The organism is Flavobacterium sp. MDT1-60, from assembly GCF_014844035.1.
Taxonomy (GTDB): Bacteria; Bacteroidota; Bacteroidia; order Flavobacteriales; family Flavobacteriaceae; genus Flavobacterium.
The window spans coordinates 634,387-1,557,132 of record NZ_CP062159.1 but is presented as its reverse complement, the minus strand read 5'-3'; the positions used below and the strand labels follow the sequence as shown (position 1 = coordinate 1,557,132).

The window sequence follows — 922,746 nt, the reverse complement described above, 5'->3', positions numbered from 1 at the left end:
CAAAAATAAAAATGCACAAATTCCAGTTGGAAATCCCAAAAATGAACAAAAGCTCAATGAATATGCTCTGAAAATTCTTGATAATTTGACCCGTTTATCAAATGGCATACAACATGAAATCTCAAAAGAAATTGCGATGCTGATGTTTTCAAATATGAAATCAATTGACATCCGGGAAATCACTTCATCCTTAATAAAAAGTGATTTAGTTAATTATAAAATCGATTGGGTTAATTCCGTTAGTAAAAAATTGCCGATTTATGTCCTATTAAAAAGTTTTGGCTTTGAAGAAAATGATTGTGAATTTATTTCAGAGAAAATAGAATCTCTTGTCAAAATTATGCTTCCGCAGAAAACGGAAGAACAAGTACTATTCATTAATAGGAACTCGGAAAAATTCTATTCTTTAGTTGAAAAACATCTTTCTTCCTTATCATTTTACAATTCTTTATTAATTAAAATTTCTAATCAATATAATCTTTCATCAAAAGAAATTGTTCCGATTGTAGTTAGTAATTTTATTGGTTTGTGTATTCAAAGTTATGATGCCGGTCGTGGAATTCTGAGTAATTCCTTATTACAAATTATTCAACACGAAACATTTTCGAATAGAACTGAAATAGAAAAATCGGTTATTGAAACCTTACGCTTTGATCCTCCAATTCATAATACAAGGCGAATTGCAACTGAAGATTTTTACATCGGCGAAAGCCTTATTAAAAAAGGAGATTCGATATTAATTGTGCTGGCTTCCGCTAATTATGATTCTGAAAAGTTTGAAGATGCAATGAATTTTGACATTGAAAGAATAAACAATAATGAAAATCTCACTTTCGGAATTGGTGGTCATATGTGCCTGGCAAAATATTTTTCGATTCATTTGGCAACTGAAGCTTTGTGGTTTTTATTTCAAAGCAATAAATCCATTTCATTATTGGAAAATCAAATTCAATATGAACCACTAATAAATGCCAGATTACCAAAAGAAATCTGGATTTCAATCCAATAATTAAAATATAAAACTATGATAGCTGTAATTTTTGAAGTCATTCCGAACGAAGGAAAAAAAGAAGAATATCTGGATATCGCTGCAAGCCTGCGACCAGAATTAGATCACATTGAAGGATTTATTTCGATAGAACGTTTTCAGAGTTTTAGCAATCCCGAAAAGGTTTTGTCTTTGTCTTTTTGGAAAGATGAAGAAAGTATTCAACAATGGAGAAATCTGGAAATGCATCGTCATGCTCAGGCAAAAGGACGAAATGAAGTCTTTAAAGATTATCATTTGAGAATTGCTCACGTTGTTCGGGATTATGGAATGTTTGACAGGAAAGAGACACCTGTTGATAGCTCTGAGTTTCATTCTTAAAAAAAGGTGCAAAGGCTCAAAGATGCAAAGAGACAAAAAAATTTTTCTTTGAGGCTTAACCAAAATATTGTAAAAAATCTAAAATCTAAAGTCTGAAATCTAAAATTACAGGACTCCAACAATCTAAAATCTTAAATCTAAACTCTAAAATTTAAATTTTACCTACTTTTGCAGTATGGAAGAGAATTTAAAACGTCTGAATAAATTTATTGGAGAAACTGGCTATTGTTCACGTCGTGAGGCCGATAAATTAATTGAAGAAGGACGCGTAACGATAAATGGAGTTGTACCGGAAATGGGGACCAAAGTTTCGCCAGATGATGAAATACGCATAGACGGAAAATTAATCGTGGAGAAGCACGAAAAATTAGTGTATTTGGCTTTCAACAAACCAGTTGGAATTGAATGTACTACCAACTTAGAAGTTCGAAATAATATTGTTGATTATATTAATTACCCAAAACGTATTTTTCCGATTGGAAGATTGGATAAAGCCAGTGAGGGATTAATTTTTATGACCAATGATGGTGATATTGTAAACAAGATTTTACGCGCCAGAAACAATCACGAAAAAGAATATACGGTGACGGTTAATAAACCAATCACGGATCGTTTTATACAAAGAATGGGAAATGGTGTTCCGATTTTGGATACCGTTACCAGAAAATGTAAAGTAGAACAAATTAGTAAACACACATTCAAAATTATTTTGACACAAGGTTTAAATCGCCAGATTCGTAGAATGTGTGAATATTTGGGTTATGATGTAACGGCGTTGAAACGTATCCGAATTATAAATATTTCTTTGGATATTCCTGTTGGGCGCTATCGCGATTTGACGGATGATGAAATCAAAGAGTTAAATCATTTGATTGAGCCGTCAAGCAAAACAGAAGAAGCAAGTTTACCAAAAGCGGAAGCCCCAAAACGAAGAACAGAATTTATTTCAGAACACGATCCCAGATTTAAGAAAAAAGGAGATTATTAAATACAAAACGGCCGCTTAAAATTTTAGAGTGGCCGTTTTTTTTTAATTGAATGTACAATAAAAGTATTATTTTAATACCCGAAACTTACTCACAAAGTCTTTATACTTTTCACTTAAAGTAACTTTAAAATTTCCTTTCAGCACAACCAGATTATCACTCAAAACAATTTCAATGATTTTATTTGAGTTCACAATATAATTACGATGTGTTCTTATAAATTTTACCGGATCTAAAAGTTCCAGTATCTTGGTTAACGATATGAGAATTACAAATTTTTCAGTTTCTGTAATTATATTACAATATCTGTCTTCGACTTCGACATATGAAATATCTTCCGTTCTTACTTTTTTAAGCGCTTTATTTTTCTTTATAAAAAGATACTTATCACTCATTACGGCATTTTGATTTTTGCCCGTAAAAACGTTATTCTGTCCGTAGAATTTCTCAATCGCCATTTCCAGCGCGTACAAAAGTTCTAATTCATTGTAAGGTTTTAATAAAAAACTAAAAGGCCGAGTGAGTTTTGCCCTGTCAAAAATTTCGCGTTCTCTTGAGTTTGTTAAAAAAACAAAAGGTCTCAGCGCATCGGGAACCGTATTAAGCGTTTCTGCGAATGATATGCCGTCTGGCTTGCCATCTAAGTAAACATCTATTACAACGAGATCGACTACATTATTATAAAACAATAAAAGTGCTTCATTATAGGTAGTGGCAACACCAACAACAGTATAGTTATTCTCAATAAGTACTTTTATCAGCCTGTCACTTTCTGAAAAAGTATCTTCGATAATGAGTATATTAATATTATCCATGATTTTTAAACTTTGGTACTATTATAATAATTTTAGTTCCAACATTTTCTTCACTTTCTATCTCTAGTTTTCCTTCATTTTTACGAATCAGACTCTTACACAACTGCATTCCCAATCCGGTTCCTATTGTGTCATCATTTTTCTTTTTAGAAAGTAAAATAGTTTCCTTCAAGAGTTCTTCCTGCACCGACTTATTCATCCCAATTCCAGTATCTTCAATAACCAAATAACAAAACTCTTCTGATGGAGTGCGGCTATAAATTGAAATTTTGCCGTTTTCTTTTGAAAATTTAATCGCATTGTCTAACAGATTTCTGATAATAATTTTTATCGAATCCAAATCTGCAAACACATAATCTTCAGCCGAGACATTGTTTTCAAAATTAATATTCTTGTTCAGCATCAATGGTTTATAATTGTATTCTACGTGCTGCACAATGGTCGCCAAATGAAGTGATTCCTGAAAAAAGTAAGCTTTTTTAGTTTGTAATAATGCCCAATTCAGTAAATTATCTAATAAGTTATAAGCTCCATTAGCAATTGTACTATTATTATGTAGCAGGACATCAAGCTCAGTAAAATTTTTATTTTTGAGATTTTCTATTAATTTATTATTGCTCATTTTCAGTGCATTTACCGAAGATCGTAAATCATGGCTCACAATAGAGAATAATTTATCCTTTGTAGCATTCAGTTCATCCAGTTCATTTCGCTGTGCCAGGATAATTCTATTATTTTTAGTTTTTTGTCGGTAAAAATAAACTCCTGTTCCAAACAATACAAAAAGCAAAACCGAAGAAATGATAAAACCATTTCTTTCGGCTACTTTTACTTTATTTTCTGCTGCAAGTACATCAACTTCTTTTTGCTTTTGTTTTACGGCAAGTTTCTTTTCAAGATCTGCTATTGCCCAAACTTTATTTTGATCGTTTAAAGAATCTTTCCAGGTTTCGTATTCTTTTCTGTAAACTAAAGCTAAGGGGAAATTTTTTCTATTTTCTTCTACGGCTGCCATATTTTTTGCAGCCATTCTTTTAATATCAAATGATTTTACCTTTTTAGAAAGATTGTAGGCTTTCTCAAAGTAAGGTATTGCCTGATCATCTTTATATTGGACATAATACAAATTAGCAAGAAGTAGATAAGATTCTACAAGTAACAAAGTATCGTTTTGAACCTCTTGTGATTTAGAATTTTTAATTAAATACGTTTCAGCTTTTTGAAATTTATTAAGATGTAAGTAACATGAGCCAATATTCTGTAAAACAACGCTTTTTTTAAAATCATAAGTGCTTTCAGCTAATTTTTCAATGCTATTAAAATATCGTAAAGCAATTTCAAATTCATTTTGCTGTAATGCTATTTCTCCTAAAAAAAAAGTTACATTATGATAAAAAATAAATTTTCCTGAAACCAGTTTTAATTCATTTTTAGCTTCGTCAAAAAGATTTTTCCTTAAAAAACTAACAGCTCTAAAATAATGACAATAGTCATTTAATTCCAGAGCATTGCTCTTGCTAAGTTGTTTCATAGAATAAACTAAAGTTGAATCCCATTCCATCTCAAAAAAGAATTTTTGGGCTTTGTCAAAATCAATCTCTTCTTTATATTTAATTATCTCTTTTTTTATTTGGGTCTTTAATAAACCTTCGTTATGCCTCTGTTGAGAGCAAAGGATAAAAGGAAAACAAATTAATAATAAAACAACTAAAAAATTTATTCCTAATTTTTTTTCTTTTAGCATTATAAATCAATTATATTGATCTAACAGGAGTTTCCGTCCCTCTTGAAGTTTCAGGGTCAGAGTCCCAAAGAAAAGTCTGAATTTTTTCCAGATTTGAGAATCCTCCAATAAAGCTATCGTTAGCATTAAAAACTATTTCATAAATAAATAAATCCGCTGATAATTCTTCTGGCATATTGTATACTATAAAAAACTGTAATTGCGGATTTCCTTCAATATCGATATAAGTATTTTGAATTATTTTATAATGGAGAATTTCATTTTCGACAAGAGGCGAATCAACATAAACAACAGCCTGTATAAGAAGAGCATTTGAATGTGAATCATAATATGCCTCAACATATGGTGATAAAACCTCTGCAGATTTCGTTTTTTTAAATGTCACTGTTCCTATAGAATGAACAGCATCCTTATCCTTGGGAGTAATATCTATCCCAGGAGGAGTAATACCTGCATCAATAGCTGTATCATCGTCATTATTGTCAATAGTAGTAGTAATAGTGGTAGTAGTAGTTTTTGTCATGGTATTGTTTTTAGGTTAAACGTTATTGAATTATTTATATTTTTAAAAAATATTCTAAACAAGTAAAAGCAAAAACAAACAAAAAAATGTTTTCGGGGAATCAAATATAGTAAACATTTTCCTAATAACTTTTAACAATTTGTAATAACTATATTAATTAACAATCTGTTATTTATTTTTTTCCGTCCAAAACCATAATAACAATATTTCATAAAAAAAATCCCATTAGCTTTGACTAATGGGATTTTCTACAAACTATTTCTTCTTATTTAAAAACTCATAATATAAAGCTTTTGACAAAAACGTCGTGTTTTGATATTCATCAATTATCTCTTCTCTTCTAATTTCAGTTGATTTTCCGTCTAAATTATTTTTTAAAAAATATTCGCGGCGGGCATCGTCATTAAAATTCAGGTCACTTAAAAATCTTGGCTCTACGGTTTTATTTACTGAAATATTGTAATTCGTAATTAAATTACCCCAGTTTACATAACTACATAAAAGAACTGTTGCATAAAAATACCATACCATTTGATTGATGAGATAAGCATTTGTTTTTTGCTTTGTAATTTTAAAAAAAACATACACTAAACCTATAATGGCCAAAATTAAAAAAGCGTAAACGCCTAATCGTTTATAAGTTAATCCGAAATATGACACATATTCTGAATTTTTAATAAAGGCACTTACAATTAAAAGACCATTTAAGACAATCCAAATTTTAGCCAGTGTTTTAAGGTGAACTGCTTTTTTATCAAAATTGAATCCGCCTTTAAAATAAAACATAATTACTCCCACCGCCATAAGAATTGAAAAGATTACTGAATTTACTCTTTGATGTGTATCAGCACTTAAATTTGATTTTTCTACGACCTCAAAAAACTGTTCGTAATTGTAGGTTACAATAAATACCAAAAGCATTAAATTTAATAGTATTAAAGTGATCACACCACTTTTTCTCTCGAAGTCCAGATCAAGAAACGAAAATGTATTTTGATTTTTGACTTCGGCTATATTGCTGAATTCATTATCCAAAAGTTCATTTTTTTCATAACAAACTTCAGGAACCCAATAATTCCAGAAACTAAATGAAATATAGAAACCCAGAATTCCAATTATTATAAGATTTCCAAGATTGATATCTAAAGTGTAATCTGTAAATAAAGAAGAGAAATGGTTACTTCCGAAAGAATACACTATAAAAAATAGTACAAGAAAAATAGCCGGAATAACAAAGAAAGCAACTAATTTCTTGGCAAAATTATTATGGATTTTCTTTTCCGGAAGCCATTGTTTAAACATTAAAACGCGTCCCAGTGAAGTAATTCCGTTTAGAAATACGAGTGGGAAAATCTGAACTATTTTCAGTTTTGGATCCTGCGTTTTAAACTGTAAAAAAAGAACAGACATTGCCAATGCTAAAAAAGAAGCAAAGTCTCCGTACCAGGCAAAAGCCAAACAAGATAGAACCGATGTGACGACTAAGATCAAATGTGATCTTTCAGAAAAACGGTCCTGGAAGAAGTAACAAACAAAACCGGTTAAAACAAGCCCAAAAATTGACAGGTTAACGCCTAGATCTTCTTTGTAAAAAAGCAGCAAGAAAATCAAACTGCAAGCAAAAATAATGTGATGTTTTTTCATGATTATAAAATTAAAAGTACTTTGTATTTCAAAGTAATTAGACAAAAAATTTTGGTTATTAGGATTTCATTAATTTTTCAAGGTACGATAAGTGTTCTTTAAAGGCCAAACGACCTCTTTCGGTAACACTATAAGACGTTTTTGGCTTTTTACCAACAAACTCTTTCTTCACTACAATATATTCTGATTTTTCAAGCGCTGAAGCATGACTGGCCAAATTACCATCTGTTATATTCAATAAGGTTTTCATTTCGGTAAAATCTACCCATTCATTCACCATCAGAATGGACATAATTCCCAATCTGACACGGCTTTCAAAATCTTTATTTAATTTATCAATAATTCCCATTGCGTGGATTATTTATACTTTTTGAACATTATTAATCCGTACAAGATATGCAAAATACCAAATCCAATGATCCAAAAAACTAAACCATATCCAATTAAAAAAAGAGAAATAAAGCCTAAAATCAATTCACAAAAACCTAAATATTTAATATCCGAAAAAGTATATTTCTCAGCATTAATAAGTGCTAAACCGTAAAAAATTAAAGTTGCCGGCGCTACTAAACCATAGTTTTGATGGTATAAAAGCGACAAACAAAATACACCACCAGACAGTAATGGAACTGCCAAATTAAACAACATTTTTTTTGTTGCTGAGGTCCAAATTGGCAAATTGTATTTTTTACTTTTTCTGATTGTAAAAGCAGCTCCAAAAACAAATGCACATATTAAAATAACGATTCCAGTTACAACCAGTTCTGAAACTAATTTATAGGGAATAGTATAAGCTCCATCGTCATAAGCTCCATCGTCAAAATAATTTACTCCATTAACTCTAAACAACTGATAAACATATAGACCGCCAATTAAAGCAGAAAGTCCGGCAAAAACTCCTGAAAGTCCGCTTAGGGATATAAATCTTGAAGAGCGCTCCATCATGGAACGAATATGTGCTAAATCTTCTTGGTGTTTCTGATTCATAAATAAAGTACTTTGTAATGCAAAGTTATATTTTATTTTGAAATGACAAGCAAAAAAGAATATTTTTATTTAATGAATAAAATTGTACCCAAATGGTTTTGAAAACCTTGCGAAATGAAAGCTTCTTATTAACGGGGATCTGCGTGAGGGACAGGAATAAGCTACCGAAGTAGCATGGATAGCCCGACCATATTTGCGAAAGGCGCACATAAGCGGTCTGTTAAATAGCGCCTTTTGTAAATACGGTCACGCCCAGATTATAAAATAACAAAGCCTATTCAAACGAATAGGCCTTTATATTTTTAAATTTTAAATTTTGATTAAAACCATCTTCTTCGTTTGAACAAGAACACTCCAAAAGCAGATAAAACGACCGAAATTAAAAGAAGAATCCAAATGCCATATTTACTTTCTTCAAGACCATTTGGGACGTTCATTCCATATAAACTGGCGATTAATGTCGGAATCATCAAAATAATAGAAATTGAAGTCATCTGTTTCATAATATTATTCATGTTGTTAGAAATTACCGAAGCATACGCGTCCATCATTCCGGTCAAAATATTGCTGTAAATATTTGCCGTGTCCTGCGCCTGGCTTAATTCTATCTCAACATCTTCCAGCAAATCAGAATCATAGTTTGCTTTGTACGCTTTTAAGTTTTTAATTCGATGAAATAAAACATCGTTTGCTTTTAATGATGTGATAAAGAATACTAAACATTTTTCGATTTGTAGCAATGCTTGCAATTCTTCATTTTTAATAGATTTCTCTAAATTATCTTCGGCTAATTTTATTTTCTGATTTATTTGTTTCAAATATTTTAAATACCAGACACTTGACGAAAGCAGTAATCGCAAAACTAAATCAGCATTATCTTTGACTTCAATATTTTTACGCTGTGAATAAAGTGCAAAATCGGAGATAACTTCTGTTCTGTAAAATGTTATTATAACACATATTTCATCTTTAAAAATTACACCCAGAGGAATGGTTTGAAAAGGAAGTTTTATGTCTTCACTTTTTATAGGAACGCGCATTATAATTAATGTCCAGCCATCTTCTATCTCAATACGAGGTCTTTCGTCAATATCCTCAATGTCATTGTAAAATGCTTCGGGAATCTGCAGTTCTTCCAGTAAATATTTTTTTTCTGCTTCTGTTGGTGCTTCAATGTTAATCCAACTGTTTGGATTCCATTTAGGTATTTCTTTAAATCCGTTATTGTTTGTGTAAAAGGCTTTCATTTCAAAATACAGGGTTTTAGCATAGCATTTTGAAAAAATCAAAAGCTGTTTTTAATTAAATACTAACGAATCATAATCGTCCATTGGAGAAGTTTTTTTTAAAGTGTGGCAAAAGTATCCTTTATTTTTAAGACAAAAAACTTTAAAGTATTAATTATATATTAAAACAACAAAGCCTATTCGTTTGAATAGGCTTTGTTTATAGGTGTTTTTATGAAATTTTATTTTCTTGCGCTTCTCATTTTACGCGCTAGAAGCGTATTTTTAAGTAACATCGCGATGGTCATTGGTCCTACTCCACCCGGAACTGGTGTAATGAAAGATGCTTTTTTGCTTACTTCGTCAAAATCAACGTCACCTTTTATTACATAACCTTTTGCGTTTGATGCATCATCTACACGAGTAATTCCAACATCAACAATTACAACTCCGTCTTTCACCATATCTCCCTTTAAAAATTCAGGAACTCCTAAAGCTGTAATAATAATATCAGCATTTTTAGTAAATTCTGCCAAGTTTTTAGTACGGCTATGTGTCAGCGTAACTGTTGAATCTCCAGGATTTCCTTTACGGCTCATTAAAATACTCATTGGTCGGCCTACGATATGGCTTCTTCCAATTACTACAGTATGTTTTCCAGAAGTTTCTACTTTGTAACGCTCCAACAATTCCATAATTCCGAATGGTGTTGCCGGGATAAAGCTTTCCATTTCCAATGCCATTCTTCCGAAGTTTGTTGGGTGAAAACCGTCTACATCTTTGTCAGGATCGATGGCTAAAAGAATTTTTTGTTCGTCAATATGTTTTGGCAAAGGCAACTGAACGATATATCCGTCAAGATTATCATCTTCATTTAACTCCTTAATTTTAGCTAATAAATCTGCTTCGGTAATATCTTGAGGCAAAGCTACCAGAGTTGAATCGAAACCAATTTGCTGGCAAGATTTTACTTTACTTCCTACGTAAGTTAAACTTGCTCCATTACTCCCAACAATAACCGCTGCTAAATGAGGGACTTTTCCTCCCGCTGCTTTTATGGATTGAACTTCGGCTGCGATTTCGTTTTTAATGTCTTCTGCTGTTTTTTTACCGTCTAGTAGTTGCATTGTGTTTTGTTATTTTTGTTTCAGGTTTAAAGTTTGCTGCGCCAATTCGGCTTTAGCCTCGAGTCAAGTTAAACGAAACTCATATTTTTTATATTAAAAAAGTTTCAAATTTCAGTCTCTAACCTGAAACCTGAAACTTGAAACTTTTAATTTTATTATCTCGGCATTCCGCCTGGCATTCCTTTCATGCCTCCCATCATTTTCATCAGGTTTTTTCCGCCCGGACCTTGCATCATCTTCATCATTTTGCTCATTTGGTCGAATTGCTTCATTAACTGATTTACTTGCTCGACTTTAGTTCCGGAACCTTTAGCGATTCTGGCCTTCCTTTTTACATCGATAATGGCAGGTTTGCTTCTTTCGATTGGCGTCATCGAGTGAATGATTGCCTCAATATGTTTGAAAGCATCATCTTCGATTTCTACATCTTTCATGGCTTTTGAAGCACCTGGTATCATTCCTACCAGGTCTTTCATATTACCCATTTTCTTTACTTGCTGAATTTGTGTTAAGAAATCATCAAAACCAAATTCGTTTTTAGCGATTTTCTTTTGAAGTTTTCTTGCTTCTTCTTCATCAAATTGTTCCTGCGCTCTTTCTACAAGCGACACAACGTCACCCATACCCAAAATACGCTCAGCCATACGATCCGGATAGAAAACATCAATTGCTTCCATCTTCTCGCCTGTACCCACAAATTTGATTGGTTTGTTTACAACAGATTTAATTGAGATTGCTGCTCCACCACGAGTATCACCATCTAATTTCGTTAAAATAACTCCATCAAAATTCAGGATATCATTGAAAGCTTTTGCTGTATTTACCGCATCTTGTCCTGTCATGGCATCTACAACAAACAAAGTTTCCTGAGGCTGAATTGCTTTATGAACACGAGCAATTTCATCCATCATTTCTTTGTCTACTGCTAAACGACCAGCTGTATCGACAATAACGACATTAAAACCGTTTGCTTTTGCATGTTTGATTGCGTTTTGAGCAATTTCAACAGGATTTTTATTTTCCGGTTCTGAGTAAACCTCAACATCTATTTGGTCTCCCACAACATGCAACTGATTAATCGCCGCCGGACGGTAGATATCACACGCTACAAGAAGTGGTTTTTTATTTTTCTTAGTTTTTAAAAAGTTGGCTAATTTTCCTGAGAAAGTCGTTTTACCAGAACCTTGCAATCCCGACATTAAGATCACAGATGGAGTTCCTGAAAGATTAATTCCGGCAACATCGCCACCCATTAATTCAGTCAACTCATCTTTTACCAACTTCACCAATAATTGTCCTGGCTGAAGTGTTGTTAAAACGTCCTGACCAATTGCTTTTTCTTTTACTTTAGTTGTAAAGTCTTTGGCAATTTTAAAGTTAACATCGGCGTCTAATAAGGCACGACGAACTTCTTTTAAGGTATCGGCAACGTTTACTTCTGTAATTTTACCGTGTCCTTTTAATATATGGAACGCTTTATCTAACTTATCACTTAAATTATCAAACATACTATTTTCTTTATTTGAAGTGCAAAGATAATCTAATTAGATATTTCAGGCAATTTTTATTTAAGGGCATTTAACCGCAAAGAGCGCAAAGATTTTACGCAAAGTTCGCTATGTTTTTTTGCTCGCAAAGTCGCAAAGTTTTTTGTTTCACGCAGATTTAAAAGATTTAAGCAGATATTAAAAATCTTTTTAATCCTTTAATCCATGGCTATAAATTAAAAAGCGCAAAGGATATAAACCTTTGCGCCTCTGCAACCTTGTTCCTTTGAACCTTCCTAACTAGAATTGAAAGTAGATAAATGGTTGTGAGCCTGCTACTGCTGTCGCGTATACGATCCAGTAGACGAAGCCCAGAATTACGGCTTTTAACAATAACGGTGTATTATCAAAAACCCATTTCATTTTGTCTGTGATAACTTCTGGTAAGAAATGCCAAACGTAACCGAACAGCATCAATAAAAATACATTTTTGTAACCTAAAACTATGGCTTTCCAATTTTCTGGTTCGAAAGTTAACTGGCCAATATTGTTGATGACCTGCAGCGCTGTTTCGAAATCTCGGGCACGGAAAAAGATCCAGCAGAAAACTACAAAATGGAATGTGATTACTATTGAAAAGAAGCTCCATAAAAAGTTTGGACCTTTTCCATCTTTTTTAGATGGAAAAAATTCAGTAAAAATTTTATGAACAGCCAAAGCTAATCCGTGTAATGCCCCCCAAACAATAAACTGTGCTCCGGCTCCGTGCCACAAACCGCCTAAAAGCATTGTAGTAAAGAGATTGAAATTAGTTACCAAAGTTTGTTTTCTTTTGCTTGAAAGCAGAAATGACAAACAGAAAAGTCCAATTCCGCTTAATGCTATTATTAACGGAATTATACTGGTGTTATAACTTGTAATTCCCCAAAGTAATAATCCGAAAAAGAATAAACTTGGGAATAAAAATCCGGCGAAGGAACCTTCTCTGTTTCCTCCAATAGAAATATATAAGAAATCTTTTAGCCAGGTGGATAATGAAATGTGCCATCTTCTCCAGAAATCGGTTATCGAAGTTGATTTATAAGGCGTTCTAAAGTTGGCCGGTAATTTAAATCCTAACAATAAAGCGATTCCGATTGCCATATCCGAATATCCTGAGAAATCACAATAAATCTGAATGGCGTACCCGTAAGAGGCCATTAAATTTTCGAATGATGTATAACTCATCGGTGTATCAAAAACACGATCTACAAAGTTTATTGATATATAATTTGATATTACTGTTTTCTTGATCAATCCACCAATAATCAAAAACAAAGCGTTGTTTACATCTTGTTTTGTCAGGTTTAATTTTTGATAAATCTGCGGAAGAAAATCTTTTGCGCGCACAATTGGTCCTGCGACTAACTGCGGGAAAAATGAAACGAAAAACAAATATTCAATATAGTTTTTTGTTGGTTTGATTTCTTCACGATAAATCTCGATTATATAACTCATCGACTGAAAAGTGTAAAACGAAATTCCGACCGGAAGAAAAATATTATGAAGAGCAAAGTGACCATTGAACATATCATTGTACGTCACAATCATGAAGTTCATGTACTTGAAATACCCAAGTAATCCCAAATTCAGAATAACGCTTATTACCAAATATAATTTCTTCGTACTATCTTTAGTGGTCTTGTAGATAATTTGGCTCAGACCATAATCAACTACGGAAGAAAGTAATAATAGTAAAAAGTAAATTCCGCTTGATTTATAATAAAAGAAAAGCGAGAATAGAATAACGTACGTTAATCTCAGGTAAAATGTCTTGCGTAAAAAACCATACACAAAATAAAAAACCAGAAATAAACCCAGAAATAAACCGGTATTAAATAATAATTTTTCGTCGGGATTATAAATAAACCAGCTTTTAGCCTGTTCTAAAGTAACTTCCCCAAAGTTTTGAACAAACCAATTATTTATGCTATCAATTGTAATCAACTTAATTTTTTAGTTTAAAATTATCGTATGCTTTTAAAAACGCCTGTGTAAACAAGTTTCCTTGTTTTTCGTATCCTTTTTTCGAATAGTGAACATAATCCGGGCCAATTAATTTTTCTACTTTTAATTTCCGGACACCTTCCATCCCGCCAAATTCATCATATAAATCCCAAACTGCAAAACCATCTTCTTTTGCAATTCCGAGGATACTTTTTGCATAATCATGAACGTAAATATTAGGTCTTCTTGCTTTAAGCAAAGAAGGCGGCGGCGTCATCACAATTATTGGAACATTGATATTTTGATCCTTTATGTTTTTTATAAACTGGCGCAATTCTTTGATATAAGCCGAAGCTTCCATGTGATCGTAGCTTTCATTTGTTCCTAGTGAAAAAACAAGTAAGTCCGGATGCAAAGTTTTTAATTGCTCAAAGAATAACGGATATTTATTATAATCTGAAAATTTTGCTCCATTTACGCCAATACTGCTATAAAGTAATCCTGGTGCATCTTTTTCTAAAACAATTCCGTTTAGTTCAAATTTTGAAGCGTCTTTATTCGGAATCAAAAATATTTTATCTAATGCCTTTTCAGAATTATAATAATGTGAAAAAGAATCCGATTCGACATTTAAAGAAACAAACGCTGAACTTTTGATCGTTTTTGGTTTTGTTTCATTCGTCGGAATTTTCAATGTTCTTCCAGCGCGAATGTTATTCGATTTCAAACCATTTGCTTGTTTAATTTCAGCAACCGAAATATTATATTTATCTGCAATTGTTGAAATTGCTTCACCCTTTTTTATTTTATGTTTAATTACTTTTCGCTCTGTCGACTGAATAATATTGGTTTGTGATGATGTTGCCAAATCAAACATATTCTGATTTTGAGGTGTGATAATCTTAATTGTATTGAATTTGTAAGCAGGATCTTTTACATTCAATTCAACTGCAAAACCCCCATTGTCTCTCCAAAGTCCAATTCCGCTTAAACCAACCGGATAATTTTTATGCGGATGAATGTTTCGATAACTTTCCCATGTTCTGTTTGAACGAAAACGCTCATTGTAAGATCCGTTTGTTTTCGCTAACTGATACGGAAAAACCAAACCGCGGCCGGCATTTCCAAATCGTTGCTGTAGGTTTTTTCTAATTTCGTTGGTCATTAAATCACTCTGAATGTGAGAATCTCCAATATGAACAATGTTGATTTTTTGACTTTGATGTACATCATTTTCATTTAATTTCTGAAAAATACTTTCTAAAACTTTTGCGTTATAAATCCTATCATCAGAAAAAGAATCAATTGCGGTTGTATCAGTTTTAGTACTCATAGGTTTGGATGTTGGAAGTGAGACCGTCTTTTCTATTTTATCATTTGGAGATAAAAAAAGACAACAGAAGAAAATAATAAGTTTATTCATTTAGACTATCTTTTTTTACAGAAACAGAATCTGTGTTTGTTTTTCGCGCTGCCCTTTGCTGGCGAGAAGTTGCATCACGTTTCTCTCGTAAGATTTTATATTCTTCGTAACCTTTATTCAACTGATCGTATAATAATCTGCCGATTGCTTTTGCACCACGCTGATTAAAATGGGTGTAATCTTTATTGGCTCTTGCCGGAGTTTCATCAACCCATTTTACCATAGACCCATCTCCGCCCATTAAAGTATACAAATTCACAAATCCGGATTCTGATTCTAAAGCATATCTTTTTTGTGCTTTCATTAAAGGAACAACAGCCGAATCCGTTTTCATTTCCAAATCATATTTGGTTGCTTTATCAGCAGTCGAAACAATCAGAATAGAAACTCCCGGAAAAGACTCTTTTATTTTATTCACGGCTTTTTTCATTCCTTTTTCGTACCAATGGTAATTTTTGGTACCATAATTCAAGACGTTAGTTCCGTAATGCAACACAACCAAATCATATTTTAGACTGTTATTGAACGCCCTCATTACATCGGCATCAAACATCGAAATTGGCAATCCTGAGTTTCCTCTCTGCGAAAAATTATCAACATGTACACCACTTCCATTATCAAAATTGAAACCGTAAATAGGAATAGAATCGGCATGGACAAAATTAGCTTTGAATGCTTTTATACTTCCAGAAACCACTTTTAAGCTGTTAACTAAATTATTTGGAACAAGATTTTTTCGAAGTGTATCTTTACCTATGATAAAGTTCACATTTCCTCTTTTCGTTGATTTTCCATAAAACAATACTGGATTATCTAAAGTCGTCGAATATTTATTGGTTCCTACTTCATATTGAACCCAGGTTGCATTGACTTTATCATTTGCAAAAAATACGTGACCGTTTACCCCAAAAGGGCTTATTGGTCTCTTTACATTTAAATACGATTGCGTTTTCCAGTTTTTAGAATAAACTGATTTTACCGAACCTCTCGAAGCAGCAGATTCTGAAGTAATGGATACAAACCCAACTCCATTTCCGCCAAAACGTTCCTGATAATTTGTTCTTACGTCCTGAACAATTAAATCGCCATCCGTCATAGAATCGCCATAATACGCGATACGGACTTTAGATTGTGGATTTTTTTCTAATTGATATAGCTTTTCATAAAACGAGACCAAATATTGATATCCTTTATAGTTTTCAAACGTTTCTGATGGAAATTCGATTCCTTCGGTATTTTCAAAAACAATTTCTTGCTGCGCTTCTTGTTGTTCAGCTTCAGCAATACTATCACTTTCCAAAGACAAGGAGTCATTCGCAACCGACTCTAAAAGCATACTATCAATTAATACATTTTTAGAATCTATTTTACTATCCGAAAAGATTTTATCCGGTAAAACTTGTTTGAATCCAATAAAGGCGATGAATGCCAGTGCGACAATTGCGAAAGACTGAAAAAAATAGGACTTTGTATTCACTTATTATTTATAATTTGAAGAATGGCTTCGACTGAAAAATATTAAAATTTCCTGGTAATTGTTCATTAAAAAAACAGGCACAAATATAGGGTTAAACATTAATTTATAACCCTATTTAACATTAAAATAAAAAACAAAAAAAGAGGTTAGATAAAAACTAACCTCTCTCAAAAAAAATAAAAAAAACAAAGCTAATGATTAACTAATTTTTAATTCGGATTCTTTCAGAGTTTGAAATATCCCTGTAATTTTTTAATGCTATTTTGATATATTTTTAGTTTAAGATAGCATACTCCAAAGTAGTATTTCCTCTTACACCGGCGTCATTTGTCATAGTAAGGAATTTAACTTTGTAGTAATTTCCAGCAGCATCTTTAACAACATAAAAACGATCAGTTCTAATACTTGGCAATGAAGTTGGTCCTCCACCATTTCTCCAGTTAGCTCCAATTATTCTTTGATCAGTTGCAGAAACAGTAAAGTTTGCCTCAACTACATCTGCTTTTACAAAAGCCTCATAAGTTTTAGCAGAAGTTAATACTTGGTATACTTGCGTTCCTCCTTTTGAGTTTGTAGTAATAAAATCAGCATAACCATAAGTAACTTCACCTTGACCCATATTTAAGTAATTAGTAAAGGTTGTGAAATTCAAATCCCATTTTGTTTTTTCAGGCTCAACTGAAACAGTATTTCCTGAAGTCAAACTAAAGAATGAAAAATTAAAATTTGAGTCTTTTGAAATGGTTTTCTCCGTAAAAGTTGCAGAAGTTAAGTCTGCATATTGAATTTTATATCCATTTCCACTTCTTAAGATTCTCACTTTTTTCCATCCTCTTGCTTCTCCATCAACACTCACGGAACCGACAGCGGGTTGTGTGGTAGAAACAGCTAATCCTAAATTTACTAAGTATACTTTATTATCAGCATCTGTAACTGAAATTTCAGCAATTGCAGTTCCGATCCCTGCTCCTGCACCAGCTAAAACCCCTGTCGGGTTATCAACAAATCCATTGTTAGAAAGAGTTGTACCTGCTCCAACCGAAACATTTGCATCAATTACCTGTGACAAAGTAATATCAGAAGTAGCCAATTTTTTAACAGCCATTTTAAGTGAACCGTTGATGATTACTCTAAAATCTGAGCCTGAAGAGAATCCGAAATCCCAAGAAGTCCTGTTTACTGATTTAGTTTCTGCAGCACTTAAATCAAGATAAAGTTGATTTGGTTGGTTTGGCCCACCAACAGAAGTCTTCAAAGTTTCTCCCACAGTTGGGATTTCAACTTTAGTATCGTCATCACTTGAACATGATGCTAATGATAGTAACACGATTGATAAAAATAATAACTTTTTCATTGTATTCTGTATTTATATTAAAGATTAAGGTTATATGCTAATTTTAGAAAATAAGAACGTCCGTAGGCGAGCATTACTTCACCTGGCCCGGCATGCCCAGCAGCACTACCCGTTCCTGTTTGAGTTACATTAGTTACATCAAGAATGTTTCTGGCACCAAAGGTTACTTCGAAATGATCTTTGAAGAAATTTTGACGAATAGAAGCGTCAAGCCAATTACTTGGAGCGACTTCAGACAAAACATACGAGGAAGTTCCCTCAATAAATTGCTGTGTTTTGCCATTGTATTTATAGTATGCTGACATTATCGTTTTCCACTTTGGAAGCGTATACGATAAACTTGCATTTAAATTAAAAGAATAAAGAAATCTATCATCTGAAGAAAACACAAGGTTTTCAACTTTCTGTGAAATTCCAATCAATGCTGCTCCAAAATTAAAAGTGAAATTATCTTTTCTCAATTGGTTCATTGTAGAGAAATTCCACATTTTATATTTACTAATATTGATATATTGATATTCCGGATTTCCTGTATCGGGGTTAAATCGTACTAATGCCATTCCGATTCGATCATCAACATTTAAATAACTTCCGGCAAATGTGTTTGAAAGTTGTAATCCTGAAGAAAACAAAGTCATTTTCTTAAGGCTCATTTCATATGAAGTACTTGTTTCAGGAATCAGATTCTCATTTCCTGTAAAAAAGTGCCCGTCAAAAATTTGTTTCGAGTATAATTCATCAAAGGTTGGTGTTCTGAAAGAGTTTCCGTAAGAACCGCGAAGCTCAATTCCTTTATCGAACAAATATCTTAGCCCTAAAGAAGAAGCATATTGATTATCAAACTGAGACTGAGCAGAAAATCTTATCCCCGGTCTTATAGAAAATTTATGAGTTGCCATAATCTCCGAAGAAGCAAAGAAATCATAGTTTTCAAGTGTTTTACGAACCGGACTAAAAATATTATTTGCTTCCTGAACTAATGAATAACCACGATTATTTACAAATTCATATCCTAATTGAAGGTCAATTGTTTTGTCTGAAAAGAAATTATTTAAAGTTCCGGTAGAATAAAGGACTTCCATAGACTGATCTTTTACAGTAACATTATTCGCTTCTGTTTTAGTAAATAAATAATATCTAAAATCTTCTACGTCACGTTGCTGCTTTTGGTGTGAAAGCGAAACATTATAATTTAATTGAGAAAATAACTTTCCTGTAGCATTTAAGTTATGGAAATATCTGTTTGTAAAGTACCTGCTATCTTCACTATAACGGTATGAACCTAATGTACTATTGTAACCTGACTGTACAGTACTGTTGTAATAATCTACATCTTCATCTAAAAATTCAAATTTATAAAAGAAGCGAAAACTATTTTTTTGATATGCTATTGTCGCCGTTCCATTTAATTGTTGCTTTGGAAGCCATCTGTAACCACGGGTACCATCATTTTCAGCATAATCAACTCCGTTTTTATCATCTAAATAACCTTGAAAATCATTACGATTAATCCCCGTAGAGACATACCAATTATTATTGAATGTATGAGTAACCCTGAAAGACTGAATATGACGTCCTTCATCAAAAAGAGCATATTCATCATTAACCGTTTCTTCCTGAACAGATGCTGTAATTCCCCACTTATATTTTGAATTTTTCTTCGTAATGATATTTAAAACACCACTTACTGCATTGGCTCCGTAGCTAACTCCCATTGAACCTTCAACAATTTCAATATGATCAACATCATTAAGATTAATTTGTGACAAGTCTATATTATTACCGAGACCTGCTTCATTTATCAAAGGAACATTGTCGACTAAAATTTTAAAATATTGAGCGTCTAAACCAAATAAGGAAACGGTAGATCGTCCGCTTGTTCCACTTGGCGTAACTGTAATATTTAAATATTGATTCAAAACATCGGATAAATTATTTGCAGCTAAATTTTGAATATCCTGATTGGAAATAACACGGACATTAAATACTGATTTTTTTATTGATTGAGGTTCGAATTGTCCGGTTACAACAACCTCTGAAAGTTTATTTACAGCTGTGGTATCTTTCTTCTGACTAAAAGAAAATTGGCAAAAAAGAACTGCTATAAAGAGGGTAATTTTAATTTTCATTATTTGTATTAAATCTGAATAAGATTGCAAATATATAACTATTTTTATTTATTCTAAATAAAATTTATATATTTGCAAAAAAATTATTAAAACAAAATAATAAGTTATGATTACAAAAAGCCTCTATTTTTCGGCCATAATGGCTTTGACTTGTAGCCTTGGTTTTAGCCAGGATAAAAAACAACAAGACATCAAATCAATTAAATCAATGTGTGGTTGTTATGAAGTGAAATTTAATTTTACTGAAACTTTTCAATATCCGAAAGATACCCTTACATACAAACCATCTGAGACTAAACATGAATCTGCTTTAGAATGGGTTGAATTATTGGAAGACACACCAAACAAAATTGTGATGCAGCACTTACTAATCGTAAGTGATGATATGATCATCAAACACTGGAGACAAGATTGGCTTTTTGAAAACACAGACTTATACTCATTCGATAAGGGAACATCCTGGAAGTACAAAAAACTAGATAAGAAAGCTGTTAAAGGACAGTGGACTCAAAAAGTATATCAGGTAGATGATAGTCCAAGATACGAAGGATCATCAACCTGGGTACATGTTGACGGAAAAGATTACTGGACTAACGTTGCTGATGCGCCTCTGCCAAGAAGAGAGCAAACAAAACGCAATGATTATAATGTTTTGAAAAGAAGAAATATTCATGAAATTACCGCTACAGGGTGGAATCATGAACAAGACAATGATAAATTAGTTAGAGATGACAGCGGAAAAGACGTATTGTTGGCTCAGGAAAAAGGATTTGATGTTTACACTAAAGTGCCAGACAGTAAATGTGCTGCAGCTCAAAAATGGTGGGTAGCAAATAATGCGCTGTGGAAAAACGTTCGTGACAAATGGCAAACGCTGTTTGAAAGACATCAAGACTTAAACTTAGAAGCTAAAGTGGATAGAAAAGCATTGTATTCTCTTTTGTTTGATTTAAAACCAGACACCTCAAAAGCAGAAACAGACAAAATTATCGACAAGTTCGTAAAATAAAAATGGTTTGTGTTAGTTGTAAAAAAGCCGATAGTCTTATGATTATCGGCTTTTTTTATTGTTGTTATTTGAATGAATTCGTAACTTATTCTTTTACATTCTCTCCGGAACTTCAATTCCTAATAATGTAAAAGCAGACTTTATAACTTCAGCAACTTTTTGTGAAAGCTGCACTCTGAAAATCTTTTTAGTTAAATCAACTTCTCCTAAAATATGAACGGATTGATAGAAGGAGTTATATTCTTTTACCAAATCATAAGTATAATTAGCAATCAAAGCCGGACTGTGATTTTGTGCGGCATTTTGAATTACCTCAGGGAAAAGTTCGATTTGTTTTACCAATTCTTTTTCTTTTTCGTGAAGCTCTTCCGTATTTGTTTTTGCTGAAAAATCAAAATCGGCTTTACGGATTATCGATTGAATTCTCGCATATGTATATTGAATAAACGGACCTGTATTTCCGGCAAAATCAACAGATTCTTCCGGATTGAATAAAATACGTTTTTTTGGATCTACTTTTAAGATGTAATATTTCAAAGCTCCAAGACCAATTGTTTTGTATAGTTTTGCCTTTTCCTCCGCAGAATAACTATCCAGTTTTCCTAAATCTTCAGAAATTTGTTTTGCTGTATCAGTCATGTCCTGCATCAAATCATCAGCATCTACAACAGTTCCTTCACGGCTTTTCATTTTACCTGAAGGTAAATCAACCATTCCGTATGATAAATGATATAAACTTGAAGCCCAGTCAAAACCTAATTTTTTCAGGATTAAGAATAGAACTTTAAAGTGATAATCCTGCTCGTTTCCAACTGTATAAACCATTCCGCCAACATCTGGCATATCTTTTACACGCTGAATTGCAGTTCCAATATCCTGAGTCATATAAACAGCAGTTCCGTCAGAACGCAATACGATTTTACGATCCAGACCTTCATCTGTCAAATCAATCCAAACTGAACCATCAGGATCTTTTTCAAAAACACCTTTATCAAGTCCAACCTGAACCACATCTTTCCCTAATAAATAGGTATTGCTTTCGTAGTAATAGCGATCAAAATTAACTCCCAAATTAGTATAAGTAGTAGCAAAACCATCATAGACCCATTCGTTCATTTTTTCCCAAAGCTCGATTACTTTATCGTCACCAGCTTCCCATTTCTTTAGCATATCTTGCGCTTCAACAATAATAGGCGCTTGTTTTTTTGCTTCTTCTTCGGTTTTACCGGTTTCGATTAATTGGTTAATTTCTGCTTTGTAAGCTTTATCAAACTCCACATAATATTTACCAACTAATTTATCTCCTTTTAAATTCGAACTTTCAGGTGTTTCTCCGTTTCCGAATTTCTCCCATGCTAACATCGATTTGCAAATATGGATTCCACGATCGTTGATGATCTGAGTTTTGTATACTTTTTTACCTGATGCCTTAATAATTTCGGCGACAGAATATCCTAACAAATTGTTACGAACGTGACCTAAGTGTAAAGGCTTATTTGTGTTTGGCGAAGAATATTCAACCATTATAGCTTTATCCTCCGGATTTGGCGTTACATAGCCATACTTTGTATTGTCTTTTATTTCATTAAAGAAATTCAAATAATAACTATCTGCAATTACAATATTCAGGAAACCTGAAACCACATTGAAGCGGGCCACTTCAGAAACATTTTCAACTAAATAATTTCCAATTTTATTTCCAAGTTCTGCCGGATTGCTTTTGATCACTTTAAGTAATGGAAAAATTACCATTGTAATATCGCCTTCAAACTCTTTTCGGGTGGTTTGAAATTCGATTTTATCAACAGTAACATCAAATAATACTTGTATTGCTTTTTGTATAGAAGGTGTAAGAATTTGTGATAATGACATGTAAACTTATTTTAAAGAGAGCAAAGATACTGCTTATTCATCAATTACAGAAAATGAAAAACATATAAAATTGAATAAAACACTTAGAATTTCTTAAAAAGCATTTGGTTTTTAATGTTAAAATTATCAAAAAATTAAAACGCTAATCTCCTATAAAACAGTACTCATAAAATAAAAAAGATATTTTTTTGACTTTTTTCTGTAACATATCCACAATAAAAGAGTCTTAATAGGAACTTTGAATTCATTTAAAGCCAAAAAAAATCTAACGAAAACAAAAACAATCATCATCAATCAAATCAAAATAATCAACTAGTACTATTATGAAATTAAAATTCTTTCTGTTCGCATTACTAGGAGTAATCGCAACAGCTCAGGCCCAAAACACGGGAACAGTGTCGGGAAAAATCTCCGAAAAATCGAATAACGCGCCAATTTCTTACGCAACAGTTTCTATCAAAGACAATGGAAAAGTAGTTTCGGGAATTAATACAGATGACAATGGGGACTTTACAATTAAAAATTTAGCTCTAAAAAGTTATACTATCGAAATTCAATACATTGGATTTAGAAAATATATTGGTTCTGTAATTTTAAGCGACAATAAAAAAACTGCAACTGTAAATGTTTCTCTTGAAGAAGAGGCTACTCAGCTTAAAGGTGTAAACATTGTTGCTGAACGTTCGACAATGGAACAAAAAATTGACCGAAAAGTAATCACTGTCGGAAAAGATTTGACAACTGCCGGAGCGTCTGCATCTGACATTATGAGCAACATTCCATCAGTAAACGTAGATCAGGACGGAAAACTTTCACTTCGTGGAAACGACAATGTACGTGTATTAATTGACGGAAGACCATCAAATATTGATCCTGCGCAATTGTTAAAACAAATCCCATCGACTTCTATCAAAAAAATTGAGTTGATCACAAATCCAAGTGCGAAATACAATCCGGAAGGAATGTCCGGAATCATCAACATTATTTTACACAAAAATGCCAACACTGGTTTCAACGGAAGCTATAGTGGTGGTATTACTTTTGGAGAAACTGCAAAATACAATCAATCATTAGATTTGAATTATAAAACCGGAAAAGTAAATTTCTTTGGAAACGTAGGACAAAATTTCGGAACTTATCAAAACGAAGGTCATATCTTTAGATTAGATCAGGAGGTAAATCAAAATTTAGATATCTCGAACGATAATGATAATTACTTGTACAAAGTTGGTATGGATTATTTAATCAACGATCACAATACTTTGTCTTTTTATACGAACCAAAATAAATCAACCGGAACTGGAATTGTATTAACTGATATCGATTATAAAAACGGTGATCCAAACATTTTGAATATCTATCAAAATTCAAGATACCATGGTCCAAGCAAAACCGGAACTTACAACTTAGCGTACAAACACATCTTCAAAAAAGAAGGACATACTTTAGATTTTGAAGGAAACTATAGTGATACTAAAGTAACTCAAAATGCTAGTTTCGACACGCAAACAACAAGACCTGACAATACAACGAATGATATCGTTTACAGTGATTTTATTGGTGATAAAAGAAAATTAAGCACAATCAATGTTGATTACGTAAATCCGTTAAATGACAAAACAACGCTTGAAGCTGGTGCTGAGGCGAGAATAACAAGATCAAATAACAATTATAATACTGGTAATCCTTTAGTTGCTACAGAAGATCAGATTTCTAATTATACTTATGACACTGATATCTATTCAGCTTATGTAACTTTTGGTCAGAAATTCAAAAAATTCAGCTACCAGGTAGGAACTCGTTTTGAGAGTTATAAAGTTGCTGCGAATTTAAATCATGGTCAGGACAAATTCGATGATGACTATATTACTTTATATCCATCAGCTTATTTAACGTATAATTTAAATGAGAAAAATGTATTGCAATTAAGCTACAGCCGTCGTGTCGACCGCCCGAGTTTAGAGCAGACAAAACCTATTCGTGAGTTTTCTACTCCGTTAGTAACATCATACGGAAATCCTGAATTAAGACCTCAGTTTACAAATTCTGTCGAAATGAATTACACTAAAACTCTTGAAAAAGGAAGTATAACAGCGGGCGTTTTCGTAAGAAGCATTAATGACCAAATCAGCAGAACTTTAAGCCCTGATCCAAACGATCCTTCAGGTTACAAACAAGTTTTAAGTTTCACTAATTTTGACCACAACAGCGCTTATGGTTTTGATGTTTCTCTTAACTATAAAATTGCAAAATGGTGGGATATCCAACCTTCTATTGATTTTTCTAGCATAAACCAGGAAGGTGTTGTTTTTGAATTTAATCCTGCAACAGGTACAAGTTCACCATTGCAACGTAGTGTTACAACTTCAGCATTTAATGCTCGTATGAACTCAAACTTCAAACCTACAAAACGTTTAAGCTTTTTATTATTCGGTTTTTTCAGAGGACCAGTTAATGAAGTTCAACAAAAAAGAAATGAAATGTACAAAATGGACATTGGTTCGCGTTATACATTGTTAGACAACAAGATGAACATCAGTGTACGTTTCAATGACGTGTTCAATACAATGAAATATTCTTTTGATGGAATTTATCCTTATCCTCAAACGGGTGAGTTTACATGGGAAAGCCAAACGGTTTATGTTGGTTTAACCTACAACTTTGGTGGTGGAAAAATCAAAAGCTTACAACGTAAACAAAGAGAAGATAACACTAACAAAGGTGGTGGTGGAATGTTTTAATCCCACTTTTATTAGTCGATTTTAATAGTTCTTGTAGAAAAGAAAAGCCTGGAGTATGCCAACTCCAGGCTTTTCTATTTTATAAAGGGATTATAAAAAATTTCGCAATTCTTTAATTTCTTCCGGATTTGCAGTTTCTGTATTATCTGTAATCGCCGATGAATGATAAAAAGTGGGTTCCAGTTTATCTTGTAATAATTTAATATTCGAAGATCGCAAACCTCCACCGGGCATAATTTCGATTTTGTCTTTTGACCATTTCTGAATCTTCTCTAAAGTAAAAATTCCTTCTTCAACATTTATTCCCTGGCCGGAAGTCAGGATAGTATTAAAACCGCAATCAATAATATCTTTGAGCGATTTTTTGACATCTTTTACCACATCAAAAGCACGATGAAACGTACACGAAAGTGGATGAGCCAGATCGACTAACTCTTTATTTCTTCTTTTATTGACATTTCCATTCTCCTTTAAAATTCCAAACACAAAACCATCTACTTCGAGTTTTTTAAATTGTTTGATGTCTTGTTTCATTTCGACAAACTCATCATCTGTATAAACAAAATTTCCACCACGAGGCCTTATAATTACATGCATTTTTATGGATAATTTTTCGCGCACCCTAACCGCCAGGATTGGATTAGGTGTTGTTCCGCCAAGATTCATATTATCGCACAATTCGATTCGGTCCGCTCCGTTCTCCTGAGCGATTATTGCCGATTCATAATTGAAGCATGCTATTTCGAGTTGATTTTTTTTCATTTTGATTAAATTATATTTTCTCAAAAAATACAAACCACTAAATTATAAAAAAACCTGCTTCTTTCCAGAGCAGGTTTTAAATATTATTTCAATCGAATTAAATTACCATTTAATAATAGCACTCGCCCAAGTGAAACCACTTCCGAAAGCAGCTAAAACTACTGTATCTCCAGATTTTATTTTTCCTTGTTCCCAAGCTTCTGTCAAAGCAATTGGAATAGATGCTGCAGTTGTGTTTCCGTATTTCTGAATATTATTATGCACCTGGTCATCTGTCAATTTGAATTTATTCTGAATGAATTGAGAGATTCTCAAATTCGCCTGATGTGGAATCAACATATCAATGTCTGAAACCTGCAAACCGTTTGCTTCTAAACCTTCGTTGATTACCTCAGCAAAACGAACCACTGCATTTTTAAATACAAATTGTCCATTCATATAAGGATAATAACTTTCGTCATTTGGGTCGTTATCAGCAAGGATATCAGTTACCCAACGTGCTCCCATTCCCGGTGCCTGCAAAGCTAACTCTTCAGCATGTTGCCCTTCTGAATGCAAATGCGTTGATAAAATTCCTTTTGTCAAATCTTCTTCACGACTTAAAACTGCTGCTCCTGCTCCATCTCCAAAAATTACCGACACTCCACGTCCGCGTGTTGTCATATCCAATCCGGTTGAATGTACCTCAGAACCAATCACCAAAATATTTTTATACATTCCGGTTTTAATATATTGATCTGCCACAGAAATTGCGTAAACAAAACCAGAACATTGGTTTCTAACATCCAATGCTCCAACAGTTCTTAGTCCTAAATCGCGTTGCACTAAAACTCCGGGGCCTGGAAAATAGTAATCCGGGCTTAATGTAGCAAAAACTACAAAATCAATATCTTCTTTTGCTACGCCAGAACGTTCTATTGCAATTTTAGCAGCTTTCACTCCCATTGAAGTTGTGGTATCTTCTCCACGAATGATATGTCTGCGCTCCTGAATTCCGGTTCTTTCCTGAATCCATTCGTCATTGGTATCAATTAACTTAGACAAATCATCGTTGGTCACAACATTAGAAGGAACATAATAACCTAAGCCCGCTATTTTTGAATGATACATATTCTTTTATTATTTGTTAAAAAATTGGATTGCAAATTTAAGTATACTTTAAAACATAAGCGTACAAATTACTGTTTTTTTCGTTATTAGCAATTTAATATAGTTTAATTATATATTGGATAATGTTTTTTTATTGATTGAAAAACCAGTTTTTACATCAAAAACATGAAAAGAATGAAAACAGAACAAATAATGTAACAATATTCAAGTACTTTAGTCAAACAATGTGAATACCATTTTTTAACCCCTAAAATTCCAATTATGAAATTAAAGGTTACGCTATTATTATTCTTAAACATTGGCTTTTTTGCTTTTGCACAAGAAAATTTAACCTATCAAAAACCCTCTAAATCTATCTTAGATTTGGCCGATTATGAAAGGGCTCCGACAGTATCTATGGATACAAAAAAAGAATACATGTTGTTCATGTATAGAAACACATACAAAACACTGGATGACTTAAATCAGGAAGAGCTTCGTTTGGGAGGTTTGAGAATTAATCCGATAACTAATATTTCGAGCACGGTAACGTATCTGAATAATTTAAAAGTTAGAAAAGTAAACGGTAAAGAAGAGATACAAGTTGCCGGATTACCAGACAATCCTAAAATAAGCAATATTCTTTGGTCTCCAAATGACAAAAAAATAGCATTCTCTCACACTACAGCTTCTGGTGTTGAACTTTGGGTTTTGGATGTTGCATCAGCACAAGCCACAAAACTTACAGAAGCAACTGTAAACGCCAATTTAGGAAGTCCGTTTAGTTGGTTTTTAGACAATGAAACTATTTTGGTAAAAATGCTTCCCAAAAACAGAAAACCATTATTAGATTCCAATAAAGATTTGCCAACCGGACCGATTATCTCAAACACATCAGGAACAAAATCTCAAAATAGAACTTATCCTGATATGCTAAAAAATCAGAATGATGAGATCAACTTTGAGAACATTACCACATCTGAATTATACAAAGTAAATCTAAATGGAACTGCAAGCTTATTTAAAGATGCAGCTATGTATTTCGGTGAAAAAATTTCTCCTTATGGAAATTATGTTATGCTAACTACGATTCAGAAACCATTTTCATATGTGGTTCCCTTGTACAGATTCCCTTCTAAAACCATCGTTTATGATGCAAGAGGAAAAGAAATCAAAACGGTAAACGAAGTTCCGTTAAACGAGGTGATTCCTAAAGGTTTCATGGCGGTTAGAAAAGGAAAAAGAGAAATGGCGTGGAGAACAGACAAGCCGGCAACTTTATATTATGCTGTAGCTTTAGACGAAGGAGATCCTGCTAATAAAGTTGATTTCAGAGATGAGGTTTTTCTTTGGGATGCTCCCTTTACAAACGATGCAACTTCTTTAGTGAAAACACCTCAACGTTTTAGTGATATTATTTGGGGGAATGACAATATCTCAATTGTTTCTGATCAATGGTACGACACTCGTAACACCAAAACATATATAATAAATCCGTCAAATCCTTCGCAACAGGCAAAAGTAATTACAGACAGAAATTCTCAGGATGTATATTCAGATCCTGGTATTTTTGAAACTAAGAAAAACGAATACAATAAATATGTTTTAGCAATCGAAAATGACAATGCCTATCGTATTGGAGATGGTTATACCAAAGAAGGTCAATTTCCTTTTATTGATCAATTCAATTTAAAAACATATCAGTCAAAACGTATTTATACTTCACCTTATAAAGATAAAAAAGAAGATTTATTAGAAATTGAAGATTTTAAATCAGGTAAAGTTTTAGTTCAGATTCAATCAAAGAATGAGTATCCGAATTACTATTTCAGAAATATTAAAAAACAAAACAGCCTGACACCCATAACCACTTTCAAAAATCCGTTTGAAAGCATTAAAAATGTTAGCAAAGAAGTAATCAAATACAAACGTAAAGACGGCGTTGAATTATCCGGGACTTTATATTTGCCTGCAGGTTATGACAAAATAAAAAAAGAGAAATTGCCATTATTAATCTGGGCTTATCCGGCAGAATATAAAGACAAAAACAGTGCTGGACAATCAACTCAAAACTCAAATGAATTTACTTTTCCTTATTACGGATCTTTCGTTTATTGGGTAACTAAAGGATATGTAGTTTTAGACGATGCCGCTTTTCCTATTATTGGAGAAGGAACAACAGAGCCAAATGACAATTTCATTTCTCAATTGGTCGATAATGCAGCCGCTGCAATTGATGCCGTTGATGCTTTAGGATATATTAATCGTAAAAAAGTGGCAGTTGGTGGTCATTCATACGGTGCTTTTATGACTGCAAATTTATTATCACATTCTAATCTGTTTGCGTGTGGAATTGCGAGAAGTGGCGCTTATAACAGAACATTGACGCCTTTCGGTTTCCAAACAGAACAACGTAATTACTGGGAAGTTCCTGAAGTTTACAATACAATGTCACCTTTTATGAATGCTGACAAAATGAAAACTCCAATTTTATTGGTTCACGGTGAAGCGGATAATAATCCAGGAACTTTTACTTTGCAAACAGAGCGCTATTTCCAGGCCTTAAAAGGTTTAGGAGCTAATGCAAGAATAGTAATTTTACCTAAAGAAGCGCATAGTTATGTTGCCAAAGAAAACATTTTACATCTACTTTGGGAACAAGATCAGTTTTTAGAGAAGTACTTGAAAAACTAGGTAATCAATAAAGTATTATAAAAACAAACCCGACAGGTTTCTAAAACTTGTCGGGTTTACTATTTTTAAAAGTCAGTAAATTATCAAATTGGCACATTTTCTCATCTTCTGATTACAGGTAATTTAATCCTAAACAAATTTCCTGTTCTAAAGGCAGATCAATTTCGCTTTCAAAAAAGATCAATTGCCTTTTATAAACCGTTTCGATCAGATAATGATTCCCCCTAAAATAAGTTCTTCTGATTTTTACCGGTAATTTAGATTCCGTAAGCATTTTAAGCTGATGCGGATAAACCAATGTCTTATGAGTTTCATCTTCATAATCAAGCAATAAATGAGTTGGTATTTCATTTACTTCACCAAACAACGAAGCGACATATTTAGTTTCAGGATCTTCGTAAATCTTTGTTGGATTATCTTTTACGATAATTTCGCCATTTCTCATTACAATTGCTTCATCAGCAAACGATAATGCATCTGTACTATCATGAGTTGCAATAATACAAGTAATTCCCTTTTGCTTTAAATATCGGAACAAATTTCGGCGTAAGGCATTTTTACGGAAAGCATCAATTTGGCTAAAAGGTTCGTCAAGCAAAATCACTTCCGGTTCTAAAGCCAAAACCCTTACCAAAGCTACACGTTGTTGTTGTCCTCCACTTAGAAATTTAGCTTTTACATTAGAAAACTGCTCCATTTCTACCATCTCCAATAATTCCTGCACACGGAGTTTTTTCATATTGGCAAAACCATTCGAAAGAAACTTTCCAACATTTTCAGCTACTGTTTCAAATGGAGACAAATCAAAATCCTGAGCCAGGTATTTCATGTATGGCATTCCGGGAATCAAATTGTATTTTGGACCTAAAATTGGTTTTTCGTTATAAAAAATCTTGCCTTCATCTAAATCATATAAGCCGTACATTAATTTAAGAAGCGTACTTTTTCCGCAGCCACTTTCGCCAATAATAGCAATGTTTTCACCTTTATTTATAGTAAAAGAAACGTCTTTAATAACGGGTTTATCGGTATACGAGAAAGAAATATTCTGAATGTCGAGCATGGGTTGTATTTGAAAGTCCAAATTTACAATGTTTAAATCCTAAAGTCAAAAAAAAAGCTGCTTCAATTAAGAAACAGCTTTTAAAATTTTTTATTGTATTGAAACTATTTTCCAGCTTCAGATTTAGCATCATTTACCATTTTGTCATTTGCTGTAATAGCAAATTCGACACGACGGTTTTGAGCTCTTCCTTCAGCAGAATCATTAGTTGCAATAGGGTCAGCAATTCCTAAACCAGAAGTTTTAAAACGGCTTGATTTTAATCCTTTTGAAACTAAATATGCTTGAACAGATGCTGCTCTTTGTCCTGAAAGTGTTAAATTATATTCTGGTTTTCCAGTATTATCTGTGTAACCGAAAATTTGAATATCAGTATCACCATAATCAGTAAATACAGGAACTAATTTATCTAAATTTGCTTTTGCTGTTGGAGTTAAAGTTGATTTATTAGTATCAAAACGAACTGCATTTTCGTTCAAAGTCAAGTGAATTCCTTCACCAACTCTTTCAACATCAGCACCTGGAAGCGCCTGATCAATTTCACGAGCTTGTTTATCCATTTTGTTTCCAATAAGTGCTCCGGTTCCACCACCAACGGCAGCACCAATTGCAGCACCTAAAGCAGCGTTTCCGCCTTTTCCTAAATTATTTCCTAAAATACCACCAATAAGACCACCGGCAACTACTCCGATTCCGGCTCCTTTTTGTGTGTTATTTGCATTTTTAACTGAATCGCAGCTTGCAAAAAAACTAACTAATACAAGTAGACTACTCAACCCTAAAACTGTTATCTTTTTCATGTGTATATATTTTAAATATTAATTGGCTCTTTGAAATTGGTAAGTAACATCTTTAGTTTGTCCACCTACATTAATGTTGTCTATTAACTCAAAAGAGTTGTCAGTTACACCTGCAACTTTTAGTAAATAACCTTCCTTAACGTTTTTCGATTTTGTTCCAGGATTAACAATTTTAAGTACTAAAAGCCCCTGGTTATTAATACTCCATACTATTGGAGAAGTAAATGCTGTACAGCTTGGAGCGTTTAAAGTCATAGTACCTTTATTATTATTAGAAATAAAATTCCATGTACTGCCAATAAAACATTTTGAATCAGCAAGATCAAATGATGTTACTTTAATATAATCTGAACCTGGATAAGATACATTGGTAAGAATCCAGTTTCCTTTAAGCGCTACTTGAGTCGATTTGTCAAGTTTAGTCGAAAGCGTTGGTGCTTCTGTTGAAGCTGTTGTAGACGAAGCTGATTTACACGCGAATACCATCGTGGCGATCATGCAAATGAAAAGAATTTTCTTCATTTTGTACATTTTTTAAGTTAATACTTACACCTTTAGCAATTAGTGTACCACAAATATACGATTCATTGAAATATTAACAGTTCCAAAATCTAATTATTTTCTTTCAAAATTAACACTTCGGTCATTTTGTCACCCAAAAACAATTGGTATTCTATTTGAAGGAATGAGAATCATCACATTAAACTAAAAAATTAAAAATATGACAACAGGTAAAATTAATGTTTCAGTAGAAAACATCTTTCCCTTAATCAAAAAGTTCTTATACAGCGATCACGAAATTTTCTTGCGTGAGCTGGTTTCAAACGGAACCGATGCTACTTTAAAATTAAAACACCTTATTAGCATTGGCGAAGCTAAAGTTGAATACGGGAATCCGGTTATCGAAATTAAAGTTGATAAAGAAGGAAAAAAAATCCATATTATCGACCAGGGTCTGGGAATGACTGCTGATGAAGTAGAAAAATACATCAACCAGGTTGCTTTTTCCGGAGCTGAAGAATTCCTTGATAAATACAAAGATTCTGCTAAAGATTCTGGAATTATTGGTCATTTTGGCCTTGGTTTCTATTCAGCCTTTATGGTTGCTGAAAAAGTAGAAATCATTACAAAATCATACAAAGAGGAGCCAGCTGCGCACTGGACTTGTGACGGTAGCCCTGAATTTACTTTAGAGCCAGCTGACAAAACTTCACGTGGTACTGAAATCATTCTTCACATTGCAGAAGATTCTCTTGAATTTTTAGAAGATTCAAAAATTGCTGGTTTATTAAACAAGTACAACAAATTTATGCCTATTCCGATTAAATTCGGAACAAAAACAGAAACACTTCCAAAACCGGAAGATGCTCCTGAAGACTACATTAATGAAACTGTTGAAATTGACAACATCATCAACAATCCAAACCCGGCATGGACAAAACAACCAACTGAATTATCTGAGGAAGATTACAAAAACTTCTACAGAGAATTGTATCCAATGCAATTTGAAGAGCCGTTATTCAACATTCATTTAAATGTAGATTATCCTTTCAACTTAACCGGAATTTTGTATTTCCCGAAATTGGGTACAGATATGCAAATTCAGAAAGATAAAATTCAATTGTACCAAAACCAGGTTTATGTTACGGATAATGTAGAAGGAATTGTACCTGAATTCTTGACTATGTTAAAAGGTGTGATTGATTCTCCGGATATTCCTTTGAATGTTTCTCGTTCAGGTTTACAAGCGGACGGTGCAGTGAAGAAAATCTCAAACTACATTACTCGTAAAGTTGCCGATAAACTAAAAGCTTTATTCAATGAAAATCGTGCTGATTTTGAAGCAAAATGGAATGACATTAAAATCGTTCTAGAATACGGAATGCTTTCTGAAGATAAATTCTACGAAAAAGCAGGTGCATTTGTATTGTATCCAACTGTAGATGACACTTACTTTACCCTTGAAGAATTAAAAGAAAAATTAAAAGAAAACCAAACAGATAAAGACGGAAAATTGGTAGTGCTGTATGCCGGAAATAAAGATGCACAGCACTCTTATATTGAAACAGCAAAAGAAAAAGGATACGAAGTTTTACTTTTAGATTCTCCGATTATCTCACATTTGATTCAAAAAATTGAAGGCGATAATAAAGAGGTAACTTTCGTTCGTGTAGATTCTGATCATATTGATAACTTAATCAAAAAAGACGAAAACACAATTTCTAAATTATCTGATGAAGAAAAAGAGACATTAAAAACTTCATTAGAAGCTTACATTCCAAAAGCATATTCTGTACAATTGGAAGCTATGGATAGTCAGGCTGCTCCATTCATTATCACGCAACCAGAATTTATGCGTAGAATGAAAGAAATGAGTCAGTCAGGCGGCGGCGGAATGTTCGGAATGGGTAATATGCCGGAAATGTACAATTTAGTTGTAAATACAAATTCTGATTTAGCAACAAGTATCTTAAATACAGAGGACAAAACACATCAGGAACACTTGGTAAAACAAGCTTTAGACTTAGCGAAGTTATCGCAAAACCTACTAAAAGGTGAAGCTTTGACGGCTTTTGTAAAAAGAAGTTTCGAAATGATTAAATAAAGTTTTTTTTCAAAAAAATAATTTTTAAAATCCTGTGGGTCTGACTCACAGGATTTTTTTATTGGAATTCATTTTTTTTACTACATTTGAAAGCCTTTTAATCTAATCTTAAACTAACAACTACTATGAAAAAAACAGCTTTTTTATTACTAAGTATTTGCACAACTGCATTATTTTATGCTTCATGCTCAAGTGACAATGTTGCCAATCAAACTGACACAACTTCTGTTGGAGCTTCAGTTGCAATTGATGCAGCAAACGAAATGGACATTAATACCGGTTTACGCGTTACAAACAGTTCCCCAACAGCAAAACAAAGTGAAACTCCAGTTGGAGTCTGCGCAACAGTTACTGTAACAGGAACTACATATCCAAAAGTTTTTACAGTTGATTATGGAACAACAGGTTGTGCAGACAATCAACTTACAAGAAAAGGAAAATTAAAAATTACACTTTCAGGACCAATTATCACTACCGGTAGCAAATTAACTATTGAAAGAATTGACTATTCTATCAACGGAATAAAATTGGAAGGAACAATTGAATACACCAACACTACTACTGTTGCTACTGTACCGCAATGGACAAGAAAAGTGACTAATGGAAAATTTACTGATCTACAGGGAAGAGTTTACACCAATTCAGGAACACATACTGTAAAACAAACGGCTGGTGTTGACACTCCTTATGTTTTAGAAGACAATGTTTATGAAATGACTGAAGGAAATCATATTGTAACTACAGACGCAGGTGCAAGCTTGACGTTAACAGTTCAGGAAACATTGGTTAAAAAATATTCTTGTGTTTATATTTCTAAAGGAAAATTAAAAGTAGAAGGCGGATTCCTTAAAGGAGTTATTGACTATGGAAACAATGATTGTGATAGCAATTTCACTTACACACACGAAAGTGGAGTTGGCTATAACTTATCAATGTAAATCTCTCATTTTTATAAAAATACAGCAATCCCAATTTAGAAATAGATTGGGATTTATTTTTTAGGAAAATTTAAAGTACGAATCATTACATTCAAACTATTTTCTTTATTTTGCACCAAAATCTAAAAACCAATGAAAAAATCAATTATTGCTTTTGTTGCAATTGCCCTATTAGCATCATGTAGTAAAAAAGAATCTGCTGACAACCTGCACATCACAGGAAACATTAAAGGATTAAAAAACGGAACTTTATATATTCAAAGAATTGTTGACACTTCGCTTGTTGCAATAGACAGTATCAAAATCGACGGAAATTCAGCTTTTGAGCGCGATATCAAATTAGAATCCCCAGAAATGCTTTATTTATTCCTTGATCGTGGAGTAACAAACTCAATGGATAACAATATTCTATTCTTTGCAGAACCTGGCAACATTAATATCGAGACTAACTTAGATAATTTTATTTATGGTGCTAAAATAACAGGGTCTAAAAATCAGGAATTATACGAAGAATACAAAAAGATCAATTCTCGTTTTAATGACGAAAATCTTGCGATGGTAGAGCCCAGATTTAAGGCAATCAAAAGACAAGATCAAAAAGCAATTGACAGTCTTGATGCAAAACAACAATCTAACATCAAAAGAAAATACTTATACGCTACAAACTTTGCTATTAACCATAAAGATTACGAAATAGCGCCTTATATCGCTTTGGCTGAGATCTACGACATCAACGTTAAGTTTCTTGATACCATTCAAAAGTCAATGACTCCAAAAGTAGCACAATCACTTTATGGAAAAAAATTAACCAAATATGTTGCTGATATTAAAAAGCAAGAGCAAAAATAATTTCATCATAAAAAAAGTCCTGAAATATTCAGGACTTTTTTTATGATGAAAATTTCAAAATTAAAATCCCAAATTCCAAGTACAGATATTATACTGTCAAGATTGGAATTTGGGATTTTTAATTTTGGAATTTCTCAAGAATTTGAAGTAAAAAAAAACCATCACTAAAAAAGTGATGGTTTTATGTTGAGCCGGCGGAGGGACTCGAACCCACGACCTGCTGATTACAAATCAGCTGCTCTAGCCAACTGAGCTACGCTGGCGACTCATTACGGGTGCAAATATAAAACGGTTTTTCGTTTTACCAAAATAAATTTGCAATTAAATCTAAATAAAAAACCACCACTAAAAGTGATGGTTTTATGTTGAGCCGGCGGAGGGACTCGAACCCACGACCTGCTGATTACAAATCAGCTGCTCTAGCCAACTGAGCTACGCTGGCGACTCATTACGGGTGCAAATATAAAGCGGTTTTTCGTTTTACCAAAATAAATTTGCACTTTTTTATACTTTTTTTTGCTTACAATTCGTTGATTTTAGCAATCAATTGATTTGCAGTTTCTTCCAATTCAACATTGATTTGTTTGAAATGCGCTTTTTGTTTTCAACGTTCTTTGCATTCACTTTAGTGATCAAAGTATCGAAAGCAGCAATAGCCTGATCGATCAAAGCATTCGTTTCTGGAGTAGGATTTCCTGTTGTAGACATTTCAAATAAGTAAATTGCCTCAATAATATCTCCTAATACGAAGTTGATGTCTTTCTTTAAATTTTTAACGTTTGCCATTTTTATTTTAATTTTAATTTGCGTCTGCAAAAGTACATATAATCTTTAGATTTAGCCCTATGAAATGTAAATTTCTAAAATTGAAGCTTTTCCATTCAAAATAAATGCATTTATCTCAGCCGGAACCAAAACTGTATCTCCTTTTATATAGCTCTGCTTGAAACCATCAAATTCAATTTCGAAACTTCCTTCAATACACATATAAACTGTAAATGACTCGCCTGATTTAGAAACTTCCAATTTATTTTCTAACGGAATAAAATTGGTCGTGAAATAAGGGCAATCTACAACTGTATTTGAAGTATTAACTTTTGTTTCGTATTTCTTCTGCGTATCTACTTTGTTGTAATTGATCGCATCAAGAGCCAAATCAACATGTAATTCTCTTTTATTTCCCTGAGTATCTACACGATCGAAATCATACAAACGATAGGTTATATCAGAAGTTTGTTGAATTTCGGCCACAACTAATCCGGCACCAATTGCATGAACCGTTCCCGTTTCTAAAAAGAAAACATCTCCCGCTTTTGCTTTTACATCATCTAAAATCGAAACCAGTGAATTATCATGTAAGTGTTTTAAGTATTCTTCTTTACTTGAATCTTCCTTAAAACCAACAATAATTCTGGAATCGCCGTCAGCTTGCATAACGTACCACATTTCTGTTTTACCAAAAGAATTATGACGCTCTTTTGCTAATTTATCATTTGGATGAACCTGAATCGAAAGATCTTCACGCGCATCTAAATATTTAAAAAGTAATGGAAATTGTTTTCCGAAACGTTTGTAAACTGCTGTTCCTAAAATTTCATTTGGTGTTTCATCAATAAGATCCATTAATGATTTTCCTTTTAAAACTCCATTAGCAACAACACTCACGTCGCCTTCAACAGTTGATAACTCCCAGCTTTCACCGGTAATTTAGAAACTATTGGTTTATTCAGAATTGTTTTTAATTTTTCTCCGCCCCAGATTCTGTCTTTTAAAATGGGTTCAAATTGTAAAGGGTATAAGTTTGGTTTCATTTTTTTTGGCTAATATCTTTATTAAATTGTTAATGAACTAATACTAATTCTCTAATTTATAATACTAATTCTCTAATTGTTTCTAAGGCTTTCTCAATATGTCTGGCTGCATTCATACTATCAAAAATATAAATTACAACGCCATTTCTGTCTATAATATAAGTTACTCTTCCTGGTAAAAGACCAAATAAATTATTTCGAACTCCAAAAAGTTGTCTCAGTCTTTTATCAGGATCTGATAACAATATAAAAGGCAATTCATGTTTCCTGGCAAATTTATGATGCGATTTTACGCTATCACTACTAATCCCTATTACCTCAGCACCTAAATCCTTGAAATCTTCGTATTGATCCCGAAAACTGCAGGCTTCGGTAGTGCACCCCGGAGTATTATCTTTTGGATAAAAATAGATTACAAGCGGCTTTCGACCCAAAAAACTTTGGCTTTCAAAAACTTCTCCGTGACTATTTTTCGCAGTAAAATTCGGAACTATATCTCCTGTTTTTAATGACATTTATTATTCTCCTTTATAAGTTACAAAATTGCGGTCCGTTTCATTCAAAACGATTTCTAAATCAAAATCGGGCTGAATTCTTTTTCTAATTTTATTCCATATCACAACGGCAATATTCTCAGCTGTTGGATTCAAATCCTGAAATTCCGGAACATCCAGATTCAGGTTTTTGTGATCAAACGGAATTTCTACTTCTTCCAGTATAATATCCGCTAATACTTTCACATCTAAAACAAAACCAGTTTCCGGGTCAATTTTTCCTGTAACACTAACTGTTAAACCATAATTATGACCATGAAAATTGGCATTATTACATTTTCCAAAAACAGCATTGTTTTTCTCAAATGTCCAATCTTTCCTGTGCAATCGATGTGCAGCATTAAAATGTGCTTTTCTTGATATGGTTACTTTCATTTGGGTTATTGGTTAATCTTGGTTAAATTTTATGGTCTTCTAAATAATGATAAAATTCATCAAATATTATTTTGAACCAAACGGTATAAATTTCGGGCTGCTTCTCAATATCTTCTTTAATATCTTCAATTTTCATCCATTTCCAATCTTCCACTTCATCATGATTAATCGCAGGACTTTCATTAAAGTATCCAATCATAACATGATCGAGCTCATGCTCTGTTAAACCATTATCGAAAGGAGCTTTATATATAAAATGGAAAAGTTCTTTCAGTTCCGTTTTAAAACCCATTTCTTCAAACAATCTTCTGCTTCCTGCTTCGATATTGGTTTCACCTTCACGCTGATGACTGCAACAGGTGTTTGTCCAGAGTAAAGGAGAATGGTATTTTTGATGAGCACGCTGTTGTAGCATTACTTCGTTTTTACTATTTAAGATAAAAACAGAAAAGGCACGGTGCAAAAGTGCTTTTTCATGCGCTTCTAATTTTGGCATTAAGCCAATTTGTTCATCATTTTGGTTGACTAATATTACGTTTTCTTCTATCATATGGCGTTTTGTACAAAACAAAAATACGAAAAAAGAAATGGCTTGAAAATCCTGAAAAAGATTGTGAAAAGTTTAACGAGCCTTCATTTTCACAAGTCTTTAATATTCAAAACTTTAAAAACAGCTATTTATTTAAAATCGTTTAAAATTAAGCTTAAAAAACTATATGCATTGCTTTTACGTAAATAAAAAAAAGTTAAAACATACTTAAAAAAAACTCAATTGTAAATTAGACGACATTTCGAAACTAACTCTCGTCGTACCTTTGATTTACAAAATTAAAGCCTCACAAAAATTATGAAAACAAGAACCCAATTTTTCAGCCTTTGCTTTTTAATTCCGCTTTTTATTTTGCAGGCATGCGGTCAATCAACAAAAAAGCAAAACACAAAAACTGTCGTTATGGAAAACAAAATCAATAAACCCGGAAATCCCTATTATTCAAATACTGATACAACTGTGCTACATATAAGCAATGCAGAGTGGAAAAAAGTGCTGCCGGAAGATGTTTATGCAGTCATGCGCGAGGCAGATACAGAAAGACCTTTTACAGGAAAATATTGGAACACCGATGAAAAAGGAACCTACTATTGTGCATCGTGCGGAAACAAACTTTTTAGATCCGGAGCCAAATTTGCCAGTAGCTGCGGGTGGCCAAGTTTTTTCGAACAAGACAATAAAAAGAGTGTAGTTTACAAAGAAGATAATTCACTTGGAATGGAAAGAACCGAAGCCCTCTGCGGACGCTGTGGCGGACATTTAGGCCACTTATTTGATGATGGTCCTGAACCAACCGGAAAACGCTATTGCATGAACTCAATAGTCCTTGACTTTATCCCTGATAACAAATAATACGAAAATGAAAAATACGATTTTAATTTGCCTTTTCGCTTTATCCCTAAACGGATTTGCACAAAACAAAAAACCTTCAAACCTTGAAACCATTACACTTGGTGGCGGATGTTACTGGTGCGTTGAAGCAGTTTACGAAAATTTAGACGGAGTAAAATCTGTTGTTTCAGGTTTCTCCGGAGGAAATGTTGCCGACCCTACTTATGAAGAAGTTTGCACTGGAAAAACAGGTCACGCTGAAGTTGTTCAGATTACTTATGATAAAAACGTAACCGATATTAATGATATTTTCAAGATCTTCTTTACAGTTCACGATCCAACAACCTTAAACAGACAAGGTGCAGATGTTGGAACACAATATCGATCTGTGATTTTTTACAAAAACGACGAACAAAGAAAAGCAGCTCAAAGTATCATTGCCGAACTCAACAAAGCAAAAGTTTACAGTAGCCCCATTGTGACAAAAGTAGAACCTTTTAAAAAGTTTTATAAAGCCGAAGATTATCATCAGAATTATTATGCAAACAATAAAAATCAGCCGTATTGCAAAATGGTAATTCAGCCGAAAATAGAAAAATTTGAGAAAGTCTTTAAAGATAAACTCAAAAAGAAATAAAACTATAAAAAAAGGGAAATGAGTTACTCATTTCCCTTTTCTCTTATATTAATCTTAAAACTATTGTTTAGCCACTTTTTAAATCTCATCATTGGCACATCGCCTTGAATTAAATTTAGTTTTCCGTCTTTATCAATTGCATAACTTGTTATTTTTTTCATTTGCTGCAAAAACTGCTGCTCTCCTCCGCCTTCACAAAACATCATTGTTGCTGGTCCCGGTTCTCCAAAAGTTAATGAGTTTCCATTTAGGGTATAGGGTACGCTATATCCGTTACATCCATTATTACCATACACTTTTGTTTCTTTCTGGTCAAAAGTAATTTGTGGTTTTTTATTTGGATACAATCCTTCAAAAGCAATTCTTGGTCCGGAAATATATTCTAATTCCCAAGTCGTATCGTAAATATTGGCCGTGTTTTTGGCTTCTTTTGATGCCATACATGAATTAAGTAATAAGGTTAAAACTGAAAAGACTGCAATTGTATATTTTTTCATAAAATTTGTTTTTGAAGATTAATATTTGTTTTTTGAAGATTAAAATTATTTTATAAACTATTCCCTTCTCAATATTCGTGCCCGACAGCAAGTTTTATGAAAATTTAAATATTTCATAAAAGACCTCAGCTTTCATTATTAAATTGCAATTTCTGATCTCTAAGTTACATCATTTTAATTAAAAACCTACAAATCAAATACCTGAATTAAAACATACGATTGCTTTTTTTTTGTAATTTGCAATGATCAAAAAACTAAAATCATCAATAAAAAATCAAAAAATGAAGCAATTTCTTTTATTGTTTACTTTATTAATTAGTGCTGTTCATATACACGCACAGGAAAACCTTCCTACAGATTATCTTTCAAAAGAATTTCACAAGGGACGCCGTGAAGCCTTTAGGAATATGATGCCGGCTAATTCAGTTGCGGTCGTTTTTTCTTATCCGGAAAGAGTTTTTTCTAAAGATGTCAACTACAATTTTCATCAAAATCCTGATATGTATTACCTGACAGGTTACAAAGAACCAGATGGTGTTTTATTGCTATTTAAAGAACCGCAAGGAACTGAAAAATACACTGAAGTTCTTTTTGTCAGAGAAAGAAATGCTGCCCGGGAAATATGGACAGGAAGACGACTGGGTGTTGAAGGAGCCAAATCTAAACTGGGTTTTTCTAACGCTTATAATGGCAACAATTTTAATGCTTTCAAAATAGATTTTAAGAAATTTGACAAAATTATTTATGACAAAATTCCGACAGATCTTGAAGGAAATAAAAGTGGATTTGATCTTTTTGGCCTGCTCCAAATTTTCAAAAGCAAAGCAGAAATTACCAACGAAAACGAAGCATCAATAAAGTTATTTTCAAGTATCACCAACGCACTTCGGGAAATCAAAACTCCGGAAGAAATGGAATTAATGCGCAAAACCGTTAAACTTTCCTGTGTTGCTCACAACGAAGTTATGAAAGCCGTTGGTCCGGATATGAGCGAAAATGAGGCTGACGGAATTCATGCCTACATCCACAGAAAATATGGGGCTGAAGGCGAAGGTTATCCGCCAATTGTTGGTGTTGGAGCAAACGGATGTATATTGCATTATGGCGAAAACAACAGCACAAAAATGGACAATCAATTGTTATTGATGGATGTTGGCTCTGAATATCACGGTTATTCTGCCGATGTTACCAGAACAATTCCGGCAAACGGAAAATTCACTGAAGAACAAAAAGCCATTTATCAATTGGTTTATGACGCTCAGGAAGAAGTTTTTAAAATCTGTAAAGAAGGAACCCGCATTCAGGATTTAAATACAAGATCAAGAGAAGTGATCACAGCGGGATTAATCAAGCTTGGAATCATCACAGATCCCCAAGATTCCAGAATTTATTATCCGCACGGATGCTCACATTTTCTTGGTCTCGATGTTCATGATAAAGGAAATTACGGGGGTAATTTAAAAGAAAACATGATCCTGACTGTTGAACCGGGAATTTATATTCCTGCAAACAGTAAATGTGATAAAAAATGGTGGAATATTGGTGTTCGTATCGAAGATGACATTGCCATCAAGAAAGATTCCTATGAAAATCTTTCTGCCGAGTCGCCAAGAAAATGGGAGGATGTTGAAAAAATGGCAGCGCAGAAAAGCACTTTCAACGAGATGAAATTTCCAAAAATATAAATTATTGCCTGCCACAGATTAAAGATTTTCGCAGATTATATAATTAGAATTAAGCAAAAAAAATCTTTTTTATCTTTTAATCTGTGGTAAAAAGAACAAGACCTCGTTTCAATTTAAACGAGGTTTTTTTATGCATTTTTAAGAAAAGCTTTTCAAACTTCAACTGAATTTTACCGTACTTTGTATCCTTAAAATTTAAAAAAATGAAAGCACTTACCTTCTCTTCTTTCGGAAATTCAGATGTTTTAGAATATATAGAAATTCCGAATCCGCAATTAAAAAACGATGAAATTCTAGTCGAGATGAAAGCCATCGGATTGAATTTTGCCGATGTTTACAGACGAAAGGGAAATTATCATTTAAAAGGAAATCCGCCTTTTATTGCAGGTTATGAAGGTGCCGGAATTGTGATTGATGCCAACAATCATCCTGAATATAAAATTGGAGATCGTGTGGCTTTCGCCGATGCTCCTTTTGCAAATGCCGAATTGGTCGCTGTAAATATAAATCACGTTTTACCATTACCGGAAGCAATTTCATTTGAAACTGCCGCTTCTATCTTACTTCAAGGTTTAACTGCACATTATTTAGCAACCGACAGTCATAAAACAGCAAAAGGCGAAACCCTTTTAATTCATGCAGTTGCAGGAGGGGTTGGTCAGACATTAACACAAATCAGCAAACTTTTGGGCGCTAATGTAATTGGTTTAACTTCCTCTTCAGAAAAAGCAAAAGTAGCTTTTGAACAAGGTGCCGATCATGTTTTTCTTTATAATGATGATTGGAAATCACAAGTTTTCAAAATAACTCCAAATGGTGTTGACGTTGCTTACGACAGTATCGGAAGCACGTTGATGGAAAGTTTTGCAGTTACAAAAGAATGTGGGCAAGTCGTTTTCTTCGGAATGGCGGGCGGTGATCCGGAACCTGTAGATCCAAGAATGCTAATGGACGGCTCCAAAACATTAACTGGTGGCGATTTATGGAGTTATTTAAATTCTAAAGAAGAACGAATCAAAAGAGCCAATCAATTATTCACTTGGATTATAGAAGAAAAAATTACGCTTTCAACTCCAACATCTTTCAAATTATCCGAAGGAAAATTGGCGCATGATTATCTTGAAAGCCGAAAAAGTACCGGAAAAATAATTCTAATTCCGTAAATAATAATCTGGGCGTGCGTAAACAGTTTTTAGTCTCAGTTTTCAACACAATCTTGTCATCCTGACGAAGGAAGGATCACACTAAAAATTCCGCAAAGCATATCGACGATCTTTGTCGAGTTCCGTGTGTGATCCTTCCTTCGTCAGGATGACAAACAGTACAGAATAAAAGTTCAACTTACAACTGATTAATTTCAATCTTTGTTAACTCAGATAACTCTAAAATTCTTCCCACATCGTTTTTATTGGCGACAAAAAACAAATAATTATCACCATGTGTATCATACGTCATTAATTCAAGATTACGCTTCTTTAAAGCCGATTGAATATAAGGAAACAAATCATGACTGTATGTTTCTTCCGGGTATTCAAAATTAAGATCTTCACCTATTAGTTCTGAAATGAAATATTCTGCATCTTCGGGATCAAATTTCCAATCGCTGTTCCAGCAATCTATACTTTCAAAAAAACTCCAATGATTTTCAACAATCTCGTGATATTCTTTTGATTCTTTCTTAAAATTCTTCAAAAGCTTTTTTGATTGCTTTTTAAGGTCTTTTTCTTCAATATTTCCTCTTGAAACCAATCTTATAAATTCTTCAAAAGTTTCAACCTTAACATCTTCAATTTCTATTAAATTTTCTGATGAAGGAAGCTCAATATTCTCGGGAATTTCAATATTTAGATACTGACAGATTGCTTGTAAAACTTTTTTAAAATCTTTGATTCCAATTTCCTGTGTTTCATTTTTAGGCTTATTTACATCCAATGATTCAGTTTCGAGGATCCCTTTTATATAATCAATAAAATGACTGCTTGAGTATAATATTTTGAAATCATTCACCTCTAGGCTATTTGTACAACAAAAGAAAATGATGAAATTATTTAAAACACGATTAAAATATTTTTTCATCTCAGCACTAGGCTCAGAATAAAACTGAATATGTATAAAATCATATTCTAAATTCTGTTCTATTACCTCATCAGTAAGTACACCAATGTCAATCTTTTTATAAAGCTCATTTAAAACTTCATACGCATTTTTAAAGCCGGCTTTCTCAATTTCTGCTTTTCCTTCTTCATGATCTAATGAAGTTGGAAATGTATATAAATTCACTAAAACCGAATCACGAATGCCTTTCATTCTAAATTCCAAGCTGTTTTGCTCATGATACAAATGAGCATAAATTGAATCTATAATATCAAAAGAAATAATTGATTTTGGATCATTATTTCTACCAAATAAATTAGAAAAGAAGTTTGCCATATAAAAATATTATTTCAAAGTTTCAGCAATCATTAAAGCACATTTCTCACCATCAATTGCAGCCGATATAATGCCCCCTGCATACCCTGCTCCTTCTCCACACGGATACAATCCTTTTATTTGCAAGTGCTCATAAGTTAAGGGATCTCTCGGAATTCTGACTGGTGATGAAGTTCTGCTTTCCGGTGCGTGTAAAATCGCTTCATTAGTCAAATAACCACGCATTGATTTTCCAAATTCCTTAAAACCTTCTCGTAAAATCTGTGATAAAAATCCAGGAAAAACTTGTCCCATTTCAACTGAAGTCGTTCCCGGAACATATGATGTTTTCGGAATATCCGCAGAAACTTTATTCTGAGTAAAATCGACCATTCTTTGTGCCGGAACTTTTTGAGTTTCGCCCGCCAAATGCCAAGCTTTTTGTTCAATGCTTTTTTGAAATTCCATTCCGGCCAAAGCGCCAAATTTTTCAAAAGGCTTAAAATCTTCCAATTTCAATTCGATCACAATTCCGGAATTTGCCGTTACCTGATCACGTTTTGATGGCGACCAGCCGTTTGTAACCACTTCACCTGGGCTCGTTGCGCAAGGTGCGATTACTCCACCTGGACACATACAAAAAGAATACATACCACGACCATTTACTTGCTTAACGATAGAATACGGTGCCGGTGGTAAATGTTCGCCACGATAATCACAGCTGTATTGAATACTATCAATTAATTGTTGTGAATGTTCTGCACGAACGCCCAAAGCAAAAGGTTTTGCTTCTATAAAAATTTTCTTTTTATCTAACAATTCAAAAATATCCCGCGCCGAATGTCCTGTCGCTAAGATTAATTTATTCGCCAGAATCTTGTCTCCGGTTTGCGTTACGATTCCTTCAACTTCATTATTTTTTACTAAAATATCAGTTACTCGGGTATCAAACAAAACCTGACCACCAAACTCGATAATTTTGTTTCGAATATCTTCAATGATTTTTGGCAATTTATTGGTTCCGATGTGCGGATGCGCTTCAACCAGAATATCTTCAGAAGCTCCAAAAGCAACTAAAAGTTCTAAAATTCTCGTAACATCTCCACGTTTTTTAGAACGCGTATATAATTTTCCGTCAGAATATGTTCCTGCTCCGCCTTCTCCAAAACAATAATTAGAATCTTCGTTTACCAAATGATCTACATTGATTGCTTTTAAGTCACGTCGGCGTCCTCGAACGTCTTTTCCGCGCTCGATTACAATCGGCTTTAAGCCTAATTCAATTAATTGCAATGCCGCAAAAAGCCCAGCCGGACCAGCGCCAACCACAATAACTTCCTGAGCAGCAGAAACGTCTTTATATAGAGGTAATTCAATTTTGGTTTCCTGAAAAGGTTCGCCCTGCAAATAAATAATAACTTTCAAATTGATTTTGATTGCTTTTTGGCGCGCATCAATAGATCGTTTTAAAATAGAAATATGTTGGATTTCCTTAGGAGAAACTTTAATTTGTTTAGACAAATAGTCTTTCAGCAACAATTCGTTTGCAGCTATTTCCGGAGTTACCTGAAGTAAAAGTTCTCTTGGCATTGTATTTTATTTTTCAATTAGCTTTTCTATTTATGAAAAGAACATGCAAAAATAACATTTTGAACTGACTTTATATAATTAACCACAAAGTACGCTAAGATTTTTTAAAGGTTTGGTTTTACAAAAACACAAAGTTCGCAAAGCTAAATCAACACAAAGCTTTGCGCACTTTGACTTTTATATGCGCAAAGTGAAATTAAATCTTTGCGGACTTTGCGGTTAATTATCTAGCAACTTTTCTCTTCTTCGTAAAATAGACTTTGTACCTTTGTACCTTTGTACCTATGAACCTTTGCAACTTAAAGAAGAATGTCTAGAAAAATAAAATTAATTTGGGATTTTCGTGGTCCGGCATCGGCAAAAACAGCTGAGCATCACGAAATTCATTTGAAAGAATATATCGCTATAGAAAAACTTCCGCTAAATATTACAGGTTTTAAAATTGTAAACGATATGCATGCAACTGCTTTTATGGTTGTAACAGAAGAAAATATGATTCCGGTAAGAGATGCTTTGAAACCGCATCGGGGGGAACTCTATGAGTAGTTTTCAGTCACAGTCGCAGTTTGCAGATTTCTTGTCGTGTTTTTAACATATTAATCTCAGTTTACAGTATTCTGAGACTGTAAACTGAGACTGTAAACTTTCTTTAATTAGCTACTTCACTAATAAACTTAATTCTCATCAGCCTTAATTCATCAATATCATAATCGCCGTCAAATTCTTTAAGTGCGTCTTCGATTTTGTCTGATTCTGATTCCATGAAATAATCGTGAATTTCTTCCTGTTGATCATCATCAAGCATATCATCAACCCAGTATTTGATATTCAGTTTTGTACCGGCATAAACGATTTGTTCCATTTCTTTGATCAAAGCGTCCATCGTTAAACCTTTTGCAGAAGCAATATCATTCAATGACAATTTTCGATCTATATTCTGGATGATGTATAATTTATTAGCTGAATTTACTCCTGTTGATTTAACTACTAAATCGTCTGGACGAATAATATCATTATCTTCGACATAACGACTAATTAAGGCTACAAATTCTCCACCGTATTTTTTAGCTTTTCCTTCACCAACTCCATGAATATTATATAATTCAGTTAAAGAAATTGGGTATTTTAAAGCCATGTCTTCTAAAGAAGGATCCTGAAAAACAACAAACGGAGGAACGCCTAATTTTTTGGCTACTTTTTTACGCAGTTCACGCAGCATTCCCATTAAAACCTCATCGGCAGTACCGGATGATTTTGCTGCTGTTACAATTGCTTCATCTTCAGATTCATTGTATTCATGATCTTCAGACATCAGAAAGGATATTGGTTTTTTAATAAAGTTCAAACCTTCTTTAGTGATTTTCACCACACCATAAGTCTCGATATCTTTTGATAAATAACCGGCAACTAATACTTGTCGAAGCAAAGCCATCCAGTATTTTTCATCGTGATCTGAACCTGAACCAAAAAAGGATTGCGTATCTGTTTTGTGTGCTTTAATAACTGCGTTAACGCGACCTATTAAAGTAAAGACAATTTCTTTTGATTTGTAAATATGTTTGGTGTCGCGAACGATTTCCAACAATTTAACAACCTGATCCTGCGCTTCAATTTTATTTTTAGGATTCCGAACATTGTCATCCATATCAGCACCTTCTCCGGTTTCGCTGTCAAATTCTTCACCAAAATAATGCAGTAAGAACTTTCTTCGTGACATTGAGGTTTCGGCATAAGCCACAACTTCCTGTAAAAGAGCAAAACCAATTTCCTGTTCAGCAACTGGTTTTCCAGACATGAATTTCTCCAGCTTTTCTACATCTTTATAAGAGTAGTAAGCCAAACAATGCCCTTCACCTCCATCACGACCAGCACGACCTGTTTCCTGGTAATAACTTTCCAATGATTTTGGAATATCATGGTGAATAACAAAACGAACGTCTGGTTTGTCAATTCCCATTCCGAAGGCGATTGTTGCTACCACCACATCTACGTCTTCCATCAAAAACATGTCCTGATGTTTAGCGCGGGTTTTAGCATCCAGACCTGCATGATAAGGAACAGCACTGATTCCGTTCACTTGTAAAACTTCGGCAATAGATTCCACTTTTTTACGGCTTAAGCAATAAATAATTCCGGATTTACCTTTATGTTGTTTGATAAATCGAATAATATCCGATTCAATATTTTTCGTTTTTGTGCGAACTTCGTAGTACAAGTTCGGTCTGTTGAATGATGCTTTAAAAGTATTTGCATCAGACATATCAAGGTTTTTAAGAATATCTTCCTGAACTTTAGGGGTTGCAGTTGCGGTAAGTCCTATAATAGGAACCTGACCTAATTGTTTTATTATGTTTTTTAGGTTTCGGTATTCCGGCCTAAAATCATGTCCCCATTCTGAAATACAATGCGCTTCATCAATGGCGACAAATGAAATGGGCACACTCTGTAAAAAAGCAACATATTCTTCTTTAGTCAAAGATTCCGGTGCCACATATAAAAGTTTGGTCAAACCAGAAGTAATATCTTTTTTTACCTGAGCAATTTCTGTTTTTGTAAGGGAGGAATTCAGTACATGGGCAATTCCGTTTTCTGAAGAAAGACTTCGAATCGCATCAACCTGATTTTTCATCAAAGCAATTAGAGGAGAAACAACAATGGCTGTTCCGTCCTGAATTAAAGCGGGTAATTGATAACAAAGAGACTTTCCACCGCCTGTAGGCATAATTACGAAAGTATTCGTCTTACCTAAAATACTCGTAATGACTTGCTCCTGCAAGCCCTTAAATTGGCTAAAGCCGAAATACTTCTTTAATTCCTTGTGTATTTCAATTTCGTTTGAATTCATTCTTTATATTAATGGATATTTTGTATAAATTTGCAACACATAAAGATACAACTTTCTTTTATACATACAAATTTTAAATATTCTGTTTTGATTTCAAAAGAAAATATATTGGCGATCGCCAAAAAAACCATACTATCTGAAAGCGAAGCAATTATAAAATTAATTGATTTTCTTGATGAAAATTTCTACGAAACTGTTCAACGCATTTATGAAACCAAAGGCCGACTGATCGTTACCGGAATAGGAAAAAGCGCCATCATCGCTCAAAAAATGGTTGCCACTTTTAACTCAACCGGAACACCTTCTATGTTTCTTCATGCCTCAGAAGCCATTCACGGCGATCTGGGAATGATACAAAAACAAGACATCATTATTTGCATTTCAAAAAGTGGTAACAGCCCTGAAATAAAAATCCTGGTTCCTTTATTAAAACGTTTCGGAAACACTTTAATTGCCATCACAGGAAACGTAACTTCATCTTTAGCTAAAGGTTCTGACTATGTACTGAACACCACAGTTGAGATGGAGGCTTGCCCAATAAACCTTGCTCCAACAAACAGTACTACAGCGCAACTTGTAATGGGTGATGCATTGGCAGTTTGTTTGATGGAAATGCGCGACTTCAAACCAGAAGATTTTGCCGTATATCATCCGGGTGGTGCTTTAGGGAAAAAACTATTGCTTCGCGTAAAAGATATGATTGAACATTCGTTAAAACCAATGGTTTCACCGGACACTTCAATCAAAAAAGCTATTTTTGAAATCTCTGAAAAAAGACTAGGAGTTACTGCCGTAATCGAAAATGACAAAATTATTGGAATTATTACCGATGGAGATATCAGAAGAATGCTGAACGACAGAGATTCTATTGCTGATTTGACTGCAAAAGATATTATGTCGAAAAACCCTAAATTAGTCTCTTCTGAAACCATGGCAGTTGATGCCCTGAACATTTTAGAAGATTTCTCAATAACGCAACTGATTGTTGCTGATAACGGCGAGTACAAAGGAGTATTACATTTACATGACATTTTAAAAGAAGGAATCGTATAATGGCAAAAAAGAACCTTGGCGAGATGTCATTTTTAGACCATCTTGAAGAACTAAGATGGCTATTAGTAAGAAGTACAACTGCAACATTAATAATGGCATTTGTTACTTATTTTATTAGTGATTATTTATTTGACAAAATTATTTTAGGTCCTACCAGACCTACTTTTTTCACTTATAGATGGTTTTGTGATTTATCACATCAACTAGGTTTTGCGGATAGTATCTGTATTACTGAACTGAATTTTATTATTCAGAATACTGAAATGGAAGGTCAGGTAAATATCTTTGTATGGATGTGTATTTTGGCTGGTTTCATTTTAAGTTTCCCTTATATTTTATGGGAAATCTGGAAGTTCATTAGTCCAGCATTATATGTAAAAGAAAGAAAAAATGCTAAAGTATTCATATTCACTTCTTCTTTGCTTTTCTTTTTAGGAGTATTGTTTGGCTATTTTGTTGTCATTCCCATGTCAGTGAATTTCGTTGCCACTTTCTCTGTGAGTGATGTTGTAAAGAATCAATTTACGCTAGACTCTTATATGGGAATGGTAAAAACCAGTATTTTGGGCAGTGCAATATTCTTTGAATTACCGATCGCTATTTATTTCTTAACCAAATTAGGATTAGTAACTCCTGATTTCTTAAGAAAATATTGGAAATATGCTGTAATTATCATTTTGATTATTGCAGCAATCGTAACTCCTCCGGACGTAGTAAGCCAAACTATTGTGGCAATACCAATGTTACTTATTTACGAAGTGAGTATCCTGATTTCAAAGGTTGTTTATAGAAATAAATTGAAAGAAAATGTCTGATATCATACAAGAATTTAACGACTATCGTTCTAAAATGAACGAAAAATTATTAGCTGACAATAACAAAATTGTAAAGCGAATATTTAATCTTGACACCAACGCTTATGCGCCTGGAGCTCTTGATGTAAAAACAAAAGAACTTTTAGGATTAGTAGCTTCTGCAGTCTTACGTTGTGATGACTGTGTAAAATACCATTTAGAAACAAGCCATAAAGAAGGTGTTACCAAAGAAGAAATGATGGAAGCAATGGGAATCGCAACTTTGGTTGGCGGAACAATTGTAATTCCACATTTAAGAAGAGCTTACGAATTTTGGGAAGCTTTGGAAGAAGAAGCTGCTAATTAGAAAATGTGGCAATTTGATAATTAGATAATTTTCTTAAATGCTCTAATTATTTAATTCTGAACACAAATTCTAAATTTTGAAAATGCAATAATTTGTTAATTGATTTATCGGATTGATTATTTTACATTTATTTTGCCTTTCAAATCAAATTATAAAATTGAATTTGAGTTAGTTTTAATTATCTCATTTTCAAATTATCTAATTATCTAATTGAAATAAATGAAGCTAAGAGCCGATAATTTAATCAAAACCTATAAAGGACGTAGTGTTGTAAAAGGGATTTCTGTTGAAGTAAACCAAGGAGAAATCGTGGGACTTTTGGGTCCTAATGGTGCCGGGAAAACAACTTCGTTTTACATGATTGTGGGATTAGTAAAGCCAAACCAGGGAAATATCTATCTTGATGATTTGAACATTACCGATTACCCAATGTACAAACGTGCTCAGCAAGGAATTGGTTATCTGGCACAGGAAGCTTCTGTTTTTAGAAAATTAAGTATTGAAGATAACATACTGAGTGTTTTGCAATTGACTAAACTTTCAAAGGAAGAGCAAATTGCAAAAATGGAAAGTTTAATTGAAGAATTCAGTTTAGAACATATTCGTACCAACCGTGGTGATTTACTTTCAGGGGGAGAACGTCGTCGTACTGAAATTGCACGTGCTTTGGCAACAGATCCAAAATTTATTTTATTGGATGAACCTTTTGCAGGAGTTGACCCGGTTGCGGTTGAAGATATTCAAAGAATTGTCGCACAGTTAAAAAACAAAAACATCGGAATCTTAATTACCGATCACAACGTTCAGGAAACATTGGCAATTACTGACAAAACCTACTTAATGTTTGAAGGAGGAATTTTGAAAGCCGGAATTCCGGAAGAATTAGTTGAAGATGAAATGGTTCGCCGTGTTTATCTTGGACAAAACTTCGAATTGCGTAAAAAGAAACTTGAATTTTAGATAAAGTATTCAGTCACGGTCTCCGTTTTCAGTTTTAAAATAATAATTTATGATGAATTCAGAAAAGCCAACTCAGGAAGATTACGATAATTGGCACAAGGATCCAAATAATTGGTATTTGGGATTTCTTTATTTTAATCCGAAAGACAAAAGATTACTTCCGCCAAAAAGAATAAAATGGACGGGTTGGACCGTTAATTTTGCAAACCCTTACTCTGTTTTAATATTTCTTGCAATTCTTGCATTAATTCCTCTTAGCCTTTTATTAAAATAACTTTTAGTTCAAGCGAAAAAGACTGATCCCGATAAATATCGGAAGAGACTCAAAACTAAAAACCTACTCAACTGTAATAAACTGCAATTGTTCTAAATCTCCATTGTAAATATTGACATCAACTCGATGTTTGATTCCTGGTAAAGATGCTTTTTCTGTAAATTGCCAAAAAAGCCAATCGTCTTCAATTTTTTCTCTGTAGAAATTGTAGTTGGCTATCCAAAACAAATATTCGCTAAACTCTTCTTTTAGGAAATCACTGTAATATCGCTCACCTGTGTAAATGATTGGACGAACCTGATAATGCGCTTCAACTTTAGTCAGCCAACGTTTTAAGCCTTTTTTCAAACTATCCAAAGGTTGATTTTTCGGAAGTCTTTCAATATCTAAAACTGGCGGCAAATCACCTTTTTGCAATTTCACTGTTTTAATAAAAAGATTTGCCTGCTCGATCGAATTTTCATTTGGACGATAATAATGATAGGCTCCACGCATTATTTTATTTTCTTTTGCACCTTCCCAATTCTTCTTAAACTGCCTGTCAACACGATCATTTCCGGCGGTAGCGCGAATAAATACGAATTGAACAGGATATTTTTCTTCTAGAATTTCGATTTCCTCCCAATCTACCGTTCCCTGAAATTCAGACACATCAATACCTATCACCTTTCCTTTGTGATTTTCTAAAACCTTAACATTTCGGACATCAGAAAGATGCTTATCAACTTCATCTTCCTCTAAAACTTTATCCGATTTAAATCCGAGGTAATAAGCTAACCCAGCCCTATAATGGTAAATAGTTCCGAAGAAAAGAACCACTAAAAATGAGAATAGGACAAAGCGTATCACTCTGCTAAAAGCAGAACGAGTTGGTTGCGTTTTTCGGGAATAAGAAGTTCGTCTTGTCGTTTTTCTTGCCATTCGAATAAAAACTACTTTTTCAAAAACATGTTATTCATCACCGACAGCAATACGTAAAAGATGATAATTAAAGGAATTGCGATATAATGCAACAACAACACCATTAGAATAGAAACTATCAAAAACACAATTTGAAGTGCATTTTCTTTAAAACTAAATTTCTTGATTTTTAAAGAAAATAACGGGATTTCGGCATTCAAAATATAGGCACTACATAAAGTAATTGCTAATAAAACCAATTGATTAGTTAAGATTTCCAACATCATTAGAGAATCCGAAAATTTCAAAACTAAAGGCAAACTCAAAATAAACAATGCATTTGCCGGAGTTGGCAAACCAATAAATGAATCCGTTTGACGAGTGTCTATATTAAAATTTGCTAAACGATAACACGAACCCAAAGTCACAATAAATCCTAAAAACGGGATTGCCAGATTTGTTCCCAATTCATGAGCACTGTTTGTAAACAAACTGTACATTACATAACCTGGTGCAACACCACTTGTTACCATATCTGCCAAAGAATCTAGCTGCAATCCAAGCGGGCTTGAAACTTTGAATAATCGGGCAAAAAAACCATCAAAAAAATCAAAAAAGATACCTAAACAAACCATGTAAAAAGCCATTTCGTAATTGGCTTCAGAAATGAAAACTACCGCAATACAACCGCAAAAAAGATTAATTAATGTAATTAGATTAGGAATGTGTTTTTTAATATTCATCTTTATAAAATTTGATAATGGTGAGGAACAAATTTAGTATAATAACTGCATGTACAAGTCGTTTTTATAAGAGTTTTTTATTTGAAATTTTGGTATTCGTAATATTTCTCAAAAGGAATAAATTTGCTGAGTAAAATATTATATTTTTGATAAAAATTAAAACAGACTTCGGTTTGCTAAAAAATATCCGTTGAAGAAACTTTTGGGGCTTTTATTATTTTGGAGTTGCACTACACAATATGCACAAACTGTTCGAAAGTATTCGAATGAGTTTATGAATATAGGTGTCGACGCCGCTGCATTAGGAATGTCGAGTGCTGTTGTTGCTTCTACAAATGATGTCAACGCAGTTTACTGGAATCCAGCTGGTCTGACACATCTTGAAGACCATCAGATTTCATTAATGCATGCCAATTATTTTGCCAATATTGCTCAGTATGATTATATAGGATATGCGAGTCCTATTGATGATAGAAGTGCCTGGGGAATTTCGATGATTCGTTTTGGAGTCGACGATATTATGGACACAACCGAATTAATTGACAGCCAGGGAAATATTGATTATAACCGAATTCGTTTGTTCTCAACAGCAGATTATGGTTTTACCTTCTCGTACGCAAGGAAATTACCTGTAGAAGGATTTCAATATGGTGTTAACGCAAAAGTGATTCGCCGAATTATTGGAGAATTTGCTAATTCCTGGGGTTTTGGTTTTGATGTAGGGCTACAGTTTGAACGCAATGACTGGAAGTTCGGATTGATGCTTCGCGATATTACCACTACTTATAATGTCTGGAATATCGACGAAGAAGAATATGCAAAAATTGCCAATGCTATTCCGGGAGAAAATAATGAATTGCCCGAAAGCACAGAGATTACTTTACCAAAAGCACAATTAGGAGTTTCAAAAACATTTGAGTTTCATAATGATTATAGCCTTTTGGTAGCTACAAATCTGAATATGCGTTTTGAACAAACTAATGATATTATTTCATCAAAAGTTGTAAGTATTGATCCGGCAATTGGTTTTGAATTTGGGTATACCAATTTGGTTTTCTTAAGAGCCGGAGCTGGAAATTTCCAGAATGTTATGCAGTTGGACAATACAGAAAAAATAAATTTTCAACCCAATATTGGATTAGGATTTAAATATAAAGGCATTCAGGTCGATTATGCTCTGACCGATTTAGGAAACCAAAGTACTGCTCTATATTCCAATATTTTTTCTTTAAAAGTAGATTTAGGTATCTTTAGATAATTTTCACAAAACCATTAAACTTCTTAAAATTTTAAATTATGAAAAATGTCATTTTAAAAAAAACACTTTTTAGTTTACTATTCTTACTATGTTTTATTGGTTTCAGCCAAAACTTACCTTTATCAAAAGATTCAAAAATAAGTGTTCTTACTTGTGGATTAGGCAATGAAACTTACTCTTACTTTGGGCATACGGCTATCCGAGTTGCGGATTCTGCAAACAATATTGATCTGGTTTATAATTATGGTGCTTTTGATTTTTCGACACCTAATTTTGTTACCAAATTTGCTAAAGGCGATTTGCAATATTTTGTAGTAGTTCATCCCTTTGCTGATTTTATGAATGAATACAATTATGAGAAACGAAGTGTTTTTGAACAAGAACTTCTTATTCCACAGGAGTCAAAACAAAAGCTATTTGATAACTTAAATACTACTTTACTTTCTGAAGAACGTTATTATACTTATAAATTCATTGATAAAAACTGTACCTCGATGGTTGTTGACATTATCAATAAAACATTGAACGGAAATGTGATAATAAAAAAAGGAGACACTGATATTACTTATCGCTCAATTTTATTCCCTTATTTTGATAGGCATTTTTATGACAAACTAGGAACTAGTATTATTTTCGGAAAGAAAGTAGATCAATTAGGCACCAAAATATTCCTGCCTTTTGAATTGAAAAACAGTTTAGAGAAGACTTCTTTTCAAAATCATCCCTTAGTTAGCAAAACAAGTACATTGATAAGCTTTGAAAAAGAAACCCCAACCTCGTGGTGGAATAATGTTTACACTTATTTATTTTTACTTGCTTTTATAGTTTTGGCACATAATAAAATAGTAGACAAGATCTATCTTTTGATTTTATCTTTAATGGGAATCTTCTTTGTAGTTGTTGGATTTTATTCTTTTCACCAGGAACTGGCGATGAATTATAATATACTTTTATTTAGCCCCCTTTTATTGATTTTGATCCTTTTATCAATTCTTAAAAATAAAGGATGGACGTATCGCTTTGCTGTTTTACATGTATTATTTCTAATCATCTACACTCTATTTATAATTAACAAAGCCCACTTTTTAATTGTTTTACCGATGATTATAACAAGCGGTTTTGTTTTAGTAAGAGTCGCGATCAGAAACAAAAAACGTATTCCGATTATTATCTAAATAACTATTGTCCGCGGTAAAACAAAACCGTAGTAATGGTTTTGAAAGTAATACTCAAATCCAGAAAAACACTTCGATGTTTAATATAATAAAGATCGTATTGTAGTTTTATTAAGCTTTCCTCAATAGATTCTCCATACGAATAATTGACCTGTGCCCAACCTGTAAGTCCGGGTTTAATAACGTGTCTTGTTTCATAAAAAGGCATAACCTTAGCAATTTCGTTCACAAAGTATGGCCGTTCCGGCCTTGGCCCAATGACAGCCATATCACCTTTTAAAACGTTAAAAAACTGAGGCAGCTCATCAATTCTTGATTTACGCATAAATTTACCAAACGGGGTAATTCTTTTATCATTAGAAGAAGCAAAAGGTCCATTTACATCAGAATTCTTTGTCATTGTTCTAAACTTATAAATCTCAAATACAGCTCCGTGCTTCCCTACTCTCTCTTGGGTATAAAACAAGCTTCCTTTATTGGCCAAAAGATTTCCAAGAAAAATTAGAGGGATAAATAAAATACAAATTAGTAACCCCATAAATGAGAGTAAAAACTCAAGAACACGAATCAAAGATAAATACAATTTATTATTGTTACTTCTACTAAAAGGGAAAAACCTGTAAAAATCTTTTGAGATATAATGTACCGGGATTCGTTGTGTTTTACTTTCATACACTTGCGTATACTCTCGTATAATATTTCCAGATTCTAACAAATGAAGCAGTTGTTGGTACAAATCGGCTGTTATACCATCAGTTTTCTGCGATGCAATTACGATTTCAGAAATATTATTTTTAGCAACAAATGATTCTAAATCATTCTTTTTAATTTCTTTCACATAATGAAAATCAGAGTCTTGGTGGGAAACTAAATCAGAACTGACAAACCCCAAAATTTTATAATGCGGATCTACATTTTCAAGTCCTAAAACCAATTCTTCAACCTCATTATGATCACAAATTAAAATTACATTTTGCGAAAACCGATGCGAAGCTAAAAAATATACATAAAAATATCTCCAGGCTAATAATGCTCCAAGAATCGTAAAATAAAAAACCAGAATAACCAAACGTTGTTTTGGAAGTTCTGGCGATAAAATGGGTGTAAATAAATAAACTAAAACAGCCGTTGTAACGGTAAGAATGACACTTCGAAGTATTTGAAACTGATTACTTGCAACCTGAAGATTGTACATTTCGAAAATGGCACCAAAAATAGTCAGGTACACAATTAGCATAATTGGCCTGAAATAATGTCTCGAATCTAAATTGAAATATTGAACATCAAATAAAAAATTCAACAAATACAGAGCTGATAAAACGAAAATAATATCAAAAAGACGGAGTAGTACTTTCCTTTCTGAAATTTCGAAATGCATTTTTCTATTTGAAACCATGGATTCAATTTTTTAATTTGGGGGCAAACAAATGTATTATAAAAAATAGAATTTAATCAATTGAATCTTCTGCTTTTTCAGGAATTTTAATGTGGACAGAGAGAAGCGTTAGCGCATAAACGAAGGCCGGGGCAGCTGTTCGCATTGCTGCGTGATTTATGGTTAAGAGCCAAAAAACAAAAAAAGACAAAAAGTACAAGTGTTGCCTATTGTGAATGTATAAAACAAAAGGAGTTATAAAAAGGATCAAAAGTCCTAAAATACCAAATAAACCATGTTCTGCAAGCATCCTAGTTATCTCATTATGTGAAGCGACTGCTACCCCGAGAGATTTTTCTCTTATTTCTTTTCCCATTCCCACTCCAATTCCGGTTATAGGATTATCTAAAAAATAAGTGATTTCAGACTCAATTATTTCCTCTCTACCACTTAATTGACTTTTCTTCTCTCTTCCTCTTGCATCCTGATTGGCATAACGTTTATCTATAAGTCCGCTAGTTTGGATAGAGCTATAGGTCCAGATGCCAATTCCCATTAAAGCTGTCATTATAAAAACCGGAATAAATTTACTTTTCCCTTTTGCATTTGAAAAAAAATACAATAGAACTAAAAGGCACGCAATCATAACAACACCTGTTATAATACCACCTCTTGAAAAAGTTACAATACCTCTATAACTTACAAAAAGCAACAAAAATCCATTTAAAATTATTTCTTTTTTAGTTTTTGAGAACAATACCAATTGGGTAAAAAAGATAAAAATTCCTAATCCTAAAATAGTAGAAACCTGATTTGGACCAAAACCACCAGATGTCTCAAAATTAGAAGCTGTCCCTGTTACAACATCTTTTACGCTAGGATTATACAAAAACAAATAAACCGTAGTAGTCAATATGGGCAATCCTAACGAGAGTACAATATTTTGCAAATCAGAAAACAGCACTTTTCTCTTAAACATATAGATTGCACAAATAGCCAAACATACTGGTCCCGACAAATTAAAAAACAATGCTTTTTTTACATCAATATCGTAGTCTGTTATTGTTGAAACTATTAAAATACCTGGAATCAACAGGATTAGAAAAAACCAATAAATGAATGCATTTAAAGAAAAATTACTGTACATCATACCTAACAACATAAAAAACATGACGCTTATTTTAACATATTCATTATTAAGATTTCCACCAGTCATTCTCAAAAAAACCTCAATACCGACTAAATATGCGGCTACCAAGAGGACTTCATTATTTTTATTTTTAGTCTTAAATACAAGGTAAAAACCAATTATCAGAATTAAAAGTGCCAATATTTTAGACAAAAAAGGTACTGCAAAAATAACCAAAGCAATAATGCAATGAATTAAAACAATATGTATGTAAGACAATCGAAAGCTCTTCATTATTTACTTTTTTTGTATGCTAAAATTAGATTTTCAATTACTGCTTCCTCAGAATAATTCTGTAGAACTCTTTTTTTTAATTTCTCTGCCAAGGTATTCTTCAAAACTTCATTGGTAACTATTTTTTTTAATTGGTTTTTAACTTCCAACTCTGAAAAAGGATCAAACAATAATCCATCGATCTCGTTTTGAATAAGAACAGAACAATATCCAACATTGGTAGAAACGACAGCAACATTTTCTAAAGCATATTCAAGTAAAGTTACTGGAAAACCTTCTTGTGTTGATGCTAAAACACCAATTGAAGCCTGAGATAAAATATTTTTAATGTCTCTTTTTTCTCCATACAGAAAAATATGATCCTCCAAACAACATGATTTTATAAAGTTTTTTAATACTTCAGAATAAGAATCAAAATAATCTCTCCCTATTAAATGTAAACTCCAACCTGAGTCAAATAAATTTAAATCAGTATAAGCTTTTAAAATTAAAAGGTGATTTTTAGGATTTTTTAAATTTGCCAGAAAAACTATTCTTTTTCCATCTGATCCTTTTAAGTTTGTCAATTGTTCATTTTCAGATATATTTTGAGAACTAGTGAAGTTAGGGACAAAAATAACACTAGAACAATTCATATTTTTCTTATTCCATTCTTTCAACTGAAGATTCACTACAAAAATAGAAGAAAAAAAAGTCGATAAAAAAACCAAAAATATATTCTGTTTTTTAGTTTCTTTTGATCTTGAGCCATAATGATCATGCCAAAATATTTTTACTCGTGGTAAAGTCAGCTTTACTAATACAGCTATAAAAAATGAAGAACTATGTGCATGTATGATATCTATTTTATTTTTGACCAGATATTTTCTAAGACGGAAAACAGCACTTAGGTCTACACTCTTTTTTCGTTGCAAAAATAAATAAGCGACATCAATATTTATTTGTTTTCTTAAGCCACCTTCTTTTCTCGTTGCAATTAAACCTGAGAAATCTATATTTTTAGACAGCGCGTTAGCATAGTTTATTGCCATTCGTTCTGCACCACCAAGTTCTAAAGAATCTATAATTTGTACAACTCTCATTTTACCAGCAGTTTTTTTATTTCGGATTCAAAAACTTCGGTTGTATATTGCTGTGACCAACTTGCAGCTAGTTTACTCTGTGATAAAAAGTTATCTCCACCTTTTATTACATTCTCAATATGAAATACATCTTTTTCTAAATCCATTTCAAGCAAAACACCCCTATTCCCGTAATCAAGCATAAAAGGTACACATGAGACTTTTGTCGCTATTGGAACACATCCCCAAAACATACCTTCGGCAATAGCTTTGGGCCAGCCTTCACTTTTAGATGGCAAAATAACAAAATGACTTTTTTGATAGGCTTCTTTTATTGTTTTCTGATTTTGGTTTCCATTTAAAAAAATATAATTTTCTAGTTTATTTTTCTTAATATACTCTTCCAAAGCAATTCTTTCATTTCCTTCTCCATATAAGTTCAGAATTACATTTTTATTCTGTTTAATAAATTGTTCAACTAACTTTATGGCATACATAGGATTTTTCCCAGAAACAAGGGTTCCCACAAAAATAAATTCTATCGAATATTTAAAATCTGTTTTATTAGGCAACAATTTTTCTGATTCTGAATATGTAGCTGTAAAAAAAGATTTTATGTTGTTGGACTGATGCTCCCAATCTCCGTATACTAAAACTTTCATATTCCGAGTTAGAAAAGAATTATTCAAAATTTTCTTTTGTAAATTATAGGTCCAAGGCTGGTTACTTTTCGAGTCCCAATTTCCAGCGTATTTGGCAGTCTTTATTTTTCCCGGGAATAATATCTGAACTAAAGATCCTATCAAACCAACATTCCCCGGACAACGTAAATGAATATGATCTGCATCATTCATTGCCCAAAATATTTGCCAAAAAATTATTGGTAACTTAATAAACGAAACCATGTTGCTTTTAAAACTGGTAAAACTAAAATCAGGAACTTTTCTAAAATTAATCTTATTATGACTATATGCAATATCAATTACTGCTGGATTTCCATTTAATAATGGCCCAACAACTATCACTTCATCAACATATTTAAGCCAAATATTCATTTCCCGAACATAAGGAGCATAGCCAAAATATTCATTTTCCTTTTGAATATGGTTAACATGGGTTATAATTGCAAATTTAATTGATTTCAATGCTATATATTATTTTCCACAATAGACAAAATTCTTTTGATATAATTTTTAGGATGTAAGTATACATCGGCCCACAATCTATTGTTTTCACCCATTTCTAAATATTTTTTTTCCGCCAACAGATTTTCAATTTTCTCAGGTAGCTCCAAATAAGAACTTCGTGAGATTAATCTTTCGTAATTTACATGTTCATTAAAATTATCAACTTGAATATTTAATGGAGTAGTTACAACAGCTTTTCCATACAACAAATACTCCCCGATTTTCCATCCAGGTGTATCTTTAAGTCCGTCATCAGCAATGCAAATGTCATAATTATTTAAAAGCTTAAGGTAATTATTTTTATTAGACTGTTTAGAATCTAACAATAGATCTGGTGCTAGTTCACTTGAAAAGTTATCTGCCAACAAACCAACTGATGCCTTTTTAAATGTTTTTTTTAATAAACGACAAGCATTAATTCTAAATTCATTTTGATTTCTCCGACGTTCTTTTTCATCCTCATCTTTATGACTATCAGGATTCCATAATCTTGTATGAAAAATTATATTTCCTCCATTATCAATGTTTTTTCGAGGATATCTTTGAATATCTAAAATACTATGCGATGCATTCGTAAATAAGGCATACCTGTCTATTGCCCGTATAACCTCTGTTCTGCTAGATTTATCAAACAATAAATCTTTTTTTAAATTCATTAATAACAAATGACTTTTATATGTTATTGATAAATTAAAATTCAAAGGATATATATTATTAATGTAGTTTTCTGAACGAAGAGACCGTTTAAAATAAAAATCAAAATTTTCTGAAGAATCTATAAAATTCGAATCATCAGAATAATCAAAAAAAACAGTTTTACTATTTACATGCAATATTGCCCCATTGTACTTTACAATTTCATTTTTAACAATGTTTACTTTTATATTTTCTTCTTTACAAAAATAAAAATAGGAATAAATGAGTTGATTTAAATGTGGAGTCCATAGTAATAATTCTAATTTCATAATTTCTTACTTATACGTATATTTATCCTCTATCCTCTTTATTTTCCATTATAATTAGATAATGCAGGTTTATTTAATGTTAAACTCAACCAACCAATAGTCCTACCAACTGCCTCTGTTAAAGCTTCTTTCCGATTAGATCCTGTAACTGAATTACTAAATCGAATTAAAGTAAGCACTAAGGTTATCATATTCCATTTGAACCGATCTCTAAAGGAAGGATTAGGGTTTTTTACGTGCCAGACATACCATCCGTTCCTTACCACCATTTTACCATATATATATTGATTTGGTCTTCCAGATAAGTCATGAAAATGATCTAATTTTGCTTTGGTATTCAGATATAATTTTCCAATTTTTGCGACTCTTAAGGTAAAGTCGGCATCTTCATATAAACCGTAGCCTTCAAAATAAGTGGAAAAAGAAAGTTTTTCAAAAACTGATTTTTTAAAAGAAGAAACCCCTCCCATTAATTGCTCTACTTCATAAATTTTATTACTTGGTGGCAAAAAACCAACGCTTCTTCCATGCGAAAATCCTGGCGAAAATCCTGGCGGACAATCACTATCCAGATTCAGTTTTTTCCGAAGCACAAAACGACTTCCATCTTTACGTTTCCAGCCATCAAAATAAAATTCATTAATTTTAGGAATATAATTTTCTGCTGTCTTTTCCCATTTTATCTCATTACATATATATCCCCCAACACCCAAAGCTTCTGGAAAAACTTCATAAGTATTTAGTAAGTTCTCAAAATAATCAGGTTCTAAGACCGTATCATCGTCTAAAAAACAAATAATTCCAATATAATCACTAACTTTTTGAATCCCAAAATTTCTTTGTTTGGTTAAGCCGCGATTTTGAGCATCAACCAAAAAATATTTTAAATTTTCAAATTGATTTTTGTTTAAGATAGCTCTCGTTTCATCATTTGTAGATCCATCAATAATTAAAATTTCATAAGGGTATACAGTTTGTGTTTGAACCGACTGCAGTAATTTCAACAAAGGCTCAGGACGCATGTATGTACAAATAATTAAGGAAAATTTCATGGTTTATTTATGTCTAACACCTAAATTGTTTAATTTTTCAGCATAAAAAAGAGATTTTTTAAACTGAAGATTCTTGTATGGGATTCTTAAAAATCGATATAATAGTCCTTTTTTTGAACCTTTAAAAAGATATAAAAAGAAATGTTTATACTTATACTCTACTACTTGTTTTGGTGTAAAATGTTTTACTATTCCGTACATTATTGTTGGACTGGGTACAGGACGAATAAATTTGACCGGAGTATCTAATTCCCAAGGTTGGACTTTTCTTTTCTTTCCTAAAACCTTTGACTGATTTCCCCAAAATCGATATCCACCCATTGGTGGCTTTAAATGTAAGTTCGCAGAAAACGGATTATGAATTACAATTTGTCCTAATTTTACTAATGACATTCCAAAATCACTGTCTTCACCATAACCGCCATCAAAATTAATATCGTTACCAACTAGTTTTCTGACATATTCTTTCTTTACACAAGAATTTGCATTACTAAAACCAGGACTTGCTCCTACTTTCCATCTTTTCTGCCCTAATTGCTCTAATTTATTCTTTAAATCTGTCAATACTTGCTGTTGATTATCTGCCCGAATATCTAGCCCGTTACAGGCAACCACTTTATATGTTTGAAGTATTTTTATATGATTTTCTATAAACTCTGGCTGCACCCTAACATCATCATCTCCAAAAACAATATAATCTCCTGTACACAATTCTATTGCTTCATTTCGTGCTCTACAACTCCCTTTTGTTTCCTGCCACTTGACGATTAGTTTAAAAGGAAATTGTTTTTCATTATATAATTTTTCGTTTCTTGCATTTTCTGGAGTTGCATCAACAATAACTACTTGTGATACAGGATAAGTCTGAAGTGCTAGATCTTCCAATAATTGTAAAGTAAAATCCTGTCTCATCATTGTCGGAATAATATAACTCACTGATGGATTTCCTTCTATATTTAATAGTTCACGTGGTTTAACAATTGGTTTTTCAGATGATTGTTTAAAATTTTTTTTAGCATACAAAAAGGCATTCCATTCTTTCCACTTCCAAAATCCTTCTCGATATAACATAAAAACAGAATGATCGATTTTGAAGTTTTTTCTAAAAAAAACATATCGGTCTTTCACTGAGATTTTAATTTCTTCTATAGCTTTTTCCTCAAAAAGTCCTTTTATATATAAAGGAATTGCAGCTGAATTTCGTAAAGCGTTGTAACCAAAATCTAATGCCTTCAACTGAACATTTTCATATTCATCATCAAAACCTTTTAAAGTTTCCCAAATTGATTTACGCACAGCAAACTGATTAGGGTTAACTCTCCAGCTAACGCATTCATCGAGATTATTAAAATCATTAATAAACATAAAAAAAACAGCTGTTTGATATACTAACTCTGGAAAAGCATTTTTATAACCCTGCTCAAATGAGCTATGCCAAATATCACCTGCACCAAAGGCAAGGCGTTCTAATTTATTAAAATCAGGTTGCCCACTATAAAGAATAATCTCTCCCGTACTTGTTATAAATTCTTTCAATTTCATTTCTATAATCTTAGTTATTGTTTTTTAAACTGTTTATAAAAATCAATATTTTGCTTTACTAACACCTTTACATCAAAAGATTCTTCCACCCTTTTTCTCGCCAATTTTCCAACTTTTGAGCATTGGGTTTCATCTTTTAAGAGTGTAGCTACTTTTTTTGCAAAAAGATCATGATTAGTTGGATGTACTAAAAAGCCATTCTTTTCATCTTCAATTACTTCGCATGCCCATCCAATATTTGATGCAACAATTGGCTTTTCCATAGCCATGGCTTCTAACCATGCAACAGGAAACGCCTCAGCAAAAGAAGGAAAAACACAAATTGCTGCCTCTTGAATTTTCTGTTTTATTTCTACATGAGGAACACTCCCCAAATATATTACGTTAGCTATAGCTTTATTTGAGAATAATTTTTGCATCATTTGCCAGGTAGATGGATTTCCTGAAATAATATCCGGAACATCTTTACCAACTAAAATTAATTTGGTTTCAGGATTGCTTTCAATTACTTTATTAAAAATTAAAGGCAATTCTAAAAGTCCTTTTTTGCGGATTAAGCTTCCAAAATATAAAATGCTTTTTTCTTTTTGACCGTAATTAGTATTAATTTCAAACAAACTGGTATCAATAAGATTTGGAACAATTGTAAATTCATTATTCAAGTCAAAAACTGCATTTGTCAAATCTGCAGTAAACTGACTTACTGATAATAAACCATCTGCCTTTCTTAACGCTCTTTTTTCATGAAATCTATTTATCCTTTTTACAGGCCGATTATCCAAATGACAGAAATAAGTATCAGAACCATGTAATCGGATTATAATTGGGCATTTATTTGGGTTAATAAATGATGTAATTCCAGTCCAGTCAGGTGCTTCAATTAAATCAATTTCCTGGGTAGAATATAATTTATTGATTATTCTTTCTAATTTTTTTCTTGTCAGAAACCAGGATAATCCTTTGAATTTTACATTTTTAATCTGTTGAATCAAAATTCCATTATCATCAAAAAAAGCATCTTCTTTTTGACCATAAACCAACACTCGAACCGAAATACCTTTTCCTAAAAGTGCGGTCGCTAAATTTTTAATACTTGTACCTATACCTCCAGAATTACCTGTTTTAGGGTGCGGATATTCTGGTGTTAAAAAGGCTATTTTCATGGTTTTACTTCTTAAAAAAATCTTTTAAAATTCTAGCTGTAAACATCTTGGCCCCTATATCAGTCATATGTCCACAAGACGAAAAATATTTATTTTCTACAACTACATTCTCATAATTATGAATTTCGGGATATCCCTTTTTAACTTTATCAAAATAATCCATCCCTACAACATTTTCGCACATTGGTGTCATAACCACAATAAAATTAATATTGTTTGCTTTACAAATGCTTTTAATTTCTTCGTAATATTTATTGTGAGGTAAAGGATTTAAGTTGACAATATTATTCTTCATATTGCCATTTTTGTATTTTTTTAATGGATAGAATCCAAGATTATCAAGAGCGTTTGTTGTTTGATTCGTTACAATTTTATAGGTTTCTCTAAATCCTATTTTTGCATCATATTTTATATATCGGTAAAAGGGAATATAATAAAGCTCTTTAAAATTTTCCTGAGATGCAAAATGATTTTTTATAACTTCAGAATTATGAATAAAGGGTAGAAATTTAGCAGAGACTCCTTCAGATTCCTTATCATTAGATAGATTTAAATCAGCTTCGAGAATGACATTTTTAATTGTATATTTTCTTTCAATCATCAATTTTAGCATTAAAGAAGCTTCAAACAAATGCCCGCCACTCATACCATAATTAAAAGTTTTCAATCCTTTATCTTCAAACATCATCGAAACAAAATGATTATTTGCTCTCGACGATCCTAAAATAACGACATCGTATCGCTGTGGTTCTGAATTGAAAACATTTTCTATTTTTCCTCTATTTTTAGATTGCAGAAACACTTTCGTATATAATCCGTCCAGAACAACTGCTATTAAAGCTGTTACGATTAAAATTTTGGTTGTATAAATTAAAAAGCGTTTCATTAAAACTGAAAATATATAAATTCTTTATAATCTGAAAAAGTTCCAAAAGCCATTATTGTAACAATGGCTAACGCGACTTTTAACAAGTTTCTTTTTCCTGAAAGAGGTTCGATTTTGCTACGATTAAACCATTCGACCAAAACAAAAAGACCAATCATTCCTAATAATTCATAACTATAACGTTCATTATCTAAATATTGAAAACTAAAATCTCTACTAGTTAAAATTCTTTTTAGGTATAAAATAGCATCATTAATTGTTCTAGCTCTAAAAAACACCCAGGCTATGCAAGTCAATAAAAAAGTATAGAAAATACTAAGTATTACTTTTGCCGAATCAAAATCAAATTTTAGCTGAATTGCATCCATATTATTTCTATTACTATTTGACAGAAGCAATGGTAAAAAGTAAACAGCATTAATGAATCCCCATGCAATATAAGTCCAATTGGCACCATGCCAAAAACCGCTAACTGTAAAAATGATAAAAGTGTTTCTGATTTTCATCCATAACCCTCCTTTACTTCCTCCTAGTGGAATATAAAGATAATCTCTGAACCAAGACGAAAGCGAAATATGCCAACGACGCCAAAACTCGGCAATATCTCTCGAAAAATAAGGATAATTGAAATTCCGGAGTAAATCTAAACCAAACAATTTTGAAACTCCCAAAGCAATATCAGAGTAACCGGAAAAGTCGCCATAAATTTGGAAAGCAAAGTAAATTGCTCCCAGAATCAATGAAAAGGAATTCATTGATTGATAATGATCAAAAATTGCATTTGCATACATGGCGCAAGTATCTGCAATGACTACTTTTTTTACTAATCCCCATACGATTTGATAAATACCTTCTTTAGCTTTTTCCAGATCAAATTCTCGCTTTACTTTTATTTCAGGTAATAAATGTGTGGCTCTCTCAATGGGACCGGCCACCAAAAGCGGAAAATAGCTGACAAAAAGAGAATAATCTATAAAGTTATATTCAGCCTTTATTCGCTTAAAGTAGATATCAATTACGTAAGATAAGCCATGAAAAGTATAAAATGAAATTCCGACCGGAAGAATTACATTTAATAAAATTGGACTTGCCTGAACACCAACTGAATTTAATAATTCAGCGAATGAAGCAGCAAAAAAATTATAGTATTTAAAAATTCCAAGGAAACCTAGATTGATACTAATACTTAACCAAAACCAAAACTTTCGACTCTTATCAGATTTGCCTTTTTCGATTTGAATTCCGGTATAATAATCTAGAAAAGTAGAGAAAACCAATAAAAATAGAAATCTCCAATCCCAACAAGAGTAAAAATAGTAACTAGCAACAATTAATAAAGCATTTTGTGTGCTTTTGGTTTTATTAAAGACAAACCAATACAAGAAAAAAACGATTGGTAAGAAAATAGCAAATGCTAATGAGTTAAAAAACATATATATTGTTAATGAGAACTTTAATAATTTACAATTGATTATTTCCCTAAATTAACTCAAAATAATTATCTACCATTTTAGTCAGAGAAAAAGTTTGCAAATTATCATTAATAACTGATTTATTTTCTAAAATTAGATTTTGATTAAAAATATTTAATAAAATCTTTTTCAATTGATCCGTTTTGGATGCTTCAAATAAAAATCCATTTTGATTTTCCTTTACTAAACCAAGAACATTTCCTTCATTTTGAGTTGTTATAACTGGCAAATTACAAACTAAACTTTCAAGAACAGTATAACAAAATGTTTCGCCATGTGACGGATGTATCAAGTAATCATAATTACAATAAACTTCACTTAAATTTGACACACTCCCTTTAAAATTAAAAACATCCTGAAGAGAAAAATGTCTAATCATTTTATTTAATTCATCCTTGTAATACCCATCGCCGTAAATATCAATCGAAAAAACAAAGTTGTGTTTTTTATGAATTTCATTTACTACGGTTATTAAGTCTTGAATTCCTTTTTCTTTTCTTAAATGACAGGCAACAATGAACTTGTTATTTGAATTAAACGAAGTTTTTTGTTTAAATTTTGAAAAATCTAAACCATTAGGAATAACCGAAATTCTATCCTTAATGTAGTAACCAAAGTCTTTTATAAGCTCTTTCTTACTGTATTCTGACACACCTATAAATACATCAATGTATCTTGAAAACAGCCCCCCTTTTACTCGTTTATTTATCTTCTTTTTAAATGAATAGCCATTTAAAGGTCTTGGGTTATGATCAACTGCAATAACTATGGCATTGGATATTTTTTTTAGTTTTTGAAAAAAAGGAGTACATAATTCTATAAAATGCGTAATGATATGAGAGTACTCAGTTTGATTTTGTTTACAAAAAACAAGGAAATTATTTTCTACACTTTGATTTTCATTACTATAAATAGTCAAATTTGGATAATGTTCATGCATTCCGTGATTTGGAAAAAACCAATCAACGTCGATTCCATTCTCTTTGCATTTTTTATTAAAATCCCAGAAAAAATAGTCCATACCCCCTATTCGTTCGGGTAGGAGTTGATAATTACAAAGAATGGCTATTTTTCTTGACTCCATTTTCTTAAGATTGTTGCAATTCTTTCTGAAGTTCCTTCAAGTGGTTTTCCTATTTGAAGTTGAATTAATTGCTTTCTGTTTTCTAAGTCTATATCTGGATTCTTAATATATAATACTATTGAATCTATTAGTTCTTGCCTATTTTTAACAATTCTGGTTGCATTGGACTTTATCACATTTTTTATATGCGCATAGTGCAAAAACCTTTGATCGTCATATAACCCATTTTCTAAATTCCCAAAGGCGGGATTAATCACAGGTTTATTAAATTGCATAAAATCAAGACTCATGGTGGAAAGCATATTAATATTCAAATCTGAAAATTCTAATATACTCCTCAAATCGATTATATCTTCAATTGTCGGAACTCTTTGAGACCATTCTTCCTGATGATTTTTTCGTAAAAGTTTCCATTTAGGAAAATTCCACTTAATGAAAGGATATTTTTCTAACAAATCTTTAAATCGTTTTCCATCTTCAGCTGGAGAAGTTCTAACCAAAAAATTAACTTCAGGGATTTTTTTATCTATAATAGCATTGGCGATAGTATCAATATACAATACATCATTTTGACTAGTGGAAACATCACCACAACTAAAGCAAATAGTTTTAAGAGATGTGTCCATATTGAATTTATTTATAAAATCTATATTACGGGATTGATACCTGTCTAAAACATAAGGTTCAAACTGAGGAGTTCCTACAACTTCAATTTGATCATTAACAATAGAAGAATAAAAATGCAAGAGTTCTGATTTCATTAAATCACTCCAAACCAAATAATAATTAAAATTTCCAGACATCCTGCCTTTAGAAGCTAAATTATCCCAACTAAAAATAAAAGAAGCGGTTTTTATTTTAAATTTTTCTGCCTGATATATTAATGGAGCTATAAAAGGAGGCCTTTGATGAGTAAAGAATAAAATATCAATATTTTCATTTTTAAGAATGCTTGCATATTCTTTAACGATTGTATTATTTTTAAAGGAGTTTTGTTGCCATCTATTGAATCTTTGAATCCATTTTTCGGAATTCAGAAAGGATGAAATTTTAAATATAAGTCGGGTTGAATACCCTCTAAAGCTTTTCGCTTTCGATTCATTTTTCTTCAAATTTGAACTTATTCCCTCATTTTCGCTTTTGTGCAGTTGTAAATGTGCTACTTCTTTTATTTTCCTAAAAAACCAAGTAGGAAATTTTTCTTCAAAAACAGGCAACTCAATAATTTTAAAAAACACTTCAACATCTTTGTAAGCTTCCTTTGGCAAACAGGAAAATATAGTTATTTCAGTAAAAGATTCCTGAGCCTTCTGACAAAAATCAGTAAGTACAAAGTTTCTAAATCCAACCCCGTCTGTGATAACTATCCCCAATTTACTCATCTTAATTTCCATTTATCATTTTAAAAAACTTTCCAACTACAAATTCCTCTGTCATTTCCATTGACTCATAAGTTGCTCCTGCAATATGCGGCGTTAATATCACATTATAGTTTTGTTTCGCCAACATTATCAATCTTTCATTTTCTAAGTTATTCTTAGAATTAATTTCGTTTTCTAAAACATCAGAAGCATATCCTTTAATCATTTTTTTTTCTATGAGTTGGCATAAATATATTTCATCAACGACAGCACCTCTTGATGTATTTATTAAAACCGCATCACTTTTAATTTGGTCCAATAACTCGCCATTAACAAAATGAATGTTTTCATGGTTTAATGGAATATGTATCGAAATTATATCGGCCCAACTAAACAGTTCTTTTGGATTATTAAAACTCTTATAATTTGTTTTTTCTATATTTTTATGATCATAAAAACCAATTTCCATTCCAAATACTTCTGCATAACTGGCTACTTGTAGACCTACTCTTCCAAGTCCTAATAAACCAATTTTTTTTCCTTTTAGATTATTTCCTTTAAATAAATCTCTTCTCCAAAAACCATTTTTAACATCATCAAATGCTTTCGTCATATTACGCATCAGAGCCAAAATTAATCCCCATGTATGCTCTGCGGTTGAAGGAATAGAACTCAAAAAATCGTACTCTCCTTTCAAAGAAATAACTTCTCCTCCTTTACTCTGAAAATAGTTTACATCAATGTGGTCTAAACCAGTCGTAGCAGTTAAAATATATTTTAATTGGGGAGCAGAATCAATAATTTTGGCACTAATATGAAATCGAAGCCTTACAAACAGAATATCAGCATCTTTTAAGTAATCCTGCAAGGAGTTTTCATCCTGAACATCTAACAAAATTACTGTTCCAATTTCTGAAAGCAACAGTAAAGCTTGCTCACTAAAATCCTGAGATTCAATTACAACTATTTTCATTTTTCCAATCTTCATACAACATTTCAGCTATTTTAAAATCACGAAAAGAATCAATATTCACTAACCAATTTGCATCCATCACATAAGCTTTCTTATTTTCAACCATAAAAGATTTTTCTTTTAAAAAAGCTTTTACTCTTACTGCATAAAAACATCCGTTTCTGAAATACACTGGCTCCAGATCTTGTCTTCTTTTACTTTCTCCTTCATTAACAAAAGGAATCAGCTTATTATCTTTCTCTAAATTATACATTCTTGCAGGATGATAATCTTCTAAAGGAACTACACTAATAACTCCATCAATAAATTCGTCTTTTTCAAAGATTGTTATTATGTTTGCTAAATCAACTGAGGTTCTAAGTGGTGATGTTGGTTGCAATAGAACTATTAAATCAAATTTCTGCTCCAGCTTTTGATAAACTTCTGCAACAGCAGTTACAACATTACTTGTGTCCTGTGCTAAACTTGCATGTCTTTTAATAACTTCTGCCCCAAAGTTCAGGGCAATATTCAAAATCTCATCAGAATCTGTTGAAACAATTGTTTTCGTAACCTTATCACACTTTTTAGCACACTCGATTGCATGAGCTATCAGAGGCTTCCCCCCTAACAGTTTAATATTTTTCCCAGGTACACCTTTGCTCCCTCCACGAGCTGGAATAATTGCTAAAACTCTCATTAATACATAATAGTTTTATGAAACTGCAAAGGCAAATCAGCTAGTAATTTGGCTATTTGTATACCTGCTTTTCCATCTCCATAAATAGAGGATGAAATAGTTTTCCCTTTTTGGACTGAAGAAACAATTGCAGCTTCTATCTCTTCCTGTGAATAATCCACATCTACACTGTTTCCTCCGCGATCTCTTCGATTTTGACGTGACCCAATATTAATTACAGGAACTCCCAAGAAGGCACATTCTCTAATACCAACACTAGAATTGCCTATCAGGCAATCGCTATGCTTCAGTAATTCTAAGAAATCTTTTCCTTCCATGTTCTTGAAAAAGTGGACATTTGGCAATTGATGTTGCTCTCTATAAGCACGTATTCCTGTAGACGTTCCGTCGGCTCCTGCATCTACATTAGGCCAAAACCAAAGTGTCGGTTTATTTATTTTGTAAATAGCTTCTAGTGTAGCTTCTATATGTTTTCGAGAATCTTTATATTCTGTAGTAACAGGATGTTGCATTACAACTAAATATCCCTGAGATAAATCAGGTGTTGCCCCCACACCTCCATATTTTTCGTAAGGATTAAAAGGAAGATTTTTACTGTGAATAATCTCTTCTGCTAAATCAATAGAAGGACAACCTGTATTAAAAACCATAGCCGGATCTTCTCCTAATTTTATAACTCTATCCTTAGCACTCTCAGAAGCTACAAAATGGTAATCAGACAACTTTGTTATGGCGTGACGTACTTTTTCATCAATATTCCCGGTAACTTCACCTCCTTGTATATGTGCTAATGGGATATTCATATAAGAAGCTGCAATAGCAGTTGCCATTGTTTCAAATCGATCTGCAACAGTTACTACAATATCTGGTTTTAGGTTATCAAAAACAGTAGATAATTCCAAAATACCAATTCCAGTGGTTTTTGCTGCAGCAGTCAAATTCTCTCCTTCTAATACATTAAATACCTTGGCCGAAATTGTAAAACCATCTTTTTCGATAAAATTCACAGCAGAACCGTATCGATCCAATAAAGCTGAGGCCGCTACAACCAAAAGCAATTCTAAATCCGGATGATTTTGAATAGCTGATAATACTGTTTTTACACGACTGTAAGAAGGACGCGCCGTGATAACCACAGCTATTTTTCTTTTTGGCATTTTTAATTTATTAAAGGGCTAAAGTAGTAAAAAGAGGAAAGGTAAAACGTAATTTTTTAGTATTATCAATTGAATTTTATAGGATTGACGGAACTTAAACTTAGTTTATAATAAATCAGCCTCATTCAAAAAATCCCATTGCTTTAAATCTTTATTCAATGCCTTCCCTATTATTTCCTGAAAACGAGAAGCGTCTATTCCTAATCCTTTTGGCTTTTTTGATTCTAAATCATCAAAAGTCAAAATATGATTTTTAGGTAAATCTTTGTTGACTGCCAATGATTTTTCAAAAATTTGCTTCAGTGGAGAGTAGGATTCGTTATTATTTTTATCAATACTATTTGATAAAGCATTAGCTATATTCCGAACAGAAATTACTAAATCTTTAGTCTCTGAAATTGTCAAAGAAGATTTTGAATCCGGACCAAACATCTGTCTGTCAAAAACAATGTGAAATTCCAGAATATCAGCTCCAAGAGCAGTTGCAGCAATACAAGTTTCTATTTTTGCAGAATGGTCTGAAAAACCAACCGATACATTATAACGACTTTTCAATTCGTGAATAACATTTAATCCATATTGTTCTGGTTGAGTTGGATACGCTGTGGTACATTGTAAAATTGAAAAATCTACATTTCTTTCTTTCAAAAAAGCAACTGTCTGATCTAATTCAGAATATGAACTCATCCCTGAAGATAAGATTATATGTTTGCCTGTTTGTGCAATTTTTTCTAAAATTAAAAAATTATTGACTTCGCCTGAACCAATTTTGTAACATTCTACACCCACTTCTTCTAGCCATTCAACTGCCAAATTACTAAAAGGTGAACAAATAAAATCTAATCCAACCTCATCACAATGTTTTTTAATTCCTTTCCATTGTTCTAAAGAAAACCCCATACGCTTCCAATAATCAAATCTTGTTTCATCTTCCAGGGAAAACTTTACACGAAATGGTTCGTGTTCACTGCTTTCAGCTTCGGCAATATGCATCTGAAACTTTATAGCATCAACACCAGTTTGAGCAACAGCGTCAATGTAAGAATGTAAAATTCCCAAACTGCCCTCGTGTGCCTGACCAATTTCGGCAATGATATAAGGTGATGATTCTGATTTCATATTTTAATTTTCTTACTTGGTTTAATTAACAAAATAATTATTTTTCAGGCTTCCAATAGATTTTAGCATCTTCTAAATTTTGAAAATCTTTATATTCCTGCATTGACAAGCGATTAGCATTTTTTATAATTTTAGGAAAAGAAAACAGCAAATCAAATAAAGCTAAAACAAGGGCCTTTAAAGCTTTTAAATCACCTTTAAATACCTTTGATTTGAGTTGTATCCAAATAGAATAAACCATTTTTCTTGGAATAATTGAAATAGGATAGAACAAAAAAAATAAATACCAACCGGATCGCAATGATCTTTGTAATCGTAAGGCATAATCATTATTGTTTTTTCTGGTTACAACATCAACTCTATGATTTACCAAAACATATGGTAAATAGTGTATTTCCCAATTCTTTTTAAATAGTTGATAAGAAGCAAAATCTTCTTCCCCGTAAAAAACAAACCATTCTGGATAATTTGGAATATCTTTCCATGCTTTTATTCGCCAAACATGAGCACAGCCTACAAAACTTTTCATTCTTGTTGGCTGATCATTAGAAAAAACATTATTAGGACTTTCTTTAGACCAAAAAACCCTAAACCCTAGCAATCCTGCTTTTTTATTTTTTTCAAAGTATTCCTCAATATTTTCCAAAGGTTTCTCAGTAACAAAATTTGCGTCGTCGTCTAATGAAATAGCAAAATCTGTTACAGTTTCATTTAACATCTTATTTCGGCAATATAAATATCCTTTAGAAATTTTATTAGTATGTAAAACAATTTGAGGATAATTTTCTTTTACAAAATCCGATGTTCCATCTATCGATCCATCATCAAATACAACACAAACTATCTTCTCTTTATCTAATAGGTTTTGAATTTTTTGAAGAGTGAAAGCCAAATCATCTTTACGATTTTTGGTGGTAATTAAAATTGAAAAACTCGAATTTAGCATTAATTAACAGGTAATTTGTTTATTATTTCTTTTAAATGTTCGACCGATACATATTCTTCAAGATCTTTTCTATTTAGTTGTAAATCATCAGGATTTCTTTTCCATATTTGATATAGTTTCTCAATCAGTAAGGCAATTCTTTGTACATCATCAACTTCTGACCAAAATTCATAATCTTTGCCTAACAATCTTTTCGTTTCGCTATAATATGGACCCAGAGAAAGGATTGTCTTATTAGCTTCAACACAATGAGGGAATTTAGCAGGAAGAAAAGGACTAATTTCTCCTTTTGCTTCTAAAATTATATTAACTGATACATTTTTTTGTAAATTATAGACTTCATCAAAAGGTTTGTTTCCACTATGAATATATAGTTCAGGAATATTTTTTTTATAATTTTCCAGCATTTCATTATGATAAGAGGCATTACCTAACAATAGAAGTTTTGCATCTATTTTTGCATCTGGATTTTGTTCCAAAAACAGATTAAAGCCTTTTATCAAACCTTCAGGGGATCGCTGTTTCATTAAATTTCCAGCATGGAGCAAATTGAATTTCGAAACATTAAAGTAAGATGGAAAAGAAGTATTTTGAATTTTATATCTTTCATTTTGATGCGGAATAATAATTCCTGTTTTTTCAAAATTAGGAAAATAACTACTCATCCATTCTTTCAATAATTCACTAGGAAATGCACTATGCATGGCTTTTAAAGAAAGCTCTTTAAAAAATTGTTCTTTTTGACGATAGCTTGATTCTATCCAATTGTATGGTCTCGGATAAAAATGAAAAGGAAACGGATCATGCACATATGCTATCCATTTTTCGTGAAAATGAGGTGTCTTAAGTACTGCGTAATGTGGTCTAAAGCTCGCCCCTTTACTTAAAGTTAAAACTAAATCCGGTTTAAATTCATTTTTTTTCAATGCTTTTTTTATACTCTTGGTATCATTAAAAAAAGAAAATGAAAAACCAAACCATCGTTCTAAAAAAGGAGCTAAATTAACTTTTAAATTTCGGCTTACAACACGCTGTAATCTGCTTAAAAAATAAGTGACACTTGTTTTTATTTCAGCAATTGCATAAGTGTTTATATTTGTTAATTCAATATCTCTTAACGTATAATGGCAAACCAAAACTTCGAATCCTGCCAGCCGTAAATTATTAATTAGTGCAACATTGGCTTTAGATCCACTACTGTCTTCTATATTTATCGAATCTACAACTATGAGTATTTTTTTCATTATTGTTACCAATTTATTCTCCAATCAACATCTTGTTTTACTACTATTGCAGGGTTACCTGCAATAATAGTTTTATTCTCTAAAAAACTCTTTGTTATTACACTGCCTAACCCAATTAAATTTTCACTTTCAATACATACTCCTGGGGCAAAACATGAAGCTGACCCAATATAAATATCATTTTTAATTTTAATTGATAAATCTTTGGTTTTTAATTTTGTGTGAATGGAACCATGTGTCCAAAACTGGCTACCTTTACCAGCAATCCAGGTGTTATTACCTATTTCTATATTATGATACAAATCGAAATAATGATTATTTATAATTCTTGAATTTGTACCAATAGAGAAATTAGCACTTCCCTGAAATACATTCCCAGAATGAATTGAAGTTTTCTGTCCTATTGACAATTCTTTGCATAAAATTAGGTTATTGTTCGCAATGTAAACATTATCTCCAATTGTTACTTTATTGCAGTTTATTATGACTTTCCCAATTTTGACATTTTTTCCAATAGAATAGCCAAACATTTTTTCTAATAAAAAAATCCTGAGCGAGTTAGAAGGCATATGTTTTATTATCTTTAAAAACAAAGATTTTCCTTTTCTCTTATTAAACATAGTTAACTACTTAAATAAGTGACTATTTTATCTGCGGCATCTCCATTTCCGTAAGGATTCCCTAGATTTTCAAAACCTTTAAAATTATTTAAAATTTCCTCTATTGTGTTTATTATTTTGTCTTTATCTGTTCCTACCAAAGTTGAAAATCCTGCTGTTACACCTTCTGGTCTTTCAGAAACTTCTCTGGTAACCAAAACAGGTTTTCCTAATGACGGTGCTTCTTCCTGAATACCTCCAGAATCTGTCACAATTAAAAAAGATTGCTGCATTAACCAAACAAAAACAGGATATGAAACAGGAGGAATTAAAAGAATATTTTGTTTGTCAGACAATAAATCATAAACTGTTTTTTTTACATTTGGATTTAAATGAACCGGATACACAATAAAAACATCTTCTCTTAGAGAAATGTCTAAAAGTGCTTCACAAAGATTTTTTAAACCTGATTCAAAGTTCTCTCTTCGATGACCTGTCACCAAAACCATTTTTTTATTTTCTGTAATTTCCTTTTTTAATTTTTCAATTTCGGGATGGCTATATTCAGGTTTACCAATTTTATTTGTTGTCCAAAGTAAAGCATCAATTACGGTATTACCTGTTTGAACAATATCTTCTTTCAGAATTCCTTCAGTTAATAAATTTTCTGTCGCTTCAACTGTTGGTGTAAAATGTAAATCTACCAGTCTGCTTGTTATTTGTCTGTTAACTTCTTCAGGAAAAGGTGCCTTTTTATTATAAGTTCGTAGCCCAGCTTCTACATGACCTACTTTTATGCCTAAATGAAAAGCTGCCAAAGCTACCATTGAAGAAGTTGTTGTATCCCCATGAACTAAAACTAAATCTGGGTTTGTTTTTCTAAGGACAGTATCTATTTTTGATAAAATAAGTGCACTTAAACTATTTAAAGATTGGTTCGATTGCATTAAATCTAAATCAAAATCAGGTTTAATTTCAAAAAAATCCAAAACCTGATCCAACATTTCACGATGTTGAGCTGTTACACACACAAGAACTTCAAAATTTTCCTTTTGTAGCTTATGATATAATGGTGCCATTTTAATTGCCTCTGGACGAGTTCCAAAACAAAGGAGAATCTTCATTATTTAAATCTTTTTTTTAATTTATAAATGGGCAAACGTAAAGGATAAGATTGATAAAAAAAAATCCATTTTAAACTTTTAAAAATACTTAAATCCAAAATATTTAATATTCTATTAAACAAATTATACTCTTTGAAACCAATAGAAATAGTTATGAAGTATTGAATCAATGAATTTGTAAGTAATTGTTTTTCTTTAAGATTCTGAACAACTAAAACAACTGCATCAGCTTGAGAAGCCATTCTAACAGGATTATTTTGAAAAAATTCACCAGTATTTGAATTGTCATGTTTTCGTCCATAAAATAAACACTTGTTAATCGATATTCCTTTAAATCCCGAAGATATTATTCTAGAATATAGTTCCCATTCTTCAGCATACATCAAATGTTCAACAAAACGATTCTTTTCAAAACATTCTCTCTTCCACATTACCGCACAGGAATTAAAGGGTAATTCATGATTTAAGATTCTTCTAACATCACTACTATCAATTTTAAAGGAGGTATATATTTTAGAATAATCAAAGCGATAATCAAACTCATTAAAAAAAACTTCTCGTTGATATCTACAGAATGAAACCTCAGTTTTGCTCAATTCTACTATGCACAATTCTAAATTTTGTGGATGCACAATATCGTCATCATCGAAAAATATGATGTAATCACCTTTTGCTAAATCAATACCATAATTTCGGCATCCAGGTAATCCTTTTTTATAATTATCAAGGCGTTTTAAAAACTTAAAACGAGAATCTTTATTTAAAACTGCAGTAATAACTTCTAAAGTATTATCGGTTCCCCCGTCATCAATTATTAAACATTCGAATTCTGAATAGGTTTGATTCTGAATAGACAGTAAAGATTCTAAAATAAAATGACTTCTATTATAAGTAGCCATGACTATAGTTACTTTTTTTTTCATTTAAAATAGGAATACTTTATTAAAGTTTTTATACTATTTTTATTTAAAAATGGATAGTAGTTTTTAAATATGAAAAAACAATGAAACTTACTTTTTTTTCTAGCGAAATCTGATACCATCAACATGATTATCTGATTTAAAAAAACTTTCCCGGTTGCTTTTTTATTTTGAAAGTTTTTATTTTTAGAAATATTCTCTTGAAATTTTTTAATAGTAGAATAATTTTTTATGATCCACTCAAATTTTATTTGTTGACAACTTAATATTTTAGTTTGCAATTCTGAAAAAACTTGAAAATCGTGATCTATAAAATTTCTTGAAAATTCAAAATACATCACCTCTATATTTTTTTTCCAAGTAATTTGTTTATCATTAACTGTTTTTATCTGATTCGTTAAACTATTCTCATGCTTTCTATAATTGTATAAAAACTGATCAAGTTTATAATATTTACTATGTAAGATAGCACGCAACCAAAAATCATAGTCTTCAATTAGAAATAAAGTTTCATTATAACCATTATTTTTTTGAAAGACATTTCGCCTATATAAAAAACAAGATCCTATAACATTTCCAAAAATTAAATTTTCTACTCTTAATAACCTAACTTCTCTTATTCTGTTGCCTAAATTATCAATTAAGAAAATATCACTGTAAACAATATCAGCTTCATTCTCTAGCAATGATTTTAAAAGTTTTTCTAAAGCATCAGGCTCATAAAAATTATCATCACTTGTCCATGTTATAAAATCTCCTCTTGCCTCATTATGTCCAATATTTAAACTTGCTGGTAACTTCTTATTTTCAAAATTGCTTAGAATCCTAATTCTATTATCTTTTTGTGCATATTGATTAGCGATACTCAAAGTGTTATCAGTAGAACAATCATTAACTATGATCAACTCTATATTTTTATGAGTCTGATTCACGCAACTTTCTATAGATTGAGATAGATATTTTTCACCATTGTATACTGGAAGAATAATAGAAATTTTTAAATCCTTCATGCTCTAAGTAATTGTAAATATTCTTTTTCCCAAATACTATCAATATGATTTTGTGAAAAATGCTGTTTTATAAAATCTTTCGTATTTATACCCATCTCTATTCTAAGTATAGGATTTGAATATAATAATTTAATTTTTTCTGACACTTCTTGTACATCATATTCTTTACAAATTAATCCCGTTTTTTTTTCCTTAATAGTATACTTTACACCCCCCGAATCAAAAGCTACAACTGGTAATCCACAAGCTTGCGCTTCAAGAGTAGCCAATCCCTGTGTTTCCCTTCTGCCATCTTTCAATGCAACTGCTGTTAACAAATAAACATCATGTTCCCATAATTCCTGTCTAACTTCTAATTGAGATTTTTTCCCTTTCATATAAACCTTGCCTTCTAGCTGGTATTTCGCAATTAAATTTTCGAGACTTGTCCGTTCTTCACCTTCACCAATGATTGTCAGTGTTATATCAAACCCTTTATTGATTAAGTCTGTCATAGCCATAATACAAAAATCATGGCCTTTGACTTTGTCTAAACGACCAACTGTTATTAGTTTTAATGTATTTTGACTTGTTTTATGTTCTGTATTGGGATAAAAAAAATCAGTATCAACACCCACAGGAATAATGGAAAGCAATTCCTTTGGACAACCTAACTCAATAATTTTATTAGCTAAATAAGGTGTATTGGCTGTTATTAAATCCGCATGTTTAAACAAATTATCGTAATAACCATTATTAAGAATATAACCATTTATGGGGAAAAAGGCATCATGACCATGAAAAGTAACAATTAATGCGGGTTTAAAACCTGTCTTTTTTAAAATATCTAATGGTTTAGAATTGGTTCCATACTGAACATGAAAAATATCCATATCACTAAACTTTTGAAAAAAAAACCATTGGTACAACCATGTTAAACTAAATTTAGGGAATTCTTTATGATATTTTATTATAGAGCTTAAATCTTGAAAATTTAGTATAAGTAAAACAATCCATTTAATTAAACGTATCAGCCTATTTTTTGGAATATTATAATCTTCAATAATTATTTTATCTAGCAAATCATACTCCTTAATTAAAATAGAATTAATTGCTGTATCATTATCCAGAAATTTTCTAATCAAAATTTTCACTTCATAGCCAAGCTTTATTGCAGTAATAATCTGTGCGACAATAAATGTTTCTGAAAGGTGTGGAAATTCAGGAACTTTAAAAACAATTTTTTTTGTCATAAAAAGCATTTTTTTATTAATGCCAAATACCTGCCTATTGCCAATCTTAATATAACATCCTTTCCCAATCTGTGAACTGCAAAAAAAGACTTTGGTTTTTGAAACTCCTTTTTTATCATTATAGTTTCGATAATATCATCTGCAACTATTCTTTTAAATTTTTCTACAGAAAACCCAATTAACAAGGTACTGGCGTACTCTAAATCTTTTAAAAATGTCTTTGAATGAATGACATCAATATTGTCATTTGGCCCATAAACAAATCTATTTATTAGAAATGTAATAATCTGCTCCTTAGCTTTCATTCGAGAATCCGCAAATAAGTCATTATACAATTCATACAAGTTACTTAAAAATTGATTCTTCAAATTTTGATCAAGTTTCATCCTTGTGGTTAAACTATTTTCGTGATATCTATAGAAATAATACCCAGGATTGTCGACTTTACAATAACTGCTATGTTTCATTGCACGCAACCAAAAATCATAGTCTTCTACTAAAAATAATTTTTCATTATATCCTTTATTCCTATCATAAACTTCTTTTTTATATAAAAAACAAGCTCCAATGACGCCATAAAACATTAAATATTCGATAGCCTTTAATTTGGCTTGTCCAGTAATAATGCCTTCATCATCTATAATTAAATAATCACAATAAACAATATCAGAATTAGATTTCATCAAAGTGGTATACATTTTATATATGGCATCTTTTTGATATATATTATCATCCGAAGTCCATGTAATATATTCCCCTTTTGCTTCTTTATGTCCAATATTTAAACTCGCAGGTAGTTTTTTATTTTCAGAATTATTTATTAGTCTCACTCTTTTGTCTTGTGCAACAAATTCGTTCACAATAGTCAAAGTATTATCTGTAGAAAAATCATTTACTACAATAACTTCGATTGTTTCATAGGTTTGCTCTAAACAACTATTTATTGCTTTTGCTAAATATCTTTCTCCATTAAAAACCGGAAGTATGATTGAAATAAGAGGGTCTTTCATTTAGCTTTTATTATTTTTTTGAAAATTCTGATGAAAAAAAAATCTTTGTGGAGAATTTCTTCTTTAAAAAAGAGTTGATTCTTCTTTATTATTTTTATATTTTCTTTTACAACACGTTGATATAAGTATTTTTTTGAAATACTCACCAACCTTGTACTTTCTCCAAAATGGATTTTAAAATATGACTCTATTAATTGCCAACTTATAATAGCATGTTCTAACTTTTTTTCATTATTTAAAACACTAATATTATCTATATGATTTCTTCTATAATACACCATAACATTTGGTACAAATACAACTCGATTTGTTTTTGTAAATATTCTGGCAAAAAATTCTCCATCTTGATTTATTACTAATCTCTCCATCCAATTTCCTGAATTAAGTACTAATTGTCTATTTAGTAAATAGGTATGAGCGGGCAAAAAACCACCCGACAAAGCCAGGGCATCAATAAAATCTAAAATAGAATCGAAATTTCTATAAACGTTTAGTTCTTTATTTTCATTGTTAATATTAGAAAGATTTTCAAAAAATTGCCATTTGCATATAGCGATCGTATTTATATCACATTTTTCAAGTTGGTTTACCTGTTCTTCAATTTTATTTAATGATATGTAATCATCTGAATCTAAATATTGAATATACTTCCCCTCACTCAATTCAAAACCAAAATTCCTGCATGCATTTGCTCCTTTGATTCTATCAGCTGGACGATGATATAATTTAAACCGAGAATCTAAATCAACATATTTATAAATTACAAATTCAGTATTATCCGTAGAGCCATCATCCACTATAATACACTCCCAATTAGTATAAGTTTGGGCTAAGATACTATTGAGAGTTTCACCTATTAGGCTTGCCCTATTATAAGTAGGAATAATTATAGAGACAAGTGGGTTACTATTCATTTAAAAATTCTTTTAATTTATTAATCTAAAATCTATTTTGAATTCTTTTTATATTCATTTCCTAAAAAGCTAAACCCTTAAACTCTGTTATTTACTACAACCTGTATAAAATAAACATTTAACAGTTCTTAAAATGCCCTTTATTATTATTAGCTACTAATATGAGAAATGAGGATTATTCATTATTCTGCTACACTAATTTAAGAATGTTAGATTGTTTTTTTTACTTTCGTTTCTTCTATTTAAAATAGCATTTTTATCTAAACTATTTAACGTTTTTATTTGTGAAATAATTTTGAAAACCAGTTTAAATCTAAATGAAAAGATAGCTTTAATAGCAAATTTATAGAGTTTTTTGTTTTCTGATTGAAATGAAAACTGATTAAAAGGATTAGAAGCCTTTAATATTACTCTTCGTTTATAAATCAATTGTAAATCTTCAAAATGAAAACTACTATTTCGTTCTTCTCTATCATGAAATAATACTACAGTTGCTAAAACTCCAACTTTAAATTGATGGAAATGTGCTCGCTCTATATAATTATCATCTTCACCATAATGGAAAAAAGAAGGATTAAACCCGCCAACTGTCTCAATACATTTACGTGATAATAACCAGCCAGCTGCATTTACGAAATTCACTAAATAAATACTCGATTTTACTTTATTCAAATAAATATCTGAATACAATCCTTTACATTTAGAAGGGATAATATAATTAGAAAAATTATAATCTAAATCTTCTCCTTTACCGTTCAAATGTATAGGGCTTACAATGCCAAACTCAGGTTCATTTTGTTGGGCAAAAATTAATTTTTCAATAGTATCGGATTTCACCCACGCATCCTGATTTAATAAAAAAACGAAATCAGCACTATTATCATATGCTTTTTTAATACCAATATTATTAGCCGCTCCGAAACCGAAATTTTTTATGCACTGTATAAATTCTACTTGAGGATAACTGGAATTTATTATTTCTTGAAAACCATCTGTAGAATTGTTATCAACGATTAAAATCTCAACCTCAATCGTACTCAGTAGCAAACTATTCAAGCATTTTTCAATCCATTTTCCAGGATTGTAGGTCACTATTACAACTACAATTTTCATAACAATGCTTCAAGATAAGATTTCCCCCATTTTTGGCATGGCTCTAAATGATTACCTTCTGCCCATTCATTCCATGCATTAATAAATACAAATGAATCATCTAAACTTTCGAAATTTTTAGGCTTCGTTTTATTTTTATACCAGTATTCGAATAATTCAGGAGTACTATTAAGCAACATAGTTGCATTTTGCCCAACTCGTCTGGAAGAATTATCCCACATTGGAGTTACTCCTGGGTAAACTCCGGTATTATTATTTTTAATATCAAAATCAATAAATTTTTTATAATCTACTTTAAGGTCTATGTTTTTGACTTTACGCTTCAATTTAAATTTTCTAAGTAATCTATTTTCAATGCGTTTTACAATTGTTTGCTTCCTTTTTTCCAATTGATTTATAAATTTCTTCATTGACTTTGATAAAGGTTGAAATTCAATTATTGCATCAAAATCAAATTCTAACATCTTCTCTTTATCCCATCCAATCCATCTTTCAAAACAGCCTAAATACAGTTCAACACCTTCCTTTGCAGCCTCTTCCCTAAAAATAGCAATTGTACTCGCCATATCTGGAAACAAATCTGGTTTATAAAAAATAAAAAAAGGTTTATTTTTTACTCTAATATATCTATCATCTTTAAAATAAGTTAACAAAAATCTAATGTGTTCCCTATCGTCAGTTTCTGAATAATTTTGTTCCAACAAAACATCTTGTAAACTACCATCCCAAGCTCTGGTCCAGTTTTCATTTGCCCAACATAGCAAAAATGGTAAATCTTCCTTTGGATTTTGCATTTTTCTATCAATTGGTTCATTTAAAACACGTTTCCCATTAAACCAATAATGATAATAGCAAAATCCATGGACTCCATATTGTTTCGCTAATGATTCCTGAGCTATACGAGTCTCTTCCAATCGTAAATCATAAAAACCTAAATCCGACGGCAAATGAGGTTGATAATGTCCCTCAAATCGTGGTTTAGCTTTAGTCACGTTAGTCCATTCAGTAAAACCTTTACCCCACCATAAATCATTTTCAGGAATGGGATGGAATTGAGGTAAGTAAATAGCTATAGGCTTTATATCACTCATTATAGCAATGCTTTTTTAAATTCGTTATAAACATATTGCTTATTTGAATGGGTTTTTAGTAAAAACTGCTTGGCGTTTTGCCCTTTTTCAGTTGTATAGATTGAATTGTCATAAAATTTTAAAATGGCATTTGCAGTTGCCGATATATCTAAAAATGGTATTATTTCTCCTCCATTGCTATTATTAATAAAATCACTACTACCACAAACTTTATCAAAACAAATTGATGGTTTAGCAAATTGAGCTGCTTCTAAAATAACTAATGGATAGGGATCTTCTCTAGACGTCAATAAAAACAAGTCAATTTCATTATAAAAAGAATCCAATTTATCTGAAGACGATTCAAAAAAAATCTTTCCATCCAGATTAGTCATTTTAATCTGACATTGTAAACGCATTAATTCTACCCCATTATTAGCTCCTTTCCATTTAAAAACAATTGAAGCATTAGGACGTTTCAAGAATAACTCGTTAGCTACCTGCAAAAACAAATCAGGACCTTTGCGCCAATCGATTGTACCACATCCTCCTATAATAAAGTTGTTTTTATTTTCTCCATCATCAAAAGGTAAAATGTTTCTATTTTCTATGAAATAAGGCATTTTAAAAATATTATTTTCTAATATATTAAACTCCTTGTATAAAAATTCTTTTACTAAGCTACTTGGAACCCAAAACTTGTCAGAACTTTTGATAACAATATCAATTGCCTTCGAAGTTGTATAGGTTTTACTTGCTACTTCAAGTTCGTGAATATAACTTATTATCTTATTTTTATAATTATTTCTTATTTTTTCTAAAATATCTCCGTTGGTTATAGTATTCGAAATTATATGATGATATTGGTTTAAAAACTTTTTATCTTCTAATAGCGATTTGGTTTTGAATAGTTTACTTTTAAGATAATTAAATTTTGTTCTTTTTTGCTGATATAGAAAGTAAGTTGGTGCTAAGTTTTTAAACTCATTTTCCAAGTCTCCACCCTTTTTTAAAAGAAAGTTTACTTCATATTCATTAAAAGTCAATAGAAGCTTTACCAAATTTAAAAGTAAAATAGGAGCCCCTGTTCTTGAAGCGTCATGTGAGATGAAAAGGATTTTTTGCATTATTTACTATATAAAATCTTTTGTTTTAATTTTAAAAGAAAATATCCAAGCCTAAATTTAAAATAATTTAAAAGATCATGTTTTTTATATAGACTTGCAATTATTAAATAAACGTTTATTTTTTTCTTTGAAAATTCTTTTGAAAATTCTTTTTTTAAAAACAGCTTATCACTGACTAGTTCAATAAACTCCAAGTGCATTTTATAAGCCTTTACCAGTGATTGATTATCCTCTTTTAAAGAACCATGTATTCCTCCAAAATGAACTCTATAAACACTCATACAGTCCTTAAGTATCATCATTTTTTTATTAGAGCGATGAAAAACAAAAAGCATCAATCCCCAATCACCAAACTTTATTTCATTAAGCCAGTGTGGTATAGGTTTTAAATATTCTGCTCTAAATAGCAAAGAACATGTAGCTGTCAAGTTATTACTGATATAATCTTGAATTATTTTTGTCGTATTTTCATTTATATTTGGAAACAAATATTCTGTATTACTAATTTCGTTTACTTCATTAGCTACATGTGTACACATTGAATAGTCAGGGTTATTCTCTAGAAAATTAACCTGTTTTTGGAGTTTTAATGGATCTGTCCAAAAGTCATCTCCTTCTAATATAGCAATGTATTTTGCTTCACTTTCAAGACATGCTTTAAAGATTTGTCTGGCATTTAAATTTGCACCTATATTTTTTTCATTTAAAAACAATTCTATTTTATTAGGATACTTCTCTTTAAGTCTTAAACAAATTTCTCTAGTATTATCAGTAGAACAATCTTCTCCTATAAATAATTTGGATTTAAAATTAGTACTTTGATTCATTACTGATTCGACAGCTTCCTCAATAAAAAGCTCATGATTATAAGTAATCATATAAATTGCAATGAAAGGTGTATTATTTAATTGCATATCCAAAACCTTCTTTTCCAAAATCATTTCCATTATACAACATATATATAAACCCTTCATGCTTAAATACATGACAATATTCCATCATATGGTCATCCCATGCTGAATCTGACAGCTCAATACCAGTATCTTCATATTTTTTTTTCCAGACAATACCATCCGAAGATAAAGCTAATCCCAGTTTGTAACCATCTAAAGCTGAAATTCTATATTGATTTGTTTTTCTATATGAAAAGTACATTTTGTAAATATCATTTTGTTTAAAAACACATGGTCTTCCCAGGGCTTGGGCTCTTTCATCATAATCTACACTAATACTACCATTTCTATTCCAATTAATTCCATCGTTAGATTCTGCATATTTAATGTGATATGATGGCTCTGGATAATTATTAATCATCTCCCAACCGGTACAAGATATATACCACATTTTCCAAATATTATTTTCAATGATTACAAATGGTGCTGTATTAAAATAGGGTTCATTTATATTCCTGTCACAAATTGGTCCTTCACTATATCGTTTAAAAGAAAGACCATTATCATCACTTATAGCAAGCCCTATAGAAAGTCTGTAAGAAACAGTAACTTGTGGATTCCAACCTATATAGTACATATATAATTGATTCTTATTCTTTATTAAACAGGAAGGCATAATTCCGCTGTCATCAAAACTACCCAGCCTTCCTAGTTCTAAAATAGGACCAACAACCTCTCCGGTAAGTTTGATATTTCCTTCACTTATAATTGCATCTATATAATAAGGAAGCGATTTACCATTTTCATTTCTGGAACTAAAGTAAATCTTGAAAATATTTTTTTCAATATGATATGCGAAAGGTATAGATGCATGAGACTTAATAAATTGATTTCTGTAATCATCTACCTTAAAAACTAATCCTTTCTTAATCCACATAATTATTATAGCTTTTTTGTTGAAATTTCGGACTTAACTGCTGGATTTCCCTTATACATAGACCATGATTCTGTATTCTTAATAATACTCGCTGACATTGCTACAAAAGTTCCCTCTGCAATTTTCACTCCATCTCTGATTGTAGAATTTACTCCTAAAGTACAATAACTTTCAACTTCACAATGACCTGAAAGTACAACATGAGATGTAAACATAACATGATCTTTTATAACACTATGATGCCCAATATGGTTGCCACTCCATAAAATAACATTATTTCCAATTGATGTAAAAGGCTGAATTGTATTGTTTTCTAAAATAAAGCAATTATCTCCTATCGAATTATTAAATAAAGTTGCCTTACTACTTACATAACTAATCAATTCATATCCTTTTGCCTTAATATTATTATAAACATTTTCTCTAAGTTTATTCATTTTTTGTGGTGCCATTGGAGCAAAAAATTTATAATCTATTGGAGAGTATATTTTTTCAATATTTTCAAATGGTATAATAGGTAAATCATGAAAAAAATTATTCTCTGGCAAATAATCTTTATTAACACTAAAAGCAACAACTTCGTGTTCTGAATCATTTTCAAGATAATAATGAGCTAGCTCAGCAAAATCCTGAATTCCAAAAATTATAACTTTTGCCATATTTTCATTTTTTAAAAACATAGACTGTATACTCATACAATCCATAATCATTTCTAATAATATAATTTCTCGTAAGATTTGCACATAAAAAACTACTTAGTATATCATGTGAAACATGAAATAAATCTTCTCGTTCCCAATCTACATTCTTTGACATTACATTAAAAGCAAAACCGTTATTACATTTTTCATAAATAACAGTAATCATTTTTGTAAAATAATTCCACATTTCATCATAAGACAATTCTCTTTTCTCAGTAAAAACACCGTTCATTACGACATAATCAAAATTGCCAATACTATCTTTAGAATCCAATATATCAATACAGTAAAAAGAATTATCTGGGTATTTCTTTTTTGCTACATCAATAAATTTTTGAGAAATATCTAAACCGGAATAAATTATATTTTTTTTATTATTCCTATGAACAAAATCTAGAAGATGACCAGTTCCACAACCAAAATCTAATAAAGATACCTTACGATCACTTTCTTCATTTAATTTTATAATATCTAGCATTATTTTATAACGAGTATCAACATCTTCTAACTTTGGCCAATCAACCCCCAAGTGATTATCTCCATGTTTGTCCAAACATCTTTCATAATGTGCTATTATTTTATTATATTCTTTCATATCAGCTCACATTGATTTAAAAAATCTTTTATTCTTTCTGGTGAATTAAACATCATAACATCAATTATTGATAAATGAGGAATAAACACTTCTTTAAATTGAGAATAATTAACTGGATTTGATTTAATGAAACTTAATGAAATATTATTTTTTAAAAATAATTCTTCATCATATAATGTCAAACCTCCAATAGCATTAATATAAGTAGTAGCATCAAGTTTTTTGCAGATTTCAATAATTTTGTTTTGACTCTTTAAATATTTATTTTTATTTAAATCTGAAGAAATTAATATTTCAGTTTCTATAGAAAGAAAATTGCAAATTTTCTGTAAAGAATAAACTATTAATTTAGATACATTTATTTCATTATGCTCGACTATATTTTTAATTATTGGAAAAACATTTTCAAAAAAAGGAGCCTTTGCATAAGCGAATCTTATTGTTTTTAATAAATCTGCTTTCCAGTGTGAGTTCTCATCAATCTCTATCTCATTAATTAATCTATTTTGGCTAGCTCCTTTTAAGTCAATACTAAATAGAAATTGCTTTTTATTAACCAAAATGTTATTTCTATTTATCCAGCCTTTTTTTATAAAATTAACATCATCATAAATCACAAAAGTGTCAACAGCATTTATTAATTGGAAATAACCAATGTAAGGAAAAAAGTAGGGTTGCATTATAGCTACTTTCATTACAAATTTTCATTTATTAAGGAAACTATTTTTTCCAATTCAGGAGTAGATAAGCCTACAAATAAAGGCAAGCATAATATTCGTTCTGCGATACTTTCAGAAATTGGCATTACTTCTCCTTTTACGTATTCAATAGTATTCAAAGAAGGGTAAAAATAACGTCTTGGAAAAATTTCATTTTCATTTAGTTTTTTCTCAATTCTCAAAAGTTGCTCATCAGTTTGACATATAATTGGATAATAACTGTAGTTCCAAACGGTATTTTTTCTAATTTTTAAAGTCTGAATTTGTGATAAATTTAAATTCGAATTATAAAAATCGACTATATTTTTTCTTTCAAAAATTATTTCGTTCATATATGGCAGTACACTTAACCCCATGGCTGCTTGTAATTCGGAAATTTTCCCATTAATACCTAATCCATGAAACGCTAAGGCTCCGTTGTGTCCGAAATTATGACTATAGAAAAATTTATGATGTAAATCTGGATTCTTAGTAAATATAGCTCCTCCTTCACCAGTATGAAATAACTTCGTAGCATGAAAACTGCAAGTACTTACGTCACCGTAATCAAAAATAGACTTATCATAATATCTTACCCCAAAACAATGAGCTGCATCATAAATGACTTTTAAATTATGTTTTTTTGCGATTATCTCAATTGCATTAACATTACATGGATTTCCAAAAACATGTGTTGCTAATATTGCTGTGGTTTTGGATGTGATTGCTTCTTCAATTTTTGTTTCATCAATTGTTAAAAATTCCGGATGAATATCGACAAAAACTGGTTTACAGCTTTCCCACACTATTGCTGCTGTAGTAGCTACATAAGAAAAAGGCGTTGTAATGATTTCACCTCCCTTTCCTAATATTTTTAACGCAATTTGAAGTGGTACAGTACCGTTATTAGCAATAATAATGTTTGAAACTTCTAAATGGTTCTTTAGTTTTTCTTCGAGTTCCAAAACCAGCTCCCCACGATTCGTCAGCCATTGGTTGTCCCAAGCACGTTGGAGTTGCTTATGATATTCTTCAATGGGTGGTAAAAAAGTTTTGGTAACGTTAATCATTAGTTTTTCCATTAATTTGCCAATCTGCTTCTAAATGAAATGGAACCCACATTTCAGTTTCACTTTCAATTTGAAAAGCATCGACATTATTTATTCGCAATATGGGGGATTTATTTTCAAAATGATTCACTGATAAATCGTAGCTATAAATTCCCTGAGCAAATAAAACTTTAGGTATTTTTATCTTTACAAATAATTTATCATTGATAATTTCATAGCTCATTTTTTCATTAAAAACACCTGCAATTGGACGTTGTTCCTTATCTCTAAACTCTATATAAATTAAAGGAACATTTAAACTCTCTTCTTTAAACTCCATTTCTAATTCAATAAGTAAATCATCTCCTCTTTGCAAAGTTGTATTATTATTATTATTATTATTATTATTTATAGAGTGCTTAGTCAAGCTAACAGTTCCATCATCGAACATTATATTCTGTTCATTAGAATTAAATCGATTATAATAAGAATTTATTCCTTTACTAACTTCTTTTCCCTGAAAAACAGCTGTCCCTTTCTCCATCAACATAATTTGATTTGACACCCTTGCAACCATAGGCATTGAATGAGATACAAAAACTACTGCTGTATGAGGTAATAACTTATCTATTTGCTTAAAACATTTCAAAATAAACCCTAAATCTCCAACTGCCAAAACTTCATCAATAATGAGTACATCTGGCTGCATCTGTGCTGCTATTGCAAAACCCAAACGTACTTTCATTCCAGAACTGTAGTTTTGTACAGGCATATTTATAAATTCTTCAATCTCAGCAAAAGCTACAATTTCATCAAATTTGGCTTCTATTTCTTGTTTACTAAAACCTATTATTGCTGCATTGTTGTAAATATTCTCTCTGCCAGTAAGTATCGGATTAAAGCCTGCTCCTAATTCTATTAAAGCGCCTACTTTACCGTACATTGTAACACTTCCCTCATCAGGAGCAATCAAACCATTTAATATTTTCAACAGGGTACTTTTTCCAGCACCATTATGTCCTATAAGTCCTAGACATTCGCCACGACAAATTTCAAAACTAATATCTTTTACCGCCCAAAATTCGTCTTTTCGCAACGATTTATCTTGTTTTTTTTTTGTGATACCGCTAAAAACATCAGACAGCCCATATAACAAACTTTTTTTAAGATCTTTAGCAAATTTCTTAGAAACATGGTCTACTTTTATCAATACTTCTCCCATAATTAACTCATTCTTTCGGTTAGTATTGGTATTGAAACTCGATATACGACTAAAGCTACAATACTCAAAATCCCTGTTACTAGTATACTAAGACACCAAAAAACAGGATTTTCTATGCTATAACCGGTCAGTACATTACGCAAATCTGTAATAATATAACTCAAAGGGTTCAATTGCATTATCTTTCGCATTATGCCTTCAGGAGGCATAGCATATACTACGGGGGTAGCATACATTAAAAATTGCAAACCTATGGGTATCAAACGATTAATATCGCTATATAATAAACTTATTGGCATTAACAAAGTTCCAATGGCAACAAAAAAAACAATTGATAAAAACAAAAGGGGAATAAAAAAAAGAATTTCGATAGAAGGAGTTATTTTAAAGAAAATTAAAAATAGGATTATCAATCCTATTTTAATTAAAAAATTAAAGAAAAATTTAATTAATCCAAGTGTAATTAGAGCTTCTTTATCAAAATTTATCTTTGTGATTATAGATTTGTTTGCATTTACACTTTGTGTTGTTAAGTTAATGCATTCACCAATTATGCCCCATAATGTAGTTCCTATAAGTACAAAAGCAGGATAAGGTACATTCGTTGCTGTCGTCTGGATAGTTCCCGATGATTGCAAAAATATCCATACTAAAGAATTTATTAATACCGGAAAAATAGCCCAAAAAACGCCCAAAAAAGATTGACGATATTGTGCTTTTATATCTCGCTTAGCTAATTGATTAGCCAAATAAAAGGAACTTTGATATCCTTTTAAACTGGCTTTTATTACTTCCAAAAAACTATAACTATTGGAACTGGTATAAATATGTTTTTCTAGATTCATTTTTAATTACCTGGTTATCTCGAAAAAAAAGTAATTCGAATTTTCTGTGGTATCTATTTTATGTTTACAAATTCAATTTCAAAGTATATTTTAAGGTCAAACATAATGTAATTCTCCCATTAAATCATCACTAAAGAAATCCAAATATCTTAATTAATAAGATTTTTAGTCGTTAAATAATTTCTTAAAAAACAAAAAGGCGCTTTTACAAAACACCTTTTACTATCATTAATTTGAATTAAAATATAACTCTTATTTTTATTTATCCAAAACTTCAAAAGCAGAATTCATGCTTTTAAATTCAGGAACTATTTTTTTCATTTTGGCCACAATATCATCATTATCGTAGAAATCGGCAATACCAATAAGTTCATCTACCTCAGTATGCAAATTTTCATATTCATCCTGAATTTCCTGTGCTATCATGATTTTGTTATGATACGTTGGTAACGTTTTAGAAGTATCATTTAATAATTCTTCATAAAGTTTTTCACCCGGTCGTAAACCTACAATTTTTATTTTGATCTCTTTATCAGGAATAAAACCTGCCAATTTGATCATTTTTTTAGCCAAATCTATAATTTTTACCGGCTTACCCATGTCAAATATATAGATCTCGCCTCCATTACCCATTGCTCCCGCTTCTAAAACTAGTTGACAAGCTTCAGGGATTGTCATAAAATAACGAATAATATCCTGATGGGTTATGGTAACTGGCCCGCCTTCGGCAATTTGTTTGGTAAATAATGGAACAACCGATCCGTTTGAGCCTAAGACATTTCCAAAACGGGTTGTAATAAATTTTGTGGCTCCTCCATTATTTTCACGTTGATTTTTCAGGAAAAGAGATTGAACATATTTCTCTGCAATACGCTTACTGGCTCCCATAACATTACTTGGATTCACTGCCTTATCTGTCGAAACCATCACAAATTTCTTGACATGGTATTTACAAGATAAGTCAGCCAGATTTTTAGTTCCTTTTATATTTGTCAGAATGGCCTGCGAAGGGTTTTCTTCCATTAAAGGAACATGTTTATAAGCGGCGGCATGAAAAACAACATGGGGATTGTAATTTTTGAATACTTTTTCTAGTGCTTTTTTACTCCTGACATCAGCAACTACTGCGACTATTTTAGTTTCAGAATTCATCGCGTAAGTTTCTAAACATAAATTATGCAATGGTGTTTCGGCATGATCTAAAATAATTACAACTTTAGGATTAAATCCAAGAACTTGTCTTACTATTTCACTTCCAATAGATCCTGCCGCTCCGGTAATAAGAATTGTTTTATCTTTTAATTGTTTAGAAATTGACTTGCTGTCTAAGACAATAGGTTTTCTTTCTAATAAATCTTCAATCTGAATATTTTTTACTTTCTGAGAAATTTCTTTTTGATTTTCCCAATCCGAAATTAACGGAACAGTATATACTCTATAATTAAATTCTAAACATTGATCAACAATTATTAATTGTTCTTCTTTAGATAAACTTTTATCAGCTATAATTACACCTTCTGCAGCTACTGAACGCATTAAGGCTGGCAGTTTTTTTCGGAGAATCAAAATTGGCAAATCCAGCATTCGCTTTGAAGCATTTTGGTTGTTTTTATCTACAAATCCAACAATCTTAAATCGGGATGGTGTTTCGAATTTCAATGCATTTGCTACCGAAATAGCATTAGCATCAGTTCCGTAAATCACTGTTCTGATAAGTTTTGTGCTTGCTTTTTCTGAAAAATACAATTCAAAAGTTTGCTTTACGATTACACGATATAAGAACAAACCGCAAAATGATAAAACCAAATTAATGAAAAGGGCAGTATTTAAAAATGCTTTATGCCCTGTATATAATTCAAAAACGAGATTAAAAAACAAGAAAAACACCAAAACAGACATTTGGGAAAATAGCAACTTTATAGCATCAATATACGAAGAGTGCCTAATGATTCCAGAATAAGTTCTAAATAACCAAAAGAAAAAGATATTTACAATTAATAGACTGCCTACAAAATAGAAATCATGTGAAGTAATAATATATCCTAATGCTGTACCTTCAAACAGCATATATGTAAAAGTAAAAGAAAATGCCAAAACCATTACGTCTATAGCAACAATTATCCACCTAGGCAAATAACTGAGGTTATTAATATGCGCCCTCAGATTCCTTGGGGAGAACGAATTATGCAACAAATCGGCTACTTTGGTCTGTTTATCTGTATTCAATTGGGTTGATTTTGATTCTGCAAAATATGTATGTCTTACAAAAATACAAATTAAAGGTTTAAAAAAATTATTTCTATAAGCAAATTAAAATTTAACACCTTTTCGCTTCTGTTTTAGAAATTCTATTAAGTATGATCCATATCCTGATTTCACTAAAGGCAATGCGAGCCCTTCCAGTTGTTCATCATTTATGAACCCTTGTCTCCAGGCAATTTCTTCAATACAACCAACTTTCAAACCTTGCCTCTCCTCTAAAACCTGAACAAATTGCCCTGCCTGCATCAGGCTATTAAAAGTTCCTGTGTCTAACCAGGCAGTTCCTCTGCTTAAAATACCAACTTTCAAGGCTTCTTTTTCTAAATATACTTTATTAACATCAGTTATTTCATATTCACCACGTGCACTTGGCTTAATATTTTTTGCTATTTCTACAACCGAATTATCATAAAAATATAACCCTGGCACAGCATAACTTGATTTAGGCTCTTCTGGTTTCTCTTCAATAGAAATAGCCTTAAGATTTTCATCAAACTCTACAACACCGTATCTTTCAGGATCTGAAACATGATAAGCAAAAACAACTCCGCCTTGTGGCTTTGTATTTGATTTTAATAATTCCTGCATATTCGATCCAAAAAATATATTATCTCCCAATATCAAAGCAACATCATCATTTCCAATAAATTCTTCACCAATTACGAATGCTTGTGCCAAACCATTAGGGATAGCTTGTTCTGCATAACTAAATTTACATCCGAGAGTAGATCCATCACCTAATAATTTCTTGAAATTTGGCAAATCATGTGGAGTAGAAATAATCAATATTTCATTAATACCGGCCATCATTAAGGTAGATAATGGATAATAAATCATTGGTTTATCATAAACCGGCATCATTTGTTTACTCATGGCAAGTGTTAACGGGTGCAAACGGGTGCCAGAACCTCCTGCTAATATAATTCCTTTCATCTGTTTTAATTTTAGATTTTAGATTTTAGATTTCTCAAATTGAAACCTGAAATCCTAATATGATCTTTATTTATATAAATATTTTTTTTAAACTTTCTTTATAATTTGGAATATCTAAGTTATAAACGTCTCTAATTTTTTTCTTATCTAATAATGAAAATTCCGGACGCTTTGCAGGAGTTGGATAAGATACTGATGGAATTCCACCAACATTACAATCGTACCTCCCTAATTCTTTTATTGCCAACGCAAACTCATACCAGCTTATTTCACCTTCATTTGAATAATTATAAATCCCGGGGATCCAGTTGGAAGATTCGATTATATCAATCATCGCCTGTGCTAAATCAGCAGCATATGTTGGCGAGCCTATTTGATCATTTACAACATTAATCGAATCTCTTTCCTGCATCAGGCGCTGCATTGTTTTTACGAAGTTATTTCCAAATTTGCTGTAGACCCACGAAGTCCTGAGAATAATTGAATCTGAATTTTCTCTTAAACAGGCAATTTCACCAGCTCTTTTACTTTCTCCATAAACATTTATTGGGTTAGTTTCTGCTTCTTCATCTAAAGCAATTGATGAAGTACCATCAAAAACATAATCGGTAGAAACATGAATTAGTTTTACGTTATTTTCTGATGCGTATTTTGCAATTAATTCTACCGCCAAATGATTTATTGTAAATGCGAGCTTTTTTTCAGTTTCAGCCTTATCAACTGCAGTATAAGCACCGCCATTTAAAATTATATCTGGTTTAATTTCATTTAATTGAATATTAAGTAGTTCTAAATTATCCAAAGTAATTTTAGTTCTATCTCCAAAAAACCATTCATATTGCGGATATTGAGTTGATAAAACAGCTAATTCAGAACCTAGCTGACCACTAGCACCTGTAACAAGTATTTTTCCCATTAAAACAGACTATTACAATTTTCAATAAAAGGAAGTATTTGATCTTTTTCAGAAACGATTGCTTCCTCCAAATTCATGCCCCAATCAATATTTAATGATGGATCATCAAATTTGATTCCGCCTTCAGAAGCTTTATTATAGAATTGATCACATTTATACATTACAGAAGCTGTTTCACTAATCACTGAAAAACCATGAGCGAAACCTTGAGGAACCAGAAGTTGTTTTTTGTTTTCTGCCGACAGTAATACACTAAATGATTTTCCATAAGTAGGCGAATCTTTTCTCAAATCTACCGCTACGTCAATAATTTCACCTTCTAAAACACGAACTAATTTAGTTTGTGCGAACGGAGGATTTTGATAATGGAGACCTCTTAATGTTCCTTTCTTAGAAAAGGACTGATTATCTTGTACAAATTCAATATCTATACCTAAATCAGTAAATTTTGTTTTGCTGTAGGCTTCAAAAAAATAACCTCTTTCGTCTCCAAAAACAGTAGGTTCTACAACTACTAAATCTTTTATAAATGTTTCTTCAATTTTCATATTACAATATAATTCTTATCTAATTATTTAAAGAAATTTACGAGTATTTCTTTAATTCTATTTTTATCTTCTTTGCTTAAATTTGATCCTGATGGAAGACATAAGCCTCTTCCAAAAATTTCTTCAGCTACTTTATTGCCATAATATGGATATTTTTCAAAAATGGGCTGCAAATGCATTGGTTTCCAAACTGGCCTTGTTTCGATGTTTCCTTTTTCAAAAACCAATCGTAAATCTTCTTTAGTTTTATTATTTGTAAAATTTGATTGTATTAAAATGGTATTTAACCAATAATTTGAAAAATAATCTTCATTTAAAACTTCGAAAAGCTGAACATTATCTATGGATTGCAAAATATCCTTATAAAAAAAGTGGTTCTCACGCCTTGCCTCTACATTAGAATGAAGTGCCTTCATTTGTCCAAGCCCAATACCTGCACAAATATTACTCATTCTGTAATTATATCCAATCTCACTATGCTGGTAATGAACTGCATGATCTCTGGACTGGGTAGCGTAAAAAATTGCTTTCTCTTTTAAATCTTGGTTTTTCGAAATTAAAGCTCCTCCACTTGACGTTGTAATTATTTTATTTCCATTAAAAGACAGTATACCGTAATCACCAAAATTTCCGCATTTTTTTCCTTTGTAATAACTTCCAAAAGCCTCAGCAGCATCTTCAATGATTGGAATATTATATCGATCTGCAATAGCATGAATCTCATCAACCTTATACGGATTACCATATAAATGTACCGCAATAATCGCTTTAGGTTTTTTACCTTTTTTGATCCTGTCTTTTATTGCTATTTCAAGATATTCAGGACAAATATTCCAGGTTTCAGGCTCACTATCCACAAAAACAGGTTTTGCACCTTGATATAAAATTGGATTGGCTGAAGCCGAAAATGTCATTGTTTGACAAATAACTTCATCACCAGATGTAACTCCTAATAAAATTAATGCTAAATGAATGGCTGATGTTCCAGAATTTAATGCTGTTACAAATGTTTCTTCATCATAATAATTTTCGATTTCATTTTCAAATTCATCAACATTTGGCCCACCAGAAGTTATCCAATTTGTATCTAATGCCTTCTGAACATATTCTCGCTCAAAGCCACTTTGTTGAGATAATGATAAATAAATTCTTTTGTCATCCATTTATATTCCAATAATCTGAAGGATAACGAACGTCATCATTACTTACATCTGATAAAGGCAAAGTAGAAAACGAAATTAATTTTGAATTACTTTCTAACGATTCTATAGCATTTGCATAACCTACCGGAATATGAACTATTTTACTATCGGATTCAGATACAAAGATAGTTTCAATAGTCAAATCTTTTGAAGGATTCTCCCAATTATCAACTTTTACAAAATGAATTTTAAATGATCCATTTAAACAATAAAAATTTTTAGCATCTAATTTATGACCTTGCCAGGCACGAATTCGATTCTCATCAGAATTACTGATGATGTAAAATCTTTCTATTTCTTTAAAAGAAAAATCATTTACATACGAAATCGTTCCGCGATGATCAGAGAAATTACCTCCCTGAATTATTTTTGGATTCATGCCTTTAATTTTAAATTGCTTTTATTCAACAAATAAAATTTAAGCGTATATAATAAAAGTAATGGTGAAACTACAATTAAAATAAGCACTATATGGTTTACCTTTTGATATAAAAAGATAACAAAAACTGATACCGCAGTTTGAACGATTGCATAATATAGAGACACCAAACGATGTTGTATTTTATATTCATTACTTAAAACTTGATATAAATGCAGACGATGTGCCTCAAAAATATTTTGTTTTAGGTATAGTCGATGCATAATTGTACAAACTGCATCAACACCATAAACTGCCAAAAACAATAGCCAAACAATAGAATTTGTTATTAAAATAAGCTTTAAAACTAAGTAGATTATCCAAAAGGCAATAGCTATACTTCCAACGTCTCCGGCAAAACACTTAGCCTTTTTCTATAATTAAAGAATAGAAAAATAAGACTTGCAATCATTCCGTATTTGATAAAATTCCCATCAATAAATAATTGCAATTTGGTATTTACATACAGTAAAGCTCCAAGAACGGTTAAAGTATATAAGCCTGTTATTCCATTTATGCCATCCATGAAATTGTAGGCATTAATCAATCCTATTGCTAAAATGTAAGCTATTACTACTCCCCAAATTGGAACCAAATTAAACAGTTCCAAATTGTAAAATATTAAAGTAATAGATAAAAAGTGAACTGAAATTCGGATTTTATTTGATAAACTCTGAATATCATCCCAAAAACTGACTAAGCTTAAAAGAGTAATTCCAGTAAAAAAAAAGTGATTATTTTGATAATGTTGTATATAATACAAGAAGGCAGAAAACCAAAATATAATTCCTCCACCTCGTAACGTTATTTCTGTATGAGAACTTCTTTGATTGGGTTTATCTATGATATTAAAATGATTTGCAACTTTAAAATAAAGTAGCATGAGTATCATCAAAATAATTCCTAATGTTATATATTGCATTATATGTTTAAAAAACTTTTGATTATTTTATTTTTTTCTACTTCCTAAAATTCTAAAGCATCGCAATATGTTTTTAAATTTTAGAAAATTATCCCTTATTAATAAATAAACAGTTAACGTTGATTTTTGTTTATTTTTATGTTATCAATAGTTTGGCGATTTATAAGAACTCTTTTTCGATCAAAAAACCAACCCCACTTATTATAATAGTAAAATGCAGAATTAAAATACATTTTTAAATTTGCTAACGTTAAAAAAGATTTAAACAAATGATCGTGATAAACAAATTGATTAGGATAAAATATTGTTTTAAAACCTGCATCATAACATCTTCTGGTTATATCTAAATCTTCCATGTGCATAAAAAAATTTTCATCAAAACCATGAATCTCTTCTAAAGCCTTTACTCTAAAAACCATAAAACACCCTGATAAATACGGAACTTCCATAATAGTGTTATAACCACTAAATCTTAATTCAAATTTTTCAGAAATCTTTCTCTTTAATTTCCTAAAAGGCAAAAAACGCCTAACAAAAAAAACAAAAGGACTTGGAATTAATTTGGCCAAGTATTGAATTTCTCCATTTGGATACAATATTTTAGGCATCACCAAACCAACATTTTGATTCATATCCATAAACCTAATAATATCTTCTATTACTCCAGATGAATAATAGATATCCGGATTTAATATTAAATGATATTTTGTATGAGTGGAGTATTTTCTAATTGCAATATTATGAGAACTTCCATATCCTGGATTAGAAGGATTATGAATATACTCAACTCTAAAATCATTAATGATATTTGACAAAATATCTAGAGGTGAATTATCTATTAAAACTAGTTTAACTTTTAATTTTGTATTGAGAAAGCTATTAATAGCTTCTAAAAGTTGTTGTTTATTGTTGTTATATATTACCAGGCTACAAACTATATCATACATTTCCTAATCGATTACTTGAAAAATTAATAAATTGTTTTTTTAACTTTTTTCCACCAAGAGCTAACTTAATATTAACTATTAAAACTTAAAAAACAGTTGTTTAAATACTCATAATTAACTGAACATAAAAACAAGAAAACATAATGTTTCTTTCAATATTATATTGCGAGCTCTTTTCTTTTAACTGAAATTTATTGTATTAATCAAAATTAATAAAACAATTTCATTCATTAATCCGATATAAATTTCGATTAAAAAAATAAGTTATTAATATTTTAATTCTGATAAAAAATTGCAACAAGTAAGCAAATGCTAACTTAAATTGTAATTTAAAAGTAAATACTATAAACGCTCCAAATGTTCTTATAAGATATTCAGGAATAAATCCATAAAGACGATACTTAAAAATAATATAGGCAAACCCATTGCTATAACTTTCAAATCTTTTGATTATTTTAGCAAATTTTGTATTTTTATAAGCAGCTATCTTTTTAGGGTGATACGTATAAATATTATTTATAAAAACAAATTGTTCTCCTGTATTAAATAATTTTATAAACAAATCGATATCTTCACTACTCCCATAAATTGCCCCAACACCTAATTTCTCGTCAAAAATAATTTTACTTTTCAATTTATCATACAATATTATTTGATTTGGCGAACCAATTAATTGATGATCCAATGGTGTCAAAATTTTACCATCAGGAGTACGTTTTCCAAAATATAAATCTTGACTGCCCTCATTAAAAATAGGAGTTATATAACATTTATCAGTTTTTAAAATTTGAAAGAAGTTCAGAAAAAAAAAATCATCAAAACTAGAATCATCATCTGGAAACATTATATATTCAGAAGAAATATTTTTATCACTTAAATAACGTAATGCTATATTTCTAGCTTTAGAAAGTCCCATTTTTACTTCATTAATAAAAACTATGGACAAGGAGGAATCACGTGTAGGCTGATATGAAATTTCACACTCTTGCGATACAACAAGCAACAACACTTTTATATTTTTAACGTTTCTATTAACACTATCAATCAATTTGAAAATATTCAATTCATTTTGATGTGTCGCAATCATTACAAGGTTAAAATCAACCATTTGAAGAAAAAAATTATTAAAAAAAAATTAAGAAGATACTTTTAATCTAAAATCCCAGTTCGAAATTATATTGAAAAATTTCTCAATACATTTAAGAGCGAAAATAGTTAGAAAAATTCTATAAAACCCAGCAACTAACATAACCCAATCAAAGTATTGGAGCATATAATACAATTGAGTTATTATCCCTACCAAAAGATATATGTTATCACTATTCCGTACCCAAAAATAGTACAGTAGAGAAAGGAATAAAATGGTTAAGATACATCCAAAAAAAAGATTAGTTTCGACATAAAAATAAGTTGGTAAGGTCATATTCATAGACATATATTTGTCAATGATACTTAATTCATCATTTCCTAAAAAAATAGGGCGATGGTACTGATTTGGATTTACATCTAATTCGAATAAGTTAAGAGGCGATACTTCATTAAAAGATTGTTGCAATTGATTAATAATTCCATATTTTTTATCATAAAGAGTATAATTCATTGTCTTATCATTTATTGCATCTATTGGTATTGAAGCCAGTTCCACCATTGAGATACGTCCAACAAGCAATTTAGTAACACTAGATTGATCTACGCTACTTCTTACATTTGTCGCATAATAAAACATAATTGGAGAAACGATACATAAAAAAAGAACAATTTTTCTCATCTTTTCTTTAGCTTTCAAATTATTTTCAAATATCGAAAGGCAAATAAATATTATTAAAACAAAAATAATTGCTGAACGACTTCCGGCAAATGTCAATAACAACACATATAGTAGAATAGCAACAACAACAAATTTTATGTTTTTTTGCATAAAAAGAAATAATGCTAAACCTACAGTTGCATCAAAAAAAAGTAAAAGATATGAAACAAATGTTCCATTTGTAGCTCCTTCTAAGATATCTTCGTATGCAGTTCCCTTTATAGTATAACCCAATAAACAAATAGTAATTAAATAAAATTTAAAACTATGATTGTATTTGGGTGGTATGGGAGTTTTCTTGTTAGGCAGAAATTGAATAACAGCTATAGTACCTAATATTGAAATTACATTTATTGAAATCCCTTTAATGATACTAGCTGAGCCATATTCCATCTGGGAGAATAAATTCACGAATCCAAAAAAATGATAATAGATCAATGGAAAAATAAAATGCAATATTAGATAAAACATTAGAATACTGGTATAAACTCTCCTCATAAATGTTTTGATTACTACAATTTAATTCTCAAAAAACATAGAATTATTCCTGCTAAAGATTTTAGCTTGATGGAATATTTATTATTTTTAATTGACTTTAAGTACTCTCCTTGAGCCTCTTTAAACATTTTTAATTTATGATATATTATTGCTGAACTTAAAGCTCTTGTTATAAGCGCCTTTGAAATTTCATTTTCACTTAACAAATACTTATACTTTTCAAAAAGTCTTTCTTCTCTAAGAATTTGCTTTTCTGATACAGATATATTATTTCCAATCCAATAAGCACCTAAGGTTTCATTTATAAATTTAAATTTATTAGTTACAAATGATGCTCTGAGCCAATAATCTGAATCTTCAACTGCTATTAATTCTTTGTCTTCAGAAATAAAACCTATCTTGTCAATAATTTCTTTTTTAATAATTACACTTGAATTTGGAATTCCATTACTATTTATTAGCAAATCTTTCGTTATGTTTCCATACAGTTCACGTCCAAATACTTTTCCTTTTATTTTATCAGGTGAATAATATTTATCCAAATTATGATATGCTAAATCGTAGTCTTTTAAATTAGCTAACGCTACTTCCAATTTATTAGTGTACCACCAATCGTCAGAATCCAGAAAAGCAATTACATTTCCTTTAGCTTCTTTTATTCCGCTATTTCTAGGCCTTGCCGGACCTCCAAAATTATTCTGGTGTATGTAGTTAATTGTTAGTAAATCTGAATATCGCTGTACAATTTCGTAAGTATTATCAGTAGAACCGTCATCGCATACCACAACCTCAAAATCCTTGAAAGTTTGATTTTGTAATGATTTCAAGCATCGATCCAAATCATTTGCTCGATTATAAGTAGGTACTATTACGGAAACATAAAAATCCTTCATAAATTAATCTATTTTTAAAATTCCTTACTATACTTAGTCTCTTCTAATTGTTCTTTTGTGAAATTTTTAAAATAGTCATAAGTAATTTTAAGTCCTTCTTCCCGAGAAATTTTAGGTTCCCAATTTAAAATAGTTTTTGCTTTGCTAATATCTGGTTTTCTTTGTTTAGGATCATCCTGAGGAAGCGCATGATATATTATTTTTTGTGACGTTCCTGTTAACTTTATAATCTCTTCGGCAAACTCATTAATGGTGATTTCATCCGGATTTCCAATATTCACTGGATAACTATAATCCGACATTAACAATCTGAAGATTCCCTCAACCAAATCGTCAACATAGCAAAATGCTCTCGTCTGTGAACCATCTCCGAAAATTGTTAAATCCTCACCACGCAAAGCTTGTCCGATAAATGCAGGCAAAACCCTTCCATCATTTAATCTCATTCTAGGTCCGTAAGTGTTAAAAATTCTTACTATTCTAGTTTCTATTCCATGAAACGTATGATAAGCCATTGTAATTGCTTCTTGAAATCTTTTTGCTTCATCATAAACACTTCGAGGGCCAATTGGATTTACATTTCCCCAATATTCTTCAGGTTGTGGGTGCACTGTTGGATCTCCGTATACTTCAGAAGTAGAGGCAATCAAAACCCTTGCTTTTTTCTCTTTAGCTAATCCTAGTAAATTGTGTGTTCCTAAAGAACCTACCTTAAGGGTTTGAATAGGTATTTTTAGATAGTCGATAGGACTAGCTGGTGATGCAAAATGTAATATATAATCTAGCGGACCTTTAACGTCTATAAAATTTGATACATCATGATTTTGAAATTCAAAGCTTTCTAAAGGAAATAAATGCTTAATATTATTTAAATCTCCTGTAATTAAATTATCCATTCCAACAACCTGAAATCCCTCTGCTATAAAACGATCACACAAATGGGATCCTAAAAAACCTGCCGCCCCAGTAATTAAAATTCTTTTACTCATCATTTTTTGTTTTATTGCAGTGTACTATTGAATTTTATATGATGTACTTATCAATACCTCTGAAATTGACATGAACTTCCTCAAAAAAACAATAATTAATAACTATTTTTAAATTAAATACTCTTTTCGCTTTTATTAAAACGTCGGCACAAATACTCATATAAATGCTTCTTACCTCCAAGAAATAAATAATAAATACTATTTTTTTCAATTGTTTTAATATCTGCACGAACTAAAGAAAAACAATCTAACCATGTTTTATTATTTTCAACAAAAAAAGAAAACCATACAGCTCCTGCTCCTACTTTTAATTTATGCTTTTGATTTGAAGTTAGCTCATTTTTAACAATATGGTTATAAAACATTCTGAACATCTCAACAATCTGAGTTTTCATTTTTATACTACTTCTAATAGTTGTTCCATGTTGTCTAAAATAATTAAGAGGCTCTGATACATAATAGAAATCACTTATTTCGGTCATATCTAACCAAAATTCCCAATCAGCAACAACTAAATAACGATCAGACAAACCATTAACTCTTTCGAATAGCTCCCGTTTAACTAAAGCAGCACTTAGATTTGGAATAACACAAGAAAATGAAAGAAACTCTTTCATTTTTATTCTAGAAATCAAACCTGTTTTAGTAACAGCTACTTTAAAGCTTTTTTCCCTACCAACAAAATCATTTGTAAAGACAATTCCTTTTTCATCCACAAGGTTGCTTTTTGAAAAAACTACGCCTACTGAAGGATTTTTTTCAAATTCCTTCATAAGTAATTCGATTTGATGTGGTTCGGCAAAATCATCGCATTGTGCAAAAAGAATATATTCTCCCTTAGCAAAAGAGGCTCCATAGTTACTAGCCTTCACATAGCTTCCCGAATTTTTTGTCTGTAATTTTAAATCTATGTTAGTAATGTGTTCATACTGTTTTAGAATTTCTTGACTCCCATCGGTAGAACAATCATCAATAATTATTATTTCAAGATTTGAGTAAGTTTGATTGATTAAACTATCTAATGCTTGTTTTAAATATTCAACGTGATTGTAACTAGTAAATACAATACTTACTAAAGGTTTATTTAAATTATCCATTAAGCAAACCTTTCTCTTTTAATTCTCCTAATGATTTCTTATAGTCTGTCGTATCTTTTGGAATGTCATTTTGTTTTATTGCCCAATCTATAAAGCTATGTAACCCCTCTTTAAACTTCCATTTTGGTACGAAACCTGTAATTTGATTGATTAATTTTAAATCAGCAAAGTTATGTCTTATATCGCCCTCCCTAAAAGCCCCTGAGATTTTTATTTCTGACTTACTATTTAAATAACTAACTATTTCATTAGCAACTTCAATAACATTTACAGGCACACCACTCCCAACATTCAATATATGCTGCCCGTTCTCTTCTGACGTTAGACAACTGATAGTAGCACTTACGACATCTTCTATATGTACAAAATCCCTACTTTCAAGACCATCTTCAAAAATATTAATTTCCTCATTTTGCAAAGCTAATCGTGTGAAAATTGACAGAATACCTGTATAAGGGTTTTTCAACGATTGCCCCGGCCCATATACATTTTGATACCTCAATGCATAGCCATTAATGCTCTTTAATTGGGTAGCCAGAATTATCATTTGCTCCTGAACCTGTTTAGTAATTCCATAAAAAGAAGAAGGATGAATTTTAGAACCTTCATCAGTAGCCGCTACTGTTAAATTATGATTTCCTGATATTGGACAACATACTTCAAAACTTTTACTAACATTTTGATATGTTCTTGAATTGGGGTAAACAATTCCGTGCTCAGGAGAAGTATATTTTCCTTCTCCATATATAGATCGAGATGAGGCAACTATAACTGATTTTATATTATGTGATTCGTTTATAAGAAAATCACATAGGTTTGCAGTTGCCTGAATATTTATATTTGTATAATGTGAAACTGCATACATAGATTGACCTGTCCCGGTTTCAGCTGCGTAATGAATAATGGCATCTTGTCCTTCAAGTGCAGAATAAAGTAATGATTTATCTGCAACATCTCCAACTATTAACCTTACCTTATCCTTCAAATCGTTAGACAACTCATTTTTATCACCATGAATTTGTGGAAGAAAATTATCTAGAATTGTAATTTCATATCCTTCTTTCACTAATTCTCTGGCAACGTTTGAACCGATAAAACCCGCTCCTCCAGTAATTAAAACTTTATTTATACCTTTTCCCATTTTTGCAATATTATATTATACTTTTTTATAATTCTGGCTGGTGCCCCAACCGCCACACAATAATCCGGTATATCTTTAGTAACTACCGAATTTGCACCAATTACACAATTTTCACCAATACTGGCACCAATTATACAAACGTTCTCCCCTATCCATGATCCATCACCAATACGTACGTTTGACAACTGCTTTATTCCCTGAAACATAATAGGTAATTCAATGTTTTCATATTGATGAAGATTATCCGAAATATAAACCTTATCTGCCGTTAACACATTTTTTCCTATAATTATTTCTTTTGTTGCATAAATATGATTGAAATGGCCTATTATACTGCCTTCTCCTATAGATAACTCGCAATTGTCTTCATTCGTCAATGGTACAGCTGCTATCCATGTCATTTTTTGAATAACAACTCTCTTTTCAATTGAGATATTTTCCTTCCCATCGATTCTAAGCAATTTTTGGACAATTGCTGTAGAAGAAATAAACCTATATTTTTTTTTATTTAAAATATAATAAATTCTTCTATTTAAAGATTTATATATTTTTTTAATCATTTTTTAAATATTTTATAAACTGATATGGGTCAAGCATTAACTCAGAATTTGAGTGAAACCAATTTTCTGAATAATTCCACCATTCACTTTTTTGCAAAATATGAATTGATTCTTCATCAAATCTATATTTTATATGTTTAGCAGGGATACCACCCACAATCGAATAAGCCTCAACATCTTTTACAACAACAGCCCCTGCTGCTATAACTGATCCATTTCCAATTTTAACTCCATCAAGAATTATCGCTCTCTCTCCTATCCAAACATCATTGCCTATAAAAACCTTTTCAAAACTAGTGCTAGCTTGTTTAGCAAAAACTTTTGGTAATGGTGTATCTTTTTGAATTAAGGCAGGATGCGTTGTTACTTTGTCAAGATTATGCATCCCTGGAGCTATTGAGACGGAGGTAGCTATTGAACAAAATTTACCAATTTCACAATTGAAAATACGACTACCTACTTGTACGTAGGAATATGAATCAATTCTAGAATTAAAAATTTTATTATCCTCAAAAATAACAACGTATTCTCCAAAAGCACTTTCTACTATATCTGAAGAAGAAGAAAACCTGCATGTAGGGTTTTTCGCTATAACTCTTGAGAACTTAATCCTTTTCCTGATTTTAGTTACAAGATCAAAAAGTAATCTTTTTACAAATGTTATCAATATCATGATTATTCTTTAATTAAGAAATCAATAAATATATCTCTTGTCAATTTATTTTCAGTATCAGAAGAAGTCTGAAAGCTATATTTGTATTTTTGATAATTTTCAAGCGGAAGTTCTTCAATCAAATTAATCCCCTCTTCATTGTTCATGAATTGATAATTACAACCTAGATAATTTGCAAAATGAATAACGTTCCTGTGAACTTCTTCAATTCCATTCATAATATTTTTTGAAGTTATAAAATGAAGTTTTTTTCCAAACGCAATAGGATAATTTATTGATGTACTATCATGTGCAATTACAAACTGAGCATACTTAGTCAACTCTGCTGTTTGTTTAAAAATCACCTTTCTTCCTGAAAAAAAGTCTTCAGTTTTATAACGAATTGCTTTAGGATGTGCAGCAATCACAACGGGAAGTCCGAATTGTTTTTCAACACGATCAAAATAACTATTTAACTCAGGATAGTAATCTTCAGCTTTGACATTTTTAATATTAAACAAAACTGTATCTGGATGCAAAGGTAAATACTCGTCTAAAAAAAGTATATATTTATCAGAAAGAGTATTTTTTCGATCTTTTAACAAGAGGTAATTATCATAATCATCACTGTTAACTTTAACTTGTTCAGCATTTTTAATATCATCTAAACCTACTCTTCCAATACCTTGCCAGCCCAGATCCCCCCCGATAAACACGATATCATACCTTTTTATTTTTCCTTTTCTTATTGATTTCAATACTTTTTTAAATCGTATATAATTTAAAACGGTTGAAATTTTAACCCTATTTAAAACCCCAAAAAATGTTTTGGGAGGTACTGGAAGAGGAAACATATTACGTCCAAATACCGACAGAATGCAATTGTATTTAGTCAAAATTTCATATAATTTTCTAATTCTCCCTTCAAAAGACATTATTGAGACAAAAAGAACTTTTGATAAAAATGGTTCTGAGTTTAATGCACTTTCTAATTCAGAATAAGAACGAAAAATTCTTGTATTTACAAGCTTTGAAGAATCCTCTATATTATAATTATTTTTAAAAAAAATGGCTGTTATATCCCAATATTCTACTTCAATACCAGCATCTGTCACTTCTTGCATATAAAAATCAGCATAGATTTTTGTAGTAAGTGGCATATATCTAATATATATTACTTTATTAAATCTCATTTTTAGGTAAAATTAATTTCAACGTTTGAAAAAAATAATCTCTCAATGCTTTAACCGTAAACAGACTAACCGCAAAGGAAATTAAAACTCCTAAACCAATTATCATTGCATTAATAACTAAATTTATTTTATTCTTACCATTCACAAAATTATGCTCATTTAAATAAAGAAATACTACTAAAACTAAAGCAGCTGGAAGGTAAGGCACAATTTGGTTTTTGATAAATTGATATAAAGAAATTTTTAAAAAAGACAATGAATACCCAATGTAAACGGCTCCACTTATAAAAAACACAATAAACTTAAATATAGCAAAAGATGCAACACCATATAAATCTAATGTAAAGTAAATACCTACCCAATAGACTACAGGCATCACAAAGCTTAAAATATACATTTCTTTTAACTTTTCTTGTGCAACCATTAGCATTCCCGCAGGATAACTTACAAATGCTAAAACATTACAAGCAATTAACCATTGTACAACTTCTATTGATTTATTATACTCTAAACCAACCCAAGAAATAACTAGAGGTCTTGAAAAAATCACTATGGCTATAATTGGAAATACAACTATTGGGAATGAAATTGTCAAAATATGCAAATAAAATGTTTTCAATTCCTGACTTTTGTCAACTCCTATAAAATGATTAAACCTTGACGAGAACGGAGAGAAAAAAACACCTAATAGTGATCTAAAAAAACTCAAGATTGTTAGACCAATAGCATAAATTGCAACTTCTTTTGCTCCCAACAATTTACCAATGGCAAAAGAATCCATTTCATAATATAAAATCCAAGAAACAGTAACAATTAAACCTGAAAAAGCAAGGTGTTTTGTTTTTGCAAACATAATTTTATCAAATTTGAAACACATAAATAACTTAATGAAATCATAGTTAAAAGCTTTCTTTGCTATGAAAATTCCAATTAGAGCACAAGACAAATTCACAATTTGCACAAATAAAAAATAGCCTACTATGTTATAACTTTGTAACCCGAAAAAATAAAACACTGATACAATCTTAAATAAATTTCCGATAATATTAATTTTTTGCAATCGAAAATCTTGTAATCGAATCCCAAATACCATTTGCAAAATTCTTTGTAAAATTATAGTTGGAGAAAACAAAGCTAATATTAAAAGTAAATTGCTTGCTATATCAATCTGTATATCTGATTTTATGTCTTTAATCAGTAATTCTGGATTAAAACTTAAATATAAAAAAACAGAAGAAAAAATAATTAAAAAAATCAATAAGACTGAATGAGTAAATCCAATTACTTTCAATTCTTGCTCTGTTTCTCCACGAGAATAACTTTCAGCAGCATATTTCATTCCAGCACCCAAAAAACCTAAATCTGCGTATGATAAAAATATTGAAATTGAAACACAAACAGTATAAATACCATAAGTTGCTTTATCACTGCTTAAAAAAGGCACTACTACAAATAAAGAAGCAAATCCTAATACAATAGATAAAATTTGATAAAAGTAAATTTTTAAATAATTCTTCGAATATGATTTTTGCATTTACTTTTATTTAGCTATCTCTTTAATTATCTTAGCTGGGTTTCCAGCAACCACAACTCCATCTAGAACCGATTTTGTTACTACAGAACCTGCACCAACAACTGAATTACAACCAACTACAATACCGGGAAGTAGTATTGCATTAGCCCCAATCCAACAACCTTTTTTCAAAACTATCATTTCATCAGGATAATATCCCTGATCAATTAATGGAATATCTAATCTATCAAACTTATGATTATTGATATAAAAATGGACACCGCTTCCTAACATTACATCATCTTCAATAATTATTGATGTTGATAATGTATTCGATTCACCAAAAAGCATAACTCCTGGACGAATTACAACTCGATTTCCAATTTCTATTTGAGAACATCCAACAGCATAAGCCCCTGGTCTAAAATCAGCTGTTTCAGAGAAATGCTTAAACTTTTTTCTACAAAGAGCTAACATTTGCTTTTTATAATATAGTCTCCAATGTGTAAATGGATGATCTGGACCAATTCTGTCTGCTTTAAGATTATACTTAACTTTTTTTATAATATCAATTATCAACATTCCAGTTTGCTAAATTTTCGCCAGATTCAATTAATTTTTTTCTTGCTTTCGGAAGACCATCACCAATGAAATTAAATAAATTTGCAGTTGCAACAGCACTTACATTTTTATATTTTAGTCCATCCATGAAATGAGATTCATTTCCTGCACCGCCTGCAATTATAAGTGGTATTTTAATTTTTGATTCAAATTTTTCAATTGTGTCAAAATCATATCCAAAACCAGTTCCATCTTTTTCAATAGAATTTAGATATATTTCTCCGACTTCTAGTTTTTCAAGATAGTGCAGATATTGCTCTAAACCAAGATCTATTTTTACACTTCCATCGTTGATGTAAACGTCAAAATTTTCATCATTTTTCTTATAATCAATGGAAGCAACAATACTTTGTGAACCATATCTTTTTATTAATAATTCTACTAATTTTGGATTTTCATACAGTACTGTATTTAAGACTATTTTATCTGCACCGCTATTAAAAAGCAATTCTGCATCTCCCATAGATCTAATACCTCCACCTGCAGCAATTGGGATAAAAGCATCATTTACTAAATTCCCTATAGTCTTCGCAAAATCAATTATGGATTTATTATTACGAGTTGCATTTAATACAACTAACTCATCTAATGAAAATGCAATATTCTGGAATTTATAATTTTTCTCAAGCCAATTTAAATTACCTACTTTTTGTAATCTAAAATTACGGCTTTGCATAAAGAAACTGTCACTATATATTAGTGTAAAGATTATCCTTTTTCTTAACATTAGAATTTTTCAATAAAATTTTTTAATAATCGAAGACCATTTTTTTGACTAAGTTCAGGATGAAATTGTACTCCCACAATATTATGATACTCAAAACTTGCAATAAAGTCAGAACCGTAAGCACAATAAGATTGATTGATTTGATGTTCACTTACCATTTTGTAGCTATGAGTAAAATAAAAATCAGCTTCAGCAGGAAGCCCATCATATAATTTGAATTTAGAATCTGTCTTTAATTGATTAAATCCCACATGAGGCACCTTTAAGTCTGTGTTATCAAATTTTATACAATGCCCATTAACAAAACCAAGTCCATTTGTAAAACCATCCTCTGTACTTGAAGTGCCTAAAAGCTGCATTCCTAAACAGATTCCTATTAAGGGTTTTCCGTTTTTTACAACAATATCTTCAAGGTATTTATCTAAATTATTCTCTTTTATTTGAATCATTGCTTTTCTAAATGATCCAACACCTGGGAGAATTATTTTATCTGCACTTTTTAGAGTTTCATAATCTGCAGAAACAACAATATCATCAACGCCTAAATAATTTAATGCACTTACGATTGATTTAATATTTCCCATGCCATAATCGGCGATTACAATTTTCATATAGTAAAATCTTCTCCAGGAACAAATTTTGGTGACCAAATACCATCGACTTTCTCAAACAAATCTTTATTGGCATATTTATCTAAAACAGCATCAAATTCTTCCTTACTCATTTTATAATAATCTAGAAAAACATCAATTAAATCGTAAGGATAGGCATTATCGTACATTTTAACTAAGTTTAAAGCCTGATCTCTTGTCATAGAACCTCTTCTTATTTCTATACCTGCATCTTGAGTTGCTCTTCCAAACCCAAATTTCAAGTACATTAAATAAGCATGTAACGTATATAGAGCCTGATCATTCTGAGAAAAATTAGTAAAAGTATCTACACTTCCCTCTTCTTTTTCTATTAATCCACAATTCTCTTTTGCTACTACATAATTTCGGTAAGAATCCCAAGCTTCGAAATAAGACCAGTGTGTAAAAGAAAGTCCTATCTGAGAAACTTCTTCATCTGTTGGAAATTTAAAAAATGCTAGGTCAGCTTCAGATATGTCCCCATCCGCTCTAATCCGATCAAAAACTATTTGATGTCCTCCTTCTAAATATATCTTCTTCATATATTCAATATCATACAAAGGATTATTTTTGCTTTCAGTCGAACCTCCATATTCAACCTCGCCATCTTCACCATAAAACATCAATGGTATTTTAAAGTTTGCAGCTGTTTTAATACAAGCAGTCATGATAGCAATTAACCAGCCATAATAAGGAAATCCTTTTTCAATAAACCCATATTTATTAAGTCTGTCTAATACTACTGGATTAGGAGATATATGAATATGGTCATATCCAGATTGAATAAAATTAAAAAGATTTTGATCTCCAATTGGTAATGATAAAGCAGGACGCACGGTAACCGCTAATGGATTCATTCCATATTTATGTTTTAACATATATGCCACATAAGACCCATCTTTACCTCCACTGACAGGAACAATACAATCAAAATTTCCGTTTGTAGATTTGTATTTAGTAATTAATTCATCTAGTTGTTTTTGTCTATGCGACCAATCAATTTGTTTCTTTTCTTCCATCCACTGACAAGCATTACACCATCCTCTTTCGTCGAATGTAATTCTTGGTCTAGTAGACATATTTAAACAATTTTTACACCAGGTTATTTTCTTTTCGCTCATTACTTATATTTTTTATCTTTTTATTTCTATTTAAATGGCTGTCCAGCCACCATCTACAATTAAATTCTGTCCGGTAATATATCTTGAATCGTCAGAAAGTAAAAAAGCAACTGCTGGTGCAATATCATCAGGTGTCCCTAATCTTCGCATAGGAACTTTTTTACAGTAGTTATTCACAAAAGTTTCATTTTGATTGTCAAAAATTCCTCCTGGAGAAACAGCATTTACTCTAACTTGCTTCGGACCATAATATGATGCTACATATCTAGTAAAATTAATTAGTGCCCCTTTTATTGCCGAATAAGCTGCTGGCATTGTCATTGTGGTTCCTTCGTAAACTGTGAAGTCCGCGCCAACAACCCCATAAATAGAAGTCATATTAATTATACTTCCTGTTTCCTGTCCTGCCATTTGTAAGGCAACTTTTTGGGTTAAATAAAAATAACTATTTAGTTGCCAATCTACATTTTGTTTCCAGGAATCAATTGCAATATCTTCAAACTTATTTCCCCAATCTTTTGTTCTTGGATAAGCATTATTAACCAGTCCATCAATTTTTTCATATTTTTTTAAAACTAATTCTAATGCACTATCGATCGAAGCAGTATCAGTTATATCACAATACACATTTGATAAGTCTATGTTGGTTTCATGATTAATTTCAAAATTTATACAAAAGGCGCCTTCAGAAATCAATCTGCTAACAATTGCTTTACCCAAAAGACCATTTCCTCCTGTAATTATAATTATCTTATTTTTCAATCTATTATTCATCTTTCAGGACAATTTTTAATATTTCTACCGATTCTCTAAAAGAATTCATCGGTACTTTGTTTTCTTTTAAGCAATAGATAAAATAATTTAATTGATAACTGTACGTATATTTCATTTCAAATTTAGGAGTTTCAAAAACAATTTTATTATCCCCATCTATGATTCGATTATTAATTAAATCAACTTCTAGAATCTCATTATCAAAAACAACTTCAATTAATCGTTTTGATTTTTTCCTATAATAATTTAATATAATATTTGCTGTAAATGTATTATACTGCAAAATATAGTTAGCATAATCAATGGCATCAATATGCAAACTTGAAACATTTCTTAATGTCGAACTGCTTTTATTTGGCATTCCAAATAACCAGCTAACATAGTCCAATTCATGAAATAAATCTAAATGTACACCTCCACCCATTGATGCATTTGCGCTATATATTTTTCTAAAGTCTACATTAGGACGCCAGTCTGGTAAATAGGACCCACAATATACATTTACTTCATTAATTTTTAAATCTTCAGAATTTAATTTATTTTTCAAAAATTCGATACATGGATGAAATCTCAAATTACAAGCTATATAATTAATTACTTTTCTGTTTTCGATTAAATCAATTAATGTAGTTACATTCTCCAATGTATTTACAGCAGGTTTTTCAATAAATAGTGGAATTTCTAGTTTTGCAAATTTTTCAATAAACTCAAAATGCAAGTGAGTTGGATTCGAAATAATTGCAAAGTCAAAAGAAATATTTAAATTTTCGAGATCATAAATATTTGTAATTCCATCTTCAATTTGTGAATTTGGTCTTGATCGCAAGGCATAAATTGTAGCATCAATTTTCAAAATTTGTATTGCTGAAATATGCTTTCTAGCAATAGATCCTAAACCAACGATTAAAACATTCATAGTTCGAAATCCAGTTTATTATTTTGCAGTAAAAACTCCATAAATAAAAAATCTATCGGATGATCCAAATCAAAACAAATATGATCCATTTCATAAACCAGAGATTTATCTGTAATCGCGCTTTTAGATCCGGATTCAAAAAAAGATCTTCTATACCAGTAAAATGATGCATTTAATTCATATACCTTAGGTGCAGATTGACGTGTCATTACACTTCCGTCCGGATTAGTTTTTACTAATGAATAAAAACCATCTTCATTCTTTTCAACCATATTAAAATACGGACTGCGAGCTGCTGGATTTACAGAAAATAAATTTAATGCTTCAGGATTAGCTAGTATTAGATTTAATGCTTTTTCAATATCCCTGAAAGTTCTTAATGGTGAAGTAACATCTAAATCTAAAATAAAATCATATTTATACTGTGTCAAAGATTCTTCATAAAGTAGCAGATCTTTAATTGTATCAATTTTTCCTGCTTCATCTGTAGCCAGATAATCTGGTCTAACGTAATCTGTATAAACACCAAATGACTCTGCAGTTTTTTTTATGTTTACATCATCAGTTGACAATGCAACTTTAATATTAAATTTTTGCCCTATCTTTTTTGTTAAATCGATAGAATAACCGATAAGGGATTTGCCATTTATAATTTTTATATTTTTCCCTAGTATCCCTTTAGAACCACCACGGGCACAAATCGTTATTAATATATTCATTTAAAATTTTATATTATGAATGTCTATATGAGCTTTCTCAAAATCTTCATGTTTCCCGACGTCTAACCAATATCCTGAAAATGGAAAAGAAATTACTTTATAATTTTTATTGATTAATTCTTCCATTAAATCAGTAGCATTAAAAAAAGTATCTTTCGGTATAAAACTCAACATTTTCTTTTTTATCAAATAGATTCCTCCATTTGAATAGTAAGTGTACGTTGGCTTTTCTTTAAAGCTTTTTACCGCGCCATTATTTGTCTCCAAAACAGCATAAGGTATATTCACTTGATATGGAATAGTTAAAACAGCTAAATCTGCATCTTGTCTTATAAATTCAAGAAAAAACTGTTCATAATCAATATTAGTTAGCAAATCCGAATTTGTAACAAGAATATAATCATGCTCAAAATTTGTTATTTGAGATACAGCTCCAATGGTACCCAAAGGTTCGTTCTCCCAAACATATTCAATTTTTACATTCTTTTTTTCACCCTTTCCAAAATATTTTTCTATTTGTTCTCCTAAATATTTTACCGAAACCCAATAATCATCAATTCCAAATAAAGCCAAACGATCTAAATTGTGTTCCATAATTGCTTTACCTCCAACTTTCAGAAGTGGTTTAGGAATACTATCTGTTAACGGTTGCAATCTCTGGCCCCTACCTCCTGCCATAATTACAGCATCTATTGGCAAATAAGATCTGATTTTTCTAAAATTAATAACATTCACAACTTTGTGATTTTCATCAACAACTGGAACAATTCTAAAATCACCTTCCCGATATTCAATTACCTTTTTAAGATTATTCTCTCCTTTAATTATATATCTTGGATTGTCCTGAATAATCTCATCAATGATCGAGTCTATAGTAAATCCTTTAAGTAAGCCGCGTCTAACATCCCCATCTGTAAGAGCTCCTCTTAACTTATCCTCATTATCTACGACAAAAAGTATAGCGTCTTGCGATAATTCATTGAATTGGAGTAAGGCTTGTTTTATTTTGCTACCTGAAAGAATTAAATGGTCTTTATAAATTCTCATGAAAATTCTTTAATGATTTTTATTATATTATCTGCTGCGTTAGATTGAAAATATATATTCTCACCGGTGTAAACTTTTAGATCTATTGCTTCTCTAACAGAAGAAATGATCATTTTCTCATCAAATTTGCAATTTATAACATTGTTACTTTGTGCCCTGCCTTTTTGTCTATCGCCAACATTTACAACATATTTCCTAAATGAGGCAGCCTCCAAAATTCCGCTTGAAGTATTCCCTAATAATATTTTAGCATAAAACATCGCTGAAAAATAATTGACTTTTCCAAAATTCTCAATTAACAAAATTCTATTAGGTAATTGGATTTTTAATTTTTCAATAACTTCTCTATAAATTGATCCTTGTGTATCTGCATTAGGCATTGTAATAACAATAAATTCATCTTCTGAAATTTTTTTCAAGGCTCTTTCCATCTCTTCAGCATATTGAACGTTTTCATTTACCAACATTGTTTCGGGATGGAAAGTTACTAAAACATAGTCTTCTGTTGGTATCCCAAACATTTCGAAAAAAACTTTTCTATCTATTGGAACAAAATTTTCAATATCATTTAAACTTAAAGAACCCGTAGTAAAAATATTTTCTGAAGAACCTATCAAATTTCTAACTTTTTCGCTAAAAACATCTGTCCCAGTTAGATGAAGAATTGAAGCTAAGGAAATTTGATGACGATAAATGTTATCTATTGCACCTAATGTTGTTTCTCCTCCATGTATATGAGCAAATCTAACTCCAAAGGGAATTCCTGCTTGTACTGCTGCACTCATTTCAAAACGATCTCCTAAACAAAATACTAAATCATATTTATGATTTTGCCAAAAGTCTGCAAATTTTAAAACTGTCAAACCATAAGATGATGCAATAGATTGTTGATCATCATTTGAAATTAAAGAAGCAATTTTATGAATGCAAATATAATCATCCTTTTCAATATCTTTTAAAGTGTATCCATGACTTCTAGAGATGTGAGTTCCAAAAGCAATAATCTCTATATCAAAAAAAGAATCATTTTTAATTTTATGAAGGAGGGGGAGATATATTCCATAATCAGCTCTCGAGCTTGTTAAAACGCCTATTTTCATTAAATATCAGAAAGTAAAAGTTTATCAAATTTTATTTTATCAGTAATTAATATTTTTCCAATAATATTTTCCCATTCCATTGGAGAGATTCCATCTCCAGGTCGTAATGGAATAAGATCATCCTCAGTTATAACATGCCCCTTTTGTAAATCTTTATTAAGATGGAGGCTTTTCCTTGCTATAGAGATATTCTTTTTTTCACTCTCACTTGGTACCTTTTCTCCAACCCCACTTATAGCTAACTCAATATTACGAATTGCCTTTACCATTTCCTTTAATTCAGCCGGTTCCAATGAAGCGACATGATCTGGTCCTGGCAAAGTTCTATCTAAAGTAAAATGTTTTTCTATAATTTGTGCACCCAAAGCAACTGCTGCAATGGGAACTTCAATACCCAAGGTATGATCTGAATATCCGATTTGAGTCTCAAATTTCTCTTTTATCGTTAACATTGCTTTGAGATTAACATCTTTAATTGGAGTTGGATATTCTGTATTGCAATGTAGGATTGAAATCATTTCTTTTTTTAATCCAAACTTAATCAGTACATCCAAAGCATTTTCGATTTCTTTTTCAGAGCACATTCCAGTAGACATGATAACTGGCTTTTTATATAAAGCTACAGCTTTTAAGTAAGGATAATTAGTAATCTCTCCACTTGGAATTTTAAAAAAAGATAATCCTAAATCATTTAAATATTTTATACCTTCCATATCAAATGCAGTAGAAAAGAATTTAATATTTTTTTCAGAGCAGTAGGACATTAATTCTAAATGATTTTCATGACTTAACTCCAAATTCTTCAACATTGTATATTGAGAATCATCGCCATCATTAATATTTACGCTTTGATATGTAGCCTTTTTAGCTTCCTTGCTTACTAAATTGTCAGCCTTAAATGTTTGAAATTTCACATAATCGACACCAGCATCAACGGCAGCATCAATCAATCTTTTTGCCATCCCAATATCACCATTATGATTTACGCCTGCTTCTGCTATAATAATTACCTTACTCATATTTATATTATTCTGCCTGGATTTCCAACAACTTTTTTTCCATCTGGAATATTCATAATAATAACAGATCCGGCACCTACTATTACGTCCTTGCCTATATTGACACCTTGTTTAATTACAGCGTTAGCTCCTATAAAACTCCTTTCACCAATACTAACATTTCCAGCTAAAACTGCTCCTGGTGCTATATGAACAGAATCTTGCAAAACACATTCATGTTCAATAATACAACCTGTGTTTAAAATTACATTTTTCCCAACTACTGTAAGAGCATTAACAACAACATTTTTATTAATAAAAATCCCGCTTCCTAAAGAAACACTTTTGGATATATTAGCAGTTTTGTGTACTAAAGTTTCCACTTTTTTCCCTTCACTTTCGATAAAATTGGCAATAATTTGTCTTAACTTATTATCTCCTACCCCTAACACAAAAGAAGCGTTATAGTCCCAGCCCATAAAATCTTTACTTTTTTCAAAACCTAAATATGTTAAATTGTATGGATTAACGTTTATCTTATCCTTATCAGAATAACCAACTATTGTAAAACCATTTTCCAAAGCAGTTTCTATAACAACATAAGAATGTCCGGAATATCCGACAAGAATTACAGATTTATCTAACACTACTTGGTATATTTACGATTCGTTCTTCTAGAAATTCAGCGTTGATCTGTTTGTCTTTCTGACAATTCTCATACATTGGCAAACGATACATCAATTGCCAAATAGGTCGAGTCATTACTGCATTTGAGTTTGTTGTTTTTAAAAACAAATCCCTTTCGCCTTTATTTTCTAATTCTACACACATTAGCCAATAATTTGCTTTAGTTCCTGGCGTTTCTGTTCTAAATTTTATTCCATTAGTCTCAAAAAAAACTTTATAATCTTGAGCTAATTCTCTTTTATTATCTAAAAACTTATTTAATTGCTCTAATTGTGCACATGCAAGAGCTGCATTTAGATTAGGCATTCTAAAATTATATCCCATTTCATCATGGACATATTCATATTGATGTGGGATTTTCGCTGTTGTAGTTAAATATTTCCCTTTTTCTCCTAATTTCAAATCATTTGTAACGATGGCTCCACCACCACCGCATGTTACAATTTTATTACCATTAAATGAAAAAGCAGCAAGTTTTCCAAAACTACCAGTTGGTCTTCCTCTATATTCACTACCCAAGGATTCAGCAGCATCTTCAAGTAATGGAATTTTCCAAGCATCACAAACTTTGATTAATTCTTCTAAATGTACAGGAAATCCAAAAGTATGCATTGGTAAACATGCACCAATTCTCTTTCCGGTTTTTTTATTATAACAACCATCTTCACGCAAGTCACCAAATTCTTCTAAAAAAACAGCTACTGCTTTAGGAGAAAGCCCCATCGTATCTAAATCAACATCTAAAAAAATAGGCGTGGCATTTTGATATGCAATGGCGTTCGCCGTCGCAACAAAAGTTAATGCTTGAGTTAACACTTCATCTCCAGCTTTTACACCTATCAAACGCAAAGCAACTTGAATTCCAGCTGTACCATTAACAACAGCAACTGCTTTTTTGGTCTCTGTAATAGTTTGCATCATTAGTTCAAATTGATCCACGTATGCACCTACAGAAGAGACAAAAGTAGAGTCAATAGTTTCTATTAGGTATTTTTTTTCATTACCTCCAAAATGAGGAATATGTAGAGGTATAAATTCATTTGTTTTATACTGCTCTTTTATAAAAGATATTGCTGAGTTAATAGCATCCATAATTACATTTTTGAATCTAAATATTTACCTGTTTCTTTATGTCCAAAATTAGGTATCATTAGATGAAATAAATCTACAATCTCTTCTTTATTCCAAATTTTATTTAATTTCAATTGATTTATTTCATTTGTAAAACTTGCTAATTTAGATTGATCAAAATTAGCTCCATTTTTAATCACTCCAAAGTTTTCAAAACGTTCCATATCGAGAACTTCGTTAGCAGTAAAAAATTCTTCAAAATCTTTTTCACCCGTTGTGTCACTAGCTGTAAATAAACATGGCCATTTTTTTTGTGCAATCAAATCCTCCGCTTTATCTCTCGCCTCGTCTTCTGTTTTACACAAAAAAGGTTGATATCCTATTTCAGCTAAATACTTTACAGCAATATCCGCAAATGAGATTAAATGTAAGCTCTCACTTAATTTAGGAAAAAAAACATCCCTGTTTTCTCCAAAAACACAAGACATCAAGCAAAGTTCTCCAGATTCTTTTGGTGTAACAAAATATCTTTTAATATCATTCGGAGCAACAATAGGTTGTTTTTTTATAATTCTCTGATTAAACCCATGTAACAATGATCCGTCTGAAAAAGCAACATTAGCAAAACGAGCAGTTGAAATGTTAATTTCCAGACTTTTTCGCATTAAGTACATTTCCATAATCCTCTTTGAGGCTCCCATCATATTTACAGGATTAGCGGCTTTATCTGTCGAGACACAAAAATATTTTTTAGTTCCATTTTCAATGGATTGCTTTAATGTTTTTTCTGTATTAAAAACATTAACATCAATCATTCGCATTAAAGTAAAAGGGTCTTTTTCACTGCGAACATGTTTTAAAGCAGAGAGATTCAGTACATAATCATATTTACCATCAGAATTAATAAAAGCATCATACTCAACGGAACCTATATCTAAAGCAAAAGTTTGAAAATCGCCATCAATATAACCGTAAGAACTTCGCAAATCACGAACCAACTCCACCATATTATTTTCACTAATGTCAACAACGTGCAATTTTACCGGATTTCTCTTAAATATTTCTTTAGTAACAGCCTGGCCAATAGAACCCGCACCACCTATGACTAAAAAGGAAGACTTATTTATAATTTCTGATAGCACTTTTTCATGAGCTAAAATATCTCTTTCAAATATTTCTTCATTCCTTCCAATTAATTTTATAATGTTCATTATAAGAAATTAAATTATTATTCTGAAACTAATTTAAATAGCCGACGACTTATTAAATAAAACGACATTAAGAAACCTGCTAAAATCCCGCCCGACAATATTCCTTTTAATTTTCCTAAACGTTCTTTCTTTAGAGGTAAAATAGGCTTGTCTATTACTTGAATTAAGGGTGTTTCTTTTCGTAAAGTTACCTTAGCTAATTCAGATTGCTTGACTAATTCGGTCAAAATCGCCGTATTAGCCTGTACATCAACCTGTCTCCTTGCTGAAGGAGCGCGTCGAACATTTAGAGCCGGATTTAAATTAAAAGTATTATCATTTGCAACTGCTACACCCGTAATAGCACCGTTAAGTTCTCTTCTAACAGAATCAACCTGACGCTCCAAAATATCCATATTTATTCTGGCTTTTTTACTTTTTGTGGCAACATAAAACTTTCCCACTTGTCTAGCCAGAGCTTCACAAAAGTATTTTGCAAATGCTTCATTTGTTGAAGAAACATCAATGCTAATGATAGAAACCTTTTTATCTTTCTGAGCTACAGAAAGCCCGCCTTTTGAAAGATCCTCATACATAACACCCAAAACACTATCTTGCACTCTTGTAAATTTCTCACTATTAGAATTCGGCAAAAACTGTAAAGAAGCAAATTTAGGATTACTATTCCATTTTTCTCTCCATTCATTATTTTGAATATACATTTCGGCTAAAGAAACTGTTTTCCCATTTACAGTAACTGGAGATAATAATGTTTTTTGAACCATTGCTCTTGATTTAAATAATTCAGTCAAGTTTGAGCCTGTAAAAATTCCACCTCCACTCCCTCCTAAATCAAAACCAAATGAACTTGCTAAACCCAATGCACCACCTAAGCCTCCTCCACCTTTTTCATCTTCTAAAGCAAAAGTTAATGTTGCAGCATAAATTGGTTTCTTAATAAGAGAGTAACTTAGTCCTAAAACTGCACCAATGAATCCAGCTATTACAATTATTTTCCATTTAGAAAATAAATACTTATACCATTCAACTATTTTTTGAATAAATTCCTTTAAGGAAATTTCATCATTTCCATTGTTATTTAGTTTATTCTCCATTAATTTTTTATTTAAACGCTGTAACAATTAATAAAGCTAAGCTTGAAATTACACTACCAATTCCAACCCACTCCCCAGCAGACATTTTTTTAGTTTCAGGCTTTTCTGGCACCACAATTTGAGAATCTGGCTCGACTTTTGGATACGATCTAAAAAACAAAAATGAACTAGTTACAGCCGCTTTACCATTTGGATAGATTATGTATGATTTTTTCTTCCATCCTTTGTTATCAACACCTCCAACAGCATTTAAATAATACTTAAATCCCTTTCCGTTTCTATAAGGAATTTCTGAAGTTAACAACACATTACCGGTTACTTTGACTCCTTCATTATACACTGCCACTTCGATTTCGTCGCCCGGGAATAAAGTTACATTTGAGTAATGGTTTTTATCTTTTACAATTTTCCCCCAGTTAACCGGAATAGTTGCGTATTTAAGATCTTCTTTTAACTTTTTAGTTAATTTTTCTTTCAAAGTATCATTCTTTGACAAATTCAAATCAATACTTTCAATCTTTTCAATTTGCTCTTTTTTAATTGGTCTCTTAATTTTCATCCCGTCTAAATTAGCTATTGATGTTAATCCTCCTGCTCTCATAACAACATTATAAACCGTTTCTTTTTTATTAGCCAAGACATATTTACCTGGATATCCAACAGCCCCGCTTACTATAACCATTTGTGGTTTTTCATAAACTGCCATTTTTCGAATATTAATAATATCAAAGGGTTTTAAAACAAAATTTTTAATTTGCTCATTATTGTCAGCTGTAATTTCAAGTTCAACTAATTCAATACGTTTTGGATCAGCATCATCTATTGCATCAGATTTCACCATCCTTGCAATCTCTACTCTTTTAGAAGCAGAACCTGTTAAGCCACCAACTTGTATCACTAAATCATTTAAAGTCAAATTCTCGAAATACTCATACTCTCCAGGATTTTTTACTTCACCATCAATCGTTATCTTATATTCCTCCCTGAAGTCTAAAACAGAATAAACCGTAACAACATCTTCTCTTTTTAATTCAACATCAGCATTTAAATCTCCAGACAATGCAGCACTTAAATCAACATTTACAATTTCAGTTGTTAAATCTGTTTTTAAACGAATAATTCTAGCTCTTTTTGTGTAAGCATCTTCTTTAAGTCCTTCAGCTCTTATAATAAGATCTGAAATTCTCATTCCTTCACTATAAGAGTAATAATCTGGTCTAAAAACAGCCCCTTCAATTTTGATACGGTTCTCAAATCGATTTAAGATTTTTGTAATTTTAAAGACATCTCCAGATTGTGGCATGTAGCTACCATATTCACTTTCATTGATATCATGAACTTTAAATTCCTTACCTGTTTTCTGAAGAACATTAACTGATGCCGTATATGCAAATTCATTAAATCCTGAAGCAAAATTCAATAAATCGTAGAAAGTCTCTCCTTTTTCATCTCAAAAATACCTGGTCTCTTAACTTCGCCTTCAACTATAACTCTTTGACTGTAAGCTGGAATTCGAATGACATCATTTTCTTTTAAGCTAACATTGTCAGACTGATCTCCCTTTACCAAAAATCTATAGATATCAATATTTCTATAAATCTTATTATTCCGAATTAATTCAATATTTCGATAACTTCCATTTTTCCCAGGCCCACCTGCTAAATGCAACGCATTGTACACTGTCGCCAAAGATGAAATAGAGTAATTACCTGGTTGTTTACCTCCGACAATTGTTACTTTAATGGTACGTATTTGACCTAAACTAACACTAACTTGTGATTGCCCAGAACGAACAGTGCTATAAACCCTCGCTACGGCAGTTTTTATCTTTTGGGTAGCAGCTTCAATAGACATTCCCGATACTGCTATTTGTCCAACATAATCAATTGTGATTTTTCCTTCTACACTTACTGGAACACTTGCATTATATTCCTGAACCCCATAAACGCTAATTTGCAATTCATCTCCTGGACCTAAAACATAATTCATTGGAGTTGCCAGTTTCAAATCGGGTTCAAAATTTAATGTTGGGTTATCAAATAATTCAGAACCAAAAATTAATGCATTTGCAGAATCTTTTACTTTTTCATTTTTGATTTTTTCCTGCCTTCTTCCAAACTCCGAATCTTTCTCTTCTATTTTTGGTTTATTACTTTTATCATTTGTAGAATTCTTAACATTTTTTTTCTCGTATTCAGAAAGTTTAATTTTAAGCTTATTGAATTCAGTCTGACTCATACCTTTGGACAAAACCATTGATTCTACCTGATCAATTGTAGCATTATTATTTTTTAATTGGGCACTAATTTTTGCTAAATCATCGTCTGAAAGATAATCCACTTTTACTGTACTTAAATCTTTAGATTTCATTATATCTTGAGCATTAATACTCAAAGATGTCAATAAGATAAAAAAGAGGGTAAGAACGTATATTGTTTTTTTCATACTAATTATATATTAACCTTAAGTTACTTTAACTTAGTTTATGAATATTGTTTTTGGTAATAATCCTTATAAGATCCTGAGGTTACATTTTGCAACCAATCTTCATTATTCAAATACCAGTTAATAGTTTTTTCAAGCCCCTCTTCAAAAGTAACAGAAGGCTTCCAACCTAATTCTCTATTAATTTTTGAAGCGTCAATAGCATACCGTAAATCATGCCCAGGTCTATCTTTTACATAAGTTATAAGGGTTGCAGAGGTACCGTCTTCTCTTCCTAATTTTTTATCCATAATTTGGCACAATAATTTAACCAAATCAATGTTTTTCCATTCATTAAATCCACCAATATTATAAGTTTCATGATTTTTTCCATCATGAAAAACTAAATCTATAGCAATTGCATGATCTTCGACAAATAGCCAATCACGCGTATAATTTCCATCTCCATATACCGGCAATGGCTTATTATTGATAATATTATTTATAAAAAGCGGGATCAATTTCTCTGGAAAATGATATGATCCATAATTGTTTGAACAATTTGTCAAAATATAAGGCAAACCATAAGTTTCGCCATAAGCTCTTACAAAGTGGTCTGAACTTGCTTTTGATGCGGAATATGGTGAATTTGGATCATAAGGAGTTGTTTCTGTAAAAAGTCCTTCGGCACCCAATGAACCGTATACTTCATCTGTGCTAATATGATAAAATCTTTTGCCCTCAAAATTATTAGCTTTCCATTGATTTTTCGCTGCATTTAATAAATTCATTGTTCCTATTACATTTGTTTTTACAAATGCTAAAGGATCTTCAATTGAGCGATCAACATGAGACTCTGCCGCTAAGTGAAGCACACCATCAAAATTATGAATCGAGAAAAGTTCATTTATAAAAGCCTCATCAACGATATCTCCTTTTACAAAATTATAATTAGGTTGATTTTCAATATCTTTAATGTTTTCTAAATTTCCAGCATAAGTAAGTGCATCCAGATTAAAAATTTGATATTCTGGATATTTACTCACAAATCGTCTTACCACGTGCGATCCGATAAAACCAGCACCTCCTGTTATAAGTATTTTTTTCATTTTAAATTTCTTAATTTAATAAGTCAGAATTTTGCTTCTCTAATTCACTATAAATATCTTTTACATCCTGCGAATTTTCTTTTTGCAAAATCAAATTAGCCGAGGGAGTATGCACAAAAATAGTATTTTTTAAGCCTAAAAAAGTAGTATGTATATCAGAGCCAATAACCATATTACCATTTTGATCAATCGAATGACCTTTAGCTACTAAATAATCATAAACTGATTCAAACGAACCTAAATCAGACCATGAAAATGAAGCAGGAACAACTTTTATCTTTTTACTACGTTCCATCACAGCATAGTCAATACTAATTGATGGAATCTCCAGGGATAAATCTAAATCTAAGAAGCCATTTTTACTGGATTCCCAAACTGCTTTAGATTTTTCATAAACATCTGGTTGAAACTGTTTTAATTCATCAAGTAAAACTCTTGCCTTAAAACAAAACATTCCGCTGTTCCATAAAAAATTTCCTTTTGCAATAAATTCTTTTGCTGTTGTCTCGTTAGGTTTCTCTCTAAAAGAAATTACCTTATCTCCTTTTGCTTCAATATAACCATAACCTGTTTCAGGTTTAGTTGGAACAACTCCAAATGTAACTATAAAGCCATCCTTTGCTTTAGAAACAGCTTCATCTATAGCACTATTGTAATTATCCATTAAATCAATAATATGATCTGAAGGGGTAATAATTAGTATATCATCGGGATCTGACGCAAATGCAGCAAATGCAATAGCAGCGGCTGTATTTCGAGGAGTTGCTTCTACAATATTCAGATAAGAAGTTTTAGACTTATCCATCACTTTTCCGCTTAAATGATGATTGTCTACATTTCCAACCACCATTACCTTATTCGCTAAATGACTATTTCTATCAACGGTCATCTCAAATAAAGATTTACCTTCAAATATTTCTAAATATTGTTTGGGTTGGCTTTTACGAGAAAGTGGCCATAATCGACTACCTACTCCTCCGGTTAAAATTACATGTGTAATTGACTTATGTGTACTCATATTTTTTTGAATAAAAAAAAATTTTTAGTTCCTATAGTCTATTATCAGCTATAGTACCTAAAACTCCTTTTACATCGTATAATAAACTATTTTCTTTTTTTAAATCTGAAAAATTTAGTTTTAAAAATTCATTATGTGAAACTCCTAAAACAATAGCGTCAAATTTATTAGCTGGTACAGTATTAACAGTTACTAAATTATATTCTTTTTTTACATCATTTGCATTAGCAAGCGGGTCATAAATTGTTACTGATATCCCGTATTCTGTCAATCCTGTTATTACATCCACTATCTTCGTATTTCGAACATCCGGACAATTTTCTTTGAATGTAATTCCAAGCATTAGTAGGTTTGCACCGTTAACAGTAATTCCTTTTTTAATCATTAACTTAACGACTTGAGAGGCGATGTATTCACCCATACTATCATTCAAACGACGTCCTGCTAAGATTATTTCAGGATGATAACCAAATTCCTGAGCTCTTTGTGCTAAATAATAAGGATCAACACCAATGCAATGCCCTCCAACTAACCCTGGTTTAAAAGGTAAAAAATTCCATTTTGTAGCTGCAGCTGCTAATACTTCCTGAGTATCAATATTCATTAAATTGAATATTTTAGCGAGCTCGTTTACAAATGCAATATTAATGTCTCGTTGTGAATTCTCGATTACTTTGGCAGCTTCAGCCACTTTTATACTTGGCGCTAAATGAGTTCCTGCAGTTATAACAGATTTATAGAGTGTATCTACTTTTACACCAATTTCAGGAGTGGAACCTGAAGTTACTTTTAAAATCTTTTCAACAGTATGTTCTTTATCACCGGGATTGATTCTTTCTGGAGAGTATCCTGCAAAGAAATCTTCATTGAATTTTAATCCAGAAATTTTTTCTAAAACTGGCACACATTGTTCTTCTGTAACTCCCGGATAAACAGTAGATTCATAAATTACTATATCTCCTGCCTTTAACACCTTACCAACGGATTCACTTGATTTATATAATGGAGTTAAATCTGGACGATTGTTTTTATCTACAGGAGTTGGAACTGTAATTATATAATAATTACAATCATAAATATCTTTTAATTCAGTAGTACAAAACAATCCGATTTCTGAATTGGGTCTATCAACTAGTACTTTTTGTAAGTCATGACTTTCAACTTCTAATGTAGAGTCTGTTCCTGACTTTAAACCGGCAACTCTTGATTCATTAATATCAAATCCTATAACCGGATATTTGGTTGCAAATAATCTAGCCAAAGGAAGTCCAACATATCCCAGACCAATAATTGCTATTTTTATATTTTCGTTCATTTAAAAAATATTAACTTTAGTTACAACAGTATATGGCTTCGCCATTCCAAGCCCCATTTATATGCTCAGTTATAAAAAAGTATAATCTCGGCAAATATAGCATATTAACTCAATTTATTCAATACGGTTTCCCGTAATCGGATAAAAGCAAAAATATAAAATGCCTTACAAAATTCCAACTTACTATTTATCAGCATGTAAAAATTTACTTTATAAAAAAAAACAAAAAATAAAATTCCTAATTAAATAAATTTTATTTCTTGTTTATCTTAAAAAGGCATAATCTCTGCAAAAAATTATTTATATTTTATTTTCAAAACACAACCTAAGGATTCCAGCACCAAAATATAATGAGTATTAGAAACTTCCTGAACTATTGCATTCTGATTAGTAAATGCCCCGGAATCTAATTTTATTCTGTCGCCCACTCTCATGGCTGTAATAGAAATATCAGTTACATTTGAATCACTAAGACTCTTTTTTATAATACTGATTTCTTCGTCTCTGACAATCGCAGGTTTACCAAGCCAAAAGAGATAACGTACAACACCTGGCACTTGAAAAACAGTATTACGATCTATTTCCTCGAGCTGAACAAATACATAAGAATTAAAAAGCGGCACTTCAACCTTTTTTTTTCTATCAGACCATTGTTTAATCTGTGTAATTAAAGGACAATAACATTCAACTCCTGCTTGTGTAAGTTTTTCGGCCACTTTTTTCTCCCATTTGGGTTTCGTATACACTACATACCAATTCATAATTTCACTTTATATCGAAATAAAACTTTCAAATCCGTCTCCTTATTCATTTCACATTAAATTTTAATCCAATACCTAATTTAACTACGAACCAATTCCTTTATAAATAAAGCCAATCGATTCCAATTCTTTGGCGTCCAATATATTTCTTCCATCAAAAAGAAATGCTGGTTTATGCATAGAATCGTAAATTTTTTGCCAATCATAAGTTGTAAATTCATCCCATTCGGTTAAAATCGCAATAGCATGCGCTCCTTTACAGGCATCATAAGCGCTATCGAATGTCGCTAAAGAGCTATTATTCTCTCCACTAGTTCTGGTTTCTAAATAATCCAAATCACTCAACATTTTAGCCCTTGACACCTTTGGATCATAAACTGAAATTTGCGCTTGCTCATTTATCAAATCATCAGCAACATAAATGGCTGCAGATTCTCGGGTATCGTTAGTATCTTTCTTAAAAGCCCAACCTAAAAATGCAATTTTCTTACCGGCAACTGTATTATATAAAGTCTGGACAATCTTATTGGAAAACCTTCTTTTTTGATGATCATTCATTATAATAACTTGTTCCCAATAATCGGCTACTTCGTTCAACCCATATGATTTTGCGATATAAACTAAATTCAAAATATCTTTTTGAAAACAAGATCCGCCAAAACCTACTGAAGCTTTTAAAAATTTTGGTCCAATCCTGCTATCCATCCCAATTGCTTTTGCAACTTCATTAACATCAGCACCTGTTTTTTCACACAATTCAGACATTGCGTTGATAGAGGAAATTCGTTGTGCTAAAAATGCATTTGCAGTAAGTTTAGATAATTCTGACGACCAAACGTTGGTCGTTAAAATTTTGTCCTTGTCAACCCAATTCGCATAAACATCAACTAAAGCATTAATTGCTGTTTCACCTTCTGAAGTTGTGTCTCCACCAATCAAAATTCGATCTGGGTTCAATAAATCTTTTACTGCTGTTCCTTCAGCCAAAAATTCAGGATTTGACAATATCTGAAACTGAACTCCATTTCCTGTATTATCTAAGATGCTTTTAATAGCTTCAGCTGTTCTAACCGGCAATGTAGATTTTTCAACTACAATTTTATTTTGCTTTGCTACTTTTGCTATTTGTCTGGCACATAATTCAATGTATTTCAAATCAGCAGCCATACCTTTTCCTTTTCCATAGGTTTTAGTAGGTGTATTTACAGATATAAAAATCACCTGAGCTTCATCGATCGCTTTGTCTACTTCTGTAGAAAAGAAAAGATTCCTTCCTCTTGCCTCAGCAACAATTTCCGAAAGCCCCGGCTCGTAAATTGGAATATTATCTGTATTTGGATCATTCCAATCCTTAATTCTTTGCTCATTTAAATCAACGACAGTTACCTTAATATGAGGACATTTTTGAGCAATTACTGCCATTGTTGGACCTCCAACATACCCTGCACCAATGCAGCAAATTTTTGTAATTTCCATTTATATTATATCTTGACTTTGTTTTATTTCAAATTATTCCAGTACCAACTTACAGCTTCTTTTAATCCATCTTGCAAAGAATATTTCGGATTATAACCTAATATTGTTTTTGCTTTATCTATACTTGCCAATGAATGTGGAATATCACCAGCCCTATTTGAACCATAAACTATTTCTACTTCTGCAATTTTAGAATCAAATTCGGCTAAATATTTTTTCAAATAACCTACCAGATCATTTAATGTATTTCGATCACCGAATGCGGTGTTGTAAACTGTGTTTATGGCTTGTGGATTTTGACTTGTCATCGCCAATTCATTCATCTGAATTACATTATCGATATAAGTAAAATCCCTTGAATAATTTCCGTCACCATTAATAACAGGACTTTCATAATTCATTAATTGCATGACAAATTTCGGAATTACTGCCGCATAAGCTCCTTTTGGGTCCTGTTTTTTTCCAAAAACATTAAAGTACCGTAGTCCGATAGTTTCTAAACTATACGTTTTACTAAAAATCTCCGCATACAATTCATTTACATATTTTGTAATGGCATATGGAGATAAAGGCTTTCCGATAACATCTTCCACTTTTGGCAATCCTTGAGAATCTCCATATGTTGAAGAACTCGCAGCATAAATAAACCTTTTTACTTTTGCATCACGAGAAGCAATAAGCATATTTAAAAATCCTGAAACATTTACATCATTTGTGGTTATTGGATCATTTATGGATCTTGGAACAGAGCCAAGAGCTGCCTGATGCAAAACATAATCAACTCCTTCAACTGCTAGAATACAATCAGCAATATTTCGAATATCCCCTTCTATTAATTTAAAATTTTGATTACCAATAAAATCTTCTAGATTATATCTGTGACCTGTTGAAAAATTATCTAAACAAACTACTTTATGACCTAATTCTAGAAAATGCTCGCATAAATTTGATCCAATAAAACCTGCACCTCCAGTAATAAGAATAGTATTTTGAGTTGATGTTTTCATTTAGGTCATATTATTTTTTATTGAATCTGTTAAAAATAGTTTTCAAGAAATGTGATTTTTCTTCCTCATCATGATATCCGTTTGAATAAGCACCATAGCCATAGCCATATCCAGATCCGTACTTAGCTTTATTCTCATATCCGTTAAACACAATACTTGCATTATTAAGCTCACCTCTTTTTATTCTAGTGTTCAACAACGTAATCATATCCTTTTTAGTATAATTTTGTCTTACTATATACAATGTAACATCTGCATATTGAGCCAATTCTAATGCATCAGAAACCAATCCAACCGGAGGTGTATCCAAAATTATATAGTCATATTTCTGCTTCAATTCATCTATTAATTCTTTCATTGCATCACTTAAAATAAGCTCTGAAGGATTTGGAGGTATAGGACCTGAAAGAATAACATCAAGATTTGGAATTTGGGTGGAATTAGTAATTTCAGATAAACCATTTTGTTTAATCAAATAATTTACAACTCCCAATTGAGTGGTTAAATTAAATTCATCTGCTAATCTCGGTTTTCTTAAATCTAAACCGATAATCACTGTTTTTTTCTCGCTTAAAGCAAAAACTGTTGCAATATTAATGGAGCAAAATGTTTTTCCTTCTCCACTAATTGACGAGGTTATCATCAAAGTCTTTGATCCGCTAACCTGTTGTTTTTTATACAAAAATTGCAAAGATGAACGAATTGTTCTAAAAGCTTCAGAAAGAGCAGATTTTGGCTTATCAAATACCGCCAAACTCACATTATCTTTATTAACTCCAACAACACCAATTAATGGGATTTGCGTTAATTTACTGATATCATCAGTATTCTGAATAGAATCATTAATGAAGAAAATACCAAAAACAAACAACAACGGAATTAACAAACCAAGGAAGAGAGCTAAAATATAATTTACCGAAGTTTTTGGCCCTATTAATCCTCCTCCAATATCTTTTGCAGGATCGATAAAATGGATATCCGATAAATTAGATGCTTTTACAATTTCTGCTTCATTTCGTTTCTGAAGAAATTCAGTATAGATATTATCATTTAAATCATATTTTCTTTTAATCTTTAACAATTCCTGTTGCTCTTCAGGAAGGCGTTTTACAACACTTTCTGCTTCACCAATTTTAGCGTTTACCAATGACAAATCATATAATAATGATGATTTTGCCGAAGCGATATTTTCTAACAGAACACTTTTAAGTGCCTGCATTTGATTATCAAAATCCTTAAAAATCTTTTCACTTTTTACAGCATAAGCCATCTCTGATCTTTGAGTAGAAAGAGCAATAAGTTTTGAGACAGCTGCCACGATATTTGGGTCTTCAATTCCTGCAACAGATGGGGCTGGCAACCTTGAATAATCTACACTATTATTCAGATACATTTTTAAAGAATTGTAATAAGCTATTTTTCTGGAAACCTGATCTCTTTCTACATCAAAATCCATTATTTTATCAGAAAATTTAGCTCCACCACCTTCTATTTCGTAGATATTCTTATCTTTTCTAAAAGACTTTAACTCGTTGCCGTTTTGTTTCAATTGCGATTCCATAGCAACAAGAGTACTATCAATGAATCTTATTGTATTAGTTGCAAACTGGTTTTTACCGTCAAGCTGAATTTTGATTAACATTTTTACTGTCGAATTCAAATATTCAACCATTCTGGCTTTATTTGTTCCCTGCATTCCTAAGGTTAATATTGAACCAGCTTTATCATCGGCGTTAACATTGATTCCTTTATATCGGGAAACTGTACTATCAAAATCATTAAATCTTACAAAGTATTCGTTTCCTTTATAAAGTCCGGGATTATCATTTATCTGTAATCTCCAATTTAAGAAAGGTAGTGACACTTGCTCTCCAACTTTATATTTTTTCACAAACTCCGCGGGTTGAACAGCCGTATTTGAATAGGAATTATCCGAATAATTAATTAGTGAAACCGAATTGTTTTCAAATGGAATTCGGATTTCATATTCATTTGGACTTAAAAATTTTATTCCTATTAGGGTATTTGCAAGTTGTCCCTTTGATTTGTCAATATCTACATAAAAAGGAACACCACCATAAGAATCTACCAAATTATATTTTCCCTGTGTTAGATAATCAATATAAAATTGCAGTTTACTAACTACTAATTCATTATGAGACCTAGATTGTAATATGGTTGATATTCCGTTTACCTGATCTGAAATCCCTCCCCAATTAAAAACCAAACTTGTATTAGATGTAAAAAAGGGATTGCTTTCCTCTTTAATAGAAATCATCGTTTGCATTCCGTAGATCTTTTCCTTGCGGATATTTACCTGATAGGCAATCGTAAATGCAATGATCAAACTAACTAAAAACCATTTCCAGTAGCTAAGAATTTTTAGTAAAAATCCTTTAAAATCAAAATTTGAATGATTTTCAAAAATGGAAAAATCTTTTATATCTAACATTTTTTGAATTTACTTTAGTTTTTGATAATTAAATACACTGTTGTTGCCAATGACAATAAGGTAATTATAGTACCGATTGACTGAATACCAGTCTGTCCAGTTCCCCATGTTTTCTGTCTTAACGGTTTTACATAAATATAATCGTTGGGTTGTAAATAATAATATGGCGATTTCATTACGTTAACATCTGTAAGATCAATTTCATTCATTTGAACCCCAGTTGGAGTTTGGCGAATTATCATCACGGCTTTTCTATTACCTACAGTAGTTATATCTCCCGCGTTGGCAATGGCTTCCAGAACATTTACATGCGGCTGAAACAATGTTTTTGTCCCTGTACTTCCAACTTCACCATTTATTGTATATCTGAAACCAGCGAGTTTTACTGTCACAAAAACATTTGCCTCACTTTTAAAATATTCTTCGAGTAATTTTTTCTCGATCATAAGTCTAACTTCTTCCAGAGTATATCCTATAACATTTATTTCTCCTAAAATTGGCATCCTGATATTACCATGATCATCAACAGTAAATCCATCAAAATACAAAGCTGATTCTGATTTTCCTGTAGTTGTACTTTCTGTTGTATTAAAAATAGAAACCAATTTAGGATCAATCGCCTTTATATTAACACTTAAAACATCATTTACCTGTAATCTATAAGGTTTAGATTCGACAGCCGACACGGTATTTTGTTCTCCTGAATTGTTTTTATCCTGCAAATACCATAAATCTTTTACTGGAATACAGGATGTAAATAGTGCACTAAATAGTAATAGTATATAAAAGCTTTGTTTTGTCATTATTAAAAATTTATCGCAAATATAGCTTTTCCTTTAATTCGAAGGAAATCTAACTTTACTTGATCGTATTTAATTATTTTTGAAAGTTTTTTCGAATGGAACACGATGCAAGATACTTCTTCCGAGCGTAATTTCATCGGCATATTCTAATTCATCACCAACAGCTATTCCTCTTGCAATTGTTGAGATTATAATCTCCGACTCACCAATTTGCTTATAGATATAAAAATTTGTCGTATCTCCCTCCATTGTTGAGCTTAGTGCAAAAATAATCTCTATTACTTTTCCACCTTTCACCTTTTCAACCAAACTAGTAATATTTAATTGACTTGGACCTACGCCTTCAATTGGTGAAATCTTACCACCCAACACATGATAAATGCCTTTATATTGTCCTGTATTTTCGATAGCCATTACATCACGAATATCTTCGACTACACAAATAGTCTGATGATTTCTGGTTGCATTTGCACAAATTTCACAGATTTTTGTATCTGAAATATTATGACAACTTTCACAAAACTTAATATCCTCACGCATATTTAATAATGCCTGAGACAAAAAGCCTGTTTGTTCTTTCGGTTGTTTTAATAAATGAAGAACCAATCGCAATGCCGTACGCTTACCAATTCCGGGTAACTGAGACATTTCGTTAACTGCTTTTTCTATTAATTTTGATGAAAATTCCATGAAGACAAAAGTAATACTTTAATGTTGCTTTTTAGCCCCTATAGTCCCGAAGTTTCGGGAGAAATCCTTTTGTTTTTCCTTTAAAAACAAAAAGATTACTTCACCTTGTTTTCATTTAATTTAGAGTTCAGTGAACTTCGTTTGAAACAGATAGCGGGAATAGCTTCTAAAAAAATCAATATTGATTAGTAGCCAATAAAACTAAAGTACAAGCAACTTCGGCCTTGATATTATTCAGCTCTAACAATTGGTAAAATTCAGGATTTTCTGTTCCTGGATTAAAAACAACCCTTTTTGGCTGTGCTTCGATAATATAATTATAATAATCACGCTGGCGTGCAGGATTTAAATACAAGGTTATAGTATCTATATTTTTTACTGGTATTGCTTTCGTTTGAATTTTTATACCGGCAACCTCTCCAGTATTTTGACCAATTGCTAATACAGTATGCCCTTTCTGAACTAACATATTTATGGCTCTATATGCGTATCGATCTGGTTTTGTAGTCGCTCCCAGAACTAAAGTTTTTTTATTTTTCATCATTTTAATTTAAAGTGCAAAAGTAATCAAAAAGAATGAGCTTGGTTTATCTTATAATTCAGAATTCAATCAATAAAAACAATATCCTAATATGATTTTACTTTGTTCAATTAAAATTTGATTATTTTTACTTTACTAACCAAAACTCTATGGATCTTTTCATTTATTTATTTGCTGCTCTTTTTTCAGTTTTAAACCCAATTGGCACTGTCCCTATTTTTGTAGGATTAACCCAGCATGACTCTCAAAAAGAACGTTCTCGCATTTCTCTTTGGACTGCCATAAATGTTTTTATCATTTTGATTGTTTCTTTTTTATCGGCCAATATGTTTTATCATTTTTCGGAATTAGTATTGATGCCCTTCGAATTGCCGGCGGAATTGTAATTGTAAATTCTGGATTTTCATTGCTTTCCGGAAAGTTCAATAAAAAACGCGGAATCAATAAAAAGATTGAAAACGAAGTTCAACAACGAAATGACATTGCTTTAACTCCATTAGCAATTCCGATGCTTGCTGGTCCTGGATCAATATCTTTATTAATAGCTTTTTATCAGGAACATCATGAAATGGAAGAAATCATTATTTCTTCATTAGCAATTTTGGCAATTGCGATTGCCATTTTTGCTATTTTAAAAAGCGCTCATTATTTAGCAAGAATACTAGGTGCTTCAGGAATCGTAGCGATATCACGAATTGTTGGCTTTATTGTAATTTCTATCGGAATTCAATATATCGTGAGTTCTATTATTAACATTATTAAAGGAAATTTGATGTGAATTATTTTTTATTTCACATCAAAATAAAAAGGGATAAAACTTACGTTCTATCCCTTTTTTATCCTTAAAAGTTCTTTTTAATTTCTTGGTAAAAACACTTCCGCCATCATACATCTTGCACTTCCGCCTCCACAAGCTTCAATTGTATCCAGACTTGAACTTAAAATTTCAGCATGGCTTTCTAATTGAGCAATTTGTTTTGGAGTTAAACTTTGATGTGCCGACGCACTCATCACAATATATTTTTTATCATTCGTTCCTCGGATTTCTAACATATTTCCGGCAAAATTATTTACCTGAGCTTCTGTGATTAGAATAATTTCCTTTTTATCAGCTTTTAGATTTTCCAGAACCATTTTACGTTCTTTTTTATCATCGATACAATCTGCACAGATAACTGCAAAAGTTTCTCCCAAGCACATCATTACGTTTGTATGATAGATTAACTTACGTTCTCCATCAACAGTTTGAAATGCTTCAAAAATTACCGGAGCATAATCAAAATCTTCACAAAACTCTATAAACAATTCTTCATCAGCACGTGGCGATAAAGCACAATATGCTTTTGCATTTGCACGATCTAAAAGCAAACTCCCTGTTCCTTCTAAAAAATATCCATCGTCTTCTGCAGATGTATAATCCATTATATTAGCAATCTCAAATCCTTTTTCCTCAAGCGTATCCAAGATATCTTCACGACGCTCCTGACGACGATTTTCAGCAAACATTGGATAAAGAGCCACATCTCCATTTTCATGAAAAGATACCCAGTTGTTTGGAAAAATACTATCCGGTGTATCCGTTTCTAAAGTATCTTCAATAACTGTCACATCAACCCCTACTGCTCTCAATTTTTCAACAAAAGTATCAAATTCTTGTTGTGCTTTTGCATTTACAGTACTTGGCAAAAGTCCGTCTAATACTTTTTGATAGTAATTATTTACAGCTGTTTGCTCATTCATTCTGAAAGCAACTGGGCGAATCATTACGATTGCGTTTGTTGTTTGTTTCATAATCTATACATGTTTTTTATTTTAGGTTTCAAGTTTTGTGATAAACTTGAAACTTTAAACCTGAAACTATTTTTTAGTCTCTAATTAACGGTAAAGTTGAACATCTCAACAATCCTTCTTGTTTTGCAATTTCGGCATACGGAATTTCTTCAACTGTAAATCCATTTGCACGAAGCCAATTGTTTAAACGAGTAAAATTTTTCTCAGAAACAACTACATTTTCATCAATAGAAAACACATTCGAAAACATATGATACATTTCGTTTCTTTCAATGTGAAATAGATTTTCCTTACCAAAAAGATTTACCAAATACAAATAATCAGCTTCTTCACGAAAACCTCTTTTATAAATTATCCCTTTATCTTTTCCAACAGGCTGAAAACAACAATCTAAGTGCAATGCATTATCACGTGCTTCTAATTTGGATTTCACCAAATCAAATTCTTTGACAATTTTATTCGGAAATAATTCTTTAATATAGTTTACACCATGCATATTGGTTCTTGCCGTGATATAATCTTTATAATCACTTCCTTTATAAGTTCCAATAAATATATAATCATTCCACAGCATCACATCCCCTCCTTCAATGTGAACTTCCTCAGGCGGACGAACAACTTTTGAAGAATCTATTTGATCAATAACATATTGAATTGCATCTAACTCACGTTCTCTGTCAGGTAAAATATTCGATTTTATAAAAATATCATCAATAACAAAACCTATATCTCTTGCAAAAATTTGATTGTAATTTTCAATCATTTCCGGACGATAAACGGTTACATCATATTTCTTAAAAACAGCATTAAAAGCATCCATTTCAGCAACCATATCCTTTTCAACAGGATAAGTTCCTGCCTTAATATGTTCCAACGACTTGGGATCATAAGCCTCATCTAAAGATGGAGTTGGCCCATTATGAACGGCAGAACCCAAAACTACGGCACGTAGTCTTGACGTTTCGTTCTTTATATTTAATTGCAACATAACTCTATTATATTTTGAGCAAATATAAAAAAAGCTTCACAGTTAAGTGAAGCTTTAAAGTTATTTTATTTATTAGACTTAAAGTCTCTCAAAGGATGTCCTGTATAAATCTGTCTAGGTCTTCCGATTGGCTCTTTGTTTTCACGCATTTCTTTCCATTGTGCGATCCAACCTGGTAATCTACCAATAGCAAACATTACTGTAAACATGTCAGTTGGAATTCCTAATGCTCTGTAAATAATTCCAGAATAGAAATCTACGTTTGGATATAAATTTCTTGACTTGAAGTAATCGTCTTCAAGAGCAGCAGCTTCCAGCTTTTTAGCAATCTCTAAAATTGGATCATTAACACCTAAAGTTTCTAAAACTTCTTTAGCTGCTTTTTTGATGATTTTCGCTCTCGGATCAAAGTTTTTATAAACTCTGTGACCAAATCCCATTAAACGGAAAGGATCATTTTTGTCTTTTGCTTTCGCTAAAAACTTATCAGTATCACCACCGTCTTTGTTAATTTCTTCTAACATTTCAAGAACTGCCTGATTTGCTCCACCATGAAGTGGCCCCCAAAGTGCAGAAACTCCAGCAGAAATTGATGCAAATAAACCAGCATGAGATGAACCAACCATTCTTACTGTCGATGTAGAACAGTTTTGTTCATGATCTGCGTGAAGAATAAATAATTTATCCAATGCATCCACTATGATTGGGTTTGCTGAATAAGGTCCAGTAGGCAATTTAAACATTAATTGCATAAAATTATCTACATAACCAGTTGTATTATCGTAATAATTTAACGGATAGCCCATAGATTTTCTATAAGTCCAAGTTGCAATTACAAGAAATTTACCCATTGTTTTACAAATGGCCTCGTACATCTCTTTTTCATTATCAACATTTACAGCTTTTGGATTAAATGCTGTTAACGCGCTTGTCAAAGCAGACAATACCCCCATTGGGTGAGCTGTTTTTGGAAAACCGTCAATGATATTTTTCATCTCTTCGTTTACCAAAGTATGTTTTTTAATACCATTTTCAAACTGCTCTAATTCCTGAGCTGTTGGTAATTCACCAAAAATTAAAAGATATGACACTTCAAGAAAATTAGCTTTTTCAGCCAAGTCTTCGATTGAGTATCCTCTGTAACGTAAAATTCCTAATTCTCCGTCTAAGAAAGTGATTTCACTTTTACAAGATCCAGAATTTTTATACCCTGGGTCAATTGTAATAATACCAGTTAAATCACGTAATTTGTTAATATCGATAGCTGATTCATTTTCGCTTCCAGTAATAACCGGAAGTTCAATTTTTTTACCATCTACTTCTAATGTAGCTATTTTTGACATAATATATCGGAAATAAATCTTTAAAATAATAATTTATCAAATCTAAGGAATTTAAGACTAATTAAAAAAGGAATACTGCTATGAATTTGTTAAAACTCCAAAAAAAACCACCCATTAGAAAATGGATGGTTTAAATCTATATATAACCTTACAATTATTTAATCTTGAAAGCTTTTAACCCAGGAAAATATGCGGTACTTCCTAATTCTTCCTCAATTCTTAATAATTGATTGTATTTTGCCATACGATCAGAACGAGAAGCAGAACCTGTTTTAATTTGTCCACAGTTTAAAGCTACCGCTAAATCAGCAATTGTATTATCTTCTGTTTCACCAGAACGGTGAGACATTACTGAAGTATAACCAGCATTTTTAGCCATGTTTACAGCAGCAATAGTTTCAGTCAAAGTACCAATTTGGTTTACCTTTACTAAAATTGAATTTGCAATTCCTTTTTCAATACCAGTAGATAAACGCTCAACATTCGTAACAAACAAATCATCACCTACTAATTGTACTTTATCTCCAATTTTATCCGTTAAATATTTCCATCCATTCCAGTCATCTTCGTACATACCGTCTTCGATTGAAATAATTGGATATTTAGCAGCAAGTTCAGCTAAATAATCAGCTTGCTCTTCAGAAGTTCTAATTTTTCCAGTTTCACCTTCAAATTTAGTATAATCGTATTTACCGTTTACATAAAATTCAGATGCAGCACAATCAAGAGCAATCATAATTTCGTCACCAAAAGAATATCCAGCTTTTTCAACTGCCAATTTTATAGTATCCAAAGCGTCTTCAGTACCACCTGCTAAGTTTGGTGCAAAACCACCTTCGTCACCTACAGCAGTACTTAAACCTCTGTCGTGCAACACTTTTTTCAAGCTGTGGAAAATTTCAGTTCCCATTTGCATAGCATGTGTAAATGAAGTTGCCTTTACAGGGAAAATCATAAATTCCTGGAATGCAATAGGAGCATCAGAGTGAGAACCACCATTAATGATGTTCATCATCGGAACAGGCAATGTATTCGCAGAAACACCACCAACATATCTGTATAATGGCAATCCTAATTCATTTGCAGCAGCTTTTGCAGCAGCCAAAGAAACTCCTAAAATAGCATTAGCTCCTAATTTAGATTTATTTGGAGTTCCGTCTAAATCAATCATTAATTGATCGATAGTGTTTTGTTCGAAAACAGAAGTTCCAACTAATTCTTCAGCAATAACAGTATTTACATTATTCACTGCATTCAAAACTCCTTTTCCTAGAAATGCTTTTCCTCCATCACGTAATTCAACAGCTTCATGTTCTCCTGTTGAAGCCCCAGAAGGAACAGCTGCTCTACCTAGAACACCATTTTCTGTAACTACATCAACTTCAATAGTAGGATTACCTCTGGAATCAAAAATTTGTCTTGCGTGAACTTTAATTATAATACTCATTATTTTTGTTTTTTATTAATAAATTATATTTTTTTTCGAAATTATAAAAATATTTAATAGAAAAAATGCATTCTTACTATTAAACGCCTTTATTTATTAACTATATCGTTTTAGCAGTAGCTAGTTTTATATTCTCAACAAACTGATCGAACAAATAAGAAGAATCATGTGGTCCTGGACTAGCTTCAGGATGATATTGTACTGAAAAACAATTCTTATTTTTCATTCTCATTCCTGCAACTGTATCATCATTCAAATGAACATGAGTAATTTCCAACTCCGGATGAACATCTAACGCATCTCTTTTTACAGCAAAACCGTGATTTTGAGAAGTTATTTCACCTTTACCAGTGATAATATTTTTTACCGGATGATTAATACCACGGTGACCACCGAACATTTTATAAGTTTTAACTCCGTTTGCCAAAGCTATAACCTGATGGCCTAAGCAAATTCCAAATAATGGCTTATCATCTGCTATAATTTCTTTAGCAACTTGTATCGCTCCAAATAACGGATCTGGGTCTCCAGGTCCATTTGACAAGAAATATCCATCAGGATTAAATTCTGTCAAATCTTTATAAGTTGAATTATATGGGAAAACTTTAATGTAGCAATCTCTTTTAGCAAGATTTCTTAAGATATTCTTCTTAATTCCAAGATCTAATGCAGATATTTTGTAAGTAGCATTTTCATCTCCAAAAAAATAAGGTTCAGTAGTTGATACTTTTGAAGCCAACTCTAAACCTTCCATGTTTGGCACATTTGCCAATTCTTTTTTCAAATCTTCAATTGAAGTTCCATCGGTACAGATGACAGCATTCATAGCTCCGTTGTCACGGATATAACTTACCAATGCACGAGTATCAACATCAGAAATACAGATTAGATTCTGTTTAGTAAAATAATCTTCTAAACTTCCAGAAGCATCCACACGTGAATAATTAAAGCTGAAGTTTTTACAAACCAAACCAGCAATTTTAACACTGTCAGATTCTATTTCTAAATCATTAACACCATAATTTCCAATGTGCGCATTAGTAGCGACTAATATTTGACCAAAATAAGAAGGATCTGTAAATATTTCCTGATATCCTGTCATTCCTGTATTAAAACAAACTTCACCAAAAGTTTTACCGCTAATTCCGATAGATTTTCCGTGAAAAATAGTTCCATCACTAAGTAATAAAATGGCGCTTTGTCGTGTAGTGTATTTCATTCTTTAATTTGTATTGTTTTTTATCGTTTCATGAATCAAGCAAACTTGTTCCATTTGTAATTAGATATTTTGCAAATTTACTTCTTTAAAAGAGTGTCTCCAAGATTTTTTAAAACTTTCCTTCATAAAAATAAAACCTGATGAATCAAATAAGTTAAAAATCAGATTACCTTAAAAAAAATCAAAAAAAAAGGATAAACTAAAAATTAGCTTATCCTTGATTTTTATAGAATCATTACTTTCATAATTATTCAGAAGCTTCAGTAGTCGTTTCAGACTCAGCAGCTGGAGCTTCAGTAGTTTCCTCAGCTTTTTTTGCTTTACCACCACGACGGCTTTTTGCTTTTTTAACTTCTTTTTTACCTCCATTGTAAAGTTCATTGAAATCTACAAGTTCGATCATTGCCATATCAGCATTATCTCCCAAACGATTTCCAACTTTAATGATACGAGTGTATCCACCTGGACGGTCTCCAACTTTAGCAGCTACGTCTCTGAACAAGTCAGTTACCGCATATTTGCTACGTAAGTAAGCAAAAACAATACGACGATTGTGAGTCGTATCTTCTTTTGATTTTGTGATTAAAGGCTCAACGAATTGTTTAAGCGCTTTAGCCTTAGCAACAGTAGTGTTAATACGTTTGTGCTCAATAAGAGAACAAGCCATATTAGCTAACATAGCTTTTCTATGTCCAGTCTGTCTGCTTAAGTGATTGAATTTTTTTCCGTGTCTCATTGCTATTTTAAATTTAATCCGCCGTGGCGGATTGAATTATTCTTTATCTAATTTGTATTTAGCTAAATCCATTCCGAAAGTTAAATTTTTAACTGCTACAAGTTCATCTAGCTCTGTTAAAGATTTTTTACCAAAATTACGGAATTTCATCAGGTCATTTTTATTGAACGATACTAAATCACCAAGTGTATCAACTTCAGCCGCTTTCAAGCAATTTAATGCTCTCACAGATAAATCCATATCAACAAGCTTAGTTTTAAGCAATTGTCTCATATGCAATGACTCTTCATCATACGATTCTGTTTGTGCAATTTCGTCAGCCTCGAGTGTAATTCTTTCGTCAGAAAACAACATGAAGTGGTGAATTAAAACCTTAGCAGCTTCAGTAAGAGCATCTTTTGGATTAATAGATCCATCAGTTTTAATTTCAAAAACTAATTTTTCATAATCTGTTTTTTGTTCTACACGGAAGTTTTCAATTGCATATTTTACATTTTTTACCGGAGTAAAAATTGAATCTGTAAAAATGGTCCCAATTGCAGCGTTCTGTTTTTTGTTCTCCTCAGCAGGAACGTATCCTCTACCTTTTTCGATTGTTAAATCGAAGTTCAATTTGATTTTAGAATCTAAATTACAGATAACAAGGTCTGGATTCAAAACTTGAAAACCTGAAATGAATTTTTGAAAATCACCTGCTGTCAATTGATCTTTACCAGAAACAGAAATTGTAACTGCTTCATTATCGATATCTTCAATCTGACGTTTGAAACGTACTTGTTTTAGATTAAGGATAATTTCGGTAACATCTTCAACAACACCTGAAATAGTAGAAAACTCATGATCTACACCTTCGATACGAACAGATGTAATTGCATAACCTTCTAATGCTGAAAGCAAAACTCTTCTAAGTGCATTACCAACTGTCAATCCGTAACCAGGTTCTAAAGGTCTAAATTCGAATTTACCTTCAAAATCGGTTGAATCGATCATGATAACTTTATCGGGCTTTTGAAAATTAAATATTGCCATAAATTTCGACTAAGTCAATTATTATTTGTTGTACAACTCTACGATTAATTGTTCTTTAATGTTTTCTGGAATCTGAAGTCTTGCAGGTACAGAAACGAAAGTTCCTTCTTTAAGATCATTATTCCAAGTAATCCATTCATAAACATGACTTGAATTTGACAAAGAACGTTCGATAGCTTCTAAAGATTTAGATTTTTCACGAACTGCAACTTTATCACCAGGTTTAAGGTGATAAGAAGCTATATTTACAACTTCACCATTTACAGTAACGTGTCTGTGAGAAACTAATTGTCTAGCACCTCTTCTAGAAGGAGCGATACCCATTCTAAAAACAACGTTATCTAATCTTGCTTCACATAATTGTAAAAGAACTTCACCAGTAACACCTTTAGTAGCTGATGCTTTTTTAAATAAATTTCTGAATTGTTTTTCTAAAATTCCATAAGAATATTTAGCTTTTTGCTTTTCCATTAACTGAACAGCGTACTCAGATTTTTTACCTCTTTTTTTAGCCATCCCGTGTTGTCCAGGTGGGTAATTTCTTTTTTCGAAAGATTTATCATCTCCGAAGATTGCTTCGCCAAATTTACGAGCAATTCTAGTTTTAGGACCAGTATATCTTGCCATTTCTAAAAAATTAAATTTTAAGGTAGAGATTATGAATTCAGGTCTAATCCTTCGATAATCTATATTCTACCTTGTTTATACTATAAATAAAATTAAACTCTACGTCTCTTCGGAGGACGACATCCGTTGTGAGGCATTGGAGTAACATCGATAATCTCTGTAACTTCAATTCCACCGTTATGAATAGAACGGATAGCAGACTCACGTCCGTTTCCTGGTCCTTTTACATAAACTTTTACTTTTTTAAGTCCAGCCTCAAGAGCTACTTTACTACAATCTTCTGCTGCCATTTGAGCTGCGTATGGAGTATTCTTTTTAGAACCTCTGAAACCCATTTTACCGGCTGAAGACCAAGAAATAACTTCACCTTTTTTGTTTGTCAAAGAAATGATGATGTTATTGAAGGTAGCAGAAATATGAGCTTCTCCCGTTGATTCAACGATAACTTTACGTTTTTTTGCAGTTGCTTTAGCCATATTACTTATTATTTAGTTGCTTTTTTCTTGTTAGCAACAGTTTTTCTTTTACCTTTTCTTGTTCTAGAGTTGTTTTTAGTTCTTTGTCCTCTTAACGGAAGACCAGATCTATGACGGATACCTCTGTAACAACCAATATCCATTAAACGTTTGATGTTTAAAGAAACTTCAGAACGTAATTCTCCTTCAATTTTGAATGCTCCAACAGCTTCACGAATTGCTCCGATCTCGTCATCATTCCAATCTTGAACTTTTTTGTCTTGGCTAACTTGAGCTTTTTCTAAAATCTCAATAGCTCTACTTCTTCCTAATCCAAAGATATAGGTAAGTGCTATAACACCTCTTTTATTTTTTGGGATATCTACCCCTGCTATTCTTGCCATAATTATCCTTGTCTTTGTTTAAATCTAGGATTCTTTTTGTTTATTACGTACAATCTCCCTTTTCTACGCACAATGATGCACTCGGGACTTCTCTTTTTTACTGATGCTCTAACTTTCATAGTGAATATCCTTTAATATCGATAAGTAATTCTTGCTTTTGACAAATCATAAGGACTCATTTCTAGTTTCACTTTATCACCAGGTAATAACTTGATGTAATGCATACGCATTTTACCAGAAATATGAGCAATTACGATATGTCCATTTTCTAACTCTACACGGAACATCGCATTTGACAATGCTTCAATGATTGATCCGTCTTGTTCTATTGCTGATTGTTTTGCCATAAATATATTAAGCTACCGCTTTTCTATTTTTACCAGTCTTCATTAAACCATCATAATGTTTGTTTAACAAGTATGAATTGATTTGCTGAATAGTATCTATTGCAACTCCAACCATAATTATTAATGAGGTACCTCCAAAAAACATTGCCCAAGATTGTTGTACATCCATAATACTTACAACAATAGCTGGGAACACAGCAATCAAAGCAAGGAATAAAGATCCTGGGAAAGTTATTAAAGACATCACTTTATCTAAGAAGTCTGAAGTTTCAGCACCTGGACGAACGCCCGGGATAAAACCACCACTTCTTTTTAAATCATCAGCCATTTTGTTAGTAGGAACAGTAATTGCAGTGTAGAAAAATGTAAATACAATAATTAAAGTTGCAAATACAAAATTATACCAAAAACCGAACATATTACTAAATGCTCCAACAATAGATTGTGATGTGTCTGATTTAGACAATCCAGCTACAGCTGCAGGTATAAACATAATTGCCTGAGCAAAAATGATTGGCATAACTCCTGAAGCATTAAGCTTAAGAGGAATCCATTGTCTATTACCACCTGCTAAATCTTGCTCATAATCACCAGTTGTCGTACGACGAGCATATTGAACCGGGATTCTACGTACTGCCATTGTAAGCAATACACAAGAAATAATCACTAATAACCACACAATAATTTCAATAACTAATAACATTGGACCTCCATTGTTATTGGTAACTCTCGTTGTAAACTCTTGAATAAAAGCTTGCGGTAAACGAGCTAAGATACCAACCATAATTAATAATGAAATTCCATTTCCAATACCTTTATCAGTAATTTTCTCTCCAAGCCACATAGCAAAAATTGTACCTGTAACTAAGATGATAACTGACGAGAACAAAAATTCAGGAGAATTAAAGCCTAGTAAGAATGCACTACCAGGCAATGTTCTGTATAAATTATAGATATAAGTTGGACCTTGAACCAGTGTAATAGCTATAGTCAACCAACGAGTGATTTGATTAATCTTTTTTCTACCACTTTCTCCATCGTTTTGAAGTTTTTGCAAATAAGGAATCGCAATTCCCATCAACTGAACCACAATAGACGCAGAAATATAAGGCATAATACCTAAAGCAAAAACTGAAGCTTTAGAGAAAGCACCCCCAGTAAACATGTCTAGGATAGATCCTAAACCATTTTTAGTTTGTCCCGCTAAACCAGTTAATTGAGTTGCGTCAATTCCAGGAAGCGTAACGTGTGCACCAAAACGATATACTAAAAGCAATCCTAATGTAATTAAGATTCTGTTTTTCAGTTCTTCGATTTTCCAAACATTACTTATTGATTCAATAAATTTCTTCATCTTAATAGATAAGTTATATAGTTACAGCTTCTCCACCAGCAGCTTCAATAGCAGCTTTTGCAGTAGCAGTAAATTTGTGGGCAGTTACTTTTAATTTTGCTTTCAACTCTCCTCTACCTAAAATCTTAACGATTTCATTTTTGGTAGCTAGACGATTTGCTACGAAATCTGTCATAGAAACAGAATCAGTAATCACACCATTGTCTACTAATAATTGAAGCGTATCTAAATTAACACCTTCGTATTCTTTACGATTGATGTTTGTGAAACCAAACTTAGGCACACGTCTTTGAAGTGGCATTTGACCTCCTTCAAAACCAATCTTTTTAGAATAACCAGAACGAGATTTTGCTCCTTTGTGACCTCTTGCAGCAGTGCCACCTTTTCCAGAACCTTCTCCTCTACCTAATCTTTTATTTTGATTGTGTGTTGACCCTTCAGCTGGTTGTAAGTTACTTAAATTCATAACAGTATTTGTTATTTAGCTTCTTCGACAGAAACTAAGTGTTTAACTTTGTTTATCATCCCAAGGATAGCAGGGTTTGAATCATGCTCTACAACTTGTCCCATTTTACGTAGACCCAAAGCTTCCAAACCTCTCTTTTGAGAAAGAGGACAGTTGATTTTGCTTCTTACTTGTTTTACTAATAATTTAGCCATAATTTCCTTGAATTAACCTTTAAAAACTTTTTCTAAAGAAACACCTCTTTGTTTTGCAACAGTATAAGCGCTTCTCATTTGTAATAAAGCATCAAAAGTTGCCTTAACTACGTTATGAGGATTTGATGATCCTTGAGATTTAGATAATACATCGTGAATACCTACTGATTCAAGAACTGAACGAACAGCTCCACCAGCAATAACTCCTGTACCATGAGAAGCAGGAATTAAGAATACACGTGCACCACCAAATTTACCTTTTTGTTCGTGAGGAACAGATTGTCCATTCAAAGGAATTTTTACTAAATTTTTCTTAGCATCTTCTACTGCTTTCGCAATTGCCTCAGAAACGTCTTTAGATTTTCCTAATCCATGACCAACTACTCCGTTTTCATCACCTACAACTACAATAGCAGAAAAACCGAAAGCTCTACCCCCTTTTGTAACTTTAGTAACACGATTAACACTTACCAGACGATCTTTAAGTTCAAGACCACTTGGTTTTACCAATTCTACATTTTTGTATTTAGACATAATATATTAGAATTTAAGTCCAGCCGCTCTTGCGCCTTCTGCTAATGATTTAATACGACCGTGATATAAATAACCTCCTCTATCAAAAGTGATGGTATCAATCCCAGCTTTTAACGCTTTCTCTGCAACTAATTTTCCAACAGCAGCAGCGATTTCAACGTTAGTACCTTTTCCTATTTCTTTTTCTCTTGAAGATGCAGCTAATATAGTAACTCCATTTACATCATCAATAAGTTGAGCGTAAATTTCTTTGTTACTTCTAAATACAGATAGTCTTGGATTAGTAGCAGTACCACTGATCGATTTTCTAATTCTGAATCTAATTCTCTGTCTTCTATCAGATTTTGTTAATGACATAATCTTATTTTTTAAGCTGATTTACCTGCTTTTCTTCTTAATACTTCACCCACAAATTTAACACCTTTTCCTTTGTATGGCTCAGGCTTACGGAAACCTCTGATTTTCGCAGCAACCTGACCTAAAAGTTGTTTATCAAATGATGTTAATTTTACTATAGGGTTTTTACCTTTTTCAGATATTGTTTCTAAAACTACTTCTGGAGCAACTTCTAAAACAATATTGTGAGAATATCCAAGAGCTAAATCTAACTTTTGACCTTGGTTTGAAGCTCTATAACCAACTCCAACTAATTCAAGTTCTTTTGTAAAACCTTCAGATACACCAATTATCATATTATTGATTAATGATCTGTATAATCCGTGTTTTGCTCTTTGGTCTTTATGATCAGACGATCTTTCTAATAGAACTTGATCGCCTTCAACTTTAACAGTAATGTCCGAAAACTCCTGAGTTAGTTGACCTTTTTTTCCTTTTACCGTAACGATACCGTCCTTAACTTCTACAGTTACTCCAGCAGCGATTACAATTGGGCTTTTACCTATTCTTGACATCTTATTTAGTCTTTAAAATTAGTATACGTAACAAATTACTTCACCACCTACATTAAATTGTTTCGCTTGCTTTCCAGTCATAAGACCTTTTGAAGTTGAAACAATTGCAATTCCTAATCCATTAAGGATTCTTGGTAATTTGGCAGCACCTGCATATTTACGTAAACCAGGTTTACTAATTCTTTGGATATCTTTAATTACAGGCTCTTTTGTATCTTTATCATACTTTAAAGCGATTTTGATTGAACCCTGAACAGAGTTGTCTTCAAATTTGTAACTCAAGATATAACCTTGATCAAATAAGATCTTAGTTATTTCTTTTTTTAGATTAGAAGCTGGAATTTCAACAACTTTGTGGTTTGCAGCCACAGCGTTACGAACTCTAGTCAAATAATCTGCAATAGGATCTGTATACATATGTATTTGATTGCGACTATGGTTTTCGGGAGGCACCCGCCTCCCGAACCTTTAATCAATTAAAATTATTTTTTGGTTTGCAAAAGTAGTAACTTATTGCGAGATTACCAAGATGCCTTTTTAACTCCAGGAATTAATCCATTATTAGCCATTTCACGGAAAGTTACACGTGAAATACCGAATTGACGGATATACCCTCTTGGTCTACCTGTTAATTTACAACGATTGTGCAAACGAACTGGTGAAGCATTTTTAGGTAATTTTTGTAAACCTTCAAAATCTCCAGCCTCTTTCAAAGCTTTTCTTTTCTCAGCATACTTTGCTACCGTTTTTTCTCTCTTAACCTCGCGGGCTTTCATTGATTCTTTAGCCATGTCTTAATTCTTTTTAAAAGGTAATCCTAATTCAGCCAATAATGACTTTGCTTCCTTGTCTGTTTTTGCAGTAGTAACAAATGTAATATCCATTCCTGAAATTTTGTTTACTTTGTCAATATCAATTTCCGGAAAAATGATTTGCTCCAAAACTCCAAGGTTGTAATTACCTCTTCCGTCGAAACCAGTAGCTTTAATACCACTAAAATCTCTAACGCGTGGTAAAGCAGAAGTAACAAGTCTATCTAAAAACTCATACATTCTTTCTCCACGTAAAGTAACTTTTGCTCCAATAGGCATCCCTTTTCTCAATTTAAAAGACGCAACGTCTTTCTTTGAAATTGTAGATACTGCTTTTTGTCCAGTGATCTTTGTTAACTCATCAACTGCATAGTCAATAAGTTTTTTATCAGATACAGCTGCACCAACTCCACGGCTCAAAACGATTTTCTCAAGTTTTGGAACTTGCATCACGTTTGTATATCCGAATTCCTCTTTAAGAGCAGAGATTACTCTACTCTTATATTCTTCTTTTAGTCTAGGTGTATATGCCATTACTATAGTACTTGATTAGATTTTTTTGAAAATCTTACTTTCTTATCTCCTTCTACTCTAATACCAACTCTAGTTGCTTCCTTAGTTTTAGGATCAATTAGTGAAATGTTAGATATTTGTATAGAAGCTTCTTTCTTAACGATACCACCTTGAGGGTTTTTAGCACTTGGTTTTGTATGTTTCGAAACCATGTTTACACCTTCAACTATCGCTTTATTTTTCTCACGGTAAACACGTAAAACTTTACCTTCAGCACCTTTATGGTCTCCAGCAATAACTCTTACGATATCTCCTGATTTTATTTTTAGCTTTATCATCTTAAAACGAATTAAAGCACTTCTGGTGCTAATGATACAATTTTCATGAATTGTTTTTCACGAAGTTCTCTTGCTACCGGACCAAAAACACGAGTTCCTCTCATTTCTCCTGCAGCATTCAAAAGAACACATGCATTGTCATCGAAACGGATATAAGAACCATCAGCTCTTCTCACTTCTTTTTTGGTACGTACAACAACTGCAGTTGAAACAGCTCCTTTTTTAACGTTACCGTTAGGAGTTGCATCTTTAATAGATACTACAATCTTGTCACCAACAGAGGCATACCTTCTTTTGGTACCTCCTAAAACACGGATAGTTAAAACTTCTTTTGCTCCCGTGTTATCTGCTACTTTTAGTCTTGATTCCTGTTGTACCATAATTATTTAGCTCTTTCTAAGATTTCAACTAATCTCCAACATTTTGTTTTACTTAAAGGACGCGTTTCGCTAATTCTTACAGTATCTCCAATGTTACAGTCGTTTGTTTCGTCGTGTGCAACGTATTTCTTTGTTTTCAACACGAACTTACCGTATAATGGGTGTTTTACTTTTCTTACTTCAGCAATAACAATAGATTTATCCATTTTATTTGAAGTAACAACACCTATTCTTTCTTTTCTTAAATTTCTTTTTTCTTCCATCTTTCAGCAGAATACAATTATTGTAACTCTCTTTTAGTTAGCTCTGTAGCCAATCTTGCAACTGTTCTTCTTACACTTCTAATTTGAAGTGGATTCTCAATTGGAGAAATAGCGTGGGCCATTTTTAGGTCAGCATATATCTTCTTAGTTTGACTAAGTTTTTCTTGCAACTCCGCTGCAGAAAGATCTTTTATTTCTGATTGTTTCATAATATAATATAAATTATGCTTCGAAATCTCTAGCAACGACGAACTTAGTTTTTACTGGAAGCTTTTGAGCTGCAAGACGTAAAGCCTCTTTTGCAACTGATAAAGGAACTCCTCCAACTTCAAACATAATTCTTCCGGGTTTAACAACGGCAGCCCAATATTCAACGGCACCTTTACCTTTACCCATACGTACCTCAAGAGGCTTCTTAGTAATTGGTTTGTCTGGAAATATTTTGATCCATAATTGTCCTTCTCTCTTCATGAAACGAGTTGCAGCGATACGCGCAGCTTCAATTTGACGAGAGGTTAAGAACATTCCATCTTCATGTACAGATTTAATACCAAACATTCCATTAGAAAGTTCATGCCCTCTTTGAGAGTTACCTTTCATTTTACCCTTTTGTACCTTACGGTATTTTGTTCTTTTAGGCTGTAACATTTTTCTTTAGTTTAAAAATTTACTTTCTTTTACGAGCGTCTGGTTTACCACCTTTATTAAAAGGTTTTCTGTCTCCTCTCGGAGAATCTCCACCTTTACCACCACCAGTTCCAGATTGTTTTTTATCCATTCCTGCAAGCGGAGAAAGATCTCTCTTTCCATAAACTTCACCTTTCATGATCCATACTTTGATACCCATTCTACCATAAGTAGTATGAGCTTCAGCCAAAGCATAATCAATGTCAGCTCTGAAAGTTGATAGAGGAATTCTACCTTCTTTGAAACCTTCTGAACGTGCCATCTCAGCACCATTCAAACGACCAGAAATCAAAACTTTGATACCTTCAGCGTTCATACGCATAGAAGCAGCAATAGCCATTTTGATTGCACGTCTGTAAGAAATACGGCTTTCGATTTGACGAGCGATGCTTGTCGCCACAAGATAAGCATCTAATTCAGGTCTTTTGATTTCAAAGATGTTGATTTGAACCTCTTTGTCAGTAACTTTCTTAAGTTCTTCTTTTAACTTGTCTACCTCTTGTCCACCTTTTCCGATAATTATACCAGGTCTGGCAGTAGTGATAGTAACGGTTACAAGTTTCAAAGTTCTCTCGATGATTACTTTTGATACACTAGCTTTTGATAAACGAGCGTGGATATACTTTCTGATTTTGTGATCTTCGGCAAGTTTATCACCGTAATCATTTCCACCATACCAGTTTGAGTCCCACCCTCTGATGATACCAAGTCTATTTCCAATTGGATTTGTCTTTTGTCCCATGCTGCTTAAGAATTGCTTTGTGTGTTATTGATAGCTCCAAGCACGATTGTAACGTGATTAGAACGTTTTCTTATTCTGTGTGCACGACCTTGTGGAGCTGGACGAAGTCTTTTCAACATCATTCCACCATCTACTCTGATCTCTTTAACAAATAACCCAGCTTCTTCCAAATTACCTTCACTATTTTTTTGCTCCCAGTTGTTGATTGCAGATAATAATAGTTTCTCTAATTTTCTTGAAGCTTCTTTAGAACTGAATCTTAAGATGTTAAGTGCTCTTTCTACCTTCTGACCTCTTACCAAGTCCGCTACTAAGCGCATTTTTCTAGGTGAAGTAGGGCAGTTATTCAATTTTGCGAAAGCAATAGACTTATTAGCCTCTTTTCTCGCATCTGCTGTTTCTCTTTTACGAACTCCCATTGCTTCTTATTTTTTACCTTTATTTTTTGCTCCAGCATGACCTCTAAAAGATCTAGTTGGTGAAAATTCTCCTAATTTGTGACCTACCATGTTTTCTGTTACGTAAACTGGTACAAATTGACGACCGTTATGAACTGCGATAGTTTGTCCAACAAAGTCCGGAGTAATCATAGAAGCTCTAGACCAAGTCTTAACCACTCCTTTATTACCATTTTCAATGTTTTCCTGAACTTTCTTGTCTAACTTATAATGAACGAAAGGTCCTTTTTTTAATGAACGTGCCATATCTTATTATTTCTTTCTACGTTCTACGATATACTTGTTACTCGGGTTTTTCTTAGAACGAGTTCTATAACCTTTTGCTGGTATTCCATTTCTTGAACGTGGATGTCCACCAGAAGAACGTCCTTCTCCACCACCCATTGGGTGATCAACAGGGTTCATTGCAACAGGTCTTGTTCTAGGTCTTCTTCCTAACCATCTTGTTCTACCAGCTTTTCCTGATACAACTAATTGGTGGTCTGAATTAGAAACAGCTCCAATAGTAGCCGAACAAGTTAACAAGATCAATCTTGTTTCACCAGATGGCATTTTAATTGTAGCATATTTTCCATCTCTTGCCATTAACTGAGCAAATGTACCAGCCGAACGAGCGATTACCGCACCTTGACCTGGACGTAACTCAATACAAGAGATTACAGTTCCTAAAGGAATTCTACTTAAAGGCAATGTATTACCAATTTCTGGTTGAGATTCTGGACCAGAAACTAATTTCTGACCAACTTTCAATCCGTTTTGAGCAATAACATAAGTTTTCTCTCCATCAGCATAAGCTAATAAAGCGATAAACGCAGTACGATTTGGATCATATTCGATTGATTTCACTGTAGCTGGAATTCCTTCTTTTGTACGTTTGAAATCAATAATACGATATCTCTGCTTGTGACCACCACCCGTATAACGCATGGTCATCTTTCCTTGACTATTTCTACCTCCAGAGTTTTTTATCGGCGCTATCAAAGAGCGTTCCGGCTTATCAGTTGTAATGGCGTCATAACCATTCACAACTCTAAATCGCTGACCTGGGGTAATAGGTTTTAATTTTCTTACTGACATTTTTCTATCTTAGATATTGTTGTAAAAATCAATTGTTTCTCCTTCTTGTACTTGAACAATCGCTTTTTTAATTGCATTTGTCTTTCCACTGATCAAACCACTTTTAGTGTATTTTGTAGTTCTATCCGGTCTTACGTTCATCGTGTTAACTGAAACGATAGTTACTCCATAAGCAGCTTCAATAGCTTTCTTAATCTGAACTTTGTTTGCTTTTTTGTCAACAACGAATCCGAAGCGGTTTAAAACTTCACTTTCTTTGGTTACTTTTTCTGTTACTATAGGTCTAATTATGATACTCATATTCCTATTATTTGCTTAAATTTTCTTCGATTAACTCCAAAGAACCTTCTAAAAGCACTAAATTATTAGTGTTTAAAATAGCGTAAGTGCTTAATTCTGAGCTAGTTACGACATTAGAAGCCTTTAAATTGCGTGACGACAAATATACATTTTTATTTGACTCTCCCAACACAAATAGAGATTTTTTATTTTCTAACCCTAAAGCTTTCAAAACGTTAATGAAATTTTTAGTGTTTGGCGCTTCAAAATTAAAGTCTTCAAGAACGATGATATTCGACTCTTTTGCTTTGATTGAGAAAGCTGATTTTCTAGCCAATCTTTTCAAGCTTTTATTCAATTTAAATGAATAACTTCTTGGTCTTGGTCCGAAAACTGTTCCACCACCCTTAAACAATGGATTTTTAATACTTCCCGCACGAGCTGTACCTGTTCCTTTTTGTTTTTTAATCTTACGTGTACTTCCTGTCACTTCAGCTCTTTCTTTTGCTTTGTGAGTTCCTTGTCTTTGATTAGCAAGATATTGCTTTACATCAAGGTATACAGCGTGATTGTTTGGTTCAATTGCGAATACTGAATCAGAAAGTTGAACTTTTCTTCCAGTATCTTTTCCGTTGAAATCTAATACTTTTACTTCCATTACTTCTGAATGATTACATAAGAGTTTTTATGTCCAGGAACGCATCCTTTAATAACAAGCAGGTTCTTTTCAGCCACTACTTTTAAAACTCTAAGGTTTTGAACTTTTACATTGTCTCCTCCCATTCTTCCAGCCATACGCATTCCTTTGAATACTCTAGATGGATAAGAAGAAGCTCCCACAGAACCTGGCGCTCTTAAACGGTTGTGTTGACCGTGAGTTGCTTGTCCAACACCACCAAATCCGTGACGTTTAACAACCCCTTGAAAACCTTTACCTTTAGATACACCTTGTACATCTACAAATTCTCCTTCAGCAAAAATAGAAACATCAATAAGATCTCCTAATTTTTGTTCAGTTGCAAAATCTTGAAATTCAACGACTTTTTTCTTAGCAACAGTTCCAGCTTTTTTAAAGTGACCTAAAGCCGCTTTAGTGGAATGTTTCTCGTTTTTGTCATCGAAACCAAGTTGCAACGCTTCGTACCCGTCAACACCTTTGGTTCTGACTTGGGTAACAACACACGGCCCAGCTTCGATTACTGTACAAGGAATATTTTTCCCGTTTTCATCAAAAATGCTAGTCATGCCGATTTTTTTACCAATTAACCCAGACATAAATATTAATTATTAATTACTAAAATTCCCTTCAATTTGAAAATAACAGAAATTTCCAAACAGGGAGTGCAAAAGTAGATATTAAAATTGAATATACCAAACAGTTATAAAAATTAAATCGCTCATTATCAAAATTCAAGCTCAAAAGCTTTCTTCAATAATATTTTATTTATTGAAAAAATTCAACCAATTAATCATAATCTACAAAAATACTTTTCTTAACAATTACATAATCCAATCTTTAAAAACCATCGACAACAAGCTAAACAAAAGGCATTTCAACAAAAAAAAGAAAAATATCATCATTAAAAACAGTTAGTCAAAAACAACAAAACAGAATTTATGACAATAAAAAAAAGCGAGACATTACTGCCTCGCTTTCTATATAAAATATAATAAAAAAAATTATACTTTTATCTCTACTTCAACTCCACTTGGCAATTCAAGCTTCATTAATGCATCAATAGTTTTAGATGAAGATGAATAAATATCAATCAATCTCTTGTATGACATTACTTCAAATTGCTCTCTCGCTTTTTTGTTAACGTGCGGAGAACGCAACACAGTGAAAAGTTTTTTGTGAGTTGGCAACGGAATTGGACCTGTTACAACTGCTCCAGTAGTTTTTACTGTTTTTTACGATCTTTTCAGCAGATTTATCTACCAACATGTGATCGTAAGATTTTAGTTTTATTCTGATTTTTTGACTCATTTTCTTAAGAATTAAGCGTTACCTTTTGCTTTTTTAATTACAGCTTCTGAAATATTAGAAGGTGTTTCTGCATAATGTGAAAACTCCATTGTTGAAGTAGCTCTACCAGAAGACAATGTTCTTAATGTTGTTACATATCCAAACATCTCCGATAAAGGCACATCAGCTTTAATAGTTTTAGCACCATTTCTGTCACCCATGTCATTTACCTGACCTCTACGACGGTTGATATCACCCACGATATCTCCCATGTTTTCTTCAGGAGTAATAACTTCCATTTTCATGATAGGCTCAAGAATAATAGCTCCAGCAGCCTTAGCCACTTCTCTATAACCCATTCTAGCTGCTAATTCAAAAGAAAGTGCATCAGAATCGACAGGGTGGAAAGATCCGTCTGTCAAAGTTACTTTCAAACTATCCACTTGATAACCAGCCAAAGGACCAGTTTTCATAGCTTCACGGAAACCTTTTTCTACAGATGGAATATATTCTTTAGGAACGTTACCACCTTTTACCGCATTAATAAACTGTAATCCAACAGGAACTTTACCATCAACTTCGTCAGCAGGCTCAAGTGTAAATACGATATCACCGAATTTACCACGACCTCCAGATTGTTTCTTGTAAGTTTCTCTGTGTGTTGCAGTTCTTGTAAACGCTTCTTTATATTCAACTTGAGGCTCACCTTGGTTTACTTCAACTTTAAATTCACGTTTCATACGATCTACCAAGATATCTAAGTGAAGCTCACCCATACCCGAAATAATCGTTTGCCCCGAAGCCTCATCTGTTCTAACAGTAAATGTTGGATCTTCTTCAGCTAATTTAGCCAAAGCCATACCCATTTTATCAACGTCAGCTTTAGTTTTAGGCTCAATCGCAATACCAATTACCGGTGCAGGGAATTTCATAGACTCAAGAATAATTGGGTGTTTCTCATCACACAATGTATCTCCAGTTTTGATATCTTTAAATCCAACAGCAGCTCCAATATCTCCAGCCTCAATATATTCGATTGGATTTTGTTTGTTTGCATGCATTTGGTAGATACGGGAAATTCTTTCTTTATTTCCTGAACGAGTGTTCAATACATAAGAACCAGCATCTAAACGTCCAGAGTAAGCACGGAAGAAAGCTAAACGACCTACGAATGGGTCAGTAGCAATTTTAAATGCTAAAGCAGCGAACGGCTCTTTTACGTCTGGTTTACGTAAGATTTTAGTTTGATCTTCTTCTAATAATTCAGCATCATCAGGATGAATTCCTTCGATACCTTCCTTATCCATCGGAGAAGGTAAATATTTACAAACTGCATCTAACATGAATTGAACTCCTTTGTTTTTGAAAGAAGAACCAGCGATCATTGGAATGATAGCCATATCCATAGTTGCAGCTCTTAAAGCTTTGTTGATTTCTTCTTCCGTGATAGAGTTTTCATCTTCCATGAATTTCTCCAAAAGATTTTCATCGTAATCAGCAACTGCTTCAATAAGAATAGATCTGTATTCTTTAACTTCAGCTAACATATCCTCAGGAATTGGCACAATATCAAAAGTCGCCCCTTGAGTAGCATCATGCCAGATGATAGCTTGGTTTTTTACTAAATCTACAACACCTTTGAAATCATTCTCTTCACCAATTGGCAAAGTGATCGCAACAGCATTTGACTTTAACATATCACGAACTTGTTGACAAACAGCCAAAAAGTTAGATCCTTGACGGTCCATTTTGTTTACGAATCCCATACGCGGAACTCTGTATTGATCAGCAAGTCTCCAGTTAGTTTCTGACTGAGGCTCAACACCATCAACAGCACTAAATAAGAAAACCAAACCATCAAGTACACGTAGAGAACGATTTACCTCTACAGTAAAGTCAACGTGCCCAGGAGTATCAATAATATTAAAGTGGTAAGGCAAAGATTCAGGCAAAATTTTACCTTGTTCAGTTGGAAAATTCCACTCACAAGTTGTTGCAGCTGAAGTAATTGTAATACCTCTTTCTTGCTCTTGAGCCATCCAGTCCATTGTTGCAGCACCATCGTGCACTTCACCAATTTTGTGTGACTTTCCAGTATAAAAAAGAATACGCTCCGTTGTTGTTGTTTTACCAGCATCAATATGAGCAGCAATTCCGATATTTCTTGTATATTTTAAATCTCTAGCCATTTCTTACGAATTAAAATCTAAAGTGAGAGAAAGCTTTATTAGCTTCTGCCATCTTGTGAGTATCCATTCTTTTCTTAACCGCAGCACCTTCTTCTTTAGCAGCTGCTAAACATTCTGACGCTAAACGCTGTGCCATAGATTTTTCATTTCTTCTTCTAGAATAAAGTATTAACCACTTCATTGCCATAGAAATTTTTCTGTCTGGTCTAATTTGCATTGGAATTTGAAATGTAGCTCCACCAACTCTACGACTACGTACTTCTACGTGAGGCATAACGTTTGTTAAAGCATCTTTCCAAATTTCTAATGAAGATTTCTCTGAATCCTGCTTCTTAGACTCAATGATGTCAATTGCATCATAAAATACTTTGAAAGCTGTAGATTTCTTACCATCCCACATTAAGTTGTTCACAAAACGTGTTACCAATTGGTCGTTAAACCTAGGATCTGGTAAAAGTGGTCTTTTCTTTGCCGCTCTTTTTCTCATGTCTTTTTTTTAATAAAAAGTTATAGGTTATCCGTTAAATGTTATTTGTTACAGATTTCAATTTAAATTTCAATCCCCAACGCTTAACTCCTAACCTCCAACTCTTAACGTTTTAAATTACTTTTTTGCTTCTTTTGGGCGTTTAGCACCGTACTTAGATCTTCTTTGCGTTCTTCCTGCAACTCCTGACGTGTCAAGCGCTCCACGAACGATATGATATCTAACACCTGGTAAATCTTTTACCCTTCCACCTCTAACTAATACTATCGAGTGCTCTTGTAAATTGTGTCCTTCTCCAGGGATGTAAGCATTCACCTCATTACCATTTGTCAAACGTACACGCGCAACTTTACGCATTGCAGAGTTTGGTTTTTTTTGGTGTAGTAGTGTAAACACGCGTACAAACCCCTCTTCTTTGAGGACAAGAATCTAAAGCAACCGATTTACTCTTCTTAGTTATCTGAGTTCTTCCTGTTCTTACTAATTGTTGAATTGTTGGCATAATTAATACTAAAAATTTATTATGTATATTAAATTCCCGCTTTTTACGGGGTTGCAAATGTATAAAATATTTTTCACTATACAAACGTTAATCCATTAATTTTCAATAACATTATTTAAGACTATGTTTTTACAAACAAACAATTGATATTTGCAATACTTTTTAATAAATGAAACAATTGCATTTGAAACAGTTATTATACATATTTTTTTTAACCTCATGTCTTAGTTGTTATGCCCAAAATTTTTATTTAAAAATAAAGGGAACAAACAACAAGGAAGATCAAATTATTGATTCATTAAATTATTCGCCAAACCATCTAAATTTAAAATCTTTATATGACGAGATAAACAACACTTCCAACAAGCTGTCAAAAAAAGGGTATTTAGACAACAAAATACTAGAAACAAACAAGGTAAACGACAGTTCATACCTCAGTATTATATCACTAAAAACAAGAACAAAAAAGATACATATATATATAGGTAGAAATAATCTTTTTTTTAATTCATCAGAAACAAATAACGACACCTTGATTTTACCTTATGAAGAAACAGAAAACTATCTAAATCAAAAGATAATTGAAGCTGAAAAACAAGGTTTCGCCTTAAGCAAAATAAAACTTGAAAATATACGAAGAGAGAATTTGGTAATTTTCGCAAGCCTTAATTTTAAATCCGAAAAAAAAAGGCAAGTAAATTCGATTATTCTGAATTACACAAATAACAACGAGAAGGCTCAATTCCCAAAAGGACATCTAAAACAACTTAATAAAAAATATCTACAAAAAACTTTCAATCAGGAAATCACCAAACAACTTTACAACGAAATCAATAGTTATGAATTTGTAAGTCAAACAAAATATCCTGAAATATTATTCACAAACGATTCGACTAAAATTTACATCTACCTCGAAAAAAGAAAAGCAAATACTTTTGATGGATATATAGGTTTTTCAAACGACAAAGAAAAAAAAGCAAATCTAAACGGATACCTTGACATATCACTATCAAACACTCTTCATGCAGGTGAACAATTTTCATTATACTGGAAAAGCGACGGTAATCAACAAAAAACTTTTAATACCAAACTAGAAATTCCATATATCTTTAAGTCTTCATTAGGCTTGAAAGCCCAATTGAACATCTTCAAACAAGACAGCACTTTTCAAAACACAAAAACCGCATTTGATCTGGGTTATTATATCAATTACAATTCAAAAATTTATCTTGGATATCAAGCAACAGAATCCAGTGATATTCAAAACACAAACAACTCAACAATTAGTGACTTCAAAAACTCCTATATCACATCAAGTTATGAATTAAAAAAAACAGATCATTTAAACAATCTTATTCCAAAAAAAGCAAATATAAACTGGATAATTGGATACGGAAAAAGAGACACCAACAACGACCCCGCAACAGCAGGAAGCAGTCAACAATTTTACACCAACTTAAATGTGTCCTATAATTTTGAGTTAAATGAAAAGAATTTCATTAACATAAATTCACAAAATTTTTATCTTAACAGTAAAAATTACATTTCTAATGAATTATTTCGTTTTGGAGGAATCAATTCAATACGAGGCTTTTTAGAAAACAGCTTACAATCTAACTTTAATTCTTTAATTCTTACAGAGTACAGATATAAATTTTCAAAAAACATTTATGTTAACACTATAACTGATTACGGTCTTTACCAAGACTTAACAAACAAAACCAACTCAAACAAAATAAAAAAATTAATAGGATTAGGAATTGGCACCTTGATTCAAACACCAAATGGATTACTTAAGATTAGCCTTACAAATGGGACGCAAAACGTGCAGGAAATACAATTATATAACACTATCATAAACATATGTTATAATGTTAAATTTTAGCAGTAACCGAAAAAAGTTTAAATTAATATTAGGATAGTTAACAAATTATTAAGAGTTTTGCGATACTAATTCAAAATATTTAAAAATGAAACTAAAGTTCAATGGATTCTTAGTGCTATTATTAGTACTAGTGGCGCAACTAACTTTTGCGCAAGAAAGAGCTGTTTCAGGAATTGTAACCGATAATACAGGTATGCCTTTACCAGGTGTAAGTGTGTTAGTGAAAGGGACAAAATCTGGAACACAAACTGATTTTGATGGTAAATTTTCTATCAAAGCATCCACAAGCCAAGTATTGGTATTTAGCTACATTGGGATGAAATCTCAGGAAATAGCTGCAAGTTCATCTACAATAAACGTAAAGTTACTTGGAGATGCACAACAACTTGAAAGTGTTGTCGTAACAACAGCTTTAGGTATTAAAAGAGAAAAAAAATCTCTTGGTTATTCTGCTCAATCAGTATCAGCTGAACAAGTATCAACAGTTCCTACAGGAAACTTTGTAAACAACTTGTCAGGAAAAGTTGCTGGTCTTAGCGTAACTCAGGGTACAAACTTTGGAGGATCTACGAACGTTGTTCTTAGAGGTTTCAAATCACTTTTAGGAGATAATCAGGCTTTATTTGTAGTTGACGGTGTTCCAATTTTGAACAACAACGTAAATAGTCTTGACCAAAAAAGTGGTAGAGGTGGATACGATTATGGTAATGCTGCATCAGATATCAACCCAAATAATATCGCTGAAATCAACGTACTTAAAGGTGCTGCTGCAACTGCACTTTATGGATCAAGAGCACAAAATGGTGCGATCATCATTACTACTAAAAAAGGAAAATCAAGAACTGATTTATCAGTTGAATTTTCTTCATCTTACACTATGTCTACTGTAGACAAAACTACGTTCCCAAAATATCAAACTGAATATGGTCAAGGATATTTCGGACAAAGATTTTCAACTTACAATGGTGAGCCAAGATCTAGATCCGGAGATGATGCTTCTTACGGCCCTAAGTATGATGGTTCTCAAGTTTGGCAATATGATGCATTTATTCCTGGATCACCTACGTATGGTCAAAAAACCACATGGGAAGTTGCAAAAAATGGTCCAATAGAATTTTTTGATACTGCAACGTCAACTGTTAACAACATTTCATTAAACGGTGGTACTGAAAAAGCTACATACAGATTAACTTACGCTAACACAAACAGTAGCGATATTTTACCAAATTCTTTATTAAGCAAAAATAATTTCAATGCTAGTGCTACTTACAAATTCAATGATAAGTTAAGTTCAACTTTCAATGCAACTTATGTATCACAAAATACAAGAAACAGAAATACAACTGGATATGGAGGAAACCAAATCGCTGGTTTTAGACAATGGTGGGCTACAAATGTTGATTTAAAAGAACAAAGAAGTCTTTATGAAATGAGTCGCCAAAACTACACATGGAATATTAAAAATGCTGCAGATATCACTCCTGCTTATTGGGATAATCCTTACTTCCAAAGATACGAAAACTACAATAATGATAGCAGACAAAGAGTTGCTGCCAATGCAAGTATAACTTACGATGTAAATAAAAATTTAAGCTTTACTGGTAGATTAGGTACTGATGGATTCAATTTAAAAACTGAAGACAGAATCGCTGCAGGTTCAACTCCTGCAACTCTTGGATCTAATTCAAATCTTCAAAACTTACCAGCGCAACCATCAGGTTATGCTTTAGATCTTTACAATTTTAGTGAGCAAAACTATGATTTCCTTGCAACTTACAAAAAAGACTTAACTGAAGATTTAAATCTGAATGTACTTCTTGGTACTAACTACAACGTACAAAGTAGATTCAGTAATCAACAAATGACATCAGGAGGACTATACATTCCTGGATTATATACAATTTCTAACTCTGTTTCAGCTCCGGCTCTACCTAGAATTATAGATACAAGAAAAGAAGTATTAGGTTTATTTGCACAAGCAACATTAGGCTACAAAGGAACTTACTACTTAGAAGGTTCTGTAAGAAGAGATCAATCTTCTGCTCTACCTCAAGATAACAATGCATATTGGTATTCTGCAGTATCAGGAACTGTTGTTTTCTCAAACTGGTTAAAAGATGTTGAATTCATCAACTTTGGTAAATTTAGAGCTGCTTATGCTCAAGTAGGTTCTGATACAGATCCTAACCAATTATTGAATTCTTACACTGCAAGAAACCCATTTGGAACTCCAGTTTATTCATACAACACAACTGCAAAAAATGCAAATTTAAAACCACAACAATTAGACAACGTCGAATTAGGTTTGAATATGCAATTTGCAAATAACAGACTTGGATTTGATGTGGCTTGGTTCCAAAACAAAGCATATGATCAAATCTTACCATTACCAGTATCAACATCTACCGGATCAGCATTCAACACTATCAATGCTGGTACATTAACAACAAAAGGATTTGAGGTTACACTTACTGGAACTCCAGTTAAAACAGAAAATTTCTCTTGGGACGTAAGCGTAAACTGGTCTAATCCTAACACTAAAGTTACAGAACTAGCCCCTGGTATTGAAAACATCAACATTAACTCTCTTCAAGGAGGTATCAGTATCAATGCTCCTCTTAACCAAGATTATGGACAAATTTGGGGAACAACATATGTATTAGACGAAGCTGGAAATAGAATTATTGGAGCTAACGGTGCATACGAAGTTTCTACAACTACTGATAACAAATTAGGAACATATCAAGCTGAATGGATTGGTGGTATTAACAACAAATTCAATTATAAAAATCTTTCTTTTAGTTTCTTAATTGACGTGAAAAAAGGAGGAAGTGTTTTCTCACTTGATCAATACTACGGATACGGAACAGGTATCTACGCTAATTCAGTTGGAAATAATGACTTAGGAAATCCAATTAGAAATACATTAGCTAATGGTGGTGGTGAAATTCTACAAGGTGTTATGGCAAACCCTGCATATACACCAACAAATGGTCAACCACAATATGTAAATAATACAACAAGATTGGACAGATCTCAATCTAGCCAGGTTTTTGGTACAGACCCACCTGCAGCTGCATTCGTTTACGATGCTGGATTTGTAAAATTAAGAGAGGTTGTATTAACTTATAATCTTCCTTCAAGCATTTTAGGAAATTCTCTTAAGGGAGCTTCATTTAGCGTAATAGGTAATAATCTTTGGATAATTGACAAAAGCTTACCTTATTCTGATCCAGAAGCCGGATTGTCCTCAGGTAACACACAAGGATACCAATCTGGGCCTATGCCGACAACTAGAAATATTTCTTTTAATGTCAAAGTTAATTTTTAAAAAAAATGAAAATGAAAAAAATAATAGCAATATTAACAATTGGCCTGTCATTGACGGCTTGTGTTAATGAAGATGCAAATACAGATCCAAATAGTGCCTATAGTACTGTTCCAGGATCGCTAATTACTTATGCTCAAAAAGAATTAAGTGATTACGTTAACACACCAAGTGTAAACGAAAACAACTTTAGACTGACGATGCAGTATTGGCAAGAGACAACTTATGTAAATGAAAGTAATTATGACTTTACAAACCGTAATGTTTCAAACCAAATATATACAGACAATTATGTAAATGTCCTGAACAATCTTGGTAAAGCAAAAGAAATCATCAATGTTTACGAACCAACACCTACTGAATTAGCTGATTGGCCAGCAAACAAAAAGACTCAATTAGCTATAATTGATATTATGCAAGTATATACGTATCAACTTTTAGTAGATACTTTTGGTAATATCCCTTACACTCAAGCTGCAAACCTTGTTGCTTACCCATTACCTGCATATGATGATGGAGCAACTATTTACTCAGATCTGATCACAAGAATCAATGCTGATATTACTGCTTTAACTAGTGGTACTGCAAACAGTTTTCCAACATTTTCTGATGGCGATAAGCTATATGGAGGCGATCCAGTTGCATGGCGTATATTTGCTAACTCTTTAAAATTAAAGCTGGCAATAGGAATCGCAGATTCAAACCCAGCTTTAGCACAAACTACAGCACTTTCAGCTATTGCAACCGGAGTAATGACATCACCTGCTAACAATGGGCAATTTCCATATTTGGCTCCTTCACCAAATTACAATCCTTTGTATGAAAACTTAGAAGCAAGTGGTAGAGAAGACTTTGTTGGTGGAAAAACTTTAGTTGATTATATGAACGCAAGTAACGATCCAAGAATAGATGATTACTACACAGCGGTAGATGGCGATTACATTGGCCTACCAATTGGTGAAGGTGGTGAATTTGGAGATTTTTCTCATGCTGGTGAGTATGCGTATACACCAACAACACCAGGAAACATCTTAACCTATACAGAAGTTGCTTTTTATGTGGCTGAAGCAAATGCTCGTTGGAATACAGCAGCTGCACCTGTAGCTTACAATGCAGCAGTTACTGCTTCTATTTTAGAGTGGGGTGGTACAGCAACAGAAGCTACAGCTTATCTTGTAACAAAACCATATGATGCAACTAATTGGAAAAAATCAATTGGAGAGCAAGCTTGGGTAGCAATGTATAATCAGGCGTTAACTTCTTGGAATTTCTGGAGAAGATTAGATTTCCCGGTTCTATTGGCACCTCCTACAGCTATTAATAATGCTGGTGGTAAAGTTCCTGTAAGAATGGCTTACCCTGTTCTTGAGCAACAAACAAATAGTACAAACTGGAAAGCTGCTTCAACAGCTATCGGTGGAGATTTATTGACAACAAAACTTTTCTGGGATAAATTCTAATTTATAATAGAAAATAAATACTAAAAGCCACTCTGTTCACTCAGAGTGGCTTTTTTTTATATAAACATTATACCTATATTTGCCCTATGGAAAAAGAACATCAAATATTTGGAATTAGAGCCATTATTGAAGCAATACAGGCAGGAAAAGAAGTTGACAAAGTATTTATACAAAAGGAGATTTCTGGTGAATTAATGAAAGATTTAATGAAGGTGATGAAACGCGCCAACATAAATTTTTCATACGTACCTGTTGAAAAATTAAATCGTTTAACACCAAATAATCACCAGGGTGCAGTTGCAACAATCTCCCCTATTGGTTTTATCGATTTAGAACATTTAGTTGAATCAACTATTGCATCCGGAGTGAAACCATTATTTTTAATACTAGATCAAATTTCTGATGCCAGAAACTTTGGTGCCATTATCAGGACTGCAGAATGTACCGGAGTAAACGGAATTATTGTTCAAAAAGCAGGTTCGGCTCCTGTAAACGGAGACACAGTAAAAACTTCTGCCGGAGCTGTATTTAATGTTCCTATTTGTAAAGTTGAACACATTAAAGATGCTATATTTTATTTACAGGGATCAGGAATAAAAACCGTTGCTGCTACTGAAAAAACAGATCAAAACATTTACGACATAGCACTAAATGAACCTGTTGCAATTATCATGGGATCTGAAGACAGAGGAATTAACCCATCTGTTCTTAAAATTGTAGATGAAAAGGCAAAATTACCAATGTTTGGAACAATAGGCTCCTTAAATGTTTCTGTCGCTTGCGGAGCATTCTTATATGAAACTGTTCGTCAAAGAAGTTAAATATCTTTGAGAATTAAGATGAGAAAATAAATATTCTAATCATGAATTGATGTCTTCCAAATCTGCTCAAAACATATCATCCAAAAACAAATGTTTTGCAATTGCAATGTTTTTTATCGTAGGCATTAGTTATACACAAACTAAATCCTACGGACAGTTTTGGAATGAGACACAATTTAACAGAACTATAAATGATAAATGGTCAGCTGAATTAGATCTTGCAAGTAGTTATAGCAGTACAGAATCCTCTTCTAATATTTTTCATAAAAACATTCAAAGATCATTAAGAGGATGGGGACATTATTATCTTTCACCTCGATGGAAGCTGTCTTCATTTATAGCTTATTTCAACAATAAAGATGTTCCTGAAATTGGACAATTTGAATCTCCAGAATGGAGATTTGCCTTACAGGGTATTTACTATTTTCATAAAACCGGTTACACTTTAAGTACCAGAATGAGAATGGAACTTCGTCATATGAGAAATGCAGACGATGATTATGAAAATGTTCTAAGGTATCGTCAACAAATCAAATACATAAAACCAATTAATAGTAAGGTATTACGATCCGGAGTTGTTTATGCTATAGTATCGGATGAATTATATTTTAAATCAGGAACAAAAGTAACTGGAGAAAGTTTTTTTGATCGTAATAGATTAAACCTGGGTGGTGGTTATTTATTTACGGATGATATTCAGGTTGAATTGACCTATGCAAATGAATTTCTTCCCAGAAATAGTGGAAATCAAATTGTAAATGCAGCTTCACTAACACTCACATTCAACAATCTTTTTAAAAACCTAAGTAAAAAGTTTCTTCATAAAAATGAAGAAGTAATTAATGAAGATTAGCTTTTTACTTCTACTCTTCCTTTTTCAAAAAGCAATTTAACTGCTCTTTTATAGCATCTTTATGCAATTTGAAATTATAATCGCGAATAAACTCTGTTCCCTTCATATTAATTTGAGCAACTACAGCCTCAAATTTTGAAAAAGCTTCAACATCTTTATCATCCATTAAATACAATACTTGCATAATCGAATCATTACGCATATACTGCGTGTCATAATGTGATAATTTATACGACTTCTGATCTCCCAAATGGACAATTAAATCATCATTTATTTTCTTTCCTTCTTTTTTAGGAGGAAATGGCGTAGGCTGTAAAGCAATGAAATAATGCTCTTTATCTGTTACTATATTAATTTTTAGCGATTTTGACTGGGTTGTATAAAAAACAGCGGGGTCAAAATAATACACTATTGTTCCATCCGCCAGCAATTTGTTCTTTATGTCGCATTGAGCAAATATTTTGGAGGTAATTAACAATAAGAATACAATAACCAAAAAGCTTATCTTTTTCATAGCAAATTAAGATGAATTAGAATGTCTATAACAAAAATAGTCTTTTTAAGTCAGATAAAAATATTCGTCTCTACCTTTTATCGTCTGATTCTGATTTCGTTACAGAGTAATTAACTAATTGATCTGAACTAAAATAAAGCGAGATAAATTCAACCTCTTCTTCGTCTTTCCCTAGGGGAACAAAATTTCCATCTTCATCAAAATGCTTCATAAAAGGATCTTCATCCGGATTAAAATCTGGTTTTTGCCAATCATAAACTATGGTCTTTTTATACTCCGGCGTTTTATATAACAATGTTAATACAAATCCGCTTATGAAACCTGCTAAATGACCTTCCCAGGAAATTGTAGCATCTACATCAGGAAAGACGTACCAAATCATTCCACCATAAAGTAATATTACCGATAACGAAAGAGCAACTAATCTGTAATAACCTGTTTGAATTCCTTTAAAGAAAATAAAACTGACTAAAACATAAATCAGACCACTTGCACCAATATGATAATTTGTCCTGCCAATAACCCAGGTTATTAAACCAGAAAAAAGGATTCCATATAAAATAACCGAAACAGACTGCTTGGGATAAAAATATTGCAATGCAGCTAACAAAACCAAAAGAGGGATCGAATTGTTGTACAAATGCCCTAAATTTTCATGTATAAAAGGACTAAACAAAACACCTTGTAAACCTGAAAAATCTCTGGGATAAATTCCGCTTTGATAAAAATCAAAATCAAATCTAATTTGAAACCAATATACCATCCATAAAAAAAGGACGAAAAATAGTGGAAGACCAATAACAGCATTTGAAAATTTAAATTGGTTGTCATTCATATTTTTAGAATCTATAACTGAATGAACATCAAAAAACTATCCAAATGCAATTTACTGATAATTTGTCAGCTAAATATTTTTCGCCATCAACATATTTTCACTAGTAATTAACTTTTAAAAATTTATAATTAAAATTGAAAATAGTAATTTTACAAAATGGAAGCACCTTTAGCCGAGCGTATTCGCCCACAGAAATTAGAAGATTATATTAGTCAAAGTCATTTGGTTGGACCAAACGGATCTCTGACGCAACAAATTTCGAAAGGGATTATTCCATCTCTGATTTTCTGGGGACCTCCGGGAACCGGCAAAACCACTTTGGCACAAATTATTGCACAAGAATCTAAACGTCCTTTTTATATTTTGAGTGCCATAAATTCAGGTGTAAAAGATATTCGTGATGTAATTGATAAAGCCAAACAAAGTGGCGGATTATTTACAGCTAAAAATCCTATTTTATTTATTGATGAGATTCACCGATTCAGTAAATCGCAGCAAGACTCACTTTTGGCAGCTGTAGAAAAAGGCTGGATTACCTTAATTGGAGCTACAACTGAAAATCCGAGTTTTGAAGTTATTCCCGCATTATTATCTCGTTGTCAGGTTTACGTATTAAACGCTTTTACAAAAGCAGATCTCGAAGCTTTATTGCATCGTGCAATGAAAACGGATACCGAATTAGCTTCTAAAACGATTATTTTAAAAGAAACTGAAGCTTTATTAAGACTTTCTGGCGGAGACGGCCGAAAGCTTCTAAACATATTCGAATTAGTTGTCAATGCTTCTGCAGATGATGAAATCATTATTACAAACGATCGCGTTTTTGAATTGGTTCAACAAAATACGGTTCTATATGACAAAAGTGGCGAACAACATTATGATATTGTTTCGGCCTTTATAAAATCTATTCGTGGAAGCGACCCAAATGGGGCAGTTTATTGGTTGGCCAGAATGATTGAAGGCGGTGAAGATGTAAAATTTATTGCCCGAAGAATGCTTATTTTATCAAGCGAAGATATTGGAAATGCAAATCCAACTGCCTTTATTATGGCCAATAACACTTTTCAGGCTGTCACCACTATCGGCTATCCTGAAAGCCGCATCATTTTGAGCCAATGTGCTATTTATCTGGCTACTTCTCCAAAAAGTAATGCTTCGTATATGGCTATCGGAAATGCGCAACAACTAGTTAAGCAAACTGGAGATTTACCCGTACCGATTCATTTAAGAAATGCGCCAACCAAACTTATGAAAGAATTGGGTTATGGTGATGACTATAAATATTCGCATGATTATGCCAATAATTTTGCAGAACAGGAATTTTTGCCGGATGCTATAAAAAAAACGGTTCTTTATAATCCCGGAAACAATTCTAGAGAGAACAGTAACCGCGAATTTTTAAAGAACCGTTGGAAAGATAAATATGGTTATTAGAAAGTAATCAGTCGCAGTTTATAGTATCCAGTACCTCTGAACAGATAATTAACATTCTTAATCTAAAATTTAACTGAAACTTTTTCAGATACTAATTTATCATTTTGATAATATTCAAAAAACCATTGATTATCTTTTGCATTCAATGTACCCTGTACACCATCTTTTATAGCTATAAATGAATCTGGTCGAGATGTTTTTAGCAATTTCATAATCACTTTTGGTGTTTTGTCAATCAATTGGTATCCATTTTCTGTTGGTTGGGCATATAATAAATTTGGATCGGAAACATCTGCAACCGGAGTAGCAACTGTTGCTGTAGGTGTTACTACTGATGCTGTTGTTGTCGGAGTCATAACTGCCACTGCTGCCGGGTTCATAGCTCCGGTTCCAACTCTAGTACCAGTTGGCGAAACCGTTTTACCACTGTATTTGTAATGTAAAGCTGTTACAGATATAAAAGCCATATTAAGGCTTTCTCTGTATGCAGCTTCATAATCCTTTTCTTTGCTTTTTCCAACTTCAGAAGTATAAACCACTTTTCCATAACAATCTTTAAACTCTATAAAAAGCTTCGTTACTAAAAAAGCATTATCTTTTTTTACATCAACATACAAAAGCTGACAACGATCACTAAATTCAGCAGGGATCTCTTCATTAGCATAAAAAGCCTGAAAACCAGCTTTATTTAAATTAGATTTAGTCATTGTAGCCATTCTATATTGATTTTCAGATTTCATGAAATCATATTTCAAAGGTACAATAACAGCTTTATAATCATTAATAGATTGTGCAAATCCAATAACTGCACAAAAAAGTCCAACCAGCAAAAATTTAATTTTCATCTTTATAAATATTTTTTAAGTTCTAATAAATGGTTTATTTGCTTAATATTATCCGGAGCTTCTATTTTCTTTTCATTAAAAAAAATAGCATCCAAACCTGCATTCAAAGCACCGTTAACATCAGCATCAAGACAGTCTCCAATCATAATACTCGTTTCTTTTGAAGCCTTAGCCGAATTAACAGCATAATCAAAGATAATACTATTTGGCTTTTTTACACCCGCTAATTCTGAATTTGTTATCGTATTGAAGTAACCTGAAAGCAAAGCATTATTAATCTTTTTTTCCTGAACATTCGCAAAACCATTGGTAATTATATGCAGTTTATACTTTGGTTTTAGATATTCTAATACTTCAATTGCACCATCAAAAAGATGATTGTTATCCGTTAAATATTCGATATAATCATTTGCGATTTCATTGATGTTTTCATCTGAGATCATAACATTTAAAGCATCAAAAGAAAACTTTAATCTGTTGTATCGAAGTTCTATATGTGTTATCTGATCGTTTTGATATAGTTTCCAGCAAGCCTGGTTAATCGGAGCATATTTCTCAATAAAATCCTGAATTTTAATCTCGGGAAATTTACTTTTAAAAATACGATCAAAAGCCATTTCTGAATTTTTATCAAAATCCCAAAGCGTATGATCTAAATCGAAAAAAACATCTGTAATAGTGGCATTCATAATCTAAAAAATTCCTTCATCTACAAAACTATAATAATTTGTTTCAGTAATAATCAAATGGTCCAAAACTTTAACATCTAAACTATCGCCCGCCAGTTTGATTTTTTTAGTAATTTTTCGATCAGCATCGCTTGGCTGCAAATTTCCTGAAGGATGATTATGACATAAAATCAACCCGGTAGCTCCATTTTCAAGAGCCAATTTAAAAACCAATCTAACATCGACAATCGTTCCGGAAATACCACCTTTGCTTAATTGCGATTTAGAAATTACTTTATTATAATTATTCAGAAAAAGTACCCAAAATTCCTCATGAGGCAGTTCACCAATAATAGGCTGCATAATTTCGAAGACTCTTTTACTTGATGTGATTTTAACCAGTTCAACAGCATCCTCAGCCCTTCGACGTCTGCCAAGTTCTAAAGCGGAAATAATAGTAATTGCCTTGGCCTCTCCTATTCCTTTAAAATTCATCAATTGCGAAATGGACATTTTTCCTAAAACATTCAAATTATCTGCACTGGCTAAAATTCTTTTACTCAAATCTACAGCAGATTCGTTTCGGCTTCCTGAGCCAATCAAGATTGCAATCAATTCTGCATCGCTTAAAGCACTTTTGCCTTTTAGCATTAATTTTTCACGTGGACGATCGTCTTCAGACCAGTTCGTAATGGGGAAATGAGTAGTTTCCATAATTCTAAATAATAGATTTACTCATACAGACACTATTTGTCAAACCTTCATATGGTTCATAATTTTCAACAATTTCAAAACCAACTTTTTGATAAAGATTAATTGCTTCTATTTGTTTGTATAATGTTTCTAAAATCATAGTTTCAAAACCTTGATTTTTCGCTTCATTTTCCAGTTCCTTAATTATCAATTGAGCGACGCCCAGACCTCGGGCTTCTGGTGAAACAAACATTCGTTTTAATTCTGCAGTATTTTGATTGTATTTTTTGAAACAGCCACAACCAACAGCTATTTCGTCTAAATAAATGATAACTACGTTAGGATTAAATTCAATTACATTATTCCCCCAATAATCATTTTTCAATTCCGGGTAACGTTCCCATAAAAAAATATCGAAGGTTTTTATTAAAGAAATAAAATCAGGGTTCTCGCTTGTTGTCTTAACAACTCTAATAATTGGATTCATTTTTATTACAATCTTAAAAGGCTAATATATTAAAAAATAAGAAAAATCATTCATAAATAAAAGATAACTCTAAAATGATTAAATTTAAACAAATAAATTACTCTAAACATAATCTTACAATGAAATCAGTATATCTTTTATGCATTTGCTTTTTACTTTTTTCTTGCAATCAAAAAGAAAAAAAAGTCCTTCGTGCCGAAAACAATCTACAAACGGTACAAACTTTTGGACAACAATTATCAGATGCAGCAATTTCCATTATTGATCCGTCAATAGATTATGATCCTACTTATTTTTCCATTAAATATCCTAATGGAGATATTCCTAATAACAAAGGTGTCTGTACTGATGTAATCATTCGTTCCTATCGAAAATTAGGTATCGATTTGCAAAAAGAAGTTCATGAAGATATGATTACAAATTTCTCTCAATATCCAAATTTAGAAAAATGGGGAATGACAAAAACCGATACCAATATTGATCACAGAAGAGTTCCGAATTTAGAAGTGTTTTTTGAAAGAAAAGGAATAAAACTGCCCGTAACCCAAAATGCAAAAGATTATAAAACCGGAGAAATAGTAGCCTGGATAATCAATGATAAATTGCCACACATCGGAATTATAACTAACAAAAAATCAAAAGATGGGCAAAGAAATTTGATCGTACACAATGTTGGCGGCGGTCAGGTTTTAGAAGATTGTTTGTTTGAGTATAAAATAGTAGGTCATTATAGCTACACAAATTCCAAACTTTAAATTCCAAAAAAAAATGTGTCAAGTACAATTTTGTAATTGACACATTTTCTAATTAGTCAATTATCTAATTAATCAACTCCTTAACTTCGTCAAAATTCAAACCTCCGTAATTTCCTGAACTCATCAACAAAAGAGCAGAGTTTTCAAGATTTAAGTTGAATAAATATTCTTTGAATTCAATTGGATTTGTATAAATAATCAAATCTTTTCTATTGAAAGAATTAGCGATTTGTTCGTAAGTTACTTCTTCCAGTTGTTTGATTTTTACAGCATCCGGAGAATAAAATACAACCGCAACATCAGCATATTCTAAAGCTCCTTCATACTCTTTTAAGAATTCAGCATTTAAACTGCTATACGTATGCAACTCTAAACAGGCTACTAAAGTTCTGTTTGGATATTGTTCTTTTACTGCTTTTGTTGTCGCTGCAACTTTACTTGGCGAATGCGCAAAGTCTTTATAAGCAACTTTTCCTTTTCCTTCGGCAATTTTTTCCAATCGTTTTGAGGCTCCTTTAAAACTCGCAATTGCTTCGTAAAAGTCAGCTTCATCAACGCCCATATTTTGGCAAATCCATTTAGCTCCAGCCAAATTATTTAAATTGTGTGCTCCAAAAACTTCAATAGGCATATCACCTTCCGGAGTTTTTAATAAGGTTACACCATCGCTAACTGTATATTCCGGCGTGTGATAAGATAATTTACGAATCGGATTTGTTGCTGCTTCGGCAACTCGTTTTACTTCCGGATCATTTTCGTTATAAACCAAAATACCACCGTTAGTAATTTTTTGAATGAAAATTTCAAATTGCTCTACATAATTCTCATACGTTGGAAAAACATTAATATGATCCCAGGCAATTCCTGAAATTAAAGCAATATTGGGCTGATATAAATGAAATTTTGGTCGTCTGTCGATCGGAGAAGATAAGTATTCATCACCTTCCAAAACCATAAAATCATTTTCTTCAGTAAGATGTACCATAGTGTCAAAGCCTTCTAACTGTGCTCCAACCATATAATCAACTTCAATATTATGATAATGCATTACGTGCAAAATCATCGAAGTAATTGTTGTTTTTCCGTGTGATCCTCCAATTACAACACGCGTTTTATTTTTAGACTGCTCGTACAAAAATTCCGGGTACGAATAGATTTTCAATCCCAATTCTTGTGCTTTTAATAATTCCGGATTATCCGCTTTAGCATGCATTCCAAGAATAATAGCATCAATATCAGCAGTAACTTTTTCAGGAAACCAACCCAGTTCTGCTGGCAATATTCCTTTTTTCTCTAATCTTGATTTTGAAGGTTCAAAAATAGCGTCGTCACTTCCTGTAACCTGATATCCTTTGTTATGCAATGCTAATGCTAAATTGTGCATAGCACTTCCGCCTATGGCGATGAAATGTGTTTTCATTTAAAAATCCATTTTTTAAGTTCTAAATTCCAAATTTTTTAATGGAATTTAATTTTGAAGTTGTCAATTATGCTTCAAATTTTCGTTTCAATTCTTGTGCCTTTTTTGGGTCTTTTAATTTGTTCAAATATAAATTATATAATTTTTGAAAAGTGACTTTTGATTTGCCAATTTCATTTGCCTTCAAATAATTTTTTTCTGCCGATGTATAACGTTTAAAATATTCGTCTATTCTTCCTCTTGACAAATAACCATCGACTGATGAAATTTGCATTAGTTCATTCGAATATTCCAATGCTTTTGATTCACTTCCACCTAAAATCCCTGGTAACTGTAAATAGATTTCAATCAAAGCCCATCGGGCGGGAATGTGTTTCGGATTCAAAATTATAGCTTTTTCAAATGCTTCTTTCATGTCGTCCACCATTGCTAAAGCTTTCAACTTATTGACTTCCATCGCCCGCATTGCTAAGCAACCTCCATATTTATAAAAATAATCCGCTTCCGTAGGTTTTAACTCCTTCAGTTTTTTGTAATATCCTGCTCCTTTTATCCATGATTTTTGATGTGCGGCAATGTCTCCTAAATATTCAAGTGTTTTTATATCCGAAGGTTTTGTTTTTAATACTCCTTCAAAAATAACCTGAGCTTCCTCATACTTTTTGGCATGAAACAATTTTTCACCTTTTTCAAAATTAGTCTGTGACCAAATTACAATTGGCAGAAATAAAAAAAGAAGTAGGAGTTTTTTCATATTCAAAAATAGGGAAATATAAAATGTATTATTTGGTTTAAGAGATAAATTAGTAATTTGTACGAAAATTATTTACGTTGTTTCCCAACCTTTACAAAAAAATAATGCTCTATATATCAAAAACTGACTCATGAAAAATATCTTATTTGCTTTCTTATTGTTCACCTCAGCTTTATTTGCACAACAAACTGACAAAAAATGGACTAAAGTTGCCTCTTATGAAAATGATGGTAAAATAAAATCGGCAAGTAAAATCGTTGATCAAATTTACAAGAAAGCGATAAATAGAAAAGACGAAGTGCAAATGATAAAATGCTTTTTTTATCAGTCAAAATATCTTCAGGTAGTTGATGAAAATGCAAAGACAAAGATCTTAAAAAATCTTAAAACCGATATTAATCGGGTTTCAATACCGTCAAAAGCAATTTTAAATTTGATTTATGCGAAATGCTTAAATAATTATTCCAATTATGATTATGCTGTCGCGGTTGTTGATAGTGCTGCAGCAGTTGTAGACGAAGCGGCATATGCTGCGGCAGATAGCGTTGAAGTTCCTTCATCTCAGGATTATATTAGTCCATCAACTGAATTTACTCCCGAAAAAGAAGTAATTGCAATTCTCGAAAAAACATTAGAAAACGCGTCAATTCTAAAAACTACCCCGCTTACAAATTATCAGGCGATCTTTGATTTTTTGTCTTTAGAAAAACTAAAAAACGAAAACTTATATGATTATCTGCTAAAAGAAAATATCGATTTTTTCACCCAGAAGATAGAGCGATGGCAAATTCAAAATAGTGAAATAGCAGTATATAAAAATGAACTTTTAGGAAATTCGGAAATATTTTTGAAATTTGACTTAAGCTTTATAAAAGATGAAAATCTTAGAAAAGTTATTTCTTTATATCAAAAGTTAGAGGTAAGTAATCCTTCTTTAGAAAATCAATTCAACCGAATTATATTTTGCAGCGATTTTATCCCAGACCCTACTGATGATTTAACGAAGTATTTAAATGAACTTCAAAAACATACCAACGACACAATTCTTACGCAAAAAATTCTGCTAAAAAAGGCCGAACTTCTACTTGCTCAAGCTTCAAAAGAATTACATCCGGATTATAAAATTGAAGCTGTCAAAACATATGACAATATCATAAAGATTAACGATAAAACTAATACAGCTCTAAGCGCTTTACAGCAAAAACAAAACGTTGTTTCTAAATCATTGTATATTCGCCTTCAAAAATACAGTTATAATAAAGAAAACACCAGAGCTTTTATCAACTATAAAAATATTGATCATTTAAAAATATCATTTTACAAAATAGATCAAAAAACACTCAGAAAATTTTCAGACTCAGAATTAATCTATAAACAAGATAGTTTAACTGCCGTAATTATAAAAACCCAAAGTAAAATTGCCACTAAAGATTATCAGCTTCAAAACAAAAATGATTATTTTGAATATACAACAGAAGTTCTACTGCCACAATTAGAAACAGGAAGTTATTTAGTTTATTTTGAAAGCGATTCCGGATTAAAAGACAAAAAAGCTTCTGCATATGAAACTATGACAGTTTCAAACTTAAGTATTCTGGCGTCTCAAGGAGACAATAAAGAAAGCTTTCAAATACTGGATCGAAAAACAGGAAAACCTCTGGAAAATGTATCTATAAAATCATCTTACTATACACTTAAAACAGATTCAAAAGGAATAGCATCCTATGCTGGGAGTAACAACCATTCTTACAATGATTACATTGAGTTTTCCTTAGAGAATGATACTATTTTACCAAACCGAAATTATATTCGATATAATCAGCCATACATTACCAACGAACACAAAACTTTAAACGCTAAAGTCGAGTTTTATTTGGATCGGGCTATTTACCGTCCGGGACAAACTGTCTTTTACAAAGGAATTGCAATTCAAAAGCAAGAAAACAAAACAAGCATTGTCGCCAATACTCCTTTTACAATCATAGTTAAAGATGTCAATTATCAAAATCTTAAAGAATTTGAAATTACCACAAATGAATTTGGTTCATTTTCCGGAGAATTCATTTTACCAAAAAATGGCTTAACCGGTAATTTCAATATTTATGTAAAAAGACCTGAAGATTATACAACAGGAGACATTTATACAAAGAACAAACCAAACGAATCATTCTGGAAAACTGTTATACTTGAAAGTTTTGGGATTAACTTTAGAGTTGAAGAATACAAACGTCCAAAATTCAAAGTAGATTTTGATCCTAAAAAAGAAAGCTTTCAAGTAAATCAGTCGATTAAAGTAAACGGAACAGCAAAAGCATTTGCAGGAAGCAATATATCTGATGCAAAAGTGACTTATACTGTAAATCGTTTTACAAGTTATTTTAGAAATTATTACGGACAGGAACAAAATGAAACTATAGCAACAGGCGAAACCAAAACAGATGCCTCGGGGAAATTTGTAATTGAATTTAAAGCCGAACCTTCAAAAAATGCAATAAAAGAGCAATTACCTGTCTTTAATTACAGAATAACGGCTGATGTTACAGATATCAATGGAGAAACCCACACATCAGAAACCATCATAAAAGTAGGTTATCATGATTTGATTATCAATGCAAGTATTTCAAATCGCATTGAAACTAAAAACAAAAATGAGATCACCCTTACAAGTACCAATTTAAATGGTGAGTTTTTATCTGCAAAAGGCGAAATTAAATTGTATTTCGTTGCTCCATTTTCCAATAAATTCAAAGAACAGATTTGGCCAAAACCAGAAATCGAAACTATTTTAGCATCTGATTTTGAAAGATTGTTTCCTTACGAAATCCGCGAAATTAAAACCAATAAAACAAGCGAAACTTTATTATTCACAAAGAAAATAGATACCGAAAAAGACAAAAAAATAACGCTTGATTTTATTTCAAATTATAAATCCGGAAAATATAAAATTGTTTTTTCTGCAAAAGATACTTTTAATAATCCTATAGAATCTGTTTCGACTTTTGAAATCAAACAAAGCAAAGACAAATTTAATCCGGGTAAATTATTTACGGCAGAACAAATTAATAGTGATCCTAAAAAAGACGGTTTTGTCGAAGTCAAACTTTCTTCTGTAATTCCAGATCTTTATATCATTACAAACGGAAACTATGCTAATCAGATCTATTTTGAAAATACTTATCATTTACAAAACAATGAAGTAACAATCAAAATTCCGTTAAAAAATGAATTTGAAAAATCAATGCGTTTGGGTTTTCAAAGCATTTTTGAGAACGAAGTTTTTAATGATGAAATAGATGTTCCATTAAAAACAGCGGAATCTAAACTAGAATTGATTGTTGAAAGTTTTAGAAATAAAATCGAGCCTGGAAATAAAGAAAATTGGTCATTTAAAGTAAAATCAATCAATACGAAAACTGAAGCAGAAGTTTTAGCATCTATGTATGACAGTTCTTTAGATCAGTTTACAAAAAGAGATTGGAATATTTTAAATATAAATAATTACCGCTACAACTCCTCCAATCTCAAATCTGGTTTAGGTTTTGAAAAAATAAATGCTACATTAGAAGACCTGAATGAAGACTTATCTATAGGTAAATTCTATAAGGAAGAAACAAAATTAAACTGGTTTGGTTTTGACTTTTACAATAGTCGATACGGAGATTCACTGGGTTTAACAATAACACAAATTAAAGACAAAAAAGTAGGCGGTGAAACTATTAAAGGAGATCCTGATGCTGTAATAACGCTTTCTGAATCGGTTGGTACAGGAACTGCGGCTGCAATAGTTGAAGAAGATAATCAAGTTTATAATACGGCGGCAATACCTGCCGATGCCTTAAAAGCAAAAAAAGCTTTAGTATACAGTAGTCGTTCAGAAAAATCTTCTTTCAAAATAAAAGGCAGTGTAACAATTTCTACTAATCCTTTGTATATAATCGATGGAGAAATTGCTTCTGAAAATGAGGCTAACAATTTAAATCCTGCGGATATTCTTTCAGTGGATGTTTTGAAAGATGCACAAGCAACTGCACTTTATGGAAGCAGAGCGTCAAATGGCGTCATAATCATCACAACCAAAAAGGCATTAGAAGAATTAACACAAGTAAAAGCCAGAAAAAATCTATCTGAAACCGCGTTCTTCTTACCTAATTTAAGAACAGATGCCAGCGGAAAAGTAAGTTTCAACTTTACTTCTCCGGAAGCTTTAACCGCCTGGAAGCTTCGCTTATTGGCACACAACAAAGATGCTGTTTCAGGTTATTTAGAGAAAACTGTCGTTACTCAAAAAGAATTGATGGTTTTGCCGAATTTCCCACGATTCTTTAGAGAAAAAGATACCATTGTAATCTCTGCTAAAATTTCGAATATTACAGATAAAGCAAAAACCGGAATAGCAATTTTACAATTTTTTGATGCCGTAACAATGCAACCCATTGATGCGAAAATGCTAAACGTAAAAAATGTTCGGAATTTCAACGTTAGTGCTTTCGGGAATACGACGGCGAGTTGGACGATTTCAATTCCCGAAGGATTACAAGGCGTTCAGTATAAAATTTTGGCTAAGTCTGGTAATTTTTCTGATGGTGAAGAAAACATACTTCCTGTTTTAACAAACAATATGCTGGTCACAGAAAGTATTCCGATTTGGGTTCGTGAGAATTCCACAAAAGAGTATACGTTTGAGAATCTAAAAAACAATACTTCTTCGACTTTAAAGAATCATCAATTTACATTAGAATATACTTCGAATCCAACCTGGATAGCAATTCAGTCTTTGCCTTATTTGATGGAATACGAACACGAATGTGCTGAACAGACTTTTGCCCGTTTTTATTCGAATGCTTTGGCTTCAGAAATAATCTCAAGTAATCCGAAGATTGCAACTGTCTTTGAAAACTGGAGAAAAAATGGAAAACTGACTTCTAAATTAGAAGCAAACGAAGAACTAAAATCAATTATTCTGGCAGAGACGCCCTGGCTAAATGATGCACAAAGTGAAGACGAAAAGAAAAAGAATCTGGCGCTTTTATTTGATTTAGAGAAAATGAAAAGTTCTCAGGAAGCTACTTTTGATAAACTAAAACAAAAGCAAAAGCCATCTGGAGGTTTCGCGTGGTTTAACGGAGGCGACGAAAACGAATACATAACCCGACATATTCTGGCTGGCTTAGGTCATTTATCGAAATTGAATAAAACTCCAGATAACGATAAAAAGATCGATGAAATAGCTAAAACCGGGATTCCATTTCTAGACAATAAATTTTTAGAATACTATAAAACCAAAAACTTAAAAACAACAGACAAACTAATCTGGATCAATCCTTATTCTGATTTGCACTATTTATATACCAGAAGTTTTTATTTAGACAAATATCCACTTTCAGATACTTTAAAAAAAGCAGCAAAATTGTATTTGGAAACAGCCAAAAAAGATTGGCTTTCGTATTCTCTTTACGAAAAAGGATTAGCCGCGTTAACTTTAAATCGTTTTGGAGAGAGTGATTCAGCTAAAAAAATTATAGAAAGTTTAAAAGAAACTTCTTCTAACAATGAAGACTGGGGAATGTACTGGATTGCCAATAAAGCTGGATGGTATTGGTATCAGGCTCCTATCGAAACTCAGGCTTTATTGATTGAGGCTTTCGCCGAAGTGAATCACGATACCAAATCAGTAGATGCCATGAAAGTTTGGCTATTAAAAAACAAACAGACCAAAAACTGGCCAACCACAAAATCAACTACCGAAGCCATTTATGCTTTATTAATGCAAGGCAATGATTGGCTTTCTGTAAAAGACAATACCATTATTAAAATTGGAAATGAAAAAATTCTAACCAAAAAATTATCTGAAAACAAAAAAGAAGCCGAAACCGGATATATCAAAATGAACTGGAAAGCCGATGAAGTTAAAAAAGAAATGGCTTATATAAACATTCAGAATAAATCGAAAGTTCCTGGTTTTGGCGGTGTGTATTGGCAGTATTTTGAAGATTTGGATAAAATCAAAACCAATTCGGGAGCTATTTTATCGGTTTCGAAAGAGTTATATCTAAAAAAGAATTCTATGAAAGGTGATCAGTTAGAAAGAATCACTTCTAAAAACCCTTTAAAAACTGGAGATTTAGTTACTGTTCGATTGATTATTACTTCTAAAGAAGATACAGAATATGTTCATTTAAAAGACATGAGGGCTTCTTGTTTTGAACCTGTAAATGTACTTTCAGAATATCAATACAAAGATCAACTGGGTTATTATATGAGTACAAAAGATGCTGCAACACATTTCTTTTTTGACCGAATCAACAAAGGAACGTACGTTTTAGAATATGACATTAGAGTGAATAACAGCGGTGAGTTCTCAAACGGAATTACAACAATCAAAAGTATGTATGCACCGGAATTTTCAAGTCATACGAAGGGAATTCGAGTAAAGATTCAATAACAACTTTAATCTAAAATTCCAATAAAGAAATTCCAAATTCCAAAATACAGCCTTGTAGATTTTCTACATAAAAAAACCCGATAGATTAAAATCTATCGGGTTTACTTTTTAGAATAAAAATCAGATTATTTAATAATCGTCATCTCATCAATAATATTTTTTGCTCCGGCGTATTTGTCGATAATCCAAAGTACATAACGAATATCTACATTGATTGTTCTTTGCAATTTTGGATCAAAAATAACATCACCGGCCATAGCTTCGATGTTTCCATCAAAAGCAATACCGATTAATTCTCCTTTTCCGTTAAGAACCGGAGAACCTGAATTCCCTCCTGTAATATCATTATCCGTTAAGAAGTTTACTGGCATGTATCCTGCTTTATCAGCATATTGACCAAAATCTTTTGCTTTGTTTAATTCTAACAAACGCGCTGGCAAATCAAATTCCTGATCTCCTGCTTTATACTTTTTAACCATACTTTCCATGGTTGTATAATTGTTGATTGTAGCATCGTTACGTGGGTCCGTTGGTAACGCACGAACTTTTCCGTAAGTCAGTCTCAAAGTAGAGTTTGCATCAGGATATTTTATTGCATTTAATTTAGATTCTCTCAAACCTTCAACTAATTTGCGGTACGCCACTGCAAAACCATCATCAGCTTTTGCCTGATCATCTGTTTTAGCACGGTATTTTGTCAATAAATCATTTGAAATAATATACAATGGATCATGTACAATCGCTAATGGTTTTGGATTAGCCATAAATTCTAATACCTTTTCTTTAGATGTGAAATAACTTATTTCAGTTGCTTTCGTAACGTCTGCCGTAAAATCACCATTATTTGCAATTTTCATTTTAGCAATTTGTGGAGCCAAACCATATTCTGCAGCTTTAGCAGTGTATAAATTCAATTGCGCAGTTAACACGTCTTTTTCCAACGGTGCATAAAATTCACCATAAATGTTATCAATCATAGCGTTGATCTTAGGTAACATTTCGGCTTTTTTGGCATCGTTTTCATTATAGTAAGCAATCAATGCATTTCCTAAATTTGCAGGCCCGGTTGCATAACTTGAAGTACGTAAAAGCTGAGATAAATAATTATCGTGACGCGCTTTTAAGTTCGTTTCCTTGTAATAATCATTAATCGTTGGAATTACATTTTCGTACTTTTCTTTATTAGCTGGTTTAGCTGCCCATTCGTAGAATTTATCTTCTTGTTCAGATTTAGCGGCTGCTGTTCCGGCTTTAGTCAAAGCATCAATCATTCCCTGACGGTTTTTCCAGTAATTGGCTGTAGAAGCATATTTAGACGCATATTGTAAACGAACTGTTGCATCTTTGTCCATATACTTTTTCATTTGGTCCATTCCGGTTTTTGCACCTTCAACCCACGCAGGATAAGCAAATTTTACATTTTGCTCAATTCCGCCAGCTGGCATCCAACGGTTTGTTCTTCCAGGATAACCAAGGATCATCGCAAAATCATTTTCTTTAACTCCTTTAATGCTTACAGGTAAATAGTGTTTTGGCTGTAAAGGCACATTCTCTTTTGAATATGTTGCAGGGTTTCCAGCTTTATCAGCATATACTCTGAACATAGAGAAATCTCCAGTTTGACGAGGCCACTCCCAGTTGTCTGTGTCTCCACCAAATTTACCAACACTTTCAGGAGGTGTTCCCACTAAACGAACATCTGTATAATCCTGATAAACGAAATAGTAATATTCATTCCCTTGAAAGAAAGGACGAACAGAAACGGTATATTTTCCGCCTTCATTATTTTCTTTTTCAATCAAAGCAATTTCTTGCTGAATAATTTTGTTTCTTTCCGTTTCTGTCATTGTATCGTTTACTTTTGACAAAATTCTTTTAGAAACGTCGTCCATACGAACAAAGAAACGAACGTATAAAGATTTTGGTTTCATTTCGGCACTTCTTTCTTTTGCCCAAAAACCATCTTTCAAATAATTTTGTTCAGCAGTAGAAAGTTCAGCAATTGCATTGTAACCACAGTGGTGATTGGTTAAAACTAATCCGTCTTTTGAAACAATTTCTGCTGTACAACCTCCATTAAATTGTACAACAGCATCTTTTAAACTATGATGATTAATGCTGTAAATTTCCTCGGCTGTTAATTGCAAGCCCATTTTTTCCATATCTCTATGGTTCAATCTTTCGATAAACATTAAAAACCACATTCCTTCATCAGCTCTCGCAGGAAAAGCCATAAGGCACATGGTTAAGAATAAAACTATTTTTTTCATATTATTTTGTTTAAGTCATGCGAATATAACTCATTTTCGCAATTATAACACCTCATAAACTCTTAAAATAAAACATACTGTTTCTTTTTTATCGTTTTTTTACGAATTTAACATTGAACCCAATAAAAAAGGCGTCCGCTGCAGCGGACGCCTTTTAAAAATATTTTTAAGCTTTTAGTCGTTAAGCATTTTCCAAAGTTTGTCTTTCAATTCTGTTAAACCTTGTTGTGCAACAGATGAAATAAACATATAAGGAATATCTTTAAAAGCAACATCAAGTTCAACTTTCAATTCGGCTTTAAGCTCATCATCCAGCATATCGCATTTTGAGATCACTAAAAGACGTTCTTTATCCAACATTTCAGGATTGTATTTTGTTAACTCATTAACCAAAATATCATATTCTCCTTTAATATCAGGAGTATCAACAGGAACTAAAAATAGTAAAGTTGAATTACGCTCAATATGACGCAAGAAATAATGTCCTAACCCTTTTCCTTCAGCGGCACCTTCAATAATTCCGGGAATATCTGCAATTACAAACGATTGATAATCTCTGTAAGCGACAATTCCTAAGTTTGGTTTTAAAGTTGTAAAAGGATAATCGGCAATTTTTGGTTTTGCAGAAGTCAATACAGACAACAAAGTTGATTTTCCTGCATTTGGAAAACCTACCAAACCAACATCAGCCAAAACTTTAAGTTCCAGAATCACATCCATTTCTACACCTGGTAAACCTGGTTGCGCGTAACGTGGCGTTTGATTGGTTGAACTTCTAAAGTGCCAGTTTCCTAAACCCCCTTTTCCTCCTTTTGAAAGAATTTGTTTTTCACCATCTTCAGTAATTTCGAATAAGGTTTCTCCGGTTTCTTTATCTTTTACGACAGTTCCTAAAGGTACTTCAATAAATTTATCATCTCCATCAGCACCGGTACTACGGTCTCCTCCTCCATCTCCACCATGTCCGGCTTTAATATGGCGCGCAAATTTTAAGTGAAATAATGTCCACAAACCTTTATTCCCCACTAAATATACGTGTCCACCACGACCACCATCACCACCGTCCGGGCCTCCTTTTTCAATAAATTTCTCTCTATGTAAATGCGTAGATCCTTTCCCTCCTTTTCCGGATGAAACATATATCTTAACGTAATCTACAAAATTTCCTTCTGTCATTGTTTTGAATTTCAGATTTTAGATTTTAGATTTTAGATTGCTCTAAATCTTATTTCTAACTTCTATTGTTTTCTTATTCAGTCGCAGTCACAGTTTTCAGTGCAGACTGCGATTGAAAACTGTGACTGAAAACTATTTATTTTTACTCTTTAAGTGCTTTTACCAACACTTTGTCAATCTTTACGCCGTCCATGTCGATCACTTCAAGCACAAATTTTTGCCAATATAATTTTTCACCTTCTTTTGGAATGTGTGAAAGCTCGGTCATAATCATCCCGCTTACGGTGTTAACTTCATAATCATTGGTTAATTCGTCTAACTCAAAATAGGTTAGGAAATCGTGTAATGAGTAATGCCCGTCGACCAGCCATGAACCATCTTCTCTTTCGATTAACTGGAATTCATCTTTATAAAAATCAGATGCATCTCCAACTAAAGCTTCCAGAATATCATTCAATGTAATAATTCCCTGAAAAACTCCGTATTCGTCAGAAACCAAAGCATAATGCACTCCTGTTCTTTTAAAATTTTCCAACGCTTTGTAAGCCGTTGTCTGTTCCATCAAATAAGGAGGATCGGTCATAATTGCCGACAGATCAAAATGATCGCTTTCGATATTCGCGAATATATTTTTAAGTGTTACGATTCCGACAATATCATCGTAATTATCATTATAAATTGGATAAACAGTATGCAAATCTTCTAAAACCAATGTTTTGATTTTGTCTTTATCAGCATTTAATGGCAACATGTCTACCGATTTACGGTGCGTCATTAATGAATTTACTTTTCGGTCGCCAATATGAAAAACACGTTCCACAATATCCTGTTCAATTTCCTGAACTTCTCCGCCTTCGGTTCCTTCTTTTATAATGGCTTTTATTTCTTCTTCGGTCACTTTTCCGTCAGCTGAAGGTTTTATCTGTAGAACATTCAGTAAAAAATCAGTTGATGAGGTTAACAACCAAATGAAAGGTGCCGTAATTATCGAAACTATTTTCATCGGCAGCGCTACTGCTTTTGCTATCGTTTCAGGGTAATTTAAGCCAATTCGTTTTGGCAATAATTCCCCTAAGACCAAAGAAAAAAACGTTAAAACTACTACCACAATTCCAACTGCAACTGAATGTGCATACGGTTTTAAAATCGCAAATCCGGCAACAAAAGTCTCAACATCCATTGTGATTTTATCTCCACTATAAATACCGGTCAAAATTCCGATTAAGGTAATTCCGATTTGTACTGTAGATAAAAACTTGTTTGGAGAATTAGCTAAATCCAATGCAATTTTTGCACTTTTATTTCCTTTTTTAGCAGCAGTTTCCAATCTGTTTTTTCTAGCCGAAATCAATGCAATTTCTGACATCGAGAAAACTCCGTTTAATAGTATTAGAAAAAATATTATTAGTATTTCCATTTTTAAGTTTAAAGTTAAAAGTCAAAAGTTAAATGTTTTCAGAACTTATTTCAAATTCCTTCCAACATTCAACTTTTAACTTCAAACAGATTTTATTACAAATTATCTATAACTGACGTTAATCGCTCTGTAATTTCTTCGATAGTTCCGATACCATTTACGGCATGAAACTTATTTTGTTGTTTATAATATCCAATTAATGGAGCTGTTTTTTCGTTGTATTCCTGATATCTTACACGAATTTTTTCTTCGTCCTGATCATCAACTCTTCCGCTTGTTTTTCCTCTTTCTAACAAACGAGCTACCAAAATTTCATCGTCAGCTTCTAATGCAATAGTTGCTGTAACACTTGATCCGATTGTTGGTAAAAATTTATCTAAAGCTTCAGCCTGATCTAAAGTTCTTGGGTAACCGTCGAACAAAAACCCGTTTGAATCTAAATGTTTGTTCACTTCATCAATTAACATTGCAGTTGTAACTTCGCAAGGAACCAATTCCCCATTGTCCATAAAAACTCTTGCTCTTTTACCTAAATCTGTATCATTTTTTAAATTAAAACGAAAAATATCTCCTGTAGAAAGATGTGTTAATTTGTATTTCTCTTTTAAAAATTCTGCCTGAGTTCCTTTTCCTGCTCCTGGCTTTCCAAATAAAACGATGTTAATCATAATGTGAGTGTTTCTTGACTTCTTGATTTTATCTAAGAAGTTTAAAATGAATATAATAGTTGTGTTGTGTTTTTAATTATTTAGCTAACTTGTATACTTCGGTCAAATTTCTTCCTAAACCATCGTAGTCTAAACCGTAACCCACGATGAATTTATTTGGAATTCTTATTCCGATATAATCAATTTTAATGTCTTTTTTATAAGCTTCAGGTTTAAAAAACAAAGTCGCAATTTTAAAATGCTTTACGTTTTGTTGTTTAAACAAATGTTTTAATTCTTCGATTGTATTTCCGGTGTCAATAATATCCTCAATTACAACCACAGTTCTGCCTGAAAGATCCTGATTAATTCCTATTAATTCTTTAACAACATTAGTCGTTTCAGTTCCTTCATAAGATGCCATTTTGATGAATGAAACCTCGCACGGACTTTTGTATTTTTTCAGGAAATCGCTTACAACCATAAATGCACCATTCAAAACGCCAATAAAAATTGGAGTATCATCTCCAAAATCATCTTCTACTTGTGCAACTATTTTGGTTAAAGCAAAATCAATTTCCTTAGCCGAAATAAACGGAACAAATTGTTTATCGTGAAGTTGTATCATTATTTTTGATTTTAAAATAATGCGCAAAGATACAGAATTACAACCAAATTGTCAGTATCAAAATACTACTGAAAAAGTTCTTTTTTGGAAATGTTAAATATCAGTTAATATCTACAAATCATTTCCTACAACTATGGCAAAATTTACTAAATTGTTATTTTATAAATATTTAACTCCAAAAATACCATGAAAACTACGATACAACTTTTATCTATATCGTTATTAACTATAATTACAGCCTGCAACGGGCAAGTAAAAAAGGAAGAAAAAGAAGCCCTGGCAAAACAACCTGCCAATATTGTAAAAACTGCAATTGGAAATATTACACTTCCTCCGCCCTATGCAACTGAATCTAAATCTAAAAACAGTAAAGTGATAGGCTGGCCGGAAGGAAAAACACCAAAAGCACCGGAAGGCTTTACGGTTACAAAATTTGCTGACGGATTTGAAAATCCGCGCTGGACATATATAGGTCCAAACAATGATATTTTTGTTGTTGAAAGCGGCACAAGAACAAGCAAAAATCAAATTATAATTTTACGTGACAAAGACAAAGACGGCGTTTTTGAAACCCGCGAAGTCTTTTTGAAAGACCTCAACAGACCTTTGGGAATGCTTATTCTAAAAGACTTTTTTTATGTTGCAAATACTGACGGACTTTACCGTTATCCTTATAAAAACGCACCATTAAAATTAGAAACCAAGGGCATCAAAATTGTTGAACTTCCAGCTGGAGGATACAACAATCACTGGACCAGAAGTCTGCTCGCCAACCCTGAAGGAACGAAAATTTATATTGGCGTTGGTTCAGGAAGCAACGTTGGAGAAAATGGAATGAAGGAAGAAATACGCCGCGCTGCAATTTTAGAAATCAATCCTGACGGAACCGGCGAAAAAATTTATGCTGACGGCCTAAGAAACCCAATGGGAATGGACTGGAATCCAACCAATAAAAAAGAACTTTGGACTGCAGTTAATGAGCGCGATGAACTAGGCGATGATTTGGTTCCGGATTATATTACAAGTGTAAAAAGAGGTGGCTTTTACGGATGGCCGTATTCTTATTTCGGCAGTATTCCTGATCCGAGATTGAAAGGCGAACGTAAAGATTTAGTCGCAAAAGCAATTGTTCCTGATGTTCCGGTTGGTGCTCACACGGCATCCTTAGGATTGGCTTTTTACGATAAGGACAAATTTCCGGCAAAATATAAAAATGGGGCTTTCGTAGGACAGCACGGCTCATGGAATCGCTCTGTAATTTCCGGTTATAAAGTTCTTTTTGTCCCTTTTAAAGACGGAAAACCATTCGGAAAACCAGAGGATTTTTTAACCGGATTTATTTCAGATGCAAACAAAGCTGAAGTTTATGGACGACCTGTCGCGGTTACGGTTATGAATGACGGATCGCTTTTAGTAAATGATGACAGTGGAAATACGATTTGGAAGGTTACGGCGAATAAGTAAAATCCAATTTTAGTTGGAATTCAAAAACGCATAATTTTTACCGCAAAGTACGCTAAGATTTTTTTTCTTTAGTTTTTATAAAAATGCAAAGTTCGCAAAGCTTTGTATCGAACTAGCTTTGCGAACTTTGTGTTTTTATAAAGCTAACATAGGGTATAATCTTAGCGTTCTTTGCGGTTAATTTTTTTTATGTTCAACAAAACTCTTTTATGATTTTAAAAAAATATTGCTTTTTTCTCTTTGCCCTAATTGTTTTCCAAAACAGTTTTGCGCAGGAAGAAAAAAGCAAATCTATTGATTCTGTGAATACAGAAAAACTGGAAGAAGTTATTATCAGTTCCTTTCATATTAATGACAGTTTGCAGAATGCACCGGCTTCGATTGGAATTTTATCCAAAAAAGAACTGACACAAAATAATGCTACTGATATTACAACTGTTGTGAATACAATTCCGGGAGTTTTTATGCAATCGTCAAACTTTACAACAACCCGAATTTCAATTCGAGGTATTGGTGCGAGAACTCCGTATGGAACGAACAAAATAAGAGCTTTTTATGGCAGCATTCCGCTGACTTCAGGAAATAGTGAAACGGTTATTGACGATATTGATTTGGAAAACCTCAATCAGATTGAAATTATCAAAGGGCCGCTTTCGAGTATTTATGGCGCTGGTTTGGGCGGCGCGATTTTGATTTCGCCTCAGTTTTCAAAAACAAAAGGACAGACGGCTGAAATAAGTTCGGTTTTCGGCTCTTTTGGATTATTAAAAAATACTATGAATTATAGTTTAAATGAAAAAAGATCAAGTCTGAACTTAAGTTATCACAATCTCAAAAGTGATGGATGGCGCGAAAACAGTTCTTATAAACGAGAAGGAGTCACGCTTGCCGGTGAATTATTCAGAAAACAAAACAGCAAACTTACTTACTTCACTAATTACACTTATTTAAAAGCTTTTATTCCGAGTTCGATCAGTAAGGAAGTTTACGATTCAAATCCACAATTGGGTGCGCCAACCTGGGTGGCTTCAAAAGGATATAAAGAATACAAATCGACCTTGGCCGGACTGGCTTATGATTTTAAGATTACTGATAATCTGAATAATTCGACTTCTGTTTTTATCAATTACAAAGACAGCAACGAACCACGACCTTTTGATATTTTGCGCCAATATACTTTTGCAACCGGCGCAAGAACGCAATTTTCAGGAAATTTCGAAATTGGTAAACTGAAGAATCAATTCATTTTCGGAATGGAATATTTTACCGATAATTACAACGGAAATACCTTTGAAAATCTTTACAAACAAAATAACGGGCAAGGCAGTTTACAAGGAAATCAATTGACAAAAACGGATCAAAAAAGGCATTTTTACAATATATTTTCGCAAATTAGGTCTTTACTTTCAGAAAAATTGGAAGTTCAGTTTGGTTTAAATTATAATGAAACGCATTTTGAACTGACGAACTTTCTTCCTCAAAAAACGGCAACAGAAAAATACAGTTATGACGGAATTTTTTCGCCTCAACTTTCTTTATTATTCAAACCGAATCAACAACAAACCATATACTTTTCTGCAAGCCGCGGATTTTCATTACCCGCAACTGAAGAAACTTTGACGAGCAACGGAACCATCAATCCGGATATTAAACCTGAAAATGGTTATAATTTTGAATTGGGCGGAAAATTCTATTTCTTCAACAAAAACCTTTATACCGAAATTGCTGTTTACCGAATGGAAATCAAAGATTTATTGGTTGCCAAAAGAATTGGAGATGATCAGTATGAAGGCATAAATGCGGGGAAAACATTGCATGAAGGAATTGAAATTACGTTGAAACACAACTGGCAAATTAATCGGTTTTTTAATCTGAATTCTTATGTTGGAACTTCCATCGGGAAATATGAATTTAAAGAATTCGTTGATAACGGAAATGATTATTCCGGCAATAAATTAACCGGAGTTCCTGCAAATAAAATCAATGCCGGATTAATTTTAAATACTCGTTTTGGGATTTATCTGAATGCCGATTATCAATTTGTGGATGAAATTCTGATGAATGATGCTAATTCGGCTTTCTCCGATTCTTATAACATTATCAATTTGAAAACGGGTTATCGTTTTCAAATTCTCCATAATCTAACGTCCAATTTAGCTTTCGGAATCAATAATGTGACCAATGAAAAATATGCCTCTTTAATTTTGCCAAATGCACTTCCTGTCGGAACCTCATCTCCGAGATATTATTATCCAGGGCTTCCTATAAATTATTACGGAAATATCTCATTAAATTACTTATTTTAGTCGCAGAATTAAATTCGATTAAAGATGATATCTGAACTACAAAAGAAACTGGATTACGTTAGTGCTTATAGAGAAAACCGTTTGAAAGTGGCGCAGGAAATTTTAGAAAATCCAAGCTTATTTGACGAATTAGTTTCGATTTGTTTTTCTCCATCGGACAAAAACAACCACAAAGCCTGTTGGATTTTAGAATTTGTATCATACGAAGAATTGATTTGGCTTCAGCCTCATCTTGATTTTTTCTTTTCCAATTTAAAGAATTTAAAAGATGAAAGTGCCATTCGTCCCATTGCAAAAGTCACTCAGCTTTTAGTAAAATCCCATTATAAAAAAGATGACAACGGCATTGTTCTTTCTGAAACTAATCTTCAGGACTGTATCGAAGCGTCTTTTGACTGGCTGATAAACGATATAAAAGTGGCTACAAAAGCCTATTCGATAAGAACTTTATATGTGTTAGGAAATTATTACGATTGGATTCATCCTGAACTAAAAATTATTCTGGATAAAGATTATGGCGATCATTCCGCAGCCTATAAAGCAGTTGCAAAAGAAGTTTTAAAGAAAATGAAATAGTTTTAGTTTGCCACGAATTACACGGATTTTCACTAATTAATTTTAAAATGGAGTAAAAGAAAAATTTGTGGAATTGCTTCGCCTGTTCGCTGTCGCTCGAGTCGTGGCTAAAAAACTAAATTTTGGCTAAAAAAGATTAAAAGGTATCTTTGCAAAAACACAACTACAATGAATTATTTTTCTTCTGATTTTAAATTAGGAATATTAGGCGGTGGACAACTAGGCAAAATGCTATTGTTTGACACGCGAAAATTTGACATACAAACTTACGTTTTAGATCCGAGTGACGAAGCTCCAAGTAAAATTGCCTGTAACAAATTCTTTCAGGGTGATTTAATGGATTATGAAACGGTTTACAATTTTGGAAAACAAGTTGATGTTTTGACTTTCGAAATTGAACTCGTAAATCTTGAAGCTTTAACGCAATTAGAAAATGAAGGTGTAAAAGTGTATCCGTCTCCAAAAACCTTAAAAGGAATTCAAAATAAAGGAACTCAAAAAGATTTTTATACAGCAAGCAATATCCCAACGGCCGCATATTTACGATTTGACAGTCCGGAGCATTTGCAAAAATCGGTTGGAAACAATGAAATTACAATTCCGTTTGTCTGGAAATGCACCGAATTTGGTTATGACGGAAATGGTGTAAAAGTGATTCGCCAGATTTCTGACATGGATGATTTACCAAATGTAGAATGTATTGCGGAAACTATGGTACCATACAAAAATGAATTGGCAGTTATCGTTTGCAGAAATCCATCAGGAGAAATAAAAACCTATCCGGTTGTTGAAATGGAATTTCATCCGGAAGCCAACCAGGTAGAATATGTAATTTGCCCGGCAAGAATCGACGAAAAAGTCGCTGAAAAAGCCAGAGCAATTGCTTTGAATGTTTCGGAGAAATTCAATCACGTTGGACTTTTAGCAGTTGAGATGTTTCAAACCAATGATGATGAAATCTTAGTAAACGAAGTTGCTCCTCGCCCACACAATTCTGGTCATTATTCTATTGAAGCAAGTTATACTTCTCAATTCGAAAATCATTTACGCGCTATTCTGGATCTTCCGTTAGGAAACACAGACAGCAAAGTTGCAGGAGTTATGGTAAATTTAGTGGGTGCCGAAGGTTTTTCCGGAGATGTCGTTTATGAAAACATAGAAACCATTTTAGGATGGAACGGCGTTACTCCCCATATTTACGGTAAAAAACAAACAAGACCTTTCAGAAAAATGGGTCACGTTACAATTGTAAATGAAGATATGCAAGAAGCGAGAAGAATTGCTGAGGAAGTTAAGAATACTATTAGAGTGATTAGTGGTCAGTAATTAGATCAGTCGCAGTCGCAGTTTACAATAGCAATCATTTTTTAATTAGATTTGTAAAAAATCAATAAATGAAAATTTCAAAATTACATATCGATCAGTTTAGGCATTTAGAAAATCTAGATTTTGATTTTACATATCCTGAAGATTTCCATATTGAAGAAAAAAGAGGAAAGCCTTTAGATAAAATATGTTTTATTGGGCAAAGTGCTACGGGTAAAACTGGATTGTTACAATTGATTTATGATCATTCTATTAATCTTTTAAATTTAGAACTCATAAACGGTCAAATATTCAGATTAAAAAATAATCTAAATAAAAGTGAAGTTACCTTTTTAATAGAAAATGATATTTTTCATTTAAAAAACAACGAAGTTTCTTTCAAAAACCGTGTTTATCGAAATGATTTTAATAGCGGAGGTGGACAAGTAACAAGTTTAATTCCAAAACAAGATAAAAAAGATATTTTTTACTTTAAAGCGAATTTAGTATCCGATCAAAACATAAATTTTCTTTCAACTAATCCAATCGAATTAATAGAAAAACATAGTAACGAACTTCAAGCTATTAAAAAGGAATTTGAAGAGAGAGATAACCTTTTTTTAATGGAAGAAAATTATGGTTTATTATTTAATGACAATGTGGACACGAAAATTTGGCTTCATCTGTTAGTAGATTATCTAAATTACCGAAAAAACTTTACTCAAAAAATGTCTGAATTAATCCACAAAGGTTTCATTAATGATGTAAATAAATTAAGTTTAGAATTTAACAAATGGCAAAAGGATAATCCAAACAGATTAGAGTCGTTTACAAAGGAGTTTAATTATATTTTAGAACATTTAAATTTAGAGGTTGACCTTGTAAATACCGAATATTCAATACCAATAAAAAACAAAGGAAGAGAAGAAATTATTCCGTTTCAAGACACAAGTACTGGAACAAAACAACTTCTGTTGACATCTTTACCCTTATATTCATTAGAAACTAAAGGTTCACTAATTTTAATAGATGAACCTGAACGCTCATTATATCCAAATATTCAGATGGAAGTAATGGATTATTATAAAAGACTTGCTCCAGAAGCGCAGTTTATTACCGCAACCCATTCTCCATTTGTAGCTGCTTCATTTGAACCAGAAGAAAGATTTATTTTATATTTTGATAAAGATGGAAAAGTGGCTGTCCGCAGAGGAACTTCTCCTATTGGAGATGATCCAAACGATATGCTTGATAATGATTTTGGAATTGATTATATAAACAAATATGGCAAAAAAATATATAATGAATATCTTGAAAAAAGAAGACAATTGCTGTTTGAAGAAAATGAAGAAGTAAAACAAAAACTTCAAGATGAAATTGAATCTATTGGAGATAAGTATAATTTTTAATGAATGAAAAGAGTTTTAAAATCTCCGCTTTCTCTAATTATTTCTGATAAGATCATTTATAAATCTAAGGGAGATAATTCTAAATTAGGTTCTCTTCTTTTAAAAGAACAAAAAGGATTTTGTGCTTATACAGAACATTATATTGGATTTGATGATGCAAATGACACTGAGCATTTTAATCCAAATTTAAAAGACCAACCAGAAGATAATTATTATAATTGGTATAAAGTCAAACACCTTCCAAATCAAAGAAAAACTAATAGTTGGATTGAGCCAATATTAATGCCTTATGCCGATGATTTTGAAAGTAGAATTATCTATGATGAAGGTGAATATTTTGCAAAACCTAATGACGATGAAGCAAATAACCTAATCATTCTATTAGACTTAAATAATCAAAAAAGAGTAGAAGATAGAAAAAATTATATCAAACGAAGAAGGGAATCAATAAATGACAGAAAGCTTCAAACTGATATAGAAATAAAAAAATATTTTCAAGACAAAATTGATAATGAAATTAATTCAATCTGTTATTTACGAGCAATTCAAGAAGAATTCAAAATCGACATTTGGAATATGATTTCTGAATTAGAATAAAAAATATCTAATAGCTTTAAGTCACAGCAAAAACCTGACCTGAAACTTGAAACCAAAATAAACAAAAAAACAATGAGCAAAGTAGCCATCATAATGGGAAGTATCTCTGACATGCCAGTCATGCAGGATGCCATCGACATATTAAAACAATTTAATATTGAAGTTGAAGTAGATATCGTTTCGGCACACAGAACGCCGGAAAAATTATTCGATTTCAGTAAAAATGCACATACTCGCGGTATTTCCGTAATTATTGCCGGAGCAGGTGGTGCCGCGCATTTACCGGGAATGGTTGCTTCAATGTCTCCGCTTCCTGTAATTGGAGTTCCTGTAAAATCAAGTAATTCAATTGATGGCTGGGATTCTGTTTTATCGATTCTACAAATGCCAGGCGGTGTTCCGGTTGCCACAGTTGCTTTAAACGGGGCAAAAAATGCTGGGATTTTAGCAGCACAAATTATTGGAAGTCACGATAAAAAAGTACTTGACACTATTATTTCATACAAAGAAGAATTGAAAGCAGCTGTTAATAAAGCGGCTGAAGGTTTGAAATAGTTTTCAGTTTTCAGTCACAGTTTTCAGTGTGAACTGTGACTGAAAACCGTGACTGAAAACTAAAATTAAGCTTCATCTTCAACCTCTTCCAAAATAGATTCAAATTCAGATTCTATCACATCATCCTTATTTATCCAATTCTCTGAAGTAACCAGATTGTAATTTACATCATCTTCTGTTGTCAATTCCCAGATAATACTTTCTGCTTCGGGAAACGGAATATTCTGAGAAATTTGAGTTTCGAATAATCTCTTGATAAGATTTCTATCTGACAAACCATTATTCAATAATTTCAAAACGTTTTCGGCTGTTAGCTTTTGTGCTTCGCCATCCGTTGGAGTCATTGAAAAATGAACAACAGACGCTTTTGCATTTGGAAATTTCCCATTATAAGCTTTAAAAAGCAATTGATTCACATGAAACAATGTGCCTTGCATGTGTATCTCAGGGTATTCCTCGCAAACCTTATCGATTAACATATTGTTTGATATCTGCTCAATTTGTCCTTCACTTAATTGATCTCCTAATTTATATTCTAAGACAATCTGTGCAGCTTCATTAGGCTCGTAATCAGAAATTGCCATTTCTAATAATTCCGGCAAACTACTTTTCTCAGCTGCGGCACCATCCGGATAATTGAATTTCTGTAATAACTGAATAAAATCTTCCTCAGACCAATATCCTTCCACTTCATTTACCGTATCGATATTCTTTATTTCAACTTTATAATTCATCATTTTATTTTTATAATTATGATAAGCATTTTATAATGCCAGATCCTATTTTTCTCAATTTACGTTTTTAAAATCGCCTACAGTAATAAATAACATATCTATAACACAATTTAAGAGGATTTTATGCCTCGAATCCTTTTTATATAGCCGATTAGATTTTTATAAATTGTTATCTTTGGAATTCGAAAATATCGACTTCACTTAATAAAAAAATAGTATATCATAATGAACGTTTTACTTTCAAAATTCGACACCAAACATAACACAGCACCTTTTTCGCAAATTAAAATCGAAGATTACGTTCCAGCTTTTCAGGAAGGAATTACTTTGGCTAAAGCCGAAATTGATGCCATCGTAAACAATCCGGAAGCGCCAACTTTTGAAAACACAGTTGTTGCTATGGATTTTTCCGGCGATATTCTAGATCGTCTTTCAAGTATTTTCTTTAATTTAAATTCAGCCGAAACGAGCGACGAAATGCAGAAAATCGCACAGGAAGTTTCGCCTTTGTTGTCTGAATTCGGAAACGATATTACACTGAACGCTGCTTTATTTACGAAAATAAAAGCCGTTTACGAGCAAAAAGAAAGTTTGAACCTAACTGCGGAACAAACAACACTTTTAGATAAAAAGTATAAAAGTTTCTCCAGAAACGGAGCCAATTTACCAGAAGATAAAAAAGATAAATTACGCGAAATTGACAAGGAATTATCAAAGCTGAGTTTACAGTTTGGTGAAAATGTTTTGGCAGAAACCAATGCTTTCGAATTGCATTTGACTAACGAAAGTGATTTGGCAGGATTACCGGAAGGAACTGTTGAAGCTGCGAGATTATTAGCAAAGGAAAAAGACAAAGAAGGCTGGATTTTCACTTTAGATCATCCAAGTTATGTTCCATTTTTGACTTATGCGGATAATCGCGAATTACGTAAAAAAATGGCGATTGCTTTTGGGGCAAGATCATTTCAAAATAACGAATTCGACAATCAGGAAAATGTGTTAAAAATTGCCAAACTGCGTTTTGAAAGAGCTAATTTATTAGGTTATAAAACGCATGCCCATTTTGTTCTGGAAGAAAGAATGGCGCAAAGTCCGGAGAAAGTTTTCTCTTTTTTAAATGATTTATTAGCAAAAGCAAAACCCGCAGCTCAAAAAGAATTTGCAGAATTGACTGCTTTTGCAAAGGAGCTAGACGGAATCGAACAATTGGAAAAATGGGACGGCGCTTATTATTCTGAAAAATTAAAACAACAGCTTTTTAATTTGGATGATGAGAAACTAAAACCGTATTTTCAGTTAGAAAAAGTTTTAGATGGAGCATTTACTGTTGCTAACAAATTATTTGGTTTAACCTTTACCGAAGTCTTTGACATCGATAAATACCACGAAGAAGTTACAACGTATGAAGTAAGAGATGCTGATAATAATTTAGTTTCAATTTTCTACGCTGATTTTTTTCCAAGAAAAGGAAAAAGAAATGGTGCCTGGATGACTTCATTCAAATCACAATCAATAAAAGATGGCGTAAACGAAAGACCACATATTTCAAACGTTTGCAACTTTACAAAACCAACAGAAACGAAACCTTCGTTGCTGACTTTTAATGAAGTGACAACTCTATTCCACGAATTTGGTCATGGATTACACGGAATGTTGGCTAATACAACGTATCCGAGTTTATCCGGAACGTCTGTTTTTTGGGATTTTGTAGAATTACCAAGTCAGATCATGGAAAACTGGTGTTACGAGCGAGAAGCTTTGGCTTTGTTCGCGAACCATTATGAAACAGGAGAAATTATTCCGATTGAATATGTTCAGAAAATCAAAGAAAGTGCGAGTTTTCAGGAAGGATTAGCGACTTTGCGTCAGTTGAGTTTTGGATTGTTAGACATGGCATGGCACGGACAAGATCCAACCAATATTACCGATTTAAAAGCTTTCGAAACAGAACAATTTGCTAATACACAATTATATCCTGATGTAAAAGAAAACGCAATGAGTACGGCCTTTTCACATATTTTTCAAGGTGGATATTCTTCTGGATATTACAGCTACAAATGGGCAGAAGTTTTGGATGCGGATGCTTTTGAATATTTCCAGGAAAAAGGTATTTTCAATAAAGAAATAGCAACAAAATTTAAAGACAATATACTTTCAAAAGGAGGCACAGAACATCCGATGATTTTGTATAAACGTTTTAGAGGTCAGGAACCAAAACCGGAAGCTTTGTTGAAAAGAGCGGGATTGTTATAATTTCAGATCTTAGATTTTAGATTAAAACCGAGGTAGCAATACTTCGGTTTTTTTTCAGATAGACTCTTTTCATGAATATATGTAAATTCAACAAAACATACTTATTATTCACTAAAAGGATTCCAAAAATCATGAAATTAATATACTTTTCAGACTGCTATCTGTTGGAAATGGTTTTACCCAAACCTGATTATTTGAATTCCACCCAGTATTAATATCATAAGAGACGGTTCGGGAATTATCTTCACTTGTAGTTAAATCGATCAGTATTCCTGGATTGTAAGATTTAAGAATGACAGTATTATTTTGAATATCCTCACTACTAAACATTAAAAATATTTTATTGACAGGGGCAACTTTAATATTATTATTTCCATAAGTATTAAAAACACAATTGCCGTAGTATTGTTCATCGGTATTACTGTAGATACAGATTCCCGTAGCATACGCAATACTTGAATCATTTTGAATTAATACATTTTGTAAAGTATTTTGAGTATCAATTGAAACCTTACCATTATCCTCAATTAACATTCGTTGTTTCAGTTCAATCTCATAAGTTGAACCAGCAACACTTTTAAACTTAGCTGTCGACTTAGATATTGAAGCCTCTAATGGAGCAATATATATAATTTTATTGTCTTCAATTACACTGGTAGATAAATAGGAACATAAATTAAATTCCCATTCTATCAAAACAGACTTCAAAAAATCTTTAGTAACATTCCAGCATAAAGGAGTAAATGACAAAGGGTTTGCAGGCTCACACGCGAGAAAACAACATAAGGTATATTTTTCACTATTTAATATTTCTACAGTTTCCTGAGAAAAATTGATTGTTAATGAATTCTTCATTTATTGTTATTTAAGTTAATTTATAAAAAATTACTCTTCATCAAATAAGATGAAGAGTAATTCAACCCCCAATGCAATAAACTAGACTGCAGCGTATTTTTCACTAATTGCTCTTTCTTCTGAGCTTACATTTTCAATTAACAACTTTTTTAAGTCAGTAAAAGCATTAAAGTTTTTCAACCATGTAGCTCCGCCTGCGCTCCAGCCGTCGTTTACAGTATAAGTAGTATCTCGTGAAGTAACACCTGTAAGGTTAATAAATGCACCAGCAGACATTGCTTTAGTGATTACAGTTGCAGTTAAGATTTGTTCTGTAGAAAAAATCAAAGCAATTTTTGTAATAGGTGTAATAACTCTTGATGAACCTGCTCCCAAAATTGGAAATGCACACAAAATATTTGAACTTCCGTTTACCACCTGATTAATTCCAACTGTAAATCTTTGACTGTCGTTGTTAAGGAAAGAAACAGCTCCTTCAACACCGTCTGTACTAGAATCTAAATTACCTGAACCTTTTTCTATAGTTATTAATTGTCCTAAATCAGTATCAATAGTATTACTGGCTTCGATTTGAATTTTTGGCGCTATTGTAGTTGTAGAATTGTAAGCCTGAAAATCTTCTTCCCAAGTAATTTTTGTTTTCCCTAATAATTTTTCAGCTGGTAAATTAAACCAAACTGTAGGAGAACCATCACCAGATGCAGCTACTGATTTGAATCCATATAAAGAATATCCTTCACTTTTTAAAATTTTTACGTCTTCCGGACTAATGTTGATTGTTGTGCTAAAAGTTGCCATAATATATGTTTTTGATTTGTTGTCCCTACTCATAAGGCTTTTCGGGTTACTCCTCACATTATTTTTCTGAATGCGAACAGTCTGTTTTTTTATTGCTTTGAAACCAACTTTTATTTATCTGGTAAATGTTGCGTTAGTTCCAGCTTTTGCAGTACAAGTACGAGGTATCATATTTGTACCATCATCCAGGCCTACCATATATTCTGTCCCTATTGCAATTCGTACTGCAGGGTCAAGATTCGTTACACGCAGATCATGGGCTCCTACTGGATCGTTACTTCTCGCAGTGGCTATTGGAGAAGTACCTAATTCATTTTTAATTAATAGATCATTCATCATTAAATTTTTTAAGTTAAACATAGTGTTTATCTGAGGCCTTCTTAATTTCTTATAAAATACCCCAAAATAATTTTGCGGTTTATATTCCACTAAAATTATATTAGTAATCAAACAGACAATCCTATCAAACAAGCTGTACTTTTCATTTTTGTTTGAGATAAAAATCTCATTTACATCGTTGAACAGAATTATATTTTTAATACTAACGGTTTTCTCATTTTCCGACCTGCAGAATCAGTTAATGAGTTTTTAGATTCTAATTGTACAATTATCAATTCTATTAACTTTTGAAATTTTCCTAGTCAAGAAACTTTTCAGAAAACCCTTAAATAATAGATTTTGACTTTATTTCTATTTCAAAACTATATCAAATAAAAAAGCTTGTTTATTAAAATGTCACAGAATGGAAATTATTAGGTATGAATAAGATAAAGAAAGGTATAAAGCAATTTTCCATTTTAAAAGCACCTCATTTAACCAAATTGAAAATAATTTTTAAAAAACAAGACAATAAACTTTCATTTATTTTTGAAAGTTTAAAAACTTTTGCTTACATTTGATCTATGGAATTCAAAGAAGCAAAAAATAAGTTCGTACAAACCTGGGGAGCATTGGGTTCTCAATGGGGAATTAATAAAACCATGGCGCAAATCCATGCTTTATTAATGGTCTCGAACGAAGCTGTTTCGATGGAAGACATTATGGATGAATTGCAGATTTCGCGCGGAAATGCCAGCATGAATCTTAGAGCTTTAATGGATTGGGGAATAGTCTATAAAGAATACAAAGCCGGAGAAAGAAGAGAATTTTTTACTGCCGAAAAAGATTTAGATGAATTAGCGGTAAAAATTTCGAGAGAAAGAAGTAAGAGAGAAATCAAACCTGCCCTTAAAATCTTAAAAGAAGTTTCGACAATTGAAGCAAAAGATTCAGCTGAAGAAAAACACTTTGTAGATCAAACTTCTAAACTGTATGACTTCGTTTTAAAAGCAGACAATATGTTAGATAAAATGACAGAATTCAATGAAAACTGGTTAGGACGTTTGGTTCTAAAAATTATGAAGTAAAAAAATTTAATTAAAACTTTCATTTTTTTCTGAAAGTTTAAAACAAACAATAACTATGATAACTTTTACCAACCTACACAAAATCAACAAAATATTCTATTTCACAACTCTTGGACTTTACGTCTTAATATATTTTGGAATGTTATTCCAAATAGTATTGGGGATTGTCCAAATAACAATCGGAATTATTTTACTCACAAAAATGAAGGAGCTTAACAAAGAAAAAAAGAGAAAAATTCAACTTTACTGGCTTTTAGTTTTGATCTCTTTTTTATTAATACCCGCCAATTTTGAATTCGGAAATGACTTTGGAAATTTCATTTGCTTTTTTGTGTTCCCTATGTTAGTAGCAACATACTTCTATTTTCTGACAGCAAATATTGATTCTGATTCATTTCTAAAAGCAGAATGGAAAAACTTAGCACTTTTTAATTACGTGGTAGATGCTAAAATCTTAGAAAAATATATTCCAGCAGGAACTGAAATCGATATTTGGAACAACAAATGTTATGTAAGTCTGGTTGGTTTTATGTTTAAAAACACCAAAGTTCTGGGAGTAAAAATTCCGTTTCATGTAAATTTTGAAGAAGTAAATCTTAGATTTTATGTAAAACGATTTGAAAACGGAGAATGGAAACGCGGCGTAGTTTTCATAAAAGAAATTGTTCCCAAAAAAGCGATTACATTCATTGCAAACACTTTATATCAGGAACATTATGAATCTCAGAAAATGAAACATGAAATTATTGAAGATGATGATACGCAAACTTTTATCTATCAATGGAAAAATAAGGAACAATGGAATACAATTCAATTAGAAACGGAAAAGAATCCAATAGAAATTGAAATCGGTTCTGAGGCTGAATTTATTACAGAACATTATTTTGGTTATACTAAAATTGATAACGAAACCACTTTTGAGTATGAAGTTCAACATCCGATATGGGAACAATTTAAAATTCTAAATCATAAAGTTCATATTGATTTTCAGGAAAATTACGGTAATGATTTTGAGTTTTTAGAAACTACCATTCCAACTTCAATTTTCCTTGCAAAAGGATCAGCAATTGAAGTAAAAAACAAACGCAAATTGGAAATTGCAGACCTTTTTACGCAACGCGGTTTAAATTATGAATATTAACCAATAAAAATAATCGTCATGAACCTCAACATCATTGGATACTTTATGTACCTCGCCATTACGATTTTTATCATTTTGAAAGTTGGAAAAATATGCTACAAGAACGGAAACATTTATGTAGCAGAACTCATTCCAAATCATGCCGATATCTGTCAAAAAATAAATCAGGTTTTGCTTTTGGCTTATTACCTTCTCAACATTGGTTATTGTGCAATGACTTTAATTTCCTGGCAAAAGATATCAACCTTACCCAATCTTGTAGAAACAATCGGGATAAAAACTGCAATCATCATTTTCATCATTTCGATATTACATTATCTCAACATCATTATTCTAACCAAGTACATTCATAAATTAATTAAATAACATCTTAAATTAAATATCATGGAAACTACAAAAATCTTAATCGGTTACGCCATTTATCTACCAATTGCTTTATTCCTTACTTATTATGTTTCTAAAACACTTTTTAAAAATGGAAAAATCTTTATGCTTGACATTTTTAAAGGTCGAGAAGATATTGCAGAAGCAACTAACAAACTTTTTGAAACCGGATTTTATCTTTTAAATATTGGCTTTGCTCTAATGATTCTGGAAATGCACTTATATGACAACAATTATCAGGAATTGATCGAAAGATTAAGCTACAAAATTGGAGGATTTTCTATCTATCTTGGTATCATGTTATTCTTCAACTTATATTTTTTCTTTAGAGGAAAAAGAAAAGCAAAAGAAGTACAACAAGAAGAAAGACTAGTTTTTAAAGCATAATTTTTTACTAAAAGTTTTGCCACGAATTACACAAATTTTCACGAATTACTTTCCAAATTGACTATATAAATTAGTGAAAATTTGTGTAATTCGTGGCTAAAAAAAACAAAATGAAAAAACTCATAATCGCAGCCGGAACAGGTTTTTTAGGACAAGTTTTAGTCAATCACTTCAAAAATAAATTTGAAGAAATCGTAATTCTGACCCGAGGAAAATCTCAAATAATTGATGGGATAAAATATGTAAACTGGAATGTCACAACTTTTTCTGGTTGGGAAACCGAATTAGAAAACGCAACGGTTTTAATCAATCTCGCTGGAAAATCTGTTGATTGCCGATATACTAAAAAGAACAAAAAAGAAATTTTATTATCTCGAATTGAAAGCACGAAGATTTTGAACAAAGCTGTTTTAAACTGTCAAAATCCACCGAAACATTGGCTGAATTCATCAACTTCAACAATTTATCGTTTTTCTTTAGACAAACAAATGGATGAAATTGATGGCGAAATCGGAAATGACTTTTCTATAAATGTTGCCCTTTCCTGGGAAAAAGCATTCTTTAAAACCGAAACGCCAAAGACTTTAAAAACCGCTTTGCGAACTTCAATTGTCTTAGGAAAAAACGGGGGAGCTTTTATTCCATTAAAGACTTTGGCAAAGATTGGTTTTGGAGGAAAACAAGGAAAAGGAAATCAATTTATAAGCTGGATTCATGAAGAAGATTTTGCCAATGCAATTGATTTTATTATTCAGAAAGAAATAACCGGAGTTATAAATGTTGTTTCTCCAGAACCAATTCCAAATTCTGATTTTATGATCAAACTTCGAAAAGCAGTTGGTTTTCCATTCGGAATTCCGATGAACACTTTCTTATTAGAAATTGGATCTTTTTTCATTCGGACGGAAACTGAATTAGTTTTGAAAAGCAGAAATGTGATTCCGAAACGACTTTTAGAGAATGGATTTAAATTTAAGTTTGGAAATATTGATAATGCTTTTGAAAATTTGTTAAGCAAATGATTTATTATTTTCCGGTAGCTCCAGAGGAGCGTAATATTTATAGAAAAACATAAAATTGTGTCGTTCATTTAAGCTCCAGCGGAGCGACACCTTTGGTTTCTAATTATTCTTAGAACATTTCACCCCGCCGGGGTTTTATTCCTGTAGCACTTACAAATCTATAAATATGGCGTCCTGCTGGGACTTAATATCTAATTAGTCAAATGACAACGATAAACCTCACAACAAAAATAAAAGCATCAAAACAAATCGTTTTCGATGCTTCAAGAAATATCGACATTCATCAACAATCTGCAAGTAAATCAAAAGAAAAAGCAATTGCCGGAACACAATCAGGATTAATAAATTTAAATGAAACAGTAACCTGGCGTGGCAAACATTTCGGATTTTATCTTACTCATAAAAGCAGAATCACAACAATGAAGCTGCATGATTATTTTGTGGATGAAATGGAACGCGGTAAATTCAAAACCTTCAAACATGAACATTTTTTTGAAGAAGAAAACGGAATCACAATCATGAAAGACAAATTGCAATATGAAACGCCTTTTGGAATGTTTGGAGAATTATTTGACATTTTATTTCTCGAAAAACATTTGCTTAAATTTCTCTTAGAAAGAAACAAAACCTTAAAAGAAGTTTGTGAAATCTAATTATCATCATCCAAAGTAATAATCTCATCTTCGATACCGCCTTTTTTGAAGAAAAAATCATGGATTAAAAAAACAGTAAAAGTGTTAACCAAAAGATGCGCCATATAAGTATAGAAATTCATTGGCACAAAATGGCTATAAATCAAAGTGGCCAAAATGGACGTAAGTACCATCATAAAATTTTGATAGTATCTAATAAGTGATTTATTTAAAAAATAAAATACCAGCAGCAATAATCCGAATAAGCGGTTAAGCAAACCAACAAAAAGAATAGAAAGTCCGCATACCAAAACTGACATTCCAAGATAAGAACCGATAATGAACGGCCAAATAAAAGCCAGAAAAAACATCCATGCGAAGAAAAACAAAATAAATTGCGGTTGTGTAAATTTCATTCCAAAAAAAGAAACATCTTTTTGCATATAGACCTATTTATTTTCAAATATAGGATTAAAAACCTTAAAGAAAAACAATCATAAGCCACCAAAAAATCGGAACACTTTCGACCCAAAAAGAAGTGTAATATTTAGAACGATTTGGGTTCGCAAATGCTATAAATAGCATGAGCATAATTACCATGATAAGGTTTATGAAAAGTTCATGAAACGTAAAGCTTAATATACCCACAATCCAAAACGGAATCAATAATAAAAAACCTAAAACTTTGGTTTTTCTAACTCCAATTGTTTGCGGAACGGTTTTTAAATGCGGGTCATCATTTGCCAGATCCAAAATTTCAAAAACCAAAATCAGCACAAAAACCAATACGAAACGCTGAATACATTTGATAAAGAAGTTAGCTGTAAAAGGTATCTCGGCATTTATTAAAGGCAAAACTAGTGTCGCTCCAACCCAACAAAGTGCAACAATATAAATTTTTACACCGGCCCAATTTCTGGCATTTTTACGATTCGGAAAAAACGGAAGTGTATAAAGTGCCGTTACCGCAAATATCCCAACAGAAACAATTTGAGTAATTCGTTGTAAGTGGAAAAAATAATAGCCAACCAAAATCAGCGAAACGAAACTTAAAACGGCTATAATTTTCAGCTGAATTCCGATCGGTTTTTTTTTAACACGAACTAATGCATCATATTTAACAAAATTATATCCCACAATTGTTCCGAAAAAAACGAACAACGCCATGGCTTCATCATACTGAATATGAAACACATGAAACGTAACCCTCACCAAAGCATAACACGATAAAGCCACATGAATACTGCTATTCAGGTAAAAATCTAATATCTGTTTCAAAAATTTCATATCTCAAATCTAATCAATTAGTAACAAATCAACTCTTTGGTTATAAATTTCATAAAAATTGAAGTTAAAAATACCCATTAAATTATTAATAATACTTAATTTTGCGCCACAAAAAAACAACACATTTACTATAAAATGTAATAAACCTTTGTAATTCGTGATTAATTGGGAATTTACATTGCTAATTACATTGACTAAAAAACTAGATAGCTACAAATGAGAACAGATGCTTTTGCTTTAAGACACATTGGCCCAAGAGAAACAGATCTTCAACACATGTTACAAACAATTGGTGTTGAATCTATTGAACAACTTGTTTATGAAACCCTTCCGGACGATATTCGTTTAAAAGCGCCTTTGAATTTAGATCCTGCAATGACAGAGTACGAATTCGCAAATCATATACAGGAATTAGGAAAGAAAAATAAAGTATTCAAATCCTATATTGGTTTAGGATATCATCCAACTATCGTTCCTGCTCCAATTCAAAGAAATATCTTCGAAAATCCAGGATGGTATACAGCCTACACACCTTATCAGGCAGAAATTGCTCAAGGTCGTCTTGAAGCTATTTTAAATTTCCAAACTACTGTTATTGAATTATCGGGAATGGAAATTGCCAATGCTTCTTTACTTGACGAAGGTACAGCTGCTGCTGAAGCAATGTCTTTATTATTTGATGTTCGTACACGTGACCAAAAGAAAAACAACACAAACAAATTCTTCGTTTCTGAAGAAATTTTACCACAAACTTTATCAATATTGCAAACACGTTCAACTCCAGTTGGAATTGAATTAGTCGTTGGAAATCACGAAACCTTTGATTTTTCAAATGAGTTCTTCGGAGCGATTTTACAATATCCAGGAAAATATGGTCAGGTAAACGATTATACTGCTTTTGTTGCTAAAGCAAAAGAAAATGAAATCAAAGTAGCCTTTGCTGCTGATATTTTATCATTAGCTACCTTAACTTCTCCAGGAGAAATGGGAGCAGCAGTAGTTGTTGGAACTACACAGCGTTTTGGTGTACCAATGGGTTATGGTGGTCCGCACGCTGCTTATTTTGCAACTAAGGAAGAATACAAACGATCTATGCCAGGTCGTATTATCGGAGTTTCTATCGATGTTAATGGGAATCGCGCTTTACGTATGGCCCTAGGAACTCGTGAGCAGCACATTAAACGTGAAAAAGCAACTTCAAATATTTGTACAGCTCAGGTTTTATTAGCCGTTATGGCCGGAATGTATGCTGTATACCACGGACCAAAAGGATTACAATACATTGCAGGCAAAGTTCACGCATCGGCGGTTACTACTGCTGAAGCTTTAAATAAATTAGGAGTTTACCAAACCAATACGGCTTACTTTGATACCATTTTGGTAAAAGCAGACGCTAAAAAAGTAAAAGCTATAGCCGAGAAAAACGAAGTAAACTTCTTCTATGTTGATGCCGATACAATTTCTATCTCATTCAACGAAACAACTTCAATTGCCGACATCAACCAAATTATTGCCATTTTTGCTGAAGCTTTAGGAAAAGAAACTTTTACCGTTTCTGAATTAACTGCTGCAAGTCAATTGCCTGCTTCATTAGAAAGAACGTCTTCTTTCTTAACGCATGATGTATTCAACAATCATCATTCAGAAAGTCAGATAATGCGTTACATCAAAAAATTAGAGCGAAAAGATTTATCATTGAATCATTCGATGATTTCATTAGGTTCTTGTACGATGAAATTAAACGCAGCTTCAGAAATGCTGCCTTTATCAATGCCAAACTGGAACAGCATTCACCCTTTTGCACCAGTAGAGCAAGCTGAAGGTTATATCACGATGCTTAAAAAATTAGAAGAGCAATTAAATGTAATTACCGGATTTGCCGGAACAACATTGCAGCCTAACTCAGGAGCTCAGGGAGAATATGCTGGTTTAATGGCTATCCGTGCTTACCATTTGTCAAGAAACGAAGGTCACCGTAATGTATGTTTAATCCCTTCATCAGCTCACGGAACCAATCCTGCTTCTGCAGCGATGGCCGGAATGAAAATCATTGTTACTAAAACTACTCCGGAAGGAAACATTGATGTAGAAGATTTAAGAGAAAAAGCGATTGAACATAAAGATGATTTATCTTGTTTAATGGTAACTTATCCTTCAACTCACGGAGTTTTCGAATCTTCAATTATTGAAATTACTAAGTTAATCCACGACAATGGCGGATTAGTATATATGGATGGTGCCAACATGAATGCTCAGGTAGGCTTAACCAACCCGGCTACTATTGGCGCTGACGTTTGTCACTTAAACTTACACAAAACATTCGCTATTCCTCACGGAGGAGGAGGGCCTGGAGTTGGACCAATCTGTGTGAACGAAAAACTAGTTCCATTTTTACCAACAAACCCAATCTTAAAAGTAGGAGGCGAACAAGCTATTACAGCTATTTCATCTGCACCTTATGGGTCGGCTTTAGTTTGTTTAATTTCTTACGGTTACATCACAATGATGGGTGCTGAAGGATTAAAAAGTGCTACAGAGCATGCTATTTTGAATGCTAACTACATGAAAGCCCGTTTCGAAGGACACTACCCAATTCTTTATACAGGAGAATGCGGAAGAGCCGCTCACGAAATGATTTTAGATTGTCGTTCCTTTAAAGAAAATGGAATTGAAGTTGGTGATATCGCTAAGCGTTTGATGGATTATGGTTTCCACGCTCCTACTGTTTCTTTCCCTGTAGCCGGAACTTTAATGATTGAACCTACTGAATCTGAAGATTTAGCAGAATTAGATCGTTTTTGTGATGCTCTTATTTCAATTAGAAAAGAAATTGAAGCCGCAACAGCCGATGATAAAAACAACGTATTAAAAAATGCACCTCATACATTGGCAATGTTAACTACTGATTCCTGGGATTTCCCTTACACTAGAGAAAAAGCAGCTTACCCATTAGAATACATTGCTGAAAATAAATTTTGGCCATCAGTTCGTCGTGTAGATGATGCATACGGTGACAGAAATTTAGTTTGCAGCTGTGCTCCTATCGAAGCTTACATGGAAAACTAAGAAATACGTTTTCTTATAAATATTCAGAACCCGACAAGTTATTGAGACCTGTCGGGTTTTCTGTTTTAAACCCCAATTTTCAAATTCCAAATTCCAAATTTCTAAAATCTAAAATCTAAAATCTAAAATAATTAGGGCGTGCCAGTATTTAAAAAAAGGCCAAATCAACTTTGCGCTTATGAGGCCTTTTCTTAAATACTGTCGGGCTATCCGGGCTACTTCGGTAGCTTCCTACTATCCCTCACGCGGAAGAAGAGAATGTAGAAGAAAGAGGAAAGAAGATAAATTAAAGGAGAAGTAGCCATAAAGTATGTCATTCCGAGGAACGAGGAATCCCCGCAAGTAGCTCCGTTCCTAATAGCAAATCTTTGCCGAGTTTCTCTAGGGGATTCCTCGTTCCTCGGAATGATAATATTGCGAATTATGCATTATGCAAAAACTTGAAACTTGAAACCTGAAACAAAAAAACTTTCCTCAAAATTCCATTTCAAACGTTTGAAATCTTGGTAAAACTTTAAATTCATTAAAAAATATATAATATATCAACAAAAAAATTTGTTATTTGATAATTATATGCACGCATAGTATTTTTTATGACAGTTATCATAATTTTTTATATAATTTAGCAATAAATTTATCGGATAATTAAGGAATAATGAAAATAAAAATAATAGGTATAGGAAGTTATATTCCTAATAAGACAGTAAGCAATACTGATTTTGACAAACATGTATTTTTAAATGAAGACGGAACTCCTTTTGGTTACCCAAATGAAGTTGTAATTAAAAAATTCAAAGGCATCACCGGAATCGAAAACCGCCGCTATGCTGAAACTCAACATAACGCCTCAGATTTAGCTTTTTTTGCCGCCGAAAAAGCAATTGAAAACGCAGGAATCGATCGCGAAACTTTAGATTATATCATTTTTGCCCACAACTTTGGAGATGTAAAATCTGGAACACATCAAACTGATATTTTACCGAGTTTAGCAACTCGTGTTAAAAATAAATTGGATATTAAAAACCCTCAATGTGTAGCTTACGATATTCTTTTTGGATGTCCGGGCTGGATTGAAGGTGTTCTTCAAGCCAACGCATTCATCAAATCCGGAATGGCAAAGAGAGTTTTGGTTATTGGAGCTGAAACTTTATCAAGAGTTGTTGACGATCACGATCGTGATTCAATGATTTATTCTGATGGTGCAGGTGCTTCAATTTTAGAAGGAACAGAAGGCGAATCTGGATTATTATCTTATGAAAGTGCTACTTTCGCAAATGAAGAAGCTAATTTTCTTTACTTCGGAAAATCATACAATCCAGATTTAGATCCGGACATCAAATACATTAAAATGTACGGTCGTAAGATTTACGAATTTGCTTTAAGCCAGGTTCCGTGTGCAATGAAGAACTGTTTAGACAAAAGCGGTATCGGTATCGACGAAGTGAAAAAAATCTTAATCCACCAGGCTAATGAAAAAATGGACGAAGCGATTATCGAACGTTTCTATAAATTATATGACAAAACAGCGCCGAAAGATATTATGCCAATGAGCATTCATGATTTAGGCAACAGCAGTGTTGCAACAGTACCAACATTATACGATCTGATCCTAAAAGGGAAAATTGAAGGTCATGAAATCAACAAAGGCGATGTTATCATTTTTGCTTCGGTTGGAGCCGGAATGAACGTTAATGCTTTTGTATACCGCCATTAGTCCAGAATTAATAAGTCCCATTGGGACGTTATATTTATAGATTACACAATTAAATTTTCAAAAAGCCCCATAGGGGCGGAAATCTTAGTTTGCTAAAAAATATCGCTAAGATGGAGCTTTAAAATTGCTGCTCAAAATGGCTATAAATATTACGCTCTTCCAGAGCTATAATTAATCATATAAAAATTATACAAGTCCGCATTTAAAACAACATTTTAAATGCGGACTTTTCATTTTTCATTCAAATTAAAAAACGTAAAAAAGAAGTAATCTTTGTATATTTGCGACCTAATATAAAATCAAGAACGACAGCTTGCTTCGTTCCTCGCAAAGACACTATGTACGAAAAAACGTTTCCGAATAAAAGATTCAAACTTACTTTAGAATTTTTACAAAAGCACGTTAGCACATCAGAAACCATTTTTGATTTTGGTGTACCAAATCCGTTTTCTAAAATAATGGAAGAAAATGGTTATACCGTAAAAAACACAAAAGGAGAAGATTTAGACAACGATCAAACCGCTTTACAAACAGAGAAATATACTGTTTTCACAGCATTTGAAATTTTCGAACATTTGCTAAACCCGTACACCATTCTAGAAAACGTAAAATGTGATAAGTTGTTAATTTCAATTCCATTACGTTTATGGTTTTCACCAGCATACCGTTCTAAAACAGATATGTGGGACAGACATTATCATGAATTTGAAGACTGGCAACTAGACTGGCTTTTAGAAAAAACAGGTTGGAAAATAACGGATCGCCAAAAATTTACTCACCCGGTAAAAAAGTTTGGATTCAGACCTTTATTAAGATATTTCACGCCGAGATATTATATCGTGGTAGCCGAAAAAGTTAAAGCATAACAAATCCCAATATTTAAATTCCAAATTCCAATTACCTTGGGAAATCTCAAAAAACAAATTTCAAATTCCAATTTAATCCCTATCGGTAAGAATTGGAATTTGGAATTTAAAAATTGGAATTTATTTTAAATGATTGGAATTTAAATTGAAAATTATGAAATACTACATCGTCATTCCGGCTCATAACGAGCAAGATTTAATTGGCCTGACTTTACAATCTTTGGTTTCGCAAACGGTTTTGCCTTCAAAAATTGTAGTTGTAAACGACAATTCTACAGATAAAACAGAAGAAGTTGTTTTGGGTTTTGCCAAAGACAATCCGTATATTTCTGTAGTAAACAAAACTTCAGACGCAATACATATGCCGGGAAGCAAAGTGATTCAGGCTTTTCAAAAAGGTTTTGAAACTTTGGATGCTGAATACGATATTATTGTAAAAATTGACGGTGATTTAATTTTTCCTCCCATCTACTTCGAAACAATTATCAAACACTTTGAATCCGATCCAAAAATCGGAATGGCGGGTGGATTCTGTTATATTGAAAAAAATGGTGATTGGGTTTTAGAAAACCTAACTGACAAAGACCATATTCGTGGTGCATTAAAAGCGTACCGAAAAGCAACTTTTCAACAAATTGGAGGTTTAAAACCGGCTATGGGCTGGGATACGGTAGACGAATTGCTTTGTAAATATTATGACTGGAAAGTTGTTACAGATGAATCTTTGCATGTAAAACATCTTAAACCAACAGGTGCAAATTATAATAAAACAGCACGTTACAAACAAGGAGAAGCTTTTTATACTTTAGGATACGGTTTCTGGATTACAGCAATTGCTTCGGCAAAACTGGCTATGATGAAGAAAAAACCTTTTTTGTTTCTGGACTACATCAAAGGATTCTGGAAAGCTAAAAATGCTAAAACTCCTTTATTAGTAACCCCTGAACAAGCTAAATTTATTAGAAATTATCGTTTCAAAAAAATGAAAGAAAAGTTAATTTGATTCGGAAAACACCCGAAAATCATTAACTCATAACCCAAAACTCGTAACTTCTTTTTACCTTAGCCAATATTTCAAAAACTATGATGCTAATTCGTTATTTATCTCAAATAGGAAGATATTTTTTAATGTTGAAAGAAATTTTCAATAAACAGACTAAATGGTCTGTTATGAAAAAATTGATTTTTAAAGAAATCGATGATCTAATAATCGACTCTCTTGGCATCGTTTGCTTTATCTCTTTTTTTATAGGAGGAGTTGTCGCCATTCAAACCGCACTAAACTTAACCAATCCTTTAATTCCAAAATACTTAATTGGTTTTGCTACACGTCAATCTGTAATTTTGGAGTTTGCTCCTACTTTTATTTCGGTAATTATGGCCGGAAAAATGGGATCTTACATTACTTCGAGTATTGGAACAATGCGCGTTACGGAACAAATTGATGCTTTAGAAGTAATGGGAGTTAATTCATTAAATTATCTTGTGTTTCCAAAAATAGTAGCCTTATTAATGTATCCTTTTGTAATTGGAATTAGTATGTTTTTGGGTATTTTTGGTGGATGGCTCGCTTGTGCTTATGGAGGTTTTTCTACCAGTCAGGACTTTATTCAGGGTGCTCAAATGGAATTTATTCCTTTTCATATTACATATGCTTTCATTAAAACTTTAATTTTTGCCATGTTATTAGCTACAATTCCATCTTTTCATGGATATTACATGAAAGGTGGAGCACTTGAAGTTGGTAAAGCTAGTACAGTATCATTTGTATGGACATCTGTTTGTATTATTCTTTTTAATTATATATTAACTCAATTATTATTAGGATAATGATCGAAGTAAAAAACATAGAAAAATCATTTGGTGACAGTAGAGTTTTAAAAGGCGTTTCGACCGTTTTTGAAACTGGAAAAACCAACCTGATTATTGGACAAAGTGGATCCGGAAAAACCGTTTTATTAAAAACGTTGTTAGGAATCCACACACCGGATTCGGGGACAATTGAGTTTGACGGACGCGTTTATTCTGATTTAAATCCGGATGAGAAAAGAGAATTAAGAACGGAGATTGGAATGGTTTTTCAGGGAAGTGCTTTATTTGATTCGATGACCGTTGAAGAAAATGTCGCTTTCCCGTTAAGAATGTTCACCAACGACAACAGGGCTAAAATAAAAGAACGCGTTGACTTTGTATTAGAGAGAGTTAATCTTGTTGATGCACATAAAAAATTACCTTCTGAAATCTCAGGAGGAATGCAGAAACGTGTGGCAATTGCACGCGCGATTGTAAATAATCCAAAATACTTATTTTGTGATGAACCTAACTCAGGTCTGGATCCAAATACGTCAACTTTAATTGATAATTTGATTAAAGAAATTACGGAAGAATACAATATTACAACCGTAATCAACACACACGACATGAACTCCGTAATGGAAATTGGAGAAAACATTGTCTTCCTGAAAAAAGGTGTGAAAGCCTGGCAGGGAACTAAAGAAGAAATATTTAGAACAGACAATAAAGATATTGTGAAGTTTGTTTATTCTTCAAACTTGTTTAAAAAAGTAAGAGAAGCTTATTTGAAAGGGTAAAACTTTTTAAAATTTCAATAAAAAAATCCCAAATTCCAATTAAAAGTTGGGATTTGGGATTTACTTTTTACTCTATATTTAAATCAAAGTTTACTTCTCATTTAAAATCAGCTTCCTGAACGGTAATGGTCTGATATGTCATTTCCTTAACGTTACTTGCAGGAAACTCAAAAGTTGCGCGCTGTCCAACCCCATTTTTTATCCTAAAGAGCGTAACTGTCTCCTTATTGTAACGTTGTATATAAATTGTTTGTTCAAAAGTTCCATTAGCAGTCAAATCATTTAAATTGAATCCACGGGTATATTCATGAGAAATTCGTACGGGAAACGTTTCAACATTGTTTACCTTAAAAGTTATTTGGCATGGATATAATCTTATTAGATCATCAGAATTAAACTCAAATTGTTTACCAATAAAAGTCATGTCATTTGCCTCCTGTGTAATAGAAGTATAAAATTCTAAAAATATTATCTGTGGTTCATGTGGTTTTACTTCTTCACCAATGACCAAGTCATAAAAATTTCCTTTTCCACTTGTTTTAAAAACAAAATCATAATTACCATTCATGTTTGTATAAGTCGAATCAACCCAATCTATAAATTCATAATCTTCAGAAGATACAATATAACTACCAGTATTTGTTACCTTATATTCAGCTACTTTAATTTTTAAATTGGAAATTGGCTCACCATGATCATCTTTAATTACACCAAAAACCTTGGTTTCAATTCCGGATTTAATTAAAACAGGATCTTTTTTGCACCCTACTATTGTAAACAACAAAACAAAAAGAAGAAGTGTATTTCTCATAAAGATAGTTTTTCTAAAAATACAATAATTTTTATAAACACCAGACAATCCACGTATTAAGATTATATAAATCCAAATTCCAATAAAAAAATCCCAAATTCCAAATCTTGAAAAATTGGAATTTGGAATTTAAAATATTGGGATTTTTTTATTATTGGGATTTCTTTTTTGGAATTTTTTTATTGAACATTTATCAATTCAACTTCAGCATTCGGATTAAAAAGATACGTTTTACCTGAACTGATTTCGATACATTCAAAACGTTTGGTCCGAACGGCTAATTTCTTAAAAATTTTACCATTTTTAATTCTGAAAACACTTCCGTACGGAATTTCAAAAATATAGTTCTTATCATTCTCCGCATCGTATTGTTTCAAAGACAAAGACAAAGTAGTATCGGTATCACTACTTGCAGATGGGTTTTTAAAATGCCTTGCTAACAAAGGTAATAACTGACCTGGAAATATTTCGGGCCGTATAAACGGAACCATCAAACGTTGAAATGTAAATTTCCATTCTTCTCCGTGCGGTTTTATATTTCGTCCAAACTTTTCAAAAGCAACCAAATGTGCAATCTCATGAATTAGCGTGATCAAAAAACGATATTTATTTAAACTCGCATTTACCGTGATTTCATGCTTACCAGTATGTCCGCGTCTGTAATCGCCATGACGCGTCTGTCGCTCATTTACGATTTTCAGATGAACCTGATTGGCAACAATCAAATCAAAAACAGGCTTTACAGCGTGTTCCGGTATATATCTTGCGAGTGTTTCGTTCAATTTTTGAAGTTAAATGTTATTTGTTAGAAGTTTAAAATTGGAATTTAAAAACTTGGAATTTCAATTTAAGGGTTTGTTGATGAAACCTCTAAAACCTTTCCGTTAAAATATTTATTCCCATTCAAGGTAAAATCATAAATATAAGTCGCCATTTCTTCAGCAGAAATTGGTGCCTGATAACCCGGAAAAGCTTCATTTAGCATTTCTGTCTGAACGGAGCCTAATGCCAGAACGTTGAACGAAATTCCTTTTTCTTTATATTCTTCGGCTAATAATTCGGTTAAGGTAATAACGGCGCCTTTACTTGAGCTGTAAGCAGCCAATCCGGCAAATTTCAAGCTTCCTCTTACGCCACCAATCGAACTAATCGTCACCACATGACTTCCATTTTGAAGATACGGTAAACAAATTCGGGTAAGATTAGCTACGGCAAAAACATTCACTTTGTAAATACTTTCAAAATCGGCCTGAGTAGTTTCTGCAAATGGTTTCAAAAGCAAAGCTCCTGCATTATGCACTACAGCATCCACTTTTTTCCACGTTGAAGAAAGAAAACGCTCCACTTCCTGCAAAGCACTTTCATCAGACAAATCAACTGAAAGGCAAGTCACATTTTGATGCGCTAAAAGCGTCTCAGGTATTTTTCTCGAAATAGCTAAAACCTGATGTCCGGCATTCGCAAACTGCAAAGCCAATTCATATCCAATTCCTCTACTTGTTCCGGTAACAATAATATTTTTCATATGGAGATACTATTTCTTTTTTAATGGAATATGGAATCGCCATTCTTAGTCCACTTTTTTATTTGGAATCATGGCGATTTCATGAAGCAAAAATAAGCAAATCCAATAAAAAGAAAGATTATTATTTCATCGTAATTTCCTCCGTTGGTGTCGACGAAATTTGCGTAACAGCCGGCAATAATTCTTGTGTAAAAGAAGTCATATGAGGAATATCCATCACTTTAAATTCATCAGAAACATGATGATAAAAATCAAAATTTTCGAAATCAAAAGTACTTATCGACTGGCAAGGCTTTTTGAATGCTTCATAAAAAGAATAGTTATCAGATCTGTAGAACAATTTATATTCGGCTTCTTTTGGTAAAAAGCCAATCGTATTTTTTCCTGTATATTGATTTATTTTTTCTGCCATATTCGATTTGTCAAAACCTGTTATGTATGCTAAATAATCACGTTTCATTGGCACACCAACCATTTCAATATTCAATTGGGTATAAATATTAAAATCTTGTTTTTTTAATTTCTCAACTAAACTTTTAGATCCTAAAAGTCCTTTTTCTTCTCCGGCAAAAAACACAAAAAGAATACTGCGCTTGTTCGATTTTGTCTCTGAAAAATATTTGGCGAGCTGTGCTACAACCGTTACTCCAGAGGCATCATCATTTGCACCGTTGTTAATTACATCAGCCTGCTTTTTTTTCTCCACACCAATATGATCATAATGCGCACTTAAAACCACAAATTCTTTTTTTAGAACGGGATCGCTTCCTTCTAAAACCCCAACAATATTATAGGCCGGTGATTTAAAATTGGTCAACGTATCACGATAGGTTTTAAAATAAGGTTTTACATTATTCTTATTAAAGAAATCTTCTAAAAAAAAAGCTGCCTTTTCAATTCCTTTCGTTCCGGTTTCACGGCCTTCCAATTCATCTGAAGAAAGGTATTTTAAGAAATCCGAAACTTCGGATTCTTTTACTTTATAGGTAATCTCTAAAGGTTTTGAATCTGATTGGGATGATTTTTCGGTTGCCGCAGAAGGATTCGATTTACAACTCAATAAAACTAACGGAAAAAGAATAAAGGAAAGTCTTTTCATAAGAATACAATTGAATTAATACATTTTAATAGAGAAAGTTATGGTTTTAAAAGTACGACCTTCTAAGACGTAAAAAAAATAATTACAAAAAAACCCTTTCGAGCCAAAAGCTGAAAGGGTATTTTATATAATGATCTTAAAAATTATCCTGCGATAACAGATCTTGAAATTACAATTTTTTGAATTTCAGAAGTTCCTTCGTAAATCTGAGTAATTTTAGCGTCACGCATAAATCGTTCAACGTGATATTCTTTTACGTAACCGTTACCACCATGAATCTGAACCGCTTCAACAGCCGTATCCATTGCTACTTGCGAAGCAAATAATTTTGCCATCGCTCCACTTACATCATAGTTTTTATTTTGATCTTTATCCCAGGCCGCTTTCATACACAAATGACGCGCCGCTTCGATATTAACCGCCATGTCTGCCAATTTAAAAGCAATTGCCTGGTGATTACAGATTTCTGTTCCGAAAGCTTTACGTTCTTTAGAATATTTCAAAGCCAATTCATAAGCACCTGAAGCAATTCCTAAAGCCTGAGAGGCAATTCCGATACGACCTCCGGCAAGTGTTTTCATAGCGAATTTGAATCCAAAACCATCTTCTCCAATTCTGTTTTCTTTTGGAACTTTTACATCACTAAACATTAAAGAGTGTGTATCAGATCCTCGGATTCCCATTTTTTGTTCTTTTGGCCCAATTGAAAAACCTGGCATGTCTTTCGTCATGATCAAAGCATTGATTCCCTTATGCTTTTTCTCTGGATGTGTTTGTGCAATTACCAAATAAACTGAAGCAGTGTTACCGTTCGTAATCCAGTTTTTAGTTCCGTTTACTAAATAGTGATCGCCCATATCAAGAGCAGTAGTTTTTTGAGAAGTAGCATCACTTCCTGCTTCTGGTTCACTTAAGCAAAAGGCACCGTGAATTTCTCCCGAAGCTAAACCCGGTAAATATTTTTGTTTTTGTTCTTCAGTTCCATATTCTTGTAAACCCCAACAAACTAAAGAATTATTTACAGACATTACTACAGAAGCAGATGCATCAACTTTAGAAATTTCTTCCATTGCAATTACATATGAAATTGCATCAAGTCCGCTTCCTCCGTATTTAGGATCAACCATCATTCCCATGAAGCCCAATTGCCCCATTTTTTTTACTTGTTCTGTTGGAAAAATTTGTTTTTCGTCGCGTTCAATAACTCCGGGCAGCAATTCGTTTTGGGCGAAATCTCTGGCTGCTTGCTGAATCATTAAATGCTCTTCGGTAAGATTGAAATCCATAGTCTGTTAGTTTTATTGTTTTTTTTAAAACCAAAATCGAAAAAACTTCGTTAATAGAGATGATTTGGTTTACGTTTTTTTATTTGTTCTTGCTTTTAGTGGCCTCCAAAGATAATTTTTAAAAGTCAAATTAACAATGCACGCATATAAAATTAATAGATCAGCAATAATTACGATAACGTTTTCGTAATAATTCTGATATTTTGACTAAGAGGCATCAATCCTGCAAGGATTCCTTTAAAATTTAAGGATATAATTGCACATAAAAACAGTATTGCTAAAAAAATTTAGTAAAAAATCGTTATGAAAAAGATTAAACAATTCTTAAAACGCGTATTTGTACGTAAAACAACTCTTACTAATTTGATTATTAATCTAATACGTTATAAAAAATCAAAAATTGCAGCAAAAAAACATATGAGAGAACAGCTCAATATTAATAAATTAACATTATTTTTGCCTAAAAATTATTATTTCGACAGCTTATGAAAAAGATTTTACTATTACTTACATTCCTTATCAGCTTACAATTTTCTACGGTTTCTGCACAAGCCACATTAGAAGTAAACGGTGTAACAGTTCCAAGAAAAATTGAAGTACAAAATAAAACAATGCAACTTAACGGTGCTGGCGGAAGATCAAAAATGTGGTTAGAAGTTTATGTTCAGGCTTTGTATTTATCACAACTTAGCCAAGATCCAAAATTCATTATTGATAGTGATACTGAAATGGCAATCAGAATCGAAATTACCTCCTCTATGGTTTCTTCTAACAAATTGACAAAAGCCATGAATACTGGTTTTGAGAAATCTGCAGGAAGTAATTTGGAAGAATTAAGACCAAGAATTGAACAATTTAAAACACTGTTGAGCGACCCAATTACTGAAAAAGACGTTTTTGTATTATGGTACAACCCATTTGACCAAACTGTAAACGTTATTAAAAATGAAGTTGTAAAAGGAAAAATTCCAGGATTTGATTTCAAAAAAGCATTATTCGGAATTTGGCTTTCTGACAAACCAGTTGACGAAACTTTGAAAAAACACTTACTAGGAATATAATCTCCTATAATTCATAAAATTTTAAAGCCGAAAGCGTTATGTTTTCGGCTTTCTTTTTTTCTTTAATTAAAATTGCAGTAAAATACATTATTCACATTATTCTATTTTATACTTTTACGCAAAATAAACATATCACAACAAAATGAAAGATTTATTACAGCAATTTGAAAATAAAGAGCCTGAAATTGTTTTTAACTGGAAAGATTCTGAAACAGAAGCAGAAGGTTGGACAGTAATTAATTCACTTCGTGGAGGAGCCGCAGGAGGTGGAACAAGAATGAGAAAAGGTTTGGATATGAACGAAGTTTTATCTCTAGCCAAAACAATGGAAGTTAAATTTTCAGTTTCCGGGCCTGCAATTGGAGGCGCTAAATCCGGAATTAATTTTGACCCGAACGATCCTCGTAAAAAAGGTGTTTTACAACGCTGGTACAAAGCGGTTTCGCCTTTATTAAAAAGTTATTACGGAACGGGTGGTGATTTGAATGTTGATGAAATTCACGAAGTTATTCCGATGACGGAAGAATGTGGTGTCTGGCATCCGCAGGAAGGTGTTTTCAATGGACATTTTAAACCAACTGAAGCTGATAAAATCAATAGAATTGGTCAATTGCGTCAGGGTGTAATTAAAGTGATTGAAAATCCAAAATTTTCACCAGATGTAACCAGAAAATATACTGTTGCCGATATGATTACCGGTTATGGCGTTGCCGAGGCAGTTCTTCATTTCTACAATACGTATGGTGGTGACATTAAAGGTAAAAAAGCAATCGTTCAGGGATTTGGAAATGTTGGATCTGCAGCTGCTTTTTACTTAGCAGAAATGGGAGCCAAAGTAATCGGAATTATTGACCGTGACGGAGGATTAATCAATGAAGAAGGTTTTTCTTTTGAAGAAATCAGAACGTTGTTTTTAAATAAAGACGGAAACAAATTAGTTGCCGACAATATGATTCCGTTTGAAGAAATCAATTCTAAAATATGGACTATTGGTGCTGAAATTTTCACGCCTTGCGCTGCTTCAAGACTGGTTGCTCAAAGTCAAATTGACAGCTTAATCGCAAACGGATTAGAAGTTATTTCTTGTGGTGCGAATGTTCCTTTTGCAGATACAGCAATTTTCTTTGGCCCAATTATGGAAGAAGTAGATCATAAAGTAAGCTTAATTCCGGATTTTATTTCAAACTGTGGAATGGCGAGAGTTTTTGCTTATTTCATGGAGAAAAAAGTTCAGATGACAGATGAGGCTATTTTTAATGATACTTCAGAAATTATAAAAAATGCGATTGTAAAAGCACATGCTTTAAATCCATCAAAAACAAATATCAGTGCAACTGCTTTTGAAATTGCATTGAAACAATTAGTATAATTTTTTCTATACTCTTCTTTTAAACGAGCCAAATAATCTTTGGCTCGTTTTTTTGCCACAGATTTTAATGATTAATAGATTTCTTGTTTTGCAATTAATTTTTTCTCGCAGATTTGGCAGATTGAGCAGATTTTGGCTTGTGGTTATAATTTCACGCAGATTTAAAATAGATTTAAGCAGATTTGCGCAGATTATTTTAAAATTAAATCTACCAAAATCTGCGAAATCTGCGTGCAAAAAAACATACGCATATAAGCTTTTTTCGACTTAACCTCAAAGGTCGGTAAGCTGTTTGTATTTAATCTGGCAAAGTCGCAGAGCCGCAAAGAAAAACTTAAAAAGAAAAGCTTTTCGACTTCGCACCTTTGCGAGAAATAAGTTAGCGTCCCTTGCGTAAATCTTAGCGAACCTTGCGGTTAAATTACTTCTTTGATTCTAAACAATTTTTACTACTTTTAAACGTTTTTAATAAGATACAATACAAAATTCAGAATCATAATGAGTTCCACTATTTCTTCAGATCAAAAGAAATCATTACTACTCACCACGGCGATATATGCAGTAATATTAATATTGCTGTTTTTTATACGTTTTTGGCCTCCATACAACCCGGAAAATAATGTCGCACTTGCAGAAGGCGGTGGCGGTGGTGGTGTAACTGTGAATTTTGGCGACAGCGATTTAGGATCCGGAGCAAATTATAAAAGTGAAGTTTTAAACGTAAAAAACGAAGCAAAAGCAACTCCTGCAAAAGCAACTCCGGACGAGGCCATTATTACACAAGAAAACACTGCAGATGATGTTAATGATGTAGTTATTCCTGTAAAAGAAAAACCTAAAAAACCAACTCCAGTTGTAAAACCGGAAACAAAACCAGTTCCTCAAAAACCTAAAGTTTCGAATTCAACAAATGATGTGTTGTCAAGCATTATGAAAGGATCAAACAAGGGCGGAGACGGAGATGATAAAGTGGCGGGAAACAAAGGAAAAGCTGGCGGAAGTTTAAACTCTAACGGTTATTACGGCACCGGAGGCTCTGGTGGCGGAACAGGCGGAGGAAACGGAACAGGAAATGGCATTGGTACCGGAAGCGGTTACGGAGCCGGAAGCGGCGGAGGTTCTGGCGGCGGATCAGGATATTCTTTAGGAAACCGAAAAGCATTATCGAAACCTGCACCAAAATATACCTGTAACGAAGAAGGAAAAGTAGTCGTTGAAGTTACAGTAGACCAAAACGGAAAAACAATAAGTGCAACACCCGGAATAAAAGGAACAACCAATACTGCAAGCTGTTTATTAGATCAGGCCAAAATTGCTGCCATGAATACAAAATGGGATGCTGATAATAACGCTCCTGTAAAACAAACCGGGAAGATTATTTATAATTTTAGTTTGAATTAAAATACGAATTACACTAATTAACACAAATAGAAAAAGGCTTTCCGAAATATTTCAGAAAGCCTTTTTTATGTTTATTTCATCCAGTATGTTATTCCGAGGAACGAGGAATCCCAGCGAGAAGCTCGACAAAGATTGGATTTCCGTTGCGGAGTTACTTGTGGAGATTCCTCGTTCCTCGGAATGACATACTTTAATACTACTTTTCCCCTTCCCCTATTCTCTTTCTTCTTGCCTCTTGGCTCTTTATTCTATGTTCTATATTCTCTTTTTTCCGCGTGAGGGATAGAAGGAATCCGCCGCGGCGGAGCGGATAGCCCGACCACAATAAAAAAATGGGCGAATCAACGTTATACTGATTGGCCCATTTTTTTATTGTGGTCACGCCCTAATGATAATCTTACTTCGGACTTGTAGCAATTACGAACTTCAAATTGTTCTTCACCCCTATCTGCAATACATCAACTAAATCCTGAACCTGCAAATTAAAAGGAATACGAACAACAACGGTCTGATCTTTATTTGTTCCGATTTTTGACATTAAACTGGTTTCGAGGTTTTCGAAATCAACGGGTTCTTTGTCGATGTAGAATTTTTTATCTTCGGTAACGGATAAACTGATCAGCTGCTTGTTTGTTTTTTCATTTGCTTTCGCTTTTGGCAAAGTCATTTTAATAACATTCGGATTTGCAAGTGTTGAAATGATAAGGAAAAACAACAGCAAGAAAAACATAATATCACTTAACGATGAAGTCGCCACTTCGGCATGAAATCTTCTTTTTCTCTTAATAGACATACCTTATGCTCTTTGAATTATATTGACAAATTCTAAAATCTGTTTCTGAATTTTTAAAGCAAAATCATCAATTTTTCCGTTCAATAAATGGTATGCACTGTAAGCAATAATACCCACAATTAATCCAGAACCTGAACTGATCATTTTTTCGTATAAACCTCCTGAAATATTTCCGATACTAATGTTTTCTGTAACCGAGATGCTGTAAAAAATCTTGATTACCCCAGAAATTGTTCCGATGAAACCTAAAGTTGGCGCGATACCGGCAATAAGTCCAAGATGCCCTAAACGTCTTTCCATTTCGCCAATTTCAATATCGGCAGCCCGGTCCATGTTGGATTCAATTTCAGCAATTGGTCTTCCGATTACTAAAACGCCTTCTTTTAAAATATTTGCAGCAGCGGTATCACTTCTTTCTACAATTGTTCTGGCCAATTCAATATTTCCGGCATTTAGTTTATCACCAACATCCTGCATTAATCGACTGTCAATTTTAGACGCTTTACTAATATATAAATAACGTTCAAAAATGATATAAATCGTGTAAAACAATAAAATAGCGATTGGAATCAGGAAAAAGCCTCCTTTTAAGATGAATCCTAAAACAGAGATTTCGGTATTTGGTGCAATTTTTTCGATAACTACGTTAGATGCTGCGTTTGTAATAGTATCTGTTTGTTGTTGAATAAAACTAAACATATATTAATTCTGGTTTTTAATAATTAATTGTAAAAAATATTTGAAATTTGCAATAAAGATAATTTTCGCTGTAAATATAAAACTAAAAAAAACGGAAATTATTTCAATCTACAACTATTTTATCCAAAATAAATGAACTATCAAGAGACCACAAACTGGATGTTTAATCAACTCCCGATGTATCAACTTCAGGGCGCTTCGGCATACAAAGAAGATTTAACCAATATTAAACTATTGGCGGCACATCTTGATAATCCACAAAATCACCTAAAATGTATTCATGTTGCCGGAACCAATGGCAAAGGATCAACTTCGCATATGCTGGCTTCGATTTTGCAGGAAGCGGGGTATAAAGTTGGATTGTATACTTCGCCACATTTAAAAGATTTTAGGGAGCGAATCAAAATCAACGGGGAGGATATTTCTGAAGATTTTGTTATTGAATTTGTGGCCAAACATAAAAGCTTTTTTGAAGCTAACGATATGAGTTTTTTCGAGATGTCTGTTGGTTTGGCATTTGATTATTTTGCTTCAGAAAAAACAGATATTGCGATTATTGAAGTTGGTTTGGGTGGAAGATTGGACGCAACAAATATCATCACACCTTTGGTTTCGGTAATCACCAACATCGATTTAGATCATATGCAGTTTCTAGGAAATACAACTACAGCAATTGCTGGGGAAAAAGCCGGAATTATAAAACCAAATGTACCTGTGGTAATTGGTGAATATACGGAAGAAACGGAAGCTGTATTTTTAGCTAAAGCGAAAGAAAATAATACACCCATTTATTTTGCTGCTGATTTAATTTCCGGAGTTTTCCCTTCTGATTTGTTGGGCGATTATCAGTTTCATAATAAAAAAACGGTTCAACAGGTTGTTGTTGTTTTAAATTCAAAAACCGATTTTAAAGTTTCTATTGATAACCTGAAAAAGGGTTTATTAAACACGGTAAAAAATACGGGATTACAAGGAAGATGGCAACAGTTGGGAGAAAGTCCTAAAATCATTTGCGACACGGCACATAACAAACATGGTCTTGCTGTTGTCATGAATCAAATTCAAAAAGAAACTTTTGAAAATTTACATATTGTTTTAGGTGTTGTTAATGATAAAGACCTGAATTCTATTTTACCGCTCTTCCCGAAAAAAGCGCACTATTATTTCTGCAGACCCGATTCGTCTCGTGGTTTGGCTACCGAAATACTAAAAGAAGCTGCAGAAAAACATGGTTTAATAGGTGAAAAATACGACTCGGTTGCAACTGCTTTTGCTGCTGCGAAGAAAAATGCATTAGAAAATGATTTTATTTATGTTGGTGGAAGCACTTTTGTAGTTGCAGAACTGCCGTTAAACAGCAAAAATTAACGTTTATCGATTAAATGTAAATTACATAACTACCTGCTTGTTAATGATTTAAATTTGTTTAGTTTTTTAATAACCAATACCAAATTTAAATCATGAAAACAAAAAGTACACTTCTGGGGCTCGTTCTATGGATGGCTCTGGGGTGCGTCATTGGCAACGCACAAGAAAAAGAAGAAAAAGAAAAACCGGTTTTTATTACCATGACCACTTTGCATCGTAGTATGGATGTTAAAGCTAAAGACTGGAAAGCATCTGAACAGGAATACTTTGATAAAGTAACCAGTAAAAATGACCTCATCATTGGTTCTGAAATTTTGACTCATTATTACACGGACGATAATACCGAAATTATCCTCGTTAACATTTACAAAACCTGGGAAGACATCGAAAAAGCGGGTACAGTGAGTGATGAATTAATCAAAAAAGCCTGGCCGGACGAGAAAGCAAGAACCGCCTTTTTTGAAAAATACGATAAATTCTACACTCCTGTTCACTCAGATGAAATCTACCAAAGCATTACTTCGGTTGGTAGAAAGGAGTACAAAGATGAAACCAAAAAACCTATGATTGTTTACATCCGAAAATCTCAAATGGATATGAGCGGTAAAGGCAAAGGCGTAAAAGAATTTAATGAAAAAATTACTTTTAAAAATCCTTATTTAAAAGCCTATTATCCTTATCGCCATTCCTGGGGCTCCAACAGTACCGATTTTAATGAAGCCTTTTTTTATGATTCTCTAGCCGATTTAGAAAAGTCTAATGAAAAAATAGAGGAACTGATCAAATTGACCTGGCCCAATGAAAAAGATGCCGATGCTTTTTTTGATGAATTGGAAAAATCTTTTACCGGAAAACACAGCGATTATATCTACCGAAACATTCCGTCGCTATCAAAATAGAAATTTAACCTAAAATTTTATGCTCATAACAAATTCTACCCCAACAAGATAGAAAACACATTAAAAAAACTTTAAATTTTTAGTGTGTTTTCTTTGCAGAACTCGAAAACTAGCGTATATTTGCACTCGCAATCACGAAATGATAGCAACCTAGTAAAATAGGGCGATTAGCTCAGCTGGTTCAGAGCACCTCGTTTACACCGAGGGGGTCGGGGGTTCGAACCCCTCATCGCCCACCAAAAAACTCCTTAAGAAATTAAGGAGTTTTTTTTATGCTTTATTTTTGTAGATCTTTACGTTCACGAGCGGGAGGCTTGGCTATCAGGCTTTTTTTTGTCTATTTCTTACGAACAAAAATCACAAATCCAAGTAATCGAACTTTAATAATTTTATTTACAACCACCATTAGATTCAAAAACAATTCTTTTTTTACTGATACTATCAATAACGAACTCTGCAAGTGCGCCATAATTAGTATCCTTCTTTTTAAGTTTAGGATTCACAATCCAAATATAAAAAGCAATATTTTTTTTCTTTAATACATCTTTAATTGGCTTACCAGTAGTTTTGTAATTTTTATTGATTGCTAGTAAATCTATTTTGTTGTTTATAATTGTTCCCCTTTTATTGATTTCAATATAATTTGAGTCAATTAATTCAATATAATTTTCTTTCTGAATATATTCAACAATCTTTATATTATCTATATAATAATCTTCAGATACAACTTTAATAGTTTTATTGATATTATCAAATTCCATATCATGTTTTTTGGGACAAAAACAACTTTGAAGTAAAACAGAAATTATTAAAAAGAGCGTTTTTTTTTAGATATAAGTAATTTTTAATCAACCCTTCTACACTACTGCCATTTCATTTTTTGACAGGCTTTGTGCGATAATTTGAGTTTTTTTTGAAGTGAATGTAAGAAAAATTTTCACGACAATATATTAACTTTTTGAAATAAAAGCTTTCGTTTTATCTGAGTGAAATTTTCTTCAAATCTGTTATTTTCTTTTCTTCAGCTGAATAACTTCACTTTTTATAGAATCATTCTGTTTTACAGTATCTAGTTCTTTCTTGATTATTTCATTGTCATTAATTGTATCATTATCAATTAGGGCTGGTTCTCCGTCTATTGCTGCTTTTCCCATACAGCTTGTTAAAGTAAAAAGAAAACTCAATGAAAACAATGCAAATGTTTTAATTGGCTTAATCTTAATTCCGCTTATTCTATTTCTCAAATTATGATATTTAATATTGCTTTTAGTTTCAATCTGATCCGATTTAAAATGTCCGCATATACTTTCTTTGCTTGAATTTTCAATTAAATAATTTTGAATTTCAAGATTTTCCATTTTTGTAAAATCAACTACTGTTTTATTACACGAAGTACAGAATTTTCCATCCTTATTTGGTATCATTGAATTCCAATTTTGATTGCAAGGTTTAGGTATATTAATTTTCTTTTCCATTTAATTTCAGATTATTATTTATTGATTTTGATTCAATCGAATATTACAAATACAATACCATAATAAATGAAAAAAATCTAAACAGAAAAAATCTTAGTTCCAAGAATATGTAATCTATTATTTGATGAATCTTTTTAAGTTTTATTGTATTTCACAATTTCAATCTTGTTTTTTACCAAATGGGAAATTTCTGAGAAATTTTAAATATCTTTGAAGTATGAGCACATTAATAAAACCAAATCACATAGGGCGAAAAATTAGCCGTATTCGTGAACTTCGCGACATGAAACAAGAAGCTTTGGCACAAGCTTTAGGAACAAACCAACAGACTATATCTGCTATTGAAAATAGTGAAACAATAGAAGATGGAAAACTTGCAGAAATTGCAAAAGCATTAGGTGTAACAGCGGAAGCAATTAAAAATTTTTCAGAAGAAGCTGTTTTAAATATTATTGGAAATACTTATAATGTTGATAATTCGTCTGCCGTTAATTATGGCTGTACATTTAATCCTTTAGATAAACTAATCCAGGCTCATGAAGAGCAAATCAAATTATACGAACGTTTAGTTCAGGCTGAAAAAGATAAAGTTGAATATTTGGAAAAAATAATAAAAGGAAAATAAACCTTTTAAAAAACAGAAACTCCTTAAGAAATTAAGGAGTTTTTTTTATGCTTTATATTTTCTTAAGTTTTACTGTTGCGGGCACGGATTACAAATCCGCGCTATCGGGTTGCAAATCCGCACTAACAGGAACAGGACCTTTGCCTAACAGGTGATGCTAAGCCTATATCCTTTGCTGCGTATAACAACAATTTTGATATTCGGATCACATTCTAGTTTTTTTCTGAGTTTTGATATGAACATATCCAGACTGCGCCCCACAATAACACCTTCATCTTCCCAGATCTCTTTTTGCAATCGGCTTCTTTCTATGGTCTCGTTGGAAGACAATGCGAAAATGAGCAATACACGGGTTTCCGTTCCGGTCAGGTCTATTGTTTTTCCGTTTGTTATTAACTTCCGATTCTTCGCATCGAACAACACCGAGCCTAAAGTGAACATATTAGTATGCTGACTGTCAGGTAAAGTTCTTCGCGGCTTAACTGATCTCAAAAAAATAAAACCGACAAATGCTAAAAATGGCAGGCTACCCAGAAGATACCCATTCTTTGCTGTAATTATAGCCGTTGGTTTGAATTTAATGTTGATCCTATAACAGGCTTTGGGCTGCTTTCTTCCTTTACAGGCTACAATATCATCTTTCTTATTTTTGGATATTGCGTATCCATAAGCTACACTAGAGTTGTCACAGTTCAGAACATTAACAACATAATCATTGACGAACGGATCTTTGGTCAACAAACGCTGAATAGTATTTATCAGCGAGTCGGTTTGAAAAGTAAGCTCATTCTCAAACGTGATTTGATACTCATTTTCGGCAATCTTTTTTACCGGTAGCACTCTTGAAGTACTGTCGCCAGATTGTAAAAGCAGTTCATGTCCGATCCTGCGGAGTAAAACTTCTCTCCTGGCGATAGAAAAGTCGTCACTATCCTCCGTAGTGAAAGCCACGCAGATTACAGCCATACATACGAGTAGCATCAACCCAAACAGGTATTTGTGTTTTCCGAACAGGAGATTTCGACTATCAATCATAGTGTCAAGTTTTTATTTACAAAGTTTACATTTTTATTTACAATCCTGATTATTAAGGCCTAAAAATATCAAAGTAATTTCGCTTAAATAAATTTACAAATATGAAAAATAAAAGAAATGTTTTGTACAGCCTGATTATCATGCTGGCAGGAGTGGCCAATTTTGCAGTAGAGGCCCAACAAAAAAATGATGCTCAAATTACCGTTGAAACCAAAGACGCATTCAATTCTCATGTACCCAAAGGCATCGTTCGTACCATCAAGCAAGATAGAAAAGGCAATATCTGGATTACTTCATGGGAAGGGGTCTTTAAATATGATGGAAAATCTTTTACCAATGTTACCAGTAAAGTAAGTTCTGCCCGCTTCTTTTCTGTTTTAGAAGATAGAAAAGGGAATTTTTGGTTCGCTAGTATTGGCTCAGGTGTTTATTATTACGATGGGAAATCCTTTCAAAATTTCACCACCAAGGATGGACTTGCCAATGATGTGGTCACTACTATTTATGAAGATAAAGCCGGTACTATTTGGTTCGGCACAGGAAACGGAGCAAGCCGTTATGATGGCAAATCCTTTCTGAATTTTAAAATGAAAGAAATGCCGCCTGTTGCTCAGTCTGATTCTGTTCATGTTTCAGTTTATCAACATCCGCTTCCGAACAAAGTTGCCTGGATGCATAATGATGTTAATGCTATTATTGAAGACAAAACAGGAAAACTTTGGTTTGGCACAAGGGGTTATGCCTATGTTTATGACGGAAAGGAATTTACTCCTATAACCAATAACGGAAAACCTTTTGCGAATGTTCGTTCTATAATCAAAGATAAAAAAGGCAATACCTGGCTTGGTGGTTATGATGGCCTTTGGCGCTATGACGGCAGCATCTTTACCAATTTTACCCAAGATTTTGTTGGGTATATCTACGAAGATAAAAAAGGTAATATTTGGACCAGCTCAGGAAAGGATGGTAATAACCTGGGCTGGGCGCTTTCCCGATACGAAGGAAAGACCTTGTCTGATAAAAAGCCAACGGTAACCACAATAGCCAATAAGCCAATGATCTTCGGGATCTTAGAAGATAACAAAGGAAATATTTGGTTTGGCGCTTTAGATGGAGTGTATCGTTATGATGGAAAGACCATCACCAACTTTAAAAGTGCAACCAGTCAGCAATAAGATGTATTGCTGATTTAAAAATCATTTAATCAATTATTATTAATCAATATTATTTCTGTAGTATGAACAACAAGCTAACAATCAATTATTTAATTTTAATTATTGCTTTTTCCTTCTTCGGTTGCCGTGGACCTGTAAAAGAAGAAAATAAAAATAATGCATCGGCAAGCTCCTTATCCTTACATGTTGAGAATGAAAAATATGTTGTAATAGATACTAAGGAAAGTACTGTGACATGGAAAGGTTCTAATCTAATTGGTTCAAACAGCCATACAGGGTATGTCTATATCTCAAAAGGAGAACTGATTATTGAAAACGGTCAGCTTATGGGTGGTACTGCTGAAGTCGACATGAATACAATTGAAGATGAAAACCATGGGAGGGATAACGGACTTGTTAATCACTTGAAAGATCCTGATTTTTTTGATGTTAAAAAATTTCCCTTTTCTACAATCGTACTTACTAAGGCTGTATCAATAAATGGTGAGAACAAGAAAGTTGCTGGCAACCTGACTATTAAAGGTATAACACACCCTGTTACTTTTCCAGCCAAAATGGAAGTTAAGAACGGAATTGTCAAAGTGAATGGCAAGCTGGTCATCGATCGAACAAAATGGAATGTCCGTTATAAATCAGGAAAATTCTATGATCTTTTAGCTGATCAAACTATATCTGATTCCATTGAATTTCATATAAAAATCGTAGCAAAAAAATAAACATATTAATCTATAAAACTAAATTCAGATCATGTTATCTATTCCGGTACAATAGCTTTTAGGTTTCACTCCGTGGACATTTTATTTTAGATTTTAGATGTAAAATATAACAAACAGACGAACAACAACTGGGCACTAATAAAAAAAACAGGGGTATACAACAGCGGTTTTTAACGTCCCATTTATTCTAACAAATATTTCATTTTATATTTTCTAAAAACGTCAAAATGGAGATCTTGTTCGATTGCTGTCCCTGATACTCCACCAAGAAACTCCTTAAGAAATTAAGGAGTTTCTTATGTCTTTTAAAGTTTTACTGTTGGGGGTACGGATTGCAAATCTGAGCTATCGGATTTTTTTTGTTTTTGTATAAGAAGTATCGGCTCCTGGCAAGTAATTATTTTTTAAGTGCATCATCATACATTTGATTTCCTGGCTCTTTCCATAGCTTCATTTTCCTGATCTATGTTATTTCCTATCGAATTAAGTTCGTTGTTCAATATAATTGTTTCTTCGATCGTCAGCAACATCATTTAAAATATTACCTTATAATGGCTTTTTTATAGCTTTTTTCTTATTTTATTGGTTGATTTTTACACAAATTAATATAAATCAATAATTTGTAAAAACCATTTAGTATGAAAAAAAGTATTTTATTAGCTACATTTTGTGTAGCATTGTTTTCATGTAGTAGTGATGATACTTCAACCAAGACTGATTCATCATTAAAAAAGGATGAAATTTTCAATTTTCAATCTTATGAAGGAATGGATAAAAAAATAGATGAAATTTCTGAAATAAAAACTCAATTGGAAAAATCTATAGCAGAAAAACACATCTCGAAGGTGGATAATAGTTCTAAAAATAATTCTGAAGATGCAATCTTAGAAAGTGTAAAGAATTACCATAAAGAAAAATTAAATAATATTTATGCTTTAAGAAAACAAACAAATTTTACCAGTATTCAAAGTATAGCTGATGAAATTAATTTTTTAACATTAATAGATTCAATTAAATCCGATGCGCTGTTTGAAGAATACAAAAAATATCTGATTAGAGATAAGTACGAAGTCAAAACTATTTTGAAAATAGAACAGCAAATGTTATAAATAATAAGGGCGAAGTAATGATTGATGGAGAAATCATGGACTTTAAAATTCCAATTTCAAAAAACCTAACTGGGCGATATGTTTACGATGAATCAGTAAGGACTGAGCAAATTGGAGTGTTTAGCAACGGGAGTAATATTATAGAATATTCTGCGGGTAGAGAAAAACATAAAGATGATTTTGGGAGAACTTTTTTTAGATATTTTACAGAATTTAAATCATATGTTAATAGTCGAAGAGGACCTGTTTTGTATCCCGCAACTTTTAATGTAGAAAGCACTTCTATTGCAGGTTTTTCACAATCAGGAAGTGCACCATTTAGTGATTTTGCCTTTAGCATGCAATATCCATCAGGAAGCGGAGATTCGGTTAGAAATATAGGGGGACAAAAACGGACCGCATATCAGCCTGAAGGGGGTTATATTAAAGGATCTTTTTCAATTATAATACAAAGCCGCTATGGTAACAGCATTGAAACTATAAAGTGCGATTTTAAATATAATAGATAAAACATTTAAGTCATTTCTAAATACATTTTTTTTTAGAAATGACTTTTTATAGTAGATTTTTAACCATTCAATTTTATTAAAGAAATTCATACTTATGAAAGTTTTTATTATTTTAATCTTAGCTTTTTATAATTTCACACTATATGCTCAAAATTATCTCCCGAAAATAGATTCTCTTAAATCGGAAAAAATTGATCCATTAAGACCTGCTAAGGCAGCTTTTTATTCTGCTATATTACCAGGATTGGGACAAGGGTATAATAAAAAGTATTGGAAAATTCCAATAGTTTATGGATCAATTGGAACGAGTATGTATTTTTATATAGACAATAATGAAAAGTATAATTTATACAGAGATGAATATAAAAAAAGACTTGAAGGAATTGAAAGTGATTCCGATTTTTTAGCTGGATTAAGTAGGGATCAGTTAATTTCTGCGCAAAAGGAATATAAAAGATATAGAGACATATCTGCGTTATTTTCGATTGGATTCTATGCTTTAAATATTATTGATGCCAATATTGATGCATCAATTTCTCAATTCAATGTAGATGAAAGTTTGGTTTTTAGACCTAATATGAACATTGATAATGTCACTTTAAAAAAAACAAACTTTGGGATTAGTTGTGTATATTTATTTTAGCCTCAATTTGTAATAAATTAAAAATAAAAACCAATTTTAGTCATATTATCCTAAATGTATTAATTGTTGAAATAAAATAGAAATCATTTTTCATATTTATTTCAATGAAATTTTCTTCAAATCTTGTATAAAATGGTTCGTAAGGACCTCCTAGAAATTCCTTAAGAAATTAAGGAGTTTTTTTATGGCTTTATTTTTCAATGTTGTTTCGTCGTATTCATTCCTTTTTCCACAATAAAAATTCTTCATTATTGGTGCACGACATTGAAGAAATAAAATTTTCAAAATTGAAATTTTTATATTTTGATATAATATCATAAACCCTTTCAAATCCTTTAGCGCCTTGTGGAATTAGACACCCTGAATTTTCGCCGAGCAATGCTAACCATACATCAGGTGCAAAAGGTCCCTCATCTGTATTTATTAATTTTATTTCTTCAATATCATTCCATAAAATTTCTTCGGTTTGTCGCTCTTTATGCTCGACTCTAATAAAGTCTTCAGTAATTGTGACTAAAAAATTATCTTCTGGATTTTTCGACTTAGGCTTTCCAAATATTTTTTGAAGTATTCCCATTTTCAAAAATTTGTTTTAATTAATTTCTACATTTGGCCGATATCAAACCTAACTAGCTTACACAAGTAATACATACAGAATTTTATAAGAATTATTCTTATAGCTGAGTTTCGTTATTTAAAAAACTCATTATAACTTTCTTCCTTTGATTTTTGATACTTTTCAATATAGGCATCCAAAAAACCACTTTGTTTTAAGAATTGCATTGGATCTTTTATATTCAGTATTTCATCAATTGCTTTTTGTTTCTCTTTTTGTTTATTGAAATAAGATTCTGTTATTTTATAGCCTATCCAATATCCTAAATCATTTGGTCTGTTATCTTTTTTAGAGGTTCCATACAACCAATCCTGATAATCAGGATTTTTTAATCTCGTTACAAATTCCTGACATAATTTATCCAGATTTTGCTCTCCATATTTGTATTCAAACTTATTTATTGATTCTCCTGAAATAAGTTCACCGATAAAGTCCGCACCACCTTCAAGCAGACACCATTTCAACAACATATCTTTACCTTCTTTCTTTTGCTGATAGTGAATAAGTTCATGTGCTATTAAACCTGAAACTCCATCCAGATTTTTAAGCATTTCAGTTCCAATAATGATTCCCTCAGGAGAAGAAGTTCCTCCCGAATTAAATCTTCCATAAACAAAATAAATTGGAGGAAATTTTGCATTTGGATACCAATATTTTAATGCACTGTAAATTGCTCTTACTCTCTTTTCTTTGGAAGAAAGACCATCTAAAACATTTCTTGAAAGTTCGTAATCTGCTTTTCTTCTCTTCACAACAGCAAAAAGAGAGTCTGCATTGATTATTCTGTTCTCCGTAAATCCTTTAATACCCGGAGAACCTTTTTGCATATATTCGATAAATGGATTTTGTTTTGATTTCTCCATTTTGTCAAATGCTTCCCAAAAATTTTTTGAATCCTTTGTTTCAAAAACGGCATCTAAAGGATTGTCCGAGAAATTACTTTGTGCGAAAAGGAAATTAGAAAAAACAATAAAAACTGTTGTGAGAATAGGATTTAACTTCATATGATCATTTTTAACGTACTTTTTTATAGAATGTAGCATCGCTCGGATATACTTTATCAGTAATTATTAAATTTATATTTTTCTAATAATTCTTCTGCCTCCATATTTAATTCATTTACTTTTTCATCACAAAATTATAATAGCTTTCCCGTTTCTACAACAACGATTCTGACATTATTAAAGTCTAAAAAAACATTTTTAGATCACCTTCTTTAAGTTTGCGTGTTTAACCCAAATGCAACAGTATCATTGTAAGGCATTTCAAAATTGCTTCATCTTTAATAAACCCAATCTCGCTAATAGGCACCCAAATTAACCATCCGGAAATCCTGGGAACCAAGCTCCATAAACAGGCTTCTAAGAACCAAAAGAATTCTTAAGAAATTAGGAGTTTTTTTATGTCTTATTGTTAAGGGAACAAATTATGCAATATCTGGCAATCTCTTAAAACCGTTGTTGGCGGCTGCTATTAATTAGCTACTTTCTTTAAATAAAATTTCGCAGTATTTTTTGAACCTTTACTTCTTCGAACAATTTTACCTGTTTGAATATTATACACTAAAAGCTTATTTCGTTTTATTTTATATTTTAAATGATAAGAAATTCCATTTTCAAGTTTTAAATCATATAAATGCATATTTTGAAATGGATTTGTATCAATTGGCATTCCCTGCAATTCGTTTAGAGGTAAACTATCTGGTGGTTGCTCATATTTTAGTTTGTCAAACTTTACATATACAATATTACTTCTTGAAATTTTAAATTTTCCCGTTAATTCTTCATTCATTAAATCTCCCGCTTTATTAAATTTCACGGTACTGTCAGCATTGAATTTTATTTTGGTTACAAAAAAACCAAGCTGGGCAAAATTGGATTTATATGTTCCGCAAAAATTTCTGTTTGAATTACATGAAACAAATAAAAGCGAAATAAGCAAAAATGATATTTTTTTCATTTAATATGTTTTGCAGCTTAGTGTTATAATATCACTAATGAATTCGAAATAACAAATAATAAAAACAGAATTGATTAAATTTTAATGATTATTCATAAACGGATTAGTAAAGACCACCAAAAAACTCCTTAAGAAATTAAGGAGTTTTTTTATGTGTTGACGCTTTATAAACTATCTTTTATTCTTTCTGTAATTTCATTGATTGTTCCAAGGCCATCAAAAGTAAGTACTGTGATTTTTGATTTCATATATTCAATTGCTGGTCTGGTAGATTCTTCAAATACCTCTATACGTTTTATATGAATTTGAGGATCTTTGTCATCTTTTCTATTAGAAGTTTCGGCTCGTTTTTTTGCCCTGATTAGCAATTCAGATTTTGGAACGTCGATATTTATAACTTTTCCGATTTTCAGATTTTTTGAATTAACAAGTGCAATCAAATCGTCTACCTGTGGTTTTGTTCGTGGATAACCATCTAAAATTATTCCGGCTTTTGATTTATTGTCATCCAATATTTTACTGAAAAGGTCTTTCATGATAGCGTCAGGAACCAGATCTCCCTTTTCTTCATATTCACACATGATTTTTCCTATTTCAGTTTCATTTTGTTTTTCTTGTCTGCATTTATCGCCAGTGGAAATGTGCTCAAAATTGAGAAGTTTTTTTAAAACGTCACATTGCGTTCCTTTTCCTGAGTAAGGTGGTCCAGTTATTATTAATATTTCCATTTAGCGAATATAAGAAATATGTTTTGAACTCTAATTCAAAATTGAGAGCGCATATAACCTCAAAAACTCTGTAATAATTTTTTACTATATTTGACCTGAATACTGACTTGTTTATTGACTTCAAAGCAATAAACATCAACACATTAAACAATACTCATCAATTTTTATAAACCCCAAATTTTAAAAATGAGAAAAAACCTAATTGCGCTCTTATTTGTATTTACTGTTATAAATATCTTTGGGCAAACGCCAACCCCATCACAACCTATCGAAACTGCTGATGCTACTAATAAAGTTTCAACTATTAGTGACAGGGTCTCTAATAAAGCCATAAGTCCGGTAAAAAAAGTCCCGTTAGACGAAGCTTTAATCCTAATTTATGATTATGATGGTACCCTTTTTACATTTGATTTAGAATCTGAAACAATTGCCTGGACAGTAAAAGCTACAGATGCTTATACTGAAATGTGCGCCAATAAAGTAACACTAAATGACGGGGTTCTATATGTTCCGTTTATTAATGGTGAAATTTTTGCAATTGATAACCAAACCGGTACTGTTTTTTGGAAATCAAGAATAGGAAATAGTACAGATCAAACCGTACTTAAAGATCAGCTTCCTATCATAAACGATGGAAAACTGTTTATTACTAGTCAAAATGGCAACATTTATGCTCTAAACATAAAAGATGGAAGTTTAATATGGAACTACAAGCTGGATTCCACAAATAATGATATTCCGGTTCTTGTTTTCGATAACAAAGTTTTTACCCAAAGCGGGAACTATTTATATAGTTTTGAAGCCAATACAGGAAAACTTCTTTACCAAAAAGACTTTGGAGAAACTATGCACGGAAAACCTGTAACTGATGGTGAAAATGTATTTATAGCAAATGAAAAAAATGTTCTTTTTGCTTTAAGTCCTAATAAACCAGATATTTTATGGCAATTTAAATTAGATGAGAATCAACATAATGTCAAGGAACGTATATTTTGCAAAGACAAAAAAATATATTTAGCCGCACAAGGCCCAGAAGTTTCTTCTGTATACGCCGTTGATTCAAAAACAGGAACTCAGATTTGGAAAACTGACTTTAAAGATGACACTATCGAATACATCGTTGAAGAAAGTGATAATGTTTGGGGGTATACCCGTAAAGCAAAACTTTTTCAATTAGACATAAACAATGGTGAAATAGCATCCGAAACAAAATTAACAACCCAACCTATTTCAAATTTTGAATTCCCACCGGATGATTCCTTGTTTTATTATTCTGATGCTGCCTTAATTCAATTTGACTTAAAAACAAAAGACGAAAACGAAGTTTATCTGCGAACCTCTATTAAGGACAATGTTTACAGCGCCTATCTAAAAATAATTCGATAACAAAAAGAAGAAGCCGTCTCATATGAGATCCGGCTTCTTCTTTTTGACATTCTACTAGATCAACATAGTAACTTTGAGTAGTTACAAATTCCTTGATTTAATTTCTTTATTCAATAAGCTTAAATTTATCAACAAAGGAAAAAAAGTAACAGGTAATATAAAAACAGGAACAATTGTGGCAATAGAAACGTTTTTAAATCCTTTGGTAGTAAAGAGATAAATTATGATGGCAATAGCCAAAATATAAATAACCCCAAATGCAATCGAAACATTTTTAAACAAGGCCTTCTTTTTTATCAATTCTTTATTTGTCAATTCTTCGTAAATATTTTTCTTCATAATTATTTTGGAATTTGGTTTTAAATTTCTGCTAACTCAATTAATAATTCATTTTTCTTATTGGTGTAAAATAATAGAGTAAATTCAATATTGTAGTTCTATTTAACTGTAGTTTTTTAAAAAAAATCTGCAAAAGAATAATTGACAAAGTGTCTTTACTATAAAAAATCTATTAAATCAATCTCCGCCACAGCCACCGCAGGAACTTCCGCACGAACTGCTGCAAGAGCTCCCACAAGAACTTCCACAACTGGAGCCACCTCCAGAATCAGTATTTCTATTTAAATAGCCAGTCAAAGGAAGAAAAGAACTCACCAGTAGCACTTCGCCATATAGAAAATAATTCCATTGCCAATCTTTTTCAGCTTCCGATTTCAATTTTTCATTTGTAAAAATTAATGGTATTGTACTGCTAAACAGGTAATTTACTATTTTATTAAAATAAATTTTAGTTACGATTAAAAGACCAAAAATAGCAAGGAGTAAGAATGTTATGGGTTTATCTCTGGAAATTCCTGAAATAATCCTGCTAAAACCAATACTTAGCAAGAGTCCAAAAATCAGCAATACAATTTTTATAAATTGCATAAATTGCTTTGAGTCTACAATGGTTTTCCTGATTTTGCCAACTGCTTTTTCAAGCTGTTCATATATTGGATTTCGTGCTACTATTTTAAACAATTGAGGATACGGCATTGGTTCGTATTCTTTCATGATTTCAATTACACAATTTTCATATTTGTCATCAGTTAAACTTTCATCAATCAGGTTTAATCTATTATTGCCCAAAACAACAATTTTCTGATTGCTAATTAAATTATTTACGACACCATGAATAACAAATTCTAATTTGTTATGCTGAAGAAAAACCAATTCAAAAGCACTCAGATTTACTAAGATAAAATTTGATCGTATACGCTCATAAAATGAAGCGAAAGCTGTTTTTATAAAACGCATTAACGAAACGATTACCGTTGCAAACAATAAAATGTAAATAATCAAAAAATCAGGATTCCCAATTTGTATGAGAATTGGTTTGATTATATAATAAATTGGAAAAATAAGAACTGCAAACAATCCTAAAAATACTCTTTTTAGTTTATCAATTTCAATCTTGCTTTTATCTAAATTCAAAGAATCGAGTTCATCACTATACTCCCAAATTTCTTCCGGTTGTTTTCCGAAATTTTGCTCATACAATTCTTTGGTTCTTTCTTTTGCTTTATGGAATTTTTCTGCTTCAGCCCGGTTATGTGTCGACGGAATATGTTCTATTCTTTTAGATAAAAGAGTACAAAAATCAGTATACGAAGAAGTAAAAATCAAATGCTGATGCCAGACTATATCAACAATTTCTGAAGGAGAAACCATTTCGTTAGCAACGGCAGCAAGGTACATGAACTTTTTATATTCCAAAATTGCTGTTTTTGCAAAATAAATTGTCCATTTATTTTCAACCGCTAATCTTGTAAGAAATCCATATCGATCATCTGGATTATCCAATTCAAATTTTAAAACTTCATTCCAAAGTGTTGTCTTCATCAATGCTATTTATTGCGCTTTCAATTGATTCCTCATATTGTATAGAATTATTCCAGGCTTACATCGGTTCCCAAAGTTCAATTTTATTGCCATCAGCATCCATAATATGAACAAATTTTCCATAATCATAAGTAGCAACTTCATCCAGAATTGTTACTCCGTTTTGTTTAAGGTTTTCCAAAAGCCCTTCAATATTCTGAACTCTGTAATTAATCATAAACTCTTTTTTGGACGGTGCAAAATAGTCATCTCCCTTCTTAAAAGTACTCCACTGAAGCGCTTCGATTTCATCTGGATTATTGATGTTTCTGGATTCAAAAGTCGAGCCCCAATCGTTAACATCAAGTCCTAAATTTTTCGCATACCAATCTTTTGTATCCTTCGGATTATCTGAAAAAAAGAAAATTCCGCCAATCCCTGTCACTTTTGGTGTTTTATCAGAAGCTGAGTTGTCTGAGTGTTTTTTTGAGTCTTCCATATTAATTATATTTTGGGTTATAGCTCCACAAATTTAAGATATATGCATTCTGTATTTACTTTAGACAATTAAATCTTCTTTATATTCATTTATATTTCCTTTGTCAGCCGATCCATTTCTTTTAGCAAAGTTGGCATTCTAAATTCGCCGGCCATATTTTCTACTTTCTGAAAAGCATCGTCCAAGTCAATTCCGATTGCTGTAACATATAACGGTTTCTGGCTATCACCTCTAAATAAACTTCGTTTATCTTTTTCGATCGATGCAAAATTGGTTTTAGCAACACCAATTATCGGAATTTCCTGATTCAGTTTTTCGTATAAATGACCCCCTAAACCGTATTTCTTTTCATCATCTAAATAAACAAATCCATCCACAACAATTGCTTCCACCTTTTTTAAGTCAATTTGATTTAGCAAACTCAAAATACAAGGCAATTCTCTTTTATAAAATTCTCCCGGAATATATTCCGCTACATTATCAATTATTTCTGTGTGAACTTTAAAGTTTTCACTTTGGTTCCATTCCGTAAATTCAAGACAGACTGTTTTTGCTTTTCCGTCGAAGTAATAGGTATCAAATGCTAATATCATTAACTAAATTTAATCGTGATCAGGATAAAACATTTTCTAATTTTGTTTCGGAATTTACATCTTCAGCAAAACTCACTTTCCCATAAAACACAGACGGCAAAAATGTCATTCCGAGTGCTAGTTTGGAATCAAATCCATTTTCTTCGGCGATTTCTTTGTTGATAGAGTACATTAAAAAATAACTAAGAAAAGGAACATATATAAGTACAATCCAAAAAACAGGTTTTCCGGCAATCCTAATTAAAATCAATTTATTGAGTACCGGAACTAAACTATACCATTTATTCTCCTCGTATTTTTTGAAAAGAAAAAACAAATTGAAATGATATAATAGTATCAGTAAAATAAATAATCTAGTTTGCATTACTCCAATAATTAAATATATATATCCAGAAATAATGGCATCTTTAAGATATTGAAATGGAAAAACAAATTCAGTATATAAAAAATTAAATTGAGGTCTCATTAAAACAGATGGCCTATTCAGCAAACCCAGAATTCCTTCTTCATGAGGTAATTGTATATCTTCATAAAACAGTTTAAAAAAGCTGAAATTAACTATATAATTAGAGAGACTAGACAAGAACAAAATAGAAAATGAAATGATAATTAAATCAATATAATTTTTCCTGTATTTTATATATTCTAAAAATGACAGCAATATAATAGCCGCAAAAAAATAAGGAAATAAAATAACCAGAAAATAGAAAGTGCCTGAAGAAGGGTAATAATCTTTCTCTAGTGTAAAATGAATATGTAGTTTATCTAATATACAGTATAACAAAACAAATAAAGAATATTTTAAAGCAATTTTGAGGTCAAGTTTTAAATCCATTTAGTATAGGTTTTCGTTTTTTGGTTGGTTTTTAATGCTAATATAATTTTATTTTTCTTTAAATTATTAAAAATCAATTTTCCACCAAACAAATCTCAAAAACAGTATTTCCAACTTCACTCTTGTATGAAATATAACCGCCGTGCGCTTCAATAATATTTTTGGACAAAGTCAGGCCAATTCCCGCTCCTTCATTTCGGGTGGTGAAAAATGGCAGGAATATTTTATCTTCTATTTCTTTTTCAACGCCATTTCCGTTATCCGCAATTCTGATGAAAGTTCGGTTGTCTTTGGCTTCCGCCGAAATGAAAATTTGTTTCGATTTGACATCTTTTAAAGCATGAATGCAATTGGTTAAAAGATTAATGAAAACCTGCTCTATTTGTTGCGCATCGACATTTATCCAACGTTTAAAGCTTATTTCATTTACAACTTCAATTCCCTTTTCTTTAAATAACGGATTCATAACCTGAATACCATTATCAATTAATTGATGCAATTCTATTTTTTCTTTTTTTGGAGAAGGCAACATGGCTAATTTTCGATAACCCTCAACAAATTTCTGTAAATGATCACTTCGTCTCAACATCGTTTCGACACTGTTTTTAACATCTTCCAAATCTTCAGCCGACAACGAATCCTGCTCCACCAAATCCTGTAGATTCTGGCAAATAGACCGAATTGGCGTAATCGAATTTAAAAGTTCATGCGAAATCACTTTCATCAGATTCACCCAGGCATCTTTCTCTTTTTTCTCAACTACATTCTGAATTGAATCTAACAAAACAATAAAATAATCTTTCTCAAATATTTCTGTTCTCGATGCCTGCAAAACAAAGGTTTGCTTATTTTGATCGTTAATGCTGATTTCTACTGAAGTTTTTATTTCCTGAAAATCATCTTCTTCAATGATTTCACATAACGATGGCAACTGATTTTTCAGGTATTTCCATTTTGAGACTTTCGGAACATTAAACTGGTTTGAGAAATATTCGTTCATTAAAAAAACATTCCACTCTAAATCTTGTTTTTGCAAAATGATGATTCCGGTTTCAATATTATTTAAAATCGAACGGTAAATAATATCTTTTGAAACCTGTTCATTTTGTTTGTTTTTCAGCGTATCATACAATTGGAATAAATCATCATAACTTTTATTGAATTTATGTTTTGAAAAATCTGAAGTGAAATCATTTTGCAAGATCGAAGCAATCGTTTTATCATAAAGCAAAACAAAATTCCGAACATAAAAATACATTTCACGCACCAGCAAAAAGACAATAAAAAGTCCGAATACACCTGTAAACAGCAACTCTTTTTTGAAAAAGTAAATCGAAATTTCGATCATCGCAACAATCAAGATCAATCTCAAGAACAATAGTTTATAGGTTTGAAATGTTTTAAACATACTAATTAAGATTGATGTTATATTTCTCTAAACGGCGGTACAAAGCACCTCTTGACAGGCCTAATTCTTCGGCCGTTTTGCTTATATTATTATTGTTTTTCAGCAAAGCCTTTTCAACCGCAGCTTTTTCTACAGAAGAAAGCTGAATATCATCCGGGTTTTCTTCATAAGCCGTTATGATTTCTAAATCTAAATCAGAAACCGTGATTTTATTGTTTTCGCAAAGAATAACGGCGCGTTCGATTTTATTCTCCATCTCGCGGATGTTGCCATTCCAGGCATGTTTTTCTATTTGTTCCAATACTTTTTTGTCAAAAGTAATTTCATCTCTTCCGTATTTAACAATCATTTTTTCTAAAAGATATTCGGCTAACGGAATTTTATCTTCATTACGCTCGCGTAGCGGAGGCAAAACAATTTCCATTGTATTGATTCGGTAATACAAATCTTCCCTGAAATTTTTATCGGCAACTTCTAGTTTTAAATTTAAGTTGGTCGCAGTAATAATTCGGGCATTTAATGGTCTTGCTTTGGTTTCACCTAATCTTGTTACAGTTTTAGTTTGAATAACCTGTAACAATTTAGACTGCAGATGCAACGGAACATTTCCTATTTCATCTAAAAATATGGTTCCGTTTTGCGCCATTTCAAAACGTCCGGGAGTGTCCAGTTTGGCATCTGTAAAAGCACCTTTAGCATACCCGAATAATTCACTTTCGAAAATATTCGAATTTAAAGAACCTAAATCAACTGCTATAAAAGGATTATTTTTTCTTTCAGACTGATTGAAAATATGATGTGCCAACACAAATTTTCCGGTTCCGTTTTCCCCCAGAATTAAAACATTCGCATCAGTTTTTGCCACTTTATCGGCCAGAGAATACGCTTTTTTAATAATCTCAGAAGTTCCGACAAAAAAGTCATTATCAATTTCAATGTCCTTCGTTTTCTTTTGATCTTTTCTGGATTTATCGACAGCCTGTTTTACAGATTCCAAAAGTTTTTTATTTTCCCATGGTTTCAATATATAATCAAAAGCACCATTCTTTAATCCTTCAACTGCCGTTTCGACTTTTCCAAATGCCGTCATCAAAATCACGACTGTTTTGGGTGAAAGCGTTTTTATTTCTTTCAATAAATACAAACCTTCCCTTCCATCTTCAAAACCAATTCGATAATTCATATCCAATAAAACGACATCAATTGTTTTTTTCGACAATAATTCGACAATATTTTTCGGATTATTGAGCGTATAAATGTCTTCAAAATACTTTTTCAGGAACACTTTCGATGCAAAAAGGATGTCTTCCTGATCGTCGATGATTAAAATTGAGGCATTTGTCTTTTTCATTTTTGTTCGGTTTTGGACGAAAGCTGTCCAATTATGGACACTTTAAATTTCCTTAGAAAAATAAAAATGTCAAAATAAGGCAGTTACAGTTTTTAAATTTTTGGCACGAAAATCACATTTAGACTAACAAATCATCAAATATGAGAATCATTATTGCTGGTAAAAGTAACAAAAATAGCCATTTATAGATTATATTGTCATTATCTTAAATTTAGATACTTTTCTGTTTCTTCAGCAATAAAAATTATTTAAAAAACATCAATCTTAAAACAGCGATTATGATCACCATCAAAAAACTTTCAAAAATTTTTAGAACCGAAGAAGTAGAAACAAATGCATTAAGCGAAATTTCATTAACCGTGAACGAAGGCGATTTTATATCGATCATGGGGCCATCCGGAAGCGGAAAATCAACTTTACTAAATATTATTGGTTTACTGGACAGTGCTTCTGACGGAAGTTATCAATTGCTTAATCAGGAAATGGTTGGCACTAAAGAAAAAGCAAAATCGAAAGCCAGAAAAGAAAACATCGGCTTCATCTTTCAGAATTTTAATTTAATTGATGAATTATCTGTTTTTGATAATATCGAATTGCCTCTTATTTACAACAATGTTCCTGCATCTGAAAGAAAGAAAAAAGTGCAGGACATTGCTACTATATTAAATATTTCGCATCGTTTAAAACATTATCCTCAACAACTTTCAGGAGGACAGCAACAACGTGTTGCAGTGGCAAGAGCATTAATCAATGACCCGAAAATTATTTTGGCCGATGAACCTACAGGAAATCTGGACAGTAAAAATGGTAATGAAGTAATGGAATTATTGACGGATCTTCATGCTAGTGGTTCTACTATTTTGATGGTTACGCACTCAGATTACGATGCTTCTTTTTCTCAAAAAATTATTTTGATGAAAGACGGAATTATACTTTCTGAAAAAGTGAACAATAGAAATGTCGATGTTTTTGCAGCTACTCTAAATAACTAAGGCCATGCTAAAAAACTGGATTAACATATTTATATACCACATCAAAAACAACAAACTCTTTACCGCTTTGAATGTTTTGGGTTTGAGTATTGGAATTGCAGGTTTGATTTTTGCAATTTTATATTGGAATGAAGAACATTCGTATGACCAGTGGAATCCTGAGAAGGATAAAATCTATTCGGTTATGAGTAATCTTGGAGGAGGAAATGTCTGGGCTGTATCTTCCGCAATTCCTGCCCCTATTTTAAAATCAACCACGTCTTACTTAGATGCCTATTGTTATTTTAGAACTAATTACTCGAAAGAAACGATACAATATCAGGGAAAAATAGAGTTATTTGATAAGATTTTTACAGCGCAGAGCAGTTTCTTTTCTTTTTTTCCTTTTGAATTTATTCGTGGTAACGCAAAGAGTGCTATTCACGATCGCAACAGCATTGCCATTTCTGAAGAAACAGCTTCACGTTTGTTTAAAGACGAAAATCCGATGGGCAAACAAGTTACTTATGCTGAACAAATTTTCGTTGTTCGCGGTGTATATCGATTATCAGACAAATCTTCGGTGATGCCGTCTGCCGTTACAACGATAATAGAAGAGGATTTAGAAAAAAACAGAGAAAGCTGGGGTTTGAATTATGGATTAATGCTTAAGCTAAAAAGGCAAAGTGACACCACTGCGGTTATTAAAAAACTGGATCAAATCTATCTTGATGAAAACTACAAAAAGCAGGCAAAGAGAGAAGGTTTATCTATTGAAGCCTTCATAAAAAGATACGGCAAACCTCTTAAAGCAGAGTTATTACCCCTTACCAATGCAAGACTATATCGAGGAAATGTTGCATTTGCCGAAGGAAATGCCAATCTGACTTTTTTGCAAATATTAATGGGTTTATCCATACTTATACTGTTATTATCGATTGCCAACTACATTAATCTGGCAACTGCCAATGCTGTAAAACGTGCTAAGGAAGTGGGTATAAGAAAAGTTATTGGTGCCTCAAAATTGCAAATTGTTATTCAGTTTGTATTTGAAACCATATTAATTACGCTTTTTTCAGTATTACTGGCATTGGTAATCGTAGAACTTTCATTGCCATTTTACAATGCTTTATTAGACAAAAACCTCATTCTTATCGGAAGTCAATTCTATCTGCAATTAGTATTGGTTTTCATTCTTGTTGTTTTTGTTTCGGGTGTTATTCCTGCAATCTACATATCAAATTTTGAAGTGCTGAAAGTTTTAAAAGGAAATTTTTCGAGGAGCAAAAGCGGTGTATGGCTTCGTAATGGAATGCTGATCTTGCAATTTGCTATTGCCACATTTTTTATCATTGGTTCTTTTATCGTATACCAACAGGTAAATTTTATGACTGAAAAAGATTTAGGTTTTAAAGGAGCGCAAGTCATCGATATTTCATTTAAGTCTAAAAAAGGAAAAGGACAATTTGAAAGATATAAAGCAATTCAACAGGAACTTCAAAAAATTAATGGTGTTGAAGCCGTTTCTGCAGGATCTTTTTCTATTGGAGGCATAGAAAATTCGTGGGCTGGTTTACATTATAAAACGCATCAGGAGGTTATAACTCAGCAAATGGGTGTTGATTTTGGAATGCTGAATCTTTTGAACGTACAATTGATAAAAGGACGTGATTTAACAGAAAAAATTTCCTCAGACACCATTTCAAATGTTTTATTAAATGAAACTGCAGCGAAAACATTACTCGAAAAAGACCCTATAAATAAGATCGTCAACTGGCAGGATGGCAATTATAAGGTAGTCGGAATTGTAAAAGACTTTAATTATTTTGGGCTTGAAAACAAAATTGGTCCAATGATTTTCTTTCACATTAAAACGCAATCATGGTCTCAAAATGAAATGCATACAATCGCCGTTAAAATTTCCCCAGATAAAATGTCTCAAACCATTGATAATATTGGAAAGTTTTGGAAAACAAAGGTTGATGCCGAATATCCTTTTGAATATAATTTCGTTGATAGAAACTATGCCAGAACCTATAAAAAATATCAGGACCAAAGTCAGTTATTTTCGCTCTTAAACGGAATTGTAATTCTAATTGCCGTTTTCGGATTGTTTGCCTTGGCTTCCTTTTCTATGGAAAGAAGATTGAGAGAAATCGCTATCAGAAAAACATTAGGGGCTGAAACCAATATTCTACTTAAAGAATTATCAAAACAATATGTGATTTTCTGTTTGATTGGTTTTGTGATCGGAATAATTCCCGCCTATCTTTTATTGCGAAAATGGCTTGAAAATTTTGCTTTCAGAATTGACATTCCTGCCCTTCCCTTCTTTGCTGCCCTTATTGCGTTAATGTTCCTGACCTTAACAATTGTACTGGCAAAAGCTTATCAGGTAACCAAAATTGATGTTCTTAAATACTTAAAATACGAGTAAAATGCTAAAAAACTGGATCAACATATTTATTTATCACTTCAAAAACAACAAGTTCTTTACGGCCTTAAATGTTTTAGGATTATCAATAGGAATCGCGGGATTAATATTTGCCTTACTTTACTGGAACGACGAACAAAGTTACAATGCCTGGAACCCTGAAAAAGACAATGTTTATCAGATTTTGGTTCAACTAAGCGATACACCCGTCGGGTCAGATTGTGCCTTATTCCTGAAACCGACTTTAGACCAAGATCCAAATGTCAAATCTATACTATATGCTGATTCCTGGTATCAAAAGGATAAAATTATTTACAAAGGAAAAAAGGAATTTGTAGCTAAAATTATCAATGTCGAACAAAATTTCTTTTCTTTTTTTCCTTTCGAAATTATTCAGGGCGATGCAATTTCAGCTATAAAAGATGATTCCAGTATTGCTATTTCAGATATTACGGCTAAAAGGATTTTTGGAAATGAAAACCCCATTGGAAAACAAATAAAATGCTTTGACCAGCTGTTTTCTGTGCGGGCCGTGTATCATATTCCCGAAAATTCTTCGATTGCGCCAAATGCCATCATCAATAAAATGAAACAATATACAACTTCCGGATTGACTGGTCCGTTTCTTTTAAAGTTATTATTAAAAGTAAAAGACCCATCCAAAGTTGATCTTACAAGACAGAAACTCGAAAGAATTTATAATCACGATTTTATTGCGAAAATTGCCAAAGAAGCAGGTTTTACAGTCGAAGTTATGACTAAAAAAGTGGGGCATTTTACAGTTATTCTTGAACCTTTATCAAAAGCCAGATTACATTCGATAACAGATGGTTATCCTGAAACGCGAGGAAATTATCAGTTTTTAATGATCATGATGGGTTTGTCTCTTTTGATTCTCATTTTGTCGATTGTTAATTACATCAATCTCGCAACTGCTAATGCGGTAAAGCGGGCGAAAGAAGTTGGAGTACGTAAAATTTCGGGTGCATCAAAAGGCAATATTGTTAGTCAGTTTCTTTTTGAAACGGTTTTAACCACGAGTTTTTCTATTTTACTGGCCTTAGTAATTGTAGAACTGACTTTGCCGTATTACAACAACTTTTTAAACAAAAACATTGTACTTCTTGCCAGTCAGTTTTACATACAATTGATATTGATTTTTATCATTACAATTGTGACGGCAGGATTATTTCCGGCCATTTATATATCCAATTTCGAAACTTTTAAAGTTTTGAAAGGAAATTTCGAAAGAAGCAAAAACGGTATCTGGCTGCGCAACGGAATGCTTATTTTTCAGTTTGCCATTGCTGCCTTTTTTATTATTGGCTCCAATATCGTATACCAGCAAATTAAATATTTACAGAATAAAGATCTGGGTTTTAAGGGCGATCAGGTAATTTCGGTTTCTTTAAATTTTCCATCGGTTGATTACCAGGGAGAAAATGCAGCCCAAAATATTTACAACAAATACGACATCATAAAACAGCACCTCAGCAAAATTAAAGGTGTCGAACAAATCTCTACAGGCCTTATTACGTTTGATGGTTCAGACAATTCTATCGCGGGGGTTTTATACAATGATGAACTCTTTAAACAACGCGTTATCCCTTTAGATTTTGGCATGTTTGAAATGTTGAACATCAAAATAATTAAGGGAAGAAATTTTGACAGAAAACTAGCTTCAGACACTATAAATTCTGTGATTATAAACGAAAGCGCATTAAAATTAATGAATCTAAAAGATCCTATTGGCAAGGAACTTTTAATTCGGGAACACAAATTAAAAATAATTGGTATTGTTCAGGATTTCAATTTATTAAGTCCTGAATTAAAAGTGCCGCCAATTGCTTTTTACAATATCAAAATGTTTGGTATGACACAGAACATTAATAAAGTTTATGCAAAACTAAAACGGGATGATCTGGAAAATACGATTGCCAATATCGAAAAATTATGGTCGAAATTCGATACCGAATATCCGTTTCAATATGATTTCGTAGATAAAGAATATGCGAGAACTTATGAAACTTACACCAAACAAAAGAACTTGTTTTCGCTCTTAAATATAATCGTAATTGCAATAGCATTATTCGGATTATTTGCTTTGTCATCCTATTCAATACAAAGACGAATGAAAGAAATCGCCATCAGAAAAACGCTTGGTGCAGAAACAAATGTGCTGTTGAAAGAATTATCGAAACAGTATGTTTTGTACTGTATCATTGGTTTTGTAATTGCCTTGTTTCCGGTTTATTATTTACTGAACAAATGGCTGGAGAATTTTGCTTTTAGAATAGATATTAGCGTATTTCCATTCCTTCTCGGATTTGTCATTTTATTAATTCTGACTTTAACAATTGTACTTTCAAGAGCTTATTCTGCTACTAAGACGGATATTTTAAAATATCTGAAATATGAATAAGAAAGAGCTTATAAAGTAAAAAACTCCATTAATGATGAACTGCCCCAAAAAAGTTAGACACTATTTGGGGCAGTTCATTATTGCTAATGGAGTTTTTGAGATTTTACTTTGAGATTTAAACATTTCGCTCCTATGGAGCTTTTAATGTTTATTTTAATTCTTTTCTATAAATATTTCGCTCTTCCAGAGCTAAAAATCTTTCTATTGTATATTTTGAAAAACTCCAGCGGAGTTTAATATTTATAGAAAATAATATAGATTAGGATCAAAGCCCCAAAGGGGCGACATATGAGTTGACAATTTTAATTTACTTTTACATCTAGAGCAGAAACCGGAATCTCGTTTCCAGTTGAAGCCCTAAATTTGATGTTTTCTTTCTTCCCATTCGACTGAATAATAGCAATACATTTTCCATTAAACAATTTGCAGGAATTGGCCTTAAAAGAATCTAAATTCGCCTGATAACCGTTATCAACACCCACTAATTTTCCTCCGCCCGAAACTTCAAAATTGATTAAGTCATTTGCATTTGGCAGAAGATTTCCGTCTTTGTCAACGATAGAAACGGTCACGTAAACCAAATCATAAGTATCATTTTTAAGGGTCGCTTTATATACTTTCAAATCTATTTTGGAAGCTGTTCCCGCGGTATGAATTTCTTTTTCTAAAACTACTTTTCCATCTTTTCTGGAAATGGCTTTTAATGTTCCCGGCTCAAATTTTACGCGCCATGAAACATGTAAATCATCATTTTGTTTTGATTTTTTATCGAGTGATTTTCCGTTTAAGAATAATTCAACTTCATCGGCATTATTGTAATAAGCCCAAACATCAACTTCCTGATCTTTTTGCCAATTCCAATGTGGAAAAATATGTAAAACCGATTTGATTGTCCACTCACTTTGGTACATATAATACACGTCTTTCGGGAAACCGGCTAAATCAACAATCCCAAAATACGAACTTCTTGCAGGATACGGATACGGATCTGGTTCGCCAATATAATCGAAACCGGTCCAGATAAAAGTTCCCGCCATAAAATCCTGTTTCTTGATCGTTTTCCAGTTTTCTTCATGCGTTGCACCCCAATACGATTTTACCTGATCAAAAGCCGAAACGGTCCAATCTGCATTTCCGTCAAACGGAGCACCATATTTTGTCGGCCAGGCTTTAACACCATCCGAAGGAAAGTCATAATGGCCACGCGTTTCTAAAGCCGAAACACTTTCAGAAGCAATTATTTTTTGCCCTTTAAAACGAATTGGAAAATCTTTGTAATCTTCGTGTTTGTAATTGAATCCCAAAAGATCCAAAGCACCCGATTGATAAATAAAATTTTTCTCAATAACATTTTCTGTCAAAGCAGAAGTTACTGGACGTGTTGTATCTAACGATTTTACAATTTGAGCCAATTCTCTCGTAATCGCAATTCCGGTACTGTCAAATTGTTCCCTGATTTCGTTACCAATACTCCACATCATTACCGATGGATGATTACGATCTCTTTTAATGAAATCTTCTAAATCTTTTTTATGCCACGCATCCCAGTCTTTATGATAATCGTTCGTTACCTTTTTCTTTTTCCAGACATCAAAAGCTTCGTCCTGAACGATGAAACCCATTTCATCACACAATTGCATCATTTCTAAAGAATGCGGATTATGAGACATTCTGATGGCGTTGGTTCCCATTTCTTTTAGAATGGTCAATTTTCTTTTAACCGCATGAATGTTTTCTACAGCGCCCAAAGCACCATTGTCATGATGCAAACAAACACCTAAAATCTTCATCGGTTTCCCATTTAATGAAAACCCTTTTTCGGCATCAAAATTAAAATAACGAACTCCAAGCGGTGTTTCATAACTGTCGACTAAAATTGATTTGTCATAAATTTTAGTGACGATTTTATACAAATACGGATTTTCTGTATCCCAAAGAATTGGGTTATTTAAAGTAAACTTTTGAATGTTTTTTGACAAAGAATTCCCTCCAATTTTTTGTATTGATTCGGTTTGAGCAACTTCAACATTGTTTTTATTTAAAATAGAAGAAACCATTCTGAATTCCTTCTCCATTTCAGAATCATTTTTAACATCCACTTCTAAATGAATTGAAGCTTTTTCTTTTGAAATTTCTGGCGTCGTTACAAAAGTTCCCCACTCTGGCACGTGTAATTTATCGCTGGCCACCAATCTTACATTTCTATAAATTCCGGAACCCGTGTACCATCTTGAATTGGGTTGAGCCGAATTATCGACTTTTACTGCAATGATATTTTGTCCTCCGAATTTCAAATATTTTGATAATTCATAAGAAAATGAAATATAACCGTTAGGACGGATTCCTAAAGAATGTCCGTTAATAAACACTTCGCTATTCTTAAAAACTCCGTCAAATTCTACAGAAACCGTTTTGTTTTCCCAATCCTGCGGAATAGTAAATGTTTTGCGATACCAGCCCATTCCTGCCGGCAAAAATCCCTGCGCCTGTTTTGTTTTACTGTCTTTGTCAAAAGCGCCTTCAATACTCCAATCGTGAGGCAATTGAAGTGTTCTCCAATCCGAAGCATTAAAATCAGATTCAATAGCTGTTGGATAATCGCCTATTTTGAAATTCCAATCTTTGTTGAAATCTTCAACGGTTCTGTCATTTTTACTTTTTGAAGCACAGGCTGCCAGAAGTAATACTGCTAGTATTATTGTTGTTTTTTGTAGAATTTTTTTATGTTTATTCATTACAATTATTTTTTATTCTTTTACGATTTGAACCATGCTTTGTCAATTTTCGAGCAACGAAAAATCTCCGTATCGTTTTTGTAGAGACGCACAGCAGTGCGTCTAACACACAGTATGGACAATTGAAACGTAGACGCACTGCTGTGCGCCTCTACAAAAAAACTTATTAAACCTTCGTGTCTTTGTGTCTTTTGTAACAAAAAACCTATTGAAACTCAAAAGAATCCAACATCAATCCTTTCATATCTTCTGATTCCAAAGTGATTTTATACGTTCCTGCATTAATATATCCTCCGGAAGTGGTATTTAAAACTTTCCATTTTTCTGGTGAAGGGAAGAATTCGATTGTATCATTTCGCATCAAAATTCCGTACGCATCTTCCATTTTGAATTTTACTTTTAATGGCGTTTCATTTCTGTTCATGAATTTAAAACGCATCAAATAAATTCCGGCAACACCTGGCTTTACTTCAAACTCAATGCTATTATTGGTCTTTTTGGTGAACTCAATATAGTCGGCCTTTTTGAAATTTCCTTTTACAATATCCGTTCCGGTAGTTTTGGCATTTTCAGCTTCTAAAACTAAAGTTTGACGAGAATCATCTTTTTCTCCCATATCATATGTCGGAACAACAATAAAAGTGCTCAGCGTTTCTGAATTATCGAAAGTAATATTTTCTCCTTTTTTTACTTTTTTAGTATAAATAGCAAACTCAATATTGTTACTGTTTTTTGCCATTTCTTCTGATTTTTTATAACCTGATAACCATGCAAATTGTGTTTTAATTTTGCTATCAATCAATACATAAAGATCTGAATCTTCTTTGACGGTAAACGAACCTGAAGTTTTTGATTTAGAGGAAAACTGCAAATAATCTGCTCCAAAAACTTCTGAAGGTAATTTGGTAAAAACAACTTCTGAATCTGAATATTGTTTTGAATTGATATCCAGCCAGGAAGCAACTGTATTTCTTGTTTTATTATAAGCCTTTAAAACCAGATTCTGAATGTTTTTAGGAGATTCTGCTGCAGGTCTTGCGTTAATATCTTTGGTCGCAATTGCAATTGCTGAAATTATGGCTTCACCGACTTTTACATTCAGGAACGAAATAACCAATTTTCCGTTTTTGCTTTTTACCACAAAAGTTTTCTTCAAGACTTTATCGTGCCCCACTTCTGACCAAATATCAAAATCTTTCAGAACGACATTGTCATTAATCGCCACATCAAACAATCGCCAGCCTTTGCAATCCAATCCGCCACCGGTTCCGTACCATGGTTCTATAAAATACAACTCGATTAAATATTCACCATCTGGCGCAGGAAATTCATAACTCAATTTATCTGTTCCGTATCTGAAACTTTGGAATAAAGTCTGATCTTTTGTTCCCGAAATTGGGTCAAAAGTACTTCTTTGACTCGCATAATAATCCGGAAGTTTTTCAAATTTATCTGTCCAGGATAAAGATCCCCAGGTATTTTGTCCGTTTTTATGTGTGTCGGTCAACCAGGTACTTCCTTCAACATCTGTGAATTCAGAACCACCACAATTCACTCTGTAAAGATAATTGTATCCTTTTTTTGATTTTGTAATATCAGCCTGATCTGTATATAATGCATTTAGATTTGGTGCTTTTGGAAGTGTATTCAAAACAACATAATCTTTCGCAACCACTTTTCCGTTCACATAACCCACAGCGTACAAAACATTGTATTGAATATTGACATTGTTAAATTGAAAATGCTGTCCTAATCCCGGATTTTTCAATTTACCCAAAGAACTCTTATTGATATCGTTGAACAATTCAACCTCATCACAATTGGAGTAAATATCGATTCCGTTTTTTATACCTGCCGAATCCCAGCGGTTTGGCCACGAATGCGAAACAATATAAACCATCGGGTTTGTTTTGTTCGAAACATAATTAGCACGGTACATATAATACGCGTCCAACGGCTCGCCCCAAACGGTAAAAAGTCCTTTATAATTTATAGGTCCGACTTTATCAATATCTCTGAAACCTTCTCCGTTTTGAGAACGTCCCGGATTTTCATGCGAAGCAAAAAGCCAGTTAAATTGTCCCGCAATTTTATCTTTCACCAATTCGGCTTCACGGACCTTGATTTCCATTAATTGCGAAAATCTGTTTTCACTCAAAATTCCTTTTTGATCAAATTCGCCTTCGGTATGTAAATCTGCTGTACGCCACGCGCCGTATTCTCCGTTTAAGAGTTGCGTGCTCATTTCGAGATGATATTTTAAAGGATCACCTCCATACGTTCCCGACCAGTTTTGTACGACATTCCAGTCTGTTCCTTCACCACCGTTACAAGTTGTTACGATTCTTTGAGAAGCTGATAACGGATCCATTTCACGAATAATCTTGGTACATTCTTCGGCGAATTCCTTCGGAATTGTACTTTCATTCTGCAATCCCCACATCACTACTGACGGACTGTTTCTGCGTTCTTTAATCCATTCTCGTAACAAGGTTTTGAAGTTCTCTTTGAATTCTGGCGTGTCGTACCAAATATGTGCCGAAAACTGACTCCAAAACAGGATTCCGTTTTCATCTAATTCTTTTTGATATAATAAATTATGAGGCTGATGCGCTTCTCTAAAAGCATTAAATCCGGCAGCTTTTATTTGTTCGATTCGCGCATGAATTTCTTCATCTGAAAATGAATGGCTTTTCCCGATCAAATGTTCGTATTCGCAGGTTCCGTTTACAAACAATGCTTCATCGTTAATATAAAAACGATTGTCTTTTCCGTCACGACTCACCGGCCAACTCACCCAACGGATTCCGTATGGCGTTTTTAGTTCATCTATTTTTTTCCCGTTTTCATAAACAGAAGTCACTAACTGATATAAATAGGGACTTGCCGGCGACCATAATTTTGGATTTGAAATTTCCGGAAGTGTCTGTGTTATTTCTTTTGTTTCTCCTGAAACATTTTTGATATCGCTTTTACTTATAGCAGCTTTCTTTCCGGCAGCATCAAAGAGTATATTTTCAATCGTTAAATCGCGGTTTGATTTTCCGTAATTCTTGATTTCTGTTGTCGTATGAAGGATCGCCGTTTCTTTAGAAATCGATTTATCATTCCAGATATGAACACCAAAAGGCTCGATACGAACCTCATCTGTAACCACTAAAGAAACCGGTCTGAAAATCCCCATTGGTTGAGAACCTTCTGAAAATCCCCATTCGCCTGAACAACCACCACAAACCCAAGGAAGATCAGCTATAAATGATGGGTGTTCTGCTTTGACCATCATATCATTTTGCCCATCAAAAGAAACAGCGTTTGTGATATCGATGGTAAAAGTCGTTCGGCCACCTTTGTGCGCTCCTACTTTTTTTCCGTTTAGCCAAACTGTCGCGTAAGAACTAACTCCTTCAAAAAACAAAAAAAGGCGTTTGCCTTTATCTTTTTTATCGACGCTAAATGTTTTATGATACCAGGCTGTTCCGTGCAAATTGCCGTGTTTCATTCTGCGGTAACCATAATATTGGTCCCAGTTATGAGGCACATCAGTTTTTTGCCATTGCGAATCAATTTTAGGATTGCTCACAAAAGCTTCTTCCTGTTTTAAAGGATCGCTTATGATAATAGTTTCCCAAGATGAATTCAGCGAAATTTCTTTACGCAATTTCGCTGAGTCGTGTTTCACCTGGCTCTCTACCGAGCTAAAAACTAAAAAAAAGCAAATAAAAAAAAATATTTTGTTCATGTTTTTTATTGTCCTGCAAGGTTTTCAGAACCTTGTAGGTTTAATTTTTACGCGATTCTTAATCTTGATTAAAACACCTACAAGGTTTTGGAAACCTTGCAGGAAATCGTAATTTAATAAAACAACCAATCAATGGCTCCTTTTTCTCCTGCATCAATATAACCCACATCTCGCGGTGTTATCGTTTGGTTGGCATCAATAAATCCTAAAATAAGCACTCTTCCTTTTCCTAAATTCAATTCATTTTCTCCTGGCTGAAAGGTGTAGGTATGAATATTTACACGAGGCAATTCTTTAAGATTCATGGCGCTTGCCAAAATCACTTCGGCCTGACCGTAAGCATTTCCGGCTGCATCTGTTTCTAAACTTGGCGGAAATAAAAATCGCTTTTGATCTGAATTAAAATAACCTACAACCAGTTTTACAGGTTTGGTGTTTTTGAATTTCAAATGCGTTCCTTTTTCGTTTTGCGCTGTTTCCTCAAAAGCAATTCCTTTTAAGTTTTGCAATTCAGGAGCTATTTTTGTGAATTCTGAGATTGGTGTTCCGTATACTTTTGTACCATTTTTTATTGCATAAGTTCCTTTGCTTTCACTTAACAAAGTTACTTCTGCGGTTTGCCATGGTTTTCCTTCTTTGGTTGCAATTTTTCCATCTTTTGATGCTTTCAACAACTCCAGATTTCGTTTAAAATTAACCAATTCTCTTTCGTAATGCGGCAATAATTCTGCCCATGTTTTGTTATTTCCGTCATCACCACCAATCGGAATACGGCGTTGCGCGGTTTGCATACTGTTGGCATACCAATAACTATCTTTTGTTAAATTTACTAATGTTTCATAATATTCGATACTTTTCTCCAAATGAGGAAGTGCTTTATCTAAATCTGAAATATCATTGGAGTAACTGTATCTTAAAACCAATAAGGCTGCTTTTACCTTTTCTGAAAAGAAATCGGCGAAAGCCTTATAGCAATGCATATCATTTTTCAGACGTAAAAATTCGTCTTTGTCTTTTGTTACGCTTGGTTCTGCTTTGTCGATTGCTTCAACAGCCAGTCTTCCATGTTCTGTGATTTCAGCAATAATCTGAGTTGGAAGTTCACCAACATGTGGTTCATGATTCCATTCTTTTTTAGAATATTCTAAAAGTAATTCTCCAACAGGACCACAAGATTCATGAAAACCCGGATAAACACGCCATTTCGCCGGATTTACCAACTGACTTTCGAACATTCCTAACAATAAAGTTTGTCGGTTTCCTTCTGTAATTCCGAAACGTCTTAAGGTTTTTGGAGCAATTTCTCCAGATTCGTCGTATGCTTTTTGAATATTATTTGCTGCTTCTGTATCTGTTCCGTATTTAGCAGCTAAATCTTTGTCCCAGAACTTAACTTCTTCATTTCTGTCTCTTTTACTGTCCCACGCATATCTTGCCCAGGCTTTGTACCATATCCAGTCACGATCCATTTCAAGTAATCGTTCACCTGTTTTTGTTTTATCTGCAGAATATGGCCAATCCCAATAAGAAGCTTGCGGATATAAATGCAACGCATTCGCACCGTGAACGCTGTGCATTGCCTTAACCGTTTTCTGGATAAAATCAGGTGAGCCGTATCTGAAAGGTTCTAAATTGGCCAGAATATGTACATTCTCAATATGAATCGATTTTAAAGCACTTAATTGTTTGTGCGTTTCTCCCCAAGGTCCGCCTGGCGTATAAGTCGTCAACGATTCTCCGGTATATTTACTTTCTGTGTATAAGTTTTTGTATAACGGAAGCGATTTTTCCATTACCAAAGGTCCATCAGTATCGTGCGAACGCAAAATAATTGGCGGCTCATCTGTTCTTCCTAACGCTTTCAAACCATCCTGAACTCCCGGAATAATCGTTTTGGTAAACCACTCTACATCATCATCAATCGTATTAATGGCCTCTCCCAAGCAAACCATCAATCCCACATTTGGATATTTTTCGATAAAAGCAGCAATAGACTTTCTCGTATAATCTGAAAGTAAAGGCGTAATTAGTCTTGAACGATCCTGCGTTTTCATATTATAATGCTCCGCAAAAGGCTTAGAAACAATAATATTGTAGAACATCTGAATAACCCAGATTCCTCTTTTGTTGGCTTCTACCGTAAGGAATTTATAAACTTCTTCGTTCTTTTTGAAATCTTCATCGCTTACTTCCACAGCAAATGGATAATCTTTCAGTTTCACTAATGAAGCGAATGGATGTCCGTTCCATAAATACAAGGAGTTCATTCTGTTATCGACCATCATATCCAGATACTTGATCCATAGTTTTTTATCGTAAAACCACGGAAAAGTTTCAGGCGTATACGGATATTCGTAAACATCTCTGCCCGGAAGATAAGTCGTTTTCTGCATTCCGATACAGGCCCCTCTCAACACCATTTCCGGACTGTCATCAATATTAATTTCTGTCGGAAGTTGTCCTGAACTTTTAATACGGTCCGCTAATTCCATTGCGCCGTACAAGGCACCACTTGCGTCAGTTCCTTCAATGTAAATAATGTTTTTTTGCGTACGAATTTGAAAACCTTCTTTCTTAGTTAATTTGCTATCATCGATTTTAGCAGATTTCGAATTTTGTTTCCAAAAATCAGTTCCTTTTTCGCCAATTACAATTACTTTATCTTTTGAGTTTTTAGTTATTTTATCCGAATAAATTACTTTGAATCCTTTAGCTGATGCTATTTCAGATAGTTTTTCAACTCCAAACTGAGCTCTTGGCGATTTTGAATCACTTACAATAGTAATATTTTGCGCTGTTGCGAAAGTGGCATAAAAACATAAAAAAAGTAAACTGAAATATCTCATGGTATTGTAATTTTATTCTTTGCTAAATAAATTAAATCTGCCAAATCTGCTTAAATCTGTGTAAATCTGCGTGCCATTTTTTTCACGCAGATCAGGGCAGATTTAAGCAGATAAACGCAGATTAAAAGTGTGAAAATGCACTGTTTAACTTTTACATATTCAGCACTTTTATTTAAACTTATTAATTCTGAAAAATCTTTTTTAAGTACGCGACGTTTGCACCGTAATTGGCTTTTACATTATGTACTTGTGTTACATCTCTTGAACGTTCTACAATTAACCAGCCGCTCCATTTCATTTCGTCCAGCGTTTTTTTGATTTCCGGCATATTGATCATCGGGTCATTTTCCAGCCAAACTTTATCGGTATTTGAAGCGTGAATTTGTGCTAAATGTTTTTTGCCTAATATTTTTAGTTCTGATGCAACGTCTCTTCCGTTGTCTGCGGCATTGGCAAAATTGAAAGAACTTTTTATATGTTTTGAACCAATTTCTTCTAAAAGTTTTTTCTCTTCGGTAGCATTCAGTGAAGTTTCAATTGCAATAACTCCGCCAATTTTACCCACTTGTTTGCCTGCCCATTTTAGTCTTTCGATAATAATCGGACGCAATTCCGGATTTTTAACTAAATCACTTTCTGTTCCCATCGGAAGATAAGCCACTTTTACTTTCATGTCTTTCATTGCTTTTACGCAATCATTAATCATGGGTTCGATAGTTTCTCTTTTCGCAAAAGACTGTGCATAAAATCCGGACATGGCAATAGAACTGATTCCCACATGCAACTCTTTAGATTTATCCAGAAACTTTTGTCTTTCAATCGGATCTCCCAATTTACTGTCAAAAGTTGGTCTTTTTCCTAAACCTCCCATGTCCAGTTCTATTCCGTCGGCTTTGATTTCGCTTGCCAAACCAAAAGCACCTAATTTTTGTCTTTTTAAAATCATCCAGTCACAAACCGCAACTTTGTATTGTTGTTTGTTTTTTGATGATTGAGCCGTTGCGCAACTACTGAACGCTCCCGCAAAAACAATCATGAAAAGTATAGCCGTTAATTTTGTAAAAATTTTATTGCTCATTGTTGTGTTTTTTTTAGCCACTAATTACACGAATTTCCACGAATTTGTTTTTACTAAAAATTAGTGTAAATTCGTGTAATTAGTGGCAAACTTTTCTCTTTACTCCTCTTCAGCTTTAACTGCCGTTACGGTTTTGTTTTCGTCTCCAGGCCAGATTCCGTTTTTGATTGGGAACGCTTTTAATTTACTTGGATCAACTTTTACGTATTTGATTTTTTCTCTTCTCCACGTATAAACGATATGCACCATTCCGTCAGAACTCTGAATCATTGACGGATATGAATATTGACTGATTTTTGAATCTTCTAAAACCAAAGCCGCTTTCCAGTGAATTCCGTCATCAGAAATTGAAACGTTCAAAGGCGTTCTTGGCCCTTTTGCTTCCGTTCCCGGAGGCAATACGTGATTGTAAACCAACAAATGTTTTCCGTTTTTAAGCGTTACCGCATCAGTTCCCGAATTGTTATTTGGTAATCCAATCAGTTCAATATCCGACCATGTTTTTCCGTTATCTTTTGAAAAAGTACTAAAAATGGCTCTGTTTCTTGTTCTTCCAATCGCCTGAATACTTCCGTCTTTATGGAAAAGAATACTTGGCTGAATGGCATTGATTTTATTTTTTCCTCTTGATAAAGTATCCCCTAAAACCCATGTTTTTCCGAAATCAGGAGAAGTCTCCATACGCAATCTCCAACCGTCACCTTCAATACTTGACGGACATAATAAAGTTCCGTTGCTTAATAAAACCGGTTTGTTTTTGATTGGTCCTAAGAAATCTTTACTTGGCATATTTTTAGCCTCAGACCACGTTTTTCCGTTATCAGATGAAGTTCTTATTACACCCCACCACTCTGATGGTTTTGGTCCGATTTTATAGAAAAGCAATAAATCACCACCCGGAATCTGATATAAAACCGGATTCCATGTTGGTAATCTCGGTCCGTCTTTCATCACACCGTCAGCAACATTTATACCTTCAGTCCATTTGTCGCTTCCTTTTGGTTTTCTGCTTACATAAATACAAACATCAGGATGTCTCTCTTTTGTTCCTCCAAACCATGAAGCTACCAAGTCGCCGTTTGTTGCCTCAACAATTGTAGCGGCGTGACAAGACGGATAAGGCGCTTTATCATAGATAAATTCATCAACTAAAATTCCTTCTTTCCATATCTTTTTTTCTAAAGCAGATTTACAACTTCCTAAAAGCAATAAACCGAATAAGACAAAAGTTATCTTTATAATCTTCATTCTTAATTTTATTTTTGGATTATTTTTTTTGAATTTTTATGCACTACTAATAATTTTTCGCACAAAATATATTTATTAAGTGTAAAAATGACACTAAAAAATTAAAGATGTATCCTGTACTGTCCCGAATTAGTCAAATTAACGCTTTACGCTTAGATTATAAGTACCTGAAGGCAACGTTAAAACAAGTTTAGTACCTTCGTTTTTATAAGTTTCAGCAGTTATCTTTTTACCATTTAAAGTGACCTCTGAAATATTCGTTGTTGGCAAATAAACCAAAGCCGATGTGTTTGCCGGAATCGTGATATTCCATTGCAAATTGTTTTTGTTTTTCTTCCAGTTGCTTTTTATTAGTCCGTGAATGGATTCATAGGAAGCATTTACGTAAGTCAATCCCGCTTCGAAATCAGGTTTCATAATAATTTGTTTGAATCCAGGCGTTTCAGGATTACTCTTGATTCCGGCCATGTTTTCATAATACCAAATCAATAAATCGCCTAAAAGCATCACGTGATTTTGAGAATTCATACTAGGATCTGCAGTGTTTCCGTTCCATAATTCCCAAATGGTTGTCGCGCCATTTTCTACCATAAATCCCCAACTTGGATATGTTTTGTTAGATGCCAGTTTGTACGCTAAATCTCCTCTTCCAAAATTGGTCAGGGTTCGCATCAAAAATTGAGTTCCGATTACACCCGTACTAATATGACCGTTTTTCGTTACCTCAACTTCGTGAACCATATTCTGGAAAACCTTCTCTTTTATATTTTCAGGAACCAGTCCGAAAGCCAAAGGCAATACATTTGCCGTTACGGTATTATTGGCATAAGTGTTCGTTGCTGTGTTCAGGTATTTTGCATTGAAAGCTTTACTGATTCTTTCTGACAAATCATTATAATGTTCGATATCAGTATCTGCATTCGCGATTTTGGCGAATTTTTTCATGATTCCCAATAACTGATAATAAAATGCGCTTGATATTAATCCGCCATCTGTTAAACGAGCCGGATCTTTTGAACGGATTAATTCTAACGATTCAGGCGGCACGCACCAGTCCCCATATTTATCCTTATCCATCAAATCGTTTACCAGATAATTTTCTTCCATATACGACATCCATTTTTTCATGTATGGATATTGTTTTTTAATCACTTCCTGATCTGCAAATTGTTGGTACAACATATCGGCAACCGTAATATAAGTTCCCGGCCAGGTCACATTATCACCATAATAACGCCAGAATGCCGGCGCAACATCAGGCAATCCTCCATCCTGCGTTTGTGCATTTTTTATATCATCCAGCCACTTGGCATATAAGGTCTGATTATCGAATAGAAAACTTTCGCCATACGCTCCCGTTGTTCTGTCTCCCAACCAAGGCTGACGTTCGTTACGTTGTGGACAATCAATAGGCATTCCTTTATAATTTCCTCTGATTCCCCAATAGGCGTTTTTGAAAATCTGGTTCATTGTCGCGTCTGAAGACTCGAAAGTTCCGGTTGTTTTGATGTCATCATAAACCACTTTTCCGATAAAATTATCTACAGTTGGTTTTGTTGGGAATCCTGAAACCTTAACAAAACGAAATCCGTGAAATATAAATCGAGGTTCCCAAATTTCTTCACCTTCTCCTTTTAAAGTATAAACATCAGTGGTTTTCGCATCGCGTAAATTGGCAATATATAAAGAGCCATCAGCCTGTAATGATTCCGCAAATTTCATCGTGACCTGATTTCCGCTTTTTCCTTTGACTTTCAATTGCAGCCAGCCTACCATATTCTGACCCATATCTAAAATATAAGTCCCTTTTGCTGTAGCTTTTATAGAAATAGGTTTCACTTCACCCATTATTTTCATATTCGGCGTCATTTGACCTTCATAAAAACCTCCCGGTTCCTGCACATATATGGCATTTACCCAATTTTTAGCATCAAAATTGGTCGTGTTCCAGCCTTTCATTTCTTTGCGGGCATCATATTCTTCACCATCATATTCATTGTTGGACAAAATGGGTCCGTCAGTCGTTACTTTCCAGGTGTCATCCGTTCTGATGATATCCTGGGTTCCATCCGTATATTCAACAAACAATTGCAAAGCCATTTTTGGCAAGCCAAATGATTTTATTTTATACGGTTTATAGTCCTGTCGCATTGCAAAAAAACGTCCATTCCCTAAAATGGTTCCCAGCATATTTTTACCTTCTTTCAATTGCGAAGTCACATCAAAAACATTGTATTTTATATTTTTGGTGTAATCCGTAGGAACGGGTGCCAAAACCTGATCGCCAATTTTATTTCCGTTAATGTACAGCTCATACAAGCCCATTCCAATGATATAAACCTTGGCTTTTCTAACCTGTTTTTTAAGGTTTATTTCTTTCCTTAGATAACGGGCAGATAATCTCGCGTACTGAGAAACACTATCATCCTTCGACAATTTTTCATATCCAATCCAACGGGTCGATTTCCAGTCGGCATAGGTTAAAATTCCGATGCTGAAATGTGCCTTTTCATTTGATTTTACTTCTCCTTTATTCGTCCAAACTAAAACTTTCCAAAACGCGTCTTGTCTGTTTTCCAGTCGTTTTCCTTTGTAAATAATATTGACAGCTTCATTACTTTCTACTTTTCCGCTATCCCAGAAATCGGCTTTATTAGCATTTAATTTTTCTAAAGTTGAAGCCACTAAAATTTGATAAGCTGTCTGTTTTACATCGTTTACATCTACATTAATTTGCCAGCTCAATCTTGGTTTTAAAACATCAATTCCTTCAGGATTGTTCAGCATTTCGCATTGCAAATTGGTAACACTGATTTTATTTTGGGCTTTCGCCGAAAAAGAAGTCAGTGCTATAATGATGAATGTTGTATGTAAAAAAAACTTTTTCATAATTTTATTTTAACAATATAAAGTCCCAGTGGGACGATATATTTATAGATTTTATAATAATAAGTTCATTAAGCCCCAGCGGGGCGACATAAAAGCAAAAACTCTATCGCTCCGCTGGAGCTTTTTATCATTCGGGTTATAACCCTGCTATAAATATTATACTTCTCCGAAGCATCTAAAAACTCTATTCCGAGATCACTCTCTCCAATTTCTCAGAAACCGCAATTTCCTTACCGTTTTTAAAAATTCTAAATCCTTTTCCTTTATGGTATTTTTCTCCCGTTTTATCCCAAAGAATCGTGATGATATTACCGTGGTACAAAACATTATCCAGACAAAACCAATCCCATTTTTCTTGCGGAATCAACGGATTCACTTCTATTTTTTCATCCGCTCTCGGGCGTAAACCAACCAAACCTGTAATCACCAAATCATTAAAAGTGGAGTGATTATAATAACGGCTGCGTTCTCTTTCACCCATTAACCAATATCCGGTGGTTTCATCTAAATATTCTCCTAAATAAGGTCTTCCGTGAAAATATTGTGATTCTACATACAAATTCAGCTGTTTGAAATAGTCAGGTTTACCGACAAAATTCTGATCGTAATTATTCAAAACATTGGCCAAAGCAGTTAACGTTTGTGAACTCGCAAAAGGCCAAATGGCACCATCCCATTCACAAGTTCCTGTTCCATGTGTTCTAAAACGTGGACTTCTACGCTCCGCAGTTGTTAATCCAAATGGAGCCGAAAATCCTTTTTCATCTTTAATTTGTTCCCAGGCTTTTTCAAAACCTTTGTCTTTTTGCGGCAAATTAAAATACCACGGAATAAATCCGATTGCTTCTCTTACTTGCGCCAAAGTATCTTTCTCTGTAAACGTTTCAAAGAATTCACTTTTAGTATTCCAAAGTTTTGTTTCTACTAATTTCTGAAGAGTATCGGCTTTTGCTTCAAAATTACTTTCCTGTTTAGCATCGCCTTTTAGCTTTGCTATTTTCGCCAAAGCTGTTGCATTTCCGAACATATAACTGTTAATTGTTGGACGCGCATTTCTAAATTTTCTGGCTCCGCTTAACGATTCTTCCATTCCGTCTTTTACATCAAATTGCCAGAACAAACCGTCTTTACGTTTTCTGTCTCCTTCCCAGGCCGCATATTCTGCTACCAAATCCGGATACATATCAAATAAAAATTTATCGTCTTTATTTACCAAATAGCGATTGTACAAGGCATCAGCCGTCCAACTGCTAAAAGTTCTGAGTTTTTTCATCGGCTTGCCGTCATTTCCTCTAAACCATAAATGAACGTCGTCTTCTAAATATTGCGGATTGTGAATCCATCTGAATTCATTTATGTGATGTCCCAAAGCACAACTGATCATATTGTATTTATCCGCATACGAACGATCTACCAAAAACTCTGTAATCGCATATCCCTGTGGTGTTTTTTTGATATGTTTTCGCGCGCTCCACCAACGGAAATAATAGATTTCCTCAAAATTTTGCTGCGGACATTCGAACAACGGAATATTTTTTTCCATCCAGGCCCATGCAGAATCATTCGGAATCGCAAATTTTAAATTTTCGTCTTCCATCGTGTTGAAATAATCAACATAATGTTTGAAGTTTTCTTGTTTTAAAATTGCAGCAGTGCTTTTAGAATGGCCTGCTCCGGATTTGCAACTGCTTAAAGTTGCAATCAGGATTATGAAAGCTATTATTTTGTATTTGAAATTTTGTAACATGTTTAGAATTATTATTCAAATTTTATTTTTTTACTCTGTTTTTGAATTGCCTCCTGCTTTAGCTGGAGGTTCAAATAAATACATCCTTGAATGGCTTTAGCCAAAATATTTAGTTCGGCTAAAGCCAAAAACTTTAATCTAAATTTTAATCCTCCAGCTAAAGCAGGAGGCAATTCAGACATTCTTTATCTAAAAATTATACCTAACAGGTTTTAAAAACCTGTTAGGAAATTCCTAATTCCCTTTAAAAGTATAAGTCTGCCCCGCCTTCATTTGAACATCATATTCATTATATTTTGGCAGTACAACTTTCTTTAAATTCGCCTTTTCTGAAATAATTGGTTTCTTCACTTCCACATCATAAAACAGCGAATTCGTGTTTTTTCCTTTTGCTTTTTTAATTGATGTTCCTTTTCCGGCAGTTAAAGTATTCTCTACTTTCAAACGGCAGTTGCCTCCTATTTTAGAATAAATTTTCAATTCCGAAACTTTATTGTTTTTCCAGGTCATATCGATTACAAAACCACCTCTTGAAATCAAACCTTTAATACTTCCGTCTTTCCAAACGCTTGGTAATGCCGGCAATAAATGAATCGCATCTTCCTGACTTTGCATCAGCATTTCGGCAATTCCGGCCGTACATCCAAAGTTACCATCAATTTGAAATGGCTGATGTGCATCTAACATATTCGGATACGTTCCTCCGCCTTTTCTTTGTTCTGCTGTAACCAAATGCAATTGGTCCTGCAACAATTTATAAGCGTGATTTCCGTCTAATAATCTGGACCACCAACACACTTTCCATCCCATTGACCAACCTGTAGATTCGTCGCCTCTGTAATTTAATGAATTCTTTGCAGCTTCAAATAATTCAGGTGTTTTGGTTGCCGAAATCTGGTTACTCGGAAACAAACCGTACAAATGCGAAACGTGTCTGTGTTTGTCTTCCGGATTATCCCAATCGGTTTGCCATTCCTGCAACTGACTGTATTTTCCAATTTTCATTGGCGGCATTTTAGCCAAGGCCTCACTTAGCTTTTTATTGAAATTTTCATCTGGGGCAATCAATTTTGAAGCTTCGATAACATGTGTAAACAAATCAAAAACCAATTGATTATCCATTGTCGTTCCTGAAGCAATTGTTGCTTTTCCGCTTCCGCCGGCATGTGTGTTTTCTGGAGAACTTGAAGGAACCACTACCAAATAACCGGTGTTTGGGTCCACAATCATATAATCCAAAAAGAACTCCGCCGCACCTTTCATGATCGGATAAATTTCTTTTAAATAATTTATATCTCCGGTATATAAATATCTTTCCCATAAATCCTGAGAAACCCAAGCACCGCCCGTAGGCCACATTCCGGATGCAGCCGAATCTACCGGAGCTGTTACGCGCCAAATATCTGTGTTATGATGCAAAACCCAACCGTTTGCATTATACATAGTTTTTGCTGTTTCGTGACCAGTAACACTCAACTCTTTTGCCATTTGAATAAAAGGCTCGTGCATTTCTGAAAGATTGGTGACTTCTGCCGGCCAATAATTCATCTCGGCATTTATGTTTGTGGTGTATTTACTGTCCCAGGGCGGCGTCACCATATCATTCCAAATTCCCTGTAAATTCGCAGGTTGACCTCCCGGTTGTGAACTTGAAATTAAAAGATAACGTCCAAATTGGAAATATAAACTCGCTAATTGCGGATCAAATTGTTTAGAGAAATCCCTGATTCGTTCGTTTGTTGGTTTCTTAGCCAATTCGTTTGTTCCTAAATCAAAAGAAACTCTATTGAAGAATTTTTGATAATAGGCAACATGATCTTTTTTTATTGTTTCAAAATCTTTGGTTTCGGCTTTCGCCAAATATTCTTTACTTTTCGCCACTTCGTCTTCTGAAATATCCTGATAATTTTTGAAATTCGTCGCGATCGAAATATAAAGCGTCACGGCATCGGCTTTGTTGATGCTTAAAATTCCGTTGCTTGAAGAAACTTCTCCACCTATATTTTTGGCAATTAGTCTTCCCTGAAATTTTACTTTTCCTTTTTGGTTTTCAAAATTACTTCCGATTCCTGAAAGCAAGATTTGATCTCCATCAGAAGCTGAAACGGTTTTATCAATCGGACTGTTCATGAAAACATTACACGTAATTTGTCCCGGTTTATTAGCTAAAAGTTTTACCGCAATGACCTGATCTGCAAACGCAGTCAAAATTTCTCTGGTAAATTCTACTCCATTCACAGTATATTTTACTTTTGCCGTAGCATTTGAAATATCTAAATCTCTGTAATAATTGGAATATTTCTGATGTCCCGGAAAAGAAATATAGACGCTTCCGAAAGTTTGATATGGCATTCCGTCATTGGTTTGCGACATAATATCCTGTGTTGCCAATTCCTGAGCTTCATCAAATTTTCCGTCAAAAATTAACTGACGAACAATTGGTAAAGCTTTTATCGATTTGTTATGCGCATTACTGTTTGGTGATCCCGCCCAAATGGTTTCTTCGTTCAATTGTAAACGCTCTACCGCCGGATCACCAAAAACCATCGCACCCAAGCGACCATTTCCTAAAGGAAGCGCTTCGTTCCAGATTGCAGCGGGTTTATCGTACCATAATTTCAGGTCGCTACTGCTTTGCGCTGTTGCAGCAAAGGAAAAAATTCCAACACAAATGGCAGTTATTTTATTTCTTAACTTCATAGTATATATTTTTTTGCCACGAATTACACGAATTGGCACTAATTTCTCTTTTAATTTTTATTTCAATTTCTCTAATTATTAACCAAAGATTAAAGGTTTTTCATTGATTAAAAATCTGCGAGATCTGCAAAATCTGCGTGAAAAAATTACTCTCGCAGATTTTGCAGATTTAAGGAGATAAAAAAATCCTTCTAATCATTTTAATCAGTGGCAAAAATTAAATTACCGTCATTACATTCGTGAAAATTCGTGCAATTCGTGGCAACCCTTTTTTACTTCTTAACCTCGTAAAGCTTATTATTCTTCTCTCCAAACATTTCATATAATTTGTCGATATCTTTCAGCGCATTTTTAGGCAAATTTTCCGCTTTATTTCCAAAAACATATAATTTGTCATAAGGTTCAATCACACAAGTTGATTCGTCGATTTCACCTTTTGCATTTTTAACTTTGTTCAAATCCAAACCTAAATATTTTGCCATAAACGGATATAAAGCCATACGTTTTGAAACCCCAAAATCATGTCCTTCTTTTGCAAAATGAGCATTTTCTACCAAATCTTTTTTACCATAAAGTTCATAGGTTCTTTGAATAAAAGGGAATTCCAATTCAGGAACTGCCAATGTCCAGTCTTTTCCATCAGAAACAATTAATTGTGGTTTTGGCGCCATCATGGCTGAGATTTCAGCATTGTTAGTTCCGTTGCCGCAAAGGTGAATTCCGCGACCGCTTTCACAAGGACATCCACCGGAAAAATGAGAAGAAACCATTACCACCGGAGCAGAAACCGTAATTCTATCGTCTAAAGCTGCTAAAAACATCGTGTGCGATCCTCCGCCTGAACCTCCCGTAACACCAACGCGTGACATATCTACATTTTTTTGAGTCGATAAATAATCCAATAAACGGATTCCGCTTAAAACTTGTACCGTTGATGCAATACTATTTCGGTGTGTTTGTTCCGGAAACTGAAGCAAAGATTCTCCCCAGGCAAACAAATCATAACTCACTACAATTGCTCCCATTTTGGCCATAATGGCACAACGGTATTGTTCGTCTTTTCTATATCTTCCATCTCCAAAATGTCCATCAGGAGTTAAGATTACCGGCGCTTTTTTATTTAAAGGATAAGGTTTGTAAATAGAACCTGTAGCATAAACTCCCGGCAGAATTTCCAGTCCAATATTTTCGATACTGTAATCTTTGTAAATTCTTTTCGGAGTCAAAATAGGTTTTGATTTTGGCATTGGCGGCGCTTTATCCAATCCAAATGACGTAATCATACAGGCTTTTATTTCTTTTTTACGTGTTTCCCATTCTGAAACATTCGAATATAAAGTCGTCAAATAATCTAAACGCTCTCTTCCTTTATCAACCGAAACTTTATGGTTTTCATATTTTCTGATGATATAAGTTTCGTCTGGTTGTTTGAAATACATCAATTCGAAAGGCGCTAAAATATTCGTCAAAGAAATTGCCAGATTGCCTGGCTCAATTCTCCAATCAGCGTAGTCTAATTCTTTTCCTTTTAATAAACCTCGGTCATCATTGATGGTAACATGAAAAACAGTTTCAATTTTTTTCAGGGTTTCAGAAACTGGCTTTCTAAAATTTTCATCAGAGGTTATTTGTGCATTTGCAAATGTAACTCCAAAGAAAAAAACGGCTATATATATTTTAATTTTCATCATTTTATTTTTTATTAATTGGTATGAAATTGAACGCTGATGACACAGATTCGCTAAAGCGAAGACGCGGATTGAACGCGGATTTTTTTATTTTAATGTAAAAAAAAATCGAAAAAATCCGTTTAAATCTGCGTTTTTACGAAGTAAATCCGTGTCATCTGCGTTCTATATTTTACATTCAATTGTATATTTTCCGGAACCTAATTCTAAATTTTTAGCTATTTTCCCGTTTATTTTTATTTCAGTATTTTTCTGAACAGGCAATTTTATTGTTGCTGAAGTATTCACAGGAATCTCCACTTTCAAAATTAATTTGCCATCTTTTTTCTCCCATGCAGAAGCAATATTTCCATAAATAGATTTGTAAGTTGCTTTAACAAAAGTCATATCGCCTACCACTTCCGGCTGAATAAAGAAATGTTTGAAACCCGGCTTTTTATCATCCGGAACAATTCCCGCTAAACTTTGATAGAGCCATTCTTCAATTTGTCCCATCATAAAATGGTTCCAAGAATTTCCTTTTCGCGGATCCCATTGTTCGGTTAAAGTCGTCAATCCAAATTTAATCTGAAAACCATAACCCGGTGCATCGTAATGATTGTTCATTTTGTACATCATTTCGTTCTCACCATTTTGAGCCAATGCCTGAAACAAATAACGATTTCCAACATCGCCAGTCGTTAATCTGTCGCCTTTTGCTTTTATATCTGCCAGTAAATTTTGCATTACAGCCGCTTTGTATTGCGGTTCTACAATATCCATATAAATTGGAACTGCATTACTAAACTGGCTGTTTGTACCATATTGTCTGGTTTCCGGATTGAAGAATGCTGCGTTGAAAGCATTTTTTATATCAGCAGTTAAAGTTTCATATTTTGAAATATCTTCTGTTTTGTTCAAAAATTTAGCTGCTTTTGCCACCAAACTTGCTCCATAAAAATAATGTGAAGTCGCTGAAAGTGCAATCGGACTATTTTTAGAATATCCTGCAGCGTGTGTTCCGTAATCGTACCAATCTCCCAAACCATACGACAAAATATGATTGGTGGCTTTTGTTCCTAAATAATCTACGTACTTTTTCATTACCGGATAATATTTCTCTAACAAAGAAGCATCACCATAATATTCATAATACATCCAAGGCAGAATTACCCCTGTTACACCCCACTCTGGCGAATCGGTAAAATCGCCTCCAAAAACCACATATTCAGGAACTATGGTCGGAATTAAACCGTTTTCTCTCTGGCCGTCTGCTATGTTTTGCATTATCGCCGGAATATAACTTTCCAGATTATAGTTGAACATTAATCCCGGGCCGTTTAAATGAATTTCTTCCAGCCAACCCAATTTTTCGCGTTGCGGACAATCGGTAAAAACACTCTGAAAATTACTTTTTATGGAGTTATTAATCAGTTCATGCGCTTTATTGAAAATGGTATTGGATGATTCAAAAGTTCCTGCTTCTCCAGCCGAATTATAAATGAAATTCGATTTTAAATCTACCAGCGTCGGTACGTTTTTATCTTTAGTTTCTTTGTAATTAATATTCTCTATCTGAACATATTGAAATCCGTAATAACTGAATTTTGGCTGCCATTCTTCAACGCCATCCCCTTTTAAAGTATAGTCGTAATAATAAGGTTTTCCAGATCTTCCCTGACCAATTGTTCCGTCATCATTCAAACCTTCACCAACCCAAACGCGAATCGTTTGCCCTTTTTTTCCTTTTACCTGTATGGTTGGAAATCCCGAAAGATTTTGCCCCATGTTAAAAACATAAAAGTTGGGTTTTAATTCTTTTACTTCTTTTATATCATAGCGTTTCTGAATCATAATTGGTGACGCTGTTTGTGCTCTTAAAACTCCTTTTGGTGCTTCCTGAACGACAACTGGTTTCCAGTTTGAATCATTAAATCCTTTCGAATTCCAGCCTTTTTGTTCTAAGTTGGCATTGTAATCTTCCCCTCCAAAAATACTGTTGTAGGTAATCGGACTTTTGCTGTATTTCCAGCTTTGATCTGATTTTATGATTTCTTCAGAACCGTCTTTGTAAACCACTTTCATTTTGAAAAATAAAGTTGGCGGACCAAAACTCACAAAAAACTTGGTATATCTTTCTGCAAGTGTATTGTACATTCCGTTTCCTAAAAGAACACCGATTATATTTTCGCCCTTTTGCAATTCGGCTGCTGATAACTCGTAGGTATTGTAATTTACGGTTTTGTCGTAATCTGTCCATAAAGGAGCAAATTCACTATTGCCAATTTTCTTTCCATTAAGCGTTAATTCATAATGTCCTAATCCGGAAATATAAACTATCGCTTCTTTAATTTCTTTAGCAACATTAAATGATTTTCGAAGCATAATACTTCTGCGTGACAAAGAATCTGAAGCATTGATTATCGCGTCTTTTTTCTCTCTTTTATAAGTCGCAGAGTGAAAATTTCTACCTTCCGGCAAATGACTATCGGCTTTTGTAATCGCGCCAATCCAGGTTGGATTTAAGTCTGATTCGTCTGGTGCAATTCTAAAAAAAGCAGGTTTGCTCCATTTAGAAATTTTGCCTTTTTGATTCCATACTTTAACTTTCCAGAAATATTTGGTTTCTGTTTTTAAAAGACTTCCGCCATACGAAATCTGTAAATTTTTACTGGAATTTACTCGTCCACTGTTCCAGATATTACCGTCGTCATTTTTGAGTTTTTCTTCCGATGAAGCAACCAAAATCTGATAACCTATTTGTGATACATTAAATTCTTTTGAAACCAATTGCCAGCTTAATCTTGGTTGTTTTTCAATAACGGCTAATGGGTTTTCTGTCATTTCACAAGTCAAATGCTCAGCAGCAATTTGTCCATTTGAAATGAAAGTTGTTAGAAGACAAAAGATAAATAATATGTTTTTAAAATTCTTCATTATTGTTTTTATGTCTGCTGTTGCGGATAATTTTTCACGCAGATTTTGCAGATTTTATTTTTGCCACAGATTAAAAATATTCCCTCAGATTTATTCTTTTGCCATGAATTACACTAATTTTCACTAATTTCTAGCTTTTTAATTGTCAAAAATAATTCGTGGAAATTCGTGTAATTTGTGGCTATTTCTTTTAAAATTAATTCTTTTTTGTTACCAATGATTTAATATTAAACACCGCTTCCGGAATTAGTTTACCGGTATCCGGTAAATCAGTGAAATCTGGCGTGTCAGGTTCCGTATCTGCATTTGGTGTGTAACGCTGATCGCCAGTGCGGAACATAATGCGCGAAATACCATCAACCGGAGCATAGAATATTTTATTGGTTTCTTTTCCGTCATTTACTTTTACTGTATACGAACGGGAAGTAACATCTAATTTAACTGTGATCGTATATTCTTTTCCAGCTTCATATTTTGTAAGTCCGCCAAAACGGGCACCATTCTTCGCTTTTAATTCTCCATCTGAATCGAATACCAATCGGATAGCCGGAAGACCTTGTTTGTTTTGAAATTCAATTTGCAATAAACCGTGATTATTTTGCTCCGGTTTAACGGTAAAAGTTGCATCCATTTTTTGTGCAAACGGAATTACACGTTCGGCACGCGAGTAATCAAAATAATCCTGATCTCTTAGTGTTAACCATTTTGTGCCATCGGCTTTCTTTTCTACTTTCGTAGAAGCCCATGATAAATCATAGGTATTCCAGAATTTCAATTCATCACCGTTTGGAAGTGCATTAAAAACATCTTTTACATCTTCTTTCACTTCGCTGATTACTGGGACCGGAATCGATGCTACCCAAATATCTTCTTTGTTTACGCTGTAACTTACCCAAAGTTTTCCGTCAGGCGGAGTTCCGTCCGTTTCCGGAATTCCGCGAACGTATTGCGGACCTGCAGATTTGTAGTTTCCACCATAACGCATTGGAGTAATTTCGCCGTGAACTAATAATAAATCTTTATAATTCAATCCGTCATCACTGGTTGAAATTGCCAGTGGCCAACGATATTCTGATGGATTGTAAACTGTTGCATAACGATTATCAGGCGTTTTTTGTCCCCAGATTTTAGCATTGCTGTTTACAAAACCAGGTGCTCTTGTTGGAGTATACTGCCATGTTTTTCCATCGTCTTTACTGATCGAAGTCAGGGCAAATTTCCATAAACCTACCACGTTTCCGTTTGGTAAATGGTAATAATTGAAGGCTTTATATTGTTTTTTCAACGGAATTAAAGCATCGTCTCTATCCGCTTCTTCTACCCATTGTTGCATTAATAAGGGTTTAGACATCATTTCATCGCAAGCTTTGATAAATTTCTTGTCTTTGCTTTTGGTGTAAAATGGAAATGCTGTTGGTAATGGATTTCCGTTTTTATTGTATCTGATAAAATAAACCGGACCATAACTTCCATCTTTGTAAATTTCTCTTACTACACGGCCAATTCCTTTTCCGTCATTCGGATCATCTTTTTTGTCTAATGCCACTCCGTAATAACCCACCGAAAGCAATCGGTTATCTGATGAAACATAAAAGCCCATACGTTGGTGCATTACCGCATCTAAATTTTTAGCCACGCCTTCAACACCTTCTTTTTTAAATCCGTCCGGAACGTGGTAAATCGGAAAAAGAACCTGAGGTTTTGTCCACGTCACTCCGTCTTTTGAAGTCATCATAAAGGTCTGCCCCGGCGGAATATGTTCTCCTGATGGGTCACTTAAATAATGCAAATAGAAAGTATTGTTCCAATACGCCATCATCGGCTGGTGGTTGTACGTCCAGCCAAAACCATCTGCTTTTTCAGGATGTTCCCTGCTCGCACGCATAATCTGCATGGCGTGAACACCCACCGCCGGACTCAATTGCCCGTGATGATAATCTACATTAGAAAGTGTTTTACCAACATAACGAACGGTGTCGTTTTGGGCATTTACAACTGTACAAGTCAATAGAATTGTGGCTGTAATTATGATGTTGGTTTTTATGTTTTTGAAAACAATCATGGGTATTTATTTCTATTTATCTGCTCAATCTGCCAAATCTGCGTGAAAAAATTACTCTCGCAGATTTGGCAGATAAAGCAGATTTTTTTTATTTATTCTTTTCAATTAATCCTTTTAAAACTGCTGACGAAATTGTTGTAATCGTTCCGTGTTTATGTCCTTCCGGAAGACTTATTTTTGAAGATACATCTTCAAAATGGACAAAATCCGTTGTGCTTGACGCTTTATAGTTTTTCTCACCGTAATTATCATAATAGATCAGCCATTCTTTACCGACTTTTACCACCGTTGGTCCTTCTGATAAATGCGCGGTGAAAGGTTCTGAACTTTTTCCGAAAGGTCCTAAAGGAGATTTTCCAAAAGCCACTTTTATATTTCGCATCGGTCTGGTATTGTCTTTCAAAACCAAAACATAATCTTTCTTCGCTTTTTTGACAATCACACAATCGATCACGCTAAAGCCCGGTTCATAATACAATTTCGCATCGGAGAAATTTTTAAAATCTTTTGTTGTTACAAAATACATACGATGATTGTTTTTCTCTTCTTCTATTCCTTTTTCGAATCTAAACGGAATAGTCGAGGCCCAAATGATGATATATTCTTTTTTGACATCATCATAAAAAATCTCCGGAGCCCAAACGTTTACCACTTCCGGTTCGTTTTTCATTACCGGAATATATTCTTGTTTTGACCAATGAATTAAATCTTTAGAACTGGCATATCCAAAACCGTTTCCGCCTTTCCAATCCGTCGTCCAAACCAAATGATAGGTTCCATCAGCCCCTTTTGTAATCGAAGGATCACGCATGATTTTACTGGCTCCGATTTCGGGTTTTAAAAAAGATCCTTCAAGACCTTTCCAGTTATAACCGTCTTCGCTGTAAGCCAAGTACAAACCTTCTGTCGCCGGTTCTCGAAACGACGTAAAAAGATAAATTTCTTTCTTTTTCTGCGAATAACTTATCGCAAAAAAGAAACAGATTATTATGATGAATATTTTTTTCATGTTGTTTAATTAAACACTAATTTCACTAATTACCACGAATTAAATTTGTGTAAATTCGTGTTATATTATTTTTTGTCGAACTTATTCTACAATCGCTTTTTTATCTAAAGAAGCTCCTTTTTTTACAACCGTATTTACATTATTAAATACATTATTTTTAAGGAAAATATTTTTTGTTTCTTTTCCGTCTGCTTCGATGAAAATATCTGTCGCATTAAATGGAAAATTATTGTTGATCATAATATTCGACGCATTGTCAATCTTGATAACCGGAACTCCTTTTATTGGAGTTGATGAACCAACATTGTCTAAAATAAGGTTTTTAGCATCTGATATTTTAAAAGAAGAACCAACTGACGCATTTACTTTTACATCGTGGAATTCAATATCTGTTGCTGTAATTACCGTGAAACCTTCTTTGCCATCCATATTAATATTCGAGAAAGAAATATTTTGAATTGGCATTTCAGAAATTCCGCGGACAAATCCCGCTTTATTTACATTTCCACCCGTTACATTACTGATGTGAATGTTTCTGAAAGTAGGTGTACGCTCTGTAACCGGCTCTGCCGCATTATCTTTATCATAGAACAAGTCCAAAATAATGGCTTCTTCTTTGATGTTTTTCATGACAATATTATCTACACGAATGTCTTCTACAACTCCGCCACGACCGCGGGCTGATTTAATACGAATTCCACGATCCGTTCCATCAAAAACACAATTTGAAATTGTGACTTTCTTGATTCCACCCGACATTTCACTTCCAATTACAACACCGCCGTGACCGCTTAACATGGTACAATTGGTAATGGTTACATTTTCAGTTGCCTTTCCGTATTTACGGCCATCTGCATCTCTACCCGATTTGATTGTAATACAATCATCTCCAACGCTGATATGGCAATTCGAAATATGAACGTTTGTACAGGAAGAAGGATTGATTCCGTCTGTATTTGGTGAATGTGGATTAAAAATTGAAACTCCTGTAACCGTAACATTGTCACAAAATTCAGGATTAATCGTCCAGAAAGGAGAGTTTTGAAACGTTACCCCTTCAATCAAAATATTTTTACAGCCATAAGCCTGAAAGAAAGAAGGTCTGAAAAATTTTTTGTCAATTGTTCTTTTATAGTAAGGCTCATAGACAATTCCTTTGTTTTGCTCGGTCCACATTTTTTGGTATTTGGTTTCGGGAATTGGGCCTTTGGCAGTTTCAATTCGGTATACCTCATTCCACCATGCTTTTCCCTGACCGTCGATTACGCCTCTTCCTTTGATGGTGATATTTTCGGCATCTTTGGCATAAAATAATGGGGAGAAAGATTTCATTACCAATCCTTCATAACGCATTTCAACATAAGGCAGATAATCATCAAAATTGTCTGAAAATTTCAAAAGCGCACCCGAATCCAAATGAATCGTGATGTTGCTTTTTAGTTTTAAAGCACCGGTTAAATATTCCCCGGCAGGAAAAAAAATGGTTCCGCCTCCATTTTTTGAAGCTTTTTCAATAGCATTCTGAATGGCTTCTGTACATTTTATTCCTTTGTTATTTCCGCCTTCATTTAAGATATTCAACCAGCCATCGTTTGCGAAAGCGGTGTTAAAACCTGTGATGAAGCAGAGAATAAGTAATATATTTTTCATAGTTTTTGTTTTTTGGTCATTTTGACGAAGGAGAAATCCTCGCAAGTAACTCCGCAACGAGAGTCCAATCTTTGTCGAGCTTCTCGCGAGGATTTCTCCTTCGTCGAAATGACAAGATTTTGGTTATTACCTTATCGCCAATCGTTGTCGAGTTACTAATGTGATCCTTCCTTCGTCAGGATGACAAGATTGTGGTGAATGTCACGAATTCACAAATTATTCTTTTTAAATTAATTCGATCTCAAAATAAGTACCCAGTCATTTCCATCGGCTTTTTGACCGGAAGGCTGAAATTCGCAGGTATTTTTATTTTCAATTAATCCAATTTTGATTTCTTTTCCATTTCTTGGATTATACCAACTTGCTGCTACTTTATCTCCCGCAATTTTTCCCATGTTCACTTTAATTTTTCTACCGTTATAGGTATAAATCAAAGCATATTTTTCTCCTCTTGTTGCTACCAAATAATCATACTTTTCACCTTGATTGCCAATTAAGGATTGATCCGGAACTCTCTCTAAATAAGGAAAACTCAACATCAATTTTTTAATATAAACCATTTGTCCGGCGCCTTCCGCATTAATAGCTGAAGTCCATAATTCTTTATTTCCGTAAGCTGGTTTATCACCTTTTCTGAACATCTGCATTACAGCGTTATGACCGTAAGTGTAACCTGCAGCGCCTGAGAGAACCGACCAATATCCATAACGGCGTACGTCACTTGCTGTCCATTTTGGTTGTAAAGTGTCGTGTAAACCATGTGGAATTCCTTCGTAAGATGGTTCTCCGTCAAGCGTTGGTTTTGTAGGTTTTAAAGCTAAATCTCTCTGAACAAATTTATAATTGTCTTCTTTGAAAGAATTCGGCAATGTATCCTGATCGTAACGACGGTGACCGGATTGAAACATATTGAAATCTAACCAGGTTTCTGTGTGATAATCATCAGAAGAATCGGTTCTTCCGAAAGGGTGAAAAGTCACTAATTTATCCGGATTATTTGTTTTTAATGTATTTCCGATGGCATTCCAGATATCTTTAAATTCATTTCCGTGGGTGTCTCCACCATTTAACCAGATTATATTGGTTCTGTTTTTATAACGGTTTGATAAAAACGTCGCATACTCTGTAGCTTGTTCTATGCTTACTTTATTACCTTTTGAAACATTGGTTCCCCAAACGGGTACCATTGCTAAATAGATTCCGTTTTTGCGAGCTACTTCTAAAGTATAATCGACATGATCCCAATAATCGTATTCCTGGGGATTTTTAAAATTATTTCCGGCCGTGATTAATGGTTTAGAAACATCTTCTTTAATTAAGGCCGCATCGCCATAAACATTAACAGCATTTATATTATGCAAAACCATTACCTGAACCACATTAAAACCTTTTGCTTTTCGATCTTTAAAATATTTATCTACTGCTGCTCTGTCTAATTTTCCAAATGTCAGCCAACCGGTATCGCCTAACCAGAAAAATGGTTTCTCCTCTTCGGTTACAAAATAATGTTGGTTTTTTGAAACTTTAATTTTTGGCAAAGCGCCTTTTTCTGCAGATTGAGAATATCCGCTTTGCGCAGCTAACACTAAGCTTAGACCAAGGGTGTATAGATATTTAATTTTCAGATTCATTTTGGTTTTATTTTTTATTGTGTTTTTGGTTTGCCACGAATTGCACGAATTTTTACTAATTTTTATTCTGCTTGATTTTGTTGTTTCACGCAGATTAAGCAGATTTTAATTTTTAATTAATTCGTGAAAATTCGTGAAATTGCTTCGCCTGTTCGCTATCGCTCGAGTCGTGGCCAACTTTTCTAATTTTTTTTTAATTATAAATAGTACTTTTTCTTTGATCTCAGACGCTGGAATGGTTACATTTTTTCCACCTTTGATGTTTGCTTTTTTAGTGAAAGTTCCTGTTGCAGCGTTTATCGCGTATACTTCGAAATCTCCTTTGTAAGCTGACAGGTCAATGGTTACTTCTTTTTCATTTTTGATATAAAAAAGATAACTTTTTCCTTTATTTTCTAATGTCCAGATATTGTCTGAGAAAGTATTTCCTGCAACTAATTTCATTTGGCTTAAAGCCGAATAAAACTCCGGAAGCGCAATTTTTGGAATGTTAGGCAATGAAGCACCTCCCATTAACGCTGGCCATCCAAATCTTGAAGATCCGTCAGTTGAGTATAAAATTACTTTTTCAGGATATTTTTCGCGGTATTCACGAACAGCGCGGTATACCTGATCGTCTGTTTCTTTTCCGGTTTTTAATTTTCTGGCGTGTTGTCTTGGTGCTAAATTTAGACCTCCTTGTGGCGCATAGGCAGATCCGTCTTCTTTATAATACCAGTAACGAATATCGATCGCATCTACTGTTTTGGCTCTTTGTGCATCATTCAAAATAGCATCCTGAACATCTTTTGTAGCACTTAAACCAATGATTCCTTTTTTACCGGTTTCGTCTTTCCATTTTTGAACTTCATCCAGCCAAAATTGCATAAAATGAAGTGGTCCTGTATATTCGGCACTTGTCAACTGAATTACGTTGCTGTTGTCCTGAAAGTTTTCCAATGATTTACGGATAAATCCCTGATGTAATTTTCTTCTCGCAGGATTCGTAACATCATAAAACTGTTCTGCCATGAAAATACGTTTATCACCCGCATATGGTGGAGGTTCCGGAAAACCTGTGCTATTAATATTGTTTGCCGAACGCCATGGAGAACTCGACCAATGCGCACCAGCTTCTATAATATTATGTTGAAAATATTGTTGATTGACTAACAATTGTCCTTTGGTTTCCGCCAAATCAGCAAAAAGCGATAGACGGTCCCAATACCAATCATTGAATTTTGTCAAATCGTATTTACTTAACTGATCCCAGGCCAAATCCTGACCGCTTCTTGCAAATGGCTGCTCGTAAAATGGTGGCCAAACATCAGCATCAAAACGACGAACTCTTTCGTGGTCGTCCATTCTGCGCTCGTACCATAATCCGTAATTATGTTCTAAAGCGACCATATTATTGGTGCTTAAATAATCTGAAACTTCGTTGATGTTATCTGTAAAACCGGTTCCTGTTCTGCCCGGCACAAATCTGGTAACATGAGGTGATGACTTCGAAATGTCGCTATCTCTCAAACTTCCTCTCCACCATGGCACACTTAATCTGTTTCCGGCAATTACTTTTCCGTCATAAGTAAGCCAACCGTTTTGTGTTACTACTTTAGTATTGGAACTATTATTTTGTGTTGAATTAATTTTTAAATCATTCGCGTTTTTTAGACCTGAAGATTCTGTATTAATTGGATTCGCTTTTGAAACTTCAGCAATCCATTCTACTAAACTTTCTTTTGGAGCCACAGAATTTTTAGTTAATTCTTGTGCCACTGCAACCTCTGGACTTGATGAAGGCTCTGAACCTAAATCATAAATAAAGGGTTTTACAGGAAGTTGTCCCAAGCGACTTTCTAATTGTGCATAAAACAAACTTCTCGGACTGATATGACCGTTTACTTCTTTCCAGTGACCATCTCCCGCCATAATGCCGCCCCAAACTCCAAACGCCCAGTTTTGCGCTGTTGGCGGACTGTAACATTCTATTTTAGAGGCTGAAGTTTCCCAGATTACACTATTTGCAGCAGTCCATCCTGCACCTCTGCCGTTTTGTTCCCTGTTGTTATAACTTAAAGCGTGTCCGTCTACATAAGTGACATCAAATAATACTCCGGTCGCCCAACTGCCAATGGCTCCGCTATTGTTGAAAGGCAAATACGATTCACATTGCACAAACGCATTTGGACCCGTTGTTCCAAATCCGCCTACAGCAAAATCGTGATAACCGTATTCTGAATAGCAACGCTGAAACAATGTTTGCTGACCTTCTGTATAAAAAGTATGACGTCTAAAACCACCAATTTCAGAAACGGGTTCGGTTGCGATACAATCTTCAACCGTAATTTGTTGAGCCGATTTTAATAAAGCTATTGCACCACCAGAAAAGTGCTTGAAATTCACTTGTTTCACCCAGGCATTTTTCGTGTTTTCGATGCTAATTCCTAACCATCTGTGTTCTTCGTCTTTTGGTTTTGACTCATCGTAAATTGATTTCATCAAAATGTTTTCAATTCCAATATGCTCAATTCTTCCTGACCATGTATACAAAGTTGCTTTTGATGATCCGTAAACATCTTCCAAAGTCATTGTTAACGGAGCATTTAGTGTTACTTCATTACCATTGATTTTGGTTACGATTCTGTTCCAGGTAATATCCCAATCATTTTTTTTCCAGCCTACCCAACCGGTTTCGGCTCCAAAATCATCCATTTTTAACTCTTTAATCCAATTATCGGTTAAAGGTTTGCTGATAATGATTTCGTCAGAAGGTTTTAGCTTAGAAGTATTTTTTAATTGAATTACTTTTGTTCCAAGTGGTGTGTAAGTGGTATTGAATTCAAAAGTATCAGCCAGTTTTTTATCGTCAACTCCCAAAATTCTAATTACAGCTTCTCTTTTTAATCCGGTTCCTAAAAGAATAGTTCCGTTTTCATTGTTTCCGTTTCCGCGTAAAACCACTCCCGATTTTTTAATAAATAAAGTTCCCCCAATTTTAAACGTTCCTTTATCTAAAAGAACCGCCCCCCGAAAACCTGATTTATTAGGTTTCAAATTACTCACATAATCAATCGCAGCCTGAATTCTTTGGGTTGCATCTTCTTCTTGTTTTGGAACAAAGATTTTATTCTCCACATTCGGAATTGCTTTTTCAGAAGCCATATAACCCGCATACGAAAAATCAGGAATTTGATTTCCTTTAGCATCAGCAGTAAAAGAAAGTTTTCCTTCTTTCGTTTTTACAATATCAGGAAATGTGTTTTGTGCGACGCTACTGTTAATACTAAAAAGCAAAGCAAGACCGGACAAAATCATTTTATCTTTTTGAAGAAAAACTATATTTTTTAGTTGATTGAAATTCATTTTATTTTTGACTTTCTTTGAATTTAAGGCTTCTTAGATTACTATTTTTTCCACAATCTTGTTATTTTTGAGAATCTTTTCTCTTTGCTCTTTATTCTATTCTCTATATTCTATCTTCTAAATCTACTGCAATAATACTTTTGACAATGTATCGGTATTATTTTCAAATTTTGTCCAATCTACTTTTTTAGTCGGATCGATTCCGTTAAAATATTTTTCAAGATTGGTATAACCATCTTCATTTGAATCTTTATTGGCATCAGCTGCATCGTTGGGATTCAAACCAAATTTCTTTTCCCAAGCGTCTGTAATTCCGTCGTTATCAGAATCTTTATAGGCTTTTCCTTTATATTCCGGGTATCCGCCAACCTGATTTGGATTGGTAATAATTCCTTTTTTATAGGAGTCTGCAGGCAATCTTCTTTTAATAAATGCTGCACCAATTGCATTTTCTAAACCGTCTTTAGCTTCAATTTTTCCAGTTCGAACTTGCTTAATTACTCTTTCATCAACAGCATCTCTTTTTGGTAAAGTTGCGCCAACATTTTTCAAAACAAATTCATATGCTTCTTCAGCCTTCATAATTGTTATGTTTGGCATTGAGAATGCTTTTGGTTGTTTGATACTTTCTAAATAACCTTTGGTTTCTTCAGCTGAAAGATCTTCTAATTGTACCCCACCATTCCAGTTATCTGCTGTAACTTCTGGAGAACCCACTATATAATTTCCGTCAACATACGCTCTTCCGTATGTTTTAGGTTTCATATAACCTGATTCCGGTTTCAAAATTCTGTAACGAATTGGCTGATCTGTTGGCGTTATTGGTCCCGGTTTGAAATAATTATTGATGATGTTGAACATCGAACGATAATCACCTCCATCCAGAGAACGATTCCACCAGTTGAAAATCACATTATTTACAAAATTAAAATCCCCATACATTCCGATAGACGCATTTCTTGAAATGTTATCCGCCCATAAGTTACGCATAAATGTGCTATTTAAACCCCCAATTGTACTTCCAAATGCATGATTGTAAGTATCTAAGCCTTCTGAAGAAATAGTATTTTGAATTGTAATGTTACAGGCAGGCAATTTTTCCAGTTTTGATTTATCGTTTGCCTGAAACTGGTGTCTGTATAAGGATATGTTTTCATCTAATCCCCAGCTTACAGAACAGTGATCTACAATAATATTCCCAATTGGGTTTCCTCCAAGTGCATCATCTCTGCGAGTAACATCAGTTTCACCTCTGCGGAAACGCATATGTCTTATGATAACATCATGTGTATCGATTTCTAAAGTCTCTCCGGCAATACAAATTCCATCACCTGGAGCAGTTTGTCCTGCAATTGTTACGTAAGGCGCACGCATGCTAATACGTTTTTTAATCTGATGATTCCAGAAACGTTGAATACAATTGTTCTTACTCCCACAGCTTCACAAGCTTCTCTGAAAGTTCCTTTTCCGCTATCTTCTAAACTGGTTACAACGAATATTTTTCCACTTCTTCCGCCCGGTGTAAAAGCTCCACCACCTTCAGCTCCCGGAAAAGCAGGAATATCGGCATGAACAAAATCTTTAGGATAAGAAGCCCAAGGTAAATACGGGCGACCTAATTTGGCTTCAGCCTGAATCGTACTATAATTGGCAGTCCAGATTTCGGCCAGTCTTTTTTCTTCATCGGCTAAAATCGCATCGGTTTTATCCTGAAGAGGTTTTGGAATTTCTGGATATTGCGCATACGCCGATGAAAAGAATGAACAAAATGACATGATCATCATGGTTCTTTTCAGGGTGGTATTTTGGAAATTGTTTTTCATGAGAGTTAGTCTGAAATATATAAGTTAGAGTAGTTTGACACTCTAATTCATAAAAGGTTTAATTTAAAAATGTTAAAATTACACTTATAAAAATATCTACTATTCCTTCTTTTTATTCTTCTCTCTTTCTTCAACACGTTTGTGCCAGTCAGCACTTTCTTTGTTTAAATCATAACCTTGTTTTGATAGATAATTATTGATTCTTCCTTTGTATTTACCAAACCACGCATGTTTTTCTTTAGATGAACCACCATCCATTGCATGTTCTCTTGCTTCCACTAAAGCTTTATAAATGTAATCTTTTTGTTCTGCAGTTAAAGCTGGCAGCATATCCTGATAACCGGCATATGTAATTGGCAAAACACCATAGGTCATTCCGTCTTTTACGGCAACAATTTTGTCTTCTGATAATTGCGTTCCTAATTTTTTCAGATAAGCTTTGTGCAGTTTATCAATAGCTGTATCTGCTTTTGATTTTAGCTTATCAATTTTTTCGTTTTGCTTCTCTTTTGCTAAACTAGTATCTTCTTTTATTTTTTTGATTTCAGCATCTCTTCTATCCTGAATTTCGCTTAAATCTCTAAATTGTTGTGCAATAATATCAGTAACTGCTTTTTCTTTTGCGGGATTTGCCAACTCCAGTTTTGCTACAATTTTAGAAGCTCTTTCGTTGGTTACTTTGATATATTCCGGATCTAAATGCTGTTGTGCAATTCCGTTGAAGAATACCAATAACAACATCAAAACACTTATATTTAATTTACTTTTTGACATGATTTTAAATTTTGAAATTTATGTTTGAAAAAAACATTCTTATTTCACAATTTTTATCATGAAATAAGAATGTCTTTTAAAACTATTCTTGTAAAGGTTTTATTAAAGTTTCCTGGTTATTACTTAAGTCTTTCCAGTCTACTTTTTTAGTCGGATCAATACCATTGATATAATCTTCGATGTTGGCGTAACCGTCATTGTTTGAATCTAATTTAGCATCAGCCGGATCATTAGGATTTAAACCGTGTTTTTTCTCCCATTTGTCCGGAATACCATCTTTGTCTGTATCAACATAAGGTTTTCCTTTGTATTCAGGATATCCTCCTACTTGGGAAATATCAGTAATGATACCTTTTTTATAAGAATCCATTGGTAAACGTCTGTGCTCAAACTGGTAGAATTCTTTTTTCTCTAGTCCTTTTGCATATTCAGGAACTCCGGTTTTAACCGTCCTAACGATTCTTTCGTCTACTTTATCTCTTAATGGTAAAGTTGCTCCAACATTTTTCAACACATATTCATAAGCTTCATCCGCTTTCATAAATGGATGAAACCATGGCATTGGGAAAGGTTTGTCAGCTTTCATTTTGTCGAAATAAACTTTCGCTTCATCATAGGCCATTAACTCTCCTTTTTTATTCTCTAGTTGAATACCACCGTCCCAGTTATCCTTGGTCACTTTATCATTATTAGCCACAATATTTCCATTCACAAAGGCTCTGCCAAAAACCATATAAGGCAATTTGCTTCTTCCTGATTCCGGTTTTAAGATTCTGTAACTAATTGGCTCATTCAAATTTGTTACCGGTCCTGGTTTGTAGTAGTTGTTCATGATGTTGTAGTTCGCTGTGTAATCACCACCATCTGTTGATCTGTTATACCAGTTAAATACCACATTATTTGCAAAATTGAAAATACCATTCCATCCAATTGAAGGATTTCTTCCGGCATTGTTTGCCCACATATTTCTGATAAAAGCACAATTTTCTCCTCCTAAAGTACTTCCGAAAGCATGATTGTAAGTATCTAAAGCTTCTCCGAATAAACTATTTTGAATCGTAATATTTACAGTACCTACTTTAATATCCGGATAACCTGCACCCGGACTGTACATATGTCTGTACATTGACATATTCTCGTCTAATCCCCAAGTTGCAGAAACGTGGTCAATCATAATATTTCCAACCGGATTTCCTCCAATAGCATCATCACGACGACCAACGAAAGTTTCTCCTCTGCGGAAACGCATATGTCTGATTATTACGTCATGCGTATTAATCCAAACCGATTCTCCAGCCACGCAAATACCATCTCCGGGAGCAGTTTGTCCCGCAATAGTGATATAAGGCGCACGGATAATCAAAGGACTTTTGATTCTGATAATTCCGGAAACATTAAAAACAATAATTCTGGCTCCACCTTTTTCGCACGCTTCACGTAAAGTTCCAGGTCCGCTGTCTTCTAAACTTGTAACGGTATAAATATTTCCGCCACGACCACCAAAAGTGTACATTCCTCCTCCTTCAGCACCAGGGAAAGCAGGAATGTCTGCCTGTGGTAAATCATTTGGACGGGATGCCCACGGAATAAATGGTTTGCCGTGCTTGGCCTCTTCTTCAATAATTACAAGTGCTTTTTCCCAAGCTTCATCAGAACGTTTTTCAGCAGCATCCATAATAACTTTGGACTGTGCCTGAACTTCCGGACTGATTTTAGGATATTGGGCAAAACATTGGAAACTTCCTAAAAACAATAAGAAAGCAACCGATAAAGTGAAATTTTTCATACTAATTTTTTATTATGGTATTCATTTTTAAACAAATCACCTGTACTTTTTGGATACAGGTGATTGTTTTTATGCATTTTAATAATTTTTATTGGGGCAAAAATTATTCTTGATAGTTGTAGGTACCTGGAGCACCATTCCCATCTTTCCATCCAATAGTTTGTGTTAACCAAGGATTACCAACCAAAGCACTCTGATTAAGTCCATTTACATAATAATTTGGTCGCCATAAAATAGGAGTGGCTACACCACTAACGTTATCCATTGGTGTTGGAGGAGAACGTAATACAAAATTATTAGTATAAAAAGTTGCTAAAGCAGTAATTTGTGCCTGAAAGTTTGCTACATCCGGATCAACAGAAATAGAAGCACGAGCAGCAGCTAAAGGATCTGTACCTGCCGCACTAGTTCCATTTTTATAATGTAAATAATTTCCAATACGTTGAGTACCATTTATTACTGGAATACCAAGTTTACTATTTGTTTGGTCATTAATTGAAGCATCGTCACTATAAAGCATCCATCTTTGAGTATCCCAAAAACGTTTTCCCTCATAAGCCAACTCGACTCTACGCTCGTATAGACAAGCTTCAAGAGCCGCATATTTGCCTCCTAATGTACCTATTCCGTAATTATCTGTAGCAGGAATTCCAACGCGTTTACGAATTCTTCCTAAATAAGTAACAGTATTACCGATATCGCCTTTCGCAGCATAACATTCTGCAATGTTCAATACTAACTCAGCAAAACGATACTCTATAATATCTGTTCCTGAAAGCTGGAAGTTAGATGCATTACTCACTGTAGGACTAGACATTTTACGAATAAAAGCAGGGCTCGCTACATCATTACCCATACTGAAAGCTACACCTGTAGTGGCATTTGTTGACCAACGATACGCCCAAACTGTAGGTGCTGCAGCGGTAGTTAAACTGTTATTGTAAGGCCAGTAACTTCCTGAAAAACCAAATGTTCTGTAAAAACGTGGATCACGATCTTTAAAAAACAAGAATGGATCATAATTATTCGCAGCAGTAGGTCTTTTTCCATTAACCATTGGAAATAAATCAATCATACTTTGCGGAGCATCAACTCCTCCACTTCCCTGACCTCCCTGGCTGGCTAAACGAATTGATCTTTCCCACGAGTTATTAGACTGTAAAGAAGTAGTAACTGTAGTACTGCTTGCTAAAAGTTTAACCGCAATAGCTTCTGAAATAAAGGCATTATCATTAACATAAAACATTCTTTCCCAATCTCTTGCTGTTGACCCGTATAAACCATGTCCCGCTGCAGTTAATTCTGCTTCTGCTGCTAATCCTGCTGCTAAGGCAGCATCCCAACGATCTGTTGCTGAATCCCAATTTTTATTGAATAATGGGCTGGCATACGTTAATAAAACACGTGATTTCTGAGCCATCGCTGCACCTTTAGTAAAACGACCGTAATCACTTGCTGGCCATGTACGTGGTAATAAACTTGAAGCTAAATCAAGATCAGCAACAATTTGTTTAACTACTTCAGTTACTGTTGCTCTCGGTATTTTTATCGAAGGATCATCTTTAGAAGGAGTCTGAACAGTTGTTATTATTGGAACACCACCGTAAGTACGCATTAAATCAAAATATTGAATAGCACGTAAATAATACATTTGTCCTTTAATCTGATCACGAAACGTCTGACTCAAATTAGCTCCATCTACATCAATTCTTTCCAACATCACATTGCAATCTCTAATTCTATTATATGGATCATTAGAAGGGTTTTCAACTAATGTTTTTCCGAAATAACCCGAACCATCCGACGCGTTTTCCAAAGTTTTATTTGGATTAATCAGATCCGAAATACCCCCTATTTCTTCCGTATAAGAAGTTTGTGTAGTTGTAAAAGATCCAACAACTACTGCAGTTGGTGTTTTATACCCATCAAAAAAGTCGTAATATAAATTGTTTACGTACCAATTAACACGTTCTTCACTTTTAAAGAATTCTTCATCGTAATACTTATATTGCTTTTTATCTTCTAAAAAGTCATCACTGCATGAAACTCCTAATACCATTAAAAGAATCATCGTTATATATCTACAAAATTTTGCTTTCATAATTGTTTTTTAATTAAAATTAGAATGATACATTCAAATTAATTGACCAGGTTCTAAGGGTTGGATATCTGGAAGCTGAATCATCATACATATTTCTATAATGATCTGGATAAGGATTATATAAATCCCAAAGGTTGTTACCTGTAACTCCTAAAGTAGCTTTTTGAATATTTAGCTGTTTCATTGCTTCTCTTGGAAGTTCAAATCCGACAGTCATATTTCTAATTACACATCTAAAAGTATCTAATTGCCAAAAATCAGATGGAGCAAAAATATAATCCTGTTGTCCCATATTAGGATACTTACCGTTAGGATTATCAGTAGCATCATACATGTCTGTCCAGAAAGATTCGTGAGCCCAATCATTATGAGCAGAAGCAGTACCTTGTTTTACTAAATCAATAGTTCTGTAACCTCCCCAGGAAGTTTGAATCTGCGTTCTAAAATAAAAAGTTTTATATCTAAATCCTAAATTACTTGTAAAACCGTAAGTTCTGTTGTTCTTTGCTAATTTAACATAATCTTCATTTCTCATAATTCTACCATCAGCTCCTGCCTGAGTTCCCTCTGATGCATTATAAACGCCTGCTGTATCTTCATAAGCCAACATTCCTTTTCGCATAGCAGTTACGTTATTGATCCCCATATAAGTAGGAAGCACTCCCGCAGCTGTAGCTCTCTCTGTTAAATAATTCCAATAGTTAGTAACATCCTGGTCAGTTCTTAAAATACCATCACCCGTTGAAGTTTCTTTCCATGTTTTGAATCCCCATGTTGGAAAAAAAGTAGAAGAACCAACCTCTGTTATATTAGTATTTGCATCTGTTCTTGCAAGGTTAGGGTATTTTTTAACTTCATTATCGCTAAACGCGAAGTTTACCCCTACATTATAACTAAAATCTTTTATTTTATCACTCCAATTTAAACTAAATTCAGTTCCCCAAGCATCAATAGCTGCATAATTCACCTCTGCAAAACCACCTCCAACTGTAATTGGAGTACCAGCTTCACCAGCCAATCCAATTAAAGCATCTGTTGTTTTATCATAATAGTAATCTGCTGAAACTTGTAATCTATTTCTAAGAAAAGCAAGATCTATACCGATATTATTTTTGATTGTAGTATCCCAATGTACATTTTCATTTGGATTTGGACGTGGCGTAATTCCTCCTCCTAATAGACCTCCATTAGATCCAAATTGAGCTCCTTTGTCTGGTAATGGTTCATAAAACTGTAACCATCTCCAGTAATCAATATTATCCTTACCCGTTTTTCCAATTGAATAACGTAATTTCAAATTATTTACCCAGGAAACATTATCTGTAAACCAATCTTCTTTAGACATAACCCAACCTAATTGAGCACCTGGGAAAGAGCCCCAGTAATTTTGTGGAGCAAATTTTGTAGAAGCATCACTTCTAAATATAAACTCAACAAGATATCTGTCTTTAAAACTATAGTTCACACGTCCTAAGTAAGACTGTGTTCCTGACTCTACTTTTACAGCTTGTGAGTTTGTACTTATCGGTCCTGCAGTAGTACTATTCCCTAAAAAGTCTTTTGAAGTTCCCTCATAAGCTAAACGAACTTGTTTGTTCCATGCTTCTGATTGCTCATAACCAACCATAGCTGACACATTATGGTTTCCAAACGTTCTGGCATATGTTGCAAAAAAGTTACCCTGTATTACTTTATCCAAATCTGTTGTATAATAAGCTCTGGAACCACGGATATTAGTTTCTGGAGCTCCATTATTTGCAAAAATTGAATTTGGATTTAATAGATGATTATCCTGTGTATGATGATTGGAAATTCTAAGTAAATCATAAGGTAATTGATACTGCTCTGTGTAACTACTAGATTGGCTTCTGGCAAAGCTTCCTTTTACGCTTAAACCTTTTACAAATGGCAATTTATATTCAAGAGACAAATTCACATTATATGAAAACTGCTCTTCTGTTTGTTTTCCGGCATCCAAACCTGCAAAATAGTTCCATCCTGCAATAGTCGTATTAGAGTTTGCACTTCCTAAGTTACGATCTGTACGTGGAAAAGGAGACATCCAATATGTATTACCATTTAAAGTAGTTTCCCATGGAATGTATTTAGGCATGTGTAATAAGTAAGCATAATCTGCCTGTTCTCCTCCGGCAAGCGAACCAAAACTGCTATCGTTTAAGTTTGCTGAAGCCTTAGAGTATGATTTAGTGACATCTGTCGTAATAGCAGAAATGGACGCAGAGAATACTAAATCCTGGGAAATTTTTATTGTAGTTCCCGTTCTGAAATTCCATTTTTTATAATCTTGTTCTCCTAAGTTAGGTCCTTGATCAAAGTACGTAATACCGGCAAAATAAGTCGCTTTTTCGGTTCCTCCACTTGCAGAAAGAGACTGTCTTTGCTGAGTAGCAGGTTTCCATGCTTTTTTAAGCCAATCATAATCTAAACCTTTCATTTGTTCAAGCTCAGCTGGAGAAAAATAATTAGCAGTATTCTGATCTAAATTTGAATTCAAAAATCTATTTTTCCAAATCCCATGCTCATAAGCATCCATTGTTTTACTATGGCTTACTGCATCATTAAATGAATATTGACTATAGTAGGTAAACTGTGTTTTTCCAGATTTTCCTCTTTTTGTCTTTACGATAACGGCTCCTTGTGATGCTCTCGATCCGTAAATCGCTGCAGAACCATCTTTTAAGACTGTGATACTTTCAATTTCTGAAGGATCCAATTGATTAAAGGTATCCAAAGTAGGTTTACCGTTTTGAGGATCAATTTGCACCATATCATCAATAACCACTAATGGAATATTTGAATTACCATCCTTGGAAAATCCAAAAGTTTGACGAATCTGAAGAGTTGCAGCTTCACCTGGACGAGTCGCACCTCCTGATACGCTTACACCTGGAGTTAAACCTCTCAATGCTTCAGATAAATTTGAAACAGGTAAATCCTGAAAATCATCTGGTTTTAAAGCAACAATAGCTCCCGTAACATTATTCTTTTTCTGGCTACCATATGCCACTACTACAATATCCTCTAATTGATTAGAGTCTGATTGCATTTTATAATCAAGTTTTGTACGTCCTGCCAAAGAAACTTCAGCTTTCTTCATACCAATGTAAGAGAAAACTAATGTTGCACCAGCTTTCACTTTAATTTTATACTGTCCATCAAAACCTGTCGTAACAGTATTTTTTGATGATTTTTCAGTTACGTTAACTCCCGGAAGCAAGCCTCCTAAATCATCTGTTACAGTTCCTGTAATTGTTACATCACTTGAGCTTTGAGCTGAAGCCAAAATACTCATCAGCATAAACAAAAGAAAACTACATCTCTTTATAAGTGTTTGTTTCATAAATGTTTTGTTTTGGTTAGTCATTATTAGTTAGTTAGTTTTTGTTTTATAAAAAAATGTATTCTAAATTTAAATTAACATTTCTTGTGTTTAAATGTTAAAATCACATTTATTTATTTACCTCAAAAATATAACGATTGCGAAGTTCAACCGTCCTGTGCTATCCTGCTTTAATTTTATTATTCCAAAAAAAGCTTTTAAAAAAAACCATATCTACAAAAAAATGAAAGAAAAAATAGACAAAAATCAAAAATTAAGGAAAAGGTTTGAATATTCAGGAATAACCAAACCGATTTTAATGGAAAATCCGAAAATTATCTAATAAAAACTTTTATAACGTGATTAATTCGCAAAATGAATTATTATTTAGAGCTGTTATTGAAGTAATTAGCGTTTGTTTTTACAAATATAATTCTTGTAAAAATTAAAAAACTGCCTTTATCCGAATAAAAAACTTACAGAATAAAATTGAATATTTTTTTTGGATACCTGTTAAATTCGAATAAAAAATTAACATTTTTTCTGATCAATCAAAGTGAAATCCTACAAAATAATATTAGACCGGGGCTTAAAAGCAAAATCAATGTGACATCCACACCGTCATTTCTGCTGCACCATGGTTTCCCCAGGCAAAATAGGGGATTAATTTTAAGTTATACTCCTTACTTTTCTTAGCAGACACCGGCTGATAAAGCTTTTTATCCCACGAACTATCCTGATCAATTAAAGAAGTTGCATTTATAGTTAGTAATTGTCTATTATTTATTTCAATAAAATTGGTTGTAAATACCGAATTTGCATTCAAAACAACTTCATTAATATTAGTATTTGCAGGAAGCTGATCCGATTCTAAACAATAAACAATCGGTCCTCTTTTTACTGCAACCTGATTTTTAACTTCTTCTACCAACGGATTTGCCTGCATCAATTCAACAGGCATTGGAATATTTAATTCAATAACATCACCTTTTTTCCATTTCTGATTTACTTTTGAATAACTTCCTGAAGCTACCTCAGCATCCAATTTTTTTCCATTAATTGAAATTACAGCATCCTGACTCCATCCCGGAATTCGTAATAAAAATGATTGTGCCTCTTTTGGAGCTTTTACAATTTTCAATGTAATTTTTCCATCCCACGGATAATTGGTCTGTTGCTCAATTTCGATTTTCTCGCCGTTTGGCAGGGTAGTTTTTAAAGTGTTGCTTCCGTATAGATTAACATATAGACCCTCTTTTGAAATACTGTAGGCGTAATTATTAACCTCAGCGATAGTACGTGTTACATTCGGTGCACAACAATTTGACAAAGCAATATATCCTTCACGTTGTTTGCTCCATCTTTGCTTAAAAGGTAAATCTTTAGAAACATTCAACGGATTATTATAGCAGAATTTTGTTCCTTCTAAACTCATTCCAGATAAAACACTATTATAAAGTGCTAACTCTACAATATCGGCATATTTGGCATCGCCGGTAATTTGCAGCATTCGAAAATTCCATAAAACGTTTCCAATATTCGCACAGGTCTCGGTGTGAGCCGTTGCATTTGGCAATTGAAAAGGTCTTCCGTAAGCTTGATGGATTTTCTGTACATCGGTTGGATTATAAGAAGTTCCGTCTGGAGAAACGCCATCATACAAAGCACCGCAAGCTCCTGTAATGTACATTTTGCGGTAGGTTACATCATCCCAAATCGATTCCAGATTGTCTAATAATTTCTTTTCTCCGGTTTCTGCATATAAATCGGCAACACCTGCATACAAATAATTCGCTCTTACAGCGTGGCCCATTGCTGTGGTTTGTTGCCTAAACGGAATTCTATCCTGATTATCATCGGTTCCATCATTTGTAGTCCCTCTGATATCAATTAAATTATTCGCCAATTCAAGATATTTCGGATTTTTAGTGGTGCGATACATCTCTACAATTCCCATATAATGTGAAGGACAAATTGCATTTCGGGCCAATTCCGGTGATGCTTTTTTGTAAAAATCATATAGATAATCGGCTACACCTTTTGCAATATCCAGAAAATTTGTTTTTCCTGTAGCGCGATAATGTATACAAGCAGCAGTCATCAAATGCCCCATATTGTATTTTTCAAAACCCAATTGTTTTTTTACTTCTTCAGGTCCCAAAGTTCCCCAACGTTCATCAATTAAAACCGGTGTATGAATGTAACCGTCTTTACGCTGTACTTTTGCAAACAGCACAATGGCTTTATCCATTTCTGCATCTAATTTTTTGTCTTTTGTAACAGCATAAGTTGCCGCCATTCCTTCGAAAATTTTATAAAAATCACCATCATGAAACGAAGGTCCTTTGAAAGTTCCTTTACTTTCTCCGGCAGCAATTTCAAAATTTTTATAGGCATGCGAAATCGAATCGTTATGATACAAATCCCACATATAAGGCAAGGTGCTTTTGGTCTCAACATCAAATTGCTCTTTCCAAAAACCAGCTGTCCATTTCACATCTTCTAAACTCACACTTTGCAATTTAGAATAGGGGCTGTTTGAATTTGCCACTAACCCTTTATTTTGAGCAAAGAATGAAGTTGAGATTAAAAACGTTGATATGATGATATTCTTTTTCATTTGATTTGGTATTGTGATGATTTGGAACGCGGATGACGCGGATTTAAGCGGATTTTTTATCTACCCGATCTGCCAAATCTGCGTGAAAATAATTAGCTCGCAGATTTGGCAGATTGAGCAGATTTATTTAATCACATTATTATTTAAGATCAACGTCAATCCGTTTAAATCCGCGTCATCCGCGTTCCATTTTTTTATTTTACAAAGAAATTTATGATACGACTCATTGTATCTCCATCGGCATCTTTAACTGTGATTATTACAGAAGCAAATCCTTTTTCGATAGCCGTAAACTGAATGTCTTTTCCTTTTAAAACTACTTTTCCATTTTTAAGATCTGAGAAAGTATAAACCGGTGTTTTTTCATATCCTTTAAAATAATCAGCTGCCGAAAACTCTTTCGTTTCACCTGAAGTAATGAAAAAGTGTGGTTGCGCCATCCAGTCTAAATACTCGTCCAATTGTGTGAAACCATCTTTGTCGGCATCTAAATTCGTGTCAGCAAAATCTCCTGCTTTCGAATTTTCATTTAATCCTTTTGCTGTTTCCCACCAATTTGGCAGTCCGTCATGATCGGTGTCCCAATCTGCAGCACGTTTTTCACTAGCATATTCACCTAAGTCACCCAAATCTTTTTCAGAATCGATCATTCCGCCTAAACCGCTTTTGCTTCCTTTATAAGTAAAAGTACCTTTTAAAGTTTCCTCAATAATTCGGTTATCATGTTTGTCAAAAAACGGTTCGCTTGCTCCAACATCCGAAAGGACATTTTTATAAGCACCTACCGCACTTTCTGTTTTTACATAAGATTCAAAGAATGGTTTATCAACAAAAGTTTCATACTTCACAATTTCATTATGCGAAATTGTAGATGTTCTTCCTTTTTCCTGAGTTTTCTCATCGAAGTGGCCCTGCATGATATTTCCATCAAAATAATAACGTTGCATTCCTTTTCCAACGCCTTCATGCTGTGCATTCAAAGCAAAGAAATATTTAGTTGAAGCACCTGGCTTATAGTAATTATTTACGAAATTTACTTCATTTGCACCTCCGTCGGTTGTTCTTTGTCCCCAGTTGTAAACGACATTATTTCTGATGTCCAATCTTCCTGTGTAATATCCATCGCCATTTAAACCTCCACCAATACTCCAGTTTCTACCATAGTTATGTGCCAATAAATTATGGTGAAAACTACCCACATCACCACCAATTGTAGCGGCAAATCCGTGCATTTTTCCAACTTCATATTTATCATGTCCTGCCACATTCAATGCCTCAGAAATTAAAGTACGCTGTAAAGTAATGTTGTGTGCACTACGTGAACTGAAAGATTCATCAATTGTCCAGCTGATAGAACAGTGGTCAATAATACTATGATTGGCACCTGTAAGTCCCATTCCGTCATACGTCTTTCCGCTTCCAATTCTAACTTTCAAAAATCGGATTATTCCATCGTTTCCAGTTAATCCAACTGGCGCTTTACTAATCGTAATTCCTTCACCCGGAGCAGTTTGTCCTGCAATTGTAATATACGGATTATTCACCACTAAGCGATCTGTTAATTTTATATTTCCGGAAACATTAAATACAATAGTTTTAGGACCGGTTCCTTCGTTTACCGCAGCGCGAAAACTTCCCGGACCACTATCATCCAAATTCGTAACCTCAACTACTCTTCCTCCTCTTCCACCTACGGCAAAACGTCCGTATCCTTCAGCTCCGGGAAAAGCCAATTGTGCTGGTTTGAATGACCAAACGGTTCCTAAAGTTGTATTTCCTTTTACATCGACTTCGTCAATACGCCAGTAATAGGTTGTCATACTGTACAAATCAGCAACAGCAAATTTAGTGTCTGTTTGTTTTCCTTTAAATTCCGGTGACTTATCCGTAGCGTCTGTCACTGCTTTTTTATCTGTTCCGAAGTACAACTTATGAGCAACAGCCTCTTTTGAAGCTTGCCAGTTCAACATAAATTTATCTCCCAAAACAACATGCGCATCTGCATCTTCTGGTTTTGGAGTATGTGCTTGTTTTTTAAGATTTGGAGTATCGATTTCAAACCCGTTAATGACCAGTTGCTGAATTAAATTGGGATCTTTCGAATCTAATTCAAAACGGATCACTACATTTTTACCGGTCTGAGCATTAAATACAATATAAGCGGTTGCCGCCTCAATAGTCGAAGTTGCCCTATTGCTGGACGCTACCGTTTCTACCAATTTATTGTTTACATATATTTTTACAGGAGCATATGACTTTCCTTCAATCTTGTCAAAAGTGTTATGAAAAGTCAGCAACGAGTGTTGTCCAGATTTTAATCCGCTTATTGTAAGTTCCAGATTTTTATCCGTAAATAAACCATCACTTGTTAATCGGCTATAAAATGGCGCGCTCATTCCGACTTTAAACCATTTCGATGAAAAATTTCCTTTTAATTTGAATTTTACATTATTAAAAGATTTCTCCGCTTCGGTTTGTTCCGTTATTGGCCATGAACTATAATTTGGATCACCTACTTCTTCAACTCTTCGTCCCGAAAAATCGAAATCGACTTTAACGATTTGTTTTTCAGCTGTTTTCCCAGCTGATTGTGCCTGTCCGTTTGTTGCCAAAAGTATTGACAAAACAGCAGCACTTAATAATTTCTTTATCATTGTAATTGGTAATAGTTAGTTAGTCTAATTTTTTCTTTTCTTCTATTGAAATCCCTAACAGATTTATAATGTCTTTTTCTCTTTCCTGAGGAATCACTTTAATAATTTTTGTAATTCCGTTTTGAAGCTCTGCTTCTATAATAGTATTTTGAGAGGCGTATAATTTAAAATGAACATTCCATTCTTTTGGCCAGGCCGGAAAAAGATAGATTTTCCCATTGGCTTCCTGCAGCAACATTTCCTGCATACCAATCATTCCGGAACCACCCCAATTATGATCCGGAACCCAGTCAAAACCCGGTCCCCAAAATGCCGGAAATCTTCTTTCCGAATCACTCATTTTTAAGAGATTGTATTTTGCAGCTTCTTCGGTTAAACCTAATCTTGCAGCGAAAATATTATCTTGTTTCCAACCGATATAGCTTCTAAATTTAATAGCATCAGCATCGTACTTCCAGGTATTTAAAGCCGTTTCTAAATCAGGTTTTCCTACTCCGTAAATTCCCCAAGGAAAAACCGGATACAATTGTGGTACTTCAGAATTATTCACTCTTTCCCACGATTTTGCCGGAACCAATACTTTATGATTTTCGATTGTACCAAAATTCAAAGGCGGAATTCGGGTTTGAAAACCTTTTAAGTACTCCAATTCTTCTTTCGATAATTGTGTTGAAGAAAGGTTTAAAAGCTTTTCTGTAATCACCTGCAAACCGGCAATAGTGCTGTTAGAATTATTTGCCATTTTATAGGTTTCGGCACCTGAACCCGGAAATAGAATCAATTTTCCGTTTCCGTCTAAAGCCTTTCTGCCTCTTTGTTTGGCCAGATATTGATAATGTTCATCAAAAAAACGAAGGCAGCTTATGATGAATGAATTGTATTTCTGAATGTCTTCTTTTGCAAACTCCTTTTGCTGCAGCATCATTTGGCAGAATTCAAAAACGGTGTCCCATTCATATTCCAGCCATGCATTATATTCCATTCCCGGATCGTAATCCGCAGGACGTTTCCATTCGTATTCGGCCGGATTTGGCAAGCCAAAATTTTCCAATTGCTCTGTAAAAGCGGCTCCGTTATGGTTCCAATACACTTTACTTCTTAATTCGGCATTCTTCTGCAGACTCAAATAATAATCCAATTGCGATTTCATCATGTCAAAATCACCGCTTTTTAACATCGGAAAATAAACTAGTCTTTGATTTTGTGCGGTCATCGTTCCTCCACCCCAATTTCTGAAATCGGGTGTAAAATTTAAATCGGGATTGGTAAAAACCGGATCAACCGTAAACAATCCACCGTTGAATTTTGTTGGATACTTTCCGTAAGCGTTACATCCCAACATGTATCGGAACAACTGATAATTTTTTCCGATTTGATAAACCGAATCTTTTTCGGCTGTATTCGTTTTTTGGGTATAAATAAAACTGCGGTTCCAAAAATTATTCCACCAGTTGATGGTATTTTTTTCTGCTTTTTTAGAATTGATTTTATAATCTGAAATTTGATCTTTTAACCCTTTTTCCCAAGAAGATTGTTGAGAAGATTGATTGGTATATAAATGAATTTGAAGTTCCTGTTTTTTGGATGGTTTTATACTTGAAAGTGAATAACCTTTAAAATCGGTATCCTGATATTTTCCGGAATAAGTTCCGTCCGATTTCAAATTGATTCCCATCATGAATCCGCCAAAAGTTAAATTCGCCAAAGGATTCAACATTTGATCTTTTACCGATTCCATTTTTTGTTGTTTTACGGCAACATCAAAAACGGTTTGCGCTCTATTTCTATGGTAAAATTGGATACCATTATTTTCAACTGAAACCGAATCTTTAAAAGTAAATATTTCACCTTGCGGCGCCCATTTATAAGAATTCGCATTGTTTTCTTTCCCTTTTGATGTACGATTGAAATGACGCCAGGTTTCGTAAGAAGCTGTCATTTTTAGATCTGTTTTACTTTCTAAATCCAGATGAATTACCGGTTTAAAAACATCAACCCAAAGTTTGATTTTAGTATTATTTTGAGCAATTGAAATATAACCGTCTTTCAAAACCAACTCCTGACGAAAACCTTCATTATCCTTAAACGGATTTGGTATTAAAGTAACTTTTACGCGACCAAGTTTCAATAATGTATTATGTTCGTCGAAAGTTCCGCTGCGCGAAAAGTAGAAATATAAATCTCCTTTTTCAACCCAAACATTCAAACCTATATCACCTCCCCCTAAAGGCATTGATTCTGATGAATTAGTACTTTGTGTATTCCAAACGGGATTATAATTTTCAAGCACAGGAGTTTGCGCCTTTATGAAAAGCGTGGTGAAAAGAAAAAATAATATTATTGTATTTTTCACACTTATTTGTTTAGACGTAAAAATTCTTAAAAGTGGAGGTCCACTTTATATTTAATGTTTTCAATACAAACCTGACAGATATTTAAAACCGGTCAGGCTTAATCCAAATCTTTAACTAATTAAGTAAATAACTTAAATGAATTAATTAGACTTCCTATATTATAAAAGGTTTAATCGACTACCACTCATCTGTTCGAAAAGAAGAAACAGGCAAACCTCCTGCACTAAACAATTCTGCTTTTACAAAGTCTTTAAACAAGTAACGAACCGCCACTGGTTTTGTCACTTTATCCGAAGTTAAAACTACTGATTTTCTGCGAACTACGGTTTTTGCAGGATAAAATATTTTGTCTTCTCCCGCCAGTTCAAAACCTAAAACTTCTTTATCATATGAGGTAATTCCGTTCGCAACATCATCAAAAGAAACGGTTACAGAATTATCTTTTATTTCCATTGATTTGTATTTCGGGCTCTCGAATTCGAAACCCTCAAAACCATAAGTTCTTGCCAAAGCCTGATATGCCAATCGGTTTCCGCCTTTTTCTTTATCCATTGGATGAATACTATTTTCTTCCCCAATATCCATTAAAACCGCCATTGCCGAATTCGGAATTTCCTTTGTTGCCTTCAATTGCGCTTCTCTCAAATAAGCGGAATTGTATTTATCTAAATAATCTTTTGGATGAAATGATGCATAATTAAAAGGTGCAATCTGAGCGTAATAAAAAGGGAAATCTCCTTGTTTCCACAACGCTCTCCAACTGCTCACCATTTTTTTCATTAAGTCTTTGTATTCAGAAGCTCTTTCGTAATTTGATTCACCCTGATACCAAATACAGCCCTTGATTCCGTAACCAATAACCGGTGAGAGCATTCCGTTAAACAAAGTCGTTGGTACACGATTGGGATCTTTTGCCAATTCTTCCTTCGTAGTTGGAATTTTAACGCTTGCAAAATCTTTCAACATTTCCTGATTCATCCACGCTTCCATGCTTGAACCGCCGTACGAAACATGAATTAATCCTACCGGAACATCTAAAACTTCCTGTAAAAGCGAACCGAAATACCAGGCTGTTGCACTGAAATTTGAAGTCGATTTTGGAGAAGCCACTTCCCATTTTCCTTCAAAGTCGGTTAAAGGTTCTAAAACTGTAGCACGCGGAATCGTAATTAAACGAATGTTTTTATTGGTCGATCTCACAATAATATTATTTCCATTTGTTACCGGTTGTCCCTGAAAACCTTTCAAAGGCATTTCCATATTGGACTGTCCTGAACACAACCAAACTTCTCCAATTAATACATTTTTTACGATTACTTTTTCAGTTCCTTCTGTAACTTCAATTGTAAATGGTCCTCCGGCAACTGGTGTTTGCAAGGCTGTTTTCCATTTTCCCTGATTGTCGGCTTTTGTTTTGTAGATTTTGGAATTCCATGACGTTTTAATGGTCAGGTTTCCATTCTTTTCAGCCCAGCCCCACATTGGTGCATTAGATTTTTGCTGCAACATCATATTATCTGAAAACAAGGCCGGCAATTTGATTTTTGCGTTGATTTGGAAACTTGCTAAAAGTGTAATCAAGGCAATAAAAATGTGTTTACAATCTTTCATTTTATTTTATTCTTAAAATTATCTTAGATAGATGTCGCTCCTCTGGAGCTTAAACTAATCTCAAACATTCCTTTTTCTATAAACATTTCACTCCTACGGAGTTTTTTAGTCCCATCGGGACGGTATATTTATAGAAAGAAATAACATCCCAAAAAATAGCTCCATCGGAGCGACATATTTTGTCTGTACTCATTTGAAACTAGATGAAATTTATTTTTTTTCTTTCACAATCGTAACCGGCCCCAACAATCCGGCTTTTAATAATATTCCTTCATGTAACCTAAAAGGTGCTGTTGTCCAGGTTAATCTTTGTTCTTTTGGTAATTTTTCATCGCCAATTAATCGGTTTGCCCAGGTATTTGTGATTTTAATTTCTATGCTATTTTTTCCTTTTTTTAAGGCTTCTGAAATATCTGCTTTATAAGGAAAAGTCCATATTGTTCCGCAGTTGATTCCGTTTACGGTTACCTCAGCAATATTGGCAATTGTTCCTAAATCAAGCCAGAATTTCTCGTTGGGTTTTCCTTTCGAGATAAAATCCTTTTTATAAACTGCTGTTCCTGAATAATATTTAATCTGATCATTTGTTGAAGTACTCCAATCAAATAGTTTATTTGTTTTCACCACTTCTTTTGGTCCGTGAAATGCAGGATCGAATTGTATTTCCCAATTTTCATCTAAAGTCTGAACGGTTTCTAAATCGGCATAATTCTGCTTTTTATTAGAAAGTGTTTCTTTGGTATTTTCTTTAAAAATGATAAAACAAGATTCGTTCGCTTCCAGTACAATTGGAATAATAGTTCTTCCATTTTCTATTTTCCAATCAGATAAAACAGTCGTTTTATCCGTTACCGGATTATATAATTGAGGAATTTTTCCTGCTACTCTAAACGAAGCTTCAAAACTTCTTTTTTCTCCTTTTTGATTGGATAAAAAATAGATTTCTTCTTCATTCGATTTTCTGTGTGTCCACGCGATTGTCTCTGAATCGGCTCGGTTTAATTTAGGAAAATAAAGATCTTGTTCAATTCCAATTGAAGCAAAATCATTTCCTAAATAAGGTAATTTAATAATCGTTCCTTTTCCGATTTTCCACGTTGATACATTAGAATTATTTGTCCAGATTTCATCAATAACATTTTGCCATTTTTTATGATCTTCATCTGAATGCATTCCAGGTTGTAAATCTGGTTTTTCATCCACAAAAATAGTTGCTCCCTCTTTTACTAATTGCAACATTTTTTCGGCTGCAGCCAAAGAAATCATTTTATTCGGAGCCATTTTATGACTTCCCGGAAATAATAAAGCGCCGTATTCGATTCCGCCACCAAAAGATATTTTACCGTTTTCGACTTTGGCTTTGTTGATTAAAACATCGGCATTAAAAGAATCGTATTGATACCCATTTAACGGATTTATCCATTGCGATAAATCGGTATTGTTTTTAGAATACGTAACTTCTTTCGGCATTTTTGTCGTTGGTTGCCCCTCATTTTCCAAACGTATTTTTTCGCTTTCCAGTCTTGCAGCACCAAACACATTCGGAATAAACGGCACTAAACGATCCGGCACAAGAGAGCGAGACGGAAAATCTTCACCAATAAAAACCGCTAAATCAATAACCGGTTTTCCTTTTTGCAATTGCAATTGCACTCTTTGGCAATAATCAAACCATGCTTTTCCGGGTTTCCACCAGGTTTGGTCTCTTTGAAAAAAACTTCCGATATCATCCAGAGTCATTCCGGGTTTTCTGTCTGTCCACGGATTATGTACAAAAACATGGTAAAATAATCGGTTAATTCCTAAAGCGTAATTTCTGTCGGCTGTTGTTTTTAAATTCCCAGGATGCTCGTCCCAATCCATTCGTAAAGCCGTAAAAGATTCCGCCTGAATAATATCTTTTCCGTAAATATGTCCGCCAGAAATGGCATCTATCATATCAAATGGTTTATCGTGTGTTGGGCTTTTTAACCAAAATTCCCCACTCGGATAATCTACATATTTAAAATGCAATAACGCATCGCTTGTTATTACAGGCGCAACATTTTCTGAGCTTAGCTTTACGTTATTTTCTTTGGCGATTTGAGCGACAGTTCCATAGAAATTATCGGCTACTAATTCGGCAATTGTTTTTCGAACATCATATAAAACTTTCTCTGAAACATCAGCACTTTCAACAGGAATTCCAGCCATTACAGGTAAATAATCCACTAAATTATAACCGCGTCTTTTTTGAAATTCAGCCTGAAAAACGGAAGACCAGTTTTGGCTTCCGCATTCCCAACTATCAAAATGTAGGATCTCTAAAGTTTTAGCAGCCAGATCAGGTCCGATAGTACGGACCATTTCGCCAAACCAATGATCGAGTTGAAAACGAATTAATTCGGGATTAAATTTGTCAACTTCTAAACCTTTTCCGGCTCCGCCAGTAGCATTTTCATGTCCGGTAGAAGTATGTCCCATTCGGATAATTTTCCATTTCCCTTTTGGTGCTTTCCAGTTTAAGTTTCCATTAGCATCCACTAAATTGGTAATATTGATGATTTCTGATTTTTTGAAAGACTCTGTATTCGGAATTTGTTTTGATGTAGTTTCCGGACTCAAACGCCAAATTGCTCCTGATTTTCCTTCGTAATTATCAATCAATGCCTGATTCGAAAGCGTAATTTTACTCACTTTCAAATTCTGTTTCCATTTGGCAAAATCCAAATCTTCGGCACCAGGTTCTGTACCAACAGGATCATAAACAAATCTGAAGTATTTTGCAGTTACGGGTGTAATCGTGTGCGTATGTGGGAAATCCATATCCTGCCAGCCGTGACGCGGGGCAACCATCCTTTCGTGGAATTTAAAATTAACTCCGTCATTGCTTACCTCAACGATTAAGCGCTGCGCCTGAAAATCTCTTCCTTTGGTTTCAATTACGATTGATTTGCAGGTAAAGGGCTGAGCAAATTCATATTGAATCCATCCTTTTTCGGCAAACTTAAAATTTTCATCTTTTTTAGGATCAGCCAAAAAAGAGGCATCTGTATTATTTGAAGTGCTAACTTTGGGTAATTGTAGTTGCGAGGTGGTCTGATATTCTTTTATGGGAATAGCAAAAGTCGCGATGTCTTTATAATAGTCTTTGTAATGTTCCGGAACTGGTAATTTTGAAGTAATCGTTTTTCCTCCGGCAATTTCAGTTGTTGACCAAACGATTTTTTGCATCGACATTTCTGGTGTAATCCAAGGGCCGCCTGCAACAGCAAAACCATCGGCTCCATGAAAAGCCATTTTTAATCCTAATCTATTGGCTTCTTTAAAAGCCCAATTTATCATCTCCCAAAATTCCGGTGTCAATTGCAAAACGGGCGGATCTATTAATGGTGGATTGGCCGGACCTTTTATGGTCATTAAATAGGCACCTGCAATTCCGGCTTGTTTCATCGCTTCTAAATCGGCTGTGATACCTGCTTTAGAATAAGCCGATTTCATCCAATACCAATATACCCAGGGTTTTGAGGATTCGATTGTGGCTTGAAACTCGGTTGTTTCTTTTTTATGAAGTTCCTGTGCGGAAACGAATCCCGCAAGAAGTAACATTAAAAAGAGGTGTTTTTTTTGAAACATTATTATTGCTTTATTTCGTTGGCAAACCCGACAGGTTTTAAAACTTGTCGGGTTTAATTTGTCATTACAAAACATAGCCAATGGTTTTCAACCATTGGAACGTAACGTAATTTCACAATACGTTTCCCGAGGTTGAAACCTCGGGCTATATTTGATATTAAATCTCTAATCTTTGTCAAGCTTCTCGCGGGGATTTGCTTCGCCAGTCGCTATCTCTCGAGTCTCCTTCGTCGGAATGACAAACTATACTTATTACTAGCAAAGACCTAAAAGGTTTTTAAAACCTGTTAGGTCTAACGCCATAAATTAATATTTAAACCTTTTCAAACTTTCTTCCAATCCATTTTTCGTTGCTGAAAACGGAACCAAATAAAAACTATATTGATAATCTCCTGATTTAATTTGATATTGTTCCAGAGGCTGTGCAACTGCCGTCCAACTGTCATTTCCTCCCACTCCCATCTGAATCAAATCTATATTTACAGTTAAAAATCCCGGATCTTTTAAATCAAAAGTATGTTTGGCAGCGCTTAAATTTTCCTGTGTATACGGCCAGGCGCTCATGCTTAAAACTTTGGCATCATCAACCACCAATAAACCTCTATTTTTTTGAGGCGTTGTAAAAGCCATCCATCTTACTTCGGTTCTGTTGGCATTTTCCTGAGGTTTTACATAGTGCTCCAAAAAGTCATTAATCGGCAACGAATATTTTCCAACGAAAGATCCAAAAATTCTGTCAATATAATTCTCTAACTCTCCTTTTCCATACCATGAAATTTGGTCAAACTTTCTCTGAATTCCCATTTGCATTCCGATTTTTGGAATGTTTGGTAATTTGTTTGTCGCTTTTAAATTGTAATCAACTTTAATAACTCCATTTTCATTGATTTTGTAAACAACTTGTACTTGCGCACTGTCTTTGATGATTTCGTAATCACTGGTGATTATGGTTCCATCAATTGCGATTGCCATTTTTGTATTCACCAATTTTGGTTTAGCCTGATACCATGGCTTTAAAACTTTATGCGATTTCCATCCTCTTTTATCATTATCCGTAAGTGGTCTAACAAAATTAGGCAACAGGGGAGCAAAAACCTGTTCTTCACCATTGAAAACATACGAATTCAATGCTCCATTTGTTTTACTGATGTTGATGTCGAAATTTTTTCCTTTGATTTTAAAATCAGAATCGGTTTCTGTGGCCTTAAACTTTGAATCTTTTTCGTTTTTAAAATCAAGTACAACATCTGATTTTTTCAACAGAAATTGATCTTCCGCGACAGCGTAACCTTTAGAAGCCCACAGTTCCTCTTTTGAAAGCTGGAATTCGATATTCAGAAAATATTCTGTATCCTTTTTCAATTTCGGCAAATATTGTTTTACATCTAAAACGGTAGATTGTCCGGCTTCTAAATTGAAAGGTTTTAGAATTTGAGTTTTGATAATATTTCCGTTTTCTAAAATTTTCAAAACCGGAATATAATCTGCCAAGGATTTTACGGCCTGACGATTTTTAATTTCTAATTGAAAATTATCTTTTAATGTACTTGTCGCTGGCTGATAAATCCATTTATTTTCATAAATCGATCCTTTTGGTTTTCCGTTAGAATCAACAATCCCTTTTGTATTGAAATTTCCATCATGGTATTTTTCGCCAAAATCTCCTCCATGGGCAAAAAATTCCTGACCGGTTGCCGGATCTTTTTTTACTAATCCCTGGTCTTTAAATTCCCAGATACAACCTCCTATTACTCTTGGAAGCGAACGGAATTCATCCCATAATTCTTTTAAATTTCCAACTGAATTTCCCATAGCATGAGAATACTCCACAAAAATAATTGGTCGTGTATCTTTCTTTTGATCCACCAAAAATTTAGGAGTAAAAACGCCCGGATAGAATCGACTTACCATATCAACATAAGGTTCATCCTGCGGGTTCTCAAATCGATAAGCGTGATCGATCGTTTTAGGATATCTCGGATCAAGCGGGTCGATATAACCTTCTAATCTCGGATTTCCCTGTGCTGGTTCGTAATGCACAGGGCGCGTGATATCAAAATCATGAACCCAACCCGACATTGCGGCGTGGTTTGGTCCTTTTCCTCCTTCGTTTCCTAAACTCCAGAAAACTACAGATGGGTGATTTTTATCTCTTTCTACCATTCGGGTCATGCGCTCTAAATACGCATTGGTCCATTTTGGATCGTTACTTAATTTTCCGCCAATTCCGTGTGTTTCCTGATTCGCTTCGTCCATAACCATGATTCCGTATTGATCACATAACTCATAAAAATAAGGATCATTTGGATAATGGCTGGTTCTGATTAAATTGAAATTGAACTTTTTAATCGTGGTAATATCCTGTTTGATATCCTCTCGATTTACCGCTTTTCCTTTTGTCGGATGCTGATCGTGACGGTTTACACCATATACATAAGTTTCTTTTCCGTTGATGAGCATTTTTCCATTCTCTTTAGAAAATTCGATGGATCGGAAACCAACTTTACAGCTTTTTGCTTCTGTAATATTTCCGTTGACGTCTTTTATCGACATTACCAAAGTGTACAAATTAGGTTCTTCAGAACTCCATTTTTTTGGATTAGCAATGTTTTCCTTAAACATTCCAAAACGTACATTATCCAGACGAGGATAACTTTCGTTGATCATATCGATCACTGGTTTTTTAAGTGGTTCTTTAAATAAAGCCACATTATTGGCATCGTATAATTGTGCCTGAAATGTATAATCTTTGATTTTTTCGCCTGTCAGATTTTCTACTTTTGGACGTAATTGAAAAGAAGCGTCTTTGTATTCCTTGTCTAATTTGGTTTGATAAAAGAAATCCTGAATGCGTAATTTTGGTTCAGCCATGATGAAAACTTCACGCTGGATTCCACTCACACGCCAGTGATCCTGATCTTCCAAATATGAACCATCTGTCCAGCGAATTACCTGTACCGAAACTACATTTTCTCCTTCTTTCAAATAAGGCGTAATATCAAATTCTGATGGCAGACAACTGTCCTCTCCATATCCTAAAAATTCTCCGTTCAACCAAACCTGAAAACCAGAACTTACGCCACCAAAATGCAATGTAACGGTCATATCTTTCCAATTTTCCGGAACGGTAAAAGTGCGTTGGTACGAACCCACTCCATTATAATCTTTAGGTATAAAAGGCGGATTTATAGGTCTAAAAGGATAAACCGCACTTTTGTAAATCGGAATATCATAGCCTTTTAATTCCCAGTTCGATGGCACTTCGATTTTGTCCCAACCGGCAACTCTTCCTTTATAAAAATCTTTTGAAGCTTCTTTTAGATTTGAGGCATATTTAAAATCCCAATCGCCGGTTAGCATTTTAAGTCGGCTTTTGGTTCTGTCGCCTTTTAGTGCATCTTCAACATTTGCATACGAATACGCCGTTGCTCGTGAAGGTTGTCTGTTGATACTCGTCACCGTTGGATCTTCCCACGGAGCAAATTCGTATTTTTTGTGCAATTCAGGAATTCCGGCAGGTTCTCCGGTTACGGATTGTGCCTGGGCTCCAATTGTTAGAAGTAAAATGTAAAATGTAATCGAAAATCGAAAAATGGAAAATGATTTTTTATATTTTGATTTTGACGTAAACATTGGTTTTATATTGTATTTCATTATTATTATTTCAAATGTCCCTACGGGACATAATTTTTTCTCTACGATAATTTGTTTTTCTACCGACCAGTGTCTCCTACGGAGTCATCATTTTTGACACAAAAATGTTATTGTTTATTTTTTGAGTAAAGAGTATTAACGTATTTCATAACTTATAACTATTTCTTCTCCTTTTTCTCCGGCGGCGCCACAAAATTCATTTCACTTTTACCCAAATCTTTCGAGGATGCAATTGCAATTCCTCTTTGTTCTGCTTTATTTACGGCGCAATAAAAATGATACACTACTCCATTATATTTGACCACAAATGATTTATGCGCAAACATATCGTCATAAGGTTCAGATGATTTGATAAGATCTTCGCCTTTCCAGTCGGTCCAGTTTACTAAATCATTCGAAACTGCAAAACGGTTAAATGCACCTTGATTCCAACCCGTCCAAAAAGCTCCAAAATAGAACATCACCCAGGTATCATTAATACGCTGAATATAAGCATCTCCTGAAATTCCTTTATGATGATTGATTAAAGGTTTATTGCCATAACGCTTCCATTGTTTCATATCGTTCGATACTGCCATAGCAATACGTTCTGCGCCTTTAGCAGGATTTAAACTATCACCACGCGCATTGTAATACATGATAAAATTGTGTCCTGTCAATTTATCTTTATCACGAATCACACTGTTTTTATACATGGTACTATTATCCCACCATCTGGCATCATTGTCTTTTGGCGTTAAAACCGGTTTTTCTAAACGTTGAAATTCATGTGCTTTTGTTGGAGATTCCTTCGTGTACGCCATTCCGATAGACAAAACTCCGGCTTCGTACCCTTTGCTGTCTCCACCAAAATAACTCATCCAATATTTATCCTCATATTTTTCCCATTCGTAGCTTCCTCCCCAGGTTGGATCCTGCAACGAAATATATCCTGCTTTTTGGTTGACGTCCCAATGTTGTTCGTTTTCAGAAAAAGACATTACTTTTCCTAAATGTTTCCAATGCAATAAATCATCACTTTCTGCCAGCCAGGTTTCGTAACCTCTTCCACCGTAAATCAAATACGTCATGAACCATTTTCCGTCTTTTCTAAAAACACTCGGACAATCCATTTTGTAAGAGTTATCTGTTGGAACCATCACCAAACCGTATTTATAAGGCGTTTTGATTTCGTTGTAAATCTCCTGCATTACGGTTTCGTTGATTTCTCGTTTCTTATATTTAGTCGTTGCGCAACTGCTTATGAAAAGTGCAGTAAGGGTAATAATTAGGTATTTGGTTTTCATGTTTTTGGTTTTAGCCACGAAGGCGCTAAGGCACTAGTTTTTTTATTTTTTTCTGGAATCTATGCTGGTGAAATAATCTTCGCAGTCGCAGAGTCGCAAAGTTTCTATATTCTATTCTCTATAATCTTGGTTCTTTCCTCTTGACTCTATTTCAACTCTTTCAATCTAGATTCCATTACGTCTTTATTCAACTTTACTTTAACCATTCCCATTGGGTGAAATCTTTTTTTCAGATCTATGGCGGCGTAAACTATTGTATACACATCATTTCCTTCCGGAATCAGGCAAAGTGGTGTTCTCATGATATCCCACCATTTATCGACTTTTGTTTCTATGGGCAGGTAGCGTGCTTCTCCCCAATTGATTCCGTCTTTCGAGAGTGAATATCCAATCATATTTGGTAAATGATGTCCCCACCCGTCCGGGCCTCCATCAAAAATGGCGATGTACAAATCGTTTGGTAATTGACTTACGATTGGATTTTCTACAAACTGCGGATGAATTGATTTTATTGGTTCCAGACCTTTATTCATTCTTTGCCAAGGTCCTTCTAAACTTTTTGATTCTGCCAAAGCTACAAACCAACCTTTTCCGGTTTTCTTTGGATAATCTGCCCAGGAATTAAAAGGATAAGCACCGCTGTAAAAACCAAAGTATTTATCTCCCACTTTATAAGGGAAAAAAGAAGCTACACCCTGGCGTCCTTCCCATGGTTGTGAATCTAGTCCCGGTTCCATGATGATTCCCATATCTTTGTATGGGCCGCCAATTCCGTCAATTCCCTCGACTGTTGATTCGCAACGCCAAATTCTTCCAAAAGAATGATTTGGTTCTATTGTTTTACTAACTGTATATGCTAAATAATAGCCGTACCATTTGTTTGCCTTTTCGTTAAAAACCGGCATATACGACCAAATTGCGGCACGGCGATCATTCATTGGGTTATCATCTTCGGTTACGGCGTACGTTCCGCTTGCCTGATAAATCGTTGATTCTCTTTTCCAGTGAATGGCATCTTTGCTGGTCCAGTGACCAATTCGGGTTTTTACACGATCGTAATAATAATCTACTCCTTTTTCTCCGGCTCTTTCCGTTGGAAACATATGATAAGTATCTCCTACTTTCACCACGCGACCGCCTTCAAAGCCTCCCTGAATCCCTTCTGTTCCTGGCATTCCTTCATCTACAACGGCTTTGTTTTCTCCACCAATGATTTCGAAAAGTGGTTGTTCATCTGAAAATCCTTCGACGATAAAAGTTGGGTTCCACAATTTTCCATCTGGAAGTGCTGCGTTTCTAAAAGTTAATTGCTGACTGTCTTTTATAATTCCTAAAACGGTAAATAATCCTTTTCCTGGATTTATAATTTGAGTTCCTTTTGAATAGGAAATGGCATACACATTTACGGGTGGCAAACCTGTTATCGTTATTCCATTTTCCAAGATTAATTTGGCTTTCGCCGAATTATTTAGTTGAAGATAATCCGGGGTTTCTTTCTCTTGAAAAACGCCAATTAATACCTGAACATTTTCTTTAAACTTTAATTGCAACGGTGTATTTGTTCCGTTTTTATATTGACTTAAAGGAAGTTCAACACCCGTTAAACCTTCTAATTCTGGTGCTAATCGAACGATGTTATGTTTACTGCCCGAAAATACATGTGCGTATTGGGTGGTTTTGAAGGTTTTGTATTTATTGACTACTTCAAATGGGGCTGGTTTCCTCGCAGTATTTTGTGCCGAAACTTGAATGCAGATCACAAACAGCATTAGGAAAGCAGTTTTTAATTTGAAATTGTATTTTGTATTTTTTGAGAACATTGTTTTTCTTTTTAAAACTTAAGTTACAAACTATGGGCTAATCACTAAGCACTAAAAAAACTCAAATCGCTTTATAACTCACTCTATATTCAACATTCGGCTTCACAATCAACTGATATTTATTTTTAGTCAATGTTGTAATCGTTCCTGAATTCGTTTTTGGTTTGCTTTGACTTTCGAAAATCAATTTCCCTTCACCATCAGCGGCTTTTACTTTTATTTCTTTGGTGCTGCAGTACAATTCAACTTCGCCATTTGGTGTTGGTACTTTTCCCTGCATCCATTGTAATCCGCCTAAATTGGGTTTGATTTCATATTCTGCATAACCTGGAGCAGTTGGTTTTACACCCAAATAATATTTCCCTAATAGATAAATTGGACTAGAACCCCAGGCATGGCAAAGACTTTTTCCATAAGGGCGTCCATACATCGCTAAATGTTCTGTTCCTTTTTTGGTTGGATTGTATTCTTCCCAAAATGAGGTTGCGCCTTCTTTTAACATTCCGCCCCAATACTCTTTCATTTCTTTCAGCACATAATCTTGTTCGCCCATAGCACACAAGGCTTCCAACTCGTAAAAACGCATGTAGGGTGTTGTGATTTGAAGAATATCATCATTGAGCAATACCTTCTTTTTTATACTTTGTTTTTGCTCTTCACTAAAATAATTGAAAAAAATACCGAACATATTAGCGTATCTGGTTACAATGTTCTGCATTTTACCGTCTATACGCTGATGCTTCATAACGTTTTCCTTTTTATCCCAAAACACATCAAATAATTTTGTTTTTAAATCATCAGCTAATTTTTGATACTGTTGTTGATCATCCTTTTCACCTGCAATTTTAGCACTAACTGCCATGGCTTCTAAACTTCTTGCTAAAAGCATTTGCTCAAAACTAACCTCGCCGGTTTTTGGTAATCCGTTCGCCCAATCAATAAAAACCCAATCACCTTCTAATGGTTCCAGGAATCCGTTTGTGTTTCTTCTTTTTAAGCAGAATTCCATAAGTGATTTCATTCTTGGATAAAAAGTTTTGATGAATTTCGTATCGCCAGTATGTAAATAGTAATCGTAAACACCCACAAACCAATACAGAGAATAATCCATTATGATATTAATATGAGCCGTCACAGGTTCTTTACCACGAAGAGCCAACAGCGTTCGTTCTACCGAAGCCGAATCAAAGAATAAATAATAATTCATTAGATAGCTTTGATAAGCGTCGCCAGACCAAACCCAACGGTCGCGTTTAATCCCGTCTATAAAAAATTCGCGAGTTGTTAAATGCATCGTGTACGCCGACACATCCCAAATTTTATTCAATTCCTGGTCTGAAGATTTGAATGCTCCACGATAGTCTAATGGCAAATATTCATAAAGCATCGAAATAGAATCATATTTTACCGTTGCATCTGCTTGTACCTGCACATAGCGGAATGCTTTGGATCCATCATGTGTATAGGTTTCAGGCTGGCTTCCATCAAAAGATAAATGGTCTAGTGTTTCACATCTGGCAGAATCCAGCGCTTCCTCACGAGATTCACCATAATAAAGTGCTACTTTACCTTTTCCTTTTAAGCCGTGAATTTTAATATAACCAAAAGTTTCTTTACCAAAATCTACCAACGCACCAGCTCCTGTTTTTTCTGTTTTTTTTGCATTCAAAGGTTTGGTTGTCAGTTTAAACCCGGAAGGCTTATTCTCTGGTGAATAAAAATTCCAGGAACCAACAGGTACCCATGGTGTACCTGATTGTTGTGCTTTTCCATTTTCATCAATCCAAAGTTTATCTTCATTGGTCACCTTCCAGGATGGATCCGATTTAACAAACTTACCTGCGATATAAATAGCCGGCAACACTTCCTGATTGTATACTTTAAATGAAATTTTGTGTTTACCGGCGGGAATTTTTATTGATTTTGGCTGCCCGTAAACCTGAACACCATCTAAAAGCAATTGAAAAGATCCTTCCGAATAGATTTTTACCTCGTCAGCTTCCGGAATATCTACTTCTGTTTGAAAAGTTACCAAAGCATAAGGACTGTAATATTGCCAAAGCGGTGGAAATACTGCTTCACGTTCTGTACGTCTAACCTGCATTTTATTGCTTAACCAAACTTCAAAATCACCTGGATACCAGATCCAAGTTTGCGCTGAAGCGGCTTCCGATAAAAAGAATAACGCACCAAGACAAACAACAGTTTTTAAACTTTGGTGTAAAGAAGATAATCTTTTCATATTAATTAAAATTAAAAATGAGGTATAAACTCAAAATGACGATTCCTAAGATAGCAAATAATAATTTGACCTTTTTACTGGTTTTAGGAACATCAGTCTCACTTACAAAATTGGTTTCCGGAGTTTTATCTGCTAATGAAATGATAATTGCAGCTACTAATAAGGTAGCGAAAATGTAAAACGAGATCAATAAGAAGTGAGGCCAAACCGGATATTTATCTGCAGGGAAAATCCATAAATACAAAACCCCGACAAATAAACTAAAAGCGGAGCCCCAGGATAATGTTGCATTTACTGCTTTTTTTGTGGTACGTTTCCAGAAAATACTCAACAGGAAAACAACAGATAATGAAGGTGCTAAAAATCCTAAAACGGCCTGAAAAATATTGAATAAATTTTGTCCCTTTATATTGTCAATCGCAACGGCAATCAAAATGGCAAATAAACATCCGGCTGCAATCGTGATACGCCCAATTTTAATTTGTTCCTTAATAGTTGCTGTCGGATTGATTTTCTTCACATAAATATCATTGGTAAAAACGGTACTTAATGCATTTAAGGAGGAACCAATTGTTCCCACCAAAACCGCAATCATGACACAAATTACCAAACCGTTCATTCCACTTGGGAATAAATTAGTCACCATTGTCATATAGGCGAGATCAGAATTTTTGCCTAATTCAGGATATAAAACATAACACAGAATTCCCGGTAAAATAAACAGTGGCAACGCCAATACTTTCAGCCAGCCAATGAAATTTACGCCCAATTGCCCGTGCTCTAAATTCTTAGCTCCCAAAACACTCTGCACCATCGATTGATCGGTACAGAAAAAAGCAACCGCCGCCACCGGATATCCCAACAAAATAGCCGGCCACGGATAATGTGCGTCGTTTGCTGGCTGTACTAAATTCCAGAAATTAGAAGGTGTTTTGGCTATTAAGGCACTGATCCCTCCCACTTTTTGCAATCCCAAATAGGATAATGTCAATGAAACAACAATTAATAAAATCATCTGAAAAACATTCACTTTTGCAATGGCTTTCAATCCTCCTGCGAAAGTAAAAATTCCCGAAAAAATAACTAAAACGGTCACACTTTGCCACATCGGAATTCCGAGAATCTGACGTACCAAAACTCCTCCGCTAAATAATCCTAACGATAACCAACTTACCAAAATTTTTACCAAAGCGTACCAGGCCAAAATATTTTGTGTGCTGTCGCCATAACGTTTTCCCATATATTCCGGCATGGTACTTACTTTGCTCGCAATATAACGCGGTGCAAAAACCATGGCCAAAAGCAATAAAAAAACAAAAGCATACCACTCAAAATTTCCTGCTACAATTCCGGTTGCATAACCAATACTCGCAAAAGCCAATAAGGAGGACGGACCAACATTGGTCCCCCACATATTAAACCCGATGCTATACCATTTTAGCGAATTCCCGGCCAAAAAAAGTGTTTCATTTTTCTTGCTTTGTTTTACACTTACTACGTAACCAATAATTAATAAGGCCACTAAATAAACGGCAACAATGATAAAATCTAAGGTTGTTAACTTATCGTAAATACTGTTCATAGCTCATATTCTTTTAAAACATCAGCTATTTTAACTGGCATTCCCGTTTGTAAAGATTTGTCCATCGCCTGCAATAAAGCCACGGTTCCGATACCTTCTTTCATGTCCGGATAGGCCGTGAAATTTTGTTCGATACTGTCTACGAAATATTCCAGATAATTTTGATATTCTCCTGCGTGATGACTTTGCCCTTCAAAACGGAAATAATGTTTTAAGGTGGCATCGCCCCACGTTATTACTTTTTCTTCACCATCTTTTGTAGTAACAGCATAACGCAATTCGTGATAATCGGCCTGGCTTGCGCCTTCTGTCGCTCTCAAAATTGTACTCATTCCGCTGTCTCTTTGGGCTGGTTGTGTTGGCGAGGTATAAACACCGCTCACTCTCGCAATTCTTCCGTCAGTTGCTTTGAAGATAAAGTGCATTGTGTCTTCATTTTTTAAACCCGCAACACTTCCGTTGCTGCTGATCATTCCGTAACCCATTACTTCTTCAATATTGGGCAAATACCATCTGATGAAATCTACAGGATGACTTAAACCTCCGTAAAGCCATTTGAAAGATTGCAATAACGACCATTCTTTTTCTAAAAACCATCTGTGATCGGCGTGATAATACGCTTCGATTGTAATTAAATCGCCAATTAATCCTGCTTCAAAATCATTTCTTTGCCTTTTTGCCGGTTCAAAAAATCTTGAGCTTTGACCAATAAAAACCTTTTTACCCGTTTTTTCGCTTAAGGCTAATAGCTCTTTTGCATCCGCCAAATTATCGATAAAAGGTTTGGTGCACACTACATGTTTCCCGTGAAGTAAAGCTTGTTTTACATGATCAGCATGAAGATGATCCGGTGTATAAATGGCAATAATATCAATTCCGCTGTCATTTAATAAATCATCGTAATTGGTTGTGTACGAATGAAAATCAAATTCCTTTGCTCTTTGTTTACACAATTCTTCATTTCTGTCACATACTTTAATGAGCTCCAATTTCGCGCTTTTTAAAGCTGCCGACATTGTGCTGCGACCTTCTCCAAGTCCTAAAATGGCGATTTTCAACATTGGGTATTTTATATTTTAAATAGTTAGTTCTAATTGTTTTTTAGCGCAGATTAAGCATTTAGATTTTTTCTTTACTCTTTGATCTTTCCTCTTTACTCTTTGTTCTTTGCTCTTTGCTCTTTGTTCTTTGCTCTTTGTTCTTTACTCTATTTTCTCTCCTCTACATTCACTTTATTCAAAAATATCCAGGTTTCATCAGGTTTTGCGCCTTCGATTCCGGTTTGGTACTTTTTCATTAGGGCATTCCAATCGTCTACACGCGGATTGTTTTCTGTTGTTTTCGGATTTAGTTTATCCAGACTTTCTCCTTTCGGAATACTGATTACCAACATTAATTGTCTTCCATTTTTGAAAACCTGTAATTGCTGAAAATCGGCATTGCAGAATCCTTTTGCAATTTCAGGCCATTTTTCAAATTGAGTCGTATGATAGTCTATATACTCTTTTTGTAATTTTTCATCTTCTACCAAATTGGCAGTTAAAACAATATTTTCCCATTCAGATGCCGGTTTAGAATCTTTACATCTTTCAAAATTTTGGAAATCGTAAATCGGTTTTTCGTAAATTTTTATTTGTGCCGATGGATAAGCGAGCGCCAACTTCCTTTTTGTTCTTTCGGGCTGATTCATTTTTCCGTAAATCACCAAATGATTTTTCCATTGATAAATGGATTCACCCACAATTCGGAAACCTTTAATAGTCGATTTTACTTTTTCAATATCAAAATCAGAACCGATCATTTCGATGGCTACCGATTTTGGTAATTCCTGTAAACCCCATGCTTCATCAATAATTGCCTCTTTTGTTAAAGCAGCATAAGGCGCTCTGATTCCGGCAGCCTCTTTAATTTTTGTGCTGACATATGGATTGTTATTTTCCCAAATATTACCTTCCGGGCCATTGTTGTTTTTTAGGATTTTCTCTGTTGCAATCCAGTTATTTTTGATGGTAAAACCCTGGCTTCCTTCGTCAGTATATAAATACAACCACAAAAACGGGTCGTGTGCGTAGGGACTGTTATACACTTTATCAATATAATTTTCTTCTATTCGGCTGTTTGGCTGTGATGAAAGCGTATAAATTCCGGAAACATCATGTAGATGTTTGGCGTAATGATGAATTTTATTGGCTACAATTTTGTTGTTTTCCATCACATTTTTAGTGTGTGTCCAACCCCAGCCCATTGAGATTCCACTATAGGCCACATCCGAAATTTCGTTGTGTTCGATAGTTAGATTTTTAATAAAACCGGCAGCGATTCCTAAACATCCCCAATCTTCGTTGGCAACATTGGTAATTAAATTGTCTGCAATTACTTCATCTGAACAGATTTCTCTTTCGTCTTTTATAACTAATGGTAAATGCGCTTCGAAAGCTTCTTCAGAGAAAACACCAATACTTATGGCATTTCCGCCAATATCTCTAAATAAATTTCCTTTGATAGTATTGTGATTTGTGCCTTTATTAAAATCCAATCCCGTTGAAGATAAATGTTCAAAACGACACCATTCGAACTGATTATGATCCGCATAATTTACTTCAACAGCCGCTCTTGGTCTCCCAACCCAACCCTGATTTTCTAAATTCGCCTGATTTGGAGTTCCCGGAACTTGTAATTTATAGGCATCCAACAAATACATTCCCGCCTGCAACGGAACGTGACCTTGTTGCGAAGGACGAAGCCAGTTGCTGTATTGAAATGAAATTCCTTTAAAATTAAAATGATGAACCGGAGAATCGATTGTTCCTTTCATCTCCACTAAATTTTCCAGAACGGGAACAGTAACTTTTGCAGAAGTTAGATCTTCACCTGCTCTTGGGATATAATAAATTTTGGCATTTTTTTTATCTAAAAACCATTCGCCGGCTTCATTCAGCATAGAGATTCCGTTGTTCAGATAAAATGCTGAATTTCCATTATTTTTTGAAATCCACGGTGCTGGCCATGGGTGCTCGCTTTGAATGCGACCTTCCGGTTGTTCGAAAGAAAGTCTGGCGCTGTCTTTTTGAACTTCGATATTTTTGATTCGAAGATTGGCTGTTGACCACCATTGAATGATAAACATTTCCATTCCGGGTTCGTACTTTATGGATTTATCTTTAAACGGAATCCAGCAAGTTTCTGTTTTTGCATCCCATGATAATATACGATCCATTTGATTTCCGGAAGTACTTTTGGCTCTTACGGCTTTTTTTCCGTTCACCCATAACTGTCGGTAATTGACAGTTTCGCCTGCTTTTTGAGGTGCATCGGCTACCCAGACATTTGCTTTTTTTTGTCCGTTTATTAGGATTGTCGATTTTTTCCAGTTTTTTATTTCCAGTCCACCGCTGATTATTGGTCTTGCATTTGCATCAGCTTCAATTGTGGTTGGACTTTCGGGAGTTCCTGAATCTTCAGGTCTTACGAATAAAGGTTCATTTAAATAATACGTTCCGTCTGTTACTATAATATGAATACCGTCTTTTATGGATGGATCTTTCAGACGACGAAGTTCTCTGGCTTTTCTCATGGCCATACTTACAGTCGCTAACGGACTTGCTTTTGTTCCTGGATTGGTATCTTTTCCATTAGTCGAAACCCAAATCTCGGCTGCTGTTGCTGAAAAGACAGAACAGAGGATCAAAAAAAGGATAAGTACTTTATTACGAGTGAGTAAACGCATTTTATATTTTTACTTTTAATAATGCTTAAATATAATTCAGAATGTAAATTTTCTTAGTAAAAAACTTATATTCTAAAGAATTTTAACATTTTATACAATAATTAGGCACCAATTTAAAGTAACCCTAAAATATAAGCATCCTGTACCCTCCTGCTCTCTGTTAAAATAAGTGTGTTTTTCACACATTATTATTTTTTCTAACAAAAACAAATAATCTGAAGCGGGATCAATTCTTAAAACTTGTGGAAATCTGAATCAGGGATGATTTTTTTACCACAGAGAACACCAAATTTTTTTATTCTTAACTTAAAAAAAAACACAAAGTTCACAAAGCTAAATCAAAATATAGCTTTGTGAACTTTGTGTTTTTTACAAGTATTCCTAGATAAAAATCTTTGTGTTCTCTGTGGTAAAAATAATTATAAAAAAATAACGTCCGAGGGCTGTCGGACGTTAGATTCACAAAAAACCACTTTTGCTTAAACAAACTTAAAAAAAACTATTTTTATCTATAGAAGCCCATTGATACACCACCGTCTACGTTTAAGGCATTTCCTGTCGATTTACTCAACAATCCTCCTGTGAACGCAAAACATGCATTAGCAATATCATCAGGCAATATGATTTCATTTAATAAGGTGCGTTTGGCATAGTAAGCCGGTAATTCTTCTACCGTAATACCATACGCTTTGGCACGACCTTCTGCCCATCCTCCAGACCAGATATTCGAGTCTGAGATTACAGCATCCGGATTTACCGTGTTCACACGGATTTTATCAGCTCCAAGCTCCGCTGCCATAAGGCGAGTCAAGTGAGCCTGGGCTGCTTTGGCCGATCCATATCCAGGGTTGTTCGGACCTGCAACAACAGCATTTTTAGAAACAATGTTTACAATGTCTCCGCCAAAGCCTTGTTTACGCATTACTTCAGTTCCGGCTTTCGATACAATAAATTGTCCTTTTACCAGAATGTCATATAATCTGTCCCATTCTTCAAGGGTATGTTCGGCGATTGATTTTGAGATACTGATTCCGGCATTGTTTACCACGATATCCACGCCTCCAAAAGCAAGGCAAGCTTCGTCTAATGCTTTTTCAGTGCTCTTTTCATCTGTTACATTCAATAGTGTACTTGATACGGCATCTTTTCCGAATGACTTGATAAAGTCTTTTGTTGCTTCTTCCAGTCTTTCTTCATTGATATCATTGATAATGACACAGGCGCCTTCCTGAGCAAATTTCCTGGCAATTGCCTTTCCTATTCCTCCGGCTGATCCGGTGATTAGGGCTACTCTTCCTGAAAGTGCTTTTGGTTTTGGCATTCTTTGAAGTTTAGCTTCTTCGAGTAACCAATATTCAATATCAAAAGCTTCCTGATGTGGCAGTGAAGTATATTCTGAAACTGCCTCTGCGCCTTTCATTACGTTCACTGCATTCACATAATATTCTGATGCCAGACGTGCCATGGTTTTATCCTTGGCAAAAGTGAACATTCCAACTCCGGGATATAAAATTACCACAGGATTTGGGTCACGCATTGCCGGTGAATTTGATTTCTTGCAGGCATTGTAATAATCCTTGTACATCGCCCTGTAGGCTTCAAAAGCAGGTTGTAATTTTGCTTTGATAGCGTTTACATCTGACAGGTCTTCGTTTGGATCCAGTTCCAAAACTAGCGGACTGATTTTAGTTCTTAAAAAGTGGTCCGGACAAGAAGTTCCAAGTGGAGCCAGTTTCTCCAAATCATTAGAATTGATGAATTCCAAAACTCGTGCATCATCAGTATAATGTCCGATCATCTGGCGCTCTGATGAGCAGAATCCTCGCAGGATCGGGGCCACTTTTGCAGCTTTTAATCTTCTTTGGTCCAGCTCAAGGCTTTCTATTTTTTGTCCTCCAAAAACAGGACGTTTTTTTCCATAGTTGTTCTCTAAGTAAGTCGCACATTTCTCGATTACTTCAAGGGTGTTGATATAACTTTCGTATGCTGTATCTCCCCAAGTGAAAAGTCCGTGAGAACCCAGCATGATGCCTCGTAATTTTTTTCCCTTTTTCTCCGCTTCTTCAAGGCATGATCTTAGCTGAAGTCCAAGGTCGAACCCAGGACGCTGCCAGCCCACCCAGCCGATTTCACCGTTGAATAATTCCTCGGTGATTTTTGCTCCGTCTTTCGCTGCTGCAATGGCAATAGCCGCATCAGGATGCAGGTGGTCAATATGTTTGAAGGGTAAGAATCCGTGTAATGGTGTATCGATAGAAGGCGCTTTTGAAGCCAGATCGAAAATACAGTGGTTGAATAATTCTACCATCTCATCTTCAAATTCAATGCCTCTGTAAACATTCTCCAGATTACGAAGTCTCTCTAAATAAAGTGCCGCACAACCTGATTTTGTAAGTGTTCCGATATCTCCTCCGGAACCCTTGATCCACATTACTTCTGAGTCTGCTCCCGTTAAAGGATCCTTGTCCGTAATCTTAACTGAAGTATTTCCTCCTCCGTAATTGGTCAATCGCAAATCAGCTCCCAAAAGGTTGGAACGATAAATGAAAAGCGCTACTTCATCTCCTGCCAAAGCTGCTGCCTTAGACTCATCCCACAGATAGCTTACATGCTTAAAATTCATAGGTGTTGTATTTATATTCGACATTTTATATCTTTTTAACAATAATCTAAAATATTATGGTGTAAAATAAGAGAATGTAAAAAACATAACTATCCTGTACTATCCTTGTATGAAACGAAACGTATTCGATTGATAACTAAATCTTAACAATTGAAGCAAATACTAAAACGGAAAAAAGAATTCAAGGAAAAAAGAAGTAAAAACGTATCTAATTACATGAAAATTAGATAGAAAGTCTAAAACCAAATTGGTAAAAAGGAAGTAAAAAATAACGCAGAAAAGTCTTTTTGAAGTGCTTTTAAAATATACTTAATCTATAGAAATTCTAAAAATTTAACTTTATGAATTTGCATTATTTTTAATTCAATTGAAAAATCAAATTTTATAATGACGAAAGGGCTTTAAAAATATAATGGAAAAATAAAAAGTGCTTCCAAATTTGATCAAAAAAACTTGATTTAAACTTTTAGAAGCACTTTTAAAATTTAAGTTTTATCAATTTAAAACTAAAGTTTATAAAATGATGTAGCATTTTCATGCCAGATTTTATTTTGATTTTGTACAGCTAATTGAGCAATATAATCTTCTAAAGTTTTTACCACTTCTGTATAATTTGAAGCCACATTACAAACCGGCCAATCTGACCCGAACATTAATTTATCAGCAGAAAAATTTTCAAAAATAACATCTAAATAAGGTTTTAAATCATCTGTTTTCCATGTTTCCCAATTGGCTTCGGTAACCATTCCAGAGATTTTGCACAAGACATTTTCGGCTTTGGCAATTTCTACAATTCCCTTTTTCCATGATGAAATATCTCCCGATTTAATATCCGGTTTTGCGATATGATCGATTACAAAAGGCTGATCCGGAAACTGATTTACCAAATTTATGGCAGCAGGTAACTGTCGATGAAAAATAAGAATATCATACGTATAATTAAACTGTTTCAAAGCAGCGATTCCGTTTTGGAAATCTTTTCTCAGCATAAAATCATCCGCTTCGCCCTGAACGACATGTCGAAAACCTTTTATCTTTTTATGATTTGAAAAATGATTTAATCGTTCTTCAATTGTTACACCGCGCAAATCTACCCACCCCACGACTCCTTTTATGAAATCATTTTTTGCTGCGAGATTTATCAAAAAATTAGTTTCATCTTCCGACTGACTTGCCTGAACAGCAACACAGCCTGAAAACTGATTTTCCTGAAGCAACGGCAAAAGATCTTCGGGCAAAAAATCTCTTTGAATTTTCTGCATGGTTTCATCGATCCAGCTATCTCTTACGGGATCAAATTTCCAAAAATGTTGGTGTGCATCAATTCGGTTATTCATATGGTATTAATTTACATCGTTGATTAAAGCGCGGTCCAAATGTACGTAACCTCCATCAACAAAAACAAATTGTCCTGTAGTATGCGATGAACGATCCGAAATAATAAAAAGTGCTGTATCTGCAATTTCTTCTGTTTGGGTCATTCTTCCTTTTAGTGGAATACTTTTATTGATTTTTTTCAAAACAGCTTCACCGTCCGGTACTGTTTTAATCCAGTCTTCGTATGCCGGCGTATAACTTTCGGCAATAATAATCGCATTCGAACGAATTTCATACTGAATTAAATCAACCGCCCATTCTCTTGTAAGTCCGAGAACTCCTCCTTTTGCAGCAGCATAACCTGAAGTTCCGCCTTGTCCGGTCAGAGCCACTTTAGAACCAATATTCAGAATATTTCCTTTTGATTCTTTTAAATATGGAAGTGCGTATTTCACCAATAGAAAATAACTTACGACATTTAGTTTCAAAGAATTCATAAATTCCTCATAAGTCGAATCTAAACCGGCGCCATCATTTACGCCAACGTTATTAATTACGGCATCGATTCTTCCGTATTTCTCTACGATTTTCTTTACTGCATTCTCCATCTCAACAGGATCTGTAACATCTGTTTGTACAAACAAAGCATCTATTCCTTTCTTTTGAAGTGCTTCTGCATAACCAAAACCTCTGCTGTTTCTGTCTATCAACACCGGAATTGCACCTTCATCAGCCAATCGGTTAATGATGGTTTCTCCAATACTGCCTTGTTTTCCTGCCGAACCCGACACGACTACAATTTTATCTTTTAATCTTAAATCCATTTTGTGGTTATTAAAGTCTCTGGTTAAACCCGACAGGTTTTAAAAACCTGTCGGGTTTAACTAGATAATAGTTTATTCTATTTCAATCAACGCTTTAATTACATTATTTTTTGGATCAATTAATTGTCCAAAATCAGTAATCATTTCTGAGAAACTAGTTCGGTGCGTAATGTATTTTTTCGGATCAATTTTTCCATTTTTAAGACATTCCATTACATATTCAAAATCTTCAATAGTCGCATTTCTGCTGCTCATTAAAGTGGATTCCCTTTTATGGAAATCAGGATGACTGAAACTCAATTCTCCTTTTTGAAGCCCAACCAAAACAAATCGGCCACCGTGAGAAATATAATTAAAAGCGCTGTTCATGACATTTCGGTTTCCTGTTGCATCAATCACAACATTAGCCATATCGCCGTTTGTAATTTCTGCCAGTTTTTGAGCCACATCATCATGTAACGGATTTATTGTTTCATCAGCATTCAATTCATTTTTGCAAAAACCCAATCGGTATTCGTTGATATCCATCACGATTACTTTGGCTCCTGCAATTTTAGCAAATTGAATCAATCCGATACCAATTGGCCCCGCACCCATAACCAAAACGGTATCAGTAGGTTTTACTGCCGCTCTTCTTACACCATGTGCTGCAATTGCCAAAGGTTCAACCAATGCCAACTGATCGTAATCCAAACCCTGACCATGAAGTAAATATTGCTCCGGAATAGTTACATATTCTGCCATTCCACCGTCAATATGAACTCCAAAAACTTTAATATTTACGCAGCAATTGGTTAATCCGTTTCTACAGGCAACACATTTTCCGCAGTTAAAGTACGGAATAAAAGTTACTTTATCACCCGGTTCAAAACCTTTTGCGTTTCCTTTTACATATTCTGCAGCAAGTTCATGACCCAAAATTCTTGGATATTCGAAGTAAGGCTGAGTTCCGCCAAAAGCGTGAATATCAGTACCGCAAATTCCAATTCTTTTAATCTTCAATAAAACCTCACCTTCTTTTGGTTCCGGAATTGCTTTTTCTTTTAGAATAAACTCCTGCGGTTTTTCACATACAATAAATTTCATCTGAGAATTTTCTTTTAAGTTATTTTGAGTACGCTACTGCAGTTTGTTTGCTGGTTCCTAAACCTTCAATTCCCAATTCTACAACATCACCTGCTTTAAGATAAATTGGATCTGGTTTTATTCCCAAACCAACTCCCGGAGGTGTTCCCGTACTAATGATATCGCCAGGAAGCAAAGTCATAAACTGACTTAAATAATGTACTAAAAATGGAATTTTGAAAACCAAATTCAATGTATTACTGTCTTGGTATTTTTTACCATTTACAGTCAACCACATTGATAAATTATCAACATCTTTTACTTCATCTTTAGTCGCCAAAAAAGGTCCAAGTGGCGCAAATGTATCGCTTCCTTTTCCTTTTGCCCATTGCCCGCCGCGCTCTAACTGATAAGCTCTTTCACTATAATCATTAAGCAGAGCATAACCTGCAACATAATCCAAAGCTTCCGCTTCTTCTACATAACTTGCTTTTTTACCCACCACAAATGCCAGTTCTACTTCCCAATCTGTTTTTTCACTATTTTTTGGAATGATCAAATTGTCATTTGGCCCGCATAAAGAAGTAGTCGATTTAAAAAAGATGATTGGTTCTGTCGGAATTGGCGCACCGGTTTCTTTGCAGTGATCTACATAATTTAGTCCAATACAAATTATTTTTGAAGGTCTCGCTACCGGAGAACCCAAACGTATACTAGCATCAACTTCAGGTAAAGTTGGATTACTGTCTAATGCTTTTTGTAATTTCTCCAAGCCATTTTCTTCAAAAAAGCTTTCGTTAAAGTCGGTTACAATTGACGAAACATCATATCTCTTTTCACCAATTAAAACTCCTGGTTTTTCTTTTCCTATTGCTCCAAAACGTATTAATTTCATTTTTTCTTTTTAAGGTTCTGAGGCACTAAGGTTCTGAGGTACTAAGGTTTAAAAAGCCTTAGCATTTTAGTACCTCAGAATCTCAGTACCTTTTTTAAATTATTTATTTTTACGGTGTTGAGTTGTATTTCAATTGCTATCGGAATTGAGAATCTAAGTCTAAAAAAACCTTAGAATCTTAGCATCTCAGAACCTTAGCCCCTTTTCTCAGTTATTTAATTTGATAAATCCTCCGTCGATTGGGTAATCACAGCCTGTGATGAATCCGGCTTCGTCGCTGCATAGGTATAAGGCCAATGCCGCAATTTCATCTGGTTTTCCCATTCTTCCTATTGGTTGAGACTGTGATAATTTTTCGAACATTTCTTGTTCTTTTCCAGCATAGTTTTTTGAAATAAAACCGTCTACAAAAGGGGTGTGAACCCTTGCAGGGGAAATCGAATTACAACGAATGTTTTCTTTTATATAATCTTTTGCAACAGATAATGTCATTGCCATAACAGCTCCTTTGGCAGTTGAATAAGCAAACCGGTCCGGAATACCAACCCACGCCGCGATTGATGCCATATTGATAATGACACCGCCATTTGAAAGCCTAAATTGTGGAATCGCAGCAAACAAACAATTGTAAACTCCTTTTACATTCACCTCCATTACGCGATCAAAATCTACTGCTGGCGTAGTGTCTACTTTTCCAACATGTGCGATTCCGGCATTGTTGATTAGAATATTGATGTTGCCGATTTTTTCAAATGTTAAAGTTACTTCTTCCTGACTAGCCACATTACAAGCATACGATAAAGCATTTCCACCCGCTTTTAGAATTTCATCTAATGTATCCTGAGCACTTTCAATAGTCAAATCTATAATATGAACTTCAGCTCCCTGTTTGGCGAATAAAGTTGCAATTGCTCTTCCTATCCCACTTCCGCCTCCGGTTATTACCGCTTTTTTATTTTTTAATGAAAACATTTCTATCGTTATTAAGTCTTTTATTTATCGTTTTATTTTTAAAAATCTATTCGAAATTAATAAATGTAAAAAACACAATTACAAAAGTATATTTTAATATTAATATTTGAGATATATTTTCATCTGAATCTCCCAAAATGACTAAACTTTAATATATTATAACACTTTTTACAAATTTTGTAAAAAAATTACAACTTACTTCAACATACTTCAAAAAACTACTGTTAATAAACTCCTCTTCTATTGTTCAATTCAATCTTATTTCTATTTTTGTAATTGTATTTTTTACATTTATTAATTTTCGAATAAAATCATCCATATAAATTTTATTAAAAATGACATTATTAAAAGGAATAACCTGGAATCATACAAGAGGTTTATTGCCAATGGTTGCTACAGCTCAACGCTTTACAGAACTGAATCCCGGAGTTGAGATTACCTGGGAGAAAAGAAGTTTACAAGAATTTGCAGATGCTTCTATCGAAGATTTAGCAAAGCGTTTTGATTTACTTGTAATCGATCATCCATGGACAGGCTTTGGCGCACACTCAAAAACCATCTTACCATTATCAGATTATTTATCATCAGAATATATAAAAGATCAGGAAATAAATACCGTTGGCCGCTCTTACGGCAGTTATGTTTTTGACAACAAATTATGGGCATTGCCAATTGATGCAGCTACACCAGTGGCAGCAGCACGTTTGGATATTTTAGAAAAACAAGGATTAAAAGTTCCGCAGACTTATGATGAATTGTTGGCTCTAGCCAAAAAAGGACTAGTGGCTTTTGCCGGAATTCCGGTCGATGTTTTAATGAGTTTTTATATGTTTTGCTGTAGTTTAGGTGAAGTACCTTTTCAATCTACACAAAAAGTTATTTCTCCTGAAACAGGAAAAAAAGCGTTGCAAATGTTCAGGGAATTGGCACAATTAATTGATCCGGCTAATTTTAACCGAAACCCAATTCAGGTTTATGAAGCAATGGTAAACTCAGACGAAATTGCCTATTGCCCATTTGCTTATGGATATTCAAATTATTCAAGAACAGGATACAGCACAAAATTGCTTCATTTTTATGATTTAGTTCGTTTGAATGATCAGCCAATGATCAGCTCTTTGGGCGGAACAGGATTAGCAATTTCTTCCTTTAGCAAACATATTCCGGAAGCTATTAAATATGCAGAATTTACAGGTTCGTCTCAGGTTCAGCAAAATATTTTTGCTGATAATGGCGGACAACCCGGACATCTTCAGGCATGGAAAAGTGATAGAATCAATTCGGTAACACATGATTATTTCAAAAACACTTTACCAACTTTAGAACGCGCCTTTTTACGCCCCAGATATTCCGGACATATGTATTTTCAGGATCATGCAGGCGATGTCGTTCGTGATTATTTAATGAATGGCGGAAATGAAGAAGTGGTTTTAGAAGAAATGAATTCGCTTTATGCGAAATCTTTAAACTTAGTAACAACATGAAACCATTAGAAGGATTAATTGTTTTAGAATTCTGCCAGTTTTTGGCTGGACCTTCTGCCGGATTAAAATTAGCTGATTTAGGTGCAAGAGTCATTAAAATCGAGCGTCCAGTAAAAGGTGAAGCTTGCAGACAATTAAGCATAAAAGATCTTTTTGTTGATGACAGCAGTTTGTTGTTTCATACCATCAATAGAAATAAGGAATCATTTGCGGCAGATCTTAAAAACCCGGAAGATTTAACTCTGATTAAAAAATTAATCGCCAAAGCTGATATTATGACCCATAATTTCAGACCCGGAGTGATGGAAAAAATAGGATTGGATTTCAGCGAAAGCTTAATTATCAATCCAAAAATAATATACGGAACGATTACCGGTTACGGAAATATTGGTCCTTGGGCAAAAAAACCAGGACAAGATTTATTATTGCAATCGCTTTCCGGATTAAGTTGGTTAAGCGGTCGAAAAAGTCAGGGACCAGTTCCGTTTGGTTTAGCTGTCGCCGATTTAATGTGCGGAAATCATTTCGTTCAGGGAATTTTAGCCGCATTATTGAAAAGAGCCAAAACCGGAAAAGGAGTTTTGGTAGAAGTAAGTTTACTGGAATCTGTTTTGGATGTACAATTTGAAGCGATTACATCTTTCTTAAATGACGGCGGACAATTGCCGGAAAGAGGCGATGTCAAAGGAAGTGCACATGCTTTTCTGAGCGCGCCTTATGGTGTTTATCAAACTCAGGACGGTTATATTTCATTGGCAATGGGAGATTTAATTTTTATTGGAAATACTTTAGGAGTCAATCTCAATAAATACGCTGACAAACAAGATTGGTTTACTTTCAGAGATGAAATCAGAGCATTGTTAGCTGAAAAATTAGCAACTCAAACCACAGATTATTGGCTTCATTTATTACAAAAAGAAGGGATTTGGTCTGGAAAAGTGCTCAATTATAAGGAATTAGACAATCAGCCATTTGTAAATGAATTGCAATTGAAACAAACCGTTCAAAATTCTGTCGGAGAAAAATTGGTTACAACCCGAAGTCCAATTCAGCTTGACGGAAAAATTTTAACTAGTGCAAAAGCGGCTCCTTCAGTTGGAGAAGATAATATAAAAATACACGAACAATTTTTAAGCGAATGAAACCTTTAGAAGATTATTTAATAGTAGATTTTAGCCAGTTTCTTTCAGGCCCGTCAGCGAGTTTACGTCTGGCTGATTTAGGTGCGCGCGTTATAAAAATTGAAAAACCGGGAACGGGAGATATTTGCCGAACCTTATATACTTCTGACTTGATTATGAACGGAGAATCCTCTGTTTTTCATACTATCAACAGAAATAAAGAATCATTTGCTATTGATTTCAAGCAACCTGAAGAACTAGAGAAATTAAAAAAATTATTGGCTAAAGCCGATGTAATCATGCATAATTTCAGACCAGGCGTAATGGAACGCGTGGGATTAAGTTATGAAGAAGTCAAAGCGATAAATCCAAATGTAATTTATGGATCAATCTCTGGTTTTGGTGAACATCCGGATTTAAAAGATTTGCCAGGACAAGATTTATTATTACAGTCTTTAACGGCTTTAACATGGCTGAGCGGAAATCAGGAAGATGGTCCGGTTCCGATGGGATTATCGATTGTTGATATGTTGGCTGGAGCACATTTGGCTCAGGGAATTTTAGCCGCTTTGTATAGAAAAGCGACGCATAATATTGGAGCAATGATTCAGGTGAGTATGTTAGAATCTGCTTTTGATTTTCAGTTTGAAACCATTACAACCTATTTTAATGATGGAGGAGAATTGCCTGTCCGAACCAAAACCAATAATGCACATGCTTATTTAGGTGCGCCATACGGAATTTATAAAACCAAAAATGGCTATTTAGCTTTGGCAATGGGTTCTATTCCGGTTTTGGCTTCGCTTTTAAAATGTGATGCCTTATTACAATTTCCTGAAAACAAGTTTCATTTGAGAGATGAAATCAAAAATATTTTGGCCGAACATTTACAAACTCAGAATACGGATTTCTGGTTGAGCATTTTAGAACCGGCAGATATTTGGTGTGCTGGTGTTTTAAACTATCGACAGCTTTTTGCAGAAGAAGGTTTTAAAGTTTTAGATTTCACGCAAAAAGTTCAAATGTTGGATGGTTACTCCTATCAAACAACAAGATGTCCTATTAAAATTGATGGCGAATATTTAACTTCCGGAAAAGGTTCTCCAAAATTAGGGCAAGACAATGAAAAAATTATTAAAGAATTTATCGCTGTCTAAATGGAAAAGTTAAGAATCGCAGTTAGAAAATTTGATCCCTTTGAAAGTACCCTTCAAAAGCTATGGGATTTGTTTTGCCTGAAAAACAACATTACTGTTGAAGCAGAAATGATTCCGTTAGAATTGCACGATCTTTATGAAGAAACCATTACTAAGGAAGGTTTAAAAAAAGGGAAATGGGATATCGGCCACATCAATACCGATTGGATTTTTGATGCTGCCAATGAAAAAGCGGTTCTTGATTTAACTTCATTTATCAATCAAAATCCACCGCAGGATTATCCTGATGGATGGCATCAGTCTTTATTAAATTTACAACAAATCAATAATGGAACTTATGGACTACCTTTTCATGATGGACCTGAATGTTTGATTTTTAGAAAAGATCTATTTGAAGATTTAGCCGAAAAACAAAACTTCAAAACTCAATTTGGTTATGAATTGCATCCACCAAAAACATGGGAACAATTTGTTCAGATTGCTGAATTTTTTAATCGTCCCGAAGAAAATTTATATGGTTGCGTTTTTGCCAATTACCCGGACGGCCACAATATGGTTTTTGATTTTTGTTTGCAATTATGGACACGAGGCGGATCTTTATTAAACGATAAAAATCAGATTGATATTAATCATTCTGCAGCAATTGAAGCTTTAGATTTTTATAGAAATATTGTAAATAATAAAAATGCTGTTCACCCAAAATCGAAAAATTTTGGTTCTGTCGAAGCTGGTTTGGCTTTCGCCGAAGGAGAAGCTGCGATGGCAATTAACTGGTTTGGTTTTGCTTCAATGTGTGAAGTTATAGCAGAATCAAAAGTTAAGGGCAAAGTAGATATTACCGAGCTTCCCTCCGATCTTAATCACAAAACCGCTTCTTTAAATGTTTATTGGTTGTATACAATTGGTATTGGAAGTAAACACAAAGAACTTGCCTACGATTTTTTACGATTTGCTACTTCTCCAAAAAGCGATAAATTATTAACTAATGAAGGCGGAATTGGTTGCAGAAAATCAACCTGGAATGATATTGAGATCAATAAAATTATTCCATTTTACCATAAATTGGAAATACTTCACGAAAATGCTTTGACTTTACCACAAACTCCGGTTTGGCCAAAAGTAGCAGAACTTATAGATCAAATGGTTTTGAAAGCTTTGGAAAGTGATATTCCATCCAAAAAATTAGTAGAGGAAACTCAAAATACAATTCAAAAAATTATTTAAGTCATGAATATTCCCTATAAACCTAAATTACCGGAAACAAATCAACCCATTATCATTATTGGCGCAAGTGGTATTGTAAAAGATGCACATTTGCCTGCTTATGAAATGGCTGGTTTTACTGTTTTTGGTATTACAAACAGAACGATTTCGAAAGCGCATGATTTGGCAAAGCAATTTAAAATTACACATGTTTTTGAAAATGTTGCCGATGCTGTGCAACATGCTCCTTCAAATGCTGTTTATGATATTACCGTTCTTCCAGATCAATATATTGAAATTCTAGAGCAACTTCCGGATGGCGCAGCTGTACTTATTCAGAAACCAATGGGAAATGATTTGGCGCAAGCTCGCGAAATTGTAGCCGTTTGTGAAAGAAAAAAGTTGGTTGCCGGAATTAATTTTCAATTACGTTTCGCCTCTTTTGTAAGTGCTGCCAGACATTTAATCACTGAAGGAATTATTGGTGACTTGTATGATTTGGAATTTAAAGTTACCGTAAATACACCATGGGAATTATTTCCTCTGATTAAGGAACACCCAAGATTGGAAATTCTTTTTCATAGTGTTCACTATATCGATTGCATCCGTTCCTTTTTAGGAAATCCAAATAGTGTGATGGCAAAAACGGCAAAACATCCCCTAAAAAAATTATCCTCAAGCCGATCTACAATTATTTTAGATTACGGAGAAGACAAACATGTGGTGATTAATACCAATCATGATCATCATTTTGGACCAAAACACGAAGAAAGTTATATTAAATGGGAAGGAACAAAAGGCGCCATTAAAGCAAAAATGGGCTTATTAATGAATTATCCTGATGGATTACCAGACGAATTTGAATATTCAGTAGTAAATGAAAATGGTGAATATGAATGGGAAAAGATAGAATTGGAAGGTTCCTGGTTTCCTGAAGCATTCATCGGAACAATGTCAAACTTAATGCGTTTCAAAGAAGGCTCTGACTCTAAATTACTAGCAAGCGTCCAAGATGTTTTAGATACCATGAAAGTAGTCGAAGCCTGCTACATAAGCAACAAAAGCGGAGGAGTTTCACTAAACGAATTATGATTTTTTTACCATATAAGTGATATAAGTTCATTTAACTCAGTTTGCGCAGAAAAAAATAAAATCATATAAGAAGTAAAAAATAAGCCATAAAATTTAAATAAGCTCTGTTAAGCTTCACTCAAAGTATTGAATGAACTTATATAACTTATACGGTGAAAAAAAAAAAAAAAAAACTATGTATTTCAAATCAACATTTTTTGAAGATTACCAAATTGGCGACAAACGCGTCACTTTTGGCAGAACTATTACTGAAACCGATTTTGTAGTTCATGCAGGACACACAGGAGATTTTTTCCCACATCATATGGATGAAGAATGGTGCAAAACGCAGCCTTTTGGACAACGCATCGCACACGGAACTATGGTTTTCAGTATAGGAATCGGTCTTACAGCATCAGAAATCAATCCGGAAGCTTTTTCTAAAGGCTACGATCGTATGCGATTTGTAAAACCGGTACATATTGGCGACACCATTCATTCTGAAATTACGATTTCTGAAAAAGGTGAAGCCAAAAAACCAGATATGGGTACCGTAACGGAGCACGTCGAAATTATCAATCAAAGAGGTGAAGTCGTTCTGGTATGCGATCACTTACTATTAGTTAAAAAGAATCTTTAATTTGAGGTACAAAGGTTCAAAGTAACAAAGGAACAAAGTTGGTCACCTAGAATTAACTTTATCTCTAAGCCTTTGAACCTTTGCATCTTTGAACCTTTAACAAAAACTATCTAACCAATGCAAATAACCAATCAAACTGGCGATCAACATGAAGTCGCTACAGAAAAAGGAACAGGAACACAATATCTTTTGCCTTTTATTTTAATTACCAGCTTATTTTTCCTTTGGGGAATGGCACACAATCTGGATTCTATTTTAATTCCGCACTTAAAAAAAGCATGTGAATTAAACAACCGTCAATCGACGTTAATTGATACATCGGTCTTTTTCGCTTATTTTATTATGGCCATTCCAGCTGGAATGCTAATTAAGCGCTTTGGTTATAAAAACAGTATTATTACTGGTTTACTCGTTTTTGCGACTGGAGCTTTTTTATTCGTTCCCGCTGCAAATACCAGAACTTACGAATTATTTTTATTTGCTTTATTTGTAATCGGATGTGGTTTAACTATTTTAGAAACCAGCGCAAATCCTTATGCAGCAATTCTGGGACCAGCAGAGTCATCATCAAAAAGATTAAATTTAGCTGCTTCATTTAACGGTTTAGCCGCCATGGTAGCACCAATTGTTGGTTCTCTATTTATCTTATCCGGAAAAACACTTACACCAGAACAAATGGCAGCAATGCCTGATGCTACAAAATCAGCCTATCTATTAGAAGAAGCTTCGTCTGTAAAATTACCTTATATTATTCTAGGAAGCGTGTTGGTTTTAGTCGCTATCTTATTCTATTTCATGCATTTACCAGCTATGAAACCACAGCATACTGAAGTTGAAGTTAAGCCTGGATTTTTCTCGGTTTTGAAATTCTCTCATTTAAGCTGGGCAGTTGTAGCACAGTTTTTTTATGTTGGAGCACAAGTTTGCATTACAAGTTTCTTTATCAGAATTGCACAACAAGGAGCTGGATTAGATGAAAAAACGGCTGGATATTATCTTGGTATCTATGGTTTCCTATTTATGGCCGGGCGTTTTATCGGAACTTTCTTTTTGAAATTCGTTAAAGATTATGTTTTACTTTCTATCTATTGTATAATAAGTATTTTTCTTTGTTTAGTAGCCATTTACGGAACTGGAATTTATGTTATTTATGCACTTGGCGGAATCGGATTCTTTATGTCAATCATGTTTCCAACTATTTTTTCATTAGGACTTGTTGAACTAAAATCGAATACTGAAACTGGTTCATCCTGGTTAGTAATGTCCATTGTGGGTGGAGCAATTTTACCATACGGAATGGGAACTTTAATTGATATGAATCATGACGATATTCAATCTGGATATATTATTCCGTTAGTTTGTTTTATTATTATTCTTTCATTTGGAGTTTTCGGACATAAAGTAAAAACTCAGGTTGCAGCATAATTAATTTTCATTTTTTCATAAATTACCAAGATGTTTTTCTTAATTGATGAACACCTTGGTAATTCCATTTTAAATCAAATTTCAGATGAAAAAGACGTTTCTAATTCTTTTATTAGTACTTGCGCATAGCAGCACATTTTTTGCTCAAAAAAGTAAAACTGCTTATGACATCATTGTAGCTAAAGATGGAAGCGGAAATTTCACTAAAGTACAAGATGCATTTGATGCAGTTCCTGATAATTCAAAAAGAACTATAATTTTTGTAAAGGCAGGAATCTATAAAGAAAAATTGAAGCTCATTTCTTCCAAGAAAAATGTAACCTTAATTGGAGAATCTTATAAAAACACAATCCTGACTTATGATGATTACGCTGAAATAGCTGGTGGTACAAGCAAATCATTTAGTACGCTGATTGAAGCAGATGATTTCTATGCAGAGAATATCACTTTCGAAAACACAATAGACAGCAATTTACCTCAATATAAAAAAGGAGGTCAGGCAGTAGCCTTAATGGTTAATGGTGACAGAACTATATTTCACAATTGCAAAATAAGCGGTTTTCAGGACACTTTTTATCTTAAAGCAAATAAGAGAACCTACATAAAAGATTGTATTATTGACGGCACAACAGATTTTATTTTTGGTTCAGCCATTGCCCTATTTGAAAACTGTTTTATTCAAAGTAAAAGAGATTCCTATATCACGGCGAGTAATCAGGATGTCGGAAAAAACAAATACGGTTTTGTCTTTAAAGATTGTGTTATAATGGCAAATCCTAAAGAGGATGCCACAAAAGTTTCTTTAGGAAGACCGTGGGGTACAGGTGCTAATGTAGTTTTTATTAATTGCTTTGAAGAATCACATATTATACCTGAAGGTTGGTCTGTATGGTCAAAAGATCCGGAACACAAAGCATTCAACAATTGGAAAACTACTTTTTATGCCGAATACAATTGTTACGGTCCAGGTTACAAACCAAATAATCGTATTGCCTGGTCACACCAATTAAACGAAACGAAAGCTTTAGAATATACAAAAGAAAAGATATTTGTAGCCAACACAACAACTGCTAATAATCTTGAAGGAGACTGGAATCCGACTATTGAAAATGATAAGTGTAAAATTATATTGCCTTCAAAAAAAGCAAAGAATGCAAATTCCGTTTTTAAAAAGGGTTTTTAACTAAAAAAAACAAGGTAAATTCGAAATTATAAAGGATCATCTCCAATATATATTTTCAGTAGATAAGAAATACGAACCGAATCCTTACCTATTAGTGAGGATTTTTTTATTAGCTAAACTTTATATAAGTAACGGTGAACAAGAAATCCAGTTTTCAGAAGAAATTCCAACTTTTAAATCCCAAATTCCAATCCAAAGTATCGAGGCTTAGTTTAACTTTCATAAGAAATTTGATACCGCAACTGCTATTTAACCACAAAGAGCGCAAGGGATTACGCAAAGTTCACCACGAAAAGCCTTTGCGAACCTTATACACACAGTAATAAACACACCGGATAAAAAATTCTTAGATTGCAAATCTCTTATTTTATTTTGACATTTCATCCCCAAGATTTGTTCTTGATCCCAACTTTTGCGCATGATCCATGATCCCCTTTGCGCTCTTTGCGGTAAAAAACACAAAGTATTGCAAACAAAAAAATCCCCATCAAATAAATGATGAGGATCTTTAAAAGAAAGGCGACGACATACTCTCCCACATAACTGCAGTACCATCTGCGCAGGCGGGCTTAACTACTCTGTTCGGGATGGGAAGAGGTGAGCCCCGCCGCAATAACCACCTTAAGGTTGTTAGTCTAAAGTCCAAAGTCATAAAGTTGTAAAGTCTTTCGACTTTGGACTTTAATCTTTCGACTTAAAGACTGCTCTGCGTCGAGCAAATATCTTAACATACTGAGATAAAGAAAGTTTTTTATTTATTAGAAAGTTTCTTCTCCCCCGTCTTTTGGACGGGAGAGAAAAGGGTGTACATAAGCTTACGGATTATTAGTACTACTCGACTATGACATTACTGCCTTTACATCTATAGCCTATCAACGTGGTCATCTTCCACGATCCTTAAAAGAAATCTCATCTTGTGGTGGGTTTCGCGCTTATATGCTTTCAGCGCTTATCCCTTCCAAACGTAGCTACTCTGCGGTGCCCCTGGCGGGACAACAGATACACTAGAGGTTTGTCCAATTCGGTCCTCTCGTACTAGAATCAGATCCACTCAAATTTCTAACGCCCACAGTAGATAGAGACCGAACTGTCTCACGACGTTCTGAACCCAGCTCGCGTGCCACTTTAATGGGCGAACAGCCCAACCCTTGGGACCTTCTCCAGCCCCAGGATGTGACGAGCCGACATCGAGGTGCCAAACCCCCCCGTCGATATGAGCTCTTGGGGGAGATCAGCCTGTTATCCCCGGCGTACCTTTTATCCTTTGAGCGATGGCCCTTCCATGCGGAACCACCGGATCACTATGCTCTACTTTCGTACCTGATCGACCTGTATGTCTCTCAGTCAAGCTCCCTTATGCCATTGCACTCTACGCACGGTTACCAAGCGTACTGAGGGAACCTTTAGAAGCCTCCGTTACTCTTTTGGAGGCGACCACCCCAGTCAAACTACCCACCAAGCAATGTCCCCCGCAAAACGGGGTTAGGCCTCAGATAAACAAAGGGTTGTATTTCAACAATGACTCCACAACGCCTGGCGACGCCACTTCACAGTCTCCAACCTATCCTACACATCATTTATCCAAGGTCAATACTAAGCTATAGTAAAGGTGCACAGGGTCTTTTCGTCCCACTGCGGGTAAACGGCATCTTCACCGTTACTACAATTTCACCGAGCTCATGGCTGAGACAGTGTCCAGATCGTTACACCATTCGTGCAGGTCGGAACTTACCCGACAAGGAATTTCGCTACCTTAGGACCGTTATAGTTACGGCCGCCGTTTACTGGGGCTTCAATTCAATGCTTCTCCGAAGATAACATCTCCTCTTAACCTTCCAGCACCGGGCAGGTGTCAGGCCCTATACTTCATCTTACGATTTTGCAGAGCCCTGTGTTTTTGATAAACAGTCGCCTGGACCTCTTCACTGCGGCCCTGTATTGCTACAGGGCGACCCTTCTCCCGAAGTTACGGGTCTATTTTGCCTAATTCCTTAGCCATGAATCTCTCGAGCACCTTAGGATTCTCTCCTCAACTACCTGTGTCGGTTTACGGTACTGGTACTAATTACCTGAAGTTTAGAGGTTTTTCTTGGAAGCCCTTAGGCGCACTATCTCTTTGTCCGAAGACTCCGAGTACTATCGTATTTCCCCAAGACGCGTGGATTTGCCTGCGCATCTTATAGGTAGGTACTTCAACGAACTATTCCGTCAGTTCGCGGCGCTTTCATCACTCCGTCACCCCATCACAGTAATTAGTAGTACGGGAATATTAACCCGTTAGCCATCGACTGTCCCTTTCGGGTTCGCCTTAGGACCAGACTAACCCACAGCTGATTAGCATAGCTGTGGAAACCTTAGTTTTTCGGTGTGCGGGTTTCTCGCCCGCATTATCGTTACTTATGCCTACATTTTCTTTTCTAACCAGTCCAGCATACCTTACGATACACCTTCAACCCTGTTAGAATGCTCCCCTACCACTTACAGTTACCTGTAAATCCATAGCTTCGGTAATACGCTTATGCCCGATTATTATCCATGCTCGTCCGCTCGACTAGTGAGCTGTTACGCACTCTTTAAATGAATGGCTGCTTCCAAGCCAACATCCTAGCTGTCTGGGCAGACAAACCTCGTTCTTTCAACTTAGCGTATATTTGGGGACCTTAGCTGATGGTCTGGGTTCTTTCCCTCTCGGACTTGGACCTTAGCACCCAAGCCCTCACTGCTGAGAAACATTATATAGCATTCGGAGTTTGTCAGGAATTGGTAGGCGGTGAAGCCCCCGCATCCAATCAGTAGCTCTACCTCTATATAACTTAATTCAGCGCTGCACCTAAATGCATTTCGGGGAGTACGAGCTATTTCCGAGTTTGATTGGCCTTTCACCCCTACCCACAGGTCATCCGAAGACTTTTCAACGTCAACCGGTTCGGACCTCCACTGTGTGTTACCACAGCTTCATCCTGCCCATGGGTAGATCACACGGTTTCGCGTCTAACACTACTGACTAAAGCGCCCTATTCAGACTCGCTTTCGCTACGGATCCGTGGCTTAACCACTTAACCTTGCCAGCAACGTTAACTCGTAGGCTCATTATGCAAAAGGCACGCCGTCACCCCACGAAAGGGCTCCGACCGCTTGTAAGCGTATGGTTTCAGGATCTATTTCACTCCGTTATTCACGGTTCTTTTCACCTTTCCCTCACGGTACTGGTTCACTATCGGTCTCTCAGGAGTATTTAGCCTTAGCGGATGGTCCCGCCAAATTCAGACAGGGTTTCACGTGCCCCGCCCTACTCAGGATACCACTATCTATTACACTTGTTACCCATACGGGACTATCACCCTCTTTGGTGTCACTTTCCAGTAACTTCCGGTTCCTTGTGCATAAAATGTCGTGGTCCTACAACCCCAGCATTGCCGTAACAACACTGGTTTGGGCTAATCCGCGTTCGCTCGCCACTACTTACGGAATCACTTTTGTTTTCTTCTCCTCCGCCTACTTAGATGTTTCAGTTCAGCGGGTTTGCCCACCTATCGGTGTACTATGTCTTCAACATAGTGGGTTGCCCCATTCAGGTATCTACGGATCAATCGGTGTGTGCCCGTCCCCGTAGCTTTTCGCAGCTTATCACGCCTTTCATCGCCTCTGAGAGCCTAGGCATCCCCCATACGCCCTTATTTTGCTTATTGTACCAATCATAAAATAAATTACGACCGTTTTTTTTTTGTTTTCTACAATAAATTGTAAAAAACGCTTTCTACTTTTTATTATTTTCTTATCTCAATATGTCAATGAACTTTATTTAGTCGAAGGTCAAAAGTCGAAAGTCGTCAAGTGAATCACTTTGGACTTTATAACTTTAGACTTTAGGACTAAAATCGTGGAGAATAACGGAGTCGAACCGTTGACCTCCTGCGTGCAAGGCAGGCGCTCTAGCCAGCTGAGCTAATCCCCCATTTTTTAGTTGTCAGTTAACAGTTTTCAGTTAACAGTACTTAAAACGGTTACTCAACCTCTAAAATTTCCTTTTTTTTAAGACTAAAATAGTTGTCTCGGACAGACTCGAACTGTCGACCCCTACATTATCAGTGTAGTACTCTAACCAGCTGAGCTACGAGACACTCTTATTCTTAAAATTTATTATTTGAACTAACAGCAAGAGTAAAATAGTCTTAAAATTATAATCCTATAGAGCTTCTTCTTTTTTCCCCATCGTGTGCAAGCACTAACAATTGGGGCTCTAGAAAGGAGGTGTTCCAGCCGCACCTTCCGGTACGGCTACCTTGTTACGACTTAGCCCTAGTTACCAGTTTTACCCTAGGCAGCTCCTTGCGGTCACCGACTTCAGGCACCCCCAGCTTCCATGGCTTGACGGGCGGTGTGTACAAGGCCCGGGAACGTATTCACCGGATCATGGCTGATATCCGATTACTAGCGATTCCAGCTTCACGGAGTCGAGTTGCAGACTCCGATCCGAACTGTGACCGGTTTTATAGATTCGCTCCTGGTCGCCCAGTGGCTGCTCTCTGTACCGGCCATTGTAGCACGTGTGTAGCCCAAGGCGTAAGGGCCGTGATGATTTGACGTCATCCCCACCTTCCTCACAGTTTGCACTGGCAGTCTTGTTAGAGTTCCCGACATGACTCGCTGGCAACTAACAACAGGGGTTGCGCTCGTTATAGGACTTAACCTGACACCTCACGGCACGAGCTGACGACAACCATGCAGCACCTTGTAAATTGTCTTGCGAAAGATCTGTTTCCAAACCGGTCAATCTACATTTAAGCCTTGGTAAGGTTCCTCGCGTATCATCGAATTAAACCACATGCTCCACCGCTTGTGCGGGCCCCCGTCAATTCCTTTGAGTTTCATTCTTGCGAACGTACTCCCCAGGTGGGATACTTATCACTTTCGCTTAGCCACTGAGATTGCTCCCAACAGCTAGTATCCATCGTTTACGGCGTGGACTACCAGGGTATCTAATCCTGTTCGCTACCCACGCTTTCGTCCATCAGCGTCAATCCATTAGTAGTAACCTGCCTTCGCAATTGGTATTCCATGTAATCTCTAAGCATTTCACCGCTACACTACATATTCTAGTTACTTCCTAATAATTCAAGTTTAACAGTATCAATGGCCGTTCCACCGTTGAGCGATGGGCTTTCACCACTGACTTATTAAACCGCCTACGGACCCTTTAAACCCAATGATTCCGGATAACGCTTGGATCCTCCGTATTACCGCGGCTGCTGGCACGGAGTTAGCCGATCCTTATTCTTACGATACCGTCAAGCTGCTTCACGAAGCAGTGTTTCTTCTCGTATAAAAGCAGTTTACAATCCATAGGACCGTCATCCTGCACGCGGCATGGCTGGATCAGGCTTGCGCCCATTGTCCAATATTCCTCACTGCTGCCTCCCGTAGGAGTCTGGTCCGTGTCTCAGTACCAGTGTGGGGGATCTCCCTCTCAGGACCCCTACCCATCGTAGCCTTGGTAAGCCGTTACCTTACCAACTAGCTAATGGGACGCATGCTCATCTTTTACCGTTGTGACTTTAATAGTAGAATCATGCGATTCAGCTATACTATGAGGTATTAATCCAAATTTCTCTGGGCTATCCCTCTGTAAAAGGTAGATTGCATACGCGTTACGCACCCGTGCGCCGGTCTCTCTATCCGAAGATAAATACCCCTCGACTTGCATGTGTTAAGCCTGCCGCTAGCGTTCATCCTGAGCCAGGATCAAACTCTTCATCGTATATTGTTTGCTCTAATCAATTAAAGCTAATTATTATTCGAATCAGTCTCTATCGGTTCATTTAATTAATCTCTCGATTATCTTACTCTTTATTCTTTTGCTCTAACATCTCTGTTAAAGCGGCTGTCAATTCAATATGTCTACGAACGTGTCTTCTTTTTAATTTCGCTTGTCTCTCAAAGCGGGTGCAAAAGTAGAAAACTTATTTCTAACTGGCAAATGTTTTTTGAAGTTTTTTTTAAAGAAAATTTACTTTCCTTTTTCCTCTATAACCTTACCAATCTATCAATGAACTTTCCCTGTTTTGCGGGGTGCAAATGTAACATCCGTTTTCAAATCTCACAAGCTTTTTGAAATCTTTTTTTGAAAAAATTTTTCAATCTTTATTCCTATGCCTGTCAGTATTTCAGTGAACGTCTGTCGTTGTTGCGGGTGCAAAAGTAGCACCTTTATTTACATTTACAAGGGTTTTTATTATATATTTTCCATCTTTTTTATAAGTAGCTGGTATGGCGGTTTTTATAATCCAAAGTTTTTTTGCCTGTTTCAGGGTTTTGCCTGTTTGGGGCGATTTTACGTGGTTTTTGCCACAAAGGCGCCAGGAAATAAAGTTTGGTTTTCCCTTTTTATTGGGCTTTGCCTGCTTTTAAAAAAGGCACAAAGCTGGATTCTTCCGTGTTTTTCTGGTTCTTGCAAACCCGGTAAGGTGCAAAGTCCTCTTTTTTCTTCCGGAAAACGATTAGCTTCTTTTAAAAACGAATCCCCTAGCCCCGATAGTAGTGCAAATCCTTTTGCTTTTTTCTTTAAAAAGCAAAAGATTGAAGCGGATAGCGGGAATAGCTCCTGAAAATTACAATAAACGGAATACCAAATTCCAATTGCAAGAGCTTCCACTACGCTCAGCCTAATAAAACTACTCTTATATATTATAATAATATTTCCTCCTTATATATATGTATAAAAACAAACCCGACAGCTTTTGGAAAACTGTCGGGTTTGAATTGTTATCCAACACCAATTAATCGAAGCGAATTGCTTTAACCGGCGAAATCCTGGTTATGATATAGGATGGAATTAATAGTACCAAGAAACAAACCATAACTGTTAGTAAATTCAGAAGTATTATGTAGCCCCAATTTATGTACACTGGCGCTACGTTGACATAATAATTTTCTGGATTTAGATGAATGACTCCGAATTGCTGCTGAATTAGCAATAATGAAATACCAATTAAGTTTCCCCAGAAAAGCCCTCTTACAATAAGGTAAAACGCATTATACAAAAATATTTTGCGTACGGTCCAATTACTAGCGCCTAATGCTTTTAAAATCCCAATCATTTGAGTGCGTTCCAAAATAAGGACTAACAATGCTACTACCATATTAATAGTCGCTACTAATATCATAACAGCAAGAATGACGATTATATTAAAATCGAAAAGTTGAAGCCAATCAAAAATGTAGCTGTATTTTTCGATTATTGTTTTTGTATCGAGATTTGATGAAGTTTGATCGTAAATTTGATCACCAGTTGTTTTAATATTATTAAAGTCTTTTACAAAAACTTCAAAAGCACCTATTTGATCTGGTGTCCATTTATTTATTCTCTGAATATGACGAATATCCCCTATTATATATGTAGCATCAAAGTTTTGAAAACCTGAATTAAAAATTCCAGTGATTTTAAATCGGCGACTGTTGGGCATTTTTCCCTGCTCTTCTTTAATAAAGAAAGTATTGAATTGATCCCCTACTTTTAAATTAAGGCGATCAGCAAGAAATCTCGAAATTATAACTTCTTCATTTAGTTCTTTGGTAAAATCTGGTAATCTACCCTCTACTAAATATTCTTTTATATTGTTCCAATCGTAATCTGCTCCAACTCCTTTGAAAATAATTCCTTCAAAAGCATTTTCGGTTCTAATGATTCCGGCTTTGCTTGCGATGGCCTGAATATGTTTTACTTCCGGAACCGACTTGAAATTGGGATAAAAATCTTGTTTTTTAGAAATCGGGATTAATGTTACTTCAGAATTATTATTGTCATAATTCGAAATAATAACCTGACCATTAAAAGCTGAAACTTTGTCGCGTATTTTTTGCTGCAAACCAATTCCGGTTGCGACCGAAACCAACATCATAATAATACCAATAGCGATAGCCGAAATGGCGATTTTGATTATAGGTGCCGAAATACTGCTTTTATAATCTTTGGCAGTAATAAGTCTTTTGGCTATAAAATATTCTAGATTCAATTTATGATGTCTGATTAATGATTATTCCTTTATTTGCGTTTTCACTACTGTTCAAAAATACATTTTTAAAAGCACAAAAGAATTGTCCGAAAAAACAATTACAAATTATTTAGGTTCTTTAAAGGGGAAGCTTCTTTTTCATTTCTTCGACAATATTATAGGCTGCCGGACAAATTGCTACATTTTTTAAAGTTAGATCGGCAATCTGATGAAACTTTTTACGATCTGTATGAGGAAATTCTCTACAAGCTTTTGGGCGTACGTCATAAATCATACAATAGTTTTCATTATCCAGAAAAGTACACGGTACACTTTTTAGAACAAAATCTTTGTCTTCGTCAATACGAAGATATTGATCAATAAATTGTTGTGGTTTTTGTCTGAAAGATTTTGAAATCCTTTCAATATCAGCCAAAGTAAACAACGGCCCGGTTGTTTTACAACAATTGGCGCATTGCAAACAATCCGTTTTTTTGAATTCAACATCGTGCAAATCCTGCATGACGTAATCCAAATTCTTCGGCTGCTTCTTTTTCAGCTTATCAAAATACTTTTTGTTTTCGATATGCTTATCTTTGGCTAACTTATTTAAGTTATTTAAAATTTGTTTCAAGTTTAAAATTTAAAGTTGATCTGCAAAATTAAACAACTTTAAACTTGAAACCTTAAACTTTGAACTAAATTACCATGAAAGATCTTTTTGGCAAAGCGATGTACGATTTTCAAACCAATAATTCACCTGAAAACATAATAACAGAAACTTCAATTTCTGAAGAAGATGAAATGAGTGTCGATTACCTATTTCGTTCTTATAATGAGATGCCTAAACTGGAACAAAAAGCACTTCAATTAGCTACAGGAAAAATACTTGATGTAGGATGCGGAGCCGGAAGTCACAGTTTGTCTTTACACAATGATCGTAATTTAGATGTTACTTCCATCGATATTTCAGAAAAAGCAATAGCAACCTGTAAACTTCGTGGTGTTACCAATGCCAAAGTTCAGAATATATTAGATTTTGAAGGAGAAAAATTTGACACCATCATATTACTAATGAATGGTGTTGGGATTTTTGGAAAATTAGACAACTGCAACAAGTATTTATCAAAACTTAAATCGCTTTTAAATCCTGGTGGTCAAATTTTATTAGACAGCTCTGATATTATCTATATGTTTGATGAGGATGAAGACGGCGGAAAATGGATTCCGTCTAATAATGATTACTATGGCGAACTAGTATTCAATATTTCTTATAAAGACGAAAAAGAAGAACCATTTGATTGGTTATATCTTGATTATAATACATTACAAAACGCTGCTATTGCAAACGGACTCAAATGCGAGCTTATTTTAGAAGGGGAACATTATGATTATTTAGCCAGACTTTCAATATAAAAACATCATTATAATATTATGAAAGAATCAGATTTAGAGAAATTAAAATTTCCCATTGGAAAATTTGAGGCACCGGCAACCTACACGTCCGAATATATTTCAGATAAAATTGCTGAAATCGAATCTTTTCCTGAGAGAATAAAAAAAGAGACTCTTCATTTAAACGATGAACAATTAGACACACCTTATCGCCCAGACGGATGGACTGTACGTCAAGTGATCCATCATTGTGCCGAAAGTCATATGAATTGCTTCATTCGAATTAAATGGGCTTTGACCGAAAATAATCCGGTTATCAAAGCTTATGATGAAACTTTATGGTCTGAATTACCAGATAATTTAAAAATGCCAATTCAACCAACATTAAATCTACTGGAAGGATTACATTACCGATTAACCTTTATAATGAAAAATTTATCAGATGCTGATTTAGAAAAATCATTTATTCATCCGGAAAACAATTCTGAATACCGAATTAAACAAATTATCGGAACTTATGCCTGGCATGGAAATCATCATTTGGCGCACATTATCAATTTAAAAAAATATAAAAACTGGAAATAACCAAAATTGTTTCTTTTTTACACAGCGTATACAAATTACCGCAAACAAAAAATCTCTTCAGTTGAAGAGATTTTTTATTCTATTTACGGAATATTCAAATATTTATGCGTTTGAAGTGAAACTCTCCATTTTGGGTTATTCATTACATAATCCACTATTAACGGAGTCATTTCTTCTTTTTTACTCCATTCTGGCTGAAGAAATAAAATTGCATTATTGTTTACCAATTCTGCTTGCTCTTCTGCAAAGATAAAATCGTGTTTATTGTAAATAATCACTTTTAACTCGTGTGCATTATCATACACAGTCTGGGTAGGTAATTTATTCTTTTTTGGTGAAAGACAAATCCAATCCCAGGTTCCTGAAAGCGGGTAAGCACCTGAAGTTTCTATATGAACTTTTAAATTTTTATCTTTTAATTGCTGGGTTAACAAACTCATGTCCCAAGTTAAGGGCTCTCCTCCCGTAATTACAACGGTATCTGCATAACTTGAAGCATTCTTTACAATTAAATCAACACTTGTTGGCGGATGTAATTCAGCATTCCAACTTTCCTTCACATCACACCAGTGGCAACCCACATCGCAACCTCCAATTCTAATAAAATATGCAGCTGTACCAGTATGGAAACCTTCTCCCTGAATGGTATAAAATTCTTCCATCAAAGGCAACATCGCTCCTTTATTAACTTCTAATTGTATTTCTTTTGATAACATTATTTTATTTTAAAGTGCAAAGATAGTCAATTAAATACGGAACAAAAAAAACCGATAGTTTCTTGAACTATCGGTTTTATATTTAAGTAAAATAACTTTTCTTATTTTAAAGCCTTCACAGATTGAGTTGCGTAAGCATTAGTTGGGTCTAAAGTCAAACTTTTATTGAAATATTCAATAGCTTTTGCTTTGTCAGTGTTAGCATAAGCAGCACCAATTGAATTGTACGATTCCACAACTTTTTTAACTGTTGCAGGTTTTGCTAATTCTTCAGCTCCTTTTGCAGTTGTTTTAGTAATGTACTCCTGGTAGTTTTTGATAATTAAATCATCTTTTTCCAATAAGTTATTGATTCTTCCTTTGTACAAGTAAGCCTCATCATAAGTTGGAGAAGCTACTAATACTCTATCAAAAGCAGCATCAGCTTTAGCTAAACCAGCAGCATCCATAGCCGTTTTTTCTTTATTTGCATTTGCATAGTAAAGAGAGATACCATAGTATACATTATCATTTAGATAATTTTTTTGCTCTGTATTTGTAGTACTCAATTCATAAATAGCAGCAGCCTGGTTGTATTGTTTTTTACCAAACAATTCTTTACCGAAATCTCCAAGATCTTCAACAGCTAATGGCTCCACAGCAACTGCTTTTTTGATTTCAGCTAAACCAGCCTCAAAAGCAGCAGGATCAACTACACCAGCAGCATCAGTTCCTTTTTTAATTTTAGCAAATCCTAAGTATAAATTATCTTTTGCAATTACTTTGTTAGAAGGTGCTTTCATATAATCCTCCAATGATTTAATTGCAACATCATAATTTCCATTTTCATAAGCTGAATATCCTAAATATCTATAAATTCTAGGATTAACTTTATCCAACTCAATCATTTTGTTAGCTTCTTTTTCAAGAGCCTTATAATCTTCAACTAAAATCAAGAAATCGGCATGACGCATTCTAGAGTTCATAGAATAGTCTGTTAAACTCAAATATTTCTCGTAGTTTTGAATTGCTTTTTGATAATTCACCTGTCTTGTAGAAGGTTTATTTCTAGCCCATTTGTAATAAGTTTCAGCCAACTCTCTATAAACTGGTCCGTAATTAGCATCTATAGAGATTACTTCATTAAAAGATTTGATAGCTTCATCATAAGATTTAGCACCTTTTAGCAAAACACCTAATTGCATTTTTGCTCTTAAAAGCGTTGGATCAGCAGTAAATGCGTCACGATACGCTTTGTATGCATCATTTTGATTATTTGCTCCGTAATAAGCATCACCAATTGCCAAAAGTGCAGTTGCGTTTTGAGGCTCTAATAATAAAGCTTTCTTTAAACTAGCAATAGCATTTGTATAATCAGGATTTGTAGAATTCATATAAGCTCTACCAATGTAAATAAATTCATTTACATCTTTACGCTTAATATCTTTTGTAGCTAAACCAAAATTTGCCTGAGCAGAAGCAGTATTTTTTGAATCAAGATCTAACTGACCCAAACCGATATAATTTAAGTTTTTCTTATCAGCTGCTTCTAAACCATTTAAGTAATAAATTTTAGCAGAATCAACAATAGCCTGATTAAGGTAAATATTACCCAATACAAAATTAGCTTCTCCATCAGAAGGTTTAGCTTTGATGATTGATTTCAGCAAAGACTTAGCTTTCTCAAATTGTTCAGCATCAATTGCCTTTTTGGCCTGGTTTATATCTTGCGCTTTTGCAACAGAAGCTGAAGCAACTAAGGCAAGACTAAAAATTTTAAATTTATTCATCTTTATTGTAATTAATTTATTCTTTATCGTTTATAATCTGATTTCTAATTTTAAGCTTTCTTCCCGGAGTTCTGACTGGCATTAATCCCGATTTTAATACAATTCTCTGTCCAATGTCACCTGCAATGAATGATGCAAACCCCATTCCTAATCCAGAATAACCCTGACAATTGATAATATACAAATCACGTGCCAAAGGATATTTCTTTAATGCAATATCAGTTTGACTTGGATCGTAATACTTATCCCCTTTTAAACCTTTAACACTTAAAATGTTAATTTTTTTAATTGTTTCAATCATATTTGGAGACGGCTGAGATAACCAATTAACACCAACTATCCCAATCATTCCATCATTCTCAGCAACAAACTTAATCACTTCCTCATTGGTTTTAAAAGAGAAAACACCACTAGCAGGAATTTCTTTTACTTTCGCCAGTTCTTTCATGTACCTCACTGTACTTGAATTTGGATTATCAAAAACAAGCCCTTTAATTGTTCCATCTGATTTACCCTGCATCAAATCCAGTACAGTTTTCAACGCAATTAACGTATCATTATTGCTCTTATTTGAAATTAAAGCAATTGCATCAGTCGCAAATGGTGTCACCCTTGGTTTAATCTTACTTTTTTCAAACCTTTGCAATTCTTCCTTAGTCAAATTTCTTGTTGTAACGACAACTTCAGTCTTCTGGTCTAATAAATCGTTTACAACCTCTGCCTCAGATTTTGGTTTAACTGTAATTTTTGCATCATAGTAAGTACCTTCAAAAACAGCAACCTGATCATCTACAATTGGCTTTACAGTTTCATCAACCGTAATATCAATAGAACCTTTTAGAATTGTCTCTTTATCTGATTCATTCTTGCTTTTTTGGTTGCACATGGCAAACAAAAAAACAAAAACTACCAAACCAAAAACTCTACTATATTTTAACATATTTACTCTGCGTTTGAATTAATTAATCTCAAAAAACGGATTGCCGAATAAACGATCAGCAAACCACCAAAAGCATATCTGTATTTAGGTTCCATGTCTAACGGTAATTTCTTCCAAAACATAATCATTAAACCAAGCACAAGATATATTAAAAAAAACAGTATTCCTAAAACAAGAAGAAATCGCTCTTTGAGCGATTTCTTCTGAATATTATTAAGCATATCTTTTAACATTATTCTGCAGATTGAATAGTAATAGGAAGAGAGTAAAGTACCCTAACTTTTTTACCATTTTGCTCACCAGGTGTCCATCTTGGACATTTTTTAAGAACACGAATTGCTTCTGCTCCTGTACCGTAACCGATATCCCTTAGAACTTTAATGTCGGTTAATGAACCGTCTTTTTCAACTACAAAAGTAACATAAACTTTACCTTTTAAACCTTCTTCTTCCGGAGTCTTGTAATTGTTTCCTACGAATTTGTAGAACTTCTCAATTCCTCCTGGGAAATCTGGTTTTACTTCGATACCAGCCGTGTTGTATACCTGGTTATCTTCTTCTACTACTGCAGCAGTCCCGGTACCTACTGGCTCATCTACAGTTAAAACTGCATCCGGATCTCCTTTAATAGTTTCAGAACCTACTTTTTTATCTTTAAGATCTTCAATTTTTGGAGGATCTTCAGTAACTTCTTCTGCCTTAGCAACCACCGGTTTTGTAAATTTCACCTGATCCACTTTTGGCGGTGGTGGTGGTGGTGGTGGTTGATTCGGTTTTACTTCCTCTTTTTTAGGAGGTAATTTTACTGTGGCAATCTTCACCTTGTTATCTACATCTTCTTCACCAGAATCTGGTAAAAAGCTAGCAATAAGAGGAGCTGCTACAGCAAAGCTAAAAATGATCGAACCTATGATAAGCGCTTTTATCGTAGTTTTGCTGTTCGATTTTCTTAACTCATATGCACCATATATCTTATTACGTCCTTCGAATACGATATCAAGCCACTGATTTTTTATAATATCTAATTTCATTTTTCTTGATTATTAGGATGTTAAAATAAGACAAACCTTACTTTTTCTCTACCAATTTATTTTCTTCCGGTGTAAACTCAGGAACAATAGCATAAGTTTTAACTCCACTAATAGCCATTTCATCCAAAATATCCACTAAATTACGGTAATTCGATTTTTTAGTTGGCTTAATGATAACTATAATTCCATTTTTAGGTTTTCCTATCGAAGCAGCATATTCTGAAGCTAATTTCTTTCGTTTAAGCAATTCTTTACGAATACCATCTTTACCATATGCAATATCTTTTGGTCCAACTTTAGGTGCAGACAATAATCCCATATAATAAGTCAACTTATTATTTTCTCCTAATATCACAGTCATAGTAAGATTCTCATCTACTTTAGTATCTTCTGTCTTCGTCTTATCATCTTCCTTATTTGGCAAAGACAAATCCATCGATTGAGGTTTTGACAACGATGTGGTTAACATAAAGAACGTGATCAATAAGAATGCCAAATCCACCATTGCCGTTAAATCGACTTTAGAATTTTGCTTTTTACTTCTTACTTTACCACCTTTTCCGCCACCACCGTCGCCGGTATTTAATTCAGCCATTTTAGTGTATCTTTTTTAATTAAAAGTCTTTTCCTCTTGTACCTGTAACTAAGTTAAAGGAATTGATTTTCTGATCTTGTAGAATATCCATAATCTTTTTAATTTGTGGATACTGTTCTTTAGCATCTCCTTTAATTGCAATCTGCAATTCCTTATCATCAATGTCGATAGAAGCTCTTCTTGAAACTAAAAGCCATTCTTTTAATTGATTGTCCAAAGAATCGATTGGAATTCCAGGTTGATTTGCTTTCACTCTGTCAGATGCTTTCATGTCAATGATTTGCTTTAAATTTGCAACAGGAACACCAAAGTCATCCATTAAAGCAAATTTAGTTTTATCCTCTTCTGTGAAAGTTATACCGAATTTTGCCCCCATTCCTTCAAGAGTTTTTTTACGAATCTCTCTACCTTTTAGGTCAAAAAACACTTTGCTTTTCCCGTCTGCACCTTTTCCTACTGTAATAATTGCCAAATCTGTATCAGGCAATTTAAATTCAGCAACGGAAGCAGGCATGTCTACAGGAAGTGCTTCAGGCACCTTAGCAGTAGCGGTCAAAATAAAGAACGTAAGCAAAAGGAACGCAACATCACACATGGCAGTCATATCTGTCGATGTTGACTTTTTTTTCATTTTTATTTTAGCCATTCTCTTTTATTTTTATTCTGATAATTAATATCAAAAATTAATTATTGTTTCAAACTTCCTCTGAATCTTCTGTAAGTATTCACGATTGTAGTACCAGCCTCATCGATAGAGTAAGTTAAATCATCAATTTTAGCAGTAAAGAAGTTATAAGAAACGATAGCTAAGATAGAAGTAGAGATACCTGTTGCAGTGTTGATAAGTGCCTCAGAAATACCTGTTGCAAGAGCAGCCTGATCTGGAGTTCCAGCAGAAGCTAATGCACCAAACGCTTTAATCATACCTGATACAGTTCCTAATAATCCTCCTAAAGTTCCTAATGATACTAAAGTAGAGATAATAGTCATATTTTTTTCTAACATTGGCATTTCTAATGAAGTTGCCTCTTCGATTTCTTTGTGAATTACTTCAGAAGCTTCTTCACTGTTGAAACCTTCTTTTTTCACATCTTGATATTTAATCAAAGCTGATTTAATTGCATTTGCAACTGAACCTTGTTGTTTGTCACATGAAGCGATAGCAGCCTCAATGTTTCCTTCTTTGATACTAGCTTGTACATTTTTCATAAATGTATCTAAGTTTGCTTTCCCAGCAGCTTTCCCGATAACGATAAATCTTTCAATTGAAAAAACAACAACCATTAAAAACATACCTAATAATACTGGTACAATAAATCCTCCTTTATATACCTGTCCTAATGTATTGATTGGATGACCTGTTTCTGGATTTCCACCTTCAAAGTTTGCAGAATCTCCCATGATTACTTTCCAAATAAACACCCCAACTAAAATACACGCTACGATAATGATTCCAGTAATCATTCCTCCTCCATTTGAAGTGCTTTCTTTTTTAACTTTAACGTTTGCCATTTTTTTTAATTTTAATAGTTTTAAATAATTTTTATTTTTTAGTTATATTTAACTTGTAGAGGAGCAAATTTATACGTTTAGTTTAAATAAAAAAACTTTTTTTAATTTTATTGAAGGAAATTTAACGTCAATTTAAAAAATATCTCATTAAATTGCCAACTCTATTTTTTTGATAAAACAAAAAACAGCACGAATTATGGGAAAATTACAACGTTTTAGTAAATATTCAAAGATTCCATTGATATCTTCTTAAAAAGTTGCGAAATTTTTTTTTATCATATTTTTAATCAGAAATAGCTTTTTCCTACTAAAATATATATATCAAAATTCTTAAAAAATTAAGCAATACTCTTATAATCATCTAAATTACAAATAAAACATGAATAAAAAAGATAATTTCATTCAGGATATCAATACAGGCTATCTTTCTAAAGGTGACAGTATCATTTTGGGAGGTGCTATGCTGGATGGAGAACCAATTGCAGAGGCACACGTAAAGATTCCTTTAAAAACATTAAACCGCCACGGACTGATTGCCGGAGCAACCGGAACCGGAAAAACCAAAACTATTCAGGTTTTTTCTGAGCAATTATCAAATGCTGGAATTCCTGTCTTAATGATGGATATTAAAGGTGACTTTAGTGGTATTGCAAAAGAAGGAAAAGAAGAAGGTTTTATAACGGAGCGCCACACTAAAATAAACATACCTTATAATGTAGCATCATTTCCAGTTGAATTAATGTCATTATCAAAACAACACGGAGTTCGCCTGCGCGCAACTGTTTCTGAATTTGGTCCGGTATTATTTTCCCGAATTTTGGATTTAAATGATACTCAGGCCGGAGTTGTTGCTGTAATTTTTAAATATTGTGATGATAATCAGATGGCATTACTAGATTTAAAAGACATCAAAAAAGTCATTAATTATATAACTGAGGAAGGTAAGGACGAAATCGCGGAGAGTTATGGCAAAATCTCAACAGCAACAACCGGGACGATTTTGAGAAAAATCATTGAATTGGAGCAGCAGGGAGCCGATTTGTTTTTTGGCGAATTGTCTTTTGAAATTGATGATTTAATGCGAATTGACGAAAACGGAAAAGGCTACGTAAACATCATCCGCCTGACGGATATTCAGGACAAACCTAAATTATTCTCGACTTTTATGCTGAGTTTATTGGCTGAAATTTACCAGAAAATGCCCGAAAAAGGAGATTCAGAACAACCTGAATTAGTGATCTTTATTGATGAAGCGCACTTAATCTTTAACGAAGCAAGTAAAGTATTATTAGAACAAATTGAAACGATAGTAAAACTAATTCGTTCTAAAGGTATTGGTGTTTATTTTGTAACTCAAAACCCAATGGATGTTCCAAGTGGAGTTTTGGCTCAATTAGGTTTAAAAATTCAGCATGCCTTAAGAGCCTTTACAGCAAACGACCGTCAGGCCATTAAAAAAACAGCAGATAATTATCCTACTTCTCCTTATTATAAAACAGATGAATTATTGACCAGTTTAGGAATTGGAGAAGCTTTGGTTACAGCCTTAAACGAAAAAGGAGTTCCGACACCGCTTGTTGCCACCATGATGCGTGCACCACAAAGCAGAATGGATATTCTGACTTCAACAGAAATTGACGAAATAAACAATAAATCGAAACTGGTAAAAAAATATAACGAGGAAATTGATCGCGAAAGTGCCTACGAATTATTAAACAAAAAAATTGCAGATGCAACACAGGCAGCTGCAGAACAAGAAGAACAAGCACCAACAAAAGCTTCAAAATCAGAACCTAGCACAGCAAGTGTTGTAGGGAAATCCGTTTTGAAAGTCGTTACAAGTGCTACCTTTATAAGAGGTGTTTTTGGGGTGTTATCAAAAATCTTTAAAAAATAAAAAAAATCAATAGCAATATCAAAAAGCAATTACAATATCAATGGCAAAATTTTAATTGATTTTTGATATTGTAATTGCCATTGCCATTGAAATTATGCGTTTTGCAACAACTCCAGAATCTTATTTTCTACTTCTGGCGTGTTCCAAATATTTTCAATATTATTGAGTTTTAGAATCTCTTCCATAATTCCGTTTTGGAAATCGCCAATTGCCAAAGCTTCAGCATAGGGGCGATCGCTGAAAGTTACACGACTGTAAAGCGGAATCCATTTATCAGGATATTTATCAGAAAATGCTTTTTCGATTTTCTTCTGTAATAAGAATTTTTCATCAGCAGTTTTTGTACTCATTTCCATGAAATTGCGATATGATAGTTCTGCAATGGCATCGGCATTTGGTTTGCGTGAAATTTGATATTCAGAGAAAATCTTTTTCCAGTCGTTTCCGTACTTTTCGATCATTTCATTTAAAACCGTAATATCTTCAAAACCGGCATTCATTCCTTGTCCATAAAACGGAACAATGGCGTGACAAGCATCTCCAATTAAAGCAATTTTATCTTCATATGTCCACGGAAAACATTTCATCGTTACCAAAGTACTGGTTGGATTCTTAAAGAAATCTTCAGCCAGCTTCGGAATCACTTCAATCGAATCCGGGAAGTTTTTCTCAAAGAAATCCTCCACCATTTTTCGGTCTGTAAGCGATTCAAACGAATTTTCACCTTCAAAAGGCATAAATAAAGTACATGTAAAACTTCCATCCAAATTAGGAAGCGCAATCAACATGTATTTACCACGAGGCCAAATATGAAATGAGTTTTTATCTAATTTATGAGTTCCATTGGCATTAGCCGGAATATTCAATTCTTTGTAGCCCATATTCAAAAATTCCTGCGAATAATTAAACATACTCTGGCGTTGCATTCTGTGACGGATTCTTGAAAAAGCGCCATCGGCACCAAAAACCATATCGTATTTTTTCTCTTCCCACTCCCCTCTTTCAGTTTCGCCAATATGCAAAGTCGCATCGCTCAGCGTCACATCCCAGATTTTTTCTTCAAAATAAAACTCCGCTCCGGCCTGTTCCGCAAGATCAATCATTTTTCGGTTCAAAGTTCCCCTTGAAATCGAATAAATCGATTCGCCTTCCTGTCCGTAGTTCTGAAAATTGAGTTTATCAACCAAATGAATCGCACGTTTGTCCATCGGAATCGCGATTTCGCGAACAGCATCTCCGACGCCAACACCATCAAGCGCTCTCCAGCCCCGATTAGACATTGCCAGGTTTATAGAACGGCCCGAAAAATTAATTTTGCGAATATCAGGACTACGATCATAAACATGAACGGTATGACCTGCTTTTTTAAGGTAAATTGCCAACAGCGATCCTACCAATCCAGAACCTACAACGGCAATTTTTAGTGAAGTTTGCATCAAGAAAAATCTAAATATAAGATCGTAAAAATAAGTAATAATTCTACAAGAGCTTAAAAATAAAGGAAATATTTATGATTTATATGGGCATGACCCGCCGAAAAAAGCGGGTCGGGCTATCCACTATATTCCCGATTAACAAAAACTATGGCTAAAAAGCCTTGTTTTTCTAAATCGGGAGATACCGCTCCTATCCCTCATGCGGCACTCGTTTTCATAACAAAATCCCGTTTTTAATGATTTATTAGAAATATGAAAAGGACTACTTTAGCTGAAGAAATAATCTCGCAAAGACAGCAAAAGCGCAATTTTTTTAATAGCCACAGATTAAAGGATTAAAAAAAATCTGCCCGATCTGCGTGAAAAAAAACTTTGTGTCTTTGTGACTTTGTGGCAAAACCTAAAACCAATGAATAGCGAATTATTACAATCAAACATCATTTTAGAAAACGAAAAAGTATTATTAATCCCTTTTGAAAACGAAAGAAACATCGAACTCAAAGAAATCATTTTTGATGATGAAATCTGGAAATATATGGGAATGTATTTGCGAACCAAAAATGACTTCGAAAACTACATTCAAAATACCTTAAAACAAAAAGCAGACGGGATTTGTTATCCATTTCTAATTATTGATAAAGCCACAAATAAAGTTGCCGGAAGTACAAGATATGGATACTTAAATCATGCCAGTCAAAAATGCGAAATTGGCTGGACCTGGTATGGAAAAGCATTTCAGGGAACAGGTTTAAACAAAGCCTGTAAATATGAGTTATTAAATTTTGGTTTCGAAAATATTCAATTCAGAAGAATACAATTTAGTGCTGATTTGGAAAACAAGAAGTCACAAAAAGCGATTGAAAAATTGGGTACTGTAAAAGAAGGTATCTTTAGAAATAATTATGTTGATTCTGAAGGAAAGAGTAAAGATGATGTTTATTATAGCATAATTTTGGAGGACTGGGAAACTACTAAACGAGATTATTTTTCTGAATTTGACTAAAAAAACACATTGAATTATTGTAATCTAAAAAATGGTAATTTAGCGTAGAAATTTTACTTCAAAAACCAGAAAAAATTCTCTAACATAATTCCGTAAATGAACCTATATTCCGAACATTATGTCAGCAAAATTTGCGAACGGTTCGTGAATAAGATTTGGTGTCTCGACAACAGCATCGGCGAAAGCCTGATCGAAAACAAACTTGTTTTACCTAATGGCTGTTTTAATCTCGCCCTTGTAAGCGGAAATGCGATAGAAGTTCATACAAGCAAAAACAAATATGTAATGAACGAAGGGTTTTACTTTTGTTCGCAAATGACCAACAAAGTTTTGGTTAATATTCAGCCGAAAACTAAAGTTACCATTATTCAATTACATGCCTGGACGCTTTCCTTCTTTCCGAATTATGATTTGAATAATTTTATCGATTCTATTATCAAAATTGATGAAACTGAATTGCCTTTTAAAACTAAAATTGATTCTAGTTTAAATAGCGATATTTCCTTTTTATTAAATATCATTAATACTTATTTTGAAGAATTAAATTCGGCGCATTTAACAAAAAATACAATCGAAAAAATCTGCGAAATCATCAAACAGCATCATGAAGAAATTACAGTTTCTGAAATTGGGAAAAGTTTAAATGCTTCTCAACGAATGCTTCAAATTAAATTCAAATCAGCAACCGGACTTACGATTAAAAAACACATTCAGATTCTGAAATTCAGAAAATCAGTCGATCAAATGGTGAATTCTGATTTAGAAAAACTAAAACTGACTGATGTCGCGCTTTACAATCAATATTTTGATCAGTCGCATTTTATAAAACAATTTAAAGATGTGACCAAAACAACTCCAAAAATGTTCAATTCAAGTTCGTATTTTCTTTCCAAAAAAAGATAAGATTTCGCATTTTTACAATTTTGCGATCGATGATTGATTTAATTTTGCAAAATCATTAATCAATAATCAATCACAGATGAAAATCAACAACTTAATTTCCCATTTAAAAATTATTTTAATTGGATTTCTATTCTTCCAAATCCATTTCGGATTTTCCCAGGAAGAGAAAAACTCCACATTATACAAAACTATTATGGCTAAAGACAGCCTTCTGTTTAATGTTGGCTTTAATACTTGCGACATCTCCCACTTTGAAAACTTATTAGCTGACGATTTTGAATTTTATCACGACAAAGACAGCATTTCAGACAAAGCGCTATTTCTAAAAAATCTTAAAAAAGGTTTGTGTCGTTCGACCGATACTTATAAGTCCAGAAGATATTTGGTACCTAATAGTACCGAGATCTATCCTTTATACAAAAAAGGTATTTTATACGGTGCGATGCAAATGGGCATTCATCAATTTTATGAAAAATCAGTTGAAAAAAATGAATCCCTTGCAGATGCAAAAGAGCATTTTGGCAGTACAGCCAAATTTACTCATGTTTGGCTATTAGAAAATGGCGTTTGGAAATTAAGACGATCTTTTAGTTACGATCATCAATCGACCAGTACAGCCGGAACCAAATCAACTATTTTTGACAATAACGAGGAAATTGAAAAATGGCTGAAACAAAACAATGTTCCAACTCTTGGAATTGGCATTATCAACAACGGAAAACTTCAGGAAATAAAAGTATTTGGCGAACTTAAAAAAGGCGTTACAGCGCCATATAATACTATTTGGAATGTAGCATCCTTAACCAAACCCGTAACCACAATCGTGGCTTTGAAATTAGTTAGTCAGGGAAAATGGAATTTAGATGAACCTCTAGATAAATACTGGATCGATCCGGATATTGCTGATGATCCCAATCATAAATTATTAACTACAAGAATCATTTTAAGTCATCAAACTGGTTTCCCGAACTGGAGATATATGAACGAATCTAAAAAACTAGATTTCAAATTTAAACCCGGAACTCAATATTCGTATTCGGGAGAAGGAATTGAGTACTTGAAAAAAGCGCTAGAAAAGAGATTCCACAAAACACTTGATCAATTAGCGGATGAATTAATTTTTAAACCGCTAAAAATGAATGATACTAAATTTACCTGGAACGACATAACCGATACTTCGAGATATGCTATAAACTATGACAATAAAGGAAATACTTACGAACCTGTTAAAAATAAAACCGCAAATGCGGCCGATGATTTATTAACCACCATTCAGGATTACGGCACTTTTTTATGCAGTGTGATGAACGGTGACGGTTTGACCAAAAAGGTCTTTGAGGAGATGAATTCGCATCAGGTGGCCCAAAAGAAAAAAGACAAATACTTTGGTTTGGGTTTTGAAATCTATGATTTAGGAAATGACAATTATGCTTTGTCGCACGGTGGCGCAGATCAAGGCGTACAGACGTTATTTTTTCTTCTTCCAAAAACAAAACAAGGCTTAGTTATTTTTACCAATGTAGATGACGGCTACAAGGTTTATGAAAAACTTCTTTTGAATTATCTTGGAGAAAACGGGCAAAAGCTGATTGATATTGAAACGAAATAATGAATAGCAGAAAAATCAAAACTATGGAACCAATGATGAATATATTAGTTCTTTTCATGCTTTTTTTAAGCAGGGAAGTAAAAGCGCAGACCAATAGTGATGTTTTAAAAATGGATGTTTTAAAAACAGAAATCATTAAGATGGACAGTTTATTATTTGATGTTTCTTTTAATCAATGTGATGCAGCACTTTTCAAAAAAATAATAGCTGATGATATCGAATTTTACGATGATCGTTCCGGCTTAAACACCTCGAAAGGAAATGAAATAAAATCATTACTTGATAAATGTGGAAGATCTGAGAAACTGACCCGAAAATTAAATTCCTGTACCATTGATAAATTAGGTGATTTTGGGGCCGTGCAAATTGGCGAACACACTTTCTATGTTAATGGAAAGCCCACAGGAACCGGAAAATTCGTTCATATTTGGGAAAGAAAAGATAAAAATTGGGTATTAAAAAGAATTGTTAGTTATGAACATAGAGCTATTAAAAAATAGCTCTTTTTTTATGTCGTTTTATCACTTTAAAAAAAAATAGAAAAAAATTGGTTGTTCATGAAACCAAATCGCATTTGAATCGTCTAACAAGAATCAAACGCAAACATCATCATCCATTTTAATTTGTACATTCGTATAACAAATTAAATTCCAGATGATTAAACAGTTTCAATCATCAATCAAAAAAATCAAACAACGAATCATTAACCTTAATCAATAATCATCAATCACATGAATAAATCAATCAAACTATTTGCAGTCTGCATTTTGGCACAACTGTTTACCTTTCATGTTGCCGCGCAAGACAAAGCAAAAAAAATCGACCAGCTCTTAAGCAAATACAACGAATACGGGCAATTTAACGGATCTGCGCTTGTTTCAGAAAATGGAAAAGTTATTTTCAAGAAAGGATACGGTTCTGCTAATATGGAGTGGAATATTCCAAACCAGCCCGACACTAAATTCAGATTAGGTTCAATTAGCAAACAATTTACGGCTTTCTTGCTTGTTAAACTGGCTGAAGATGGAAAACTAAAACTTGATGTTCCGATAACCACTTATTTGCCGGATTATCCAAAAGCAAACGGAGATAAAATAACCATTCATCATTTGCTAACGCATACTTCCGGAATTCCGAATTATACTTCGGCTCCCAATTTCTTTAAAGAGAAAAGCAGAAATCCTTATTCTCCTGAAGAATTTGTAAAGACATTTTCAAGTCTACCACTTGAATTTACGCCAGGCGAAAAATTTAATTACAGCAACTCCGGATATTTTTTATTGGGTTATATCATTGAAAAAGTTTCAGGCAAAACCTATGAGCAATATTTGCAGGAAGTAATTCTTACGCCTTTAAAAATGGTCAATACAGGATACGATCATTTTGAGATTATTCTTAAAAACCGAGCTTCTGGTTATGAAAAACAAGGCAAAATAATTCGAAATTCTCCTTATCTTGATATGAGTATTCCTTATGCAGCAGGATCATTGTATTCTACTGTAGAAGATTTGTATTTATGGGATCAGGCACTCTATACCAATAAATTACTTTCTGCAAAGTCAATGGAATCGTTGTTCAAGCCTTATATTAAATTTGGCGATAGTGCTTATGGATATGGCTGGTTTTTAGAAGAAGCTCCAAACGGAAACAAAGCTAAATTGAAAATTATTGAACACGGAGGAGGCATCAACGGATTTAATACTGTTATTTCGCGAGTTCCTGCAGATAAGAACTTAGTAGTCTTATTAAATAATACTGGCGGTACAATTTTAGGTGAAATCAACGAGGGAATCAGAGCTATTTTATACAATCAGCCTTTTAATGAACCTAAAAAATCATTGGCACTTGAACTTTTGGATGTATATTCAGAAAAGGGTGCAATTGCTGGTACAGAGCGTTATAAAAAATTAAAAAACGATCCAACTTATCGCATTAAAGAAGAGGATATGAATAGTATTGGGTATCAATTATTGCAAAGTGGCAAAAAGAAAGAAGCCATTGAAGCTTTTAAAATTAATGTAGAAAACTTTCCTAAATCAGGAAATGTTTACGACAGTCTTGGCGAAGCTTATTTAGCCGATGGAGATAAAAATCTTGCTATTGCAAATTACACCAAATCTATTGAACTGGATCCAAAGAACGAAAGTGGAAAAAAAGCTTTAGAAGGAATTTTAAAAAAATAATCTTAAAAAATTACAAGGCAACTTCGATAGTACCGATTTAAAAAAGGTATTATCGAAGTTTTTTTTGTTACAATTTCTAACATTCAAATTCCATAATTTGTCATAAAAAATACTATTTTAGCCGTACCCAAAAACATTAAAATAACCTATGAAAAATTTAAAAAAGTTCGCCTTTTTAGCTTTCTTGCTATGTCTTTTTATTCCAACGATTTCTATTTCTCAAACCAACCCTCCGCCTCCGGCAATGCCGACTCAACAAAATAAAATTATAGTCGACAAAATTATCGAAGCAGCTCATTACAAGACTTATGTTGTTGATTATTGTTTAACCAAAATAAATGAGGCTTCTGCCAAAGAAGGCTGGAACGAACAAAAAACAATGGAAATTACAGAAAGTATTAATTACAAAAACTTTAGGGATGCTATCTATAACGTGTTTGCTTTTTATGATGAAGTAGAACTAGAGACGTTATTAAAGGCTTATGAAAAAGATACTGCATATCAATCCACCAATATTATGACGACTAATAAAGCACTAATTAATAACCTGAATATTTTTGCTACTGATATTGTGAAAGGAAAGTATATATCTAAATAAAGGTTCAAAATTGCAAAGGCAAAGGTTCAAAGGTTTAAAACCTTTGAACCTTTGCCTTAAACTTGAAACTTTTTTATTTTTTTGGTTTCAATAGCAGTTTTGTTGACGTTTTTATAATCTCCTCTTTATTCAGTTTCATTTTCCTGAATTTACCAGCGTTAAACATTTCTGCCTGATCGTTGTAATGCTCGCTAAATGGATTTCCGGATTGTCCGGTTGGAATAATGCTCCAACTATTTTCAATATCAGAGAAATCTACTACCCTTCTTGTTGACGGCCCACCTTTTACATAATATTTTCCTTCATCATTAAAACCAAAAAACTGGTTATTAATTACTTCATTTGATCCGGGTGCAGCAAAAGGTCCTACGTTGAATAATTTACGCAGAGCAGCTACTTTTCCAAGCGGATGTTCGTGTTCAACGGTGTGTACTTTCCCCCAATTCCAATCTCCAATAGTATTGCCTAATTGTGCCGTAAGTTGCGAAACGGCATCATGAAACGATTTTGAAACAATTTCACTTCTGGTTTCTTTTACATTTTTAGTCTTGACGTTATCCCACCAAACTGAATTTTCATTAACAATTTGTCGAGCAATAATTTGTTTTCCTAAATGCGTTCCAAGAAAAATAGTAAAAGCTTCTTTGCCCATTTCATCTTCAAAGGTGTTTTTCAAATACAAATAAATCCATTTGTTGTAAATCGTTGGGGCTACATCTTCTAAATTCGTTGTTCCTTTCCATGATTTCAAAACATTCAGTACTTCTTTTTCTTCAGCTGAAATCTTATTCTTATCCAGATTTGCAATTAAATTCTGAACAACTCCAGTCGCAACCGAAGAGGTATTATCAAAAATCATTTTGCTGATGGCTTCTTTGTCCCAATCTGATTTTGCATTCATTAAACCTGAAATTCTTTTGGCTCTGTCTTCCGGTAAATAATAACCCGGATACAAATAACCATCAATCGCTTCCGGTTGATTATTAGCTGAATATACATAACCCCATTTCGGATTTTCAGCCGATGGATTTTTAGTAAAATCTAAATATTCTGTTATATCATCTTTTCCGCTGGCGCCATCTAAGATAAAAAAAGAATTCACTCCTTTATTATGTTTATAAAGCGTTCCTGTCGCCCACCAGGCCACATTTCCTTTGGCATCGCCATACATTACATTTAATCCCGGAGCGGCAACCAATTGTACTGCTTTTCTAAAATCGTCTTTACTTTTTGCATGCGAAAGTCCATAGACCGCATCTAAAATTTGAATAGGTTGTTGCGTATAAATCCACGACATGGCGATTGGCTTTTTACTTTTCAGATTTGCTAACAAATCGCTCATAATTGGCCCGTGTCGACTTGATTTAACTGTCAAAACTACATCTGATGTATCTTTTATTTTAATTGTTTTTTTCCTGGACTCATAAGTTGCAAATCCCGTTGGTGTCTGATATTGATTTGCATCATCAGCTTTATTTGTTTCCTGATAAAAATCGATATCATCATTTTCGAACATGGTCAAGCCGTAGGCATAATTGCGGTTGTGTGCCAGTAATGGGAACGGAGTTCCGGCCAAATAACAACCATACAATTCATGATCCGGCGTTACTAAATGTGCTTCATACCAGGTGGCAGGTTGCGAAAATCCGATATGCGGATCGTTTGCAAAAATAACTTTACCGTTTTTGGTTCTATTGGGTCCAACAACCCAACTATTACTACCAACAAATGGCGGAATTGGAGATTTATCCAGCAAACTCGCTACAGATTTTGAGATCTCGCTATACTCTTCTAAATTCTCTTTTGAGTTTCTAATTTTAGTTGTATTAAATTCTCCTTCAATTCCTAACTCTTTCACATATGCAGCTCCGTATTTGGAACGAAGATCAGTCAATAACGGGTCTGTTTTTTGAGCCATCGCAAAACTGAAAGACATATATCCAAAAATATTATAAACATCTTTTATGGTAAATTTTTCCTTTTTTACTCCCACCAAAGTAAATTCAATTGGTGTTACTCCTTCATCCAAATATTGATTTATTCCATCCAGATAGGCCATGGTCAATTGATAGCTTGGACTGTTTTTGTCTAATTTGGCAATGGCTTTCGCCGATGCTTCTTCGACACCAATTCCGGAGAAAAACATATCATTTTTAAGTGCTACTGATCCGAATATTTCAGACAAACGTCCTGGCGCAATTCTGCGTAGCAATTCCATTTGCCATAATCTTTCCTGTGCGTGTACATAACCCAGCGCTGTCATCGCATCTTTTTCAGAATCGGCATAAATATGAGGAACACCAAAATCATCAAAATAAACTGTCGTTTCCTTCTGCAGATTTTTCAGCTGAACTTCACCTTCGTATTTAGGCTTCAAATGAAAAATATAAGCACATAAACCAATTCCCACAAGAACAATTATGATTACTAAAACCAACAGGATTTTTTTAATTTTTTTCATATTCAAAAAAGTATAACAATAAAAAATAATTTGGTAATGATGTAACTTAAAGAAGTAATCCTATAAGAAACAATATATTTTAAAAGCTTAAATTTAGATTTAAAATCAATACGACAAATGTCAATCTACAAAAAAATAGCAATCGGCATAATTTCAGTCTTTGTTTTTGGGCTTTTAATCAATTTCGGATTGAATTATTGGATTAAAAAACAACTGCCAATTATTATTGAGGAGAAAAATAAAACTGCTTATAATATTAATTACGAAAAGATCGAAGTTTCACTTTGGTCGAGAAATATTTATGCCCAAACTTTATTAGTTCATCCAAAAAATCAACTTGAAAATACTAAGATAAAAACCGGAATTTATTCTAAAATTGAATCAATTACGATCAAACATTTCAATATTTGGGATTTAGCTTTTCGCGATGTTATTCAGGCTGAAAGTATCATTATTAATAAACCCATGGTTATTTTATATAAAAAGAATGACAAGCTTTTAAATAATAGCAAAAGTATTCGGACTGAAATTATAGAACCCTTTCGAAAAGTCGTTGCCGTTTCTAATATTTACCTCAATGACGGAAGTGTTGATGTTGTTTATTTGAAAAATAATAAACCTATTTTCAGCGTTAAAAATATTCTGCTGAAACTCGAAGGCATTTTAATTACAGATGCAACTTTAAAGGAAAAAATTCCGATGCAGTATGAAAAATATGTTTTGGTTTGTGATAGTTTATACTATAAACCTAATCCGTTTTATCGTATGGATATTGGCCAAATCAGCACGGAAAACAACTTTTTAAAAATAAAGAAGTTTTCGATGCTGCCCGAATATAACCGAAAAACCTTTGTTCAAAAAGTAGAAAAAGAAAAAGACATTTATACTCTAAAAGCGGACTCAGTTCACATTAACAAAATGGATTGGGGATTTAAAAATGATCGCTTTTTCTTTAAGGCAAACTCAGTTGTGATGAATCATTTGGACGCTAATATTTACCGTGGAAAAATGCCGAAAGATGATTTAAGCAAAAAATATCTTTATAATCATTTATTGCGAAATATTAAATTTCCGCTTCAGATTGATACTTTACAGGTTCTCAAATCAAAATTGGTTTATGAGGAAGAAATCGACTTTTCAAAAGGCCCCGGAAAATTAAATTTCGATCATTTTAATTTGCGGGCAACTAATCTTCGAAGTGGTTTTGGTTTGAAAAAGACAGCTGATGTGAAGATTAAAATCAATTGTCAATTCATGAAAACTTCTCCTTTAAATGTTGATTGGAGTTTCAATGTTTTGGATAAAAAGGACAGTTTTCATATTCAGGGAGTTATTTCAAATTTTGATGTCGCAGCCATCGGCCGATTCAGCAAGCCTTATATGAATGCTTCATTTACCGGAGTTTTCAATAAATACCGATTTGATTTTTATGGAAATGACAATATTTCAAAAGGAAACGCTTCATTAGATTATGATGATTTAAAGGTAAAATTATACAAGAAAAAAAATCCGGAAAAAGAGGCTAAGCTAAAATCTGCGATTGTTAATTTATTGGTTAAAAATGATTCAAAAGAAAAAGCAAAAACGGCCGATGTCGAAGTCGAACGAATACAGGAAAAATCCTTCTACAACTTTTTATGGAGAAGTATTGCGGAATCTTTGAAGAAGATTTTGATATAGATTTTTTAGCCACGAATTTCACGAATTTACACGAATTATTTTTTTCTCATAGTTGCTAAAAAATTAGTGTAAATTCGTGAAATTCGTGGCAAACACTTTTCAATCCGACTATAAACCTGACAATTATCAGGCTTTATGAAAATGCTTTTTCTAACATTTGTTTTTATTTTAATTTGAAAACAAATGAAAAAAACAACCTTACATACTTTCCATATTCCGGTAATGGGACTTGCTTATACCATTGACAGCCCAATACGAGTGGCGCAATATGGAATTTCATCAGTAATTTCTATTGCTGATGATGAGTTAATTGAGAAGATGCGTAATTTTTACAGTACCAAATTCCATTTTCCACACGAAGAAATAAGTCAGAAATTTCACGATTATCGTGCCGAAAGAATTACGTCATATCTAAATTTAGTAGATAAAATTGTCAAACAAAAATTTGAAAGTTTTAAAACCGAATTAGCAGAAAGTAAGACTGCTTTAGAAAATTTTATGTCGATGCTTCCTAATTCATCTGATATCAAAAAGGGATTCCAAAACTTATTAGAAGACGGGATTTCTTTTAAAGAAAATATTCAAAATTTTATTGAATCACATCTTTCTGTTGGAGAAATTGATGTCAATATAATGACCAAACTGGATAAAGATAATTTTGTTAAAAATGAGCAACTTCCATTGGAATTTAATGATGCTCATGCAGCCTTAAGAGGTTTTGCAAATAGTAATCTCGAATCTTCAGTAGTACTTTCTGCGGGAATGAATCCGAGGCTCTACAGTTATTTTGAGAATTTTCCTGATTTCTTTCCAAATGAAAACAATCAGCTTAAAAAGAGAATTATTTTAAAAGTAAGTGACTTCCGATCGGCTATGATTCAGGGAAATTTTTTAGCCAAAAAAGGACTTTGGGTTTCTGAATATCGAATTGAATCAGGCTTAAATTGTGGAGGACATGCTTTTGCAACCGACGGGCTTTTACTAGGAACAATTCTGGAAGAATTCAAACAGAAAAAAGAGCAGTTAGTTCAATCTGCTCATCAGTTGATGGTAAAAGCGTTACAGCAAAAAAACGCACCTTATCCAGATCAGGCATTAGAACTAAAAATTACCGTTCAGGGTGGCGTAGGAACTTCAGAAGAGCATGAATTTCTATTAAGTAATTACAATATCGATTCTGTAGGCTGGGGAACTCCATTTTTATTGGTTCCTGAGGCCACTTCTGTAGATCAGACCACCCGAAATTTACTGATTAATGCGAAAGAAAGAGATTTGTATTTAAGTCATATTTCGCCTTTAGGAGTTCCATTTAATACTTTGAAAGGAACTACAAATGAAATTCTAAAACAGAAAAGAATTCAGGAAAACAAGGCAGGAAGTTCATGCCCGAAAAAATTCCTGGCATTAAGCAAAGAATATGATCCACACGGAATTTGTACTGCTTCAAAAAAATATCAGGATATAAAATTAGCAGAATTAGAAAACATAAAAGACACACTTTCTGCTGATGCCTTTGAAAAATCAAAAGTAAAAATTACTGAAAAATCTTGTTTATGTGTTGGTTTGGCCAATTCTTCTTATTTAGAAAACGACATCAAAATTAAAGGTCAGGCGCAAGGTGTTGTAATTTGTCCCGGGCCTAATATGGCTTATTTTGACCAGGAAGTTTCTTTAAAGCATATGGTAGAACATATTTACGGAAACAAGTCTGTTTTACGAGCTAATAATCGCCCTAATTTGTTTGTAAAGGAATTGAAAATGTATGTGGATTATTTTAGAAATGAAATTGAAAGTATTTCAGGTGAAATCACAGCCAATCAGCTTAAAAAATTGAATAGTTTCAAAGCAAATCTTTTAGAAGGAATTGAATACTATCATAATTTGTTCGAATCGACTTTTTATTTCAAAAGCGAAACAGAAAAAATTAAATACCAAATTGATTTTTATAAGTTAGAACTAATCTCTATAAATATTCCTTCCCACGAAATAGCGTAAAAAAAGAAGCCCCGATTTAGAATTCTAAATCGGGGCTTCTTTTTTATATCAATATTATTCTTTCTTTTTACTGCCATCAATTATAGCACCCGTTCCGGCACCAACTCCGGCTCCGGCCAAACCACCAATAATAGCACCTTCACCTTTTTTCTTACTGATTATCGCTCCTGTTGCAGCACCAACTCCGGCACCAATTACAGCACCCTTAGCGGTAGAACTCCAACCTTTCTTTTTAGTTGTTGTTGTCGTTGTTGCAGTTCCGTCTTGTTGATGAACAACTACAACTTTTTGCTCTTGTGCTTTTGCTTTTTCTGCTTCTAAATTTGCCATTTCAGTTTTCATGGAATCAATAACGCGCTGTTTATTAATTTCAACTTTCATTGAATCAATGCTGGCTTGTTTTGCTTTATTGATATCTTCTTTTCCTTGGTTTTGACAAGAAACAATAGATAATACGGCAAATAATACATATAAGGCTTTCATGGTTGTAGTTTTAATAATTATACACTACAAAGTAAAGAAGATACTTTTTTATGATGTTACATGATTTAAAATAAAGGTTACAGAATTTCACGATTTCGCGTATTTAAAAGCAAAGTATGCAAAGTTCATCCGCTTATGATACCAAAGTCGCGAAGTAGCAAAGAAAATAAAACTTTGCGGTTTCGCGACTTTGCCGAGATTCCTTTTATAGATTAATACTATTTCTCTAAAATTCCTTTTTTCAGAATTTGTCCAAAATCGTACATATCTTCATATGAACAATATAGCGGAACCGGAGCTAAACGAATTACATTCGGTTCACGCCAGTCGGTAATCACGCCGTTTTTCATTAAATAATCAAATAAACTTCTTCCTTCTCCATGTAAAAAAACAGATAATTGAGACGCTCTTTCCAAAGGATTTAAGGGTGTAATAATTTCGAAATTACCTTTAACTTCTTTATCAATTTCATGCAAAATGAATTCTAAATAAGACGTGATATGATCTCTTTTTGCAATTAAGGCATCCATTCCAACCTCAGCGAACATTTCTACTGATGCTAAATAAGGTGCTAAAGAAAGTACCGGTAAATTACTAATTTGCCATCCTCCTGCTCCATGAACAGGATCGAAAGTTGGTTCCATTTTAAAACGGCGTTCTTTGTTATGGCCCCACCAACCAGCAAATCTTGGCAAATCAGGATCATTATGATGTTTTTCGTGAACAAAACAGCCTGAAGCATTTCCAGGACCTGAATTCATGTATTTATAACTGCACCAGGCAGCAAAGTCGACATTCCAATCGTGAAGTTCTAATTTTATATTTCCGGCGGCATGTGCTAAATCCCAACCAACTTTTGCACCCGCTTTTTGGCCAGCTGCTGTGATGGTTTTGATATCGAAAACCTGTCCGGTATAATAGTTTACTCCTCCAATTAAAACCAAAGCTAGTTCATCACCAACTTCATCAATTTTTGCTAAGACATCTTCTAAGCGAATATTGTGTTCACCGTCACGACGTTTAATTTCTACGATCGCATCTTCTGGTTTATATCCATGAAAATGAACCTGACTCTGAAACATATATTGATCTGAAGGAAAAGCTTTTTCTTCGCAGATAATTTTGTAACGTTTGCCTTTTGGCTGATAAAAAGAAACCATCAGTAAATGAAGATTTACAGTCAAAGTGTTCATTACCGTAACTTCTGAAGGCAAAGCCCCTACAATTTTACTCAATGGTTCTGCAAATCTTTCCTGATAATCCCACCACGGTTTTTGTGCATAAAAATGACCTTCAACAGCCAATTTGGCCCAGTCGTTCATTACTTCGTCAATATAAGCTTTGGTGCGTTTTGGTTGTAATCCTAAGGAATTTCCTGTGAAATAAATTACGCGTTTGTCATTCACTTTCGGAAAAATAAACTGCTCCTGATAGTGATTTAAAGTGTCTTGCGAATCAAGCTCTCGTGCGAATTCGCGTGTATTTTGAAAAGTCATTGTTTTTGTTTTGAGGCGTAAAAATAACAACTTTTACTATATTCTATCAAAAATTAACACGTTTTGAGTTTTGGTTAAAGTTTTCAGTCGCAGTCGCAGTTTTCAGTTTTCAAACTGTGACGGAAGACTGAATGCAAACTGAGACTGAGACTGAGACCAAAAACCATAAAAAAACCCGTCATCAATGACAGGTTTTAAATATTTAATAATTCTATGAATTAGATAATCAACATTGCATCTCCGTAAGAATAGAATTTGTATCCTTCTTTAATTGCCTCTTCGTATGCTCTTTTCATTAAATCATGTCCACAGAAAGCAGAAATCATCATTAATAATGTTGATTTTGGTGTGTGGAAATTTGTAATCATACAGTTTGCAATACTAAAATCGTGAGGTGGAAAAATGAATTTATTTGTCCAACCTTCGTAAGGATTTAAAGTATTTTGAGATGAAACTGAACTTTCAATAGCACGCATTGAAGTCGTTCCAACAGCACAGATACGTTTTTTCTTCGTTTTTGCTTCGTTTACAATATCACAAGCTTCTTGTTTGATGATCAGTTCCTCAGAATCCATTTTGTGTTTAGATAAATCTTCAACCTCAACCGGATTAAAAGTTCCTAAACCAACGTGAAGTGTAACCTCAGCAAAGTTTATTCCTTTGATTTCTAATTTTTTCAAAAGGTGTTTTGAGAAGTGTAAACCTGCAGTTGGTGCAGCTACAGCTCCTTCTTCTTTTGCATAAATAGTTTGGTATCTTTCAGCATCTTCAGCAGTTACTTCTCTGTTGATGTATTTAGGAATTGGAGTTTCTCCAAGTTCTGTCAATTTGTTTCTGAATTCTTCGTAAGAACCGTCATATAAAAAACGTAAAGTTCTACCACGAGAAGTTGTATTGTCAATTACCTCAGCAACTAACGAATCGTCATCACCAAAATAAAGTTTGTTTCCGATACGGATTTTTCTGGCCGGATCAACCAAAACGTCCCAAAGACGTTGCTCAGAATTTAATTCTCTTAATAAGAAAACCTCGATTCTTGCTCCTGTTTTTTCTTTGTTTCCATACAAACGAGCAGGAAAAACTTTTGTATTGTTAAGAATTAAAACGTCTCCGTCATCAAAATAATTGATAACATCTTTAAACATTTTATGTTCTATAGTTTGTTTTTGACGATCGATTACCATTAAACGAGACTCATCTCTGTTTTCTGCTGGAAATTCTGCTAAAAGTTCTTTTGGTAAATTAAATTGAAAATGTGATAATTTCATATTTGAATTGTTGATTTTAAAGTGTAGATCTTAGATTTTATATCTAAAATTATAAATCGTGTGCAAATATACGATTGTGAGATAGGCGTTGTCAAGTGTTTTGATGTTTATTTTCAAAAGTCGTTGATTTACTGATGGTTTGGGACCGTTAAAAAACGTTTTTTTCACTATATTAGAAATATAAGTTCATTTAAATTGGATTCTAAAGAATTGAAACGTAATTATTTGGCTAAAGCCGAAAATAAAAACAAAAAAACCTCCAGTTAAAACTGGAGGCTATTCAAATTATGCTCATTTTGTTTAAATGAACTTCTATTTCTTATATGGTGGAAAATTTACAATTCTGAAATTTGCAAGTTTAGTGTCTCTAAATCATTCCAGAAATCCGGGTATGATTTTGAAACTACTCCTGCATCTTCGATAATAATTGGAACTTTCAGAGCTAATGGAGCAAATGCCATTGCCATACGGTGATCGTTGTATGTCGCAATTTTTACATTATGGTTGATATTTTCTGAAGCTGTTAAAGTCAATGAATCATTTGTAACAGAAATAGTAGCTCCCAATTTTGTAAGCTCGATTTTTAATGCTTCCAATCGATCCGTTTCTTTAATTTTTAAAGTATGAAGACCTGTTAAATGGCAACCGATTCCCAAACCTAAACATGTCACAACGATTGTTTGCGCAATATCCGGTGTATTGTTTAATTCAAAATTTATGGTTTCATATTTAAAATTCTCTTGTTTTACCAATGTCATTTTATTATTTTGAAACGTTGTTTTCACTCCTAATTTCTCATAAAATGAAACCAATTCAGAATCTCCTTGTAAGCTATTTTCTTTATAACTGGTTAATGTTATTGAAGCCGTATCAGCCAAAGCCACTAAACTAAAAAAGTAAGATGCCGAGCTCCAGTCAGATTCTACAACCATTTCTTTTGAAGCAACAGTTTCTTTAGGATAAACTTTAATGACATTTCCTTCAAAACTAGTTTGAATATCTAAATCATTCAGCAACGCTAAAGTCATTTTGATATAAGGAATTGAAGTAATTTCTCCTTCTAAAGTCAACTCTAAACCATTTTCTAATTTTGAAGCTACTAATAAAAGTGCCGAAATATATTGGCTGCTAACATTCGCTGCCAAAGTTACTTTTGAAGCGGTAACTTTTTTTCCTTTGATTTTTATAGGTGGATAACCTACTTCTTTTTCATATGAGATTTCAACACCTAATTGTGCTAAAGCTTCCACTAAAATTTTAATCGGACGCTCCTGCATTCTGCCTGAACCTGTCATAACTACATCTCTGCCTTCGTTCACAGCAAAATAAGCTGTTAAAAAGCGCATTGCTGTTCCGGCGTGATGAATATCTACAATTTCATCATTCCCAACCAAAGCTTTTTGCATTACCTCACTGTCATCAGAGTTTGAAGTGTTGGCAAGTGTAATATTTGGAAATAATGCTTTTAACAACAATAAACGATTGGTTTCGCTTTTTGATCCTGTTACTGCAATTTGTCCTTGTAAGTTATGTTGAGTTGTCTGAAGTAGTAAATTCATTTTTTTAATTGTAAGTTGTAAATTATGAATTATGAATGATTAGAAACGTAATTCAGCCATGCAAATTTACCACTCCCCGTTCATAATTCAAAATTCAAAACTCATAATTCAAAACTTATGAGTGATATTTCACAATTATTTTAATTTATCGTTGTTTTTATGACGATCCTTATCTCTAACCGATTTCAAATCCATTTTTTTATCAAAAGCGGCTTGCAGATCTATTCCGGTCTGATTCGCGAGGCATAAAACTACAAAAACAACATCAGCCAATTCTTCGCCTAAATCTTTGTTTTTATCGCTTTCTTTCTCAGATTGTTCACCATAGCGGCGCGCGATAATTCGGGCTACTTCACCTACTTCTTCAGTAAGTTGTGCCATATTGGTTAATTCGTTAAAATAGCGAACTCCGTGTTCTTTTATCCAGGTATCAACATCAAGTTGGGCATTTTTCAAATCCATCGTTATATTTTTTTAAGAACAATTTTTTCATTTTGACTGGCAAGAATTTTCTGAAAAATATCTTTCAATCCAGTATACTCATCTGCTGCAAAAATACTATTGTTAATCTCTTTTATACAACTAATTTGAATTTTATTCCCTACGTTAGAAATATTAAAAATATAAGTTATCGCTTTATCTTCAGTAGAGATTCGAACAGGAGTTGGTATTGACTCTACAACATATCCTTCTGGAATATCTAAATTTAAATTGAACTTTTCCTGTGTTGGATATCCAAAATAAATTCCCATTTGTCTTTTTTCCTGCGTAAAAGGATTTTTTGTTCTGGTAAAAAACAATAACGGATTAATGAATATTTTACCACCAATAATCTCCGATTGATTATCTGAACTAAAAGAAAAAGTCTCTATAATCGGATTTGAAAAATTCGTTTTCTTGTTTTCAATTGCATAATCTGATATCTTCAAATCGCCTAATTGCTCTTCGTACTTTTCAAGATAGTTTTCCTGATTTTTATCTGCATTTTCAACTCTGAAAGTATAAGCATCATAATCTGTTCTTTGCACTCTAACCTTTCCTTCTATTTTACCCGAAGCATCTAATTTGGCTACTGTATTTGAAAATTCTTTAGATACTGAAACCGGATATAAATCAATTTCTTTTGATGTCCCATCTTTCTCAATCAGTCTTCCCTTCCAATTCAACACGTTTAAAGGCAAAATATTTGGCGAAGTAAATTTATGAGAAGCATCTAGCAGGATTTGTTTTCCATCAATTTCGGCAGCAGCAATAACGTAATTAAAACCAGTTCTTGTAGGATATACAGGAATTCCATTATCAATTGTACTGACCAAAACCGGACTTACTTCTACACTGGCCAATTTCAGCATATTAATCAATATAAAATTGATTTCGGCTACATTTCCAGTTTGATTTGTATACGCTTTTCTAACTCCTATATCAGTATAATAACCATTCTCTTCATTCCAGTTCATTTTATTCTGAACGAATTTAAAAATGATATTTAATCTCTCATTAAGCGATTCAACATTCCCTAATAATTTTTTGACATCTTCCAGCAAAAAATCATTTTGACTGAGTTCTTTTCCAAAATTTTCGTCCTTAAAAATAGTTGAGGCAACTCCTTCCCAAGTCATTGTAAAATCTTTTACAGGCTGCTCTGGATAACGTATGCGTTCAAGCTCGTGTTGAATGCTTCCTTTATAATTATCAATATTATTTACGTAAGGCTCTAATATTAATGGAGAAATATCTTTTCCGCTAAATAGAGAATTAACTTGTCTGAAGTAAAGTGTGCTCGTTTGGTTGTGCTCATTCTCAAAACTCTGGCTTCCTGCAACAATTTTAGAATCTGATGTTACAGGTGTCCTTCCGACTAAAATCGTCTTGTAGATGTAGAATTCAGGAATCTCGGTTTTATATTCAAAATAATCAACAGGAATTTCATATTGAAAATCAAAATCCGGAAGTTTTACAATATTCTCTGTTTTTAAGATATATTTATATTCAATAATCGACCCTACTTTTACATTTGGTAATGTTATGGTTTTCTCATTCCAATATTTATTTATTTTCTTCTTAAAAGTTCCCTGATTGTCCAATTTTGTCTTGACAATTGAACCATTTTCCAAATTATAAGTAACACCTTGTGAAAACTCCAATCGATCTTCATTTAGTTTTTCATAACCAATATAAAATCGGACTTTTTGATCTGCCCAGGCAAGTCCTTCTTTTTTATAAATTTTAATTTTAAATTCATAAACATGATTCGCAGAAAAACCATTAGTATTATTGTAAGTAAAAAAAGTTCTTCCTTTCTTAAAAATGATTGCCGCAGGTGCAGTAGTGTCTTTCGGATGCACTTTTTCCTGTAATTGCGCTACAGTCACTTTCCCTAATTCATAATTTTGGGCATTAATTTTTGAAATACAGAAAAAAACAAAAATTATTATTAAGCTTTGAAACTTCATGTTTAGATTCTTTTTAAAACTATTTTTTCATTTTGACTCACAATTATATTTTGAAAAAACTCTTTGAGCATATCATAATCATCCGTAGCAAAAATATATTTGTTTATTTCCTTAACAACCTGAATATGGACTTTGTTTTCTTCAGAAATCATATTCATTGTATAAGATGCATCTCTGTTTTCTGTTACAATTCGCATTGGCTTTGGAAGCGATTCAACAACAAAACCATCTGGAATATCTAAAAATACGTTATAAGTCTCCTGACTTGGATACCCAAAATAAATAGGCATTTGTCTTTTTTCTTGCTTAAACGGATTAATGACATCAGTAAAAAAAAGTATTGGTCTTAAAAATATTTTCCCACCAATAATATCATAAGAGTGTCTGGCCTTAAAATTAAATTCTTCCTGAACTGGTTTTGATAAATCTCCGATTTTATTCTCGATCTTATAGTCTTCGATTTCAATTTTTCCTAAATCATTCTCTAATTTTTCGAGATAAGAATTCTCATTACTATTTGAATTTATTTCTCTAAAACGAAAAGCATCATAATCTGTTTTCTTGATTCGCAACCTTCCGTCAATCTCACCAAGATCAGGATTTATACTTGCTGTTATTGTATAATTTTCTTTTGAAGCTATTTTAGGAATCATATCAATTTCTTGAGAAGAACCATCTTCTTTGATAAGCCTGCCTTTCCAGTTTAAAAGATTTAATGGCAAAATATTAGGCGTTGTAAACTTATTTGAAGCATCCATCAAAATTTTCTGTCCCTCAATTTCGGCAGCACCAATGACATAATTAAAAACAGTTCTATTTGGAAATACCGGAACACCATTTTCAACTGTACTCGCTAAAACAGGATTTACGTCGATTCCGGCTGCTTTAAGCATCGAAATCAAAATAAAATTTATTTCAGCAACATTTCCTGACTTTTCTTCATAGGCTTTTTTTACACCTTTATCTACAAAGTACCCCCTTTTTCCCGTCCAGTTCATTCTATTTTGAACAAACTGAAAAATCAAGTTTAACCGTTCTTTTTTAGAATCTGTTTTCTGCAAGATCTCTTTTATATCTTCTAAAAAATAATCTTTTTGTTTAAGTTCTCCTCCAAAATCCTTATTCTTATAGATTGAAGTAGCTACGCCTTCCCATGTTTTTGTATAATCAATACCTGGCTTATCAGGATATCTTTCTTTTTCTAATTCGTTTTGAATTGACCCTTTATAATTATTTATATTATCAACAAATCTTTCCTCATTAAGTGCCGGAATATCTTTTGAAGTATAAAAACTATTAATCTGTTTATAACCTCTTGCAAAGACCTGACTACTTAAAACTAATTCTGCTTTTGTTTCTATTTTTAAATTTCCGATAAGCAAAGATTTATAAATAAAAAACTCGGGAATCTCTGTTTTATACTCGAAATAACTGACCGGAATAGTATATTGAAAATCAAAATCAGGTAGCTTCACTATATTTTCTGATTTCAAGACATACTTAAATTCTATAATAGAACCTACTTTAACATTTGGTAAGGTGATAGTCGCCTTGTTCCAATAATTGTTTATTTTATTTTTGAAACTTCCCTCACTATTCAGTTTCGTTTTTACAATTTCTCCATTTTCAAGATTGTATGTTGCTGCGTTAGAAAAATTCACAGTATCATCATTCAGATTCTCATATCCTACATAATAAGAAACTTCCTGATTTGCCCATTTTAATCCTTCTTTTTTATAAATTTTAATCCTGAATTCATAGACATTATTAATAACAAGTCCTTTTCCTTCAGTATAGGTAAAAAAGGTTCTTCCTTTTTTAAATAAAATAGCGGCCGGAGCCGCTGTATCTTTTGCATTCGATTTTTCTTGTAATTCAGCAATTGTAACTTTCCCCAACTCATAATTTTGAGCATTGACTTTTGAAGCCCCCAAAACCAATAAAGCGGAGACAACCATTAAACGTAATCCCATTTTTAAATTCTTTTTAAAACTATTTTCTCGGTTTCTTTTGCAACCATTCCTTTGTAATATTCTTTTAGCATTTCGTATTTCTCTGTAGAAATAATGGCTTCATTAATTTGATTTGATATCATCAATTGCAACGTTCCATCGTTTGACGCAATATTGAACTTAAAAGTACCTAAATCATCTGCCATCGCAATTACTGCAGGTGCTGGGAGTGTTTCTACTGCAAATCCCTCAGGTATTTTAATAATAATATTGTATTTATCAGCAAAAGGGTATTTAAAATCCACCGGATATTCTCTGATTTCCTGCTTAAATGGATTTTGGCTTTCTGTAAAAAACAACATAGGATTTACATAAATTTTTCCTCCAATAACTTCACACAAATCGTTTCCGGTAAAAGAATACGATTCTATCATTGGTAATAAAATTTCCTTTTCATTAGTTCTGGAATATTCGCTAATTTCAATTTTATTATTTTCATTCTCCAACCTTTCCAAATAAGTTTCTTCTTTAACGCCATCAATATTATCTCTTGTAACTAATGCATTATAATCTGTACATTGTCTTCTTGTTTTACCAGTAATTTTACCATCAGCATCAATAGTATAATTCATAAAAACGGTATCAAGGGATGGTTTTTTAGGCATCAAATCAATTTCTTCAGAACTTCCATCTTTACGAATTAATCTTCCGTACCAATTTAAACAGTGAACCGGCAAAACATTTGGAATTGAAAATTTATCAGATGCATCTAAAAGAACATATCCCGTTGGAGTTTCAACAGCTGCAATTACATAATTGAAAGCATTTCTATTGGGAAATAATGAAATTCCGTTAGAGCGTGTACTAACCAAAACAGGATCTGCATTTAAACCTGCAAAGCGCAACATTGCAGTTAGCATTAAATTGATATCCCCAATATTTCCTGTTTTTTCTTTATAAGCCTTCTTAACGCCCAAATCGCAATCGTAACCAGTATACTTGTTCCATTTTACATTTGATTTCACATGATTTAAAATAGCCAATATTTTTTCTTCAGGTGTGTTTTTTCCGGCTAACAACACTTCCAGGTCATCTTCAAAATAACCCGTCTTATTTAGTTCCGGTCCAAAAGTATCGTAATCGTAAATTGTTTTCGCAACCGAATTCCAATCTGTAGAATATGGTTTTAATGGTTCATTGGGAAATTTAACCATCGCTAATTCATGCTCTATACTAGAGACATAATTATCCATATTATTCACAAAAGCTTCGTCTTTCATAGCGGGAAAATCTTGAGCTATATAAGTATTTTGACTCTCTATATACTCCACTTTTTCAGTAGAATACTCCGTTCTTATCACTCGTCCTTCAGATCTTTCCTTACTTGTAAGAGTAATTGATTTATTGTTTTTTGTGGCTGTAACTTTAGGAAAAATATATCCTTTTTGTCTTGGATTAAAAACATAATATTCAGGAATATAAGTACTGAATTCTGAATAATTTACCGGAATACTGGATTGAAAATTCCATTCTCTGATCATTCTGGAAGGACTTTTTACAGAATATTTAAATTCTACAACTGAACCTTCTTTTACGTTAGGCATAGTGATCTTTTTTTGACCTCTTACCTTATCTAATACTTCGTCAAAAGTTCCTTCACTCTTTAGTTTAGTTTTTTCAATTTTACCATTAACCAAATTATAAGTATATGCATCAGTAAAAAACACTTTTTCAGTCAAATTTGAGGTATTAAAATACCAAACACTATGATTTGCCCAATTATAACCTTCTTTTTTATATATTTTTATTCGGGTTTCAACATCGGTCAAAACCACAAATCCGTCAGTTTGATCATATTCGATTCTTGATTTTCCCTTTTTATACAAAACAGCTGCAACTGCTGCTGAATCTTTTGGATGCACTTTTTGCTCTAATTCAGCAATGGATACCTTTCCTAATTTAAATTCCTGTGCTGTTACTTTCGAAAAAAACAGTAAGAGAACAGATAGACTAAAAAGTTTGATAGATTTCATTGGTTGGTTTTTGGTTAGTTTTTGGTAAGGATAATTTTAGCGTTATCGTTTCTCGATACTTGTTCCATAAAAAGGCGATATTCATCGTATTCCTTATTCGAATATTTACCTTTATTTACGAGCATAGAGCGTTTGTAAAGCAGTTTGTTATTTTCTTTTTTGATGATTTCAGTTTTGTATTCTCCAAATTTCCCCTTCAATTCATAGTTTGAAGGCAAAAACTCAATAGCAAAACCAGCTGGTAAATTAATTTCAATTTCATCTGTATCCAAATAACCACGCTGAATCTCAAAAGGATTTTTTCTATTTCTGATCCGTCTTACATTTTCGGCATTTTGATTAAATGCATCGACAGCAAAAATCATTTTATTAGCCGAAATTGGAGCATAGTTCATTGCACTAATTTGAATATCCTCAGTAAAACGAATGCTTTGCTTATCGTTAGTAAAATTTATTTTACCTAATTTCAGATTATTGATATGATCCCAATACTTCTTATAATATTTTTCTTTTTCTGTAGGCTGACTACTTTCTAGTCTTTGTTTAGAATTATACTGAGAACCTTCTGAAATTATCGAAATTGAACCCGAAAAATTACCGTTTTCATCAATAGTATAAATTCCTTTATCAATTTGCCTGTTACCTTTGTCCTCATATATTTTAGTTCTTACAATTACACCACCTTCCGGTTTAACAACTAAAACGTCTCTATCGTCTGTAAAAGTTCCCTGATAACCAAAAGGATCATCCTGGCTGGTACATTCCAGAAAAGTATAATTATCCCCATTTGGGATTGCCAGGATCATATGGTTTCCCTGCATCGAAACAAAATCAGACTGGATGTTCGATTTATAGGTATCGCCATACAAAATAGTGTTATAGGAAGGAACATCAACAGCCTGTAAAAGTGCTTTGGTGTAATTTGACAATGCTTTACAATCTCCATATCCTAAACGATCAACATCTGCTGCAAGCATTGGTTTCCATCCTCCAATACCAACAGCAATATTTACATATCTTGATTTTTTCTGAACATAGTCATAAATGATTTTTGCTTTCTTTATTGGGTCTTTTTCATCACCTACTAATGCTTTTATTTTCGCTTTAGTTTCTTCAGATAAATCAGTAGTTCCGGTTAGAATTTTGTCACTGTACCATTTACCAAATGCTTCCCAGGTTTTAGCCGTTCCGTCAACACCTTCTAAATGAAAATTCTCCAGACCCATGATAACTCTTGGAAAAAGATCTCTCCCGGAAGGGCTTAAATTTTCAGGTTTCTGAGCTAAAATATTGTTCGCAACATAGCTTAATTGTGTGTCCGTATCTAAAGTTTTTTTGATATTATAACCGGTAAATTGAAATTCTTTCTTTTTAAATCCGAGATTATTTGGATAAGTAACATTTAAAACGCATTTCTCAATACTTACAGAATAGCCTCCTAAGAAATACCATTGTGGTAAAAAGGCTGTATTTGAACTTTCAATCTCACTATTGTAAACAATGGTAAAAGGATAAGAAACCGGAGTATATTCTAAAAAAATTACACGATTATCTGAGAAGAGGGTGCTCCCGCTAACTGCACTTTGGTCTTTAAAATCTTTACGTTTAATTTTCTTGATTTCATTCCCAAAAGCATCATAAACAATCGCTTCAATATTTTTTACCGAAGTGGATTTATCATATCCCTGATAGGCTTCGATGTCACTCAACCCTGTTTCATTAAAAACCGTTACAATTCTTTGTGTTTTAATGTTCATAGCTCTTTGCGAAGCAATGACTATATCCATTTGATCCAAGCGCACCACAGCATCGGCATTAGCCTTTAAACTATCAGTAAGAGTTAAAACAGAATAATTGTTCTTTTGAGCAGAAGAAATAAAGGAAAATAACAAAAAAAATAACGCAAAAAAAGGTTTTTTCATTAGTAGGGAATTTCTCCAAATATATATTATTTTTAGAAATCCTTAACATTTGTTTATGAATTTTTATTCCCTGTTTTTGCTGTCAATTAAAATCGTAACCGGGCCGTCATTCAACAGACTGACTTTCATATCTGCACCAAAAATTCCGGTCTGTACTTTTTTATTAAAATCTTTTTCTAAAGATTTTACGAAGTTCTCATACATCGGAATCGCAAACTCTGGCTTTGAAGCTTTTATATACGAAGGGCGGTTTCCTTTTTTTGTAGAAGCGTGAAGTGTAAACTGACTTACTACAATGATATCGCCGTCAATATCCTGAACCGAGCAATTCATGACGTCATTTTCATCGCCAAAAATTCTCATTTTAATGATTTTTCCAACCAGCCAATCGATGTCTTCCCGGGTATCGGAATCTTGAATCCCAACTAACACTAATAGTCCTTTATGAATATCGGCAACAATTTTAGAATCTACCGTTACAGATGCCTGAGAAACTCTTTGAAGAACTATTTTCATGTTTTTTAATGATGTGGTTTTTGCCACAGATTACAGGATTAAAAAGATTTTTAAATTCTGTTGTTAGATGCACTGCAGTGCATCTCTACAATAAACTATTGTTTATGATTATTATAGGTTTGGAATTTGGACCCGAGCGCTAGCGAACAGGCGAAGCAATTTTTATTTTGGAATTTATTTCTGGTTTCTGGTTTCATCGCTAATTTTACGATCTTCATCATACGAATCTGTACGATAATTTTCTTCATCGCCTTCAAGAATTTTCAAATAACTATTGTAACGCGTCCACGAAATTTCGTCTTTTTCCAAAGCTGCTTTTATAGCACAGTGTGGTTCTTCTTTATGCAGACAATTGTTGAATTTACATTGATCTTTCAGTCTGAAAAACTCAGGAAAATAGCCGCTGATTTCTTCTTTTTCCATATCCACAATTCCGAAACCTTTAATTCCCGGGGTATCAATAATTTTAGCATTAAAAGACAAGTCATACATTTCAGCAAAAGTAGTGGTGTGCTGACCTTGTTTACTGGCTTCTGAAATGGTTTTGGTTTTAAGATGCAAAGAAGGCTCCATAGCATTTACCAAAGTTGATTTTCCCACACCGGAATGTCCAGAGAACATACTTACTTTACCAATCATCATTTCTTTCAGTTCCTCAATTCCCTTCATTTCAGTCGACGAAACGCGAAGGCATTTATAACCAATCTGCTCATAGACATATTGCATATACAATTGATCATCTAACGTAGCATCGTCAAAAGTATCGATCTTATTAAAAACTAATATAGTTTCAATATTATAAGCTTCGGCAGTTACCAAAAAAACGGTCTATAAAATTGAAGGTTGTGGGTGGATTATTAATCGTTATCAATAAAAAGACACGATCAATATTCGACGCAATAATATGCATTTGATGCGAAAGGTTAACCGATTTACGAACAATGTAATTCTTTCTTTCGTGAATATTAAAAATAGTTCCGGTTACAGCATCTGAAGTTTCTTCGAGTTCATAATCGACAATATCGCCTACAGCAATAGGATTAGTACTTTTTATACCTTTCATCCTAAACTTCCCTTTCATACGGCATTCTATAAAATCGCCTTGTTCCGATTTTACGGTATACCAACTTCCTGTAGATTTATATACGAGTCCTGTCATTTTTTAATTTTAGATATACGATTTTAGATTTCAGATTTGAAAACTAAATCTTTGCAAAGATAAATGAATAATTTTAAACATAGCCCACGGTTTTAAACGTGTGGATAAAGATTATGATTATTGATTTACGTCCCCACGGTTGAAACCGTGGGCTATGTAATATAAAACAAAAATCCCCAAATCTTCTAAAGAAGAAATGAGGATTTATATTTAAAACAACCACTATGTTATAAGTAAATTTATAGTTAATGTTACAAATAACTTAAATAGACTTATACCACTTATATGGTTTAAAAAATATTATGCGTTGAATATTTTTTCCTGGTGACCGATACTTTCCTGGTGGATTGCTTTGAACATTCTCAAAACAAACTCTTCAGTAAGACCTTTTTTCTCACCTTCTAAAATCATTTTTCCTAAGATTTCATTCCAACGATTGTTTTGAAGAATCGCTACGTTTGCATCTTTTTTCACCTGACCAATTTCGTCAGCTACTTTCATACGTTTTCCTAATAACTCTAATAAGTTAGCATCCAAAACGTCGATATTGGCTCTTAATTTAGTCATTTTTGAACTGTACTCATCTGTAGTGTCATCTGTTTTTCTGATCGTCAAATCTTTAATAATTTGTTTCAAAACATCAGGAGTAACTTGTTGAGCAGCATCAGACCAGGCGTTGTCCGGATCGTAGTGCGTTTCGATAATCATACCATCGTAATTCAAATCTAAAGCCTCTTGTGTTACTTCGAAAATCATTTTACGATCTCCGGTAATGTGAGATGGATCGATGATTAAAGGTAAATCAGGGAATTTATTTTGCAATTCGATAGCAATTTGCCATTCCGGAATGTTTCTGTATTTTGTTTTCTCGTAAGTAGAGAAACCTCTGTGAATTACTCCTAATTTCTCAATTCCAGCCATGTGCAAACGCTCAACACCACCTAACCATAAAGCTAAATCCGGATTTACAGGGTTTTTAACCAAAACGATTTTATCAGTTCCTTTTAATGTATCAGCAATTTCCTGAACTGCGAATGGGTTTGCAGTTGTACGTGCACCAACCCATAAAACGTCGATATCATGTTCTAAAGCCAGTTTACAATGCGCTGCAGTCGCAACTTCAGTTCCCATTAATAAACCAGTTTCTTTTTTAGCTTTTTGTAACCATTTTAAACCAATTTCTCCAACACCTTCAAATCCTCCCGGACGCGTTCTTGGTTTCCAGATTCCAGCTCTGAATACACTAACTTTTGAATCTTTCAATTCATGAGCAATCTTTAATACTTGATCTTCCGTTTCTGCACTACAAGGTCCAGCTATCACAAGTGGGTGATTTAAATTGAAATCTTCTAACCACTTTCTCATTTCTTTCTTATTTTCCATCTTAATTCTAATTTACTTTTTAGTTGTTGTTAATCCGTTTAGTATTTCTTTTATTTTATTTGTGCTTTCCATTTCTTCAAAAATGGCATTGTAATTATCTTCTTTTAGCAAATCCCTAAACCGACTGAGATTTGAAATATATTCTTCTAATGTTTCAATAACGTGCTCTTTGTTTTGCTTAAAAATCGGTGTCCACATCGCTGGAGAACTTTTTGCTAAACGAACTGTACTTTCAAATCCACTTCCCGCCATATCAAAGATATCCTGTTCGTCTTTTTCTTTGTTCATTACCGTTTTTCCAAGCATAAACGAGCTAATGTGCGACAAATGCGAAACGTAAGCAATGTGTTTGTCGTGTGACGTCGGATCCATATATCGAATCCTCATTCCAATTTCGCTGAAAAGCTGTAACGCCTTTTCCTGCAATTTAAAAGTGGTTTTTTCCACTTCGCAAATAATGTTTGTCTTTCCTTTAAACAAACCTCTTATCGCCGCCGAAGGTCCTGAAAACTCTGTTCCTGCAATTGGATGCGTTGCTATAAAATTTCTTCTTTCGGATGACTGCCAACTGCATCACAAATTGGCTTTTTAGTAGAACCTACTTCAAAAACAATTGTTTTATCTCCAACCAAATCCAATACTTTTGGCAAAACGACCAGTGCAACATCAACCGGAACCGAAACAATTACAAAATCGGCTTCAGCCAAATCTTCAAAGTTTCCTGCCTGATCGATAACACCCAAATCAATTGCTTCCTGCAAATGTTTCTCGTTGCTGTCAATCCCAAAAATAGTTGCGTTCGGATGTTGGTCTTTGATGTCCAGCACCATCGACCCCCCTATTAACCCTATTCCTATTACGTATACTTTCATACTATTTCTTTAAATTCCAAATTCCAACTAAAAAGCTTCTTCCGAAGCCTCGGAATCGCTCAACCTGACAACCTGAATAAAAATCTTGATTCTTCCTTCTAAAATCTTACTACTAAAATCTATCAATCGCTTCTTGTACTTTTTCTTCTTTTACACACAACGAAAATCTGATATATCCTTCACCATTACTTCCGAAGATTGTTCCCGGTGTGATAAAAATATGTTTCTCGTATAATATTTCGTCGATGAACTTTTCTGCAGATTCGATTCCTTCCGGCAATTTTGCCCAGACAAAAAGTCCAACTCCTTCTTTATACACTTTGCAACCTAGTTTTTCTGCTAGTTTTTCTGTTAATTCTCTACGTCGTCTGTAAATTTTGTTTTGATCTTCAAACCATGATTTATCACAATTTAAGGCGGCAATTGCACCTTTCTGAATTCCGTAATACATTCCGCTGTCCATATTACTTTTTACTTTCAGCACCGCATCGATAATTTCAGGATTTCCTAAAACCATTCCCACTCTCCAGCCTGCCATGTTGAAAGTTTTGCTTAATGAATTCAATTCTAAGGCCACTTCCTTCGCGCCTTCAACTTGCAATAAACTCATCGGATTATCATTCAAAACAAAACTATACGGATTATCGTTAACCAATAATATGTTGTGTTTTTTAGCAAAAGCAACCAATTTTTCAAATAACGCTAAACTTCCTCTTGCTCCTGTAGGCATGTGCGGATATCCCAGCCACATAATTTTTACTTTCGAAAGATCCAGTTTTTCTAAAGCTTCAAAATCCGGTTCCCAGGCATTTACTTCTTTCAGATCGTAATAAACCGGAACCGCTCCAACCAAATTGGTTACCGAAGTATACGTTGGATAACCTGGATTCGGAATTAAAACGTGATCGCCTTCATTTAAAAAAGCTAATGAAATATGCATAATTCCTTCTTTCGAACCCATCAAAGGCAAAATCTCATTATTCGGATTCAACTCAACACCAAACTGATTCTGATAAAAATCTGCCATTCCTTTTCTCAATTCCGGCAATCCCTGATAACTCTGATAACCATGTCCGTTTTCATCTTGAATTGCTGCGGCAACCGCTTCAATTACTGCTTTCGACGGACTCAAATCAGGGCTTCCAATTCCCATATTGATGATAGATTTTCCTTCAGACTGCAGTTGACGCACTTCTCTCAATTTTGATGAGAAATAGTATTCTTCAACTGTATCTAATCTTTTTGCTGTTGTAATCATTTCTATTTTTTATTAAAAAATGCTCTAGGCTATAGGCCGTAAGCTTTAGGCTTTCACTTTTGACTTTATGACTTTCCACTTTCCAACTTTAAGACTCACTTAAAGGTTTTGTGTTTTTATATTCTCCCAGAATTTTAAAATATTCTGCCATTATATTTAATAACGTTTTGGCTTTTGCAAAATCTTCGTATTTCTCAAATGTCACATCTACGAAGAATGAATATTTCCAGGGTGTTTCAATTTTCGGAAGCGACTGAATTTTTGTTAAATTCAGTTTGCAGTCGCTCATTACATTCAAAACCGCTGCCAAGCTTCCTCTTTTGTGATCTAATTCAAATTTTATTGAAGCTCTGTTGATTTCGCTTTCCGGTAAAAATGAATTCTGTTTTTTGATGATCACAAAACGGGTCATATTATTTTTGATCGTTTGAATTTCCGGAGCAATAATTTCTAAATCATACATTTCCGAAGCTGTTTTGCTTGCAATTGCTGCGATTCCAGTTAATTGTTTTTCCTGAATTCTTCTGGCCGTTTCCGCCGTATCTTTATCTTCAACCAATTTAATGTTTGGATACTGCTTTAAGAAATCCATACATTGCAATATTGCCATTGGGTGCGAATGAACTTCTTTTATATCTTCAATTTTCTGACCTTTCAAAGCCATCAAATTTTGGTGGATGCTTAAATAATGTTCTCCAATGATGTGCAAATTATTCTTGTCAATCAATGCATAATTCGGAATAATTGGACCTGCAATCGAATTCTCAATCGCCATAACCGCCTGATCCGATTTTCCTGAAAGCAAACTGTCAATTAATTCTTCAAAAGACAAACATTCATCAATAGCCACATTTTCAGAGAAATACTCCTTCACTACCTGATGATGAAAAGAACCTTTTATACCTTGTATTGCAATTTTAGTTGTCATATATTCAAAAAAAAATCCTGATTTTCATCAGGATTGTATATTAGTTTTATTTGTCTTTTATATTTCTCAAATAACCATAGCACAATCCTTACTTCTACTAAAGAAGAAATAAAAAGAGTTGCTAAAATAAAAACGGTTAGATGCCATTTTGTTTGTGTTATTATTTAAATTCTCTGCGAATGTATAAATTATTTTTACCGCACCAAAAAAAATAATGCATTTTATGAAACAAAAAAGGATTTCTTAACAAAATCTATTGGTTTTGTAGGATAATTTAATAAATCGGTCTTAAAATGCGATTTAGGCAATTGGTTTTGAGGAAGGTTCTAAGATTCTGAGTTGCTAAGGGACTGAGGTTTTACTCCTGAATTGAAATCATGACTATTTTTTGCCACGAATTTCACGAATTAGCACAAATTATTTACTTTTAAAATAAAGCTTAAATCCGAATAAAACATTCGTGGAAATTCGTGCAATTCGTGGCTATCTTTTAAAACAATCCAGAAACCGGCCTATTCCTAATTCCAATTTTAGAATAATCGAAATTCATTTTTTCTTTTAATAAAGAAGCATACACACTTCTGAAATCAATTTCATATTTTAAATCACCATTATCTAAGTCAGATAAGTTTGGATTATTTCCTAAAATGGTTCCTTTATTGTTTCCTCCAATAATAAACATTGGCGCTGCAGTTCCGTGATCTGTGCCGTTTCCGTTGTCTCTAACTCTCCTTCCGAATTCGGAGAATACAACAACTGTAACATTTTGCATTAATTGTGCCTGTTTTAAATCCTGATAAAAGCTATATAAGGCATCATTCAGATCGGTTAACTTTCTTTCGTGAATGGCGAGCTGATTGTCGTGGGTATCAAAACCTCCCAGTGATGTGTAATAGACTTTCGAATTCAAATTTCCTTTTATTAATCGGGCGATCCATTCGAGATTTTTAGATAAACCTGTTTTTGGATAACTGATTTCTGTTTTGGATTTTGCCAATGCTTTCTGAATTTCATCAGAACCTTCTGTTACCGAATTGGCAATTTTTCTAACAAAATCTAATTGTGGATTATCAGACAATACTACATTTTCATCCTTATCTGACTTCACTTTAAATCGGTTTGGATCTTTTACCGTAATCGAATTGGGTTCCATTCCTTTCAACGCTAAATTATCAATCGAATCTAAATTTATTCCCGCCGTAGCCTGATGACCATTGCATTGCAAATCTAAATATCTTCCCAGCCAGCCTTCATTTATATATTTATTAGAATCGGTTGCGGTTTGCCAAATTTCCTGACTTCTGAAATGCGAGCGAATTGGTTCTGGATAACCCACATTCTGAATTACGGTTAAATCTCCATTTTGTTGTATTTGAGCAAAATCTTTCAGAGAGGGATGAAATGCCATTCCTTTATTTTTTCCGATAACTACATCTTTATTCAAAGCAATTTTAGTCCTCAAATCATAATACAAAGGATTGTCGTACGGAATAAAAGTATTCAATCCGTCATTTCCTCCGTTCAGTTGTACAAAAACAATACATTGCTCGCCGGTTATCAAATTGTTTTGTGAACCAAAAGCATGCAAAAAATCAGGAAGCACAAGCAATCCTCCTGTGAATGTCCCCGTCAATGTTAGAAAATTTCTTCTGTTCATAATTTCAGATTTTTAAATCAACTGATATTCCGGCAATTTCGTGATGTAATTAAAGAGTCTCGCCACCGCAAAATTGGCATGCTCATCTTTGAGATCAAAATCGTATTTCAGTAAATTTTCCATGTCTTTTTGCATGGAGTCATTTACTTTAAACAGCAATCTGTCTGACAATTCAGTAATTATGGTTTTGTTATTTCCATCAGCATCAAAATCAATTTTTACATTGATTTTTTCGAATTCTGTTTTTGTTTTTTCATTCTCAGAATTCATTGTATTTAAAACTCTTTTGGTGATGCTTCTTCCACTGCAAAGCAAATCTGAAGTGTTATTGCGTTGCAGATAAATTTGCGAAGTCAGCCAGGAATTTCCTCCGTCCCAGCCTTTCACATTTATTTGGTTGTACAAATCCATTCCCTGTTGTTTCAGAAAAAATAAAATCATGGCATCATCTAAATCATCAATATGCAATTCTTCTAAAAGCTGTAGAATATAAACCAGCGGGTTTTTAATTTTCGTTCCTGAATTGTCCTTTTTATATTCTTCTGTGAAAATTTTAGTCAGCAGTGGTTGGATTTCAAACTTTACTTTTCTAAAATAATCTCCGTAATAAGTCACCAAATCTTCTGACGGATTATCATAAACAAACCATTTCAGGATTTTTCGGGTAATTAAATACGGAATATTTTTCTGTTCAAAAATAATGTCGACCAAATCATCAGCTTTCCAGTTTCCCGTTTTACCGAAATAGGTTTTGTCGCTATTATCTTCTATATTTTTTCTGTAAACAGCGCCGTCATCACCGTAATTTAATCCCGCTAAAGCTCTCGCTCCTTCTTTGATATCACTTTCAGAATAGTTTCCAATTCCGATCGTGAATAATTCCAGCAATTCCCGACTTAGATTTTCATTGTATTTACCCTTTTTATTATCGACATTATCTAAGTATTTTACCATCGCATTCGATTTTACAATTTGCCTGGTTAATTCCTTGAAATTTCCAAAAGCATGTTCCCGTAAAATCATATTGTGTTGGTAAATCCAATAATTGACCTTTACTTTTTGGGAAGTTGAAACGAAATGATTGTGCCAAAAACAAACCATACTCTCCCGTAATGGAAATTCGTCATTTCGCATTTTGGCAATCCACCATTTTTTTAATTCTACGTTTGAATAAATTTCTTTTTTGAGAATCTTCTTTTTGAATTCAGAATCCGCAGTTTTTATGGATTCGCGCAATGCTTTGAGCTCGAGAAGTGTTTTGGGATCGTCATCTAAAAAAGCAGGAAGTTGCGTGTCAAACTTTGAATCATAGGAATGTTTTAGAAATTTTTCTAATCCTAGTTTTTCAATTTTATCGGCTTCTTTACCGGAGAAACCCAATCGTAACGACCAAAGATTGCTTTTTTTCATAACGCAGGAATTTGTTTAGAAATAAGACTTTGTTTTTATTGAAAGGTTTAATTGAAGGTTCTGAGATGCTAAGGGGCTAAGTTTCCGAAAAGGTTTTTGATAATAATTTAAACGAGGGATTTTTAAGGATATTGCACATTTCAAAATGACACAAAAAAGAACTCCCACGGTTGAAACCGTGGGCTATGTTAAAATGTTTGTGGAGATTCCATATTCTTTGGAATTCATAAATATCTTCTTTTAATTCTTTCTCTAACCTAATTTAAGAAAAACAGTTTTTAAAAAACAAAAGCAGTTATCATTACGATAACTGCTTTCTATAAATCCAGAACAAATCTTTCTTCTTTGTTCTATTATCTTTCTTCTTAAAAAAAATTAAGACCCACACATTTCACAATCCTCAGGACCTGCAGCTTGTGCTTTTAACAGCATCGCTTTATACTCTTCAAGGTTTATTTCTTCTGTTTCTGCTACTAAGGCTGGAGTCGTTTCTTCTTTTTTATCGTTGTTTAATGTGAATTTAATCGCATCAACAGCTGATTTTGTTCTTAAATAATACATTCCAGTTTTCAAACCTGATTGCCAAGCGTAGAAGTGCATTGACGTTAGTTTAGAATAGTTTGCATCTTGCATGAATAAGTTCAATGATTGCGATTGGTCAATGAAATAACCTCTTTGGCGTGACATATCGATAATATCTTTCATCGACATTTCCCAAACTGTTTTGTATAATTCTTTTAAGTCTTGCGGAATCACATCAATATTTTGAACAGATCCGTTATGACGCATAATTTCTTGTTTCAAAGTCTCATTCCATAAACCTCTTTCTACTAAATCATGAAGTAAGTGTTTGTTTACTACAATGAATTCTCCAGACAATACACGACGCGTGTAAATGTTTGATGTATACGGTTCGAAAGCTTCGTTGTTTCCAAGAATTTGAGAAGTCGAAGCAGTTGGCATTGGCGCTACTAATAATGAGTTACGAACTCCATGCTCCATTACTTCTTTTCTTAATGAAGCCCAGTCCCAACGACCAGATAATTCTTCATCCTTCATTCCCCACATATTGTATTGGAATTCCCCTTTAGACATTGGAGAACCTTCAAATGTAGAATATGGCCCTTCTTCTTTCGCCATTTCCATAGAAGCAGTTACAGCAGCGAAGTATAAAGTTTCGAAAATTTCCTGGTTTAATGCTTTAGCCTCATCACTTGTAAATGGCATACGCAACATGATGAAAGCATCTGCTAAACCTTGCACTCCCAATCCAACCGGACGGTGACGCATGTTAGAGTTTTCAGCTTCTTTTACCGGGTAATAGTTTCTGTCGATTACTTTGTTCAGGTTACGTGTTACACGTTTAGTAACGTTGTAAAGTGCCTGGTGATCGAATTTTCCGTTGTCGATAAACATTGGCAACGAAATAGAAGCCAGGTTACAAACTGCGATTTCATCTTTAGAAGTGTACTCCATAATCTCAGTACACAAGTTAGAAGAACGAATTGTCCCTAAATTCTTGTGGTTCGATTTACGGTTTGCTGCATCTTTGTACAACATATAAGGCGTCCCTGTTTCGATTTGTGATTCAAGGATTTTCTCCCATAATTCACGCGCACGAATTGTTTTTCTTCCTTTTCCTCTAAATTCATAATCCAAATACATGGTTTCGAATTCTTCTCCGTAAACATCGTATAATCCAGGACATTCGTTCGGGCACATTAATGTCCAACTAGCGTCTTCCTGCACACGTTTCATGAATAAATCAGAAGTCCACATAGCGAAGAATAAATCTCTCGCACGCATTTCTTCTTTTCCTGTATTTTTCTTTAAATCCAAGAATTCAAAGATATCAGCATGCCAGGTTTCGATGTAAATCGCAAAACTTCCTTTACGTTTTCCACCACCCTGATCTACGTAACGAGCCGTATCGTTGAAAACTCTCAACATCGGAACAATTCCGTTTGAAGTTCCGTTTGTACCGCGAATGTAAGATCCCGTTGCACGAACGTTATGAATAGAAAGACCTATTCCTCCCGCTGATTGCGAGATTTTAGCCGTTTGTTTTAAAGTATCGTAAATACCATCAATACTATCATCCTGCATTGCCAAAAGGAAACAAGAAGACATTTGAGGTTTTGGAGTTCCGGCATTGAACAACGTTGGCGTTGCATGCGTAAAGAACTTTTTAGACATTAAATCGTAAGTTTCAATTACCGATTTTAAATCGTCTAAGTGAATACCAACCGAAACACGCATCAACATATGTTGTGGTCTTTCTACGATTTTTCCGTTTATTTTAAGCAAATACGAACGCTCTAAAGTTTTGAAACCAAAGTAATCGTAATTGAAATCTCTTGTATAAATGATATGAGAATCTAAAAACGCAGCGTTTTCCTGGATCACGTTAAATACTTCATCCGAAAGTAATGGCGCTTCTTGTCCATTTCTTGGATTTACGTAGTGATACATATCTTTCATCGTTTCTGAGAAAGATTTTTTTGTATTTGAATGTAGGTTTGAAATTGCCACACGTGCTGCCAATTGAGCATAATCAGGATGCGCAATAGTCATAGAAGCTGCCGTTTCTGCCGCAAGATTATCCAGTTCAGAAGTAGAAACCCCATCATACAATCCCTCAATAACTCTCATGGCTACCTTAACAGGATCTACAAGTTCATTCAAGCCGTAACACAACTTTTTAATTCTTTCTGTAATCTTATCAAACATTACGGGCTCTTTGTGGCCATCTCTTTTTACTACATACATAAGCTTACTATTTTATTGTTATTGAAATAATGAAAGACACTAGAAAACGAATTCCAGCACTTAAACATTGCGTGTTTTTAAATTATTTTTTGAGAATTGCAGGATTCTCAATAGTTATCCGCTTCAAATTCGAAATATGAATTTAAATCCATTAAAAATTGTTATTGAATCTACGATTTGGGAAGGAGATTCAATCTTAAAAAAATGATTTTATTCTTTTAGCGTTTTTGGGGTCGCTAAAATATTTTGTTGTCTAAAAATCTGCGTCAAATGAAATTTTCTGAGCATCGCTGTCTGTGTTCATCACACCAGATTTTTGATACTCGGCAACACGTTTTTCAAAGAAATTAGTTTTTCCCTGAAGAGAGATCATGTCCATGAAATCAAACGGATTCGCTGATCCATATACACGCTCACAACCTAATTCTACCAATAATCTATCGGCAACAAATTCCAGATATTGCGTCATTAGAACAGCATTCATTCCAATTAAACTTACCGGAAGAGATTCTGTTACAAATTCTCTCTCGATATCCAAAGCATCAACGATGATTTCTTTAATTCTGTCTTTTGGAACTTTATTAATTAAGTGATGATTATGCAGGTGAACTGCAAAATCACAATGTACGCCTTCGTCACGAGAAATCAACTCATTAGAAAAAGTTAAACCTGGCATTAAACCACGTTTTTTCAACCAATAAATAGAACAAAAAGCACCTGAAAAGAATATACCTTCAACAGCAGCAAAAGCAATTAGTCTTTCAGCAAACGAATCAGATTCTATCCATTTTAAAGCCCAGTCTGCTTTTTTTCTAATAGCAGGAAAAACCTCCAAAGCATTAAACAATTCTGCTTTTTCTGCTTCATCTTTCACATAAGTATCAATTAATAATGAATACGTTTCACTATGAATGTTCTCCATCATGATTTGGAAACCATAGAAAAACTTCGCTTCAGCATATTGTACCTCATTTACAAAATTCTCAGCAAGGTTTTCATTTACGATTCCATCAGATGCAGCAAAGAATGCTAAAATATGTTTGATGAAATATCTTTCGTCGTCACTTAACTTATTATTCCAATCTGTCAAATCCTGGTGTAAGTCGATTTCTTCCGCAGTCCAAAAACTAGCTTCCATCTTTTTGTACCATTCCCAAATATCATGATGTTTGATTGGAAAAATAACGAAACGATTTTTATTTTCTTGTAATATTGGTTCGACTTGTGACATGACTGTTTTATTTAATTTTTATGCTGAATTTTTACTTATTCAGAACGATTACAAAGATTGTCATTTGTAGCCAAAAATGAAAGCCAAACTTATTCACAATTCGATGTAGTTTTTAACAACGCGTAAAAATTGAGATACTTTTCAGACAATAATTAAATATTTGTAAATGAGACATTTAATATAGTCATCCATACCTAAAGCCCCTGTAAAATATAGACTTTTTAGAATAAAAAGCAAGAAATTCTAATTGTTTTTAAAAAGTTTTTTTTGAGTTAAAACTTTATTTTTTGAGTTAAAATATATCCTCGAAAAGATGTAATTAGGACACTTAAATCTTTAAGAGTTTTTAAGCTCTTCAGCTACTTTTTCGAGTTCCATATACCAGTCTTCACCAAAGCGGCGAATCAAGGCTTCTTTCACAAATTTATACACCGGAACTTCCAATTCTTTACCTAAAGAACAGGCATCATCGCAAATATCCCATTTATCATAATTCACCGCAGCAAACTCCGTAAAGTCTTTCACACGGATTGGATATAAATGACACGAAACTGGTTTTTTCCAATCTACGATTCCCTGATTGTAAGCTTGCTCAATTCCGCAAAGGGCAGTTTTTCCGTCAAAAATAACGTAAGCACAATCTTTTTCATCTATTAACGGTGTTTCAAGATCACCATCGGTTCCTTTTACCCAGGTTCCCTGCGCTTCGATAGCTGCAATTCCTTCCTTGCGTAAAAATGGTTTTACTTTTGGGTAAATTTCTTCCAGAATTTTAGTTTCTGCTTCGCTTAAAGGCGCACCGGCATCTCCATCAACACAGCAGGCTCCTTTACAAGCTGACAAGTTGCACACAAATTCTTTCTCAAGAATATCTTCTGAAATAATGGTTTTCCCTAATTGAAACATGATAATAAAGTACTGAAATTTATAAAATGCAAAGATAGTCAAAGAAAGCGGATAAAAAATTTACCACAAAGATTCACAGAGGCTTCCACAGAGATTCACAAAGAATAATTTGTTTTTTTCTCTTTTTACCATTAAATCTTTGTGAATCTCTGCGAAAAATCTTTGCGATACTCTGTGATAAAACTTACAATTGTTACAAATATCACTTTTATAACAAACAAAACATGTTTTTATAACAAAAATGAATTCTATTCAAAAAACACCTATCTTTATTATCTACCTTTGCAAAAATTTTAAACCCTTAAAATCAAACTAATATGTTAGAAATTGACTTTAAAGAAATTATTACTGTTGGAATGGTGCTTTTCGCTGTAATTGATATTGTAGGATCTATTCCGATTATTGTCAATCTAAGAGCAAAAGTGGGACATATTGAATCTGAAAAAGCTTCGATTGTAGCCGGACTAATTATGATTGTTTTTCTTTTCGTTGGAGAAGGTTTGCTAAATCTTATCGGAATTGACGTGCATTCTTTTGCCGTTGCCGGTTCTTTTGTATTATTCTTTCTGGCTTTGGAAATGATTTTGGGAATTAGAATCTACCGTGACGAAGAACCTGGTTCAGCATCTATTGTTCCATTGGCTTTCCCATTAATTGCCGGAGCAGGAACAATGACTACTTTACTCTCACTCCGATCTCAATTTCATACTATCAATATCATTATTGCCATATTATTGAATATTATATTGGTTTATATCGTTTTAAAATCTTCTAAAAAAATCGAAAATTTATTAGGAGAAAATGGGCTTGGTGTGGTTCGCAAGACATTTGGAGTCATACTTTTAGCAATTGCTGTTAAATTATTCGCTGCTAATGTTAAAGGTTTGTTCGTCTAACGGATATTTTTATAAATTTACCCCATAAAATTTCTAAAACAGAATTTTAACATATTTGATATATGCAGGAAGTTCTAGTTTAATTTTTAGACAAACAAACAACCCTATGAAAATCTTTACTTCAATCTTAGTGCTTTTAGCATTAGCTTTAATTGTTTTTAATATTACGCAATTAGACTTCAAAAATCCTTTTCAGGGAGATAGTGGTGTTGCGCTTATTGGAATCGCGGCGGCATTTTGCGCAGTATTGATTCTTTTGATTTTTAGAATTTCAAAAAGAATTGAAGAAAAAATGCACGACAACAGATAATATGTTTGACGTTCTTATTATTGGCGGAGGCGTATCAGGAATATCATGTGCTCTCGTTTTAGGTTCTGCCAAAAACAAAGCTTTTGTAACCGATAAAAAAATCGGAATCTTCACCCATCAAAAGAATTCTTCACTGCAAGAAGCAGTCTTCTATAACGCATACGGAATAACACCTGGTAAATTAGGATCTGAATTACTTGTAGAAAGCACACAAGACCTTGCTATGACTTATCCTCACATTACTCAGATTCCAAACGAGAAAGTAGTTAAAGTTGAAGGTACTTATCCTGAATTTACAGTTACTACAAATAAAAACACATACAAAACAAAAAGTATCGTTATCGGAATAGGATCTGCCAATACTTTTGATATCGAGGGTTTAATGCAATATATTGAACCTCACAAAAAAGCACTTCCCGAAAAACAACGTATTCAGCTTAAAAACGACGATCATAAAGTCGCCGATGGCATTTATGTTATTGGAACTTTAGCAGGCTGGAGAAGTCAATTAGCCATTGCTGCCGGAAGCGGCGCAGCTGTTGCCACAGATATTCTTACCTTATGGAATAATGGCGTGCAAACACATGCTCACGATAGTATTCGACAAATTAACAATATATTAAAAACCATTAAGAGATTAAGTTTTATTAAGCGCAAAGTCTTAATTTTCCTTAATCTCTTAATGGTTTAAAATTTTATATTGTTTTATTTTACTGAAACAATCTCAGTTACTTTGATATGTTTTTCATCCTCTGTTTTCCAGATTTCTCCTTTTACAGAAACATTATCTCCAATTTTTAATTGTTTGTAATTTTGAGGCCCGCCAACATTTACTATACTGATTGTTGCGAAATAAACTTCTTTCGCAGCTGTAGAAATTTTAGCGGTATAACCATCTTTTCCCGCTTCGATTGAATCGACTTTACCTGTTACGGTATTACTCTTAGTATCCTTCATACTGGTGCAGGAAATTATAAATGTCATTAAAACTACAAGGAAACTTACTTTTTTTAGATTTTTCATGTTTGTGTATTTAACCGCAAAGTTCGCCAGGTTTTACACGAAGTTCGCTAAGTAATATTTAAATTATTATTAATTATTCTATTGTAATTGAATGCAACTTCCGGCAATCACTTTTACCTGATCATGAAATTGTTTCCAAACTCTGATATAACGAAATGTACCTTCGATTGGATTATTTTCATAATTTCCTTTTAATGAAACTGTAACACAAACCACAGCTGAATCTTTAATTACATTAACAACCTGATCTGAAACCTCGAGTGTATCAATACTCATTTTACCGGAACGATAGGAATGCAAATCAAATTCTTTGTTTATTGTTTGTCCGTCAGGCATATTAAAAAGCAAGTCATCATGAAGCAGTCTTTCTAAAACTGAAACATCTGCATTTTTAATGGCTGTCAATAATTCTATTTCTGCTTCTATTACTTGTTTTTTCATCAAAACAAAACTTAGTGTTATTTTTTCTTCGGATTCTGAACTGCTTTAATCATCGCATCTTCTTTCAAAATCACGTCGTAGTAATATATTTCACCATATAATTGTCTGGCAAATTCGGCAGTAATATAACGGTTTACTAAAGCTTTGGTCTTGTCTAATTTTAAATCCAGACCAGTCATAAAAATATAGTTTTTGAATTTCTTAAAATAAACATCCGAGTTTTTCATTTCGACTAAAAACTCATTAAACTTAAGTCCGGCAAAAGCTTTTCGGTTTTTATCCAATTCTTCAAAAACAAAATGACCCACGACTCCGGTTTGAAGTAAATATCCAACGTTTTCATTTCCGTGTTCTGCTTCCATCGGAACAAAAACATCGGGAACGATTCCGCCGCCGCCGTATACGATTTTACCTTTTGGTGTTTTAAATTTTAATGAATCAGCTACTTTTATACTGTCTTTAGCATAAAGTTCACCTGATTTTACACGAGATTCCGATTCTTTAAAATATTCTTCGTTTCCTTTTTTATAAGGTTTTTGAATCGATCTTCCTGTTGGCGTATAATAGCGCGCCACTGTTAAACGTACCGCAGATCCGTCGTTGAAATCCATTTCGCGCTGCACTAAACCTTTTCCGAAAGAACGACGTCCGACAATAATTCCGCGATCGTTATCTTGTAATGCTCCTGCTAAAATTTCACTTGCAGATGCGCTATTTTCATTAATCAAAACATATACTTTTCCGGTTTCAAAACTTCCGGCTTTTGTCGCATATGTTTTCTCTGTTGTTCCATTTTTATTTTTGGTAAAAACGATTAATTGTTTGTCTTTCAAAAATTCATCGGCAATAGCCACCGCTTCTTCCATATAACCACCTCCGTTGTCACGAAGATCAATTACAAGCGATTGTGCACCACTTTGTTTTAATCTTGTCAAGCCGGTTTTGAATTCTTTAAAAGTAGTTTCAGCAAAACGATTAATTTTGATGTAACCTGTACTATTTCCAAGCAATAAAGAGGCATCGACACTTTTTATCGGAATAACATCTCTTTTTACTTTAAACTTCAGTTTCTTTTGTTCCGATTTTCTAAAAACGGTTAATTCGATTTCCGAACCTTGTAGCCCTTTTAATTTAGAAAATAAACTATCTGAAGGCAATTTTCTGCCAAATAATTTCGTTTTTCCTGCAAATAAAATTCGGTCACCCGATTTTATTCCGGCTTTCGCCGAAGGGCCGTTTTCAATTGGTTTTATAATCGCAACCGAATCTTTATACATATAAAAATTAATTCCGATTCCAACGAAATCACCTTTCATACTTTCCGCCACTTCTGCCTGTTCGCTTGGCGGAATATAAACAGAGTGCGGGTCTAATTTGGATAAAATATTATCAACTGTCAGGTTTACAATTGAATCTGTATTGATACTGTCGACATATTCATTATTAATAAAATCGATCAGTTTATTGAGTTTGGTTTTAGAGTAATTTTTAGCCAAAAGGCCATCATCAACGGGAGCATTCATCAGGCTTCCGAGGACAGTTCCCAGAGCAAAAGTCGCTCCGATCACGATTGGTAAATATTTCGAATTAAATTTCATTTACTCTTCTAAAACAGGAATATGTTCGACTTCGACACCTGCTTTTAATAAAAATTGAATTCCTGAATCATCACGATATCCGTTTTGGTAAACCACTCTTTTTATCCCAGACTGATGTATTAGTTTACTACATTCTTTACAGGGCGAAAGTGTAATATACAAAGTAGCACCTTCACAAGATTGTGTTGATCTGGCCACTTTTAGAATTGCATTTGCTTCGGCATGGAGAACTTCCCAGCGGGTTAATCCTTCTTCGTCTTCGCAGCAATTTTCAAATCCCGATGGTGTTCCGTTGTATCCGTCAGAAATAATCATTCGGTCTTTTACGATAATAGCTCCTACCTGTTTACGTTTGCAGTAAGAGAGTGCCCCCCATTCCTTGGCAATACGAAGGTACGCTTTATCGTACTTATTTATTTTTTTTAAGTCCATTTATTTTATCTGTTCCAAATTGGGCTTTCAATAATCATCGGAATCACAACTCCGATAATAAAAGCCGACATTACAAGTGCCCAATCGCGTTTTGAAAAACGAAACACGGTCTGCACAATATAGGATAGTATCAAAACCACAAAAACCACAATTAACTGCGCTACTTCAATTCCTAGTGCAAATTCGCCTAAAGGTAATAATTTTGAGCTTGGCGAACCACCTAAAATGGTTTTAAAATAGTTTGAAAAACCAAGTCCGTGTATGATTCCGAAAAACAGCGTCACCATAAAAATTAAATTTACACCTTCATTTTTAGTCGCTTTTCCAGCTGTAAAAAGATGATATACTGCTGTTATTAAAATGGTAATCGGAATTAAAAATTCGACTATATTTACTTTTATAGCAATAATTCCAAAGACAGAAAGCAGCAAAGCCAAGGTATGACCGATTGTAAAAAGAGAGACCAAAAGCAAAATACGTTTCCAGTCTTTAAACAAATACGGAATCGTTAAGGCGATTAAAAAAAGAACGTGATCGTAGGCATGGATATCTAAAACGTGTTTTAATCCTATCTGAAAATAAATCCAAAATTCTGACATAGGGGGTAATGGTATTAATTGATTAAGGGGATGTAAACTTACGATTTATTTTGAAAATTCAAGAAACCCCGATATTAAATCAACGTAGAAAAATAAGTTAAATTTTATGAGAAAATTAAAATTAATAATTTAAAATAAGATTTATCTTTGCATGATAAAAAACTTTATAATTATGTCATTTTCAGAATTATTTGATAGCGAATTCAAACAAAGAAACAAAGGACACTTTTCAGCTATTGTTCGCGTAGCATTAGCAGATGGAGTTGTATATCCTGAAGAAAAAAGTTTCTTAGATAAATTAGCTACACGTTTAGAAATCACAGAGTCTGAGTACGAAGAAATTCTTAGCGATCCATTAAAATATCCAATTAATCCGCCTTATTCATATGTTCAGCGTTTAGAGCGTTTATATGATTTAACCAGAATGGTACATGTTGATCATCATCTTGAAGACAAACAAGAAGTACTATTAAAAAAGATAAGTGTTGCTTTAGGATTTACTCCAAGTAACGTGGATTATATCATTGCAAAAGCATTGTCATTAGTAGACCAAAAAGTTGACGGGGATACTTTTATTTATGAAATGCAACATATGCATAAATAATATTCAGATTTTTAGTCGCCGTTTACTGTTTTTGAACGGAGTAGAAAACTTATATCGAAATTAACCGGATAAACCCGACAGGTTTTTATTAAAATCCTGTCGGGTTTGCTATTTATTTCATAGTCGAATCTGAGACTGAAGACTGAAAGCTGTGACTGAAAACTATTCAGCTTCTGCCATAAACTCTTCGGCTTTTTCAACCATATTTTGACTTCCACAGAAGAACGGAACTCTCTGGTGCAATTCAGTTGGCTGGATTTCCATAATTCTTCCAAAACCATCTGTCGCTTTTCCTCCAGCCTGTTCAGCAATAAATGCCATAGGATTACATTCATATAATAAACGTAATTTCCCTTTTGGTGCTTTTGAACTTGTCGGATAAATATAAATTCCGCCTTTGATCATATTTCGATGAAAATCAGAAACTAAACTTCCAATGTATCTTGAAGTATAAGGTCTGTCATCTTCTTCGCGTTGACAATATTTAATGTAATTTTTTACTCCCTGTGGAAAATGAACATAATTCCCTTCGTTTACCGAATAAATATGTCCGTCTTTTGGAAATTGCATATTTGGATGTGAAAGATAAAATGTTCCGATTGCCGGGTTTAATGTAAAACCGTTTACACCATGTCCGGTTGTATAAACCAGCATTGTGGATGTTCCGTAAATTACATAACCTGCTGCTACCTGATTGATTCCCGGTTGTAAAAAATCCTCGCTTGTTACCGGAGTTCCAATTGGCGTTATTCTTCTAAAAACAGAAAAAATAGTTCCCAAAGAAACATTTACATCAATGTTTGAAGATCCGTCAAGCGGATCCATTAAGATCACGTACTTATTATTATTACTGTTGTCGCTCCCCTTGACAGTAATAAATTCGTCGTTTTCTTCAGAAGCAATTCCACAGACAATCTCACGATTTATTAACGTCTGGATAAATACTTCGTTGGCATACACATCTAATTTTTGCTGGTCTTCGCCCTGAATATTTTGTTCGCCTGCAGCGCCAATAATATCGACTAATCCAGCCTTGTTTACTTTATAGTTGACAACCTTTGCTGCCAAACGTATCGAGTTGATAATTCGGGAAAGCTCCCCCGACGAATACTGAAATGCTTTTTGGTTCTCAATAATAAACTCTCCCAGTGTTTTATTGCGTTCTTCCATTGCTATATCGTTATAGTTTTAATTTTAAGTCACAAATATCGCTTATTTTGTGAGAATGATTTAAAAATTATTTTGTTAGTTTGCTACTATTGTATATTTGCTAATTAAAGATACAAAGCACGTAGTAAAAACACACTTTTTTAGCTAATAAACACTTAATAATAAGAATATAGAAATTGCCCTTAAGAAAAGGTTTACGTAAAGAAACGCGTTGAGAGGAAGGTAATACTGTATTATAGTACAAAAGAATAAATTTTATCATTATGAATATTAGAAAAGGAAATCCTGAAGACATGAAATCAGTTTTAGGATTGATACAGGAGTTGGCAATATTCGAAAAAGAACCGGAAGCTGTTGTAATAACCGAAGAAGATTTAGTGCGTGATGGCTTTGGTGAAAAACCATTATTTCATGTTTTTGTAGCAGAAATTGAAAATGAGGAAAAACAGAAAGAAATTGTTGGAATCGCATTATACTATTACCGTTACTCAACCTGGAAAGGAAAAACAATACATCTTGAAGATTTAATTGTGAAAGAAAAAATGCGTGGTACAGGTCTAGGATCTGCACTTTATGCTGAAATTATGCAACAAGGAAAAAGAGATAATGTCAGAAGAATTGAGTGGAACGTTTTAGACTGGAATACACCGGCAGTTAATTTTTATAAGAATTCAGGCGCAAGAATTCTTGAAGACTGGCAAGTGGTTCAAATGGATGAAGCAGGAATTAATTCGTTTCTCGAAAAACTATAAAAATATATTTTGCCAAAGATTATAAGATTAAAATGCTTTTAAATCTGTGTCAGTTCGCCACGAATTAGCACGAATTGATTATCGTGAATTTGTGAAATTCCTGGCAAATAAAAAGATACTTTACTGCATCTTTATGAAATTAAGCAAGAATTGGAGTTTGGAATTTAAAAAAATTGGAGTTTAAAAGAATATACAAAATTAAAAATGAGAGTATTTAAATTTGGTGGTGCATCTGTAAAAGATGCAGATGGAATTAAAAACGTTTATGACGTTTTACAAAAAGTGGGGTATGAAGATGTAATTTTGGTGGTTTCGGCTATGGGTAAAACCACAAATGCTCTTGAAGTTGTGATCAAGAATTACTTTGATAAATCGGCAGAGTTAAATTCGTCTGTACAGGAAATTAAGAAATATCATAATCAAATATTATTGGATTTATTTGAGGATGAAAAACATGCTGTTTTTGCGGCTGTAAAAGATCAATTCTCTGATTTAGAATACTTTTTAGCACACAATAAATCTCCAAATTACAATTTTGTTTACGATCAGATCGTGAGTTTTGGAGAATTGATTTCGACTACAATTCTAAGTCATTTCATGAATTTTATGGAAATTAAGACTAACTGGCTTGACGTTCGTAATTTCATTAAAACCAATGCAAATTACAGAGATGCAGAAGTGGATTGGGAAATTACACAACAAAACATCAGCAAAAATGTTCCAAGAAAAACATTAAATATCACACAAGGATTTTAGGTGCAGATGAAAATAATTTCACTACGACTTTAGGCCGTGAAGGTTCTGATTATACTGCCGGAATTTTTGCTTATTGCTTAAATGCCGAAAGTGTAACGATCTGGAAAGACGTTCCGGGAGTTATGAATGCCGATCCGCGCTATTTTGAAAATGCGAGTTTGTTAAATCAAATTTCGTATCGTGAAGCGATTGAATTGGCTTTTTATGGTGCAACGGTAATTCACCCAAAAACATTACAACCTTTACAGAAAAAAGAAATTCCTTTGTATGTAAAATCATTTATCAACCCATTATTAAAAGGAACCTGCGTTTCTAAAGGTGTTGATTTAGAACCACAATATCCTTGTTTTATTGTAAAAAGAAATCAGCTTTTAATTTCGCTTTCGTCTATCGATTTCTCTTTCATCATGGAAGAAAATATCAGTGAGATTTTTGCCTTGTTCCATGAATTTAAAATCAAAGTGAACTTGATTCAGAATTCAGCGATTAGTTTTTCTGTTTGTGTGGAAGATAAATTTGAGAATTTCAACGAATTGAACGCGATACTTTCGAAAAAATTCAAAGTTGATTATAACGAACATGTGACTTTATACACGATTCGTCATTTTACAGAACAAGCTGCACAAACTGTTGAAGAAAATAAAGAAGTTTTATTGAAACAAGTGAGTAGGGAGACCATGCAGATTGTGACTAAAGAACTAAATTAGTTTTAGACAGGTTACATTATTAAATTCAGCATAAAAAATAAAGGTCTCACCAAAAAGTGAGACCTTTATTTTTTTAATCAGCCAATTCAAAAAAGGTGTTTTTATTTTATAATTTTTACAATACCTGATTTTCCGTTGCTGGTTTTTACTTTTACCAATAATATACCATGTTGATTTGATAAATCATTAGAGAACAATGTTACAGTATTATTTGAAACCGTATACATATCTTTCTTTATCAATTTCCCTAATAAATTATAAACCTGAATATTAACCAGAGTTCCGTTTGTATAATCAGGCAGTTCTAATACCACATAATCTTTCATTGGATTAGGATGCGCTTTTACAGAGAATATCTGAGTATCATTCTTAAATTCGTTATCAGAAATCCCAAGACTTGCATCACTGTCGGTGTAAACAATTCCTCTTCCTACGGTACTCATATAAACCTTGCCAAAAGTATTCATATCACCAATTACAAAATTACCGTTTCCTGTTCCGCCAAATTCATACGCATCATTATTTACACGAAGCCATGTAACGCCCTCATCAATAGAACGAAACACACCGGTAACTCCATTTACTGTTCCCCAAATATATATAGAAGGATATGTTTTTCCAGGAGCTGCTTTACCAATACCTACAGCTGAAGCAGCTGTTACATTTGCTGAAGGAACAACAAAAGTCAGACCGCCATCAATTGAACGTTTTAAACCTCCACCATTCATTGCAATCCAGATTTGTCCTGCATTACCGGGAACAGTTCGAATTAATTTTGAACCCAATGAACCGGCATTACCTGCAGAAACAAAATTAGCCCCTCCATCAGTACTAATCATCATCAATCCTGTTGGTTGATCATAAACATAAAACTTATTATTGATTACCTGATCAGAAACCGGGATTGCATCACTAAGACTTATACCGTTACAGGTTGTCCATGAAGTTCCGTTATCAACAGAACGATATATACTTGTTGCACCGGAAGGACAATGTAAAATGGTATTACCATCATAAGACAAGGCTGCTCTGCCCCTTTGTCCCATTAAGGCCGCTGCAGTTTTGGCCCATGTCGCACCTTGATTTCCAGAATAATACATGAAATCCCCTAACCTCACAATTTTGTTTGTGTTTCCTGCAGCATACGAAATAGAAGTTGAAGTACCCATAGTCGGAGCATGTTGCGGAGCAAAAACAGTTACATCTGTATGTTTAAATCCGTCAAAGTCACCAATTACACTCATTAATGGACCAGATGGAATACTTATTAAATCTAAAGGAACTGATTCTTCAATACCGATTGCATCAAATTTCCAGGTAGTTTTAACTGCATTAATATCATCGCAAGTAAAAAGTCCGTTTCCTGAAACAATACTTGCCTGAGATGTATTTGTCGGGTTAAATTTAAAATCTGTTGCCCAGTGTATTGACTGACCGGTAACCCATGTACAGCCATTAGTTTCAAAAGAAAATCCGGAATTACCAACTAAATCTCTCCAATTAGTTCCTCCGTCTGTACTTACATAAAAATGATCCCCATATACAGCTGTCCCCCCAGGAGTATTATATTGGAACGACCATGTGTTTGTCGTTGAAGCGATTAATCGTTGTGGATTTGCCGGATCTACATCAATACCTGCAAACGGCCTTGTAATACCAGCTGGCGTAATGTCTGTAAAAATTCCTGTACTGCTTAATTTTGATATTTTTCCTTGGGTTCCATTCCAGGGTCCTTCCATATCAGCATAAGTAATTAATAAAGATCGATTTGAATCTAAAACAGCACGCTGAGGCATATAAGATGTTGTGGCTCCTGAAACAGCAGTCCAGCTAATTCCGCCATCAAGGCTTTTGTATAGATTAGAAGCTCCAACTTGTGAAACCCCGGCATAAATAGTTTGTGTTTTACCTCCTGAAACCGAAGCCGGATCCAAAACAACAAAACATACCCCATTTGCATTTGAAGTTGTCGTAACCGGAAAACCTGACAACTTATTCCAAGTCAAACCGGCATCAATACTTTGAAAAATACCGTTGTTTCTGGTTCCGCAATAAATAATATTCGAATTATTTGGATCAACAGCTAAACGTTCACCATTCGAACGCCCCATACCATTACCGTGTGCTTTAAATTGAGAAGTCACTTCAATTTCAGTAAATGTATTTCCTTTATTTGTAGATTTTAAAATAGCCGTTTTTCCATTATTAAAATAACTGGTTCCAACCAATAAGTAGACCACATTATTATTTTGTGGATCTATTGCCAACGATTCAACGCCAAAATAACCAACCTGATCTATACTTAGCCAATCCAGCAAAGAGATCCATTTTTTATTAGCAGCATCCCATCTGTAAGCGCCGCCAACATCAGTTCTGGCATATTTTAAATCTGCATCATTTTTACTGGTAATAATTCCAGATACAAAACCCCCTCCTCCTATCTGAACATTCTTCCATGCATTTTGTGCTTTTCCTGACAAGGAAACCAGAAGCAATAAAAAAAGTAAAAAATAGTTTTTCTTCATTTTAGTAATCATTTAAATTATGGTTTAAGTAAATTCTTAGATCAAAAATATTCTCAATTGACTATCGAAAATATTTCATCTTAACTTATGGTTAAATTGATAACAAGTATACATTTTTCTTTTTTAAATAAAAAGAATATTCAAAAACGTAACAATTAAAAAATATAATCTTTAAGCGCTGTTTGCATTCCTAAAAAGAGCTATAGCTAAAAAATTTATAGAAGCATATTTCAAATATTAAATATGCATTGTTTTTAATTGTTTGTATATACATTCACATAAAAAATATTCTTGTCCAAAGTTATTTTTTGGTATTTCAATAGGCTCAAAGATACTTCTCGAATATTGAGGTATTTTACCAGTAACAGCTAATCTTTTTTATCATTAATATAAAAAAAAACTTATAAATTTAAAGCAATGCTATACAATACAACTTTTAGTGATATTTTACAAAACTTCATTAAAACTAAAAGTAAACTTAATTCAGAATTCAGCGATTAGTTTTTCTGTTTGCGTGGAAGATAAATTTGAGAATTTCAATGAATTGAACGCGATACTTTCGAAAAAATTCAAAGTTGATTATAACGAAAATGTGACTTTGTACACTATTCGTCACTTGACAGAAAAAGCTGCTCAAACGGTTGAAGAAAACAAAGCGGTTTTATTGAAACAAGTGAGTAGGGAGACCATGCAGATTGTGACTAAAGAGCTAAACTAATGTTGCTTTATAAAAGGTAATTATTTCAATTCAAATATATATTTTAGAAAGGTTTCACTTATGTGAGGCCTTTTTTGTTTTTACCCTATTTAAATATTTAATGATAGTTTTTAAATCTTCAATTTCCAATTCATATTTCTTTATTATTTTTCTGTAAACGCTTAAGATTCGAAGCTCAGTTAATCGCTCAGGATCAATCAAACTCGCATATATTTCAGTTCCTAACTCTTTTTTAATTAATTCTTCAGGGACTATTTCAAACGCCTGACAGATTCGATTGAAATGGGCAGCCCAAGAAGCACTTTCTCCTCTCTCCATTCTTGCATATGCCGACTGAGAAATTTTTAAAATATCGGCTACTTCTTCTTGAGACATGTTTTTTGCTTTACGCAACATCTTTAAATTATTTCCTACAATTTTATTCATATTTAACATTTTTACAAATATAAAATAAGATTTAATTTACAATTATTCAGATTTAGGTTTTAAATAACCGATTTTCGACTAAGATTTTTTTCTCTTTCATTCTAATTTTGATATTAATAAAAATATTAACCAATAATCAAATTATTATGAAAAAATTAGAATTAAATCAGATGGCTGATTTACAAGCCTCAGGTTGTGGGTGGTCAGCAATTGGCTTAGGATTAACTTTTGCAGGAGCATTTTTAGTTACTGGCCCTATTGGTGCCGGTCTCTTTGCCGCATCCTTTATTCATGGGAGTATTGCTTTAGCGCAAGATTGTGGCACTGGTGGATCACGTCCCCGAGAAGAAGAAATGGATCGCTAATTTAACTTTAAAAATCCAAGTTTTAAAACAATTTAAATTTTAAAAGTAATCATAGTTCAAACTTTAAGAAATCTCTCTCGAATTCGAGAGAGATTTTTAACAACGAAAAATCTAATGAATTTTATAAAAAAAAACAGACGAACAATTCTAACCATAATTCTTTTTTTTGCGCTATTTATAATTGGCCAAAAAATTTATGAATTATTAAAGTATGGATTAGACCATACAATAAACATTTACATTCAATTATCCGGTCTTATCTCTTCAAGTCTATTAGCATTAGGCTGTTATTGGGAATTGTATATTGGTAAAATAAAAAAGAATAACACTAAGCACCAATAAAAATTTCAGCTTATTTCAATATTTTAAAACATTACTTCATCTTTTTGTCAAAGAAATGAAAGTCTATTAAAACACTCTATTTTTCAACTCTAAATTAATATTATGAAATCACCATTTCTAAAATGGTTAATACTCTCTATTATCTCAATTGTAATTACTGAAATTTTTAAAAAAGCAATACATTTTGATGATCTACTTTATAATTCGTTATCCGAACAACTTACCTCGCAACAAATAAAAAAAATTCTAGGATTACAAAAAAAATGGCAATGGGTTGCAAATGTGTTTATGCCTGTTTTCATTTTAATAAAAACCAGTATAATTGCTACCATACTTTATATTGGTTTATTTTTTTCTAATAAAGATTTAAAATTCAAAAACCTTTGGGATATTACATTAAAAGCAGAATTTATTTTTTTGATGATTCCTGTTTTCAAAATAGTTTGGTTTTATTTTTTTCAAACTGATTATACTTTAGAAGATATTCAAAATTTCTATCCTCTATCAGCTTTAAATATAGTTGGCTATAAGGGTCTAGAAACCTGGTTTATTTATCCGTTTCAAACTCTTAATCTTTTTGAACTCGCTTATATCATTTATTTAGGTTATCAAGTGGGACAACTCACTACAACCAATACAGATAATGGCCTTAAGATTGTCGCTTATAGTTATGTGCCTTCTTTATTACTCTGGGTAGTAACCATGATGTTTTTCACACTTAATTATTCATGAAAAAATCAATGAAAAAACATATAAAAACAATATTCATTATACTATTCATAAGTGTTCTTTCTTTTTTTGCCTATAAAATCGCATCCAAAATAAACCATAAAAAGAAGTTGCAGAGAACATTAAAACTATCCCTAAATTCTCTTATAAGAACACAAAAGGAGGTTTTTTTACAAATGAAAATCTAAAAAGAGGACACGCCACAATTTTTATTTATTTCAATACAGAATGTGAATATTGTAACGAAGAAGCTCAAATGATAAAGGAAAACATCACAAATCTCAAAGATGTAGAATTAATTTTCGTGTCATTTGAAAATCCTGACAAAATCAAAAAATTCGCTCAAAAAAAACAATTAAACATCTATGATTGTATTCATTTTTTATCTGACAGTAAAGTTACTTTCGCTTCTACTTTTGACATAAATAACTTACCATGCCTACTTCTTTATGACAAAAATCAAAACCTTATCGAACAAGTAAAAGGGCAAATGAAGATTGAAACTTTGATAAAAAAATGAATCTTGAATAAATCAACCATGAACCTAAAACATATCGAAAAAATACATGCACAACAACTAGATCAATCAGATTGTGGCGTTGCTTGTTTAATGAGCATCATAAAACTTTATCAAGGTAATAATACTATTGAAAAAATTCGTGAGCTAAGTGGTTCAAACAAACAAGGTACTTCACTGTTAGGTTTGTATCAGGCGGCAAACAAATTAGGCTTTACTGCAGAAGGCTGTGAAGCCGATATTCAAGTTCTTATAGACCATAAAAAACCCGTAATCTTACATGTTTTAATCGAAAAGCAACTTAATCATTATGTAGTTTGCTATGAGTATGACGGAACAAAAGGCTTCTTAATTGGGGACCCGGGAAAAGGGGTCTTTTATTTATCTAAAATGAATTAGAAAAAATTTGGGTCTCAAAAACCTGCCTCACCCTTGAACCAAATGAAACTTTTATTAAAGAAAAAAGAGAGAGAAATGCTCAAAGAACATGGTTTTTAGAATCCTGAGAGAAGATTATAACCTTTTATGGATTAGCATTTTACTAGGTATTTTTGTTGCCTGTTTAGGAATGGCGATGTCATTATTCTCCCAAAAACTAATTGATGACATTTTGCCATCTCACAATATCAAAAAATTAATTTCAGGTATTGGTCTGTTGACCATTTTATTATTGGCAAGAGTAGGATTTGCTGTTTTGAGAGGATTCTTTTTATTACAGCAATCTAAAGATTTTAACAACCGAATCAATAATCAATTTTTTGGTTCTCTTTTACATTTGCCAAAACCTTTTTTTGACACTAGGAAATTGGGGAATTAGTCGCTCGATTAAACGATACGCAACGTGTACAAAACGTTATAAAAACATTAACGAGTTCTTTGGTAATAGATGTTTTTGTTTCTATTATATCGCTGGGATTTCTGTTTAGCTATTCCTGGAAGTTAGGATTAATTTCATTGTTGAGTTTGCCTATTTATTTTTGCATCATCTACAGAAGCAATAAAAAAATAATCATTGCACAAAAAGAAGTGATGCAAAGCTATGCTTTTAACGAAAGTAATTACATCAATACCATTCAAGGAATTTCGACTATAAAAAATGATAATAAACAAGAAATTTTCAGCAAAACAAACAATCTGATTTTTGCCAATTTTCAAGAAAAAATATTCAATCTTGGAAAGATACACATAACACTTTCTTGGCAGTCAGGACTGGCCAGTATTGTCTTTCTAATTGGTATTTTAATTTATACATCAATACAGGTATTTAATAAAGGAATAAAAACGGGAGAATTAATTGCAATTTTGGGGATTACTGGTTCACTTTTACCATCGATTGCAAATTTAGCGTTGGTTGCAATTCCAATCAACGAAGCCAAAATTGCTTTTAACCGAATGTATGAATTCGCATCAATCGAAAAAGAGAAAAAAGAAGGGTCCGAAATTTCAGGAATTGAACAAATCTCCGTTCAAGATCTCTCTTTCCGTTTTGCAGGAAGAAGCGAGCTATTTCACAACATAAATATTGAAATCCAAAAAGGAAAATTTATTGCTATTGTTGGAGAAAGTGGTAGTGGAAAAAGTACCTTGGGACAAATATTGCAGCGCTTTTATCCATTTGAAAATGGAAATATAATTGTAAACAATCAATATCCGCTTCAAAGCATAGCTCTAAAAAGTTATAGAGACTTAATTGCGGTGATTCCACAAGAAATTACAATATTCAACGGAGATCTAATTTATAATATCCTTCTTGACGCAATTGATACACCAGAAAAAGTGATGCAATTTATTCAAGAATATGAATTTGACTATTATTTCGACCAATTACCACAAGGACTGGCAACTAATCTTGGCGAAGAAGGAATTAATTTAAGCGGAGGACAAAAACAAATTATAGCTTTGGCGAGAGCGTTATACAAAAAACCTCAATTTCTAATTCTAGACGAAGCTACCTCGGCAATGGACAGAAATACAGAAAACTTTACAATGAATTTATTTCAAAAAATAAAACCAAATTGCGCTATTTTGTTCATCTCTCATCGATTAAACAGATTAAAAAATACAGCGGATATGATCTACATTTTAGAAAATAAAACTGTATTAGTCTCTGGAAATCATTTTAAACTAATGGAAACCAACAATTTTTATAGCGACTATTGGAAAGAAAATTAAACCTTTAATTTACCTCGCCCTACTATTCTCAGTCTGCTCAATTTCTGATTTCTTGAAAGTTTGTTTTTTTGAATGCCCAAAACTATACGTTGCAATAAATCTAAAGTAGTTGGTTGTATAAGTTCTATGATAATATATTTGAGTTTGCCCGACATTATAATCTCCGGAAACCATGAAGTCATGAAAAATATCATTTGCAGTGAAATTCAGTTTTAGTGCCTCTTTAAAAAAATTTCTCTCAATTCCCAAGGTCACTGTTGATCGACTATTGTCGCTACGCAATCCGTAACTTTTATCGCCAAGATACCACGCAAGTAATTGAATTTTAAAAAGATTCGGAATCGAAAATGTATTATTGGAATACAAATATATTTGAGGTTTTACCGGTCCTGACACATATTCATAAACGTTATCAATAGCTTTTGTTAAATTCATACTTACGGTATTGGTCGAATTCCACCTTTTGATTGTAAATGATTTTGAAAGTGAGGTAAAAAAAGTATGTTCTTTTTCTAAATTTAAGGATCTCAAGATATAAGTATTGGGCGTATTACCTCTTAAAGCTGCTCCGGAAATAGGATCTGTTTTATAAGTATATCCTATTTTAAAATCAAACTTTTTATACATTGTTCCGATTTCAAAAGCGTGAATTTTTTCCGGAATCAAATTAGGATTTCCTTCGATAGTCGTAAATGGATCCTGATAAATAACATACGGGTTTAACGCCTGATATCTTGGTCTTGTAATTCTCGATACGTAAGAGGCATGCCCTTTTAAATCATCAGAAAAATCAAAATTAAGGAGTAAGTTTGGAAAAATATTACCGTAACTTTTACTGAATTTCTGAATTCCGTTTGCGTTTGTAAACAATTCATAAGTGGTCCATTCTCCTCGGGCGCCAACAGAAAAATTAACCTTTTCAACAATCGAATTTCCGTAATTAAAATACGCCGCACCAATTTTTTCTTTATACGAAAAATCACTGGAGAGTTCGTCATCCAAAACAAAATTCATTTCTTCAGGCCTTGCAATTAAAAAATCAGTTCCTGACGTTATGGTAGCGTAACTGTACTTCGCTCCTGTTTCGAGTTTTTTGTTTTCATTAATTTTTTTAGAATAATCGGCCTGTGCCATAATTATATTTATACCATTCGCAACATTATTCTTCAAATATCGCTCAGTATTTGTTTTATCAACCAAACTATTTTCATCAATAAAATCCTTTACAGTTCCGTTATAATTCGAATATTGAGTTCCGATAAATAAGGACGAACCTTTAACATCTGTAACAACATTATAATTTAAATTGATAAATTGATTGAGCAACACATCATTTTTAGCAATATCTGTAGCATAGAAATTAGTTCCGGAATTATCTTCTATTGAATTTCGGCTTTCGACAACTCCGCCCAAATCTTCAATATTACCACTATAAGCAAGTGAGATATAATTTTTTTCCGAAAAAGTGTATTGAACTCCAAATCCGAAATTAGAGTAATTATTAAACTGACGTTTCCAATCTGTGGTTAATTCTGATCGCATAAATTCGTCAGGGTTTGGCCGTGTTCTCGTCGTGTACAATAACTCTCTCCCTTTACCTAACTGCAAACCGTAATTGGTTATAAACGAAAATTTCCCTTCTGTATAATTAAAATCGAGAAGTGTATTCGTGCTCGTTCCGGCAAATTCTGAAACAGTTACTTGCTGAGTTGCCGTTCCCATAATTCCATTTTCAATATTTTTTTTGGTAATGATATTAATTACCGCTTTTCCCTCGGCATCATACTTTGCCGAAGGATTTGAAATTACTTCAATTTTCAAGATTTGCGAAACCGGGATTGCAGCAAACCTTTCGTAATTAATCAGTATTCCGTTAAGGTAAATTATTGCTTCTCCTTTTCCGAGTACACCAATTTGTCCTTCAGCAACAATCACATTTGGAACCCTGCCTAATAATTCATTTACAGAACTACTCGTCGAAAGCAATGTATTGGTCACATTTACTTCGATTGTTCCGTTTGAAGAATACTTTACTAATGACGTCTGTCTTTTAATGACAACCTCATTTAACTCATTATTCTTGTTGACAACCTTATCTGAAATAGCTTGTGCTGTCTGCGCATTTACTCCTGTAGCATACAAAAGCAGACTGTAAATAGAGAAGAGAACTAAAACCAGGAATCTCATAAACTTTGGCGATTTAAAATTTGACTTTATCTGAGACAAAAGTCAATCGTTAATCGCAAAATGAGGTAACCAAAAGAGAAATCAGGAGTACGAATTTATAAATTCACACTTCATTTTATGCTTGTAAAGCCTGAAGTTGATAATTTAGAGGCGTTGTTCCGGTATGTTTTTTAAAAGCAGCAAAAAAAGCTGATTTAGAATTAAAACCGACGTCATAACCTATGGATTCTAAAGTAAATTTATCACTTGATTTTATAATTTGACAGGCTTCGTTTACTCTGAACTCGTTGATAAAACTCGTGAAATTCTTCCCCAGATTATTATTTAAAAACTGAGAGAGTTGATGACTTGAAATATTTACTTCTTTAGCCAAATCCTGTAAAGTTAAATTAGAATTTTTAAACAGTTCTTTTTCAATCATTACATTTTCCAGTTTTTCTGATAAAATTGCTACTTCTGCCGAATCTATTTTCTTGCCGGAATACTTCTGATTATTCAAAAGAAACAAATCGTCTGTCTTTTTTCGGTATAAAAGAATCGAAATAATTAAGTACAGAATAAAAGAAAAAACTACTGCTCCGCTTATATAAGTTGCTCCCGGAGCTCCCATTATTGAAAGAAAATAAAAAAGAAATAATAAAAAATTCCCTAGAAAAAGCATTCCAAACCACGTTTCTGCCGGAGTTGCTTTCTGTTTTCTGCTTATGATTTTTGCTAATATATCTTTGATTGCAAAACCTGAAAAAACAATGTAAATAAGCCATTGCAAATAAATAATTCTTATAAAATAACCACCCCAAAGTTTTGGATAATATTCATACGGAAATACAACACCAATAGCAATAATAAGTATCGCCCAGAATAAAAGTGTGAGTTTCCAGGATTTTGGCATTATATTGATTTCTTCAATTGCCGATTTAAGGAAATAATACAAACAAGGACCAATAAAAAAACAAGCCGTAAGCCCAAATTGTAAATACATTTTTGGCAAAGCCGAATCAAAGTATACAAATACAGATTTCCCAATTCGTATACTTAATGCGAATAAAAGCGCTCCCAGGAAATAGTTGGTCAGGTATTTTTTCTTTGTAAAGAAGAAGAAATAAACTCCCAAAATAATTCCGTTGAAAACTCCCAAAGCACTAAAAAAGAATAAAAGTTCTTTGCCTGTATCCATGATTTAAGTTTATTTTATCAGGACAAAGCTAAAAAAAAGATTGACGTACGCTGAGAATAAAATTTCAAAATATTACTATCATAATTACAATTTCATCATTAATTGCTGTTATAGTCATTTTTATAAAATTTGCCAAATACGGCTGTAATCGTACTTATTAGCTAATAAAACTAAAATTTACGACCCCGTATTTCCCAATTATAAATACTACTTTTGGATTTTTAGAGTTAAAGTATTTATGTTGAAAAAATTACTATTTTTAACGTTTTTCATCTGGTTTTCTGGACTTCACGCTCAGGAAACAGAATCAGCGTACAAAACCAAAAAAGTAATTGCAACCCGCGACACTATTCACCTGGAAGAATTCAGCATCAACTCCAGTTTTTTTCAGCTTTTAAATACCAAAAATGAACCTGTTGATTCAACCTTTTATAAAATCGATTTCCAAAAAGGAACTTTGCTTTTAAATGAAAAATTCACTTCAGGCTCTGACACCTTAATTGTCAATTATCTAAAATACCCAGATTTTCTAACTAAAGAATATGGCCTTTATAAAGAAAGCCAGGTGGTGAGTAATGATGTTGGTACTGAGAAATTATATAAGATAGAAAATCAAAACACAAAAAAAGTTACGCCATTTGATGGTTTAAACACTTCAGGAAGTATTACGCGCGGTGTCACAGTTGGTAATAATCAAAATACCGTTTTAAACTCAAATCTCGATCTTCAGATTACCGGTAAAATATCGGATAAAGTTAGTTTGAGAGCCTCACTACAGGATAGTAATATTCCGTTGCAGGATGGTGGATATTCTCAAAAACTAGATCAGTTCGATAATATTTTTATGGAACTTTTTAGCGATGACTGGAACATTCGCGCAGGTGATATTTTTTTAGAAAACAGAAAAACTCAATTTTTAAGTTTCAACAAAAAGGTTCAGGGACTTTCAACCAGTTTTAATTTTGGCACTGACGAAAGCAAGACCAACGTTTTTGCATCGGTTGCTTTTGTAAAAGGGCAATATGCGAAAAGTACTTTTACCGGTCAGGAAGGCAATCAGGGACCATACAAACTAAAAGGACAAAATGGTGAATTGTATGTTTTGGTTATTTCGGGTTCTGAGCGTGTTTATGTCAATGGAGTTTTACTGAAACGTGGTGAAAACAACGATTATGTGATTGATTACAATGCCGGTGAAATTGTGTTTACCTCTCTTTTTACGATTACTTCTGAAATGAGAATTAACGTCGAATATCAATATTCAGAACGAAATTACAATCGATTAGTAACCTACGCCGGCGCCACTCATGAAAGCAAAAACTGGAGCTTTGGCGGTTATTTATATTCTGAAAACGATTTAAAAAATCAGCCTTTACAGCAAAATCTTTCGACAGATCAGGTACAGGTTTTAAGCCAGGCCGGAGATGACCCCACATTAATGACTGCGCCATCTGCTTACGTGGACAAATATGCCGACAACAAAATTCTGTATAAAAAAACGATTCTTAATTCGATTGAAGTTTATGAATATTCAAACGATCCCAATGAAGTTTTGTACAATGTAAAATTTAGTCTTGTAGGGAATAATCTAGGGAATTACATTATTCAAAACAGTAATACCGTAGAACGAATTTTCGAATATATTGCTCCTGTAAATGGGATTTCGCAAGGAAATTATGAACCCATCGTTCAATTGGTTGCACCCATAAAAATTCAGGTTGCCACTTTTTTAGGAAAATACAATCCTGATGAAAAAACGGCTGTTGATTTTGAAATTGCCATGAGCAGCAATGATAAAAATTTGTTTTCGAATATTGATGATGCCAATAATGACGGAATTGCTTTGAAAACCAATATCAAAAAACGTCTTTTTACCCGCAGCTGGACTTTAGACGGATTTGTCAATTATCAATTTGTGCAGGAAGATTTCAGGTCTGTAGAGCGTTTGTATAATATTGAATTTAACCGGGACTGGAACTTAAATACCACGCTTTTTGGCAATCAAAGTCTTTTGGTTACAGGTTTAAATTTTAATTTGTTTGCTAAAAAGAAAACATCAAATATTGGTTTGTTTACCTATCAATTTGAGAAATTAGATTATACCGAAAGTTACTCGGGAGCGCGACATACTACAACTGCCTTTTTCAAATTAAAAAAATGGACGATTGAAAATCAGGGTAGTTTTTTAAATAGTGACGCTATAACTTCGACTTCGAAATTTATTCGAAATCAGGCACGAACCAAATATCATTTTGGAAAAAACTGGATTGGGGCGAGTTTTCAAATAGAAGACAATCAGGAAAAAGATAAAGTCACCAATCAGTTTTCGGCTTTGAGCCAGAGATTTTCAGAATATGGCGCTTTTATAGGACGCGGCGACAGCACAAAAGTTTTCGTCGAACTAGGTTTTTTACAACGCCGTAATGACAGTTTACAAAATGGATTATTACAACATGTAAACAATTCGCAAACCTACTTTTTACGATCAAAATTGATTCAGAACAAAAAAACAGATCTAGCTGTTTATGCAAGTTACAGAACTTTAGATTTTACAGACACTACGAGAAAAAATGAACCTTCATTAAATTCCAGAATTCTGTACAACGATCGTTTTTTCAATCAGTTAATGCAACTTGGAACCGCTTACGAAACAAGTTCAGGAACTATTGCCCAACAGGAATTTACTTATATTGAAGTTCCAACGGGTCAGGGTGTTTATATCTGGAATGATTATAACGGTAACGGAATTCAGGAATTGGAAGAATTTGAAATTGCCCAATATTCAGATCAGGCCAGATTTATCAGGATCTTTTTACCAAATCAGATTTATATTAAAACCAATCAAAATAAGTTTTCACAATCTGTTGCTCTGAATCCGTTGCAATGGCAAAATGAAAAAGGTTTTAAAAAGTTTGCTTCTTATTTTTACAATCAGACGTCCTTTATAATGGATCGAAAAGTAAAAAGTAATGGCAAACGTTTAGAGCTTAATCCGTTTGCTTCCTCTGAAGAAAATATTTTGGGATTAAATTCGAGTTTCAGGAATAGTTTATTCTATAATCGGGGAAAACAGAAACATTCGATTACCTATTCTTATCTTGTCAATAAAGGAAAAAATTTGCTTTCGGTAGGTTCACAAACGGTTAAAAACAATTCGCATCAATTACAGTACACCCATTTGTATCAAAAAAGCTGGTTGTTTAATTTCTTTACTAAAACCATTAAAACCGATCTGGTTTCGGAAGATTTTGTGGAGAAAAATTATGATCTAAAAGGCTATCAAATTGCGCCAAAAATCAGTTATTTATTTTCAAAGAATACCAGCTTAGACTTCTTTTATGAATTTCAGAACAAGGAAAATCAAATTGGAAATTTAGAAACTTTGCATCAAAACCGACTTGGAACATCATTTTCTTATGCCGGTGAAAAAAAGTCACACTAAACGGAGAGTTTTCTTTCTATGAAAATAAATTTGACGGGAATGAATTCTCCTCTGTCGGCTTTCAGATGCTGGAAGGACTTCAGGCTGGACAAAACTTAGTCTGGAAATTGCTCTTGCAGAAAAATATCACGCAGTTTCTAGATGTGAATTTGAATTATCAAGGGCGTAAAAGTGAGACCGGCGCAACTGTTCACACAGGAAACGTTCAGTTACGTGCTTATTTTTAACACTTTACAAAAACGTATAGATAAATTGTTTAATTTTAATTGAAATTTAAACTCTTAACCTCATGAAAAAATTATTTTTACTTTGTTTTCTAGTAGTTTTATCGGGTAATTTTTATGCTCAGGAAACTGCAACAACGACTAAAGCCAAAAGCGAAGCGACGGCTAAAAAGGAAAAAGCAACAGCTGATAAAGCTGCGGCAGATGCAAAAAAAGAATCAGCAAAAGCGAAAAAGTCAGCAGATGATGCAACTGCAGCAGCATCAAAAGCTAAAAAAGAATCCGCAAGCGCAACTAAAAAATCTGTAGATAAAGAAGCTGCCAAAGCAAAAAAATCAGCAGATGACGCTACTACAGCTGCATCAAAAGCGAAAAAAGAATCTGCAAGCGCAGCTAAAAAAACAGCAGACAAGGAAGCTGCAAAGGCAAAAACAAGTGCTGATAAAGCAAAAAGTAGTGCTGACAAAGCCAAAACTAGCGCTGACAAAGTTAAAAAAGATGCAACTGCTACTAAAAAAAGCGCTACTAAAACGTTAAAAGAAACTAACGAAAAAGCACCTTCAGTTCCGGACAAAGTTACAGGGGAATACAATGGCAAAAAAGTATATACAGGGCCGAGAGGTGGTAAATACTACATTAATAAAAACGGAAACAAAACTTATATTCAGGAATAAAAACCATTTTACAGATATAGAAAAGGAACTAATAAATTTAGTTCCTTTTTTTATTTGCAATATCAAAAACAAAATCAGCAGTTAACATACAATTAACCTTACATTTTAATTTCCCTTCTTTTTTCTATAAAAACGTAGCAAAATATAGTCTACAGAGTTAATAATTTAGTAATGTGTCCGAAATAGCATAGAAAACATATTTCTTTATCTTCGTTTTTAAAAAGCGTTAAACTATGAGCATTGACTATTCTGCGAACAAAACAATATTAGTTGCTCCATTAAACTGGGGGTTAGGCCATGCCACAAGATGTATCCCAATCATTAAAGCGCTTCAAGAGAATAATTTTATTCCGATTATAGCTTCTGATGGAGTTGCACTTGCTTTGCTTAGAAAAGAATTTCCTTACATACAAACTTTAGAATTACCATCTTATCATATTGAATATGCAAAAAATGGTAAAAACTTTAAATGGAAACTGATTAAGAATTTGCCCAAAATGATTACCGCTATTTTGGACGAGAAAAAAATAGTGAATTCCTGGATTAAAAAACATGGAATTGACGGTATCATTTCAGACAATAGATTAGGAGTTTTTAGCCGAAAAATTCCATCTGTTTTTATGACACATCAATTGAATGTGATGACAGGAAACACGACGTGGTTTACTAGTAAATATCATCAGCATATCATTAAAAAATATACGGAATGCTGGGTTCCTGATACCAATGAAGCAACCAATCTTACAGGTGATTTAGGACATTTAAAAACCAATCATCTTAATTTAAAATATATTGGTCCATTAAGTAGAATGCGTCGAAAAGATACGCCAAAAGTATATGACTTAATGATTATTTTGTCAGGGCCGGAACCTCAACGAACTTATCTGGATGAGAAATTGCAAAAGGAAATTGTAAACTTTAATGGCAAAGTAGTTTTTGTGCAAGGAGTTGTAGAGAAAACACAAACCAAATGGCAAGCCGGAAATGTGACGTATTATAATTTCATGAACTCAAAACAACTGGAACAAACTTTCAATGAAAGTGAATTTGTTTTATGCCGTTCTGGATATACAACCGTAATGGATTTGGCTAAATTGGGCAAAAAAGCGTTTTTTATACCAACTCCAGGACAATATGAACAAGAATATCTGGCGATAAAACTTCAGGAAGAAAATTTAGTACCATATGCAATGCAAGACGACTTTACCATTGAAGATCTCTCCAAAGTAAAGTCGTTTAAAGGTTTGTCTCAATTTAATAATGAAATCGATTGGGACAAGTTATTTTCTGTTTTTGAAGATTAATTTTAGAAATTAAACTGTGCTTGTAATCGCAAAACATTTCCTTGTTGCCTGTTTATTGGAAGCGCACTGTCTTCGAAAGTACGATCTGCAATTACATATTCAGCAGTAAGTTCTAATGCACTAATTGGCTGCCATTCTACACCGAACTCGTAATCTCTTACGACATAACTTCTGGCATCTTTTTCATATTTTTTTCCTCCGTCATAATACTGAAATTTGGCAAAAGGATAAATATACTGTTTTTTCAAATCCCATTTGTAATTTAACAAAACGTAACCACCGTTTAGATCAGTTTCATCAATAGTTTTAGTAAGTGTATTATAACGAGGTCCTTTACCAATATTATATTCTGTCTGGATTCCGAAAGGTCTTGGATATAAAACAAAAGTGGCACCAATTCTTTGATCTTTTACATATTGCGGATCATTAACAATAACCCCTGATGAAACTTCACCGGTAAAAGCCCACTTTCCTGTGTATGCCTGAATTCCAGGTTCAATAATCTGGCTTCCGATAACAAACGGATAAGTTACTCTTGTTACCACATTCAAATCTCTGTTTCCGTCTATTTTATTTGCAATCTGCCCATTATAAACTCCAAAAGCAAAGACACCAAAATCACCCGAACCTTTGTAACCGTCTTTAACCAACATGGCAAAACGTTCTCTGATTTCGGCTGGTGCCCAATAAAAGAATATACCCAAATCACGTTCATTTGCTATTGAACTGTTTATAGCATCAGCGCGGTCTAGAGTTAAACGTTGAGAACTTGACTGCATATTTTCGAAACCATACGGAATCTTACTTTGACCTACACGAACGCGATATTCCTTTTTCTTATCAAAAGAAAGATCAAAGTATAAGTCCCGAATCTGAACGAAGTTTTGAATTCCGGTTACCGGTGAACTGGCAAAATCAGGCTGAAAATAGAAAAACACATTTGGATGAACCTGACCAGAAAACACTAAACGTGCACGACGAATAAAAAGTCCGTTGTTTGCTTTTGCATTCGGAGCCGTAGAAGTTGTCCCCCATGATTTATCACATTGTTCGCAGGAAACTTTATCATTTGTAGATAATAAACCATTGTATCTGATTTGCGCATAACCTCTTAACGAGATTCTGTCGTACCAGTGTTCATCATTACTAACTCCCGATTTCGTATCTGGTAGTTTTGCTTTATTGATAGAATCCAGAAGGCGAACTACTTCTTTTTTTACGTCTTCTTTACTTAGTTCTTGCGCACTTAATACACAACTACACAGCAGCAAAATTGCCAATAATTTTATTCTCATTATTTCTTTTTTCTTTGACACTCAATTTCGGGTGCAAAGATGTAACCACCTATGTTAAGAAATCATTAACAATATGTTACCATTATAAGAATATTTGTTTCGAAATAGTTAGGTAATTATTATTGAGTTCAGCACATTTTATTCCATAGCACTTTAAAATAATTGAACTTACAATTAATTAACCTCAGCTTTTATTGTTTTATGTGCTTTTTCGAGTGTAAAAGAGAATTCAGAACCAATTCCAAATTCGCTTTCTACATAAACTTTTTCTTTATGCGCTTCAATAATATGTTTTACAATAGCCAAACCTAAACCAGAACCACCTTCTGATCGGGTTCCGCTTTTGTCCACTCTGTAAAAACGCTCAAAAAGTCTTGTAATATTTTGTTTTTCAACACCTTCACCGTTATCACTAATACGAATTAATACTTTTTTCTTGGTTAAATTTACAACGCCAACTTCTGTTAAGCCGCCATCTTTTCCGTATTTAATAGAGTTTACAATCAGATTTTCCAAAACTTGCTGAATTCTGTCCTGATCTCCGCGAATAATAACCGATTTTACATTTCGGCTTTCAAAGGCCAATTTGATTTTCTTTTTGTCCGCTTTCATTTCTAATAAATCGAAAACATTCTGAATCAGCTCCACAATATCAAAATCGGTCATATTCAAATCCAGATCACCAGATTCCAGTTTGGTAATCATATCTAAATCTTCGACTATATATATAAGACGCTCTACTCCTTTTTCGGCACGTTTTAAATATTTTTTCGGATGTTTTTATCATCCATCGCACCATCCAATAAAGTGGAAACATAACCCTGAACGGTAAACAAAGGCGTTTTAAGTTCGTGCGAAACATTTCCTAAAAACTCTCTTCGATATTGTTCACGAATTTCGAGCATTTCGATTTCGAGTTTTTTATCTGTAGCAAACTTTTTCACTTCTCGTGAAAGCGTTTCCATATCGGTAGTAATCGGCTGATTGATCAATGTGGTTGATTCTAACAGAGAAACCTCATCGTAGATTTTTTTTACTCTTCTATAGATAAAGCGTTCTACACGATATTGCAAAACCAAAAAAGAGAAAATATAAATTGATATAATAAAAATTATTCCAAAAGCGATTTGATGATTCAACTGACCTTTATAAAAGAGAGACATCAAAATAAGTACAAAGCCTGTCCCAAAAAGACTTATGTATAGCGCCGATTTTACAGCAAATTTGTATGTTTTTTTAAAATTAATTTTCATTGAAATTATTTAACCATTAAGAGATTAAGAAAAATTAAGTTTTCGCTTTGAGTTAATATGTTTCTAACATTAGAAGTCGAAACAAAGTTAACTTAAAAACCATATAAGAAATTAAAGATAATAATAGCTTTAATTTTTTATATGGTTTAGTTTTTTATACTTTAAATCGAATCAGTTTAAAATCTTAACTAAAATTCGCTAATCAACTAAAATACCAGAATCTTAGAGTCTTAGTATCTTAAGCAACTTAGAATCTTAAAAAAATTAAACTTCAAATTTGTATCCTACTCCTTTTATTGTTTTAAAAAGATCTTCTCCAATCTTTTCACGTAGTTTTCTGATGTGAACATCTATTGTTCTACCTCCTACAACCACTTCGTTACCCCAAACTTTATCAAGGATTTCGTCTCTTTTAAAAACTTTTCCTGGTTTTGAAGCTAATAAGTAAAACAATTCGAATTCTTTTCTTGGCAAAGCAATTTCGACATTGCCTTTAATGATCTTATATTCTTCACGGTTAATCTCGATACCGCCAACGTTTAAGGTATCGCTAACCACTTCTTGTTCTTTTAACCTTCTTAACAAAGCCTTTACTTTGCTGACCAATAATTTTGGTTTTATTGGTTTTGTAATGTAGTCATCTGCACCTGCATCAAAACCAGCAACTTGCGAATAATCTTCACTTCTCGCTGTTAAAAATGTTATGATAACATTATTTAATTCAGGAATTTTTCTGATGTGTTCACAGGCTTCCATTCCATCCATTTCAGCCATCATCACATCCATAATAATTAAGTCCGGCAATTCTTTTTGAGCTTTTGCGATGGCATCTTTTCCATTTGAAGCTGTTACAATTTGGTAGCCTTCCTGAGCAAGGTTATAGCCTACAATTTCCAGGATATCCGGTTCATCGTCAACTAATAAGATCTTGGTTTGTGTTTTTTTCATAAAATAGCAAAAATTGAGTTTTTTCATCAAATTCTCTTCTATAAATCCGATGATTTTTAATTGCGATGGTAAATATAACAATAAATCAACGGTTAAAAATTCGTGTTAACGGTAATTTAATCTGGTAACAATTTGATAATCTAGCCGGAACAAAAACATAACAAGTAGCTAACATGAACTTTACAAAGCGGTCATTTCTTTGCACAAAAATAAATTAAACACAACTGAAATGAAATTCAATTTAAAATTTCTATTATTCACATTATTTATCTGTACGATTTCGATCGCACAAAACAAAGGTACAATTTCTGGCTTATTAACTGACAAAGAAAGCAATAATCAGCCTTTACCTTTTGCAAATGTCCTTATAAAAGGAACTAACATGAGCGCTAACACTGACATTGACGGAAAATATTCGTTAACTGTAAATCCTGGAACTTATACTATTATTTTTAGCTTCGTAGGATATGAATCTGTAGAAAAACCTGTAACGGTTAAAGCAGGAGAAACTGTAACTCTAGATCAGGTTCTTTCTTCTGGAGGTTATACTCTTAAAGATGTTGTAGTAAAAAACACTACCAACAGAGAAAAAGAAACCGCTTTATTACTAGACCAAAAAAATGCTGTAGTTATCAAACAAAGCATCGGGGCACAAGAAATGTCCAGAAAAGGGGTTAGTGACGTTGAGGACGGATTAACGAAAGTAACCGGAATCACTAAAGTTGATGGTAGAGGTTTATTCATCAGAGGACTTGAAGATCGTTATAACAATTTATTGGTAAATGATTTACAAACCCCTTCAAACAGTCCTTTCAAAAAGATAATTCCACTTGATTTGTTCCCAACTGACATTGTAGGTGTTTTAAATATCTACAAAACTTTCAACCCAAATATCTCAGGTGATTTTGCTGGAGCAACTGTAAACATCGAAACTACGCAACCTAAAAACATTACTAAATTGAATGTTGGATTTGGCTATACTACAAACAATAATTTAAAAAAATTCCTTCTGTCTGATGATGCCAATACAACTGAAGGAACTTTTGGACTTTTAGGAAACAAAAGAGAGCTTCCATCTGTTTTCGGATCTGTTCCAAGTGGTGTAAAATTATCTCCGGATGAATATCATAATGCTTATGGAGACAAAAACTGGGATGTTGATCAAACCGCCAGTCCATTAAATTCAAGCATTGGTTTTTTACATTCGCAAAAATTTAATCTTGAAAAAGAAAGAAGCATAAGTTATATCATGTCTATTAACTTCGACAACAAATACATATTTAGAGAAGGTGTTGAAAGAACTTTTAACCTTGGACAGGGTAACTACGACAACAACTTATACAACACTCAGTATGCTTACCAAACAACTTTTTCTGGTTTAGCAGGTTTAAAATACAAAACAAATCGTTTGAACTTAAACTTCAACACTTTGTTTATTCAGGCTACTGAAAGCAAAATTCAAGATCAGTTAGGTTATACCAACAGTTTGGCAAACGTAACCAATAACCTTATCCGAATGAATCAATTTGAAGAATCTCAATATTGGAATACGCAATTATTTGGTGATTACAAATTGACTGAAGACGGAAAACAAACCATCAAAGCAGGTGGTTCATACGTAAAAACAGGTTTCCAACAACCAGACAGAAAATTCATTACAGGTTTAAAACTGAATGATGACGAAATCAATATGTCTTATGGCGGTAATAACCTAAACCGTCAGTATTTAGATGTAACCGGAAACTTTTACTTCTCGGCTCTTGCAGAGTACAGTATTAAATTTGGTGACAAAGAAAAGATGAATAACCTTACTGTAGGATATAATAATTTCATCAATGACATGGAGTCCAGCTACCGTTTTTTCTCTGGAAGAAGAAATATAGAGAAAAATTATACTGCCAACCTAAATACAATTAGTTCTGAAATTAATCAAGATATCGATAACGGGATTCTGTATGTACAGGAAGAATCAAACGGAGATTATAAAGTAAAATTAAATCAGTTCGTTAATGCTGGTTACTTTAATTTGTATTGGACATTTGGAGAAAAATTTGATTTAAATGTTGGAGTAAGAGCTGAAAGTTCAACCCGCGAAATTAAATACAGACAATTAGGAGATCCTTTTGGAAGCCCTTACCGAATTAAAACTGATGACAAGCTTGATTTCTTACCATCGTTAAACAGTAAGTATGCTTTAAACGAAAACAGCAATCTACGTGCTTCTTTAAGCAAAACTATCACAAGACCAGTTGCAATGGAATTACTTCCGATCAACTACATCAATGCTGATGGAACGTCTGAAAGTGGAAATTCAGATTTATTAAACAGCGACAACTACAATGTTGATTTCAAATACGAATTATTCCCTAACAGTAAGGAAGTTTTTGCTATTGGCGCATTCGGAAAAATGATTGAAAATCCAATCGAAAGAGTTTTTAAGCCAACTGCCAATAGTGGTGGCCAGATCACAACCTTCAAAAATTCTGAGCAAGCTATAATTTACGGTGCTGAACTGGAAATGAGTTTACAACTAAGCAGAATTAATGAATCACTTTCTAACTTTACTTTCGGATTCAATACTTCTGTAATGAGTACTGACGTGAAAATTGATTTAACACAACAAGGAAATGAGTTAGAGAACAGTAAACACCGTCAACTTCAGGGAGCATCAAACTGGATTATAAACAGTGATTTAAAATATGACTTCAGATTAAAAAATGATTGGAAAAACTCAATGACGCTAGTCTATAATGTTTATGGAGACAGAATTTTTGCAGTAGGTTCTTCAGGAATTGATCATATATATGAAAAATCATTTAGCAAATTAGATTTTATCTGGACAAGCACACTTTCTAAAAATATTGAATTGAAGTTTAGTGCAGAAAATCTATTGAATCCTTATTACAAAAAAGAATTAGGAAAAGACAGTACTATCGATATTACTGAAAGTTCATTAATCGTTCGTGATTATAAAAGGGGAGTCGGCTTCTCTGTTAATCTTGGATACACATTTTAATTAAACAAAAAAGAGCCTCACGGCCTACCGTCTGGACACATCTCTAAAGAGTATCCAACCTTGCATGACTGAATTGAATTTTTGCAGGCCAATCCAAAAGGTTGTGATGCCTGGTTTTCTTTCTGAAAGATAACCTTTCCATCCTCCTAATCTAGCAATAGCCCATATATATCGTTTCAAATCTGACGATTTATATGGGTTTTTTAGTTTTTCTGTTTTACCCTCTAATTGTGTGATTTGCAATTCTAAACATTCCATTTCTTGCTCTGAAAAACAGCTTCTGGGTTCAGTCTCTTCTTCGCAGCCATAGGCGATTTGCATAATAAAGAGCTTTATAATAGTCTCCAGCATCAAAAGACATAGTTTACGAACTGCTTTGCCTTGGGATAATTCGCTAGCTTCTATGTTGAAGCCCTCTTTCTTTAAAATTCTAAATACTTCTTCGATAGTCCACCTGTAGGTATACCATTGGATACAAAGTAATGCAGTTTGCAGATCTTCAACTTTCTTTGTCGTTAGTAATCTCCAAAGTATTGGGTTTTCAATGTTTTCTCCAACCTCTTTTGCCTCAATAGCGTAAAGCTTGATTTTATCAGGAAGATGTTTACCTGAATATTGATGTTTGCCTATTGTTATTTCTGAAAAGCGTACTTCTATAGTAGCTGTTCTTTTCTGGATATTTCTCCTTTTGTCTCCTTCTAGTTCAATTGTGTACATCCCTTGAAGCGGCTGAGAACTTAGATGATCGAAAAGTTTGATTTTATTACCCAACAATCGATTAAATCGGGATCTAATCAATAAATGTGTTTTACTGTCTGGGACAAGGCAAAATTGTTCAAAAATATCTCCCTCTCTGTCCTGAATAATGATTATTTCTTTTGCTTTACTTAGTCTTTTCTTAGTTTCAAGAGAAGAATCGATCCATCTGTAAGACTCTTTTTCTTCAATGGGTATACGATTGTGAGTATTGGTCTTCATTTTAGGTGGCAGTTCATGACTTCTATTCCATATTTTCACATCTGAAAAACCATATGGCATTAAAGTATCTGCATCTATGATAAAACTCGGATGAATAAAAAAGCCAAGTCCACCAACAGAAGCATTGGTCAGTCCAATTGACTCATCCTTTTTGATCCTGTTTCTGTGATTATAAAGGTTTATTTCACTACTGTCCTGAATACACAAAACAGATTTATCTTCAACGCAGCTTACACAATTAAGAGACATGTTCTTTATAATATCAGCCTCACTGACATTATCATTTTGCAAAAATCGGTAAATCGCTTTGGCTTCAGCGTCACTTTCTGCTAATTGTCTTATCGAATAAATACTATTAGCAAACAAGCGATTGAGAATAGAATTACCTCTATTCAACAATCGCTTGTCTTTTAAATTTTCAAAATATCTAGTCTGCACTTTTTCTCAAATATAATTAAAAAAAATATTTGTGTCCAGACGGTAGGCCTCACGGCTCTTTTTTGTTTTGAGCACGTAACATAAAATTTACATACAGCTAATTGTTATATAATACTTTAGTAACAATTAGCTAACTAAATTTAGAAACCTCAATAGTATTTTTGATTCAAATAAATAACACAAAAAAAATAATTTTAAAATCATTAAAAATGAAAAAATTAGTCTTAAGTCTTTCTCTATTAAGCTTGATTTTCGCAAGTTGTTCTTCTAACGACGACGATGTTGTAACACCTCCAGCTACTGGTTCTGGTGAAATCACAGGAGATATTACAGCTTCAAAAACTTTTATCAAAGGAACATATACCCTAAGTGGTACAGTAAGAATAAAAAGCGGTGTAACTTTAACATTTGACGCAGGATCTACAATTACTGCTGATGTAACTAACGGTACTGATGTATTATTAGTAGAAAAAGGTGGTATGCTAAATATTGCAGGTACTGCTGCAGAACCAGTTGTTTTTACAGAAAAATCTAAAACTGCAGGTTCATGGGGTGGAATTATCCTATTTGGTGACGCTCCAATCGTTTCAGGAAAAACTGCTGACGGAACACCTATTACTACTGCAACTTCAGAAGATGGAACAAATATCGTTTACGGTGGTACAAATGCTGCAAGTAACAGTGGTTCGTTAAAATATGTGCGTGTAGAATATGCTGGAAAAAAGATTCTTGACGGAAACTCAGAAATGAATGGTTTTTCATTTTACGCAGTAGGTTCAGGAACTGTTTTAGAAAACTTAGTTGCTTACAAAGGTGCTGATGACGGTTTTGAATTTTATGGTGGAACTGTAAGTGCTAAAAACTTGATTTCTTACGGAAATACAGATGACTCTTTTGACTGGCAAGATGGGTGGCAAGGACAAACAAACACTAACTGGTTTGCTTACCAAACAGGTTCTGGAAATTTCGGAATGGAAATCGAAGCAAAAAGTGTAAACAACTTGTTCTTCCCTAAAGTTTCTAACATTACTTTAAGAAGAGCTGCAGGAACAGCAACTGAAGCTGCAGGTTCTGTAGAATATGATGCAATCCAATTCAAAAAAGATGGAAACGGTGAATATTCAAATGTTGTAATATCAGGATTTACTACAACAGGAGCTGTTGCTGTTAGAATTCAGGAAGCTGCTACAAATACAAATCAAGTTGCTGGTGGAAAAATCAAGATGTTAAACGTAAAAGTTGCTGAAGCTGCTACTCCTTTAACAGGAACTGGTGCTGCTGGATTTACAGTAGCTTTCCCTACAGGAAACTTCACAACAAGCACAACTGCAACCGGAGCTGCTTTAACTCCTGGAGCTTGGGCAATTGTTGACGGTGTAAACTTATTAGAGAAACTATAATCTCTTCAAACATAAAATGTTAAAAACATCCTAAATATTTAGGATGTTTTTTTTTGGTGTAGTTTTTGTAATTTTTTTTGTATATTTACTGTAACCAAAATTACGCGATGGCAAAAAACTACTTTTATATTACATTCTTATTGGCATTTTTCTTTACTTTAAGTGTTTCAGCACAAGACAGTAAGCAATTACCAAAACCTCAAGAGCCTACAACTATTGAGGGACTAAGCTTGTACCCTAATCCAGTGACAAACGGAAAGGTTTATATCTCCTCTAAAAATGATTTAGAGAAAGAGGTAATCATTTTTGATGTTCTCGGAAAAAAAGTAATTCAAACCCATTTATCGTCAAAAGAATTAAATGTTTCTGATTTGGTTCCCGGTGTTTATATCATCAAAATATACGAACAAGATGCCTCCGCAACCCGAAAGCTCATTATTCGGTAAAATATAAAAAAAAGCTCCCTGTTGGAGCTTTTTTTAGTTTTCAGTCACAGTTTGCTTTGCAACTGAAAACTGCGACTGCGACTGAAAACTTTTTACAATTATACATACCTTTGTAAAAAAAAGTTTTGATTACAGCCAACGACATCTTTACCATTTCAAGTCAGAAACAATTTGAAAAAATAGCACTAAAAGTGTTTCGTTTTCAGCACGAGAATAATAAGGTATATCGTGATTTCTGCGATTTTTTAAAAGTAAATCCACAACAGGTAAAATCATTGGAACAAATTCCTTTTTTACCCATTCAGTTTTTCAAAAGTCATGATGTTGTTTCCAATTCAGATCTGCCTCAGGTTACTTTTACCAGCAGCGGAACAACCGGAATGATTACAAGTCGACATTTAGTTACCGATGTTTCTCTTTATGAAGAAAGCTACCGAAACGGATTTTCGCAGTTTTATGGTAATATCGAAGATTACGTTGTTTTAGCCCTTTTGCCGTCCTATCTTGAACGCGATGGTTCTTCGTTAATTTATATGATTGAAGATCTTATAAAACTCTCCAATCAGTCTGAGAGCGGGTTTTACTTGCATAATCACGACGACTTAATTAAAAAACTTACTACACTAGACGAATCCGGCCAAAACGTAATTTTAATTGGTGTGACTTACGCCTTATTAGATTTGATTGAAAAGCATCAATTCAATCTTCAGAATACCATTATTATGGAAACTGGGGGAATGAAAGGCAAACGTAAAGAAATGATTCGCGAAGAATTACACGAACAGCTTTGCAAAGGTTTTGGTGTTTCCTCCATTCATTCTGAATATGGCATGACAGAGCTTTTGGCACAAGCCTATTCTTTAGGTGAAGGTATATTTGAATGTCCCTCCTGGATGCATATTTTAGTCCGCGATCCCGAAGATGCGCTCATGTACGTGAAAGATGGAAAAACTGGCGGAATCAACGTTATTGATTTAGCAAATATTAATTCATGTTCTTTTATTGCCACGCAGGATTTAGGCAAAAAAAATCCCAACAACTCTTTCGAGGTATTGGGACGTTTTGATAATTCTGATATTCGTGGTTGTAATTTGATGGTTCTTTAGAAAGTTTAATCGTTCATTTGTTTAATCGGTTAAACGAAAAACAATTAAACGATTTACCGGTTAAACAGTTAAACAGTTCTAATCACAAAATAATTTTTCTTCCCACTTTGCAATAACACAAACTGATTGTTGATTAAATCATTTGCCGTTAAAACAAAATCTTCTTTTATTTTCTCTCTGTTTACAGAAATTGAATTTGCTGTCAGAGCACGTCTCGCTTCTCCGTTTGATTTAAAGAAACCTGTTTTTTCATTTAAAACAGAAACAATATCTAATCCGTTTTCAAGATCTGCATTTGCAATTTCTGCTTGCGGAACTCCATCAAAAACTTCCAAAAAAGTAGCTTCATCCAATTGTTTCAAATCTTCCGAAGTTGAATTTCCAAATAAAATATTTGAAGCCTGAATCGCTTTCTCTAATTCTTCTTTACTGTGAACAAAAATCGTAATTTCTTCAGCCAGCTTCTTTTGCAAAACTCTTAAATGCGGAGCCGTTTTGTGCTCTTCGATTAAAGCGTCAATTGTATCTTTATCTAAGAAAGTAAAGATTTTGATGTATTTTTCAGCATCAACATCTGTAGCATTTACCCAAAATTGGTAAAATTTATAAACGGACGTTTTATCAGCATCCAGCCAAACATTTCCTCCTTCAGATTTTCCGAATTTAGATCCGTCTGCTTTTGTAATTAATGGTGTCGTTAAAGCAAATGCTTTTGCACTTTCTCCACCCATTCTGCGCACTAATTCTGTACCGGTGGTTATATTTCCCCATTGGTCAGAACCTCCCATTTGCAAAAGGCAGCCATTGTTTTTATATAAATGATAAAAATCGTAACCCTGAATTAATTGGTAGGTAAATTCAGTAAAAGACATTCCTTCCCCTTCACCGCTCAATCTCTTTTTAACAGAATCTTTTGCCATCATATAATTTACCGTGATACGTTTTCCAACTTCACGGGCAAAATCAATAAAGGAGAATTCTTTCATCCAGTCATAGTTATTCACCATAACCGGCGCATTTTTATCAGAAGAATTAAAATCTAAGAAACGAGACAAAACACTTTTGATTCCGGCAACGTTTTTAGCTAAAGTTTCTTCGTTCAGCAAATTTCTTTCATCAGATTTTCCAGATGGATCACCAATCATTCCGGTTGCACCACCAACCAAAGCAATAGGCTGATGACCAAAATTCTTTAAATGAACCAATAAAATAATCTGAACCATACTACCAATATGTAGTGAATCTGCCGTTGGATCAAAACCAATATATGCTGTAGTTACTTCTTTCAGCAATTGTTCTTCCGTTCCTGGCATGCTATCATGATATAACCCGCGCCACTTTAATTCTTCAACTAGATTCTTCATTTTTTAAAATAATTTGTGCAAATGTAATCAATGTCAATATCAAAATCAAAAAGCAATACGAAATCAAATACAATAAAGGCAAAGAAAACTTAAAGCTTTAAAACTTTTAATCAAAAAAAAAAAACTAAAAATGTGGAAACCCGTAAAAAAACACAATCTAATTTCTATACTTTCGGCAACCAAAACCATTTCTATGAAAAAACTTTTACTACTAACATTATTCCTTTACTTCTCGGCAGTTAATGCTCAAATTTCTTTCGAGAAAGGATACTTTATTTCAAACAATGGAACAAAAACAGAATGTTTCATTAAAAATATTGACTGGTACAACAATCCTGTCGACTTCAAATATAAACTCTCAGTCGACGACACTGATATTAAAACAGAAACTATTGCAACTGCAAAAGAATTTGGCGTTGAAAATGGCGCATCGTTTAAAAGAGCAACTGTAAAAATTGACATGTCAGACAATCGATTAGAAAACATTTCAACAACAAAAAACCCAGTATGGAAAGAGGATACGCTCTTTTTAAAAATAGTAACACAAGGACAAGCAACATTGTATTATTATGTTAATAAAGATATGGTAAGATTCTTTTATGAAACAGCCAATGTTCCAACAGAACAGCTTGTTTTTAAAGAATACCTTTTAATTGATGATCAAACTAACGCCAAAACAACAGAGGAAAATAATTATTTCAAGCAACAGTTATTCAATAACGTAAAGAACGAAAATACCAGCGAGAACGAAATCAAAAGGCTGACATACAAAACAGAACCATTAGTTAAATATTTTTTAAAGTATAACGACGCTGATGCAGCCACGATTGAAAAAACTATAAACACTAAAAACAAAGGTATCTTTTACTTAAAAGTATCTGCGGGCGCAAGTTTCACCTCTCTAACTGTAGACGGCGCAGAAAGTTCTGGATACCAAAATGCTAAATACGACAATAAAGTTCAGCCAACATTCGGCCTTGAAGCAGAATATATTTTTCCTTTCAACAAAAATAAATGGAGCGCATTCATGGGATTATTTTATCAAAAATATGAAGACAGTCAAGATTACGGTGTACTATACAGCGTGACTAACAGTCAACATGTCGAACATCCATCTACCGTAAAATATTCAGGTTTTAGTCTTCCTGTAGGCGTGCGCCATTATTTCTTTTTGAATCAAAATTCAAAAATATTTATAAACGGTGCCTATGTAGTTACTCTGGGCGGAAAATTCACTTATGAATCTAAATATGTAAATTTAGATGGAAAAACTCAAGGTAATTTTGCTTGTGGCATTGGTTACAATTTTAAAAACAAAATTAGTACCGAAATTAGATACAATGCAGGCAAAAACTTATTAAACAACTATATGCCTTTCTCTACTAATTTCAGCAGCGTAGATTTATTAGTATCTTACACTGTTTTCTAAACATTTTATTATATCGAAAAAGCTGTCAGAAAATTTAAAAACATAATTCTGACGGCTTTTTTCATATATGTTTGGGTTTCAAATATAATCAAAAAACCTTTGCAACTTTGGGCCTCAGTACCTTTGCACCTTCCAACCAAAAAGTTATCTTTACAAAATGGTACTAGTAACTGGAGGAACAGGTTTAGTTGGCGCACATTTATTGCTTAATTTAATTGAAAATGGAGAGAACGTCCGGGCAATTTACCGCAACCAAAATAACATTCAGAAAACAAAATCGGTTTTTGAACTTTATGGGAAAATTGATTTATTTAAAAAAATTAATTGGCTTGAAGCCGATATTTTAGACGTTCCTTCACTTGAAATTGCTTTTATTGATATTAAATACGTTTACCATTGTGCTGCTTTAATTTCATTCGATCCAAAAGACGAAGATTCACTCAGAAAAACAAATATCGAAGGAACTGCCAATATGGTTAATTTTTCTTTGGCCAAAGGAATAAAGAAATTATGTTTTGTAAGTTCTATTGCCGCTTTGGGAGATTTAGCACCACACGAAACCTACATAACCGAAGAAACCGACTGGAATCCCGAAAAACCACATAGTGACTACGCTATTTCTAAATATGGTGCCGAAATGGAAGTTTGGCGTGCTGTTCAGGAAGGCTTAGATATTATTATTATAAATCCTGGCGTGATTTTAGGACCAATTGCAACAACAAAAATTTTTCAGGAAGGCAGCAATGAACTGTATCGAAAAGTGGCTAACGGGCTTCCGTTTTACACATTGGGAAACACTGGCTTTATTACCGTAAATGACGTAGTGAAAATTGCTTTTGAATTAATGAAAAGTGATATCAAAAATGAACGCTTTACTTTAATTTCAGACAATATTGTTTTCAGAGATATTCTAAATACAATTGCTGAGACTTTAAAAGTAAAAAGACCAACTATTCACGCAGCGCCAATATTTATGAATTTTCTTTGGATAGCTGACGGAATATTTTCAACCCTGTTCTTTCAGAAAAGACGCATGACCAAAGCAACCGCAAAAGCTTCTTATTCTAAAAATCTCTATTCAAATGAAAAGATAAAAACCGCTCTGGGAACGGTTTTTCTAGATGTTCATCAATATATAAAAGACACTTCTAAATTGTAAAAAACTATCTTAATTGTCTTGTTCTTCTGATTGAATCAATATTTATAGGTTTTGAAGGCTTTTTTATGGAATCTTTTGGATTCACTTTTGCCTTATTCTTTTTAGCAGCAGCTTTTGCAACTTTTGCAGCCTTCTTCTCTTCAATTTTAACAATCGAATCGACGGCCCGTTGCTTCACAGCTAATCGCTTTCCAATTTCATCATACATTTCCTTGTACGTATTGTAATCGGCTGCGTAATAAATATTGCTTTGAGCAAACTGAAGGCTGTCTACTTTGTATTTTTTAAGAACAAAATTCTTTGGATCAGAATTAACAGAATCCAAAGACAATGGATTTTGATATTTGATTGCCTCCAAAAGAGACAAATCATACATAATATCAATCATTTTTTCTTTCTCAATAAGTCGTTTTGGCTCTTTGACCAATTCTTTTTTACAACTTACAGAAAGAAACAAAACCAATATTATAAATACAAAATTCTTCATTTACCCTTTTTATCTGTCAAACAATAATCTCTTTCCGGCACGAATATCTTTTACTTTAAAATTATTGTAAACCATTTCACCATTTACAAAAGTATGTGTGATCCTGGATTTAAAAGTAAAATTTTCAAACGGCGACCAGCCGCATTTATATAAAATATTCTCCGGTTTAACACTCCATGGCAAACTTGGATTTACAATTACCAAATCGGCAAAATAACCTTCTTTTATAAAACCTCTTTTTTCGATTTTGAAAATTTTAGCCGGATTGTGGCACATTTTCTCCACGATTTTTTCTACAGTAATTTTCCCCTGATGATGTGCTTCAAACATTGCTACAACAGCATGCTGAACCAACGGACCTCCAGAAGGCGCTTTTAAATACGACTGCATTTTTTCTTCTTTAGTATGTGGCGCGTGGTCTGTTGCAATAACATCAATACGACCATCATTTAAAGCTTTCCAAAGCTCAGCCCTGTCTTCAGCGGTTTTAATAGCAGGATTCCATTTAATAAAATTCCCTTTTGTTTTGTAATCTTCATCGGTAAACCAAAGATGATGTACACAAACCTCAGCGGTAATTTTTTTATCTTCTAACGGAATTTTATTCGTAAACAATTCCATTTCCTTCGCTGTCGAAAGATGAAATATATGCAAACGCGCTCCCGTTTTTTTTGCTAAAGCAACTGCTTTTGAAGATGAAATATAACAAGCTTCGGCACTACGAATTAAATGATGCGCCGTTACCGGAATATCATCACCGTATTCTTCTTTAAAAGCTGCAAGATTATTTTGAATTGTCGTTTCATCTTCACAATGAACTGCAATTAACATTGGTGTACTTGAGAAGATTTTCTCTAAAGTTTCTTCTTTATCAACCAACATATTTCCGGTAGAAGAACCTAAAAAAATCTTAATTCCGGCAACATTCTTTGGATTCGTTTTTAGAACTTCTTCCAGATTATCATTGGTTGCACCCATCATAAACGAATAATTCGCAAATGATTTTTCGGCAGCAATCACGTATTTATCTTCAAGTATTTCCTGAGTAACCGCATTCGGAACCGTATTTGGCTGTTCGATGAAAGAAGTAATCCCACCCGCAACTGCCGCTCTCGATTCTGATTCTATATCTCCTTTGTGTGTTAATCCCGGTTCTCTAAAGTGAACCTGATCATCAATTGCTCCCGGCATTAAATAACTTCCTTCGGCATCTATTACTTTGCAATCAGATGTTTTTAAGCTGATGCTGTCTGAAATTTCAACGATTAAGTCGTTTTCGATCAAAACATCACCTTCAAAAATTGATCCTTCGTTTACAATTTTAGCATTCTTAATTAAAATCCTGTTCATCGCCCTGGCTTTATAATGTATTGAATAATTTTTTTAATCGAAGAGAAATTACTCCTAGTATAGCTTCTTTGATAATGGCATTGCTCATTTTTGAAACTCCTTTAGTCCGATCCGTAAAAATAATCGGAACTTCTGTTATTTCAAATTTACCACAATATGTTCGATATTTCATTTCGATTTGAAAAGCATATCCAACAAACTTAATTTTGTTCAGATTTATCTTCTCTAAAACTTCTCTTTTATAACAAACAAAACCTGCAGTTGCATCATGAATTTTCATTCCGGTAATAAATTTCACATAAACCGAAGCAAAATAAGACATCAAGACACGGCTTAAAGGCCAGTTTACCACATTTACACCCGTTACATAACGAGATCCAACAGCTAATGATGCGCCTCCAAAGTGACAGGCGTCATATAATTTTTCAAGATCGTTGGGATTATGGGAAAAATCAGCATCCATTTCAAAAATGAAATCATAATTACGTTCTAAAGCCCATCTGAAACCGTGAACATAAGCAGTTCCTAAACCTGATTTTTTGGCTCTATTTTCTAAAAACAACCTGTCTGGAAATTCTTCCTGTAATGCAATTACTTTATTTGCAGTAAAATCTGGCGAATTATCATCAACAATTAAGAGATGAAAAGGTTTATGTTGTGAAAGAACAGCTCTAACTATACTTTCAATATTTTCGATTTCGTTGTAAGTGGGAATTATGACAATACAATCATTCATTTTTCTGGGTAATTTCACCGCAAAAGTAAACTTTTTATGGCATTTGATTCATAATAAATTTATAATAAAAGTATTGAAACAAAAAATTACTAATTTTGTGTCGTTATGATTGAACAACTTACTCCCAGAATCCTCGAAAACAAAGATTGGGCAACACTTTTATTTGTGGTGACCTTTGCCGTTGTTGCAATGACAAAATCAGCTTATGAAACTAGATTCAGCGAATTTAGTAAGCTTATTTTTTCTGATAAATACGCAAAAATTTATCGTGATAATAACCATTTGAAAAGCAGTTTTACTATTGGCTTGTTTTTCGTTCAGGTTATTTCGTTTGCTTTTTTCATTCTGCTCACGTTGAATATTTTTGACGATAGTATTAAAAAAACCGACTGGATTTTATTTATTCAGATCGCCACCTTTTTACTCTATTTTATCCTTGCAAAATATTTAATTGAGAAAATTGTAGCTACTTCCTTCAATATTGACGATTTTGCAGACCTTTTTAACTTACAAAAAGTAACTTACAGAACCTATATTGGCGTTTTAATTCTGCCTATCAATGCCGTTTTGTTCTATTATGACAATATTCCGCAAATCATTCCTCTAGTAATCATAGGCGTTTCGCTGTGTCTAAGCCTCTACTCTTATTTTATTTCGATTAAAACATATCAAAATGTAATATTCAGCAAGTTATTTTATTTTATTTTATATCTTTGCGCACTTGAAATAGCGCCTTATTATTTTCTCTATTATTGGATTACAAAAGGGAGTGCTTAGAAAATGTTTATAATATGAAAGTGAAAACAATTTTGGTGTCACAGCCTGAACCTAAAGTGGAGAATTCTCCTTACTTTGAGCTCCAACAAAAACACAAAATAAAAATTGATTTCAGACCATTTATTCATGTGGAAGGGGTTAGCGCAAAAGAGATTCGATTACAAAAAATCGATCTTAATCATTACACTGCGATCATTTTAACAAGTCGAAATGCTGTAGATCATTTTTTTAGAGTGGCTGATGAAATGCGTTACAAAGTCCCAGAAGGATTGAAGTATTTTTGTCAATCTGAAGCTGTTGCGTTTTACCTGCAAAAATATGTAGTGTACAGAAAGCGTAAAATTTATGTGGGAGCAAAAGATTTTGCAGACTTATCCCCTCTTATTAAAAAATACAAGGATGAAAAATTCTTGTTACCAGCTTCTGATCAATTAAATGCAGATGCACCTATTACATTAAACAACTTAAAAGTAGATTGGACTCAGGCTATTTTTTACAAAACTGTAATGAGTGACTTATCTGATTTGGCTGATGTTTATTATGACGTTTTAGCATTTTTTAGTCCAACCGGAATTAAATCTTTATTTAAAAACTTCCCGGACTTTAAACAAAACGAGACCAGAATTGCTGTTTTTGGAAGCACAACTCAAAAAGAAGCTTTAGATTATGGCTTAAGAATTGACATTCTTGCTCCAACACCTGAAACACCTTCTATGACAATGGCTTTAGAAAAATACATTAGTGAAGCAAACAAAGGAAAATAAATTCTTTTTAAATTACAATATTGAAAATTCCAAATTCCAACTTTCTGTTGAGATTTGGAATTTTTCTTTTTTAGATAAAACTTTAACAACACCCTCAAACCTTGATATTGTCGTCGGTATCCGTAGTTGAAGCAAAATTTTTTATCACAAATTTTTATCGCAATCCGTCTGCCACGGTTGAAACCGCGGGCTATCCAATATGATTGATTTCTGATATTAACCTCACAAGATCAAAGTTAGTATGTTTGGAGTTTCAAACATTGGAATTTTCTTTTTTACAGCATTTTGAGTACATTTGATTTCTAACTAAAACCCAAACAACTAAATTAGTTTCAAATTACAATTCATGAAAATCAACTCCCTTATAATTGAAATTGACGGTATCGACAAAGAAATTCTTCGTTACTTAATGGATGATGCCCGAAAACCTATTTTACAAATTGCTAATAAAATAGGCATTTCCGGAGCGGCAATTCATCAGCGTTTGAAAAAACTGGAACAATCGGGTGTAATTTCTGGATCAAAATTTACTGTAAACCCAAAAGTTTTAGGTTATAACACTATGGCATTTATCGGAATTTATTTGGACAAAGCTTCCAGAAATTCTGAAGCTGTAAAAGACTTAAAAAAAATTCCAGAAGTTTTAGAATGTCATTATACTACCGGAAACTGGTCGGTTTTGATTAAAATTATTTGCCGTGATAATGAGCATTTAATGCAGCTTTTGAACACCAAAATTCAGGCTATTGAAGGGGTTTCAAGAACGGAAACTTTTATTTCATTGGATCAGCAAATTGACAGGCAGATTCAGCTTTAATGAGATAATGTGTCAATTAGATAATTAAAACTGCATGATAAATATTAGATCTGAATACAAAACGATATTCTTTTTTACAGTGTATTTCATAATCACTTTCATTTATGCTGAAATTGACCCAGGCGGTCCGTGTGCTCCTGGAATGGGTGCTGTTTTATTTCTTCTCGCAATTCCAATAAGTATAATTTATACCATTGCCCTTTTTTACAAATTATATAAATCTGAAGAAAAACAATATTTATATTCTATTTTCACGCTTGCAGGACTTTGGGTTTTACTTTTTATTCTCTTAAAATTAAATGAAGCTAAATAAAAACAAACCCCGACAGATTTCAAAATCTGTCGGGGTTTACCGTAAAATTTTCTAATTGACTAATTATCAAATTAGTTTCTCCTGTTCCCTGAATAAATCGAAATATAGTACAGTAACGTCGCAATAGAACCAATTGCCGCTACTACATAAGTTCTTGCGGCCCATTTTAAGGCATCTTTTGCTCCCGCCTGCTCTTCTTGTGTCAGCATGTGCTTATTTTCCAACCAGGCCAATGCTCTGTTGCTTGCATCATATTCTACAGGCAAAGTAATGATTGTAAATAATGTTGTTGCAGCAAAAATGATTATTCCGATTAATAACAATTGCGGGAAAGCCCTCATCATTAAGATTCCTGCTAACAAAATCCATTGTACATAATTAGATGCTACACTAACAATCGGTACTAACTTAGAACGCATTGTTAGCCATTCATATCCTATCGAATGTTGAACTGCGTGGCCACACTCGTGCGCTGCAACTGCAGCAGCAGCAGCGTTGCGATGATTGTAAACCGCCTCACTTAAATTAACTGTTTTATCTGACGGATTGTAGTGATCTGTTAACTGACCCGGAGTCGAGATTACACGAACATCTCTAATTCCGTTATCTGCTAGCATTTTTTCAGCAATTTCGGCACCACTCATTCCGTTTCTTAATTGCAGTTTAGAATATAACTCAAACTTGCTCTTTAACTTTGAACTCACGAGCCAACTGAACAACATAATTGCTCCGGCAATAATTAAATATCCACTTCCCATGTTTTTATATTTTTTAAATTGTTTTTAGAATATGCTTTTTTAATATTCTACAATTTACGAACCATTTTTCTAAAATGCCAAAATGACATCCTAATTTTAAATTAAATTCCAAATATGAAAATTCCAAATTCCAATTGAGGATGTTTTTTTTTAGCCACAAATTTACTTCGTCTGTCGCTATCGCTTGAGCCGTGACAAAAAATAGACGCAAAAAAAATCCCAAACCCCAATCGTAAAATTGGAATTTGGAATTTGGAATTTGGAATTTGGAATTTTTAATATTTGAAATTTATTTGTTTATCCAACCAAATTGATGATCTTCCCAGGAACAATAATCACTTTATTTGGTGTTTTACCATCTAATTGTTTTAATGTTCTTTCGTCTTTCATAATGATTTCTTCGATTTGCGCTGCGGTTAAATCCAAAGGCAATTCGATAGTGAAACGCATTTTTCCGTTGAAAGAAACTGGATATTCTTTACTGCTTTCTACTAAATGTTTCGCATCAAAAACAGGGAAATCAACTGTTGCAATTGAAGTTGTATGACCCAATTGTGCCCATAATTCTTCAGCAATATGTGGTGCATATGGCGAAACCAAAATTGCTAATGGCTCTAAAATCGCTCTTGAATGACAATTTTGAGATGACAATTCGTTCACACAAATCATAAACTGAGAAACTGAAGTGTTGAAAGAGAAATTCTCGATATCTTCCGCTACTTTTTTGATGGTTTTATGTAATGATTTTAAGTTGTCTTTAGTTGCTTCGTCATTGTTTACGATTAAACCATTATTCTCATCGATATACAAACGCCAAAGTTTTTTCAAGAAACCAAATACTCCGGAAATTCCAGCCGTATTCCAAGGTTTTGCCTGTTCTAACGGACCTAAAAACATTTCGTACAAACGCAATGTATCAGCACCATATTCAGCACAAATATCATCCGGAGTTACAACATTATATTTTGATTTCGACATTTTTTCGACTTCACGGCCTACAATGTATTTTCCGTTATCATCTGTAATAAATTCCGCATCAGCATAATCTTCTCTCCAGGCTTTGAATTTTTCGACATCTAATTCATCAGAAGAATTAACCATTGAAACATCAGCATGAATTGGCTGTACTTTATGATCTCCAATTTTATTTTTAGAAACAAAACTATTTGTTCCTTCAATTCTATAAACAAAAGCACTAGTTCCCAAAATCATTCCCTGATTAATCAGTTTTTTGAATGGTTCTTCAGTCGGTGCAAAACCTTTGTCTTTTAAGAATTTATTCCAGAAACGAGAATACAATAAATGTCCGGTTGCATGCTCGCTTCCTCCAATGTATAAATCCACACTTTCCCAATATTTTAATGCTTCCGCGGAAGCAAATTTGTCCTCATTATGTGCATCCATATAACGCATCCAATACCATGAACTTCCCGCCCAACCAGGCATAGTGTTCAATTCTAAAGGAAAAATCGTCACATTGTCTACTAAATCTGTATTGACAACTTTATTGTTTTTTGAATCCCAAGCCCAAACAGCTGCATTTCCTAACGGAGGCAAACCATCTTCGGTTGGTAAATACTTCTCAACTTCAGGCAAAATGATTGGCAAATGCTGTGCATCAATCATTTTTGGCAATCCGTTTACATAATAAACAGGAAAAGGCTCTCCCCAATAACGCTGGCGAGAGAAAACAGCATCACGCAAACGGTAATTTGTTTTTCCGCTTCCTTGTCCTATTTTTTCTAAAGCTGTAATTACAGCCTGAGTTGCTTCTTTGTAATTTAATCCGTTTAAGAAATCAGAATTGGCGATTACAACATTGTCTTTTGAACCGTATGCCGCTTCAGAAATATCAACATTTGCAAAAATATTTTTGATTTCCGCCATTCCGTTTTGACCATTAAAGAAATTCGCAAAAGCGTAATCTCTCTCGTCTCCACAAGGAACCGCCATTACAGCACCCGTTCCGTAACCTGCCAAAACGTAATCTCCAATCCAAACCGGAATTGCTTCTTTCGTAAAAGGATGTTCTGCATAAGCTCCTGTAAATACTCCAGAAATGGTTTTCACATCAGCCATACGCTCACGCTCTGAACGTTTTGCCGTTTTTTCGATATACGCTTCAACAGTTGCTTTTTGTTCCAGAGTTGTAATTTTACCAACCAAATCATGTTCGGGAGCCAAAGTCATAAATGTAACTCCAAAAATAGTATCAGGACGAGTTGTGAAGACATCGATTACTTCATCATGATTTTTCACGTTGAAAGAAACCATCGCACCAACTGATTTCCCAATCCAGTTTCTTTGTGATTCTTTTATAGATTCACTCCAGTCTATATTATTTAAACCTTGCAACAAACGCTCTGCATAAGCAGAAATTCGCATGCTCCATTGGGTCATTTTTTTACGGATTACAGGATATCCTCCACGTTCAGAAACTCCATTTACGATTTCGTCATTTGCTAAAACAGTTCCTAAACCAGGACACCAGTTTACTTCTGTTTCTGCTAAATACGTCATTCTGTATTGCAAAAGGATTTTTTCTTTTTGATCTTCAGAATACGAATTCCATTCTGCTGCAGTAAAAATCGCAACGTTATCATCGCAAACTGCTTCAACCAATTTATTTCCTTCTTCTTCAAAAACTTTTACAAGTTCAGCAATATCATAAGCTTTTCCTTGTTTTCTGCAATACCATGAATTGAATAATTGGATAAAAATCCATTGTGTATGTTTGTAATAATCAGGATTTGAAGTACGCACTTCGCGGCTCCAGTCAAATGAAAACCCGATTTTATCTAATTGTTTTCTGTATCCGGCAATTTGTTTTCCTTCTTTATCAACTCCACCGTCAATATTTACGCGCGTTGTATCTTCCGGACGCTGTCCAGTCTGAATCGCATATTGTTCCGCAGGCAATCCAAAACTGTCATATCCCATTGGGTGCAAAACATTGAAACCCTGATGTCTTTTGAAACGAGAATAAACATCTGAAGCAATATACCCCAGCGGATGCCCAACGTGTAATCCTGCTCCTGATGGATAAGGAAACATGTCTAAGACATAATGCTTTGGTTTTTCAGAATTATTACTTGCAGCAAAAGTTTGGTTTTCAGCCCAATATTTTTGCCATTTTTCTTCGATTTCGTTTGGATTGTATTTCATTCTTCTTTAAGGTTCAAAGGTTCAGAGTGACAAAGGTTCAAAGGTTTTGTCACCTAATTTAGAGCGCAAATTTACATTTATTGTGCTTTGTACCAAAGCTATTTCGCTGACAAACAAATAAAATAACAAAATACGTATTTGTAATTAAGTAAAAATACGTATTTTTGAATTATAATACTTAGAAAAATAATCTTTAGCTAAACCTTTTGAAACAATATAATCATCTGATGATTTTTATTAAAGTTCAAAAGGAACGAACCATATTGTAGGGCTGGACTTCAGTCCATTTTAAACGAAGGCCAGCGAAAGAGTTATTAATCAAAAAAGAATTATTTTTGAATAGCATTAAAAAAAGTAAAATGGCTGACAGCAAAAAATACAAAGTTGAAGTTCGGGTTTGGATTGAAGAAACTGAAGGCGCCTTTTTAGGAATTGGAAAAATCTGGCTGCTTGAAAATATTCGAAAAACGGGTTCTATTACCAATGCAGCAAAAGAAATGAAAATGGCATATCGTCAGGCCTGGCAATTAGTAGAAGAAATGAACCAGCGTGCCGAAAGTCCTTTGGTGGAAAAATTGCTTGGGGGAAAAGGCGGGGGCGGTGCAAAACTGACTGAAGCGGGAGAAAAAGCAATTGCTGTTTTTTATGAAATCGAAAAACGCATTAAAGATTTTGCTTTAAAAGAAACCCAAAATCTAAAATTTTAAATCACATTAATTTCATTTTAAAAAAACAAAATAACCAAAACCATTTTTTCTGACCATCAGTATTCATTTTAAAACATACTGACAACCAAACCAAGATTATGAAATTAAAAATATATCTATTTCTATTTTTTATAAGCCTGAAAAGTTTTTCTCAAACAGAAAAATCAAAAACCGCTCAGGATAGCATCAAAAAAGAAGATTTACACGAAGTTGTCATTACCGCTTCCCGTCGTTCTGAAAATATCATGAGTTCTCCTATAAGTATCGAGCAATTGAAATCGGCGGAAGCCAAAAAAATGGGATCGCCAAGCATTTATGAAGCACTCGAAAATGTAAAAGGAGTTCAGATTATTACACCGAGTTTGGGCTTTAAAGTCATCAATACGAGAGGTTTTGCCAATTCAACGAACGTTAGATTTGCCCAATTGGTTGACGGAATCGATAATCAGGCACCACATTTGGGGGCGCCAATTGCAAATGCTTTAGGAGCAAACGACCTTGATATTGATAAAATCGAAATTATTCCGGGAACGGCAGCAGCTTTGTATGGCATGAATGCAATTAATGGTCTCGCGAATATTCAGACTAAAAATCCATTTGAATATCAAGGCATCAGCATTCAGCAATTAACTGGTATAAATCATGTTGGCAATATTGATCGGTTTTCACCGAAAGTATATTCGCAATTTAATTTGAGATTTGCCAAAACATTTAATGAAAAAATTGCCTTCAAAATAAATGCTTCGTCGACAGGCGGAACAGATTGGGTTGCTGACGATCGAACAGATTTGGCTCCAAACGCCAATGCTTCAACCAATTTATTTGGCACTGATAATCCGGCTTACGATGAAGTAAACGGTTACGGAAATGAATCAGCAAATAGAAAAACATTAAATTTAAACGGTAAAAATTATGTAGTTGCCAGAACGGGATATCGTGAAACTGATATTTCAGATTATGAAATCAAAAATTATAAAGCAGATCTTGGATTTTATTTTCGTCCTAAAAAAGGAAATGAACTTTCGGCAACTTACAAAACCGCTTTAATTAATACGATTTATCAACGTTCAAACCGATTTCGATTAAACAATTATACTTTAAATCAATTTACTGTTGATTACCATACACCTATTTTTCAGGTAAAAGCGTATGCCACAACCGAAAATACAGGAGACTCTTATAATATGCGTTCATTGGCCGAAAACATGGATCGCGCTTTTAAATCGGACGATAAATGGTTTGCCGATTATTCAACAGCTTATAAAAATGCGATTACCGGAGGCGCAACAGTTGCTGATGCACACAGAATGTCCAGAACTTCATCTGATCAGGGAAGATTTATCCCGAGAACGGAAATTTATGAAAACAAAAAAAACGAATTAATCGACATCAACAATTGGGATATTGGTGCAGCACTTCGCGTAAAATCAACTTTGGTTCATGGCGAAGGTTTGATTAATTGGGATAAAGCTTTTGCTTCTTTCTTCGAAAAAATAGACGCTAAATTATTAAGTGGTTTCGATTATAGAAATTACATAATTGTTCCTGACGGAAATTATTTTATTAATCCGGTAAGCAGTTCTGAAAACCTGACGTATCAAAAAATGGGCGGATTTACACAATTGACTAAAAATTTATTTCAGGAGAAATTAATTTTAGGCGCGACTTTAAGAGTTGACAAAGCCGATTATTTTGATGCTAAATTTACGCCTCAATTTACGGTAGTTTATTCTCCAAAAGAAACCATCAGTTTTAGAACATCATATCAAACCGGGTATCGTTTCCCTGGTATTTTTGAAGGATTTTCGAATGTAAATTCAGGAGGCGTAAAACGTGTTGGCGGTTTAAGAATTATGTCCGACGGAATCTTTGAGAATTCATACACCAAAACTTCAATAGATAAATTTCAGGCGCAGGTCAACAGCGATGTAAACACAAATGGCTTAACACAGGCGCAGGCCCTTGAAAAGAATAAAAATACGATTCAGAAAAATCCATATACTTATTTAGAGCCTGAATTTGTAAAATCTTTTGAGTTTGGTTTTAGAGGGATGGCTTTAAACAAAAATCTCTTTATTGATGTCGATTTTTATTACAACTCCTATAAAAATTTCATCGCTCAGGTTGAAGCCAGTATTCCGAATACAACCGATCCTAATTTAATTCCGACTGCTTTATATTCTAAAAACACGCAGAATCGTTATCGTTTATGGACAAATTCGAAAAGTAAAATTTACAATTATGGAGGTAGTTTAGGTTTAAGATATCGTTTCAATCAGACTTTTACAGGTTTGACAAACGTCACGTATACTAAACTTGACAGAACAGATGACAAAGATGGATTGGAAGATGGTTTCAATACACCCGAATTTAATGTGAACGGAACTTTACTTGCCAATAATATCTGGCAAAATCTTGGCGCAAGTGTAACCGCGCGCTATCAAAACAATTTCGATTATGTTTCTTTTTTAGTAAGCGGAACGGTTCCGGCATATTGGACCATGGATGCACAGGTAAATTACAATTTCAAAAAGGGAATTTCGGCAAAATTGGGAGGAACTAATGTTTTAAATAAAACCTATACTTCAATGCTAGGTGGCCCGTCAATTGGGGGATTGTATTATTTATCATTGGTTTGGGAAACGAAATGATTTAACCGCAAAGTTCGCAAAGCTAAATCGACATAAAGCTTTATGAACTTTACGGTTATTATTTTTAGAAAATAGTATTAAAAACATAGTCCGCGGTTTCAACCGTGGGACACGTACAAACAAACCACGCAAAAAAATAAATTTTGCGACTTTGCCGAGATTAAATCGATAAAGCTTTGCGTACCTTGTGTAAAACTTAGCGTACTTTGCGGTTAAATCAACTTTTTATTCAATATCTAATCGTATATTTATGGAACAAAAGTTAAAACTTTGATCGTTATTAACTTTAAATAAAGAAATTCTTTATTATTTTTACCACATAATTTAAGCATACTATGAGTTCCAACTTTGATAAATTTCAAAAGCGCAGGTTAATTTCCTCTTATTTTTCGGTTGTATTAAGTGTTTTTCTGGTATTATTCCTTTTAGGAGTACTGGGATTATTCATTATCAATTCTAAAAAACTGGCTAATGATTTTAAAGAAAAAATCGCCATGACGGTTTTCTTTAAAAACGAAGCCAATGATAGTGTTATCAAAGCATTCAACGCTGAATTAAAAAGAGCACCTTTCGCAAAATCTTATGCTTACGTTTCTAAAGAAAAAGCTGCTAAAGAACATACTGATATTATTGGAGAAGATTTCTTAACCTTTTTGGGCGAAAATCCATTATTGAATTCCTACGACATCCACTTAAAAGCGGATTATGTTGAAAGAGACAGCATTTCTAAAATTGAAAGCAGTTTACGTCAAAATACGATGATTGAAGATATTGTTTACGACAAACAGTTGGTAAATCTGGTAAACGACAATATCAAAAAAGTAAGTATGTGGATTTTGATTATCAGTGCTTTCCTTGCGATAATAGCCGTTTTACTAATCAACAGTTCATTACGTTTATCCATTCACTCTAACCGTTTTATCATCAAAACCATGCAAATGGTAGGCGCAACCAAATCGTTTATTCGTAAACCATTTGTAATGCGTAGTGTAAAATTAGGAATGTTAGGAGCCGGATTGGCGATTGTAGCTTTGATTGCACTATTGCTTTATGTAGAAACTAATTTCCCTGGTTTAGGAATTTTAGAAGACAAAGTCTTAATCGGATTGGTATTATTAGCCGTTTTCGGATTAGGAGTTTTGATTACCTGGGTAAGCACGCATTTTGCAACACAACGTTTCCTAAACTTAAGAACTGACGATCTTTATTAATTTTAGATTTCAGACTTAAGATTTTAGATTTTGATAATGAAATCGCTTAATGCGACAAAAAAATAACAATGAAAAATATTAGCAATAACGAAGAACAACAACCTCAAAAACAAGAATTCCTTTTTGATGGTATTAATTACAAAATATTATTGATTGGGATTGGTGTAATCGCACTTGGATTTATCTTAATGTCTGGTGGAGGAAGTGACAACCCCAATGTTTTCAATGAAGATGTTTTTAGCTTTAGACGTATTCGTTTAGCTCCAACAACTGTGTTAATCGGTTTTGGAATCACGATTTATTCGATCTTCAAAAAATCCAAATAAATAGATTTTGTAGATTTTAATTGTGATCCGGAGCGAAGTCGAAGAACAACAATTTGAAATCTAAAATCTAAAATCTAACATTCTCCATGAATACATTACAAGCTATCGTTCTTGCCATTATTGAAGGAATCACAGAATTTTTACCTGTTTCTTCAACTGGACACATGATTATTGCCTCTTCTTTTTTCGGAATTGCACACGAAGACTTTACTAAACTTTTTACGATTGTCATTCAGCTAGGCGCTATACTTTCAGTTGTAGTTTTATATTTCAAACGTTTCTTTCAAACACTTGATTTTTACTTTAAACTTTTGGTCGCTTTTGTTCCGGCCGTAGTTTTAGGATTATTATTGAGTGATTTTATAGATGGATTATTAGAAAACCCAGTCACTGTTGCTATTTCACTTTTAATCGGAGGTTTGATTTTATTGAAAGTAGACGAATGGTTCAACAACCCGAATACTGCAGAAGCTTCTCAGGAAATCACGTATTTACAAGCTTTCAAAATTGGATTATTTCAGTGTATCGCTATGATTCCCGGAGTTTCAAGAAGTGGAGCAAGTATCGTGGGTGGAATGTCTCAAAAGTTATCAAGAACTACTGCGGCTGAATTTTCATTCTTTTTAGCTGTTCCAACAATGTTGGGGGCCACTGTAAAAAAATGTTACGATTATTATAAAGCTGGATTTGAATTGTCTCACGATCAAATTAACTTACTAGTTATAGGAAATGTGGTAGCTTTTATTGTTGCACTTTTAGCAATCAAAACCTTTATTGGATTTTTGACGAAAAACGGTTTTAAAGTTTTTGGTTATTACCGAATTATTGCAGGAATCATTTTATTAATTATCCACTTTTTCATTCACCCGCTTACTATAATATAATGACAACTGAAGAATATTTAGACGGACAAGTTTTACTGATAGACAAACCTTTAAAATGGAGTTCGTTTCAAGCTGTTAATAAATTAAAATACCTTTTAATCAATAAAGTCGGACTTCCAAAAAAATTCAAAATTGGACACGCAGGAACTTTAGATCCTTTAGCATCTGGACTATTATTGATTTGCACCGGAAAATTTACCAAAAGAATTTCTGAACTTCAGGGTCAGGCCAAAGAATATACTGGAACTTTTTACATTGGAGCCACTACTCCATCGTACGATTTAGAAACCGAAATCGATCAGACTTTTCCAACTTCTCATATTGATGAAGCGCTGATTCATGAAACCGTAAAACAGTTTTTAGGCGAAATCGATCAAAAGCCACCTATTTTTTCGGCTATCAAAAAAGATGGCGTTCGCTTATATGAGCACGCACGCGCTGGAGAAACGGTAGAAATTGCCAGCAGAAAAACAACAATTCATGAATTTGAAATTACCAGAATAGCATTACCTGAAATTGATTTCAGAGTCATTTGCAGTAAAGGAACATACATTCGTTCATTAGCTTTTGATTTTGGAAAAGCAATGAATTCAGGTTCACATTTAACCGCTTTACGCCGAACTAAAATTGGAGATTACGATGTAAAAGATGCAATTGACATCACTTTGTTTGAGGAAAGTCTTAAAGTGGAATAAACAAAATAGCACACTACAAATGAGACAATAGTAATGTGCCAACTTCTAAAATAATTTTGTTTAGTGAACTTGTTTTTTTTGGGGTTAATAATGTGTCATATTTTTCCCTCCAAACAATAATCCAGAAATAAAATCGTAAAATCTGTCGAATAACTTTCTCATGATAGTGTATTTTTAATTGTTAAATATTAAATAAACACCAATAAAAAGAGTAAATCAAAAAATAATAATAGAAGTGGGATTATGGCAACAAGGTACAAAATATTGTAATCAGAAAAAAATGTTTTAACGGATTTTTTATTACTAAAATTCTTGTTTCCAGTAAATTACCCTAAAAACAAGAACTTTTACCGATTTATTCATATAATTCAAAATCGATCATACTTTATATTCTCCATAATGGCAACCAATTCTTCCTGAACCGAAATTCCTTTATCAGCCAGATACCATAATTGCAAATCAGTTTTTATTTTTTCATCAATTACGCCAAAGTCTCTTTTATAATTTATCATTAATTCGGTAGCACCTTTTGGTCTTGGTCCCCAATCTGCACGAACAATTCCGGCTTCTTTACAAATCACAATAACTTTTGGGATTGCTCGTCCGCCATTTGTTAGATAATGACTCATTAATTCATCATTTTGATCTCGCAGTACAATTTTAAGATCAATTTTTTTATCCGATCCCAAGGCCATCTTATTTAATATTGGAAGTATCTGCGCCGCATCGCCGCACCATCCTTCTGAAATCACTAACCAGATAAAATGATTGTCTAAGTTTTGCAGTTTCTCAATTGTTTCTTCCGAAATTTTAATTGTTTTTTCCAATCGATTCATTCGGGCCTCGTTTAAACTCGTATAATGCGTAAGACTTTCTGATTGGTCGTCTCCAGTTGATTTTCCTTCAGATAATAAATCGGTTACTAATTTTCGATATTCGGTATACGAATAACTGTTGAATAATGCTTTAGCTACAATACTTTTCATATTTGTTTCGTTTTGGTTTTATAAATTTAAGCAAATTAAAAAGACGCCCGAATGACTTTTATCAGATTTGACAGAAATTAAGCTTAAAAGTCTCTAAAAATTTAAATATATAAAGAGCAATTAATTTTTTGTAAACATTATTTTTAAAAATCAGAATATGTCTATATTTGCACAAATTAACGCAACACAAACATGAAATATAAAAGAATTCTTCTAAAACTTAGCGGCGAAGCCTTAATGGGTGATTTACAATACGGAATTGACCCAAAAAGACTAGCCGAATATGCTGAAGAAATTAAGCAGATTCACAGTAAAGGAGTAGAAATTGCTATTGTTATTGGAGGAGGAAATATTTTTAGAGGCGTTGCTGGAGCAAGTGCCGGTATGGACAGAGTACAAGGCGATTATATGGGAATGCTTGCAACCGTAATTAACGGAATGGCTTTACAAGGAGCGCTTGAAGACAAAGGAATGAAAACGCGTTTGCAAACTGCTTTGAAAATGGAATCTATTGCAGAACCATATATTAAAAGAAGAGCTGACCGTCACCTTGAAAAAGGAAGAATTGTAATTTTTGGAGCCGGAACCGGAAATCCATATTTCACAACTGATACTGCTGCTGTTTTAAGAGGAATCGAAATCAATGCTGATGTTATCCTGAAAGGAACTCGTGTTGATGGTGTTTACGACTGCGATCCTGAGAAAAACGCTTCTGCAGTAAAATTTGATTTCATTTCGTTTGATGATGTTCTTAAAAAAGGATTAAACGTTATGGATACTACGGCTTTCACATTAAGCCAGGAAAATAAATTACCAATCGTTGTTTTTGATATGAACAAAATTGGCAATTTATTGAAAATCTGTGAAGGTGAAAACATCGGAACCGTTGTAAATATATAGTGCTCAGTGACAATTTACAGTCACATCGACTGAATAAACTGAAAACTGAGATTGCAAACTGAAAACTTAAAAAAATGAGTGAAGAAATAGATTTTATATTAGAAAGTACTGAAGAATCAATGAATGGCTCAATTGCGCATTTAGAGAAAGAATTTCTAAACATTCGCGCAGGAAAAGCCTCTCCGGCTATGTTAGGAAGTGTTTTTGTAGATTATTACGGATCTGCAACACCTCTTTCGCAAGTGTCGAAAATTAGTGTTCCGGATGCAAGAACAATTACTTTGCAACCGTTTGAAAAAAACATGCTTCATGTTATTGAAAAAGCGATTATGATCGCTAACATCGGTTTTAATCCGATGAATAACGGAGACATGATTATTATTAGTGTTCCGCCTTTGACAGAAGATCGTCGTAGAGATTTGGCTAAACAAGCAAAATCTGAGGCTGAAGACGCAAAAATTGGAGTTCGTAACGTACGTAAAGACGCAAACACTGACATCAAAAAATTAGAAAAAGAAGGAACTTCTGAAGATGTTTGCAAATCTGCAGAAGAAGAAGTTCAAAACCTCACAAATACTTACATCAAAAAAATCGATGAATTATTGGCTGCGAAAGAAGCTGAAATCATGAAGGTGTAATCTCATCTAACACAAAATAAAAATCCGTTTGGTAAATTGTACCAGACGGATTTTTTTATTCTTATTTTTGCATACCAAAATCACATTCTTTTCGTTTTTGAAACTATAACACTCTGTATGAAGCTATTTTGTTTTTTGACTTTGTTTTTTACGCTTACTATTCAGGCGCAATTTCAAATAAACGGAATTGTAACCGATTCAAACAGAAAACCCCTTCCGTTTGCCACAATAACTACTTCAGATAACAACAATACTATTACCGATGTTGATGGAAAATTTGATCTTAAAATTAGTTCAAAAATCAACAGTATTTCAGTTTCTTATATTGGGTTCCAAACTAGAATTATTGCTTTAGCAGATAATAAAAAGTTTTATTTGATTTCACTTTCTCAAAAAACAGATGACTTAAAAGAAGTTGTTGTTTCTAGTGAAAATCCGGCTTTAACTATTATAAAGAAAGTTATTGCGAATAAGAATCTGAACAATCCGCAGAAGAAGCTCAGCAGTTTTGAATACAAAACCTACAACAAACTTATCGTTACGGCCAATCCTGATTCAATTGATGGCAGAATTGATTCTTCTGCTGCTTATAAAGATTTCAATAAAAAACAAATCAATATTGATTCCTCTGATTATAAATTTAAAGAAATCATCAGCAAACAACATTTATTTCAAACCGAAAAAGTTTCACAATATCAGTTTGGAAATAATAAACTCAAAGAAACTATTCTCGGGACCAAAATGGCGGGTTTCAAACAGCCCGTTTACGAAATCATTGCATTTAATCTACAATCTATTTCGATTTACGATTCGAAATATGAATTGTTCGAAACTAAGCATCAAAGTCCGATTGCTGATAATGCATTTACAGATTACAACTATAAATTACTTGATACAGTTCCGATAAAAGGAAGAAACACCTACATGATTTACTTTAAAAACAAGAAAAAAAGGAAATCAAACGGACTTGAAGGCGTTTTGTACGTCGATCAGGAAAATTTTGCTATTGCGAAAGCGGTGATGCGAATAAAAGGTGTTTTAGATATTAGCGGAATTCACGAATTTGAATATGTTCCGAATGAAAAAATCTGGTTTCAAAGCAATACCACTTTCAAAATTGTAAAAGGAAAGAATGACGATGATATCAAAATTTTAGGCGGAACAATTCAGTTTGACGGAGATGTAGAAGACAATTTTGAACAAAGAAAAAAATCAGCTTCAGATTTTACGTATTTACTTTCAGAAAGTAATAATTTTGATATTCACTACAACACAAATCCAATAATAAAAAATCCATCGCTTTACATTGAAATTAAGGACGATGCCAGCAAAAAACCTGAAGAATTCTGGAACACGTACAGAAAGGAAAGTTTAGACTTAAAAAGCCAAAAAACGTATCAATTATTAGATAGTATTTCGATAAGTAAAAGAATCGAAAAACGTTTAGGTCTTGGACGAAAGATCATAAACGGTTATTTGCCTATTGGTCCGATTGATCTTGACTTAAAAAAAATTATCAGTTACAATAATTACGAAGGATTTCGTTTAGGCATTGGCGGTATAACAAACGATCGTTTTTCTAAAAATTTCAGAATCGAAGGTTACACCGCATATGGAACAAAAGATGGTAATTTCAAATACAGCTTAGGTTCCGGAGTTTTATTGGATAAATCTACCAACACCTGGTTAAATGGATCTTATACCGATGACGTTCGGGAAATCGCAAGTACGGTTTTCGCCGTTGACAAACGCGTTTTTAAAATTTACGATCCACGCCCTATCAACATTAGTACGTTTTATAAATATATTAGCTGGAAAGCGAATGTGCAAACAAAAATTATCCCGAAAACGGAAGCTGTTTTTGAATTATCACGAACCTATGTTGAGCCAAAATTTGACTATATGTTTAATTTAAACGGGCAATTATACTCAAGTTATATCATGACAACAGCGATGGCTTCAATAGTTTGGGCACCGTTTAGCGATTTCATGCAAACACCAACCGGAAGAACAGAATCAGACAAAAGGTTTCCGAGATTTACTTTTCAGTATACACAATCGCTTCCAAATGTTCTAGAAAACGATTTTACTTTTAGCAAAATAGATTTCAAAACAGAGTATGAAAAAAAATACTTAAACGGACAAAAAACAAGTTTGCTCTTACAGGGAGGTGTTGCGTTGGGAGACGTTCCTATTACGCATTTGTACAACACGATGCCAAATAACCTGACTAAAGAAACTGTACTGCAACGTATTACTTTTGCCGGAAGAAACAGTTTTGAAACCATGTATTTTAATGAGTTTTTCTCAAGTCAATATGTGTTTTTTCAAATTAAACATGGTTTTGACAGAATTAAAATCCTGAAAAAAGTTCGTCCTTCATTGGTATTAGTAACAAGAATGGCCTGGGGAAATATGGAAAAACCTGAACAACATGTTGGACCAGCTTATAAAACTTTGGACAAAGGTTTTTTTGAATCAGGAATTGAATTAAACCGAATTTTCAAAGGTTTTGGTTTAGGTGGATTCTATCGTTATGGACCAAATCAATTATTAAAATTTGAAGATAATATTGCGGTTAAGATTTCTTATGTACTTGATTTGGGATTGTAAATTAAATTCCAATCTTTTTAAATCCCAAATTCCAAACCTGGTTTGTCATTTCGGCCCCAAGCCTCGTGAGAGAAATTCCCCTTAGAAACTCGGCAAAGATTGGCGATTTTGATTGCGAAGAATGGATTAAAATCCATCCCTACAATATATCTCGTTCCTCCGGAACAAAATGAAAAATCCCAAATTCGAAGCCTAGTTTGTCATCCTGAGGAACGAAGGATCACACTAGTTGCTCGACAAAGATTGGAGATTTTCTGTGCGGAGTTTCTAGTGTGATCCTTCGTTCCTCAGGATGACAAAAATGCGACTATATCCAATAAAAAAAAACCAAATTCCAATCATAACAATTGGAATTTGGGATTTTTAAAATTAGAATTTTTAAAGCCTATGGTTTCAAAATCAAAACCGAAGGTGTATTATTCAACCAAGTGCTTTGAGATTCGATCAGTTTTTTCCAGCTATCTAAACTTATAATCATTAAGTTCTGGCTTTCTAAAAACTCTTTTTTGATCGTTCTGTCATGCATAATCATAATATGATTTGGAGCAATTTGTTCGATTGAACGAATACTTTCCTGAATATCACGGGTACTTTTCACTTCTCCGCTGGCGTCTAATACTGTAATTTGTGAGCCATTATTATTTATTAATTTCTTCGCATAATCAATTAAGAAAGCATCTTCCTGACTAAAAATCGGCATAAAAATCTGGTTGACTTCTTCTAAATCTTTATCAATAAAAATTCCAACCGGCATTTTACTTTTGGCAATAATATGACGTGTTCTTTCATCAAAAGGAGAGTTTTCGAACAAACCTTCTTTTCCTGTAAACTTATCAATCAAACGATCCGGATTTACAATTCGGGTAGTAAAACCAAGAATTTTACCAAGTAACGTTCCATCAAAAATAGATTGTCCTAAACCAACTAATAATAAATCGTACTCGCCTTGATTGGCTGTATCAATAATGTCAGTATCGATATCGTTTGTCACTTTAAAAACGCTTACCATGTTTTGGTTTAAACGCTGCGATTCTTCAATTACCGGAACCAACATTTTGCGTTCATGGTCTTTAACATCAAAAGAATGTATTTCAGTACTTAAAGACAAATGCATTGCGGTTACAATCGAATTATCACCTTGTTTTTTCACTAAGCTATTGGCAATTTGCAATAATTTTTTTCCTTTTTCCGGAGTTGCAAACGAAAGTAAAATCTTGTATTTGCTTTTATTTCCAATTTCCTGAGGAACAGCCGTAACTTTATCTTTAAAAATAAAATTAATAAAATCCAAAGCCGGTCCGGTCATAAAGGTAGTTACCAAAGCCATAATTACCATCATAGTAAAAATTTCAGTTGAAAGAACTCCTAAATCATAACCAATATTTAAAACTACCAATTCCATTAAACCACGTGTATTCATCAAGGCTCCAATGGCTAAACTGTCTTTCCAGTTTTGTCCCACAAATTTCGCTGCCAAAGCACTTCCAAAGAATTTTCCGGTTACGGCCACAGCAATAATTACGGCAGTCACTTTCCATAAATAAGGATCATTTAGCAAGCCAATTTGTGTACGCAAACCTGTAAACACAAAGAACAATGGTAATAAAACGATGATAGAAACATCTTCTACTTTTTCGATAAAAATATTTCTAAATTTATTGTTTTCAGGCATAATTGCTCCAGCCAGGAAAGCACCAAATAAAGCATGAATTCCAATTAATTCCGAAGCATACGCAGAAAATAAAAGAGTCAAAAAGAATATCGCAACAACTGGTTTATTCAAACTTTCACGAGTCGAATTTAAATCTCCCACACGTTTTAAGAATGGACGAACTATTTTCAGCATAACGATTACATACAAAATAGCCAAACCAATAACATATAAAGCACTCGTGAACGAACCTGCTTTTACGATCGCAATTACAACTGCCAGAATACACCAGGCGGTAATATCATCCGCCGCCGCGCATGTTATCGCAATAGTTCCTAATTTGGTCTTTTGCATGCCTCTTTCCTGAACAATTCTGGCTAAAACCGGAAAAGCAGTAATACTCATGGCGATTCCCATAAATAATCCAAAAGAAGAAAACTCTACGCCTTCAGGCGCAAAAGTTCCATAAATAAAGTAGGCAAAAGTTAATCCCAGGGCAAAGGGAATTACAATACTTGCATGACTGATTACAACCGATTCATGCGCTTTATTTTTAAGGACTTTCAAATCCAATTCCATTCCGATCACAAACATGAAAAATATCAAACCAATCTGACTCAAAAATTGCAAGTTTCCTAAAGATTCTTTTGGAAATAAAGTTGCTGAAAATTCCGGAAAGTACATTCCAACCAAAGATGGCCCTAAAACTATTCCGGCAATCATTTCACCAATTACAGATGGTTGTCCGATTTTTCTAAAAATCCACCCAAACAAACGGGCTACCAAAATAATTGTGACAATCTGCGCTAATAAAATAGCTAATGGATGTTGTAAATTTTCGACCATAGAATGAAGAAAATCATTCCAGTGATTACTTTCTATTTTTTTCTGAACAATATTGCGTCCAACTTCTAATGCAGCACCTTTTGAAATTACCCAATAGATCAGAGCGCCGAAGCCTCCAATAATGGTAACATAAAATAAAGAGTTTTTAATGTTATTCATAACTCGTTTTTTTGATTTATTGCCGCAAATATCAGCACTGAAAGTGTAGTGAAAAAGTAAATTTACACCTAATTTCCAATCTATGTAACAAGTCCGAAAAACTTTGTAATAAGTTAGATTTTCACCCTTTTTAAAAAGTCAGAACGATAAGTTTCGCTCAAAATTAAGGTTGTATTTTTATGATTTTCCTCTAAATGATGCAATACAATTTCGTTGTGATTGAAGAATTTTATTGCCTTTACTGCCACGATCTCTTTTTTGTTTATGCGACAGAAATCGGCTTCCGGCAATTCTTGTAAAAGTGTCTCAAATTTGACGTTTTTTAAATTCAGAAAACTTCCGTCAGAAAGTAAAACAGTTTTATCGCGACTGTCACTCACTGCTGTTTTGATGTATTGAATTTCATTGAAGTACAACAATGTTTTTCCTTTATCCGTATTCAATTGAATGAATTTCTTAGCCGTTTCGGGTTTATTGAAACGTTCATAAGCTTTTAAGATTGCTTTTTGTAAACGCTCCAGTTTTACCGGTTTTGTAATGTAATCAACTGCATCAATATTAAAAGCGTCGGCAGCATATTCTTTATAAGCTGTACAAAAAATAACCAACTTATTGTCCAGCATTTCTGCCAAATGCAAACCGTCAATTCCCGGCATTTCGATATCTGATATTAATAAATTAAAATCGAGATTCGGAATTTCGGCAAGAAGTTTCTCCGGATTATTAAACGTTTTTACGATTTCTACTTCAGGAATTTGTTCGCAAAGCATTTTTAGGTACGTTAATCCCGGCAACTCATCGTCCAGAAGCAAGCATTTCAGTTTTGTATTCAAGTAAATCTATTTTAAGATGAGCTATATAAATGTCGTTTTCTACGAATCGGTCAAGTTTGAAATTATTCTTGTAAATAATACGCAAGCGATGTTCTAAAGTCGCGTGACCAAAACCGCTTCGCTCCTTTTTTAATACTTTTTTATCGGAAATTTTATTCGAAACCGTCATAAAAAAAGCATTGTCTTTGAACTCAAAAACAACCGAAATAAAAGCATCGGCACTTTGAAGATCAGCATGTTTGAAAGCATTTTCAATTAAATCAATTGAAATTAATGGCGCCAGTAAAGGCTGATCGTATAATTTGTCTTCTTTATTAATGTTGGTTTTAATTTTCAACTCAAAAAGCGGACTGATTTTAATTTTATTGATTTCTATTAGATTAAGTGCAAAATCAATTTCTTCTTTTGCTGTGACAAATTTCTTCTTACTTTCGTATAAAATATAATCCAGAACATTCGCCAGTTTGTCCAACGCAAAATAAGTTTGATATGCGTGCGACTGAATTGAATTTAAAATATTCTTAAACAAATGCGGATTCAGTTTTGATTCCAGCGTTTCTAACTGCAAATCATTTACTTTTCTTTCTAAAGCATAAAAACTTTCTTCAGCATTTGCTTTTGATTTCTTTGCCTGCATTAATTGATACACCATCAAACAAATGATGGCAACCAGTAATAAAATTATGGCTAAAAAAATAAAAGTGATGGTATTGTTTTCTTGCATACGATTTAATCTTTAAATAAAAATAAACTAACTAGAAAACACGATTTTTTTTGAACCACAACAAAATTCGCCTTCAGACACGAACAAAACTAGTTCATAATCTTTATTCTTTTGATAAAATTTATTTTTGTACTCTTGAAAAATCTCTGTTGATGATAAAAACTCAAGTAATCTAAAAGAATTATTGAAACCATAATTTTGAATAAAATCTAAATTAATCCATTTCAGCTTAATCGGATTATTACACAAATTTTCCAATGAGAATTCATTACTTTTAAAGAATGATAAGGACTTTCTTTCATCCTCAAAGAACTTATCCAGTTCAGATAAAGATCTTTTAAAATGAAACATAATCTTATCATCAATTGTTTCTGAAATCACAACTTTATGAAATTCAACATTCAAGTAATCGAGGATTTCATATAACAAATCAAAATCATCCGTTTTTTCGATTATATAATCTCCTCTGAAATTCATCTTCAAAAAATTCATCAATAATTCATTATCAATCTTTTTAAGATTAACTGTGTATTCAATTATATCAACTTTAAAAGCTTCCTTAAAAACAATGATTAAACTTGAACTAAAATCGTCTTCAACAAGAGTTACTTTTGTACTATCGTTAAGCAAATAATTATAAATATTGCCAAACTCCATGCCCGAAGAAAGACTTCCAAATCTTCTAGTTGCATTTAAAATCAAAATAAATTTTTCTACCAATTTCAATATTATTTTTTAATGACTAGAAACAAACTTCAACCCAATAATTGAAGCAATTAATGTCGAAAGGAAAAATATTCTCCAAAAAGTTGCCGGTTCTTTAAAAATAAAAATTCCAACTAAAACAGTTCCAACAGCTCCAATTCCGGTCCAAACGGCATAGGCTGTTCCAATAGGTAATTCTTGTGTGGCTTTATATAATAAAATCATACTAATTGAAAGACAAACAAAAAAACCTGCCATCCAATACGTTGAAATAATTCCAGTTGTTTCTTTGGCTTTGCCTAAACATGATGCAAAACCTACTTCAAAAAGGCCTGCAATGATTAATAAAATCCAATTCATTTTCGTTTCATTTTTAAATTATGTACAAAGATGAGAAAAGCTACTGACTAAACAGCAAAAAGCAAAAATTTATCACAAGCCCGATCTTTCAAATTTGTGTTAACATTAAGTAAAATACCAGCGATTGTTTATGATTTAGAGCACTTTTCACTACATTTGCAACCATTTTTAAAGATTTTATGAAAAACGCTATTCACGTTGGTTTTTGGGAAAAAGTAGCCCGAATTATTCTTAAAAATAGAATAACAATTTTAGTTTTGGTTGCGGCCCTGACAGTTTTCCTTGGTTTTCAATGGAAAAACCTTGCTATGACTTATACTGAAGCCAATTTACTTCCTAAAAATCATATCGCAAATAAAGATTATCAAAAATTCCTGGACAAATTTGGCGAAGAAGGAAACCTGATTGTAATTGGTTTTCAGGACAAAAATTTCTTCACACCAAAAAATTATGCCGCCTGGAATGAATTAATGACCGGTCTGAAAAAATCTAAAGAAGTTGACTTGGTTGTTTCTCTAAATGATTTAAAAAAATTAGAGAAAGATACAGTAAACCAAAAATTCGTTCTTAGTCCATTCATTGATCAAAGTAAAACTGTTGATCCGGCTTATTTGAAAACGGTTCAGCACGATTTATTTAACAACTTACCTTTTTACGAAGGATTACTTTTTAATAAAGAAAGCGGAAGTGTGCGTTCAGCTATTTACATGAACAAAGCGATTGTAAATACAGCCGAAAGAAAGACTTTTATTTTGGAGAATTTAGTTCCGAAAATCGATAAATTCGAAAAAACAACCGGAATCGACTTGAAAGTTTCGGGAATGCCATACATCAGAACAATCAACGCGGCTGATATGAAAGGCGAAATCGGACTGTTTATCGGTGCTGCTTTATTTACGGTTTCTCTGATTTTCTTTTTCTTTTTCCGTTCGTTCAGAGCAACGTTTATTTCAATCTGTATTTTGATTGTCGGTGTGATCTGGTCGTTTGGAACCCTTGGATTATTTCACTATAAAATCACAATTTTAACGGCTATTATTCCACCATTAATTATTGTAATCGGGATTACCAATTGTATATTCCTAATCAATAAATATCAGCAGGAAATTAAACTGCATAACAATCAGGCAAAGGCTTTACAGCGTATTATTTCTAAAATTGGAGTTTCGACTTTAATGACGAATTTAACTACGGCGATTGGTTTTGCAACGTTTATGATTACGGGCAATGATTTGCTTTTTGAATTTGGTTTAGTGACTTCCATCAATGTGATTTCGGTGTATTTATTGACGCTTTTAATTGTGCCGATTGTGTACAGTTTCATGCCTGTTCCGGGAGAAAAACATTTATATCATTTAACGAAAACCTACATTTCGACTTTGTTGGATTTTGTAGAAAATGTGGTGAGAAATAAGCGAAAAGTAATTTATACGATTTACGGTTTACTTTTGGTCTTCAGTGTTATTGGAGTTGCTCAAATGAAAGTTTCGGGAAGTTTGATTGGTGAAATGCCAAAAAGCGCTTCTTTCTTTAAAGATATTTTATTCTACGAAAAAGAGTTCAACGGTGTAATGCCACTTGAAATCATGATTGACACCAAACACAAAAAAGGTGTTATGAAAGCTTCAACTATTCGTAAAATGGACGAACTGCAAAATACGATTGCCGAAATGCCTGAATTGGCAAAACCGGTTTCTATTGTGAATTTGGTTAAATATTCAAAACAGGCTTTCTATAACGGAAACCCCGAATATTATCAATTGCCAACTTCGCAAGAGCAGACTTTCATTTTGGGTTATGCCAAAAATGCGACTAAAAACAGTAAAGAAAATTTAATGAAAGCTTATGTTGATTCGACTGGACAATACGCCAGAATCACAACGTTCATGAAAGATATTGGTACAGACGAAATGGCGAAAGTCGAGAAAAAATTACATTCAAAAATTGATGAAATTTTCCCGAAAGATCGTTTTGAAGTTACCGTTACCGGAAAAGCATTGGTTTTCCAGAAAGGAACATCTTACCTGGTTGACAATTTAATTGAATCCTTGATTTTTGCGATTTTAGTAATTGCTATTTTGATGCTGTATTTGTTCAGATCGTTCAAAATGGTTTTTGCATCTATTATTACAAATGTTTTACCACTTTGTATTACGTCTGGATTAATGGGGTATTTTGGAATTCCGTTAAAACCTTCAACGATTTTAGTATTCAGTATTGCATTCGGAATCTCGGTAGATAATGCGATTCAGTTTATGGCGAAATACAAACATGATTTAATACAAAGCAACGGAAAAGTAAAAAAATCTGTTTTCAGTGCCTTGAGAGAAACCGGAATCAGTACTTTTTATACATCAGTGGTTTTAATTTTAGGATTTGCTACTTTCACGCTTTCAAGCTTTAGCGGAACAATCGCCCTCGGTGGATTAATCTCCTGTACATTGGCGTTTGCGATGTTTGCAAATTTATTGGTTTTACCGGCTTTGGTTTTGACTTTTGAGAAGAAGAAGGCTAAGAAGGAGGATTTGGAGAATTTGGAGAATTTGGAGAATTTGGAAGGGTAAAAAGTTAGCCACGAATTTCACGAATTAGCACGAATTAAAAAGTAATGGAAAAAATCATTCTTATTATTAATTGGCTCTCTTCTGTTTGTCATTGGAGGAATTTGGATGTTTATGGATGCTGAAAATTTAGCAAGCCATAGAAGAAGTCCAATTTTCTTAAAAGGGATTGGAATCATTTCGGTCTTATTTTTTGGAATAGGAATTTATGTTTCGATAAAGCAGTTAACTCAAGATCAATTACTTTTGGTTATTGATGGTAAAGGGATTAATGTTAATCCTAGAAAACCAACATCGAAAAGTATCAACTGGGAAAATATAGATGGATTTTCGGAGCTAAAAATACAAAGTCAAAAACTCGTAATTGTTCAAGTAAATAATTCTGACTATTGGATTGAAAATGAAAACAATCAAATAAGAAAAAAATTAATGAAATTTAATTTCAATAATTACGGCTCTCCCTTTAATCTTTCGGCAAATTCAATGCAAATAAATTATGTCGAACTTATGAGAGTATTAAATGATAATTTAAATAAATACAAACATTTGACATAATTATGATTGCGCGAAGTTTGTCATTCCGAGGAACGAGGAATCTTCGCAAGTAGCTCGACAAAGATTGGCGCTTTTATTTATGGTCTTTCCAGTCTGATTTCTCCTTTATCGAAGTGACCAAAAAGAAAACAATCGGTTCTTTTGAAAACGAGAGCCCTAGCCCTGATAGCAGCGGTATCCTTTTTAGGCAATTGGAAATATCTTGTTTACCATAAACGATCTGCCTAAAAAGATATAGCGGATAGCAGGAAACAGCTTCTAATTTTAATAATTATCGTTTATATTTGCAACTCGATATAAAAACACTGATTTTTATTTTAATCTAAAATCAGAAATCTAAAATCTAAAATTAAAATGAAACACACAAAAGTTAAAGACTTATTAAACAGTACGACGACGTTACAGGAAGTGAATGCAAAAGGATGGGTGAGAACTTTTAGAAATAATCAGTTCATCGCGCTAAATGACGGTTCTACCATTAATAATATACAATGTGTTGTTGATTTTGAAAATACACCAGAAGAAACTTTAAAAAGAATCACGACCGGAGCTGCTATTTCTGTAACGGGAACTTTGGTAGAGAGCAAAGGTGCTGGTCAGAAATATGAAATTCAGGTTAAACAACTTGAAATTCTTGGAGATTCTGATGCAGAGAAATTCCCAATGCAGCCTAAAAAACACTCTTTAGAATTCTTAAGAGAAAATGCACATTTACGTGTTCGTACCAATGCTTTTGGAGCAATTATGCGTGTGCGTTCGGTGTTGTCGTTTGCGGTTCACAACTATTTTCAACAAAAAGGATTTGTGTATGTAAATACGCCAATCATTACAGGTTCTGATGCGGAAGGTGCCGGAGAAATGTTTAAAGTTACGGCTTTGCCTTTTGACAACACACCAAGAACAGAGGACGGAAAAGTAAATTATAAAGAAGATTTCTTTGGAAAAGAAACTAACTTAACGGTTTCGGGACAATTAGAAGGAGAAACTTTTGCAATGGCTTTGGGTCAGATTTATACTTTTGGACCAACTTTTAGAGCAGAAAATTCAAATACTTCCCGTCACCTTGCAGAATTCTGGATGATTGAACCTGAAGTTGCTTTCAATGACCTTGACGACAATATGGATTTGGCTGAAGATTTTATTCAGTACGTTATAAAATACGCTTTAGACAATTGTGGAGATGATTTGAAATTTTTAGAAGGAAGACTTTTAGAAGAAGAAAAATCAAAACCTCAGGCAGACAGAAGCGAAATGGCTTTGTTAGAGAAATTGAATTTCGTTTTGGAGAACAACTTCAAACGTGTTTCTTATACTGAAGCAATTGATATTTTAAGAGATTCAACTCCAAATAAAAAGAAAAAATTCAGCTACATCATCGAAGAATGGGGAGCTGATTTACAATCAGAACACGAGCGTTATTTAGTAGAAAAACACTTTAAATGTCCGGTAATTTTATACGATTACCCGGCAAATATCAAAGCGTTTTACATGCGTCTAAACGACAATACAGAACCGGGAAGAGAAACAGTTCGTGCCATGGATATCCTTTTCCCTGGAATTGGAGAAATCGTTGGTGGTTCTGAAAGAGAAGAACGTTACGATGTTTTGGTGGAGAAAATGAAAGCCTTAGATATCGATGAAGAAGAATTATACTGGTATTTAGACACCAGAAGATTTGGTTCTGCAACACACGCAGGTTTCGGTTTAGGATTTGAGCGTTTAGTATTGTTTGTAACTGGAATGACAAACATCAGAGACGTAATTCCTTTCCCGAGAACTCCAGGAAACGCGGAATTCTAGAAAATAGTTATAAAATTTGTTTCAAGTTTCAGGTTTCAGGTTGTTGAACGTTCAGCAACCTGAAACCTGAAACTTGAAACTTTTAACAAAAATAAATGCTAAAGCAATTTTTAAATTTAAAATTATCACAAAAATTATCTCCACAGCAAATTCAGCTGATGAAGTTAATTCAATTGCCTACGCAAGCTTTTGAGCAACGTTTATTAGAAGAAATGAACGAAAATCCGGCTTTGGAAGCTGGTAAAGAAGACGAATACGAAGCTGATGAATTCGCTAATGAAGAATACGACGATTATGATGATGCAGAATCAGACAGAATCGAAGCAGATGACATTAACATTGACGAATATTTAAGCGACGACGATACTCCGGATTATAAAACTCAGGTTAATAATTACAGTGAAGACGAAGAACGCGAAACGCCTTTTGCTTCGCCGATCAGTTTTCATCAGGATTTAATCAATCAGCTGAATACTTTTATCTTGAATGATGAAGAACGCGAAATCGCTGAATTCCTTGTTGGAAGTATTGATGATATGGGTTACATCCGCAGAAGCGTTGCCGATATGGTTGACGACATGGCCTTCACTCAAGGAATTTATACTGATGAAGCAATGGTCGAAAGAATGCTGCACGTCATTCACGAACTGGAACCATCAGGCGTTGGTGCGCGTGACTTGCAAGAATGTTTATTATTGCAGCTAAAACACAAAACGCCGACGGAATATGTTGATTTAGCGATTGATATTATCGAAAATCAATTTGATGCTTTTACCAAAAAACATTACGATAAATTATTGCAAAAATATGCTGTTTCTAATGAACAGCTGAAAAAAGCAATTCATGAAATCGAAAGATTAAACCCAAAACCGGGTGGATCGTACACTGGAAATAATAAAGTTACCGAAAATGTAGTTCCCGATTTTGCTATCAGAATTGTTGATGGCGAATTGGAATTGACTCTAAACGGAAGAAATGCTCCGTCGTTACACGTTTCTAAAGATTATCAGGAAATGATGCAGACGTACAAAGATTCCCGTGATAAATCATCGGCACAAAAAGATGCGGTTCAGTTTATCAAACAAAAACTGGATTCGGCTAAATGGTTTATCGACGCGATCAGACAACGTCAGGAAACACTTTTTGTAACCATGAATGCAATTATGCATTACCAGGAAGAATTCTTTTTAGACGGGGACGAAACCAAACTAAAACCAATGATCTTAAAAGACATTGCTGATATGGTTGGTTTAGATATTTCGACGATTTCGCGTGTAGCTAACAGCAAATATGTAGAAACGCCATACGGAACAAAACTAATTAAAGAGTTTTTCTCTGAAGCGATGAAAAATGATCAGGGAGAAGATGTTTCGACTTTGGAAATCAAAAAAATTCTTAAAAATACGATTGAAGAAGAAGACAAAAAGAAACCTTTGCCGGACGATCAATTGGCGGATATTTTAAAAGAAAAAGGGTATCCGATTGCGAGAAGAACTATTGCAAAATACCGTGAACAGCTTGATATTCCGGTTGCGAGAATGAGGAAGAAGATTTAGGTTTTTCTCTTTAAACCATATAAGAAATATAAGTTCATTTAAAATAACAGAGCCGACAAACCAAAAGTTTGTCGGCTCTGTTATTTTTTTACATCTTCTCATAATAAACCGGACTGAAGTCCAGTTTATATCGAATAGCCAACCCGACAAATTTTTAAAATCTGTCGGGTTTTTTATTACCAAATGATATTATTATTTATTATTCCGTAGGAATATCTCATCGGTAGAAAAAAATATATTTACGTTTTTGAATTGTGTCCTGTAGGAATACCTGTTTTGGGCATGAATGTTTTGGAATATAATCAAACGTTCCTACGGAACGTATACCTGATATTCGAATAAAAATCTACCAATAAAACATTCCTACGGAATGAACAATACCTTTTTAAAACAACAAGCCCGACAGATTTTGAATCTATCGGGTTTTATTTTATAGAAGAATCTCTAAATTATTTATATTGATCCGGTAATATTTTCACATCAAATAAAAAAACATTCTTTTTGTCTTTGTAGCTATAAATCAATGCATAATCATTGTCTCTAAAAACCTGAAGTCCCGGATTTGCTTTAGCAGTGCTTATCAAACTTTTTTTGATCTCGTCCTGTATTACATCAATCTCCGCAGTTTCTTTTTCTACATTCAGCAATGTTAAATTGTATTGAACTGCTTTTTCCTCAGGTAAATTAGGTAAGCTTACACTGTCTAAGCGAATGCCTTCCTGAATTTTGAGTGGGCAATTTTTATTGTATTTTGCAACCAATTCTGTTATTTCGGTCTTTATTTTCACTCTACTTTCAGAAAGAAAAAACTGAAAATAAACCGCTAAAGCCACTGCAACTCCAATTACACCTATTACTAAGATATTTTGTTTTCTTCTATTTTTCTTGTCCTGCATTGTTAATTGTGGCTTAAAGAATTAAATCTATTTCTCCTGACTTTTTTTCATTGCATTATAATAGGCAGCGCGGCTCAACGGTTCGTATTCTTCCGTTTCGCCTAGCATTACCAATTTATCATTGTCCGTTTTACGGAAACTATAATTGGCAAGATTTCCGGTTCTGGTACATACAGCATGAACTTTAGTTACATATTCCGCTGTTGCCATAAGTGCAGGCATGGGTCCAAAAGGGTTTCCTTTAAAATCCATATCAAGTCCCGCAACTATAACACGAATTCCCTGATTGGCAAGATCATTACAAACGGTAACAATTTCATCATCAAAAAACTGCGCTTCATCAATTCCGATAACGTCACAGCCTTGCGCTAAAATAGCAATATTGGCTGCGGCAGGAACCGGAGTTGAACGAATTTCATTGGCATCGTGTGACACCACCATTTCGTCATGATAGCGGGTATCAATAGCAGGTTTAAAAATTTCGACTTTTTGTTTGGCAAATTGAGCGCGTTTTAATCTGCGGATTAACTCCTCGGTTTTACCCGAAAACATTGATCCACAAATAACTTCAATCCAACCAAATTGTTCTTTGTGATTTACTGTATTTTCGAGAAACATTTTGTATTTTTCTACCTTTAAAAATGAATAGTTTTTATTACTTTGTACTGGTAATAAATCGACGTGAAAAATTGCTGTTTTTACACTTTTTCAAAAGTAGAAAATTTTTATCAAATCGGAGATTCGCAATCGCTTATTAACAGAAATAAAAAAATATCTTGTTGATTTCTTTCCGTAATAAAGACATTCAATTACAAAACATATAAATTACCCCTATTCACTATAATTTCTACAGCTATGAAAAAAAAATTGGAAGCCGATTTAATCAGCATTGCACATCGAATTTTAAAACTTAAAAACAAATCCGATATCAATCAATTGTATCTTGAAACGCAGAAATTATATGAGAAACTAGCGGTTTTAAAATTTGTAGACGAAAATTTTGAGGATGCAAAACCAACAATCAGCCACAGCGAAATCACTGCTGAAATCGAAACTATTTTCGAAAAAGAAGAAGCAAGTCCAGCAGAACCTAAGACAGAAGCTCCAATTGTTGCTGAAGAAACTGCCGTTGAAGAAACTCCGGAACCTGTAATTGAAGAAGAAATTAAAGTAGAGGAAGTAGTTGAAGAAATCGTTGCTGAAGTTCCTGAAGAAGTAATTGCGGACCCAATTATTGAAACTATTCCGGAACCTGCTAAAAGTGTTAAAGATCCAATTATTGCACAAATTGAAGAAGCTGTTTCTGAAGCTAAAAAAACAATCGAAGCAAATAGAGATCTTTCGTTTAAAACAATCAGCGATTTAAATCCAATTCCAGATTTTAAGCCTGCTTTTGAATTAGATAAATCAGAAGAAAAAATTGGAGAGGAAGAAGAGCCAAAAGCTGAGACTTCATCAAAATCAAATCCGGTTCCTCTTGCATTTGAAGATTTCGGAATCAATTATGCTGATGCTCAATTTGTAAAAGTAGACAGTTCCGAAGCTGTTCCTTCAACTCCATTTCCATCACTTAATGAAATTCAAGAGACAAAAATTGAAACAGAGGTTTTAGAAACTCCAACTGAACCAAAAGTGGTGACTTTAAACGAAAAACTGGGAAAAGGTTTCCATATTGATTTAAATGACCGAATTGCTTTCACCAAAAACCTTTTTGGAAACAGTTCTGAAGATTACAGCCGTGTTTTGAATCAATTACTGACTTTTGATACTTATGCCGAAGCTCAGGAATTTATCGAAAACATGGTAAAACCAGATTATAACAATTGGGAAGGAAAAGACGATTACGCTGAACGTTTTCTGGGAATTATAGAGAAGAAATTCGCTTAAAAATAAAACACAGATTTCACAAATTAACACAAATTTTTCTTTGTGAAATTTTTACAAACATTAATAATCCGTGTCAATTCGTGACTCGAGCGAAAGCGAACAGACGAAGTAAATTAGTGTTATAAATAAATAACTATGTCTAAATTATATATCGTTCCAACGCCAATTGGCAATCTTGAAGACATGACTTTTCGTGCCATTCGGATTCTTAAAGAAGTCGATTTGATTTTGGCCGAAGATACCAGAACGAGTGGAAAACTGTTGAAGCATTTTGAAATTGGCACGCACATGCACAGCCATCATATGCACAACGAGCACAAAACAACCGAGAATTTAATTGCACGTTTAAAGGCCGGCGAAACAATCGCTTTAATTTCAGATGCAGGAACTCCGGCGATTTCAGATCCTGGATTTTTATTGACGCGCGCTTGTGTCGAAAATAAAATTGAAGTGGAATGTTTACCAGGCGCAACGGCTTTTGTTCCCGCTTTGGTCAACAGCGGACTGCCAAACGATAAATTCGTTTTTGAAGGTTTTCTGCCTGACAAAAAAGGACGCCAGACTAGATTTTTGGCTTTAGCCGAAGAAACCCGAACGATGATTTTATACGTTTCTCCGCATAAACTCGTTAAGACTTTAGCGGAGTTTATTCAGTATTTTGGAGAGGACAGACAAGTTTGTGTTTCAAGAGAATTATCAAAAATGCACGAAGAAAATGTACGAGGAACTGCAAGAGAAGTTCTAACCCATTTTGAAAAAACAGCGCCACGCGGCGAAATTGTCGTGGTCGTTGCGGGGAAAACAATAGAAAAAGAAGCTAAAAAAAGTAAGTATTCTAAAGACGAAGAAGAATAAAAACAATATTACCACAGATTAATAAAAGATAGTTTGCCACGAATTACACAAATTTTCACTAATTAAATTCGTGATAATTCGTGTAATTCGTGGCAAAAAAAACAACACCAACATCATGAGCATTCAAGCCTTTTTAGAAAAAGTAAAACAAACTCCAAACGAAATAACATTCCCGGAAACTATTGCAGTAATTGAGGAAAACTACAACTTTACTCCAACTGCTTTCCAAAACGGAACACAGCACAATGCAGCCGGAGAAAATTCAGGTTCTTGTAAATTATTTTCTTTTGCCAAATTACAAAACTTAAGCAAAGAAGAAACTTTAGCTTGTTTTGGCGCTTTTTATTTTGAAGAAGTTTTAAAAGATCCAAACGGAACAAATCATCAAAACATTAGAAATTTCATCAATTTAGGCTGGGATGGAATTAAGTTTGAAGGAAATGCCCTTGAATTAAAGTAAAATATCATTACGTGTGTCAGGCTGAGCGAAGTCGAAGTCACTACAAAGAATCTCGACTCCGCTCGATTTGACAAAGTTAAAATCAAATGTTTCTCCACAGATTAACACAGATAAAAAATCCTTTTAAATCTTTAAATCTGTGGCAAAAAAAATTACATACCAGATTAAACGATTTCATAAATCTGAAATCTAAAGTCTAAAAATCTACAATAAAAAAATGCGTTGGACATTAAAACCAAAACCTTCTGAAGATAAAATCAAACATTTGGCACAGGCCTTAAATGTAGAAGATTTTGTAGCAACACTTTTGATTCAGCGTGGCATTGAAACTTTTGAAGATGCCAAAAATTTCTTTCGCCCATCTTTAGAGCATCTTCATGATCCTTATCTAATGAAAGATATGGACAAGGCGGTTGCGCGAATCGAATTGGCCATTGAAAATCAGGAGAATATTCTGGTTTTCGGTGATTATGATGTTGACGGAACAACTGCCGTTTCTTTGGTTTCCTCTTATCTAAAATCACATTATCCCAATATTGCCACTTATATTCCCGATCGTTATGATGAAGGTTACGGAATTTCTTTTAAAGGAATTGACTTTGCTGATGACAACGGATTTTCGTTAATTATTGCACTCGATTGTGGGATAAAATCCATTGATCATATCACCTACGCGAAAGAAAAAAACATCGACTTTATCATTTGCGATCACCACAGACCCGGAAATACGCTTCCGGATGCTGTTGCAATTTTAGATCCGAAAAGAGAAGACTGCTCCTACCCTTATGATGAATTGTGTGGCTGTGGTGTAGGTTTTAAATTGATTCAGGCTTTAGGTCAAAATCAAAATGAAACCATCGAAGATCTGGTTCCCTATCTGGATTTGGTTGCTACGGCAATTGCAGCCGATATTGTTCCGATAACAGGTGAAAACCGTGTTTTGGCTTATTTCGGATTGCTGGTAATCAACAGCGATCCAAGACCAGGAATTAAAGCTTTAGTTCATCAGGTAAAAAAGAAAGTTTTAGATATTACAGATGTTGTTTTTATCATTTCCCCAAGAATTAATGCAGCAGGAAGAATCAAACATGGTAATCATGCCGTTGAATTACTAACCGAATTTGATTTTGACCAGGCACAGCAATTTGCTTCAGAAATTGAACAATACAATGCAGACCGAAAAGATTTAGATAAAAAAATCACGAAAGAAGCTTTTCAGCAAATTATAGAAAATCAGGAAGAAGAACGTTTTTCAACCGTTGTTTTTCAGGAAGACTGGCACAAAGGCGTTATCGGAATTGTCGCTTCAAGATTGATCGAAACGTATTATCGTCCCACTTTGGTTTTCACTAAAAGTGGCGACAAGTATGCAGCTTCTGCCAGATCTGTAAAAGGCTTTGATGTTTACAATGCTTTGGATGCCTGCGCGCAACATTTGGAGCAATTTGGAGGTCACATGTATGCGGCCGGAATGACTTTAAAAGCAGAAAACTATAAAACTTTTAAGGAAGCTTTTGAAAAACAAGTTGAGGAAACTATTTTGCCTGAAATGCGAACTCCCGAAATCGAAATCGACGCCGAGATTAATTTTTCAGACATCACTCCAAAATTGATTCGGATTTTAAAACAATTCGAACCTTTTGGTCCGTTAAATATGACGCCTGTTTTTATGACTACAGATGTAAAAGATACAGGTTATGCCAAAACACTTGGTTCAGAGGATGAGCATTTAAGGCTTTTTGCGAAGCAGCACAACTCAGAGGGAATTGCCGCAATTGGTTTTGGACTTGGAAAAAAATTAGATATTACAAAAAATCAAAATACTTTTCAGCTGGCCTATACCATCGCTGAAAACGAGTGGAACGGAAATGTTACGACTCAACTTATGCTAAAAGATATCAGAACAAATGAAAAATAAAGAAAAAAAAGCTGACCCCTATCAGGCACTGCGTTTCAGAGAATTTAATATGTTTTTATTATTGCGTTTTGCAATGGTTTTTGCCTGGTCGATGCAGTTTATTGTTATTGAATGGGAAGTTTACAGCATAACCAAGAATCCGCTTTCACTTGGAATTATTGGTTTGATGGAAGTAATTCCAGCCGTTTCGATGGCATTATTTGCCGGCCATATAGTCGACCAGAGAGAGAAAAAAGGAATGTTGGTATGGTGTATTTTAGGATTTTCAATCATCAGTTTCGGATTATTTTTATTGACCTGGCCTGCAGTTGTTGGCGATGCATCATCTGATCTTATTTTATATTCTATTTACTTTTTAGTTTTTCTGGGCGGATTGGTTCGTGCATTTTTAGGACCAACAATTTTCTCTCTTTTATCTTTAATTGTACCTAAAAAAGCCTATCCAAACGCAGCTACGTGGAGTAGTTCGGTTTGGCAGATTGGTGCTGTTTTAGGACCAGCGGTTGCTGGGTTCTCCATCAATTGGATAGGAGTTCACTGGTCGATGTGCCTGGTGGTTGGTTTCTCTGTTTCTGCCTTAATTGCTTTAACTCAAATCGAGAAAAAACCAATTTTGAATCCGAAGATTGGTGAACCGGTTATGGAAAGTCTAAAAGAAGGAATCAAATTCGTTTTCAATAATAAAACTATTCTGGGAGTACTTTCACTTGACATGGTTGCCGTTCTTTTTGGTGGCGCCGTTGCTTTATTACCGGTTTTTGCACAGGATATTTTAAAAGTCGGACCTGAAGGATTTGGTGTTTTAAGAGCTGCGCCCGCAATTGGTGCTTTTATTACCATGCTGATTTCTGCTTATGTTCCATTGTATAAAAAAGCCGGAATGAAACTTTTGATTGCTATTTTCATTTTCGGACTTTGTATTATAGTTTTTGGAGTTTCGACCATTTTCTGGTTATCTGTTGTGGCGCTGTTTTTAAGCGGAGTTGCTGATGGAATTTCAGTAGTAATTCGCCAAACGATTTTACAACTTAAAACGCCCGATCATATGCGCGGACGTGTTGCTGCTGTGAATTCTATGTTTGTGGGTTCATCAAATGAATTAGGCGCTTTTGAAAGCGGTTTAACAGCAAAATTAATGGGAACTGTAACATCAGTAGTTTTTGGTGGAAGTATGACCTTATTGACCGTATTAGGTTTCGGAATAACATCGCCTACTTTTAGAAATTTAGATCTTCAAAAAGATATGGAAGATCATCAAAATATGGAGTAATGAAAAAATTATTATTGGCTTTCTTTTTTACAATTTCCCTTTTTGCAAATGGACAAAATCTCTACATAAAAACGTATGGAAACCAAAAAGAGAAAGCCATAATTTTTATTCACGGTGGCCCAAGCGGAAATTCAACTTTATTTGAAAGTACAACGGCCCAAAAATTAGCTAACCTGGGATTTTACGTGATTGTTTACGATCGAAGAGGCGAAGGAAGATCTGCAGATCCAGAAGCGAAATTTACTTATGCAGAAGCTTTTCAGGATTTGAATGCTATTTATAAGAAATACAATCTAAAAAAAGCCAGCCTTCTGGCACACAGTTTTGGCGGTTTGGTTGCTACACTTTATACTGAGAAATATCCTCAAAATGTGAGCACTCTTGTTTTAGCCGGAGCATTATTTTCACAACAGGAAACTTATGATCATATTTTAAATTCGGTTACAAAAATTACAACCTCCAAAGGAGATTCTATTCAATTAAACAAAATAAAGACAATTGAAAACCTAAATAAAAATTCTGCTGAATATCGAAAAGCTTGTTTTGATCTGGCAAGTGAAAATAATTACTTCAAAATGCCAAATCCAACTAACGATTCAAAAAAGCTTTATAGTGATTATGAAGCTAGCAATTTCTTCAAAACGAATATTCGAAATAAAAATGCTCCATTGCTTTTCTATAAAAACGAAAAACAAAACAATATTGACAGCAGATCGTCTTTAAATAAAATAAAAAAGAACGGAATTCCGATTTATGCTATTTACGGAAAACAGGATGGCGTTTTCTCATCAGCCCAAATCAAATCTATTAAGGGTATCGCTGGTGATAATCATTTTGCTTTATTGGATAATTGTTCCCATTATTTATTTGTCGATCAACAAAATCAATTTCTCCAAAATATTGAAAATTGGCTTAAATAAAATTCTATAAATACATTATCCTATAATAAAATTTATAACAATTACTTAATTGAAATAAATTCTATTATACTTAAATAATTCAAATAACTGAAAATGTTAAACTTAGGATAAAGTGATTTTAAACCATCAACTTATTTCATTTCTTTATGAGAAAATTAATACCAAATGAAATATAACATTACTCTTGTGTTCTTCTTAGTTACTTTTGGAATAACTGCTCAGGAAAATTCAATTTCGGGTGAAATAAAAGACTCCAAAAACAATTCAAATTTAGATTATGTCAATATTGGTATTTCGGATAAAAATGCCGGAACGATTTCAGACGCAAAAGGAAATTTCAATTTAAAATTGAACAATAAAGTCACACCAAACGATACGGTTGTATTTTCGCATATTGGTTTTGAGACTAAAAAAATAGTTGTCAGCCAATTAAAATCAGACCGTAATAAAATCATTCTGGAACCTTCTGAAAACACTTTAAAAGAAGTTGTCGTAAAATTCAAAAAGCCAAAATCAAAACAGTTTGGCCGAAGCGCAAAAGGTCTTGCCCTTATGCATTCTAATTTTTTCTACGCTATGGACAAAACCATAGATGATCGATTAAGCAGGGAAAAAGGAATGCAATTCAAAATAAAAAAAAATTGCAAAGTCAATGATTTTAACTTCAATATTACATCAAACCAATTTAAATCGGTCAAATTCAGGTTAAACTTTTATAAAGTTGAAAATGATTTACCATCAAAAATCATTATTGAGAAAGACATTCTCTTTGAAGTAAAAGATGAGTTTCAAGGATTGTATACTTTGGATTTGAAACCTTATAACATTTATCTTGATAAGGAAATGGGAGAAATTGCCGTAACCATTCAATGGATTGAAAGCGTAAAACGAGATGATAAAAGTAAATACTTCGCCATTTCAACCGCAATTTCTCCAACGGAAACCAGTTTTCACAGAGAAAGAAACATGAGTACCTGGTACAAAACCGGTCAAAGTCTCACCTTCTACCTCAACACGATGTGCCAATAATTTTTTCCAAATTTTATGAGTTTCTATTTAGAATTAATATAAATAATATTTATATTTGTTGAAATAAAGGATTGCAATGAGAGAAATAGAACAATTATACCATAACAATTTTGGAATTGCCTTTTACTGGAAAAAGGAAAACGAAACCATTACAGACAAAGTACAATTGGTATTCAAAGAAACCGGATTCTATTTTACGGTTCAGGAACTCAATTACTTTTGCGATTTAATCGAAGACAGTATGATTGAAAATGCTTGTTGTGAAGCTTGCGAACTAAAAAACTCCTGTCATAAATTTCTACTTAAAACACCTTGCGCACAAATTGATTTAGCAGTTTCTATTAAAGAATTGAAATCAATCAAAGACTTGGTTGAAGGTTCTTTATTCCGAATTGAACTGGATGAATATGTTTACGGAGTTGGAATGAATTAAGAAACATTCTACATATTTTAACAACATTTTTTCGTAATTGAAATATATTTTGATTTTCTTCAAAAAAAAGTATATTTACAGCAATGAAAAAATTAAGCATTCTTTTTGCCATTGCTGTTTTAGCAGTTTTTTTATCCAACTGCACCAACAAATCTGATGAATATATTGATCCTCGCGGAACCGATTATGCTGGTTCTGAAAGTTGTATTCAATGCCATCAGTCCCAATATGAGATGGCTTTAAAAAGCTCGCATTTCAAAGCAACCGCTCCCGCAATTTTAGGAAATGTTTTAGGTGATTTCGACAAAGGAAATCATACTTTTATCTACGACAAAAACACCAAATTAGTCATCGAAAAACGAAACGATAGTCTGTATCAGGTTTTGTACAAAAACGGAAAAGAAGTTGAAGCTCATTCCTTTGATATTGTATTTGGAGCCAAGCATGCCCAAACTTCTGTTTATTGGCGTGACGGCAATACTTACGAATTACCTATTTCTTATTACCACTCCATAAAAGGCTGGGCCACAAGTCCGGGGTTTCCTGCTGATAAACCGTATTTCGACCGAATGGTAGTTAAAGATTGCTATTCTTGCCACGCCTCAAATGCCAGCAGTCGCAGTGTTCAGCAAAATTCTGCTGAGAAAAATTTAATGTCAATGGATGTTGAAGATATAATTGACACTAAAACTATAGTTTACGGAATTGATTGTGAGCGTTGTCACGGGCCTGCAAAAAAACATGCAGAATTCCATCTAAAAAATCCAAACATAAAAGTTGCCAACAGCATCACCAGTTTTAAAACCTTAAACAGACAACAAAAATTAGATGCCTGTGCCCTTTGCCACGGCGGAAATGACGGAATGAAAATGAAATCACGTTTTGATTTTAAACCAGGAAATAATCTTTCAGAATTTTACAGAAGCACAAGAAGCGTAACAGACACCGCTACTTTTGATGTTCACGGAAATCAATTTCGTTTGATGGCGCAAAGCAAATGTTTTATGAACAGCGAAAAAATGGATTGCATTACCTGTCATAGTCCACACGAAAATGCTTCTAAGAATTTAGCTTCTTATTCTAAAATTTGCATGAGTTGCCATCAAAGTGGTATAAACCATTCTGATAAAACGCTTAAAACAATGTCGGGAAGTTTACTGGCCAATAATTGTGTAGAATGTCATATGCCGAAAAAATCATCTGGCGCGATTAAATTTCAGCTTTCTGATAGCAAACAATTGTCGAATTATATTCTGAGAACGCACAAAATCGGAATTTATCCGGCCAAATAAAAAGGAATTACTTTTCGAATTTCTTCAATTCAAAAGTTTCGCCATCAAAAACACCATAAGTAAAATAACCAATCCAGTCTCCCAAATTCACATATTTGGAATCTTCTCCAACCGGAATAATCATAGGTAAATGACGATGTCCAAAAATAAAGTAATTGTAATGTTTGGTTTCGAGTTTACGTTTGGCGTACAAAACCAGCCATTCGTTTTCTTCCCCTAAAAATTTCACGTCTTCGTCACCCGAAATTAATTTGTTTTTAACCGATAAATATTGTGCTAAACTCACGCCAACATCCGGATGTAACCAACGGAAAAGCCATTTTGAAAACGGATTTGTAAATACCTTTTTCATTCTCTTATACCCTTTATCGCCAGGACCTTTTCCGTCTCCGTGACCAATTAAAAAGGTTTTTCCGTTAAAAGTAAATTCTTTATTATCATGATAAACCGGAATATTCAATTCGGTTTCAAAATAATCATTCATCCATAAATCATGGTTACCCACGAAAAAATAAATCGGAATACCACTGTCACGAATTTCGGCCAGTTTGCCTAAAATGCGCACAAAACCCTTTGGCACCACCGTTTTATATTCGAACCAAAAATCAAACAAATCGCCCAATAAAAAAATAGCTTCTGCATCTTCCTTTACCTCATCCAGCCAGGCCACGAATTTCTTTTCACGAGGCAGGCTCAACTCAGGAGTTGGAGCACCAAAATGCTGATCAGAAGCGAAATATATTTTTTTCATTAAATGAAAGTTAGGAGTTATGAATTATAAGTTATGAGTTGCATAACTTGGAATTTGGACCCGAGCGCTAGCGAACAAGCGAGGCAATTTAAAAATTGGAATTTCTTTATTGATTATCACTTGCGTACCATTCTGCAAACGACGATTCTGTTTCCTGAAGTTTAAGGGAGAAAAGAGTAATTCCGGCAGGAAGTCTTGCGATGATTCTCTCAGAAAAATCAACCACCATATTTTCACTGGTTGGCTGATAATCTACTAAAATTACGTGATGTCCGCGGTTTTTCAATTCATTTGCCAATTCGATATGTGGCGTAGTTTCGTTAAAAACAGTTGCATGATCAAACTGATCGACGATTTCTTCTTTTACAATTTTTTTCAGATCAGAAAAATCAATTACCATTCCGAATTTCACATTCGATCGATCCGTAATTGGCGAACCAATAACCGTTACCGATAATTTATAACTGTGCCCGTGAACGTTTTTACATTTTCCGTCGTAACCGTATAAAGCGTGTCCGGTTTCGAAGTTAAATTGTTTTGTAATTCTGATATTACTCATCGATTTGAATTTTAGGTTGCAAATTTACGAATTAATAACCGTTTAAATAATAAATTCCAAATAAAGAAAAATCCAAATTCCAAGTATTGAGTTCTATTGGAATTTGGAATTTTTTAATTGGAATTTCCTTTTTTTCTATTTCTTAAACTGAGTCAAAGCCTCTCTCGCAAAATCAGACAAAACTAATTTCCCCGTAATTGCAGCACGTTCAATTAGTATCGACTCCCATTGTTCTGTGCCCTCCCAAATGATTTTCTTCATTTCGAATAAAGCTTCCGGATTGTATGAACTCAGTTTTTGAGCAAAATTTTCCACCGCAGCATCTAATTCTGCTGCATTATGAAGCGACGCATAAAGTCCTTTTTCTAAAGCCCATGCCGCCGATTTCCAATCTGTTGCTGCCAATGTCATTTCTGTCATCGCTGTTTTACCAATTTTACGTGAAACAGCCGGTTCGATCACAAAAGGCCCAATTCCAATCGCCAGTTCTGATAATTTTATTGCACTTTCTGGCGTAGCCAAAACATAATCGCAGGTTGCAATAATGCCGACACCTCCGCCAACTGCTTTTCCCTGAACACGGCCAACGATTATTTTAGAGCAATTTCGCATGGCGTTTAACAAATGCGCAAAACCAGAGAAAAATTCCGTTCCCTGTTCTTCATTTTCCACTTGCAAAAGTTCATCAAACGAAGCACCGGAACAAAACGCTTTCGAGCCTTCGCTCTGTAAAACAATAACCGAAACTTCTTCATTTCGGCTCAGCGAATTAATTTCAGTAGTTAAGCGATTCAACAATTCACGCGGAAAAGAATTACTCGCCGGATGACCAAATTGCACCGTCGCAACGGCATTTTGAAAACTCGTATATAAAGAACCGTTTTGATTTTCTGCACTCATAAAAATAGATTTGAACGTAAAGTTACGGTTTTGGCAACTATTTTCACTTCAAGCGATTTGAAATTTGTTTTTTGAAAATTAATTGACTTTATTTGCTAACGCTTTGGGGGATTAGCTCATTTGGCTAGAGCGCTTGCCTGGCAGGCAAGAGGTGACCGGTTCGAATCCGGTATTCTCCACATATCATTATTAAGCACTTATAGAAATATAGGTGCTTTTGTTTTTTTTACAGGTACAACATAGGTACAACAAATTTAAAATTCCTCCTTTTTCTCGTTTTTACTATTTTTGAAACATGAAAAATGAAATCAAGCAACCATGTATATTCTTTGAGTCCCTGTTAGAGGCGGATAAATGTAATGATTTAAAGAAAAAATTTATTTCAAATTTTGAACAAGAATTTGGAACTATGAATATCAAAAGCATTAATGAACAAACAGGGGTAATTGAAATTTGGAATTCATATACAGATGAATTCACAAAAGAAGTAATCGCCGAAATATTGGTTTATGATTTTGAAACTTATTTTAATTCTGAAATTGAAGAAAATTTTCAAACTGCAAAATCTAGAATTGATGAATTGATTCTTGAAGTTATCTTGAATGATAAAAGTCCTGAAAGATTTATTGACCATCAAATTATACTTCTAAATAATCTTTTAGTAAAAACTGATACGTTTTATTTAGATAGACCGATATTGCGGAAATCTATAAAGGGATTAATAAAGCATCTTCGCAAAAAAAAATCATCAACTACAATTGATATATCCGCACCAAATTTAGTAGAGATTGACGATTTTTCTTCATATTCATTTAACTGGGATTCTGCTAATCCCGAAGATACAATTCCTAATTTAGAAAAATTTTATTCTTTGTTAACAGCTTATCCAGCATTAATTGAATGTTCGAAAGAAGAATTTATAAATGCATTCACAAAGCGAAAAGTTACCAATGGAATTAAATGGCTAGTAAAAGGAGATAACAAATTAATATCTAAATCCTCACTCTTATATTTTGTTTCTAGGCTAACAGAAGAAGGCGTAATTAATGAAATTCCTAGTTCTTTTAATAAGACTATTGAATACATATTTCGCGATTCATCGGGCGAACTACTAAAAAACATCAAACAAACAAAATCAACCTCATCACAAAATCCTGCTCAAAAGGATCGAATTGACTCAATTATAGATTCTCTATTTTCCTAATCATTCTCTTTATTTCCAACACACCTTTACTCTCGTGTATGGTTGTCGTAAAGCTGTAAGGCTGACTTCTTTCCCACCTTTGAATGCGAAACAAGATAAACTTGTTTGCATTAATTAAAAATCATAAAATATGATGGAAAAAAGAAAACAAGCAGTTACAGTTGAAAGTAACAATCAGAATTTGGGTTGGCTTGCCAAAGAGGTTTTAACCTTTCAGGAAGCATTAGCTCTGCTGGGTATATCTGCCAGTATGCTGTACAAGCTAACTCATCAAAGGGCTATTCCTTTTTACAAACCAAATGGAAAACTAATTTATTTTAGAAAAGAAGATTTAATCAACTGGATGTTAAGCAACAAACAATCCTCTACAGAAGAAATCACAAGAGAATTATTTAATAATCTAAAATTGAAAAAAGCATGAGAGAAAGAGTTTTAGAGAGTACTGATAGACCACAATTTTATTCCGAAATACAAGTTGGAAACGGAGTAAAAATTGAAATTAAACAGTCCAAAATGATTGAATTTTGGGAATCCAAGGGATACAGAAATCTGAAAATGCCAAAAGGCGGGTATCAACTTGTAAAAATTAAAAATAAAAGTATTATATCTGAAGCAGTTGATGAGGAATTAATGCATGAGGTAAAGAACCAGCTATTAAATATTGAAGAAAAATTTAATGTTTGGACTGAATTTGTAGAAAAGGATTTTATTACAAAAAAAACTAAACTAGCTTTAGATATTCTAAAAGAAATTAATTTAAATATTTGCAATGCAAAAACAGCTTACTTCTTCTTTTCAAATGGGGTGTTAAAAGTAACTGAAGACGAAATAGAATTAATTCCTTATGAAGAATATGGAGGATACGTTTTTGAAAGTCAGATTATAAACCATGATTTTGTATTAGTAGAAGAATCTGAAAAATTAAAATCTGATTTTGATGCTTTTTTGAGAAATGTTACAAATAACAAAGAAGATAGATATAATTATTTAACAACTGCTATAGGATATATAATTCATGGATTCAAAGATTCATCTTTAACAAAAGCAGTAATTTTAGTTGATGAAACCTTAGATTTTTCAGGAGAGGCTAATGGAGGTACAGGTAAATCAATTATTGGAAGAGCAGTTAGCTCAGTAACCTCTACCTTAACAAAAGATGGTAAAAGCTTAAATACAAAAGGCAACAGATTCTTTTATCAAGATTTAAATTATAGTCATAAAGTTATGTATTTAGATGACGTTAATGAAGATTTAAATTTCGAGGATTTTTACTCAGTAGTGACAGGAAGTTTATCAATTGAAGAAAAACACAAAGCACCTTACAGTATCCCATTCGAAATTAGCCCTAAATTAATGATAAGTTCAAACTATATGGTTAAAGGATCTGGCGGAAATTCAGATGAAAGAAGAAGAATTGAAATAGAAATATTCCCTTACTATTCAAAAGATTTCACACCTTTGGATGATTTTGGAAAAAAATTGTTTGATGATTGGGATGTACAAGAATACAACTCTTTTTTTAATGATATGATTTCCTACTGCCAAAAATTTATGTGCAATGGTATTATGAATTCAGCTCCAATAAATCTAAATGAGAACAAGCTAATATTAGAAACAAATATGTCTTTTGTAGAATTTGCAGATATGAATATTACTTTTAATTCTGGAGAGGATAAAATATCAAAAAACAAAGCTACGCTTTATAACCATTATAGGGATAAATATCCAATGGAAAGCAGAAACGTTAGTAACGTTATGTTTAAAAAATGGCTAGCAAAGTGGAGTAAAAGAAGAGGGTATGAAGACTCTCACAGGAAAAGTGACGGACAGTCAATAGTTGACTTTTTTAGAAAAATTGATAATGTAGAATAAATTAAAACTCTAGTTTCTTTATAAACTAAATTTAAACAGGCTCAATTTCGAGCCTGTTTATTATTTTATAGCCAGAAAACAAAAATCTACTCGGCGTAGTACATTTTTGGAGATTTTAATTTCTTAGTTTCCTTTATGCCTTCTTCATTATTAAGTGACTCAAAGTCTACCCTTGCCTTATTTACTCCCATTTTGGGAACTAACCTTAAATAATAAGTTTTTCCTGCTACAGCATTTATGGTGTAGATTTTTTCAGACTCAGCTTTTACAATAATCTTGTTTTCTCCAATAGGAGCATCAAAGCATAAATAACTTTTTGGACCTACTACTCCAATTTCATTTTCTTTAGTGTTTTGATATACATTAAACTTTATAAAACCTCCAAAATTACCAGTTCTGATTAGGTATATTCTTGCTTTGTCATGTGGTATTTCATCCGTTGCTGTAAATTTTTTGTATTGTTTTGTTGAAGCACAAGAAACTAGTAGCAAGCTTAAGATTGAAAGAGTAATTATTTTCTTCATAGGATCTGTTTTGATTAATTATGGTTTATTATGTTTGATAAAAGTTCTTGGAATTCTATAACACCCTCAAACTCGTTTTCATTGAGTTGGAGTATTATTTTCTCGTAAGGCTCAGGGTTAAGGCTAATTACTATTTTAGAGTCAAAAGGCAAATTAAGCTCTAGTGCATTAAGATTGTTAGTAAATGCCTTAAGCTCTGCTTTATTATTCTTTAATGATTGGTATTGAAGAACTAGACCTATAAGATATTGCTGTTGTTTATATAAATCCAAAGCATTATTTAACTTATAATAAGCTTCAATAAATATGCAATCTTGCATTCGAACACTACAGACACATGGGAATGGTTTTTCAGTATTATTTAACCATTTTTTCCATTTTCTGCAATCACAATCATTTATAGCATTATGAAATTCATTTTCAAATTTAATAAGCCAGCATTGTATCTGCTGTATGTTTAGAATGTGGGATTTGTTTTGAAGTTCATAAAGATTATGGCAGGACATTTAATCGACTCTATTATTTAAAATTATCCTTATTACCATCTTCTACCCATAATAGAATTCTAATGATCCCCCAAAAAATGAAAAACCCAAAAAAGAATAAAAACAAAAACAGTTCGGATAAGATATAGTAAGATTCCTTGTACATACTCCCATATCCATTAATACTTTTAAAAATATAGAATAGCACAAAACTCATTGCTGGTATTACACAACTGAATACAATATACTTTCTAATTATACTTTTAGGCAATTCTTTAATTCTCGTAGTAAAATTCATTTTATAGTTTCTTTATATAGTAATAGTTCTTATAAACTTAATTGAAGATAGAAGTGATATTATTCCAATTGTTAAATAAGTCCATCTTAGATATTTCTTATTCATAATCAAATTGTATTCTTTTTCCATTTCATCTGGAGTCATAGCATTAGGATTCCAATTATATTCTATTGCAACCTCTCTATACTTTTCTGGAATAGAAGCAGAGTTACCTGTACTAAAGATAAGTCCTGTTATATCTTTAACTTCTTCTGATGCTTTTGAAGCATTTATAAATAATGCACTTAATATCAAAAAAACTGTAATTATCTTTTTCATACATGTATAATTTAATTTTAAACTTTTTATAACGTGTAACAATAATGCATAGGTACAAAAATATTTAAAAATGTAACACATCCGTTCCTCTAAAATTCATTGCAAAGATCAAATTTTGACTAATGGATAAGGAACTACAACTTCAGAAATTTGGAAAGAAGATTAAAGAAATTAGAGAATCCAAAGGGTTAACTCAAGCCCAAGTAGCGCATAAGATTGATAAAGATAGAGAGTCAATTGCTAGATTAGAAAGAGGGGCAGTAAATCCTACATATTTATACCTATTAGAAATATGTGTTGGTCTTGAAATAACGATGGAAGAATTAATGAAATTAACTACTACCGAAAATTAATATTTCGCTATCTATATATGTATTGAATAAAAGTAAAAAGTGCATTTTATATTAAATACAATCAAGTAATAACACGCATACACTTTTACTTTATAGTAAGACCTCAACATTTCCTTATGTCCTAGGAGTCTATAATAGTAGATTATCAATAAAACTATAATATCCATGTCCTGTGATAATTAAATGGTCTAGGAGATTTAAATCTAATATTCTACAGGCTTCTTTAAGTTTTTTTGTAATTGACTTATCAGGTTCACTGGGTTCTAAACCCCCACTTGGATGATTATGAGCTATTACAATACTCGAGGCATTACATTTTAACGCTATACCAAGAATTATTTTAATATCTACAACAGTTCCTGAAGTTCCGCCTTTGGACATTTCATAAAATCCTAAGACAATGTTAGCTCTATTAAGAAGTACAATTTTTACTTCTTCTTGGAATTCTATTAGATCTAAATCCCACTGCTTCAAAACCAGATTATACAAAATTTGGCTATTTGTTACTTTTATCCTTTCAAGGTTTGTATTTGAATAGGAAACTTTTATTTCTGCTACTTCCATAATAAATAAAAGTGTCAGAACTTGTAAAGACATACAATACAAGAACTAACACTTTTTGAATTAATTAAATTGACATTTCAGCTAAATGACCATTTCTGGAAAATGTTTCTATTTTAGTAGCAAAGTCACTTTCAAATGATCCCCTTTTGGAACTAGTGGGACTAGGATTATTTATCTCTGTTTGATACACATATCTATGTGTTAACATTATGATCTCCCCTGTTTCTCTTACAGTATATTCGTAAGGCTCAGAATCAATTTTTCTAATGTTCCCTGGCATATCTGTTCCTAATAATGCTTTACAAGTTTCTTCATCAAATGTTGAAGAAATATTTGCTTTTTTAGCTGTCGCATAGTATTGTCCTGTTTTAGTACTTAATACCATTTCAATCCCACTTTGGATTTCTAATACAAAGAATGGTTTCCCTTCCTCTGTTTGTCTCTTTTGATAGTTTACAATTCGTACCATGTTTTTGATTTTTTGAGTTGATAATACCCTGAGTTAAAATATCAATTTGCATACAAAAAATTACAGCTTTCAACTTGAATCTCATGTCTAGAAAAAAAATATGATTTACAATCAGGTGCAAGAAATGATTCCTTGCTCTAAATAAGTGGGGGTGTTTGTGAGCTGTTTTGAAGTGGCGGTGGGCTAACAGAGTGGTTTGCGAAAGAACATTTTTTTGTATTAAAAATTTTATAAAAAAAATATTAAAACTTGTTTTTTTATAACGCAAAATAATTGCGTACTTGCATATGAAATTTGTAGTCTAATAATTAATTTAAGACTTAATCATGAATAGTAACACAGAGACCGAATATACAAACATCATAAATAATGCATGGAATTTTTATAATAGTGAAAATATGAGTAAAGCTTCAGAAGAGGCAAATCTAATAATTGAAAAATATCCCCAAAAAATAGGGGGTTACTATTTGATGGGTGTAATTGAGTTTGACAAACAACATTATGCAAAGTCAGTAGAGTATTTAAAAAATGCTCTAAAATGTGATATAGAGAATAAGGCAGGAGGATTTATTCACTACTTTCTTGGTAAAAGTTATAATGAAAAGAGCAAAGATTGGTTTACAGATTTTATTGATAATCCTATTTATAACTTTGATATGGCTAAATTTTCATTTGAAAAATCATTTGAATATGAAAACTACCCAAGTGAGACAATAAAAGAACTTGTGAAAATTTATAAAAAGGATCATTATAGAATGGTCAATATTTTAAAAAAAGCAATTGTTACTTTCCCAGAAAATATTGATTTCATACTCCAATACTCCAATTCATTAGGTGAGATTAATAAAAGCGAAGACTCTTACAATATCATTTCTATAAATGCAAACAAACTAAAATCTTCAAGCTTATATTACAAAGCCGGTGTTTTACTTTACAACAGGGAAGATTTTGCCAATGCAAGATTAAATTTTGAAAAAGCTAGAGAATTATTAGACAGTAACAAAATTACATCTATTTCCATATTAAATTATCAGATTGCAAACACTTATTATAAAGAACAAATACTTGAAGAAGCGTTAGGATACTTTCAAAAATCTTTCGATTTAATTATTGAAGACAATGCTAAAGATATTCAATATATGAATATTGATTTTTGGTTTAGTGCTTTTGGTATTATAAGCATTTTAGGAGAATTGAATAAAACAGACACCCTTAAAGACTTTATTTCTACAATACCTTTTATTAAAGATAGCTTTGAAAATTTTGACTTTTCGGGGGAGTTTTTTTTAGACACTTCAAATTCTTTTTCAATAGATTACGAATTTTACAATAACAAATGTATTACAGCATTAGACAATCTAAGCAAAAAAAATAAAGACAAAACTCTTTTAGGAAAAGTAAGTTGGATAAAATTTTTAATTTATAGGGAGCAAAATAGTCAAGAAAACTGCTTAAATACATTACGAGAAATAATGAATTATGACATCTCGATTGATAATTATTTATTTGAAGTCCTCTCACAAACCTATTACTATTGTATTAACGAGAAAATCAGTGAGAAAAATGAATATGGGCATTTAATAAAATCTTTAATTTCAGATTTAGAAAGTTATAACTCATTTAGAAATAATTTTGACGATTATTCTCTTAACGAACTAATTGATTGGTTGTTTTCTGATAAAAATTATCAAGCAATTATTAATTTAAAGAAAAATTTTACTTCGGTGCAATTAGACAAATCTGATTCATGGTTTGAAATTGCTTATTCATATAATGAAATTGGGGACAAAAAAAATGCCCAAAAATCATATGAACATTATCTTTCTAAAAACAAAAACTCTACTGCAGCGCTTAATAATTTGGCAAATATCTACCATGCGAAAAATGAATTGATTTTTGTGGAAAAAGCCATCAAATTATACGAAAAGGCTATCAAAATTGACACTTCAGATAAAGATTTGTATTTGAATAATTTATCAAGCACAAAAGAAACAAGAGAAGCATTAATAAAAGAAAAGAGTACAAAAGAAATTCTTGAAAAAACATTTAAAAGAGCTATTGGATTATTAAAAAATGAGAATTACTTTTCATTAGAATCCCTTTATAACTTCATTCTAAATTTAAAAAGAGATGATGATTTTCAGAATAATGAGATCCCAATAGAAGATGATTATTTCCCTTCTTTAATGAATACAAATTTTTCAAAGTCAAAAAAATTAAAAGAATCATGGCTCTCAAAAAATTATATTATTCATACAGAAGCATTTGATAATCACAATGTACCTATATACATGATTAACCCGTATCTCTATGATGCAGTTATTCAACAAAGAAAAATCATTTCAGAAAATGATATCCCACCAAAATGGCTCGAAGGAATAGAAGGATTAAGTGTTTCAAAATTAGAAGAAATCCAATATTTTAATATCTTAGAAAAGATAAACAAAATCAATAAAAAATATAAACCGATAATTGAACGTGATTTCAATGAACTTGTTTTTAATCATTTAGTAGGTAATATAAAATCAACAATAGTTTTATCAGGCTCTTTTGTTGAGCTAATACTAACTTACTATTTAGAGAGAAAAAAACATTTTCAAATTCAATACTCTAACAGCAGGCAAAAAAACTTATATGATTGTAATTTATTTGACATGATTTCTTTTTCAGAGGAAAAAGGATTTTTTGGAAAAGACTTCTTTCACTTAACAAATTTATCACGTGTATATAGAAACTTTATACATCCTGGATTAGAACTTCAAAATGAACTTAATAAAGGAAAATCTGATTTATGTTTTATTAGTACTATGGAAATTTTTAAATTGATTTAAAAAGCTTTTACCGATCGATTATAAGTATAAATATCAATAGACAAAACAGGTATTTTTACCTATTTAATAATCATCTTAATTGGATAGGTTTGTTATTTGAAAACTTATCAATACACAAGTTATCTATCTACATTAGATGATTAAAAAACAAAAAACAATTTCATGAAAATTAAGGTAGTAAATTGGTGTTCACATAAAATTCAAGAAAGAGTAGATAAACCAGAATTTGTCTTGGAAAGAGATTCGTGGAATGATTTTAATTATCATACATATTATTATTTACATACAAGGCTAATCGACAAAAATGATAATTACACATTAATAGGTGGCGTAAGAATCTTAAAAAAAGGACAAAAACCCCATGAGAGTTATTTAATTAATGAAGGAATAATTGAAAATCCATTAGATGATTTCTGTTCCTTGGGTGGGTCTTTAGATTATTACGAAAGAATGTCTCAATTGGAAGACAACTCAAAAGAAAAAATTCTTGACTTTCTAAATGATATAATAAAAAAACCTGAAATAATTCCTTTTTTTTCTGAGGAGCAGGGGTTCACCTCATCTTTAATGCGAGATATTACATTTGAAGATGATTTATTCCATTTAGCACCAATAATTTTGACAGGAAAATATGATAATTTACCCAGCAAATGGGAATTAGATTTCTCTTTTATCAGCAAAGAAATGAAAGAACGAATAGTTTTCGATTTTTCTTCAAAAGAATACCTTATAAATGGACAAAAAGAATCTTTGCCAAATAGAATATGTGTAATTATTGGGAGAAATGGTTCTGGGAAAAGCACTCTTCTTTCAAAGATAGCTAGATTGGTTTTTAGTTCAGCTCAAGATCGAATATACATTAAGGAAATGGGAACAATAGAACCTCTAGGCTTAGGTTTCCCAAGAATAATAAACTTATCATACAGTGCATTTGATTCTTTTCAAGTTCCAGGTATAACTTTTGTTGAAAAAAAACAAATATGTGAAGATATAAACAATAATAAAGGAAGATACATTTATTGCGGTGTAAGGGACATAAGCAAAGAAGTTGAAGAAGAACTTAAAATTCTAAAATCTAGTGAAAATGGTAGAATTAATTTAGAAGATATCTTAAATGACAAATACGAATTTAATTTTCTTAAATCCCTATCTACTATTGAAAGTGAGTTTTTATTTGCATGGAATAAAATTTTAGAGACTTATGAAAAGACAAAATTACTTAATGAGGCATTAGAATTATTATCTCAAGAAGCTTCTCTGAATTTTTTAAGTGATATTAAAATTGAAGAAATAAGAGGTGGTTCGGAAGAATCCTTCTTCAAAAATTTAAGTACAGGACATAAATTTGTAATTCACTCAATTTTCAAGCTGATATATCATATTCAAAAGAGAAGTTTAATTTTATTTGACGAACCAGAATCTCATTTACATCCTCCTTTATTAGCCGTATTAATGAAGGTTTTAAGGCATATTTTAGACGAACAAAGTTCTTTTATGATTATAACTACTCATTCTCCTGTTGCCATTCAAGAAACATTGCAGAAACATGTTATTGTAATTAGAAGAGAGGGAAATTCTATCACTACCTTTCATCCTGAAAACCAAACTTTTGGAGAGAGTATTGGTTCTCTCACTTCAGATATTTTTGGTTTATCATCAGACTATAAAGACTATCATGAAGAATTGGACAAAATAGTTGATTCTTACAAAGGAGATATTAATAACTTTGAAAATTACATTTCATATCTCTTTGATTCAAATATTAGTTCACAAGCATACGCTTATATGCATTCGAAGTTTCACAATAAAACTAATTAGGCAAATGAGAAACATCAATCTTCCAGATAATTCAAATTCTATGGTTGACTTAGAAAAGGCTTTGACATATAAAGATGGAACACTTAAATATGAGCTAAAGCAAAAAGAAAAGAAAATCATTAGTGAATTTTATCAAAAATATGACGATTTATTAGGGGAACCTCATGACGATTTTAAAGCAGCTCACTTTTAAAAAAAACAAATAAAGCACTATATAATGCGTATAGTGAAATTCAAATTAATGGAAGATTAAGTAATTTACGAGATAATCTTCTTTTAAGTGCAAACAGATGTCCTTATTGTGGAATCTTACCTGCGGATGAATTAGATCATTATTTACCACGATCAATCTTTAAGGGGATTTCTGTTTACTGTAGGAATTTAATTCCTATATGCAATAAATGTAATAACAGTAAAAGAACCGCAAGTGGCGTAAATAATTCATTTTTTCATGCATATTTTGAAAAATTACCAGCAATACCAGTATTTGTCTGTGAAACTAACTTCAATAATAATATGTTAGTAATTAATTATAAAGTAGATAAAAAACATATAAAACCAGATTTAGGTAATAAATTAGATTTTCAATTTACAAGAACAAAATTAAATAATAGATTAATTAAAGAATCTAATGATTACCTCTTTGATCTTAAAGCATCTATTGAATTAATGTATGATTCGGACAATGATAATGGAGTTAAAAAATTATTATTAAAAAATCACACAGATCAATCAACAAAATTTGGAATAAATTTCTGGAAAACTGCATTTTTGCTCTCGCTTTCTAAATGTGATGACTTCTGTAAAGGAGGATTTATTGAGCATTTTAAAAAAAAATAATTTCTATAATATTTAGCAATTACAAAAATTATAATAGATGACAAATTATCTAGAAATATCATAAAGAGATAGAATAATCTAACCATAATGATACTATGATGAAGTAACATAGTTTCTAGTTATTTTGTTGAAGTAATAAATCAAGCAAAGAAGAAAGTTTTGCAAGCTCCAAATTATCATTCAAACACTACCATTTTTTCTACTTAATTACTCTTTCATTCTTAACACCTCTAATATTGGAGCATCTTGAATGTTTTTAGGAATAATTATTTTATCATTTTTTAGAATTGCAGCAGAATCAATATCATTTAATGAAATTTCCCATGCTTCTTTAATTACTAATTTTGTCTTTTCTATACCTCTAGATAAATCAGGTCTAAATGCTCCCTCAGAATCAATAGATGCTGGATAAATCTTATATTTATTTTTTGCATTATAGAATTGAATTAGATTGTCTAAATTTGCAGAATTAACAGGGTGTAAAGTATGAAGTTTTGAAACAGAAGTAAATAAGACATCCTCTTTATGTTCTCTCATTTCTTTACAAATATGAACTCTATACCAATGTGGGTTATTGGAATCAATCCCTTTAATTATTGATAGCCTTATTTCTTCATTAAAATCTAGGTTGCCTAATTTACTTAACCAACCATCAAAAATTTTTTCCCCATATAGTATATCTTTAAAACATAGCACTATTCCCAGTTCATAATTTTTATTTATAAAAAGGCCAAATCCTTGCCATTGAGCAGAATCCCACAATTTAATATCTATAATTGAACTTACATTCCTTAGGTTATGTGATGTTTCTTTTAATTCATTTGACTTCTTTATTTTAACATCTTTTATGTTGATTTGAATATCATCTGTTCTAATATTATTATATGTTTTATGCTTTTCTTTATCATACCAATTCTCTAAAAATATTTTAGGTTTTTCTCCGTAAAAATCTCTGCAAAAAATGTCGTGACTAAAAACCATGGAAACCCTTTGAAAAACTTCCTCTTTATTAAAAAGATTGTCGAGAAACATTTTCACATCCTTGACAAGAAAGTTTTGTTGCATAAGATTAGATAGAAAATCCAAGAGGTTTCTCCATAGCTCATCACTAAACTTTCTTTCAAAAAAATTAAACTTATTTACTTCAATTGTAAATTCATTAGATTTCTCCTGAGGTAAAAGTTTTATTATATCAATATTACTATTTTGTATTAAATTAATAAAAACATTCTCAGTTGTAGGCATAATTTCATTTAACGATGTTGAAAAAAAACTTTCAATAAATGCTAAAAATGCCTCAGAAATAAAAAATAATTCTTCATCTTTTTTAAATCTTAATTCTGTATTAGTACCTAAAACTTTTGAATACAATACTATTTCATCACTACTGACAAAATCTGTCTTATAAACAAATTGTTCTTTAATAGGCTGGCTTGCAATAGAAGACATAAAATCATCTAAGTCAGGAGATTTAAAATCAACATTGTCAACTGATTCAATTATTTTTTCCACATACCCTAACTTATACAATAAAGCATCAGTAGAAAACTCCAAATTTAAATAACTTAAAACATCTGGAATTAGTTCAAATTCCTTATGCTCATTAGAATTAAGAAATCTATTTGCGAGTGTAATATCTATAAATCGTAAAGTTTCATCATTAAATATTCCTTGTCTGTTTTCTTCGTCATCAACATCAATTAGTTTTGACAAGACATTAATTAATTCACATACGCATAGTAATGAAGGTATTCTACCTAAAAGGATTTCATTTTTAGCTAATTCAATTGCAATATAATATGTCTCATTATCTAGATATCCTTCTTTAAACCAAGTTTTTAAAGATAAAGAACAAGCAAATATTAAACAATTATGAGATGCCCATAACAAGCCTATATTTCTATAGGAAATTGATAACATCCTCAAACTTAAAATCAACTGTTTCTTACTTTCATTTTTAGACAACTTAACAATTGCTTTACCCAAAAACTTTATTGAATCTTGATACAATTTAGCTTTAAATTTTTCGATTGCCCTCTTTATATATATGTCGCTTGTGGCTAAGTCAGAATTTCTTTTTCCATTAACTTTTGCACATTCCTCTATTAGAGCATCATACATATCACTATTGGGAAATATCTGACCAAAAACTTGTATTGACTTATATATTTGTTCAAATGGATAACTTAAATGCCCTTCCACTTGAATTATAATTTCATGCAATTTTAAAAACAAATTATCACAATCTTGCTTCTTCCTTATATTTTCAAATATCGTGTTTAAACATAGATATGTTTCTGCTTCTAGAGAGCTTGTTGATTTCCTTGTTTTTTCAATCTTTTCATTAAGAATAAGATAGAACAACTCTTTTTCTTCTGAAAGATTAATCAGATCTTCAAATTCAGCATGACTATTTAGAACTGTGTATAAAGTACTATAATGTTGTAATATATAAATGTTAGAATCAGAATTTATTTTTTCTCTAAAATTTATATATGCATTAATAAATTCTTCAAAATCATTAAACCAAAAGATTGCTGTCCAGGCTTGTTGATAATAAATTCTACAAAGTTGATTAGTGTTTTTTAATTTTTTTGCAAACCTTATTGCTCTAGAAAATTTACCTTCAATTATCTCTCTAGAATCCTCAAGTTCTCTTGATATGATTGCAGAATCTAAGCAATCTTCTACTAACTGATAGTCTATCTCAAAATATCGATTTGGAGTATTAATTTTGTTTTCTAATTCTATTAATTTTTCTCTCCTATAAGTATCATTTTCACCCTGTAAATACTGCTTTGATTTATACACATCAGAAAGATTGAGTGAGTCAACAGCTAAATCTATAAGCTTATTATTAATGATTTTTTCAATAATCCATTCTCCATCAAGAATTATTACATCAATTTCAAATTCTTTTATAAACTCATCTTGTGTATCTTTTTTTTTCTTACTTGGTATTTTTTGGTTTGTAAAAAAATAAATCTTGGTATAACCTCTACATGTAGAAATTATACTTTTTATATCTAATTTTAATTTCCCTTTCCAATCTTTTTTACTAGATATTGCAAATGCCCAATTTTCATTTTTATTCCAACCATTTTCAGGGGTAAACCATCTATCTGAGATACTTTGAGAAACCGGATAAGTTTCAGAATCTGTTTTACCATCTCCTCCTCCCGTAGGTCCGACTTGTGGAATTAGATTTGGAGCAATATACATTTCAGCTAATTTCCTAGCCAATATCTCAAACTGATCTTGTTTTTGGTTAGTTGAAATGGTCTCAATTTCAAAAGCCAATACCTCTCTTGTTAATTCAATTTTATATACGGTTTCTGAATCTGAAAAAAACTCAGGTCTCATGTTTTTATAGAAATCATTAGGGCTATCGAACTTTTTGTAATCTTTCATCTTTAAAATTTATTATGTGAAAGATATAAAAAATAAAACCAACTCCAATTAAGGAATTGGGCTCTTCTCAACTCAAAAACCAATGATAGTTTAGAAGTATCATTAGTATTTAAACAAGTTATTTAATAAATATAAAAAATCGATTTTAAAGATTAACATAAAATGACTTTCTTATTAACAAAACTCTAGTAGCAAATTTCAATAATCGTAAACCTATAAGAGCATTATCGTCTGCAAATTACGATTTTATGTCATACATATCATTTGCATCTTTATTAAAACACGTATTTCTACTTACAAGATTCTAATTTTATTTAAATATGTTTACTCTTTAGTTAGTTAAAAGGCTCTTTAAAAATTTAACGAGCAAAGCGATTTGGAAAGTTTAGTTCCAGATATGAAAGAGGTGTCGGAATAGAATTTGAAAACTGGAATTACAATGATAAACCATGGATTGGAATCGGGATTGGTTATAGTTTGACCAGCTTTTGGAAGAAATAAATTAATTAGCATTAAATTCTTCTTCACAAATAAGAAAGCTATAATTAAATAAACATCATTTTTGTCATAAATGCAAATACATTTCTATATTTTGTTAAACCCTAAAGATTCATTAAATGTTTATTGAAGAAAACACACTGGATGATTTAATGCATAAAGTCTTAGGAGCACTTATAAATATACCTGTCAATAATAAGGCTACAAAGGGTAGAAACAGTGAGATTTTTGGAGCTCTTTTAAAGTTGAATAATCCGCTTGCAAGATTAAGCAGAAGCGAGACCAAAGGTAAGTCTTTTAGCCCTTTGGGAGAATTGTTGTGGTATTTATCCGGATCAAATAGCTTGGAATTTATTCAATTTTACTTGGGAGATTATTCACAGTATTCAGACGATGATTTAACTATTCATGGTGGTTATGGTCCTAGAATTTTTAATATGCATGGAGAATTTAATCAATTCCAAAAAATTATAGATTTACTAAAAAACAAGCCAAGTACTAGAAGAGCAGTGATTCAACTTTTTGATGCATCTGATTTAAAAATATCTTATAATGATATTCCTTGCACTTGTTTTTTGCAATTTGCTATTCGGGATGAAAAATTGAATTTATTTGTATCAATGAGATCTAATGATGCATTTAAAGGTCTACCACATGACATTTTTTGTTTCACTATGATTCAAGAAATTGTTGCTAGGAGTTTAGATTTTGAAATTGGAGAATATTATCATTCTGTATCAAGTTTACATCTTTATGAAGATGATATTGAAAAGGCAAAAAAGTATATTAATGAAGGATTACAATCTTCAAAATTTCAGATGCCTCCTATGCCAAAAGAAAATGTATTTGAAAAAATAGAAATAATAAAGGAATATGAGAATAAAATTAGAAATGAAGTAGATTTTAATATTGATAATATCGAAATTGACCCTTATTGGTATGATCTTATAATCCTTTTAAAGATACATTCTTTATATAAAAACAATAAAATTGTTGAAATTGAAAAAATAAAAGAAAAAATAAGTTCTAAAATTTATATTGAGTATGTAAATAAGAAAATCTCAGATGGCTTAGCTAAATTTGCAAAAAAAGAATTATGATTAATGAACTAGCAAATCTAGTAGAATATTTTAATGTAAAAAATCTTGATGATTTAGACGTGATTGAATGGAGCAGTCCTGTTATTTGTTTTGGAAATATAGATAATTCTCAGGTTGCAACTTTGGGAATAAATCCTAGCAATCGTGAATTTGTTGATTTGAGTGGTTTTGAACTTCAAAATGAACATAGAAGATTTCACACTTTAGATTCATTAGGTTTATTAAAATGGGATGATTATAAAATTGAACATTTGAATAAAATTTCCGAAAGTTGCATTGAATATTTTAATAGAAACCCTTATGATAATTGGTTTAAAAAATTGGATTATTTAATTTCTGGAAGTGACGCATCTTATTATTTTCCAATTAGTAATGCTTGTCATCTGGACTTAATTCCTTATGCAACTTCTAAAAAATGGTCACATTTATCAATTGAACAAAAAATATTATTATTAGAACTATGCGATGACACTTTAGGTCATTTGATAAAAAACTCTCCTATAAAATATTTGATATTAAATGGTCAAACAGTAGTGGATAATTTACAAAAAATTGCCTTGGTGAAATTACAAAAAGAGAATGTTCAAGAATGGGATTTGAAAAGAAAGGGAGTTTATAGCGTTAAAGGTTATTCTTACACGGGTATCATTACTAAGATAGGTCAAGTAGAACTAAATAAAGAAGTATTTGTTTTAGGTTATAATCATAATATTCAAAGCAGTTTTGGAGTGAGCTTAGAGGTTATGACTTCTATAAGAAATTGGTTAACAGATAATATTAAAACATGAGAAAAAAAGATATCGCAGAGTACAATTCAATAAAGCAAAAGTTACAAAATTATACTATTAAGACATTACCTGGAATAGTAAGTGCAGTAAATTTAGATTGTTTTACATGGCAGATGGTTGATAGCGTGAAACGTGTAAAATATGTCACTACCATCAGAGATAAAAATATTTCTCAGATATGTACTAACCCAAATAACAATGCATTTGACCCTATAAAAGCCGCATCTTATTACAAAAGTATAGGCAATATTGATGAAGCTTTTTGGTTGGTTTTTTTAGCAATTCATTTTGGTAAAAATAAAAAAACGAAATGGGCTTTAGTTAGAGCTGTTTACAGTGGTTTAAGCAATTCTGTCAAATGGAACTGGCAAACAGTAAAAAATAATCCAAAAGCATTTCAACAATGGCTTCATATTAATAAAGATTCCTTGAAGAAAGCCGGAAGCGTTGGGAATCACAGAAAATATATCTCATTAAATGCTTTGGGCAACTCAGGAACTGGAGCGGCTGTTCTATCGTATGTTGATTGGGTAACAAGTCAAGGAGGAACTCATCAGGTCTTTTTTCAAAATTTATTTGGAGCGGAAACTAATGCTAAAAAAAAATTCAATATTGCATACAAATCTATGTCGCAAGTTCGGAGTTTTGGAAGAATGGGAAAGTTTGATTACTTAACTATGATAGGCAAACTACAGCTAGTTGACATTGTTCCTGATTCTGTGTATATGGTGGGTGCAACAGGACCATATTCTGGAGCTAAGTTTTTGTTTGGAGGAAATCCAAGCCGAATAGAATTAAATAACTTTTTATCGGATTTAGAAATACATTTAGGCTTGGACTTTGGAATGCAAGTTCTAGAAGATGCCATCTGTAATTGGAATAAAAACCGAAGCAAATATGTGTACTTTGGAGGTTAAAATCACTTTATAACATAAAATAAATTACTTTTCAAACACTTGATTAATATCTTCCCAATTATATCTTCTTTTGTAACTATTTAAATATTTAAAATCAATTATTTTTAAATATTGCATTTGTCCTATAATAATACCTGCAGAAATACCTAATTCGCAAGCAAGTTTGATAATTTTTTTTTGATTACTTCTTAAATCTCTTAATTCATTATGATAAGTATAAGGAACTAAAAATTCAGCTGCAAAAGTATTAGCCTCATTTTCCTGTTCATTAACAACTCCATCTTTATACATCTCAATATGAATAGTTTTCTTATGAAGAATTAAATGACCTGCTTCATGAAAAAAAGTAAACCAAAATTGATCATCAGTTAAATATCTAAAACTTAATAATAATATCGCTTTATTTTCATTTAAAAATTTTGTAGCTCCACTTGCCTTACAACCCGGAGGAGTTGGCACAACTGCTACAGCAACACCAGCCTCTGCACATATACTAACAAGTTTTGGAAGAAAATCTTTTGGATTTTTTAATCTAGTTAGTTTTTTTATTTCATTTAAAGAAATCTCAAATAGTGTTTTGTTCCATGGCTTACATTCAATTTGATTTGCTATAATCTCTCCCCTTCTCAACCAAGTTGCAACTGAAGCAAAATCTGAGTTAAGTGTTTGAGATGTCCTAAAGGATAATTCTTGTATTTCATTCTCATATGTGTCTTTCCATTTTCTAACACTAGGAACATTAAAAAAATCTAGACAAGATTGTAAATAATCTCCATTTTCAATCCAATTATTACTATTCATGAACTTAAAAGGTAGATTACTTAACCAAGCTTTATTTTCGGATTGAATTTTCTCAAAATGAAATCTATATTGTTTTTCTCTTGTTAGCCAAAATTCTTCAGGGACACCTAAATAAGCCTCCAATTTTGATGCTATTTTCTGATTTATGCTTTTATCTCCAATAATCAATTCATTGATTATTTCTATACTACTTCCCATTTGAGAGGCAAAATTTGATATGGTAATATTTTGCTCGTCTAAAATATCTCTAATAGTGTCTCCAGGAGGAGATACCCAATTAGGTTCAAAACTCATTATATTATTCATATGTTATCTCTCTTATCTCTAAAATCTTAATACGTTTAACTTTAGACCAATCAATTTTATCAATTGGTACATTAACAGCACAAAAAACTAACATTTTCTGTGTAGATAGGTTTATTTTATATTTTGGTATATCGTCATTGTCGTTTATTTCACTTGGCAAACCAATCCTGATAAGCAATAAATCTTCAACAGTATTTACAGCTGATAAATCTGCTAAACGTGAATGCAACTTTCTTGCTAATTCCTGCCCTAGCATATCAATTGCAACACTTTCCTCTTCGCACAGTTCTCTTATTTGTTTATTTGCAAATGATATTATCAAGTGTTACTATTAAAGTTAACGATTTATTTGCAAATAACGTTCTATTTACAAAGTAAATGTATTAGGCTTTATTTAATTACTTAACATAATTATTAACATTCATAATTAATTTATTTTTTAAATAATAAACCCAGCTGGTTTTTTTCACTAGCTGGGCTCTTCTCAACTCAAAAACCAATGATAATTATTACTACCATTTAGTACTTCTGAAATGCCATTTGAGAAATCAAAGGCATTTACATTCCTATCTAGGAATGTATCAATATAACTGCTTTTATTTGCTTGCGTGAAAAGATTATACATGTTCCAGAGATTTATGTCTCCATCTGTATTTCTACCAAAGTGCTCATCTTCATAATAATCCTTAGCAACAACATTCAGCTGTCCATCATTAAAATTTAATGCAGGAACATTTATTTTATCCCTTTTTGGCATATATTGGTAGAGTTTGCTTCTGCCTAATAGGGTTGCAAATTGGTGCTCAGTAAGAGAGTACTCCGAAAGTTTTTTCATTTTCACTAAATGCTTTTCTGCGTTATAATTTTGAAGAACTTCCATAATCTTTGACTGTAGTTCCACATAACTGCTTACCCTCATCTCTTCTGCAAAGCCATCTGTACTTACGCAGAGATTACAACAGACTTTTACCTGAAACCCAACAAAGAATTTGAACTTCTCGAAGGATTTTTTGCTGTATAAGTTTTCGAGATTATAACTTCTAACTCCACCTATTACAAGAGACATTTCATTACCATTAATTGTTTCTGTGATGCCAGGAATTCTAATAACGAAAGCCATTCTCTCAAAGTATTGAGTTCTCTCATGATCAAGCAAATCTTTAGCATGTTTTTGTATAGCCTCTGGAATTCTTCCTTTTATTTCATGACTGACCCTAATTTCAGGTTTATCAAAAGCGTGATTAGGAAAAACTCTACTTGTACATCCTTGCACAATTTCTATAAACTCTTGATGTGCAATTGTTCTTTCATTGTCTTTTGAGAATACTGGTATGACACACTTGTTCTTTAAGTGGCTTAAATTCATTTCCACAGTATTGGCTTCGATAAATGGCTTTGGAAGATATAGGGAACTAGAACTAATAGTATTATCATTTCTTTGGAGAACTGATCTCTCAGGAATTACAGACTTGATTTCTAATCCCCTCTCTTGGCTAATTTCAAAGATGCTTGTGTCCATTTGAACTAAAATTTTGTTGGTTAGTTAATGCCTCTAAATGTATTTTCTTATCGGTAAATTGAGTTTTCAAAGTTTCTTGATAAGAAGGATTTTCATTGTACAGCTTTGTTAATTCAGAAACAGATAATGAACTTTCTATCTTATCCAACATTTCTTTGATCGAAGTTGGTTTTACATTACACCAATCTAAAATTCGCTTACCTGTGGCAGAAGTAATTACAAACTCAGGTTTATTTGCAAATAAAGATGTTCTATCTTTACTTGCTCTTACTAAATGGTTATCATTAATTAGTTCAAAATTGACTGTTAACTCATACTCAAATCCTTCACGAGTAATTTCTTTTGTCCCGTGTTTTACAACTCTTGATTTACCATTTTCTGATTCCATACTGTAATCAATTTTTCGTCTTACTGTTGTAATTATGTGGCAACTAGAATTTAAGATCTTATCAATAAATGCTTGATGTCTTGGTGTAATAATTGCCCAATCTTGAAATCTACCTCCAAGTTTTTCATGTATTTCTAGACAACCTCCTGCACCATTCCATTCATGAGAAATGCTATCTACGATAACCACAGAGATATTTGCTTTTTCACATAGCTCAATAGCTTCTATATATCTCTCGGGAGAATATGGTGCTGACAAATCAATTACATTGAAATTGCCTAAATCTGAGTATAATGATGCAGAAGAATTCTCTGTATCAATAACCGCTATTTTGCTCCAATCATTAGTCATACCATAAGCTAATAAAAGTGCTGACTTGGTCTTACCAAATCCACTAGCTCCACTAATTCCTAAGCGTAGCTTTACTTGTTTTCTTTCGGATTGTTTTAATTGCATAATTTTTAATCTTTAAATTGGTTAATATTAAAATGAAAAAACAACTAACACAGTGACAAAGTGCTAATTGTTTTGAAAAGTTTTATAAGCAGAAAAAAAGCCATTCATAATAAAATGAATGGCTTTAAATAATAATCTGAATCAGATAAAATTCAAATTAACTTTTAGATAATTAAATCACTTTGTCACTTTTTGCAATAATGTTTCCATTGCAGAATCAATAACATCATTCTCTAATTCTTTTAAATATACTTGAGTAATGGATAAATTCTGATGTCCCATTGCTTCAGAGATTATATCAGTAGAAACGCCACTTTGTTTTAAATTAGTAGCAAAACTATGACGAGCTACATAACTTGTAATTTTACCATCGATCTTGCAAATTGAAGCTATTTCTTTCAAATCCTTATTGTATTTCTTAATAGTCCTTTCCTTCCTATATTCTAGTTCCATAGGTGTTGAATTTTCTTTTAATACAATAGGAAACACATATTTTGTTTCTCTCTTTTGAGCTTTGTAATAATCAAGTATTTGTTGAACAGGTTCTAGTACTTTTATTATAAAACGTGCTTTAGTCTTGCTCCTTACATAGATAACTTTACCATCTACAATATTCTCCCATCTCAATTTCATCATATCACTAAAATTCATTCCTCGCGTGTAATAACTAAAAACAAAATAATTTCTGGAATCAATTAAGGTAGGATGCTCTGTCATGTCTAGATTGATAACTTTATGAACATCTACAATACTCAAAGCCCTTTTGTTACTTGTTCCTTTTAGTTTTGAAACTTTATACTCTGTAAATGGATAATATTCTTTACTTGCACAGCCTTTTCTGATTGCATCATTATATATCGCCCTAATAGCTCGCATTTTTGCCGAAACACCAGTATCAATATTATTGTTAGCTCTAAGATAAACTTCATATTTACCAAGTAAAGTAGGAGTTATATCTTTAAAATAAATATTCTTATTCTCTAGAAACTTAAAAAAACTATTTTTAGAAAATTTGTAAAATTTAGCATTGCCTGTACGTCCTGATTTATTTAAATCATCAATATATTCATCCCAAAACTCTTTAACTGATATTTTTTTATCTCCTTTAAAGTTCAGGAACAGCCCTTCAAATTCATCCAAAGCTATATCTTCTCCTTTTCCTAAATGATCTGAAATAATCTTCTCTGCTCTGTTCCTAATCTCAGTTAAAGCAGAATTCATTTGTTTATAATTTGGGTAGTTTTTTCTGAACTCGGACTTAGTTTCGTTCCATTGTGACAAATCACATGATAGTTTCAACGAAATAAATTTAGTTTTTCTATCTTTAGTAAATCTTAGAAAGATTGGATATTCTCCATTAGCTAGGACTTTAGCTCTTTGAGTAATTTTTATAGTAGCCATAAATGATCAGTAATTTTAGGTACAACATAGGTACAACAAATGTATAAAAAATAGGTTAAAATAGGATAACAAAAGAAAATACAAATATCCAAATCTCTTTTAATTCAAGGCATTTGAAAGGATAAGAAAATAAATGAAAGAATACTAACCTTGCCTGGCAGGCAAGAGGTGATCGGTTCGAATCCGATATTCTCCACAAACATTTTCAACAAAAATACCCAAACAGTTTCTGTTTGGGTATTTTTATTTATACTAGTTATGTATTACACTTATATTATTTATTCTGCTACGATTAACAAATACTATGTTGGTTCCTGCCAAGATGTTCAACAGCGATTACAAGATCATTTAAATAGTAGAAGCAAATACACAAAAGTAGCAAAGGATTGGGAATTAAGATATTTCGAAACTTTCCTAACTAGAAGCGAAGCGTGTCAAAGAGAATTACAAATCAAAAAAATGAAAAGCAGAAAATATATCGAAAATTTAATCTTAACAAAAGGCTAGAGTATCCCGATGTATCGGGAGGGTGACCGGTTCTCCCGATGCATCGGAACGGTATTCTCCACAAAAAACCGTATTACTTTATTGTGATACGGTTTTTTTATTTTTCAGGAGCAGAAAGTTTTGTTTTCAAAAGACGACCTGTCCCGCTATCCCTTCCAATCTTTTATGCTGAACCCCAGCATAAAAGGATTTCCAGTTCTATCGGGGCTAGATTAGCCATTTTTGTTTTTATAAGATGTTTGAGTTGGATGTTATTGAGGCTCCCAACGTAAACGTTTAGGTTCTATCATGATATTTTTACCCTATTAAACTTCATTTTATACTTTCGCCACGTAAAATTTTACGTCTTGGAGGTTAAATTTTAGGTTATGAACCTAAAGTTTTACCGTGTCTTACCTAAAATTTTAGGTTCGTAACGTAAAAATTTCATGGTAGAGACCAAATACTTTATGATAAATCCTAAACAGCTTGTCTGAGTCCTTAAATAAGAAATCCCGAAATTTTAGTTTCGGGATTTCTTTCGATTGTGGATTTACTTTGCGGGCACGGATTGTAAATCCGCGCTATCGGGCAATTTCCACACTTCGTTTATCTAAAAAATCCAGTAATTCTCTTATGTTATTAACAGAATCAATATTAGAAAAATCTCTTTTTGCATTCAATAAAATATCAAATAAGTTATTTTCTTTAAATCCAAAAACTTTTCTATGAGAATGTTCGCGCATAAACTCACTATAGCTACCTGGGTATTTTTCAAATGGAGCTGTAACAATTCCAGAATTCAATGCTTCATTAAAGTTCTTTTTTAATAGCCACAATAAAAAATCATTATAACTTGTTTTTAGATTCAAAGCCAAATCGAATCCGTTTCCAATTAGAAACAATTTATTTATTTTTAATTTACTTTCTGGTAATTTTAGCTTTGTCATTAACTCAAAAAATTTATACTAGTTCACTCTCATTTTTGAAATTTATTTCATTTATCAAATCATCCCAACTTAATAATTCATCCTCTCTAAAATATTGAGGATCGAATTGTCTAACATCAGAATCATTTCTCACTTTACCATTTTTACTAGTTCCTTTTAACCAATTCCTGTGTCCAACAAAAATATGATTTGCTAAAATTTCTGAATTAATTATTCTGTATATAGGAGACTCATTTATGTTTGCAGGGATATTTACAAAAACAAAATATTTGTTTTTTGAAGTTTCATTTTCAACTTTTTTAGATAAAATCCATTTTAATTTATTTTGAGTAGTTTTTACTTGAATAGAAATTAATTTGTCTCCATTTAGATTACTCACTAAAATATCAACTCCATCAGAATTTCTCAAAGTTATCGCAGCTAAATAGCCCCTGCGTGAAAGTTCTGCTGCCACATAATATTCACCAGCAATTCCAGATAATTGTTTGTTTAACTTCATATTTATATAAAATTTATTATTTACTTTCAAACATAAAAGCTTACTCCAACAAAGTAAGCGTCCTATTTGTCAATTCATTTTTATATTTCAAAACATCATCAACACTACTTAATAAATACTCGTTATTTTCAATAACAATTTTCATTTTTGAATCGCTAAAAACTAATTTACAAATGACTTTTTTCAGATTGTCATCAATACTAATATTAAAAAAGCTTTTAAAATCTTTAAAGAAAATTCTTTGGCTTGGTATTTTTTTATTTTGAATCAACAAAGTTCTTATAGTATGATAAGCCTGAATTTCAGATTCCGTTGTTATAATTCCACCTGTATTTGAGTTTGCTTCTGATAACACTTTTTTCTCATATAAAGATTTCAACAATGCTGAATTAATCATTTTTATCATTTTAGCTTGAGTTTCTTCTGTGAATTTAGTTTTAAAATTCATTTCGCGATGAATGATTTTTAGAAAATCTTTAGAAGGAGCAATTAATTCTTTAAGTAAAGTAGCTTCAAAATCTTCCGTAAATACGCATTCCTGAGCAGTTTTTATAATTTCATTTACTACAACATATCTTTTATCAAACTTGATTAAAGTTTCCAAATCTTTCTCCGTATAATTAGACAAATTGAACACAAAAAAAGCTTTATTGTCAATTATATTTGGTTGTAAAACATCAGAATAAAATCTATACTCAATGCCATTTGTTAATACAGCAATTCTGGAATTCTTAGTATTATTAAAATAACCATTTAATTGTCCCGCTTCTTTATCACTCAATCTACTGTTATACTTTTTAGCTTCAATTAAAATAGTGTCTTTCTTATTCAACAAAATAGCATAATCAATTTTCTGACTCACACGTTCTCCAAAATCAGCATTATATTCTGGTATTAAATCATTCGAAATATAATTTAGGAGATGAAAAAATGGTTCAATTAAAAATTTACGAGTTTGAGCTTCGTTTGTACACAATTCTATTGCTTCATTAATTTTAAAACTCTCAATTGCTTTTTTTAATTGATTTATAGACTGTTTTGGAATGTTTGTGGTCATGCTTTACTGGTTTGGTTAGTTAGACAATTTCGAAATTAAAACTAAGCTAATGAAAATAAACCAATTACTGATTTTTTACAAATCATTGCTCTAAAAACAAATATCTTTATTTATTTGACCATCCCATTACGGAAAACCATATTAACAAAGTCTAAATTCAAAAGTAACCTTTTATCAATCTAATTGACTGCGTACTTTTACCTGAAAAACAATCTGGGATTTGCCAAATCTTCTCAAATACAAAATCAACTTTCCATTAAGCCAATTGCCCAAATCCGTTATAAGTTGCTGTTAGCTGTAGTTTTTTATTTGTTTTTTTCAACTTTTTCAATTTCATCTAGCCAAATTCTTTCAAATATTCGTCCGAAATAATAAATTTTGCTTTTGCCATCACCAGGCCCGAGTCTTTTAACTTTTACATGTCCTCTAAAATGAATTTCCTCTTTTGGGTCAAACAAATCTAAAATTGTTTCGAATGGTTCTTTACCAAATAGATAAGCGTTTTGTTCTTTAAAATGGTTTTCAGCAAAAATCATTAATAATGTTGTTTTCATTAATTTATTTTGACCATTACTTATTTGTTTTCGGAATCTTTCTGTAGCTTTTTGATTTCCTACAAATACAATATTTGTCAAAATTGTACATGGTTTATCTTGTTCTATTGAATATTCAACTACGTCAATATTCAATTCAAAATTATTGCCTCGAATTCCCCAATTAACCGAATAATCAGAGAATATTTCAGGTTGATTTGAATCTGATATTCTACCTAATTCGTCATTGTTCATTGTTGAAAGTGATTCTAAAATTGTTGCTAAACCATTATCAAAAGACGATCTAAAATCAGCATAAAATTTATCTCTTAAAAATAAAGGAATATCACAATCCTCAATTAAAAGAGGCAAGACAACTATTCTTCTTTTTTCAAGTTCTAACATTAAACCTGTAGTAATTTCTCTTTTACACCAATCAGAAGCTATTGAGCTTTTAGATAATATTACCATCAAAAATGATGCGTCAGTTATAGCATCTTGAATTTTATTAGTTATTGAATCTCCAAGTTTCATCTCCCATCTATCGATAAAAACTTTAATCCTTTTTTCTACAAGTTTTATACCTAATTTATCGACAAAATCTTTGTCTTTGTGCGAATAACTTATAAATATTGACATCCGTTTTGGTTTTTAAAATTACAGCTAACGTTTTGGAGCTTGGCGATGTTTCGAACTTTGTAAGCGAGTTCTTTCGTTTAAGATAAAATTTCTTGCAAAACACAAACGTGAATTTACCACAAAATTCGCAATCTTGCCAAACGGCTGTTACCAGCAATATTTGTTTTTTAATGAAGTTTTTTTACTTCCTTACTTTTGTATAATTGAATTATGTTGTCTGTAATTCCTGCCTCTTCATCTTTGGACAATTCTACAAGTTTATTAAGTGCTAATTCTTCATCATCATAGATAAAAGTGACTTTCTCAAGACATTTTATTATACCACTTGAAGTATATTTAAAACTAGAATTATGATTATTTTCAAATTCAAAAAGAGATTGGTCTAGAAAGGCTTTTAACGCGATATTAAAATTGCCTTTTAAAAAAGCTATTTGAGCATTTTGAGATAATAAATCTCTTTTTAATCTTTTGGATTCTGCAGATAATTTATTGTCATGATTTTTTTTATTTAATTCAATTTTTAAATCTAATTGCTTAACTTTTTCTTCTGCTGATTCTTTTAATGAGTTTATTTGTTGAGTTAAGTTATCATTGTAAGATTTTATTAAATCTTGATAATTACTAATATTTATTCTACTATCTTCTTTAATTTCAGTTCTTGTTTTGTCAATAAAATCATTAAACTTTTCGGTTAAAGTGCTAATACTTAAAGTTACTTCTTCCTGAAGCTTGACTTGTGTTTGATTCATTTCTGTAATGTTTTCAGAGGTTAAGAATGAGATTTTCTCTGTAAATTCATTTAAAGCATCTTTTTTTACACCAGCAATTTTAGAATCAATTTCACTCATCGCTTCTTTTACTTTTTTATCATTAAACCACCAATTGCTACCAAAAACTAATAAAACCGCTGTTCCTAATCCTCCTAATGCATAAAATATAGTTTTAAGAATACCATCATTTGCTTTTATTTGATTTTCATATAACATTTTATATGCTTTTCCTTCGGTCAACTCATTTTTGTCTTTCTCAGGAATAGTAGTTTCAGATACAGGGTTTGTATCTTTAAAAGAAAATAAAAGAGGTAATATTAATAGTAATAATGCTTTTCTCATGTTTTAAAATTTTTGTTAATTTTTATCTTTAAAATTGCTTTAGATTCTTGAATTTTCCTTTCTCCGGTAATATTGCTGTAACGCTCTCGTACTATAGCGTGTTTGGGACTAAATTAAGCCCATTCTTCAGATTAGCCAAATCTTCCAAATACAAAACCATATTTAAATTAAGCCAAATCCCCAAATTGCTTGTAGCGTGTGTTAGCGGTAGTTCGTCTTAGAAATCAGTATATTCTTCTAAGTTTTCACCGTCCATTAACTCTCTATTTATAGCCTGTAATCTTTCCAAAAGATCTGGCTGATTAAAATCAAAATCAATATTTGCTATTATTGGCGATAAAGGATTATCTGCTGTAACAAAACTTTGGAGATTAAAGTGATTTTCAAGTTGTTTTTCTTTGAGAAGTAAAATTATATCACATTCTACGTTGTAGGTATTATGGTTTTCACTATAAGCTGGTGCAGTAAAATTCGAACTTCCAATAATTGCTACTTTGGGCGTTTTTTCTTGTAAACCAATTGCAATTTTTGCGTGCCATTTTCTTCGTCTTTCTAAAAAAGCATTAAAACTTATTCCATTTGTTTTTAAGGAATTTAAAAAACTATCGAATTGATTATGCCAATCAGGTTTCACTCCTCGAAATGTATAACCAAAGTTTCCGCCAATAATAGTATATGAAATTTTACCAAAATTCGGATTTGCTAATATTGTTTTTACAATTTCATCGCCTGTGACACTATACTTATTATTTTCTTGAAAATAACCAGAACAAATTACTACACTATCGAAGTCGGGATAGCTTAAAATGCTTAATATATTTTGTTTGAAATAGCTTATATTCAAATCTGTTCTTAATGCAATCGAAATCATATACGTGTGTGCGTTTTGAATTACGGCTAACTTATTTATATGCGTGATAAAATCACACAAAGCCAGCTAAAAAATATAGATTGGTATGATAAATAATACTTATGTTAAATTCAGATCTAAATATTAATTCTTTATATGTTTTTTGTAGTCATTTTTATTTGTTTGATTAGTGAGACAACTTGCGAAACTAAAAACTTAGCTAATGACAATAAACTAATTATTAAGTTTCAAAAAATCATTGCTCTAAAACAAATACAAATATGTTTATTAATTTGACCATCCCATTACGGAAAACCATATTAACAAAGTCTAAATCAAAAGTAACCTTTTATCAATCTAATTGACTACGTACTTTTACCTGAAAAACAATCTGAGATTAAACTTAAGTTGTAGAAGATTTAAGTTTTTTATCTTTCTTCCTGGCTTTCTTCTCTTCAGCCAAAATTCTTGCATGTTGCCTGTTTATTTGTAACGCCCAAACAAAAGAAACAAACCAGCAAAGCACTGTCCATGCGGTGAGGAGGTTAAATACAAACAAGTACTTGCTGTTTTTTTTATTCCATGAAATGATCGTTGGTATAAAATAAACAAATAACATGACTATTCCTGCCATTATTTTTTCAATAGTAAGCTCTCGATTTTCAAATGGGAGATAGCTTTCTGTTTGTGCTTGAATGAAACTTGAGGGTAATAATGTGATGAGAGTAAAAGGGTAATTCTTTTTCATAATATTGAATTAATTATTAAAAGCTTCACTTTGTCGAGCTTCTTGTGTGATCCTTCTCCCGAAGCCTCGGGATCAGGATGACAAGATTGTGGCAACTTTGTCGAGCTTCTTGCGAGGATTTGCTTCGCCAGTCGCTATCGCTCTAGTTTCCTTCGTCGAAATGACAAGATTGCGGCAGAACTTTGCAGCTTTGCGACCTCACCGACAAACAAACTTAGCGTTCTTTGCGTAAACCCTTAGCGAACTTTGCGGTTAAAAAAAACTTAGTGCCTTAGCTCCTTCGTGGCAAAAAAACTACTTAATCAAAAACCCCATTCGAATAGACCCATAAAAATAACCTGAATTCGTATTTGTTTCAGGATCTTTCAATTCGCGGCCACGGTAAAGAAAAGAATAAGAAATATTGAACTTATTGTGGCGGTATTTCAAACCAAATTCGGCGTTGAAACGAAGTGGTTCCAACTCAAAAGTCACCGGACTGGTGTCGCTGAACATACTGCCTTCGATGGTGGCGTCGTAAAATTGGTAATTGACGCTTGGCATCGCATAAAAGTAAAATTCCCTCACATCGAATTGCGGTTGAGAACTCACTGAAGCGTCATACAAATTAGAATCATAAACAGGAAGTAATTTCTTGAAGCCAATTCTAGCCAAAAATCCTGTAGAAACACCGTTAAAAATAGTCCCCAAATTCGCTTCTGACTGAAAATGAAGATCTACAAAATCATTGTGTTTAGAAGGGAATAATTTCTTCGAATACATCACATGTGCCTGTACGGCAAGTGCATTATGAAGCTGGTTTTCCCAGCCATACACCTTTTTATAACCAATAACATGATGAAAACTTTCCTGGGTTTCACGCCCAAAAGCATTTGGTCCCATAAAACCCAACTGAAAATCGGTCTTTAAAACCGATTCGCTTTGGTAGAAAAAACTGCGTCCGGCTTCGGCAAAAAGATATCCCGTAAAAGGACGGTCGTTAATATCAACAGCCGTTTCATTAATAAATCTCGGATTATAGATATATTGCCCTAAACGAAATTCAGTAATTTTTTTATTGATTTTTTCGTTTTCGTTTTTGGATAGATATCTGAAAAAAAGTTCTAAACCGTTTGTATAATACATATCATTTTTAGACGAAGTGTATAAATCATTATCGGAAATAAAACCAAATTCATTTGTTTTTCCCTGCCCAAAAGATAGCGCTGTGGTTAGAACCAGAAATACAAAAACAATCTTTTTATTTCGCATTATAATTTATTTTTCCAACAGCACGCATTTCACGAACAATTCGTTCTTTGCGTCGATTGATATAACTTGAAGAACCTGTCGCTTTAAATTTTCTTGGGTTTGGTAATATTGCTGCAATTCCGGCCGCCTGCATGGCAGTTAAACTTGAAGCGTCACGACGATACCAATGTTCAGTTGCCGCATAAGCACCATAAACACCATCGCCCATTTCGATACTATTCAGGTAAACTTCCATGATGCGTTGTTTTCCCCAGATAACTTCAATTAAAACGGTGAAGTACGCTTCTAAACCTTTACGAAAATAGCTTTTCCCCTGCCATAAAAACACATTTTTAGCGGTTTGTTGCGAAATGGTACTTCCGCCACGAATTCGGCGTCCGCGTTCGTTGCTTTTATAGGCTTTTTGAAGTGCTTTGAAATCAAAACCATTGTGATATAAAAAAGTTCCGTCTTCACTGGCGATAACCGCTTTCTGCAAATTCATCGAAATTTTCTCAATCGGTTCCCAATCGTGGTCAAAATAAACTTCTTTTCCTCCTAATTTATTTTCGATAGCACGAATCACCATTAAAGGTGTAAAAGGTACCGGCACATATTTAAAAATGATAACGGAACCGATCGAAAGTCCGAAAAACCATAAAAACAGTTTTATAAAAAACCATTTTACTTTCTGGCCAAACGTGCGATTGGTTTTCTTTTTTGCTGTTGGCTTTGGCTTACTTGCGGTTGTTTTTTTTGGTACTGGTTTTTTGGTTGCTGCCATTATATTAAATCTGCTAATTCTGTTCCTATTAAACTACCTATTGCTACGCCCATTCCGCCTAAACGCACTCCACAAAACACGTTTTCAGACAATTGCGAAACAACAGGATTTTTACTGTTTCCTACTCCCATAATCCCGCTCCAACGATGGGCAATCTGGAAATCCTGATTTGGTAAAATTACATTTTTCAGCAACTCTTCCAATTTATTTTGTACAATTTTCGTTTGGCCAAATTCGGTTGTGTTTTCTGCTTCAAAATCTAAGTTTCGGCCTCCGCCAAGCAAGATTCTGTCACCAATATTTCTGAAATAATAATAACCGCGATCCAGATGAAAAGTGCCCCGAATATCTAAATTTTGAATTGGTTCCGTAATTAAAACCTGCGCCCTCGCCGGTTGGACTGCTCCTTTTGTTAACGTATTAGCAAAGCCATTTGTTGCGAACAATATCTTTTTTGAAGTAAAACTAAAATCGTTCAATGCAATTTCAACCTGATTTCCTAAATCGGTATAACCTGTTACGGTTTGCTGGTTCAAAATTAAAACATCAGCAGCAACGGCTTGTTTCAGCAATTCCTGCATCATATTTCCGGTATCGATCTGCGCTTCAAACGGATTAAAAATTAAATATTCCTGAATGTTTTCAAAACCAAATCGGTCTATTTCTTTGGTAAAAACATCAGTCTTAAAAAGTGGTTTTAAAATTTCATTAATAAAAGGCAATCGCGCAACACATTCATTGAAACCTCTTTCATCTTCTTTCAAAAAAAGTTCGTATCCGCCGTGAGGTTTAAAATCTATTGCAGCATCTCCCAATCTTTTTCGGAGCAATTGCAATCCTTGCCAGCGTTTTTCAATCAACGCAATCACATCTTCTTCTGAATGTGTTTTAAGATCTTCCAAAATTTCAGAAAGACTTCCGAAACAGGCAAAACCGGCATTTTTTGTACTGGCACCTTGTGGCAACATCCCTCTTTCTAAAACCAGAATTTTCGCCGTTGGGAATCTTTCGCGTAAGCGTAATGCTGCATGTAAACCTACGATCCCACTTCCAACGATGGTATAATCAACATTCGTAAACCAGTTTTTCAGCTCCCAATAACTTAATTCCATCTTTGCCAATTTTTTATAAAAATAATAATTTCTTTAATTTAAATTCCAAATTTTTAAATTCCAAATTCCAATTTGAAACCTTTAAAGTTAAAGTTTAGATATTGGAATTTGGAATTTATTTTTTGGGATTTATTTTAAATTATTTGGAATTTAAATGTTGTATTTTTAGCCCCACGAATATTAGAATTTTATTATGAAAAAAGTATTATTTACAACCTTAATAATGATGAGTTTAAACGCTATCGGACAGAATGTGATGTCACCAGAATTGTTATGGAAATTAGGAAGAGTGACTGCACTTGGACTTTCAAAAGACGAAAAAAACGTTGTTTTTAAAGTTTCTACTCCTTCAGTAGAAGAAAACAAATCATCTTCAAAATTTTACATCTTGCCAGTTAATGGCGGAGCTGCAACTGAAATTAAAGACACAAAAGATGTTTTGGCCGACAAAAATGTTTCGCCTGACGGAAAATTTTTAGTGTACAATGAAGAAGTGAAACTGGAGAAAGTTTTAGGAAAAGATTTTTATCCGAGCCTTACCAAATCAGATGCCCAAATTTATGATGGTTTAGATTATCGTCATTGGGATACCTGGAACGAAGGGAAATTCAACCACGTTTTTTATAAAGAAAACAAAGAAGGCGCTGCCGGAATTGACATCTTAAAAGGGGAGAACTTCGATTCTCCACAAAAACCTTTTGGTGGCGACGAAGACTATATCTGGTCTCCTGACGGAAAAAGTATCTTATATGTTTGCAAGAAAAAAGCGGGAACTGATTATGCTATTTCTACAAACACCAATATTTACGAGTACAATTTAGAGACTCAAAAAACAATCAACAGAACCGAAGATAATCTAGGATACGATACAGCTCCGCAGTTTTCTCCAACAGGAAATTTAACCTGGCTGCAAATGAAACGTGATGGTTATGAAGCTGATAAAAACGACATTATTGTTGAATTTAAAGGAATCAAAACCAACTTAACTGCCAATTGGGACGGAACTGTAGACAATTTTATCTGGAGTAAAGACGGTAAAAACATTTATTTTGTAGCGCCGGTTGACGGTACAAAACAACTTTTTGTAGTAAACTTTCCGGGATTGACAAGAATTGCCATTCAGGTTCGTCAGATTACAAAAGGTGATTTTGACGTAAATGATTTAGTAGGTTTCGCTGGAGATGATATCATCGTAACCAGAAACGACATGAATCACGCTCCTGAGATTTATTCTTTTAATTTGAAGAAAAATACCTGGAAACAACTTTCAAATGTAAATACAGATACATATAAAACACTAGCGTTAAGCAAAACGGAAAGACGTTATGTTACGACAACTGACGGTAAAAAAATGTTGGTTTGGGTAATTTTACCTCCAAATTTTGATGCTTCAAAAAAATATCCAACGTTGTTATTCTGTCAGGGCGGACCACAAAGTGCGTTGACACAATCCTATTCTTTCCGTTGGAATTTTTCATTAATGGCTGCTAAAGGCTATGTAGTTGTTGCACCAAACCGTCGTGGTATGCCAGGACATGGTGTAGAATGGAATGAGAAAATCAGTAAAGACTGGGGCGGCCAGGTTATGGACGATTACCTTTCTGCAATTGATGATGTTGCCAAAGAAAGCTACGTTGACAAAAGCCGTTTAGGTTGTGTTGGGGCAAGTTACGGAGGATATTCAGTATTTTATTTAGCCGGAATTCACAACAACCGTTTCAAAACTTTTATTGCACACGACGGCGTTTTCAATACCGTAAGTATGTTGGGAACTACTGAAGAAGTTTTCTTTAACAACTGGGATTTTGGTGGTGCATATTGGGAAAAAGACAATGCAGTTGCCCAAAAAGCATACACGACATTTAATCCGGCAACTTTGGTTCAAAACTGGAACAAACCAATTCTGATCTTCCAGGGAGGAAAAGATTTCCGTGTGCCAATTGGACAAGGACAAGAAGCTTTTCAGGCTGCTCAGTTAAGAGGAATCAAAAGTAGATTTGTTTATTTTCCTGATGAAAACCACTGGGTATTGCATCCGCAAAATGCTCAGGTTTGGCAAGGTGAATTTTTTAAATGGCTGAACGAAACGTTATAAGTTAAGCTTACATAAATATTTAATAGCCGCAAATTATATAACAATTTGCGGCTTTTTTATTTTCAAGACCTTTGAATTATGTAACAGATTCATTTCGATTCTCTTTTAAAAACAGATTTTTTTGAATAAATTGCAGGGAATTCAATTTTAAATCTACCAAATCTACTACTTGAAAATCTATGGAAAGTAAAAGAAGTTACACTGCTATAAAAGTACTTTTCAGCTACGTTGCTTTACTGGCTTTGGTTGTTACAGTCGGATGGTTTTTATATTCTGAAAATGTGGTTTATAACAAACTGGAAAATAAAATTGCCTTCGAAAAAACCAAAATTTTAAGAGTTAGCAAATTATTTTCGAATGTCTATAAAACGGAGAGTTTAGCCCGAAAAACAATTCAGACTAACTCTGAAAGTGACTTTAAAAGTTATCTTACTGAAACCGATTCTTTACGTTCCAGAATTGACACTTTAAAACAGATAGTAACTACACAATATCAAAAAACGTTGTTGGACAGCGTTAATTATTATTTATCTGAAAAAACGAAGAACATTCAGCAGTTAAAAGCGATAAAAAACAAAGCTGACGATGAAGTTTCGGTAAATACTGCTATTGATGAAATCACCAAAATGGAGTTTAAACTCCGAAAATTAGAGCTTCAGGATTTTACTAAAAGTCCAAATCAGCTTGGAAGTTACCAGCGAAATGTGCTTCAGAAATATGTCGATTATCTGAATCAGAATATTCCGGATGACAGTACCAATACGTTAAGCAAACAGGCTTCTGATTCTATCCTGGCAAATTCGAAAAAGCTTTTGAGCAATGTAAAACTAAAAGCAGAAAAGAAAAAAGAATCACTGAATTTTGAGGAAAATAAATTGCTTAAAAATGAAATCGCCATTTCAGAACAACTTCGAAAAGTGCTTCGGATTATTGAGCGAGAAATCATTATCAATTCGATTAAAAACAATTCTTTAAAAGAAAAATCACTTAAAAAAGTCAATGAAATTGTAACGGCTTCGGCCATTATTGGTTTGATATTGACTTTGTTTTTCTCCATTTTAATTGTGAGCGATTATTCGAAATCACAAGTCTATAAAAGACAGCTCGAAATTGCGAATTTTAAAACGAAGAACTTATTAAAAAGCCGCGAGCAATTGATTTCGACCGTAAGTCATGATTTAAAAACACCTTTGAGTACCATTGTCGGTTATTCAGAACTTTTGGGTAATTCTGATGTGAATACGAAGCAGTCTTATTTTATTAAAAACATTAAAAATTCTTCAGAATATATTACCCAATTAGTTCAGGATTTATTGGATTTCTCTCAAATCGAAGCAGGAAAAATTACGATTGAAAAAGTGCCTTTTTCATTGCCTGAAATTATTGATGAAGTTGCCAAAAGCATTCAGACCGTTTACAAACAAAAAAACATTGAACTTATTATTAATGTTGATGAAAAGCTGAACAGTAAAATTGTGGGGGATCCGTTTCGATTGAAACAAATCTTAAGCAATATTATTGGAAATGCTTATAAATTTACGGAAGAAGGTTTTATCAGAATCGGTGCTTTTATTGCTGAAAATGATCAATTTTTTACGATTATAATTGAAGATAGCGGAATTGGAATTGAAAAAGAAAATCAGAAATTAGTTTTTGAAGAATTTGCTCAGGCCAATGAAGGCATCGAAAAAAAATACGGCGGAACTGGTTTAGGATTGTCAATCTGCCAAAAAATAATTTCCATTTTAGGAGGAACTTTACAGCTTGAAAGTATTTTTGGAAAAGGAAGTACTTTTGAAATTCAGTTGCCGTTATTGTTTGACAGCAGTACAAACTCAATACAAGAGGCTAAAAAAGCAATTGTTCGCAATACTAAAAAACAAACTTTCATTGTGATTGATGACGACATTAATCTGCTCAATTTAACCATTGGTGTTTTAAGACAGGAAAATCATCAGGTATTGTCTTTCACCAGTGCGATCAAAGCATTGGAAGCCATTCAAAAAACGAATTTTGATTTTGTCATAACCGATATTCAAATGCCTGAAATGGATGGTTTTATGTTTCTTCAAAAACTTAAAAACACGTCAATCTATAAAAATCAACCTGTAATTGCCTTAACCGGAAGAACTGATTTAGCTCCGTCTGTATACGCCAAAGCAGGTTTTACAACTGTGGTTAAAAAACCGTATTCTCCAAAAATATTATTGGAAACCATTCATCTTATTTTACAAAATGATACTTTGCCTGTGGTTGACATTAATGACAACGAAGAAAAAATAGCTACAAAATCATATTCCTTAGAAACCCTAAAAGACTTTCTGGGAAATGATAAAAATGCCTTAAATGAAGTTTTAAAATCATTTATAGAAAGTACCAATGAAAATCTTGTGTTTTTAGAAACTGCCATTGGACAAGAAAATGTCCCGGAAATAAATGCTATTGCGCATCGAATTGCACCAATGTTCAATCAGATTGAAGCATATGAAATTGGCGGGATACTAAAAGTATTAGATAAAAATGATTTTGAAATTTCTGATTTGAAAGACATCTTTAAAGCCTTAAAGGCAAAAACAGAATCACTTTTTAAAGCGTTGCAAAAAGAGATTATTTAATCGATGTTGTATTGCTTTAGCTTATTATAAAGAGTCTTTCTGGTAATTTTAAGCAATTTGGCGGCTTCCGATTTGTTATTTTGAGTTCTTGAAAGTGCGTGAATAATAGTTTCTTTTTCATTTTCTGACAATGAAAAAGTTTCGTTCGAATTTTGCAGATTACTTTTCTGAGCCTGAAAAAACTCAGCTGGCAAAACATCACTCTCAATATAATCGCTTCTGGTAAGAAGTGTGGCACGTTTTACGCAGTTTTGCAGCTCACGTAAATTCCCAGGCCAATTGTATTTTTGAAAAATAGCAACAACTTCAGGCGAAAATCCGATTACTTCCTTATTCAGCTGATTATTGGCTTTTTCCAGAAAGTATTCGGCAAAAACCATTAAATCCTCTTCCCTGTCTTTTAATGAAGGCGAAAGAATCGAGAATTCGTTGATTCTATGGTATAAATCTTCTCTAAAATCACCGTTTTTTACTGCTTCGCGCAAATCTTCGTTTGTAGCAGTTATGATGCGGATATCAACGTTAATTTCTTTATTGCTTCCAACAGGTTTGATTTTTCTTTCCTGAAGTGCTCTCAGCAACTGTATTTGATTTTCATAAGAAAGATTTCCGATCTCATCTAAAAACAAAGTTCCACCATTAGCAGCTTCAAAATAACCCATTTTGTCGCTAATTGCTCCTGTGAACGATCCTTTTAAATGCCCAAAAAATTCACTTGCTGCTAATTCTTTCGGAATTGCGCCACAATCAACCGCAATAAAATTATTGTTTTTTCTGGTGCTTTGCTGGTGAATGCTTTTGGCAATAATTTCTTTTCCTGTTCCGCTTTCTCCAATAATCAAAACCGACATATCCGTAGGACTCACCAAATGAATGTGATCTAATAATTTTTTGGAAGCAACAGAAATACCTCTGACAAATTCATTTTCAGACGAAGTAGCTTCTTTCTTTTTTGGTGCTTTTTTTTCTTTTGCCGGAATTTCTTCGCTTTCAGAATTTTTTAAAGCATTTGTAATTACTAATAAAACCTCATCAGGATTAAAAGGTTTTGAAATATAATCGGCTGCACCATTTTTTATGGCTTTAACCGCAGTATTTACATCTGAATATCCCGTCATAAGAATCACAGGGGTTTCAGGTTTTGAAGTTTTAAATTCAGACATCAATCCAATACCATCAGAATCAGGCAAACGCAGGTCTGTCAGAATCAAATCGAAAGATTCTTTCTTCATTGCCAATCTGGCCTCTTCTGCCGAGAAAGCAACGGTTATGTCGTATGCTTTTTTTATTAGAAATTTCTCTAATAATTTGCAAAACGAAATATCATCTTCTATCAGTAATATCTTTGACATCTGTTTTTAGGGTCTTTTTTGCTAAAATAATACTATTAAACTTGTATTTTCATAAAATTATGCAAAAAAAAAGAGATTGCACGTCGCAATCTCTTTTTTACCAAAAACATAAATCTAATTCACCTAATTATATTTTCAACCAATTGCCATTGACATCTGAGTAAACAGTAGCCTTTTGGTCACCAACTGATATTTCGAGTTTATACTCTTTTTTTTCGTTTGTATAAGCTTTCACCAGCTTTGCGCCAGGGTAAGCTGTTTCTAATGCTGTCTTCACTACAGCCGGAACTGCATCAACCGCAACTTCTTTATATTCATCCTGAACATTAACAGCAATCTTTACAGGCTCAGCTTCTGTAGTTGCATGTATTGATAAACTTCCCAAAATTATTGCTGCCGATAAGATTAACTTTTTCATAATGTTCATTTTAAATTATTTTTTAAGAATGTTTCCCGAAGCATCTGTAAAAAAAGTATATTTCTTACCTTCTTTCGAAATTTCAAGCTTGTATTCGTCCTTAGCATTTTTCCATGCTTTTTCCAATTTAGAACCTACAAATGATTTTTCAATTGTTGATTTTACAGCGGCTGGAACAGCATCTGCCGTAATTTCAGTATATTCATCCTGAACATTTACTGAGGAAACAATTGAATTTGTTACAACCGGAGTTGCTGCATTCATTGACAAACCTCCTAAAAGGATAGTTGCAGATAAGATTAACTTTTTCATGTTATGGGGATTTTATAGTTACTTTTTAAGGATATTCCCTTGTGCATCCGTGTAAACAATTGATTTTACTTCTCTGACAGTAATTTCAATTTTATATTCTTTTTTGTCGTTTACATATGCTTTGTCAAGTTTAACTCCTGGATAAGCATTATCTAAAGCTGTTTTAATAGCTGCCGGAACAGCATCAATTTCTTTATACTCATCCTGACTTTTTATTGAATTCGTTATTGTATTTGTTTCATCAATAACTGCTGCCTGTGTTGACAACCCTCCTAACAGGATAGCTGCCGATAAGATTAACTTTTTCATAATAATAGTTTTTTAGTAGTTAGTGATTATTTTTTAACCCAAGATCCGTCTGCATTAGCATAAAGAGAACCTACCTTATCTCCTACAGTAACTTCTAATTTGTATTGAGAAGCTGCATTTTTGTAGGCTTTAGAAAGTACTGCATCCGGATAAGCTTTTTTAAGCGCATCTGTAACTGCAGCTGGTACTTCTTCTACTTTGATTTCAGTATATTCATCCTGAATTGAAATAGTTTTTACGATTGTATTTGAAATTGGAGAAGTTGAAGCAAATGAAGTTAAACCTCCCAAAACGATTGCGGCTGATAAAAATAAATTTTTCATGATATTTAATTTAACGGTGTATATAATATTTTTTAAACTTTAAACTGAATGGCTATAGATTATTTTTTAATCCAGGATCCATCTGCGTTAGCATAAAGAGAACCTACCTTGTCTCCTACAGTAACCTCTAATTTGTATTCTGATTTTGCATTTTTGTATGCTTTAGAAAGTACTGCATCCGGATATGCTTTTTTAAGAGCCTCTGTAACTGCTGCCGGTACTTCTTCTAATTTAATTTCTGTATACTCTTCCTGAATAGAAATTGTTTTTACGATTGTATTTGAAATTGGAGAAGTTGAAGCAAATGATGTTAAACCTCCCAAAACGATTGCGGCTGATAAAAATAGATTTTTCATAATAGTTATATTTTAGTATTCGTAATTTAATTTTAGTATTACTAATTTGAATAAACATTGAAGTGCCTATTTAAATTATTTTTTAATCCATGTTCCGTCTGCATTAGCATAAAGAGAACCTACTTTCTCTCCAACAGTAACATCTAATTTGTATTCTGATTTTGCATTTTTGTATGCTTTTGAAAGAACTGCATCCGGAAATGATTTTTTCAAAGCCTCAGTAATTGGAGCCGGCACTTCTTCTAATTTAATTTCTGTGTATTCGTCCTGAATTGAAATCGTTTTTATAATAGAATTTGTAATTGGAGAAGTCGATGCGAATGAAGATAAACTTCCCAAAACAATAGCGGCTGATAAGAATAAATTTTTCATAATGTATATTTAGTTTAATAGTTGTTTACGCTTTAGATAATGAAATTATTATGCCGCAAACCAAACATAACATGCCAAATCGTTCAAACCCTTATTTTTAAAGGCCTTAACCTATTTGTGCCAAAATTTATAAATTAAAAAAAGTGTGTAATTTTCCAAATGAGTGTGTAAAAAGTATACACTTTTAGTGTTTACCGAGCCATTTAAGCAACAAGACCCGACAAATTTCAAAATTTGTCGGGTCTAATATTTTAATGTAAAATAAAAAAGGCTGTCAAAATTGACAGCCTCTTTATAATTATTCGATTGGATTCATTTTAAAAGTATCCATAAATGCAGTTGTGTAATCTCCTGCAATATATCTTGGATCATCCATTAATTGTCTGTGGAAAGGTATTGTAGTTTTCACACCTTCGATTACGAATTCATCCAAAGCTCTTCGCATTTTGCTGATAGCTTCTTCACGAGATTGAGCTGTTGTAATTAACTTAGCAATCATCGAATCGTAATTTGGCGGAATACTGTAACCAGAGTAAACGTGAGTATCTAAACGAACTCCGTGCCCTCCTGGCATATGAAGCGTAGTAATTTTCCCTGGGGAAGGACGAAAATCATTATAAGGATCTTCAGCATTAATACGACATTCGATAGCATGCAATTGTGGTAAATAGTTTTTTCCTGAAATCGGAATTCCGGCAGCAACCATAATTTGCTCACGAATCAAATCATAATCAATAACTTGTTCTGTAATTGGGTGCTCCACCTGAATACGTGTATTCATTTCCATGAAATAGAAATTTCTATGTTTGTCTACAAGAAATTCTACTGTTCCGGCTCCTTCGTATTTAATGAATTCAGCAGCTTTTACGGCAGCTTCTCCCATTGCAGCACGCAATTCGTCTGTCATGAATGGAGAAGGTGTTTCTTCAGTTAGTTTTTGGTGACGACGTTGTACAGAACAATCTCTTTCAGAAAGATGACACGCTTTTCCGTATGAATCTCCAACAACCTGAATTTCGATATGACGTGGCTCTTCAATAAGTTTCTCCATGTACATTCCGTCATTTCCAAATGCAGCAGCAGCTTCCTGACGTGCACTTTCCCATGCTTTCAATAATTCTTCTTCTTTCCAAACGGCACGCATTCCTTTTCCACCACCGCCGGCAGTTGCTTTAAGCATAACCGGGTAACCAAATTCTTTAGCCAATTTTTGTGTTTGTTCGAAAGATTCTAATAATCCGTCAGAACCTGGCACACATGGAACTCCTGCAGCTTTCATTGTCGCTTTTGCAGAAGCTTTGTCTCCCATTTTATCAATCATTTCAGGAGCCGCACCAATAAATTTGATGCCGTGTTCCTGACAAATTTTAGAGAATTTAGCATTCTCTGAAAGAAACCCATATCCTGGATGAATTGCATCTGCATTTGTAATTTCTGCAGCAGCAATAATATTTGACATTTTCAAATACGATAAGTTACTCGGAGGAGGTCCGATACAAACCGCTTCGTCAGCAAACTTTACATGTAGACTTTCTGCATCAGCTGTAGAGTAAACCGCTACAGTCTTAATTCCCATTTCCTTACATGTACGAATTACACGAAGTGCAATTTCTCCTCTATTCGCAATTAATATTTTTTTAAACATCTTATTTTAATTAGATAATTAGACAATTTAATAATTAGATAATTTTAGATGATTAACAAATTGCAAATCAATCTAAAATCTAATCTAAAATCTAAATTTTTATGATGGATCTACTAAGAATAAAGGTTGATCAAATTCTACTGGAGACATATCGTCAACAAGAATTTTTACAATTTTACCTGAAACTTCTGATTCGATTTCGTTGAATAATTTCATTGCTTCAATTACACAAAGAACATCTCCTTTTGAGATAACACTTCCAACTTCGGTAAAAACTGGTTTGTCTGGAGACGGTTTTCTATAAAAAGTACCAATGATTGGCGATTTTATAGTGATAAATTTCGAATCTTCAGCCGGAACAGATGCTTCACTAGTTACATTAACAACAGCCGGAGCAGTTTGCTGAGGAGCAACAGCCTGTGGCAATGCTTGCTGGGTTGGTAATTGTTGTACATAAGTAGTTTCAGTCACGTTTCCTTCTAAAGTTGTTCTGATAGTGATTTTTACATCATCCATTTCCAGTTTTACTTCTGCAACTCCCGAATTTGCTACAAATTTGATTAGGTTTTGAATTTCTTTTAAATCCATAATGATTCGTTTTTAGTTTTAATTTATTTTGTATCGTAAGCCCATTTCAGGTAAATAGATCCCCAAGTGAATCCACCACCAAAAGCGGCTAAAATAATATTATCTCCTTTTTTGAATTGGTGTTCAAAATCGCTTAATACTAATGGCAAAGTTGCTGAAGTTGTATTACCATATTTTTCAATATTCATCAATACTTTTGAATCTTCAAGGTTCATTCTGCTTGCAGTAGCATCAATAATACGCTTATTTGCCTGATGTGGCACTAACCAGTCAACATCTTCATTAGTCAAATTGTTTCTTTTAACAATCAATTCGCTAGCGTCAGCCATATTAGTTACAGCATATTTAAAAACGGTTTTCCCGTCCTGAATAATATTGTGTTGTCTGTTTTTAACGGTCTCTTCTGTAGTTGGAATTAGAGAACCTCCGGCAGAAATTTTAAGAAAATCACGTCCTACACCATCGCTTCGTAAATACTCATCTTGCAAACCTAAGCCTTCATAATTTGGTTCGAATAAAACAGCACCTGCTCCATCTCCAAAAATAATACAAGTAGATCTGTCTGTGTAATCTACAATTGATGACATTTTATCGGCACCAATTAATAAAACTTTTTTGTAACGTCCTGACTGTATATAAGCTGCAGCAGTTGACATTCCGTATAAGAAACTTGAGCATGCTGCCTGCAAATCGTATGCAAATGCATTAGTAGCTCCAATTTCTGTTGCAACATAAACTCCTGTAGAGGCTACCGGCATATCGGCAGTAGCTGTTGCCATTATTACCATATCAATCTCTAACGGATCAATATTAGCTTTTGCTATTAAATCCTGTGCTGCTTTTATGGCAAGAAACGATGTTCCTTTATCAGCATCTTTAAGAATTCTTCGTTCTTTAATTCCGGTACGAGTAGTGATCCATTCGTCATTAGTATCGACCATTGTTTCCAATACTTTATTTGAAAGTATATAGTCAGGAACATAGGCTCCAACAGCGGTAATTGCGGCTGTGATTGTATTCATTATATTTTATTATTTCTTTTCAAATACAGGATATTTGAAAAATTTTTAAAAGACTTGAAAATTACAAAAAAAAACGAAATTAATTTGTAGATAATTTCTTAAAAAAAGAAAATTATAACCAACAAAAAAAACTCTCACTATGTGAGAGTTCTAGTATAATTTACAAAAACGTATTAAGCAACCGCTACAGATTTATCGATAACAACTTGCCCTCTGTAATACATTTTACCTTCATGCCAGTAAGCTCTGTGGTATAAATGTGCTTCTCCAGTAATAGGACATGTAGCGATTTGAGCTACAGTAGCTTTATAATGTGTTCTTCTCTTATCTCTTCTTGTTTTCGAGATTTTTCTCTTAGGATGTGCCATTTTACTATATTATTTATCCGTTAATAGTTGCTTTAATTTGTCCCAACGCGGGTCAATATCTTCTTCTTTTTTACTCTCTTTTTTCTCTTCTTTGACTTCTTTTACAGTCAGTTCATTCAGTTTTTTTAAGGCTTCAGTTTGCAAACTTCCGTCTTTAACTCCCGGATGAACTCGTTTTAGCGGTACTGAAAGAGCAATCATTTCATAAATGTATTGTGCAACATCTAATTCATGCTCTCCGTGCGGCAAGATTAACAACTCTTCATTATCGTTGTTAAATTCATCTCCAAAACGAACAATTAATTTCATTTTCCCTTTTATAGGAAGATCAAAATCTTCGCCTGTTAGATCACAAGGCACATTTACAGTTCCTTTGTGTTTGAATTCCAACTCTAACATGTTGCTCTTCTTATCTAAAACCAAACTCACTTTGATATCCGAACTTTGAAATTCGTCGTAATCAAAGTTCTCAAAGAACGTGTTACTTATTTGATACTCAAAATGGTGTTTTCCCAGCTTTAATCCCATAAAAGGAATTAAAAATTCTTTTGATTTGCTCATCTTAACATCAATTTGACCAATCGGCATCTAAAACTCAGATACCTGAATTGGGGTGCAAAGATATAAAATTATTATAAAACTAATAATCTTATTCACCTTTTTTTGTTTATAACTGTTTTTCTTTTATTTTAAGAGGTTTTTGGCTAATCTCCTCATACTGATTACGCGAACGATAAATGTCAATCGCGAGATAAACTGCCTCTTTAAATGAATTGAAATCTGCCATGTCTTTTCCAGCAATATCGTATGCTGTACCATGATCTGGTGATGTTCTTATTTTATTTAAACCTGCTGTATAATTTACTCCTTTTCCAAAAGACAATGTTTTAAACGGAATCAATCCCTGATCATGATATGTCGCTACAATAGCATCATATTTCTCATATTGACCGCTTCCAAAAAAGCCATCAGCAGGAAAAGGACCAAAAACCATCGTTCCGGCTTCAAATATTTTCCTTAAAGCTGGCTTCAAAACCAAATCATCTTCTTTCCCTATAACTCCTCCATCACCTGCATGTGGATTTAATCCTAATACAGCAATTTTCGGTTTTACAATACTAAAATCCTGAATCAAAGATTTTCTGACTGTTTCGATTTTTCTTGTAATTAATTCTTCTGTCAAATGAGACGAAACTTCATTTAGCGGCACATGATCTGTCAGTAAACCCACTCTTAAATTATCCTGAACCATCATCATCAAGGCATTACCTTCTAATTCCTGGTCTAAATAATCAGTATGTCCCGGAAATTTAAATTCCTCTGATTGGATATTGTACTTATTGATAGGGGCGGTAACCAAAACATCAATTTCACCTTCCTTCAAGGCTTTGGTTGCTGCAACAAAAGACTTAATTGCATATTCTCCAATTTTCTCGTCGTTTGTTCCCAAATTAATATCAACACCTTCTTTCCAAAGATTTAAGACATTAACTTTCCCAGGCAAAACCTGATCTAATTTATCTACACCATGAAACTGAATTGTTGACGTGATACTTTTTTTAACAAATGAAAGTATTTTAGCGTTTGCAAAAATAACCGGCGTGCACATTTCTAACATGCGAGAATCTTCGAATGTTTTAAGTATAACTTCGCTTCCAATACCGTTTAAATCTCCAACTGAAATTCCAACAATTATATTTTCTGCTTTTTTATTCATGAGCTCAGATTATTTATTACTAATTTTGATGTGCAAATTTAGTAAAATAAAACAACAATGTTTACAGGAATTATAGAAACCCTTGGAAGGATTCACGAAATACAAAAAGACAAAAACAATCTCCACATCACAGTCGACTCCTCCATTACAAATGAGTTAAAGATTGATCAAAGCGTTTCTCACAACGGAATCTGCCTGACAGTCGTAGCAATAAAAGATTCATATTATACCGTTACCGCTATTGATGAAACTATTTTAAAAACAAATATTGGAGACTGGAAAACAGGTGATATCGTAAATCTGGAAAGAGGAATGAAACTTGGAGATCGTCTTGACGGACATATTGTACAAGGCCATGTAGACCAAACTGGAACCTGCATTAAAATTGAAGAAGCAAACGGAAGCTGGAATTACACTTTTGAATACGACAAAAACCTTAACAACATTACAATAGAAAAAGGCTCCATAACTGTAAACGGTGTTAGCTTAACTGTTGTAAATTCTAAAACAAATGAATTTAGTGTATCGATTATACCTTATACTTTTGAAAATACTAATTTCAAAAACTTTAAAGTTGGTACGAAAATAAATTTAGAATTTGATGTTGTAGGCAAATACATTTCAAGATTGTATTCTATCAACAAATAGAAGCGAAATGATTCATAAAAAAGCTTCAGTTTATACTGAAGCTTTTTTTATTTTATTTTTATATATAACAACCATCCCTAATAGTAAGGCAGCTATTATTAAAACCAAAAGATAACTATCAATAGGACCTCCAGGTGGTTCGAGTGGTGGACCTGCATCAGCAGGCTGGGAAGGTTGCGCAAATAAACCACAGATATTAATTAATATCAAAAAAACTGTAAAATAAACTGTCTTTATTACTTTCATAAGTTTAGCATGCTAAAAACAAGCACAGTATTTAAATTAGACTTGGGGTCTTAGAAATTTCTCACAAAAAACAAGTTTTCTGCTATAATTCTGAAGCAAATGTAGAAGTTTTTACCAAAATTACAACCTAAATCACAAAAAAAAGCTTCATAAAATTTTTATGAAGCTTTTTTACTACGTGGTCCCACCTGGGCTCGAACCAGGGACCACCTGATTATGAGTCAGGTGCTCTAACCAGCTGAGCTATAGGACCGGTTTGAGGATGCAATATTACTACTATTTTTTATTCACTGCAAATATTTTAAGATATGATTTCTATTTAATTTCAAATTGCAACACCTCTATTTCTAAACGCAATTGATTTTCAATGTATTATTTCTTAATTAGTAAATGAGAAATTTTACTTTATTTCCTGACAAAGCTCCACTAAAACCCCGTTTGTATTTTTTGGATGCAAAAAAACCACCAATTTATTGTCAGCACCCTTCTTCGGAACTTCATTTATCAATATAAAACCTTCACTTTTTAAACGTTCTATTTCCGCATAAATATCTTCAACATCAAAAGCGATGTGATGAATTCCTTCTCCTTTTTTTTCTAAAAACTTAGCTATTGGACTTTCTGGATTAGTTGCCATTAAAAGCTCAATTTTATTTGATCCTGTTTGAAAGAAAGAGGTCAAAACACCTTCGCTTTCTACCTCTTCTTCTTTATATGATGGAACTCCCAGTAATTTTTCGAACAATACATTCGCATCATCCATGTTTTTAACTGCTATTCCTATATGTTCAATTTTATTTACCATCTTCTTAATTTTACAATACAAATACTGTTACAACTATTGATTTATATACGTTTTAAAATAACCACATTCCGCAATAACATCCTGATAATATTTTGTATCCGAATAATCCTTTTTTAAAGCCTTGAATCCGTTCCAGGCAATAAAATTAATTTTATCATCTTCAACACTCCACCAATTGGTTACATTATTATATTTATTATTATAATAGTCATTACGCTCGCATTTTGACAATAAATACACACATTTCACCTTTTGCTCTTTTGTAGTAGCCGCCTCAAATGCCTTTTGATAATACATTTTAGGCAGATCGCAATTCGTAATCATTTTTTTCATCGAATCTCTAAACGAATACGGACTTGAACCATAACCTACAATACTAATTTCATAAAAAGTTCTGCCGTTTCCAAAATGGGTAATATTATAAAATGCATTTCCTAACAGTAAACTATTTGCATATACATCTTCTTTTTGAGCCAATTTATCCTGCATCGATTTTATTGTACTTAAAAACTCAATTTGAGAATACTTCTTCTTTTGATAGGCTGCATGTTCACAATCATGACAATCTTTTATATTTCCGTTAAACGGGTTTCCTAAGAAATTATAATATTGAACCGAATCTGTTTCTTTAATAAATGCAATTGCTTCAGGTATTTTATTTTTGAAAGTCGCCTGAACCGCCTGGAAATTATTGATGTCCTTTAACTTCAAACTGTAAATGCCGGCACCAATTTTTTCTATTTCAGTTTTATTGTTCTTACTTAAAAAAGATTTCATGGCTAAAAGATTTTTTTCATTATCATAAAATGCATTTCCGTCATTCCAGTAGCTATAACGCGATTCTCCAAATATCTCCGTCATAACTGAATTACCATTTGCTTTATAAAGTGCTGCTAAATAACTTCTGCTCCATGAAGAAGCATTTTGATAGCGAAATTCCCCTCCTTTATATGTTTTAGGAAGTTCCTGATATAACCAATTCAAATCAGCCAGAATTGTTTGTTCATTTTTATCGGTTAGCTTATCAATTTTGCTCATATTATTCACAAAACGAAGTAATCTTAACTGATATTTCGCCAATTCTGTTTTAGGCATTATTTTCTCCGCTTTGTCAAAATTAGTATCAGCATTGATATAATCGGCTTTTAGTGTTTGCAAATATCCTAAAGCAATATTCCACAAATATGGTTTTTCAACATTTCCTGCAGTGCTAATCTTCGAAACTAATTCAAAAGCTTTTTTATCAATTTTACTTTTGTTTATTTCTTTATTTTCAGCAACCGAAAGCTTTTTTGCCGGTATATTTTCTTTTGCACTTTCTTCAAATGAATTATTTATATTCTGCTCCTGTTTGTTTACTAATCTGGTAAGCAGATAATTCAGATGTTCGCTTTTAGGATCTAATGTATAAATTTTGTCAATGGCTTGTACCTCATCTTTGTAATAACCATGAATCGCCCAAAGTGCCGCTTTTTCTTTATTGTCTTTTGTCATCGCTAATGACTTATTCCAGTCTGCTTCATTTTGAGGATGAAAGCTATAGGCTGTCACAACTCTCATTTCTGGACATTTATCAAAAACCTGGGCGTATAAATAATTGGATTCCGAATATTTTTTCTGCTGATATTTTATTCCCGCCACATAAGAAAGTGCACGATAATACAATATGTTTTTAGGAACTGATTTTTCAGTTTTATTGAAAAACTCAACTGTTTTTGGTTTATTGCTACTATAGAAATAAGCTTTTGTTGTTAAAAACCAATACCTATTTTTCAGAAATGCATCTGATGTTGTGTTATAAACATTTTCGATTGACTGAATCATTTTCAAGTCATCAAAAGTTTTAGCCACGACCGGATCATAACTCCAATAATCTTCATTGATAGAAACGGTTTCAATCTTTTGCGCCAAATATAAAAACTCAATAAAACTCTTGATTTTAGCTTCTTTTAAATCAATCTTTTTACCCCATTTTAAAGAAGTTGGGTTCGCTTTTTTAGTTTTAAAGAAAACATGAAGATCTGTAATTTCATCTTTATTCTTCGAAATTTTACTTTCACTGGAATATCTTGGCGTAAGATCTCCAATTAAAAAATAACTGACACTTGCCGTGTCCATTTTTGTTTTTAAATAATTTTTCCAATCCGATTTTATATCTTCATTAAATCTTGAATTATGTTGCATATCAAATCCAATTCCGTAAAAAACATCTCCAGACAAAAAAAGTGGCGAATACGACTTATCTGTAAAAGTTTCAGGAGTAAAATTTGAATTATAGCCAAAAAAGTCCCAGTCGTCTCCTCCGCCGCAAGCATAAATTATTCCGTAAACAGCAAATAAAGCTACACTAGAAACAAGAAACAACTTGTTCAAAAATATTCTTTTCATAATTTTTTAAATTGAATTCATCTAAATCGTAAAATATAATTTCCTTCGGGGTATCTGCCAAATTTTCATTTAGTTCCTCTCCCATCATTTTTAAATCTTCTGCAGCAATTGGTTCAATTTTTAGCATATCCCCTTCTTCATAAAAAAATCCATTTTTGTAATTAGACTTTTTTACTTTAAAAAAAATGGAATTAATCTGTTCAAAATTATTATCCTTCTTAAGCTGAGCGACATTCAGTTTAGAACGTAAGCCAATCACTTTTTGATTTCGGATATGAATTGCCCACGAATAAATTGGCAATGCAATATCGAGATGCAGCGGATACTTCTTCAAACTTTTAAGATATTTTTCCGCTATCTGATGGTTGTATATAGAATTTATAGAATCCGGAGCAATAGTTCCCATATTATAATACATCAAAACACCGGAGTCGACATTTGGAATTTTAGTCCTTTTAAAATATTTAACCTGATGCAACCGAATCGTGGCCGAGAGTTTTTTATGAGAAAGCTTTTTAAATCGCTCAATAAATCTCAAATAATTTTCTTTACTGGCCAATGTCCAATCGCAATCAATCTGAATTTCACTACAAACTATATTGTTTTTTACATTAATCTCGTTTACTAAACGAAACGTCTTTTTAGCCAGATCGTCAACATTAATATTTGACTTTAACATGACTTTATTTTGAATAAAAACTACTGGAACAATATCAAATTTACTAACATTCCCCTGAAAATGTATCGGACTAACCGGAATAGGTTCTGTCGTTTTTGGGTTTAAACCAACATCAAAATATCGAATATAAAGTTTCTCAACATTATTATCCTTCAAGACCTCTTTTTCTGTTTCAGATAATTTAAAAACCGTTTTCCAATAATAAAAAGCAATAATGGGCTTATCATTTTTACTGCAGGCGGTTAATAAAAAAACGAAGAAAATCAGAAAAGACTTTTTAATCAAAACGGAGAGAAATTATATTTTTGAACTCAAAAGTAAGAAATTATATCAAATTACTTCTTTAGAATTTAAGAAATAAAGAAAAACGTAAAAGCTCCAAATCCTAATAAATAGATAAAAAATTTCGCTTAAAGCAAATATAATCGTTATTTTGTGCAATCAAATTCAAAAACTGTTATGTTGAAAAACAACTTTAAATATATTCCATTTTTATTGGTATTTTTAATGATGAGCTGTGCCAAAAGAGGTAGCATCACCGGAGGACTAAAAGATACTCTGGCTCCTGTTTTAAAATACAGTAGCCCAAAAAATTTCAGTACCGATTTTAAGGCAAGTGAAATTATTTTGACATTTGATGAATATGTAAAACTTAAAAACACCAATAAGCAATTGATTATTTCGCCGCCCATGAAGCACGAACCAATCATTTTGCCAACCACCGCAAGTAAAGAAATAACCATAAAAATTTTAGACACTTTACAGCCCAACACCACATACAGCATGAATTTTGGGCAAAGTATTGCAGATAATAATGAAGGAAATGCACTTAACCAATTTAAATATGTTTTTTCTACAGGATCTTATATCGATTCACTTTCTATTGGCGGAATAGTAAAAGATGCTTATGAAAAAAATGTAGATAATTTTGTTTCAGTTATGCTCTATGAAGTCAATGACAAATTTAAAGACTCTGTAGTTTACAGGGAATTCCCAAGATATATCACCAATACTTTAGATAGTTTACGAACTTTTAAATTAGAAAATTTAAAGGCGGGAAAATACCTTTTAGTTGCCTTGAAAGATAAAGGAAGTAACAATAAATTTAATCCGAAAGATGACAAAATTGGTTTTATAAAACACTACATTACAGTACCAAATGATACTCTTTTTGAAATAGAACTTTTTAAGGAATCACAACCTTTAAAAGTGCTAAAACCAATACAGGCTTCCGGAAACAGATTATTTCTTCCATACGACAGCAAACAGGATTTTACCAATTCCAAACCTAAAGTAGTCCTTAAAAACAAAGATGAAATTCTGGAGTCTATTGTAACAAGATATCCCAAAAAAGATTCATTGCAAGTTTGGTACAAACCTATAAAAGTCGACTCTTTATCTATGGAAGTTAGTAATGAGAATTACAATAAGAAATTTACATTTAAGATTAAAGACCAGAAAAAAGACACTTTAAATATCACTGCAACACAAAGTGGTGTTCTTAATTTCAGAGACCGATTTACATTAGAATCAGCTACGCCTTTGGTAAAGTTTGACAAATCAAAAATCAAGCTGACGAATAAAGATTCGGTCGCAGTTGATTTTACTACCGCATACGATGAATTCGACCAAAAACTACATGTTGATTTCAAGAAAGAACCTTTGGAAAAATATAAATTTACTTTTCTGCCAGGTGCTTTAACGGACTTTTACGATAAAACCAACGACACTTTATCTTATAAATTAACCACGAAGGAATATGCTGATTATGGTAATTTGGTTTTGAATTTAAAAAATGTAAAACGTTTCCCCATTATTGTTGAAATAACCAATAAAAAAGGAGATGTTGTCCTTGCCAGTCAATATTCTGAAGGACAAACCAAACTCACCTTTGATTTAGTTGAGCCCAATGCATTTACACTTCGAATAACGTACGACGACAATAAAAATAAAATTTATGATTCCGGGAATTTCCTAAAGAAAACCTATGCCGAAGAAGTATTTTATTATCAAAAAGAAATTGACGTTCGAACGAATTGGGATGTCGATGAAACTATTGACATGAGCATTCCTTATAATCCAGAACTGGAGAAAAAAGAAGACAACAAAAAGAAAAAGGATGCAGTAAAAAAGAGCAAAGCCTTTTAGACTTTAACTTCAAAAAAAATGGATAACGATTTAGTAGTGAAGGAAAGCTGGCTTAAACGAAATTGGAAATGGTCAGTTCCGACAACTATTGTATTTATTTTTATTCCTGCTCTTTTATTGACTTCAAATTCACAAGAAAACATAACTGATATCGTTCGGGCTTATTCAGACAATTCTCTCTATGAAAAAGCGATCGAGAAGGCTAATTCCAATAAAAGAATATTACAAACTGTTGGCATAATTCAACCAATAGATAAATTAGCCATCTTAGAAGGAAATGCTGTTTACACCAATAGCAATAATTCAGTTGAATTATCTATTAGAATTAAAGGCACTAAGGGGAATGGGAAATTAGATATTTCTGCTGATAAAATTGGAACAGCATGGAAATACAAAAAAATTATTGTCCGAAATAAAAACTCAAAAGAAGAGATTGTTATTCTGAATAAATTTTAAATATTGATTTCAAAAATATCTCGATCACTCAAAAAATCAAACTTTTTTCGCGTTTCCAACATTACATTTTTATTTAATTCAACAATAAAAACGCCTTCTGTTTCTTGGGGTTCCAGAATATAATTTCCTAAAAAATCAACCACTTGCGAATGTCCGATATGTTCATAATTGTGGGCATCCAAACCAATTCTGTTCACACCAACTACATAGCTTAGATTTTCAACAGCTCGTGCTTTTAATAAAATATCCCAGGCATTTGTTCGCACTTTTGGCCAATTAGCCACGTATAAAAGCAGATCATAATTCTCGACGTTTCTGGCAAAAACCGGAAATCTCAAATCATAGCAAACCTGCAGGCAAATTTTCCAGCCTAAATAATCAACTATTACTTTTTCTGTTCCGGCCGTATATGTTTTGTCTTCGCCCGCAAGCGTAAACAAATGTCTTTTATTATAATGTTGAATTTCTCCTGACGGAAAAACAAACAACATCCGATTATAATACTGATTATTTTCAGCGATAATCAAACTTCCTGTCACAGCACAATTTTTCTGTTTTGCAAGCGATTTCATCCACAGAATTGTTTCACCATTCATAGCCTCAGCCATTGCTAAAGCATTCATAGTAAATCCGGTAGAAAACATCTCAGGCAAAACAATCAAATTAACTTCTGAATCGATTTGACTGATCTTCGATTCGAAGTTATTCCTGTTTTTTAAAGCGTCTTCCCAATAAAGATCTGATTGAATAAGTGCGATTTTCATCTTTCAAAAATACGAATTTTAAGATAAAAACTATTTTTTTCATAAAAATCACTTTCTGCAAAAAATTCTCAAAACACCTCGGAAAACTCCAGCTCTTTTAGAATTTAAAAACACTTCAGATAAAAACATTGCAAAAAAAATGCAATTTGTGCAAAAAAAATGCAGATGTAAAAAATTAATATTTATATTTGATCGCCAATAAAAACCAAAATAAAACATGAAAACCAAAGTATTATGAAAACAAAGCTAATTTTATTAGTATTTATTGGGGGGGTCATCTTCTCAGCAAATGCAAAAGAGGTTGCAATAAAAAAGCACCTTTTTGAACAAAAAAGCAACCAAGTTGAAATCACGGGTCAAGTTTTAGGTCAGGATGACGGAATGCCAATTGCCGGAGCTACTATTTATGCCGAAAGCAATAGTAAACTAGCAACAATATCTGATGAAAACGGAAAATTTAAATTAACTGTTCCAGAAAACGAAGCCCACGTTATTGTAACCTACATGGGCTACGAAACTTTATCTTTTGCTTTAATTAAAACTACTGATTTAGTCATTAGATTAAAGTCTGCTGAGAATGTTTTGGACCAAGTTGTAGTAACCGCCCTTGGTGTTAAAAAAAGCAGCAAAGCGATTGCCTACGCAGTAACAGAACTTAAAGGAACTGAATTTACTAAAGCCAAAGAAACCAATATCGCGAACGCCTTAGTTGGTAAAATTGCAGGTGTAAACGTAAGCAGTACCGCAACGGGACCTAACGGATCAACCAGAGTTGTTATTCGTGGAAACGGTTCCTTAAACGGAAATAACCAACCTATGTACGTGGTGAATGATTTACCAATTGACAATACCCAGCTTAACCTTCCGGGAATTGGAAATGGCGCAGGTTCTACCAGAATTAATGTTGACAGAGGTGATGGGACATCAGTTATAAATGCTGATGACATTAAAACCATCACGGTCTTAAAAGGAGGAACTGCTGCTGCATTGTACGGTGCAAATGCCGCGAATGGTGTCATTTTAATTCAAACCAAAAGAGGGGCGGCGCAAAAAGGAATTGGAGTAGAATACAATACTTCATTTACGTTCGAAACACCATCGATCATACCAGATTGGCAGTATGAATACGGTTCCGGAGCACTTGGAAAAAAACCAACGACACAAGCAGAAGCAATAGCGGATGGCCGTTGGTCCTGGGGAGCCAAAATGGACGGAACAGCTGTTGTTCAGTTTGATGGAGTTGCGAGACCATATGTTGCACAAAAAAACAATATCAAAAATTTCTACGATACCGGAACAACTTTTATTAATTCGATAGCATTAGCTGGCGGAAGTGAAAAAGCTACAGGACGTCTTTCGTTTTCAAACATGGATAATGAAGGTGTTGTACCTAATTCTGACTTCAATCGCAAAAGTGTTAATATTGCGAGTGATGTTAATTTAACCAATTGGTTAAAATTTGATGTTGTTGCTCAATACAATATCGAAAAATCAAACAACAGAACAACAGTTTCAGATGCTGAAGCCAATCCAAACTGGGCAACTTATATGATTGCAAACACCGTTGACATTAGAAATTTGTCTCCTGGTTATGATGAAAATGGAATTGAAGAAGCCTGGAATCCCGTTGCCGTGGCAACAAATCCGTATTACACGATTAATAAAATCAAAAACAGCGACACTAAAAACCGTTTTATCGGAATGTTGAATGTGAAACTGAATTTTACACCCGAATTATTTCTTCAGGGAAGAATTGGACAGGATTTTACTAATTATGAATTCTTCGGATACATTCCAAAAACAACTTTAAATAATCCGGTTGGATATGCACAAGGTTCAAGAATGAAAATTTCTAACCTGAATTCTGAGGCAATTCTTAATTACACTAAGAAAAACATCTATGACAATTTCTCTTTAAATGCTTTAATTGGAGTTAACTCTCGTACCAATTTAAGAGACGAAATCAGAGTCGAAGGTTCTAATTTTGTACTGGATGATTTTTATGCTCTGAGCAATCTTTCGACACTAACGTATAGTTATCCTTATGGAAAAACGAAAACAAATTCAGTTTACGGCGCAGCAGATTTTGATTATAAAAACATAGTGTTTTTAAACGTAACGGGACGTCAGGATTGGTTCTCAACACTTTCAAAAGACAACAATACCGTATTCTATCCTTCAGTTGGAACAAGTATAATCCTTTCGGATATCGTAACAATGCCAGACTGGATTTCATTTACAAAACTTAGATCTTCATGGGCCCAGGTTGGGGGCGCGACACCCGATCCTTATGCACTGAATCAATCTTATTCTATGATTCAGGGCGGACATAATGGCCAGCAATTACAAGGACCAACCAGTTCAAGAGTTCCAAATTCTACTTTAAGTCCGTTAACATCAACAACGTTTGAAGTTGGAGCTGATTTAGGCTTTTTTCACAATCGTTTAAACCTTGATTTTGCCTGGTACAACCGTGCTACAACAAATGACATTGTTGAAACTACAATTTCAAATGCTTCAGGAGCCAGTACTGCTTTATTGAATCTTGGAAAAATGAGAAATAAAGGAGTTGAATTCTTACTTAGCGGTAAAATTATTAATTCGAAAGATTTTTCATGGGATGCAAGTTTCAACGGATCTTATAATGAAAACACAGTTGAAGCATTGACAGATCAGCTAACATCCATTACCATGGCGACTTCTGTAAACGGATATGTAACCATTACAAGTGATGTTGGTCGTCCGTACAGTATCATTAAAGGATATAAACCACGTAAAGATGCGAACGGAAATACAGTTTATAATGTAAGCGGTGGTTCTGCAACTATTGCGCAAGGTCCACTTGAAGAATTAGGTCAGGGTGTTCATCCATGGGCAGCCGGATTTAGCAATGAATTCAAATACAAAGACATCTCATTTAGTTTTTTAATTGATGGAAAATTTGGAGGTAGTTTATATTCCGGAACTGATTTATACGGAACACGTATGGGATTAACAAAATTGACTTTGGAAGGACGTGAAAGCGGATTACCAATTAAAGGTGTTGACACGAACGGAAATCCGGTTGATATGGTAATTGCACCAGAAAACTTAAGAACTTACTATGATGGTTTAAGAAATATATCCTCAACATTTATTTATGATGCCAGTTTCATAAAACTAAGACAAGTAATTCTTGGTTATCAATTGCCACTTGAAAAAATCAAAGGTTTATCTAAACTTCAGGGAGCTTCTGTTTCATTTGTTGCAAGAAACTTATTCATTCTTTACAAGAAAACACCAAACGTAGATCCGGAATCTGTTTTTAGTGCCGGAAATGCCCAAGGTGTGGAACAATTTGGAGTACCAAAAACCAGAAGTTTCGGTTTAAGTTTAAATGTAAAATTCTAAAATTAAAGACATGAAAAAGATAACCACTTTATATATAACAGGCCTACTTTTAGGAAGTATGACGTCCTGTACCAAGGATTTTGAAGAAATCAATACTAATCCAAATGTAGTTGAAAAACCAAATCCGAATTATATTTTCAGCAAAGCACAACTAGACGGTTTAAACAATAATTATTTTTTTACCAACATTCTTGAATGTGGCGGAATGTTACAACATTATGCTACTTATAAAGAAGCTTCCGGTGTAGGAGACAAATATTTAAGCAACGAAGTTTATTATTCTGCTTATTTTAATCAGGTTTATCCATTAGCACTAAATGAAACAGAAATTGTAATTAATGCAGTAAAAAGCAATCCAAACGATAGCAACAAACTAAATATTGCCAGAATTTGGAAAGCGTATTTGTACCACAGAATTACAGATTTGTACGGAGACATTCCATATTCTGAAGCAGCAAAAGCAAATAGTGAGCAAATCTTTCTTCCCAAATATGATGCTCAGGAATCCATCTACAAAGATTTATTAAAAGAACTTGACGAAGCGGCTACAGCATTAGATGCTACAAAACCAAGTTTCGGCGGAGCTGATTTTATTTACAACGGCGATGTGGCAAAATGGAAAAAATTCTCGTACTCATTAATGCTTCGCTTAGGATTGCGATTGACTAAAGTTGATCCAGCCCTGGCTAAAACCTGGGTTACCAAAGCTATTGCCGGTGGTGTAATTTTAAATGGAACAGATAATGCCATTATGAAATACACGGATGGTCCAAATGATTTCAACAGAAACCCTGTTGGTTTTGATGCGAGAAGACAAGATTTCACAGCAGGATCTTTCGGTCAGAAAAATGTTGAAGGAGGAAAACTGGCTAAAACTTTTATTGATTTATTAAAAGCAACTGCAGATCCAAGAATTAGTGTTTATGCCGGAGTTTGGCAGGGAACAGTGCAAAATACAACACTTGCCGTGCAAAAGGGTTTCCCGAACGGAACTAAAACCGCGCCAACAGCTGTTGAACAAGCTACTTATTCTGAACCTAATCAAAGTACTGTTTTCAAATACGATGCGCCATTAGTACTTATAAGTAATGCGGAAACCAATTTATATTTGGCAGAAGCCGCAGCAAGAGGTTGGTACACCACAGAAACGGACAAAGATTTATACGAAAAAGGAGTAAAAGCATCTTTCTTAAATATGGGAATTTACGGTGCAACTTATGCCATTACAGACGCAACACCTTATTTAACAGCAAATCCATTTAATAGTGCAGGATCATTTGAAGCAAAGATGAATCAGATTCATACTCAAATTTATGTGGCCCTATTTGTAGATGAACAAGAAATTTATGCCAATTGGAGGAGAACTGGCTACCCGGTTTTGGTTCCGGTAAACTTTCCCGGAAATGTTACAAACGGCACGATCCCAAGACGACTCAAATATTCAACGAGCGAATATTCTGTAAATTCAACTAACTTAGCAGAAGCGGTTAAGCGTCAGGGAGAAGACACTTTTACAACTAAAATCTGGTGGGATAAATAATAATACAAAGAAATAAATGAGCATTTTAATTCTTACGGCATGCATTGCGTTTTTAATCATTCAGATAGGTTGGCTTAAAATCAATCCGTTTATTACCTTTATCATAACAGCTTTATTAGCAGGTCTTTTTTTAGGCCTGCCAGTAAATACTTTGTCACAAACAGTTCAAAAAGGTTTGGGCGAAATGTTAGGATCTATCACTTTGATTATTGTTTTCGGAACCTGTATCGGTAAACTTACTGTTTCATCAGGAGCTGCCAATGTCATTGCCAAAACTGTTATGGGATGGACAGGCAAAAAATACGTTCGCTTAGGATTAATGATTACCGGATTTATTGTCGGGATACCGCTTTTTTATAGTGTTGGATTTGTTTTGTTAGTACCTCTAATCTTTTCAGTAGCCCATCAATTTAAACTTTCAAAAGTATATCTGGGAATTCCAATGCTGGCGTCGCTTTCAGTAGCACACGGTTTTTTGCCCCCACATCCGTCTCCAATGGCGTTAAGCAGTATTTTGAATGCTGATATCGGACTTGTTTTAGTTTACGGAATTATCATCGCCATTCCGACCATTTTTATCGCAGGTTTATTGTTTTCGAATTTACTTAAAAACATTAGATCCGAATCTGATCATGAAATCCTAAATGTCGAAGAAGTTGTAAATACAGGAAAGCAACCCAGTTTCGCACTTAGTTTATTCTCTGCTTTATTTCCTGTTTTCGGATTAACAATAACTTCAATTCTACCTTTACTTTCAGACAATGAGACACTCCTAAACATTTGCAAAACAATTGGTGAACCAAGTATGATTATGCTGATTTCGTTACTTATTTGCACCTACACTTTAGGTGTCAGAATGAACCGAAGCATCCCATCCGTAATGGATGATTATGCTGTTGCCATAAAAGATATCGCTTTAATTGTTTTGATTATTGGCGGTGCCGGAGCTTTGAAAGAAGTGATGATGGTTAGTGGTGTAAACGAAACTATTGTATCGACCTTAAGCCAAACAAATATTCATCCGTATTTATTGGCCTGGATGATGGCAGCTATTATTCGTGTTTGTGTGGGTTCTGCAACAGCTGCCGGTCTAATGACTGCCAGCGTTTTACTTCCTTTACTACAATCTAACAACCTAGACCCAAATCTATTAGTTTTATCCGTTGGTGCCGGAAGCTTAATGTGCTCACATGTAAATGACCCGGGCTTTTGGATGTTCAAGGAATATTTCAATGTCAGCCTGAAAGATACTTTTAAATCATGGACCGTAATGGAATCCTTAGTATCTGTTTTAGGAATTGTTTTCGTTTTTATTTTAAACTCTATAATACATTAATATCATGAATTTATTACCTCAGGAAAAATTTGAAACCCTTGGCTTAAACTTACCGCCAGCACCTCAACCTCTTGGTATATACAAACCTTATTTAGTCGACGGAAAATATCTATACCTCTCAGGTCACGGACCAGTTCGTGATGATAAATCTTTAATTATTGGAAGAATTGGTGACGATATTGATATTGAAGAAGGAAAATTGGCCGCAAGACAGGTTGGCTTAACCATGCTTTCGACAATTGTAACCAACTTTGGAAGCCTCAACAAAGTAAAAAGGGTTATAAAAGTATTGGGAATGGTCAATTGCAATGGTGATTTCCTTAGACATCCATATGTTATCAACGGCTGCAGTGAATTATTCGCCGAAGTGTGGGGACAAGAAAACGGAATTGGTGTAAGAAGCGCGGTAGGAATGGGATCTTTACCAGACAATATTCCTGTTGAAGTTGAAGCTGTTTTCGAATTATATTAAAAAAGATATACCACAGATTAAATGATTTAAAAGGATTATTTTTTGTTTGTCATGAATTATTTTTCACGAAATGAATTTGTGAAAATTTGTGAAATTCGTGGCAAAACTTAAACACAACGTTATAAATCATTTTAATCTATAAATCTGTGGCAAAAAACAAACCCATATACTCTGTGCAAAAAAACAAAAAACATGAATACCATTACCTCACAAACAAGAATTGCAACTTTCGGAGAATTACTACTTCGGATGAATGTTGCTGATGGAAATCGGTTTACGCAGGCCAGTGAAATAAAAGTTCATGTTGGCGGTGCCGAGGCCAATGTTTGTGTTCTGCTTTCTCAACTCGGAATCCAAACCGATTATATCACGAGATTACCACAAAATGATTTAGCGCAGTTGGCTTTAAACGAACTTCAGAAATACAAAGTGAATACCTCAAAATGTATTTATGGCGGAGAACGTTTGGGGCTGTATTTCGTTGAAGCCGGAAATCAAATCAGACAATCGCAGGTCATTTACGATCGTAGTAATTCTTCGTTCGCAACTATTCAAAAAGATCAAATCAATTGGGATTTGGCTTTCGCCGATGTAACTCATTTCCATTGGTCCGGAATAAGTCCGGGCGTTTCTTATGAAGCAGGTTTGGTTTGCAAAGAAGCTATTTTATCGGCACATAAAAAGGATTTGTCTATTTCTTCTGATTTTAATTATCGTTCAAAATTATGGCAATACGGAAAACATCCTTCTGAAATTATGCCCGATTTACTTCAATACAGTACCATTACTGTTGCCGATTTAGATGCTATTGAAATTTATTTCGGAATAAAAACCGATAAAAACGAATCCGATGCAGATCGTTTTCAAAAAACATTTGAATTATTAAAAGAGAAAATGCCTTTTCTAAAAACGCTGGCAATGAGTTTTAGAAAATCAGATGGATTAGCACATTTATACAAAGGTATGCTACTTCACGAAGGTCATTTTTATGAAACCAAAGAATACAAAATACATTTGGTTACCGATCAAATTGGATCCGGAGATGCTTTTAACGCAGGATTATTATACGGATTATCTAACAAATTATCCGGGCAGGAATGCATCGACTGGGCAACTGCCTGCGGTGTAATCAAGCAAAGTATTCACGGAGACTTTGCCATGAGCAATCCAACAGAAATAAGTCATTTTATTGCAAATGGCGCAAGTAACAGAATCAATAGATAAATTAGAATTAAGAATATGTACAGCATTTTAAAAGCACAAGGCGTACTTCCGTTAGTAACACAAATCAATATCGAAACAGCCAAAATAGTGTTACAGTCAGCGGCAGATGCTGGCATAAAAATCATTGAGTTTGCAGCTCGTGCCAATGATGCTAAAGAAGTATTTATTCAAATGGTCGCATTTAAAAACACCAACAATCTGGATATTAAAATAGCTGTTGGTTCTATTTTAAGTGTTATCGATGCGGAAGCCTATCATCAATTGGGAGCGGACTGTATCGTTTGCCCTCACACCGATTTAGAAATTGGCAATTATTGCCTGAAAAACAATATTTACTGGATTCCGGGTGCAGCAACTTTAAACGAAGTGCTTCACGCCAATAAATTAGGCGCTGAAATTGTAAAACTTTTTCCTGCTGATAAAATTGGTGGTCCCGGTTACGTAAAAGCAATAAGAGCTCCGTTTCCAAATTTAAAAATAATGCCAACAGGAGGTGTAACTTTAGAAGAAAGCAATCTAAAATCATGGTTCAAATCCGGCGTGGTTTGTGTTGGAATTGGTTCTAATTTATTTTCGAAAGAAATGCTTTTGAATTTAAATTATGAACAATCACTTAACGCTTTTAAAAATTTAATTGAAATTGTCGAAAAAACAAGAAACTAATTATGGGAAAAAATTGGTGGAAAATTAATTCCGAAATCAACACAGATACTCCATTTTTAGCCGTTTACGAAGATCGTATCCGGTTTAATCTGGAGCGGCTTATTGGCGCCGTAAATGGTGATACTCAAAAATTAAGACCTCACATCAAAACACATAAAATTGGCGAAATTCTTGAATTGTTTAAAATCTATAATATCAAAAAAGTAAAATGTGCTACCATTGCCGAGGCAGAACTTGCTGCACTTCATGAAATTCCGGATGTACTTCTCGCCTACCAACCCATTGGCATAAAAAAGGAACGATGGATTTCGTTGATACAAAAATATCCGAACACTCATTTTTCGACTATTGTTGATAATTTAGAATCGGCGAAAGCCTTGAATGAAATTGCCGGAGAAAATAATCTTAAACTAACTATTTATTTAGATCTAAACACCGGAATGAACAGAACCGGAATTTCGATTTCTGAAAAATGGATTGAATTAATAGATGGTATACTTTTACTAAAAAACATTCATTTTGCCGGAATTCATATTTATGACGGACATTTGAAAGGAAGTGTTGAAGAACGAAACCTGGAAGCTTCAAATTCGTTTTCAATTATTAAAAAAGAAATCGAAAAATTGCAACCAAAGTTTAATTATGAACTAAAAATTGTTGCCGGAGGATCCAATACCTTTCCGTTTTACGCCACTCAGGAAAATGTAGAATGCAGTCCCGGAACTTTTGTTTTTTGGGACTCCAATTACCAAATTAATTTACCGGAACAAGAATTCAAACCTGCTTTAGTAATTGTCGGAACCATTATTTCAAAACCAACTGACAAAACTCTCTGTATTGATATTGGCTACAAAGCTGTTTCTTCTGAAAATCCAATCGATAAGAGATTAGTGATTTTAAACGACGAAAATCTAATTCCGATTTCGCATTCAGAAGAACATCTGATTCTGGAAAATCGTGGTAAAAACCAATATCAGATTGGCGAGACAATTTATGCTCAACCTTATCATGTTTGCCCTACTTGCGCACTTTACGATTCGGTTCAGGTTGTCAATAACGAACATCAAATTTGTGATCAATGGCTAGTCGTTGCACGAAGCAGAAAAATTAATATTTAAAAATATGTTTATAATAGACGCCCATTTAGACCTGAGCATGAATGCGATGGAATGGAATCGAGATTTAAGAAATGACGTTCTCACTTTACGCCATTTAGAAAAAGGAATGACAGACAAACCAGACCGCGAACGCGCGACAGTTTCTTTTCCTGATTTACGAAAAGGAAATATCGGAATTGTGGTTGCCACTCAAATTGCACGTTTTGTAAAACCAGATAGCATTATTCCCGGTTGGAATTCTCCCGAACAAGCATGGGCACAGACCCAAGGGCAACTTACATGGTACAAAGCCATGGAAGAAGCCGGAGAAATAACAGCCATTACCGATAAAAAATCACTTCAAAAACAAATTGACAATTGGAATGATGGAACTCCAAACGATAAAAAACCAATTGGATATATTTTAAGTTTAGAAGGTGCTGATTCTATTATTGACATCTCCTATTTAGAAAAAGCATACAATTACGGATTAAGAGCTATTGGTCCTGCGCATTATGGTCCTGGACGATACGCAAACGGAACCGATGCAACCGGAAAAATGAATCAAAATGGTCTTGATTTATTGAAAGAAATGGAACGTTTGAATATTATTTTGGATGCTACTCATTTATGTGACGATACTTTTTGGCAGGCTTTAGATCATTATAACGGACCCGTTTGGGCGAGTCATAATAATTGCAGAAAGCTTGTTGATCACAATCGTCAATACAGCGACGAAATGATTCAAGCCTTAATTTCAAGGGGTGCTGTTATTGGCGGAGCTTTAGATGCCTGGATGCTGGTTCCGGATTGGGAAAGAGGAGTTTCGACTCCAAAAGGCACGAATTGCAATTTAGAAACGGTTTTTAGGCATATGGATCACATTTGCCAATTGGCTGGAAATGCAGATCATATTGGAATCGGTTCTGATCTTGATGGTGCTTTTGGTACAGAACAATCGCCGTACGATTTAAATACAATTGCCGATTTGCAAAAACTCGTTCTTATCTTTAAAGGAAAAGGATATTCTGATGCCGATTTAAATAAAATCTTTCACCAGAACTGGATTAATTTCTTAATGAAAAATTGGGATTAAATAAAAACTAAACCTGGAACCGCCTTCTTATACGATTGTAATTTTGCATCGTTAGGATCAACTTCCGTAACCACATAATCAACCTCAGATAAGTTGGCAATTTTCATTTTTAGAACCGTATCCAGTTTTTCAGAAATAGTCAGAATCACCGTTTTTTCAGAAGCCTGAATCATCGCTTTTTTTACCTGAACGGTTTCCCAATCAGAATCTGAGAATCCGCCTTCGATATCTAAAGCATTGGTTCCTAATATTAATAAGTCAACTTTAATATTCGCCAATTGATTGTAGACATCACCGCTCACGCACATTTGGCTATAAGAGGAAATACTCCCGCCAATCATGATAATTTTCACATTGGGTTTGTCCAGAAGTTCAACGGCAGATAAAACGGTGACAGTAAAAATAGTCAGATTTAAATCATTAGGAATTAAGCGAATGAACTCTCTGATTGTAGTTCCGCCGCCAATTAACAAAACCATTCCGTCATGAAGTAAACCTAAAGTTTTTTGCGCAATGATTTGTTTTGATTCACCTGCATAAGTTTGATTGGATGAAGAATGGTGATACGCTTTTGTCATCGCGCCACCTTTGACCTTAATCAATAATGATTCTGATTCAAGTTCGTTGATATCACGTCTAACGGTATCTTCTGAAACAAATAATTTAGCCGAAAGTGTTTCAAAACTTACGCGGGTATGCAAGTTAATTTCTTTTAAAATAAGACTTTTACGTTCTTCCTTGCTATAGTTTACCACTTCATTATCGTTATTCATGCAAATTCAATTTTATTGGAAACAAATGTAAACAATAAATGCAATATTATTGCGAAACAAATTACATCACAATGTAATAAAAAAGTTAATTAACCTATTTTAAAGACCTTTAAACTAAACATGGCTTTGCAAAAAAAATGCAGGCTAATTTATAAATCTTAAATTTGTTTAACCAACCTCAAAACTAACCATGCTGAAAAACATATTTCTTCTTTTGATTTTTTGCTATTCCATCGGAAATGCGCAAACATCTTCTGAAAACAGTTCTATAATTCCAGCTCCAAATTCTTATAAAGCAACTGGCGATAGCATTAGTTTAATCGGGCAAATTAAAGTTTCTTTTGAGAAAAATAAATTCAGCTCAAAAGAACTTAAAACAGCTCAAATTTTCGAATCAGCGATCAACAAAAATACAGCTTCAAAAAAAAGCAATATTGAAGTATTATTTGTCGCTCAAAACCCTTCGGCTACATTACAAAAAGAAGCTTATAAAATAAATATTACCTCAAAAAAGATAATCGTTACAGGAAATGAAGAAGGATTATTTTATGCTGTTCAGAGTTTATTGCAAATGTTGCCAAATAAACCATCTGAAAAGGAAATAAAATTGCCATGTGTAACCATCGAAGACGCACCACGATACACTTACCGAGGCTTACACTTAGATGTTTGCCGACACTTTTTTAGTATTGATGTTATAAAAGATTTTATAGCACAAATGTCCAGCTATAAATTAAATAATTTTCACTGGCATTTAACAGACGATCAGGGCTGGAGAATTGAGATAAAAAAATATCCAAAATTAACTGAAGTCGGATCTAAAAGAGCACAGACTTTAGTTGGAAATAAATTCGAAAGATTTCCCTATTTTTTTGATGGAAACCCATACGGAGGTTTTTATACTCAGGAAGAAATTAAGGATGTTGTCAAATTTGCCGAAGAACATTATGTAAATATTATTCCCGAAATCGAAATGCCGGGCCATGCAACTGCAGCGGTTACCGCTTATCCAAATTTATCCTGTTTTCCGGATCGCTCTTATAAAGTTGTAGAATACTGGGGTGTTTTTGAAGATATTTTTTGTGCGGGGAAAGAAGAAACTTTTACTTTTTTAGAAGATGTTTTAACAGAAGTTATGACGTTATTTCCAAGTAAATACATTCATATCGGCGGAGATGAATGTCCGAAAACAAGATGGAAAGTTTGTCCGAATTGCCAAAAGAGAATCAAAGATTTGGGTTTAAAAGATGAACACGAATTACAAGGTTATTTAACCAAAAGAATAGAAAAATTCCTGAATGCAAACGGCAGACAAATTTTAGGTTGGGATGAAATGCTTGAAGGCGGATTGGCACCAAACGCAGCCGTAATGTCGTGGAGAGGGGAATCTGGCGGAATTAACGCAGCCAAACAAAAGCACCTTGTTATCATGAATCCGGAACAATTTCTATATTTAGATTATAATCAGGGCTATTCTCCTCAAGAACCTTTAACAGTTGGAAGATTAGTTACTGTTGAAAAAATATACAATTACAACCCGACGCCTGTTGACAGTTTAACTGTTGAGGAACAAAAATATATTTGGGGTGTTCAATCGAATCTTTGGTCAGAATATTTGACGAGCCCAGCCAAATTAAATTATCAACTTTACCCTAGAATGTTTGCTTTGGCAGAAATTGCATGGACCCAGCCTCAAAATAAGAACTACAACAATTTTGTTTTAAACCGAATGCCGCATCATATAGAAAAATTAGAATTACAAAAAAGGTTATATAAAGTCCCTGCTCCTCTCGGCTCGACTGAAACAGCATTAATCGCTTCTAAATATGTTCTGGATTTAAAACCAACCATTAAAAATGGAAAGATTTACTATACCATTGATGGTTATAACCCAGACGAAACTGCAGAACTTTACGAAAAACCAGTAACGATAAATATTCCGAAAGGCGAATACAGAATAATTAAAACCGTTCAAATAAGTCCAAGTGGAAGACGAAGTTCAATCAGCAAAATAATGGTTAGAAATCCGGAATTAAAATCGGCTTTAGCCATAAAACCAACTAAAAATGGTTTGAAATATGACTATTTTACCGGCACGTTATTTCAACAAGTTCAGGACTTAGAATTGGTAAAACCTGTTAATTCAGGAATTTTTGAAGGCGCAATCAGCAGTGAAAAATGGAAAACGAAAACAGAGCGTTATATCGGTTTAAAATTCGATGGATACCTCTATATTCCGGAAACAGCAAATTATACCATTTCGACGCTCTCAGATGATGGATCAAAGCTTTTCATCGATAGTGAATTAGTTGTGAATAACGATGGCATTCATTGGCTGAATGAAGCGTATGGAGCTGTAAAATTGGAGAAAGGTTTTCATAAAATCAACATCACTTATTTCGATCAGATTGGAGGAACTGCCTTAAGCTGTTTCATACAACAGGAAGGGAAAGAAAAACGGGAAATTAGTGCTTCGCAATTGTATTATGAATAACGCATAAAAAAAAAGCATCAGCCTTGGCTGATGCTTTTTTCTATTTAAAACTATTTCTTAAAATTACCCTTTTAAGCTTGCAGCTAAATATTCACGGTTCATACGTGCAATATTTTCAAGAGAAATTCCTTTAGGGCATTCTACTTCACAAGCTCCAGTATTGGTACAGTTACCAAAACCTTCTAAGTCCATTTGGTGAACCATGTTTAACACACGTTCTGTAGCCTCAACTTTACCTTGTGGCAACAATGCAAACTGAGAAACTTTTGCACCAACAAACAACATTGCTGATGAGTTTTTACAAGTTGCAACACAAGCTCCACAACCAATACAAGCAGCAGCATCAAATGATTTGTCTGCATCTTCTTTGTTAACCGGAATTGTATTCGCATCAATTGTATTTCCAGAAGTATTTACCGAGATAAATCCTCCTGCATGTTGAATTCTGTCAAAAGAACTTCTGTCAACAACTAAATCTTTAATTACCGGGAAAGCTTTTGCTCTAAATGGCTCGATAAAAATCGTGTCACCATCTTTAAACATACGCATGTGTAATTGACAAGTTGTTACTCCTCTGTCTGGTCCGTGTGCTTCTCCGTTAATGAATAATGAACACATTCCGCAGATTCCTTCACGACAATCGTGGTCAAATGCTACTGGTTCTTCTCCTTTATTGATTAATTGTTCGTTAAGAACATCAAGCATTTCAAGGAAAGACATATCTGGTTCGATTCCGTCGATTGGGTAATCAACAATTCCCCCTTTATCTTGGGCGTTTTTCTGACGCCATATTTTTAATGTAAGTTTCATACTGTTTTAGTTTGAAGGTCATAAAGTCGAAAGTCGAAAGTCACTTAACATTTTGCCATTTGACTTTAAGACTTTTGTCTTTTGACTAATTGCTATTTGTAACTACGTTGAACTAATTTAATGTTTTCGTAAACTAGAGGCTCTTTGTGTAATACAGCATCACTTGGTTTTCCTTTGTATTCCCAAGCTGCAACGTATGCAAAGTTTTCATCATCACGAAGTGCTTCTCCTTCTTCAGTTTGGTATTCTTCACGGAAGTGACCTCCACAAGATTCATTACGGTGTAATGCATCTTTCGCGAACAATTCTCCTAACTCTAAGAAATCGGCAACACGAGTCGCTTTCTCTAATTCCTGATTAAATTCGTTTGCGCTTCCAGGAACTTTTACATCTTTATAAAACTCCTCACGTAAAGCGGCAATTTCTTCGATAGCTTCAGTTAAACCTTTAGCGTTACGAGCCATACCTACTTTATCCCACATGATTTTTCCTAATTTCTTGTGGAAATAATCTACAGAATGAGTTCCTTTATTATTGATAAATCTATCGATTTGATCTTTTACAGCTTTCTCTGCTTCTACAAATTCTGGTAAATCTGTAGAAATTGGTCCCATTTTAATATCCGGAGCTAAATAATCTCCGATAGTATAAGGAAGAACAAAATATCCATCAGCTAAACCTTGCATTAAAGCAGAAGCTCCAAGTCTGTTTGCTCCGTGATCAGAGAAGTTAGATTCTCCAATTGAGAAACATCCTGGAATTGTAGTCATTAAGTTATAATCAACCCAGGTTCCACCCATTGTGTAGTGAACCGCAGGATAAATCATCATTGGCGTTACATAAGGATCTTCGTCAACAATTTTCAAGTACATTTGGAATAAGTTTCCGTATTTACTTTTTACGATTGCAGTTCCTAATTTAATAACCAACGCTTTATCATTAGCATCTAAACCTTTTACGTAAGCTTCTTCAGTTCCGTAACGTTGAATTGCCGCAGCAAAATCTAAATAAACAGCTTCACCCGTTTTGTTAACTCCAAAACCAGCATCACATCTTTCTTTAGCCGCACGAGATGCAACGTCACGAGGTACTAAGTTACCAAAAGCAGGATATCTTCTTTCTAAGAAATAATCTCTTTCAGCTTCAGATAAATCAGTTGCTTTTTTCTTTCCTTCACGAATTGCCTGAGCATCTTCTAATTTTGCAGGAACCCAAATACGACCGTCATTACGTAACGACTCAGACATCAAAGTCAATTTTGACTGGTGATCTCCAGAAACCGGAATACAGGTTGGGTGAATTTGTGTGTAGCAAGGATTTGCGAAAAACGCTCCTTTTTTATGAATTTTCCAGGCTGCTGTTGCGTTACTTCCCATAGCATTTGTTGACAGGAAAAACACGTTTCCGTATCCTCCGGAACCAACTACTACCGCGTGAGCAGAATGTCTTTCTATTTCTCCGGTAACTAAGTTACGAGCGATAATACCTCTCGCTTTTCCGTCAACGATTACGATGTCAAGCATCTCGTGACGGTTGTACATTTTTACTTTTCCACGACCAATCTGACGGTTCATTGCAGAATAAGCTCCTAACAATAATTGTTGTCCGGTTTGTCCTTGTGCGTAAAATGTACGAGAAACCAAAGTTCCTCCAAAAGAACGGTTATCTAAAAGTCCGCCATATTCACGAGCCAATGGCACCCCTTGAGCTACACATTGGTCAATAATATTTGCCGAAACTTCAGCTAAACGGTGAACGTTTGCTTCACGCGCACGGTAGTCACCCCCTTTTACAGTGTCATAAAACAATCTGTAAACCGAGTCACCATCACCTTTATAATTTTTTGCTGCATTGATTCCCCCTTGTGCTGCAATAGAGTGCGCACGTCTTGGTGAATCCTGAAAGCAAAATGCTTTTACGTTATATCCCAGCTCAGCCAAGGTAGCTGCTGCAGAACCTCCAGCTAAACCTGTACCAACGATAATAATATCTAAATTACGTTTGTTAGCAGGGTTTACTAAATTAATATGATCTTTATAATTTGTCCATTTGTCCGATATTGGACCATGTGGAATTTTTGAATCTAATGCCATTATAATTGATATTAATTATTGAAATGATGAAATAATGCGATAATTACGAAAAGTGCCGGTACTACAACTGCAAACCAGTAACCTACTTTACTTAAAAATCTGGAATATTTATTGTGCATTCCCACTGATTGAAGAGAAGATGCGAATCCGTGCCAAAGGTGAAATCCTAATAACACAAAAGAAATGCAGTATAATCCTGTACGAATTGGATCGTGGAATTTGTGCACTAATTCTCCATAATACCTTGTAGCATCTGGGGCAGTACCTGCAATGTATTTATAACTAACTTCTGGAAACCAAAAATCATAAAAGTGCAATCCTAAGAAAGCCAAAATAACCAATCCAGAAATAATCATATTTCTAGAACTCCAGGAAGCATTTGCTGCTCCATTGTATTTTGCATAAGCAATTGGTCTTGCAGCGCTATTTTGAACAGTCAGTACAAATCCCATAATGAAATGGAAAATTACTCCGACGGCCAAAACAGGTTGCATTACATATTGAATTAGCGGATTGTAACCCATAAAGTGAGAAGCTTCGTTAAAAACATTTTCACTAAGAACGGAAATGAAATTTAAGGTAACATGCAGCGCTAAAAACGTGATTAAGAATATTCCCGAAAGTGCCATTGCCACTTTCTTTAAGATGGAAGCATTCAATAGTGCAGATTGTGCCATAAGTGTTTAAGTAGTTTGTTTTAAAAAATTAGACAAAAATAACTCAATTAACAAAGAACTACAACCATTTCGTTGTTATTTATAATCATTTTAAAATAGACTACGTATTACGTATTTTTACGTATAAAAAATACTTAATGTCAAATGATTTTATTATAAAAAACTAAAATCGCACACTTTAGCGGAGTTATTTAACAGCAACAACGACGATTGGAGTCTCCTAAAACTTTATCAAATTACTATTTTAATCAAACTTTTAATTTGTTTTCTTCAAAAGTGTCTTCTATTCCAAATTTTGTAGACGAAAAAAATGGTCATTCCATTACATAATTTTACCTTTATCGGCTTCAAAAAAAATGAGAATGAAAACAGGAATTGATGCTATCTCTTTTGATGTAGCCAACATACATTTACCCATCAGAACTTTGGCGGTTGCCAGAAATATTGAACCCGAAAAATTAGAAAAAGGTCTCGGATTAATTAAAATGACCTTACCAGATGTTCACCAGGATGCTGTTGTTTTTGGAGCAAACGCTTTAACTAAACTTATTCTGGAAAACGAAATAAACCTAAACGAAATCAGCAGGATTTATGTAGGTACCGAAAGTGGTATTGACAGTTCGAAACCAATTAGCTCTTATTTAATCAATTTAATGGAACAGAAATTTGGCGAAGATACTCTTGCCGAATGTGATGTTGTCGATTTTACTTTTGCTTGTATTGGCGGAGTTGATGCACTACAAAACTGTATTGATTTTGTAAAACTGAATCCGACCAAGAAAGCAATTGTTGTAACAACTGATTTTGCAAAATACGATTTAAATTCCACCGGAGAATACACACAAGGCGCGGGAGCATTAGCAATGTTAGTTACTTCGAACCCAAGAATTATTGCTTTTGATGAAAATTGGGCAACAAGCACAAAAGGTGTTTTTGACTTTTTCAAACCCTACAGAACGCTTTCAAAAGAAGCGATTACGAAAAATGAAAACAATGATCCGTGGTTTGATAATTTAGAAACTGAAATTGAAATCCATAAAGATCAACCGGTTTTTGATGGTCAATATTCGAATCAATGTTATATGGATCGTACGCGTAATGCCTACTTCTCCTTCAAGAAATTAAAAAACACAACCGAAACGTTATACAATACATGGAATAGTATTATCATGCACCTTCCCTATTCTTTTCAGGGCCGTAGAATGTTATCGGAAATCTACGCTTTAGACAGTGCTGATAAAATCATTGCAGAAAATATCGAACCGGCAGATTATCAGAATAAAATTAAGGAAGTTGGAAAATCTGACGACTATAAAAAGTTTGTAACCGGGAAATTACAACCTGCAGAACTGGCTTCTTCTTTAATCGGAAATCTTTATACAGGTTCTATTTTTATGGGATTATTATCGACTTTAGCTCATTATTTTGATACTAAACAAGAAGTTGCCGGAACTAAATTCGGATTCCTGGCTTACGGAAGCGGATCTAAATCGAAAGTTTTTGAAGGAACAATTCAACCGGAATGGCAATCGGCTTTAGCCAAAACCAAACTTTTTGAAAATTTAGAAGAAAGTGTAGAAATTGGTTTTGAAACCTATGAAATTCTTCATAAAAAACAACAAAAACAAAGTGTTCGAACTCCTAAAAACGAATGGGTTTTAGATCGAATCGAGAAAGAGATTCCTAATTTGATTGGGGCGAGATATTATAAATGGATCGATTAAAAATTAAATTCCAAATTTTTTAAATTCAAAACTCCAATAACACAAAACCGAAGCATTTAACTTCGGTTTTTTTGTTTGTCATTCTGAGGAACGAAGAATCACACTAGAAACTCGACAAAGATTGGCGATTCTCTGTGCGGGCATCACTTGTGTGATTCTTCGTTCCTCAGAATAACAAAAAAGGCTTATATCAAAAGCTTATTTCGAAACTAATTCATTTTCTTCTTTTCTAAATAGTAACAAACCCAATCCCAAAACAAAAACCACACAACTCAACAACATATAAACTCCATTTTTCAATATAAAAAATGAAAAACCTATTGCTAATGAAGAAAAACAAACCATTAAAACACTTATCGCATTTGTTTTGCTAAAATTCAACGCATGAAGAGAGAGACCAATAAAAAGCAAAGACGGGCCAACAACAATAAACGGATACAAAATCGATGGCACGCTAGTGATATGTTGACTTAATTCTTCTCTGGCAAAATCATTTATTCCATAACTCGTCATTATAAAATCGATTGTACAAAGTCCGATATGCGCAACAACACCCAAAGCTGTAACAATGGAAGCAATCGAATTTAATATATTTCTAGGAAATACATCATTAAACGACAACAATAAACAGGCGCCAATTAAATTGAACCAATGTGCAAAATCAATTGGGTACTGAAAGTCTGGCAATAATTTGGAAAATAGCAAATAACTTGTAACGAAAAATAGCAATCCGAACGTGCAAAGATGTTTTGTTTTCATAATTTATTTTAAAATTGATGAAACAAAACTAAAATGAAAAACTTCTGCAAACGTTTATGCCATTGACTTTGGTACAAAACCTATTGTTTTAGGTACGAAATTACAAAGTCAAAATACTTTCTTTAAAATTCTTAGAAACCGGAAGTTCAATTTGAGTCAGAATAACGGTATTTGAATTTCTCCAGGATTTAAAATGCGAAGGATTTATTAAATGAGAACGATGAATTTGAACTAAAAAGGTAAAATCTTCGAGAATTTTTTTGAGAGAAGAACGAATCAGTTTCGAATGCAATTTTTCGTTTTCGATATAAAAAATCTCCACATAATTCTGAGCATTAGAAATACAAACCAAATCGGCTTTTTTGATTTTTAAAACATCTAGCTTATTTTCTCCTGTGAATGTGAGAACATTATCCTTTATCGGAATGAGTTTGATCAGATACCTTCTCGCCAGAATAATTACGGGAGTTAAAATCAATGTTATTTTGATAAAAATTATGGAGAAAAATTCCGAAAAAGTATACCCGCCTTTTAAAATTGGACTTTTATAAAAGGCATAAATTCCAAACAGATAAATTATAAAAAAGAAAATAATACTTCCAATCTCTAAACTGAGACTCCATTTAGAGATTCTTCTGTAAATCTTTTTTTGAAGAACAGCCAAAACGCTGTAACATAAAAAAGCCAAAACACTAAAACCAACACTAATGAAGAACCAGGATCGAAAATCTAAAGTTCCGTCATCAAAAGGTTTTATGATAAAAGCGAAAGCAAAAATCCATAAAGCAATAAGAAGCCCAACGACCAGATGATGTTTTACTGATGGATTTAATTCTTTCATTACTTATAAATCGTAAACTTATTATGCGACAAGGTAAAACCAAGATTCTCGTAAATCAGTACATTTTCTACTCTCCTTCGATTTGTAGTTACTTCAATGCTTTTTAATTTATACTCTTCTGCATATTGCATGATCTTTTTGATAAGTTGTCTCCCGATGCCTTTGCCGCGATGCTTTTCATTTATAAAAAATTCCTGGATTTCACCAACTCGCCCGCAATGATGCAAAAGATTTTGTGTGTGAAAACTAATAAACCCCACTCCTTCATTTTCGCTTTCTGCTATCAAATAAAGATTGTTTGTGTTGCCCATATTTTCATTGAAGATTGCTCTGAATAATTCGAAGTGTAATTCTTCATTTTCAAGTTCGCATATTGATTTGTAGATAAAATCAAGGTCTTGTTGATTTACTTTTCTAATTCCAACTTTTAACTTCATAATTTTACTCTTGACAGCATGGGATCTGCATTTTATTTAGATTATACAATTCTACATCCAAAAAATAATAGTCAGAAAAATTGTATTTTTACTATTCGCGAAACAATTTACGAAATGTATCTCACAAACGCATACTTGTTTTCTACCGAAACCGAAAATGTAAAAGAATTTTAAATATCTTTGAACTATGAGCACAGCACCAAAACCTAGACACATCGGACGAAACATAAGCCGAATCAGAGAGCTTAGAGATATGAAACAAGAAGCACTTGCAATTGCAATTGGCACAAACCAGCAGTCTATTTCTATTATTGAAGGAAGCGAAAGCGTTGATGACGAAAAATTAAAAAAAATTGCTGAAGCTTTGGGAGTTCCTGCTGAAGTTATAAAGAATTTTTCTGAAGAAGCTGTTTTTAATATTATTGGAAATACATATGATAATGGTTCTTCTTCTGTAAATCATGGTTGTACATTTAATCCGTTAGATAAACTACTTGAAGCTTTTGATAAGAATGAAAAACTTTATGAACGATTGGTTGAAGCTGAAAGAGAGAAAGTTGCTTTGTTAGAGAAGTTGCTGAGTGAGAAAAAATAATTTTTACGAAAGATATATTTATAGAAAAACCGAAGTTTGATTGCTTCGGTTTTTTTATGGATTTGATTATTGTTGCGGGCACGGATTGCAAATCCGCGCTATCTGGTATTTATTATTTGCTAGTAATATTTTTTTTCATTTTTAACTCAACTTGATTAAATATATCACTGGTTGAATTAGCACTTTCAATTACTTCTAACATTTCAAAATCAAGGATAGCAATGGGTTTAGTTTTATAAGTATAAGCTCCTATATACAAAATATTTTTAGAAACAGTTGTTGCTAAATGGGTTAATCCTAAAGGTACTAATATTTTAACAACACTTTTCAAGGTTTCTAATTCAACATCTCTTCCAAATGTTATAATAAATAAATCTGGTTCATCATTGTCATCATTTTTTCCGAAAAAGTTGCTAATTTTAATATTTGATTCCATAAGTAGCGATAGAACAGAATCGATATTTTTTAATTTCAAATTAACAGATATATTTTTTTTTGCATTTTTAATAAATTTATCAAATGTATCGAACTCCTTTTTTTGTTCTATTATAGTGTTATTCGGAATTCTCAAACCCAACTCACTTATCGTCCCTTGCAATAAAACTATTTGATCTTTCGTAATTGTACTTAACTCTATAAATTTTTCGTCAATTTTACCAGTCATGGACTCAATAAAAAATTCATTTTCCTGATTACCAATAACTTCTAAGGTATTTGTATTTAAAAACTTAGAATAATATTCATCTTCTTGCATTTGAGGACGAAATCTTGTCTGCAGTAAAAATATAAGAGCCAAAAATAAAGGAATAATAGAAACTGCCGAGATACTAAAAAAAGCAGGTAACCAACTAGGTTGATCTATTGTTCCCGCTGCTGTTAGCAAGGCTGATACTATTAAAATAAGTCCAATTAACCAAACTGCTAAAAGTTGTATCGGCTTTGTAATCTTTTCAGGTTTTATATTGTGGTTTTCCATTTCAAATTAGATATTATTAAAAGGTTGAATAATTCATTCATTGCATTTTAAACTGCAATATACAAATTCCCACAATTGAAAAAACTCATTTCACATACAAACAATAAACTTCTTATAAAACCTAGCTTGCGTGAGGGATTGAGGCAGTATCCTTTTATGAAGCGGAGCGGAATAAAAGATATAGCCGAAAGCCCGGTTCGCCGCGGCGAAACACGCCCAAATTAAGATTCTAAGGTTCTGAGAGGCTAAGTTGCTAAGATTAAAAATCTGCGTAAAACAAACTTGCCAATCTTTGTAGCGTTACTAGTGTGATCTTTCCTTCGTCAAGATGACAAAACTATGCGAGTAAAAAAATAACCTTAGCATACTTTCCGTAAACCCTAGCACGCTTTTCAATTAAAAAAACTTAGCGACTTAGTGTCTTCGTGGCAAACCCAAAACAAATAAGAAAACTTTAATAATTCAATTTTGCTATACATCTTCAAAAATCACTAATTTTGAAATTCGAAGTTCAAAAATTAAGTTATTATGAAATATCATCAAATAAACAGCGCTCTTTTTGTAAAAAATCGCAAAAAATTCACGGCACAAATGAAACCTAATAGTGTTGCCGTTTTCAATTCTAATGACATTTATCCAATTAGTGCTGACAGTACTTTGCCGTTTGCTCAACACCGTGATATTTTTTATCTAAGTGGTGTAGATCAGGAAGAAAGTATTTTGCTTTTGTTTCCTGATGCGCCTTTTGAGAACCAAAAAGAAATGCTTTTCTTAAAAGAAACCAACGATCATATCGCAGTTTGGGAAGGCGAAAAATTAAGTAAAGAACGCGCTTACCAGGTTTCGGGAATCAGAACGGTTTATTGGTTGCAGGATTTTCATAAAATTTTGAACGAAATGATGACGTATGCTGATACGATGTACATCAACACAAACGAACATTACCGCGCAACAGTTGAAACTGAAACACGCGAAGCTCGTTTTATAAAATGGTGGAAAGAGCGTTACCCAGCACACAATGTGGCTAAAAGCAATCCGATTTTGCAACGTATTCGTTCTATCAAAGAAAGCGAAGAAATCGATTTGATTCAGCAAGCTTGTGATATTACAGAGAAGGGTTTCCGCAGATTATTGTCATTTGTAAAACCAAATGTTACAGAATATGAAATTGAGGCTGAATTAGCGCACGAATTCATCCGTAACCGCTCTAAAGGTTTTGCCTATACTCCAATTATTGCTTCTGGAAATAATGCGAATGTTTTGCATTATATCGAAAACAACCAACAATGTAAAGCTGGAGATTTAATTTTATTGGATGTTGCTGCCGAATATGCTAATTATTCAAGCGATATGACGAGAACGATTCCGGTTTCCGGAAAATTTTCGGATAGACAAAAAGCAGTTTACAATGCGGTTTTAAGAGTTAAAAACGAAGCTACAACAATGTTGACTCCCGGAACGTTTTGGAAACAATATCATATTGAAGTAGGTAAAATCATGACTTCGGAATTATTAGGCTTAGGTTTGATTGACAAAGCTGATGTTCAGAACGAAAACCCGGATTGGCCAGCTTATAAAAAATATTTCATGCACGGCACTTCTCACCACATGGGTCTTGACACGCACGATTACGGATTACTTCACGAGCCAATGAAAGCCAATATGGTTTTTACGGTTGAACCAGGAATTTATATTCCGGCTGAAGGTTTCGGAATTCGTTTGGAAGACAACGTTGTGGTTCAGGAAAAAGGTGCGCCTTTTAATTTGATGCGCAATATTCCGGTTGAAGCGGAAGAAATCGAAAGTTTGATGAATTCTTAAAAAGAGAATAGAAAACAGAGTATAGAAAATAGACGGCTTGCAGAAATGCTGGCCGTTTTTGTTTTACCATATAAGTGATATAAGTTCATTTAAAATTGAACTGATTGACTAATAATTGTAACTCGAAAATTTTATACTTCTGATATAGTTTTGCCTTTTGTTATCTTTGTGATTATACTTTAAAAACATTATTTTGGAAAACATTCTATATAAAAACACTAAAATATCTTTTACCGATTCGGGCGAAGGAACAGCAATTGTATTACTTCACGGCTTTTTAGAAAATAAAAAAATGTGGCAGGAGTATGTTGCTCTTTTTTCCAAACAATATCGCGTTATCACCATTGATTTGTTAGGTCACGGTGATTCAGATTGTTTGGGATATGTGCATTCGATGGAAGAAAATGCAAATGTTGTTCAGGAAGTTTTAGCATCATTAAAGATTAAAAAAGCAATTATTTTAGGGCATTCTATGGGTGGATATGTTGGTTTGGCTTTCGCCGAATTATATCCGAAGAACATTCAGAAATTAGTCTTGCTTAATTCTACTTCAAAAGAGGACACCACCGAAAAAAAATCGAATCGAACACGCGCCATTAAAGCAGTCAAACAGAATTATGTAAGTTTTGTGAGTTTAGCAATTGCCAATTTATTTAGTGAGAATAACAGAACAAGATTAGCCAATGAAATTGAAAAGGTAAAAGTTGAGGCTTTAAAAACACCTTTACAAGGAATTGTAGCATCGCTTGAAGGAATGAAAATCAGAAAAGATCGCGAAGCACTTTTGCATGAAAATAGATTTCCGGTTTTATTGGTTTTAGGTAAAAAAGATCCGGTTTTAAACTATGAAGAAAGTTTATCACAAATTGATGATACAACTGTCGAACTTGTTTCTTTTGAAGATGGGCATATGAGTCAGATTGAGAACAAGGAAGAATTAAAACCCATATTAGCCGAATTCTTTAGCAAATAAAATCAAAAAAGGCCGTCTCAAAAATTTCGAGACAGCCTTTTTCTTATTGTTGGGGGCAAAAATTTTTAATTATGGTAATAATATATTTTTAAATTTAAATAAGACTGCTCTTATCAAATTGAATAAGTCCTTTATAAGATGCGCCAAAGATATTTTAATAATTGCAATTGTTCGACAAACACTTGTTAAAAAATGAGGAATTTGAAGCCTCAAAAGCACTTTTATTTATACCACACTTTTTGATCATTATTAAAACACAGTAGACAATAAAAATGAACAAAAAGAGAAGAATCATTTAAAAATACAACATTACGTTTCGGAAAATTTAATTAAAAAGCTGATAATTAGGACTTATTTTTCAGTACAAAATAGATTTTTTCGTTATTGTTAAATATTTTGCTAAATAAAAACGTCTCGAATGCGTTTTGAAAACAAAAAAGTCAAACAAATTTTAAAAGAAAAATCATATTAAAAACAAACCTGAACATAATCCTCTTACTCTTATAATATTTTCTCTTCAAAAGGAATATTAACATCAAATATTTCGTTCAATAGTAGTACAATTTCTTCCAGATAACTATTCAGAATATCTTTTGTAATAGTCATATTCAATTCTTTTTCTTCCTTAAATCCAAAAGGTAAAAATCCTGATTTTAGGTTTTTGAACGAAATGATCCCTACTTCGATTGGAAAATCTTTAGCTTCGCTTTCAAACATGAAGGCATACGCCAGAACCTGAATAATTTTGTCATTTTTAAGCTCTTGTGTTAATCCCTTCCAAGACTTAAGGATAACATTCGTTTTTTCGACTTTCCCGGTCTTATAATCAATGATTCTTATTTTTCCGTTGCGTAGCTCAATTCTGTCGACATTTCCTTTAATTAAGACAGGAAATGGCAAATTTGGATGAATAAGCTCACGTCCGAATGTTTGTTCTAAAGCAATGATTTGAATCGCATCTCCATTCTGAATGGATTCTAATTCCATTTTAAGGAAATTCGAGACGTTCCGTTTTGCAACTTCAAAAGCCAGAAGGTTTCTTCCTTTTTTAATTTCACCTTCTTTATAAATCACTTTAAATTGTTTTAGAACTTCATCGTCTAACAATTTAAAGCAATTTGAAATATCATTCTCCGAAATAAATTTACCAATAAAAGGCTCATAAAGTGCTTTTAAAGTTTCGTGAATTATGGTACCCAGTGTATTTAAGGCAATATTCTCTTCTACTTCCTCCACCTCTCTGATACGAAGTATTTTCTGAAAATAAAAGTCAATCGGATTTCTAATATAACTCGTCAATGCCGAAGGAGAAAAACCAGCTACTGCAATTTCTCTCAAACGTTCCATAACCGCTTCTGATTTCGGAACAACTATAGGCTGATATGCAGTTGTGGGCAAAACAGGATTATAAATATCAAAAGTCAGATTATGTTTTTGTTGTTTTTCAACTTCTAACTGCGTAATAAAACGACTGCGTTCACCAGCATCCAAGCCATCATTTTCCGTATTATAAATCAAATAGATATTTTTAGCCCTTTGCAATAAATGATAAAAATGGTAGGTATAAATAGCATCCTTTTCTTTAAAGGTTGGTAAACCTAATTCCTTCTTTACATCATATGGAATAAAAGAATTTTGAGATTTCCCAGCTGGAAATTTACCTTCATTCATAGAAGTTACAATTACGGTTTCAAAATCCAGAACACGACTTTCTAAAACCCCCATAATTTGCAATCCATGAAGGGGCTCTCCCTCAAACGAAACTTCAGCGACATCAATAACCTGTTTGTAAATGGCATACAAAGTATCTATATTATCAATATGTTTATGTTGTAAATAATAATTGGTCAACTTATTGATGACTTTAAAAATGGCATAAACAAAAGTTTTAGCTATTTTTTCATCTTCATTATCGTTGCTAAAATTTTCTTTTATTAAAATTAAAAGTGTTGAAATATTCTCAAGAACCGCTACTGCACCATTCTCCCATTTACGAAATAACAATAAAAATAAATTTGATGGAGCAGTATTAAGTTCGAATAGCTTGTTATGCGTAATAAATGTATAATTATTCTCTTTGATAATCTTAACCAAATTATTAGCCTTAGCATAAGGCTCAACTAATGGATGTGTCAAAACATCCAATACATCTTTATAATAAAAAACATAACTCTCCCCTTTTCTTGAAAGCGCATTGGTATGCATTTTAAACAATTTGGCAATTAATATTTGCGATGGATTATTTTTACCTGAATATCCCATTGTAATATTTAATGCCCCAACCGAAGAAGGCAAAGCATACAAAATTGGCATAAGTAGATTTTCTTCACCCAGAACAATTGCAACTTTGTCAAGTGACGAAATTTCGTTTTCGGTAATTATGTTTTCTATAATACTCCCTGCTAATTTTGCCTGTCCTATAGTTTTTGGAGTTCCGATTACCTGAATGTTTTTAGATTGAGAAAAATCATCTACAATCCATTCAAAAGGATTTGCTTTATAGTGTTTCCAGTTTTCTTTGAAACGTCGCACAAAAAGACCGGCATCATGGTAAGGATCGTTTAAAAAAGTCTGATCTACATCCCAATATATTTTAGCCTGATCGAGAGCAAGAAGATGTTGTACTATTTTTTCTTCAGCAGCATTCAAGGCATTAAAACCGGCAAAAATAAAAGTACGATTCGAAATGGTATTCGAAAAATGATTTAAATTGTTAACTGCTTCACGATAAATCAACCCTTGATATCCGATTGACTTATTAAGTAAATGTTCATATAACGAATTATAGTATAAGGGCAAAAGTTTCCAAAAATCAATATAATTTTCAAGAAGTTTTGTTTTGTTTTCAACTTCAATTCCCCACTTTTTAATATCTTCAATATCTTTCAAATAAGACAAAACGTGTGAGGGATCTAAAAGATAGCGATCTATTTCATTAAAATCCTGTAAAAGTGTTTTTGCCCAATTGGCAAACAATTCAAATGATTGTTGATTTTGTTTTTCTGTAACAGAAAGATAAACTTCATAGAATTCAAATAATAGCTCAATGGAGTCCACAGAACGAATAGAAGCAACATCCTGTACGAAATCCTCAATACTTGTAATCTCAGGAGAAAGAATTGTTTTATTCGTTTCTTTTTTTAAAGCTTCTATCAAAAAAACCTTAGCTCTTTTATTTGGTAAAATGATAGTAGTTTCGGCAAGTTTTGCAGAAAAATCCTGAATTACCACAGTTGCTATTTTTTCTAGAAAAGAAGTATTTATCATTTGATAAAAATAAAAAAAGCCATTCAATTAAGAATGGCTTTTAGTATTTATTTTAAACTGTAAATTATAGTTTACCTTGGTATTTAGAACCAATGTGTCTAATTTCAGTTCTTCTGTTTTGTGCTTTACCTGCAGCAGTTTTGTTGCTTGCAACTGGTTGAGACTCACCAAAACCTTTAGATTGTAAGTTATCAACGTTTACTCCTCTTTCGATTAAAGCGTTCATAACAGCAGCAGCTCTATCTTCAGATAGTTTTTGATTCAATTTATCAGAACCATCGCTATCAGTGTGTCCTTCAATGCTAAATTTAGCATTTGGATAGTTGATAAGGATTTGTTTGATTGCATCTAATCTAGCTTGAGTTTCTTTATCTCCAGTTTTGAAAGTAGCTTTACCTGAATTAAAGTAAACCGCTCTTGCTTGAACTTTAAGATCTTCTAAAGCTTCAGCAGTAACTTCTGGACAACCTCTGTTAGAAGCAGGACCATAAACTGTAGGACAGTCATCATCTTTATCAGCAACACCATCTTTGTCAGCGTCTAAGAAAGGACAACCACCATTTTCTTTAGGACCAGCAACAGTAGGACATTTGTCATCTTTATCAGCGATTCCGTCTCCGTCAGCATCTGGACAACCTTTTAAAGCAGCTAAACCAGCAACATCTGGACAAGCATCATCTTTATCAGCAATTCCGTCTCCGTCAGTATCAGGACATCCGTTTAATGCAGCTAAACCGAATACATCTGGACAAGCATCACTAGCGTCAACGATTCCGTCTCCGTCAGTATCAGGACAACCATTGAATTGTTTCAAACCAGCAACATCTGGACAAGCATCGTCTTTGTCATAGATTCCGTCTCCGTCAGTATCTTTACCTCCGAATTTGAACACAAGACCTAAAGTGTGTTGGAAATGTGAAGGAGAATCAATCTCTCCATTACGATCATTTCTTCCAGGAATATCATCATTACCAACAGCAACAGCCCATTTGTATTTAGTAGCAAGTTCTAAACCAATAGCATCAGTAAACCAGAAAGTAATTCCTGCACCTGGATTAACAACACCATAACTATCATCTCCTAAGAAAACATAACCTCCACCAATAGATAACGAAGGATCGATTACTTTAGATTTGATTAATTCCTGGAAGCTATATTTAATAGTAGCATCAATTCCATAATACATTAAATCACCAGGATTAGTAACCACATTACCTCTAGAATCATGTCCAGGAGCAGTTGGTCTAAAATAAACAGCTTTATCAATTTTGTTTACAGAACCTTGTAAACCAACAGAAAAACCGTGACCTACATATCTATTCACACCAATGTAAGATAAAGAAGGAAGGATATTCCAGTTGTCATCTACAGCGAATGGCTGAGAAAAGTGTTGATCAAAAAACCCACTTCCTGAACCAGAACTAGTTCTAGTGTCAACGGCATTAACTCCAAAAGAGATAGCCCATGGATTGTTACTGTCTTGTGCGTGAGAACTTAAACCCATCACCATCATCACAGCAACTAAAAGTTTGTTAAGATGTTTCATACTTAATTTTTTTAATTACAATTTAGTTAATTACAGACAAAAGTAACACCAAAATTTTTAAATACAAAATGAAATGTTAAAAAAAACCTACAAAAATTATTTAAAATGGGAATTATATAACTTTTAACTTTTGTCCGACAACTTTAAAAGCACCTATCGCCTTGTCTAAGTGCTCTTTAGAATGTGCAGCTGATAACTGAACTCTAATTCTTGCTTTCTCTTTCGGAACTACAGGAAAGAAAAATCCAATAACATAAATACCTTCTTTCAAAAGTTCATTTGCCATTGTTTGAGACAATTTTGCATCATATAACATTACAGGAACAATTGCAGAATCTCCATCTATAATATCAAAACCTGCTTTTTTCATCCCTTCTTTAAAATAATTAGTATTCCATTCTAATTTATCTCTTAACGAAGTATCTTTTTCTAATAATTCAAAAACTTTAATTGAAGCTCCTACAATAGCTGGCGCAAGAGAATTTGAAAACAAATAAGGCCTTGAACGTTGACGTAACAATTCAATTATTTCTTTCTTTGCTGTTGTATAACCACCCATTGCACCTCCGAGGGCTTTACCAAGAGTACCTGTAATAATATCTACGCGTCCCATAACACCTTTTGCCTCAAGTGTACCTTTACCAGTTGCTCCGATAAATCCGGCGGCATGACATTCATCCACCATAACCATTGCATCATATTTATCTGCCAGATCGCAAATTTTATCTAATGGCGCCACAAGACCGTCCATAGAAAAAACTCCATCAGTAACAATTAATTTAAAACGAGCCCCAGCTTCATTTGCTTTTATTAACTGCTGCTCTAAATCTTCCATATTGCTGTTTTCATAGCGATAACGAGCCGCTTTGCACAAACGAACTCCATCTATAATAGAAGCATGATTTAAACTATCAGAAATAATCGCATCGTTCTCTCCTAATAAAGGCTCAAAAACACCACCATTTGCATCAAAAGCTGCAGCATATAATATAGTATCTTCAGTACCATAAAAATCAGCAATCTTTTTTTCTAATGTTTTATGAATATCCTGCGTTCCGCAAATAAATCGAACCGAAGACATACCGAAACCATGTGTATCCATTGTATCTTTCGCAGCCTGAACAACCTCCGGATGTGAAGAAAGACCTAAATAATTATTAGCGCAAAAATTCAGAACTGTTTCTCCTGTAGAAATAGTTATTTCTGCTCCTTGCTCTGAAGTTATAATGCGTTCTTTCTTAAAAATTCCGCTGTCTTCAATTGTTTGCAATTCATTTTGCAAATGCTCTTTAATTTTACCGTACATTTTACTATATTTAATATGTTAAAAATTAACAACTTACATCAATTAAGTCGTTAACAACTGACTAATTTCTTCACAAATTTACTACATCGATTTCGGTTCCAATATACACCAAAGCCCTTTTTAACACTTTATATCCTAAATCTTCAATTGCATCTTGATATTCCTGAATTTGCTGTGCATATTTCGAGTTTATTGCACCAGTTTTATAATCAAGCAAATAAGCTTCTTTATTTTGAGTTAAGACTATTCGATCTGGTTTTAAAATTCTTCCTTCTTTTTGAACTATAGTTTGCTCGGCAAGAACAGTATTTCTTCCATTAAAACAAACACTTAACTCGGGATGAGAAACGATTTCTTGCAACGTTTTCAAAACTTTCTCAGTTTGATCATATGTTATCAAACCATTCTCGATTGCTTTTGTAACCGCTAATTCAACATCTGATTTATCTTTTACAAATGCTAAAATTTCATGAATCACATTTCCATACGAAATTGCCTCTTGCTGATGTGTACCCCACATCAAAGACTCCTTCTGGGCAATTTTAATATTTTTCGGATTCAAAACTTCCGAAACAATCGGAATTGTTTTTATTAAATCTAATGTTTGATGAGAAGGAGAAAGTTTTATCCTGTTTCCAAATTCATACTCCAATTTCCCGTCCTCATATATTCCTTTAAACATTAAATATTTAATAAAAAAAGAAGCCATATTACTTGGGAATTCACCATCTTTTCTCTCTTTTATAGTTTGAGAAATAACATATAATTGTTCTTCGGCGCGCGTTAGAGCCACATACAAAACATTAATATTATCGAGTAATTCTTCCTGCTTTTTCAAATTAAAAACAGCAGAAGCACTTTCCCCAAAACCTTCAACAGCACTACTATTATCAATCAAAGCTTTCGAAACACCTAAATCAGTATTTTCTGTATCAAGCCATAATTTATCTTTTGGTTTTCTACTATAATCTTCTTCTGCAAAAGGCATAATCACAATAGGAAATTCCAAACCCTTAGACTTATGAATCGTCATAATGCGAACAGCATTATTTCCCTCGGGAGACGGAATACTGAATTTTTCCGAATTTTTAGCCCAGTAATTCAGAAAATCTGCAATCCCAGCCTGATTTCTAATATCGCGTTCTAAAACAATATCCAAAAAATATTGCACATACGCATTACCTTCTGGCGAAAGGACAAATTTTGATATAATAATCTCAACCGCTTCGTACAAGGATTTTTTTCTAACATCTTCAAATGAAAGTGAAACATCAAAACCTAAAAGCCATTTTTCAAAATCACTTTCAAATTTATACCCCATTCCTTTAGCTATGAAATCATGAATTGGCATCTGAACATCTTTTGTAATCGCCAAAAAATGAAGAAAATTAGCTTTAGCCTCTAAATCAACACTATTGTTCAGATATTTTAACAAATGAATAATCAGACGAACTTCTGTTGCATTCTGGATCATCAAAGTTTCTGAAGATAAAAGTGGAATATTTTGCTCCGTCAAATAATTCGCAATCGCAATTCCCTGATCTCTTTTTCGGGTTAAAACTACAATATCCCTATATTCAAAACCTTCACGCAGCACCTTCTGAATCGTATTTAAAGTTGCCAAAACATATAAATCTGATTTTTCGACAATCTCTTCATCATCTACAAAATCATTTTTTTCAATTATCGGCAAAAAAGAAATATTTACATATCCGCCTTTTTTAGCATTTGAAATTTGATGACTATGATTTTCATACAAATCTTTATAATCTTCATTTGAAAATTCAGCTGAAATTAATTTAAAGAAAGCATTATTAAAATCAATTACTTCACTATAACTTCTATAATTAGTATCTAAATGTTCAATTACTTTGTCCGGGTTGCTAAATGGATTTATATCTTTACTCAACTCAATAAACTGCTCCGCTTTTCCTCCACGCCAGCGATAAATAGATTGTTTCGGATCTCCTACAATCATTAGCGTTCCTTTGTTCCCTAAATCATCCTGACCTGCAAGTGCATTATCAATTAACGGAATTAAATTCTGCCATTGCATCTCTGAAGTATCCTGAAATTCGTCTATAAAAAAATGACGATAGCGTTCTCCCATACGCTCATAAATAAAAGGTGCAGGCTGGTTTTGAATTTCACGATGAATGATCGCATTAAATTCAGATATAGACAAAACATTTTGCTCTGACTGAATTTTTGCTAATTCATTACTAACAGTATTTAATAACGAAAGTGGCGTTATATTTTTTAAAAATGCCTTGTAAAAATCTCTTTTTTCAAAATTTTTATAGATTTTATCCAAACCCAGAAGTAATTCAGGAATAATATTTTCAATCAACGCCCGATCTGTCGCCGTTTTATTAATTGCTATGTCATCAAATTCATGAAAAGTTTTATTTCGTGGATTGAATTTACCATCTCTAATACTCTCTAAGTGATTTGGAAAAGTTCCTCTTGAAAATGATTTTAAATCGATTTCGTTTTTATCAATTAAAGCTAGAGCATTAAAGGCGTGTTCAGCACATTCCTTTTCCAAATCAGCACACAAAACTGACATTTTCTTTTTGATAGCAACAAATTCTTCAATAGATGTATTCTGAAAATGAGAGATTTCATTTCGATTATTTTCATTCAAAACCAATCTTCCGGTTTCAAGAATTTCACGCGAAACATCCCAACTTTTATCATCATCGGTTTTTTCCATTGTAAAATCAACAAGCAGCTTTGTCAAAGTTTCGTCTTGTCCGGCTTGTGCAATAATAGCATCAACTGCTTCAACTAATAAATTTTCGGTATCCAGAGTTACCTCAAAAGTCATTGGTAAATTTAAATCGTGCGCAAAAGCACGAATTACTTTGTGTGTAAATTTATCAATAGTAGAAATATCAAAAGCAGCATAATTATGAATTAGATGCTTAATAATATTTTGAGATTTTGTTTTAATTTTAATCAAGGAAAGTCCCGTTTCACGAGATAAATCTTCCATTAAATCTGTAGCTTTCACTGAAGGCTCGTCCTTAGTAAATTCAGACAAACTTCCAACAATACGGCTTTTCATTTCGTGGACCGCTTTATTGGTAAAAGTGATAGCTAAAATATTTCGATAAGCATCATTTTTAGGCGATGAAAGAATTATTTTAAGATATTCTTTGACTAAAGTATAAGTCTTTCCTGAACCTGCAGATGCATCGTAGATAGAAAAAGATGGACTTTGCATAAGTTTAACTTTAGTATTTGTAAAAATAGCACTTCTAAATCACTATTTTTTACAAAAAACCAAAAATTCTATTAAACCGAAATAAGTTTAGTGTTTTGGAAAAGCTCTTTTATTGAAAATAAGCAAAATACCGACACCTGTAGAAATTGCCATGTCGGCAACATTAAAAATAGCATTAAAAAACATAAAATGTTTACCACCAAAGAAAGGAATCCAGGTTGGCAGATTGCCTTCCCAGATAGGAAAATAAAACATATCAACTACTAACCCATGAAACCATGTACCATATGGATGAGGTGAAAAAAGTGTTGCCAAATTATGTGTGCTGTCATCAAAAATTACTCCGTAGAAAACGGAATCTAAAATATTTCCTGCAGCTCCTGCAAAAATTAGCGCAATTGCAACTATTAAATAAGTAGAATGATGCTTTTTGATTGCATCAGCCAACCAATATCCAATTCCGAAAACAGCAAAAATTCTAAATACAGTCAAAATTAATTTTCCGTATTCGCCTGGAATTTTTGTTCCCCATGCCATTCCTTCATTTTCAATAAAATGAATTTTGAACCAATTAAAAACATGAACTTCTTCTCCTAGAATAAAATTGGTTTTCACATAGATTTTTGAAATCTGATCAACAAGTAAAACTAAAAATATAAGGAGATACGCTTTTCGTAATGACATTTTATGGATTTTTTGATGCGCAAAAGTACTAATTTAATCAAAAAAAAAGCTCCTAATGGAGCGTTAATTCTTTTACAATAAAATCAAACAGTAATTTAATACCATTTTAAGCAAAGAAGAAGTTATTTTTTGACATTTGTCTTAGCTGGAGTTTTAGGACCATCAGCAAAAAAACCTGAAATCGATTTCAGAAAGCCTTTTTCTTCTTTACCAGAGTTAGCTTTTTTCTCCTGTACCTTTTTAATTTCCGTTTTTAATTTTAGACGCATTTTTTCGAAATCTTTCATTCTACTTTCTACATCCGAATTCACTTCTTTGAATTTCAATACTTTAGCCATCGTGTAAGTTTTTTATAGTGAAAAAATAAAATTATTAACATTTCGGTACCACAATGATACATAATTTAATTTATATTTGTTTAAACAATTTAACAATTGTTTAATACATAAGTATAAATTTATCATCAATAATATATCGATCTGAAAATATTTTAACAACTGTTTAAAATCCTACTAAAAATGAACGAAATCACAGCTACTCTAAACGATTTTTTGGTTACTACTAAATCAACATCAGCATTAATTTTAAATGGAAAAGGAAAATTAATCACATCACTACATTTAGATTACGGAGATAGTGTTGCCGCAATGAGCGCTGCGATTTTATCTATGAGTGAAAAATTTTTAATTGATTTAGACAAAGGATCATTAAAACAGCTTTATTTAAAAACTTCAGACGGTGTCGTTATCGGAAATAAAATTAGCGGTTCAAACTTTATTATTGCTTTCTCAAAAGAAGGAAGTAACCTTGGATTATTAATGCGATCTACTGACGAAGTTTCTATAAAATTAAGCCAGAATTCCCTATTAAAATAAACATAAATCTATTAACAACAAAACCAATTAACTATGAGTAATGACTTTTTGAACGTGTTTTTAAATGAAATGAAAACTAACGTAAACGGCTTTATAGCAGTAGCTGTGACCGAAATCGAAACCGGATTAAGCTATGGAAACCTGAGTTTAGACTCCAAATTTGACCCGGAACTTGCCGCAGCTTACAACCTGGAAGTAGTGAAAGCTAAACTGAATGCTGTTAAAGCCTTAAATTTAAATCAGGAAATTGAAGATATTTTGATTACACTGTCAAATCAAATTCACATTATCGACATTTCTCCAAACAAAAAATTCATGATTTACCTTGCTGCAGACTCTACTAAGGCAAATTTAGGAATGACAAGAGCCATATTAAGAAAACACAAATTAGAATTAGAGAAAAATTTGGCTTAATTTCTACTCTTCATTTAATTTAGAACTGCCTTGATTGCAGGCAGTTCTAAATTAAAAACATCTTTTCAGACACACCCGATTCTCTCGTTTTCTCTCTTCTTACAAAAAATTATAAACTTTTACTATACAATTTTAATAAATCGTAATCAATTTACCTCAAAAAAATAGATAATCAAAATGTAATTACTACATAAAAATATTAAACAAAAAAAACGCCCCTAAAAGGAGCGTTTCATACTGTTATTGTTAATTTAGGTATAGATAATTATCTTTGCAGGTTTTTAGCTTCGATACTCATTGTAGCATGAGGAACTATTTTTAGCCTTTCCTTGCCGATTAGTTTACCTGTCACTTTACAAATACCATATGTTTTATTTTCAACACGGAATAATGCGTTTTTCAGATCGCGTATAAACTTTTCCTGTCTGATAGCCAACTGTGAGTTCGCTTCTTTTGACATTGTTTCACTTCCTTCTTCAAATGCTTTAAAAGTTGGAGAAGTATCATCTGTTCCATTATTCAAATCATTCATATAAGCACTTTTAATTAAATCCAGATCGGCTTGTGCTTTTTGTATTTTATTTTGAATTATTTCTTTAAACTCTGCCAAGTCAGCGTCAGAGTATCTTGTAATTTCATCTATCATGGTATTTATATTATTTTGAAATTAATATCATAGTTTTAATATCATCAAACTCAATTTCTGTGCCGTTTTCTAAAGCGTCAACAAAAACCAAATCTTCTGTTAATGTCTCAGACTTAATATAGTCTTCATTTTTCAGAATGGCCTCTTCTAACAAACCACTTCTTTTTATCTGAACCTTAATCTTATCGGTAACTTCAAATCCAGAATCTTTACGGATATTTTGAATTCTGTTTACCAATTCTCTCGCGATTCCCTCGTTTTTCAATTCTTCAGAGATTGTAATATCAAGTGCAACCGTAATTCCATTTGAATTTGCAACCAACCATCCTTCAATATCCTGGGATGTTATTTCGACGTCTTCTAGTGATAAAGTTACATTTTTTCCAGCAATAACAATATCTAACGCCCCCTGCTTATCCAACTGATTGATCTGATCTACTGAAAAAGCTTGTATTTCTTTGGAAATCAGACCCATATCTTTTCCGAAACGCGGCCCTAAAGCCTTAAAATTAGGCTTGATTTGCTTCACTAAAATACCAGAGTCATCATCTAAAAGTATGATTTCTTTAACGTTCACTTCCGCTTTTACAAGCTCAGAAATAGCTTCAATTTCATCTCTCTGATTTTCGTCAAGTACCGGAATCATTACCTTTTGCAAAGGTTGACGCACCTTAATCATTTCCTTTTTACGAAGCGATAATACAAGCGAAGAGATAGTCTGCGCCTTCTGCATTTTACTTTCTAACGTTTTATTAACAAAGTTTTCGACAAATTTTGGAAATTCAGCCAAGTGAACACTGCTATATTCCTCAGATCCTGTAGAAATTGTTAAATCACGGTATAATTTATCCATGAAAAAAGGAGCGATGGGAGCGCTTAACTTACTTATTGTTAACAGGCAAGTATAAAGCGTTTGATAAGCTGCAATTTTATCCTGAGCATATTCTCCTTTCCAGAAACGACGACGGCACAAACGAACATACCAGTTACTTAAGTTTTCCTGAACGAATTCAGATATAGCTCTTGCTGCTTTTGTAGGCTCATAATCTTCATAACATTCGTCAACAAATTTTATCAAAGAATGCAATTCAGAAATAATCCATTGATCGATTTCCGGTCTCTCGTTTAACGGAATTTCCGCTTCAGCGTATTTAAACCCATCGATATTGGCATATAACGAAAAGAATGAATAGGTATTATATAAAGTTCCGAAGAATTTACGACGCACCTCAGCAATTCCTTCCAAATCAAATTTCAGGTTATCCCAGGGATTTGCGTTTGAAATCATGTACCAACGGGTAGCATCCGGACCATATTCTTTTATTGTTTCGAAAGGATCTGTTGCGTTCCCTAAACGTTTCGACATTTTTTGTCCGTTTTTATCCAAAACCAAACCATTTGAAACTACATTTTTATACGCTACTTTATCAAAAACCAAAGTTCCGATAGCATGTAAAGTATAAAACCATCCACGAGTCTGATCTACACCTTCAGCGATGAAATTCGCAGGAAAATCTTTATTCTCGTCTATTTTATCTTTGTTCTCAAAAGGATAATGCCATTGTGCATAAGGCATGGCACCAGAATCAAACCAAACGTCAATTAAATCGCTTTCACGTTTCATTGGCTGTCCTGAAGCCGAAACTAAAGTTATTTCATCAACAACATTTTTGTGTAAATCAATTAGATCATAATTTGATTCAGACATGTTTCCGATTTCAAAACCTTTGAACGGATTTTCTTTTTGAAAACCAGCTGCAATAGATTTTTCAATCGCATTGTACAATTCTTCAACAGAACCAATAAGAACTTCTTCTTTCTTATCTTCAGTTCTCCAAATTGGCAACGGAATTCCCCAATATCTAGAACGAGATAAATTCCAGTCGTTGGCATTTTTCAACCAATTTCCAAAACGTCCTTCACCAGTAGACTTAGGCTTCCAATTGATAGTTTCGTTCAGGTCGAACATTCTATCTTTTACATCGGTTACTTTAATGAACCAAGAGTCTAGTGGATAATATAATAACGGCTCATCAGTTCTCCAGCTGTGTGGATAACTGTGTACGTATTTTTCAACCTTAAAGGCTTTATTTTCTTCTTTCAATCGAATAGCAATCTCAACATCAACAGAGCGCTCTGGCGCCTGTCCTTCATCATAATATTCGTTTTTCACATATTTACCAGCCAAATCACCTACATGAGAAGTGAATTTTCCTTGTAAGTCTACCAAAGGAACTGCAGTGCCATTTTCGTCTAAAACCAACATTGGCGGCACTTCGGGTTTAGCTTCTTTCGCTACTTTAGCATCATCAGCACCAAAAGTTGGAGCGGTATGCACTACTCCGGTTCCGTCTTCTGTAGTAACGAAATCTCCGGCAATTACTCTAAATGCATTTTCAGCATTTTGATAAGGCAATACGTACGGCAATAATTGCTCGTAACGGATTTCTACTAAATCGGCTCCTTTTGCTTCTGCTAAAATTTTGTACGGAAGTTGCTTGTCGCCATTTTTTACTTTTTCGAAATCGGCATCGTCTTCACTTGCAAAAAATCCTTTTCCAAATTGTTTTCCAACTAAATTTTTAGCCAAAACCACATTGATTGATTCAAAAGTATATTGATTGAATGTTTTTACTAAAACATAATCGATTTTTGGTCCAACTGTCAAAGCGGTATTCGATGGTAGTGTCCAGGGAGTAGTTGTCCAGGCCAAGATGTGAATATCTCCAAAACCTTGTAAAAACGAAGGCAATGTTTTCGGCAATGTTTTAAACTGCGCTACAATCGTAGTATCTGTAACATCTCGGTACGCTCCAGGCTGGTTTACTTCGTGAGAAGACAATCCAGTTCCTGCTTTTGGAGAATAAGGCTGAATCGTGTATCCTTTGTACAACAAACCTTTATCATAGATTTGTTTCAAAAGCCACCAAACAGACTCCATATATTTTGGTTTATAAGTCACATATGGATCTTCCATATCAACCCAATATCCCATTTTTTCGGTCAAATCATTCCATACATCGGTATAACGCATTACGGTTTTTTTACACGCTTCGTTATATTCTTCAATAGAAATGGTTTTACCAATATCTTCTTTTGTAATTCCAAGTTCTTTCTCGGTACCTAATTCTACAGGTAATCCATGCGTATCCCAACCGGCTTTTCTTTTTACCTGAAAACCTTTTTGAGTTTTATATCTGCAAAAAATATCTTTAATCGCACGCGCCATCACGTGGTGAATTCCCGGTAATCCGTTTGCTGAAGGCGGACCTTCAAAAAATACGTAAGGCTCTGCACCTTCGCGAGTAGTTACACTCTTTTCAAATATATTTTCTTTCTTCCAAAAATCAAGTACTTCTGACGCTACTGTTGGTAAGTCAAGTCCTTTGTATTCAGTAAATTTTGTGCTCATTTTATCCTTTTCTTAAACGAGGTGCGAAAGTAAGGAATTTTGAGGAAAATAGATAAAAGATGACAGAAAAAAGAGCGATGTCAGAAAATTTCAGGTATGTTCAGCAAAAAAAAATGCTCTTTTTTAAGATTTAAGAGAAAACCTCCTTTAAAACCTCTAAAGATTTCGGTTTTTTGAATCCGTCCAAATGAAAACTATAATAATCAATCAGAACTTTTAGTAGTATTTGTCTTTCTACCACATGGAAAACTTTCTGATCGTTGTCAAATTTCAGATCAATCAGTTTTTTCAGAAGACTTGTTTCATCTTCTGTTAAAGAATTTGATCCATGAAAAATCGTAAAAATACCTTCATTCATTTCAAAATAGGGCAAATCAATTTCAGAAATATCTGGATAAAAACCAAGATATTTTGTTGCATCTAAAAGTAAAATTAAATGGAAATTAGAAATTTCATCATGATGATCCAACCACATCAATGCAGTTTCTAAAAACTCAAAAAGCGATTCATTTTTTTCCTCTTCCTGAATCGAATAATGCAATATTTCGGAAAGAAACATTACAATTGTACTTTTCACTATATCAGTATGAATCGTTTGAAAAGGAATTGCCGTTTTTATTTCTTTAAAATTTTCCAGCGTCCCTTTATTCTTGTGAACTGCTTCAATTTCTAAAATAGACAAAGGCTGAAAATAAGCAATCTTCTGACTCGCTTTCCGACTCGAAAAAGCATCTCGCACAAAATAAGACTTCAGGCCATTTGAAAGCGTAAAACACTTTACTATCAGGCTTTTTTCCTGAAATTTTAAGGATGAGATTACTATTGCTTTTGTTTTGACTAACAATTTTTGGATTTTAGATTTTAGACTGTAGATTTTAGATTTTGAAAACTGTGACTGAAAACTGCGACTAAATCCTATCGAATTATCATCACTTTCTTTACCTTCGTTTCACCGCCGTCTTGCGCCGAAATAAAAATCATATAAACGCCTGATGCTACTTTATATCTTCCAAAAGCAGTTGTATCCCACTCTATTGTTCCTCCTTCTGAAGTTGTTTCATAAACCAAATTACCTTCGATATCTGTAATTTTAATATTGGCTTTATCAATTAACCCAGCCACTTTTACAGTTCCCGAATAGGTTGGACGAACCGGATTTGGATAGACATAAACATTATTTAAATCTTCATTGGCATCTGTTGCAATTCCTTTAAAAGAAATCATTCCTTTATTGGTTGCAATGAAAACTTCTCCGGTTGTGCTGTTAATTTTGATGTCATTTATAACGTTACTCGGTAAAGGCGAATTACTTATAGTAAAATGATATTTTGTTTCCTGTCCATTTGGAGACACCATAAAAACACCAGCATCAGTTGTTCCAATCCATTTATTATTAGCTCCGTCAACTGCAATTGAAGTGATAAATTGTTCATACAGTAATTCCTGAGCCAGATTATCTTCCATAATAATAACTGGATTCGCTTTTAACTGACTTTCATTTTGGAAACTGCTCACGTTTGACAAAACCCGTAGTCCTTTTGTAGTTCCTATCCAAAGTTGGTTTTTAGTATCAATTGCAATCGATCTTACGTCGGCGATTGGAAGATTTCCTGCATCAGCACCAAATGTCATTTTTTTAAATGTATTGGTCGCTTCGTTAAAACCAACAACCCCATCTCTATTGGTTGCAATCCATTTTACACTATTTCTATCAATTACAATGTTGCCATAACTTGAAGCTTCTGCATCATCAATAATTGAAGTCATCGAATAACTTCCCCATTGACCATTGGTTCTCAAAACTTTTAATCCATTTTTGATCCGGCTATTGGTTACCCAAAGATTTCCTGTTTTATCAAAAGCAGTTCCATTGATACGGACATCTATATAATTTGGACCTTCGGTAGTAATTGATTCTAAACCGCTATTTTTTTCGTTGTATAAAAACTGCGGAACATCATCTTCTACTTTTAATAATCCGGAGAAAAACGAACTCGCATAAACTTGTTTTTCATCAGCAGGATTTACAATAATTTTTGTCATCGATTTGGCGTCATAAACATCAGAATATGGAATATTCAACCAACCAGAAGCACTATATTTACTTACACCATAACTATCTAAAGGATACGGATTATAAAACGAATCGTAATCACCATACACTGTCCAAAGAACATTCGGAGTTACATCTAATGAAAAAATATTGTTTCGTGCAGGACCTGTTGGTGTATTATTTTCAAAAGCTGTACTTCCTGATAGCATCGAAGAAAACAAACCTTTTTCTTTTGTTCCGATATAAATTGCATCTCCAACAGCGGTTGCACAAGTAAAATTAAGTGTATTATCTAAAACCTGAGCATTTGTAATCTGTCGATTCAAAACCATTTGATTAGTATAGATATAAACCGTATTCGGGATCGTTATAAACAAATTATGATTCTTTGCCCGCATATCAACAGAAGGTTGTGAAAGCTGCAAAAACCCAACAAAAGTTACTGAGTTAAACCTATGAATGTATCCAACAGTATTTATCGCAATAAGCTCCGTATCTAAAGTTTCAACACTTGACCAATCTCCTGAATTTACAACTATCCATTGACTAAAATCATTTAAATTCGGATTTGTGCTATTTGCTCTTCTGATTCCACTTGAGGTGGCGGCATAAATAAACCCATTAAAAAAAGTAGTTTGTTTTACACTGATTTCCGCGCCATTATCTCCAATAAAATAAGTATCACCAAATTGCAAAGTCGTCAAATTGAATTGCACAATTCCGAAATCACAAGAAACATACAGCAAACCGTTATGCTCCATAAAATGATTTATCTTTTTAAGATTTGGAGCCAATTGCTTATTGATAATATCAACTTTTTTAAGCATATTACCATCAGTCTCATTAATTACAATCATTAAACCATTTTCGTAACCGACAATTGTTTTTTGAAAGCTTCACTATAATATACCGTAGAAATGGTCTGTCCAGAAAGTCCGTCAACTGTAGTTGTTGTTTTTACTGAATTTGTAGCCGCATTTTTAGAAAACAAAGCATTCTCTGAAGCTGCGTAAACTGCTGTTGAAGACTCTGAAACATCTTTTATTTCATTAAATGAAAAATACCCTTGCCATGACAATTTATTCTGGGCAAAACTAAATTGCATAAAAAGCAGAAACAAAATATAGAGAAAACTTTTCTTCATTATTTGACATATTCAGATAGACAAATATAATACAAACGAAAGTATTTGATTTTTGTTCTTTTATAAATAAAAAATGCCTCCGATTTATCTTTCGACAAATGAAGGCACTTTAGAACTAAAACAACTCTTATACTACACCTTGCGCAAGCATAGCATCGGCAACTTTAACAAATCCGGCAATGTTCGCTCCTTTTACGTAGTTTACATAGCCATCTTCGCCAACACCGTATTTTTTACATTGGTTGTGAATTCCAACCATAATATCTTTTAATCTCAAATCAACTTCTTCACTTGTCCAGTTTAGACGAATTGAATTTTGTGTCATTTCTAATCCAGATGCAGCAACACCGCCAGCATTAGCCGCTTTTCCCGGAGCAAATAATACTTTATTGTCTAAAAATAATTTAATTGCATCTAATGTCGAAGGCATGTTTGCAGCTTCAGTAACACATAAAACGCCATTATCAATTAGTTTTTGGGCATCTTCACCGTTTAATTCATTTTGAGTCGCACATGGAATTGCAATATCAACTTTTACTTCCCATGGACTTTTCCCTTTATGAAAAATAGCATTTGGATATTTCTTAAGATAAAGTTCTGCTCTGTTATCTCCGGTAGCTCTCATTTCAAGCATATGATCGATTTTCTCCCCAGAGATTCCGTCTTCATCATAAATATATCCATCAGGTCCGGAAATAGTCAATACTTTTCCGCCTAATTCATTTATTTTCAAAGCAACTCCCCAAGCCACATTTCCGAATCCTGAAATCGCTACTTTTTTACCTTTAATGTCATGCCCAATAGTTTTAAGCATTTGATCTGTAAAATAAACAACTCCGTATCCTGTAGCTTCAGGTCTGATTAATGACCCTCCGTAAGCAATTCCTTTACCGGTTAAAACACCTGTAAATTCATTTCTAATTCTCTTATACTGACCAAATAAATATCCAATTTCTCTTGCTCCAACACCAATATCTCCTGCAGGTACATCTAAATCAGGACCAATATGACGACATAATTCCGTCATGAAAGATTGACAAAAACGCATTACCTCAGCATCAGATTTTCCTTCCGGATCAAAATCAGATCCTCCTTTTCCACCACCCATTGGCAGTGTAGTCAGACTATTTTTAAATACTTGTTCAAAAGCAAGGAATTTTAAAACTGATAGGTTAACAGAGTGGTGAAATCTAATTCCTCCTTTATAAGGTCCGATTGCTGAATTCATTTGAATTCTAAAACCTCTGTTTACAATAATTTCTCCTTTATCATCAACCCACGGAACTCTAAATATTATAGAACGTTCTGGTTCTGCAATTCTAAGAAGTAAGTTTTTTCCATCATATTTTTTACGCTCTGCAATAAATGGAATTACCGTTTCTGCAAATTCTCTAACAGCTTGAAGAAACTCTGGCTCGTTGGGATTTTTAGACTCTACAAGAGCCATAAATTCATTTATTTTTTGTTCCATTTTTAAATAAATTATTCAGGTAAATTATTTTAATTTTGCTCAGTTAAACAAGAAAACACGTTTAAGAAAACGTTTTCGTTTCAACGTACAAAGATATAACAAAATATGGATGTAATGTGATTTTTTTCACTTTAGGGAAGTGAATTGTATATTTTTCAAACTTTACTAAAAATAGCATTTTACACTACTTATTTTACATCGAAACAACCAACTTAAAGTTAACAAATTAAGTATTTTGTTACTTATTTTTTAATAGACGAATATATTATTTTGAATCGTACTTGTTTTTATATATTTGCCATTATTTGAAAGCCCAAAAAATATGCTTAAACCTATAATACTCACTTTATTCGCCTTCATCGGAATTACAACAGTATCGAAAGCACAAGGTATTGCACAAGAAGTAGGAATAATATTCGGCCCAGTATCTTTTCAGTCAGATTATGGAGAACGTAATGACATGGACACGAACGTTGGAAACACAGGTTTTGGCGTGGGGATCGTTCATTTCATCAATTTTTCTGCCAACAATAACAGAGAAAGTTTTTTTTCAGAACATTTCAAAGTGAGATCTGAACTATCATTCAATCAGACCAATCTTGAACATTTTGGTAAATGGGTGGAATCAGAAAAAAGAAAAGGACTCGTTCGCCACCTTAGAGCAATGAGCGGAAAATCAACTTTAGTAAATCTTGGATCTCAATTAGAATTCTCTCCAATAAAAATTCACGATTTCGAAAATTCAGTAGGTAGCTTTAGTCCATATGTAAGTTTAGGTTTTCAGGTGAGCTATTATACAACAAGTGTGACTTCACAATTAGGACCTTTAGGACTTCCGGCAACAACTTTCGCAAAATACCTAATACCTTCAGACGGTCGTCAGTATGGTTTTTCAAATGAAAATGGAGTTGTATTATCAGTAACTGCAGGTGTTGGGGTTCATTACAAATTAACCGAAATGAGCGATTTAATGTTTGATATTCGTTATCAAGGCTTTAGTTCTGACTGGGTTGATGGTTTAAATCCTAACAAAGATCTTTTTAAGGAAAACAAGAGAAATGATTCTCAAGTTTGGTTTAACGCAGGATATATTTATTACTTAGAATTCTAAAGAAACGACAATATAAACAAAACCCCCAATTCTCACGAGTTGGGGGTTTTTCTTTTTTATGCCAATGCTTGTTCTAAATCGGTGATTAAATCTTCTGCGTCTTCGATACCGACACTCAATCGAACCAAATCATCAGTAATACCAACTTCAGCTCTTTTATCGGCCGGAATAGAGGCGTGTGTCATCAAAGCAGGATGATTCGCTAATGATTCCACTCCACCTAATGATTCTGCCAAAGTGAATACTTTTAATTTTTCTAAAAACGAAATTGAATCTTCTTTTTTACCAGAAACAAAAGTAAACGAAACCATTCCTCCAAAAGCTTTCATTTGTTTTTTTGCAATTTCATGAAAAGGATGGCTTGGTAGTCCCGGATAATAAACCGTTTTTATTTTTGGGTGTTTAGTTAAGTATTCCACTACTTTTTCTCCGTTTTCACAATGTCTTTGCACTCTCAATGAAAGTGTTTTAATTCCTCTTAAAACCAGGAAACTGTCCATTGGCCCTAATGTTGCTCCTGTGGCAAATTGCTGAAAATGCAATTGATCTCCTAAAGCTTCATCTTTTACGATTAAGGCTCCGGCAATAACATCAGAATGTCCACCTAAATATTTGGTAGCAGAATGCATTACAATATCTGCACCTAAATCAAGTGGTTTTTGCAAATAGGGAGTTGCAAAAGTATTATCGACCGCAAATAAAATTTTATGCTCTTTGGTAATTTTAGCAACTTCTTCAATATCTGCCAATTTCATTAACGGATTTGTTGGTGTTTCAACCCAAATCAGTTTTGTGTTTTCATTGATTAATGATTTCAATTTTGTGATATCAGTCATATCAACAAAGTGAAATTTAATTCCTGAATCTTTATAAATTCTGGAGAACATTCTGTAGGTACCGCCATACAAGTCATCCATAGCAATCACTTCATCTCCTGCTTTAAGTCCTCTCAAAATACAATCAGTCGCCGCTAATCCCGATGAAAATGCCAATCCACGTGTACCATTTTCGATACTTGCCAAAGCATTTTCTAATGCTGTACGAGTTGGGTTTGAAGCTCTGCTGTATTCATAATCGCCTAAAGGTTGTCCCGGGCTTGTCTGAATATAAGTTGAAGTTTGATATACCGGAGGCATTACTGCACCTGTACTCGGGTCATGATGTTGACCACCATGAATTACTTTAGTATTGAATTTCATATAGTTATGTTTTTAAAACGTAATTTTAGACTACAAATTTACCGTTTAATTTATTTTAATCCTGACACAACTTCTTACCTTTGTATATAATTAACACTTTGAGATATGAAATCGCCAATAATCAGAGCTTTGCGAAAGTGAAAACATATAAATAAATGCGATACCATATATGACCAATAACAAATAACTTTTACATATATGAAACAGTATACTTTTCTAGTCTTTTTGTTTTTATTAGTTACTAGTTGCAACAAAGAGCTTTCATTTGAAAATGAAACGTTTGAAAAAAAATCTACCATTCCCTGCAAAACAGATTGCCCAATAATAACTATTGAAATTCCGATTGCAAAAAATATTCCTATAGTTGCAGACAGCATCAATAAAAAAGTCTTTTTGGTTATAAAAGAAATTGTCTATTTTGGAGAAAAACAAATAAAACTAAATGACTACAATGTATTAACTTCTTCTTTTATTGGCTCTTATGAAGAAATGCATAAAAAATTTCCAAACGAAACCTTCGGCTGGCAAGGAAAAATCAAAGGAAATCTTGAATTTGAATCAAGTCAAATTATCAATATAAAAATTGATCATTACACTTTTACCGGAGGTGCACATGGATATCAGGGATATCGATCCTTATTATTTAATCCGAAAACAGGAAAAACCATTTTTTCTGATCAGCTTTTTAAAAACGAAAAAGAATTTAAGGCTTTCGCCGAAAAGGCATTCCGTGAGAAATACAAAATTCCAGCAAAAGCAAACATTAACGCAACAGGTTTAATGTTCGAAAATGACAAATTTCAATTGCCACAGAATATTTTTTATACAGAAGAAGGCTTACTGTTATATTACAATTCCTATGAAGCCGCATCGTATGCTGATGGTCCAAAAGAGCTTTTATTTCCTTATGATGAAGTTAATAAGTATTTATTATATCAATAATTTTCTTCAGGAAATAATTCGGACAAAGCCAAAAAAAAATCTTAGAGCCCTAGAATCTTAGCAACTTAGAACCTTTATTTAGCCCCTTCCTGAAAATCATATTTCATTTTCCGCAGAATCCTCAAAGCTTCTTTAAAAGACAAATACACCTGTGAAAAAGGCTTCAAAAGCAGTTTTGAATCAATTAGTTTTTGCTTGGCTTCATCAAAACCATTCAAATAACAAATCATAAAAGTGGAAGGAAGATTTTCCAGATCAACCATTTCACGTTGTGACAATGTAAATCCTTTTTGTAGTTTTTGAAGTAATGCCATATTCGAATTGTAAATATGATACAGCATTTTTCGATTGAATTCCGGTGGCTGAAAAAGCATTTTTCGATCGATTTTGTAATAACCATTATCAAAAAACCGAATGGTCTGTTCCTCTAAGGGATAATAACTAGTTTTATCATTTAAGCCTAACGGAACATATTCAGTAATCGTAAAACTATCATCATCAAAAACAATTGTCACAACATCCTGAGCCGAGTAAAAAAGTTTGATTTGTTCGTTGATCAATTCAATATCAACTCGGGAAAGAAAGGTTTTATCCCTCGATTTTTTAGGAACTCCTGCCCAGCAAATCACAAATAGCTCTTTAAAAACATTATATTTTGGCGACATATCTTTATGCCTGAAATTCATAAAATCGATTACGCCGTCGAGTGTATATTGAATGCTATTCCGGGAATTGTTTTCTATTCCGATAACAGTTTCTGTATTCTGATAATTTTTTTCCACTTCTCCTTCAATGGGAACCGAATTACTCCCGCGCCTAATAAAAACGCTATTCGCCAAAATCGTGTGAATTCCTTTTTTGAAATAAGATATTTTGTTTTTGGGCTTAATAGTAACCAATCCGATTACTTTGTCTTTTGGAAGATTCGGAAAAGGAACATTTTCATATTGAATTTTAGGTGGATTTTCTAAAAAAGCATTGACGAGATTCTGAATTCTGCTGTCATCAAAAAAATCATCACCGACAATTTCATTGTCCTGATCTTCAACACCAACCACGATATAGGAATTATTAGTTGGATTTGAATTCGATAACGCGCAAATATGTTTCAGGAACTTTCCCTTTCCTTCTCGGGTATGCAAATTCAACTGCCTTTTTTTGTCATAAAAACTGCTTTCATCATTATGAGCGAGCAGGTTTTTTATTAAAAGGCGTTTGTTGATCATTCTTTAAGTTTTTTTTTGCCACAAATTACACAAATTCCCACTAATTAAAAAGACGCACAACTGTGCGTCTCTACATTATAAATTCTTTTTTACGATCGTTGCCGAGGCTTGCGCCGTTGGGTACACAATTAAATCCGCAATATTTACATGATATTTTCTCGACACTACAAAATGAATAATATCGGCAATATCTTCAGCTTGTAATGCCTCTAAACCTTTGTACACATTTGACGCTCTATCGGCATCGCCTTTAAAACGAACTTCACTGAATTCCGTATCTACCATTCCCGGATGAATTGCTCCTACTCTAATTCCGTACGGATTCAAATCCATTCGCATTCCGTTGTTAATGGCATCAACCGCGTGTTTTGATGCGCAATATACATTCCCATTTGGGTATACTTCTTTACCGGCAATGGATCCAATATTGATAATATGCCCTGACTTTCTTTCAATCATCTGTGGAATAATCGCTTTTGAAACGTATAAAAGTCCTTTTACATTAATATCAATCATAGCATCCCAATCGTCAATATTTCCATTTTGGATCGGATCTAAACCGTGTGCGTTTCCGGCATTATTAATTAAAACGTCAATTTGGGAAAATTCTGTTGGTAATGAATTGATAGTTGAAAAAACGGCGTCTTTATCACGAACATCAAATGAGAGGGAATGTACTTCTGTAAAAGCCGAAAGTTCTTTTTCAAGTTCAGCTAAACGTTCTTTACGTCTTCCGCAAAGGATAACTTTATAATCATTTTTCGCCATTATTTGTGCGGTGGCTTTTCCAATTCCGCTTGTGGCACCAGTAATTAAAACCGTTTTTTTCATTCTATATTTTTTATTTTTTTTGCCACAGATTAAAGGATTAAATTGATTTCTCAATCTGAGAATCCTGTAATCTGTGGTAAACATTTTTTAGTTTTTTTTTAAATCTTTATTTTTTCCAATCCTCTAAATTCAACACCATATTTAACGCTGTCCATGTTTCGCCATCAACTTCTCTTAACAGTTTTTTATCTGAATTAATTGTGAAGCCAACTTTTTCATAACACTTAATAGCACCAATATTAAAATCGAAAACATTCAATTCAATATTTCGTTCTTTTCTGTTTTCAAGAATATATTGCAGTAATAAAATCACCATTTGCTCACCAACTCCTTTTCCTCTTTGATTTTTATCGATAATCAGGATTCGGCCTAATTTTGCAGAATCATCTTTAAAATAAATTTCACAATGTCCGATAGTAGTTCCATCAGAAATATTGGCAACTCTAAAAGCAATTCTGTTTTTATCAGAAAGCGTTTTATCTATTTGCCTTTCCGTTAGGGGAAAAGTAAATTCCGGCCCGCCAAACTGCATTAAATCTTTTGCGTTTTTAATGGAGTCAATCAATTCAGAATAAAATTTTTTATCAAATTTTTCTAAGCGTATCATTTTACAGGATTCATCATTTAAGGCACATCATCTCCCATGCTTTCTGTCCAGATCGCAAACCAATCTTCTTTGTCCATTTCTAATTCTACTGCTTTCATTAACGATTGAATTCTGGCAATATTTACTGTTCCTGCGATCGGAATAACACCTGCAGGATGTTTTAAAATCCACGCCAATAAAAGTGTATCTGAACCGAAACTGTATTTTTGAACCAATTCTGAAAGTAATTTTTTCAAACGGCGTGTTTTTTTAGTATCTTCTCTAAAAACAGTTCCGAGTGGGTTCCATGACAACGGACGAATTCCATGTGTTTGCATATAATCTAAACTTCCATCAATCATTGCTTCATAATGTGTCGCTGAAAATTGTACCTGATTAAAACTTACTTCTGTTTTAGAACGAATTAATTCCGTCTGAGAACTGGTAAAATTCGAAAGTCCAAAATCGATAATTTTTCCTTCCGATTTTAATTTTTCTACTGCTTCAGCAATTTCGTCAGCTTGCATTAGCGGACTTGGTCTGTGCAATAAAAAAACATCAATAAAATCTGTTTTTAATTTTTTAAGAGATTCTTCAACAGACCAGATAATATATTCTTTCGAATATTCATAATGTTTGATTTTGTTTTCCGGACGTTTTTCAGCAATCATCTGAATTCCGCATTTGGTAATTAATTGTAATTTTTCTCTTGAAATTTTACTTGCCTGGAAAGCTTTTCCAAAATCAGCTTCTGTAGTATAGGATCCGTAAATATCGGCGTGATCAAAAGTGGTAATTTTGTTTTCGATACAGATCTGTATCATATTTTCCATTTCTTTAGTTGTAAGGTTTTTATCCCAAACTCCCCAATTCATAGTGCCCGAAATTATAGGCGATAACGTTGTTTTGCTCATGGTTTTATTGCGTTATTTTTGGTAATAAATATGCTTTTGTAAAGCATAATCATCAAAGTTCTTAAAAATATAAAAATAGATTCACAATTCGTCCTTAAAATTAGTGCATTGGTCGAAGTTTTAACCATTCTTTAACATCTTACTTCTCAAAAAATATTCAATTTGCACTCTCAAAAACAAGGCGTAAAAATCAAAGGTTTAAAAAGGCTTTTTAAAAATATTTATATGGAAGAAAATACAACGACTTTAGACATTAGAGCGATAAATGAAAAAATTGAAAGAGAAAGTGCTTTTATAGACCTTCTTACAATGGAAATGAACAAAGTTATTGTGGGCCAGAAACATATGGTCGAGCGTTTATTAATCGGGCTTTTAGGACAAGGGCATATTTTATTGGAAGGTGTTCCTGGATTAGCCAAAACTTTAGCGATAAATACGTTGTCGCAAGCGGTTCAGGGTTCTTTCAGCCGTATCCAGTTTACTCCGGATTTATTACCTGCCGATGTTGTCGGAACGATGATTTACAACATCAAAGCAAACGAATTCTCTATTAAAAAAGGGCCAATTTTCGCCAATTTCGTACTTGCCGATGAGATTAACCGTGCTCCTGCCAAAGTACAATCAGCACTTTTAGAGGCGATGCAGGAAAAACAAGTTACTATTGGCGACACGACTTTCAAACTAGATCGTCCGTTTTTAGTACTGGCAACTCAAAATCCGGTTGAGCAAGAAGGAACATACCAACTTCCGGAAGCGCAAGTCGATCGTTTTATGCTAAAAACCGTAATTGATTATCCTAAAATGGATGAAGAGCGTTTAGTAATTCGTCAAAATTTAAAAGGAAGTTACGAAAAAGTAAATCCAGTTGTTTCTGTAGAACAAATTTTGCGTGCGCAAGAAGCTGTTCGTGAAGTTTACATGGATGAAAAAATTGAAAAATATATTTTAGATATTGTTTTTGCTACTCGTTATCCAGAGAAGTACAAACTTGCAGACTTAAAACCTCTTATAAGTTTTGGAGCATCGCCACGTGGAAGTATCAATTTAGCCAATGCGGCAAAATGTTACGCTTTTATCAAACGTCGTGGTTATGTAATTCCAGAAGACGTTCGTGCAGTTGTACATGATGTTTTACGTCACAGAGTTGGAATAACGTATGAGGCTGAAGCCGAAAATATTACTTCTGTAGACATTATCAACAAAATCGTAAACGAGATTGAAGTACCTTAAAAATAGTTTTCAGTTTTCAGTCACAGTAGACACTTTACAATTAACTGCGACTGAAAACTGCGACTGAAAACTAAAGAAATGGATACAAAAGAGCTTTTAAAAAAAGTACGGAAAATAGAAATCAAAACCAAAAGACTGAGCAATCATATCTTTTCGGGAGAGTACCATTCTTCATTTAAAGGGCGCGGGATGACTTTTAGCGAAGTACGTCAATACCAATATGGCGATGACATTCGTAACATCGATTGGAATGTAACCGCCCGCTATAACGAAGCCCACGTAAAAGTTTTTGAAGAAGAACGCGAATTAACCATGATGTTAATGGTTGATATTTCGGGCTCTGAAGGTTTTGGTTCAAAAAGTCAATTCAAAAAAGACATCGTAACCGAAATTGCGGCAACGATGGCTTTTTCGGCTACACAAAACAATGACAAAATCGGATTAATATTATTTTCTGATAATGTCGAATTGTATATTCCACCAAAAAAAGGCCGTTCACATGTTTTGAGAATCATTCGTGAATTAATCGAATTCGAACCAAAAAGCCATAAAACGGATATTTCACAAGCTTTGAAATTTTTATCAGGAACACAAAAAAAGAAAGCTATCGTTTTTGTGATTTCTGATTTCATGTCTGAAAATTACGAACAAACCTTGAAAATTGCTTCTAAAAAACATGACATTACAGGTGTACGTGTATATGATATCCGCGAGGAAAAAATCCCGAATTTAGGAATGGTAAGTATGCTTGACGCTGAAACCGGCAAAATTCAATTGGTCGATACAGGCTCAAAATCTGTGAGAATGAACTACGAAAAACATTATCAGGAAAGAGTCAATTATTTCAAAGATATTTTTAGTAAATCAGGAGCTGGTGTTGTAAACACAAGAGTTGACGAAAATTACGTAACTAAATTACTCGGATATTTTAAGTCTCGTTAATTTAAGATCTCGTAGATTATTAGATTTTCAAAAAATAAATTTTCAAAATAAGCATTCGTTTTAGACTAAAATCTGAATCAAAAATCAAATGAAATTAAAATTTTACATATTTCTATTTTTGCTTACTTCAACTGTTTTTGCCCAACAAAAACAAGTTGAAACGAGTATTGATACTACAAAAAATAAAATTGGAGCCGAATTTAAGTTAACACTTAAAACGGTTGTAAGCTCAAAATCGAAAGTTGTTTTTCCTAAACTAAAAACCATTGGTCCTTTAGAAGTAATTCAATCGTACCCAATTGATACGGTTAAGAAAAATGACACTTATGAATTGATTAAAAAATACGGTTTAACCCAATTCGATTCAGGAAAATATACCATTCCGGGTATCAAAATTTTAATTGATAAAAAACCTTATTTATCAGATTCTATACGTGTTGAAGTTGCTAATGTAAAAGTCGATACTTTACAACAGAAAATGTATGACATCAAAGATATCTCAAGCACCGACAGCAATAACGATTGGTGGATTTATGTTTTGATTTTAATAGTAATTGGTGCTTTTGGTGCTTTTGTATATTGGTACGTAAAAAAACATCAGAAGAAAAAAATCGAAGAAGAAGTTTATAAAACTCCGATTGAAAAAGCGACAAGTTTATTGAATAACCTCGAGCAAAAAGAATTGGTTCAAAAAGGTGAAATCAAAGAATATTATAGTGAACTGACCGATATTGCACGTAATTATATTGAAGAAGCAATTCATATTCCGGCAATGGAAAGTACCACTTCTGAATTGATTCAGGCAATACGATTGGCTTCAACGAAAAAGAAAATGACTCTGACTCCTGAAACCGTTGAGAATTTGGAACGCGTTTTACGTCAGGCGGATTTAGTAAAATTCGCAAAATCTAAACCACTTGATTTTGAAATTACTGATGATAGAAATAAAATCCAGAAAGTAATTTTAACGCTTGATAATGCAATTCCGACTGAAGTTCCAGCGGAGGAAGAAGATCAATTACTGAATGAAGCTCAAAAACAAAAGCAAATCAAAATTCAATTAAGAAAAAAACGCAACAAACGTATTGCAATCACAGTTGGAACCGTTTTACTTTTATTGTTTGCAACAACAACATTTTTCGTTGTAACTAAAGGCTTCACCTATGTAAAAGATAATGTTATTGGCCATCCTTCAAAAGAATTATTAGAAGGAGAATGGGTAAAAAGTGAATACGGAAATCCTGGCGTTTTAATCGAAACTCCAAAAGTTTTGAAACGTATGGATACTCAAAAAGTACTTCCCAAAGAAACCATGGCTTTAATTAAAGAAATGCAGCTTTTCGCGTACGGAAGTATGATTGACAATTTCTTTATTACAGTTTCAACGGCTAAATTTAAAAATCCAACCGATATTGATTTAGCAAAAGCTTTAGAGGGTTCCTTGAAAGTAATCGAAGCTCAGGGCGGTCAAAATATAATTGTGAAACAAGAAGATTTCCAGACTAATGCAGGGATTCAGGGACTTAAAGGATACGGAACAATGACAGTCTTAAACCCTGTTAACAAAACCAGCACAAAAGCCTATTATGAAATTCTGCTTTTCAAGCAAGATCAGGGATTACAGCAAATCATGATTTTACATGAAGAAGGTGATACGTATGCAAATGACATTACAACCCGAATTTTAAATTCTGTTGAACTTAGAAAAGCCAGTAACTAATGGAAAAAATAACTTTTTTAAATCCGGAATTTTTTTGGTTGTTTCTTTTAATTCCAATTGCTATCGCCTGGTTTTTCTGGAAACGCAATCAGCAATCGCCTACTTTAAAAATGAGTTCAACTCAGGGTTTTAAAAACAGCGAATCATTATTAACTAAATTAAAACCTTCTTTATACATATTCAGGATTATTGCCCTAAGTTCTTTGATTATTGCATTGGCAAGGCCAAGAACGGTAGATATTAGCAATCAGACTAAGACGACTAAAGGAATTGATATTGTTATGGCAATTGACGTTTCAGGAAGTATGCTGGCAAAAGATTTAAAGCCAAACCGTATGGAAGCTTTAAAAAGAGTTGCCGGTGAATTTGTTGAAGAAAGACCAAATGACAGAATTGGATTGGTTTTATATGCATCTGAAGCTTATACCAAAACTCCTGTTACAAGCGATAAAGCTATTATTTTAGAGGCTATAAAAGACATTAAATATGATACCGCTTTACAAGACGGAACCGGAATTGGAATGGGATTGGCAACAGCTGTAAACCGTCTAAAAGACAGTAAAGCAAAAAGCAGGGTGATTATTTTAATGACAGACGGTGTAAATAATGCCGGATTTATTGAACCTGAAACGGCTGCTGATATTGCAAAACAATACGGTATAAAAGTATATACAATTGGCGTTGGAACCAACGGAATGGCACCATCTCCTTATGCATATGCTCCAAACGGAGGTTTTTTGTTCAAAATGCAAAAGGTTGAAATTGACGAACAATTAATGAAAAGTATCGCACGCAAAACCGAAGGAACCTATTTTAGAGCAACAAGCAACGACAGATTAGCTCAAATTTATAGTGCGATCAATAAATTAGAAACAACAGAAATTCAGGAATTAAAATTCTATGATTACGACGAAAAATACAGAGGATTTGTTTTACTGGCAGCCTTTTTATTATTGTTGGAAGTTGGCTTAAGAAATACAGTTTACAGAAGCTTTATTTAATTTTTTCAAAATTAAAAAATTCCAAATATTGAAATTCCAAATAACAAATTGGAATTTGGAATTTGAAAAGTTTTAAATAAAAAGAAGAATTGGAATTTGGAATTTGTTCCGATAGCTATCGGAATTGGAATTTAAAAATTATATGGAATTAGACGAAAAAAAATATTTATACCTTTTATTCTTACTGCCAATTGTGGTGTGTATTTTCCTTTTCAATATGTATTGGAAAAGAAAGAAACAACGCGAATTTGGTGATTTGGAAATGGTCAAAAGACTGAGCCCGGAACGTTCTGTTTTTAAACCTGTTTTAAAATTATCTATACTTCTTTTAGCGCTTGCGTGTTTGATCATCGGATTAGTAAATCCGAAGATTGGAACTAAAATGGAAACCGTAAAACGTGAAGGTATTGATATTGTTTTTGCCGTTGACGTTTCAAAAAGTATGCTTGCTGAAGATGTGGCACCAAATCGTTTAGAGAAAAGTAAACAATTGGTTTCGCAGATTATCAATAATTTAGGAAGTGACCGAATTGGAATTGTAGCCTACGCCGGAAGTGCTTTCCCGGTTTTACCAATTACAACAGATTATAGCGTAGCCAAAATGTTTCTTCAAAGCATGAGTCCGGATATGGTTTCCTCTCAGGGAACTTCGCTGGACGAGGCAATCCGATTATCATCGACTTATTTTGATGAAAAAAGCAAAACAAGTAAGTTGTTGATTTTGATTTCTGATGGAGAAGACCATTCTGAAGGTGCTCCTGCAGCAGCGGAAGAAGCCAACAAATTAGGAATGAAAATCATTACAATTGGCATCGGAACAGAGAAAGGCGGAACTATTCCGTTAAAAGAAAATGGCGTTGTAAAAAGCTTCCAAAGAGATCAAAACGGAGAAGTTGTTATTACAAAACTAAATCAGGACGGACTTAAAGCAATCGCAAAAGCGACTAAAGGTGGTTATGTGTATGGCGGAAGTACCAAAGAGGTTTTAGATTACGTAAAAAATGCATTAAATAACATTCAGAAAACAGAATTCGAAGCAACACAAATGGCCGATTTTCAATCGCAATTTCAGTGGTTTCTTGGTTTTGCATTCTTGTTGTTGTTTGTAGATATTTTCCTTTTGGAAAGAAAAACAAACTGGATAAAAGAATTGAATTTATTTAACGAAAAGAAATAATTGTTTTGGAATTTATTTCGGAACAAAAAAATAAAAAAATTAGAATGAAAAATTTACTTCTTTATATTTTACTAACGTTTTCCCTAGCTGTTTCAGCTCAGGAAAAAGACAAGACATTGCCTGATGCCAATGAAGAATATAAGCAGAATAAATTTGTTGATGCTGAGGCAAATTATAGAATTTCGCAGTCAAAATTCCCAAAGAAAGCAACCGCTTCTTATAATTTAGGAAATACTATTTACAAACAAAATCAGGCTTCTGAAGCAAAATTCGCTTATGGAAGAGCGATTAAAAACGCAAAAACAAGACCTGAAAAACATAAAGCATTTCATAATTTAGGAAATGTCCTGATGAAGGAGAAAGATTACACGCAAGCTGTTGAAGCTTATAAAGAAGCTTTGCGAAATGACCCAACGGATGATGAAACGCGTTATAATTATGCTTTGGCCAAACAAAAGTTAAAAGAAAATCCTCCGAAAAACGATAAAAACAAGGACAAGAATAAAGATAAAGACAAGGATAAAAACAAAGATAAGGACAAGGACAAAGACAAAAATAAAGATCAGAACAAGGATAAAGACAAAAAAGACGACAAAGGAGACAAAGACAAGGATAAAAAAGATGGTAAAAATGATCCGAAGAAAGATGATAAATCAGACAATAAAGGAGAACCAAAACCACAGCCTGGCGGAATTTCAAAAGAACGTGTTCAGAATTTATTAGATGCCGTTAACAACGAAGAAAAGAAAATTCAGGACAAAGTAAATGCTCAAAAAGTAAAAGGAAGTCCTAAGAAAACAGAAAAAGACTGGTAGATTTTTTGGGTTAATCGTTTATTCGTTTAACTGTTTATTCGAATAAACAATAAAACTTAAAAAAAACCGATTAAACAAATAACAATTAAACAGTTAAACAAAAACTGAAACAATTTAATGAAAAGATATTTAATTCTATTACTATTCACTTTTCAAGGGCTTATGGCTCAAGTTCAATTTGAAGCCAGAGTAAGCAAGAACTCGCTTGGGATAAACGAGAGACTTCGTATTGACTTCATCATGAATGTAGACGGAGACAACTTCGAACAGCCTTCATTTGACGGATTTAGAATTGTAGCAGGACCAAGTCAGCAAATAAGTCAATCCTGGGTTAATGGACGAAGCTCTTTTCAAAAAATATATTCTTATATATTGCAACCAGCGCAAAAAGGAAATTTAACGATTAAACAGGCTGCAATCGAGTTTAATGGGCAGAAATACAAAACAACGCCTATAAAAGTCGCTGTAACAAATGCTGTTGCCGAGGAAAGAGATCCAAATGACCCTAGACAGCAAGGTGGTGCAGGAAGCGAAACGCTGAATTTGGTTGCTGAAATTTCAAAAACCAATCCGTATCTGAATGAACCAATCACTGTGGTATATAAATTATACTTCAACAACATTAATGTAACCGGTTTTAAAGAACTTGGAAAACCAAAATACAATGATTTCTGGAATCAAAATATAGAAATTAAGCAGTTAGCTATTGAAGAAGGAAGTTACAGAGGACAAAGATGTTATTTTGTGGTATTGAAAAAGACTATCTTATATCCACAAAAATCAGGAAAACTCACAATTGAACCTCTTTCACTCGATATTGGGGTGCAATTACCCACAAATCGTCGTGACATGTTTGGTCAAATGATTCTGTCTGAGGACAATAAAGTTGTTTCGGCAGGGGCTAAAACCATTAATGTTAGACCACTTCCGGAAGGTAGTAAACCAGAAGATTTCACAGGCGCTGTTGGTAAATTCAATTTTACAGTTACACCTTCAAAAACTACTTTAAAAAATGGCGAAAGTCTTGATTTGGTTGTTAGTGCGGCAGGGAGCGGAAACATGAAATTGTTTACTTTACCAAAACCGGTTGTACCGAATGCATTAGAAATGTACGATCCGGTTCATGATGAAAAAGTGACCACTTCATTGTCTGGAATGTCTGGTAAAATTTCAGATAAGTATACTATAATTCCACAATACAAAGGAAAGTACACTATAAAACCGATGCAGTTTTCTTATTTTGATTTGAATTCCGGTTCATATAAAACGATAACTTCTCAGGAAATTACGGTTGATGTTCTAGACGGACCAATGCAGGCAGAATCAAACGCAACTGCAAATGCAGCAAAAAATGTTATTACGAAAACAGAACAATTCAAATATATCAAACCAAAAACTACTTTAGTCTCAATGGCTAAAAACGATTTTTATGGTTCGAATTTATACTACGGATTGTTATTAGCACCTTTCTTAATTTTACCAATTATTGTTTTGGTTAAAAAGAAAAAAGAAGCGATTGACAGCGATGTAACCGGAAACCGAATTAAAATGAACAATAAGCTGGCGAAGAAATATCTCTCTGAAGCCAAAAAACATCTTAATAACAAAGAGCCATTTTATATTGCTTTGGAGAAAGCGATGCATAATTTCCTGAAAGCGAAATTACATATTGAGACTTCAGAAATGAGCAAAGACAATATTCGTGAATTGTTATTGTCAAGGAATACAAATCCGGAATCGGTTCAAAATTTCATTAATTTGACAGAAAACTGTGAGTTTGCTCGTTATGCTCCGGCTTCAAGTGCATCTATTCAGCAGGATTATGATAAGGCTGTTTTAATTATTTCAGAATTAGAAAAACAGATTGTCTAACCGCAAAGGCTATTTTACCGCAAAGTGCGCTAAGAAAAGTGATTTGGATTGTGTTGATTTAAGTTCACAAAGTTTGAAAGTTCTATAAAAAACTTTCCTTTAAATAAAGTAAGAATGAAAAATATAGTATATCTCTTTTTATTAATCTCTCAGGTTTTCTTTGCTCAAAGCAGCTTTGAAAAAGGGAATCTTCTGTATCAGGATAACAAGTTTGAACAGGCCGCGCAGGAGTACGAAAATGTTCTTAAAGAAAACAAACAACATTCGGCTGAATTGTATTTTAATTTGGCTAATTGTTATTACAAACTCAATAAAGTGGCACCTTCGATTTATAATTATGAAAAGGCTTTGGTATTAAAACCACACGATGAACAGACTTTAAATAACTTAAAATTTGCCAAAAAACTAACTATTGATGAAATTAAAGAAGTTCCGAAAGTAGGTTTTGCAAAATTGATTCAGAGCTTTACAGGAATTTTCGATTATAATACCTGGGCTAAAATTGCTGTCGGGATTGCTTTTCTTTTCTTATTGAGTTTTATTGGATATTATTTTTCACAGCTAACACTTTCAAAAAGATTATATTTCATTGGAATGTTTGTATTGCTGGTCGGTGTACTCCTAAGTGTTGCAGCGGCAATGTCAGAGAAAGACCATTATGACAACGATCGCCCGGCAATTGTTTTTTCAGAAGTGAGTGAAGTTAGAAGCGAACCTCAAAAAGCAGGATCAGCTATTTTCTTATTGCATGAAGGCGCCAAAGTTTACGTTACTGAAACACTTCAAAACTGGAAAAAAATAGAATTAACAGACGGAACAGAAGGTTGGATTGATGCTTCAACTATCAAAGAAGTGAAATAAAATTTCTTCAAATTACAATATAAAAATCCCAAATTCCAACTTGAAAATTGGCATTTGGGATTTTTTTATTTCCATTGATGATATAAATTAATTTTTAACTAAAATAGCATTACGATTAAGTTTACTTATATCATTTATGTGGTTTAAATTTTAAAATTTATGCGTAATCCTAGGCGTCACACAGTAATCCAACTTTACATCAGATTCAAAAACATCATCAATTCTGTTTACGGCTTCAAAAAACGAAAGTCCAATTTTGATGGTTTCGGGTTTACATTCCACTAAAAATTTATCATAGAAACCTTTTCCGTATCCAATACGATTTCCGAAAACATCAAATGCCAAAAGCGGTACAAAAACCACTTCAATAGTTTCTGATGGAACTGGCAAACCATTTATAGGTTCCGGAATATTATATTCGTTTTTCTTGATTTTGGTATTATCGGTCAATAAAAAGTGAGACATTTTTCGCGTTTCAAAATCACTTTTCGAAATCACAATTTCTTTATCTTTTCCGGAAAGTAAATGCAAAATATATTCAGTGTTCACTTCTTTTTGTTCTTCAATCGGAAGAAAAACATGATAATAGGTTTTATCCCAAATTGGCAATTGCAATACTTGATTGGCTATAGCGAGACTCTTTTCTTCGATTTCATCAGTCGAAAGTACTGCGCGAAGATTTTTATACTGTAACCGTAATTCTTTTTTATTCGTCGCCATCAGGAAGGGTTTTAGAAATATGGTAAATCGCATCGCCCTCATAAACAATTGGAGAATGATTGGCGTTGATGATGTATCCATCATGCGGCGCTTTTACTTTTTGCTCGAATTTACCAAAAGGATCTGTTATAATCGCTAAAATTGTTCCTTTGGTTACAAACTTTCCAATTAAATTATAATCGTGTAATAATCCAGAACATTTCGCTCGCAGCCAAACTGAATATTTGATATAAATGGAAGGATGGACTGCATCTTCAACAATTTGTTTTGGATCGAGCATATTCAGGTAATTTAACAAACGCTTCACTCCCATTACTCCTTCATTTGCAATTACATTATTAATATCTAATGATTTTCCTCCTTCAAAAAGCAACATTTTTACATTAGCCTTTTCAGATGTATTTCTAAACGAGCCAGCAATATTCTTCGAATACAATGTAAAAGGAGCATTAAACACATCTGCCAAAAGTCTTAATTCCGGATTATTTTCGGTTATCCTAATTTGAGGAGCATTAAACCTGCTCGCACCTCCGGCATGAAAATCAACTGCATAATCGATAACCGGCAAAATCTCGGCCACAATATGAAATGCAAAACGACTCGCCAGAGAACCTTTTTTGCTTCCCGGAAAAACACGATTTAAGTCGCGGCCATCAGGAAATTCTCTTGATTTATTTACAAAACCATACATATTGATAATAGGAATACAAATAATCGTTCCGCGAGTTGGCCGATTTATCTTTTTGCTGATAATCTGGCGTACGACTTCTACCCCGTTTATTTCGTCACCGTGAATTCCGGCCGAGAATAAAACTACCGGACCATCTATTTTAGAACGACGCACAATTACCGGAATATTAAGTTTTGTAGTCGTGTGCAATCGGGCGATTTCAACATTTATTGTTCTATTTTCTCCTGGCAAAACCGGTTCGCCAAAAATAATCATGGGTTTGTTATTTTTCATATAGAATTATAAAATCTAAATATAGAAATTATTCTTTTGATTTCGTAAATTTGACTCTAAATCCATGTTAAGCTTCCCGAAAAAAACAGAATGGTTTTTCAGATAGCTTTTCGACCATCTTCAGAAACAAAAACAGAATGCAAAAACCGTCTTTAGAACTTCAAATACAAACCTTGCCGGACAATCCCGGTGTGTATCAATATTATGATAAAGACGAAAAAATATTGTACGTAGGAAAAGCCAAAAATCTAAAAAAAAGAGTTTCCTCCTACTTCAATAAAATTCACGATACAGCAAAAACAAATGTCTTGGTTCGAAAAATCGTAACCATAAAACACATCGTTGTTCCTACTGAAACGGATGCTCTTTTATTAGAAAACAACTTAATAAAAACTTTGCAGCCTCGCTACAATGTGTTGCTTCGAGATGATAAAAGTTACCCTTGGATCTGCATCAAAAAAGAACCTTTTTCGAGAATATTTTTGACCCGAAGAATGGTAAAGGATGGTTCTGAATATTTTGGTCCGTATACTAATTTCAAAATGGTTTACACGATTTTAGATTTAATCAAAGAATTATATCCTTTGAGAACCTGTAATTATGATTTGAGTGAATCGAATATTAAATCAGGTAAATTTAAAGTTTGTCTCGAATATCATATCGGCAATTGCAAAGGACCTTGTGAAGGAATAGAATCGTTAGAAGATTATCAGCGACAAGTTGATGCTATTCGCGAAATTTTAAAAGGAAATTTCAAAGAAAGCATGAAAGACTTCAAACGTTTAATGAATCAATATGCGCAGGATTTACGTTTTGAAGAGGCCCAAAAAATCAAAGAAAAAATAGAAATTCTCGAAAATTATCAATCAAGATCAACGATTGTAAATCCGAAAATTACGAATATTGATGTTTTCTCGATCGTGTCTGATGAAAGTGCGGCTTATGTCAATTTTCTGCAAATTTCCCACGGATCAATTATCCGTTCGCACACTTTAGAAATTAAGAAAAAACTAGATGAAAGCGACGAAGAATTATTAGAATTAGCCATAATCGAACTTCGTGAACGCTTTAATTTATTATCAAAGGAAGTTATTGTTCCCTTTGAAGTTGATTTAGGAGAAAAAATCAAAACAACAGTTCCGCAACTTGGCGATAAAAAACAGATTTTAGATTTATCCATCAGAAATGCTAAGTTTTACAGAATCGAACAATTAAAACAATTACAAATTGTAGATCCGGATCGACATGTCAATCGTATCATGGCGCAAATGCAAAAAGATTTACGCTTACCTGTTGAGCCGCGTCATATCGAATGTTTTGATAACTCCAACATTCAGGGAACAAATCCAGTTGCCGCTTGTGTTGTTTTTAAAGATGGAAAAGCGAGTAAAAAAGATTACCGCCACTTTAATGTAAAAACCGTTGAAGGCCCGGACGATTTTGCTTCGATGACCGAAATTGTGTATCGCCGCTATAAAAGATTACTCGATGAAAATGAGCCTTTACCACAATTAATTATTATTGACGGTGGAAAAGGACAATTATCAGCAGCCTTAAAAAGTATTGATGATTTAGGATTGCGCGGAAAGATTGCAATTATCGGAATAGCAAAACGCCTTGAAGAATTATTTTATCCCGGAGATTCTATTCCACTATACCTTGATAAAAAATCGGAAACATTAAAAGTGATTCAGCAATTACGTAACGAAGCGCACCGTTTCGGAATCACATTTCATCGTGATAAACGTAGCAAAGCAGCACTTAATTCGTCTGTAGAAAGTATTCCTGGCATTGGCGAAAAAACCATGCTGACTTTAATACAACATTTCAAAAGCGTTAAAAGATTAAAGTTAGCTTCAGAAAAAGAAATATCTGACGTTATAGGAGTATCAAAAGCAAAAAAAATTGTCGAATTCTATCATCCTAAAGAAAATTGATTCATTTTGAAAAAGCATATTTTATCTATTTTTCTGCTGTATATTTTTAACGTTTCGTATAGTCAAAACGACATTTCATTTTTGCAAAAAGACAAAAATAAAATCAATGTACGCTACACCAATAATTTTGAAAATTTAGAAGTAAAAAATTCCAAAACCGGAAAAACTCAAATAGTAAAAAATATTGAAGCTTCGATAACCGGAAAAGATTCCCACTTAGAAACCAACGATTATAATTTTGATGGTTTCACCGATTTTGCTTCTTTTCATACAGACGACGGAATGGGCGTTTATTCCATATATCAGATTTTTATTTTCAATACAAAAACGCAACAATTTGGCCTCTTAGAGTTTCCAACCAATTTCAAGTCAAAATGTGATATGTTTTGCGATGTAAAAGTAGACAAAACTAAAAAAACACTTACCTCAAGTTGCAGGGGTGGCGCAAGAACACATAATGACATCTGGAAATATGATCGTAATAAAAAATTAATACTTTCAAAAACAGAATCATATTAAAATAATCGATAAAAAGCAAAAAAAATTGCCGACTTTTACAAAACCAACTAGTTGTTTTTTATGTGTCCAAACCAACTTTCCATTTCCAATACCCAGGCCCGGTCAAAAGGATTTTTTTTCGCCCCGATAACGATCGGCACTTTCTGGAGCATAATCATGTTTCTTACCTTATTACTACTTATTCCTGAAAAATCTTTTTCGCAGGAACAAAAACAAGACAGTGTAAAACGCCCTAAAATTGGTCTGGTTTTAAGTGGTGGTGGTGCTAAAGGCTTTGCACATATTGGTGTTTTAAAAGTTTTGGAAGAAGCTGGAATAAAAATCGATTATATTGGCGGAACCAGTATGGGAGCTGTAATTGGCGGACTTTACGCTTCTGGTTACAATGCATCTCAAATTGACTCTATTTTCAAACAAACCAATTTTGATGAATTAATTAACGACTATATTCCGCGATCCTCTAAAAACTTTTATGGTAAAAAAAATGACGAATTATACGCGATAGTTTTACCGTTTAGCAATTTTCGGGTTGGTATTCCAGAGGCTCTTTCAAAAGGAATGTACAATTACAATTTACTAAGCAGTCTGACCAGAAATGTGCGTCATATCCGTGATTTCAATAAATTGCCAACCCCGTTTTTATGTATTGGAACCAATATCGAAACTGGCGAAGAGGTTTTGTTAAACAAAGGAAATCTGGTTCAGGCTATGATGGCGAGTTCGGCGTTTCCTTCCTTATTTACTCCAGTCGAAATTGATGGAAATTTACTGGTAGATGGCGGTGTAGTAAATAACTACCCCATTAAAGAAGTCCGAAATCTTGGCGCTGACATTATAATTGGTGTTGACGTTCAGGACGATTTATTGAAAAGAAAAAGTCTTAAAAATGCAACCCGTATTTTAGTTCAGATTACCAATCTTCAGTCGATTGATAAAATGAAAAGCAAAATAAAAGATACTGATGTTTATGTAAAACCGGACATCCGTGATTTTGGTGTAATTTCATTTGATAAAGGTGAAGAAATTATCAGAAAAGGAGAAGAAGCTACATTTGCCGTTTATGAAAAAATTAAATCGTTGGTTAACGAAGATAATTTTTATAAAAAACCCAAATTAAAAGTAAGTTCAGATACTATTCAGATCAAAAAAATAAACAGCGAAAAATTAGATAATTATACCAAAGAATACATCAATGGTAAACTTCGTTTTAAACCAGGAAGCACTATAACTTATAATGATCTGAAAACTGGAATCAACAATTTAAATGCGACTCAAAACTTTAGCACCATATCCTATTGTTTGCAACCTGATGGTAAACAAGATGATTTGGATCTTGTATTGAAAGAAAATCCAACTCAAACTTATTTAAAACTGGGTTTGCATTATGACGGACTTTATAAAAGTGCGATTCTATTAAATCTTACACACAAAAAAACTTTTCTAAAAAATGATATTACTTCGTTAGATATTATTTTAGGGGATAATTTCAGATATGATTTAAATTATTATGTCGAAAATGGTTTTAATATCAGTTTTGGATTCCGTTCAAGATTAAATCAATTTAACCGAAATGTAACCAGCAGTCTTGGGAATTTAACTACTCCAAATCCTGGTGTCAATTTAATTAATGTTGATTTCCTGGATCTTAGTAATCAGGCCTATTTTCAGACCATTTTTGTACAAAAATTTTTAATGGGCGGTGGTTTAGAATACAAATATTTAAAAATCAATTCACCAACTTTATCTAATACAGATAATGTAATAGATAAAAGCAGTTATTTTAGTGCATTTGGCTATTTAAAATATGACTCATTCGATAATAAAAGCTTTCCACATTCGGGATTGTTTTTTTCTACGGATGTACAAACATATCTTGGATCTTCTGATTACACCAATACTTTCAAGCCTTATTCTATGGCAAAGGCCGAAATCGCAGTAGCCAATACTTTATTTAGAAAGGCAACTTTCAAATTTGAAGCAGATGCGGGGCTGACTTTTGGAAATGACAGCGTTCCTTTTTTCGATTATATCTTAGGAGGTTACGGTTATAACAAAATAAATAACTTCAATTATTTCTACGGATATGATTTTTTAAGTATTTCTGGAAATAGTTTTATAAAAGCGGGAATTACTTTAGATTATGAAGTTTTCAAAAAGAATCATGTCAATTTTTCTGCGAATTTTGCCAACTTAGGTGATGACATTTTCTCTACTGTTGATTGGGTATCAATGCCCAAATATTCAGGTTATGCGGTGGGTTATGGACTGGAAACTATTATTGGCCCAATCGAAATTAAACAATCCTGGTCACCAGAAATGTCAAAAAGTTTTACCTGGTTTAGTATTGGTTTTATGTTTTAATGTTCTCTTATATAATAGTTCAAAAAAATCGTACTATTTTTTTGTTATATAAAATTTATTTCAAAAAAAATAAAGAATTAATGTTTATAACTGATATAATTTATAATTTTACTCAATAAAAATTACGACATTTGTTATAATGAAAACAAAATGGACAGGTTTATTAGAGTATCTTCAATTCCTTATCAAGAGAAATCCTGAATAAAACTACCGAATTGAGATGATTGGTCGACACAAAAGTTGAGCTGATTATCTGTTCACACAATTCAAATTTTTCGAATTATCTAATTTACAAATTATCTAATTGAAAAGCCATGCCATTATATCATAAACTTGGAGATTTCCCTCAAAAAAGACACACTCAATTCGAAAAACCAAATGGAGGTTTTTACTACGAACAATTGTTTGGTACCGAAGGTTTTCATGGACATTCGTCATTGTCTTATCATGTTCACAGACCAACACAGGTTAAAGAAATTTTAAATTCTTATTCGGTTGAACCAAAAATTGCAATAGGAAAAAACATAAAATCATTACTTTTTAAAGGTTTTGAATTAAAACCGGAAAATGACTTTTTAGACAGCCGAAAAGCCACGTTAGTCAATAAAGACTGTATTATTGGACTTGCCGCTCCAAAAGAATCGCTTCGAAATTATTTCTACAAAAATGCCGACGCCGATGAAATGCTTTTCATCCATAAAGGAAAAGGAAAATTAAGAACCATGTTAGGAAATATTCCTTTTGAATATGGTGATTATCTAATTATTCCGAGAGGCATTATTTATCAAATAGAATTTGACACCGAAGAAAACCGACTTTTTTATGTCGAATCTTATTCTCCTTTTTATACTCCAAAACGTTATAAAAACCAGTCTGGACAACATTTAGAGCATTCGCCATTTTGCGAGCGTGATTTTATCTTGCCAAACGAATTGGAAACACATGACGAAAAAGGCGATTTTTTAATTAAAATCAAAAAAGAAGGAATGATTCACGAAGTGGTTTACGCCACTCATCCTTTTGACGTTGTGGGCTGGGACGGTTACAATTTCCCATACGGATTCTCAATTCACAATTTCGAACCTATAACGGGGCGTGTTCACCAACCGCCTCCGGTGCACCAAACTTTCGAAACGGCCACTTTTGTCGTTTGTTCTTTCTGCCCGAGACTTTACGATTATCACCCGAAGGCAATTCCGGCACCGTACAATCACAGTAATATAGATTCAGACGAAGTACTTTATTATGTTGATGGCGATTTTATGAGCCGTAATAATATCGAGCAGGGTCATATTACTTTACATCCAAAAGGAATTCCGCATGGTCCTGCACCAGGCGCAATGGAACGCAGTATTGGTCATAAAGAAACCCAGGAATTAGCCGTTATGGTTGATACTTTCAGACCGTTAATGGTTACGGAAGAAGCTATGGGATTGGATGATGGACAGTATTATAAATCCTGGTGTGAATAATTAGTCAATGTGCCAATTTGATAATTAGATAATTTCTTTAATTAGAAAATGCGTCAATTTGGAAATTAGACAATTAAATATTGTAATTTTAAACTTACAAAATAAATTATCTAATTATCAAATTAAAAAAAATGACTTTCAACGAGAAATATAAAGACAACGCTCTTTTAATAAAAACTTTCAATTTTGCCTTAAACATAATCGACTATACCAGCGATTTACAGGAACAAAAGAAATTTGTAATTGCTAATCAATTATTAAAAAGCGGAACGTCTATTGGAGCTAATTCAAAAGAATCACAAAATGCAGAAAGTAAGGCAGATTTTATTCATAAATTAAAAATTGCAATCAAAGAAGCGGACGAAACGGAGTATTGGTTATTTCTATGTGACGCACATAAAGCTTATCCAGATTGTAAAGATTTATTAAATGAACTGTCAGAAATTTTAAAAATTTTAAATAAAATAATATCAACATCTAAAAGGAATTAGAAAATTTGAAAATGCGTCAACTAGAAAATTGATTTTAATTAGCTGCATTTCCAAATTATCTAATTTTCTCATTGACAAATTATCTAATTATGAAACAAGTTAAATCAGTAGAATACGGATTAGAAAAAATATTTGAAGGAGCACAAGATTTCCTTCCATTATTAGGAACAGACTATGTAGAATTCTACGTGGGAAATGCAAAACAATCGGCACATTATTATAAAACTGCTTTCGGATATCAGTCATTGGCCTATGCAGGATTAGAAACCGGAGTAAAAGACAAAGCATCTTATGTTTTGAAGCAGGATAAAATAAGAATTGTTTTGACAACACCTTTAACGCAGGATTCTCCAATTCACGCACATCTTCAAAAACATGGCGACGGTGTAAAAGTCGCTGCTCTTTGGGTTGAAGATGCGAGAAGTGCTTACGAAGAAACTATGAAACGTGGCGCTCGTTCTTTTATGGAACCAACTGTGGAGTCAGATGAATTTGGAGAAGTAGTTCGCTCCGGAATTTACACTTATGGAGAAACCGTTCACATTTTTGTAGAAAGAAAAAACTACAATGGGGTTTTCTTGCCAGGTTACAAAGAATGGAAATCAGACTATAATCCAGCGCCAACCGGATTGAAATATATTGATCACATGGTTGGAAATGTGGGTTGGAATGAAATGAATACCTGGGTAAAATTCTACGAAGATGTTATGGGATTTGTTAATTTCCTGTCTTTTGATGACAAACAAATCAATACTGAATATTCGGCTTTGATGAGTAAAGTAATGTCTAACGGAAACGGAAGAATTAAATTCCCAATCAATGAACCAGCTGAAGGAAAGAAAAAATCTCAGATTGAAGAATATTTAGATTTTTACGGTGGACCTGGAATTCAGCATATTGCCATTGCGACGGATGACATTATAAAAACAGTTTCTGACTTAAAAGCACGTGGTGTTGAGTTTTTATCTGCTCCCCCACACACATATTACCAGGCAATACCAGAAAGATTAGGTGTTCATATGGATATGATGAAGGAAGATTTAAACGAAATTGAAAAATTAGCCATCATGGTAGATGCCGATGAAGATGGTTACTTATTACAAATATTTACAAAACCAGTTCAGGACAGACCAACTCTATTTTTCGAAATTATTCAAAGAATGGGCGCAAAAGGCTTCGGTGCAGGAAACTTTAAAGCCCTTTTTGAGTCAATTGAGAGAGAGCAGGAATTGAGAGGAACTTTGTAAAAACGCAATATTTTTACATTATGTAGAAAAATTCTCTGTAAAACGATGGTTTTTATGCAAATGTTATGTTAAACTCGCCTTTTGCTATTTCTTTTTTGAACTTTCTGCATATCTTTGCACTCGCAAATCAAGAAGGGGTGGTTTCCTTCTGAATTGATATAAATTTCATAATTTATAGTTTTTTGGTTAGTTAATAGCATAAAAACTCAGTCATTCCTTGACTGAGTTTTTTTGTTTAGGTACATTTGGAATAGAATTTGCATTTAATTACCTTTATAATAAATGTAAAGATTGTACTATGAAAAAGCTAGTTCTCATCATATTAATTCTCACTACCCTGGCATTTGACACTCAAAAAGAAGATGCATTTGGTACGGGAGAATACTTCAAATTCAGAATTCACTACGGAATTGTCAATGCAGGTTATGCTACACTCGAAATTAAAGAAGCTACAATAAACAATAAAAAGGTACATCATGCTGTGGGTAAAGGTTATACAACCGGCATGTCTAAGTTTTTCTTTAAAGTAGAAGATTTATATGAAAGTTATTTTGACAGGGAAACCGGCAGTCCATACCGTTATATTAGAAAAATAGACGAAGGTGGTTATACGAAAAACCAGGAAGGAATTTTCAATCAGGCAGAAAATCGGGTGTTGGTAAAAGATTACAAACGAAAGACTGAAAAAACAATTGTTATTAATGATAATGTGCAGGATATAATTTCCTCTTTTTATTATCTGCGAAATCATCCTAATATTGACAAACTGAAATCAGGCGATGCTATTACAATTGACATGTTCTTTGATGAAGAAATCACAAAATTTAAGTTAAAATATATAGGTCGTCAGGATATTACAACTAAATTTGGAACCGTTTCTACTATGGTATTTAAACCACTGGTACAAACAGGAAGAGTTTTTAAAGAAAAAGAGAGCGTAACGCTCTGGATAACAGACGACAATAATAAAGTTCCGGTACGAATAAAAGCGGATCTTGCCGTTGGATCCCTGAAAGCAGATCTCGACGAATATAAAGGATTGAAATATCCATTTAAAGCAAAAAAATAATGAACCTTACTGATCATTCAGAATCAATCTTAAAAGAAATTGACCTTAAATTTCAAGCTATAAATCAAAAAACAGACGTACAGCTTGAAGGCTTGCTTTGGTCAAAACCAATTACCTATTGGGATTATATTCAAACTGATGCGCTTTTAAATTTACAAATACAACGCACCACACTTCCTGATGAAATGGTTTTTATTATGTACCATCAGGTAAACGAATTAATTTTTAAGATGATTTTGTGGGAAATAGATCAAATCGCCGACACAGAAAATATTCAGGTGGACTTTTTTAGTGAAAGATTATCAAGAATCACTCGTTATTTTGATATGCTTACCAATTCGTTCAGTATTATGGAAAACGGAATGGATATCGATCAGTATATGAAATTCAGAAACACGCTGACTCCGGCAAGTGGATTTCAAAGTGCGCAATATCGCTTAATTGAATTTGCTTCTACTGATGTAATCAATTTAACAGATCGCAGATACAAAGCAAACTTTGATGAACATACTGATTTAGAAACTAGTTTCGAGCATTTATATTGGCAAGCAGCAGGTAAAGATTATCAAACAGGCGAAAAATCATATTTACTGCAGGAATTCGAAAAAAAATATAAAGACCAGTTTTTAAGACAAATGTCTTCCTTCAAAACTAAAAACATTTGGCAAAAATTTACCCAGTTACCAGAAAAAGATCAACAGAATGATGAATTGATTCAGGCAATGCGTCATTATGACAAAACCGTGAATATTACTTGGGTTATGCAGCATCTAAACACTGCAAGAAAGTACATTTTGGAAAGCGGAAAAGGCAACGGCGAAGCCACCGGCGGAAGTGACTGGCAAAAATATATGCATCCAAAATACCAAAGACGCATCTTTTTTCCTAAATTGTGGACCGAAGATGAATTGTCCAATTGGGGAAATGAAGAAACCATTTAATTTCCCAAAAAAATTAAAAAGTTTGAAAAAAGCATTCGTAATTATAATCGTTTTATTATCAATATTTTCATGTAATAAAAACGATGAAAAAGTTGAAACTAAAATCACCAAACCAAAAACTAAAAAAGTAGAATTTGGTTTTAATTACGCCGACTTTAATGTTGTTAATGACACCATATCAAAAGGAGATTCTTTTGGATCCATTATTCAAAATCAAAATATTGGAGACAAACAGGTTTATAACATTGTTGAACAGGTAAAAGATTCGTTTAATGTTAGAACTATTCGGTATAACAAACCCTATACCCTTCTTCGCTCTAAAAATAAAACCAACAAATTACAAGTTTTCATTTATCAGCCAGATGCACTAACCTATTACGTCGTTGATTTCAGAGATAGTATTGCGAAAGCCTATAAAAAAATAAAACCGGTTACCTTTAAACGCAAAATAATAGGTGGCGTTTTAAAAAGTTCATTGTCTGAAACTTTAGGCAATGCAAGTGTAGAAACAGCTTTAGCCAGCAGAATCACCAAAGTGTTTTCATGGTCAATTGACTTCTTCAAACTTAAAAAAGGAGATCGTTACGGTCTGATTTTTACCGAGCGTTTTATTAATAATAAAACTTATGATGGCGTTGAAGATCTGGAAGCCGCCTTTTTTGAATACAAAGGAAAAATCGTATACGCCTTCCCTTTTGAAAAAGATACACTTTCAGGAAAAGTCGAATATTATGATGATCAGGGAAAAACACTGAAAAACTTCTTCTTAAAAACACCAATCAAGTTCAGCCGAATCACTTCCAGATTTACAATGAATAGATTTCATCCTGTGCAACACACCTGGAAAGCACATAAAGGAACTGATTATGCCGCTCCAACCGGAACACCAATTTCTACAACTGCATCCGGAGTTGTAGAAGCTACAGGTTATACTGCAGGAAATGGAAACTTCGTAAAAGTAAAACACAACGGAACCTACTCTACTCAATATTTGCATATGTCAAGAATTCTCGTGCGTCGCGGTCAACGCGTTACACAAGGACAAACTATCGGATTAGTTGGAAGTACAGGATTAGCTTCTGGCCCACACGTTTGTTACCGATTCTGGAAAAACGGAATTCAGGTTGATGCACTTCGATTGAACTTGCCAACCGGAGAATCGTTGACAGGAAATGACAAAACGCGTTTCTTAAAACAAATGGAGCCATTGAAAAGAGAATTGGATAGTATTGGAAATTTGTAAATCTCTGAAATCGAAAGTAGAATGAAAAATGCACGTCTTAAAGCAATTTACAATGAAACTTTTTCAGGTTTAAAACTATTTTACAGAGATACTGATTTGCCCGACAATTTAATTTCAAATTATAAAATTGGACAAATAATTCAGGAAAAAGGATTTACTGATATGTCATCTATGGGCGGTGGACTTTCTGGAAATATCAGATATTTAATTGCAAGTGCCCATCCAAAAGATTTATCAAAATTCAATCCTGACTCTGCAAAAATTGGTCATTTTCTTTTAGATACTATCGCTTACTTTAAAATATTGGATATTCAGAAAATTGAAAATAAAACACAGGTTTTCCTTTTAAACATTCCAGACAATTCGATTTCGCTTTTTAAAAATTCATCTTCAAATCTGGAAGAAGAAATTATAGAAAAAGCACGAAAAAAATTTAAGGATAAAATTCATTTGGAATTAGTTACAGAACTTCAAACTGAAGATTGGAAACAAAGGACAAAATCTCCTCTTGGAATGAATAATAATGGTGAATTGTTTTTTGATGATTCGAAAATCAAAATTGAATCACCTAAAAGAATCGAAATCAATACCGAGAAAAAAATTATTGAAGTTAATAAAAAGCCCTGGTGGAAAATTTGGTAATCGAAACCAAATAGATCATTTACAAAACTTCTTTCTAAATTCCGACGGATTAATTCCCTTATGTTTTCTGAAAACTTTATTCAGGTGACTTTCATCAGAAAAATGCAATTCATCTGCAATTTCATTAATGCGCATATCGCTGTTTAAAAGTCTAGCTTCAATCAATCTTAATTTGTAATTTGAAATGTATTCCTGAAGCGTTTCGCCGGTTTGTTTCTTAAAATATTTTCCTAAGTAATGAAGTGAAATATTAAATTGTTCACTTATTATATTTGCTTTTAACTGCTTTGGATCGTAAATATTTTCCTGAATATAATGCAAAATTTCAAGAACCATTTCTCCCGTAGTTTCCTTAATATTCTTCGGTAGTTTCAAGGCTATATTTCTTGCCACAACAGTTATAATTGCATTAACAATTTGCTCGATAATTCTTTGATGGTAAATCTGTTGATTACTTTGCTCATTAATAATACTTTCAATAAGTGAAGCGATTAAAGGTTTGTCAATTTTATTTTTGAGAATACATCCTGGTCGATGACTTGCATTTTGAAGAATATATTCCATTCGCAACACCGTTTCACTTTGTGGGTTTTGAGAATTTGCTTTGACATAATATTCATTAAACCGAAGAAAAAAGAATTTCGTTACCGTTGAAATTTCGAATGAATGAACATCTTGCGGTGTTACAAGAAACAGATTCCCTTTTTGGTACTGAAATTTATTATTGTTTATAATCTGAATTCCGGTTCCATCGACAACATAAATCAATTCAAAGAAATTGTTTTTCCGAATTGTTTTCGGAAACTGCTCTAATTCCTTAAAGTCAACTTCAAAAGGAAGATATAAATTCTTATCTGTCATACTGCTAAAATACAATTTTAGTACCAATTAGTACAATTTTAGACGAAAGCTAATCTCCTAATTTTGTTTCAGATAAGAACTTAAAAACTACAAAATGAAAATTCTTTTAATTGGAGCAAGCGGAATAATTGGTAAAATACTAGAACCCGCTTTGGCAAAAAATCATGAAATTATTTCGGCCGGAAGAAACAGCGGTGATTTTAGAATCGATTTATCAGATTCAAATTCTATAGAAAAGTTATTCAGCGAAATTAAAAATATTGATACCTGTATATGTGCCGCTGGCGATTGTTACACAGGAGATTTACTTTCGGTTGACCAAGAAAAAATAAATATTGGCATTAAAAATAAATTACTGGGACAAATCAATCTGGTTTTAATTGGACAAAAACATTTAAACGATAACGGATCATTTATACTTACTTCCGGAAAAATGGCCGATAAACCAGTAAAAAACAATAGTTGCAAAGCAATTGTTAATGGTGCGATTAACAGTTTTGTGCTTTCAGCTTCACTTGAATTAGAAAGAGGAATTAGAATAAATGCCGTTAGTCCCGCAAAAGTTTCAGACATTCCGATTGAAGATTTAATTAGTGCTTATTCAAAAAGTATTGATGAGGGAATAAATGGAGAAATTATCAAAGTAAACTATTAAAATTTTAAAGATGAAAAAGTCAACAACTATATTATTCTTGCTTTTAGCTCTAAATACAGCTATTGCTCAACAAACAAAATCAGTGATGAAAACAGAAATTTTAGGTTCCTGGACTTTGGTTTCTGTTGAAAACATAAATTCAGATGGAACAAAAAATCTTCCTTATGATGTTAATCCGAAAGGCATTTTATTTTTTGATGGAAAAGGGAATTATGCTATTGAAATATATAAAAATGAAAGACCAAAAATAATTTCGGGCGATAAAAACAAATGCACACCAGAAGAAAATGCTTCGATTGTTCAGGGAAGTAATACCCATTTTGGGGAATATGAAATTGATGAAACGAACAAGATTATTATTTTTAAAATAAAAACGGCATCGTTCCCAAACTGGGAAGGAACAATTCAAAAGAGATCGTATTCTTTTCTAAATAATGAACTTAAATATGTTGTAACCAACACAACGCAAGGCGGAAAATCTGTTACGGCTGAAGTTGTCTGGAAAAAATTGTGATGTAGATTCATAAAAAACGTTTTCGTAACTATTTGTTATATAATTGTGAAGCTTTACCCTATTACGAGTTATTTCAGTATTTTTGTGTTTTTAAAAACCACTTATAACCACTTCTCAATTAAATACAAAAATGGCTTTAAACACAACAAACCCAACCGGGACTGAAGCGTGGAAAAATCTGCAAAACCACTATAATGCAATTCACGAAACAACGATACAAGAATTGTTTCAACAAGATAATGCACGTGTTGAAAAATTCAATTTACAATGGAATGACTTTTTAGTAGATTATTCTAAAAATAATATTAGTCAGGAAACTATTTCGCTTTTATTAGAATTGGCAAATTCAATTGGATTGAAAGATGCGGTTTCTCAATATTTTAGTGGAGAAATCATCAACCAAACAGAGAACAGAGCCGTTTTACACACAGCATTACGTGCGCCGGAATCAGCAGTTATCAAAGTTGATGGAGAAAATGTAATTCCGGAAGTTTACGAAGTAAAAAATAAAATCAAAAACTTTACAAACGAAGTTATTTCGGGAGAAAGAAAAGGTTTTACCGGAAAAGCCTTCACCGACATTGTTAATATTGGAATTGGAGGTTCAGATCTTGGTCCGGTTATGGCAGTTGAAGCCTTGCAATTCTATAAAAATCACTTAAATCTACATTTTGTTTCGAATGTTGATGGTGATCATGTAAATGAAGTAATCAAAAAGTTAAACCCTGAAAGTACTTTATTTTTAATTGTTTCTAAAACTTTTACGACTCAGGAAACTTTATCAAATTCTGAAACTATCAAAGAATGGTTTTTAAAATCGGCTTCTCAGGAAGACATTGCAAAACACTTTGTGGCTGTTTCAACAAACATTCAAAAAGTAACCGAATTCGGAATTAATCCGAACAACGTTTTCCCAATGTGGGATTGGGTTGGAGGAAGATTTTCTTTATGGAGCGCCGTTGGTTTAAGTATAGCTTTGGCGGTTGGTTTTGATAATTATAATGAATTATTGAAAGGTGCTAATGAAATGGACGACCATTTCAAATCGGCTGAATTTGACGAAAATATTCCGGTAATCTTAGCATTGTTAAGTGTTTGGTATAATAATTTCTTCGGAGCTGAAAGCGAAGCCTTGATTCCTTATACTCAATATTTACAAAAATTAGCTCCATACCTGCAACAGGCAACTATGGAAAGTAACGGTAAAAGTGTTGGCCGTGATGGAAAGCCTGTAAACTATCAAACCGGAACTATTATTTGGGGAGAACCGGGAACGAACTCACAACATGCATTTTTTCAGTTAATTCATCAGGGAACAAAATTAATTCCAACAGATTTCATCGGATTCGTAAAACCGTTATACGGAAACGAAGATCACCATGATAAATTGATGTCAAACTTTTTTGCTCAGACCGAAGCTTTATTAAACGGAAAAACTCCGGCACAAGTTCAGGCTGAATTTGATAAACAAGGACTTTCTGCAGAAAAAGCATCTTATTTATTGCCCTTTAAAGTTTTCACAGGAAACAAACCAACTAATACCATTTTGATTCAAAAATTAACACCGAAATCTTTAGGTTCGTTAATTGCTTTATACGAGCATAAGATTTTTGTTCAGGGTGTTATCTGGAACATTTTCAGCTTTGATCAATGGGGAGTTGAATTAGGAAAACAATTGGCAAATTCAATTTTAGATGAAATAAATTCAAAAACGGTGAATAATCATGATAGCTCAACATCATTTTTGTTGAACCACTTTTTGAAGAACAAATAGTAGACTTTTTAGGGTTTTCCATAACTTACTGAAACGCTTTAATTTAACATAAATTAAGGCGTTTTTTTCGTATAAAAAAGCCTCTTAAACATATCTAACAACCGACTATTGCAAGTTAACACCTACAGCACTGTTCAGATTAATATGATTTTAACAAAAAACAAGTACCGAAATTCAAAAAACTATTGTTTTATTTAATGAAAAAAGAAAAAATCATTTTAATGCGCAACACATTAGATAAAACTTGCTTTTCTTAACATTTTGATAACACTATCTGAGTTATTTGTTATAATTTTGCCAAAAACAATAAACTAAATAACAAATGAAGACAATGAAAAATTGGTTACTTACTGGACTATTGTTCATGATAGTTTCAACCGCATTTTCTCAAGGAAAAATTACTGGTACAATTACCGACGGTACGGGTTCTTTGCCAGGAGCTAACGTAGTGATTAAAGGCTCTACAACAGCTACTTCTACAGATTTTGACGGTAAATTTACTCTTAATGCAACAAGTAGTACAGGAGAAATCGTTATTTCTTTTTTAGGTTATCAAAGCCAAACTGTAAAATTTTCAGTAGCTAGTGGATCTACTGCTAATTTAGGAACAATCGTTTTAGCATCTAACTCAAACGAATTGAGCGAAATTGTAGTAAAAAGTACTACAATAGATATTGCAAAAGACAGAAAAACTCCTGTTGCAGTTTCTACAATTAAAGCCGCTGAAATTCAGGCAAAATTAGGAAACATGGAGATTCCTGAAATGTTAAAAAGCACTCCATCTGTTTATACAACTAAATCTGGTGGTGGTTATGGAGATTCTAGAATTACAATTCGTGGATTTAGCCAAAATAATATAGCTGTAATGGTTAATGGTATGCCAGTTAACGATATGGAAAATGGAGCTGTTTTCTGGAGTAACTGGGCTGGTTTAGGAGACGTAACTTCGTACATTCAGGTTCAAAGAGGTTTAGGTTCTTCAAAATTAGCAATTGCTTCTGTTGGAGGAACCATGAACTACATAACTAAAGCATCAGATTTGAAACAAGCTGGTACTATAAGTACTACTTTAGGAAACGATAATTTCTTCAAATCAAACGTTGCATACAACACCGGTAAATTAGACAACGGATTCTCTGCATCTGTATTATACAGCCACACTCAAGGAGATGGATATGTTGACGGAACAAAATTTAACGGAGACAACTATTATATTGGTCTTGGCTATGCTACAAAAAACAACAAACATGATTTCCAACTTACTGTAACTGGTGCTCCACAATGGCACAATCAAAGATCAACTTTCATTACGATCGCACAGTATCAAAAATATGGTTCAGCTACTGATCCAAACATCAAATATAACTCTGACTGGGGATATAAAAATGGGCAAGAATTTAATATGGTAAGAAATTACTATCACAAGCCTATTGTTTCATTAAACTGGGATTACAAAATTAATGAAACTTCTAAATTATCAACTGTAGCTTACGCTTCTTTCGGACGTGGAGGAGGTTCCAGAGGAGCAGGTGGTATTAGAGGTTTTAACTATGTAAATAATGCATTTAGAACTGCTGACGGTTTAATTGATTATGATAAAATCGTTGCCTATAACTCAGGGCAAACTGTAAACATTAACGGAACAAACTATACACGTACAACTAACGGTACAAGTGGTCAATTTCAAAACAGTTCAGCTACAGGTTCACTTACAAACTCTACAACTGGTATATCTCAAATTTCTTCAGTTAACTCACACAACTGGTATGGTGCAATTATTAACTTCAACAAAAAATTCACTGACCATTTAACTTGGGATATTGGTGTTGACGTGAGAGGTTACAAAGGAATTCACTATCAAAACGTAAATAATCTTTTAGGTGCTACTTCTTATCTTGACAATTTTGATGTTAACAATCCTAATAGAGTATTAACAGAGACTTATTCTACGTACCCAGCCTGGAACGTTTTTAAAAGCACAGATGATGAGCAAAAGATCAACTTCTACAATGATGGTAATGTAGTATGGTATGGTGGATTTACTCAATTAGAATATTCTACAGATAATTTTACAGCATTCGTTCAGGGAGCACTTTCTCAACAAGGATTTAAAAGAGTTGATTACTTTAAATATCTATCTTCTAATCCATTATCTAGTACAGGTTACGAAAATATCCTTGGTGGTAATGTTAAAGGTGGTGTTAACTATAACATTAATGAGCACCATAATGTATATGTTAATTCAGGATATTACTCAAAACAACCATTCTTTAATGCAGTTTATCCAAACAATGCATCTTTAGTAAATGGTAACTTGACAAACGAAAAGATCTTTGGTGTAGAAGCTGGTTACGGTTTCCGTTCAAGAATTTTTACTGCAAACGTAGACATATATCGTACTTCATGGAAAGACAGATACCAAAGGTCTAATGATGGAGATGTAACCAACCCTGGAGGATACTATGATTTCGCTGGAATTACAGAAATCCACTCAGGTATTGAGTTCGCTGGTACTGCTAAAGTACTTCCTAACCTTACGCTTACTGGTATGTTCTCTGTTGGAGACTGGCAATATGAAGGAACAAGTACAAGTAATCGTTACGATTCAGGAAACAATCCTATTGGTGGTGGAACTGCTACAACATTATACCTTGATGGTGTAAGAGTTGGTGATGCTGCTGCAACAACAGCTTCTTTTGGGGCAACTTACGAAATTATTCCACGCTTTAGTGTTGACGCAAATATCAACTACTTTGATAAACTGTATGCTGCGATCTCTCCGGGAGCATTTACTTCTGCAACTAACAGGGGTGCATTAGAATTACCTTCTTACAATACAACTGATGCTGGTTTATCTTACAAATTACTGGTAGGAAAAAACAAAAGTAATTCAGTTGGATTCAGATTAAATGTAAACAACGTATTTGACTATACTTACATTGCTGAATCAAAAACAAATATATTTGCAGCTGACGTGCCTACTGTATCAACATACAAAGGTATCGCTACTACAAACCAGGTATATTTTGGTTTTGGTAGAACCTGGAACTTTAGCTTACGTTACGATTTCTAATATTTAGAATCTAAATAAATATCATAAACGGCATTGACTTTTAAGTTTGATGCCGTTTTTTTATAGCCTTTTTTGTTATATTTGTTTTGAACAAAAAACCTGTTTTATGTATTATTTTCTACAAAAATTCCATTCTGGATGGGCTTATCTGGCATTATTACTTTTATTAATTGCAGTTGTAAATGCTATTTTAGGATTAACTTCTAAAAAAGAGTTTACTGCCAAAGATCGAAAGATTTCTTTGTTTGCCTTAATAGGGACACACACTCAATTATTGATTGGTTTAATTCTTTATTTTGTTTCTCCTCTTGGAAAAGCTGCTTTTGGAGAAATGTCTAATGCTGAACTTCGATTGACTTCATTAGAGCACCCTATAATTAATCTTATAGCAATTATTCTGATCACTATTGGTTGGTCAAAACATAAAAAATTAATTAATAGCGAAGCGAAGTTTAAAACTTTTGCTATTTTTTACGGATTAGGATTATTACTTATATTAAGTAGAATTCCTTGGAACCTATGGTTCTAAAAAACCAATTAAAGCCCTTAAAATAGGGCTTTTTTTATCTCGGCATATTATTTGTACAAACTCCCCAAGTCTGAAAAAGAATAACCCATGAGAATTAAAAAAAACATTTTACTCAGCGCATTTACTATAACTTTTTTAAGTTGCGTTACTTACGTTATGAGTCAACAAGTCAGGTCAACAGAGCCTAAAATTACGCAGGACACTATTAAAAACAACAAAACAGGCCAAATCGCTTTACCTATCGATTCTGTTTTTACAGACAATGGTTTAAAATTAAAACCATACAAAAAAAATGCACATGCTTCCTATTATGCCGATAAATTTACAGGCAGAAAAACTGCAGACGGAAGCAGATTTGACAACAATAAATACACCGCTGCGCACAAAAAACTTCCATTTGGAACCAGAATAAAAGTGACAAACGAAGCCAATGGAAAGTTTGTTATTGTGAAAATAACAGACAGAGGCCCGTTTGTTAAAACCCGCGAATTAGACCTTTCAAAAAGAGCTTTTATGGACATTACCCGAAGCAAAGGTTCCGGTGCAATGAAAGTCACTATTGAGACTATAATAGAATAAAGAAATCCCGCCTTATAGCGGGATTTCTTTATTTATACAAACTTTCTAATACTCATTACTATTCCGGTATGAATTCCTTCATGATAATTGTTAAAATCCAAAGCTCCCTTAATATCCTTCAGAGTGTAACCCATACTGGTGGTATATTCAGTATAATTTTGAAAAATGCCATCAGCAAAATCTTTCTGAACCTGATCTAAAGTTGTTGAGAGCAAAGTTCTGATTTCATCTACTTCTGCTTGCGAAACATCGCCTTCCGGCTTGGTTCCTTTTCTGTATTTATTTATAAAATCTTCGGAAACCAGCATTGGCAAACCTGATAATTTATAAACTAAAACTTGTTGTGTAGACACACAATGTGCTATATTCCAAATTAAATTATTACCAAATCCTGTTGGGATTTTGTTTAACTGTTCTAATGAATGATTGTCTAAAATCTTCAAAAGAATTTCTCTAATGGTTTTTTGTACTTCAAAAACTGAATTCATAGTTATAATTTTTTCTAAAATTAGGCATTTTTCAGTTTCAAATGAATTTTCTTTGTAGTCACTAAATTTAAAAATCATGAACAAAATATATTATTTAGCATCTTGCGACACCTGTAGAAAAATCATAAAAGGCTTACCGGCGAATCATAATCTGGAATTTCGTGACATCAGACAAAATCCGATTACGGAAGCAGAGCTTGAAGAAATGTATCAGCTTGCTGGCAGTTATGAAGCGTTGTTCAGCAAAAAAGCGCAACTGTACAAGTCAATGGATTTGAAAAATCAATCGTTAACAGAGGAAGATTATAAAAAATACATTCTGGAACATTACACCTTTTTAAGCCGTCCGGTTTTTATTATTGACGGGAAAATTTTTATTGGCAACAGCCAGCCTGTCACATTGCAGGTAATGAAGGCTTTGAGTTAGATTATTTCAATTTAATCAAGCCATGAAATTTTAGTCCGGGGGTTGCGTGAGGGATAGGAGCTGGCTACCGAAGTAGCGCGGATAGCCCGACCGTATTTGCGAAAGGCGCGCCATAAGCGTTTGCTGCATAGCGCCTTTTGTAAATACGGTCACGCCCAAACTAGCCTTAAAAACTGTGTAACTTCTTATATATCCCCGGCAAAAAAAGCCTTACGCCATTTCACATTTCACACTTTACTGAATTACAGCGCAACACTGCAAAGTTTTAATTATCTTTGCGCCTTTATTCTCAATTATATGATACAATCTATGACAGGGTTCGGCAAAGCTTCTTTGCAATTGCCTACAAAAAAAATCACTGTAGAAGTAAAATCCTTAAATAGCAAAGGTTTAGATTTAAACGTTAGAATGCCTTCTCTTTATCGTGAGATGGAATTAGGTTTAAGAACTCAAATCTCAACTAAACTGGAGAGAGGGAAAATTGATTTCGGAATTTACATTGAAAGCACTTCTGAACAAACTTCGACGAAAGTAAACGTTCCTGTTGTAAAAAATTACATCGCACAACTTAAAGAAGTTTACCCTGATGCGGACGAAACGGAACTAATGAAAATGGCTGTTCGTATGCCTGATACACTAAAAACAGAGCGCGAAGAAATCGATGAAAACGATTGGGATCAGATTCAGGTTATCATTGAGGAAGCTTTACAAAATATTTTGAATTTTAGAAAAGACGAAGGCGAATCGCTTGAAAAAGAATTTAATCTTCGAATTGGAAATATCCGTCAATATATGAACGACGCTTTAGCACTTGATCCGGAACGTGTTCAGGCCATAAAAGATCGTTTGCAAACTGCCATTTCTGAATTGAAAGTAAATGTGGATGAAAATCGTTTCGAACAGGAATTGATTTACTACTTAGAGAAACTTGATATTACAGAAGAAAAAGTGCGTTTGACAAATCACTTAGACTATTTCTTAGAAACTATTAAAGGTACTGAAGCTAATGGCCGTAAATTAGGTTTCATTACTCAGGAAATGGGGCGTGAAATCAATACGATGGGATCTAAATCAAATCATGCTCAAATGCAGAAATTGGTGGTGATGATGAAAGATGAATTGGAGAAGATTAAGGAACAAGTTTTGAATGTATTGTAAACGCTATAGGCTATAAGCAATAAGCCATAAGCTAAATAACGACATCAATTAAAAGCTTAAAGCGTACTGCTTAAAGCCTAAAGCATAAAGAATGAACAAAGGAAAATTAATTGTTTTTTCAGCACCGTCAGGATCAGGAAAAACAACTATAGTAAGGCATTTACTTGGGAAAGAAGATTTAAATTTAGAATTTTCGATCTCAGCGGCTTCACGCGACCCACGCGGAGAAGAAGAACACGGAAAAGATTATTATTTTATTTCGTTAGAACAATTCAAAAAACACATTAAAGCCGAAGATTTCCTGGAATGGGAAGAAGTGTACCGCGATAATTTTTACGGTACTTTAAAAGCTGAAATTGAAAGAATCTGGGCTTTAGGAAAAAACGTGATTTTTGACATTGATGTTGCCGGTGGATTGCGTATTAAACATAAATTCCCGGAACAAACTTTAGCCGTATTTGTAAAACCTCCTAGTGTTGATGAATTAAAGCGCCGTTTAAAACAACGCTCTACTGAAAGTGATGACAAAATCAATATGCGAATTGCAAAAGCTTCTGTAGAATTAGCAACAGCACCACAATTTGATACTATTATCAAAAACTACGATTTAGATACTGCTAAAGAAGAAGCGTATCAATTGGTAAAAGACTTTGTTTCTAAGTAAAGAGTAATTAGTAAGTAGTAGAAAATGAGCGAAATAAGATCTTATAAAGATTTATTGATTTGGCAGAAAGGAATTAAAATTGTCTCTCTGACTTATCAATTAGTAAAATCATTCCCTAAAGAAGAATTATTTGCTTTAACTAGTCAATTAAAAAGAGCTTCGGTATCGATTCCTTCAAATATAGCAGAAGGTTATGGCAGAAATACGGATAAATCTTTTAGCCATTTTTTAAATATTTCCAGAGGCTCATTATTCGAAATTGAAACTCAATTACTAATTGCAAATGATCTTGGCTTTATAACTAGTCAAACTCTTTACAAAGAAATCTTAAATCAAATTGAAGAAGAATCAAAAATGATTAACGCTTTTTCTAAGACACTAAAAGACTAATCACTTTTTACTAATTACTAGTTACTTCAAATATGAAAGTAGGCCTTTATTTCGGAACGTACAATCCCATTCATGTTGGTCATTTGATTATTGCCAATCATATGGCTGAGTTCGCCGATTTAGATCAGGTTTGGATGGTCGTTACGCCTCATAATCCGTTAAAGAAGAAAGCGACTTTATTAGACGATCATCAGCGTCTTGAAATGGTTTACCTGGCAACACAAGATTATCCGAAGATAAAACCCTCAGATATCGAGTTTAAATTGCCTCAGCCGAATTACACAGTGAATACTTTAGTTCATTTGCAGGAGAAATATCCAAATAATGAATTCTCCTTGATTATGGGCGAAGACAATTTAAAAACGCTTCACAAATGGAAAAACTACGAAGTGATTTTAGACCATTATGAAATTTATGTTTATCCTCGCATTTCTGAAGAAGCAGAAAATATCGAATTAAAATCGCATCCAAAAGTGCATATTATTGATGCACCGGTTGTGGAGATTTCTTCGACCTTTATTCGAAACAACATTAAAAAGGGAAAAAACATACAGCCCCTTTTGCCTCCTAAGGTTTGGGAATATATTGATCACAATAATTTTTATAAGAAATAAAAAAGTTCGCCACGACCCGAGTGATAGCGAACAGGCGAAACAATTTCACTAATTTCCACAAATTAATTGAAGGCGGTTTTTCCTAAAATTTGTGCGAATTAATGAAATTCGTGGCTAAAAATCTACATCCTATTCCCAAAAAATAACTTTAATTCTTTAGCAATAGTTTCAAAAAAAGAATTCAGATTATTGTTTTTTGCACTCAACAAATACACATATTCCTCTGGTACGTGAAAACTATTCCACAACAATTGCAATTTATTCTCTTTAATATATTTTCTTGAATTACAATTCCATGTTATGGCGATTCCTGAATTTCTTGACAGCATTTCTAACATCTCAGATTCTGACGGAATGATATAATTAGGTACTATTGCAGGCCTCTTTTTATTAAAGGCATGGAGCCAAAACAATTTAACATGTGGAATTCGGGCATCATGGCTATACCACTTTTGATCATTAAGCCACTGCTCTATTTCGACCGCGTTATCTGATTTTAATTTTTGACGAAAATCAGTTACATCTAAATTTGTTGAGCCAACTACAACCAGTTTAATTTTTCCGATGATTTCATAAATCGTGTCAAACGTATCAAACCTCTTCGTTATGATAGCAAAATCGAGTTTTTTAGCATTGACAAGAGAAAAAAGGACATCATCTTCTGCAAAAGTAAAATCAATTAAATCAAATTTGGAGATTAGTGTACTTGCAAAACAATTAAACAAATCCTTGGACACTCCAATCGATATTAATCGTTTAGAATCTTCCGCTTTGGCCCTAAAACCGCTTTCAACATTTTCTAATCGATCGAGTGCATCAATAATTAAATTATTGAGTAACTTAGCGTATTCGGTTGCTTCGACCCCTTTTGACTTTCGGTTAAATAATTTATAACCAACATGCGCCTCCAACATTGATATTTGCTGACTTACAGCAGGTTGACTCATAAACAATTCTTTTGCAGCAACTGAAAAATTTCCATTTTTATAAACTGCTTTAAATGTTCTGTACCATTCCAGATTTACCATGATATAAATATATTTATTACAAACATAGTTTATTTTATTTTTACAAATATCACTTAAACAGTAAATTTGATGAAAATTTAAAACTATGAAAAAAATAGCATTACTCGCAATTATAGCATTTACTGCCAGCAGCATAACAGCTACTGCACAAAAATCAAATAAAAAAGGCATGAAAAAAGTATTATTTGTTGTGACCAGTAACGATAAGCTGGGCAACACGGGAGAAAAAACAGGATTTTGGTCAGAAGAACTTGCTGCCCCTTATTACGAGTTATTAGATCAGGGAGTCGAAATTACAATCGCTTCTCCACTTGGGGGACAACCACCAATCGATCCAAAAAGTGCTGATCCGGCTTCGGCTACAGAAGACACCAAACGTTTTGATACTGATAAAGCTTTACAGGAAAAACTAAAACATACTTTAAAACTTTCTACCGTAAATCAAAAAGATTATGATGCCGTATTTTATCCTGGAGGACACGGTCCGCTTTGGGATTTAGTCGAAGATCAAAACTCAATTGATTTAATCGAATCATTTTACTCACACAAAAAGCCTGTTGCTTTTGTTTGTCACGCTCCAGCTGTTTTGAAAAACGTAAAAGTAAATGGTGATTATTTGGTAAAAGGTAAAAAAGTTACCGGTTTTACCAATGAAGAAGAAGAGGCCGTTGGTTTAACCAAAGTTGTTCCGTTTTTATTAGAAGATGCACTTTCATCAAACGGAGGTAAATTCTCTAAAGGACCAAACTGGCAGCCTTATGCTGTTGAAGACGGTCTTTTAATTACAGGACAAAATCCGGCATCATCTAAATTGGTCGCTGGAAAATTATTAGAAAAATTAAAGTAAAGATGCTAAAATACTAAGGGACTAAGGCTCTAAGATTTTAAAAACCTAGCGCTTAGTATTTAAGTAATAAATAACAAGAGCTCCTAAGGTTCTGAAATGTTAAGTTTAAAAAGCTTAGCAACTTAGAATCTTAGTACCTCAGAACCTAAAAAAAATAAAAAAATGTTAAACTTCGAATTATACAATCCGACGAATTTAATCTTCGGAAAAGGACAAATTGAAAAACTTTCTACTTTAGTTCCAAAAGACGCTAAAATATTATTGGCTTACGGCGGTGGAAGTATTTTTAAAAATGGCGTTCACGAACAAGTAATCAACAATTTAAAAGGTTTTAATATTATAGAATTTGGCGGAATAGAACCTAACCCACATTTTGAGACTTTAATGAAAGCCGTAGAAGTAATTAAAGCCGAAAAAATCGATTTTATTCTGGCTGTTGGCGGCGGATCTGTTATTGATGGTGTGAAATTTATTTCAGCTGCCGTTCATTTTGAAGGAAATCCGATTGATATTTTACAAAAACGAATATTGATTAAAGAAAACGCTTTGCCTTTTGGAACTGTTTTGACTTTGCCGGCTACGGGAAGCGAAATGAATTCTGGTTCTGTTGTTACTATTGCAGCAACTCAGGAAAAACTAGCTTTTGGTGGTAGCGCATTATTTCCAAAATTCTCTATCTGCGATCCAACAGTTATTGTTTCGTTACCAAAAAGACAATTACAAAATGGCGTTGTCGATGCTTATACACACGTAATGGAGCAATATTTAACGTATCCGCATGAAGGTTTTTTACAAGACAGAATTGCTGAAGGAATTTTGCAGACGTTAATTGAAGTCGGACCAAAAGTAGCTGAGAATCCAGCCGATTATGCTTTGGCTTCAAATTTTATGTGGAGTTGTACTATGGCTTTAAACGGATTAATTCAAAAAGGCGTTCCTTCTGATTGGGCAACTCATATGATTGGACACGAATTAACCGCTTTATACGGTATTGATCACGCCAGAACTTTGGCGATTATTGGCCCAAGTTTATACAAAGTAATGTTCGACACTAAAAAAGGAAAATTAGCACAATACGGAAGAAGAATTTTCAACTTAACGGGTTCTGATGATGAAGTGGCGAAAGAAGCGATCAATAAAACCGTTGAATTTTTTCATACAATGGGAATGGACACTAAACTTTCGCAATACACAAACGATTATCACGAAACAGCTGATTTTATTGTAAAACGTTTTGATGAAAGAAACTGGAAAGGTTTAGGCGAAAATCAATTAGTGACTTTAGATAAAGTAAAATCTATTGTTGAGATGAGCTATTAGTTCCCAGTCCGCAGTATTGAGTCTCAGTTTAAACTGTAAACTGTGACTGTAAACCGAAAACTAAAAAAAGGCGTTCTTAAAATATTTAGGAACGCCTTTTTAAAATACTAAAACAAAACTAACTAACTCATTTTTTGCTAAACTCATTAAATCTAAATTTATAAATAGTTCAAACGCAACTATTTCGAGTTTATTGTGTAAGAGTAAATTATTTTTTAATTATTTTTCTTGCTGTAATGAAAACCCCTGCAATTAAAGGACATTTATAAATTTCTTAAATGAGATTTTGTATTATTACTACTTTATTAAGTACTTTTGCTTCAAATTATTAAAATAATGAGCGAAAATTTAAAATTTGCAGTAATTGGAGGAGGTAGTTGGGCAACAGCAATCGCAAAAATGCTTTGCGTGAATCTTTCCGAAATTGCATGGTATATGCGTAATGACGCTGCAATAGAGCACATTCAAAAATACAAACACAATCCAAATTATTTAAGTTCGGTAGAATTTGATACCACGAAACTTAGATTAACCAACAATATTAACGAAGCAATTGAATATGCAGATTATGTAATTTTTGCTATTCCTTCAGCTTTTTTAGATGCGGAATTGAAAAACATGACCGTTTCTTTGGCCGATAAAATCATTTTCTCTGCAATTAAGGGAATTGTCCCTGAAACAAGTTTAATTGTTGGCGAACATTTCCACATTCAATACGACATTCCATATTACAATATTGGCGTTATTACAGGTCCATGTCACGCTGAGGAAGTAGCTTTAGAGAGACTTTCTTACTTAACAATTGCTTGCGGAGATCCTGACAAAGCTTCTATTGTAGCTAAATCACTTTCAGGAAACTATATTAAAGCTAAAATTTCAGATGATATTATTGGTACTGAATACGCCGCAATGCTTAAAAACATTTATGCAATCGCAGCTGGAATTGCGCATGGTTTAGGTTATGGAGATAATTTCCAATCGGTAATGATGAGTAACGGAATCCGTGAAATGAAAAAATTCATCAGAAAGGTTCATAAAATGAAACGTAACATCAATGATTCGGCTTATTTGGGCGATTTATTGGTTACAGGATACTCGGTCTTCTCAAGAAACAGAATGTTCGGAAATATGATCGGAAAAGGCTACACTGTAAAAAGTGCCATGATGGAAATGAGTATGGTTGCGGAAGGTTATTACGCCACCAAAAGTGCTTATAAACTAAATCAGGGTTACGGTGCCAAAACACCTATTATTGATGCTGTTTATGCTGTTTTATACGAAGGAAAAGATGCTAAGACTGTGTTTAAGAAATTGACGGAGTCTTTGGATTAACTTTTAGAAGCAAGAAACAAGATTTTTAAAAATAGAATAAATAAAAAAGAGTCAAGACTGAACAATCAGTTTGACTCTTTTTTTTATTTCAGCACAAGTCTATTCTCTTGCTTCTTGTCTCTTGCTTCTATTTTCTTACTTCACCATAACCCCCTCAACAAACAAAATCGGCACTTCTTCCGTATCATTTTCGTTGATAAGATTTGATTTAAAGATGAACTTCTTGTCGTATAAAGTATTTCCAATGAAGAAAGTCACCATGAATTCGTTATTTAAAATCAAAAGGCTTTTCTCGATCATTTCGATTTTTACTACAGAAACAGCGGGAACCTCAACAAAAGCGTGACGTAAAACAGAAGTTTTTTTCATTTCGCCATCTATTGTTCCAAATGCTTTTGAAACAACCATAACGCTGTCTAAATTAAAGTCACTATCGTTTACCAGGTAAGCATACCACACTTTTTCCATAAAATCGTCACTCCATTCCTGAACAGCGGCAAGGAATACGTTTTCTACTTCTGGGATTGTTATGTCTTTTTTCATATTAGTCAAAAGTTATAAAGTCGAAAAGTCGAAAGTCCCAAACTTTGAGACTTTCGACTTTTGACTTTCGACTTAAATTATATATTCGATTTAAATTGCTCTAAGAAACGAACATCATTTTCATAAAACATTCGGATATCGCCAATTTGATACAAAAGCATTGCGATACGTTCCACTCCCATTCCGAAAGCAAAACCATTAAATTCATCAGGATTGATGTCACAGTTTTTAAGAACGTTTGGATCCACCATTCCGCAACCTCCAATTTCTAACCAGCCCGTTCCTTTTGTAATACGGTAATCGGTTTCGGTTTTTAAACCCCAATAAATATCAATTTCGGCACTTGGCTCTGTAAATGGAAAGTAGGATGGACGAAGACGAATCTTAGATTTTCCGAACATTTCTTTAGTAAAATACAGCAACGTTTGTTTCAAATCTGCAAAAGAAACATCTTTATCAATGTACAAACCTTCTACCTGATGGAAAATACAGTGCGAACGTGACGAAATAGCTTCATTACGAAACACACGTCCCGGAGAAATAGTACGAATTGGCGGCTTGTTGTTTTCCATATAACGTACCTGAACAGATGATGTATGCGTACGCAACAACACATCAGGATTTGTCTGAATGAAAAAGGTATCCTGCATATCACGTGCCGGATGGTATTCCGGTAAATTTAATGCCGTAAAATTATGCCAGTCGTCTTCGATTTCCGGACCTTCGGAAACGTTGAAACCAATATTGGCAAAAATATCTATAATTTGATTTTTTACAATAGAAATAGGATGACGGGAACCAATAATTACAGGTTCTGCTGCTCTGGTTAAATCACCAAACATACCTTTTGTTTCCTGTTTGCTTTCCAGTTCTTCCTGAATAACTCTTACTTTTTCTTCAGCAACAGATTTTAAAGTATTTATTACTTGTCCAAAATCTTTTTTCTGGTCATTCGGAATATTTTTAAACTCTGTAAAAAGTTCTTTTAATAACCCTTTACTACCTAAATATTTAATTCGGAACTGCTCTAAAGATTCTTTATTTTTCTCATTAAAAGATTTGGCTTCCTCTATATGCTGTTTTATCTTGTCTATCATTTTCCTTCAATAATTGAGAGAACAAATTTAGTGATTTTAGTTGAAAGTAAACAGTCGCAGTGACAGTTTTCAGTTCAGTAGACACTGAAAACTGCGACTGCAAACTGAAAACTAATCTATAAGTTCTCTTTCTAAAAAATAATTCACAATCGCTTCTTTCATCAAAACCGATTGTTCTCCTGCTTTTAGTGGTGGTAACTCTTCTTTTACTTTATAATGCGGCCATCCTTCGGCATCAAAAAAGTCGAATTCATAAAATCCGTACGGTTCTAATAATCGGCAAATGGCAATGTGCATTAGGTTTAATTTTTCATCTTTTTTGAATTCACGGTGTACTTTTCCAAGTTCCTGAACTCCGATTAAGTAAATAATAGCATCTAAATCTAAGTCTTCGCCTTGCGAAAACTGATTTGAAAGTATATCAACGAGCTTTTCCCAACGCTCTTTTAATTGTGTATCTCTGGACATTTTAATTTGTGATTTTAGATTTTAGATTTTAGAGTGAGGATGATTTTAGCGATTTTTAATCTAAAATCTACAATCTTAATTCTAAAATTATTGCTGCAAAGATACGGACTTCAAATCCAATGACCTTAAAAAATGAAATACATCAGAAAAATAAAAACCTCTTAACCTTTGCATCTCTGAGCCTCTGCACCTTAATAAAGAGATAATTCTTTTATATTTGCGCTTCAATAAAACACCGTCAATATGAGTTTTTTCGATATGATTTTTGGAGCACTTTTGGCTTTTAGCTTATATAAAGGCTTTAAAAATGGACTTTTTGTAGAAATTGCTTCTTTTATTTCTTTGTTACTGGGAATTTATCTTGCGATTAAATTTTCTTCCCTTATGAAGGGAATCATTACACCACATGTTTCATGGAATCCAAATACAATTCAGATTACAGCTTTTATCCTGACTTTTATTCTAGTAGTAATTGGCGTTTATTTCTTAGCCAAAATCCTTACCGGAATTGCTGATTTTGCTTTTCTGGGATGGGCAAACAAATTAGGTGGAGGTTTCTTCAGAATCTTAAAAATGATCCTGATAATGAGTGTTTTTATTGCTCTTTTTGAGAAAATAAACTTCAACAATACATTTGCTAAAAAAGAAACTTTAGATAAATCTATTTTTTACAATCCGGTGAAAAAAGTTGCTGCTTTTGTTTATCCGTCAATTGAGAAATGGTACGAATCTTTTAAAGAAAATCATACTGAAAAACCAGAAGAAACTTCTGAAACTGAAAAAGAATAGGTCCTATTCCTCCTCATTAAGAGGTTTCGGAAATAAATTTTTCAGAATAATCAACATCATTCCAATCACATTTACTGACGAAGTTGTCAATAATGTAATTAGCACATTTTCTGAAAGATTCAGATTCAGGAAATTAAAATTGAAATACAAAATAGACACTACAGCAGCTAGCCAAAGAAAGATAATAAAAGCAAAAATATAGGTTAAATGCCTTCTTAATCGGGTATCTTCTAAAAACCTTCCTACTTTGGCACTTCCTAATCTGTCTTCCAGGATTTGATTTTGTAAACGTGCGTTGCTAAGGTCTTCAGGAGTTAAGGAAGAACTGTTTGCAATTGAAATTTGATTTAGATTTAGGGACGCCATATCAAGTTTAAATTGGTTTTAACTTCGTTTTATAATGTTCAAAAATGTCATCATCAGAAATAACGGCATTAGAATCTTTTCGATATACTTTATTCCAGGGAGTACCGTCATTGTGTGTTAAAGCACTTAAATAAATACCATCAAACCTTCCGTAAACTTCCCAAATTTTGTCTAAAAACTTTTCGTCTTCGCTGGTTATTTTTTCATCTTTTACAGCATTCGGAATCTTCTCTGTTATCTTTTCTTTTTTATACTGCTTTATACTATAATACAAAGACGGGAAAACAGGCCCAAAATCCCATGCAATAGGGTTCTCATCCAGTAATCTTTCTTTCTTATCTGTCAAGGCCAAATACCAACCATACGCAATGTAAGTCAGTTTGATTATCTTCATTGGAGTAAGATTTCCAGTTTTGGAATACTTATCGATAAAATAATTAGCGACTGTTGTTGGATTATAAGTCATAATCTTAAATTATTATTTTACCAAAGTTACTTAAAATATATTTGAAACAAAATCCGTACAATCTTATTGTAATGTAAATGAGATGTTTTGCTCTCTATTCCCAAAAACCCCGTCAGGGGTAAAAGTGTTTATAGAAATTTATGAACCCATGCAAAGAAACACCAGCGGGGTGAAATATTAATATAGACCATGTACATATCGCTCCGCTGGAGCTTTCTTTACATATTTATTCTGATTTCTATAAATATTTTGCTCCACTGGAGCTAGCTTAATCAATAATAAATCCGACAGGTTTTAGAAACCTGTCGGGCTTGAAATGTGTTAAATGTCCAAAAACCCCGTCAGGGGTAAAATGTTTGTAGAAATTAACAAACACAAACATCAGAAACCCCAGCGGGGTGAAATATTAAATGTAGACCATCAATATATCGCTCCGCTAGAGCTTTTTTACCATATTATCCTAATTGCTATAAATATGTTGCTCCGCTGGAGCTAGCTTAATCAATAATAAATCCGACAGGTTTTAGAAAACTGTCGGGCTTGAAATGTGTTAAATGTCCAAAAACCCCGTCAGGGGTAAAATGTTTGTAGAAATTAACAAACACAAACATCAGAAACCCCAGCGGGGTGAAATATTAAATGTAGACCATCAATATATCGCTCCGCTGGAGCTTCTTTTACACGATTATATTAATTGCTATAAACATTTTGCTCCGATGGAGCAATATACAATAAACCCGACAGGTTTTTGAAACCTGTCGGGTTTGAAATGCGTTAAATCCTAAAACCCCAGCGGGGTAGAATGTTTATAGAAAATTTCTAGTTTTTCCCCTTTTTTCAATGTGATATTTTGTTTTTTATCACCATTGATTAAAGTTGTTTTGCCTCCATTTTTAGAAAAAACCGTTACTTTTTCAAGTTTTTTATTGTTCCATTCCACAGCAATTTCAAATCCGCCGCGGGCGCAGATTCCTTTTACAGATCCGGTTTCCCAGGCGTCTGGCAAAGCAGGCAATAGTCTGATTTCGTTTTCGTCAGATTGCACCAACATTTCGGCTACTGCTGCGACTCCTCCAAAGTTTCCGTCAATTTGAAATGGCGGATGCGCATCGAATAAATTCGGATACGTTCCTCCTCCTCTTCTTGGTTTCTCCGTTTTTTTTCCATCCGGATCTACATAACGAAGTAGTTCTCTGTACATTTTATACGCACGATTTCCGTCCCACAGTCTTGCCCAAAGATTAATACGCCAGCCTTTAGACCAGCCGGTGGTTTCATCGCCTTTTATTTCGAGTGTTTTTCTTGAAGCTTGAGCTAAATCGGGTGTTTTTTCTGGTGTGATTTGGTGGCCTGGAAAAAGTCCGAACAATTGGGATTGATGACGATGTTTTGGATCATTATCTTCCCAGTCAAAATACCATTCCTGCAGGTTTCCTTTTTTTCCAATTTGATATGGGTGAAGTTTAGCAACTGCTTTTTCTAGTTTTGACCTAAAATCAGCATCGATATTTAAAACTTTAGAAGCTTTAATTGTTTTATCGAAACACTCGCGAATCATAGCTAAATCTGCCGTTCCTCCATACATGGTTGCTCCAACAAAGCCGTCCGACAATTTATACTGATTTTCCGGTGAAGTTGATGGTGATGTAATTAAATTTCCGTTTTTATCAGTTACCATCCATTCTAAAAAGAATTGAGAAGCGCCTTTCATAACTGGATAACCTTCATTTTTCAAATAATTTTTATCCTGAGTAAAAACATAATGCTCCCAAATGTGGGTACTCAACCAAGCTCCGGCGGTATTCCAACAGGCCCACATTGGGTCTTCTTTTCCAAATTGACCTACAGGATTTGTCATCGCCCAAATATCTGAGTTATGCGAAGCAGACCAGCCTTCGTTTACTCCGTAAAATGTTTTGGCACTTGTTTTTCCGGTTACCGAAAGGTTTTTAATGAAAGACAAAAGCGGCAAATGCATTTCTGAAAGATTGGTATTTTCTGCCAGCCAATAATTCTCTTCCAAATTAATGTTCATCGTATAGTTACTGCTCCATGGCGGGTTTAAATGCGGATTCCAAATACCTTGTAAATTCGCCGGAACACCTAAAGTTCTTGAACTGCTGATTAATAAATAACGTCCAAAATTGAAATAGAGAATCTCCAGATTTTTATCCTCTTTTCCTTCTGAATACCTTAATAATCTTTCGTCTGTTGGTAAATCAGGAGCAGCTGTTTTTCCTAAATCTAAAGTAACGCGATTGTAGAATTTTTGATAATCTGCAATATGAGATTCTTTTAATTTATCGAATGGTTTTGTAAATGCCTTGTTTAAATTTTGCAATGCAATTGCTATCTCATCTACACCTTCTGTAGCCGGATTTTTGTCAAAACCATTAAAGCTTGTTGCAACAGAAACATAAATTATAGCTTCTGTTGCATCTTTTAAGGTTATGGATTCTCTGGAATTTGTAATTTTCCCGTCCGTTTTTTTGATTTGGATTAAAGTGGTAAATCTTGTTCCTCTTTCTTTTATATCCAGATATTTTGGTACAACAGTATATCCGGCATTTTCGTGAATTGGCGCAGTACCTGTCATTACAAGAATATTATTTCTCACTTCAACATTTGATTTTAATAAGCTCTTTAAATTTATATCAAAATTTAAAGCTCCTTTTTGATCACTTGTCAATTTGATTACCATAATTTGATCTGGAGCCGAGACAAAATATTCACGCGTATATTTTATGCCTGCCATTTCGTAACTTACTTTTGATATTGCGTTCGAGATATCCAGTTCCCGATGGTAATTTACCGCTTTCCCTTTTTCAGAATTGTTAATTTCTAAAGTTCCTAAAGGCGCAAAAGATTCGGAGTTTTTACCTTGCACTTTTTTATTTAATTCTTCAGCCAGTTTGTAATTTTCGTTTTTTAAAGCTTCACGAATTGCCGGAATATTTTTGTAAGCTTCCGGATTCATTTTGGCATTTACAGGTTCGCCTGACCAAAGCGTTGCATCGTTCAAATAAATTTTATCTGAATTGGCACCTCCAAAAACGGTTGCTCCCATTTTTCCATTTCCTAAAACAAGACTTTCTTCAAAAAATTCAGCGGGTTGGTTGTACCATAAAACATGATTGGATTGTGCCGACATCTCTATGTAGCAAGCGGTAAAAAACAAGATGAGAAATGTTTTTTTCATGAGGTTTGAATTCATTTTGATGCGTTTTAATGTTATCGATCTATATCGTGATATTCATGTTTTATCCGGTTTTACCGATGAATTGTTCCGATGGAACATTTTTTGGTTACGTTTTATTGTCTTTAGATGTATATAGAGAAAAGCTTTTCGCTTTTCTCTATATACTATTTACTAACCTTATATTTCTCGTTAGACGTAATCATTTCCCAATTATCAGTTCTGAACGGTGATGCCGGGAATTTTTCTTTATTGAAAAGATTGATTTCGGTATCGTCGTCTGCCCAACCGTAGTGAACGGCAACGGGATTTGGAACATTTTCATTCGAAACGATTATTTTGTTGTCTTTGATTATCGCTTTCGCGGAATAAAAAACTTTGTCGGCACCTGCGATTTCGAAGCCTTTTACGTTTTGAGAATTATCTGAAGTTGATAATCCGCTTCCGATATTATCGAAAGTCAGGATGATTTGGTTTTCTTTTATTTCCTGAGATTTATACGTTGGACCGCTATAAACTCTTTTTTTGCCGTAAACATTGTTTAATGCAATCGCTGCCAAACGCAATCCGACATCTTGTTTATTGGTTGGGTGAATGTCTTTAGCATTTCCAATATCTGTGGTTACGGCCATTCCGGTGTTTTTCAATTTTAAAGTCTCCGTTTGTGCTTCGCGAAGTTCTGCCCAACGGCTTCCTACTTTGCTGTTGCCGTTGGATTCATTGAAAGTTGATAATTGTACAAAATAAAATGGAAAATCGCCCTGATTAAATTTTGTTCTCCAATCGCTGATCATTAACGGAAATGCCTTTTTATATTGATTTGCTCTCCAGACATTTGCTTCGCCCTGATACCATAAAACGCCTTCGATTGCATACGGTACCAACGGATTTACCATTGCATTGTACAATAATGACGGATAACTATTTGGCGATAATGATGTTTTTACTAGTATAACTTTAAACTTCCATTTTCCGTCAAGCGGAATTATTTTGTTTCCTAAAGTCAATTTTAAATCAGATGTTTCTCCGTAGATTCCGCCGCCACCGCTGTTATCGACAATTCTTACGGCAATTATATTTTGTCCTTCTTTTAAAACATTTGCCGGAACTTCATAAACACGTTTGAAATCCCATTGTGTGTTTTTACCCACTTCGATTCCGTTTACATAAGTAATATCTTCATCGTCAATTTTTGAAAGACTTAAAACGGCTTTATTTTTTATATCTTCTGCTGAAAGTGTTATGGTTTTACGCATCCAGACAATTCCGTCTAAATCACCCAAAGGCTGATTTTCCCATAAACTAGGCGTATTTAATTCGCCCCAGGTTGCATCATTGAATGTTCGTTCTTTAAAGATATTTTCGTTTTCTGCACTGACTGGGGTTCCCTGAATTTTTTCGACTCTTTCCTTCATTTGTCTGGCGTACAATTTTGAAATAGAATCGATATTCATTGTTGGAACATTAGCAATCATGGCTTTGAAATCGTCGCTTTTTTGAAAAGCTTCACGGCTTGTCCAGGTTTCAACATTGGTTCCTCCCCACGAAGTGTTGATGATTCCGATTGGAATTTTTAATTCGGCGTACAATTTTTTGGCAAAATAATATCCAACCGCTGTAAAATTTCCAACATTTTCTTTGTTTGAAACCTGCCATTTTCCGGCTTTTAAATCGTCTTTTGGAGTTCCGCTTAAATCTTGTGCTACACCAAAATGACGAATCATTGGATAATCAGAATCGGCTATTTCTTTTTCGGCGTTCATGGTTTTCGAAACTTGAAATTCCATGTTCGATTGTCCGCTGCAAATCCATACTTCTCCAACCAAAACATCTTTTATGATGATTTTGTTTTTTCCTGTAATGGTTAATTCAAAAGGTCCTCCTGCTTTTTCAGCAGATAATTTAATCATCCATTTTCCATTTTTATCGGCAACTATGGTTTTGGTTTGTTTGTTGAAACTTACTTCAACTTTTTCATTTGGATCTGCCCAACCCCAAACCGGGATTTCTTTGTTGCGTTGCAACACCATTCCATCAGCAAACAACAATGGCATTTTGACATTGGCAGTTACAATTACGCTTAAAAGCAATAAAAGAAAGCTTGTTATTTTTTTCATCTTTATCTTAAAATTTAACTTTAAAAATTAACCGCAAGGTTCGCTAAGAACTACGCAAAGTTCGCAAAGCTTTGCGATTATTGTGCTGGCTTTGCGAACTTTGCGGTTCAATCTATATCATCAAATATAGGCTATTTATTGCAATCCTTCAATCAGGGCATTCAGCGCCTGAGTATCAAAAACAGTATTATCACTTCTATTGAAAATTCCGAAACCATTGTTACCCATGCTTCCTTCATCCCAATAGAATGGCAATAAACCGTTTGCTTTGGCTTGTTTTACCACATTTTTTAAATAATAGGCTCTTGACGCAAGATGTAATGTTAAAGCATCTCCTGTTAAGGTTGTTCTTCTAATTGCACCAAATTCTCCCAACAAAACCGGAATTCCTTTATCTACAAACTGCGTTTTCATTAACTTGAAATTTTTCTCTAAATCAGCTTCCTCTCCCCAGGTTGCGTTTCGTTCTGTATCTGTTGTGGAATGAAAACCAGTTCCCCAATAATAGGACATTTTACCCCATGATTCGTCTTTTGTTAAACCGGCAAAATTCCACGGTGTATAATAATGCACCTCAACCATCATTTTATTCGCCACTTTATCTGTTGGCAAATTCAACATCAATTTGTTAGTTTTTTCTATATCTGTTGTAGGGCCTTGAATAACTAATACACGATTAGCATTTTTTCCGCCTGTAGAACGAACGGCATCAATAAAAGTTTGATGGTATGAGGTTAAAACAGCCATTTGGGCTGCATCTTCAACTGCCGGTTCATTGGCACTTGCGAATAATAAATGCTCATCAAATCCGCGTAGACTTGTTGCAATTTGTTCCCAAAACGCTTTTTGTTTCGCGTTGGCTTCTTCTTTTTTAGCTTCTGTAATATTGTTTTCCAGCCAGCCGCCGTCCCAGTGAATATTAACAACCACGTACATATCATTGTCAACACAATATTGCACTAGTTCTTTAACACGGTTTAGCCAGTCTGCTTTTATTTTTGCCGTTGCCGTATTTTCCAGATATTGATTCCATGAACACGGAATTCGGATCGCATTAAAACCTTTTGCTTTAACGGCATCAATCAACGCTTTTGTGATTTTTGGATTTCCCCAGGCAGTTTCGCCACCTGTTGCTTCCATTGTATTACCGATATTCCAGCCTAATTTTATTTTAGCAGCCAATTGAACCGCAGTACTACTCATTCCGCTTGCGTCGGCAGCAATTGGATTTGTATTGTAACTCGGATAAATCCCTGCTTTTCCTGCCTGAGAAACGTTTACTTGCACCGATGCCACTTCACTTGAACTAATGGTAATTACACCCGTTCTTGCTGCAGAAGTAGTATTTTCTGAAGCGGTAATTGTAATTGTGGTTCTGCCGGATACGCCTGTAACCGGAGTAAATTTCAACCAGCTTGCCTCTGAAGTTGCAACCGACCAGTTCGTGCTATTTGTGGTAACGATAAATTCTGAGGTACTCGCCGGACTCTGAAAATCAATTTTATTGAGATCAACCGTAAGGGTTTTTACAACAGGTGTTGGATCATCGGGAGTAGCATCTTTATCAGCACTACACGCCAAAATGCTTACCCAGGATAAACACAAAATCGTATTTAACAGGTAACTTTTTATTGTTCTTTTCATTTTTTAAGCGGTTTTTTATAGTTAGTTAAGTGGTTTTAATGTGAATTTATTTGATGCTTATCGCAATTTCTTTTTTGATATCTCTTGAAGAATTACCAACTTTCAAAGTGTATTTTCCAGCTTCTACAATCCATTTTTTTGAAGCCACATCATAGTAAGCCAATTCTTTTACAGGAAGTTTTATGGTAACTGTTTCAGAATTACCGGCTTTTACCAACACTTTTTTGAATCCTTTTAATTCTTTTGAAGCACGGCTTACTTTTGAATCTGATTTGGAAACGTATAATTGAACAACTTCTTTTCCATCTACTTTTCCTGTGTTTTTTACTTCAACAGAAACAGCGATAGTTTCATTTTCATTATAAGATGTTTTATCGGCTTTGGCATTTTCGAAAGCAAAAGTGGTGTATGATAATCCGTATCCGAAAGGATATAATGGCGCAATATTTTTAGTGTCAAACCAACGGTATCCCACTAAAATTCCTTCAGCATATTTTACTTCTTTTTCGCCTGGAAAACTATTAGTTGCATGTGCCGGAGAATCCATGATGTTTTTAGGCATTGTCCATGGCAATTTTCCTGACGGGTTTACTTTTCCTAATATCACATCTGCCAATGCGTTTCCGCCTTCAGAACCATTGAACCAGCTCCAAACTAAAGCCTGAGATTTTTTGCTAACCGCATCAATATCAAAAGGAGCTCCGGCAATCATTACGACAATCGTTCTTGGATTAACCGCCAATACTTTCTGAATTAATTCTTCTTGTCCAAAAGGCAATTTTAAAGTTCTACGGTCAGAAGCTTCTGTTTCATAATCCCGATTTGAACCGGCAAAAATGATCGCAACATCTGATTTCTTTGCGGCCTCAACAGCTTCCTGCACTTTAGCCGGATCCAACTGATCAACTGTTACTGGCCCGTTTAAGGTAATATCTCCTAATTTTCCTTTATTTTTTTCATCATAACGTTCCAAATATCCTTCAGCATAATTAATTTTAATTGATGAAGGCAGTCTGTTTTTCAAACCTTCTAAAGGTGTAATTTCTCTTTTTGTTTTAACACCTGCACCAAATCCTCCTAAAGCATTTTTCTTTGTTGCATTGTTTCCAATTACAGCGATAGATTTTACTCCGTCTAATTTTAAAGGCAAAGCGTTGTTTTCATTTTTCAATAGAACTATTGCTTCAGCAGCAATTTTGTATGCGTCCTGATAATGCGCTTCAGTCGAAATACTTCCTTTAACACGGTTTTTTCCACCGATTGCTTTTACCTGAAAAAGAACATTTAATATTCTTTTGACATGTTTGTCAATTTCGGCTTCTGAAATTTCTTTGTTCTTAACTGCAGTATTTAATTTATCGGCAAGAAAAAATTCGTTGAAAGGTTTTGGTGTTCCCATTTCAATATCTAATCCGCTGTTTAGCGATTTTACAGTTGAATGTACCGCAGCCCAATCTGAAACTACTACACCTTTAAATCCCCATTCATCACGCAGAATTTTATTCAGCATATAATCATTTTCACATAAATATTCGCCTCTAAATTTATTGTAAGCGCCCATTACACTATAAGCATGACCTTCTTTTACAGCAGCTTCAAATGCTGGTAAATAAATTTCACGAAGTGTACGTTCGTCAATTTGCACATCGACAAAATCACGGTTTGTTTCCTGATTGTTTGCTGCGAAATGTTTCACACAAGCCATAACATCATTATCCTGTAAACCTACAATTAACGGTACCGCAATTTTTTTATTCAAAAACGGATCTTCACTCATGTATTCGTAAGTTCTTCCTCCAAGCGGCGTTCTCACAATATTGATTGCCGGAGAAAGCAACATATCTTTATCGCGTGCACGCATTTCCTGTCCAAGACTGTTCCCAAAGGTATAGGCCATATCAGCATTCCAGGTTGCAGCTAAACCTCCACCTGCAGGATAATAGGTTGCAAAATCATTTGTTAAACCTGCCGGAGCCCAATTATCGCGTGAAATCTCTTCACGAACTCCTAATGGTCCATCGGCCATTTTTAATTCCGGAATACCCAAACGTTCAACAGCACCGGTACTAAACATACTGTTACCGTGCAACATTCCGATTTTTTCCTCGAATGTCATTTGAGAAACCAATTTGTCAATCTCTGCATCAAATTCTGAACTGATTTCTTTTCCCTGACGCTCTTCCGTCTGAACAGCATTTGAATTTTCGCCTTGTGCGTCTTTTTTACAAGAAGTAAGCAATGCAAAAGCCATAAAAACCGGTAGATATATCATTTTCTTTTTCATACTTGTTATTTATTGTTTGTGGTTTTTTAATAGTTTATTGTTTGATGAAGTTGAATAACACAACATCATTTTCGTTAATTTTAAAATCTTTACGATAAATTCCTTTTGCATCAATTACTACTTTTTCGGTTAAAATTGGAGCACCATTATTATGTTTCTTAATCTTTTTTACCTGATCAATGGTAAGCTGATTTGGTTTGTTCATCGCTAAATAATCGGCGTAAGCATCATTTGTTTTATAGCCCACTTTATAAATCTCTAAATTGTATTTCCCTTTTTGAAGTCCGTCCACTTCAATTTTTACAATTCCTTTTGGTTGTGAAGGCAAATCCTGAATATAATAGGTCTGATTCCAAACCTTATCACCAGGATGCGTATTGGTAAAATCCCAAAACAAAACCTGGACATCTCCTTTTGCATTTTTAGCCGCCCATGATGAAGTATCTTTATTCTGAAGTTCCGTTTCTCCCAATTTATTCAGGAAGGAATATGAGAAATAAGCCGGTTTTTTAATTCCCTGTGTATTCAACAGTCCGAAACCGCCATGAAAAGGCGTAAATCTTGGGCCTGGTTCTTCAAAAATATCAGTAAAAACCCAATACGACATGGAGTTTGCCGCGTTGCCGACTTGTTTTAGTTTCTGAAGAATATAAGCTGCGGAATGATAACTGTCATGAACCGGATCTGACGGCGTATAAGAAGAACTCCATTCGGTATAATGCAATTCTAATTTTGGCTTAGCCGAATTTGAAATTTGATTGCGAGATTTGATTACATCACCGTTTATACTGGAATCATCTTTGCTTAAAACCGTTCCCGAAGTTCCAAATTCATCTAAATAGCCTTGATTTACTCCATAAGTATGTGTCGAAATAAAATCTAAAGGAACATTATTTTTAACGCAAAAATCAATTGTTTCCGGAACCCATCCAGCACCAGCTGTTGCAGGCCCACCCACTTTATAAGCTGGATTTACTGTCTTAATCCCTCGGGCTGCATATTCATACAGTTTGAAATATTCTGCCTGCGTTCCGGTCCAGAAACCCGGCGTTAAATTAGGCTCATTCCATACTTCAAAGTACCATGTTTTTACTTCTTCATCTCCATAACGTTCTTTAAAATGCTGTGTTAGATTGCGAATTAAATCTTCCCATTTTTTATAATCTTTTGGAGGAGTTACATTTCCTTTCCACCAAAAAATTGTTTCTTTTCCACTAGCCAAAGCCTCTGGCATAAAACCTAACTCAACAAAAGGTTTCATTTTAATACTTAAAATGAAATCATATAAAACATCAATATATTGGTAATTATATTCCGGATTTCCTTTTGCATCTTCTCTGTAAACTGCCATATCATCCGACAATAAACCGTGCATTCTAATGTATTTGAAATCACATTCTTGCTTGGTCAACGCTAATTGTTGTTGCCAGTCAGCACGTAAACCTTCATTTGCTCTTCCTGCACCAATGCATTCTTTGAACATGGTATTCAGTTTTCCTGCTGTTTGGTTATAATCAACTTTTATGATTCTATTTTCAGCATTACTATTTTGTCCAATCAACTTGACATTGATCAGCACTATTAAAATAAAAACTGTTGCTAAATTTCTTTTCATTGTAATTAGTTTACCGTTAGTTTTTTGGTTAGATGAATGTTATCTGAAGCACTTCCTATCTGAATTTCGATAGTATTATTTTCTAATTCAAACTGTTGTTTTGCTGTATTCCAATATTCTAAATCTTTGGATTTCAGAATCAAAGAAACATTTTTCGTTTCTCCTGCCTTAAAGAAAACTCTCTGAAATGCTTTCAGTTCTTTTTCCGGACGTTCTACTTTTGATTCTAATTGTTTTACATATAATTGAATCACTTCATCTCCATCTTTATTTCCTGTATTAGTAACAGATATGGTTACTTTTAATTCTCCATTTTTAACAATGGTTTCTGAATTGGTTTCGATTGAATTGTATTTGAAAGTGGTATAACTCAGTCCGTGACCAAAGGCGTACAATGGCTTTCCTTTGAAATACATATAAGTTCTGCCGTTTCGAATGTTGTAATCTAATAAATCAGGCAAATCTGTAATATCTCTAACCCAGGTTTGCGTTAAGCGTCCCGCAGGATTATAATCTCCAAATAAAACATCAGCCAAAGCGGTTCCTGTTTCCTGACTGTTCTGCGCCATGTGAACAATTGCCGGAACATGTTCCTGCGTCCAGTTTATGGCGTACGGAAAACTACTAATTAAAGCGACTACTGTTTTAGGATTGGCCTGATACACGACTTTAATCAAATCTTCCTGCTCTAAAGTCAGCGATTGACGATCGACAGCCTCTTTTCCTTCACTTGGAACCGGACAATTGGCCCAGCCCGCATTACAAACCGGATGATTTCCGACGATGACAATAACTACATCTGCTTTTTTAGCCATTTCAGCCGCCTTGCCATCTGTATTATTTTTGGCATATAAAATTTCAACATTGTTGCCAAGCTTCTTTTTTATTCCCTGTAAAGGTGTAATAACGTACGGAGGTGTTCCGCTGTACCAGTCTAAAAGCACTTCATCAGCACGATTCCCAATTATAGCAATTGTTTTTAATTTATCTTTTTGTAAAGGCAACAATCCAGTATCATTTTTAAGCAATACAATAGATTTTTGGGTTGCTTCTAAAGCGATTTTTTTATGCGCTTCGGTTTTCCAGGGATCGATAGTATCCTTCTCTGTTCCGATTTTGGCGTACGGATTATCAGCATTTGCATCCAGCATTCCCAGTTGAATCATTACGCGATAATTGCCGCGAATAACGGCATCAATATCTTTCTCTTTTAAATAGCCGTGCGAAAGTGCTCCATAAATTGCTTCCGTATATTCATCTAAAAACTGATTAATTCCGACTTTTATGGCTGCGGCAGCTCCGAGATATTTATCAGCATAATATTTATGATCGGAAAGCAGCAACTTAAATGCGCCTCCATCTGTACAAATGATTCCGTTTTGACCCCACTCTTTTTGGGTAATATTTTTCAGCATCGGATGCACCATTGCCGGAATTCCGTTTACTTTATTATAAGCCGCCATATAGGCACGGGATCCGCCTTCGACAACACCCATTTGAAAAGGCAAAGCATAATATTCTCTCCATAATCTTTCATCAAAATCAGATGAAGTATACGTTCTTCCGTCTTCATTGCTGTTGGCCAGAAAATGTTTCATCAACGAAGCTGTTTGCCAATATTTCTGATGATTTCCCTGCAGTCCTTTTACAAAAGCAACAGTCATGGTTCCGTTAAAAAAAGCATCTTCGCCGTAACTTTCTTCGGTACGCCCCCAACGCGGATCTCTTGCGATATCGGCATTTGGAGCACGAACAACTAAGCCGCCGCGCTGGTATTTTTGAAAAGCATAACGTGTTTCATAACCTTCAACCTGCGCTACTTTCTGAAGTACATCAACATCCCACATTTCTCCCAAACCATAGGCCTGAGGAAAAGTTGTCGTTGTTAATGGCTGTTTATTTTTTCCGCCCCACTCTCCTGGTCCGCCCAAAGCCAGGCCGTGCAATCCTTCTACATGACCAGTTCCTACAACGCCTAATCTTTTTATCGACGGATTCGTGCTCAAAACCTGAATTTTTTCATCGAGCGTCATCAATGACAGCAAATTATCAATACGCTTTTCAGTATCTAATTTAGAATCCTGAAAAGGATATTGCTTTTGTTGCGACAACATCAAATTGACCGACAAAAGAAAAACGATATGTAGCGAAAGGTTTTTCATTGAATGTGATATTTAAACCCGACAGGTTGAATACCTGTCGGATTTGAATGTCTTATAAATTATAGTTTTTTGAAACGAATTGCTGTTCCACCAGCGCCGCCTAAATGTAATTTTAATACATCTGAAGCTTTAACTGTTTTCTTAGAAATGGCAATTTCGGCCGGATTATGTGTTTCATCCGTTCCTTCTGCATCAGCATAAATCTGCGCTTCGTAAGTTGCATTTGGGTCTAAGAAAGACAATGAAACATTTACGTCTCTTGCATTTTCATTGGTGATAGTTCCCAAATACCAATCGGCACTATTTCTGTCTTTTCGGGCTGTGGTGATATATTCCCCAATTTTCCCTTCTAATACTTTTGTGTCTTCCCAATCTGTTGGAACATCTTTCAAAAATTGTAATGCTGGTTTTCCTTCGTAATTTTCTGGAAGATCGGCCATCATCTGAATTGGCGCATAAATCGTTACATACAATGCTAATTGTTGTGCTGCTGTTCCGTGTACTCTTTTTCCCGGATATCCTTGTTTTACCTCAACGTCAAAAATTCCCGGTGTGAAATCCATTGGTCCTGAAAGTAATCTTGTAAACGGAATAATCGTTAAGTGGTTTGGCGGATTCCCTTCGCTCCAAGCGTTATATTCCTGACCTCTTGCGGCTTCTCTTGAAACCATATTCGGGAATGTTCTGCGTTCTCCGGTATCTTTTATGGATTCATGATATAAAACGGCTAAATCATACTGCGCTGCTTTTTCTAAAATATATCTGAAATAGTTCACTCCAAATTGTCCGAAGTGATTTTCTTTCATGTTCAGTTTAGAGCCTACGTGTCCAATTTTAACCGAATGCATTCCGAGTTTTTTGTATAATGCAAAACCTTCATCAACTTGTTTTAGGTAATTGATCAGGTTTGAACCCGTTTCGTGGTAACCTATAAGTTCGACGTCTTTTTTCTTTCCGTATTCCACTACTTTTTCTAAATCGAAATTATCGGCACTTTTAGTGAAACTAAACATGTGCATGTGGTTTTCATACCAGGCCGGTGTCCAGCCTTTGTTCCAGCCTTCGATCAATAAATGATGAAATCCTTCTTTGGCTGTAAAATCAATATATTCTTCAGCATGTTTGGTAGTTGCGCCTTGTTTTTCGCTTTCCCAAAATGTATATTTTCCGATGTGCATTCCCCACCAAATTCCGAAATATTTATAAGGTTTGAAGTAGCTGGTGTTTTTTAATTTGTTTGGATCATTCAGGTTTAGAATCAAATAAGAAGTAATTAAATCCCCAGGATTCTCTCCAATTTGAAGCGTTCTCCACGAAGAAGTAAAAGTATCTTTTACACGCACTTTTACCCCATCAGCCCACGGGACTAAATCAGATTTTAATTGTGTTCCGGTTGTATTGACCAAAGTCATACTGGCGAAATCTACCAAATTGGCTTCATGAAAACTCAATGCCAGTCCGCTTTTACTTTCGATTGTTAGCGGTGTCAAAACGGTATCAAGCGTACTTACCGGCGCATCCTTAAAAAGATATTCATCACGGTTTTCTCTGTTTGCCGGAATCCACCATGCTTTTCCATCTTCTTTTAAGTTAAAAGTCGTTTTTTCATCCATGATGAAAATACTGTCTTTTACATTTTGTTTTGGATACACGTATCTAAAAGCGATTCCGTCATCAAACGCACGAAACTGAATTTCTAATTTACGTTTGTTTCCGCTTTTTTGCTGTAATTCAACAGAAAGCTGATTATAGTGATTTCTGATGTTTTTCTTTTCTCCCCAAACCTGTTCCCAGGTTTCATCAAACGAAGTGTTTTTCACATTTTTGATTTCGAAGTCCGAACTTAAATTTTCATTTCCTTTCAGTAAAAACCCCATGTCTGATGGTGTAATCACTTCGGTTTTTCCGTGTGAAACAGCATATTTGGGAGCATTTTTTACCAGCTCGAATTTTATTTTATTCTGCCCGTTTGGCGAAGCCAGTTCGTAAGCATTTTTATTTTTTTGACTGTATCCAATCGAAACGGAAAGGATTAAAGCGGGAAGAATCAGGTAATTTTTCATGATATTTTTTCTTAATTCATTTTTAATAAATCGGGTGTTGGCAAAGCTTTCACCCGATTTAAAACTCAAACAAAACTTATTTTTTCCTGTTGGATGTAATTTATTTTTTGCCACGAATTACACTAATTATCCCGAATTTAATTAGTGTAAATTAGTGTAATTCGTGGCATACTTTTTTTATTTTACCCACTCCGTTTTGAAAGTGGTTTTTCCGTTTAATGGATTTGCTGCAACTTCAAAATTGCTTCCTTTTTTTGTAACCGTAATTTCCTGAACGGCATCTCCATCCGGTAAAAAGACTTTGGCTTTCGCCGAAGTTGTAGCATCGCTTGCATACACTTTCAACGTCAATTTGCTCCAGTCCATATCTTTGGTTGACTGTGCCAAAGCGATATGAGGCAATGCTGTTCCGTCTTTTACTAAAACTACAATTGGCACTTCGCCCGCTTTGATTTTATGCCATCCTGATTGGTATACTTTTTTAGTTTGATAATCAATCCATGTTCCTTCCGGAAGGTAAACATCTCTTTCGGTCACTTCTTCAAAAAGCGGTGCTACCAACATACTTGATCCGAATAAATATTCATTATCTACTAACCATGCTCCCGGATCATTTGGATATTCTACAAATAAGGCACGCATCATTGGTAGTCCTTTTTGAGAGCTTTCCTTCGCCTGAGCGTAGATATACGGCATCAATTCGTAACGCATATTATCTGCTTTTCTAAATCCTTCCAAAAAGTCTTTACTGTACAACCAAGGTTCGCGCGGAGGTTCACCATGGCTTCTTACGTGCGAAGTAAACATTCCGAATGGTGCCCATCTTCTGTATAAATTCTCCGGAGATTTTGTTGCAAATCCACCTACATCATGACTCCAGAAACTGAAACCGCTTAATCCTAATGAAAGCCCGCCTCTTAATTCAGCCGACATTGCACCGTTTGAAGTTTCGGCATCTCCACCCCAATGTAAAGGATAACGTTGAGATCCTGCCCAGGTACTTCTGGCCCAGATTAAAGTATAGCCTTTTTCTTTCTGCGTAATTTCGGCGACAGCCTTATTGTATCGTAACGGGTATAAATTATGTTCGTAAAAACCTGTTCTTCCTGAATGGTAAATTCCGTCTGGTGGCGCAGCTTCTCCAAAGTCAACTTTGAAAACTGAAACTCCCTGATCGAATAATTTTTTCAATTTCGACTGGTACCAGCTAACAGTTTCCGGGTTTGAGAAATCTAAAACAGCATCTTCGTAAGGAAGATTTCCTTTACGGTCCCTCACTGCTAAGTTTTTTTCCATGATTTCAGGAAACAAGGTGTTTTTTGGCGTGAAATATGGCAATTGCCATAAACAAACATGAAAACCATCTTCTTTTAAATCAGACATCATTTTTTGAGCATCCGGAAAACGCGCTTTTGCAAACTCGTAATTGTTTCTCCAGTCAACATCAAACCAACCCGTATCAAAGTGAATTACATCTGTTGGAATTTTATATTTACGTAAATCTTTGGCTACTTCTCTTCCCTCTTTTTCAGTAAAATAAGTAATACGGCTCATCCAGAAACCAAACGACCAAAGTGGTGGCATAGCGGCTTTTCCGGTCAAATCTGTATATTGATCTAAAATATCTTTTGGTTCTCCGATGAAGAAAAACAAATCGGCTTCGTCATCTCCAATATACATTTCGTTGGCACTTCCAAAGTATCTTCCAAAATCAACCGTAATGGGCGTTGAATGGTGCATGAAAACTCCGTAACCACGGCTGCTCATGTAAAACGGAACCGGTTTGTACATGGTTTCATTCTGGATTCCGTTAGCATCATCCGTCCATAAAACTACTTTTTGTCCGCGTTTGTTGAATTGTGTAAAAGATTCTCCACAACCAAATATTTTTTCATCTGGCTCTAAACTAAAAGCGGCGCCCATACTTCTGGAGTAATCGCTGTTTCTACGAACATATGAAAACGGAAGTGTTGGTGTATAGGTATTTTTGAAATCTGAATCGTGAAGTGTACTAGTCAATAATTTTCCTGTTTCATCGTAAATTTTTACATGCCATGGTTTTGATAAAATCTCTACCACACCATGTTTACTGGTGTATTTGTGACCGCCTTCGATTTTAGAATATTTCCATAATTCCGGGTGATTTGGCGCAACGCCATTAATCAACATGAGAGATTCTTTTTCAGGATGAAATTGCGGTCCTGAAGTGGTTTTGATTCGGATTGTTCTATCTGAAACAAACTGAATCTGGAAAGGCAATTCCGGCGAAACGTCGTATTCTGTTGTTGGGAATTCGTTTGGTTTCTCCACATCAGGTTTCATCATCATGTTGTTGAAGGCCTGACGCGTTTTGTAATTGTATCTTAAATATTTTATGGTTCCTTTTCCGCTTGCAGGATCAAAGCCAGTCAACTCGTCGGCAAAATAAAAGGTGTTCAGGTAATTCTGAAAATCTTTACTGATATCTATTGGAGCGTTTAGCACATCTGCATTTTGGATTTGTGCCGAAACTTTTGGCATCGACAACAATCCCAGGAATAGAGATAAAGAAGCTATTTGTATTTTTTTTCATTGGTTCATTTATTGTTTAGTTAACCTGTAAGGTTTTCGAAACCTTACAGGTTTGTGTTGACTTTTTGAAATATTATTTTATACCTACAAGGTTTTGAAAACCTTGCGGGAAAGCAGTTTATTATTCTGCAGTAATTACAATTGTTGCGGATTTTAATCCATTTGCTTTAGCCGTTAATTCTAATCTTCCGGATTTTTTATCCGACTGAACTATCACCAAACATTTTCCGTTTAGCGCTGTATGTTTTAAACCTTTGTACGATTCGTGACTTACCGGATCTCCACTGCAAACACCTACTATTTTCCCATTTCCTTTTAAAGAAAAATTAATTTCGTTATTCGCTTTCGGAGCCAAAACTCCTTTTGCATCTAAAATATCAACTGTGACAAATGACAAATCATTTCCATCAGCTTTTATGTTGCTTCTGTCCGCAGTCAATTTTAAATTTTCAGGATTTCCGGCAGTTTTGATTTCCGTTTCTAAAACTGTTTTTCCGTTTTTACGAGAAATAGCTTTTAATGTTCCGGCCTGAAAAGGAACTTTCCACATTACATGTAAGTCATCTCCTTTTTTACTTCGAACCCCAACTGATTTTCCGTTTAAAAAAAGTTCAACCTCATCAGCATTATTGTAGTATGCCCAAACATCTACTGCTTGTCCTGCTTTCCAATTCCAATGTGGGAAAACATGCAGCACAGTTTTATCTGTCCATTCGCTTTGGTACATATAATACACATCTTTCGGGAAACCGGCTAAATCTACAATTCCGAAATACGAACTTATTGACGGCCATTCGTACGGAGTTGGTTCTCCGATATAATCGAAACCTGTCCAAATGTACATTCCGGAAAGATAATCGTGTTTTTTAATGACTTTCCATGTTGCTTCATGCGTAGAACCCCAAGGCGCCTGCACCTGATCGTAAGCAGAAACGGTATTGCCTGGATTTCCACCAGTAAATTTAAGATCCCATCTTACCGGCCATTTTTTAATCGAATCAGAATTCGCATCATAATAACCGCGAGTTTCTAAAGCCGAGGTAGTTTCGGTTGCAATAAATGGCGTATTCGGAAAATTCTTTTTATGATGCTCATAAGTCTGATGTGCATAATTGTATCCGATAAGATCTAAAACTCCCGATTTTGCAACAGCATTAAATTGAACATTCTTTTGTTCAAATTGCAGGGTTACTTCATCAATATTCATGTTTACAGGCGGATTCATGGCCGCTGTAATTGGTCGTGTTTTATCGTTCAGGCGTACAATTTCTGCTAATTCTTTCGCAATTGTTACACCCGTTTCATTCCATTGTTCCGGAATTTCATTTCCAATACTCCATATAAAAATACTTGGGTGATTACGGTCACGACGCAATTGATCTACTAAATCTTTTTCGTGCCATTTGTCCCAATCATTTGCATAATCGTATTTGGTTTTGTTTTGTTTCCACATGTCAAAAGCTTCATCCATCACAATGAAACCCATTTTGTCGCAAAGATCTAAAAGTTCCGGAGCAGGCGGATTATGTGAAGTTCTTATTCCGTTTACACCCATTCCTTTCAGAATTTCCAACTGGCGTTCGATAGCACGAGTATTGATTGCCGAACCCAACGGTCCTAAATCGTGATGCATGCAGACTCCTTTTATTTTTACTTGTTTTCCATTTAAAATAAAACCTTTATTCAAATCAAATTTGAAATCTCTGATTCCGAAATTGGTTTTGTATTGATCGACGATTTTATCATCAACCAAAATTTCGGTAACAGCTGTATATAATTCCGGTCTTTCAACTGACCATAAAACTGGTGATTCAACTTCCGCTTCCACATTTAGCAATGTGCCGCTTTTTGGAGTAAGCGTTATATATTGAGTGGCGCCTGATGCAACCTTTTTATCTTCTTTATAGATAGTAGTTACTATTGCTATTTTTTTTGTTTCTGAATGGTCGTTCTGAATACGAGTTTCAATATTCACTGAAGCATTTTCAGCAGTAACTTTTGGAGTGGTAATATAAGTTCCCCATTGTGCAACATGCAATTTATCAGTAGTTTCGATCCAGACATTTCTAAAAATTCCTGAACCGGAATACCAGCGTGAATTGGGTTGTTTTGAATTGTCAACCTTTACAATTATTTCGTTGTTTTTATCTCCATAGTTTAAGTAAGGAGAAATTTCATATTGAAAACCAATATATCCGTTTGGACGTTTTCCTAAATAATGACCGTTGACCCAGACTTCACTGTTTCTGTAAACACCATCAAAAATGACTGAAGTTACTTTACTAGTATCAGCTGCGGCAACTTTAAATGTTTTTTTATACCAGCCTAAACCTCCGTTTAATGCTCCTCCTCCATAACCTGCCGGACTTTTTTCATCAAATTTTCCTTCAATGCTCCAATCGTGAGGAACATTTAAAGTTCTCCATTTTGTTGAAGTTCCAATAGTATCTTTATCGACGATACTATCATTTAGATGAAAACTCCAATCGGAATTAAAAGAAACTTTTCGGTTACTGAAAACCTCTTCTTTTTTATTGCAGGAACTGAATAAGACAATTCCGGCCAATAGTAATACTGACAAGCCACTACTTAAATATTTTCTTTTATTCTTCATTTAGATGATATTATAGTTTTGAAAAACAAATATAAACATACCGATAAGTGACTGTGTCAATCACCTACCGGTTGTTTTATATTTTTAAGTAATTATGGTTTTATTTTATAACATTAAACCCTTATGAATTAAGGAATTATGTAATGAAAAGCAAACCATTCATCCTTGCCTGCATCATATGATGTTCCAAGCCAGATACCTTTTTGCAGATAACTGGTATTGTACGCTTTAACTACTTTAAGTACATTAGTTGTTGGACTCATCCAGCTGGTTGAATTTTGAATCAGTGTATTCGTACCTAAATTAATTTCATTGGTTTCACTGTTTATAGTAAATAGTCCGGTTGTAACTACACCATTTTGGCTTCTTGTATAGTTTAATTTACCGCCCCATTGGTCAAAACGGATCCATGAATTACCAGCTAATGCTGCCCAATCGTCGTTCCAACCCCAGTTATATGAGCTTGAAGCACCAGTTGTCCAGCCTTTTCCTTTTGCAATCCAGTCTACAGGATTACCTTTTCCATCTAAATTCCAAACTCTTCCTGCACCTACACCTCCAGTAAGCATGGTTAACAATTCTCCCGGAGCAAATTTCGGATTAAAACCTTCGTCAACAACAGGAACTGTAACCGGAGGAACATAGCTGTCTGCATAATCTTTAGCTACATAATTCCAGATATACCACCATGTACCTTCATTATTGGTTCTCAGTATAGCAATTCTCAACTGATTATCAGTAAGTTTTAATACTTTAATATTGTTATTCCAGTTACTTGCATTTGCAATATAATTGTCTGGTCTTAGGATTGTTGCTCCTGTAGTCGTTAACGTATGAGCGTTAATGTCTAAGAAATAAGTTCCGTTTTCTTTGACAGTTCCGTCTTTTTCATGAACCGTCATAAAAGGTCCGCCATCAAGACTGAAGGTCATATATCTACCCCAATGCATATCAGTATCTGTACTTGAATTAGCATTTCCTTCAGGTTCCCAGTTTGGCGTAAAATTACCCCACTCTACTGTTCCACCAGGATCAGCATAAGACATGGCACCTGGAGCTAAACCATATTTACCATTATCCATTACCCATGATTTTTTCTTGCCTACACCACCAGATAAAGCAGTCCAAAGAGGATCGTTCACATAATTTAAATTGTCTTTGGTAACCGTTATCGTTACAGGATCTAACTGAACAATACCTGCATCTGTAACCGCAGAAATTTTTATAGTGTAATTACCTTTGAAGGCATATTTTACGGTTTCTGTCGCTTTGTTTGATTTTCCCGTAACGTAATCCCAGGTTAATATAACACCTGGAGTTGTGTTTTTCAGAATTACCGTATTTCCACCCGGATCTACAACAAAATCCTGAGTAATTTCAAATTTAATATCTGATTTATCCGTAACAGCGTCTAATGAGTAAGACTCTGGCGAACAAGATGATATTAGCATCGCTGCTAACATCAAAAATGAGGAGATTACTATTTTAATATTTTTCATTTTGTTACTTTTTAGTTTAAAATTACCAACCGGCATTTTGTTTTAAAACCCCATTTGACAATGTAATTTGGGTATTTGGAATTTGTTGCAAACCTTTTGTTGCCTGAATTTTAGCAGCCGAGATTGTTTTTTGTTCCGGCAACTCCGCCACTTAGCAAAGTAGTAGTTTCAGCAATTGTAGAAGAAGCAGTTCCAATTCCCTGACGTAATAAATCCCAATATCTAACACCTTCAAGAGCAAACTCTAAATGTCTTTCTTTCAAAATATTATCAGCATTAACTGGTAAAGTTGTAAAATTATCTTTGTAAGCTCTTTTTCTCACCTCATCAAAATAAGCCTGAGCATTTCCACTTCCAAGTTCAGCTGCCATTAACAAAACATCTGCGTATCTCAGTACTACATAATCCTGAAATTGGCTAATATCCCAAAATTGACTCCCCATAGTTAACGGAAGATCTTTTCCGTCTTTATCTACCATTGGCGCATATTTTTTGTTGTAATAACCTGTATATTCTCTTTGATTGTTTTTCTTATCAAATGCAATTTTTTCTTCATCAATTCCAATCACTGTGGCTACTCGTCTTGTATCGTTAGCTGCATAAACATTCCACAATTTAGAATTTACCGTAACTCCCCAGCCGCGACCATAAGGATAAGAAGAGAATTCCCTCATACCAAACATTACTAACCAATGGTTACCATCCGTATTTCCGTTATAATCACTAGTGTAAGTATATTTTACAGAAAACACGATCTCTTTGTTGCTTTCACCTGCATATTTATCTACAGAAGCTGCTGGCCAAAGCGTTGAAAAATCAGCTACTAAACCATGTCCGCTATTAGCAATAACATTTTCTAAATGTCCTAAAGCCTGAGCTTTGGTAACCACTCCTACTAAATCAGCTTTTCCGTAGTAACCAGTATAATATAAATAAACACGGCCTAGTAAAGATTTCGCCGCCCATTTTGTAATACGTCCGCTAGTTGTGGCGTTGTATGCTGTTGCCGGTAAATTCTCTGAAGCAAAAACCAAATCTTCAGCTATCACTTTATAAACCTCATCCGGAGTAGCCTGAGGAACATTTTCAGAAGACGGCGCTGTTAACAATGGAATATTCCCCCACAAACGCACCATTTCAAAATAAAGATAAGCTCTGATAAATTTAGTTTCAGATTCGTAAGTATTTCTCAAAACAGTGTTTCCCTTCCAGTCAATCTGATCCATTTTAGACAAGAAAACATTACAACGGTAAAGTGCTTTATAATACCCAATCCAGTTGCCATTTAGTAAATCTACATCTGAAGGAGAGCGGCTAATATCAAATTCATCAATAGCTGCGTAACCGTAACCATCAGAATTACCGGTTCCTCCAAAACAATCATCAGACATTACTTCGCTTATTACCGGAACACCCATACCCGATGCCCCGGTAGCAACTTGTAAACCATCATAACAGCCTACAAGTGCTGTATAAGCATCATCTGTTGTTTTGTAAAAATTTGTATCTGTTAGTTGTGTCAATGGCTCTGTGTCTAAACTGCAAGAACCCAGAGACAATAAACTAAAACAGAAAATATATAGATATGTATTTTTCATTTTTTTATTTATTAAAGTTTAACATTTAATCCCAACATGAATGTTCTTGGTCTTGGGTAATACCCAACATCAACACCTGATGAAAATTTCTGGTCATCATTTGAAGAACCAAATCCAATTTCAGGATCCATTCCATCATACTTCGTAAAAGTGTAAAGATTTAGTATCGAGAAGTAAAGTCTGAACTGGCTTGCAAAAAATGGTTTTGATTGTTTCATTTTAGCAAGATCAAATCCTAAAGTAACCGTATTAATTCTAAGGAAATCACCTTTCTGAATGTATAAGTCTGAAAACTGAGTAAAGTTTCTGTTGTCTTCTGTTACCCTTGGTACTGTGTTTGAAGAACCCTCACCATGCCAGCGATCTAATATTGCAGAAGTATAATTTCCGTAAGCACCTGATTGGTTTCTGTAAGATTGTACAATTTCATTTCCGGCAACACCATTGGCATTAAGTGAAAAATCAAAAGCTTTATAGCTTGCTGACACAGAGAAGCCATAAGTAAAATCCGGATTTGGTTTTCCAATATTCGTTTTATCAGAAGAATCTATTTTATCATCTCCATTTACATTCGTATAAATAAGATCTCCCGGAGCTGCTGTTGGCTGTAATACTACACCATTTGCTGATTTGTAATTATCAATTTGCGCCTGATTTTGGAAAACACCTCCTGTTTTATATCCCCAAAAATAACCTAATGGATATCCGTTTTGTGCTCTGTAGAATTCTCCGGCATTATCATAAAGTTCATTACTCAATCCGTGAATAATACCATCAGCGTTAGGAATTTGTCCTACTGTATTTTTATTATAAGCACCGTTTGCACTAATGTTATAATTAAAATCACCTATTTTATTTTGATAGTTTAAACTTAACTCAACCCCTTCGTTTACAACATCTCCTCCGTTGATAAATGGAGCATCGGCACCGGCAGTTGCTAGTATTGGAGCCAAAATCAACCAGTCTTTACTTTTCTTGTTGTAATAATCAAAAGTTACACTTAAAGCATTATCTAAAAATCTGGCATCAAAACCAAAGTCAATCTGTTCTGAAGTTTCCCATTTTAAGTCCAGATTTGATAATCTGTTAGGATAGGCTCCAGGCGTAAGAACACCTTCAGTATCTCCAAAAATATAATTGGTATTATTTGATTTTATTGTTGAAAGATATTGGAAAGCTCTTGCGTTTTGATTTCCAACTTGTCCCCAGCTCGCTCTCAATTTAAGAAAGTTGATCACTTTTGAATCTTTCAAAAATGCTTCATTTGATGCAATCCATCCCGCAGAAACTGATGGAAAATAGCCCCATTGATTTTCGTCAGAAAAAATAGAAGATCCATCCATTCTAAAAGTTGCATTTAATAAATACGTTTCTTTAAAGTTATAATTTAACCTTCCGAAATAAGACATTCTTTTTGTTTGTTCTTTTTCTCCCTTTATTGTAGTTCTTGCACCGTCTTTGTTGGTTGTATTATCTATCCAGGCATGCTCAAGATCATTAAAAACCGAATCTGCATTTGTAGCTTCAACTGAAGTTCCGTCATAATTAATAGAGGAAGTTCCTAACATGGCTTCAAAATGGTGATTCTCGGCAGCATTAAATTTATACGTCAACAGGTTATCCCAGGTGATGGTTTTCCCTTTGTTCATATTTTGATTCACTTTATCGAAAGCAGTGTTTGCATAAATCGATAATCGATAAACAGGCGTGTAAGAATGTCCTTCACCAGCATAATAATCAAGACCTACAGTAGTTCTGAAGGTTAGGTTTTTTATTGGCTCAATCTGCAAATAAACATTTCCTAATAATTTCTGGTTGTTACCTTCATTTTGATTGTTGTAAACCATTAATGCATAAGGATTCGCTGCACCCGCCAACCAAGGCTCACTATTATTTGTAGTATCATAATAATTACCATTAGCATCATACATTGGTAATAATGGTGTTGTCTGAAAAGCACTTCTTAAGGAATTGTTATATTGATTTCCAACACCAATTCCGTTTTTATTAATATAAGCAAAACTTAAATTTTCGCCTAAAGTAACCACGTCTTTATACAGTTTATGTTCTGAGTTGAATCTGAAATTGTAACGCCCATAGTTAGATAAATCTTTCCCTCCAACAACACCTTCCTGCCCTAGATAAGACAATGAGGTAGAATAAACAGAAGTATCAGAACCACCCGACGCACCAAAAGAGAAGTTTTTAGTAGCGGCATTGTCTGTAAGCATGTGGTCCATCCAGTTTGTTCCTGATCCTAATGCTGCGATTTGATCATTGGTAAAATATGGATTTTTACCTGAATTTACAGCGGCTTCGTTTAACATAACACCATATTCTGTTGCGTTAAGCAAATCTACTTTTCTGGCTACAGATTGCACACCATAATATTGATCAAATGTGATTTGTCCGGCTGCACCGCGCTTTCCTTTTTTGGTTGTCACCAAAATAACTCCATTTGAAGCTTGTGAACCATAGATTGCTGCTGATGCGGCATCTTTTAAAACAGAAATAGATTCAATATCTGAATTGTTCAAATAAGAAATATCCCCTGTTAATATCCCGTCTACTACATAAAGCGGACTTGTACCGCCTGTAGAACCGGCACCTCTGATCACGACATTCAAACCTTCTCCCGGTTGTCCCGAAGTTGAAGTAACCTGAAGTCCGGCTGCCTGTCCCTGTAATGCCTGAAGTGCATTTGTAGTATTGGTTTTCGTAAGATTTTCACCGCTTACCTGCGAAACAGCAGTTGTTACCAGTGTTTTTCTTTGTGAACCGTACCCAATAACAACGACCTCTTTAAGTTCTGACGTTTCTTCTGCAAGCATAACATTAATAGTTTGTTGTGTTCCTACAGTTACCTTTTGGCTTTTGAATCCAATAAAAGTAAATACCAGGACATCGCCTGTTTTTGCTTCTATTTTATAATTTCCATCAAAATCAGTTGATGCACCAATTTTAGTTCCCTGTACTGCAACGCTCGCCCCCGGAATCCCCATTCCGTCAACAGTCGACGTTACATTTCCACTTACAGATCGGGGCTGCGCCTGCGCAAAACCCGACTGTATCATAAATAAGCTAAACAACAGTGCCGTACAAAACGAGGACAGTGTTGTTTTCATACAATATTTGCTTTTCATAATAAATAAAAGTTGATTAAATTAAGTTAGTTATGGTTATATATAAAGTGTAAGTTTCATTGAGATGGCGCCAAAAAACGGCTAATACATAGCTTCTTTTTTAGCTATTTTTTTTACTTTAAAAATGGTTCTTTTAAAACTTATAGTCATTTTGAACTTATCTTATGGTAAATTTGACTACAAGTGTAAAACTTTTTTTCTATTTTAGCAAAATATTAAGGATATTTTTTTCTAATTCTGATTTATACAGATTCAATTTTATTGATCTGATAAATTTAAAGGGTAAAACGAAATAAAAAATATCAAAAAAATACCGAAGTAGCATTTTGACAATCAATCATTTAAAGAATTCTGATTTTCGAATCCATTTTTTTAAAAATTTCAAGCAACTGATTATCAAATTTTTACTTTGTTAAAAAAATATTAAGTAATCAACAATGATACTTATGCATTTTATTTGTTTAATTTGTCAAAATTTCTATCGCACATGGATATAAAAGTAGATTCCGATTCAGCCCTAAAAAGTGAACAAAACGCAATGAATGCGATCACGATTGACTGTGTCATATTTGGCTTTGATGAAGGAAGTTTAGAAGTACTTTTGGTTCAACATGGCGAAGGAATCAGTAAAGGAAAATGGGGACTTCCCGGAGGATGGATTTATAAAAAAGAAAGTACAGACAATGCGGCACATCGATTGTTGAATGAACTTACCGGTCTTGATAATATTTATCTGGAGCAGCTAAAAGCTTTTGGAAATCCGGATCGTTTTCCGCTTCGCCGTGTTATCACTATTGGATATTATGCTTTGGTAAAAAGAGAAGACTATAATATTAAAGCAGGTTTTACGGCAGCTGATGCCAAATGGTATAAAATAGATGCCATTCCGGATTTAATTTATGATCACAACGAAATTCTGTCTTACAGTCTGAAACATCTTCAAAACAGAGTACGTCAGGCACCGATTGGATTCAATCTTTTGCCTGAAAAATTCACTTTATTACAATTAATGCATTTGTATGAAGAAATTTTAGGTGTTGAAATGGACAAATCGAATTTCAGAAGAAAAATTCTGCATATGAAATTGTTGGTTGCTTTAGATGAAAAACAACAAGATGTATCGCACAGAGCGGCCAAACTATATAAATTTGACGAAGCTATTTACAATAAACTGAACGAAAAAGGATTTAATTTTGAATTTTAACCCAAGCTATAAGGCAATCCATGACAATTTTATCTAATAAAAATAACACCGACGCGGATAACAACATAACGCCAGAAATCATAAAACCAGCTATTGAGGGTATCACGGTTGACTGCGTTATATTTGGATTTAACAAGGCAAGTCTTGAAGTGCTTTTAGTGCAACATGCCGAAGGAGAAAGTGTAGGGAAATGGGGACTTCTTGGGGGATGGATAAAAAAAGAAGAAAGCGCTGACGATGCCGCACAACGTGTTTTATACGAATTAACAAGTCTTGACAATATTTATCTGGAACAGCTAAAAGCTTTTACAGACCCAAAACGTGTTCTTGACAGAAGAGTTGTCACTATTGGCTATTATACTTTGGTCAATCGCGAAGACTATAATATTAAAGCCGGTTTTACGCTGCGAGAGGCCAAATGGTATAAGATCAACGACATTCCGGATTTGATTTTTGACCACAATGAAATCCTCGAATTTAGCTTAATGCAACTTCGTAACAGAGTGCGTCAGGCACCAATTGGATTCAATCTTTTGCCAGAAAAATTTACTTTATTGCAGTTAATGCATTTGTATGAAGAGATATTAGGAATTGAATTGGAAAAATCAAATTTCCGAAGAAAAATTCTGCATATGAAATTGTTAGTTGCCTTAGATGAAAAACAACAAGATGTCTCGCACAGAGCAGCAAAATTGTACAAATTTGATCCGGATATTTACAAGAAACTGACAGAAAAAGGATTTAACTTTGAGTTTTAAAGCCCTTTTTAAATTTCAGAATCCAACAATCGGACAACTACATTCCAGAATCCAAAACTTTCCGCTATCTTTGCGCCTTAATAACATGCTCAAAAGCAGTTGCTACAGGGCAAAATTATACCCGAAAATACTTAAACTCGCATAAGAGAATTGATATATTAAAATGAAGAAGATACGTAACTTTTGCATTATTGCACACATTGACCACGGTAAAAGTACATTGGCAGACCGATTATTGGGCGCTACACAAACCGTTACAGCTCGTGAAGAAAAAGCACAATTGCTTGACAACATGGACCTGGAGCGCGAGCGTGGAATCACCATTAAAAGTCACGCCATACAAATGGAATACACTTATAAAGGCGAGGAATATATTTTAAATTTAATTGACACTCCTGGTCACGTTGACTTTTCATACGAAGTTTCACGATCTATTGCGGCCTGCGAAGGTGCGCTTTTGATTGTTGATGCTGCGCAAAGTATTCAGGCACAAACAATTTCGAACTTATATTTGGCTTTAGAAAATGACCTGGAAATTATTCCGGTTTTGAATAAAGTTGATTTACCAAGTGCTAACCCGGAAGAAGTTAGTGATGATATTATCGATTTATTAGGTTGTAAATTAGAAGATATTATTCATGCTTCAGGGAAAACAGGTTTTGGTGTTGAAAATATTTTAGCAGCCATTATCGAAAAAATTCCACCTCCATCAGGAAATGTGGATGAGCCTTTACAGGCATTGATTTTCGATTCACATTACAATCCGTTTCGTGGAATTGAAGTTATTTTCCGTGTTAAAAACGGACAAATTAAAAAAGGGCAAAAAATTAAATTCATGGCCACCGGAAATGAATATTTTGCTGACGAAATTGGAACTTTAAAATTAAATCAGGTTCCGAAAAATGTTATTTCTGCAGGTGATGTTGGTTATTTAATTTCAGGAATTAAAGAAGCCAAAGAGGTAAAAGTTGGGGACACTCTAACTGATGCCAAAACACCAACTACTAATATGATTACTGGTTTTGAGGATGTAAAACCAATGGTTTTTGCCGGAATTTATCCAGTTGACACTGAAGATTATGAAGATTTGCGTTCTTCTATGGAGAAACTACAATTGAATGATGCTTCATTAGTCTTTACTCCTGAAAGTTCTGCTGCTTTAGGATTTGGTTTCCGTTGTGGATTCTTAGGAATGCTTCACATGGAAATTATTCAGGAACGTTTAGAGCGTGAGTTCGATATGACTGTAATTACTACAGTTCCTAACGTTTCGTATTTAGCTTATACCAAAAAAGATCCTGAAACTCCATTTGTAGTAAACAATCCTTCTGATTTACCTGAACCATCTCGTTTAGACAGAGTTGAAGAACCATATATTAAAGCAACAATCATTACAAAATCCGACTTTGTTGGAAACGTAATGAGTTTGTGTATTGAAAAACGTGGTCAAATTACTAATCAAACGTATTTGACTACAGAAAGAGTTGAATTAAATTTTGATATGCCTTTGGCCGAAATTGTATTTGACTTTTACGATCGTTTAAAAACAGTTTCTAAGGGTTATGCTTCTTTTGATTATTCTCCAATCGGAATGAGAACTTCGAAATTAGTAAAACTGGATGTACTGTTGAACGCACAAACTGTTGATGCGCTTTCAGCCTTAATTCACGAAGACAACGCTTACAACATCGGTAAAAAAATGACCGAGAAATTACGTGAATTGATTCCAAGACAGCAATTTGACATTCCAATTCAGGCTGCAATTGGAGCGAAAATTATCGCTCGTGAAACCATTAAAGCGCTTCGTAAAGACGTTACCGCAAAATGTTATGGTGGAGATATTTCGCGTAAGCGTAAATTGCTTGAAAAACAGAAAAAAGGTAAAAAACGTATGAGACAAGTTGGAAACGTTGAGATTCCACAAGAAGCTTTTATGGCTGTTTTGAAATTGAACGATTAATTCTTGTTTTAGAAAATAGATGCAAGAGAATAGAATATAGATTTAACCCGATAACTTTCGTTATCGGGTTTTTTATTTTTATGCTGTGGGCATTGTAAACGACCAGCCTGCTATAACCAAATCTTGAACGACTTCGTTTGTTTCGGCTCCGTCTTGTAGAGTATAAATTCCTTTATTGGCCACATATCTTTCTGCTAATTTTGACGATCCGTAGATGCCTCCGAAGATCGTAGCAAAAATTCCAAGAATAAATACAAATGCATTTAAGTTCATGAAATTATAAAGCAGAAGTCCTAGTAATATGATAACAGAAACAACCGAAATGGTAACGGCTTTGTTCTTTGCATCGTAATGAATGTCTTTGCAGGAACGACATCTGGGAATTCCGATTAAAACTTTGGAATATTTTACTGATCTGTAAACGACAATATTGGTTCTGTCGCCCTCAACAAAAAGAGGCACAAAATAACAGTCATTCATGTTTTCCATTTCAGCTTCTCCACAGTAGGTGCATTTGTGATCGTGAGGCTCAAATCTCTTATAAGCCTCGTCAAAGGTGTAATTTCTAATCATTTTATTTGGGGTTTAAAATTTAAAAATTAATCATTTGCTGGTATCAATTTTGACAAAATGTACTTTATCAAAAAAGCAGGACCAAAAGCCATTATCATTGGAATAAAAAGTTCCAGGTTTAAAAAAGTATCGCGTCCTCTAAGATAAAAGCCAACGGCGAAAGGCATGAGTATAGCACCCACAGCAAAACCAACCACGGCAGGTATTGGGTTTTTAGGAAACCCGTAGAATCCTGCTAAACAAGCCACCAATAAAGAAACGAGAATCATTATTCCGCTTTGCCCTCCAAACATTGCAATTAGCAGAGAAGAAAAAATGACAGCAAAAACAGCAATATTACCTTTCTCTTCATTTTCTTTTGCTTCTTTAGCTTCATAAAAAAGATCTTCTTTATAGCTTTTAACCACTTTCAATAATGCTGCTTTTGCTTTTTCCTCTTCAAATCCTGATTCAATCAAATTATTGATTTCAGTTTCTGCATCAAAAACACCTTTTATAATCTTATTTTTTAATTCTTCTTGCTTAGAATATGATAATTCGTTATCCATTTGCTCTATTTTTTGTGGATTTAAAAATAGGGAATAATTAAATTAACAATCTAAATTGTATGAATAATTTTTTATAAAAAGCGTTATTAAGCTCCTTTTTTCGAAAAATCCAGTATTTGCTTACTGTTTATAATTTTCATTTTTAAAATCATAAGCAAATACTTATAAATTTAATCAACTGATTTTTAGCGCATTTCGCCCACAAGCCACTTTGAAGTTACTTTTATCCTGGACAATGTATTAACCTTAGTTTAGTATAAAAGAAAATATTGAAAAGCTGTCTCAATTTGGGACAGCTTTTTTGTTTTCATTCAATCTTTACCTTTGTATCTTTGAATCTTATTCCCGAAGCTTCGGGACAGTAAATCAGAACCTTAGTAACTCAAAAAACATGCTTGACGAATCTCCAAAACGTTTTGACCGTATTGTCGCTATCCTCATTCAATTACAATCAAAAAAAATTGTAAAAGCACAGGAATTGGCCAATCGCTTTGAAGTCAGTTTAAGAACTATTTACAGGGATATTCGAACTTTGGAAGCATCCGGAGTTCCAATCTACAGTGAAGCCGGCGTTGGTTATGCTTTAATGGACGGTTACAGATTGCCTCCTGTTATGTTTACTCGCGAAGAGGTAAGCAGCTTTATTGCGGCAGAAAAACTGATGCAGAAATTTACGGATCCTTCTTTAGGAAGTCATTATGCATCTGCGATGTTTAAACTAAAATCGGTTTTACGAAGTACGGACAAGGACTGGCTCTCCAATATTGAATCGAAAGTAGTCATGCAAACGGCAGAACCCATGTTTAACGATAATTCTCCTAATACTTTGGCTGTTCTTTTTGAAAGTATTGCAGAGAAAAAGCAAATTTTACTTTCTTATAAAACAGTTGAAAAAGATGAAACGACAAAAAGAAATATCGAACCTGTTGGTGTTTTTCATGATCATAATAACTGGTATTTTTTAGGATATTGTCATTTGAGAAAAGATTACAGACAATTCAGAACCGACAGAATTCAGGGAATTCAGAAAACAGAGTGTGATTTTACTATAGAACATGATTCTTTAGAAACTTATCTGACTAAAACAGAAACCATTCCGACCATAAAAGTTAGACTTTTGATCGAAAAGAAAATAGCCCGATACCTGGAAACAGAAAGAAAATACCATGGTTATATTTCAGAAAAAGAAGTAGATGGTAAAATAGAAATGACCTTTATGTGTCGCGACATCGAAAGTGGCTTTCCACGTTGGTTTTTAATGTTTGGCGATTATGCCGAAATCCTGGAACCGGAAAGATTAAAAACCAGAGCTTTAGAATTATTGGAAATTAACAGACAAAGGCTTTTATAAAAAAACTCCTGAGAAAATGAACTGTCCTCAGGAGTTTTTTGTTTATTTCTGTTTAATCACATTATAAAAATTGTAATCAGTATTTGAGGCATCTGTAATTCCGATATTTCGCCCTATTGTTACAATCTGACCTCTATGATAGGTGCCGTGATTAATAACCTGAAGCAAATAATCAGAAATTGGCAATTCGCATTCAAACCACGGATTAGTAATTTTAACTTCTTTAACTAAGTCTTCTTCTGACAATGAATGGATAAATTGCTTCAATTTTGCAGATGAATTTAATAGTCCGTCAAATATTTCATCTTTCGACAATTTATTTTCTGCTTTTTTCTCTGTATGAGCAGTTTCAGATATGATTGAAAACCAATATTCCTCTGTAGACCAGATATGATCAAGTGTTTTCATAATAGTTGAAAAACTTGAAGGCACTTCTGTGTAAAGCAATTCATCTGATTTCGGTGAAAGCCAATTCACAAATTGTTGATTTACCCATAAATTGTAATCTGCATAATTGGACATTATCTTTTTTAAACTCATAGCCATTAATTTTAGATTTGTTTGATAAAGTTATAATTTGAAAGTCGCAGAACTATCTTTCCCAGAAAAAAGGTGGTTCAATATTTAAAGCTCTTAAATATACATAACCTTGTCCACGGTGATGCACTTCATTCTCAATAAAATACAAGATATTCTGTATAACAGGAAATTCGTACTGACCAAAAAGATTAAAAGTTTCATTGAAATCTTCTATCGATAATTTTTCCCAATACTGATTAATTTCTGCAGTTGCTTCATCCCATTTTTCAAGGTATTGTGCTTTAAAAATTAATTTCTCTGAATCCTCCGCAAAAGGTTTAGCTTCTTTATTTACAATTCCCTTAAGACCAGGAACAGCAATAGCCAAAAGTTCGTCTGTTAATTTTGCAAAAGGTCGCATTCCTGCAATTGAAAATTCAAAAAAGTCTTTTTCAGGAAAAGCTTCAATCACACGTCTTGTAAGGGCGCGGTGTCCTTGCCAGTGTTTCAATAAATCTTCAGGAGTAATTACTTGGGCTGCTAATGTCTTCATGATTTTAAAGTTTTAATTATTTAATACTTCAAAAGTATTGAGGGTCGGTGACAACAGTTTGTCAGCAGGAAAAATTATTTTTTATAAATAGTAATAATTATTTACAATAACTCTTCAAAAATAATAATCAAAAATAACTTTAACACTCTAAAATACTGAAATTCATCATGTTGTAAGTAAAATCATTCGTATCTTTAAATTCCCAATTAAATAATAATCAGAATTATGAGAGCCCCGCTTCATCTTCTACTTTTATTATTTTATTCGACCATATCTTTTTCACAGGGAATCATTGTCGACACCACAACCTTGACTATACCTCAACTAATTCGGGAAGAATTAATGCAAAATGCCTGTTCGAACGAAAGCAATTTTAAATTCTCATCGCATCTGGGCATTGGTAAATTCACCAATATTAATCCAAACTTTCCAATTTCAAGCGGTATTATTATCCGAAACGGTATCGCAAAATATACCGAAGGAATTTACACCGGGGCCAATGAAAGCAGCCAGTTAAACACGGCTAGTGACGGCGACTTACAAATTATAAGCAATGAAAACGGGCAAATTGTTGCAATTACCGATGTTAGTTTCATCCAGTTTGATTTTACTCCGCTATCGAATAATTTTAGTTTTGATTTTCTTTTTGCCTCTAATGAATATGGAGAATTTCAATGTGGATTTAGCGATGTTTTTGCCTTTATATTAACTGACTTAACCACAGGAGTTATTACAAATCTTGCTGTACTTCCCGGAACAACAACACCGGTTTCGGTTAAAAATATTCGTAATCAACAATATAATTCTTCCTGTTTATCTGCCAATGCCAATTTATTTGACCATTACAATGTGACTAATCCGGGAGAATCTGCCATAAATATGCGAGGGGAAACCAAAGTTTTAACCGCTTCGTCGATCGTGATTCCCAATAGAACTTATAGCATTAAACTGGCCATTGGTGATTATCACGACAGCAATTATGATGCTGCAGTTTTTATAAAAGGCGGTAGTTTTATGACTACTATGGATTTAGGTTCTGACAGAACTATTTGCGAAGGTGAAAGCATTACACTTCAATCCGGACTTACAGGCAATTATACTTATGTCTGGACTCGGGATGATGTTGTGATTCCGGGCGAATCAGGCAATTCTTTAACCCTTACAAATTCCGGAACTTACGGTCTGACGGCTACACTTTCCGGTTGTGTTATTAAAGATGAAGTAGTCATTTCTGATTTAGTCATTAAATCTCCCCAAAACTTAACCGCATGTTATAACGGAACTCCAAATTATCAATATGATTTAACAAAAAATAATTTGGCTGCATTAAACCTCAATCCGGCCGAATATAAACTTCAATATTTTGATTCTTTGACAGCTGCTAATTCAAACGGACCAGCAATACCCAACAATCAATTGACCACTTATACAAGTACAGGAAACCAGACGATCTATATAAAAGCGGTACATATTTCTAATGAAAATACCTTTTGCAATAATTTACTTTCTTTCAACCTATTGGTAACAAACCCTATAAATGCTGTAAAACCTCCCGATTTAAATGTATGCGACACTAATTCCGGAAGAGTACTAGTTGATTTGACTACTCAGGAAACTGCAATTCTAAACGGATCAACTCCTTCTGAATATAAAATTAGCTATTATACTAACGAGGCAGCAGCGATGAGTGGCACTAACAGAATTCAAAAACCAGCAGAATTTATTACTGCTTTATCTCAGTCACCACAAACGATCTGGGTGCGAATAGAACATAGTTCAAGCTCGATTTGTTATATGACTGTCAATTTTGTTATAACTATTAATTCACTTCCACCTGTTGACGACATTCCGGATGTTGTCGCTTGTAATAGCTATACACTGCCCGCAATAACCTTTGGGAATTATTACACGGCTCCAGGTGGAACAGGAACTAAATTGAACGCCGGAGATGTTATCACTAAAGGCGGAACCTACTATATTTACAGCGGCCCAACTGCCACAAACAAATGCACTAACGAGAGCTATTTTAACGTAATCCTGATTTATGAATTGAGTTTTCGTAAAGAAGCCTGTGGCCAATACACAATTCCCAGAGTTCCTGCTGGTGCATTTTTTACGGCTGCCGGAGGAGGCGGAAATGAAATTCCGTCAGGCACTGCATTTACAACAGATCAGACTATTTATTATTATGCCGTAATCAATGGAGCGGTTTGTCGTGACGAGGCTATATCATTTGTCGTTTATCCGCTACCTCTGATAGATACACCAGTTAATGTAGTAACCTGTGATTCTTATATCCTGCCGCCTTTGGCAAATGGCAATTATTTTACTTTGGCCGGTGGTTTGGGAACTCGTTTAAATGCCGGACATAAAATCACTTCTAGCCAAACCCTTTTTGTCTTTGCAAACGATGGAAGATGTACCGATGAGCATTCCTTCAAAATCGATATTATAGACTCCCAAACTTTTGTTCCGATTTCCAAATGCGGAAGCTATACCTTACCTGCAGTTGAAATAGGCGGTTATTTCGACAACCCGAAAGGCCAGGGCACAAACATTCCCGTTGGAACAGTCATTACGACTTCACAAACCGTGTATTATTATGCCACAACAACAACAGCTCCAAATTGTACTGATAACACCAAATACGAAATCACCATAAAACCATTACCATTGGTAGATACGCCGGCCAATAGATTGGAATGTCAAAGTTACCTATTGCCACCCTTGGTAAATGGTAATTATTTCACCAAAACCAATGGTAGCGGACTGCCATTAAAAGCCGGCGACGTCATTACTAAAACACAGACTATTTATGTTTATTCCGTTGGAACAGAGTGCACCAATGAACATAGTTTTATTGTTCAAATAAGACCACTACCGCCTGTCGATAGTTTTACCGATGTGGTCACCTGCTCTGATTTCAAACTGCCTAAATTAAAAAACGGAAAATATTACACTGCGACAGGAGGCCCTCATGGTTCGGGAAACATAATTTCTGAAGGCACTATTATAAACAGCAATCAAACTATTTATATCTATAATGAATGGGTAGATTTTACAGACTGTCGAAATGAAACTTTTTTCAAGATTAATTACAATGGAATAGATGTGGGTACCTTTAATAATGTAAATGTTTGCGACAGCTACACTTTACCACCATTAAAACTAGGGAACTATTATTCGCAGCCTCAGGGAAAAGGTGCAGTTATCCCCGTCGGAACAATTTTAAAAACCTCACAAACCATTTATGTCTACGCCATTGTTGGAAATAGACAAACTTGTTCAAGCCAAAAGAGCTTTTCGGTTACGATTTCCCCAACTCCTATAGTAGCCAGCCCTCCAGATGTTGCTATTTGTCAAAGCTATACATTGCCGCCTTTATCCGTTGGAAATTATTACAGCGGACCAAATGGAACCGGAACAGTCTATTTGACCGGCCAACAGATAAACGTAAGTCAAAAAATGTATGTTTATGCTGCAGCTCCTGCCAATTCTGCCTGCGCTTCGCAAGATGATTTTGATATTACCATTTATCCACTGAAAGATTTGACATTAAGAAATGAAATTATCTGTGTCGATTTCCAAACGGGAACCCTACTCCGTTCAGCACAATTAAATTCGGGACTAAATCCGGATATTTATGCGATTGATTGGTTTTTAAATGGCACTAAAATAAGCAGCGGACCCAATTATACTGCAACTCAGGAAGGTACTTATACTATTGTTAGTACAAAAAAAACGCCCAATATTGGTAACGATTGCGGTTACAATCCGGCTACAGTTAGCGTTGAAAAATCAAGTCCGGCATTGGCAACCGTCACAGTAACTGATTCTTTTGAAGATTCAATCGACATTATCGTAAACTTAGCTAATGGTTTTGGAATTTATGAATATCAATTGGACGGCGGAAATTTTCAATCCAACAATGTTTTTTCAAATGTTGATTCGGGAGAGCATGTTATTACCGTAAAAGACATCAAAGGAAACTGCGACGACCAGATTCTAATTGCCAACGTGCTCAAATACCCCAAATTTTTCACTCCAAACGCTGATGGATACAATGATACCTGGAATATTCCTGATCTTGCTTTTCAGCCCAATGCCGTTATAAATATCTTTGATCGTTATGGCAAACTCCTAAAACGAATAAGCCCCGCAGGTTCTGGTTGGGACGGCAATTACAATGGCGATCCGCTTCCTTCGACTGATTATTGGTTTCAGGCTTTTTATACCCAGGATGGAGTAGCTCAGGTATTCAAATCACATTTTAGTATGAAACGATGATCCTTTGGGCGTACCAGCACAAAGAAAAGGGGTCAACTCACTCTGCTGGTTATTCGGCCCCCTTTCCTTTATGCTGGCAGGTTGTCCGGTCCGCCGCCACGGATTCCTCCCATCTTTCACGCGGTCTCAGGAACTTTAGGATAACAGACTAGTTGTGTTTTTCAATAATATTCACCAAGGCAAATTAGTTTCACTAACCTCTTTATTCAATTTTAAATAAATCACAATTTCGTTTCTTATTTTATTTATAGTTATTAAATCATCAACTTCGTACCTTTGCAACCTTGGTAAAAAACCAAAAAAGCAATAAACAGACAAAATGATTGAAGATAAAAACCCACAACGTACCAGTATAGCGCAATTAGGCGAATTTGGTTTAATAGAACATTTAACCAAAAATTTTGATGTTACTCAGGAGTCTACTTTAAAAAGTATTGGCGATGATGCTGCTGTTCTTGATTTTAAGGATAAAAAAGTAGTGGTTTCTACCGATTTATTGATTGAAGGTGTTCATTTTGATTTGGCTTACATGCCATTAAAACACTTAGGATACAAATCAGTAGTTGTAAATCTCTCTGATATTTGTGCCATGAATGCCAAACCAACTCAAATTACGGTTTCTGTGGCAGTTTCTAACCGTTTTCCACTAGAAGCCCTGGAAGAACTTTTTGAAGGCATTACACATGCTGCAAAAGAATATAAAGTTGATGTTATTGGTGGCGACACAACCTCATCGCAAAAAGGATTGATTATTAGCATAACTGCAATTGGTGAAGCCAATGAAGAAGAGATCGTTTACAGAAATGGTGCAAAACAAACCGATTTACTTGTTGTAACCGGCGATATTGGGGCTGCTTATATGGGATTACAGGTTTTAGAACGCGAAAAACAGGTTTTTCAGGTCAACCCAAACAGTCAGCCTGACTTAGACATGTACAGTTATTTAATCGAACGCCAGTTAAAACCCGAAGCACGAAAAGATGTCCGCACCTTATTACACGCTCTTGAAATAAAACCAACTTCGATGATCGATATTTCTGACGGATTATCATCAGAAATCATTCATTTGTGTAAGCAATCAAAAGTGGGTTGTAATTTATATGAAGATAAATTACCGTTGGATCCTCAGTTTATTTCAACTTGTGAAGAATTCAATATTGATAGTACAACAGTTGCCATTAACGGCGGAGAAGATTACGAACTGTTATTTACAATTGACATTAACGACTTCGACAAAATAAAAGGAAATCCAAACTTTTCGATTATTGGTCATATGGCCGATGAAAGCGAAGGAATTCATTTAGTGACACGTGCCAATACCAAAATCGCTTTAAAAGCAAGAGGTTGGGATGCATTGAGTGAATAACTTTTAAGAAATTCCAAATAAAAAATTCCAAATTCCAACATGACTAGCATTGGAATTTGGAATTTTTTATTTGGAATTTCATTATTAAAAAAGCCCTTTACTTTTAGCCTCTTTAAGTAGTTCTTCGTCTGAACCCGATTTTATTTTAAGCAATTCTTTTAAATTGACTTTTCGCTTTTCAATCGCATTCAAAGAAATCGGAATATATTGCGGCATTTGGTCAATCGGAGTTTGTTTTGAAAGATGAAAGAGAATCTGTTTATCGAACTCATCAATTTCAATTGAATTATGTGCGGACTGATTCACCATTTTTACTACAGACTGGCTGTAATATTTATCATTTTTCATGACTTTATCAAAGGCAAAAAGCAACTCGTCAAAAGTAAGGTCATTTTTAATTATCAAACCATTTGGATTTATGGTTCTTATAATTGTTTTTATTTTTAGCAATTCCGTATACATTGTCAGCAAAATGATCTTACAATGAGGCATTTTTTTCAGGAGCAATTTAGCCAAATCTTCGCCTGAAAAAATTTCCTTCTCCTCATAGGCCGGCATACTTATATCTAAAAAAGCCACATCAAAATTTGGAGTAGCCTCGTCTTCAATTAAATCATAAGCCGATCTGCAATCGTGGGCCTGCAAAATATTAAAATCATATTCCTTAGGATTATAACGTGTAATCGCATTTTTATATCCCTCAATTATAAAAGGATGATCATCTACAATTAAGATATTTCGGCTGATTAAAGGCGGAATCGGAGTTAGGTTAAGTGTCATTCTTTTGCAGGTTTATTTTTTGATCGATTGGGACTTTAATTATGAGAACGGTTCCTTCTCCCTTGGAAGATTTTATAGTAACTGTCCCCTTACACTCTTTTGCGCGGTATTGGATATTATGTAACCCTATTCCGTTTTTCGTTCTTTTGGTATTAAAACCATTTCCGTCATCTGAAATCGATAAAACCAAATAATCAATTTCACTTTTAAATTCTGTCGTAATTGTATCAGCATCCGCATATTTATTGCAGTTTTGAAGTGCCTCCTGAATAATTCTATATAAGTTAATCTTAACAATATTACTTACTAACTCCCATTTAATATGAGAATCAAAAGAGGTGATTAATTTAGAATCGTACGTGTTTTGTTGTTTTTCAAACAATTTGTTTAAAATAGCGATAAAATTATTAATTAATTCTGATTTTTCCCTATTTAAATCATGCGAAATTTCACGGATGTCCTCTTCAATGTGTTTTAGTTCTGTTAAGTATTTTTTTCTTTTTTGAGCTGCATCTGGCTCATCGATCTTATCTAAACCATCCAGACTAATTCTTATACCAAACATTCTGCCCAAAACACCATCATGGAGTTCCTGAGCAACTTTCTTTTTTTCTTTAATTCGGGTTAGCTCAATATCATTTTGCTGAGATATCATCAAATTATAAATATCTTCGTTTGCAATTTGCTGTTGTTGCTTAAAAAGTAATTCCCTATTTTTTGCCTGTTGTGTTTTATAAACATAAAAAAACAAACCTATCAGCGTACAAATACTAAAAACATATACTAAAGCTCTGTTTTTTTCCTGTAAGTTTGAATTTTGATCTTTTATTTCGTTGGTTTCATACTGGATACGGGAAAATTTCTCCCCCATATTTCGTTCTGATTTTACCATTTTTTCATTCAATCGAATATATTCTCTTGAATAAACTGAGGCATTTCCCGGATCAACAACTGCAATTTGTTTCAGTGCGTCTAATGTATTTCTTAATTTATTTGAATGTCTGGATAAAATTAATGCCTGTTTCGAAAATTGAATGGCTTTAAAAGTATCTTTTGTAAACGCATAATATTCAGACAAATGAATCTTATTTAATATAATTCCAGATTCCAGTTTTAAACTGTCCCTTATTCTAAGTGCATCATAAAATTGCCCAGGCAAATCAGTAAAGTTTTGAGATTTAAATTTAGCGTACGCCAAATTATCTAAAAGCATGGCATATAAACTTGTCTTTCCATTAAATAAATCCTTCTCCTTCAGGCCTTTCTGAAAATAGAATTTTGCTTTATTAAAATTATTCATTCTTAAATAAACGAATCCAATGTTATTTAGTGACGTTGCTTTTGACTGAAGCTCTGACGGAATTGATTTATCTTCCAGCGTAAGTAATGCTTTATTATGATACTCCAATGCTTTATCGTATTCTTCACGTTCATTGTACAGTATCCCCAACAAATTATAACAATCATAAAGATCGTTATTCACATTTTTCTTCTGTTTTAAAATTTTAAGTGCTTTAAAAATGGTTATTTCACTTTCAAAAAAGTCGCCTTCACTTAACTGCAAATCTGCTTTTGCTAAAAAAGTTTTAATTAAATTAAAATCATCATTAATTCCAAGATATATTTTTTCTGCTTTGAAATAATTCAAAAAAGCACTATCTGAAATTCTTTGTGATGAATAATAATCTCCCAGATAAATATAAGCTTTCCCCATATTTATAGAATCTTTACTATCTATAGATTTTTCCAAAACCAATATCGCTATCTTCTGATATGATTTCCAATCACTCATATTGTAATAACGATTGGCAATTTTAAAGAGATTTACTTTTTTAAGGGAGTCATCTTTTTGATCCTTTACAATCTCAAATGCCTTTTGATTATATTTTTGCTTGTATTGAAAAGGCAGATTTATATCGTTTGCTAACGAAAAATAAATAGCTAGACTATCGTCTGAAGGATTTAAACTTACATCTTTATTTTCTTTCTTTTTGGTTGTGCAACCAAAAAGAATAAGAAATAAAAACAATAATATCTGAGAATGTTTTTTCAATGTATGTTTTGATTTTCATCAAAAATACTAAAACTATAAACATAAAAAAAGGTTGCCAAAAACTGACAACCTTTTTTTATATTTACTTATGCCTTTTTAGTCGACTTTTATTGTAGATCTTACAGCCTGACTATCAGAAGAAAAGCTGTTTAACTGGCTTGAAGCAGCATTTAATTGATTAGATGAATTGTAAACATCAAGCTTTCTGGTTCCATCTCTACCTGATTGTCCTCCTAAATCTATATCAATAATCATAGCAGTATTTTTTGAATCTGATGAATTAGTTACTACTGGGTTAGCAAATGAAGTTGCTACCATTATTAAAGAAAATAATCCTAATGTTAAAGCTGTCTTTTTCATAATCTTAAGGTATTTTATTGATTGTTTGTTTTTGGAGTTGATTCTTTTGGGCAGAATCAATGATGTAAAACTAAGTACGGAATCAAAAAAAAAGTATATGAAAAATGTAGTTTATGGTAGAACGTGCCCAAATGATAGTCAATGAGCGTTAATTCAATGTAAATGTCTAGTTTTTAGACTTCTAAGTAGTTTCCTACAGCAAAATTTACGATAATTATATCGACATTTGATTTATAGGTTTTAGAAAATGGAATCTTCTTGGGAGAATTTTTTATGTAACAAACTGAGTTTCCGTTATGAATTCTTGCAATGTAATTTTGATTAATGATATAACTGTTATGAATTCGAATAAATGGATGAGATAAAATACTCTCAAAATGCTTTAATGTTTTAAAAGCGGTTACCATTTCACCGGAATTAAGATAAATATCTGTCGAATTATTATCAGCCTGAAAATACGCGATGTCAGCCGCATTCAGATAACGATAATCACCGTATGATTTAATACAAATAATTAAAGGCTTTTCCAGCTCTTGTACCCGTTTCGTTTGCGGAACAACAACTGAGGCAACTTCATTTCTATTTTCTTTGGTTACAGGCTCCAAAATACCCTTTTCGATTTTCAAAACCGTCTTGAGTAAATCGATAGCCAACAGAGGTTTCAATAAATAATCAAAAACACCATATTGAATGGCCTCAAAAGCCAGCTCTTTTTTTGTTGTGTTGATTATAATTTTAGGGATCACAGTTAAATATCGGTACAATTCGCTGATGAACGCAAGGGATAAATTGCTGGATGAATCTTTTGGATCAATTTCTAAAAAAACTAAAGAAGGTTTATATTCTAAAACTAAATGTAACCCATTTTGATAATTCGTTGCCGATGCCACAAAAGTTAATTCCGAAAAACCTTCTGCAATTGTTTTGGTTCTCAAAATACTTTCAGCATCATCATCTATAATAATATACGAATACCTTTTCAAGTTTAAATTTATGTTTTTATGGGTCAATTAAATTTACGCATTTCAACCCTATAAACATTTCATTGTTAACACATTACGGTTAAATGTTAATACATAACGATGAAATGCAAAAAAGTTCGATGAAATGCACTTCTCAAAAGTAAAAAAATCCCAAACTCCATCTAAGGAATTTGGGATTTATATCGTGTTAAATGAGAAAAATTACATTTTCATCAACCAGTTTTTCATTGAAACTTCGTTTTCAATAATAGCTCTTAATTCAGAGATTTTTACACGATCTTGTTTCATTGTATCTCTATGACGAATGGTTACCGTTTCATCTTCAATAGTTTGATGGTCTACTGTAACACAAAATGGAGTTCCAAGAGCGTCTTGTCTTCTGTAACGACGTCCAACAGCATCTTTTTCATCATAAGCCACATTGAAATCCCATTTTAAATCATCGATGATTTTTTTAGCGATATCCGGCAGTCCATCTTTCTTAACTAAAGGTAAAATAGCCACTTTTGTTGGTGCTAAAACTGATGGTAATTTTAAGACTGTTCTTGTTGAACCATCTTCTAAAACCTCTTCTTGCAACGATGTTGCAAAAACAGCTAAAAACATACGATCCAATCCTACAGAGGTCTCTACAACATACGGAACATAATTTTCATTCAGTTCCGGATCAAAATATTGTAGCTTTCTGCCAGAGTATTGTTCGTGTGCTTTTAAGTCAAAATCTGTACGAGAGTGAATTCCTTCTAATTCTTTGAAACCGAATGGGAAGTTGAATTCAATATCTGCAGCAGCATTTGCATAATGCGCTAATTTCTCATGATCATGAAAACGGTAATTTTCTTTTCCTAGTCCTAAAGATAAGTGCCATTTTAAACGGGTTTCTTTCCAGTGGTGATACCATTGCATTTCTTCACCAGGACGCACAAAAAACTGCATTTCCATTTGTTCGAATTCACGCATACGGAAAATGAATTGTCTTGCAACGATTTCATTTCTAAAAGCTTTACCGGTTTGAGCGATTCCAAAAGGAACTTTCATACGACCTGATTTCTGTACATTCAGGAAGTTCACAAAAATACCCTGAGCCGTTTCCGGACGCAAATATAAATCCATTGCAGAATCTGCAGAAGCTCCAAGTTTAGTTCCGAACATTAAGTTGAATTGCTTTACGTCTGTCCAGTTTCTTGAACCAGTTTCAGGATCAGCAATTTCTAATTCTTCGATTAACGCTTTTACATCCTGAAGATTATCAGTCATACCTTTTGCCAACCTTGATAAAATTTCTTTGTATTTAGAAAGATATTCTACAACGCGGGCATTTGTGGTAACAAATTCTTCTTCATTAAAAGCATCACCAAAACGAGCTCTTGCTTTTTCAATTTCTTTTTGAGCTTTTTGATTGATCTTTTCAGCGAAATCTTCAACTAAAACGTCAGCTCTATATCTTTTCTTCGAATCTTTATTATCAATTAACGGATCATTGAAAGCATCAACGTGGCCTGAAGCTTTCCAGGTAGTTGGATGCATTAATATTGCAGCATCTAAACCAACAATATTATCATTCATCTGAACCATTGATTTCCACCAATATTCACGGATATTCTTTTTTAACTCGACACCATTTTGTGCATAATCATACACTGCACTCAATCCATCGTATACTTCGCTTGACGGAAAAATAAATCCGTACTCTTTTGCGTGCGAAACCACATTCTTAAATATATCTTCTTGTTTTGCCATAGTGGTGCAAAAATATAAAAAGTACATTTAAAAAAAAGAAAAAATATAAAGATTGATTATCTGATTTTTATATTTTTGTAACTAAATTCTTTCTATTTGTGTTTAATTACCTTATTAACCTGTTTTTCCCTAAAGTTTGTGCCGCATGTCATACACTTTTAATGTCGAATGAAGCTGTGATTTGTACGCATTGTCGCCATGAAATGCCTCTTACTCAATATTATTTGGACACTAAAAATGAAGCTGTAAAGAAATTTTATGGCAAAATTGAGATTCAACATGCTTCTGCATTTTTATATTTCAACAAAAAAGGAATGGTTCAGGAACTCATTCACAATCTAAAATACAAGGGTCGTGAAGAAATTGGTTTTGTTTTGGGAAATTGGTATGTGGAAGATTTAAAAGAATTGAATTTAGAAATTCCTTTTGATATTGTGATTCCGGTTCCGCTACATAAAAGAAAATTCAGGGAACGTGGCTATAATCAGGTAACCACTTTTGGCAAAGCTTTAGCCGAAGGTCTGAATATTGATTTTGATGATGCTGTTTTATATCGAAAAAAATACTCCAAAACACAATCTAAAAAGAATTTACTAGGAAGATCTGAAAACATCGGAAATATATTTGATGTACATCTTTATGAAGAAAACAAAAACAAACATTTTCTTATTGTTGATGATGTACTGACAACCGGAGCCACGCTTGAAGCCTGTTCACGTGCTTTGCTAAAAATTCCCGGAGCAAAAATTAGTATTGTTTGTATGGCGATGGCAAACTCTTAAAATTAAAACTCCAATAAAAAAATTCCAAATTCCAAATCTTTGTCTTAAAATAAATTAGTTTCAAAAGACAAAACTTGGAATTTGGAATTTTTTTATTGGAATTTAATTAACTACAATTTTCTTAATTGTTCTTCTTTCTCCGTCAATAACTGTTACCAAATAGATTCCGGCAGAAACATTTTGCAATTGAATGTTCTGATTGAAATTTGATACACTTTCAAAAGCATTTTCATACACTTTCTTACCCAAAATATCGTGCACAAAAATTTTAACTCTATCATTTGATTTACTTTCAAATTGAATGGTAAAACTTCCTTTGTTTGGATTTGGATACAATACAAAATCGATATTTTCAAAATCAGGCGTTTCTAAAGTGTAGCTTTGACCGCAAATATTTACGGAAGCTGAATTTAAAGTTCCGAAATTCCCGGCAACAGCATCCCGAACTCTTAAAGTCCAGGTTCCTTCGGTATTTTGTCCATTAAAAGCACTTAATAAATCAACCGGAACAACAATTTGCTCTGTTGTTCTATTGCAATCTAACTCGGCTCCGGAATCATTAAATTGCATAGCTAAAGTTGAATTTGTGGATCCGCAATTTCTATTAAACAATCGCACAATAGTTCCTTGTGGATTTACAATTTGAATTTCAAGATCTGAAAACCTTGTATGTGTCACATTAACCACAACATCTACATCTGAAACAGTTGCTCCAGATGCCGGAACTGTCACATTTCGTGTAACAAAAGTTGTGGTGTTTGGAATTGGAAAAGAACTTCCAAAGCTATAAGAATTACAACTTATTGTTGACGTAAATCCTACCGAAAACGGTTTGCTATTTATCGCATAATAAATATTCGCTGTTGGTTCAATCAAAATTCTGCAATTTTTAGACGAAGGCACACTTGTTGGAAGCGTGATTGTCTCAGAACCATCATTTGGTGTATTAGCCGCAAGAATTATCGGGAAAGTCAAACCACCATCTGTAGATAATTTGATATTAACGGCTGTTGAACCTTCTAAAGTATTGGTATTATTGACACTCCATGTTACTGTTTCACTTAATCCCTGCCACCAGCTAACACCATCACTTACGTGTGAAGTTATTGCAAATGGTCCTGCAAAAGAAGCTACGTTTACAATCATAGCATCAGTATTGGTCTGCGCTGCTCCGTCAGCAGCGTTATCTCTTCCTGTCAAGGTAAAATGCAACGTTCTTCCAATAGAAGAAACAGATTCCCAGGTTGTAGTCAATTTATTTTGAAGCACCGAACTGAAACTTGGCATATAACGAACAGCTGAACTAGTTGGAACAACTGATCGAAACAGAGGTCCGTCAGGTTTTATTGGGTAGGCAATACTATTTCCGCCTGAAGTTGTTGTGGCATTGTCGTATTGCTCCCAGTTATAGGTTATTGCATCGTTTTCAGGATCTGAGCCTGTGCCTTTTAAAACAAATGCAGTACTAATCGGGATGGTATAATCAGGTCCCGCATCAATCGTTGGCGGATTATTGATAATAGTAGTGTTAACCGGACAGCTTTTGCCTGCAAGGGTATTCTGAATTTGCAAAATACTAGCATAAGCAAAATAATCATCTGAAGCATTTTGAATATCATAATCTCCCGTTACACCGGCATAAGCCATAATAGTAGAGCCACTTCCCGGCTCAACATTTACACTCGTTCTTTCGGCAGCATCATAAGAAAAAGTATGGTTTGCCCCCAATTGATGCCCCATTTCATGTGCAACAAAATCAATATCAAAAGTGTCTCCCCGAGGCTGTCCGTCTGAAGGTGAGGTGTATGCACTTCCTTTCGCCAATGGATTATTTGTTGTTGGATTTGTACAAACACAACCAATGCAACCTGCGTTTCCGCCACCGCCCGAAGCGCCAAATAAATGCCCTATATCATAATTTGCATTTCCAATTACGTTGGTTAATGTGGTCTGCACCTGCTGATTCCATTCACCATCCGCTCCTTCTCTTGCCTCAGCATACGGATCTGTAGAAGCATCTGTATAAATTACAGCATCATTATTTGCAATCAAAACCACTTTTACAGCTAAATCCTTATTAAAAACACCATTTACACGGGTTAAAGTTGCATTCATTCCTGCCAGTGCACCCGCTTTTGTTCCTCCAAAAAACGTAGTATATTCTGCCGTACAGGACAAAGCCAAACGCATTGTCTTAAAAACTTGTGCGTTTGATGCTGTTTTTGCTGTCTTTCCAGTATTGCTTTTTTCAGAAATTAAATCAGTTGTTTTGCAAATTAGTCGTTCTGAACTGTTTGTATTATTAGAAGTAAACAAAACATACTGCGTTTTATCCTCTGGATTTTCTTCTATATATTCTGTTGCTTTATCTGCACGAAGAATCATAGTTTGTATTCCAATTGGAGAAACACTAAAGTGTATTTTTGCCGATTTATCCTCTAAACCGCTTCCTTCATATGCTCTGATTTCAGGATATTTAGCCTGCAATTCAGGTTCAAAATTAGAGGATTCCCAAACAATAAAACGTTCCAGAACACCATTTGAATTTGGCACTGTAATTTCTGAGGTGCTATTTTTTGAACCTTTAGCCGTTGAATCGGCAAGTTTGTTTTTCAAGAAATCTGAATTCAGTTTATAATATAATCTTTCTGAATCAGATGAATTTATCCTCTTATTTAAAGTAGCATTTGAGGTTGTTCTTTGCCATAAATCATCATTTTGAGCGTGAATTTTAACACAACAAAAAATAACAAATAAAAAAAGTAGTGGTTTTTTCATACTCAAAGGTATTTGAAAAATCAAAATTAAGAGAATTAAATCAAATTCTTACATATAAACGACATTTAATCTTTTTTAGTCGACCGGTTAGCCATTTTTCACTAAAAAGAACCAAAATAGGATCAAAAATCAATTGTGGGTAGCATAAAATTTCAAATAGATAGTATAAATTTGCACCATCTTAAATTATTTGTTTTGAAGCTCTTTCATTCTATAAACGATTTCCATTCGACCAAGAAAACTATTTTAACTCTTGGCACCTTTGATGGTGTTCATATCGGTCATAAAAAAATTCTGGAACGAATTACTCAAAACACGGAGAACGGGAAATACGAAAGCTTAGTTCTTACATTTTTTCCGCATCCAAGAATGGTTTTACAAGAGAAATCTGAGATTAAACTCTTAAATACAATTTCTGAAAAAACAAAACTTTTGGAAGCAACCGGAATTGAGAATCTTGTTATTCATCCTTTTAACGAAAGTTTTTCAAGATTAACTGCTGAAGAATTTGTGCATTCTATTTTAGTCGATCAATTTCATATTCAGAAAATTATTATCGGGCATGATCATCGTTTTGGAAGAAACAGAACGGCTAACATTGACGATTTAATTGCTTTTGGCAAAGAATATGGTTTTGAAGTGGAACAAATTTCTGTCCAGGAAATTCAGGATGTTTCTGTAAGTTCTACCAAAATCAGAAAAGCCTTAAATGAAGGAAATATGACTTTGGCAAATGATTATCTGGGATACAATTATTTTTTAACCGGTGAAGTTGTAAAAGGAAAACAATTAGGACGAACAATTGGTTTTCCGACAGCTAACATTCAAATTCAAGAAGATTATAAATTAATTCCGAAGACTGGGGTGTATGCAGTAAAAGCCTTAATCGATCAAAAAGAATTTTTTGGAATGATGAATATTGGTTTTAATCCGACAGTAAACGGTGAAAAACAAACCATTGAAGTAAATCTTTTTGATTTTGATGCTGATATTTATGGCGAAAAAATCGAAGTCTCCTTATTACATTATCTTCGCGAAGAGCAAAAATTTGGTTCAGTTGATTTACTGAAAGCGCAATTAAACCAAGATAAAATTGACTCTTTGGCTTTTATTTCTCAGGTTTAAAAGCTTTCAAACATACTTTTCCTCAATTTTAAATCATCGTAGTTATTTTTTTAGTAAATTTGATATACAACTCTGTTTTTCAATCATTTGCTATTAACTTCTTAAAAAATAACCACTATGAATTTACCTAAAGAAATTACCAACGGTTTTTTAATTTTCCTCGGAATAGGCATTTATTTTTTATTGATGAATCTATTAGGTCTTGCAGATTTGTTTTATCTGCGTACACTAAATGTATTTTTCATATTTTATGGTGTAAACAGAACCATGCAAATGAATCTTCGTGAAGGAGAGACCAACTTTGTATCTAATGCCGTGTCAGCAATGACAACCTCTGTGGTTGGTGTCTGCATGAGTGTTTTTGGATTGTTAGTTTATAGTTATGCAAGAGGCGGTGATGCTTATGTGCAAAGCTTATCAGAAACATTTATGTTTGGAGGAAATCCATCTGTACCAACTTACTGTATCTGTTTACTTTTTGAAGGAGTTGCATCATCAGTAATTGTAACTTTAATGATGATGTTGTACTGGAATAATAAATATGCTGCCGATTAATTTTTTTAAATAAATCTACCATTTAGACACTCTAAAATCATGAAAAAGTATAATTCTATGATTTTAGAGTGTTTCTTTTTTGAAAATAGCTGTCAAATATTCATTTACGGAAAGGAACATTGGTTGATTAGAACAATTTAACTACTTTTGAAGCATCAAAAAATTGCATAGATGAGCATTACAAAACACAATTGGACAAAAGACGAAATAATCGCCATATATAACAAACCTATGATGGACCTGCTTTATGAAGCAGCCACAATTCATAGAACAAAACACGATCCGAACGTTGTTCAGGTATCAACTTTACTATCTATCAAAACCGGAGGCTGTCCTGAAGATTGTGGTTATTGCCCACAGGCAGCACGTTACAATACTGGCGTTGAAGGAAATGACTTAATGAGCGTTAGTCAGGTAAAAGCTCAGGCTTTACGTGCAAAATCAAGCGGATCATCTCGTGTTTGTATGGGAGCTGCCTGGAGAAACGTAAAAGACGGTGAAGAGTTCGATCAGGTTTTAGAAATGGTTCGTACCATTAATAAACTTGATATGGAAGTTTGTTGTACATTGGGTATGATTACTGAAAATCAGGCACAACGTTTGGCAGAAGCAGGATTATATGCTTATAATCACAATTTAGATACTTCTGAAGAATATTATAAAGATGTAATTTCTACACGTGGTTTTGAAGACCGTTTACAAACTATTGAGAATGTTCGTAAAACGAATGTTACGGTTTGTAGTGGAGGAATTATCGGGATGGGAGAAAGTATTGAAGACAGAGCCGGAATGCTTGTAGCGCTTTCTACTTTAAACCCTCAACCAGAATCAGTACCGATTAATGCTTTGGTGGCTGTTGAAGGAACTCCGATGGAAGAAGAAAAACCAGTAGAAATCTGGGAAATGATTCGTATGGTGGCAACAACCAGAATTGTAATGCCAGATACTCAGGTTCGTTTATCTGCAGGAAGAACCAATATGAGCCGTGAAGGACAAGCAATGTGTTTCTTCGCTGGAGCTAATTCTATTTTTGCCGGAGATAAATTACTTACAACTCCAAATCCGGATGTACACGAAGACATGAAAATGTTTGAAATGTTAGGATTGATTCCGCAAAAACCTTTCGTTAAGGTTTCGCAACCTCAAACAGTTGAAGCAGCAGATTCTCAATTTACTCCTTTAGGAGAAAAACCAAAATGGTCAAGACCAGGACATACTATTGAAAGAAATTTGGAAGCTTCGATCAAATCAAAAATTTAATTAAAAGAGTTAATAAATCTCGACAAATATTTTTAAATTGCTTATAACCTGCGTTATAAGCAATTTTTTTATTTAATAGAGATGAATTTAAAACAAATCGAAAGGGTAAAAAAAATCTCAAAAGGGGATTTTATTTCCCAATACGTCAAAAAACAAATTCCCGTTGTTATAGAAGAACTGACCGAAGACTGGCCAGCTTATCATAAATGGAGATTATCCTATATCAATGAAATCGCCGGTGACACTGTCGTTCCTTTATACGACAATAGACCCGTTAATCATGAAGATGGCTTTAATGAAGCACATACTAAAATGAAAATGAGCGATTACATCAATCTTTTAGAATCAAAGCCTACCAACTACCGTATTTTCCTTTATAATTTAATGAAGGAAGTCCCAACGTTAAAAGATGACTTTTTATGGCCTGATATCGGGTTACAACTGGTCAAACAAATGCCGATGCTATTTTTTGGCGGAGAAAATTCGAAAGTTTTTATGCATTTCGACATTGATTACTCTAACATTCTGCACTTTCATTTTCATGGAGAAAAACAGTGTATGATTTTTGCTCCGGATCAGTCAAAATATATGTATAAAGTGCCGCACGCCTTAATTTCGAGAGAAGACATTGATTTTGATGATCCTGATTATGAAAAATTTCCTGCCCTAAAAAATGCAGAGGGTTATATCACCAATCTCAAACATGGTGAAATGTTGTATATGCCCGAAGGATACTGGCATTATATGAAATATTTAACTCCGGGATTCTCGATGAGTTTACGCTCTTTTCCAAAAAACATTACCAATTTATCAAAAGCTGCCTATAATGTTTTCATCATGCGTTATTTTGATATTATGATGCGAAAATTTAAAGGTCAGAAATGGATTGATTATAAAAACGAAAAAGCCATTCAGAATACACATGAGAATTTAGCGAAATCGGCTTAACAGCAATAAAAAAGCAGTTGAAATTCAGATTTCAACTGCTTTTTTATTAGTACCTTAAATATTAAAAAACAATTTTGGTTGTACTTGTATATCGGTTCTCTAAAGTTGTTTTCACCAGCAAAACCTGATTTCCTGATTGTAAATTTGAAATTTGCAACTTTGTTGCATCAATTTTCTTTTTATTATACAACAATTTTCCAGTGATATCAAAAACAGACACTTCGCTCATATTTTCTTTGGTTGATGTTATTTTAATGATTTTTTCTTTTACAGAAACCAAAAGTGTCTGTTCAACATTTTCAACATCAACTGTTCCCAAAGACTTATTAGTATAACGCAAAACAAAACGGTCATCAAAAGTACCGATCACAGTTGAAAAAGTGTAATCGGTACTTCTTAAATCATGAATCGAACTGGTTAATTTATCTTCCAAATAAATAGCCTGATTAAGTAAATTACCGTCAGCATAATCTATCGAAATAATAAAATCGCCTGCAATGGCACTTTTATATCCTAACGGCACAATATCAGTATCCAAAAAAGGTACAGCACGACCCTGAATTACCAATTTTTTTCCGTTGTTTAAACTGTAAAAATCCAAATATTTATTAGAATCAAAAGTAACACCATCATATCCTCTCTCTGTATCGTTGGTTGCTCCTCCAATGTATCCAATAAGAGTTTGCTTAAAAGCTCCTTCAGTATTGGAAAGGTTAAGCCATAAACGATTTTTTTCTACAATCGCTGGTTTTGAGGTTTTCGCTGGTTTAAAAAACTGATTGTTTGAACCAAAACGCATTAAATTGGTAAAAGTTATCGTACCAGGTAAGCTAATGCTGGCAAAAAACCTTGCCCTGCTGCTATTTTACCATCTGGTGCCTGATTATTATATCCTGGAGCTAGTGCCGCTTTTTTGGTTACAACAAGGCCAGTTAAATTATAACTGGCATAATCATTAACGTTATATCGATAATAACCTCCTAAAATGACTGGTGTATTGTGTGTCCAAAAATATAAGGTTCCTTGTAAAATTGGATTATCCCTTATAAATTGGTCTGCATCCAGTGCTGATGGGTACGGATTTCCAAGCAGGTAATACTTTCCGCTATCAAGTGTTTCACTAGTTACGTTTCCATTATTAGGAACTCCAATAAAAGAAGCAGTATAATCGGCTCTAATGGTATTAGAGTATGTTTCAGGGCCACGAATTATATATCCTTTACCAACAGTCATATTTGTATTTCTGTCCGTAGCTACCCAACTTGTTCCATTAAATCTAAAATATTTATCACTTTCAGTAAATTGCGAAACATCAACTAGTTTTTGTGGATTAACAGGGGTTGACCAATACACAAAATCTGCCTGAAGAATTTGTTTACTTGTTCGCTTGTAATTAATACTTCCGGTATTAACCGAATTATTAATCTGTATCAAACTTGCATTATTTTCAAATGTTAATATCCCTCCGGCATTACTGACAAAATTTGTAATTGTCAAGGTATGATCCGAATTCACAGTAACATTTGCACCTAAATTAACAACACATGAACAACCTGCCAAGTCCCCAGTTGTTTGATAATTTCCAGAAAATTCAATAGCATCTGTATTTATTGGAGGACTCCCTTTTGACCATGATGCACCATTCCAAATATTTGTAATTGGCGCATTTATCTGAACGTTTACTGTTGGTAGTGAAATACAACTAGCATTTTCATGTATTGTAAAAGTATAATTACCGGGAGCCAAATTAGGAACTGTAAAAGTAGTTCCTGAACCGGAATAAGTCTGAAAAACAGTACCATTGCTTTGGGTAATTGTCCAATTCACTGCTGCCAGCAATCCATTTAATACAATGCTCCCTGTTGAAGTAACGCAAGTTGGCTGTACAATTGTGCCTAAAATTGGAGTAGATGGTTTTGCTTCAACAGTTACAGAGGCAAACCCTCCTGTAAATCCATTTGGTCTTAAGCAGGTGTTTACATCTGTCACAGAAACCAGTGTATAAGTTGTTGAACTGTTTATTGAACTTGTAAAAGGCGCAAAAGGCGTACCACTTGCCACTCCTGTTGTCGTACGATCTGCTCCCCCATTTTCCTTGTAAATTATGATATATGGCCCCGTACCTTGTGTAGCTGTAAAAGTCAATTGTGGAGAACCTGTTCCACAAAATGGTCCATTAGCACTTAAACTTCCCTGAGGCAAAGGATTAATAGCTACTGATATTTCCGCAGAATTTTCTACCGCACATCCTCCATTTTGTACTACGGCTCTAAATCGGGTAGTTTCCGTTAATGATCCTGAAACATAGCTTGTTGTCGCATTTACTATGGGAGTCCAGGTAGAGAACGGACTCACTGAGGATTCCCAATTCAAAACGGAACCAACATTTCCACTCAATGAAAGTGTTCCACTTGTAGAACCATAGCAAACTGCGGTGCTGCCACTAATTATTCCACCAACTGTAACTGCAGAAGTAACTATATTGGCACTATTATTTAAAGTTATATCAGTAAAACAAGCTCCTGATGTTAATTTGGTAATTGTTATATTTCTTGTACCAACAGCGGTTAAACCTGACAATATAAAAGTTCCCTCGCCTGCCGTTGTAACGGTCATTGTAATACTTAAATTATTTTGAACCGGATTAGTAAGATTATAGGTAACTGAATAAACACCAACTGGCAAAGAAGCTGCGCTTCCTGTCAGGGTAATTGTTGAGGTTCCGGCTGTTGTACAGGCACTTGCTGCCGTTGTACTCGTAATATTATACGTTGGACAGCTATAGTTTATAATCACCTGACCAGCCGCTCCGGCTCCACCAGCCCTGGCAGTAGCGACTCCGGCAGACTGCATCGCACCACCACCACCACCACCTGGTGCACTTCCCGCATTCCCAACTCTGTTTCCAAATATTAAAGCATCTAAACCGCCACCTCCGTTTCCGCCCCCGGGAACCCCACCGTTTCCGCCCGATCCGGAGGAAAGACCTATCAATAAGGTTGCCGTATCCCCATTTTGTCCATTACTACCATTGACTGTTGTGGTACCTGATGAAGCCGAAGCCATACCCCCTGCACCTCCGGTAGGAACTGCTCCGGTAGTATTGGCAGTACCGCCGCTTCCCCCAACAGCTTTTATATTATTTTCAAACCCTGCAATAGTTGAAGTGCCCCCGGTTGCTCCAATACCAGATGTCGTTCCGGCAACTTGGCCAGCAACAATCACACTTAAGGTTGTTCCCGGTACTACTGCAATTGACGCCGTGGCATAAGCGCCGCCGCCGCCGCCTGAACCACCTCGACCAGACAAAGTTCCGGCACCGGAGGCACCACCACCGGCACCCCCACCTCCCCATGCCTGAACAGTCATCTGTGTAACTCCGGCAGGAACAAGCAAAGAACTATCCGATCCAAAAGTATGCGGAGGAGGCTGCGCCCATAAAGACATGGATATCAACGACAATGCTACGATCAACTTTAGCTTACTAAACCAAACTTTATCTCTAATCAATTTCATGAAAAGAAAAGAGGACATCAAAAACGGAAGAAAAATCAACAGTGAAAGTAAATATTTTTTCATACCCGACATTTTTAATAGTTAAAAACTCAAATGAAATTATTTTTAAAATACCGCACAATTGAAACAGAAATACAAAGAAGTATGCTGAAACGGATTAAAGAAGAAGCAAAAAATATTTCTTCCTTATCAAATCGGTATTTTGTCTTTAGTCTTATGGCAGATAAAAAACTAAAAAATCATTTAGTTTTATTTTGTGGCGAGAAATAAAAAATGTAGCACAGCAGGCTTTTATGGTAGTTTACAGAGCGGAAACACCAACAAGGTACGATTTTTTTTACAACAATATCAAAATGTAGTTATAAATCTACATTTTCACATTTAGTATTAATTTAAAAACGATACTTATTTTAGAATTAAAAAAAAATCCATTCCGCAGAACGGAATGGATTTCACCTTATTTTAAAATATATTATTTAGAAAACAATCTTTGTCACGCTTATATATTCATTTTCTAAAGTTGTTTTTACAATTAAAACCTGATTTGCAGATTTTAAAATAGATATCTCCAATTCCGTAGCGCCCACTTTATCTTTTCCATAAAGAAGCTTTCCGGTGATATCAAAAATCAATACTTTGCTAATATTTACTTTGGTTGATGTCACTTTAATAATTTTCTCTTTTACCGAAACTAAAACCATCTGGTCAACATCTTCGAGATCAACTATTCCTAAAGTTTTATCGATGTAACGTAATACAAAGCGATCATCAAAAGTTCCTATTTCTGTTTTAAAGGTGTAATTACTAATTCTTAAATCATGAATTATATTGGTTGTCTTATCTTCTAAATAAATGACCTGATTCGTTAATTTACCATCAGCCTTATCTATTGAAATGGTAAAATCACCGGCAATTGTACTTTTATATCCAAGTGGTACCGTATCGGTATTAGAGAAAGGAATAGCACGTCCCTGGATTGAAAGTTTCTTCCCATTGTTTACACTATAAAAATCCAAATATTTATTTGCATTAAAAGTAGCACCATCGTATCTTCTTTCAGTTTCATTAGTTGCACCTTCAATGTATCCAATAAGAGTTTGCTTAAAAGCTCCTTCAGTATTGGTGAGATTAAGCCATAAACGATTTTTTTCTACAATCGCTGTTTTAGAGGTTTTCGCTGGTTTAAAAAACTGATTGTTTGCACCAAAACGCATTTCATTGGTAAAAGTTATCGTACCAGGTAAGCTTATACCAGCAAAAAAGCCTTGTCCCGCTGCTATTTTGCCAAGTGGTGCTTCACTATTGTTTCCCGGGGCGGTGGTTCCCGTTAGTGCCGGAGTTCTGGTGGTAACACCTCCAGTCAGATTATAACTCGCATAATCATCGACGTTATATCTATAATAACCCCCTAACGTTACCGGTGTATTATGCGTCCAGAAATACAAAGTTCCCTGTAAAATTGGGTTATCCGTAATAAATTGATCTGCATCTAATGCTGACGGATAAGGATTTCCAAGAAGGTAATTCTTTCCGCTATCCAGTGCCTCACTGGTAACGTTTCCATTATTGGGCACTCCAATAAAAGAAGCAGTGTAATCAGTCCTGGTGACATTAGAGTAAGTTTCGGGACCACGAATTATATATCCCTTACCAACAATCATATTTGTATTTCTGTCCGTAATTACCCAGCCTGTTCCATCAAATCTAAAATACTTGTTACTTTCTGTTAATGGTGATACATTGACTAGTTTTTGCGGATTAACCGGAGTTGACCAATACACAAAATCAGCCTGACGAATTGGACCACTCGCTCGTTTATAGATAATACTTCCAGTATTAACAACATTGTTTCTCTGTATCAAACTTGCACTATTTTCAAATATTAGTTTAGCACCAGTTGCAGATTCGACTGTTACTCCATTGTCAACAAATAACGTATGACCTGAACTTATTGTCACCACTTTTCCTGCATTTACTTTACATGAACAACCGTTTAAATCTCCAACTGATTGATAATCTGCAGCAAATTCTATAATATCAGAAAATATTGGTTCGCTCCCTTTTGACCATGCTACACCATCCCAACTATTTATATCAGGAGAGGTTATCACAATATTTATAGTTGGTGACGAAGAGCAATTTACACCATCTTGTAATGTAAAAAAGTATGTTCCCGGAGCTAAATTAGAAATTGTAAAACTAGAGTTTGAAACTGAATACGTTTGAATGAATGTACCACCTTGTGCGATTTGCCCATTTACTGCAGCGTTTAATCCGCTTAACTCTATACTACCTGTTGCCATAACACAAGTTGGCTGTATGACAGTTACAACATTTGGTGTAGCTAATAAAGATCTGACTGTAACTGTAGTTGGGGCAGACACAAGACTTTGACAACCAAATGCATTTGTTACCTGAACAGAATAATTTCCTGATGTTGTCACTACTATACTTTGTGTGGTTGCACCAGTTGACCATAAATAACCTGATCCAATAGTAGAAGTCAATGTAACATCACCGCCACTACAAAAGGTCGTTGGTCCATTTGCAGCTATTGTTGGAGTAGCGGGTTTCGCATTAACAGTAACTGTAGTTGGGGCAGACACAAGACTTTGACAACCAAATGCATTTGTTACCTGAACAGAATAATTTCCTGATGTTGTCACTACTATACTTTGTGTGGTTGCACCAGTTGACCATAAATAACCTGATCCAATAGTAGAAGTCAATGTAACATCACCACCACTACAAAATGTTGTTGGCCCATTTGCAGCTATTGTTGGAGTAGCAGGTTTCGCATTAACAGTAACTGTAGCCGGAACAGATGCAAGACTTTGACAACCAAATGCATTTGTTACCTGAACAGAATAATTTCCTGATGTTGTCGCCACTATACTTTGTGTCGTTGCTCCGGTTGACCATAAATAACCTGAACCGCTACCGGAAGTCAGGGTAACATTACTACCCGCACAAAATGATGTTGGTCCGTTTGCAGCTATTGTCGGAGCAGTAGGCCTAACATTAACCGTTGCAAAAATAGTTTTAGAACTAGTATAAAGAGATCCTCCATAAGTAGTCGTATAAGTAAGATTCGCTTCATAAGATCCTGGTACAGCATTTGTAAAAGAGACTACATTTTGTTTATCAGGATAAGTTGTAAAAGACGCAGCGCCGGGAGGTTTTATAGACCAATGCCAATTTAGTGAAGTACCGTCTGCACCATCCTTTGCTGCAGTAAAGTTAAGGGTACTTCCTTCACAAACCGGCGTATTACTAGAAGGATTTGATTGTAAAGTTCCACCTAAATTATTAAGTTGGGTAAAAGTATATTCAGCATTTCCACTACCCACACAAACTGCAAATTTTACTGTACCAATAAAGATTGCAACCTGATTTGAACATCCTGCTCCTGTGTCATCAATTTTTCCTGGGGGATTGATATCTACAATTGTCCCGGCCGGAAAACTAATAGAACTTTGATTCGTATTAAAATCCAATAAGCCATTAATCGTCACAATTAATACATTCCCTGCCGGAGTTGTTACTATAGGGTCTCCAGAAGCAAATAAGGTACCATTTATTGTTAAAGATTTTAGAGAAACATTGGTACTAAGCGTTATAGATGATCCCGTACCTATAATTACATCATCGTTTGCTGTAGGCAAAACGCCGCCAATCCATGAGGTTGAAGAAGTCCAATTCCCCGTTCCTGTACTTGTTATAGTCGCTCCATTTGAAAATCCAAAGCAAAATAACATTAAAAAAATCAAAAGTAGTTTTTTGTCCATCTCATGTAAAATTTAAATTTGACAATAAGTTTTTTGAAATAAATTATTTCTAAAAAAGCGCTAAGAAAACTTGCTTTTTTGAGCATCTACTTTAGAGGACTTTTGAACTGTTTTATTCAACCACATTTCCCCCCTAAAACACCCTAAACAATTTACAATTTTCAACTAACTAAATCTAAATCAGAGACTTATATTTACACTGAAAAATATTGATTTTATTATTTTAAGTTATTTCTCATATATATTTTTTTTTTATGTAATTCAACATTTAAAAAATGTAACTCACCTGATAAATGAAATACACATTTTTCAATTTTTAACCAAAAAATATGATGATTTGAAAAAAAATTATGTTAAAATTAATTTTAACCAGAAAAAAAACGTCAGGCAAGAGGGTTTTAAGTAAAATTTATTTCAAAAAAAAGTCATTTCTTTTAGACAGAAATGACTTTTGAATAAGAAGAAAAATAGGATTAAAATACAATTTTATGAGTTGTGTAATATCCATTTTCTAACCCTACTTTTATCAATAAAATTTGATTTTTTGAAGATAGATTTTCAATAAGGAATTTGGTATTTTTAACCTCATTTTTTCTATAAATTTGTTTCCCTGCAACGTCGAAAATTATAACATCCTTAATATTATTTTGATTGGCATTTATAAGTATGTTCTTTTTGTTTGCAGAAACTATAATTTTATTTGCTTGTGCTGTCCAGGTATCTGTTTTTAAATTTTCATTCACAAATTTTAAATAAAAACGATCATTAAAAGTTCCTTTTTGAGTTACAAATAAATAAGGTCCTTCTTTCAGATTATGGATGATTTTCAAATCTTTATCTTCTATAAAAACAGACGTGTTTTCAAATATCCCATCTTTATGATCAATACTAATGCTGAATTCACCATCTATTGTACTGGAATAACCTAACGGAATCGAATCTGTTTCTACAAATGGCAAAGCCCTGCCCTGAATTGTTAATTTTTTAGTCCCAAGAACGCTATAAAAATCTACAAACTGGTTAGCATTAAATGATTCTGCATCATAATTACTATCATATAAATTCGTTGCCCCTTCAATATATCCTATTAAAATCTGTTTAAAAATACCTGCCGAGTTCTTTAAATTCAACCATATACGATGTCTTCCGAAAACATTTTTACTACTTACATCATTTATCTTTTCTGGCTTAAAAAAAATGGAGTTTTTTTCGGTAATCCTCATACTATTATTAAATTCAATAGTTCCTTCACTTAAACTGCCCACAAAAAAAGCCTGTCCTGAAGCGATTTTTCCATCGGGAACCGTTTCATTAATTCCTGATGCCAGCGCTGCCCTTGTACCAACACCACCAAGCCTGTTATAAACGGCATAATCATTTTGTGTGTATTTATTATTAGCATAAGGGGTATTATGTGTCCAGAAATAAAGAGTGCCCTTAATATTTTTTTTATTTACATTTAAAAAGGCATCAGCGTCTAGCGTAGACGGATAAGGATTGCCAACCAAATTATAGATGTTTGCAGACCCAACATTTACATTAATTATTCCATTATTAGGGATTCCCTTAAAAACAGCCTCATATTTTTCAGGAATAGTTGGAGAAAAGTTTTTGGGTCCCTGAATAATATATCCTTTACCCACAATCATATTATTAGAAGAACTTTCTCTTTGCCAAGCATAATTAAAAAAAGAATAATAATTATCCGATGCAGTATTAGGGGAAACATCAAATAATTTTTGGTTATTTATGGGAGATGACCAATAGGTATAATCAGATTTAAGAATTGGTGAGGTCTTCCTTTTAAGATGCAGTATTCCCGTATTAATCATTTCATCATCCGACTGATATAAATTTGCCGTATCTTCTAAAACTAATGTTCCAAAACCCAAATAAGAAAACTCTATGCCTAAAGTATTACCACTTAAAAGCGTAACTATTTTTCCATAATCAATACTACAACTGCATACATTCGCTGAGGTTAAAGAAGGATAATCTTCTTTAAAAAACACCTCTTTTCCGCCAGATGGAAAACCATTTGACCAATTGCTACCATCCCAGACTGTGGCTTCCAGACAAAGTTTCAATCTGGCAATCCGATGTTTGGATATACCTGAAACCGAATTAAAATCTCCGCCAATCATCAGCCGCTGATTTGCTGTAAAACTCATCGTATAAAGTTTGTTGTTGAGACGAGCCTCAAAAGAGACATCAAAATCACCCGATTTCAATAAACGCAAAAGTCGCATAGAAGTATAGTTTTTGTATGTTCCGGAAAAAGTACCTCCAACTAAAATTCGATCATCGGGCTGCACCAAAATGCTTCTGACATCGCCTTTACTAAAACCGGAACCTGATTCAAAAGTAGCATCCAGACTTCCATTAGTGTTTAATCGAACTATACGTTTTTGTGAAGATCCATTATAATTGAGAAAACTTCCTCCTATGATAATTTTCCCATCTGATTGCAATGCCATTGCATATACGTATTTATCAAACCCGTTTCCGACATTAAAACCTGAATCGATACTTCCGTCAGCATTTAATCGAACTAAACGCGAAATTGACTGACCGTTAAAATTAGAAAAATGACCCCCAACCAAAATTTTCTTGTCGGGCTGAATTAAGATAGCTTCGATAATTGCATCGGCTCCAAGACCAACATTAAAACTTGTATCACGTGAACCATTAGGCAATAATCGAATTAATCTGTTTACAGGAGTATCATTATAACGGGTAAAATTTCCTCCAACAAGGATTCTTTGATCAGATTGAATAGCCATTGCATAAACCTGACTATTAAAACCTGTACCTATGCTAAAAGTATCGTCAACTGCCCCATCAGGTAAAACTCGAAATATCCTATTGGTAAGTGTTTCATTGTATTTCGTAAAATTTCCTCCGCAAATGATTTTTCCATCTGATTGTAATACTCCCGTTTTAATTAAATTATTGGCCCCTAATTGTCCAGCATTAAAATCAGGATCTATTAATCCTTCCTCTAAAAGACGGGCAATTCTGGAAACAAAAACACCATTAAATTTTTTAAAATTACCAAACACCATTGTTTTTTTATTCTCCAGTGATAAAACCTTTAAAACCGAATTATCAAAACCAATTCCTGCTGCCAAATACCCGGTATCGTATTCTCCTTCCGGATTAATCTTTGCTAATCTTCCCTGATTCAGTCCATCAAAAACCGAAAATGAACCTCCAATATACCAGGAACCTTCCAGATCATTTGCCAATGCCAAAACCGATGCTGAAGCAGGTCCGGAACCAAAATCTACATCTGTTTTTAATATGCCATTAGAATTTAAAAGACAAACTCTGTTGACATCATTACCATTATAAAAACCTGTAAAAGAACCACCAATCATAATATTCCCAAAAGTGTCAATTTTAATTTTCTGAACAGCACCTGCACTTAGACCAGAACCGGATAAAAAACTGTCGTCAATGCTCCCGTCATTATTTAATCGAATAATTCTATTGGCAAGAACTCCATTATAATTAGTGAATTTCCCCCCTAAAACAATTTTACCATCAGACTGAACTGCCATAGCACTTACATCGTCGTCAAAACCAGTACCGATATTAAAACTCGTATCGACACGTCCATCACTATATAAACGAACAATTTTATTGCTTTGAATCCCATTAAAAGAAGTAAAATTCCCGGTCAGCAAAATTTTCCCATCTGATAAAACACTGGCATTTGTAATATTTGATGAAGAACCGGAGCCTGTAATAAAAGAAGGATCCAAAGAACCATTTGAAAGAATACGGGCGACCCGATTGAGCGTAGCATTATTGTATCTTGTAAAACTCCCTACAATTATAATTTTCCCATCAGATTGCGGAGAAATTTCATAAATAATTCCTGTTGTAGCGGCAATTGAAGCATCAAACGAAACATCGTATGAGCCATCAGAATTTAAACGAACCAATCTTCCGCAACTAATTCCATTAAAAGAGGTCAAACTACCTCCCACTATAATTTTACCATCAGGCTGAACATAAGTAGCATATACTTTGCCATTGAAACCATTTCCTGTGTTAAAAGTTTCGTCTATAGATCCGTCAGGTTTTAAACGAGTTAGATGCGAAGACGGAATTCCGTTAAGATTTAAATAATCACCACCGACAATTAAATTTTGATCGGTCTGTAAAGTTAAACTCCGAACTGTATTATCAAAACCATCACCTATTAAACCATCATCAAGCGTATTAAAAGTTGCGTCTACCTTTCCTTGTTGTGCGTAAACTTCTGTTCTACTAATGCAATTCAGTAAAACCAATGAAAAAATTAAATGTTTAATCAAAATCGAAAATATCAGGTTACTATTAAATTATAAGAATTAACCGTAATTTAAGTGGCTTTATCAAAAAGCACAATACCCACTTTTAGTGATATTTAGATTTAGTTTACGAATATAGATTTTTCAAAATAGTGCAAAAAAAAGAGACGCCTTATGCGCTACCGTCTGGACACAAATATTTTTTTAATTATATTTGAGAAAAAGTGCAGACTAGATATTTTGAAAATTTAAAAGACAAGCGATTGTTGAATAGAGGTAATTCTATTCTCAATCGCTTGTTTGCTAATAGTATTTATTCGATAAGACAATTAGCAGAAAGTGACGCTGAAGCCAAAGCGATTTACCGATTTTTGCAAAATGATAATGTCAGTGAGGCTGATATTATAAAGAACATGTCTCTTAATTGTGTAAGCTGCGTTGAAGATAAATCTGTTTTGTGTATTCAGGACAGTAGTGAAATAAACCTTTATAATCACAGAAACAGGATCAAAAAGGATGAGTCAATTGGACTGACCAATGCTTCTGTTGGTGGACTTGGCTTTTTTATTCATCCGAGTTTTATCATAGATGCAGATACTTTAATGCCATATGGTTTTTCAGATGTGAAAATATGGAATAGAAGTCATGAACTGCCACCTAAAATGAAGACCAATACTCACAATCGTATACCCATTGAAGAAAAAGAGTCTTACAGATGGATCGATTCTTCTCTTGAAACTAAGAAAAGACTAAGTAAAGCAAAAGAAATAATCATTATTCAGGACAGAGAGGGAGATATTTTTGAACAATTTTGCCTTGTCCCAGACAGTAAAACACATTTATTGATTAGATCCCGATTTAATCGATTGTTGGGTAATAAAATCAAACTTTTCGATCATCTAAGTTCTCAGCCGCTTCAAGGGATGTACACAATTGAACTAGAAGGAGACAAAAGGAGAAATATCCAGAAAAGAACAGCTACTATAGAAGTACGCTTTTCAGAAATAACAATAGGCAAACATCAATATTCAGGTAAACATCTTCCTGATAAAATCAAGCTTTACGCTATTGAGGCAAAAGAGGTTGGAGAAAACATTGAAAACCCAATACTTTGGAGATTACTAACGACAAAGAAAGTTGAAGATCTGCAAACTGCATTACTTTGTATCCAATGGTATACCTACAGGTGGACTATCGAAGAAGTATTTAGAATTTTAAAGAAAGAGGGCTTCAACATAGAAGCTAGCGAATTATCCCAAGGCAAAGCAGTTCGTAAACTATGTCTTTTGATGCTGGAGACTATTATAAAGCTCTTTATTATGCAAATCGCCTATGGCTGCGAAGAAGAGACTGAACCCAGAAGCTGTTTTTCAGAGCAAGAAATGGAATGTTTAGAATTGCAAATCACACAATTAGAGGGTAAAACAGAAAAACTAAAAAACCCATATAAATCGTCAGATTTGAAACGATATATATGGGCTATTGCTAGATTAGGAGGATGGAAAGGTTATCTTTCAGAAAGAAAACCAGGCATCACAACCTTTTGGATTGGCCTGCAAAAATTCAATTCAGTCATGCAAGGTTGGATACTCTTTAGAGATGTGTCCAGACGGTAGGCCTTATGCGTCTCTTTTTGGTATTGTAAACATTTTTATTTATTGAAATATAATTTTCTTCGTTACAGCATAATCATTTTCCAAAGTCACTTTTACCAATAAAACCTGATTGGCTGATTGTAGATTTGCTATCTGTAATTCAGTAGATCCAACTTTCTTTTTGTTATAAAGTAATTTTCCGTTGATATCAAAAATGGCAACTTCCTTAATAGTTTCTTTTGCTGAAGTAACTTTGATTGTTTTATCTTTTACAGCAACCAGTAGCCCATTTTCGACATTTTCGAAATCACCAGTGCCAAGTGTTTTGTTGGTATAACGAAGTACAAAACGGTCTGCGAAAGTTCCGATTGCCGTTGTAAAGGTATAGTTTGCAGCACGCAGATCCTGAATCTTGCCTGTTGTTTTGTCTTCCAGATAAATGGACTGAGTGGTAAATATACCATCCGCCTGATCAATAGAGATTGTAAAGTCTCCGGCAATGGTAGTCTTATATCCTAACGGAACTATATCCGTATCGGTAAAAGGCAGTGCACGACCCTGGATTACAAATTTTCTTGTCCCTCCAATACTGTAAAAGTCGATGTATTTGTTTCCGTCAAATGAAAGACCATCATATCCTCTGTCGTAATCGTTGCTTGCCCCTTCTATATACCCTACAAGCATTTGTTTGAAGGCTCCTTCCTCATTGGTCAAGTTTAACCACACACGATTTTTTTCTATACCTGTAGTTTTTGAAGTTTTGCCCGGTTTGAAAAACTGAGCGTTTTTATCAGCACCAATACGCATTGAATTGGTAAATTGAATTTGTCCCGGAAAACTAAATCCAGCCATAAAGGATTGTCCAGCTGCTATATAGCCCTGCGGTGCGCTGTTGATATTTCCCGGTGCATTATTTGCAGTTTTTGCTTCTTTCATTGTTTTGGTACCTCCACTCAAATTGTAACTTGCATAATCATCGGCATTATATCTGTAATAACCTCCAAGTGTTACCGGTGTATTGTGTGTCCAGAAATACAATGTCCCCTGCAATAACCCCTTATTGTTAAGATCGGAAAGGAATTTATCGGCATCAATAGCAGACGGATAAGGGTTTCCAATCAAATAATTTTTTCCTGAATCATAGGTTTCACTCGTAACGGTTCCGTTGTTTGGCGTTCCTCTAAAAGTAGCCGTATATGGAGCTCTTACTGTATTTGATGTTCCTTCGGGACCACGGATGATATATCCTTTACCAACAATCATCACATTGGTTTTAGGAGTTGCGACCCAGCCTGTTCCATCAAATCTAAAATATTTATTGCTTTCCGTTAAAGGTGAAACAGCTGCCAAAGTCTGTCCTTTAACAGGCGTTGACCAATATACATAATCCGCCTGACGGATTGGAAGAGTAGTACGTACATACTCAATACTTCCTGTATTGATGTTTGGGTCTGTGTTCGTTTGTAATAAACTGGCAGTATCCTCAAAAGTTAATGAACCCGAATCTATATTAACAAAATTGGTAATGGTCATTGTTTTGCCCTTTTTTATAGTAACTTTTGCATTGTTGGTTACTGTGCAGGAGCATCCATTAACATCTTTATTTACATTGTAATCTGCGGCAAATATTAATACGTCATTCAAAGTAGGATCTGCGTTTCCAGCTGACCATGATGTACCATCCCAGGTGTTACCTGAAATGTCTATTTCATCTGAATATATTGTGCCACATGGGTTATCTGTCGCAAATTTGTATTTTCCAGGAGCTAATCCTGAAATTGTCATAGTCGTTCCTGTGATCGTATAAGTTGCAGTTGTTGAATTTTTTGCCAAATAACGCACAATTCCGGTAGCTGGTAAACCACTTAAATTGACACTTCCTGTTGGTACAGTACAAGTTGGCAATACTTTTGAAACTATTATTGGAGCAATTGGTGCAGGGTTTACATAAGTTGTAGAAGATGTTGGTGTAATCGCTGAACAATTGTTAGGATTACCGTTACTATAGTTTACCGTTACTGTTTTATTTCCTGAAGTTAACCATTTTATAGTTACTGTATTACTTGTGTTTGATAAACTTCCGCCGGCGATATTATAATCTGTACCTAAAGCTCCTGTTACTGTCCAGGCATAATTTGTTTGATTGGGCTGCGTTGTGTATGTTACATCAGTTCCAATACAGGAATCTGTTCCGGCTTGCGAAGTAAATGTAACTGTTGGTACTGGTTTAAGTTCAACTCCTGTTTCAATAGCGTAGTATTCTGTTGTGCATCCAGAAGTTTGTGTAACAGCTCTAAAAGTAGTGTTAACTGTTAAAATATATAAAGGATCAGTCGCTGTTGGCTGATATTCTATCAAACCTTGCGTTCCCTGGATAGGACTCCATGTAACGTTACCATCGGTGCTATATTCCCATCTTAGAACTTTTTGAGAATAAGAATATGGGGAGCCCTGGCCAGGATTATCAAAATTAACCAATTTAAATTTTGGTGTTACAGTTCCCTTACAGATTTGTCCTCCACCTTGAGTTCTTCCACGATCTGTTGTAATTACAGAGAAAGATATTGTATTAGACGGTACTGCCGCAGTTGTTGATAAACATGGAGTTGCGTTAGATATCATTTCGACTCTAATAGCATCTGTACTTACAACATTATAGGCTAAATAAGAATTTGAGGTCTCTGTAAGCAACGTTGACCCATTATACCATTTATAGATCGGAGTAGTTCCTCCATTAATTGGATGTGCAGTAAATCGAACATGTGTGCCCTGGCAAATTGTTAAACTTGGCTGGTCGTGAGTAATGGTTACGCTTGGTACTAAAGTAGGATTTACTTTAATTGTTCCTGTGGCATTTATTGCTCCACATCCGCCGGTTAATTGAATTGTATATGGAAAAGAACCAGTTGCGGTTGGTGTACCACTAATAGTTATTGTATCTGCATTCCAATTCGCAATAACTCCTGCAGGTAATCCGGTTATGGTTCCAATGCCTGTGACTCCGGTTGTTGTGTGTGTTATAGTAATTCCTGCACCAAGACATATAATGGGATTTGATGATGCAGTAACTGTATTTGTTCTAACCGTAATTGTTCCTGTTGCATATGCATTAGTTGAACTGCATCCAGTCAAACGAATACTATAGTTAAATGGGCTTCCAACAGCAGATGTCGGCGTTCCGCTAATAGTTATTACGTCAGATGACCAGGTGGCTGAAACTCCCGGCGGTAAACCATTCGCTCCTGATACACCATTATTCTCAATTCCGGTAGCTACTGTTGTAGTGTGAGTAACTGGTGTAATCGCGCTGTGTATGCAAACATTAGGACTTGATGATGCAGTACTAACAGTATAAGGTGCGGTCGAACCAATTGTTATTTTAAAAATATTTGAATATGCTGCTGCAGTACAAGGTGAATTTTGCACAACTGCCCTGTATGAAGTAGTTTGCGTTAAATTTTCAATGTTCATTCCATTATTTGTATTGTTTATTGAAACAATATTACTAACAAAATTATCTGTTGACGATTCCCATCTAATAGGCAATCCAATATAGCCTGAAAGCTGTAAGCGAGTTATGTAAGTATCACCGGCACAACCAGTAGATTTATCAGCTGTAATAGTTCCTCCATTGCTTAACTGAGAAACAAAAACATTTAAACCTGATGCTCCACTTGTACCACAGCCGTTCGTAGTTGAAACTTCAACTCTTCCGAAATTACCGGCTGTTGAACTGAACGAAACCGTAGCAGAAAGACCATTTGCTGCCGGGGTTATAGTAGCGCCAGTTCCTGTATATACCCAGTTATAAGTTACATTTGGTATAGAATTGACTGTATAAATCGCTGTAGTTCCCTGACACACCGATGAAGATCCTGATGGCGTGTTCGGAGTTGTTGGCTGTGTATTTGTAGCATATAGTGTTCTTGTAGCCGTTTGAATAGGACAACTTCCTGTGGCAGGAACTGTATATGTTATTGTTGCTGTGCCGTTTGCACCTGCAGGAGTAGTGATTACGCCAGTTGAAGAATTGATTGCGGCTATAGCGCTATTGTTTGTAGACCACGTTCCTCCTGAAACAGTAGATGTAAAAGTTGTCGATGCAGGACTATAAGTACATAAATATTGATTTCCGGATAGTATACCTGCTGTACAATAACTAATTCTTACTTGCCCATTTCCCCCATTTCCTCCAATACCGAAACTTGATCCTTTTAGGACGCCGCCACCGCCACCGCCACCTGGATTTGCGCCTTCAACTCCGTTTCCGCCATTATTTCCATCTGCTCCGGTTCCTCCAGCTCCTCCGTTGCCGCCATTACCGCCTTTCCCACCGTTCCCGGTTGAAGTTGAGTTATTTGAGCCATTTGAACCATTCGTATTGGTTGTTCCTCCACTTGCACTTCCACCACTTCCGGCAGAAACAGAAGCATTATGAACAGCCGTGTTACCACCTGAACCTCCGTTTGCATTTAAATTGGTGCCTGAAACAGTCGTTAATGTTGTGTTTCCTCCTGTTGTGCCCGCATTCGAGGTTCCTATAGCACCAGTTCCAACTGAATAAGTTATGATATCACCGGGAGTAACCGTAATTGTTCTTAGAACATATGCACCACCGCCACCGCCAGCACCACCTTCCTTATTAATTAAAGAACCACCTCCAGCACCACCTGCACCCCATATTTCCAGAGTTATACTTGTAACTCCGTTAGGTACTGTCCAGGTTTTTGTTCCGGCTGGTGTAGAATCTGTAAAGGTTTGTGCGAAAGAAAAAAATGAAATTGTAAAAAATAAAAAAGGTAAAAGTAATTTTCGAACCATATTAAATCGTGGCATTTAATTTAAAAAAGATGTTTTTTTATTTTGTTTTGTTTAACGATCGTATGCTATAAAATAATTAAAAAAGAAACAATTGAAAGAAGCCATCTAGTCATGTTAAACGGTTTCAATCAGGATGTTATGTTGGCATAGGATTTAACTTCGCAAATATATACACATCTACGAGTTTGATATAATGATGGTTTCGTAATAATCAATTAATCGATGAAGTGATTGAAATAATCGTTGAAGTGTATATCAAAAAGTATGATTCTGTGGAATTTCTTATAAATCAGTTAATTTAAATATAAGAAAAATCGCAATGTATTGAGTAAAATCGCTTGGTTTTTACAATTTTAGACTAAAAAAAGCGAGGCAGAGTGAATAATTCGCAAGATAGTGACATTTGTATAGGAAAGTATTTTCTGATGAATCTGGATTTTTTAGAGAAATTTTTTAGAAGCTTTTAATAAAAACAGAAGTTATTTTCCTTCCATTTCTTTTACTTTATCATAAACAAAATTACTTTCATAACCACGACGTAAAAGATAGTCGCAGAACTTTTTTCTTTTTTTTAGGAGATTCTTTTCGGGAATATTGTTCCAACATCTTTCAGAAAGATTTTCGAAAGTAGATTCGTACTCTTCTGGTGAAATTTCTTTTAATGCGAGTGAAATATTTGTGGAAGAAATTTGCCTGGCCTTGAGTTCGTTTGTAATCCTGATTTTACCCCACTGTTTTATTCGATGTTTGCCTCTTGCGAAGCTGCAGGCAAAACGAGTTTCATTTAGAAAATTATTTTCAATTAGCTGAACCACAATATAATCGGTTTCATCCGGGGTCATTTTGAGGCTGTATAATTTCGAAACTACTTCGGCATGACAACGTTCCTGATACGCACAAAAGTGTTCTAATTTCAGTAAGGCTTCTTTTATTGTAAAAATTGAATTCATGTGTTTTTTCCTGCTTTTTAACTATTATTGCTAAAAATAGTCATTTTGTTGTTAAAATTTTACCAATATTTTTCGTTTTTCTCAGAAAAAAAAATGCTAAAATGTTGTGTGTGTGGAGAATTATAATATTTTTGCACGAGAAAATTAAGAATTATATGTTGTTTGAAAACAAGATTTTAGCTCAAAAATTTTCCATTTAAAAAGCCAAATTTAAAGTATTGTATTAAAAGTACTTTGCTTTTTTATTTCTTTTTAACGCCCAACCCCAAATCTAAATACCACGCCAATATGATTAAAAAATTACTTTTATTCGTTCGTTCTTTATTTTTAAATTTTTCTAATTCTTCTAAAGAAAGATCTTTTATTCCTGGTTTAAGGATGCTTTGTTTGGGGATGTTTTTTGTTGTTTCATTTGCGAATGCGGCGACAAGAACTGCATCTAGTTCTGGTGCATGGAGTAGCACATCAACTTGGGTTGGTGGAATTCTTCCAGTTGCAGGTGATGATGTAGTAATTAATAGTGGGGTAATTGTCACGTTAGATCTTACCACCCCCACACTTCTTAGTGTAACAGTAAATGCAGCTACAGCAAATAACGGAATAACATTTAATTCTAATTCTGTACTAAACATTAGTGGAGCATTAACAGTGAATTCAGTAAGTGCGACGACGGGTTCAATAACTAGTACAGTTGCTGTGGGTGCAGGAATTTTGAATGCTGGAAGCATATCGATATCTGGAAATACAAATACAAATAGATCTTCTACAGTTTCTGTTAGTTCCGGGACTATTAATGTTACTAATATTACCTTTTCAGGAACAATTGCTCAAGCTAGATTGACATTTACCGGTTCAGGAACTCTTAATATAGCGGGTGATTTAGGCGCAGGAGGAACATTTACAGCAGGAACGACGAGTACAGTTAATTTTAATAATGCTGGAGCACAAAATATTCGTAATTACGCATATAATAATTTAACTATATCTGGAAGTGGAATAAAAACCTTGATCGCGAATACCACAGTTAATGGTGCTTTAAATGTTAAAGCTAATACAACATTAGCTATGTCAACATTTACACTTACAACACCTACTAGTGTGGCATTAGAATGTGGAGCTGTTGCGGGTTCAATAATTTCGGGGAGTGGAACTCTTACTTTAGGAGGTACCGTAACTGTAACTGATATTACCACAGGAACAAGTGGTGCAACAATTTCGTGCCCAGTTGCTTTAGGAGGAAATCGAATATTTAACGTTGGTGATGATGGATCAACTGCAACAGATTTAACAATAAGTGGAGTGATAAGTGGAGGTTCAACGCTTACTAAAAATGGTGTAGGAACCTTGATTTTGTCAGGTTCAAATACATACACAGGTACAACTACAGTGAGTGCAGGTACATTAAAATTAGGTAATACAGCAGGTCTTGGGACAACTGCAGGAGCTACTACAATCATTTCCGGTGCTGTTTTAGATTTAAATGGTATTAATCTAGGGGCAGAATCTTTGACTTTAAACGGAACAGGATTATCTTCTAGTCCAGCAGGAGCCTTAACCAATACAGGAGGAAATGCTTCTTATAGTGGAGCCATAACATTAGGATCAGCCATTACTATTACAGCAACTAGTTCAGGGACATTAACTTGTAGTGGAACTATAGGAACAGGTGTTTTTGGATTAACATTAGATGGGGTAACTGGGAGTTCAGGTATCATGTCAGGTATCATATCAACTCCATCTTTCTTAAATAAAGAAGGTTTAGGAACTTGGACTTTGTCAGGTTCAAATACATATACTGGAACAACATCTGTGAATGCAGGAACACTTAGTTTGGGTGTTGGAGAAGTTTTTTATGGAACTTTAGCTATTGCAGGTGGTGCTTCTGTAGTTACGAATGGTAATGCAGTAACTTTTCGAGGAGGTTTTACAAATAGTGGTACGTTTACAGCAGGAAGCTCAGCGATTACTATATCGGGAACTGCTACTCAAAGTATTGATAGCTTTACAACTACAGGTACAGTAACAATGTCAAAGACAGGAAATAGTACAGCTACATTTAATGGAAATGTAACTGGTGGTGCATTAACAATAAATGGCAATGGGGGGACATTAAATTTAGGGACTAGTTTGACACATACTTTTTCAGGTAACTGGACGAGAACAATAGGAACGTTAAATGGAGGTTCAAGTATCTTAAAGATTGGTGGTGATGTATCTGGTACAGTTGGAACTTTTACTGCAAATACGGGAACAGTTGAATTTAATAATGCAGGGGCACAAAGTTTAGGAACGGTTGCATTAACATTCAATAATCTTATCTTATCAAATTCAGGAACGAAAACATTTTCAGCTTCAATAACCATTTCTGGTAATTTGAATATTAATTCAGGTGTAGTTGCTAATTTAAGTACTGTAACAACACATACTGCAGGAACACTTACATTAGGCGGAGCAACGACACCTGGAGGGTCTTGGGGAAGTACCACTTCAACGGCTAATAATAAAAATAATACTTTTTTTGATACAACAATTGGACTAATAAATGTAGGCTCTTCTTGTACTGCACCATTAACTTTTTCTATGACAGGCGCAAACGATCAGGCTTATTGTAGTACTGAGTCGGGAACAACAATTGGATTATCAGGTTCAGAATCTGGGGTTAACTATCAATTATACAGAGGAACCGTTGCCGTAGGATCACCGGTTGCAGGTACAGGTTTGGCTATCAGTTTTGGCGCATTTAATACTACAGGAAAATATACCGTTACAGCAAGCAAAGTCTCAACTTTGTGTACCGCAACAATGTCGGGAGGGCCAATTACAGTTTATAAATACAGCTCACCACCAACAATAACAGGGACAGCATCGAATGTTGCATGTCCTACGGATGCAACTGGAACAATTTCGATTACAAATGCTTCAAATCCAGCTTCTTTGGCTTTTGTGAGAGCTGGTACGGATGCAACTACTCAAGGAGTAGATCTTAGTCAGAGACTGTTATCCAATAGAGCTAAATTTACAGTTGAGGGCTGGATTAAATTTGATAATTTAAATTATGTTACCAGAATGTCAATTTTTGGGCAAAATAATGCTATTGAAGTTGCCTTTGAACAGGATAATTTAAGATGTTATACTGCTGGTGGGGGACAGGTTGATATGCCTAAGTCTGAAATTACTCCGGGTCTTTGGTATCATATTGCAGTTACAGGAGATGGTACGGTAGGAGGTTTAAAAATTTACCTGAATGGAGTTTTGAAATCATCAGCCGGGAGTTTGACATCAAATTATGGTTCAGATACAAATTATTCAACAAAGATAGGGTATGCAGTAATGGATGCTGCAGGAAATGGTTTAACAGGAGAAATTTTTAAAGTAGGTTTTTGGAGTGAAGCTCTTTTACCAGCAGATGTTGCTAAATTGGCAGCAGGATTTGTAGATTATGATGCTTCTTTTAGTACCTTGATAGCTGGTTATAGCTTTAATGATGGACCTTCAGCTACATCACTTACAGGGGTGGGAAGTTCAGCTCCTGTTGGAACTTTCGTTAACCTCACTACTGCTGCATGGACAGATCCTTATGTATATTCCTGGTCTTCTGCTCCGGCAGGATACACGTCTACAGGAAAAAATTTGACAGGTTTATTGCCTAGAACATATAATGTTACAACATCTCTAAGAAATTGTACCAGTTCAGCGTCATTTACAGTTAATGCTACAAATACGGCTCCATCAATTACAACTCAACCAAGTCCAACAAGTACATGTGTAGCAAATAATGCTTCATTTACTATTGTTGGCTCAGGGACGGGTGTAAATTATCAATGGGAAGTGAGTACAGGAGGAGTTTTTACAGGTCTAACAAATACTGGCGTTTATAGTAATGTGACTACAGCAACGATGAATATTACAGGTGCTACTTCTGGTATGAATAATTATCAGTATCGCTGTATTGTTGGTGGTACATGTACCCCATCAGTTACATCAAATCCAGTTGTGCTTACGGTAAATACACCATCCGTTGCACCGACTAGTATAAGCGGAATAACAACGATCTGTAACGGAAGTTCGACAACATTAACAGCTGTCGGTGGAACTTTGGGAACAGGAGCAACGTATCAATGGGGGACAGGATCTGTAGTTGGAACAAGTCCAATTTCAGGAGCTACCTCAATTTCATATGCGACAGGTGCTCTTAGTAGTAACGCAACTTATTGGGTTAGAATAGAGAACACCGCTTCGCCATGTACTGCTACAACAGGAGGTATTTCTCAAGTGGTGACAGTTAACACCCCATCCGTTGCACCGACTAGTATAAGCGGAACAACAACGATCTGTAACGGAAGTTCGACAACATTAACAGCTGTCGGCGGAACTTTGGGAACAGGAGCAACGTATCAATGGGGAACAGGATCTGTAGTTGGAACAAGTCCAATTTCAGGAGCTACCTCAATTTCATATGCTACAGGTGCTCTTAGTAGTAACGCAACTTATTGGGTTAGAATAGAGAACACCGCTTCGCCATGTGCTGCTACAACAGGAGGTATTTCTCAATTGGTTACAGTTAACCAGGAATCAGCTGATCCAACATCTGCGTCAGCAAGCCTAACAACTATCTGTAATGGAGGAAGTACTACTTTGACGCTTAATGGCGGCGGCGGCGGAACAGGCGAAACCATAAAATGGTATACAGCTTCTTGTGGAGGTACTTTGGCGGGTACTGGTAATAATCTTTCTGTTAGTCCAATAACCACGACAACTTATTATGGACGTTATGAAAACGGAGCTCCATGTAATTATAATTCAGTTTGTTCTTCGGTAACAATAACTGTAAATGCCTTGCCAACGGCTATAGCTGGAGGCAGCCAAGCAATTTGTTCAAATGCAACAGCAACGGTAAGCGGGGCAACATCATCAAACGGAACAATATTATGGACCGAAAACGGTGCAGGAAGTATTACATCTGGAGCAACTACGTTGACACCCGTTTATACTGCTGCTCCGGGAGATGCCGGAAATACAGTTACACTTACGATGACGGTTTCTAATAGTCCATGTACAAATGCTACTGCAACTTATAGTGTAATAGTAAATGCCCTGCCAACAACCCCAACAGCCACAGTAACCATACAACCAACCTGTTCAGTAAATACAGGAACAATAGTAGTAACAGCACCAACAGGTGCAGGTATTACCTATAGTATAGACGGTACTAATTATTTTGCATCAGGGACTTTTAGCAATGTTGCGGTAGGATCTCATACGGTAAGTGTAAAAAATAGTTCTGATTGTGTTGCCACAATGGCATCACCTTTATCAGTTTCACCACCAGTTACTAAAACATGGCTAGGAGGACAAGGTTCAGGCTCTCAACTTACAGACTGGAGTTATGGTCCAAACTGGAATCCTGCGGGAATTCCAACTTCTGCAGACTGTGTGATTATACCAACTACACCAAATAATCCAATTATTTCGGGTACTAATCTTGAATTTTATGCCAATACACTTTCTGTAATAGCTAACGGTTCTTTAGTAGTGCAAAGTGGTAACACTTTAAAAGTTACTGACGCAATAACAGTAGCTCCAACTGGTACACTAACCTTTCAGGATAGTTCTACTTTATTGCAGGAAAGTACAGATAACACAATCAATACAGGAAGTATTGAGTATGTACGTACTACTCTTCCAATTCGTCAGGCGGATTATGTATATTGGTCAACGCCTGTTAAAGGACAGACTTTGGCAGCTGTTTCACCTTTAACGGAAAGCAATAAATATTTTAGATTTGATGGAACAGGCTGGGTCGCAACTCCTAAAACCAATGTGATGATTGTTGGTAAAGGATATATCATCCGTGGTCCCGAAGGAACATCAAATACAGTAAGAGCTCCATATACGGCTACTTTTAGAGGAACGCCAAACAACGGAACCGTTACGAGTGAAACCTATGATTCAGGAAAAAATTATTTGATTGGAAACCCTTATCCGTCTGCTATTGATGCCGATAAATTCCTTTCCGATCTTAACAATAAGGGGGTATTGCAGGGGACATTGTATTTCTGGACACACAATACACCGGTAACACTTGGAGGTTATTACAGATATAATGCCGATGATTATGCAAGTTATAATTTGAGTGGAGGTACCAAAACAATGAAAGCCGCAAAAACAGCAAATGATGCACCGGGAAATATTAACAGCGCACCGCAGGGCTATATAGCAGCTGGACAATCCTTTATGGCTGGATTTAGTTTTCCGGGACAAATTCAATTTACCAATTCAATGCGTATTGGTGCTGATAAAAACGCTCAGTTTTTCAAACCGGGCAAAACTTCAAAAACTACAGGTATAGAAAAAAATCGTGTGTGGTTAAACTTGACCAATGAGGAAGGAGCCTTCAAACAAATGCTTGTAGGGTATATAGAAGGGGCAAGCAACGATTACGACAGAGGATATGATGGTCTTTCATTTGACGGAAACAAATACATCGACTTTTACAGTATTGGAGGGACAAGAAAATTTGTAATTCAGGGACGTGCACTGCCTTTTACCGATACGGATACAGTTCCGTTAGGATATAAGACTACCATTGCCGGGGATTTTACGATCTCTATTGATCAGGCGGATGGTATATTTACCACTCAGTCCATTTATCTGGAAGACAAAATAACGGGTAAGATTCAGGACCTGCGTGCTGCAAACTATACCTTTACAACGGCAATCGGAAATTTCGCAGACCGTTTTGTACTTCGTTATACCAACAAAACACTTGGCACTGGTGATTTCGAAAATGTCGAAAATGGACTTTTAGTTTCTGTAAAAGATAAAACAATCAAAGTAATATCAGCAAAAGAAAACATCAAAGAAGTTACCGTTTTTGATATCAACGGAAAACTACTTTATAACAAAAAGAAAGTTGGATCTACTGAATTACAGATAGCAAATCTACAATCAGTCAATCAGGTTTTATTGGTAAAAGTGACTTTGGAAAATGATTATGCTGTAACGAAGAAAATCGTATTTCAATAAATAAAAAACCAGGAATACAAAAAAACTCCATTCGCCGCGGCGAATGGAGTTTTTTGTAAAATCTAAAATCTAATTATTTCTTTTCAATCAAAATACTTACGGCATTTCCTCCAAAACCAACCGCATTAATTAATACCTTTTTAATTGATTTGGTTTGAGTTTGCTTCTCTCCAAATGGTACTGCAACAAACGCATTATGCTGCATCATTAAAAGAGCTAATTCCAAACTTAATATTCCGGACGCTCCAAACGTGTGTCCAATTTTCCATTTATTTGTTGTCAGTAGTGGCAATTTTGATCCGAATACTTTTTCGATGGCACGCAATTCTGTTAAATCTCCTTTTATCGTTCCGGGAGCATGCATTACGATAACGTCAATATCTTCCAGATTTTCATCTTTTAATGCCATTTTCATTGATTTCTGAAAACAGTCTGCTTCCGCAGAAATCGAAATATTGTGTTCCAGAATTTCTGTTGCATAACCAACACCTGTAATGTAAGCAATTGCATTGTCTTTTTCTCCAGCTTCTAAACAACAAACTGCCGAGCCTTCACCCAAAATCATAGTGTTTTGCGTTTTCTCAAAATCAAAAGCAAGATTTGGCCAGACTTCTTCGATTTGATTAATGCGTGAATAGATTTTCAAAGCTCTCATTTGAGCAATGGTAAAATCAGTCAGCGGTGCTTCACTCCCTCCTACTAAAAACTTATCGGCCATTCCTGATTTCAACCATGCTACTCCATTTAATAATGCGTGAAGTGCTGTTGAACAAGTTATGGAATGTGAAATTTCAGGACCAACACTTTGTAAATCATGCGCAATCCAGGACGAAATATTCCCTAAAGTAGTGGTTGGAGAAGCTAAGGTCTGCGCTTTTCCGGTATCTATATATTCCTTATAATGCTTTTCAAATAAATCTGTAGCACCACGAGAGGATCCGATATTGATTCCGAAGATATCTTCTGAACTCCAGCCCGCTTGCTGAACTGCTTTTCTCGAAGCTGCTAAAGCAAATAAAACGGAATCATCTAAAAATTTATATTTAGGATCTGATTCCCGAATTTCGGCAACAATCTGTTTTGATTTGGCACTTAAAGCAGCAACCGAAGTTTCCTGCTGATCCAGGAATTGTTGTGAAAAACAATGTTGGTTATCAAGGTATTTTTGCCAAACTTCATCGACATTATTCCCTAAAGGGGAAATAGAAGAAAAAGCCGTTATGGAGATTTTTTGTGTATTCAAAATAGTATTTTTATGACTATTGCATTTAACCGCAAAGGTCGCAAGGATTTACGCAAAGGTCGCAAAACTTTGCAAAATGTTTGAATTAATTAATCGCAAAGTTCACGAAGTTTTGTGAAAAATGGAACACTGAAGACGTGGATTAAGCTGATCTGCACCGATTTCAAATTATTTATCGGCGTAAATACGTTTAATCCGTCAAATCTGTGGGCAAAATCATACCATTTCTATGGCTTCTTCAATTGTTTTATAAACTTTCTGAAGTTGTTCATCAGTCATTATATACGGTGGCAGAATATAAGCTATGTTTCCAACCGGTCTTAAAATAACGCCTTTATCGATAAAGAAATTATACAATTTTGTACGCATCGATCCATAGTAGCTTTCTTCAGCATCTGATTTGATTTCAACAGCAAAAATAACCCCTAATGTTCTGGCCGTAATTACTTTTGAATGGTTTTCAATTTTTTGCTGAAACTCTAAATGACTTTTATTGATTCTCTCAATATTAGCCTGCATTTCATCCGTTTGCAATAAATCAATACTGGCCAATGCTGCCGCACAACCTGTTGGGTTTGCAGTAAAAGTGTGACCGTGAAATAAGGCTTTATTGATATCATCATCATAAAAAGCATCAAAAACTTCTTGGGTGAATGTTGTAATCGCCATCGGAATTGTGCCTCCGGTTAATGCTTTCGATAAACAAATCATATCCGGATCTTCTGAAACATAATCCATTGCAAAGGTTTTACCCGTTTTACCAAAGCCCGTCATTACTTCATCAGCGATTGTCAAAACCTTATTCTCTTTACAAATCTGAATTAATTTAGCTAATGCATCGGCTTCATACATCACCATTCCGGCTGCACCCTGTACCAAAGGTTCAAAAATAAATCCAGCACAATTGTGAGTTTTAATTACATTTTTCAACGCTTCAAAACTTTCCTCTTCCTGCCCTTTAACCGGAACCGGAATTCTGACAACATCAATAAACATTCCTTGAAAGGCCTGCGTATAAAACGAAATTCCACTTGCCGCCATGGCCGCAAAAGTATCTCCGTGAAACGCATTTTCGAAAGCAATTATAGTTGTACGTTTTTCATTTTTATTGAAGAAATACTGCAGTGCCACTTTAATTGCTACTTCTACAGCAGTTGAACCATTGTCTGAAAAGAAGATTTTCTGTTGATTTTTTGGCAGAATTTCGATCAATTTCTCCGCCACTTTTATGGCCGGTTCATGTGTAAATCCACCAAACAAAACATGTTCTAAAGTCGTCAATTGCTTGTAAATCGCATCGGCAATAAATTTATTGCTATGTCCAAAAGGGTTTACCCACCAAGAGGCGATCGCATCAATGTATTCTTTATTGTTTTCATCCCAAAGCAGTGCGCCTTCTCCTCTTGAAATTGCGATTGGCGTTTGCGAAGTTTTATGCTGGGTATAAGGATGCCACAGGTATTGGCTGTCTTTTTCTGTTAATGTCATTTTTTTAGAGAATAGATTATAGAGTCAAGAAGAAAGACTAAACTCTATAGTTTCCGCAAAGATAAGAAAGTCTATTTGCTAACCCTCAATTCTTGTTTCTATTCTCCTAATTCAATAGTCTATTTTCTTACCAGCAATTCCTGTTTAAATCTCTATCTTCTTCTTGCCTCTTGCTTCTTGCCTCTATAATCTATCTCTATATACTACAACCCAAGAATTTTTTCCCGAAATAAATCGGCGTATTCGCGAATGACGTTTTGGTCGAAATACGGTTCTTCGTCAATTCTTCCTATGCATTTTATTCCGGTTTTATTCAGAATCAAACTTTCCGTCGATTTGTTTTCGCTTCCGCTGAAGATAATTCCTGCCACTTTAAAACCTCTACTTTGAATTGCTTCAATAGTCAATAAAGTATGGTTGATGCTTCCCAAGTAATGTCTCGAAACGACAATTATTTTATAATCAGGCTGAATCAAATCTACAATTGTATCTTTTTCGTTCAATGGAACAAAAATTCCTCCCGCACCTTCAATAACCAAATGATTTTCTGTTTTTGGCTCCTGAATTTTTTTTAAATCAATTGTAATTCCATCAATTTCTGCAGCCAAATGAGGACTTGCTGGTGTATTTAATTGATAAGCGTTTGGGTAAAAATGGGATTTAGAATTTGAAACCTGAGATTTCACTTTATGACTATCAGAATTGTCTAAATCTCCCGCCTGAATTGGTTTCCAATAATCGGCTTCTAAAGCTTCAACCACAATTGCTGAAGTCACCGTTTTACCAACATCGGTGGAAATTCCTGTTATAAATATTTTCATAAGCTTTTGTTTCACAGAGATTCACAAAGAAGGCACCAAGATTCACAAAATTTTATATTCTTTTTGCGTTACTTTGCGACTTCTTTGTGAATCTCTGTGTAATATTCTCCGCAAAAATACCAATAAAAATAACAAACCCATCAATTACGATGGGTTGAGTTTTATTCATCTTTTAATTCGTCGATTACTTTTTTGATCTCTTTGGCATATTTCCCATAAAATTTATGAACCCACCATTCTAAAGCAATTCCCATAAAAAGCATGCTAAAAACAACAATTCCAAACAATACGACCAATTGATAATTTGTTACTCCAGTAGTTAAAAATCCAGGGATTTTTTCAGAAAGGTCATTATACAAAAGACCTATTGTGCCCATAATCATAAAAGGAGTTAATGCAAATCCCCAAGTTTTGTACAATTCCATATTCAGTCTAATATCAAAATAAGTTTCATACAAACTGTCTTTTGTTTTTAATGTAATAGCGCCCAATCTTTTATAAAAGAAATAAAGCTTTGCTAAATAATAAACGCAAACCGCCACAAAAAAGCTAAAAAGTAAGTAAAACAATATTATTCCTTTTTGTGGAAAATCATATATTAAAGGAATAAATCCGATAAGGACAATCGAAATGCTTTGGTGAAAAAACTCCTTTTTTAAATTTTTCTTAATCTTATCCAATGGTGTATTGGCCGACTGTATTTTTTCTAAATTATCTGGAAGAACAACATTTTCAGTCTTTTCGTTATTCCATGCGTTTTGTATATCGTTAAAATCCATATCCCTGATTTTTAATAATTTCTTTTAATTTTTCTTTTGCTCTGTTTAGTTTCACCCTGGCATTTCCTTCAGAAATTCCTAGATTCTCGCCAATTTCCTTATGCGAAAAGCCTTCTAACTGATAGAAAATAATTGCTTTGTCGATTTTTTCCAATTTCTGGACCGCTTTATAAAAATGATCAAGCTGACTTTCTTTGATGTGTGAGTCTCCTTCGTCATCTTTAATGTTCTCCGAAGCAATTTCATATTTATCAACTTTACGCTTTTCCTTTCTAAGAAAAACGATAGCCGTATTTACTGCCACCCGATACATCCAGGTCGAAAACTGACTTTCGTTTCGAAAAGTGTCATATGATTTCCAAAGCTGACAAACAATCTCCTGAAACAAATCCTGTTGATCGTCACGGTTATCCATGTAGATCTTAGAAACCTTGTATAGAATTCCCTTGTGACTTTCTATCCGGTTTAAAAATTCTTGTTCTTTTTCTTTCAAAACAATCTATTTCAATATTGGTTTTACTTTATATCCAGCTTTTCTTAACAAATTAATTACTCCTTCTTCACCTCCTAAATGCGCCGCACCAAATGCAAAAAACACACTTTCTTTTTTCATTAGTTCAGGCATGTTTTTTACCCAATTATTATTTCTATTATCAAGCATAACCTTTTTTGTTGTTTCGCTTGTAAATTTCTCATCAGTAGTAATATCATACAAACCATCAATATTTTCTGACTTGTAAGTTGCTACTAATTTAGTCGTTTCTTCAGAAGTTGATTCTGATAGCATAGTAATCATCTCATCATTAGAATAAGCACTATCAAACATTGCTAATTGAGATTTAACCGTTTCTAATCCTCCGATTTCAATATTTCGTTTTTTAGCTTGCTCTATAAATTCCATTTCATAAAGCTTCATATCTGTACAGCCAAAACTTTTCATCGAAATTAAACTCATCACCGTCATTAAACTAAAACTGTCTACTTGCTGCACATTCATTCCGGTTGTTTTTTTTAGAATTAAATCTAATTTAGCCAATTGTTCCGGATTTAACTTTTTACTTAATGGTTCCTTTCCCATCGCCATTTTCTGCATATCTGACATTTCATTCGGATCAGCAAAATTGATTTCTAAAACTAATTTATTGGAAGCTTCAAATGCTTTTTTTGTTTTTTCCGAAAGAAAATAATCTCCTCCACAAATCATATGAATGGTTCCGTACAGATAAGAAGGTTTTGATAATCCGTTTCCTGAAACCTCCCATAAAAGAGAATTTTCTAGTTTTGGAGATTTGGTTTGCGCTTGACTAGCAACACTAAAAATAATTGCGATTGCTGTAACTATTGATTTGAATAAATTTTTCATTTGTTTGATTGATTAAATTGATTGAGGATTATATTTTGATGATTGATTGATTTGATGATTGAAACCCGCTGTTGTTATTTGATGTTTTTTTTACGTTGCCACGATACTATCGAAATCGCAAACAAACAAATCATTACAACGAGTATTTCTGTTCTTGGTTTATCTAAAATAAAATGGTTTACTAAAGTGTACCCTAATCCTAAAGAAGTGAAAAATATAAATACAATACTTTCGCTTTTTGAAGTTGATGCTGTTTTCATAATTATTTTGGTTTATTTGATTACGACTCGTAAGTAATCAAACAATCAAAACGTTACAAAAAAAATTAAACTTTTTAAAACTTTTTAAAAAAAGTGAGGAAAGACGGGATGTTTCGCAGAGACTCACAAAGAAAAAAAACAGAGATTCACAAAAAACTTTGCGACTCTCTGCGTTAATTTTGTGTATCTCTGTGTAATAATTTAAACTAAAAAACGAAATCTCTCAGAAGTTCTAAAACCTGATTAATTTCCTCTTCTGAATTGTAACTATGGATACAAAAGCGAAGACGTTCCTGACCTTCCGGAACGGTTGGCGAAAGAATTGGTTTTACATCAAAACCTTTATCTTGTAGTTGTTGCGCTAATTGCTTTACTTTTTCATTCCCGGGAACTATCGCTGATTGTATTGCCGATTTACTTCGGACAAACATGGGCTTCAAACCTAATAAGTTTTTCTGTTGATTGAAAAACACAATGTTTTGACGCAGTTTTTCAATGTTTTCCTTTTCAATTTCTAAATGCTGATAAGCCAATAAAATTGTAGCAACAGAATGTGGAGACAATCCTGTTGTATAAATAAAACTTCGGGCGAAGTTTACCAGATATTTTTTAAGTTCGAGACTTCCTAAAACAACTGCGCCGTGACATCCTAAACCTTTTCCAAACGTCATAATTCGGGCAAAAATTCTATGATGTAAATTTAGATATTGTATCAGGCCTTCGCCTTTTTCACCAAAAACGCCTAAAGTATGGGCTTCGTCTACAACTAAATAGCAATTGTACTTTTCTGAAAGTGCAACTAGCCCTTCCAGGTTTGGACTGTCACCGTCCATAGAAAAAACGGTTTCAGTGACTATATAGATATTTGTGTTTGGAAATTTTAAAATTAGTCGCTCTAAATCTTCAAAATCATTATGATTGAATTTGTATGATTTAGCATTAGACATACTGATTCCGTCACGAATAGAAGCGTGACTTAGTTCATCATACAAAATAACATCATTTCGTTGCGGTACAGCGCTAAAAAAACCAACATTGACATCGTAACCCGAATTAAAAATCAAAGCTGTTTCAGCGTCTTGAAATTCAGCAATAAAAATTTCTGCTATTTGATATAAGGAATGATTTCCGGAAATTAATCGGGAACCCGTTGCACCATTCTGAATAATCTCATTTTCGATTAAATAATGATGTGCCAATTTGAAAATGGCTTCAGATCTTGAAAAGCCGATATAATCGTTTGAAGAAAAATCAACAAGGTTATTAAAACTTGGCAATTGTCTTAACGCATTATTTTCCATCCGGGTTTCAAGCTTTTGAATAAGATTTTCAGGTAATTTCATAAAAGCAAAGTTATGAAATTCAAAATAAATGACGTAAAACCTAATCTAAGCACTATTAATAAAAAAAGCCAAACATGTTGAAGTGGCTTTTTCATTTATTTTGAAATTATTTTAGTCAACTAAAACAATTACTTTATTGTCTTTCATCTCGATAGTACCTGACGTAATCTCTAATGTATAGGTTTGGTCATTTACTTTCGTGAATTTATCCGCTACCTCTTTAGAAAAATTGAAACTTGACGCTGCAATTTTAATAGTTCCTTTTTCTAAAATAGAAACAATAGGAGCGTGATTATTCAAAATTTGAAAGCTTCCATCAACTCCAGGCAATGTAACTGATGTTACTTCTCCTGAAAATAATTTTGCTTCTGGTGATACTATTTCTAAAATCATCTTTTTTTAGTTATGAGTTATAAATTATGAATTATAAGTGAGCAGAAACTCATAACTTATAACTCACAATTCATAATTATATTAAGCCTCTGCTAACATTTTTTCTCCAGCTTCGATAGCATCCTGGATAGAACCTTTCAAGTTGAAAGCTGCTTCCGGAAGATGATCTAACTCACCGTCGATAATCATGTTGAATCCTTTGATAGTATCTTTAATGTCAACCAATACTCCAGGAATACCTGTAAATTGCTCCGCTACGTGGAAAGGCTGAGACAAGAAACGTTGAACACGACGTGCTCTTGATACTGATAATTTATCTTCTTCAGATAACTCTTCCATACCAAGGATCGCGATAATATCTTGCAATTGTTTGTATTTTTGAAGAATCTCTTTTACTCTTTGTGCACAGTCGTAGTGTTCAGCTCCTAAGATTTGAGGAGTCAAAATTCTTGAAGTAGAATCTAACGGGTCAACCGCCGGATAAATACCTAACTCAGCAATTTTACGAGACAATACAGTTGTAGCATCTAAGTGAGCAAACGTTGTTGCTGGTGCCGGGTCAGTTAAATCATCCGCAGGAACGTAAACCGCTTGTACAGATGTAATAGATCCTTTGTTTGTAGATGTAATACGCTCTTGCATAGCTCCCATCTCTGTTGCCAAAGTTGGTTGGTATCCTACTGCAGAAGGCATACGTCCTAAAAGTGCTGATACCTCAGAACCTGCTTGTGTAAAACGGAAGATGTTATCAACGAAAAACAATACGTCTTTACCTTGATCAGTTCCAGCTCCATCACGGAAATACTCAGCGATAGATAATCCTGAAAGTGCTACACGTGCACGAGCTCCAGGAGGCTCATTCATTTGTCCGAAAACGAAAGTAGCTTTAGACTCTCTCATTCCTGGCATATCTACTTTAGATAAATCCCATCCTCCATTTTCCATAGAGTGCATGAAATCATCACCGTATTTAATAATTCCTGACTCTAACATCTCACGAAGCAAGTCATTTCCTTCACGTGTTCTTTCACCTACTCCTGCGAATACTGAAAGTCCACCGTGACCTTTTGCAATATTGTTGATCAACTCCTGAATCAATACTGTTTTACCAACACCAGCACCTCCAAACAATCCAATTTTACCCCCTTTTGCGTAAGGCTCGATCAAATCGATTACTTTAATACCTGTGAATAAAACTTCAGATGAGGTTGATAAATCTTCAAACCTAGGAGCTTGTCTGTGAATAGACAAACCATTTTCTCCTGTTTTTGGCAAGTTTCCTAAACCATCAATTGCATCTCCAATCACATTGAATAATCTTCCATATACATCTGGACCGATTGGCATTTGGATTGGATTACCAGTTCCAACTACTTCATATCCTCTAGACAAACCGTCTGTAGAGTCCATAGAGATTGTACGAACAGTGTTTTCTCCAATATGAGATTGTACTTCTAGAACTAATAAAGTTCCATCTTTTTTAGTGACTTCTAGTGAATCATAAATTTTTGGAAGTTCAACATCCTTACCGTTGAAAACTACGTCAACTACTGGTCCAATGATTTGAGCAACTTTTCCTATTACTTTTGACATTACTTATGTATTTATTAAATAGCTATTTAGGTTTATCGAAAATACCTCTTTTTTCAGAGCGCAAAGATAATTTTTTAAAATATAAAATCAATTTTTTTTTCATAAAAAATACCATGATTTTGTTTGATTCCTAAAAGACAGGTCTCAAATATCTAAAATGACAATTTTTACGCAAATAAAAAAAGCCACTACATTTTAGAAATGAGTGACTTTCTACTAAAAAAAATTGGCTTTATTGAATTACTTGCGGAAACTGAATTGGATATAAAGCCAAATCAACACGACGCAACGTTGAACCATATTTTGCATTAATTGCATCTATAAAAATATTAGCAATCAATCCATATCCTCTTGCACTTGGATGAACTCCATCTAAAGAGAAAGCACCTCCTGTAGCAAATGAAGACGACATAGTGAAATTCCCAAATCTAATTCCGCCGCTTGCTAATTGTGTTAAAGTTGCTCTTGTATCAACAAAAGCCAAATCTTTTGCTTTTGCAACTGCTTCAATAGTTACATTATAAGCATCAGTAGCTTTTTTAACCTCTGCAGCTTCTGTTGGGATAAGCACATGTTTATCTTGTAACGGATAGGTTATTCCAAATTTATTTAAAGGAGCAGGTGGTGCAATTCCTAAACCAGAATTTGCAGCTGTTGGAGCAGTACCAATGTCTGGTCTTGTCGTCAAAACTACTAAGTCTGTTGCTTTAGCTTGTCTGGCCTGTCCAAATACAGCACCGTAAAACGCAGCAGTCTGAGCCCCTAATGTTGGAGTAAATGCCGCAGTTAACTGTGTTGATAAATTTGTCAAACTCTCATCTTTTATCAGAAGAGGGTTATTTGCTGCCGTTTCAGACAATAAATTAATTCTGTCTCCTGCACCAAAAGCAGTTAATGCCTGTTTTAATGGCCCATATAATTGCGCATTTAATGCTTGTATTGTGGCTTTACCTACAGCTTCACTACCACCACCAAGTATTTTAGCTGTCAGCGGATTGTAAGGAACTGTTGTAAAATAAGGTAATGCCGTAATATATGGCAAATTTGCCACAACACCTTTTGCACCTTTAGCAGTAAGTCCTGTAACTAAATTATTATATACACTTGCAAACACGGTTGGATCTGTAATATCATTTCCTCCATATGTTGCCGGATTCATATTTCCTGTCTGATCTTTTCCTATTCCACCGGAAGTTGCATAGGATAAAACGTCATTTCCTCCAATAAACAAAGAGAAAAACGTTGGATTCTGAGCAATTGCATCTGCTATAACCGAAGTTCCCGGAGCACTGGAAAATCTGGCAAAATATGGATTTGCCGCACCACTCGCGACACCAGCAACATTTCCGTAACCTGCGATCGCCAAATGAAAACTTTTAGCACCCGGAACACCTAAATTACCAAATGTACCTGTAAGATGAGCTGTAACCTCAGTTGTTGGTTTTCCCGGAACATTTACCGGAGTCTGAGTTTCTCCAACAAAATACAAACGTGTCCCTGCGATCACATTTCCTCCCAGCAACAAACCACCAATATTATCATTCATATATGGCGTTGCAAAAGCACCTCCTCCGGCTGCAACAAATTGTTGTGCCAAAATATTAGTATAAGCCCCATCCTGCCCTTTTTTAAAGAGCGCATTATCACTATAACCCGCCGCAAAAGAATCTCCAAGGGCTACATATTTTGTAAAAACTGCCGACCCTGGAACAACCGGTACCTCGACAGGCGCATCACTTTCATCATTATTACACGCCATAAAGGTTAAAGAAACCAATAAAAGCCATTTTATATTTTTTTTCATGTCATTAAGTTTAAAATTATTACTTCTTTCTATTTCATTTTCTTTGGAATAATAGAAAGAAAACCCTATTTGATCAAATTAACTATTTACAATTATGGATTGATTGTCCATGAAGCAAACCACATTTGACCAATTGCTCCAGCACCAATTACCTGAAGATAATCTTTTCCGAAAAGGTTTGTTGCCCCGACTTTAATAACTGATTTAAGTTTCGGAATACCATAATTCACCTGAGCATCAAGAACTGTATTCTCCGGAATCATACCATCTCCAAAAGAAGATTGCCATAAATACTCTGTATTCCATCTCACATTCACATTAAATCCTAAATTTTCAATCACCTTAGCATTTCCAAGAGAAGCTTTAATCCTGTGTTTTGGTGTATTAAATCCTGCTATGAAACTTGGATCTTCTGATTGATCAAAATCAAATTGCGCATAGTTGTAATTCACTCCTAGTTCAAAATCTTTATACACTTTTTTAGACAAACCAACTCCAAAACCTAATGAAGAAACTTCTGCTGTTGTATTAGTATATACCTGATAAACTCTTCTGTCTCCAAACGCTAACGCCTGATAAGTTTGCTGAACTGCAGGATTAGAAGAATCTGTCCCTACTGTTCCATAATACGGAGAAATTACTCTCGCTGTATTCATGAAATCATTATAAATATTATAGTAAGCATTTAAATCAATTGATAAATCATTTTGAACTACTGAACGATAACCTATCTCAAAAGCCTGAACTTGTTCAGGTTTTACTAAACCAATATTAGCAACCTTAAGATCCCCAGGATTTGCAGAAGCAGCAAAAGCCTGAACAGAAGCTACAGTATATGCATTATGATAAGCATTTTGACCAGACATACCAATAGTTGCTGGTTGTCCGGCAATTGTTTGCCCGGCCGCGCTTACATTTACAGTCTCCTGGAAACGATCTAAATTTTCGGCAGCAGAACCAATTAAAGCAAATGGCCCTAAATCTAACCCAATATATTGATCTTGTGTAGTTGGATTACGAAAACCTGTTTGATAAGACAATCTAAAGTTATGTCTTTTAGATTCACCCGCAGAATATACGAATGAAACTCTTGGAGAAAGATTACCATCAAAATTTTGGCTTTTATCATAACGTAATGATCCTGTAAATTTCAAACGATCATCCATGAATTTCTTTTGCAATTGTGCGTATGCACCATACTCTTTGTACTCAATTGGTCCATCATAATCTGTAAAGATTGTGCCCTCTGAATCCATTATGTATTTTCTCCAGGAACCACCAACCTGAACTTCTGCCCATTTAATCACATCTCTAAAATTATAATTCACATCTGAATGATATAATTTAGAGTGATCGATAAATTTAGCTCCCTGAGTTAAATCGGGATTAGATGTTACAACTTTAAGAGCATTGTTAAACTGAGCCGATCCAGGTTCAAACCTAGGAGAACCTGTTGGTTTTGGAATAAAAGAAATAGCAGCAGGAAGAACATTATAGTCAGCAAAATTTCTGGCTATTGCAGCAGATTCATTTGCATTTGTACCCATAACTGCCCCAGAATATTGGTACGCAGTAGCATAATTTGTAAACCACTCCTGATCAGATTTTGCTGCCCTATTTACATTCCATGCAGCAAATCTCATATCGTAAGAATTTCCAGCATCTTCATCAGTTGCATACACTCTTGCAAAAAAGTTTTTCCCCTTTACTTCGATTTTTGCTTGTTGCATCATAAAATCATTTAAGGAATATCTATTGGCTCCTTGGTAAATTGTACTACCTAAACCAATTTTATATTGCAAAATAATCTCTGTATCATCAGCAAAAGGTTTAATATGCGCAGAGAAATCCGCTTTTATATTTTTAACCTTATTATCTGTTAAATCTTGTTCACGATATCCTGTTCTACTAACTTGTCCTACATTAGGAATAAAAGTAGTAACCTCATCTCCATAAACATTTAATCCGTCATAATTTTGATTCATTGCATGGCCCTCAGAACCTCCAGTCATACTCCTTTTATCAGCAGCAATCCATTCTGTTGCTTCCATATAAGTAAAATTGGCTTTTAAGGCAAAATGCTTTGTGAATGCTTTTGCAGCTCTAATTCCAAAATCATTATAATCATTTGTTCCGGCAGCATCCTGACTAGTTTGCCCATATTTGTAGTAAACACTAATTCCTTCATTTGTAAAAGGACTTTTACTGTTCATAAACATAATACCATTAAAGGCATTAGCCCCATAAAGCGCAGAAGAGGCACCTGGTAACAACTCCACATTTGCTACATCAATATCAGAAATACCCACTAAGTTACCTAATACAAAATTTAATGCAGGAGATGAATTATCCATTCCGTCAACCAATTGCATAAAACGTGTATTTGCCACCGTAGCAAAACCACGTGTATTAATCGATTTAAATGAAATACTACTGGTATTAAAATTTACTTCTTTCAAATTTTCTAAACCATCATAAAAAGTTGCCGCAGTAGTGTTCTTTATTTCCTGAATACCCATTCTTTCAATAGTCACTGGTGATTCAATCACCCTTTCAGGAGTTCTCGAAGCCGAAACCACGATTTCATCTAACTTGGTTTCTTCATCTTTCAGAACTACATCCAGCCTTTGATTTAGCGATGTAACACTAATTGTTTTAGTTTCAAATCCTACTGCCGATACTTTAATTGAAAAAGGTGGTTTTGCAGCAGTGTTTAATTTAAAAGTACCGTCAAAGTCCGTCGAAGTTCCTGTTGAACTTCCAACCACATTTATGTTGGCACCAGGAATAGATTGTTTGTTACTGTCGGTAACAGAACCAGTAATTGTATTCTGCGCAAAGGATACTCCGCAGAAAAACAACATAATTAGCAAATACACTCTCATGTGGGTTAGTTTTTGGTTAGTTTATCTAGCCAAAATACAAATATTTTTGATATTAATAAAAAAACGTTAAAAAAAATTAATATAACGCATCTTTTTTGTTAGTATTTTAACATTTTCACATTGAGTTTTATTGGATTAACAGCAACAACAGAGCATTTCAAATCTTAAATAGTATGCATACATATAAAATTTAAGAGAAAAAATGAAGATTTAATAAAAATACAAGGGTCAGAAAAAAAATATGGTAATAAAAAAAAGCGAGACATAAATCTCGCTTTTTTAACATATATAAATTGTATATACTATTCTACAGTAACAGATTTAGCTAAATTACGTGGCTGATCAACATTACATCCTCTCATTACAGCAATGTGGTAAGAAAGTAACTGTAATGGTATCGTAGTAATTAACGGAGACAATGCATCTGAAGTTTCAGGAATCTCAATAACATAATCGGCTAATTCACGAACCTGAGTATCGCCTTTAGTAACAACAGCGATGATTTTTCCGCTTCTTGATTTTATTTCCTGGATGTTACTTACAATTTTATCATAGTGCCCTTGTTTAGGCGCAATAACAATAACCGGCATGTGTTCATCAATAAGAGCAATTGGCCCGTGTTTCATTTCAGCGGCAGGATAACCTTCAGCATGAATATATGATATCTCTTTCAGTTTTAAAGCTCCTTCAAGCGCAACCGGGAAGTTATATCCACGACCTAAATACAGGCAATTGGGTGCATTTTTAAAAGCTGCAGCAATTTCTTTTGCTCTGTCATTTGTTTCTAATGCTTCAGCTACTTTTTCAGGGATTATTTCTAATTCCTGTAAATAAGTATGGAAATCAGTATTTGACAAAGTACCTTTTGCTTTTCCTAATCTTAAAGCAATCATAGTTAAAACTGTGATTTGAGTAGTAAAAGCTTTAGTTGAGGCAACTCCAATTTCTGGTCCTGCGTGTGTATAAGCACCTGCATGACTTTCTCTTGAAATAGAAGAACCTACAACATTACAAACTCCAAACACAAAAGCACCATTTTCTTTTGCCAATTTAATAGCAGCCATAGTATCCGCAGTTTCTCCGGATTGAGAAATTGCGATTACAACGTCATCTTTATTAATAATTGGGTTTCTGTATCTAAATTCAGAAGCATATTCTACTTCAACAGGAATACGGGTAAATTCTTCAAAAATATATTCCGCTACTAATCCTGCATGCCATGAAGTACCGCAAGCAACAATCAGAATTCGTTTAGCATTTAAGAATTTTTCAAGATTATCTTCAACACCTGCCATTTGAACAATTCCTTCATTGGCATGAAGCCTTCCTCTGTAAGTATCTTTTATAACACTAGGCTGCTCATAAATTTCTTTAAGCATAAAATGGTCATAACCACCTTTTTCAATTTGCTCCAAATTCATTTGAAGCTCCTGAATATAAGGATCTACTAAAGAGTCATCTTTTATTTTTCTAACTTTAAGAGGTTTGTGCAATCTAATGTTTGCCATTTCACCATCTTCAAGATAAATCGCATTAGAAGTATATTCAATAAAAGGCGAAGCATCAGAAGCAATAAAATATTCTCCTTCTCCAACACCAATAGCCAGAGGACTTCCTAATCTTGCCGCAACAATTTCATCTGGATTTTTCTTATCAAAAACCGCAATAGCATATGCCCCTACTACCTGATTCAAAGCAACTTGAACTGCTTTTCCTAATTTTATATTTTCATTTTTTTGAACCTCTTCAATCAGGTTCACTAAAACTTCAGTATCAGTGTCTGATTTAAACGTATAGCCTCTTTTTATTAACTCTTCTTTAAGAGGTGCATAATTTTCTATAATTCCGTTGTGAATAATCACTAATTCACCAGAATTTGAAAGATGCGGATGTGAATTTACATCATTTGGCACTCCATGGGTTGCCCAACGCGTATGTCCAATTCCGATAGTCCCGTTTGTAGTAAAACCATCATCTGCTTTAGCTTCAAGATCTGAAACTTTTCCCTTTGTTTTACAAAGTTTAATGCCTGAGTTGTCATACAACATAACACCTGCACTATCATATCCTCTGTACTCGAGCCGCTTTAATCCTTTTATAATAATAGGATACGCCTCTCGATGGCCTATATATCCAACAATTCCACACATATATATTTATTAATTTGGTTTCGTGTAGTAAACTTCAAGTCTCAGTCTCTTATCATCCGGCACTGTAGCTTTACTTCCGTATAATATTGTTCCTACCGGACTCATAACTGATCCTCTTGGCGCTTCTGAAATAACGCCATTTTTTAATTTTAATTTATTTGAAGCTACAATATCAATGCTTTCTGTTACAACTAAACCTAATTTCACATTAACAGCTGCAGCATCTTTTATAAGATTTCTGATGTGATTTGTGATCCTTACCTTATATGATTTTCCACGTTTAGTAGTAGCATCCACCTCTAAAAGACCTCCAAAAATATATCGGGTTGCTTTAGAATCAGTACCAACAAATCCGCTAGTACCATCAGCATAATCAATTACAGGAACATTATTCGTTAAATCATACAAATACACTCTTTTTGGTTCGTCAGAAGCTGTTCCCATTTTTTGAGAATCAACATAAAACACCAAATTTGCTTCATTCACTATCCATTTATTTGTTCTGATTTCAGCCAGCTTAGTTGCAAAATTAGAAAGATCAATAACCGCTAGTGATCCCTGACCTCCTTTTAAGTAAAGATTTTCATCACCGTTAACATTATCAGGATTCTTGATTGCAGTATCGTAATTGGTGTTTTTAATATCATTTAACAGACTGGCGGTTGCTCCAGCTAAATTAATCACAAGCGATTTATCTTCTTTAAGATCTCCGTCTGTTGTTATTGCTGTTTTAGCTTTGTATTTAATCGTTATTTTACCTTTTGAAAAATCCATAAGCGCCATATTACTAGGGCTAGCACCTGATTTTTCTGTTTTAAAATACAAACCTCTAAAATATTCCTGAAAAGCATCAGTATTTGCAAGTTTTGAAGCTGCAGCTTTTAAAATATTATCCTGAAAAAAAGCTTTATTTAAGTTTAAGCGCATCTCTGGAGCAACATAGGTATAAGTATATGTTTTTACTGCAGCAGCAGCATCAACTACCGTTGAATCTTTTCTTTGAGTTGCACTAAAAAAGAATTCGGCATTTTCTGTTTTATCTGTAGAATCATTCAACAAAATTCCTTTGTTTGAAGGTGCGTCAAAATTTATATCATCTGCGCCTGAATTCTGATTTGTATAATACATTTGGGCAAATTGTGATCCCCCATCAAAATAAGAAGAACGCATTTGAACTTTAGATTCATAAACACTTAACTTAATTTTTCCTTTAGGATCTCCATAAATAGAATCTAACTCATAAACACTTCCTCCTTTTGGATCTGATGCGGTCGCATGACTAAAATAAGGAACACTCAACACTACACTTTCAACAACAGGTTCTTCACCAATAGTTGGAGCATAGTCAACTAATGTAAGCTGAGTAGCAAAATTACCATTTGTAGTTCCCAAAACAGGATTATCATAAATACCTAAAGCATTAATTGCCAATCCATTGGACTGAATTGGCGTCACTTCCTGATTATAAGCCAAAACATCATATTTTTCACCTTGAAGATCAAAATGGTTATCTCCGATCAAATCATCACCAATCGCATTAAAATCTTTATCGCAGGAATATAAAAGAACAATCGTTGCAACTAATAGAGTTTTCTTAATAAAAGAAGTATTATACATGTTTAATAATAAAGTTAAAATTTAAAGACCCATACTTTTATAGAAATTTGTATACGCTTCAGCGAATGCATCTTTCGTGGCGAAAGGTAAAAAAGGTTTTCCTGAAGATTCTATAAATTTTGTTAAACTTGGGGATACGTTTTCAGACGCTATAATTACGGCATCAGAATGCAATATACTGGCCTTTAAGATATTTTCGTAATTCGGTATTTCTAAATCGGCAACTGACTCGTGTGGTACACCGTCAAATTTCACCTTGTTGATCATTTCTAAATCTAAATTCTCATCAAAAGATTGTCCGTAAACAGATGTTACAATTTTAGTTTCAGAAAATAAAGCCTCATTTTTATAATAATGTTTCATATAAATTGGCAACATAGCAGCCAACCAACCATGAACGTGAATAATATCCGGAACCCAATTTAATTTTTTTACCGTTTCGACAACTCCTTTTGCAAAAAATATTGCTCTTTCGTCATTATCAGGATACAAAACTCCCTCCTCGTCAGCAAAAGTTGCTTTACGCTTAAAATATTCATCATTATCGATAAAATAAACCTGAATTCTTTCTTTCGGAATTGAAGCTACCTTAATAATCAATGGCATATCTAAGTCATTCACTACCAAATTCATTCCTGAAAGTCGAATCACTTCATGTAACTGGTGTCTTCTTTCATTGATATTTCCATATCTTGGCATGAAAATTCTTATCTGACCTCCCTGATCATTAATCATTTTTGGAACGTCATAAGACATTAAAGAAACCTCATTTTCAGCCAAATAAGGCACGACTTCAGATGATACATATAATATCCTCTTATCTTTCATAATAGTATTTTACTTAATTTTTGGTAATAAAAACGTTGCAAAATTACAAAAATTTATGCAGTTTATAACTAATATATTATGTTTGCACTAAATTTTAATAATACCGCCATGCATATTTTCTACGGTAAAGTAGCTTTGATAGCCTATTTAAAAACTATCAAAACCACAAATTCAACTATCGGATTTGTACCAACAATGGGCGCTTTACACCAAGGGCATCTGGCTTTAATGCAACGATCTCTTAAAGAAAACGATGATACTGTTGTCAGTATTTTCGTAAACCCTACTCAATTTAACAATCCTGAAGATCTTGCAAAATACCCAAGAACACTTGAAGAGGATGTCAAAAAAATGCGAGGATTAAGTGACAAAATGATTTTATATGCTCCTTCTGTAGAGGATATATATGAAGGACACACTATTTCGCAGGATTTTGACTTTGACGGACTGGAAAATCAAATGGAAGGGAAATTCAGACCTGGACATTTTAACGGAGTTGGAACCATTGTAAAAAGATTATTTGAAATCGTTACTCCAACAAATGCATATTTTGGCGAAAAAGATTTTCAGCAATTACAAATCGTAAAAAAAATGGTTGAGAAAAACCATTTGCCGGTAAATGTTATTGGCTGTCCAATTTTCAGAGAAGACAATCAGCTGGCTATGAGCTCGCGAAATGAACGTTTAACTCCTGAAGAACGAAAAGAAGCAGCTATTATTTATAAAACATTAACACAAGCCAAAGAAATATTCAAAACAAAAACTCCGGAAGAAACTATAGAATTTGTTAAAAATTCTTTCGATGACAATCCGAAGTTTGAACTTGAATATTTTGTTATTGCTGACGAATCCACATTATTACCTATAGAAAACAAAAGTAAAGACAAAAATTACCGCGCGTTTATAGCAGTATTTGTTAATTCTATAAGACTGATTGACACCATTTCATTAAATTAATTTACCTTTGCAACATGCAAATTCAAGTTATAAAATCTAAAATTCATCGTGTAAAAGTAACTGGAGCTGATTTAAATTATATCGGCAGTATTACTATTGACGAAACATTACTGGAAGCCTCAAATATTATTGAAGGTGAAAAAGTATCTATTGTAAATATCAATAATGGAGAACGTTTTGAAACTTATGCTATTAAAGGAGAAAAAAATTCAGGCGATATTACTCTGAATGGTCCTGCTGCAAGAAAAGTTCAAAAAGACGACATTATTATCATTATATCATATGCTACCCTGGATTTTGAAGAAGCTAAAACCTTCAAACCATGGATCATTTTCCCTAATGAAAACGATAATTCGTTAACCTAAGTATTCCTTTTACACTTTATCTTCCCTACTGATTTGTCAAAATTTATTTTTGTACAAACACTGCCTCTTTGGACTAAAATCGAAACAATTTCAGAGTCGAAAGTTCATTGCTTTTTAAAAATCTTAACTGTAAGAAAAAAGCAAATAAAGTATTATATTGCTACATTATTTCAATACTTTTTAATTTACTGAAATGCCACAAATCATGAAAAAAGCTTACCTACTGTTTATTTTAGTGTCTATTTCTTCATTTGCCCAGAAAAAATTTGACAACATTCAATCTGAAAAACTGGGAGAAGAGAGAAGAATAACCATCGGACTTCCTGCTTCTTATGAAGCCAATCCCGAAAAAAAATATCCCGTTCTCTATTTATTAGATGGCGATTATTTATTTGACCCTTTTTCCGGAGCCATAAGTTATGGTACCTATTGGGGAGATTTACCAGAAATGATTATTATTGGTGTTCATCAAAATAAAGATGAAGAACGTTACGACGATACTACAATCGATCAAAACACAGGATTACCTTTTGAAAAAGGTGCAGAATTCTTTGAATTTATTGGCGGAGAATTACTTCCATACATAGAGAAAAAATACCGCACTGCCCCTTTCAAAATGATTGCTGGTCATGATGTAACGGCAAGTTTTATCAATTTTTATTTATACAAGGAACAGCCTCTTTTTAACGCTTATATCTGCCTAAGTCCGGAACTTGCTCCTAAAATGGAAGTTCGAATCCCGGAAAAATTTGCTAAAGTAACAGAACCTTTCTTTTACTATTTATCTGCGGCTGATGGAGATATCAAAAAAATCAAGGAGCCTATAGAAAAGTTAGACAGCAATATTAAAATTGCCAACAATCCGTTAGTGAATTATAAATATGATGTATTTAAAAACACAACGCATTATACTGAAGTTTTACACTCCATTCCAAGTGCATTATACCAAATTTTCGAAATATACAGACCGATAAATTCCGCCGAATTCAATGAAAAAATTGCAGTTCTCCAATCTGGTTATGCTGATTATTTAGAAAACAAATACAATGTAATGTCTAAAGTTTTGGGCGTTCAGATTCCTGTAAGAATGAGTGATTTCAAGGTAATTGAAAATCTTATCTTAAAAAGAAATGCGTACGATGAATTAGGAAAAATGGCCGAAATTGGAAATGTAAATTATCCAAAAGCGATGTTAGGAGAATATGAATTAGGATTGATGTATGAAAAAATGGGCGATCCGAAACACGCTTCAAAAAAGTATCAAAATGCTTCGCAAATGGAACCAATTGGTGATTTGAACAAGGATTTGATGTATGAGAAAATTGACGAAATGAACACACTTGCCAAAAAAACCAAATAATGTCAAAAGTTAAAACTTCCTTTTTTTGTCAGAATTGCGGAACCCAATATGCCAAATGGCAAGGGCAATGCAATGCCTGCAAAGAATGGAATACTATTGCCGAAGAAATCATTCAGAAGCAGGAAAAAGTCGCCTGGAAAAGTGAACCGACGGCAACCGGTAAAGTACCGCGTCCGTTAAAAATCAATGAAATTGATTCGGCTCAGGAAATCCGAATGGACACCACTGATGGCGAATTGAATCGTGTTTTAGGCGGCGGAATCGTTCCTGGCTCTTTAACGCTTTTAGGAGGTGAGCCGGGAATAGGAAAAAGCACCCTTTTGCTTCAAATTTCATTAAAATTACCCTATAAAACTTTATATGTTTCTGGTGAAGAAAGTCAGAAACAAATAAAAATGCGTGCCGAAAGAATTACGCCGAATAGTGACAATTGCTACATTCTGACAGAAACGAAAACGCAAAATATCTTCAAACAAATTGAAGCCATTCAACCCGAAATTGTCATTATCGATTCGATTCAAACTTTACATACGGATTATATTGAATCAACGGCTGGGAGTATTTCTCAAATTAGAGAAACAACGGCCGAGTTAATCAAATTTGCTAAGGAAACCAATATTCCGGTTATTCTAATCGGACATATTACGAAAGACGGAAATATCGCCGGACCAAAGATTTTAGAACATATGGTCGATACCGTTTTGCAATTTGAAGGCGATCGAAATCACGTTTACCGAATTTTACGTTCCTTAAAAAATCGTTTTGGCTCAACAGCTGAATTGGGAATTTATGAAATGTTAGGAAGCGGTTTGCGAGAAGTAAGCAATCCTTCAGAAATATTGATTTCCCATAAAGACGAAGAGATGTCCGGAACTGCGATTGCCACTACGATGGAAGGTATGCGTCCGTTAATGATCGAAATACAATCGCTTGTGAGTACCGCAGTTTACGGAACACCTCAGCGAAGCACTACAGGTTACAACGCAAAGAGACTAAACATGATATTGGCTGTTTTAGAAAAAAGAGCCGGATTTCGTTTAGGTGCCAAAGATGTTTTTCTGAACGTAACAGGTGGAATTTCAGTCGATGATCCTGCAATAGACTTAGCCGTTGTTGCCGCCATTTTGTCTTCAAACGAAGACATTCCGGTTACAAAAGGTTTTTGTTTTGCCGGAGAAGTTGGTCTTTCAGGAGAAATTCGTCCGGTAAACCGCGTAGATCAGCGTATTCAGGAAGCTGAAAAATTAGGCTTCAATACTATCTTTGTATCCAAATACAATAAAATCGCCTTAAAAAATACCGGAATCAAGATTGAGCTTGTTGCTAAAATTGAAGATGTAGCCAGTATTTTATTTGGTTAATTTTTTATAAACCTACTTTATGAATTTTCCAAAACAAAAAATTTACAAAGCACTCTTAGTACTTGCCCTGGTATTAGCAGTGCTTTTTTCAGGACTTTACTTTTTTCGCGATTCGCTTTTAAAACAAGCCATTGCCAAAGTAACCCGCAAAATGAATGTCGATTATAACAGTACTTTTTCAGTAAAATCGGCCTCGTTTGATGGTTTGTCCACGATTAAATTAACAGATGTAATTCTGGTTCCAAAAAATGCTGATACACTTTTTCACATCCATAAAATTGAAACCAGTATCAGCTTATCGAATTTATTGATTGGTAATGTTCAGGTTGGAACGTTGAAAATCAACAATGGCTACGTTCAATTTGTAAAAAAAGGAAAAGTTCGAAATTTTGATGCTTTTCTGAAAAGGGATAAATCAGAGTCAGATAATAATGAAAAACGTAAATACGCCACTTTTGCCTATCGTATTATCTCACAGCTACTGAATTTAGTTCCGACAGATATGAATTTGGAAAACCTAAATTTCAGAATTGATGATAATGGTAAAAAAGCTTCAATTGCGATTAGCAAACTCGTTTTAGACAACAAACAGCTCGAAACCAATCTTCACGTTCAAAGCAAGGATTTTGACCAACGCTGGAACATAAAAGGTTTTGCCGATCCCAGAAACAAAAAAGCAGATATTCGATTTTTTAATCTGGATACCGGCGCCATTCGTGTTCCGTATTTAGATGAACGTTATAATCTTAAAGCAAGTTTTGATTCTATTCGACTGAATGTTGAAAACATTGATAAAGACGGAAGCGAATTACACATTGACGGTTATACTTCGATTACCAATTTAAAAATCAATCACCCAAAAATTGCCAGCAAAGATGTTGTGATCAAAAATGCCCGTTTTGATTATCGCTTTTTACTGGGAGATGATTTCATTTCCATCGACAGCACTTCTACCATGCAATTGAATAAAATAAAAGTAAAACCTTATATTTCTTATAATACTGAAAAGGATACGGTTTATACTTTGAAAGTTACTATTCCGAAAATGAAGGCGCAGGACTTTATTGTTTCGTTGCCGGACGGATTGTTTACGCATTTTCAGGGAATGGAAGCGACCGGAAATTTCGATTATAAACTGGATTTCAAATTCAATAAAAACAAACCGAATACGCTGGTTTTTGACAGCAAAATGAATAAGGAAGATTTAAGAATCACGAAATACGGAGAAGCTAATCTGAACAAATTAAACGGAGAATTTGTCTATCGCGCTATTATTCAGAATGTTCAACAACGCCCAATTTTGGTTGGAAATGCAAATCCGAATTACACGCCTTTAGACCAGATTTCGCCTTATTTAAGAAAATCTGTTTTGACGACGGAAGATCCGTCTTTCTTTTCACATCGTGGTTTTATCAACGAGGCATTCAAACAATCGATTCTTAAAAACATCAGAACCAAAAAATTCTCACGAGGAGCGAGTACAATCAGCATGCAGTTGATTAAAAATGTTTTCCTGACTCGTGAAAAAACGCTTTCGAGAAAGCTGGAAGAAATTCTGTTGGTTTATATTTTAGAAAACAATCGCATTGCAAGTAAAGAAAGAATGCTGGAAGTATACTTCAACATTATCGAATGGGGGCCAAATGTATACGGAATTGGCGAAGCAAGTCATTTTTATTTCCAAAAAGCTCCTTCTGCTTTAAATGTAGATGAATGTTTGTTTTTAGCTACGATTATTCCGAAGCCGAGAAAATTCATGTATCAATTCAATGACGAGGGTAATTTAAGAGATTATGCTGTAAAAAATCAAAAGTTCCTGAAGAATCTAATGTTTCGCCGAGGTCTTTTGATTCCGGAAGACACCCTTGGACAACTGCCTGTTTACATTTCCGGAAATGCGCGTTCCTTAATAAAAATTAAAGCTCCTGATTCGACTGCGATTCCAGTTGATTCATTAGCAACGGATGGTGAATTTGATTTGTAATGATTTGCCACTAAGGCGCAAAGACACAAAGTATTTAAAACTGAGAAGTCGCAAAGTTTTTCATCTTCTAATAAAAAACTTTGCGACTTCGCGTCTTTGTGGCTATAGTTTCTTAAGGAGCCGGATCAGGAATAATCGCCTGAACTTTCTCAATCTCGTTTAAGATTTCTTTTGAAAGGACAATATCAATTGTGTCGATGTTTTCTTTTAATTGTTCCAATGTTGTAGCACCGATAATAGTACTTGTCAGAAACGGCTGTTGCAATACAAATCCCATTGCTAATTCTGTCAATGTTAATCCGTGTTTTTTAGCAATTTCCTGATATAATTTTGTTGCTTGTGTACATTGCTCGCTGTTATAGCGCGTATATTGCGGAAAAAGTTTAATTCTCGCATTCGGATGCTCTTCTCCGGTTAAGAATTTACCCGTCAAAGTTCCAAATCCTAATGGGGAATATCCAAGTAAACCAACATTTTCATGTATTGAAACTTCAGCAGAACCAACCTCAAAAAGGCGGTTTAGTAAGTTATACGGATTTTGAATGGTTTTGATTCTTGGCAGGTTTTGATATTTACTTTCTTCCAGAAAACGCATCATTCCCCAGGCATTTTCGTTAGAGACACCAATATTTTTTATTTTTCCTTCTTTGATTAATCCATCAAAAGTTTCCAGAACTTCTCTGAAATTATCTTCCCAGGGATCATTTTGAACTTTAAAAGCGCGTTGTCCAAAAGTATTGGTTTTGCGTTCCGGCCAATGCATTTGATACAAATCGATATAATCTGTCTGAAGGCGTTTTAAGCTATTATCTAAAGCATATTTGATACTTGCAGGAGAGAAATCCAGTTTTTCGCGCATATAACCAAAATTGGCATTTGGACCAGCGATTTTTGAAGCCAAAACTACTTTTTCGCGATTTCCTGATTTCTTAAACCAGGTTCCAACGATTTTCTCTGTACTCCCGTAAGTTGCCTCGCTTGCCGGAACGGAATACATTTCGGCGGTATCAAAAAAGTTCACGCCTCTTTCAAGTGCATAATCCATTTGAGCATGTCCTTCAGCCTCTGTATTTTGTTGCCCGAAAGTCATCGTTCCGAGACATATTTTGCTAACTTTTATATCGGTATTGGGTAAAGTTGTGTATTTCATTTCTTTTTGAGGTTCTAAGGTACTGAGTCACTAAGATGCTAAGGTTTTTCTCTTCGTATTATAAGGTTCAAAGATACAACGGGATTTTTCAAATGAAAATGTGACAAAAGTTAAAAAGGACATAAAAAGTAAATTCCAAATTCCAAAATTACTAACAGGTTCAAAATTGGAATTTGGGATTTCAATTTTGAGATTTCAAAAAAAAGGGTTCAAAGTTTTACTTTGAACCCTTTTTTAAAACTTAGAATCTTAGTCCCTTAGAACCTTAGCGTCTTAGTTTATGCTATTAAGCATCTCAGCGATTTCATCTAATCTTGGCGTTAAGATGATTTCGATTCTGCGGTTTTTTGCTTTTCCTTCCGGAGTTGCGTTGCTTGCCAATGGAGAAAATTCGCTACGACCTGCAGCTGTTAATTTTTGTTTGTTGATTTTAGTGTTTTCACTTAAAATATTTACAATTGCAGTCGCTCTTTTAGTTGATAGATCCCAGTTGTTTGCAATTGGACCTGAACCTGCATATGGATCATCATCTGTATGTCCTTCAATTAATACGGAAAGATCCGGATTATCTCCTAATACTTTTCCTAATTCAACAACCGCTTTTCTACCTTCTACTCCAACAGCCCAGCTTCCTGAGTTGAAAAGCAATTTGTTTTCCATAGAAACGTAAACTTTTCCGTTTTTTTGTTCTACTGTCAAACCTTTTCCTTCAAAACCGTTTAAGGCTTTAGACAACGTTTCTTTCAGTTTTTTCATTGCCGCTTCTTTTGCAGCAATCATCGCTTCAAGTTCGTTTAAGCGACTTGCTGTTTTATCTAAACGTGCTTGTTCTTCGGCTAGTTTTTTAGATTTTGCTTCTAATTGCGCTAACAATTCACGGTTTTTAGCCATATTACTTTCTAATGCATCGTTGCTGTTTTTCTCTAATGCATTATAAGAATCCTGTAATACTTTGTATTTCTTTTGTTCTGCAGCTAAATCTGCTTTTTGTTTAGCAAGATCATCTTTTGTACTAGCTAAATCTTTAGTTAATTTATCACGATCTAACTCTAACTGATTTTTTGATTTTTGCAATTCAGCATTTTCATCAGCGATGGAACGATTTTCTTTTTTAAGATCTGAATATTTGGTTTCAAGATCGTTGTAAATTTTCTTGGACACACATGAAGTCATAGACATGGCTACAACTAGTAATCCGATAGAGGCCTTTTTAATCATTTTACTTTTTGGTTTTATTTGGAGGGTATTAATAATCAAACAATATCAAAATTCAATACCAATAACAATGTCAATTTTGAATTTTAAACTGCTATTCTTTCAACAAGAACAATACCAAACTTTAATCAATTTCAACTAAAACCGGACAATGATCTGAATGTATGGCATCTGGAAGAATAACAGCACGTTTTAATCTGTGCTCCATGGAATCGCTTACCAAATTGTAATCGATACGCCATCCTTTGTTATTCCCACGGGCTCCGGCACGATAACTCCACCACGAATAATGGTGCGGATCTTTGTTGAAATGACGGAAACTATCGATGAAACCAGATTTCATAAAACCGTCAAGCCATGCGCGTTCTTGTGGTAAAAATCCTGAAACGGTTTTATTACGAACGGGATCGTGAATATCTATTGCTTCGTGACAAATATTGTAATCGCCGCAAATGATCAGATTCGGAATGGTTACTTTTAATTCGTTGATATAGTTTTGAAAGTCATCCATAAACATAAATTTATGATCTAATCTTTCAATATTTGTCCCTGATGGAAGGTATAAACTCATTACAGAGCAATCGTCAAAATCGGCACGAAGGTTACGACCTTCAAAATCCATGTGATGAATTCCGGTTCCGAAAACGACATTGTTGGGTTTTATTTTAGAAAGGATAGCAACACCGCTATATCCTTTTTTTGTTGCGGGATAATAATATTGAAACGGATAGCCTGCGGCCGTGATATCGTCGACCGGAATTTGTTCCTGAGTCGCTTTTATTTCCTGAAGGCAAATTACATCAGGGTTTGCCTGTTGCAGCCATTCGATAAAACCTTTAGTTATTGCTGCACGAATTCCGTTAACATTATAAGAAATAATTTTCATCAGTGTATTTTTTTTAGGATTCCAAATGTAATAAAAAAGTGGAAAGTTTGTGTTGGAATCAACGAAAAGTAGAGTTTTTTGTTATCTTTGTTCGCTGCTCTAATAAATTAAAAATAGTACATGGGTTTAGTTACCGCGAAAGAAGTTGCAAAGGCAATAAATGTTGATAAGTACGGAGTTTTCGGTACTTTCTCAGGCTGGATTCTTATGAAGGTTCTTAAGATCTCTACCCTTAATAAAATTTACGATCATAATAAACACTTAGAGGATGTTCCGTTTTTAAACGGGATTTTGGATGAGATGGAAATCAAATTCGAAATTCCTGAAGAAGATTTAAAACGTTTACCTAAAGACGGCGCTTATATTACCATCTCAAATCATCCGCTTGGAGGAATTGATGGTATTTTATTATTGAAATTAATGTTGGAAAGAGAACCAAATTTCAAAATCATCGCCAACTTTTTATTGCACCGAATTGTTCCGCTTAAAAAATACATCATGCCGGTTAATCCTTTTGAAAATCATAAGGATGCCAAATCAAGCGTGGTAGGAATCAAGGAAACTTTACGCCATTTAAGCGATGGAAAACCTTTGGGAATTTTCCCTGCCGGGGAAGTTTCTACTTATAAAGATGGAAAATTAGTAGTCGACAAACCTTGGGAAGAAGGGGCTTTGAAGCTAATCAGAAAAGCAAAAGTTCCTGTTGTACCGATTTATTTTCATGCTAAAAACAGTAAATTATTTTATTGGCTTTCTAAAATTGACGATACTTTGCGTACTGCAAAATTACCATCAGAGCTATTAACTCAAAAAGATCGTGTAATTAAAGTTCGTATTGGTAAACCGATCTCGGTAAACGAACAAAACGAAATTGAATCGTTTGAAGAATATTCAGAATTCTTAAGAAAGAAAACCTATATGCTTGCCAATCCTTTTGAAAAGGACAGCAAACTGATTGATACCGCGAGCTTAAAAATACCAAAAGCACCTAAAAAAATTGTAACGCCGGCAAGCGAATCAAAAATGATTGCTGAAGTTGATGCGTTAAGAAACAGCGATTGCCGTTTACTGCAAAGTAAAAATTACGAAGTATTTTTTGCTACAGCTAAATCTGTTCCGAATATTTTACATGAAATTGGACGTTTACGAGAAATCACTTTCCGTGAAGTTGGTGAAGGGACAAATGAATCTATCGATTTAGATAAATTTGACCAATATTATCACCACATGTTTTTATGGGATGATGAAACCAAAAAAATTGCAGGTGCCTACCGTATGGGATTAGGTTCTGAAATTTATCCGAAATATGGAATTGAAGGTTTTTATCTGAATGACTTGTTTAGATTTGAGCCTGAATTGCACGATATGATGCACAAATCGATCGAAATGGGACGTGCTTTTATCATAAAGGAATATCAGCAAAAACCAATGCCTTTATTCTTGTTGTGGAAAGGAATTATTCATACCACACTACGTTATCCGGAACACAAATTCTTATTAGGCGGCGTGAGTATCAGTAATCAATTCTCTGATTTCTCAAAATCACTGATGATTGAGTTTATGAAATCAAATTATTACGATCCTTATATTGCGCAATATATTCATCCTAAGAAAGCTTATAAAGTAAAACTGAAAGACGCTGATAAAGACTTTATTTTTGATGAAGCCGAATCAGACTTAAATAAATTTGATAAAATCATAGACGAATTAGAGCCGGGAAATTTACGTTTGCCTGTTTTAATTAAGAAATACATCAAGCAAAATGCACGTGTTGTAGCTTTTAACGTCGATCCTTTATTCAACAATGCAATTGACGGTTTAATGTACATCAGAATCGCAGATATTCCTGAAAGCACAATGAAACCCGTTATTGAAGAATTTCAAATAGAATTAGAGCGCAAATTATCCGAGAAAGAAGATTAATTGCAAATTGATATAAAAAGAAAATCCCGTTAGCACTTACTAGCGGGATTTTCTTTATAATTCTTATTTAAAACTAGTAAGGCTGTTCGTTTCCAATTTCGCTAATTTCATCAAAGTCATCTTTTGGATCTATTCCCCATTGATTTGTTCCTGATTCCCCTTCTGTACATAATACAACCAAAAGCCAGATTACTCCAGCCAGAGGTATAAATACGATAAAGAAAAACCAGCCGCTTTTACCAACATCATGCAAACGTCTAACTAAGACAGCTAATCCAGGTATAAAAACTAATAAAGAATATATACCGCGACATATTCCTAATTCTCCTGTTCCAATAGTAAGACCTGAAAAAATATCGACAATCATCAAAAGAATTGAAATTATTATTGTCGCTAATGTATAGAACCAATATTCACTTCTTCTGGCTCTTCCACTAAAATTAGCGTAGTTTTCAAAAACTACCTTTTTGTACCATTCAATCATAATTTCTTAATTGTAATCTATTTTTAATAAAAGTATTTAAATATTAAAACCAAGGTTTTCTACCAACCTGATAAGTCTGGTAAAAATCTTCGTCGGTCTTTGTTAGGTAAATAATTCCTTCTATAAGTCCTATTAAACTACCTAGTCCGCATAAAAGATTAAGAAGTATTTGAATTATTCCTTCTTTGGTGTAACCTAAATAGAATTTATGAATTCCTAAAGCTCCAAGTAAAATTCCAAAAATTCCAGCAACAACTTTTTTATTTTCTGGTTTGGAAGTTCCAAACTCTGATTGTGTATTTTCCATAATTTAAATTTAAAATCAATTATTATTAAAAAGAAAATCCCATCCACAGTTGCAGATGGGATTTTTTATGTTTTAGAACCAGCCTTTTTTTCCAACCTGATAAGTCTGATAAAATTCTTCGTCTGTTTTCGTCAGGTAAATAATTCCCTCAATGAAACCTATTAAACTTCCAATTCCACAAGTAACCAAAGTGATTACTAACTGAATAATCCCCTCTTGTGTATATCCCAGGATGAATTTATGTATTCCAAATCCTCCTAATAAAATGCCTAAAACTCCGGCAACAACTTTTTTATTCTCTTGTGTTGGGGTTGATGGTGTATTCCAGGCTTCTGGTTTTGTATTTTCCATTTTTACTTATTTTAAATTATTGCAATTCAACGTTTCCGATTTCATTAATTTCTTCAATTTCATTTTTTGGATCGGTTCCATAATAGTTTTCACCTGAATCTCCTTCTGTGAATAACAATACCAGAATCCAAATTGGACCAACCAATGGAATCATAGCTACTAGAATAGTCCAGCCACTTTTACCAATATCGTGCATTCTTCGAACTGAAACTGCCAAAGACGGAATCATTGTTCCCAGTGCATAAAGCATAAGTAAGCCATAAGCTAAACCAAGAGCCAAAGGACCATTATCTGTAGCCGCGTATATAATAAGTCCTAAAACAACAAACAATAAAAAGATAACTGTACTCGCCAAACGAAAATACCAGTATTCACTTCTTCTGGCTCTTCCTTTGAAATTTGCATAGTTTTCAAAAACTACTTTTTTGTACCATTCAATCATAATTAATAAAATTAGTTAGTTAAACCCTACTCTTTTTAGGATTTTCGGCCGCTCCTCTCTAAAAAATTTGTTAAAAATTTTCCGAACAATATTAGAAAAAAATAATCTTAAAAACTAATTCCGAATGTTACTTTTAAAGAAAAGACTTGTTATTAAAAACTAAATTGATTTTACAAAAAGAATACAACTCCTTAAGTCTTAGCCACATTGGGCTATTACGCATAAACCGCTTTGATTTTATCTACAATAACCTGTGCCAAACGTTCATGACTTTCAAAAGTCCAGCCTGCGATATGTGGTGTCAACAAAACATTTTTGGCTTCTAATAAATATTGAAAAGCCTCGGGCGTATTTTTATCCTGAAAAAGTGTTTCAAAAGATAATTTCTCATACTCCAAAACATCCAAACCTGCTCCCAGAATCTTTTTAGACTTCATAGCTTCAACTAAATCCGCTGTAACAATATTTTTACCGCGCGAAGTATTAATAATCCAAAATGGCTTTGCAAATGCGTTTATAAAATCTTTATTTACCATTTTGTCCGTTTCCGGTGTCCACGGAAGATGTAAACTCAGCACATCGGTTCTTTTTTGTAATTCTTCCAAAGAAACTTGTTTGGCATTTTCGTCGACCACATTGTCCAGAATATCATAACACAAAACATCAACCTCAAAACCGCGAAGCTTTTTGGCAAAAGCTTTTCCCATATTTCCATAACCAATAATCCCGACAGTTTTTCCGTCCAGTTCATGACCGCGATTGCTTTCACGATTCCAGTGTCCGGCTCTTATTTCGGCGTCGGCCTGATTTAAATTATTGAAAAGGGATAGAATTACACCCAGGGAATGTTCTGCAACAGCGTTGCGATTACCTTCCGGAGCAGCAATTAAATGAATTCCTTTTGCCTCTGCATAATCACAATCGATACTTTCTAAACCCGCGCCAACTCTGGCAATAAACTGTAAATTGGCTCCTTTATCTAAAAACGTTTTGTCAATTTTAAAACGACTTCTGATTACGATTCCGTTATACTCGTGAATTTTAGCTTCGATTTCTTCTTTTGAAGATTTAAAATCGGCATGGTTTTCAAAACCGGCTTCTTCAAGTTGTTGCCAAAGGATTGGATTGTTGCTGTCGATATGTAGAATTTTTACACTCATAACTAAGATTTATTATACTAAAGAAAAACAAAAATACAGCTTATTATTTATTACTAAATGTTAGAAAGTTTCAAGTTTCAGGTTTCAGGTTCAAAACTCTGTGTATTAATCTGTTGTGAGATTAATTAAAGCCAAACTATGAGTCTTAACTTGGATAGAATTTTTTATTGCCTATATTTTTTCTAACTTTGAAAATAACTTCGCTGAGAATTCTACCCGATATTCATCTTCAAATCAGCAAAAATTCTCACAAATGATATTGACCAAAACTTTTAAATCTTTTTTTGAAAACGAAAAATCAGGAGGGCTGTTATTGCTTTTTGTTACTATTATTTCGCTTTATCTTGCCAACTCTTCTTTTCAGACTGATTATATCGCTTTTTGGGAAAAAGATTTAGGCGGACATTCCATCACACACTGGATCAATGACGGATTAATGACTATTTTCTTTTTGTTGATTGGTTTAGAATTAGAGCGTGAAATTTACCATGGAGAATTATCAAGTATAAAAAATGCTTCTTTACCCTTAATGGCGGCTTTAGGCGGAATGCTCGTTCCTGCCGGAATATTTTTAGCCTTAAATTTTGGAACTGCAACCCAAAACGGAGCCGGAATTCCGATGGCAACAGACATTGCCTTTGCAATTGGAATTTTATCCCTTTTAGGAAGCAAGGTTCCGGCATCTTTAAAAGTATTTCTAACTGCGCTTGCGGTTATTGATGATTTAGGTGCCATAATTGTTATTGCCATCTTTTACACCACTTCTATTTCTTTTATAAATCTTGGTATTGCATTAGCTATTTGGGGATTCTTGTTTATTTTAAACAGAAAGAAAGTCAACAACTTTATTCCATATTTAATTGGCGGTGTTTTTATGTGGTATTTTATGCTGAATTCTGGTGTTCACGCAACTATTACGGGCGTTATTTTGGCATTTGTAATTCCGTTTGAAGATGGTGGAGAAAAATCAGTTTCGTATAAATTACAGCATTTTTTACATAAACCCGTTGCTTTCCTGATTTTGCCATTATTTGCGATTGCCAATACCTGTATTGCTATAGAATCTGATTGGCATGAAGGATTAAATCATCCCAATTCATTCGGAATTATTTTAGGATTGGTCGTTGGAAAACCTTTAGGAATTCTGCTTTTTTCTTTTTTAGGAGTAAGTGCCGGTCTTTGCGTTTTGCCTAAAAAATTAAAATGGACACATATTTTAGGTGCAGGAATGTTGGGCGGAATTGGTTTTACAATGTCGATTTTTATTACCATTTTAGCTTTCAAAGATCCTGAAACTATTGTTTTTTCTAAAATTGCTATTTTGATCGCTTCTGTGCTTTCCGGAATTTCCGGATTTGTTTATTTGAAGTATGTTTTGAAGAAGAAGAAAATTTAAATCCAATATAGAAAATCCCAAATTCCAACATCACATCATAACTATTTTTAAAACTTATTATTATGATTGCAAGAATCTGGCACGGAAAAACAAAAGTCGAAGATTATGAGGTTTACACCGAATTTCTACAAAAGACCGCTATTCCTGACTATTCAAAAACAACTGGTTTTATAAAATTATCCTTTTTACGAAACATCAAAAGCAACGAAGCCCACTTTACTTTAATTACGTATTGGGAGAATCTCGAAGTCATTAAAAATTTTGCCGGCAAAGATTTTGAAAAAGCGAAATATTACCCTGAGGATGTTCATTTTCTTTTAGAATTTGAAGAGAAGGTGGAACATTTTGAGGTTTTTAGCTGATTAAAATTCCAATATAAAAAATACCAAATTCCAATTATTTGCAAACTTGTCATCCTGAAGGAGGAAAAGGATCACACAAGAAATTCCGCATAGTTATTCACCAATCTTTGGCGAGTTACGCTTAGTGTAAAAACAAAAATTCCAAATCCCAAGCCTAAGCATTGGAATTTGGAATTTTTTATATTGGAATTTCTTTAAAAACCTAACCTTTGATTTGTTTCAAAGAAGTTTTAATACCCTTAATCAAGGAAGAACTAAAACCATTGTGTTCCATTTCATTCAAACCAACGATTGTACAACCCTGAGGCGTCGTTACACGGTCAATCAATTGTTCCGGATGTACTTTTTCCTCTAGCAACATTTTTGCAGCTCCTTTTACGGTTTGCGCGGCAATTGCTAAAGCCGTTTGCGAATCAAAACCAATTTCGATTCCGGCCTGCATTGACGCACGTATATATCTTAAGGCATAAGCCGTTCCGCATGCTCCAAGAACAGTTGCTGCATCCATTAATTTTTCATCAATAACCGGAGCCGTTCCTAAATCCTGGAATAAATCGACAATTGGCAATGCTTTTTCTCTGTCTTTTTCAGGAAAAGAAATACAAGTTGCTGATTCTCCGAACTGCGCCGCAATATTCGGCATGATTCGAATTACCGGAAATTCGTTATTTGTTTTGGATTGAAGCACATCTAAGGATAATCCGCTTACTGCAGAAGCTATCGTTTTTCCTTTGATTACTGGTAAAATTTCAGCAAAAACAGTATCAACCTGATATGGTTTTATCGTTAAAATTACCACATCAGCTTCCTGAATGTTATGTTTATTATCGTTAGAAACTGTAATTCCGTATTCAGCTAAATATAGAATACTTGCCGTGTTTCTTCTTGTTACTGTAACCTGATTGTTTTTGGAGAATTTGGCAATTCCCAAGGCAATAGAAACCCCCAGATTCCCTCCTCCAATTATATGTACTTTCATTGCTTATTTATTGGCTGGTTAATAGCATATTTTCGGTTTGCAAATTACATAGATTTTAAGGATCTTAAATCACTGTAATCTATTAATTTGTGGCAAAAATCTAAAACCCTAGAATCAATTTTGCCACTCCAAAGTAGAGCATAATTCCAAAAACGTCATTGGTTGTTGTGATAAACGGACCTGTCGCAATTGCGGGATCAATTTTATTCTTATGAAGGAAAAGCGGCACCAAAGTTCCTAAAGTCGCAGCGAATAAAATCACTACAATCATCGAAATCGAAATCGCCATTCCCACTAAATATTGTTGGTACATAATCGAATGATATCCTAAAAGAAGTAATGAAATAATACTACCGGAAATCATCGATACAGAAATTTCCTTACTAAAATAACCACGACTAAATTCTTTTAAAGTTCCGTTCGCCAAACCTTGTACCACAATGGCAGAAGCCTGAACGCCAATATTTCCGGCTGTGGCCGAAAGTAATGGAACGAAAATAATTAAAGTAGAATACTTTTGAAATGTAGCTTCATTCCCTTTCAAGACAAAAGAAGCCACAATCTCGATTACCATACCAATTAAAAGCCATGGCAAACGTGCTTTGGTTAACTCCAAAACACTATCGTTAGATTCAACGTCTTGTGTGATACCCGCCGCCAATTGGTAATCCTTATCAGCTTCGTCCTTTATTACGTCTACGATATCATCAATAGTAATTCTTCCGACCAAACGACCGAGTTCATCCACAACCGGAATAGCCTCTAAATCGTATTTTTGCATGATACGTGCTACCTCAACATCTTCAGTATCGACGTTTACAAAATTTAATTTTCGAATATAAATATCGCCAATTTGTGTTTTGGTAGAAGTCGTCAATAAATCTTTTAGTGATAATCTGCCTTTTAAACGGTTTTCATCATCAACCACATAAATTGAATGTACTCTGGAAACATTTTCTGCCTGAATACGCATTTCTTTTACGCAAGTCAGTACATTCCAGTTTTCATTGACTTTTACCAACTCTTTCCCCATCAAACCACCGGCAGAATTTTCGTCGTAACGCAACAAATCGACAATGTCTTTTGCGTGCTCGACGTCAAGCATTTCCGAGATTACTTCGGCTTTGATTTCCTGTGAAAGTTCACCGATAATATCAGCCGCGTCATTGGTTTCAAGCTCATCAAGCTCTTCCGCAATTTCTTTAGGCGAAAGTCGGCTTAAGATGTTTTCACGCAAATCATCTTCTAATTCCAGAAGAATTTCTGCTGTTTTATCACTATCTAAAACCCTGAAAATATAAGTTGCTTCGTCGAAATCCAGTTCATCCAGGATTTCGGCAATATCAGCGTGGTGCAAATCGTTTAATAAAACTTCAAGTTCCTGGTCGTTTTTATTAACAATATGCTCTTCTAATTGGTGGATTAATTCTTTGCTAACTTTGAACTCCATCGGCTTCTATTTTTTGAGTCAGTTCAATAAATTCTTCTACACTAAGTTGCTCGGGACGTTTATCAAAGATAGTGTCTAATCGCAAATTATCAGTTAAATTTAATGTTTTCAAACTGTTACGTAATGTTTTTCGTCTTTGCTGAAAAGCAGTTTTCACTACAGTAAAAAACAACTTTTCACCACATGGAAGACTATAATCTTCCTTTCGGGTCATTTTCATCACACCCGACTTGACCTTGGGCGGAGGAATAAAAACATTTTCGTCAACAGTAAACAAATACTCAGTAATATAGAAAGCCTGGGCTAATACGGATAAGATTCCGTACGCCTTTGAGCCTTTTTTCTCGCAGATTCGCTCTGCAACTTCTTTTTGGAACATTCCCGAAAACTCAGGAATCTGGTCTCTGAACTCTAAGGTTCTAAAAACGATCTGAGTCGAAATATTATAAGGGAAATTCCCGATTATAGCGAATTGTTTGTCTTTGTAAACCTCATTAATATTGTATTTCAGAAAATCCTGAGAGATAATCTGATTTTTTAATTTCGGATAATTTTCACCCAAATACGTCACAGATTCGGTATCAATCTCGATTACGTGCGTATTAATTGGTTTGTCAAGCAAATACTTAGTCAACACACCCATTCCTGGTCCTATTTCCAGAACCTCATCGTATCCTTCTAAACTCAAAGTATCAGCAATTGCTTTTGCAATACTTTCATCTTTTAAGAAGTGTTGTCCTAAATGTTTTTTAGCTTTTACTTTTTCCATTTTATCTTTTATTTGCCGCGAAGGCACTATGGTTTTTTGCCACAAAGGCACTAAGACACCAAATTTTTTTATTTTTTACCACAAATTACACAAATTATCACAAATTTAAAATTTACTAATCAGTGGAAACCTGTTTAATCCGTCAAATCTGTGCACAATTTCTGTTACTGAAACTCAAAAATTAATGTTCCGAAATAACTTCCAACTCCGTTCTGAAAGAAAGCATTTTGTCTGCGAACAATTCTAAAGCTTCTTTATGAAATTTCGGTTCGTCTTCAATGTAATATTGGTCTAAAGTTTCTTTGCTATCGGTAACATATTGAACGGAATAGGTAATTCCGCCCATTTCTTCTTCAATTAAAACCCTAACAATTCTTGCTGAAGAAAACTTTTCTGTAGCCAGAATTTCCGGTATGTGTTTTTCCTGCATCCATTTTAACCATTGGTCGTGAACGCTTTCGTGTATATTTGTGGTAACGTTGTAAATTATCATTTTTTTAAAGGTTCTGAGATTCTAAGGTTCTAAGGTTCTGAGCTTTTTTCTTCTTAAAATCTTAAAACAAATCGTCATATTATTAATTCTATTCTTTTTGGAGTTTGGAATTTGCTTTTTGGAATTTTACAAATTCTTATCTCCTCTCAACTCCCGGTATTTTTTTCTGGCATCAACAAAGTAAATACTGTCCTGATGGTTAAAAATCACCTTTTCATACAAAGGTTTTGCCTTTTCAATATCTTTTAATTCGTCGTTGTAAATTTCTGCCGAAAAAAACAGCGCTTCATCAACATAAATTCCGTCGCTATGATGGTCAATGATCTGCTGGTATTGGCTTAAAGCCGAATTATAATCCTTCAGACTTTCGTAAATTTTACCTAAACGCAACATTGTTACAGCTTCGATTTCCTGTCCTTTATAGGTTTTCAGAATATTCTGAAACTGCGTAATCGCTTCTTGTTTTTTATTCTGATAAATTAAAAAGTCACCTTTTGCAAACTGCTTCAATGCCGTTTGTGTCGAATCGGCAACGGTGTTGTCATTTATCAATAAAAAATATTCCAGGGCATCATTCGCAATCAACTGCGTGTTTGCCGACTTTAATTCTTTGAACTGTTTTAAAGCCCATTCAAAATCAGTTTTATAATAACTTGTTTTTGCCGCCTTTAAACTCGCTTCATGCGACATCACATCATTCTTTAAATCCAATTGAATCTGCGAATAATAAATCAGTGCCTGATTGAACTTTTCCTGTAAAAGCAAAATATCCCCCAATTCCATTTTGGCATCTGCTTCCTGATAATCATTCAAATTAAGCTCTAAGGCTCGTTTGACAATTGCGATACCTTCTTCTGGCTTTTTTAAATTAAATGCTTTAAAATGCGCCTGAATTAATTGCAAAGATAAGGTAAAAGGAGTTATTTCATAGGTTGTAAGCAATTGTTGTAACTCTGCATCGATTATTGGATACTCTTTTTCCTGTGCTTTATCAATTTTAATTTGCATTAAATAATAATTGCTCTGCACTAGCAAATCTAAATCTTTGGTATTAAGAAGAATAAAGTTCAGGATTTCAGCCGCAGTTTCAGTGTCGTCTTCATTTAATGCAAACTGACTTAAATTAACAATGCTAGAAAGAGACTCAGGTTCGCGCTTGTAAATCGCTTTTTCCTGAATAAAAGCTTTGCCAAATTCTTTTTGCTGTACATAAAACCAACTCAAATAATGATTCCAGAAAACATCCTGATCTTTTTGCGTTTTCAGGATTAGTGCTTTTCGCATTGCATCTTTAAAAGCCGTATTATCTGTTTCGCCATTCATAAAACGCGATAATTGCGTCTGAATCAAATTGGCATTTTGTGGATTTTGATAAGATTCTGTCAGTAAAAGATCAATCATTTGATCGGTCTTTCCTAACTGGCCATACAACATTCCTATTTGGAAATTGAAATTGTAATTAGGCTGTACCTGCATCGCTGTTTGATAGGCTTTCAATGCATATTCTAATAATACTTTTTTCTCGAATGAATTTCCAATTCCGTAAACATCATTAGCATTCGTTTTTATTTTTTCTATAGCCTGATCATAGTAGTTTTTGGCCTTTGAATCATTTTTCTGAAGTTGGAAATTATAGCCAAGTTCCACTAAAAACACACCTTGTTTGTATCTATTGTAACGATCCTGAATCATTTTTTCAGCCAAAGCAAATTGCTGCAATTGCTGATAACAATCGACTGTTCTTAAAAAATATTGGGTATTGGATGGTGCGCTGTTTAAAAGCTCTTCGTAACTGATCTTCGCTTTTTCAAAATCGCCTTTGTCGTAGTAATATTGAGCCAATTGCTCATTTTGAGAGAATGCAAAACCGGACCACAACAAAACGATATAAATAAGGATGTTTTTCATATTTCAGTTTTTTAGTCGCAGTTTCAGTCACAGTATAAAACTGTAAACTATTATTTAATTTCAACGTTCGATTTCCAAACAATCAAAGTTAAGCCAATTAAAATAAAAGGGATACTTAAAATTTGTCCCATGTTGATCAACATATTGTTTTCAAAACTTTCCTGATTTTCTTTAAAAAATTCGATTAAAAATCTCGCCAAAAACAACAATGTCAGGAAACTTCCAAATAGTAGCCCACTTGCTTGTTTTATCTTTTCTGATTTATACATCCAAAATAACAGGGCAAAAATCAGCAAATAGGAAAATGCCTCGTACAATTGTGTTGGATGCCTCGGAATCAAATCATCGCGTTGAAAAACAACGCCCCAATTTCCATTTGTAGGTTTTCCGTAGATTTCAGAATTCATAAAATTCCCCATCCTAATAAAGGCCGCTGTAATCGGAACTCCAATTGCCATTCTGTCTAACAGCCCTAAAAAATTAACTTTATATTTTTTGCAATATAAAATTATAGCAATTAAAACCCCTACTGTACCACCATGACTAGCTAAACCCTGGAAACCGACGAACTTATAAACTCCACCTATTTTTTGAATAGGCAAAAGTATTTCTAAGGGATGTTTCAAAAAATAATCAGGTTCATAAAAAAAGCAATGTCCCAGTCGGGCACCTAAAATCGTACCCACAATTACATAAACCAGTAAACTATCCAGATTATCTAAGGGCAGCTTCTCTTTTTTATAAATATCTCTAACAATATAATACCCTAGTAAAAGCCCCGAAGCAAAAAGAGCACCATAATATTTTAAAGGAAAACTATCTGTAATCATAATGATAACAGGATCTACATTCCAATTTAATACTGCGCTCATCCAGGTTATTTTTAAAGTATCCAGTCTCAATCTCAGTTTTCAGAGTGTTACTGAATACTAAGACTGTAAACTGCAATTAATTAGTTTATAATATCAAATCCGCAGTAAGGACGTAAAACTTCTGGAATTACAATTCCTTCCGGCGTTTGGTAATTTTCTAAAATTCCTGCCAAAACTCTAGGCAAAGCCAATGAACTTCCGTTTAGCGTGTGTGCTAATTGGTTTTTTCCGTCTTTGTCTTTGAAACGTAATTTTAAGCGATTTGCCTGAAAAGTCTCAAAGTTAGAAACTGAACTAATTTCTAACCAACGATCCTGTGCCGTAGAAAACACTTCAAAATCGTAAGTCAAAGCCGATGTGAAACCCATATCACCACCACATAAACGTAAAACACGATATGGCAATTTCAATTCTTTTAAAATATCTTTTACGTGTTCAACCATTCCATCAAGTGCCTGATAAGAATTATCAGGATGTTCGATACGTACGATTTCTACTTTATCAAATTGATGCAAACGGTTTAATCCACGAACGTGAGCTCCGTAAGAGCCTGCTTCACGACGGAAACATGGTGTATAAGCTGTATGTAAAACCGGCAATTCACTTTCGTTTAAAATAACATCACGGAATAAATTCGTAACCGGAACCTCAGCCGTAGGAATCAAATATAAATCATCAATAGTTGAATGATACATTTGACCTTCTTTGTCTGGCAATTGTCCTGTTCCGTAACCAGAAGCCTCATTTACCAAATGCGGTACCTGAACTTCATTGTATCCTGCTGCTGTATTTTTATCTAAAAAGTAGTTGATTAAGGCACGTTGCAAACGAGCACCTTTTCCTTTATAAACCGGAAAACCTGCGCCTGTAATTTTTACACCCAATTCAAAATCGATGATATCATATTTCTTTACCAATTCCCAGTGAGGTTGTGCGCCTTCGTGTAAAACCGGAATATCGCCTTCCTGAAAAACATTCAAATTGTCATCCGGAGTTTTTCCTTCGGGAACAATATCTGCCGGAAGATTTGGCAATGTGTATAATTTATTTGTCAATTCGGTTGCTAAAGCTTCTGCTTTTTCGCCCAATTCTTTACTTTTTTCTTTTAAGGAAACTGTTTTTTCTTTTAAGATTGCGGCTTTAGATTTTTCACCCGCTTTCATTAATTCCCCTATATCTTTGGATAATTTATTAGATTCAGCTAAAGTATTGTCTAATTCCACCTGTGTAGCACGACGGTTTTCGTCTAATTGCACCACCTCTTCAACAACGCTTTTAGCATCGATATTTCGTTTTGCTAAAGCCTTGATTACTTTCTCCTGATTCTCTCTAATAAATGCGATTTGTAACATAGCTTTGTGTTTATAACTAGTATTTTTATATAAAGGAAGCAAATTTAAGGAAATGTTTGCTAAGATTACGACAAAGTTTAAAATGAAAAAGTTATTTCGTTGTTGTTTCGCAGAGATTCACGAAGGTTCCGCAGAGTTACACAAAGTTTTAAAAAAAATCTTTGCGTCCGACGCTCAGGGATTCTGTAATTCTTTGTGTATCTCTGTGAAACAACTACGGAATAAAAACAAAAAAACGGAAACAGCCCCCAAGCCGTTTCCGTTTCTGTCTCTCAAAATTGAGATTCAGCAAATAATAATTTATCTGGTATAAACCGTGATCGCACCATTAGCATCTTTCACTTTCAATTCTGAAAGCGTAAGATTTACGATGTCCTGAGTTTTACTTACACCATTTATAACGGTAGTTAAATTATTGTGTGATCTTGAATAAATACCTGATCGTGTTGTTATAGCACAAGCACTAATTGTTGAATCATAATCTCCTTCTGTTGCAGTATTATCTAATTTAAGTTCCAGATAATCTTTTTCGCATCCACTTTGATTTTGTGGCGCATCAATTAATGTTTCTGTACCACCTGAAGTAGTACCAATTTTACTTAGTTTCCATTTTCCTTCTAATGGAACTAATGTTTCTCCTTCATTATCATCATTGCTGCAAGAGGTTGTAAATAAGCCAATGCTTAGGATTAAGGCGAGTAATAAGCTTTTCGTTTTCATGTTTGATTTCTTTAAATATTAATAGTGCTAAATTAATTTTAAAGTTTCCCGTTGTGTTACACAAATTTCCCGATGATTTACATAATTACTAGAAAATCGTAAGTTAATTCATAAATAATGTATAAAAGTTGTGGAATCATATTCTATAACACAGAGGTTCGCAAAGATTTGCACAGAGATTCACAAAGATTTATTACACAATTTGAATCTCTTGTAATGGCTGTACTTACTCTATTACGCAAAGCTGCGCAAAGGATTCACAGAGATTCACAAAAGATTTATTATACTCTTTGTGAATCTCTGTGTTATTCTTCGTGTCTCTCTGTGGAATAGCTGTACTTACTCTATTATGCAAGCTGTGCAGTGGAATAATTTACTTACGTTCAATCAATAATTCCTTAAGTTCGTTTGTTTTCAAAAAGGTGGCCAGACGCCCTGCAAGCAATAAAACTTCTCTTTCTTCAGGAGCAATGCGTAATTTGGTTTGTACATGAGAAGCAAATTCATATAAGATCAGAATTTCGCTAGCCGTCAATTCGTTGAACTTATCTCGCTTTAAAGTAGCCAAAATCACTTCGCCGTCTTTATCTTTTGTAAAGCTTAGTTCACCAAATTGATCAATTAATTCTTTTTTGAAGTTGGCATAAAATCGAAGCCAGGTCGAATAATCATCATCTGAATTTTTTAATTCGATTACCAAATCTTCATATTTCTGATTTTTCTCCATCTTTAGTAAATGATCCCGAAGTGTTGTAAAACCAATCACCTGATAATTTGAAACCGGAATTTTATAGCGATCCATTAAATTTTCGACATCTCTGTCAAAAGTGATATAGCGCGTTTGAACCGTATACAACGATGCTGTTTCAAAAAGAGAAATTAGTTTGATTTTTTCGTCGCTGATGTAAGGTTCTTTTTTTCCTTGTCCCAAACAATCAATAAAAAGTGCTCTTTTGTTTTTATTATCTACTTTAGAATCATTATTTAGTAATTCTATCAGGGTTTTATATCCCATATTATCCGAAGCGCCACCATCAATAATACATAATATTTTCTGTTGATTTTTTACGCCGAATTTCACTTTTGGCAAAACGCCCGGAAAAGCAGAACTCGCAGTAATAGCATAAGTAACCGGAAAATTAAATCCATCATTTATCTCATTATGATCTAATGGAATCGAAGCCTTGTTTGGCGCCAAAGACGAATTTAAATTTAAACCTCGAATAATATGAGGCATAAACGGAATACGTTCTCCGTTGTTATAAGCCGTTGCATTGGCCACCATCATTGGTAAATTGGGCGTGTTTTTACTTTCCTTCGGAACAAAAAAATCAGACATCAACATTTGAGTTGAAAACTTGTTTGGGTTATCAGGATTCGTATTGTCATATTGCAGAATCTCCGAATCAAGTCGTTGTGTCATCGAGATTTTATCGCCTTTTTCATTTCGGCTATTGTTTAAAAGTGACAAAATTGTAGCCGATTTATCCACATAATCTTTAAAGGCATCAGCTTTGGAGAAATAAAACTCATTAAATGTACAATTGTCGTGATTGAGTCTGTTTTTTAGAATTGTTAAATAATATCCCGCCGAATAACAGCCTCCCGAAACTGTTGAGAAATAATCAATCTCATTTAAGAAGTTACGTTGCTGATTGTTTTCCTGGATTTCTTCTAAACCCAAAAGAACGCCCATACTAAAAAACTGCGCTCTTGAACCACCTCCCGAAATGGCAACTCCTAAAGCAATATTCGGATTCTGAAATTTAGCATTACGCTCCTGAACTGATTTATAGTCATTTAAAGAAACTGTTGGAATTGAACTATAGTTGATCTCTGAAAAAAGATTGATTTTATTTTGAGAAAAGCCCGATTGAAAAAAAAGAAGCACTATTATTTGACCGTATACATATCTCATTTTAAATCAATTAAATCCATAAAGCGAAGTTAATAAAGTTATTCCACAAAGTTGCGCAAGTTGACACAGAGATTCGCTGAGTTTTTTTGATGAGAATGAATCCCGAAATCCCTATAGGTATAGGGAGCGAAGTAGCCAATTTTTACTGCCACAGATTAAAAATCTGCAGAAAACCTTGAACCTTTGAGCCCCAGCAACTTTGAACCTTAAAAGAAACTACTCCACATTAAACAACCTTAAAATATACGAGAGTTCATATACAATAAACAGAATCGCCAGAATAGTATGAAAAACTTTATTGTGATATTTTATTGCTATCAGACAAAGCACAACATGTGTGGCAATCCTAATATAATACTCCGTTTGATTGTATAAAAAGTAATTTCCGCCTTTTATGGCCGTATCAATCATATCGGCAATATAACTGATTGCCAGAATCGCGAAAAACCAGTTTTTCCTCGAATAAAAATAATCTTCATAACCAGTATAGTCTCGTAAATCGTCCGGATATAAAATGGCACACAACAAATAGTAAATCAGGATATAACAAATGATAAAAAAGTAATCTATAAAATACCATTCGGTTATCAACTTGAGATTAAACTCCCACCACCAGAAATGAATGATCAGCAAAAAAACATAAAACACCCAAAGCGAGTGCACAAAATAGACTTTCTTTCGTCCCGGATGCTGAATAAAAATAACCGATCCTTTGATAAGATGCGTTAAGCTCAATCCGAGAATTATTCCGATAACAGATTTGATATGCGTTAGTTCTTCCATAAAAACCTCAATTTTATAAAGAACTAAAATTAATTTAATTAATTCAGAAACAAGTGCTTGCGAATAAAAATTTACTAACTCAGTTTAACCGCAAGGTTCGCAAAGGGCTTACGCAATGTTCGCAAGGAAAATAAAACTTTGCGCTTTCGCGACTTTGCGAGATTAAAACTAACCTCTTTGCGTGTCTAGCGTAAACCCTTTGCAAACTTTGCGATTAAAAAACTAGGCTCGTTTAATCTCATGCCCCACATATTCCTCCAAAGTCGCAAACATATCGTCTACCGAAAGCACTTCGAAATCAGGGTGATTTTTCAGGAAATTAGCATTCAGCGTAACCAGATTTTCTTCGAGTTCATAAAAAGTATCATTATTCAAAGAATCACGAACCGGATTCACGCCTTCAAATTTTCCGCTTACAAATTTATTCAGCTTAACACTGCTCATCAATTTAACTTTCTTGCTTTGCTGTTGAAACAATTCCAAATGCTTTTCGGCACCTATTAAAGCCAGACCTTCTTCAATCAATTCGTTTAGTTCTTTATTCCAACCCGATTTATAAACAAACTGCGCAAAATTTCCCTCTGCATATTGCGACCAGTAATAATCAAGGTAATAACTCATCAAAGCATCAGGATGAATAAATTCGTCATCAACACCTTCCTCACGCATTAAATTGATAACCGAAATATTAGAATGAATCACATCGTGAAGATTTTCACTATTCATTGCTGTTTCAGAAACTATTATTCTACCGAATTCCTCCATTTGATTTTGTTTTGAGATTGATTTGCAAATTTCAGTTAAATAAAAACAGAAAAGAAATACAATCTGATTTATATCGCATCAGATCCGTCCGTATTCTTTTTTTCATTCATTTTTGCCACCAAAGCCTTCAAACGCAAGGCGCGTTCTCTTTTTTCTTCCTGCAGTTTAGCCTTCTTCCGATTGAGCAATTTGGTGTGCAAAGCCTTGTTTTTCGTATTCTTTTCAGGTCCTTTTGCCATGATTTCTATGCTTCATTACTTTATTTCGCAAATTTCGGTGAAATAATGATATAAACGTGAATAATTTTTTGGGCGTTCTCCGCCGCGGCGGACCGGGCTATTCGCTGCAAGTCCTCGCACTCCTTCGTCAGGCTGTGGGCTTTCCACTACTATGCCTAACGCTCTCGTTTTCATAAGAAGATTTAGTTTTGTGAGATTATTTTGTACTATTAAAAAGAGTATTTTAGCTTTATTAAATACTTAGATAGTCATGATCAAAAAATACTTTTTATGTGCGATGATGATAATCATTATGTTAAGTTATCAAAAAAGTATCGCACAAACATCTCCGAAAATTGATGAAATTGAATTTACCTATACAAATAGTCGTAGAATTCCTTATAATGAGGTAAAAATCAATATTTCAAGAATGTCTACAAGTAATCGCGCAATAATATTTATTGAAAGCAGACCTGGTGATTATGACCCTCAATGGAACTATAGCAAAATAAAAAAATCTATAACTATTGATCTTAAAACTTTTAATAAACTTGTTATTCAAGCAGTATCTCTGGATCGAATAAATATTGGTAAAGCTTTTTTAGATGGGAAAGACGGAAGCACTTGGGAAATAAAATTTGGCTCAAAAGGAAAAAATAAAAGCTACCGATTTTGGTCACCTAACTACAACATAAAGGAAAGAGGGTTGTCAAATTTTGTAACTCTTTGCGAAAAAATAATAGATATTTCAGAATTAAAAAAAGAAGAAATTCTTGAAAACTAATCATATTAAAATCATGAAGTTATCTATCACTATTATATTCCTAACAGTATTATTAAGTTGTCAATCATCAAAAAAGAATCATGATTTTACCTTTTTTAAATGGAATATTCATGAATCTTATTACTTAAAGTTCAATTCATCAGACACACTTTATTTCATCAATACATATCCGCTTGAAGAACAAACTTCCTTTACGATTTTAAACGAAGAAGAAAAAGAGAAAATCCAAAGTACTTTAGATACTATATCTTTTCCAAAAGAAAAAGAGTTTATAAGCTCAGTTGATGACGGAGAAACTTTTGCTTTTGACTTAAAAAACAAAAAACAATCAAAACAACTTAAAATCCATGGCCACCAAGGTCCAAATCAATTTTGGTTATTCGGAAAATCATTAGAAGCGATAAAAAATCAACATCGTTTTATTAAAATCAATAAAAAATTTGATTTAAAGGATTTTAATAAAATAATAATTTCTCCAATTCCTTTACCGATAATTTGCAATCCGTGCCCACAACGATAAGACAAATGAACAAAATATACTTAATTTTTTTTCTATCCCTAATCAGTTTCTGTTCTTATTCCCAAGAAAGCAAAGAGATACAAAAACTAGAAATAGAACTTCAAAAATGCTTAGATGATACACAGAACAATATGTTGAACTGTACAATTGAATATTATAATAAAATAGACAAACAGCTTAATATAACATACAACAAAATCAGACCGACATTAAGCAAATCAGAACAGGAACAATTAAAAAGCAAACAATTGGCATGGCTTAAAAAAAGAGATCAATATTTCAAAAAAGTCGAAGTCGAAACTGCAAAAGAACTTGATGGAGAAAACTCATCACAAGATTACAGAATGATTTGTTCTCATGAAAATGCTCTATTTGTGAGAGATAGAATTATTGAATTAGAAAAAATATATTCAAAAAACTAAAATCGACTCAACCGATGAACCTTCCAAAAAACCTAACTCTATTCTACGTCTCGGGAATCCTCTCTATTGTCGCAGGAATAATTTACGCGATAATCCTAATAAACGGCAACTCCGCAGAAGATGGCTTATTGGGAATTTATATTTTGTTTGGTTTGATTCCGGTTTCTTTAGTTTTATTAATTGATCGTCTTTTGGTTCGGAAGTTTGGGAATCAAAAAGTGAATAAAGTGCAATTTTATTTTCTGGGATTTATTATACTTTTATGGATTATAAGGGCGATTGCTAATTTGTAATTTTTTTAATAAAGAGAATAAATTATCTGCAGTCTTTATCAACCCTATAATTATCAAGAACAAGTGAGATCAAACTCAATACAATTAAAAACTAGAAAACTTATCAAAACATAAACTTAACATTAGATTGCGCAACCATTTAAAAAAATCATATCTATTTAGTAAATAGGTTTTTACAATAAAACCTAATTAACTAAAACCCAAAACATGAAACAGATTATTTTTATTTTCAGCATTTTATTTGCTTTAACAAGCTGCGAAAGTGATGATTCACAAACGAAAGAGGTAACATTTTCTACAATTCTCCAAAATGATTCTTTTTATGGAAATTATGATAATCCAAAAGCAAATCTGGTTATAAGAAATCAGGAAGACTGGACCGCCTTAATCTCAAAAATGAATCCATATAGCGATACCAATTATTATGTTCCAGATGCCACAATTGATTTTACCAAATATCAGGTCATTGCCGTTTTTGATGAAGTACGAAACTATGGTGGCTATTCTATTGACATTACCAAAATTACGCAAACCAATAATCGTATTTTCGTTAAGATTGAACAATTAAAAACCGGAGGCCTAAATGCTGTAATAACCCAGCCTTGTCATATTGTTAAAATAGCTAAAATCAACAAAGAGGTTGTTTTTCAATAACCCTAATTATCCATACATAACAAACCGAAAATAAAGTAAATTTTACTTTTCAATCTCGGAATTGTATCATTTTATAGAATACTTATATCAAAATCCTAATAACCGGAACTGCATCACAAAACGGATTATTAGGATTTTTGGTTAAACAATTTTAGTAATAAAAAAGTTCGTAAAGTTCAATTCTATCTTCTGTTATTTATTATACTTTTATGGATTATTAGAGCGATAGTAAACTTATAAGAAATTGAAACTTACGATTTCTATTCAATTAAACTAAAAACCCAATCCATGAAAAACCTCATAATCGCCATAATTTCATTTCTATCTTTCTCGATGTATTCGCAAAATCGTTACGAATTGCAGGATGAAGGCATAGAAAAACTTTATCTTTCAAATTCTATTACCGAAATGGCTGATCGAAAGATCATGACAAATGAACCAATTGTTGTAATTGACGGCGTTCCGTATCGTTTTCAGGATTTAGAGAAAGAAAAACTTCCTTTATCAAAAAAAGAAATCATATCCATCATCCCTTTGGATAGGGAAAAAGGTATTAAAATTTATGGCACTTTTGCTGAAGCGGGAGTTTTAATTGTGACTACAAACAAAAAGAAAAAATAGTTTCAGCAATCAATTCAAATGAACCCAACCTTCTTCGCAACGCAAGAAAAATTCAGAGAATGGTTAGAAAAGCATCACCAAACAGAAACCGAATTATTAGTTGGTTTCTATAAAGTGAATAGCAAAAAACCTTCTATGTCATGGTCAGAATCTGTAGATCAGGCACTTTGTTTTGGCTGGATCGACGGCGTTCGAAAATCTATTGATGAAGAAAGCTATACCATTCGGTTTACGCCGAGAAAAAAAACCAGTATTTGGAGTGCCATCAACATCAAAAAAGTTGAAGAACTTACCAAAGCCGGACTCATGAAACCCGAAGGTCAAAAAGCTTTCGACTTAAGATCTGAAGAACGCTCCCGAATTTATTCGCACGAAAAAGAACCAGCTGTTCTCAATCCTGATTTTGAAAAACAATTCAAAGCCAATAAAACTGCCTGGGAATACTTTAACCAACAAGCACCATCCTACAAAAAAGTCATGATTCACTGGATCATGAGCGCCAAACAAGAAAAAACCCGAATTTCGAGATTGGAAAAAACGGTAAATATAAGTGCCGAGAAGAAGAGAATGTTGTAAATAATTAAAAAACTAAATCAATACTATGGAGATTTTAATCAAACTAATATCCTTCACTTTAGTAATCTCTTTAATCATTTTTCCAATATTTATTCTGAAACAATTATATAAACGAAAAACAAGAAACATCATTATTCTATACTTTACTTTTTGCCTTATTATTACTTTTCTTTTAGTTTTAACCGTTGCCTGGTGGTCTTATTTTTCAAACCAACTACTACTTTCACATTACGGATATAATTTTGACGACTTAGATACTATCGAAAGACTTCAGAATGTGGCGCCTGAAAACTTAGACAGAATAAAAAAATTAAGAATGAGTATGATGGGAATCGGTTGGCCACTGAAGGCTTTTATGGTCTATCCATTTTATTTCGTTTATCTTGTAATTGTATATTCAGTTCTGGATTATCAAAAAAATAAAACAAAAAAGTAATTATAGCTTCATTTTTCTTTGTATTCTTTATAGTACTTTTATGCAATATTTAGTGTAATATTAAATTTCTTATTGTTCGAAAATTCATAATTAACACTAATTTAAATATGGAAACTGAAGGAATTGGTGAATTAAGCAATTTTATTATTTGTTGCATCCTTTTGGTGACTGGTATCACTTCTTTTGTATCTGCCTGGATTTCGGGCAAAAGAAGTTTTAAAATTCGTCGCATAATTTTAGGTACAATTCTGGTAACTTTCTTCGTTATTCTATTACTAAACTTAAAAGAAATTAACTAAATCGTATATTCATCAAAAAAGATAAACAATGGAAAACAGAACCACTTTACAATACTATGTTTTAGATGTATTCTCAAATAAAAGTTATAAAGGAAACCCATTGTCGGTTGTTTTTACAAATGGTGATTTAGAATTAGAAACCTACCAAAATATCTCCAAAGAATTTGGTTATTCTGAAACATCATTTATTTATTATTCAACAAAGAAAAAAGCGCTAAAGGTTCGTTCATTTACCCCAACTGGAATCGAGATTGATGGTGCAGGACACAATTTATTGGGTGCAGTTTGTGGTGCCTTACTAAAAAGAATGCCCATTTTTGAGGAACAAAATGAAAGCGAGCGTTTTGTGATCATGAAAGATTCAGCCATTCCTTTAACGGTAAGCTTTGATCCAGCTACACAATATCCAGTGGTGCAAATGCATCAAAAATCAGCTGTCATCAAACAAGAAATCCCAACCTACAGAATTGCGGTGGCATTGGGTTTAAAAATCGAAGATTTAGATGTAAATGCTTTTGTTCCAACAATTGTAAAAACAGAAGTTGCCCACACCATGGTTCCCATAAAAAACAGTCAATTGCTCAATAGTATTGTTCCTGACAATCAACTGTTAATCGAAATATCAAAAGAATATCATTTTGAAGGATTTTATTGTTTCACTCCTGCCGATGAAAATCACGAACATATAGTCGAAACTAGATTTTTCAACCCCATAATTGGAATATATGAAGATCCGGCTACCGGAACGGCTGCAGGTCCTTTAATTGGCTTTTTAACGCAAAAGAAATTTACTAAATCAGAGAAAGAATATAAAATTCTGCAAGGTGTAAAGTTAAAACAGGCTTCAATGATTGAAGTTATGAATCGTGAAGAAGATATTTTGGTTGGCGGTTCTTCGATTATTACAATGCGTGGGGAATTATATCTATAAAAAAAAGCTGCATTAAATAATGCAGCTTTTTTTTATGTCCAAACCAGAAATTAGTTCGTTTTCATAGGCGGTAAATCAAACGCAACAGAATCGTGTTCGAAATTATTACGATGTCCACCATCGCAAAAAGGTTTGTTTGCCGATAATCCGCAACGGCAAAGTCCTAATGCAGATCTTCCCTGAAGTCCGTAAACTGTTCCTTCAGAATCCATGATTTCAAAATCACCTTCGATTTTTATAGATCCGTTTTTATTGATGATAAGTTTTGTCTTGCTCATAAGATTGTCTTTGTTTTTTTCTTGGGCAAAGGTTGCAAAATATATTTTGAAGATTTTACTTGTAGTGCTAGTTTAAACTCGTTCTATTTTATGGGGTTGTTTCACAGAGATGCACGAAGATTTTCGCAGAGATACGCAAAGATTGTCAGGCTGAGCGAAGTCGAAGCCCGCAAAGTGATTCAGCGCATGGGCTTCGACTTCGCTCAGCCTGACAAACAACACGGGAAACTTCTTGTGAAAATGAGTGCCCTAGCCCTGATAGAAGTGGAAATCCTTTTGTGCCGGGGTTCGGCACAAAAGATTGGAACGGATAGCGGGATTAGCTCCTGAAAAAACAATCGACACTAAATAATCTCATTAAATTTTTGTTTCACGCAGATTCGGCAGATTGAGCAGATTTTAATTTAAAAAATCAATTTAATCCTGTAATCTGTGGCTTTAGTTTAAAAAACTTTACAACTCTACTCCCCGATGGCTATCGGGATTGCGAGATTAATTCGCTTTGCTTTAAAAAAACTTAGCGAATCTCTGTGTTTTTCTTCGCCCAACTCTGTGAAATTGCTTGTGAATCTCCGTGAAATAACAAAATCTCAATTCTATTGCTTATTTTTGCACTCAATAAAATTGAAAGATGATACAGAATCCAAAGAGATATACTATTACGGCGGCTTTGCCTTACACCAACGGACCTATTCATATTGGGCATTTGGCTGGGGTTTACGTGCCTGCAGATATATATTCGAGATACTTGCGTTTGCAAGGAAAAGACGTTGCGTTTATTTGCGGAAGCGATGAACATGGTGTTGCAATTTCGATGAAAGCCAAAAAAGAAGGAATTACACCACAAGAAGTTATTGATAAATATGACGGAATTATTAGAAAATCATTCGCTGATTTCGGAATTTCGTTTGATAATTATTCTCGTACTTCGGCTAAAATTCATCATGATACGGCTCAGGAATTCTTCAGGACTTTGTATGATAATGGTGATTTTATTGAAGAAGTAACCGAGCAATTGTACGATGCAAAAGCAGATCAGTTTTTAGCGGACCGTTTTGTAGTTGGAACCTGCCCGAAATGTGATAATCCGGAAGCTTACGGTGATCAATGCGAAAAATGCGGATCGACTTTGAATGCTACCGATTTGATTAATCCAAAATCGACGATTACCGGAGAAACTCCCATTTTAAAAGAAACAAAACACTGGTTTTTACCTTTGGACAGGTACACTGATTTCCTGACAGAATGGATTTTAGTCGGACATAAAAACGACTGGAAACCGAATGTTTACGGACAAGTAAAATCATGGGTTGATGGCGGATTAGAACCTCGTGCGGTGACACGTGACCTTGATTGGGGAATTGATGTGCCGGTTGAAGGCGCCGAAGGAAAAAAATTATACGTTTGGTTTGATGCGCCTATCGGATATATTTCATCTACGAAAGAATGGGCAGCGCGCGAAGGAAAAGACTGGGAACCATACTGGAAAGATGAAGAAACGAAACTGGTTCACTTTATTGGGAAAGACAATATCGTTTTTCACTGTATCATTTTCCCGGCAATGCTTAAAGCCGAAGGAAGCTATATTTTACCGGATAACGTTCCTGCAAATGAGTTTTTGAATTTGGAAGGAAATAAACTTTCGACTTCTAAAAACTGGGCCGTTTGGTTACATGAATATTTAGAAGAATTTCCGGAGAAACAAGACGTTTTGCGTTATGCCTTAACTTCAAACGCTCCAGAAACTAAGGATAATGATTTTACCTGGAAAGATTTCCAGGCGAGAAACAACAACGAATTGGTTGCAATTTTTGGAAATTTCATTAATCGTGTTGTGGTTTTAACCAACAAATATTACGAAGGAGTTATTCCGACGCCAAATGAATTTTCAGAAGTTGACGAGCAAACTTTGGCAGAATTAAAAGCGTATCCGGCTGTGATTTCAAGTTCAGTGGAGCGTTACAGATTCCGTGAAGCTCTTGGGGAATTGATGAATGTTGCCCGTTTAGGAAATAAATATCTTGCCGACGAAGAGCCTTGGAAAGTAATGAAAGACAATCCGGAGCGTGTAAAAACGCAAATGTATGTGGCATTGCAAATTGCTGCTGCTTTAAGCGTTTTGGCTGAACCGTTTTTACCTTTTACATCAAAAAAACTTTCAAAAATCCTGAATTTAAGTGATCTTAAAGAGCATTTTGAAGGATTTAGTAAGTTTCTTAAAGAGAAAAATCGTGATGCAAAAGACATCATTATTGATAAAGTACTAGGTTGGAATGATATTGCTGAAAATTCAGATTTAATTCCGGCGGGACATAAAATTGGCGAAGCAGAATTGCTTTTCGCAAAAATAGAAGACGAAGAAATACAAAAACAAATAGATAAATTGGAAGCTACAAAAACAGCCAATCTTGCAGAAAGCAAACAGCCGGAACCACAAAAAGAGTTGATTCAGTTTGAGGATTTCGCTAAAATGGATATTCGTGTTGGAACTATTCTGGAAGCAGAAAAAATGCCAAAAGCCAATAAACTTTTAGTTCTTAAAGTAGATACCGGAATTGACGTTCGTACAATAGTTTCCGGAATTGCTGAAAGCTTTTCGCCAGAAGAAATTATCGGAAAACGTGTTTCTGTCTTAGCCAATTTGGCTCCAAGAGCTCTACGTGGCGTTGAAAGTCAGGGTATGATTTTGATGACAACAAATGCTGAAGGAAAATTGGTTTTTATCAACCCGGATGCTGATGCTCCTAATGGTGAAACGGTAAACTAAAGTTTTATACTACTATAAAATGGCGTGAATCGATTAAACATTTTAATTGATTCACGCTTTTTGATTTTAAAAAATACTCTCTAATATTTTATTTGCTAGTATTTAGTTTCATAAAAAAACTAGATATTAGCAAATAAATAAAAATCAAATCTCATAATGTTAAAAAAAATACTCCTTATGGCTTTACTTTTAAATGGTTTAGTCTCTTTGTCACAAGAAACAATTAGTTCTACACCTATTGAATTAAAAAAAAATCGTGGTGTTTTCCAGACCGTAAATGATCAGAAAAAAGATGTTACCGTATTTGTCAGTGACAAAATAAAAGTAAATGCTATTCATCTTAATGAAAAAATGCAAATAGCAGATAGTATTTCAACAGAAAGACCAAATACTAAAGTTTACACCAATATGATTGGTTATAACATCAAAAATAATAATACAAGACTTTTCTGGTCTTCGGATGATTATGAAAATATTTTTACACAATTGTATGATTTTAATAGCCGAACAGTCCAAACACAACAATACACCCTTGCTTTAAAAGACGAAAAGTTTTTGCAAAAATTTAGTGAAAATGAAAAGTTTTATATCTTAACTGTTGTTAAAAAAAGCAATAATTTAAGATTACATATTTTTGATAAAGAAGGAGTGTATGTGTCAAAAACAATCTCTTTGGAAGGATTTCATTTCTTTAAAAAAAAGTATGTCAAATCAACGCTCTATGGCGTATTAGAGGAGAGTTTCCTTCCTAACGAATGGCCTTTTTCGATGCATTTTATGAATATCGAAAATCCAACTTCATTAAATGAAGCTACAAAAAAGAGAAAGTGTTATTTTAATAAAAATCAAATCGTTATAACAATTGATAATAATGTAAATTACACCCAAGCTATTGTAATTGATTTAACAAGATTTAGTGCTATCGAAAAAATAATTAAATTTCCTTCAATTTCAGAAATGAGTCCAGGAGGATATTCTGTTCGATTAAATTCAAACTCTTTCTTTATTAACAATAAACTATATCAAATAAAATCTTCAGCCGATATTTTTCATTTTACCATAAAAGATTTAGATGGTAATTTACTAAAAGAATACACTGCAACTGGAGATACTCCAATTGAATTTAAAAACACAGAAATTTCACAGCAAGGAAACGATTTTTTTGGTGGAGGTGAGAAAGTATTGGAGAACTCTTCCCAATTTATTCGAAAGATAACTAATTTGCATGCAGGTATTGCTTGTTATAATGTTGGGGAAAATACATTAATAACTTTCGGAGGCATTTCTGATACATCACAACAACCTGCAGGTCAATCTGTAATGAATCAATTTGGCTTTATAGGTTCATTATTAGGAGCTGTCATATTTAATCCAACTATGGATAGCTTCAATTCCTATTCTAGCCGAAAAGTGGTTAAGGTAGAAGGTTTATTTGACAAAGAAGGCAATCACGTAAAAGGCGAATTACAGCCGTTAGCATTTGATAAGATTAGAACGTTTCTTGATAAAAATGAAGATACATCAGCACAAATTTTATTTAAGATAGATTCTTATTATTTAGGGTATTATGACAAAAAAGCAAAAGAATATATTATTAGAAAATTTAATGACTGAAAACATTAATAATTCCCGGACGCAAATCCGGGAATTATTAATAAAATTAAGGCTTTTTAAGAAGATGAAAGCTTCAAAAAATCACTAAATGAAACTCACCAAACCAAGATTGGCTTTAATCTGCGGGATACTTTGTATTTCCATCTTCCCGATATTGGTTAAATTAAAACTGGCACCTGGATTAATCTCGGCTTTTTACCGTATGTTTTTTGCGGTCCTTTTGCTGTTGCCTTATGTAATTATAACGAAAAGCTTCAAACTTCCGAAGACAAAATTCTTGCTTTTGGCCATGCTTTGTGGTATTTTATTTTCATCTGATGTTGCGGTTTGGAATATCGCCATTCAGGATTCGAGTGCGACTCAGGCTTCACTTTTAACGAATTTATCTCCGCTTTGGGTCGGAATCGGTTCGTTTTTATTTTTGAAATCAAAACCTGCAACCAATTTCTGGATTGGAACAGTGGTTTCTTTATTCGGAATGGTGACTTTGGTTGGTTTCAGTTTTTTTATGGAATTGAATTTTGATCAGGCTTTCTTGTTTGCGGTTTTATCAGGGATTTTATATTCAATTTATCTGTTGGTCAGCAAAAATGTACTTTCAGAAGTTGATGTTTTGTCGTTTATGACGATCAGTTTATTGGCTTCGAGTGTTTATCTAGGAATTCTTTGCTATTCGTTAGATCAGCCTTTTACCGGATTCTCAAATACCGGTTGGTTTGTATTGGTTTTACAAGCCGTAATTTGTCAATTGTGTGCCTGGTTGTCGATTAGTTATGCAACACAACACATGCGCGCGACCAGAGTTTCGTTGAGTTTATTGAGTCAGGCTGTAATAACTTCGATATTAGCTTGGTTGTTTTTAGAAGAACAAATAACTTTACAGATGGTTTTCGGCGGCATCATTTTACTTTTCGGAATCAGAATTACATTTTTCGATAAAACTATTTCGTTAAAAAGAATGTTTAATAAGGATTGATAAATAGCACGCGGATTCTGGCGGATTCTGGCGGATTTAAGCAGATTGATTTTTTAATTAGTACCGAAAAAGGTTTCACGCAGATTTTGCAGATTTAAGCAGATTGCGCAGATATTTTAGAAAAAATCTTTTTAATCTTTTAATCTGTGGCAAGAAAAAATTAGTGAAAATTTGTGCAATTTGTGGCTAAAAAAATTCCACACAGATTTTGCAAATTAAAGCAGATCAGCACGGATATTAAAAAATCTTTAAAATCATTTTAATCAGTGGCAAAATCTGAAACTATCTGTGGCAAAAAACCTGAAACTTGAAACAAAACAAAACTTGAAACAAAAAACCCATGTTAGATAAAAACAAAATACCCAATTTAAAAGTAATTGCATTTGATGCTGATGATACTTTATTTGTAAACGAACCTTATTTTCAGGAAACAGAACACAAATTCTGTGCTTTGATGGAAGATTATCTTTCCCATCAGGGTATTTCACAGGAATTATTCAAAATTGAAATTGCAAATTTGCCTTTGTACGGTTACGGAATCAAAGGATATATTCTTTCGATGATTGAAGCAGCGATGAATATTTCGAACAATACAATTCCAATAGAAGTTATTGAAAAAATCATTCAATACGGAAAAGAATTGCTCGAAAAGCCAATCGAATTGCTAGACGGAATCGAAGAAACTTTGCAGGCCTTACACGGAAAATACAAATTGGTTGTTGCGACAAAAGGCGATCTGAAAGATCAGCACAGCAAATTACATCGTTCAGGTTTGGGGCATTATTTTCACCATATAGAAGTAATGTCAGACAAGCAGGAAACTGATTATGAAAAATTACTGGGTCGTTTAGACATTCAGGCACATGAATTTTTGATGATCGGAAACTCGCTAAAATCTGACGTATTGCCTGTTTTAGGGATTGGTGGTTATGCTGTACATATTCCGTTTCATACTACCTGGGAACATGAAAAAATTAATCATAAAGTTGAGCATAAACATTTTAGTTCTTTCGAAAAAATTTCTGAAGTGCTCCCTAATTTATTATAATGAAAACACTATTAGACTTAGAAAACTGGAATAGAAAAGAACATTTTGCACATTTTAGCCAAATGGAAGAACCTTTTTTTGGCGCAACTGTCGAGATTGATTGTACCAAAGCGTATCAAACAGCCAAAAGTTTTAATACTTCTTTTTTCATCTATTATTTACATAAAACCTTAGTTGCAGTAAATACAATTGAGAATTTTAGATACCGTATTTCAGAAGGCAAAATCTACAGTAACGATCGTATCGATGCGTCGGCAACGATTGGTCGTGAAGATGGTACTTTTGGGTTTTCATTAATTGAATACAACGCTGATTTTAGAAATTTTGAAGAGACCGCTTTGGCAGAAATCGAAAGAATTCAAAATACGACTGGGATTTTTACAAGATCTTTTGATGATGACAATGTGATTCACTTTTCTGCTATTCCATGGCTGAATTTTACATCGCTTTCTCATGCGAGAAGCTACACTTTCCCGGACAGCTGCCCAAAGATTTCATTTGGAAAAATGATGACTTCTGAATCTGGAAAAAGAACCATTGCAATGTCTGTTCATGTACATCATGGTTTGATGGATGGTTTGCATGTAGGTCAGTTCGTTGACACTTTTCAGGACCTAATGAACTCTTAATGTTTATCTTATATAATAAACCCTATTTTGTTATGTTTTGGACTTTTAGCGGAAAGTAATTCTTACAAATAATTGTTGGTTTGGGAAAAATTTAAAATCTCAAATACAATGAAAAAAATTGTAATTACTCTGGCGTTTGCATTAAGTTTAATGCATGCAAAAGCACAAACAGAAAACAATACTACAACCAGTTATAACAAGTGGTCTGTAGAATTAGATGGTGGTTTTAACAAACCTCAGCGTCCATTTACCTCAGGGAATTATTACACTTCAAGAATCAATCCTTATACTGTCGATTTAGGTGTAAGATACATGTTGAACAACAAATTCGGTTTAAAAGCTAATGTGGGATATAATAGTTTCACTGGTCAAAATGATAGTTCAATTGATTTTGACTCTAAATACTACAGAATCGACCTGCAAGGTGTCGCCAACTTAGGAAGAATTATGAATTTTGAAACCTGGACAAATACATTTGGTTTACTTGGACACGCTGGTTTTGGAGTAGGACGTTTAGAGAATAAAGATTTACATGTAAAAGACAATGTAGGCAATTTTATTGCTGGTCTAACGGGACAAATCAGATTATCAGATCGTTTTGCTTTAACAGGAGATATTTCAACTATTGTAAATGCCTACCAGGATCATACTTTTGATGGTGGTGCTCCTACAAACTCGAGAGGATTCAGTGGGTTATTATTTACTGGAACTGCAGGTTTAAACATTTATTTGGGTAAAAACACCAAACACGCAGACTGGACCGTAATCTCTGAAAATGCTGATGTTGCTGCTTTAGAGAGCAAACTTGCCAATCTTGAAGCGCAGGTAAATAAAATACCAGAAAAGCAAGTAATTATTGAAAAACCGGTTACTAATACAGTAGTAAATGATAAAGATGTTGTTAAAGAAATGATCAACGACAAATACTACAGTGTTTATTTTGATTTCAACAAATCAACTCCAATCGAAAATTCAACTGCTGCTATCGATGTTGTTTTAACATATTTAAGAAAAAACCCTTCGGCCTCTCTTGATATTCTTGGTTATGCTGATCAGGTTGGTAGTTCGGAATATAATGACAAATTATCAAATGCAAGGGCTAACAATGTGAAAACCATTTTTGAAAAAGCCGGAATTGCATCTTCAAGATTAAATGTCATTCCTCAGGGAGCGGACACTTCTATCCAAAAAGATTCAGAAGAAGCAAGAAGATTAGCAAGAAGAGTTACTTTTAAAGTAAAATAATCTCTTTTTAAATAAAAATGAAGCCCTAAAGAAAAAAATTTAGGGCTTTTTTATTTTGCCCTTTTGAAGACTTAAAATCTATCAGAAATAATTTGTACTTTCATTATTCAAAAATTCCATCTCATAAAACTGGAACAATATTTGTAGTTAAAATAATGTGAAAAAAATTATACTCTTATTTCTTTTATTCTCTAATTCATTGTTGTTCAGCCAAACAATATTGAATTCCTTTCCGTTAGATTTAAAAAGATCAAACGGAGCAGAGCAGGTTTTGACTGCTGAAAACCAACAGACTCACGAAGTTTTTGTCTTTGCAGCAGATAGTCAGAATATCTCTATTTTAAAATACAACAGTTCCCTATTCCTGACAGACCAATATAAAGGCGCCTTAAAAGACATCGGTGATAAGTCTCTCATTGGATATAGTTTTAGTGCAGACGGATTACCTACACTCTATTGGTCAACAAAAGATTATGGAACTATTATCGCTATTAAATATTTCTTTGGAAACAAAACATCCAAAAATTTAAACTTTGTATTTACTTCTGAAAAGCAATCTATTATAGCGCAATTTCAGTTAGAAAATTCATTTAATCTCCTTGTTAAAGATTTAGAAGAGCAAACACTCGTTCTTTATACTTTTGAAAATGGCACTGTTGAACAAAAAATATTCGATTTTTCGTCTTTTAAATTTCAGAATAGAAACACGAAATTTGTTACTTTCAATTATGTTATTCAGCAAAATCCAATTGAAAAAATTGAAGCAGAAGAATATACCCCTCTATTCAGAAGCACTGCAAAAAGCAAATTATACATCTTTCCAAATCGTTTTGTTTTAACTTTAGACCATAATCCGAAAAAAACTCAGGTATTTGATATAAATCTTGAAACGGAAGAAATTAAAGAAAAAACCTTTACCCAATCAACTATTCAAAAACCTAAAAAAATAAGTAATTCATTCTTACAGAATAATAAACTGTATCAAACTATTGCCAGTGATGAAGAGTTATTCCTTGATATAAAAGATTACAATTCTAATGAGACTGTAAAAAGCTTTCACATTTCAAAAAATGACACCATCAAATTTAAAACGTCTCCCCTCTTAATCCAAAGGGAAGGTGAAAAAGCTAAAGAATTAAAAACAACGAAAAAATTCCTAAATCATCTTTCCTTTTTAGATATTGGTTTATCGGTTTTTAAGAACAAAGAAAATACTTTAATTACCTTAGGAGGAACTCCAAACATGATGAGACAAGGCAGTTTGTTTATTGCCTCTTATTCTGTTGATGATTTTGGATTTTATGATAATAGTTCATCATACTACCCACCGAATTATTCTTCGGGGTACATTCATACAGAAACGGTTTATTTTGAAAGCGTATGGAATCCTAATTATAATATTGTAAAACAAGAACAGCTAGAACCATTAGCGATTGATAACATCTACTATTTTATGAGTCTGAATAAGCAGATCGCATTAGACAACATCTTAAAATATAAAGATTTTTATATTCTTAGCTATTACGATACGGTTTCAAAACAATATGTAATGCGTAAATTCAAGGATGGATTTAATGCAGATGATCCATTTCTTGAGAAATTAAATACTCCTTCGTCTTTCAAAAAACCTTTCCAGAAAAGGCCTTAAATTTATTGAGAATTAATCCAAATGTCTTAGGTTTCGTGCTTTCAAAAAAACATAATGGATTATTTTTTTTAACTTTACAAAAAAGACACATATTATGCTAAAGAAAAATATTGAATCAGCTTTAAACAAGCAAATACGCATAGAGGCAGAATCTTCGCAAACCTACCTTTCCATGGCTTGTTGGGCTGAAGTACACGGATTAGAGGGAATCGCTCAATTTATGTACACACAATCAGACGAAGAGCGCGCGCACATGCTTAAATTAGTGAAGTATGTGAACGAACGCGGAGGTCACGCTCAGGTTACAGATCTAAAAGCACCAAAAACATCTTATTCTACATTCAAGGAAATGTTTGAAGCGCTTTATAGCCATGAAATTTTTGTTTCAGAATCTATTAACGAATTGGTTCACATCACTTTTGAAGAAAAAGATTATGCAACACATAATTTCTTACAATGGTATGTGTCAGAACAAATCGAAGAAGAAGCTACAGCTAAATCAATCTTAGACAAAATCAACTTAATTGGTGACGATAAAGGCGGACTTTACTTATTTGATCGTGATATTCAGCAGTTAACTGTTACAAGCTCAATCGCTATCAATCCAAAATAAAAAAGTTAAAGTTTATTTAGAATATTTAAAAATAACAAAATTATTTTATATTTGTCTCTGTTTTATAATACAGAGGAAAATTGAGCAAGAAAGAAAAAGACAAGGACAAAAAAAAGGATAAAAAGAAAAAGAAGAATAAAGCTATCCTTGAGAACATTAAGAAGTTAGAAAACTGTAAATCTTCTTGTTGTGAAAAATACAAAAAGAGCGAAAAGAAACGCTGCTCGCGTTGTCCTATGTTTGATTTATTCAAAAAAACTGCTTAAACAATATATTCAAAACCCACCGAAAATCTGGTGGGTTTTTTGTTTAAATTGCAGACCACTTTTGATTTTAAAAAGTCTCACAATTAAATTATGGAAAACCAGATTACGATACCTAAATCCAGTCTTGATTTTTTGCTTCAACTTAAAAGCAACAATAACAAACCCTGGTTTGAGGAAAATAAGCCCACTTACTTAAACGAATTAAATCATATTGAAAATTTTGCAGGTGCTTTGCTTCAGGAACTTTCTAAAACCGATGTTCTTGAAACTGCTTCCGGAAAGAAAAGCGTTTACCGAATTTATCGTGATATTCGATTCTCTAAAGATAAAACTCCTTTTAAAACTTTTTGGGGAGGAAGTTACACCAGAGCAACAGCAGCACGACGCGGCGGTTATTATTTTCATCTGGAACAAGGAAACAGCTTTCTTGCCGGTGGATTTTGGGGACCAAATGCTGCAGATTTAAAACGCGTAAGAAGTGAATTTGCTCATGATCCTCAAGCCATGAAAAAAATATTGAATTCAAAATCCTTTATTAACACTTTCGGAATTTTGCAAGGTGAACAACTTAAAACAGCACCAAAAGGTTTTGATGTAAACCATGAAGCCATTGATTTACTTCGTTACAAACAGTTTTTGGTCATGAAACGTTTTACTGATGATGAAGTTCTAAGTCCGCATTTTTTAGAACAAGCCTTAGAGACATTCAAAAATATGCGTCCTTTTTTTGACTATATGAGCGAAATACTAACAACGGATATAAATGGTGCTTCTGTTTTATAACAAGTCTTTACTCAAAATAAAAAACCCGACTGTCTCTTTAAAAAACAATCGGGTTAAATTAAACTTATAAAACGTTATTTACTTAGCAACAATATTTCATTTACAACGACTTCGGTTATATACTTCTTCTCCCCGTTTTTGTCGTCATAACTTCTGTGGGTTAGTTTTCCTTCAATAGCAACTTCCTTTCCTTTTACGACAAATTTTTCAATAATTTCAGCGACTTTGCCCCAGGCTGTAACACGATGCCAATCCGTTTGTTCTATTTTTTCACCTTTGTCATTTTTATAATAATCGTGTGTTGCGATCGTTAGTTGCGCTAATTTTTTTCCATTTTCTAAGGTTTTGATTTCCGGGTCGTTTCCTACGTTCCCAATTAATTGCACTCTGTTTTTCATTGCATTCATGGCGTATAATATTTAAATGTTCGTTAAATGAATTCCTTAGTGAAATTCGATGAGGCAAAGATGCGATGGCACTCAAAAAGTATTCGGTTGCAAACTATTTACTTTCGGTTGTAACTATTTGTAAACGTTTGTAAATGGAAATATTTTCGTACATTTAACAAAAATCATACTACATGCAGACAAAAATTAATAAAGTTGAGTTACGAAATTTAGAAATCGAAGATTACAAACAATTAAAAAATTCGATGGTAGAATCGTATCCTGAAATGGCGAATTCATACTGGAGCGTAAGTGACATCGAAAAATTACTTTCCATATTTCCCGAAGGCCAATTAGTGATTTTAGTGGATGATATTGTTGTGGGATCTGCCTTATCCTTAATTGTCGACGAAAAGCTCGTGGATAAAAGACATAATTACAGACAAATTGTTGGCAACTATACCTTTTCAACTCATGATAGAGATGCTGAAATTTTATACGGAATCGATGTTTTCATTCACCCCAATTATCGTGGCTTACGTTTAGGCCGACGTTTATACGATGCCAGAAAAGAACTTTGCGAACAGCTTAATTTAAAAGCTATTGTATTTGCAGGAAGAATTCCAAATTACGCACAGCATTCCAAAAAAATGACGCCTAAAAGTTATATTGACAGGGTAAAACATAAAGAATTACATGATCCGGTACTTTCGTTTCAGTTAAGTAACGATTTCCATGTGTTGAGAATTATAAAGAATTATTTAGAAGGAGATGAAGAATCAAAAGAGTTTGCGGTTCTTTTAGAATGGAATAATGTTTATTATGATGAAAGTCCAAAGCTGATCAACCTTGACAAAAGCGTTATTCGTCTGGGACTAATTCAGTGGCAGATGCGTCAATTAAACAATTTAGAAGAGTTTTTCGAGCAATCAGAGTTTTTTATAGATGTCGTTTCTGGTTATGGCGCCGATTTTGCCTTATTTCCGGAACTTTTCATCGCCCCATTGATGGCTGATTATAATCATTTATCAGAAGCAGAAGCAATTCGGGAACTTGCACGCTATTCTGATCCAATTAGAAAACGTTTTCAGGAATTTGCTATTTCGTACAACATCAATATCATTACCGGAAGTATGCCTTATTTAGATAATGGTAATTTATACAACGTTGGTTTTTTATGCAAAAGGGACGGAACCTCAGAAATGTATACCAAAATTCACGTTACGCCAAATGAAGTACAGCATTGGGGAATGAAAGGCGGATCGCATTTTCAAACCTTTGATACCGATTGCGGAAAAATTGGGATCCTTATTTGCTATGATGTTGAATTTCCTGAGCTTTCCAGAATTATGGCTAATGAAGGCATGAATATATTATTTGTTCCTTTTTTAACTGATACACAAAATGCCTATACGCGTGTAAAACATTGCTCACAAGCACGTGCAATAGAAAACGAATGTTATGTTGCGATTGCAGGTTGCGTTGGTAATTTGCCTAAAGTAAATAATATGGATATTCAATATGCTCAGGCTTCTGTTTTTACACCTTCTGATTTTGCTTTTCCTAGCAACGGAATTAAAGCCGAAGCAACTCCAAATACCGAAATGACACTCATCGTTGATGTTGATTTGAACTTATTAAAACAACTTCATGAACATGGAAGTGTACGAATATTAAAAGACAGAAGACATGATTTATACGAAATTAAAAAAATTGAACAATGAAAACCTGCCTTGAATGCTCCGAAAAAATTGTAGGTCGGGAAGACAAAAAGTTTTGTTCTGATAGCTGCCGAAATGCCTACAACAACAAAATAAATAAGGACAGCACTAATTTCATGCGAAACGTAAACAACAAATTACGAAAAAATTACCGTATTTTGGTCGAGCTAAACACGGAAGGAAAATCAAAAGCAACAAGGGATAAAATGATCAATAAAGGTTTTGATTTTGATTTCTTTACCAATATCTTGCAGACCAAAACAGGGAATACCTACTATTTCTTGTATGACCAGGGATATAGATCTTTGGACAATGATTATTTTATGCTTGTTAAAAAAGAAATATAGTACTATTCATCATGAAAAAAAACCCCACTTCAATTCTTGCCGTAGTATGCATTTTAGCAATTCTTGGTATCATCTACGCCACCATGATGCCGCAATGGATTTCGAAAGAAGAGGAAGCTCTTGCCGAATTTTCGACCGAAAGGGCTTTAAACCAGGTCGAAATTATTGCTCAAAAACCACATTATGTCGGATCAACTAATCACGAATTAGTAGCAAACTACCTTAAACTTGAATTGAACCGAATTGGTTTAGAGACTTCTGTTCAGGAAGGATTTACACTAAACGATAAGGGGCTTTTAGTAAAATCCAAAAACATTCTGGCCCGCATAAAAGGGACCAACAACTCAAAAGCGCTTTTATTACTATCCCATTATGACAGTGCACCACATTCATTTTCTAAAGGAGCAAGTGATGATGCTTCTGGAGTAGCTACCATTCTTGAAGGTATTCGTGCTTTTATGTACTCCAAACAACCTCAAAAAAACGATATTATAATTCTTTTTTCAGATGCTGAAGAATTAGGGTTAAACGGTGCTGAACTGTTTGTGAACAAACATCCGTGGGCTAAAGATGTTGGCCTGGTTATTAATTTTGAAGCTCGCGGGTCTTCTGGACCAAGTTACATGTTGATGGAAACCAACAAAGGAAATGAAGCTCTTGTAAAAGAATTTTCAAAAGCAAAGACCAAATATCCGGTTTCAAATTCGCTGATGTACAGCATTTACAAAATGCTGCCAAATGATACTGATTTAACTGTTTTTAGAGAACAAGGAAACATTCAGGGATTTAATTTTGCTTTTATCGATGGACATTATAATTACCACACCCAACAAGACGACGTTCAGCATTTAAACAGAATGACATTGGCACATCAGGGAACGTATTTGATGCCTTTATTAAAATACTTTTCAAACATCGACTTAAATGCAACAAACTCAACTGCAGACGATGTTTATTTCAGCGTTCCATTTTCCTTTATAAGTTACCCTTTTACCTGGGTTTTCCCAATGACAATAATTGCTTTAGGCTTGCTAATTATTTTTATTTTTATTGGAAAAGCAAAACGATTAATATCTTTCAGAGAGATTTTTAAAGGTTTTGTTCCCTTTTTGGGTGCTTTGATCATTGCCGGTTTAGTAACTTTTTTAGGATGGAAAATCGTTTTGCAAATCTATCCTCAATATTTAGATTTACTTAATGGCTTTACCTACAATGGACACGCCTATATTGGAGCATTTGTTACTTTAAGCATTGCTATTTGCTTTGCATTTTACAACCATTTTTCAGAAACAAAAATTACGATGAATCATTTTGTAGCACCTTTGCTACTATGGATTGTGATCAATATATTTTTAGCCAATAACTTAACTGGCGCAGGATTCCTGATTATTCCGGTTTATTTTGGAATCTTCCTATTTGGAATTTTTGTTATTACACAACATTACAGTTTGGGTTTAAACTTATTATTTACACTTCCGGCGCTTATAATTGTTGCACCCTTTATTGTAATGTTTCCAATTGGTTTAGGTTTAAAAATTCTTTTTGGAAGTGCCTTACTTACTGTTTTGCTTTTCGGATTATTACTTCCAATTTTTGGAGATTTTATTAGAAAAGGGGCATGGGCTGCATTCTTTTTTATCGTATCTATTGGCTTTTTTGTTTACGCAGGTTACAATTCTGGTTACGAACATGGAAAAGCAAAATCGAATAGTTTGCTTTACGTTTACAATGCCGATACAAATTCTGCCGTATGGACAACATACGATGTAAACCTTGATGATTGGACAAAAACTTATTTGGGAGAAAAAAATCAAAAAGCGGTTGGTTTAAATGCCCTGCCACTTGCCAGCAAATATAACTCTGGTTTTACTTATAGCGCTATTGCACCGGTTGTAGAGGTTCCTAAACCAACCATCTCTTTCTTAAAAGACAGCGTTATTGGGAACAATCGATACCTAAAAATACAAATTACACCCAACCGAAAAGTAAACCGTTATGATATTTTTGCCCATCCTAAAATGACTTTTTACAACTTTAAAGCTAACGGAGTTTCAACTTCTGACCAAAAAGGAAACAGTCTGGAAAGAGATGGTATGAAAATTTTATGCTATTATGTTGTGGGTAATGAACCACTTGTAATGGAATTCTACATCAACAAATCGTCTATTTTTGATATGGATTTGATTGAAAGCTCTTTTGATTTGATGACTAATCCGTTATTTCAGGTAAAACCAAGAAACGACTGGATGATGCCGACGCCTTTTGTTTTGAATGATGCTGTTTTAATTCAGCAAAAGATAAAAAGATATACTGCGCCAGTACCAACAATCGAAGCCGCGCCAATAAAAGATAGTGTGACTGTTGCGAAAGACAGTTTAACACCAGTAGTTAAACCTCAACAAAACAATAAATTATAAAATAGAACTACCTTATATGAAGAAAATAATCCTAATTTTTATAGCATTTGCAAGCTTTACGACTATTTATGCACAAGCTGTAGAAGAAAAAATAGCTGCAAAAGCATGTGATTGTTTAAGTAAAAGTTCAGGAATTACAGAAACTGTTTTTAGAGACTGTTTGACGAGTACAATGTCTGAAACCATATTGACAGATAAAGACTCAAAAGTTAGAGAATCGATCAATACTGTTGATGGAATTAAAAGTATGATTCAAAAAGTCAGTGACGCTGTCATTAAAAAATGTCCAAAATTATTACCTCAGGATCCTGAAGACAAAACGACTATCTTTTACGCTGATTCAAAAAATGAAAAGGCGCAGAACTCGTATATCATTGCAAAAGATTTCATGAAAGCTAACAACTATAAATTGGCGGTTGAAAGTCTACAGCTTTCATTGAAAGAAGATCCAAATTTTGTACTCGCTCTGGATGACATTGCCGTTTGTTACAGACAATTGAATGATTTTGATAATGCAATAAAATATTATAAAAAATCACTTGATATTTTCCCGGAAGGCGATTTAGCACTAATGAATATTGGAGTTATTTATACCTTAAAATCCGATTTTAAGACGGCTATTGAATATTATGAAAAACTAATCAAATTCCAGCCTAATAATGCAGAAGGTTACTTTGGTGCCGGAAAAAATTATTTTGTCCTGAATGATGACGAAAAGGCACTCGACAACATTTTCATGGCGCATGTTATCTACACCAATGAAAAATCAGAGTATGTAAAAGATTCTGAGCAGCTTTTGGGAGCCATTTATCAAAAAATGAAATCCGAAAATAAAGAAGATTTATTCAAAAAAATTGCAGAGAAAAACAACGTTAAAATTGAATAAAATCTTAAAATCAGGTTCAAAGGTTCAAAGATACAGAGGCACAAAGGTTCAAAAAGCACTATTTCATAGTGCTTTTTATTTTTTATAATATATTGGAAACCTTTGCAACTTTGAACCTTTGTCCCTAAAAAAATTAACAGGCACATTCTATTTTCAATCCTGCTTTAACCCCATTTGTTCCTTCAGTGGCATATCCGTCAAACTTCCACCACTCCATTCCGCCGATCAATTCTTTTACTTTAAAACCTAATTTTACCATATTCAAAGCGCCTCTTGTCGAAGCGTTACAACCAATTCCGTCGCAATACATTACGTACAAAACGTCTCTGTCTAAATGTTTGGTACTTTCAATTGTCATTTCGCGATGCGGAATATTAATCGCCGTCGGAATATGTTCTGCTTCATATCCAAATGTTTTTCGGGCATCAATAACAATCACTTTTTCTCCGTTATTCAAGGCATCAAACAAATCGGAAGGATCCATTTCGAAGGCCAGTTTGTTTTCATAATGTTTAATTTGTGTTTCCATTTTTTCAGTTTTTATGATTTTGTTTTTTCAAAAGTAGACCAACATTACACACTATAAAAACGAAAAGAATTCATCAACTACATTACTTTTTTTCATGAAAAGCCGTTCTAAAATTTTGTTTCTTTGTATAAATTCTCAAAAAAATGGAAATACGTCATTTAAAATTGATAAAAGCAATTGTTGAAGAAGGAAGCATCACCAAAGCGATAGATAAACTTCATTTGACGCAATCAGCCCTGAGCCATCAACTTAAAGAAGCTGAATATCAACTGGGAACAGCCATTTTTTTGAGAACAAATAAAAAACTGGTTTTGACGAAAGCCGGAGAGAAAATCTACGAGCTTGCCAATGAAATTCTGGATAAGCTTTCACAAACCCAAACTCAAATCAAACAAATGGTTTTTGGAGAATATGGTGAAATCCGAATTAGTACCGAGTGTTTCTCGAGTTATCACTGGCTTCCGTCGGTAATGAAACAATTTCATCTTCTATATCCTAATGTCGAATTGAAAATTGTGACAGAAGCGACTCATATTCCACTTCAAAAATTATTAGAAAACACGATTGATATTGCGATTATCAGCGATCAGATTAATGACAATAATATCAAATATCTGGAACTTTTTCAGGACGAAGTCGTGATGGCAGTTTCTGAAAACCACGCTTGGGCGAATAAAAAATATGTCGTTGCAGAAGATTTTGTCAACGAGCATCTTTTGATTCATTCGCTTCCGATGGAAACCGTCACGATTCATCAATTTATTTTAGCTCCAGCCAAAGTAAGTCCGAAGAAGATTACAGCCTTGCCATTGACAGAAGCTTCTCTGGAAATGGTAAAAGCCGATATGGGCGTTATGTCGATGGCAAAATGGGCTTTATTGCCACATTTAAAAAACAATCCGATAAAGGCCATCAAAATTGGAAAAAACGGTTTAAAAAGAAAGCATTTCATTGCGATTCGGGACAATCAGGAATATCCTGCCTATTTTCATCATTTTATCACCTTTTTACAAACCGAAATCAACCTGCAATGGAATATACAATAAGAAACTGCGAAATAGCCGATTTACCTAAATTGGTCATCTTATGTCAAAAACATACCGAATTTGAGAAAGCCGATTACGATCCGACAGGAAAAGAAGAAGGTTTGAAAGAAGCGCTATTCAGTGAAAATCCCAAACTCTTTTGCTTAGTTGTTGCCACTGAAAATGACATTGTAGGTTATGCCTCTTATAATTTTACGTACTCTACCTGGAGTGCGGGCGATTTCATTTACATGGACTGTTTATTTTTGGAAAAAGAAGCCAGAAATTTCGGAATCGGAGAAGTTCTAATCAATAAATTAAAAGAAATAGGAAAAGCTAAAAACTGTGTTAACATGCAATGGCGAACGCCTCAATTCAATGAAAGAGCTATAAAATTCTATAACAGAATTGGCGCAAAAGGAAAAGACAAAATTTGCTTTTTTCTGGATTTGTAATAAAAAAACGGAAAGTTTTTCTCCATTTTTGTCATCCTGAGGAACGAAGGATCACACTCGAAACTCGACAAAGATTGGCAATTTAGCATATGGAATATCTTGTGTGATCCTTCGTTCCTCAGGATGACAAGATTGTGAATAACCTTTGTACCTTTGCCTCTCTGAACCTTCAAAAAAATGATTCAAATAAGTATTTTAGGCTGTGGCTGGCTGGGTTTGCCTTTGGCGAAAAAATTAATCGAAAAAGGAAATTCGGTCAATGGATCAACAACTTCTGAAAATAAACTTTCTATTTTGAAAGATGCTGGAATAAATCCGTTTCTTGTCATTCTGAGCGATCCCGAAGCTTCGGGAGAAGAAACACTTGAAAGCGACAATGTTTCTGAAACTATTAATGATTTTTTAGCGGAAAGCGAAATTCTTATTATTGATATTCCGCCCAAGTTACGAGCAAATACGGATTCATCCCGAAAGATTTTTGTTGAGAAAATCGAAACTTTGATTCCGTTTATAGAGAAATCGACTATCAAAAAAGTACTTTTTGTAAGTTCGACTTCTGTTTATGGAGATCAAAATGATTTAATTACAGAAGAAACGCACCTAAATCCGGAAACGGAGAGCGGTAAACAATTGGTTTTAGCCGAAGCAATTCTCCAGAAAAACCAAAACTTCGAAACTACAATTCTACGATTCGGCGGATTAATTGGCGAAGATCGCCATCCTGTAAAATTTTTAGCAGGAAAAGAAAACCTTGAAAATCCAGATGCACCTGTCAATTTGATTCATCAAAACGATTGCATCCAAATCATCGAAAAAATTATTCGTCAATCAAAATGGAATGAAGTTTTCAACGCCGTAGCTCCTTTTCATCCTACAAGACAAGATTACTATACTCAAAAAGCAAAAGAACAAAACCTGATTTTACCGAAATTCAGCATAGAAAAGTCAAATATCAAAAAGGTTATCTCAAGTAAAAAAATTGAATCTGTTTTAAGTTATAAGTTTAAGATAGAAAATTATTAACGCTCCGGATGTCAGGCTGAGCGGAGTCGAAGCGATTGTTACAAAAGCCTCAGACTTCGTTAAGTGTGACAATCGTTTAAGTAAAAAACTTCAATTTACTTATATCATTTATATGGTTAAAAATTGCGAACTTTGCGTAAAACCTTAGCGCCTTTGCGGTTAAAAATTTATGGAAACAGCTTATATCAATTCGCCTTTAGGAATCACCAAAATCATTGGAGATGATAATGGCATTGCTGTAATCTCTGTTTCTGATGTTGGTACAAATGAAGTTTCTGCAGAAATTCCGAAAGTTTTAAAAGAAGCTGTTTCTCAACTTGAAGAATATTTCCAAGGCAAAAGAACCGATTTTGATTTGAAACTAAATCCCCAAGGCACAGAATTTCAGCAAAAAGTTTGGAAAGCCTTATTAGAAATTCCATACGGAAAAACTATCAGTTATATGGATCAGACCAAAAAATTGGGCGATATAAAAGCAATTCGTGCGGTTGCATCTGCCAATGGAAAAAATCCACTCTGGATTGTAGTTCCCTGTCATCGCGTTATTGGCACAAATGGATCTTTAACCGGTTATGCCGGAGGTTTGTCGCGTAAGAAGTGGTTACTTGAGCATGAAAATCCTTCAAATCAACAGCGTTTGTTTTAGGTTTAGTTTGCCACGAATTTCACTAATTTTCACGAATGTATGGCTGTTAAATTAACAATCCTTAGTGAAATTCGCAACAAAAAGGACCTTCAAATTATAATACATTTCTTATTTAAAATCAAATTGTGTACTTTTATGTAGACAAAGAATTAGTGAAAATTAGTGAAATTCGTGGCAAACAACATGATTGAAAAAATAAACCTCAACAACATCTTATTTCTCGATATAGAAACCGTTCCGGAAGAAGAGAATTTCAATTCGCTTGACGCTGAAATGCAATCGCTTTGGGATCATAAAACCCAATATCAGCGTAAAGACGAATATACTCCGGAAGAATTCTATGATCGCGCCGGAATTTGGGCGGAATTCGGAAAAATCATTTGTATTTCAGTTGGATATTTTACAATCAAAGGTGATATTCGTAATTTTAGAGTGACTTCCTTTTTTGGAGAAGAAAAGAAGATTTTGAAAGACTTTAATAATCTGTTGAGCAATCATTTTAATCAACCCTTTCATCTTTTATGCGGACATAATGCAAAGGAATTTGATATTCCATTTATTGCGAGAAGAATGATTATCAACCAAATTGCAATTCCGGACAAATTGAATTTATTCGGCAAAAAACCTTGGGAAATTCCGCATTTAGACACTTTGGAATTATGGAAGTTTGGCGATTACAAACATTTTACTTCTTTAAAATTACTGACTAAAATCCTTGGAGTTCCATCTCCAAAAGGCGATATCGACGGCAGTCAGGTTGCCCATGTTTTTTATGTCGAGAAAGACATTGACCGGATTGTAACGTATTGTGAAAAAGATACGATTGCGGTTGCGCAGATTTTCCTTCGCTTACGTAGGGAAGATTTGTTGATTGAGGACGAAATTATTCATGTATAGTTTTTTTAAGTTGCAAAGGCTCAGAGATACAAAGGTTGACCCGTCTTTAACAATTTATATAAAAGGTTTAGAAATGACTTATCAGGAAATCTCTCATCATAGACTTGTTTCGCAAAAACTTCTTGAAGCTAATGCAAACTCTCCTCAAGAAATTGTAACGCATTTAGGTGCCATGCAGGCTCAGGATTATTCAATGGCCAAATGGGCGATTGGTTCCCGATGTGATGCTACTGAGGCAGCCATTGAAGAAGCCATAAATTCAGCACAAATTATCCGGACTCATATTCTTCGACCAACCTGGCATTTTGTTTCTGCTGATGATATTTATTGGATGTTAGATGTTTCGGCTCCGCAAGTGAAAAGATTTACAGCTTCTGCCGGTAAAAAATATGGTTATGATACCAAAAAGCTCAATCAGGCCAATTCTAAAATCGAAAAACTACTAGCAGGAAACAATCATTTAACGCGTGACGAAATCATGCAGGAACTCGGTATCAAAAAAACGTCTTCTGCAGATTTTTTAAGTGCCGCAATTATGATGAATGCAGAATTGGATGGTTTAGTTTGCAATGGAAGAATGAAAGGAAAACAAATCACTTATGCTTTACTTGAAGAGCGGGTTTCAAAACCAAAATCAAAATTAACCAGAGAAGAAGGTATTGCGAAATTAGCCCTCAGATATTTAGAAAGCCACGGCCCTGCCACACTTCTTGACTTTTCGTGGTGGTCTGGTTTCCCTCCCACAACTTGCAAAAACATCTTTAATGCAATTGAATTGCAATTAAATTCAATTGAAATTAATGGTCAAATATATTGGATTAAAACTGATTCTTCTGTTAAAAACAACTTCCGCGAAAGCGTACATTTTCTTCCGGCTTTTGATGAGATTCTGATTTCGTATAAAACCAGAGAAGCTTCCATTTTACTCGAACATCAATCCAGAGCTTTTACCAATAATGGAATTTTTAAACCTATTATTCTTGAAAACAGCAAGGTCATTGGAACGTGGAAACGAACCATCAAAAAAGATTACGCCAAAATAGAAACAGATTTTTTTAACGAAACTGAAACTCATAAAAAAGCAATTCTGTTTGAAGGCATTAGGGCTTTTGAAAATTACCTGGGAACCAAAATTGTTATTGAATAAATTGAATTTTCACTAAAACAATATCATTTCTAATAAATTCTTCTCGTTTCTGCGCTAAATTCTTTGTGCATTTTATTGCTAAATAATTACATTTACAAAAAAAACAGCGTTATGGTATTAAGTAGATTTTGGTTAACTATTTTTATTTCGTCGATCATCTTTATTATGATCAGTTTGTTTACTGCCAATACTTATACCATTGACTATGTTTTGAATGGAAAAAAAGACGATCCAATTCTGGTTTCAGAAAAATATGCTGAACAGCTTCCTGCCTTCATAAAAGACAGCATCAAAAAAGCACCGGATCAGACTATGATTATCAATCGTGATACGCTTAATGCTGACACAACTTACGTTTATAAGAATAAAACAGTAAAAATTTTCAGCGGTGTTCAAAAATCCGACGGGTTATTACCAACCTGTAAAACCACTTTACTTGATTTAATTTTACCGCTTATAGCCTATTTGGCCTTTTTCTGCGGATTAATGGAACTTTTAATTATCTCGGGAGCGTCTGGAAAATTGGCTAAAGCCCTAAGTCCGGTTTTTGTAAAAGTGTTTCCAAGTATCCCAAAAAATCACCCTTCCATTTCGTATATGACCTTAAACTTTGCTGCTAACTTCTTAGGATTAGATTCGGCTGCAACTCCGTTTGGCCTTAAAGCAATGGAAAGTTTACAGGAAATAAACCCGGAAAAAGACAGAGCCAGTGACGCTCAGATTATGTTTATGTGTCTGCACGCTTCCGGTTTAACCCTAATTGCGACTTCGATTATTGGTTATCGCGCAGTGGCAGGAGCGAGCAATCCTGCAGATGTTATGCTTCCGTGTATTATTACTTCGTTTATTGGTACGATTGCTGCTTTTTTAATTGTGGGAATCAAACAAAAAATCAATTTCAAAAGTGCTTCTCTTGTCATTGGTCTGATGGTATTAATTGCCGCCATTATTGGGTTATTGATGTACGTAAACCATTTGGATTTAATCGGAAAAAACTTTTTTACAACGAATCTGTCTGCGTTGATTTTACTTGTGATCATAGTTTTCACGCTGATTTTTTCATTTATTCACGAAAAGAAATTTAAAGATGCTGATACTACCGTTTTTGATGCGTTCGTCGTTGGTGCAAATAATGGAGTTAAAACGGGAGTGACTATTTTTCCTTACGTTTTAGGAATGTTAGTGGCTATTTCATTATTTAGAAATAGCGGTTTATTTGAAATCATAAGTGATGGTATTGCCTTTATCTTCTCGAATATGGGTGTCAACAAGCAAATCACAGATGCTTTGCCAGTTGCGATGCTTAGACCATTTAGCTCTGCCGGATCACGAGGATTTTTGATTGACTCGATGAATACTTTTGGTGCGGATTCTTTAACCGGAAGATTGAGTAGTATTTTTCAATGTAGTGCCGAAAGTACTTTTTATGTGATTGCGGTATACTTTGGATCAGTTAATATAAAAAATACGCGTTACGCTTTAGGCACCATGCTTTTGGTTGATGTAATTTGTGTAATTACAGCGATTTTTGTGGCTAGCTGGTTTTTTTAATATTCGCATGTAAATTAAACCGGAGGAACAAATTATTTTGTAGAGCTGGACTTCAGTCCAGTTTAAAATAAGAATTGGTGGATTGTAATATGTAAAAAGATTAAATAAATATGTTCAAAAGATTTTTTACCAAAAAAAAGGAAATTGAAATCGCAGAAGAAATTGTTTCTGAAGATAAAACTCAATTTGTCGAAGAAGCAAATCCTATTGAAAATGACCCAATAGAAGAACCTACAGCAAAAGAATTCGATCCGAATAAAATTGACTGGCTGATTAACGACTCGATCCTCACTTTTTTGCCACGTGACTTGTACATGCACTATTCAGACAATACAACCACGAAAGATCTTCAGGATCCATCCTGGCAAAATCAGGGTATCTTTTTCTGGATGAATGACGAACCTTTTGAAAAAAAATCTTTACCAGAATTCTTCGAAAGTTTCCAAAAGAAATTATTTATTTTTCATGAAGTTCCTGATTATATTGAACTTGTTTCCGTAAAGGCAATGCCATGGTTTGGAATGCCGGGTGGTGGGGATAAGTACTGTTTAAGATATGAAGAAAATCCGATATCATTAGATGAAGCACTCAAGCTCAATATTATAAAATATGTTGAAATTATAGAATTAAACTTCGAAAATCTAAGCGTTTTAAATGATCGGGATAATTACTTCTTTCTGATTAGCCCTGAAGTTAAATTTGAAAATGGACTTTTTTATCATGATGAAGGAAAAATTTCATTAGCAGAACTTTATAAAAAAAGGAAACTGTTGGTTTTATCAATACAATAAACAATATCGATTTACAATGATGAAAACACATATCTGTTTTATTCTCTTTCTTTTAATGGGTTGCCAAAAACCAAAACCTGCACTACAAATAGCAAGTAAAACAACAAAAGCTAAAATAGAAGCAATAGCTGTAAAAGAAAATTCCTTGCGAACAGATACGATCATCTTTGATAAAAATGCAGCAATCACTCATGTTCTCATTCATCTTACAGAACAAAAACCAGATAAAGACAGCATCATCGAATCAAAATTCAGACTTGATTTTTATAAAAATAAAAACAAAATTACCTCAAAGAAAATAACCATTAAAGGATATGAAAAAGGTTCGGAATGGAGCGGGTCTTACGGTTTCCCCGATTCATCTCAAAACAACCCTTCTTTTATAAAAATTGATTTCGGATATCCTGCTTGCGGCTATACATTTGAAAATTATCTATATTATTTAAAAAACAATGATTTACAGCTTGTTCATCAGTGGCAGTCAATGTCAGACAGTGGTTGGGGAAACTGGACAAAATTTTTAAGTCTTGAATCAAAGAACGATCTTGAAATTTTTTACTGTAAAAGTGTTTCGTTTGAACCTGCAGATGATGATTCAGAAGATTCCGGAATTTTAACCTATTCTGATTCTATTTCGTTTTCACTAATAGGAAACCATTGGAAAAAGAAATTGCTTTCACCAAAAGACAAACCCTATTTTGAAAAGAAAATGAGTCTTAATGAGTTTTACAAACAAGATTAAGTTCAAAAAAGTGTTCTAATTCAAACTCTTTCTTCGGTAAATAATTTTTAACTTTGTAAAAAACAAAGAAATGATTGATTTTATATACCAGGATCCCTATCCTATTTTAAAGGATGATACACAATATCGCAAAATTACTTCTGATTTTGTAAAAGTTGAAAAATTTGGAGAACGTGAAGTTCTGACTGTTGATCCAAAAGGATTAGAATTATTAGCTGAGGAAGCTTTAACAGATGTTTCGTTCATGCTAAGAACAAGCCATTTACAAAAACTTCGTAAAATTCTTGATGATCCTGAAGCTACAGATAATGACCGTTTTGTGGCTTACAATTTACTTCAAAATGCTTCAGTTGCTGCTGAAGGTCAGTTGCCAAGCTGCCAGGATACCGGAACAGCAATTGTAATGGCCAAAAAAGGCGAAAGTATTTTTACTGGTGTTGATGATGCCGAATGGTTAAGTAGAGGAATTTTCAATACGTACCAAAAACGTAACTTACGTTATTCTCAAATTGTTCCGATTTCGATGTTTGAAGAGAAAAATTCAGGTTCGAATCTTCCAGCACAAATTGATATTTATGCTAAAAAAGGTAGTTCTTATGAATTTTTATTCATGGCAAAAGGAGGAGGATCTGCGAATAAAACTTATTTATATCAGCAGACTAAATCTTTATTGAATGAAAAGTCTATGGATGCTTTTGTTCGTGCAAAAATCAAAGATTTAGGAACTTCGGCTTGTCCTCCATACCATTTAGCTTTGGTTATTGGCGGAACTTCTGCGGAAGCGAACTTAAGTGCCGTTAAAAAAGCATCTGCCGGATATTACGACAATTTGCCAACTACAGGAAATATGGCTGGCCAGGCTTTCCGCGATCATGAATGGGAACAAAAAGTACAACAAATTTGCCAGGAGAGTGCTATTGGTGCTCAGTTTGGTGGAAAATATTTTACACATGATGTTCGTGTAATCCGCTTGCCACGCCACGCGGCTTCTTGTCCGGTTGGACTAGGTGTTTCATGTTCTGCAGATCGAAATATCAAAGGAAAAATCACGAAAGACGGAATTTACGTTGAACAGTTAGAAGTAAATCCAAAACAATTTTTACCAGAAACGGCTCCGCATTTAGAAGCTCCGGTTGAAATTGACTTGAATATGCCAATGAAAGATATGTTGGCAAAACTATCCCAATATCCAATAAAAACACGTTTAAAACTAAACGGAACTGTAATTGTTGCCCGTGACATCGCTCACGCAAAAATTATGGAAATGCTGGAAGCCGGTCAACCAATGCCGGAGTACTTTAAAAATCATCCCGTTTATTACGCAGGTCCTGCCAAAACTCCGGAAGGAATGGCTTCGGGAAGTTTTGGACCAACAACCGCAGGACGTATGGACGTTTATGTGGATGAATTCCAAAAACATGGCGGAAGTATGATTATGCTTGCAAAAGGAAACCGTACCAAACAAGTTACGGATGCCTGTCATAAATACGGCGGATTCTATTTAGGTTCTATTGGAGGTCCGGCTGCGATTTTAGCTCAGGACAACATCTTAAAAGTTGAAGTTGTTGACTTTGAAGAATTAGGAATGGAAGCTGTTCGTAAAATTACAGTTAAAGATTTTCCTGCATTTATCATTACTGATGATAAAGGAAATGATTTCTTTGAGAATCTGTAAGGATTTGCCACAAAGACACTAAGACACAAATTTTTATATTGAAAAACCGCCCAAAAGGCGGTTTTTGCTTCATGTATAAGGAAATAATTTTCTTCGTGTCTTAGTGCCTTTGTGGCAAATAGTCTCACGCGCTTTTATCTATGCTTTCAAAAGCTATAAAATGCGACAATTCACCCTTTACATTAAAAATGGGCACGCTGTTTATTTTGCATTTATAGATTTTACCATCTTTTTTATAGTTCTCAATTGTTTTTTCAAACGGAACTTGTGATTGAATAGCCATCCTAATCTCTTTTAAGGCAATTTCAGACGTTTTTGGCCCCTGAAACATCTTTGGGGTTTTCCCAATGATTTCGCTTTCTGTATAGCCTGTCATTTTTTTGATTCCATTTGAGGCAAAAACGATTTTCAAATTTGCATCGGTAAGCAAAACTACTTCATCTAAAATTCGATTTTCTATTTGAAGGTTATTATCATCCCAGGAAAATCGATTTGAAATCTTTTTAATTTTTTTCAAATCAGCAAATATTGCTTTTAATTCGTTCAGATATTCGTAATGAAAATCCCAGGCTAAAACTGGAGCAGAATTCGACTGTAGGGCTTCATTTTCTTTAGAATTTTTCATTTTGAATTTGATTTGAAAATGGTCTTTGAGTAAAGGTAGAAAGAAAATTCATCATAAAAGGCAGATTTTAAGATTTTAGCAACAATGAATCATTAAAAAGCAAATTTTAACTGAACAACCACAGCTTTCTTTTCTTCAGTGTTCAAATTGCTTAAAGATATTCCGAGCAACCGAACAGAATCTTTCATTTTTTCCTGATACAATAGTTCTTCAACAGTTTCAAGAATTAAGCTCTTATCTGAAATAAAATAAGCAAGTGTTTTACTTCTTGTTTGTTGTGTAAAATCACTGTATTTAATTTTAAGTGTTACTGTTTTTCCTGAAATATTGTGTTTTTTTAATCGCTTTTCTAATGAAATCGCAATTCTCTCCAACTGTTCTAACATAAATATTTCCGAAGATAAATTCACATCAAAAGTATGTTCTGCCGCTACGGATTTTGTTACACGATATGATTTTACCTCGCTATTATGGATTCCGCGAACTACTTTATAATAAAAAGCACCTGATTTTCCAAAATGTTTTTCCAGAAATTCTTCTGATTTTGTTTTTAAATCGGCACCGGTAAAAATTCCCAACTGATACATTTTCTCTGTAGTAACTTTTCCAACACCATAAAACTTCCGAATCGGTAATTCTTCCAGGAAAGACAAAACCTCGTCCGGATTTACTGTTTTTTGTCCGTTTGGTTTGTTGATATCGCTCGCTATTTTAGCTACGAATTTATTAACCGAAATTCCTGCCGAAGCTGTCAATCCAACTTCATTCAGAATTCTTAACCGAATTTCCTGCGCCAACAAACTAGCACTCGGATTTCCCTTTTTATTCTGCGTTACATCAAGATAGGCTTCATCGAGCGAAAGCGGCTCCACCAGATCTGTATATTCGTGAAAGATTTTATGAATTTTACTTGAAATTTCTTTGTACCGATCAAATCTCGGCCTGACAAAAATGATTTCAGGGCAATATTTTTTGGCCAAAACTCCACTTATAGCACTTCGCACACCAAATTTTCGGGCTTCATAACTCGCTGCCGAAACCACTCCTCTATTCTCTGAACCACCTACAGCAACAGGTTTTCCGCGCAAGGCAGGATTGTCCATTTGCTCTACAGAAGCATAAAAAGCATCCATATCAATATGGATAATTTTACGATATGTAGGTGTTTCAGACATGCTACAAATTTAAACAGGAAAGCATGAAAATGAGCTGAAAAAAATCATAAAAAAAGCTACAGTTTTACAACTATAGCTTCTTTTATCTTTAATCTAAATATTTAAAATTCAACTCTAAAACCAATTTGATTTGCACTGGCCAATAATATAGTTTTTGGCGCTGGTTTATAAGTATCTGTTAAACTTCCATTATATTTCTCAAGTGCCGATTTGATTTTTTTAGGATACCCAATTTTAATGGGAATTGAGGCGATTAATAACGCACCACCTATAATCGCTGCGGTCATATTAGTTCTTTCTGACTGTATCGATGGATAATATCCGTTTCCGGGATATGTTGTTGTTGGAGTGTCATCACTTGTCATTCCAACAACTAGATTTGTTGCAACGAGTCCCAATCCTCCATAAAAAAGAACATTTCCCCACGTTTTTTTATTTCTTCCCGAATTATAAAGAGCCAATGCTTCAGAATTGTTTGCCAGTAATGCCCGAACTTCATCTGATCGAAGTTTTTTATTATCAGTATTATAAACAGTTCCACCGCTTCCGTAAGTAAGTTGTTGTGAATAGCCAGCAAATGTTAGTAATAAAAACAGAATAATAAGGTTTTGTTTCATGGTTAATTTAGGTTTTTGGGGTTATGTTCGTTATTTATATTTTTATTAAAAGAGGTTTGAAATGAAACCATTTTGGATTTGTAAAGATTATCAACTAAATCATTACAAACAAATCATTTTTTTTATTTTTGTATGCTACTCGAAATAAAATAAAATGCGAACATTTGTTATAGGCGACATACACGGAGGATTACTCGCACTTGAGCAAGTGATTAAAAAAGCCGAAGTTACTACAGAAGATACTCTAATATTTTTAGGTGATTATGTTGATGGGTGGAGTCAGTCAGCAGAAGTAATTGAATATTTAATTGACCTGAAAAGCAAACAAAACTGCATTTGCATCAGAGGAAATCACGATCAGCTTGCATTGGATTGGCTTGAGAACAGACATGAAGAATTTGATGAAGAAATGTGGTATAAACATGGCGGTAAAGCTACTGTTGAAGGTTACGCTAAACTTTCAGAAGAAAGAAAAAAAGAACATATTGTTTTCTTAGAATCTCTGCAAGATTACTATCATGACGATCAAAATCGATTATTTGTTCATGCCGGTTTTACCAATTTGAATGGTGTGATATGGGAATACTTTCCAAAGTTATTTTATTGGGACAGAACACTTTGGGAAACGGCACTTTCCTTAGATCCAAACCTCAAACCAGACGATCTGTACTATCCTAAGCGCTTTACTATTTACAAGGAAATTTTTATTGGCCATACACCTGTTACCCGAATCGGACAAACAATTCCGGTTAACAAGGCGTGTGTCTGGAATGTTGATACAGGAGCTGCTTTCAAAGGCCCATTGACCATTATGAATGTAGACACAAAAGAATTTTGGCAAAGTGATCCGTTAAATGAATTGTATTCTAATGAAAAAGGTAGGAATTGATGTGTAAAAAACTAAATTTGCATTCCCAAAATAATTAATATTTAAGTTTATGAAAAAAGTTTTTACATTTTTATTTTTAGTATCATTCGGATTAACGCAAGCACAGCAAGCTTTTAAAGGAAAAGGAGACATTAAAGTTAATGTTGGTGCCAATCTTCAGGACGGTGGTTCAGGAATTCAGGGTTCAGTTGATTTCGGTTTAGGAGAAAATTTCTCTTTTGGATTTGTTTCAACTTACCTTTTAGGAGTCGACAACTTTACTGGTTTCTATCACAATAATCCAACTCCTTACACTGATGAAAAGCCAGAGTTCCAAGATCGTTTCGATGCAAAAGCAAGAATTAATGCCAATTTAAGCAGTGTAATTGGTGTAGAACAATTAGACATTTATCCTGGTTTAAGCATTGGCTTACATAATTTTGGTGGTCATGTTGGTGGTCGTTATTTTTTCACTGAAGGATTTGGTGTTTTTACAGAAATTGGATTTCCAATAGCTAAATACAGCGACAATAATGATGTGTTTGATCATTTAAATAATCAGGCAACTTTTAGTTTAGGAGCTTCTTTTAATTTGCAATAAATTTTATAGATTTTCATAAAAAAGCCTCGCAAATGCGAGGCTTTTCATTTTTACTAAAATTAAGTTTTTTATCTCTTAACGAATTTCCTAACAATCCTTTTTCCACCATTATTTAATTCGATGATATAAAATCCTGTAGTCAATTTGCTTACATCTATAGCATTTCCAGAAATTTCTCCTGAAATAACTTGTTGGCCTATTGTATTTGAAATTTTATAAGAATATCCGTTGCTGTTTGAAAAAGAAACATTTAATTCATTTTCAACCGGATTAGGATATAATGCAAAACTTGAAGTTTCAATAGTTTCAACTAATCCTGCCGCAATTTCCTCCGCAGCAACCGCACCAGAAGCTGTTATGTTTATAGAATAATCTTCTACTTGTCCATAAGAAAAAGATTCACAAGATGTTGGAATTCCGTTGTACTTCATAGAAACTCTTACTCTAGTTGTTCCAAGTGTTGCAGTTGATGGAATTGTAATGGAACCCGTTACCGGAGTTGTTGTTGATGCAGCTTTTGTCCAGGCTGTTTCTCCAGAATCTGCAAAATCACCATCTTGGTTGTAATCTATAAAAACAGCATATCCCTCGCTGTAAACTGAAGAAGTCCAGGTTGGCGTAATTGTAATTGTATAGGCCGTTCCTCTTGTTGCATTTGTAGCAATAGCCGTATAATTTTCATAACCCGCTGTGCCTGTAGAAGTATTATTGATAGTACCAAAAACTACTTTACCAATTCTTTCATCTGCCGTACTATTTCCTTTAGATGTGCAATATGTTACAGTAGTTGCGGTAGTTGTAACGTTTACAGCATTGCTCGCTGCTGAAACATTTCCTGCAGCATCCTTAGCTTTTACCGTAAAAGTATACGCTGTTGAAGCAGTTAGTCCTGTAACGGTATAAGTTGTCGTTACAGACGAGCCTTTTAAAGTTGTTCCTTGGTAAATGTCGTATCCCGTTACTGCTACATTATCCGTAGAAGCTGTCCATGTTAAATTGGTGGTTGTACCTGTTGTGCCAGAAGCAGCAAGTGCTGTTGGAGCTGTAGGTACAACAGTATCTGTAGATCCTGAATAGGCTGCTCCAACACCTACAGCATAAAATGCATTTGTTGTAGCAATAACTTCAGCAGAACCAGCACCATATAAATCAATAGCAGACTGTATGCCAGAAGTTCTCGCATTTGCGTAAGTAGAATTTGCAGTTAAATAAACACTTTCGAGACGGTAAGCAATTTTTGCTGCTTTATCAATTGTAATTCCAGTCACATTATACACACTTCCGATGTCGTTTGTTCCAGATTTTCCAACTGACAGTATATAAAACCAATGGTTTAATACGCCAGAATTTGTATGAACACCGCAGTAATCATTATTACTTGTTGGCGTGCAACTTACATTAACCCAATAGGTCCCTCCATAAGTGTCTGGTTGACCTTCAGAATTTGGATCACTCATGGAACGTAAAGCTAAATGTCCAGATCTTCTTTCAATATCTTCACCCACTAACCAAGTCGACTTTGTAGGTGCCGCACGATATTCGATACAAGCTCCCCAAATATCCGAGAAAGCTTCATTCATTGCTCCTGACTCTTTTTGGTAAGCTAAATTTGCTGTATAGGTACATACCGCATGACCTATTTCATGTCCCGCAACATCCATTGCTGTTAAAATATCAAAACCTCCGGTTCCGGTTCCATCTCCGTACGTCATAACACTTCCGTTCCAGAATGCATTGTTATTATTTGGATATCCTGCCGCAACTAAATTATAGTGCACATAACTTTTGATTTTTGCCCCGGCATTGTCATAACTATTTCTACCATGGACTGCTGACCAATAATCATAAGTCATTTCAGCTCCCCAATGTGCATCAAGTGCACCATTGTCTTTATTCGTATTATTATATTCAGCAGCTGTCCAGTTATTATCTGCATCGGTAAAATTTGTTGTTGGATATGTTGCCGTTCTTGCAGAATTGTAAGTTTGGACTCCATTTCCACGCGTAACATCTGATAAAATATAAGATGAACCGCTTAAACTTGTTTGAATTGTTTGATTACCACTATAACGAGTTGCGGCGTTAGCCGCAACAACTGTAACTTCTGAAGCTTTATTTTTTTGTTCTCTGGCTCGCAAAACATTTGATCCTCCGTGGCTGTATTCGCCAAGATGTTTAATTGTTGCATTATAAAATAATGCTTTCCCGGTTTCAGCATCGATATAAAGATCACCACGACTTAATGGATTCGTTGCATAAATATCAAATTTATATGCCAATCGTACTTTATCACTTTTTCTTAATTGTCCCTGATCCTCCATAGACGGCAATAAAACCAACTCGCCTTTAGGTTTTTCGTAATCCATTGCAGCGGCATCTTCAGGTTTCTCCCATAAATACTGTTTTGCGCCGGTGTAGGCAATAGCTTTATCAAAAGCTGCCTGGTTTGATAATTTTGGAGTTGTATTTACATTTTCAAAAGCATAAAATTCTCCGTTCATCGAAACTAATTTTCCGTCTTTTGAATGTAATGTATAATTAGCGAACTCTACTTTAATTCCTTGTTCATACAATTGAAATTTTTCATGCGTAAAACCTTCTTTATCAGATTCTACTCGAATCTTTGAAAAAGACTGACTGTCTTTTAAGCCTAATTGCTCCTTAAAGACCTTTTGCGATTCAGAACCCTTATAGGTTGATTTGTCACTAAAAGTAATTAAACTTGGCAAGCCATTTTCAGATAGATCTTTTTTACTAACTCTTTTGTCTGTATTCTGTGCAGATACAGTCATCGAAAACGCAAGAAAAACAGTTGTTAATGCTAAAATTCTGGGTAATTTTTTTTCCATAATAAATTTGGTTAAAGTTTGGTTAAATGGATTACAAATAAAATATTTAAAGTAAGTAAATACTTTATTTTTGGTTAAAAGTATTTTAAATTTGTTATATAATCGATGATTTTTACCTTTAATCGATAAAATGCAACATTTTTTGTTTGAAATTCACTTTTATTTAACAAATTGTAAGAATCCTACATTAAATAAGTGTCAAAATTAATTATACCATTGGTTTACATCATTTTAAACATAAAACCACTTACAAATTCAATTTTAATTGAAAAACAAGTAATGCTCTAACTTTATATTTATTGAAACAAAAAAAGGCTAGCCTTTAAAAGCTAGCCTTATACTTTTTATATAATTTAAAAAGAGGAACTAAATATTCATTTCAGGAATTTCTCCTTCAATTATCAAATCAGCTTCAGTTGATGCAATGATATGCTCGACAGAAACTCCTGGCGCTCTTTCTAAGAGCTTAAAACCCTTTTCTGTTACTTCGAGAACTGCTAATTCAGTTACAACCTTTTTAACGCAACCTACTCCCGTTAATGGCAATGTACATTTTTTAAGAATTTTAGATTCTCCCGCCTTATTAACGTGCATCATGGCAACGATGATATTTTCGGCGGAAGCCACCAAATCCATTGCTCCTCCCATTCCTTTTACCATTTTTCCCGGAATTTTCCAATTGGCTATATCTCCGTTCTCAGAAACTTCCATCGCACCTAAAATTGTTAAATCAACTTTTTGACTACGGATCATTCCGAAACTAAAAGCAGAATCAAAGAAACTTGCCCCCGGAAGCGTTGTAATGGTTTGTTTTCCTGCATTGATAATATCAGCGTCTTCTTCTCCGGCAAATGGAAAAGGCCCCATACCGAGAACACCGTTTTCGCTTTGAAATTCAACTGCGATATCTTCACGCACATAATTCGCCACCAAAGTCGGAATTCCAATGCCAAGATTAACGAAATAGCGATCTTTTACTTCTTTTGCAATACGTTTTGCAATATCTTCTTTTGTTAACATATCTCTTAATGTGTCAATTTGGAAATTAGATAATTAGATAAGGTCTCACTTTGCACAATCTATGTAATTATCTAATTATCACATTTTCTAATTATCTAATTTTTTCTTCGTAAAATAATCCCAGGTTATTTTTGCAATATCTGCTATTGTTTTCTCTGTATCCTCTTTGCTTTCAGTAATGTCTTTTAAATAAACCGAAAGGATAAAATGTTTTCCGTTTGGAAGCTTTACAATTCCAACATCATTCATGGCTACTCTCAAATTATTATCATTTGTTCCAGATATTCCGGTTCTGTGCGCTAATTCAGTTCCTTCTGGAAGTCCGGCTTTCATCCAGGTAATTCCTCTTGAAGTTTCTACCATTATTTGGTATAAGTACTTCGTTGTATTTTCTTTTAGAACTTCTCCTTTATAGAATTTTTCCAGCAATTCCGTTGTTGCCAATGGTGTTGTTGTATTCACATAAAGATTTTCCCAAGACTGCATTTGCTGTTCATTTACCTTAATCACGAAATCCTTAATTCCTTGTTTATTTATAAATTTCTGAATGACTTTCGTACCTCCAACTAAATTGATCAACAAATCACATCCGTTATTGTCACTGTGCGAAACAGTGTATCGCAACAATTTTTCCAACGTTAAATACATATTACCTTCTGGATAATCCTCCCTCATCGGGCTCCACGTATCTTCATGCAAATCTTTCTTTTTAATAAATATTTTTTGATCTAAAGAAAGTTTTCCTCCGTCAACTTGATTTAAAACGGTTAAAGCGATATGGAATTTAAATACACTCATCAATGGTGTTTTCAGATTTCCATTAATACTCAAAGTATCTTTATCTTCAATACTTTTAATAGAAATACCAACCGTTGCATTTTTAATTGCAATAATCTGATTTAATTGTTGTCGCAGTTTATTTGTAGTTTGCGAATAAGCCTGAAAAGACAAAAATGAAAAAAGAATTACAGAAAATTTCGTCATTTTATGATGTATCAATTTATTAATGTGCCAATTAGAAAATTTGATAATTAGATAATGCTTGTCTTTACGCAATCTGGGTAATTATCTAATTGACTAATTATCTCAATTATCTAATTCCTTTGTCTGACAGTACGTTGTTCAATTCTCTTTTCAAACTTTTCTCCCTGAAAAATACGCTGTACCATAATTCCCGGAATATGAATTTGATTTGGATCTAACGTTCCAACCGGAACCAATTCTTCAACCTCAGCAATGGTGATTTTTGCAGCACCCGCCATACAAGCATTGAAGTTTCTGGCGGTTCCCTTGAAGATAAGATTTCCAGCTTCATCTCCTTTCCACGCTTTTACAATTGCGAAGTCCGCTTTGAAGGCTTGTTCCATGATATGCATTTTTCCGTTGAATTCGCGGACTTCTTTTCCTTCGGCAACTTCGGTTCCGTAACCAGCAGGTGTAAAGAAAGCTGGAATTCCGGCTTGTGCTGCACGACAACGTTCTGCCAAAGTTCCTTGTGGGGTCAGTTCCACTTCTAATTCTCCTGAAAGCATTTGGCGTTCGAACTCGGCATTTTCACCCACATAAGATGAAATCATTTTTTTAATTTGTTTCTTCTGCAAAAGCAATCCTAAACCAAAATCATCAACTCCTGCATTATTTGAAATACATGTTAAGTCTGAAATCATGGTGTTTACTAAGGCTGCAATCGTATTTTCAGGAATTCCACATAATCCGAAACCTCCAAACATTATGGTCATGCTGCTTTCGATTCCTTCAATGGCCTCCTGAACGTTATTTACTTTTTTTGTAATCATAACAAACTGTCTTTATTGCGGTATATTTTTGATAAAAATAAGATTTTTAGATTAAATTATAACGATTTCGTAAAAAATAAAACAAACACATTTCAAAAAAATATCCTTTTGTATCCTTCCGAATTTCAGAAGCCACAAAAGGATATTTTTTATTTAAAGAGAATTGAAATTACAATTCGAATTCGTCTGTATTTTGTTCTGTTTGAGTAGTGTCTTTTACTACTGCTGGTCTGCTGTAACAATCTACTTTTATAGAAAGATTTGCCGGACGCTCAAATTCTGATTTAGAAATCTGAAGGTTTTCATCCTTATAACAAAGCTTCATAAAATAAGCCCAAACCGGCAATGCCGCTGTAGCTCCCTGACCGTAAGTTAAACTTTTAAAACGTGCGGAACGGTCTTCACATCCAACCCAAACTCCGGTTACTAAATTCGGAACCATTCCCATAAACCAACCATCTGACTGGTTTTGCGTTGTTCCGGTTTTACCTGCAATTGGGTTCCTGAACATATATGGATATCCTGTCCAACGGTTATCTCCGCTTCCTCCACCTTCTGTACGCAAACGCGCTCCAGAACCGGTTTCAGTAACTCCTTCTAATAATTTGATTACTGCAAAGGCAATATCTTTATTTAAAACATCATGAGATTCGGGAATTGGCTCATAAATAACCTCACCGCTTTTATTCTCAATTCGGCTTAAAAATTGAGGTTTTACATAAACTCCCTGATTTGCAAATGTGCTGTAAGCAGCAACCATATCTTCAACCGTAATATCAACAGCACCTAATGCGATTGAAGGCTGTACTGGAATTTCAGTTTTAACTCCTAATTTTTGTGTCAATTCAACAACGGCTTCAGGACCAGTTCTGTCAATCAATTTAGCCGAAACTGTATTAATAGAGTTCGCCAAACCTTGTTTTAAGGTTACCATTCCGCGGTATCTGTTATCTGAGTTTCTTGGCTCCCAATCTTCTGTTACGTGATGACGACCTTTGTGAATCATAAATGGTCCATCTAAAATAGAATCACAAGGAGACATATTTAATTGTTCGATCGCTGTTGCATAAACGAATGGCTTGAAAGTAGAACCTACTTGTCTTGCTCCTTGTCCTACGTGATCGTATTGGAAATATTTGTAATTGATACCGCCAACCCAAGCTTTGATATTTCCGGTTTGAGGCTCCATTGCCATTAAACCAGATTGCAAAAAGTGTTTGTAATAACGAATAGAATCCAGTGGAGTCATAATAGTATCACGTTCCCCTTTCCAAGTAAAGATGCGCATTTGTGTTTTTACTTTGAATGAAGCAATGATATCATCTTCACTTTTATCCATATCTTTCATGATTGCCCAACGCGTAGAGTTTTTCATCGCCTGCATCATGATTCTTTCAGTTTCTGCTTGTGTAATATTTACGAACGGCGCATTTTTATTGGTTTTCATTTCAATAAAAAATTGCTGTTGCAGATTTTTCATGTGTTCTGAAACCGCTTCTTCTGCATAAGACTGCATTCTTGAATCGATTGTCGTATAAATTTTCAGACCATCTTTATAGATATCGTAATCAGAACCATCTGGTTTTTTGTTCTCCGCTACCCATTTTTTCATATAATCACGAAGATATTCCCTGAAATAAGTTGCAGTTCCTTCACGGTGACTTTCTAATTTGAATTTCAAAGTAATTGGTAAAGCCTGTAATCTTAGCTTCTCAGCAGTAGTTATCATTTTAGCTTTTTCCATTTGTCCAAGAACTACATTACGACGATTTTTTACGCCTTGCGGATTACGAACCGGATTGTATAATCCTGAATTTTTGAACATCCCGACTAAAATCGCCGATTCATCCATCGTTAAATCTTTTGGATCTTTAGAAAAATACGTTTGTGCTGCAGAACTTACTCCAACCGAATAATTTCCGAAATCATAAACGTTGCAATACATTGCCAGGATTTCATTCTTGGTATATTGTCTTTCCAGACGAATGGCAATAATCCATTCTTTTATTTTTTGTACAATTCTGAAAGGAAGGAATTTAGATCCTTCTCCATGGAATAATTGTTTTGCTAATTGTTGTGTTAATGTACTCGCGCCACCGTTAGTTCCTAACGTAAAAACAGCTCTTAAAGTTCCTCGCCCATCAATTCCTGAATGTTCGTAAAAACGAGCATCTTCAGTAGCAACTAATGCTTCAACCAAACTTTTTGGTAAATCTGAATATTTAAGCTGTGATCTATTGGTTTTAAAGTACTTACCCAAAACTACTCCATCAGAAGAAATAATTTCAGTAGCTAAGTTAGAATCAGGATTCTCTAAATCTTCAAATGAAGGCATGGAACCGAATAATCCCCAAGAGGCAAATAAAAAGAAAGCTAAAATACCCAATAGAGTATAAGCAAAAACTCTCCAGAATTTCTTTTTATAATAGTTAATATCCTTATTACTATTAGGTTGATTGTTTTTTTTGGTGGCCATAAATAACTATTTTCTAATCTTTTTGTTCTATTCTAAAACCTACGTCTGTAATACCATCTAATTCCTGAACACCTGGGATTTTTCCAGATTGCCTAACGGCTTGTTTGATGTATACTTTATATTTTCCTCTAAACTTAACGTCTTCTTTATAAAACAGTTTACTTTCTTTTATATCTGTAAAACCGTTTCCTAATAAAGTTCCGTCCGGATTTGCCATTTGGTATTCTAATGTATCCACTTTTGTAAAACCATTTGGCATTTCAAGAGCTACAATTAAAAACAAATTATTGAACGGATAATCGTTATTGTCTCTCAAATTTACAAATAAATTGTATTTTTTGGTAGAGTCTAAAACGGGCAAATCAAAAGTTATAATACTGTCTTTATGCCAGGCACTTCCAACAGATTTGTACTCATCGAATACTCTTTTTTTATCACACGAAAAAAGAAGTATTGTTGCCAAAAGAAGAATTCCGCTATTTTTTATTCTCATTTTTAGTAATAATTATAGGTTTTCTAGGTTCAGCCGACTTGTTCTCATTCGAATTATTTGGCTTATTCGATTGATTTTGTTTGTTGTGCGGTTTATTCGATTTATTCGGATTTCCGCCAGCCGGTTTATTACTATTGTTATTATTTCCTTGTTGAGGTTTATTTGGTGTTGGAGCAACTGCAACCGCGCCTTCCGCATTTGGTTTGCGTTTGCGATTTGGTTTTTTCTTTTTCTTCGGCTGATCAAAACGGGTTAAACTCTCCTGACCCATTGCGTTGTTAAAGTCTTTTTCAGGCTCTAAAACAATTTCGATTGCAAAATCTTCTAATGAAGACACTTTATTTTTCTGTTTGTTTTCGGCAATAATTTCTTTTACCTGATCAATTTTCAAAACATGCCAGTTTGCAAAATTATTCGTGTAAGCAAACCACATTAAACCTTTAAAAATATCTTGTTTTTGACAGATTGCATCTCCTTTTTCGGTTACTAATTTAGTATCGTAATCCGGAAAATCTTTCAACGCATCCATGTAAGTATCAAGCTCATAATTTAAGCAACACTTCAATTTACCGCATTGTCCGGCTAATTTTTGAGGATTTAGAGAAAGTTGTTGGTAACGCGCTGCAGAAGTATTGACACTCCTAAAATCAGTTAACCAGGTCGAACAACAAAGCTCACGTCCGCAAGAACCAATTCCACCTAAACGAGCCGCTTCCTGACGGAAACCAACTTGCTTCATTTCAACTCTTGTGCTGAATTCCTTTGCAAAATCTTTAATCAAAAGTCTAAAATCGACTCTGTCATTTGCCGTGTAATAAAACGTCGCTTTTGACCCATCTCCCTGAAATTCAATATCAGAAATTTTCATTTCTAATTTGTGCTGAATCGCTAATTCGCGCGCACGAACCTTCATTGGCTCTTCGCGATCACGCGCAACAGACCAAATATCGATGTCTTTTTGAGATGCTTTCCTGTAGATTTTTGGAATTTCGTTGCTTTCATGGTTTACACCTTTTTTCTTCATTTGAATTTTTACCAATTCGCCTGTCAAAGTAACAATTCCAATATCATGTCCTGGTGATGCAACAGTTGCTACAATATCACCAATACTTAAAGTTAATTTTTCTGAATTTCTAAAAAATTCCTTGCGGCCGTTTTTAAAACGAACCTCAACACAATCAAAAATAGCCTCTCCATTAGACGGACTCATGTTCGCGAGCCAATCAAAAACCGTTAATTTATTGCAGCTATCGGTGCCGCAAGTCCCATTATTTTTACAACCCTTTGGTGCGCCACCATCTGAGGTTGAACAACTTGTACATGCCATAATTATATATGTAGTGTTGCAAGAAGCAACTTAAGTTCATAAACGTTTAATCGGTAAAGATAGTATTTTTTTTAGTTTGCTTTTTATGCATTAAAACTAAATGCTTGTTAAATAAAAAATCCTATTTCACATTCTGCAAAATAGGATTTTTAAAACATTTTTTTAATCTATTATTTTAGTCTTTTTATTTCTTTATCAAAATCAGAAATTATTTTTTGTGTTTTATTGAAGACTTCGTATGCGGCAATTGCTTTTTTATCTGCTTGTATTTTCGTCATTTTCCCTTTTCCATCCATCACTTTATAATCATTAAAAGATAAAAATTTATTAACGCTTGTTGCCAGTTCTTCCATTGTAAAAGTGTTCTCACGTTCTATCAATCCTTCTATATAATCAAAATATCCGGTTATAGTACGCTCTAATTGTTTAATTTCTTTTTCTTCCAAATAATTTTTGGCAACGACGACATCCGATTTTAAAACCCGTCCGTTTGGACTATTCTTCCACGTGGTCAATCCCATATTTTCTTTTTTGACATCCGCTGTTTCAAATATTATCTCAGCAGCTGTTTTTCCTGTAATAGCAAAGTGAAATTTGTTTTGAACGATTGCGTAGAAATTTTTAGTTATTTCCGAATTGTTATCATAATCAATACTGCATTCGGCAAAAATATCAGTTACTTGTTGGTAAATTCTCCTTTCACTCGTCCGAATAGATCGAACTCTTTGCAATAATTCTTTGAAATAATCTTTACCAAAAATTGCCTGACCTTGTTTTAAACGATTATCATCTAAAACAAAACCTTTTATAATATATTCTTTTAAGGTTTGGGTTGCCCAGATCCTGAATTGCGTAGCTTTAGTAGAGTTTACTCTGTATCCAACAGAAATTATGGCATCGAGGTTATAATAACTTGTAATATAATTTTTGTCATCTGAAGCAGTTGTTTCCATTTTGGAAACAACTGAGGATTCAACTAATTCTCCTTCCTCAAAAATGTTTTTGAAATGCTTACTTATTGCAGGCACTTGGACACCAAATAATTCTGCAATTGTTTTTTGAGTTAACCACACTGATTCATTTTGAAGCAAAACATCAACACGTATTTCTCCGCTTGGTGCAGTATAAAGTATAAACTTCTTTAAATCATTCTCCATAAATACTCTATTTCTATTTTATCTGCCCTCTTCAATAAGTAATCACCAAAGTATGAAATCTCATGATGAAAGTATTTAAACAAATATAACTATTGTGTATTAAAAAGCTTCTTTTCCTGAACTGTTTTTGAGACGTTTTAGATACTGAATTATTAGAACAAATAACTACGTTTCCTTAACCGTAATAATCTTAACCGGACATGCCTTTGCCGCCAATTCACAACTTTCGACAATCGTATGATTTGGAGATTTTAAAGTAAAAAAACCTTTTGCATTCTGCGAATGAAGCAAAACCGATTTCCCATCTTTTTTTGACATTTGAAAATGTATCGGATCCATTTCAACGCAATAATTACAGCCGATGCATTTGTCTCTTTGTAATGTTATAATCACCATTACGCCTCTACAATTTTATATAATTTATCAGACATCCTGATTCTGAAAGGCAATTTAAAAGTACAATCGTCACCTTTTGTCGCTTTTTCAACAGCAATATCATCCACAAACATTTCATCAATAATCATTTCCTGAGCGCCTGTACTTGGGCCAGTTACCAAAATTTTATCTCCTATTTTAATGTCGTAAGCTTCAATTTTGAATTGCCCCACTTTCGCTTTTGGAAAATAATGTGTCCCTTTTCCAACATAAACTTTCTTTTGAGTTGCAGCAGATCCCGGAATAGCACTCCATTCACCTAATTCCTGACCCAGATAATAGCCTGACCAAAAACCACGGTTGTAAACAGTACTCAAGGCCTCCATCCAGACTTTGACTTTTTCTTTAGAGAAAGTTTGATCGTAATAAGCATCAATTGCCTCACGATATGTTTTGGTTACTGTTGCTACATATTCCGGTGCACGACCTCTACCTTCAACTTTTAGCACCTGAATTCCGGAATCTATAACCTGATCTAAGAAATCCAGTGTACATAAATCTTTTGGCGACATCATGTATTCGTTATCTAATTCGATTTCAAAACCCGTTTCCTGATCGATAACGGTATATTTTTTTCGGCAATTTTGTTTGCACGCACCACGATTCGCAGATGAATTATGCGAATGCAGACTCAAATAACATTTTCCGGAAACGGCCATACACAAAGCTCCGTGACCAAAAATTTCGATTTCAACTAAATTTCCGTTTGGTCCTTTAATTTGTTCTTTTTCAATTTGACCTGTGATTTTCTTTACCTGGCGCAAGCTTAATTCCCGACTTAAAACCATAGTATCAGCAAATAAGCTATAGAATTTAATGGTTTCGATATTTGTTACATTCAACTGCGTCGAAATATGAACTTCCATCGAGATATTTCTAGCCATGGCAATAACGGCCTGATCAGAAGCAATTACAGCAGTGATACCAGCTTCTTTGGCTTTGTTCAAAAGTGTTTTAACGACAGATAAATCATGATCGTAAATTATCGTGTTCAGTGTTAAATAACTTCTAACATTCTTAGCTTCACAGCGATTTGTAATTTCTTTTAAATCATCAATGGTAAAATTAACCGTTGAACGCGCACGCATATTAAGTTGTTCTACTCCAAAATAGATAGAATCTGCGCCATTATCGATTGCAGCCTGAAGTGACTCAAAGCTCCCTGCGGGAGCCATGAGTTCAATTTTGTTATTTATTGTCATCATAAATTAATTTTAAAGCCTATTGTTTTCTCTAAAAATTAACTTTATGTGGTATTTGAACGTGCTAAAGTTTCGCACTAAATATGTTTAAAAAACACTTGATTTTTATAATTATTCTAAAATCTTATAAATTTTATCTGATAATCTAATTCTAAAAGGTACTTCAAAAGTAACTTTATCCCCAATTGTTGCTGTTGATGCCTGTACCTCGTTAACAATCATTTTATCTAAAATTAATTCCTGATGACCAGTAGTGGGTCCGGAAATTAAGATTTTATCGCCACTATTTAGTTCGTGGTTTTCTATAGTAAAAAGTCCAACTTGTGCTTTTACATAATAATGTTCAGCTTTTCCAAGTAGTATTTTTTTAACTTTTATTTTTTGACGAATATCTGCTGGTTTGTCGGCCGCAGCCAAAGCAGTATCAGTTAACTCTCCAGAATGTTTGAATTTTAAACTGTCTGATTTTCCTTTTCTAAAAACTTTATTACCAACTTGTTTTCCTGTTCTCAAACGAACCTGATCTACCAAAGGCATGTGGATAATTTCAAGACATTCTGTAGAACAGCAGTTTTCCATTGCGGCTTTACATTCATCACATTGAATAAACAACAAATGGCATCCGTCATTTTCGCAATTGGTGTGATTATCACAAGGTTTTCCACATTGATGACATTGCGAAATAATATCATCTGTAATTCTTTCACCCAGACGATTATCGAATACAAAGTTTTTACCAATGAATTTACTTTCTAAACCTTCAGCTTCAATTTGTTTGGCGTAATTAATGATTCCGCCTTCTAATTGATAAACATTTTTAAAACCCTGATGTTTAAAATAAGCACTTGCTTTTTCACAACGAATCCCACCAGTGCAATACATTACCAGTTTTTTGTCTTCCTTGTGATTTTGAAGCTGTTCGTTGATTATTGGTAAACTCTCCCTAAACGTTTCAACATCCGGAGTAATGGCCCCTTTGAAATGCCCCACTTCACTTTCGTAGTGATTTCTGAAATCGACTACAATTGTGTTTGGATCGTCAAGTATTTCATTGAATTCTTTGGCTTTCAGGTGAACACCTATATTGGTTACATCAAAAGTATCGTCATTCAAACCGTCAGCAACGATCTTATCACGAACTTTAATGGTCAATTTTAAAAAGGAATGGTCATCATGTTCTACAGCTTCGTTCAATCGTATGCCTTTCATGAAATCATAAACTTCAAGGGTTGCTCTAAAAGCCTCCAAATTTTCTTCCGGAATACTCATTTGAGCATTTATTCCTTCGGTAGCAACATAAATTCGGCCTAAAGCATCGAGCTTATTCCAGGCTAAAAATAAATCATCGCGAAATTTTTTGGGATCTTGAATTTTGGCGTACGCATAGAAAGACAACGTAAGACGTTGTTTACCTGCATCATCGATCATGATGGCTCTTTCTTCTGCGCTTAAAGTGTTGTACAGTTGCATGCTATAAACTAATTTAAGTTGAGAATAAATATTTATGAATTCATAGTTAATGAATTCGGGCGCAAAACTAAGGAACTTTTGCGATTTTTAAAAGGTAAATTAAGAAATATTAGGATTTTATTGTCTTTTAACAAGATAACCTTTTAATAACGAAAACGGGAAAAACCTTAAAATTAAGCAAAAAGATAAGTAACTAACAAACAGCATGTTGCAAAAAATACTCTCTCGCGTTAATATACTGAAATATTTCTCAAATATTTTTATAAAATCCGCACTTGTTTTTCATAATTAACTGTTAATGAATAATTTAATTTATTAAATTTGTGAGACTAACTTTAATAATAATTGTATGACTACGTTAAAAAAGGTTAAAATATTATTTTTTGTTATAGTTCTGTCTTCGTGTTATATTTCCTGTAAAAAAGAAGCACCACCTCAACCAAAAGCACTCGAAATTCAAATTGTAAAAGTGCTACAGCAAGATGTAAATCTTGAATCAGAATTTACAGGCGAAACCTTTGGACAATCCGATATTCAGATTAATCCGAGAGTTGATGGTGTTATTGAAAGCCTTAACTTCAAAGAAGGTAGTTTGGTAACCAAAGGACAATTATTATACACTATTGATCCCTTACCATTTCAAAATAAAGTAAGCGAGGCAGAAGGAAAGTTAGCCGAAATGCAGGCAAGATTAGCTAAAACCAAATCAGATTACGAAATGATGGAACCATTAGCTAAGATGAACGCCGTCAGTCAAAGAGAATTGATAGCGGCAAGATCTTCTTATAATGCTTCTCAGGCTTCTATTAAAGCAGCATCGGCCAATGTAAAGAATTCAAGAATAGAGTTAAGTTATTGCAATATTGTTGCGCCTATATCCGGATTGATAGGAATATCAAAAGTAAGAGTTGGCGATTATGTTCGTCCCGGCGCAGCATCAGTACTAAATACAGTTTCTGATTTAGGTGATGTCAGAGTTCGTTTTACTATGAGCGAGCAGGAATATCTTCGAATTTTCAGAGAATTAGCTAAGAAAAATTCTAACTTAAAAGGAGCGGGTCAATCCATTACTATTCTATTATCAGATGGCTCTCTTTATCCACAAAAAGGAAAAATCAGTTTTGCCGACAGACAAATTGATCCAACAACCGGTGCTGTAACTTTTGAGGCAGGATTCTCGAATCCAGATAGATTGATTCGCCCTGGTCAATATGTAAAAATCCTTGTCACTACTGATGTCCGCAAAGATGCCTTGATTATACCACAACGTTCTGTAATTGAAATGCAGGGAATTTCTCAAGTGTATGTATTGGGCAATGACAATAAAGTCGAAATGAAAGCGGTGCAAATTGGTCCGGCATTCAAAGACTCCTACATTGTTACTGATGGATTAACTGCTAATGACAAAATTGCTCTTGGAGGAACCTCATTACTAAAAAGCGGTAGTGTTATCACTCCTCAAATTAAAGAATGGACTCCGGGACAATCACAAGTAGTTAAATAATTCTGTGCTAACTTAATAATTTACAAACATCATTATGGGAGAATTTTTTGTTAGAAGACCAATCGTAGCCATGGTAATCAGTATCATTATTGTGATACTAGGATTACTTGCATTACAAAAAACGCCAATATCACAATATCCAGATATCAATCCGCCTGTAGTGAAAATCACAACTTCTTTTACAGGGGCAAATGCCTTAAATGTTGAGCAGGCTGTTGCAACACCAATTGAGCAAAAGGTAAATGGAGTTGAGCAAATGCTTTATATAAAATCAACCAACACATCTGACGGAGCTTGTACCATTGAAGTAACTTTTGATGTAGGAACCAATTTGGATAATGCCAATATGCTGACTCAAAACCGTCAGGCACAATCGGCTCCATTTATGCCGCCAAGTGTAAAACAACAGGGAGTCGTGGTAAAAAAATCACTCTCATTCCCAATGATGTTGTTTACACTTACCTCAACAAATCCAAAATACGATTCAAAATTTCTGAATAACTATGCGAATATCAACATAGTAGATCAATTGGCACGTATCAAAGGTGTTGGTGAAGTTTCACTTTTTGGAGGAAGTGATTATTCGATGAGAGTTTGGCTCAAGGCCGATGTTATGAGCAAACTTGGCGTAACCGTCGATGATGTAAAAAATGCCCTGAATGCACAAAACATGATTAGTCCCGGTGGAAAATTTGGCGCAGAACCAACGCCGCCAGGAACAGATTTTACCTATGGAGTTACACTACAGGATCGTTTGGTTACTGAAAAACAGTTTGGTCAAATTGTAGTCAAAAGTAAATCAGATGGTGCACAGGTATTACTAAGCGACATTTCCAGAATTGAATTAGGAACAGAAAACTATAGTTCAAGCGCCCGAAGAAACGGAAATGCAACAGCAGCAATTACCGTATTCCAAATGCCGGGAAGTAATGCTTTAGAAGTAGCAACTCTTGCCAAAGAGGCGATGAAAAAAATGTCTGAAAAGTTTCCGAAAGACGTAGTTTATCAGGAATCACTAGATACAACACTTGCGATTACTGCTGGTGTTGAAGATATTGTTCACACACTCTTTGAGGCCGTTATTCTGGTTATTCTGGTGGTGTTTATATTTCTACAAAACTGGCGTGCAACCTTGATTCCATTAATCACAGTTCCGGTATCTTTAATTGGTACAATAGCTGTTTTCCCATTGTTAGGTTTTTCAATAAACACTTTATCATTATTAGGATTAGTACTTGCAATTGGAATTGTGGTTGATGATGCCATCGTTGTTGTTGAAGCCGTAATGCATCATATCGAACATGGTAAATCTCCAAAAGACGCAACCATACAAGCGATGCGGGAAGTTTCAGGACCTGTAATTGCAATTGCACTGATTTTGATTGCGGTATTTGTACCGGTTGCGATGACGCCAGGAATTACAGGTCGTTTTTACCAACAATTTGCCATAACGATCGCAGTCTCGGTCGCCTTCTCGGCTTTTAGTGCGTTGTCCTTAAGTCCCGCACTCTGTGCCATGTTATTAAAACCCACAAAACCAGTGGATCAGCAAACAGGCTGGCTAGCTAAATTTTTTACTGGATTCAACAGAATTTTCGAAAAAGTTACTGGCGGATATATAAAGGGAGCTACTTTTTTTGCCAAAAAATCATTGCGCATTGTCTCCTTATTGGTTATAATTTTACTTGCTGTTGTATTATTGGGCAAAAAAATCCCACTAGGATTTATTCCTGAAGAAGATCAGGGTTATGCGTTGGTCAACATTGCCTTGCCTCCTGCTTCATCACTTCAGCGTACCGATGAAATTTCAAGAAAAGTAGATGGGTTTTTAAAAGAAGAAGAATCAATACTTTCTTATACTACGATTAATGGATTTAGTATGCTTACCAATTCTTACCAACCTAATAATGCGTTTGTTTTTATCTCGCTAAAACCTTGGGAAGAAAGAGCTGAAACGGCAAAACAACTGGTTGATCGATTAAATAAAAAACTATCCACACAAATTACCACGGCAACTGCTTTTGCTTTTGGTCCACCAGCCATTCAAGGTTTAGGAGCATCTGCAGGTTTTAGTTTGATGTTACAGGACAGGGGCGGGAATACACCACAGTATCTTGCGCAACAAACTCAAGCCTTTATTGCCGCAGCTCAAAAACGCCCGGAAATAAAAAGGATTTATACCACATTTAATGCAGGAACACCTCAGATAAAGCTGGACATTGACAATGAAAAAGCTATGAAACTTGGCGTTCCGGTTTCTAGGGTTACCGAAGTATTAGGTGCCTTTTTAGGAGGAACTTATGTGAATGATTTCAACCGTTTTGGTCGTCAGTACAAAGTATATCTCCAAGGTGAAGCCGTTGACCGATTAAAACCTGAAAATTTAAATAAGATTTATGTCAGAAATGATAATGGAGACATGTTGCCGATATCAACTCTGGTAACCGCTACCAAAGTCGCAGGTCCTGATTTTACCAATCGTCTTAATTTATTCCGATCAGCAGAAATTGGAGGAAGCCCTAATGACGGCTTCAGTAGCGCACAAGCTCTGGATGCTTTGGAAGAAGTAGCCAAGGAAACTTTACCCGCCGATATGAGCTACGATTACATCAACCTTTCGTATCAGGAGAAACATTCTCCCGGTGGAGGAACTGTATTTTTGATGGCGTTGGTATTTGTGTTTTTAATTCTTGCTGCACAATACGAAAGCTGGAAACTACCTTTTAGCGTATTACTCGGAGCACCTTTTGCGGTTTTTGGAGCCTTCTTAGGATTATTCCTCGCAAGAATTGGAAGTGACGCTTACGTAAACAATGTATTTGCGCAAATTGGTTTGGTTCTCTTAATTGGATTAGTAGCCAAAAACGCCATTCTTATTGTGGAGTTCGCCAAAGAAGAATATGAAAAAGGAAAACCGCTTTACGAATCAGCTATGACTGCAGCTAAGCTTCGTTTTCGACCAATTTTGATGACTGCTTTTGCTTTTATTCTTGGAGTTGTACCATTACTTACCGCAACAGGTGCCGGTTCTCAGGCACGTATCGTAATGGGAATGGCGGTATTCAGCGGTATGTTAATCGCCACAGTATTAGGTGTATTAATTGTACCAGGTCTATTTGTAATGATTGAAAACATCGGAAAAAAGAAAGATGATACAACTCTGACTGAAGGACATAATGTGGAATCAAATACTTCTGACCATGATTAAGAGACATAAAATAATCTTTGTTATATTTATTCTCATCCTATTCCCTTTGGGCTGTATGGTGGGGCCAAAATATAGCAAACCTGAACAGCAAAAATCAGATTCTTATAAAAATGAAAGAAACTTAGACAGTCTGGCGAACGTAACCAATTTAAAATGGTTTGATCTGTTTAATGATGATGTTTTAAAAGACCTGATAAAAAAAGGACTGGAAAACAATTATGATCTAAAAATCGCAGTTTCCAGAATCGATCAGCTTCGTGCTGAATTAGGTTATGCGAAAGCCGATTTGTTCCCTACTTTTCAATATGGAGCAACTATAAACAGCAACGAGAAAAACTTTACACCCTCAAATGTTGGAGCAAGTATGTCATGGGAACTTGATTTTTGGGGAAAATATCGTCATGAAAACAATGCTGTTCAAAACGAACTCCTGGCTACTGAAGAAGCCCGTAAAGTGGTGCTTTCTGAAATTGTAACCAATATCGCCGTCGCCTACTTTCAAATGCGAAATCTGGATGAACAGCTGGAAATTACAAAGTCAACACTTTCTACCAGAGAGAAATACTATGATATTATAAATCAAAGATTTAAAAATGGTTATATCTCAGAAGTAGATAAGGTACAAATTGAGCAGCAGGTTGCAATTGCCGAAGCTGCAATTCCAAACATTCAAAGACAAATAACGTATCAGGAAAATACAATTGCATTGCTTACTGGTCAGCTTCCTACTGAAATTCCCCGAGGGAAAAGCAATACAGAACTGCGAATTGTCAGTGAAATTCCACTTTCGCTTCCATCAGCCTTGTTAGAAAACAGACCTGATGTGAAAGCTGCAGAATTAAGATACAAAGCAGCAAATGAAAGAATTGGTGTAGCTCAGGCAATGCGTTTTCCGTCTTTAAATCTGGCTGCAATTGCCGGATTTGCAAGTGCTGATTTAAGCAATTTATTTCTGGGAAGTTCTTATTCGCAAAATGCATCTGCTGGAATTGCAGGCCCAATTTTTGCCTTTGGAAAAAACAAAAGGAGAGTTGAAATCAACAGACAACAAGCGGAACAATTCAAATTTATATATCAAAAAACCTATATTGGCGCTGTGTCTGAAGTAGAACAATCCATACAAAACATCAGAACGTATAAAGAAGAATGGAAAGCCAGAAACAGACAAGTTCAGGCTGCTCTTATAAACTTTAATCTTTCCCGCGAAAGATATGACAGCGGCTACGTTTCTTACTTGGAAGTTTTAGATGTAGAAACCAATTTGTTTAATGCACAATTAAGCCTGGCACAATTATCTGAGAGACAATTAAGTTCAATGGTTGAGTTATACAAAGCACTTGGCGGGGGATGGAGCTTATGAGGCTCAAAGGCACAGAGAGGCAAAAACTCAAAGGTTTCTCAGCATATTATAAAAAACAAAAAAAGCACTATTTTCATAGTGCTTTTTTAACCTCTGTACCTCTGTACCTTTGTCTCTTTGAACCTAGCGAATTAGCAGAATTCATTAAACGCATCTTGCAAATTCTCAGCGATTAATTCAGCTGGGCGGCCTTCGATGTGGTGACGCTCTAACATGTGAACCAATTCTCCGTTTTTGAACAAAGCCATAGATGGCGATGATGGAGGAAAAGGAAACATATGTTGTCTTGCAGCATCAACAGCTTCTTTGTCAACACCAGCAAAAACTGTAATTAAGTGATCTGGTTTTTTAGCGCCTTCTAAACTCATTTTTGCTCCCGGACGTGCGTTTCTTGCAGCACAACCACAAACAGAGTTTACAACAACTAAAGTGGTACCTTCAGCTTTGATAGCATTATCTACAGCTTCAGCACTATGTAAATCTTGAAAACCTGCAGCAGTCAATTCAGCTTGCATTGGTTTTACCATTTCTTCTGGATACATATTTTTGATTTTTAAATTTTACTTTTGAACTGCAAAGTTACAAAGTTTACTCGCAACTACTTAATTTGAAGTATAAAGTTTTGTTATAGTTCGATTGGAAAAGTCGAAAGTTTTAAAGTAGGAAAGTCGAAAGTCAGAATCAGAGCTTTATAAATTCATTCCTATTTGAATAAAACTCGAAACAAAGCTTTAATAAATGGCATTTTTGGACACTTTAAAATAACTTTAGCATCTTCAAACAAACTAGTTTCTTCATCCAAAAATTTAAAAATTAACTTCGTATTTCCTTTTCGGAATAAAGAAGAAAAAATACCGCTTCCCAATTCATTATGACGGTACAGTATATTCAAAAGCAGTAAATCATAAAACCAAAATCGGTTCTTTTTATGAAAGGTTGTCATGCTAAGCGAAGTCGAAGAATGAAGAAATTCTACTAATTCCGAAGATTTTTTATCCGAATTTCTAAATGTATAACCGGTACTTCCTTTGGTCCATCCGCCGGCAGTTCCAATATTCAGGACTCTTTTGGTGTTTTTCTTCCAAAAAGGATGTGAAGTCATTGGAATACTTCCCTGCTCCTTTTCCAGAATTTCAAATTTATCAGCCCCGAGTTTCTTAAGATAAAGCTGAATCTCATTTTCATATTCTTCTTTCAGCAGAAGCTTTTCAGAAAACAGTGTATATTCAATCAAAGCTTCCGTTTTAGATGTTGGCAAAACATACATAAATCTTGTATTCCCTCTTTGTTCAACTGAAAAATCCATAAATGTCGCTTGTTCAGGATTGAAAATCTCTTCTTCAGTTTTCACAAACCAACCCACAAAATGCTGTTGCAAAACCGGATATTTTGTTTGTCTTTCGAAGAAAGCCTTGGTATAAATACTGTTGAATAAATAGTCACAAGTATATCTGTTTTCCTCGGTACCAACAAAAACATGAGTTTCGAGTTCATTTATATCGGTTACTTTTTCCTTTAAAAAAGTAATGTTAGATTCTTTAGAAATGGCTTCAAAAACAAAGTTATAAAAATCAATTCCCCGAATTTGATTGTATTGATAAGGCGTTAAGTCCAAATCTCTTTTGAAATCTTCATTGGCAAACAAAGCCACATCCCATTTTTTGGAGATGATCGAATCCCAGACTGTATCTTCTTTTGCCCAAAAACACCAGGTTCTGTCATTGGTTTTCTTTTGATTTTCATCTAAAAGCAAAATAGATTGATCAGCAAATCTCCCGGATAAAACCATTTTGTAAACGGTCATCAAAGAAGCCAAGCCCGATCCGGTAAAAACGTAGTTGAAATGTTTTATTTGCGAAGAATTCATTCTCAAAAATAAGGAATTTTATTCTTTCAACTTTTCTAAAAGAAGTTTAAAATCTTTTGGACTTAGATAATTATTGTATTGCAGAATGATTTCGTTTTTCTCATTCAAAACACATAAAACCGGATAAACAATTTGGTTGTTCATTGTTCCGAGTTGCAACGCTAATTCATGAATACCAACATTATTTCCGGAAGGCTGATATTTAAACAGCTGATCATTAAATTTGATATCGCGTTTTTCCTCGGCATTAAAATCAATAAGATAGAAATCCGAATTCAAACTTTGAATAATTTCCGGATTTTTAAAAGTTGTACTTTTCATTTTTTGGCAATACTGACACCAATCGGTATGAATAAAAACGATTATTTTCCGCTTTTGAATTTGCTGTAAACTATCCATTGCTTCAAAGGATCTGCTTTGAAGTTGGCAGAATCCATTTGAAGTAATTCCAAAAAAGAAGATAAGTATTGCTAGCTTTTTCATTCGTTTTTTTCTTTTGCCACAGATTTCACAGATTAAAAGGATTATTTTAAAAAAGGTTTGCCACTAATTACACCAATTTTTACGAATTCAATTTGTGCTAATTCATGCAATTCGTGGCATAAAACATTTTTATCTCAAAGTATATCGCAACCCAAAAAACCCACGAATCGACTGGTTTTGCCCATAAACATAAGTTGTATCAAAAGTCAAGCCGTACGGATTATCTGGTGTTACTAAAACTTTTCCAGCCGAATCATATTGTACATTTTTATCAAAAGGATCTTTCGTTCTCGAAATCAAAAACGGATTCTTCTGCATTGGTGTAAAATTCAACAGATTCTTAATGCCGCCATAAAGCTCAAAATTCTTCCATCCAAAATAGGTAAATTGAATATTCTGAATACTAAACCAAGGGGATTTCGGACTTCTTGGATCTAATTCGCTCAACAAAGGCAAATTCATCGGACTGTAAACATTTCCGGTATAATCCACCAATAAATTTAAGGATTCTATTTTATACGAAACACTCCAGGTTGCGGTAAAATTTTCCGTTAAAAAAGGTCTTTCTGAAATTCCGTTTTCTACATTTTTATTATCTAAAACAGTAGCTCCCAAAATCATTTTTAATCCCGAAGGAAAATTAACATCAACGTTCGTGCTGATTCCCTGGCTTATCGCATAACCATTGATATTATCATAGATGATTTTGTTCGGATCCGTTTCATAATCAGAAATGATTTTATTACTGAATCTGGTATAAAAAGCAGTCGTTTCAATTCCGATAAAAGTTCCGTTCCCAAAGTTTATTTTTTGAATGTAATTCAGATTCGCATTTACAGATTGCTCCGGTTTCAAGTCATTCTTAATTACAACATCGCGAGAACCTGTAAGGGCGGCGTGATCTTCGGTAAATAAATTCACGACACGAAATCCGGTTCCGGCATTCAATCTGAAAATCGTATTTTCATTTTTCTTCCATCGATAAGCGACTCTCGGCGTATAAATCGAACCATGAATCGAGTTATAATCATACCGCATTCCAAGCAAAACCTGACTTTTCGGTGAAAGCGTAATTTCATCCTGAACAAAAATTCCGGGCAGCCAGGTATTTTCCGCTTCTTTTGTCGCGGTTGTATTGTCGTCATAATACGAATAACGATTCGCAATTCCGGCAAGCAAATCGTTTCTTCCAAGCTTTTTATCCCAGGTCAATTGTAAAAATCCAATTTTCTGATTCGCGATATAAGATGTTGTTCCATAACGACTATCCTGATAATGAACATTTCCGGAAAACGAAAGCATTAATTTTTCTTCAAAAGGCAACTGATAACTTCCAATTAATTCACCTCTTTTTGTGTATATGCTTTCTCCATAAATTTCGTCACCACCGCGGTATTTTTTCTCCCAACGCACATCTCCACCCCAACGATCTTCATACATTCCGCGAGCTGCGATGGTAAATAGTCTGTTATTATTTCGCAGAAAACTCCATTTATTAAAAACCGAAATTCGTTCAGACAAAGTAACGTCGGTAAAATTGTCTTTGTCTTTATCTATTACCTGATTATAACCGAAATAATTGATTCCTAAAAGTGTAGTCGATTTTTTGGTTGGATTGAATTTCATTCCCAAATCAACATTGGTTTCTAAGTAGGTTGTTGTAAAAACATCGGCAGCAAAAACCGGAGCATTCGTTGGGTTTTTAGTGATAATATTGATTAGACCACCAACTGCCTCACTTCCGTATAAAGACGAAGCCGGGCCTTTTACGATTTCAATTCGTTCAACCAACGAGTTGGGAATTCCCGATAATCCATAAACCGTTGAAAGACTGCTCACAATTGGCATTCCATCAATTAAAACCAAAGTATACGGTCCTTCCAAACCGTTGATGTGAATATCGCCCGTATTACAGACGCCACAATTAAGCTGTGGCCGAACGCCATTGATGTTTTGAAGTGCTTCGTAAATACTTGGTGTCGGGTTTTTCCTGAAGAAAACGGGTGAATAAACTTCAACCGGAACAGCACTTTCCAATCGTTTTACTGCTTTTAAAGTTCCGGAAACCACAACTTCATTAAGTTGATTTTCATTGTCAGTCAATTCAAAATCATACGATTGAATGGAATCTTTTATTACTTGAATTTTCTTTTTTAAAGTTTGAAACCCCATCTGAGAAACCTGAAGAGTGTAATTTCCAACAACAACATTTTCTAAGAAATAATAACCTAAACTATCCGTAACTGCTTTATGTTTCGTGCCTAATAAATGCACATTCGCGGCTTGTATTTTTCTTCCTTCGCCAGAAACAAAACCAGAAATAGTGGTACTTTCCTGCGCATAAGAAAATTGTAAAGTAAACAGAATCAATATTACTATTGAATTTTTCATTATTGTAAAATTAAATTTAGACAAAACTAAAAATTAAATTTGATAAATAATGATTCTAAAACTAAAAATTTTAAATCAATTTAAATCAATATGTTAGATTTTTGTTTTTATCTCTGCTTGAATAGTGCCCAGCTTTAGCTGGATGAAGATATAGCGAAAACAAAAAGGGGCTTTAGCCAAATCTGCAAAATTTGGCTAAAGCCCCTTTTTCAATTAGCACGTTACTTCCCTAGCTGAAGCTAGGGGCTACACAAAAAACTTACTAAATCCGACAAGTTTCAAATATTAAAAACTTCATCAATAAGTTCTTTATTGATAGAAGCACCCGCAAATGAGCCTGAAGAAACCGCCATCGCCACAGATCTTGCCTGAATGACACAATCACCACTTGCATAAACTCCGGGAATACTTGTTTTCTGCATTATATCAACTTTGATCAAGCCTTGTTCTGTCAATTCACAACCTAAAGATTCCGGCAAAGAACAATGTTGTTTGAACGGAGGCCTGAAATAAATCGCTTTAACGGCCGCTTTTGATTGGTTTTTAAAGACTACTTGTTTAATATTTCCGTTTTCATGTTCTAAAGATTCAATTTCGTCTTCAATGATTTCGATTTCATGCTTTTGAAGAATTTTCCTTTGTTCCGATGTCAAAGTTGATTTTCCATTGGTCAGCAATCTTAAATCTTTTGTCCAATTCGAAATCAGTTTTGCATATTCAAAAGCCATTTCGCCATTAGCAATAATAGCTGTTTTCTCCGTTTTAACCTCATAACCATGGCAATACGGACAATGTAATACTGAAATTCCCCAGCATTCGGCTAAACCTTTAATTTTCGGAAGCAGATCTTTTACTCCAGTTGCAAATAATACTTTTTTAGAGGTAAAAATTTCACCTGAGTCTGTTTTGATTTCGAAACCTTCTTTGGTTGTATTAGCCTGGATAGCAAGTCCGTTAAAAAACTGAACTGTTTTATAAAAGTCTACTTGTAATCTGGCTGTCGCCGAAATGACAGCCGGCACTTCACCATCCTGCGTAATAAAATTATGAGAGTGCGGCGTTTGTCTGTTGCAAGGCAAACCACTATCAATAACCAAAATCTGACGTAAGGAACGCCCTAAACTCATCGCCGCTGAAAGTCCGCTGTAACTTCCTCCCACAATGATTACCTCAAAATATTTTTGTTGTATCATAACTGTATTTATTAATGATTTTTACTCTTATGCGATTTATAATTAAGTAAATGCCCTATGATCATTCCGATTCCTCCAATAAAAATCAGATCGAGATGAATATCTAAAATGATTTCACTTAAAACACTGATCCAAATCAACATCATAGAAACAACCAAAATTGTGGCTATTAAAAGTCCCGATTTTTTTATAATTTTAAGAATTGCAAAAAGTCCAACCATAGCGAAAAGCAAATCAATAAAAGGATTGTGATTTAGTCCCAAAGGTAGAATGGTTAAAAGCGGAAAAAGCAAACAATGCACCAAACAAATCGTCGCGCTTGAAATTCCTAAAATATCATAAAAAGGTGTTGTAGTTTTCTTCATTTGATGTACATTTGCTTAATGCAATTTTGTTGCAAATATATACATAATAAATTAAACGCAACAATGTTGCGTTATTATTTTTTTATTTTAAAAAATGAAAACAACGAGAAACACCACAGCAAAGACGGCCGTTTTAGAGATTTTTGGGAAAACCAAAACTGCATTATCACACACCGAGATTTACAAACAAATAGAAAGTTTATGTGATCGCGTAACCGTTTATAGAATCTTAGACCGTCTGGTTAATGACGATATTGTCCATAAAATTGTCGACCTCGATGGAACAATTAAATACGCAAAATGCCATCATCATGCCCAGCGAGTTCACATTCATAATCACGCTCATTTCAGCTGTGAAAAGTGTCTCGAAATAACTTGTCTTGAAAATGTAAAGCCGAGTTATATTATTCCGCACAATTATAAAGTGAATGACATAAACTTTACATTGTCAGGAATATGTCCAAATTGTTTTAATTCTAACATATAAGATTTAGGCTCGTCTAAAAATATTGTTGCGCGAATGTAATTTTTATATACATTTGTTAAAACAACATTTTTAAAATGACCAAATCTTTAGAAGAAGTTAACCAATCGGTTGCAACAGAACATAAAAAAACAGGATTCCGTAAAATATTAGCCTTTTTAGGCCCCGCATATCTGGTAAGCGTTGGTTATATGGATCCCGGAAACTGGGCAACAGATATTGCGGGCGGAAGTCAGTTTGGCTATTCTTTACTTTGGGTTTTACTAATGAGTAACTTAATGGCTTTACTTCTTCAAAGTTTAAGTGCAAGACTCGGAATCGTAACACAACGAGACTTAGCCCAGGCTTCAAGGGAAACTTACTCTAAACTGATCAATTATATATTATATTTTTTAGCCGAAATTGCTATCGCCGCTTGTGATTTAGCCGAAGTTTTAGGAATGGCAATCGGAATAAATCTTCTTTTTGATATTCCGTTAATTGAAGGTGTTTTAATCACGGTTCTCGATACTTTTTTACTGCTTTTCCTAATTAATAAAGGCATCCGAAAAATGGAAGCTTTTATCATTGTTTTGGTTGCCATTATTGGATTCTCTTTCATTTTCGAAATGATTTTTGCTGAACCGGAACTTGACAAAGTAATTTATGGACTCGTTCCTTCAATACCAAGTTCTGCCGCTTTATATATTGCAATCGGTATTATCGGTGCAACTGTAATGCCGCACAATTTATATTTACATTCCTCTTTGGTACAAACGCGTAAATTTGACAGAACTCCAGCCGGAATCAAACAAGCGTTGAAGTATAATTTCATCGATTCTACAATCGCCTTAAATCTTGCCTTTTTTGTAAATGCCGCCATTTTAATTTTGGCTGCAGCTACATTTTATAGAAATGGAATGTTTGAAGTCGCAGAAATTCAGGATGCACACAAGTTTTTAGAACCGCTATTAGGAACCAAATGGGCACCTGTTTTATTTGCCGTTGCCCTGATTGCTGCTGGACAAAGCTCAACAGTAACGGGGACTTTAGCAGGACAAATAGTGATGGAAGGTTATTTGAATTTACGTATACAGCCTTGGGTTCGTCGTATTATTACCCGCTTAATTGCCATTGTTCCGGCTGTTATTGTGATTTTAATTTATGGTGAAAGCGTAACCGGAAAACTTTTAATTTTAAGTCAGGTTATTTTGAGCTTGCAATTAGGCTTTGCGATTATTCCGCTTATTCATTTTGTGAGCGATAAAACCAAAATGAAAGGTTTTCATATTTCTAAAACCACTCAGGTTGCAGCCTGGTTAATTGCTTTAATTATTGTTTCGTTGAATGCCAAATTGGTTTATGATGAGATCACTTCCTGGCTTGAAAATTCTAATCATCCCTTGTTTCTTTGGTTTACAGTTGTACCGCTTGCCTTTGGATTCTTAGGATTGCTTCTTTATATTGTATTCAAACCATTTATTGCAAGAGCGAAATCGAATATTGAGAATCATTCTCCACACCATTTAAAATTACAATACCAACCAAAAGAAACGTATACTAAGAAAAACATAGCAATTTCTGTCGATTTTTCTAAGGCCGACGAAGCAGCACTAAACAATGCATTTGAATTGGGCGGCATAAACGCACAATATACCTTAATTCATATTGTCGAAACGGTCGGTGCCTTAATGTACGGAGGAAATGTTGATGATCATGAAACCACTATCGACGAAAAATTATTATTAGAATATAAAGAAATGCTTTCGCAGAAGGGATTCAAGATAGAAACAGAACTTGGCTTTGGAAAACCTAACAGTGTGATTCCGAAGATTATCAACCAAGGAAATTTTGATATTTTAGTTATGGGAACCCACGGCCACACTGGAGTAAAAGATCTTCTTTTTGGCACAACCGTAGACAAATTGAGACATAAAATTTCGATACCTTTGTTGATTGTTAAATAAACTAGGCACAAAGGTCCAGAGTTACAAAGGGACAAAGGTTTCTGCTTTGAACCTCTGTCCCTTTGAGCCTTTGTCCCTTAAAAAGAAAAAAAATGACTTTCTCAGAAGAAAATTACCTTAAATCAATATATCATCTTACTGCTTCAAATGATACTGAAGTCAGCACTAACGCTATTGCGGAAATGATGGAAACCAAAGCTTCATCAGTTACAGATATGCTTAAAAAGCTGGCAGACAAAGATTTGGTAAATTATAAAAAATACCAGGGCGTTTCATTGACCGAAAACGGAAAATTGGCCGCTAAAATGATTGTTCGGAAACATCGTTTATGGGAAGTTTTTCTGGTAGAGAAACTAAACTTTAGCTGGGATGAGGTTCACGATATTGCCGAGCAATTAGAACACATCAAATCAGAGCAATTGATTAATCGTTTGGATGATTTTCTGGGAAATCCGACCGAAGATCCGCACGGTGACCCAATTCCGGATGCGAATGGCCGAATTGTGAAGATCGAAAAACAGCTTCTTTCAGAATTAACGGAACATCAAATTGGTGTTTGCGTGGGTGTAAAAGATACTTCTTCAGAGTTTTTGAAATATCTGGACAAACAGGAAATTGCTTTGGGATCTAAAATCGAGTTTCTTTCTAAAGAATCTTTCGATTTGTCGGTTAAAATTAAGATTGACGGAAGGGAATTATCTATTTCTAATAAAATTGCTTCTAACTTATTTGTAAAGCTTATTTAGAGGTTGTTTCACGGAGATTCACAAAGAATGACACAGAGATACACTAAGATTTTATAGTTTTTTTGATTTGGAAGGATAAATCCTTCCAAAAATACACAATATTGTCATTTCGACGAAGGAGAAATCTCCGCGAGAAGCTCGACAAAGATTGGATTATCGTTGCGGAGTCCGTGCGGAGATTTCTCCTTCGTCGAAATGACAAACTAGCCGATAAATTTTCTTTTGAAAACGAGATTTATAGCCCCGACAGTAGTGGAAATCCCTTTATGTTCGCTGCGGCGGACACAAAAGATTACTTCACTTTATTTTTATCTTAATTTGGAGTTCACTGAACTTCGTTTGTAACGGATAGCGGGATTAGTTCCTAAAAATTAAACAATCCCCTTTTCTATCATTTCCAACATTACCGGCGACGCGTTTTTAAATGTCGGCTCTTGTTCAATGATGCTTCCTGCATTTTTCTTGTTTACCTTGAATGTTACATCGTTATCCGTCGTAAACAAAAGTGCCGTCAAAAACGGATTTTTAATGTAAGTTCCTAAAACCATTAAAGCTTCATCTAAAGTGTGAATGCTTTCGATTTCTTCTGTTTTATAACGCGAAGTCAATGAAATGGAGAAAGTATTGTCTTCGTTTAAAACCAAACGAAAATAGATATTCTTAAGCTCAGTATCGCCCATTGTTTTAGCCAAAGTCAATTTTGCGAAAGTTCCGGCTTGAATACTTTCTTTAACGCGTTCGCAAAAAAGGGCAAATATAGGTTCGTATGACATATTGTAGTGTTTTATTTAACCGCAAAGTTCGCTAAGATTTACGCAAAGGACACAAGGAAATTTAAAAACTTAGCGAACCTTGCGTAAATCTTAGCGAACTTTGCGGTTAAGAAAAATTATTTCCCTGTAAATTCAGCTTTTCTTTTCTCTAAAAATGCTGTTGTTCCTTCTTTAAAATCCTGAGTTCCGAAACATTTTCCAAATGATTTTATTTCAGTTTCAAAACCATCTTTTCCGTCTTTAAAGTTCGCATTGATGGCTTTTATCGCTTTTCCGATAGCAAATGGAGCATTTTTAATGATTTTTTGAGCGATTCCGTTTGTAAAATCAAGAAGTTCAGCCTGAGGCACTACATGATTTACTAAACCGTATTGTTTAGCTTCTTCGGCAGAAATCATAGCAGCAGTCATAATCATTTCCATCGCACGGCCTTTACCTACTAATTGGGGTAAACGCTGTGTCCCGCCATAACCCGGAATCAATCCTAAAGTTACTTCCGGCAATCCCATTTTTGCATTATCTGAAGCTACTCTGAAATGACAGGCCATTGCCAACTCTAATCCGCCACCAAGAGCAAAACCATTAACGGCTGCAATTACTGGTTTCTTTAAATTTTCTATATAATCAAAAAGAGATTCTTGTCCTTCAGCTGCCAATTGCGCACCTTCAACTACTGTATAATTGGCAAATTCCGAAATATCAGCACCAGCCACAAAAGCTTTTTCGCCGCTTCCAGTCAGGATAATAACGCCAACCTCATCATTTTTACCTAATATTTTGATCGCTTTATTCAGATCGCTGATAGTTGCTTTGTTTAAAGCGTTCAGTTTTGTAGGTCTGTTTATGGTTACGGTAGCAATTTTTTCTTCAATAGAAATTAAAAGATTTTCGTAGTTCATGGTCGTGGTTTTATGAGTTTGTGATAGGCAAAGAAACAGTAAATGTGGTTCCTTTTCCGAAAGTTGATTCAAAGGTAATTGTTCCTTTGTAATTTTCGATGATGTTTTTTATAATTCCGAGTCCAAGACCCATTCCGCTGGTTTTGGTCGTAAACTTTGGTTCGAATATCCTGCCGATATCCAGTTTCTGAATTCCGATTCCGTTATCTTTAACTGCAATTTCAACCGTATTGTTTATACGTTTAACTGTGACCAAAATAGATTTATGAAATTGGCTTTCCGGAATCGCCTGTGTTGCATTTTTAACCAAATTGGTAATCACACGTATTAGTTGCGTACGGTCCATTTTGGAGATGATTTCCTCTTCTTCACTTTCAAAAACGATATAGTCTTCGTTGAAAATATCCAAAGCCAGTTCTACAACCTCAACAACATTAAGTGTTTCATTTTGCTGTGCCGGCATCGAAGCAAAATTTGAAAAAGCAGAAGCCACCGCCGTCATGGTGTCAATTTGCTGAATTAAAGTTTCCGAATAATCGTTTAATTTCTGTTTGACATCGGGTGCGGTCGGATCAAACTTGCGTTGAAAACTCTGTACGGTCAAACGCATTGGCGTAAGCGGATTTTTAATTTCGTGCGCGACCTGTTTAGCCATTTCGCGCCACGCTTCTTCACGTTCGCTTTGAGCCAGTTTTATGGCGCTGGTTTCGAGTTTGTCCACCATTCCGTTATAAGCTCTGATCAGGAAGTTAACTTCTTTGCTATTTGCCTCTAAAACAATCTTCTCATTTTTCTGATCTAAGTTTGTTTCTTCCAGTTTATCAGAAATGGTTTTAAGTGATTTTGTAATGTAAGTTGAAAGGAAATACGCCAAGGCAAAAGCCACAATCAGCATAAAGGAATATACCTGACTCAAACGAATCAGGAAAGTGTTCAACTCATTGTCGTAATATCCGTCATCTTCTAAATACGGGAGATTTAATATTCCGAGTGGTTTGAATTTTTCATCCTTAATCAAACTATAGGAAGATCTGTTTTTGACTCCATCGATAGTTTTAATATCCACAAAACGTTTTTCGATCGAAGACCGAACCAATTTCAGTATGTAATCCGGAACAGGAGGTGCTACTTTATCAACCGCAAAAGATTCTTTTGAAGATTTCAGCAGTTTTCCGTCAAGGCTGTAAATATTGATTTCAATTTTGTGAATTTGAGCCAATTCGTGGATTTTATCTTTAAAAATCAAATCTAAATTGGCTGTTTTTAAAGGATATGTTGTGGTAGAAAGCACGTAATTGATATGTTCTTTTACGGCATTTTCTTTACGCTCCAAACGTTCCTGATGGTATTCTTTGGCTTCATTTTTAAACTGAATAATCGAAATGGAAGCCAATAAAAAAGATGCCACAACAATCAATACAATCATCGAAAGGAATATCCTAACACGAAGAGAAAGCATCGACATTTTGAAGTTGTTAAACATATTTTTAGTTTTCAGTCGCAGTCGCAGTTTTCAGTGTCAGAGTGGAAACTGTGACACTGAAAACTGCGACTGACTATTATTTTTTCTCGCGAATTCTTTTATAAAATCGGAATCCCAGCATAATTAAAACCGAGAATAAAACAATTCCGATAACGCCGAAGATCCAGTTGATGGCACTTTTTAAAACTACCAGAAATACTACGGCAAATAGTATTATCGTTGCACCTTCATTCCATAAACGCATGAAATTGTTGGAATATTTTACCTCATCATTTTGCAATTGTTTGAAAATCTGATGGCATTTTAAATGATATAAATACAGCAAGAAAACAAAACACAATTTTACGTGCATCCATGGCATTTTAAGCCAGGCATTTCCTAAATCGGTAAAAAGTAACATCCAAAAAGCAAAAATACTGGCCAAAATTGCTGATGGCCAAGTAATAATATACCACAAACGGTAGGTCATTATTTTGTATTGCGCTTGTAAAATTTCCTTTTCAGGAGATGGTTTTTCGTTGGCTTCAATTTGATATACAAACAAACGCACAATATAAAACAACCCTGCAAACCAGGTTATTACAAAAATAAGATGTAATGATTTTAGATAATTGTAATATTCCATAAAGTCTATTTTCTTTACTCTTGCCTCTATTCTCTATTATTTAGCCCAATCGTTAATCCAATTACTCACAGTCTGACACCACTCATCATCATCATTCAAACACGGAATCGCTAAAAAGTCTTCTCCTCCTTTTGCTTCAAAATCTTCTTTGGCGCGCATTGCGATTTCTTCTAAAGTTTCTAAACAATCAGACACAAAAGCAGGCGTCACAACCGCTAATTTCTTGATTCCTTTTGCTGGCATGTTATCAATTTCAACATCTGTATAAGGTTCTAACCATTTGTCTCCCGCTAAACGCGATTGAAAAGTCAAGCTGTATTTATCTGCAGGAAGTCCTAATAATTTTACGACTTGTCTTGTTGTTTCATAACATTGATGGCGGTAACAAAAATCATGCGCCGGCGAAGGCGTGTTACAGCAAGAACCATCAATTTTGCAATGTGATTTGGTTACATCTGTTTTGCGGATATGACGCTCGGGAATTCCGTGATATGAGAATAATAAGTGATCGTAATCAAAACCAACTAAATGTTTTTGAATTGAATCGGCTAAATTCTTGATGTAATCTGGTTTGTTGTAAAACGCAGGAACATCTGTAAAAGTCATGTGTGGAAATTTCTTCTTACGAATTTCTTCTGCTTTCACTAAAATGGTCAAAGTCGAAGCCATTGCATATTGCGGATATAATGGAAAAAGCATTACTTCTGTAACTCCTTTTTCGTGCAATTCCTGCAGCCCTTTTTCAATAGTCATGCTTCCGTAGCGCATTGCCAAAGAAACAGGAACGTTTACCAAAGGCTGTACTTTTTTCTGCATTCTTTCCGAAAGGACTACTAACGGAGAACCTTCTTCCCACCAAATTTTCGCATAAGCGTGTGCTGATTCTTCGGGTCTTTTTCTTAGGATGATTCCACGAACTAAAAATGCTCTCAACAAATACGGAACATCGATCACGTATTTATCCATTAAAAATTCGTCTAAATACGGTTTTACATCTTTTGTAGTTGGACTTTCCGGAGATCCTAAGTTTACTAATAATACGCCTTTCATTTATTCTTTGCTTTAGGCTTTAAGCTTTAGGCTTTAAGCATTTTGTTATTTTAATTTTCGTCAAAAGTAGTTTTTGCTGCTTTTTGGAAATATGATATTTATTACTTTTTAATTATTGTGGAATATCTAAAATCGATTTACTGAGTTTTGTCGCACGCAGATTTCGCAGATTCGGCAGATTTGAAAATTCGTGAAATTCGTGAAATTCGTGACGAACAAAAACTAAACATTCGTATTAATCGACATCAAATACTTTTTAGGAGTTGTCGCAAATTTTTTCTTGAATGCCGCAATAAAGTGACTTCCGGTACTGTAACCGATTTTCAACCCTACTTCGTTTACATTATAAGATCCGCTATCAAGCAATTTTCGGGCAAAATCCATTTTGTAATCGAATAGAAAACCGTAAACCGTGTCGCCGTAAATTTGTTTGAAACCCATTTTTAGTTTCTTCAAATTCAAACCAATTTCATCTGCTAATTCTTGTAATCCAGGCGGTTCGGCCATGTTCGCAATGATGATTTCTTTTGCTTTTCTTATTTTTAATACGTTATCTTCATCAATCAAAAACGGACATTGTTCTGCGTTTGGGTCTTCGGTTCTGTTGAAATACAAACTCAACAATTCGTATCCTTTTCCTTTGTAATAAAGGTTTTTTATCGATGGGTGAAGGTTATAATGAAACAGCTGACTCAACACAATAGCCATAGAAGGACTGATATTTCCTTCGTTATAATACTTTTTGTCCTTATTATCAGGACTTAAAAAAGTAATATAATCTGCTTCCGCAGAAAACAACGCGTGAAATTTCTTTATCGATACAATAACTGAAATGACCCACGAGTTTGGAGCTAATTCTAAATTCAGCGGTAATTCTTTCTGTGGATTGTACAAAAGCAGCGATTTTTCTTCCTTCAAATCTAAAGCGTAGCTCCCTTGATTGAACAAAAATTTGGCATTGCCTTTTATCCCGAAGTGAAACTGTATCAGACCACTACCAACTTCATGCTGTCCAAAAAACGGTTCTAAACTGTCGTTTTGAAAACGGATAAGCGTAAAGTCGTCTTCAATTTTTATAATTTCCTGAGAACTCATAGCGATATTTTTTTGAAACTAAAATCATAGCCAAAGAGAAATGTTATTTAGAATCACTCTAAACAAATCATTTCAAACAACTTGATTTTGCTACAAAAATAATGCTTTTTGCATAAAAACAGATGTTTAGAAACAAAAAAACATGTAGCGATACAAATAGTACTTTGAGCGTTACTTTTGTAAACAGTATAATGATAATTTTGTTGCACTTTTATGAAAGTGAATTTATGGAAAACAATAATGTACCGAAACACCTCTATTTTTATTCAGTTGGTCTGAGTTATAAAAAAGCTGATGCTGAGGTAAGAGGTCAATTTAGTTTGGATGCAGTTGCCAAAACGCGTTTGCTGGAACAGGCTAAAACAGAAGGAATAGAAAGTTTAATTGTCACTTCGACTTGCAACAGAACCGAGATCTACGGTTTTGCTGAACACCCTTTTCAATTAATAAAACTTATTTGCGATAATAGTAACGGATCTGTAGATGCTTTCCAAAAAGTGGGATTCGTTTACAAAAACCAGGAAGCCATTAATCATTTGTTTCGCGTAGGAACTGGTTTAGACAGTCAGATTCTGGGCGATTTCGAAATTATTTCTCAAATCAAAACGAGTTTTGCACATTCAAAAGCAATGGGATTAGCCAATACTTTCGTGGAAAGACTGGTGAATGCTGTGATTCAGGCGAGCAAAAAAATCAAGAACGAAACGGAGATTAGTTCCGGAGCGACTTCGGTTTCTTTTGCATCGGTACAATACATCATCAAAAATGTAGAAGACATTGGCAATAAAAATATTTTACTTTTCGGAACAGGAAAAATCGGAAGAAATACTTGCGAAAATCTTGTAAAACACACCAAAAACGAACATATCACTTTAATCAACCGAACGAAAGACAAAGCTGAGAAGTTGGCCGGAAAATTAAATTTGATTGTTAAAGATTATTCGGAACTGCATTTAGAGCTTCAAAAAGCAGATGTTGTGGTTGTCGCTACTGGTGCGCAAAACCCAACAGTTGACAAAGCCATCTTAAATCTTAAAAAACCTTTATTGATTTTAGATTTATCTATTCCGAAAAACGTTCATGAAAACGTAGAGGATCTAGAAGGCGTAACACTGATTCACATGGATTATTTGTCGCAATTGACAGATGAAACTTTGGAAAACAGAAAATTACACATTCCGGCTGCAGAAGCCATTATTGAAGAAATCAAAGAAGAATTTGTGGTTTGGATGAAAGGCAGAAAATTTGCCCCAACTATCAATGCTTTAAAAGAAAAACTGAACGCGATTAAAGATTCAGAATTAAACTTTCAAAGCAAAAAAATCACTGATTTTAATGAAGCTCAGGCTGAAATCATCAGCAACAGAATCATTCAAAAAATCACTACACATTTCGCAAACCACTTAAAAGACGACGACACCATGGTCGATGAAAGCATCGAATGGATCGAGAAAGTCTTCAAAATAAAAGCATCTTAAAAAATTTTAAACCATATAAGTCCATTTAATAGCAGCCGGTTAATTGTTGCCTTTTAAATCAAACTGCTTAAATTACTTATATAACTTATATGGTGAAATCAAACAAAATGGCTGAAAAAACAATCAGAATAGGAACTCGCGATAGCGAATTGGCACTTTGGCAAGCACATACTGTCGAGAAAAAACTAAACGATTTAGGTTATAAAACCAAGATTGTTGCTGTAAAATCTACAGGCGATATCATTTTGGACAAACCGCTTTACGAACTTGGCATTACCGGAATTTTTACTAAAACGCTGGATGTTGCCATGATTAACGGTGATTGTGATATTGCAGTTCACTCGATGAAAGATGTTCCAACAGCTTTACCAAAAGGAATTGTTCAGGCTGCTGTTTTGGAAAGAGCCAATGTTTTAGACATCCTGGTTCATAAAGGAAATCCGGATTTTGACCAACCAAGTACAATTGCAACCGGAAGTTTACGTCGTCAGGCATTATGGTTCAATAAATACCCAAATCATACGGTGGTTGATTTACGCGGAAACGTAAACACACGCATGCAAAAACTACAGGACAATAACTGGGACGGAGCTGTTTTTGCGGCTGCAGGTTTGGAGCGCATTAACATAAAACCAGAAAATTATATCAATCTTGATTGGATGATTCCCGCGCCGGCACAAGGAGCAATGCTTGTTGTGGCAATGGAAAATGACAATTATATTTTAGATGCACTTTCGCAGTTAAATCATATTGAAACGGAGATCTGTACTTATATCGAACGTCAGTTTTTGAGAACGCTGGAAGGTGGCTGTACAGCGCCAATTGGAGCTTTGGTTACTTATAATGAAGACGAAGACACATTACACTTTCAAGGTGTTTTACTTTCTGTTGATGGAAAACAAAAACTGGAAATCGACAAGACCGTTGCTATTTCAGAATGGAAAAAGCTAGGATTCTTTGCCGCTCAGGAAATTTTGAATAATGGCGGAACCGAATTGATGCAATCTATTAAAGAATCTCTAAAAAAATAATGGCAAAATCAATTCAGATATTATCTACCAAAAAGCTATCGGGCGAACAAAGACAAGCATTAACAGCTACCAATTTAGATGTTGTTGATATCGATTTCATTCAGACTCAAAATAAATCTTTCGAACTAAAAGACCTCAACGAAAATCTAATTTTCACCAGTCAGAATGCTGTTCACAGTATTTTATCGCATCCAAAAGCGGAAGAACTTAAAAGTAAAAACGTTTTTTGTGTTGGATTAAAAACTAAGATTTTATTATCCGAAAGCGGCTTCAATGTTGTCGCTTATACCGGTTATGCTTCAGATTTAGCCGAAATCATCACTTTAATTTATCGTAACGAAAGCTTTACTTTTTTCAGCGGAAACCTTCGCAGAGAAACTTTACCACAAGCTTTAAAAGAAGCAGATGTAAAATTCAATGAAATTCAGGTTTACGATACATCATTAACACCTCAGAAAATAAAAACAGCTTTTGACGCGATCTTATTTTTCAGTCCTTCTGGCGTTGAAAGTTATTTGAAAGACAATACCATAAAAAAAGAAACCTGCTTTTGCATTGGAGAAACCACTGCAGACGTTTTACATAAAATTACCAAAAATATCATCATAGCAGATCAGCCAACGGTTGAGGACGTAATTGAAGATGTAATTGCTGAATACAGCAATAAGCTTTAAGCCTTAGGCAATAAGCTAAAATTAGTACAGCACAGGCTTAAGCAATAAGCCATAATCAAAAAAATAAGACAAACAAACGCTTAAAGCCTAAAGCTTAAAGCCTAAAGCAACAAAAAATGTTAAAAAACGACCTATTTTTAAAAGCATTAAAAGGAGAAACTGTTCAACGTCCACCCGTATGGATGATGCGTCAAGCCGGAAGATATTTACCAGAATTCATCGCTTTGCGTGATAAATACGATTTCTTTACCCGTTGTCAAACTCCGGAATTAGCAGCAGAAATTACTGTTCAGCCAATTCGCAGAATTGCGCCTGATGCAGCGATTTTATTCTCAGATATTTTGGTTGTGCCGCAAGCAATGGGAATCGAAGTTTTAATGAAAGAGAATTTTGGTCCGTTTTTACCAAATCCTATTCGTTCATTGGCAGATGTACACAGAGTTTACGTTCCGGATATTCAGGAAAGTTTAGGTTATGTAATGGATGCCATTAAATTGACTAAGGAAATGTTAAATGACGAAGTACCATTAATTGGTTTCGCAGGTTCGCCTTGGACAATTTTTTGTTATGCTGTTGAAGGAAAAGGTTCTAAAAGTTTTGATACTGCAAAAGGTTTCTGTTTCTCAAACCCGGCAGCAGCACATACATTACTACAAAAAATCACAGATACAACCATTTTATACTTAAAAGAAAAAGTAAAAGCAGGAGTTGATGCTGTTCAGATTTTTGATTCATGGGGAGGAATGCTTTCTCCGGTTGATTATCAGGAATTCTCATGGAAATACATCAACCAAATCGTTGAAGCTTTGGCTGATCATGCTCCGGTTATTGTTTTCGGAAAAGGATGTTGGTTTGCTCTTGGCGAAATGGGTAAAAGTAGAGCTTCGGCATTGGGTGTAGATTGGACTTGTTCAGCTAGAAATGCACGTTACTTGTCTGGTGGAAACATTACTTTACAAGGAAACTTTGATCCGTCAAGATTGCTTTCTCCAATTCCAACCATCAAAAAAATGGTTCACGAAATGATCGACGAATTCGGAAAAGATAAATATGTTGTAAATTTAGGTCACGGAATTTTACCAAATATCCCTGTAGATCACGCGAAAGCGTTTATTGACGCGGTTAAAGAATACGGACAATAGTATACAGTTTTCAATCGCAGTTTTCAGTCTCACTTCAAAGCTGAAAACTGCGACTGCGACTGAAAACTCAAAAGATAATGCTCAACAAAGGCTTAAGAGACAACGAAAGCATCAGAATTGATAACGTTCTCAAAACGTTACGCTCTCTTGACTTTGTACCTCAGCCTCTAACCGATGATGAAAAATTTGATATTGGAAATCAATTAAAAGAATTCGGTTTAAACATTGAAACTTTAGTCGATTATCGAGATGAAGAATTAATAACTTTATTAGTTCGTCGTCATTTAGATTTCAATCAATTAGAGCAGTTTGCTGATTTTTTAATGGAATTTTCGAAAGCGGAAAGCTATAATTTTGAAAATAAAGCTTTAGCTATTTATCACTATATCCAACGAGAAAGCAAGGTTTTCTCTTTTGGAATAAACGCTAAAATCACTTCGGCTAAAAACAAATAACCATGAGTTTTACAGATTGGAAAATAGACAGAATAGAAAATGTTTCTCCCGAAGAGTTTTTCAAACTTATTGATAAAAATAGAAATCACATTGAAAAAACTTTTCCTGTAACGCTGGCCAATTCTGATTCTTTAAAGAAAGCTGAAGATTTTCTGACAGTCAGTCGTGACAAAGAAAAAAACAATGAAGGGTTTTACTTTTATGCCAGGGATATCAAATCCAATGATTTAATTGGTTATTTATGTGTCAAAACTATAGATTACCGTATTTCAAAATGTGAATTAGGTTATTTCGCAGATGAAGATTTTCAGGGAAAAGGAATCACATCAAAAATGGTTTCAGATGCACTTGATTTTTGTTTCAATGAATTGAAAATGAACAAAGTTTTCATCTGTACATCAGAAATTAACCTTGCAAGCCAACGAGTTGCATTAAAGCACAATTTCAAACAAGAAGGAATTTTACGAGACGAATTTAGAAATGGTGATGGCGAGTTGCAGAACACTGTTTATTTCGGATTGCTTAAATCAGAATATGTAGAAAATGAAAAATAGTCCCCAATTCTATATAAAATATTTATCATACATTATTGCTTTTTTGGGCTTTCTAAGTTTGTTATTAAATCCTAGAACTCAATATTTAAATTCAAATCATGAAGTAATTAGAGATTATGGAAGAATTTTTCTGTTTACTGGAGTTTTAATAAGTCTATTTACAATTACTATTAGTAGTTACTTTTTTGAAATTAAAAAACACAAATTAAAGAGTATTTTAAATATATCGAGTGTGATATATCTACTATTAATGATCTACATAATCAATCGTTTTTTTTATATGTTTTGGTTTAATCAAATAGTTGATTTTATAATCTTTACTCTTCATATTTTACCGGTTGCTTTTATTTTAAATGATCTATTAAAACCTAAATCGGTCAAAATAAAAATATTTATTCCAATTGGAATATTCTTAATTATGGGTACGATTTTATATTTTAAATGTTTTTATACTTCATATGAGGATTATTGGAATGACACACCAATTGTTGTTATTCATTATTTATTTAGAGATTGGTTATGTTTAATTGGAACTATTTTAATATTGATTTCATTACTAAGAATTAAGATACATGAAAGATAAATTTTACGCATACATACAAAATCTACAAGACCAAATCTGTGCCGGATTAGAAGCTGTTGACGGAACTGCAAAATTCCGTGAAGATCTTTGGAAACGCCCGGAAGGCGGTGGCGGAAGAACACGCGTTATTGAAAACGGTGCAGTTTTCGAAAAAGGTGGTGTAAACATTTCGGCCGTTCACGGAAAACTTCCTGAAGCGATGCAAAAAATGTTTAACGTTGGTGAAGCTGATTTTTTTGCCTGCGGATTAAGTTTGGTTTTGCATCCAAAAAACCCAATGAACCCAACGGTTCACGCGAACTGGCGCTATTTTGAAATGTACGATAAACACGGAAAAGTTATCGAACAATGGTTTGGCGGCGGACAAGATTTAACACCTTATTATTTGTTTGAAGAAGATGCAAAACACTTTCATCAAACCTGTAAAACCGCTTGCGATAAACACAATCCGGAGTTTTATCCAAAATATAAAAAACAATGTGACGCTTATTTTTGGAATGCTCACAGAAACGAAGCACGAGGCATTGGCGGTTTGTTCTTTGATTATTGCAAAGCAAATGAGTCAATGTCAATGGAAAACTGGTTCAATTTTGTATCCGAAGTTGGAAATAGTTTCTTAGAAGCCTATGTTCCAATTGTGGAGAAAAGAAAGAATTTAGCATATACTCCGGAAAACAGAAACTGGCAGGAAATCCGTCGTGGCCGTTATGTCGAGTTTAATTTGGTTCACGACAAAGGCACATTATTCGGTTTAAAAACTAACGGAAGAATTGAGAGTATTTTAATGAGTTTGCCTCCACACGTACAATGGGTTTATGATCATCATGCAGAAGCAGGAAGCGAAGAAGAGAAATTGGTAAATGTATTAGAAAATCCGCGGGAATGGATTAGTTAGAATTGAATAAGAATATTACGCTCCTCTGGAGTTCAAATTCTAGTCGCTAAATTTTATCTATAAACATGATGCTCCTCCGGAGCTTTAATTTAAAAATGTGGTTTTTATTTATTAAAACTCCAAAATTAATTGACTAATTTTAATATAATTAAGTCCCATCGGGACAACATGTTTATAGCAATTTTGTAGATTTATTTTATTGAACCTCATCGGGGTGGCATCATTTTAAAAGCTACAATTTTATGGCAAATACATATTCGCAATTATACATTCATATTATTTTTGCTGTTAAGGGAAGGCAAAACCTGATTTCAGCAAATTGGAAGGAAGAAATTTATAAATATATTACCGGTATTGTTACAAATAAAGAACAAAAACTAATTACCATTAACTGAATGCCTGACAAGTCGATTTCAGATTTAGTTAGAGATATAAAGTCAAATTCATCAAAGTTCATAAATGATAAAAAATGGATTAATGGAAAGTTCGAATGGCAAACGGGTTTTGGAGCTTTTTCATACAGTCATTCTCAATTAACAAATGTTATAAATTATATTCAACGCCAGGAAGAACATCATAAAATAAAAACGTTTAAAGAAGAATATATTGAATTTTTGAAATTATTTAATGTAGAATTAAAAGATGAATATTTGTTTAATGAGATTTAATGTAAGTTAGGATCGACAATAATATTGCGATCCTCTGGAGTTGGTTGGTAATAAATAAAACGATTGAATTTCACTTAAAAACATTATTATGGAAAAAAGAGAAATGAACATTGCACAATTAGATCGCATGCATTCCGGAAAAGGATTTATCGCAGCATTAGATCAAAGTGGCGGAAGTACTCCAAAAGCGCTTGCACAATACGGCGTTCAGGAAAATAGTTACACCAATGAAGAGGAAATGTACACTCTCGTACATGAAATGAGAACCCGTATAATTAAGAGCCCTGCATTTAAAAGCGAATATATCCTGGGAGCTATTTTGTTTGAAAACACCATGGATCGCAAAATCGACGGACAATGGACTGCCGATTATTTGTGGGAAAAGAAAAACATAGTTCCATTTTTAAAAGTAGATAAAGGACCTGCTGATCTGGCCAATGGCGTACAATTGATGAAGCCTATTTCCAATTTAGAGGAACTATTGACAAGGGCTGTAGAACGAAACGTTTTTGGAACCAAAATGCGTTCTGTTATTAAAGAAGCAAATGCTGAAGGAATTCGTGAAGTAGTAGCGCAACAATTTAAAGTTGGTTTACAAATCTTTAAAAAAGGACTCGTGCCGATTATTGAACCGGAAGTTGATATTTATAGTACTGACAAAGAAAAATCGGAAGAAATTCTGAAAGAAGAAATCCAGAAACAGCTTAGCTTGTTAGATAAAGAAGTAAAAGTGATGCTGAAATTATCTATCCCAACTGTGAATGACTTTTACAAAGATTTGATCTCTGATCCGCATGTTGTTCGTGTTGTAGCATTGTCTGGCGGATATTCAGAAGAAGAAGCCAATGCAAAACTGATGCAAAACCACGGATTGATCGCCAGCTTCTCACGAGCATTGTCTGAAGGTCTTTCTGCTGGTCAGTCTGATGATGAATTTAACCAAAAGCTTGATAAAACCATAAAAGCGATATATAACGCTTCAATTACATAAAAAAATATTAGAATAACTTCAGGATAAAACCTGAAACATGAAACTTTAAACAAAAAAATATGTTCCCATTACAAAGAGGCAGAAGGCTACGAGTAAATGAATCTATCCGTAGTTTAGTTCGCGAAACAACATTGAGTCCAAGTGATTTTATGTTTCCAATGTTTATTGCAGAAGGCGAAAATTATAAAGTAGAAATTCCGTCCATGCCGGGAATTTTTCGTCGTTCAATCGACTTAACCGTTGAAGAAGTAAAAGAAATTTTTGCTTTAGGAATTCGCGCTGTCAATATTTATGTAAAAGTAGACGAATCACTAAAAGACAATACCGGAAAAGAAGCCTGGAATCCAAACGGATTAATGCAAAATGCTATTAAAGCTATAAAGGCAGCTTGCCCTGAAATGGTTGTAATGCCAGATGTTGCTCTTGATCCCTATTCTATTTATGGTCATGACGGAATCATCGAAAATGGCGATATTGCCAACGATGCAACTAACGAAGCATTAGTAAAAATGGCCGTTTCGCACGCACAAGCCGGAGCTGATTTTGTAGCACCTAGCGACATGATGGACGGACGTATTTTACGTCTTCGCCAAGGATTGGATGCTGCAGGTTTTCATAATGTGGGTATCATGAGTTATTCGGCTAAATATGCCTCTGCATTTTACGGACCATTTCGTGATGCATTGGACAGTGCGCCAAGAGAAGCTGATGTTGTTGTTCCGAAAGACAAAAAGACCTATCAAATGGATTATGCCAATCGTATCGAAGCCATCAGAGAAACACTTATGGATGTGGAAGAAGGCGCTGACATGGTAATGGTAAAACCAGGAATTGCTTATCTTGACATTGTACGTGAGGTAAAAAATGCCGTAAATGTTCCGGTAACTGTTTTTCATGTTTCAGGAGAATACGCCATGATTAAAGCTGCTGCTGAAAGAGGCTGGCTGGATAATGACAAAATTATGATGGAGCAACTTTATTGCATTAAGCGCGCGGGAGCCAGTATAATCTCGACTTATTTTGCTAAAGAGGCTGCAATACTATTAAATAAGAAATAAGAAAATGAAAAAAGTATTATTCTTATCTGCCGTTTTAGCTTTCGCATCTTGTAAAAAAGAAACAACTGAAAATCCTCATACAACCACAACAGAAAACTATTCTGAAGGTGAATCGGCGGAAGCCAAAACACCGGAAGCTTTAGGAAAAGACATTTTTGAAGGAAGAGGAAATTGCGTTTCCTGTCATCAGGTAGATCAAAAAATTATTGGCCCAAGTATTCAGGAAATCGGAAAAACATATAAAGACAAAAAAGGTGATATTATTACTTTCTTAAAAGGAAATGCAGATCCAATTGTTGATCCGAGTCAATTCTCTGTTATGAAAACCAATTTTCCGGTAACTCAGGCGATGTCTGATGAGGAATTAAAAGCAATTGAAGCTTATATTTACAGCAACACAAAATAAGGTCTTAAATTTAGCTTTTTCAATTTCCTGCTGACACACTGTTGTCGCACTGTCATCATAAATTTGAAATCAAACAAAATAATTTAACTAAAAATGGATATTCAAAAATTTAGTATTATTGGGATTTCAGTACGAACGACGAATGAGAATGGTCAATCAGGACAAGATATTCCTGCTCTTTGGAACAAATTTATGACGGAAGGGATTGCTGAAAAAATTCCGAATAAAATCGACAATTCTCTTTATTGTGTTTATACCGACTACGAAAAAGATCACACAAAACCTTATACAACCATTTTAGGATGTCTGGTATGCTCTTTAGATTTTATTCCGGAAGAAATGACAGGGAAAACTATTGAAAAAGCAACTTATGAAAAGTTCATTGCAAAAGGAAATCTTCATGAAAACATTGTTTTTAACGAATGGATGAAGATTTGGAATTCAGATCTGGACAGAAGCTTTACCGCAGATTTTGAAATTTACGGAGAGAAAACACAGAATCCGGAAAATGCCGAAGTGGATATTTTTATTGCAATTAAATAGATAAAACAAAAACGGCGCTAAAAGTAGCGCCGTTTTTTTTATGCTTGTCAATATATATTACCAGATTTTAACTCTTTTTGCTGGTTCTATGTACATTTTGTCTCCTGCTTTAATTCCGAAAGCCTGATAGAAAGTATCCAAATTCTGAATTGGCACTACCGCTCTGTACATTCCCGGAGAGTGCGGATCTGTTTTAACCTGACTTTTTATAGCCTCATCTCTTGATTTAGTTCTCCAAACTGTAGCCCATGAAATAAAGAAACGTTGTTCAGGCGTAAATCCGTCAATTAAACCTGGATTTCCATTTGCTTTTAAATACAATTGCAAACCATCGTAAGCTGCATTTGTACCTCCTAAATCACCAATATTTTCTCCTAAAGTAAATTTACCATCTACGTGAATTCCCGGTAATGGCTCTAAAGCACTGTATTGTGCAGCAAGTTCACCTCCAAGAGTTGTAAATTGTTTTAAATCATCAGCAGTCCACCAGTCAACTAAATTTCCGTCTGCATTGTAACGTGCACCTGAATCATCAAAACCATGAGAGATTTCGTGACCAATAACAGCTCCAATTCCACCATAATTTACAGCTTCGTCAGCCTGGTAATTGTAGAAAGGTGGTTGTAAAATCGCTGCAGGAAAAACAATCTCATTATAAGATGGATTAAAATAAGCGTTTACCGTTTGTGGTGACATTCCCCACTCTGTTTTATCAACTGGCTTGCCTAATTTAGCTAGATTTTCAGCATAAGACCATTTTGATAAATTTTTCATGTTATCAAAATAAGTTCCGCCTTCGCTAACGTTTTTAAGTTCTAAAGCTGAATAATCTTTCCATTTATCAGGATATCCAATTTTAACCGTTAGTTTGTTTAATTTCTCAATAGCTTTTGTCTTAGTTTCAGCCGACATCCAAGGCAAAGCATTGATTCTGTTTCTGTATGCCTGCATTACATTCGCAATCATATTTTTAGCCTTATCTTTAGCTTCAGCAGGGAATAACTTCTCTACATAAAGTTTTCCTAAAGCTTCACCAGTTGCACCGTTTATTACCTGTAAAGCAACTTCTTCACGCGGACGTTGTTTTAAAGCTCCTGTCAATGTTTTTCCGTAGAAATCAAAATTTGCATTTTCTATTTCTGTAGTCAACGTTGATGCCGCTCTGTTTAGTAAAGACCATTTTAGGTACTCTTTCCATGCTTCTACTTTCTTTTCAGTAAACGTTTTTTCTAAAGCGATCATATAACGAGGCTGAGCAACATTCACAGTATCTAATTTTGTCATTCCGATTCCGGCAAAATATTTATCCCATTGAACAGAAGGTGTATTCTTTTTCAAATCGGCAACCGCAGTTGGATTGTATTGTTTTCTACGATCTCTGCGTTCAACACGATCTAATCTTGGAGCAGACATTTCTACCTCTAAAGCCAAAATTTGTTTTGCACTTTCTTTTGCTTTTGCAGGAGATTCTCCAATATACTGCAGCATTCTAGCCACGTGAACCTCATATTTTTCACGTTTTTCTTTAGAATCTTTATCATCAGAATTGTAGTAATCCTTATCTGACAATCCTAAAGTTCCAGGACCTAAGTTAACTGAATTTTTATTACTGTTTTTAGCATCAGCTCCAACAAAAACTCCAAAGAAACCAGCGCCACCCTGAGATTGCATTTCAGTTAGGTAATTTTGTAAATCGGCTACATTTTTAATAGCGTCGATTTTCTTCAAATAAGGCTGAAGTGGTGTAACACCTCTTTTGTTTCTTCCAACAGTGTCCATGATCGTATTAAATAAAGCAATTGCCTTACCTTGATCTGTATTTGATTTATACTTCGGATCTTTTGAAGCTTCTTTTAAGATCACCAATGAATTTTCGTCTGTTTTCTGACGTAGTTCATTAAAACTTCCCCATGAATTTCTATCACTTGGAATTTCAGTTTTTTCTAACCAGGTTCCGTTTACATAACGAAAAAAGTCGTCACCCGGACTAACTTTTGTATCCATATTGGCAATATTGATACCCGGTTCTTTTGGTTTTGCATTTTGAGCCTGAATTGCAGTGAAAGTGAACATTGCAGAAACCACACAAAACATAGGTTTAGTAAGCTGTTTAATCATTTTTCTTTATAGTTTTAGTATATACACAAACATATTGTTATTATTTTGAATACTATGTTAAAATTTACCAATAATTAGTCTCGAAATTTAACATTCAATTTTCGAATAGATTTAAGCGAAAAGTTTCATGAATATTATGTTCTGTTTTTCGGAATATTTGAAATTGTTTTTGGAATATTTGTTAAAAGAAAAAAAATAAAAGTGAGAGCAAAAATTCAGAATGCCTTTTCAGGAAAAATTGAAGCGATAGGATTTCCAATTTTGGCTTTATGCTGGGTAAGTTTCTTTTGGGGAACTACCTGGTTGGCATCAAAAGAAGCAGTTAGTCATATGCCCGGTCTTCAGGTAGCCACTATTCGTCAGTTTTTGGGAGGTTTACTTTATGTTGGTTATTTTCTAATTAAAAAAGAGCCCTGGCCAAAAGGTAAACAATGGAAAACAATTATTATTTTGTCTATACTAAATTTTGCCTTAAGCAATGGTTTAAGTACCTGGGGAGTTAAATATATCAGTAGCGGATTAGGTGCCATCATCAGTGCTCTTTTTCCTATTTGGATTATTATTATCAATTTTTTTAATGGCAAAAAAATTGCCCGAGTGGCTTTATTTGGAATTCTGATTAGTTTTGGTGGAATCTGTATCATTTTCATGGATTACTTATCTGATTTTTTAAAACCTGATTTTCAATTCGGAATCATTTTAATGACGGCATCAACTATTACCTGGGCTTTCGGAATTTTAGAAACCAAGAAAAAAGCAGCCAGTTTTAATCCGTATTTCAGTTTAGGATTGCAAATGTTGATTTCGAGCGTGTTTTTGTTTGGAATTACAGAAGCTTCAGGAACTAATATTCCTTTGAGTGAAATCTCTTCAAATTCCTGGTGGGCAATTGCTTATTTAATTATTATTGGCTCTGTCTTAACGTTTATCGCTTTTATTTATACTTTACAACATCTTCCAACGGAAATTAGCAGTATTTACGTTTACATAAATCCAATTGTGGCAATGGTTTTAGGATCATTCATTTTTGGAGAAACGCTTACGCAGGCCATTGCAATTGGCGCAGCCGTAACTTTAGTTGGATTGTATCTGGTTAACAAGTCTATTAGAAAGGTTAAAACTTAAAGTATTAAATGAGTTTGTCACGACTCGAGCGTTAGCGAACAGGCGAAGCAATTACACGAATTTTCACGAATCAATATGTTTTTTGAAATCATAAGCAGAGAGGAATTAGTGAAAATTCGTGGCAAACCTTTTTAATCTCCTGTTAAAAGCTAACGTTCGTTAGGCTTTTAAAAACTGCTTTTCGTATTTTTGCGCCAAATTCTGTTTATGAAATCTTTACTATACAAATACCGCAAATTCTTTATTGTTTTAATTGTTTTTTCGGTAGTTACTATATCCCTATTTTATTCGGCTTTAAAGCCACAAAAAACGTTACCCATTTACAATCCTTCTGACGTAAATCCTGAACTGGTTGACAGTACGATTCAATACAAAAGTAAATACCATACGATTGCTGATTTCTCTTTTGTAAATCAAAATGGCGATACTATTACTCAAAAAAACTACGAAGGAAAAATTTACGTAGCCGACTTTTTCTTTACCACTTGCGGATCAATCTGTCCAAAAATGTCGACAAATCTATCCGAAGTTCAAAAAGCAGTTCTACACAATCCTAAAGTAATGCTCCTCTCCCATACGGTGTTTCCCGAAGTAGACAGTGTTTCGGTTTTAAAAGCTTATGCTATAAAATATGGTGTTGTAGACAGCAAATGGAATTTGGTTACTGGCGATAAAAAAGAAATTTACACCATGGCCAGAAAATCATACTTAGCGGTAAAATTGGGTCGCCCTGATCAATTATATGATATGGTTCATACAGAGAATTTCGTTTTAGTCGATCAAAAACGTCGCGTTCGTGGATTTTATGACGGAACAAATAAAGAAGAAATCAAAAGACTTCTGGAAGACATCGATTTCTTATCCCAAGAGTAAAATTAGCTTATTTAAGTAAATTTTGGCACAATCAAAACGGTTAATTGCCTTGAAATAAAGAATTATTGCCTATTTTTGCAATCTAAATTCAATCTAAATAAGCTTGCAAAATACAATTCACACTCTGAAAAAAGGCGAAAAAGCCATTATCAAAGATTTTGATATCGATCTTATTCCTTTAAAGTTATTAGAAATGGGTTGTTTGCCGGGCAACTTAGTCGAATTACTTCAAATTGCTCCCTTTGGAGATCCTTTATATTTGGATATTAATGGCTCTCATGTTGCCATTCGTATAGAAACTGCTCGTGCAATTGAAGTTGAACTTATCAAAACCAATTTGTAATGAGCATTCAAAACATCAATGTTGCCCTTATCGGGAATCCGAATACAGGAAAAACCTCTGTTTTTAATCAGCTTACAGGTTTAAATCAGCAAGTTGGGAACTATCCCGGAATTACAGTTGAAAAGAAAATTGGTTTCTGTAAACTGCCTCATAACATTAAAGCAAACATTCTTGATTTACCAGGAACGTATAGTTTGAATGCCAGTTCAATGGATGAAAGTGTTGTAATTGAACTTTTGCTGAACAAAAATGACAAATTATATCCGGATGTTGCAGTAGTGGTAACAGATGTTGAAAATCTGAAACGAAACTTACTGATTTATACTCAAATAAAAGACCTTGAAATTCCGACGATTTTAGTTATCAATATGTCTGATCGTATGGAAAGCAAAGGAATTACACTTGATATTCCTTATTTAGAAGAAAAACTAAAAACCAAGATTGCTCTTGTAAGTTCACGCAAAGGTTTTGGAATTGAAGAATTAAAAGAACTAATTGTTTCCTATAAAACGATTCCACACGAACCTTGTTTAAATGCTTCAGTTATTGATGCTGCCTATTTTGAAAAACTGCAACATGCTTTTCCAAACCAATTATTGTATAAATTATGGTTGGTAATTACTCAAGATGTAAACTTTTTAAACTTAGACCGAAATGAAATCCGAAGTACTTTTACCAAATCACATTCGGAACTGAAACGTTTACAACAAAAAGAGACTATCAAAAGATATCAATTTATAAATGATGTTTTGAAAGAAGGTTTACAAGTTGATGAATCGATGGCAAAAGATATTCGAGCCAAAATTGATCGTGTTTTAACACACAAAGTTTGGGGTTATGTCATTTTCTTAGCCATTTTGTTTGTGATTTTCCAATCCATTTTCAGCTGGTCAACGATTCCCATGGATTTTATCGACAGCACTTTTGCTTCTTTAAGCAGTTGGACAGCCGCAGAATTACCAAGTGGAATCTTAACCGATTTACTTTCACAGGGAATTATCCCGGGAATTGGAGGGATTTTGATTTTTATTCCGCAAATTGCCTTTTTGTTTCTGTTTATTTCTATTTTGGAAGAAAGCGGATACATGAGCCGTGTGGTATTTTTGATGGATAAAATCATGCGAAAATTTGGGCTTTCAGGAAAAAGTGTTGTGCCTTTAATTTCAGGAACCGCCTGTGCCATTCCGGCAATTATGGCAACCCGAAATATTGAAAACTGGAAAGAGCGTTTAATCACTATTTTGGTAACACCATTCACTACTTGTTCCGCAAGACTTCCGGTTTATACTATTATTATTTCTTTGGTTATTCCGGACCAACGTGTTCTGGGGATTCTAAACCTTCAGGGATTATCATTAATGCTGCTTTATTTATTGGGATTTGGAACGGCCATTTTATCTGCTTTAATTTTGAATAAAATCCTAAAATTCAATACTAAAACGTATTTTGTAGTTGAAATGCCAAGCTATAAAATGCCTCTTTTGAAGAATGTTGGAATCAACGTAGTAGAGAAAACAAAAGCATTTGTTGTTGGAGCAGGTAAAATTATTCTGGCAATATCTGTTGTTTTATGGTTTTTAGCGTCCTTTGGTCCTGGAAAAGATTTTAATGAAGCAGAAACAATCGTAAAAGAAAGATTTGCGAATACAACTTTAAATGAAGTTCAGTTTGAAAACGAAGTGGCGTCTCAAAAATTAGAGAACTCCTACATCGGAATTATGGGTAAAGCCATCGAACCGGCAATTGCGCCTTTGGGTTATGACTGGAAAATCGGAATTGCGATTATCAGTTCGTTTGCCGCACGAGAAGTTTTTGTTGGAACACTTGCCACAATATACAGCGTTGGAGACAGCGACAACGAAGCAACAATTAAAAGCAAAATGCAGAAAGAAGTAAATCCGAAAACGGGCCAAAAGATTTTCAATTTTGCCTCGGGAATTTCACTATTGCTATTTTATGCCTTTGCAATGCAATGCGCCAGTACATTGGCGATTACCAAAAAAGAAACCAATTCCTGGAAATGGCCCGCAATGCAATTATTCTTAATGAGCGGTTTAGCTTATTTTGTTGCACTTCTGGCTTATCAACTTTTAAAATAAACGGCCATGATACAAGAAATTATTGCGTTTGGAATATTACTTATTGCGGTCACATTTTTGATCAAAAAATTCTTTTGGAAATCTAAAAAGAAAAAAGATTGTGGTGATGGTAATTGCGGGTGTTCTTAGAGGAAAGGTGCTGAGGTACTGAGGTTCTAAGTTGCTACGGTTTAAAAAACATTTCACAGAGATACACGAAGTAAAAACACAAAGCTTCACGGAGATTTAAAATTTCTTTGTGAAGCTTTGTGTTTTCTTGGCGAATCTCTGTGGAATAAAAATCTACTTCACTCCCTCCCATTCTGCATAAAACTGGGCTAAAAAGGTTTCCATAAATTTATGTCTTTCAGAAGCGATTTGTTTTCCGGTTTCGGTATTCATTTTATCTTTTAAGAGTAAAAGCTTCTCGTAGAAATGATTTATTGTTGGCGCATTATTCTTTTTGTATTCTTCCTTGTTCATGTTTGTTACAGGCGCAATTTCAGGGTTATGTAAAGCACGATTTTTAAATCCGCCATAATTGAACGCTCTTGCTACTCCAATTGCCCCTATCGCATCTAAACGATCCGCATCCTGAACGATATCTAATTCTATAGATGAGAAGCTCTTTTCGAAATTTCCGCCTTTATATGAAATGTTTTCGATGATGTTTACCACATGCTGAATTGTATCCTCAGAAACATTCTCAGATTCCAAAAATAATCTGGCCGTTTTTGGTCCGATGGTTTCATCGCCATTATGAAATTTACTGTCGGCAATATCATGAAGCAAAGCTCCCAGTTGTACTACAACCAAATCGCAATTTGTGTCTTTGGCAATTAGAAGAGCATTTTTATACACACGTTCAATATGAAACCAGTCGTGTCCGCCTTCGGCATCATTTAGTTTTTCTTTTACGAACGCAATTGTTTTATTTATTAATTCTGGATTATTCATAGTTGTTTTTTGTGTTGAGAATGGCACGCGGATGACACGGGTTTAAACGGATTTACGCTGATAGTTTTCTTTTTTAAATAAAAATGTTGATTGTCAAAGCTCGACGCTTCAACAATCAACAATATATTATAAATTTTTCAATGTCAATTGCAATATCAATCTGAAATCTATCCCGAAGTCTCGGGACTAAAATCTATAATCTCGCTGGTTCAACCCATTTAAAAATGTGAGATTCCTGCGGGATTACTAATCTTTCAGAAATTCTTGCCATACGAGCTGGTAATTTCATTAAGTAATCACGCGCTTTTTCAGCTTCATCTGTCAAATTAGAAACTTTATCAATTTCCCATTTGTCAATTAATTTCTGCATGATATCGACATAGTCATTGGCAGTATAAACCCCAATACGTTGTGCAGAATCAGAAAATTGCTCGAAAGCAGAACTGATCTTTTGACCAGATTCTCTTAAGAAGTGAGCCGGCATCACGATTTTTTGTTTCATCATGTATTGAAACGCCAACATCATTTCGCTAGGATCAACCGCAAAAATTCTGGTAACAAATTCGCTATAGGCATGGTGATGACGCATTTCGTCACCAGCAATCATTTTACACATTTTAGACAACTTATTATCCCCAAATTTCTTAGCCATTTGAGCTACTCTGTTGTGTGATACATATGTTGCTAATTCCTGGAAACTAGTGTATACAAAATTTTTGTATGGGTCAGATCCAGTTCCGATATCAAAACCGTCGTTGATTAAATGCTGTGTTGTCATTTCGATTTCACGCATGTTCACACGGCCAGACAAATACAAGTATTTATTTAGTAAATCTCCATGGCGGTTTTCTTCTCCGGTCCATTGACGGATCCATTTAGACCAGCCGTTTCCACCGTTTTCAACCTGATTTATTCCTTCAACATCCATCAACCAGGATTCGTAAGTTGGTAAAGCCTCTTCAGTGATGGTATCACCAACAAGCGTAACCCAGAAATCATATGGTAATTCTTTAGCAATTTCGCGTAATTCTCTAACCTCCTCAAAGAAATTATCTCCTTCAGAATTAGGCAGAAAATCTGACGGTTGCCAAATTTTTTCTACTGGAATTAAATACTGTTCTACGAAGCTATCTACGTTTTTTTCTAAAAACTGCATTACTTCTAATCTAATGTTTTTTATAGACATTACTTATTTAAGATTGCGATTTCTGTTTCAGTTTTTTTTCTGAAAAACAAAAATCTATTTATACTCGTTTACTCCTTCTACAACTGCCTTTTCTGTCAACTTCATTAACTCGGCAAAATCAAAATCTTTTACAGCCATTGCTTTGTGTGCGGTAAAGGTAAGGTGATTTCCTAAACCAACCGGGAAAAACCCGTATTTTACCATTTTCCATGAATTGTTGATGCTTACCGGAACAATATACGCAGATGGCGCATATTTACAAAGAATCTTCAAACCGCTTTGGGCGAATTCTTTTGGTTTACCGGTTTTACTTCTTGTGCCTTCGGGAAAAATTACTGCAGATCTTGTATTCTTTTCAATATATTCAGACAAGCCTTTGATTACAGGAATCGCTTGTTTAGGGTCTTTACGGTCAATTAGTACCGAACCTCCATGACGTAAATTAAAAGACACACTCGGGATTCCGCTACCTAACTCCTTCTTACTTACAAATTTACAATGAAAACGTCTAAAGTACCAAATCATTGCCACGATATCGTACATACTTTGGTGATTCGATACAAAAATCAAAGGAACTCCCGTGGGAATTGTCTCTCTATTTTCGATTGTATATCTGGTTCCCGCAAGATTTGTACATCTTAAAAGGAAAAAATTTAAATAATCAACGCTAATTTTATGAGCCTGATAGCCAAAAACATTTAGGCAAATCCATTGTATGGGATGGAAAACAACCAGACACAATCCAAAACATAAATAGTAAATTACGGATATGGGATACGAAATTATCTTTTGCATGCTTAAAAAAATTAATTGCCAAAAGTAATAAATAAATTTTTAGCTGTATAAAAATTGAAAACAATAACCGTTTTTATGGTTTAATTGTACCTTTGCCTATAAAATTGCAAATTTTTTCTGAATTAAATGAATTTTACTTACCCAAAAAATGAACGCTTAAAGAGCAAAACGACAATAGGTTTACTGTTTTCTGAAGGAAAATCGGTTTCTAAATATCCATTGCGTTTGGTTTACCGTCAAGCGGAAGCTGATTCAGAAGAAAAAATTAAAATGGGCGTTTCGGTTTCTAAGAAGTATTTCAAGAGAGCTGTTGATAGAAATTACTTCAAACGGATTCTTAGGGAAACCTATCGATTAAACAAACATTTACTTTGGAATAACTTGGAACAGCCTTATTCTCTGATGTTTTTTTATCAGACCAAAGACAAATTATCTTACGAAGAAATCAACACCAAAACGATTCAGTTGTTTGAGAAATTTATCCAACAAATAAACAAAACGACAGATTCTGAAACTAAAACAGAAATCTAAATCCTCGAAAAACAACTTTGTTTATCAAATTAGAGAAAAAATTGTAAAAAAATTGTAGTTTTAGCTCTAAATTGGAACTTTATGAGATATATTTTCTGTTTTTTATTTTTTGCTTTGACATTATCAGGTTGTGAAAAAAAAGCTGGAAGTGCTTATGTTTCTGAGGATAAAATTATGTCTGTTAATACTCCAATGCCAAGCGGATCATCGTCTGATGAAATGGTTATTCCACAAAAAATAATCAAACAAGGTAATCTTAAATTTGAAACCGATGATTTAGAAAGCACTTTCGATCAAATTCAAACTGCGATTAAAGCAAACAAAGGAAGTGTTCAAAACGATTATCAGGAAAAGAATTATAACAACATCACCAGAAACCTTACGGTTCGTGTTCCCAGCCAGAACTTTGATTCTTTTTTACAAGCTATATCAAAAGGAGTTGCTTATTTTGATGAAAAAAATATCTCTTCGCAAAATGTTACAGAAGAATATATTGACTTAAATTCAAGACTAAATACAAAACGAAAACTTGAAGCCCGTTACTTAGAAATATTACAAAAAGCCACTAAAATTAGCGAGATTTTAGAAATTGAGAAACAAATTTCAACCATCCGCGAAGAAATCGAAGCCAAAGAAGGTCAACTTAAATATTTAGAGAGCAGAGTTTCTGAAAGTGTTATTACAATTGAGTTTTATAAAACAATAGCCCAAAAAGAAGGAGTTAAAATTTCGTACGGATCTAAAATCTGGAATGCTATTAAAAGCGGTTTTTTTAGTCTGTCAGATTTTCTGATTTCTATCGTTAGTGTTTGGCCATTTATTATCCTATTCGTTGTTCTGGTTTATTTTATCAGAAAACGATTTAAAAGAAAAAAAGCATAAATCATGTATCCTTATCTCAAAAAGAAGTTCGTTATACCAGCCGTTGCCGCAGGATTTTTATTTATTGGAACCAGTTTCAAAGATGATTTCTTTGAGATCGCCAAGCAAATAGAAATTTTCACGACTTTATTCAAAGCCGTAAATACCAATTATGTAGACGAAACCAATCCGGGCGATTTGATGGATAAAGCCATTAAAAGCATGTTGGGAAGTTTAGATCCGTACACGGTTTACTTTAACGAACAAGATGTCGTCAACTTCAAAATCAACAATACCGGAGAATATACCGGAATCGGCGCTTTGATTTCTCGTAAAAAAGATCGTTTAATTGTACGCGAACCTTATAAAAACTATCCGGCTGATAAAGCCGGATTAAAAGCAGGTGATGAAATTATTCAGATTGGCGATGTTTTGATTGCTGATTTTAAAGACGATGCTTCGCAATTATTAAAAGGAACAAAAAATACCAAGATCCAGATTAAATACCTGCGTCAGGGGAAAACGAATACAACAGAATTGGTTTTGGATGAAGTTGATATAAAATCGGTTCCTTTTTACGGAAAAATTGATGATAAAACAGGTTATATTGTTTTGGCGCATTTTAGCAGAAAAGCTGCTGCGGAAGTAAAAGAAGCTTTAGAAAAATTAAAAGCTGATGGCGCAACGCAGATTGTTCTTGACTTGAGAGGAAATCCGGGAGGTTTATTGAACGAGGCAATTGATATCTGTAATTTATTTGTTCCGAAAAATGAAGTTATCGTAACAACAAAATCAAGAATAGAGAAACATAATAACACTTATAAAACGACCAAAGAACCCGTTGACACTCAAATTCCACTTGCTATTTTAGTGAATGGAAGAAGTGCCTCGGCATCTGAAATTGTTTCCGGAGCTTTGCAGGATTTAGACCGTGCTGTTATTTTAGGAAGCCGCAGTTTTGGAAAAGGTTTAGTTCAGCGTTCTGTGGATCTTACATACGGAACACAGTTGAAAGTTACTATTTCTCGTTATTATACACCGTCTGGCCGTTGTATTCAGGCATTGGATTATTCACATAAGGACAAAAATGGTGTCGCACAAAAAACTGATTCCAAAAACTTCAATGCTTTTAAAACAAGAAAAGGAAGAACAGTTTATGATGGTGGAGGCGTTTTACCGGATATTGAATTAGACGAAACCAAAATGAGTCCGATAACCACTGCATTATTGAAAAACGATGGGATTTTTGATTATGCAACCACCTATTATTATAAAAATCCAAATTTAGGAGATAAGATTCCGGTACTGACAGATGCAGATTATACCAGCTTTAAACAATATTTAAAAGCTAATAAAATCAGTTTTGACACTGAAACCGAAGTGGCGTTGAGAAATACTTTGACAGCAGCCAAAACGGAGAAAATAGACGAAACAATTGCACCGGAATATCAACAATTATTGGCAGCACTTGAAAAAAGCGAAACTATCTTATTGGATAAAAACCAAAAAGAAATTAAAGGTTTAATTCAGGAAGAGCTTATCAAAAGATACCAATATCAGGAAGGGCTATATCAATTTTACATTAAAAATAATTCTGAAATTAAAAAAGCAATTAATGTTTTAAACAATCAAACCGAGTACAAGACGATTTTAAAAATTTAAAAATAATGAATATTTGTAGAGCCCTATTTCTGTTTGTTATTTACAATTTATCGGCGCAGCAAAAACCAATTGAAACCATTTATTTTGAGTTTGACAAGTATGATCTTACTCCCAAACAAACCGAAGTTGTAACTAATTTTATTAAAAGTATTGACACTACGAAAGTTGAGTCTGTACAAATTTACGGTTATTGTGATGATCGCGGTAACGACGACTATAATTTTAGATTATCAAATAATCGTGCCAATACGATTCAGAACCTCTTAGTCTCAGCCGGCTTTAATCAAAGCAAAATTGTTATTTTAGAAGGAAAAGGCCGTGTTGTTGTAAAACCGGACACTGTAGAAAATCTTCATGAAACGCGTTCTAAAAATCGGCGGGTTGATTTGATTGTAGTCAAACGGAATAGTTTTGGAAAAGGAATTAAAACTTCCTTCAAAAACAATTTAAAAGTTGGAGATAAAATCTATCTGGATAACATTTTGTTTGATATTGGAAGCGCAAGACTCACTCCTGCTTCTAAAAAAGAGCTCGAAAAGATAGCTGAAACATTAAAAGAAAAAAGAAATCTTCAGTTCGAAATTAGAGGCCATGTCTGCTGCACTCCTGAAATTTATAGTGACGGAATTGACAAAGACACCAAAGAAAGAAGACTTTCCTGGAACCGTGCCAAAACCGTTTTTAACTATCTGGCCACTAAACAAATCTCTAGAAACAGAATGACTTACCAAGGTTGTGGCAATAAATATCCCTTGGGAAAAGGTGATAATTTAGATCGACGTGTGGAATTTTTGATTACTAAGATTTAATTTCTTTTGCTACTTAAAGCAATAAGTATAATTTTTTTACTTAAAGTTTCACTCTAAACAAAACTACTATTTTTCTATTTTTCAGCTCATTATATATTAAAAAAAATACAGGCTTATTTATTGCAACATTATGGCATTAAATTGAAATCCCTCTTTGTTTATTCTCCGCGAATCATTTCAATATGTGGAATATCATCTTCCAGATACATTTCACTAGTTTGAACAAATCCATGGGTTTCATAGAATTTCTTCAAATACAATTGTGCACCAATTGTGATTTTATCTTTTCCAAAATTTGATTTAATTCCGGAGATGGCCTCACGCATTAAATCGTGTCCCCATTTTTTATCACGGTAATTAGCATCAACAACCACTCTTCCAATTGAGGCATTATCAAAACTAATTCCGGCGTCGAACAAGCGGGAATACGCTACAATTTTGCCATCGTACTCACCAATTAAGTGTAGTGCTTTCTTGTCTTTCCCGTCAAGATCCAAATAAACGCAATTTTGCTCCACTACAAAGATTTCACTTCTCACTTTGAGTAAATCATATAACTCATGAACCGTTAGTGCCTCAAACGGCTTTATTTTCCATTTTAATTCCATTCTGTTTGTTGTTTATATCGACCTGCAAAATTACATCAAATATTATCAAATAGAAATCCCGATCACAAATTGCAATCGGGATTTTAATTATTTAAATCGTACATTTCTCTAAGGCGATATTTATTTTCTCTTCATGATAATTTCCATGCTTTTATATTCCTCGCCATTTTTTGTGTCATACATTTCCATTTTACGCGTATTGGCATCAACAATGGTGTATACTTCTCTATAAGGTGTTTTTTTGCCGTTTAGCGGACTCACCATATCTCCTTTTAAATTCATGCTTTTGGTTGCTTCGTCATATTTTCCACTGGCAACCATCATACCGGTACCCATATTATCAATAAAAGTAGTGGTAAATTCTTTACTCACATTATTGTAAGCAAGCGTACTTTTACCTTCAAATGGCTGTCCCATCATAGTTCCGTTATAAATCGCTTCCTGATAACGGCCTCCAAGTATCATCTTAATATTTGCTGTTGAAGTAGCTTTACTTGGCTTTCCGTTAGCTTCTTCCCAAAAAGTCATATCGCAATTCCATGTTCCTGTTTCATCTGCCATCATTTTATGAGCGTTTCCAGGTGTTGCATAGGCTACCCATAATTTCATTTGTGTTGCAGAATCTAAAGGTGTTTCTGCAATTGGTTCTTCTGTTTTAACGCTATCCGTAACTGTAACGGCTTCCGTTTCTGTTTTTACTTCTTTTTTACAAGAAATAAAACACACCACTAACATTGATAATCCTAAATAAAAACTTTTCATAATCAACTGATTTAATGTTTGTTAAAACAAAAGTATGAAAAATAATCAAACTACCTTTTATCAATTTTTACCGATTTTATAATGGCCTCCAACTCCAGCATTAAATCTCTTTCCTGATTCGATGGAGAATAACAAAAGCCTTCAATAACTAAAATACGTTTGTTTGGTTCATCAACAATAGCGTAATTGATAAATGGACCCGTCATAAAATCGTTTTTAAGTTCCCAGGTTCCTTTGGTTTCAAAAGTCTTTTTTCCATCTAACGAAATAGTAGAAAAATACGGTGCATAGGCTTCGCCGGTAATCATCTGTGTATTGGGTTCACGACCTTTGATGTAGAGTCCGATTGAATCGCGCATTTTGACAATATTTCCAACAATGTCTGAGCTTTTAGTCAGTTGTTTAATGGGAACCTGATAAATAAGAAGACTTGTATTACCGCTGATGATCTCTTTTTTCAGCCAAATAAAATTCTTTTTGTGCAACATATATTCATAGCCAATCGGAATTTGGACATTAATATGAAATTTATTTTTAAGTACGGCTGGATTTAAAAGCGCTTTACTGTTGTCTTGTTGAATTTTTTCGATTTCGGCATCACGAATGAGCTTAATGATTTGCGATCCGTTCATCTCGATACTACAAATAATATCATCTACTGATTTTCCGTAAATACGAAAGGTATTATGAGGCAGTGCTTTGCTTCGGATAATTTCGAATTTATCTGTAGCGGCTTTTTTCACTACAATAATACTTCGGCTATCGGTTACAAAACCTTCGAGTAATCTGGCGGGATATTGATTGATGGTGAAAAGTGGTTCCTCCTGGGTAAGACCCCAAACTGGCGAGGCAAATTTATTTCGGATACTGTCGCCAACTTCTCCATACCACAACTGATCATCAATAATGATTGAAATGGTGTTGGGTTTACCCGAAACAGGTTGCGGTTGTTTTTCTGTTTTTAAACACGAAATCAACAGAAACGGGATTACTACCAATAAAAAATGGGTTTTATTCATTTTCTTAATTTATGAAATAAAACCCAAATTTAGGTAAGATTTTTTATTATCCGTTTATTTTGAGCTTCATTCCCGGTTTTAGATCTTCGTTTTTAATGCCATTCCATTTTTTAATATCCGAAATTGTAACTCCAGGGTATTTTTTTGAAATGCTATATAATGAATCACCTTTTTTAACGTAATAATCTTCACTCATGCTTTTGGCAGAGGCTGTTTTCTTTTTGAAAGAGTCGATTGAAGCGTTTGAAACAATAGCCGTATTAACTGTAGCCGTTTCTTCAATCGCAGGAATTTCTTTAGAAATCACTAAAGTTTTCCCTAAACCGATATTGTTTGATGTTAGATTATTAAGCTCTTTTAGATCAGCAATAGTTGTACCGAATTTTTTAGCAATGCTTCCTAAATTATCTCCTGCAACAACTACATATTCTTGTGACTGACCAGCCCCTTTTTCTTTATCATCAACAGCCGCAATAGCTTCTTCTGATTTTTTCTCTAATGTTGGAATTGCTTTAGGTTCTTTAGAAATCTTAGCCAGATCAATATCCGATTTAATTTTCAATGTTCTTCCTAGTGCAACCGAATTTGATTTCAGGTTATTCCATTTCTTTAGGTCACCGATATTGACATCATATTTTTCAGCAATAGCTCCCAAATTATCTCCTTTTTGAACCTTATACAATTTAACATCTGAATAAATTGTTTTGTCTAATTGTGCTTTTGCTTTAGGTGTAACTTTTAAAGCCAAACGAGTTGACATTGTTTTATTTTCTGACTGATGTCTAACGTAAGCATAAATCTTATCTTCATTTGTAACGAAAGTTGCGATTTTATCTTTTGGCAAACGAATAAAATGATTTTCTCCCTGATAAAACGGAACAACATTTAATTTATAAGAAGGATTTAAAAGCTGTATTTGTGACTGTGGCATGTCTAACAAATCGGCAATTTGTTTGAAAGACATTTCGCTTTTAACGTTTACTGTATCTGTTTCGAAATTTTTAACGACAGCTCTTTCCGGATTAATTCCGTGTTCTTTATGGTATTCAAAAAGATACATTGTTGCCAGGAAAGCCGGAACATAACCTTGCGTTTCTTTTGGCAAATAATTTCTAATGTCCCAGTATTTTGTCTTTCCGCCAGAGCGACGAATTGCTTTGGTAACATTTCCCGGACCTGAATTATAAGAAGCTAAAACAAGCTCCCAGTCGCCGAAAATAGTATACATTTTAGAAAAATAATCTGAGGCTGCAGCAGTTGCTTTAAGCGGATCGCTGCGTTCATCGATATAAGAGTCGATTTTAAGTGCGTATTGTTTTCCAGTTCCGTACATGAATTGCCAGAGACCCGTGGCGCCCATTCTAGAAACTGCTTTAGGGTTTAAAGCAGATTCTACAATAGCTAAATATTTAATTTCTAAAGGAATATTTTGTTTGGCAAAAGCTTCCTCAAAAATTGGGAAATAATATTCTGATAAAGCCATTAATCGGGATAACGATTTTTTTCGATTCTTAAGAAATGACTTTATTATATTTTCTAATCCCTGATTGTATTCAATATTAAAAGGAGATTTCTCATTCATTGCCTGCAAACGCTGTTTTAAAAGCTCTGTTGGCAATTCGGCATTAACATCCTGATCTGTATTTAAGGTCTGAATATCTTTTGAAAAATCATTGTAGATATCTAAACTCAAACATTCATTCATCCAGAGACTGTCTACTTTTGTAGCCACTTCATCTTTTTTGAAAGAACTTTTCACAGAATCTAAGTACGACAGCTTTACTTCTGGTTTAATATCCAGCGAAGTTGTTGCAGTTTCCTGCGCAAACATCGTTATCGAAAAAAGAGCTGTAACCGCTAAGGAGATTTTCTTTATAATCATATAACATTTTTTTTAAAATCCTATAATTCAAACAATTATAGCAATCGTATTTTTGCAAACTTAAATAGATTACCAATGAAAAATATGCAAAAAAATGTTAATTGTGATTTTTTAGTCTAAAATCGCAGCGATTCCAGGTAAAATTTTTCCTTCTAACATTTCAAGCATTGCTCCACCACCAGTAGAAACGTAGCTCATTTTATCTTCAAAACCGAACTGTTTTACAGCAGCGACAGAATCACCACCACCTACTAATGAAAAAGCACCATTTTGCGTAGATTCCGCAATATAATCGCCTAAAGCGATAGTTCCTTTTGAAAATGTTTCCATTTCAAAAACACCTAAAGGACCGTTCCATAAAATAGTTTTAGATTCTAAAATTACTTTTTTGAAATTTTCCAATGATTTAGGACCTGCATCAAGACCTTGCCATCCATCAGGAATTTCTTTTACATCTACCACTTTTGTATTTGCTGTATTTGAGAAATCATCAGCAGCAATAACATCAACCGGAATATGAATCTGAACTCCTTTTTCTTTAGCTAATCTTAAAATTTCAAGTGCCAATTCCTGTTTGTCATCTTCGCAAATAGAATTACCAATTTTACCACCTAGTGCCTTTACGAAAGTAAAAGTCATTCCACCACCAATGATCATGTGATCTACTTTATCTAAGATATTTTCGATAACTGTGATTTTTGAAGATACTTTAGAACCTCCTAGAACAGCAGTAACCGGTTTCTCGCTATTTTTAAGTACTTTATTTAAACTCTCGATTTCTTTTGCCAACAATGTTCCGAAACATTTTTCTGTTGGAAAAAATTGTGCAATAATTGTTGTTGAAGCATGCGCTCTGTGAGCTGTTCCGAAAGCATCATTTACATAGATATCTCCAAGAGATGCCAATTCTTTTGCAAAAGCAACATCTCCAGCTTCTTCTTCAGCATGAAAACGTAAATTTTCGAGTAATAAAACTTCACCTGGCTTTAAAGCTGCAGCAGCAGTCTGAGATGGTTCTCCAACACAATCAGTAGCAAACTTAACTTCAACCCCTAAAATTTCAGAAGCTGTTTTTAAAATATGTTTTAACGAATATTTTTCTTCAGCACCTTTTGGTCTTCCTAAATGTGACATTAAAATAACACTTCCGCCCTGAGCAAGAATAGTGTCAATTGTTGGTTTTGCAGCTTCGATACGAGTTGCATCTGTTACATTAAAGTTTTCATCCAGTGGTACGTTGAAGTCAACACGGATAATTGCTTTTTTATTTTTAAAATCGAAATCGTTTAAAGTTTTCATTTGATAATTTTTTAATTTTTTGAAAGAAAAACAAATATAGAACTTTTAGAGTAGTATTAAATTTGAAATATGTAAAAATAACCTATCTATAACAACGAAAACGATGTAAATTATGAAAAAAACAAATTTATATTTAAAAAAGTTAAAAATGGTTGCTTATACCATTATGAAAGTTAAACGTACTGCAGTAAAAATTTGCTTTTCAAAATAAAAATGAAAATCCAGACTGCAGTACTTTCAACTATGCAATTATTAGTCGTGAACAGGACTTTGCGTACAAGGACAGTTACTGATAGACTGTAAGAAATCAAATCCGATAGTAATTACGTGTGTACCGGTATTGTAGTTTCCAAGATCATTGAACATTACCTGATAAGAATATCCGAAATAGAATTTAGACTTCATAAAACCAGCCATTGGCCCAACAGATAATGGTTTAGGAAACTGGTCGTTTAGCATACGATACGAAACTCCAATCCAATAATAATCTTCGTAACGGTTGTAACGTCTGTACTTAAAGTTAAAATCGGTAGTAGAACGTTTGTCACTTGCAAAATACTGGTAGAAGACTGAAGGCTCATATTCTATACGACTGTTTTCCCCATCTTTAAAAACATATCCTGTATAAACCTGATAGTTTGAAAGTAAATTTGGCTCAACACCTCTGTATTTATTTGTGTTTTTCTTTAAAACGTTATTCGCGTTGAAACTCAAATAGAAACTCTTGTTACGATACAAGGCACTAATATCAAAGTTATTATTACCTGTATAACGATTATCTGTAACAGCGGGATCTAAAATAGGATGCTCAATTGTGTTATTGAATTCATCAATGTCAATTCGGAAACTGTTGAAGTTATACGAAAGTCCAAAAGACAAGTATTGTTTAGAATAATAATCCAAGATGATGTGATGCGCAAATGAAACTTTGGCACCGGTTTGTCTTGTATAACCATTCTTATCATTATAAACTGAAATTCCCACTCCCGAACGATCCAGGATTCTAAAATCAGCATAAAGCGATTGATTTTCGGGAGCATCTTTGATTCCGACCCATTGTGTAAGACCGTTGGCACGAATTCTAAGGTTATCTCCAATACCCGCATAGGCAGGCGAAAGCACGAAAGGGTTGTCAGCTAAATACTGGGTAAACACTGGTAGGTTTAACTCTTGGCTGTAACTAGTTGTTACAGCCATGAGTACTAAGGATAAAAATAATTTTTTCATTGTAATAATTTTTTTAGACAACATCCTAAGGGGCATTATTTTGTTATCTGTATAAAGTGAAATGTCCAACAAACTCTCTTGCATCTTTCTCGTCATTTAGTTTAAGAACATACCAGTAATCACCCGAAGGTAAGTCTTCACTATTGTATCTTCCATCCCATTTTTGACCATAATGATATTTAGCAATTACACGACCGTATCTGTCAAAGATTGAGAATTCAAGGTTGTTGTAAATATTCGTACAACCAGGACCCCAAGTATCATAAACACCATCTCCGTTTGGAGTAAAGTAATTGTCTAAACAAACATCAATGTAAACCATTGGCACTATAATCGTAGCCGTACAACCATTTTGATCTCTAACAATTACCTCATAATCTCCAGATTTGTAGATTTTAAAAGTATTAGAAGAAGTAAATGGCTCTCCGTTGAAACTGTATTCGTAAGCTGGAGCTCCACCTGTACCCGTAACCGAAATTACGTTCATTTCAGGTTGTCCATCAGACAGTTTAATTCCAAGTGGAGTGTATGCCTTAATCTCGAAGCTAACTGTTGGAACTTCACAACCATTTGTATGTCTGGCTGTCACATAGTGGTTACCAGGAGCAAGATTTGTAAAGATATTGCTTGGTTGGTAAGCACCTGTTCCGTCAAGTTGGTAATCAACATCTGCAAGATTTGTAATGCTTTCATCAACTGTAATAGTAACCATGTTTGCTTGTGTATTGTTAACACAATCATATGTTACTACGGCCGTTGGATTAAGAACTACCGGCAATGGCATATTGATTTGTACTGAGTTAATACATCCCGCAGCATCTTTATAATAGACTACGTGAGTACCACCAGTCAGGTTTGTGAAATCAAATATTGTCTGACCTACAGCACCTTGTATAAATGGACCTTTCTCATTATCCAGGCTTACACTATACGGTGCAGTACCACCTTTAACTTCTACACTAAATGCTCCATCTTTATCTCCAACACAAACCTCTGGAATCATAGAGTTTGGAACTTCTTTAGCTATTAATAACTCTGGTTGTGTAATTGTAAAGTCGTGTAAAATGAAACATCCATTTTCATCCTGAACAATTACCTGATAGTCACCAGGAGCCAATTTCTCAAAATTGTTACGGTATCAAATTGATTCAAGTCTGGTGAAAGTGCATATTTAATTATACCTGTACCTCCAGAAGCGATAATCTCTAACTTACCGTTATTCTCTCCAAAACAAGCCACATTTGTTACGTTAAATTGAGCAGTAACTGCTGTTGCAGGTTCTGAGATTGTTATAATTCCTGATGTAAATGTACAATCTCCACTATCTACTTTTACTCTATAAGTACCTATTGCAAGATTCTCGAATCTACCTTCAGCCTGAGCAGGAAGGATAGCTGTACCAGCACCGTTTAGTAATGTATAACTATAGTTTCCTAAACCACCCACGGCATCAGCAACAATAACTCCTGTTGACTCACCTTGACATTTTACAACCGCATTGGTTACATCTAAATCAAGTGATAGTGGTACTAATGGATCAATTTTAATCTCATTAGAAACAAATCCAACACAACCATTAGCGTCTTTTACGTAGTATTGATATTTACCTACCGGAACATCAAATGATACAGAAGAAGCAAATGATCCAATAACCGTTGCAAAATTAGCGCTTGTACTATAAGTATAAGGAGCTGTTCCGCCTGTTGCACCTAACGTAATTTGTGATAACGTCAGACAAGTTTGAGTTCTTGACACATCTAATGTTGGTTTCACTTCTGTAGGTTCGCTTATCACGACAGTTGCAGAAGTCGCTGTACAGGCAAATCCGTCAGTAACTGTTATTGTATAGGTTCCAGCGCTTAAGCCTGTAAACACTCTGCCAGCCTGAGGACCTGACACGATAACCGGTGTCGCAGAAACGATATTTAAAGTATACATATAATTACTTCCCTGACCACCTGTTGGCTGAGCTACAGTGATGATACCGTTTTTATCTCCAAAACATGATAACATTGAAGCGTTTGCAGTCGCAGTAATCACGATTGGTGTCGGAACAACTAATTGAGCAGTTGTTGTTGCAATACATCCTTTCTCATCTTTCACATTGATCGTATAGCTTCCGGCAGTTAAACCAGTAAATTCATATTTATCAGAGTAAGCAACATTTACCGGACCAACTAATTCATATTGGTAATTTGTACCCCATCCGCCTGTAGCAGATGCAGAAATCACACCGTCATTGTTACCTGTAATACAAGTAATTTCAGATTGAGATTTAGTAACCAATAATGGAGCTGTTGGCTGATTAATGGTGAACACATTCGTAACCGTACATTCCGGTCTATTAACCAACTTAGCTGTAACTGAATACTGACCAGCTCTTAAACCTGAGATTCTAACTGGACCAGCTGTTGCTGAAGTTCCAGAACTTGGTACCGGACCTGTAATAGTATACGTAAATGCTCCTGCATCATTTGTTGGATTCAATTGATTGTCAACAAACGTCAAGTCTATGCTTCCATCAGCATCTCCATAACAAACTTCGCCTTTAACTTGTGCTACTTCGATAGCGAAAGTATTAGGGTCGAATATGTAGTGGAAATCTTTTATTGTACATCCCGTTGTTGGGTTAAACACAGTAATTGCATAATTTCCTATAGCTAATCCTGAGAATAATCCAGTTGGGTTTGTTTGATTGAAAACAGTTCCGTTTGTACCAGTAAGTGTATAAACTAAAGCTGTTGGAGTTCCTCCAGTTGTAGCAACAGACACCTGAATAGTTTCATTATTGATACAAGTTATTGGAGTTACTACAGTAACATTGATATCATTCATAGTAATGAACGGTGCAATTACAATTGGAGCTGTAGAAGAACCTTCACAACCTTTACTGTCAAATACTTTTACTGAGTAAGAACCTCCAGCAAGATCAGTTTCGTTGTAAACATTAGAAGCGCTGCTTTGAACAACAGTTCCGTTTTTACTGAACACATATAGAACGTAAGGATTTGTTCCTCCAGTTACAGAATTAACTGTAATACTTGCAAAGCTTGTAGTATTTGTACCTGCAGTACATCCGAAAGGTGTAATTGTTGGTGCATTAACTACAATTGGAGTTGGTTGTGTAATTCTGGTATCTACCTGAGCATTACAACCTCTTCCTGAAGTTACTCTAACTGTATAATCTCCCGGTAATAAATTATCAAATACATTACTATCCTGAGGACCTACGCTAACGGGTACGTTACCAATAGCTGTACCTGTTAAAGTATATCTGTAAATTGGATTATCATTTACACCAGGTGCATTTGGAGCCAGGTTAACGATGATTCTACCATTAGAACCTCCATTACATGTTACATCTGTTTTGTTTAAAGCTAAACCAGTAATCTTAGTAGCTTCTGACAATTCAACAATCACTGTGTCTCTACATCCTGTAGTTAAATCTGTAACTACAACTGTATGAGAACCAGCTGAAACATTGTTGAATGTAGCTGTAGCACCAGTTACCGGAACATAAGCACCTGAGCTATATCTGTAATTTCCTGAACCTCCAGTAGCTTTTGCAACAATTCTACCATCAGGAGCATCACAACTTGGTAATGCCTGAATGTCTAATTGTAAATCAAGAGCGCCATCGATTACAACAGCACCTGTTACAGTAACTGTACATCCGTTACCATCTTTTACGGTAACATCGTAAGATCCGGATGAATTCACCTGGAAGCTAGGGCTAGATTGGAAACCAGTTCCTATACTATACTCTAATGGAGCTTTACCAGTTGCTGACACTACAATCTCATAAGTTCCTGTCGCATTCGGACATTGGCTGGTAACATTTGCAGTTACAGCACTTGGAAGTGCATCAGTTAAAATGTTTTGAGTTTTTACTAACGTAGTACATCCATTAAAATCTTTCACATAAACATCCCAAGCTAATCTTGTTCCGTTGTTTGTATCTACTACTATTTTATTATCAGTACTGAACGTTGTTGGAGCTACTGCTCCACTAACTACAGCAGCGTAGCTGTAAGCAGGAGTTCCGCCTGTAGCAGTTACTGTAATAGTAGCATTTTTCTCGTTACAAGTAATATTAGTAGCAGTCATTGTAAAGTTCAGAGCTGCAGCTGGTTGATTAACTAAGAAGTTAGCAACATTATCTGTACAACCTGAAGTATTATCAGTAACTGTGAATGTATAATTCGCAGCAGTTAATCCTGTGTAAGTCACAACATCACCTGTTTTAGTAAATGTTCCGTTATTAGGAGACAATGCAAATGTATAATTAGCCGGAGTAATATAATTACTTACTGTAAAGGCAATCGAACCTGTTGTTCCTCCGTTACAAGCAACATCACTTAACAATTGAGCATCAACACTTACTTCACTTGCTTTTTTAACATCAATTGAATTTAATGTGCTACAACCATTAGCATCCGTAACTTTTATTACATATGTTGCTGGCAATAGATTAGCAAAACTTCCTACTGTGTTTGAAGTAGCTGAAGCAATTGGCTCAATAATAGCATAAGTGTATCCTGCTTCACCTCCAGTAATATTTGATACCGTTACTGTTGCAGTTCCAGCCACATTATTACAATAAATTGGCGTAGCGCTAAGATCGAAATGCGTTGGCGGATTGTATACCGGAACATTTGCAGTTCCTGTAGCTCTACAGCCATTAATATCAACTATAACATAACTTACAGTAGTTGCAGTATTCATAGTATGTGTTGGAGAAGTTCCAAAAGTCACACCGTTGTCAAAACTGTAACTGTATGGTCCTGTGCCATCATGAGCCGTTAATGTAACTACTGCATCTTTTGCTGTATTTGAAGGATCACAACCAAATGGTGAAATCACATGAGTCACTGTTAAAACAGTTGGTTCTGTAATTGCAACCGGAGCAGCTGCTACCGATACGCATTTTTTAGCATCCTGAACAGTTATTGTATATGTACCTGCTTTTAATCCTGTGAAAAGATTAGAAGCTTGATATGGCCATGTCGTTGTTCCATCAGTCATACTGTATTCATATGGAGCAACTCCATCTTTAGCTGTTACTGTGATACTTCCGTTTGAGTCTCCTTTACAACGAGCGTTAACAGTAGCAACTGTAAACGTTGGGTCTGTTTTTGGTGTGACTACAACAGGTACAGAAATTGTTGAACATTGGGCATCTTTTACTCTGAAAGTATATGTACCCGGAGTAGATGTCACAAATGGTAAAGCTGTAACAGCATTAAAAGTTCCACTATTATTAAGGTCGTATTCGAAAGAATATGTTCCTGCGCCTGTTCCCTGCGAAGCGGTCAATGTAATTGTTGCAGTGCTTGTTGTACAATTCAAATCTTGTGTAAGAGTTGCATCTATCAACAATTCTTGTCTCAATACATAAGTTGCTTTTGCTACACAACCATTACCATCTTTAATAAAGAATTCGTAAGATCCTGGTGCATTTAATGTAAAGTTTGGACTTAGATAATAACCATTTCCAATACTGTACATTGGTGGATTAACTATATCTCCATCAGTAGTTCCAGAAATAGTAATTGGAACCGGACCACCAGTATAGCAATATACATTTGCATTTACATTAATTGTTGGTGCATCATCTTTTGTAATTGGAACAGTAATCATAGCAGAACAAATCAAATTTGCATCCATTACATAAACATCCCAATTTGGTGTAGCAGGATCTAAAATTGCTGTGTCATCAGTACTATAATCTGATGCAATTGGAGTTGTTCCAGATGCAACAAAAGCGTACTTATAAACTGGACTTCCACCAACTGCTTTTACAGTAACAATCGCACCGAAGTAGCAATTTGCTGCTGTCTTAGATACAACTGAAAGGCCTAAAGCAGCAGGCTGCTCCACTTTTACATCTGCTGAATTAACACAACCTGTAATAGCATCCACAACATTAAGTGTATACGGTCCTGCAGGTAGATTCGTAATCGTAACTACATCTGCAACCTGAGTAAGCGTACCTACATTAGGGCTTAAAGTAGCAGTATATCCACCAGCTTTGTTTTCTACTTTGAATTTGATCGAACCATCGACACCACCGTTACAAGACACATTTTTAACCAATGAACCTGAAACCGTAATGTTAGTTACCGGAACCACTGTATGTGACTCTGAATAAGTACATCCGTTTCCATCTGTAATTTGGAATACATAAGTACCCGGAGCCAGGTTTGCAAATGTTGTAGACGTTTGTTTCACTCTTACAATTGGAGATAAAATCTCGTATTGTACTGGGTTTGTTCCACCTGCATGAGCTGTAATCTCAACTGTAGCATCTGCCAGACAGGTATCAGCAACTGAAGTTACAATTGTCAAATCTGTCGGAGGTACCAAAGCAGGTACATTAACACCATTAGTCAAAGTGAAAATACAACCGTTTTTATCTTTTACATAGGCAGTCATCGTAACTCCTGCGTAGGTTTCAAATGTATTGTCTGATGAATAATTTGTTCCATCAAAACTATATTCGTATGGAGTTGTTCCGCCTGCACCAACAACCGTTACAACTGCTTGTGATGGCGCATTTCCTGCAGTACACAATAATGGTGTTGTAATTGATGATGTTGCTGATAATGCTGAAGGCTGTGTAATTGTTACAGTTATTGGAAGAGATACACATTGCTTAGCATCTTTAACGATAACATTATAAACTCCCTGAGTTAAATTACTGAAAGTATTTCCTGTTACGAAACCAGCACCGTTTACATTATACGTGTAAGGAGCAATTCCGCCTGCCGGAGTCAATACGAAACTTCCATTATTTCCTCCAAAACAACTTACATTAACCTGAGTGAATGCTGCTGTTGGAGTTGTTTTAGGAGTTACCACGATAACATTTGATACCGCCTCACAATTTTGTGAATCTGTTACTCTGAAACTGTATGTTCCGTCAACAGTAGGTTTGTATGCAGGAGTAAGGATAGTCGTGTAAGTTGTTCCGTCATAAACTTCATACTTCGTGTAAGTTCCTGTTCCTCCACTTGGAACCAAAGTGATATCAGCATCTAAAGCACAGGTTAAATCCTGAACTAAATTAGCCTGTAAAGTCAATTGTGGTTTTACTTCGTAAGAAACTGATGCAATACATCCGTTTCCGTCCTTAATTCTAAACACATAAGTTCCCGGAGCACTAATTGTAAAGTCACGTGAAGCCTGGAAAGCACCACCGTTTACACTGTAAGTCGCAGCTGGCACAACATCTGGATCCGGAGTTCCTGTAACCGTAACGGTAACCGGAGTTCCTGTAAAACAAATTAAGGCCGGAGCTGTAATGGTTGGATCAACATCTCTTTCAATTGGGATTGCAAGCGGTGTACCGATAACACAGTTGTTAGCATCTCTCACATAAACTTTCCAGCTTGTAGTGGTTGCTGGGTTTAATTCGGCTTCGTTTGAAGCTGTATAAGTTCCAGGTCCTGCAGCACTTGCCGGTACAAATGAGTACTCATAAGGAGCAGTTCCACCTGAAGCTGTTACACTTACTTTAGCACCAAAATCACAATTTGCATTTACATTACTAGCTAATGCCAATGCTAACGCAGCAGGTTCTGTAACTGCGATAGAAGCAGTACTTGGACAGCCTGTAGCTGTATCGGTAACTTGTAATGTATAGTTTCCTGCCACTAAACCTGAAGCCGTAACTACATTTCCTGTTGTTGAAAGCGTTCCTGTTCCTGCAGTCAATACAGCAGTAAATGCTCCTGTATTGTTTGCCACTGTAAATTTCAATGATCCGTTAGAACCACCGTTGCAAGAAACATTCGCAATCACTGCAGCAGATACTGTAATATTAGTTACCGGAGTCACTGTATGAGACTCTGAATACGTACATCCGTTTCCATCTGTAATCTGGAATACATAAGTATCTGGAGCCAGGTTTGCAAATGTTGTAGACGTTTGTTTCACTCTTACAATTGGAGATAAAATCTCATATTGAAGAGTTCCTGTTCCACCTACATGATTTGTAATCTCAACCGTAGCATCTGCCAGACAAGTATCAGCAATTGAAGTTACAATTGTCAAGTCTGTCGGAGGTACCAATGCAGGTACATTAACACCATTAGTCAACGTGAAAGTACAACCGTTTTTATCTTTTACATAAACAGTCATCGTAACTCCTGCAAATGTTTCAAATGTATTGTCTGATGAATAATTTGTTCCATCAAAACTATATTCATATGGAGTTGTTCCGCCTGCACCAACAACCGTTACAACTGCTTGTGATGGTGCATTTCCTGCAGTACATACTAAAGCTGTAGTAATTGATGAGGTAGCTGATAATGCTGAAGGCTCTGTAATTGTAATTGTTATAGGAACAGTAGATACACATTGCTTAGCATCTTTAACGATAACATTATAAACTCCCTGAGTTAAATTACTGAAAGTATTTCCTGTTACGAAACCAGCACCATTTACACTATAAGTATAAGGAGCAATTCCGTCAGCAGGAGTCAATACAAAACTTCCGGTATTTCCTCCAAAACAACTTACATTAACCTGAGTGAATGCTGCTGTTGGAGTTGTTTTAGGAGTTACCACGATAACATTTGATACCGCCTCACAATTTTGTGAATCTGTTACTCTGAAACTGTATGTTCCGTCAACAGTAGGTTTGTATGCAGGAGTAAGGATAGTCGTGTAAGTTGTTCCGTCATAAACTTCATACTTCGTGTAAGTTCCTGTTCCTCCACTTGGAACCAAAGTGATATCAGCATCTAAAGCACAGGTTAAATCCTGAACTAAATTAGCCTGTAAAGTCAATTGTGGTTTTACTTCGTAAGAAACTGATGCAATACATCCGTTTCCGTCCTTAATTCTAAACACATAAGTTCCCGGAGCACTAATTGTAAAGTCACGTGAAGCCTGGAAAGCACCACCGTTTACACTGTAAGTCGCAGCTGGCACAACATCTGGATCCGGAGTTCCTGTAACCGTAACGGTAACCGGAGTTCCTGTAAAACAAATTAAGGCAGGAGCCGTAATAGTTGGATCAACATCTCTTTCAATTGGAATTGCAAGCGGTGTACCGATAACACAGTTGTTAGCATCTCTCACATAAACTTTCCAGTTTGTAGTAGTTGCTGGGTTTAATTCGGCTTCGTTTGAAGCTGTATAAGTTCCAGGTCCTGCAGCACTTGCCGGTACAAATGAGTACTCATAAGGAGCAGTTCCGCCTGAAGCTGTTACACTTACTTTAGCACCAAAATCACAATTTGCGTTTACATTACTAGCTAATGCCAATGCTAACGCAGTAGGTTCTGTAACTACAATAGAAGCAGTATTGGTACAGCCTGTGGCTGTATCTGTAACCTCTAATGTATAGTTTCCTGCCACTAAACCTGAAGCCGTAACTACATTTCCTGCTGTTGTAAGCGTTCCTGTTCCTGCAGTCAATACAGCAGTAAATGCTCCTGTATTGTTTGCTACTGTAAATTTCAATGATCCGTTAGAACCACCGTTGCAAGAAACATTCGCAATCACTGCAGCAGATACCGTAATGTTAGTTACCGGAACCACTGTATGTGACTCTGAATAAGTACATCCGTTTCCATCTGTAATCTGGAATACATAAGTACCAGGAGCCAGGTTTGCAAATGTTGTAGACGTTTGTTTTGCTCTTACAATTGGAGATAAAATCTCGTATTGAATAGTTCCTGTTCCACCTACATGATTTGTAATCTCAACCGTAGCATCTGCCAGACATGTATCGGCAATTGAAGTTACAATTGTCAAATCTGTCGGAGGTACTAAAGCCGGTACATCAACACCATTGGTTAAAGTGAAAATACAACCGTTCTTATCTTTTACATAAACATCAAAAGTTTTACCAACTGTTGTCTCGTAAGTGTCATCAGTAATGTAATTAATTCCTAAGTCATAACTATATAAGTAAGGAGTTGTTCCTCCTGTTGGAACAATTGTTACAACTGCTTGTGAAGGTGTATTTCCTGCAGTACACAATAATGGTGTTGTAATTGATGATGTCGCTGCCAAAATTGCCGGCTGCGTAATTGTAACTGGCGCTGTAAGGATACATTTTTTAGCATCTCTTACAGTAACTACATAATTATTTGCAGCAATTAATCCTGTAAATTTATTTAATGGCTGGAACGCTGTAACCATAGTTGCACCTCTTTCAAGTTGATATTCATAAGGACCTACTCCTGCTGTAACATCAACATTGATTGTTCCGTCTGCACTCGCAAAACAACTTAAATTTGTTGCCGTTGGAGTAAATGCAATTGCCGGAATCGGATCTAATTTAATAGTATAAGTTGCTGTACAATTCTGAGCATCTCTTACTGTAAAAATATAAGTTCCTATAGCGCTTGTTGTAAGTACGGTTCCTGTTGGAGTTACTGCTCCACCATTTAAAGTATAAGAATAAGTATAAGTACCGTAACCGTCTTTTGGTGTAAGCGTAAATTGTGCAGCATCGCTACCAACAATACAACTTAGTTCTCTTGTTAATTTAACATCTAATAGTAATTGCGGTTTTACTTCGAAAGTAGTAGTTTTTGTACAACCTTTTCCATCTTTAATTACTAAATTATAAATTTTAGGCGTATTAAATGTAAAACTTGGTGATGTTTGGAATGTACTTCCATCAACACTATAAGTTGCACCTCCAATGATAGTCCCGTCCACTGTACCGCCTATAGTAAAAGTAAATGGAGTACCTGTATAACAAATTGTTGCTGGTGCAGCAATTGTTGGCTCTTCATATTTGTAAACCGTAACCGGCACAAATTTGATACATCCATAGTCATCTTTTGCATAGACATCATAAGTGATTCCGGCAACACTTCCCGCTCTTGTAAATGTATTACCAGGAACCCATCCGGCATCAGTTGCCTGAGGAGTAGTTGTACCAGCTGGCAATACCATATAACTATAAGGTCCTGTTCCATCTTTTGCCTGAGCAGAAATTGTCGCTAAGTTCGTACAGTCTGCAATTGAAGTCGCAGAAGCCGTAAGATCTAATAGTGCAACGGATTCATTTATTGTAAAGCTATCAGAAACTACTGAACAACCAGCAAAAGGACCTGCAATTTCTTCAACTAATATATAATAAGTACCAACTGCAAGTGGATTTAATGTTACACTAGGTGATGTTGCACCTGCTGCTAAACCAGTAACGGTTGTAGGTGCAATAATTTCAGCATTTGTAAATGCCTCACGAACTGAATAACGCAAATCTACTGAAGTACCTGGAGCCGGTGTTGTAGGATAATTATTTCTAACTGCAAAAGTTACACTTCCGTTTGCCGCATTTTTACAAGTAATATTGCTGGCAACTTCACTAACAACTTCTAACTTAGAGTTTGTTGGAATCGGATCCGGAGCGGCCTGGAAATAATAACATCCTGTATTTTCTGAGTAAACAATAAAAGTATATTTTACACCAGGTGTCAAACCAGTATAAACAGCCTGACCAGGAGATGACTCTCCTATCCATCCATCAACTCCATCCATAGTCCATATCTGAGGAGGAGTAGATCCTTTGTAAATATTGAAATGGAATGGTCCTGTACCTGCATATGCACTATTAATAGTAATTGTAGCAGAACCACCTGTTGGAGCACAAGTTGCACTAGTATTAATTGTAATTCCAAGTCCTGTTACAGGTGCAGCAATCAGAACATCTTTTATAAATTTAGAACATCCATTTCTATCAACCACTCTAACTTGATAAAAACCGAAATCTACAACTTCAAATACAACTGTAGTACCAGGAATACCATGTGCTTCTCCTGCATAACCATTAATTCCCGTAACATAGTAATCGTAAGGTCCAGTACCACCAGTAACAGATTGAATGATGATCTCACCTTTCGATACACCACCTGTACTTGCGTCACAACGCATATCAGTCTTATCTGTAATAACAACCAGATCGCCTGGCTCTGTAATAGAAATATTCTCTATATCTGTACATCCTTTTGCATCGGTTACTGTAACAGTATATGCTCCGGCTCTTAAGCCTGAAGTCTGTGTTCCATAATTAATTCCTAAGGTATTGTTATTAACATTAATTACAAATGGGGCTAAACCTTTAGTAGCGTCAACTACAACATTTAAAGAAGCAGAAGAATCACCATTACAAGAAATTAAAGTACCAGGAGTTACTGTAACATCCGGATTAACAGGCACTGTAGTTTTTACTGCAACTGTCGTTGTAGCTGTACAATTTTTAGTATCTGTTACCGTAAAAATAAAGTCTGCTGCTGCACTTGTTGTAAAGACGTTTCCAGCAAAAGTTCCCGCAGCAACAGGTGTACTTGTATATGTGTAAGTATAAGAACCTGAACCGCCTGAAGCATTTAATGTAATTACAGCGTCTGTAGTACCAGAACAAGTGTTGTCCTTAGTTAATTGAGCTGAAATTGTCAATTTATCATTTACTATTACCGGAACCGTAGTCATAGCAACACAACCATTAGCATCTTTTACCCATACATTATAGGTACCTGAAGCCGTTACTGCAAATGTATTTGGCGTATCAAAACCAGACGTTGGGCTATTAATACTATAAGTCAATGGAGCTTTTCCTACTCCTACAGCAGTTATGGTATAAGTTCCCACTCCTAAACATTGGTTTACAGCCGTAGCTGAAACTGTTGGAGTATTATCTTTTGCAATAGTAACATCAAGTTTTACCTGACATCCGTTAGCATCTACCACATAAGCATCCCAATCCGTAGTAACAGTCGGATCTAAATTTGCAATATTTGAAGTTGTCAACGTTCCTATTCCCGCATTATTTTGTACAAACGAATATTTGTACGATTGTGTTCCACCTACAGCCGTTACCGTCACTTTAGATGTACCTACATTACAATTTGCATTTACTGTAATATAACTTGCCGTCAATGCAGCCGCTGGCTGTTGAATTGTAACAGAACTATTTTCTGTACAACCCGTAACGTTGTCCGTAACTGCAATATTATAAGTTCCTGCAGGTTGATTTGTTAAGTTAACTACTCCGGAAGTTTGTGCTGTAACAGCAGTTCCTCCATTTATAGTATAACTGTATGTTCCTGTAAATCCAGAAATGGTAAACACAGCATTACCTGTACTGTTTCCAAAACAATTAACATGATTTGTTACACTTGGGTTAATTGCAATTTTTACTACTGGTTTAACAGTAACCGATTTCGTGTCATAACAACCATTTGCATCAGTAACTCTAAATACATAATCACCAGGAGTTAATCCCGCAAATGAATTTCCTGCTTGTTTGGCTCTGATGATTGGAGATGGTGCAATAGTTTCGTATTGCAAAGTTCCAACTCCTGTTCCCCCTGTTACATTAACCTGAACTGTGCTCGTTACAAGCAAACAGGTAACGGCGCTAGGAACAATACTTGAAATTACCGGAGGATTTAACGGAGCAAGTGTAACTGATCCGTTGAAAATACATCCGTTTTTATCTTTGACAGAGTAAGCAATATTCTGAGATACTCCCGTATCGCTTACTGTTAATGTATTTGTAGATGAATATCCACCACCCTGGAAGCTATATTCGTATGGCGCTGTTCCTGTTGTTGGAGGCGCAATAGTTAAAACCTTAGATTCCTTAGCATTTGTAGAACTACATGTAAATGCCGGAGCACTTGCTGTAGTAGTTAATACTGAAGGCTGAGTGATAGTAACACCAATGCTGCCTGTACAGCCTTTACTGTCTTTAACATAGAAGGTATGAGCTCCAGGTGTTAATCCAGTGAAAGTATTTGCTGCCGCAAATCCTGTTGTTGCATTATTACTATAAGTATATCCTCCTGAACCTCCGGCTCCTTGTAATTTTACTGAACCGTTTGCGGCTCCGTTACAAGTTACATCAACCTGAGTGGCCGTAACTGTTGGATTTGTAATTGCCCCAACTGTTGCTGAAACAATTACTTTACAACCCGGAGTATTCGAATCTGAAATTTCAAAATTATAAGTTCCCGAAGCTGTCGCAGGATAAACAAACTGAGTTCCTGTAACGGCAACACTTGAACCATAACCTGATCCTGAATCTACTTTATAAGTATATCCAGATTTTCCGCCTGCAATATCAACCGTGATTTGTGCAGATGGAGATGTTGTACAATCTAATTCCTTAGTCACATTTGCAACTGCAGTCAATTGTGGGTAAACCGTAATTGGTGTAGCTGAAGCTGTACACATATTGGCATCTCTTACCCAAACTGTATAAGGTGTAGTCGAAGCCGGAACATTGAAAACATTATTTGATGTAAATGATCCTGTAGGACCACTGATTCCGTAAGTCAACGCACCAAAACCTCCTGAACCTGTTGCAGTAATAGTAAATCCGCTTCCAGAAGCTGTACATTGGTTACTTAAAACCGCAGTAACTGTTGGAATTGGATCTGCTGCAATTGATCTTACAACTGAATCTGTACATCCATTGGCGTCCATTATATAAACAACCCAGTTCATGTCAGCTCCGCTGTTAGTATCAACTGTTAGTTTATCGCTTGTTCCGTAATCTGAAGCTATAGGGGCAACTGTTGGAGTTCCTTGCTTAACAACAGCATATTTGTAGCTTGTTGTACCGCCTGTTCCAACTACCGTAATCACTGCATTGTCATTATTACAGTTGATGTTCGTAGCTGTTGCCGTAACATCTAAAGCCAAAGCAGGCTCACCGATAGTAATACTTGCCGTATTGCTACAACCTGTAGCGGTATCAGTTACTGATACTGTATATGTTCCAGCGGCAACATTAGCCAATGTTAAGGTATTACCTGATTTTGTAAGTGTACCTGTTCCTAAAGTACCTGCTGTTAATGTAAATGTATAGTTTCCAACTGTAGCATTTCCTGAAACTGTAAATGTTCCGTTTCCTGTTGAAGTACCTTTACATTTTGCATCGTTGTTTTTATTTCCTGCAATCGCAATCGGAGTAACCGATTTAACCGTAACAGATTTCGTGTCATAACAACCATTTGCATCAGTAACTCTAAATACATAATCACCAGGAGTTAATCCCGCAAATGAATTTCCTGCTTGTTTGGCTCTGATGATTGGAGATGGTGCAATAGTTTCGTATTGCAAAGTTCCAACTCCTGTTCCCCCTGTTACATTAACCTGAACTGTGCTCGTTACAAGCAAACAGGTAACGGCGCTAGGAACAATACTTGAAATTACCGGAGGATTTAACGGAGCAAGTGTAACTGATCCGTTGAAAATACATCCGTTTTTATCTTTGACAGAGTAAGCAATATTCTGAGATACTCCCGTATCGCTTACTGTTAATGTATTTGTAGATGAATATCCACCACCCTGGAAGCTATATTCGTATGGCGCTGTTCCTGTTGTTGGAGGCGCAATAGTTAAAACCTTAGATTCCTTAGCATTTGTAGAACTACATGTAAATGCCGGAGCACTTGCTGTAGTAGTTAATACTGAAGGCTGAGTGATAGTAACACCAATGCTGCCTGTACAGCCTTTACTGTCTTTAACATAGAAGGTATGAGCTCCAGGTGTTAATCCAGTGAAAGTATTTGCTGCCGCAAATCCTGTTGTTGCATTATTACTATAAGTATATCCTCCTGAACCTCCGGCTCCTTGTAATTTTACTGAACCGTTTGCGGCTCCGTTACAAGTTACATCAACCTGAGTGGCCGTAACTGTTGGATTTGTAATTGCCCCAACTGTTGCTGAAACAATTACTTTACAACCCGGAGTATTCGAATCTGAAATTTCAAAATTATAAGTTCCCGAAGCTGTCGCAGGATAAACAAACTGAGTTCCTGTAACGGCAACACTTGAACCATAACCTGATCCTGAATCTACTTTATAAGTATATCCAGATTTTCCGCCTGCAATATCAACCGTGATTTGTGCAGATGGAGATGTTGTACAATCTAATTCCTTAGTCACATTTGCAACTGCAGTCAATTGTGGGTAAACCGTAATTGGTGTAGCTGAAGCTGTACACATATTGGCATCTCTTACCCAAACTGTATAAGGTGTAGTCGAAGCCGGAACATTGAAAACATTATTTGATGTAAATGATCCTGTAGGACCACTGATTCCGTAAGTCAACGCACCAAAACCTCCTGAACCTGTTGCAGTAATAGTAAATCCGCTTCCAGAAGCTGTACATTGGTTACTTAAAACCGCAGTAACTGTTGGAATTGGATCTGCTGCAATTGATCTTACAACTGAATCTGTACATCCATTGGCGTCCATTATATAAACAACCCAGTTCATGTCAGCTCCGCTGTTAGTATCAACTGTTAGTTTATCGCTTGTTCCGTAATCTGAAGCTATAGGGGCAACTGTTGGAGTTCCTTGCTTAACAACAGCATATTTGTAGCTTGTTGTACCGCCTGTTCCAACTACCGTAATCACTGCATTGTCATTATTACAGTTGATGTTCGTAGCTGTTGCCGTAACATCTAAAGCCAAAGCAGGCTCACCGATAGTAATACTTGCCGTATTGCTACAACCTGTAGCGGTATCAGTTACTGATACTGTATATGTTCCAGCGGCAACATTAGCCAATGTTAAGGTATTACCTGATTTTGTAAGTGTACCTGTTCCTAAAGTACCTGCTGTTAATGTAAATGTATAGTTTCCAACTGTAGCATTTCCTGAAACTGTAAATGTTCCGTTTCCTGTTGAAGTACCTTTACATTTTGCATCGTTGTTTTTATTTCCTGCAATCGCAATCGGAGTAACCGATTTAACCGTAACAGATTTCGTGTCATAACAACCATTTGCATCAGTAACTCTAAATACATAATCACCAGGAGTTAATCCCGCAAATGAATTTCCTGCTTGTTTGGCTCTGATGATTGGAGATGGTGCAATAGTTTCGTATTGCAAAGTTCCAACTCCTGTTCCCCCTGTTACATTAACCTGAACTGTGCTCGTTACAAGCAAACAGGTAACGGCGCTAGGAACAATACTTGAAATTACCGGAGGATTTAATTTTGCCAATGATACTGTACCATTGAACACACATAAATTCTTATCGCGAACAGAATAGTTAATCACCTGGTCTGTTCCGTTATCATTTACTGTTAAAGTATTTACTGTTAGAGAATAACCGCCTCCGTTGAAACTGTATTCATATGGCGCTGTTCCGGTAGTCGGTAACGCAATAGTTACAATAGTTGATTGTTTTGTATTTGTAGAACTACAAGTAAATGCAGGAGCACTTGCTGTAGCGGTTAGAGTCGATGGCTGTGCAATAGTAACACCAACACTACCGATACACCCTTTACTGTCTTTAACATAGAAAGTATGAGCTCCCGGTGTTAATCCAGTGAAAGTATCTGCTGCCGCAAATCCTGTTGTTGCATTATTACTATAAGTATATCCTCCTGAACCTCCGGCTCCTTTTAGTTTCACTGAACCGTTTGCGGCTCCATTACAAGTTACATCAACCTGTGTGACAACGCTAACGGTTGGATTAGAAATAGAAAGAATTGGAGTTGTAACAACAAATGTACATGTATTCGCATCAGTAACTTTTATTAAATAAGTACCTGATGTCAAAGCAGTATAAACATTAGAAGCCATTAAAGTATAAGTAGTTCCTCCGTTAGATGAAACTTCATATTTATATGGACCATTTCCTCCATTAGCAGTAATCGTAATCGTTGCGTTTGGACTAGTAGAACAATCTAATTCTTTTACGGCTGCAGTTGCAGTCAATTGAGGGTAAACCGTTATTGGTGTAGCCGAAGCTGTACATAAGTTAGCATCTCTTACCCAAACAGTATATGGAGTTACACTTGCAGTAACATCAAATATATTACTTGTAGAGAATGCTCCTGTAGGACCATTAATTCCATATTGTAAAGTACCAACACCTCCAGTACCCGTTGCAGTAATTCTGAATTTATTTCCAGAACCTGTACATTGATTGTCTAAAGTAGCTGTAACGCTTGGTACCTGATCTTTTAAAATTTCAATTGTAACGAAATCAGTACAATTGTTCGCGTCTTTAATATAAACATCCCATTTTGTAACTGTACCATTAACTGTGTTTACAGTCATTTTAGGATCTGGTTGGAATGTTGTCGGAGCAGTTGCCCCTTGAGTTACAACAGCATAAGAATAGCTTGTTGTTCCTCCTGCACCAACAGCGGTAATAATAGTACTACCATTATTACAATTGATGTTTGGAGCTGTTGCTGTAACATCTAAGGCATTAGCTGGTTGTGTTAAACTAACAGTGTAGTCATCTTTACATTTTGTTAATATGTCGGTAACAGTTATAGTATAATCTCCAGCAGGTACTGCAGAAGTTACAGCTATAGTAGTTGTCGTTGCAGGAACTCCATTCGCTTGTTGAATAGTTGTTCCACCAGCATTTTTAATAACATAGTCGTATCCGCTAGTTTTTGCTCCGCTAACAGTAAACTGAATATTTCCTGTTGCGGCATTACATTTAATTGTTGTAGTAATTGATCCTCCAGCTACAATATCTGATGTTCCTTTTACATCATGACTTATAGTTAAAGAACAACCTGTTTGACTGTCTGTAGCTTGAAAAGTATAAAGTCCGGGTGCTAATGGTTTAAAATCTCCTGTAGTATTACTAGCAGTGTTATAACCCGCAGGCCCTGCAATAATTTGATAAGAAACATTTGCTAAGCTTCCTGCTTTTACAGCTGTAATTGTAACATGACCTCCTTGAGGAGTTGTTGAACAATCATAACCGCTATCAACTAAATTAATTGCTGTTATTGGTTGTAAAACACCAATTGTTATAGAAAATGGCCCTGCTTGACATCCATTGGCGTCTTTCACATAAGCTGTTACTGGTCCTGCAGTACTTGTAGGATAAGTATTAGTACTTGTAAAGTTGGCCGTGCCGTTAAAGCTATAAGTGTAAGCTCCTGTTCCTCCTGAACCAACAATTGTAACTACAGCAGGAGTAGTTCCTGTGGCACTACATTTAATTTGAGTAGCAGAAATAGTTCCTCCTACAACGCTTGGTTCTGTTAATGTAATAGATCCAATAGCTGATTTACAACCTTTACTGTCCATAACCTGGTATGGATAAGCAATACCTGCTTTTAATCCTGTGTATTTTACGGTATTTGTAAATCCACTATTATTAAAACTATAAGTATAACTTAAAGAACCTCCTGAAGCAGACAAAGTTACTTCTCCTGTCGATCCACCATTACAAGCAACCTGCACTGGCGTAGCATTAACGGTTGGATTCGTAAGTGCATCAACAGTTGCGGTAATTTCAACTTTACAAGACGTTGGGCTATTAGAATCTGAAATTTCGAAAGTATAAAATCCAGCACCTGGAGCAGCATAATTAAATGTATTTCCAGTAACTGGTATACTTGATCCATACAAATTAGAACCTTCTTTAACTTTATATGTAAATGCTGCCTTACCTCCTGTAATGTCAACTTTAATAGTTGCACCTGTAGTATTACAGTCTAGCGTTTTGGTTATTTGTGGCGTCGCTTTAATCTCTGTAGCAACTACAATATTAGCAACTGTTGCCGTACAACTGTTACTATCAGTTACTACAACAGTATGCGTTCCTACTCCAACATTTGTAAAAGTATTATTTGTAACACCTGGAGCACCATCTAAACTATAAGACAATGTTCCAGTTCCGGTAGCGGTAACAACAATCGTTGCTTTATCTGAATCAAAACATAAATCCGATGTAGCGGCTAAACTTGCCGTAGGCGCTGTTGGGTCATTTACAATTACAACAGTAGAAGCCCCTGATGGACAATTATTAATATCTTTTGCAACAACAGTATAACTTCCTTTAGCTATGTTTGGAAATACTGCTAAATCCTGGAATGGAACTAAAACTGTTGTACCATTGGCTGCCCTAAGTTCATATTTATATGGACTTGTTCCTCCACTAGCAACGGCAGTAATTGTTGCTTTAGCAGAACAAGTTTGAGGTGTTGTAACTGATGCCGTAACCGTTACAGGACTTCCTGCTCCAATTGTTTTGCTGAATGATTTAGAACAAGTACCTGTAGCATCACTACGTACGGTAACAGTATAATCACCTGCTATTAATCCACCTTCCGTTACAGGGGATACAGTTGAAGTTTTCCATGCTCCTCCATTTATAGAATATTGGAAACTTCCGTTAAAATTTTGGGCTGTAATAGTAATAGAACCTGTATTACCTCCGTTACATGCAACATTTTGAATGGTTGGTTCTAAAACTGTAAATGCTTTATCAGTTCCAACTTCAAAATCAAATTCTCTTGAAGACAGACAAGATTTAGGTAACTGATAAACTGAAATATCATCAATTAATAAATCATTTCCATTATATTCTAAACTTCCTGAACGAATTACAAATGTTAAATTTGTATTAGGACCCGGATTTAGAGAAATCGTTGGAATATTAATCCATTTTGTTCTATTAGGATCATTTGATGCCTCAGCAATTTTTCCGGTATCGACACGTGCTACAACAACCCCTAAAGGATTAACTAATTCAAATCGTACAATTGGAGCTGCTCCGGTCTTACCAGCATTTAATAAATTGGCAACAGCCAAATCTACTTTTACTGGCTGATTTGGAATAACATCTGCAATTGGTTTACTATACAAGATACCATAATCTCCAGCTGCGTCACCAATATTTACTAATAAATATCTTCCGTCTGCAACTGTACCGTTTGAAGTATGATCTTTAAATGGATACCATGATGTATCATTTCTCCAGAAGAAACTTGCTACAGAATATTGATTGTCCTCTACTGATCGTGTTCCACATTGATAAGGTGAATTTACTCTTTGATCATTAAAACAATATGCCGAAGCAATACCCGGACTTGTGGTTGGAAGCCCTCTACCAAAATCTTCTTTTAATAAATTACTATAAGTAGCCGCAGCTACTAAATTATATTTTACAACAATTTTATGTGGACCTGATACAATATTATTAAAAACATTATTCGTAATAGGCGTATTAGCAACACCATCCAAATAATACTCATAAGTATAATTTGTTCCACCAGTATTAGTTACTGTCGCCGAAGTTTTTCCGGTACCATCACAATTATAGACTACAGGAGCTATGTCAATTGTTGGATCTGCTGGTTTTGGATCAAGCTTAACGGTGTAAGGAATTATAAAAGTACATCCCAAATTGTCTTTTACTACTAAAGTATAACTTCCGTTCAAAACATCTTTTTCAGGAGATGCCTGCCACGTTGATCCACCATCAAAACTATATTGATAAGGAGCAGTTCCTCCGGTTACGTTTGTGATTCTTAATTTACCGCCAAGGCCTGCTAATGTACAACCCGCTAATTCAGCGACACCTCCGGAAGCTGTTAACTCTGAAGTTGGTGAAGCAATTACTTTAACCTGAACTGGATCTGTACAAGTGTTTCCAGATAAAGTATATCTAACCACTACATTATAAGTTCCTCCAGCCAAATTAGAGAAAGTTGGATTAGTACTCCATGATGCACCATTGTTAATACTATATTCTAAAGTGTATCCGTTTTGTGCTGTAACATTAATTTTGATTTCACCTTTGTCAGAATAACACTTAATATCAGTAGTGCTGATTGTATATTCTGGTTTTGGGTTTGCCGTAACCGTAATAGAATTAGTCACTTTACAGCCATTTGCATCTGAAACAATAATATTATAAATACCGCCTGCAGGTAAAGTTGCAAATGTTACCGGTATAGTTGATGTTGTTGTGTGTAAAATATAATCTGCACCATTAACAGAATAATAATATGGTGACGTTCCTCCTCCTATTGTCAATTTAATTGCACCATCCTGACAAGCTGTTAGTGCTGGCGAAAGAGATGGTGTAAGAGTAAGTTGCGAAACACTATTGATTGTAATATCCTGAGTTGCCGTACAACCATCATCCGTAATAACTTCTACGGTATAGTTACCTGCAGCTAATTGATCATACAAATATTGGTTGGGCGTAATTTTTCCAGAAGTATTTATAAGGAGCTTAGGCGTTCTTCTATAAATATTAAAAGTATATTGGGGATCGGCATCATTGGCTACAATTAATACCTTACCTAAATCGCCGTAACATAAAGGTTGAGAAGCAGTAGCAGTCATACTAAAAGCTCTCTTCCTAATTACAATATCTTTAATATTAAAAATACAAGGGTTTGTGTTTACTCCAACTTGTTTAATAAAAATGATATATGTTTTTTGAGTTACGCCTGCACCCCAGCCAGTTCCTGTAATTGGAAATACTGGACTAGATTGATAAGCTCCTGGTACTGGATTAGCAGTTTGTTCTGCAATTGCATATTGATATTGTGCAGATCCTCCGCCAACAGTAATACTTCCGGCTTTTCCACACATAATATCTTTATGTGTTTCTGTTGGGTTAAAGACATTCTTATATACATTAAAGTAAAAACGGTTAAAACATCCGCCAGTATAGTTTAATGTTAAACGGAATTGTCCAGACTGATCAGCTCTATAATCAGGTCCTTCACCAACTTTAGTCCATGTACAAGAAGTTCCTTCATTTGCACAATTCTGACTAGTCGATGCCGTACAGCTTGATTCGTTTAATTTTTCCCAAATAATAACGGAACTGTCATTAATTCCTGTTGGAATATCTTTATAATCATTAGCGCCGCACAAGAAAATATTTGGTAGTAATTTACCATTACTTGTACATTGTACGACTTGGCTAGCGTAAGCAATAACAGGATTTGTTGCAATTCCTCCAAAAGGAACAACTGTAATTTCCTCAACATAATCTGTACAAGGCTTATTTCCAATTCCGGCTACTTTATAAAGTCCGGGCTGTGTTACTGTAACAGATTGACCTGTTGCTGTAAAATTTCCTGGCCCTGTCCAACTATAGCTGGCATATCCATCAGAAGCTTTAATAACCTGGCTTGCACTACATAAAACTACGTTTTGCGTAAACTTACAATCCTTAACCCCAACTAAGAAGTTTGTAGATTGTGGTGTTCCAAGATTACAAGAAGTATAAGAAGATAAACTTGGGTCATCTGTAATTTGCGTTTTATTTATATCTCCTTTATAAGTAGCGTAAGCTGAATTTTGAATAATAGGATCGCAAGCGTCACTTAACTCATTACAAGTCGGTACAACTTTAACACTAAATCTAATTAAACTACGAACAAAAGGTGGTCCCGGAATTAAGTTCTTTTTAACTAATGCGTCAGGAATTTTGAAAAGAAGTGTTCTGGTTGCTGCATCATAAGTTACATCATTTGCAACAGTCATTCCTGCAGGCAATGAAGTAATATCACCCGGGAAATTGAAATTAATGTTTTTTGGTAAAATATCTTTAATTACAAATTCTTTGGCATCATCGTTACCTTGATTTTCAAATCCAATTACATAGTTTAATTGTTCCCCTAAGGTTACATCTTTTAAACTTGCATCTGCACCATTAGCGTCAAAAACCTGTTTAGTCAATAATACAGTTGGTTCAATAATTTCAACAGCAAAAGTTGAAAGAAAAGCACCATAACCATCACTAGAAGTTGTTAGTCTTAACGTAGCACCTTTTTCATCATTAGGAACAACACTATTAAGAGCACCTGAGCTTGATGGTGGGTTTTGTATAATAACATGATCAATATCGAATCCCATAGTATTAGTACTATTAGGAGTTCTCGAAAGGTAATGTGATCCATTATCAGAAACTGTAGCATTAAAGAAATTCCCTACAGGGTTTACATTATCATATATAACTGTCCATGCAGAACTTTTATCAGCTTTAAATTGTAAGTTATCACCTGTTTTAAGGTTATCACCTTCAAGGGCTCCAACACCAATTTTTGCATTTACAGGAAACGGTGCCGGTAAAGTTTGAAAACCGGTAACCTTATAATCTACTTGTGTTACTGCTCCGGCATCTGGGTTAACACCAACATATCCATCAAAAACAGATATAAATTTACTTGGCATTGTAGGACTTTCATAAATCACAACCAAAGACCATCCTCCTGCTCCTCCTCCATCACGTTTTCCTAATGCCGCGCGCACATTGGCAACGGCATAAACACCATCGGCATTTGCTAAACCTTGTAATGTAGTCGTTACGTTTTTATAACAAACGTATGGTGAGTCTTTAAATGAGTTTTGTACGTTTGTATAATTATAGCCATCAAAAATAACCTCATCTGCTGTTAAGTCTTGATAAGTACCACCAGGAACTTTAAGTTTAACCGTTTTCCAGCTATCAAGAGGTCTTAATGAACCATCGTATTTCTTTCCACTATCCGTACTTCTTTCATAAGGATAAATGGCAGACCAATATAAACCTGCATAAACAATCTTTTTACAACTGTTATTAATTTTTAATTCCGCCTTTGATGAACTGAAAACATCTGTTCCTGGTTCGACATTGATATATTCAACATTATAATCATTGTTGTCCCCATCAGCATTAAAAGGTGTATTTGCTTCAGCTGTTAAAGTTGCTAAATTTCTAACGGTTCCAGTAAAAGCAACTCCTGTTTGAGGCGTTCCGTTTCTGAATGTTGGAGCAGTATCCACTTTATTAATTACAGTGTTACCAATTAAAACAACATCTCCTTTAACTTTTATGTTTCCACCAGTAAGTCGCGGAGCAAAAGCTTTTCCGATCTGAGCATTTACCGAAGTAAAACTTAAAAATAAGAACAGAACAAGCATCGCATAATGCGATACTTTCTTTCTATTTAAAGTTGCCATTTTTTCCAGATCAAAATCAGAAAAATTGCGCTTTAAATCCTCCAACTGGCCTTTGGCATACGAACCTAAATTCGAACCAAACGTAATGACAGTTTTTACACTTTTAAAGATAGTAGGTTTTTTCATGGTCTTCGTTTTGTTTTTGGCTTCTGCCTATTTCTTAAGGGGCATTAAAAAATAAATTTTAGCACTTTGAACATTTATTATTATAAGCCTTCTTACCTCATTAAGAAGGCCTGATTTTAATCTCATTATATTAATTCTCCACTTTTACGATGGCCATTTTGCCATTATATGGTTTATTTCCTTTTGCTTCCAATGCCTTAGTTGCTTCAGATAAACCATCAAATTTCTCGTAATAGATATAATATTTACTTGTTGCTATATTGTAAAAGAAATTAACATCTGAACGTCCTGAGGCAACTGCCTTGGTCAGGAATTCATCTCTTTTTTCAACACTGCTATGAACGGCAATAATCATATAATATCCGCTATCAGAGTTTTTGATATTCTTGATAATCTGCATATTTGACTGGTCTTCACCAAAATCGAAATCACTTGCCGTCAATGGTGTGCTACTTACTTTTGTAGTTTCCTTGATACGTTTAAGAGCTGCAAGATCCTGATTATATCTTCCCTGATCATTTTCGTAAGCTGCACGCTTGATTCTACGTCTTTTCTCAATTTCAGTTTCAGCCTTAATACGCTCTAAATTCGCTAATAAAGCAGCACTGTCTTGTTCCATTTTTAACTGAGCTGCTTTTAACTCATTTATTTTTTCAAGATAAGCTTTGTTTAAAGCATCATTTTTATTAGGTACTTTTCTAAGTCTTTCATTGTACAAATTAGTAAGCTTAACAAGTTCTTCTTTTGAATTTTTATTCGCTTCGGCAAGCTGTAATTTGAAAGCCTCTAACTGACTGTTTTCTGCAGCAACACTTTTAAATGGTTTCGGTTCTCTGTAGATACCTTTTTCACTTAAATCATTCTCCTCTCTTAAGTCATCTAAGTCTTTTTGTTTATTGGCTACGGTTGCGGTAAACTGTGCAAATACCTCTTTTTGATTTTTTATAGCTGCTTCAATAGCTTTAGATAAAGCCTCGATCTCTTTTGCTGAATCATCTTTTGGTGTCGCAGCTAATTTTGCTGCTGCATCGGCATCGGCCTTAGCTTTAGCATCTGCCGCCAATTTTGCTTTTAACTCAGCTTCTTCTGCAAGTCTTGCCTGTAAGGCTTCTGCATCGGCTTTCGCTTGGGCATCTGCAGCAAGTTTTGCTTTTAGAGCATCGGCATCTGCTTTTGTTTTAGCGTCGGCGTCAAGTTTTGCTTGTAAAGCTTCCGCATCGGCTTTCGCTTTAGCATCGGCAGCTAATTTTGCTTTTAACGCTTCTGCATCAGCTTTTGCTTTGGCATCGGCGGCTAGTTTAGCTTTTAAAGCATCGGCTTTTGTTTTAGCGTCGGCGTCAAGTTTTGCTTGTAAAGCTTCTGCATCGGCTTTCGCTTTAGCATCGGCAGCTAATTTTGCTTTTAACGCTTCTGCATCAGCTTTTGCTTTGGCATCGGCGGCTAGTTTAGCTTTTAAAGCATCAGCGTCTGCTTTTGTTTTAGCGTCGGCGTCAAGTTTTGCTTGTAAAGCTTCTGCATCGGCTTTCGCTTTAGCATCGGCAGCTAATTTTGCTTTTAACGCTTCTGCATCAGCTTTTGCTTTGGCATCGGCGGCTAGTTTTGCTTGTAAAGCATCAGCGTCTGCTTTTGTTTTAGCATCTGCAGCAAGTTTTGCTTGTAAAGCTTCCGCATCGGCTTTCGCTTTAGCATCGGCAGCTAATTTAGCCAATCGAGCTTCTTCAGCTAATTGTAATTGTTTTGCTTCGGTTTCAGCTTTCATTTTGGCAGTCGCTTCAGCATCAGCTTTTAATTTAGCATCAGCTAGTAATTTTGCCTGCAATGCTTCCATATCGGCTTTGGCTTTCGCATCAGCAGCTAGTTTTGCTTGCTGCGCTTCAGCGTCTGCTTTTGCTTTCGCATCGGCAGCTAATTTTGCTTGTTGTGCTTCTGCATCGGCTTTCGCTTTGGCATCGGCAGCTAATTTTGCTTGTTGTGCTTCTGCATCGGCTTTCGCTTTCGCATCAGCAGCTAGTTTTGCTTGCTGCGCTTCAGCGTCTGCTTTTGCTTTCGCATCGGCAGCTAATTTTGCTTGTTGTGCTTCTGCATCGGCTTTCGCTTTAGCATCGGCAGCTAGTTTTGCCTGTAAAGCTTCTGCATCGGCTTTCGCTTTGGCATCGGCAGCTAATTTTGCTTGCTGTGCTTCTGCATCAGCTTTTGCTTTCGCATCGGCAGCTAATTTTGCTTGTTGTGCTTCTGCATCAGCTTTTACTCTTGCATCGGCAATTAATTTTGCTTGCAACGCTTCCATATCTGCTTTTGCTTTCGCTTCCGCAGCTAATTTTGCTTGTTGTGCTTCCGCATCAACTTTTGCTTTGGCATCAGCAGCAAGTTTTGCTTGTAAAGCTTCTGCATCGGCTTTTGCTTTGGCGTCAGCAACAAGTTTTGCCTGTAAAGCTTCTGCGTCAGCTTTTGCTTTGGCATCAGCAGCTAATTTTGCCTGTAATACATCTGCATCGGCTTTCGCCTTAGCATCGGCAGCTAATTTTATTTTTAATGCTTCTGCATCAGCTTTCGCTTTTGCCTCAGCAGCGATTAACGCTTGTCTCGCTTCCGCATCAGCTTTAGCTTTGGCATCGGCGGCTAATTTTTCTTTTAGAGCAGCTTCATCAGCAGCTTTTGCTTTTGCAGCAGCAGCTAATTTTGCTTTATTTGCAGCATCAATATTTGCTTTGGTTTTTGAGTCAGCAGCAGCTTTCGCTTTTGCTTCAGCAGCTAATTTCGCCTGATATGCATCTGAGTCAGCTTTAGCTTTTGCGTCGGCAGCTAATATTGATTGTAAATCCGCAGCTTCAGCTTTTGCTTTTGCATCGGCTTTTCTTTTTGCTTCAGCAGCATCCGCTTTTGCTTTTGAATCGGCAGCTAACTTAACCTGTAACGCTTCAGCATCAGCTTTTGATTTGTCCGCAGCTAATTTTGCTTTTGCAGCGGCTTCAGCATCTGCCTTAGCTTTTTCAGCAGTTAATTGTGCTTGTGTTTTTTGTGGTGCAGCTGATGTGCTTGCTGTTTTCGCTTTAGCAGCATTTTCAGCATCGGCCTTAGCCTTCGCATCAGCAGCTAATTTTATTTTTAATGCTTCAGCATCAGCTCTTGATTTGTCCGCAGCTAATTGTGCCGCTGTTTTTTGTGGTGCAGGCTTAGCTGCAACGGCTGTTTTTCTGGCAGCAGCTTCAGCATCAGCTCTTGATTTATCAGCAGCTAATTGTGCCGCTGTTTTTTGTGGTGCAGGTTTAGCAGCAACGGCTGTTTTTCTGGCAGCAGCCTGAGCATCAGCTTTTGCTTTGGCGTCAGCAGCTAACTTTAATTTTTGCGCTTCTGCCGCATCGGCTTTCGCCTTATTATCAGCTAACAATTTTACCCTTGCAGATTCAGCGTCTGCTTTTGCTTTTTCTGAAGCAGCTAACCTCGCTTGTTGTGCTTCTGCATCTGCCTTAGCTTTAGCCTCAGCAGCTAATTTTGCTTTTTCAGCACCATCGACTCTGGTAACCGGTGCAGTCGTTGTTTTTTTAGCGATTACTGGTTTTGATCTGGCCGGATCGATAAGAGAACCTTCATCGTCATCTCCGTAATAGTAATTTTTATTTTTGAATTTATAAGCAATTACAAACTCGTGTGAACCGCCCAAATTCGAGAAATTACCCATTCCTCTTTCGTAGTTATATTCAATAGCAATACTTGGCGAAATATTTACACCAAGTCCTGCTGATACTCCATATAAAGTATTATATCCTGCCTGTGCCCAAACTCCCTGTGGAATGGCGATCATAGCAAGTCCGGAAAGAACCGTTTTATCTTGTTTTATTTCCGTTTTTACAATTCCTGAAAATTTACTTCTGTCAAAAAAACCGTAACTATCAAGATATCCAGTGTACATTGCGTGAAGTTCAATTGCTCTTTCGGGATCTTCTTTTATCATTCCGCCACCGAAATTGTACAGAATAAGATTGTTTACCGATACTCCGAAATCAAGAAATGCAGTACCATAATTAATTCCCGGATTAACTGTCAGCATTGTATTTGATGGATAGTCTCCATTTAAAATATTTGGATCGTCAGATATTATTTTCCCTTTGTCTAAACCACTTTGATAAGCGCCTACATTTAAACCAAAAGTTAAATTACTATCCTGCTCCAAAACAATATTATGGGCAAAATTGACAACTCCTCCAAAAACGGTCATTAGACCATAATTTTGTTGAAACAACCCTATAGCAAATGCTTCATTTTCTCTGAAACGACCTGAATAATTAAATAAATAAGTATTTGGTGCATCATCAAATTGTACCCATTGTCTCTTATTATAAAAACTTATATATGGATTCGATTCACGAACAAAACTAAATGTTGGGTTGATTAAATATCTATTAAACTTTAATGAATTTCTGATAGGTAATGAAAACGAAACAACTCCATTCTCAGTAGTTTCCTGGGAATAGAGTAAATTTGAAAAACCGTAAAATAAAGTTATGAATAGTAGGATTTTCTTCATATTATTTTATCACAGTAATTGATCCTTTTTTTTCACCTGTGTCTGATTGAATGACATAGTAATAAACTGGATTGACATTTTTAAAATCTTTAATAAACGAATTGACTTGGGGGTCATAATTACTTCCAACATCATCAAACATAATCTCTCCGTTTGAACTTATAATGACGACTTTAGTACTTGCGGTTTTGTATGCATCGGGGATGTTCCAATATGGGTAACTACTTAAGCTTACTATGTTTGGAATTACTGTAGTTGGAAGGGACTCTCCAGTAACTTTAAAAAGAAACTCCTTTGTAGCAATACAACCTGCAGCTTGTGAAATTTTAACTTTATAATTACCAATTGCGGCTACCAGATAAGTGTTTGATGTTGCGCCTGAAATTAAATTATCATTTAAAAACCATTCAAAAGATGGGCTTGCAGCATCGGTTGTAACGCTAACATTTATAGTTTCTCCTTGCTGAAGTTCAACTGTATCAGCAACATCAATACTTGCATTAAAACCATTACTTTTAAGATCAATTGTTCCTGTCGCAGAACATCCTCCAAAATCTACATCTACTGTGTAAACTCCTGATTCGTTCGTTGCATAAGTACGATTAGTTGCACCTGCAATTACAGCTCCGCCTTTTTTCCATTGATATTTATTTCCAGATGTAGCTGTTAGTATAGTTCCGCTTCCTGTTGCACAAAATGGATTTCCTAAACTCGAAGCAATAGTTACAGAAGAACCAGATGTAGAAGTGGTTACTGTAACACGATTCGAACTTAAATTATCTTCAGAACATAAGCCATAATCTAATTTTGCAAAATAAACACCTGTAGTATTTACCACTAACGTTGTACCACTTTGTCCTGCAACCAACAGATCATCTTTATACCATTTGTATTTCAGATTTGAATAATTTGCCGGCGATGAAGCCTGATCGCTAGGAGTTGGATTATAAATTGAAAGAGAAATACTTCCGCCAGAACAAATTGTTGCAGTTGGAGACTTTTCATTAATATAAAACGAACTTACATAGGTACTGTAATAGGCTGGAAAAGAAGTATTGTTTGCAAGATTTTTAAATCTTAAACTGTATACCGGTATTGTTGTAACGCTTTTTACACGAAGACTATAAATGTCTGATCCTTTTAAATTAGTTGGAACAGCAAATCTAATGGTTTGCTGTTTTAATGTTGGATCATCGGTAATCGAAATTTTTGTTGTTGCCGTAGGAGTCGTGAAGTTTCCGGCATCATCAGAAAGTTCTACTTCAAAAGCAGTTCCTGCGGGGAAATCTACATAACTAAAAGTGGCAGAATATTGATTAAAAGGCGTACCATCAACAATAAGGCCAGCACAAATTCTATCAAAATTAAGTTGCTGAGGCACTATTGTCTGGGCATAGGTATTCATCTTAGTACAAAGGATTATACTAAAAAAAAGGGAAAAACGAATTAAAGATAAAGTAGTTTTTCGAATCATATAGTACGAGTTCTTGCAAGATCTATATTTTCAAAAAACAAAATATCAATAAATGTTTCAGAAAAGTCATATTTGTAGTTCTCAATAATATCCTTTGCAAGGACAGAATAAGAACCAGACAGTAATGAATTTTCCTGACAGTTTGTAGAAGTCTGACTATTCGTTTCAGCTGCCATAGAAAGGCTATCCTTGGGGATGGATAGCCCTGCTATTAACTGATTAGAATTATCATCTAATTTGCTGATACGTTTATCAGCTATATCATTATTTTGGTTTAACGTTGTTGACGAAGTTTTTCCGCATTTTGCAGTACAAGAAACAGTTTTGTTTGCTTCAGTAGTTTGTGCATGTAAACTTAACGCAATAGGAGAAACCAAAAATATTGTATAAATAAAATACTTTTTTATAGTTGGGGCCATTATGTTTTGATCTTTATTTAGTCCGGTTTAAGACGATACATAAATTGTGTCTGGGGACTTTATTAATAAAATTTACGCTGTAAAATAAAAATCTAAATCAATCTTATTTGCCGCTTGACGCTGTGATTTTTCCTAATTGCAATCTGAAATCTGGCTTTTTAGCATTGAAAATATCAATGAATGTTTCTTTGTTATCACTTTGTGAATAAACATTGAAAAACACACTGTTTCCGTACCAGCTTTCTAAATCTTCATTATTAGAATTGTACTCTGTAAAGATGTTTCCGTTACATAGGTTAAAGTACATTTCTTCAAATTTGATTTTCTTTAGGTTAGCATCATTAATCTCTGTTTTGCTGTCTAATAATACAGCAGGGTTAAATCCAGAGATTACGCTTCTTTTCATTTCTAGTGAAGCAGTTTCAGCAACATAAATTGCCTCTTTTACTAAACCAGCCTGAATATCAGCTTTGATGTTCTCACTGTCGTTAAGCATTGTAATATTTGTAGCTACAACTAAAGTTTGTTTTTTAGTAAAATCAGTTTCATTTTTTCTTTCAAATGATTTCACTTCCATGCAACGAGATCCGTCTTTATTACTTGATAAATAAGAAGATCTTACTGCTAATGAGTTATATAAACGACATTGTACACCTTGAGTAAATTTGTAATCGTCGTTGATTGATTTATAAGAAACTAATTTAGTAGCGTTTAAGTCACCACCAAAGAAAGCAAATGAGTCACCACCTGAGTAGCTTACCATAACGTTTTCTAATATAGTTTTGTTTCCAACTGCTGCAAGAGTTAATCCGTTGAAAGTATCAGCTCCTTTAACTTTTTTTCCAGCAAATTCGATTCTTACATATCTTAAAACTCCTGAATTTCCAGCAGCGTTGTCACCACCGTAAGTAGTAAGCGTTGGATCAAGATCTAAGTTATAAGAACCTACATTTCCAAATTTATTGATTGGAGCATCACCAAGAATTACAACTCCACCCCAGTCACCAGCTTTTTTCTGGCTGCGGTTTGAAGTAAATACAATTGGATCAGTTTCTAAACCGTCTGCTACAAGTTGTGCACCTTTTGTAACTACCAATGTTCCTTTTGTTTCGAAATCACCAATAATTAAAGTTCCAGGCTCGATTGTTAAAACAGCATTGTTTGTAACATAAACATTTCCTTGTAAAACATAAATATTCCTCTTTAGCAACTTAGTATTAACAGAAATGTTTCCTGCTAAAATTTGATTTGCTTCTCCATACTCTACTTTGTTAGGCTTAAATTCGGTCCAGTTATTCAACCAATTAGTGTAGCCCATAATTCCTTTCTCTTGTTGAGCATTCATACTCGTAACCGTCAAAAGAACGCAGATAATTTGAGTAATTTTTTTCATGATAAGGGGGTATTAGGGTTAATAATAATAAATTTGGGTATGCGTAAATGAAAAAACTCATCTCGGGTTTTCTGATAATTTCAGGACACATCGAGAACGAGTTGTTTTTTATATCTTTTTCAAAATGACGTTATGAAGTCTTGTTCATCTACGTAAACACTCTAAAAAAGGTTTTAAAAAATATTCTTTTTATTACATTTCATTCAAATCGTTGAACTCATGTAGTGATTTCAATGTGCTTTCGTAGAATAAAATTGCAGCGATTAAGTTACCCTTATCTGAATAAGGCATCATTTTACGCTGAAAGTCTACAGTAGTATCCAGGAAAGTTGTAGTACCAACCGCCTGAGCGTCTAATACTTTTTTATGTTCAGAATCGTCCGGAATACCTAAGTCTGCCATTGTCACACCTGGCTTAGTAACCAATGCAATGTAAGGAAGGGTTTTCACTAAAACTTTAATACGCTCAATGTATAATTCCAAAAGTTCTCCCTTTTGCATACCACTCAACTCTTTTTGATCATGGTATTTACGGATTAGAGCTGTTGTACTAATAATACTTCTAGGAGCATTTTTCGCCTGTGCTGAAATAGCACCAGTAGTCAAGAAAAAAAGTGCGCTTAATAAAATAATTTTCCCTTTCATAGATTCTTATTTATAATTGGTTGTTATGAAAACAAAAATATATAAATTAACTTAAATTGCAACTTTATTGATTTCTTTTTTCAAAAAAAAATCTTAAAAAAATCTTAAAAGCGAGTCCTATGTCGGGAAAATCTGCGTTTTAACGGGGTTTTTGTTAAAATTGTTAAAACAAATTCTGTAAGATATTACACAATAAAAAAGAACGTTTCTACAAAATAATAGCCAAAAAAAAAGAACAATTATTGCTTTTTCAAAAAAAACTATTAACAAAATCTTCTTAATATCTCTCTCGATTAATCCCTTTATTAACAAAAGCTGACATCAAAAACAAAAAAAATTAAGTTAAAAACCTTCTTAAAAAACAAAAATAAAAAGTAGTCTTATAAACTTTTTCACGAAAATTTTTGACTACATCATTTTCTTATATCTTTGCTTCATGCAATTTTCACAAATTTTAGGTCAGGATTACATCAAAAGTCACTTGATAAAAAGTGCTGCTTCAGGACGAATTCCGCATGCACAATTATTCATTGGACCAGAAGGAAGTGGTACATTATCTACCGCCATTGCTTACGCGCAATATATTTTATGTAATAACACCGGTAACGAAAATGAAAACGGCAACGATTCCTGCAATCTGAAGTTTCAAAACATTTCGCATCCCGACCTCCACTTTATATATCCTACAGTTACAACAGAGGACGTAAAAACAAAACCAAAAAGTTTAGATTTCATTCAGGACTGGCGCACTTTTATTCAGGAAATGCCTTATGGAGGTTTATTTGACTGGTATAAGATGCTTGGTGTTCAAAACAAACAAGGAGAAATTCGTGTCGAAGATGCTCAGGAAGTTTTAAAATCACTATCATTAAAATCATATGAGGGTGGTTATAAAATTATGATTATCTGGATGGCCGATAAAATGAATATCGCTGCATCAAATAAATTATTGAAACTTCTCGAAGAACCCTCAGATAAAACTATTTTTATTCTGATTTCTGAAAATGAGGAAGACATTATACAAACCATACGATCTCGTTGCCAAGTAATTCACTTTAATGGTTTACCCGAAAAAGTAATTGCCGAAGCATTAGTTTCCAAAGAAAACGTTGATTCCAACCTAGCTAAAAAGATCGCACATCAGGCTCAGGGAAATTTCAATAAGGCACTTTCTTTATTAAAAGAAGATGATGCTGAATTTCCTTTTGAACAATGGTTTGTCAATTGGGTTCGTGCCGCTTTTAGGGCAAAAGGAAATGCCGCCGCCATTCAGGATTTAATTTCCTGGAGTGAAGAAATTGCCGGACTTGGTCGCGAAAGCCAGAAAAAATTCATTCAGTTTTGTATCGAAATGTTCCGACAAGCGCTTTTATTAAATTATCAGGCTCCCAGTTTGGTTTACATCGAACCAAGAGTTGATAAATTTAAGCTGGAAAATTTCGCGCCTTTTGTAAACGGAAATAATATTCATGAAATCTTCAAAGAGCTTTCAGATGCGATGTATCACATTGAAAGAAACGGAAATGCAAAAATAATTTTAACTGATTTATCTATAAAACTGACTCGTTTAATTCATAAAAAATAGTTTTCAATGAATAATGTTGCCTCCATTTTACTGTTAGCGTTTTTAGCCTTAACCTTTTTACAATCAGGTTATGAGAAAATTTTTTACTGGAAAGATAATGTCGAATGGCTAAAAGGGCATTTCGCCAAAACGCCACTAAAAAACCATGTACCCCTCGCCTTATTTCATCTTTTAGTTTTAGAATTAATTTCCGGAATTTTATGCGTTGTTGGCGCGATACAATTAGTAACAAACAGTGGTCGTGAATTTGGTTTTTATGGCGCTATTTTTTCCTGTATTTCTTTGTTGATGATGCTTTTCGGACAACGATTAGCAAAAGATTACGATGGAGCAAGAACCATTGTTATCTATTTTATTCCAGCTGTCATGGCTGTTTATTGGTTGAATTAAAAAAATACGCCACAGATTTTTACAGATCTTTTCTAATCATTTTAATCTGTGGCAAGAAATAAATTTACATTAAAAAATGAATCCAAAACATCCTTCAGAATCCCTGACAATTTTAACAGATTTAGTTTTACCGAGCGAAACAAATCCTTTAAATAACCTTTTTGGTGGCGAATTATTAGCCCGTATGGATCGTGCTGCCAGTATTGCGGCCCGCAGGCATTCTCGCCGAATTGTAGTAACGGCTTCTGTAAATCACGTGGCATTTAACAGAGCAATTCCTCTTGGAGCAGTAGTCACAATAGAAGCAAAGGTTTCAAGATCTTTTAAAAGTTCTATGGAAGTTTTTATTGATGTTTGGGTAGAAGACCGTGAATCCGGAAGCAGAACCAAAGCTAACGAAGCCATTTATACTTTTGTGGCAGTGGATGATAGCGGAAGACCTGTTGAAGTGCCCGCAATTATACCGGAAACGGAATTAGAAATACAACGTTTTGACGCTGCACTTCGTCGTAAACAACTAAGTTTACTACTTGCCGGAAAAATAAAACCAGCTGAAGCCACAGAATTAAAGGCTTTGTTTTTATAGTACAATTTTGATACAATTTGGGACAATCAAACTTCAAAAAAAGAAGTATTTTTACAAAATTACAAGCCTGATACAAATCTAAATCAGTAAGTTATTTAATTTCTGGTTTGTTTTGATAATGAAAGAATTATAAAAATATAGATGAAAGAAAAAGAAAAAAAAGAGATGAGTTCAGAAAAAGAAGCCAAATTAAAAGCGTTACAACTTACGCTTGACAAACTAGATAAGACCTACGGAAAAGGAACCGTAATGAAAATGGGCGATAAAGCCATTGTAGAAGTTGAAACTATTTCTTCAGGTTCTCTTGGTGTTGATTTAGCACTTGGAGTAAACGGTTATCCAAAAGGAAGAATTATCGAAATATACGGACCAGAATCTTCTGGTAAAACGACTTTAACTTTACACGCAATTGCCGAAGCTCAGAAAGCAGGCGGAATTGCCGCTTTTATAGATGCTGAACATGCTTTTGATAGAAATTATGCCGAAAAATTAGGCGTTGATATCGAAAACCTGATCATCTCTCAGCCAGACAACGGAGAACAAGCTTTAGAAATTGCCGAAAACTTAATTCGTTCCGGAGCAATTGATATTGTTGTAATTGACTCGGTTGCTGCATTAACTCCAAAAAGTGAGATTGAAGGCGAAATGGGAGATTCTAAAATGGGTCTTCACGCACGTTTGATGTCTCAGGCTTTAAGAAAATTAACAGGAACTATCAGTAAAACAAATTGTACTGTTTTCTTCATCAACCAGTTGAGAGAGAAAATTGGTGTGATGTTTGGAAATCCTGAAACTACAACGGGGGGTAATGCCTTAAAATTCTACGCTTCAGTACGTTTAGACATTCGTCGTTCTTCTCAAATTAAAGATGGAGAAAACGTAATTGGAAACAGAACTAAAGTAAAAGTGGTCAAAAATAAAGTAGCTCCGCCTTTTAAAACTGCCGAATTCGACATTATGTACGGAGAAGGGGTTTCTAAAACTGGAGAAATTTTAGATTTGGCGGTTGAATTTGAAATCGTCAAAAAAGCAGGATCCTGGTTTAGCTACGGTGATACCAAATTAGGACAAGGTCGTGATGCTGTAAAATCTTTAATTAAAGATAATCCGGAATTAGCTGATGAATTAGAAGCTAAAATTAAAGCACATATTAAAGAATTAGCAAACGCTTAAACTTATATAAGTCTTTTTAAAACAAGGCTTTACATACTTACCCGACGAGATTTAAATCTCGTCGGGTTTTTTATTTTAAAAATAAAATTAAAAATGACGCAACCTTTTTAAAACAATTCCATCTTATAACAAGACATAAGAATTTGGTATTGTTATAAATACTCAATTTGAAGGTTTTTAGAATAAATTTGGTTCATTGTTTTTAATAAAAATCCGTTGGTTTATTTGGTGCTAACGGGTTTTTATTGTTTTTAAAGAAAATAATTTTCGTTTCAACGCAACCTTTTTCATTTTTAGCTCTCTATAGTATTGTGACGTTAACTTGAGTTTTAGTCAAACTCTTTATTATCAACCTTAAGATTTTTACCATGAAAGAGAAACTAGAAGTGTTGTTGAATAAAAACCGTAAAAAAACCAGATTAAAATTTAAAAAAGTATTGCGCTTTATTTCAGAAAAAATTATCCACAGATAAGTTTTTGAATATAAAATGGGGGGTTTTAATTCAAAAGGAAAGCCGACTAATTAATGTAATTAGTCGGCTTTTATATTTTAAACTATGCTTTGTTTTTTGGTTTGTGAAATTCAATTAAACTATTATAAATCAATAGTCTGACCTTATCCCGAAGTTCCTTTCGGTTTTCTCCGGTTAATCCTCTTGTTTCTATGAAAGGCAATACTTTTACACGCATTTTTCCTGGACTCCCGCTTAAAAAAGTATAGGAGAAACGTTCTTTATTATCAGCAAAAACAATTGGAACGATTGGAATTTGATGCTCAATTGCCAAGCGAAAAGCGCCGTCTTTAAACTCATCCAGCAAAACACTTTCATCATCAGGAACACCGCCTTCTGGGAAAATACAAATACTAAGCCCTTGATTAAGTCTACTTTGTGCTCTCTTGAAAACTTCGTTTTTACTTCTTGAAGAATTTCTATCAACCAAAATACAAGTTCTTTTATAGAAAAATCCAAATAAAGGAATCTTAACTAATTCTTTTTTGCCCACAAAAACAAAAGGATTTCGAACAATCGCTAACGTTAGCATAATATCTGTCATCGATGTATGATTGGCTACTATCATATAGCTTTTTCCTTTTTCCAGTTTCTGCTCACGTTTAACTATATAATAAAAACCCATCCCGAAAAGGATGAATTTAGCCCAAATGCGGGCCATTTTAAAGAAATAGGGGTATCCGCTTTCTGTTATAATAGAAATAAGTAAAAACGGCAGCATAATCAATATCGGAATGGCCATTAAAACATAAAACCAAATGCGCCATAAAACCCAAAAAAAAATTTTAATTCCTTTCATGGTTTCAAATGTAAGAAAAGCGAAATGAATTTTAATACCTGAATTTATTTAATAAATAATTTTACCGCAAAGCTCGCAAAGATTTTACGCAAAGTTCGCAAAGCTTATTGTTATATATTAAAGAAATTGAACAACTTTTTTAATCGGTGTAATTTGTGGCTATTTCTTTAATTTATCACTAAACTTTAATAAAAAACCTTGCGAACTTTGCGTAAAATCTTTGCGAGCTTTGCGGTTAAAAAAAACATCACGACATTTGCGTTTATAGAATAAGAAAAATAGAATGGCAAAAATACTAACTGGTGTTCAGAGTACTGGAACGCCACACTTGGGAAATTTATTAGGCGCAATTATTCCTGCGATAGAATTATCGAATAATCCTGCAAACGAATCTTATTTGTTTATCGCTGATTTACATTCGATTACACAAATTAAAGACGGAAAAACATTAAGAGAAAATACTTATAGCACTGCAGCAGCCTGGCTTGCCTGTGGTTTAAATCCAGATAAAGTTACTTTTTACAGACAGTCCGATGTAACTCAAACAGCCGAATTAACCTGGTATTTAAGTTGTTTTTTTCCGTTTCAAAGATTGACATTAGCACATTCTTTCAAAGATAAATCAGATCGTTTAGACGACGTTAACGCCGGACTTTTCACTTATCCGATGTTAATGGCTGCGGATATTTTATTGTATGATGCCGAATTTGTACCGGTCGGAAAAGACCAATTGCAACACTTAGAAATCACACGTGATGTGGCTTCCCGTTTCAATCATCAAATGGGAGAAACTTTTGTGATTCCGGAAGCCAAAATTCAGGAAGACAGCATGTTGATTCCAGGAACCAATGGTGGAAAAATGAGTAAATCAGCCAATAATATTATCAATATTTTCCTGGATGATAAAGCGTTACGCAAGCAGGTAATGAGTATTGAAACCGATAGTACACCACTTGAAGAACCAAAAAACCCAGATACCTGTAATGCTTTTGCAATCTATTCTTTATTAGCAAACGAAGAACAAACTGCCCAAATGAGAGCGAATTATTTAGGCGGAAATTACGGTTATGGTCACGCAAAACAAGCTTTGTTTGAGTTAATTACCGAAAAATTTAAAACCGAAAGAGAAAAATACAATTACTACATCAATAACCTTGAAGAAGTTGATGCACTTTTGAAAAAAGGTGCCGCAAAAGCTTCAGTAGTTGCGGATGGTGTTTTAGCCAAAGTTCGAGAAGTTCTTGGATTTGGTAAATAATTTTTTTGCCACGAATTACACAAATTCGCACTAATTAATTCGTGAAAATTTGTATAATTCGTGGCAACTTTTTTTAAATTAAATCGCTTCAAACAATTTTCCCGGCAAAGGCCGAATAACTCCTTTAAGTTCCATATTCAAAAGCATTCCTGAGATTTTATAAATAGGGAAATCACATTGAAGTGCGATTACATCCAGTAATTCTTTTCCGTTTTTCAATAGAAAATCGTAGATCTTTTGCTCTTCCAATTCTAATTCTACAAACAATTGTTTCTGTACTGGTTTTGATTTTGTTTGTACATCCCAATTCAATACATAAACCAAATCAGCTGCGCTTGTCAGAACGTTTGCTTTTTGCGTTTTGATCAAATCATTACAGCCCTGGCTATATTTGTCTGTAACGCGTCCAGGAACGGCAAAAACGTCACGATTGTAATCGTTGGCTAAATTGGCCGTGATCAAAGAACCACCTTTATCGGCAGATTCAATTACAATGGTTGCCTCGGTCATTCCGGCAACTATTCTGTTTCGACGCACAAATTTCTCTTTATCCGGATTTGATGAGCTCCAGAATTCAGTTATAAATCCGCCATTTTCTTCCATTCTGGGGATATATTTTTTATGCGTTTTCGGATAAATCTGATTTAATCCGTGCGCTAAAACCCCAATCGTTTGCAAATTATTATCCATCGCCAATTGATGTGCCACTATATCAACTCCATAGGCAAAACCACTAACAATTACCGGATCAAGCGGTGCCAGATCTTCAATAAACTTTTTACAGAATTCCATTCCATACGAGGTAATCTGACGTGTTCCGACAATACTGATTAATTTTTTGTTTTTTAAATTAATATTTCCAGAAGTAAAAATCAAAACTGGCGAATCGATACAATGTTTGAGACGATCCGGATAACTTTCATCCTGAAAAAAAGAAACGTTTATAGCATTCGATTTAATAAATTCCAATTCCTTATTGGCTTTTTCAAAAACAGTTTTGTCTTTTAGATTCCGCAACAAAACCGAACCAACACCATCAATACCAGCAATTTGATTATTTTTTACTTTAAAAATAGCTTCGGGGTTTCCAAAATGTGTCAATAGTTTTTTGGCCATAATATCACCAATGCCATCTACTTTTAATAAGGCTAATAAATAAAATAATTCTTGATCTGACATGGCTTAGAAAACGGTTTACTGAAAGAATAAAAAATATCTTTTAAAATAAATATTTATGAAATTAAAAGAAGCGCAAATATATAAATTAGAAGTAAATTCTTATAAAAAATAAAATATTAATGATTTCACATGTCTTTTGGTAAAAAGCGAATTTTATTTAACTATCTGAAAACGAATTGTCTATAAAATTATCAGAATTGTTAATAAAAATTGTGAATAAAATTTTGATAACTATATTGGATGTATAACTTTGTTACTATGAAAATCGAAACTTATATAGCACAGTTATTGTATCGTTATCAGTGTGTAACGGTTCCAGGGTTTGGAGCATTTTTAACCGAAATTCAATCGGCGCAGCTTAATTCAAGTACAAATTCGTTTTCTCCACCAAGAAAAACGATCGCATTTAACAGTCTTTTGAAAAACAATGATGGTTTGTTGGCAAATCATATTGCACAAACAGAAAAAACATCATATGGATTTGCTGTAAGTGCTATTGCATTTGAAGTTTTAAGCTGGAAAAAAACATTAGAAGAATATGGTGTTTTAAATATAAAAAACATCGGCGATATTCGTCTAAATACCGATAATAATATGGTTTTCACTCCAAGTGATCAAACTAATTATCTAACGAGTTCTTTCGGACTTAGTCCGTTTGTTGCTCCAATGGTAAAAAGAGAAATTTTTGAGAAAAAATTACAGGAAATCGAAGAGTCGAAAGTATTTGAATTACAAGATTCTGGGGAAGAATCAAGATCTTCAGGTTCATTTTTGAAATATGCTGCCATTTTTGTTTTAGGTCTTGGAATTACCGGAAGCATCGGTTATCCTTTATATCAAAATCAGATTACTACAAAAACACTTGTGGTAGAAAATGCGGTTCAGAAAAAAGTAGAGAACAAAATTCAGGAAGCTACATTCTTTATTGAAAATCCGCTACCCGCAGTAACTTTGTCTGTTGATTCTGCAAAAACTGAAGTTGTAAAAGTGATGCCATATCATATAATGGCAGGTGCATACAGAAGCGAAGAAAATGCAAGAAAAGCTTATAATCAATTGATTAAAGATGGCTATGAGGCCCGAATGCTTGGCGAAAACAAGCATGGTTTATTTCCGGTTTTATACGGAAGTTATGCAACAATGTCTGAGGCTCAAAAAGCACAAAAAGAAATACAAAAAGGCGAAAATCCGGATGCCTGGATTTTGGTCGAAAATCTATAAAACTTAAAAGCCTAATCTTGCGATTAGGCTTTTTTTTATTTGGCAATTATCTTGGCGTTTTGCGAAAGAATGACTTTATCACCCTGATAAATAGTTAGTTTTGCTGCAGGCGGATTTTTTTCGCCAGCTACTATAAAGGCACATTCATAAGTATAATTTTCCTTTTTAAATTCATATTGGTGATTCCCTCCGCTTCCTTCGACTACGAAATTACCTCTGTATATTATCAAATCAGGTTTTTCACTCATTGCTTTATCAATTGACCAGGAGACATATCGGTAATTTTTATTTCCTAAGTTATCAATTCTGATTTTGAATTTATCGGTTTCCAAAATGCAAATCGGTTTCTGAAAAAAGGCAATGCTGGAATCCAGTTCCTTTTTTTGAGCCTCAATCAATTTCTTTTTAAGATCAATCTCTGCTTTTGATTGATAATTTACACTGGTCAAACGTCCGTCAAAATCCATCCAGACATTTCCCTGATTCAGCATTATTCCGCGCCAACCCATATCAGACCAGTCTTTTGCAGGATTAGATTTCGTAATTTCATTTTTTAAGGTTGTATCGAAAATTTCATCATAACGTTTGATAAAATCCGATTTATCTACAACATCAGGTATTGGATATTCGCGTTTTAGAGGATAAGCAACCATCTCTGCGATTACCTCTTTTTTGTCACTTTTCAAAGTATCAATAAAGCTTTTGATGCATTTTTGATACTCAGGTTTTACAGTTTGAGCCGAAACGAAAATGCTCAAAAGCAGTACTAAAACCAGAAACAGATTTACTTTTTTCATATTAAAAACACTTTAATTGATTATTAATCTGATTAATAAGTTCCAAATATAAAAGTAATTAATTTATAGTTTCCTTGTACATTTTTACTTTGTTACGAGCAAATTAAACCTCAGTATTATTTCTTTTAAAAACCAAAAAACCTGTTTCATGTGGAACAGGTTTTTCTTATTTAATCACTATTTTAGCGTCCTGGCTAAGTATCTCTTTATCATTCTGAGAAATTGTTAATTGTGCCGGAGGAGAATCGGATGTGCCAATTACAATGATGTAACATTCGTACAAATAAGTACCTTTTTTGAATTCGAAATGGCTGTTTCCTCCACTTCCATCTGAGATCCATTTTCCATTAGTGATAATCAAATCAGGTTTTTCGCTCATTGGTCTTTTAATGGACCAGGAAGCATATCTGTAGTTGTCGTTTCCTAAATCATCAATTCTTATTCTGAATTTTGAAGTTTCTAATACATAAACGGGAGCTTTAAAAATTGCGATTGACGAATGAAGTTTTCCTTTTTCGCTGGAAATCAATTTATTCTTAAGATCTTTCTCTGCCTGCGATTGATAATTTACTGTAATGATTTTTCCGGTTGTATCCATCCAAATATCGCCCTGACTCAGCATAACACCACGCCAGCCCATTTCGGCCCAATCTTTTGCAGGATTTGAATTGATGATTTCCTTCTTAAGAGTTACATCAAAAATCTGATCGTATCTTTTTATAAAATCGGCTTTATTTTTAACGGCGGGAATTGGATATTCTCTTCCTAGTGGAAAAGAAATAAAAGCCGCAACTCCTTCTTTGTTGTTGCTTTTTATATTGGCAATAAAGCTTTTAATGAACTTTTGATACTCTGGTTTTAAATCCTGACCTGAAGTATTTTGGATGCAAAAGACAATAAATATGACGTAAATTAACTTTCTCATTATTTTCTATTTTACATAATGTTTAATTGGCTAATTCCAATTATCAAACACTAAGTTACAAAACACAAAATTAATTAATGCTGGCTTTGAACATTTTAAGTTCGTCCCACGTAAATTCGTCGCCATGTTTTTCTTTCAATCCGTTCAGAGATTCTTCCTGATAAAACTCAAAAGCCTCACGCAAAGCGAGAATTTTATCATACGGCAAGACATCTGAAATATCAACTTTCTTCGCCTGAATTAATTTAACCAAATGCATTTCAACAGTTTGCATCGTAAGTTTTCTAATTCTGGCAATATCCTGAATTGAATTTTTCTCAAGCCATAAATCATGCGTTTCTTCAACTGTTGTTTTCTTCAGAGCTTTCGGTTCGTTTTTGTCTAATTTTCTGGCTGTATAACGCACTGTAGGTTCATCCAATTTAAAAATATCGGTATTCGACATATTAAACTCCTCCCGAATCTTCGCGACCTTGTCCAGTTTATAGTTTTTAATTGTTGTAGAGGTCAATTTCTCTTTGCAGATGGTTTCACCTGCAACAACAATTTCTATTAGCAATTTGGCCTTCATTAAGCGCAAAACGGCTTTGGTTTGCAGATCGTCTAAAAGCGCCAATTCTTCATAAAATTCTTTGACTTTTTTAAATTTCTGAATTTCAGCCATTTTCTGCAAAAGGTCTGTAACTAATTTGTCCATTGGTTTGAAAAAGTAATCGTAGGCTGCCACTACCCTTTCCTGCACAAAAATCAAATCGACAGTTTCTTTACTGAAAATTTTATTGAGTTGCTGAACGAATTTTTGAGAAGGATCAACCAGCGAATCAATCGTTTCTAAACGTTTATGCGCCCAAACCGAATGTTTTGCTTTTTCTGAATTTACCGCATTCTCGTTATAGCTAAAGCGATGATTGCGCCATTCCTGAGCTAAATCGGCCCAATTGAAACTGTTTATCAAATAGTTATGAATAAAATTTTTGGTTTCAAAATGCAGCGAATTTTTCAGGACTTCTTCTGTCGCTTTATTCAAAGCGTAGTCCATTACATCCTGATCATTCGAAATGCCATTCATTTGTAGCGGAGAAAGCAAAATAAGCCCATTTAAAGACGTTAAACGCGATAATGCTACATAGGCTTGTCCGGGAACAAAAACCTGCGATACATCAAGCGCTGCTTTCTCAAAAGTTAATCCCTGACTTTTATGCACCGTAATCGCCCAGGCTAATTTGAGCGGATAATGTGCAAATGTGCCTAAAACTTCCTCTTCAATCTCTTTTGTCAGCTCATTTACTTTGTAACGAATGTTTTTCCATTCGTACTTCTCCACTTCTATGGTTTTATTTTCTTCCGGAAAATGCACAAAAATTTCTTCGGGCGAAAGCGATTTGATAACACCCATTTTTCCGTTGAAATAGCGTTTTTCAAAAGACAAATCATTCTTAACAAACATCACTTGTGCACCAACCTTTAGCTTCAGATTTTCTTCAACAGGAAAGATTTTTTCAGGGAAATCTCCAACCACAAAAGGCTGATAAGCATGTTCATTTCCTGCCAAATCGTTAATTGCCTGTTCATTCATCGAATCGGCTTTAGCATTATGTGTGGTCAATGTTATATAACCAGGATTGTTTTTTAGATCAAAATCTGGTTTTACATACTCATTCAAAATCTGAATATCCAGCGGTGTAATCTGATTATTTCGAAGATTGTTCAAAACCGAAATGAATTTATCATCACTCTGGCGATAAATCTTAGATAATTCAATGTATAAAGGCGGATTTTGCTGAATTACATGCGAGTGGAAAAAGAATTTTCCTTTGTAATAATTTCTCAAAGTTCGCCACTCTTCATCGCGGATTACAGGCGGCAATTGCAATAAATCTCCAATAAAAAGCACCTGAACACCACCAAACGCACGTGAATTTCTGCGTACCGTCTGCATCATAAAATCAATAGCATCAAGTAAATCGGCACGCAACATACTTACTTCATCAATAATCAGTAACTCCATGTTTCTGATCACATTACGCTTAACATTATTCATTTTGAAATGCCTGCGCAGCGATTCTTTATTTTCGAATTTTACCGTCTCAGTAAATTGTGAACTCTCCTCATAAGTGGGTAAAAAAGCTGAAAATGGCAGCTGAAACATCGAATGAATGGTCACACCACCAGCATTCAGTGCGGCAATACCAGTTGGAGCCACAACAACAGTATTTTTGTGTGTGGTTGCAATGATTTCGCGCAAAAGGGTCGTCTTTCCTGTTCCAGCTTTACCGGTTAGAAATATCGATTTTTGCGTTTGATTGATGAATTGTAAGGTGTAAGCAGCAGCTTCTGAGACGTTTTGCATTGGGCGTGTATTGAAATATCAAAAGTATCGTGTTTTTATAAAAGAAAAAACCTAAATCTTGACAGATTTAGGTTTTTTCTTTAGTTAGTTAGTTTGGTATTATTTTTTAGCTTCTTCTTTAGCCGGAGCTTCTGTTTTTGGTTCTGCTTTATATTTATCGTTCAAAGCTTTAATAATATCTTTTGTGATATCATATTTCTCTTCAGCGTATAAAATTGATGCCGCATCTCCTGTTCCGTAGATATAAGAATAACCTTTTTTCTTACCGTAATCTTTGATGAATTTTTTAACTCCGCTTATTAGAGAATCCATTTCAACTCCACTTTCTTGCTGTAATTGTTGAGACAAAGCTTGTTGAGCATAACCCAATTGTTGTTCTCTTTTTTGCAATTCAGCTCCTCTTTGTTGAGCCCATGCCTGACCATTAGCTTGTGCCTGACTTTGAAAATTAGCAGCGTCTTGTTTAAAACGAGTAATTTCCGCTTGTAGCTGTCTTCCTTTTTCTTCTGCCTGAGCTTTGTATTTAGCCTCAAGATCTTTTGCTTCAGTGTACTCTTTCATTAAAACTGAAGTATCAACGTAAGCTGTTTTTACTTCCTTAACCTCTGTTGCTTTATTACACGAAACAACCAAAATTGAAAGTGCGATAATTACTAATGCTTTTTTCATTTTCTAAATTTCTATTTTTTTTATTGTATTGAAGACAAAAATATAAAAAAATAAATAGCATCAACATAAAGTTTAAAAAATGCTATAATTTTATGATATTGTTTTTATTTATGGAAAGAAAAATGTCAATAATTCAACACTATTAAAACCAGCTTTAATAGCTTTCATTAGAAACATCTTCTCGAAAAAGACATAAATTCCCTCGGTTAAAGTAAAAAAACGCCAGAAACGCGCTTAAATTGCGTTTTACTTGTTTTTTAAGACATAAATGTGAGATGAATACTCTTTTGTACTACCCGCTTTCAAATTTGATTTTAATCCGATGAAAAATGCTCTGATATAATTCATTTTTCCGGTTTTGTATTTTTCGGATAATAAACTCACATAAAAAGAATCAAATTTCATTGGAAGCACTTTTTCCAATTTCATATCCACTTTTTCAAAAAGCGATTGAATAGCTTTTTTTGAAAAATGCCAAAAATGAATTGGCACATCATAAGCTGCCCAAAATTCATTATAATATTTTGCGTCGTACGATTTGAAATTTGGAACCGCAACAATTAATGTTCCAGTTGGTTTAAGTAAACGCTTCAATTCCTCAATTTGTAATTCTAAATTTGGAACGTGTTCTAAAACGTGCCACATTGTAATTACGTCAAAAGAACTATTTCCAAGATCACCAATTTCATTTACAAAAGAGATTCCTTTTTGTATGGCAATATTTTTTGCACGCTCGCTTGGTTCCACTCCAACAGTTTCCCAACCATCATTTTTTGCAGTCAATAAAAAATCTCCTGTTCCGGCACCGATGTCCAAAATTCTTCCTTTATGAGGTTGTTCAGAATTGATTAAATTCAGCTTATTTTTCAGCGCTATATTTTTTACAAAATGATACGCTTTTTCAAAGAAGGAACGTTTGTTGTCTGTATGCGAAATGTAATCTTCACTTTCGTAATATTTTCCAAGATTTTCCAAATCGGGTTGTGGAGATGTAATCAGCATGTCTAAAGTTTCATCATGATACAACTCAAAAATTTCTTTCGAAACAGAATGATCTTTTACAGTAAGAAAGTGTTTTTTGTTTAAAACGTCCATTTTATAATTAGTAGGTATTTGGTTTAATTTTATAGCAAACACTAAAAATGAAAATTCATTTTTAGGTTTATTATTTAATGTTTTTTTAGCGTTTCCAATTTATTTTTACACCTGACATTTTTTCGTTTTCAATTCTTATTTCTGTCAAAGTTGTAAAACCATTTTTAATATAAAAAGGCATTGGAGATTTTTATATAATTCTTTATTTTGTTTTACTTCATTTCCGTGGTCAATAACCCAACCACTCAAACTGATATTATTCTTTTTTATTTCATTAATCAAAAATGTACCATTGCCTCTTCCCTGAATTTTACTATCTAAAATAATAGCAAACCAATCTTCTTCATCTCTCAAAAAAGTAAATGTCCAGCCAATAATCTTATTTGAATCATCAAACAGCAAATAATGTTTTGTATTTGAAAGTCCGTTTAAATACAATTCAAAATCTTCAAGCGTATTTAGATATAACCGTGCCGGATACTCATTGTTCCAAATTTCACGCAAAACTTCTTTTTCTTCCAAAGACAGAATTTCTGTTTCCACTATCTTCATAAGACAAACGTTTAGATTTTAGATTACTGAAATAGTTTCACGTGGAACAATTTATTTTTGTTTCAAGTTTTTCATGTTTCAAGTTTCAGGTTCACTCCTTAAAATTAAAATTCCCTTCTAGTTTCGCGTTCCAACAAATTGAAACATGAAACCTGAAACAGATAAAGACGCACTTTAGTGCGTCTCTACATTTATCTTCCCATATAGATCAAAAGCACAGAAATATCACTAGGAGAAACTCCGCTTATTCTAGAAGCTTGCGAAATTGTCACAGGGCGAATTTTACTTAATTTCTGTTTTGCTTCAATTGACATTGATTTGATTTTATTGTAATCGAAATTCTCCGGAATTTTCACTTCTTCTAAACGAGTAAGTTTGTCTGCGTTATTTCTTTCTTTCTCGATATAACCAGAATACTTAACCTGGATTTCGGCTTGTTCCAAAATTTCCTGATCAACATCATTAGCTTCAATATATTCTTTTACTTTTTCAAATTTCATCATATCCTCCAAATCAATTTGTGGACGAGAGAAAACTTTAAACATCTTATCACCTTGCGTAATCGGAGCTGTTTCTTTAGCTTCCAAAATTGGATTTGTTTCAGCAACCGAAACACTCGTCTCTCTAAAGAAAGCAACCATCTTTTCAGACTCGTTTAATTTCTTTTCCATTCTGCGTAAACGAGCTTCAGAAGCTAAGCCAATTTCATGCGACATCGGTGTTAATCTGAAATCGGCATTATCCTGACGCAACAATGTTCTATATTCTGCTCTTGATGTAAACATACGATAAGGCTCTTCCGTTCCTTTCGTAATTAAGTCGTCAATCAATACCCCAATATATGCTTCGTCACGTTTTAAAATCAATGGTGCTTTTTCATGCACTTTTAAATGCGCATTTATTCCTGCCATCAAACCTTGCGAAGCTGCCTCTTCATATCCTGTCGTTCCATTTATTTGTCCGGCAAAATATAAACCTTCAACTAACTTTGTTTCCAAAGTATGTTTCAATTGCGTAGGCGGAAAATAATCATATTCGATTGCATAACCAGGACGAAAGAATTTCACATTCTCAAATCCAACAACCGAACGCAATGCTTTAAACTGAATATCCTCCGGAAGCGAAGTTGAAAATCCATTCACATAAACTTCACATGTATTCCATCCTTCTGGTTCAACAAAAAGTTGATGACGCTCCTTATCAGCGAAACGGTTTATTTTATCTTCAATCGAAGGGCAATATCTTGGACCAAGACTTTTGATTCTTCCGTTGAACATTGGCGAGCGATCAAAACCTTCTCTCAAAATATCATGAACATCCAAAGAAGTGTATGTCATGTGACAAGATCTTTGATGCGTCAATGGAGTTGTCAAATCAGAATAAGAAAACTTATCCGGTTTTGCATCTCCTTTTTCTTCGTTCATTTTAGAATAATCTAAAGAACGTCCATCCACACGTGGAGGCGTTCCTGTTTTCATTCTTCCGGCTTCAAAACCTGCTTTCACCAAATCTTCCGTAATTCCGGTCGCGGCACTTTCTCCTGCTCTTCCTCCTCCAAATTGTTTTTCTCCAATATGAATCAAACCATTCAAAAAAGTTCCATTTGTCAACACAACAGATTTAGATCGAATCTCAACTCCTAACGAAGTTTTGATTCCTTTTATCTTTCCGTTCTCGATAATCAAACCTTTTACCATCTCTTGGTAGAAATCCAAATTTGGAGTTCCCTCCAACATCATTCTCCATTCCTCGGCAAAACGCATTCGATCACTTTGAACTCTCGGCGACCACATTGCAGGTCCCTTTGATTTATTCAACATCTTAAATTGAATTGCAGTTCGGTCTGAAACAATTCCAGAGTATCCTCCCAACGCATCAATCTCACGCACAATTTGTCCTTTTGCAATTCCACCCATCGCCGGGTTGCAAGACATCTGTGCAATGTTCTGCAGGCTCATCGTAACCAATAAAGTTTTTGATCCTAAATTTGCGGCCGCTGCCGCGGCTTCAGATCCAGCATGACCTGCACCAACCACTATAACATCGTATTCTTCTAAAAACATTTTGTTTTATTATTCTCCGGAAACCGTTTAAGGCAGTTCTCAGAATTAACTTCTTTATTCTTTTTGTTCCACGTGGAACGGCGCTGACGCGCAATTTTTAAATCTTTGAAATTCCAAATTCCACGATCTAACTTAATCGTTCCACGTGGAACAGATCTTCTTTTCAAAACCCAACACTCAAACAAACAACGTTCCACGTGGAACATTTTAAAATCTTTAAGTCCAATCTTTAAGTCCAATCTTTAAGTCCAATCTTTAAGTCCAATCTTTAAGTCCAATCTTTAAGTCCAATCTTTAAGTCCAATCTTTTAATGTTCAATGTTCCACGTGAAACATTTCATTTCTTTTAGCGAGTCTTATGTTTTACGTGAAACAATTGGTGTTTGGGATTTATGTTATTGGGATTTATTTTCCCTTACTGTTCCACGTGAAACATAGCGATTTTTTCATCTTCTTTGGAACGCATTAATTCA

General features: G+C 33.9%; 758 protein-coding genes, 7 tRNA genes, 3 rRNA genes and 16 pseudogenes (2 of these 784 cut by a window edge). 294 read left to right on the top strand and 490 right to left on the bottom strand.

Annotated elements, in window-relative coordinates; translation table 11 throughout:
• The 3 genes from IHE43_RS06550 to rluF all read left to right on the top strand — a co-directional run.
• On the top strand, window positions 1-1,009 hold the 3' portion of the coding sequence (locus tag IHE43_RS06550) for a cytochrome P450 (protein WP_192187203.1). 143 nt of this gene lie to the left of the window's left edge; the window shows 1,009 of its 1,152 coding nt (coding positions 144-1,152); its start codon lies beyond the left edge, outside the window; its stop codon occupies window positions 1,007-1,009.
• 15 nt (window positions 1,010-1,024) lie between these two features.
• Window positions 1,025-1,369, top strand: coding sequence for an antibiotic biosynthesis monooxygenase (locus tag IHE43_RS06545; protein ID WP_192187202.1), 345 nt, complete (start codon window positions 1,025-1,027; stop codon window positions 1,367-1,369).
• Between the two features lie 175 nt (window positions 1,370-1,544).
• Window positions 1,545-2,357 carry a 23S rRNA pseudouridine(2604) synthase RluF gene (gene rluF, locus IHE43_RS06540; RefSeq protein ID WP_192187201.1) on the top strand — a complete coding sequence of 271 codons (813 nt, stop codon included), beginning with the start codon at window positions 1,545-1,547 and terminating at the stop codon, window positions 2,355-2,357.
• Window positions 2,358-2,423: 66 nt separating this feature from the next.
• Here rluF and IHE43_RS06535 read toward each other — a convergent pair whose 3' ends face one another.
• From IHE43_RS06535 to IHE43_RS06470, 14 genes are all read right to left on the bottom strand, one after another.
• Window positions 2,424-3,170, bottom strand: a complete 747-nt coding sequence (locus tag IHE43_RS06535) for a LytTR family DNA-binding domain-containing protein (protein ID WP_192187200.1) — start codon at window positions 3,168-3,170, stop codon at window positions 2,424-2,426.
• Complete coding sequence (locus tag IHE43_RS06530; RefSeq protein ID WP_225585427.1) at window positions 3,163-4,731, bottom strand: HAMP domain-containing sensor histidine kinase; 1,569 nt, start codon at window positions 4,729-4,731, stop codon at window positions 3,163-3,165. Before IHE43_RS06530 ends, IHE43_RS06535 begins: the two co-directional genes overlap by 8 nt.
• 193 nt (window positions 4,732-4,924) lie before the next feature.
• Window positions 4,925-5,437 (bottom strand): hypothetical protein, encoded by a 513-nt coding sequence (locus tag IHE43_RS06525; protein WP_192187198.1) that lies wholly within the window; start codon window positions 5,435-5,437, stop codon window positions 4,925-4,927.
• Window positions 5,438-5,692: 255 nt separating this feature from the next.
• On the bottom strand, window positions 5,693-7,081 hold the full coding sequence (locus IHE43_RS06520) for a DUF4173 domain-containing protein (protein WP_192187197.1): 1,389 nt from the start codon (window positions 7,079-7,081) through the stop codon (window positions 5,693-5,695).
• A 58-nt stretch (window positions 7,082-7,139) separates the two neighbouring features.
• Window positions 7,140-7,430, bottom strand: coding sequence for a transcriptional regulator (locus tag IHE43_RS06515; protein ID WP_026982841.1), 291 nt, complete (start codon window positions 7,428-7,430; stop codon window positions 7,140-7,142).
• Between the two features lie 8 nt (window positions 7,431-7,438).
• Window positions 7,439-8,068 carry a hypothetical protein gene (locus tag IHE43_RS06510; RefSeq protein WP_192187196.1) on the bottom strand — a complete coding sequence of 210 codons (630 nt, stop codon included), beginning with the start codon at window positions 8,066-8,068 and terminating at the stop codon, window positions 7,439-7,441.
• Window positions 8,069-8,388: 320 nt separating this feature from the next.
• Entirely contained in the window at window positions 8,389-9,315 is a 927-nt protein-coding gene (locus IHE43_RS06505) for a magnesium transporter CorA family protein (RefSeq protein WP_192187195.1), read from the bottom strand.
• A 221-nt stretch (window positions 9,316-9,536) separates the two neighbouring features.
• Window positions 9,537-10,421 carry a bifunctional 5,10-methylenetetrahydrofolate dehydrogenase/5,10-methenyltetrahydrofolate cyclohydrolase gene (locus tag IHE43_RS06500; RefSeq protein ID WP_192187194.1) on the bottom strand — a complete coding sequence of 295 codons (885 nt, stop codon included), beginning with the start codon at window positions 10,419-10,421 and terminating at the stop codon, window positions 9,537-9,539.
• 155 nt (window positions 10,422-10,576) lie between these two features.
• Window positions 10,577-11,929 (bottom strand): signal recognition particle protein, encoded by a 1,353-nt coding sequence (gene ffh / locus IHE43_RS06495; RefSeq protein WP_192187193.1) that lies wholly within the window; start codon window positions 11,927-11,929, stop codon window positions 10,577-10,579.
• 279 nt (window positions 11,930-12,208) lie between these two features.
• Window positions 12,209-13,894 carry an MBOAT family protein gene (locus IHE43_RS06490; RefSeq protein ID WP_192187192.1) on the bottom strand — a complete coding sequence of 562 codons (1,686 nt, stop codon included), beginning with the start codon at window positions 13,892-13,894 and terminating at the stop codon, window positions 12,209-12,211.
• Between the two features lies 1 nt (window position 13,895).
• Entirely contained in the window at window positions 13,896-15,227 is a 1,332-nt protein-coding gene (locus tag IHE43_RS06485; protein WP_225585426.1) for a LysM peptidoglycan-binding domain-containing protein, read from the bottom strand.
• Window positions 15,228-15,309: 82 nt separating this feature from the next.
• Window positions 15,310-16,794 (bottom strand): SGNH/GDSL hydrolase family protein, encoded by a 1,485-nt coding sequence (locus IHE43_RS06480; RefSeq protein ID WP_192187190.1) that lies wholly within the window; start codon window positions 16,792-16,794, stop codon window positions 15,310-15,312.
• A 274-nt stretch (window positions 16,795-17,068) separates the two neighbouring features.
• Entirely contained in the window at window positions 17,069-18,148 is a 1,080-nt protein-coding gene (locus IHE43_RS06475; RefSeq protein ID WP_192187189.1) for an HmuY family protein, read from the bottom strand.
• Between the two features lie 17 nt (window positions 18,149-18,165).
• Window positions 18,166-20,277: a TonB-dependent siderophore receptor gene (locus IHE43_RS06470; protein ID WP_192187188.1), complete on the bottom strand. Its 2,112-nt coding sequence runs from the start codon at window positions 20,275-20,277 to the stop codon at window positions 18,166-18,168.
• Window positions 20,278-20,383: 106 nt separating this feature from the next.
• Here IHE43_RS06470 and IHE43_RS06465 point away from each other — a divergent pair, with 106 nt between their 5' ends.
• On the top strand, window positions 20,384-21,286 hold the full coding sequence (locus tag IHE43_RS06465; protein WP_192187187.1) for a DUF6607 family protein: 903 nt from the start codon (window positions 20,384-20,386) through the stop codon (window positions 21,284-21,286).
• Window positions 21,287-21,379: 93 nt separating this feature from the next.
• Here the strand turns inward: IHE43_RS06465 and argS are convergent, their stop codons facing one another.
• Window positions 21,380-23,158 (bottom strand): arginine--tRNA ligase, encoded by a 1,779-nt coding sequence (argS, locus tag IHE43_RS06460; RefSeq protein ID WP_192187186.1) that lies wholly within the window; start codon window positions 23,156-23,158, stop codon window positions 21,380-21,382.
• Window positions 23,159-23,481: 323 nt separating this feature from the next.
• Between argS and IHE43_RS06455 the strand changes: the two genes are divergently transcribed.
• Window positions 23,482-25,899 carry a TonB-dependent receptor domain-containing protein gene (locus tag IHE43_RS06455; RefSeq protein WP_192187185.1) on the top strand — a complete coding sequence of 806 codons (2,418 nt, stop codon included), beginning with the start codon at window positions 23,482-23,484 and terminating at the stop codon, window positions 25,897-25,899.
• A gap of 90 nt (window positions 25,900-25,989) precedes the next feature.
• On the opposite strand, the gene IHE43_RS06450 is transcribed toward IHE43_RS06455, so the two are convergent.
• Together IHE43_RS06450 and IHE43_RS06445 are read right to left on the bottom strand one after the other, a co-directional pair.
• Window positions 25,990-26,661, bottom strand: a complete 672-nt coding sequence (locus IHE43_RS06450) for a copper homeostasis protein CutC (protein WP_192187184.1) — start codon at window positions 26,659-26,661, stop codon at window positions 25,990-25,992.
• A 102-nt stretch (window positions 26,662-26,763) separates the two neighbouring features.
• Window positions 26,764-27,771 (bottom strand): 3-oxoacyl-ACP synthase III family protein, encoded by a 1,008-nt coding sequence (locus IHE43_RS06445; RefSeq protein WP_192187183.1) that lies wholly within the window; start codon window positions 27,769-27,771, stop codon window positions 26,764-26,766.
• 261 nt (window positions 27,772-28,032) lie between these two features.
• Between IHE43_RS06445 and IHE43_RS06440 the strand changes: the two genes are divergently transcribed.
• Window positions 28,033-30,444, top strand: a complete 2,412-nt coding sequence (locus IHE43_RS06440) for a prolyl oligopeptidase family serine peptidase (RefSeq protein ID WP_192187182.1) — start codon at window positions 28,033-28,035, stop codon at window positions 30,442-30,444.
• A gap of 112 nt (window positions 30,445-30,556) precedes the next feature.
• On the opposite strand, the gene IHE43_RS06435 is transcribed toward IHE43_RS06440, so the two are convergent.
• From IHE43_RS06435 to IHE43_RS06425, 3 genes are all read right to left on the bottom strand, one after another.
• A complete protein-coding gene (locus IHE43_RS06435; protein ID WP_192188171.1) occupies window positions 30,557-31,507 on the bottom strand; it encodes an ABC transporter ATP-binding protein in 951 nt (316 codons plus the stop codon).
• 104 nt (window positions 31,508-31,611) lie between these two features.
• Window positions 31,612-32,307: an OmpA family protein gene (locus tag IHE43_RS06430; RefSeq protein WP_192187181.1), complete on the bottom strand. Its 696-nt coding sequence runs from the start codon at window positions 32,305-32,307 to the stop codon at window positions 31,612-31,614.
• An 18-nt stretch (window positions 32,308-32,325) separates the two neighbouring features.
• Window positions 32,326-32,829 (bottom strand): lipocalin family protein, encoded by a 504-nt coding sequence (locus tag IHE43_RS06425; protein WP_192187180.1) that lies wholly within the window; start codon window positions 32,827-32,829, stop codon window positions 32,326-32,328.
• Window positions 32,830-33,028: 199 nt separating this feature from the next.
• Here IHE43_RS06425 and htpG point away from each other — a divergent pair, with 199 nt between their 5' ends.
• The 3 genes from htpG to IHE43_RS06410 all read left to right on the top strand — a co-directional run bounded on the left by htpG (window position 33,029) and on the right by IHE43_RS06410 (window position 36,699).
• Window positions 33,029-34,912: a molecular chaperone HtpG gene (gene htpG, locus IHE43_RS06420; protein WP_192187179.1), complete on the top strand. Its 1,884-nt coding sequence runs from the start codon at window positions 33,029-33,031 to the stop codon at window positions 34,910-34,912.
• 125 nt (window positions 34,913-35,037) lie between these two features.
• On the top strand, window positions 35,038-35,850 hold the full coding sequence (locus tag IHE43_RS06415; RefSeq protein ID WP_192187178.1) for a hypothetical protein: 813 nt from the start codon (window positions 35,038-35,040) through the stop codon (window positions 35,848-35,850).
• 132 nt (window positions 35,851-35,982) lie between these two features.
• Window positions 35,983-36,699, top strand: a complete 717-nt coding sequence (locus tag IHE43_RS06410) for a DUF4369 domain-containing protein (RefSeq protein WP_192187177.1) — start codon at window positions 35,983-35,985, stop codon at window positions 36,697-36,699.
• 189 nt (window positions 36,700-36,888) lie between these two features.
• On the opposite strand, the gene IHE43_RS06405 is transcribed toward IHE43_RS06410, so the two are convergent.
• From IHE43_RS06405 to idi, 7 genes and pseudogenes are all read right to left on the bottom strand, one after another.
• Window positions 36,889-36,962, bottom strand: a tRNA-Thr gene (locus IHE43_RS06405).
• A gap of 105 nt (window positions 36,963-37,067) precedes the next feature.
• Window positions 37,068-37,141: transfer RNA gene (locus IHE43_RS06400), tRNA-Thr, on the bottom strand.
• Between the two features lie 78 nt (window positions 37,142-37,219).
• Window positions 37,220-37,485 (bottom strand): annotated as a pseudogene (locus IHE43_RS06395) (hypothetical protein).
• Between the two features lie 57 nt (window positions 37,486-37,542).
• Window positions 37,543-38,510: pseudogene (locus tag IHE43_RS06390) on the bottom strand (type I phosphomannose isomerase catalytic subunit).
• A 56-nt stretch (window positions 38,511-38,566) separates the two neighbouring features.
• Window positions 38,567-39,025, bottom strand: a complete 459-nt coding sequence (locus tag IHE43_RS06385) for a peroxiredoxin (RefSeq protein WP_192187176.1) — start codon at window positions 39,023-39,025, stop codon at window positions 38,567-38,569.
• 3 nt (window positions 39,026-39,028) lie between these two features.
• Window positions 39,029-39,439: a 6-carboxytetrahydropterin synthase gene (locus tag IHE43_RS06380; protein WP_192187175.1), complete on the bottom strand. Its 411-nt coding sequence runs from the start codon at window positions 39,437-39,439 to the stop codon at window positions 39,029-39,031.
• Window positions 39,440-39,461: 22 nt separating this feature from the next.
• Complete coding sequence (idi, locus tag IHE43_RS06375; protein ID WP_192187174.1) at window positions 39,462-39,989, bottom strand: isopentenyl-diphosphate Delta-isomerase; 528 nt, start codon at window positions 39,987-39,989, stop codon at window positions 39,462-39,464.
• A 297-nt stretch (window positions 39,990-40,286) separates the two neighbouring features.
• Here idi and msrB point away from each other — a divergent pair, with 297 nt between their 5' ends.
• Both msrB and msrA read left to right on the top strand, forming a co-directional pair.
• Window positions 40,287-40,841 (top strand): peptide-methionine (R)-S-oxide reductase MsrB, encoded by a 555-nt coding sequence (gene msrB, locus IHE43_RS06370; protein WP_192187173.1) that lies wholly within the window; start codon window positions 40,287-40,289, stop codon window positions 40,839-40,841.
• A gap of 7 nt (window positions 40,842-40,848) precedes the next feature.
• Window positions 40,849-41,457 (top strand): peptide-methionine (S)-S-oxide reductase MsrA, encoded by a 609-nt coding sequence (gene msrA, locus IHE43_RS06365; protein ID WP_192187172.1) that lies wholly within the window; start codon window positions 40,849-40,851, stop codon window positions 41,455-41,457.
• Between the two features lie 23 nt (window positions 41,458-41,480).
• Here the strand turns inward: msrA and IHE43_RS06360 are convergent, their stop codons facing one another.
• Complete coding sequence (locus IHE43_RS06360) at window positions 41,481-41,954, bottom strand: META domain-containing protein (RefSeq protein ID WP_192187171.1); 474 nt, start codon at window positions 41,952-41,954, stop codon at window positions 41,481-41,483.
• A 281-nt stretch (window positions 41,955-42,235) separates the two neighbouring features.
• On the opposite strand from IHE43_RS06360, the gene IHE43_RS06355 reads away from it, so the two are divergent.
• Together IHE43_RS06355 and IHE43_RS06350 are read left to right on the top strand one after the other, a co-directional pair.
• Window positions 42,236-43,639 (top strand): aminopeptidase P N-terminal domain-containing protein, encoded by a 1,404-nt coding sequence (locus IHE43_RS06355; protein ID WP_192187170.1) that lies wholly within the window; start codon window positions 42,236-42,238, stop codon window positions 43,637-43,639.
• 203 nt (window positions 43,640-43,842) lie between these two features.
• On the top strand, window positions 43,843-44,802 hold the full coding sequence (locus IHE43_RS06350) for a quinone oxidoreductase (RefSeq protein ID WP_192187169.1): 960 nt from the start codon (window positions 43,843-43,845) through the stop codon (window positions 44,800-44,802).
• Window positions 44,803-44,980: 178 nt separating this feature from the next.
• Here the strand turns inward: IHE43_RS06350 and IHE43_RS06345 are convergent, their stop codons facing one another.
• Window positions 44,981-46,069: a hypothetical protein gene (locus tag IHE43_RS06345; protein WP_192187168.1), complete on the bottom strand. Its 1,089-nt coding sequence runs from the start codon at window positions 46,067-46,069 to the stop codon at window positions 44,981-44,983.
• 9 nt (window positions 46,070-46,078) lie between these two features.
• Window positions 46,079-47,638 (bottom strand): NAD(P)/FAD-dependent oxidoreductase, encoded by a 1,560-nt coding sequence (locus tag IHE43_RS06340; RefSeq protein WP_192187167.1) that lies wholly within the window; start codon window positions 47,636-47,638, stop codon window positions 46,079-46,081.
• Window positions 47,639-47,947: 309 nt separating this feature from the next.
• Between IHE43_RS06340 and IHE43_RS06335 the strand changes: the two genes are divergently transcribed.
• Complete coding sequence (locus IHE43_RS06335; RefSeq protein ID WP_192187166.1) at window positions 47,948-48,184, top strand: hypothetical protein; 237 nt, start codon at window positions 47,948-47,950, stop codon at window positions 48,182-48,184.
• A gap of 103 nt (window positions 48,185-48,287) precedes the next feature.
• On the opposite strand, the gene recQ is transcribed toward IHE43_RS06335, so the two are convergent.
• Window positions 48,288-50,483 (bottom strand): DNA helicase RecQ, encoded by a 2,196-nt coding sequence (gene recQ, locus IHE43_RS06330; protein WP_192187165.1) that lies wholly within the window; start codon window positions 50,481-50,483, stop codon window positions 48,288-48,290.
• An 87-nt stretch (window positions 50,484-50,570) separates the two neighbouring features.
• Here recQ and IHE43_RS06325 point away from each other — a divergent pair, with 87 nt between their 5' ends.
• The 5 genes from IHE43_RS06325 to IHE43_RS06305 all read left to right on the top strand — a co-directional run bounded on the left by IHE43_RS06325 (window position 50,571) and on the right by IHE43_RS06305 (window position 53,931).
• Window positions 50,571-51,536 carry an SIS domain-containing protein gene (locus IHE43_RS06325; RefSeq protein WP_192187164.1) on the top strand — a complete coding sequence of 322 codons (966 nt, stop codon included), beginning with the start codon at window positions 50,571-50,573 and terminating at the stop codon, window positions 51,534-51,536.
• Window positions 51,536-52,351: a twin-arginine translocase subunit TatC gene (tatC, locus tag IHE43_RS06320; protein WP_192187163.1), complete on the top strand. Its 816-nt coding sequence runs from the start codon at window positions 51,536-51,538 to the stop codon at window positions 52,349-52,351. Before IHE43_RS06325 ends, tatC begins: the two co-directional genes overlap by 1 nt.
• Window positions 52,344-52,697 carry a carboxymuconolactone decarboxylase family protein gene (locus IHE43_RS06315; RefSeq protein WP_007803834.1) on the top strand — a complete coding sequence of 118 codons (354 nt, stop codon included), beginning with the start codon at window positions 52,344-52,346 and terminating at the stop codon, window positions 52,695-52,697. Before tatC ends, IHE43_RS06315 begins: the two co-directional genes overlap by 8 nt.
• Window positions 52,698-52,916: 219 nt before the next feature.
• Window positions 52,917-53,657, top strand: a complete 741-nt coding sequence (lptB, locus tag IHE43_RS06310) for an LPS export ABC transporter ATP-binding protein (protein ID WP_026982881.1) — start codon at window positions 52,917-52,919, stop codon at window positions 53,655-53,657.
• 49 nt (window positions 53,658-53,706) lie between these two features.
• Complete coding sequence (locus IHE43_RS06305; protein ID WP_225585424.1) at window positions 53,707-53,931, top strand: DUF5808 domain-containing protein; 225 nt, start codon at window positions 53,707-53,709, stop codon at window positions 53,929-53,931.
• Window positions 53,932-53,994: 63 nt separating this feature from the next.
• Here the strand turns inward: IHE43_RS06305 and IHE43_RS06300 are convergent, their stop codons facing one another.
• Together IHE43_RS06300 and IHE43_RS06295 are read right to left on the bottom strand one after the other, a co-directional pair.
• Window positions 53,995-54,852: a glycoside hydrolase family 25 protein gene (locus tag IHE43_RS06300; protein ID WP_192187162.1), complete on the bottom strand. Its 858-nt coding sequence runs from the start codon at window positions 54,850-54,852 to the stop codon at window positions 53,995-53,997.
• Between the two features lie 11 nt (window positions 54,853-54,863).
• Window positions 54,864-55,574, bottom strand: a complete 711-nt coding sequence (locus IHE43_RS06295; RefSeq protein ID WP_192187161.1) for a phosphatidylcholine/phosphatidylserine synthase — start codon at window positions 55,572-55,574, stop codon at window positions 54,864-54,866.
• A 190-nt stretch (window positions 55,575-55,764) separates the two neighbouring features.
• On the opposite strand from IHE43_RS06295, the gene IHE43_RS06290 reads away from it, so the two are divergent.
• Both IHE43_RS06290 and IHE43_RS06285 read left to right on the top strand, forming a co-directional pair.
• Window positions 55,765-56,832, top strand: coding sequence for a PorV/PorQ family protein (locus IHE43_RS06290; RefSeq protein ID WP_225585422.1), 1,068 nt, complete (start codon window positions 55,765-55,767; stop codon window positions 56,830-56,832).
• Window positions 56,833-56,870: 38 nt separating this feature from the next.
• Complete coding sequence (locus IHE43_RS06285) at window positions 56,871-58,007, top strand: DUF4105 domain-containing protein (protein WP_192187160.1); 1,137 nt, start codon at window positions 56,871-56,873, stop codon at window positions 58,005-58,007.
• 4 nt (window positions 58,008-58,011) lie between these two features.
• Here the strand turns inward: IHE43_RS06285 and IHE43_RS06280 are convergent, their stop codons facing one another.
• From IHE43_RS06280 to IHE43_RS05890, 79 genes and pseudogenes are all read right to left on the bottom strand, one after another.
• Window positions 58,012-59,403, bottom strand: a complete 1,392-nt coding sequence (locus IHE43_RS06280) for a sugar transferase (protein ID WP_192187159.1) — start codon at window positions 59,401-59,403, stop codon at window positions 58,012-58,014.
• 52 nt (window positions 59,404-59,455) lie between these two features.
• Window positions 59,456-60,805, bottom strand: a complete 1,350-nt coding sequence (locus tag IHE43_RS06275) for an O-antigen ligase (protein WP_192187158.1) — start codon at window positions 60,803-60,805, stop codon at window positions 59,456-59,458.
• Window positions 60,805-61,887 (bottom strand): glycosyltransferase, encoded by a 1,083-nt coding sequence (locus tag IHE43_RS06270; protein WP_192187157.1) that lies wholly within the window; start codon window positions 61,885-61,887, stop codon window positions 60,805-60,807. Before IHE43_RS06270 ends, IHE43_RS06275 begins: the two co-directional genes overlap by 1 nt.
• Window positions 61,884-63,011 (bottom strand): glycosyltransferase, encoded by a 1,128-nt coding sequence (locus tag IHE43_RS06265; RefSeq protein ID WP_370526698.1) that lies wholly within the window; start codon window positions 63,009-63,011, stop codon window positions 61,884-61,886. Before IHE43_RS06265 ends, IHE43_RS06270 begins: the two co-directional genes overlap by 4 nt.
• A gap of 2 nt (window positions 63,012-63,013) precedes the next feature.
• Complete coding sequence (locus IHE43_RS06260) at window positions 63,014-64,018, bottom strand: hypothetical protein (RefSeq protein WP_192187156.1); 1,005 nt, start codon at window positions 64,016-64,018, stop codon at window positions 63,014-63,016.
• A gap of 38 nt (window positions 64,019-64,056) precedes the next feature.
• Window positions 64,057-65,070, bottom strand: coding sequence for a glycosyltransferase family 2 protein (locus IHE43_RS06255; RefSeq protein WP_192187155.1), 1,014 nt, complete (start codon window positions 65,068-65,070; stop codon window positions 64,057-64,059).
• A 3-nt stretch (window positions 65,071-65,073) separates the two neighbouring features.
• On the bottom strand, window positions 65,074-66,612 hold the full coding sequence (locus tag IHE43_RS06250) for a glycosyltransferase family 2 protein (RefSeq protein ID WP_192187154.1): 1,539 nt from the start codon (window positions 66,610-66,612) through the stop codon (window positions 65,074-65,076).
• Window positions 66,613-66,626: 14 nt separating this feature from the next.
• Window positions 66,627-67,775: a glycosyltransferase family 4 protein gene (locus IHE43_RS06245; protein ID WP_192187153.1), complete on the bottom strand. Its 1,149-nt coding sequence runs from the start codon at window positions 67,773-67,775 to the stop codon at window positions 66,627-66,629.
• Window positions 67,776-67,779: 4 nt separating this feature from the next.
• Entirely contained in the window at window positions 67,780-68,661 is an 882-nt protein-coding gene (locus IHE43_RS06240) for a hypothetical protein (protein WP_192187152.1), read from the bottom strand.
• Complete coding sequence (locus IHE43_RS06235; protein WP_192187151.1) at window positions 68,661-70,094, bottom strand: MBOAT family protein; 1,434 nt, start codon at window positions 70,092-70,094, stop codon at window positions 68,661-68,663. The genes IHE43_RS06240 and IHE43_RS06235 overlap by 1 nt, the downstream gene beginning before the upstream one ends.
• A 46-nt stretch (window positions 70,095-70,140) precedes the next feature.
• Window positions 70,141-71,217: a glycosyltransferase family 4 protein gene (locus IHE43_RS06230; RefSeq protein WP_192187150.1), complete on the bottom strand. Its 1,077-nt coding sequence runs from the start codon at window positions 71,215-71,217 to the stop codon at window positions 70,141-70,143.
• On the bottom strand, window positions 71,199-72,611 hold the full coding sequence (locus tag IHE43_RS06225) for a hypothetical protein (RefSeq protein ID WP_225585420.1): 1,413 nt from the start codon (window positions 72,609-72,611) through the stop codon (window positions 71,199-71,201). Before IHE43_RS06225 ends, IHE43_RS06230 begins: the two co-directional genes overlap by 19 nt.
• The gene (locus tag IHE43_RS06220) at window positions 72,601-73,551 is read right to left on the bottom strand and encodes a D-isomer specific 2-hydroxyacid dehydrogenase family protein (protein WP_192187149.1); all 951 of its coding nucleotides are present in this window, start codon (window positions 73,549-73,551) and stop codon (window positions 72,601-72,603) included. The genes IHE43_RS06225 and IHE43_RS06220 overlap by 11 nt, the downstream gene beginning before the upstream one ends.
• Window positions 73,532-74,230, bottom strand: a complete 699-nt coding sequence (locus tag IHE43_RS06215) for a cytidylyltransferase domain-containing protein (protein ID WP_192187148.1) — start codon at window positions 74,228-74,230, stop codon at window positions 73,532-73,534. The genes IHE43_RS06220 and IHE43_RS06215 overlap by 20 nt, the downstream gene beginning before the upstream one ends.
• Complete coding sequence (neuC, locus tag IHE43_RS06210; protein WP_192187147.1) at window positions 74,230-75,387, bottom strand: UDP-N-acetylglucosamine 2-epimerase; 1,158 nt, start codon at window positions 75,385-75,387, stop codon at window positions 74,230-74,232. The genes IHE43_RS06215 and neuC (IHE43_RS06210) overlap by 1 nt, the downstream gene beginning before the upstream one ends.
• A 105-nt stretch (window positions 75,388-75,492) precedes the next feature.
• A complete protein-coding gene (locus tag IHE43_RS06205) occupies window positions 75,493-76,506 on the bottom strand; it encodes an N-acetylneuraminate synthase family protein (protein WP_192187146.1) in 1,014 nt (337 codons plus the stop codon).
• Between the two features lie 37 nt (window positions 76,507-76,543).
• Window positions 76,544-77,452, bottom strand: coding sequence for a glycosyltransferase family 2 protein (locus tag IHE43_RS06200; protein WP_192187145.1), 909 nt, complete (start codon window positions 77,450-77,452; stop codon window positions 76,544-76,546).
• On the bottom strand, window positions 77,452-78,720 hold the full coding sequence (locus IHE43_RS06195; RefSeq protein ID WP_192187144.1) for a UDP-glycosyltransferase: 1,269 nt from the start codon (window positions 78,718-78,720) through the stop codon (window positions 77,452-77,454). Before IHE43_RS06195 ends, IHE43_RS06200 begins: the two co-directional genes overlap by 1 nt.
• Entirely contained in the window at window positions 78,702-79,316 is a 615-nt protein-coding gene (locus tag IHE43_RS06190; RefSeq protein WP_192187143.1) for a hypothetical protein, read from the bottom strand. The genes IHE43_RS06195 and IHE43_RS06190 overlap by 19 nt, the downstream gene beginning before the upstream one ends.
• Window positions 79,317-79,318: 2 nt before the next feature.
• Window positions 79,319-80,419, bottom strand: a complete 1,101-nt coding sequence (gene wecB, locus IHE43_RS06185; protein ID WP_192187142.1) for a non-hydrolyzing UDP-N-acetylglucosamine 2-epimerase — start codon at window positions 80,417-80,419, stop codon at window positions 79,319-79,321.
• Window positions 80,419-81,342 (bottom strand): glycosyltransferase family 2 protein, encoded by a 924-nt coding sequence (locus IHE43_RS06180; protein WP_192187141.1) that lies wholly within the window; start codon window positions 81,340-81,342, stop codon window positions 80,419-80,421. The genes wecB and IHE43_RS06180 overlap by 1 nt, the downstream gene beginning before the upstream one ends.
• Window positions 81,339-82,349, bottom strand: coding sequence for a glycosyltransferase (locus tag IHE43_RS06175; RefSeq protein ID WP_192187140.1), 1,011 nt, complete (start codon window positions 82,347-82,349; stop codon window positions 81,339-81,341). Before IHE43_RS06175 ends, IHE43_RS06180 begins: the two co-directional genes overlap by 4 nt.
• On the bottom strand, window positions 82,346-83,581 hold the full coding sequence (locus IHE43_RS06170; RefSeq protein WP_192187139.1) for a glycosyltransferase: 1,236 nt from the start codon (window positions 83,579-83,581) through the stop codon (window positions 82,346-82,348). The genes IHE43_RS06175 and IHE43_RS06170 overlap by 4 nt, the downstream gene beginning before the upstream one ends.
• Entirely contained in the window at window positions 83,578-84,591 is a 1,014-nt protein-coding gene (locus IHE43_RS06165; protein ID WP_192187138.1) for a glycosyltransferase family 2 protein, read from the bottom strand. Before IHE43_RS06165 ends, IHE43_RS06170 begins: the two co-directional genes overlap by 4 nt.
• The gene (locus IHE43_RS06160) at window positions 84,588-85,505 is read right to left on the bottom strand and encodes a glycosyltransferase family 2 protein (RefSeq protein ID WP_192187137.1); all 918 of its coding nucleotides are present in this window, start codon (window positions 85,503-85,505) and stop codon (window positions 84,588-84,590) included. Before IHE43_RS06160 ends, IHE43_RS06165 begins: the two co-directional genes overlap by 4 nt.
• A gap of 195 nt (window positions 85,506-85,700) precedes the next feature.
• Complete coding sequence (locus IHE43_RS06155; protein WP_192187136.1) at window positions 85,701-86,618, bottom strand: glycosyltransferase family 2 protein; 918 nt, start codon at window positions 86,616-86,618, stop codon at window positions 85,701-85,703.
• Window positions 86,615-87,709 (bottom strand): glycoside hydrolase family 99-like domain-containing protein, encoded by a 1,095-nt coding sequence (locus tag IHE43_RS06150; protein WP_192187135.1) that lies wholly within the window; start codon window positions 87,707-87,709, stop codon window positions 86,615-86,617. Before IHE43_RS06150 ends, IHE43_RS06155 begins: the two co-directional genes overlap by 4 nt.
• Window positions 87,709-88,815 carry a glycosyltransferase family 4 protein gene (locus tag IHE43_RS06145; protein WP_192187134.1) on the bottom strand — a complete coding sequence of 369 codons (1,107 nt, stop codon included), beginning with the start codon at window positions 88,813-88,815 and terminating at the stop codon, window positions 87,709-87,711. Before IHE43_RS06145 ends, IHE43_RS06150 begins: the two co-directional genes overlap by 1 nt.
• Window positions 88,815-89,750, bottom strand: a complete 936-nt coding sequence (locus IHE43_RS06140) for a glycosyltransferase (protein WP_192187133.1) — start codon at window positions 89,748-89,750, stop codon at window positions 88,815-88,817. The genes IHE43_RS06145 and IHE43_RS06140 overlap by 1 nt, the downstream gene beginning before the upstream one ends.
• Window positions 89,716-90,645 carry a hypothetical protein gene (locus tag IHE43_RS06135; RefSeq protein WP_192187132.1) on the bottom strand — a complete coding sequence of 310 codons (930 nt, stop codon included), beginning with the start codon at window positions 90,643-90,645 and terminating at the stop codon, window positions 89,716-89,718. Before IHE43_RS06135 ends, IHE43_RS06140 begins: the two co-directional genes overlap by 35 nt.
• Window positions 90,646-90,650: 5 nt before the next feature.
• A complete protein-coding gene (locus IHE43_RS06130; protein ID WP_192187131.1) occupies window positions 90,651-91,304 on the bottom strand; it encodes an acetyltransferase in 654 nt (217 codons plus the stop codon).
• Between the two features lie 4 nt (window positions 91,305-91,308).
• Window positions 91,309-91,941: a class I SAM-dependent methyltransferase gene (locus IHE43_RS06125; protein WP_192187130.1), complete on the bottom strand. Its 633-nt coding sequence runs from the start codon at window positions 91,939-91,941 to the stop codon at window positions 91,309-91,311.
• Window positions 91,938-92,636, bottom strand: coding sequence for a WbqC family protein (locus IHE43_RS06120; RefSeq protein ID WP_192187129.1), 699 nt, complete (start codon window positions 92,634-92,636; stop codon window positions 91,938-91,940). Before IHE43_RS06120 ends, IHE43_RS06125 begins: the two co-directional genes overlap by 4 nt.
• Window positions 92,636-93,709, bottom strand: coding sequence for a DegT/DnrJ/EryC1/StrS aminotransferase family protein (locus IHE43_RS06115; protein ID WP_192187128.1), 1,074 nt, complete (start codon window positions 93,707-93,709; stop codon window positions 92,636-92,638). Before IHE43_RS06115 ends, IHE43_RS06120 begins: the two co-directional genes overlap by 1 nt.
• A complete protein-coding gene (locus IHE43_RS06110; protein ID WP_225585419.1) occupies window positions 93,702-94,910 on the bottom strand; it encodes an ABC transporter ATP-binding protein in 1,209 nt (402 codons plus the stop codon). Before IHE43_RS06110 ends, IHE43_RS06115 begins: the two co-directional genes overlap by 8 nt.
• A 2-nt stretch (window positions 94,911-94,912) precedes the next feature.
• Window positions 94,913-95,755, bottom strand: coding sequence for an ABC transporter permease (locus IHE43_RS06105; protein ID WP_192187127.1), 843 nt, complete (start codon window positions 95,753-95,755; stop codon window positions 94,913-94,915).
• A gap of 258 nt (window positions 95,756-96,013) precedes the next feature.
• Window positions 96,014-97,981 (bottom strand): nucleoside-diphosphate sugar epimerase/dehydratase, encoded by a 1,968-nt coding sequence (locus tag IHE43_RS06100; RefSeq protein WP_192187126.1) that lies wholly within the window; start codon window positions 97,979-97,981, stop codon window positions 96,014-96,016.
• Between the two features lie 84 nt (window positions 97,982-98,065).
• Window positions 98,066-98,950, bottom strand: coding sequence for a glucose-1-phosphate thymidylyltransferase RfbA (gene rfbA, locus IHE43_RS06095; RefSeq protein ID WP_192187125.1), 885 nt, complete (start codon window positions 98,948-98,950; stop codon window positions 98,066-98,068).
• A 70-nt stretch (window positions 98,951-99,020) separates the two neighbouring features.
• Window positions 99,021-99,866, bottom strand: a complete 846-nt coding sequence (gene rfbD, locus IHE43_RS06090) for a dTDP-4-dehydrorhamnose reductase (protein WP_192187124.1) — start codon at window positions 99,864-99,866, stop codon at window positions 99,021-99,023.
• Window positions 99,866-100,414, bottom strand: coding sequence for a dTDP-4-dehydrorhamnose 3,5-epimerase (gene rfbC, locus IHE43_RS06085; protein WP_192187123.1), 549 nt, complete (start codon window positions 100,412-100,414; stop codon window positions 99,866-99,868). Before rfbC ends, rfbD begins: the two co-directional genes overlap by 1 nt.
• A 23-nt stretch (window positions 100,415-100,437) precedes the next feature.
• Window positions 100,438-101,577, bottom strand: coding sequence for a DegT/DnrJ/EryC1/StrS aminotransferase family protein (locus IHE43_RS06080; RefSeq protein WP_192187122.1), 1,140 nt, complete (start codon window positions 101,575-101,577; stop codon window positions 100,438-100,440).
• Window positions 101,570-101,995: a WxcM-like domain-containing protein gene (locus IHE43_RS06075; RefSeq protein WP_192187121.1), complete on the bottom strand. Its 426-nt coding sequence runs from the start codon at window positions 101,993-101,995 to the stop codon at window positions 101,570-101,572. The genes IHE43_RS06080 and IHE43_RS06075 overlap by 8 nt, the downstream gene beginning before the upstream one ends.
• Before the next feature lie 373 nt (window positions 101,996-102,368).
• Entirely contained in the window at window positions 102,369-102,956 is a 588-nt protein-coding gene (locus IHE43_RS23490) for a hypothetical protein (RefSeq protein WP_225585418.1), read from the bottom strand.
• A 113-nt stretch (window positions 102,957-103,069) separates the two neighbouring features.
• Entirely contained in the window at window positions 103,070-103,903 is an 834-nt protein-coding gene (locus tag IHE43_RS06065; protein ID WP_192187120.1) for a glycosyltransferase, read from the bottom strand.
• A 223-nt stretch (window positions 103,904-104,126) separates the two neighbouring features.
• A complete protein-coding gene (locus IHE43_RS06060) occupies window positions 104,127-105,011 on the bottom strand; it encodes a hypothetical protein (protein WP_192187119.1) in 885 nt (294 codons plus the stop codon).
• A 27-nt stretch (window positions 105,012-105,038) separates the two neighbouring features.
• Window positions 105,039-106,103 carry a hypothetical protein gene (locus IHE43_RS06055; protein ID WP_192187118.1) on the bottom strand — a complete coding sequence of 355 codons (1,065 nt, stop codon included), beginning with the start codon at window positions 106,101-106,103 and terminating at the stop codon, window positions 105,039-105,041.
• A gap of 119 nt (window positions 106,104-106,222) precedes the next feature.
• Window positions 106,223-107,101: a glycosyltransferase family 2 protein gene (locus tag IHE43_RS06050; protein ID WP_192187117.1), complete on the bottom strand. Its 879-nt coding sequence runs from the start codon at window positions 107,099-107,101 to the stop codon at window positions 106,223-106,225.
• Window positions 107,102-107,115: 14 nt separating this feature from the next.
• Window positions 107,116-108,090, bottom strand: coding sequence for a UDP-glucuronic acid decarboxylase family protein (locus IHE43_RS06045; protein ID WP_225585417.1), 975 nt, complete (start codon window positions 108,088-108,090; stop codon window positions 107,116-107,118).
• 113 nt (window positions 108,091-108,203) lie between these two features.
• Window positions 108,204-109,187, bottom strand: coding sequence for a glycosyltransferase (locus tag IHE43_RS06040; RefSeq protein WP_192187115.1), 984 nt, complete (start codon window positions 109,185-109,187; stop codon window positions 108,204-108,206).
• Window positions 109,180-110,328: an SDR family NAD(P)-dependent oxidoreductase gene (locus IHE43_RS06035; RefSeq protein ID WP_192187114.1), complete on the bottom strand. Its 1,149-nt coding sequence runs from the start codon at window positions 110,326-110,328 to the stop codon at window positions 109,180-109,182. The genes IHE43_RS06040 and IHE43_RS06035 overlap by 8 nt, the downstream gene beginning before the upstream one ends.
• Entirely contained in the window at window positions 110,313-110,888 is a 576-nt protein-coding gene (locus IHE43_RS06030; RefSeq protein WP_192187113.1) for a DapH/DapD/GlmU-related protein, read from the bottom strand. Before IHE43_RS06030 ends, IHE43_RS06035 begins: the two co-directional genes overlap by 16 nt.
• A complete protein-coding gene (locus tag IHE43_RS06025; RefSeq protein ID WP_192187112.1) occupies window positions 110,881-111,561 on the bottom strand; it encodes a CatB-related O-acetyltransferase in 681 nt (226 codons plus the stop codon). The genes IHE43_RS06030 and IHE43_RS06025 overlap by 8 nt, the downstream gene beginning before the upstream one ends.
• A 2-nt stretch (window positions 111,562-111,563) precedes the next feature.
• Window positions 111,564-112,733: a hypothetical protein gene (locus tag IHE43_RS06020; protein ID WP_192187111.1), complete on the bottom strand. Its 1,170-nt coding sequence runs from the start codon at window positions 112,731-112,733 to the stop codon at window positions 111,564-111,566.
• Window positions 112,723-114,267 (bottom strand): lipopolysaccharide biosynthesis protein, encoded by a 1,545-nt coding sequence (locus tag IHE43_RS06015; RefSeq protein ID WP_192187110.1) that lies wholly within the window; start codon window positions 114,265-114,267, stop codon window positions 112,723-112,725. The genes IHE43_RS06020 and IHE43_RS06015 overlap by 11 nt, the downstream gene beginning before the upstream one ends.
• A 6-nt stretch (window positions 114,268-114,273) precedes the next feature.
• Complete coding sequence (locus IHE43_RS23965; RefSeq protein WP_192187109.1) at window positions 114,274-114,828, bottom strand: DapH/DapD/GlmU-related protein; 555 nt, start codon at window positions 114,826-114,828, stop codon at window positions 114,274-114,276.
• On the bottom strand, window positions 114,815-115,543 hold the full coding sequence (locus IHE43_RS06005; protein ID WP_225585416.1) for a HisA/HisF-related TIM barrel protein: 729 nt from the start codon (window positions 115,541-115,543) through the stop codon (window positions 114,815-114,817). Before IHE43_RS06005 ends, IHE43_RS23965 begins: the two co-directional genes overlap by 14 nt.
• A 50-nt stretch (window positions 115,544-115,593) precedes the next feature.
• Window positions 115,594-116,205, bottom strand: a complete 612-nt coding sequence (hisH, locus tag IHE43_RS06000) for an imidazole glycerol phosphate synthase subunit HisH (protein ID WP_192187107.1) — start codon at window positions 116,203-116,205, stop codon at window positions 115,594-115,596.
• Window positions 116,202-117,347, bottom strand: coding sequence for an N-acetyl sugar amidotransferase (locus IHE43_RS05995; RefSeq protein ID WP_192187106.1), 1,146 nt, complete (start codon window positions 117,345-117,347; stop codon window positions 116,202-116,204). The genes hisH and IHE43_RS05995 overlap by 4 nt, the downstream gene beginning before the upstream one ends.
• A 30-nt stretch (window positions 117,348-117,377) precedes the next feature.
• Window positions 117,378-118,121: an oxidoreductase gene (locus IHE43_RS05990; protein WP_192187105.1), complete on the bottom strand. Its 744-nt coding sequence runs from the start codon at window positions 118,119-118,121 to the stop codon at window positions 117,378-117,380.
• Window positions 118,114-119,037 carry a Gfo/Idh/MocA family protein gene (locus IHE43_RS05985; protein ID WP_192187104.1) on the bottom strand — a complete coding sequence of 308 codons (924 nt, stop codon included), beginning with the start codon at window positions 119,035-119,037 and terminating at the stop codon, window positions 118,114-118,116. The genes IHE43_RS05990 and IHE43_RS05985 overlap by 8 nt, the downstream gene beginning before the upstream one ends.
• Window positions 119,034-119,756, bottom strand: coding sequence for a cytidylyltransferase domain-containing protein (locus tag IHE43_RS05980; protein WP_192187103.1), 723 nt, complete (start codon window positions 119,754-119,756; stop codon window positions 119,034-119,036). The genes IHE43_RS05985 and IHE43_RS05980 overlap by 4 nt, the downstream gene beginning before the upstream one ends.
• Window positions 119,757-120,803, bottom strand: coding sequence for a nucleotidyltransferase family protein (locus IHE43_RS05975; RefSeq protein WP_192187102.1), 1,047 nt, complete (start codon window positions 120,801-120,803; stop codon window positions 119,757-119,759).
• A complete protein-coding gene (gene neuC, locus IHE43_RS05970; protein WP_192187101.1) occupies window positions 120,800-121,903 on the bottom strand; it encodes a UDP-N-acetylglucosamine 2-epimerase in 1,104 nt (367 codons plus the stop codon). Before neuC (IHE43_RS05970) ends, IHE43_RS05975 begins: the two co-directional genes overlap by 4 nt.
• A complete protein-coding gene (gene neuB, locus IHE43_RS05965) occupies window positions 121,903-122,922 on the bottom strand; it encodes an N-acetylneuraminate synthase (RefSeq protein ID WP_192187100.1) in 1,020 nt (339 codons plus the stop codon). The genes neuC (IHE43_RS05970) and neuB overlap by 1 nt, the downstream gene beginning before the upstream one ends.
• Window positions 122,923-122,924: 2 nt before the next feature.
• Window positions 122,925-123,548, bottom strand: coding sequence for an acetyltransferase (locus IHE43_RS05960; RefSeq protein WP_192187099.1), 624 nt, complete (start codon window positions 123,546-123,548; stop codon window positions 122,925-122,927).
• The gene (locus IHE43_RS05955; RefSeq protein WP_192187098.1) at window positions 123,538-124,680 is read right to left on the bottom strand and encodes a LegC family aminotransferase; all 1,143 of its coding nucleotides are present in this window, start codon (window positions 124,678-124,680) and stop codon (window positions 123,538-123,540) included. The genes IHE43_RS05960 and IHE43_RS05955 overlap by 11 nt, the downstream gene beginning before the upstream one ends.
• Before the next feature lie 2 nt (window positions 124,681-124,682).
• Entirely contained in the window at window positions 124,683-125,870 is a 1,188-nt protein-coding gene (locus IHE43_RS05950; RefSeq protein ID WP_225585411.1) for a UDP-N-acetylglucosamine 4,6-dehydratase, read from the bottom strand.
• Between the two features lie 17 nt (window positions 125,871-125,887).
• Complete coding sequence (locus IHE43_RS05945) at window positions 125,888-126,964, bottom strand: lipopolysaccharide biosynthesis protein (protein WP_192187097.1); 1,077 nt, start codon at window positions 126,962-126,964, stop codon at window positions 125,888-125,890.
• 7 nt (window positions 126,965-126,971) lie between these two features.
• A pseudogene (locus IHE43_RS24020) lies at window positions 126,972-129,409 on the bottom strand (SLBB domain-containing protein).
• 38 nt (window positions 129,410-129,447) lie between these two features.
• Window positions 129,448-130,497: a dTDP-glucose 4,6-dehydratase gene (gene rfbB / locus IHE43_RS05935; RefSeq protein WP_192187096.1), complete on the bottom strand. Its 1,050-nt coding sequence runs from the start codon at window positions 130,495-130,497 to the stop codon at window positions 129,448-129,450.
• A gap of 10 nt (window positions 130,498-130,507) precedes the next feature.
• The gene (locus IHE43_RS05930; RefSeq protein ID WP_192187095.1) at window positions 130,508-131,515 is read right to left on the bottom strand and encodes a mannose-1-phosphate guanylyltransferase; all 1,008 of its coding nucleotides are present in this window, start codon (window positions 131,513-131,515) and stop codon (window positions 130,508-130,510) included.
• 31 nt (window positions 131,516-131,546) lie between these two features.
• A complete protein-coding gene (locus IHE43_RS05925) occupies window positions 131,547-132,830 on the bottom strand; it encodes a nucleotide sugar dehydrogenase (protein WP_192187094.1) in 1,284 nt (427 codons plus the stop codon).
• Between the two features lie 296 nt (window positions 132,831-133,126).
• Window positions 133,127-133,591, bottom strand: coding sequence for a UpxY family transcription antiterminator (locus tag IHE43_RS05920; protein WP_192187093.1), 465 nt, complete (start codon window positions 133,589-133,591; stop codon window positions 133,127-133,129).
• A gap of 84 nt (window positions 133,592-133,675) precedes the next feature.
• Complete coding sequence (locus IHE43_RS05915; RefSeq protein ID WP_192187092.1) at window positions 133,676-135,067, bottom strand: UDP-glucose 6-dehydrogenase; 1,392 nt, start codon at window positions 135,065-135,067, stop codon at window positions 133,676-133,678.
• A gap of 23 nt (window positions 135,068-135,090) precedes the next feature.
• Window positions 135,091-136,074 carry an SDR family oxidoreductase gene (locus IHE43_RS05910; protein ID WP_192187091.1) on the bottom strand — a complete coding sequence of 328 codons (984 nt, stop codon included), beginning with the start codon at window positions 136,072-136,074 and terminating at the stop codon, window positions 135,091-135,093.
• 10 nt (window positions 136,075-136,084) lie between these two features.
• On the bottom strand, window positions 136,085-138,526 hold the full coding sequence (locus IHE43_RS05905; protein WP_192187090.1) for a polysaccharide biosynthesis tyrosine autokinase: 2,442 nt from the start codon (window positions 138,524-138,526) through the stop codon (window positions 136,085-136,087).
• Window positions 138,527-138,540: 14 nt separating this feature from the next.
• The gene (locus IHE43_RS05900) at window positions 138,541-139,329 is read right to left on the bottom strand and encodes a polysaccharide biosynthesis/export family protein (RefSeq protein WP_192187089.1); all 789 of its coding nucleotides are present in this window, start codon (window positions 139,327-139,329) and stop codon (window positions 138,541-138,543) included.
• Between the two features lie 69 nt (window positions 139,330-139,398).
• A complete protein-coding gene (gene recR / locus IHE43_RS05895) occupies window positions 139,399-140,019 on the bottom strand; it encodes a recombination mediator RecR (RefSeq protein ID WP_192187088.1) in 621 nt (206 codons plus the stop codon).
• 175 nt (window positions 140,020-140,194) lie between these two features.
• On the bottom strand, window positions 140,195-140,560 hold the full coding sequence (locus IHE43_RS05890) for a CoA-binding protein (RefSeq protein ID WP_192188164.1): 366 nt from the start codon (window positions 140,558-140,560) through the stop codon (window positions 140,195-140,197).
• A gap of 149 nt (window positions 140,561-140,709) precedes the next feature.
• Here IHE43_RS05890 and IHE43_RS05885 point away from each other — a divergent pair.
• A pseudogene (locus IHE43_RS05885) lies at window positions 140,710-141,257 on the top strand (MarC family protein); the annotation flags it as partial.
• A gap of 158 nt (window positions 141,258-141,415) precedes the next feature.
• Here the strand turns inward: IHE43_RS05885 and ctlX are convergent.
• The 37 genes and pseudogenes from ctlX to rpsL form a co-directional block, all read right to left on the bottom strand.
• Window positions 141,416-142,351, bottom strand: coding sequence for a citrulline utilization hydrolase CtlX (gene ctlX, locus IHE43_RS05880; RefSeq protein WP_192187087.1), 936 nt, complete (start codon window positions 142,349-142,351; stop codon window positions 141,416-141,418).
• Between the two features lie 73 nt (window positions 142,352-142,424).
• On the bottom strand, window positions 142,425-143,339 hold the full coding sequence (locus IHE43_RS05875) for a dimethylarginine dimethylaminohydrolase family protein (RefSeq protein ID WP_192187086.1): 915 nt from the start codon (window positions 143,337-143,339) through the stop codon (window positions 142,425-142,427).
• A gap of 65 nt (window positions 143,340-143,404) precedes the next feature.
• Window positions 143,405-144,682, bottom strand: a complete 1,278-nt coding sequence (locus IHE43_RS05870) for a citrate synthase (RefSeq protein WP_192187085.1) — start codon at window positions 144,680-144,682, stop codon at window positions 143,405-143,407.
• A gap of 154 nt (window positions 144,683-144,836) precedes the next feature.
• On the bottom strand, window positions 144,837-146,129 hold the full coding sequence (eno, locus tag IHE43_RS05865; protein WP_056195292.1) for a phosphopyruvate hydratase: 1,293 nt from the start codon (window positions 146,127-146,129) through the stop codon (window positions 144,837-144,839).
• Between the two features lie 100 nt (window positions 146,130-146,229).
• Complete coding sequence (gene carA, locus IHE43_RS05860; RefSeq protein WP_192187084.1) at window positions 146,230-147,348, bottom strand: glutamine-hydrolyzing carbamoyl-phosphate synthase small subunit; 1,119 nt, start codon at window positions 147,346-147,348, stop codon at window positions 146,230-146,232.
• Window positions 147,349-147,595: 247 nt separating this feature from the next.
• Window positions 147,596-148,084, bottom strand: coding sequence for a 50S ribosomal protein L17 (gene rplQ, locus IHE43_RS05855; protein ID WP_007803683.1), 489 nt, complete (start codon window positions 148,082-148,084; stop codon window positions 147,596-147,598).
• Between the two features lie 36 nt (window positions 148,085-148,120).
• Window positions 148,121-149,113 (bottom strand): DNA-directed RNA polymerase subunit alpha, encoded by a 993-nt coding sequence (locus tag IHE43_RS05850; protein ID WP_026109818.1) that lies wholly within the window; start codon window positions 149,111-149,113, stop codon window positions 148,121-148,123.
• Between the two features lie 21 nt (window positions 149,114-149,134).
• Window positions 149,135-149,740, bottom strand: a complete 606-nt coding sequence (rpsD, locus tag IHE43_RS05845) for a 30S ribosomal protein S4 (protein ID WP_026982953.1) — start codon at window positions 149,738-149,740, stop codon at window positions 149,135-149,137.
• Window positions 149,741-149,832: 92 nt separating this feature from the next.
• Complete coding sequence (gene rpsK, locus IHE43_RS05840) at window positions 149,833-150,216, bottom strand: 30S ribosomal protein S11 (RefSeq protein ID WP_007803677.1); 384 nt, start codon at window positions 150,214-150,216, stop codon at window positions 149,833-149,835.
• An 8-nt stretch (window positions 150,217-150,224) separates the two neighbouring features.
• On the bottom strand, window positions 150,225-150,599 hold the full coding sequence (gene rpsM / locus IHE43_RS05835; RefSeq protein ID WP_056245953.1) for a 30S ribosomal protein S13: 375 nt from the start codon (window positions 150,597-150,599) through the stop codon (window positions 150,225-150,227).
• 2 nt (window positions 150,600-150,601) lie between these two features.
• Window positions 150,602-150,718 carry a type B 50S ribosomal protein L36 gene (gene ykgO, locus IHE43_RS05830; RefSeq protein WP_072945378.1) on the bottom strand — a complete coding sequence of 39 codons (117 nt, stop codon included), beginning with the start codon at window positions 150,716-150,718 and terminating at the stop codon, window positions 150,602-150,604.
• 12 nt (window positions 150,719-150,730) lie between these two features.
• The gene (infA, locus tag IHE43_RS05825; protein WP_007136545.1) at window positions 150,731-150,946 is read right to left on the bottom strand and encodes a translation initiation factor IF-1; all 216 of its coding nucleotides are present in this window, start codon (window positions 150,944-150,946) and stop codon (window positions 150,731-150,733) included.
• 7 nt (window positions 150,947-150,953) lie between these two features.
• Complete coding sequence (gene secY / locus IHE43_RS05820) at window positions 150,954-152,300, bottom strand: preprotein translocase subunit SecY (RefSeq protein ID WP_017495008.1); 1,347 nt, start codon at window positions 152,298-152,300, stop codon at window positions 150,954-150,956.
• A gap of 13 nt (window positions 152,301-152,313) precedes the next feature.
• Window positions 152,314-152,766, bottom strand: a complete 453-nt coding sequence (rplO, locus tag IHE43_RS05815) for a 50S ribosomal protein L15 (protein ID WP_026982954.1) — start codon at window positions 152,764-152,766, stop codon at window positions 152,314-152,316.
• Between the two features lie 11 nt (window positions 152,767-152,777).
• A complete protein-coding gene (rpmD, locus tag IHE43_RS05810) occupies window positions 152,778-152,960 on the bottom strand; it encodes a 50S ribosomal protein L30 (RefSeq protein ID WP_017495010.1) in 183 nt (60 codons plus the stop codon).
• A gap of 12 nt (window positions 152,961-152,972) precedes the next feature.
• Complete coding sequence (rpsE, locus tag IHE43_RS05805) at window positions 152,973-153,497, bottom strand: 30S ribosomal protein S5 (RefSeq protein ID WP_085950271.1); 525 nt, start codon at window positions 153,495-153,497, stop codon at window positions 152,973-152,975.
• Between the two features lie 3 nt (window positions 153,498-153,500).
• Window positions 153,501-153,851 (bottom strand): 50S ribosomal protein L18, encoded by a 351-nt coding sequence (gene rplR / locus IHE43_RS05800; protein WP_007803661.1) that lies wholly within the window; start codon window positions 153,849-153,851, stop codon window positions 153,501-153,503.
• A gap of 11 nt (window positions 153,852-153,862) precedes the next feature.
• Window positions 153,863-154,405 carry a 50S ribosomal protein L6 gene (rplF, locus tag IHE43_RS05795; RefSeq protein WP_056195281.1) on the bottom strand — a complete coding sequence of 181 codons (543 nt, stop codon included), beginning with the start codon at window positions 154,403-154,405 and terminating at the stop codon, window positions 153,863-153,865.
• A gap of 18 nt (window positions 154,406-154,423) precedes the next feature.
• Window positions 154,424-154,822 (bottom strand): 30S ribosomal protein S8, encoded by a 399-nt coding sequence (rpsH, locus tag IHE43_RS05790; RefSeq protein WP_192187083.1) that lies wholly within the window; start codon window positions 154,820-154,822, stop codon window positions 154,424-154,426.
• 104 nt (window positions 154,823-154,926) lie between these two features.
• Entirely contained in the window at window positions 154,927-155,196 is a 270-nt protein-coding gene (rpsN, locus tag IHE43_RS05785; RefSeq protein ID WP_007803655.1) for a 30S ribosomal protein S14, read from the bottom strand.
• Window positions 155,197-155,199: 3 nt separating this feature from the next.
• Window positions 155,200-155,751, bottom strand: coding sequence for a 50S ribosomal protein L5 (gene rplE, locus IHE43_RS05780; RefSeq protein WP_007803652.1), 552 nt, complete (start codon window positions 155,749-155,751; stop codon window positions 155,200-155,202).
• Window positions 155,752-155,753: 2 nt separating this feature from the next.
• Window positions 155,754-156,068 carry a 50S ribosomal protein L24 gene (gene rplX, locus IHE43_RS05775; RefSeq protein WP_192187082.1) on the bottom strand — a complete coding sequence of 105 codons (315 nt, stop codon included), beginning with the start codon at window positions 156,066-156,068 and terminating at the stop codon, window positions 155,754-155,756.
• An 11-nt stretch (window positions 156,069-156,079) separates the two neighbouring features.
• Complete coding sequence (rplN, locus tag IHE43_RS05770) at window positions 156,080-156,448, bottom strand: 50S ribosomal protein L14 (RefSeq protein WP_007803649.1); 369 nt, start codon at window positions 156,446-156,448, stop codon at window positions 156,080-156,082.
• A 2-nt stretch (window positions 156,449-156,450) separates the two neighbouring features.
• On the bottom strand, window positions 156,451-156,711 hold the full coding sequence (rpsQ, locus tag IHE43_RS05765; RefSeq protein WP_007803646.1) for a 30S ribosomal protein S17: 261 nt from the start codon (window positions 156,709-156,711) through the stop codon (window positions 156,451-156,453).
• A gap of 17 nt (window positions 156,712-156,728) precedes the next feature.
• Window positions 156,729-156,920 (bottom strand): 50S ribosomal protein L29, encoded by a 192-nt coding sequence (gene rpmC, locus IHE43_RS05760; protein WP_007803639.1) that lies wholly within the window; start codon window positions 156,918-156,920, stop codon window positions 156,729-156,731.
• Between the two features lie 13 nt (window positions 156,921-156,933).
• Window positions 156,934-157,359 carry a 50S ribosomal protein L16 gene (gene rplP, locus IHE43_RS05755; protein ID WP_007803637.1) on the bottom strand — a complete coding sequence of 142 codons (426 nt, stop codon included), beginning with the start codon at window positions 157,357-157,359 and terminating at the stop codon, window positions 156,934-156,936.
• Between the two features lie 19 nt (window positions 157,360-157,378).
• Window positions 157,379-158,140: a 30S ribosomal protein S3 gene (rpsC, locus tag IHE43_RS05750; protein ID WP_007803635.1), complete on the bottom strand. Its 762-nt coding sequence runs from the start codon at window positions 158,138-158,140 to the stop codon at window positions 157,379-157,381.
• A gap of 5 nt (window positions 158,141-158,145) precedes the next feature.
• On the bottom strand, window positions 158,146-158,559 hold the full coding sequence (gene rplV / locus IHE43_RS05745; RefSeq protein ID WP_007803631.1) for a 50S ribosomal protein L22: 414 nt from the start codon (window positions 158,557-158,559) through the stop codon (window positions 158,146-158,148).
• A 6-nt stretch (window positions 158,560-158,565) separates the two neighbouring features.
• Window positions 158,566-158,844 carry a 30S ribosomal protein S19 gene (rpsS, locus tag IHE43_RS05740; RefSeq protein ID WP_007803626.1) on the bottom strand — a complete coding sequence of 93 codons (279 nt, stop codon included), beginning with the start codon at window positions 158,842-158,844 and terminating at the stop codon, window positions 158,566-158,568.
• 6 nt (window positions 158,845-158,850) lie between these two features.
• Window positions 158,851-159,675: a 50S ribosomal protein L2 gene (gene rplB / locus IHE43_RS05735; RefSeq protein ID WP_059114053.1), complete on the bottom strand. Its 825-nt coding sequence runs from the start codon at window positions 159,673-159,675 to the stop codon at window positions 158,851-158,853.
• 9 nt (window positions 159,676-159,684) lie between these two features.
• Window positions 159,685-159,975: a 50S ribosomal protein L23 gene (rplW, locus tag IHE43_RS05730; protein ID WP_007803621.1), complete on the bottom strand. Its 291-nt coding sequence runs from the start codon at window positions 159,973-159,975 to the stop codon at window positions 159,685-159,687.
• Window positions 159,976-159,982: 7 nt separating this feature from the next.
• A complete protein-coding gene (gene rplD, locus IHE43_RS05725) occupies window positions 159,983-160,612 on the bottom strand; it encodes a 50S ribosomal protein L4 (RefSeq protein WP_029272050.1) in 630 nt (209 codons plus the stop codon).
• Window positions 160,612-161,229 (bottom strand): 50S ribosomal protein L3, encoded by a 618-nt coding sequence (gene rplC / locus IHE43_RS05720; protein ID WP_007803612.1) that lies wholly within the window; start codon window positions 161,227-161,229, stop codon window positions 160,612-160,614. Before rplC ends, rplD begins: the two co-directional genes overlap by 1 nt.
• Before the next feature lie 405 nt (window positions 161,230-161,634).
• A pseudogene (gene rpsJ / locus IHE43_RS05715) lies at window positions 161,635-161,941 on the bottom strand (30S ribosomal protein S10).
• Between the two features lie 11 nt (window positions 161,942-161,952).
• Window positions 161,953-164,109: an elongation factor G gene (gene fusA / locus IHE43_RS05710; RefSeq protein WP_133507758.1), complete on the bottom strand. Its 2,157-nt coding sequence runs from the start codon at window positions 164,107-164,109 to the stop codon at window positions 161,953-161,955.
• 10 nt (window positions 164,110-164,119) lie between these two features.
• Window positions 164,120-164,596 (bottom strand): 30S ribosomal protein S7, encoded by a 477-nt coding sequence (rpsG, locus tag IHE43_RS05705; RefSeq protein WP_007803600.1) that lies wholly within the window; start codon window positions 164,594-164,596, stop codon window positions 164,120-164,122.
• A 117-nt stretch (window positions 164,597-164,713) separates the two neighbouring features.
• Window positions 164,714-165,098, bottom strand: a pseudogene (gene rpsL / locus IHE43_RS05700) (30S ribosomal protein S12).
• 532 nt (window positions 165,099-165,630) lie between these two features.
• On the opposite strand from rpsL, the gene IHE43_RS05695 reads away from it, so the two are divergent.
• The 5 genes from IHE43_RS05695 (at window position 165,631) to IHE43_RS05675 (ending at window position 173,445) form a co-directional block, all read left to right on the top strand.
• Window positions 165,631-166,983, top strand: coding sequence for a hypothetical protein (locus IHE43_RS05695; protein ID WP_225585406.1), 1,353 nt, complete (start codon window positions 165,631-165,633; stop codon window positions 166,981-166,983).
• An 85-nt stretch (window positions 166,984-167,068) separates the two neighbouring features.
• Complete coding sequence (locus tag IHE43_RS05690) at window positions 167,069-170,314, top strand: SusC/RagA family TonB-linked outer membrane protein (RefSeq protein WP_192187080.1); 3,246 nt, start codon at window positions 167,069-167,071, stop codon at window positions 170,312-170,314.
• An 11-nt stretch (window positions 170,315-170,325) separates the two neighbouring features.
• Window positions 170,326-171,771, top strand: coding sequence for a SusD/RagB family nutrient-binding outer membrane lipoprotein (locus IHE43_RS05685; RefSeq protein ID WP_192187079.1), 1,446 nt, complete (start codon window positions 170,326-170,328; stop codon window positions 171,769-171,771).
• Between the two features lie 86 nt (window positions 171,772-171,857).
• Window positions 171,858-172,592: a 23S rRNA (guanosine(2251)-2'-O)-methyltransferase RlmB gene (gene rlmB / locus IHE43_RS05680; protein ID WP_192187078.1), complete on the top strand. Its 735-nt coding sequence runs from the start codon at window positions 171,858-171,860 to the stop codon at window positions 172,590-172,592.
• A gap of 49 nt (window positions 172,593-172,641) precedes the next feature.
• On the top strand, window positions 172,642-173,445 hold the full coding sequence (locus IHE43_RS05675) for a DUF2490 domain-containing protein (protein ID WP_192187077.1): 804 nt from the start codon (window positions 172,642-172,644) through the stop codon (window positions 173,443-173,445).
• A 10-nt stretch (window positions 173,446-173,455) separates the two neighbouring features.
• Here IHE43_RS05675 and IHE43_RS05670 read toward each other — a convergent pair whose 3' ends face one another.
• Complete coding sequence (locus IHE43_RS05670; RefSeq protein ID WP_192187076.1) at window positions 173,456-173,959, bottom strand: hypothetical protein; 504 nt, start codon at window positions 173,957-173,959, stop codon at window positions 173,456-173,458.
• 70 nt (window positions 173,960-174,029) lie between these two features.
• Window positions 174,030-174,794, bottom strand: coding sequence for a rhomboid family intramembrane serine protease (locus tag IHE43_RS05665; protein WP_192187075.1), 765 nt, complete (start codon window positions 174,792-174,794; stop codon window positions 174,030-174,032).
• Window positions 174,795-174,950: 156 nt separating this feature from the next.
• On the opposite strand from IHE43_RS05665, the gene IHE43_RS05660 reads away from it, so the two are divergent.
• On the top strand, window positions 174,951-176,228 hold the full coding sequence (locus tag IHE43_RS05660) for a replication-associated recombination protein A (RefSeq protein ID WP_192187074.1): 1,278 nt from the start codon (window positions 174,951-174,953) through the stop codon (window positions 176,226-176,228).
• Window positions 176,229-176,290: 62 nt separating this feature from the next.
• Here IHE43_RS05660 and IHE43_RS05655 read toward each other — a convergent pair whose 3' ends face one another.
• From IHE43_RS05655 to IHE43_RS05640, 4 genes are read right to left on the bottom strand one after another with little or no spacing between them, the layout of a single operon-like run.
• Window positions 176,291-177,073: a hypothetical protein gene (locus IHE43_RS05655; RefSeq protein ID WP_192187073.1), complete on the bottom strand. Its 783-nt coding sequence runs from the start codon at window positions 177,071-177,073 to the stop codon at window positions 176,291-176,293.
• Window positions 177,074-177,075: 2 nt separating this feature from the next.
• A complete protein-coding gene (locus tag IHE43_RS05650; protein ID WP_192187072.1) occupies window positions 177,076-177,762 on the bottom strand; it encodes a YjjG family noncanonical pyrimidine nucleotidase in 687 nt (228 codons plus the stop codon).
• A 3-nt stretch (window positions 177,763-177,765) separates the two neighbouring features.
• Window positions 177,766-178,455, bottom strand: coding sequence for a DNA repair protein RadC (radC, locus tag IHE43_RS05645; protein ID WP_192187071.1), 690 nt, complete (start codon window positions 178,453-178,455; stop codon window positions 177,766-177,768).
• A gap of 4 nt (window positions 178,456-178,459) precedes the next feature.
• A complete protein-coding gene (locus IHE43_RS05640; RefSeq protein ID WP_192187070.1) occupies window positions 178,460-178,921 on the bottom strand; it encodes a GNAT family N-acetyltransferase in 462 nt (153 codons plus the stop codon).
• A 119-nt stretch (window positions 178,922-179,040) separates the two neighbouring features.
• Between IHE43_RS05640 and IHE43_RS05635 the strand changes: the two genes are divergently transcribed.
• On the top strand, window positions 179,041-179,676 hold the full coding sequence (locus IHE43_RS05635) for a DUF1287 domain-containing protein (RefSeq protein ID WP_192187069.1): 636 nt from the start codon (window positions 179,041-179,043) through the stop codon (window positions 179,674-179,676).
• 64 nt (window positions 179,677-179,740) lie between these two features.
• Here IHE43_RS05635 and murC read toward each other — a convergent pair whose 3' ends face one another.
• Both murC and IHE43_RS05625 read right to left on the bottom strand, forming a co-directional pair.
• Window positions 179,741-181,096, bottom strand: coding sequence for a UDP-N-acetylmuramate--L-alanine ligase (gene murC, locus IHE43_RS05630; RefSeq protein ID WP_192187068.1), 1,356 nt, complete (start codon window positions 181,094-181,096; stop codon window positions 179,741-179,743).
• A 67-nt stretch (window positions 181,097-181,163) separates the two neighbouring features.
• Complete coding sequence (locus IHE43_RS05625) at window positions 181,164-181,850, bottom strand: lipopolysaccharide assembly protein LapB (protein ID WP_192187067.1); 687 nt, start codon at window positions 181,848-181,850, stop codon at window positions 181,164-181,166.
• Window positions 181,851-181,980: 130 nt separating this feature from the next.
• On the opposite strand from IHE43_RS05625, the gene IHE43_RS05620 reads away from it, so the two are divergent.
• On the top strand, window positions 181,981-188,292 hold the full coding sequence (locus tag IHE43_RS05620) for an alpha-2-macroglobulin (RefSeq protein WP_192187066.1): 6,312 nt from the start codon (window positions 181,981-181,983) through the stop codon (window positions 188,290-188,292).
• A gap of 125 nt (window positions 188,293-188,417) precedes the next feature.
• On the opposite strand, the gene IHE43_RS05615 is transcribed toward IHE43_RS05620, so the two are convergent.
• From IHE43_RS05615 to IHE43_RS05595, 5 genes are all read right to left on the bottom strand, one after another.
• Window positions 188,418-190,562: a S46 family peptidase gene (locus IHE43_RS05615; RefSeq protein WP_192187065.1), complete on the bottom strand. Its 2,145-nt coding sequence runs from the start codon at window positions 190,560-190,562 to the stop codon at window positions 188,418-188,420.
• Window positions 190,563-190,736: 174 nt separating this feature from the next.
• A complete protein-coding gene (gene obgE, locus IHE43_RS05610) occupies window positions 190,737-191,738 on the bottom strand; it encodes a GTPase ObgE (protein WP_192187064.1) in 1,002 nt (333 codons plus the stop codon).
• Window positions 191,739-191,880: 142 nt separating this feature from the next.
• Complete coding sequence (locus IHE43_RS05605) at window positions 191,881-193,155, bottom strand: hemolysin family protein (protein WP_192187063.1); 1,275 nt, start codon at window positions 193,153-193,155, stop codon at window positions 191,881-191,883.
• 95 nt (window positions 193,156-193,250) lie between these two features.
• Complete coding sequence (locus IHE43_RS05600; protein WP_192187062.1) at window positions 193,251-193,823, bottom strand: adenylate kinase; 573 nt, start codon at window positions 193,821-193,823, stop codon at window positions 193,251-193,253.
• Window positions 193,824-193,899: 76 nt separating this feature from the next.
• The gene (locus tag IHE43_RS05595; protein WP_192187061.1) at window positions 193,900-194,430 is read right to left on the bottom strand and encodes a phosphoribosyltransferase; all 531 of its coding nucleotides are present in this window, start codon (window positions 194,428-194,430) and stop codon (window positions 193,900-193,902) included.
• Window positions 194,431-194,616: 186 nt separating this feature from the next.
• Between IHE43_RS05595 and IHE43_RS05590 the strand changes: the two genes are divergently transcribed.
• The 7 genes from IHE43_RS05590 (at window position 194,617) to purE (ending at window position 202,642) form a co-directional block, all read left to right on the top strand.
• Entirely contained in the window at window positions 194,617-195,894 is a 1,278-nt protein-coding gene (locus IHE43_RS05590) for a sorbosone dehydrogenase family protein (protein WP_192187060.1), read from the top strand.
• A gap of 209 nt (window positions 195,895-196,103) precedes the next feature.
• On the top strand, window positions 196,104-198,200 hold the full coding sequence (locus IHE43_RS05585) for a TonB-dependent receptor (protein ID WP_192187059.1): 2,097 nt from the start codon (window positions 196,104-196,106) through the stop codon (window positions 198,198-198,200).
• A gap of 24 nt (window positions 198,201-198,224) precedes the next feature.
• Complete coding sequence (locus IHE43_RS05580) at window positions 198,225-198,776, top strand: hypothetical protein (protein WP_192187058.1); 552 nt, start codon at window positions 198,225-198,227, stop codon at window positions 198,774-198,776.
• A gap of 168 nt (window positions 198,777-198,944) precedes the next feature.
• Window positions 198,945-200,102 (top strand): 5-(carboxyamino)imidazole ribonucleotide synthase, encoded by a 1,158-nt coding sequence (locus IHE43_RS05575; RefSeq protein WP_192187057.1) that lies wholly within the window; start codon window positions 198,945-198,947, stop codon window positions 200,100-200,102.
• Between the two features lie 68 nt (window positions 200,103-200,170).
• Complete coding sequence (locus IHE43_RS05570; RefSeq protein WP_192187056.1) at window positions 200,171-201,490, top strand: ATP-binding protein; 1,320 nt, start codon at window positions 200,171-200,173, stop codon at window positions 201,488-201,490.
• 3 nt (window positions 201,491-201,493) lie between these two features.
• Entirely contained in the window at window positions 201,494-202,087 is a 594-nt protein-coding gene (locus tag IHE43_RS05565) for a hypothetical protein (protein ID WP_192187055.1), read from the top strand.
• Window positions 202,088-202,126: 39 nt separating this feature from the next.
• Window positions 202,127-202,642, top strand: a complete 516-nt coding sequence (gene purE / locus IHE43_RS05560; protein WP_370526742.1) for a 5-(carboxyamino)imidazole ribonucleotide mutase — start codon at window positions 202,127-202,129, stop codon at window positions 202,640-202,642.
• Between the two features lie 65 nt (window positions 202,643-202,707).
• Here the strand turns inward: purE and IHE43_RS05555 are convergent, their stop codons facing one another.
• Window positions 202,708-203,379, bottom strand: coding sequence for a hypothetical protein (locus tag IHE43_RS05555; protein WP_225585404.1), 672 nt, complete (start codon window positions 203,377-203,379; stop codon window positions 202,708-202,710).
• A 222-nt stretch (window positions 203,380-203,601) separates the two neighbouring features.
• On the opposite strand from IHE43_RS05555, the gene IHE43_RS05550 reads away from it, so the two are divergent.
• Complete coding sequence (locus IHE43_RS05550) at window positions 203,602-205,629, top strand: M3 family metallopeptidase (protein ID WP_192187053.1); 2,028 nt, start codon at window positions 203,602-203,604, stop codon at window positions 205,627-205,629.
• Between the two features lie 129 nt (window positions 205,630-205,758).
• On the opposite strand, the gene IHE43_RS05545 is transcribed toward IHE43_RS05550, so the two are convergent.
• The 3 genes from IHE43_RS05545 to IHE43_RS05535 all read right to left on the bottom strand — a co-directional run bounded on the left by IHE43_RS05545 (window position 205,759) and on the right by IHE43_RS05535 (window position 207,618).
• Window positions 205,759-206,484: a hypothetical protein gene (locus IHE43_RS05545; protein WP_192187052.1), complete on the bottom strand. Its 726-nt coding sequence runs from the start codon at window positions 206,482-206,484 to the stop codon at window positions 205,759-205,761.
• An 81-nt stretch (window positions 206,485-206,565) separates the two neighbouring features.
• Complete coding sequence (locus tag IHE43_RS05540; protein ID WP_192187051.1) at window positions 206,566-207,282, bottom strand: hypothetical protein; 717 nt, start codon at window positions 207,280-207,282, stop codon at window positions 206,566-206,568.
• 114 nt (window positions 207,283-207,396) lie between these two features.
• Window positions 207,397-207,618: a hypothetical protein gene (locus IHE43_RS05535; protein ID WP_192187050.1), complete on the bottom strand. Its 222-nt coding sequence runs from the start codon at window positions 207,616-207,618 to the stop codon at window positions 207,397-207,399.
• A gap of 566 nt (window positions 207,619-208,184) precedes the next feature.
• Between IHE43_RS05535 and IHE43_RS05530 the strand changes: the two genes are divergently transcribed.
• From IHE43_RS05530 to IHE43_RS05505, 6 genes are all read left to right on the top strand, one after another.
• Entirely contained in the window at window positions 208,185-208,688 is a 504-nt protein-coding gene (locus IHE43_RS05530) for a GbsR/MarR family transcriptional regulator (protein ID WP_056189131.1), read from the top strand.
• 340 nt (window positions 208,689-209,028) lie between these two features.
• On the top strand, window positions 209,029-209,829 hold the full coding sequence (locus IHE43_RS05525; RefSeq protein WP_192187049.1) for a YqjF family protein: 801 nt from the start codon (window positions 209,029-209,031) through the stop codon (window positions 209,827-209,829).
• A gap of 18 nt (window positions 209,830-209,847) precedes the next feature.
• Complete coding sequence (locus tag IHE43_RS05520) at window positions 209,848-210,195, top strand: hypothetical protein (protein WP_192187048.1); 348 nt, start codon at window positions 209,848-209,850, stop codon at window positions 210,193-210,195.
• A gap of 18 nt (window positions 210,196-210,213) precedes the next feature.
• Complete coding sequence (locus tag IHE43_RS05515; RefSeq protein WP_192187047.1) at window positions 210,214-210,600, top strand: hypothetical protein; 387 nt, start codon at window positions 210,214-210,216, stop codon at window positions 210,598-210,600.
• 110 nt (window positions 210,601-210,710) lie between these two features.
• Window positions 210,711-211,622: a TIGR01777 family oxidoreductase gene (locus IHE43_RS05510; protein ID WP_192187046.1), complete on the top strand. Its 912-nt coding sequence runs from the start codon at window positions 210,711-210,713 to the stop codon at window positions 211,620-211,622.
• A gap of 203 nt (window positions 211,623-211,825) precedes the next feature.
• Window positions 211,826-212,275, top strand: a complete 450-nt coding sequence (locus IHE43_RS05505) for an SRPBCC family protein (RefSeq protein ID WP_192187045.1) — start codon at window positions 211,826-211,828, stop codon at window positions 212,273-212,275.
• Here IHE43_RS05505 and IHE43_RS05500 read toward each other — a convergent pair.
• Complete coding sequence (locus IHE43_RS05500; protein WP_192187044.1) at window positions 212,272-212,697, bottom strand: hypothetical protein; 426 nt, start codon at window positions 212,695-212,697, stop codon at window positions 212,272-212,274. The two genes, IHE43_RS05505 and IHE43_RS05500, sit on opposite strands and share 4 nt — an antisense overlap.
• A 37-nt stretch (window positions 212,698-212,734) precedes the next feature.
• A complete protein-coding gene (locus IHE43_RS05495) occupies window positions 212,735-213,541 on the bottom strand; it encodes a hypothetical protein (RefSeq protein WP_192187043.1) in 807 nt (268 codons plus the stop codon).
• 216 nt (window positions 213,542-213,757) lie between these two features.
• On the opposite strand from IHE43_RS05495, the gene gcvP reads away from it, so the two are divergent.
• The 6 genes from gcvP (at window position 213,758) to IHE43_RS05465 (ending at window position 221,778) form a co-directional block, all read left to right on the top strand.
• Window positions 213,758-216,607 (top strand): aminomethyl-transferring glycine dehydrogenase, encoded by a 2,850-nt coding sequence (gene gcvP, locus IHE43_RS05490; protein WP_192187042.1) that lies wholly within the window; start codon window positions 213,758-213,760, stop codon window positions 216,605-216,607.
• A 655-nt stretch (window positions 216,608-217,262) separates the two neighbouring features.
• The gene (locus tag IHE43_RS05485; protein WP_192187041.1) at window positions 217,263-218,321 is read left to right on the top strand and encodes a 3-oxoacyl-ACP synthase III family protein; all 1,059 of its coding nucleotides are present in this window, start codon (window positions 217,263-217,265) and stop codon (window positions 218,319-218,321) included.
• Between the two features lie 338 nt (window positions 218,322-218,659).
• The gene (locus IHE43_RS05480) at window positions 218,660-219,187 is read left to right on the top strand and encodes a methyltransferase (RefSeq protein ID WP_192187040.1); all 528 of its coding nucleotides are present in this window, start codon (window positions 218,660-218,662) and stop codon (window positions 219,185-219,187) included.
• Between the two features lie 154 nt (window positions 219,188-219,341).
• Window positions 219,342-220,190 (top strand): glycosyltransferase family 2 protein, encoded by an 849-nt coding sequence (locus IHE43_RS05475; RefSeq protein WP_192187039.1) that lies wholly within the window; start codon window positions 219,342-219,344, stop codon window positions 220,188-220,190.
• 80 nt (window positions 220,191-220,270) lie between these two features.
• A complete protein-coding gene (locus IHE43_RS05470) occupies window positions 220,271-221,017 on the top strand; it encodes an ABC transporter permease (protein WP_072974880.1) in 747 nt (248 codons plus the stop codon).
• Window positions 221,017-221,778, top strand: a complete 762-nt coding sequence (locus IHE43_RS05465) for an ABC transporter ATP-binding protein (RefSeq protein WP_192187038.1) — start codon at window positions 221,017-221,019, stop codon at window positions 221,776-221,778. The genes IHE43_RS05470 and IHE43_RS05465 overlap by 1 nt, the downstream gene beginning before the upstream one ends.
• A 97-nt stretch (window positions 221,779-221,875) precedes the next feature.
• Here IHE43_RS05465 and IHE43_RS05460 read toward each other — a convergent pair whose 3' ends face one another.
• The 5 genes from IHE43_RS05460 to IHE43_RS05440 all read right to left on the bottom strand — a co-directional run bounded on the left by IHE43_RS05460 (window position 221,876) and on the right by IHE43_RS05440 (window position 226,499).
• Window positions 221,876-222,589, bottom strand: a complete 714-nt coding sequence (locus IHE43_RS05460) for a hypothetical protein (protein ID WP_192187037.1) — start codon at window positions 222,587-222,589, stop codon at window positions 221,876-221,878.
• A gap of 179 nt (window positions 222,590-222,768) precedes the next feature.
• Window positions 222,769-223,371: a SprT-like domain-containing protein gene (locus tag IHE43_RS05455; protein WP_192187036.1), complete on the bottom strand. Its 603-nt coding sequence runs from the start codon at window positions 223,369-223,371 to the stop codon at window positions 222,769-222,771.
• Between the two features lie 65 nt (window positions 223,372-223,436).
• Complete coding sequence (locus tag IHE43_RS05450) at window positions 223,437-224,114, bottom strand: SDR family oxidoreductase (RefSeq protein ID WP_192187035.1); 678 nt, start codon at window positions 224,112-224,114, stop codon at window positions 223,437-223,439.
• Between the two features lie 121 nt (window positions 224,115-224,235).
• Window positions 224,236-225,213 carry a M20/M25/M40 family metallo-hydrolase gene (locus IHE43_RS05445; protein ID WP_192187034.1) on the bottom strand — a complete coding sequence of 326 codons (978 nt, stop codon included), beginning with the start codon at window positions 225,211-225,213 and terminating at the stop codon, window positions 224,236-224,238.
• 143 nt (window positions 225,214-225,356) lie between these two features.
• Window positions 225,357-226,499 (bottom strand): acyl-CoA dehydrogenase, encoded by a 1,143-nt coding sequence (locus IHE43_RS05440; RefSeq protein ID WP_192187033.1) that lies wholly within the window; start codon window positions 226,497-226,499, stop codon window positions 225,357-225,359.
• A gap of 485 nt (window positions 226,500-226,984) precedes the next feature.
• On the opposite strand from IHE43_RS05440, the gene IHE43_RS05435 reads away from it, so the two are divergent.
• The 3 genes from IHE43_RS05435 (at window position 226,985) to IHE43_RS05425 (ending at window position 230,330) form a co-directional block, all read left to right on the top strand.
• Complete coding sequence (locus tag IHE43_RS05435) at window positions 226,985-227,560, top strand: chalcone isomerase family protein (protein WP_192187032.1); 576 nt, start codon at window positions 226,985-226,987, stop codon at window positions 227,558-227,560.
• 142 nt (window positions 227,561-227,702) lie between these two features.
• Complete coding sequence (locus tag IHE43_RS05430) at window positions 227,703-228,929, top strand: Glu/Leu/Phe/Val dehydrogenase dimerization domain-containing protein (RefSeq protein WP_192187031.1); 1,227 nt, start codon at window positions 227,703-227,705, stop codon at window positions 228,927-228,929.
• A gap of 498 nt (window positions 228,930-229,427) precedes the next feature.
• Window positions 229,428-230,330, top strand: coding sequence for an energy transducer TonB (locus IHE43_RS05425; RefSeq protein WP_192187030.1), 903 nt, complete (start codon window positions 229,428-229,430; stop codon window positions 230,328-230,330).
• Between the two features lie 397 nt (window positions 230,331-230,727).
• Here the strand turns inward: IHE43_RS05425 and IHE43_RS05420 are convergent, their stop codons facing one another.
• Both IHE43_RS05420 and IHE43_RS05415 read right to left on the bottom strand, forming a co-directional pair.
• Entirely contained in the window at window positions 230,728-231,123 is a 396-nt protein-coding gene (locus IHE43_RS05420) for a biopolymer transporter ExbD (protein WP_192187029.1), read from the bottom strand.
• 3 nt (window positions 231,124-231,126) lie between these two features.
• On the bottom strand, window positions 231,127-231,822 hold the full coding sequence (locus IHE43_RS05415) for a MotA/TolQ/ExbB proton channel family protein (protein WP_192187028.1): 696 nt from the start codon (window positions 231,820-231,822) through the stop codon (window positions 231,127-231,129).
• Between the two features lie 132 nt (window positions 231,823-231,954).
• Here IHE43_RS05415 and IHE43_RS05410 point away from each other — a divergent pair, with 132 nt between their 5' ends.
• The 3 genes from IHE43_RS05410 (at window position 231,955) to IHE43_RS05400 (ending at window position 234,328) form a co-directional block, all read left to right on the top strand.
• Window positions 231,955-233,190 carry a folylpolyglutamate synthase/dihydrofolate synthase family protein gene (locus tag IHE43_RS05410; RefSeq protein WP_192187027.1) on the top strand — a complete coding sequence of 412 codons (1,236 nt, stop codon included), beginning with the start codon at window positions 231,955-231,957 and terminating at the stop codon, window positions 233,188-233,190.
• Between the two features lie 92 nt (window positions 233,191-233,282).
• Window positions 233,283-234,089, top strand: coding sequence for a hypothetical protein (locus IHE43_RS05405; protein ID WP_192187026.1), 807 nt, complete (start codon window positions 233,283-233,285; stop codon window positions 234,087-234,089).
• 161 nt (window positions 234,090-234,250) lie between these two features.
• Window positions 234,251-234,328, top strand: a tRNA-Val gene (locus IHE43_RS05400).
• A 150-nt stretch (window positions 234,329-234,478) separates the two neighbouring features.
• Here IHE43_RS05400 and IHE43_RS05395 read toward each other — a convergent pair.
• Together IHE43_RS05395 and IHE43_RS05390 are read right to left on the bottom strand one after the other, a co-directional pair.
• On the bottom strand, window positions 234,479-234,850 hold the full coding sequence (locus tag IHE43_RS05395; RefSeq protein WP_192187025.1) for a hypothetical protein: 372 nt from the start codon (window positions 234,848-234,850) through the stop codon (window positions 234,479-234,481).
• 246 nt (window positions 234,851-235,096) lie between these two features.
• Window positions 235,097-235,513, bottom strand: coding sequence for a hypothetical protein (locus IHE43_RS05390; RefSeq protein ID WP_192187024.1), 417 nt, complete (start codon window positions 235,511-235,513; stop codon window positions 235,097-235,099).
• Between the two features lie 268 nt (window positions 235,514-235,781).
• Between IHE43_RS05390 and IHE43_RS05385 the strand changes: the two genes are divergently transcribed.
• The gene (locus tag IHE43_RS05385; protein WP_192187023.1) at window positions 235,782-236,189 is read left to right on the top strand and encodes a helix-turn-helix transcriptional regulator; all 408 of its coding nucleotides are present in this window, start codon (window positions 235,782-235,784) and stop codon (window positions 236,187-236,189) included.
• A 144-nt stretch (window positions 236,190-236,333) separates the two neighbouring features.
• Here IHE43_RS05385 and IHE43_RS05380 read toward each other — a convergent pair whose 3' ends face one another.
• Window positions 236,334-237,170, bottom strand: coding sequence for a winged helix-turn-helix domain-containing protein (locus IHE43_RS05380; protein WP_225585402.1), 837 nt, complete (start codon window positions 237,168-237,170; stop codon window positions 236,334-236,336).
• A 155-nt stretch (window positions 237,171-237,325) separates the two neighbouring features.
• Here IHE43_RS05380 and IHE43_RS05375 point away from each other — a divergent pair, with 155 nt between their 5' ends.
• The 5 genes from IHE43_RS05375 (at window position 237,326) to IHE43_RS05355 (ending at window position 241,376) form a co-directional block, all read left to right on the top strand.
• On the top strand, window positions 237,326-238,399 hold the full coding sequence (locus IHE43_RS05375) for a two-component regulator propeller domain-containing protein (RefSeq protein WP_225585399.1): 1,074 nt from the start codon (window positions 237,326-237,328) through the stop codon (window positions 238,397-238,399).
• 62 nt (window positions 238,400-238,461) lie between these two features.
• Window positions 238,462-239,115 (top strand): YceI family protein, encoded by a 654-nt coding sequence (locus IHE43_RS05370; protein ID WP_192187021.1) that lies wholly within the window; start codon window positions 238,462-238,464, stop codon window positions 239,113-239,115.
• Between the two features lie 638 nt (window positions 239,116-239,753).
• Window positions 239,754-240,224 carry a hypothetical protein gene (locus IHE43_RS05365; RefSeq protein WP_192187020.1) on the top strand — a complete coding sequence of 157 codons (471 nt, stop codon included), beginning with the start codon at window positions 239,754-239,756 and terminating at the stop codon, window positions 240,222-240,224.
• A gap of 17 nt (window positions 240,225-240,241) precedes the next feature.
• Window positions 240,242-240,733, top strand: coding sequence for a hypothetical protein (locus tag IHE43_RS05360; RefSeq protein ID WP_192187019.1), 492 nt, complete (start codon window positions 240,242-240,244; stop codon window positions 240,731-240,733).
• A 94-nt stretch (window positions 240,734-240,827) separates the two neighbouring features.
• Window positions 240,828-241,376, top strand: a complete 549-nt coding sequence (locus IHE43_RS05355; protein ID WP_192187018.1) for a DUF5683 domain-containing protein — start codon at window positions 240,828-240,830, stop codon at window positions 241,374-241,376.
• 217 nt (window positions 241,377-241,593) lie between these two features.
• Here IHE43_RS05355 and IHE43_RS05350 read toward each other — a convergent pair whose 3' ends face one another.
• The 4 genes from IHE43_RS05350 to IHE43_RS05335 form a co-directional block, all read right to left on the bottom strand.
• The gene (locus IHE43_RS05350) at window positions 241,594-241,953 is read right to left on the bottom strand and encodes a hypothetical protein (protein ID WP_192187017.1); all 360 of its coding nucleotides are present in this window, start codon (window positions 241,951-241,953) and stop codon (window positions 241,594-241,596) included.
• A 113-nt stretch (window positions 241,954-242,066) separates the two neighbouring features.
• Window positions 242,067-242,996: a DUF2268 domain-containing putative Zn-dependent protease gene (locus tag IHE43_RS05345; RefSeq protein ID WP_192187016.1), complete on the bottom strand. Its 930-nt coding sequence runs from the start codon at window positions 242,994-242,996 to the stop codon at window positions 242,067-242,069.
• 469 nt (window positions 242,997-243,465) lie between these two features.
• Window positions 243,466-243,951 (bottom strand): hypothetical protein, encoded by a 486-nt coding sequence (locus IHE43_RS05340; RefSeq protein ID WP_192187015.1) that lies wholly within the window; start codon window positions 243,949-243,951, stop codon window positions 243,466-243,468.
• Window positions 243,952-244,115: 164 nt separating this feature from the next.
• Window positions 244,116-244,679 carry a nucleoside monophosphate kinase gene (locus IHE43_RS05335; RefSeq protein WP_192187014.1) on the bottom strand — a complete coding sequence of 188 codons (564 nt, stop codon included), beginning with the start codon at window positions 244,677-244,679 and terminating at the stop codon, window positions 244,116-244,118.
• A 186-nt stretch (window positions 244,680-244,865) separates the two neighbouring features.
• On the opposite strand from IHE43_RS05335, the gene IHE43_RS05330 reads away from it, so the two are divergent.
• Window positions 244,866-246,065, top strand: a complete 1,200-nt coding sequence (locus tag IHE43_RS05330; protein WP_192187013.1) for a PQQ-binding-like beta-propeller repeat protein — start codon at window positions 244,866-244,868, stop codon at window positions 246,063-246,065.
• A gap of 81 nt (window positions 246,066-246,146) precedes the next feature.
• Here IHE43_RS05330 and IHE43_RS05325 read toward each other — a convergent pair whose 3' ends face one another.
• The 7 genes from IHE43_RS05325 to IHE43_RS05295 form a co-directional block, all read right to left on the bottom strand.
• The gene (locus tag IHE43_RS05325) at window positions 246,147-246,404 is read right to left on the bottom strand and encodes a hypothetical protein (RefSeq protein WP_192187012.1); all 258 of its coding nucleotides are present in this window, start codon (window positions 246,402-246,404) and stop codon (window positions 246,147-246,149) included.
• Between the two features lie 177 nt (window positions 246,405-246,581).
• Window positions 246,582-247,946, bottom strand: a complete 1,365-nt coding sequence (locus tag IHE43_RS05320) for a hypothetical protein (protein ID WP_192187011.1) — start codon at window positions 247,944-247,946, stop codon at window positions 246,582-246,584.
• Between the two features lie 58 nt (window positions 247,947-248,004).
• Entirely contained in the window at window positions 248,005-248,424 is a 420-nt protein-coding gene (locus IHE43_RS05315) for a VOC family protein (protein ID WP_192187010.1), read from the bottom strand.
• 89 nt (window positions 248,425-248,513) lie between these two features.
• Window positions 248,514-249,017, bottom strand: coding sequence for an endonuclease V (locus IHE43_RS05310; RefSeq protein WP_192187009.1), 504 nt, complete (start codon window positions 249,015-249,017; stop codon window positions 248,514-248,516).
• 19 nt (window positions 249,018-249,036) lie between these two features.
• Window positions 249,037-249,852, bottom strand: a complete 816-nt coding sequence (locus IHE43_RS05305; RefSeq protein ID WP_192187008.1) for a DUF5684 domain-containing protein — start codon at window positions 249,850-249,852, stop codon at window positions 249,037-249,039.
• Window positions 249,853-249,925: 73 nt separating this feature from the next.
• A complete protein-coding gene (locus tag IHE43_RS05300; protein ID WP_192187007.1) occupies window positions 249,926-251,260 on the bottom strand; it encodes a PAS domain-containing sensor histidine kinase in 1,335 nt (444 codons plus the stop codon).
• A gap of 1 nt (window position 251,261) precedes the next feature.
• Window positions 251,262-252,611, bottom strand: a complete 1,350-nt coding sequence (locus IHE43_RS05295; protein ID WP_192187006.1) for a sigma-54 dependent transcriptional regulator — start codon at window positions 252,609-252,611, stop codon at window positions 251,262-251,264.
• A gap of 278 nt (window positions 252,612-252,889) precedes the next feature.
• Here IHE43_RS05295 and IHE43_RS05290 point away from each other — a divergent pair, with 278 nt between their 5' ends.
• Genes IHE43_RS05290 through IHE43_RS05280 form a run of 3 tightly spaced genes read left to right on the top strand, consistent with a single transcriptional unit; the run spans window position 252,890 to window position 258,438 of the window.
• A complete protein-coding gene (locus tag IHE43_RS05290) occupies window positions 252,890-253,603 on the top strand; it encodes an ABC transporter ATP-binding protein (protein WP_192187005.1) in 714 nt (237 codons plus the stop codon).
• Window positions 253,604-253,607: 4 nt separating this feature from the next.
• Window positions 253,608-256,019 carry an ABC transporter permease gene (locus IHE43_RS05285; protein ID WP_192187004.1) on the top strand — a complete coding sequence of 804 codons (2,412 nt, stop codon included), beginning with the start codon at window positions 253,608-253,610 and terminating at the stop codon, window positions 256,017-256,019.
• A gap of 1 nt (window position 256,020) precedes the next feature.
• Entirely contained in the window at window positions 256,021-258,438 is a 2,418-nt protein-coding gene (locus IHE43_RS05280; protein ID WP_192187003.1) for an ABC transporter permease, read from the top strand.
• A 302-nt stretch (window positions 258,439-258,740) separates the two neighbouring features.
• Here the strand turns inward: IHE43_RS05280 and IHE43_RS05275 are convergent, their stop codons facing one another.
• The 39 genes from IHE43_RS05275 to IHE43_RS05090 all read right to left on the bottom strand — a co-directional run bounded on the left by IHE43_RS05275 (window position 258,741) and on the right by IHE43_RS05090 (window position 336,406).
• Window positions 258,741-261,173 carry a sugar-binding domain-containing protein gene (locus IHE43_RS05275; protein WP_192187002.1) on the bottom strand — a complete coding sequence of 811 codons (2,433 nt, stop codon included), beginning with the start codon at window positions 261,171-261,173 and terminating at the stop codon, window positions 258,741-258,743.
• A gap of 205 nt (window positions 261,174-261,378) precedes the next feature.
• Window positions 261,379-264,912, bottom strand: a complete 3,534-nt coding sequence (locus IHE43_RS05270; protein ID WP_192187001.1) for a malectin domain-containing carbohydrate-binding protein — start codon at window positions 264,910-264,912, stop codon at window positions 261,379-261,381.
• A gap of 113 nt (window positions 264,913-265,025) precedes the next feature.
• Window positions 265,026-267,758 (bottom strand): glycoside hydrolase family 20 zincin-like fold domain-containing protein, encoded by a 2,733-nt coding sequence (locus IHE43_RS05265; protein ID WP_192187000.1) that lies wholly within the window; start codon window positions 267,756-267,758, stop codon window positions 265,026-265,028.
• Window positions 267,759-267,939: 181 nt separating this feature from the next.
• Complete coding sequence (locus tag IHE43_RS05260; RefSeq protein ID WP_192186999.1) at window positions 267,940-268,836, bottom strand: sugar phosphate isomerase/epimerase; 897 nt, start codon at window positions 268,834-268,836, stop codon at window positions 267,940-267,942.
• A gap of 99 nt (window positions 268,837-268,935) precedes the next feature.
• Window positions 268,936-270,084 carry an exo-alpha-sialidase gene (locus IHE43_RS05255; protein WP_192186998.1) on the bottom strand — a complete coding sequence of 383 codons (1,149 nt, stop codon included), beginning with the start codon at window positions 270,082-270,084 and terminating at the stop codon, window positions 268,936-268,938.
• 138 nt (window positions 270,085-270,222) lie between these two features.
• Complete coding sequence (locus tag IHE43_RS05250; protein ID WP_192186997.1) at window positions 270,223-272,973, bottom strand: alpha-L-rhamnosidase; 2,751 nt, start codon at window positions 272,971-272,973, stop codon at window positions 270,223-270,225.
• A gap of 184 nt (window positions 272,974-273,157) precedes the next feature.
• Complete coding sequence (locus IHE43_RS05245; RefSeq protein ID WP_192186996.1) at window positions 273,158-274,720, bottom strand: glycosyl hydrolase family 65 protein; 1,563 nt, start codon at window positions 274,718-274,720, stop codon at window positions 273,158-273,160.
• 234 nt (window positions 274,721-274,954) lie between these two features.
• Window positions 274,955-277,420, bottom strand: a complete 2,466-nt coding sequence (locus IHE43_RS05240) for a glycoside hydrolase N-terminal domain-containing protein (RefSeq protein WP_192186995.1) — start codon at window positions 277,418-277,420, stop codon at window positions 274,955-274,957.
• Window positions 277,421-277,692: 272 nt separating this feature from the next.
• Window positions 277,693-279,111: a S9 family peptidase gene (locus tag IHE43_RS05235; RefSeq protein ID WP_192186994.1), complete on the bottom strand. Its 1,419-nt coding sequence runs from the start codon at window positions 279,109-279,111 to the stop codon at window positions 277,693-277,695.
• A gap of 162 nt (window positions 279,112-279,273) precedes the next feature.
• Window positions 279,274-282,024, bottom strand: a complete 2,751-nt coding sequence (locus IHE43_RS05230; protein ID WP_192186993.1) for a glycoside hydrolase family 78 protein — start codon at window positions 282,022-282,024, stop codon at window positions 279,274-279,276.
• A gap of 196 nt (window positions 282,025-282,220) precedes the next feature.
• Entirely contained in the window at window positions 282,221-284,086 is a 1,866-nt protein-coding gene (locus IHE43_RS05225; protein WP_192186992.1) for an exo-alpha-sialidase, read from the bottom strand.
• Window positions 284,087-284,174: 88 nt separating this feature from the next.
• Window positions 284,175-285,095 carry a glycoside hydrolase family 43 protein gene (locus IHE43_RS05220; protein WP_192186991.1) on the bottom strand — a complete coding sequence of 307 codons (921 nt, stop codon included), beginning with the start codon at window positions 285,093-285,095 and terminating at the stop codon, window positions 284,175-284,177.
• An 81-nt stretch (window positions 285,096-285,176) separates the two neighbouring features.
• Window positions 285,177-286,745, bottom strand: a complete 1,569-nt coding sequence (locus IHE43_RS05215) for a glycoside hydrolase family 28 protein (RefSeq protein WP_192186990.1) — start codon at window positions 286,743-286,745, stop codon at window positions 285,177-285,179.
• Window positions 286,746-286,975: 230 nt separating this feature from the next.
• Window positions 286,976-288,376, bottom strand: a complete 1,401-nt coding sequence (locus IHE43_RS05210) for a glycoside hydrolase family 140 protein (protein ID WP_192186989.1) — start codon at window positions 288,374-288,376, stop codon at window positions 286,976-286,978.
• Window positions 288,377-288,481: 105 nt separating this feature from the next.
• Window positions 288,482-291,721: a DUF6298 domain-containing protein gene (locus IHE43_RS05205; protein WP_225585397.1), complete on the bottom strand. Its 3,240-nt coding sequence runs from the start codon at window positions 291,719-291,721 to the stop codon at window positions 288,482-288,484.
• 123 nt (window positions 291,722-291,844) lie between these two features.
• Window positions 291,845-293,095, bottom strand: coding sequence for a polysaccharide lyase (locus IHE43_RS05200; RefSeq protein ID WP_225585395.1), 1,251 nt, complete (start codon window positions 293,093-293,095; stop codon window positions 291,845-291,847).
• A complete protein-coding gene (locus IHE43_RS23470; protein WP_225585392.1) occupies window positions 293,077-293,544 on the bottom strand; it encodes a hypothetical protein in 468 nt (155 codons plus the stop codon). The genes IHE43_RS05200 and IHE43_RS23470 overlap by 19 nt, the downstream gene beginning before the upstream one ends.
• Window positions 293,545-293,643: 99 nt before the next feature.
• On the bottom strand, window positions 293,644-294,318 hold the full coding sequence (locus IHE43_RS05195) for a DUF3826 domain-containing protein (RefSeq protein ID WP_192186988.1): 675 nt from the start codon (window positions 294,316-294,318) through the stop codon (window positions 293,644-293,646).
• 82 nt (window positions 294,319-294,400) lie between these two features.
• Window positions 294,401-296,104: a polysaccharide lyase gene (locus IHE43_RS05190; RefSeq protein WP_192186987.1), complete on the bottom strand. Its 1,704-nt coding sequence runs from the start codon at window positions 296,102-296,104 to the stop codon at window positions 294,401-294,403.
• 103 nt (window positions 296,105-296,207) lie between these two features.
• Window positions 296,208-298,205, bottom strand: a complete 1,998-nt coding sequence (locus tag IHE43_RS05185) for a RagB/SusD family nutrient uptake outer membrane protein (RefSeq protein ID WP_192186986.1) — start codon at window positions 298,203-298,205, stop codon at window positions 296,208-296,210.
• A 19-nt stretch (window positions 298,206-298,224) separates the two neighbouring features.
• Window positions 298,225-301,566, bottom strand: coding sequence for a SusC/RagA family TonB-linked outer membrane protein (locus tag IHE43_RS05180; RefSeq protein ID WP_192186985.1), 3,342 nt, complete (start codon window positions 301,564-301,566; stop codon window positions 298,225-298,227).
• A gap of 580 nt (window positions 301,567-302,146) precedes the next feature.
• Window positions 302,147-304,165, bottom strand: a complete 2,019-nt coding sequence (locus IHE43_RS05175; RefSeq protein WP_192186984.1) for a glycoside hydrolase family 127 protein — start codon at window positions 304,163-304,165, stop codon at window positions 302,147-302,149.
• A 194-nt stretch (window positions 304,166-304,359) separates the two neighbouring features.
• On the bottom strand, window positions 304,360-306,819 hold the full coding sequence (locus IHE43_RS05170) for a polysaccharide lyase family 1 protein (RefSeq protein WP_192186983.1): 2,460 nt from the start codon (window positions 306,817-306,819) through the stop codon (window positions 304,360-304,362).
• Window positions 306,820-306,838: 19 nt separating this feature from the next.
• Window positions 306,839-309,172 (bottom strand): DUF5703 domain-containing protein, encoded by a 2,334-nt coding sequence (locus tag IHE43_RS05165; protein ID WP_225585390.1) that lies wholly within the window; start codon window positions 309,170-309,172, stop codon window positions 306,839-306,841.
• A 178-nt stretch (window positions 309,173-309,350) separates the two neighbouring features.
• Window positions 309,351-310,784, bottom strand: coding sequence for a sialate O-acetylesterase (locus tag IHE43_RS05160; RefSeq protein ID WP_192186982.1), 1,434 nt, complete (start codon window positions 310,782-310,784; stop codon window positions 309,351-309,353).
• Between the two features lie 210 nt (window positions 310,785-310,994).
• On the bottom strand, window positions 310,995-314,372 hold the full coding sequence (locus IHE43_RS05155) for a glycosyl hydrolase (protein ID WP_225585388.1): 3,378 nt from the start codon (window positions 314,370-314,372) through the stop codon (window positions 310,995-310,997).
• 333 nt (window positions 314,373-314,705) lie between these two features.
• Entirely contained in the window at window positions 314,706-318,053 is a 3,348-nt protein-coding gene (locus tag IHE43_RS05150; protein WP_225585386.1) for a glycoside hydrolase family 2 TIM barrel-domain containing protein, read from the bottom strand.
• A gap of 158 nt (window positions 318,054-318,211) precedes the next feature.
• Window positions 318,212-319,339, bottom strand: coding sequence for a glycosylase (locus IHE43_RS05145; RefSeq protein ID WP_192186980.1), 1,128 nt, complete (start codon window positions 319,337-319,339; stop codon window positions 318,212-318,214).
• A gap of 146 nt (window positions 319,340-319,485) precedes the next feature.
• A complete protein-coding gene (locus IHE43_RS05140; RefSeq protein WP_192186979.1) occupies window positions 319,486-321,159 on the bottom strand; it encodes a hypothetical protein in 1,674 nt (557 codons plus the stop codon).
• Window positions 321,160-321,220: 61 nt separating this feature from the next.
• Entirely contained in the window at window positions 321,221-323,401 is a 2,181-nt protein-coding gene (locus IHE43_RS05135) for an alpha-rhamnosidase (protein ID WP_192186978.1), read from the bottom strand.
• A gap of 1 nt (window position 323,402) precedes the next feature.
• Window positions 323,403-324,983, bottom strand: coding sequence for a sodium:solute symporter (locus IHE43_RS05130; protein ID WP_192186977.1), 1,581 nt, complete (start codon window positions 324,981-324,983; stop codon window positions 323,403-323,405).
• A complete protein-coding gene (locus IHE43_RS05125; protein ID WP_192186976.1) occupies window positions 324,980-326,044 on the bottom strand; it encodes a Gfo/Idh/MocA family protein in 1,065 nt (354 codons plus the stop codon). Before IHE43_RS05125 ends, IHE43_RS05130 begins: the two co-directional genes overlap by 4 nt.
• Before the next feature lie 146 nt (window positions 326,045-326,190).
• The gene (locus IHE43_RS05120; RefSeq protein WP_192186975.1) at window positions 326,191-328,710 is read right to left on the bottom strand and encodes an L-rhamnose mutarotase; all 2,520 of its coding nucleotides are present in this window, start codon (window positions 328,708-328,710) and stop codon (window positions 326,191-326,193) included.
• 505 nt (window positions 328,711-329,215) lie between these two features.
• Window positions 329,216-331,357 carry a bifunctional aldolase/short-chain dehydrogenase gene (locus IHE43_RS05115; RefSeq protein WP_192186974.1) on the bottom strand — a complete coding sequence of 714 codons (2,142 nt, stop codon included), beginning with the start codon at window positions 331,355-331,357 and terminating at the stop codon, window positions 329,216-329,218.
• A 482-nt stretch (window positions 331,358-331,839) separates the two neighbouring features.
• A complete protein-coding gene (locus IHE43_RS05110) occupies window positions 331,840-332,670 on the bottom strand; it encodes an amidohydrolase (protein WP_192186973.1) in 831 nt (276 codons plus the stop codon).
• Window positions 332,671-332,676: 6 nt separating this feature from the next.
• The gene (locus tag IHE43_RS05105) at window positions 332,677-333,474 is read right to left on the bottom strand and encodes an SDR family oxidoreductase (RefSeq protein WP_192186972.1); all 798 of its coding nucleotides are present in this window, start codon (window positions 333,472-333,474) and stop codon (window positions 332,677-332,679) included.
• A gap of 72 nt (window positions 333,475-333,546) precedes the next feature.
• Window positions 333,547-334,560: a zinc-binding alcohol dehydrogenase family protein gene (locus IHE43_RS05100; protein ID WP_192186971.1), complete on the bottom strand. Its 1,014-nt coding sequence runs from the start codon at window positions 334,558-334,560 to the stop codon at window positions 333,547-333,549.
• 19 nt (window positions 334,561-334,579) lie between these two features.
• A complete protein-coding gene (locus IHE43_RS05095; RefSeq protein ID WP_192186970.1) occupies window positions 334,580-335,434 on the bottom strand; it encodes a fumarylacetoacetate hydrolase family protein in 855 nt (284 codons plus the stop codon).
• A gap of 207 nt (window positions 335,435-335,641) precedes the next feature.
• On the bottom strand, window positions 335,642-336,406 hold the full coding sequence (locus IHE43_RS05090; protein WP_192186969.1) for an SDR family NAD(P)-dependent oxidoreductase: 765 nt from the start codon (window positions 336,404-336,406) through the stop codon (window positions 335,642-335,644).
• Between the two features lie 335 nt (window positions 336,407-336,741).
• Between IHE43_RS05090 and IHE43_RS05085 the strand changes: the two genes are divergently transcribed.
• The 8 genes from IHE43_RS05085 to IHE43_RS05050 all read left to right on the top strand — a co-directional run bounded on the left by IHE43_RS05085 (window position 336,742) and on the right by IHE43_RS05050 (window position 345,690).
• On the top strand, window positions 336,742-337,890 hold the full coding sequence (locus tag IHE43_RS05085) for an ABC transporter substrate-binding protein (RefSeq protein ID WP_192186968.1): 1,149 nt from the start codon (window positions 336,742-336,744) through the stop codon (window positions 337,888-337,890).
• On the top strand, window positions 337,887-339,032 hold the full coding sequence (locus IHE43_RS05080; RefSeq protein ID WP_192186967.1) for a CaiB/BaiF CoA-transferase family protein: 1,146 nt from the start codon (window positions 337,887-337,889) through the stop codon (window positions 339,030-339,032). Before IHE43_RS05085 ends, IHE43_RS05080 begins: the two co-directional genes overlap by 4 nt.
• Window positions 339,029-340,168 (top strand): CaiB/BaiF CoA-transferase family protein, encoded by a 1,140-nt coding sequence (locus IHE43_RS05075; RefSeq protein ID WP_192186966.1) that lies wholly within the window; start codon window positions 339,029-339,031, stop codon window positions 340,166-340,168. Before IHE43_RS05080 ends, IHE43_RS05075 begins: the two co-directional genes overlap by 4 nt.
• Complete coding sequence (locus IHE43_RS05070; protein WP_192186965.1) at window positions 340,169-341,392, top strand: sugar ABC transporter substrate-binding protein; 1,224 nt, start codon at window positions 340,169-340,171, stop codon at window positions 341,390-341,392. It abuts the gene before it with no gap.
• Between the two features lie 3 nt (window positions 341,393-341,395).
• Window positions 341,396-342,463: a Gfo/Idh/MocA family protein gene (locus IHE43_RS05065; protein WP_192186964.1), complete on the top strand. Its 1,068-nt coding sequence runs from the start codon at window positions 341,396-341,398 to the stop codon at window positions 342,461-342,463.
• A 175-nt stretch (window positions 342,464-342,638) separates the two neighbouring features.
• A complete protein-coding gene (locus IHE43_RS05060; protein WP_026983107.1) occupies window positions 342,639-343,082 on the top strand; it encodes a MaoC/PaaZ C-terminal domain-containing protein in 444 nt (147 codons plus the stop codon).
• A 117-nt stretch (window positions 343,083-343,199) separates the two neighbouring features.
• Complete coding sequence (fucP, locus tag IHE43_RS05055; RefSeq protein WP_192186963.1) at window positions 343,200-344,507, top strand: L-fucose:H+ symporter permease; 1,308 nt, start codon at window positions 343,200-343,202, stop codon at window positions 344,505-344,507.
• An 85-nt stretch (window positions 344,508-344,592) separates the two neighbouring features.
• Window positions 344,593-345,690, top strand: coding sequence for a pectinesterase family protein (locus tag IHE43_RS05050; RefSeq protein ID WP_192186962.1), 1,098 nt, complete (start codon window positions 344,593-344,595; stop codon window positions 345,688-345,690).
• Between the two features lie 514 nt (window positions 345,691-346,204).
• Here the strand turns inward: IHE43_RS05050 and rrf are convergent.
• The 5 genes from rrf to IHE43_RS05025 form a co-directional block, all read right to left on the bottom strand.
• A 5S ribosomal RNA gene (gene rrf / locus IHE43_RS05045) occupies window positions 346,205-346,314 on the bottom strand.
• A gap of 181 nt (window positions 346,315-346,495) precedes the next feature.
• Window positions 346,496-349,379, bottom strand: a 23S ribosomal RNA gene (locus IHE43_RS05040).
• Window positions 349,380-349,571: 192 nt separating this feature from the next.
• Window positions 349,572-349,645 (bottom strand) — tRNA-Ala (locus tag IHE43_RS05035).
• Between the two features lie 92 nt (window positions 349,646-349,737).
• A tRNA-Ile gene (locus IHE43_RS05030) sits at window positions 349,738-349,811 on the bottom strand.
• Between the two features lie 123 nt (window positions 349,812-349,934).
• Window positions 349,935-351,448, bottom strand: a 16S ribosomal RNA gene (locus tag IHE43_RS05025).
• Together the 16S, 23S and 5S rRNA genes with 2 tRNA genes alongside form the textbook arrangement of a ribosomal RNA operon.
• A gap of 391 nt (window positions 351,449-351,839) precedes the next feature.
• Between IHE43_RS05025 and IHE43_RS05020 the strand changes: the two genes are divergently transcribed.
• Complete coding sequence (locus IHE43_RS05020) at window positions 351,840-352,295, top strand: hypothetical protein (RefSeq protein ID WP_192186961.1); 456 nt, start codon at window positions 351,840-351,842, stop codon at window positions 352,293-352,295.
• Window positions 352,296-352,466: 171 nt separating this feature from the next.
• Here IHE43_RS05020 and IHE43_RS05015 read toward each other — a convergent pair whose 3' ends face one another.
• Both IHE43_RS05015 and IHE43_RS05010 read right to left on the bottom strand, forming a co-directional pair.
• On the bottom strand, window positions 352,467-353,702 hold the full coding sequence (locus tag IHE43_RS05015; RefSeq protein ID WP_192186960.1) for an ABC transporter permease: 1,236 nt from the start codon (window positions 353,700-353,702) through the stop codon (window positions 352,467-352,469).
• A 118-nt stretch (window positions 353,703-353,820) separates the two neighbouring features.
• Entirely contained in the window at window positions 353,821-354,315 is a 495-nt protein-coding gene (locus IHE43_RS05010; protein WP_192186959.1) for a YkgJ family cysteine cluster protein, read from the bottom strand.
• 74 nt (window positions 354,316-354,389) lie between these two features.
• On the opposite strand from IHE43_RS05010, the gene IHE43_RS05005 reads away from it, so the two are divergent.
• Window positions 354,390-355,097: a bifunctional 2-polyprenyl-6-hydroxyphenol methylase/3-demethylubiquinol 3-O-methyltransferase UbiG gene (locus IHE43_RS05005; protein ID WP_192186958.1), complete on the top strand. Its 708-nt coding sequence runs from the start codon at window positions 354,390-354,392 to the stop codon at window positions 355,095-355,097.
• A gap of 18 nt (window positions 355,098-355,115) precedes the next feature.
• On the top strand, window positions 355,116-355,661 hold the full coding sequence (locus IHE43_RS05000) for a YfiT family bacillithiol transferase (protein ID WP_192186957.1): 546 nt from the start codon (window positions 355,116-355,118) through the stop codon (window positions 355,659-355,661).
• Window positions 355,662-355,744: 83 nt separating this feature from the next.
• Here the strand turns inward: IHE43_RS05000 and IHE43_RS04995 are convergent, their stop codons facing one another.
• The 8 genes from IHE43_RS04995 to IHE43_RS04965 all read right to left on the bottom strand — a co-directional run bounded on the left by IHE43_RS04995 (window position 355,745) and on the right by IHE43_RS04965 (window position 362,223).
• A complete protein-coding gene (locus IHE43_RS04995; RefSeq protein WP_192186956.1) occupies window positions 355,745-356,377 on the bottom strand; it encodes a 7-carboxy-7-deazaguanine synthase QueE in 633 nt (210 codons plus the stop codon).
• Window positions 356,378-356,478: 101 nt separating this feature from the next.
• The gene (locus IHE43_RS04990) at window positions 356,479-358,146 is read right to left on the bottom strand and encodes a tetratricopeptide repeat protein (RefSeq protein WP_192186955.1); all 1,668 of its coding nucleotides are present in this window, start codon (window positions 358,144-358,146) and stop codon (window positions 356,479-356,481) included.
• A 16-nt stretch (window positions 358,147-358,162) separates the two neighbouring features.
• Window positions 358,163-359,086 (bottom strand): PstS family phosphate ABC transporter substrate-binding protein, encoded by a 924-nt coding sequence (locus IHE43_RS04985; RefSeq protein ID WP_192186954.1) that lies wholly within the window; start codon window positions 359,084-359,086, stop codon window positions 358,163-358,165.
• A 2-nt stretch (window positions 359,087-359,088) separates the two neighbouring features.
• Entirely contained in the window at window positions 359,089-359,319 is a 231-nt protein-coding gene (locus IHE43_RS23465; protein ID WP_026983456.1) for a hypothetical protein, read from the bottom strand.
• Window positions 359,319-360,116 carry an energy transducer TonB gene (locus IHE43_RS04980; protein WP_192186953.1) on the bottom strand — a complete coding sequence of 266 codons (798 nt, stop codon included), beginning with the start codon at window positions 360,114-360,116 and terminating at the stop codon, window positions 359,319-359,321. The genes IHE43_RS23465 and IHE43_RS04980 overlap by 1 nt, the downstream gene beginning before the upstream one ends.
• 37 nt (window positions 360,117-360,153) lie before the next feature.
• Window positions 360,154-360,711, bottom strand: coding sequence for a biopolymer transporter ExbD (locus IHE43_RS04975; RefSeq protein WP_192186952.1), 558 nt, complete (start codon window positions 360,709-360,711; stop codon window positions 360,154-360,156).
• 19 nt (window positions 360,712-360,730) lie between these two features.
• The gene (locus IHE43_RS04970; protein WP_192186951.1) at window positions 360,731-361,357 is read right to left on the bottom strand and encodes a biopolymer transporter ExbD; all 627 of its coding nucleotides are present in this window, start codon (window positions 361,355-361,357) and stop codon (window positions 360,731-360,733) included.
• Window positions 361,358-361,398: 41 nt separating this feature from the next.
• Entirely contained in the window at window positions 361,399-362,223 is an 825-nt protein-coding gene (locus IHE43_RS04965) for a MotA/TolQ/ExbB proton channel family protein (protein WP_072969652.1), read from the bottom strand.
• 379 nt (window positions 362,224-362,602) lie between these two features.
• Between IHE43_RS04965 and IHE43_RS04960 the strand changes: the two genes are divergently transcribed.
• Complete coding sequence (locus IHE43_RS04960) at window positions 362,603-364,120, top strand: helicase HerA-like domain-containing protein (RefSeq protein WP_192186950.1); 1,518 nt, start codon at window positions 362,603-362,605, stop codon at window positions 364,118-364,120.
• 92 nt (window positions 364,121-364,212) lie between these two features.
• On the opposite strand, the gene IHE43_RS04955 is transcribed toward IHE43_RS04960, so the two are convergent.
• The gene (locus IHE43_RS04955) at window positions 364,213-365,556 is read right to left on the bottom strand and encodes an NAD(P)/FAD-dependent oxidoreductase (protein WP_192186949.1); all 1,344 of its coding nucleotides are present in this window, start codon (window positions 365,554-365,556) and stop codon (window positions 364,213-364,215) included.
• A gap of 409 nt (window positions 365,557-365,965) precedes the next feature.
• Between IHE43_RS04955 and IHE43_RS04950 the strand changes: the two genes are divergently transcribed.
• The 6 genes from IHE43_RS04950 to IHE43_RS04925 all read left to right on the top strand — a co-directional run bounded on the left by IHE43_RS04950 (window position 365,966) and on the right by IHE43_RS04925 (window position 371,852).
• Window positions 365,966-366,559, top strand: a complete 594-nt coding sequence (locus IHE43_RS04950) for a GNAT family N-acetyltransferase (protein WP_192186948.1) — start codon at window positions 365,966-365,968, stop codon at window positions 366,557-366,559.
• Window positions 366,560-366,655: 96 nt separating this feature from the next.
• Window positions 366,656-367,462 carry an AraC family transcriptional regulator gene (locus IHE43_RS04945; RefSeq protein ID WP_192186947.1) on the top strand — a complete coding sequence of 269 codons (807 nt, stop codon included), beginning with the start codon at window positions 366,656-366,658 and terminating at the stop codon, window positions 367,460-367,462.
• A gap of 76 nt (window positions 367,463-367,538) precedes the next feature.
• Window positions 367,539-369,071 (top strand): serine hydrolase, encoded by a 1,533-nt coding sequence (locus IHE43_RS04940; RefSeq protein WP_192186946.1) that lies wholly within the window; start codon window positions 367,539-367,541, stop codon window positions 369,069-369,071.
• Window positions 369,072-369,103: 32 nt separating this feature from the next.
• Window positions 369,104-369,571 (top strand): nuclear transport factor 2 family protein, encoded by a 468-nt coding sequence (locus IHE43_RS04935; protein ID WP_225585384.1) that lies wholly within the window; start codon window positions 369,104-369,106, stop codon window positions 369,569-369,571.
• A 231-nt stretch (window positions 369,572-369,802) separates the two neighbouring features.
• Complete coding sequence (locus IHE43_RS04930; protein ID WP_192186944.1) at window positions 369,803-371,254, top strand: serine hydrolase; 1,452 nt, start codon at window positions 369,803-369,805, stop codon at window positions 371,252-371,254.
• A 148-nt stretch (window positions 371,255-371,402) separates the two neighbouring features.
• Window positions 371,403-371,852 (top strand): hypothetical protein, encoded by a 450-nt coding sequence (locus tag IHE43_RS04925; protein ID WP_192186943.1) that lies wholly within the window; start codon window positions 371,403-371,405, stop codon window positions 371,850-371,852.
• Window positions 371,853-371,925: 73 nt separating this feature from the next.
• Here the strand turns inward: IHE43_RS04925 and IHE43_RS04920 are convergent, their stop codons facing one another.
• Entirely contained in the window at window positions 371,926-374,313 is a 2,388-nt protein-coding gene (locus IHE43_RS04920) for a penicillin acylase family protein (protein ID WP_192186942.1), read from the bottom strand.
• A 117-nt stretch (window positions 374,314-374,430) separates the two neighbouring features.
• Here IHE43_RS04920 and IHE43_RS04915 point away from each other — a divergent pair, with 117 nt between their 5' ends.
• Both IHE43_RS04915 and IHE43_RS04910 read left to right on the top strand, forming a co-directional pair.
• Window positions 374,431-375,993, top strand: a complete 1,563-nt coding sequence (locus IHE43_RS04915; protein WP_192186941.1) for a hypothetical protein — start codon at window positions 374,431-374,433, stop codon at window positions 375,991-375,993.
• A 183-nt stretch (window positions 375,994-376,176) separates the two neighbouring features.
• Window positions 376,177-377,988, top strand: coding sequence for a hypothetical protein (locus tag IHE43_RS04910; protein WP_192186940.1), 1,812 nt, complete (start codon window positions 376,177-376,179; stop codon window positions 377,986-377,988).
• 54 nt (window positions 377,989-378,042) lie between these two features.
• Here IHE43_RS04910 and IHE43_RS04905 read toward each other — a convergent pair whose 3' ends face one another.
• The 20 genes and pseudogenes from IHE43_RS04905 to IHE43_RS04810 all read right to left on the bottom strand — a co-directional run bounded on the left by IHE43_RS04905 (window position 378,043) and on the right by IHE43_RS04810 (window position 405,243).
• A complete protein-coding gene (locus tag IHE43_RS04905; protein ID WP_192186939.1) occupies window positions 378,043-378,471 on the bottom strand; it encodes a YMGG-like glycine zipper-containing protein in 429 nt (142 codons plus the stop codon).
• 218 nt (window positions 378,472-378,689) lie between these two features.
• A complete protein-coding gene (kynU, locus tag IHE43_RS04900) occupies window positions 378,690-379,967 on the bottom strand; it encodes a kynureninase (RefSeq protein ID WP_192186938.1) in 1,278 nt (425 codons plus the stop codon).
• Window positions 379,968-380,185: 218 nt separating this feature from the next.
• Complete coding sequence (queA, locus tag IHE43_RS04895; RefSeq protein WP_192186937.1) at window positions 380,186-381,235, bottom strand: tRNA preQ1(34) S-adenosylmethionine ribosyltransferase-isomerase QueA; 1,050 nt, start codon at window positions 381,233-381,235, stop codon at window positions 380,186-380,188.
• A gap of 335 nt (window positions 381,236-381,570) precedes the next feature.
• The gene (locus tag IHE43_RS04890; RefSeq protein ID WP_192186936.1) at window positions 381,571-382,794 is read right to left on the bottom strand and encodes a 3-phosphoshikimate 1-carboxyvinyltransferase; all 1,224 of its coding nucleotides are present in this window, start codon (window positions 382,792-382,794) and stop codon (window positions 381,571-381,573) included.
• A 135-nt stretch (window positions 382,795-382,929) separates the two neighbouring features.
• Entirely contained in the window at window positions 382,930-383,256 is a 327-nt protein-coding gene (locus IHE43_RS04885) for a nucleotide pyrophosphohydrolase (RefSeq protein ID WP_012022600.1), read from the bottom strand.
• A 2-nt stretch (window positions 383,257-383,258) separates the two neighbouring features.
• The gene (locus tag IHE43_RS04880; RefSeq protein WP_192186935.1) at window positions 383,259-385,247 is read right to left on the bottom strand and encodes a DUF3857 domain-containing protein; all 1,989 of its coding nucleotides are present in this window, start codon (window positions 385,245-385,247) and stop codon (window positions 383,259-383,261) included.
• Between the two features lie 2 nt (window positions 385,248-385,249).
• Window positions 385,250-387,220 (bottom strand): DUF3857 domain-containing protein, encoded by a 1,971-nt coding sequence (locus tag IHE43_RS04875; RefSeq protein WP_225585382.1) that lies wholly within the window; start codon window positions 387,218-387,220, stop codon window positions 385,250-385,252.
• Between the two features lie 2 nt (window positions 387,221-387,222).
• Window positions 387,223-389,232, bottom strand: coding sequence for a DUF3857 domain-containing protein (locus IHE43_RS04870; protein ID WP_192186934.1), 2,010 nt, complete (start codon window positions 389,230-389,232; stop codon window positions 387,223-387,225).
• Window positions 389,233-389,246: 14 nt separating this feature from the next.
• Window positions 389,247-391,154, bottom strand: a complete 1,908-nt coding sequence (locus tag IHE43_RS04865) for a DUF3857 domain-containing protein (RefSeq protein ID WP_192186933.1) — start codon at window positions 391,152-391,154, stop codon at window positions 389,247-389,249.
• Between the two features lie 63 nt (window positions 391,155-391,217).
• Window positions 391,218-391,670 carry a D-aminoacyl-tRNA deacylase gene (gene dtd / locus IHE43_RS04860; protein ID WP_192186932.1) on the bottom strand — a complete coding sequence of 151 codons (453 nt, stop codon included), beginning with the start codon at window positions 391,668-391,670 and terminating at the stop codon, window positions 391,218-391,220.
• 174 nt (window positions 391,671-391,844) lie between these two features.
• A pseudogene (rsgA, locus tag IHE43_RS04855) lies at window positions 391,845-392,829 on the bottom strand (ribosome small subunit-dependent GTPase A).
• A gap of 300 nt (window positions 392,830-393,129) precedes the next feature.
• Window positions 393,130-394,212, bottom strand: a complete 1,083-nt coding sequence (locus IHE43_RS04850) for a bifunctional 3-deoxy-7-phosphoheptulonate synthase/chorismate mutase type II (protein ID WP_192186931.1) — start codon at window positions 394,210-394,212, stop codon at window positions 393,130-393,132.
• Window positions 394,213-394,224: 12 nt separating this feature from the next.
• Window positions 394,225-395,084, bottom strand: a pseudogene (locus tag IHE43_RS04845) (prephenate dehydrogenase).
• Window positions 395,085-395,196: 112 nt separating this feature from the next.
• Complete coding sequence (locus tag IHE43_RS04840; protein ID WP_192186930.1) at window positions 395,197-396,342, bottom strand: pyridoxal phosphate-dependent aminotransferase; 1,146 nt, start codon at window positions 396,340-396,342, stop codon at window positions 395,197-395,199.
• 88 nt (window positions 396,343-396,430) lie between these two features.
• Window positions 396,431-397,270: a prephenate dehydratase gene (locus IHE43_RS04835; RefSeq protein ID WP_192186929.1), complete on the bottom strand. Its 840-nt coding sequence runs from the start codon at window positions 397,268-397,270 to the stop codon at window positions 396,431-396,433.
• Between the two features lie 490 nt (window positions 397,271-397,760).
• Window positions 397,761-398,927, bottom strand: a complete 1,167-nt coding sequence (locus IHE43_RS04830; RefSeq protein WP_192186928.1) for a DUF1501 domain-containing protein — start codon at window positions 398,925-398,927, stop codon at window positions 397,761-397,763.
• Between the two features lie 12 nt (window positions 398,928-398,939).
• Complete coding sequence (locus IHE43_RS04825; RefSeq protein ID WP_192186927.1) at window positions 398,940-400,337, bottom strand: DUF1800 domain-containing protein; 1,398 nt, start codon at window positions 400,335-400,337, stop codon at window positions 398,940-398,942.
• Window positions 400,338-400,712: 375 nt separating this feature from the next.
• Entirely contained in the window at window positions 400,713-403,106 is a 2,394-nt protein-coding gene (locus IHE43_RS04820) for a ribonucleoside-diphosphate reductase subunit alpha (RefSeq protein WP_192186926.1), read from the bottom strand.
• 253 nt (window positions 403,107-403,359) lie between these two features.
• Window positions 403,360-404,337 (bottom strand): ribonucleotide-diphosphate reductase subunit beta, encoded by a 978-nt coding sequence (locus IHE43_RS04815; protein WP_056187329.1) that lies wholly within the window; start codon window positions 404,335-404,337, stop codon window positions 403,360-403,362.
• Window positions 404,338-404,673: 336 nt separating this feature from the next.
• On the bottom strand, window positions 404,674-405,243 hold the full coding sequence (locus IHE43_RS04810; RefSeq protein ID WP_192186925.1) for a DUF3109 family protein: 570 nt from the start codon (window positions 405,241-405,243) through the stop codon (window positions 404,674-404,676).
• Window positions 405,244-405,560: 317 nt separating this feature from the next.
• Here IHE43_RS04810 and IHE43_RS04805 point away from each other — a divergent pair, with 317 nt between their 5' ends.
• From IHE43_RS04805 to IHE43_RS04795, 3 genes are all read left to right on the top strand, one after another.
• Window positions 405,561-406,139, top strand: coding sequence for a MarC family protein (locus tag IHE43_RS04805; RefSeq protein WP_056187324.1), 579 nt, complete (start codon window positions 405,561-405,563; stop codon window positions 406,137-406,139).
• 106 nt (window positions 406,140-406,245) lie between these two features.
• Window positions 406,246-406,449, top strand: a complete 204-nt coding sequence (locus IHE43_RS04800) for a hypothetical protein (protein ID WP_056187321.1) — start codon at window positions 406,246-406,248, stop codon at window positions 406,447-406,449.
• Between the two features lies 1 nt (window position 406,450).
• Window positions 406,451-407,140: an FAD-dependent oxidoreductase gene (locus IHE43_RS04795; protein ID WP_225585490.1), complete on the top strand. Its 690-nt coding sequence runs from the start codon at window positions 406,451-406,453 to the stop codon at window positions 407,138-407,140.
• A gap of 14 nt (window positions 407,141-407,154) precedes the next feature.
• Here the strand turns inward: IHE43_RS04795 and IHE43_RS04790 are convergent, their stop codons facing one another.
• The 5 genes from IHE43_RS04790 to IHE43_RS04770 all read right to left on the bottom strand — a co-directional run bounded on the left by IHE43_RS04790 (window position 407,155) and on the right by IHE43_RS04770 (window position 410,542).
• A complete protein-coding gene (locus IHE43_RS04790) occupies window positions 407,155-407,472 on the bottom strand; it encodes a hypothetical protein (protein ID WP_192186924.1) in 318 nt (105 codons plus the stop codon).
• A gap of 78 nt (window positions 407,473-407,550) precedes the next feature.
• Window positions 407,551-407,913 (bottom strand): nuclear transport factor 2 family protein, encoded by a 363-nt coding sequence (locus IHE43_RS04785; protein WP_192186923.1) that lies wholly within the window; start codon window positions 407,911-407,913, stop codon window positions 407,551-407,553.
• Between the two features lie 17 nt (window positions 407,914-407,930).
• A complete protein-coding gene (locus tag IHE43_RS04780) occupies window positions 407,931-409,511 on the bottom strand; it encodes a S41 family peptidase (protein ID WP_192186922.1) in 1,581 nt (526 codons plus the stop codon).
• Window positions 409,512-409,943 carry a dCMP deaminase family protein gene (locus tag IHE43_RS04775; RefSeq protein ID WP_056187309.1) on the bottom strand — a complete coding sequence of 144 codons (432 nt, stop codon included), beginning with the start codon at window positions 409,941-409,943 and terminating at the stop codon, window positions 409,512-409,514.
• Between the two features lie 5 nt (window positions 409,944-409,948).
• Window positions 409,949-410,542: a HupE/UreJ family protein gene (locus IHE43_RS04770; protein WP_192186921.1), complete on the bottom strand. Its 594-nt coding sequence runs from the start codon at window positions 410,540-410,542 to the stop codon at window positions 409,949-409,951.
• Between the two features lie 172 nt (window positions 410,543-410,714).
• On the opposite strand from IHE43_RS04770, the gene IHE43_RS04765 reads away from it, so the two are divergent.
• A complete protein-coding gene (locus IHE43_RS04765; protein WP_192186920.1) occupies window positions 410,715-411,146 on the top strand; it encodes a TerB family tellurite resistance protein in 432 nt (143 codons plus the stop codon).
• A 162-nt stretch (window positions 411,147-411,308) separates the two neighbouring features.
• Here the strand turns inward: IHE43_RS04765 and fbp are convergent, their stop codons facing one another.
• The gene (fbp, locus tag IHE43_RS04760; RefSeq protein WP_192186919.1) at window positions 411,309-412,316 is read right to left on the bottom strand and encodes a class 1 fructose-bisphosphatase; all 1,008 of its coding nucleotides are present in this window, start codon (window positions 412,314-412,316) and stop codon (window positions 411,309-411,311) included.
• A gap of 263 nt (window positions 412,317-412,579) precedes the next feature.
• Between fbp and IHE43_RS04755 the strand changes: the two genes are divergently transcribed.
• On the top strand, window positions 412,580-413,068 hold the full coding sequence (locus IHE43_RS04755) for a GNAT family N-acetyltransferase (protein ID WP_192186918.1): 489 nt from the start codon (window positions 412,580-412,582) through the stop codon (window positions 413,066-413,068).
• Window positions 413,069-413,272: 204 nt separating this feature from the next.
• A pseudogene (locus IHE43_RS04750) lies at window positions 413,273-414,531 on the top strand (aspartate kinase).
• A gap of 101 nt (window positions 414,532-414,632) precedes the next feature.
• On the opposite strand, the gene IHE43_RS04745 reads toward IHE43_RS04750, so the two are convergent.
• Complete coding sequence (locus tag IHE43_RS04745) at window positions 414,633-417,056, bottom strand: T9SS type A sorting domain-containing protein (protein ID WP_192186917.1); 2,424 nt, start codon at window positions 417,054-417,056, stop codon at window positions 414,633-414,635.
• 463 nt (window positions 417,057-417,519) lie between these two features.
• On the opposite strand from IHE43_RS04745, the pseudogene IHE43_RS04740 reads away from it, so the two are divergent.
• A pseudogene (locus IHE43_RS04740) lies at window positions 417,520-417,774 on the top strand (aspartate kinase); the annotation flags it as partial.
• Window positions 417,775-417,828: 54 nt separating this feature from the next.
• Here the strand turns inward: IHE43_RS04740 and IHE43_RS04735 are convergent.
• Window positions 417,829-418,200 (bottom strand): helix-turn-helix domain-containing protein, encoded by a 372-nt coding sequence (locus tag IHE43_RS04735; RefSeq protein WP_192186916.1) that lies wholly within the window; start codon window positions 418,198-418,200, stop codon window positions 417,829-417,831.
• Between the two features lie 146 nt (window positions 418,201-418,346).
• On the opposite strand from IHE43_RS04735, the gene IHE43_RS04730 reads away from it, so the two are divergent.
• From IHE43_RS04730 to IHE43_RS24005, 6 genes and pseudogenes are all read left to right on the top strand, one after another.
• Window positions 418,347-418,565 (top strand): hypothetical protein, encoded by a 219-nt coding sequence (locus IHE43_RS04730; RefSeq protein ID WP_192186915.1) that lies wholly within the window; start codon window positions 418,347-418,349, stop codon window positions 418,563-418,565.
• Window positions 418,566-419,009: 444 nt separating this feature from the next.
• Window positions 419,010-419,639 (top strand): hypothetical protein, encoded by a 630-nt coding sequence (locus IHE43_RS04725; protein WP_192186914.1) that lies wholly within the window; start codon window positions 419,010-419,012, stop codon window positions 419,637-419,639.
• A 118-nt stretch (window positions 419,640-419,757) separates the two neighbouring features.
• Window positions 419,758-420,156, top strand: coding sequence for a peroxiredoxin (locus IHE43_RS24015; RefSeq protein ID WP_192188158.1), 399 nt, complete (start codon window positions 419,758-419,760; stop codon window positions 420,154-420,156).
• A 3-nt stretch (window positions 420,157-420,159) separates the two neighbouring features.
• On the top strand, window positions 420,160-420,552 hold the full coding sequence (locus IHE43_RS23460) for a cysteine peptidase family C39 domain-containing protein (RefSeq protein WP_225585379.1): 393 nt from the start codon (window positions 420,160-420,162) through the stop codon (window positions 420,550-420,552).
• 88 nt (window positions 420,553-420,640) lie between these two features.
• Window positions 420,641-421,404 (top strand): annotated as a pseudogene (locus IHE43_RS24010) (ABC transporter transmembrane domain-containing protein); the annotation flags it as partial.
• Window positions 421,405-421,545: 141 nt separating this feature from the next.
• A complete protein-coding gene (locus IHE43_RS24005) occupies window positions 421,546-422,325 on the top strand; it encodes an ATP-binding cassette domain-containing protein (protein WP_225585489.1) in 780 nt (259 codons plus the stop codon).
• Window positions 422,326-422,334: 9 nt separating this feature from the next.
• Here the strand turns inward: IHE43_RS24005 and IHE43_RS04710 are convergent, their stop codons facing one another.
• Both IHE43_RS04710 and IHE43_RS04705 read right to left on the bottom strand, forming a co-directional pair.
• Window positions 422,335-424,512: a TonB-dependent receptor domain-containing protein gene (locus IHE43_RS04710; RefSeq protein WP_192186913.1), complete on the bottom strand. Its 2,178-nt coding sequence runs from the start codon at window positions 424,510-424,512 to the stop codon at window positions 422,335-422,337.
• Window positions 424,513-424,627: 115 nt separating this feature from the next.
• Window positions 424,628-425,689 carry an AraC family transcriptional regulator gene (locus IHE43_RS04705; protein ID WP_192186912.1) on the bottom strand — a complete coding sequence of 354 codons (1,062 nt, stop codon included), beginning with the start codon at window positions 425,687-425,689 and terminating at the stop codon, window positions 424,628-424,630.
• A 238-nt stretch (window positions 425,690-425,927) separates the two neighbouring features.
• Here IHE43_RS04705 and IHE43_RS04700 point away from each other — a divergent pair.
• From IHE43_RS04700 to IHE43_RS04690, 3 genes and pseudogenes are all read left to right on the top strand, one after another.
• Window positions 425,928-429,358, top strand: a pseudogene (locus tag IHE43_RS04700) (hypothetical protein).
• A gap of 62 nt (window positions 429,359-429,420) precedes the next feature.
• Window positions 429,421-430,029, top strand: coding sequence for a hypothetical protein (locus IHE43_RS04695; RefSeq protein ID WP_192186911.1), 609 nt, complete (start codon window positions 429,421-429,423; stop codon window positions 430,027-430,029).
• A 233-nt stretch (window positions 430,030-430,262) separates the two neighbouring features.
• Window positions 430,263-431,333 carry a glycosyltransferase gene (locus IHE43_RS04690; protein WP_192186910.1) on the top strand — a complete coding sequence of 357 codons (1,071 nt, stop codon included), beginning with the start codon at window positions 430,263-430,265 and terminating at the stop codon, window positions 431,331-431,333.
• A 2-nt stretch (window positions 431,334-431,335) separates the two neighbouring features.
• Here the strand turns inward: IHE43_RS04690 and IHE43_RS04685 are convergent, their stop codons facing one another.
• From IHE43_RS04685 to IHE43_RS04675, 3 genes and pseudogenes are all read right to left on the bottom strand, one after another.
• Window positions 431,336-432,628 carry a porin gene (locus tag IHE43_RS04685; protein WP_225585378.1) on the bottom strand — a complete coding sequence of 431 codons (1,293 nt, stop codon included), beginning with the start codon at window positions 432,626-432,628 and terminating at the stop codon, window positions 431,336-431,338.
• A 174-nt stretch (window positions 432,629-432,802) separates the two neighbouring features.
• Window positions 432,803-433,881 (bottom strand): annotated as a pseudogene (locus IHE43_RS04680) (sensor histidine kinase).
• Between the two features lie 264 nt (window positions 433,882-434,145).
• On the bottom strand, window positions 434,146-434,829 hold the full coding sequence (locus tag IHE43_RS04675) for a response regulator transcription factor (RefSeq protein ID WP_026983516.1): 684 nt from the start codon (window positions 434,827-434,829) through the stop codon (window positions 434,146-434,148).
• Window positions 434,830-435,058: 229 nt separating this feature from the next.
• Between IHE43_RS04675 and IHE43_RS04670 the strand changes: the two genes are divergently transcribed.
• The gene (locus IHE43_RS04670; protein WP_192186909.1) at window positions 435,059-437,845 is read left to right on the top strand and encodes a TonB-dependent receptor; all 2,787 of its coding nucleotides are present in this window, start codon (window positions 435,059-435,061) and stop codon (window positions 437,843-437,845) included.
• Between the two features lie 24 nt (window positions 437,846-437,869).
• On the opposite strand, the gene IHE43_RS04665 is transcribed toward IHE43_RS04670, so the two are convergent.
• Complete coding sequence (locus tag IHE43_RS04665) at window positions 437,870-439,261, bottom strand: IS4 family transposase (protein WP_225585084.1); 1,392 nt, start codon at window positions 439,259-439,261, stop codon at window positions 437,870-437,872.
• A gap of 209 nt (window positions 439,262-439,470) precedes the next feature.
• Here IHE43_RS04665 and IHE43_RS04660 point away from each other — a divergent pair, with 209 nt between their 5' ends.
• From IHE43_RS04660 to IHE43_RS04650, 3 genes are all read left to right on the top strand, one after another.
• Window positions 439,471-440,661, top strand: a complete 1,191-nt coding sequence (locus IHE43_RS04660; protein WP_192186908.1) for a hypothetical protein — start codon at window positions 439,471-439,473, stop codon at window positions 440,659-440,661.
• A gap of 107 nt (window positions 440,662-440,768) precedes the next feature.
• Window positions 440,769-441,107, top strand: coding sequence for a T9SS type A sorting domain-containing protein (locus tag IHE43_RS04655; protein WP_192186907.1), 339 nt, complete (start codon window positions 440,769-440,771; stop codon window positions 441,105-441,107).
• Window positions 441,108-441,232: 125 nt separating this feature from the next.
• Window positions 441,233-442,213 (top strand): acyl transferase, encoded by a 981-nt coding sequence (locus IHE43_RS04650; protein WP_192186906.1) that lies wholly within the window; start codon window positions 441,233-441,235, stop codon window positions 442,211-442,213.
• 68 nt (window positions 442,214-442,281) lie between these two features.
• On the opposite strand, the gene tyrS is transcribed toward IHE43_RS04650, so the two are convergent.
• Entirely contained in the window at window positions 442,282-443,577 is a 1,296-nt protein-coding gene (gene tyrS, locus IHE43_RS04645) for a tyrosine--tRNA ligase (RefSeq protein WP_192186905.1), read from the bottom strand.
• Window positions 443,578-443,770: 193 nt separating this feature from the next.
• Here tyrS and IHE43_RS04640 point away from each other — a divergent pair, with 193 nt between their 5' ends.
• Window positions 443,771-445,006, top strand: a complete 1,236-nt coding sequence (locus tag IHE43_RS04640) for a hypothetical protein (RefSeq protein WP_192186904.1) — start codon at window positions 443,771-443,773, stop codon at window positions 445,004-445,006.
• Window positions 445,007-445,163: 157 nt separating this feature from the next.
• Window positions 445,164-446,165: an NAD-dependent epimerase/dehydratase family protein gene (locus IHE43_RS04635; protein WP_192186903.1), complete on the top strand. Its 1,002-nt coding sequence runs from the start codon at window positions 445,164-445,166 to the stop codon at window positions 446,163-446,165.
• 4 nt (window positions 446,166-446,169) lie between these two features.
• Here the strand turns inward: IHE43_RS04635 and IHE43_RS04630 are convergent, their stop codons facing one another.
• Genes IHE43_RS04630 through IHE43_RS04620 form a run of 3 tightly spaced genes read right to left on the bottom strand, consistent with a single transcriptional unit; the run spans window position 446,170 to window position 448,738 of the window.
• Window positions 446,170-446,652, bottom strand: a complete 483-nt coding sequence (locus IHE43_RS04630; RefSeq protein WP_192186902.1) for a DUF4296 domain-containing protein — start codon at window positions 446,650-446,652, stop codon at window positions 446,170-446,172.
• A 9-nt stretch (window positions 446,653-446,661) separates the two neighbouring features.
• Window positions 446,662-448,002: a dihydroorotase gene (locus IHE43_RS04625; protein WP_192186901.1), complete on the bottom strand. Its 1,341-nt coding sequence runs from the start codon at window positions 448,000-448,002 to the stop codon at window positions 446,662-446,664.
• A gap of 10 nt (window positions 448,003-448,012) precedes the next feature.
• Entirely contained in the window at window positions 448,013-448,738 is a 726-nt protein-coding gene (locus IHE43_RS04620) for a polyprenol monophosphomannose synthase (protein WP_192186900.1), read from the bottom strand.
• A 105-nt stretch (window positions 448,739-448,843) separates the two neighbouring features.
• On the opposite strand from IHE43_RS04620, the gene IHE43_RS04615 reads away from it, so the two are divergent.
• From IHE43_RS04615 to IHE43_RS04600, 4 genes are all read left to right on the top strand, one after another.
• A complete protein-coding gene (locus IHE43_RS04615) occupies window positions 448,844-449,515 on the top strand; it encodes a DUF4271 domain-containing protein (RefSeq protein WP_056187234.1) in 672 nt (223 codons plus the stop codon).
• A gap of 14 nt (window positions 449,516-449,529) precedes the next feature.
• Window positions 449,530-450,279, top strand: coding sequence for a uroporphyrinogen-III synthase (locus tag IHE43_RS04610; protein ID WP_192186899.1), 750 nt, complete (start codon window positions 449,530-449,532; stop codon window positions 450,277-450,279).
• A 346-nt stretch (window positions 450,280-450,625) separates the two neighbouring features.
• Window positions 450,626-451,096 (top strand): Lrp/AsnC family transcriptional regulator, encoded by a 471-nt coding sequence (locus IHE43_RS04605; protein WP_192186898.1) that lies wholly within the window; start codon window positions 450,626-450,628, stop codon window positions 451,094-451,096.
• A 34-nt stretch (window positions 451,097-451,130) separates the two neighbouring features.
• Window positions 451,131-451,409, top strand: coding sequence for a hypothetical protein (locus tag IHE43_RS04600; protein ID WP_192186897.1), 279 nt, complete (start codon window positions 451,131-451,133; stop codon window positions 451,407-451,409).
• A gap of 71 nt (window positions 451,410-451,480) precedes the next feature.
• Here IHE43_RS04600 and IHE43_RS04595 read toward each other — a convergent pair whose 3' ends face one another.
• The gene (locus IHE43_RS04595) at window positions 451,481-452,167 is read right to left on the bottom strand and encodes a zinc metallopeptidase (RefSeq protein ID WP_192186896.1); all 687 of its coding nucleotides are present in this window, start codon (window positions 452,165-452,167) and stop codon (window positions 451,481-451,483) included.
• A gap of 297 nt (window positions 452,168-452,464) precedes the next feature.
• Window positions 452,465-455,332, bottom strand: coding sequence for a leucine--tRNA ligase (leuS, locus tag IHE43_RS04590; protein ID WP_192186895.1), 2,868 nt, complete (start codon window positions 455,330-455,332; stop codon window positions 452,465-452,467).
• A gap of 359 nt (window positions 455,333-455,691) precedes the next feature.
• On the opposite strand from leuS, the gene IHE43_RS04585 reads away from it, so the two are divergent.
• The 6 genes from IHE43_RS04585 (at window position 455,692) to truB (ending at window position 461,806) form a co-directional block, all read left to right on the top strand.
• A complete protein-coding gene (locus tag IHE43_RS04585) occupies window positions 455,692-456,039 on the top strand; it encodes a winged helix-turn-helix domain-containing protein (RefSeq protein WP_192186894.1) in 348 nt (115 codons plus the stop codon).
• Between the two features lie 98 nt (window positions 456,040-456,137).
• Window positions 456,138-458,690, top strand: coding sequence for a TonB-dependent receptor (locus IHE43_RS04580; protein WP_192186893.1), 2,553 nt, complete (start codon window positions 456,138-456,140; stop codon window positions 458,688-458,690).
• A gap of 335 nt (window positions 458,691-459,025) precedes the next feature.
• On the top strand, window positions 459,026-459,901 hold the full coding sequence (locus IHE43_RS04575) for an ABC transporter permease (protein WP_192186892.1): 876 nt from the start codon (window positions 459,026-459,028) through the stop codon (window positions 459,899-459,901).
• A gap of 68 nt (window positions 459,902-459,969) precedes the next feature.
• Entirely contained in the window at window positions 459,970-460,227 is a 258-nt protein-coding gene (locus IHE43_RS04570) for a DUF3098 domain-containing protein (protein WP_192186891.1), read from the top strand.
• Window positions 460,228-460,313: 86 nt separating this feature from the next.
• Window positions 460,314-461,111: an undecaprenyl-diphosphate phosphatase gene (locus tag IHE43_RS04565; RefSeq protein WP_192186890.1), complete on the top strand. Its 798-nt coding sequence runs from the start codon at window positions 460,314-460,316 to the stop codon at window positions 461,109-461,111.
• Window positions 461,111-461,806, top strand: a complete 696-nt coding sequence (truB, locus tag IHE43_RS04560; RefSeq protein ID WP_192186889.1) for a tRNA pseudouridine(55) synthase TruB — start codon at window positions 461,111-461,113, stop codon at window positions 461,804-461,806. The genes IHE43_RS04565 and truB overlap by 1 nt, the downstream gene beginning before the upstream one ends.
• 368 nt (window positions 461,807-462,174) lie before the next feature.
• Here the strand turns inward: truB and IHE43_RS04555 are convergent, their stop codons facing one another.
• On the bottom strand, window positions 462,175-462,792 hold the full coding sequence (locus IHE43_RS04555) for a thioredoxin family protein (protein ID WP_192186888.1): 618 nt from the start codon (window positions 462,790-462,792) through the stop codon (window positions 462,175-462,177).
• A 192-nt stretch (window positions 462,793-462,984) separates the two neighbouring features.
• Here IHE43_RS04555 and pyrH point away from each other — a divergent pair, with 192 nt between their 5' ends.
• From pyrH to IHE43_RS04540, 3 genes are all read left to right on the top strand, one after another.
• Window positions 462,985-463,692 carry a UMP kinase gene (gene pyrH, locus IHE43_RS04550; RefSeq protein WP_026983543.1) on the top strand — a complete coding sequence of 236 codons (708 nt, stop codon included), beginning with the start codon at window positions 462,985-462,987 and terminating at the stop codon, window positions 463,690-463,692.
• 74 nt (window positions 463,693-463,766) lie between these two features.
• Window positions 463,767-464,330, top strand: a complete 564-nt coding sequence (gene frr, locus IHE43_RS04545; RefSeq protein ID WP_192186887.1) for a ribosome recycling factor — start codon at window positions 463,767-463,769, stop codon at window positions 464,328-464,330.
• Between the two features lie 117 nt (window positions 464,331-464,447).
• The gene (locus IHE43_RS04540; protein WP_192186886.1) at window positions 464,448-466,943 is read left to right on the top strand and encodes a DUF5686 family protein; all 2,496 of its coding nucleotides are present in this window, start codon (window positions 464,448-464,450) and stop codon (window positions 466,941-466,943) included.
• Window positions 466,944-467,328: 385 nt separating this feature from the next.
• On the opposite strand, the gene IHE43_RS04535 is transcribed toward IHE43_RS04540, so the two are convergent.
• From IHE43_RS04535 to IHE43_RS04515, 5 genes are all read right to left on the bottom strand, one after another.
• Window positions 467,329-469,599, bottom strand: a complete 2,271-nt coding sequence (locus tag IHE43_RS04535) for a cation:proton antiporter (protein WP_192186885.1) — start codon at window positions 469,597-469,599, stop codon at window positions 467,329-467,331.
• Window positions 469,600-469,712: 113 nt separating this feature from the next.
• Window positions 469,713-470,432, bottom strand: a complete 720-nt coding sequence (locus tag IHE43_RS04530) for a LytTR family DNA-binding domain-containing protein (RefSeq protein ID WP_192186884.1) — start codon at window positions 470,430-470,432, stop codon at window positions 469,713-469,715.
• Window positions 470,395-471,156: a sensor histidine kinase gene (locus tag IHE43_RS04525; RefSeq protein ID WP_192186883.1), complete on the bottom strand. Its 762-nt coding sequence runs from the start codon at window positions 471,154-471,156 to the stop codon at window positions 470,395-470,397. The genes IHE43_RS04530 and IHE43_RS04525 overlap by 38 nt, the downstream gene beginning before the upstream one ends.
• 27 nt (window positions 471,157-471,183) lie before the next feature.
• Window positions 471,184-471,876, bottom strand: coding sequence for a hypothetical protein (locus IHE43_RS04520; RefSeq protein WP_192186882.1), 693 nt, complete (start codon window positions 471,874-471,876; stop codon window positions 471,184-471,186).
• Window positions 471,877-471,891: 15 nt separating this feature from the next.
• Entirely contained in the window at window positions 471,892-472,221 is a 330-nt protein-coding gene (locus tag IHE43_RS04515) for a multidrug efflux SMR transporter (protein WP_056187174.1), read from the bottom strand.
• A 179-nt stretch (window positions 472,222-472,400) separates the two neighbouring features.
• Between IHE43_RS04515 and IHE43_RS04510 the strand changes: the two genes are divergently transcribed.
• The 4 genes and pseudogenes from IHE43_RS04510 to rpoN all read left to right on the top strand — a co-directional run bounded on the left by IHE43_RS04510 (window position 472,401) and on the right by rpoN (window position 478,693).
• Window positions 472,401-474,785: an RND family transporter gene (locus IHE43_RS04510; RefSeq protein ID WP_192186881.1), complete on the top strand. Its 2,385-nt coding sequence runs from the start codon at window positions 472,401-472,403 to the stop codon at window positions 474,783-474,785.
• A 60-nt stretch (window positions 474,786-474,845) separates the two neighbouring features.
• Window positions 474,846-475,337: pseudogene (locus IHE43_RS04505) on the top strand (STM3941 family protein); the annotation flags it as partial.
• Between the two features lie 354 nt (window positions 475,338-475,691).
• Window positions 475,692-477,137, top strand: coding sequence for an asparagine--tRNA ligase (gene asnS / locus IHE43_RS04500; protein WP_192186880.1), 1,446 nt, complete (start codon window positions 475,692-475,694; stop codon window positions 477,135-477,137).
• 95 nt (window positions 477,138-477,232) lie between these two features.
• A complete protein-coding gene (gene rpoN, locus IHE43_RS04495; RefSeq protein ID WP_192186879.1) occupies window positions 477,233-478,693 on the top strand; it encodes an RNA polymerase factor sigma-54 in 1,461 nt (486 codons plus the stop codon).
• Between the two features lie 449 nt (window positions 478,694-479,142).
• On the opposite strand, the gene IHE43_RS04490 is transcribed toward rpoN, so the two are convergent.
• Window positions 479,143-479,589, bottom strand: coding sequence for a hypothetical protein (locus tag IHE43_RS04490; protein ID WP_192186878.1), 447 nt, complete (start codon window positions 479,587-479,589; stop codon window positions 479,143-479,145).
• Window positions 479,590-479,616: 27 nt separating this feature from the next.
• Window positions 479,617-480,207, bottom strand: coding sequence for a thymidine kinase (locus IHE43_RS04485; protein ID WP_115847924.1), 591 nt, complete (start codon window positions 480,205-480,207; stop codon window positions 479,617-479,619).
• Between the two features lie 237 nt (window positions 480,208-480,444).
• On the opposite strand from IHE43_RS04485, the gene IHE43_RS04480 reads away from it, so the two are divergent.
• The 9 genes from IHE43_RS04480 (at window position 480,445) to IHE43_RS04440 (ending at window position 489,653) form a co-directional block, all read left to right on the top strand.
• Complete coding sequence (locus tag IHE43_RS04480) at window positions 480,445-481,476, top strand: hypothetical protein (RefSeq protein ID WP_192186877.1); 1,032 nt, start codon at window positions 480,445-480,447, stop codon at window positions 481,474-481,476.
• A 135-nt stretch (window positions 481,477-481,611) separates the two neighbouring features.
• Entirely contained in the window at window positions 481,612-482,331 is a 720-nt protein-coding gene (gene rsmI / locus IHE43_RS04475; protein ID WP_192186876.1) for a 16S rRNA (cytidine(1402)-2'-O)-methyltransferase, read from the top strand.
• A 115-nt stretch (window positions 482,332-482,446) separates the two neighbouring features.
• Window positions 482,447-482,791 carry a HopJ type III effector protein gene (locus IHE43_RS04470; RefSeq protein ID WP_192186875.1) on the top strand — a complete coding sequence of 115 codons (345 nt, stop codon included), beginning with the start codon at window positions 482,447-482,449 and terminating at the stop codon, window positions 482,789-482,791.
• Between the two features lie 217 nt (window positions 482,792-483,008).
• Entirely contained in the window at window positions 483,009-484,709 is a 1,701-nt protein-coding gene (recJ, locus tag IHE43_RS04465; RefSeq protein ID WP_192186874.1) for a single-stranded-DNA-specific exonuclease RecJ, read from the top strand.
• Window positions 484,699-485,979, top strand: coding sequence for an MFS transporter (locus tag IHE43_RS04460; RefSeq protein WP_192186873.1), 1,281 nt, complete (start codon window positions 484,699-484,701; stop codon window positions 485,977-485,979). Before recJ ends, IHE43_RS04460 begins: the two co-directional genes overlap by 11 nt.
• A complete protein-coding gene (locus IHE43_RS04455) occupies window positions 485,979-486,899 on the top strand; it encodes an alpha/beta fold hydrolase (RefSeq protein WP_192186872.1) in 921 nt (306 codons plus the stop codon). Before IHE43_RS04460 ends, IHE43_RS04455 begins: the two co-directional genes overlap by 1 nt.
• Before the next feature lie 165 nt (window positions 486,900-487,064).
• Window positions 487,065-487,928 carry a carboxypeptidase-like regulatory domain-containing protein gene (locus IHE43_RS04450; protein ID WP_192186871.1) on the top strand — a complete coding sequence of 288 codons (864 nt, stop codon included), beginning with the start codon at window positions 487,065-487,067 and terminating at the stop codon, window positions 487,926-487,928.
• Window positions 487,929-488,004: 76 nt separating this feature from the next.
• Window positions 488,005-488,361, top strand: a complete 357-nt coding sequence (locus IHE43_RS04445; RefSeq protein ID WP_056187127.1) for a hypothetical protein — start codon at window positions 488,005-488,007, stop codon at window positions 488,359-488,361.
• Window positions 488,362-488,444: 83 nt separating this feature from the next.
• A complete protein-coding gene (locus tag IHE43_RS04440; RefSeq protein WP_192186870.1) occupies window positions 488,445-489,653 on the top strand; it encodes a cytochrome c3 family protein in 1,209 nt (402 codons plus the stop codon).
• Window positions 489,654-489,660: 7 nt separating this feature from the next.
• Here the strand turns inward: IHE43_RS04440 and IHE43_RS04435 are convergent, their stop codons facing one another.
• The 3 genes from IHE43_RS04435 to IHE43_RS04425 form a co-directional block, all read right to left on the bottom strand.
• Window positions 489,661-490,404 (bottom strand): UDP-2,3-diacylglucosamine diphosphatase, encoded by a 744-nt coding sequence (locus IHE43_RS04435; RefSeq protein WP_192186869.1) that lies wholly within the window; start codon window positions 490,402-490,404, stop codon window positions 489,661-489,663.
• Between the two features lie 106 nt (window positions 490,405-490,510).
• Window positions 490,511-490,963, bottom strand: a complete 453-nt coding sequence (locus tag IHE43_RS04430) for a 6-carboxytetrahydropterin synthase (protein WP_192186868.1) — start codon at window positions 490,961-490,963, stop codon at window positions 490,511-490,513.
• Window positions 490,964-491,098: 135 nt separating this feature from the next.
• Entirely contained in the window at window positions 491,099-491,863 is a 765-nt protein-coding gene (locus IHE43_RS04425) for an enoyl-CoA hydratase/isomerase family protein (RefSeq protein ID WP_192186867.1), read from the bottom strand.
• Between the two features lie 105 nt (window positions 491,864-491,968).
• Between IHE43_RS04425 and IHE43_RS04420 the strand changes: the two genes are divergently transcribed.
• From IHE43_RS04420 to IHE43_RS04405, 4 genes are all read left to right on the top strand, one after another.
• Window positions 491,969-492,042, top strand: a tRNA-Ala gene (locus tag IHE43_RS04420).
• Window positions 492,043-492,158: 116 nt separating this feature from the next.
• Window positions 492,159-493,067, top strand: coding sequence for a hypothetical protein (locus IHE43_RS04415; protein ID WP_192186866.1), 909 nt, complete (start codon window positions 492,159-492,161; stop codon window positions 493,065-493,067).
• 130 nt (window positions 493,068-493,197) lie between these two features.
• Entirely contained in the window at window positions 493,198-493,488 is a 291-nt protein-coding gene (locus IHE43_RS04410) for a helix-turn-helix domain-containing protein (protein WP_192186865.1), read from the top strand.
• A complete protein-coding gene (locus IHE43_RS04405; protein WP_192186864.1) occupies window positions 493,485-494,939 on the top strand; it encodes a DUF5906 domain-containing protein in 1,455 nt (484 codons plus the stop codon). The genes IHE43_RS04410 and IHE43_RS04405 overlap by 4 nt, the downstream gene beginning before the upstream one ends.
• Window positions 494,940-495,025: 86 nt before the next feature.
• Here the strand turns inward: IHE43_RS04405 and IHE43_RS04400 are convergent, their stop codons facing one another.
• From IHE43_RS04400 to IHE43_RS04390, 3 genes are all read right to left on the bottom strand, one after another.
• Window positions 495,026-495,463 (bottom strand): DUF2846 domain-containing protein, encoded by a 438-nt coding sequence (locus tag IHE43_RS04400; protein WP_192186863.1) that lies wholly within the window; start codon window positions 495,461-495,463, stop codon window positions 495,026-495,028.
• Window positions 495,464-495,477: 14 nt separating this feature from the next.
• On the bottom strand, window positions 495,478-495,969 hold the full coding sequence (locus IHE43_RS04395; protein WP_192186862.1) for a hypothetical protein: 492 nt from the start codon (window positions 495,967-495,969) through the stop codon (window positions 495,478-495,480).
• A gap of 289 nt (window positions 495,970-496,258) precedes the next feature.
• Complete coding sequence (locus IHE43_RS04390; RefSeq protein ID WP_192186861.1) at window positions 496,259-496,564, bottom strand: hypothetical protein; 306 nt, start codon at window positions 496,562-496,564, stop codon at window positions 496,259-496,261.
• Window positions 496,565-496,686: 122 nt separating this feature from the next.
• On the opposite strand from IHE43_RS04390, the gene IHE43_RS04385 reads away from it, so the two are divergent.
• Window positions 496,687-496,917: a helix-turn-helix domain-containing protein gene (locus IHE43_RS04385; protein WP_192186860.1), complete on the top strand. Its 231-nt coding sequence runs from the start codon at window positions 496,687-496,689 to the stop codon at window positions 496,915-496,917.
• Between the two features lie 129 nt (window positions 496,918-497,046).
• Here the strand turns inward: IHE43_RS04385 and IHE43_RS04380 are convergent, their stop codons facing one another.
• Together IHE43_RS04380 and IHE43_RS04375 are read right to left on the bottom strand one after the other, a co-directional pair.
• Window positions 497,047-497,481 carry a JAB domain-containing protein gene (locus tag IHE43_RS04380; protein ID WP_192186859.1) on the bottom strand — a complete coding sequence of 145 codons (435 nt, stop codon included), beginning with the start codon at window positions 497,479-497,481 and terminating at the stop codon, window positions 497,047-497,049.
• 64 nt (window positions 497,482-497,545) lie between these two features.
• Entirely contained in the window at window positions 497,546-497,950 is a 405-nt protein-coding gene (locus IHE43_RS04375; RefSeq protein WP_192186858.1) for a hypothetical protein, read from the bottom strand.
• Between the two features lie 398 nt (window positions 497,951-498,348).
• On the opposite strand from IHE43_RS04375, the gene IHE43_RS04370 reads away from it, so the two are divergent.
• The 5 genes and pseudogenes from IHE43_RS04370 to IHE43_RS23440 all read left to right on the top strand — a co-directional run bounded on the left by IHE43_RS04370 (window position 498,349) and on the right by IHE43_RS23440 (window position 503,439).
• Window positions 498,349-500,781, top strand: coding sequence for a hypothetical protein (locus IHE43_RS04370; protein WP_192186857.1), 2,433 nt, complete (start codon window positions 498,349-498,351; stop codon window positions 500,779-500,781).
• A 162-nt stretch (window positions 500,782-500,943) separates the two neighbouring features.
• Complete coding sequence (locus tag IHE43_RS04365) at window positions 500,944-502,599, top strand: AAA family ATPase (RefSeq protein WP_192186856.1); 1,656 nt, start codon at window positions 500,944-500,946, stop codon at window positions 502,597-502,599.
• 4 nt (window positions 502,600-502,603) lie between these two features.
• Window positions 502,604-502,792: a hypothetical protein gene (locus tag IHE43_RS04360; RefSeq protein WP_192186855.1), complete on the top strand. Its 189-nt coding sequence runs from the start codon at window positions 502,604-502,606 to the stop codon at window positions 502,790-502,792.
• Between the two features lie 38 nt (window positions 502,793-502,830).
• Window positions 502,831-503,004 (top strand): annotated as a pseudogene (locus tag IHE43_RS24000) (HNH endonuclease signature motif containing protein); the annotation flags it as partial.
• Between the two features lie 111 nt (window positions 503,005-503,115).
• Window positions 503,116-503,439 carry a hypothetical protein gene (locus IHE43_RS23440; RefSeq protein WP_225585376.1) on the top strand — a complete coding sequence of 108 codons (324 nt, stop codon included), beginning with the start codon at window positions 503,116-503,118 and terminating at the stop codon, window positions 503,437-503,439.
• A 207-nt stretch (window positions 503,440-503,646) separates the two neighbouring features.
• On the opposite strand, the gene IHE43_RS04350 is transcribed toward IHE43_RS23440, so the two are convergent.
• Complete coding sequence (locus IHE43_RS04350; RefSeq protein WP_192186854.1) at window positions 503,647-506,850, bottom strand: hypothetical protein; 3,204 nt, start codon at window positions 506,848-506,850, stop codon at window positions 503,647-503,649.
• A 617-nt stretch (window positions 506,851-507,467) separates the two neighbouring features.
• Here IHE43_RS04350 and IHE43_RS04345 point away from each other — a divergent pair.
• The 3 genes from IHE43_RS04345 to IHE43_RS04335 are packed head-to-tail and all read left to right on the top strand — an operon-like array spanning window position 507,468 to window position 510,153.
• Entirely contained in the window at window positions 507,468-508,448 is a 981-nt protein-coding gene (locus tag IHE43_RS04345) for a thymidylate synthase (RefSeq protein ID WP_192186853.1), read from the top strand.
• Entirely contained in the window at window positions 508,445-509,236 is a 792-nt protein-coding gene (locus IHE43_RS04340) for a hypothetical protein (protein WP_225585374.1), read from the top strand. Before IHE43_RS04345 ends, IHE43_RS04340 begins: the two co-directional genes overlap by 4 nt.
• Complete coding sequence (locus tag IHE43_RS04335; RefSeq protein WP_192186852.1) at window positions 509,233-510,153, top strand: hypothetical protein; 921 nt, start codon at window positions 509,233-509,235, stop codon at window positions 510,151-510,153. The genes IHE43_RS04340 and IHE43_RS04335 overlap by 4 nt, the downstream gene beginning before the upstream one ends.
• Window positions 510,154-510,177: 24 nt before the next feature.
• Here the strand turns inward: IHE43_RS04335 and IHE43_RS04330 are convergent, their stop codons facing one another.
• The 5 genes from IHE43_RS04330 to IHE43_RS04310 form a co-directional block, all read right to left on the bottom strand.
• The gene (locus IHE43_RS04330) at window positions 510,178-511,260 is read right to left on the bottom strand and encodes an ImmA/IrrE family metallo-endopeptidase (RefSeq protein WP_192186851.1); all 1,083 of its coding nucleotides are present in this window, start codon (window positions 511,258-511,260) and stop codon (window positions 510,178-510,180) included.
• The gene (locus IHE43_RS04325; RefSeq protein ID WP_192186850.1) at window positions 511,253-511,582 is read right to left on the bottom strand and encodes a killer suppression protein HigA; all 330 of its coding nucleotides are present in this window, start codon (window positions 511,580-511,582) and stop codon (window positions 511,253-511,255) included. The genes IHE43_RS04330 and IHE43_RS04325 overlap by 8 nt, the downstream gene beginning before the upstream one ends.
• Before the next feature lie 162 nt (window positions 511,583-511,744).
• A complete protein-coding gene (locus IHE43_RS04320; protein ID WP_192186849.1) occupies window positions 511,745-512,779 on the bottom strand; it encodes a DUF3871 family protein in 1,035 nt (344 codons plus the stop codon).
• On the bottom strand, window positions 512,760-513,623 hold the full coding sequence (locus IHE43_RS04315; protein WP_192186848.1) for an AAA family ATPase: 864 nt from the start codon (window positions 513,621-513,623) through the stop codon (window positions 512,760-512,762). Before IHE43_RS04315 ends, IHE43_RS04320 begins: the two co-directional genes overlap by 20 nt.
• Before the next feature lie 177 nt (window positions 513,624-513,800).
• Window positions 513,801-515,024: a site-specific integrase gene (locus tag IHE43_RS04310; RefSeq protein WP_192186847.1), complete on the bottom strand. Its 1,224-nt coding sequence runs from the start codon at window positions 515,022-515,024 to the stop codon at window positions 513,801-513,803.
• Window positions 515,025-515,282: 258 nt separating this feature from the next.
• On the opposite strand from IHE43_RS04310, the gene IHE43_RS04305 reads away from it, so the two are divergent.
• Entirely contained in the window at window positions 515,283-515,531 is a 249-nt protein-coding gene (locus IHE43_RS04305) for a GIY-YIG nuclease family protein (RefSeq protein WP_192186846.1), read from the top strand.
• 563 nt (window positions 515,532-516,094) lie between these two features.
• On the opposite strand, the gene IHE43_RS04300 is transcribed toward IHE43_RS04305, so the two are convergent.
• The 10 genes from IHE43_RS04300 to IHE43_RS04255 form a co-directional block, all read right to left on the bottom strand.
• Window positions 516,095-516,460, bottom strand: coding sequence for an AbiH family protein (locus IHE43_RS04300; RefSeq protein ID WP_192186845.1), 366 nt, complete (start codon window positions 516,458-516,460; stop codon window positions 516,095-516,097).
• 13 nt (window positions 516,461-516,473) lie between these two features.
• Window positions 516,474-516,959, bottom strand: coding sequence for a hypothetical protein (locus IHE43_RS04295; RefSeq protein WP_192186844.1), 486 nt, complete (start codon window positions 516,957-516,959; stop codon window positions 516,474-516,476).
• A gap of 40 nt (window positions 516,960-516,999) precedes the next feature.
• Window positions 517,000-518,016, bottom strand: coding sequence for a type I restriction enzyme HsdR N-terminal domain-containing protein (locus tag IHE43_RS04290; protein ID WP_192186843.1), 1,017 nt, complete (start codon window positions 518,014-518,016; stop codon window positions 517,000-517,002).
• 305 nt (window positions 518,017-518,321) lie between these two features.
• On the bottom strand, window positions 518,322-519,188 hold the full coding sequence (locus IHE43_RS04285; protein ID WP_192186842.1) for a toll/interleukin-1 receptor domain-containing protein: 867 nt from the start codon (window positions 519,186-519,188) through the stop codon (window positions 518,322-518,324).
• Between the two features lie 167 nt (window positions 519,189-519,355).
• Window positions 519,356-520,300 carry a hypothetical protein gene (locus tag IHE43_RS04280; RefSeq protein WP_192186841.1) on the bottom strand — a complete coding sequence of 315 codons (945 nt, stop codon included), beginning with the start codon at window positions 520,298-520,300 and terminating at the stop codon, window positions 519,356-519,358.
• A 217-nt stretch (window positions 520,301-520,517) separates the two neighbouring features.
• Window positions 520,518-521,171 (bottom strand): restriction endonuclease PLD domain-containing protein, encoded by a 654-nt coding sequence (locus IHE43_RS04275; RefSeq protein ID WP_192186840.1) that lies wholly within the window; start codon window positions 521,169-521,171, stop codon window positions 520,518-520,520.
• A 382-nt stretch (window positions 521,172-521,553) separates the two neighbouring features.
• Entirely contained in the window at window positions 521,554-521,898 is a 345-nt protein-coding gene (locus IHE43_RS04270; RefSeq protein WP_192186839.1) for a superinfection immunity protein, read from the bottom strand.
• Window positions 521,899-522,192: 294 nt separating this feature from the next.
• Window positions 522,193-523,149: a lipid A deacylase LpxR family protein gene (locus IHE43_RS04265; protein ID WP_192186838.1), complete on the bottom strand. Its 957-nt coding sequence runs from the start codon at window positions 523,147-523,149 to the stop codon at window positions 522,193-522,195.
• Entirely contained in the window at window positions 523,139-523,912 is a 774-nt protein-coding gene (gene mtgA, locus IHE43_RS04260; protein WP_192186837.1) for a monofunctional biosynthetic peptidoglycan transglycosylase, read from the bottom strand. The genes IHE43_RS04265 and mtgA overlap by 11 nt, the downstream gene beginning before the upstream one ends.
• Complete coding sequence (locus IHE43_RS04255) at window positions 523,912-525,024, bottom strand: FAD-binding oxidoreductase (protein ID WP_192186836.1); 1,113 nt, start codon at window positions 525,022-525,024, stop codon at window positions 523,912-523,914. Before IHE43_RS04255 ends, mtgA begins: the two co-directional genes overlap by 1 nt.
• Window positions 525,025-525,217: 193 nt before the next feature.
• On the opposite strand from IHE43_RS04255, the gene IHE43_RS04250 reads away from it, so the two are divergent.
• Together IHE43_RS04250 and IHE43_RS04245 are read left to right on the top strand one after the other, a co-directional pair.
• Entirely contained in the window at window positions 525,218-527,119 is a 1,902-nt protein-coding gene (locus tag IHE43_RS04250) for a S9 family peptidase (protein WP_192186835.1), read from the top strand.
• A 179-nt stretch (window positions 527,120-527,298) separates the two neighbouring features.
• Window positions 527,299-529,734 carry a hybrid sensor histidine kinase/response regulator gene (locus IHE43_RS04245; protein ID WP_192186834.1) on the top strand — a complete coding sequence of 812 codons (2,436 nt, stop codon included), beginning with the start codon at window positions 527,299-527,301 and terminating at the stop codon, window positions 529,732-529,734.
• Here the strand turns inward: IHE43_RS04245 and IHE43_RS04240 are convergent.
• From IHE43_RS04240 to pdxA, 13 genes are all read right to left on the bottom strand, one after another.
• Window positions 529,731-531,086 carry a sigma-54 dependent transcriptional regulator gene (locus IHE43_RS04240; protein ID WP_192186833.1) on the bottom strand — a complete coding sequence of 452 codons (1,356 nt, stop codon included), beginning with the start codon at window positions 531,084-531,086 and terminating at the stop codon, window positions 529,731-529,733. The two genes, IHE43_RS04245 and IHE43_RS04240, sit on opposite strands and share 4 nt — an antisense overlap.
• Before the next feature lie 127 nt (window positions 531,087-531,213).
• On the bottom strand, window positions 531,214-531,504 hold the full coding sequence (locus IHE43_RS04235; RefSeq protein WP_192186832.1) for a hypothetical protein: 291 nt from the start codon (window positions 531,502-531,504) through the stop codon (window positions 531,214-531,216).
• Window positions 531,505-531,519: 15 nt separating this feature from the next.
• The gene (locus tag IHE43_RS04230; RefSeq protein ID WP_192186831.1) at window positions 531,520-531,816 is read right to left on the bottom strand and encodes a hypothetical protein; all 297 of its coding nucleotides are present in this window, start codon (window positions 531,814-531,816) and stop codon (window positions 531,520-531,522) included.
• An 18-nt stretch (window positions 531,817-531,834) separates the two neighbouring features.
• On the bottom strand, window positions 531,835-532,125 hold the full coding sequence (locus tag IHE43_RS04225; protein WP_192186830.1) for a hypothetical protein: 291 nt from the start codon (window positions 532,123-532,125) through the stop codon (window positions 531,835-531,837).
• Window positions 532,126-532,151: 26 nt separating this feature from the next.
• Window positions 532,152-532,448, bottom strand: a complete 297-nt coding sequence (locus IHE43_RS04220) for a hypothetical protein (RefSeq protein ID WP_192186829.1) — start codon at window positions 532,446-532,448, stop codon at window positions 532,152-532,154.
• A 59-nt stretch (window positions 532,449-532,507) separates the two neighbouring features.
• Window positions 532,508-532,804 (bottom strand): hypothetical protein, encoded by a 297-nt coding sequence (locus IHE43_RS04215; RefSeq protein ID WP_192186828.1) that lies wholly within the window; start codon window positions 532,802-532,804, stop codon window positions 532,508-532,510.
• A 75-nt stretch (window positions 532,805-532,879) separates the two neighbouring features.
• Window positions 532,880-533,176, bottom strand: coding sequence for a hypothetical protein (locus IHE43_RS04210; protein WP_192186827.1), 297 nt, complete (start codon window positions 533,174-533,176; stop codon window positions 532,880-532,882).
• Between the two features lie 298 nt (window positions 533,177-533,474).
• Complete coding sequence (accC, locus tag IHE43_RS04205) at window positions 533,475-534,821, bottom strand: acetyl-CoA carboxylase biotin carboxylase subunit (protein WP_056186998.1); 1,347 nt, start codon at window positions 534,819-534,821, stop codon at window positions 533,475-533,477.
• A gap of 99 nt (window positions 534,822-534,920) precedes the next feature.
• Window positions 534,921-535,409, bottom strand: coding sequence for an acetyl-CoA carboxylase biotin carboxyl carrier protein (accB, locus tag IHE43_RS04200; RefSeq protein ID WP_192186826.1), 489 nt, complete (start codon window positions 535,407-535,409; stop codon window positions 534,921-534,923).
• 23 nt (window positions 535,410-535,432) lie between these two features.
• A complete protein-coding gene (locus IHE43_RS04195; RefSeq protein ID WP_192186825.1) occupies window positions 535,433-536,431 on the bottom strand; it encodes a beta-ketoacyl-ACP synthase III in 999 nt (332 codons plus the stop codon).
• Window positions 536,432-536,604: 173 nt separating this feature from the next.
• Window positions 536,605-536,799, bottom strand: a complete 195-nt coding sequence (gene rpmF / locus IHE43_RS04190; RefSeq protein ID WP_007137315.1) for a 50S ribosomal protein L32 — start codon at window positions 536,797-536,799, stop codon at window positions 536,605-536,607.
• 9 nt (window positions 536,800-536,808) lie between these two features.
• Window positions 536,809-537,360 (bottom strand): DUF177 domain-containing protein, encoded by a 552-nt coding sequence (locus IHE43_RS04185; RefSeq protein WP_192186824.1) that lies wholly within the window; start codon window positions 537,358-537,360, stop codon window positions 536,809-536,811.
• Between the two features lie 106 nt (window positions 537,361-537,466).
• Window positions 537,467-538,516, bottom strand: coding sequence for a 4-hydroxythreonine-4-phosphate dehydrogenase PdxA (gene pdxA, locus IHE43_RS04180; RefSeq protein ID WP_192186823.1), 1,050 nt, complete (start codon window positions 538,514-538,516; stop codon window positions 537,467-537,469).
• A gap of 57 nt (window positions 538,517-538,573) precedes the next feature.
• Between pdxA and IHE43_RS04175 the strand changes: the two genes are divergently transcribed.
• Window positions 538,574-539,164, top strand: coding sequence for a riboflavin synthase (locus tag IHE43_RS04175; protein WP_192186822.1), 591 nt, complete (start codon window positions 538,574-538,576; stop codon window positions 539,162-539,164).
• Window positions 539,165-539,194: 30 nt separating this feature from the next.
• On the opposite strand, the gene IHE43_RS04170 is transcribed toward IHE43_RS04175, so the two are convergent.
• The 5 genes from IHE43_RS04170 to IHE43_RS04150 form a co-directional block, all read right to left on the bottom strand.
• Window positions 539,195-539,410: a hypothetical protein gene (locus tag IHE43_RS04170; RefSeq protein WP_192186821.1), complete on the bottom strand. Its 216-nt coding sequence runs from the start codon at window positions 539,408-539,410 to the stop codon at window positions 539,195-539,197.
• A 179-nt stretch (window positions 539,411-539,589) separates the two neighbouring features.
• A tRNA-Ile gene (locus tag IHE43_RS04165) sits at window positions 539,590-539,663 on the bottom strand.
• 147 nt (window positions 539,664-539,810) lie between these two features.
• Entirely contained in the window at window positions 539,811-540,215 is a 405-nt protein-coding gene (gene mce / locus IHE43_RS04160; RefSeq protein ID WP_192186820.1) for a methylmalonyl-CoA epimerase, read from the bottom strand.
• 33 nt (window positions 540,216-540,248) lie between these two features.
• Entirely contained in the window at window positions 540,249-542,603 is a 2,355-nt protein-coding gene (locus IHE43_RS04155) for a hypothetical protein (protein ID WP_192186819.1), read from the bottom strand.
• A complete protein-coding gene (locus IHE43_RS04150; protein WP_192186818.1) occupies window positions 542,563-543,567 on the bottom strand; it encodes a hypothetical protein in 1,005 nt (334 codons plus the stop codon). The genes IHE43_RS04155 and IHE43_RS04150 overlap by 41 nt, the downstream gene beginning before the upstream one ends.
• A 174-nt stretch (window positions 543,568-543,741) precedes the next feature.
• On the opposite strand from IHE43_RS04150, the gene IHE43_RS04145 reads away from it, so the two are divergent.
• Entirely contained in the window at window positions 543,742-545,430 is a 1,689-nt protein-coding gene (locus IHE43_RS04145; RefSeq protein WP_192186817.1) for an Ig-like domain-containing protein, read from the top strand.
• Between the two features lie 18 nt (window positions 545,431-545,448).
• Window positions 545,449-545,886: a cytochrome c oxidase assembly factor Coa1 family protein gene (locus IHE43_RS04140; RefSeq protein WP_192186816.1), complete on the top strand. Its 438-nt coding sequence runs from the start codon at window positions 545,449-545,451 to the stop codon at window positions 545,884-545,886.
• Here the strand turns inward: IHE43_RS04140 and IHE43_RS04135 are convergent.
• Entirely contained in the window at window positions 545,883-546,650 is a 768-nt protein-coding gene (locus tag IHE43_RS04135; RefSeq protein WP_192186815.1) for a nitrilase family protein, read from the bottom strand. The genes IHE43_RS04140 and IHE43_RS04135 overlap by 4 nt on opposite strands.
• A gap of 234 nt (window positions 546,651-546,884) precedes the next feature.
• Here IHE43_RS04135 and IHE43_RS04130 point away from each other — a divergent pair, with 234 nt between their 5' ends.
• The 8 genes from IHE43_RS04130 (at window position 546,885) to IHE43_RS04095 (ending at window position 557,468) form a co-directional block, all read left to right on the top strand.
• Complete coding sequence (locus IHE43_RS04130) at window positions 546,885-550,040, top strand: SusC/RagA family TonB-linked outer membrane protein (RefSeq protein ID WP_192186814.1); 3,156 nt, start codon at window positions 546,885-546,887, stop codon at window positions 550,038-550,040.
• Between the two features lie 10 nt (window positions 550,041-550,050).
• Window positions 550,051-551,580 (top strand): SusD/RagB family nutrient-binding outer membrane lipoprotein, encoded by a 1,530-nt coding sequence (locus IHE43_RS04125; RefSeq protein ID WP_192186813.1) that lies wholly within the window; start codon window positions 550,051-550,053, stop codon window positions 551,578-551,580.
• 16 nt (window positions 551,581-551,596) lie between these two features.
• Window positions 551,597-552,916 carry a GntP family permease gene (locus IHE43_RS04120; RefSeq protein WP_192186812.1) on the top strand — a complete coding sequence of 440 codons (1,320 nt, stop codon included), beginning with the start codon at window positions 551,597-551,599 and terminating at the stop codon, window positions 552,914-552,916.
• Window positions 552,917-552,920: 4 nt separating this feature from the next.
• Entirely contained in the window at window positions 552,921-553,388 is a 468-nt protein-coding gene (locus IHE43_RS04115) for a RidA family protein (RefSeq protein ID WP_192186811.1), read from the top strand.
• Between the two features lie 192 nt (window positions 553,389-553,580).
• Window positions 553,581-554,612, top strand: a complete 1,032-nt coding sequence (locus tag IHE43_RS04110) for a sugar kinase (protein WP_192186810.1) — start codon at window positions 553,581-553,583, stop codon at window positions 554,610-554,612.
• A gap of 15 nt (window positions 554,613-554,627) precedes the next feature.
• Window positions 554,628-555,275, top strand: a complete 648-nt coding sequence (locus tag IHE43_RS04105; RefSeq protein ID WP_192186809.1) for an aldolase — start codon at window positions 554,628-554,630, stop codon at window positions 555,273-555,275.
• Between the two features lie 2 nt (window positions 555,276-555,277).
• Window positions 555,278-556,393 carry a D-TA family PLP-dependent enzyme gene (locus IHE43_RS04100; protein WP_192186808.1) on the top strand — a complete coding sequence of 372 codons (1,116 nt, stop codon included), beginning with the start codon at window positions 555,278-555,280 and terminating at the stop codon, window positions 556,391-556,393.
• Window positions 556,394-556,397: 4 nt separating this feature from the next.
• The gene (locus IHE43_RS04095) at window positions 556,398-557,468 is read left to right on the top strand and encodes a dipeptidase (RefSeq protein ID WP_192186807.1); all 1,071 of its coding nucleotides are present in this window, start codon (window positions 556,398-556,400) and stop codon (window positions 557,466-557,468) included.
• On the opposite strand, the gene IHE43_RS04090 is transcribed toward IHE43_RS04095, so the two are convergent.
• Entirely contained in the window at window positions 557,465-558,241 is a 777-nt protein-coding gene (locus tag IHE43_RS04090) for a DeoR/GlpR family DNA-binding transcription regulator (RefSeq protein WP_192186806.1), read from the bottom strand. The two genes, IHE43_RS04095 and IHE43_RS04090, sit on opposite strands and share 4 nt — an antisense overlap.
• Before the next feature lie 190 nt (window positions 558,242-558,431).
• On the opposite strand from IHE43_RS04090, the gene IHE43_RS04085 reads away from it, so the two are divergent.
• Window positions 558,432-560,735 (top strand): family 20 glycosylhydrolase, encoded by a 2,304-nt coding sequence (locus IHE43_RS04085; protein WP_192186805.1) that lies wholly within the window; start codon window positions 558,432-558,434, stop codon window positions 560,733-560,735.
• Between the two features lie 63 nt (window positions 560,736-560,798).
• On the opposite strand, the gene IHE43_RS04080 is transcribed toward IHE43_RS04085, so the two are convergent.
• The 3 genes from IHE43_RS04080 to IHE43_RS04070 all read right to left on the bottom strand — a co-directional run bounded on the left by IHE43_RS04080 (window position 560,799) and on the right by IHE43_RS04070 (window position 564,315).
• Window positions 560,799-561,545 carry a succinate dehydrogenase/fumarate reductase iron-sulfur subunit gene (locus IHE43_RS04080; RefSeq protein WP_192186804.1) on the bottom strand — a complete coding sequence of 249 codons (747 nt, stop codon included), beginning with the start codon at window positions 561,543-561,545 and terminating at the stop codon, window positions 560,799-560,801.
• A 92-nt stretch (window positions 561,546-561,637) separates the two neighbouring features.
• Window positions 561,638-563,638, bottom strand: coding sequence for a fumarate reductase/succinate dehydrogenase flavoprotein subunit (locus tag IHE43_RS04075; protein ID WP_192186803.1), 2,001 nt, complete (start codon window positions 563,636-563,638; stop codon window positions 561,638-561,640).
• Window positions 563,639-563,649: 11 nt separating this feature from the next.
• Window positions 563,650-564,315: a succinate dehydrogenase cytochrome b subunit gene (locus IHE43_RS04070; RefSeq protein WP_192186802.1), complete on the bottom strand. Its 666-nt coding sequence runs from the start codon at window positions 564,313-564,315 to the stop codon at window positions 563,650-563,652.
• A 362-nt stretch (window positions 564,316-564,677) separates the two neighbouring features.
• Between IHE43_RS04070 and IHE43_RS04065 the strand changes: the two genes are divergently transcribed.
• Window positions 564,678-566,039, top strand: coding sequence for a hydroxymethylglutaryl-CoA synthase family protein (locus tag IHE43_RS04065; RefSeq protein WP_192186801.1), 1,362 nt, complete (start codon window positions 564,678-564,680; stop codon window positions 566,037-566,039).
• Between the two features lie 198 nt (window positions 566,040-566,237).
• Here IHE43_RS04065 and IHE43_RS04060 read toward each other — a convergent pair whose 3' ends face one another.
• The 3 genes from IHE43_RS04060 to IHE43_RS04050 all read right to left on the bottom strand — a co-directional run bounded on the left by IHE43_RS04060 (window position 566,238) and on the right by IHE43_RS04050 (window position 568,076).
• A complete protein-coding gene (locus IHE43_RS04060) occupies window positions 566,238-566,798 on the bottom strand; it encodes a hypothetical protein (RefSeq protein ID WP_192186800.1) in 561 nt (186 codons plus the stop codon).
• 100 nt (window positions 566,799-566,898) lie between these two features.
• Window positions 566,899-567,639 (bottom strand): LytTR family DNA-binding domain-containing protein, encoded by a 741-nt coding sequence (locus IHE43_RS04055; protein ID WP_192186799.1) that lies wholly within the window; start codon window positions 567,637-567,639, stop codon window positions 566,899-566,901.
• Window positions 567,639-568,076 (bottom strand): GNAT family N-acetyltransferase, encoded by a 438-nt coding sequence (locus IHE43_RS04050; protein ID WP_192186798.1) that lies wholly within the window; start codon window positions 568,074-568,076, stop codon window positions 567,639-567,641. Before IHE43_RS04050 ends, IHE43_RS04055 begins: the two co-directional genes overlap by 1 nt.
• A gap of 187 nt (window positions 568,077-568,263) precedes the next feature.
• On the opposite strand from IHE43_RS04050, the gene IHE43_RS04045 reads away from it, so the two are divergent.
• A complete protein-coding gene (locus tag IHE43_RS04045) occupies window positions 568,264-568,671 on the top strand; it encodes a helix-turn-helix domain-containing protein (protein ID WP_192186797.1) in 408 nt (135 codons plus the stop codon).
• Between the two features lie 112 nt (window positions 568,672-568,783).
• Here IHE43_RS04045 and IHE43_RS04040 read toward each other — a convergent pair whose 3' ends face one another.
• On the bottom strand, window positions 568,784-569,647 hold the full coding sequence (locus IHE43_RS04040; RefSeq protein WP_192186796.1) for a hypothetical protein: 864 nt from the start codon (window positions 569,645-569,647) through the stop codon (window positions 568,784-568,786).
• A 528-nt stretch (window positions 569,648-570,175) separates the two neighbouring features.
• Here IHE43_RS04040 and IHE43_RS04035 point away from each other — a divergent pair.
• Both IHE43_RS04035 and IHE43_RS04030 read left to right on the top strand, forming a co-directional pair.
• The gene (locus tag IHE43_RS04035; protein ID WP_192186795.1) at window positions 570,176-571,468 is read left to right on the top strand and encodes an aminopeptidase P family protein; all 1,293 of its coding nucleotides are present in this window, start codon (window positions 570,176-570,178) and stop codon (window positions 571,466-571,468) included.
• 193 nt (window positions 571,469-571,661) lie between these two features.
• Window positions 571,662-572,441: an alpha/beta fold hydrolase gene (locus tag IHE43_RS04030; RefSeq protein ID WP_192186794.1), complete on the top strand. Its 780-nt coding sequence runs from the start codon at window positions 571,662-571,664 to the stop codon at window positions 572,439-572,441.
• A gap of 501 nt (window positions 572,442-572,942) precedes the next feature.
• Here the strand turns inward: IHE43_RS04030 and IHE43_RS04025 are convergent.
• From IHE43_RS04025 to IHE43_RS04000, 6 genes are all read right to left on the bottom strand, one after another.
• The gene (locus IHE43_RS04025; RefSeq protein ID WP_192186793.1) at window positions 572,943-575,708 is read right to left on the bottom strand and encodes a PD-(D/E)XK nuclease family protein; all 2,766 of its coding nucleotides are present in this window, start codon (window positions 575,706-575,708) and stop codon (window positions 572,943-572,945) included.
• Window positions 575,709-575,772: 64 nt separating this feature from the next.
• A complete protein-coding gene (locus IHE43_RS04020; RefSeq protein ID WP_192186792.1) occupies window positions 575,773-577,254 on the bottom strand; it encodes an OmpA family protein in 1,482 nt (493 codons plus the stop codon).
• Window positions 577,255-577,366: 112 nt separating this feature from the next.
• Entirely contained in the window at window positions 577,367-578,560 is a 1,194-nt protein-coding gene (kbl, locus tag IHE43_RS04015; protein ID WP_192186791.1) for a glycine C-acetyltransferase, read from the bottom strand.
• A 70-nt stretch (window positions 578,561-578,630) separates the two neighbouring features.
• Window positions 578,631-581,789 (bottom strand): exodeoxyribonuclease V subunit beta, encoded by a 3,159-nt coding sequence (locus IHE43_RS04010; protein ID WP_192186790.1) that lies wholly within the window; start codon window positions 581,787-581,789, stop codon window positions 578,631-578,633.
• A gap of 87 nt (window positions 581,790-581,876) precedes the next feature.
• Complete coding sequence (locus IHE43_RS04005; RefSeq protein WP_192186789.1) at window positions 581,877-582,473, bottom strand: lipoprotein signal peptidase; 597 nt, start codon at window positions 582,471-582,473, stop codon at window positions 581,877-581,879.
• 122 nt (window positions 582,474-582,595) lie between these two features.
• Window positions 582,596-582,811 carry a hypothetical protein gene (locus IHE43_RS04000; protein ID WP_192186788.1) on the bottom strand — a complete coding sequence of 72 codons (216 nt, stop codon included), beginning with the start codon at window positions 582,809-582,811 and terminating at the stop codon, window positions 582,596-582,598.
• Window positions 582,812-582,991: 180 nt separating this feature from the next.
• Between IHE43_RS04000 and IHE43_RS03995 the strand changes: the two genes are divergently transcribed.
• Window positions 582,992-583,348 (top strand): roadblock/LC7 domain-containing protein, encoded by a 357-nt coding sequence (locus tag IHE43_RS03995; protein WP_192186787.1) that lies wholly within the window; start codon window positions 582,992-582,994, stop codon window positions 583,346-583,348.
• 33 nt (window positions 583,349-583,381) lie between these two features.
• Window positions 583,382-583,762, top strand: coding sequence for a hypothetical protein (locus IHE43_RS03990; protein WP_192186786.1), 381 nt, complete (start codon window positions 583,382-583,384; stop codon window positions 583,760-583,762).
• 265 nt (window positions 583,763-584,027) lie between these two features.
• On the opposite strand, the gene IHE43_RS03985 is transcribed toward IHE43_RS03990, so the two are convergent.
• From IHE43_RS03985 to gdhA, 6 genes are all read right to left on the bottom strand, one after another.
• The gene (locus IHE43_RS03985; RefSeq protein WP_007807070.1) at window positions 584,028-584,408 is read right to left on the bottom strand and encodes a TraR/DksA C4-type zinc finger protein; all 381 of its coding nucleotides are present in this window, start codon (window positions 584,406-584,408) and stop codon (window positions 584,028-584,030) included.
• 10 nt (window positions 584,409-584,418) lie between these two features.
• Complete coding sequence (ileS, locus tag IHE43_RS03980) at window positions 584,419-587,820, bottom strand: isoleucine--tRNA ligase (protein ID WP_192186785.1); 3,402 nt, start codon at window positions 587,818-587,820, stop codon at window positions 584,419-584,421.
• Between the two features lie 130 nt (window positions 587,821-587,950).
• The gene (gene recO / locus IHE43_RS03975; RefSeq protein ID WP_192186784.1) at window positions 587,951-588,664 is read right to left on the bottom strand and encodes a DNA repair protein RecO; all 714 of its coding nucleotides are present in this window, start codon (window positions 588,662-588,664) and stop codon (window positions 587,951-587,953) included.
• A 71-nt stretch (window positions 588,665-588,735) separates the two neighbouring features.
• Entirely contained in the window at window positions 588,736-590,730 is a 1,995-nt protein-coding gene (locus IHE43_RS03970) for a T9SS type A sorting domain-containing protein (protein WP_370526684.1), read from the bottom strand.
• The gene (locus IHE43_RS23995; protein WP_370526683.1) at window positions 590,730-591,017 is read right to left on the bottom strand and encodes a hypothetical protein; all 288 of its coding nucleotides are present in this window, start codon (window positions 591,015-591,017) and stop codon (window positions 590,730-590,732) included. The genes IHE43_RS03970 and IHE43_RS23995 overlap by 1 nt, the downstream gene beginning before the upstream one ends.
• Before the next feature lie 127 nt (window positions 591,018-591,144).
• On the bottom strand, window positions 591,145-592,488 hold the full coding sequence (gdhA, locus tag IHE43_RS03965; RefSeq protein ID WP_192186783.1) for an NADP-specific glutamate dehydrogenase: 1,344 nt from the start codon (window positions 592,486-592,488) through the stop codon (window positions 591,145-591,147).
• A gap of 322 nt (window positions 592,489-592,810) precedes the next feature.
• Between gdhA and IHE43_RS03960 the strand changes: the two genes are divergently transcribed.
• A complete protein-coding gene (locus IHE43_RS03960) occupies window positions 592,811-593,599 on the top strand; it encodes a glutamate dehydrogenase (protein ID WP_192186782.1) in 789 nt (262 codons plus the stop codon).
• Between the two features lie 56 nt (window positions 593,600-593,655).
• Here the strand turns inward: IHE43_RS03960 and IHE43_RS03955 are convergent, their stop codons facing one another.
• Complete coding sequence (locus IHE43_RS03955; RefSeq protein WP_192186781.1) at window positions 593,656-594,798, bottom strand: cystathionine gamma-synthase; 1,143 nt, start codon at window positions 594,796-594,798, stop codon at window positions 593,656-593,658.
• A 198-nt stretch (window positions 594,799-594,996) separates the two neighbouring features.
• On the opposite strand from IHE43_RS03955, the gene IHE43_RS03950 reads away from it, so the two are divergent.
• Entirely contained in the window at window positions 594,997-595,740 is a 744-nt protein-coding gene (locus tag IHE43_RS03950) for a DUF3298 and DUF4163 domain-containing protein (protein ID WP_192186780.1), read from the top strand.
• 74 nt (window positions 595,741-595,814) lie between these two features.
• On the opposite strand, the gene IHE43_RS03945 is transcribed toward IHE43_RS03950, so the two are convergent.
• The 4 genes from IHE43_RS03945 to IHE43_RS03930 form a co-directional block, all read right to left on the bottom strand.
• Entirely contained in the window at window positions 595,815-596,966 is a 1,152-nt protein-coding gene (locus IHE43_RS03945) for an ATP-binding protein (RefSeq protein WP_192186779.1), read from the bottom strand.
• A 75-nt stretch (window positions 596,967-597,041) separates the two neighbouring features.
• Window positions 597,042-597,797, bottom strand: coding sequence for an SDR family NAD(P)-dependent oxidoreductase (locus IHE43_RS03940; RefSeq protein WP_192186778.1), 756 nt, complete (start codon window positions 597,795-597,797; stop codon window positions 597,042-597,044).
• A 106-nt stretch (window positions 597,798-597,903) separates the two neighbouring features.
• Window positions 597,904-598,404, bottom strand: a complete 501-nt coding sequence (locus tag IHE43_RS03935) for a GNAT family N-acetyltransferase (RefSeq protein WP_192186777.1) — start codon at window positions 598,402-598,404, stop codon at window positions 597,904-597,906.
• Window positions 598,405-598,421: 17 nt separating this feature from the next.
• Window positions 598,422-599,297 carry an aldo/keto reductase family oxidoreductase gene (locus IHE43_RS03930; RefSeq protein WP_192186776.1) on the bottom strand — a complete coding sequence of 292 codons (876 nt, stop codon included), beginning with the start codon at window positions 599,295-599,297 and terminating at the stop codon, window positions 598,422-598,424.
• A 225-nt stretch (window positions 599,298-599,522) separates the two neighbouring features.
• Between IHE43_RS03930 and IHE43_RS03925 the strand changes: the two genes are divergently transcribed.
• From IHE43_RS03925 to IHE43_RS03890, 8 genes are all read left to right on the top strand, one after another.
• Complete coding sequence (locus tag IHE43_RS03925; RefSeq protein WP_039113153.1) at window positions 599,523-600,527, top strand: MoxR family ATPase; 1,005 nt, start codon at window positions 599,523-599,525, stop codon at window positions 600,525-600,527.
• Window positions 600,528-600,605: 78 nt separating this feature from the next.
• Entirely contained in the window at window positions 600,606-601,469 is an 864-nt protein-coding gene (locus tag IHE43_RS03920; protein ID WP_192186775.1) for a DUF58 domain-containing protein, read from the top strand.
• 88 nt (window positions 601,470-601,557) lie between these two features.
• Entirely contained in the window at window positions 601,558-603,189 is a 1,632-nt protein-coding gene (locus IHE43_RS03915) for a hypothetical protein (protein ID WP_192186774.1), read from the top strand.
• The gene (locus IHE43_RS03910; protein ID WP_192186773.1) at window positions 603,189-604,190 is read left to right on the top strand and encodes a VWA domain-containing protein; all 1,002 of its coding nucleotides are present in this window, start codon (window positions 603,189-603,191) and stop codon (window positions 604,188-604,190) included. Before IHE43_RS03915 ends, IHE43_RS03910 begins: the two co-directional genes overlap by 1 nt.
• A 142-nt stretch (window positions 604,191-604,332) precedes the next feature.
• Window positions 604,333-605,367 (top strand): VWA domain-containing protein, encoded by a 1,035-nt coding sequence (locus tag IHE43_RS03905; RefSeq protein WP_192186772.1) that lies wholly within the window; start codon window positions 604,333-604,335, stop codon window positions 605,365-605,367.
• Between the two features lie 44 nt (window positions 605,368-605,411).
• Window positions 605,412-606,182: a tetratricopeptide repeat protein gene (locus tag IHE43_RS03900; protein ID WP_192186771.1), complete on the top strand. Its 771-nt coding sequence runs from the start codon at window positions 605,412-605,414 to the stop codon at window positions 606,180-606,182.
• 117 nt (window positions 606,183-606,299) lie between these two features.
• Window positions 606,300-608,054 carry a BatD family protein gene (locus IHE43_RS03895; protein ID WP_192186770.1) on the top strand — a complete coding sequence of 585 codons (1,755 nt, stop codon included), beginning with the start codon at window positions 606,300-606,302 and terminating at the stop codon, window positions 608,052-608,054.
• Window positions 608,055-608,168: 114 nt separating this feature from the next.
• Window positions 608,169-608,915 (top strand): tetratricopeptide repeat protein, encoded by a 747-nt coding sequence (locus IHE43_RS03890; RefSeq protein ID WP_192186769.1) that lies wholly within the window; start codon window positions 608,169-608,171, stop codon window positions 608,913-608,915.
• 150 nt (window positions 608,916-609,065) lie between these two features.
• On the opposite strand, the gene IHE43_RS03885 is transcribed toward IHE43_RS03890, so the two are convergent.
• Window positions 609,066-609,635 (bottom strand): 5-formyltetrahydrofolate cyclo-ligase, encoded by a 570-nt coding sequence (locus IHE43_RS03885; RefSeq protein WP_192186768.1) that lies wholly within the window; start codon window positions 609,633-609,635, stop codon window positions 609,066-609,068.
• A complete protein-coding gene (locus tag IHE43_RS03880) occupies window positions 609,622-610,599 on the bottom strand; it encodes a succinylglutamate desuccinylase/aspartoacylase family protein (protein ID WP_192186767.1) in 978 nt (325 codons plus the stop codon). Before IHE43_RS03880 ends, IHE43_RS03885 begins: the two co-directional genes overlap by 14 nt.
• Before the next feature lie 137 nt (window positions 610,600-610,736).
• Between IHE43_RS03880 and uvrC the strand changes: the two genes are divergently transcribed.
• The 10 genes from uvrC (at window position 610,737) to IHE43_RS03830 (ending at window position 622,521) form a co-directional block, all read left to right on the top strand.
• Window positions 610,737-612,536, top strand: a complete 1,800-nt coding sequence (uvrC, locus tag IHE43_RS03875) for an excinuclease ABC subunit UvrC (protein WP_192186766.1) — start codon at window positions 610,737-610,739, stop codon at window positions 612,534-612,536.
• A gap of 6 nt (window positions 612,537-612,542) precedes the next feature.
• Window positions 612,543-613,055 carry a hypothetical protein gene (locus IHE43_RS03870; protein ID WP_192186765.1) on the top strand — a complete coding sequence of 171 codons (513 nt, stop codon included), beginning with the start codon at window positions 612,543-612,545 and terminating at the stop codon, window positions 613,053-613,055.
• A 156-nt stretch (window positions 613,056-613,211) separates the two neighbouring features.
• On the top strand, window positions 613,212-615,416 hold the full coding sequence (locus IHE43_RS03865; RefSeq protein ID WP_225585369.1) for a patatin-like phospholipase family protein: 2,205 nt from the start codon (window positions 613,212-613,214) through the stop codon (window positions 615,414-615,416).
• A gap of 314 nt (window positions 615,417-615,730) precedes the next feature.
• Complete coding sequence (locus tag IHE43_RS03860; RefSeq protein WP_192186763.1) at window positions 615,731-616,888, top strand: homogentisate 1,2-dioxygenase; 1,158 nt, start codon at window positions 615,731-615,733, stop codon at window positions 616,886-616,888.
• Window positions 616,889-617,019: 131 nt separating this feature from the next.
• A complete protein-coding gene (locus tag IHE43_RS03855; RefSeq protein ID WP_192186762.1) occupies window positions 617,020-617,379 on the top strand; it encodes a four helix bundle protein in 360 nt (119 codons plus the stop codon).
• 86 nt (window positions 617,380-617,465) lie between these two features.
• Entirely contained in the window at window positions 617,466-618,626 is a 1,161-nt protein-coding gene (hppD, locus tag IHE43_RS03850; RefSeq protein ID WP_192188153.1) for a 4-hydroxyphenylpyruvate dioxygenase, read from the top strand.
• A 298-nt stretch (window positions 618,627-618,924) separates the two neighbouring features.
• Window positions 618,925-619,695: a DUF3108 domain-containing protein gene (locus IHE43_RS03845; protein WP_192186761.1), complete on the top strand. Its 771-nt coding sequence runs from the start codon at window positions 618,925-618,927 to the stop codon at window positions 619,693-619,695.
• Window positions 619,695-620,636 carry a tryptophan 2,3-dioxygenase family protein gene (locus IHE43_RS03840; protein ID WP_192186760.1) on the top strand — a complete coding sequence of 314 codons (942 nt, stop codon included), beginning with the start codon at window positions 619,695-619,697 and terminating at the stop codon, window positions 620,634-620,636. The genes IHE43_RS03845 and IHE43_RS03840 overlap by 1 nt, the downstream gene beginning before the upstream one ends.
• Before the next feature lie 22 nt (window positions 620,637-620,658).
• Entirely contained in the window at window positions 620,659-621,879 is a 1,221-nt protein-coding gene (locus IHE43_RS03835) for a peptidoglycan DD-metalloendopeptidase family protein (RefSeq protein WP_192186759.1), read from the top strand.
• 21 nt (window positions 621,880-621,900) lie between these two features.
• On the top strand, window positions 621,901-622,521 hold the full coding sequence (locus IHE43_RS03830; protein ID WP_192186758.1) for a hypothetical protein: 621 nt from the start codon (window positions 621,901-621,903) through the stop codon (window positions 622,519-622,521).
• Window positions 622,522-622,536: 15 nt separating this feature from the next.
• Here IHE43_RS03830 and IHE43_RS03825 read toward each other — a convergent pair whose 3' ends face one another.
• On the bottom strand, window positions 622,537-623,409 hold the full coding sequence (locus tag IHE43_RS03825; protein ID WP_225585367.1) for an AraC family transcriptional regulator: 873 nt from the start codon (window positions 623,407-623,409) through the stop codon (window positions 622,537-622,539).
• A gap of 67 nt (window positions 623,410-623,476) precedes the next feature.
• Between IHE43_RS03825 and IHE43_RS03820 the strand changes: the two genes are divergently transcribed.
• The 6 genes from IHE43_RS03820 to IHE43_RS03795 all read left to right on the top strand — a co-directional run bounded on the left by IHE43_RS03820 (window position 623,477) and on the right by IHE43_RS03795 (window position 630,506).
• Window positions 623,477-624,037 carry a short chain dehydrogenase gene (locus IHE43_RS03820; protein WP_192186757.1) on the top strand — a complete coding sequence of 187 codons (561 nt, stop codon included), beginning with the start codon at window positions 623,477-623,479 and terminating at the stop codon, window positions 624,035-624,037.
• 10 nt (window positions 624,038-624,047) lie between these two features.
• Complete coding sequence (locus IHE43_RS03815) at window positions 624,048-624,551, top strand: lipocalin-like domain-containing protein (RefSeq protein ID WP_192186756.1); 504 nt, start codon at window positions 624,048-624,050, stop codon at window positions 624,549-624,551.
• Window positions 624,552-624,681: 130 nt separating this feature from the next.
• Window positions 624,682-626,325: a glucose-6-phosphate isomerase gene (pgi, locus tag IHE43_RS03810; RefSeq protein ID WP_192186755.1), complete on the top strand. Its 1,644-nt coding sequence runs from the start codon at window positions 624,682-624,684 to the stop codon at window positions 626,323-626,325.
• Between the two features lie 322 nt (window positions 626,326-626,647).
• Complete coding sequence (locus tag IHE43_RS03805; RefSeq protein WP_192186754.1) at window positions 626,648-629,398, top strand: TonB-dependent receptor domain-containing protein; 2,751 nt, start codon at window positions 626,648-626,650, stop codon at window positions 629,396-629,398.
• A 106-nt stretch (window positions 629,399-629,504) separates the two neighbouring features.
• The gene (locus tag IHE43_RS03800) at window positions 629,505-629,927 is read left to right on the top strand and encodes a hypothetical protein (protein ID WP_192186753.1); all 423 of its coding nucleotides are present in this window, start codon (window positions 629,505-629,507) and stop codon (window positions 629,925-629,927) included.
• Window positions 629,928-630,014: 87 nt separating this feature from the next.
• Window positions 630,015-630,506 carry a septal ring lytic transglycosylase RlpA family protein gene (locus IHE43_RS03795; RefSeq protein WP_192186752.1) on the top strand — a complete coding sequence of 164 codons (492 nt, stop codon included), beginning with the start codon at window positions 630,015-630,017 and terminating at the stop codon, window positions 630,504-630,506.
• Window positions 630,507-630,538: 32 nt separating this feature from the next.
• Here IHE43_RS03795 and IHE43_RS03790 read toward each other — a convergent pair whose 3' ends face one another.
• Entirely contained in the window at window positions 630,539-630,994 is a 456-nt protein-coding gene (locus IHE43_RS03790) for a DinB family protein (RefSeq protein WP_192186751.1), read from the bottom strand.
• A 76-nt stretch (window positions 630,995-631,070) separates the two neighbouring features.
• Between IHE43_RS03790 and IHE43_RS03785 the strand changes: the two genes are divergently transcribed.
• From IHE43_RS03785 to nadD, 5 genes are all read left to right on the top strand, one after another.
• Window positions 631,071-631,421 (top strand): arsenate reductase family protein, encoded by a 351-nt coding sequence (locus IHE43_RS03785; protein ID WP_192186750.1) that lies wholly within the window; start codon window positions 631,071-631,073, stop codon window positions 631,419-631,421.
• A 297-nt stretch (window positions 631,422-631,718) separates the two neighbouring features.
• Window positions 631,719-632,579 (top strand): YicC/YloC family endoribonuclease, encoded by an 861-nt coding sequence (locus IHE43_RS03780; RefSeq protein ID WP_192186749.1) that lies wholly within the window; start codon window positions 631,719-631,721, stop codon window positions 632,577-632,579.
• Between the two features lie 91 nt (window positions 632,580-632,670).
• Window positions 632,671-633,243 carry a guanylate kinase gene (gene gmk / locus IHE43_RS03775; RefSeq protein ID WP_072969820.1) on the top strand — a complete coding sequence of 191 codons (573 nt, stop codon included), beginning with the start codon at window positions 632,671-632,673 and terminating at the stop codon, window positions 633,241-633,243.
• Window positions 633,244-633,267: 24 nt separating this feature from the next.
• Window positions 633,268-633,633, top strand: a complete 366-nt coding sequence (locus IHE43_RS03770; protein ID WP_192186748.1) for a four helix bundle protein — start codon at window positions 633,268-633,270, stop codon at window positions 633,631-633,633.
• A 32-nt stretch (window positions 633,634-633,665) separates the two neighbouring features.
• Window positions 633,666-634,247, top strand: coding sequence for a nicotinate (nicotinamide) nucleotide adenylyltransferase (nadD, locus tag IHE43_RS03765; RefSeq protein WP_192186747.1), 582 nt, complete (start codon window positions 633,666-633,668; stop codon window positions 634,245-634,247).
• Window positions 634,248-634,369: 122 nt separating this feature from the next.
• On the opposite strand, the gene IHE43_RS03760 is transcribed toward nadD, so the two are convergent.
• On the bottom strand, window positions 634,370-635,275 hold the full coding sequence (locus IHE43_RS03760; RefSeq protein WP_192186746.1) for a LysR family transcriptional regulator: 906 nt from the start codon (window positions 635,273-635,275) through the stop codon (window positions 634,370-634,372).
• A gap of 85 nt (window positions 635,276-635,360) precedes the next feature.
• Here IHE43_RS03760 and IHE43_RS03755 point away from each other — a divergent pair, with 85 nt between their 5' ends.
• The 3 genes from IHE43_RS03755 (at window position 635,361) to IHE43_RS03745 (ending at window position 638,774) form a co-directional block, all read left to right on the top strand.
• Entirely contained in the window at window positions 635,361-636,122 is a 762-nt protein-coding gene (locus tag IHE43_RS03755; protein WP_192186745.1) for a type 1 glutamine amidotransferase domain-containing protein, read from the top strand.
• A gap of 162 nt (window positions 636,123-636,284) precedes the next feature.
• Window positions 636,285-637,442, top strand: a complete 1,158-nt coding sequence (locus IHE43_RS03750; protein ID WP_192186744.1) for an iron-containing alcohol dehydrogenase — start codon at window positions 636,285-636,287, stop codon at window positions 637,440-637,442.
• A gap of 336 nt (window positions 637,443-637,778) precedes the next feature.
• Window positions 637,779-638,774 carry an NAD(P)H-dependent glycerol-3-phosphate dehydrogenase gene (locus IHE43_RS03745; protein WP_192186743.1) on the top strand — a complete coding sequence of 332 codons (996 nt, stop codon included), beginning with the start codon at window positions 637,779-637,781 and terminating at the stop codon, window positions 638,772-638,774.
• A 135-nt stretch (window positions 638,775-638,909) separates the two neighbouring features.
• Here IHE43_RS03745 and IHE43_RS03740 read toward each other — a convergent pair whose 3' ends face one another.
• The 3 genes from IHE43_RS03740 to IHE43_RS03730 all read right to left on the bottom strand — a co-directional run bounded on the left by IHE43_RS03740 (window position 638,910) and on the right by IHE43_RS03730 (window position 640,882).
• A complete protein-coding gene (locus tag IHE43_RS03740) occupies window positions 638,910-639,317 on the bottom strand; it encodes a hypothetical protein (protein ID WP_192186742.1) in 408 nt (135 codons plus the stop codon).
• Between the two features lie 77 nt (window positions 639,318-639,394).
• On the bottom strand, window positions 639,395-640,414 hold the full coding sequence (pheS, locus tag IHE43_RS03735; protein WP_192186741.1) for a phenylalanine--tRNA ligase subunit alpha: 1,020 nt from the start codon (window positions 640,412-640,414) through the stop codon (window positions 639,395-639,397).
• Window positions 640,415-640,525: 111 nt separating this feature from the next.
• Window positions 640,526-640,882, bottom strand: a complete 357-nt coding sequence (locus IHE43_RS03730) for a hypothetical protein (protein ID WP_035681402.1) — start codon at window positions 640,880-640,882, stop codon at window positions 640,526-640,528.
• A gap of 243 nt (window positions 640,883-641,125) precedes the next feature.
• Between IHE43_RS03730 and IHE43_RS03725 the strand changes: the two genes are divergently transcribed.
• Window positions 641,126-641,671, top strand: a complete 546-nt coding sequence (locus tag IHE43_RS03725) for a CvpA family protein (RefSeq protein ID WP_192186740.1) — start codon at window positions 641,126-641,128, stop codon at window positions 641,669-641,671.
• Between the two features lie 3 nt (window positions 641,672-641,674).
• Here the strand turns inward: IHE43_RS03725 and IHE43_RS03720 are convergent, their stop codons facing one another.
• From IHE43_RS03720 to IHE43_RS03655, 14 genes are all read right to left on the bottom strand, one after another.
• A complete protein-coding gene (locus IHE43_RS03720) occupies window positions 641,675-642,037 on the bottom strand; it encodes a hypothetical protein (protein WP_192186739.1) in 363 nt (120 codons plus the stop codon).
• Window positions 642,038-642,044: 7 nt separating this feature from the next.
• Window positions 642,045-642,503 (bottom strand): Panacea domain-containing protein, encoded by a 459-nt coding sequence (locus IHE43_RS03715; RefSeq protein WP_056188079.1) that lies wholly within the window; start codon window positions 642,501-642,503, stop codon window positions 642,045-642,047.
• A gap of 781 nt (window positions 642,504-643,284) precedes the next feature.
• Window positions 643,285-645,717, bottom strand: coding sequence for a glycoside hydrolase N-terminal domain-containing protein (locus IHE43_RS03710; protein WP_192186738.1), 2,433 nt, complete (start codon window positions 645,715-645,717; stop codon window positions 643,285-643,287).
• A 149-nt stretch (window positions 645,718-645,866) separates the two neighbouring features.
• A complete protein-coding gene (locus IHE43_RS03705) occupies window positions 645,867-647,816 on the bottom strand; it encodes a sialate O-acetylesterase (RefSeq protein WP_192186737.1) in 1,950 nt (649 codons plus the stop codon).
• A 135-nt stretch (window positions 647,817-647,951) separates the two neighbouring features.
• Entirely contained in the window at window positions 647,952-649,460 is a 1,509-nt protein-coding gene (locus tag IHE43_RS03700) for a cellulase family glycosylhydrolase (protein WP_192186736.1), read from the bottom strand.
• Window positions 649,461-649,506: 46 nt separating this feature from the next.
• Window positions 649,507-651,744 (bottom strand): glycoside hydrolase family 3 C-terminal domain-containing protein, encoded by a 2,238-nt coding sequence (locus IHE43_RS03695; RefSeq protein ID WP_192186735.1) that lies wholly within the window; start codon window positions 651,742-651,744, stop codon window positions 649,507-649,509.
• A gap of 34 nt (window positions 651,745-651,778) precedes the next feature.
• The gene (locus tag IHE43_RS03690; RefSeq protein ID WP_192186734.1) at window positions 651,779-653,359 is read right to left on the bottom strand and encodes a glycoside hydrolase; all 1,581 of its coding nucleotides are present in this window, start codon (window positions 653,357-653,359) and stop codon (window positions 651,779-651,781) included.
• A gap of 5 nt (window positions 653,360-653,364) precedes the next feature.
• Window positions 653,365-655,521 (bottom strand): glycoside hydrolase family 3 C-terminal domain-containing protein, encoded by a 2,157-nt coding sequence (locus tag IHE43_RS03685; protein ID WP_225585365.1) that lies wholly within the window; start codon window positions 655,519-655,521, stop codon window positions 653,365-653,367.
• Between the two features lie 59 nt (window positions 655,522-655,580).
• Entirely contained in the window at window positions 655,581-657,584 is a 2,004-nt protein-coding gene (locus IHE43_RS03680) for a glycoside hydrolase family 97 protein (protein WP_192186733.1), read from the bottom strand.
• Window positions 657,585-657,761: 177 nt separating this feature from the next.
• On the bottom strand, window positions 657,762-660,104 hold the full coding sequence (locus IHE43_RS03675) for an alpha-xylosidase (protein WP_192186732.1): 2,343 nt from the start codon (window positions 660,102-660,104) through the stop codon (window positions 657,762-657,764).
• 172 nt (window positions 660,105-660,276) lie between these two features.
• Window positions 660,277-662,769: a beta-galactosidase GalB gene (gene galB, locus IHE43_RS03670; RefSeq protein WP_192186731.1), complete on the bottom strand. Its 2,493-nt coding sequence runs from the start codon at window positions 662,767-662,769 to the stop codon at window positions 660,277-660,279.
• A 128-nt stretch (window positions 662,770-662,897) separates the two neighbouring features.
• Entirely contained in the window at window positions 662,898-664,268 is a 1,371-nt protein-coding gene (locus IHE43_RS03665; protein WP_225585364.1) for a hypothetical protein, read from the bottom strand.
• Between the two features lie 110 nt (window positions 664,269-664,378).
• Window positions 664,379-665,866, bottom strand: coding sequence for a RagB/SusD family nutrient uptake outer membrane protein (locus IHE43_RS03660; RefSeq protein ID WP_225585363.1), 1,488 nt, complete (start codon window positions 665,864-665,866; stop codon window positions 664,379-664,381).
• Window positions 665,867-665,877: 11 nt separating this feature from the next.
• Window positions 665,878-668,991, bottom strand: coding sequence for a TonB-dependent receptor (locus IHE43_RS03655; RefSeq protein ID WP_225585362.1), 3,114 nt, complete (start codon window positions 668,989-668,991; stop codon window positions 665,878-665,880).
• Between the two features lie 505 nt (window positions 668,992-669,496).
• On the opposite strand from IHE43_RS03655, the gene IHE43_RS03650 reads away from it, so the two are divergent.
• The 3 genes from IHE43_RS03650 (at window position 669,497) to lepA (ending at window position 672,931) form a co-directional block, all read left to right on the top strand.
• Window positions 669,497-670,213, top strand: coding sequence for an NUDIX domain-containing protein (locus tag IHE43_RS03650; RefSeq protein ID WP_192186729.1), 717 nt, complete (start codon window positions 669,497-669,499; stop codon window positions 670,211-670,213).
• Between the two features lie 20 nt (window positions 670,214-670,233).
• Window positions 670,234-670,971, top strand: a complete 738-nt coding sequence (locus IHE43_RS03645; protein WP_192186728.1) for an NUDIX domain-containing protein — start codon at window positions 670,234-670,236, stop codon at window positions 670,969-670,971.
• 163 nt (window positions 670,972-671,134) lie between these two features.
• A complete protein-coding gene (gene lepA, locus IHE43_RS03640) occupies window positions 671,135-672,931 on the top strand; it encodes a translation elongation factor 4 (RefSeq protein WP_056188032.1) in 1,797 nt (598 codons plus the stop codon).
• Between the two features lie 78 nt (window positions 672,932-673,009).
• On the opposite strand, the gene IHE43_RS03635 is transcribed toward lepA, so the two are convergent.
• Window positions 673,010-673,504: a hypothetical protein gene (locus tag IHE43_RS03635; RefSeq protein ID WP_192186727.1), complete on the bottom strand. Its 495-nt coding sequence runs from the start codon at window positions 673,502-673,504 to the stop codon at window positions 673,010-673,012.
• Between the two features lie 26 nt (window positions 673,505-673,530).
• Complete coding sequence (locus IHE43_RS03630) at window positions 673,531-674,052, bottom strand: hypothetical protein (RefSeq protein WP_192186726.1); 522 nt, start codon at window positions 674,050-674,052, stop codon at window positions 673,531-673,533.
• 391 nt (window positions 674,053-674,443) lie between these two features.
• Here IHE43_RS03630 and IHE43_RS03625 point away from each other — a divergent pair, with 391 nt between their 5' ends.
• On the top strand, window positions 674,444-675,403 hold the full coding sequence (locus IHE43_RS03625; RefSeq protein WP_192186725.1) for a YafY family protein: 960 nt from the start codon (window positions 674,444-674,446) through the stop codon (window positions 675,401-675,403).
• A gap of 42 nt (window positions 675,404-675,445) precedes the next feature.
• On the opposite strand, the gene IHE43_RS03620 is transcribed toward IHE43_RS03625, so the two are convergent.
• On the bottom strand, window positions 675,446-675,943 hold the full coding sequence (locus tag IHE43_RS03620; RefSeq protein ID WP_192186724.1) for a DinB family protein: 498 nt from the start codon (window positions 675,941-675,943) through the stop codon (window positions 675,446-675,448).
• 52 nt (window positions 675,944-675,995) lie between these two features.
• Window positions 675,996-676,475 carry a DinB family protein gene (locus IHE43_RS03615; RefSeq protein ID WP_192186723.1) on the bottom strand — a complete coding sequence of 160 codons (480 nt, stop codon included), beginning with the start codon at window positions 676,473-676,475 and terminating at the stop codon, window positions 675,996-675,998.
• 225 nt (window positions 676,476-676,700) lie between these two features.
• Between IHE43_RS03615 and IHE43_RS03610 the strand changes: the two genes are divergently transcribed.
• Entirely contained in the window at window positions 676,701-680,762 is a 4,062-nt protein-coding gene (locus IHE43_RS03610; protein WP_192186722.1) for a T9SS type B sorting domain-containing protein, read from the top strand.
• A 319-nt stretch (window positions 680,763-681,081) separates the two neighbouring features.
• A complete protein-coding gene (gene thiL, locus IHE43_RS03605) occupies window positions 681,082-682,128 on the top strand; it encodes a thiamine-phosphate kinase (RefSeq protein ID WP_192186721.1) in 1,047 nt (348 codons plus the stop codon).
• Between the two features lie 84 nt (window positions 682,129-682,212).
• Here the strand turns inward: thiL and IHE43_RS03600 are convergent, their stop codons facing one another.
• From IHE43_RS03600 to IHE43_RS03580, 5 genes are all read right to left on the bottom strand, one after another.
• Window positions 682,213-682,908, bottom strand: a complete 696-nt coding sequence (locus tag IHE43_RS03600; RefSeq protein WP_192186720.1) for a response regulator transcription factor — start codon at window positions 682,906-682,908, stop codon at window positions 682,213-682,215.
• Window positions 682,898-684,961, bottom strand: coding sequence for a tetratricopeptide repeat-containing sensor histidine kinase (locus IHE43_RS03595; protein WP_192186719.1), 2,064 nt, complete (start codon window positions 684,959-684,961; stop codon window positions 682,898-682,900). Before IHE43_RS03595 ends, IHE43_RS03600 begins: the two co-directional genes overlap by 11 nt.
• A 96-nt stretch (window positions 684,962-685,057) precedes the next feature.
• On the bottom strand, window positions 685,058-685,321 hold the full coding sequence (locus tag IHE43_RS03590) for a hypothetical protein (protein ID WP_192186718.1): 264 nt from the start codon (window positions 685,319-685,321) through the stop codon (window positions 685,058-685,060).
• Window positions 685,322-685,494: 173 nt separating this feature from the next.
• Complete coding sequence (locus tag IHE43_RS03585) at window positions 685,495-686,304, bottom strand: LytTR family DNA-binding domain-containing protein (RefSeq protein WP_192186717.1); 810 nt, start codon at window positions 686,302-686,304, stop codon at window positions 685,495-685,497.
• A gap of 201 nt (window positions 686,305-686,505) precedes the next feature.
• Window positions 686,506-688,044 (bottom strand): glycine--tRNA ligase, encoded by a 1,539-nt coding sequence (locus IHE43_RS03580; RefSeq protein ID WP_192186716.1) that lies wholly within the window; start codon window positions 688,042-688,044, stop codon window positions 686,506-686,508.
• Window positions 688,045-688,142: 98 nt separating this feature from the next.
• On the opposite strand from IHE43_RS03580, the gene IHE43_RS03575 reads away from it, so the two are divergent.
• Window positions 688,143-688,826 (top strand): ComF family protein, encoded by a 684-nt coding sequence (locus tag IHE43_RS03575; protein ID WP_225585361.1) that lies wholly within the window; start codon window positions 688,143-688,145, stop codon window positions 688,824-688,826.
• Window positions 688,827-688,928: 102 nt separating this feature from the next.
• Here the strand turns inward: IHE43_RS03575 and IHE43_RS03570 are convergent, their stop codons facing one another.
• Window positions 688,929-691,604 carry a reprolysin-like metallopeptidase gene (locus tag IHE43_RS03570; protein WP_192186715.1) on the bottom strand — a complete coding sequence of 892 codons (2,676 nt, stop codon included), beginning with the start codon at window positions 691,602-691,604 and terminating at the stop codon, window positions 688,929-688,931.
• 195 nt (window positions 691,605-691,799) lie between these two features.
• Between IHE43_RS03570 and IHE43_RS03565 the strand changes: the two genes are divergently transcribed.
• The 4 genes from IHE43_RS03565 (at window position 691,800) to IHE43_RS03550 (ending at window position 695,492) form a co-directional block, all read left to right on the top strand.
• Complete coding sequence (locus IHE43_RS03565; RefSeq protein ID WP_192186714.1) at window positions 691,800-692,729, top strand: bifunctional riboflavin kinase/FAD synthetase; 930 nt, start codon at window positions 691,800-691,802, stop codon at window positions 692,727-692,729.
• Between the two features lie 117 nt (window positions 692,730-692,846).
• Window positions 692,847-693,284 carry a hypothetical protein gene (locus IHE43_RS03560; protein WP_192186713.1) on the top strand — a complete coding sequence of 146 codons (438 nt, stop codon included), beginning with the start codon at window positions 692,847-692,849 and terminating at the stop codon, window positions 693,282-693,284.
• A 171-nt stretch (window positions 693,285-693,455) separates the two neighbouring features.
• Window positions 693,456-694,544, top strand: coding sequence for a biotin synthase BioB (bioB, locus tag IHE43_RS03555; protein WP_192186712.1), 1,089 nt, complete (start codon window positions 693,456-693,458; stop codon window positions 694,542-694,544).
• Window positions 694,545-694,625: 81 nt separating this feature from the next.
• The gene (locus IHE43_RS03550; RefSeq protein WP_192186711.1) at window positions 694,626-695,492 is read left to right on the top strand and encodes a cupin-like domain-containing protein; all 867 of its coding nucleotides are present in this window, start codon (window positions 694,626-694,628) and stop codon (window positions 695,490-695,492) included.
• 61 nt (window positions 695,493-695,553) lie between these two features.
• Here the strand turns inward: IHE43_RS03550 and IHE43_RS03545 are convergent, their stop codons facing one another.
• The gene (locus IHE43_RS03545; protein WP_192186710.1) at window positions 695,554-696,291 is read right to left on the bottom strand and encodes a T9SS sorting signal type C domain-containing protein; all 738 of its coding nucleotides are present in this window, start codon (window positions 696,289-696,291) and stop codon (window positions 695,554-695,556) included.
• A gap of 14 nt (window positions 696,292-696,305) precedes the next feature.
• On the bottom strand, window positions 696,306-699,071 hold the full coding sequence (locus IHE43_RS03540; RefSeq protein ID WP_192186709.1) for a hypothetical protein: 2,766 nt from the start codon (window positions 699,069-699,071) through the stop codon (window positions 696,306-696,308).
• A gap of 30 nt (window positions 699,072-699,101) precedes the next feature.
• On the opposite strand from IHE43_RS03540, the gene IHE43_RS03535 reads away from it, so the two are divergent.
• On the top strand, window positions 699,102-699,278 hold the full coding sequence (locus IHE43_RS03535; protein WP_192186708.1) for a hypothetical protein: 177 nt from the start codon (window positions 699,102-699,104) through the stop codon (window positions 699,276-699,278).
• Window positions 699,279-699,484: 206 nt separating this feature from the next.
• Here the strand turns inward: IHE43_RS03535 and IHE43_RS03530 are convergent, their stop codons facing one another.
• Both IHE43_RS03530 and IHE43_RS03525 read right to left on the bottom strand, forming a co-directional pair.
• Complete coding sequence (locus tag IHE43_RS03530; RefSeq protein ID WP_192186707.1) at window positions 699,485-702,796, bottom strand: T9SS sorting signal type C domain-containing protein; 3,312 nt, start codon at window positions 702,794-702,796, stop codon at window positions 699,485-699,487.
• A gap of 473 nt (window positions 702,797-703,269) precedes the next feature.
• Window positions 703,270-707,121, bottom strand: coding sequence for a T9SS sorting signal type C domain-containing protein (locus IHE43_RS03525; RefSeq protein ID WP_225585360.1), 3,852 nt, complete (start codon window positions 707,119-707,121; stop codon window positions 703,270-703,272).
• A gap of 200 nt (window positions 707,122-707,321) precedes the next feature.
• Between IHE43_RS03525 and IHE43_RS03520 the strand changes: the two genes are divergently transcribed.
• The gene (locus IHE43_RS03520; RefSeq protein ID WP_225585084.1) at window positions 707,322-708,713 is read left to right on the top strand and encodes an IS4 family transposase; all 1,392 of its coding nucleotides are present in this window, start codon (window positions 707,322-707,324) and stop codon (window positions 708,711-708,713) included.
• 39 nt (window positions 708,714-708,752) lie between these two features.
• Here IHE43_RS03520 and IHE43_RS03515 read toward each other — a convergent pair whose 3' ends face one another.
• Together IHE43_RS03515 and IHE43_RS03510 are read right to left on the bottom strand one after the other, a co-directional pair.
• Window positions 708,753-713,528, bottom strand: a complete 4,776-nt coding sequence (locus tag IHE43_RS03515; protein ID WP_192186706.1) for a T9SS sorting signal type C domain-containing protein — start codon at window positions 713,526-713,528, stop codon at window positions 708,753-708,755.
• A 464-nt stretch (window positions 713,529-713,992) separates the two neighbouring features.
• Entirely contained in the window at window positions 713,993-714,463 is a 471-nt protein-coding gene (locus IHE43_RS03510) for a regulatory protein RecX (protein ID WP_192186705.1), read from the bottom strand.
• A gap of 288 nt (window positions 714,464-714,751) precedes the next feature.
• On the opposite strand from IHE43_RS03510, the gene IHE43_RS03505 reads away from it, so the two are divergent.
• The gene (locus IHE43_RS03505) at window positions 714,752-721,489 is read left to right on the top strand and encodes an autotransporter-associated beta strand repeat-containing protein (RefSeq protein WP_192186704.1); all 6,738 of its coding nucleotides are present in this window, start codon (window positions 714,752-714,754) and stop codon (window positions 721,487-721,489) included.
• 73 nt (window positions 721,490-721,562) lie between these two features.
• Here IHE43_RS03505 and IHE43_RS03500 read toward each other — a convergent pair whose 3' ends face one another.
• The 15 genes from IHE43_RS03500 to IHE43_RS03430 all read right to left on the bottom strand — a co-directional run bounded on the left by IHE43_RS03500 (window position 721,563) and on the right by IHE43_RS03430 (window position 740,056).
• The gene (locus IHE43_RS03500; protein WP_192186703.1) at window positions 721,563-722,732 is read right to left on the bottom strand and encodes a beta-ketoacyl synthase N-terminal-like domain-containing protein; all 1,170 of its coding nucleotides are present in this window, start codon (window positions 722,730-722,732) and stop codon (window positions 721,563-721,565) included.
• Window positions 722,733-722,948: 216 nt separating this feature from the next.
• On the bottom strand, window positions 722,949-724,220 hold the full coding sequence (gene bioA / locus IHE43_RS03495; protein WP_192186702.1) for an adenosylmethionine--8-amino-7-oxononanoate transaminase: 1,272 nt from the start codon (window positions 724,218-724,220) through the stop codon (window positions 722,949-722,951).
• Window positions 724,221-724,423: 203 nt separating this feature from the next.
• A complete protein-coding gene (gene bioD, locus IHE43_RS03490) occupies window positions 724,424-725,041 on the bottom strand; it encodes a dethiobiotin synthase (RefSeq protein ID WP_192186701.1) in 618 nt (205 codons plus the stop codon).
• Between the two features lie 161 nt (window positions 725,042-725,202).
• Window positions 725,203-725,820, bottom strand: a complete 618-nt coding sequence (locus tag IHE43_RS03485) for a hypothetical protein (protein WP_192186700.1) — start codon at window positions 725,818-725,820, stop codon at window positions 725,203-725,205.
• Window positions 725,810-726,313: an RNA polymerase sigma factor gene (locus IHE43_RS03480; protein ID WP_192186699.1), complete on the bottom strand. Its 504-nt coding sequence runs from the start codon at window positions 726,311-726,313 to the stop codon at window positions 725,810-725,812. Before IHE43_RS03480 ends, IHE43_RS03485 begins: the two co-directional genes overlap by 11 nt.
• Before the next feature lie 6 nt (window positions 726,314-726,319).
• Window positions 726,320-727,183, bottom strand: a complete 864-nt coding sequence (locus tag IHE43_RS03475) for a TraB/GumN family protein (RefSeq protein ID WP_192186698.1) — start codon at window positions 727,181-727,183, stop codon at window positions 726,320-726,322.
• Window positions 727,184-727,257: 74 nt separating this feature from the next.
• The gene (locus tag IHE43_RS03470) at window positions 727,258-727,443 is read right to left on the bottom strand and encodes a hypothetical protein (RefSeq protein ID WP_192186697.1); all 186 of its coding nucleotides are present in this window, start codon (window positions 727,441-727,443) and stop codon (window positions 727,258-727,260) included.
• Window positions 727,444-727,649: 206 nt separating this feature from the next.
• Complete coding sequence (locus IHE43_RS03465; RefSeq protein WP_192186696.1) at window positions 727,650-728,786, bottom strand: pyridoxal phosphate-dependent aminotransferase family protein; 1,137 nt, start codon at window positions 728,784-728,786, stop codon at window positions 727,650-727,652.
• 111 nt (window positions 728,787-728,897) lie between these two features.
• Entirely contained in the window at window positions 728,898-729,179 is a 282-nt protein-coding gene (locus IHE43_RS03460; protein ID WP_192186695.1) for a F0F1 ATP synthase subunit epsilon, read from the bottom strand.
• An 81-nt stretch (window positions 729,180-729,260) separates the two neighbouring features.
• Window positions 729,261-730,772, bottom strand: a complete 1,512-nt coding sequence (gene atpD / locus IHE43_RS03455) for a F0F1 ATP synthase subunit beta (RefSeq protein ID WP_192186694.1) — start codon at window positions 730,770-730,772, stop codon at window positions 729,261-729,263.
• A 232-nt stretch (window positions 730,773-731,004) separates the two neighbouring features.
• Window positions 731,005-732,576, bottom strand: a complete 1,572-nt coding sequence (locus IHE43_RS03450) for a G-D-S-L family lipolytic protein (RefSeq protein ID WP_192186693.1) — start codon at window positions 732,574-732,576, stop codon at window positions 731,005-731,007.
• A 92-nt stretch (window positions 732,577-732,668) separates the two neighbouring features.
• On the bottom strand, window positions 732,669-735,461 hold the full coding sequence (locus IHE43_RS03445) for a carboxypeptidase-like regulatory domain-containing protein (protein ID WP_192186692.1): 2,793 nt from the start codon (window positions 735,459-735,461) through the stop codon (window positions 732,669-732,671).
• Window positions 735,462-735,763: 302 nt separating this feature from the next.
• Complete coding sequence (gene glmS, locus IHE43_RS03440; protein ID WP_192186691.1) at window positions 735,764-737,611, bottom strand: glutamine--fructose-6-phosphate transaminase (isomerizing); 1,848 nt, start codon at window positions 737,609-737,611, stop codon at window positions 735,764-735,766.
• A gap of 9 nt (window positions 737,612-737,620) precedes the next feature.
• Window positions 737,621-739,228, bottom strand: coding sequence for a DUF4270 domain-containing protein (locus tag IHE43_RS03435; RefSeq protein ID WP_192186690.1), 1,608 nt, complete (start codon window positions 739,226-739,228; stop codon window positions 737,621-737,623).
• A gap of 21 nt (window positions 739,229-739,249) precedes the next feature.
• Window positions 739,250-740,056: a glycogen/starch synthase gene (locus IHE43_RS03430; RefSeq protein ID WP_056188595.1), complete on the bottom strand. Its 807-nt coding sequence runs from the start codon at window positions 740,054-740,056 to the stop codon at window positions 739,250-739,252.
• Window positions 740,057-740,134: 78 nt separating this feature from the next.
• Here IHE43_RS03430 and panC point away from each other — a divergent pair, with 78 nt between their 5' ends.
• From panC to IHE43_RS03405, 5 genes are all read left to right on the top strand, one after another.
• A complete protein-coding gene (panC, locus tag IHE43_RS03425; protein WP_192186689.1) occupies window positions 740,135-741,013 on the top strand; it encodes a pantoate--beta-alanine ligase in 879 nt (292 codons plus the stop codon).
• A gap of 14 nt (window positions 741,014-741,027) precedes the next feature.
• Window positions 741,028-741,378 (top strand): aspartate 1-decarboxylase, encoded by a 351-nt coding sequence (panD, locus tag IHE43_RS03420; protein WP_026984155.1) that lies wholly within the window; start codon window positions 741,028-741,030, stop codon window positions 741,376-741,378.
• Window positions 741,379-741,583: 205 nt separating this feature from the next.
• Window positions 741,584-742,738: an alpha/beta hydrolase gene (locus IHE43_RS03415; protein ID WP_192186688.1), complete on the top strand. Its 1,155-nt coding sequence runs from the start codon at window positions 741,584-741,586 to the stop codon at window positions 742,736-742,738.
• Window positions 742,738-744,099, top strand: coding sequence for a DNA repair protein RadA (gene radA / locus IHE43_RS03410; RefSeq protein WP_192186687.1), 1,362 nt, complete (start codon window positions 742,738-742,740; stop codon window positions 744,097-744,099). The genes IHE43_RS03415 and radA overlap by 1 nt, the downstream gene beginning before the upstream one ends.
• A 19-nt stretch (window positions 744,100-744,118) precedes the next feature.
• Window positions 744,119-746,083, top strand: coding sequence for a transglycosylase domain-containing protein (locus IHE43_RS03405; RefSeq protein WP_192186686.1), 1,965 nt, complete (start codon window positions 744,119-744,121; stop codon window positions 746,081-746,083).
• Window positions 746,084-746,195: 112 nt separating this feature from the next.
• Here IHE43_RS03405 and IHE43_RS03400 read toward each other — a convergent pair whose 3' ends face one another.
• The 3 genes from IHE43_RS03400 to IHE43_RS03390 all read right to left on the bottom strand — a co-directional run bounded on the left by IHE43_RS03400 (window position 746,196) and on the right by IHE43_RS03390 (window position 749,334).
• Entirely contained in the window at window positions 746,196-747,233 is a 1,038-nt protein-coding gene (locus IHE43_RS03400) for an aldo/keto reductase (protein ID WP_192186685.1), read from the bottom strand.
• A 273-nt stretch (window positions 747,234-747,506) separates the two neighbouring features.
• Window positions 747,507-748,451 (bottom strand): OmpA family protein, encoded by a 945-nt coding sequence (locus tag IHE43_RS03395; RefSeq protein ID WP_192186684.1) that lies wholly within the window; start codon window positions 748,449-748,451, stop codon window positions 747,507-747,509.
• Between the two features lie 121 nt (window positions 748,452-748,572).
• Window positions 748,573-749,334 carry an exodeoxyribonuclease III gene (locus tag IHE43_RS03390; RefSeq protein WP_192186683.1) on the bottom strand — a complete coding sequence of 254 codons (762 nt, stop codon included), beginning with the start codon at window positions 749,332-749,334 and terminating at the stop codon, window positions 748,573-748,575.
• Window positions 749,335-749,454: 120 nt separating this feature from the next.
• On the opposite strand from IHE43_RS03390, the gene IHE43_RS03385 reads away from it, so the two are divergent.
• Entirely contained in the window at window positions 749,455-751,257 is a 1,803-nt protein-coding gene (locus tag IHE43_RS03385; RefSeq protein ID WP_192186682.1) for a lysophospholipid acyltransferase family protein, read from the top strand.
• A 73-nt stretch (window positions 751,258-751,330) separates the two neighbouring features.
• On the opposite strand, the gene IHE43_RS03380 is transcribed toward IHE43_RS03385, so the two are convergent.
• The 5 genes from IHE43_RS03380 to IHE43_RS03360 form a co-directional block, all read right to left on the bottom strand.
• Window positions 751,331-751,741, bottom strand: a complete 411-nt coding sequence (locus tag IHE43_RS03380; RefSeq protein WP_192186681.1) for a DUF805 domain-containing protein — start codon at window positions 751,739-751,741, stop codon at window positions 751,331-751,333.
• Window positions 751,742-751,784: 43 nt separating this feature from the next.
• A complete protein-coding gene (locus IHE43_RS03375) occupies window positions 751,785-752,048 on the bottom strand; it encodes a TM2 domain-containing protein (RefSeq protein WP_192186680.1) in 264 nt (87 codons plus the stop codon).
• Window positions 752,049-752,120: 72 nt separating this feature from the next.
• Complete coding sequence (locus IHE43_RS03370) at window positions 752,121-752,399, bottom strand: TM2 domain-containing protein (RefSeq protein ID WP_192186679.1); 279 nt, start codon at window positions 752,397-752,399, stop codon at window positions 752,121-752,123.
• A gap of 16 nt (window positions 752,400-752,415) precedes the next feature.
• Entirely contained in the window at window positions 752,416-752,841 is a 426-nt protein-coding gene (locus tag IHE43_RS03365; protein WP_192186678.1) for a DUF805 domain-containing protein, read from the bottom strand.
• Between the two features lie 215 nt (window positions 752,842-753,056).
• On the bottom strand, window positions 753,057-754,001 hold the full coding sequence (locus IHE43_RS03360) for a 2-hydroxyacid dehydrogenase (protein WP_192186677.1): 945 nt from the start codon (window positions 753,999-754,001) through the stop codon (window positions 753,057-753,059).
• 253 nt (window positions 754,002-754,254) lie between these two features.
• On the opposite strand from IHE43_RS03360, the gene nhaA reads away from it, so the two are divergent.
• The gene (gene nhaA / locus IHE43_RS03355) at window positions 754,255-755,397 is read left to right on the top strand and encodes a Na+/H+ antiporter NhaA (RefSeq protein ID WP_192186676.1); all 1,143 of its coding nucleotides are present in this window, start codon (window positions 754,255-754,257) and stop codon (window positions 755,395-755,397) included.
• Between the two features lie 62 nt (window positions 755,398-755,459).
• Entirely contained in the window at window positions 755,460-755,759 is a 300-nt protein-coding gene (locus IHE43_RS03350; RefSeq protein WP_225585359.1) for an antibiotic biosynthesis monooxygenase, read from the top strand.
• A 202-nt stretch (window positions 755,760-755,961) separates the two neighbouring features.
• On the opposite strand, the gene proC is transcribed toward IHE43_RS03350, so the two are convergent.
• The 12 genes from proC to IHE43_RS03290 all read right to left on the bottom strand — a co-directional run bounded on the left by proC (window position 755,962) and on the right by IHE43_RS03290 (window position 768,007).
• On the bottom strand, window positions 755,962-756,738 hold the full coding sequence (gene proC, locus IHE43_RS03345; protein ID WP_192186675.1) for a pyrroline-5-carboxylate reductase: 777 nt from the start codon (window positions 756,736-756,738) through the stop codon (window positions 755,962-755,964).
• 100 nt (window positions 756,739-756,838) lie between these two features.
• Entirely contained in the window at window positions 756,839-758,188 is a 1,350-nt protein-coding gene (gene mgtE, locus IHE43_RS03340; RefSeq protein WP_192186674.1) for a magnesium transporter, read from the bottom strand.
• Entirely contained in the window at window positions 758,172-758,957 is a 786-nt protein-coding gene (gene rsmA / locus IHE43_RS03335; RefSeq protein WP_192186673.1) for a 16S rRNA (adenine(1518)-N(6)/adenine(1519)-N(6))-dimethyltransferase RsmA, read from the bottom strand. The genes mgtE and rsmA overlap by 17 nt, the downstream gene beginning before the upstream one ends.
• Before the next feature lie 181 nt (window positions 758,958-759,138).
• Window positions 759,139-759,450, bottom strand: a complete 312-nt coding sequence (locus IHE43_RS03330) for a DUF4286 family protein (protein WP_192186672.1) — start codon at window positions 759,448-759,450, stop codon at window positions 759,139-759,141.
• 126 nt (window positions 759,451-759,576) lie between these two features.
• Window positions 759,577-761,358, bottom strand: coding sequence for a tetratricopeptide repeat protein (locus IHE43_RS03325; RefSeq protein ID WP_192186671.1), 1,782 nt, complete (start codon window positions 761,356-761,358; stop codon window positions 759,577-759,579).
• 50 nt (window positions 761,359-761,408) lie between these two features.
• Complete coding sequence (gene lgt, locus IHE43_RS03320) at window positions 761,409-762,230, bottom strand: prolipoprotein diacylglyceryl transferase (RefSeq protein WP_192186670.1); 822 nt, start codon at window positions 762,228-762,230, stop codon at window positions 761,409-761,411.
• Between the two features lie 80 nt (window positions 762,231-762,310).
• Entirely contained in the window at window positions 762,311-763,582 is a 1,272-nt protein-coding gene (serS, locus tag IHE43_RS03315) for a serine--tRNA ligase (RefSeq protein ID WP_192186669.1), read from the bottom strand.
• A 300-nt stretch (window positions 763,583-763,882) separates the two neighbouring features.
• Complete coding sequence (locus IHE43_RS03310) at window positions 763,883-764,302, bottom strand: lipocalin family protein (protein ID WP_192186668.1); 420 nt, start codon at window positions 764,300-764,302, stop codon at window positions 763,883-763,885.
• A 373-nt stretch (window positions 764,303-764,675) separates the two neighbouring features.
• Window positions 764,676-766,220, bottom strand: a complete 1,545-nt coding sequence (locus IHE43_RS03305) for a patatin-like phospholipase family protein (protein WP_192186667.1) — start codon at window positions 766,218-766,220, stop codon at window positions 764,676-764,678.
• A gap of 216 nt (window positions 766,221-766,436) precedes the next feature.
• Entirely contained in the window at window positions 766,437-767,003 is a 567-nt protein-coding gene (locus tag IHE43_RS03300) for a hypothetical protein (RefSeq protein WP_192186666.1), read from the bottom strand.
• Between the two features lie 222 nt (window positions 767,004-767,225).
• Entirely contained in the window at window positions 767,226-767,768 is a 543-nt protein-coding gene (locus IHE43_RS03295; protein WP_192186665.1) for a DUF4375 domain-containing protein, read from the bottom strand.
• Window positions 767,769-767,836: 68 nt separating this feature from the next.
• The gene (locus IHE43_RS03290; RefSeq protein WP_192186664.1) at window positions 767,837-768,007 is read right to left on the bottom strand and encodes a hypothetical protein; all 171 of its coding nucleotides are present in this window, start codon (window positions 768,005-768,007) and stop codon (window positions 767,837-767,839) included.
• Between the two features lie 250 nt (window positions 768,008-768,257).
• Here IHE43_RS03290 and IHE43_RS03285 point away from each other — a divergent pair, with 250 nt between their 5' ends.
• From IHE43_RS03285 to IHE43_RS03240, 10 genes are all read left to right on the top strand, one after another.
• Window positions 768,258-768,770, top strand: a complete 513-nt coding sequence (locus tag IHE43_RS03285; RefSeq protein WP_192186663.1) for a hypothetical protein — start codon at window positions 768,258-768,260, stop codon at window positions 768,768-768,770.
• 13 nt (window positions 768,771-768,783) lie between these two features.
• Window positions 768,784-769,290, top strand: coding sequence for a hypothetical protein (locus tag IHE43_RS03280; protein ID WP_192186662.1), 507 nt, complete (start codon window positions 768,784-768,786; stop codon window positions 769,288-769,290).
• A 5-nt stretch (window positions 769,291-769,295) separates the two neighbouring features.
• Entirely contained in the window at window positions 769,296-769,712 is a 417-nt protein-coding gene (locus tag IHE43_RS03275) for a lysozyme inhibitor LprI family protein (protein ID WP_192186661.1), read from the top strand.
• A gap of 14 nt (window positions 769,713-769,726) precedes the next feature.
• Entirely contained in the window at window positions 769,727-770,005 is a 279-nt protein-coding gene (locus tag IHE43_RS03270) for a hypothetical protein (protein WP_192186660.1), read from the top strand.
• A gap of 207 nt (window positions 770,006-770,212) precedes the next feature.
• Window positions 770,213-770,659, top strand: a complete 447-nt coding sequence (locus tag IHE43_RS03265; protein ID WP_192186659.1) for a protease complex subunit PrcB family protein — start codon at window positions 770,213-770,215, stop codon at window positions 770,657-770,659.
• Between the two features lie 288 nt (window positions 770,660-770,947).
• Window positions 770,948-771,280, top strand: a complete 333-nt coding sequence (locus tag IHE43_RS03260) for a hypothetical protein (protein ID WP_192186658.1) — start codon at window positions 770,948-770,950, stop codon at window positions 771,278-771,280.
• Between the two features lie 18 nt (window positions 771,281-771,298).
• A complete protein-coding gene (locus IHE43_RS03255) occupies window positions 771,299-771,856 on the top strand; it encodes a YdeI family protein (RefSeq protein WP_192186657.1) in 558 nt (185 codons plus the stop codon).
• A 25-nt stretch (window positions 771,857-771,881) separates the two neighbouring features.
• Complete coding sequence (locus IHE43_RS03250; protein ID WP_192186656.1) at window positions 771,882-772,292, top strand: hypothetical protein; 411 nt, start codon at window positions 771,882-771,884, stop codon at window positions 772,290-772,292.
• A gap of 107 nt (window positions 772,293-772,399) precedes the next feature.
• Window positions 772,400-772,591, top strand: coding sequence for a hypothetical protein (locus tag IHE43_RS03245; RefSeq protein ID WP_192186655.1), 192 nt, complete (start codon window positions 772,400-772,402; stop codon window positions 772,589-772,591).
• Window positions 772,592-772,619: 28 nt separating this feature from the next.
• Window positions 772,620-773,522: a PhzF family phenazine biosynthesis protein gene (locus IHE43_RS03240; RefSeq protein ID WP_192186654.1), complete on the top strand. Its 903-nt coding sequence runs from the start codon at window positions 772,620-772,622 to the stop codon at window positions 773,520-773,522.
• 50 nt (window positions 773,523-773,572) lie between these two features.
• Here IHE43_RS03240 and IHE43_RS03235 read toward each other — a convergent pair whose 3' ends face one another.
• Complete coding sequence (locus IHE43_RS03235; RefSeq protein ID WP_026984188.1) at window positions 773,573-773,800, bottom strand: CDGSH iron-sulfur domain-containing protein; 228 nt, start codon at window positions 773,798-773,800, stop codon at window positions 773,573-773,575.
• Window positions 773,801-774,431: 631 nt separating this feature from the next.
• Here IHE43_RS03235 and metG point away from each other — a divergent pair.
• The 10 genes from metG to IHE43_RS03185 all read left to right on the top strand — a co-directional run bounded on the left by metG (window position 774,432) and on the right by IHE43_RS03185 (window position 785,389).
• Window positions 774,432-776,567 carry a methionine--tRNA ligase gene (gene metG / locus IHE43_RS03230; protein ID WP_192186653.1) on the top strand — a complete coding sequence of 712 codons (2,136 nt, stop codon included), beginning with the start codon at window positions 774,432-774,434 and terminating at the stop codon, window positions 776,565-776,567.
• A 177-nt stretch (window positions 776,568-776,744) separates the two neighbouring features.
• A complete protein-coding gene (locus IHE43_RS03225; protein WP_192186652.1) occupies window positions 776,745-778,181 on the top strand; it encodes a hypothetical protein in 1,437 nt (478 codons plus the stop codon).
• 88 nt (window positions 778,182-778,269) lie between these two features.
• Window positions 778,270-779,157, top strand: coding sequence for a DMT family transporter (locus IHE43_RS03220; protein WP_192186651.1), 888 nt, complete (start codon window positions 778,270-778,272; stop codon window positions 779,155-779,157).
• A gap of 340 nt (window positions 779,158-779,497) precedes the next feature.
• Window positions 779,498-780,205: an HAD family hydrolase gene (locus IHE43_RS03215; protein ID WP_192186650.1), complete on the top strand. Its 708-nt coding sequence runs from the start codon at window positions 779,498-779,500 to the stop codon at window positions 780,203-780,205.
• Window positions 780,205-780,834 carry a chloramphenicol acetyltransferase gene (locus IHE43_RS03210; RefSeq protein WP_192186649.1) on the top strand — a complete coding sequence of 210 codons (630 nt, stop codon included), beginning with the start codon at window positions 780,205-780,207 and terminating at the stop codon, window positions 780,832-780,834. The genes IHE43_RS03215 and IHE43_RS03210 overlap by 1 nt, the downstream gene beginning before the upstream one ends.
• Before the next feature lie 108 nt (window positions 780,835-780,942).
• Window positions 780,943-782,079, top strand: a complete 1,137-nt coding sequence (locus IHE43_RS03205; RefSeq protein ID WP_192186648.1) for an OmpA family protein — start codon at window positions 780,943-780,945, stop codon at window positions 782,077-782,079.
• 157 nt (window positions 782,080-782,236) lie between these two features.
• Window positions 782,237-783,727 carry a hypothetical protein gene (locus IHE43_RS03200; RefSeq protein WP_192186647.1) on the top strand — a complete coding sequence of 497 codons (1,491 nt, stop codon included), beginning with the start codon at window positions 782,237-782,239 and terminating at the stop codon, window positions 783,725-783,727.
• A gap of 94 nt (window positions 783,728-783,821) precedes the next feature.
• Window positions 783,822-784,340, top strand: a complete 519-nt coding sequence (locus tag IHE43_RS03195; RefSeq protein ID WP_192186646.1) for a ferritin — start codon at window positions 783,822-783,824, stop codon at window positions 784,338-784,340.
• A gap of 80 nt (window positions 784,341-784,420) precedes the next feature.
• Window positions 784,421-784,606 (top strand): hypothetical protein, encoded by a 186-nt coding sequence (locus IHE43_RS03190; protein WP_026984196.1) that lies wholly within the window; start codon window positions 784,421-784,423, stop codon window positions 784,604-784,606.
• 90 nt (window positions 784,607-784,696) lie between these two features.
• Window positions 784,697-785,389, top strand: a complete 693-nt coding sequence (locus IHE43_RS03185; protein WP_192186645.1) for a DUF2461 domain-containing protein — start codon at window positions 784,697-784,699, stop codon at window positions 785,387-785,389.
• A gap of 74 nt (window positions 785,390-785,463) precedes the next feature.
• Here the strand turns inward: IHE43_RS03185 and IHE43_RS03180 are convergent, their stop codons facing one another.
• On the bottom strand, window positions 785,464-785,796 hold the full coding sequence (locus tag IHE43_RS03180; RefSeq protein WP_192186644.1) for a single-stranded DNA-binding protein: 333 nt from the start codon (window positions 785,794-785,796) through the stop codon (window positions 785,464-785,466).
• A 173-nt stretch (window positions 785,797-785,969) separates the two neighbouring features.
• Between IHE43_RS03180 and IHE43_RS03175 the strand changes: the two genes are divergently transcribed.
• From IHE43_RS03175 to IHE43_RS03160, 4 genes are read left to right on the top strand one after another with little or no spacing between them, the layout of a single operon-like run.
• A complete protein-coding gene (locus IHE43_RS03175; RefSeq protein ID WP_192186643.1) occupies window positions 785,970-787,499 on the top strand; it encodes a carbon-nitrogen hydrolase family protein in 1,530 nt (509 codons plus the stop codon).
• Window positions 787,496-787,843, top strand: a complete 348-nt coding sequence (locus IHE43_RS03170) for a hypothetical protein (RefSeq protein WP_056188723.1) — start codon at window positions 787,496-787,498, stop codon at window positions 787,841-787,843. Before IHE43_RS03175 ends, IHE43_RS03170 begins: the two co-directional genes overlap by 4 nt.
• Window positions 787,844-787,854: 11 nt before the next feature.
• Entirely contained in the window at window positions 787,855-790,260 is a 2,406-nt protein-coding gene (locus IHE43_RS03165; RefSeq protein ID WP_192186642.1) for a M28 family peptidase, read from the top strand.
• 16 nt (window positions 790,261-790,276) lie between these two features.
• Complete coding sequence (locus tag IHE43_RS03160; RefSeq protein ID WP_192186641.1) at window positions 790,277-791,146, top strand: tetratricopeptide repeat protein; 870 nt, start codon at window positions 790,277-790,279, stop codon at window positions 791,144-791,146.
• Window positions 791,147-791,279: 133 nt separating this feature from the next.
• On the opposite strand, the gene IHE43_RS03155 is transcribed toward IHE43_RS03160, so the two are convergent.
• Window positions 791,280-791,675: a rhodanese-like domain-containing protein gene (locus tag IHE43_RS03155; RefSeq protein WP_192186640.1), complete on the bottom strand. Its 396-nt coding sequence runs from the start codon at window positions 791,673-791,675 to the stop codon at window positions 791,280-791,282.
• Between the two features lie 143 nt (window positions 791,676-791,818).
• Here IHE43_RS03155 and IHE43_RS03150 point away from each other — a divergent pair, with 143 nt between their 5' ends.
• The 10 genes from IHE43_RS03150 (at window position 791,819) to IHE43_RS03105 (ending at window position 801,627) form a co-directional block, all read left to right on the top strand.
• On the top strand, window positions 791,819-792,721 hold the full coding sequence (locus IHE43_RS03150; RefSeq protein ID WP_192186639.1) for a LysR family transcriptional regulator: 903 nt from the start codon (window positions 791,819-791,821) through the stop codon (window positions 792,719-792,721).
• The gene (locus IHE43_RS03145; RefSeq protein WP_192186638.1) at window positions 792,706-793,155 is read left to right on the top strand and encodes a GNAT family N-acetyltransferase; all 450 of its coding nucleotides are present in this window, start codon (window positions 792,706-792,708) and stop codon (window positions 793,153-793,155) included. Before IHE43_RS03150 ends, IHE43_RS03145 begins: the two co-directional genes overlap by 16 nt.
• Before the next feature lie 177 nt (window positions 793,156-793,332).
• Entirely contained in the window at window positions 793,333-794,178 is an 846-nt protein-coding gene (locus IHE43_RS03140; protein WP_192186637.1) for an SDR family oxidoreductase, read from the top strand.
• 169 nt (window positions 794,179-794,347) lie between these two features.
• Window positions 794,348-794,824: a methylated-DNA--[protein]-cysteine S-methyltransferase gene (locus IHE43_RS03135; RefSeq protein WP_192186636.1), complete on the top strand. Its 477-nt coding sequence runs from the start codon at window positions 794,348-794,350 to the stop codon at window positions 794,822-794,824.
• A gap of 183 nt (window positions 794,825-795,007) precedes the next feature.
• A complete protein-coding gene (locus IHE43_RS03130; RefSeq protein WP_192186635.1) occupies window positions 795,008-795,721 on the top strand; it encodes a 3'-5' exonuclease in 714 nt (237 codons plus the stop codon).
• Window positions 795,722-795,794: 73 nt separating this feature from the next.
• Window positions 795,795-796,868: a winged helix DNA-binding domain-containing protein gene (locus IHE43_RS03125; protein ID WP_192186634.1), complete on the top strand. Its 1,074-nt coding sequence runs from the start codon at window positions 795,795-795,797 to the stop codon at window positions 796,866-796,868.
• 111 nt (window positions 796,869-796,979) lie between these two features.
• Window positions 796,980-798,419 (top strand): nucleoside recognition domain-containing protein, encoded by a 1,440-nt coding sequence (locus IHE43_RS03120; protein ID WP_192186633.1) that lies wholly within the window; start codon window positions 796,980-796,982, stop codon window positions 798,417-798,419.
• Between the two features lie 110 nt (window positions 798,420-798,529).
• Window positions 798,530-799,210, top strand: coding sequence for a hypothetical protein (locus IHE43_RS03115; RefSeq protein ID WP_192186632.1), 681 nt, complete (start codon window positions 798,530-798,532; stop codon window positions 799,208-799,210).
• Window positions 799,211-799,226: 16 nt separating this feature from the next.
• Window positions 799,227-799,952: a hypothetical protein gene (locus tag IHE43_RS03110; protein ID WP_225585357.1), complete on the top strand. Its 726-nt coding sequence runs from the start codon at window positions 799,227-799,229 to the stop codon at window positions 799,950-799,952.
• A 70-nt stretch (window positions 799,953-800,022) separates the two neighbouring features.
• The gene (locus IHE43_RS03105) at window positions 800,023-801,627 is read left to right on the top strand and encodes a fumarate hydratase (protein ID WP_192186631.1); all 1,605 of its coding nucleotides are present in this window, start codon (window positions 800,023-800,025) and stop codon (window positions 801,625-801,627) included.
• Window positions 801,628-801,751: 124 nt separating this feature from the next.
• On the opposite strand, the gene IHE43_RS03100 is transcribed toward IHE43_RS03105, so the two are convergent.
• From IHE43_RS03100 to IHE43_RS03090, 3 genes are all read right to left on the bottom strand, one after another.
• Window positions 801,752-802,252: a PAS domain-containing protein gene (locus IHE43_RS03100; RefSeq protein ID WP_192186630.1), complete on the bottom strand. Its 501-nt coding sequence runs from the start codon at window positions 802,250-802,252 to the stop codon at window positions 801,752-801,754.
• A gap of 92 nt (window positions 802,253-802,344) precedes the next feature.
• Window positions 802,345-803,427, bottom strand: a complete 1,083-nt coding sequence (gene dinB, locus IHE43_RS03095) for a DNA polymerase IV (protein WP_192186629.1) — start codon at window positions 803,425-803,427, stop codon at window positions 802,345-802,347.
• Window positions 803,428-803,528: 101 nt separating this feature from the next.
• On the bottom strand, window positions 803,529-804,044 hold the full coding sequence (locus IHE43_RS03090; protein ID WP_192186628.1) for a hypothetical protein: 516 nt from the start codon (window positions 804,042-804,044) through the stop codon (window positions 803,529-803,531).
• A gap of 154 nt (window positions 804,045-804,198) precedes the next feature.
• Here IHE43_RS03090 and IHE43_RS03085 point away from each other — a divergent pair, with 154 nt between their 5' ends.
• Complete coding sequence (locus IHE43_RS03085; protein WP_192186627.1) at window positions 804,199-804,933, top strand: metallophosphoesterase family protein; 735 nt, start codon at window positions 804,199-804,201, stop codon at window positions 804,931-804,933.
• A 49-nt stretch (window positions 804,934-804,982) separates the two neighbouring features.
• Entirely contained in the window at window positions 804,983-805,513 is a 531-nt protein-coding gene (locus IHE43_RS03080) for a DUF6646 family protein (protein ID WP_192186626.1), read from the top strand.
• A 68-nt stretch (window positions 805,514-805,581) separates the two neighbouring features.
• Here the strand turns inward: IHE43_RS03080 and IHE43_RS03075 are convergent, their stop codons facing one another.
• The 11 genes from IHE43_RS03075 to IHE43_RS03025 form a co-directional block, all read right to left on the bottom strand.
• Window positions 805,582-808,362: a M4 family metallopeptidase gene (locus tag IHE43_RS03075; RefSeq protein WP_192186625.1), complete on the bottom strand. Its 2,781-nt coding sequence runs from the start codon at window positions 808,360-808,362 to the stop codon at window positions 805,582-805,584.
• Between the two features lie 366 nt (window positions 808,363-808,728).
• Window positions 808,729-809,382 (bottom strand): CoA transferase subunit B, encoded by a 654-nt coding sequence (locus IHE43_RS03070; RefSeq protein ID WP_192186624.1) that lies wholly within the window; start codon window positions 809,380-809,382, stop codon window positions 808,729-808,731.
• An 87-nt stretch (window positions 809,383-809,469) separates the two neighbouring features.
• Window positions 809,470-810,366, bottom strand: a complete 897-nt coding sequence (gene bla / locus IHE43_RS03065; protein ID WP_192186623.1) for a class A beta-lactamase, subclass A2 — start codon at window positions 810,364-810,366, stop codon at window positions 809,470-809,472.
• 110 nt (window positions 810,367-810,476) lie between these two features.
• Window positions 810,477-811,178 carry a CoA transferase subunit A gene (locus tag IHE43_RS03060; RefSeq protein WP_192186622.1) on the bottom strand — a complete coding sequence of 234 codons (702 nt, stop codon included), beginning with the start codon at window positions 811,176-811,178 and terminating at the stop codon, window positions 810,477-810,479.
• 169 nt (window positions 811,179-811,347) lie between these two features.
• Window positions 811,348-813,654, bottom strand: coding sequence for a penicillin-binding protein 1A (locus IHE43_RS03055; protein WP_192186621.1), 2,307 nt, complete (start codon window positions 813,652-813,654; stop codon window positions 811,348-811,350).
• A gap of 13 nt (window positions 813,655-813,667) precedes the next feature.
• Window positions 813,668-814,147: a gliding motility lipoprotein GldH gene (locus tag IHE43_RS03050; RefSeq protein WP_192186620.1), complete on the bottom strand. Its 480-nt coding sequence runs from the start codon at window positions 814,145-814,147 to the stop codon at window positions 813,668-813,670.
• Complete coding sequence (locus tag IHE43_RS03045; protein ID WP_192186619.1) at window positions 814,131-815,474, bottom strand: regulatory iron-sulfur-containing complex subunit RicT; 1,344 nt, start codon at window positions 815,472-815,474, stop codon at window positions 814,131-814,133. The genes IHE43_RS03050 and IHE43_RS03045 overlap by 17 nt, the downstream gene beginning before the upstream one ends.
• Window positions 815,475-815,644: 170 nt before the next feature.
• Window positions 815,645-816,631 carry a virulence RhuM family protein gene (locus IHE43_RS03040; RefSeq protein WP_192186618.1) on the bottom strand — a complete coding sequence of 329 codons (987 nt, stop codon included), beginning with the start codon at window positions 816,629-816,631 and terminating at the stop codon, window positions 815,645-815,647.
• A 165-nt stretch (window positions 816,632-816,796) separates the two neighbouring features.
• Window positions 816,797-817,027 (bottom strand): ferredoxin, encoded by a 231-nt coding sequence (locus IHE43_RS03035; protein WP_192186617.1) that lies wholly within the window; start codon window positions 817,025-817,027, stop codon window positions 816,797-816,799.
• The gene (locus tag IHE43_RS03030) at window positions 817,027-818,268 is read right to left on the bottom strand and encodes a peptidase U32 family protein (protein WP_192188145.1); all 1,242 of its coding nucleotides are present in this window, start codon (window positions 818,266-818,268) and stop codon (window positions 817,027-817,029) included. Before IHE43_RS03030 ends, IHE43_RS03035 begins: the two co-directional genes overlap by 1 nt.
• Before the next feature lie 111 nt (window positions 818,269-818,379).
• The gene (locus IHE43_RS03025; protein ID WP_192186616.1) at window positions 818,380-819,738 is read right to left on the bottom strand and encodes a rhodanese-related sulfurtransferase; all 1,359 of its coding nucleotides are present in this window, start codon (window positions 819,736-819,738) and stop codon (window positions 818,380-818,382) included.
• A gap of 349 nt (window positions 819,739-820,087) precedes the next feature.
• Here IHE43_RS03025 and IHE43_RS03020 point away from each other — a divergent pair, with 349 nt between their 5' ends.
• From IHE43_RS03020 to IHE43_RS03010, 3 genes are read left to right on the top strand one after another with little or no spacing between them, the layout of a single operon-like run.
• Window positions 820,088-821,242, top strand: a complete 1,155-nt coding sequence (locus tag IHE43_RS03020) for an efflux RND transporter periplasmic adaptor subunit (protein ID WP_192186615.1) — start codon at window positions 820,088-820,090, stop codon at window positions 821,240-821,242.
• Window positions 821,243-821,276: 34 nt separating this feature from the next.
• A complete protein-coding gene (locus IHE43_RS03015; RefSeq protein ID WP_192186614.1) occupies window positions 821,277-824,450 on the top strand; it encodes an efflux RND transporter permease subunit in 3,174 nt (1,057 codons plus the stop codon).
• Complete coding sequence (locus tag IHE43_RS03010; protein ID WP_192186613.1) at window positions 824,443-825,810, top strand: efflux transporter outer membrane subunit; 1,368 nt, start codon at window positions 824,443-824,445, stop codon at window positions 825,808-825,810. The genes IHE43_RS03015 and IHE43_RS03010 overlap by 8 nt, the downstream gene beginning before the upstream one ends.
• A gap of 131 nt (window positions 825,811-825,941) precedes the next feature.
• Here the strand turns inward: IHE43_RS03010 and IHE43_RS03005 are convergent, their stop codons facing one another.
• The 6 genes from IHE43_RS03005 to IHE43_RS02980 form a co-directional block, all read right to left on the bottom strand.
• On the bottom strand, window positions 825,942-826,352 hold the full coding sequence (locus IHE43_RS03005) for a BrxA/BrxB family bacilliredoxin (RefSeq protein ID WP_041520378.1): 411 nt from the start codon (window positions 826,350-826,352) through the stop codon (window positions 825,942-825,944).
• A gap of 161 nt (window positions 826,353-826,513) precedes the next feature.
• Window positions 826,514-827,677, bottom strand: a complete 1,164-nt coding sequence (locus IHE43_RS03000) for a lycopene cyclase family protein (RefSeq protein WP_192186612.1) — start codon at window positions 827,675-827,677, stop codon at window positions 826,514-826,516.
• 18 nt (window positions 827,678-827,695) lie between these two features.
• Entirely contained in the window at window positions 827,696-828,160 is a 465-nt protein-coding gene (locus tag IHE43_RS02995) for a thioredoxin fold domain-containing protein (RefSeq protein ID WP_192186611.1), read from the bottom strand.
• A 129-nt stretch (window positions 828,161-828,289) separates the two neighbouring features.
• On the bottom strand, window positions 828,290-830,551 hold the full coding sequence (locus IHE43_RS02990; RefSeq protein WP_192186610.1) for a TonB-dependent receptor: 2,262 nt from the start codon (window positions 830,549-830,551) through the stop codon (window positions 828,290-828,292).
• Window positions 830,552-830,829: 278 nt separating this feature from the next.
• Window positions 830,830-831,744, bottom strand: coding sequence for an NAD(P)/FAD-dependent oxidoreductase (locus IHE43_RS02985; RefSeq protein WP_192186609.1), 915 nt, complete (start codon window positions 831,742-831,744; stop codon window positions 830,830-830,832).
• Window positions 831,745-831,755: 11 nt separating this feature from the next.
• The gene (locus tag IHE43_RS02980; protein WP_192186608.1) at window positions 831,756-832,109 is read right to left on the bottom strand and encodes a MerC family mercury resistance protein; all 354 of its coding nucleotides are present in this window, start codon (window positions 832,107-832,109) and stop codon (window positions 831,756-831,758) included.
• Between the two features lie 94 nt (window positions 832,110-832,203).
• Here IHE43_RS02980 and IHE43_RS02975 point away from each other — a divergent pair, with 94 nt between their 5' ends.
• The 3 genes from IHE43_RS02975 to IHE43_RS02965 all read left to right on the top strand — a co-directional run bounded on the left by IHE43_RS02975 (window position 832,204) and on the right by IHE43_RS02965 (window position 835,285).
• A complete protein-coding gene (locus IHE43_RS02975; protein ID WP_082564384.1) occupies window positions 832,204-832,596 on the top strand; it encodes a Fur family transcriptional regulator in 393 nt (130 codons plus the stop codon).
• A 74-nt stretch (window positions 832,597-832,670) separates the two neighbouring features.
• A complete protein-coding gene (locus IHE43_RS02970) occupies window positions 832,671-834,539 on the top strand; it encodes an Nramp family divalent metal transporter (protein ID WP_192186607.1) in 1,869 nt (622 codons plus the stop codon).
• Between the two features lie 92 nt (window positions 834,540-834,631).
• Entirely contained in the window at window positions 834,632-835,285 is a 654-nt protein-coding gene (locus tag IHE43_RS02965) for a metal-dependent transcriptional regulator (RefSeq protein ID WP_192186606.1), read from the top strand.
• Between the two features lie 371 nt (window positions 835,286-835,656).
• Here IHE43_RS02965 and IHE43_RS02960 read toward each other — a convergent pair whose 3' ends face one another.
• From IHE43_RS02960 to IHE43_RS02935, 6 genes are all read right to left on the bottom strand, one after another.
• Entirely contained in the window at window positions 835,657-836,058 is a 402-nt protein-coding gene (locus IHE43_RS02960) for a hypothetical protein (RefSeq protein WP_192186605.1), read from the bottom strand.
• A 116-nt stretch (window positions 836,059-836,174) separates the two neighbouring features.
• Window positions 836,175-836,957 (bottom strand): enoyl-CoA hydratase/isomerase family protein, encoded by a 783-nt coding sequence (locus IHE43_RS02955; protein WP_192186604.1) that lies wholly within the window; start codon window positions 836,955-836,957, stop codon window positions 836,175-836,177.
• A gap of 10 nt (window positions 836,958-836,967) precedes the next feature.
• Window positions 836,968-838,383 (bottom strand): PAS domain-containing sensor histidine kinase, encoded by a 1,416-nt coding sequence (locus IHE43_RS02950; protein ID WP_192188144.1) that lies wholly within the window; start codon window positions 838,381-838,383, stop codon window positions 836,968-836,970.
• A 133-nt stretch (window positions 838,384-838,516) separates the two neighbouring features.
• A complete protein-coding gene (locus tag IHE43_RS02945) occupies window positions 838,517-839,065 on the bottom strand; it encodes a CopD family protein (RefSeq protein ID WP_192186603.1) in 549 nt (182 codons plus the stop codon).
• 36 nt (window positions 839,066-839,101) lie between these two features.
• Entirely contained in the window at window positions 839,102-840,115 is a 1,014-nt protein-coding gene (gene hemH, locus IHE43_RS02940; protein ID WP_192186602.1) for a ferrochelatase, read from the bottom strand.
• Between the two features lie 222 nt (window positions 840,116-840,337).
• Window positions 840,338-841,210, bottom strand: coding sequence for an AraC family transcriptional regulator (locus IHE43_RS02935; RefSeq protein WP_026982335.1), 873 nt, complete (start codon window positions 841,208-841,210; stop codon window positions 840,338-840,340).
• 227 nt (window positions 841,211-841,437) lie between these two features.
• Between IHE43_RS02935 and hemA the strand changes: the two genes are divergently transcribed.
• The 12 genes and pseudogenes from hemA to IHE43_RS02875 all read left to right on the top strand — a co-directional run bounded on the left by hemA (window position 841,438) and on the right by IHE43_RS02875 (window position 851,688).
• Window positions 841,438-842,688, top strand: a complete 1,251-nt coding sequence (gene hemA / locus IHE43_RS02930; protein ID WP_192186601.1) for a glutamyl-tRNA reductase — start codon at window positions 841,438-841,440, stop codon at window positions 842,686-842,688.
• 107 nt (window positions 842,689-842,795) lie between these two features.
• Window positions 842,796-843,719, top strand: coding sequence for a hydroxymethylbilane synthase (gene hemC / locus IHE43_RS02925; RefSeq protein ID WP_192186600.1), 924 nt, complete (start codon window positions 842,796-842,798; stop codon window positions 843,717-843,719).
• On the top strand, window positions 843,719-844,393 hold the full coding sequence (locus IHE43_RS02920; RefSeq protein ID WP_192186599.1) for a uroporphyrinogen-III synthase: 675 nt from the start codon (window positions 843,719-843,721) through the stop codon (window positions 844,391-844,393). The genes hemC and IHE43_RS02920 overlap by 1 nt, the downstream gene beginning before the upstream one ends.
• A gap of 116 nt (window positions 844,394-844,509) precedes the next feature.
• Window positions 844,510-845,535, top strand: coding sequence for a uroporphyrinogen decarboxylase (hemE, locus tag IHE43_RS02915; RefSeq protein WP_192186598.1), 1,026 nt, complete (start codon window positions 844,510-844,512; stop codon window positions 845,533-845,535).
• A 77-nt stretch (window positions 845,536-845,612) separates the two neighbouring features.
• On the top strand, window positions 845,613-845,990 hold the full coding sequence (locus tag IHE43_RS02910) for a hypothetical protein (RefSeq protein WP_192186597.1): 378 nt from the start codon (window positions 845,613-845,615) through the stop codon (window positions 845,988-845,990).
• A gap of 2 nt (window positions 845,991-845,992) precedes the next feature.
• Window positions 845,993-846,544 carry a GNAT family N-acetyltransferase gene (locus tag IHE43_RS02905; protein ID WP_192186596.1) on the top strand — a complete coding sequence of 184 codons (552 nt, stop codon included), beginning with the start codon at window positions 845,993-845,995 and terminating at the stop codon, window positions 846,542-846,544.
• 572 nt (window positions 846,545-847,116) lie between these two features.
• Complete coding sequence (gene hemF, locus IHE43_RS02900; RefSeq protein ID WP_192186595.1) at window positions 847,117-848,022, top strand: oxygen-dependent coproporphyrinogen oxidase; 906 nt, start codon at window positions 847,117-847,119, stop codon at window positions 848,020-848,022.
• Window positions 848,023-848,264: 242 nt separating this feature from the next.
• Window positions 848,265-848,690: pseudogene (locus tag IHE43_RS02895) on the top strand (transposase).
• 103 nt (window positions 848,691-848,793) lie between these two features.
• Complete coding sequence (locus tag IHE43_RS02890) at window positions 848,794-849,681, top strand: fructose bisphosphate aldolase (protein WP_192188143.1); 888 nt, start codon at window positions 848,794-848,796, stop codon at window positions 849,679-849,681.
• A gap of 59 nt (window positions 849,682-849,740) precedes the next feature.
• Entirely contained in the window at window positions 849,741-850,739 is a 999-nt protein-coding gene (hemB, locus tag IHE43_RS02885) for a porphobilinogen synthase (protein WP_192186594.1), read from the top strand.
• A 4-nt stretch (window positions 850,740-850,743) separates the two neighbouring features.
• Window positions 850,744-851,145 (top strand): c-type cytochrome, encoded by a 402-nt coding sequence (locus IHE43_RS02880; RefSeq protein WP_192186593.1) that lies wholly within the window; start codon window positions 850,744-850,746, stop codon window positions 851,143-851,145.
• 93 nt (window positions 851,146-851,238) lie between these two features.
• Window positions 851,239-851,688 (top strand): GyrI-like domain-containing protein, encoded by a 450-nt coding sequence (locus IHE43_RS02875; protein ID WP_192186592.1) that lies wholly within the window; start codon window positions 851,239-851,241, stop codon window positions 851,686-851,688.
• Between the two features lie 57 nt (window positions 851,689-851,745).
• On the opposite strand, the gene IHE43_RS02870 is transcribed toward IHE43_RS02875, so the two are convergent.
• Window positions 851,746-853,806 (bottom strand): M13 family metallopeptidase, encoded by a 2,061-nt coding sequence (locus IHE43_RS02870; RefSeq protein WP_192186591.1) that lies wholly within the window; start codon window positions 853,804-853,806, stop codon window positions 851,746-851,748.
• A gap of 201 nt (window positions 853,807-854,007) precedes the next feature.
• On the opposite strand from IHE43_RS02870, the gene IHE43_RS02865 reads away from it, so the two are divergent.
• The 5 genes from IHE43_RS02865 (at window position 854,008) to IHE43_RS02845 (ending at window position 858,375) form a co-directional block, all read left to right on the top strand.
• Window positions 854,008-854,931: a DMT family transporter gene (locus IHE43_RS02865; protein ID WP_192186590.1), complete on the top strand. Its 924-nt coding sequence runs from the start codon at window positions 854,008-854,010 to the stop codon at window positions 854,929-854,931.
• Between the two features lie 207 nt (window positions 854,932-855,138).
• Window positions 855,139-855,804: an SCO family protein gene (locus IHE43_RS02860; protein ID WP_192186589.1), complete on the top strand. Its 666-nt coding sequence runs from the start codon at window positions 855,139-855,141 to the stop codon at window positions 855,802-855,804.
• Between the two features lie 103 nt (window positions 855,805-855,907).
• Window positions 855,908-856,147 (top strand): FeoA family protein, encoded by a 240-nt coding sequence (locus tag IHE43_RS02855; RefSeq protein WP_192186588.1) that lies wholly within the window; start codon window positions 855,908-855,910, stop codon window positions 856,145-856,147.
• Window positions 856,147-858,246 (top strand): ferrous iron transport protein B, encoded by a 2,100-nt coding sequence (gene feoB, locus IHE43_RS02850; RefSeq protein ID WP_192186587.1) that lies wholly within the window; start codon window positions 856,147-856,149, stop codon window positions 858,244-858,246. The genes IHE43_RS02855 and feoB overlap by 1 nt, the downstream gene beginning before the upstream one ends.
• A gap of 6 nt (window positions 858,247-858,252) precedes the next feature.
• Window positions 858,253-858,375, top strand: a complete 123-nt coding sequence (locus IHE43_RS02845; protein WP_192186586.1) for a FeoB-associated Cys-rich membrane protein — start codon at window positions 858,253-858,255, stop codon at window positions 858,373-858,375.
• Window positions 858,376-858,528: 153 nt separating this feature from the next.
• On the opposite strand, the gene IHE43_RS02840 is transcribed toward IHE43_RS02845, so the two are convergent.
• The 3 genes from IHE43_RS02840 to IHE43_RS02830 form a co-directional block, all read right to left on the bottom strand.
• Window positions 858,529-859,182, bottom strand: coding sequence for an HD domain-containing protein (locus tag IHE43_RS02840; RefSeq protein WP_192186585.1), 654 nt, complete (start codon window positions 859,180-859,182; stop codon window positions 858,529-858,531).
• 193 nt (window positions 859,183-859,375) lie between these two features.
• Window positions 859,376-860,368 (bottom strand): acyl-ACP desaturase, encoded by a 993-nt coding sequence (locus IHE43_RS02835; RefSeq protein ID WP_192186584.1) that lies wholly within the window; start codon window positions 860,366-860,368, stop codon window positions 859,376-859,378.
• 54 nt (window positions 860,369-860,422) lie between these two features.
• Window positions 860,423-861,163: a 1-acyl-sn-glycerol-3-phosphate acyltransferase gene (locus IHE43_RS02830; RefSeq protein WP_192186583.1), complete on the bottom strand. Its 741-nt coding sequence runs from the start codon at window positions 861,161-861,163 to the stop codon at window positions 860,423-860,425.
• Window positions 861,164-861,289: 126 nt separating this feature from the next.
• Here IHE43_RS02830 and rnpA point away from each other — a divergent pair, with 126 nt between their 5' ends.
• The 4 genes from rnpA (at window position 861,290) to IHE43_RS02810 (ending at window position 865,026) form a co-directional block, all read left to right on the top strand.
• Window positions 861,290-861,694 (top strand): ribonuclease P protein component, encoded by a 405-nt coding sequence (gene rnpA / locus IHE43_RS02825; RefSeq protein WP_192186582.1) that lies wholly within the window; start codon window positions 861,290-861,292, stop codon window positions 861,692-861,694.
• An 81-nt stretch (window positions 861,695-861,775) separates the two neighbouring features.
• Window positions 861,776-862,576 (top strand): DUF4349 domain-containing protein, encoded by an 801-nt coding sequence (locus IHE43_RS02820; RefSeq protein WP_192186581.1) that lies wholly within the window; start codon window positions 861,776-861,778, stop codon window positions 862,574-862,576.
• 3 nt (window positions 862,577-862,579) lie between these two features.
• A complete protein-coding gene (locus IHE43_RS02815; RefSeq protein ID WP_192186580.1) occupies window positions 862,580-864,217 on the top strand; it encodes a S41 family peptidase in 1,638 nt (545 codons plus the stop codon).
• A gap of 5 nt (window positions 864,218-864,222) precedes the next feature.
• Entirely contained in the window at window positions 864,223-865,026 is an 804-nt protein-coding gene (locus IHE43_RS02810; protein WP_192186579.1) for an OmpA family protein, read from the top strand.
• A 158-nt stretch (window positions 865,027-865,184) separates the two neighbouring features.
• On the opposite strand, the gene IHE43_RS02805 is transcribed toward IHE43_RS02810, so the two are convergent.
• The 13 genes from IHE43_RS02805 to IHE43_RS02745 all read right to left on the bottom strand — a co-directional run bounded on the left by IHE43_RS02805 (window position 865,185) and on the right by IHE43_RS02745 (window position 905,119).
• Window positions 865,185-865,634, bottom strand: coding sequence for a GNAT family N-acetyltransferase (locus tag IHE43_RS02805; RefSeq protein ID WP_192186578.1), 450 nt, complete (start codon window positions 865,632-865,634; stop codon window positions 865,185-865,187).
• A 120-nt stretch (window positions 865,635-865,754) separates the two neighbouring features.
• Window positions 865,755-866,396 (bottom strand): DUF1579 domain-containing protein, encoded by a 642-nt coding sequence (locus IHE43_RS02800; protein WP_192186577.1) that lies wholly within the window; start codon window positions 866,394-866,396, stop codon window positions 865,755-865,757.
• 50 nt (window positions 866,397-866,446) lie between these two features.
• A complete protein-coding gene (locus IHE43_RS02795) occupies window positions 866,447-867,415 on the bottom strand; it encodes a DUF4837 family protein (RefSeq protein ID WP_192186576.1) in 969 nt (322 codons plus the stop codon).
• Window positions 867,416-867,461: 46 nt separating this feature from the next.
• Window positions 867,462-869,297 (bottom strand): LysM peptidoglycan-binding domain-containing protein, encoded by a 1,836-nt coding sequence (locus tag IHE43_RS02790; protein WP_192186575.1) that lies wholly within the window; start codon window positions 869,295-869,297, stop codon window positions 867,462-867,464.
• A gap of 111 nt (window positions 869,298-869,408) precedes the next feature.
• Complete coding sequence (gene pgk, locus IHE43_RS02785) at window positions 869,409-870,596, bottom strand: phosphoglycerate kinase (protein WP_192186574.1); 1,188 nt, start codon at window positions 870,594-870,596, stop codon at window positions 869,409-869,411.
• 252 nt (window positions 870,597-870,848) lie between these two features.
• Window positions 870,849-871,823, bottom strand: a complete 975-nt coding sequence (locus IHE43_RS02780; RefSeq protein WP_225585356.1) for a type IX secretion system membrane protein PorP/SprF — start codon at window positions 871,821-871,823, stop codon at window positions 870,849-870,851.
• A 43-nt stretch (window positions 871,824-871,866) separates the two neighbouring features.
• The gene (locus tag IHE43_RS02775) at window positions 871,867-872,940 is read right to left on the bottom strand and encodes a T9SS type B sorting domain-containing protein (RefSeq protein ID WP_192186573.1); all 1,074 of its coding nucleotides are present in this window, start codon (window positions 872,938-872,940) and stop codon (window positions 871,867-871,869) included.
• Entirely contained in the window at window positions 872,916-896,663 is a 23,748-nt protein-coding gene (locus IHE43_RS02770) for a hypothetical protein (RefSeq protein WP_192186572.1), read from the bottom strand. Before IHE43_RS02770 ends, IHE43_RS02775 begins: the two co-directional genes overlap by 25 nt.
• A gap of 130 nt (window positions 896,664-896,793) precedes the next feature.
• Complete coding sequence (locus tag IHE43_RS02765; protein WP_192186571.1) at window positions 896,794-901,188, bottom strand: type IX secretion system membrane protein PorP/SprF; 4,395 nt, start codon at window positions 901,186-901,188, stop codon at window positions 896,794-896,796.
• 1 nt (window position 901,189) lies between these two features.
• Complete coding sequence (gene sprC, locus IHE43_RS02760; protein WP_305038531.1) at window positions 901,190-902,593, bottom strand: gliding motility protein SprC; 1,404 nt, start codon at window positions 902,591-902,593, stop codon at window positions 901,190-901,192.
• Between the two features lie 65 nt (window positions 902,594-902,658).
• The gene (locus IHE43_RS02755) at window positions 902,659-903,081 is read right to left on the bottom strand and encodes a hypothetical protein (RefSeq protein ID WP_192186569.1); all 423 of its coding nucleotides are present in this window, start codon (window positions 903,079-903,081) and stop codon (window positions 902,659-902,661) included.
• Between the two features lie 103 nt (window positions 903,082-903,184).
• Window positions 903,185-904,474: a hypothetical protein gene (locus IHE43_RS02750; RefSeq protein ID WP_192186568.1), complete on the bottom strand. Its 1,290-nt coding sequence runs from the start codon at window positions 904,472-904,474 to the stop codon at window positions 903,185-903,187.
• Between the two features lie 192 nt (window positions 904,475-904,666).
• Window positions 904,667-905,119 carry a hypothetical protein gene (locus tag IHE43_RS02745; protein WP_192186567.1) on the bottom strand — a complete coding sequence of 151 codons (453 nt, stop codon included), beginning with the start codon at window positions 905,117-905,119 and terminating at the stop codon, window positions 904,667-904,669.
• A 436-nt stretch (window positions 905,120-905,555) separates the two neighbouring features.
• Here IHE43_RS02745 and IHE43_RS02740 point away from each other — a divergent pair, with 436 nt between their 5' ends.
• The 4 genes from IHE43_RS02740 (at window position 905,556) to recA (ending at window position 908,853) form a co-directional block, all read left to right on the top strand.
• Complete coding sequence (locus IHE43_RS02740; protein ID WP_192186566.1) at window positions 905,556-906,704, top strand: DNA polymerase III subunit delta'; 1,149 nt, start codon at window positions 905,556-905,558, stop codon at window positions 906,702-906,704.
• Window positions 906,705-906,710: 6 nt separating this feature from the next.
• The gene (locus IHE43_RS02735; protein ID WP_192186565.1) at window positions 906,711-907,094 is read left to right on the top strand and encodes a DoxX family protein; all 384 of its coding nucleotides are present in this window, start codon (window positions 906,711-906,713) and stop codon (window positions 907,092-907,094) included.
• A gap of 76 nt (window positions 907,095-907,170) precedes the next feature.
• Window positions 907,171-907,680 (top strand): acyl-CoA thioesterase, encoded by a 510-nt coding sequence (locus IHE43_RS02730; RefSeq protein WP_056196638.1) that lies wholly within the window; start codon window positions 907,171-907,173, stop codon window positions 907,678-907,680.
• A gap of 165 nt (window positions 907,681-907,845) precedes the next feature.
• Window positions 907,846-908,853, top strand: a complete 1,008-nt coding sequence (recA, locus tag IHE43_RS02725; RefSeq protein ID WP_192188141.1) for a recombinase RecA — start codon at window positions 907,846-907,848, stop codon at window positions 908,851-908,853.
• Window positions 908,854-909,408: 555 nt separating this feature from the next.
• On the opposite strand, the gene IHE43_RS02720 is transcribed toward recA, so the two are convergent.
• Window positions 909,409-910,164: a 1-acyl-sn-glycerol-3-phosphate acyltransferase gene (locus IHE43_RS02720; protein ID WP_192186564.1), complete on the bottom strand. Its 756-nt coding sequence runs from the start codon at window positions 910,162-910,164 to the stop codon at window positions 909,409-909,411.
• 283 nt (window positions 910,165-910,447) lie between these two features.
• On the opposite strand from IHE43_RS02720, the gene trpS reads away from it, so the two are divergent.
• Window positions 910,448-911,422 (top strand): tryptophan--tRNA ligase, encoded by a 975-nt coding sequence (gene trpS, locus IHE43_RS02715; RefSeq protein ID WP_192186563.1) that lies wholly within the window; start codon window positions 910,448-910,450, stop codon window positions 911,420-911,422.
• Window positions 911,423-911,500: 78 nt separating this feature from the next.
• On the opposite strand, the gene dprA is transcribed toward trpS, so the two are convergent.
• Complete coding sequence (gene dprA / locus IHE43_RS02710) at window positions 911,501-912,601, bottom strand: DNA-processing protein DprA (RefSeq protein ID WP_192186562.1); 1,101 nt, start codon at window positions 912,599-912,601, stop codon at window positions 911,501-911,503.
• Window positions 912,602-912,859: 258 nt separating this feature from the next.
• Here dprA and IHE43_RS02705 point away from each other — a divergent pair, with 258 nt between their 5' ends.
• The gene (locus tag IHE43_RS02705) at window positions 912,860-913,822 is read left to right on the top strand and encodes an SPOR domain-containing protein (protein WP_192186561.1); all 963 of its coding nucleotides are present in this window, start codon (window positions 912,860-912,862) and stop codon (window positions 913,820-913,822) included.
• Window positions 913,823-913,857: 35 nt separating this feature from the next.
• On the opposite strand, the gene IHE43_RS02700 is transcribed toward IHE43_RS02705, so the two are convergent.
• The 8 genes from IHE43_RS02700 to ybeY all read right to left on the bottom strand — a co-directional run.
• Window positions 913,858-914,619, bottom strand: a complete 762-nt coding sequence (locus IHE43_RS02700; protein ID WP_192186560.1) for a hypothetical protein — start codon at window positions 914,617-914,619, stop codon at window positions 913,858-913,860.
• A gap of 166 nt (window positions 914,620-914,785) precedes the next feature.
• On the bottom strand, window positions 914,786-915,544 hold the full coding sequence (locus IHE43_RS02695; protein WP_192186559.1) for a hypothetical protein: 759 nt from the start codon (window positions 915,542-915,544) through the stop codon (window positions 914,786-914,788).
• A gap of 70 nt (window positions 915,545-915,614) precedes the next feature.
• Window positions 915,615-917,894, bottom strand: coding sequence for a helix-turn-helix domain-containing protein (locus IHE43_RS02690; RefSeq protein WP_192186558.1), 2,280 nt, complete (start codon window positions 917,892-917,894; stop codon window positions 915,615-915,617).
• A 99-nt stretch (window positions 917,895-917,993) separates the two neighbouring features.
• Window positions 917,994-918,563: an OmpH family outer membrane protein gene (locus tag IHE43_RS02685; protein ID WP_192186557.1), complete on the bottom strand. Its 570-nt coding sequence runs from the start codon at window positions 918,561-918,563 to the stop codon at window positions 917,994-917,996.
• 246 nt (window positions 918,564-918,809) lie between these two features.
• The gene (locus IHE43_RS02680; RefSeq protein ID WP_192186556.1) at window positions 918,810-919,658 is read right to left on the bottom strand and encodes a bifunctional 2-polyprenyl-6-hydroxyphenol methylase/3-demethylubiquinol 3-O-methyltransferase UbiG; all 849 of its coding nucleotides are present in this window, start codon (window positions 919,656-919,658) and stop codon (window positions 918,810-918,812) included.
• Between the two features lie 144 nt (window positions 919,659-919,802).
• A complete protein-coding gene (locus IHE43_RS02675) occupies window positions 919,803-920,210 on the bottom strand; it encodes a hypothetical protein (RefSeq protein ID WP_225585354.1) in 408 nt (135 codons plus the stop codon).
• A gap of 191 nt (window positions 920,211-920,401) precedes the next feature.
• Entirely contained in the window at window positions 920,402-922,273 is a 1,872-nt protein-coding gene (gene mnmG, locus IHE43_RS02670) for a tRNA uridine-5-carboxymethylaminomethyl(34) synthesis enzyme MnmG (protein ID WP_192186555.1), read from the bottom strand.
• Between the two features lie 415 nt (window positions 922,274-922,688).
• A protein-coding gene (gene ybeY, locus IHE43_RS02665) for an rRNA maturation RNase YbeY (RefSeq protein WP_072970009.1) crosses the window boundary here: on the bottom strand, window positions 922,689-922,746 show its end. 362 nt of this gene lie beyond the right edge of the window; 58 of the gene's 420 nt are visible here — the last part of the coding sequence; its start codon lies off the right edge, out of view — the gene reads right to left on this strand; its stop codon occupies window positions 922,689-922,691.

What these genes read in the sequence shown, in the direction of transcription:
- IHE43_RS05515 (WP_192187047.1), top strand. Translation starts at nt 210,214, where the DNA reads ATGGAAACTACAAAAATCTTAATCGGTTACGCCATTTATCTACCAATT.
- IHE43_RS05910 (WP_192187091.1), bottom strand. Translation starts at nt 136,074, where the DNA reads ATGAAAACATCAACTCAAAATACTATTCTTATTACTGGAGGTGCAGGT.
- IHE43_RS05135 (WP_192186978.1), bottom strand. Translation starts at nt 323,401, where the DNA reads ATGAAAAGATTATCTTCTTTACACCAAAGTTTAAAAACTGTTGTTTGT.
- IHE43_RS06270 (WP_192187157.1), bottom strand. Translation starts at nt 61,887, where the DNA reads ATGAGAGTTGTACAAATTATAGATTCTTTAGAACTTGGTGGTGCAGAA.
- IHE43_RS05420 (WP_192187029.1), bottom strand. Translation starts at nt 231,123, where the DNA reads ATGTCTATTAAGAGAAAAAGAAGATTTCATGCCGAAGTGGCGACTTCA.
- IHE43_RS03830 (WP_192186758.1), top strand. Translation starts at nt 621,901, where the DNA reads ATGAAAAATGCACGTCTTAAAGCAATTTACAATGAAACTTTTTCAGGT.
- IHE43_RS03725 (WP_192186740.1), top strand. Translation starts at nt 641,126, where the DNA reads ATGAGTTTTTTCGATATGATTTTTGGAGCACTTTTGGCTTTTAGCTTA.
- IHE43_RS04905 (WP_192186939.1), bottom strand. Translation starts at nt 378,471, where the DNA reads ATGAAAGCCTTATATGTATTATTTGCCGTATTATCTATTGTTTCTTGT.
- IHE43_RS05075 (WP_192186966.1), top strand. Translation starts at nt 339,029, where the DNA reads ATGAAACCTTTAGAAGATTATTTAATAGTAGATTTTAGCCAGTTTCTT.
- IHE43_RS06410 (WP_192187177.1), top strand. Translation starts at nt 35,983, where the DNA reads ATGAAAAAATCAATTATTGCTTTTGTTGCAATTGCCCTATTAGCATCA.
- IHE43_RS05975 (WP_192187102.1), bottom strand. Translation starts at nt 120,803, where the DNA reads ATGAGAATTTATAAAGACCATTTAATTCTTTCAGGTAGCAAAATAAAA.
- ffh (WP_192187193.1), bottom strand. Translation starts at nt 11,929, where the DNA reads ATGTTTGATAATTTAAGTGATAAGTTAGATAAAGCGTTCCATATATTA.
- IHE43_RS04755 (WP_192186918.1), top strand. Translation starts at nt 412,580, where the DNA reads ATGAATATTAGAAAAGGAAATCCTGAAGACATGAAATCAGTTTTAGGA.
- IHE43_RS23490 (WP_225585418.1), bottom strand. Translation starts at nt 102,956, where the DNA reads ATGCAATATATAACATTAGGAATTATTTTGATGATACTCATGCTACTT.
- dtd (WP_192186932.1), bottom strand. Translation starts at nt 391,670, where the DNA reads ATGAAAATAGTTCTTCAAAGAGTTTCTCAGGCATCTGTAACGGTAGAT.
- IHE43_RS04280 (WP_192186841.1), bottom strand. Translation starts at nt 520,300, where the DNA reads ATGAGAAAAGCATTATTACTATTAATATTACCTCTTTTATTTTCTTTT.
- IHE43_RS05210 (WP_192186989.1), bottom strand. Translation starts at nt 288,376, where the DNA reads ATGAATCTGAAAATTAAATATCTATACACCCTTGGTCTAAGCTTAGTG.
- IHE43_RS05585 (WP_192187059.1), top strand. Translation starts at nt 196,104, where the DNA reads ATGATTTTAAAAAAATATTGCTTTTTTCTCTTTGCCCTAATTGTTTTC.
- proC (WP_192186675.1), bottom strand. Translation starts at nt 756,738, where the DNA reads ATGAAAGTACATATAATTGGAGGAGGGAATCTGGGGGTTTCTATTGCC.
- IHE43_RS05205 (WP_225585397.1), bottom strand. Translation starts at nt 291,721, where the DNA reads ATGAATTTCAATCAACTAAAAAATATAGTTTTTCTTCAAAAAGATAAA.
- IHE43_RS05670 (WP_192187076.1), bottom strand. Translation starts at nt 173,959, where the DNA reads ATGAAAAAGATAAGCTTTTTGGTTATTGTATTCTTATTGTTAATTACC.
- IHE43_RS03055 (WP_192186621.1), bottom strand. Translation starts at nt 813,654, where the DNA reads ATGGCCACCAAAAAAAACAATCAACCTAATAGTAATAAGGATATTAAC.
- IHE43_RS05525 (WP_192187049.1), top strand. Translation starts at nt 209,029, where the DNA reads ATGTTAGTAGCAACATACTTCTATTTTCTGACAGCAAATATTGATTCT.
- IHE43_RS04470 (WP_192186875.1), top strand. Translation starts at nt 482,447, where the DNA reads ATGAGCATTCAAGCCTTTTTAGAAAAAGTAAAACAAACTCCAAACGAA.
- IHE43_RS04360 (WP_192186855.1), top strand. Translation starts at nt 502,604, where the DNA reads ATGAGAAACATCAATCTTCCAGATAATTCAAATTCTATGGTTGACTTA.
- recR (WP_192187088.1), bottom strand. Translation starts at nt 140,019, where the DNA reads ATGGAATTTTCATCAAAATTAATAGAAAAAGCAGTTAACGAAATGTCT.
- IHE43_RS02990 (WP_192186610.1), bottom strand. Translation starts at nt 830,551, where the DNA reads ATGAAAAATTCAATAGTAATATTGATTCTGTTTACTTTACAATTTTCT.
- IHE43_RS02755 (WP_192186569.1), bottom strand. Translation starts at nt 903,081, where the DNA reads ATGGCCCCAACTATAAAAAAGTATTTTATTTATACAATATTTTTGGTT.
- IHE43_RS05440 (WP_192187033.1), bottom strand. Translation starts at nt 226,499, where the DNA reads ATGGATTTCAATCTTACCGAAGAGCATTTAATGATTCAGCAAGCAGCC.
- IHE43_RS03910 (WP_192186773.1), top strand. Translation starts at nt 603,189, where the DNA reads ATGGAAAAAATAACTTTTTTAAATCCGGAATTTTTTTGGTTGTTTCTT.
- IHE43_RS06105 (WP_192187127.1), bottom strand. Translation starts at nt 95,755, where the DNA reads ATGAATCTAGAAAAACATATTTATACCAGTTCCAATAGTTATAGTTTT.
- dprA (WP_192186562.1), bottom strand. Translation starts at nt 912,601, where the DNA reads ATGTCAGATCAAGAATTATTTTATTTATTAGCCTTATTAAAAGTAGAT.
- IHE43_RS05130 (WP_192186977.1), bottom strand. Translation starts at nt 324,983, where the DNA reads ATGAACAGTATTTACGATAAGTTAACAACCTTAGATTTTATCATTGTT.
- IHE43_RS02880 (WP_192186593.1), top strand. Translation starts at nt 850,744, where the DNA reads ATGAAAAAAGTATTATTCTTATCTGCCGTTTTAGCTTTCGCATCTTGT.
- IHE43_RS04910 (WP_192186940.1), top strand. Translation starts at nt 376,177, where the DNA reads ATGAAAAAAACAACCTTACATACTTTCCATATTCCGGTAATGGGACTT.
- IHE43_RS05000 (WP_192186957.1), top strand. Translation starts at nt 355,116, where the DNA reads ATGAAAGAATCAGATTTAGAGAAATTAAAATTTCCCATTGGAAAATTT.
- IHE43_RS04565 (WP_192186890.1), top strand. Translation starts at nt 460,314, where the DNA reads ATGAATACATTACAAGCTATCGTTCTTGCCATTATTGAAGGAATCACA.
- glmS (WP_192186691.1), bottom strand. Translation starts at nt 737,611, where the DNA reads ATGTGTGGAATTGTTGGATATATAGGCCATCGAGAGGCGTATCCTATT.
- IHE43_RS03460 (WP_192186695.1), bottom strand. Translation starts at nt 729,179, where the DNA reads ATGATTTTAGAAATAGTATCACCAGAAGCAAAATTATTTTCAGGAGAA.
- IHE43_RS03110 (WP_225585357.1), top strand. Translation starts at nt 799,227, where the DNA reads ATGATGAAAACACATATCTGTTTTATTCTCTTTCTTTTAATGGGTTGC.
- IHE43_RS05105 (WP_192186972.1), bottom strand. Translation starts at nt 333,474, where the DNA reads ATGGATTTAAGATTAAAAGATAAAATTGTAGTCGTGTCGGGTTCGGCA.
- IHE43_RS04135 (WP_192186815.1), bottom strand. Translation starts at nt 546,650, where the DNA reads ATGAAAATCGCACTTATTCAATCAGATCTTTATTGGGAAGACGCTTTA.
- IHE43_RS03400 (WP_192186685.1), bottom strand. Translation starts at nt 747,233, where the DNA reads ATGAAATACACAACTTTACCCAATACCGATATAAAAGTTAGCAAAATA.
- IHE43_RS03125 (WP_192186634.1), top strand. Translation starts at nt 795,795, where the DNA reads ATGACTTATCAGGAAATCTCTCATCATAGACTTGTTTCGCAAAAACTT.
- IHE43_RS05275 (WP_192187002.1), bottom strand. Translation starts at nt 261,173, where the DNA reads ATGAATAAACATAAAAAAATTCTACAAAAAACAACAATAATACTAGCA.
- IHE43_RS05550 (WP_192187053.1), top strand. Translation starts at nt 203,602, where the DNA reads ATGAACGTTTTACTTTCAAAATTCGACACCAAACATAACACAGCACCT.
- IHE43_RS03745 (WP_192186743.1), top strand. Translation starts at nt 637,779, where the DNA reads ATGAGCGAAAATTTAAAATTTGCAGTAATTGGAGGAGGTAGTTGGGCA.
- IHE43_RS04610 (WP_192186899.1), top strand. Translation starts at nt 449,530, where the DNA reads ATGAAAGTGAAAACAATTTTGGTGTCACAGCCTGAACCTAAAGTGGAG.
- IHE43_RS04880 (WP_192186935.1), bottom strand. Translation starts at nt 385,247, where the DNA reads ATGAAGTTTCAAAGCTTAATAATAATTTTTGTTTTTTTCTGTATTTCA.
- IHE43_RS05365 (WP_192187020.1), top strand. Translation starts at nt 239,754, where the DNA reads ATGAAAAAAAGTATTTTATTAGCTACATTTTGTGTAGCATTGTTTTCA.
- IHE43_RS04095 (WP_192186807.1), top strand. Translation starts at nt 556,398, where the DNA reads ATGTTTATAATAGACGCCCATTTAGACCTGAGCATGAATGCGATGGAA.
- IHE43_RS03645 (WP_192186728.1), top strand. Translation starts at nt 670,234, where the DNA reads ATGACAATTTTATCTAATAAAAATAACACCGACGCGGATAACAACATA.
- IHE43_RS02890 (WP_192188143.1), top strand. Translation starts at nt 848,794, where the DNA reads ATGAACATTGCACAATTAGATCGCATGCATTCCGGAAAAGGATTTATC.
- IHE43_RS04295 (WP_192186844.1), bottom strand. Translation starts at nt 516,959, where the DNA reads ATGAAGTTAAACAAACAATTATCTGGAATTGCTGGTGAATATTATGTG.
- IHE43_RS04290 (WP_192186843.1), bottom strand. Translation starts at nt 518,016, where the DNA reads ATGACCACAAACATTCCAAAACAGTCTATAAATCAATTAAAAAAAGCA.
- IHE43_RS05185 (WP_192186986.1), bottom strand. Translation starts at nt 298,205, where the DNA reads ATGAAAGCAAAATTTTGTAGATATATAACGATGATTCTTTTAATGGTA.
- IHE43_RS04020 (WP_192186792.1), bottom strand. Translation starts at nt 577,254, where the DNA reads ATGAAACATCTTAACAAACTTTTAGTTGCTGTGATGATGGTGATGGGT.
- IHE43_RS04620 (WP_192186900.1), bottom strand. Translation starts at nt 448,738, where the DNA reads ATGAATGATTGTATTGTCATAATTCCCACTTACAACGAAATCGAAAAT.
- IHE43_RS02675 (WP_225585354.1), bottom strand. Translation starts at nt 920,210, where the DNA reads ATGAAGATAGTGGAAACAGAAATTCTGTCTTTGGAAGAAAAAGAAGTT.
- IHE43_RS03015 (WP_192186614.1), top strand. Translation starts at nt 821,277, where the DNA reads ATGGGAGAATTTTTTGTTAGAAGACCAATCGTAGCCATGGTAATCAGT.
- IHE43_RS03280 (WP_192186662.1), top strand. Translation starts at nt 768,784, where the DNA reads ATGAAGTTATCTATCACTATTATATTCCTAACAGTATTATTAAGTTGT.
- IHE43_RS04385 (WP_192186860.1), top strand. Translation starts at nt 496,687, where the DNA reads ATGGATAAGGAACTACAACTTCAGAAATTTGGAAAGAAGATTAAAGAA.
- IHE43_RS02995 (WP_192186611.1), bottom strand. Translation starts at nt 828,160, where the DNA reads ATGAAAAAGCTAGCAATACTTATCTTCTTTTTTGGAATTACTTCAAAT.
- IHE43_RS02955 (WP_192186604.1), bottom strand. Translation starts at nt 836,957, where the DNA reads ATGAACTACGAAAATCTTTTAATTTCTATTGAAGAAAAAATTGCTACC.
- IHE43_RS04175 (WP_192186822.1), top strand. Translation starts at nt 538,574, where the DNA reads ATGTTTACAGGAATTATAGAAACCCTTGGAAGGATTCACGAAATACAA.
- IHE43_RS03985 (WP_007807070.1), bottom strand. Translation starts at nt 584,408, where the DNA reads ATGATAGATGAAATTACAAGATACTCTGACGCTGACTTGGCAGAGTTT.
- IHE43_RS04515 (WP_056187174.1), bottom strand. Translation starts at nt 472,221, where the DNA reads ATGAATTGGATTTTATTAATCATTGCAGGCCTTTTTGAAGTAGGTTTT.
- msrA (WP_192187172.1), top strand. Translation starts at nt 40,849, where the DNA reads ATGAAAAATACGATTTTAATTTGCCTTTTCGCTTTATCCCTAAACGGA.
- IHE43_RS05125 (WP_192186976.1), bottom strand. Translation starts at nt 326,044, where the DNA reads ATGTTGAAAATCGCCATTTTAGGACTTGGAGAAGGTCGCAGCACAATG.
- IHE43_RS05065 (WP_192186964.1), top strand. Translation starts at nt 341,396, where the DNA reads ATGAATATTCCCTATAAACCTAAATTACCGGAAACAAATCAACCCATT.
- argS (WP_192187186.1), bottom strand. Translation starts at nt 23,158, where the DNA reads ATGTCATTATCACAAATTCTTACACCTTCTATACAAAAAGCAATACAA.
- IHE43_RS04365 (WP_192186856.1), top strand. Translation starts at nt 500,944, where the DNA reads ATGAAAATTAAGGTAGTAAATTGGTGTTCACATAAAATTCAAGAAAGA.
- IHE43_RS05620 (WP_192187066.1), top strand. Translation starts at nt 181,981, where the DNA reads ATGAAAAATATCTTATTTGCTTTCTTATTGTTCACCTCAGCTTTATTT.
- IHE43_RS04110 (WP_192186810.1), top strand. Translation starts at nt 553,581, where the DNA reads ATGAATACCATTACCTCACAAACAAGAATTGCAACTTTCGGAGAATTA.
- IHE43_RS03050 (WP_192186620.1), bottom strand. Translation starts at nt 814,147, where the DNA reads ATGAGAATAAAAAATAGCGGAATTCTTCTTTTGGCAACAATACTTCTT.
- IHE43_RS04540 (WP_192186886.1), top strand. Translation starts at nt 464,448, where the DNA reads ATGAAGCTATTTTGTTTTTTGACTTTGTTTTTTACGCTTACTATTCAG.
- IHE43_RS05120 (WP_192186975.1), bottom strand. Translation starts at nt 328,710, where the DNA reads ATGCGTTTACTCACTCGTAATAAAGTACTTATCCTTTTTTTGATCCTC.
- IHE43_RS05410 (WP_192187027.1), top strand. Translation starts at nt 231,955, where the DNA reads ATGAACTATCAAGAGACCACAAACTGGATGTTTAATCAACTCCCGATG.
- IHE43_RS05435 (WP_192187032.1), top strand. Translation starts at nt 226,985, where the DNA reads ATGAAAAAGATTTTACTATTACTTACATTCCTTATCAGCTTACAATTT.
- IHE43_RS03360 (WP_192186677.1), bottom strand. Translation starts at nt 754,001, where the DNA reads ATGAGTGTAAAAATTCTACATATCGACAGCAACAATCCAATCCTTTGG.
- IHE43_RS04285 (WP_192186842.1), bottom strand. Translation starts at nt 519,188, where the DNA reads ATGTCAATATTTATAAGTTATTCGCACAAAGACAAAGATTTTGTCGAT.
- queA (WP_192186937.1), bottom strand. Translation starts at nt 381,235, where the DNA reads ATGAAATTATCACATTTTCAATTTAATTTACCAAAAGAACTTTTAGCA.
- gcvP (WP_192187042.1), top strand. Translation starts at nt 213,758, where the DNA reads ATGAGAACAGATGCTTTTGCTTTAAGACACATTGGCCCAAGAGAAACA.
- IHE43_RS03715 (WP_056188079.1), bottom strand. Translation starts at nt 642,503, where the DNA reads ATGACTTATAATCCAACAACAGTCGCTAATTATTTTATCGATAAGTAT.
- IHE43_RS04235 (WP_192186832.1), bottom strand. Translation starts at nt 531,504, where the DNA reads ATGAAAAAGTTAATCTTATCGGCAGCAATAATTTTGGGAAGTTTATCA.
- rpsD (WP_026982953.1), bottom strand. Translation starts at nt 149,740, where the DNA reads ATGGCAAGATATACTGGTCCTAAAACTAGAATTGCTCGTAAATTTGGC.
- rpsM (WP_056245953.1), bottom strand. Translation starts at nt 150,599, where the DNA reads ATGGCAAGAATAGCAGGGGTAGATATCCCAAAAAATAAAAGAGGTGTT.
- rpsK (WP_007803677.1), bottom strand. Translation starts at nt 150,216, where the DNA reads ATGGCTAAAGCAACTGCAAAAAAACGTAAAGTTATCGTTGAATCAACG.
- IHE43_RS02730 (WP_056196638.1), top strand. Translation starts at nt 907,171, where the DNA reads ATGAATCCAAAACATCCTTCAGAATCCCTGACAATTTTAACAGATTTA.
- IHE43_RS04815 (WP_056187329.1), bottom strand. Translation starts at nt 404,337, where the DNA reads ATGTCACAAGTCGAACCAATATTACAAGAAAATAAAAATCGTTTCGTT.
- IHE43_RS05195 (WP_192186988.1), bottom strand. Translation starts at nt 294,318, where the DNA reads ATGTCAAAAAGTAAATTAAATATAAGTGTTTTGATGTTGTTATTGGTA.
- rpmC (WP_007803639.1), bottom strand. Translation starts at nt 156,920, where the DNA reads ATGAAACAATCAGAAATAAAAGATCTTTCTGCAGCGGAGTTGCAAGAA.
- kynU (WP_192186938.1), bottom strand. Translation starts at nt 379,967, where the DNA reads ATGACTTTTCAAAATACACGCGAATTCGCACGAGAGCTTGATTCGCAA.
- IHE43_RS02970 (WP_192186607.1), top strand. Translation starts at nt 832,671, where the DNA reads ATGACCAAATCTTTAGAAGAAGTTAACCAATCGGTTGCAACAGAACAT.
- recQ (WP_192187165.1), bottom strand. Translation starts at nt 50,483, where the DNA reads ATGAATTCAAACGAAATTGAAATACACAAGGAATTAAAGAAGTATTTC.
- IHE43_RS06340 (WP_192187167.1), bottom strand. Translation starts at nt 47,638, where the DNA reads ATGCCAAGAGAACTTTTACTTCAGGTAACTCCGGAAATAGCTGCAAAC.
- IHE43_RS02750 (WP_192186568.1), bottom strand. Translation starts at nt 904,474, where the DNA reads ATGAAAAAAATTACTCAAATTATCTGCGTTCTTTTGACGGTTACGAGT.
- IHE43_RS03275 (WP_192186661.1), top strand. Translation starts at nt 769,296, where the DNA reads ATGAACAAAATATACTTAATTTTTTTTCTATCCCTAATCAGTTTCTGT.
- IHE43_RS06175 (WP_192187140.1), bottom strand. Translation starts at nt 82,349, where the DNA reads ATGAAGGATTTAAAAATTTCTATTATTCTTCCAGTATACAATGGTGAA.
- IHE43_RS05930 (WP_192187095.1), bottom strand. Translation starts at nt 131,515, where the DNA reads ATGAGTACACATAAGTCAATTACACATGTAATTTTAACCGGAGGAGTA.
- IHE43_RS04090 (WP_192186806.1), bottom strand. Translation starts at nt 558,241, where the DNA reads ATGAATAACGATAATGAAGTGGTAAACTATAGCAAGGAAGAACGTAAA.
- IHE43_RS05170 (WP_192186983.1), bottom strand. Translation starts at nt 306,819, where the DNA reads ATGATAAAGAAATTATTAAGTGCTGCTGTTTTGTCAATACTTTTGGCA.
- IHE43_RS02720 (WP_192186564.1), bottom strand. Translation starts at nt 910,164, where the DNA reads ATGAAAGGAATTAAAATTTTTTTTTGGGTTTTATGGCGCATTTGGTTT.
- kbl (WP_192186791.1), bottom strand. Translation starts at nt 578,560, where the DNA reads ATGTACGGTAAAATTAAAGAGCATTTGCAAAATGAATTGCAAACAATT.
- IHE43_RS06060 (WP_192187119.1), bottom strand. Translation starts at nt 105,011, where the DNA reads ATGGTTGATTTTAACCTTGTAATGATTGCGACACATCAAAATGAATTG.
- IHE43_RS03045 (WP_192186619.1), bottom strand. Translation starts at nt 815,474, where the DNA reads ATGGCATGTACAAGTTGTTCAACCTCAGATGGTGGCGCACCAAAGGGT.
- IHE43_RS04265 (WP_192186838.1), bottom strand. Translation starts at nt 523,149, where the DNA reads ATGCGAAATAAAAAGATTGTTTTTGTATTTCTGGTTCTAACCACAGCG.
- IHE43_RS02765 (WP_192186571.1), bottom strand. Translation starts at nt 901,188, where the DNA reads ATGAAGAAAATCCTACTATTCATAACTTTATTTTACGGTTTTTCAAAT.
- IHE43_RS03170 (WP_056188723.1), top strand. Translation starts at nt 787,496, where the DNA reads ATGAAAACCTGCCTTGAATGCTCCGAAAAAATTGTAGGTCGGGAAGAC.
- IHE43_RS05625 (WP_192187067.1), bottom strand. Translation starts at nt 181,850, where the DNA reads ATGAAAAAACTCCTACTTCTTTTTTTATTTCTGCCAATTGTAATTTGG.
- IHE43_RS05690 (WP_192187080.1), top strand. Translation starts at nt 167,069, where the DNA reads ATGAAACTAAAGTTCAATGGATTCTTAGTGCTATTATTAGTACTAGTG.
- IHE43_RS06500 (WP_192187194.1), bottom strand. Translation starts at nt 10,421, where the DNA reads ATGCAACTACTAGACGGTAAAAAAACAGCAGAAGACATTAAAAACGAA.
- galB (WP_192186731.1), bottom strand. Translation starts at nt 662,769, where the DNA reads ATGAAGAATAAAAGAAAATATTTAAGTAGTGGCTTGTCAGTATTACTA.
- hisH (WP_192187107.1), bottom strand. Translation starts at nt 116,205, where the DNA reads ATGAAAATTGTAATCGCCGATTATGGCATGGGAAATATTAAATCAATC.
- IHE43_RS05310 (WP_192187009.1), bottom strand. Translation starts at nt 249,017, where the DNA reads ATGATATTAGCATTTGATACCTATTACTTCGACGGAAAAGCAAAAACA.
- IHE43_RS05915 (WP_192187092.1), bottom strand. Translation starts at nt 135,067, where the DNA reads ATGGAAATTACAAAAATTTGCTGCATTGGTGCAGGGTATGTTGGAGGT.
- IHE43_RS02770 (WP_192186572.1), bottom strand. Translation starts at nt 896,663, where the DNA reads ATGAAAAAACCTACTATCTTTAAAAGTGTAAAAACTGTCATTACGTTT.
- IHE43_RS05160 (WP_192186982.1), bottom strand. Translation starts at nt 310,784, where the DNA reads ATGAAAGATTGTAAACACATTTTTATTGCCTTGATTACACTTTTAGCA.
- IHE43_RS06305 (WP_225585424.1), top strand. Translation starts at nt 53,707, where the DNA reads ATGATGAATTCAGAAAAGCCAACTCAGGAAGATTACGATAATTGGCAC.
- IHE43_RS04370 (WP_192186857.1), top strand. Translation starts at nt 498,349, where the DNA reads ATGAGTAAAGCTTCAGAAGAGGCAAATCTAATAATTGAAAAATATCCC.
- IHE43_RS05415 (WP_192187028.1), bottom strand. Translation starts at nt 231,822, where the DNA reads ATGTTTAGTTTTATTCAACAACAAACAGATACTATTACAAACGCAGCA.
- IHE43_RS06505 (WP_192187195.1), bottom strand. Translation starts at nt 9,315, where the DNA reads ATGAAAGCCTTTTACACAAACAATAACGGATTTAAAGAAATACCTAAA.
- IHE43_RS05430 (WP_192187031.1), top strand. Translation starts at nt 227,703, where the DNA reads ATGAAAGATTTATTACAGCAATTTGAAAATAAAGAGCCTGAAATTGTT.
- IHE43_RS06030 (WP_192187113.1), bottom strand. Translation starts at nt 110,888, where the DNA reads ATGATTAAAAAAATATATAAATCTTTAAATAGAAGAATTTATTATATT.
- IHE43_RS04970 (WP_192186951.1), bottom strand. Translation starts at nt 361,357, where the DNA reads ATGGCTAAAATAAAAATGAAAAAAAAGTCAACATCGACAGATATGACT.
- carA (WP_192187084.1), bottom strand. Translation starts at nt 147,348, where the DNA reads ATGAAATACACTACACGACAAAGCGCCATTTTATTACTTAGTGATGGA.
- IHE43_RS03070 (WP_192186624.1), bottom strand. Translation starts at nt 809,382, where the DNA reads ATGTTAACAAAAGAAGATATTGCAAAACGTATTGCAAAAGAAGTAAAA.
- IHE43_RS03485 (WP_192186700.1), bottom strand. Translation starts at nt 725,820, where the DNA reads ATGGATTTTAACGATATACAAAACGCATGGAATAACGAAAAGACTGAA.
- IHE43_RS04100 (WP_192186808.1), top strand. Translation starts at nt 555,278, where the DNA reads ATGGGAAAAAATTGGTGGAAAATTAATTCCGAAATCAACACAGATACT.
- IHE43_RS04625 (WP_192186901.1), bottom strand. Translation starts at nt 448,002, where the DNA reads ATGAACAGGATTTTAATTAAGAATGCTAAAATTGTAAACGAAGGATCA.
- IHE43_RS05100 (WP_192186971.1), bottom strand. Translation starts at nt 334,560, where the DNA reads ATGAAATTTATTGTATGTGAAAAACCGCAGGAGTTTATTCTAAAAGAA.
- IHE43_RS05265 (WP_192187000.1), bottom strand. Translation starts at nt 267,758, where the DNA reads ATGAGATATTTCAGTTTACTTTTTTTATGTTTTTATGCCACTTTCGCA.
- IHE43_RS05870 (WP_192187085.1), bottom strand. Translation starts at nt 144,682, where the DNA reads ATGTCAAAAATAGCTACATTAGAAGTAGATGGTAAAAAAATTGAACTT.
- IHE43_RS05950 (WP_225585411.1), bottom strand. Translation starts at nt 125,870, where the DNA reads ATGAACATTATAAAATTAATTGGAAGGAATGAAGAAATATTTGAAAGA.
- IHE43_RS05305 (WP_192187008.1), bottom strand. Translation starts at nt 249,852, where the DNA reads ATGGATTTAAAACTTGACCTCAAAATTGCTTTAAAATATTCTTTATTT.
- IHE43_RS05590 (WP_192187060.1), top strand. Translation starts at nt 194,617, where the DNA reads ATGAAAACTACGATACAACTTTTATCTATATCGTTATTAACTATAATT.
- rplV (WP_007803631.1), bottom strand. Translation starts at nt 158,559, where the DNA reads ATGGGAGTTCGTAAAAGAGAAACAGCAGATGCGAGAAAAGAGGCTAAT.
- rpsS (WP_007803626.1), bottom strand. Translation starts at nt 158,844, where the DNA reads ATGGCACGTTCATTAAAAAAAGGACCTTTCGTTCATTATAAGTTAGAC.
- IHE43_RS03795 (WP_192186752.1), top strand. Translation starts at nt 630,015, where the DNA reads ATGAGAATTAAAAAAAACATTTTACTCAGCGCATTTACTATAACTTTT.
- rplN (WP_007803649.1), bottom strand. Translation starts at nt 156,448, where the DNA reads ATGGTACAACAGGAATCAAGACTAAAAGTAGCAGATAACACGGGAGCA.
- IHE43_RS03370 (WP_192186679.1), bottom strand. Translation starts at nt 752,399, where the DNA reads ATGGAAAATACAAAACCAGAAGCCTGGAATACACCATCAACCCCAACA.
- IHE43_RS05555 (WP_225585404.1), bottom strand. Translation starts at nt 203,379, where the DNA reads ATGATGAATTATAAAGTTGAAATAAAGAATATCGATACGGTAAATGAA.
- IHE43_RS03390 (WP_192186683.1), bottom strand. Translation starts at nt 749,334, where the DNA reads ATGAAAATTATTTCTTATAATGTTAACGGAATTCGTGCAGCAATAACT.
- hemA (WP_192186601.1), top strand. Translation starts at nt 841,438, where the DNA reads ATGGAAAACAATAATGTACCGAAACACCTCTATTTTTATTCAGTTGGT.
- IHE43_RS04125 (WP_192186813.1), top strand. Translation starts at nt 550,051, where the DNA reads ATGAAAAAGATAACCACTTTATATATAACAGGCCTACTTTTAGGAAGT.
- eno (WP_056195292.1), bottom strand. Translation starts at nt 146,129, where the DNA reads ATGAGTATTATAATTAAAGTTCACGCAAGACAAATTTTTGATTCCAGA.
- IHE43_RS04350 (WP_192186854.1), bottom strand. Translation starts at nt 506,850, where the DNA reads ATGAAAGATTACAAAAAGTTCGATAGCCCTAATGATTTCTATAAAAAC.
- IHE43_RS04450 (WP_192186871.1), top strand. Translation starts at nt 487,065, where the DNA reads ATGAAATATAACATTACTCTTGTGTTCTTCTTAGTTACTTTTGGAATA.
- hemH (WP_192186602.1), bottom strand. Translation starts at nt 840,115, where the DNA reads ATGAAAGGCGTATTATTAGTAAACTTAGGATCTCCGGAAAGTCCAACT.
- frr (WP_192186887.1), top strand. Translation starts at nt 463,767, where the DNA reads ATGAGTGAAGAAATAGATTTTATATTAGAAAGTACTGAAGAATCAATG.
- wecB (WP_192187142.1), bottom strand. Translation starts at nt 80,419, where the DNA reads ATGAAGATTCTCCTTTGTTTTGGAACTCGTCCAGAGGCAATTAAAATG.
- IHE43_RS03860 (WP_192186763.1), top strand. Translation starts at nt 615,731, where the DNA reads ATGCCATTATATCATAAACTTGGAGATTTCCCTCAAAAAAGACACACT.
- bioB (WP_192186712.1), top strand. Translation starts at nt 693,456, where the DNA reads ATGAGCATTACAAAACACAATTGGACAAAAGACGAAATAATCGCCATA.
- rplX (WP_192187082.1), bottom strand. Translation starts at nt 156,068, where the DNA reads ATGATAAAGCTAAAAATAAAATCAGGAGATATCGTAAGAGTTATTGCT.
- IHE43_RS06165 (WP_192187138.1), bottom strand. Translation starts at nt 84,591, where the DNA reads ATGAAAGACCCTCTTATTTCAATCATACTTCCGGTTTTTAATGGAGAA.
- IHE43_RS04345 (WP_192186853.1), top strand. Translation starts at nt 507,468, where the DNA reads ATGTTTATTGAAGAAAACACACTGGATGATTTAATGCATAAAGTCTTA.
- IHE43_RS03020 (WP_192186615.1), top strand. Translation starts at nt 820,088, where the DNA reads ATGACTACGTTAAAAAAGGTTAAAATATTATTTTTTGTTATAGTTCTG.
- pgk (WP_192186574.1), bottom strand. Translation starts at nt 870,596, where the DNA reads ATGAAAACTTTAAACGATTTCGATTTTAAAAATAAAAAAGCAATTATC.
- IHE43_RS05510 (WP_192187046.1), top strand. Translation starts at nt 210,711, where the DNA reads ATGAAAAAACTCATAATCGCAGCCGGAACAGGTTTTTTAGGACAAGTT.
- IHE43_RS02735 (WP_192186565.1), top strand. Translation starts at nt 906,711, where the DNA reads ATGAATAATGTTGCCTCCATTTTACTGTTAGCGTTTTTAGCCTTAACC.
- IHE43_RS03600 (WP_192186720.1), bottom strand. Translation starts at nt 682,908, where the DNA reads ATGACACTTAACCTAACTCCGATTCCGCCTTTAATCAGCCGAAATATC.
- IHE43_RS03620 (WP_192186724.1), bottom strand. Translation starts at nt 675,943, where the DNA reads ATGAGTTTAAAAAAGATAATGTCCAATTATGCAGATTACAATTTATGG.
- IHE43_RS06240 (WP_192187152.1), bottom strand. Translation starts at nt 68,661, where the DNA reads ATGAAACGCTTTTTAATTTATACAACCAAAATTTTAATCGTAACAGCT.
- IHE43_RS06190 (WP_192187143.1), bottom strand. Translation starts at nt 79,316, where the DNA reads ATGTTTAATAAGAGAAAAGGAAAATCTTTGTTTTTAAAGATAATAAAA.
- IHE43_RS06080 (WP_192187122.1), bottom strand. Translation starts at nt 101,577, where the DNA reads ATGGATGACAAAAGAATTTATTTATCATTATCTCAACAAAGTGGCTTT.
- IHE43_RS04930 (WP_192186944.1), top strand. Translation starts at nt 369,803, where the DNA reads ATGAATAAATCAATCAAACTATTTGCAGTCTGCATTTTGGCACAACTG.
- IHE43_RS06075 (WP_192187121.1), bottom strand. Translation starts at nt 101,995, where the DNA reads ATGAATCCAAAAATAATTCAGGGAGGTAATTTCTCTGATCATCGCGGA.
- IHE43_RS03935 (WP_192186777.1), bottom strand. Translation starts at nt 598,404, where the DNA reads ATGATACGCTTAGAAAAATTTGATAAAAAATTTTATTCTGAATTGATT.
- IHE43_RS06515 (WP_026982841.1), bottom strand. Translation starts at nt 7,430, where the DNA reads ATGGGAATTATTGATAAATTAAATAAAGATTTTGAAAGCCGTGTCAGA.
- IHE43_RS02985 (WP_192186609.1), bottom strand. Translation starts at nt 831,744, where the DNA reads ATGATACAACAAAAATATTTTGAGGTAATCATTGTGGGAGGAAGTTAC.
- IHE43_RS02835 (WP_192186584.1), bottom strand. Translation starts at nt 860,368, where the DNA reads ATGTCTATAAAAAACATTAGATTAGAAGTAATGCAGTTTTTAGAAAAA.
- IHE43_RS04000 (WP_192186788.1), bottom strand. Translation starts at nt 582,811, where the DNA reads ATGGCTAAAGTATTGAAATTCAAAGAAGTGAATTCGGATGTAGAAAGT.
- IHE43_RS06220 (WP_192187149.1), bottom strand. Translation starts at nt 73,551, where the DNA reads ATGAAAATAGTTGTAATTGAATCTCAGGATTTTAGTGAGCAAGCTTTA.
- IHE43_RS05850 (WP_026109818.1), bottom strand. Translation starts at nt 149,113, where the DNA reads ATGGCAATATTTAATTTTCAAAAGCCCGATAAAGTTATCATGATCGAT.
- IHE43_RS04145 (WP_192186817.1), top strand. Translation starts at nt 543,742, where the DNA reads ATGTTGAAAAACAACTTTAAATATATTCCATTTTTATTGGTATTTTTA.
- msrB (WP_192187173.1), top strand. Translation starts at nt 40,287, where the DNA reads ATGAAAACAAGAACCCAATTTTTCAGCCTTTGCTTTTTAATTCCGCTT.
- IHE43_RS04965 (WP_072969652.1), bottom strand. Translation starts at nt 362,223, where the DNA reads ATGGCAAACGTTAAAGTTAAAAAAGAAAGCACTTCAAATGGAGGAGGA.
- IHE43_RS03310 (WP_192186668.1), bottom strand. Translation starts at nt 764,302, where the DNA reads ATGAAAACGAAAAGCTTATTACTCGCCTTAATCCTAAGCATTGGCTTA.
- IHE43_RS02830 (WP_192186583.1), bottom strand. Translation starts at nt 861,163, where the DNA reads ATGCAAAAGATAATTTCGTATCCCATATCCGTAATTTACTATTTATGT.
- panC (WP_192186689.1), top strand. Translation starts at nt 740,135, where the DNA reads ATGTTTGCACTAAATTTTAATAATACCGCCATGCATATTTTCTACGGT.
- IHE43_RS05920 (WP_192187093.1), bottom strand. Translation starts at nt 133,591, where the DNA reads ATGAATTGGTATGTAGTGTATACGAAACCCAAATGGGAGAAAAAAGTG.
- IHE43_RS05095 (WP_192186970.1), bottom strand. Translation starts at nt 335,434, where the DNA reads ATGAAATTAATACGTTTTGGAGCAATAGGAAAAGAAAAACCAGGAGTT.
- IHE43_RS04685 (WP_225585378.1), bottom strand. Translation starts at nt 432,628, where the DNA reads ATGAGAATAAAATTATTGGCAATTTTGCTGCTGTGTAGTTGTGTATTA.
- IHE43_RS03145 (WP_192186638.1), top strand. Translation starts at nt 792,706, where the DNA reads ATGGAATATACAATAAGAAACTGCGAAATAGCCGATTTACCTAAATTG.
- IHE43_RS05530 (WP_056189131.1), top strand. Translation starts at nt 208,185, where the DNA reads ATGGAATTCAAAGAAGCAAAAAATAAGTTCGTACAAACCTGGGGAGCA.
- IHE43_RS06545 (WP_192187202.1), top strand. Translation starts at nt 1,025, where the DNA reads ATGATAGCTGTAATTTTTGAAGTCATTCCGAACGAAGGAAAAAAAGAA.
- rfbA (WP_192187125.1), bottom strand. Translation starts at nt 98,950, where the DNA reads ATGAAAGGAATTATATTAGCAGGAGGTTCTGGCACCCGTTTGCACCCG.
- IHE43_RS02845 (WP_192186586.1), top strand. Translation starts at nt 858,253, where the DNA reads ATGATACAAGAAATTATTGCGTTTGGAATATTACTTATTGCGGTCACA.
- IHE43_RS04405 (WP_192186864.1), top strand. Translation starts at nt 493,485, where the DNA reads ATGAGAGAAAGAGTTTTAGAGAGTACTGATAGACCACAATTTTATTCC.
- IHE43_RS06115 (WP_192187128.1), bottom strand. Translation starts at nt 93,709, where the DNA reads ATGATTAACGTTACCAAAACTTTTTTACCACCCATTGAAGAATATCAT.
- IHE43_RS06250 (WP_192187154.1), bottom strand. Translation starts at nt 66,612, where the DNA reads ATGAAATTGAAAGAATTTATAACAAGTACGGGAGAGATTATTCTTTAT.
- infA (WP_007136545.1), bottom strand. Translation starts at nt 150,946, where the DNA reads ATGGCAAAACAATCAGCAATAGAACAAGACGGATCAATCATTGAAGCA.
- asnS (WP_192186880.1), top strand. Translation starts at nt 475,692, where the DNA reads ATGAAACACACAAAAGTTAAAGACTTATTAAACAGTACGACGACGTTA.
- IHE43_RS05005 (WP_192186958.1), top strand. Translation starts at nt 354,390, where the DNA reads ATGAAAGATCTTTTTGGCAAAGCGATGTACGATTTTCAAACCAATAAT.
- IHE43_RS02740 (WP_192186566.1), top strand. Translation starts at nt 905,556, where the DNA reads ATGCAATTTTCACAAATTTTAGGTCAGGATTACATCAAAAGTCACTTG.
- IHE43_RS06130 (WP_192187131.1), bottom strand. Translation starts at nt 91,304, where the DNA reads ATGGCAAAAGTTATAATTTTTGGAATTCAGGATTTTGCTGAGCTAGCT.
- rplP (WP_007803637.1), bottom strand. Translation starts at nt 157,359, where the DNA reads ATGTTACAGCCTAAAAGAACAAAATACCGTAAGGTACAAAAGGGTAAA.
- IHE43_RS04255 (WP_192186836.1), bottom strand. Translation starts at nt 525,024, where the DNA reads ATGGAATTAAGTTATTGGGAGCTGAAAAACTGGTTTACGAATGTTGAT.
- IHE43_RS04340 (WP_225585374.1), top strand. Translation starts at nt 508,445, where the DNA reads ATGATTAATGAACTAGCAAATCTAGTAGAATATTTTAATGTAAAAAAT.
- IHE43_RS03790 (WP_192186751.1), bottom strand. Translation starts at nt 630,994, where the DNA reads ATGAATTCAGTTTTTGAAGTACAAAAAACCATTAGAGAAATTCTTTTG.
- IHE43_RS04415 (WP_192186866.1), top strand. Translation starts at nt 492,159, where the DNA reads ATGAAAAATGAAATCAAGCAACCATGTATATTCTTTGAGTCCCTGTTA.
- IHE43_RS06430 (WP_192187181.1), bottom strand. Translation starts at nt 32,307, where the DNA reads ATGAAAAAGATAACAGTTTTAGGGTTGAGTAGTCTACTTGTATTAGTT.
- IHE43_RS03510 (WP_192186705.1), bottom strand. Translation starts at nt 714,463, where the DNA reads ATGAATTCAATTTTTACAATAAAAGAAGCCTTACTGAAATTAGAACAC.
- IHE43_RS03475 (WP_192186698.1), bottom strand. Translation starts at nt 727,183, where the DNA reads ATGAAAAATTTATTCAAATCAATAGTTACAGCAATCGCAATTATTTTT.
- IHE43_RS04445 (WP_056187127.1), top strand. Translation starts at nt 488,005, where the DNA reads ATGAGAGAAATAGAACAATTATACCATAACAATTTTGGAATTGCCTTT.
- IHE43_RS05260 (WP_192186999.1), bottom strand. Translation starts at nt 268,836, where the DNA reads ATGAGCAATAAAATTTTTACAAAATTAACGGCTATACTTTTCATGATT.
- IHE43_RS04085 (WP_192186805.1), top strand. Translation starts at nt 558,432, where the DNA reads ATGCTGAAAAACATATTTCTTCTTTTGATTTTTTGCTATTCCATCGGA.
- pdxA (WP_192186823.1), bottom strand. Translation starts at nt 538,516, where the DNA reads ATGAATAAAAAAGCAGAAAATATAATTGTTGGAATTTCAGTTGGAGAT.
- IHE43_RS06145 (WP_192187134.1), bottom strand. Translation starts at nt 88,815, where the DNA reads ATGCAAAAAATCCTTTTCATCTCACATGACGCTTCAAGAACAGGGGCT.
- IHE43_RS04865 (WP_192186933.1), bottom strand. Translation starts at nt 391,154, where the DNA reads ATGAAAAAACCTTTTTTTGCGTTATTTTTTTTGTTATTTTCCTTTATT.
- IHE43_RS06180 (WP_192187141.1), bottom strand. Translation starts at nt 81,342, where the DNA reads ATGAAAAAAAAAGTAACTATAGTCATGGCTACTTATAATAGAAGTCAT.
- IHE43_RS05340 (WP_192187015.1), bottom strand. Translation starts at nt 243,951, where the DNA reads ATGAAAAAAATATCATTTTTGCTTATTTCGCTTTTATTTGTTTCATGT.
- IHE43_RS23465 (WP_026983456.1), bottom strand. Translation starts at nt 359,319, where the DNA reads ATGTTAAAAGATATGCTTAATAATATTCAGAAGAAATCGCTCAAAGAG.
- IHE43_RS06415 (WP_192187178.1), top strand. Translation starts at nt 35,038, where the DNA reads ATGAAAAAAACAGCTTTTTTATTACTAAGTATTTGCACAACTGCATTA.
- rfbD (WP_192187124.1), bottom strand. Translation starts at nt 99,866, where the DNA reads ATGGGAAAAATACTTGTTACAGGTGCTAGTGGTCAGCTAGGTTCTGAA.
- IHE43_RS06530 (WP_225585427.1), bottom strand. Translation starts at nt 4,731, where the DNA reads ATGGAATGGGATTCAACTTTAGTTTATTCTATGAAACAACTTAGCAAG.
- IHE43_RS03710 (WP_192186738.1), bottom strand. Translation starts at nt 645,717, where the DNA reads ATGAATTCAAACCTCATGAAAAAAACATTTCTCATCTTGTTTTTTACC.
- bioD (WP_192186701.1), bottom strand. Translation starts at nt 725,041, where the DNA reads ATGAAAATATTTATAACAGGAATTTCCACCGATGTTGGTAAAACGGTG.
- nadD (WP_192186747.1), top strand. Translation starts at nt 633,666, where the DNA reads ATGAAAGTAGGCCTTTATTTCGGAACGTACAATCCCATTCATGTTGGT.
- idi (WP_192187174.1), bottom strand. Translation starts at nt 39,989, where the DNA reads ATGATAGAAGAAAACGTAATATTAGTCAACCAAAATGATGAACAAATT.
- IHE43_RS06120 (WP_192187129.1), bottom strand. Translation starts at nt 92,636, where the DNA reads ATGAAAGTAGCTATAATGCAACCCTACTTTTTTCCTTACATTGGTTAT.
- bla (WP_192186623.1), bottom strand. Translation starts at nt 810,366, where the DNA reads ATGACGAAATTTTCTGTAATTCTTTTTTCATTTTTGTCTTTTCAGGCT.
- IHE43_RS05085 (WP_192186968.1), top strand. Translation starts at nt 336,742, where the DNA reads ATGACATTATTAAAAGGAATAACCTGGAATCATACAAGAGGTTTATTG.
- IHE43_RS03615 (WP_192186723.1), bottom strand. Translation starts at nt 676,475, where the DNA reads ATGAAGACATTAGCAGCCCAAGTAATTACTCCTGAAGATTTATTGAAA.
- IHE43_RS03435 (WP_192186690.1), bottom strand. Translation starts at nt 739,228, where the DNA reads ATGTATAATACTTCTTTTATTAAGAAAACTCTATTAGTTGCAACGATT.
- IHE43_RS06525 (WP_192187198.1), bottom strand. Translation starts at nt 5,437, where the DNA reads ATGACAAAAACTACTACTACCACTATTACTACTACTATTGACAATAAT.
- IHE43_RS03035 (WP_192186617.1), bottom strand. Translation starts at nt 817,027, where the DNA reads ATGGTGATTATAACATTACAAAGAGACAAATGCATCGGCTGTAATTAT.
- IHE43_RS03305 (WP_192186667.1), bottom strand. Translation starts at nt 766,220, where the DNA reads ATGAGATATGTATACGGTCAAATAATAGTGCTTCTTTTTTTTCAATCG.
- IHE43_RS03225 (WP_192186652.1), top strand. Translation starts at nt 776,745, where the DNA reads ATGGCTTTACTTTTAAATGGTTTAGTCTCTTTGTCACAAGAAACAATT.
- IHE43_RS05980 (WP_192187103.1), bottom strand. Translation starts at nt 119,756, where the DNA reads ATGAATATATTAATAACGATTTGTGCCCGTGGTGGTTCTAAAGGGATA.
- pyrH (WP_026983543.1), top strand. Translation starts at nt 462,985, where the DNA reads ATGAAATATAAAAGAATTCTTCTAAAACTTAGCGGCGAAGCCTTAATG.
- IHE43_RS04390 (WP_192186861.1), bottom strand. Translation starts at nt 496,564, where the DNA reads ATGAAAAAGATAATTACAGTTTTTTTGATATTAAGTGCATTATTTATA.
- IHE43_RS05575 (WP_192187057.1), top strand. Translation starts at nt 198,945, where the DNA reads ATGAATTATTTTTCTTCTGATTTTAAATTAGGAATATTAGGCGGTGGA.
- IHE43_RS04075 (WP_192186803.1), bottom strand. Translation starts at nt 563,638, where the DNA reads ATGGCATTAGATTCAAAAATTCCACATGGTCCAATATCGGACAAATGG.
- IHE43_RS04830 (WP_192186928.1), bottom strand. Translation starts at nt 398,927, where the DNA reads ATGAACAGAAGAAATTTTCTAACATTGACGGGGACATTCACAGGAGGA.
- IHE43_RS05900 (WP_192187089.1), bottom strand. Translation starts at nt 139,329, where the DNA reads ATGACAAAACAAAGCTTTTATATACTATTACTATTTAGTGCACTATTT.
- IHE43_RS06385 (WP_192187176.1), bottom strand. Translation starts at nt 39,025, where the DNA reads ATGTCATTAAAAACAGGAGATATAGTTCCGAATTTTACTGCGAAAAAT.
- IHE43_RS03380 (WP_192186681.1), bottom strand. Translation starts at nt 751,741, where the DNA reads ATGATTGAATGGTACAAAAAGGTAGTTTTTGAAAACTACGCTAATTTT.
- leuS (WP_192186895.1), bottom strand. Translation starts at nt 455,332, where the DNA reads ATGAAATACAATCCAAACGAAATCGAAGAAAAATGGCAAAAATATTGG.
- IHE43_RS02860 (WP_192186589.1), top strand. Translation starts at nt 855,139, where the DNA reads ATGAAATCTTTACTATACAAATACCGCAAATTCTTTATTGTTTTAATT.
- IHE43_RS02935 (WP_026982335.1), bottom strand. Translation starts at nt 841,210, where the DNA reads ATGAGTTCTCAGGAAATTATAAAAATTGAAGACGACTTTACGCTTATC.
- IHE43_RS04575 (WP_192186892.1), top strand. Translation starts at nt 459,026, where the DNA reads ATGAGTTCCAACTTTGATAAATTTCAAAAGCGCAGGTTAATTTCCTCT.
- IHE43_RS04140 (WP_192186816.1), top strand. Translation starts at nt 545,449, where the DNA reads ATGGATAACGATTTAGTAGTGAAGGAAAGCTGGCTTAAACGAAATTGG.
- hemE (WP_192186598.1), top strand. Translation starts at nt 844,510, where the DNA reads ATGTTAAAAAACGACCTATTTTTAAAAGCATTAAAAGGAGAAACTGTT.
- secY (WP_017495008.1), bottom strand. Translation starts at nt 152,300, where the DNA reads ATGAAGAAATTTATTGAATCAATAAGTAATGTTTGGAAAATCGAAGAA.
- IHE43_RS05540 (WP_192187051.1), bottom strand. Translation starts at nt 207,282, where the DNA reads ATGGCAACTTTTAGCACAACAATCAACATTAGTCCGGAAGACGTAAAA.
- IHE43_RS05190 (WP_192186987.1), bottom strand. Translation starts at nt 296,104, where the DNA reads ATGAAAAATTTCACTTTATCGGTTGCTTTCTTATTGTTTTTAGGAAGT.
- truB (WP_192186889.1), top strand. Translation starts at nt 461,111, where the DNA reads ATGACAACTGAAGAATATTTAGACGGACAAGTTTTACTGATAGACAAA.
- IHE43_RS05990 (WP_192187105.1), bottom strand. Translation starts at nt 118,121, where the DNA reads ATGAATAATAGATTGAAAAATAAGATAATTATAATTACAGGAGGAAAT.
- IHE43_RS04275 (WP_192186840.1), bottom strand. Translation starts at nt 521,171, where the DNA reads ATGATTTCGATTGCATTAAGAACAGATTTGAATATAAGCTATTTCAAA.
- IHE43_RS04825 (WP_192186927.1), bottom strand. Translation starts at nt 400,337, where the DNA reads ATGAAAAAAAGCAATCTTTGGTCGTTACGATTGGGTTTCTCCGGTAAA.
- IHE43_RS05325 (WP_192187012.1), bottom strand. Translation starts at nt 246,404, where the DNA reads ATGAAGAAAAATATTTACGAAGAATTGACAAATAAAGAATTGATAAAA.
- IHE43_RS05270 (WP_192187001.1), bottom strand. Translation starts at nt 264,912, where the DNA reads ATGAACAAAATATTTTTTTTTATTTGCTTTTTTTTAGTTTTTAGCTCG.
- IHE43_RS05350 (WP_192187017.1), bottom strand. Translation starts at nt 241,953, where the DNA reads ATGGGAATACTTCAAAAAATATTTGGAAAGCCTAAGTCGAAAAATCCA.
- IHE43_RS04660 (WP_192186908.1), top strand. Translation starts at nt 439,471, where the DNA reads ATGAAAAAATTAGTCTTAAGTCTTTCTCTATTAAGCTTGATTTTCGCA.
- IHE43_RS05295 (WP_192187006.1), bottom strand. Translation starts at nt 252,611, where the DNA reads ATGAAAAAGACAAATGCCTCAATTTTAATCATCGACGATCAGGAAGAC.
- IHE43_RS06235 (WP_192187151.1), bottom strand. Translation starts at nt 70,094, where the DNA reads ATGTTTTTTAACTCATTAGCATTTGCTATTTTCTTACCAATCGTTTTT.
- IHE43_RS06440 (WP_192187182.1), top strand. Translation starts at nt 28,033, where the DNA reads ATGAAATTAAAGGTTACGCTATTATTATTCTTAAACATTGGCTTTTTT.
- dinB (WP_192186629.1), bottom strand. Translation starts at nt 803,427, where the DNA reads ATGTCTGAAACACCTACATATCGTAAAATTATCCATATTGATATGGAT.
- hemC (WP_192186600.1), top strand. Translation starts at nt 842,796, where the DNA reads ATGGCTGAAAAAACAATCAGAATAGGAACTCGCGATAGCGAATTGGCA.
- IHE43_RS04185 (WP_192186824.1), bottom strand. Translation starts at nt 537,360, where the DNA reads ATGAGCAAATCAAAAGAATTTTTAATTCCTTTTATGGGATTAAAGCTG.
- IHE43_RS02840 (WP_192186585.1), bottom strand. Translation starts at nt 859,182, where the DNA reads ATGAATAATCCAGAATTAATAAATAAAACAATTGCGTTCGTAAAAGAA.
- IHE43_RS04380 (WP_192186859.1), bottom strand. Translation starts at nt 497,481, where the DNA reads ATGGAAGTAGCAGAAATAAAAGTTTCCTATTCAAATACAAACCTTGAA.
- thiL (WP_192186721.1), top strand. Translation starts at nt 681,082, where the DNA reads ATGATTGAAGATAAAAACCCACAACGTACCAGTATAGCGCAATTAGGC.
- IHE43_RS06245 (WP_192187153.1), bottom strand. Translation starts at nt 67,775, where the DNA reads ATGAAAATAGCCTTTTTAACACCAGAATATCCGCACCCTAAAACAGGT.
- IHE43_RS04525 (WP_192186883.1), bottom strand. Translation starts at nt 471,156, where the DNA reads ATGCAAGAAAACAATACCATCACTTTTATTTTTTTAGCCATAATTTTA.
- IHE43_RS04765 (WP_192186920.1), top strand. Translation starts at nt 410,715, where the DNA reads ATGTCATTTTCAGAATTATTTGATAGCGAATTCAAACAAAGAAACAAA.
- IHE43_RS03960 (WP_192186782.1), top strand. Translation starts at nt 592,811, where the DNA reads ATGCTTAAACCTATAATACTCACTTTATTCGCCTTCATCGGAATTACA.
- IHE43_RS05535 (WP_192187050.1), bottom strand. Translation starts at nt 207,618, where the DNA reads ATGAATGATCTATTAATTAAAAATGAATTAGGTACTTCTCCAATAGCC.
- IHE43_RS04040 (WP_192186796.1), bottom strand. Translation starts at nt 569,647, where the DNA reads ATGGAAAACCACAATATAAAACCTGAAAAGATTACAAAGCCGATACAA.
- IHE43_RS04035 (WP_192186795.1), top strand. Translation starts at nt 570,176, where the DNA reads ATGAAATATCATCAAATAAACAGCGCTCTTTTTGTAAAAAATCGCAAA.
- IHE43_RS03840 (WP_192186760.1), top strand. Translation starts at nt 619,695, where the DNA reads ATGAACCTTACTGATCATTCAGAATCAATCTTAAAAGAAATTGACCTT.
- IHE43_RS03010 (WP_192186613.1), top strand. Translation starts at nt 824,443, where the DNA reads ATGATTAAGAGACATAAAATAATCTTTGTTATATTTATTCTCATCCTA.
- IHE43_RS03800 (WP_192186753.1), top strand. Translation starts at nt 629,505, where the DNA reads ATGTATTATTTTCTACAAAAATTCCATTCTGGATGGGCTTATCTGGCA.
- rplQ (WP_007803683.1), bottom strand. Translation starts at nt 148,084, where the DNA reads ATGAGACACGGAAAAAAATTCAATCACTTAAGCAGACAGACTGGACAT.
- IHE43_RS05355 (WP_192187018.1), top strand. Translation starts at nt 240,828, where the DNA reads ATGAAAGTTTTTATTATTTTAATCTTAGCTTTTTATAATTTCACACTA.
- IHE43_RS05545 (WP_192187052.1), bottom strand. Translation starts at nt 206,484, where the DNA reads ATGAAGAATTCATTAACAATCAATTTTTCTCAGGAAACTGTAGAAATA.
- mtgA (WP_192186837.1), bottom strand. Translation starts at nt 523,912, where the DNA reads ATGGCAGCAACCAAAAAACCAGTACCAAAAAAAACAACCGCAAGTAAG.
- IHE43_RS06230 (WP_192187150.1), bottom strand. Translation starts at nt 71,217, where the DNA reads ATGGAGTCAAGAAAAATAGCCATTCTTTGTAATTATCAACTCCTACCC.
- IHE43_RS02805 (WP_192186578.1), bottom strand. Translation starts at nt 865,634, where the DNA reads ATGGAATTAAAATGGAAAATAAAGCCGTTTGAGGCACTAACGGTTCAT.
- IHE43_RS03165 (WP_192186642.1), top strand. Translation starts at nt 787,855, where the DNA reads ATGAAAAAAAACCCCACTTCAATTCTTGCCGTAGTATGCATTTTAGCA.
- IHE43_RS04915 (WP_192186941.1), top strand. Translation starts at nt 374,431, where the DNA reads ATGTCAATCTACAAAAAAATAGCAATCGGCATAATTTCAGTCTTTGTT.
- IHE43_RS03675 (WP_192186732.1), bottom strand. Translation starts at nt 660,104, where the DNA reads ATGCCAAAAGTTTCGGCACAAATCCAAAATGCAGATGTGCTAAACGCT.
- IHE43_RS06225 (WP_225585420.1), bottom strand. Translation starts at nt 72,611, where the DNA reads ATGGAAATTAAGATGAGTAAATTGGGGATAGTTATCACAGACGGGGTT.
- IHE43_RS04005 (WP_192186789.1), bottom strand. Translation starts at nt 582,473, where the DNA reads ATGTCATTACGAAAAGCGTATCTCCTTATATTTTTAGTTTTACTTGTT.
- IHE43_RS04425 (WP_192186867.1), bottom strand. Translation starts at nt 491,863, where the DNA reads ATGAGTGCAGAAAATCAAAACGGTTCTTTATATACGAGTTTTCAAAAT.
- IHE43_RS03755 (WP_192186745.1), top strand. Translation starts at nt 635,361, where the DNA reads ATGAAAAAAATAGCATTACTCGCAATTATAGCATTTACTGCCAGCAGC.
- IHE43_RS05650 (WP_192187072.1), bottom strand. Translation starts at nt 177,762, where the DNA reads ATGAATGCCACTATTACAGATGTTTTTTTCGATTTAGATCATACGCTT.
- IHE43_RS03140 (WP_192186637.1), top strand. Translation starts at nt 793,333, where the DNA reads ATGATTCAAATAAGTATTTTAGGCTGTGGCTGGCTGGGTTTGCCTTTG.
- IHE43_RS06255 (WP_192187155.1), bottom strand. Translation starts at nt 65,070, where the DNA reads ATGAAATTTTCCTTAATTATTTGTACATACATGCGTCCTGAGCCTTTG.
- rfbB (WP_192187096.1), bottom strand. Translation starts at nt 130,497, where the DNA reads ATGAAAAAAATACTTATAACAGGAGGTGCTGGTTTTATCGGATCGCAC.
- IHE43_RS04790 (WP_192186924.1), bottom strand. Translation starts at nt 407,472, where the DNA reads ATGAAAAATCTAAAAAAAGTAAGTTTCCTTGTAGTTTTAATGACATTT.
- IHE43_RS05280 (WP_192187003.1), top strand. Translation starts at nt 256,021, where the DNA reads ATGCTAAAAAACTGGATCAACATATTTATTTATCACTTCAAAAACAAC.
- IHE43_RS05290 (WP_192187005.1), top strand. Translation starts at nt 252,890, where the DNA reads ATGATCACCATCAAAAAACTTTCAAAAATTTTTAGAACCGAAGAAGTA.
- IHE43_RS23965 (WP_192187109.1), bottom strand. Translation starts at nt 114,828, where the DNA reads ATGTTGATAATTGATATTATAAAAAAAGTTAAGTATAATCTTAAAGCA.
- IHE43_RS05955 (WP_192187098.1), bottom strand. Translation starts at nt 124,680, where the DNA reads ATGGATGCTATTAACTCAGCAATATCTTTTATAAAAGAGCAGTATAAA.
- IHE43_RS06435 (WP_192188171.1), bottom strand. Translation starts at nt 31,507, where the DNA reads ATGCTCGACATTCAGAATATTTCTTTCTCGTATACCGATAAACCCGTT.
- IHE43_RS06450 (WP_192187184.1), bottom strand. Translation starts at nt 26,661, where the DNA reads ATGAAAAAAAATCAACTCGAAATAGCATGCTTCAATTATGAATCGGCA.
- IHE43_RS05215 (WP_192186990.1), bottom strand. Translation starts at nt 286,745, where the DNA reads ATGAAAAATATATTACTTATTCTCTGCTTCATCACAGGTTTTAACACC.
- IHE43_RS03150 (WP_192186639.1), top strand. Translation starts at nt 791,819, where the DNA reads ATGGAAATACGTCATTTAAAATTGATAAAAGCAATTGTTGAAGAAGGA.
- IHE43_RS04395 (WP_192186862.1), bottom strand. Translation starts at nt 495,969, where the DNA reads ATGTCCTGCCATAATCTTTATGAACTTCAAAACAAATCCCACATTCTA.
- IHE43_RS05110 (WP_192186973.1), bottom strand. Translation starts at nt 332,670, where the DNA reads ATGAATAACCGAATTGATGCACACCAACATTTTTGGAAATTTGATCCC.
- IHE43_RS05635 (WP_192187069.1), top strand. Translation starts at nt 179,041, where the DNA reads ATGAAATCAGTATATCTTTTATGCATTTGCTTTTTACTTTTTTCTTGC.
- IHE43_RS03855 (WP_192186762.1), top strand. Translation starts at nt 617,020, where the DNA reads ATGACTTTCAACGAGAAATATAAAGACAACGCTCTTTTAATAAAAACT.
- tatC (WP_192187163.1), top strand. Translation starts at nt 51,536, where the DNA reads ATGGCAAAAAAGAACCTTGGCGAGATGTCATTTTTAGACCATCTTGAA.
- IHE43_RS03375 (WP_192186680.1), bottom strand. Translation starts at nt 752,048, where the DNA reads ATGGAAAATACACAATCAGAGTTTGGAACTTCCAAACCAGAAAATAAA.
- IHE43_RS05675 (WP_192187077.1), top strand. Translation starts at nt 172,642, where the DNA reads ATGTCTTCCAAATCTGCTCAAAACATATCATCCAAAAACAAATGTTTT.
- IHE43_RS05070 (WP_192186965.1), top strand. Translation starts at nt 340,169, where the DNA reads ATGGAAAAGTTAAGAATCGCAGTTAGAAAATTTGATCCCTTTGAAAGT.
- IHE43_RS02800 (WP_192186577.1), bottom strand. Translation starts at nt 866,396, where the DNA reads ATGAAAAGTTTTTATTTAGGATTATCAATGTTAGTGGTGTGTTTTATT.
- IHE43_RS06155 (WP_192187136.1), bottom strand. Translation starts at nt 86,618, where the DNA reads ATGAAAATTGTAGTTGTAATAGTGACCTACAATCCTGGAAAATGGATT.
- IHE43_RS04120 (WP_192186812.1), top strand. Translation starts at nt 551,597, where the DNA reads ATGAGCATTTTAATTCTTACGGCATGCATTGCGTTTTTAATCATTCAG.
- rnpA (WP_192186582.1), top strand. Translation starts at nt 861,290, where the DNA reads ATGAATTTTACTTACCCAAAAAATGAACGCTTAAAGAGCAAAACGACA.
- IHE43_RS04795 (WP_225585490.1), top strand. Translation starts at nt 406,451, where the DNA reads ATGTTTGACGTTCTTATTATTGGCGGAGGCGTATCAGGAATATCATGT.
- IHE43_RS03720 (WP_192186739.1), bottom strand. Translation starts at nt 642,037, where the DNA reads ATGGCGTCCCTAAATCTAAATCAAATTTCAATTGCAAACAGTTCTTCC.
- rfbC (WP_192187123.1), bottom strand. Translation starts at nt 100,414, where the DNA reads ATGAAAATTGAAGAAACATTTATAAAAGATTTAGTAGTTGTAGAACCT.
- IHE43_RS04570 (WP_192186891.1), top strand. Translation starts at nt 459,970, where the DNA reads ATGAAAAATATTAGCAATAACGAAGAACAACAACCTCAAAAACAAGAA.
- IHE43_RS04920 (WP_192186942.1), bottom strand. Translation starts at nt 374,313, where the DNA reads ATGAAAAAAATTAAAAAAATCCTGTTGGTTTTAGTAATCATAATTGTT.
- IHE43_RS04695 (WP_192186911.1), top strand. Translation starts at nt 429,421, where the DNA reads ATGAAAAAATTATTTTTACTTTGTTTTCTAGTAGTTTTATCGGGTAAT.
- IHE43_RS05520 (WP_192187048.1), top strand. Translation starts at nt 209,848, where the DNA reads ATGAACCTCAACATCATTGGATACTTTATGTACCTCGCCATTACGATT.
- IHE43_RS05315 (WP_192187010.1), bottom strand. Translation starts at nt 248,424, where the DNA reads ATGGAAGACTCAAAAAAACACTCAGACAACTCAGCTTCTGATAAAACA.
- IHE43_RS03655 (WP_225585362.1), bottom strand. Translation starts at nt 668,991, where the DNA reads ATGAAAACAACACTGTCCTCGTTTTGTACGGCACTGTTGTTTAGCTTA.
- IHE43_RS04870 (WP_192186934.1), bottom strand. Translation starts at nt 389,232, where the DNA reads ATGAAATCTATCAAACTTTTTAGTCTATCTGTTCTCTTACTGTTTTTT.
- IHE43_RS05580 (WP_192187058.1), top strand. Translation starts at nt 198,225, where the DNA reads ATGATATCTGAACTACAAAAGAAACTGGATTACGTTAGTGCTTATAGA.
- IHE43_RS04155 (WP_192186819.1), bottom strand. Translation starts at nt 542,603, where the DNA reads ATGAAAAGAATATTTTTGAACAAGTTGTTTCTTGTTTCTAGTGTAGCT.
- IHE43_RS04780 (WP_192186922.1), bottom strand. Translation starts at nt 409,511, where the DNA reads ATGAAATTTAATTCGAAATATTTACCAATCGTGATCGGAGCGACTTTT.
- IHE43_RS03750 (WP_192186744.1), top strand. Translation starts at nt 636,285, where the DNA reads ATGTTAAACTTCGAATTATACAATCCGACGAATTTAATCTTCGGAAAA.
- IHE43_RS05375 (WP_225585399.1), top strand. Translation starts at nt 237,326, where the DNA reads ATGAAAAATAAAAGAAATGTTTTGTACAGCCTGATTATCATGCTGGCA.
- IHE43_RS03115 (WP_192186632.1), top strand. Translation starts at nt 798,530, where the DNA reads ATGTTCAAAAGATTTTTTACCAAAAAAAAGGAAATTGAAATCGCAGAA.
- IHE43_RS04460 (WP_192186873.1), top strand. Translation starts at nt 484,699, where the DNA reads ATGAAAAATAAAGAAAAAAAAGCTGACCCCTATCAGGCACTGCGTTTC.
- IHE43_RS06380 (WP_192187175.1), bottom strand. Translation starts at nt 39,439, where the DNA reads ATGAAAGTAACCATATCAAGAAAAGCACATTTTAATGCTGCACATCGA.
- IHE43_RS05090 (WP_192186969.1), bottom strand. Translation starts at nt 336,406, where the DNA reads ATGTTTTCATTAAAAAATAAAAAAGCGGTAATAACCGGAGGCGGAAGT.
- IHE43_RS04225 (WP_192186830.1), bottom strand. Translation starts at nt 532,125, where the DNA reads ATGAAAAAGTTAATCTTATCGGCAGCTATCCTGTTAGGAGGGTTGTCA.
- IHE43_RS04210 (WP_192186827.1), bottom strand. Translation starts at nt 533,176, where the DNA reads ATGAAAAATTTATTCTTATCAGCCGCTATTGTTTTGGGAAGTTTATCT.
- IHE43_RS05060 (WP_026983107.1), top strand. Translation starts at nt 342,639, where the DNA reads ATGTATTTCAAATCAACATTTTTTGAAGATTACCAAATTGGCGACAAA.
- IHE43_RS04875 (WP_225585382.1), bottom strand. Translation starts at nt 387,220, where the DNA reads ATGGGATTACGTTTAATGGTTGTCTCCGCTTTATTGGTTTTGGGGGCT.
- IHE43_RS06300 (WP_192187162.1), bottom strand. Translation starts at nt 54,852, where the DNA reads ATGGCAAGAAAAACGACAAGACGAACTTCTTATTCCCGAAAAACGCAA.
- IHE43_RS03365 (WP_192186678.1), bottom strand. Translation starts at nt 752,841, where the DNA reads ATGATTGAATGGTACAAAAAAGTAGTTTTTGAAAACTATGCAAATTTC.
- IHE43_RS04115 (WP_192186811.1), top strand. Translation starts at nt 552,921, where the DNA reads ATGAATTTATTACCTCAGGAAAAATTTGAAACCCTTGGCTTAAACTTA.
- IHE43_RS03950 (WP_192186780.1), top strand. Translation starts at nt 594,997, where the DNA reads ATGAAACAGTATACTTTTCTAGTCTTTTTGTTTTTATTAGTTACTAGT.
- IHE43_RS06015 (WP_192187110.1), bottom strand. Translation starts at nt 114,267, where the DNA reads ATGCAAAAATCATATTCGAAGAATTATTTAAAAATTTACTTTTATCAA.
- rplF (WP_056195281.1), bottom strand. Translation starts at nt 154,405, where the DNA reads ATGTCAAGAATAGGTAAAAGCCCAATTGTAATCGCTGCTGGAGTAACT.
- IHE43_RS06295 (WP_192187161.1), bottom strand. Translation starts at nt 55,574, where the DNA reads ATGAATATTAAAAAACACATTCCTAATCTAATTACATTAATTAATCTT.
- IHE43_RS03430 (WP_056188595.1), bottom strand. Translation starts at nt 740,056, where the DNA reads ATGAAAGATAAGAGGATATTATATGTATCATCTGAAGTCGTGCCTTAT.
- IHE43_RS05925 (WP_192187094.1), bottom strand. Translation starts at nt 132,830, where the DNA reads ATGAACGAAAATATAAAAATAGCAATTATTGGTCTGGGATATGTTGGA.
- IHE43_RS05605 (WP_192187063.1), bottom strand. Translation starts at nt 193,155, where the DNA reads ATGGAAATACTAATAATATTTTTTCTAATACTATTAAACGGAGTTTTC.
- gdhA (WP_192186783.1), bottom strand. Translation starts at nt 592,488, where the DNA reads ATGGAACAAAAAATAAATGAATTTATGGCTCTTGTAGAGTCTAAAAAT.
- IHE43_RS02780 (WP_225585356.1), bottom strand. Translation starts at nt 871,823, where the DNA reads ATGAAAAAATTATTTTTATCCTTAGTACTCATGGCTGTAACAACTAGT.
- lptB (WP_026982881.1), top strand. Translation starts at nt 52,917, where the DNA reads ATGAAGCTAAGAGCCGATAATTTAATCAAAACCTATAAAGGACGTAGT.
- IHE43_RS06345 (WP_192187168.1), bottom strand. Translation starts at nt 46,069, where the DNA reads ATGGCAAACTTCTTTTCTAATTTATTTGGTAGAAATAATGATCCAAAA.
- IHE43_RS03450 (WP_192186693.1), bottom strand. Translation starts at nt 732,576, where the DNA reads ATGAAAAAAAATATAAAATGGCTTTTATTGGTTTCTTTAACCTTTATG.
- accB (WP_192186826.1), bottom strand. Translation starts at nt 535,409, where the DNA reads ATGGATTTAAAAGAAATTCAAAACCTAATCAAATTTGTAGCAAATTCG.
- radC (WP_192187071.1), bottom strand. Translation starts at nt 178,455, where the DNA reads ATGGAAACTACTCATTTCCCCATTACGAACTGGTCTGAAGACGATCGT.
- rsmI (WP_192186876.1), top strand. Translation starts at nt 481,612, where the DNA reads ATGTCTAAATTATATATCGTTCCAACGCCAATTGGCAATCTTGAAGAC.
- IHE43_RS06275 (WP_192187158.1), bottom strand. Translation starts at nt 60,805, where the DNA reads ATGAAGAGCTTTCGATTGTCTTACATACATATTGTTTTAATTCATTGC.
- IHE43_RS06425 (WP_192187180.1), bottom strand. Translation starts at nt 32,829, where the DNA reads ATGAAGAAAATTCTTTTCATTTGCATGATCGCCACGATGGTATTCGCG.
- IHE43_RS05245 (WP_192186996.1), bottom strand. Translation starts at nt 274,720, where the DNA reads ATGTTACAAAATTTCAAATACAAAATAATAGCTTTCATAATCCTGATT.
- IHE43_RS05370 (WP_192187021.1), top strand. Translation starts at nt 238,462, where the DNA reads ATGAACAACAAGCTAACAATCAATTATTTAATTTTAATTATTGCTTTT.
- IHE43_RS04840 (WP_192186930.1), bottom strand. Translation starts at nt 396,342, where the DNA reads ATGATTACAACAGCAAAAAGATTAGATACAGTTGAAGAATACTATTTC.
- IHE43_RS04315 (WP_192186848.1), bottom strand. Translation starts at nt 513,623, where the DNA reads ATGCAATTAAAACAATCCGAAAGAAAACAAGTAAAGCTACGCTTAGGA.
- IHE43_RS05145 (WP_192186980.1), bottom strand. Translation starts at nt 319,339, where the DNA reads ATGAAAACCAAATACCTAATTATTACCCTTACTGCACTTTTCATAAGC.
- IHE43_RS03580 (WP_192186716.1), bottom strand. Translation starts at nt 688,044, where the DNA reads ATGGCAAAACAAGAAGATATATTTAAGAATGTGGTTTCGCACGCAAAA.
- IHE43_RS03900 (WP_192186771.1), top strand. Translation starts at nt 605,412, where the DNA reads ATGAAAAATTTACTTCTTTATATTTTACTAACGTTTTCCCTAGCTGTT.
- IHE43_RS03300 (WP_192186666.1), bottom strand. Translation starts at nt 767,003, where the DNA reads ATGGAAGAACTAACGCATATCAAATCTGTTATCGGAATAATTCTCGGA.
- IHE43_RS02820 (WP_192186581.1), top strand. Translation starts at nt 861,776, where the DNA reads ATGAGATATATTTTCTGTTTTTTATTTTTTGCTTTGACATTATCAGGT.
- IHE43_RS04640 (WP_192186904.1), top strand. Translation starts at nt 443,771, where the DNA reads ATGAAAAAACTTTTACTACTAACATTATTCCTTTACTTCTCGGCAGTT.
- mgtE (WP_192186674.1), bottom strand. Translation starts at nt 758,188, where the DNA reads ATGGAGTTCAAAGTTAGCAAAGAATTAATCCACCAATTAGAAGAGCAT.
- IHE43_RS04130 (WP_192186814.1), top strand. Translation starts at nt 546,885, where the DNA reads ATGAAAACAAAGCTAATTTTATTAGTATTTATTGGGGGGGTCATCTTC.
- IHE43_RS04730 (WP_192186915.1), top strand. Translation starts at nt 418,347, where the DNA reads ATGAAAAAATTAGAATTAAATCAGATGGCTGATTTACAAGCCTCAGGT.
- IHE43_RS02700 (WP_192186560.1), bottom strand. Translation starts at nt 914,619, where the DNA reads ATGAAAAAAGTAAATCTGTTTCTGGTTTTAGTACTGCTTTTGAGCATT.
- IHE43_RS05330 (WP_192187013.1), top strand. Translation starts at nt 244,866, where the DNA reads ATGAGAAAAAACCTAATTGCGCTCTTATTTGTATTTACTGTTATAAAT.
- IHE43_RS03880 (WP_192186767.1), bottom strand. Translation starts at nt 610,599, where the DNA reads ATGAAAAATAACAAACCCATGATTATTTTTGGCGAACCGGTTTTGCCA.
- IHE43_RS02960 (WP_192186605.1), bottom strand. Translation starts at nt 836,058, where the DNA reads ATGTCATACGAACCTATATTTGCCCTTTTTTGCGAACGCGTTAAAGAA.
- IHE43_RS03040 (WP_192186618.1), bottom strand. Translation starts at nt 816,631, where the DNA reads ATGGAGAATGATTTAAAGAAGTTTATACTTTATACTGCACCAAGCGGA.
- IHE43_RS03545 (WP_192186710.1), bottom strand. Translation starts at nt 696,291, where the DNA reads ATGCGTTTTGGTTCAAACAATCAGTTTTTTAAACCAGCGAAAACCTCA.
- IHE43_RS05600 (WP_192187062.1), bottom strand. Translation starts at nt 193,823, where the DNA reads ATGATTAACATCGTTTTATTTGGAAAGCCAGGAGCAGGAAAAGGAACT.
- IHE43_RS04170 (WP_192186821.1), bottom strand. Translation starts at nt 539,410, where the DNA reads ATGAAAGTAATAAAGACAGTTTATTTTACAGTTTTTTTGATATTAATT.
- IHE43_RS06335 (WP_192187166.1), top strand. Translation starts at nt 47,948, where the DNA reads ATGTCTAGAAAAATAAAATTAATTTGGGATTTTCGTGGTCCGGCATCG.
- IHE43_RS04940 (WP_192186946.1), top strand. Translation starts at nt 367,539, where the DNA reads ATGAAAATCAACAACTTAATTTCCCATTTAAAAATTATTTTAATTGGA.
- hemB (WP_192186594.1), top strand. Translation starts at nt 849,741, where the DNA reads ATGTTCCCATTACAAAGAGGCAGAAGGCTACGAGTAAATGAATCTATC.
- IHE43_RS03120 (WP_192186633.1), top strand. Translation starts at nt 796,980, where the DNA reads ATGGTATTAAGTAGATTTTGGTTAACTATTTTTATTTCGTCGATCATC.
- IHE43_RS05995 (WP_192187106.1), bottom strand. Translation starts at nt 117,347, where the DNA reads ATGAGCGAAAAGAAAATAACCTGGTGTAAAAATTGTTTAAATATGTCT.
- IHE43_RS05500 (WP_192187044.1), bottom strand. Translation starts at nt 212,697, where the DNA reads ATGCAAAAAGATGTTTCTTTTTTTGGAATGAAATTTACACAACCGCAA.
- IHE43_RS04820 (WP_192186926.1), bottom strand. Translation starts at nt 403,106, where the DNA reads ATGTATGTAGTAAAAAGAGATGGCCACAAAGAGCCCGTAATGTTTGAT.
- IHE43_RS03135 (WP_192186636.1), top strand. Translation starts at nt 794,348, where the DNA reads ATGGAAACAGCTTATATCAATTCGCCTTTAGGAATCACCAAAATCATT.
- IHE43_RS05155 (WP_225585388.1), bottom strand. Translation starts at nt 314,372, where the DNA reads ATGTTACTTCTTGCGGGATTCGTTTCCGCACAGGAACTTCATAAAAAA.
- IHE43_RS04440 (WP_192186870.1), top strand. Translation starts at nt 488,445, where the DNA reads ATGAAAAAATTAAGCATTCTTTTTGCCATTGCTGTTTTAGCAGTTTTT.
- IHE43_RS03885 (WP_192186768.1), bottom strand. Translation starts at nt 609,635, where the DNA reads ATGGCGACGAATAAAAAAGAATTACGGTTACAGTATAAAAATCTTCGC.
- recA (WP_192188141.1), top strand. Translation starts at nt 907,846, where the DNA reads ATGAGTTCAGAAAAAGAAGCCAAATTAAAAGCGTTACAACTTACGCTT.
- IHE43_RS04410 (WP_192186865.1), top strand. Translation starts at nt 493,198, where the DNA reads ATGATGGAAAAAAGAAAACAAGCAGTTACAGTTGAAAGTAACAATCAG.
- IHE43_RS03180 (WP_192186644.1), bottom strand. Translation starts at nt 785,796, where the DNA reads ATGAATGCAATGAAAAACAGAGTGCAATTAATTGGGAACGTAGGAAAC.
- IHE43_RS03330 (WP_192186672.1), bottom strand. Translation starts at nt 759,450, where the DNA reads ATGATAATTTACAACGTTACCACAAATATACACGAAAGCGTTCACGAC.
- rpsQ (WP_007803646.1), bottom strand. Translation starts at nt 156,711, where the DNA reads ATGGAAGAAAAAAGAAATTTAAGAAAAGAAAGAATAGGTGTTGTTACT.
- IHE43_RS06065 (WP_192187120.1), bottom strand. Translation starts at nt 103,903, where the DNA reads ATGTATGATATAGTTTGTAGCCTGGTAATATATAACAACAATAAACAA.
- IHE43_RS03970 (WP_370526684.1), bottom strand. Translation starts at nt 590,730, where the DNA reads ATGATTGTAATTAATGAGACTGATGGTAATATGCTTAAAAAAGTTGAT.
- IHE43_RS05405 (WP_192187026.1), top strand. Translation starts at nt 233,283, where the DNA reads ATGAAAACAAAAAGTACACTTCTGGGGCTCGTTCTATGGATGGCTCTG.
- IHE43_RS02920 (WP_192186599.1), top strand. Translation starts at nt 843,719, where the DNA reads ATGGCAAAATCAATTCAGATATTATCTACCAAAAAGCTATCGGGCGAA.
- IHE43_RS03700 (WP_192186736.1), bottom strand. Translation starts at nt 649,460, where the DNA reads ATGAAAAGAACAATAAAAAGTTACCTGTTAAATACGATTTTGTGTTTA.
- IHE43_RS06135 (WP_192187132.1), bottom strand. Translation starts at nt 90,645, where the DNA reads ATGTGGATTAAGAAAGGATTAGTTTTTAAGGTAGATGATTACAGAAAT.
- fusA (WP_133507758.1), bottom strand. Translation starts at nt 164,109, where the DNA reads ATGGCTAGAGATTTAAAATATACAAGAAATATCGGAATTGCTGCTCAT.
- IHE43_RS03920 (WP_192186775.1), top strand. Translation starts at nt 600,606, where the DNA reads ATGGATACAAAAGAGCTTTTAAAAAAAGTACGGAAAATAGAAATCAAA.
- IHE43_RS05665 (WP_192187075.1), bottom strand. Translation starts at nt 174,794, where the DNA reads ATGAATGACAACCAATTTAAATTTTCAAATGCTGTTATTGGTCTTCCA.
- IHE43_RS02680 (WP_192186556.1), bottom strand. Translation starts at nt 919,658, where the DNA reads ATGGACGTTTTAAACAAAAAACACTTTCTTACTGTAAAAGATCATTCT.
- pheS (WP_192186741.1), bottom strand. Translation starts at nt 640,414, where the DNA reads ATGATAGACAAGATAAAACAGCATATAGAGGAAGCCAAATCTTTTAAT.
- neuC (WP_192187147.1), bottom strand. Translation starts at nt 75,387, where the DNA reads ATGCCAAAAAGAAAAATAGCTGTGGTTATCACGGCGCGTCCTTCTTAC.
- IHE43_RS03635 (WP_192186727.1), bottom strand. Translation starts at nt 673,504, where the DNA reads ATGATTAGAAATTACACCTTTGACGAGGCTTATAAGAGATTTGAGCCT.
- IHE43_RS03270 (WP_192186660.1), top strand. Translation starts at nt 769,727, where the DNA reads ATGAACCTTCCAAAAAACCTAACTCTATTCTACGTCTCGGGAATCCTC.
- IHE43_RS02705 (WP_192186561.1), top strand. Translation starts at nt 912,860, where the DNA reads ATGAAAATCGAAACTTATATAGCACAGTTATTGTATCGTTATCAGTGT.
- IHE43_RS06510 (WP_192187196.1), bottom strand. Translation starts at nt 8,068, where the DNA reads ATGAATCAGAAACACCAAGAAGATTTAGCACATATTCGTTCCATGATG.
- IHE43_RS06020 (WP_192187111.1), bottom strand. Translation starts at nt 112,733, where the DNA reads ATGAGATTTAATAAAGTAATATATATTAGATATATGCCACTTACTACA.
- IHE43_RS04960 (WP_192186950.1), top strand. Translation starts at nt 362,603, where the DNA reads ATGAATAAAAAAGATAATTTCATTCAGGATATCAATACAGGCTATCTT.
- IHE43_RS05235 (WP_192186994.1), bottom strand. Translation starts at nt 279,111, where the DNA reads ATGATGAAAATTAAAATATATATAGCCGTTTTTTTCTTTGGAGTTACA.
- IHE43_RS04270 (WP_192186839.1), bottom strand. Translation starts at nt 521,898, where the DNA reads ATGAAAAAGAATTACCCTTTTACTCTCATCACATTATTACCCTCAAGT.
- IHE43_RS06040 (WP_192187115.1), bottom strand. Translation starts at nt 109,187, where the DNA reads ATGGATAATTTAAATAAACCTTTAGTAAGTATTGTATTTACTAGTTAC.
- IHE43_RS02905 (WP_192186596.1), top strand. Translation starts at nt 845,993, where the DNA reads ATGAGTTTTACAGATTGGAAAATAGACAGAATAGAAAATGTTTCTCCC.
- IHE43_RS05480 (WP_192187040.1), top strand. Translation starts at nt 218,660, where the DNA reads ATGTACGAAAAAACGTTTCCGAATAAAAGATTCAAACTTACTTTAGAA.
- IHE43_RS04195 (WP_192186825.1), bottom strand. Translation starts at nt 536,431, where the DNA reads ATGAATACAATCACAGCCGCAATTACCGCTGTTGGAGCCTATGTTCCT.
- IHE43_RS03005 (WP_041520378.1), bottom strand. Translation starts at nt 826,352, where the DNA reads ATGTATCCAGAAGAAATGGTAAAACCAATGCAAGCTGAATTGACTGCT.
- IHE43_RS04305 (WP_192186846.1), top strand. Translation starts at nt 515,283, where the DNA reads ATGTATTACACTTATATTATTTATTCTGCTACGATTAACAAATACTAT.
- IHE43_RS03130 (WP_192186635.1), top strand. Translation starts at nt 795,008, where the DNA reads ATGATTGAAAAAATAAACCTCAACAACATCTTATTTCTCGATATAGAA.
- IHE43_RS04430 (WP_192186868.1), bottom strand. Translation starts at nt 490,963, where the DNA reads ATGAGTAATATCAGAATTACAAAACAATTTAACTTCGAAACCGGACAC.
- IHE43_RS04310 (WP_192186847.1), bottom strand. Translation starts at nt 515,024, where the DNA reads ATGGCTACTATAAAAATTACTCAAAGAGCTAAAGTCCTAGCTAATGGA.
- lgt (WP_192186670.1), bottom strand. Translation starts at nt 762,230, where the DNA reads ATGAGCGCAGTATTAAATTGGAATGTAGATCCTGTTATCATTATGATT.
- IHE43_RS03530 (WP_192186707.1), bottom strand. Translation starts at nt 702,796, where the DNA reads ATGGACAAAAAACTACTTTTGATTTTTTTAATGTTATTTTGCTTTGGA.
- IHE43_RS06150 (WP_192187135.1), bottom strand. Translation starts at nt 87,709, where the DNA reads ATGAGTGATATAAAGCCTATAGCTATTTACTTACCTCAATTCCATCCC.
- IHE43_RS05050 (WP_192186962.1), top strand. Translation starts at nt 344,593, where the DNA reads ATGAAAAAGACGTTTCTAATTCTTTTATTAGTACTTGCGCATAGCAGC.
- IHE43_RS03415 (WP_192186688.1), top strand. Translation starts at nt 741,584, where the DNA reads ATGAAAAAAGCTTACCTACTGTTTATTTTAGTGTCTATTTCTTCATTT.
- IHE43_RS03105 (WP_192186631.1), top strand. Translation starts at nt 800,023, where the DNA reads ATGATTGATTTTATATACCAGGATCCCTATCCTATTTTAAAGGATGAT.
- obgE (WP_192187064.1), bottom strand. Translation starts at nt 191,738, where the DNA reads ATGACAGAAGGAAATTTTGTAGATTACGTTAAGATATATGTTTCATCC.
- IHE43_RS04800 (WP_056187321.1), top strand. Translation starts at nt 406,246, where the DNA reads ATGAAAATCTTTACTTCAATCTTAGTGCTTTTAGCATTAGCTTTAATT.
- IHE43_RS04250 (WP_192186835.1), top strand. Translation starts at nt 525,218, where the DNA reads ATGAAAAAAGTATTATTTACAACCTTAATAATGATGAGTTTAAACGCT.
- IHE43_RS02875 (WP_192186592.1), top strand. Translation starts at nt 851,239, where the DNA reads ATGGATATTCAAAAATTTAGTATTATTGGGATTTCAGTACGAACGACG.
- IHE43_RS06535 (WP_192187200.1), bottom strand. Translation starts at nt 3,170, where the DNA reads ATGGATAATATTAATATACTCATTATCGAAGATACTTTTTCAGAAAGT.
- IHE43_RS04050 (WP_192186798.1), bottom strand. Translation starts at nt 568,076, where the DNA reads ATGAAGTTAAAAGTTGGAATTAGAAAAGTAAATCAACAAGACCTTGAT.
- IHE43_RS04070 (WP_192186802.1), bottom strand. Translation starts at nt 564,315, where the DNA reads ATGGCACAATCTGCACTATTGAATGCTTCCATCTTAAAGAAAGTGGCA.
- IHE43_RS05450 (WP_192187035.1), bottom strand. Translation starts at nt 224,114, where the DNA reads ATGAAAAATATTATTGTTACCGGAACAAGTAGAGGAATTGGATATGAA.
- IHE43_RS04635 (WP_192186903.1), top strand. Translation starts at nt 445,164, where the DNA reads ATGGTACTAGTAACTGGAGGAACAGGTTTAGTTGGCGCACATTTATTG.
- IHE43_RS04060 (WP_192186800.1), bottom strand. Translation starts at nt 566,798, where the DNA reads ATGAAAACAAAACATCTTTGCACGTTCGGATTGCTATTTTTCGTTACA.
- IHE43_RS03465 (WP_192186696.1), bottom strand. Translation starts at nt 728,786, where the DNA reads ATGAAATTACCTGAAAATCTTATTCAAAAGCTTGAAACCCGGATGGAA.
- IHE43_RS03350 (WP_225585359.1), top strand. Translation starts at nt 755,460, where the DNA reads ATGATTGCAAGAATCTGGCACGGAAAAACAAAAGTCGAAGATTATGAG.
- IHE43_RS03265 (WP_192186659.1), top strand. Translation starts at nt 770,213, where the DNA reads ATGAAACAGATTATTTTTATTTTCAGCATTTTATTTGCTTTAACAAGC.
- IHE43_RS02910 (WP_192186597.1), top strand. Translation starts at nt 845,613, where the DNA reads ATGCTCAACAAAGGCTTAAGAGACAACGAAAGCATCAGAATTGATAAC.
- IHE43_RS06205 (WP_192187146.1), bottom strand. Translation starts at nt 76,506, where the DNA reads ATGAAATCAGAATCATCACCTTATATCATTGCCGAAATTGGTCAGGCA.
- IHE43_RS05465 (WP_192187038.1), top strand. Translation starts at nt 221,017, where the DNA reads ATGATCGAAGTAAAAAACATAGAAAAATCATTTGGTGACAGTAGAGTT.
- IHE43_RS03945 (WP_192186779.1), bottom strand. Translation starts at nt 596,966, where the DNA reads ATGATCAACAAACGCCTTTTAATAAAAAACCTGCTCGCTCATAATGAT.
- IHE43_RS06470 (WP_192187188.1), bottom strand. Translation starts at nt 20,277, where the DNA reads ATGAAAATTAAAATTACCCTCTTTATAGCAGTTCTTTTTTGCCAATTT.
- IHE43_RS03820 (WP_192186757.1), top strand. Translation starts at nt 623,477, where the DNA reads ATGAAAATTCTTTTAATTGGAGCAAGCGGAATAATTGGTAAAATACTA.
- IHE43_RS04955 (WP_192186949.1), bottom strand. Translation starts at nt 365,556, where the DNA reads ATGCAAACTTCACTAAAAATTGCCGTTGTAGGTTCTGGATTGGTAGGA.
- IHE43_RS06125 (WP_192187130.1), bottom strand. Translation starts at nt 91,941, where the DNA reads ATGAAAGAATATAATAAAATAATAGCACATTATGAAAGATGTTTGGAC.
- IHE43_RS04810 (WP_192186925.1), bottom strand. Translation starts at nt 405,243, where the DNA reads ATGTTTCAATTAGGGAAAACCATTATTTCAGAAGATATTCTTGAGAAA.
- IHE43_RS03760 (WP_192186746.1), bottom strand. Translation starts at nt 635,275, where the DNA reads ATGGTAAATCTGGAATGGTACAGAACATTTAAAGCAGTTTATAAAAAT.
- IHE43_RS05180 (WP_192186985.1), bottom strand. Translation starts at nt 301,566, where the DNA reads ATGAAACAAACACTTATAAAGAGATGTAGTTTTCTTTTGTTTATGCTG.
- IHE43_RS05685 (WP_192187079.1), top strand. Translation starts at nt 170,326, where the DNA reads ATGAAAAAAATAATAGCAATATTAACAATTGGCCTGTCATTGACGGCT.
- IHE43_RS03295 (WP_192186665.1), bottom strand. Translation starts at nt 767,768, where the DNA reads ATGGAGGAATTCGGTAGAATAATAGTTTCTGAAACAGCAATGAATAGT.
- IHE43_RS03650 (WP_192186729.1), top strand. Translation starts at nt 669,497, where the DNA reads ATGGATATAAAAGTAGATTCCGATTCAGCCCTAAAAAGTGAACAAAAC.
- IHE43_RS03205 (WP_192186648.1), top strand. Translation starts at nt 780,943, where the DNA reads ATGAAAAAAATTGTAATTACTCTGGCGTTTGCATTAAGTTTAATGCAT.
- IHE43_RS05660 (WP_192187074.1), top strand. Translation starts at nt 174,951, where the DNA reads ATGGAAGCACCTTTAGCCGAGCGTATTCGCCCACAGAAATTAGAAGAT.
- IHE43_RS04890 (WP_192186936.1), bottom strand. Translation starts at nt 382,794, where the DNA reads ATGAATTTACTACTTCAGACAACTCAACATAACTTACAAGGACAAATT.
- ykgO (WP_072945378.1), bottom strand. Translation starts at nt 150,718, where the DNA reads ATGAAAGTTAGAGCATCAGTAAAAAAGAGAAGTCCCGAGTGCATCATT.
- IHE43_RS03250 (WP_192186656.1), top strand. Translation starts at nt 771,882, where the DNA reads ATGGAGATTTTAATCAAACTAATATCCTTCACTTTAGTAATCTCTTTA.
- IHE43_RS04585 (WP_192186894.1), top strand. Translation starts at nt 455,692, where the DNA reads ATGGCTGACAGCAAAAAATACAAAGTTGAAGTTCGGGTTTGGATTGAA.
- IHE43_RS02695 (WP_192186559.1), bottom strand. Translation starts at nt 915,544, where the DNA reads ATGAGAAAGTTAATTTACGTCATATTTATTGTCTTTTGCATCCAAAAT.
- rplO (WP_026982954.1), bottom strand. Translation starts at nt 152,766, where the DNA reads ATGAATTTAAGTAACTTACAACCAGCTGAAGGGTCAACACACAATCAA.
- IHE43_RS04670 (WP_192186909.1), top strand. Translation starts at nt 435,059, where the DNA reads ATGAAATTCAATTTAAAATTTCTATTATTCACATTATTTATCTGTACG.
- IHE43_RS03470 (WP_192186697.1), bottom strand. Translation starts at nt 727,443, where the DNA reads ATGAAAACAGCATCAACTTCAAAAAGCGAAAGTATTGTATTTATATTT.
- IHE43_RS03160 (WP_192186641.1), top strand. Translation starts at nt 790,277, where the DNA reads ATGAAGAAAATAATCCTAATTTTTATAGCATTTGCAAGCTTTACGACT.
- IHE43_RS23470 (WP_225585392.1), bottom strand. Translation starts at nt 293,544, where the DNA reads ATGAAAAACAATTTCCAAAATACCACCCTGAAAAGAACCATGATGATC.
- IHE43_RS23995 (WP_370526683.1), bottom strand. Translation starts at nt 591,017, where the DNA reads ATGAAGAAAAGTTTTCTCTATATTTTGTTTCTGCTTTTTATGCAATTT.
- IHE43_RS05345 (WP_192187016.1), bottom strand. Translation starts at nt 242,996, where the DNA reads ATGAAGTTAAATCCTATTCTCACAACAGTTTTTATTGTTTTTTCTAAT.
- IHE43_RS03995 (WP_192186787.1), top strand. Translation starts at nt 582,992, where the DNA reads ATGAACGAAATCACAGCTACTCTAAACGATTTTTTGGTTACTACTAAA.
- IHE43_RS04725 (WP_192186914.1), top strand. Translation starts at nt 419,010, where the DNA reads ATGAAATCACCATTTCTAAAATGGTTAATACTCTCTATTATCTCAATT.
- IHE43_RS03590 (WP_192186718.1), bottom strand. Translation starts at nt 685,321, where the DNA reads ATGAAAAAGACAGCTTTAACATTAGGATTATTTTCTTTAATAATGGTA.
- IHE43_RS05140 (WP_192186979.1), bottom strand. Translation starts at nt 321,159, where the DNA reads ATGTTCTCAAAAAATACAAAATACAATTTCAAATTAAAAACTGCTTTC.
- rpmD (WP_017495010.1), bottom strand. Translation starts at nt 152,960, where the DNA reads ATGGCTAAATTATTAGTAAAACAAGTAAGAAGCAAAATCAACTGTCCT.
- IHE43_RS04025 (WP_192186793.1), bottom strand. Translation starts at nt 575,708, where the DNA reads ATGATAAATACTTCTTTTCTAGAAAAAATAGCAACTGTGGTAATTCAG.
- rplC (WP_007803612.1), bottom strand. Translation starts at nt 161,229, where the DNA reads ATGTCTGGGTTAATTGGTAAAAAAATCGGCATGACTAGCATTTTTGAT.
- IHE43_RS06280 (WP_192187159.1), bottom strand. Translation starts at nt 59,403, where the DNA reads ATGGTTTCAAATAGAAAAATGCATTTCGAAATTTCAGAAAGGAAAGTA.
- IHE43_RS03085 (WP_192186627.1), top strand. Translation starts at nt 804,199, where the DNA reads ATGCGAACATTTGTTATAGGCGACATACACGGAGGATTACTCGCACTT.
- IHE43_RS06350 (WP_192187169.1), top strand. Translation starts at nt 43,843, where the DNA reads ATGAAAGCACTTACCTTCTCTTCTTTCGGAAATTCAGATGTTTTAGAA.
- IHE43_RS06465 (WP_192187187.1), top strand. Translation starts at nt 20,384, where the DNA reads ATGATTACAAAAAGCCTCTATTTTTCGGCCATAATGGCTTTGACTTGT.
- mce (WP_192186820.1), bottom strand. Translation starts at nt 540,215, where the DNA reads ATGGTAAATAAAATTGAACATATAGGAATAGCAGTTAAAAACATGGAT.
- IHE43_RS06035 (WP_192187114.1), bottom strand. Translation starts at nt 110,328, where the DNA reads ATGGGAAAAGGTATAAATAAAGTTTTAATTACTGGAGGAGCGGGTTTT.
- IHE43_RS04320 (WP_192186849.1), bottom strand. Translation starts at nt 512,779, where the DNA reads ATGGACACAAGCATCTTTGAAATTAGCCAAGAGAGGGGATTAGAAATC.
- IHE43_RS02790 (WP_192186575.1), bottom strand. Translation starts at nt 869,297, where the DNA reads ATGATTATAAAGAAAATCTCCTTAGCGGTTACAGCTCTTTTTTCGATA.
- IHE43_RS02795 (WP_192186576.1), bottom strand. Translation starts at nt 867,415, where the DNA reads ATGAATAAAACCCATTTTTTATTGGTAGTAATCCCGTTTCTGTTGATT.
- IHE43_RS05395 (WP_192187025.1), bottom strand. Translation starts at nt 234,850, where the DNA reads ATGGAATTTGATAATATCAATAAAACTATTAAAGTTGTATCTGAAGAT.
- IHE43_RS05255 (WP_192186998.1), bottom strand. Translation starts at nt 270,084, where the DNA reads ATGAAGATTATAAAGATAACTTTTGTCTTATTCGGTTTATTGCTTTTA.
- IHE43_RS05475 (WP_192187039.1), top strand. Translation starts at nt 219,342, where the DNA reads ATGAAATACTACATCGTCATTCCGGCTCATAACGAGCAAGATTTAATT.
- IHE43_RS06315 (WP_007803834.1), top strand. Translation starts at nt 52,344, where the DNA reads ATGTCTGATATCATACAAGAATTTAACGACTATCGTTCTAAAATGAAC.
- IHE43_RS03540 (WP_192186709.1), bottom strand. Translation starts at nt 699,071, where the DNA reads ATGAAAAAATATTTACTTTCACTGTTGATTTTTCTTCCGTTTTTGATG.
- IHE43_RS04330 (WP_192186851.1), bottom strand. Translation starts at nt 511,260, where the DNA reads ATGAATAATATAATGAGTTTTGAACCTAATTGGGTATCTCCTCCTGGA.
- rluF (WP_192187201.1), top strand. Translation starts at nt 1,545, where the DNA reads ATGGAAGAGAATTTAAAACGTCTGAATAAATTTATTGGAGAAACTGGC.
- hemF (WP_192186595.1), top strand. Translation starts at nt 847,117, where the DNA reads ATGAAAGATAAATTTTACGCATACATACAAAATCTACAAGACCAAATC.
- recJ (WP_192186874.1), top strand. Translation starts at nt 483,009, where the DNA reads ATGCGTTGGACATTAAAACCAAAACCTTCTGAAGATAAAATCAAACAT.
- IHE43_RS05175 (WP_192186984.1), bottom strand. Translation starts at nt 304,165, where the DNA reads ATGAAAAAGAATATCATCATATCAACGTTTTTAATCTCAACTTCATTC.
- IHE43_RS03025 (WP_192186616.1), bottom strand. Translation starts at nt 819,738, where the DNA reads ATGCAACTGTACAACACTTTAAGCGCAGAAGAAAGAGCCATCATGATC.
- IHE43_RS04605 (WP_192186898.1), top strand. Translation starts at nt 450,626, where the DNA reads ATGAAAATCAACTCCCTTATAATTGAAATTGACGGTATCGACAAAGAA.
- IHE43_RS03030 (WP_192188145.1), bottom strand. Translation starts at nt 818,268, where the DNA reads ATGACAATAAATAACAAAATTGAACTCATGGCTCCCGCAGGGAGCTTT.
- IHE43_RS03955 (WP_192186781.1), bottom strand. Translation starts at nt 594,798, where the DNA reads ATGAAATTCAATACTAAAGTAATTCATGGTGGTCAACATCATGACCCG.
- murC (WP_192187068.1), bottom strand. Translation starts at nt 181,096, where the DNA reads ATGAAAACACATTTCATCGCCATAGGCGGAAGTGCTATGCACAATTTA.
- IHE43_RS03705 (WP_192186737.1), bottom strand. Translation starts at nt 647,816, where the DNA reads ATGAAAAAAATAACAAGCTTTCTTTTATTGCTTTTAAGCGTAATTGTA.
- IHE43_RS04535 (WP_192186885.1), bottom strand. Translation starts at nt 469,599, where the DNA reads ATGAATAACATTAAAAACTCTTTATTTTATGTTACCATTATTGGAGGC.
- IHE43_RS05640 (WP_192187070.1), bottom strand. Translation starts at nt 178,921, where the DNA reads ATGAATCCAATTATTAGAGTTGTTAAGACAACAAGCGAGAACCCTGAT.
- IHE43_RS04230 (WP_192186831.1), bottom strand. Translation starts at nt 531,816, where the DNA reads ATGAAAAAGTTAATCTTATCTGCAACTATCCTTTTAGGAGGTTTGTCA.
- IHE43_RS04375 (WP_192186858.1), bottom strand. Translation starts at nt 497,950, where the DNA reads ATGGTACGAATTGTAAACTATCAAAAGAGACAAACAGAGGAAGGGAAA.
- IHE43_RS03865 (WP_225585369.1), top strand. Translation starts at nt 613,212, where the DNA reads ATGTTTCTTACCTTATTACTACTTATTCCTGAAAAATCTTTTTCGCAG.
- IHE43_RS04555 (WP_192186888.1), bottom strand. Translation starts at nt 462,792, where the DNA reads ATGAAAAGTATTGTAGCTAAAGCATTATTCAACAGTTATTCGTATACC.
- IHE43_RS05250 (WP_192186997.1), bottom strand. Translation starts at nt 272,973, where the DNA reads ATGAAAAAGTTTTTTTTACATACAACATTCATCATTATAGCACTGACT.
- IHE43_RS02870 (WP_192186591.1), bottom strand. Translation starts at nt 853,806, where the DNA reads ATGATTAAACAGCTTACTAAACCTATGTTTTGTGTGGTTTCTGCAATG.
- IHE43_RS06160 (WP_192187137.1), bottom strand. Translation starts at nt 85,505, where the DNA reads ATGAATAGTAACCCACTTGTCTCTATAATTATTCCTACTTATAATAGG.
- IHE43_RS06445 (WP_192187183.1), bottom strand. Translation starts at nt 27,771, where the DNA reads ATGTATCATTCAAAAATAGCGGGCTTAGGTTATTATGTTCCTTCTAAT.
- radA (WP_192186687.1), top strand. Translation starts at nt 742,738, where the DNA reads ATGTCAAAAGTTAAAACTTCCTTTTTTTGTCAGAATTGCGGAACCCAA.
- IHE43_RS04705 (WP_192186912.1), bottom strand. Translation starts at nt 425,689, where the DNA reads ATGGATACAGGCAAAGAACTTTTATTCTTTTTTAGTGCTTTGGGAGTT.
- neuC (WP_192187101.1), bottom strand. Translation starts at nt 121,903, where the DNA reads ATGAAAATAGGCGTTTTAACAAGCTCGAGAGCTGATTATGGAATATAT.
- IHE43_RS04600 (WP_192186897.1), top strand. Translation starts at nt 451,131, where the DNA reads ATGATAAATATTAGATCTGAATACAAAACGATATTCTTTTTTACAGTG.
- IHE43_RS02685 (WP_192186557.1), bottom strand. Translation starts at nt 918,563, where the DNA reads ATGAAAAAAGCATTAGTAATTATCGCACTTTCAATTTTGGTTGTTTCG.
- uvrC (WP_192186766.1), top strand. Translation starts at nt 610,737, where the DNA reads ATGCAAAAACCGTCTTTAGAACTTCAAATACAAACCTTGCCGGACAAT.
- IHE43_RS04745 (WP_192186917.1), bottom strand. Translation starts at nt 417,056, where the DNA reads ATGAAGAAAAACTATTTTTTACTTTTTTTATTGCTTCTGGTTTCCTTG.
- IHE43_RS04045 (WP_192186797.1), top strand. Translation starts at nt 568,264, where the DNA reads ATGAGCACAGCACCAAAACCTAGACACATCGGACGAAACATAAGCCGA.
- IHE43_RS03385 (WP_192186682.1), top strand. Translation starts at nt 749,455, where the DNA reads ATGGGTTTAGTTACCGCGAAAGAAGTTGCAAAGGCAATAAATGTTGAT.
- IHE43_RS02975 (WP_082564384.1), top strand. Translation starts at nt 832,204, where the DNA reads ATGAAAACAACGAGAAACACCACAGCAAAGACGGCCGTTTTAGAGATT.
- IHE43_RS04735 (WP_192186916.1), bottom strand. Translation starts at nt 418,200, where the DNA reads ATGAATAAAATTGTAGGAAATAATTTAAAGATGTTGCGTAAAGCAAAA.
- IHE43_RS04435 (WP_192186869.1), bottom strand. Translation starts at nt 490,404, where the DNA reads ATGAAAAAAATATATTTCGCTTCTGATCAGCATTTTGGTGCTCCAACT.
- IHE43_RS05230 (WP_192186993.1), bottom strand. Translation starts at nt 282,024, where the DNA reads ATGAAGAATTTTAAAAACATATTATTTATCTTTTGTCTTCTAACAACT.
- lepA (WP_056188032.1), top strand. Translation starts at nt 671,135, where the DNA reads ATGAAGAAGATACGTAACTTTTGCATTATTGCACACATTGACCACGGT.
- rplD (WP_029272050.1), bottom strand. Translation starts at nt 160,612, where the DNA reads ATGGAAGTAAAAGTATTAGATTTCAACGGAAAAGATACTGGAAGAAAA.
- trpS (WP_192186563.1), top strand. Translation starts at nt 910,448, where the DNA reads ATGGCAAAAATACTAACTGGTGTTCAGAGTACTGGAACGCCACACTTG.
- IHE43_RS05565 (WP_192187055.1), top strand. Translation starts at nt 201,494, where the DNA reads ATGAAAAGAGTTTTAAAATCTCCGCTTTCTCTAATTATTTCTGATAAG.
- IHE43_RS03805 (WP_192186754.1), top strand. Translation starts at nt 626,648, where the DNA reads ATGAAGACAATGAAAAATTGGTTACTTACTGGACTATTGTTCATGATA.
- IHE43_RS05385 (WP_192187023.1), top strand. Translation starts at nt 235,782, where the DNA reads ATGAGCACATTAATAAAACCAAATCACATAGGGCGAAAAATTAGCCGT.
- IHE43_RS04995 (WP_192186956.1), bottom strand. Translation starts at nt 356,377, where the DNA reads ATGTTATCAAAAGAAATACAATTAGAAGTTAATAAAGGAGCGATGTTG.
- IHE43_RS06455 (WP_192187185.1), top strand. Translation starts at nt 23,482, where the DNA reads ATGAAATTAAAATTCTTTCTGTTCGCATTACTAGGAGTAATCGCAACA.
- IHE43_RS03505 (WP_192186704.1), top strand. Translation starts at nt 714,752, where the DNA reads ATGATTAAAAAATTACTTTTATTCGTTCGTTCTTTATTTTTAAATTTT.
- IHE43_RS04975 (WP_192186952.1), bottom strand. Translation starts at nt 360,711, where the DNA reads ATGGCTGAATTAAATACCGGCGACGGTGGTGGCGGAAAAGGTGGTAAA.
- rpsG (WP_007803600.1), bottom strand. Translation starts at nt 164,596, where the DNA reads ATGAGAAAAAGAGCGGCAAAGAAAAGACCACTTTTACCAGATCCTAGG.
- IHE43_RS06050 (WP_192187117.1), bottom strand. Translation starts at nt 107,101, where the DNA reads ATGAAGGATTTTTATGTTTCCGTAATAGTACCTACTTATAATCGAGCA.
- sprC (WP_305038531.1), bottom strand. Translation starts at nt 902,593, where the DNA reads ATGAATACCTATGCCCAGACAATAGTGCCTCAGCAACTTAATTTTGAT.
- IHE43_RS04925 (WP_192186943.1), top strand. Translation starts at nt 371,403, where the DNA reads ATGAAAAATTTAAAAAAGTTCGCCTTTTTAGCTTTCTTGCTATGTCTT.
- IHE43_RS04595 (WP_192186896.1), bottom strand. Translation starts at nt 452,167, where the DNA reads ATGGGAAGTGGATATTTAATTATTGCCGGAGCAATTATGTTGTTCAGT.
- rplB (WP_059114053.1), bottom strand. Translation starts at nt 159,675, where the DNA reads ATGTCAGTAAGAAAATTAAAACCTATTACCCCAGGTCAGCGATTTAGA.
- IHE43_RS03290 (WP_192186664.1), bottom strand. Translation starts at nt 768,007, where the DNA reads ATGGCAAAAGGACCTGAAAAGAATACGAAAAACAAGGCTTTGCACACC.
- IHE43_RS05875 (WP_192187086.1), bottom strand. Translation starts at nt 143,339, where the DNA reads ATGTTGCAATTAAATATAAAGAACGAAACGTCAAGACTACGTGCCGTA.
- IHE43_RS03155 (WP_192186640.1), bottom strand. Translation starts at nt 791,675, where the DNA reads ATGGAAACACAAATTAAACATTATGAAAACAAACTGGCCTTCGAAATG.
- IHE43_RS03245 (WP_192186655.1), top strand. Translation starts at nt 772,400, where the DNA reads ATGGAAACTGAAGGAATTGGTGAATTAAGCAATTTTATTATTTGTTGC.
- IHE43_RS04785 (WP_192186923.1), bottom strand. Translation starts at nt 407,913, where the DNA reads ATGAAAAAACAAGTAATAGAAGCAGAAATAGAATTATTGACAGCCATT.
- IHE43_RS04240 (WP_192186833.1), bottom strand. Translation starts at nt 531,086, where the DNA reads ATGTCAAAGATATTACTGATAGAAGATGATATTTCGTTTTGCAAATTA.
- IHE43_RS03690 (WP_192186734.1), bottom strand. Translation starts at nt 653,359, where the DNA reads ATGAAAAGAAATTTAGCAACAGTTTTTATTTTAATAGTGCTGATCAAT.
- IHE43_RS03685 (WP_225585365.1), bottom strand. Translation starts at nt 655,521, where the DNA reads ATGAAAAACCTTTCGCTACATATCGTTTTTCTTTTGTCGGTCAATTTG.
- IHE43_RS05425 (WP_192187030.1), top strand. Translation starts at nt 229,428, where the DNA reads ATGAGTTCCACTATTTCTTCAGATCAAAAGAAATCATTACTACTCACC.
- IHE43_RS06055 (WP_192187118.1), bottom strand. Translation starts at nt 106,103, where the DNA reads ATGGAATATGGCTCAGCTAGTATCATTAAAGGGATTTCAATAAATGTA.
- IHE43_RS03625 (WP_192186725.1), top strand. Translation starts at nt 674,444, where the DNA reads ATGCTTGACGAATCTCCAAAACGTTTTGACCGTATTGTCGCTATCCTC.
- IHE43_RS05150 (WP_225585386.1), bottom strand. Translation starts at nt 318,053, where the DNA reads ATGAAATACAATATAAAACCAATGTTTACGTCAAAATCAAAATATAAA.
- IHE43_RS04950 (WP_192186948.1), top strand. Translation starts at nt 365,966, where the DNA reads ATGAATAGCGAATTATTACAATCAAACATCATTTTAGAAAACGAAAAA.
- IHE43_RS03075 (WP_192186625.1), bottom strand. Translation starts at nt 808,362, where the DNA reads ATGGAAAAAAAATTACCCAGAATTTTAGCATTAACAACTGTTTTTCTT.
- IHE43_RS04615 (WP_056187234.1), top strand. Translation starts at nt 448,844, where the DNA reads ATGATTGAACAACTTACTCCCAGAATCCTCGAAAACAAAGATTGGGCA.
- IHE43_RS03925 (WP_039113153.1), top strand. Translation starts at nt 599,523, where the DNA reads ATGGAAGAAAATACAACGACTTTAGACATTAGAGCGATAAATGAAAAA.
- IHE43_RS02810 (WP_192186579.1), top strand. Translation starts at nt 864,223, where the DNA reads ATGAATATTTGTAGAGCCCTATTTCTGTTTGTTATTTACAATTTATCG.
- IHE43_RS03815 (WP_192186756.1), top strand. Translation starts at nt 624,048, where the DNA reads ATGAAAAAGTCAACAACTATATTATTCTTGCTTTTAGCTCTAAATACA.
- IHE43_RS05360 (WP_192187019.1), top strand. Translation starts at nt 240,242, where the DNA reads ATGATTGATGGAGAAATCATGGACTTTAAAATTCCAATTTCAAAAAAC.
- IHE43_RS04835 (WP_192186929.1), bottom strand. Translation starts at nt 397,270, where the DNA reads ATGACAACTAAAATTGCAATACAAGGTATAAAAGGTTCTTTTCATCAT.
- IHE43_RS05200 (WP_225585395.1), bottom strand. Translation starts at nt 293,095, where the DNA reads ATGCGTGCGCCTTACGTAACAATTGCAGGACAAACTGCTCCAGGTGAT.
- IHE43_RS05460 (WP_192187037.1), bottom strand. Translation starts at nt 222,589, where the DNA reads ATGAGAAATACACTTCTTCTTTTTGTTTTGTTGTTTACAATAGTAGGG.
- IHE43_RS04510 (WP_192186881.1), top strand. Translation starts at nt 472,401, where the DNA reads ATGAAAAACGCTATTCACGTTGGTTTTTGGGAAAAAGTAGCCCGAATT.
- IHE43_RS03730 (WP_035681402.1), bottom strand. Translation starts at nt 640,882, where the DNA reads ATGTCCAGAGATACACAATTAAAAGAGCGTTGGGAAAAGCTCGTTGAT.
- IHE43_RS06215 (WP_192187148.1), bottom strand. Translation starts at nt 74,230, where the DNA reads ATGAGAGTTTTAGCAATTATTCCAGCTCGTGGAGGGAGCAAAGGTGTA.
- IHE43_RS05495 (WP_192187043.1), bottom strand. Translation starts at nt 213,541, where the DNA reads ATGAAATTTTTGAAACAGATATTAGATTTTTACCTGAATAGCAGTATT.
- rlmB (WP_192187078.1), top strand. Translation starts at nt 171,858, where the DNA reads ATGGAAAAAGAACATCAAATATTTGGAATTAGAGCCATTATTGAAGCA.
- IHE43_RS04480 (WP_192186877.1), top strand. Translation starts at nt 480,445, where the DNA reads ATGAAAAAAAAATTGGAAGCCGATTTAATCAGCATTGCACATCGAATT.
- IHE43_RS03780 (WP_192186749.1), top strand. Translation starts at nt 631,719, where the DNA reads ATGATACAATCTATGACAGGGTTCGGCAAAGCTTCTTTGCAATTGCCT.
- IHE43_RS03905 (WP_192186772.1), top strand. Translation starts at nt 604,333, where the DNA reads ATGGAATTAGACGAAAAAAAATATTTATACCTTTTATTCTTACTGCCA.
- bioA (WP_192186702.1), bottom strand. Translation starts at nt 724,220, where the DNA reads ATGACATTAACAGAAAAAGACAGCCAATACCTGTGGCATCCTTATACC.
- IHE43_RS03740 (WP_192186742.1), bottom strand. Translation starts at nt 639,317, where the DNA reads ATGAAAAAAGACATAACAATCCCAGAAGTAGAAAACGTATTCCTTGCC.
- IHE43_RS02965 (WP_192186606.1), top strand. Translation starts at nt 834,632, where the DNA reads ATGACTTTCTCAGAAGAAAATTACCTTAAATCAATATATCATCTTACT.
- IHE43_RS05320 (WP_192187011.1), bottom strand. Translation starts at nt 247,946, where the DNA reads ATGAAGACAACACTTTGGAATGAAGTTTTAAAATTTGAATTGGATAAT.
- IHE43_RS03060 (WP_192186622.1), bottom strand. Translation starts at nt 811,178, where the DNA reads ATGATTACAAAAAAAGTAAATAACGTTCAGGAGGCCATTGAAGGAATC.
- panD (WP_026984155.1), top strand. Translation starts at nt 741,028, where the DNA reads ATGCAAATTCAAGTTATAAAATCTAAAATTCATCGTGTAAAAGTAACT.
- IHE43_RS24005 (WP_225585489.1), top strand. Translation starts at nt 421,546, where the DNA reads ATGTATGAATTCGCATCAATCGAAAAAGAGAAAAAAGAAGGGTCCGAA.
- rplE (WP_007803652.1), bottom strand. Translation starts at nt 155,751, where the DNA reads ATGGCATATACACCTAGACTAAAAGAAGAATATAAGAGTAGAGTAATC.
- pgi (WP_192186755.1), top strand. Translation starts at nt 624,682, where the DNA reads ATGGCTTTAAACACAACAAACCCAACCGGGACTGAAGCGTGGAAAAAT.
- ctlX (WP_192187087.1), bottom strand. Translation starts at nt 142,351, where the DNA reads ATGAAACAAACAACAAACGCAATCGTAATGATTCGCCCAGTTGCTTTC.
- IHE43_RS05505 (WP_192187045.1), top strand. Translation starts at nt 211,826, where the DNA reads ATGACAACGATAAACCTCACAACAAAAATAAAAGCATCAAAACAAATC.
- IHE43_RS03515 (WP_192186706.1), bottom strand. Translation starts at nt 713,528, where the DNA reads ATGCCACGATTTAATATGGTTCGAAAATTACTTTTACCTTTTTTATTT.
- IHE43_RS04675 (WP_026983516.1), bottom strand. Translation starts at nt 434,829, where the DNA reads ATGAAAAAAACACAAACCAAGATCTTATTAGTTGACGATGAACCGGAT.
- IHE43_RS06475 (WP_192187189.1), bottom strand. Translation starts at nt 18,148, where the DNA reads ATGAAAAAGTTATTATTTTTATCAATCGTGTTACTATCATTAGCATCA.
- IHE43_RS03240 (WP_192186654.1), top strand. Translation starts at nt 772,620, where the DNA reads ATGGAAAACAGAACCACTTTACAATACTATGTTTTAGATGTATTCTCA.
- htpG (WP_192187179.1), top strand. Translation starts at nt 33,029, where the DNA reads ATGACAACAGGTAAAATTAATGTTTCAGTAGAAAACATCTTTCCCTTA.
- IHE43_RS05905 (WP_192187090.1), bottom strand. Translation starts at nt 138,526, where the DNA reads ATGTTAGATATAAAAGATTTTTCCATTTTTGAAAATCATTCAAATTTT.
- rplR (WP_007803661.1), bottom strand. Translation starts at nt 153,851, where the DNA reads ATGTCATTAACAAAATCTGATAGAAGACAGAGAATTAGATTCAGAATT.
- IHE43_RS03940 (WP_192186778.1), bottom strand. Translation starts at nt 597,797, where the DNA reads ATGAAAAAAACGGTTTTAATTACTGGTGCCACAAGCGGAATTGGAAAA.
- IHE43_RS03535 (WP_192186708.1), top strand. Translation starts at nt 699,102, where the DNA reads ATGAAATTATTTTTAAAATACCGCACAATTGAAACAGAAATACAAAGA.
- rplW (WP_007803621.1), bottom strand. Translation starts at nt 159,975, where the DNA reads ATGAGTATCATAATTAGACCTATAGTAACAGAAAAAGTAACCAAAGAA.
- rpsN (WP_007803655.1), bottom strand. Translation starts at nt 155,196, where the DNA reads ATGGCTAAAGAATCAATGAAAGCCCGCGAGGTTAAGAGAGAAAAAACG.
- IHE43_RS04775 (WP_056187309.1), bottom strand. Translation starts at nt 409,943, where the DNA reads ATGGACTTAAAAAAAATAAATAAGTACGATAAAGCGTACCTTCGTATT.
- IHE43_RS03100 (WP_192186630.1), bottom strand. Translation starts at nt 802,252, where the DNA reads ATGAAAAATTCTAAAGAAAATGAAGCCCTACAGTCGAATTCTGCTCCA.
- IHE43_RS04335 (WP_192186852.1), top strand. Translation starts at nt 509,233, where the DNA reads ATGAGAAAAAAAGATATCGCAGAGTACAATTCAATAAAGCAAAAGTTA.
- IHE43_RS04105 (WP_192186809.1), top strand. Translation starts at nt 554,628, where the DNA reads ATGTACAGCATTTTAAAAGCACAAGGCGTACTTCCGTTAGTAACACAA.
- mnmG (WP_192186555.1), bottom strand. Translation starts at nt 922,273, where the DNA reads ATGTTTTTAGAAGAATACGATGTTATAGTGGTTGGTGCAGGTCATGCT.
- IHE43_RS02950 (WP_192188144.1), bottom strand. Translation starts at nt 838,383, where the DNA reads ATGATTGTATTGATTGTTGTGGCATCTTTTTTATTGGCTTCCATTTCG.
- IHE43_RS06360 (WP_192187171.1), bottom strand. Translation starts at nt 41,954, where the DNA reads ATGAAAAAATATACAATTGCAGTCTTTTCAGTTTTAACCTTATTACTT.
- IHE43_RS03845 (WP_192186761.1), top strand. Translation starts at nt 618,925, where the DNA reads ATGAAAAAGCTAGTTCTCATCATATTAATTCTCACTACCCTGGCATTT.
- IHE43_RS03000 (WP_192186612.1), bottom strand. Translation starts at nt 827,677, where the DNA reads ATGAATTCTTCGCAAATAAAACATTTCAACTACGTTTTTACCGGATCG.
- IHE43_RS02815 (WP_192186580.1), top strand. Translation starts at nt 862,580, where the DNA reads ATGTATCCTTATCTCAAAAAGAAGTTCGTTATACCAGCCGTTGCCGCA.
- IHE43_RS04065 (WP_192186801.1), top strand. Translation starts at nt 564,678, where the DNA reads ATGAAAACAGGAATTGATGCTATCTCTTTTGATGTAGCCAACATACAT.
- IHE43_RS06200 (WP_192187145.1), bottom strand. Translation starts at nt 77,452, where the DNA reads ATGCTAAATTCGAGTTTTTCAATTTTAATTACCACCAAAAATCGTAAA.
- IHE43_RS05380 (WP_225585402.1), bottom strand. Translation starts at nt 237,170, where the DNA reads ATGCTACTCGTATGTATGGCTGTAATCTGCGTGGCTTTCACTACGGAG.
- IHE43_RS06045 (WP_225585417.1), bottom strand. Translation starts at nt 108,090, where the DNA reads ATGAGTAAAAGAATTTTAATTACTGGGGCGGCAGGTTTTTTAGGATCC.
- IHE43_RS06170 (WP_192187139.1), bottom strand. Translation starts at nt 83,581, where the DNA reads ATGACAAAAAAAATTGTTTTTAAAGTTCCTGAATTTCCACACCTTTCA.
- IHE43_RS05485 (WP_192187041.1), top strand. Translation starts at nt 217,263, where the DNA reads ATGAAAATAAAAATAATAGGTATAGGAAGTTATATTCCTAATAAGACA.
- IHE43_RS05225 (WP_192186992.1), bottom strand. Translation starts at nt 284,086, where the DNA reads ATGATTGTTTTCAAAAACATAAAAACCAACATCATAATTACAGCCACA.
- IHE43_RS03570 (WP_192186715.1), bottom strand. Translation starts at nt 691,604, where the DNA reads ATGAAAAAACCACTACTTTTTTTATTTGTTATTTTTTGTTGTGTTAAA.
- IHE43_RS04245 (WP_192186834.1), top strand. Translation starts at nt 527,299, where the DNA reads ATGGAAAGTAAAAGAAGTTACACTGCTATAAAAGTACTTTTCAGCTAC.
- IHE43_RS05115 (WP_192186974.1), bottom strand. Translation starts at nt 331,357, where the DNA reads ATGTCGAATATAAATACAACACCTATGAATTTTAAGCATGTAAGCTAT.
- IHE43_RS05985 (WP_192187104.1), bottom strand. Translation starts at nt 119,037, where the DNA reads ATGAATGTTTTAATCGTTGGTTTAGGATCTATTGCTAGAAAGCATATT.
- IHE43_RS03785 (WP_192186750.1), top strand. Translation starts at nt 631,071, where the DNA reads ATGAACAAAATATATTATTTAGCATCTTGCGACACCTGTAGAAAAATC.
- rpmF (WP_007137315.1), bottom strand. Translation starts at nt 536,799, where the DNA reads ATGGCACATCCTAAGAGAAAAATCTCGAAAACAAGAAGAGATAAGAGA.
- atpD (WP_192186694.1), bottom strand. Translation starts at nt 730,772, where the DNA reads ATGTCAAAAGTAATAGGAAAAGTTGCTCAAATCATTGGACCAGTAGTT.
- IHE43_RS04990 (WP_192186955.1), bottom strand. Translation starts at nt 358,146, where the DNA reads ATGAATAAATTTAAAATTTTTAGTCTTGCCTTAGTTGCTTCAGCTTCT.
- IHE43_RS04690 (WP_192186910.1), top strand. Translation starts at nt 430,263, where the DNA reads ATGAGCATTGACTATTCTGCGAACAAAACAATATTAGTTGCTCCATTA.
- IHE43_RS06485 (WP_225585426.1), bottom strand. Translation starts at nt 15,227, where the DNA reads ATGAGTACTAAAACTGATACAACCGCAATTGATTCTTTTTCTGATGAT.
- IHE43_RS03405 (WP_192186686.1), top strand. Translation starts at nt 744,119, where the DNA reads ATGAATTTTCCAAAACAAAAAATTTACAAAGCACTCTTAGTACTTGCC.
- IHE43_RS04485 (WP_115847924.1), bottom strand. Translation starts at nt 480,207, where the DNA reads ATGTTTCTCGAAAATACAGTAAATCACAAAGAACAATTTGGTTGGATT.
- IHE43_RS05285 (WP_192187004.1), top strand. Translation starts at nt 253,608, where the DNA reads ATGCTAAAAAACTGGATTAACATATTTATATACCACATCAAAAACAAC.
- IHE43_RS03930 (WP_192186776.1), bottom strand. Translation starts at nt 599,297, where the DNA reads ATGAGCAAAACAACGTTATCGCCTATAATTTCGGGCACTATGAATTGG.
- accC (WP_056186998.1), bottom strand. Translation starts at nt 534,821, where the DNA reads ATGTTTAAAAAAATATTAATTGCGAATAGAGGAGAAATTGCACTTCGT.
- IHE43_RS04980 (WP_192186953.1), bottom strand. Translation starts at nt 360,116, where the DNA reads ATGAAATTAGATATTATAAAAAATCAGTGGCTTGATATCGTATTCGAA.
- IHE43_RS02980 (WP_192186608.1), bottom strand. Translation starts at nt 832,109, where the DNA reads ATGAAGAAAACTACAACACCTTTTTATGATATTTTAGGAATTTCAAGC.
- IHE43_RS03770 (WP_192186748.1), top strand. Translation starts at nt 633,268, where the DNA reads ATGAGCGAAATAAGATCTTATAAAGATTTATTGATTTGGCAGAAAGGA.
- IHE43_RS04805 (WP_056187324.1), top strand. Translation starts at nt 405,561, where the DNA reads ATGTTAGAAATTGACTTTAAAGAAATTATTACTGTTGGAATGGTGCTT.
- IHE43_RS06110 (WP_225585419.1), bottom strand. Translation starts at nt 94,910, where the DNA reads ATGGGAGAAGTATTGATAAAAGTAGACCATGTTTCTAAGAAATTTGCT.
- IHE43_RS03185 (WP_192186645.1), top strand. Translation starts at nt 784,697, where the DNA reads ATGGAAAACCAGATTACGATACCTAAATCCAGTCTTGATTTTTTGCTT.
- IHE43_RS03080 (WP_192186626.1), top strand. Translation starts at nt 804,983, where the DNA reads ATGAAAAAAGTTTTTACATTTTTATTTTTAGTATCATTCGGATTAACG.
- IHE43_RS05020 (WP_192186961.1), top strand. Translation starts at nt 351,840, where the DNA reads ATGCCTGTCAGTATTTCAGTGAACGTCTGTCGTTGTTGCGGGTGCAAA.
- IHE43_RS03680 (WP_192186733.1), bottom strand. Translation starts at nt 657,584, where the DNA reads ATGAAAAATTACCTGATTCTTCCCGCTTTAATCCTTTCCGTTTCGATT.
- IHE43_RS04580 (WP_192186893.1), top strand. Translation starts at nt 456,138, where the DNA reads ATGAAATTAAAAATATATCTATTTCTATTTTTTATAAGCCTGAAAAGT.
- metG (WP_192186653.1), top strand. Translation starts at nt 774,432, where the DNA reads ATGATACAGAATCCAAAGAGATATACTATTACGGCGGCTTTGCCTTAC.
- IHE43_RS06005 (WP_225585416.1), bottom strand. Translation starts at nt 115,543, where the DNA reads ATGCAAAGCCGTAATTTTAGATTACAAAAAGTAGGTAATTTAAATTGG.
- IHE43_RS02690 (WP_192186558.1), bottom strand. Translation starts at nt 917,894, where the DNA reads ATGCAAAACGTCTCAGAAGCTGCTGCTTACACCTTACAATTCATCAAT.
- IHE43_RS06285 (WP_192187160.1), top strand. Translation starts at nt 56,871, where the DNA reads ATGAAAAATGTCATTTTAAAAAAAACACTTTTTAGTTTACTATTCTTA.
- IHE43_RS04985 (WP_192186954.1), bottom strand. Translation starts at nt 359,086, where the DNA reads ATGTTAAAATATAGTAGAGTTTTTGGTTTGGTAGTTTTTGTTTTTTTG.
- IHE43_RS05300 (WP_192187007.1), bottom strand. Translation starts at nt 251,260, where the DNA reads ATGTTTAAAACATTTCAAACCTATAAACTATTGTTCTTGAGATTGATC.
- IHE43_RS03285 (WP_192186663.1), top strand. Translation starts at nt 768,258, where the DNA reads ATGATCAAAAAATACTTTTTATGTGCGATGATGATAATCATTATGTTA.
- IHE43_RS03215 (WP_192186650.1), top strand. Translation starts at nt 779,498, where the DNA reads ATGTTAGATAAAAACAAAATACCCAATTTAAAAGTAATTGCATTTGAT.
- IHE43_RS04220 (WP_192186829.1), bottom strand. Translation starts at nt 532,448, where the DNA reads ATGAAAAATTTATTTTTATCAGCCGCAATCGTTTTGGGAGGTTTAACT.
- IHE43_RS06520 (WP_192187197.1), bottom strand. Translation starts at nt 7,081, where the DNA reads ATGAAAAAACATCACATTATTTTTGCTTGCAGTTTGATTTTCTTGCTG.
- tyrS (WP_192186905.1), bottom strand. Translation starts at nt 443,577, where the DNA reads ATGAAGAATCTAGTTGAAGAATTAAAGTGGCGCGGGTTATATCATGAT.
- fbp (WP_192186919.1), bottom strand. Translation starts at nt 412,316, where the DNA reads ATGGAAGAACGCAATAAAACACTGGGAGAGTTTATTATTGAGAACCAA.
- IHE43_RS03990 (WP_192186786.1), top strand. Translation starts at nt 583,382, where the DNA reads ATGAGTAATGACTTTTTGAACGTGTTTTTAAATGAAATGAAAACTAAC.
- IHE43_RS03630 (WP_192186726.1), bottom strand. Translation starts at nt 674,052, where the DNA reads ATGGATAACGAATTATCATATTCTAAGCAAGAAGAATTAAAAAATAAG.
- IHE43_RS03175 (WP_192186643.1), top strand. Translation starts at nt 785,970, where the DNA reads ATGCAGACAAAAATTAATAAAGTTGAGTTACGAAATTTAGAAATCGAA.
- rpsH (WP_192187083.1), bottom strand. Translation starts at nt 154,822, where the DNA reads ATGTATACAGATCCTATTGCAGATTATTTGACTAGAGTTCGTAACGCT.
- IHE43_RS05080 (WP_192186967.1), top strand. Translation starts at nt 337,887, where the DNA reads ATGAAACCATTAGAAGGATTAATTGTTTTAGAATTCTGCCAGTTTTTG.
- IHE43_RS05615 (WP_192187065.1), bottom strand. Translation starts at nt 190,562, where the DNA reads ATGAAAAAAATAGTTTTATTCTTAACCATGTGCCTTATGGCTTTTCCT.
- IHE43_RS04850 (WP_192186931.1), bottom strand. Translation starts at nt 394,212, where the DNA reads ATGGAAAATAAGAAAGAAATGAGAAAGTGGTTAGAAGATTTCAATTTA.
- IHE43_RS03325 (WP_192186671.1), bottom strand. Translation starts at nt 761,358, where the DNA reads ATGAAAAACATCCTTATTTATATCGTTTTGTTGTGGTCCGGTTTTGCA.
- IHE43_RS03090 (WP_192186628.1), bottom strand. Translation starts at nt 804,044, where the DNA reads ATGAAACAAAACCTTATTATTCTGTTTTTATTACTAACATTTGCTGGC.
- IHE43_RS03915 (WP_192186774.1), top strand. Translation starts at nt 601,558, where the DNA reads ATGAAATTAAAATTTTACATATTTCTATTTTTGCTTACTTCAACTGTT.
- IHE43_RS04080 (WP_192186804.1), bottom strand. Translation starts at nt 561,545, where the DNA reads ATGAAACTTACATTAAAAATATGGCGTCAGAAAAACGCCCAAGATAAA.
- IHE43_RS03895 (WP_192186770.1), top strand. Translation starts at nt 606,300, where the DNA reads ATGAAAAGATATTTAATTCTATTACTATTCACTTTTCAAGGGCTTATG.
- feoB (WP_192186587.1), top strand. Translation starts at nt 856,147, where the DNA reads ATGAGCATTCAAAACATCAATGTTGCCCTTATCGGGAATCCGAATACA.
- IHE43_RS04215 (WP_192186828.1), bottom strand. Translation starts at nt 532,804, where the DNA reads ATGAAAAATCTATTTTTATCAGCCGCAATCGTTTTGGGAGGTTTAACA.
- IHE43_RS04490 (WP_192186878.1), bottom strand. Translation starts at nt 479,589, where the DNA reads ATGCAGGACAAGAAAAATAGAAGAAAACAAAATATCTTAGTAATAGGT.
- IHE43_RS04400 (WP_192186863.1), bottom strand. Translation starts at nt 495,463, where the DNA reads ATGAAGAAAATAATTACTCTTTCAATCTTAAGCTTGCTACTAGTTTCT.
- IHE43_RS05220 (WP_192186991.1), bottom strand. Translation starts at nt 285,095, where the DNA reads ATGAAAAAAATATTCATCATAATAATCTGTTTCTTTTTTGCGATAAGT.
- IHE43_RS05890 (WP_192188164.1), bottom strand. Translation starts at nt 140,560, where the DNA reads ATGAAAAATAAAAAAACTTTAGTTCTGGGAGCGACTACAAAACCAGAT.
- IHE43_RS03660 (WP_225585363.1), bottom strand. Translation starts at nt 665,866, where the DNA reads ATGAAAAATACATATCTATATATTTTCTGTTTTAGTTTATTGTCTCTG.
- IHE43_RS05945 (WP_192187097.1), bottom strand. Translation starts at nt 126,964, where the DNA reads ATGGAGAATAAACTAAATAACAATGGAAATGATGAAATTTCCTTAAAG.
- IHE43_RS03610 (WP_192186722.1), top strand. Translation starts at nt 676,701, where the DNA reads ATGAGAGCCCCGCTTCATCTTCTACTTTTATTATTTTATTCGACCATA.
- IHE43_RS05570 (WP_192187056.1), top strand. Translation starts at nt 200,171, where the DNA reads ATGAAAATTTCAAAATTACATATCGATCAGTTTAGGCATTTAGAAAAT.
- IHE43_RS04300 (WP_192186845.1), bottom strand. Translation starts at nt 516,460, where the DNA reads ATGACAAAGCTAAAATTACCAGAAAGTAAATTAAAAATAAATAAATTG.
- IHE43_RS03255 (WP_192186657.1), top strand. Translation starts at nt 771,299, where the DNA reads ATGAACCCAACCTTCTTCGCAACGCAAGAAAAATTCAGAGAATGGTTA.
- IHE43_RS03195 (WP_192186646.1), top strand. Translation starts at nt 783,822, where the DNA reads ATGCTAAAGAAAAATATTGAATCAGCTTTAAACAAGCAAATACGCATA.
- IHE43_RS05655 (WP_192187073.1), bottom strand. Translation starts at nt 177,073, where the DNA reads ATGAAAATTAAATTTTTGCTGGTTGGACTTTTTTGTGCAGTTATTGGA.
- IHE43_RS04630 (WP_192186902.1), bottom strand. Translation starts at nt 446,652, where the DNA reads ATGAAGAATTTTGTATTTATAATATTGGTTTTGTTTCTTTCTGTAAGT.
- IHE43_RS04885 (WP_012022600.1), bottom strand. Translation starts at nt 383,256, where the DNA reads ATGGATTTGAAAAATGCCCAACTTGATGTTGATACCTGGATAAAAGAA.
- neuB (WP_192187100.1), bottom strand. Translation starts at nt 122,922, where the DNA reads ATGAGTAAGGTAATTATTATAGCAGAAGCAGGCGTAAATCATAATGGT.
- IHE43_RS06355 (WP_192187170.1), top strand. Translation starts at nt 42,236, where the DNA reads ATGAAGCAATTTCTTTTATTGTTTACTTTATTAATTAGTGCTGTTCAT.
- ileS (WP_192186785.1), bottom strand. Translation starts at nt 587,820, where the DNA reads ATGAGCACAAAATTTACTGAATACAAAGGACTTGACTTACCAACAGTA.
- IHE43_RS23440 (WP_225585376.1), top strand. Translation starts at nt 503,116, where the DNA reads ATGTTAGTAATTAATTATAAAGTAGATAAAAAACATATAAAACCAGAT.
- IHE43_RS03560 (WP_192186713.1), top strand. Translation starts at nt 692,847, where the DNA reads ATGAATTTACCTAAAGAAATTACCAACGGTTTTTTAATTTTCCTCGGA.
- IHE43_RS02945 (WP_192186603.1), bottom strand. Translation starts at nt 839,065, where the DNA reads ATGGAATATTACAATTATCTAAAATCATTACATCTTATTTTTGTAATA.
- IHE43_RS05240 (WP_192186995.1), bottom strand. Translation starts at nt 277,420, where the DNA reads ATGAAGTTAAGAAATAAAATAACTGCCATTTGTGTTGGAATTTTTTCC.
- IHE43_RS03695 (WP_192186735.1), bottom strand. Translation starts at nt 651,744, where the DNA reads ATGAAAAAGAAAATGATATATCTACCGGTTTTTATGGCTTTTGCATTG.
- IHE43_RS04770 (WP_192186921.1), bottom strand. Translation starts at nt 410,542, where the DNA reads ATGTCAGAATTTTGGATTTATTTTCAGATAGGATTAAAACACGTTTTA.
- IHE43_RS05595 (WP_192187061.1), bottom strand. Translation starts at nt 194,430, where the DNA reads ATGATACAACTTCACGATAAACAATTTGTTCCGTTTATTTCGGCTAAG.
- IHE43_RS03260 (WP_192186658.1), top strand. Translation starts at nt 770,948, where the DNA reads ATGAAAAACCTCATAATCGCCATAATTTCATTTCTATCTTTCTCGATG.
- IHE43_RS02745 (WP_192186567.1), bottom strand. Translation starts at nt 905,119, where the DNA reads ATGAAAGGGAAAATTATTTTATTAAGCGCACTTTTTTTCTTGACTACT.
- IHE43_RS03395 (WP_192186684.1), bottom strand. Translation starts at nt 748,451, where the DNA reads ATGATTAAAAAGGCCTCTATCGGATTACTAGTTGTAGCCATGTCTATG.
- IHE43_RS03210 (WP_192186649.1), top strand. Translation starts at nt 780,205, where the DNA reads ATGAAAACACTATTAGACTTAGAAAACTGGAATAGAAAAGAACATTTT.
- rpoN (WP_192186879.1), top strand. Translation starts at nt 477,233, where the DNA reads ATGCTAAAGCAATTTTTAAATTTAAAATTATCACAAAAATTATCTCCA.
- IHE43_RS04710 (WP_192186913.1), bottom strand. Translation starts at nt 424,512, where the DNA reads ATGAGATTCCTGGTTTTAGTTCTCTTCTCTATTTACAGTCTGCTTTTG.
- IHE43_RS03445 (WP_192186692.1), bottom strand. Translation starts at nt 735,461, where the DNA reads ATGAGAGTGTATTTGCTAATTATGTTGTTTTTCTGCGGAGTATCCTTT.
- IHE43_RS05390 (WP_192187024.1), bottom strand. Translation starts at nt 235,513, where the DNA reads ATGATACCAAATAAGGATGGAAAATTCTGTACTTCGTGTAATAAAACA.
- IHE43_RS03890 (WP_192186769.1), top strand. Translation starts at nt 608,169, where the DNA reads ATGAAAAATATAGTATATCTCTTTTTATTAATCTCTCAGGTTTTCTTT.
- serS (WP_192186669.1), bottom strand. Translation starts at nt 763,582, where the DNA reads ATGTTACAAATCGCATTTATTAGAGAGAATCAGGAGAAAGTAATCAAG.
- IHE43_RS05470 (WP_072974880.1), top strand. Translation starts at nt 220,271, where the DNA reads ATGATGCTAATTCGTTATTTATCTCAAATAGGAAGATATTTTTTAATG.
- IHE43_RS04455 (WP_192186872.1), top strand. Translation starts at nt 485,979, where the DNA reads ATGAAAAAATTATTATTGGCTTTCTTTTTTACAATTTCCCTTTTTGCA.
- IHE43_RS04945 (WP_192186947.1), top strand. Translation starts at nt 366,656, where the DNA reads ATGAACCTATATTCCGAACATTATGTCAGCAAAATTTGCGAACGGTTC.
- gmk (WP_072969820.1), top strand. Translation starts at nt 632,671, where the DNA reads ATGAACAAAGGAAAATTAATTGTTTTTTCAGCACCGTCAGGATCAGGA.
- IHE43_RS03235 (WP_026984188.1), bottom strand. Translation starts at nt 773,800, where the DNA reads ATGAGCAAGACAAAACTTATCATCAATAAAAACGGATCTATAAAAATC.
- nhaA (WP_192186676.1), top strand. Translation starts at nt 754,255, where the DNA reads ATGATATTGACCAAAACTTTTAAATCTTTTTTTGAAAACGAAAAATCA.
- IHE43_RS05445 (WP_192187034.1), bottom strand. Translation starts at nt 225,213, where the DNA reads ATGAAAAGACTTTCCTTTATTCTTTTTCCGTTAGTTTTATTGAGTTGT.
- IHE43_RS04655 (WP_192186907.1), top strand. Translation starts at nt 440,769, where the DNA reads ATGGCAAAAAACTACTTTTATATTACATTCTTATTGGCATTTTTCTTT.
- IHE43_RS04935 (WP_225585384.1), top strand. Translation starts at nt 369,104, where the DNA reads ATGATGAATATATTAGTTCTTTTCATGCTTTTTTTAAGCAGGGAAGTA.
- IHE43_RS03550 (WP_192186711.1), top strand. Translation starts at nt 694,626, where the DNA reads ATGAATTTAAAACAAATCGAAAGGGTAAAAAAAATCTCAAAAGGGGAT.
- rsmA (WP_192186673.1), bottom strand. Translation starts at nt 758,957, where the DNA reads ATGGAAAAAGTAAAAGCTAAAAAACATTTAGGACAACACTTCTTAAAA.
- fucP (WP_192186963.1), top strand. Translation starts at nt 343,200, where the DNA reads ATGCAAATAACCAATCAAACTGGCGATCAACATGAAGTCGCTACAGAA.
- IHE43_RS03665 (WP_225585364.1), bottom strand. Translation starts at nt 664,268, where the DNA reads ATGAAAAATATTAAAATAGTAATCTCCTCATTTTTGATGTTAGCAGCG.
- IHE43_RS04055 (WP_192186799.1), bottom strand. Translation starts at nt 567,639, where the DNA reads ATGAAAGAATTAAATCCATCAGTAAAACATCATCTGGTCGTTGGGCTT.
- IHE43_RS06260 (WP_192187156.1), bottom strand. Translation starts at nt 64,018, where the DNA reads ATGAAATTAGAATTATTACTATGGACTCCACATTTAAATCAACTCATT.
- rpsC (WP_007803635.1), bottom strand. Translation starts at nt 158,140, where the DNA reads ATGGGACAAAAGACAAATCCAATTGGAAATAGACTTGGTATCATCAGA.
- IHE43_RS05335 (WP_192187014.1), bottom strand. Translation starts at nt 244,679, where the DNA reads ATGGAAATATTAATAATAACTGGACCACCTTACTCAGGAAAAGGAACG.
- IHE43_RS06025 (WP_192187112.1), bottom strand. Translation starts at nt 111,561, where the DNA reads ATGATATTGATAACATTTGTAAAAAGATTACTTTTTGATCTTGTAACT.
- IHE43_RS03220 (WP_192186651.1), top strand. Translation starts at nt 778,270, where the DNA reads ATGAAACTCACCAAACCAAGATTGGCTTTAATCTGCGGGATACTTTGT.
- IHE43_RS04010 (WP_192186790.1), bottom strand. Translation starts at nt 581,789, where the DNA reads ATGCAAAGTCCATCTTTTTCTATCTACGATGCATCTGCAGGTTCAGGA.